General features: G+C 61.2%; 890 protein-coding genes, 16 tRNA genes, 17 pseudogenes and 4 riboswitches (2 of these 927 only partly in view). Of the genes and pseudogenes, 504 read left to right on the top strand and 419 right to left on the bottom strand.

The window, feature by feature from the left end:
* The 3 genes in view from proS to NL154_RS07245 are tightly spaced (at most 15 nt apart) and all read left to right on the top strand, a layout consistent with a single transcriptional unit that may run on beyond the window.
* Window positions 1–1222: the 3' portion of a proline--tRNA ligase gene (gene proS / locus NL154_RS07235; protein ID WP_210628278.1), read on the top strand. 101 nt of this gene lie to the left of the window's left edge; only the last 1222 of its 1323 coding nucleotides appear in the window; the start codon falls outside the window, past its left edge; the stop codon is at window positions 1220–1222.
* Between the two features lie 15 nt (window positions 1223–1237).
* Window positions 1238–2542: a lipoprotein-releasing ABC transporter permease subunit gene (locus NL154_RS07240; protein ID WP_210628277.1), complete on the top strand. Its 1305-nt coding sequence runs from the start codon at window positions 1238–1240 to the stop codon at window positions 2540–2542.
* Between the two features lie 14 nt (window positions 2543–2556).
* Window positions 2557–3240 (top strand): ABC transporter ATP-binding protein, encoded by a 684-nt coding sequence (locus NL154_RS07245; protein ID WP_210628276.1) that lies wholly within the window; start codon window positions 2557–2559, stop codon window positions 3238–3240.
* A 5-nt stretch (window positions 3241–3245) separates the two neighbouring features.
* On the opposite strand, the gene NL154_RS07250 is transcribed toward NL154_RS07245, so the two are convergent.
* On the bottom strand, window positions 3246–3710 hold the full coding sequence (locus tag NL154_RS07250; RefSeq protein WP_210628275.1) for a DUF5680 domain-containing protein: 465 nt from the start codon (window positions 3708–3710) through the stop codon (window positions 3246–3248).
* A 516-nt stretch (window positions 3711–4226) separates the two neighbouring features.
* On the opposite strand from NL154_RS07250, the gene dnaE reads away from it, so the two are divergent.
* Window positions 4227–7724: a DNA polymerase III subunit alpha gene (dnaE, locus tag NL154_RS07255; protein WP_430961838.1), complete on the top strand. Its 3498-nt coding sequence runs from the start codon at window positions 4227–4229 to the stop codon at window positions 7722–7724.
* A 56-nt stretch (window positions 7725–7780) separates the two neighbouring features.
* Here the strand turns inward: dnaE and NL154_RS07260 are convergent, their stop codons facing one another.
* Complete coding sequence (locus tag NL154_RS07260) at window positions 7781–9037, bottom strand: L,D-transpeptidase family protein (protein ID WP_434733849.1); 1257 nt, start codon at window positions 9035–9037, stop codon at window positions 7781–7783.
* Between the two features lie 224 nt (window positions 9038–9261).
* Complete coding sequence (locus NL154_RS07265) at window positions 9262–10554, bottom strand: DNA polymerase IV (RefSeq protein ID WP_434734156.1); 1293 nt, start codon at window positions 10552–10554, stop codon at window positions 9262–9264.
* Between the two features lie 76 nt (window positions 10555–10630).
* Between NL154_RS07265 and NL154_RS07270 the strand changes: the two genes are divergently transcribed.
* Window positions 10631–11218: a GNAT family N-acetyltransferase gene (locus NL154_RS07270; protein WP_434733850.1), complete on the top strand. Its 588-nt coding sequence runs from the start codon at window positions 10631–10633 to the stop codon at window positions 11216–11218.
* Here NL154_RS07270 and NL154_RS07275 read toward each other — a convergent pair.
* Together NL154_RS07275 and NL154_RS07280 are read right to left on the bottom strand one after the other, a co-directional pair.
* The gene (locus tag NL154_RS07275; protein WP_434734157.1) at window positions 11193–11867 is read right to left on the bottom strand and encodes a hypothetical protein; all 675 of its coding nucleotides are present in this window, start codon (window positions 11865–11867) and stop codon (window positions 11193–11195) included. The genes NL154_RS07270 and NL154_RS07275 overlap by 26 nt on opposite strands.
* Window positions 11864–12172 carry a DUF3572 domain-containing protein gene (locus NL154_RS07280; protein ID WP_210628271.1) on the bottom strand — a complete coding sequence of 103 codons (309 nt, stop codon included), beginning with the start codon at window positions 12170–12172 and terminating at the stop codon, window positions 11864–11866. The genes NL154_RS07275 and NL154_RS07280 overlap by 4 nt, the downstream gene beginning before the upstream one ends.
* Before the next feature lie 133 nt (window positions 12173–12305).
* Here NL154_RS07280 and NL154_RS07285 point away from each other — a divergent pair, with 133 nt between their 5' ends.
* Both NL154_RS07285 and NL154_RS07290 read left to right on the top strand, forming a co-directional pair.
* Entirely contained in the window at window positions 12306–12677 is a 372-nt protein-coding gene (locus NL154_RS07285) for a response regulator (protein WP_003547430.1), read from the top strand.
* Between the two features lie 18 nt (window positions 12678–12695).
* Window positions 12696–14069, top strand: a complete 1374-nt coding sequence (locus NL154_RS07290) for a PleD family two-component system response regulator (RefSeq protein WP_210628270.1) — start codon at window positions 12696–12698, stop codon at window positions 14067–14069.
* 746 nt (window positions 14070–14815) lie between these two features.
* Here the strand turns inward: NL154_RS07290 and rpmG are convergent.
* The 9 genes from rpmG to NL154_RS07335 form a co-directional block, all read right to left on the bottom strand.
* The gene (gene rpmG, locus NL154_RS07295) at window positions 14816–14983 is read right to left on the bottom strand and encodes a 50S ribosomal protein L33 (RefSeq protein WP_003587245.1); all 168 of its coding nucleotides are present in this window, start codon (window positions 14981–14983) and stop codon (window positions 14816–14818) included.
* Window positions 14984–15075: 92 nt separating this feature from the next.
* Complete coding sequence (locus NL154_RS07300; RefSeq protein WP_210628269.1) at window positions 15076–16260, bottom strand: MFS transporter; 1185 nt, start codon at window positions 16258–16260, stop codon at window positions 15076–15078.
* 250 nt (window positions 16261–16510) lie between these two features.
* Window positions 16511–16963 carry a DUF983 domain-containing protein gene (locus NL154_RS07305; RefSeq protein ID WP_210628268.1) on the bottom strand — a complete coding sequence of 151 codons (453 nt, stop codon included), beginning with the start codon at window positions 16961–16963 and terminating at the stop codon, window positions 16511–16513.
* A 71-nt stretch (window positions 16964–17034) separates the two neighbouring features.
* The gene (gene rnr / locus NL154_RS07310; RefSeq protein WP_434733851.1) at window positions 17035–19407 is read right to left on the bottom strand and encodes a ribonuclease R; all 2373 of its coding nucleotides are present in this window, start codon (window positions 19405–19407) and stop codon (window positions 17035–17037) included.
* Window position 19408: 1 nt separating this feature from the next.
* Window positions 19409–22063, bottom strand: coding sequence for a type I DNA topoisomerase (gene topA / locus NL154_RS07315; RefSeq protein ID WP_221147465.1), 2655 nt, complete (start codon window positions 22061–22063; stop codon window positions 19409–19411).
* Window positions 22064–22291: 228 nt separating this feature from the next.
* Window positions 22292–23434, bottom strand: coding sequence for a DNA-processing protein DprA (dprA, locus tag NL154_RS07320; RefSeq protein ID WP_210628265.1), 1143 nt, complete (start codon window positions 23432–23434; stop codon window positions 22292–22294).
* Window positions 23434–24054, bottom strand: a complete 621-nt coding sequence (gene plsY, locus NL154_RS07325; RefSeq protein WP_434733852.1) for a glycerol-3-phosphate 1-O-acyltransferase PlsY — start codon at window positions 24052–24054, stop codon at window positions 23434–23436. Before plsY ends, dprA begins: the two co-directional genes overlap by 1 nt.
* Window positions 24055–24096: 42 nt before the next feature.
* Complete coding sequence (locus tag NL154_RS07330; RefSeq protein ID WP_210628263.1) at window positions 24097–25386, bottom strand: dihydroorotase; 1290 nt, start codon at window positions 25384–25386, stop codon at window positions 24097–24099.
* Entirely contained in the window at window positions 25383–26339 is a 957-nt protein-coding gene (locus NL154_RS07335) for an aspartate carbamoyltransferase catalytic subunit (RefSeq protein WP_434733853.1), read from the bottom strand. The genes NL154_RS07330 and NL154_RS07335 overlap by 4 nt, the downstream gene beginning before the upstream one ends.
* 178 nt (window positions 26340–26517) lie before the next feature.
* Between NL154_RS07335 and NL154_RS07340 the strand changes: the two genes are divergently transcribed.
* Window positions 26518–28176 (top strand): acyl-CoA dehydrogenase family protein, encoded by a 1659-nt coding sequence (locus NL154_RS07340; protein WP_210628262.1) that lies wholly within the window; start codon window positions 26518–26520, stop codon window positions 28174–28176.
* A 12-nt stretch (window positions 28177–28188) separates the two neighbouring features.
* Here the strand turns inward: NL154_RS07340 and vapC are convergent, their stop codons facing one another.
* The 3 genes from vapC to NL154_RS07355 all read right to left on the bottom strand — a co-directional run bounded on the left by vapC (window position 28189) and on the right by NL154_RS07355 (window position 31795).
* Window positions 28189–28578 carry a type II toxin-antitoxin system VapC family toxin gene (gene vapC / locus NL154_RS07345; protein ID WP_221147459.1) on the bottom strand — a complete coding sequence of 130 codons (390 nt, stop codon included), beginning with the start codon at window positions 28576–28578 and terminating at the stop codon, window positions 28189–28191.
* Window positions 28562–28783, bottom strand: coding sequence for a type II toxin-antitoxin system VapB family antitoxin (locus NL154_RS07350; RefSeq protein ID WP_221147458.1), 222 nt, complete (start codon window positions 28781–28783; stop codon window positions 28562–28564). Before NL154_RS07350 ends, vapC begins: the two co-directional genes overlap by 17 nt.
* A gap of 144 nt (window positions 28784–28927) precedes the next feature.
* A complete protein-coding gene (locus NL154_RS07355; protein ID WP_434733854.1) occupies window positions 28928–31795 on the bottom strand; it encodes an Rne/Rng family ribonuclease in 2868 nt (955 codons plus the stop codon).
* A 622-nt stretch (window positions 31796–32417) separates the two neighbouring features.
* Between NL154_RS07355 and NL154_RS07360 the strand changes: the two genes are divergently transcribed.
* The 3 genes from NL154_RS07360 (at window position 32418) to prfB (ending at window position 37732) form a co-directional block, all read left to right on the top strand.
* Window positions 32418–33677: an N-acetylmuramoyl-L-alanine amidase gene (locus NL154_RS07360; protein WP_434733855.1), complete on the top strand. Its 1260-nt coding sequence runs from the start codon at window positions 32418–32420 to the stop codon at window positions 33675–33677.
* A 361-nt stretch (window positions 33678–34038) separates the two neighbouring features.
* Window positions 34039–36498, top strand: coding sequence for a penicillin-binding protein 1A (locus NL154_RS07365; RefSeq protein WP_210628258.1), 2460 nt, complete (start codon window positions 34039–34041; stop codon window positions 36496–36498).
* A 102-nt stretch (window positions 36499–36600) separates the two neighbouring features.
* Window positions 36601–37732 (top strand): peptide chain release factor 2 gene (prfB, locus tag NL154_RS07370; protein WP_210628257.1). Its coding sequence is split into 2 segments (ribosomal slippage): window positions 36601–36669 and window positions 36671–37732, totalling 1131 coding nucleotides; the frame shifts between segments, so codons are not numbered across the junction.
* Between the two features lie 51 nt (window positions 37733–37783).
* Here prfB and NL154_RS07375 read toward each other — a convergent pair.
* Genes NL154_RS07375 through NL154_RS07385 form a run of 3 tightly spaced genes read right to left on the bottom strand, consistent with a single transcriptional unit; the run spans window position 37784 to window position 40116 of the window.
* Window positions 37784–38803, bottom strand: coding sequence for an alpha/beta hydrolase family protein (locus NL154_RS07375; RefSeq protein ID WP_221147455.1), 1020 nt, complete (start codon window positions 38801–38803; stop codon window positions 37784–37786).
* Between the two features lie 31 nt (window positions 38804–38834).
* The gene (locus tag NL154_RS07380; RefSeq protein ID WP_221147454.1) at window positions 38835–39338 is read right to left on the bottom strand and encodes a hypothetical protein; all 504 of its coding nucleotides are present in this window, start codon (window positions 39336–39338) and stop codon (window positions 38835–38837) included.
* 4 nt (window positions 39339–39342) lie between these two features.
* Window positions 39343–40116, bottom strand: a complete 774-nt coding sequence (locus tag NL154_RS07385) for an NAD kinase (RefSeq protein WP_221147453.1) — start codon at window positions 40114–40116, stop codon at window positions 39343–39345.
* A 156-nt stretch (window positions 40117–40272) separates the two neighbouring features.
* Here NL154_RS07385 and NL154_RS07390 point away from each other — a divergent pair.
* Window positions 40273–40348: transfer RNA gene (locus NL154_RS07390), tRNA-Thr, on the top strand.
* Between the two features lie 204 nt (window positions 40349–40552).
* A pseudogene (locus tag NL154_RS07395) lies at window positions 40553–40859 on the top strand (hypothetical protein).
* A gap of 35 nt (window positions 40860–40894) precedes the next feature.
* Here the strand turns inward: NL154_RS07395 and NL154_RS07400 are convergent.
* The 4 genes from NL154_RS07400 to rlmB form a co-directional block, all read right to left on the bottom strand.
* On the bottom strand, window positions 40895–41032 hold the full coding sequence (locus tag NL154_RS07400; RefSeq protein WP_210628254.1) for a hypothetical protein: 138 nt from the start codon (window positions 41030–41032) through the stop codon (window positions 40895–40897).
* Window positions 41033–41091: 59 nt separating this feature from the next.
* Complete coding sequence (locus NL154_RS07405) at window positions 41092–41250, bottom strand: hypothetical protein (protein WP_164517777.1); 159 nt, start codon at window positions 41248–41250, stop codon at window positions 41092–41094.
* Window positions 41251–41375: 125 nt separating this feature from the next.
* Entirely contained in the window at window positions 41376–42068 is a 693-nt protein-coding gene (locus NL154_RS07410; RefSeq protein ID WP_210628253.1) for an AprI/Inh family metalloprotease inhibitor, read from the bottom strand.
* Between the two features lie 64 nt (window positions 42069–42132).
* Entirely contained in the window at window positions 42133–43023 is an 891-nt protein-coding gene (gene rlmB, locus NL154_RS07415; protein ID WP_210628252.1) for a 23S rRNA (guanosine(2251)-2'-O)-methyltransferase RlmB, read from the bottom strand.
* A gap of 203 nt (window positions 43024–43226) precedes the next feature.
* On the opposite strand from rlmB, the gene NL154_RS07420 reads away from it, so the two are divergent.
* The 14 genes from NL154_RS07420 (at window position 43227) to rpoC (ending at window position 58909) form a co-directional block, all read left to right on the top strand.
* Window positions 43227–43311: transfer RNA gene (locus tag NL154_RS07420), tRNA-Tyr, on the top strand.
* 24 nt (window positions 43312–43335) lie between these two features.
* A tRNA-Gly gene (locus NL154_RS07425) sits at window positions 43336–43409 on the top strand.
* A gap of 321 nt (window positions 43410–43730) precedes the next feature.
* On the top strand, window positions 43731–44906 hold the full coding sequence (tuf, locus tag NL154_RS07430; protein WP_011424970.1) for an elongation factor Tu: 1176 nt from the start codon (window positions 43731–43733) through the stop codon (window positions 44904–44906).
* A 201-nt stretch (window positions 44907–45107) separates the two neighbouring features.
* The gene (locus NL154_RS07435; RefSeq protein ID WP_257784632.1) at window positions 45108–45242 is read left to right on the top strand and encodes a hypothetical protein; all 135 of its coding nucleotides are present in this window, start codon (window positions 45108–45110) and stop codon (window positions 45240–45242) included.
* 174 nt (window positions 45243–45416) lie between these two features.
* Window positions 45417–46310, top strand: a complete 894-nt coding sequence (locus NL154_RS07440) for an NAD-dependent epimerase/dehydratase family protein (protein WP_210628251.1) — start codon at window positions 45417–45419, stop codon at window positions 46308–46310.
* 185 nt (window positions 46311–46495) lie between these two features.
* A tRNA-Trp gene (locus NL154_RS07445) sits at window positions 46496–46571 on the top strand.
* Between the two features lie 193 nt (window positions 46572–46764).
* The gene (secE, locus tag NL154_RS07450) at window positions 46765–46965 is read left to right on the top strand and encodes a preprotein translocase subunit SecE (RefSeq protein WP_003573826.1); all 201 of its coding nucleotides are present in this window, start codon (window positions 46765–46767) and stop codon (window positions 46963–46965) included.
* Between the two features lie 17 nt (window positions 46966–46982).
* Entirely contained in the window at window positions 46983–47513 is a 531-nt protein-coding gene (gene nusG, locus NL154_RS07455; RefSeq protein WP_007791989.1) for a transcription termination/antitermination protein NusG, read from the top strand.
* A gap of 175 nt (window positions 47514–47688) precedes the next feature.
* On the top strand, window positions 47689–48120 hold the full coding sequence (gene rplK / locus NL154_RS07460) for a 50S ribosomal protein L11 (protein WP_009985507.1): 432 nt from the start codon (window positions 47689–47691) through the stop codon (window positions 48118–48120).
* A 4-nt stretch (window positions 48121–48124) separates the two neighbouring features.
* Window positions 48125–48826: a 50S ribosomal protein L1 gene (rplA, locus tag NL154_RS07465; RefSeq protein WP_064801895.1), complete on the top strand. Its 702-nt coding sequence runs from the start codon at window positions 48125–48127 to the stop codon at window positions 48824–48826.
* Window positions 48827–49155: 329 nt separating this feature from the next.
* Window positions 49156–49674 carry a 50S ribosomal protein L10 gene (gene rplJ, locus NL154_RS07470; protein WP_064801896.1) on the top strand — a complete coding sequence of 173 codons (519 nt, stop codon included), beginning with the start codon at window positions 49156–49158 and terminating at the stop codon, window positions 49672–49674.
* A 58-nt stretch (window positions 49675–49732) separates the two neighbouring features.
* Window positions 49733–50113, top strand: a complete 381-nt coding sequence (rplL, locus tag NL154_RS07475) for a 50S ribosomal protein L7/L12 (protein WP_210628250.1) — start codon at window positions 49733–49735, stop codon at window positions 50111–50113.
* A gap of 259 nt (window positions 50114–50372) precedes the next feature.
* Window positions 50373–54512: a DNA-directed RNA polymerase subunit beta gene (rpoB, locus tag NL154_RS07480; protein ID WP_434733856.1), complete on the top strand. Its 4140-nt coding sequence runs from the start codon at window positions 50373–50375 to the stop codon at window positions 54510–54512.
* A gap of 188 nt (window positions 54513–54700) precedes the next feature.
* Complete coding sequence (gene rpoC / locus NL154_RS07485; RefSeq protein WP_064801902.1) at window positions 54701–58909, top strand: DNA-directed RNA polymerase subunit beta'; 4209 nt, start codon at window positions 54701–54703, stop codon at window positions 58907–58909.
* A 101-nt stretch (window positions 58910–59010) separates the two neighbouring features.
* Here the strand turns inward: rpoC and NL154_RS07490 are convergent, their stop codons facing one another.
* Window positions 59011–59304, bottom strand: a complete 294-nt coding sequence (locus NL154_RS07490) for a transcriptional regulator (protein WP_085777819.1) — start codon at window positions 59302–59304, stop codon at window positions 59011–59013.
* Between the two features lie 496 nt (window positions 59305–59800).
* Here NL154_RS07490 and rpsL point away from each other — a divergent pair, with 496 nt between their 5' ends.
* The 31 genes from rpsL to rplQ all read left to right on the top strand — a co-directional run bounded on the left by rpsL (window position 59801) and on the right by rplQ (window position 79094).
* Window positions 59801–60172 carry a 30S ribosomal protein S12 gene (gene rpsL / locus NL154_RS07495; RefSeq protein WP_003547537.1) on the top strand — a complete coding sequence of 124 codons (372 nt, stop codon included), beginning with the start codon at window positions 59801–59803 and terminating at the stop codon, window positions 60170–60172.
* Window positions 60173–60249: 77 nt separating this feature from the next.
* On the top strand, window positions 60250–60720 hold the full coding sequence (gene rpsG / locus NL154_RS07500) for a 30S ribosomal protein S7 (protein ID WP_004669085.1): 471 nt from the start codon (window positions 60250–60252) through the stop codon (window positions 60718–60720).
* A 29-nt stretch (window positions 60721–60749) separates the two neighbouring features.
* On the top strand, window positions 60750–62849 hold the full coding sequence (fusA, locus tag NL154_RS07505; protein ID WP_210628248.1) for an elongation factor G: 2100 nt from the start codon (window positions 60750–60752) through the stop codon (window positions 62847–62849).
* 68 nt (window positions 62850–62917) lie between these two features.
* Window positions 62918–64093, top strand: a complete 1176-nt coding sequence (gene tuf, locus NL154_RS07510; protein ID WP_011424970.1) for an elongation factor Tu — start codon at window positions 62918–62920, stop codon at window positions 64091–64093.
* A gap of 306 nt (window positions 64094–64399) precedes the next feature.
* On the top strand, window positions 64400–64708 hold the full coding sequence (gene rpsJ, locus NL154_RS07515; RefSeq protein ID WP_003547547.1) for a 30S ribosomal protein S10: 309 nt from the start codon (window positions 64400–64402) through the stop codon (window positions 64706–64708).
* A gap of 33 nt (window positions 64709–64741) precedes the next feature.
* On the top strand, window positions 64742–65383 hold the full coding sequence (gene rplC / locus NL154_RS07520) for a 50S ribosomal protein L3 (RefSeq protein ID WP_004674916.1): 642 nt from the start codon (window positions 64742–64744) through the stop codon (window positions 65381–65383).
* Between the two features lie 13 nt (window positions 65384–65396).
* Window positions 65397–66017, top strand: a complete 621-nt coding sequence (rplD, locus tag NL154_RS07525; protein ID WP_004674918.1) for a 50S ribosomal protein L4 — start codon at window positions 65397–65399, stop codon at window positions 66015–66017.
* Window positions 66014–66307, top strand: coding sequence for a 50S ribosomal protein L23 (locus NL154_RS07530; protein ID WP_003547550.1), 294 nt, complete (start codon window positions 66014–66016; stop codon window positions 66305–66307). Before rplD ends, NL154_RS07530 begins: the two co-directional genes overlap by 4 nt.
* An 11-nt stretch (window positions 66308–66318) precedes the next feature.
* Window positions 66319–67155, top strand: a complete 837-nt coding sequence (gene rplB / locus NL154_RS07535) for a 50S ribosomal protein L2 (RefSeq protein WP_184452872.1) — start codon at window positions 66319–66321, stop codon at window positions 67153–67155.
* Between the two features lie 15 nt (window positions 67156–67170).
* Window positions 67171–67449, top strand: a complete 279-nt coding sequence (gene rpsS / locus NL154_RS07540; RefSeq protein ID WP_007531666.1) for a 30S ribosomal protein S19 — start codon at window positions 67171–67173, stop codon at window positions 67447–67449.
* Window positions 67450–67451: 2 nt separating this feature from the next.
* A complete protein-coding gene (gene rplV / locus NL154_RS07545; RefSeq protein WP_004674922.1) occupies window positions 67452–67841 on the top strand; it encodes a 50S ribosomal protein L22 in 390 nt (129 codons plus the stop codon).
* Window positions 67841–68575 (top strand): 30S ribosomal protein S3, encoded by a 735-nt coding sequence (gene rpsC, locus NL154_RS07550; RefSeq protein WP_003573793.1) that lies wholly within the window; start codon window positions 67841–67843, stop codon window positions 68573–68575. Before rplV ends, rpsC begins: the two co-directional genes overlap by 1 nt.
* A 38-nt stretch (window positions 68576–68613) precedes the next feature.
* Window positions 68614–69027, top strand: a complete 414-nt coding sequence (gene rplP / locus NL154_RS07555; protein ID WP_003573792.1) for a 50S ribosomal protein L16 — start codon at window positions 68614–68616, stop codon at window positions 69025–69027.
* 11 nt (window positions 69028–69038) lie between these two features.
* Entirely contained in the window at window positions 69039–69239 is a 201-nt protein-coding gene (gene rpmC, locus NL154_RS07560; protein ID WP_004674925.1) for a 50S ribosomal protein L29, read from the top strand.
* Window positions 69240–69251: 12 nt separating this feature from the next.
* The gene (gene rpsQ / locus NL154_RS07565; protein WP_004674926.1) at window positions 69252–69491 is read left to right on the top strand and encodes a 30S ribosomal protein S17; all 240 of its coding nucleotides are present in this window, start codon (window positions 69252–69254) and stop codon (window positions 69489–69491) included.
* 261 nt (window positions 69492–69752) lie between these two features.
* Window positions 69753–70121 (top strand): 50S ribosomal protein L14, encoded by a 369-nt coding sequence (gene rplN, locus NL154_RS07570; RefSeq protein WP_003573790.1) that lies wholly within the window; start codon window positions 69753–69755, stop codon window positions 70119–70121.
* A 10-nt stretch (window positions 70122–70131) separates the two neighbouring features.
* Window positions 70132–70440, top strand: a complete 309-nt coding sequence (gene rplX, locus NL154_RS07575) for a 50S ribosomal protein L24 (RefSeq protein ID WP_008521328.1) — start codon at window positions 70132–70134, stop codon at window positions 70438–70440.
* A complete protein-coding gene (rplE, locus tag NL154_RS07580) occupies window positions 70433–70990 on the top strand; it encodes a 50S ribosomal protein L5 (protein WP_004674930.1) in 558 nt (185 codons plus the stop codon). The genes rplX and rplE overlap by 8 nt, the downstream gene beginning before the upstream one ends.
* 32 nt (window positions 70991–71022) lie before the next feature.
* The gene (gene rpsN / locus NL154_RS07585; protein WP_003573787.1) at window positions 71023–71328 is read left to right on the top strand and encodes a 30S ribosomal protein S14; all 306 of its coding nucleotides are present in this window, start codon (window positions 71023–71025) and stop codon (window positions 71326–71328) included.
* A 12-nt stretch (window positions 71329–71340) separates the two neighbouring features.
* Complete coding sequence (gene rpsH, locus NL154_RS07590; RefSeq protein WP_003547562.1) at window positions 71341–71739, top strand: 30S ribosomal protein S8; 399 nt, start codon at window positions 71341–71343, stop codon at window positions 71737–71739.
* 42 nt (window positions 71740–71781) lie between these two features.
* On the top strand, window positions 71782–72315 hold the full coding sequence (gene rplF, locus NL154_RS07595) for a 50S ribosomal protein L6 (protein ID WP_008521309.1): 534 nt from the start codon (window positions 71782–71784) through the stop codon (window positions 72313–72315).
* A gap of 12 nt (window positions 72316–72327) precedes the next feature.
* Window positions 72328–72690 carry a 50S ribosomal protein L18 gene (rplR, locus tag NL154_RS07600; RefSeq protein WP_210628246.1) on the top strand — a complete coding sequence of 121 codons (363 nt, stop codon included), beginning with the start codon at window positions 72328–72330 and terminating at the stop codon, window positions 72688–72690.
* A gap of 130 nt (window positions 72691–72820) precedes the next feature.
* Window positions 72821–73390, top strand: coding sequence for a 30S ribosomal protein S5 (gene rpsE, locus NL154_RS07605; protein WP_434733857.1), 570 nt, complete (start codon window positions 72821–72823; stop codon window positions 73388–73390).
* Window positions 73391–73403: 13 nt separating this feature from the next.
* On the top strand, window positions 73404–73613 hold the full coding sequence (gene rpmD, locus NL154_RS07610; protein WP_221155986.1) for a 50S ribosomal protein L30: 210 nt from the start codon (window positions 73404–73406) through the stop codon (window positions 73611–73613).
* A gap of 16 nt (window positions 73614–73629) precedes the next feature.
* Window positions 73630–74106, top strand: a complete 477-nt coding sequence (gene rplO, locus NL154_RS07615; RefSeq protein ID WP_210628245.1) for a 50S ribosomal protein L15 — start codon at window positions 73630–73632, stop codon at window positions 74104–74106.
* 232 nt (window positions 74107–74338) lie between these two features.
* Window positions 74339–75679, top strand: a complete 1341-nt coding sequence (secY, locus tag NL154_RS07620) for a preprotein translocase subunit SecY (protein WP_085777822.1) — start codon at window positions 74339–74341, stop codon at window positions 75677–75679.
* Window positions 75676–76326 (top strand): adenylate kinase, encoded by a 651-nt coding sequence (locus NL154_RS07625; protein WP_210628244.1) that lies wholly within the window; start codon window positions 75676–75678, stop codon window positions 76324–76326. The genes secY and NL154_RS07625 overlap by 4 nt, the downstream gene beginning before the upstream one ends.
* 222 nt (window positions 76327–76548) lie before the next feature.
* On the top strand, window positions 76549–76917 hold the full coding sequence (rpsM, locus tag NL154_RS07630; RefSeq protein ID WP_011424992.1) for a 30S ribosomal protein S13: 369 nt from the start codon (window positions 76549–76551) through the stop codon (window positions 76915–76917).
* Window positions 76918–77050: 133 nt separating this feature from the next.
* A complete protein-coding gene (gene rpsK, locus NL154_RS07635) occupies window positions 77051–77440 on the top strand; it encodes a 30S ribosomal protein S11 (RefSeq protein ID WP_003547577.1) in 390 nt (129 codons plus the stop codon).
* A gap of 97 nt (window positions 77441–77537) precedes the next feature.
* A complete protein-coding gene (locus tag NL154_RS07640; protein WP_003547579.1) occupies window positions 77538–78548 on the top strand; it encodes a DNA-directed RNA polymerase subunit alpha in 1011 nt (336 codons plus the stop codon).
* A 123-nt stretch (window positions 78549–78671) separates the two neighbouring features.
* Window positions 78672–79094 carry a 50S ribosomal protein L17 gene (gene rplQ, locus NL154_RS07645; protein ID WP_088685497.1) on the top strand — a complete coding sequence of 141 codons (423 nt, stop codon included), beginning with the start codon at window positions 78672–78674 and terminating at the stop codon, window positions 79092–79094.
* A 149-nt stretch (window positions 79095–79243) separates the two neighbouring features.
* Here the strand turns inward: rplQ and NL154_RS07650 are convergent, their stop codons facing one another.
* On the bottom strand, window positions 79244–79978 hold the full coding sequence (locus NL154_RS07650) for a phosphotransferase enzyme family protein (RefSeq protein ID WP_434733858.1): 735 nt from the start codon (window positions 79976–79978) through the stop codon (window positions 79244–79246).
* A gap of 173 nt (window positions 79979–80151) precedes the next feature.
* On the opposite strand from NL154_RS07650, the gene NL154_RS07655 reads away from it, so the two are divergent.
* Complete coding sequence (locus NL154_RS07655) at window positions 80152–80556, top strand: DUF2809 domain-containing protein (protein ID WP_405047679.1); 405 nt, start codon at window positions 80152–80154, stop codon at window positions 80554–80556.
* Between the two features lie 17 nt (window positions 80557–80573).
* On the opposite strand, the gene msrQ is transcribed toward NL154_RS07655, so the two are convergent.
* Both msrQ and msrP read right to left on the bottom strand, forming a co-directional pair.
* Window positions 80574–81230 carry a protein-methionine-sulfoxide reductase heme-binding subunit MsrQ gene (msrQ, locus tag NL154_RS07660; protein ID WP_434733859.1) on the bottom strand — a complete coding sequence of 219 codons (657 nt, stop codon included), beginning with the start codon at window positions 81228–81230 and terminating at the stop codon, window positions 80574–80576.
* Window positions 81230–82177: a protein-methionine-sulfoxide reductase catalytic subunit MsrP gene (gene msrP / locus NL154_RS07665; protein WP_434733860.1), complete on the bottom strand. Its 948-nt coding sequence runs from the start codon at window positions 82175–82177 to the stop codon at window positions 81230–81232. Before msrP ends, msrQ begins: the two co-directional genes overlap by 1 nt.
* A gap of 340 nt (window positions 82178–82517) precedes the next feature.
* On the opposite strand from msrP, the gene ilvD reads away from it, so the two are divergent.
* Window positions 82518–84356 (top strand): dihydroxy-acid dehydratase, encoded by a 1839-nt coding sequence (ilvD, locus tag NL154_RS07670; RefSeq protein WP_434733861.1) that lies wholly within the window; start codon window positions 82518–82520, stop codon window positions 84354–84356.
* Between the two features lie 49 nt (window positions 84357–84405).
* Here the strand turns inward: ilvD and NL154_RS07675 are convergent, their stop codons facing one another.
* Window positions 84406–84756, bottom strand: a complete 351-nt coding sequence (locus NL154_RS07675; protein WP_210628239.1) for a lysozyme inhibitor LprI family protein — start codon at window positions 84754–84756, stop codon at window positions 84406–84408.
* 19 nt (window positions 84757–84775) lie between these two features.
* Complete coding sequence (locus NL154_RS07680) at window positions 84776–85156, bottom strand: YkvA family protein (RefSeq protein WP_210628238.1); 381 nt, start codon at window positions 85154–85156, stop codon at window positions 84776–84778.
* Between the two features lie 133 nt (window positions 85157–85289).
* Between NL154_RS07680 and NL154_RS07685 the strand changes: the two genes are divergently transcribed.
* Complete coding sequence (locus NL154_RS07685; protein WP_434733862.1) at window positions 85290–86693, top strand: DegQ family serine endoprotease; 1404 nt, start codon at window positions 85290–85292, stop codon at window positions 86691–86693.
* Window positions 86690–88006 carry a replication-associated recombination protein A gene (locus NL154_RS07690; protein ID WP_210628236.1) on the top strand — a complete coding sequence of 439 codons (1317 nt, stop codon included), beginning with the start codon at window positions 86690–86692 and terminating at the stop codon, window positions 88004–88006. The genes NL154_RS07685 and NL154_RS07690 overlap by 4 nt, the downstream gene beginning before the upstream one ends.
* Window positions 88007–88019: 13 nt before the next feature.
* Here NL154_RS07690 and NL154_RS07695 read toward each other — a convergent pair whose 3' ends face one another.
* From NL154_RS07695 to NL154_RS07710, 4 genes are all read right to left on the bottom strand, one after another.
* Window positions 88020–88694, bottom strand: a complete 675-nt coding sequence (locus NL154_RS07695) for a VIT1/CCC1 transporter family protein (protein WP_210628235.1) — start codon at window positions 88692–88694, stop codon at window positions 88020–88022.
* A 247-nt stretch (window positions 88695–88941) separates the two neighbouring features.
* Entirely contained in the window at window positions 88942–89253 is a 312-nt protein-coding gene (locus NL154_RS07700; protein WP_210628234.1) for a DUF1883 domain-containing protein, read from the bottom strand.
* Window positions 89254–89469: 216 nt separating this feature from the next.
* Complete coding sequence (locus tag NL154_RS07705) at window positions 89470–90468, bottom strand: ketopantoate reductase family protein (RefSeq protein ID WP_434733863.1); 999 nt, start codon at window positions 90466–90468, stop codon at window positions 89470–89472.
* A gap of 151 nt (window positions 90469–90619) precedes the next feature.
* On the bottom strand, window positions 90620–91471 hold the full coding sequence (locus NL154_RS07710; RefSeq protein ID WP_210628232.1) for an oxidoreductase: 852 nt from the start codon (window positions 91469–91471) through the stop codon (window positions 90620–90622).
* A 113-nt stretch (window positions 91472–91584) separates the two neighbouring features.
* On the opposite strand from NL154_RS07710, the gene NL154_RS07715 reads away from it, so the two are divergent.
* Window positions 91585–92472, top strand: coding sequence for a LysR family transcriptional regulator (locus tag NL154_RS07715; RefSeq protein ID WP_210628231.1), 888 nt, complete (start codon window positions 91585–91587; stop codon window positions 92470–92472).
* A 12-nt stretch (window positions 92473–92484) separates the two neighbouring features.
* Here the strand turns inward: NL154_RS07715 and NL154_RS07720 are convergent, their stop codons facing one another.
* On the bottom strand, window positions 92485–93048 hold the full coding sequence (locus tag NL154_RS07720) for a nucleoside 2-deoxyribosyltransferase (RefSeq protein WP_210628230.1): 564 nt from the start codon (window positions 93046–93048) through the stop codon (window positions 92485–92487).
* On the opposite strand from NL154_RS07720, the gene NL154_RS07725 reads away from it, so the two are divergent.
* Complete coding sequence (locus tag NL154_RS07725) at window positions 93038–93361, top strand: hypothetical protein (protein WP_210628229.1); 324 nt, start codon at window positions 93038–93040, stop codon at window positions 93359–93361. The genes NL154_RS07720 and NL154_RS07725 overlap by 11 nt on opposite strands.
* Window positions 93362–93401: 40 nt before the next feature.
* Window positions 93402–94376 (top strand): alpha/beta hydrolase, encoded by a 975-nt coding sequence (locus NL154_RS07730; protein ID WP_221147487.1) that lies wholly within the window; start codon window positions 93402–93404, stop codon window positions 94374–94376.
* Window positions 94377–94409: 33 nt separating this feature from the next.
* On the opposite strand, the gene NL154_RS07735 is transcribed toward NL154_RS07730, so the two are convergent.
* Both NL154_RS07735 and NL154_RS07740 read right to left on the bottom strand, forming a co-directional pair.
* A complete protein-coding gene (locus NL154_RS07735; RefSeq protein WP_210628228.1) occupies window positions 94410–95033 on the bottom strand; it encodes a carboxymuconolactone decarboxylase family protein in 624 nt (207 codons plus the stop codon).
* Window positions 95034–95151: 118 nt separating this feature from the next.
* Window positions 95152–96684, bottom strand: coding sequence for a PAS-domain containing protein (locus tag NL154_RS07740; RefSeq protein ID WP_434733864.1), 1533 nt, complete (start codon window positions 96682–96684; stop codon window positions 95152–95154).
* Window positions 96685–97085: 401 nt separating this feature from the next.
* Here NL154_RS07740 and NL154_RS07745 point away from each other — a divergent pair, with 401 nt between their 5' ends.
* From NL154_RS07745 to NL154_RS07800, 12 genes are all read left to right on the top strand, one after another.
* Window positions 97086–98141, top strand: coding sequence for a LacI family DNA-binding transcriptional regulator (locus NL154_RS07745; RefSeq protein WP_434733865.1), 1056 nt, complete (start codon window positions 97086–97088; stop codon window positions 98139–98141).
* A gap of 22 nt (window positions 98142–98163) precedes the next feature.
* Window positions 98164–99777, top strand: coding sequence for an acyl CoA:acetate/3-ketoacid CoA transferase (locus NL154_RS07750; protein WP_210628225.1), 1614 nt, complete (start codon window positions 98164–98166; stop codon window positions 99775–99777).
* Window positions 99770–100549, top strand: a complete 780-nt coding sequence (locus NL154_RS07755) for an enoyl-CoA hydratase/isomerase family protein (protein WP_210628224.1) — start codon at window positions 99770–99772, stop codon at window positions 100547–100549. Before NL154_RS07750 ends, NL154_RS07755 begins: the two co-directional genes overlap by 8 nt.
* On the top strand, window positions 100549–102057 hold the full coding sequence (locus tag NL154_RS07760) for an aldehyde dehydrogenase family protein (protein WP_221123479.1): 1509 nt from the start codon (window positions 100549–100551) through the stop codon (window positions 102055–102057). Before NL154_RS07755 ends, NL154_RS07760 begins: the two co-directional genes overlap by 1 nt.
* 99 nt (window positions 102058–102156) lie before the next feature.
* Window positions 102157–103419, top strand: coding sequence for an ABC transporter substrate-binding protein (locus NL154_RS07765; RefSeq protein ID WP_210628222.1), 1263 nt, complete (start codon window positions 102157–102159; stop codon window positions 103417–103419).
* Between the two features lie 137 nt (window positions 103420–103556).
* Window positions 103557–104510 (top strand): carbohydrate ABC transporter permease, encoded by a 954-nt coding sequence (locus NL154_RS07770; RefSeq protein WP_210628221.1) that lies wholly within the window; start codon window positions 103557–103559, stop codon window positions 104508–104510.
* Entirely contained in the window at window positions 104507–105478 is a 972-nt protein-coding gene (locus NL154_RS07775) for a carbohydrate ABC transporter permease (protein ID WP_434733191.1), read from the top strand. The genes NL154_RS07770 and NL154_RS07775 overlap by 4 nt, the downstream gene beginning before the upstream one ends.
* A gap of 3 nt (window positions 105479–105481) precedes the next feature.
* Entirely contained in the window at window positions 105482–106597 is a 1116-nt protein-coding gene (locus NL154_RS07780) for an ABC transporter ATP-binding protein (RefSeq protein ID WP_434733866.1), read from the top strand.
* 16 nt (window positions 106598–106613) lie between these two features.
* Entirely contained in the window at window positions 106614–108152 is a 1539-nt protein-coding gene (locus NL154_RS07785; protein ID WP_210628218.1) for a GMC oxidoreductase, read from the top strand.
* Window positions 108153–108161: 9 nt separating this feature from the next.
* A complete protein-coding gene (locus tag NL154_RS07790; RefSeq protein WP_221154887.1) occupies window positions 108162–109817 on the top strand; it encodes a GMC family oxidoreductase in 1656 nt (551 codons plus the stop codon).
* Window positions 109818–109829: 12 nt separating this feature from the next.
* Complete coding sequence (locus NL154_RS07795) at window positions 109830–110999, top strand: Gfo/Idh/MocA family protein (RefSeq protein ID WP_430961653.1); 1170 nt, start codon at window positions 109830–109832, stop codon at window positions 110997–110999.
* 13 nt (window positions 111000–111012) lie between these two features.
* Window positions 111013–113097, top strand: a complete 2085-nt coding sequence (locus NL154_RS07800; RefSeq protein WP_434733867.1) for an FAD-binding protein — start codon at window positions 111013–111015, stop codon at window positions 113095–113097.
* Between the two features lie 48 nt (window positions 113098–113145).
* Here the strand turns inward: NL154_RS07800 and NL154_RS07805 are convergent, their stop codons facing one another.
* The 4 genes from NL154_RS07805 to NL154_RS07820 form a co-directional block, all read right to left on the bottom strand.
* The gene (locus NL154_RS07805; protein ID WP_434734166.1) at window positions 113146–113397 is read right to left on the bottom strand and encodes a hypothetical protein; all 252 of its coding nucleotides are present in this window, start codon (window positions 113395–113397) and stop codon (window positions 113146–113148) included.
* 77 nt (window positions 113398–113474) lie between these two features.
* On the bottom strand, window positions 113475–114266 hold the full coding sequence (xth, locus tag NL154_RS07810; protein ID WP_221122759.1) for an exodeoxyribonuclease III: 792 nt from the start codon (window positions 114264–114266) through the stop codon (window positions 113475–113477).
* 136 nt (window positions 114267–114402) lie between these two features.
* Entirely contained in the window at window positions 114403–114804 is a 402-nt protein-coding gene (locus tag NL154_RS07815; RefSeq protein WP_434733868.1) for a GFA family protein, read from the bottom strand.
* A 10-nt stretch (window positions 114805–114814) separates the two neighbouring features.
* The gene (locus tag NL154_RS07820; RefSeq protein ID WP_210628210.1) at window positions 114815–115312 is read right to left on the bottom strand and encodes a hypothetical protein; all 498 of its coding nucleotides are present in this window, start codon (window positions 115310–115312) and stop codon (window positions 114815–114817) included.
* 293 nt (window positions 115313–115605) lie between these two features.
* Between NL154_RS07820 and NL154_RS07825 the strand changes: the two genes are divergently transcribed.
* On the top strand, window positions 115606–116106 hold the full coding sequence (locus tag NL154_RS07825) for a hypothetical protein (protein WP_434734158.1): 501 nt from the start codon (window positions 115606–115608) through the stop codon (window positions 116104–116106).
* Between the two features lie 48 nt (window positions 116107–116154).
* Here NL154_RS07825 and NL154_RS07830 read toward each other — a convergent pair whose 3' ends face one another.
* The 3 genes from NL154_RS07830 to NL154_RS07840 all read right to left on the bottom strand — a co-directional run bounded on the left by NL154_RS07830 (window position 116155) and on the right by NL154_RS07840 (window position 118410).
* Window positions 116155–116778 (bottom strand): LuxR C-terminal-related transcriptional regulator, encoded by a 624-nt coding sequence (locus NL154_RS07830; RefSeq protein ID WP_210628209.1) that lies wholly within the window; start codon window positions 116776–116778, stop codon window positions 116155–116157.
* 2 nt (window positions 116779–116780) lie between these two features.
* Window positions 116781–118169: a sensor histidine kinase gene (locus tag NL154_RS07835; RefSeq protein WP_210628208.1), complete on the bottom strand. Its 1389-nt coding sequence runs from the start codon at window positions 118167–118169 to the stop codon at window positions 116781–116783.
* A gap of 64 nt (window positions 118170–118233) precedes the next feature.
* Entirely contained in the window at window positions 118234–118410 is a 177-nt protein-coding gene (locus NL154_RS07840; RefSeq protein ID WP_210628207.1) for a hypothetical protein, read from the bottom strand.
* Window positions 118411–118566: 156 nt separating this feature from the next.
* On the opposite strand from NL154_RS07840, the gene NL154_RS07845 reads away from it, so the two are divergent.
* Complete coding sequence (locus tag NL154_RS07845) at window positions 118567–119421, top strand: methyltransferase domain-containing protein (protein WP_221122761.1); 855 nt, start codon at window positions 118567–118569, stop codon at window positions 119419–119421.
* Between the two features lie 94 nt (window positions 119422–119515).
* Here the strand turns inward: NL154_RS07845 and NL154_RS07850 are convergent, their stop codons facing one another.
* Window positions 119516–119788: a hypothetical protein gene (locus tag NL154_RS07850; RefSeq protein ID WP_210628205.1), complete on the bottom strand. Its 273-nt coding sequence runs from the start codon at window positions 119786–119788 to the stop codon at window positions 119516–119518.
* A gap of 192 nt (window positions 119789–119980) precedes the next feature.
* Between NL154_RS07850 and NL154_RS07855 the strand changes: the two genes are divergently transcribed.
* From NL154_RS07855 to NL154_RS07880, 6 genes are all read left to right on the top strand, one after another.
* The gene (locus NL154_RS07855; protein ID WP_210628204.1) at window positions 119981–120379 is read left to right on the top strand and encodes a DUF1236 domain-containing protein; all 399 of its coding nucleotides are present in this window, start codon (window positions 119981–119983) and stop codon (window positions 120377–120379) included.
* Window positions 120380–120492: 113 nt separating this feature from the next.
* A complete protein-coding gene (locus NL154_RS07860; RefSeq protein ID WP_210628203.1) occupies window positions 120493–120654 on the top strand; it encodes a hypothetical protein in 162 nt (53 codons plus the stop codon).
* Entirely contained in the window at window positions 120654–121235 is a 582-nt protein-coding gene (locus tag NL154_RS07865) for a BA14K family protein (RefSeq protein WP_210628202.1), read from the top strand. The genes NL154_RS07860 and NL154_RS07865 overlap by 1 nt, the downstream gene beginning before the upstream one ends.
* A 115-nt stretch (window positions 121236–121350) precedes the next feature.
* Window positions 121351–121665, top strand: coding sequence for a hypothetical protein (locus NL154_RS07870; RefSeq protein ID WP_210628201.1), 315 nt, complete (start codon window positions 121351–121353; stop codon window positions 121663–121665).
* Between the two features lie 61 nt (window positions 121666–121726).
* Window positions 121727–122611 carry a hypothetical protein gene (locus NL154_RS07875; RefSeq protein WP_221122762.1) on the top strand — a complete coding sequence of 295 codons (885 nt, stop codon included), beginning with the start codon at window positions 121727–121729 and terminating at the stop codon, window positions 122609–122611.
* Between the two features lie 85 nt (window positions 122612–122696).
* Window positions 122697–123689, top strand: a complete 993-nt coding sequence (locus NL154_RS07880) for a L,D-transpeptidase family protein (RefSeq protein ID WP_434733869.1) — start codon at window positions 122697–122699, stop codon at window positions 123687–123689.
* A 45-nt stretch (window positions 123690–123734) separates the two neighbouring features.
* Here the strand turns inward: NL154_RS07880 and NL154_RS07885 are convergent, their stop codons facing one another.
* Window positions 123735–124526, bottom strand: a complete 792-nt coding sequence (locus NL154_RS07885) for a phenylalanine 4-monooxygenase (protein ID WP_210628198.1) — start codon at window positions 124524–124526, stop codon at window positions 123735–123737.
* A 123-nt stretch (window positions 124527–124649) separates the two neighbouring features.
* On the opposite strand from NL154_RS07885, the gene NL154_RS07890 reads away from it, so the two are divergent.
* Complete coding sequence (locus tag NL154_RS07890; RefSeq protein ID WP_064801990.1) at window positions 124650–125111, top strand: Lrp/AsnC family transcriptional regulator; 462 nt, start codon at window positions 124650–124652, stop codon at window positions 125109–125111.
* Window positions 125112–125125: 14 nt separating this feature from the next.
* Here NL154_RS07890 and NL154_RS07895 read toward each other — a convergent pair whose 3' ends face one another.
* Window positions 125126–125626, bottom strand: coding sequence for an Lrp/AsnC family transcriptional regulator (locus NL154_RS07895; protein WP_210628196.1), 501 nt, complete (start codon window positions 125624–125626; stop codon window positions 125126–125128).
* A 131-nt stretch (window positions 125627–125757) separates the two neighbouring features.
* Here NL154_RS07895 and hppD point away from each other — a divergent pair, with 131 nt between their 5' ends.
* From hppD to maiA (NL154_RS07915), 4 genes are read left to right on the top strand one after another with little or no spacing between them, the layout of a single operon-like run.
* Entirely contained in the window at window positions 125758–126867 is a 1110-nt protein-coding gene (hppD, locus tag NL154_RS07900; protein ID WP_210628195.1) for a 4-hydroxyphenylpyruvate dioxygenase, read from the top strand.
* A gap of 39 nt (window positions 126868–126906) precedes the next feature.
* Window positions 126907–128268, top strand: coding sequence for a homogentisate 1,2-dioxygenase (gene hmgA / locus NL154_RS07905; protein ID WP_434733870.1), 1362 nt, complete (start codon window positions 126907–126909; stop codon window positions 128266–128268).
* Between the two features lie 31 nt (window positions 128269–128299).
* Window positions 128300–129325, top strand: coding sequence for a fumarylacetoacetate hydrolase family protein (locus NL154_RS07910; RefSeq protein WP_221154897.1), 1026 nt, complete (start codon window positions 128300–128302; stop codon window positions 129323–129325).
* The gene (gene maiA / locus NL154_RS07915) at window positions 129322–129954 is read left to right on the top strand and encodes a maleylacetoacetate isomerase (RefSeq protein WP_210628192.1); all 633 of its coding nucleotides are present in this window, start codon (window positions 129322–129324) and stop codon (window positions 129952–129954) included. Before NL154_RS07910 ends, maiA (NL154_RS07915) begins: the two co-directional genes overlap by 4 nt.
* Before the next feature lie 3 nt (window positions 129955–129957).
* Here the strand turns inward: maiA (NL154_RS07915) and NL154_RS07920 are convergent, their stop codons facing one another.
* A complete protein-coding gene (locus NL154_RS07920; RefSeq protein WP_434733871.1) occupies window positions 129958–130428 on the bottom strand; it encodes an MEKHLA domain-containing protein in 471 nt (156 codons plus the stop codon).
* Window positions 130429–130765: 337 nt separating this feature from the next.
* Between NL154_RS07920 and NL154_RS07925 the strand changes: the two genes are divergently transcribed.
* Both NL154_RS07925 and NL154_RS07930 read left to right on the top strand, forming a co-directional pair.
* Window positions 130766–132100 (top strand): hypothetical protein, encoded by a 1335-nt coding sequence (locus NL154_RS07925; protein WP_434734159.1) that lies wholly within the window; start codon window positions 130766–130768, stop codon window positions 132098–132100.
* A gap of 83 nt (window positions 132101–132183) precedes the next feature.
* Entirely contained in the window at window positions 132184–133452 is a 1269-nt protein-coding gene (locus NL154_RS07930) for a patatin-like phospholipase family protein (RefSeq protein WP_434733872.1), read from the top strand.
* A 275-nt stretch (window positions 133453–133727) separates the two neighbouring features.
* On the opposite strand, the gene NL154_RS07935 is transcribed toward NL154_RS07930, so the two are convergent.
* The 5 genes from NL154_RS07935 to NL154_RS07955 form a co-directional block, all read right to left on the bottom strand.
* Window positions 133728–134261: a SixA phosphatase family protein gene (locus NL154_RS07935; protein WP_434733873.1), complete on the bottom strand. Its 534-nt coding sequence runs from the start codon at window positions 134259–134261 to the stop codon at window positions 133728–133730.
* A 490-nt stretch (window positions 134262–134751) separates the two neighbouring features.
* Window positions 134752–138567: a vitamin B12-dependent ribonucleotide reductase gene (locus NL154_RS07940; protein WP_210628188.1), complete on the bottom strand. Its 3816-nt coding sequence runs from the start codon at window positions 138565–138567 to the stop codon at window positions 134752–134754.
* 623 nt (window positions 138568–139190) lie between these two features.
* Window positions 139191–139685, bottom strand: coding sequence for a xanthine phosphoribosyltransferase (gene gpt / locus NL154_RS07945; RefSeq protein WP_210628187.1), 495 nt, complete (start codon window positions 139683–139685; stop codon window positions 139191–139193).
* Between the two features lie 215 nt (window positions 139686–139900).
* Window positions 139901–140743 (bottom strand): universal stress protein, encoded by an 843-nt coding sequence (locus NL154_RS07950; RefSeq protein WP_210628186.1) that lies wholly within the window; start codon window positions 140741–140743, stop codon window positions 139901–139903.
* Window positions 140744–140834: 91 nt separating this feature from the next.
* Window positions 140835–141611 (bottom strand): competence/damage-inducible protein A, encoded by a 777-nt coding sequence (locus tag NL154_RS07955; RefSeq protein WP_210628185.1) that lies wholly within the window; start codon window positions 141609–141611, stop codon window positions 140835–140837.
* Window positions 141612–141862: 251 nt separating this feature from the next.
* Here NL154_RS07955 and NL154_RS07960 point away from each other — a divergent pair.
* A tRNA-Leu gene (locus tag NL154_RS07960) sits at window positions 141863–141948 on the top strand.
* 393 nt (window positions 141949–142341) lie between these two features.
* Here NL154_RS07960 and NL154_RS07965 read toward each other — a convergent pair.
* Window positions 142342–142716 carry a VanZ family protein gene (locus tag NL154_RS07965; RefSeq protein ID WP_210628184.1) on the bottom strand — a complete coding sequence of 125 codons (375 nt, stop codon included), beginning with the start codon at window positions 142714–142716 and terminating at the stop codon, window positions 142342–142344.
* A 179-nt stretch (window positions 142717–142895) separates the two neighbouring features.
* Here NL154_RS07965 and ilvA point away from each other — a divergent pair, with 179 nt between their 5' ends.
* The 3 genes from ilvA to NL154_RS07980 all read left to right on the top strand — a co-directional run bounded on the left by ilvA (window position 142896) and on the right by NL154_RS07980 (window position 146011).
* On the top strand, window positions 142896–144146 hold the full coding sequence (ilvA, locus tag NL154_RS07970) for a threonine ammonia-lyase (protein WP_210628183.1): 1251 nt from the start codon (window positions 142896–142898) through the stop codon (window positions 144144–144146).
* 37 nt (window positions 144147–144183) lie between these two features.
* Entirely contained in the window at window positions 144184–144510 is a 327-nt protein-coding gene (locus NL154_RS07975) for an HlyU family transcriptional regulator (RefSeq protein ID WP_210628182.1), read from the top strand.
* A 229-nt stretch (window positions 144511–144739) separates the two neighbouring features.
* On the top strand, window positions 144740–146011 hold the full coding sequence (locus NL154_RS07980; protein WP_434733874.1) for a diguanylate cyclase: 1272 nt from the start codon (window positions 144740–144742) through the stop codon (window positions 146009–146011).
* 188 nt (window positions 146012–146199) lie between these two features.
* Here the strand turns inward: NL154_RS07980 and NL154_RS07985 are convergent, their stop codons facing one another.
* Window positions 146200–146976 (bottom strand): SDR family oxidoreductase, encoded by a 777-nt coding sequence (locus tag NL154_RS07985; protein WP_210628180.1) that lies wholly within the window; start codon window positions 146974–146976, stop codon window positions 146200–146202.
* A gap of 106 nt (window positions 146977–147082) precedes the next feature.
* On the opposite strand from NL154_RS07985, the gene NL154_RS07990 reads away from it, so the two are divergent.
* The gene (locus NL154_RS07990; protein WP_210628179.1) at window positions 147083–147658 is read left to right on the top strand and encodes a TetR/AcrR family transcriptional regulator; all 576 of its coding nucleotides are present in this window, start codon (window positions 147083–147085) and stop codon (window positions 147656–147658) included.
* A gap of 48 nt (window positions 147659–147706) precedes the next feature.
* On the opposite strand, the gene NL154_RS07995 is transcribed toward NL154_RS07990, so the two are convergent.
* A complete protein-coding gene (locus NL154_RS07995) occupies window positions 147707–148321 on the bottom strand; it encodes an FMN-dependent NADH-azoreductase (protein WP_064802027.1) in 615 nt (204 codons plus the stop codon).
* Between the two features lie 139 nt (window positions 148322–148460).
* Here NL154_RS07995 and NL154_RS08000 point away from each other — a divergent pair, with 139 nt between their 5' ends.
* Window positions 148461–149429 carry a LysR family transcriptional regulator gene (locus NL154_RS08000; protein ID WP_210628178.1) on the top strand — a complete coding sequence of 323 codons (969 nt, stop codon included), beginning with the start codon at window positions 148461–148463 and terminating at the stop codon, window positions 149427–149429.
* Window positions 149430–149468: 39 nt separating this feature from the next.
* On the opposite strand, the gene NL154_RS08005 is transcribed toward NL154_RS08000, so the two are convergent.
* The 4 genes from NL154_RS08005 to NL154_RS08020 form a co-directional block, all read right to left on the bottom strand.
* Window positions 149469–151457 carry a bifunctional 2',3'-cyclic-nucleotide 2'-phosphodiesterase/3'-nucleotidase gene (locus NL154_RS08005; RefSeq protein ID WP_221146520.1) on the bottom strand — a complete coding sequence of 663 codons (1989 nt, stop codon included), beginning with the start codon at window positions 151455–151457 and terminating at the stop codon, window positions 149469–149471.
* Window positions 151458–151744: 287 nt separating this feature from the next.
* Window positions 151745–152146, bottom strand: a complete 402-nt coding sequence (locus tag NL154_RS08010) for a PilZ domain-containing protein (protein WP_221122766.1) — start codon at window positions 152144–152146, stop codon at window positions 151745–151747.
* 151 nt (window positions 152147–152297) lie between these two features.
* Window positions 152298–153209: a DMT family transporter gene (locus NL154_RS08015; RefSeq protein WP_221146521.1), complete on the bottom strand. Its 912-nt coding sequence runs from the start codon at window positions 153207–153209 to the stop codon at window positions 152298–152300.
* Window positions 153210–153281: 72 nt separating this feature from the next.
* Window positions 153282–153743 (bottom strand): Lrp/AsnC family transcriptional regulator, encoded by a 462-nt coding sequence (locus tag NL154_RS08020; RefSeq protein WP_210628174.1) that lies wholly within the window; start codon window positions 153741–153743, stop codon window positions 153282–153284.
* A gap of 156 nt (window positions 153744–153899) precedes the next feature.
* On the opposite strand from NL154_RS08020, the gene ald reads away from it, so the two are divergent.
* Window positions 153900–155018 carry an alanine dehydrogenase gene (ald, locus tag NL154_RS08025; protein WP_210628173.1) on the top strand — a complete coding sequence of 373 codons (1119 nt, stop codon included), beginning with the start codon at window positions 153900–153902 and terminating at the stop codon, window positions 155016–155018.
* 16 nt (window positions 155019–155034) lie between these two features.
* On the opposite strand, the gene NL154_RS08030 is transcribed toward ald, so the two are convergent.
* From NL154_RS08030 to NL154_RS08050, 5 genes are all read right to left on the bottom strand, one after another.
* Window positions 155035–155544, bottom strand: coding sequence for a DUF1203 domain-containing protein (locus tag NL154_RS08030; RefSeq protein WP_210628172.1), 510 nt, complete (start codon window positions 155542–155544; stop codon window positions 155035–155037).
* A 101-nt stretch (window positions 155545–155645) separates the two neighbouring features.
* A complete protein-coding gene (locus NL154_RS08035) occupies window positions 155646–156206 on the bottom strand; it encodes a GNAT family N-acetyltransferase (RefSeq protein WP_210628171.1) in 561 nt (186 codons plus the stop codon).
* 6 nt (window positions 156207–156212) lie between these two features.
* Window positions 156213–157082, bottom strand: coding sequence for a 3-mercaptopyruvate sulfurtransferase (gene sseA, locus NL154_RS08040; RefSeq protein WP_221122768.1), 870 nt, complete (start codon window positions 157080–157082; stop codon window positions 156213–156215).
* Between the two features lie 15 nt (window positions 157083–157097).
* Entirely contained in the window at window positions 157098–157835 is a 738-nt protein-coding gene (locus NL154_RS08045) for an alanyl-tRNA editing protein (protein ID WP_138396748.1), read from the bottom strand.
* A 5-nt stretch (window positions 157836–157840) separates the two neighbouring features.
* A complete protein-coding gene (locus NL154_RS08050) occupies window positions 157841–158878 on the bottom strand; it encodes a cysteine synthase A (protein ID WP_210628169.1) in 1038 nt (345 codons plus the stop codon).
* A gap of 238 nt (window positions 158879–159116) precedes the next feature.
* Here NL154_RS08050 and NL154_RS08055 point away from each other — a divergent pair, with 238 nt between their 5' ends.
* Entirely contained in the window at window positions 159117–159761 is a 645-nt protein-coding gene (locus NL154_RS08055; RefSeq protein ID WP_221122769.1) for a ChrR family anti-sigma-E factor, read from the top strand.
* 99 nt (window positions 159762–159860) lie between these two features.
* A complete protein-coding gene (locus NL154_RS08060; RefSeq protein WP_221122770.1) occupies window positions 159861–160697 on the top strand; it encodes an SDR family NAD(P)-dependent oxidoreductase in 837 nt (278 codons plus the stop codon).
* A 159-nt stretch (window positions 160698–160856) separates the two neighbouring features.
* Here NL154_RS08060 and NL154_RS08065 read toward each other — a convergent pair whose 3' ends face one another.
* On the bottom strand, window positions 160857–161183 hold the full coding sequence (locus tag NL154_RS08065) for a hypothetical protein (RefSeq protein WP_210628166.1): 327 nt from the start codon (window positions 161181–161183) through the stop codon (window positions 160857–160859).
* A gap of 260 nt (window positions 161184–161443) precedes the next feature.
* Here NL154_RS08065 and NL154_RS08070 point away from each other — a divergent pair, with 260 nt between their 5' ends.
* Window positions 161444–162109 (top strand): HAD-IA family hydrolase, encoded by a 666-nt coding sequence (locus tag NL154_RS08070; protein ID WP_405047658.1) that lies wholly within the window; start codon window positions 161444–161446, stop codon window positions 162107–162109.
* Between the two features lie 30 nt (window positions 162110–162139).
* Here NL154_RS08070 and NL154_RS08075 read toward each other — a convergent pair whose 3' ends face one another.
* The 7 genes from NL154_RS08075 to NL154_RS08105 form a co-directional block, all read right to left on the bottom strand.
* Complete coding sequence (locus NL154_RS08075; RefSeq protein ID WP_221154911.1) at window positions 162140–164797, bottom strand: nitrate reductase; 2658 nt, start codon at window positions 164795–164797, stop codon at window positions 162140–162142.
* The gene (gene nirD, locus NL154_RS08080) at window positions 164798–165142 is read right to left on the bottom strand and encodes a nitrite reductase small subunit NirD (protein ID WP_210628163.1); all 345 of its coding nucleotides are present in this window, start codon (window positions 165140–165142) and stop codon (window positions 164798–164800) included. It abuts the gene before it with no gap.
* Between the two features lie 10 nt (window positions 165143–165152).
* Entirely contained in the window at window positions 165153–167603 is a 2451-nt protein-coding gene (nirB, locus tag NL154_RS08085; protein WP_434733875.1) for a nitrite reductase large subunit NirB, read from the bottom strand.
* Between the two features lie 16 nt (window positions 167604–167619).
* Window positions 167620–168861 carry an MFS transporter gene (locus tag NL154_RS08090; protein WP_210628161.1) on the bottom strand — a complete coding sequence of 414 codons (1242 nt, stop codon included), beginning with the start codon at window positions 168859–168861 and terminating at the stop codon, window positions 167620–167622.
* A gap of 482 nt (window positions 168862–169343) precedes the next feature.
* Window positions 169344–170624, bottom strand: coding sequence for a CmpA/NrtA family ABC transporter substrate-binding protein (locus NL154_RS08095; RefSeq protein ID WP_210628160.1), 1281 nt, complete (start codon window positions 170622–170624; stop codon window positions 169344–169346).
* Window positions 170625–170658: 34 nt separating this feature from the next.
* Window positions 170659–171246: an ANTAR domain-containing response regulator gene (locus tag NL154_RS08100; protein WP_011425077.1), complete on the bottom strand. Its 588-nt coding sequence runs from the start codon at window positions 171244–171246 to the stop codon at window positions 170659–170661.
* An 85-nt stretch (window positions 171247–171331) separates the two neighbouring features.
* Window positions 171332–172336 carry a LacI family DNA-binding transcriptional regulator gene (locus NL154_RS08105; protein WP_210628159.1) on the bottom strand — a complete coding sequence of 335 codons (1005 nt, stop codon included), beginning with the start codon at window positions 172334–172336 and terminating at the stop codon, window positions 171332–171334.
* Window positions 172337–172560: 224 nt separating this feature from the next.
* Between NL154_RS08105 and NL154_RS08110 the strand changes: the two genes are divergently transcribed.
* The 7 genes from NL154_RS08110 to NL154_RS08140 all read left to right on the top strand — a co-directional run bounded on the left by NL154_RS08110 (window position 172561) and on the right by NL154_RS08140 (window position 180416).
* The gene (locus NL154_RS08110; protein ID WP_210628158.1) at window positions 172561–173700 is read left to right on the top strand and encodes a sugar ABC transporter substrate-binding protein; all 1140 of its coding nucleotides are present in this window, start codon (window positions 172561–172563) and stop codon (window positions 173698–173700) included.
* Window positions 173701–173775: 75 nt separating this feature from the next.
* Window positions 173776–175314 (top strand): sugar ABC transporter ATP-binding protein, encoded by a 1539-nt coding sequence (locus NL154_RS08115; protein ID WP_434733876.1) that lies wholly within the window; start codon window positions 173776–173778, stop codon window positions 175312–175314.
* Entirely contained in the window at window positions 175311–176306 is a 996-nt protein-coding gene (locus tag NL154_RS08120; RefSeq protein ID WP_210628156.1) for an ABC transporter permease, read from the top strand. The genes NL154_RS08115 and NL154_RS08120 overlap by 4 nt, the downstream gene beginning before the upstream one ends.
* The gene (locus NL154_RS08125) at window positions 176303–177283 is read left to right on the top strand and encodes an ABC transporter permease (protein ID WP_210628155.1); all 981 of its coding nucleotides are present in this window, start codon (window positions 176303–176305) and stop codon (window positions 177281–177283) included. Before NL154_RS08120 ends, NL154_RS08125 begins: the two co-directional genes overlap by 4 nt.
* Window positions 177284–177606: 323 nt before the next feature.
* Window positions 177607–178266, top strand: coding sequence for a peroxiredoxin (locus NL154_RS08130; protein ID WP_434733877.1), 660 nt, complete (start codon window positions 177607–177609; stop codon window positions 178264–178266).
* A 146-nt stretch (window positions 178267–178412) separates the two neighbouring features.
* Window positions 178413–179369 carry a lytic transglycosylase domain-containing protein gene (locus NL154_RS08135; protein ID WP_221154919.1) on the top strand — a complete coding sequence of 319 codons (957 nt, stop codon included), beginning with the start codon at window positions 178413–178415 and terminating at the stop codon, window positions 179367–179369.
* 93 nt (window positions 179370–179462) lie between these two features.
* Window positions 179463–180416, top strand: coding sequence for an NAD-dependent epimerase/dehydratase family protein (locus NL154_RS08140; protein WP_434733878.1), 954 nt, complete (start codon window positions 179463–179465; stop codon window positions 180414–180416).
* Between the two features lie 24 nt (window positions 180417–180440).
* On the opposite strand, the gene NL154_RS08145 is transcribed toward NL154_RS08140, so the two are convergent.
* A complete protein-coding gene (locus NL154_RS08145) occupies window positions 180441–181706 on the bottom strand; it encodes a glycerate kinase type-2 family protein (protein WP_221164824.1) in 1266 nt (421 codons plus the stop codon).
* A 192-nt stretch (window positions 181707–181898) separates the two neighbouring features.
* Between NL154_RS08145 and NL154_RS08150 the strand changes: the two genes are divergently transcribed.
* Window positions 181899–182198, top strand: coding sequence for a DUF6074 family protein (locus NL154_RS08150; RefSeq protein WP_210628150.1), 300 nt, complete (start codon window positions 181899–181901; stop codon window positions 182196–182198).
* A gap of 217 nt (window positions 182199–182415) precedes the next feature.
* A complete protein-coding gene (locus NL154_RS08155) occupies window positions 182416–182823 on the top strand; it encodes a low affinity iron permease family protein (RefSeq protein WP_210628149.1) in 408 nt (135 codons plus the stop codon).
* Between the two features lie 12 nt (window positions 182824–182835).
* Here NL154_RS08155 and NL154_RS08160 read toward each other — a convergent pair whose 3' ends face one another.
* Window positions 182836–183195 carry a low affinity iron permease family protein gene (locus NL154_RS08160; protein ID WP_210628148.1) on the bottom strand — a complete coding sequence of 120 codons (360 nt, stop codon included), beginning with the start codon at window positions 183193–183195 and terminating at the stop codon, window positions 182836–182838.
* Between the two features lie 204 nt (window positions 183196–183399).
* Window positions 183400–184320 carry a hypothetical protein gene (locus tag NL154_RS08165; protein WP_434733879.1) on the bottom strand — a complete coding sequence of 307 codons (921 nt, stop codon included), beginning with the start codon at window positions 184318–184320 and terminating at the stop codon, window positions 183400–183402.
* Window positions 184321–184497: 177 nt separating this feature from the next.
* On the opposite strand from NL154_RS08165, the gene NL154_RS08170 reads away from it, so the two are divergent.
* Complete coding sequence (locus NL154_RS08170; RefSeq protein WP_210628146.1) at window positions 184498–184710, top strand: hypothetical protein; 213 nt, start codon at window positions 184498–184500, stop codon at window positions 184708–184710.
* A gap of 74 nt (window positions 184711–184784) precedes the next feature.
* Here the strand turns inward: NL154_RS08170 and NL154_RS08175 are convergent, their stop codons facing one another.
* Complete coding sequence (locus NL154_RS08175) at window positions 184785–185033, bottom strand: hypothetical protein (RefSeq protein ID WP_434733880.1); 249 nt, start codon at window positions 185031–185033, stop codon at window positions 184785–184787.
* 193 nt (window positions 185034–185226) lie between these two features.
* Between NL154_RS08175 and NL154_RS08180 the strand changes: the two genes are divergently transcribed.
* From NL154_RS08180 to NL154_RS08195, 4 genes are all read left to right on the top strand, one after another.
* Window positions 185227–185568 carry an oxidoreductase gene (locus NL154_RS08180; protein ID WP_434733881.1) on the top strand — a complete coding sequence of 114 codons (342 nt, stop codon included), beginning with the start codon at window positions 185227–185229 and terminating at the stop codon, window positions 185566–185568.
* A gap of 293 nt (window positions 185569–185861) precedes the next feature.
* Window positions 185862–186041, top strand: coding sequence for a hypothetical protein (locus NL154_RS08185; protein ID WP_434733882.1), 180 nt, complete (start codon window positions 185862–185864; stop codon window positions 186039–186041).
* A gap of 195 nt (window positions 186042–186236) precedes the next feature.
* Entirely contained in the window at window positions 186237–186440 is a 204-nt protein-coding gene (locus NL154_RS08190; RefSeq protein ID WP_221146532.1) for a CsbD family protein, read from the top strand.
* Window positions 186441–186751: 311 nt separating this feature from the next.
* Window positions 186752–187066 (top strand): hypothetical protein, encoded by a 315-nt coding sequence (locus NL154_RS08195; protein WP_221146533.1) that lies wholly within the window; start codon window positions 186752–186754, stop codon window positions 187064–187066.
* Between the two features lie 298 nt (window positions 187067–187364).
* Here NL154_RS08195 and NL154_RS08200 read toward each other — a convergent pair.
* Window positions 187365–187439: transfer RNA gene (locus tag NL154_RS08200), tRNA-Asn, on the bottom strand.
* 117 nt (window positions 187440–187556) lie between these two features.
* Here NL154_RS08200 and NL154_RS08205 point away from each other — a divergent pair.
* Window positions 187557–187874: a hypothetical protein gene (locus NL154_RS08205; protein WP_210628143.1), complete on the top strand. Its 318-nt coding sequence runs from the start codon at window positions 187557–187559 to the stop codon at window positions 187872–187874.
* Window positions 187875–187968: 94 nt separating this feature from the next.
* Window positions 187969–188256 (top strand): hypothetical protein, encoded by a 288-nt coding sequence (locus NL154_RS08210; RefSeq protein WP_210628142.1) that lies wholly within the window; start codon window positions 187969–187971, stop codon window positions 188254–188256.
* A 53-nt stretch (window positions 188257–188309) separates the two neighbouring features.
* Here the strand turns inward: NL154_RS08210 and NL154_RS08215 are convergent, their stop codons facing one another.
* Window positions 188310–188648, bottom strand: a complete 339-nt coding sequence (locus NL154_RS08215) for a KTSC domain-containing protein (RefSeq protein WP_210628141.1) — start codon at window positions 188646–188648, stop codon at window positions 188310–188312.
* Window positions 188649–188756: 108 nt separating this feature from the next.
* Window positions 188757–189020, bottom strand: a complete 264-nt coding sequence (locus NL154_RS08220; RefSeq protein ID WP_210628140.1) for a hypothetical protein — start codon at window positions 189018–189020, stop codon at window positions 188757–188759.
* A gap of 268 nt (window positions 189021–189288) precedes the next feature.
* Here NL154_RS08220 and NL154_RS08225 point away from each other — a divergent pair.
* The 7 genes from NL154_RS08225 (at window position 189289) to exoR (ending at window position 197738) form a co-directional block, all read left to right on the top strand.
* Window positions 189289–189362 (top strand) — tRNA-Cys (locus NL154_RS08225).
* 457 nt (window positions 189363–189819) lie between these two features.
* Window positions 189820–190485 carry a protein-L-isoaspartate O-methyltransferase family protein gene (locus NL154_RS08230; RefSeq protein ID WP_210628139.1) on the top strand — a complete coding sequence of 222 codons (666 nt, stop codon included), beginning with the start codon at window positions 189820–189822 and terminating at the stop codon, window positions 190483–190485.
* A 265-nt stretch (window positions 190486–190750) separates the two neighbouring features.
* Window positions 190751–191623, top strand: a complete 873-nt coding sequence (locus NL154_RS08235) for a PopZ family protein (RefSeq protein ID WP_221146535.1) — start codon at window positions 190751–190753, stop codon at window positions 191621–191623.
* A 117-nt stretch (window positions 191624–191740) separates the two neighbouring features.
* Window positions 191741–194584 (top strand): valine--tRNA ligase, encoded by a 2844-nt coding sequence (locus tag NL154_RS08240; RefSeq protein ID WP_210628137.1) that lies wholly within the window; start codon window positions 191741–191743, stop codon window positions 194582–194584.
* A gap of 398 nt (window positions 194585–194982) precedes the next feature.
* Entirely contained in the window at window positions 194983–196230 is a 1248-nt protein-coding gene (locus tag NL154_RS08245) for an OmpP1/FadL family transporter (RefSeq protein WP_434733883.1), read from the top strand.
* Between the two features lie 211 nt (window positions 196231–196441).
* Entirely contained in the window at window positions 196442–196924 is a 483-nt protein-coding gene (locus NL154_RS08250) for a hypothetical protein (RefSeq protein WP_434733884.1), read from the top strand.
* A 19-nt stretch (window positions 196925–196943) separates the two neighbouring features.
* Entirely contained in the window at window positions 196944–197738 is a 795-nt protein-coding gene (gene exoR / locus NL154_RS08255) for an exopolysaccharide production regulator ExoR (protein WP_210628135.1), read from the top strand.
* Between the two features lie 85 nt (window positions 197739–197823).
* Here exoR and xth (NL154_RS08260) read toward each other — a convergent pair whose 3' ends face one another.
* Both xth (NL154_RS08260) and erpA read right to left on the bottom strand, forming a co-directional pair.
* The gene (gene xth / locus NL154_RS08260; protein WP_210628134.1) at window positions 197824–198615 is read right to left on the bottom strand and encodes an exodeoxyribonuclease III; all 792 of its coding nucleotides are present in this window, start codon (window positions 198613–198615) and stop codon (window positions 197824–197826) included.
* 228 nt (window positions 198616–198843) lie between these two features.
* Window positions 198844–199176, bottom strand: coding sequence for an iron-sulfur cluster insertion protein ErpA (erpA, locus tag NL154_RS08265; protein WP_064709130.1), 333 nt, complete (start codon window positions 199174–199176; stop codon window positions 198844–198846).
* 222 nt (window positions 199177–199398) lie between these two features.
* Between erpA and NL154_RS08270 the strand changes: the two genes are divergently transcribed.
* From NL154_RS08270 to NL154_RS08330, 13 genes are all read left to right on the top strand, one after another.
* Entirely contained in the window at window positions 199399–200616 is a 1218-nt protein-coding gene (locus tag NL154_RS08270) for a deoxyguanosinetriphosphate triphosphohydrolase (RefSeq protein WP_221122830.1), read from the top strand.
* Between the two features lie 63 nt (window positions 200617–200679).
* Window positions 200680–202437: an arginine--tRNA ligase gene (argS, locus tag NL154_RS08275; protein WP_434733885.1), complete on the top strand. Its 1758-nt coding sequence runs from the start codon at window positions 200680–200682 to the stop codon at window positions 202435–202437.
* Between the two features lie 61 nt (window positions 202438–202498).
* A complete protein-coding gene (locus NL154_RS08280) occupies window positions 202499–205666 on the top strand; it encodes an SPOR domain-containing protein (RefSeq protein WP_434733886.1) in 3168 nt (1055 codons plus the stop codon).
* 109 nt (window positions 205667–205775) lie between these two features.
* Window positions 205776–206789, top strand: coding sequence for a beta-N-acetylhexosaminidase (nagZ, locus tag NL154_RS08285; protein ID WP_221154931.1), 1014 nt, complete (start codon window positions 205776–205778; stop codon window positions 206787–206789).
* 63 nt (window positions 206790–206852) lie between these two features.
* On the top strand, window positions 206853–207665 hold the full coding sequence (locus NL154_RS08290; RefSeq protein WP_210631639.1) for a segregation and condensation protein A: 813 nt from the start codon (window positions 206853–206855) through the stop codon (window positions 207663–207665).
* Window positions 207662–208357 carry an SMC-Scp complex subunit ScpB gene (scpB, locus tag NL154_RS08295; RefSeq protein WP_210628128.1) on the top strand — a complete coding sequence of 232 codons (696 nt, stop codon included), beginning with the start codon at window positions 207662–207664 and terminating at the stop codon, window positions 208355–208357. Before NL154_RS08290 ends, scpB begins: the two co-directional genes overlap by 4 nt.
* Before the next feature lie 182 nt (window positions 208358–208539).
* Entirely contained in the window at window positions 208540–208731 is a 192-nt protein-coding gene (locus NL154_RS08300) for a twin-arginine translocase TatA/TatE family subunit (protein ID WP_011425113.1), read from the top strand.
* Window positions 208732–208782: 51 nt separating this feature from the next.
* A complete protein-coding gene (gene tatB / locus NL154_RS08305) occupies window positions 208783–209397 on the top strand; it encodes a Sec-independent protein translocase protein TatB (RefSeq protein ID WP_210628127.1) in 615 nt (204 codons plus the stop codon).
* Window positions 209394–210221 carry a twin-arginine translocase subunit TatC gene (tatC, locus tag NL154_RS08310; RefSeq protein WP_210628126.1) on the top strand — a complete coding sequence of 276 codons (828 nt, stop codon included), beginning with the start codon at window positions 209394–209396 and terminating at the stop codon, window positions 210219–210221. Before tatB ends, tatC begins: the two co-directional genes overlap by 4 nt.
* A gap of 95 nt (window positions 210222–210316) precedes the next feature.
* On the top strand, window positions 210317–211600 hold the full coding sequence (gene serS / locus NL154_RS08315) for a serine--tRNA ligase (RefSeq protein ID WP_210628125.1): 1284 nt from the start codon (window positions 210317–210319) through the stop codon (window positions 211598–211600).
* Window positions 211601–211604: 4 nt separating this feature from the next.
* Window positions 211605–212378 carry a 5'/3'-nucleotidase SurE gene (gene surE / locus NL154_RS08320; RefSeq protein ID WP_210628124.1) on the top strand — a complete coding sequence of 258 codons (774 nt, stop codon included), beginning with the start codon at window positions 211605–211607 and terminating at the stop codon, window positions 212376–212378.
* On the top strand, window positions 212375–213028 hold the full coding sequence (locus NL154_RS08325) for a protein-L-isoaspartate(D-aspartate) O-methyltransferase (protein WP_210628123.1): 654 nt from the start codon (window positions 212375–212377) through the stop codon (window positions 213026–213028). The genes surE and NL154_RS08325 overlap by 4 nt, the downstream gene beginning before the upstream one ends.
* Before the next feature lie 184 nt (window positions 213029–213212).
* Window positions 213213–214799, top strand: coding sequence for a peptidoglycan DD-metalloendopeptidase family protein (locus NL154_RS08330; RefSeq protein ID WP_210628122.1), 1587 nt, complete (start codon window positions 213213–213215; stop codon window positions 214797–214799).
* A 91-nt stretch (window positions 214800–214890) separates the two neighbouring features.
* On the opposite strand, the gene NL154_RS08335 is transcribed toward NL154_RS08330, so the two are convergent.
* Window positions 214891–215763 (bottom strand): ATP-binding protein, encoded by an 873-nt coding sequence (locus NL154_RS08335; RefSeq protein ID WP_210628121.1) that lies wholly within the window; start codon window positions 215761–215763, stop codon window positions 214891–214893.
* Window positions 215764–215968: 205 nt separating this feature from the next.
* On the opposite strand from NL154_RS08335, the gene yajC reads away from it, so the two are divergent.
* From yajC to NL154_RS08360, 5 genes are all read left to right on the top strand, one after another.
* Window positions 215969–216316, top strand: a complete 348-nt coding sequence (gene yajC, locus NL154_RS08340) for a preprotein translocase subunit YajC (protein ID WP_064696006.1) — start codon at window positions 215969–215971, stop codon at window positions 216314–216316.
* 45 nt (window positions 216317–216361) lie between these two features.
* A complete protein-coding gene (secDF, locus tag NL154_RS08345; protein ID WP_221146541.1) occupies window positions 216362–218902 on the top strand; it encodes a protein translocase subunit SecDF in 2541 nt (846 codons plus the stop codon).
* Between the two features lie 4 nt (window positions 218903–218906).
* Window positions 218907–219293, top strand: coding sequence for an Mth938-like domain-containing protein (locus NL154_RS08350; RefSeq protein WP_184452546.1), 387 nt, complete (start codon window positions 218907–218909; stop codon window positions 219291–219293).
* Between the two features lie 2 nt (window positions 219294–219295).
* The gene (locus tag NL154_RS08355) at window positions 219296–220153 is read left to right on the top strand and encodes a phytoene/squalene synthase family protein (protein ID WP_210628118.1); all 858 of its coding nucleotides are present in this window, start codon (window positions 219296–219298) and stop codon (window positions 220151–220153) included.
* 71 nt (window positions 220154–220224) lie between these two features.
* Window positions 220225–220692, top strand: coding sequence for a hypothetical protein (locus NL154_RS08360; protein ID WP_210628117.1), 468 nt, complete (start codon window positions 220225–220227; stop codon window positions 220690–220692).
* 9 nt (window positions 220693–220701) lie between these two features.
* On the opposite strand, the gene trmFO is transcribed toward NL154_RS08360, so the two are convergent.
* From trmFO to NL154_RS08375, 3 genes are all read right to left on the bottom strand, one after another.
* Complete coding sequence (gene trmFO, locus NL154_RS08365; protein ID WP_210628116.1) at window positions 220702–222135, bottom strand: methylenetetrahydrofolate--tRNA-(uracil(54)-C(5))-methyltransferase (FADH(2)-oxidizing) TrmFO; 1434 nt, start codon at window positions 222133–222135, stop codon at window positions 220702–220704.
* Window positions 222136–222241: 106 nt separating this feature from the next.
* Window positions 222242–222385: a DUF1127 domain-containing protein gene (locus NL154_RS08370; RefSeq protein ID WP_004678841.1), complete on the bottom strand. Its 144-nt coding sequence runs from the start codon at window positions 222383–222385 to the stop codon at window positions 222242–222244.
* A 300-nt stretch (window positions 222386–222685) separates the two neighbouring features.
* On the bottom strand, window positions 222686–222832 hold the full coding sequence (locus NL154_RS08375; RefSeq protein WP_004678838.1) for a DUF1127 domain-containing protein: 147 nt from the start codon (window positions 222830–222832) through the stop codon (window positions 222686–222688).
* An 886-nt stretch (window positions 222833–223718) separates the two neighbouring features.
* On the opposite strand from NL154_RS08375, the gene NL154_RS08380 reads away from it, so the two are divergent.
* The 5 genes from NL154_RS08380 (at window position 223719) to NL154_RS08400 (ending at window position 227935) form a co-directional block, all read left to right on the top strand.
* Window positions 223719–224813 carry a DUF2157 domain-containing protein gene (locus tag NL154_RS08380; protein ID WP_221146544.1) on the top strand — a complete coding sequence of 365 codons (1095 nt, stop codon included), beginning with the start codon at window positions 223719–223721 and terminating at the stop codon, window positions 224811–224813.
* Entirely contained in the window at window positions 224810–225400 is a 591-nt protein-coding gene (locus NL154_RS08385) for a GDYXXLXY domain-containing protein (RefSeq protein ID WP_210628114.1), read from the top strand. The genes NL154_RS08380 and NL154_RS08385 overlap by 4 nt, the downstream gene beginning before the upstream one ends.
* A 153-nt stretch (window positions 225401–225553) precedes the next feature.
* Window positions 225554–225638: transfer RNA gene (locus NL154_RS08390), tRNA-Leu, on the top strand.
* Between the two features lie 182 nt (window positions 225639–225820).
* Entirely contained in the window at window positions 225821–227305 is a 1485-nt protein-coding gene (gene tig / locus NL154_RS08395) for a trigger factor (protein ID WP_221146545.1), read from the top strand.
* 207 nt (window positions 227306–227512) lie between these two features.
* On the top strand, window positions 227513–227935 hold the full coding sequence (locus NL154_RS08400; protein ID WP_210628112.1) for a nuclear transport factor 2 family protein: 423 nt from the start codon (window positions 227513–227515) through the stop codon (window positions 227933–227935).
* A 129-nt stretch (window positions 227936–228064) separates the two neighbouring features.
* Here the strand turns inward: NL154_RS08400 and NL154_RS08405 are convergent, their stop codons facing one another.
* The 8 genes and pseudogenes from NL154_RS08405 to map all read right to left on the bottom strand — a co-directional run bounded on the left by NL154_RS08405 (window position 228065) and on the right by map (window position 237045).
* On the bottom strand, window positions 228065–229834 hold the full coding sequence (locus NL154_RS08405) for a B12-binding domain-containing radical SAM protein (protein WP_210628111.1): 1770 nt from the start codon (window positions 229832–229834) through the stop codon (window positions 228065–228067).
* Window positions 229835–229992: 158 nt separating this feature from the next.
* Window positions 229993–230796, bottom strand: a complete 804-nt coding sequence (locus NL154_RS08410) for an endonuclease/exonuclease/phosphatase family protein (RefSeq protein WP_430961661.1) — start codon at window positions 230794–230796, stop codon at window positions 229993–229995.
* A 47-nt stretch (window positions 230797–230843) separates the two neighbouring features.
* Entirely contained in the window at window positions 230844–232250 is a 1407-nt protein-coding gene (gene sthA, locus NL154_RS08415) for a Si-specific NAD(P)(+) transhydrogenase (protein WP_434733887.1), read from the bottom strand.
* A gap of 117 nt (window positions 232251–232367) precedes the next feature.
* Window positions 232368–232499: pseudogene (locus tag NL154_RS08420) on the bottom strand (JAB domain-containing protein); the annotation flags it as partial.
* A gap of 4 nt (window positions 232500–232503) precedes the next feature.
* Window positions 232504–233691, bottom strand: coding sequence for an alpha-hydroxy acid oxidase (locus NL154_RS08425; protein WP_434733888.1), 1188 nt, complete (start codon window positions 233689–233691; stop codon window positions 232504–232506).
* 259 nt (window positions 233692–233950) lie between these two features.
* Window positions 233951–235312 (bottom strand): prenyltransferase, encoded by a 1362-nt coding sequence (locus NL154_RS08430; RefSeq protein WP_210628107.1) that lies wholly within the window; start codon window positions 235310–235312, stop codon window positions 233951–233953.
* Between the two features lie 64 nt (window positions 235313–235376).
* Window positions 235377–236201 (bottom strand): RadC family protein, encoded by an 825-nt coding sequence (gene radC / locus NL154_RS08435; protein WP_210628106.1) that lies wholly within the window; start codon window positions 236199–236201, stop codon window positions 235377–235379.
* 7 nt (window positions 236202–236208) lie between these two features.
* Window positions 236209–237045: a type I methionyl aminopeptidase gene (gene map / locus NL154_RS08440; protein ID WP_210628105.1), complete on the bottom strand. Its 837-nt coding sequence runs from the start codon at window positions 237043–237045 to the stop codon at window positions 236209–236211.
* A 237-nt stretch (window positions 237046–237282) separates the two neighbouring features.
* On the opposite strand from map, the gene NL154_RS08445 reads away from it, so the two are divergent.
* The 3 genes from NL154_RS08445 to NL154_RS08455 all read left to right on the top strand — a co-directional run bounded on the left by NL154_RS08445 (window position 237283) and on the right by NL154_RS08455 (window position 238593).
* Window positions 237283–237942 carry a TetR/AcrR family transcriptional regulator gene (locus NL154_RS08445; RefSeq protein WP_210628104.1) on the top strand — a complete coding sequence of 220 codons (660 nt, stop codon included), beginning with the start codon at window positions 237283–237285 and terminating at the stop codon, window positions 237940–237942.
* Between the two features lie 148 nt (window positions 237943–238090).
* The gene (locus tag NL154_RS08450) at window positions 238091–238264 is read left to right on the top strand and encodes a hypothetical protein (protein WP_210628103.1); all 174 of its coding nucleotides are present in this window, start codon (window positions 238091–238093) and stop codon (window positions 238262–238264) included.
* On the top strand, window positions 238261–238593 hold the full coding sequence (locus NL154_RS08455; protein WP_210628102.1) for a DUF6105 family protein: 333 nt from the start codon (window positions 238261–238263) through the stop codon (window positions 238591–238593). Before NL154_RS08450 ends, NL154_RS08455 begins: the two co-directional genes overlap by 4 nt.
* Here NL154_RS08455 and ruvX read toward each other — a convergent pair.
* Window positions 238530–239024, bottom strand: a complete 495-nt coding sequence (gene ruvX, locus NL154_RS08460; RefSeq protein WP_434733889.1) for a Holliday junction resolvase RuvX — start codon at window positions 239022–239024, stop codon at window positions 238530–238532. The genes NL154_RS08455 and ruvX overlap by 64 nt on opposite strands.
* A gap of 114 nt (window positions 239025–239138) precedes the next feature.
* On the opposite strand from ruvX, the gene NL154_RS08465 reads away from it, so the two are divergent.
* The 10 genes from NL154_RS08465 (at window position 239139) to NL154_RS08510 (ending at window position 250734) form a co-directional block, all read left to right on the top strand.
* The gene (locus NL154_RS08465; RefSeq protein ID WP_210628100.1) at window positions 239139–239843 is read left to right on the top strand and encodes a metal-dependent hydrolase; all 705 of its coding nucleotides are present in this window, start codon (window positions 239139–239141) and stop codon (window positions 239841–239843) included.
* Between the two features lie 69 nt (window positions 239844–239912).
* A complete protein-coding gene (gene gatC / locus NL154_RS08470; protein WP_009992749.1) occupies window positions 239913–240200 on the top strand; it encodes an Asp-tRNA(Asn)/Glu-tRNA(Gln) amidotransferase subunit GatC in 288 nt (95 codons plus the stop codon).
* Window positions 240201–240258: 58 nt separating this feature from the next.
* Window positions 240259–241740: an Asp-tRNA(Asn)/Glu-tRNA(Gln) amidotransferase subunit GatA gene (gatA, locus tag NL154_RS08475; protein WP_210628099.1), complete on the top strand. Its 1482-nt coding sequence runs from the start codon at window positions 240259–240261 to the stop codon at window positions 241738–241740.
* Window positions 241731–242225, top strand: a complete 495-nt coding sequence (locus NL154_RS08480) for a GNAT family N-acetyltransferase (protein ID WP_221124185.1) — start codon at window positions 241731–241733, stop codon at window positions 242223–242225. Before gatA ends, NL154_RS08480 begins: the two co-directional genes overlap by 10 nt.
* Window positions 242226–242250: 25 nt before the next feature.
* Window positions 242251–242526: a hypothetical protein gene (locus NL154_RS08485; protein WP_434733890.1), complete on the top strand. Its 276-nt coding sequence runs from the start codon at window positions 242251–242253 to the stop codon at window positions 242524–242526.
* A 114-nt stretch (window positions 242527–242640) separates the two neighbouring features.
* Window positions 242641–242730, top strand: coding sequence for a hypothetical protein (locus tag NL154_RS08490; protein ID WP_405048802.1), 90 nt, complete (start codon window positions 242641–242643; stop codon window positions 242728–242730).
* A 124-nt stretch (window positions 242731–242854) separates the two neighbouring features.
* A complete protein-coding gene (locus NL154_RS08495) occupies window positions 242855–243484 on the top strand; it encodes a DUF433 domain-containing protein (protein WP_221124183.1) in 630 nt (209 codons plus the stop codon).
* Complete coding sequence (locus tag NL154_RS08500; RefSeq protein ID WP_434733891.1) at window positions 243481–243786, top strand: DUF5615 family PIN-like protein; 306 nt, start codon at window positions 243481–243483, stop codon at window positions 243784–243786. The genes NL154_RS08495 and NL154_RS08500 overlap by 4 nt, the downstream gene beginning before the upstream one ends.
* A 2816-nt stretch (window positions 243787–246602) precedes the next feature.
* On the top strand, window positions 246603–250391 hold the full coding sequence (locus tag NL154_RS08505) for an RHS repeat domain-containing protein (protein ID WP_434733892.1): 3789 nt from the start codon (window positions 246603–246605) through the stop codon (window positions 250389–250391).
* Entirely contained in the window at window positions 250378–250734 is a 357-nt protein-coding gene (locus NL154_RS08510) for an immunity protein Imm33 domain-containing protein (RefSeq protein ID WP_210631556.1), read from the top strand. Before NL154_RS08505 ends, NL154_RS08510 begins: the two co-directional genes overlap by 14 nt.
* On the opposite strand, the pseudogene NL154_RS08515 reads toward NL154_RS08510, so the two are convergent.
* Window positions 250721–250978: pseudogene (locus NL154_RS08515) on the bottom strand (transposase domain-containing protein); the annotation flags it as partial. The gene NL154_RS08510 and the pseudogene NL154_RS08515 sit on opposite strands and share 14 nt — an antisense overlap.
* A 140-nt stretch (window positions 250979–251118) precedes the next feature.
* A complete protein-coding gene (locus tag NL154_RS08520) occupies window positions 251119–251376 on the bottom strand; it encodes a YjhX family toxin (RefSeq protein WP_221164389.1) in 258 nt (85 codons plus the stop codon).
* A gap of 310 nt (window positions 251377–251686) precedes the next feature.
* Between NL154_RS08520 and NL154_RS08525 the strand changes: the two genes are divergently transcribed.
* Window positions 251687–252196, top strand: a complete 510-nt coding sequence (locus NL154_RS08525) for a GNAT family N-acetyltransferase (RefSeq protein WP_434733893.1) — start codon at window positions 251687–251689, stop codon at window positions 252194–252196.
* Window positions 252197–252200: 4 nt separating this feature from the next.
* On the opposite strand, the gene NL154_RS08530 is transcribed toward NL154_RS08525, so the two are convergent.
* Entirely contained in the window at window positions 252201–252512 is a 312-nt protein-coding gene (locus NL154_RS08530; RefSeq protein ID WP_434733894.1) for a DUF1294 domain-containing protein, read from the bottom strand.
* 140 nt (window positions 252513–252652) lie between these two features.
* Between NL154_RS08530 and gatB the strand changes: the two genes are divergently transcribed.
* The 5 genes from gatB to NL154_RS08555 all read left to right on the top strand — a co-directional run bounded on the left by gatB (window position 252653) and on the right by NL154_RS08555 (window position 256190).
* Window positions 252653–254155: an Asp-tRNA(Asn)/Glu-tRNA(Gln) amidotransferase subunit GatB gene (gatB, locus tag NL154_RS08535; protein WP_434733895.1), complete on the top strand. Its 1503-nt coding sequence runs from the start codon at window positions 252653–252655 to the stop codon at window positions 254153–254155.
* Between the two features lie 3 nt (window positions 254156–254158).
* Window positions 254159–254662, top strand: a complete 504-nt coding sequence (locus NL154_RS08540; protein WP_210631551.1) for a GNAT family N-acetyltransferase — start codon at window positions 254159–254161, stop codon at window positions 254660–254662.
* 4 nt (window positions 254663–254666) lie between these two features.
* Window positions 254667–255140 (top strand): GNAT family N-acetyltransferase, encoded by a 474-nt coding sequence (locus tag NL154_RS08545; protein WP_434733896.1) that lies wholly within the window; start codon window positions 254667–254669, stop codon window positions 255138–255140.
* A 102-nt stretch (window positions 255141–255242) separates the two neighbouring features.
* Window positions 255243–255641 carry an NADH:ubiquinone oxidoreductase subunit NDUFA12 gene (locus tag NL154_RS08550; protein ID WP_064712858.1) on the top strand — a complete coding sequence of 133 codons (399 nt, stop codon included), beginning with the start codon at window positions 255243–255245 and terminating at the stop codon, window positions 255639–255641.
* Between the two features lie 114 nt (window positions 255642–255755).
* The gene (locus NL154_RS08555; RefSeq protein ID WP_434733897.1) at window positions 255756–256190 is read left to right on the top strand and encodes a DUF2155 domain-containing protein; all 435 of its coding nucleotides are present in this window, start codon (window positions 255756–255758) and stop codon (window positions 256188–256190) included.
* 71 nt (window positions 256191–256261) lie between these two features.
* On the opposite strand, the gene NL154_RS08560 is transcribed toward NL154_RS08555, so the two are convergent.
* The 6 genes from NL154_RS08560 to NL154_RS08585 all read right to left on the bottom strand — a co-directional run bounded on the left by NL154_RS08560 (window position 256262) and on the right by NL154_RS08585 (window position 261099).
* A complete protein-coding gene (locus NL154_RS08560) occupies window positions 256262–257188 on the bottom strand; it encodes a DUF2167 domain-containing protein (protein WP_221146551.1) in 927 nt (308 codons plus the stop codon).
* A 75-nt stretch (window positions 257189–257263) separates the two neighbouring features.
* The gene (aat, locus tag NL154_RS08565) at window positions 257264–257878 is read right to left on the bottom strand and encodes a leucyl/phenylalanyl-tRNA--protein transferase (RefSeq protein ID WP_434733898.1); all 615 of its coding nucleotides are present in this window, start codon (window positions 257876–257878) and stop codon (window positions 257264–257266) included.
* 7 nt (window positions 257879–257885) lie between these two features.
* A complete protein-coding gene (accC, locus tag NL154_RS08570) occupies window positions 257886–259235 on the bottom strand; it encodes an acetyl-CoA carboxylase biotin carboxylase subunit (RefSeq protein WP_210631546.1) in 1350 nt (449 codons plus the stop codon).
* 10 nt (window positions 259236–259245) lie between these two features.
* Complete coding sequence (accB, locus tag NL154_RS08575) at window positions 259246–259722, bottom strand: acetyl-CoA carboxylase biotin carboxyl carrier protein (RefSeq protein ID WP_434733899.1); 477 nt, start codon at window positions 259720–259722, stop codon at window positions 259246–259248.
* Between the two features lie 20 nt (window positions 259723–259742).
* Window positions 259743–260180, bottom strand: coding sequence for a type II 3-dehydroquinate dehydratase (aroQ, locus tag NL154_RS08580; protein WP_210631544.1), 438 nt, complete (start codon window positions 260178–260180; stop codon window positions 259743–259745).
* A 160-nt stretch (window positions 260181–260340) separates the two neighbouring features.
* Entirely contained in the window at window positions 260341–261099 is a 759-nt protein-coding gene (locus NL154_RS08585; RefSeq protein WP_210631543.1) for a DsbA family protein, read from the bottom strand.
* A 204-nt stretch (window positions 261100–261303) separates the two neighbouring features.
* Between NL154_RS08585 and NL154_RS08590 the strand changes: the two genes are divergently transcribed.
* Window positions 261304–262461: a pyridoxal phosphate-dependent aminotransferase gene (locus tag NL154_RS08590; RefSeq protein ID WP_434733900.1), complete on the top strand. Its 1158-nt coding sequence runs from the start codon at window positions 261304–261306 to the stop codon at window positions 262459–262461.
* 311 nt (window positions 262462–262772) lie between these two features.
* Here NL154_RS08590 and NL154_RS08595 read toward each other — a convergent pair whose 3' ends face one another.
* Together NL154_RS08595 and NL154_RS08600 are read right to left on the bottom strand one after the other, a co-directional pair.
* Entirely contained in the window at window positions 262773–264110 is a 1338-nt protein-coding gene (locus NL154_RS08595) for a tlde1 domain-containing protein (RefSeq protein WP_434733901.1), read from the bottom strand.
* A 208-nt stretch (window positions 264111–264318) separates the two neighbouring features.
* Window positions 264319–266229, bottom strand: coding sequence for a PHA/PHB synthase family protein (locus NL154_RS08600; protein ID WP_434734160.1), 1911 nt, complete (start codon window positions 266227–266229; stop codon window positions 264319–264321).
* A gap of 104 nt (window positions 266230–266333) precedes the next feature.
* Here NL154_RS08600 and NL154_RS08605 point away from each other — a divergent pair, with 104 nt between their 5' ends.
* The 5 genes from NL154_RS08605 to recJ all read left to right on the top strand — a co-directional run bounded on the left by NL154_RS08605 (window position 266334) and on the right by recJ (window position 271853).
* Window positions 266334–266747 carry a hypothetical protein gene (locus tag NL154_RS08605; RefSeq protein WP_434733902.1) on the top strand — a complete coding sequence of 138 codons (414 nt, stop codon included), beginning with the start codon at window positions 266334–266336 and terminating at the stop codon, window positions 266745–266747.
* Window positions 266748–266969: 222 nt separating this feature from the next.
* Window positions 266970–268187: an LL-diaminopimelate aminotransferase gene (locus NL154_RS08610; RefSeq protein WP_210631539.1), complete on the top strand. Its 1218-nt coding sequence runs from the start codon at window positions 266970–266972 to the stop codon at window positions 268185–268187.
* A 61-nt stretch (window positions 268188–268248) separates the two neighbouring features.
* The gene (locus NL154_RS08615) at window positions 268249–269574 is read left to right on the top strand and encodes a homoserine dehydrogenase (RefSeq protein WP_221154969.1); all 1326 of its coding nucleotides are present in this window, start codon (window positions 268249–268251) and stop codon (window positions 269572–269574) included.
* Between the two features lie 150 nt (window positions 269575–269724).
* Window positions 269725–269970, top strand: coding sequence for a hypothetical protein (locus NL154_RS08620; RefSeq protein WP_210631537.1), 246 nt, complete (start codon window positions 269725–269727; stop codon window positions 269968–269970).
* Window positions 269971–270050: 80 nt separating this feature from the next.
* Window positions 270051–271853, top strand: a complete 1803-nt coding sequence (recJ, locus tag NL154_RS08625) for a single-stranded-DNA-specific exonuclease RecJ (RefSeq protein WP_221146555.1) — start codon at window positions 270051–270053, stop codon at window positions 271851–271853.
* Between the two features lie 49 nt (window positions 271854–271902).
* Here recJ and NL154_RS08630 read toward each other — a convergent pair.
* From NL154_RS08630 to gloA, 5 genes are all read right to left on the bottom strand, one after another.
* A tRNA-Glu gene (locus NL154_RS08630) sits at window positions 271903–271977 on the bottom strand.
* Window positions 271978–272149: 172 nt separating this feature from the next.
* Window positions 272150–272224 (bottom strand) — tRNA-Glu (locus tag NL154_RS08635).
* A gap of 75 nt (window positions 272225–272299) precedes the next feature.
* A tRNA-Glu gene (locus NL154_RS08640) sits at window positions 272300–272374 on the bottom strand.
* A 195-nt stretch (window positions 272375–272569) separates the two neighbouring features.
* Window positions 272570–273625 (bottom strand): YcbK family protein, encoded by a 1056-nt coding sequence (locus tag NL154_RS08645; RefSeq protein WP_434733903.1) that lies wholly within the window; start codon window positions 273623–273625, stop codon window positions 272570–272572.
* A gap of 187 nt (window positions 273626–273812) precedes the next feature.
* Window positions 273813–274253, bottom strand: coding sequence for a lactoylglutathione lyase (gene gloA, locus NL154_RS08650; protein ID WP_085778026.1), 441 nt, complete (start codon window positions 274251–274253; stop codon window positions 273813–273815).
* A gap of 194 nt (window positions 274254–274447) precedes the next feature.
* On the opposite strand from gloA, the gene NL154_RS08655 reads away from it, so the two are divergent.
* Window positions 274448–275026: a cold-shock protein gene (locus NL154_RS08655; RefSeq protein ID WP_210631534.1), complete on the top strand. Its 579-nt coding sequence runs from the start codon at window positions 274448–274450 to the stop codon at window positions 275024–275026.
* Window position 275027: 1 nt separating this feature from the next.
* Window positions 275028–275513: a DUF192 domain-containing protein gene (locus NL154_RS08660; protein WP_210631533.1), complete on the top strand. Its 486-nt coding sequence runs from the start codon at window positions 275028–275030 to the stop codon at window positions 275511–275513.
* A gap of 65 nt (window positions 275514–275578) precedes the next feature.
* Here NL154_RS08660 and NL154_RS08665 read toward each other — a convergent pair.
* Window positions 275579–275655 (bottom strand) — tRNA-Pro (locus NL154_RS08665).
* Window positions 275656–276305: 650 nt separating this feature from the next.
* Between NL154_RS08665 and NL154_RS08670 the strand changes: the two genes are divergently transcribed.
* Window positions 276306–276611, top strand: a complete 306-nt coding sequence (locus NL154_RS08670) for an ETC complex I subunit (RefSeq protein WP_008526983.1) — start codon at window positions 276306–276308, stop codon at window positions 276609–276611.
* 57 nt (window positions 276612–276668) lie between these two features.
* Window positions 276669–276745, top strand: a tRNA-Arg gene (locus NL154_RS08675).
* A 180-nt stretch (window positions 276746–276925) separates the two neighbouring features.
* Here the strand turns inward: NL154_RS08675 and NL154_RS08680 are convergent.
* From NL154_RS08680 to NL154_RS08700, 5 genes are all read right to left on the bottom strand, one after another.
* Entirely contained in the window at window positions 276926–277366 is a 441-nt protein-coding gene (locus NL154_RS08680; protein ID WP_434733904.1) for a hypothetical protein, read from the bottom strand.
* Window positions 277367–277392: 26 nt separating this feature from the next.
* Window positions 277393–277683, bottom strand: a complete 291-nt coding sequence (locus tag NL154_RS08685; RefSeq protein ID WP_221146557.1) for a hypothetical protein — start codon at window positions 277681–277683, stop codon at window positions 277393–277395.
* Window positions 277684–277809: 126 nt separating this feature from the next.
* Window positions 277810–278139, bottom strand: a complete 330-nt coding sequence (locus NL154_RS08690; RefSeq protein ID WP_247241745.1) for a hypothetical protein — start codon at window positions 278137–278139, stop codon at window positions 277810–277812.
* Window positions 278140–278302: 163 nt separating this feature from the next.
* The gene (locus NL154_RS08695) at window positions 278303–278557 is read right to left on the bottom strand and encodes a hypothetical protein (RefSeq protein WP_434733905.1); all 255 of its coding nucleotides are present in this window, start codon (window positions 278555–278557) and stop codon (window positions 278303–278305) included.
* 822 nt (window positions 278558–279379) lie between these two features.
* A complete protein-coding gene (locus tag NL154_RS08700; RefSeq protein WP_210631529.1) occupies window positions 279380–281494 on the bottom strand; it encodes a choice-of-anchor Q domain-containing protein in 2115 nt (704 codons plus the stop codon).
* Window positions 281495–282821: 1327 nt separating this feature from the next.
* On the opposite strand from NL154_RS08700, the gene NL154_RS08705 reads away from it, so the two are divergent.
* Entirely contained in the window at window positions 282822–283127 is a 306-nt protein-coding gene (locus tag NL154_RS08705; protein WP_434733906.1) for a hypothetical protein, read from the top strand.
* 143 nt (window positions 283128–283270) lie between these two features.
* Here the strand turns inward: NL154_RS08705 and NL154_RS08710 are convergent, their stop codons facing one another.
* From NL154_RS08710 to NL154_RS08730, 5 genes are all read right to left on the bottom strand, one after another.
* The gene (locus tag NL154_RS08710) at window positions 283271–283582 is read right to left on the bottom strand and encodes a hypothetical protein (RefSeq protein ID WP_221146559.1); all 312 of its coding nucleotides are present in this window, start codon (window positions 283580–283582) and stop codon (window positions 283271–283273) included.
* 401 nt (window positions 283583–283983) lie between these two features.
* Complete coding sequence (locus tag NL154_RS08715; protein ID WP_038688615.1) at window positions 283984–284757, bottom strand: amino acid ABC transporter ATP-binding protein; 774 nt, start codon at window positions 284755–284757, stop codon at window positions 283984–283986.
* A gap of 18 nt (window positions 284758–284775) precedes the next feature.
* On the bottom strand, window positions 284776–285921 hold the full coding sequence (locus tag NL154_RS08720; RefSeq protein ID WP_210631527.1) for an amino acid ABC transporter permease: 1146 nt from the start codon (window positions 285919–285921) through the stop codon (window positions 284776–284778).
* Window position 285922: 1 nt separating this feature from the next.
* On the bottom strand, window positions 285923–287125 hold the full coding sequence (locus tag NL154_RS08725; protein ID WP_210631526.1) for an amino acid ABC transporter permease: 1203 nt from the start codon (window positions 287123–287125) through the stop codon (window positions 285923–285925).
* A gap of 94 nt (window positions 287126–287219) precedes the next feature.
* Window positions 287220–288245 (bottom strand): amino acid ABC transporter substrate-binding protein, encoded by a 1026-nt coding sequence (locus tag NL154_RS08730; RefSeq protein WP_064802245.1) that lies wholly within the window; start codon window positions 288243–288245, stop codon window positions 287220–287222.
* 348 nt (window positions 288246–288593) lie between these two features.
* Here NL154_RS08730 and NL154_RS08735 point away from each other — a divergent pair, with 348 nt between their 5' ends.
* On the top strand, window positions 288594–289784 hold the full coding sequence (locus NL154_RS08735) for a cystathionine beta-lyase (protein WP_434733907.1): 1191 nt from the start codon (window positions 288594–288596) through the stop codon (window positions 289782–289784).
* Between the two features lie 66 nt (window positions 289785–289850).
* On the opposite strand, the gene NL154_RS08740 is transcribed toward NL154_RS08735, so the two are convergent.
* Entirely contained in the window at window positions 289851–291032 is a 1182-nt protein-coding gene (locus tag NL154_RS08740) for an FAD-dependent monooxygenase (protein ID WP_210631524.1), read from the bottom strand.
* 27 nt (window positions 291033–291059) lie between these two features.
* Complete coding sequence (locus NL154_RS08745; protein WP_092748325.1) at window positions 291060–291305, bottom strand: zinc-finger domain-containing protein; 246 nt, start codon at window positions 291303–291305, stop codon at window positions 291060–291062.
* 155 nt (window positions 291306–291460) lie between these two features.
* Here NL154_RS08745 and NL154_RS08750 point away from each other — a divergent pair, with 155 nt between their 5' ends.
* The 6 genes from NL154_RS08750 (at window position 291461) to clpA (ending at window position 297324) form a co-directional block, all read left to right on the top strand.
* On the top strand, window positions 291461–292246 hold the full coding sequence (locus NL154_RS08750; RefSeq protein ID WP_221146562.1) for an alpha/beta fold hydrolase: 786 nt from the start codon (window positions 291461–291463) through the stop codon (window positions 292244–292246).
* Window positions 292247–292374: 128 nt separating this feature from the next.
* Window positions 292375–293208, top strand: coding sequence for a serine O-acetyltransferase (cysE, locus tag NL154_RS08755; protein ID WP_064709189.1), 834 nt, complete (start codon window positions 292375–292377; stop codon window positions 293206–293208).
* A gap of 137 nt (window positions 293209–293345) precedes the next feature.
* Window positions 293346–293549: a DUF3126 family protein gene (locus NL154_RS08760; RefSeq protein WP_008526943.1), complete on the top strand. Its 204-nt coding sequence runs from the start codon at window positions 293346–293348 to the stop codon at window positions 293547–293549.
* Between the two features lie 274 nt (window positions 293550–293823).
* Window positions 293824–294195, top strand: coding sequence for a phasin family protein (locus NL154_RS08765; protein WP_210631522.1), 372 nt, complete (start codon window positions 293824–293826; stop codon window positions 294193–294195).
* A 275-nt stretch (window positions 294196–294470) separates the two neighbouring features.
* Window positions 294471–294824 carry an ATP-dependent Clp protease adapter ClpS gene (clpS, locus tag NL154_RS08770; protein ID WP_008526939.1) on the top strand — a complete coding sequence of 118 codons (354 nt, stop codon included), beginning with the start codon at window positions 294471–294473 and terminating at the stop codon, window positions 294822–294824.
* A gap of 10 nt (window positions 294825–294834) precedes the next feature.
* Complete coding sequence (gene clpA / locus NL154_RS08775; RefSeq protein WP_210631521.1) at window positions 294835–297324, top strand: ATP-dependent Clp protease ATP-binding subunit ClpA; 2490 nt, start codon at window positions 294835–294837, stop codon at window positions 297322–297324.
* A 74-nt stretch (window positions 297325–297398) separates the two neighbouring features.
* On the opposite strand, the gene NL154_RS08780 is transcribed toward clpA, so the two are convergent.
* From NL154_RS08780 to NL154_RS08795, 4 genes are all read right to left on the bottom strand, one after another.
* Window positions 297399–297824 carry an HIT family protein gene (locus NL154_RS08780; protein WP_210631520.1) on the bottom strand — a complete coding sequence of 142 codons (426 nt, stop codon included), beginning with the start codon at window positions 297822–297824 and terminating at the stop codon, window positions 297399–297401.
* Window positions 297825–297877: 53 nt separating this feature from the next.
* The gene (locus NL154_RS08785) at window positions 297878–299068 is read right to left on the bottom strand and encodes a GNAT family N-acetyltransferase (RefSeq protein ID WP_210631519.1); all 1191 of its coding nucleotides are present in this window, start codon (window positions 299066–299068) and stop codon (window positions 297878–297880) included.
* A gap of 80 nt (window positions 299069–299148) precedes the next feature.
* Window positions 299149–299868 carry a glycerophosphodiester phosphodiesterase gene (locus NL154_RS08790; RefSeq protein ID WP_210631518.1) on the bottom strand — a complete coding sequence of 240 codons (720 nt, stop codon included), beginning with the start codon at window positions 299866–299868 and terminating at the stop codon, window positions 299149–299151.
* The gene (locus tag NL154_RS08795) at window positions 299865–300335 is read right to left on the bottom strand and encodes a RidA family protein (protein ID WP_210631517.1); all 471 of its coding nucleotides are present in this window, start codon (window positions 300333–300335) and stop codon (window positions 299865–299867) included. Before NL154_RS08795 ends, NL154_RS08790 begins: the two co-directional genes overlap by 4 nt.
* Window positions 300336–300471: 136 nt before the next feature.
* On the opposite strand from NL154_RS08795, the gene NL154_RS08800 reads away from it, so the two are divergent.
* The 14 genes from NL154_RS08800 to lpxB all read left to right on the top strand — a co-directional run bounded on the left by NL154_RS08800 (window position 300472) and on the right by lpxB (window position 314824).
* Window positions 300472–301308: a cell envelope integrity EipB family protein gene (locus tag NL154_RS08800; protein ID WP_210631516.1), complete on the top strand. Its 837-nt coding sequence runs from the start codon at window positions 300472–300474 to the stop codon at window positions 301306–301308.
* A gap of 294 nt (window positions 301309–301602) precedes the next feature.
* Entirely contained in the window at window positions 301603–302370 is a 768-nt protein-coding gene (rpsB, locus tag NL154_RS08805; protein ID WP_003573382.1) for a 30S ribosomal protein S2, read from the top strand.
* Between the two features lie 235 nt (window positions 302371–302605).
* Window positions 302606–303532 (top strand): translation elongation factor Ts, encoded by a 927-nt coding sequence (gene tsf / locus NL154_RS08810; RefSeq protein ID WP_210631515.1) that lies wholly within the window; start codon window positions 302606–302608, stop codon window positions 303530–303532.
* Window positions 303533–303627: 95 nt separating this feature from the next.
* On the top strand, window positions 303628–304350 hold the full coding sequence (gene pyrH / locus NL154_RS08815; RefSeq protein WP_064691480.1) for a UMP kinase: 723 nt from the start codon (window positions 303628–303630) through the stop codon (window positions 304348–304350).
* 163 nt (window positions 304351–304513) lie between these two features.
* Entirely contained in the window at window positions 304514–305074 is a 561-nt protein-coding gene (gene frr, locus NL154_RS08820) for a ribosome recycling factor (protein ID WP_039619546.1), read from the top strand.
* Window positions 305075–305111: 37 nt separating this feature from the next.
* Complete coding sequence (locus tag NL154_RS08825) at window positions 305112–305855, top strand: isoprenyl transferase (protein WP_210631514.1); 744 nt, start codon at window positions 305112–305114, stop codon at window positions 305853–305855.
* A complete protein-coding gene (locus tag NL154_RS08830; RefSeq protein ID WP_210631513.1) occupies window positions 305855–306685 on the top strand; it encodes a phosphatidate cytidylyltransferase in 831 nt (276 codons plus the stop codon). Before NL154_RS08825 ends, NL154_RS08830 begins: the two co-directional genes overlap by 1 nt.
* A gap of 28 nt (window positions 306686–306713) precedes the next feature.
* Entirely contained in the window at window positions 306714–307841 is a 1128-nt protein-coding gene (rseP, locus tag NL154_RS08835) for an RIP metalloprotease RseP (protein WP_221124080.1), read from the top strand.
* Window positions 307842–308043: 202 nt separating this feature from the next.
* A complete protein-coding gene (gene bamA / locus NL154_RS08840; RefSeq protein WP_210631511.1) occupies window positions 308044–310383 on the top strand; it encodes an outer membrane protein assembly factor BamA in 2340 nt (779 codons plus the stop codon).
* A gap of 50 nt (window positions 310384–310433) precedes the next feature.
* Window positions 310434–311498: a UDP-3-O-(3-hydroxymyristoyl)glucosamine N-acyltransferase gene (lpxD, locus tag NL154_RS08845; protein WP_210631510.1), complete on the top strand. Its 1065-nt coding sequence runs from the start codon at window positions 310434–310436 to the stop codon at window positions 311496–311498.
* On the top strand, window positions 311491–311958 hold the full coding sequence (gene fabZ / locus NL154_RS08850) for a 3-hydroxyacyl-ACP dehydratase FabZ (RefSeq protein ID WP_210631509.1): 468 nt from the start codon (window positions 311491–311493) through the stop codon (window positions 311956–311958). The genes lpxD and fabZ overlap by 8 nt, the downstream gene beginning before the upstream one ends.
* Window positions 311955–312773, top strand: a complete 819-nt coding sequence (gene lpxA / locus NL154_RS08855; protein ID WP_210631508.1) for an acyl-ACP--UDP-N-acetylglucosamine O-acyltransferase — start codon at window positions 311955–311957, stop codon at window positions 312771–312773. Before fabZ ends, lpxA begins: the two co-directional genes overlap by 4 nt.
* Window positions 312774–312776: 3 nt before the next feature.
* Window positions 312777–313658: an LpxI family protein gene (locus tag NL154_RS08860; protein WP_210631507.1), complete on the top strand. Its 882-nt coding sequence runs from the start codon at window positions 312777–312779 to the stop codon at window positions 313656–313658.
* Window positions 313655–314824, top strand: coding sequence for a lipid-A-disaccharide synthase (lpxB, locus tag NL154_RS08865; protein ID WP_221154985.1), 1170 nt, complete (start codon window positions 313655–313657; stop codon window positions 314822–314824). Before NL154_RS08860 ends, lpxB begins: the two co-directional genes overlap by 4 nt.
* Window positions 314825–314851: 27 nt before the next feature.
* Here lpxB and gltA read toward each other — a convergent pair whose 3' ends face one another.
* Entirely contained in the window at window positions 314852–316141 is a 1290-nt protein-coding gene (gltA, locus tag NL154_RS08870; protein ID WP_126921050.1) for a citrate synthase, read from the bottom strand.
* A 290-nt stretch (window positions 316142–316431) separates the two neighbouring features.
* Here gltA and NL154_RS08875 point away from each other — a divergent pair, with 290 nt between their 5' ends.
* Window positions 316432–318864: a ComEC/Rec2 family competence protein gene (locus NL154_RS08875; protein WP_434733908.1), complete on the top strand. Its 2433-nt coding sequence runs from the start codon at window positions 316432–316434 to the stop codon at window positions 318862–318864.
* Here NL154_RS08875 and lexA read toward each other — a convergent pair.
* Window positions 318845–319564 carry a transcriptional repressor LexA gene (lexA, locus tag NL154_RS08880; RefSeq protein WP_210631504.1) on the bottom strand — a complete coding sequence of 240 codons (720 nt, stop codon included), beginning with the start codon at window positions 319562–319564 and terminating at the stop codon, window positions 318845–318847. The genes NL154_RS08875 and lexA overlap by 20 nt on opposite strands.
* Before the next feature lie 195 nt (window positions 319565–319759).
* Between lexA and NL154_RS08885 the strand changes: the two genes are divergently transcribed.
* The 15 genes from NL154_RS08885 to NL154_RS08955 all read left to right on the top strand — a co-directional run bounded on the left by NL154_RS08885 (window position 319760) and on the right by NL154_RS08955 (window position 332878).
* A complete protein-coding gene (locus tag NL154_RS08885) occupies window positions 319760–320656 on the top strand; it encodes a VOC family protein (protein WP_210631503.1) in 897 nt (298 codons plus the stop codon).
* Entirely contained in the window at window positions 320653–321498 is an 846-nt protein-coding gene (gene kdsA, locus NL154_RS08890) for a 3-deoxy-8-phosphooctulonate synthase (protein WP_221154988.1), read from the top strand. Before NL154_RS08885 ends, kdsA begins: the two co-directional genes overlap by 4 nt.
* Before the next feature lie 141 nt (window positions 321499–321639).
* The gene (eno, locus tag NL154_RS08895) at window positions 321640–322914 is read left to right on the top strand and encodes a phosphopyruvate hydratase (protein WP_210631501.1); all 1275 of its coding nucleotides are present in this window, start codon (window positions 321640–321642) and stop codon (window positions 322912–322914) included.
* A gap of 135 nt (window positions 322915–323049) precedes the next feature.
* Complete coding sequence (locus tag NL154_RS08900; RefSeq protein ID WP_064802306.1) at window positions 323050–323370, top strand: FtsB family cell division protein; 321 nt, start codon at window positions 323050–323052, stop codon at window positions 323368–323370.
* Between the two features lie 145 nt (window positions 323371–323515).
* On the top strand, window positions 323516–324562 hold the full coding sequence (gene pdhA / locus NL154_RS08905) for a pyruvate dehydrogenase (acetyl-transferring) E1 component subunit alpha (RefSeq protein ID WP_011425209.1): 1047 nt from the start codon (window positions 323516–323518) through the stop codon (window positions 324560–324562).
* A gap of 15 nt (window positions 324563–324577) precedes the next feature.
* A complete protein-coding gene (locus tag NL154_RS08910; protein WP_210631500.1) occupies window positions 324578–325957 on the top strand; it encodes a pyruvate dehydrogenase complex E1 component subunit beta in 1380 nt (459 codons plus the stop codon).
* A gap of 15 nt (window positions 325958–325972) precedes the next feature.
* Window positions 325973–327319, top strand: coding sequence for a pyruvate dehydrogenase complex dihydrolipoamide acetyltransferase (locus NL154_RS08915; RefSeq protein ID WP_210631499.1), 1347 nt, complete (start codon window positions 325973–325975; stop codon window positions 327317–327319).
* 19 nt (window positions 327320–327338) lie between these two features.
* Window positions 327339–327980: an SGNH/GDSL hydrolase family protein gene (locus NL154_RS08920; RefSeq protein ID WP_012483686.1), complete on the top strand. Its 642-nt coding sequence runs from the start codon at window positions 327339–327341 to the stop codon at window positions 327978–327980.
* Between the two features lie 4 nt (window positions 327981–327984).
* Window positions 327985–328566, top strand: a complete 582-nt coding sequence (locus NL154_RS08925; protein ID WP_210631498.1) for a GNAT family N-acetyltransferase — start codon at window positions 327985–327987, stop codon at window positions 328564–328566.
* A gap of 18 nt (window positions 328567–328584) precedes the next feature.
* Complete coding sequence (lpdA, locus tag NL154_RS08930; protein WP_210631497.1) at window positions 328585–330030, top strand: dihydrolipoyl dehydrogenase; 1446 nt, start codon at window positions 328585–328587, stop codon at window positions 330028–330030.
* A 75-nt stretch (window positions 330031–330105) separates the two neighbouring features.
* Window positions 330106–330360, top strand: a complete 255-nt coding sequence (locus NL154_RS08935) for a GlsB/YeaQ/YmgE family stress response membrane protein (RefSeq protein ID WP_011425215.1) — start codon at window positions 330106–330108, stop codon at window positions 330358–330360.
* Window positions 330361–330383: 23 nt separating this feature from the next.
* Entirely contained in the window at window positions 330384–330632 is a 249-nt protein-coding gene (locus tag NL154_RS08940; protein WP_088683956.1) for a GlsB/YeaQ/YmgE family stress response membrane protein, read from the top strand.
* 56 nt (window positions 330633–330688) lie between these two features.
* Window positions 330689–331660 carry a lipoyl synthase gene (lipA, locus tag NL154_RS08945; protein ID WP_221146565.1) on the top strand — a complete coding sequence of 324 codons (972 nt, stop codon included), beginning with the start codon at window positions 330689–330691 and terminating at the stop codon, window positions 331658–331660.
* Window positions 331661–331837: 177 nt separating this feature from the next.
* A complete protein-coding gene (locus NL154_RS08950; RefSeq protein WP_210631495.1) occupies window positions 331838–332416 on the top strand; it encodes an AAA family ATPase in 579 nt (192 codons plus the stop codon).
* A gap of 9 nt (window positions 332417–332425) precedes the next feature.
* Window positions 332426–332878 carry a type II toxin-antitoxin system RatA family toxin gene (locus NL154_RS08955; RefSeq protein WP_221164374.1) on the top strand — a complete coding sequence of 151 codons (453 nt, stop codon included), beginning with the start codon at window positions 332426–332428 and terminating at the stop codon, window positions 332876–332878.
* A gap of 19 nt (window positions 332879–332897) precedes the next feature.
* Here the strand turns inward: NL154_RS08955 and NL154_RS08960 are convergent, their stop codons facing one another.
* Together NL154_RS08960 and NL154_RS08965 are read right to left on the bottom strand one after the other, a co-directional pair.
* Entirely contained in the window at window positions 332898–333398 is a 501-nt protein-coding gene (locus NL154_RS08960) for a CinA family protein (RefSeq protein WP_434733909.1), read from the bottom strand.
* A complete protein-coding gene (locus NL154_RS08965; RefSeq protein ID WP_434733910.1) occupies window positions 333398–334615 on the bottom strand; it encodes a bifunctional 2-C-methyl-D-erythritol 4-phosphate cytidylyltransferase/2-C-methyl-D-erythritol 2,4-cyclodiphosphate synthase in 1218 nt (405 codons plus the stop codon). Before NL154_RS08965 ends, NL154_RS08960 begins: the two co-directional genes overlap by 1 nt.
* A gap of 143 nt (window positions 334616–334758) precedes the next feature.
* Between NL154_RS08965 and dusB the strand changes: the two genes are divergently transcribed.
* The 9 genes from dusB to hflX all read left to right on the top strand — a co-directional run bounded on the left by dusB (window position 334759) and on the right by hflX (window position 346470).
* Window positions 334759–335778 (top strand): tRNA dihydrouridine synthase DusB, encoded by a 1020-nt coding sequence (gene dusB / locus NL154_RS08970; protein WP_434733911.1) that lies wholly within the window; start codon window positions 334759–334761, stop codon window positions 335776–335778.
* Window positions 335775–336929: a two-component system sensor histidine kinase NtrB gene (locus tag NL154_RS08975; protein WP_210631490.1), complete on the top strand. Its 1155-nt coding sequence runs from the start codon at window positions 335775–335777 to the stop codon at window positions 336927–336929. The genes dusB and NL154_RS08975 overlap by 4 nt, the downstream gene beginning before the upstream one ends.
* Entirely contained in the window at window positions 336926–338377 is a 1452-nt protein-coding gene (gene ntrC / locus NL154_RS08980; RefSeq protein WP_210631489.1) for a nitrogen regulation protein NR(I), read from the top strand. The genes NL154_RS08975 and ntrC overlap by 4 nt, the downstream gene beginning before the upstream one ends.
* A gap of 584 nt (window positions 338378–338961) precedes the next feature.
* Window positions 338962–339951, top strand: a complete 990-nt coding sequence (locus tag NL154_RS08985; protein WP_434733912.1) for a potassium channel beta subunit family protein — start codon at window positions 338962–338964, stop codon at window positions 339949–339951.
* Between the two features lie 213 nt (window positions 339952–340164).
* Window positions 340165–342435, top strand: a complete 2271-nt coding sequence (locus NL154_RS08990; protein WP_434733913.1) for an ATP-binding protein — start codon at window positions 340165–340167, stop codon at window positions 342433–342435.
* Entirely contained in the window at window positions 342425–343789 is a 1365-nt protein-coding gene (locus NL154_RS08995; RefSeq protein ID WP_210631486.1) for a sigma-54-dependent transcriptional regulator, read from the top strand. Before NL154_RS08990 ends, NL154_RS08995 begins: the two co-directional genes overlap by 11 nt.
* Before the next feature lie 60 nt (window positions 343790–343849).
* Entirely contained in the window at window positions 343850–344713 is an 864-nt protein-coding gene (locus NL154_RS09000) for a D-amino-acid transaminase (protein ID WP_221122848.1), read from the top strand.
* A 111-nt stretch (window positions 344714–344824) separates the two neighbouring features.
* On the top strand, window positions 344825–345067 hold the full coding sequence (gene hfq / locus NL154_RS09005) for an RNA chaperone Hfq (RefSeq protein WP_003539403.1): 243 nt from the start codon (window positions 344825–344827) through the stop codon (window positions 345065–345067).
* Between the two features lie 77 nt (window positions 345068–345144).
* Window positions 345145–346470 (top strand): GTPase HflX, encoded by a 1326-nt coding sequence (gene hflX, locus NL154_RS09010; RefSeq protein WP_221122849.1) that lies wholly within the window; start codon window positions 345145–345147, stop codon window positions 346468–346470.
* 362 nt (window positions 346471–346832) lie between these two features.
* Here the strand turns inward: hflX and mazG are convergent.
* Together mazG and NL154_RS09020 are read right to left on the bottom strand one after the other, a co-directional pair.
* Window positions 346833–347666 (bottom strand): annotated as a pseudogene (gene mazG, locus NL154_RS09015) (nucleoside triphosphate pyrophosphohydrolase); the annotation flags it as partial.
* 6 nt (window positions 347667–347672) lie between these two features.
* Window positions 347673–348260 carry a deaminase gene (locus NL154_RS09020; protein ID WP_210631483.1) on the bottom strand — a complete coding sequence of 196 codons (588 nt, stop codon included), beginning with the start codon at window positions 348258–348260 and terminating at the stop codon, window positions 347673–347675.
* Between the two features lie 268 nt (window positions 348261–348528).
* Here NL154_RS09020 and cysG point away from each other — a divergent pair, with 268 nt between their 5' ends.
* From cysG to NL154_RS09045, 5 genes are read left to right on the top strand one after another with little or no spacing between them, the layout of a single operon-like run.
* Window positions 348529–349965, top strand: coding sequence for a siroheme synthase CysG (gene cysG, locus NL154_RS09025; RefSeq protein WP_210631482.1), 1437 nt, complete (start codon window positions 348529–348531; stop codon window positions 349963–349965).
* A 2-nt stretch (window positions 349966–349967) separates the two neighbouring features.
* Window positions 349968–350282: a DUF2849 domain-containing protein gene (locus NL154_RS09030; RefSeq protein WP_010014500.1), complete on the top strand. Its 315-nt coding sequence runs from the start codon at window positions 349968–349970 to the stop codon at window positions 350280–350282.
* 8 nt (window positions 350283–350290) lie between these two features.
* Window positions 350291–351961 (top strand): nitrite/sulfite reductase, encoded by a 1671-nt coding sequence (locus NL154_RS09035; RefSeq protein WP_434733914.1) that lies wholly within the window; start codon window positions 350291–350293, stop codon window positions 351959–351961.
* 10 nt (window positions 351962–351971) lie between these two features.
* Complete coding sequence (locus NL154_RS09040) at window positions 351972–352484, top strand: DUF934 domain-containing protein (RefSeq protein WP_434733915.1); 513 nt, start codon at window positions 351972–351974, stop codon at window positions 352482–352484.
* Window positions 352485–352520: 36 nt separating this feature from the next.
* Window positions 352521–353732, top strand: a complete 1212-nt coding sequence (locus NL154_RS09045) for a UbiH/UbiF family hydroxylase (RefSeq protein WP_434733916.1) — start codon at window positions 352521–352523, stop codon at window positions 353730–353732.
* On the opposite strand, the gene NL154_RS09050 is transcribed toward NL154_RS09045, so the two are convergent.
* Entirely contained in the window at window positions 353700–354662 is a 963-nt protein-coding gene (locus NL154_RS09050; protein ID WP_434733917.1) for an AEC family transporter, read from the bottom strand. The genes NL154_RS09045 and NL154_RS09050 overlap by 33 nt on opposite strands.
* Before the next feature lie 45 nt (window positions 354663–354707).
* Window positions 354708–355457 carry a cytochrome c biogenesis CcdA family protein gene (locus NL154_RS09055; RefSeq protein WP_434733918.1) on the bottom strand — a complete coding sequence of 250 codons (750 nt, stop codon included), beginning with the start codon at window positions 355455–355457 and terminating at the stop codon, window positions 354708–354710.
* 211 nt (window positions 355458–355668) lie between these two features.
* Here NL154_RS09055 and NL154_RS09060 point away from each other — a divergent pair.
* From NL154_RS09060 to NL154_RS09070, 3 genes are all read left to right on the top strand, one after another.
* Window positions 355669–355744: transfer RNA gene (locus NL154_RS09060), tRNA-Lys, on the top strand.
* 200 nt (window positions 355745–355944) lie between these two features.
* Window positions 355945–356583: an AlbA family DNA-binding domain-containing protein gene (locus tag NL154_RS09065; protein ID WP_434733919.1), complete on the top strand. Its 639-nt coding sequence runs from the start codon at window positions 355945–355947 to the stop codon at window positions 356581–356583.
* Window positions 356558–357331, top strand: coding sequence for an ATP-binding protein (locus NL154_RS09070; RefSeq protein ID WP_434733920.1), 774 nt, complete (start codon window positions 356558–356560; stop codon window positions 357329–357331). The genes NL154_RS09065 and NL154_RS09070 overlap by 26 nt, the downstream gene beginning before the upstream one ends.
* Window positions 357332–357662: 331 nt before the next feature.
* Here NL154_RS09070 and NL154_RS09075 read toward each other — a convergent pair whose 3' ends face one another.
* Window positions 357663–358271 carry a L,D-transpeptidase gene (locus NL154_RS09075; RefSeq protein WP_434733921.1) on the bottom strand — a complete coding sequence of 203 codons (609 nt, stop codon included), beginning with the start codon at window positions 358269–358271 and terminating at the stop codon, window positions 357663–357665.
* Between the two features lie 165 nt (window positions 358272–358436).
* Here NL154_RS09075 and NL154_RS09080 point away from each other — a divergent pair.
* Window positions 358437–358547, top strand: a pseudogene (locus NL154_RS09080) (IS5/IS1182 family transposase); the annotation flags it as partial.
* 16 nt (window positions 358548–358563) lie between these two features.
* Here the strand turns inward: NL154_RS09080 and NL154_RS09085 are convergent.
* Window positions 358564–359037 carry a nucleoside deaminase gene (locus NL154_RS09085; protein WP_434733922.1) on the bottom strand — a complete coding sequence of 158 codons (474 nt, stop codon included), beginning with the start codon at window positions 359035–359037 and terminating at the stop codon, window positions 358564–358566.
* Window positions 359038–359228: 191 nt separating this feature from the next.
* Between NL154_RS09085 and NL154_RS09090 the strand changes: the two genes are divergently transcribed.
* Window positions 359229–359399: a hypothetical protein gene (locus NL154_RS09090; RefSeq protein ID WP_221122857.1), complete on the top strand. Its 171-nt coding sequence runs from the start codon at window positions 359229–359231 to the stop codon at window positions 359397–359399.
* A gap of 346 nt (window positions 359400–359745) precedes the next feature.
* Complete coding sequence (locus NL154_RS09095; protein WP_434733923.1) at window positions 359746–361239, top strand: FAD-dependent monooxygenase; 1494 nt, start codon at window positions 359746–359748, stop codon at window positions 361237–361239.
* Between the two features lie 20 nt (window positions 361240–361259).
* On the opposite strand, the gene NL154_RS09100 is transcribed toward NL154_RS09095, so the two are convergent.
* On the bottom strand, window positions 361260–361991 hold the full coding sequence (locus NL154_RS09100; protein ID WP_434733924.1) for a hypothetical protein: 732 nt from the start codon (window positions 361989–361991) through the stop codon (window positions 361260–361262).
* Window positions 361992–362270: 279 nt separating this feature from the next.
* Between NL154_RS09100 and NL154_RS09105 the strand changes: the two genes are divergently transcribed.
* On the top strand, window positions 362271–363677 hold the full coding sequence (locus NL154_RS09105; RefSeq protein ID WP_434733925.1) for an adenylate/guanylate cyclase domain-containing protein: 1407 nt from the start codon (window positions 362271–362273) through the stop codon (window positions 363675–363677).
* Window positions 363678–363845: 168 nt separating this feature from the next.
* On the opposite strand, the gene NL154_RS09110 is transcribed toward NL154_RS09105, so the two are convergent.
* The 3 genes from NL154_RS09110 to NL154_RS09120 all read right to left on the bottom strand — a co-directional run bounded on the left by NL154_RS09110 (window position 363846) and on the right by NL154_RS09120 (window position 366525).
* The gene (locus NL154_RS09110; protein WP_434733926.1) at window positions 363846–365636 is read right to left on the bottom strand and encodes an ABC transporter ATP-binding protein; all 1791 of its coding nucleotides are present in this window, start codon (window positions 365634–365636) and stop codon (window positions 363846–363848) included.
* A 322-nt stretch (window positions 365637–365958) separates the two neighbouring features.
* Entirely contained in the window at window positions 365959–366126 is a 168-nt protein-coding gene (locus NL154_RS09115) for a hypothetical protein (protein ID WP_434733927.1), read from the bottom strand.
* A gap of 216 nt (window positions 366127–366342) precedes the next feature.
* Window positions 366343–366525 (bottom strand): hypothetical protein, encoded by a 183-nt coding sequence (locus NL154_RS09120; protein ID WP_221160218.1) that lies wholly within the window; start codon window positions 366523–366525, stop codon window positions 366343–366345.
* A gap of 284 nt (window positions 366526–366809) precedes the next feature.
* Here NL154_RS09120 and NL154_RS09125 point away from each other — a divergent pair, with 284 nt between their 5' ends.
* Window positions 366810–367091 carry a DUF982 domain-containing protein gene (locus tag NL154_RS09125; RefSeq protein ID WP_210631434.1) on the top strand — a complete coding sequence of 94 codons (282 nt, stop codon included), beginning with the start codon at window positions 366810–366812 and terminating at the stop codon, window positions 367089–367091.
* 78 nt (window positions 367092–367169) lie between these two features.
* On the opposite strand, the gene NL154_RS09130 is transcribed toward NL154_RS09125, so the two are convergent.
* Window positions 367170–367997 carry a nickel-binding protein gene (locus tag NL154_RS09130; RefSeq protein ID WP_221155105.1) on the bottom strand — a complete coding sequence of 276 codons (828 nt, stop codon included), beginning with the start codon at window positions 367995–367997 and terminating at the stop codon, window positions 367170–367172.
* A 414-nt stretch (window positions 367998–368411) separates the two neighbouring features.
* Between NL154_RS09130 and NL154_RS09135 the strand changes: the two genes are divergently transcribed.
* The 3 genes from NL154_RS09135 (at window position 368412) to NL154_RS09145 (ending at window position 369189) form a co-directional block, all read left to right on the top strand.
* Entirely contained in the window at window positions 368412–368669 is a 258-nt protein-coding gene (locus NL154_RS09135) for a DUF982 domain-containing protein (RefSeq protein ID WP_011425300.1), read from the top strand.
* 119 nt (window positions 368670–368788) lie between these two features.
* Window positions 368789–368959 (top strand): hypothetical protein, encoded by a 171-nt coding sequence (locus tag NL154_RS09140; RefSeq protein ID WP_164517744.1) that lies wholly within the window; start codon window positions 368789–368791, stop codon window positions 368957–368959.
* Window positions 368959–369189, top strand: coding sequence for a hypothetical protein (locus NL154_RS09145; protein WP_221146575.1), 231 nt, complete (start codon window positions 368959–368961; stop codon window positions 369187–369189). The genes NL154_RS09140 and NL154_RS09145 overlap by 1 nt, the downstream gene beginning before the upstream one ends.
* A gap of 58 nt (window positions 369190–369247) precedes the next feature.
* Here NL154_RS09145 and NL154_RS09150 read toward each other — a convergent pair whose 3' ends face one another.
* From NL154_RS09150 to NL154_RS09180, 7 genes are all read right to left on the bottom strand, one after another.
* Window positions 369248–369640, bottom strand: a complete 393-nt coding sequence (locus NL154_RS09150) for a RidA family protein (RefSeq protein WP_210631431.1) — start codon at window positions 369638–369640, stop codon at window positions 369248–369250.
* 51 nt (window positions 369641–369691) lie between these two features.
* On the bottom strand, window positions 369692–370273 hold the full coding sequence (locus NL154_RS09155) for an NAD(P)H-dependent oxidoreductase (RefSeq protein ID WP_210631430.1): 582 nt from the start codon (window positions 370271–370273) through the stop codon (window positions 369692–369694).
* Entirely contained in the window at window positions 370270–371679 is a 1410-nt protein-coding gene (locus tag NL154_RS09160; RefSeq protein ID WP_221102540.1) for an FAD-binding oxidoreductase, read from the bottom strand. Before NL154_RS09160 ends, NL154_RS09155 begins: the two co-directional genes overlap by 4 nt.
* Before the next feature lies 1 nt (window position 371680).
* Window positions 371681–372994 carry a cytosine deaminase gene (locus NL154_RS09165; protein ID WP_434733928.1) on the bottom strand — a complete coding sequence of 438 codons (1314 nt, stop codon included), beginning with the start codon at window positions 372992–372994 and terminating at the stop codon, window positions 371681–371683.
* Window positions 372994–373836, bottom strand: a complete 843-nt coding sequence (locus NL154_RS09170; RefSeq protein WP_434733929.1) for an ABC transporter permease — start codon at window positions 373834–373836, stop codon at window positions 372994–372996. The genes NL154_RS09165 and NL154_RS09170 overlap by 1 nt, the downstream gene beginning before the upstream one ends.
* Window positions 373833–374660 carry an ABC transporter ATP-binding protein gene (locus NL154_RS09175; RefSeq protein WP_434733930.1) on the bottom strand — a complete coding sequence of 276 codons (828 nt, stop codon included), beginning with the start codon at window positions 374658–374660 and terminating at the stop codon, window positions 373833–373835. The genes NL154_RS09170 and NL154_RS09175 overlap by 4 nt, the downstream gene beginning before the upstream one ends.
* Window positions 374661–374726: 66 nt before the next feature.
* Window positions 374727–375743 (bottom strand): ABC transporter substrate-binding protein, encoded by a 1017-nt coding sequence (locus NL154_RS09180; RefSeq protein WP_011425314.1) that lies wholly within the window; start codon window positions 375741–375743, stop codon window positions 374727–374729.
* Between the two features lie 182 nt (window positions 375744–375925).
* On the opposite strand from NL154_RS09180, the gene NL154_RS09185 reads away from it, so the two are divergent.
* Window positions 375926–376876, top strand: coding sequence for a LysR family transcriptional regulator (locus tag NL154_RS09185; RefSeq protein WP_210631424.1), 951 nt, complete (start codon window positions 375926–375928; stop codon window positions 376874–376876).
* A 9-nt stretch (window positions 376877–376885) separates the two neighbouring features.
* Here NL154_RS09185 and NL154_RS09190 read toward each other — a convergent pair whose 3' ends face one another.
* On the bottom strand, window positions 376886–377683 hold the full coding sequence (locus NL154_RS09190; RefSeq protein WP_210631423.1) for a creatininase family protein: 798 nt from the start codon (window positions 377681–377683) through the stop codon (window positions 376886–376888).
* 234 nt (window positions 377684–377917) lie between these two features.
* On the opposite strand from NL154_RS09190, the gene NL154_RS09195 reads away from it, so the two are divergent.
* Entirely contained in the window at window positions 377918–378397 is a 480-nt protein-coding gene (locus NL154_RS09195; RefSeq protein ID WP_221122869.1) for a DUF2938 domain-containing protein, read from the top strand.
* Between the two features lie 106 nt (window positions 378398–378503).
* Here the strand turns inward: NL154_RS09195 and NL154_RS09200 are convergent, their stop codons facing one another.
* The 3 genes from NL154_RS09200 to NL154_RS09210 are packed head-to-tail and all read right to left on the bottom strand — an operon-like array spanning window position 378504 to window position 381497.
* Window positions 378504–379145 carry a ThuA domain-containing protein gene (locus tag NL154_RS09200; RefSeq protein WP_011425318.1) on the bottom strand — a complete coding sequence of 214 codons (642 nt, stop codon included), beginning with the start codon at window positions 379143–379145 and terminating at the stop codon, window positions 378504–378506.
* Window positions 379146–379162: 17 nt separating this feature from the next.
* A complete protein-coding gene (locus tag NL154_RS09205; protein ID WP_221146580.1) occupies window positions 379163–380263 on the bottom strand; it encodes a Gfo/Idh/MocA family protein in 1101 nt (366 codons plus the stop codon).
* A gap of 34 nt (window positions 380264–380297) precedes the next feature.
* Window positions 380298–381497 (bottom strand): ROK family transcriptional regulator, encoded by a 1200-nt coding sequence (locus tag NL154_RS09210; RefSeq protein WP_210631420.1) that lies wholly within the window; start codon window positions 381495–381497, stop codon window positions 380298–380300.
* Window positions 381498–381696: 199 nt separating this feature from the next.
* Between NL154_RS09210 and NL154_RS09215 the strand changes: the two genes are divergently transcribed.
* The 4 genes from NL154_RS09215 (at window position 381697) to NL154_RS09230 (ending at window position 385958) form a co-directional block, all read left to right on the top strand.
* Window positions 381697–383001, top strand: a complete 1305-nt coding sequence (locus NL154_RS09215) for an ABC transporter substrate-binding protein (protein WP_434733931.1) — start codon at window positions 381697–381699, stop codon at window positions 382999–383001.
* A gap of 81 nt (window positions 383002–383082) precedes the next feature.
* Window positions 383083–384021 carry a carbohydrate ABC transporter permease gene (locus NL154_RS09220; RefSeq protein ID WP_221146582.1) on the top strand — a complete coding sequence of 313 codons (939 nt, stop codon included), beginning with the start codon at window positions 383083–383085 and terminating at the stop codon, window positions 384019–384021.
* A complete protein-coding gene (locus NL154_RS09225) occupies window positions 384014–384862 on the top strand; it encodes a carbohydrate ABC transporter permease (protein WP_210631417.1) in 849 nt (282 codons plus the stop codon). Before NL154_RS09220 ends, NL154_RS09225 begins: the two co-directional genes overlap by 8 nt.
* A 22-nt stretch (window positions 384863–384884) precedes the next feature.
* Window positions 384885–385958: an ABC transporter ATP-binding protein gene (locus NL154_RS09230; RefSeq protein WP_434733932.1), complete on the top strand. Its 1074-nt coding sequence runs from the start codon at window positions 384885–384887 to the stop codon at window positions 385956–385958.
* Window positions 385959–386072: 114 nt separating this feature from the next.
* Here the strand turns inward: NL154_RS09230 and kdgD are convergent, their stop codons facing one another.
* From kdgD to NL154_RS09245, 3 genes are all read right to left on the bottom strand, one after another.
* The gene (gene kdgD / locus NL154_RS09235) at window positions 386073–386999 is read right to left on the bottom strand and encodes a 5-dehydro-4-deoxyglucarate dehydratase (protein ID WP_434733933.1); all 927 of its coding nucleotides are present in this window, start codon (window positions 386997–386999) and stop codon (window positions 386073–386075) included.
* Between the two features lie 32 nt (window positions 387000–387031).
* Window positions 387032–388006 carry a mannonate dehydratase gene (locus NL154_RS09240; RefSeq protein ID WP_210631414.1) on the bottom strand — a complete coding sequence of 325 codons (975 nt, stop codon included), beginning with the start codon at window positions 388004–388006 and terminating at the stop codon, window positions 387032–387034.
* A 64-nt stretch (window positions 388007–388070) separates the two neighbouring features.
* Entirely contained in the window at window positions 388071–388781 is a 711-nt protein-coding gene (locus NL154_RS09245; RefSeq protein ID WP_210631413.1) for a FadR/GntR family transcriptional regulator, read from the bottom strand.
* Between the two features lie 132 nt (window positions 388782–388913).
* On the opposite strand from NL154_RS09245, the gene NL154_RS09250 reads away from it, so the two are divergent.
* The 5 genes from NL154_RS09250 to NL154_RS09270 are packed head-to-tail and all read left to right on the top strand — an operon-like array spanning window position 388914 to window position 394029.
* Complete coding sequence (locus NL154_RS09250) at window positions 388914–390509, top strand: ABC transporter substrate-binding protein (RefSeq protein WP_210631412.1); 1596 nt, start codon at window positions 388914–388916, stop codon at window positions 390507–390509.
* A gap of 20 nt (window positions 390510–390529) precedes the next feature.
* Window positions 390530–391558, top strand: a complete 1029-nt coding sequence (locus NL154_RS09255; protein ID WP_210631411.1) for an ABC transporter permease — start codon at window positions 390530–390532, stop codon at window positions 391556–391558.
* Window positions 391555–392457, top strand: coding sequence for an ABC transporter permease (locus tag NL154_RS09260; protein ID WP_434733934.1), 903 nt, complete (start codon window positions 391555–391557; stop codon window positions 392455–392457). Before NL154_RS09255 ends, NL154_RS09260 begins: the two co-directional genes overlap by 4 nt.
* Window positions 392444–393289, top strand: coding sequence for an ABC transporter ATP-binding protein (locus NL154_RS09265; protein ID WP_210631409.1), 846 nt, complete (start codon window positions 392444–392446; stop codon window positions 393287–393289). The genes NL154_RS09260 and NL154_RS09265 overlap by 14 nt, the downstream gene beginning before the upstream one ends.
* Window positions 393286–394029, top strand: a complete 744-nt coding sequence (locus tag NL154_RS09270; RefSeq protein WP_221164359.1) for an ABC transporter ATP-binding protein — start codon at window positions 393286–393288, stop codon at window positions 394027–394029. Before NL154_RS09265 ends, NL154_RS09270 begins: the two co-directional genes overlap by 4 nt.
* Window positions 394030–394051: 22 nt before the next feature.
* Here the strand turns inward: NL154_RS09270 and NL154_RS09275 are convergent, their stop codons facing one another.
* Together NL154_RS09275 and NL154_RS09280 are read right to left on the bottom strand one after the other, a co-directional pair.
* On the bottom strand, window positions 394052–394582 hold the full coding sequence (locus NL154_RS09275; protein WP_210631407.1) for an NADPH-dependent FMN reductase: 531 nt from the start codon (window positions 394580–394582) through the stop codon (window positions 394052–394054).
* Between the two features lie 13 nt (window positions 394583–394595).
* Entirely contained in the window at window positions 394596–395660 is a 1065-nt protein-coding gene (locus NL154_RS09280; RefSeq protein WP_434733935.1) for a LacI family DNA-binding transcriptional regulator, read from the bottom strand.
* A gap of 180 nt (window positions 395661–395840) precedes the next feature.
* Between NL154_RS09280 and NL154_RS09285 the strand changes: the two genes are divergently transcribed.
* From NL154_RS09285 to NL154_RS09305, 5 genes are all read left to right on the top strand, one after another.
* Entirely contained in the window at window positions 395841–398360 is a 2520-nt protein-coding gene (locus NL154_RS09285) for a hypothetical protein (RefSeq protein WP_434733936.1), read from the top strand.
* Window positions 398361–398426: 66 nt separating this feature from the next.
* Window positions 398427–399686 (top strand): ABC transporter substrate-binding protein, encoded by a 1260-nt coding sequence (locus NL154_RS09290; protein WP_434733937.1) that lies wholly within the window; start codon window positions 398427–398429, stop codon window positions 399684–399686.
* Window positions 399687–399697: 11 nt separating this feature from the next.
* Entirely contained in the window at window positions 399698–400735 is a 1038-nt protein-coding gene (locus tag NL154_RS09295; RefSeq protein WP_210631403.1) for a carbohydrate ABC transporter permease, read from the top strand.
* Window positions 400732–401781 carry a carbohydrate ABC transporter permease gene (locus NL154_RS09300; protein WP_434733938.1) on the top strand — a complete coding sequence of 350 codons (1050 nt, stop codon included), beginning with the start codon at window positions 400732–400734 and terminating at the stop codon, window positions 401779–401781. Before NL154_RS09295 ends, NL154_RS09300 begins: the two co-directional genes overlap by 4 nt.
* A gap of 18 nt (window positions 401782–401799) precedes the next feature.
* Window positions 401800–402879, top strand: a complete 1080-nt coding sequence (locus NL154_RS09305; RefSeq protein WP_210631401.1) for an ABC transporter ATP-binding protein — start codon at window positions 401800–401802, stop codon at window positions 402877–402879.
* A 169-nt stretch (window positions 402880–403048) separates the two neighbouring features.
* Here the strand turns inward: NL154_RS09305 and NL154_RS09310 are convergent, their stop codons facing one another.
* Window positions 403049–403231, bottom strand: a complete 183-nt coding sequence (locus tag NL154_RS09310; protein WP_221146595.1) for a hypothetical protein — start codon at window positions 403229–403231, stop codon at window positions 403049–403051.
* A 375-nt stretch (window positions 403232–403606) separates the two neighbouring features.
* Between NL154_RS09310 and NL154_RS09315 the strand changes: the two genes are divergently transcribed.
* From NL154_RS09315 to NL154_RS09345, 7 genes are all read left to right on the top strand, one after another.
* Window positions 403607–403816, top strand: coding sequence for a hypothetical protein (locus NL154_RS09315; RefSeq protein WP_064708964.1), 210 nt, complete (start codon window positions 403607–403609; stop codon window positions 403814–403816).
* 9 nt (window positions 403817–403825) lie between these two features.
* Complete coding sequence (locus tag NL154_RS09320; RefSeq protein ID WP_221124387.1) at window positions 403826–404200, top strand: GFA family protein; 375 nt, start codon at window positions 403826–403828, stop codon at window positions 404198–404200.
* Entirely contained in the window at window positions 404190–404402 is a 213-nt protein-coding gene (locus NL154_RS09325; protein WP_221124388.1) for a hypothetical protein, read from the top strand. Before NL154_RS09320 ends, NL154_RS09325 begins: the two co-directional genes overlap by 11 nt.
* A gap of 11 nt (window positions 404403–404413) precedes the next feature.
* Window positions 404414–405706, top strand: coding sequence for an efflux RND transporter periplasmic adaptor subunit (locus NL154_RS09330; RefSeq protein ID WP_210631396.1), 1293 nt, complete (start codon window positions 404414–404416; stop codon window positions 405704–405706).
* Window positions 405707–405718: 12 nt separating this feature from the next.
* Entirely contained in the window at window positions 405719–406435 is a 717-nt protein-coding gene (locus tag NL154_RS09335; protein WP_210631395.1) for an ABC transporter ATP-binding protein, read from the top strand.
* Window positions 406425–407627: an ABC transporter permease gene (locus NL154_RS09340; protein WP_434733939.1), complete on the top strand. Its 1203-nt coding sequence runs from the start codon at window positions 406425–406427 to the stop codon at window positions 407625–407627. The genes NL154_RS09335 and NL154_RS09340 overlap by 11 nt, the downstream gene beginning before the upstream one ends.
* Before the next feature lie 133 nt (window positions 407628–407760).
* On the top strand, window positions 407761–408375 hold the full coding sequence (locus NL154_RS09345) for a GntR family transcriptional regulator (protein WP_434733940.1): 615 nt from the start codon (window positions 407761–407763) through the stop codon (window positions 408373–408375).
* 48 nt (window positions 408376–408423) lie between these two features.
* On the opposite strand, the gene NL154_RS09350 is transcribed toward NL154_RS09345, so the two are convergent.
* Window positions 408424–409236, bottom strand: a complete 813-nt coding sequence (locus NL154_RS09350) for a ferredoxin--NADP reductase (protein WP_064806129.1) — start codon at window positions 409234–409236, stop codon at window positions 408424–408426.
* Between the two features lie 353 nt (window positions 409237–409589).
* Here NL154_RS09350 and pcsA point away from each other — a divergent pair, with 353 nt between their 5' ends.
* The 14 genes from pcsA (at window position 409590) to NL154_RS09420 (ending at window position 425779) form a co-directional block, all read left to right on the top strand.
* Window positions 409590–410318, top strand: a complete 729-nt coding sequence (pcsA, locus tag NL154_RS09355; protein ID WP_210631631.1) for a phosphatidylcholine synthase — start codon at window positions 409590–409592, stop codon at window positions 410316–410318.
* Between the two features lie 10 nt (window positions 410319–410328).
* Complete coding sequence (locus NL154_RS09360; RefSeq protein WP_221124390.1) at window positions 410329–411309, top strand: quinone oxidoreductase family protein; 981 nt, start codon at window positions 410329–410331, stop codon at window positions 411307–411309.
* A 39-nt stretch (window positions 411310–411348) separates the two neighbouring features.
* Window positions 411349–412917, top strand: a complete 1569-nt coding sequence (locus tag NL154_RS09365) for an ABC transporter ATP-binding protein (protein ID WP_434733941.1) — start codon at window positions 411349–411351, stop codon at window positions 412915–412917.
* Window positions 412907–413992 carry an ABC transporter permease gene (locus tag NL154_RS09370; protein WP_434733942.1) on the top strand — a complete coding sequence of 362 codons (1086 nt, stop codon included), beginning with the start codon at window positions 412907–412909 and terminating at the stop codon, window positions 413990–413992. The genes NL154_RS09365 and NL154_RS09370 overlap by 11 nt, the downstream gene beginning before the upstream one ends.
* Window positions 413989–414909, top strand: a complete 921-nt coding sequence (locus tag NL154_RS09375; protein WP_221155055.1) for an ABC transporter permease — start codon at window positions 413989–413991, stop codon at window positions 414907–414909. The genes NL154_RS09370 and NL154_RS09375 overlap by 4 nt, the downstream gene beginning before the upstream one ends.
* A gap of 55 nt (window positions 414910–414964) precedes the next feature.
* Window positions 414965–416041, top strand: coding sequence for a BMP family ABC transporter substrate-binding protein (locus NL154_RS09380; protein WP_221102539.1), 1077 nt, complete (start codon window positions 414965–414967; stop codon window positions 416039–416041).
* A 144-nt stretch (window positions 416042–416185) separates the two neighbouring features.
* Window positions 416186–417148: a galactofuranose ABC transporter, galactofuranose-binding protein YtfQ gene (ytfQ, locus tag NL154_RS09385; RefSeq protein WP_168296910.1), complete on the top strand. Its 963-nt coding sequence runs from the start codon at window positions 416186–416188 to the stop codon at window positions 417146–417148.
* A 120-nt stretch (window positions 417149–417268) separates the two neighbouring features.
* Window positions 417269–418792 (top strand): galactofuranose ABC transporter, ATP-binding protein YtfR, encoded by a 1524-nt coding sequence (gene ytfR, locus NL154_RS09390; RefSeq protein ID WP_221146597.1) that lies wholly within the window; start codon window positions 417269–417271, stop codon window positions 418790–418792.
* Window positions 418789–419793, top strand: a complete 1005-nt coding sequence (locus tag NL154_RS09395) for an ABC transporter permease (RefSeq protein WP_210631386.1) — start codon at window positions 418789–418791, stop codon at window positions 419791–419793. The genes ytfR and NL154_RS09395 overlap by 4 nt, the downstream gene beginning before the upstream one ends.
* A gap of 5 nt (window positions 419794–419798) precedes the next feature.
* Window positions 419799–420767: a galactofuranose ABC transporter, permease protein YjfF gene (yjfF, locus tag NL154_RS09400; RefSeq protein ID WP_011425356.1), complete on the top strand. Its 969-nt coding sequence runs from the start codon at window positions 419799–419801 to the stop codon at window positions 420765–420767.
* Between the two features lie 14 nt (window positions 420768–420781).
* Window positions 420782–421558, top strand: a complete 777-nt coding sequence (locus NL154_RS09405) for a FadR/GntR family transcriptional regulator (protein ID WP_184456708.1) — start codon at window positions 420782–420784, stop codon at window positions 421556–421558.
* Between the two features lie 83 nt (window positions 421559–421641).
* Window positions 421642–423003 carry a bifunctional UDP-N-acetylglucosamine diphosphorylase/glucosamine-1-phosphate N-acetyltransferase GlmU gene (gene glmU, locus NL154_RS09410; RefSeq protein WP_434733943.1) on the top strand — a complete coding sequence of 454 codons (1362 nt, stop codon included), beginning with the start codon at window positions 421642–421644 and terminating at the stop codon, window positions 423001–423003.
* 108 nt (window positions 423004–423111) lie between these two features.
* Complete coding sequence (gene glmS / locus NL154_RS09415; RefSeq protein ID WP_221146600.1) at window positions 423112–424938, top strand: glutamine--fructose-6-phosphate transaminase (isomerizing); 1827 nt, start codon at window positions 423112–423114, stop codon at window positions 424936–424938.
* Between the two features lie 133 nt (window positions 424939–425071).
* Entirely contained in the window at window positions 425072–425779 is a 708-nt protein-coding gene (locus NL154_RS09420) for a DUF502 domain-containing protein (protein ID WP_210631383.1), read from the top strand.
* Here the strand turns inward: NL154_RS09420 and recG are convergent.
* Window positions 425776–427881 (bottom strand): ATP-dependent DNA helicase RecG, encoded by a 2106-nt coding sequence (gene recG / locus NL154_RS09425; protein WP_210631382.1) that lies wholly within the window; start codon window positions 427879–427881, stop codon window positions 425776–425778. The two genes, NL154_RS09420 and recG, sit on opposite strands and share 4 nt — an antisense overlap.
* 92 nt (window positions 427882–427973) lie before the next feature.
* Between recG and NL154_RS09430 the strand changes: the two genes are divergently transcribed.
* The 3 genes from NL154_RS09430 to NL154_RS09440 are packed head-to-tail and all read left to right on the top strand — an operon-like array spanning window position 427974 to window position 432263.
* Window positions 427974–428279, top strand: a complete 306-nt coding sequence (locus NL154_RS09430; protein ID WP_210631381.1) for a succinate dehydrogenase assembly factor 2 — start codon at window positions 427974–427976, stop codon at window positions 428277–428279.
* Complete coding sequence (mfd, locus tag NL154_RS09435) at window positions 428276–431779, top strand: transcription-repair coupling factor (RefSeq protein WP_434733944.1); 3504 nt, start codon at window positions 428276–428278, stop codon at window positions 431777–431779. Before NL154_RS09430 ends, mfd begins: the two co-directional genes overlap by 4 nt.
* A gap of 16 nt (window positions 431780–431795) precedes the next feature.
* Window positions 431796–432263 (top strand): OsmC family protein, encoded by a 468-nt coding sequence (locus NL154_RS09440; protein WP_434733945.1) that lies wholly within the window; start codon window positions 431796–431798, stop codon window positions 432261–432263.
* 71 nt (window positions 432264–432334) lie between these two features.
* Here the strand turns inward: NL154_RS09440 and NL154_RS09445 are convergent, their stop codons facing one another.
* Window positions 432335–433006, bottom strand: a complete 672-nt coding sequence (locus NL154_RS09445) for a DsbA family oxidoreductase (RefSeq protein WP_434733946.1) — start codon at window positions 433004–433006, stop codon at window positions 432335–432337.
* A gap of 60 nt (window positions 433007–433066) precedes the next feature.
* Window positions 433067–434869 carry an extracellular solute-binding protein gene (locus tag NL154_RS09450; RefSeq protein WP_434733947.1) on the bottom strand — a complete coding sequence of 601 codons (1803 nt, stop codon included), beginning with the start codon at window positions 434867–434869 and terminating at the stop codon, window positions 433067–433069.
* Between the two features lie 275 nt (window positions 434870–435144).
* On the opposite strand from NL154_RS09450, the gene NL154_RS09455 reads away from it, so the two are divergent.
* Entirely contained in the window at window positions 435145–435798 is a 654-nt protein-coding gene (locus NL154_RS09455) for an invasion associated locus B family protein (RefSeq protein WP_210631376.1), read from the top strand.
* Window positions 435799–436171: 373 nt separating this feature from the next.
* On the opposite strand, the gene hspQ is transcribed toward NL154_RS09455, so the two are convergent.
* From hspQ to NL154_RS09475, 4 genes are all read right to left on the bottom strand, one after another.
* Entirely contained in the window at window positions 436172–436501 is a 330-nt protein-coding gene (hspQ, locus tag NL154_RS09460) for a heat shock protein HspQ (RefSeq protein ID WP_210631375.1), read from the bottom strand.
* A gap of 157 nt (window positions 436502–436658) precedes the next feature.
* Window positions 436659–438068 (bottom strand): type I glutamate--ammonia ligase, encoded by a 1410-nt coding sequence (gene glnA / locus NL154_RS09465; RefSeq protein WP_210631374.1) that lies wholly within the window; start codon window positions 438066–438068, stop codon window positions 436659–436661.
* Between the two features lie 78 nt (window positions 438069–438146).
* Window positions 438147–438485, bottom strand: coding sequence for a P-II family nitrogen regulator (locus tag NL154_RS09470; RefSeq protein ID WP_003539626.1), 339 nt, complete (start codon window positions 438483–438485; stop codon window positions 438147–438149).
* Window positions 438460–438837 carry a hypothetical protein gene (locus NL154_RS09475; protein WP_434733948.1) on the bottom strand — a complete coding sequence of 126 codons (378 nt, stop codon included), beginning with the start codon at window positions 438835–438837 and terminating at the stop codon, window positions 438460–438462. The genes NL154_RS09470 and NL154_RS09475 overlap by 26 nt, the downstream gene beginning before the upstream one ends.
* Between NL154_RS09475 and NL154_RS09480 the strand changes: the two genes are divergently transcribed.
* On the top strand, window positions 438830–440302 hold the full coding sequence (locus tag NL154_RS09480; RefSeq protein WP_434733949.1) for an NAD(P)H-hydrate dehydratase: 1473 nt from the start codon (window positions 438830–438832) through the stop codon (window positions 440300–440302). The genes NL154_RS09475 and NL154_RS09480 overlap by 8 nt on opposite strands.
* A 21-nt stretch (window positions 440303–440323) precedes the next feature.
* Here NL154_RS09480 and NL154_RS09485 read toward each other — a convergent pair whose 3' ends face one another.
* From NL154_RS09485 to NL154_RS09500, 4 genes and pseudogenes are all read right to left on the bottom strand, one after another.
* Entirely contained in the window at window positions 440324–441130 is an 807-nt protein-coding gene (locus tag NL154_RS09485; protein WP_434733950.1) for a DUF72 domain-containing protein, read from the bottom strand.
* A 23-nt stretch (window positions 441131–441153) separates the two neighbouring features.
* Window positions 441154–441270 (bottom strand): annotated as a pseudogene (locus NL154_RS09490) (GNAT family N-acetyltransferase); the annotation flags it as partial.
* Between the two features lie 30 nt (window positions 441271–441300).
* Window positions 441301–444222 (bottom strand): excinuclease ABC subunit UvrA, encoded by a 2922-nt coding sequence (uvrA, locus tag NL154_RS09495; protein ID WP_434733951.1) that lies wholly within the window; start codon window positions 444220–444222, stop codon window positions 441301–441303.
* Window positions 444223–444254: 32 nt separating this feature from the next.
* The gene (locus NL154_RS09500) at window positions 444255–444506 is read right to left on the bottom strand and encodes a hypothetical protein (RefSeq protein WP_434733952.1); all 252 of its coding nucleotides are present in this window, start codon (window positions 444504–444506) and stop codon (window positions 444255–444257) included.
* Here NL154_RS09500 and NL154_RS09505 point away from each other — a divergent pair.
* On the top strand, window positions 444505–445026 hold the full coding sequence (locus NL154_RS09505; RefSeq protein ID WP_434733953.1) for a single-stranded DNA-binding protein: 522 nt from the start codon (window positions 444505–444507) through the stop codon (window positions 445024–445026). The two genes, NL154_RS09500 and NL154_RS09505, sit on opposite strands and share 2 nt — an antisense overlap.
* 103 nt (window positions 445027–445129) lie before the next feature.
* On the opposite strand, the gene NL154_RS09510 is transcribed toward NL154_RS09505, so the two are convergent.
* On the bottom strand, window positions 445130–445777 hold the full coding sequence (locus NL154_RS09510; RefSeq protein WP_434733954.1) for a MarC family protein: 648 nt from the start codon (window positions 445775–445777) through the stop codon (window positions 445130–445132).
* A gap of 237 nt (window positions 445778–446014) precedes the next feature.
* Between NL154_RS09510 and gyrA the strand changes: the two genes are divergently transcribed.
* Window positions 446015–448804, top strand: coding sequence for a DNA gyrase subunit A (gene gyrA / locus NL154_RS09515; RefSeq protein WP_221146608.1), 2790 nt, complete (start codon window positions 446015–446017; stop codon window positions 448802–448804).
* A gap of 175 nt (window positions 448805–448979) precedes the next feature.
* Here the strand turns inward: gyrA and NL154_RS09520 are convergent, their stop codons facing one another.
* From NL154_RS09520 to NL154_RS09530, 3 genes are all read right to left on the bottom strand, one after another.
* Entirely contained in the window at window positions 448980–449114 is a 135-nt protein-coding gene (locus tag NL154_RS09520) for a hypothetical protein (RefSeq protein WP_010056528.1), read from the bottom strand.
* A 36-nt stretch (window positions 449115–449150) separates the two neighbouring features.
* Window positions 449151–449306 carry a hypothetical protein gene (locus NL154_RS09525; protein ID WP_210631367.1) on the bottom strand — a complete coding sequence of 52 codons (156 nt, stop codon included), beginning with the start codon at window positions 449304–449306 and terminating at the stop codon, window positions 449151–449153.
* A gap of 143 nt (window positions 449307–449449) precedes the next feature.
* Window positions 449450–449749 carry a hypothetical protein gene (locus tag NL154_RS09530; RefSeq protein ID WP_210631366.1) on the bottom strand — a complete coding sequence of 100 codons (300 nt, stop codon included), beginning with the start codon at window positions 449747–449749 and terminating at the stop codon, window positions 449450–449452.
* Window positions 449750–449839: 90 nt separating this feature from the next.
* On the opposite strand from NL154_RS09530, the gene coaD reads away from it, so the two are divergent.
* The 5 genes from coaD (at window position 449840) to tgt (ending at window position 453773) form a co-directional block, all read left to right on the top strand.
* Window positions 449840–450334, top strand: coding sequence for a pantetheine-phosphate adenylyltransferase (coaD, locus tag NL154_RS09535; RefSeq protein WP_210631365.1), 495 nt, complete (start codon window positions 449840–449842; stop codon window positions 450332–450334).
* A 42-nt stretch (window positions 450335–450376) separates the two neighbouring features.
* Window positions 450377–450949, top strand: a complete 573-nt coding sequence (locus tag NL154_RS09540) for a peptidylprolyl isomerase (protein ID WP_210631364.1) — start codon at window positions 450377–450379, stop codon at window positions 450947–450949.
* A 28-nt stretch (window positions 450950–450977) separates the two neighbouring features.
* Window positions 450978–451487 (top strand): peptidylprolyl isomerase, encoded by a 510-nt coding sequence (locus tag NL154_RS09545; protein ID WP_010029525.1) that lies wholly within the window; start codon window positions 450978–450980, stop codon window positions 451485–451487.
* A gap of 72 nt (window positions 451488–451559) precedes the next feature.
* The gene (queA, locus tag NL154_RS09550) at window positions 451560–452642 is read left to right on the top strand and encodes a tRNA preQ1(34) S-adenosylmethionine ribosyltransferase-isomerase QueA (protein ID WP_210631363.1); all 1083 of its coding nucleotides are present in this window, start codon (window positions 451560–451562) and stop codon (window positions 452640–452642) included.
* Window positions 452643–453773, top strand: a complete 1131-nt coding sequence (gene tgt, locus NL154_RS09555) for a tRNA guanosine(34) transglycosylase Tgt (protein WP_221146610.1) — start codon at window positions 452643–452645, stop codon at window positions 453771–453773.
* 2 nt (window positions 453774–453775) lie between these two features.
* On the opposite strand, the gene NL154_RS09560 is transcribed toward tgt, so the two are convergent.
* The 6 genes from NL154_RS09560 to NL154_RS09585 form a co-directional block, all read right to left on the bottom strand.
* Window positions 453776–454846: an acyltransferase family protein gene (locus NL154_RS09560; protein WP_434733955.1), complete on the bottom strand. Its 1071-nt coding sequence runs from the start codon at window positions 454844–454846 to the stop codon at window positions 453776–453778.
* Between the two features lie 106 nt (window positions 454847–454952).
* The gene (locus NL154_RS09565) at window positions 454953–455381 is read right to left on the bottom strand and encodes a DUF4864 domain-containing protein (protein WP_210631360.1); all 429 of its coding nucleotides are present in this window, start codon (window positions 455379–455381) and stop codon (window positions 454953–454955) included.
* Window positions 455382–455473: 92 nt separating this feature from the next.
* Window positions 455474–456739: a beta-ketoacyl-ACP synthase II gene (fabF, locus tag NL154_RS09570; protein WP_210631359.1), complete on the bottom strand. Its 1266-nt coding sequence runs from the start codon at window positions 456737–456739 to the stop codon at window positions 455474–455476.
* 13 nt (window positions 456740–456752) lie between these two features.
* Complete coding sequence (locus NL154_RS09575) at window positions 456753–457259, bottom strand: winged helix-turn-helix transcriptional regulator (RefSeq protein ID WP_210631358.1); 507 nt, start codon at window positions 457257–457259, stop codon at window positions 456753–456755.
* Window positions 457260–457318: 59 nt separating this feature from the next.
* Window positions 457319–457612 carry a hypothetical protein gene (locus tag NL154_RS09580; protein WP_210631357.1) on the bottom strand — a complete coding sequence of 98 codons (294 nt, stop codon included), beginning with the start codon at window positions 457610–457612 and terminating at the stop codon, window positions 457319–457321.
* A 93-nt stretch (window positions 457613–457705) separates the two neighbouring features.
* Entirely contained in the window at window positions 457706–457894 is a 189-nt protein-coding gene (locus NL154_RS09585) for a hypothetical protein (RefSeq protein ID WP_221146612.1), read from the bottom strand.
* Window positions 457895–458101: 207 nt separating this feature from the next.
* On the opposite strand from NL154_RS09585, the gene NL154_RS09590 reads away from it, so the two are divergent.
* From NL154_RS09590 to NL154_RS09615, 6 genes are all read left to right on the top strand, one after another.
* Window positions 458102–458497 (top strand): hypothetical protein, encoded by a 396-nt coding sequence (locus NL154_RS09590; RefSeq protein WP_210631355.1) that lies wholly within the window; start codon window positions 458102–458104, stop codon window positions 458495–458497.
* A gap of 192 nt (window positions 458498–458689) precedes the next feature.
* The gene (locus NL154_RS09595; protein ID WP_221146613.1) at window positions 458690–459520 is read left to right on the top strand and encodes a metallophosphoesterase family protein; all 831 of its coding nucleotides are present in this window, start codon (window positions 458690–458692) and stop codon (window positions 459518–459520) included.
* Complete coding sequence (locus NL154_RS09600; RefSeq protein WP_210631353.1) at window positions 459517–460698, top strand: ABC transporter ATP-binding protein; 1182 nt, start codon at window positions 459517–459519, stop codon at window positions 460696–460698. Before NL154_RS09595 ends, NL154_RS09600 begins: the two co-directional genes overlap by 4 nt.
* Window positions 460691–461614: a carbohydrate ABC transporter permease gene (locus NL154_RS09605; RefSeq protein ID WP_210631352.1), complete on the top strand. Its 924-nt coding sequence runs from the start codon at window positions 460691–460693 to the stop codon at window positions 461612–461614. Before NL154_RS09600 ends, NL154_RS09605 begins: the two co-directional genes overlap by 8 nt.
* The gene (locus NL154_RS09610; RefSeq protein WP_221146614.1) at window positions 461611–462444 is read left to right on the top strand and encodes a carbohydrate ABC transporter permease; all 834 of its coding nucleotides are present in this window, start codon (window positions 461611–461613) and stop codon (window positions 462442–462444) included. The genes NL154_RS09605 and NL154_RS09610 overlap by 4 nt, the downstream gene beginning before the upstream one ends.
* Window positions 462445–462469: 25 nt before the next feature.
* Window positions 462470–463735 (top strand): ABC transporter substrate-binding protein, encoded by a 1266-nt coding sequence (locus tag NL154_RS09615; RefSeq protein WP_434733956.1) that lies wholly within the window; start codon window positions 462470–462472, stop codon window positions 463733–463735.
* 72 nt (window positions 463736–463807) lie between these two features.
* On the opposite strand, the gene NL154_RS09620 is transcribed toward NL154_RS09615, so the two are convergent.
* Window positions 463808–464776 (bottom strand): substrate-binding domain-containing protein, encoded by a 969-nt coding sequence (locus NL154_RS09620; RefSeq protein WP_221146616.1) that lies wholly within the window; start codon window positions 464774–464776, stop codon window positions 463808–463810.
* 72 nt (window positions 464777–464848) lie between these two features.
* Window positions 464849–466051 carry an MFS transporter gene (locus tag NL154_RS09625; protein WP_434733957.1) on the bottom strand — a complete coding sequence of 401 codons (1203 nt, stop codon included), beginning with the start codon at window positions 466049–466051 and terminating at the stop codon, window positions 464849–464851.
* 139 nt (window positions 466052–466190) lie between these two features.
* On the opposite strand from NL154_RS09625, the gene NL154_RS09630 reads away from it, so the two are divergent.
* The 9 genes from NL154_RS09630 to NL154_RS09670 all read left to right on the top strand — a co-directional run bounded on the left by NL154_RS09630 (window position 466191) and on the right by NL154_RS09670 (window position 474398).
* The gene (locus NL154_RS09630; RefSeq protein ID WP_210631348.1) at window positions 466191–467696 is read left to right on the top strand and encodes a winged helix-turn-helix domain-containing tetratricopeptide repeat protein; all 1506 of its coding nucleotides are present in this window, start codon (window positions 466191–466193) and stop codon (window positions 467694–467696) included.
* 156 nt (window positions 467697–467852) lie between these two features.
* Window positions 467853–468158 carry a hypothetical protein gene (locus tag NL154_RS09635; RefSeq protein ID WP_434733958.1) on the top strand — a complete coding sequence of 102 codons (306 nt, stop codon included), beginning with the start codon at window positions 467853–467855 and terminating at the stop codon, window positions 468156–468158.
* Between the two features lie 20 nt (window positions 468159–468178).
* Window positions 468179–468562, top strand: a complete 384-nt coding sequence (locus NL154_RS09640; RefSeq protein WP_210631346.1) for a hypothetical protein — start codon at window positions 468179–468181, stop codon at window positions 468560–468562.
* A gap of 105 nt (window positions 468563–468667) precedes the next feature.
* Window positions 468668–470149 carry a multicopper oxidase family protein gene (locus NL154_RS09645; RefSeq protein WP_434733959.1) on the top strand — a complete coding sequence of 494 codons (1482 nt, stop codon included), beginning with the start codon at window positions 468668–468670 and terminating at the stop codon, window positions 470147–470149.
* A 55-nt stretch (window positions 470150–470204) separates the two neighbouring features.
* On the top strand, window positions 470205–470474 hold the full coding sequence (locus NL154_RS09650; RefSeq protein WP_210631344.1) for a DUF2933 domain-containing protein: 270 nt from the start codon (window positions 470205–470207) through the stop codon (window positions 470472–470474).
* The gene (locus tag NL154_RS09655; protein ID WP_210631343.1) at window positions 470467–471144 is read left to right on the top strand and encodes a methyltransferase family protein; all 678 of its coding nucleotides are present in this window, start codon (window positions 470467–470469) and stop codon (window positions 471142–471144) included. Before NL154_RS09650 ends, NL154_RS09655 begins: the two co-directional genes overlap by 8 nt.
* Window positions 471137–473365 carry a copper-transporting P-type ATPase gene (locus tag NL154_RS09660; protein WP_434733960.1) on the top strand — a complete coding sequence of 743 codons (2229 nt, stop codon included), beginning with the start codon at window positions 471137–471139 and terminating at the stop codon, window positions 473363–473365. Before NL154_RS09655 ends, NL154_RS09660 begins: the two co-directional genes overlap by 8 nt.
* A gap of 92 nt (window positions 473366–473457) precedes the next feature.
* Window positions 473458–473949: an EF-hand domain-containing protein gene (locus NL154_RS09665; RefSeq protein WP_405047655.1), complete on the top strand. Its 492-nt coding sequence runs from the start codon at window positions 473458–473460 to the stop codon at window positions 473947–473949.
* Between the two features lie 80 nt (window positions 473950–474029).
* On the top strand, window positions 474030–474398 hold the full coding sequence (locus NL154_RS09670; RefSeq protein ID WP_210631341.1) for a hypothetical protein: 369 nt from the start codon (window positions 474030–474032) through the stop codon (window positions 474396–474398).
* Between the two features lie 34 nt (window positions 474399–474432).
* Here NL154_RS09670 and NL154_RS09675 read toward each other — a convergent pair whose 3' ends face one another.
* The 8 genes from NL154_RS09675 to NL154_RS09710 all read right to left on the bottom strand — a co-directional run bounded on the left by NL154_RS09675 (window position 474433) and on the right by NL154_RS09710 (window position 479918).
* Window positions 474433–474894 (bottom strand): DUF411 domain-containing protein, encoded by a 462-nt coding sequence (locus NL154_RS09675; RefSeq protein WP_210631340.1) that lies wholly within the window; start codon window positions 474892–474894, stop codon window positions 474433–474435.
* Between the two features lie 56 nt (window positions 474895–474950).
* Complete coding sequence (locus tag NL154_RS09680; protein ID WP_210631339.1) at window positions 474951–475238, bottom strand: copper-binding protein; 288 nt, start codon at window positions 475236–475238, stop codon at window positions 474951–474953.
* Window positions 475239–475258: 20 nt separating this feature from the next.
* Window positions 475259–475738: a cupredoxin domain-containing protein gene (locus NL154_RS09685; RefSeq protein ID WP_221155098.1), complete on the bottom strand. Its 480-nt coding sequence runs from the start codon at window positions 475736–475738 to the stop codon at window positions 475259–475261.
* 33 nt (window positions 475739–475771) lie between these two features.
* Entirely contained in the window at window positions 475772–477118 is a 1347-nt protein-coding gene (locus NL154_RS09690) for a multicopper oxidase family protein (RefSeq protein ID WP_210631337.1), read from the bottom strand.
* Window positions 477119–477132: 14 nt separating this feature from the next.
* Window positions 477133–478596 carry a TolC family protein gene (locus NL154_RS09695; protein WP_434733961.1) on the bottom strand — a complete coding sequence of 488 codons (1464 nt, stop codon included), beginning with the start codon at window positions 478594–478596 and terminating at the stop codon, window positions 477133–477135.
* Entirely contained in the window at window positions 478593–478820 is a 228-nt protein-coding gene (locus tag NL154_RS09700; protein WP_210631335.1) for a hypothetical protein, read from the bottom strand. Before NL154_RS09700 ends, NL154_RS09695 begins: the two co-directional genes overlap by 4 nt.
* A 91-nt stretch (window positions 478821–478911) precedes the next feature.
* Window positions 478912–479310, bottom strand: a complete 399-nt coding sequence (locus tag NL154_RS09705) for a hypothetical protein (RefSeq protein ID WP_247241736.1) — start codon at window positions 479308–479310, stop codon at window positions 478912–478914.
* 113 nt (window positions 479311–479423) lie between these two features.
* Window positions 479424–479918 carry a cytochrome b gene (locus NL154_RS09710; RefSeq protein ID WP_210631333.1) on the bottom strand — a complete coding sequence of 165 codons (495 nt, stop codon included), beginning with the start codon at window positions 479916–479918 and terminating at the stop codon, window positions 479424–479426.
* Between the two features lie 160 nt (window positions 479919–480078).
* On the opposite strand from NL154_RS09710, the gene NL154_RS09715 reads away from it, so the two are divergent.
* A complete protein-coding gene (locus NL154_RS09715; RefSeq protein WP_210631332.1) occupies window positions 480079–480633 on the top strand; it encodes a cytochrome c in 555 nt (184 codons plus the stop codon).
* Between the two features lie 12 nt (window positions 480634–480645).
* Here NL154_RS09715 and NL154_RS09720 read toward each other — a convergent pair whose 3' ends face one another.
* The 4 genes from NL154_RS09720 to NL154_RS09735 all read right to left on the bottom strand — a co-directional run bounded on the left by NL154_RS09720 (window position 480646) and on the right by NL154_RS09735 (window position 488870).
* Complete coding sequence (locus NL154_RS09720) at window positions 480646–481326, bottom strand: peroxiredoxin-like family protein (RefSeq protein WP_210631331.1); 681 nt, start codon at window positions 481324–481326, stop codon at window positions 480646–480648.
* A gap of 67 nt (window positions 481327–481393) precedes the next feature.
* On the bottom strand, window positions 481394–484639 hold the full coding sequence (locus NL154_RS09725; protein ID WP_434734161.1) for an adenylate/guanylate cyclase domain-containing protein: 3246 nt from the start codon (window positions 484637–484639) through the stop codon (window positions 481394–481396).
* Window positions 484640–484764: 125 nt separating this feature from the next.
* The gene (locus tag NL154_RS09730) at window positions 484765–487020 is read right to left on the bottom strand and encodes a bifunctional diguanylate cyclase/phosphodiesterase (RefSeq protein WP_434733962.1); all 2256 of its coding nucleotides are present in this window, start codon (window positions 487018–487020) and stop codon (window positions 484765–484767) included.
* 422 nt (window positions 487021–487442) lie between these two features.
* Entirely contained in the window at window positions 487443–488870 is a 1428-nt protein-coding gene (locus tag NL154_RS09735; protein WP_434733963.1) for an ISNCY family transposase, read from the bottom strand.
* 290 nt (window positions 488871–489160) lie between these two features.
* Here NL154_RS09735 and NL154_RS09740 point away from each other — a divergent pair, with 290 nt between their 5' ends.
* The 4 genes from NL154_RS09740 to NL154_RS09755 are packed head-to-tail and all read left to right on the top strand — an operon-like array spanning window position 489161 to window position 491592.
* Complete coding sequence (locus NL154_RS09740; protein ID WP_210631328.1) at window positions 489161–489703, top strand: hypothetical protein; 543 nt, start codon at window positions 489161–489163, stop codon at window positions 489701–489703.
* Window positions 489700–490917, top strand: coding sequence for an Nramp family divalent metal transporter (locus tag NL154_RS09745; RefSeq protein WP_434733964.1), 1218 nt, complete (start codon window positions 489700–489702; stop codon window positions 490915–490917). The genes NL154_RS09740 and NL154_RS09745 overlap by 4 nt, the downstream gene beginning before the upstream one ends.
* Before the next feature lies 1 nt (window position 490918).
* Window positions 490919–491284 (top strand): hypothetical protein, encoded by a 366-nt coding sequence (locus tag NL154_RS09750; RefSeq protein WP_434733965.1) that lies wholly within the window; start codon window positions 490919–490921, stop codon window positions 491282–491284.
* Window positions 491281–491592 carry a PRC-barrel domain-containing protein gene (locus NL154_RS09755; RefSeq protein WP_434733966.1) on the top strand — a complete coding sequence of 104 codons (312 nt, stop codon included), beginning with the start codon at window positions 491281–491283 and terminating at the stop codon, window positions 491590–491592. Before NL154_RS09750 ends, NL154_RS09755 begins: the two co-directional genes overlap by 4 nt.
* A 253-nt stretch (window positions 491593–491845) precedes the next feature.
* Here the strand turns inward: NL154_RS09755 and NL154_RS09760 are convergent.
* The 4 genes and pseudogenes from NL154_RS09760 to NL154_RS09775 all read right to left on the bottom strand — a co-directional run.
* Window positions 491846–492023 (bottom strand): annotated as a pseudogene (locus tag NL154_RS09760) (RHE_PE00001 family protein); the annotation flags it as partial.
* Between the two features lie 397 nt (window positions 492024–492420).
* Window positions 492421–494574: a mechanosensitive ion channel family protein gene (locus tag NL154_RS09765; protein WP_434733967.1), complete on the bottom strand. Its 2154-nt coding sequence runs from the start codon at window positions 494572–494574 to the stop codon at window positions 492421–492423.
* Between the two features lie 334 nt (window positions 494575–494908).
* Window positions 494909–495289, bottom strand: coding sequence for a hypothetical protein (locus NL154_RS09770; protein WP_210631323.1), 381 nt, complete (start codon window positions 495287–495289; stop codon window positions 494909–494911).
* Between the two features lie 63 nt (window positions 495290–495352).
* The gene (locus tag NL154_RS09775; RefSeq protein ID WP_210631322.1) at window positions 495353–496012 is read right to left on the bottom strand and encodes a hypothetical protein; all 660 of its coding nucleotides are present in this window, start codon (window positions 496010–496012) and stop codon (window positions 495353–495355) included.
* A gap of 257 nt (window positions 496013–496269) precedes the next feature.
* On the opposite strand from NL154_RS09775, the gene NL154_RS09780 reads away from it, so the two are divergent.
* Window positions 496270–496878 carry a TerC family protein gene (locus NL154_RS09780; RefSeq protein ID WP_064802665.1) on the top strand — a complete coding sequence of 203 codons (609 nt, stop codon included), beginning with the start codon at window positions 496270–496272 and terminating at the stop codon, window positions 496876–496878.
* Between the two features lie 67 nt (window positions 496879–496945).
* Here the strand turns inward: NL154_RS09780 and NL154_RS09785 are convergent, their stop codons facing one another.
* The 3 genes from NL154_RS09785 to metG are packed head-to-tail and all read right to left on the bottom strand — an operon-like array spanning window position 496946 to window position 500105.
* Window positions 496946–497764: an MBL fold metallo-hydrolase gene (locus tag NL154_RS09785; protein WP_210631321.1), complete on the bottom strand. Its 819-nt coding sequence runs from the start codon at window positions 497762–497764 to the stop codon at window positions 496946–496948.
* A gap of 3 nt (window positions 497765–497767) precedes the next feature.
* Window positions 497768–498550: a TatD family hydrolase gene (locus NL154_RS09790; RefSeq protein ID WP_210631320.1), complete on the bottom strand. Its 783-nt coding sequence runs from the start codon at window positions 498548–498550 to the stop codon at window positions 497768–497770.
* 4 nt (window positions 498551–498554) lie between these two features.
* A complete protein-coding gene (gene metG / locus NL154_RS09795) occupies window positions 498555–500105 on the bottom strand; it encodes a methionine--tRNA ligase (RefSeq protein ID WP_210631319.1) in 1551 nt (516 codons plus the stop codon).
* A gap of 232 nt (window positions 500106–500337) precedes the next feature.
* Here metG and NL154_RS09800 point away from each other — a divergent pair, with 232 nt between their 5' ends.
* The gene (locus NL154_RS09800; RefSeq protein WP_434733968.1) at window positions 500338–501126 is read left to right on the top strand and encodes a sulfite exporter TauE/SafE family protein; all 789 of its coding nucleotides are present in this window, start codon (window positions 500338–500340) and stop codon (window positions 501124–501126) included.
* A gap of 4 nt (window positions 501127–501130) precedes the next feature.
* Here the strand turns inward: NL154_RS09800 and NL154_RS09805 are convergent, their stop codons facing one another.
* The 4 genes from NL154_RS09805 to NL154_RS09820 all read right to left on the bottom strand — a co-directional run bounded on the left by NL154_RS09805 (window position 501131) and on the right by NL154_RS09820 (window position 505425).
* Complete coding sequence (locus NL154_RS09805; RefSeq protein WP_434733969.1) at window positions 501131–502153, bottom strand: DNA polymerase III subunit delta'; 1023 nt, start codon at window positions 502151–502153, stop codon at window positions 501131–501133.
* Window positions 502146–502826: a dTMP kinase gene (gene tmk / locus NL154_RS09810; RefSeq protein ID WP_210631316.1), complete on the bottom strand. Its 681-nt coding sequence runs from the start codon at window positions 502824–502826 to the stop codon at window positions 502146–502148. Before tmk ends, NL154_RS09805 begins: the two co-directional genes overlap by 8 nt.
* 234 nt (window positions 502827–503060) lie before the next feature.
* Window positions 503061–504254, bottom strand: a complete 1194-nt coding sequence (locus tag NL154_RS09815; RefSeq protein WP_434733970.1) for a D-alanyl-D-alanine carboxypeptidase family protein — start codon at window positions 504252–504254, stop codon at window positions 503061–503063.
* A gap of 70 nt (window positions 504255–504324) precedes the next feature.
* Complete coding sequence (locus NL154_RS09820) at window positions 504325–505425, bottom strand: septal ring lytic transglycosylase RlpA family protein (RefSeq protein WP_210631314.1); 1101 nt, start codon at window positions 505423–505425, stop codon at window positions 504325–504327.
* Window positions 505426–505957: 532 nt separating this feature from the next.
* Here NL154_RS09820 and NL154_RS09825 point away from each other — a divergent pair.
* A complete protein-coding gene (locus NL154_RS09825; RefSeq protein ID WP_210631313.1) occupies window positions 505958–506779 on the top strand; it encodes an Ig-like domain-containing protein in 822 nt (273 codons plus the stop codon).
* Window positions 506780–506946: 167 nt separating this feature from the next.
* Window positions 506947–507036: transfer RNA gene (locus tag NL154_RS09830), tRNA-Ser, on the top strand.
* 47 nt (window positions 507037–507083) lie between these two features.
* Here the strand turns inward: NL154_RS09830 and NL154_RS09835 are convergent.
* The gene (locus NL154_RS09835) at window positions 507084–507572 is read right to left on the bottom strand and encodes a RidA family protein (RefSeq protein ID WP_434733971.1); all 489 of its coding nucleotides are present in this window, start codon (window positions 507570–507572) and stop codon (window positions 507084–507086) included.
* Between the two features lie 198 nt (window positions 507573–507770).
* On the opposite strand from NL154_RS09835, the gene NL154_RS09840 reads away from it, so the two are divergent.
* Window positions 507771–508457: a TetR/AcrR family transcriptional regulator gene (locus NL154_RS09840; RefSeq protein ID WP_210631269.1), complete on the top strand. Its 687-nt coding sequence runs from the start codon at window positions 507771–507773 to the stop codon at window positions 508455–508457.
* A 260-nt stretch (window positions 508458–508717) separates the two neighbouring features.
* On the opposite strand, the gene NL154_RS09845 is transcribed toward NL154_RS09840, so the two are convergent.
* The gene (locus NL154_RS09845; RefSeq protein WP_434733972.1) at window positions 508718–510130 is read right to left on the bottom strand and encodes an MFS transporter; all 1413 of its coding nucleotides are present in this window, start codon (window positions 510128–510130) and stop codon (window positions 508718–508720) included.
* A gap of 139 nt (window positions 510131–510269) precedes the next feature.
* Here NL154_RS09845 and NL154_RS09850 point away from each other — a divergent pair, with 139 nt between their 5' ends.
* Together NL154_RS09850 and NL154_RS09855 are read left to right on the top strand one after the other, a co-directional pair.
* Complete coding sequence (locus NL154_RS09850; protein ID WP_210631267.1) at window positions 510270–511199, top strand: LysR family transcriptional regulator; 930 nt, start codon at window positions 510270–510272, stop codon at window positions 511197–511199.
* 55 nt (window positions 511200–511254) lie between these two features.
* Window positions 511255–511479, top strand: a complete 225-nt coding sequence (locus NL154_RS09855; RefSeq protein ID WP_184459645.1) for an alkylphosphonate utilization protein — start codon at window positions 511255–511257, stop codon at window positions 511477–511479.
* 38 nt (window positions 511480–511517) lie between these two features.
* Here NL154_RS09855 and NL154_RS09860 read toward each other — a convergent pair whose 3' ends face one another.
* From NL154_RS09860 to NL154_RS09870, 3 genes are all read right to left on the bottom strand, one after another.
* Entirely contained in the window at window positions 511518–512324 is an 807-nt protein-coding gene (locus NL154_RS09860) for a transglutaminase-like domain-containing protein (RefSeq protein WP_210631266.1), read from the bottom strand.
* A gap of 100 nt (window positions 512325–512424) precedes the next feature.
* Entirely contained in the window at window positions 512425–513318 is an 894-nt protein-coding gene (locus NL154_RS09865; RefSeq protein WP_210631265.1) for a transglutaminase family protein, read from the bottom strand.
* Window positions 513319–513810: 492 nt separating this feature from the next.
* Complete coding sequence (locus NL154_RS09870; RefSeq protein ID WP_221147703.1) at window positions 513811–513969, bottom strand: entericidin; 159 nt, start codon at window positions 513967–513969, stop codon at window positions 513811–513813.
* Between the two features lie 551 nt (window positions 513970–514520).
* Between NL154_RS09870 and NL154_RS09875 the strand changes: the two genes are divergently transcribed.
* Window positions 514521–514775: a GlsB/YeaQ/YmgE family stress response membrane protein gene (locus tag NL154_RS09875; RefSeq protein ID WP_064802691.1), complete on the top strand. Its 255-nt coding sequence runs from the start codon at window positions 514521–514523 to the stop codon at window positions 514773–514775.
* A gap of 78 nt (window positions 514776–514853) precedes the next feature.
* Here NL154_RS09875 and NL154_RS09880 read toward each other — a convergent pair whose 3' ends face one another.
* A complete protein-coding gene (locus NL154_RS09880; RefSeq protein WP_184459666.1) occupies window positions 514854–515135 on the bottom strand; it encodes a hypothetical protein in 282 nt (93 codons plus the stop codon).
* Between the two features lie 220 nt (window positions 515136–515355).
* Between NL154_RS09880 and NL154_RS09885 the strand changes: the two genes are divergently transcribed.
* The 5 genes from NL154_RS09885 to NL154_RS09905 are packed head-to-tail and all read left to right on the top strand — an operon-like array spanning window position 515356 to window position 520814.
* Window positions 515356–517248, top strand: coding sequence for a peptidylprolyl isomerase (locus NL154_RS09885; protein ID WP_210631264.1), 1893 nt, complete (start codon window positions 515356–515358; stop codon window positions 517246–517248).
* Window positions 517249–517256: 8 nt separating this feature from the next.
* On the top strand, window positions 517257–518273 hold the full coding sequence (gene trpD, locus NL154_RS09890) for an anthranilate phosphoribosyltransferase (RefSeq protein ID WP_434733973.1): 1017 nt from the start codon (window positions 517257–517259) through the stop codon (window positions 518271–518273).
* 9 nt (window positions 518274–518282) lie between these two features.
* Window positions 518283–519095, top strand: a complete 813-nt coding sequence (trpC, locus tag NL154_RS09895; RefSeq protein WP_434733974.1) for an indole-3-glycerol phosphate synthase TrpC — start codon at window positions 518283–518285, stop codon at window positions 519093–519095.
* Window position 519096: 1 nt separating this feature from the next.
* Window positions 519097–519594, top strand: coding sequence for a cyclic pyranopterin monophosphate synthase MoaC (gene moaC / locus NL154_RS09900; protein ID WP_221147707.1), 498 nt, complete (start codon window positions 519097–519099; stop codon window positions 519592–519594).
* The gene (locus NL154_RS09905; protein ID WP_430961862.1) at window positions 519591–520814 is read left to right on the top strand and encodes a molybdopterin molybdotransferase MoeA; all 1224 of its coding nucleotides are present in this window, start codon (window positions 519591–519593) and stop codon (window positions 520812–520814) included. Before moaC ends, NL154_RS09905 begins: the two co-directional genes overlap by 4 nt.
* Before the next feature lie 16 nt (window positions 520815–520830).
* Here the strand turns inward: NL154_RS09905 and NL154_RS09910 are convergent, their stop codons facing one another.
* From NL154_RS09910 to NL154_RS09930, 5 genes are all read right to left on the bottom strand, one after another.
* On the bottom strand, window positions 520831–521490 hold the full coding sequence (locus NL154_RS09910) for a class I SAM-dependent methyltransferase (protein WP_221156405.1): 660 nt from the start codon (window positions 521488–521490) through the stop codon (window positions 520831–520833).
* 44 nt (window positions 521491–521534) lie between these two features.
* Window positions 521535–523490, bottom strand: coding sequence for a DEAD/DEAH box helicase (locus NL154_RS09915; protein ID WP_221156407.1), 1956 nt, complete (start codon window positions 523488–523490; stop codon window positions 521535–521537).
* A 97-nt stretch (window positions 523491–523587) separates the two neighbouring features.
* The gene (locus tag NL154_RS09920; protein WP_434733975.1) at window positions 523588–525444 is read right to left on the bottom strand and encodes a CHASE2 domain-containing protein; all 1857 of its coding nucleotides are present in this window, start codon (window positions 525442–525444) and stop codon (window positions 523588–523590) included.
* A 5-nt stretch (window positions 525445–525449) separates the two neighbouring features.
* Entirely contained in the window at window positions 525450–525968 is a 519-nt protein-coding gene (locus tag NL154_RS09925; protein ID WP_210631256.1) for a FecR domain-containing protein, read from the bottom strand.
* Between the two features lie 125 nt (window positions 525969–526093).
* Window positions 526094–527239: a citrate synthase gene (locus tag NL154_RS09930; RefSeq protein ID WP_434733976.1), complete on the bottom strand. Its 1146-nt coding sequence runs from the start codon at window positions 527237–527239 to the stop codon at window positions 526094–526096.
* Between the two features lie 84 nt (window positions 527240–527323).
* Here NL154_RS09930 and NL154_RS09935 point away from each other — a divergent pair, with 84 nt between their 5' ends.
* Window positions 527324–528412 carry a citrate synthase/methylcitrate synthase gene (locus NL154_RS09935; RefSeq protein ID WP_221164966.1) on the top strand — a complete coding sequence of 363 codons (1089 nt, stop codon included), beginning with the start codon at window positions 527324–527326 and terminating at the stop codon, window positions 528410–528412.
* Window positions 528413–528470: 58 nt separating this feature from the next.
* Here NL154_RS09935 and NL154_RS09940 read toward each other — a convergent pair whose 3' ends face one another.
* From NL154_RS09940 to NL154_RS09955, 4 genes are all read right to left on the bottom strand, one after another.
* The gene (locus NL154_RS09940) at window positions 528471–530099 is read right to left on the bottom strand and encodes a CTP synthase (protein WP_064806148.1); all 1629 of its coding nucleotides are present in this window, start codon (window positions 530097–530099) and stop codon (window positions 528471–528473) included.
* A gap of 144 nt (window positions 530100–530243) precedes the next feature.
* Window positions 530244–530762 carry a preprotein translocase subunit SecG gene (gene secG / locus NL154_RS09945; RefSeq protein ID WP_434733977.1) on the bottom strand — a complete coding sequence of 173 codons (519 nt, stop codon included), beginning with the start codon at window positions 530760–530762 and terminating at the stop codon, window positions 530244–530246.
* Window positions 530763–530880: 118 nt separating this feature from the next.
* Window positions 530881–531651 (bottom strand): triose-phosphate isomerase, encoded by a 771-nt coding sequence (tpiA, locus tag NL154_RS09950; RefSeq protein WP_434733978.1) that lies wholly within the window; start codon window positions 531649–531651, stop codon window positions 530881–530883.
* Between the two features lie 125 nt (window positions 531652–531776).
* Complete coding sequence (locus NL154_RS09955; protein WP_434733979.1) at window positions 531777–532676, bottom strand: alpha/beta hydrolase; 900 nt, start codon at window positions 532674–532676, stop codon at window positions 531777–531779.
* 209 nt (window positions 532677–532885) lie between these two features.
* Between NL154_RS09955 and parE the strand changes: the two genes are divergently transcribed.
* From parE to NL154_RS09970, 3 genes are all read left to right on the top strand, one after another.
* Window positions 532886–534973: a DNA topoisomerase IV subunit B gene (gene parE / locus NL154_RS09960; RefSeq protein ID WP_434734162.1), complete on the top strand. Its 2088-nt coding sequence runs from the start codon at window positions 532886–532888 to the stop codon at window positions 534971–534973.
* Between the two features lie 199 nt (window positions 534974–535172).
* Complete coding sequence (locus NL154_RS09965; protein ID WP_434733980.1) at window positions 535173–536312, top strand: esterase-like activity of phytase family protein; 1140 nt, start codon at window positions 535173–535175, stop codon at window positions 536310–536312.
* Between the two features lie 115 nt (window positions 536313–536427).
* Window positions 536428–537630 carry an AI-2E family transporter gene (locus NL154_RS09970; RefSeq protein WP_210631248.1) on the top strand — a complete coding sequence of 401 codons (1203 nt, stop codon included), beginning with the start codon at window positions 536428–536430 and terminating at the stop codon, window positions 537628–537630.
* Between the two features lie 17 nt (window positions 537631–537647).
* On the opposite strand, the gene NL154_RS09975 is transcribed toward NL154_RS09970, so the two are convergent.
* On the bottom strand, window positions 537648–538106 hold the full coding sequence (locus NL154_RS09975; protein WP_221147715.1) for a GNAT family N-acetyltransferase: 459 nt from the start codon (window positions 538104–538106) through the stop codon (window positions 537648–537650).
* Window positions 538107–538237: 131 nt separating this feature from the next.
* Here NL154_RS09975 and NL154_RS09980 point away from each other — a divergent pair, with 131 nt between their 5' ends.
* Window positions 538238–538657 carry a hypothetical protein gene (locus NL154_RS09980; RefSeq protein WP_221164970.1) on the top strand — a complete coding sequence of 140 codons (420 nt, stop codon included), beginning with the start codon at window positions 538238–538240 and terminating at the stop codon, window positions 538655–538657.
* On the opposite strand, the gene NL154_RS09985 is transcribed toward NL154_RS09980, so the two are convergent.
* The 3 genes from NL154_RS09985 to NL154_RS09995 all read right to left on the bottom strand — a co-directional run bounded on the left by NL154_RS09985 (window position 538654) and on the right by NL154_RS09995 (window position 541097).
* On the bottom strand, window positions 538654–539799 hold the full coding sequence (locus tag NL154_RS09985) for a DUF2336 domain-containing protein (RefSeq protein ID WP_434733981.1): 1146 nt from the start codon (window positions 539797–539799) through the stop codon (window positions 538654–538656). The genes NL154_RS09980 and NL154_RS09985 overlap by 4 nt on opposite strands.
* Before the next feature lie 102 nt (window positions 539800–539901).
* On the bottom strand, window positions 539902–540513 hold the full coding sequence (locus NL154_RS09990) for a flavin reductase family protein (protein WP_434733982.1): 612 nt from the start codon (window positions 540511–540513) through the stop codon (window positions 539902–539904).
* Window positions 540513–541097 (bottom strand): nitroreductase family protein, encoded by a 585-nt coding sequence (locus NL154_RS09995; protein WP_210631243.1) that lies wholly within the window; start codon window positions 541095–541097, stop codon window positions 540513–540515. The genes NL154_RS09990 and NL154_RS09995 overlap by 1 nt, the downstream gene beginning before the upstream one ends.
* Window positions 541098–541210: 113 nt before the next feature.
* Here NL154_RS09995 and NL154_RS10000 point away from each other — a divergent pair, with 113 nt between their 5' ends.
* Window positions 541211–542314, top strand: a complete 1104-nt coding sequence (locus NL154_RS10000) for a hypothetical protein (protein ID WP_434733983.1) — start codon at window positions 541211–541213, stop codon at window positions 542312–542314.
* Between the two features lie 258 nt (window positions 542315–542572).
* Here NL154_RS10000 and thrS read toward each other — a convergent pair whose 3' ends face one another.
* The 4 genes from thrS to NL154_RS10020 form a co-directional block, all read right to left on the bottom strand.
* Complete coding sequence (gene thrS, locus NL154_RS10005) at window positions 542573–544579, bottom strand: threonine--tRNA ligase (RefSeq protein WP_221147718.1); 2007 nt, start codon at window positions 544577–544579, stop codon at window positions 542573–542575.
* A 122-nt stretch (window positions 544580–544701) separates the two neighbouring features.
* Window positions 544702–545229 (bottom strand): DUF1697 domain-containing protein, encoded by a 528-nt coding sequence (locus NL154_RS10010; protein WP_434733984.1) that lies wholly within the window; start codon window positions 545227–545229, stop codon window positions 544702–544704.
* A gap of 115 nt (window positions 545230–545344) precedes the next feature.
* Window positions 545345–545749: a membrane protein insertion efficiency factor YidD gene (gene yidD / locus NL154_RS10015; protein ID WP_221156428.1), complete on the bottom strand. Its 405-nt coding sequence runs from the start codon at window positions 545747–545749 to the stop codon at window positions 545345–545347.
* 5 nt (window positions 545750–545754) lie between these two features.
* The gene (locus tag NL154_RS10020; RefSeq protein ID WP_221156430.1) at window positions 545755–546201 is read right to left on the bottom strand and encodes an iron-sulfur cluster assembly scaffold protein; all 447 of its coding nucleotides are present in this window, start codon (window positions 546199–546201) and stop codon (window positions 545755–545757) included.
* A gap of 310 nt (window positions 546202–546511) precedes the next feature.
* Between NL154_RS10020 and folE the strand changes: the two genes are divergently transcribed.
* The 3 genes from folE (at window position 546512) to NL154_RS10035 (ending at window position 548682) form a co-directional block, all read left to right on the top strand.
* A complete protein-coding gene (folE, locus tag NL154_RS10025) occupies window positions 546512–547126 on the top strand; it encodes a GTP cyclohydrolase I FolE (RefSeq protein ID WP_064802729.1) in 615 nt (204 codons plus the stop codon).
* Window positions 547127–547151: 25 nt separating this feature from the next.
* On the top strand, window positions 547152–547604 hold the full coding sequence (hisI, locus tag NL154_RS10030) for a phosphoribosyl-AMP cyclohydrolase (RefSeq protein WP_221156432.1): 453 nt from the start codon (window positions 547152–547154) through the stop codon (window positions 547602–547604).
* 115 nt (window positions 547605–547719) lie between these two features.
* A complete protein-coding gene (locus NL154_RS10035; protein ID WP_210631236.1) occupies window positions 547720–548682 on the top strand; it encodes a patatin-like phospholipase family protein in 963 nt (320 codons plus the stop codon).
* Window positions 548683–548737: 55 nt separating this feature from the next.
* On the opposite strand, the gene NL154_RS10040 is transcribed toward NL154_RS10035, so the two are convergent.
* Window positions 548738–549172: a CBS domain-containing protein gene (locus NL154_RS10040; protein WP_210631235.1), complete on the bottom strand. Its 435-nt coding sequence runs from the start codon at window positions 549170–549172 to the stop codon at window positions 548738–548740.
* A gap of 95 nt (window positions 549173–549267) precedes the next feature.
* Window positions 549268–550056, bottom strand: coding sequence for a rhomboid family intramembrane serine protease (locus tag NL154_RS10045; protein ID WP_210631623.1), 789 nt, complete (start codon window positions 550054–550056; stop codon window positions 549268–549270).
* 261 nt (window positions 550057–550317) lie between these two features.
* Here NL154_RS10045 and NL154_RS10050 point away from each other — a divergent pair, with 261 nt between their 5' ends.
* From NL154_RS10050 to NL154_RS10075, 6 genes are all read left to right on the top strand, one after another.
* A complete protein-coding gene (locus tag NL154_RS10050) occupies window positions 550318–550962 on the top strand; it encodes a PAS domain-containing protein (protein ID WP_210631234.1) in 645 nt (214 codons plus the stop codon).
* 124 nt (window positions 550963–551086) lie between these two features.
* Window positions 551087–551698 carry a PilZ domain-containing protein gene (locus tag NL154_RS10055; protein WP_210631233.1) on the top strand — a complete coding sequence of 204 codons (612 nt, stop codon included), beginning with the start codon at window positions 551087–551089 and terminating at the stop codon, window positions 551696–551698.
* Between the two features lie 952 nt (window positions 551699–552650).
* Window positions 552651–553256: a transglutaminase-like cysteine peptidase gene (locus tag NL154_RS10060; protein WP_434733985.1), complete on the top strand. Its 606-nt coding sequence runs from the start codon at window positions 552651–552653 to the stop codon at window positions 553254–553256.
* Between the two features lie 213 nt (window positions 553257–553469).
* On the top strand, window positions 553470–554255 hold the full coding sequence (locus NL154_RS10065; protein WP_210631231.1) for a hypothetical protein: 786 nt from the start codon (window positions 553470–553472) through the stop codon (window positions 554253–554255).
* Between the two features lie 139 nt (window positions 554256–554394).
* Window positions 554395–555921, top strand: coding sequence for a serine hydrolase (locus NL154_RS10070; RefSeq protein ID WP_434733986.1), 1527 nt, complete (start codon window positions 554395–554397; stop codon window positions 555919–555921).
* A gap of 112 nt (window positions 555922–556033) precedes the next feature.
* Window positions 556034–556309 carry a hypothetical protein gene (locus NL154_RS10075; protein ID WP_434733987.1) on the top strand — a complete coding sequence of 92 codons (276 nt, stop codon included), beginning with the start codon at window positions 556034–556036 and terminating at the stop codon, window positions 556307–556309.
* A 44-nt stretch (window positions 556310–556353) separates the two neighbouring features.
* On the opposite strand, the gene NL154_RS10080 is transcribed toward NL154_RS10075, so the two are convergent.
* Both NL154_RS10080 and NL154_RS10085 read right to left on the bottom strand, forming a co-directional pair.
* A complete protein-coding gene (locus NL154_RS10080; protein ID WP_210631228.1) occupies window positions 556354–556791 on the bottom strand; it encodes a DUF1489 family protein in 438 nt (145 codons plus the stop codon).
* Between the two features lie 60 nt (window positions 556792–556851).
* Window positions 556852–558255: an L-serine ammonia-lyase gene (locus tag NL154_RS10085; RefSeq protein ID WP_210631227.1), complete on the bottom strand. Its 1404-nt coding sequence runs from the start codon at window positions 558253–558255 to the stop codon at window positions 556852–556854.
* A gap of 402 nt (window positions 558256–558657) precedes the next feature.
* Between NL154_RS10085 and NL154_RS10090 the strand changes: the two genes are divergently transcribed.
* Window positions 558658–559422, top strand: a complete 765-nt coding sequence (locus NL154_RS10090; RefSeq protein ID WP_210631226.1) for a DUF599 domain-containing protein — start codon at window positions 558658–558660, stop codon at window positions 559420–559422.
* Entirely contained in the window at window positions 559422–560411 is a 990-nt protein-coding gene (locus tag NL154_RS10095; protein ID WP_434733988.1) for a heparan-alpha-glucosaminide N-acetyltransferase, read from the top strand. The genes NL154_RS10090 and NL154_RS10095 overlap by 1 nt, the downstream gene beginning before the upstream one ends.
* Before the next feature lie 28 nt (window positions 560412–560439).
* On the opposite strand, the gene NL154_RS10100 is transcribed toward NL154_RS10095, so the two are convergent.
* Complete coding sequence (locus NL154_RS10100) at window positions 560440–560832, bottom strand: MerR family transcriptional regulator (protein ID WP_011425479.1); 393 nt, start codon at window positions 560830–560832, stop codon at window positions 560440–560442.
* Between the two features lie 64 nt (window positions 560833–560896).
* Window positions 560897–562309 carry a magnesium transporter gene (gene mgtE / locus NL154_RS10105; protein ID WP_064802760.1) on the bottom strand — a complete coding sequence of 471 codons (1413 nt, stop codon included), beginning with the start codon at window positions 562307–562309 and terminating at the stop codon, window positions 560897–560899.
* Between the two features lie 241 nt (window positions 562310–562550).
* On the opposite strand from mgtE, the gene NL154_RS10110 reads away from it, so the two are divergent.
* The 3 genes from NL154_RS10110 to NL154_RS10120 all read left to right on the top strand — a co-directional run bounded on the left by NL154_RS10110 (window position 562551) and on the right by NL154_RS10120 (window position 564301).
* A complete protein-coding gene (locus tag NL154_RS10110; protein WP_221123572.1) occupies window positions 562551–563045 on the top strand; it encodes a peptide deformylase in 495 nt (164 codons plus the stop codon).
* 71 nt (window positions 563046–563116) lie between these two features.
* On the top strand, window positions 563117–563629 hold the full coding sequence (locus tag NL154_RS10115; protein WP_221147724.1) for a BON domain-containing protein: 513 nt from the start codon (window positions 563117–563119) through the stop codon (window positions 563627–563629).
* A gap of 303 nt (window positions 563630–563932) precedes the next feature.
* Window positions 563933–564301, top strand: coding sequence for a hypothetical protein (locus tag NL154_RS10120; protein ID WP_210631222.1), 369 nt, complete (start codon window positions 563933–563935; stop codon window positions 564299–564301).
* Between the two features lie 184 nt (window positions 564302–564485).
* Here NL154_RS10120 and NL154_RS10125 read toward each other — a convergent pair.
* A tRNA-Leu gene (locus NL154_RS10125) sits at window positions 564486–564570 on the bottom strand.
* Entirely contained in the window at window positions 564535–564699 is a 165-nt protein-coding gene (locus tag NL154_RS10130) for a hypothetical protein (protein WP_221147725.1), read from the bottom strand. Before NL154_RS10130 ends, NL154_RS10125 begins: the two co-directional genes overlap by 36 nt.
* 53 nt (window positions 564700–564752) lie before the next feature.
* Here NL154_RS10130 and lipB point away from each other — a divergent pair, with 53 nt between their 5' ends.
* The 8 genes from lipB to sugE all read left to right on the top strand — a co-directional run bounded on the left by lipB (window position 564753) and on the right by sugE (window position 572058).
* Window positions 564753–565472 carry a lipoyl(octanoyl) transferase LipB gene (gene lipB, locus NL154_RS10135; protein WP_221123574.1) on the top strand — a complete coding sequence of 240 codons (720 nt, stop codon included), beginning with the start codon at window positions 564753–564755 and terminating at the stop codon, window positions 565470–565472.
* Window positions 565473–565552: 80 nt separating this feature from the next.
* A complete protein-coding gene (locus tag NL154_RS10140) occupies window positions 565553–566473 on the top strand; it encodes a DMT family transporter (protein ID WP_210631219.1) in 921 nt (306 codons plus the stop codon).
* A gap of 97 nt (window positions 566474–566570) precedes the next feature.
* Complete coding sequence (locus NL154_RS10145; RefSeq protein ID WP_434733989.1) at window positions 566571–567275, top strand: hypothetical protein; 705 nt, start codon at window positions 566571–566573, stop codon at window positions 567273–567275.
* Between the two features lie 107 nt (window positions 567276–567382).
* Window positions 567383–569392 carry an acetyl-CoA carboxylase biotin carboxylase subunit gene (locus NL154_RS10150; protein WP_434733990.1) on the top strand — a complete coding sequence of 670 codons (2010 nt, stop codon included), beginning with the start codon at window positions 567383–567385 and terminating at the stop codon, window positions 569390–569392.
* Window positions 569393–569499: 107 nt separating this feature from the next.
* Window positions 569500–570627 carry an S-(hydroxymethyl)glutathione dehydrogenase/class III alcohol dehydrogenase gene (locus tag NL154_RS10155; protein ID WP_210631732.1) on the top strand — a complete coding sequence of 376 codons (1128 nt, stop codon included), beginning with the start codon at window positions 569500–569502 and terminating at the stop codon, window positions 570625–570627.
* On the top strand, window positions 570627–571100 hold the full coding sequence (locus tag NL154_RS10160; protein WP_434733991.1) for a GNAT family N-acetyltransferase: 474 nt from the start codon (window positions 570627–570629) through the stop codon (window positions 571098–571100). Before NL154_RS10155 ends, NL154_RS10160 begins: the two co-directional genes overlap by 1 nt.
* A gap of 10 nt (window positions 571101–571110) precedes the next feature.
* Window positions 571111–571578 carry a YaiI/YqxD family protein gene (locus NL154_RS10165; RefSeq protein ID WP_210631214.1) on the top strand — a complete coding sequence of 156 codons (468 nt, stop codon included), beginning with the start codon at window positions 571111–571113 and terminating at the stop codon, window positions 571576–571578.
* 165 nt (window positions 571579–571743) lie between these two features.
* Window positions 571744–572058 (top strand): quaternary ammonium compound efflux SMR transporter SugE, encoded by a 315-nt coding sequence (sugE, locus tag NL154_RS10170; RefSeq protein WP_434733992.1) that lies wholly within the window; start codon window positions 571744–571746, stop codon window positions 572056–572058.
* 48 nt (window positions 572059–572106) lie between these two features.
* Here the strand turns inward: sugE and NL154_RS10175 are convergent, their stop codons facing one another.
* The 7 genes from NL154_RS10175 to crcB form a co-directional block, all read right to left on the bottom strand.
* A complete protein-coding gene (locus NL154_RS10175) occupies window positions 572107–572499 on the bottom strand; it encodes a DoxX family protein (protein WP_210631212.1) in 393 nt (130 codons plus the stop codon).
* Between the two features lie 118 nt (window positions 572500–572617).
* Window positions 572618–574150, bottom strand: coding sequence for an acyl-CoA carboxylase subunit beta (locus NL154_RS10180; protein WP_210631211.1), 1533 nt, complete (start codon window positions 574148–574150; stop codon window positions 572618–572620).
* A 36-nt stretch (window positions 574151–574186) separates the two neighbouring features.
* Window positions 574187–574645: a hypothetical protein gene (locus NL154_RS10185; RefSeq protein WP_210631210.1), complete on the bottom strand. Its 459-nt coding sequence runs from the start codon at window positions 574643–574645 to the stop codon at window positions 574187–574189.
* A gap of 66 nt (window positions 574646–574711) precedes the next feature.
* A complete protein-coding gene (locus NL154_RS10190) occupies window positions 574712–575497 on the bottom strand; it encodes an ATP12 family chaperone protein (RefSeq protein ID WP_210631209.1) in 786 nt (261 codons plus the stop codon).
* 9 nt (window positions 575498–575506) lie between these two features.
* Window positions 575507–576160, bottom strand: a complete 654-nt coding sequence (locus tag NL154_RS10195) for an HAD-IA family hydrolase (protein WP_434733993.1) — start codon at window positions 576158–576160, stop codon at window positions 575507–575509.
* The gene (locus NL154_RS10200; RefSeq protein WP_210631207.1) at window positions 576157–577155 is read right to left on the bottom strand and encodes an RluA family pseudouridine synthase; all 999 of its coding nucleotides are present in this window, start codon (window positions 577153–577155) and stop codon (window positions 576157–576159) included. Before NL154_RS10200 ends, NL154_RS10195 begins: the two co-directional genes overlap by 4 nt.
* Window positions 577156–577242: 87 nt before the next feature.
* On the bottom strand, window positions 577243–577620 hold the full coding sequence (gene crcB, locus NL154_RS10205) for a fluoride efflux transporter CrcB (RefSeq protein ID WP_434733994.1): 378 nt from the start codon (window positions 577618–577620) through the stop codon (window positions 577243–577245).
* Between the two features lie 119 nt (window positions 577621–577739).
* On the opposite strand from crcB, the gene NL154_RS10210 reads away from it, so the two are divergent.
* On the top strand, window positions 577740–578006 hold the full coding sequence (locus NL154_RS10210; protein ID WP_210631205.1) for a hypothetical protein: 267 nt from the start codon (window positions 577740–577742) through the stop codon (window positions 578004–578006).
* Window positions 578007–578073: 67 nt separating this feature from the next.
* Here NL154_RS10210 and NL154_RS10215 read toward each other — a convergent pair whose 3' ends face one another.
* Window positions 578074–579141, bottom strand: a complete 1068-nt coding sequence (locus NL154_RS10215; protein ID WP_434733995.1) for a copper chaperone PCu(A)C — start codon at window positions 579139–579141, stop codon at window positions 578074–578076.
* Between the two features lie 72 nt (window positions 579142–579213).
* The gene (locus NL154_RS10220; protein WP_221123368.1) at window positions 579214–579594 is read right to left on the bottom strand and encodes a hypothetical protein; all 381 of its coding nucleotides are present in this window, start codon (window positions 579592–579594) and stop codon (window positions 579214–579216) included.
* A 158-nt stretch (window positions 579595–579752) separates the two neighbouring features.
* Window positions 579753–579845, top strand: a riboswitch (glycine riboswitch).
* Window positions 579846–579926: riboswitch (glycine riboswitch) on the top strand. It begins immediately after the preceding riboswitch.
* Between the two features lie 75 nt (window positions 579927–580001).
* On the opposite strand from NL154_RS10220, the gene gcvT reads away from it, so the two are divergent.
* The 5 genes and pseudogenes from gcvT to NL154_RS10245 all read left to right on the top strand — a co-directional run.
* Complete coding sequence (gcvT, locus tag NL154_RS10225) at window positions 580002–581138, top strand: glycine cleavage system aminomethyltransferase GcvT (protein WP_434733996.1); 1137 nt, start codon at window positions 580002–580004, stop codon at window positions 581136–581138.
* A gap of 27 nt (window positions 581139–581165) precedes the next feature.
* Window positions 581166–581528, top strand: a complete 363-nt coding sequence (gcvH, locus tag NL154_RS10230) for a glycine cleavage system protein GcvH (RefSeq protein WP_434733997.1) — start codon at window positions 581166–581168, stop codon at window positions 581526–581528.
* A complete protein-coding gene (gene gcvP, locus NL154_RS10235; RefSeq protein WP_221123370.1) occupies window positions 581528–584392 on the top strand; it encodes an aminomethyl-transferring glycine dehydrogenase in 2865 nt (954 codons plus the stop codon). Before gcvH ends, gcvP begins: the two co-directional genes overlap by 1 nt.
* Before the next feature lie 209 nt (window positions 584393–584601).
* On the top strand, window positions 584602–585642 hold the full coding sequence (locus NL154_RS10240) for a GH25 family lysozyme (protein ID WP_434733998.1): 1041 nt from the start codon (window positions 584602–584604) through the stop codon (window positions 585640–585642).
* A pseudogene (locus tag NL154_RS10245) lies at window positions 585641–585865 on the top strand (hypothetical protein); the annotation flags it as partial. The gene NL154_RS10240 and the pseudogene NL154_RS10245, both read left to right, overlap by 2 nt.
* Here NL154_RS10245 and NL154_RS10250 read toward each other — a convergent pair.
* A pseudogene (locus NL154_RS10250) lies at window positions 585801–586112 on the bottom strand (arginase family protein); the annotation flags it as partial. The pseudogenes NL154_RS10245 and NL154_RS10250 sit on opposite strands and share 65 nt — an antisense overlap.
* A gap of 96 nt (window positions 586113–586208) precedes the next feature.
* Between NL154_RS10250 and NL154_RS10255 the strand changes: the two are divergent.
* The gene (locus tag NL154_RS10255) at window positions 586209–587372 is read left to right on the top strand and encodes an aminotransferase (protein ID WP_434733999.1); all 1164 of its coding nucleotides are present in this window, start codon (window positions 586209–586211) and stop codon (window positions 587370–587372) included.
* Here the strand turns inward: NL154_RS10255 and NL154_RS10260 are convergent.
* From NL154_RS10260 to hutC, 4 genes are all read right to left on the bottom strand, one after another.
* Window positions 587349–587888, bottom strand: coding sequence for a flavin reductase family protein (locus NL154_RS10260; protein ID WP_210631197.1), 540 nt, complete (start codon window positions 587886–587888; stop codon window positions 587349–587351). The genes NL154_RS10255 and NL154_RS10260 overlap by 24 nt on opposite strands.
* Window positions 587885–589240, bottom strand: a complete 1356-nt coding sequence (locus NL154_RS10265; protein ID WP_210631196.1) for an LLM class flavin-dependent oxidoreductase — start codon at window positions 589238–589240, stop codon at window positions 587885–587887. The genes NL154_RS10260 and NL154_RS10265 overlap by 4 nt, the downstream gene beginning before the upstream one ends.
* Window positions 589241–589355: 115 nt before the next feature.
* Window positions 589356–590285, bottom strand: coding sequence for a LysR substrate-binding domain-containing protein (locus tag NL154_RS10270; protein ID WP_221147770.1), 930 nt, complete (start codon window positions 590283–590285; stop codon window positions 589356–589358).
* A gap of 29 nt (window positions 590286–590314) precedes the next feature.
* Entirely contained in the window at window positions 590315–591022 is a 708-nt protein-coding gene (hutC, locus tag NL154_RS10275; RefSeq protein WP_434734080.1) for a histidine utilization repressor, read from the bottom strand.
* A 223-nt stretch (window positions 591023–591245) separates the two neighbouring features.
* Here hutC and NL154_RS10280 point away from each other — a divergent pair, with 223 nt between their 5' ends.
* The 6 genes from NL154_RS10280 to NL154_RS10305 all read left to right on the top strand — a co-directional run bounded on the left by NL154_RS10280 (window position 591246) and on the right by NL154_RS10305 (window position 595543).
* Window positions 591246–592079, top strand: a complete 834-nt coding sequence (locus NL154_RS10280; protein ID WP_405047675.1) for a transporter substrate-binding domain-containing protein — start codon at window positions 591246–591248, stop codon at window positions 592077–592079.
* 97 nt (window positions 592080–592176) lie between these two features.
* Window positions 592177–592818, top strand: coding sequence for an amino acid ABC transporter permease (locus NL154_RS10285; RefSeq protein WP_434734000.1), 642 nt, complete (start codon window positions 592177–592179; stop codon window positions 592816–592818).
* Window positions 592815–593483: an amino acid ABC transporter permease gene (locus NL154_RS10290; protein WP_434734001.1), complete on the top strand. Its 669-nt coding sequence runs from the start codon at window positions 592815–592817 to the stop codon at window positions 593481–593483. Before NL154_RS10285 ends, NL154_RS10290 begins: the two co-directional genes overlap by 4 nt.
* Window positions 593480–594271, top strand: a complete 792-nt coding sequence (locus NL154_RS10295; protein ID WP_221155769.1) for an amino acid ABC transporter ATP-binding protein — start codon at window positions 593480–593482, stop codon at window positions 594269–594271. Before NL154_RS10290 ends, NL154_RS10295 begins: the two co-directional genes overlap by 4 nt.
* A gap of 206 nt (window positions 594272–594477) precedes the next feature.
* Window positions 594478–594768 carry a flagellar basal body rod C-terminal domain-containing protein gene (locus NL154_RS10300; RefSeq protein ID WP_434734002.1) on the top strand — a complete coding sequence of 97 codons (291 nt, stop codon included), beginning with the start codon at window positions 594478–594480 and terminating at the stop codon, window positions 594766–594768.
* Between the two features lie 151 nt (window positions 594769–594919).
* Window positions 594920–595543 (top strand): hypothetical protein, encoded by a 624-nt coding sequence (locus tag NL154_RS10305; RefSeq protein WP_434734003.1) that lies wholly within the window; start codon window positions 594920–594922, stop codon window positions 595541–595543.
* A 37-nt stretch (window positions 595544–595580) separates the two neighbouring features.
* Here NL154_RS10305 and sufA read toward each other — a convergent pair whose 3' ends face one another.
* From sufA to NL154_RS10345, 8 genes are all read right to left on the bottom strand, one after another.
* Window positions 595581–595973, bottom strand: a complete 393-nt coding sequence (gene sufA, locus NL154_RS10310; RefSeq protein ID WP_221155772.1) for a Fe-S cluster assembly scaffold SufA — start codon at window positions 595971–595973, stop codon at window positions 595581–595583.
* Window positions 595974–596085: 112 nt separating this feature from the next.
* Window positions 596086–596466 (bottom strand): SUF system Fe-S cluster assembly protein, encoded by a 381-nt coding sequence (locus NL154_RS10315; RefSeq protein ID WP_210631188.1) that lies wholly within the window; start codon window positions 596464–596466, stop codon window positions 596086–596088.
* Between the two features lie 12 nt (window positions 596467–596478).
* A complete protein-coding gene (locus tag NL154_RS10320) occupies window positions 596479–597720 on the bottom strand; it encodes a cysteine desulfurase (protein ID WP_434734004.1) in 1242 nt (413 codons plus the stop codon).
* Window positions 597721–597733: 13 nt separating this feature from the next.
* Window positions 597734–599008: a Fe-S cluster assembly protein SufD gene (gene sufD / locus NL154_RS10325; RefSeq protein WP_221155774.1), complete on the bottom strand. Its 1275-nt coding sequence runs from the start codon at window positions 599006–599008 to the stop codon at window positions 597734–597736.
* Between the two features lie 24 nt (window positions 599009–599032).
* Window positions 599033–599788 (bottom strand): Fe-S cluster assembly ATPase SufC, encoded by a 756-nt coding sequence (gene sufC, locus NL154_RS10330; protein ID WP_221155775.1) that lies wholly within the window; start codon window positions 599786–599788, stop codon window positions 599033–599035.
* Window positions 599789–599867: 79 nt separating this feature from the next.
* Window positions 599868–600068: a hypothetical protein gene (locus NL154_RS10335; RefSeq protein ID WP_434734005.1), complete on the bottom strand. Its 201-nt coding sequence runs from the start codon at window positions 600066–600068 to the stop codon at window positions 599868–599870.
* Between the two features lie 46 nt (window positions 600069–600114).
* On the bottom strand, window positions 600115–601584 hold the full coding sequence (gene sufB / locus NL154_RS10340; protein ID WP_064705073.1) for a Fe-S cluster assembly protein SufB: 1470 nt from the start codon (window positions 601582–601584) through the stop codon (window positions 600115–600117).
* A 162-nt stretch (window positions 601585–601746) separates the two neighbouring features.
* Complete coding sequence (locus tag NL154_RS10345; protein ID WP_434734006.1) at window positions 601747–602913, bottom strand: cysteine desulfurase family protein; 1167 nt, start codon at window positions 602911–602913, stop codon at window positions 601747–601749.
* A gap of 217 nt (window positions 602914–603130) precedes the next feature.
* Between NL154_RS10345 and NL154_RS10350 the strand changes: the two genes are divergently transcribed.
* A complete protein-coding gene (locus tag NL154_RS10350) occupies window positions 603131–603808 on the top strand; it encodes an alpha/beta hydrolase (protein WP_064705075.1) in 678 nt (225 codons plus the stop codon).
* Between the two features lie 61 nt (window positions 603809–603869).
* Here NL154_RS10350 and NL154_RS10355 read toward each other — a convergent pair whose 3' ends face one another.
* Entirely contained in the window at window positions 603870–604982 is a 1113-nt protein-coding gene (locus tag NL154_RS10355; protein WP_434734007.1) for an anhydro-N-acetylmuramic acid kinase, read from the bottom strand.
* A gap of 131 nt (window positions 604983–605113) precedes the next feature.
* On the opposite strand from NL154_RS10355, the gene tyrS reads away from it, so the two are divergent.
* Entirely contained in the window at window positions 605114–606370 is a 1257-nt protein-coding gene (gene tyrS / locus NL154_RS10360) for a tyrosine--tRNA ligase (RefSeq protein WP_434734008.1), read from the top strand.
* 65 nt (window positions 606371–606435) lie between these two features.
* Here the strand turns inward: tyrS and NL154_RS10365 are convergent, their stop codons facing one another.
* Complete coding sequence (locus NL154_RS10365) at window positions 606436–606900, bottom strand: hypothetical protein (protein ID WP_311043531.1); 465 nt, start codon at window positions 606898–606900, stop codon at window positions 606436–606438.
* Between the two features lie 13 nt (window positions 606901–606913).
* On the opposite strand from NL154_RS10365, the gene NL154_RS10370 reads away from it, so the two are divergent.
* Window positions 606914–608575 carry an alpha-amylase family protein gene (locus tag NL154_RS10370; RefSeq protein ID WP_210631180.1) on the top strand — a complete coding sequence of 554 codons (1662 nt, stop codon included), beginning with the start codon at window positions 606914–606916 and terminating at the stop codon, window positions 608573–608575.
* Window positions 608576–608587: 12 nt separating this feature from the next.
* Here the strand turns inward: NL154_RS10370 and NL154_RS10375 are convergent, their stop codons facing one another.
* On the bottom strand, window positions 608588–611986 hold the full coding sequence (locus tag NL154_RS10375) for a hypothetical protein (protein ID WP_434734009.1): 3399 nt from the start codon (window positions 611984–611986) through the stop codon (window positions 608588–608590).
* A 125-nt stretch (window positions 611987–612111) separates the two neighbouring features.
* On the opposite strand from NL154_RS10375, the gene NL154_RS10380 reads away from it, so the two are divergent.
* From NL154_RS10380 to NL154_RS10400, 5 genes are all read left to right on the top strand, one after another.
* Window positions 612112–612585, top strand: coding sequence for a peroxiredoxin (locus NL154_RS10380; protein WP_210631178.1), 474 nt, complete (start codon window positions 612112–612114; stop codon window positions 612583–612585).
* Window positions 612582–613409, top strand: a complete 828-nt coding sequence (locus NL154_RS10385; protein WP_210631177.1) for a ferritin-like domain-containing protein — start codon at window positions 612582–612584, stop codon at window positions 613407–613409. The genes NL154_RS10380 and NL154_RS10385 overlap by 4 nt, the downstream gene beginning before the upstream one ends.
* A 139-nt stretch (window positions 613410–613548) precedes the next feature.
* The gene (locus tag NL154_RS10390) at window positions 613549–614862 is read left to right on the top strand and encodes a M23 family metallopeptidase (protein WP_210631176.1); all 1314 of its coding nucleotides are present in this window, start codon (window positions 613549–613551) and stop codon (window positions 614860–614862) included.
* Window positions 614863–615019: 157 nt separating this feature from the next.
* A complete protein-coding gene (locus NL154_RS10395) occupies window positions 615020–616519 on the top strand; it encodes a DEAD/DEAH box helicase (RefSeq protein WP_210631175.1) in 1500 nt (499 codons plus the stop codon).
* A gap of 7 nt (window positions 616520–616526) precedes the next feature.
* On the top strand, window positions 616527–616955 hold the full coding sequence (locus NL154_RS10400; RefSeq protein WP_434734010.1) for an NUDIX domain-containing protein: 429 nt from the start codon (window positions 616527–616529) through the stop codon (window positions 616953–616955).
* A gap of 41 nt (window positions 616956–616996) precedes the next feature.
* Here the strand turns inward: NL154_RS10400 and NL154_RS10405 are convergent, their stop codons facing one another.
* The gene (locus NL154_RS10405) at window positions 616997–617317 is read right to left on the bottom strand and encodes a TfoX/Sxy family protein (protein ID WP_038689192.1); all 321 of its coding nucleotides are present in this window, start codon (window positions 617315–617317) and stop codon (window positions 616997–616999) included.
* A 31-nt stretch (window positions 617318–617348) separates the two neighbouring features.
* Entirely contained in the window at window positions 617349–617843 is a 495-nt protein-coding gene (locus NL154_RS10410; protein ID WP_210631173.1) for a flavin reductase, read from the bottom strand.
* Window positions 617844–618129: 286 nt separating this feature from the next.
* Between NL154_RS10410 and NL154_RS10415 the strand changes: the two genes are divergently transcribed.
* From NL154_RS10415 to purB, 5 genes are all read left to right on the top strand, one after another.
* Entirely contained in the window at window positions 618130–619212 is a 1083-nt protein-coding gene (locus NL154_RS10415) for an ABC transporter substrate-binding protein (protein ID WP_210631172.1), read from the top strand.
* A 63-nt stretch (window positions 619213–619275) separates the two neighbouring features.
* On the top strand, window positions 619276–619953 hold the full coding sequence (rpe, locus tag NL154_RS10420) for a ribulose-phosphate 3-epimerase (RefSeq protein WP_210631171.1): 678 nt from the start codon (window positions 619276–619278) through the stop codon (window positions 619951–619953).
* On the top strand, window positions 619950–620672 hold the full coding sequence (locus NL154_RS10425; protein WP_210631170.1) for a DUF2259 domain-containing protein: 723 nt from the start codon (window positions 619950–619952) through the stop codon (window positions 620670–620672). Before rpe ends, NL154_RS10425 begins: the two co-directional genes overlap by 4 nt.
* 17 nt (window positions 620673–620689) lie before the next feature.
* Complete coding sequence (locus tag NL154_RS10430) at window positions 620690–621175, top strand: hypothetical protein (RefSeq protein WP_434734011.1); 486 nt, start codon at window positions 620690–620692, stop codon at window positions 621173–621175.
* A 150-nt stretch (window positions 621176–621325) separates the two neighbouring features.
* Entirely contained in the window at window positions 621326–622633 is a 1308-nt protein-coding gene (gene purB / locus NL154_RS10435; protein WP_434734012.1) for an adenylosuccinate lyase, read from the top strand.
* Window positions 622634–622902: 269 nt separating this feature from the next.
* Here the strand turns inward: purB and NL154_RS10440 are convergent, their stop codons facing one another.
* Both NL154_RS10440 and NL154_RS10445 read right to left on the bottom strand, forming a co-directional pair.
* Entirely contained in the window at window positions 622903–623385 is a 483-nt protein-coding gene (locus NL154_RS10440) for a low affinity iron permease family protein (RefSeq protein ID WP_210631167.1), read from the bottom strand.
* Between the two features lie 100 nt (window positions 623386–623485).
* On the bottom strand, window positions 623486–624289 hold the full coding sequence (locus NL154_RS10445) for a DUF2189 domain-containing protein (protein WP_210631166.1): 804 nt from the start codon (window positions 624287–624289) through the stop codon (window positions 623486–623488).
* A gap of 172 nt (window positions 624290–624461) precedes the next feature.
* Between NL154_RS10445 and NL154_RS10450 the strand changes: the two genes are divergently transcribed.
* The 7 genes from NL154_RS10450 (at window position 624462) to NL154_RS10480 (ending at window position 630478) form a co-directional block, all read left to right on the top strand.
* On the top strand, window positions 624462–625016 hold the full coding sequence (locus tag NL154_RS10450) for an RBBP9/YdeN family alpha/beta hydrolase (protein ID WP_210631165.1): 555 nt from the start codon (window positions 624462–624464) through the stop codon (window positions 625014–625016).
* Between the two features lie 94 nt (window positions 625017–625110).
* Window positions 625111–627405 carry a putative bifunctional diguanylate cyclase/phosphodiesterase gene (locus tag NL154_RS10455; RefSeq protein WP_221124336.1) on the top strand — a complete coding sequence of 765 codons (2295 nt, stop codon included), beginning with the start codon at window positions 625111–625113 and terminating at the stop codon, window positions 627403–627405.
* 271 nt (window positions 627406–627676) lie between these two features.
* Window positions 627677–628441, top strand: a complete 765-nt coding sequence (purC, locus tag NL154_RS10460; protein ID WP_085780082.1) for a phosphoribosylaminoimidazolesuccinocarboxamide synthase — start codon at window positions 627677–627679, stop codon at window positions 628439–628441.
* A 35-nt stretch (window positions 628442–628476) separates the two neighbouring features.
* Window positions 628477–628719, top strand: a complete 243-nt coding sequence (gene purS, locus NL154_RS10465; RefSeq protein ID WP_011425539.1) for a phosphoribosylformylglycinamidine synthase subunit PurS — start codon at window positions 628477–628479, stop codon at window positions 628717–628719.
* A gap of 48 nt (window positions 628720–628767) precedes the next feature.
* The gene (locus tag NL154_RS10470) at window positions 628768–629322 is read left to right on the top strand and encodes an RNA 2'-phosphotransferase (RefSeq protein WP_210631163.1); all 555 of its coding nucleotides are present in this window, start codon (window positions 628768–628770) and stop codon (window positions 629320–629322) included.
* Window positions 629319–629990, top strand: a complete 672-nt coding sequence (purQ, locus tag NL154_RS10475) for a phosphoribosylformylglycinamidine synthase subunit PurQ (protein WP_434734013.1) — start codon at window positions 629319–629321, stop codon at window positions 629988–629990. The genes NL154_RS10470 and purQ overlap by 4 nt, the downstream gene beginning before the upstream one ends.
* Window positions 629991–630079: 89 nt before the next feature.
* Window positions 630080–630478, top strand: coding sequence for a hypothetical protein (locus NL154_RS10480; protein WP_210631161.1), 399 nt, complete (start codon window positions 630080–630082; stop codon window positions 630476–630478).
* Window positions 630479–630499: 21 nt separating this feature from the next.
* Here NL154_RS10480 and NL154_RS10485 read toward each other — a convergent pair whose 3' ends face one another.
* Window positions 630500–630754 carry a DUF1127 domain-containing protein gene (locus NL154_RS10485; protein WP_210631160.1) on the bottom strand — a complete coding sequence of 85 codons (255 nt, stop codon included), beginning with the start codon at window positions 630752–630754 and terminating at the stop codon, window positions 630500–630502.
* Between the two features lie 80 nt (window positions 630755–630834).
* Between NL154_RS10485 and NL154_RS10490 the strand changes: the two genes are divergently transcribed.
* From NL154_RS10490 to NL154_RS10505, 4 genes are all read left to right on the top strand, one after another.
* On the top strand, window positions 630835–632253 hold the full coding sequence (locus tag NL154_RS10490) for a PLP-dependent aminotransferase family protein (RefSeq protein WP_210631159.1): 1419 nt from the start codon (window positions 630835–630837) through the stop codon (window positions 632251–632253).
* A 122-nt stretch (window positions 632254–632375) separates the two neighbouring features.
* Complete coding sequence (locus NL154_RS10495) at window positions 632376–632954, top strand: acyloxyacyl hydrolase (RefSeq protein WP_221124332.1); 579 nt, start codon at window positions 632376–632378, stop codon at window positions 632952–632954.
* A 121-nt stretch (window positions 632955–633075) separates the two neighbouring features.
* Window positions 633076–635307 carry a phosphoribosylformylglycinamidine synthase subunit PurL gene (gene purL / locus NL154_RS10500; protein WP_434734014.1) on the top strand — a complete coding sequence of 744 codons (2232 nt, stop codon included), beginning with the start codon at window positions 633076–633078 and terminating at the stop codon, window positions 635305–635307.
* Window positions 635308–635325: 18 nt separating this feature from the next.
* Entirely contained in the window at window positions 635326–635559 is a 234-nt protein-coding gene (locus NL154_RS10505; protein ID WP_210631156.1) for a BolA/IbaG family iron-sulfur metabolism protein, read from the top strand.
* A 237-nt stretch (window positions 635560–635796) separates the two neighbouring features.
* On the opposite strand, the gene NL154_RS10510 is transcribed toward NL154_RS10505, so the two are convergent.
* The 10 genes from NL154_RS10510 to NL154_RS10555 are packed head-to-tail and all read right to left on the bottom strand — an operon-like array spanning window position 635797 to window position 643163.
* Complete coding sequence (locus NL154_RS10510) at window positions 635797–636834, bottom strand: Gfo/Idh/MocA family protein (RefSeq protein WP_210631155.1); 1038 nt, start codon at window positions 636832–636834, stop codon at window positions 635797–635799.
* A 3-nt stretch (window positions 636835–636837) separates the two neighbouring features.
* Window positions 636838–637287 carry a type II 3-dehydroquinate dehydratase gene (gene aroQ, locus NL154_RS10515; RefSeq protein ID WP_210631154.1) on the bottom strand — a complete coding sequence of 150 codons (450 nt, stop codon included), beginning with the start codon at window positions 637285–637287 and terminating at the stop codon, window positions 636838–636840.
* 32 nt (window positions 637288–637319) lie between these two features.
* Window positions 637320–637688, bottom strand: a complete 369-nt coding sequence (locus tag NL154_RS10520) for a 5-carboxymethyl-2-hydroxymuconate Delta-isomerase (protein WP_210631153.1) — start codon at window positions 637686–637688, stop codon at window positions 637320–637322.
* Between the two features lie 15 nt (window positions 637689–637703).
* Window positions 637704–638564: a shikimate dehydrogenase gene (locus NL154_RS10525; RefSeq protein ID WP_210631152.1), complete on the bottom strand. Its 861-nt coding sequence runs from the start codon at window positions 638562–638564 to the stop codon at window positions 637704–637706.
* Window positions 638565–638582: 18 nt separating this feature from the next.
* The gene (locus NL154_RS10530; protein WP_282615049.1) at window positions 638583–639356 is read right to left on the bottom strand and encodes an amino acid ABC transporter ATP-binding protein; all 774 of its coding nucleotides are present in this window, start codon (window positions 639354–639356) and stop codon (window positions 638583–638585) included.
* Between the two features lie 7 nt (window positions 639357–639363).
* Window positions 639364–640188, bottom strand: coding sequence for a transporter substrate-binding domain-containing protein (locus NL154_RS10535; protein ID WP_210631151.1), 825 nt, complete (start codon window positions 640186–640188; stop codon window positions 639364–639366).
* A gap of 42 nt (window positions 640189–640230) precedes the next feature.
* On the bottom strand, window positions 640231–640881 hold the full coding sequence (locus NL154_RS10540) for an amino acid ABC transporter permease (RefSeq protein WP_210631150.1): 651 nt from the start codon (window positions 640879–640881) through the stop codon (window positions 640231–640233).
* A 9-nt stretch (window positions 640882–640890) separates the two neighbouring features.
* A complete protein-coding gene (locus NL154_RS10545; RefSeq protein WP_210631149.1) occupies window positions 640891–641559 on the bottom strand; it encodes an amino acid ABC transporter permease in 669 nt (222 codons plus the stop codon).
* Window positions 641560–641607: 48 nt separating this feature from the next.
* Window positions 641608–642429: a sugar phosphate isomerase/epimerase family protein gene (locus NL154_RS10550; protein ID WP_434734015.1), complete on the bottom strand. Its 822-nt coding sequence runs from the start codon at window positions 642427–642429 to the stop codon at window positions 641608–641610.
* On the bottom strand, window positions 642429–643163 hold the full coding sequence (locus tag NL154_RS10555; RefSeq protein WP_434734016.1) for a GntR family transcriptional regulator: 735 nt from the start codon (window positions 643161–643163) through the stop codon (window positions 642429–642431). Before NL154_RS10555 ends, NL154_RS10550 begins: the two co-directional genes overlap by 1 nt.
* Before the next feature lie 252 nt (window positions 643164–643415).
* Between NL154_RS10555 and NL154_RS10560 the strand changes: the two genes are divergently transcribed.
* Genes NL154_RS10560 through NL154_RS10575 form a run of 4 tightly spaced genes read left to right on the top strand, consistent with a single transcriptional unit; the run spans window position 643416 to window position 646614 of the window.
* A complete protein-coding gene (locus NL154_RS10560; protein WP_210631146.1) occupies window positions 643416–644309 on the top strand; it encodes a dioxygenase in 894 nt (297 codons plus the stop codon).
* Between the two features lie 20 nt (window positions 644310–644329).
* Window positions 644330–645112, top strand: a complete 783-nt coding sequence (hpaH, locus tag NL154_RS10565) for a 2-oxo-hept-4-ene-1,7-dioate hydratase (RefSeq protein WP_210631145.1) — start codon at window positions 644330–644332, stop codon at window positions 645110–645112.
* A gap of 7 nt (window positions 645113–645119) precedes the next feature.
* Window positions 645120–645884, top strand: coding sequence for a 4-hydroxy-2-oxoheptanedioate aldolase (gene hpaI, locus NL154_RS10570; RefSeq protein WP_210631144.1), 765 nt, complete (start codon window positions 645120–645122; stop codon window positions 645882–645884).
* A 13-nt stretch (window positions 645885–645897) separates the two neighbouring features.
* Window positions 645898–646614 (top strand): transporter substrate-binding domain-containing protein, encoded by a 717-nt coding sequence (locus tag NL154_RS10575; RefSeq protein WP_221147629.1) that lies wholly within the window; start codon window positions 645898–645900, stop codon window positions 646612–646614.
* A gap of 92 nt (window positions 646615–646706) precedes the next feature.
* On the opposite strand, the gene NL154_RS10580 is transcribed toward NL154_RS10575, so the two are convergent.
* Window positions 646707–647897, bottom strand: coding sequence for a hypothetical protein (locus NL154_RS10580; RefSeq protein WP_434734017.1), 1191 nt, complete (start codon window positions 647895–647897; stop codon window positions 646707–646709).
* 164 nt (window positions 647898–648061) lie between these two features.
* Here NL154_RS10580 and NL154_RS10585 point away from each other — a divergent pair, with 164 nt between their 5' ends.
* The 5 genes from NL154_RS10585 to NL154_RS10605 all read left to right on the top strand — a co-directional run bounded on the left by NL154_RS10585 (window position 648062) and on the right by NL154_RS10605 (window position 651969).
* Window positions 648062–648292 (top strand): hypothetical protein, encoded by a 231-nt coding sequence (locus NL154_RS10585; RefSeq protein WP_210631141.1) that lies wholly within the window; start codon window positions 648062–648064, stop codon window positions 648290–648292.
* Window positions 648293–648461: 169 nt separating this feature from the next.
* Window positions 648462–648797, top strand: coding sequence for a Grx4 family monothiol glutaredoxin (grxD, locus tag NL154_RS10590; RefSeq protein ID WP_210631140.1), 336 nt, complete (start codon window positions 648462–648464; stop codon window positions 648795–648797).
* Between the two features lie 142 nt (window positions 648798–648939).
* Window positions 648940–650145 carry a multidrug effflux MFS transporter gene (locus NL154_RS10595; RefSeq protein WP_434734081.1) on the top strand — a complete coding sequence of 402 codons (1206 nt, stop codon included), beginning with the start codon at window positions 648940–648942 and terminating at the stop codon, window positions 650143–650145.
* A 35-nt stretch (window positions 650146–650180) separates the two neighbouring features.
* Complete coding sequence (locus NL154_RS10600; RefSeq protein WP_210631139.1) at window positions 650181–651461, top strand: multidrug effflux MFS transporter; 1281 nt, start codon at window positions 650181–650183, stop codon at window positions 651459–651461.
* Window positions 651462–651495: 34 nt separating this feature from the next.
* A complete protein-coding gene (locus NL154_RS10605; protein ID WP_434734018.1) occupies window positions 651496–651969 on the top strand; it encodes a GNAT family N-acetyltransferase in 474 nt (157 codons plus the stop codon).
* A gap of 43 nt (window positions 651970–652012) precedes the next feature.
* Here the strand turns inward: NL154_RS10605 and NL154_RS10610 are convergent, their stop codons facing one another.
* The 10 genes from NL154_RS10610 to NL154_RS10655 all read right to left on the bottom strand — a co-directional run bounded on the left by NL154_RS10610 (window position 652013) and on the right by NL154_RS10655 (window position 662449).
* Window positions 652013–652837: an inositol monophosphatase family protein gene (locus tag NL154_RS10610; protein WP_434734019.1), complete on the bottom strand. Its 825-nt coding sequence runs from the start codon at window positions 652835–652837 to the stop codon at window positions 652013–652015.
* 33 nt (window positions 652838–652870) lie between these two features.
* On the bottom strand, window positions 652871–653698 hold the full coding sequence (locus tag NL154_RS10615) for an inositol monophosphatase family protein (protein WP_434734020.1): 828 nt from the start codon (window positions 653696–653698) through the stop codon (window positions 652871–652873).
* Window positions 653699–653734: 36 nt separating this feature from the next.
* The gene (gene ttcA, locus NL154_RS10620) at window positions 653735–654619 is read right to left on the bottom strand and encodes a tRNA 2-thiocytidine(32) synthetase TtcA (protein WP_434734021.1); all 885 of its coding nucleotides are present in this window, start codon (window positions 654617–654619) and stop codon (window positions 653735–653737) included.
* 58 nt (window positions 654620–654677) lie between these two features.
* The gene (locus NL154_RS10625; RefSeq protein ID WP_210631134.1) at window positions 654678–655607 is read right to left on the bottom strand and encodes a glutaminase; all 930 of its coding nucleotides are present in this window, start codon (window positions 655605–655607) and stop codon (window positions 654678–654680) included.
* 72 nt (window positions 655608–655679) lie between these two features.
* Complete coding sequence (gene rpsD, locus NL154_RS10630) at window positions 655680–656297, bottom strand: 30S ribosomal protein S4 (RefSeq protein WP_064685423.1); 618 nt, start codon at window positions 656295–656297, stop codon at window positions 655680–655682.
* 225 nt (window positions 656298–656522) lie between these two features.
* Entirely contained in the window at window positions 656523–658034 is a 1512-nt protein-coding gene (locus NL154_RS10635) for an ATP-binding protein (protein WP_221123378.1), read from the bottom strand.
* A gap of 128 nt (window positions 658035–658162) precedes the next feature.
* Window positions 658163–658963 carry a glutamate racemase gene (gene murI / locus NL154_RS10640; protein ID WP_434734022.1) on the bottom strand — a complete coding sequence of 267 codons (801 nt, stop codon included), beginning with the start codon at window positions 658961–658963 and terminating at the stop codon, window positions 658163–658165.
* Window positions 658944–659774 (bottom strand): RNA methyltransferase, encoded by an 831-nt coding sequence (locus NL154_RS10645; protein ID WP_210631131.1) that lies wholly within the window; start codon window positions 659772–659774, stop codon window positions 658944–658946. Before NL154_RS10645 ends, murI begins: the two co-directional genes overlap by 20 nt.
* 4 nt (window positions 659775–659778) lie before the next feature.
* Window positions 659779–661818, bottom strand: coding sequence for an FUSC family protein (locus tag NL154_RS10650; protein ID WP_434734023.1), 2040 nt, complete (start codon window positions 661816–661818; stop codon window positions 659779–659781).
* Between the two features lie 88 nt (window positions 661819–661906).
* A complete protein-coding gene (locus NL154_RS10655; protein ID WP_221123380.1) occupies window positions 661907–662449 on the bottom strand; it encodes a hypothetical protein in 543 nt (180 codons plus the stop codon).
* A gap of 193 nt (window positions 662450–662642) precedes the next feature.
* On the opposite strand from NL154_RS10655, the gene NL154_RS10660 reads away from it, so the two are divergent.
* From NL154_RS10660 to NL154_RS10670, 3 genes are all read left to right on the top strand, one after another.
* On the top strand, window positions 662643–663854 hold the full coding sequence (locus tag NL154_RS10660) for an NADP-dependent isocitrate dehydrogenase (protein WP_088674229.1): 1212 nt from the start codon (window positions 662643–662645) through the stop codon (window positions 663852–663854).
* A gap of 69 nt (window positions 663855–663923) precedes the next feature.
* Complete coding sequence (locus tag NL154_RS10665; protein ID WP_210631127.1) at window positions 663924–664370, top strand: GNAT family N-acetyltransferase; 447 nt, start codon at window positions 663924–663926, stop codon at window positions 664368–664370.
* An 88-nt stretch (window positions 664371–664458) separates the two neighbouring features.
* Window positions 664459–665085: a glutathione S-transferase family protein gene (locus NL154_RS10670; RefSeq protein ID WP_210631126.1), complete on the top strand. Its 627-nt coding sequence runs from the start codon at window positions 664459–664461 to the stop codon at window positions 665083–665085.
* Window positions 665086–665134: 49 nt separating this feature from the next.
* Here the strand turns inward: NL154_RS10670 and NL154_RS10675 are convergent.
* Window positions 665135–665533, bottom strand: a pseudogene (locus NL154_RS10675) (AraC family transcriptional regulator); the annotation flags it as partial.
* Between the two features lies 1 nt (window position 665534).
* On the opposite strand from NL154_RS10675, the pseudogene NL154_RS10680 reads away from it, so the two are divergent.
* Window positions 665535–665645: pseudogene (locus NL154_RS10680) on the top strand (LysE family translocator); the annotation flags it as partial.
* A 91-nt stretch (window positions 665646–665736) separates the two neighbouring features.
* On the opposite strand, the gene alaS reads toward NL154_RS10680, so the two are convergent.
* Both alaS and recA read right to left on the bottom strand, forming a co-directional pair.
* A complete protein-coding gene (gene alaS / locus NL154_RS10685; protein ID WP_221123381.1) occupies window positions 665737–668391 on the bottom strand; it encodes an alanine--tRNA ligase in 2655 nt (884 codons plus the stop codon).
* A 155-nt stretch (window positions 668392–668546) separates the two neighbouring features.
* On the bottom strand, window positions 668547–669635 hold the full coding sequence (recA, locus tag NL154_RS10690; RefSeq protein ID WP_011425583.1) for a recombinase RecA: 1089 nt from the start codon (window positions 669633–669635) through the stop codon (window positions 668547–668549).
* A 230-nt stretch (window positions 669636–669865) separates the two neighbouring features.
* Here recA and NL154_RS10695 point away from each other — a divergent pair, with 230 nt between their 5' ends.
* Complete coding sequence (locus NL154_RS10695; protein ID WP_221147624.1) at window positions 669866–670810, top strand: carbohydrate kinase family protein; 945 nt, start codon at window positions 669866–669868, stop codon at window positions 670808–670810.
* 89 nt (window positions 670811–670899) lie between these two features.
* A complete protein-coding gene (locus NL154_RS10700; RefSeq protein ID WP_434734024.1) occupies window positions 670900–671826 on the top strand; it encodes a pseudouridine-5'-phosphate glycosidase in 927 nt (308 codons plus the stop codon).
* 262 nt (window positions 671827–672088) lie between these two features.
* Here the strand turns inward: NL154_RS10700 and cckA are convergent, their stop codons facing one another.
* Window positions 672089–674689 carry a cell cycle histidine kinase CckA gene (gene cckA, locus NL154_RS10705; protein WP_210631123.1) on the bottom strand — a complete coding sequence of 867 codons (2601 nt, stop codon included), beginning with the start codon at window positions 674687–674689 and terminating at the stop codon, window positions 672089–672091.
* A 305-nt stretch (window positions 674690–674994) separates the two neighbouring features.
* Between cckA and NL154_RS10710 the strand changes: the two genes are divergently transcribed.
* Window positions 674995–676023, top strand: a complete 1029-nt coding sequence (locus tag NL154_RS10710) for a flagellar biosynthetic protein FliO (RefSeq protein WP_434734025.1) — start codon at window positions 674995–674997, stop codon at window positions 676021–676023.
* Window positions 676024–676424: 401 nt separating this feature from the next.
* On the top strand, window positions 676425–677060 hold the full coding sequence (locus tag NL154_RS10715) for a DUF1062 domain-containing protein (RefSeq protein ID WP_221147622.1): 636 nt from the start codon (window positions 676425–676427) through the stop codon (window positions 677058–677060).
* A gap of 91 nt (window positions 677061–677151) precedes the next feature.
* Here NL154_RS10715 and dksA read toward each other — a convergent pair whose 3' ends face one another.
* Entirely contained in the window at window positions 677152–677571 is a 420-nt protein-coding gene (gene dksA, locus NL154_RS10720) for an RNA polymerase-binding protein DksA (RefSeq protein WP_008525884.1), read from the bottom strand.
* 275 nt (window positions 677572–677846) lie between these two features.
* On the opposite strand from dksA, the gene NL154_RS10725 reads away from it, so the two are divergent.
* The 4 genes from NL154_RS10725 to NL154_RS10740 all read left to right on the top strand — a co-directional run bounded on the left by NL154_RS10725 (window position 677847) and on the right by NL154_RS10740 (window position 681729).
* On the top strand, window positions 677847–678341 hold the full coding sequence (locus tag NL154_RS10725; RefSeq protein WP_210631120.1) for a SixA phosphatase family protein: 495 nt from the start codon (window positions 677847–677849) through the stop codon (window positions 678339–678341).
* Between the two features lie 75 nt (window positions 678342–678416).
* Window positions 678417–679892 (top strand): YcjX family protein, encoded by a 1476-nt coding sequence (locus tag NL154_RS10730; protein WP_210631119.1) that lies wholly within the window; start codon window positions 678417–678419, stop codon window positions 679890–679892.
* Entirely contained in the window at window positions 679889–680968 is a 1080-nt protein-coding gene (locus NL154_RS10735) for a YcjF family protein (RefSeq protein WP_210631118.1), read from the top strand. Before NL154_RS10730 ends, NL154_RS10735 begins: the two co-directional genes overlap by 4 nt.
* Window positions 680969–681177: 209 nt before the next feature.
* The gene (locus tag NL154_RS10740) at window positions 681178–681729 is read left to right on the top strand and encodes a hypothetical protein (RefSeq protein ID WP_011425593.1); all 552 of its coding nucleotides are present in this window, start codon (window positions 681178–681180) and stop codon (window positions 681727–681729) included.
* A 61-nt stretch (window positions 681730–681790) separates the two neighbouring features.
* Here the strand turns inward: NL154_RS10740 and folK are convergent, their stop codons facing one another.
* From folK to folP, 3 genes are read right to left on the bottom strand one after another with little or no spacing between them, the layout of a single operon-like run.
* Window positions 681791–682309 (bottom strand): 2-amino-4-hydroxy-6-hydroxymethyldihydropteridine diphosphokinase, encoded by a 519-nt coding sequence (gene folK, locus NL154_RS10745; RefSeq protein WP_210631618.1) that lies wholly within the window; start codon window positions 682307–682309, stop codon window positions 681791–681793.
* Window positions 682302–682667, bottom strand: coding sequence for a dihydroneopterin aldolase (folB, locus tag NL154_RS10750; protein WP_008525873.1), 366 nt, complete (start codon window positions 682665–682667; stop codon window positions 682302–682304). Before folB ends, folK begins: the two co-directional genes overlap by 8 nt.
* Window positions 682664–683533: a dihydropteroate synthase gene (gene folP / locus NL154_RS10755; RefSeq protein ID WP_210631117.1), complete on the bottom strand. Its 870-nt coding sequence runs from the start codon at window positions 683531–683533 to the stop codon at window positions 682664–682666. Before folP ends, folB begins: the two co-directional genes overlap by 4 nt.
* A gap of 102 nt (window positions 683534–683635) precedes the next feature.
* Between folP and NL154_RS10760 the strand changes: the two genes are divergently transcribed.
* Window positions 683636–684262 (top strand): DUF922 domain-containing Zn-dependent protease, encoded by a 627-nt coding sequence (locus tag NL154_RS10760; protein ID WP_210631116.1) that lies wholly within the window; start codon window positions 683636–683638, stop codon window positions 684260–684262.
* Between the two features lie 357 nt (window positions 684263–684619).
* On the opposite strand, the gene NL154_RS10765 is transcribed toward NL154_RS10760, so the two are convergent.
* Together NL154_RS10765 and NL154_RS10770 are read right to left on the bottom strand one after the other, a co-directional pair.
* Window positions 684620–684940, bottom strand: coding sequence for a 2Fe-2S iron-sulfur cluster-binding protein (locus NL154_RS10765; protein ID WP_011425597.1), 321 nt, complete (start codon window positions 684938–684940; stop codon window positions 684620–684622).
* A 206-nt stretch (window positions 684941–685146) separates the two neighbouring features.
* Window positions 685147–685530 carry an Hpt domain-containing protein gene (locus tag NL154_RS10770; protein WP_210631115.1) on the bottom strand — a complete coding sequence of 128 codons (384 nt, stop codon included), beginning with the start codon at window positions 685528–685530 and terminating at the stop codon, window positions 685147–685149.
* A gap of 463 nt (window positions 685531–685993) precedes the next feature.
* Between NL154_RS10770 and NL154_RS10775 the strand changes: the two genes are divergently transcribed.
* The 3 genes from NL154_RS10775 to NL154_RS10785 all read left to right on the top strand — a co-directional run bounded on the left by NL154_RS10775 (window position 685994) and on the right by NL154_RS10785 (window position 694997).
* Entirely contained in the window at window positions 685994–693100 is a 7107-nt protein-coding gene (locus NL154_RS10775) for a hypothetical protein (protein WP_434734026.1), read from the top strand.
* Between the two features lie 104 nt (window positions 693101–693204).
* Entirely contained in the window at window positions 693205–693765 is a 561-nt protein-coding gene (locus NL154_RS10780; protein ID WP_210631113.1) for a cysteine hydrolase family protein, read from the top strand.
* Between the two features lie 356 nt (window positions 693766–694121).
* Window positions 694122–694997 carry a D-alanyl-D-alanine carboxypeptidase family protein gene (locus tag NL154_RS10785; RefSeq protein ID WP_210631112.1) on the top strand — a complete coding sequence of 292 codons (876 nt, stop codon included), beginning with the start codon at window positions 694122–694124 and terminating at the stop codon, window positions 694995–694997.
* A 37-nt stretch (window positions 694998–695034) separates the two neighbouring features.
* Here the strand turns inward: NL154_RS10785 and NL154_RS10790 are convergent, their stop codons facing one another.
* The 5 genes from NL154_RS10790 to NL154_RS10810 all read right to left on the bottom strand — a co-directional run bounded on the left by NL154_RS10790 (window position 695035) and on the right by NL154_RS10810 (window position 700467).
* Window positions 695035–696288, bottom strand: coding sequence for a sensor domain-containing diguanylate cyclase (locus NL154_RS10790; RefSeq protein ID WP_434734027.1), 1254 nt, complete (start codon window positions 696286–696288; stop codon window positions 695035–695037).
* Between the two features lie 146 nt (window positions 696289–696434).
* On the bottom strand, window positions 696435–697046 hold the full coding sequence (locus NL154_RS10795) for an ABC-type transport auxiliary lipoprotein family protein (protein ID WP_434734028.1): 612 nt from the start codon (window positions 697044–697046) through the stop codon (window positions 696435–696437).
* Between the two features lie 25 nt (window positions 697047–697071).
* Window positions 697072–698442 (bottom strand): MlaD family protein, encoded by a 1371-nt coding sequence (locus NL154_RS10800; protein ID WP_210631109.1) that lies wholly within the window; start codon window positions 698440–698442, stop codon window positions 697072–697074.
* Window positions 698443–698450: 8 nt separating this feature from the next.
* Window positions 698451–699296: an ABC transporter ATP-binding protein gene (locus NL154_RS10805; protein WP_434734029.1), complete on the bottom strand. Its 846-nt coding sequence runs from the start codon at window positions 699294–699296 to the stop codon at window positions 698451–698453.
* A gap of 1 nt (window position 699297) precedes the next feature.
* Window positions 699298–700467, bottom strand: coding sequence for an MlaE family lipid ABC transporter permease subunit (locus NL154_RS10810; RefSeq protein ID WP_210631107.1), 1170 nt, complete (start codon window positions 700465–700467; stop codon window positions 699298–699300).
* 97 nt (window positions 700468–700564) lie between these two features.
* On the opposite strand from NL154_RS10810, the gene dgcA reads away from it, so the two are divergent.
* Window positions 700565–701548, top strand: coding sequence for an N-acetyl-D-Glu racemase DgcA (gene dgcA / locus NL154_RS10815; protein ID WP_210631106.1), 984 nt, complete (start codon window positions 700565–700567; stop codon window positions 701546–701548).
* Here the strand turns inward: dgcA and NL154_RS10820 are convergent.
* Both NL154_RS10820 and NL154_RS10825 read right to left on the bottom strand, forming a co-directional pair.
* Window positions 701500–702717, bottom strand: a complete 1218-nt coding sequence (locus NL154_RS10820) for an MFS transporter (RefSeq protein WP_434734030.1) — start codon at window positions 702715–702717, stop codon at window positions 701500–701502. The two genes, dgcA and NL154_RS10820, sit on opposite strands and share 49 nt — an antisense overlap.
* A gap of 164 nt (window positions 702718–702881) precedes the next feature.
* The gene (locus tag NL154_RS10825) at window positions 702882–703694 is read right to left on the bottom strand and encodes a UDP-2,3-diacylglucosamine diphosphatase (RefSeq protein WP_221147642.1); all 813 of its coding nucleotides are present in this window, start codon (window positions 703692–703694) and stop codon (window positions 702882–702884) included.
* A 273-nt stretch (window positions 703695–703967) separates the two neighbouring features.
* On the opposite strand from NL154_RS10825, the gene NL154_RS10830 reads away from it, so the two are divergent.
* The 3 genes from NL154_RS10830 (at window position 703968) to NL154_RS10840 (ending at window position 706330) form a co-directional block, all read left to right on the top strand.
* Entirely contained in the window at window positions 703968–704300 is a 333-nt protein-coding gene (locus NL154_RS10830) for a hypothetical protein (protein ID WP_434734082.1), read from the top strand.
* A gap of 184 nt (window positions 704301–704484) precedes the next feature.
* Window positions 704485–705234, top strand: coding sequence for a histidine phosphatase family protein (locus tag NL154_RS10835; RefSeq protein WP_434734083.1), 750 nt, complete (start codon window positions 704485–704487; stop codon window positions 705232–705234).
* A gap of 271 nt (window positions 705235–705505) precedes the next feature.
* On the top strand, window positions 705506–706330 hold the full coding sequence (locus tag NL154_RS10840) for a protein-L-isoaspartate O-methyltransferase family protein (RefSeq protein ID WP_259672827.1): 825 nt from the start codon (window positions 705506–705508) through the stop codon (window positions 706328–706330).
* A gap of 202 nt (window positions 706331–706532) precedes the next feature.
* Here NL154_RS10840 and NL154_RS10845 read toward each other — a convergent pair whose 3' ends face one another.
* Window positions 706533–707972: an FAD-binding oxidoreductase gene (locus NL154_RS10845; protein WP_210631103.1), complete on the bottom strand. Its 1440-nt coding sequence runs from the start codon at window positions 707970–707972 to the stop codon at window positions 706533–706535.
* Between the two features lie 240 nt (window positions 707973–708212).
* Here NL154_RS10845 and NL154_RS10850 point away from each other — a divergent pair, with 240 nt between their 5' ends.
* Window positions 708213–710525 (top strand): NADP-dependent malic enzyme, encoded by a 2313-nt coding sequence (locus tag NL154_RS10850; protein ID WP_210631102.1) that lies wholly within the window; start codon window positions 708213–708215, stop codon window positions 710523–710525.
* Window positions 710526–710604: 79 nt separating this feature from the next.
* Here the strand turns inward: NL154_RS10850 and NL154_RS10855 are convergent, their stop codons facing one another.
* The 6 genes from NL154_RS10855 to NL154_RS10880 are packed head-to-tail and all read right to left on the bottom strand — an operon-like array spanning window position 710605 to window position 715445.
* On the bottom strand, window positions 710605–711462 hold the full coding sequence (locus NL154_RS10855) for a transporter substrate-binding domain-containing protein (RefSeq protein ID WP_210631101.1): 858 nt from the start codon (window positions 711460–711462) through the stop codon (window positions 710605–710607).
* Window positions 711463–711496: 34 nt separating this feature from the next.
* Entirely contained in the window at window positions 711497–712264 is a 768-nt protein-coding gene (locus NL154_RS10860; protein ID WP_434734031.1) for an ABC transporter ATP-binding protein, read from the bottom strand.
* On the bottom strand, window positions 712261–713001 hold the full coding sequence (locus tag NL154_RS10865) for an ABC transporter permease (RefSeq protein WP_210631099.1): 741 nt from the start codon (window positions 712999–713001) through the stop codon (window positions 712261–712263). The genes NL154_RS10860 and NL154_RS10865 overlap by 4 nt, the downstream gene beginning before the upstream one ends.
* Window positions 713001–713720 (bottom strand): ABC transporter permease, encoded by a 720-nt coding sequence (locus tag NL154_RS10870; protein ID WP_210631098.1) that lies wholly within the window; start codon window positions 713718–713720, stop codon window positions 713001–713003. Before NL154_RS10870 ends, NL154_RS10865 begins: the two co-directional genes overlap by 1 nt.
* The gene (locus tag NL154_RS10875) at window positions 713717–714028 is read right to left on the bottom strand and encodes a hypothetical protein (protein WP_210631097.1); all 312 of its coding nucleotides are present in this window, start codon (window positions 714026–714028) and stop codon (window positions 713717–713719) included. Before NL154_RS10875 ends, NL154_RS10870 begins: the two co-directional genes overlap by 4 nt.
* The gene (locus NL154_RS10880; protein ID WP_434734032.1) at window positions 714021–715445 is read right to left on the bottom strand and encodes a M20 family metallopeptidase; all 1425 of its coding nucleotides are present in this window, start codon (window positions 715443–715445) and stop codon (window positions 714021–714023) included. The genes NL154_RS10875 and NL154_RS10880 overlap by 8 nt, the downstream gene beginning before the upstream one ends.
* A gap of 175 nt (window positions 715446–715620) precedes the next feature.
* Between NL154_RS10880 and NL154_RS10885 the strand changes: the two genes are divergently transcribed.
* A complete protein-coding gene (locus tag NL154_RS10885) occupies window positions 715621–716262 on the top strand; it encodes a GntR family transcriptional regulator (protein WP_210631095.1) in 642 nt (213 codons plus the stop codon).
* A gap of 171 nt (window positions 716263–716433) precedes the next feature.
* Here the strand turns inward: NL154_RS10885 and NL154_RS10890 are convergent, their stop codons facing one another.
* On the bottom strand, window positions 716434–716964 hold the full coding sequence (locus NL154_RS10890) for a ribonuclease H family protein (RefSeq protein WP_434734033.1): 531 nt from the start codon (window positions 716962–716964) through the stop codon (window positions 716434–716436).
* 151 nt (window positions 716965–717115) lie between these two features.
* Between NL154_RS10890 and NL154_RS10895 the strand changes: the two genes are divergently transcribed.
* The gene (locus NL154_RS10895) at window positions 717116–717712 is read left to right on the top strand and encodes a demethoxyubiquinone hydroxylase family protein (protein WP_434734034.1); all 597 of its coding nucleotides are present in this window, start codon (window positions 717116–717118) and stop codon (window positions 717710–717712) included.
* A 102-nt stretch (window positions 717713–717814) separates the two neighbouring features.
* Here NL154_RS10895 and NL154_RS10900 read toward each other — a convergent pair whose 3' ends face one another.
* The 3 genes from NL154_RS10900 to NL154_RS10910 all read right to left on the bottom strand — a co-directional run bounded on the left by NL154_RS10900 (window position 717815) and on the right by NL154_RS10910 (window position 719860).
* A complete protein-coding gene (locus tag NL154_RS10900; RefSeq protein ID WP_210631092.1) occupies window positions 717815–718186 on the bottom strand; it encodes a VOC family protein in 372 nt (123 codons plus the stop codon).
* A gap of 79 nt (window positions 718187–718265) precedes the next feature.
* Window positions 718266–719501: an RNA polymerase sigma factor gene (locus NL154_RS10905; protein ID WP_434734035.1), complete on the bottom strand. Its 1236-nt coding sequence runs from the start codon at window positions 719499–719501 to the stop codon at window positions 718266–718268.
* The gene (locus NL154_RS10910) at window positions 719498–719860 is read right to left on the bottom strand and encodes a YciI family protein (protein ID WP_210631090.1); all 363 of its coding nucleotides are present in this window, start codon (window positions 719858–719860) and stop codon (window positions 719498–719500) included. Before NL154_RS10910 ends, NL154_RS10905 begins: the two co-directional genes overlap by 4 nt.
* Window positions 719861–720119: 259 nt before the next feature.
* On the opposite strand from NL154_RS10910, the gene NL154_RS10915 reads away from it, so the two are divergent.
* Entirely contained in the window at window positions 720120–721217 is a 1098-nt protein-coding gene (locus NL154_RS10915) for a DUF2865 domain-containing protein (RefSeq protein WP_221147605.1), read from the top strand.
* A 3-nt stretch (window positions 721218–721220) separates the two neighbouring features.
* Here the strand turns inward: NL154_RS10915 and bluB are convergent, their stop codons facing one another.
* Window positions 721221–721910, bottom strand: coding sequence for a 5,6-dimethylbenzimidazole synthase (gene bluB / locus NL154_RS10920; RefSeq protein ID WP_221155811.1), 690 nt, complete (start codon window positions 721908–721910; stop codon window positions 721221–721223).
* Window positions 721911–721952: 42 nt separating this feature from the next.
* Window positions 721953–722139, bottom strand: a riboswitch (cobalamin riboswitch).
* Between the two features lie 321 nt (window positions 722140–722460).
* Between bluB and NL154_RS10925 the strand changes: the two genes are divergently transcribed.
* The 3 genes from NL154_RS10925 (at window position 722461) to NL154_RS10935 (ending at window position 726378) form a co-directional block, all read left to right on the top strand.
* Window positions 722461–724338, top strand: a complete 1878-nt coding sequence (locus NL154_RS10925) for a methyl-accepting chemotaxis protein (protein ID WP_434734084.1) — start codon at window positions 722461–722463, stop codon at window positions 724336–724338.
* Window positions 724339–724396: 58 nt separating this feature from the next.
* Window positions 724397–724978 (top strand): hypothetical protein, encoded by a 582-nt coding sequence (locus NL154_RS10930; protein WP_210631087.1) that lies wholly within the window; start codon window positions 724397–724399, stop codon window positions 724976–724978.
* A 332-nt stretch (window positions 724979–725310) separates the two neighbouring features.
* Window positions 725311–726378 (top strand): 3-deoxy-7-phosphoheptulonate synthase, encoded by a 1068-nt coding sequence (locus NL154_RS10935; protein WP_434734036.1) that lies wholly within the window; start codon window positions 725311–725313, stop codon window positions 726376–726378.
* Window positions 726379–726604: 226 nt separating this feature from the next.
* Here the strand turns inward: NL154_RS10935 and NL154_RS10940 are convergent, their stop codons facing one another.
* The 3 genes from NL154_RS10940 to NL154_RS10950 all read right to left on the bottom strand — a co-directional run bounded on the left by NL154_RS10940 (window position 726605) and on the right by NL154_RS10950 (window position 729797).
* A complete protein-coding gene (locus NL154_RS10940; RefSeq protein WP_221147638.1) occupies window positions 726605–727171 on the bottom strand; it encodes a hypothetical protein in 567 nt (188 codons plus the stop codon).
* Window positions 727172–727260: 89 nt separating this feature from the next.
* Window positions 727261–728091, bottom strand: a complete 831-nt coding sequence (locus tag NL154_RS10945) for a TolB family protein (protein WP_434734037.1) — start codon at window positions 728089–728091, stop codon at window positions 727261–727263.
* Window positions 728092–728117: 26 nt separating this feature from the next.
* On the bottom strand, window positions 728118–729797 hold the full coding sequence (locus NL154_RS10950; protein WP_434734038.1) for an NAD+ synthase: 1680 nt from the start codon (window positions 729795–729797) through the stop codon (window positions 728118–728120).
* Window positions 729798–729986: 189 nt separating this feature from the next.
* Here NL154_RS10950 and NL154_RS10955 point away from each other — a divergent pair, with 189 nt between their 5' ends.
* Window positions 729987–730517 carry a DUF1003 domain-containing protein gene (locus tag NL154_RS10955; protein WP_221164513.1) on the top strand — a complete coding sequence of 177 codons (531 nt, stop codon included), beginning with the start codon at window positions 729987–729989 and terminating at the stop codon, window positions 730515–730517.
* Window positions 730518–730534: 17 nt separating this feature from the next.
* Here the strand turns inward: NL154_RS10955 and NL154_RS10960 are convergent, their stop codons facing one another.
* The gene (locus NL154_RS10960; protein WP_210631080.1) at window positions 730535–730936 is read right to left on the bottom strand and encodes a GFA family protein; all 402 of its coding nucleotides are present in this window, start codon (window positions 730934–730936) and stop codon (window positions 730535–730537) included.
* Window positions 730937–731242: 306 nt separating this feature from the next.
* On the opposite strand from NL154_RS10960, the gene NL154_RS10965 reads away from it, so the two are divergent.
* Window positions 731243–733081, top strand: coding sequence for an ABC transporter ATP-binding protein (locus tag NL154_RS10965; RefSeq protein WP_434734039.1), 1839 nt, complete (start codon window positions 731243–731245; stop codon window positions 733079–733081).
* A gap of 54 nt (window positions 733082–733135) precedes the next feature.
* Here the strand turns inward: NL154_RS10965 and NL154_RS10970 are convergent, their stop codons facing one another.
* Entirely contained in the window at window positions 733136–734509 is a 1374-nt protein-coding gene (locus tag NL154_RS10970) for a class II 3-deoxy-7-phosphoheptulonate synthase (RefSeq protein ID WP_434734040.1), read from the bottom strand.
* A gap of 188 nt (window positions 734510–734697) precedes the next feature.
* Between NL154_RS10970 and NL154_RS10975 the strand changes: the two genes are divergently transcribed.
* Entirely contained in the window at window positions 734698–735987 is a 1290-nt protein-coding gene (locus NL154_RS10975) for a pilus assembly protein TadG-related protein (protein ID WP_434734041.1), read from the top strand.
* Between the two features lie 9 nt (window positions 735988–735996).
* Here the strand turns inward: NL154_RS10975 and gor are convergent, their stop codons facing one another.
* Complete coding sequence (gene gor, locus NL154_RS10980) at window positions 735997–737382, bottom strand: glutathione-disulfide reductase (protein WP_221147597.1); 1386 nt, start codon at window positions 737380–737382, stop codon at window positions 735997–735999.
* 202 nt (window positions 737383–737584) lie between these two features.
* On the opposite strand from gor, the gene NL154_RS10985 reads away from it, so the two are divergent.
* Window positions 737585–737803, top strand: coding sequence for a hypothetical protein (locus tag NL154_RS10985; protein ID WP_247241728.1), 219 nt, complete (start codon window positions 737585–737587; stop codon window positions 737801–737803).
* 39 nt (window positions 737804–737842) lie between these two features.
* Here NL154_RS10985 and NL154_RS10990 read toward each other — a convergent pair whose 3' ends face one another.
* From NL154_RS10990 to rpiA, 3 genes are all read right to left on the bottom strand, one after another.
* Entirely contained in the window at window positions 737843–738127 is a 285-nt protein-coding gene (locus tag NL154_RS10990; protein WP_434734042.1) for an acylphosphatase, read from the bottom strand.
* Between the two features lie 94 nt (window positions 738128–738221).
* On the bottom strand, window positions 738222–738779 hold the full coding sequence (locus NL154_RS10995; protein ID WP_210631073.1) for a DUF2059 domain-containing protein: 558 nt from the start codon (window positions 738777–738779) through the stop codon (window positions 738222–738224).
* Between the two features lie 15 nt (window positions 738780–738794).
* Window positions 738795–739493 (bottom strand): ribose-5-phosphate isomerase RpiA, encoded by a 699-nt coding sequence (gene rpiA / locus NL154_RS11000; protein WP_221147595.1) that lies wholly within the window; start codon window positions 739491–739493, stop codon window positions 738795–738797.
* Between the two features lie 267 nt (window positions 739494–739760).
* Here rpiA and NL154_RS11005 point away from each other — a divergent pair, with 267 nt between their 5' ends.
* The gene (locus tag NL154_RS11005) at window positions 739761–740465 is read left to right on the top strand and encodes an HAD family hydrolase (RefSeq protein ID WP_434734043.1); all 705 of its coding nucleotides are present in this window, start codon (window positions 739761–739763) and stop codon (window positions 740463–740465) included.
* A gap of 318 nt (window positions 740466–740783) precedes the next feature.
* Here the strand turns inward: NL154_RS11005 and NL154_RS11010 are convergent, their stop codons facing one another.
* Together NL154_RS11010 and NL154_RS11015 are read right to left on the bottom strand one after the other, a co-directional pair.
* Entirely contained in the window at window positions 740784–742685 is a 1902-nt protein-coding gene (locus NL154_RS11010; protein ID WP_221155815.1) for a L,D-transpeptidase family protein, read from the bottom strand.
* A 75-nt stretch (window positions 742686–742760) separates the two neighbouring features.
* Complete coding sequence (locus NL154_RS11015; RefSeq protein WP_210631721.1) at window positions 742761–743090, bottom strand: hypothetical protein; 330 nt, start codon at window positions 743088–743090, stop codon at window positions 742761–742763.
* On the opposite strand from NL154_RS11015, the gene fumC reads away from it, so the two are divergent.
* Window positions 743089–744480 (top strand): class II fumarate hydratase, encoded by a 1392-nt coding sequence (gene fumC, locus NL154_RS11020; protein ID WP_210631069.1) that lies wholly within the window; start codon window positions 743089–743091, stop codon window positions 744478–744480. The two genes, NL154_RS11015 and fumC, sit on opposite strands and share 2 nt — an antisense overlap.
* 207 nt (window positions 744481–744687) lie before the next feature.
* Here fumC and NL154_RS11025 read toward each other — a convergent pair whose 3' ends face one another.
* Window positions 744688–745515: a VCBS domain-containing protein gene (locus NL154_RS11025; RefSeq protein WP_210631613.1), complete on the bottom strand. Its 828-nt coding sequence runs from the start codon at window positions 745513–745515 to the stop codon at window positions 744688–744690.
* A gap of 253 nt (window positions 745516–745768) precedes the next feature.
* Here NL154_RS11025 and NL154_RS11030 point away from each other — a divergent pair, with 253 nt between their 5' ends.
* Window positions 745769–747376 carry a fumarate hydratase gene (locus NL154_RS11030; RefSeq protein WP_434734044.1) on the top strand — a complete coding sequence of 536 codons (1608 nt, stop codon included), beginning with the start codon at window positions 745769–745771 and terminating at the stop codon, window positions 747374–747376.
* Window positions 747377–747990: 614 nt separating this feature from the next.
* Window positions 747991–749058 (top strand): GGDEF domain-containing protein, encoded by a 1068-nt coding sequence (locus NL154_RS11035; protein ID WP_210631067.1) that lies wholly within the window; start codon window positions 747991–747993, stop codon window positions 749056–749058.
* Window positions 749059–749238: 180 nt separating this feature from the next.
* Here the strand turns inward: NL154_RS11035 and NL154_RS11040 are convergent, their stop codons facing one another.
* Together NL154_RS11040 and NL154_RS11045 are read right to left on the bottom strand one after the other, a co-directional pair.
* Window positions 749239–749850 (bottom strand): pyridoxamine 5'-phosphate oxidase family protein, encoded by a 612-nt coding sequence (locus NL154_RS11040; protein WP_210631066.1) that lies wholly within the window; start codon window positions 749848–749850, stop codon window positions 749239–749241.
* A gap of 36 nt (window positions 749851–749886) precedes the next feature.
* Entirely contained in the window at window positions 749887–750861 is a 975-nt protein-coding gene (locus tag NL154_RS11045) for an alpha/beta hydrolase (RefSeq protein ID WP_434734045.1), read from the bottom strand.
* 47 nt (window positions 750862–750908) lie between these two features.
* Between NL154_RS11045 and NL154_RS11050 the strand changes: the two genes are divergently transcribed.
* A complete protein-coding gene (locus tag NL154_RS11050; RefSeq protein WP_210631064.1) occupies window positions 750909–751376 on the top strand; it encodes a MarR family winged helix-turn-helix transcriptional regulator in 468 nt (155 codons plus the stop codon).
* Window positions 751377–751379: 3 nt separating this feature from the next.
* On the opposite strand, the gene NL154_RS11055 is transcribed toward NL154_RS11050, so the two are convergent.
* Window positions 751380–752570, bottom strand: coding sequence for a low temperature requirement protein A (locus NL154_RS11055; protein ID WP_434734046.1), 1191 nt, complete (start codon window positions 752568–752570; stop codon window positions 751380–751382).
* Window positions 752571–752598: 28 nt separating this feature from the next.
* Window positions 752599–752973: a gamma-butyrobetaine hydroxylase-like domain-containing protein gene (locus tag NL154_RS11060; RefSeq protein WP_210631062.1), complete on the bottom strand. Its 375-nt coding sequence runs from the start codon at window positions 752971–752973 to the stop codon at window positions 752599–752601.
* A gap of 181 nt (window positions 752974–753154) precedes the next feature.
* On the opposite strand from NL154_RS11060, the gene moaA reads away from it, so the two are divergent.
* Window positions 753155–754201, top strand: a complete 1047-nt coding sequence (gene moaA, locus NL154_RS11065; protein ID WP_221123387.1) for a GTP 3',8-cyclase MoaA — start codon at window positions 753155–753157, stop codon at window positions 754199–754201.
* 137 nt (window positions 754202–754338) lie between these two features.
* Here moaA and NL154_RS11070 read toward each other — a convergent pair whose 3' ends face one another.
* Complete coding sequence (locus NL154_RS11070; RefSeq protein WP_210631060.1) at window positions 754339–755124, bottom strand: class I SAM-dependent methyltransferase; 786 nt, start codon at window positions 755122–755124, stop codon at window positions 754339–754341.
* A 114-nt stretch (window positions 755125–755238) separates the two neighbouring features.
* Here NL154_RS11070 and NL154_RS11075 point away from each other — a divergent pair, with 114 nt between their 5' ends.
* Genes NL154_RS11075 through NL154_RS11085 form a run of 3 tightly spaced genes read left to right on the top strand, consistent with a single transcriptional unit; the run spans window position 755239 to window position 758198 of the window.
* On the top strand, window positions 755239–756375 hold the full coding sequence (locus NL154_RS11075) for an ABC transporter substrate-binding protein (RefSeq protein WP_434734047.1): 1137 nt from the start codon (window positions 755239–755241) through the stop codon (window positions 756373–756375).
* A 6-nt stretch (window positions 756376–756381) separates the two neighbouring features.
* Complete coding sequence (locus NL154_RS11080) at window positions 756382–757452, top strand: FecCD family ABC transporter permease (protein ID WP_210631058.1); 1071 nt, start codon at window positions 756382–756384, stop codon at window positions 757450–757452.
* Window positions 757446–758198, top strand: a complete 753-nt coding sequence (locus NL154_RS11085) for an ABC transporter ATP-binding protein (protein ID WP_434734048.1) — start codon at window positions 757446–757448, stop codon at window positions 758196–758198. Before NL154_RS11080 ends, NL154_RS11085 begins: the two co-directional genes overlap by 7 nt.
* 51 nt (window positions 758199–758249) lie before the next feature.
* Here the strand turns inward: NL154_RS11085 and NL154_RS11090 are convergent, their stop codons facing one another.
* The 4 genes from NL154_RS11090 to NL154_RS11105 form a co-directional block, all read right to left on the bottom strand.
* Window positions 758250–759200, bottom strand: a complete 951-nt coding sequence (locus NL154_RS11090; protein ID WP_210631056.1) for a sugar-binding transcriptional regulator — start codon at window positions 759198–759200, stop codon at window positions 758250–758252.
* A 21-nt stretch (window positions 759201–759221) separates the two neighbouring features.
* On the bottom strand, window positions 759222–760688 hold the full coding sequence (locus NL154_RS11095) for an FGGY family carbohydrate kinase (RefSeq protein ID WP_221164508.1): 1467 nt from the start codon (window positions 760686–760688) through the stop codon (window positions 759222–759224).
* A gap of 66 nt (window positions 760689–760754) precedes the next feature.
* The gene (locus NL154_RS11100; RefSeq protein ID WP_221164507.1) at window positions 760755–761711 is read right to left on the bottom strand and encodes a transketolase family protein; all 957 of its coding nucleotides are present in this window, start codon (window positions 761709–761711) and stop codon (window positions 760755–760757) included.
* A complete protein-coding gene (locus NL154_RS11105; RefSeq protein ID WP_221123389.1) occupies window positions 761711–762520 on the bottom strand; it encodes a transketolase in 810 nt (269 codons plus the stop codon). Before NL154_RS11105 ends, NL154_RS11100 begins: the two co-directional genes overlap by 1 nt.
* 211 nt (window positions 762521–762731) lie before the next feature.
* On the opposite strand from NL154_RS11105, the gene NL154_RS11110 reads away from it, so the two are divergent.
* The 5 genes from NL154_RS11110 to NL154_RS11130 all read left to right on the top strand — a co-directional run bounded on the left by NL154_RS11110 (window position 762732) and on the right by NL154_RS11130 (window position 768136).
* Window positions 762732–763712 carry an ABC transporter permease gene (locus NL154_RS11110; protein WP_097612907.1) on the top strand — a complete coding sequence of 327 codons (981 nt, stop codon included), beginning with the start codon at window positions 762732–762734 and terminating at the stop codon, window positions 763710–763712.
* A gap of 116 nt (window positions 763713–763828) precedes the next feature.
* Window positions 763829–764758, top strand: a complete 930-nt coding sequence (locus tag NL154_RS11115; RefSeq protein WP_003540275.1) for a sugar ABC transporter substrate-binding protein — start codon at window positions 763829–763831, stop codon at window positions 764756–764758.
* Between the two features lie 26 nt (window positions 764759–764784).
* Window positions 764785–766263, top strand: coding sequence for a sugar ABC transporter ATP-binding protein (locus tag NL154_RS11120; RefSeq protein ID WP_210631052.1), 1479 nt, complete (start codon window positions 764785–764787; stop codon window positions 766261–766263).
* Between the two features lie 124 nt (window positions 766264–766387).
* A complete protein-coding gene (locus NL154_RS11125; RefSeq protein ID WP_221123390.1) occupies window positions 766388–767176 on the top strand; it encodes an SDR family oxidoreductase in 789 nt (262 codons plus the stop codon).
* Between the two features lie 177 nt (window positions 767177–767353).
* The gene (locus NL154_RS11130; protein WP_210631050.1) at window positions 767354–768136 is read left to right on the top strand and encodes a glucose 1-dehydrogenase; all 783 of its coding nucleotides are present in this window, start codon (window positions 767354–767356) and stop codon (window positions 768134–768136) included.
* Between the two features lie 288 nt (window positions 768137–768424).
* Here the strand turns inward: NL154_RS11130 and NL154_RS11135 are convergent, their stop codons facing one another.
* Complete coding sequence (locus NL154_RS11135; RefSeq protein ID WP_210631049.1) at window positions 768425–769192, bottom strand: SDR family oxidoreductase; 768 nt, start codon at window positions 769190–769192, stop codon at window positions 768425–768427.
* A gap of 316 nt (window positions 769193–769508) precedes the next feature.
* Between NL154_RS11135 and NL154_RS11140 the strand changes: the two genes are divergently transcribed.
* From NL154_RS11140 to mobB, 3 genes are read left to right on the top strand one after another with little or no spacing between them, the layout of a single operon-like run.
* Entirely contained in the window at window positions 769509–770417 is a 909-nt protein-coding gene (locus NL154_RS11140) for a DMT family transporter (RefSeq protein ID WP_210631048.1), read from the top strand.
* A gap of 9 nt (window positions 770418–770426) precedes the next feature.
* On the top strand, window positions 770427–771056 hold the full coding sequence (mobA, locus tag NL154_RS11145) for a molybdenum cofactor guanylyltransferase MobA (protein ID WP_210631047.1): 630 nt from the start codon (window positions 770427–770429) through the stop codon (window positions 771054–771056).
* Entirely contained in the window at window positions 771053–771574 is a 522-nt protein-coding gene (gene mobB, locus NL154_RS11150; RefSeq protein WP_434734049.1) for a molybdopterin-guanine dinucleotide biosynthesis protein B, read from the top strand. Before mobA ends, mobB begins: the two co-directional genes overlap by 4 nt.
* On the opposite strand, the gene NL154_RS11155 is transcribed toward mobB, so the two are convergent.
* The 3 genes from NL154_RS11155 to NL154_RS11165 form a co-directional block, all read right to left on the bottom strand.
* Window positions 771506–773671 carry a hybrid sensor histidine kinase/response regulator gene (locus NL154_RS11155; protein ID WP_210631612.1) on the bottom strand — a complete coding sequence of 722 codons (2166 nt, stop codon included), beginning with the start codon at window positions 773669–773671 and terminating at the stop codon, window positions 771506–771508. The two genes, mobB and NL154_RS11155, sit on opposite strands and share 69 nt — an antisense overlap.
* Entirely contained in the window at window positions 773646–775157 is a 1512-nt protein-coding gene (locus tag NL154_RS11160) for an ATPase domain-containing protein (protein ID WP_434734050.1), read from the bottom strand. Before NL154_RS11160 ends, NL154_RS11155 begins: the two co-directional genes overlap by 26 nt.
* Window positions 775158–775307: 150 nt before the next feature.
* Entirely contained in the window at window positions 775308–776201 is an 894-nt protein-coding gene (locus tag NL154_RS11165; protein WP_210631044.1) for a LysR family transcriptional regulator, read from the bottom strand.
* A 147-nt stretch (window positions 776202–776348) separates the two neighbouring features.
* On the opposite strand from NL154_RS11165, the gene NL154_RS11170 reads away from it, so the two are divergent.
* Together NL154_RS11170 and NL154_RS11175 are read left to right on the top strand one after the other, a co-directional pair.
* Window positions 776349–776771 carry a (R)-mandelonitrile lyase gene (locus tag NL154_RS11170; protein WP_434734051.1) on the top strand — a complete coding sequence of 141 codons (423 nt, stop codon included), beginning with the start codon at window positions 776349–776351 and terminating at the stop codon, window positions 776769–776771.
* Window positions 776758–777111 (top strand): annotated as a pseudogene (locus tag NL154_RS11175) (aldo/keto reductase); the annotation flags it as partial. The gene NL154_RS11170 and the pseudogene NL154_RS11175, both read left to right, overlap by 14 nt.
* A gap of 144 nt (window positions 777112–777255) precedes the next feature.
* Here NL154_RS11175 and maiA (NL154_RS11180) read toward each other — a convergent pair.
* The 5 genes from maiA (NL154_RS11180) to NL154_RS11200 all read right to left on the bottom strand — a co-directional run bounded on the left by maiA (NL154_RS11180) (window position 777256) and on the right by NL154_RS11200 (window position 781941).
* The gene (maiA, locus tag NL154_RS11180; protein ID WP_210631042.1) at window positions 777256–777891 is read right to left on the bottom strand and encodes a maleylacetoacetate isomerase; all 636 of its coding nucleotides are present in this window, start codon (window positions 777889–777891) and stop codon (window positions 777256–777258) included.
* A gap of 231 nt (window positions 777892–778122) precedes the next feature.
* Window positions 778123–778539 (bottom strand): organic hydroperoxide resistance protein, encoded by a 417-nt coding sequence (locus NL154_RS11185; protein WP_434734052.1) that lies wholly within the window; start codon window positions 778537–778539, stop codon window positions 778123–778125.
* A 178-nt stretch (window positions 778540–778717) separates the two neighbouring features.
* Entirely contained in the window at window positions 778718–780040 is a 1323-nt protein-coding gene (locus tag NL154_RS11190) for an ATP-binding protein (RefSeq protein ID WP_434734053.1), read from the bottom strand.
* Window positions 780037–780777 carry a response regulator gene (locus NL154_RS11195; protein WP_097601465.1) on the bottom strand — a complete coding sequence of 247 codons (741 nt, stop codon included), beginning with the start codon at window positions 780775–780777 and terminating at the stop codon, window positions 780037–780039. The genes NL154_RS11190 and NL154_RS11195 overlap by 4 nt, the downstream gene beginning before the upstream one ends.
* A 111-nt stretch (window positions 780778–780888) precedes the next feature.
* Complete coding sequence (locus NL154_RS11200) at window positions 780889–781941, bottom strand: alpha/beta fold hydrolase (protein WP_434734054.1); 1053 nt, start codon at window positions 781939–781941, stop codon at window positions 780889–780891.
* 356 nt (window positions 781942–782297) lie between these two features.
* On the opposite strand from NL154_RS11200, the gene NL154_RS11205 reads away from it, so the two are divergent.
* Both NL154_RS11205 and NL154_RS11210 read left to right on the top strand, forming a co-directional pair.
* The gene (locus NL154_RS11205; protein ID WP_434734055.1) at window positions 782298–784073 is read left to right on the top strand and encodes a cytochrome c biogenesis protein DipZ; all 1776 of its coding nucleotides are present in this window, start codon (window positions 782298–782300) and stop codon (window positions 784071–784073) included.
* A gap of 46 nt (window positions 784074–784119) precedes the next feature.
* Window positions 784120–784878 (top strand): alpha/beta fold hydrolase, encoded by a 759-nt coding sequence (locus tag NL154_RS11210; protein ID WP_210631036.1) that lies wholly within the window; start codon window positions 784120–784122, stop codon window positions 784876–784878.
* 90 nt (window positions 784879–784968) lie between these two features.
* On the opposite strand, the gene NL154_RS11215 is transcribed toward NL154_RS11210, so the two are convergent.
* Entirely contained in the window at window positions 784969–787176 is a 2208-nt protein-coding gene (locus NL154_RS11215; protein WP_434734056.1) for an OmpA family protein, read from the bottom strand.
* 332 nt (window positions 787177–787508) lie between these two features.
* Between NL154_RS11215 and NL154_RS11220 the strand changes: the two genes are divergently transcribed.
* From NL154_RS11220 to NL154_RS11235, 4 genes are all read left to right on the top strand, one after another.
* Window positions 787509–788282, top strand: coding sequence for a transporter substrate-binding domain-containing protein (locus NL154_RS11220; RefSeq protein WP_210631034.1), 774 nt, complete (start codon window positions 787509–787511; stop codon window positions 788280–788282).
* 113 nt (window positions 788283–788395) lie between these two features.
* Complete coding sequence (locus tag NL154_RS11225) at window positions 788396–789202, top strand: ABC transporter permease (protein ID WP_221147580.1); 807 nt, start codon at window positions 788396–788398, stop codon at window positions 789200–789202.
* Window positions 789199–790029: an ABC transporter permease gene (locus NL154_RS11230; RefSeq protein WP_210631032.1), complete on the top strand. Its 831-nt coding sequence runs from the start codon at window positions 789199–789201 to the stop codon at window positions 790027–790029. Before NL154_RS11225 ends, NL154_RS11230 begins: the two co-directional genes overlap by 4 nt.
* A gap of 204 nt (window positions 790030–790233) precedes the next feature.
* Window positions 790234–790500: an usg protein gene (locus NL154_RS11235; RefSeq protein WP_011425678.1), complete on the top strand. Its 267-nt coding sequence runs from the start codon at window positions 790234–790236 to the stop codon at window positions 790498–790500.
* Here the strand turns inward: NL154_RS11235 and NL154_RS11240 are convergent, their stop codons facing one another.
* Window positions 790501–791226: a DUF2270 domain-containing protein gene (locus NL154_RS11240; RefSeq protein WP_434734057.1), complete on the bottom strand. Its 726-nt coding sequence runs from the start codon at window positions 791224–791226 to the stop codon at window positions 790501–790503.
* A gap of 113 nt (window positions 791227–791339) precedes the next feature.
* Between NL154_RS11240 and NL154_RS11245 the strand changes: the two genes are divergently transcribed.
* From NL154_RS11245 to NL154_RS11260, 4 genes are all read left to right on the top strand, one after another.
* Window positions 791340–792158: a methyltransferase gene (locus NL154_RS11245; RefSeq protein WP_210631030.1), complete on the top strand. Its 819-nt coding sequence runs from the start codon at window positions 791340–791342 to the stop codon at window positions 792156–792158.
* A 103-nt stretch (window positions 792159–792261) separates the two neighbouring features.
* Window positions 792262–792948 (top strand): glutathione S-transferase family protein, encoded by a 687-nt coding sequence (locus tag NL154_RS11250; protein ID WP_221155833.1) that lies wholly within the window; start codon window positions 792262–792264, stop codon window positions 792946–792948.
* Complete coding sequence (locus tag NL154_RS11255; protein WP_210631028.1) at window positions 792945–793286, top strand: ArsR/SmtB family transcription factor; 342 nt, start codon at window positions 792945–792947, stop codon at window positions 793284–793286. The genes NL154_RS11250 and NL154_RS11255 overlap by 4 nt, the downstream gene beginning before the upstream one ends.
* Window positions 793283–793759, top strand: coding sequence for an SRPBCC family protein (locus NL154_RS11260; protein WP_221147577.1), 477 nt, complete (start codon window positions 793283–793285; stop codon window positions 793757–793759). Before NL154_RS11255 ends, NL154_RS11260 begins: the two co-directional genes overlap by 4 nt.
* A gap of 17 nt (window positions 793760–793776) precedes the next feature.
* On the opposite strand, the gene NL154_RS11265 is transcribed toward NL154_RS11260, so the two are convergent.
* From NL154_RS11265 to NL154_RS11290, 6 genes are all read right to left on the bottom strand, one after another.
* The gene (locus NL154_RS11265; RefSeq protein ID WP_434734085.1) at window positions 793777–794232 is read right to left on the bottom strand and encodes a DUF1801 domain-containing protein; all 456 of its coding nucleotides are present in this window, start codon (window positions 794230–794232) and stop codon (window positions 793777–793779) included.
* Between the two features lie 34 nt (window positions 794233–794266).
* Complete coding sequence (locus NL154_RS11270; RefSeq protein ID WP_434734058.1) at window positions 794267–794734, bottom strand: DUF1801 domain-containing protein; 468 nt, start codon at window positions 794732–794734, stop codon at window positions 794267–794269.
* A gap of 3 nt (window positions 794735–794737) precedes the next feature.
* Window positions 794738–794938, bottom strand: a complete 201-nt coding sequence (locus NL154_RS11275; protein WP_434734059.1) for a hypothetical protein — start codon at window positions 794936–794938, stop codon at window positions 794738–794740.
* Between the two features lie 42 nt (window positions 794939–794980).
* Window positions 794981–795391 carry an SRPBCC family protein gene (locus NL154_RS11280; RefSeq protein WP_434734060.1) on the bottom strand — a complete coding sequence of 137 codons (411 nt, stop codon included), beginning with the start codon at window positions 795389–795391 and terminating at the stop codon, window positions 794981–794983.
* Window positions 795388–795711 (bottom strand): ArsR/SmtB family transcription factor, encoded by a 324-nt coding sequence (locus tag NL154_RS11285; protein WP_011425688.1) that lies wholly within the window; start codon window positions 795709–795711, stop codon window positions 795388–795390. The genes NL154_RS11280 and NL154_RS11285 overlap by 4 nt, the downstream gene beginning before the upstream one ends.
* A gap of 481 nt (window positions 795712–796192) precedes the next feature.
* Window positions 796193–796564, bottom strand: coding sequence for a hypothetical protein (locus NL154_RS11290; RefSeq protein WP_434734061.1), 372 nt, complete (start codon window positions 796562–796564; stop codon window positions 796193–796195).
* A gap of 161 nt (window positions 796565–796725) precedes the next feature.
* Between NL154_RS11290 and NL154_RS11295 the strand changes: the two genes are divergently transcribed.
* Window positions 796726–797595: an NAD(P)-dependent oxidoreductase gene (locus NL154_RS11295; RefSeq protein ID WP_210631022.1), complete on the top strand. Its 870-nt coding sequence runs from the start codon at window positions 796726–796728 to the stop codon at window positions 797593–797595.
* Window positions 797592–798275 (top strand): DNA alkylation repair protein, encoded by a 684-nt coding sequence (locus NL154_RS11300; protein ID WP_434734062.1) that lies wholly within the window; start codon window positions 797592–797594, stop codon window positions 798273–798275. Before NL154_RS11295 ends, NL154_RS11300 begins: the two co-directional genes overlap by 4 nt.
* A gap of 36 nt (window positions 798276–798311) precedes the next feature.
* Here NL154_RS11300 and NL154_RS11305 read toward each other — a convergent pair.
* From NL154_RS11305 to NL154_RS11325, 5 genes and pseudogenes are all read right to left on the bottom strand, one after another.
* A pseudogene (locus NL154_RS11305) lies at window positions 798312–799204 on the bottom strand (LysR substrate-binding domain-containing protein).
* 400 nt (window positions 799205–799604) lie between these two features.
* Window positions 799605–800627, bottom strand: a complete 1023-nt coding sequence (locus NL154_RS11310) for a porin (RefSeq protein WP_210631020.1) — start codon at window positions 800625–800627, stop codon at window positions 799605–799607.
* 693 nt (window positions 800628–801320) lie between these two features.
* A complete protein-coding gene (locus NL154_RS11315; RefSeq protein WP_004678404.1) occupies window positions 801321–801809 on the bottom strand; it encodes an Lrp/AsnC family transcriptional regulator in 489 nt (162 codons plus the stop codon).
* A 69-nt stretch (window positions 801810–801878) separates the two neighbouring features.
* Entirely contained in the window at window positions 801879–802511 is a 633-nt protein-coding gene (locus NL154_RS11320; RefSeq protein WP_221164231.1) for a uracil-DNA glycosylase family protein, read from the bottom strand.
* 4 nt (window positions 802512–802515) lie between these two features.
* On the bottom strand, window positions 802516–803073 hold the full coding sequence (locus NL154_RS11325; RefSeq protein ID WP_221153549.1) for a thermonuclease family protein: 558 nt from the start codon (window positions 803071–803073) through the stop codon (window positions 802516–802518).
* A 106-nt stretch (window positions 803074–803179) separates the two neighbouring features.
* On the opposite strand from NL154_RS11325, the gene NL154_RS11330 reads away from it, so the two are divergent.
* Entirely contained in the window at window positions 803180–804715 is a 1536-nt protein-coding gene (locus tag NL154_RS11330) for a sensor histidine kinase (RefSeq protein WP_221164240.1), read from the top strand.
* Between the two features lie 104 nt (window positions 804716–804819).
* Here NL154_RS11330 and NL154_RS11335 read toward each other — a convergent pair whose 3' ends face one another.
* Complete coding sequence (locus tag NL154_RS11335) at window positions 804820–805203, bottom strand: diacylglycerol kinase (protein WP_221164229.1); 384 nt, start codon at window positions 805201–805203, stop codon at window positions 804820–804822.
* A 114-nt stretch (window positions 805204–805317) separates the two neighbouring features.
* Window positions 805318–806334: a nicotinate-nucleotide--dimethylbenzimidazole phosphoribosyltransferase gene (gene cobT, locus NL154_RS11340; protein WP_221164228.1), complete on the bottom strand. Its 1017-nt coding sequence runs from the start codon at window positions 806332–806334 to the stop codon at window positions 805318–805320.
* A gap of 138 nt (window positions 806335–806472) precedes the next feature.
* Between cobT and NL154_RS11345 the strand changes: the two genes are divergently transcribed.
* From NL154_RS11345 to NL154_RS11355, 3 genes are read left to right on the top strand one after another with little or no spacing between them, the layout of a single operon-like run.
* Window positions 806473–807255, top strand: coding sequence for an adenosylcobinamide-GDP ribazoletransferase (locus tag NL154_RS11345; RefSeq protein WP_434734063.1), 783 nt, complete (start codon window positions 806473–806475; stop codon window positions 807253–807255).
* Window positions 807256–807273: 18 nt separating this feature from the next.
* Entirely contained in the window at window positions 807274–807492 is a 219-nt protein-coding gene (locus NL154_RS11350) for a DUF1289 domain-containing protein (protein WP_221145240.1), read from the top strand.
* The gene (locus NL154_RS11355) at window positions 807489–808190 is read left to right on the top strand and encodes a TIGR02281 family clan AA aspartic protease (RefSeq protein ID WP_210631012.1); all 702 of its coding nucleotides are present in this window, start codon (window positions 807489–807491) and stop codon (window positions 808188–808190) included. The genes NL154_RS11350 and NL154_RS11355 overlap by 4 nt, the downstream gene beginning before the upstream one ends.
* Before the next feature lie 14 nt (window positions 808191–808204).
* On the opposite strand, the pseudogene NL154_RS11360 reads toward NL154_RS11355, so the two are convergent.
* A pseudogene (locus NL154_RS11360) lies at window positions 808205–808791 on the bottom strand (Bcr/CflA family drug resistance efflux transporter); the annotation flags it as partial.
* Window positions 808792–809071: 280 nt separating this feature from the next.
* Between NL154_RS11360 and NL154_RS11365 the strand changes: the two are divergent.
* Window positions 809072–809251, top strand: a pseudogene (locus NL154_RS11365) (hypothetical protein); the annotation flags it as partial.
* 63 nt (window positions 809252–809314) lie between these two features.
* On the top strand, window positions 809315–810238 hold the full coding sequence (locus NL154_RS11370; protein WP_434734064.1) for a LysR family transcriptional regulator: 924 nt from the start codon (window positions 809315–809317) through the stop codon (window positions 810236–810238).
* Here the strand turns inward: NL154_RS11370 and NL154_RS11375 are convergent.
* From NL154_RS11375 to NL154_RS11430, 12 genes are all read right to left on the bottom strand, one after another.
* A complete protein-coding gene (locus NL154_RS11375; RefSeq protein WP_210631009.1) occupies window positions 810201–810929 on the bottom strand; it encodes an SDR family oxidoreductase in 729 nt (242 codons plus the stop codon). The two genes, NL154_RS11370 and NL154_RS11375, sit on opposite strands and share 38 nt — an antisense overlap.
* A gap of 117 nt (window positions 810930–811046) precedes the next feature.
* The gene (locus NL154_RS11380) at window positions 811047–811808 is read right to left on the bottom strand and encodes an ABC transporter permease (protein ID WP_210631008.1); all 762 of its coding nucleotides are present in this window, start codon (window positions 811806–811808) and stop codon (window positions 811047–811049) included.
* On the bottom strand, window positions 811805–812731 hold the full coding sequence (locus NL154_RS11385; RefSeq protein ID WP_221145247.1) for an ABC transporter ATP-binding protein: 927 nt from the start codon (window positions 812729–812731) through the stop codon (window positions 811805–811807). The genes NL154_RS11380 and NL154_RS11385 overlap by 4 nt, the downstream gene beginning before the upstream one ends.
* Before the next feature lie 705 nt (window positions 812732–813436).
* On the bottom strand, window positions 813437–815050 hold the full coding sequence (locus tag NL154_RS11390; protein WP_434734065.1) for a glycoside hydrolase family 43 protein: 1614 nt from the start codon (window positions 815048–815050) through the stop codon (window positions 813437–813439).
* Between the two features lie 228 nt (window positions 815051–815278).
* On the bottom strand, window positions 815279–816310 hold the full coding sequence (gene mgrA, locus NL154_RS11395) for an L-glyceraldehyde 3-phosphate reductase (RefSeq protein ID WP_434734066.1): 1032 nt from the start codon (window positions 816308–816310) through the stop codon (window positions 815279–815281).
* A gap of 295 nt (window positions 816311–816605) precedes the next feature.
* Complete coding sequence (locus tag NL154_RS11400; protein ID WP_221164224.1) at window positions 816606–817739, bottom strand: Gfo/Idh/MocA family protein; 1134 nt, start codon at window positions 817737–817739, stop codon at window positions 816606–816608.
* A gap of 8 nt (window positions 817740–817747) precedes the next feature.
* Window positions 817748–818509: a sugar phosphate isomerase/epimerase family protein gene (locus NL154_RS11405; protein WP_210631003.1), complete on the bottom strand. Its 762-nt coding sequence runs from the start codon at window positions 818507–818509 to the stop codon at window positions 817748–817750.
* Window positions 818510–818548: 39 nt separating this feature from the next.
* Entirely contained in the window at window positions 818549–821008 is a 2460-nt protein-coding gene (locus tag NL154_RS11410; RefSeq protein WP_434734067.1) for a beta-mannosidase, read from the bottom strand.
* A 326-nt stretch (window positions 821009–821334) separates the two neighbouring features.
* Entirely contained in the window at window positions 821335–822441 is a 1107-nt protein-coding gene (locus NL154_RS11415; RefSeq protein WP_434734068.1) for an ABC transporter ATP-binding protein, read from the bottom strand.
* Window positions 822442–822445: 4 nt separating this feature from the next.
* Entirely contained in the window at window positions 822446–823390 is a 945-nt protein-coding gene (locus NL154_RS11420; RefSeq protein WP_221145257.1) for a carbohydrate ABC transporter permease, read from the bottom strand.
* Entirely contained in the window at window positions 823383–824288 is a 906-nt protein-coding gene (locus NL154_RS11425) for a carbohydrate ABC transporter permease (protein WP_097599962.1), read from the bottom strand. The genes NL154_RS11420 and NL154_RS11425 overlap by 8 nt, the downstream gene beginning before the upstream one ends.
* Before the next feature lie 149 nt (window positions 824289–824437).
* Window positions 824438–825670, bottom strand: a complete 1233-nt coding sequence (locus NL154_RS11430) for an ABC transporter substrate-binding protein (protein WP_210630999.1) — start codon at window positions 825668–825670, stop codon at window positions 824438–824440.
* A gap of 453 nt (window positions 825671–826123) precedes the next feature.
* Here NL154_RS11430 and NL154_RS11435 point away from each other — a divergent pair, with 453 nt between their 5' ends.
* The 3 genes from NL154_RS11435 (at window position 826124) to NL154_RS11445 (ending at window position 829427) form a co-directional block, all read left to right on the top strand.
* Window positions 826124–827167 carry a LacI family transcriptional regulator gene (locus NL154_RS11435; protein WP_210630998.1) on the top strand — a complete coding sequence of 348 codons (1044 nt, stop codon included), beginning with the start codon at window positions 826124–826126 and terminating at the stop codon, window positions 827165–827167.
* Between the two features lie 536 nt (window positions 827168–827703).
* Window positions 827704–828318, top strand: coding sequence for a C39 family peptidase (locus NL154_RS11440; protein ID WP_434734069.1), 615 nt, complete (start codon window positions 827704–827706; stop codon window positions 828316–828318).
* A 65-nt stretch (window positions 828319–828383) separates the two neighbouring features.
* A complete protein-coding gene (locus tag NL154_RS11445) occupies window positions 828384–829427 on the top strand; it encodes a D-alanine--D-alanine ligase family protein (RefSeq protein WP_434734070.1) in 1044 nt (347 codons plus the stop codon).
* 11 nt (window positions 829428–829438) lie between these two features.
* On the opposite strand, the gene NL154_RS11450 is transcribed toward NL154_RS11445, so the two are convergent.
* Window positions 829439–830056: a class I SAM-dependent methyltransferase gene (locus tag NL154_RS11450; protein WP_221153536.1), complete on the bottom strand. Its 618-nt coding sequence runs from the start codon at window positions 830054–830056 to the stop codon at window positions 829439–829441.
* Window positions 830057–830154: 98 nt separating this feature from the next.
* Window positions 830155–830583, bottom strand: a pseudogene (locus NL154_RS11455) (GNAT family N-acetyltransferase); the annotation flags it as partial.
* A gap of 63 nt (window positions 830584–830646) precedes the next feature.
* Here NL154_RS11455 and NL154_RS11460 point away from each other — a divergent pair.
* The gene (locus NL154_RS11460) at window positions 830647–831642 is read left to right on the top strand and encodes an IS30 family transposase (RefSeq protein ID WP_210633345.1); all 996 of its coding nucleotides are present in this window, start codon (window positions 830647–830649) and stop codon (window positions 831640–831642) included.
* 99 nt (window positions 831643–831741) lie between these two features.
* Here the strand turns inward: NL154_RS11460 and NL154_RS11465 are convergent, their stop codons facing one another.
* The 3 genes from NL154_RS11465 to gndA all read right to left on the bottom strand — a co-directional run bounded on the left by NL154_RS11465 (window position 831742) and on the right by gndA (window position 834922).
* A complete protein-coding gene (locus NL154_RS11465; RefSeq protein WP_434734071.1) occupies window positions 831742–832479 on the bottom strand; it encodes a hypothetical protein in 738 nt (245 codons plus the stop codon).
* Between the two features lie 315 nt (window positions 832480–832794).
* Window positions 832795–833289 carry a GNAT family N-acetyltransferase gene (locus NL154_RS11470; RefSeq protein ID WP_210630994.1) on the bottom strand — a complete coding sequence of 165 codons (495 nt, stop codon included), beginning with the start codon at window positions 833287–833289 and terminating at the stop codon, window positions 832795–832797.
* Window positions 833290–833470: 181 nt separating this feature from the next.
* Complete coding sequence (gene gndA, locus NL154_RS11475; RefSeq protein ID WP_221164219.1) at window positions 833471–834922, bottom strand: NADP-dependent phosphogluconate dehydrogenase; 1452 nt, start codon at window positions 834920–834922, stop codon at window positions 833471–833473.
* 204 nt (window positions 834923–835126) lie between these two features.
* Between gndA and NL154_RS11480 the strand changes: the two genes are divergently transcribed.
* From NL154_RS11480 to NL154_RS11490, 3 genes are all read left to right on the top strand, one after another.
* Window positions 835127–835918: a DUF6597 domain-containing transcriptional factor gene (locus NL154_RS11480; RefSeq protein WP_434734072.1), complete on the top strand. Its 792-nt coding sequence runs from the start codon at window positions 835127–835129 to the stop codon at window positions 835916–835918.
* Window positions 835919–835987: 69 nt separating this feature from the next.
* Complete coding sequence (locus NL154_RS11485; protein WP_434734073.1) at window positions 835988–836386, top strand: SRPBCC family protein; 399 nt, start codon at window positions 835988–835990, stop codon at window positions 836384–836386.
* Window positions 836387–836746, top strand: a complete 360-nt coding sequence (locus tag NL154_RS11490) for a VOC family protein (protein ID WP_210630990.1) — start codon at window positions 836387–836389, stop codon at window positions 836744–836746.
* A gap of 108 nt (window positions 836747–836854) precedes the next feature.
* Here the strand turns inward: NL154_RS11490 and NL154_RS11495 are convergent, their stop codons facing one another.
* The 7 genes from NL154_RS11495 to NL154_RS11525 form a co-directional block, all read right to left on the bottom strand.
* On the bottom strand, window positions 836855–837547 hold the full coding sequence (locus NL154_RS11495; protein WP_210630989.1) for a PAS domain-containing protein: 693 nt from the start codon (window positions 837545–837547) through the stop codon (window positions 836855–836857).
* 180 nt (window positions 837548–837727) lie between these two features.
* On the bottom strand, window positions 837728–838663 hold the full coding sequence (locus NL154_RS11500; protein ID WP_210630988.1) for a lipid A biosynthesis lauroyl acyltransferase: 936 nt from the start codon (window positions 838661–838663) through the stop codon (window positions 837728–837730).
* 6 nt (window positions 838664–838669) lie between these two features.
* Complete coding sequence (locus tag NL154_RS11505) at window positions 838670–839698, bottom strand: zinc-binding dehydrogenase (protein WP_434734074.1); 1029 nt, start codon at window positions 839696–839698, stop codon at window positions 838670–838672.
* A gap of 56 nt (window positions 839699–839754) precedes the next feature.
* A complete protein-coding gene (locus NL154_RS11510) occupies window positions 839755–841041 on the bottom strand; it encodes a beta-ketoacyl-ACP synthase (RefSeq protein WP_221145269.1) in 1287 nt (428 codons plus the stop codon).
* Window positions 841042–841051: 10 nt separating this feature from the next.
* Window positions 841052–842257: a beta-ketoacyl-ACP synthase gene (locus NL154_RS11515; RefSeq protein ID WP_210630985.1), complete on the bottom strand. Its 1206-nt coding sequence runs from the start codon at window positions 842255–842257 to the stop codon at window positions 841052–841054.
* Window positions 842254–842736 carry a 3-hydroxyacyl-ACP dehydratase FabZ family protein gene (locus NL154_RS11520; RefSeq protein ID WP_210630984.1) on the bottom strand — a complete coding sequence of 161 codons (483 nt, stop codon included), beginning with the start codon at window positions 842734–842736 and terminating at the stop codon, window positions 842254–842256. The genes NL154_RS11515 and NL154_RS11520 overlap by 4 nt, the downstream gene beginning before the upstream one ends.
* 117 nt (window positions 842737–842853) lie before the next feature.
* Complete coding sequence (locus tag NL154_RS11525; RefSeq protein WP_003540486.1) at window positions 842854–843132, bottom strand: acyl carrier protein; 279 nt, start codon at window positions 843130–843132, stop codon at window positions 842854–842856.
* 287 nt (window positions 843133–843419) lie between these two features.
* Here NL154_RS11525 and NL154_RS11530 point away from each other — a divergent pair, with 287 nt between their 5' ends.
* Window positions 843420–844139 (top strand): Crp/Fnr family transcriptional regulator, encoded by a 720-nt coding sequence (locus NL154_RS11530; protein WP_210630983.1) that lies wholly within the window; start codon window positions 843420–843422, stop codon window positions 844137–844139.
* A gap of 42 nt (window positions 844140–844181) precedes the next feature.
* On the opposite strand, the gene NL154_RS11535 is transcribed toward NL154_RS11530, so the two are convergent.
* From NL154_RS11535 to cobA, 6 genes are all read right to left on the bottom strand, one after another.
* Window positions 844182–844610 (bottom strand): L,D-transpeptidase, encoded by a 429-nt coding sequence (locus NL154_RS11535; RefSeq protein ID WP_210630982.1) that lies wholly within the window; start codon window positions 844608–844610, stop codon window positions 844182–844184.
* Window positions 844611–844759: 149 nt separating this feature from the next.
* Entirely contained in the window at window positions 844760–844960 is a 201-nt protein-coding gene (locus NL154_RS11540; RefSeq protein WP_210630981.1) for an ECs_2282 family putative zinc-binding protein, read from the bottom strand.
* 92 nt (window positions 844961–845052) lie between these two features.
* The gene (gene cbiB, locus NL154_RS11545; protein WP_221153528.1) at window positions 845053–846033 is read right to left on the bottom strand and encodes an adenosylcobinamide-phosphate synthase CbiB; all 981 of its coding nucleotides are present in this window, start codon (window positions 846031–846033) and stop codon (window positions 845053–845055) included.
* Window positions 846030–847037 carry a threonine-phosphate decarboxylase CobD gene (gene cobD / locus NL154_RS11550; RefSeq protein ID WP_210630979.1) on the bottom strand — a complete coding sequence of 336 codons (1008 nt, stop codon included), beginning with the start codon at window positions 847035–847037 and terminating at the stop codon, window positions 846030–846032. The genes cbiB and cobD overlap by 4 nt, the downstream gene beginning before the upstream one ends.
* Window positions 847034–848341, bottom strand: a complete 1308-nt coding sequence (locus NL154_RS11555; RefSeq protein ID WP_221145274.1) for a cobyrinate a,c-diamide synthase — start codon at window positions 848339–848341, stop codon at window positions 847034–847036. Before NL154_RS11555 ends, cobD begins: the two co-directional genes overlap by 4 nt.
* On the bottom strand, window positions 848338–849177 hold the full coding sequence (gene cobA / locus NL154_RS11560) for a uroporphyrinogen-III C-methyltransferase (protein ID WP_434734075.1): 840 nt from the start codon (window positions 849175–849177) through the stop codon (window positions 848338–848340). The genes NL154_RS11555 and cobA overlap by 4 nt, the downstream gene beginning before the upstream one ends.
* 286 nt (window positions 849178–849463) lie before the next feature.
* Between cobA and NL154_RS11565 the strand changes: the two genes are divergently transcribed.
* Window positions 849464–849907, top strand: coding sequence for a DUF805 domain-containing protein (locus tag NL154_RS11565; RefSeq protein WP_210630976.1), 444 nt, complete (start codon window positions 849464–849466; stop codon window positions 849905–849907).
* Window positions 849908–850021: 114 nt separating this feature from the next.
* Here NL154_RS11565 and NL154_RS11570 read toward each other — a convergent pair whose 3' ends face one another.
* Window positions 850022–850972 carry a nucleoside hydrolase gene (locus NL154_RS11570; RefSeq protein ID WP_221153523.1) on the bottom strand — a complete coding sequence of 317 codons (951 nt, stop codon included), beginning with the start codon at window positions 850970–850972 and terminating at the stop codon, window positions 850022–850024.
* 70 nt (window positions 850973–851042) lie between these two features.
* Window positions 851043–851462, bottom strand: a complete 420-nt coding sequence (locus NL154_RS11575) for a cobalamin biosynthesis protein (protein ID WP_210630974.1) — start codon at window positions 851460–851462, stop codon at window positions 851043–851045.
* A gap of 99 nt (window positions 851463–851561) precedes the next feature.
* Between NL154_RS11575 and NL154_RS11580 the strand changes: the two genes are divergently transcribed.
* The 3 genes from NL154_RS11580 (at window position 851562) to NL154_RS11590 (ending at window position 853606) form a co-directional block, all read left to right on the top strand.
* Window positions 851562–852347 carry a TSUP family transporter gene (locus NL154_RS11580; protein WP_221153522.1) on the top strand — a complete coding sequence of 262 codons (786 nt, stop codon included), beginning with the start codon at window positions 851562–851564 and terminating at the stop codon, window positions 852345–852347.
* Between the two features lie 99 nt (window positions 852348–852446).
* Complete coding sequence (locus NL154_RS11585; protein ID WP_247241727.1) at window positions 852447–852812, top strand: nuclear transport factor 2 family protein; 366 nt, start codon at window positions 852447–852449, stop codon at window positions 852810–852812.
* On the top strand, window positions 852812–853606 hold the full coding sequence (locus NL154_RS11590) for a helix-turn-helix domain-containing protein (RefSeq protein WP_434734076.1): 795 nt from the start codon (window positions 852812–852814) through the stop codon (window positions 853604–853606). The genes NL154_RS11585 and NL154_RS11590 overlap by 1 nt, the downstream gene beginning before the upstream one ends.
* 5 nt (window positions 853607–853611) lie before the next feature.
* Here NL154_RS11590 and cobO read toward each other — a convergent pair whose 3' ends face one another.
* Genes cobO through cobU form a run of 4 tightly spaced genes read right to left on the bottom strand, consistent with a single transcriptional unit; the run spans window position 853612 to window position 859994 of the window.
* On the bottom strand, window positions 853612–854247 hold the full coding sequence (gene cobO, locus NL154_RS11595) for a cob(I)yrinic acid a,c-diamide adenosyltransferase (protein ID WP_210630970.1): 636 nt from the start codon (window positions 854245–854247) through the stop codon (window positions 853612–853614).
* On the bottom strand, window positions 854247–858407 hold the full coding sequence (gene cobN / locus NL154_RS11600; protein ID WP_434734077.1) for a cobaltochelatase subunit CobN: 4161 nt from the start codon (window positions 858405–858407) through the stop codon (window positions 854247–854249). Before cobN ends, cobO begins: the two co-directional genes overlap by 1 nt.
* Window positions 858408–858410: 3 nt before the next feature.
* Window positions 858411–859466 (bottom strand): cobalamin biosynthesis protein CobW, encoded by a 1056-nt coding sequence (gene cobW / locus NL154_RS11605; protein ID WP_221153519.1) that lies wholly within the window; start codon window positions 859464–859466, stop codon window positions 858411–858413.
* Window positions 859467–859472: 6 nt separating this feature from the next.
* The gene (cobU, locus tag NL154_RS11610; RefSeq protein ID WP_221145282.1) at window positions 859473–859994 is read right to left on the bottom strand and encodes a bifunctional adenosylcobinamide kinase/adenosylcobinamide-phosphate guanylyltransferase; all 522 of its coding nucleotides are present in this window, start codon (window positions 859992–859994) and stop codon (window positions 859473–859475) included.
* Between the two features lie 580 nt (window positions 859995–860574).
* Window positions 860575–860723: riboswitch (cobalamin riboswitch) on the bottom strand.
* A 226-nt stretch (window positions 860724–860949) separates the two neighbouring features.
* Between cobU and NL154_RS11615 the strand changes: the two genes are divergently transcribed.
* Window positions 860950–862740 carry a chloride channel protein gene (locus NL154_RS11615; protein WP_221145284.1) on the top strand — a complete coding sequence of 597 codons (1791 nt, stop codon included), beginning with the start codon at window positions 860950–860952 and terminating at the stop codon, window positions 862738–862740.
* A gap of 6 nt (window positions 862741–862746) precedes the next feature.
* Here the strand turns inward: NL154_RS11615 and NL154_RS11620 are convergent, their stop codons facing one another.
* Both NL154_RS11620 and NL154_RS11625 read right to left on the bottom strand, forming a co-directional pair.
* Window positions 862747–863925, bottom strand: a complete 1179-nt coding sequence (locus tag NL154_RS11620) for an adenylate/guanylate cyclase domain-containing protein (RefSeq protein ID WP_434734078.1) — start codon at window positions 863923–863925, stop codon at window positions 862747–862749.
* A gap of 266 nt (window positions 863926–864191) precedes the next feature.
* The gene (locus NL154_RS11625; protein WP_434734079.1) at window positions 864192–865646 is read right to left on the bottom strand and encodes a cobyric acid synthase; all 1455 of its coding nucleotides are present in this window, start codon (window positions 865644–865646) and stop codon (window positions 864192–864194) included.
* A gap of 645 nt (window positions 865647–866291) precedes the next feature.
* Here NL154_RS11625 and NL154_RS11630 point away from each other — a divergent pair.
* On the top strand, window positions 866292–867290 hold the full coding sequence (locus tag NL154_RS11630) for a glycine betaine ABC transporter substrate-binding protein (protein ID WP_210630964.1): 999 nt from the start codon (window positions 866292–866294) through the stop codon (window positions 867288–867290).
* A gap of 32 nt (window positions 867291–867322) precedes the next feature.
* Window positions 867323–867670 carry a hypothetical protein gene (locus NL154_RS11635; protein WP_210630963.1) on the top strand — a complete coding sequence of 116 codons (348 nt, stop codon included), beginning with the start codon at window positions 867323–867325 and terminating at the stop codon, window positions 867668–867670.
* Between the two features lie 45 nt (window positions 867671–867715).
* On the opposite strand, the gene NL154_RS11640 is transcribed toward NL154_RS11635, so the two are convergent.
* Window positions 867716–867871, bottom strand: a complete 156-nt coding sequence (locus NL154_RS11640; RefSeq protein ID WP_011425752.1) for an entericidin A/B family lipoprotein — start codon at window positions 867869–867871, stop codon at window positions 867716–867718.
* Between the two features lie 99 nt (window positions 867872–867970).
* Complete coding sequence (locus tag NL154_RS11645) at window positions 867971–868870, bottom strand: LysR family transcriptional regulator (RefSeq protein WP_210630962.1); 900 nt, start codon at window positions 868868–868870, stop codon at window positions 867971–867973.
* Window positions 868871–868984: 114 nt separating this feature from the next.
* Here NL154_RS11645 and NL154_RS11650 point away from each other — a divergent pair, with 114 nt between their 5' ends.
* A complete protein-coding gene (locus tag NL154_RS11650; protein ID WP_210630961.1) occupies window positions 868985–869197 on the top strand; it encodes a hypothetical protein in 213 nt (70 codons plus the stop codon).
* Window positions 869198–869297: 100 nt separating this feature from the next.
* Here the strand turns inward: NL154_RS11650 and NL154_RS11655 are convergent, their stop codons facing one another.
* Window positions 869298–869906, bottom strand: coding sequence for a LysE/ArgO family amino acid transporter (locus NL154_RS11655; RefSeq protein ID WP_221153516.1), 609 nt, complete (start codon window positions 869904–869906; stop codon window positions 869298–869300).
* Window positions 869907–870006: 100 nt separating this feature from the next.
* Here NL154_RS11655 and NL154_RS11660 point away from each other — a divergent pair, with 100 nt between their 5' ends.
* A complete protein-coding gene (locus NL154_RS11660; protein WP_221145292.1) occupies window positions 870007–870900 on the top strand; it encodes a LysR family transcriptional regulator ArgP in 894 nt (297 codons plus the stop codon).
* Between the two features lie 137 nt (window positions 870901–871037).
* Here the strand turns inward: NL154_RS11660 and greA are convergent, their stop codons facing one another.
* Window positions 871038–871520, bottom strand: a complete 483-nt coding sequence (gene greA / locus NL154_RS11665; protein WP_434732686.1) for a transcription elongation factor GreA — start codon at window positions 871518–871520, stop codon at window positions 871038–871040.
* Window positions 871521–871762: 242 nt separating this feature from the next.
* Here greA and NL154_RS11670 point away from each other — a divergent pair, with 242 nt between their 5' ends.
* Window positions 871763–872482, top strand: a complete 720-nt coding sequence (locus NL154_RS11670; protein WP_434732687.1) for an MgtC/SapB family protein — start codon at window positions 871763–871765, stop codon at window positions 872480–872482.
* A 23-nt stretch (window positions 872483–872505) separates the two neighbouring features.
* On the opposite strand, the gene NL154_RS11675 is transcribed toward NL154_RS11670, so the two are convergent.
* From NL154_RS11675 to NL154_RS11705, 7 genes are all read right to left on the bottom strand, one after another.
* Window positions 872506–872691: a DUF3008 family protein gene (locus tag NL154_RS11675; RefSeq protein WP_210630956.1), complete on the bottom strand. Its 186-nt coding sequence runs from the start codon at window positions 872689–872691 to the stop codon at window positions 872506–872508.
* An 85-nt stretch (window positions 872692–872776) separates the two neighbouring features.
* Complete coding sequence (locus tag NL154_RS11680) at window positions 872777–872938, bottom strand: DUF2945 domain-containing protein (protein ID WP_405048788.1); 162 nt, start codon at window positions 872936–872938, stop codon at window positions 872777–872779.
* A gap of 50 nt (window positions 872939–872988) precedes the next feature.
* On the bottom strand, window positions 872989–873222 hold the full coding sequence (locus tag NL154_RS11685) for a DUF2171 domain-containing protein (protein WP_434732688.1): 234 nt from the start codon (window positions 873220–873222) through the stop codon (window positions 872989–872991).
* Window positions 873223–873681: 459 nt separating this feature from the next.
* Window positions 873682–874308, bottom strand: coding sequence for a hypothetical protein (locus NL154_RS11690; RefSeq protein ID WP_434732689.1), 627 nt, complete (start codon window positions 874306–874308; stop codon window positions 873682–873684).
* Between the two features lie 36 nt (window positions 874309–874344).
* Window positions 874345–875739 carry a selenium-binding family protein gene (locus NL154_RS11695; RefSeq protein WP_210630952.1) on the bottom strand — a complete coding sequence of 465 codons (1395 nt, stop codon included), beginning with the start codon at window positions 875737–875739 and terminating at the stop codon, window positions 874345–874347.
* A gap of 308 nt (window positions 875740–876047) precedes the next feature.
* Complete coding sequence (locus NL154_RS11700; protein ID WP_434732690.1) at window positions 876048–876494, bottom strand: DUF1184 domain-containing protein; 447 nt, start codon at window positions 876492–876494, stop codon at window positions 876048–876050.
* Between the two features lie 115 nt (window positions 876495–876609).
* Complete coding sequence (locus NL154_RS11705) at window positions 876610–877296, bottom strand: TetR/AcrR family transcriptional regulator (RefSeq protein WP_221153514.1); 687 nt, start codon at window positions 877294–877296, stop codon at window positions 876610–876612.
* Between the two features lie 139 nt (window positions 877297–877435).
* On the opposite strand from NL154_RS11705, the gene NL154_RS11710 reads away from it, so the two are divergent.
* From NL154_RS11710 to NL154_RS11760, 11 genes are all read left to right on the top strand, one after another.
* Window positions 877436–878164, top strand: a complete 729-nt coding sequence (locus NL154_RS11710) for a hypothetical protein (protein WP_434732691.1) — start codon at window positions 877436–877438, stop codon at window positions 878162–878164.
* Between the two features lie 84 nt (window positions 878165–878248).
* Window positions 878249–879667 carry a Dyp-type peroxidase gene (locus NL154_RS11715; RefSeq protein WP_434732692.1) on the top strand — a complete coding sequence of 473 codons (1419 nt, stop codon included), beginning with the start codon at window positions 878249–878251 and terminating at the stop codon, window positions 879665–879667.
* 24 nt (window positions 879668–879691) lie between these two features.
* Window positions 879692–880810, top strand: a complete 1119-nt coding sequence (locus tag NL154_RS11720; protein ID WP_434732693.1) for a DUF4331 family protein — start codon at window positions 879692–879694, stop codon at window positions 880808–880810.
* A gap of 2 nt (window positions 880811–880812) precedes the next feature.
* Complete coding sequence (locus NL154_RS11725; RefSeq protein ID WP_434732694.1) at window positions 880813–881592, top strand: acetoacetate decarboxylase; 780 nt, start codon at window positions 880813–880815, stop codon at window positions 881590–881592.
* A gap of 63 nt (window positions 881593–881655) precedes the next feature.
* The gene (locus NL154_RS11730) at window positions 881656–882444 is read left to right on the top strand and encodes an SDR family NAD(P)-dependent oxidoreductase (protein WP_434732695.1); all 789 of its coding nucleotides are present in this window, start codon (window positions 881656–881658) and stop codon (window positions 882442–882444) included.
* Window positions 882441–883478 carry a tetratricopeptide repeat protein gene (locus tag NL154_RS11735; protein ID WP_434732696.1) on the top strand — a complete coding sequence of 346 codons (1038 nt, stop codon included), beginning with the start codon at window positions 882441–882443 and terminating at the stop codon, window positions 883476–883478. The genes NL154_RS11730 and NL154_RS11735 overlap by 4 nt, the downstream gene beginning before the upstream one ends.
* Window positions 883479–883552: 74 nt before the next feature.
* Entirely contained in the window at window positions 883553–884842 is a 1290-nt protein-coding gene (locus NL154_RS11740; RefSeq protein ID WP_434732697.1) for an NAD(P)/FAD-dependent oxidoreductase, read from the top strand.
* A gap of 127 nt (window positions 884843–884969) precedes the next feature.
* Complete coding sequence (locus NL154_RS11745) at window positions 884970–886211, top strand: NAD(P)/FAD-dependent oxidoreductase (protein ID WP_434732698.1); 1242 nt, start codon at window positions 884970–884972, stop codon at window positions 886209–886211.
* A 110-nt stretch (window positions 886212–886321) separates the two neighbouring features.
* Window positions 886322–886948: an urease accessory protein UreH domain-containing protein gene (locus NL154_RS11750; protein ID WP_434734086.1), complete on the top strand. Its 627-nt coding sequence runs from the start codon at window positions 886322–886324 to the stop codon at window positions 886946–886948.
* 114 nt (window positions 886949–887062) lie between these two features.
* Entirely contained in the window at window positions 887063–887956 is an 894-nt protein-coding gene (locus NL154_RS11755) for a DUF2092 domain-containing protein (protein ID WP_434732699.1), read from the top strand.
* Window positions 887956–889047: a hypothetical protein gene (locus NL154_RS11760; protein ID WP_434732700.1), complete on the top strand. Its 1092-nt coding sequence runs from the start codon at window positions 887956–887958 to the stop codon at window positions 889045–889047. Before NL154_RS11755 ends, NL154_RS11760 begins: the two co-directional genes overlap by 1 nt.
* Before the next feature lie 108 nt (window positions 889048–889155).
* Here the strand turns inward: NL154_RS11760 and NL154_RS11765 are convergent, their stop codons facing one another.
* A complete protein-coding gene (locus NL154_RS11765) occupies window positions 889156–889839 on the bottom strand; it encodes a TetR/AcrR family transcriptional regulator (RefSeq protein ID WP_434732701.1) in 684 nt (227 codons plus the stop codon).
* A gap of 163 nt (window positions 889840–890002) precedes the next feature.
* Between NL154_RS11765 and NL154_RS11770 the strand changes: the two genes are divergently transcribed.
* From NL154_RS11770 to NL154_RS11800, 7 genes are all read left to right on the top strand, one after another.
* Complete coding sequence (locus NL154_RS11770) at window positions 890003–891067, top strand: efflux RND transporter periplasmic adaptor subunit (protein ID WP_434732702.1); 1065 nt, start codon at window positions 890003–890005, stop codon at window positions 891065–891067.
* 1 nt (window position 891068) lies between these two features.
* The gene (locus NL154_RS11775) at window positions 891069–892166 is read left to right on the top strand and encodes an efflux RND transporter periplasmic adaptor subunit (protein ID WP_434732703.1); all 1098 of its coding nucleotides are present in this window, start codon (window positions 891069–891071) and stop codon (window positions 892164–892166) included.
* The gene (locus NL154_RS11780) at window positions 892163–895213 is read left to right on the top strand and encodes an efflux RND transporter permease subunit (RefSeq protein WP_434732704.1); all 3051 of its coding nucleotides are present in this window, start codon (window positions 892163–892165) and stop codon (window positions 895211–895213) included. The genes NL154_RS11775 and NL154_RS11780 overlap by 4 nt, the downstream gene beginning before the upstream one ends.
* A 94-nt stretch (window positions 895214–895307) precedes the next feature.
* Window positions 895308–896510: an alpha/beta hydrolase gene (locus NL154_RS11785; RefSeq protein ID WP_434734087.1), complete on the top strand. Its 1203-nt coding sequence runs from the start codon at window positions 895308–895310 to the stop codon at window positions 896508–896510.
* Window positions 896476–896994, top strand: a complete 519-nt coding sequence (locus NL154_RS11790) for a TetR/AcrR family transcriptional regulator (RefSeq protein WP_434734088.1) — start codon at window positions 896476–896478, stop codon at window positions 896992–896994. Before NL154_RS11785 ends, NL154_RS11790 begins: the two co-directional genes overlap by 35 nt.
* 447 nt (window positions 896995–897441) lie before the next feature.
* Window positions 897442–897642, top strand: coding sequence for a hypothetical protein (locus NL154_RS11795; RefSeq protein WP_064803254.1), 201 nt, complete (start codon window positions 897442–897444; stop codon window positions 897640–897642).
* Between the two features lie 282 nt (window positions 897643–897924).
* The gene (locus NL154_RS11800; RefSeq protein WP_434732705.1) at window positions 897925–898944 is read left to right on the top strand and encodes a GlxA family transcriptional regulator; all 1020 of its coding nucleotides are present in this window, start codon (window positions 897925–897927) and stop codon (window positions 898942–898944) included.
* A 227-nt stretch (window positions 898945–899171) separates the two neighbouring features.
* Here NL154_RS11800 and NL154_RS11805 read toward each other — a convergent pair whose 3' ends face one another.
* The 4 genes and pseudogenes from NL154_RS11805 to NL154_RS11820 all read right to left on the bottom strand — a co-directional run.
* Window positions 899172–900503 (bottom strand): diguanylate cyclase, encoded by a 1332-nt coding sequence (locus NL154_RS11805; protein ID WP_210630949.1) that lies wholly within the window; start codon window positions 900501–900503, stop codon window positions 899172–899174.
* A gap of 186 nt (window positions 900504–900689) precedes the next feature.
* On the bottom strand, window positions 900690–901520 hold the full coding sequence (locus NL154_RS11810) for a response regulator (RefSeq protein WP_210630948.1): 831 nt from the start codon (window positions 901518–901520) through the stop codon (window positions 900690–900692).
* Window positions 901508–901789, bottom strand: a complete 282-nt coding sequence (locus NL154_RS11815) for a hypothetical protein (RefSeq protein WP_221164209.1) — start codon at window positions 901787–901789, stop codon at window positions 901508–901510. Before NL154_RS11815 ends, NL154_RS11810 begins: the two co-directional genes overlap by 13 nt.
* Before the next feature lie 97 nt (window positions 901790–901886).
* Window positions 901887–902053 (bottom strand): annotated as a pseudogene (locus NL154_RS11820) (DUF6428 family protein); the annotation flags it as partial.
* 42 nt (window positions 902054–902095) lie between these two features.
* Here NL154_RS11820 and NL154_RS11825 point away from each other — a divergent pair.
* Genes NL154_RS11825 through arsC form a run of 4 tightly spaced genes read left to right on the top strand, consistent with a single transcriptional unit; the run spans window position 902096 to window position 904093 of the window.
* Window positions 902096–902452 (top strand): ArsR/SmtB family transcription factor, encoded by a 357-nt coding sequence (locus NL154_RS11825; protein ID WP_434732706.1) that lies wholly within the window; start codon window positions 902096–902098, stop codon window positions 902450–902452.
* Window positions 902449–902979 carry an arsenate reductase ArsC gene (locus NL154_RS11830; RefSeq protein ID WP_434732707.1) on the top strand — a complete coding sequence of 177 codons (531 nt, stop codon included), beginning with the start codon at window positions 902449–902451 and terminating at the stop codon, window positions 902977–902979. Before NL154_RS11825 ends, NL154_RS11830 begins: the two co-directional genes overlap by 4 nt.
* Window positions 902979–903674, top strand: a complete 696-nt coding sequence (locus tag NL154_RS11835; protein ID WP_434732708.1) for an MIP/aquaporin family protein — start codon at window positions 902979–902981, stop codon at window positions 903672–903674. The genes NL154_RS11830 and NL154_RS11835 overlap by 1 nt, the downstream gene beginning before the upstream one ends.
* Window positions 903671–904093: an arsenate reductase (glutaredoxin) gene (gene arsC / locus NL154_RS11840; protein WP_210630943.1), complete on the top strand. Its 423-nt coding sequence runs from the start codon at window positions 903671–903673 to the stop codon at window positions 904091–904093. Before NL154_RS11835 ends, arsC begins: the two co-directional genes overlap by 4 nt.
* 27 nt (window positions 904094–904120) lie before the next feature.
* On the opposite strand, the gene NL154_RS11845 is transcribed toward arsC, so the two are convergent.
* On the bottom strand, window positions 904121–904244 hold the final stretch of the coding sequence (locus tag NL154_RS11845; RefSeq protein WP_210630942.1) for a hypothetical protein. Its footprint extends 143 nt past the window's final position; the window shows 124 of its 267 coding nt (coding positions 144–267); its start codon lies off the right edge, out of view; it ends in the stop codon at window positions 904121–904123.

The following is a 904244-nucleotide window of genomic DNA, read 5'->3' on the forward strand; positions in this document are numbered from 1 at the left end:
GCAGTCTCAGGGCATCTATTCCTGGTTGCCGCTCGGCAAGCGTGTGCTAGACAAGGTCAACGCCATTATCCGGGAGGAGCAGAACCGCGCCGGAGCTATCGAGCTTTCGATGCCGACCCTGCAATCGGCCGAGCTCTGGCAGGAAAGCGGCCGTTATGATGCCTATGGCAAGGAGATGCTGCGTATCAAGGACCGCCAGGACCGGCCGATGCTCTACGGCCCCACCAACGAGGAGATGGTGACGGATATTTTCCGCTCCTCCGTCAAATCCTACAAGGACCTGCCGCTCAATCTCTATCACATCCAGCTGAAGTTCCGTGACGAGATCCGGCCTCGCTTCGGCACCATGCGCTCGCGCGAATTCATGATGAAGGACGCTTATTCCTTCGATTTGACGCGCGAAGGGGCGGAGCATTCCTATAATAAGATGTTCGCCGCCTATCTCAGAACATTCGATCGGCTTGGCCTTCGCGCCATCCCGATGCGCGCGGATACCGGCCCGATCGGCGGCAATCTCAGCCATGAATTCATCATCCTCGCCGATACCGGGGAATCCGAGGTCTTCTGCCATAAGGACTTCGTCGGTTTCGATATTCCCGGCGAAAACACCGATTTCGACAGCGTCGAAGGCCTGAAGGCGATCTTCGACAAGTGGACCTCGCTCTATGCGGCCACCTCGGAAATGCACGACGAGGCTGCCTTCAACGCCGTTCCCGAAGCCGAGCGCCTTTCCGCTCGCGGCATCGAGGTTGGCCATATCTTTTACTTTGGCACGAAATATTCCGAGCCCATGGGCGCGAAAGTGCAAGGACCGGATGGCAAGGAACATTTCGTCCACATGGGTTCCTACGGTATCGGTCCGACACGCCTTGTTCCCGCCATCATCGAAGCATCGCATGATGAGAACGGAATCATCTGGCCGGCATCGGTCGCACCCTTCGATGTCGTCGTCATCAACATGAAGGTGGGCGATGAGGCCTGCGACGATACTTGCGAGCTGATCTACGCCGCGCTGAAAAAGGCCGGCAAGGATGTGCTCTATGACGATACCGACGACCGGGCCGGCACGAAATTCGCGACGGCCGACCTGATCGGCGTACCTGTCCAGATCATCGCCGGGCCGCGTGCGGTCGCGAACGGCGAGGTCGAAGTGAAGGACCGCAAGACCGGCGCCCGTGAAACGATGACCATCGAAGCGGCGATCAACAGGTTCGTGGCTTAAGGAAACGGAGGCGAAATGGCAGAGGCAGCAGTGGACCGGAGTTCAAAATCCGGCTTGGGTCCGGCTGGCAAGCCATTTTCCACCTTTGAGCGCCTCGTGGCGTGGCGTTATCTGCGCGCCCGCCGCAAGGAGGCCTTCATCTCGGTCATCGCCGGCTTTTCCTTCGTCGGCATCATGCTCGGCGTTGCGACGCTGATCATCGTCATGGCCGTCATGAACGGCTTTCGCACCGAACTCGTCTCGCGCATCCTCGGCATCAACGGTCATATGATCGTGCAGCCGGTCGACGGACCTTTCACTGATTATGCGGATCTCGCCAGCAGGCTCGCCGCCGTGCCCGGCGTCAAGATGGCGCTGCCGCTGGTCGAAGGCCAGGTGCTCGCCTCCGCCCAGGCTGGCGGCAGCACCGGTGCGCTGGTGCGCGGTGTCCGCGCGGAAGATCTGACCAAACTCAAAGCGGTTTCTGAGCATATTAACCCGGGCGACATGGTGGGTTTTGCTTCCGGCCAAGGCGTGTTGATCGGCACCCGCATGGCCGACCAGCTCGGCCTGCGCGTCGGCGACCTGATTACGCTGACGTCACCGGATGGTGACATTACGCCGATGGGCGTCAGCCCGCGCGTCAAGTCCTACAAGATCTCCGGGCTGTTCGAGATCGGCATGTCCGAATATGATTCCTCGATCATCTTCATGCCGCTCGAGGAGGCGCAGCTTTATTTCAATGCCGAGGGGCTGGTGCAGTCGATCGAGCTTTTCGTCGATCACCCCGACGATATCGATGCTCTGAAGCCCAAAGTGGAGGAAGCGGCAGGCCGTCAGATCAACCTCACTGACTGGCGCCAGCGCAACCAGACCTTCTTTTCGGCGCTGCAAGTCGAGCGCAACGTCATGTTCATGATCCTGACGCTGATCGTGCTGGTGGCGGCGCTGAACATCATCTCCGGCCTCATCATGCTGGTGAAGGACAAAGGCAGCGATATCGCCATCCTGCGCACCATGGGCGCCAGCGCCGGCGCCATCATGCGCATCTTCTTCATGACCGGGGCGGCGATCGGCATCGTCGGTACTCTTGCCGGTGTGCTGCTCGGCGTTCTCGTCTGCGTCAATATCGAATCCATCCGCCAGTTCTTCTCCTGGATATCCGGCACCGTGATTTTCAATCCCCAGGTCTATTTCCTCAGCCAGCTGCCGGCCGAGATGGATATCAGCGAAACGATCTCGGTGGTCGTCATGGCGCTCAGCCTCTCCTTCATCGCCACCATCTTCCCGGCATGGCGCGCCTCCAGGCTCGATCCGGTGCAGGCCCTGCGCTACGAATAAGGAATGCCGCATTCATGAACCGCAACGTCGTCCTCAAGCTTACCGGCGTCGAGCGCCATTACGGGCAGGGTGATACGCTGCTCACGATCTTGAAGGGAGCAGATTTCTCGCTGTCGAAAGGGGAGATCGTCGCCCTCGTCGCCCCCTCCGGCACGGGCAAGTCGACGCTGCTGCATGTGGCAGGCCTGCTCGAGCATCCGGATGGCGGCGAAGTCACCATCAACGGCCATGCCTGTGACGGTCTTTCCGACGAGAAGCGCACGGCGATCCGCCGCCGCGAGATCGGCTTCGTCTACCAGTTCCACCATCTCCTGCCGGAATTTTCGGCGCTTGAGAACATCATGATGCCGCAGCTGATCGCCGGTCTGTCCTGGAAGGAAGCCCAGGAGCGAGCCGGTCAGCTCCTCGACTATATGCGCATCGGCCATCGCGGTTCGCATCGCCCGGCCGAGCTTTCAGGAGGCGAACAGCAGCGTGTCGCGATCGCCCGCGCCGTCGCCAATGCGCCGACGCTGCTTCTTGCCGACGAGCCGACCGGCAATCTGGATCCGGAAACGGCAAGCTACGTCTTCGATGCGCTGGAGGCGCTGGTGCGCCAATCTGGCCTTGCTGCCCTCATCGCCACTCACAATCACGAACTCGCCGGCCGCATGGATCGGCGCGTCACGATCTCCGATGGCAAGGTCGTCGACTTCTAGCTCGACTACGGGACGACCAGCCCGCCGCGGTAATCGAGCACATAAGCCTTCCGCCCGGCGACCATGATGCATTCATGGCCACTGAATCGCTCGCAGCCGCCTTCGCTGCGGTCGACATAGCGGCCGAACGGATGATCGAATTCCATTCCGCCGAGAAAGCGGCCCTCCCGATACATTGCCGACAGCGCCGCCTTGATCACGGTCCCGGCGGCTCTGCCGTCGATGAGATCGGACGCGACGACGCAGCCGAAATAATTCATCGCCCAGACGGGTTCGCCGGTAAACCAAACCACTTCCTGTCCGGCGAAATCGGTGCCGCCGAAATAGCTGTCCAGATAACGCCAGTCGCCGCTGAAGTAGCCGATATCATGGGCACCCGGCCGGCAGGGCGGGCGAGGCACACCGCCGCCGACATAGGTCGCGGCTTTCGCCTCTACGATGAAGTCGTTCAGCACCGCGGTGTCGAGCATGATCATCTTCCTCCCTGTCTCATCTGATACGGAAATAGCAGAAGACAGAGAACATAAGAAGTACAAAAGGCGCCGAGCATTGCTCGATCGCCTTGGGGCAGGTGCATCAGACATCGGATGCGCTGTATGGATCCGTTCGGCAGGCGATGTCGGGCCGGTCGCGCGGAGCATGTTCAAAGCCAGCGCTGAAGCTGTTCGATTCGCAGCACGGAACCCGCATCTTTCAAACGCAAGCGCGAAGGAAAAGATTCCTGTTGACACCGGAACATAGATGGAACAAAGTGAAAACATAACGAGTAAAGGAGAGCCAGATGACTGACATGATCCGTGATATCGCAGCATTCACCTCCATCGCAATGTTCGTTGCCAGCTTCTCGCTTATCGTCATCGCGATCTAAAGTTTTCAGGGGATCGCATGGCAGTCATGCGGTGCACACGCGGGTCTTCTTCTGGACATCATCGCCCTCAATGCCGACAATGCATCCGATTCATTTCGGCTGATTGGGAAGGCATATCATGGCGGAGACGGAAAAGGGTTCAATGGGTGAGGCGACCGGCGGCACGCCGGGCTTCATCCACCTGAGGGTCCACTCCGCCTATTCGCTTCTTGAGGGCGCGCTGCCTCTGAAGAAGATCCTCTACAAGGCGACCGGCGACAGTCAGCCGGCGATCGCCATTACCGACACCAATAATCTCTTCGTCGCCCTTGAATTCTCCCAGAAGGCAATGGACGAGGGCCTGCAGCCGATCATCGGCTGCCAGGTTTCGATCGACATGGAAGACGGATTGGAAAGCGAAAAGCGCGGCGGTCAGCCGGCCCTGATCAAGCTTCCGTCGATCGTTCTTCTTGCCGCGACGGAGGCTGGTTACGAAAGGCTGGTCGATCTCGTCAGCCGCGCCTATCTCGGCGGCGATAGCAACCAGGCCATTCATATCAGAGCTTCCTGGCTGGAAGAGGCAGGCACGGAAGGGCTGATCGCCTTGACCGGCGCGGTGACCGGGCCGGTCGACGCGGCTGTCAGGGAAGGTCACCACGCCCAGGCGGAAGCCCGGCTGCTCACGCTGAAGCGTCTCTTCGGCGACAGACTCTATGTCGAGCTGCAGCGGCACGGCACCTACGACAGGCGGCACGAACAGAAGATCGTCAGGCTTGCTTACACGCATGACCTGCCGCTCGTCGCCACCAACGAAGCCTTCTTTCCGACCCGCGACGATTACGACGCCCATGATGCGCTGATGGCGGTTGCGCATAACGCCATCGTCTCCGACGATAGCCGTTTTCGCCTGACTCCGGATCACTACCTGAAGAGCCGGGCCGAGATGGCCAAGCTCTTTTCCGACCTGCCGGAAGCGCTTGAGAACACAATCGAGATCGCCAGGCGCTGCTCCTTCGTGCTGAAAACGCGAAAGCCGATTCTGCCGCGTTTCACGGGCGCCACCGACGATGCCGAGGAGGCGGAACGCGCCGAGGCAGGCGAATTGCGCCGCCAGGCAGTGGAAGGGCTGGACATGCGGCTTTCGACCCTCGGCATGTCGCCCGGTTACGAGGAAAAGGATTATCGCGAGCGGCTGGAATTCGAGCTCGGCGTCATCGAGCGCATGCGCTTCCCAGGTTACTTCCTGATCGTTTCCGACTTCATCAAATGGGCCAAGCAACATGATATTCCCGTCGGTCCCGGTCGTGGCTCGGGCGCGGGTTCGCTGGTCGCCTATGCCTTGACGATCACCGACGTCGATCCGCTCAGGTTTTCGCTGCTGTTCGAGCGCTTCCTCAATCCGGAACGCGTCTCGATGCCTGACTTCGACATCGACTTCTGCCAGGACCGCCGCGAAGAGGTGATCCGCTACGTCCAGGCGAAATATGGCCGCGAGCAGGTGGCGCAGATCATCACCTTCGGTTCACTGCAGGCGCGCGCCGCCCTTCGCGACGTCGGACGCGTGCTGGAAATGCCTTACGGCCAGGTCGACAAAATCTGCAAACTCGTGCCGAACAATCCCGCCAATCCGACGCCACTCTCAAAGGCGATCGAAGAGGAGCCGAAGCTGCAGGAGGAGGCGGCGAAAGAACCGGTGGTGGCGCGTTTGCTCGACATCGCCCAGAAGATCGAAGGGCTTTATCGCCACGCCTCGACGCATGCCGCCGGCATCGTCATCGGCGACCGGCCGCTGTCCAAGCTGGTGCCGATGTATCGCGATCCGCGCTCCGACATGCCGGTTACCCAGTTCAACATGAAGTGGGTGGAGCAGGCCGGCCTCGTCAAATTCGACTTCCTCGGTCTGAAGACACTGACTGTGCTGAAGGTCGCCGTCGATTTCGTCGCCAAGCGCGGCATCAAAGTCGATCTTGCGGCCATTCCTCTTGACGACAAGCCGACCTACGAGATGCTGTCGCGCGGCGAGACGGTTGGCGTGTTCCAGGTGGAAAGTGCCGGCATGCGCAAGGCGCTGATCGGCATGAAGCCGGACTGCATCGAGGATATCATCGCGCTGGTGGCGCTTTACCGCCCGGGCCCGATGGAGAACATCCCGACCTACAATGCCCGCAAGCACGGCGACGAAGAGCTGGAATCGATCCATCCGATGATCGACCACCTGCTCAAGGAAACGCAGGGCGTCATTGTCTACCAGGAACAGGTGATGCAGATCGCCCAGGTCCTGTCGGGCTATTCGCTTGGCGAAGCCGACCTTCTGCGCCGCGCCATGGGTAAAAAGATCAAGGCGGAGATGGACCAGCAGCGGGAACGCTTCGTCGTCGGCGCCGTCAAGAACGGCGTATCCAAGCCGCAAGCCGACAACATCTTCGAACTCCTGGCGAAGTTCGCAAACTACGGCTTCAACAAGTCGCACGCCGCCGCCTACGCCATCGTCTCCTACCAGACGGCCTACATGAAGGCGCACTATCCGGTCGAATTCCTCGCCGCCTCGATGACGCTCGACATGTCCAACACGGAAAAGGTCAATGATTTCCGACAGGACGCCAAGCGGCTCGGCATCGAGGTGATCGCGCCTTCGGTGCAGACCTCCTTCCGCCATTTCGAGACCGGCGACAATCGTATCTACTATGCGCTGGCTGCCCTCAAAGGGGTCGGCGAATCCGCCGTCGACCACATCGTCGAGGTGCGTGGCGACAAGCCTTTTGCCAGCATCGAGGATTTCTGCCTGCGCATCGATCCGCGCCAGGTGAACCGCCGCGTGCTCGAAAGCCTGATCTATGCCGGCGCCTTCGATTGTTTTGGCACGGACCGCGCCCAGCTGGCCGCCGGCCTCGACCGCATCCTCGGTTATGCCCAGCGCGCCCAGGAAAACAAGCTGAGCGGTCAATCGGACATTTTTGGCAGCGCACTAAACTCAGGTCCGGAGAAGATCTCCTTGCCGCCCTATTCACCCTGGCTGGCATCGGAGCGTCTGCTCAAGGAATTCCAGGTGCTGGGCTTCTATCTGACGGCCCACCCGCTCGATTCCTACAACAACATCCTGCAGAAGATGCGTGTGCAGACCTTTGCCGAGTTTTCTCAGGCGATCAAGCAGGGGGCTGCCAATGCGCGCCTTGCCGGAACCGTCATCTCCAAGCAGGAGCGCAAGACCCGCACCGGCAACAAGATGGGCATCATCGTCTTTTCCGATTCCTCGGGCCAGTTCGAGGCGGTGCTGTTTTCGGAGATGCTGAACCAGTATCGCGACGTGCTCGAGTCCGGGAAATCCTTCCTGCTGACCGCGACCGGTGAGGAGCGGCCGGAGGGCATCGGTCTGCGTATCCAGACGATCCAGTCGCTGGAGGAAAAGTCGCTCCAGATGCAGAAGGCGCTGCGCGTCTATATCAGAGATTCCGGGCCGCTGAAGATGGTCGCCGGCCATCTGAACGCCAAGGGCGACGGTCTCGTTTCCTTCATCGTCATCAAGGAGGACGGCAAACGCGAGGTGGAAGTGGCGCTGTCGGAGAAATACCGCATCACTCCGGAGATTGCTGCCGCTCTTCGCGCCGCGCCCGGCGTCGTCGACGTCGAGCTTGTCTGATCAACCCAGTTGATCGTAATCAACCCGGTCGATCGTGATCAGCCCGGTTGATCTCATCACCCGCGGGTGATCGTGATGAAATCCGTGCCCTCACCGGTTTCGCGACCAAGGCCGGTATCGGAGATCGTCAACGTCGAGCCGGGCGCGATCAGCGCGTCGATCCTGCGGCGTGTTTCGTCGGGGATCGTGATGCGGCTCAGCGAACGGGCGATCGGCCTGCCTGTGACGATCGAACTTTCCTGATTGGTGATCCCGAGCCGCTTCATCGTCTCGCGGGAGAGATTGTTCTCGAGCGTGATGCCCAGCCAATCCGCCGTGCCGGCATGTTCATCGACGGCATGCAGCGTGAAGAAATGCGTGCCGAGTGCTAAGCCCGGATCGGCGATCGTCATCGGGGCCTCGAAGATCGGCCTGAAGGCCTGGCGCACCATGATGACGCCGTTCGGCGGTTCACCCTTGCCGGCGGCGGAATAGACCGATGTGAGAAGTCTGTCGGAGACCAGGCTCCTGTCGCCGGCAAATTCCGCCGGCCGCAGCATCTTGAAGGCGTTGATCGCCTGCACGGTCGACGGACCGAGTAGGCCGTCCGGACCGCCGGCGGAAAAGCCGAGCTGATTGAGTAGCGTCTGGATGTCGATCACCGTCTCGCGCAGCGTGCGCCGCGTGACGAGCATGCTGATCGGTTCGGACGGCGGCTCGGCTTCGGGCGCCGTAATCGACGGATTTGCCGGCATTGGCATCGCCGCGGTATCGTTCATCGCCACCTGCACCGGTGTCCCGGCGCTGTCGGGCATCGAGGGCCGCAGTTCGACATCCGAAAGCAGCGGCCTCGCTGCCGGCGCATCGGGGCGGAAAAGGTTCGGATGGTCGATCGGCTGCGGCACCAATTCGTCGTCGCTGATGATGACGGGAATGCCGGGCTCGGTCATTCGGTAGAGCATTTTTGCGAAGGCGCCGGGCATGCGCACGCAGCCGTGCGAGGCCGGATAACGCGGAACGGAATTGGATTCGTGCAGCGCGATGCCGGACCATGTCAGCCGTTGCATGAACGGCATCGGGGCAGCCGAATAGAGGTTGGATTCGTGGTATTTCTGCTTTTCGAGCACCGAAAAAATGCCGCTCGGCGTCGTATGGCCGTCCTTGCCGGTCGAGACCTTCGAGGTTGCGACGACCTCGGTGCCGTCATAAACCACAAGCGACTGCTTGTTCTTCGAGACGAAGATCTGCAGCGTGCGTGCATCCGCGGCCAGAGCAGGGTGCACGAGTGCGGTGGCCGACAGCAAGCCGAGGCCGAAGACGAGACGCGAGAACATGATACCCAACCATACGCAATACTGGTACGCACATTACGGGACGAAGTTTAAGGAAGATTTTAACCCCCGGACTCGGCGGCTCGCCCGGACCGGTGCAGCGGTTCCGCTCTAACGACGCGCATAGGATAAAAGGCAAAGCATGTCGCATCATCAAAGTTTCAGCTGTCTGATTTAACGCATTCGTACGAATTTCGAATAGCCGCGCGCACTTTGCGCGGGATGTTCTAGTGATCGCGCTTGCCGTTGCCGAAGGTGTAGCCGGTCTCGACTGTGTTCTTGCCGAACTTGTCGCGCAGCTTGTCCATCGCCGCTTCGGCCGCCGCCCGCCGGCCTGACTGCCGGTCGATGAGATCGGGCGGATCGGCGCGAGTGGCGTCGCCGAGATCGGTGACGCCGATGCCGATCAGGCGGAATTTCGTACCGTCCGTTTCCTTTTTAAGAAGCTCGAGCCCGATGCGGAAGATCCTGTCGGCAAGCTGAGTCGGGTCCTCGAGCTTGCGGTTGCGGGTGCGCGTCTTGAAGTCGGCGCTCTTCATCTTCAGCACCACGGTCTGGCCGGCGATATCGTTTTTCTTCAGCCGCCAGGAAACCTTTTCGGAAAGGTTGCGCAGGATCGGCACCAGATCGTCGTGCCGCGAGATGTCGTCGAAGAAGGTCGTTTCGGCCGAAACGCTCTTGGCGGCGTCGTTGAGATGCACCTCGCGGTCGTCGATGCCGCGCGACAGCCGGGCGAGCCGCTGGCCGATGCTGCCGTAGCGGCGCATCAGGTCGTTCTCCTCCATCTGCTGCAACTGGCCGATGGTGCGGATGCCATCCGCCTCCAGCGTCGCGGCAAAGGCCTTGCCGACGCCCCAGATGGTGGTGACGGGACGCGGGGCCAGGAATTCCACCGCTTCTTCGCGGCCGATAACGGAAAATCCGCGCGGCTTCTGCAGGTCGGAAGCGACCTTGGCGAGGAATTTGCAATAGGAAAGCCCGACCGAAACGGTAATGCCGATCTCCTTTTCGATGCGGCGAGCGAATTTGGCGAGCGTGCGCGCCGGTGGATCGTGATGCAGCCTCTCGGTGCCGCCAAGTTCCAGGAAGGCTTCGTCGATCGACAGCGGCTGCACCAGCGGCGTCAGATCCTGCATCAGCGCACGCACCTGGCGCCCAACACGGACATATTTCTCCATGTCCGGGCGTATGACGATGGCCTGAGGACATGCCTCCAGCGCCTTGAACATCGGCATCGCCGAACGCACCCCGTGGATGCGGGCGATATAGCAGGCAGTGGAGACGACACCGCGTTTGCCGCCGCCGACGATGACGGGCTTGTCGGCAAGTTCGGGATTGTCGCGCTTCTCGACCGCCGCGTAGAAGGCGTCGCAATCGATATGCGCAAGCGTCAATGCGTAGAGTTCGCGATGGCGCACCAGGCGCGGGCTGCCGCAGGAAATGCAACGACGCGCCTCGCCCTTCTGCTCGGCAAGGCAGTCGCGACAGAAGCCGGGTGTCTTGTCAGGCGCGGGCGTCATGGTGAGAACAAAGGTTGAACGGCGCGACACTACGCCTTAAGCTTATGAGTCACAAGAGAGGACGGGAGCTTTGCCTTTGGATAAAGATCTTCGTTTCGAGCCGGTGACGGCAGACCGGTGGGGAGACTTCGAAACTCTGTTCGGCCCGCAGGGGGCTTTTTATAATTGCTGGTGTGTCGCGCTGCGCTTGCCGCATGCGGTGAGGACGACGATGGCGGCCGACGAGCGCAAGACGCATATGCGCGAACGGATCGGGGCGGGGCCGCCGCCGGGGATCCTCTGTTATGCAGATGGCGGACCGGTCGCCTGGGTGCAGGTCGGGCCGCGCCACGACGTGCCGCAGTTCAATTCACCGCGCACCGTCTCGCGGCCGTTGGAGGAGGAGGATGCGCGTGATCCCTCTATCTGGGCTGTCAGCTGCTTCTTCCTGCTGCCGAAACTGCGCGGCAAGGGATTAAGTCATCGCCTGCTCGCCGGCGCGATCGACCATGCCCGGCGCCGGGGCGCGCGGCTGCTCGAAGCCTGCCCGATCGATCATGTGAAGCAGTCGAAATCGGTGGCGCTCTGCATCGGCTCGACGGCAATCTTCGAGGCAGCCGGATTCGAGACGGTGGCAATGCGCAAGGACGGCCGTCCGCTCATGCGGCTGGAGCTGCGCGATTGACCGGGCCGGAAAGGAAATGGGCCTCGATCAGCCCGGCCGCATGCGTCCAATCGGTGGCGCGGGTGATGTCGTCGGCTGCCGCCGGCGCGAAACGATGGACGGGCGAGTCCGGCATCAGGTGAATGAGCAGGCAATCGGCCACGTGTTCCCTGACCGAATTCAGATTGTGCACCATATCGTCTATGAAGGCGACAGGAAAGGAGCGGCTGGCATGCAGTGCATGGACGATTGGCCCCTTGGGTTGCTCGCTGGCAAGCAGCGGAAAGAGCAGGCCGGCGCTGTCCAGCAGGCGGCGACGCGGATCCTGGTACCGTGGCGGCATCGCCGTCAGAAAAAGGATATCGGCGTCTTGCGAAAGCCGGCCGAGCGTTTCGACGACGCGGTCGACCGGCGTCTGCCACAATTCCTGCGCTTCGAAAAAATCTTCGATCAGCCGGGTGACTTGTCGGCCCTCGATCTCCGTGCCGTCCGCTTTCGAGACGATGTTGCCGTGAAGCCGGAACGATCGCGGCAGGAATATGTGTCCCAGGCTTTGGAGAAAAAGCTGGAAGGGGTCGATGAACCGCAGCACGACATCGTCGACGTCGCAGACGATCAGCGGCCGCTCGCCGAGGCGGATGTGCGAAATATCGAGCTCTGTCACGCTCAGTATTCTCCCGAATCGAGCCCGGGCGAAGAGAAATGCCGCCAGGCGGCGGTTACCGTATCGGGGCTGAGGCCGCTCGCCGTGCAGAAGGCCATCGCCGTCGGTTCGTGGTTCATCAGGAAGTCCATCATGCCTGAGAGGAAACCCGGATCGTTGACCGCGTTGCGCACCTGCTCGGGCGCCACGCCGGTGAGTGCGAGGAAGCGGCCGAACATGTCGGGATCGGCGGCAAGCCAGCCAAGCACGGCGATCGCCGTCTCGTGCGGGTCGGCCGCCTGCTGTTTCGAAGTCTTGAAGTTGCTTTGCATTTCGAGGGGTAAGTTACCTTTTCTTCAACCAAATACCGGTAGCGTGCGCTATCGGTTTCACGGAGCTATTCATCCGCATGTGCCTTTCTCATGGGACGAACCGCTGCGCGAACGGACGTAGGGACAGCTTGTCATGCCCAAACAGGTGATGATTGTAGAAGATAACGAGCTCAACATGAAGCTCTTTCGCGACCTCATCGAGGCGTCCGGCTATACCACGATCCAGACTAGAAATGGCATGGAGGCGCTCGATCTGGCGCGCAAGCATCGTCCCGACCTCATCCTCATGGATATCCAGCTTCCCGAGGTCTCCGGCCTCGAAGTCACGAAATGGCTGAAGGAAGATGACGAGCTGCACGTTATTCCGGTCATCGCCGTCACGGCTTTCGCGATGAAGGGCGATGAGGAGCGGATCCGCCAGGGCGGCTGCGAAGCCTATGTTTCCAAACCGATCTCGGTTCCGAAATTCATCGAGACGATCAAGACCTATCTGGGCGATGCCTGACGCATCGGAAAGACGCTTATGACCGCGCGAATACTGGTGGTTGACGATATTCCGGCCAACGTGAAACTGCTTGAAGCGCGGCTGCTCGCGGAGTATTTCGACGTGATGACCGCTGCCGACGGTCACGAAGCGCTAGCAATCTGCGAGCGCAACCAGGTCGACTTGATCCTGCTCGACATCATGATGCCCGGTATCGATGGTTTCGAGGTCTGCGAGCGGCTGAAGGCCAGTCAGAAGACCGCCCATATTCCCGTCGTCATGGTCACCGCACTCGACCAGCCTGCCGATCGCTTACGCGGTCTGAAGGCCGGCGCCGACGATTTTCTCACCAAGCCTGTCAACGATCTGCAGCTGATCTCGCGGGTGAAGAGTCTGCTGCGGCTGAAGACCTTGAGCGACGAGCTGCGCATCCGCGCCGACACCGCTCATACGATGGGCATGGGCGATCTCATGCGGGCAGGCGAAGGCCGTGGCGATGAGGCCGGCCAGGTGTTATTGGTCGATGGCCGCGCCAATTCGCAAGAGCGCATCGTCAGGGCGTTGAAGCCCGTCGCCGATGTGCTTGCCCTCTCCGATCCGCAGGCGGCCCTCTTCGAGGCGGCCGAGAACACGTTCGATCTCGTCATTGTCAATGCCAATTTCGACGATTACGATCCGCTTCGCCTCTGCTCGCAACTGCGCTCGCTGGAGCGCACACGCTTCCTGCCGATCCTGATCATCACCGAGCAGGGCTCCGACGACATGGTCGTCCGCGCCCTTGATCTCGGCGTCAACGACTACATCATCCGCCCCGTCGATCCCAACGAGCTCGTCGCCCGCTGCCTGACGCAGATCCGTCGCAAGCGTTATAACGACCGTTTGCGAGCCAGCGTCAAGCAGACGATCGAGCTTGCCGTGACCGATCCGCTGACTGGCCTTTACAACAGACGTTATCTCGACAATCACCTGAACGCACTCTTCAATCGGTCGATGGCGCGGGGCCGGCCGCTTTCGGTGCTGATCACCGATATCGACCGTTTCAAGCAGGTGAACGACACTTACGGCCATGACGGCGGCGATGAAGTGCTGCGCGAATTCGCAAACCGCGTCCGTTCGACCATCCGCGGTGCCGATCTCGCTTGCCGTTATGGCGGGGAGGAGTTCGTCGTGGTGATGCCGGACACCTCGCCGGAAGTTGCCGCAGCCGTCGCCGAGCGCCTGCGCGCGGCAGTCGAGAGCGCTCCCTTCATGCTGAAGCGCTCAAGTGAACTCCTGAGGGTCACCGCTTCCTTCGGCATCGCCTCGCGCAGTGGCGCGGTGTTGACCCCGGATCAGCTGATGAAGCAGGCCGATCTTGCCCTTTACGAGGCCAAGAATTCCGGCCGCAATCGCGTGGTCGCAGCGGCTGCCTGACGAATCACTTTGGGCGCCATATGCGCCATTTGCGAGTTTTCCACTGCGGTAAGCGATTTGTTACCGAATTTTAACCTTCGCCTGTGCGACGCAGGCCCAAGTTTTGCAGCCCGGTAGCCCAAAAATGGACTCCCGGCGTTGCTGTGGATATGGCGCGGCGCGACAGTCTCCGGAATGCCGGAGCCTAGCCCGAAATGAAATGAAGACTATAAAAAACGCCTGCCGCCAACAGGGTCAAATAAATTGTGGCGGCATCATCTCACGTAAGGGGAGGGGCAGCTTAAGTTATTAAGTTATATTGTCGAACTTCTTCGGTTCCACCGTCATAAGGCTTTGCCGTCAAGCAGAGCCGTCAAATCTTTGCATGTTCCAAAACTGGACTTTTAACCATAGAATCAAGCTCAGAAAATTCATCATTAAGAATTTGTTGATTTTCTTTCATTTCTGCGCAAATTATCGGCTCATAAAAGAAGCGCTCCCGCAGAGGAGCTGTCGATACCCCATGATGCTCAGGTCCGCCGCATCTCCTGGGTCGTGGGGTCGGTCGGCTAGTAGGCAAGTCACAACGGTTCCTCGTGCCGTTTTGCATGCTGGCCGACCCCCTTTCAGGAAAACGCCGCCACTTCCCGAAGATGGAAGGGCGGCGTTTGTCTGTTTGCGCTATCATTTTCCAAGGCCATCCTCCGGGGCAATAAAAAACGCGCAACCCGAAGGCGCGCGTTTTTAAAATCCGTCAGGCCAAGTGATTACTTGATCTTGGTTTCCTTGAACTCGACATGCTTCTTCGCAATCGGGTCATACTTCGTCTTCGTCATCTTGTCCGTCATCGTACGGCTGTTCTTCGTCGTGACGTAGAAGAAACCGGTGTCGGCTGTCGACAGCAGCTTGATCTTGATTGTTGTAGCCTTGGCCATGGTCGTCCTGCCTTTAAGAAAATGAAAGCCGTGGAAGCCGGATGGGCTCCACGGCAAATTCTGGCGCGAAACTACGAATCCCGTCCGAAAAGTCAAGTCCGTTTTCGAACGAACATCAATCTGATGCCGGAAAGTAAGGCATAAAGACCGAAGAAAGCGGCAATCGCCCAGGCAAAACCATTGTTTCCGGCGACGTCGATTGCTGCGCCGATCACCTGTGGCCCAGCAACGGTTCCCATCGCATAACAGAAGACGAAGGCGGCATTGGCGGCAGCCAGATCGGAGCCCGTCAGCCGCGAACCGAGATGGCTGAGGCCGACCGTGTAGAGTCCGGAGACGCAGCCACCCCAGAAAAGCAGCATCCCGGCCATTAGCAGCCAGTTGTTGACGAGGATCGGCAGCGTCAGCGAGCCGATAAAGCCCATCAGCGCCATCCCTGCCAGAAGCGGTCGCTTGTCGCGGATGCGATCGGAGAGCAGGCCGAGGGGAATCTGGAAGATGACGTTGCCGACGCCCATCATGGTGAGCAGCAGCGCCGCCTGCGATTCGGTGAAATGGGCGCGCACGGCAAAAATCGGGAAAAGTGACAGCCCGCCAGCTTCGACCGCGCCGAAGATGAAGACGGCCGCCGTCGCTGTCGGCACCAGCAGGACGTAGCGCATGAAATGCAATTCCGGTTTTTCCTCGAGCACCGGGCTTTCGTCACGGGCGATGAAAATCGGAATGGCGGCAAGCAGGATGGCGCCCGCGCCGACCAGGAAGGGAAAGATGCCGTCGCTGCCGAGTATCGAAAAGAGCAGGGGCCCGGCAGCGAACCCGATGGAGAGCACGGTCGCATAAATGCCGAGCACAAAGCCGCGCTTGGATGGCGGCGAGGCGGCGTTGATCCAGAATTCGGAGAGAATGAACAGCGTCGTCGTTGCGCCATGGAAGGCGAAACGTAGCGGAAACCACATCCAGAAATCCTGGGCATAATAGAAGCCGAGCGCGCTCAGCGCCGAAATCAGCACCGCCCAGAGCATCGTCGGCGCAACGCCGTATTTGTGGGCGAGCTTGGTGGTAACGGGCGCCGCGGCCATCGCCGAGATCCCAGCCATCGCCGTATTCAGCCCGATCAACGTGGATGAGATGCCGCGTTTTTCGAGGATGATGCTGAGAAGCGGGAGTCCGAGACCGATTGCTATGCCGACGGCTGAAATGGACGAGATGGCTGCCACCAGAGAAGGCCAATGGATTTCTTCGACATCGCCCGGTGTGCCGGTTCTCGGCTGAGACATTTATCCATCCTTAGAAAGCTGCGCGAGCGAATCGACCTCTCGTCTCACATAGAAGGGACACAGATGTGCCAAATCCAGGTGACGGGCGGCGTTTCGCAGTATTTCCGATGTGATCTGCGGAATGTAAAGCCTGTTCAGACAAGAAAAGCTTACCATGTCAAGTCGTTGAAGATCGTTGACTCCCGCGTGTCGGTGGTGGTCGGTGGAGCGCTGGCACTACACGCTAAATATGTCTGGAAGGTGAAGGCGCTCAATCCGGCCGGCGGGGAAGCTCGTAATCATCGGGACTGTCGCTCTCGCCGCCGAAACCATGCATGCGCAACGCCCATTGCAGGCCGATGACGCCGCCCTTGATCGGTTGGATCGAGGCGAGCGCGGCGATGACCGTGATCGGCGCCCATATGGCAAGATGGACCCATACCGGCAATACCAAGGTCAGATCGGTCAGCATGTAGCCGCCGACGAGGACGTGGCCGAGGACCAGGATGACGATATAGGGCGGCAGATCGTCGGAGCGATGGTGATGCATCGCCTCGCCGCAGGCGGCGCAATGATCGACCGGTTTCAGGAACGCGCGGAAGAGCTTGCCGTCGCCGCAGGCCGGGCAGCGGTTCAACAGCCCGCGCATGATGGAACGTCCGAGCGGACGCTCGGCTTCGGGTCCATCCCCGTAGCGGACGACCGGATCGGTCGGTGTGTTCATTGCATCTTCCTCGTTCAGGCAAAAAGCATGAAGCGCCGCAATAGGACCATTGCTGCTTTCGGCACCGTGGCTTAGCGGCGTCCGCGCGGGGGACGCGTTCCCGGTTTCTTGCGGACCTGGCCCCTGTCGCGGCGGCCGGCCTTATGGAAGGAACGCGCCGCCGTCGGCATCTCGCGTCCTTCGCTCAGCATCTCGAACCGCAGCGCGCCGGCCAGCGGGATTGCTTCCGCAAGCTTCACGGTGACGCTGTCGCCAAGACGATAGCCGAGGCCCGACTTTTCCCCCGACAGTGCCTGATGCGCCTCGTCATAGATGAAATAATCGGTGCCCAGCGTAGATATAGGGACGAAACCATCGGCGCCATAGTCCGGCAAGGTGATAAAGAGCCCGGATTTCGTAACTCCGGAGACGCGGCCGGCAAACTCCTCGCCGACGCGGGTGCTCAAATGATGGGCGATCAGCCGGTCGATGGTCTCGCGCTCGGCTGCCATCGCCCGGCGCTCGAAGGTCGAGATTTCGGCGGCGATATCGTCGAGCGAGGCTTCTTCGTCGGGGGTGATGCCGCCTTCGCCGAAGCCGAGCGAACCGACCAGCGCCCGATGCACGATGAGATCGGCGTAGCGGCGGATCGGCGAGGTGAAGTGGGCGTACTTCATCAGGTTGAGACCGAAATGGCCGATATTCTCGGGGCTGTAGATCGCCTGACTCTGCGAGCGCAATACCATCTCATTGACCATGGTCTGGTGTGCCGTGCCGTCCGCCTTGGCCAGGATGCCGTTGAAGCTGTTGGCCCGCATATTGCCGCCCTTGGCGAGCGAGATGCCGAGTGTCGCCAGGAACTCGCGCAAAACTTCCTGCTTGGCAAGCGTCGGGCCGTCATGAATGCGGTAGACCAGCGGCTGACGCTTCTTCTCGAGCGTCTCGGCGGCGCAGACGTTCGCCTGGATCATCATCTCTTCGATCAGCTTGTGCGCATCGAGCCGCGGCGGCACGAAGACCCGGTCGACCGTGCCGTCCGGTTTCAGCAGGATCTTGCGCTCCGGCATGTCGAGTTCCAGCGGCTGGCGCCGGTCGCGTCCGCGCTTCATTACTCCATAAGCGTGCCAGAGCGGTTTCAGGATCGGCTCGAGCATCGGTCCGGTCTGATCATCCGGTCTTCCGTCGATCGCCGCCTGCGCCTGCTGATAGGAGAGCTTGGCGGCACTCTTCATCATGATGCGATGAAAGGTATGGCCGATCTTGCGGCCTTCGCCCGAGAAGCTCATGCGCACGGCGAGCGCCGGGCGGTCGACGCCTTCCTTCAGCGAGCAGAGATCATTGGAGATGCGCTCCGGCAGCATCGGCACGACGCGATCGGGGAAATAAACGGAGTTGCCGCGCTTCAGCGCTTCGCGGTCGAGCGGCGAATTAGGGCGGACATACCAGGAGACATCGGCGATCGCGACGGTGACGATGACGCCGCCGGGATTGTCGGGGGAGGGGTCGATCTCGGCGTAAACAGCGTCGTCATGGTCCTTGGCGTCTGCCGGATCGATGGTGATCAGCGGCACGTCGCGCCAGTCCTCCCGATGCGACATGGTCACCGGCTTGGCGGCTTCGGCCTCGGCGATCACGGCCGGCGGAAAGACGTGCGGGATGCCGTGCGCATGGATCGCGATCATCGAGATCGCCTTTTCCGAGCCGACCGAGCCGACGACGGAAAGGACCTTGGCGCGCGGCAGGCCGAAGCGTCCGAGGCGCGCGACTTCGATCTCGACCAGGTCGCCATCCTTGGCGCCGCCGGTATAGTCGGGGTCGATCACCATCTCTTCGCCGCGCCGTTCGATTGGCAACAGGCGGCCGCCGCCGCCCGGCGCGCTGCGGAAAACGCCCATCGCCGCACCGCGGCGCCTGTCGATCACCTTGATGATACGCGCTGTATAAGCCGGCCCGCCGCGATCGACGGCCGGGAAGATCTTCGCCAGGATTCGGTCGCCGAGCCCGGCGACGGGCGCCTTGCCCTTACCCTGGCGGCCTGCCGGCGACTGCTGACGGATGGCGACGGCAGGCGCCACACCCTGCTCCTCGGGCCATTCCGCCGGCCGGCCGATCAGGTCGCCGTCCTTATCGCGCGTCGTGATATCGAGAACGGTGACGGGCGGAAGAGCGCCGGGACGAATGAGCGACTTGCGGCTCTTTTGCAGCATGCCTTCCTGCTCGAGCTCCTGCAGCATGTGCTTGAGCTCGACGCGGCTGTCACCTTTCAGCCCGAACGCCTTGGCAAGTTCACGCTTGGAAGCCTTCTGCGGATGATCGGCGATGAAACGCAGGATCACTTCCCGCGAGGGCAGCGTGCCGTGGACGATGTTCAGCGGTTCGACGGCGGAAGTATCCCTGCCGGCGCGGCCGATCTTGCCCGGGCGCTTGCCCGCGGGGTTCGTTCTGTCGCGCGGTGTCTTGCTCACGTCAGCTCTTTTTCGATTTCGCGGGCGCCTTCGCCTTCGTTGCCTTCGGCTTGGCGGCCGTCTTGGTTGCCTTGGCTTCGGCGGCGGCCGCCTTCGGCTTGGCTTTCGCCCTGGCCGTCTTGCCGGCCGGGGCCTTGCCGGCCTTTTCGGTGATCAGCGCAAGCGCCTCCTCGATGGTAATCGCCTGCGGATCCTTGCCCTTCGGCAGGGTGGCGTTTACCTTGCCCCAGTTGACATAGGGGCCGTATTTGCCGTCGCGAACGGTGATGGCGCCGCCATCGGGATGATCGCCGAGGGTCTTCAGTGCCGCCGGCGTACCGCGCGCACCCCGGCCCGGCGCCTTGTTGGCTTTTTCGGCAATCAGCGTCACGGCGCGATTGAGGCCGACGGAGAAGACGTCCTCGACGGTTTCCAGATTGGCATAGGAACCGTCATGCAGGAGAAACGGCCCGTAGCGGCCAATGCCCGACGAGATCATCTTGCCCGTTTCAGGATGTTTGCCGATATCGCGCGGCAGCGAGATCAGCGCCATCGCCTTTTCATAGTCGATATCCTCAGGCTTCCATCCTTTCGGCAGCGAAGCGCGTTTGGCCTCCTTGCCGTCGCCGCGCTGGATGTAAGGGCCGAAGCGGCCGGAACGCAGCGTCAGTTCCTCGCCGGTGGTCGGATCGGTGCCGAGATTCTTCGGTTCGTTGAGCGCGACCCCTTCCGCTTCTCCACCGTTTTCGGAGGAAAGCTGGCGGGTGTAGTTGCATTCCGGATAGTTCGAGCAGCCGACGAAGGCACCATATCTGCCGAGCTTGAGCGACAGGTTGCCGGTGCCGCAGACCTGGCAAATCCTGGGGTCGCCGCCATCCTCGCGTTTCGGAAAGACGAGCGGCGCCAGCGCCTCGTTCAGCGAATCAAGCACGTTGGTGACGCGCAATTCCTTCGTGTCTTCGATCTGCGCGAAGAAATCCTTCCAGAAATCGCGCAGCACCTGCTTCCAGTTCAATTCGCCGGCGGAAATCCGGTCGAGCTTTTCCTCGAGGTCGGCGGTGAAATCATATTCCACATATTTGGTGAAGAAGCTTTCGAGGAAAGCCGTCACCAGCCGGCCCTTGGCCTGCGGGATCAGTTTACGCTTGTCGATCGTCACATAGTCGCGGTCGCGCAGGGTCGCCAGCGTGGCGGCATAGGTCGAGGGACGGCCGATGCCGAGCTCTTCCATCTTCTTGATTAGCGATGCTTCCGAATAGCGCGGCGGCGGCTCGGTGAAATGCTGGGTCGAATTGATCTTCTGCTTGGCCAGCGCCTCGCGTGCATTGATCTCCGGCAGGCGACCATCCTCGTCGCCGTCATCGCTCTGCTCGCCGTCCTCCTTCTGGTCGGTATAGGCGGCGATGAAGCCGTCGAAGCGGATGACCGAACCGACGGCGCGCAGGCCGGCCTTCTCGCCCTTGTTCTCGGCGGTGATTTCGGCCGTCGTGCGCTCGATCTCGGCCGACGCCATCTGGCTGGCGATGCCACGCTTCCAGATCAGCTCGTAGAGCCGGATCTGATCGGCGTCGAGGAATTTGCGCACGCGGTCGGGCGAGCGGTAGAAATCGGTCGGGCGGATCGCCTCGTGCGCCTCCTGGGCGTTCTTCGCCTTGGTCGAGTAGAAGCGCGCCTTCTCAGGCAGGTAGCGTTCACCGAACTGGTCGAGGATGGCACGTCGCGCTGCGTCGATCGCTTCGGGCGCCATCTGCACGCCGTCGGTTCGCATATAGGTGATAAGACCGACTGTCTCGCCGCCGATATCGACGCCCTCATAGAGCTTCTGGGCGATCTGCATCGTGCGCGAGGCGGAGAAGCCGAGATTGGAGGAGGCGGCCTGCTGCAGCGTCGAGGTGGTGAACGGCGGTCCCGGGTTGCGCCTGACCGGTTTTGCCTCGACCGTGTCGACGATATAGCTGGCGCCTTCGAGCAATGCTTTCAGGCGGCCCGCATCCTCGCCGTTGCCGATCGCCCGCGGCTGCAGCCGCTTGCCGTGCGCCGAAACCAGCCTTGCCTCGAACTCGTCGCCGCGCGGCGTCTTCAGCAGCGCCGAGATGTTCCAGTATTCTTCCGAAATGAAGCGCTCGATCTCGGACTCGCGGTCGCAGACCAGACGAAGCGCGACCGATTGGACCCGGCCGGCCGAACGCGCGCCGGGCAACTTGCGCCACAGCACCGGCGAAAGATTGAAACCGACGAGATAGTCGAGCGCGCGGCGCGCGAGATAGGCGTCGACCAGCGGCACGTCGATATCGCGCGGATCGGCCATCGCATCGAGGACGGCCTTCTTGGTAATCGCGTTGAAGACGACGCGCTTGACGGACTTGCCGTTCAGCACCCGCTTCTTGTTCAGCATGTCGAGGACGTGCCAGGAAATCGCTTCGCCTTCGCGATCAGGGTCGGTCGCGAGAAACAGCCCATCGGAGGATTTCACCGCGTCGGCGATGTCCTTCATCCGCTTGGCCGAAGCGCCGTCGACCTCCCAGAGCATTTCGAAATCCTGATCGGGAAGAACGGAGCCATCCTTGGCAGGCAGATCGCGCACATGGCCGAAGGAGGCGAGCACTTTGTATCCCGAACCCAGATACTTATTGATCGTCTTGGCCTTGGCAGGCGATTCCACCACTACAACATTCATGATGATTCTCTAAAAAAGAAACCACGCCAGCTTGTGGGCCAGCGCAACACGCACCGTAACTTGGATACCGGCCCTCCGACATGGACAGGGAAATCGCTGCGGTCAAGGGGTTTGCTACAATTTTACTTCTTGCGTACGGTGCAAGCGAAACAAGATTTGCAGCAGAAAACAATTTTAAATTGCGTCAGTGCGGTTTTCAACACGCAGTTTCCCTGTTCCCCGCAAGCATCAATCGGAAAGCGAGACGAGACCGCCCTGATGCCGATGCAGCCTGCCTGATATATCGAGTTCCAGAAGGATGAGATAGACCGCGGATGCCGGAAGGCCGGTGTGGCGGATGACGTCGTCGATCTCGACCGGCGTCGGCCCGAGCGCGCCGATGATGCGCATCCGGTCCGAATCGCCGGGTGGCATCGTCATTGCCCGGCTCTCGCGTGCCGGCTCTTCCGCCATCGACAAAGGGAAGAGGTCAAGTTGCGCAAGCGGCGCCAGGGCTTCGATGATATCGGCAGGTTCGGTAACGATCGAAGCGCCGTCCTTGAGCAGGCCGTTGGTGCCGTGACAGCGCGGATCGAGCGGCGAGCCGGGCACGGCAAACACCAGGCGGCCGAACTCGCCGGCGAGGCGCGCCGTGATCAGCGAGCCCGAGCGCATCGCCGCCTCGATGATCACCACGCCAAGTGCGATGCCGGCAATCAGCCGGTTCCGGCGCGGGAAATCGCGGGCGCGCGGCTCCCAGCCGAAGGGCATCTCGCTCACCGCCAGGCCGTTGCCGCCGGTTATCTCTTCGATGAGGCCGAGATTCTCCGGCGGGTAGGGCTTGTCGAGACCGCCGGCAAGGGCGGCGATCGTGCCCGTGCCGAGGCTTGCCCGATGCGCTGCCGTGTCGATGCCGCGCGCCAGGCCGGAGATCACCGTATAACCCGCCCGACCGCAGTCGCGCGCCACCATCGCCGCGAATTTGGTGCCTGCGGCCGACGCGTTACGGGAGCCGACGATGCCGACGGCCGGTCGTTTGGCGGCAGCGAGTGCGCCCTTGACCGCAAGAAGCGGCGGCGCGCCGTCGATCTGTTTCAGCGCCTGCGGATAGTCCGGCTCGCCAATGCCGATAAAGCGGGCGCCGAAACGATGCGCCGCCTCCAGTTCCCGGTGCGCCTCGGCTTCGCTGGCAATGCGGATGGCCCGTGTCGCGCCGCCGCGCGCCGAAAGCTCCGGCAGCGCCGCGAGTGCGGCCTCAGCCGAACCGAAATGATCGATAAGATCGCGGAAGGTTGCAGGGCCGACATTGTCGGAACGGATCAGGCGCAGCCAGGCAATCCTCTGCCTTTCGCTTAGCACCGTACCTGTTGATTCCGCGCTCGGCGCGTCCATTATCCTTTCGCCCCGATCTTGCTTTCCGTTCCGCCCATCAGGCGTGAAATATTTGCCTTGTGCTTCCAGTAGGAGATGAGCGTCATGATCGCCATGACGGCCGCGACCTTTTCATTGCCGAGGATCCACAGTGCGATTGGGATGACGAGCATGGCGACGAGGGCCGACAGCGAGGAATAGCGGGTGGTGACGGCGACCGCGAGCCAGACGGCGGCGAAGAGCACCACCATGATCGGCGCGACGCCGAGAAGCGTGCCGATATAGGTGGCGACACCCTTGCCGCCCTTGAAGCCGATCCAGACGGGGAAGAGATGGCCGATGAAGGCGAAGAAGCCGGCGATGATCGCGGCCTCCTCACCGAGGAAATATCCGACAACCCAGGCTGCCGTCGACGCCTTCATTGCATCGAGCAGCAGCGTCGCGGCGGCGAGCTTGCGGTTTCCGGTTCTCAGCACATTGGTCGCGCCGATATTGCCGGAGCCGATGCTGCGCACATCGCCCAGGCCGGCGGCCCGGGTGAGGATCAGGCCGAAAGGGATTGAGCCGAAGAGATAGCCGATAACGGCCGCCGCAAGTGCGATCGGCAGCGTGATCTGCCATGACATGAGATTGGATAACATGTGCCCCCTCAGCCCTCCGTAGCTTACCGTTCCAGCCGTCTCTCAAAGTGCGTGAACAGGCTTTCCCGAGACGTATGTCGCGACTGCCCGCCCGCTGAAGCGCGCGTCCTCGAACGGTGTATTCTTCGAGCGGGAGAGAAGCATGTCTTTGGTGACAAGCCAAGGCTCATCGAGATCGATGAGCGTGATATCGGCTGGCGCACCCGGCTTCAGCGTGCCGGCATTGAGACCGAAAATCTGAGCTGGGCGGGTGGACATGGCGTCGATCAGCCGCATCAGGCTGACCTGGCCGCCATGATGAAGCCTGAGAGCCGCCGCCAGCATCGTTTCCAGTCCGACCGCGCCATCGGCTGCCTCTGCGAACGGCAGGCGCTTCGTGTCGACGTCCTGCGGGTCGTGCGAGGAGACGATGATGTCGATCGCACCGTTGGCAAGCGCCTCGGCCATGGCGACTCGGTCGTCCTCCGGGCGCAGTGGCGGATAGAGCTTGAAGAAGGTGCGGTATTCGCCGATGTCGTTCTCGTTGAGCGCCAGATTGTTGATCGAGATGCCCGAGGTCACCTTGGCGCCACGGCTGCGGGCGCGTTCGATGGCCTCGACCGATTCGGGGACGGAGATCATCGCAGCGTGATAACGGCCGCGCGTCAGCTCTGCCACCCTGAGATCGCGTTCGAGGGGGATCAGCTCGGCTTCCTTCGGAATGCCGGAGAGCCCCAGCCAGCTGGCGAAAAGTCCCTCGTGCATGACGCCATTGGCGCCGAGATATTTGTCGCGGGTCTCGCAGGAGATGACGGCGCCGAATTCGCGAGCATAGGTCATGATCCGGCGCAGCACCTGTGTGTTATGGACGCTGGAATGGGCATCGGTGAAGGCGACCGCGCCCGCCTGCATCAACAGGCCGATTTCCGTCATCTCCTCGCCGGCAAGACCCTTGGTGAGGGCGGCTGCCGGATAGACGTTGACGGCCGCCGTGTCCCGCGCCGTCTTCTTGACGAATTCGACGAGTGCGATGTCGTCGATGACGGGATCGGTGTCCGGCATCATGATGATCGAGGTGATGCCGCCGGCTGCCGCCGCCCGGCTCGCCGAGGCGATCGTCTCGCGGTGCTCGCCGCCGGGCTCGCCGATATGGACGCGCGCATCGACGAGGCCTGGCGTTGCCACGAGGCCGGTGCAGTCGCGCACGGCGGCGCCTTCCGGCGCACCCTGGTTCTGCGCCTCGCTGCCGGCGGCAATAATCACGCCGTTTTTAGCGATGATCGTTCCGATCTCGTCGAGACTGCGCGAGGGATCGACGATGCGGACATTCTTGAGGACGATCGAGCTGCTCATGCCATCATTCCGTCGGTTCGGGGACCTTGGTTCTGCGAGACGAGCAGCGTCTCCATGACGGCCATGCGCACGGCGACCCCCATTTCCACTTGTTCGGCGATCATGCTCTGCGGACCATCGGCCACCTCGGAGGCGATCTCGACGCCGCGGTTCATCGGCCCGGGGTGCATGACCAGCGCATCATCCTTCGCTGCTTTCAGCGTTTCGGCGTCGAGTCCGTAGAAGTGATAATACTCGCGCACCGACGGCACAAAGGCGCCGGACATGCGTTCGCGCTGCAGCCGCAGCATCATCACGACGTCGGCGTCCTTCAATCCTTCCTTCATCGAGTGGAACACCTCGACGCCCATCTCGGCGATGCCGGCGGGCAGGAGGGTGGCGGGCGCGACGACGCGCACGCGTGCGCCCATCGCGTTAAGCAGCAGGATATTGGAGCGCGCCACGCGCGAGTGCAGCACGTCGCCGCAGATCGCCACGATGATGCGCGAAAGCTTGCCTTTGGCGCGGCGGATCGTCAGCGCGTCGAGCAGCGCCTGGGTCGGGTGTTCGTGCTGCCCGTCGCCGGCATTGACGACCGAGCAGGAGACTTTCTGGGCAAGAAGTGCAGCCGCCCCGGCGCTTGAATGGCGGATCACCAGCACGTCGGGGCGCATCGCATTCAGCGTCATCGCCGTATCGATCAGCGTCTCGCCTTTCTTCACCGAGGAATTGCCGACCGACATGTTCATCACGTCGGCGCCGAGCCGCTTGCCGGCAAGCTCGAAGGAGGCCTGTGTGCGGGTCGATGCCTCGAAGAAGAGGTTGATCTGCGTCAGTCCGCGCAGCGTCGACGTCTTCTTTTCTCTCTGGCGGCTGATCTTGACGGCTTCGTCGGCCTTGTCGAGAAGATAGGTGATATCCTGCTCGGTGAGGCCCTTGATGCCGATGAGGTGGCGGTGGGGGAAAAAGACCATGACCCTGCCTCTTGCTGTCTCTTGCGGGTCTATAATGAGTGCCGCCCGCTGGGGCAAGCACGCGCTGTGGGCAAAGGCTTATGTCCCCATGCATTTTCGCTTGAATTCCGATAGAGCAGAATAAAGCGAATCATAACTTCCGGTTTTCCTTGCCGGGTTCTTGCACTAGAAGCGAACAATGACCTCCGCAAACCGGACTGACGACAAACTCGCAGAACTCAACCAGCCGAGCCTGTGGTCCGGCATCAATGCCTATCGATCCGATCCGCTGATCGTCGATCTGACGGCGGCCTTGCCGCGCGGCATCCGTGAAGACCTGGAAAATATCGGTCGCTACGTCACCTCGCCGGAGGCGCAGGAGCTCGCGCGCATGGCAAACCAGGGCGCGCCACAGCTGCGCACCCATGGTCCGCGCGGCGAGCGTCTCGACGTCGTCGAGTTTCATCCCGCCTGGCACGCGCTGATGCGCCGCTCCATGTCGGTCGGCCTGCATTCCTCCGTCTGGGATCCGCAGGCCGATATCGAGGCGAAGGACGCGGGCCACAAGGTCCGCGCCGCGCGATTTTACCTGACGGCACAGCTGGAATCCGGCCATCTCTGCCCGCTGACGATGACGAGCGCTTCGGTGGCTGCGCTGTCGGCGTCCCCTGCGGTGCAGAAGGACTGGGCGCCGAAGATCCTGTCGCGCAAATATGATTCGTCCAACCGGCCCGCCATGCAGAAATCCGCGGTGACCATCGGCATGGGCATGACCGAAAAGCAGGGCGGCACCGATGTCAGGGCCAACCGGAGTGCGGCTGAAAAGGTCAGCGAAGGCATCTATCGGCTCTCCGGCCACAAATGGTTCATGTCGGCTCCAATGAGCGATGCCTTCATCATGCTGGCGCAGACGAAGGAGGGCATGGGCTGCTTCCTGGTGCCGCGCCTGCTGGAGGACGGGTCCGCCAACGGACTGCAGTTCCAGCGACTGAAGGACAAGGTCGGCAACCGCTCGAACGCCTCTTCCGAGGTTGAGTTCACCGATACCTTCGGTTTCCTGCTCGGCGGCCCGGATGCCGGCATCCGCACCATCCTCGACATGGTGACGCTGACGCGGCTTGATTGCGCGCTGGCTTCATCAGGCATCATGCGCGCCTCGCTTGCCGAGGCCGTGCATCATACGCGCGGCCGCAGCGTCTTCGGCAGGATGCTCGTCAACCAGCCGATCATGACGCGCGTGCTCGCCGACATGGCGCTCGACGTCGCTGCCGCTACCGCGCTGTCCTTCCGCTTGGCCGATGCTTTCGACAAGGCGCGCGGCAATGCCGAAGAAGCGGCCTATGCCCGCGTCATGACGCCTGTCGCCAAATACTGGTGCTGCAAGATCGCGCCCTCGCTGATCTATGAGGCGATGGAATGCATCGGCGGCAACGGTTACATCGAGGAGCGCCCGATCGCCCGCCATTACCGCGAGGCCCCCGTCAACGCCATCTGGGAAGGCTCCGGCAACGTGATGGCGCTGGATGTGCTGCGCGTGCTCAACCGTGGCAAGGATCTGTTCGAGACGGTTTTTGCGGGCCTCGCGCGCGATCTCGGCCCCGCCGGCAAGAAAACGATCGACGTGCTACGCGCCGCAATCGCGCTTTGCGAACAGGACGAGGGCGCGGCGCGCCTGCTCGTCGAGCAACTGGCACTTGCCGCCGGCGCGGCGGAACTCTATCGGCTTGGAGCAGGGCGCATCGCCGATGCCTTCATCGAGACACGCCTTGCCGGCGGCTGGCGCTCCACTTACGGCATGCTCGATTCCCGTTTCGACGCCAGCTACATCGTCGATCTGCTCTACCCGCCGGCAGCCTGATCGCAAGGGCGATCAGGCGATCCTGAGACCGAGATGCTCGGCCATGGGATCGAAATCCCTATCATCGTGCAAGAGCGAGTGGCCTTCTTGAATGCAGAATGTGCCAATGATTACGTCGATGATCTTGCGCACTGTGATACCGCGTTCCCGCAGCAGGCGATAATTACGGGCTGCCCTGACGGCGAGGCTGTCGTCAAGCATCGGACGGATCGTGAATTGGCGCAAATTCGCTTCGATGGTGGTTGCATGGCGGTCATTGCGCGCGCCTTGGAGGACCTCCATAAGAATAAGATCGCCAACAAGAATCTCCAGCGGATCTTCGATATTCTGCAGACGCCGTCTGGCGGCGTTTTCCATCCCGCGTAGATGCGCAATCCAGACCGAACTATCGACGACGATCACTGGTTTCGTCCGGTCGATCGCGGCGCATCCCTTCCAGATCACCCTCCCAGCCGATTCCCGAGAGATTTGCGATCGCATTTTTTCTGCGGTGCCTGTCGACGAGGCTTCTGAGGGCCTGTTCGATAGTAGCTTTTTTCGTCGCCAACCCCGTGGCGGTCATCGCTGCGTCGAGCAAGGCATCATCGATATCTATATTCGTCCGCATTTTTTCCTCATGTGTATAACTTTCTTAAAAGATACACATCAGTCTCACGGGGTTCAAGATCAATGCTGATGCTGTCGCCATAAACAAAAATCCGGCCGCGTCGCCACGGCCGGATTATCGTCATTTACGTCCGAAAATCAGCGTTCAAAAGAAGCCACGGCGTTGCCACCAGCCGGCTTTCTTCGGCTTGCTGTCATCGCTTTCGGTTGTTTCGCTGCGGGTGGATTTCACCGTCGGCTCTGAGGAAGAAATATTGGATTCGCGGTTGGCGCGAACCGGCTTTGCTTCCTCCTGCGCGGGCGTTGCGAGATCGGCCGAGGCTTCGACCACCTCCGGCTCTGCTTCTACGGCTGGTGCCGATTCCGCTACCGGTTCTTCGACCGGCGCTGCGGCGGGCTTCCGGCGGCCGCGGCCACGGGCAGGCTTTACCTCTTCGGCGACGACACCCACGTCCTCGACGGCAGCCGTTACAGCTTGGCTCTCCCTGGCCTGTTCGGCAACCGTCTCGACAATTGCGGCTTCACCGGGAGCGACGTCATCCGAAGTGCCGTCGTCTTCATCCTCGCTGCCACTGTCTTCGCCGGCTTCATTCGCCGTCAGCTCGGACCCGTCCTCCCGGTTGCGGCGACCGCCGCGCTTGCCGCGGCGCCGGCGCTTGCGGCGCTGCGATTCCTCGTTTTCGGCGCGGCTCTCGGGTGCAGCGGCGGCGGTTTCGTCGCCCTCAGCGCCCTCGTCGTCGGCATCTTCCTCTTCGTCGCCGGCTTCGCCTGCAGCGGCTACCGGCTGCTCGGCATTGCCGTTGCGGCCACGACGGCGGCGGCGACGCTTGCGCTTACGGTTGCCTTCAGCTTCGCCTTCCGAACGCGCCGCAGCGGGACGTTCGGTCGCGGCAGCCTTTTCCTCGAGATCTTCGTCTTCTTCCTCATCAGCCTCGATAACGATGTCGTCGTCCTCATCCTCGGGGATGGCTGCGAAGTTGAAGAGGCTTTCGATCTTGACCGGGTTTTCGACGGGCTCGCCGCGGTCGATCGCAAAGTGCTGCGCGCCGACCGAACCATCGGCATCGATGATGATCGCTACGCCAAAACGCGCTTCGTAATCGACGATCGTCTGGCGCTTGTGGTTGAGCAGGTAGAGCGCGATGTCAGGCGTCGTGCGCACGGTGATGTTGTGCGTCGTGTTCTTGAGCAGATATTCCTCGATGCCACGCAACACATGCAGGGCGACGGAGGACTGTGAACGGACGTGGCCGGTGCCGCCGCAATGCGAGCAGACCTGGGTCGTCGATTCGAGAACCGAAGCGCGGATGCGCTGGCGCGACATTTCGAGCAGGCCGAAATGCGAGATCCGGCCGACCTGGATGCGGGCGCGGTCATTCTTCAGGCATTCCTTCAGCTTCTTCTCGACGGCGCGGTTGTTGCGCTTTTCTTCCATGTCGATGAAGTCGATGACGATCAGGCCGGCGAGGTCGCGCAGGCGAAGCTGGCGGGCGATTTCTTCCGCGGCTTCGAGGTTCGTCTGCAGCGCAGTGTCCTCGATCGAGTGTTCGCGCGTCGAGCGGCCGGAGTTGACGTCGATCGAAACCAGCGCTTCCGTCTGGTTCATGATCAGGTAGCCGCCGGAACGCAGCGTTACCTGCGGCTGCAGCATGCGGTCGAGCTGGGCCTCGATGCCGGAGCGCGAGAAGATCGGGTGGATGTCGCGGTAGGGCTGAACCACCTTGGCATGGCTCGGCATCAGCATCTTCATGAAGTCTTTCGCTTCACGATAGCCTTCCTCGCCGGCAACGATGATCTCGCCGATATCCTTGTTGTAGAGGTCGCGGATCGAGCGCTTGATCAGCGAGCCTTCTTCATAGACGAGGCAGGGAGCGGTCGACGCCAGCGTCAGCGTGCGGACGTTTTCCCACAGGCGCATCAGATATTCGAAATCACGCTTGACCTCGACCTTGGTGCGGTTGGCGCCGGCGGTGCGCAGGATAACGCCCATGCCTTGCGGCACTTCGAGCATGCGGGCGATTTCCTTCAGGCGCTTGCGGTCCTGCGGATTGGTGATCTTGCGGGAAATGCCGCCGCCGCGCGCCGTGTTCGGCATCAGAACCGAATAGCGGCCTGCAAGCGAGAGATAGGTGGTGAGAGCGGCACCCTTGTTGCCGCGCTCTTCCTTGGCGACCTGAACCAGCAGGATCTGGCGGCGCTTGATGACTTCCTGGATGCGGTACTGCTTGCGCGGCTTGCGCTGCACGCGGTCCGGCACCTCTTCCATTGCGTCTTCGGCGCCAACGGATTCGATGACTTCCTCTTCGCCGTGATCATCGTCGTCGTCGTCGTCATCGTGGCGACGCTTGCTGGTGTCGATGTCCTCGGAAATCGTGTCGGTTTCCACCATCGCGGCCATCGTGCCGCCGGCAGGGGCGTCATCGTCGTTGTCGACACCCGAAGCGCCTTCCGCTTCGACGTCTGTCGGAACGGCGTCTTCCGTCGCCGTCGTTTCGGCAACCTTCTTGCGGCTCCGGCGCGGCCTTGCCTTCTTGGCCGGCGCTTCCTCGGCGGCTTCAGGTGATCCTGCCACCTCTGCCGTTACGGCAATCTCTTCCGCCGCGGCCTCTTCCGTTACGGCAGCCGGTGCCTCTGTCGGCACGATGCCGACATCCGGCTGATCCTGGGTCGAAAGATCGACCATCGGCGCGGTTTCGACGTGCTCGACGTCTTCGTCGCGACGGTGCTCCTCGGCCTCGGCCCGAAGCAGCGCCTGACGGTCGGCGAGGGGGATCTGGTAGTAATCGGGATGGATTTCGGCGAAGGCCAGGAAGCCGTGCCGGTTACCGCCGTAATCGACGAAAGCGGCCTGCAGCGAGGGCTCGACCCTCGTTACCTTTGCAAGATAGATATTGCCGCGGATCTGCTTCTTGTGCTGCGACTCGAAGTCAAATTCTTCTATGCGGTTCCCGCGAACGACAACGACGCGCGTCTCTTCCTCGTGAGACGCATCGATAAGCATTTTGTCTGCCATGTAAGCTGTGCTCCTCGGCGTGGCCGCGAGAGCGCATTCCCGACTGCTGTTGAAACAGAAAGAATGCGGTCCACCGTGGCCGCGCCGGATAATGAAAGTCGCGCTTGACGCGAAGGGGAGAGCAGCAGCCAGACCGCAGCCGGAACCGTTTCGGTCCGGGGCCTGTGCACTTCAGATAAAACCTGCTGCGAAACCATCAACAACCAAGCGTGATCGACAAATACGAAGACCCGGTTCGGGTCCGATGAGGTTGCTCCCTGAGAGCGTGGTGGCTGATCCACCAATGAAGTTCCGACAGATGCCGGAAAATCAGGATCCAGTTCTCGGGTTGAAGCGCATGAGACGGCGGACGATGACCGATGTGGCGCCAGGTCCAGATCTGGCTGGCAGCCCTTGCGGCGACTCTATCCCGTCAACACTTCTACCCTAAAATGCGTTGTATGTTTTCTCTGTCACAATAGCAAGGGAAAAGCCAAATGTGCCATAATATTGATGGATTTCGAATCGCATAGAAACCGGGGGCAGGTGACCGCGATTCGGCAGGCGGCAAGGCGTTTCGCTCTCGGGCGTCCGTTCCGGCCATATCAGGTCCATCGCGGTATAAATAGGGTGTGGCGGTTTATTGTTTAAGAGGGCTCGGATCGTGGCGCAGTTCGCAACGCGGCGATCGACATTGGCTAGGCGGATTCAGACGGCGGTGCTCATTGCAGGTTGCCTCCTGCCCGGCCTCGCGGGTTCGGCCGAGACGAAGGATCCGCTGCTCGCTTATGGGGCGCGCATCATCGGCGATGATGCCAGGACGCGTATCGTCATCGATTTCGACCGCGAACCGCGTTTCTCCGTCCATTATCTCGCCAATCCGGAGCGGATCGTCGTCGATCTGTCAGCCACCGCCTTTGGATTTCCGGCGAAGGATTTGGCCGCCCGCGGCCTCTTCAAGGATATCCGCTACGGCAAGATGGATGATGAGAGCGCCCGCATCGTGCTGACAACGGCAAGGCCGGTGAAGCTCTCGCTCGCCAAGGTGCAAGCCGACGAGGCGGGCAGGGGCCATCGCCTGGTGCTCGATGCCGAGATGATCGACAAACAGGCCTTTGCCGAATTGGTCAAGACACAATCCTGGGACGATCGGACCGACGCGGCCCAGACGACGAGCGCCATTCCGGCGCCAGAAAAAACCGCCCCCGGCGATTTTGTCATTGCCGTCGACGCCGGCCACGGCGGCATCGATACCGGCGCGATCGGCGTCGACACGAAGACCGAAGAGAAGCAAGTGACGCTTGCCTTCGCCAAGGCCCTGGCCGACCGGCTGAACAAGGAGCCGGGCATCAAGGCGTTCCTGACGCGCAGTGACGACGAGTTCCTGTCGCTTTCCCAGCGCGTGCTGATCGCCCGCCAGAACCATGCCGGCCTGTTCATTTCATTGCATGCCGATACGCTGAAACAGAAGGATATCCGCGGCGCGACGGTCTATACGATCTCGGACAAGGCCTCTGACAAGCTCGCAGCCGACCTTGCCGAGCGCGAAAACCTTTCCGACCAGATCGCCGGCAAGGAGACGGTCGCCGAGCCGCCCGAGGTCGCCGACATCCTGCTCGATCTGACGCGGCGCGAGACGCAGGCCTTCTCGATTTCGCTGGCCGAGAGCGTGCTGAATTCCTTCAAGGACCAGATCGGCACCATCAACAATCCGCATCGCCACGCCGGCTTCCGCGTGCTGCAGGCGCCCGACGTGCCGTCGATCCTGCTCGAGCTCGGGTTCCTGTCGAATGCCGAAGACGAAAAACTGCTGCTCGACGAAACCTGGCGCACCAGGATCGCCGATCTTCTGACCGAGGCGGTGAAGCGATACCGCACCGGCGTCGTGGCGAATGGCGGCTGAAGAACGCCGCCCGGATATTTTAATGGGTTCGCTCAGGCGAGCTCCATGAAAACAGTGACTTGGACGCATCCGATCAATCACGTTCTGAGCGGCGCGGTTCGGTTTGTCGCCCGGGAAGGGCGTTGCTTCGATGTGACAGTCCCGATGAAACGCTGCCGAGGCAGCGATTGCGGCGGGCAGAGCCCTATTTTGCTCACATTCGCGCCGTTACTCCGGCTTATGTTTCCTAGCTTGAGGCGCGGAATCGTCTTGTGGCGGTAGCGCTCATGGAGTAAGCCGCGCGCAACGTGCAAATTGTCTCGATCTGTGCAATCGTTGCGTCCGCGCCGATTGTAGATCGAAGAGACCGGTAGCTGAAAATATGCTTAGACTTCTTGGATATTTCTTCGGAATGGCCTGCGTCCTGTTTCTGGTCGCGGCGGCGGGCATTGCCATCTATCTCGCCAATGTCGCGAGGGATCTTCCGGACTATGCCGTTCTGAACAGTTACGCGCCGCCGGTGACGACCCGCGTCCATGCCGGCAACGGCGCTCTCATGGCCGAATATGCCAAGGAAAAACGTCTCTTCCTGCCGATCCAGGCCATTCCCGACCGCGTCAAGGCCGCTTTCCTGTCGGCCGAGGACAAGAATTTCTACAACCATCCGGGCGTCGACCTCACTGGTCTCGGCCGCGCAATCCTCGTCAACCTGCAGAATTTCGGTTCGGGTCGCCGTCCTGTCGGCGCTTCCACGATCACCCAGCAGGTGGCCAAGAACTTCCTATTGAGCTCGGACCAGACGATCGACCGCAAGATCAAGGAAGCAATCCTCTCCTTCCGTATCGAGCAGGCCTACAGCAAGGACAAGATTCTCGAACTCTACCTGAACGAGATTTTCTTCGGGATGAATTCCTATGGCATCGCCGGCGCGGCGCTGACCTATTTCAACAAGTCGGTTACGGAGCTGACTGTCGCCGAGGCCGCCTATCTGGCATCGCTGCCGAAAGGTCCGGCCAATTATCATCCTTTCCGCCATCCTGAGGCGGCGCTCGAGCGTCGCAACTGGGTTATCGATCGCATGGTCGAGAACGGCTATGTCAGCCAGAGCGACGGCGCGGAAGCCAAGAAGCAGCCGCTCGGCGTCACCGCCCGCAGCAACGGACCATCGCTCTTCGCGTCCGATTACTTCGCCGAGGCCGTGCGCCGCCAGTTGATCGACCAATATGGCGAGAAAGTTCTCTACGAGGGCGGCCTTTCCGTGCGCACATCGCTCGATCCGCAGATGCAGCTCGCCGCGCGCAAGGCGCTGCAGGATGGCCTCGTGACCTATGACGAGCGCCGCGGTTTCCATGGGGCCGTCAAGCAGATCGACGCAAGCGGCGACTGGGGCAAGGCGCTTGCCGATATTCCCGCGCTGTCCGACGTTCCGGAATGGCGCCTGGCCGTCGTGCTCTCCGTCTCCGACGACAACGTCGACATCGGCCTGCAACCGGCCAAGGAGGGGAGCGGCAAGGTTGCGGCGGACCGTCTGCGCGGCACCATCGACGCCAAGAACATGCAATGGGCCTACCGATCGGCGGATGGCTCCCGCAAGACGGCGAAATCGCCGGCCGGTGTCTTGAGCCCGGGCGATGTCGTGTATGTCGAGAAGCTCGGTGACGACGCGTCGACCTCCTACCGTCTGCGCCAGCCCCCCAAGGTACAGGGCGGCCTTGTCGCCATGGATCCGAAGACCGGCCGCGTGCTCGCCATGGTCGGCGGTTTCTCCTATGCTCAGTCCGAATTCAACCGCGCCACCCAGGCGATGCGCCAGCCGGGCTCCTCCTTCAAGCCCTTCGTCTACGCAGCTGCGATGGACAATGGCTATACCCCGGCCTCCGTCATCATGGACGCGCCGATCGAGATCGTCTCGGGTGGCCAGGTCTGGAAGCCGGAAAACTACGGCGGCGAAGTCGGCGGCCCATCGACGCTGCGCTCGGGCATCGAGCATTCGCGCAACCTGATGACGGTCCGCCTCGCCAACGATCTCGGCATGAATATCGTTGCCGAATATGCCGAACGCTTCGGTATCTACGATCACATGCTGCCGGTTCTCTCGATGTCGCTCGGCGCCGGCGACACGACAGTGCTGCGCATGGTCTCGGCCTATTCGGTCATTGCAAATGGTGGCAAGCAGATCAAGCCGACGCTGATCGACCGTATCCAGGACCGCTACGGCAAGACGATCTTCAAGCATGAGGAGCGCCTCTGCGAGGGCTGCAATGCCGGCGACTGGCAGAACCAGGAAGAGCCCAACGTCGTCGACAACCGCGAAACCGTTCTCGACCCCATGACCGCCTACCAGATCACCTCGATGATGCAGGGCGTCATCCAGCGCGGCACTGCCGCTGGCAAGATCGATCTCAGCGGTCGCGACGTCGCCGGCAAGACCGGCACCACCAACGACGAGAAGGATGCCTGGTTCGTCGGCTTCACCCCGGATCTGGTCGCCGGCCTCTATATGGGCTTCGATACGCCGGCCCCGCTCGGCCGCGGCGGCACCGGTGGCGGTCTCTCCGCCCCGATTTTCAACGAATTCATGCAGGCCGCCGTCAAGGACATGCCGGAATCGAAGTTCGTCATTCCGCAGGGCATGAACCTGATCCCGATCGACCGCAAGACCGGCATGGCCGCCGCCGACGGCGATCCGAACACGATCGTCGAGGCCTTCAAGCCCGGCACCGGACCTGCCGACAGCTTCTCCGTCATCGGCATGGACAGCACCATGGCGCCGGAGGAGATCCTGAAAACCTCGCCGCAGGCCAACCAGGCCGTTCAGACCGGCACGCCAGGACTCTTCTGAGTCCCCACCCGATTTTAGAAGCCCGCCCCGGCTCTTTACATCCGCGGCGGGCGTCTCTATGTCACCAGCACTTGAAGAAGACCGTTACAGAGAAGCAGGAAAATGCGAGCGGAAATCGAAAACGTGGTCGATGAAACCAAGCAGGCTATCACCCTGCTGAGGAGGCATCTTTGACTGGGACCAGGCGATAAGACGACTGGACTGGTTGAACAACAAGGCAGAGGATCCGAACCTCTGGAACGATGCGCAGGAAGCGCAGAAGCTGATGCGCGAGCGCCAGCAGCTCGATGACGGCGTTAACGGCGTCCGGCAGCTGGAACAGCAGCTGAAAGACAATGTCGAGCTGGTCGAACTGGGCGAGGAAGAAGGCGACGAAGGCGTCGTCAAAGAGGCCGAGGATGCCTTGAAGGCGCTGAAGGCCGAGGCTGCGCGCCGCCAGGTGGAGGCGATGCTGTCCGGCGAGGCCGACAGCAATGACACCTATCTGGAAGTCCATTCCGGCGCCGGCGGCACCGAAAGCCAAGACTGGGCGAACATGCTTTTGCGCATGTACACCCGTTGGGCGGAACGCCAGCGCTTCAAGGTCGAGCTTCTCGAAGTCCATGATGGCGAAGAGGCCGGCATCAAGTCCGCCACCTTGCTCGTCAAGGGCCACAACGCCTATGGCTGGCTGAAGACGGAATCGGGCGTGCATCGTCTGGTGCGCATTTCCCCCTACGACAGCAATGCGCGGCGCCACACGTCCTTCTCGTCGATCTGGGTCTATCCAGTCGTCGACGACTCGATCAACATCGACATCAACGAAAGCGATTGCCGCATCGACACCTATCGTTCGTCGGGCGCCGGCGGCCAGCACGTCAACACGACGGATTCGGCCGTGCGCATCACCCATATCCCGACCGGGATCGTGGTGGCCTGCCAGCAGGAGCGTTCGCAGCACAAGAACCGCGCCAAGGCTTGGGAAATGCTGCGTGCCCGGATGTACGAAGCAGAGTTGAAGAAGCGCGAGGAGGCCGCCAACGCCGAAGCCGCTTCCAAGACGGATATCGGCTGGGGTCACCAGATCCGCTCCTACGTGCTGCAACCCTACCAGCTGGTCAAGGACCTGCGCACCGGCGTCGCCAGCACCGCTCCGGACGACGTGCTCGACGGCGATCTGAACGAATTCATGGAAGCGGCCCTTGCCCATCGCATCAGCGGCGCCGCCGACGCGGTCGTCGAGGATGTCGACTGATAATTCAGCACTATAGAAATCGGAAAGCCCTGGAAACAGGGCTTTTTTTGTTCAGCCTATCGCTCCGGTGTCGCCGTCGTGAAACAGCGCTGCCGATAGAGCGGCAATCTCGTCATGAACGGCCCCCCGTTCGATGCCCGGCGGATCGGTGAAGAGCTCGGCGGCAAAGGCAAGGCCGAGCCCGGTGCCCTCCGGCACAAAGACATAATGCCCGAGGCCGCCGCCGAAGATCTTCAGCGCGCTTCCGGTCAGCCGCTCATGCAGCCATGAAGAACATTCCTCGGCCGGTGCCGCCTTGTCGGCATCGCCGACAAGGATAAGAGTAGGCGCCACCACAGTTTTCAGGCTTTCCGCGCCGAAGCTGAGAACGGAGCGACCCGGTGCGCAGAGGACCGCCGCTGCGATCCTGTCGTCGCGATAGGATCGCGACATGCGGGACCATGATTTGCGAAAAACATCGCTGGTGCGGAGCAGTGAGGGGATATGATCGGCGAGGTCGGGATATTCCCTCGGGCCGTGCGGACCACCTGGCTTCAGCCGTGACGGTTCGAACTGCGAGAATTGGGTGACGGCGCCGAGAAGCAGCATGACGCTATAGGCCCCGGCCGAGAATCCGGCCGCGAATACACGGTCCGCATCGATCCGACCGGCAAGATCGCCAAGCCAGTCGCGACAGCGGTCGAGCATCAAGCTCAGATCCGGAGCCCGCTCCCAGAGACAGGCAAACCCTTCCGCGCGATAAGGCTCACTGCCCGTATTGCCGTGATGATCGACGCCGAGCGCTGCAAATCCGCGATCGACCAGGCGTCGCGCCAGCCATTCCAGTCCGGCCGCAGAACCGCCGGTGCCGTGTGACAGCAGGACGAGGGGATAGGGCCGGTCTGAAGGCCGAATTGGTGCGTCGCGAGCGACCGCTGCCTTCCGAAACCAGCTTCTCTCCTGAGTCTCGCATTCCCGCGCGTCATCGGCAGCCGGATACCATAGCGACCAGCGGACGGGCCTTGGGCCGGCTGCGTCCCAGTCCGGTCTCCGGTCGTCGTAGAGGACGCCCTCGCGAAAGCCGAGCTTCATCCTTGTCGCCTGGAAAACAGCGTCTCGCTGCTCAATTGGTTGCTTTCTCGATGGTGATGTCGCCGAGTTCGTCGATCAGCACGGTCCAGCCGTCCGGCTCGGCCGCGGGATCGGTCTTCAGATAGATCGTGGCAAAGAGGCCGGGTTGCTTGATGATGCCGCTCGAGTTTTCGGGGCGGATATCGGTCACGTAAGGCTTCAGGTCGCTGATCTCCTGCAGCTCAATGGTTGAGGCAATCGCAGGACCGGTCTCGGTCTGGGCAATCTGTTGAAGATAGACTTTCGAGGTCCTGTCCGGCTGACGCACGGCAAAGAGCTTATAGTAACCATGGCTCTTTTCCTGGGAGTCGGAAACGCTTTCGGCAGTGGTGGGCGCCCGCTCGACATCAGGCGCGTTGCCGTCGTTCTCCCAGTAGCCGGTGCTGGTCGCGAAAATCACCGAAGCCGGCAGGATGACGTCCTGCGTGGGAGCGGCGATCGCGGCCGAGCATCCGACGAGGAAAATCGTGGTCATCAATGTCAGGCGCATTGCCATCATCTCAATCCTTGAACTGCTCGGCGAGAATGCGGTCGGACCAGGAGCGGTCGGGATCGGAGAGGATACGCGCCGTCATATGCTCCGACTGGGCGATGCGGACATGCAGCACCGATTTGACTTCCGTATTGTCCGCCACCGCATTCACCGGCCGCTTCACCGGCTCGAGCACGTCGATATCGACAGTCACCCTGTTCGGAAGCAGGGCGCCCCTCCAGCGCCGCGGCCTGAAAGCGCTGACCGGCGTCATGGCGAGCAGGGGCGCCTCGAGCGGCAGGATGGGGCCATGGGCGGAAAGATTATAGGCCGTTGATCCGGCTGGGGTGGCCACCATCAGCCCGTCGCAGATCAGCTCCTCCAGACGCACGCGTCCGTCGACCACGACTCTCAGATTGGCTGCCTGATAGGACTGGCGAAAAAGATAGACCTCGTTGATGGCGAGCGCTGTCGAATTGGTACCGTCGGCATTGGCCGTGGTCATCTTCAAGGGGCGGAAAGCGTTTTCGACGGCGACGCAGATACGCTCCTGAAGTCGTTCTGTGCTGTAGTCATTCATCAGAAAGCCGACCGAGCCGCGGTTCATGCCGTAGACCAGCTTGCCCGAGTTCATGGTGCTGTGCAGCGTCTGCAGCATGAAGCCATCGCCACCCAGTGCGACGATGACATCAGCCTTGTCCTGCGGAACGTCGCCATAGATGCGAATCAGCTCTTCGCGCGCTGCGAGCGCCTCCATCGTCGGCGAGGCGATAAAGGAAAGCGTCTGGAATGAACGGCCCATACAATGCCCTTTGTGAAGCTGCTCTAGCTAAAGGATAAATGGCAGTTGCGACAAGGCCGTTTTGCACGACAAGGCGTTTTGGATCCACGCCGACTGTCTGCGCCGGCACGGATTTTCCTTTACAGGATCGCAGAATCTGTTAGTTGGGCAGCTATTGCCCTTGTAGCTCAGTTGGTAGAGCACCTGATTTGTAATCAGGGGGTCGCGGGTTCGAACCCTGCCGGGGGCACCAGCCTGCTCTGTGAGCTTCGGCTCGGCGAGCCGAAGAGAGCGGCCAAGCGAAGGCTGTCGCGTCGTAGTTCCGTTGGGAACGAAGGCGGACTGGTTCCGATAACGCTCCGGCGCTTTTCCTTGATGAACTCTATCTAAGGACTGCTTCAGCAGCAATTCAGTCGTGTTGGCGCAGTATCTCCTCATCGTCAATGAGGAAGCAGCCATGAAGTTCGCGCCTATTTTCCTGACCGCAGCCATGTCCCTCGGCGCGGCCTTTGCTGCCGTTGCGCCCGCCGCCGCCATGCCTGTCGACCGATCGGCGCTATCCGTGCAAAGCGACATCGTCCAGATTCATGACAGCTGGCCACACGACCGCTGGCGTGACGATCTTGATTGGCGTGACGACCGTGACTGATTGGCGCCGGTCTGAATGGCGTTATGAACGCCGCCCTTGGCGGCCGTGGCGCTGGGAAGAGCGTCGCGAGTGGCACCAATTTGATCGCGACATGCCGCGATTCTATCGCAGCTGAGGATAGTCGGTCCCAGCCACTCGCCATTCCCGGTTTCAATGCGTGATGGATTCGTTGACTCTTGCCTCGATTCTGTCGCCGTTACCGGTCTGTCCGGCACCGGAAGGTGACATCATCGCGATGCTGAGCACGGAGGCGACCATGACAGCGACGATGGCGATCATTATGCGCATAAGCGTTCAATCCCCGTTCGGTGGGATTAACGCGCAATCGCCGTCCGCGTTCCTCTCGCCTATTGCACCGGTCCCGGCGTCGCGGGGCCGGGCGCCGTCGGCGACAGCGGATCGGGCTGGTGGACGGGATGCGACGTGTCCACCCAGATGATGCTGAGGATGATTCCCACAAAGGCCGCGATGAAGAGGATACCGAAAATCAGCGGTCGAATGGCCATGATGGGAATCGCTCCTTCTTGCTTGTGACCGGTCGTTACGGATCGATCGCCGCCAGATCATAATGCTCCAGAAGGTCATTCCAAGGCAAAAAGTGGATTTCTCCGGATCGAGCCCTCAGCCGGGATCAGTGGCGCACGAGCGAAAGCGGCTTGCCGCCTTCTTCGCCGGACTTGTCGAAATTACCGTCGGCGCGCATGTCGAAGCTGAGCGATGAACCATCATGGCTCATCAGCGTCAGCCCGAAACCGTCGATATTCCAGACGGCGAGCTTGAGCCTGGCGACATTGGCGGCGCAGTCTTTGGAAAGCGACAAGGGGGCGTGGCCGTCCGTATCGACGGTGGCGTCGAGTGTCACGCTGCAGAGCTTGTCGCCGCCCGGTCTTTGCATCGCCCATGTCCCGGCAAGGCTCCTGAAGGTCGGCAGGCGATCGACACCATCGGGTGCTGAAACCAGCAGGAGCGGTGTTTCGTCTTCCGTTTTCATCGGCGAACCTTCGTTCTCGACGAAACGGGCGATGACCTTGCGCGTCGCGTCGATCAGAATGAGACCGCCATTGCCGTCGAAATTCCAGGCATAGGACTCGGCAAGCGCCGGCAGCGGCTTAGTGCAGGCCTCCTGGCCGGACAGCGAATGGCCGCCGATCGCCGTACCGGTTTCAAGCGTCATCCGGCATCCCGCGCGGCCGTCTTGCGGGGCAAAGAGATAGGTCCCTGCCTGCGCTTTGAGAATATCGGCATCGATCTCCTGCCCCTGGGCCAGGCCACAGGCAAGGAGGGCAGCTGCCGCAGCCGGAAGCCGGACGACGAAACGGATCATGACACTTCCCCCTTGGCGTGACGACTGCGGTCGTTGGAATTGATCTGGTCGCCTGTTGCCCCGCTTATGGCTTCAGATAGAGCCGCGCCGCATAAAGCGCAATCGCCGCTGCATTCGAGACGTTCAGCGACTTGATTGCGCCCGGCATGTCGAGGCGGGCAAGCGCGTTGACGGTTTCGCGCGTCTTCTGCCTGAGCCCCTTGCCCTCCGAGCCGAGCACCAGCGCCACCTTGTCGCCGGAGAAGGTGCCTTCGAGCGGCGCCGGTCCTTCCGAATCGAGGCCGATGGTGGAGAAGCCGAGCTTGTGCAATTCGCCAAGCGCCTCGGCGAGGTTGGTGATCTGTATATAAGGTATCAGTTCCAGGGCGCCGGAGGCGGACTTGGCGAGCACACCTGACTCGGTCGGGCTATGTCTCTGGGTGGTGATAACCGCCCCGGCATTGAAGGCGACGGCCGAGCGCATGATCGCGCCGACATTGTGCGGATCGGTGACCTGGTCGAGCACGAGCAGGAGAGGGCTGTCCTTCAGCGCTTCGAGCCGGCGCACCGGTAGCGGCCGCGTTTCCAGCATGACGCCCTGATGGATCGCCTCGGGACCGAGCACCTTGTCGATCTCGTGCGGCGAGACGATTTCGAAGGGAATGCCTAGCGTCTCGACGTCGATTTCCAGACGCGCGAGCGCATTCTGCGTCGTAAACAGCTTGATCTTCTTGCGCTCCGGATTGTCGAGAGCAGCGCGCACCGTATGCAGGCCATAGAGATAGACCTGGTCGGGCGCGAGTACCGGCGGCTTCCAGTCCTCAGCTCCCCGCCGGCGCTTCTGTGGCTGGGGTGTCGGGATCTCGCCGCGTTCGCGCTTGGCGTCGCGGTGGGCGCGCCTCAGATTGGCGTAGTGCGTATCCTTGGCGGATGGGTCTGTCGCGGCCTTGCCGCCGGATTTGTTGTCTTTGCTCATGCGGCTTTATAGCCATGGCGTTCGCTGCCGCATAGGCTTTCTTTCATGTGCCGGCTTTCGGCGTCGAATGAAATTTTTCGTGTTTTTTCCATTGTCATCGTGTTGACAGACGGAAATGCTCCGGTCATATACGCGGCGCAGACGACGGGCGGCAACGCTTCGAAGTCTGACGAACTTGGTCTTCAAGATCCGGACGAAAAACTGGAGAGATGCCCGAGTGGTTAAAGGGGACGGACTGTAAATCCGTTGGCTCAGCCTACGTTGGTTCAAATCCAACTCTCTCCACCATTCGTCATTGGATCGGACCATCCCGCGGGTATAGCTCAATGGTAGAGCAGCAGCCTTCCAAGCTGAATACGCGGGTTCGATTCCCGCTACCCGCTCCAGTCTCCCCTAAAGCCAGTTGATGCGATCGCAGTCACGGTCGTCGCGCGCGCTGTTTCCAGCCGTGGGTGTACGCCGACTGCTGTTGCCGTAGGCGAGGGACGCCAATGGCGGCGGCTTCCGCGCGATTTTCTTTGAGATTCCAGCGATTTTTGGAAGGGTCCCGGCGAATCGCCTTGCAGGCGGCGAATTGTCTCCCATATGCGCTGTCACGCCAAGATTGGTCTCTGCAATTAAGTCTTGCGCAATTTCGCCGAAAGCCTTAAACGGCGGCACTAAACCGGTTCGCCGGGGCCACCATTTCGTTCACAGGAAGCATTCAAATGGCAAAGAGTAAGTTTGAGCGCAACAAGCCGCACGTCAACATTGGCACGATCGGCCACGTTGACCACGGCAAGACGTCTCTGACGGCAGCGATCACGAAGTACTTCGGTGAGTTCAAGGCGTACGACCAGATCGACGCGGCTCCGGAAGAGAAGGCGCGCGGCATCACGATCTCGACGGCGCACGTTGAGTATGAGACGCCGGCCCGCCACTATGCGCACGTCGACTGCCCCGGCCATGCCGACTACGTGAAGAACATGATCACCGGTGCGGCGCAGATGGACGGCGCGATCCTGGTTTGCTCGGCTGCTGACGGCCCGATGCCGCAGACGCGCGAACACATCCTGCTCGCCCGCCAGGTCGGCGTTCCGGCGATCGTTGTGTTCCTGAACAAGGTCGACCAGGTTGACGACGCCGAGCTTCTCGAGCTGGTCGAGCTCGAGGTTCGCGAGCTTCTGTCGTCCTACGACTTCCCGGGCGACGACATTCCGGTCGTCAAGGGCTCGGCGCTTGCTGCTCTTGAAGATTCCGACAAGAAGATCGGCGAAGACGCGATCCGCGAACTGATGGCAGCGGTCGACTCGTACATCCCGACGCCTGAGCGTCCGGTTGACCAGCCGTTCCTGATGCCGATCGAAGACGTGTTCTCGATCTCGGGCCGTGGTACGGTCGTGACCGGCCGCGTCGAGCGTGGCATCATCAAGGTTGGTGAAGAAGTCGAGATCGTCGGCATCCGTCCGACGTCGAAGACGACGGTGACCGGCGTTGAAATGTTCCGCAAGCTGCTCGACCAGGGCCAGGCCGGCGACAACATCGGCGCGCTGATCCGCGGTGTGAACCGTGACGGCGTCGAGCGTGGTCAGATCCTGTGCAAGCCGGGCTCGGTCAAGCCGCACAAGAAGTTCAAGGCAGAAGCCTACATCCTGACGAAGGAAGAGGGCGGCCGTCATACGCCGTTCTTCACCAACTACCGTCCGCAGTTCTACTTCCGCACGACGGACGTTACCGGCATCGTGACGCTTCCGGAAGGCACGGAAATGGTCATGCCGGGCGACAACGTCACGGTTGACGTCGAGCTGATCGTTCCGATTGCGATGGAAGAAAAGCTGCGTTTCGCTATCCGCGAAGGCGGCCGCACCGTCGGCGCCGGTATCGTCGCTTCAATCGTCGAGTAACCTTTCAGGTTATCCACAATCAGGAAACCCCGCTGGAAACAGCGGGGTTTTTCGTTTTTGATGCATCTGAGCCGTTTAACAGGTGTTGTAAAAATATCGTTAAAAACGCCCGTCACAGTATTTTGTTCATCTCACGTTCAGAAAGCAGTTGTGATTGGCTCATTTTAGTCCAGACTCCTCCTTGTAAAGAGGAGAGTCGGGATGATTCCAAAGGCCACATTCGTTGCGACGATATTCGCGATGTATGTTTTCACGATGTTTTTCATCGCTGCGATTCCGCAAGAGGTTGTTCAATCGGCCGGAGTGCAGATCAATGAGGTAAGCGTCGTCAAGTGACGACCTTTCCAGTTCATCGCACGGGGCTGCGGTGATAGGGCGATAATTGGCCAGGTGCTCCCGGATAGGGTGCTCCTGGCGCGGCGGGGTGAAGCCCCTCGCAGGACGCTCGCTTGCTCTTCGCGCGGAAGCGTCTAACTATGCCTCCGGTTTCATCATGCGGAGGACATTTCCATGAAAAAGCGGATTCTGTTCACAGGCGGTTCCGGCAAGGCAGGTCGCCATGCCGTGCCATGGCTCGTCAATGCAGGGTACGAGGTTCACAACCTCGATCTCGTGCCTCTGGACAGCCCCGGCGTCACCAATCTCATCGCCGACATCACCGATAGCGGCCAGGTCTTCAACGCGCTGTCGATGCATCGCGATTTTCCCGATCTCGACGCGGGCAGGGGCGTTCAGCCATTTGATGCCGTCGTGCATTTCGCCGCCATTCCGCGCATCCTGATCAAACCCGACAACGAGACCTTCCGCATCAACGTGATGGGCACTTACAATGTCATCGAAGCGGCGGTGAAGCTTGGCATCCGGAAAATCATCGTCGCGTCGAGCGAAACGACCTACGGCGTCTGCTTCGCCGAAGGCCACCGCGACTTCCACCAGTTTCCGCTGGAGGAAGATTACGACGTCAATCCGATGGATTCTTACGGCCTTTCCAAGGTCGTCAACGAAAAGACGGCCCGCGCCTTTGCCGAACGATCGGGCTTCGACATCTATGCGCTGCGCATCGGCAACGTTATCGAGCCGCATGAATATGAGAGGTTTCCGACCTATTTTGCCCATCCCGAGATGCGCAAGCGCATCACCTGGAGCTATATCGACGCTCGCGACCTCGGGCAGATCTGCCATCTCTGCATCGAGAAGGACGGGCTTGGTTATCAGGTCTTCAATGCCGCTAACGATACGGTTTCGGCCAATACGCCGTCGAAAGAGCTGGCGAAGCGATTCTTCCCGAGCGTGCCCTTCACCCGCGAGATCGGTGAATTTGAGGGGCTGCTTTCCAACCGCAAGATTCGCGAGGTGTTGGGTTTCAAGGAAGAACACGACTGGCGGAAATATGTGAAGGTCTGAATGCTCTCCGGTTGCGCGATCGAAAAGCGGACGCCCGCAGAAAAGCGGACGCTCGCAAATGAGCAGAAGGCTTTGAAAATCGAAAATCGTGCTTGCCAATCCGCTGCCGCCGTCTTAAAGGGAGCGCCATGCATTTCGGCAGCGATTTGCGGGTCTTGGCCCGGGGCGCTGAAGGACAGGCATGAAGGGGTATAGCTCAGTTGGTAGAGCGGCGGTCTCCAAAACCGCAGGTCGGGGGTTCGAGCCCCTCTGCCCCTGCCATCTTCCCTGATACGGACAGCGCGGCGATTCTCGCGGCATTCCGGCTCGGGATCGATCGGTGGCAACTAATTTCGTTAAACTTCGGTTTCCCTCTTGTGCATTCGGAAATCGGTGTTTATTTAGGGTTCAACAGACACGCGGTGCGTGGGGCTGATAGTTTCAGCTTTACGCGCCGTAATTGCGTGGGCAGTCGATGGCATCCAAATCCAATCCGTTTGCGTTTCTGCAGCAGGTTCGCTCCGAGACGTCCAAGGTCACATGGCCGTCGCGCCGCGAGACGATGATCTCGACGGTCATGGTGCTGGTGATGGTGGTTTTTGCCGCGCTGTTTTTCTTTGCCGCTGACCAGCTGATCGGCTGGGTCCTGAGCTTCGTGCTCAATACCGGCAACTGATACGGGTGGAGATGAAAATGGCGGCACGTTGGTACATCGTCCACGCGTACTCGAATTTTGAAAAGAAGGTGGCTGAGGACATCGAGAACAAGGCTCGCCAGAAGGGGCTCGAGCACCTGTTCGAGAAGATTCTCGTGCCGACCGAAAAGGTTGTGGAAGTGCGTCGCGGCCGCAAGGTCGATAGCGAACGCAAGTTCTTCCCGGGCTATGTTCTGGTCCGCGCCAATCTGACGGACGAGGCTTACCACCTGATCAAGAATACGCCGAAGGTCACAGGTTTCCTCGGCTCCGACAATAAGCCCGTTCCGATTCCGGATTATGAAGCCGAGCGCATTCTCGGTCAGGTTCAGGAAGGCGTCGAGCGGCCGAAGGCATCCGTTACCTTTGAGATCGGCGAGCAGGTCCGCGTTTCCGACGGTCCTTTCGCTTCGTTCAACGGCACGGTTCAGGATGTGGACGAAGAGCGTTCGCGCCTGAAGGTGGAAGTGTCGATCTTCGGCCGCGCAACGCCGGTCGAGCTGGAATATGCGCAGGTCGAGAAGGTCTGATTGCAAAATTGGAGGCTGGCCTTTGGGGCCTGTTTCCGGCGGACCTAGTCCGCATCCGCGTGGAAGGTGAGGGGTCTTAGCCGGACCCTAATGATCCGCACCACGCAACCGCAGCCGCCGGAGAAATCCGGCATCACGGGCCGGGCGACCGGCCGTTCATGAAAGGCAGAGAGATATGGCTAAGAAAGTTGCAGGCCAGCTCAAGCTTCAGGTCAAGGCAGGATCGGCAAACCCGTCCCCGCCGATTGGTCCGGCGCTTGGTCAGCGTGGCATTAACATCATGGAATTCTGCAAGGCGTTCAATGCCGCCACGCAGGAAATGGAAAAGGGCATGCCGATTCCGGTCGTCATCACCTATTACCAGGACAAGTCATTCACCTTCGCGATGAAGCAGCCTCCGGTCAGCTACTGGCTGAAGAAGGAAGCGAAGATCACCTCCGGTTCCAAGACCCCGGGCAAGGGCGCAAAGGCTGGTACCCTCACCAAGGCTCAGATCAAGACGATCGCCGAAGCCAAGATGAAGGACCTGAACGCAGCAGATATCGAAGGTGCAATGGCGATGATCGAGGGCTCTGCCCGCGCCATGGGCCTGGAAGTGGTGGGTTAAGATCATGGCTGGCAAGCGCACACGCAAGATCAACGAAGGTGTTGATCCCACCAAGCTCTACGCTCTGACTCAGGCCATCGGCATGGTCAAGGAGCGGGCTGTCGCCAAGTTCGACGAAACCATCGAAGTCTCGATGAACCTCGGCGTCGACCCGCGCCATGCGGACCAGATGGTTCGCGGCGTTGTCAACCTGCCGAACGGCACGGGCCGCACGGTTCGCGTCGCCGTCTTCGCGCGCGGCGCCAAGGCTGACGAAGCCAAGGCAGCCGGTGCCGATGTCGTTGGCGCCGAAGACCTCGTCGAAATCGTCCAGGGCGGCAAGATCGATTTCGATCGCTGCATCGCCACCCCCGATATGATGCCGCTCGTCGGCCGTCTCGGTAAGGTTCTCGGCCCGCGCGGCATGATGCCGAACCCGAAGGTCGGCACCGTCACCATGGACGTCGCCGGAGCCGTCAAGGCTTCCAAGGGCGGCGCCGTCGAGTTCCGCGTCGAAAAGGCTGGCATCGTTCACGCCGGTATCGGCAAGGCTTCTTTCGATGCCAAGGCTCTGGAAGAGAACATCCGCGCCTTTGCCGACGCCGTCATCAAGGCGAAGCCGGCTGGCGCCAAAGGCAACTACGTCAAGCGCGTGGCGATTTCCTCGACCATGGGCCCGGGCGTCAAGATCGAAGTCGGCTCGGTCACCGCAGCTCCGACTGCATAAGTTTATGACCGGGCTTCGGCCCGGTCACTGAATTTCCGGCCTCGCAAGGGGCCGGAATATTCCGGAGAAATCCGGAATCCTGTCCGAGATTGCAGGTGGTTTTCCCTTAATCACTTCGCCTGCATGAGACGGGTAAGACCCGAATTGCATGAAGTTCACTTCTCGTAACTCGGTTCGAGCCTTGGATGCCTTGTGCCTCTTTAGCCCTGATGGGCGCGGGAGCGCGGGGGGACAGGATCCTCAAGCGTCGCTTGGGATCTCTTTGGATCCCGGGAGGCAAAAGGCAACCCGGCGGGCCCGTTTTCGGTCCCGCCAACTGGAGATAGGCAGTGGAAAGAGCGGAAAAACGCGAATTCGTCACGGAACTGAACGAAGTCTTCAAGGCTTCGGGCTCAGTCGTCGTGGCCCACTATGCTGGTGCTACAGTCGCGCAGATGAACGATTTTCGTTCGAAGATGCGTGCAGCTGGCGGTACCGTCAAAGTCGCGAAGAACCGCCTGGCCAAAATTGCCCTTCAGGGTACGGAAGCGGAAGGGATTACCAATCTCTTCAAGGGTCAGACGCTGATTGCATACAGCACCGATCCGATCACCGCTCCGAAGGTCGTCATGGATTTCGCCAAGACCAACGACAAGATCGTTGTTCTGGGCGGCGCCATGGGAACAACCACGCTCAACGCCGATGCAGTCAAGTCGCTTGCGACCCTGCCTTCGCTCGATGAGCTGCGTGCGAAGCTGCTGGGCATGATCCAGACACCGGCTACCCGCATCGCTGGGGTTGTTGCCGCACCGGCAAGCCAGCTTGCCCGCGTGTTTGCGGCCTACGCCAAGAAGGACGAAGCCGCTTAAGGCGGTTTTTCGCTGTTTATAATCAACCGGTTCGAACCGAACAAAAGGAACTAGTAAAATGGCTGATCTCGCAAAGATCGTTGACGACCTCTCCTCGCTGACCGTTCTGGAAGCTGCAGAACTGTCGAAGCTTCTCGAAGAAAAGTGGGGCGTTTCCGCTGCTGCTCCGGTAGCTGTTGCTGCTGCTGCTGGTGGTGCAGGCGCTGCTGCTCCGGCTGAAGAAGAAAAGACCGAGTTCGACGTCATCCTCACGGATGCCGGCGCCAACAAGATCAACGTCATCAAGGAAGTCCGCGCCATCACCGGCCTCGGCCTTAAGGAAGCCAAGGACCTCGTCGAAGGCGCTCCGAAGGCTGTCAAGGAAGGCGTTTCCAAGGCTGAAGCCGCCGACATCAAGAAGAAGCTTGAAGACGCAGGCGCTAAGGCCGACGTCAAGTAATCTTGAACTGCACGTGGGAGGTGGCACTTACTGCCTCCCATTTGCCGTTTTCCTGAACGAATTACCCAAAAGCCGCGTGAAAACGGCTTTTGGGTAATGGGTTCTTCAAGAGCATGGTCTCGAACCGAAGCGCCAAGGCAATCCGGCCTGGCTGTTTCGGGAGGTGGGACGAGGTTGAACTACTCATTGATCGGCGGGGTCGACTGGCCATCGGTTCCCGTCCGTTGCAGGCCCGGATGCAATTTTTGAAGGAGCGACGATGGCTCAGACCCTTTCGTTCAATGGTCGCAGGCGCGTACGCAAGTTTTTTGGTAAGATCCCCGAAGTCGCAGAAATGCCGAACCTCATCGAGGTTCAGAAGGCGTCCTACGACCAGTTTCTGATGGTTGAAGAGCCGAAGGGCGGTCGCCCTGACGAAGGCCTTCAGGCCGTCTTCAAGTCCGTTTTCCCGATCACCGACTTCTCCGGCGCCTCGATGCTGGAGTTCGTGTCTTACGAATTCGAACCGCCGAAGTTCGACGTTGACGAGTGCCGCCAGCGCGACCTGACCTATGCCGCGCCGCTGAAGGTCACTCTCCGTCTCATCGTGTTCGATATCGACGAGGATACCGGCGCAAAGTCGATCAAGGACATCAAGGAACAGTCCGTCTACATGGGCGACATGCCGCTCATGACCAACAACGGCACGTTCATCGTCAACGGCACCGAGCGCGTCATCGTCTCGCAGATGCACCGTTCGCCGGGCGTCTTCTTCGACCATGACAAGGGCAAGAGCCATTCTTCCGGCAAGCTGCTCTTCGCCGCCCGCGTCATTCCCTATCGCGGCTCCTGGCTCGATATCGAATTCGACGCCAAGGACATCGTCTACGCCCGCATCGACCGCCGCCGCAAAATCCCCGTCACCTCGCTGCTGATGGCGCTCGGCATGGACGGCGAGGAAATTCTCGACACCTTCTACACGAAGTCGCTCTACAAGCGCGACGGCGAAGGCTGGCGCATTCCCTTCAAGCCGGAAACCCTGAAGGGCGCCAAGGCAATCACCGAGATGGTCGACGCCGATACCGGCGAAGTCGTCGTGGAAGCCGGCAAGAAGCTGACGCCGCGCCTGCTGCGCCAGCTTTCCGATAAGGGCCTGAAGGCGCTGAAGGCCGGCGACGACGACCTTTACGGCAACTACCTCGCCGAGGATATCGTCAACTATTCGACGGGTGAGATCTATCTCGAGGCCGGCGACGAGATCGACGAGAAGACGCTTGCCGTCATTCTCGCGAACGGTTTCGACGAGATCCCGGTTCTCGGCATCGACCACATCAATGTCGGCGCCTATATCCGCAACACGCTTTCGGCTGACAAGAACGAGAACCGTCAGGACGCTCTGTTCGACATCTATCGCGTCATGCGCCCGGGTGAACCGCCGACGATGGAATCGGCCGAAGCCATGTTCAACTCGCTGTTCTTCGATGCGGAGCGTTACGACCTCTCCGCCGTAGGCCGCGTCAAGATGAACATGCGCCTCGACCTCTCCGTCGAGGACACCGTTCGCATCCTGCGCAAGGACGACATCCTGGCCGTGGTCAAGATGCTGGTCGAACTGCGCGACGGTAAGGGCGAGATCGACGACATCGACAACCTCGGCAACCGCCGCGTCCGCTCGGTCGGCGAGCTGATGGAGAACCAGTACCGTCTCGGCCTGCTCCGCATGGAGCGCGCGATCAAGGAACGCATGTCCTCGATCGAAATCGATACGGTTATGCCGCAGGACCTGATCAACGCCAAGCCGGCTGCCGCAGCCGTCCGCGAATTCTTCGGTTCCTCGCAGCTCTCGCAGTTCATGGACCAGGTCAACCCGCTCTCGGAAATCACCCACAAGCGCCGTCTTTCGGCCCTTGGTCCGGGCGGTCTGACCCGCGAGCGCGCCGGCTTCGAAGTCCGCGACGTGCATCCGACCCACTACGGCCGTATCTGCCCGATCGAAACGCCGGAAGGCCCGAACATCGGTCTGATCAACTCGCTGGCGACCTTCGCGCGTGTCAACAAATACGGCTTCATCGAAAGCCCGTACCGGCGCATCGTTGAAGGCAAGGTAACCAACGACGTGCTCTACCTCTCCGCCATGGAAGAGGCCAAGTACTACGTCGCCCAGGCCAACGCCGAGCTGAACGCTGACGGCTCCTTCGTCGACGAATTCGTCGTCTGCCGTCACGCAGGTGAAGTTATGCTCGCGCCTCGCGACAGCATGAACTTGATGGACGTTTCGCCGAAGCAGGTCGTTTCGGTTGCTGCGGCACTCATCCCGTTCCTGGAAAACGACGACGCCAACCGCGCCCTCATGGGCTCGAACATGCAGCGTCAGGCCGTGCCGCTGCTGCGTGCCGAAGCTCCGTTCGTCGGCACCGGCATGGAGCCGGTCGTCGCCCGTGACTCCGGTGCCGCCATCGGTGCCCGCCGCGGCGGCGTAGTCGACCAGGTCGACGCGACGCGTATCGTTATCCGCGCCACGGAAGACCTCGAAGCCGGCAAGTCCGGCGTCGATATCTACCGCCTGCAGAAGTTCCAGCGTTCGAACCAGAACACCTGCGTCAACCAGCGTCCGCTGGTCACCGTCGGTGACGTCGTCAACCGCGGCGATATTCTCGCCGACGGTCCGTCGACCGATCTCGGCGACCTGGCGCTCGGCCGCAACGCGCTCGTCGCGTTCATGCCGTGGAATGGCTACAACTACGAAGACTCGATCCTGCTCTCCGAGCGGATCGTTGCCGATGACGTGTTCACCTCCATCCACATCGAGGAATTCGAGGTGATGGCGCGCGACACCAAGCTTGGCCCTGAGGAAATCACCCGGGATATTCCGAACGTTTCGGAAGAGGCGCTGAAGAACCTCGACGAAGCCGGCATCGTTTATATCGGCGCCGAAGTTCAGCCGGGCGATATCCTCGTCGGCAAGATCACGCCGAAGGGCGAAAGCCCGATGACGCCGGAAGAAAAGCTTCTGCGCGCCATCTTCGGCGAAAAAGCCTCAGACGTGCGCGACACCTCCATGCGCATGCCGCCCGGCACCTACGGCACGATCGTCGAAGTTCGCGTCTTCAACCGCCATGGCGTCGAGAAGGACGAGCGCGCGATGGCGATCGAACGCGAAGAGATCGAGCGTCTCGCCAAGGACCGTGACGACGAGCAGGCGATCCTCGACCGTAACGTCTACGGCCGTCTGATCGACATGCTGCGCGGCCAGGTGTCCATCGCAGGCCCTAAGGGCTTCAAGAAGGGCACCGAACTTTCGAACGCCGTCGTCTCCGAATATCCCCGCTCCCAGTGGTGGATGTTCGCCGTCGAGGACGAGAAGGTGCAGGGCGAACTCGAAGCCCTCCGCGGCCAGTATGACGAATCCAAGTCGCGCCTTGAACAGCGCTTCATGGACAAGGTCGAGAAGGTCCAGCGCGGCGATGAAATGCCTCCGGGCGTCATGAAGATGGTCAAGGTCTTTGTCGCCGTGAAGCGCAAGATCCAGCCGGGCGATAAGATGGCCGGCCGTCACGGGAACAAGGGCGTGGTCTCGCGCATTGTGCCTGTCGAGGACATGCCGTTCCTGGAAGACGGCACGCATGTCGACGTCGTTCTGAACCCGCTCGGCGTGCCTTCGCGCATGAACGTCGGCCAGATCCTGGAAACGCACCTGGGCTGGGCTTGCGCCGGCATGGGTCGTCAGATCGGCGAACTGATCGAAGCGTATAAGGCCAATGGCAACATCGAGCCGCTGCGCAAGACCATCGGCGATGTCGTCGGGGACGGTCCCAAGGCCGAACAGGTCCAGGAATTCGACGATGAGTCCGTTTTGCGTCTCGCCGACCAGTGGAAGCGCGGCGTTTCGATCGCAACGCCGGTCTTCGACGGCGCCAACGAAGGTGACGTCAACGACATGCTGCGTTTGGCGGGTCTCAAGGACACCGGCCAGTCGACGCTCTATGACGGCCGTACCGGCGAGCAGTTCGACCGCCAGGTTACCGTGGGCTACATCTACATGCTGAAGCTCAACCACCTGGTAGACGACAAGATCCATGCCCGTTCGATCGGCCCTTACTCGCTCGTGACCCAGCAGCCACTGGGCGGCAAGGCGCAGTTCGGCGGTCAGCGCTTCGGCGAAATGGAGGTCTGGGCGCTCGAAGCCTATGGCGCCGCCTATACGCTGCAGGAAATGCTGACGGTGAAGTCGGACGACGTCGCCGGCCGCACCAAGGTCTACGAAGCCATTGTCCGCGGAGACGACACGTTCGAAGCCGGTATTCCGGAAAGCTTCAACGTTCTCGTCAAGGAAATGCGCTCGCTGGGCCTCAGCGTCGAGCTCGAGAACACCAAGCTCGACGAAGCGCAGGCAACCCAGCTGCCGGACGCGGCCGAGTAAACATTGATAGGGCGTGCGCTGCCAATGCGGCGCACGCCGGTCCCGCCGGGAGCCGCATCCGTGTCGGCCCGGAAGGGAAGTTTCGCCGCATCTTGCGGTTATTCTCGTTTAAGCGAGGGAGGCGGCTCCCGGGAATTGCCGCCGGCCATCGCATTTTGAGGGCGCTTTAGCCCATGAAGGAGACAGGCATGAACCAAGAGGTCATGAATCTTTTCAATCCGCAGGTGCCTGCACAGAATTTCGATTCCATTCGGATTTCGATCGCGTCTCCGGAGAAGATCCTCTCCTGGTCCTACGGTGAGATCAAGAAGCCGGAAACCATCAACTACCGTACGTTCAAGCCGGAACGCGACGGCCTGTTCTGCGCACGCATCTTTGGCCCGATCAAGGACTACGAATGCTTGTGCGGCAAGTACAAGCGCATGAAGTACAAGGGCATCATCTGCGAAAAGTGCGGCGTCGAAGTTACGCTGTCGCGCGTTCGCCGTGAGCGCATGGGCCACATCGAGCTCGCTGCTCCCGTTGCCCACATCTGGTTCCTGAAGTCGCTGCCGTCGCGCATTTCGACACTGCTCGACATGACGCTGAAGGATGTCGAGCGCGTCCTCTATTTCGAAAACTACATCGTCACCGAGCCGGGCCTGACTGCTCTCAAGGAGCACCAGCTCCTCTCGGAAGAAGAGTACATGCTCGCCGTCGACGAATACGGCGAAGACCAGTTCACCGCGATGATCGGCGCTGAGGCGATCTACGAGATGCTGGCCTCGATGAACCTCGAAAAGATCGCCGGCGATCTGCGCTCCGAGCTTGCCGACACCACGTCGGATCTCAAGCAGAAGAAGCTGATGAAGCGCCTGAAGATCGTCGAGAACTTCATGGAGTCAGGCAACCGTCCGGAATGGATGATCATGAAGGTCGTCCCGGTCATCCCGCCGGATCTGCGCCCGCTCGTTCCGCTCGACGGTGGCCGTTTCGCGACGTCAGATCTGAACGATCTCTACCGCCGCGTCATCAACCGTAACAATCGCCTGAAGCGCCTGATTGAACTGCGCGCTCCCGGCATCATCATCCGCAACGAAAAGCGCATGTTGCAGGAATCTGTCGACGCGCTCTTCGATAACGGCCGCCGCGGCCGCGTCATCACCGGCGCCAACAAGCGTCCGCTGAAATCGCTGTCCGACATGCTTAAGGGCAAGCAGGGCCGCTTCCGCCAGAACCTGCTCGGCAAGCGCGTCGACTATTCCGGCCGCTCGGTCATCGTCACCGGTCCGGAGCTGAAGCTGCATCAGTGCGGCCTGCCGAAGAAGATGGCGCTCGAACTCTTCAAGCCATTCATCTACGCCCGCCTCGACGCCAAGGGTTATTCCTCGACTGTCAAGCAGGCCAAGAAGCTGGTCGAAAAGGAAAAGCCGGAAGTTTGGGATATTCTCGACGAGGTCATCCGCGAGCATCCGGTTCTCCTGAACCGCGCACCGACGCTGCACCGCCTGGGCATCCAGGCCTTCGAACCCACCCTGGTCGAAGGCAAAGCCATCCAGCTGCACCCGCTCGTCTGCACGGCCTTCAATGCCGACTTCGACGGTGACCAGATGGCCGTGCACGTGCCGCTGTCGCTCGAAGCCCAGCTCGAAGCCCGCGTGCTGATGATGTCGACCAACAACATCCTGCACCCGGCCAACGGCGCGCCGATCATCGTTCCCTCGCAGGACATGGTTCTCGGCCTGTACTATCTGTCGATCCTGAACCAGAACGAGCCGGGCGAAGGCATGGCCTTCTCCGATCTCGGCGAGCTGCATCACGCGCTGGAAAACAAGGTCGTGACGCTGCACACCAAGATCCGCGGCCGCTTCAAGTCGATCGGCGAGGATGGCAAGCCCTACTCGAAGATCTATGAGACGACGCCCGGCCGTCTGCTCATCGGCGAACTGCTGCCGAAGAACGGCAAGGTGCCCTTCGACATCTGCAACCAGGAAATGACCAAGAAGAACATCTCCAAGATGATCGACACGGTCTACCGCCATTGCGGCCAGAAGGACACGGTCATCTTCTGCGACCGCATCATGCAGCTCGGTTTCGCCCATGCCTGCCGCGCCGGCATTTCGTTCGGCAAGGACGACATGGTCATTCCGGACACGAAGGCCAAAATCGTCAACGACACCGAAAATCTGGTGAAGGAATACGAACAGCAGTACAATGACGGCCTCATCACCCAGGGCGAAAAGTACAACAAGGTTGTCGACGCCTGGGGCAAGGCGACCGAAAAGGTCGCCGAAGAGATGATGGCTCGCATCAAGGCGGTCGAATTCGATGAGAACACCGGCCGTCAAAAGCCGATGAACTCAATCTACATGATGAGCCACTCCGGCGCCCGCGGTTCTCCGAACCAGATGCGTCAGCTGGGCGGCATGCGCGGCCTGATGGCCAAGCCGTCGGGCGAAATCATCGAGACGCCGATCATCTCGAACTTCAAGGAAGGCCTGACCGTCAACGAGTACTTCAACTCGACGCACGGCGCCCGTAAGGGTCTGGCGGACACCGCCTTGAAGACTGCAAACTCCGGTTACCTGACCCGCCGACTCGTCGACGTCGCGCAGGATTGCATCGTTACGCACGTCGATTGCGGCACCGAAACCGGCCTGACCATGACCGCTATCGTCGATGCCGGCCAGGTCGTAGCCTCGCTCGGCGCCCGTATTCTCGGCCGCACGGCGCTCGACGACATCGATCATCCGGTGACGGGTGAGCGCATCGTCGATGCCGGCAAGATGATCCTCGAGCCTGATGTCATCGAAATCGAGAAGGCCGGTATCCAGTCGATCCGCATCCGCTCGGCGCTGACCTGCGAAATCCAGACGGGCGTCTGCTCGGTCTGCTACGGCCGCGACCTTGCGCGCGGTACGCCGGTCAACATGGGCGAAGCCGTCGGCGTCATCGCCGCCCAGTCGATTGGCGAGCCGGGAACCCAGCTCACCATGCGTACCTTCCACCTAGGCGGTACGGCAACCGTGGTTGACCAGTCGTTCCTGGAAGCCTCGTACGAAGGTACGGTGCAGATCAAGAACCGCAACGTGCTGCGCAACTCTGAAGGCAGCCTCGTTGCCATGGGCCGCAACATGACTGTCCAGATCCTGGACGAGCGTGGCGTCGAGCGCTCTTCGCAGCGTGTCGCCTACGGTTCGAAGCTGCATGTCGACGAAGGTGACAAGGTCAAGCGTGGCCAGCGTCTGGCGGAGTGGGATCCTTACACCCGGCCGATGATGACGGAAGTCGCCGGTACCGTTCAGTTCGAAGACCTCGTCGATGGTCTCTCGGTTCTGGAAGCAACGGACGAATCCACCGGCATCACCAAGCGTCAGGTCATCGACTGGCGTTCGACCCCGCGCGGCTCGGACCTCAAGCCGGCGATCGTCATCAAGGACGCCAGCGGCAATGTCGCGAAGCTGTCGCGTGGTGGTGACGCCCGCTTCCTGCTCTCGGTCGACGCCATTCTGTCGGTCGAGCCGGGCACGAAGGTCTCCCAGGGTGACGTTCTCGCCCGTTCGCCGCTCGAAAGCGCCAAGACCAAGGACATCACCGGTGGTCTGCCGCGTGTTGCCGAACTGTTCGAAGCGCGCCGTCCGAAGGACCACGCCATCATCGCAGAGATCGATGGTACGATCCGCCTCGGCCGCGATTACAAGAACAAGCGTCGCGTCATCATCGAGCCGGCGGAAGACGGTGTCGAGCCTGTCGAATACCTGATCCCGAAGGGCAAGCCCTTCCACCTTCAGGACGGCGACTATATCGAAAAGGGTGATTACATCCTCGACGGTAACCCGGCTCCGCACGACATCCTGGCGATCAAGGGAGTGGAGGCTCTGGCTTCCTACCTCGTCAACGAAATCCAGGAAGTCTACCGCCTGCAGGGCGTCGTCATCAACGACAAGCACATCGAGGTGATCGTCCGTCAGATGCTGCAGAAGGTGGAGATCACCGATGCCGGCGACTCGACCTACATCGTCGGCGACAACGTCGACCGGATCGAGCTGGAGGACGTCAACGACCACCTGATCGAGCAGGGCAAGAAGCCCGCCAGCGGCGAGCCGGTTCTTCTCGGCATCACCAAGGCGTCGCTGCAGACACCGTCCTTCATCTCGGCCGCGTCCTTCCAGGAAACGACCAAGGTGCTGACCGAAGCTGCAATCGCCGGCAAGACCGACGGCCTGCAGGGCCTGAAGGAAAACGTCATCGTCGGCCGCCTCATTCCGGCCGGCACCGGCGGCACCATGACTCAGATTCGCCGCATCGCCACGTCGCGCGACGAGCTGATTCTCGAAGAGCGCCGCAAGGGCACTGGGGCGGCGGTCGCCACCCCGATGCTGCAGGACATGGCCGAAAACGCCCCGGCTGCGGAATAATCCGCAGCCGAGGTCTACGAATTGAAAAACCGCCCGGAGCGATCCGGGCGGTTTTCGTTTGTGCTAGCCTCTGATTGATCGGGGGAGGGAAGGCGTTCCCGTCAGTTGAACCGGATGATCGCGACCTCGCCGTCAACCGCACCCTGATAAGCCGAGGCGTGCGGCTCTTCCGCCGGAATTTCGGTCAGCATGCCGATCTGGTCGAGATCGGCCTCGATGAAGCCCTCCTCGGCAAGAGCGTTCAAGGCTTCGCGCACGGCGGTGTCGTCATCGGGCGCCTTCAGCAGGATGTGCAGGTCGATGCCTTCGCTTGCCTCGGACTCATAGCCTTTGCCGATGATGATGAAGATCATCGGCCCGTCGAAATTATTGTCGTTATCAGGTGTCGTGATCATCGCCTGTCCTCGGTTCATGGAGATTCGCTTTGTCGAATCCGCTGAGAGGACCTAACGCCGCAATTGCTGATTCCTTAACCGCTTTTGCTGCAAGGCCCAAGTTTTTATCTTGGCGCACGTCCCTGAATGCGTCTAGAAGGATGAAAACAGGGCGTTCGGCCCGCATATCAAGGTGATGCGGCCAAGTTTATTTCTTAACCGGCCTTGACGGAACGGGTGGAAACCAGTAGTACCCCGCCCATCAGATCCCATGTGAGGCTTGGCTGTTCGGGGCGACGCGCCCTGAAGTTCACCTCAAACAAGGTTCTAAACGCACGTTGAAGTCATGATGCTGCACGCATGACGCAGGATTTTATGCGTCCTCTGCTCCTTGTGGTCCATCTGCGGAAGCGGATCGGGCCATATTTTGCGCATTGACGGAAAGCATGCGTCATTGCCGGAGACGGCGTGAGTTCAAGCCCGCAAGGGTACTGAGAAAAACGTAAGGGATGGTTGAATGCCTACCGTAAACCAGCTGATCCGCAAGCCTCGCCAGGCGAACGTAAAGCGTAATAAGGTTCCCGCTCTCCAGGAGAACCCGCAGAAGCGCGGCGTTTGCACGCGCGTCTACACGACCACGCCGAAGAAGCCGAACTCGGCTCTGCGTAAGGTCGCAAAGATCCGCCTGACCAACGGCTTCGAAGTCATTGGTTACATCCCCGGCGAAGGTCACAACCTTCAGGAACACTCCGTCGTCATGATCCGCGGCGGCCGCGTCAAGGACCTTCCGGGTGTCCGTTATCATATCATCCGCGGCGTTCTCGATACCCAGGGTGTCAAGAACCGCAAGCAGCGTCGCTCCAAGTACGGCGCGAAGCGTCCGAAGTAATTCGGTTTTGAATAATCCGGCGCTGCGCGAGGTCCTCCGCGTGATGAAGCGCCTTAACGGTTGAAGAGACGAAAAGTATGTCCAGACGTCATAAAGCAGAAAAGCGCGAGATCAACCCGGATCCGAAGTTCGGTGACCTCGTCGTAACCAAGTTCATGAATGCCATCATGCTCGATGGTAAGAAGTCCGTTGCTGAAAACATCGTCTACGGTGCGTTCGACGCCGTCCAGGGCAAGTCCAAGCAGGAGCCGCTTTCGGTTTTCCATTCTGCGCTCGACAACATTGCCCCGCACGTTGAAGTCCGCTCGCGCCGCGTCGGTGGTGCGACCTATCAGGTTCCGGTCGACGTCCGTCCGGAGCGCCGCCAGGCTCTCGCCATTCGCTGGCTGATTGCCGCCGCCCGCAAGCGCAACGAAACCACCATGATCGACCGTCTGTCCGGCGAACTGCTCGATGCGTCCAACAACCGCGGCTCCGCCGTCAAGAAGCGCGAAGACACGCACAAGATGGCTGACGCCAACCGCGCGTTCTCGCACTATCGCTGGTAATTCCGAACGGTATCGAAAGGCAGTCCACAATGGCTCGCGAATATAAGATCGAAGACTACCGCAATTTCGGTATCATGGCGCATATCGACGCCGGCAAGACCACGACCACCGAGCGTATCCTTTACTACACCGGCAAGTCGCACAAGATCGGCGAAGTCCACGACGGCGCAGCCACCATGGACTGGATGGAGCAGGAGCAGGAGCGTGGCATCACGATCACGTCCGCTGCCACCACGACCTTCTGGAAGGGCCGTGACGGCAAGATGCGCCGCTTCAACATCATCGACACTCCCGGCCACGTCGACTTCACCATCGAAGTCGAGCGTTCGCTGCGCGTTCTGGACGGCGCCATCGCGCTGCTCGACGCCAACGCCGGCGTGGAGCCGCAGACGGAAACCGTCTGGCGCCAGGCTGAGAAGTACAATGTTCCGCGGATGATCTTCTGCAACAAGATGGACAAGACCGGCGCGGACTTCTACCGCTCGGTCGAGATGATCAAGACGCGTCTCGGTGCGACCGCCGTCGTCATGCAGCTGCCGATCGGCGCTGAAAGCGACTTCAAGGGCGTTGTCGACCTCGTCGAGATGAATGCCCTGATCTGGCGCGACGAATCGCTCGGCGCCCAGTGGGACGTCGTCGAAATCCCGGATGACCTGAAGGCCAAGGCTGAAGAATATCGTGAAAAGCTGATCGAGACGGTCGTCGAGATCGACGAAGCTGCGATGGAAGCCTACCTCGAAGGCAACATGCCCGACAACGATAAGATCCGCGAACTCGTTCGCCGCGGCACGATCGACGTCAAGTTCCATCCGATGTTCTGCGGCACCGCCTTCAAGAACAAGGGTGTGCAGCCGCTGCTCGACGCCGTCGTCGACTACCTGCCGTCGCCGCTCGACATTCCGGCGATCAAGGGCATCGACTTCAAGACCGAAGCTGATATCGAGCGTCATGCAGACGACGCCGAGCCGCTTTCGATGCTGGCGTTCAAGATCATGAACGACCCCTTCGTCGGTTCGCTCACCTTCGCACGCATCTACTCCGGCAAGCTCGAAAAGGGCTCCTCGGTTCTGAACACGGTCAAGGACAAGCGCGAGCGCGTCGGCCGTATGCTGCAGATGCACTCCAACTCGCGTGAAGACATCGAAGAAGCCTTCGCGGGCGACATCGTTGCTCTCGCCGGCCTCAAGGAAACCACCACTGGCGATACGCTCTGCGATCCGCTGAAGCCGGTTATCCTCGAGCGCATGGAATTCCCCGAGCCGGTCATCCAGATCGCCATCGAGCCGAAGTCCAAGGGCGACCAGGAAAAGATGGGCCTCGCGCTCAACCGCCTGGCAGCTGAAGACCCGTCCTTCCGCGTGAAGACGGACCAGGAATCCGGCCAGACGATCATCGCCGGCATGGGCGAACTGCATCTCGACATCATCGTCGACCGCATGCGTCGCGAGTTCAAGGTCGAAGCAAACGTCGGTGCGCCGCAGGTTGCTTACCGCGAAACCATCACGCGCCAGACCGAAGAAGACTATACGCACAAGAAGCAGACCGGTGGTACCGGCCAGTTCGCACGTGTCAAGATCATCTTCGAACCGAACCCGGAAGGCGAAGACTTCAAGTTCGAATCCAAGATCGTCGGCGGCTCTGTTCCGAAGGAATACATCCCGGGCGTTCAGAAGGGCATCGAGAGCGTTCTGTCTTCCGGTCCGCTGGCTGGCTTCCCGATGCTCGGCGTCAAGGCGACGCTCATCGACGGCGCCTTCCACGATGTAGACTCGTCGGTCCTGGCGTTCGAAATCGCTTCCCGCGCTTGCTTCCGTGAAGCAGCGAAGAAGGCCGGCGCTCAGCTCCTCGAGCCGATGATGAAGGTCGAAGTCGTCACCCCGGAAGATTACGTCGGTGACGTTATCGGCGACCTCAACTCCCGCCGTGGCCAGATCCAGGGTCAGGAAAGCCGTGGCATCGCGGTTGTCATCAGCGCCAACGTTCCGCTGGCCAACATGTTCAAGTACGTCGACAACCTGCGCTCCATGTCGCAGGGCCGCGCGCAGTACACGATGACCTTCGATCATTACGCGCCGGTCCCGTCGAACGTCGCAACCGAAATCCAGGCAAAGTATTCCGGTCAGAAGTGACCGGAATACCAATTGACCGATAACAAGAATTAGCTCCTCTCGGGGACTAGCAAAACGGAGAGCCGAAAATGGCAAAGAGTAAGTTTGAGCGCAACAAGCCGCACGTCAACATTGGCACGATCGGCCACGTTGACCACGGCAAGACGTCTCTGACGGCAGCGATCACGAAGTACTTCGGTGAGTTCAAGGCGTACGACCAGATCGACGCGGCTCCGGAAGAGAAGGCGCGCGGTATCACGATCTCGACGGCGCACGTTGAGTATGAGACGCCGGCCCGCCACTATGCGCACGTCGACTGCCCCGGCCATGCCGACTACGTGAAGAACATGATCACCGGTGCGGCGCAGATGGACGGCGCGATTCTGGTTTGCTCGGCTGCTGACGGCCCGATGCCGCAGACGCGCGAACACATCCTGCTCGCCCGCCAGGTCGGCGTTCCGGCGATCGTTGTGTTCCTGAACAAGGTCGACCAGGTTGACGACGCCGAGCTTCTCGAGCTGGTCGAGCTCGAGGTTCGCGAGCTTCTGTCGTCCTACGACTTCCCGGGCGACGACATTCCGGTCGTCAAGGGCTCGGCGCTTGCTGCTCTTGAAGATTCCGACAAGAAGATCGGCGAAGACGCGATCCGCGAACTGATGGCAGCGGTCGACTCGTACATCCCGACGCCTGAGCGTCCGGTTGACCAGCCGTTCCTGATGCCGATCGAAGACGTGTTCTCGATCTCGGGCCGTGGTACGGTCGTGACCGGCCGCGTCGAGCGTGGCATCATCAAGGTTGGTGAAGAAGTCGAGATCGTCGGCATCCGTCCGACGTCGAAGACGACGGTGACCGGCGTTGAAATGTTCCGCAAGCTGCTCGACCAGGGCCAGGCCGGCGACAACATCGGCGCGCTGATCCGCGGTGTGAACCGTGACGGCGTCGAGCGTGGTCAGATCCTGTGCAAGCCGGGCTCGGTCAAGCCGCACAAGAAGTTCAAGGCAGAAGCCTACATCCTGACGAAGGAAGAGGGCGGCCGTCATACGCCGTTCTTCACCAACTACCGTCCGCAGTTCTACTTCCGCACGACGGACGTTACCGGCATCGTGACGCTTCCGGAAGGCACGGAAATGGTCATGCCGGGCGACAACGTCACGGTTGACGTCGAGCTGATCGTTCCGATCGCGATGGAAGAAAAGCTGCGCTTCGCTATCCGCGAAGGCGGCCGCACCGTCGGCGCCGGTATCGTCGCTTCGATCGTCGAGTAATTCCTTCGGCCACTCCGGTGGGGTGGCCGATTCGATGACAATATTATGATGCAGGCGGCGCAAGCCGCTTGCTTATTACACAGAAATGTAGCAAATGGCGCGCGAGCGCGATTTGCGCGCCGCTTTGGACGACGAAGCGGTGACTGAACAAGCAAATAAGGTGGGCTAGAAGGCCCTGAAGACTGGATAGGGATGTCGGTATCGGCGCCCTCTCGATCTTTGAAACCGGTGGTCCGCCTTAGGAAGAAAGAACAACCCGTGTCTTGTCCAGAGACATGCGGAAAACAAACACAAGGATAACGTCGAATGAACGGCCAAAATATCCGCATTCGCCTGAAGGCGTTCGATCACCGGATTCTCGATGCTTCTACGCGCGAGATCGTGTCGACGGCGAAGCGCACCGGTGCAAGCGTCCGGGGCCCCGTTCCGCTTCCGACCCGCATCGAGAAGTTTACGGTCAACCGGTCCCCGCACATCGACAAGAAGAGCCGCGAACAGTTCGAGATGCGCACGCATAAGCGCCTGCTCGACATCGTAGACCCGACCCCGCAGACGGTAGACGCGCTGATGAAGCTCGATCTCGCCGCCGGTGTCGATGTTGAGATCAAGCTCTGAGCTTGCTCGAGCTGAGTTGGAAGGATTGAACCGATGCGTTCAGGTGTGATTGCACAAAAGGTGGGAATGACCCGCGTCTACAACGACGCCGGCGAGCATGTCCCGGTAACGGTACTGCGTATGGACGGCTGCCAGGTCGTTGCCACGCGCACTGTCGAGAAGAATGGCTATACCGCAGTTCAGCTCGGTGCCGGCCAGGCGAAGGTGAAGAATACGTCGAAGGCGATGCGCGGCAACTTTGCCGTAGCCAACGTCGAGCCGAAGGCCAAGCTCGCAGAATTCCGCGTGTCGGAAGACAATCTGCTGGAGATCGGCACGGAGCTCAAGGCGGGTCACTTTGCCGCCGGTCAGCTCGTCGATGTGACGGGTACGACGATCGGTAAGGGTTTTGCCGGCGCCATGAAGCGCCATGGTTTCGGCGGTCTGCGCGCCACGCACGGTGTGTCGGTTTCGCACCGTTCGCACGGTTCGACCGGCTCGCGCCAGGATCCGGGCAAGGTTTTCAAGAACAAGAAGATGGCTGGTCACATGGGCCAGACGCGCGTCACGACACAGAACCTGGAAGTGGTTTCGACCGACGAAGATCGCGGTCTGATCCTGATCAAGGGTGCTGTTCCCGGTTCCAAGGGTGCCTGGATCATCGTGCGCGACGCCGTCAAGTCGGCCGCGAAGTAAGGGAGCCAGATCAATGGAATTGAACGTCAAGACCCTCGAGGGAAAAGACGCCGGGAAGGTCTCCCTTTCGGACGAGATTTTCGGCCTCGAGCCCCGCGAAGACATTCTCGCCCGCGTTATCCGCTGGCAGCTTGCCAAGAAGCAGCAGGGCACGCACAAGGCAAAGGGCCGCGCTGAAGTCTCGCGCACCGGTGCCAAGATGTACAAGCAGAAGGGTACGGGCCGCGCTCGTCACCATTCGGCTCGCGCTCCGCAGTTCCGCGGCGGCGGCAAGGCCCATGGCCCGGTCGTTCGCAGCCACGAGCACGACCTTCCGAAGAAGGTTCGGGCACTCGGCCTTCGCCATGCCCTTTCGGCCAAGATCAAGGCTGATGACGTTATCGTCATCGACAACCTGGTCGCAGCTGAAGCCAAGACCAAGGCTCTCGCGTCCGCTTTCGAGACGCTCGGCCTGACCAACGCCCTCTTCATCGGCGGCGCAGAGCTTGACGGCAACTTCAAGCTTGCGGCACAGAACATCCCGAACATCGATGTTCTGCCGATCCAGGGCATCAATGTTTACGACATCGTGCGCCGTGGCAAGCTCGTGCTTTCCAAGGCTGCGGTTGAAGCGCTAGAGGAGCGATTCAAGTGACCGATCTTCGCCACTACGATGTGATCGTCTCTCCGGCGATCACCGAAAAGTCCACGCTGGTATCCGAAAACAACCAGGTTGTTTTCAATGTCGCCAAGCAGGCGACAAAGCCGGAAATCAAGGCTGCTGTCGAGGCGCTGTTCGGCGTCAAGGTTACGGCCGTCAACACTCTGCTGCGCAAGGGCAAGACCAAGCGGTTCCGCGGTTTCGTCGGCAAGCAGAAGGACGTGAAGAAGGCTGTCGTGACGCTGGCTGAAGGCCAGACGATCGACGTCTCCACCGGTCTCTGAGGAATAAGAAAATGGCATTGAAAACATTCAATCCGACGACCCCGAGCCAGCGTCAGCTGGTCATCGTGGACCGCTCCTCGCTCTACAAGGGCAAGCCGGTCAAGGCGCTGACGGAAGGTCTGACCAAGAGCGGTGGTCGTAACAACCTCGGCCGCATCACGGCTCGCTTCATCGGTGGCGGTCATAAGCGCAGCTACCGTCTGGTCGACTTCAAGCGTCGCAAGTTCGATGTCGAAGGCACGGTCGAGCGTATCGAATACGATCCGAACCGCACGGCTTTCATCGCCCTGGTGAGCTATTCGGATGGCGAGCAGGCCTACATCATCGCTCCGCAGCGTCTCGCCGCCGGCGACAAGGTCATCGCTTCGGAGAAGGCTGTCGACGTCAAGCCCGGCAACACCATGCCGCTGCAGTATATCCCGGTCGGCTCCATCATCCACAATGTGGAAATGAAGCCGGGCAAGGGCGGTCAGATCGCCCGTTCCGCCGGTTCCTACGCACAGCTGGTGGGTCGTGACCAGGGCATGGCGATCCTTCGCCTGAACTCCGGTGAGCAGCGCCTCGTAAGCGGCATCTGCCTTGCTTCGATCGGCGCCGTCTCCAACCCGGACCACGCCAACATCAACGACGGCAAGGCCGGTCGTACCGTCTGGCGCGGCAAGCGTCCCCATAACCGCGGTGTCGTCATGAACCCGGTCGACCATCCGCACGGCGGTGGTGAAGGCCGCACCTCCGGTGGTCGCCATCCAGTGACACCGTGGGGCAAGCCGACCAAGGGCAAGCGCACCCGGTCGAACAAGTCGACCGACAAGATGATCATGCGCTCGCGTCATCAGCGTAAGAAGTAAGAGAGGAAGTCTCCAATGGCTCGTTCAGTATGGAAAGGTCCGTTCGTTGACGGCTATCTTCTCAAGAAGGCTGAGAAGGTTCGTGAAGGCGGACGTGCAGAAGTGATCAAGATCTGGAGCCGTCGCTCCACGATCCTGCCGCAGTTCGTCGGTCTCACCTTCGGCGTCTACAACGGCAGCAAACATGTCCCGGTCAGTGTCAATGAAGACATGGTCGGTCACAAATTCGGTGAATTCTCTCCGACCCGCACCTACTACGGTCACGGCGCGGACAAGAAGGCGAAGAGGAAGTAACAATGGGCAAGGCAAAAGCCGAACGCCGGCTGAAGGACAACGAGGCGCAAGCAGTCGCCCGCACGCTCCGCGTCAGCCCCCAGAAGCTCAACCTGGTTGCTGCGGCCATCCGCGGCAAGAAGGTCGAGCGTGCACTCGCTGAGCTGGAGTTTTCCCGCAAGCGCATCGCGGGCGCCGTAAAGAAGACGCTCGAATCAGCGATCGCCAACGCCGAGAACAACCACGATCTCGACGTCGACGCACTCGTCGTCGCCGAAGCCTACGTCGGCAAGTCGATCGTCATGAAGCGTTTCCACGCTCGTGGCCGCGGTCGCGCGTCGCGCATCGAAAAGCCCTTCGCGCACCTGACGATCGTCGTTCGTGAAGTGCAGGCAGCAGAGGAGGCCGCATAATGGGTCAGAAAATCAATCCGATCGGTTTCCGTCTCGGCATCAATCGTACCTGGGATAGCCGCTGGTTCGCGGACAATGCCGAGTATGGCCAGCTGCTGCACGAAGACCTGAAAATGCGCAAGTTCGTGATGAGCGAACTGAAGCAGGCCGGGATCTCCAAGGTGGTTATCGAGCGTCCGCACAAGAAGTGCCGCGTCACGATCCACTCGGCTCGTCCGGGCCTGATCATCGGCCGCAAGGGCGCCGACATCGACAAGCTCCGCAAGAAGCTGTCCGATATGACCAACTCGGAAACGCACCTCAACATCGTCGAAGTGCGCAAGCCCGAAGTCGACGCAACTCTGGTCGCTCAGTCGATCGCCCAGCAGCTCGAGCGCCGCGTGGCTTTCCGCCGCGCCATGAAGCGCGCCGTTCAGTCCGCGATGCGTCTTGGCGCCGAGGGCATCAAGATCACCTGCGCCGGCCGTCTCGGCGGTGCGGAAATCGCCCGTACGGAATGGTACCGTGAAGGTCGCGTGCCGCTGCACACGCTGCGCGCCGACATCGACTACGGCACGGCAGAAGCAGAAACCGCATTCGGTATCTGCGGCATCAAGGTCTGGATCTTCAAGGGCGAAATCCTTGAGCACGATCCGATGGCTTCCGAACGTCGCGCGCTGGAAGGCGACGCACAGGGTCCGGCAAGCCGCGAACGCGACCGTGGCGATCGTCGCCGCGAACGCGACAACGCGTAATTAGCGCTGGCGAAAGATAAGCTCGGAGAAGTAAGAAAATGTTGCAGCCAAAGCGTACTAAGTACCGCAAGCAGTTCAAGGGCCGCATCAAGGGCGTCGCCAAGGGCGGTTCTGACCTGGCATTCGGCGAATTCGGCCTGAAGGCTCAGGAGCCCAACCGCGTCAACGCACGCGAGATCGAAGCGGCTCGCCGCGCGATCACGCGTTACATGAAGCGCGCCGGCCGTGTATGGATCCGCGTGTTCCCGGACGTTCCGGTAACCGCAAAGCCGACCGAAGTCCGCATGGGTAAGGGTAAGGGCTCCGTTGAGTACTGGGCATGCAAGGTCAAGCCCGGTCGTATGATGTTCGAGATCGACGGCGTCAGCGAAGAGATCGCCCGTGAGGCGCTTCGTCTCGGCTCTGCCAAGCTCTCGGTCAAGACGCGCTTCGTACAGCGCATTGCAGAGTAAGGATTGAGCTCATGAAAGCCTCAGATGTTCGCGCGTTGACCGCCGACCAACTCAAGGACGAGCTTGCCAAGCTGAAGAAGGAGCAGTTCAACCTGCGCTTCCAGAAGGCGACCGGCCAGCTCGAAAAGTCCTCGCGCATCAACGAAGTCCGCAAGGACATCGCCCGCGTGAAAACCATTGCCCGCCAGAAGGCGGCAGAAGTTAAGGCCTAAAGGAAGAAAAATATGCCGAAGCGCATCCTGCAGGGCGTCGTCGTTGGCGACAAGAACGAGAAGACGGTAGTGGTTCGTGTCGAGCGTCGTTTCGCTCACCCGCTGCTCCAGAAGACCGTTCGTCGATCCAAGAAGTACAAGGCCCACGACGAAAACAACCAGTACAAGATCGGCGATACCGTATCCATCGAGGAATGCGCGCCGATCTCCAAGGACAAGCGCTGGACGGTGATTGCCGCCCAGGGCAAGTAACAGAATTTTGGCCGAGGCCTTGCGTCTCGCCGAAATATCTGTATGAAGCAGCGTCAGAACGCTCGAATGCCGGGCGTTCTTTTGCTTTGAGCGCACGGAAGGTCCCGTTCGGGAAACCACCCTGGCACGATCGACCCCGCGCTATTCAGCTATGCCGTGTTGTTGCCTGCCGTTACGGCAGGTCGGCCGGCGAACATTTTCATAAGCCGGGGTAGGGGGCTTAGGCCCAACCATTCCGGTAAACCAAGAAGGCGACCTGATATGATTCAGATGCAAACAAACCTCGACGTCGCGGATAATTCCGGCGCACGTCGTGTCATGTGCATCAAGGTGCTGGGCGGCTCGAAGCGCAAGTATGCCTCGATCGGCGACGTCATCGTCGTTTCGATCAAGGAAGCGATCCCGCGCGGCCGTGTGAAGAAGGGTGACGTGATGAAGGCGGTTGTCGTTCGTACCGCCAAGGACATCCGTCGTCCGGATGGCTCGGTCATCCGCTTCGACACCAACGCAGCAGTCCTCATCGACAATAAGAAAGAGCCGATCGGCACCCGTATCTTCGGACCGGTTCCGCGCGAACTTCGCGCCAAGAACCACATGAAGATCATCTCGCTGGCTCCCGAAGTACTGTAAGGAGCGAACGATGCAGAAGATTCGTAAGGGCGACAAGGTCGTCATGCTCGCTGGCAAGGACAAGGGCCGCACCGGCGAAGTCGTACAGGTTATGCCGAAGGAAGATCGTGCGGTCGTCCGTGGCGTCAACGTCGTCAAGCGCCACCAGCGCCAGACGCAGACACAGGAAGCCGGCATCATCGCCAAGGAAGCTCCGGTTCACCTGTCCAACATTGCAATCGTCGACAAGGACGGCAAGCCGACCCGCGTCGGTTTCAAGGTCGTTGACGGCAAGAAGGTCCGTGTTGCCAAGCGTTCTGGAGAAGTGATCGATGGCTGAGGCAAAGTACGAGCCGCGGCTCAAGAAAGAATATGTCGAGCGCATCCGCAAGGCGATGCAGGAGAAGTTCTCCTACGCCAACGAGATGATGATCCCGAAGCTTGACAAGATCGTTATCAACATGGGTGTGGGCGAAGCCACGGCTGACTCCAAGAAGCCGACCGTTGCTGCTGCCGACCTGGCTGCTATCGCTGGTCAGAAGCCGGTCATCACCCGTGCACGCAACTCTATCGCTGGCTTCAAGGTCCGCGAAAACATGCCGATTGGCGCGAAGGTCACCCTGCGCGGCGCCCGCATGTACGAGTTCCTGGATCGCCTGGTCAACATCGCGCTCCCGCGCGTTCGCGACTTCCGCGGCCTGAACCCGAAGAGCTTTGACGGCCGTGGCAACTTCGCCATGGGCATCAAGGAGCACATTGTGTTCCCAGAAATCAACTACGACAAGGTTGATCAGATGTGGGGCATGGACATCATCGTTTGCACGACGGCGACGACCGACGACGAAGCACGGGCTCTCCTGAAAGAGTTCAGCTTCCCGTTCCGTCAATAACCGTAACGACGAGCGTAGAAAAGGAACCTGACATGGCGAAGACAAGCGCAGTTGAAAAGAACAAGCGCCGCCGTACTACGGTCGCCAACCAGGCCGCTAAGCGGGCTGCGTTGAAGGCGATCATCATGAACCAGGCTCTTCCGATCGAAGAGCGGTTCAAGGCCTCGATCAAGCTGGCATCCCTGCCGCGCGATGGATCGAAGACCCGTATTCGCAACCGTTGCGAAGTTTCGGGGCGTCCGCGCGCATATTACCGCAAACTGCGCATGTCGCGTATTGCGCTGCGTGAACTGGGCAATCTCGGCAAGGTGCCGGGCATCGTCAAGTCGAGCTGGTAAGGAGCAGGTTAGATGACAATGACTGATCCGTTGGGCGATATGCTCACCCGTATCCGTAACGGCGCTTCCCGCCGCAAGTCGTCGGTTTCGACGCCTGCGTCCAAGCTCCGCGCACGTGTTCTCGATGTCCTGCAGTCCGAAGGCTACATCCGTGGCTATTCCGTTGTCGATTTCGGCAATGGCAAGTCGGAGCTCAGCATCGAGCTGAAATATTATGAAGGCGCATCGGTGATCCGTGAGATCGGCCGTGTGTCCAAACCGGGCCGCCGGGTTTATGTCTCGGTCAAGTCCATTCCGCAGGTCGCGAACGGCCTCGGCATCACCATCCTTTCGACTCCGAAGGGTGTGATGGCCGATCACCAGGCTCGCGAACAGAACGTTGGTGGCGAGGTTCTTTGCTCGGTCTTCTAAGATTGGGCAGGGATCTCCATAGCGAACAGACAGGATTGAAACATGTCTCGTATCGGTAAGAAGCCCGTTCAGGTGCCTGCTGGGATCACGGCTACGGTCGATGGCCAGAAGGTTACCGCAAAGGGCCCGAAGGGCGAGCTGTTTTTCGTTGCTAACGACGAAATCAGCCTCAAGCTCGAAAACAACGCGGTCGTTGTGACGCCCGTGAACCAGACCAAGGATGCGCGTTCGAAGTGGGGCATGTCCCGCACGATGATCGAAGGCATCTTCAAGGGCGTCAAGGACGGCTTTGAGCGCAAGCTCGAAATCAACGGCGTCGGTTACCGCGCCGCCCTGCAGGGCAAGAACCTGCAGCTGGCCCTCGGCTTCAGCCACGATGTGATCTATGAGCCGCCGGTCGGCATCACGATCGCCGTTCCGAAGCCGACTGAAATCGTTGTCTCCGGCATCAATAAGCAGCAAGTCGGTCAGGTCGCCGCTGAAATCCGCGAATATCGCGGTCCTGAGCCCTATAAGGGCAAGGGCGTCAAGTACGCTGACGAGCGGATCGTCCGCAAAGAAGGCAAGAAGAAGTAAGGATCACGCGAAATGGCTAGCAGGAAAGAAGCACTTGCACGTCGTGCCAACCGCGTGCGCCGTCATCTCAAGTCGGTGGCCAATGGCCGTCCGCGCCTGTCGGTTCATCGCTCCTCGAAGAACATCTATGCCCAGATCATCGACGATGTGGCTGGCAAGACGCTTGCGTCTGCCTCCACTCTCGAGAAGGATCTGCGCGGTTCTCTGAAGACCGGTGCCGATACCGCCGCCGCTGCTGCAGTGGGCAAGCTCGTCGCCGAGCGCGCCTCCAAGGCCGGCGTGTCGGAGGTCGTGTTCGACCGTGGCGCCTTCATCTATCATGGTCGCATCAAGGCTCTTGCCGAAGCGGCCCGCGAAGGCGGTCTCACCTTCTGATCAGTTTCCGGCCGGACGCGTCAAGCGCCGGCCGGATTTTCGCCGGACCGCGGCACTCTCCAAAAGGGGAGGCTGATGCGGTCCACATTTGTTTGCCGATTGCACCCGGAAAAGAAAAAGGAAGAGGACAATGGGACAGGAAAGAAGGCCGCAGCGGGAAGACCGCCAGAGCCGTGAAGAGCGCGATAGCGAATTCGTCGACAAGCTTGTCGCGATCAACCGCGTCGCCAAGGTCGTCAAGGGCGGCCGTCGTTTTGGTTTCGCAGCACTCGTCGTCGTCGGCGACCAGAAGGGCCGCGTCGGCTTCGGCCATGGCAAGGCACGCGAAGTGCCGGAAGCCATCCGCAAGGCAACCGAAGCCGCCAAGCGCGAGCTGATCTTCGTACCGCTGCGTGACGGCCGTACGCTGCATCACGACGTTCATGGCCGCCATGGCGCCGGCAAGGTTCTGCTGCGCTCGGCCAAGGTTGGTACCGGTATCATCGCCGGTGGTCCGATGCGCGCCGTATTCGAAACGCTCGGCATGCACGACGTCGTCGCCAAGTCGACCGGTTCGTCGAACCCCTACAACATGGTTCGCGCCACCTTCGACGCTCTGAAGCACCAGGTTCACCCGAAGGACATCGCAGCTCAGCGCGGCATCAAGTATGCAACGCTGCAGGCTCGTCGTAGCGCCTCCGGCAACGCCTCTGAAGAATAAGAGGAGCTGACCAATGGCCAAGGCTACCAAGAAGGCTGAAACGAAGACTGTCACGATCGAACAGATCGGCAGCCCGATTCGCCGTCCGGACGTCCAGCAGCGCACGCTGATCGGTCTCGGACTGAACAAGATGCACCGTCGCCGCACGCTGGAGGATACTCCTTCCGTTCGCGGCATGATCCGTGCTGTCCAGCATCTCGTTCGCATCGTCGACGAGAAGTGAGACGGAGGAAACGCTCATGAAACTCAATGAAATCAAGGACAACGAAGGCTCCACCCACAGCCGCAAGCGCCTCGGCCGCGGTATCGGTTCGGGCTCCGGCAAGACGGCTGGTCGCGGTGTCAAGGGTCAGAAGTCCCGTTCCGGCGTCGCCATCAACGGCTTCGAAGGCGGCCAGATGCCGATCTATCGTCGCCTGCCGAAGCGCGGCTTCAACAACATTTTCGCTTCCGACTTTGTCGTCGTGTCGCTTGCTCGCATTCAGGCGGCAATCGACGCCGGCAAGCTCGATGCCAAGGCGACTGTTGACGCAGCTGCCCTAAAGGCCGCCGGCGTTATCCGCCGCGCCAAGGACGGCGTTCGCGTTCTCGCTGACGGCGAGCTCAAGGCCAAGATCACCATCGTCGTCGCAGGCGCTTCCAAGCCCGCCGTCGAGAAGATCGAAAAGGCCGGCGGCACAGTGACGCTGCTTTCGGCTCCGGCTGCAGCAGAATAATATCTGATGATATATCGCCCGGGGTGCTTCACACCGGGCGATTTTGCTCCCATATGTGGGCCTCACAAAAACTTGGCTGGCGCCCCGCGTCATGCCGGTAAGACTGGAAAACAAGGGTGAGGCATGGGGTTGCGCTGCAATCCGTCCAAAACCCAGTTTTGAATTATTTTCATACTGATTCCGGGGCCGGTATTTCCCCAGAGACGCCGGAATTGGTAGGGCGGAGAATCGCATGGCTTCTGCAGCGGAACAATTGGCATCCAACCTCAATTTTTCGACCTTTGCCAAAGCCGAGGATTTGAAGAAGCGCCTGTGGTTCACACTGGCAGCTCTCCTCGTCTACAGGCTCGGCACCCATATCCCGCTTCCGGGTCTCAATCCCGAAGCCTATGCCCAGGCGTTCCGCGGCCAGGCAGGCGGTATTCTCGGCCTTTTCAACATGTTCTCGGGCGGCGCCGTTCAGCGCATGGCGATCTTTGCGCTCGGCATCATGCCCTATATCTCCGCTTCGATCATCGTGCAGCTGATGACTTCGGTCGTGCCGACGCTTGAAAACCTGAAGAAGGAAGGCGAGCAGGGTCGCAAGATCATCAACCAGTACACCCGCTACGGCACCGTCATTCTGGGTGCGCTCCAGGCATACGGCATTGCCGCCGGCCTCGAGAGCGGCCAGGGTCTTGTCGTCGATCCGGGCTGGTTCTTCCGTATTTCCACCGTTCTGACGCTGCTCGGCGGCACGATGTTCCTGATGTGGCTCGGCGAGCAGATCACCTCGCGCGGTATTGGCAACGGCATTTCGCTGATTATCTTCGCCGGTATCGCAGCCGGCCTTCCGAGCGCTCTTGCCGGCACGCTCGAACTCGGCCGCACCGGCGCGCTGTCGACCGGCCTCATCCTGCTCGTCATCATTGTCGCGATCGCCGTCATCGGTGTCATCGTCTTCGTGGAGCGCGCCCAGCGCCGGCTGCTGATCCAGTATCCGAAGCGCCAGGTCGGCAACCGTATGTTCCAGGGCGATACGTCGCACCTGCCGCTGAAGCTCAACACATCGGGCGTGATCCCGGCGATCTTTGCCTCTTCGCTCCTGCTTCTGCCGGCGACGGTCGCGGGTTTTGCCAACACCACGGCGATGCCTGCCTGGGCGACGTCGATCGTTGCCGCCCTCGGTCATGGCCAGCCGCTCTACATGGTGCTCTATGCGGCGCTGATCGCCTTCTTCGCTTTCTTCTATACGGCCATCGTCTTCAATCCGAAGGACACGGCCGACAATCTGAAGAAGCATGGCGGCTTCATTCCCGGCATCCGTCCGGGTGAGCGCACTGCCGAATATATTGACTACGTGCTGACCCGCATCACGGTGATTGGCGCCATCTATCTCGTCTTCGTCTGCATCCTCCCGGAGATTCTGGTGTCGCAAACCGGCATTCCATTATCCCTTGGTGGGACTTCGCTTTTGATCGTGGTTAGCGTAACTCTTGATACGGTTGCACAGATCCAGGGTCACCTGATCGCGCAGCAATACGAAGGCCTGATCAAGAAATCGAAGTTGCGAGGAGGAAAGAGGGGGCGATGAGACTTATCCTTTTGGGGCCGCCGGGCGCGGGCAAGGGAACCCAGGCCCAGCGGATCGTCGAAAAGCACGGCATTCCGCAGCTTTCTACGGGAGACATGCTGCGTGCGGCGGTCAACGCCGGTACGGAGGTCGGCAAGCGCGCCAAAGCGGTGATGGATGCCGGCAAGCTGGTCTCGGACGAGATCGTCATCGCCATTGTCTCCGAGCGAATCGATCAGCCCGATTGCGCCAACGGTTTCATTCTCGACGGTTTCCCCAGGACGCTCGTCCAGGCGGACGCCACCGAGGCGATGCTGAGGGCGAAGGGTCTAGGTCTCTCTGTCGTCATCGAATTCCGTGTCGACGATGCCGAACTGGTCCGTCGTGTTGCCGGCCGCTATTCCTGCGCACAGTGCGGCAGCGTCTATCATGACACTGACAAGGTTCCGGCCAATGAAGGCGTGTGCGACAAGTGCGGTTCCACCCACTTCAAGCGCCGCCCGGACGACACTCCGGAAACCATGACGGCCCGGCTGCAGGTCTATTACAAGGAGACCTCACCGCTGATCGGCTACTACCATGCCAAGGGCAAACTCAAGTCCGTGGACGGCATGGCGGAGATAGATCAGGTGACCGCCGAAGTCGAAGCCATTCTTTCCAAGCTTTAAGGCTTTGAAAATAAAACTTGGCGGAACGGTTGCTTTTCAGCAGTGATTCCGCTAAACACCGCGCCAACTCGCGACATTCCATGCGATCGGCGCGGATTTCCCAGGGAAGTCCGGGTTCGGTCGTATTGACATGTTGCGGACCTAATTTGAACGGGCGGTTCTCAAGGACCGCATAACGAAGCCCACTTGCCGGATGGCAACTGGAATGCAAGGAGAACAGGCGTGGCACGTATCGCTGGCGTCAACATCCCGACTGCAAAGCGCGTGGTCATCGCGCTGACCTACATTCACGGGATCGGTCCGAAATTCGCACAGGAAATCGTCGAGAAGGTCGGTATTCCGGCTGAACGTCGTGTGCATCAGCTGACGGACGCTGAAGTCCTTCAGATCCGCGAAACCATCGACCGTGATTATCAGGTCGAGGGTGATCTTCGTCGCGAAACCGCGATGAACATCAAGCGTCTGATGGATCTCGGCTGCTACCGCGGCCTGCGTCATCGTCGCGGCCTTCCGGTCCGCGGCCAGCGCACGCACACCAATGCCCGCACCCGCAAGGGTCCGGCAAAGGCAATCGCTGGCAAGAAGAAGTAATTTCCGGGAAACCGGGGTGGGGAGGCTGGCGGTCCGCGCTGGCCTCTTTTGAGTTTGGAGCGGGACCATATAGGCGCCGTTCCGGTGTAGCCGCTGGTATTACGGCGGTGAAGAGATCAACGAAAGGAATAGCATGGCTAAGGAAGCCGTCCGCGTTCGCCGTCGCGAGCGCAAGAATATCTCGTCGGGTGTCGCTCACGTCAACTCGACCTTCAACAACACGATGATCACCATCACTGATGCGCAGGGCAATGCGATCGCCTGGTCGTCGGCTGGCGCCAAGGGCTTCAAGGGCTCGCGCAAGTCGACCCCCTTCGCTGCCCAGATCGCTGCCGAAGACTGCGCCAAGAAGGCCCAGGAACACGGCATGAAGTCGCTGGAAGTCGAAGTCTGCGGTCCGGGTTCGGGTCGTGAATCGGCTCTGCGCGCGCTCCAGGCTGCAGGTTTCATGATCACGTCCATCCGCGACGTGACGCCGATCCCGCACAATGGCTGCCGTCCGCGCAAGAAGCGCCGCGTCTGATCATCGCTCTCGTCACCGGTGAGCGCCCTGGCGCTCCTGGTGGTTTTCAAGCTCGGTTGTCACGATTGGATGGTGGCAACGAACGGAAGGCAAACTCATGATTCAGAAGAACTGGCAGGAACTGATCAAGCCGAACAAGGTGGAGTTCTCCTCGAGCTCGCGCACCAGGGCGACGCTCGTTGCCGAACCGCTGGAGCGCGGCTTCGGCCTCACCCTCGGCAACGCACTGCGCCGCGTTCTGCTCTCCTCGCTGCGCGGTGCCGCCGTCACGGCGGTGCAGATCGACGGCGTGCTGCATGAATTCTCCTCGATTCCGGGCGTCCGCGAAGACGTCACGGATATCGTGCTCAACATCAAGGAAATCGCCATCAAGATGGATGGCGACGACGCGAAGCGCATGGTCGTGCGCAAGCAGGGCCCGGGCGTTGTCACGGCTGGCGATATCCAGACGGTCGGCGATATCGAAATCCTCAATCCCGAGCATGTGATCTGCACGCTCGACGAGGGCGCCGAGATCCGCATGGAATTCACCGTCAACAACGGCAAGGGCTACGTTCCGGCCGAGCGCAATCGTGCGGAAGATGCTCCGATCGGTCTCATACCGGTCGACAGCCTCTATTCGCCGGTCAAGAAGGTGTCCTACAAGGTTGAAAATACCCGCGAAGGACAGGTTCTCGACTACGACAAGCTGAACATGACCATCGAAACCGATGGCTCGATCACCGGCGAAGACGCCGTCGCTTTCGCGGCGCGCATCCTCCAGGATCAGCTTGGCGTCTTCGTCAACTTCGACGAGCCGCAGAAGGAAACCGAAGAGGAAGCAGTCACCGAACTCGCTTTCAACCCGGCTCTGCTCAAGAAGGTGGACGAACTCGAACTGTCGGTCCGTTCGGCAAACTGCCTGAAGAACGACAACATCGTCTACATCGGCGACCTCATTCAGAAGACCGAAGCAGAAATGCTCCGCACACCGAATTTTGGTCGCAAGTCGCTGAACGAAATCAAGGAAGTTCTCGCTTCCATGGGCCTGCACCTCGGCATGGAAGTGCCGGCATGGCCGCCCGAGAACATCGAAGATCTCGCCAAGCGTTACGAAGACCAGTATTAAAAACCAAAAAGGCAGGCTCTTTCGGCTGCCTTTCCCCGTCAAACAGCAGGCCGATCGCCTGCATGTGCCAGGAAACGGCAGGCCCGGTTAACGTAAGGGCACCTGCATTAAAGGAGAGTAGCAATGCGCCATGGTAAAGCCGGCCGCAAGCTGAATAGAACCGCAAGCCACCGCAAGGCGATGTTCGCCAACATGGCGGCTTCGCTCATCACCCACGAGCAGATCGTCACGACCCTGCCGAAGGCCAAGGAAATCCGTCCGATCGTCGAGAAGCTCGTCACGCTCGGCAAGCGCGGTGACCTGCATGCTCGCCGCCAGGCGATCTCGCAGATCCGCGATGCCGCCGTCGTTTCGAAGCTGTTCGACACGATCGCAACGCGCTACGCCACCCGCAACGGCGGCTACCTGCGCATCATGAAGGCCGGCTTCCGCCAGGGCGACAACGCCGCTTTGGCCGTGATCGAATTCGTTGATCGCGACACCTATGCCAAGGGCGCAGCCGACAAGGCCCGCGTTGCTGCCGAAGAGCAGGCCGTCGCTGCTTAAATTTTCCGCTTCGCCGGAAACGGAACAGCCGGGCTGCAAAGCCCGGCTGTTTTTCTTTGTCCATGCGCGTGCGTAAAGGCTCCTTTTGGCGCAATGCTGTCGCCGGAAGCTCCCGACATGGATGCGGCCCATCGATCCGCCGAAACTGCTCAGACCGCTCGAACTTCAGCGAGCCGCTTGGCGGCGTAGTCGTCCTGCCAGCAGACGGCGGCTTCCCATGCGGCTGACGCTTGCGCGGCGATGTCGTGCGCGCCGTCGTCGAGACCGGCAGCGTTGCCGGGCAGCACCAGGTCGAGGTCGGGAGCGTCGACATGTGACTCGTCCCAGTCGATCAACCCGACCCGGTCGGGGGTTATGCGGACGTTGCCAGGGCTGTTGGGATTGCCGTGGACAACGCATCTCTGACGTCCGGCGAGCCGCGCCCACGCTGCGCGACATCGAATAACGCCCTCGGGCGGCATCGCGGCAAGGTTGATCCTCGTTCCGGTTTCCGCGTGAAGGAGGTCGGTCGACGATCGCCAGCCCGGACGCTGCGGCCAGCCCTGTGTCAACCGATGCAGCTCGCGGAGCGTGTCGGCCACGCGACGCCAGTCGGACCCTGTCTCGGGCGCTCCGCCCTCCATGTATTTCATCACCACCAGCCCGTCCACGAACAGCCGGCCGTCCGTCGTCGGGGTCGGCACTGGAACGTGCATGCCTTCACTGTCGAGGTATTGGATCAGCTCGGTTTCCCATGCGAGATCGGCGTTGGTCCGGCTGCCGAGACCACCGACCGCGATCTGCCCGTGGACGCGAACGCTCCACACGCCGTTGGCAACTCCACCCGTCAGTCGTTCGATGCGAACCGCATCTTCACCCCATTGCCCGAGTACTTCCCATCCCATTGGCGATATCCCAGGCGGCTATGATTCAATTGACGGAAGAAATAGAGAAAGTTTAGGACGCCAAGATGTCCGTGTCCGGCGCAAAGCAGCCATGGCGGCAATCATCGAAACTGCCTAAAGCATCTTGGTCAAGGTGCGGCAGCGACACCGCTTACCAAACCCTGGAGATTAAGGTGGAAGGTTCTCTGCGCGAAGCACATTCCCGATCGCAGTTCCTCCGTCTCGCGGCTGTGTTTGTGGTGATTGCGGTCGGCCTGGCCCTCAGGCGCTTGGGCTACGCGGTCGATCTGCCTTTCGTCGTTGTCAAATATGGCGGGTCGGCGCTCTGGGGAGCGATGGTCTATCTGCTGGTGGCGCTCGTCTTCGGAAGGTCACCGCGGGCGGTCATTGCGGTCATGGCGCTTTTCATAGCAATCTCGGTCGAATTGTTCCGGCTTTATCATACGCCCGGGTTGGACGCGTTTCGGCTGACGACTGCAGGCGCCTTGTTGCTCGGCCGGATATTTTCCCTCTGGAACATACTCGCCTACGCGGTCGGCATCGCCGCAGCCTGTGCCTTTGATCCCGCGCGTCGTTGAGACTCGGCTGACTACCGTCAGGAAACCGACGCCGCCGCACGATTGCGTTGCCGCCCCTGGCTTTTTTTCCGACTGCGTGCGATCGGCCGCCAAGAGCGGTAGAGGATGAGCGCGATAATCAAACCCACATAAATAAACTGCTGGAGATCGAGGATCTTGGTCGAAAGCGCAAAATGCAGAGCCCCGCAGGCGGCAATGATGTAGACGAGGCGGTGCAGCCAGATCCAGGTGTTGCCGAGGCGACGGATCGAGAGGTTATTGGAAGTCACCGCCAGGGGAATAAGCATCGCAAGGCCGGCCATGCCGAACATGATGAACGGGCGCTTCAACACGTCATTGATGACGGCCTGAATTTCGATCGCCTGGTCGAGCACCATGTAGACGGTAAAATGCATCAGCGCGTAGTAAAAGGTCAGCAAGCCGAGCGCGCGGCGATAGCGCAGATAGTTCCAGCCGAAAAGCTCGCGGGCAGGGGAGACGGCAAGCGTCAGAATCAAAAAGCGGATTGTCCAGATGCCAAGGAAGAGCTCGAAGGTCTTGACCGGATCGGCGCCGAGCTGATCGGTCGCGCCGAGATAAAAGGCCCAGGCGGCGGGCACGAGCCCGCCGACATAAAGCAGCCAGACGGAGGCAGGCTGCCAGCGCTTCGGGATGGCAAGCGACAGTTCGGCCATCAGAAATTCGCCTTCAGGTCCATGCCGGCATAAAGGCTCGCCACCTCGTCGGCATAGCCGTTGAAGGGCAGGGTGGGGCGGCGGCTTGCGCCGAAGAAGCCGCTTTCGCCGATGCGCCTCTCGCTTGCCTGACTCCAGCGCGGATGGTCGACGGCCGGGTTGACGTTGGCGTAGAAGCCGTATTCCTGCGGATTGGTCACCTGCCAGGTGTTCTTCGGCTGCTGGTCGGTGAGCGTGATCCTGACGATCGACTTGATGCCCTTGAAGCCGTATTTCCACGGCACAACAAGCCGGATCGGCGCACCATTCTGGTTCGGTAGCGTTTCACCATAAAGCCCGACGGCAAGCAGCGTCAGCGGGTGGCGCGCCTCGTCCAGCCGCAGCCCCTCGACATAGGGCCAGTCGAGCGACTGAAAGAAGCCCTTCTGCCCCGGCATCTCCTCCGGTCGCACGACGGTTTCGAAGGCGACATATTTGGCGCTGCCGAGCGGCTCCACCTTGTCGAGCAGCGCCGCCAGCGGAAACCCGTTCCATGGAATGACCATCGACCAGGCCTCGACGCAGCGCATCCGATAGGTGCGCTCCTCGATCGGGAATTCCTTCATCAGCGCCTCGACGTCGAAGGTGCCTGGCTTGTTGACCATGCCGTCGACCTTGACCGTCCAGGGCAGCGGCTTGAAATCGCCGGAGAGAGCGGCGGGGTCGCCCTTGTCGAGACCGAACTCATAGAAATTATTGTAGGTCGTGACGTCCTTGATCGGCGTCGTCTTCCCATCGACCTTGTACTTGCTCTCGACGGCGGAAAGGGCGGCCGCGCTCGCCTTGCCGGCGCCATAGAGCGCCATGGCGCCAAGCGTCGCTGCGCCCAGGAACTCACGGCGACGCAGATAGAGCTGGCGCGGCGTGATCTCCGACGACGCGATCCTTGGGGGGCGATAGCTTGGCATGTCGAAAACCTCCAGGGCGGATATTCCGAATATAGTCCTTAAACGAACCGCCCGCATGTTCGGATCAATTTCTATGCCTTGAATATTGCTGACAGGAAGCCAATTTTTTGTGTTCGGCTGTGATGGAATAGGGTGTAACCAAAGGTCCCGCCGAACCGTATATATTCGAATTGCGCTCAACGCGCTTCTCCCGGCAGCGTACCGGATTTGGCCTTGCCGGTAGTGACAGCCCCCATCGATTGGATTAGGACAATTCCAAAAAGCGGCGTTCGCCCGGCCCGCAGGCTTCATTGCCGGCCCGGCTTCGCCTGATGTTTCCGACATGTCGAGGAAGACACCGATGCCAGCTTACCGTTCCAGAACCACGACCCATGGCCGCAACATGGCGGGCGCGCGCGGCCTATGGCGCGCCACGGGCATGAAGGATTCGGATTTCGGCAAGCCGATCATCGCGGTGGTGAATTCCTTCACCCAGTTCGTTCCCGGCCATGTGCATCTGAAGGATCTCGGCCAGCTCGTCGCTCGCGAAATCGAGGCGGCCGGCGGCGTCGCCAAGGAGTTCAATACGATCGCCGTCGATGACGGCATCGCCATGGGCCATGACGGCATGCTCTACTCGCTGCCCTCGCGCGAGTTGATCGCCGACAGCGTCGAATACATGGTCAATGCCCATTGCGCCGACGCCATGGTCTGCATCTCCAACTGCGACAAGATCACTCCCGGCATGCTGATGGCGTCGCTGCGCCTCAACATCCCGACCGTCTTCGTCTCCGGCGGTCCTATGGAAGCGGGCAAGGTCGTGCTGCATGGGAAGACACATGCGCTTGACCTCGTCGACGCCATGGTCGCGGCTGCCGATGACAAGATCTCCGATGACGACGTCAAGGTCATCGAGCGTTCAGCCTGTCCGACCTGCGGTTCGTGCTCCGGCATGTTCACCGCAAACTCGATGAATTGCCTGACGGAGGCGCTCGGCCTGTCGCTGCCCGGCAACGGCTCGACGCTTGCCACCCATGCCGATCGTAAGCGCCTCTTCGTCGAGGCCGGCCACCTGATCGTCGATCTCGCCCGCCGCTATTACGAGCAGGACGACGTCAAGGCGCTGCCACGCACCATCGCCTCCAAGCAGGCTTTCGAGAATGCCATGGCGCTCGATATCGCCATGGGCGGTTCGACCAACACGGTCCTGCACATCCTTGCAGCGGCCCACGAAGGCGAGGTCGATTTCACCATGGCCGATATCGACGCACTGTCGCGCCGCGTGCCATGCCTATCGAAGGTCGCGCCCGCCAAGAGCGATGTGCATATGGAAGATGTCCACCGCGCTGGCGGCATCATGTCGATCCTCGGAGAACTCGATAAGGGTGGGCTCCTGAACCGCGATTGTCCGACCGTCCATGCCGAGACGCTCGGCGATGCGATTGATCGCTGGGACATCACCCGCACCAACAGCGAAACCGTCCGCAACTTCTATCGCGCCGCTCCCGGCGGCATCCCGACCCAGGTCGCCTTCAGCCAGGAAGCTCGTTGGGACGAGCTCGACACCGATCGCCAGAACGGCGTCATCCGCTCTGTCGAACACCCCTTCTCCAAGGATGGCGGTCTTGCTGTGCTGAAGGGTAATCTCGCAGTGGACGGCTGCATCGTCAAGACGGCCGGCGTCGATGAATCGATCCTGAAATTCTCCGGCCCGGCCCGCGTCTTCGAAAGCCAGGATGCGTCGGTCAAGGCGATCCTCGCCAACGAGATCAAGGCCGGCGACGTCGTCGTCATCCGTTACGAAGGCCCGAAGGGCGGCCCCGGCATGCAGGAAATGCTCTATCCGACGAGCTATCTGAAGTCGAAGGGCCTCGGCAAGGCCTGCGCGCTGATTACCGACGGCCGCTTCTCCGGCGGTACCTCCGGCCTCTCGATCGGCCATGTCTCGCCGGAAGCGGCGAATGGCGGCACGATCGGCCTGGTGCGCGAAGGCGACATGATCGATATCGATATCCCGAACCGCACGATCAGCCTGCGTGTCAGCGAGGCCGAACTCGCCGCCCGCCACGCCGAGCAGGAAGGCAAGGGCTGGCAGCCGACCGAGATTCGCAAGCGCAACGTCACCACCGCGCTGAAGGCCTATGCGGCTTTCGCAACCAGCGCCGACCGCGGCGCCGTGCGGGATCTCAACGCCCGCTGAGTAGTCGAAACTACGACCCCTGATTAAGAGTCCAGCGGCGCGGCCGCTGTCAAAGCGGTCGGTTGATGTTTTTGTAGGTCTCGCCGAGCTGCTTCATCCGCTCGTCATAGGCAGCCTTGATACAGGCGGCGTCGCCCCCGCATTCCTGCCGCTTCTTCAGCCAGGCGGTCTGCTCGTCCTGCAATGTTCCGCGCGAGCCCATGGCCAGCAGACCGGAGAGCAGCTCGAAGGTCGTCACCATCTTGACGTCGGCGTCGTTGAGGACGCGATTGTCGCAGATCGCCTTTTCGTCCGGCTTCAATTCCTTCGCATCACAATCGAAACTCGCCGACCATGCCAGATCCGATGAGAAAATCAGGATCGCCAAACCGAGCGCGGCCGACATTCGCCATGTCATCATCTTCTTCCTTTACTGCCGATCAAATCAGCTTGCGCACCGCCAGAGCCAGAAAGATGATGCAGGCGAGCCAGACGACAAGGATGAAGATCAATCCGGCCCGGCCGGAAGGGCGTTCGATCCGCCTAGCCGCTTCCACGCGAAGCGCAGCCATCACCTCTGCCGGCACGAGCCGCGTCGCCAGCAAGATGCCGAGCGGAACGATGACGAGATCGTCGAGATAGCCGAGCACGGGAATGAAATCGGGGATCAGATCGATCGGCGAAAGCGCATAGGCTGCGACGGCGCCGGCGACCGCTTTCGCATACCAGGGCACGCGAGGATCGCGGGCGGCAAGCCACAGCGCAACGATGTCACGCTTCAGTGACTTTGCCCAGATTTTAGCTTTTGATATCAGTTGCATGGTTGACCTTCCTGAATCAAATTCGCAGCGCCATCAAGGCACTCCCTTGCCTTATTCTTCCATGCTTCCGCCCTCTTTCCTTTCTAGCGTCGGACGCTACAACGTTGCTCAAGAGGATTCAAAAGGGATACCCATGCAAGGCCTGTTCAAGCGCGCCTCCGTTTCGCTCTTCGCTCTGATGCTCGTTCTGCCGGCTGCGGCCCAGGCGCAGACGGCAAAGACGGTGCCTGAGAGCCAGATGCAGATGCAGCTCTCCTTCGCGCCGCTCGTCAAGCAGACGTCGGGCGCAGTCGTCAACGTCTATGCGGAAAAGATCATCCAGCGCCAGTCGCCCTTTGCGGGCGATCCCTTCTTCGAGCAGTTTTTCGGCCAGCAGATGCCGAATCGATCCGAAAAGCAGTCCTCGCTCGGTTCCGGCGTCATTGTCGAGGCGAACGGCACTGTCGTCACCAACAACCACGTCGTCGAAGGCGCCGACGATATCAAGGTGGCGCTGTCAGATGGCCGCGAATTCCCCTGCAAGGTGGTGCTGCGCGACGACCGCGTCGACCTCGCCGTGCTGAAGATCGACACCAAGGAAAACTTCCCGACACTACCGATCGGCAATTCCGATACCGTCGAGGTCGGCGATCTCGTGCTGGCGATCGGCAATCCCTTCGGTGTCGGCCAGACGGTGACGAGCGGTATCGTCTCCGCACTTGCCCGCAACCAGGTGGTCAAGAACGAGTTCGGCTTCTTCATCCAGACTGACGCCTCGATCAATCCGGGCAATTCCGGCGGTGCGCTGATGAACATGAAGGGCGAGCTGATCGGCATCAACACCGCGATCTTCTCGCGCGGCGGCGGCTCGAACGGCATCGGCTTTGCCATTCCCGCCAATCTCGTCAAAGTCTTCCTCGCTTCCGCCGATGCCGGCGTCAAATCCTTCGAGCGGCCCTATGTCGGCGCGAGCTTCGATGCAGTGACGTCGGAAGTCGCCGAAGCCCTTGGGCTCAACAAAGTGCGCGGCGCACTCGTCGTCAAGGTTTCGGAAGGCGGCCCGGCGGCGAAGGCCGGGCTGAAGGCCGGCCAGATCGTCACGTCAGTCAACGGCATCGCCGTCGAGCATCCGGACGCGTTGCTCTATCGCCTGACCACAGCCGGCCTCGGCAAAACGGTCAATCTTACCGTCATCGAAAACGGCCACGAGCAGCAGTTGTCGCTGGCGCTCGACCGCGCGCCGGAGACCTCGCCTCGTGACCAGCGCGTCATTGGCGGGCGGACGCCCTTTACCGGCGCCGTCGTCGAAAACCTGTCGCCGCGCGTCGCAGATGAATTGCGCATGCCCTCGGAATCGGCGGGTGTCGTCGTTGCCGATGTCAAGCAGGATTCCCCGGCTGCTCGTCTGGGTTTTGAGCCCAAGGATATCATCGTTTCGATCAACGGAACGGAAGTAAAATCGACCAAAGAACTGGCCGAGATAGCCAGCAGCGATCCCGGTCTCTGGCGGGTCGAGATCGAGCGCGATGGCCAGCGTATCAGGCAGTTCTTCCGATGAGCAATGATCTCTTCGCGCCGCGTGTTCCGGAAGAGGTTGCCGCCAGGCGGCCGCTTGCCGACCGGTTGCGGCCGAAGACGCTTGCCGATGTCACCGGTCAGGAACATCTGACCGGTGAGGACGGCGTGCTGAAGAGGATGATCGAAAGTGGTTCGCTCGGATCGATGATCTTCTGGGGTCCGCCAGGCACCGGCAAAACGACGGTGGCGCGGCTGCTTTCCGGTGAGGCGGGGCTGGCCTTCGAGCAGATATCGGCGATCTTTTCCGGCGTCGCCGATCTGAAGAAGGTTTTCGAGGCGGCTCGCATGCGCCGCATGGACGGTCGCCAGACGCTGCTGTTCGTCGATGAGATTCATCGTTTCAACCGCGCCCAGCAGGACAGTTTCCTGCCTGTTATGGAGGACGGCACCGTCATTCTCGTCGGCGCCACCACCGAAAATCCCTCCTTCGAGCTCAACGCCGCTCTGTTGTCGCGCGCCCGCGTCCTCACTTTCAAGTCACATGACGAGGAGAGCCTGGAGGAATTGCTGACGCGCGCCGAGGCGATTGAGCAGAAGCCGCTGCCGCTGACCGAGGAGGCGCGCGCCAGCCTGATCCGCATGGCCGATGGCGACGGCCGCGCCGTGCTGACGCTCGCCGAAGAGGTCTGGCGTGCTGCCCGCGAGGGCGAGAGCTTCGATACCGAAGCGTTGACGCGTATCGTCCAGCGCCGCGCCCCAGTCTACGACAAGGCGCAGGACGGCCACTACAATCTGATTTCGGCGCTGCATAAGTCGGTGCGCGGCTCGGATCCGGATGCTGCGCTCTATTATCTTGCCCGCATGTTCGATGCCGGCGAGGATCCGCTCTATCTCGGCCGGCGTTTGGTGCGCATGGCGGTGGAGGATATCGGGCTTGCCGATCCGCAGGCGCTGGTGATCTGCAACGCCGCCAAGGATGCCTATGACTATCTCGGATCGCCGGAAGGGGAGCTGGCGCTGGCGCAAGCCTGCGTCTATCTCGCCACCGCGCCGAAATCGAATGCCGTCTACACCGCTTTCAAGGCCGCAAGCCAGGCCGCAAAGCAGAACGGCTCGCTGCTGCCGCCGAAGCATATCCTCAACGCGCCGACGAAATTGATGAAGGGCGAGGGTTACGGCGAGGGCTATCGCTACGATCACGACGAGCCGGACGCCTTTTCAGGCCAGGATTATTTTCCGGAGAAGATGGGCCGCCAGACTTTCTACGATCCGCCGGAGCGCGGCTTCGAGCGGGATATCCGTAAGCGGCTGGAATGGTGGGCGAAGCTGCGCAAAGAACGCAATCCGCGCTGACGCGTGGGCGGGGTTAACCGCCAAGAGCGACCGCTATGGCGACCAGAAGCAATCCGAGGCAAGTCATCGTCATCCCCGCATAAAAAGGCCTGCCTCCCGAAAATTTCGCCCACGCATAACCCGTCACGAACAGCAGCATGATGAGAAACAGGTTGCTGACTCTCAGAGCGAGGTGGGCGCTGTCGATGAGAAAGAAAGGGGTCACGGCCGGAATGGACGTGACCGAGACGAGAAAAACGACCGCGAGGGCGGCAAGGAGATCATTTTTCGATAGAGACGCCCTCACAGGATCGGCCCTGCGTGCGAGCGTCAGCAGTGATCTATAAAGCGCGTCTGCATCGGCAGCCTTTGCAGAAAACGGTGCTTCTTCGATCGGGAATTCTTTCGCGAGCATGTTGAGCGCCGCAGTCTCGCTTCCGGCGGCTTTGATTTGCCGAAAAAGGCGCAGCCGCCTGCTCTTGTAAAACGTCGTCCCCAGAACGAACAAAACGGCGTCAATGATCCCCCAGGCAACGTTGCATCCGACTGTTGCGACGATCAACTCCTGAGCATCCAACCCCTCTTCTTCAAAAACAAGTCTCGAGCCGACCGTCAAAGTCAGCGCCATGATCAGTCCGAAAAGGACTTCACCGAGTGCATCGCCGGGATCGATGATATCAGTGACACGATCGATCGGGTTCGAAGTCATGGGCTGCCCCAGGTGATGAGATCTTCGTCTGCTGTTCCTCTCTCGGCGATCCGAGTATGAATGGGAGCGGACTGCAGCTGGCGGCGTGGTGGAAGCCCCGCGACTGAGAATTGTGAACGACGACTCGGGATGATTCATTGATCGTGATCAAGATCAGTACGATTGGGCGTCTCGTGATCACGGTTTGTCGACAAAGCACGTCCGTGCCTGTCCTGGCGCGTCAGAAAAGATGCCGGTGCTGCAAAGCTCAGGAAGGGCGTGGTGTCTTCTGATTGACAGGCGCGGCGATCACCTTGACGGCGGATTCCGCGAGCCCGTGATGGCCTTCCATGTCGACGACGACATGCCAGTGGCCGCTTTCCGGAACGGCGAGCTTGACCGGCGACTTGCGCGCCACGCCGCCGATATATTTGAAATCGAGAACCTCGGTGAAACGCTGGAAGTTCGGCGCCGTCATCAGACGAACATTGTTCACCGCATTCAGCGACACCTCGACGATCGTTCCGGCTCGCTGTTCCTTGAGATCGTAATGGGTGAAGCGGAAATTCGGTTTCGGCATCGGTCTCGCGGCGTCTGATAACTTGGCGACGAGATTTTACCAGCATGCCAGTTAACGAAAAGTTGGAAATCGGCCCCTTTAGCCCATGCCTGCGATAGGAAATCCATGCGTGGCGAGGGGCAAAAATATAGTTATGGCATAAAGGCGGGCGGCGGAAATCTCCCACGCCATGTCGGGAAGGAATGGTCGCTCTGATGGCCGCCGTTCTCCTGGTTGTCAGTTGCCGCGCCGGTTTTCCCGATCCAGCTGCGTCACCAGCGCCAGGATCGTCTCCGATACCGGCGTCGGCACGGCAGTCAGGCGTCCGAGCGCCACCAGCATGCCGACAAGCGGGGTAATTTCGAGCGCCTTGCCGCCGATCAGGTCCTGCAGCATCGAGGTCCGAACGCCGCCGATGTGGCGCGACTGCTCCAGCCGCTGCTCGACAGACATGGCGAAATCCGCACCGACCGCATCGCCGACAGCGCGCACTTCCTTCATGACCTTGCTCACCATGTCCATGAGCGCCGGATCCGCCATGATGTCGGTAATCAGCGCCCGTGTCAGAGCGCTGATCGGGTTGAAGGCGGCGTTGCCCATCAACTTGCTCCAGATTTCACTGCGGATGTCGGCCGTGGTCGTAATATTGAGATCGGCGCCGCTCAGCACCGCTGCTATGGCCGAAAGCTCGGCAGACATTTCACCGGAGGGCTCGCCAAGTACGAAGCGGCCTTTGTGGGAAAGTTGGATCTCGCCTGGCTTGACCACTTCCGCGCCTTGATAGGCGACGCAGCCGATCACGCGTTCCGGGCTGATCAGCCGCCAGAGCCTGCCGCCGGGATCGAGCTCGTCGAATTGCAGTTCCTGATGTCCGCTCCTGGGATCGCGATGGAAATACCACCATGGAATGCCGTTGAGGATCATGACGACGCGGGTGCCTTGCTTGAGCAGACCGGCGATCCCTTCGGCGGCAGGCGACAGCTGATGTCCCTTGAGGCCGGTGATGACGAGATCCTGCCGCGGCAATGTCTTCGGATCGTCGGTTGCCGTTACGCGTACCTTGAGCGGGGTTTGCGCATCGGCCTCGCGCAGACTGAGGCCGTGGCTGCGGATCGCATCGAGATGCGCCCCACGCGCGACGACGGCGACGTCGCTATCTTCCCTGCCTGCGAGCTTGGCGGCGATGGCGCCGCCAAGGGCGCCGGCGCCATAAATACAGATGGTCTTGATGGGCATGTGTTGCCTCTTCAGGGGTCACGGTCTGACTTACATCTAGGCCATCCCCGGCGAGAGGCGAATGCCAATTTGCCGCAAGGCGTTCTTTGTATCACCTCCATGGCGCTGCCGCACGTCCAAATCCGAATACGGCGGCATTGGTCTTGGCTGCTCAGGCCCGAGCGGTTGCGTCGCTTGCAAAATCCGTGGAGACGGCAAGCTCGCGCCAGACGGCCAGTTCCTTTTCGACACTCGCATGCTGCGCCTCGATCATGGCGACCGTATCGCTGCCGAACGGCATGCGCAGCGGCGGGTTGGCCGAGTTGACCATTGTCATGATGCCGGCCGCGAGCTTGGCGGGGTTGCCGGGCTGGGCGTGATTGGCGTCGACGGCGAAATTACGCATGTTTCCAGCCGGCGTGCCCTCGTAATCGGCGATGGAAGCAGGACTTATTGCCAGCGAGGTGTCGGCGAGGAAGTCCGTGCGGAAGAAGCCAGGCTCGACAATCGTCACCTTGATGCCGAAAGGTTCGACTTCGGCGGCCATGGATTCCGACAGCCCTTCGACTGCGAATTTGGTCGAGCCGTAGACGCCCCAGCCGGGATAGCCGAAATAGCCGCCGATCGAGGAGAAGTTCAGGATATGGCCGGAACGCTGGCGACGCATATAGGGCAGTACGGCGCGTGTCACCTTCAGGAGACCGAAGACATTGGTGGCATAGATCTTTTCGATCTCTTCGGCTGTGGCTTCCTCGACGGCGCCGAGCAGGCCGTAACCGGCATTGTTGGCGAGAACGTCGATGCGGCCGAAGCGGGCGATGCCGGCGGCCGCAGCCTCCTTTGCCGGCGCCTCGTTGGTGACGTCGAGCGCGACGGCCAGCAGGTTCGGATGGTCCCCGAATTGTTCGATGATGGTCTTCGGGTTGCGGGCCGTGGCGATGACGGCATCGCCTGATGCAAGTGCTTCCTTGGTCATCAGCGCGCCGAAACCGCGGGATGCACCAGTGATAAACCAGACTTTCATGACGAATTCCTTTGTTGGCGTCGCATCTCTGTGCTGACGGACTGAATTTGACTGAAAACCAGATGCTGTATAAGATTCGTTATTATTGAAACTATGATGAGCAAAACTCAGCAATGAGGGCCACTGAACTTTCCGAACTGGCGGCCTTCGTGGCCGTGGCGCGGCACAAGAGCTTCCGCAAGGCGGGCGAGGAGCGGGGCGTCACAGCCTCTGCCGTCAGCCATGCGGTGCTCAATCTGGAAGACCGAATTGGCATCCGCCTGCTCAACCGCACGACACGCAGCGTTTCGCTGACGGAAGCCGGCGAACTCCTGGTCTCACATCTCGTTCCGGCTTTCGGGGAGATGGCGGCCGCGCTCGATGCGCTGAACCGATACCGCGATACGCCGTTCGGCAGGGTGAGAATCAACGTGCCGAATTCCATCGGTCCTTTCGTCATTGGCCGTGTCATCGCCCCATTGCTTCAACGCAATCCCAATTTGCAGCTGGAAATCAACGCGACCGACAGGCTGGTCGACATCGTCGAGGAAGGGTTTGATGCCGGCATCCGTTTCGGCGAACGTGTCACCGAAGGCATGATCGCCTTGCGTATCAAGCCGCGTATCCGCCTGGTCGTGGTCGGTTCACCCGCCTATTTCGAGAGACGCCCGAAGCCGGAAACGCCTTACGAGCTCAAGCGCCACCTCTGCATCCAGAACATGTTTCCCTCCGGTGCACGTTATGCCTGGGAATTCGAGAAGGACGGCCAGACGGTGAGCTTTCAGCCGACCGGACCACTGTCGCTCGACGATCACGAGCTGATGATGCAGGCAGCGCTCGGCGGCGTCGGCCTTGCCTATATCTGGGAGCCCCGCGTCGAAAAGGCCATTGCCGACGGCGAACTCATCCAGGTGCTCGACGACTGGTGTCAGCCGGAGGAACCGCTCTATATCTACTATCCGAGCCGCCGCCATATATCTGCGGGCTTCAGGGCGGTGATCGACGCGATCAGGGCGGTGTGAAAGAGCCCAATCCTACCCGCGCAAGCCAGCGATCGTTTGAAGCGCCTCAAAATAAATCGCCAGGTCTCGGGCAGGATCCGCCGGCAGGGTGGTTGCACGGAATACCTTGCCTCCTGCCGCCTCGACGCCTCCGTCGATCATCAGGTTGTCGGCCATGCCGTGATTTTCGATTGCGATGCCGTCAGGCCCGCGCGGGCGTCCGCTCGTCTCGTCGATCTCCATTCCCGCATACCAGATCGAGCGGACGCGCAAGCCGTAGTCGTCGGGGTGGTTGGTATAGGCGAAGACCGATTTTCCGAGAGCAATCATGAAGCCGATCTCGTAGACCGTGCCCGGATCGGCGCTGACGCCGCGAAAGGGTGTGATGTTGGCGAGGCAGATTTCCGCCTTACGCATGGCGACGTCATTGCGGGCGTAAATCTCCGCAGCTGTCCGCTTTATCGGCGTTTGATTTTCGTCGCTGCCGGGGCCGGTCGGTTCGAAGCCGCACTGACGCGCCAATCGGCGTTTTTCTGCCATGATGGGCATTGCATCGGGAAGAAAGACTTCCGGGCCGGCAAGGTAAATGGTGGTCATCGGTATCCTTCATTTCTACGCGAGCCGAAGCACGGGAGTTGAGGGCAGGGCGGGATCCATTTCCGATGGAAGCCTGGCAGATGGCAAGCCGCGCCGGCAACAATTTCGATTTCTTCCATTGACAGTCCGATCAGCCCGCAGCAGGCCGGCAGCTGCCGCGCGGGCCGGCATCAGCCTGCTCGTTGGAGACGTGAAAAAGCGAAAGGTTGCGCTTGTCACCCTTTTGACTTCGCTGGGCGAAGCAGCCAATGATACGGTCATGGCAGCATCATCGGGAGAGATTGATGAAGGGGCGGATTTTGTCAAATGCTGATCGAAGTGCGCCGAAGCGGCTCGGATATCTGTTTCCCGCCATCGCCGCGCTGATCCTATCGGCACCGCTGGCGCTGGGAGAAGAAATCGGGCCGCAAAGCCAGTCCTCGCGTGCGCAGGTCGAAAAACTGCTCGGCCTGTGGAAGGAGCACTTTGCCGGCGCCGACAGCCTGCAAGAGCGCAGGGCTGCTTTCGCCAGGCTGATGGAAACGATGCCGGGGCCGACGCGCATCCAGGTCCGGCAGGTCGATGCCGACGGCGTGGATGGCGAGCTGATGTGGCCCGCCCGGCTCCATCACCCGATCGGCAAAAGGGTGATTCTCTACATCCATGGCGGCGGCTTTTCCGGTGGTTCCATCCGTACGCACGGCTTGTTCGCCGGTTCGCTCGCCAAGGCCGCATCCAGCGACGTGCTTCTGATCAATTATCGGCTGATGCCGGAATATACCTATCCCGCCCAGATCAACGACGCGCTGACGGCCTATCGCTGGCTTCTTGATAACGGTTATAGCAACGAGAACGTCGTCGTGGCAGGAGACGGCGCTGGCGGCAACATTGCGCTCGAGGCGGTGCTGCGGCAGAAGCAGGCGGCCAAACCCTTGCCGGCGGCCGTGATTGCGCTGAGCCCGATCACCGATCTTGCCGCGACGGGCGGATCGATGACGGCGAATGCCGGCAGCGACCCGCTGGTCGATAAGGCGTTGATCGAGACTTTGCGCAAGACCTATCTCGGCAGCCGGCCTGCCACCGATCCTCAGGCATCACCGCTTTATGCCGACATGACCGGATTCCCGCCGCTATTGTTGCAGGTCGGTTCCGGCGAAGCCCTGCGTGATGACACGCTGCGCCTCGCCGACAAAGCGCGCGGGCAGGGCGTGGATGTCACCACCGAGGTCTGGCCGGGCATGCCGCATCAGTGGCAGCTGTTTCCCGCGATACTCGACGATGCCGATCGCTCGAGCCAGACTATTGCCGAGTTTGCGATTCGGCATTTTGCCGAAAAACCGGAAGAGTAGGGGCCACAGCCGCTGGCGTCAGCCGACACTGCATCATTGCGATGTGCCGCCCGAGGGTGAAGGCGCCAGGGGCCGCTCGACTTCCCGGCCGACACTGAGCGCCTTTCGCACATTCGGCTCCAGCCGCTCGATATAGGCGTGGTCGGGCGCAGCGCCGAGCGCATCCAGCATTTTCGAGAAAAAACAGCGGGCCGCTGTGGCGGCCGTGACGTCGAAAATTTCGGCGTCACTCAGCCCGTGTTTCTTCAACCCGTCTATATCGTGCTGCGTGATCGATGTCGCATCGCGCGCCACCTTGGCCGCAAAGGCCATGATCGCACGCTCGCCGGCATCGATTGGTGCCCTTTCGGTCTCGTTGACAACTGCCGTCAGTCCCTCGCTGGTAAATCCCTCGCGCAGCAGCACCGAGCCGTGCGCCAGCATGCAATAAGAGGATTTAAGCTCCTTGGCCGCCGCCAGCGTCACCAATTCGTAGCGCCTGAGGCTCATATGGCCGCGAATGCTCGAAAGCAGCCCCGCCCAGCTCTCCATCACCTCCGGCCGGTGGCCGAAGGCACGATACATGTTCGGCAGATAACCATAATTCGCCTCGGCCGACGCGTACATCGACGTCGTCCTCTCGCTGGCGGATGCATCCGGGGTGTGAATGAAAGCCATGACATGGTCCTCCTCTATTGCGAGAAGGATAGGGTAGATATGCCGGACAGCAATCCTGCGCAGTCAGTTCGGGAACGAGCCCTCGGCCGTACAGGACGCCGTTTGAGGGCCTGAATGATCAGGCAACGTCGTTGCTCGCCAGAATGTCAGCGGCTCTCTTGATGGGAAGAGTGACGGTGAAGGTGGATCCGCACCCTCTTGCACTTCGCACCTCTATCGAGCCTCGATGCAGTTCGATGATCTGCTTGACAAGATTGAGGCCGATACCGGTTCCGGCAATCCCGGTCGAGGTCCGCGCGCGGAAATAGCGTTGAAACAGCCGGGGCACGTCTTCAGCATCGATCCCCACGCCATCGTCGCTGATCGAAACCTTGATATTGCCCGTCTCCTCCCATGCCGTAACACGAATTTCGGAGGTTCCTGGCGCATATTTCACCGCATTCGAGAGCAGATTGGTAAAGACCTGGCTTAAGCTGCGGGGATCGGCATCGATGAATTCCGGCAGCCCGTCTATGTCGAGCACGAAGCCGTGCGTCTTCGAGATCGCCGACTGCCGCTCGCAGCAGGTTCTGATCAACGTTCCCACGGCGCAGGCGTCATAACTGATATCGATCTTGCCGGTATCGAGGCGTCCGGCCGTCAGGATGCTCTCCATGAGATCGACGATCCGGTTCACCGATGCACGGATCTGTTCGACCTTGTCGTTGAGAAATTCGGGCTCGACCGCGCCCCCTTTCCGGAGCAGCCGCTGAGCGGCAGCATCGATGATTGCAAGCGGGGTGCGGAACTCATGTGATGCCATCGCCACGAACTGCCGCTGCAATTCGTTGATGCTCCGCTCCTGGGCGAGCATCCGCTCAAGCTCGCGCGCCTGCCGTTCGACCTCCGCCGTTCGGTTTTGCACAGTAACTTCGAGCTGATCGTGATGGCGGCGCAGCGCTTCCGCAAGCCGCACGGTCTTCGTGACGTCCTCGTGGGTCGCCACGTATCCGCCGTTCTGCATCGGATTGTGGGTGATTTTGATGATGCGCCCGTCGGTGAGCGCGATGTTTTGGCTCGCCGGTGCGCCGAGTGCCGTCGCTTCGAAGACGACGTCAAAATAGGTGGCGGTATCGGCCGGACCATTTCCCTGTTGGCTTCGATAGGCGAGGATGTCCACCAGCGACGTTCCGGGCCGAGTCAAAAAATCCGGCAGATCGTACATCCGTGCATAGGATGCGTTGCACAATATCAGCTTCTTCGTCGCGTCGAACATGCACAGCCCATGCGGCATATTGCTGAGAGCTGCGTCGAACCGGCGATGCTGTTCCCTCAGATTGTCTTCTACGCGGATATGGGTCGAGATGTCTTCATAGCTGAGGATCCAGCTTCCCGCTCTCGACGGGGCGCAGGTCAATGAGATCATCCGTCCGTTGGCCAGTGCAAACTGCGAGGTGTGCGGCCTGCCGGTAGTCAACCGTGAACAAGCCGCTGCACGGCAGTCGGCGGTGCCGGGCAGGCCGTCGATATTCATTCCTCTGCGCAGAGTGCCGTCGGAAAGGCCGAGAATATCAAGCGCACGGGAATTGAAAGCCGTCACCGTATCGGCAGAATCAAGGAGAATGATCCCCTGCGGCAGGTTCTCCAGAATGGCTTCAAACGAATGCGGCATTTCCGGCCCCGCTTTAGATCTGGCGCGTCCCCTATCCCTAGCATTGGCCACAAACGATAAAGTTTCGCTAATACCTCCGGGAGGGAATTCCTCGAGAGCAATTCCAGCAAAAATGCGTCGCGATTCTGCATCAACCTAATCGATCCACGACATCTGCCGCGATTCATCCTCAGACTTGAAGAGCCAGAGATTTCGCAGGCTGGCCCGAACTCGCAACGTTGGGAAAAGCCTGTCGGGTTGTTTCCATGATTTAAATCGTTCCAAAAACAAAGTCCCCGCTCGTGACGTGATGGGGAGAGAGAAAGGCCAATAAAGAGCAACCCTAATTAAAATGGCTCTTGACATATTTGGAACGTTCCAAATAAATAAGCACCAGTCGACGATGACGTCGGGAGGGTGAAGTGACAAAGGCGCGGGTGACCGTCATCGACATTGCGAAGGCCGCCGGCGTCTCCAAGTCGACGGTGTCGCTCGTGCTTCAGGGCTCCTCCCTGGTCAATGAGGGGACGCGTGCCAAGGTCAATGCCGTGATGCGCGAGCTCGGATACGTCTATAATCGCGGCGCAGCCAATCTTCGGCAGGCCGGTTCCAAATCGAGGATCATCGGAGTTGTCGTGAACGATCTGACGAACAGCTTCTTTGCGGAGTTGGCGGTCGGCGTCGATATGGTCGTTCAGTCGGCCGGTTTCGTGCAGTTCCTGTCGAACACCGGCGAGAGCATCGACAGGCAGCGCGAGGTTGTCGCATCGATGCGCGAACATGGCATTTCGGGCCTGATCGTCTCGCCGGCGCGCGCCACCGATGCCGCCGACTTCAAGCCGCTGGTCTCGGCAGGCATTCCCGTCGTGGTTGTCGTCCGAAACCTGCCTGGCGCCAAGGTCTCGTCGATAGTCTCCGACAACCGGGCCGGCATGATGGCCGCCGTTCAGCATCTGGTGGGTCTCGGTCATAAGCGCATCGCATTTCTCGGCGGCTTTCCCGACACCGCTGTCTTCGACGATCGCCTTTCCGGTTACCGCAGCGGAATAGAGGCGGCCGGGCTCGGATACGACGAGGCACTCGTGATCTCGTCCGCGCCGTCGCGAGCGGGCGGCGTGGAGGCGATCGGAAGAGCGATCGCTCTTGGCGACCGGCCCACTGCGGCCGTCTGCTTCAACGATGCCGTCGCCTTCGGAGTCTGCGACGGATTGCGTTCGCGCCGTCTGGAGCCTGGCGCCGACTTCGCCGTCGTGGGTTTCGACGACGTCATCGAGGCTCAGGCGGCGGTTCCCGCGCTAACGACGGTCTCGGTCGATCCGCAGGGCATCGGGCGTCGCGGCGCACAGATGCTCCTCAAGCAGATCAATGCGGGCAAGGCCGAAGCGGAGACGGTGACGACAGCCGTTCGGCTCGTCGTCCGCGAAAGTTGCGGAGCCGGCACAGCCGCGCCGATAAGGGCCGGCAGAGCGGGAAATTGAAACGGGGTTCGAAGTGACGCACATGAAGAAGCATCTCACACCAGCCGAAGCGGCCGCGCTGATCCCGGATGGCGCCGTCGTTACGGTGTCGTCGTCGAGCGGTCTAGGTTGCCCCGACCTGATGCTGAAGGCGATCGGCGAGCGTTTCGAAGCGACCGGTCATCCCAGTCACATTACCACCCTTCACCCAATTGCCGCCGGCGATATGAGCGGCATCAAGGGCGTCGACCATATCGCGAGGAAAGGTCTGCTCAAGCGCATCATCGGCGGTTCCTATCCCTCGGGACCGTCCTCGGCCGAGCCGCCGTTGATCTGGCAGATGATCACCAATAATGAGATCCCGGCCTATAATATTCCCTCCGGCATCCTGTTCGACATCCATCGCGAGGCCGCCGCCAAGCGACCTGGTGTCTTGACCAAGGTCGGCATCGACACCTTCGTCGATCCCGAGCGGCAGGGCTGCGCAATGAACGCCCTCGCTTCGGGCGATCCGGTGGTCAGGCGCGTCAGCTTCGAGGGCGACGACTGGCTGTTCTTCCCCGCGATCGTCCCGCAGGTCGCGATCATTCGCGCGACGACAGCCGATGAGCGCGGCAATCTCACCTATGAACATGAAGGCGCCTATCTCGGCGGCCTCGATCAGGCGCTTGCCGCCCGCAATAATGGCGGCATCGTCATCGCGCAGGTCAAGCGTATCACCAATGAAGGCTCTCTGAAGCCCCATGACGTCCGCGTGCCGGGAATGCTGGTCGACTATGTGATCGTTGATCCCGATCAGAAGCAGACGACGCAGACTGGGTACGACCCGGCAATATCAGGCGAGATCTTCCGCCCGCTCGATAGCTTCCGCGTTCCGGAGTTCAATGTCCAGAAGGTCATCGCGCGCCGTGTCGCGCAGGAATTAGAGGCGGGAAGCTGCGTTAATCTCGGCTTCGGAATATCGGCCAACGTGCCACGGATTCTGCTGGAGGAGGGGCTGCACGGCGCTGTCACCTGGGTGATCGAGCAGGGCGCGGTCGGCGGTGTGCCGCTGCTCGACTTCGCCTTCGGTTGTGCCTCCAATGCCGACGCCTATATGCCGTCTCCCTATCAGTTCACCTATTTCCAGGGCGCTGGTTTCGATGCGTCGCTGTTGTCCTTCCTCGAAATCGGAAAGGACGGATCGGTCAACGTCTCGAAGCTGTCGTTCCGGCCGCATGTCACCGCCGGCGCTGGGGGCTTCGTCGACATCACGGCGCGGGCGAAGAAGATAGTCTTCTCCGGCATGTTCAACGCCGGTGCGAAGCTTTCGATCGCCGACGGAGCTCTCCTCATCGAAAAGGAAGGCAAGCTGAAGAAGCTGGTGAACGTGGTCGAACACGTCACCTTCAGCGGCAGGCGCGCAATCGAGCAGGGTCAGGATATCACCTATGTCACCGAGCGGTGCGTCATGAAGCTGACGCCTGAGGGCATCGTGTTGACCGAGATCGCGCCCGGCGTCGATCTGCAAACCCAGATCCTCGAGCAGTCCGAATTCCGACTGATCGTCGCGCCCGACCTGAAGGTGATGGACGCCGCACTGTTCCGGGAGGCTGAGATCGGACTCTCGCTTCCGGCAAGGAGGGCGCGGGCGCTGGAGGGCTCCTTCAATGGCTAGTGGATCGGTCAGGATCGATATCGATGGCCATGTCGCGACGCTGACGATCTCCCGGCCGGAGAAGCTGAACGCGCTCGATCTCGATATGCTGAAAGCCTTGGCGGAGGCGGCCGACGCGGTGGAGGCGAACCCGAATGTGCGCGCTGCCGTTCTCACCGGCGAAGGAAAGGGCTTTTCCGCCGGAGGCGACATCAAGGCCTGGGGCGGAATGCTGCCTCAGGAGTTCGGCCACGCCTGGGTGCGGCACGGCCACCGCATATTCGATAGACTGGCGACGCTCAGGGTGCCGCTGGTCGCGGCCCTCAATGGCCACGCCCTCGGAGGCGGGCTCGAACTGGCCGGCGTTGCCGATATTCGCATCGCAGAGGAACACATCAAGATCGGCCTGCCGGAGACCGGCCTCGGAATGGTGCCGGGCTGGTCCGGCACCCAGCGTCTCGTGCGCCGGTTTGGCGCGCAGGCCGTCCGGCGCATGGCGCTCGGCGGCGAGATTTTTACCGCCGAGGAGGCGCGTCTGCTCGGGATCGTCGACGCGGTGGTTCCGACGGGAAACGCGCTGGCGGCTGCCAGGGACTATGCCGAGCGGATTGCCGCACGGGGACCGGCCGCTATCGAGATCGTCAAGCTGATGATCGCATCGGCGAACGGTGAAGACAATGGAACCGCGGTCGAAGCCCTAGGCTCGATCCTCGCCGCCAAGACCGGCGATCTGAAGGAGGGCGTTGCGTCGTTCAGCGAAAAGCGCCCGGCAAAATTCAAGGGAGAATGGTAATGACGGTTCTCGTCAATCCGACCGCGCTTAGCAATGACAAAGCTCGCGATTTCAAGATGCTGATTGACGGCAAATGGGAAGCCGGCGCCGCCGATCCGATCGCGCGCGTCGCGCCGAGCCATGGTGTGGTGGTCAGCCGTTTCCCGGCCGGCAGCAGGAGCGATGCCGAACGCGCCATCGCCGCCGCCCGCAAGGCCTTCGATCTCGGGCCATGGCCGCGAATGACCGCTTCCGAGCGGTCGGCCATTCTGCTCAGGGCTGCCGATCTGATCGCGGCGCGTGCGGAAGAACTGGCATTTCTCGATGCCATCGAGGCGGGGAAACCCATCACCCAGGTTCAGGGCGAGATCGCGGGCTCCGTCGACATATGGCGCTATGCGGCGGCTCTTGCTCGCGACCTTCACGGCGAAAGCTACAACACGCTTGGGGACGGCACGCTCGGCGTCGTCCTGCGCGAGGCGATCGGCGTGGTGTCGATCATCACGCCCTGGAATTTCCCGTTCCTGATCGTCGGACAGAAGCTGCCCTTCGCCCTTGCCGCAGGCTGCACCACCGTCGTCAAGCCCTCTGAACTGACATCGGGATCGACGCTCGTGCTCGGAGAAATCCTGCAGGAAGCAGGCATTCCCGAGGGTGTCGTCAATATTGTCACCGGTACGGGACCTGAGGTCGGCGCGGTCATGACGTCTCATCCCGACGTCGATATGGTCTCCTTCACCGGCTCGACGGGCGTGGGAAAATTGACCATGGCGAATGCTGCGCAGACGCTGAAGAAGGTCTCACTGGAACTGGGCGGCAAGAACCCGCAGATCGTCTTCCCGGATGCCGATCTCGACGCCTTCATCGATGCCGCGGTCTTCGGTGCCTATTTCAATGCCGGCGAGTGCTGCAATGCTGGCTCGCGGCTGATCCTTCACAAGTCGATCGCTGCCGATGCCGTCAGGCGGATTGCCGAGTTGTCGAAGGCGGTCAAGGTCGGCGATCCCCTCGATCCCTCGACGCAGGTCGGCGCGATCATAACGCCGCAGCATCTGGAGAAGATCTCGGGCTATGTCGCCGGCGCCAGGAGCAGCGGCGCTCGGATCGCGCATGGCGGCGAGAGGCTCGACCTTGGCATGGGGCAGTTCATGTCGCCGACGATCCTCGAAGCGGTCACGCCTGACATGGCGGTGGCGCGCGAAGAGGTCTTTGGCCCGGTCCTCTCGGTTCTCACGTTCGAAACGACTGCCGAAGCAATCAGGATCGCGAATTCCATCGATTACGGCCTCTCGGCCGGTGTCTGGAGCCGCGATTTCGATACCTGCCTGACCATCGGTCGGTCAGTGCGGGCGGGCACGGTCTGGATGAACACCTTCATGGACGGCGCCTCGGAACTGCCCTTCGGCGGCTACAAGCAGAGCGGCCTTGGCCGTGAGCTCGGCCGCCACGCGGTCGAGGACTATACGGAGACCAAGACGCTGAACATGCATATCGGCAAGCGCACCAACTGGTGGATGCCGCGAACCTGAGGCTGGCTTCGCCAGCGACGAAACTACGCCTGAGGAGGGCGGGTGATCGGGTGCGGGAATGGGTCCCGCATCTCCAAACGGGAACTGGGAGGTTCTTCGATGCGTAAGTTTCTGACAATGACTGCCGTGATCGCACTGGCCGTGGCCGGCGCCGGCGTCTCCGCACGCGCTGCCGACGTGAAGGAAGTGCAGATGCTGCACTGGTGGACGTCGGGGGGCGAGGCAGCGGCTTTGAACGTCCTGAAGCAGGATCTATCGAAGGAAGGTTTTGCCTGGAAGGACGTCCCGGTTGCCGGCGGCGGTGGTGATGCGGCGATGACGGCGCTGAAGGCGATGGTGGCGGCGGGCACCTATCCGACGGCCTCTCAGATGCTGGGGTACACCGTGCTCGATTATGCCCAGGCCGGCGTGATGGGTGACCTGACGGAGACGGCCAAGAAGGAAGGCTGGGACAAGTCGGTGCCGGCGGCATTGCAGAAGTTCTCCGTCTATGACGGCAAGTGGGTCGCAGCCCCGGTCAACGTCCATTCGGTCAACTGGCTGTGGATCAACAAGGCTGTCATGGACAAGATCGGCGGCACCCAGCCGAAGAGCTTCGACGACCTGATCGCGCTGCTCGACAAGGCCAAGGCTGCCGGTGTCATCCCGTTGGCGCTCGGCGGCCAGAACTGGCAGGAGGCGACGATGTTCGATTCCATCGTGCTGTCGACCGGTGGGCCGGAGTTCTACAAGAAGGCCTTCAACGACCTCGACGAGGCGTCGCTGAAGTCGGACACGATGAAGAAGTCCTTCGACAACCTCGCCAAGATCGTCAAATATGTCGATCCGAACTTCTCCGGCCGCGACTGGAACCTGGCGACCGCGATGGTCATCAAGGGTGACGCGCTGGTGCAGGTGATGGGCGACTGGGCCAAGGGCGAATTCGTCGCCGCCAAGAAGACGCCGGATAAAGACTTCCTCTGCTACCGCTTCCCCGGCACCGAAGGCAGCGTGATCTACAACTCCGACATGTTCGGCATGTTCAACGTTCCCGACGACCGCAAGGCGGCGCAGGTGGCATTGGCGACGGCGACGCTGTCGAAGAGCTTCCAGTCGGCCTTCAATGTCGTCAAGGGTTCGGTTCCGGCCCGCACCGACGTTCCCGACACCGACTTCGACGCCTGCGGCAAGAAGGGCATCGCCGATCTGAAGGCCGCCAACGAGGGCGGCACGCTGTTCGGTTCGCTCGCCCAGGGCTATGGCGCGCCTCCGGCAATCGCCAATGCCTATAAGGACGTCGTCTCGAAGTTCGTCCACGGCCAGATCAAGAGCTCGGACGAAGCCGTGACCCAGCTCGTCCAGGCGATCGACGACGCCCGCTGAGGCCGCCGCCGATGAACACGCTTCCCCGCGTCGTCGCGGGGAAGCTGCAGCCCCTGACGGATATGCGGGGCGATCATGCGGGGAGGGGCATGCGGGCCAGCCCCCCATGACGACATACAGGGAGGAGATGACATTCCATGAGCACAGTTGCGACCACCGATCCGGTTCTGACGCCGCGGCAAGCGACGCGGGTCTCACTCAGGGGCCGGCTGCAGGATGCGCTGCCGAAGATCGTGCTGGCGCCGAGCTTTGTCATCACGCTGATCTTCGTCTACGGCTTCATCGTCTGGACGGCCTATCTCTCCTTCACCAATTCCAAGACCTTCCCCTCCTATGCGTTGACCGGCGCGCGCGCTTATCAGCGGCTGTGGCGCTGGACCTTCGAGAGCGACCCGCCATCCTCCTGGTACACTTCGATCACCAACATGGCGATCTTCGGCTTCCTCTATGTCGGCATCTGTCTGGCACTTGGCCTGCTGCTGGCGATCCTGCTCGACCAGAAGATCCGCGGCGAGGGGCTGCTCAGGCCGATCTTCCTCTATCCGATGGCGCTTTCCTTCATCGTCACCGGGGTGGCCTGGAAGTGGTTCCTCGATCCCGGCCTCGGGCTGGAGCAGACGCTGCACCACTTCGGCTGGACGAGCTTCCACTTCGACTGGATCAAGAACAAGGACTTCGTCATCTACACCGTCGTCATCGCCGGTGTCTGGCAGGCGTCGGGCTTCGTCATGGCGATGTTCCTCGCGGGTCTTCGCGGCATCGACGGCGAGATCATGAAGGCGGCGCAGATCGACGGGGCGTCGCCCTTCCAGCTTTATCGGCGCATCGTCATTCCGCTGTTGCGGCCGATCTTCCTGTCGGCCTTCATCGTGCTCGCCCATATGGCGATCAAGTCCTACGACCTGGTGGTGGCGCTGACCTCGGGCGGGCCGGGCGGCTCGGCCTGGCTGCCGTCGAACTTCATGTATGAATATACCTTCAAGCGCAACGAGATGGCCGTCGGCTCGGCCAGCGCCATCATCATGCTGATGACAATCTCGGCGATCATCGTTCCCTATCTCTATTCCGAACTGAAGGAGAAGGCCCGATGAGCAGCCTCACCTCTTCGATCGGCACGTCGTCATCGGCTGCGGCGGGCGCAGGAGCGGAGCGCGGCAACAGCGCCCGCTGGATCGGCCGCCTCGTCATCTACGGCCTGCTGGTGATCTTCGCCGTCCTCTACCTGATGCCGCTCTTCGTCATGCTGACGACCTCGTTCAAGACGATGGACGAGATCCAGAACGGCAACATGCTGGCGCTGCCGCAGGCGCCGACCTTCGATCCCTGGGTGAAGGCCTGGGGCGAGGCCTGCGTCGGGCTGACCTGCGCCGGCATCAAGGGCTACTTCTGGAACTCGATCAAGATGGTGGTGCCGGCGGTGGCGATCTCCACCTTCATGGGCGCGCTGAACGGTTATGTCCTGACCAAGTGGCGCTTCCCCGGCCATACGCTGGTGTTCGGGCTGATGCTGTTTGCCTGCTTCATTCCGTTCCAGTCGGTGCTCTTGCCGATGGCGACCATCCTCGGCTCGCTCGGTCGCTTCGGGGTGACGCTGCAGAACGCCACCGGCTTTAACTTCGGCTTCGGCAATTCGACGGTCAATCTGGTCTTCGTCCATGTCGTCTACGGCCTCGGCTTCACGACGCTGTTCTTTCGCAATTTCTACGAGGCCTTCCCGACCGAGCTGGTGCGGGCCGCCCAGGTCGATGGCGCCAGTTTCTTCCAGATCTTCCGCCGCATCATGCTGCCGAACTCGCTGCCGATCATCGTCGTCACCGTCATCTACCAGTTCACCAATATCTGGAACGACTTCCTGTTTGCCTCGGCCTATGCCGGCACCGGTGACTCCATGCCGATGACGGTGGCGCTCAACAATGTCGTCAACACCTCGACCGGGGTGGTCGAATACAATGTCAACATGGCGGCGGCGATGATCGCCGCCGTGCCGACGCTCATCGTCTATATCCTCGCCGGCCGCTACTTCGTGCGTGGCCTGATGGCGGGCGCAGTCAAAGGGTAACCCATGGCTTTCCTGGAAATCTCCGGCCTCAGAAAGCGCTTCGGCGCTGTCGACATCCTCAAGGGCATCGATCTCGAACTCGAAAAGGGCGGCTTCCTGGTGCTGGTCGGCCCGTCCGGCTGCGGCAAGTCGACCCTGCTCAACACCATCGCCGGGCTGGAGACGATCACCGCGGGCGAGATCCGGATCGACGGGCGCGCCGTCAACGGCCTGCATCCTTCCAAGCGCGACATCGCCATGGTGTTCCAGTCCTATGCGCTTTATCCGAACATGACGGTGGCGGGCAACATCGCCTTCGGCATGGAGATGCGCGGCGTGCCGCCGGAAGAGCGCAAGCAGGCGATCGACAAGGTCGCCAAGGTGCTGCAGATCGGCCATCTGCTCGACCGCAAGCCGAGCCAGCTGTCGGGCGGCCAGCGCCAGCGCGTCGCCATGGGCCGGGCGCTGGTGCGCGATCCCAAGCTCTTCCTGTTCGACGAACCGCTCTCCAACCTCGACGCCAAGCTGCGCGTCGACATGCGCATCGAGATCAAGCGACTGCATCAGGCGACCGGCAAGACCATCGTCTACGTCACCCACGACCAGATCGAGGCAATGACGCTCGCCACCCGCATCGCCGTGATGAAGGACGGCATCGTCCAGCAGTTCGGCACGCCGGCCGAGATCTACAACAATCCCGCCAACATGTTCGTCGCCGACTTCATGGGTTCACCGGCGATGAACCTGGTCAAGGCCTCGGTCGAAAACGGCGCCGGTGGGCTCGCCGTCTCGCTCGAGCGGCCGAACGCCGCTCCGCTCAGGCTGCCGGTCACGACAACTGCAAACGGTCTTTCCTCCTATGCCGGCCGGCAGGTGATCTTCGGCATCCGCCCCGAGGCGCTGACCGACCCCGACGGCGCCGACCGCAATGCCCGCTCGCTCACCGAAGGCGACTGCCTGATCGAGGTCGTCGAACCCGCCGGCTCCGACACCTTCGCCGTCACCAAGCTCGGCGGCAAGGAAGTGGTCGCCCGACTGCGCGCCGATGCCGGCATCGCACCCGGCCAGCACACACGCCTCGCCTTCAATCTCGACAAGGCTGTGTTCTTCGACCCGGACAGCCAGGCCCGCATCGCGTGATTGGCAAGGTGTTGACATGAGCGGTTCACCAGACATCGTCATCATCGGCTCGGGCGTCGGCGGCGCCACCGTTGCTGCCGGCCTGGCTGTATCTGGTGCGCAGATATTGGTCCTCGAAGCCGGCGAGCATATCGCCGATCTTCCAGTCAATCGCGACCAGCGCGCCATCTTCCAGCGTGGGCATTTCCGGCCGAAGGAAACCTGGTACGAGGCGGACGGCAGGGGCTTCAACCCCGGCAACTATTACAATGTCGGCGGCAATTCGAAATTCTACGGCGCCGTCTTGTCGCGCTATCGCAAGGAAGATTTCGGGGTCATCGAACATCGGGAAGGCGTTTCGCCCGCCTGGCCCTTTCCCTATGAAGAGCTGGAGCCATGGTATTCGCAGGCGGAGCTGATGTATCAGGTCCGCGGCACTCTTGGCGAAGATCCGACCGAACCGCATCACTCGGTTGCCTACGGATTCCCGCCCGTGCCCGACGAGGCGCCGATCGCCGAAGTCAGGGCACGCCTCAAGGCGAAAGGCCTGCATCCGTTTTCGCTGCCGCTCGGTCTGGATCTCCAGGCCTGGCTCTCCAAGGCACGTACGCCCTGGGATGCACATCCGCATTCACGAGACGGCAAGATGGATGCCGAGACCGCAGCCCTCGCGGTGGCGCTGAAACACGAGAACGTGCGGCTTGAGACCAATGCGCGGGTGATACGGCTCGACACAGGGGCGGGGAACCGGATCGACCGGGTCACCTATGTCAAGGACGGACAGACGCTGACCGTCTCGCCCAGGATCGTCATCCTTTCCGCCGGTGCGGTGCAGTCATCCGTGCTTTTGCTGCGTTCGAAAAACGACCGCTTCCCGAGGGGGCTCGCCAATTCTTCCGATCAGGTGGGCCGCAACTTCATGAACCACAACGCCTCGGCTGTGATAGCAGTCTCGCCGCGCTTCAGGAACACCGCCGTCTACCAGAAGACCTTCGCCTTCAACGACTTCTATCTCTCGGACGGGGAGGGCGGACCGCCGCTCGGCAATGTGCAGTTGCTGGGGCGTATTTCCGAAAAGGTCCTTAAGGGCTCTTTGCCGCAGGCGCCGGAATGGCTTCTGCGTTTCATGACGGACCATGCCATCGACTTCTATGCGATGAGCGAGGACGTTCCGAATCCCGAAAGCCGCGTGATGGTCGATGGCGATCGGATCGTCCTCAAATGGCAGAGGACCAACTGGGACGCGCATCTTGCGCTGGTCGCCAAGCTGAAGGCGATCCTGCGGTCGATCGGTTTTCCGATCGTGTTGTCCAGACCCTTCGACAAACGCACGCCGTCCCATCAGTGCGGAACGATCCGCATCGGAAACGACCCGGCAACGGCGCCACTGGATCCATACTGCCGGTCCTACGATCACGGCAATCTTTTCGTCGTCGACGCCGGTTTTCTGCCCACATCGGCTGCGGTCAATCCGGCGCTCACCGTCGCCAGCCAAGCGCTCAGAGTTGCCCATCACATCGCGTCGACAGACTTGCAGACACAGGCAGATCCGTTGGCGCGCGCCGGCTTCAAATAGGACAGTAAAATGGGATTCGACTATATCATCACCGGTGCCGGCCCTGCGGGCTGTGTTCTTGCGAGCCGCCTCAGCGAAGATCCCGATGTCAAGGTACTGCTTCTGGAGGCGGGCGGAGGTGACTGGAATCCTCTTTTCCACATGCCCGCCGGCTTTGCCAAGATGACCAAGGGCGTCGCCAGCTGGGGATGGGAAACCGTTCCCCAGAGGCACATGAAGGGCAGGGTGCTCCGCTATACCCAGGCAAAGATCATCGGCGGCGGCTCGTCGATCAATGCGCAGCTCTACACCCGCGGCAACGCGGCCGATTATGATCTCTGGGCCAGTGAAGATGGCTGCGCGGGCTGGGACTACCGTTCGATCCTGCCCTATTTCAAACGTGCGGAGGACAATCAGCGTTTCGCCGACGATTACCACGCCTATGGCGGTCCGCTGGGTGTCTCGATGCCGGCTGCACCCTTGCCGATCTGCGACGCCTATATCCGCGCGGGACAGGAGCTTGGAATACCCTACAATCACGACTTCAACGGCCGCCAGCAGGCCGGCGTCGGATTTTACCAGCTCACCCAGCGCAATCGCCGCCGGTCGTCGGCGTCGTTTGCCTATCTCTCGCCGATCAGGAACCGGAAGAATCTGACGATCCGCACGGGCGCGCGTGTCGTCCGTATCCTGCTGGAGGCAGGCCGCGCGGTCGGCGTTGAGATCGCCACCGGACACGGCCTGGAGGTCGTGCGCGCTGAACGCGAGGTCCTGGTCTCGTCAGGCGCGATCGGATCGCCGAAGCTCCTGTTGCAGTCCGGCATAGGGCCGGCCGATCATTTGACTGCGGTGGGCGTCAAGCCCCTCCATGATCTGCCTGGCGTTGGCGGCAATCTTCAGGACCATCTCGATCTGTTCGTTATCGCCGAATGCACCGGCGATCACACCTATGACGGCGTCGCGAAGCTGCACCGTACGCTTTGGGCGGGGATACAATATGTCCTGTTCCGCACCGGTCCGGTCGCCTCGTCGCTCTTCGAGACCGGCGGCTTCTGGTATGCCGATCCTAACGCACGGTCTCCCGATATTCAGTTCCACCTCGGCCTGGGTTCCGGCATCGAAGCAGGCGTGGAGCGGCTTAAAAATGCCGGGGTCACGCTCAACTCGGCCTATCTGCATCCGCGCTCGCGAGGGACGGTGCGTCTCTCATCCGCCGATCCCGCTGTGGCTCCTTTGATCGATCCCAATTACTGGTCTGATCCCCATGACAGGAAGATGTCACTGGAGGGGCTCAAGATCGCCCGCGAAATCATGCAGCAGGCGGCGCTGAAACCCTATGTCATGGCCGAAAGGCTGCCGGGACCGAAGGTCATGACCGACGAGCAGCTTTTCGACTATGGCTGCGCCAGTGCCAAGACCGACCATCATCCGGTGGGCACCTGCAAGATGGGAACAGGGCCTGACGCTGTTGTCGGGCTCGATCTCAAGGTGCACGGCCTCGAAGGCCTGAGGGTCTGCGATTCTTCCGTCATGCCGCGCGTGCCGTCCTGCAACACCAACGCGCCGACGATCATGGTCGGCGAAAAGGGATCGGACCTCATCCGGGGCCTGCCTGCGCTGCCGTCGGCGATCTTTGCCTATGAACGCAATGATACCAGGCCGCGGGCCCGCGCCGAAATACGCTAAGGAGTAACGACAATGTCTGTAGTGAAAGTTGCAGTGCTTGGCGCCTCTGGCTGGATGGGGAAGGTCCACACGATGGCCTATCAGACCTTTCCGCATTTCTTCGGCGTGTCGGATGGAACGGCGCGGATCGTTGCGCTTGTCGACAGCAACCCTGACGTAGCGCAGGATATTGGCAACAGGGCGCCGGGGGCCAGGATCTACCAGGATTGGAAGCTGGCGGTTGCCGATCCCGAAGTCGATCTCGTCGATATCTGCCTGCCCGACCATCTGCACTATCCGGTGGCCAAGGCGGCCCTGCTGGCCGGCAAACATGTCTATTGCGAGAAGCCGCTGGCAAATACCGCTAACGAAGCGCTGGAGCTGGCCGAGATCGCCAGAGAAAAGGCTGTCATTACCCGTGTCGGACACGCCTTTCCCCGAAACCCCGTTCATGATCTGGCGAAAGAGATCATCGAATCCGGTGAAATCGGCGAGGTCAAGCTGTTTCGCGGCTGCCAGCACGTCGACATGTATGGGGATCCCACAGCACCGTTCATGTGGCGCGCCGATGGCAAGCTCGCGCCGACCGGGATCGTCGGCGATACCGGTTCGCACATCTTCAGCTTTATGGATTTCCTTGTCGGCCGCGTCAGCTCTCTGATCGCCGACAATCTCATCGTCACCCCGCGCCGGCCGATCGTCGAGGGGCTTGCCTATGGGGAGCAGGTGAAACTGTCGGGCAACGAGGCCTGGGCCGATATCACCAATCCCGACGCGACGAACCTGCTGTGCCGGTTCGAAAACGGCGCCGCCGGCATCGTCGACTTCAGCCGCGTCGCCACCGGCCGCAAATTCATGCAGACCTACGAAGTCTACGGAACGAAAGGCAGCATCGCCTATACCTATGACGAGATAAACCGGTTGCGTTTTTACTCCAACGACGACAGCACGGGACGCCGGGGCTTTCGCGAGATCGACGTCGGGCCTGAGAACCCCACCTTCAGGGCCTTCCTTCCGCTGCCGAATTTCGGCATAGGCTACAATGAAAGCAAGATCATCGAGGTGGCCGAAGTCATAAGATCGATCGTCGCAAACAAGCCGATGTGGCCGACATTCGATACCGGCCACCACATCTGCCAGATTGTCGACGCCTGCATGGAGTCCTCCCGGCAGAGACGCTGGGTGGATATCCCGCTCAATTGATTGTGACGCGCCGATGACCATAGATGTTCCGCAGGAAATTCTTGACGCACTGACCGATGTCGATATGCCGCGGCTTCCGCCGGAGCCGCCTGCTTCCGGTCGAGCCCGCCTGGCTGGCATCGACGTACCGATCTACCGAGCCGGCTGCGTCGTCGTCGGATCTGGCGCTGCGGGTTTGCGTGCGGCGGTGGAAATGAAGCGGCGCGGCGTCGATGTCGTCATTATCAGCCAAAGCGCTTGGGGCGGAACCTCGGCCTGCTCTGGCTCCGACAAGCAAACCCTCCACACCGCGAACACGGCCGACCAGGGCGACAATTACCGGGCGATGGCCCGCGCCATCGGCAGCGGCGGCGCGATGGACGAGGACACGGCCTATGTCGAAGCGGTCGGCTCGTCACGGATGATGGCATCGCTGCAGTTCTTGGGGCTGCCGCTGCCCCAGGATCCGCTCGGCGGAACGCTGAGATATCAGACCGACCATGACGAGGTCGGCCGCGCCACCAGCTGCGGCCCGCGCACCTCGCGCTTGATGGTCAAGGTGCTGGCGGAGGAGGCGATCCGACTGGGCGTGCCGGTCTACAACCAGACCACCGCGGTCAAAATCCTCATCGAAGGCGAGGGGGCTGAGCGTAACGTCGTCGGCACGCTCGTCATGCGCGCCGGCGACCGTAGGCAGGAAAACCCGCTCGGCATCGCTTTGTTCGTGAGTGACGTGATCGTGCTCGCAGCCGGCGGCCCAGGCGAACTTTATCGTGACAGCGTTTATCCCAACGGCTGCTTCGGCTCCCTCGGACTGGCGCTGGAAGCGGGCGTGGAACTCGTCAACCTGACCGAAAGCCAGTTCGGCATTGGAACGCGCAGGGAGGGATTCCCGTGGAATCTGTCCGGAACATATGTCCAGGCGATTCCGCACATTTATTCGGTCGACGGCGAAGGCGCCGAACACCATTTCCTGGCGGGATATTATCGAAGTACCCAGGAGCTGGCGTCAAACATCTTCCGTAAGGGCTATCAATGGCCGTTCCACGCGACGCGCCTGCTTGATTTCGGCTCGAGCCTGGTCGATCTCGCCATTTACCGTGAGACCGCAGCGGGTCGACGCGTCTTTATGGACTTCAATCGTAATCCTCTGCCCGTTCCCGGCGACCTGCCATTCAGCCTGGAACGGCTGGACGAGGACGTCCGTCTCTATCTCGGCAAGGCTGGCGCCGATCAGGAAATGCCGATCGATCGGTTGAAGCACATGAACCCGCTCGCGATCGAACTCTATCGCCGCTACAAGATCGATATTGCCGCAGAGCCGCTGGAGTTCGCGGTCAACAACCAGCACATGAACGGCGGGATCATGGTCGATAGCTGGGGCCGCACCAATCTTAGGGGCTGCTACGCGGTCGGGGAAGCGGCAGGGACACATGGGGTAACACGGCCCGGTGGAGCGGCGCTGAATGCCGGACAGGTCTTCGGCACCAGGGTGGCCGAACACATCGGCGCCGGCGGCGGGGCGAAGCGGGCTGCCGCAGGACCGGTACCGGAGGCGGCAGAGGCGGGCATCGCCGATCTCCTCTCCGCGCTGCGGACTGAAAGCCCGCTCACCGTCAAAGCGGTCCGCTCGGCGGTGCAGGCGCGCATGAGCGAGAAGGCGGGCATCATCTGCGATCAAATGAGCGTCCGCCAGGCCTTGGTCGAAGCGCGGGCGCTGAACGCCAAAGTCCGCGCCAATGGCCTCGCCTACGACCGCGCGGCCGAAGCGGTCCGAGGTGTGCAATGGCGGCACATGGCGCTCGCCTCGGAAGCGGTGCTGAGCGCGCTCGACTTCTTCATTGGCAGGGGCGGCGGCAGTCGGGGTGCACGCGCGATCTGCGATGCGGAGGGCGAATTCCTTCCGCAGGCGAGCGCCGGTCCACTGGAGGACTATCGTTTCCGCAAGGAAAGCGAAGCGCATCGCCAGGAGCAGATCGTCGTTAGGCTCGACGGCGATGAGATCAGGCTTTCAACCCGTCCGAACCGCAATTTGGACGAAGGCGCCAGATCCTTTTTCGAACGCGACTGGCCCGCCTGGTTGACGGGCCGCATCTATGATCTGGACGGCGGCGAATGAGGCGATGTTGTAATCGGTTTCGGCGACAATTGATCGCCGGCCCGGATTTCATCGGTATTGAGATAGTTCTTGCTCTCGCCCATGACGATCACTTCCGGTTGGAGAATTGCGGGGCAGGAATGCCGACCCTTCAGGGTCGGAGCCGGGGACGCCGTCGCCCGCCTCGCGGCAGATGCCCATGCTGACGGGAGGCTTGCGCTGGTCGTCGATATTGGCTTCGGGCAACTCGCCGTCCCGAGTATCCTCGTTCAACGATTTCGGTGGAAGCTTGACGGAATCGGGAATGGGCTTCGTGCGCATCGGACAATCTCCTTTGCAGGCAAACTCCGGCAGGCATCGCAGGTTCCCCGATATTCTGCGATCGATGGCATTGCCGCTCACCCGGCTTCAGCTGCGGGAATATCGAGCTCGATCATGACGGGTGCGTGGTCGCTCGTATGCTCCCACCCCCGCGGCTTGCGCCGGACGGTCGCAGATCGAAGCCACGGCGCCACCGTCGGGCTGAGCAGAAAGTGGTCGATCCGAAGCCCCGCGTCGCGCTCAAAACTGTTCCGCCAATATTTCCAGAAGGTGTAGATGCGCTCGTCCGGATGCAGATGCCTGATGGCATCCGTCCAACCCTGGGAGACGAGCCGGGCATAGGCTTTGCGGACTTCGGGCCTGAAAAGCGCATCGTCTCGCCAGCGCTCCGGCTTGTAGACGTCGATCTCCGTCGGCATGACGTTGAAATCGCCGGCAAGGATGGAAGGCACCTCGATTTCGAGCAGTTCGGCGGCATAGGCGTGCAGGCGACGGAACCAGCGAAGCTTGTATTCGAACTTGGCGCTCGGAAAGGGGTTGCCGTTCGGCAGATACAGGCATCCGATCAGCATGCCCTCGATGACGGCTTCGATATACCGGCTGTGGGTGTCATCAGGATCGCCCGGAAGACCGCGCCGTGTCAGGATCGGTGTCGTGTCCTTTGCCAGGATCGCGACACCGTTCCAGGATCGCTGCCCGTGCCAGACCGCGCCGTAGCCGGCCCGTTCGAGCTCTTTTCGCGGAAACCTGGCGTCGTCGGTTTTCAGTTCCTGAAGGCAGGCGACATCGGGACCATCCTCCTTCAGCCAGCGCAGCAGGTTGGTCAGTCGCCCGTTGATCCCGTTGACATTGTAGGTTGCGATTTTCATGAGAGCTCATGCGAAGCGGTGCTGGCAAGATCGGGAAGCTGGCGCAATCTAACAGGTTCACTTGTCGCGCGTCACCGGTCTACTTTAAACGCATGTCAGCGCTGCAAAGCCGCAGCATGATTTTGCGCGGCATGCTTCAGAAGCGCTCCTGAGTTTCCTCCTCCGGTAGTCCGCGCCCGCAGTCGGCCCAGTCAAGCCGGCTCTCCACGCCGTAATGACCCGCCGGGCGAATCCTCTCGGGGCGATCGAGCGAGCCGACCGTCACGCGGATCAGTTCGTCGCCGTCATACTGAAGGAAGAGCGGCGTTCCGCATTTGCCGCAAAAGCCGCGTGTCGCAATGGGTGAGGATCGGTATACGGCAGGGGAAGCTTTTATCCAGACGAGATCTTCAACCTTGGCCTGGACAAGAACCGCGAAAGGACCTCCGGTCGCTTTCTTGCACAGGTCGCAATGGCAGTATCCCGAATGCGGCGGATCGCCGGCGAATTCGTAACGGCAGGATCCGCACAGGCAGCCGCCGGTCCATTGGCTCGCCATCGTGGTCCTCTCAGCGCGTCGCGCCGAAGACGAAGGCGATGCCGGCGACGATCGCTGCAGCCGTCAGGGGCTGCCGGCGGATCCGATCCTCGATGTCCTGGACGAAACTCCTAGCTTCCGCCTTTGCCAGACGGGCTGTTCCGGACGCCAGCTCCGAGGCGGACTCCGCCATCCGACCGGCTTCTTTCTGAAGCGCGCGCAGTTCCTCGCGGTCGGCATCGAATCTGTCCGAGGCGCGGGCAATTTGGCCGGTGGAGCGTAGGGCTTGATCGACCAGCGGATAGTCTTGGTCAAGCGCGGTCGGATCAGGCTCCCGCTTCACCCGCTCAGCCGCCTCGACATCGCTGCGACCGGCGGGGATGGAGGTATGAGTGGCGGAAACAGGATCAGACGCGGGAAACGTGTCTTCGATCGCTTTGTCCAGTTCGCCCTTTCGGGACTGTTTTCGCTGCTCTGCCTGCTCTTTTCGCAGGGACTGGACGGCGGGTGAATCATTCGGGTTCGGCATCGCGGTGTCCTCTGTTGCACTTTGATAATCAAAGCGATGACGAGGAAAGAAGTTCCAGAAAAATGCGTCTGCGCCTCATCCAGCAATACCACGGCGACAATGTCGACAATATACGCGCCGAGGCAGTATTTGTGATGACATCGCTTGGGGGCGCATCCACTGCATGCCGGACCAAAGTCCTGCCTTTTCTTAGTACCTAGGTCCGGTTGCATTTAGGCTTCGGAAAAGCGAAAATCCTCAAGGCCTTCCATAAGCGTAGGAACGGCGAAAAACGGATGAACAAGGGAATGGCGTTGACTATCTCGAAACGGGATTTTCTGAGATTGGGCGGCAGCGCGGCTGTCGCCTTGGTGGTTGCCGCATCGCCTGTGACAATCAATCTCGATGGCTCGCTTCGCGTTCTGGCGGTGAAACACGCAGAGGCAAAAGACGGCAATAACGGGAACGGCAACGGTGGCGGAAGCGGCAACGGCGGAGGGAATGGCAACGGCGGAGGCAGTGGCAACGGGGGAGGCAGTGGCAATGGGGGCGGAAACGGCGGTTCCGGCAGCAGCGCAGGTGGAAGCTCCAACAGCAACGCCCGATCCTCTTCCTCATCAGCCTCGTCGCCGACAGGATCGAAGGCCAGAGCGACCGAAGGCACCGATGGGTCGATCAACGTTCGCCACGCGAACGGCATCACCGAAAGCCTTCGCAGTGGCCGCTATATCATGAAGGACTCGAAGGGCAGGACGATCATAAGCAGGCAGGCGACGGCTGGCGACGCAAACCGGCTGAGCAATTTCCTTCGCTGAGGCAGAATGCGGAAAACGGCGCCGTAGGGATCGCAGATCGACCAGGCGCTATCGCCGTTCGCGCCATTGCAGGGCCGCTTCGGTCCTGTTCGAAGCGCCGAGCTTGCTCAGGATCTGTGTCATATGGTGCTTCACGGTCTTTTCCTGCAGGTTGAGGCGCAGGCCGATATGCTTGTTTGACAGACCCTGGGCGACGAGATCCATCACCTCGCGCTCCCTTGGCGTCAGACTGTTCTTGTCGGAGTTTCCGTTTTGCAGCGAATTTTCCATCGCCTTCGCCGACATCGTCGGCGAGACATATCGCGATCCGCTGAGGACGGTTTTAATCGCTTCGGCGAGACCGCGGGAGCCGACACCTTTGAGAACGTAGCCCATCGCGCCCTGCTGCAGGGCTCCGAGCAGCGTGTCCACCTCCTCCGACACCGTCAACATCAGCACTTTCGTCGACGGGCTCAGCGCCAGGACATCGCCGATCGCAGCCAATCCGCCGCCGGGCATCGAAACATCGAGAAGCATCACATCGGGGCGGTTGTTCGAGGCGATCATGGCGGCGTCTTCGCTGCTGGCGCCTTCGCCAATGACCACGAAGTCGCTCATCTCCGACAAGCTGCGCGTTACGCCCTCGCGAAAAAGCGGGTGGTCGTCCACGACCCCGACGGTGATTGGTGTCATCTCTAGTCTCCTGCTTCCATAGGCTCGAAGGTCATGGTCACGGTCGTTCCCCCTTCGCCCGTCTCGATATCGAAAGATCCCCCCAGGCTGTCGATGCGTTCGCGCAGCCCCACCAGGCCGAGGCTTGTCGGCCTCACCTCCGTCGGGTCGAAACCATCGCCACGATCACTGACCGCCACACAAACATGACCATTGTGCGACACGGCTTTCACGGTCTGCTGAACGCCACCGCCATGGCGATAGGCGTTGTTCAAGGCTTCCTGAACGAAGCGATAGATACAGATCTTTACGGCAGCGGCGAGTTCGGGTCCATCCTCGTCGATGATCGTTTCGACAACGGTTTCCGTCTTGTGCCGATGCGCTTCGACGACCCGCAGCACGATCTCGGTGATCGACGACTTTTCGATCTGCGGGAGCACCAGGCCACTGCAGATATTGCGGATTTCCGTCATGGCTTCGGCGAGGCTCGAGCGTATCCAGGCAAGTTCTTTTTCCCGTGCTTCGGGTTCGGTGGATGCGTTGATCAATAAGTCGCTGTCCAGCCGCAGCGAAGCATAGGCAATGTGCTGTGCCGGACCGTCGTGAAGATCGGCGCCGATGCTGCGCAGATATGTTTCGTTCAGCGCCGCCACGCGCTGCGAGGCGCGCTGCAGCCGCCGCTGCAGCCCGCGATTTTCCGCCAGCAGCGCAGACAATTCCTTGACCCGTTCCTTGAGATCCCTGCGCTGTGCTTCTATCGTGCGGCTTCCCCGAAACACCAGGGCGGAGAGAACGAGGAAAAAGATGCCTGTGAGAGCGGCGACGGCCCCCCAACTCTGCAGCCTCGCGTGCGCCAGACTGTCGCCGAGGCCTTCTGCCGTCTCGTAGAATTCGAGCACAGCGACCGCCTGGCCGGACCACGGCTGGAGAACCGGATTGTAGATTTCCATCAGCGGCTTGCCGATCGCGCGCTCGGTACCGCTTTCCGGGTCATCGGCAATCTCGTAGCGCGCAACGAGCGAGCCGGCGAATGCCTTCTGCAGCTTGGCGTTCAGGGGAAACTTCTGGCCCACCAGTTCCTTGTTGTTCGAGTAGAGGATGGTGCCGTCGTTTCGCCACAGCCTGAAAGAGACAAGGCGCCTGCCAAGCGCCCCCTGGCCGAGCGTTTCGTCGAGAGCCTGAGCGCTGCCTTCGTCCAGCAGAGATTCCGTTTGCATGTCGGGAAGCAGCGGCGCCACCACACTGTCGACGTAAAGCGCCGTCGCCGCGCCGGAATTATGAATGACGGCTTCCTCGATCAGATGGGTAACAAGAATGCCCACCAGAAACATGGCGGCGACCGAGACCAAACCACCCGCGATGAAAAATTGCGAGGCGAGTGAGCGGGCATTCCAGCGGCGAAGCCAATTCATTTTGATACCGGCATGAGACTTTGCCGACTAACCTACCGCGTCTTTAGAGTTTTTCCAGACGGGATCAGGGCAGATTCCTGGTATCGAAGACCTCTGCGCCTCTGATGCTCTCGGTCAATTGGAGGCTATCGCCTGACATGGCTGCGCCGAAGACATAGAGAAGGCCGGCCAGAACGATGACGAGGGCGATGACGGAGATGTTCCAAGCGTCATTGGCATGGGATCTGTTCCTCTGGGGCATGTGCGGATCTCCTTACGTATCGTTCAAACGACGCGGTCAGGCGGTCGTTCCTCTACGGGGACTTCGGTCGAAGGGGCCTGGGACCAAGGTCCGTCCCCGTGGACAACAGCGGGTTCAGCCATATTTCAGTTCTGATGGAGTTGGGTTTGGAGGCTTATGGTGACAACTTCTGCGAACATCGAAGGCGGCGCAGACGCCGCATTTGTCGCGTCACCCACACCGTTCGGGGCAGGCGTCGCCGACCTTTACCAGGCCCTTCTCGTACCGATTCTTTTCGAGCCCTACGCGTCGGAGATGGCAATCGTCGCCGAACGGTCGAAGCCGGTCAGCGTGCTCGAAGTCGCGGCGGGGACTGGCGCTTTGACCCGCGCTCTGCGGGCGAAGCTCGATCCGACGGCCGAGATCGTTGCCACCGATTTCAGCCAGGCGATGATCGATGTCGGCGCACCATCTCTGACGATGTCGCGAACGCATTGGATGCACGCGGATGCGCAGGATCTGCCGTTCGCCCATTTGATGTTCGATCTCGTCGCGTGCCAGTTCGGTGTGATGTTCTTTCCTGACAAGCCGAAGGCTTATCGCGAGGCGAAGAGAGTGTTGCGGAGCGGAGGCAATTTCCTGTTTTCGACGTGGGATTCGCTTGCTGCCAACGATTTCGCACGATGTGTGGACGAATGTCTGGCAGGCATCTTCCCGCCGGATCCTCCAGATTTCCTGAGGCGCCTGCCATATTCGTATTTCGACCCTGGCTCGATCAAGGCTGAAGTGTCATCGGCGGGCTTCGAGGCCGTTTCCTGCGAACGGCTCGAACTGACCTCTGCCGCGGCCACAGCACATGATGTCGCGACCGCTTTCTGCCGGGGCACGCCGCTCAGCGGAGAAATTGAATCGCGGGCACCGGAGCGCATGTCGGAGATTGTTGATGAGGTGGCCGAGCGGGTGGCGTCCCGCCATGGCGCCCGCCCTTGCGGCAGCATGAGCGCCCTGGTCGTCTCCGGCCGGACCCCTTAACCCCTTCCGGCATCCTCTTGCGCGCGGATAGCCGGTGCCGGGGCTCGTACGGACAACATTGCCCTGCCGCCTGGATTGAACTGACGGTCGCCGATTAGGGGATGAGGCTGTCGTTGGGGTGGGGAGGGGCATGGATCGCGCCGATGACGTGCTGTTCGATCTCGACACAGGTTTCGTCATATTCCCGCACCAGCTTCAAATTGAACCGTCGTCTTCTAAGCCGATCACGCGCTTCGACTGCCATCTGATAGGCCTCGAAAAGCTCGAGCTGCCACGGGTCCCGTGCCTGCATGATCAGCGTCCGCATTTGCGGCAGACGCATGGCCAGGCGCCTGCGTCCAGCTTCCCGGCGGTTGGATCGTGTCATCTCCTTCGGCCTCCTGCCCAAGCCGGCGATGCGATGGCGTTCGGCTCGAGAATAGCGCCGCCAACGAATATTGAAATCCAGACCAAGGGCCGGGATGCCTCAGACCGAGGTCCGGGGCGTGGAACGACCTCGTTGCCAGCAAGTTGGTTTGGCAGCGGCAAGCAGGCCGCATTGAAAGGCAAGGAGGAAAAGATGCTCTTCAAGCTTATTGCAGGCGCGGCAACTGCCATGACCCTGATGTCAGGTGTCGCATTCGCCCAGTCCTCGACCGTGAATGGTGCGGCTGGTGGCGCAATCACCGGAGCCATCGTCGGTGGTCCCGCCGGTGCTGCCATCGGCGGCGTTGCCGGCGCAGTCGTCGGCACGGCGATCGATCCGCCGCCTGAGAAGGTCGTCACCTATGTCCGCGAGGCTCCGGCACCGTCGGCACGCGTCGTTGTGAAGGAAAAGGTGGTCGTCGGCCAGCCACTGCCGGAAACGGTCGTGGTGACCCCCGTTCCGGACGATCCGACATATGCCTACGCGGTGGTCAATGACGAGCGTGTCATTGTCGAACCCTCGTCCCGCAAGGTGATTCAGGTGATCAAGTGACGTGATTGTTCACGTGGCCCTGCCGCGTCTTCCTTTCGCACATCAGCTTTGAGGTTGGCCGCACGAGGGACGGCAGCGTCGTCGTGCGGCCGCACGGATCGAGGAGAGGGAACATGATCTATTCCGAAGAGAAATCCGCTGGTCTCGCCGTGCCGCTGATCGCCATCCTCTTGGCGATCGCCGGCATTATCGCCGTGCTGGTCGCCACCGGCGGTCACAGCAGCGCCGGGCCGCGTGTCTGGGTCCCCCAGGCACAACAGCAGGGAGCGAGCTGATGAATGCCATTGCGACCGTCGCCTTCGGCATCGTCAGCTCGGTTGGCGCCTGCATGGCAGCGGCCTCCGTTGCCTCGCATGTGGTGGCGGATTCCGGACCGCCCGCGCTCACGGACCTTGCCGCCCCCGATCTATGGACGACGAGTCCGGTGAAGGTCGATCCACGTCGGCAGCATTATGAGCGAATTCCGCCGGTCTATTCCAGCTATGTCACCGAGGCTCCGGCGACCGTCGCGCCAAGTATGGCTTCGCAACCCGCTCGTCCGTCGACAGAACTGCAGGCACCGCAGCCAAAATTCGCCGCCGAGCACCTTGCCTGGTGCGCCAAGCGCTACCGTTCCTTCGATCCTGTGACCAACAGCTACCGATCCTATAAGGGCGAGATCCGCGAATGCTCCTCACCGTTCCAGCAGAATATCGCCGCAAGCCCTGAAGACGGCCGCACGAAAGTCAATGCGCAGGCGGCAGCCCGATGTGCCGCCCGATACAGATCGTATCGGCCGGAAGACAACACCTATCAGCCATGGGATGGTCCACGCCGCAATTGCGACATGTCGGATCTGGTCGCGACGAGCAATTAACCATGGAGGGGCAGCGCGTACAAAATGGAACCGTGCCGCCTAGCCAGACTAAAGTCCGTGTTGTAATCGCACCGGTTGTGATATCCGGTTGCATTTGAGGGGGCGGAGAGCGGGGATGGCGACGACGCTGATAGCAGAAATCCACCAAGCGCAGACAAGGCTTCCGTTCTTGAGCAGGGCGGAGCGCGGAGCCCTTATCGTTCGCATTCTTCGCGAGTTGAAGATACTTCGTCGCGATATTCTCGGAAATGTGCCGGCCGATCGCTGCGTTTGGATCGATAAACTGATCGCGTCGGTTTCTTCGACGGTATCGGAAATCGTCACGATGCCGGACGCCGAGTTCAACCGTGTCTTGAACGAGTTCGAAAAGCTCATGGCGACGCTGCATAACATTTCGCACCCGCAGAAGCCGTCGAAGACGGTTCACTAGCGTCGTTAAGGCGACGCACGGCCCGAGGAAACCGATCCTGGCGCGGGAGCGTTCTCCCCCTATGATCGAAACAAAATCGCCCGCTGACCGGGACGAGAAGTCGCTCGGTGACCATGAGCCGAAGCCAGGTGCAGAGGTTTCCTTTCCTTACGACAGGATAACGGTCGACCAGTTCCGGAACCGTTTCCCTCGTGCCCGCTGGAACGACGTGCGAAAAGCCTGGTTCGTTCCCGGCCGAACCGCGTCCCGTCGCATCGGTCGATGGCTTGCCGAGCTGGAGGCCGAAGCCGACGCGCATGCGGATGCGAAGGGGCGCGATGCCTTCGCCTTCGATCCCATCGACAGTCCATATCTGGAACTCGGCAAGGCCGGCTTTCGAATCCGCACGCCTTATTCAAAAACTGTCGTCGATGAGCTGCGCGAGGTGCCGTTCTCGTTATGGGACGGCGATCTTCGAATATGGCACGTGCCCTTTCGATCCTATGAGGAACTGCGACGCAGATGGCCCGACATCGAAGCGGCGGCTCGCAGAAACGAACCGGAGGAGAGGCGACGGCGTGCCGAGGAGCGGAAGGGAACCGAAGGGGAGGTGCGCAGCAGGCTTCGCGCAGCGGAACGCAAGCGACGCCGTTACCCCCTTGCGGCCGACGACCTGCCGCCGACAGGACGTCCGGTGGCGACCGCGTATGGGATCGTTGTTTTTACTTATATCACCGGCGAACTGGTCGATCCGGCTCTGGTCGCGGACTTCTATCCCGGTGTCACCGAGGATCATCTCTGGGGAGTTTGGCGGGTGCCGACATTCGACGAACTTGTCCGTACCTGGCCTGCGAAAACGTCTCCCCGTCGAAATGCCGAATGGTGGCGGCCGACGATCGAAGAACTGAGGCCCGCCCGGCACGCCGCAAGATCACGCGAAGCCAGGAAGCAAGCGAAGGCGCAGTGACCGGAGTCTCGCGGACTTGTAGATGCTGCGTCGACAACGCCGGCCCGACGTGGGAACAAATTCCCACGTCGGCCATTTGTTGTCCATGAAAACAGCCCTGCCGATGTCGCTGCTCGCTCTGGCCCTCTCCGTTGGCGGCGCCGTCGCGCGGGAGCTTCGTCCCGAAGCGATCAATGCCGCTTCCCTTGCCGACATCGGGAAAGGAAAGCTGTCGCCGTCAGATCCGGATCCGGCGATCGTCCGCCTCCAGGTCCTGCTCGACCGTGCCGGCTCCTCTCCCGGCGTGATCGATGGTCTCTCCGGCGAGAACGTCGACAAGGCTGTGGCCGGGTTCGAGGCGATGAACAAGCTTCCTGTCGACGGCAGGCCGGATCCGGATGTCGCCTCCCGCTTGGACGACAATTCGGCCATCATCGAAAGCTATGTCGTCTCGCCGGAGGACGCCACGGGGCTCGTTGACAGAATTCCTGAGGATTACGGCGAGAAGGCAAAGATGCAGAGCCTCGGCTATACCAGCGTTGCGGAGAAGCTGTCCGAGCGCTTCCACATGGATCTCGATCTCTTGAACGCGCTCAACCCGGGTTCGCAGTTCGCGCCCGGCGACAAGGTGTGGGTCGTTAATCCGGGCCCTCCCAGGCAAGGCAAGGTCAAAAGCATCGAGGCTGACAAGAAGGCAGGGCAGGTGCTGGCCTATGGCGAGGATGGATCGCTGCTTGCCGTCTATCCCGCGACCATCGGCAGCGAGGACAATCCGGCGCCCTCAGGAAAGCACAAGGTCAAGGGTGTCGCGCGAATGCCAGTGTACCGATATGATCCGAAGCGCAACTTCAAGCAGGGGAAGAACGACAAGGTTCTAACAATCCCGAAGGGACCGAACGGTCCGGTCGGCAGCGTTTGGATCGATTTGACGGAGCCGACCTATGGCATACACGGGACGCCGGAGCCGAAGCTCATCGACAAGATCGGCTCGCATGGCTGCGTACGGCTGACGAATTGGGACGCCGAAGAGCTGGCCGGCATGGTCAAGCCGGGCGTCCGCGTCGAATTCGTCAATCGCAGCTCCGCCGATCCGAAGTGAAACGCAGGATCTGACGACTACTCACACGCTACCGCCGCGTCAGGATTACGAAGCCTTGGCTTCGAAAGCCGGGGCGAAATCTCCCAGCGATTTCGCCTTGAGGATCGCGCCGCCGATATCCTGCTCCACGATCGACTCGAGATCGGCAAAGCTGTCGATGACATAGTAGATCGGCTGGAGGATATCGATGCGGTAGGGCGTCCGGAGCACGCTCATCAAATCGAACGGCCGGAATTCGCACGCCGTGCCTTCCGTTGCCGCCTTCGCTTCGCTCGGCGAGGAGACGATACCGGCGCCGAAGCATCGGCGTCCTTGCGGTGTGTTGATCAGGCCGAATTCGACGGTGAACCAGAAAATCCGGAACAGATGCCATGAATAGCCCTTGCCGAGGTGCATGGCAGTTTCGCCAAAATGCCGGACGAAATTGGCATAGCTCTGGTTGGTCAGCAGCGGGCAATGGCCGAACACTTCGTGGAACAGATCCGGTTCCTCAATATAATCGATATGCTCGCGGCGGCGCAGGAAGGTCGCCAGCGGGAACTTGCCCTGCGACAGAAGTTCATAGAAGCGCGAAGGCGGAATGAGCGCCGGCACGCCTTCGACGCCGAAACCGGTGGTCTCATTCAGGCGTCTGTTCACATCGAGGAGCTGAGGCACTTTCTCCGGTCTGAGCCCCAGCAATTTGACGCCGTCCAGATATTCCTGGCAAGCCTTGTCGGCCAAGAGCTTCATCTGACGCCGGTAGAGTTCGCCCCAGATTGCATCTTCTTCGGGGGTGTAGTCATACAGGCCGTCCGGGCCGGGCAGTTTGGCGGTGTAGCTGCTTTCCTTGGTCATTGGCTGATCCTCCCGGGAATGGCGATATTTCTGCCATTATGCTCCGTGTTTGCCGGATTTTCTTTTCTTTCATGCCGGTTATCGCCATAGTGGTGGGCGATATTTTCGAATGCGACGGCTAAAATGAAAGAAACTGGGAATTTCCGCCGCAAGCTTCTGCAGCTGATCCAGGCCGACGGCACCCTGTCGCTGGCGGACCTGGCTGAAAAGGCCGGCATGTCGCAGAGTTCGGCCTGGCGGAAGATCCAGGAACTCGAAGCCGACGGCGTCATCCGTAAGCGCGTGACGTTGCTCGATCCCGGCAAACTCGATCTCAAGCTCTGCGTGATTGCCCACGTCACGCTGGAGGATCACCATGAGGAGGCGGTGGCTTCTTTCGCTTCAGTGGTGCTGGAGCGGCCGGAGATCATGGAGTGCTACGCCTTGTCGGGCGCCTTCGATTACATGCTGAAGATAAGGGCGAGGGACGTCGAAAGCTACGAAGCCTTCATGACCCGCTATCTCATGCGCAATCCGCATGTGCGAACCGTCGTATCGAGCTTCGTGTTGCGCGAGCTGAAATTCTCCACCGAACTGCCGCTCTGAGCACGGCGACGAAATCATCGCGCGCTGTCGCCATGCCGGCTGCCCGGCGTCATCACCGGATAGCCTTCGAACGTTTTCAGCGTGTCGAGCACGATTGAGGTTTTCACGTGCTGCACGGATTCGTGCGGCAGCAGAACGTCGTTGACGAACTTCGACAGATCGGCGAGCCCACGGGTCGCCACCTTGAGGTGATAGTCCATTTCGCCGGTCAGCGCATAGGCTTCGAGAACCTCGGGCAGGCCGTTGATCAGTTGCGAAAATCGGCGGGCATTGTCTCGGTTGTGGGTCGCAAGCGTGACGGAAATGACCACCAGCATATCGAGCCCCAGCTTCTCCCGATCGAGGTGGGCACGGTAGCTGCGAATATATCCCTCGGCTTCCAGTCTGGTGCGCCGGCGTGAGCATTGCGACGGTGAAAGCGCGATCCGCTCACCTAGCTCGTTATTCGTGAGCCTGCCATCCTTTTGAAGTTCCAAGAGGAGGCGCATATCCAATTTGTCGAGGGGCTCATCCATTGCGCAAAATCTCCATAATGCTCACAGGTCGTGCATAATTTGTTCCTCCTGCATCAAGAACGCAAGAACTTTGCGCGTGTTTTGAGCCATAGTTTGCATAGAAAATGCAGTCTCCTCTGGAGGAAAAGAAAATGGGTCCGTTCCCGCATGATGCACCTCCGTCGGAAATCACCGCCGACAATCCGGCCGGCACCGACGGCTTCGAATTCGTCGAATTCGCCCACCCCGAGCCTGAGAAGCTCAGCGAGCTCTTCACGCGCATGGGTTATGTAGCGGTTGCCAGGCATAAGACGAAAAACATTACCGTCTGGCGCCAGGGCGACATCAATTATGTCCTCAATGCCGAGCCCGGCAGCCATGCGGCCCGTTTCGTCGCAAAGCATGGTCCCTGCGCTCCATCGATGGCCTGGCGCGTGGTCGATGCCAGGCACGCCTTCGATCACGCCGTGTCGAATGGCGCCGTTCCCTATGAAGGAAATGACAAAGTGCTCGACGTTCCCGCGATTGTCGGCATTGGCGGCTCGCTGCTCTATTTCGTCGAGACCTATGGGGCAAAGGGATCGGCTTACGAGGCTGAGTTCGATTGGCTTGGCGAGCCCAATCCGAATCCCACCGGGATTGGCTTTTATTATCTCGACCATCTCACCCACAACGTCTTCCGCGGCAACATGGACAAGTGGTGGGATTTCTACCGCAATCTGTTCAACTTCAAGCAGATCCACTTCTTCGATATTGATGGGCGCATCACCGGCCTCGTCAGCCGCGCCATCACCTCGCCCTGCGGCAAGATCCGCATACCGTTGAATGAATCGAAGGACGACACCAGCCAGATCGAGGAATATCTGAAGAAGTACCGGGGCGAGGGCATTCAGCACATCGCCGTCGGAACGGAGGATATATACGAAGCGACCGACCGGCTTGCTGATAACGGCCTGCGCTTCATGCCGGGGCCTCCCGAGACCTATTACGATATGTCCTATGAGCGTGTGAACGGCCATAGGGAGCCGATCGACCGCATGAAGAAGCACGGCATTCTGATCGACGGCGAAGGTGTGGTGAACGGCGGCATGACGAAAATCCTGCTGCAGATCTTTTCCAAGACGGTGATCGGCCCGATCTTCTTCGAATTCATCCAGCGCAAGGGTGATGAGGGCTTCGGCGAAGGCAACTTCCGTGCGCTTTTCGAGTCGATCGAAGCCGATCAGATCAAGCGTGGTGTCATCGGCACGGCAGCGGAGTAAACTCTACGGCGCAGTAGAGTTTTCGGAGAGGAGTTGAGCATGGACCAGACATCGATCCAGGCCGCCGATGCGGAAGCGGCGACGGCAAACAGGCTGAAATATATGCCGGGTTTCGGCAACGACTTCGAGACGGAGTCGCTGCCCGGCGCTTTGCCGCAGGGCCAGAACAGCCCGCAGAAATGCAATTACGGCCTTTATGCCGAACAGCTTTCCGGCTCGCCCTTCACCGCGCCGCGCGGGACGAATGAACGGTCCTGGCTGTACCGCATTCGCCCGAGCGTGCGTCACAGCCGCCGCTTCTCGAACGCCTCCTATCCGCTCTGGAAAACCGCGCCTTGCCTGGACGAACATTCGCTGCCGCTCGGCCAGCTTCGCTGGGATCCCATCCCCGCGCCTGAGGAGAAGCTGACCTTTCTCAAGGGAGTGCGGACGATGACTACGGCAGGCGATGCCGTGACTCAGGTCGGCATGTCGGCGCATGCCTATGTTTTCAACGAAGACATGGTCGACGATTATTTCTTCAACGCTGACGGCGAACTGATGATCGTGCCGCAGCTCGGCGCCATCAGAGTGTTCACCGAAATGGGCATCATGGACGTCGAGCCGCTGGAGATATGCCTCGTCCCCCGCGGCATGATGTTCAAGGTCACGACAGTCGGCGAGCAGACGGTCTGGCGTGGCTATATCTGCGAGAACTACGGCGCGAAATTCACATTGCCGGACCGCGGGCCGATCGGCGCCAATTGTCTGGCAAACCCGCGCGACTTCAAGACGCCGGTCGCCGCCTTTGAGGACAAGGAAACACCCTGCCGCGTCCATGTGAAATGGTGCGGCAAATTCTATGTCACCGAGATCGGCCACTCGCCGCTTGATGTGGTCGCCTGGCACGGCAATTACGCACCTTACAAATATGACTTGCGAACGTTTTCGCCGGTGGGCGCGATCAGCTTCGATCATCCCGATCCGTCGATCTTTTCGGTGCTGACTGCGCCGACCGAAGATGCGGGTACGGCGAATGTCGATTTCGTGATATTTCCGCCGCGTTGGCTGGTCGCCGAGCACACCTTCCGGCCGCCCTGGTACCACCGCAACATCATGAGCGAGTTCATGGGCCTGATCCATGGTCAGTATGACGCCAAGGAGGAGGGCTTCGTGCCGGGCGGCATCAGCCTGCACAACATGATGCTGCCCCATGGGCCGGATGCGCTCGCCTTCGACAAGGCGTCCAACAGCGAACTCAAACCGGTGAAGCTCGATCACACAATGGCCTTCATGTTCGAGACCCGCTACCCGCAGCAGCTGACGAAATACGCAGCCGAGCTCGAAACGCTGCAGGAGGATTACCTCGAATGCTGGGATGGCCTGGAACGCAAGTTCGATGGGACCCCGGGCATCAAATGAAGATCCGCCCCTCCGGCACTGGAACTGCGACATGAAACTTGCGACCTTGAAGGACTCCACCAGGGACGGCCGCCTCGTCGTCGTTTCCCGCGATCTGACCCGCTGTTCAGAGGTCGGCCACATCGCCCGCACCCTGCAGGCGGCGCTCGACGACTGGGAGCATGTCGCTCCGAGACTTCGGCTGGTTGCCGAAGGCATCGAGACGGGGGCTCAGCCGACCATCCGCTTTCACGAACACGACGCCGCATCGCCTTTGCCGCGCGCCTATCAATGGGCCGACGGCTCGGCCTACGTCAACCACGTCGAACTGGTGCGCAAGGCGCGCGGCGCCGAAATGCCGGCAAGCTTCTGGACCGATCCGCTGATGTATCAAGGCGGCTCGGATGGTTTCCTCGCGCCGCGCGATCCGATCCTCGTGGCGGATGAGGCCTACGGGATCGACATGGAGGGCGAGGTTGCCGTTATCACCGGCGATGTTGCCATGGGAGCCAGCCCCGAGGCTGCGCGCGGCGCCATCCAGCTGCTGATGCTCGTCAACGACGTGTCGCTGCGCGGCCTGATCCCGGAGGAGCTTGCCAAGGGCTTCGGTTTCTTCCAGTCCAAGCCCGCTTCGGCATTTTCTCCGGTTGCGGTGACGCCGGACGAGCTTGGGGACGTCTGGGATGGCGGCAAGCTGCATCTGCCGCTGCTCGTAAGCTTGAATGGCAAGCCGTTCGGCAAGGCGAATGCCGGCGTCGACATGACATTCGACTTCGGCCAGCTGATTGCCCATGCCGCCAAAACCCGCCACCTCGTGGCCGGTACGATCATCGGCTCCGGCACGATCTCCAACAAGCTCGACGGCGGCCCCGGCAAGCCGGTGGGCGTGGGAGGAGATGGATACTCCTGCATTGCCGAATTGAGAATGATCGAGGCCATCGAGAGCGGATCGCCGAAGACCCCCTTCATGAGGTTCGGCGACCAGGTCCGCATCGAGATGAAGGATCATGCCGGCCATTCGATCTTCGGGGCAATCGAGCAGATGGTGGGAAGATACGAGGGAGCTGCCGGGGGATGAACGAGATCATTCTCTACGACTACTGGCGATCATCGGCGAGTTATCGCGTGCGGATCGCGCTCAATCTTCTGGGCCTCGACTATCAGACGGTGCCGATCAACTTGCTCGACGGTGCGCACAAGATGCCGGACTACCTCGCGCTCAACCCGCAGGGGCTCGTGCCGACACTGGTGATGGATGGGAAAACGCTGACACAGTCGCTGGCCATCATCGAATATCTGGCCGAGTCTCGGCCGGAATACGGATTGCTGCCATCGGATAGCTTCGATCGCCACAGAGTGCGCGCCCTCGCATATGCGATGGCCATGGACATCCATCCGATCTGCAACCTCCATGTCGTCTCGCATCTTCTGACGCTGACCGACAAGGCCGAGGCTCGCGAGGAATGGATGAAGCATTTCATCGGCGATGGACTTCGCAAGCTGGAGATCATGCTCGGCGAATCCGATGGCGCGTTCAGCTTTGGCGGCAGGCCGTCGATCGCCGATCTCTGCCTTGTTCCCCAAGTCTACAATGCCCGCCGCTGGGGCGTTGATATGACTGCTTTCAGACGCATCAGCGATATCGACGCCAGATGCGCTGAACTCCCCGCCTTTCAGGCAGCGCATCCGGACCGCGTGAAACCGTAGGAACTACGCGTCCCGCCACGATGAAAATATCGCAGCCTGGCCCAACCGCTTGCTCGTCTCATCGATAAGCTGCCAGACAGTGAAATTTTCGACCCAGAAACGGCGGCCCGATTTCGCGACCCTGAGGCCGCGGCCGTTATTGACGAAACCATCGCGCGTGACGGCATCGAGCAGCCGCTGGCGCTCGGCGCGATCAGGCTGCTCGGCCGATAGTCGCGACGGCAGCATGATGAATTCGTCCCAGTTATATTCGAAGCAGTTCTGCGCAGTCCTGTTTGCATAGATGAAGCGCGGGTCGGGCAGCGTATTATGCGCGAGGACCACGAAAGGCGCTTGGCTGTAAAGCCAGTCCGGCCCTTGCCCATCCTCCACAAGACGGCGGCCGACAATGCGCTGGTAGCTGCCGGCAAGAAGGGCGAAGAAATCGGGATCATTCCTCAGGTCAAGGGCGTGGTTGTCATAGGAAGAAGTCACGAACTGCCTCACTGGTCAAATGCCTCGGTCCAGGCGACATAGCCGATATCAATTGCACGCGTCTATGATGTCTGGTGAACTGCGATCCTTTTCGGCGAGGGGCGGCATTTACCTTGTCTCATCACTCCTGATTGTGACGCTTGCCAGAAGATCGCCCTTGTGCATTGATCTGAGCTGCTGGGGCAGCTGTCAACATTCTCTGCGAAGCTATTGTTCTTCGGACCGTTATCGGTTTTGGCCGGTCGCGGATGGGGCTGGGGTGGAGCAGGTAATTTTCATCGTCCGGCTATACAGACATGCGCAAGCAATGCTGCGAATGACGACAGGAGAAGTACGGGTGCTCGAGGGCTGGGGAAGAATGCGGAAATTCGTCTCGTTGATATCGATGCTGCTGGCGTTCGTCGCCATAGCCGGGGAGGGGCATGCGGCCATTTCCTACCAACGTCTGGAGACCGCGCCGGGAGAGCGCGCCCTGACGATAAAAGGCGTGTTCGAGGGTTCCGACGATGCGATGACGCTTGTCGACGAATATACGCAGTACCAGCCGAGCTATGTCACCTTTGACTCGCCCGGCGGAAACGTGGTCGCAGCGATCAGGTTCGGCCGGGCCCTCCGCCTCCTGAATGCAAAAACGATACAGATCAGAGCCGCCGAGTGCGCGTCGGCTTGCGCCTTCGCCTTCGTCGGTGGCGTTGAAAGATTTGCCGAGCCGGGCTCTATCGGCGTGCATCGGGTTTCCCTGTCCGACGATGTTGCCATCGACAACAAGTTGGCCGTCTCGACTGTTCAAGCACTGACCGGCGAGATCATCGGCTATCTCACCGAGATGGGGGTAAGCCCCAATCTGCTGCAGCTCAGCCTGTCGATCGACAGCACCGATATACGGTATCTCACCGCTGCGGAAATGCGGGACTGGAACATCAACACGCCCGAGGATATGCCCTCGGCACAGGAAAGCGCGCCGCCCCCGCCGGGCGCCGCACCGCAGGAGAGCGCAACACCCGGCGACATGCCGTCAGACCCGAGCGATCCCGAGGAAATGGCCGCCTCCGAACCCGGCGACCTGACCACGGAGGCGGTTGATTTCGTCAACCGATACAATGACGAATGGTCGAAAGACAGTGCTTCGGCGTTGGCCTTTATGAAGGGCGTCTATGCCGACGAGGTCTCCTTCTTCGGAAACTCGGTCGACAAAGATGCCGTCCTGGAGGAAAAGGCAGCCTTCGCCCAACGCTGGCCGGAGCGCATCTACAGCGTCAAGCCGGGCTCCGTGACGGCCAGCTGTGCCGGAAAATGCGAAATGTCGGGAATTGTCGAGTGGTTTGCCGGAAACAGAGACACGGGTAAGACGTCCTCCGGGATGGCCGAATTCTCTTTCGTGTGGAACATGGCCTCTCTGCAGATCGAGGCCGAGACCGGAAAGGTGCTCGCCACGGACAAGGGGGCAAAGGCGCCGGATCGGTTGATCCATCAGTGGACAGGACTGGACGACATCTGCCGCACGAGTGTCGATCGCAAGGGACCCGATACGCTGCGGGCATGCAAACGGCGCGACGAACTCGGTTCGCTGCTCAATCGCGCCGACTGGTGCTATGGCTATAAGGATGAAGCCGAAATAAACTGGGAGTGGCACAAATGCGATGCCAACTCCCGGAGCTATACGAGTAAGTAGCGCGCAGGCCCAAAGACGAGCGACCGCTGGTTCGCCCGGAGGAGGAAATGTTGGGAAACTCAGATTCCTGAGTGAGGCTGAGCATGTCGGAAGACGCGCATGCCCCATCGAATGCCGTCTTGTCGGGATCCGTTGACCCCGAGAAGCCCGCTGAGCGTTATAAACTCGGCCTCTGCCTTTCGGGCGGCGGCTATCGGGCCGTGCTTTTCCATGCGGGTTCGCTTGCGAGGCTCAACGAGGCCGGTCTTCTGGCGAAGCTCGGTATGATCTCGTCGGTATCGGGCGGATCCATCGCTTCCGGCCTGCTCGCCTACATCTGGCCCCGGCTGATCTTCGAGAACGACATCGCCGTCAACTTCAGGACCGCATATCTGGATCACGTTCTGGCCTTCAGTCAGCTATTCGCTGATGGGCCGAGCTTCCTGAAGGGCGTGTTCAATCCCTTTTCGAGCGCGGCGGACGAAGCCGCGAAACTCTACGAGCGACATCTGTTCCATGGAAAATCGCCAAGCCTGCGCGAGCTTCCAAGCTCGCCCTGGTTCGTATTTTGCGCCAGCAATCTCAGCACCGGTTCGCTTTTCCGGATGTCGAACCGCTATATCGCGGATTACAGGATCGGCTTGTCGTTCCACCCGACACTTTCGCTCGCAACCGCGGTTGCCGCTTCAGCTGCATTTCCGCCCGTGTTGTCACCGCTGCGATTGGACCTGTCGCAATTTTCGTGGGAGAGGGAAAAACTCGACGACACCGTCGGCGAACCGGTTGCTCCGGGCCGGGCAATATTGAGCGACGGCGGCGTCTACGACAATCACGGCATCGAACCGGCGCTGAAACGCTGCGACTGCCTGCTTGTCAGCGACGCCGGTGCGCCTTGGCGTTCCTCGAGCCGCGGTTACTGGAACTATCTCTCCCAGCTGAAACGCGTTCTCGATACGACGGACAATCAGGTGAGGTCGTTGCGGCGACGAGACTTGATCGGCGGCTTCAAGGCTGCAACACAGGCCGATAAGCTTGGCCTCGATGATCTTGCGAAATCGGCGCTGCGTGCAAGAACCCATGGCGTTTATTGGTCGATCGACAGCAAGGACGCCGAACTCAAGCCATACGCCTCTTACACACTGCCGCCGTCCTCGGTCGTTCCCTCCGAGGTTGGCACCTACCTCCATTTCCTCGGCGCCAGAGAGACGGAGCATCTGACGAATTGGGGGCACTACGTGTGTGACGCGATGCTCAACCGGTTCTACCAATCGCCACCGACTCCATCGTCCGGCCCTCCATTGGCAGCCGGGACCGTGACGCCGACTTGGGCGGCGAGGGCGAGCAAGCGCCTGTTCAACATTCTGCCCTTTTGACAATGGCCTGAGGTACCGGCCAAGGAGAGCCCGAAGGCGGAACTCTGACCGGGTGAGGGAAGCGGCTGCCCGGCGTGTAGCATCCGCCATATAGGGAAGAGATACCCGCAATGGATTACCTTGTGGAATCGATCCCAACTGGTTGACGAGAACGGCTTCTCCGGCCAGGTCGGCGCTGTCGAACCATTCTGCCGTGGACGGCCCGTTCGGACCGGCGCGGGCAGAATCGGAACCGTGCACCATGTCCACTAAATTCAAATCGGAAAGTGGCCTTGTTATCCCAAGGATCTCGGCGTTACGAACCGCTCGAGATAACCGGTGCCCGCCGCAATCTCGTCCCATCCGTCGAGATCGAGGTCAATGACGGCGAGTCCTGCCGTCGGGAACTTCTCCCGCATGCATCTCACGGCATCGGCATCGCCGTCCGGCGCGATCAGCGAGGCCGCATTCTCCATGCCGGGATTGTGGCCGACGATGAGCAGCGTGCGGATGCCAGGTTCGACGCCCCGGATCACATCGAGCATGCGCTCGGCCGGCACCTCGTAGATATCCGCCGCCTCGTGTTCGACCTTTTTCAAAATGGCCCCGCGGACGAGCTTCCAGGTTTCCTGCGCCCGGCGGGCCGGCGAGACGAGGGCGAGATCGGGGATCAGTTTTTCGCGCACCATATAGGCGCCGATGACGGATGCCGCCTTGCGCCCGCGATCCGCCAATGGCCGTTCACGGTCGGCCACACCGTCGGGCCAGGCGGATTTGGCATGGCGCAGAAGGATGAGGCGGTGTTTCGGCAGCATGGGGTTCAGCTTCATTTTATCGCGAGGCCGATGTCGTCGGTTAGAGCTTCGTTGCGTGTTGACTCCTGGAGCATGAAGGGCCTCCGATACAGCTCGCAAACTAGGCGGATGTCACAGGGAGGTCAGTCGTTTCGTCCCACCTTTGCGAAACTTGAGCATCCCGCGGGTTTCGGCGTGACGGTGTGCGATCGAGCCTGGAACGCGTCTTGTCCGAAATCGAATTAAGCTCGACCTCGCTGACGAAACTCTGGACGTCGCCCTGAGTTCCGATGCCAGGAGAACCGCAGCAGGGCTTCGAGCAGGCGTCAACCCTTTTCGAAACCCCAGATTGCAGGCTTATGCAGGCAGGCTATTCGCTGCGAATTCGCAAAACGGGCCACCGTCCGGGCACTTTAAGTGCCCAGACGGGCTGGCCATTGCTTCTGTCGGAAATGGCCAATTTCAGAGGCTTTTGGCCAGAACTAGCTTCGATTTCTCAACAGACACTGAAGAACTGCAAGCCTGCTCAGCTGCACCCGCTCGTCGCGCCGCACGTGTCGCACTTCTCGCACGTCCCATTCCGCACCATCGTGAAGTTCTGGCACTCCGAGCACATGTTGCCGGTATAGCCCTGCATAATTGAGCGCTGGCGGCGTTCGGCTTCCACCTTCTTGGCTTCGGTCTTCGCCGTCGCTGCGTCAGCTGCCGCCTTGTCGGAGAAGAGGGCGGTGGCGTCGCTGGTGATTTCCTCGCTTATCTCTTCGGCGATCTCCTCGGCCAATTCCTTGGCGCGTTCCTCGTAGTCGCGCTTGAAGGCGACGATTTCGGAGGTGGAGACGGCAACTGTCGGCTCCAGCTTGCGGGCCGCGGCACCTGCAAAGGCGGTCACGGTGCCGGTGGAGGCGGCGCGGGCAGGGGCTGCGGTGGCAGCACCCTTGGGTTCGCCCGCCTGGCGTTCGCCGCCGGTGCCGGAGACCAGCGTCGGCTTGTAGCCGCGGGTCCAGCCGGTGGAGAGCAGGTTGGTCTTGCCTTCCTGGATGCCCTTGCCAAGCGCCGTGTTCGAGAAGTCGGACGTGTCGACATGGGCGAGATCATGGCGGCCGAGATAGGAGACGGCGAGTTCGCGGAACACATAGTCGAGGATCGAGGTGGCGTTCTTGATCGCATCGTTACCGATGACCATCCCGGCCGGCTCGAACTTGGTGAAGGTGAAGGCCTCGACATATTCCTCGAGCGGCACGCCATATTGCAGACCGAGCGAGATGGCGATGGCGAAGTTGTTCATCATCGCACGGAAAGCAGCCCCTTCCTTGTGCATGTCGATGAAGATCTCGCCGAGGCGGCCGTCGCCGAATTCGCCGGTTCTGAGATAGACCTTGTGTCCGCCGACGGCGGCCTTCTGGGTATAGCCCTGGCGGCGGTTCGGCAGCTTCTCGCGTTCGCGCGAAACCCGTTCGATCACTCGCTCGATGATCTTCTCGGTGACCGTCACAGCCTGGGCGGCGACGGGCGCCTGCAGCAGTTCCTCCAGCGCATCCTCGTCGTCCTCGTCTTCGATCAGCGAGGCATTGAGCGGCTGCGACAGCTTGGAGCCGTCGCGATAGAGGGCGTTTGCCTTGAGGCCTAGCTTCCAGGACAGCATATAGGCGTTCTTGCAATCCTCGACGGTCGCCTCGTTCGGCATGTTGATCGTCTTGGAAATCGCGCCGGAGATGAAGGGCTGGGCAGCCGCCATCATGCGGATATGGCTTTCGACGGAGAGATAGCGTTTGCCGATCTTGCCGCAGGGATTGGCGCAATCGAAGACCGGCAAATGCTCGGCCTTGAGGAAGGGCGCGCCTTCCAGCGTCATCGCGCCGCAGACATGGATGTTGGCGGCTTCGATGTCCTTCTTGGAGAAGCCCATATGGTCGAGCAGGTTGAAGCTCATGTCGGCGAGCTGCTCGTCGGAAACCTTCAGCGTCTCCTTGAGGAAGTCGGCGCCGAGCGTCCACTGGTTGAAGACGAACTTGATGTCAAAGGCGCTCTTCAGCGCGGCATTGACGGCTTCCACCTTCTCGTCGGTCAGGCCCTTGGCCTTCAGCGTCGACGGGTTGATCGCCGGCGCCTGGTTCAGGTTGCCGTGGCCGACGGCATAGGCTTCGATCTCGGCGATCTGGCTTTCGGAATAACCGAGCGTGCGAAGCGCTTCCGGCACGGCGCGGTTGATGATCTTGAAGTAGCCGCCGCCGGCGAGCTTCTTGAACTTGACGAGGGCGAAGTCAGGCTCGATGCCGGTGGTGTCGCAATCCATGACGAGGCCGATCGTGCCTGTCGGCGCAATGACCGAGACCTGTGCATTGCGGTAGCCATGCTTTTCGCCGAGTTCGAGCGCCTTGTCCCAGGCCGATTTGGCATGGACTACAAGATCCTGGTCGGGGTTTTCCGAATGGATCAGCGCGACCGGATCGATCGATAGCGCCTCATAGCCGGAGGTTTCGCCATAAGCGGCGCGGCGATGATTGCGAATGACCCTGAGCATGCTCTCGCGGTTCGGCGCGAAATTCGGAAAGGGGCCGAGCTCGCCGGCGATTTCGGCCGAGGTCGCATAGCAGATGCCGGTCATGATTGCGGTCAGCGAACCGGCGATGGCACGGGCTTCAGCGGAGTCGTAGGGAATGCCCGACGACATCAGCAGGCCGCCGATATTGGCGTAGCCGAGGCCGAGCGTGCGGTATTCGTAGGAGAGTTCGGCAATGCGCTTCGACGGGAACTGCGCCATCATCACCGAGATTTCGAGCACGACGGTCCACAGGCGAACTGCATGTTCATAGTCGCCGATATTGATGCGCTTGGTGGCCTTGTCCTTGAACTGCAAGAGGTTCAGCGAGGCGAGGTTGCAGGCCGTGTCGTCGAGGAACATGTATTCCGAGCACGGGTTCGAGCCGCGGATCGGGCCGCCGGCCGGCGAGGTGTGCCAGTCGTTCATGGTCGTGTTAAAGTGGATGCCCGGATCGGCCGAAGCCCAGGCGGCATAGGAAATCGTTTCCCAGAGGTCGCGCGCCTTCAGCGTCTTCATCACCCGGCCGTCCTTACGGGCGGTCAGCTTCCATTCGCCGTCATCCTCGACCGCACGCAGGAAGTCGTCCTTGATCGAAACGGAGTTGTTGGAGTTCTGGCCGGATACCGTGAGGTAGGCTTCCGAATCCCAATCCGTGTCGTAGGTCTTGAATTCGAGATCCTTGTAGCCCTGGCGGGCGAACTGGATGACGCGCTGGACGTAGTTTTCCGGAACCTGGTCCTTCTTGGCGGCGCGGATTTCGCGCTTGAGGGCAGGGTTCTTGGCCGGATCGAAGCAATCGCCATTATCGCCGCCTTCGCAGTTGAAGCAGGCCTTCATGATCGCCTTCAGGTGCCTGGCGACGATCTTCGAGCCAGTGACGAGAGCGGCGACCTTCTGCTCTTCCTTGACCTTCCAGTTGATGTATTCCTCGATATCGGGATGGTCGATGTCGACGACCACCATCTTGGCGGCGCGGCGCGTCGTGCCGCCCGATTTGATGGCGCCGGCGGCGCGGTCGCCGATCTTCAGGAAGCTCATCAGGCCGGAGGAGCGGCCGCCGCCGGAAAGCTTTTCGCCTTCGCCGCGCAGCATCGAGAAGTTGGAGCCGGTGCCGGAGCCGTATTTGAAGAGGCGGGCTTCACGCACCCAAAGGTCCATGATGCCGCCTTCGTTGACGAGGTCGTCTTCGACCGACTGGATGAAGCAGGCATGCGGCTGCGGATGTTCGTAGGCCGACTTGGACTTGGTCAGCTTGCCGGTGAAGGGGTCGACGTAGAAGTGACCCTGGCCAGGGCCGTCGATGCCATAGGCCCAGTGCAGGCCGGTGTTGAACCACTGCGGCGAGTTCGGGGCGACGCGCTGGGTGGCGAGCATATAGGCGAGCTCGTCCTTGAAGGCGGCAGCATCTTCTTCCGAAGAGAAATAGCCGCCCTTCCAGCCCCAATAGGTCCAGGTGCCGGCGAGACGGTCGAAGACCTGGCGCGCATCGATTTCGGAACCGGTTTGCTCCTCCTTCGGCAGGGTCTTCAGCGCGGCATCATCGGGAACGGAGCGCCACAGGAAGGAAGGAACGTCGTTTTCCTCGACCTTCTTCAGACGAGTGGGAACGCCGGCCTTGCGGAAATATTTCTGCGCCAGAACATCGGTCGCGACCTGGGAGAACTGCGCGGGAACGTCGATATTCTCGAGGCGGAAGACGATCGACCCATCCGGGTTCTTGATCTCGCTCGTCGCCTTGCGGAATTCGATATCCGCATAGGCGCCTTGGCCGGCCTTCGTGAAACGACGTTCGATGCGCATAGTCTTGACCTCGCGTTGGCGCCCGTCCCCTGGGCGCAAATTTCCTATCCGGCGGCACATTGTCGTCGTGCAGCCAGTCTCGTTTCCGTATTGTCACAGGGGTGTCATCCGGAGATGGCTTTCCTGTATCTTGTGGTGATGGTGGCTGCAAACACTAAATATAGTATTAACAACTTATTATCGCCAGTCCCGATGTCACTTTTTTTGGAGGCTGAAAACTGCGCAGAGATTCCCTCGGGCCTGAACCGGTTCCGGCGCATGCCCTCAATCTGCGTCTTGTTTTTCAAAGGGAACCGGGCTCGTAACCTCCGGTCCTGTCGCCGCCGCAACATCACGAACAATAAAGTTTGAAACAGCTGATTCCGTCAAGGGCTGGTTTTTAATTGAATGGTAACCACAACATCTTGTGGATGCGCCTGTGGAGATTGGGGAAAGTCGGGGAGTGCTGAAAATACAAGGACTTGCGGGTGTCGCCGGCTAAGGAAAATCTCGTAGCGGCAAAAAAGCGTCCTGCGGCAAATCTTGTGATGGCATTTCCGGCACAAATGCGCATGCCGATTCGCTGAGCCGGCGAGCGCTGTCGAAGTGCGCCGAGAATGCCGGCGCACTCCGGATAGCGGGGGTCAGCGCGCGCCCTTGGCGATCGGTTCCTGATAAGTGAAGCCCATGTCCCAGGGGAAATAGATCCAGGTGTCCTGGCTGACCTCGGTGATGAAGGTGTCGACGGTCGGCACGCCCTTCGGCTTGGCATAGACGCAGGCGAAATGCGCCTTCGGCAGCATGGTGCGCACCTGTGCGGCTGTTTTGCCGGTATCCGTCAGATCGTCGACCACGAGCACGCCTTCGCCGCCGTTTTCGGTAAGCTCCGGCGCAATTCCCTTGAGGAGCACCATGTCGCCCTGGTTCACATAGTCGTGGTAGGAGGCGATGCAGACGGTCTCGATCAGCCGGATGTTCAGTTCGCGCGAGATGATTGCGGCCGGAACGAGGCCGCCGCGGGTGATGCAGACGATCGCCTTGAAGGCCTGATCGAGGCCGGCAAGCCGCCAGGCAAGTGCGCGCGCATCGCGGTGGAACTGATCCCAGGAAACGGGAAAGGCTTTATCGGGAAGGGACATAGGGCTGCTCCGCGGCATGATTGAGAGGACACGCCGTTTGTCGGCGACCGGACGGCTTCAGCGGCAAAACGCAAATCGCGCAGCCGGAACTGCGCGAGATCGCGAGCTGCCGCGCGAGATCGCACGTGCTACTGCGCGAGGCGTGGCCGGGGCTGGAAGCCTTCATCGGTGGCAGCAATTAGCGGGATTTGGCGGTAAAACGCAAGAGCAGCCGCTCATCGCGACAACAGCGTCAGCGCCGTCATCGATTGCAGCAGGCTCTTCGTCGTGCCGCCGAAGATCGCCTGCCAGAGCCGGGAATGGGTATAGGCGCCCATGACGAGAAGGTCGATGCTGCTGTCCGACAGCCGGTTTTCGATGACATTCGAGGCATTCCTGTCGACGCTGTGGCCCGTCGCAAGCGTCGTCTTCACGCCATGGCGGGCAAGTGCAGCGGCGATCTCGGCGCCTGATGTGAGCGGCGACTGCAGGGCGGTATCGGCCGGGTCGACCGAAAAAATCTCCACCTCCTCCGCCGCTTTCAGGAAGGGCAGCGCATCGAAGGTCGCGCGCGCCGCCTCCTTCGAGCCATTCCAGGCGATCAGCACGCGCTTGATCGGCCTCGGCTGGCGGATAACGTAAGGGATCATCAGCACCGGTCGCCCGGTTTCGAAGAGGAAGCTGTCGACGTCGACATGGCTGTCGGAGGGATTGTCCGGGTCGGCCTGCGATGCGATCAGAAGATCGGCGCTGCGGGCGCTTTCGATCAGCGGTGCGGAACCGTAACCGGTGGAGGTGGCAAAGCTGCGCCATTCCGAGGAGGCGCCGGCGGCCTGCGCTTTCGCCTGAAAGATGCGCTCGACGGCGACCGTTTCACCATGCGCCATATCCTGCAGCGCCTGCACCGCGACGGGATCGGGAATTTCCATCGGCGCCACCAGCGGCACGGCCGAGATGGTTTCGGCATGCAGGCCGATCACGTGAGCACCGCTTTCTGCGGCAATCGCAAAGGCGAAATCGGCAACGACGGCGCTATTGTCTGCCGTATCGAGAATGGCGAGGATGGTTTTGTAGGACATATCAATTCTCCTTGCGCTGAAATGACGTGCGCGAGGGACGGAATGCACCGGACCGTTCTCCCGTTCCATGACGGGAATCAAGTCCAGTCCCTCAAGCCTCGGCAGAATGGTTTTTTGCGATCGCCTTGTTCCGGCCGATGGCGTCGATCATCGCATGCACCTCGGCGCCGGCTGCATCGATTGCCGGTTGCGAGCGGCCGCGCACGACGATCTCGGTCGAGAATTTCTGGCCGAGATAACGTGGGTAGGAACCGATGCTGGTGTCCGGATGCGCTTTCTGGATCGCGGCAAGCGGGGTGCCGATATCACCCTCGCCGTAAGGGCAGGCGATGGCGAGCGAGAGCAGCGGCGTGCCGGTGCGAAGCGTCGGCAGCACATTGTCGACCATGGCCTGAAAGACCTGCGGCACGCCGGCCATGACATAGACATTGCCGATGATGAAGCCCGGCGCCGTCGACACCGGATTGGGGATATGAACGGCACCCCGCGGCATGCGCGCCATGCGCTGGCGCGCCTCGGTGAAGTCCATCTCGCGGCGACGGTACATATCGGCCAGCAGGGTCATTGCCGCTTCGTCATATTCGCAGGGCAGGCCGAAAGCCTTGGCGATTGCATCGGCGGTGATGTCGTCATGCGTCGGCCCGATCCCGCCCGAGGTGAAGACGTAATCATATCGAGGGCGAAGCGCATTCAGCGCCTCGACGATCGCCTCCTCGTCGTCGGCGACGATGCGCACTTCCTTGAGATCGATGCCTGACAGGGTGAGCAGATCGGCGAGGTGGCCGATATTCTTGTCCTTGGTGCGGCCGGAAAGGAGTTCGTCGCCGATGGCGAGCATGGCGGCGGTGACGACGGTGTCATGGCTCATGGGATGTTCCGTGATGTGAGGCTGGTCAATAGGTAGCGCCCTCGGGCCGCTTTGCAAACACTCGCGCGTGATGCGGAAAAGTGTGAGCGGTTTTCCGACGATATCATGCTCATTGGCACCAACCGATGCGTCTCTTTCGCGCTGAAATGCCTGCTCATTCATTCCGGGGCGCTGCCGGCAGAGCTGATCTTATTTTTACGCCCCACGGCTCTTCCCATAGTCGGTGACGCGAGATATTGAAAACGCCGCAAGCGGGCGTGGCGAAACTGGTAGACGCAAGGGACTTAAAATCCCTCGGCCTTAGGCTATACGGGTTCGATCCCCGTCGCCCGCACCAGCCTACGCTCTGTGAGCTTCGGCTCGGCGAGCCGAAGAGAGCAGCCAAGCGAAGGCTGTCGCGCCGTAGTTCCGTCGGGAACGAAGGCGGACTGGTTCGATAATGTCCCGGTTCGCTGCAACAATCTTTATAATCCTGTTTGAATATGCCTGTATATTGCGCGCAAAAAAGCGCGTTGTTGCTTGACAATGACATTTTCGGTGCAAGGATTGCGCCGCGGCGAGTAAGTGTTGTCTTGTGGGAGTAAGACGATGGTTTACGATTGGAGCGGGACCAGGGTTCGGCGCGTCCGGATCTTCAAGACGAGCGTCGCATTTGTTCTTGCAACTGCTGTGGCTGCGATACCGCTGTTTTTCTGGGCAATGGATTTGCCGGGTTTCTGATTCGCAATAATCAGCGTTCTGTGAAAGGCAGGCCGCTTGGAGCTCTGCTCTCGCGCCATCTGTTGATCACCCAGCCGGCAACGAGGCCGAGGGCGGCGCCCATGGCCTTGATGCCCGCGTCATGCAGGCGCGGATGGCGGGTCGGCGCGAAATACTGCAGATATTCGATGGCGACCGCCCCAACGATCAGCAGCACGGCCACCAGTTTCCACTGCTTCGGATAGGCGAGAGCAAAGGAGAGGCCGAGCAGAACATAGGCGGTGCCGCGGTCCGCATCGACCGTCGTCACCGTATTCGGTCTCAGCCCGATCGGCGAAACCGTGACAAACAGGATGAGGGCGAGCAGCAGCCAGGCGAGCGGTCTTGCGAATTTGAAGATCATCATCGCTCCATATAAGTGGCAGGCCTTTTCATTGACAGTTAAAATCAGTTCATCTGCCGCCGATTTTGCGATTGGCTTAAGAAAGGCTCTATGGGCTGGGCCGGCCGATCAGTGAACCCTTTCCTTTGGCCGCCGGCCTGTGCCATAGCGGCGGTGACCAATCATGAGAACGGACCACGCCCGTGACGAGACTTGAAGTCGAAAGCGCCGAAGAGGCAATGCGCAGCCTCTTTCCGGCAACGCCGCTGCAGCTCAATGACCATCTCTCGGCCCGCTACGGCGCCGACATATGGCTGAAGCGCGAGGATCTGTCGCCGGTGCGCTCCTACAAGATCCGCGGCGCCTTCAACTTCTTCCGCAAGGCGATCGGGCAGGGGGCGGCCGGCAAGACCTTCGTCTGCGCCTCGGCCGGCAACCACGCCCAGGGCTTTGCCTATGTCTGCCGTCATTTCGGCGTGCCGGGCGTCGTCTTCATGCCGGTGACGACGCCGCAGCAGAAAATCGACAAGACTCGCATGTTCGGCGCTGAATTCATCACCATCCGGCTGTTCGGCGACTTTTTCGACCAGTGCTATCAGGCGGCGCGCGAGCATGTCGAGGCGGTCGGCGGCGTCATGGTGCCGCCCTTCGACCATGCCGATATCATCGAGGGGCAGGCGACGGTCGCTGCCGAGATCATGCAGCAGCTGCCCGAGGGAACGGTGCCTGACATGGTGATTCTGCCGGTCGGCGGCGGCGGACTGGCCGCCGGCATCACCGGTTATCTCGACGGCATCGTGCAGAAATCGGCCTTCGTCTTCGCCGAACCGGCCGGCGCGCCGAGCCTCAGGCGCAGCATTGAGGCAGGCAAGGTGACGACGCTTGCCAAGGTCGACAACTTTGTCGACGGCGCAGCGGTCGCCCGCATCGGCGACCTGAATTTCGCCGCCCTTCGTGATTTCCCGGCAAGCCAAGTGCAACTGATGTCGGAAAACGCCATCTGCGTCACCATCCAGGAGATGCTGAACGTGGAGGGCGTCGTACTGGAGCCGGCCGGCGCCCTGTCGCTGACGGCGGTCGCTGCGATGGACGCCCAGGCAATCCGCGGCAAGAGCATCGTCGCCGTTGTCTCCGGCGGCAATTTCGATTTCGAGCGCCTGCCTGACGTAAAGGAAAGAGCCATGCGTTACGCAGGGCTGAAGAAATACTTCATCCTGCGGCTCGCCCAGCGCCCCGGGGCGCTCAGGGATTTTCTCAATCTGCTCGGCCCCGACGACGATATCGCCCGCTTCGAATATCTGAAAAAATCGGCGCGCAACTTCGGCTCGATCCTGATCGGCATCGAAACCAAGGCGCCTGAGAACTTCGCCCGGCTGATTGCGAATTTCGAAGCTTCCGGCATGGGTTACGAGGATATCACCGAGAACGAGATCCTCGCTAACTTGATCATTTGACTTGGCGATCGCAAGGCCGCCGTGCTAGAGACGCGTCATGGCTTCATTCTTTTCAAATCTCTTTTCGATGTTCTCCGGCGGGGCTAAACCAGCCTCGCAGGCGGCAGGGCCGTCCGGCGAGCCGCAGCTTTACGGCGATTGCACGATTTATGCGGAGCCGCGCAAGGAAGGCAGCCAGTATCGTCTGGCCGGCCGCATCGAAAAGAAGGTCGGCGACGAGGTGCTGGTGCGCAATTTCATCCGTGCCGATATGTTTTCCTCCTCCGACGATGCGATCGAATGCACGGTGCGCAAGGCGCAGCAGATTATCGATCAGCATGGTTCGTCACTCTTCAGCGATGGCGAGAAGATCCGTCAGGTCTGAAACCCGAATCCCGGCCGGGGGAGTTTTCTTGCTTTTCAAGTTCTGGTTCTGATCCCGGTCATGTGATCTTGCACACGCAATCTTAAAGGATTGCGGCGAAAGCTATCGCTTGCAGGATTTGCAGGGCCGCTCTTGTGCTTCAATTTTTCAGACGATCGATCAAGGGATCCGCTGCCGTTATCGCAGCGCCCGCCCGGCCGCGAAGGCGCCTCCCGGACGCCGCGGTGCCGTGATGGAGACTATCAACCTCGCGCTCTTCGTCGTCGAAGCCATTGCCTATTTCGTGCTGATGGTGACGCTTCTGCATTTCCGCCATCGGCTCGGTCTCGGGGTTTTTTTGACGGCGCTCGGCGTGATGCATTTCATGGAGACCTACCTAGCGGCGGTCTTTTACGTCTCGCTGCCGTTCGGCGACGTGTCCCCGGGGTCTTCGGTCTTCTTCTCCGGCAAGCTGATGATGATCCTGATGCTGTATCTGTGGGAGGATGCCGCGACGGTGCGCCAGCCGATCTACGGCTTGTTTCTCGGCAATCTGCTGACCGTCGGCATCGCCTGGGTGCTGCAGTTGCACCAGCCGCTGCAGCTGTCGTCGAACCACACGCCCGATGTCGATTTCCTGAAGGAGATGGGTTGGCTGATGATCTGGGGCACGGCACTGCTCTACGTCGATTCGCTCGGCATCATTCTGCTCTATGAAAAACTCGGCGATTTCTTCCGCAGGCGTGTCGTTCTGCGTTTCATGATCTCCGGCTTTGTGCTGCTGACTTTCGACCAGGTTGGCTTCTTTGCCGCGCTTCACTATTTCCTCGACGTTCCGGTCGCCGTATTCTGGGGTGGCTGGAAGGCGAAAATGCTCTCCGTCTGCCTCTATGGGGCGATGTTTGCCGTCTATGAATATCGAATCCGCCGCCTTGGCGCCGACGCCGCCGCGCGCTCCATCAGCGACGTCTTTGGTGATCTCACCTTTCGCGAGCGCTATAACGATCTTCTGGAGCGCACCGGCCGCGATATGCTCACCGGCGTTTATGACCGCACGCGCATGGAACTCGAAGCGCCGCTGATGCTGCGGGAGGCCCTGAGGCAGGGGCTGTTTGCCACCGTCCTCATTATCGACGCCGATCACTTCAAGGATGTCAACGACGGTCATGGCCATCTTCAGGGCGACGAGGTGCTGAAGGCGATCGCCGCCCGGCTCGGCACGACACTGCGATCAAGCGACCGCATCTTCCGCTTCGGCGGCGAGGAATTCGTCGCCGTCTGCCCCGGCACAAGCCACGAAGAAGGGCTGCTCCTTGCCGACCGCCTGCGCTGGACGATCGAGACCAGCGTCAAAACACCGGATAACAAGCCGGTGACGGTCAGCATCGGCGTTGCCACAGCTGACGAGGACGGCATCAGCTTTACGACGGTGCTCGCCGCCGCCGACGGCAGGCTCTACGCGGCAAAGAAAAGCGGCCGCAACTGCGTCGTCGGCCGCTCCGGTATGATGCAACCGAGTTAGAGCCTTTCCTGATTAGATTGAATCATTCTGTTGATCCAAACGGAGTGGGATGGTCGACCGGCCGGCGCGCGTCGTAGCCAGGCTCTACGGCCAGGCCGGCCGGTCGATCAGTTGGTCCGTTTCGGCCAACAATCCCGCAGATGCGCAGGGAGCGGGGGCTGGGCAGGTGTTGCCAACCCCCACTTCAGTCAGGCGGCGCGGAAGATCTTGGCCCCGGAGGGTGCGCTCGTCATGCCGCCGTCGACGGTGATCTCGATGCCGGTGACATTGGCGGAATCGTCCGATGCCAGATAGAGCGCCGCCTTGGCGATTTCGTCGGCTTCGCTCATGCGGCCGAGCGGGCTCAGGCCGCCCATGCGAGCCTCGAGCGCCGACATCGCATCTTCTGTAGGTGCCATCGGCGACCAGATCGGTGTCTTCGTGCCGCCAGGAGTCACCTGGTTGACACGGATGCCGCGCGGCGCGAGTTCCGACGCCATATTGCGCGTCATCGCGCGCACCGCAGCCTTGGTGGCCGCATAGGCCGACCAGCCGGGAGCGCCGAGCACGGCATGCACCGAGCCGTTGAGAATGACCGAGCCGCTGTCGTTGAGATGCGGCAGGGCCGATTGCACGGTGAAGAACACTGCCGTCAGATTGGTGCTGATGATCCGATTGAACTGCTCCGGCGAGGTGTCACCGAGCGGTGTCGCGCCGCCGATGCCGGCATTGGCGAAGACGATGTCGAACTTGCCGACCTTTGCGGCAGCCTCCGCAAAAGCCTTCTCGGTGGCGGCGGCATCGGTGACATCGACCTTCAGCGCCAGCACGCCGGCCCCAAGCGCCTTTTCGGCGGCGGCAAGCGTTTCCGGGTTGCGGCCGGTGATCACCACCTTGGCACCCTCATCGATGAACACCTTGGCGGTTGCAAGACCGATACCGCTGTTGCCCCCGGTGATGAGGGCGACCTTGTTTCTTAGACGCATGATGCATGCTCCTCTTGGAAATGACAACGATCTGGATTATGATCGTTAGCTACAAGGATTATGATTGTAATCCATGTAAGTCAAGACGTAATACGGGGAGAAACCGATGGGACGTTCGCAACTGGAAAAACAGAAGACGCACGAGAAGATCGTCGAGACCGCTTCGAAGCGGCTGCGCGAGGAGGGGCTTGACGGTATCGGCGTCGCCGACCTGATGAAGGAAGCCGGGCTGACTGTCGGCGGCTTCTACAAGCACTTCGCCTCCCGCGACGATCTCGTCGCCGAGGCAGTCCAGTTCGCCTTCGATTCATGGGGACGCGGGCTTGAGGCCGAAGGAGTGAACCCGGCAGAGATGACCGCGGCGGATATCGCCGATCGTTATGTCAGCGCCTATCATCGCGACAACCCCGGCGATGGCTGCCCTTTTGCCGCACTGACCTCGGATCTGTCCCGCAGCGGCGAGAAGGCGCGGCGCATTGCGACGGAGCGGCTCGAACGCAATTTCGAGGCTTTGGCGAGCAAGGCCACGGGAGCAAATGAAGCGGAAAGACGGCGAAAGGCAATCATGGCTTTCGCGATGATGGCAGGCGGCGTCGGCCTTGCCAGGGTTTCCTCGGATGAGGCTCTTTCGGGCGAAATCCTGGAGACGATCCGGGATTTCGTCGCCGATATCGACAAATGACGAACGGCCGGCAGGTGCCGGCCGTTCGATGGAGGCTTCGAAAGCCGATCATGCGGCGAGTGCGATTTCCTCGACGCGCGACTTGGCGGCGCCGATGGCCTTTTCAGCGGCTTCCGGGCCAAAAGCCAGGCCTTCGACATAGATGGTTTCGATATCGGTGATACCGAGGAAGCCGAGAACCGATTTCAGGTAAGGCACGGCATGGTTCAGGGGAGCGGCCGGTCCCTGCGAATAGACGCCGCCGGAAGCAAGTACCACATAGACCTTCTTACCGGTTACGAGGCCGACCGGGCCGCTTTCCGTATACTTGAAGGTCACGCCGGCGCGGGCGACATTGTCGATCCAGGTCTTCAGCGACGAATAGATGTTGAAGTTGATCAGGCCGGTGCTGATGACGATCGTGTCGGCGGCAAACAGTTCGGCGACCAGTTCGTCGGAGGTCTTGATGGCTGCGATCTCTTCGGCGGTGCGGGCTTCCGCCGGCTTGCGGATCGCGCCGGTGAAGAGGTCGTCGATATGCGGCAGCGGGGTGGCGGCAAGGTCGCGGCGGACGACGACGCTGCCCGGTTTCTGGTTTTTCAGCTTCTCGGCGAGATCGGCGGCGATCGGCGTCGAGAGCGATTCGGCACGCGGGCTGGACGTCAGAAGAAGAATGGACGACATGGATCATTTCCTTTCGAATTGAACGGAACGGCTCGTTGCTGGGAGGCGAGCCGCGGTGTCGAACAGGAAAATAAGTCTGGCCTGCTATCGAAAAAACGGAGATAATGTCGATCGAAACTATCGATGGAATGGATGGAAGATGCTTCCGAACCCGACTCTGGACCAATTGCAGGTGTTCCTGACCGTTGCCGAGACCGGCAGCTTTTCGGCCGCTTCGCGCGCGCTGAATCGCGCACAGTCGGTCGTCAGCTATACGATCGCCAATCTCGAGGCACAGCTCGAGATGCCGCTTTTCGAGCGCTCCGGGGCGCGCCAGCCGAAGCTGACGGAAGCGGGCAAGGCGATGCTGGAGGATGCGCGACGAATTCTCGGCGACCTGCAGGTCATGCGGGCGCGCGTCAAGAGCCTGAAGGAAGGACTCGAAGCGGAGGTATCCGTGGCCATCAGCGTCATGGTGCCGTCGAAGGCTGTGGTGGATGTCCTCCACGAATTCCGTGAGATGTTCCCGTCCGTTTCCATGAACCTCAACGTCGGTGAACTCGGAATGGTCATGGATCTCGTTCTGAGCGGCAAGGCGACGATCGGAATTGGCGGAGCAGTCCTGAAGCAGGACGATTCGGTCGTCACGGAGCGGATCGGTCACTCCTTCATGATGCCCGTCGCCGCGCGCAACCACCCGCTGGCCGAACTCGATCGGCCGCTGACCCTCGGTGATGTCCGCGAGGAGGTGCAACTCGTCGTCACCGATGCGTCGGGTCGGACGAAGGGGCGCGATTTCAACGTCCTGTCCTACAAGACATGGCGCGTCAGCGATATCGCCACGAAGCATCAGCTCATCAAGAGCGGCCTCGGCTGGGGCGGCCTTCCAGCGTCCCTGATCCATGACGATCTCCTGAGCGGCACGCTCGTCCATCTCGATCTGGATGCTTATGAGCAGGGGGAGTACGCCATCTATTCGATGCGCCGGCTCGCCAATCCGCCGGGGCCGGCGGCCACCTGGATGATCGATGCCTTCCGCTCGCGGCTTACGCGTTGCCCGAGCCAGGCGGACTTGCACGCCCGGATTGCCGAATTGCGGGAACCTGTCGTGCCGCTCGCGGCCGAATGAGGAAGGCGCGGTTCCCGCGCCTTCCTCCAGATTCTGCCCTTAGAGTACCAGCCGGAACTTCGAGAAGCCGTCGGCACCGTCGCCGGCATCCTCGATCTTGACGCTCTTGACCGCGGCGAGGAACTGTTTTGCCTTGGGACCGCTTTCGAAGGTGACGGTCGTTCCCGGTAGCGGCTTGAAGGTCCAGTTCGCATCGGCCGACGGATTGATCGTACCCTGGTCGTGGACATAGCGGACGATGACGTCGCGATTGGTATCAGGTGCCTGGAAGATCACCTTGTCCGCTGCAATCTCGGGGAAACTGCCGCCGCCGCCGGCGCGGTAATTGTTGGTGACGACGACGAACTTCTGAGCCGGATCGATCGGCTTGCCATCGAAGGCGAGATTCTGGATGCGATTGGAGTCCGGATTGATCGTCTTGCCGGATGAATCATACTTCGGCGGCTGCGACAGGTCGATCTGGTAGGTCACCCCGTCGATGACGTCGAAATTATAGGACGGGAAGTCGTTGTTGAGCAGAGCCGCATCCTTCGAGCCGGCTTCGATGTGATTGAACATGCCGGCAGACATTTCGAGCCAGTTCTTCACCTGCGCGCCGGTGATGGCGACAGCCTGCACCGTGTTCGGATAGAGGTAGAGGTCGGCGACGTTCTTGATGGCGATATCGCCGGCCGGAACGTCGGTATAATAATCCGCGCCGCCTCGACCGCCGGCCTTGAAGGGAGCCGCGGCCGAAAGCACCGGCAGATCCTTGAATTCAGTGTCGGCGAGCATCTGCTTGATGTACCAGGTCTGGGCCTGGCTGACGACCTGCACGGAAGGATCGTCGGCGACGAGCGCGAAATAGGAATAGAGCGGCGCGGAGGTCTTGCCGACGGGCGTGCGGACGTAGGCGAGCGTCGCCGCATGCTCTGATTTGGCCGCCTCGACCACCTCTTTCTTGTCGGCGTAATCGGCGACGACTTTCTTCTTGTCGTCGCGATGATAGATCGGCCGTGCTTCCGAGGTGAAATCGACGATCTTCCAGCTGTTGCCGTCCTTTTCGAGCAGCAGGTCGATAAGGCCGAGATGCGAGCCCCAGAAGCCTGCCATCACGGCGGGCTTGCCATGCAGTGTGCCCTTGACCGGGTCGGCATTGGCGACGCCGTCCCAGCTCTTCGGGCCGGGGAAGACGAGATGCTGGTGACCGGTGAAGATCGCGTCGATCCCGTCGACGGCGGCCAGATGCAGTGAGGCGTTTTCCATCTTTTCGGACGGCGCGCTGCCGTCGATGCCGGAATGGGAAAGCGCGATGACGATATCGGCGCCGGCTTCCTTCATCGCGGGGACCCAGGCCTTGGCGGCCTCGACGATGTCGCGCGTCTGCGCCTTGCCTTCAAGGTTCTTGATGTCCCAGAGCATGATCTGCGGCGGTACGAAACCGATGAAGCCGATCTTGACCGGGCTTTCCTTGCCGGCACCGTCCTTGATCTGCTTTTCCACGATGACGTAAGGCTTGAAGAAGAGGTCGTCCCGCTTGGGGTCCGAGGCGAGCTGGCCTTTGGTCAGGTTGGCGCAGACGAAGGGGAAGTTGGCGCCCGACAGCACCTTGAACATGAAGTCGAGGCCGTAGTTGAACTCGTGATTCCCGAGCGTGCCGACGGTATAGCCGAGCGTGTTCATCGCCTTGATCACGGGATGGACGTCGCCGTCCTTCATGCCGTGCTGATAGGCCATGTAGTCGCCCATCGGATTGCCCTGCAGCACATCGCCATTGTCGATCAGCAGCGAGTTGACGGCTTCCGCACGGATATTGTCGATGATCGTCCCGGTGCGCGCCAGACCCATCGTGTCGTTCGGCTTGTCGGCATAATAGTCATAGGGGAAGACGTTGACGTGAATGTCCGTCGTTTCCATCAGCCGGAGATGCGCCTGGTTGGCGCTGGCACGCGCACTGAATGGGTGCAGCAGCACCAGGGCGGAGGTGGCGGCAAGGCCGCCAAGCAGGGAACGGCGGCTCATCAGGCCGACATCGAAAATGGAAGACATGGAAGCTCTCCTTTAAAGATCATGCATCGTCCGGCCCCTCAGCATTAGGACGATTTGGCGAGGAGTACATTGCGAAAATGACAGGACGGAAACAATCCGTGGCAAAGGCGAAATGGTTTTAAAACGCAACCTATAGCGAGATCTTCCGACTGAATCCCTCGGGCGCGGCGCGAGCAGCGTCGTCACTGCAAAGGGTCAAAGATTTCGGGCGCACCGCGGCCGGTGTGGTCGACAAAACGCAGGCGACTTGCGGCGGCGATGTGCCTCGGCGCAAAGACGGTGCGGCCTTACGATTTCAGCGTCGACGTCGCCAAATGAGGTGGGCGGTCGCCGCTGGTCGCGGCTCTAAGCTGACGAACCGCCAGCACCGGCCGTATTTCCTTATGGAAAAAGCGGAAATAGGAAGAGACCTGTGCCCGCGAATTCGAATTCACATCGAACTGCACGCCGATGCGGCCATTGTGCTTCCAGCGGATGATGCCTTCGAGCAGTCCGATATTTTCGGCTTCGATGCGCACCTTGCTGCCGGAAGCGGCATGGAGTGGCGTCTTCGTCTCCAGGGCGGCGCCGGTCACCGACAGGTTGAGAATGCGGACATCCACTTCGCTGTTCAGATATTTGACGCTGCCGAAGACACGGCAGTTTTGCCGGTCCGCCTTTCGCGCGGTGATTTTCAAGTTTCGGGTCATGCTGTCTCCCTCGGATACAGTCGGAGAGCATAGCGCCCGAAAATTGAAATGGTTTTAGTGGCTTGGCTAAAATTGCAATGAAACGGTTGGCGTTACTGCAGGTCGCCAAGATGCGTGCAGCGATTCTGGAAAGCCAATGGTGTAAGACCCGCTAGCGCAGGTCGCCTGACTCCAATGCGACGCCGCGGGCGTTGGCCGTTCTGCGCGCCACCACATGTTCGCGCCAGACCGTGAAGATGCCGGCTCCAACCACGATTGCCGAGCCGACGATCGTGTTGAGACTGAGCGTCTCGCCATAGATCGTCACGCCGATGATCGAAGCGTAGACGAGGGACAGATAGGTCAGCGGCTGAACGGCGGCGGCATCGAGACTATCGTAGGCGCGGATCAGGAAATAATGGCTTGAAATGCTGGTCATACAGACCAGCGCCATCCAGCCCCAGTCGCCCGATGACATCCAGCTCCAGTAGAACGGCCCGATCAGCGTCATCGCGACGGCGCCGACGACACCGGTATAGAAAAAGCTGGTCGTCGAAGAATCGTCGCGGCTGACGAGGCGTGTGGCGATGACGTAGAAGGCGAAATTGAAACAGGAGGCGACGGCGAGAAGCAGCTTCACGTCGAAAAAATCGCCTTCCGGTTTCAGGATCAGCAGCACTCCAAAAAGCCCGGCGCCGATTGCCGCCCATCGCCGCCATCCGACTCGCTCGCCGAGGATCGGCATTGCCAGCAGTGCGATGAGGATCGGCGTCGCCGAAAAGATCGCCTGTGAACGGGCAAGGCCGATCACGGCAAAACAGGTGATGGCCAGAACCACTTGGACCGCGAGCAGCACACCGCGCGCCACCTGCAGGACGGGGCGTTTGGTACGGGCCGTCGCCTTGAGACCGCCGCGCATCTTTGAAGCGAGAATGACTGTGAAAAGCCCGAAGGCCCAGTAGCGGATCATCGTCACGAAGATCGGGGGATAGGTGGAAGCCAGGTGTTTGGAGATGGCGTCCTGCAGCGAAAAGATGGTCAGCGCCAGCAGGGCGAAAATGTAACCGTGTGTCTTCGATTTCATGGCAGGCCAATAAGCGGGAGACGCCCGCGCGTGGCGAAAGTCTGGTCAGGCATTCGGGAAATAAGCAAGGCCTCAAAACCCTACATTCGGCCTGTCGATGATTTCTCTGAGCGCGAAACTCGAATTGATCTTGACCACATGGGGGAGGGCCGACAGCCAGTCGCGATGGATACGCTCATAGTCTTCGAGGTCGCGGGCAGCGACCCTGAGGATGTAGTCATATTCGCCCGACATCAGGTAGCAGACGAGCACGTTGGGACAGAGCTTCACCGCCGACTCGAACTCCGCCAACGTCTTGGCGAACTGGCCTGAGAGTGAAATATGCACGATGGCGATCATCTTGTAGTCGAGCGCCTTGTGCGAAAGCCGCGCATGGTAGCCGTCAATGACGCCGCTTCTTTCAAGAATGTCGAGCCGGCGCGAACAGGCCGAGGGGGAAAGTCCGATCCGCTCGGCGAGCTCGGCATTGGTGATGCGGGCATTGGCCTGCAAAACCTTCAGAATCGCAAGATCGATGGTGTCAAGGTTGACCATTCGAAGAACCTTCGAAAACAAGAGTTAGTGACGCAATAATCACCGAAAAATCGCATCTGCGCAAACCGTCTTTGCAAGGACATTTCGCAGCCTTGATGGTTGGATCGGTCGCAGAGGAGATCCGCGACCGCGGAGACAGAAGGAGAGGAACGCGAAATGCGTGTCGGTTGCCCGAAGGAAATCAAGAATCATGAATATCGCGTCGGCCTGACGCCTGCTTCGGTGCGCGAATATGTGGCTCATGGCCACGAGGTCTGGGTGGAAACCAAGGCGGGTGCCGGCATCGGTGCAGATGATGCCGCCTATGCCGCGGCCGGCGCGAAGATTGCCGCCTCCGCCAAGGATATTTTCGAAAAGTGCGACATGATCGTCAAAGTCAAGGAGCCGCAGCCCTCCGAATGGGAGCAGCTTCGCGATGGTCAGCTGCTCTACACCTATCTGCATCTGGCGCCCGATCCCGATCAGACCAAAGGTCTTCTCGCCTCCGGCGTCACCGCCATCGCCTATGAGACGGTGACCGACGAGCGCGGCGGCCTGCCGCTGCTGGCGCCGATGTCCGAAGTCGCCGGGCGCCTGTCTATCCAGGCGGGAGCGACAGCCTTGCAGAAGGCCAATGGCGGTCTCGGTGTCCTGCTCGGCGGCGTGCCCGGCGTGCTGCCGGCCAAGGTCGCAGTCATCGGCGGCGGCGTAGTCGGCCTGCATGCCGCCAGAATGGCCGCCGGACTCGGCGCCGATGTCAGCATCCTCGATAAATCCCTGCCGCGCCTGCGTCAGCTCGATGACATTTTCGCCGGCCGTGTCCACACCCGTTATTCCAGCATTCAGGCGCTCGAGGAGGAGGTCTTCTCGGCCGATCTCATCATCGGCGCTGTGCTGATCCCGGGTGCTGCCGCTCCGAAGCTCGTTACCCGTGAGATGCTGTCCGGCATGAAGAAGGGCGCCGTCATTGTCGACGTCGCCATCGACCAGGGCGGCTGCTTCGAAACCTCGCATGCGACGACGCATTCCGATCCGACTTATGAGGTCGAGGGCGTGGTGCATTATTGCGTCGCCAACATGCCCGGCGCAGTACCGGTCACGTCGGCGCATGCGCTGAACAACGCCACGCTGGTCCACGGGCTTGCGCTTGCCGACCGCGGCCTGCGCGCCATCACCGAAGATAAGCACCTGAGGAACGGCCTCAACGTGCACAAGGGCCGCATCACCAACAAGCCGGTCGCGGAGGCGCTCGGTTACGAAGCCTTCGCGCCGGAAAGCGTGCTCAACGTCGCGTAAGCTGTCTGGCCCAAGGTCACGTAAAGGCGCCGGTCTCTATCAGGGCCGGCGCCTTTACCTTGTCGATCCGACACTGGAAGCAATTGTTTCGTGCCGAACGCACATGGACATAGGCTATGTCGGCTCGTGCCAGCAGTGTCTCGGCATAGGCCGGAATTTGGTCGAAATCGGTCACCGCGCCGGTGCCGTAGACGATGCGATCATTCGTACTGTAGCCGCGGACGATGAAATTGGGGCTCATCGTCAGCATCGGCGGTTGGACCTCCTCGGCGGCGTAGCGTCGGCAGACTTGTTTATGCAGGAAGACCGGCCCGGTTTCGGCATAGGGCTGCAGCGCCGGAAAGGGCCGGTAGGCGAAAACCAGCAGTTCCTCGCCTTCTTCGATATTCTGCAGGCAATGGCGGCAGGGGTTGCCGTCACCGTCTGATATCATCGTCTCGGGCAGGTTGTCATAGGCATCACGGCCACCGTTCCAGAGGGCATCGGCATCGGCGGTCGGCATAGCGGCAAAACGAATGACGGTCATGACAAATCTCCTTTGTGATTGCCATGAAATTGCACCTGGACGAGCGTGCAAACCACCCGTTTCTTGCACGCAGACAGCCCTTGGACGAGCAAATCAAACCTTCAGCTTTTCCGCGCAAGCTCCAGCAGTTCCTTGTCACTCAGCGGCCGCACAATGCCGGTGCCTGTGGACACAGGGGAGAAGCCGTACATCTGATAGAGCTGCAGTGCGCGCGGATGGTCGAGATTATTGGTGGTCGTGGTGACGCGCTTCGGATCGAGCGCCCAGATCGCATAGAGCGCCTGCAGCAGAAACCATTTGCCGATGCCAAGCCCGAGCGCATGTTCGATCAGGCCGAAATGGCTAAGTTCGATCGTCTCCTCGTCCTCGCAGAAATACTCGTAGAATCCAGCCGGCGCGCCATTCACGTAGAGGACGCTGATATTGTTGCGCTTGTCGTTCAGCGTTTCGGTGAGTTGCTCGTCGCTCATGCGCAGCCGGTCCACCCATTGCCAGCGCGCCCCCACCTGTCGGTAGAGATAGCGGTAGAAGGGCAGTGGTATGCCTGGCGCACGCATGATCGCCGTCTGGATATTGACGGGCACCGGCATGCTGGCCTTCGGCGCCGCTGTCATTTCAAGACGGGTGATATGAGCTTTGAGCGAAGCGGGCGTCTTTCCCATGGCGGTTCAGGCTTTGACCGGCGTCGGTGGACCGGTGACAACAGGGGTATCGTCACGGCTGCCCCATTCGCTCCATGAACCATCATAAAGCTTGTTGTCGTGATGGCCGAGGGATTCCAGCGCCAGCGTGATGATCGCGGCCGTTATTCCCGAGCCGCAGGAGGTGACGACCGGCTTAGAGAGATCAATCCCGGCCTTTTCGATCGTCTGCCTGAGTTCGGGTAGCGACTTGAACCGACCCTGGTTGGCGAAGACACCGGAGGGCAGGCTTCGGGCGCCGGGCATATGGCCGGAGCGCATGCCGGCACGCGGCTCGGGTTCGGTAGCGGCGAAGCGGCCGGCGCTACGGGCGTCGGCGATCTGCATCGCACCGCTCGAGACGATGTCACGCATGGTATCCAGCGTCACGACGCGGCTCTCGTCGAAGTCAGGCGTAAACGTCGTCGGGGCATAGCTGGGGGCCGCTGTTTCGAGCGGACGGCCCTCGGCCTTCCAGCCGTCGAGACCGCCGTCGAGGACGAAGACGTTCTTGGTGCCCATCACCCGGAACAGCCACCAGACGCGGGGCGAGGCAAACACGCCGATACCGTCATAGACGACGATGCGATGATTCTCGCTGATGCCGAGCTTGCCGACTTCGGCGGCGAAGTAATCGGGCGAGGGGATGGTGTGGGGCAAAGACGTCGAGTGGTCGGCGATCTTGTCCTGATCGAAGCGGATGGCCCCGGGAATATGGCCGGCCGCATATTCGGCATCGGCGTCGCGCTTCTGCGCCGGCAGGTAGAAGGAGGCGTCCAGCACGCGCAGATCCGGCTTGCCGAGCTCGGCCTGCAGCCAGTCGGCCGAGACGACGAAACGGCTCTTGCTCTCAGTCATTATGGTCTCCCCTTGTCAGGCTTCTTCGCCGGGCGTGCCGAATCGGATTCGGAAGCGGCGGTTCTCCTTGCCCTTCTTTTCGATCTTGGCGATATGGATCTGACCGACTTCCTGCGTCTCCGAGACATGTGTGCCGCCGCAGGGCTGGCTGTCAATCGAGGAGTTCTCGCCGATACAGACCAGACTGACCCGGCCGAGCCCCATCGGCGGGCGCACGTTCTTTGATTTGACGATGTCTGGGTTGGCCGCAAGCTCGTCGTCGGTAATCCATTGCAAGTAGACCGGATGGTTCTGGCCGACGAGTTCCATCAGCTTGGCCGTGACCTCGTCCTTGTCGATCGTCTCGCTCATGTCGAAGTCGACGCGGCTTTCTTCCTCGCCGACCGCGGCCCCGGTGATCGGATAGGAGCAGATGACCGACAGCAGGTGGCAGGCCGTGTGCATGCGCATCAGCCGGTAGCGGCGCGGCCAGTCGACATGCAGCACCAGCGTCTCGCCAACCTCCGGCCGCGGCTCGTTCTCGAGCGGCACGTGGATGATGACGTCCTTGCCGGCGCCGTGTTTCGTCTGGCCGAGTGCGATCTTGGTGCCGTCGGCGCGTTCAAGCTGGCCAGTGTCACCGGGCTGGCCACCCGAAGTGGCATAAAAGCAGGTCTGGTTGAGCTCGATGCCCCCGTCGTCGTGAACGGCGGTGACGACCGCCTCGCATGTCGAGAGATAGAAGTCGTCACGATAGAGGGCATTGACGGGCATCGGTCTCACACGGGTTCGTAGGGAACGTGTATGTCGGAAGACCGAGCCATCCAGCCCGGAACGGGCAGTCCTTTCGACCTCAGGAAATCCGGATTGAAAAGCTTCGACTGGTAGCGGTTGCCGTAGTCGCAGAGGATTGTCACCACCGTGTGACCGGGGCCGAGGTCCCGGGCGAGATTGACGGCGCCGGCAACATTGATCGCCGTCGAGCCGCCGAGGCACAGGCCCTCGTTTTCGACGAGATCGAAAAGATAGGGAAGTGCTTCGGCATCGGAGACCCGATAGGAAAAGTCCGGCATGAAGCCCTCGAGATTGGCGGTGATGCGGCCCTGGCCGATGCCCTCGGTGATCGATGAACCTTCGGATTTCAGCGTGCCGTTCTTGTAGAATTCGTAGAGAGCGGCGCCATCGGGATCGGCGATGCCGATCTTGACGTCGGCCTTGAAGGCCTTGAGGCCGGCAGCGACACCTGCCAGCGTGCCGCCGGAACCGACGGAGCAGATAAAGCCGTCGATTTTGCCGTCGGTATCCTTCCAGATTTCCGGCGCGGTCGTTTCGACATGCGCCTGCCGGTTGGCGACGTTGTCGAACTGGTTCGCCCAGATCGCGCCGTTCGGTTCGCTCTTTGCCATTTGCTCGGCAAGGCGCCCGGACACTCTCACGTAGTTGTTCGGGTTCTTGTAGGGAACGGCCGGCACTTCGACGAGTTCGGCGCCGAGCAGCTTCAGCGCGTCCTTCTTTTCCTGGCTCTGCGTTTCCGGGATGACGATGACGGTGCGGTAGCCGAGCGCCTTGGCGACCAGCGTCAGCCCGATGCCGGTATTGCCGGCCGTGCCTTCGACGATGACGCCGCCGGGCCGAAGCAGCCCCTTCCGCTCCGCATCGCGGATAATGTAGAGCGCGGCACGGTCCTTCACCGACTGGCCGGGGTTCAGGAACTCCGCCTTGCCGAGAATGGTGCAGCCGGTTGCCGCGGAGGCACCCTTGAGTTTGATCAGCGGCGTGCTGCCGATGGCTTCGAGGACGGAGGGATGGAAGGTCATGGAATCTGCCTCTTTCGAACTCTTACTTTAGGAACGGTCTTTTCCCTTCACAAGGCTGTGTTGGCAAGAAATGCTATTCCATGCCCCTGACGGCCACGATAAAATTTAGCTTTCTTGCCCGAAATGGCCCGCGAGCGCGATCCCACCGTGTCGCGGTGATCCGAAGATTGACTTTCCCCGTACGGATGAGGACAAAGCGACAACGGAACACGGGCAGCGGGGCGTGGCCGAAAACCGAATGGATTACAAGCAGATCGACACGATCGACGCATTGATGGCGCATTATGTCGCCGGCTCCTTGCCCGAGCCGGCACGCGTGCTCGTACACTCCCACCTGGAAATGAAACCTGACAATCGCAACTTGGTGAAGGCACTCGAGCTGCTGGCCGGAGAGGCGCTGGAAAACACGACGGAAGCCGCCATTGCCGACCGCAAGCAGCACCTTGCGGCAATCTTCTCCACCGCTTCTTCCGATTCTGAGCCAGAGGCAGCCAGGAGACCGGCAACTGCGCTGTTTCCCCGTGGGCTGCGCGACCTTGTCGGCTTCGAAGTCGAGGAGGTCGCCTGGCGCAGGCGGCTGCCCGGATTTAAAGAATACTCGCTCAACATGGACGGCTGCGAGGTCCGTCTGATGTGGATTCGCCCTGGACGCGCCTTTCCGGCGCACACGCATAAAGGCGTGGAACTGATCCTCGTTCTCGACGGGGCTTTCAACGATGAGCGCGGCCATTTCGGCCCCGGCGACATCTCGATTGCCGATGAAACTGTCGATCACCGGCCGGTTGCCGAAAGGGACAGGCCTTGCATTGCCTTGGCTGTTTCGGATGGACCGATCCGGCTGACCGGGTCCTTTCGTCAGATGATCGGCGACCTGATCGGCTGAAAGCAGCCACAATGGTGTGATAAAGCCGTAAATCCGGGAGGCGCAAAGAACTTCCGGGCCTGTTTTCGTGCTGGTCAGGCAGAGCCGGAGGAGCATGTCATGCGTGATTTCATCGCCCGTCCCGAACATGGAATCGTCTGGATCTCGGGCGCGAGCTCGGGTATCGGCCGGGCGCTTGCGCTGAAGCTTGCCGGCGAAGGATACAAGGTCGCGGTCACCGCCAGAAGCCACGAAAAGCTGGTCGAGCTGCAGGCCGAAGCCAGCGGCCTTTCCGGCAACATTATCGTCCTCGACGGTGATGTCACCGATGCTGAGGACATGGAACATGTCCTGGCCTCGATCGAATATGAGCATGGCACGCTGGCCATGGCCATCCTCAATGCCGGTATCCATCTGCCTGTTCACGCCGAAGACCTGAACCGCGCCGATTTCGAAATGAGCTTTGCGGTCAATCTTTCCGGCGTCGTCAACTGTCTGTTGCCGACGATCCGCCATATGAAAGCGAAAGGGCAGGGACAGATCGCCATCGTCTCTTCCGCCACAGGCTATGGGGGCCTGCCGACGGGGGCTGCCTATGGCGCCACCAAGGCGGCGTTGATCAACATGGCCGAAAGCCTGAAATTCGATCTCGACAAGATGGGCATCCGCATCCAGCTCATCAGCCCTGGCTTCGTTGACACGCCGTCAGTGGGGAAGAGCGCATTTCCCATGTCAGCGGCGCTGGTGTCGCCCGAGGAGGCTGCCCGCCAGATTGCTGCCGGGCTGAAATCGGAGGCTTTCGAGATCGCTTTCCCCAGGCGCTTCACGACGATGCTGAAGCTGGCGCGTCTGCTGCCTTATGGCGCTTATTTCCCGCTGATGAACCATCTGACTGGCTGGCGGCAGCGGCCACCGCTCGATGATCACCATCCGGTGATGCCGCACCCTGCGGAATGATCAATGGCGCAATAAGACGGGTGGTCGGAACGCGCGGATCAAAAGGTCTGATGCGGAAGAAGTCTTTATTCGCCGCGACATGAAAAGGCCGGCATAAACCGGCCTTTTCCGATGTGGTGCGCTTTTGCGCGACATGTTTCAAAACGGGCGATTGCCTGCTCAGTTGTCGTATTCGCGGCAAGCTTCGCTGATTGATGCGCCGCTCTCACCGCCGCGCGTATCGACACCGGTCCGCTGCTGCGGCATGCCGGCGCATTCCATCGCCTGCGGCGGTTGGATGCTCTGGGTCGTGGTCGGATCGACGGGCGCGACCTGGACAGGGTGCATGCCATTGTCGCTGTTGGTGTAATCGGACGAATAGTTACCCGAACCCGGATCGGTCGAGCCGCCATTTGTCGGTCCGATGGGATCCGGATTCGACTGAGCAAAGGCTGACGATGCCATGCCGATCGCGAGCAGCGAAGCGGCAATAAGGGATTTGGTCATGAGGATATCCTCCTTTGATTTTCATCACGGATGACCTCTGAGTAACCACCTGCAGGAGTCATTGTTCCGATCTTTTTGAAAAACCTGCACGCGGAGTTTGCATCGTGCGCAAACCTTAACGGCCCAAGTTGCTGGAAAGGCTCCAAACCACGCAGCGTCGCTGTCCTGCGCAGGCTTGCAAAACGCAGCGATTTGCCGTTTCATCGGCACCACCACCGTCCGACACTCCTCCTTATCGAGCTACGCCCTTGTACCCGCCGATGCCCCATGGCTTCGAAAAGCCTTATGCCGCCTTCCTCTTCGACATGGACGGCACCATCCTCAATTCGATCCTCGCGGCCGAGCGTGTTTGGAGCGACTGGGCAAGAGGCCATGGGCTCGATGTCGGCGCCTTCTTGCCGAAGATGCATGGATCGCGTGGCATTGACACAATCACCCGGCTTAACCTGCCGGGCGTCGATCCCGAACACGAGGCAAGGCTGGTGACCGAGGCTGAAATTGCCGATGTCGGCGATGTCGTTGCCATTTCCGGTGCCGCGGCGTTCCTCAGTTCGCTGCCGCTGGATCGCTGGGCGATCGTCACCTCTTCGCCCTCGCGTCTTGCCCACCGCCGGATGGAAGCGGCTGGCCTGCCTCTGCCGAAATTCATGGTGACGGCGGAGGATGTGACGGTCGGAAAGCCCGATCCGCAATGTTATATTCTCGGCGCCGAACGCCTCGGCGTCAGCACGCGGGATTGTCTGGTGTTTGAGGATGTTGCAGCTGGCATCAAGGCCGCCGAGGCGGCGGGCGCTGATGTCATGGTCGTTACGGCAACCCATCACCATAAGATGGAGACGCCGCATCCGACCATCTCTTCCTATGACGAGATCGCCGTCCGCATCTCAGCCGACCGTCAAATGCTTGTCGTTCCGAGCGCAACCTGACATCCGACGTCAGCATCCGCGGTTGCGCATTCACTCCGCCGCTGCGGCAAGACAGCGATCGATGATCCTGCCGATTTCGCTGCGGCAGGAGCCGCAATTGGTTCCGGCGCTCGTTTCCTTGCCCACCGCTTCGACGCTATGGCATCCGCCGCGCACCGCGGCAGCGATCTGGTTGACCCCGATACTGAAGCAGGAGCAGACGGTGGCACCGGGATCCGGTCGACCGGCCCCGGGGCGGCCTGCGACCAGCGCAAAGCGTTTCCTGAGGTCGCCATGCACGACGGAGAGTTGCGAGATTGCCCAGTTGCGTGCGACGGCAACCGGTTCGCGAGCGAGAAACAGAGCGGCAAGCAGGATCTCGCCATCGAAGAAGGCGAGCCTCAGGTCGCCGGATTGCCGATCGGCGTAACCCAGGGGTTCGATCTCGGCCGGAATGGCGAAGACCTTCCGGCACCAAGCCGTCCAGTCTTCGACAGCCTCGGTGAAGGCAAGCTCCAGCCGCCAGCCGCCGGCAGCCTTTGCCACCGCCCAATAGGCCGCGGCGGGTGTGTCCGGTTTGATGGCCGAGACCGCGAAACCGTAATGGGTGGCGCGGAAGGGCCGAACGGCAACGGCAACATTCTTCGACGCCGGTTGGCCGGAAAGAGGGTCGGTGATCGGCGCGACCACGGCGTCGATCCGCGCTTTTGCCGCGAACTGGTCGTTCCAGTGCATCGGTGCGAAAACGCCGCCGCGCGCTTGGCGGTCGGCCACCAGCGCCCGCACGATTGCTGTGCCCTGGGGGCTCTCGATTTCGACGAGGCCGGCGCTTGATATGCCGTTCTCGATCGCATCGCGCGGATGGATCTCGGCAAAGGGTTCGGCGATATGGGCGGAAAGCCGCGCGCTCTTTCCGGTTCGTGTCATCGTGTGCCACTGGTCGCGGATGCGGCCGGTGTTCAGGGTGAAGGGAAAATCGGCATTGGTACGATCGGTTGCCGGTGGTTTGACCGCAACGAAGCGCGCCTTGCCATCGGGATGGAAGAAGCCGCCCCCGGCGAAGAAGCGGGTGACGGCGGGAGCCGTCCCTGCCGGCTGCGGCCATTGAAAGGGCGACAGTTCGTCGAAGGCGCCACCGCTGATGTCGGCGTGGACGCCGATATCGAAGTCGCGGCTGCCGTTGTTTTCGAAGGCGGAAAGCGCGGCATGTTCCCCAAAGATTGCCGCCGGCGCGTCAAAGTTGAAGGCGGCGCCGAATCCCATGCGGCGTCCGACCTCCGCAAGCTGCCACCAGTCGGCCCTGGCGTCGCCCGGGACGTCGAGAAACGGCCGCTGCCTGGAAATGCGGCGTTCGGAATTGGTGACGGTACCATTCTTCTCGCCCCAGCCGAGCGAGGGCAAAAGCACATGGGCGTGGCGGGTCGTATCCGTCTCTTTCAGGATGTCCGACACGACGACGAAGGGACAGGCGGCGATCGCGCTTTCGACGCTGTCGGCATCCGGCATCGACACAACAGGATTGGTGGCCATCACCCAGAGCGCCTTGATGCGCCCGTCCGCCACTGCGCGGAACATGTCGACCGCTTTCAAACCGGGCTTTGCGGCAATGACGGGCGAATTCCAGAAGCGTCGCACGCGGTCCCGGTCATCCGCATTCTCGATCGCCATATGGGCCGCAAGCATATTGGCAAGGCCGCCGACCTCACGCCCGCCCATGGCGTTGGGCTGGCCGGTCAGCGAGAACGGCCCCATGCCGGGACGGCCGATGCGGCCGGTCGCGAGGTGGCAGTTGAGGATGGCATTGACCTTGTCGGTGCCGGAGGAGGATTGGTTGACGCCCTGGCTGTAGCAGGTGACAACCTTCTCAGTCGTCTCGAACAGGCGGAAGAACTCCCGGATCTGCATGGCCGGCAGGCCGGTCCGTTCCAGGAGCTCGTTGATATCAAGCGCGGCCGCTGCCGCAAAGGCGTCGCCGAAGCCTTCCGTATGGGCGGCGATATAGTTCTGGTCGATCGCCGGGCTCGTGGCGAGATGCGCAAGCAGTCCCGTGAACAGCGCGACGTCGCCGTCCGGGCGGATTGCGAGATGCAGGTCGGCGATATCGCATGTCATCGTCCGGCGCGGGTCGATGACAACGATGCGCATGTTGGGTCGCACCACCTTTGCGGCAGCGAGCCGCTGGTAGATGACAGGGTGGCACCAGGCGAGGTTGGAGCCGGTCAGGACCACCAGGTCGGCAAGCTCGATATCCTCATAGGTTCCGGGCACCGTATCGGCGCCGAAAGCACGACGATGGCCCGCGACGGACGAGGACATGCAGAGCCTGGAATTGGTGTCGATATTAGCTGAGCCGATGAAGCCCTTCATCAGCTTGTTGGCGATGTAATAATCTTCGGTCAGCAGTTGCCCCGAGACGTAGAAGGCAACCGAATCCGGCCCGTGTTTGGCGACGGTTTCGGAAAAGCGCCGGGCGACGAGATCGAGCGCCTCCTCCCAGCCGCTGCGTTCGCCCGAGATTTCGGGATAGAGAAGCCGGCCGTCGAGATCGATGGTTTCGGCAAGAGCCGAACCCTTTGAGCAGAGCCGGCCGAAATTCGACGGATGCTCGGGATCGCCCTTGACGCTGACCGCGCCAGCCTCGTCGACCGTGGCGACGACGCCGCAGCCGACGCCACAATAGGGACACGTGGTCTTGACCTCTGTCGTCATCTATTCCGCCGCCATCATCAGGCTTTCGAGCGCGATGAAGAGAGCGCCGTCCTCGTTACGGATCGGGATGATCCGCACCGCGCCCTCGTCGGCGCCGAGCGCCTTGCCGGTTTCGAGAGAGATCACCCAGTTGTGCAGAGGGCAGGTGACGGCTTTGGCGTGCACGATCCCTTGCGAGAGCGGACCGCCCTTGTGCGGGCAGTGGTCCTCGATGGCGAAAACCTCATTTTCGGCCGTGCGGAAGACGGCGATCTTGCCCTGCGGCGTCTTCACGCAGCGTGCACCACGCAAGGGGATATCGGAGATGTCACCGATCGGATGCCAGTTTTCATTGGGCCAGGTCATATCAATCTCCTTATTCAGCTGCCTGCGGGTAGCCGATCGTCGCCATCGGCTTGAACTCGTGCTTGTCCTTGCCGGAGACACGCTCCGACCACGGATCGACCTGGGCGAATTTCTGGGAGAAGACGAAGCGGTCGTAATAGGCTTTGCGCTTTTCGGCATCGCCCATGATCTGCCGGCGGATTTCCTCCAGGCCGATACGCTTGGCCCACTTGTAGATGCGCTCGAGGTACCGGGCCTGTTCGCGATACATCTGCGTCAGGGCCACGATATGCTCCAGCGCCTCGTCTTCGGTCTTCACCAGCCCGAGCACCTCGGTGCCCTTGATGTCGAGACCGGCCGCACCGGCGAAGTGGATCTCGAAACCGGAATCCACACAGATCACGCCGATATCCTTGCAGGTTGCTTCCGCGCAGTTGCGCGGGCAGCCGGACACCGCCATTTTCAGCTTGGCCGGCGTCCAGGAGCCCCACATGAACTTCTCGATGCGGATGCCGAGCCCGGTCGAATCCTGGGTGCCGAAACGGCACCAGTCCGATCCCACACAGGTCTTCACGGTACGCAGACCCTTGGCATAGGCCTGGCCCGAGACGAAGCCGGCCTTGCCGAGATCGGCCCAGACGGCGGGTAGATCTTCCTTCTCGATGCCGAGCAGGTCGATGCGCTGGCCGCCCGTCACCTTCACCATCGGGATCTCGAACTTGTCGACGACATCGGCGATAGCGCGCAGCTCGTTCGAATTGGTGACGCCGCCCCACATGCGCGGAACGACGGAATAGGTGCCGTCCTTCTGGATATTGGCGTGGACGCGCTCGTTGATGAAACGCGACTGATAGTCGTCGGCATATTCATCCGGCCAGTCGCAGACGAGGTAATAGTTGAGCGCCGGCCGACATTTGGCGCAGCCGCATGAAGTTTTCCATTCCAGCTCCTGCATGACGGCAGGGATGCTCTTCAGGCCCTTGGCCTTGATCAGCCGGCGAACGTCGTCATGGCCAAGCTCGGTGCAGGTGCACATCGGCTGCACGGCAGCCGGATTGTAGCTGTCGCCGAGCGTCAGCGCCATCAGTTGCTCGACGAGGCCGGTGCAGGAGCCGCACGAGGCGGATGCCTTCGTATGGGCGCGCACATCGTCGAGCGACGTCAGCCCCTTCGACTTGATCGTCGAGGTGATCTTGCCCTTGCATACGCCGTTGCAGCCACAGATTTCCGCGTCATCCGGCAAGGCTGCAACGGCCGCCATAGGGTCCAGCGGCGACCCTCCCTGATAGGCCTGACCGAAGATCAGCGTTTCGCGCATCTCCGAAATGTCGGTCGCCTTCTTCTTCAGGTCGTTGAACCACGCGCCGTCGGCGGTTTCGCCATAGAGCACGGTGCCGATGATCTTGTTGTCCTTCAGGACCAGGCGCTTGTAGACGCCGGCGCTGGCATCGCGCAGCACGATCTCCTCGCGATCGTCGCCGTCGGCGAAATCGCCGAGCGAATAGAGTTCGATGCCGGTGACCTTCAGCTTGGTCGGCGTGTCCGCGTGAACGAAGGCGGGGGACCGATCGCCCGAGAGATGGGCGGCGGCGATACGGGCCATTTCATAGAGCGGCGCGACGAGGCCGTAGACCATGCCGCCCACCTCGGCGCATTCGCCGAGCGCCAGGATATCGCCGTCAGAGGTCTGCATGCCGGCATCGACGACGATGCCGCGGTTGACCGCAAGACCGGCGTCCTTCGCCAGACCGACATTCGGCCGGATGCCGACGGCCATGACGACGAGGGTTGCCGGGATGATGCGGCCGTCATCGAGCTCGATGCCTTCGACCCTGCCGTTGCCGATGATTGCCTTGGTGTTAGCCTTGCAGATCACCTTGATGCCGCGTTCCTCGACCGCCTTCTGCAGGAGATAGCCGGCGGCAGGATCGAGCTGGCGCTCCATCAGCGTCGGCATGACGTGCAGGACGGTGACGTCCATGCCGCGCTGGGCAAGGCCGGCCGCCGCTTCCAGACCGAGCAGGCCGCCGCCGATGACGACGGCCTTTTCGCGCGACTGGGCGGCAAGCAGCATGGCCTGCACGTCGTCGAGATCGCGATAGGTGATGACGCCCGGCAGATCCTTGCCTGGAACCGGGATGATGAAGGGCACCGAACCGGTTGCGATCACCAGCTTGTCGTAGCTTTCGGTGACGCCGTGGTCTGACGTTACGGTCTTGGCTTCGCGATCGATGTTGACGATCTTGTGGCCCTTGTAGAGCACGATGCCGTGCTTGATATACCAGCCGTCACCGTGAATGATGATCTGCTCGTAGTCCTTTTCCCCGGAGAGAACCGGCGACAGCATGATGCGGTCGTAATTGACGCGCGGCTCGGCATTGAAGATCGTCACTTCATAGCGTCCGGGCGCCTGTTCGAAGAGGTGCTCCAGCATGCGCCCGGGCGCCATGCCATTGCCGATGATAACGAGTTTTTCAGTCATATCTACAGTCCTTAGATCAGGTTGCAGCCACGGGCGCGGAGTGCCCCTCGCGCGACAATTGCTTGACGGACAGGTGCATCCAGATGAGCGAGATCGCGACGATCGCGAAAAGCAGCAGGAAACAGCTGGACCAAAGGCCGGTCATATCCTTGAGGAGGCCAAAGGCGATCGGCAGGATGAAGCCGCCGAGCCCGCCCATCATGCCGACGATGCCGCCGACGGCGCCGACGCTGTCGGGGTAGTAGGCCGGAATGTGCTTGTAGACGGCGGCCTTGCCGAGGCTCATGAAGAAGCCGAGCGCGAAGATGACGACGATGAAGATGACCGGAGTGATCGCTGTGGCCGGCAGCGAAAGGATGAGGGTGGCCACAGCCGACACGGCAAACATCGCGTACATGACGCTGCGCGCGCCCTTCTTGTCCGACAGCACGCCGCCGAAGGCGCGGAAGATGCTGCCCGGGATGGAGTAGGCGGCCGCGATCATGCCGGCCGTTTCCAGGTTGAAGCCGTAGACGCCGACGAGATAGCGCGGCAGCCACAAGGAAAGGGCGACGAAGCCGCCGAAGGCGAAGAAATAATAGAGCGAGAAGCGCCAGACCTGAACGTTCTGCAGCGGCGCGAATTCCTCGGCCAGGCTCTTGGAGGCGACGCCGCGGTTGCGGCGCAGCCGGAAGGCCGGGTCATCTGATGTGGTGAACCAGAAGACGATTGCCATCAGCGCCAGGCCGACGGCCCAGATCTCGGCAACCGCCTGCCAGCCCCATGCGAGCAGAACGAAGGGGGCCGCGAATTTGGTGACGGCCGCGCCGACATTGCCGGCGCCGAAGATGCCGAGCGCCGTCCCCTGCTTCTCCGCCGGGAAGAAAGGCGAGACATAGGCGACGCCGACTGCGAAGGAGCCGCCGGCAAGACCGACACCGAGGCCGGCGATCAGCATCTGCGTGTAGGTGTGGGCGTAGGAAAGCAGGAACGTCGCCAATGCGGCGGCAAGCATCGTCAGCGTGTAAACGAGACGGCCGCCGTAACGCCCTGTCCAGATGCCGAGAACGATGCGGACGATCGAACCTGTGAGCACGGGCGTGCCGATCAGCAGGCCGAACTCGGCCTCGTTCAGCCCGAGTTCCTGTTTGATGCGGATGCCGATGATCGCGAAGATCGTCCACACGGCAAAACAGAGGGTGAAGGCCACAGTGGAGATCCACAGTGCTTTGGCTGGTTCGCCGGCTGACATGGGCTGCACTTTCTCAATGGCAGACATAGCTTCTCCGTGGCCCGACAAGGTCGTGCCGATCCATTGCTGGGGGTTAAAACAAAAAAGCCGCTGGTCAGGACGCGCTTGCACGAGGCGCGCGAATATCCTGATCAGCGGCTTTGCTGGCGGCGTCCGCCGTTGGACGCCCAATCATTGGCCTTCCGGCCTATCTACCTCAAAGCAACCCGAAGACCGGGTTGCCGAAAATTTGATCGACTACCGTTTGCTTTGCATGTCGCAACGTAGCCCGTGTCTTGATGAGCGCCTGCGTGTGCCCTTGCCCCGATCGTCGTTGATCTGTGCAATACAAGCAATGCAAACCGCGTGCCAATTTTCTACGTGTTGCTCAAGTCTTTGAAATAAAAGCTCTTCGAGGGAGATTTTGGCCTTGCCTGTTTTTCGAGCAGCGGCAGAAGTGCAAATCTTTTGTGCGTTGCGATAGGGCGAGCGCCGATCCGTGCTGGCGTTTTGTGCAGGCAGGTCTGGCATCAGCTTTCGTCGTTGCCGGTGAAGAAGGGCAGGGTACTCCTGACGGCAAAGCCCGCGACATAATCCGGCAGCTCTGCGGGATCGAAGATCCGACCATCCATGAAGCGATCGTTCTCTTCGCCGCCTTCGATGCGAATATCGGCGTCAACAGGCGCGTTGTTGTCGCCTAGAGCTGCGCGATAGAGGTCCGGGCGGTAGGCGGAGGTGGCGGCCCGTGCCTTGTTGAGGCTGGTCTCGGCCTGCCCCCAGCGAATCATCTGGCTGTAAATCCAGAGGGCATGGCTCGGCCTCGGATAGTTGGCGAAACCGGAATGGAACTGGAAATAATCGGGGATGACGCGGCGGTTGCTCCTGGCATCGAGGTTGAATTCGCCGGCGAGAACGCTGCGGATGATGTTTACCGGGGCGGCGATGTAACGGGGATCGGCAAGGGCGGCCGCCAACGCGTCGTGATTGTCCGAGCGGTCGCACCAACGCGCTGCAGCGTCGAGCGCCACGATCAATCGGGAAACGGTTTCGGGATGGCTTTCGGCCCAATCCGGCCGCATGCCGATCACCTTTTCAGGAGCCGAGGGCCAAATATCCTGCTTGGCGGCGACGATACGGCCGAGCCCGCGCTCAGAGGCAACCATATTCCACGGGGCGCCTACACAGAACCCGTCGATCGCACCGGCCGCCAACGCGTCGGACGTCATCGGCGGCGGCACGACGACGAGCTTGACGTCCTTGTCGGGATCGATGCCGCCCGCCGCCAGCCAGTAACGGAATTCGTAATTATGGGAAGAGAAGGGATAGGTAACGCCGAAGGTCGGCAGCGGCTCTTCGCGTGCCTTCATTGTCGCCAATGTCTTTGCCAGGGCGCAGGCATTGGCGAGCGCGCCTGCCGTTTCCGGCAAGCGGGCGTCCTCGCGCATCCTCTCGAAGAGCCGGGCCGACAGGGTGATGGCATTGCCGCCGCGCCCCAACGAAAAAGGCGTGATCGTCGGCGACGGGTTGGAACCGAGGCCGAGCATCGAAGCGACCGGCATCGGCGAAAGCATATGGGCGATGTCGAACTGGCGAAACGCCAGGCGGTCGCGAACATTCGCCCAGGAAACGTCCTTGACGAGATCGAGGGTCAGGCCTTCTTTCCGTGCAAAACCGAATTCTGTCGCCGCAATCAGCACTGATGCGTCGACAAGCGGAATGAACCCCGCCCGCAGCACCTTCGCGCCTTCGTTGTTCACACGTGCGGGCAAGGGCAGCCCGCCGGAATTGGCGGTCTTCGTCATCATATCCACTCCGGTGTCCTCCGGAAACTCGCAATATCGGCCATTACATCAAAAGCCCCGCGGCGGTGACGACGCTCTGAGCGATCTCCGACATCTTCTTCTTTTCGTTCATTGCCGTCTGGCGCAGCAGGGCGAAGGCCTCTTCCTCGGAGAGGCCGCGCATTTTCATGAGTATGCCCTTGGCGCGCTCGATGAGCTTGCGTTCTTCAAGCGCCGAGCGGGCATCGGCGAGTTCGCGCCGCAGCCGGCTGAAGGCATTGAAGCGGCTGACGGCCATGTCGAGGATCGGCTTGACTCGCTCCTTCTTCAATCCGTCGACGATATAGGCCGAGACGCCGGCGTCGACGGCGGCCTCGATCGACGCCGTATCGGAGCGATCGACAAACATGGCGATCGGGCGGCTGACCGTGCGCGTCAGCTGGAACAGATGTTCCATCATATCGCGGTTGGGATTTTCGATATCGATGATGATCACGTCAGGCATCAGCGTTTCGATCGTTCGCGCGATGCCGTTGACCTCATGTACCACGGTGACGCGCGCATGCCCTGCCTCGCGCAGTCCTTCCTCGATGATGGAGGCGCGTATGGCATTTTCGTCGATCACCAGAATTGTCAGATCGCGATGCGTCATTGGTACAATTTATGACGCGCGGCAGCAATTTTTGCAAGATGTACGCCCGAAAAATGTGCGCAAGAAAACGCTGCACAAATTATAATCATGTTGCGGTGCTTTCGCGCGGAATTAAGGCGTAGCCAAGATCAATCTGCTGCCCTTTGGATGTGACGGAGGAGGTGAGCGCGGTCAGCACCTTTTCAGCGGCCAGTTTTCCGGTTTCGAAGCGGCGGGTCAGGACCGAGGAGAGGGACGGTGCGGCGCAGGCGGCAAATTCGAGATCATGAAATCCCATGATCGCTATGTCGTCCGGCACCCGAATGCCGCGTTTGCGGCACTCCTGCATGGCGCCGAGCGCCAGATTGTCATCCGTGCAGAAGATCGCCTCCGGAACCTCGCCGCCGGCACACGTGATGGCGAAGAGATTGGAGCCGAGCGCGACGGAGCTGTAGCGCGGCTTCTCGGCGATGATCTGCATATTCGGCAAATCGGCCTGCTGCATCGCCGCTCGGTAGCCGTCGAAGCGCGACTGAGCACGGTGATCGAGATTGCCGGTGAGGAACGCGATCCGGCGTAGGCCGCGTTCGATCAGATGTTGCGTGGCGGTCTGCCCGGCTTGTTCCTGCGACATGCCGATATTGAGATCGATCGGATCCGCCGAAAGCTCGAAGGTCTCGACCACGGGAAGATGCGCTTGTGCCAGAAGCTGCCGCGATAGTGGCGTGTGATGAGTACCAGTGATGATGATCGCCTCTACCCCCTGGCCGAGAAGCGCCTTGATGGCGTTTTCCTCCTCGATCTCGGAATAGCGGCTATTGACGACGATTACCTGGAAGCCCGCGGCGACCAGGACGTCGTGAAGCGCAAACAGATATTCCGCGAAGATGACGTTGTAGAGGGTCGGAACAATGACGCCGATCGCATGCGTGCGCGCGGAGGCGAGGCGGCTTGCGGCTATATTGGGGACATAGCCGAGTTCCTTGATGGCGGCGTCGACGCGCAGCCGCAGGGCTGGCGAGACCGCATGAGGCTTGCGTAATACTCTCGAAACAGTAATCGGGCTGACACCCGCGAGATTGGCAACGTCATCAAGGGTTATCCGCCGCATGGAGTTCCGCCGCTCGTTTGAAAAATCAGATTTCATATTCTCTCATGGCAAACAACATTGCCACAACTATAGTTGATAGCGCTAACAAATGCGATTTGACAGCGCTGTCAGCTATGTTAATTTGAAATGTACCGGAAAAATAGGGATGGAATATTTCCGGGCCAAATATGCACATTTAGAAGCATAGAAGAGGCGGCTCAGTTCGCCGGAGGAGGAGAACATTCATGCGTAAGGTGAAGAAAGCAAAACTCGCCCGTATTGCCGCGTTTTCTGCGTCCGCATTTGCCTTGCTCTGTGGCGCGGCCAGCGCGGAGCCAAAGGTCGTATCCGGTCCCGCCGCCGACCCCGGATGCATGGTGCCCTGGGCAGCGGACACACAGTTCCTGCAGTATCCGAAGAAGGACGGCCCCTATCGTATCGCGCTGGCGAACGGCTATATCGCCAATACTTGGCGTATCCAGATGGTGCAGACGGCCAAGGCCTATGCCGCTCAACCGGATGTCGCGGCCAAGCTCAAGGAATTCAAGGTTGTTTCGACCGGCGAGGACGTGCCGGCACAGATCTCCGCGATCAACAACTTCATCGATGCCGGTTATGACGCCATCGTGGTGAACGCTCAAAATCCCACCGCCTTCGGCCCGGTGATCAAGCGCGCCAAACAGGCCGGTGTGATCCTCGTTGCCTTCGACAACATTCTTGACACCAAGGACGCGATCAACGTCAACGTCGATCAGAAGGGGCTCGGCGTCATCTGGGCAGACTGGCTGATCAAGCATCTGCCGAATGGCGGCAAGGTGCTGGAAGTGCGCGGCGTCGCCGGCACTTCGGTGGACACGGATCGTCACAATGGCATCCATGAGACCCTGGACGCCTCCGGCAAGAAATTCACCGTGACCGAAGTGGTCGGAAAATGGGATGACGGCGTTGCTCAGAAGGCGGCGGCCGATGCCATCGCCACCAACGGCCCGTTCGACGGTATCACTGCCCAGGGCGGTGATACCGGCGTCGTGCAGGCGATGATCGATGCCAAACATCCCTTTGTTCCTTTCGGCGGTGAGACGGAAAATGGTTTCCGCAAATTCTGCGCCGCCCATGCCGCCGACGGCTTGAAATGTTCGTCCGCCGGCACGGGACCGGCCCAGGTCGCCGTCGCCATCAAGACCGCGATCGCGGCACTTGAGGGCCAGGTCGTGCCACAGGCGATCAAGCTGCCGACAGCGCTGGTTTCTGACCCGGATTTCAAGGATGGTCAGGATTATTATCCAACTCAATCCGACAACTTCTTCGTCGGCAATTCCTTCCCGACCTGCGGCATCAATTTTACCGCCCAGGAAATCATGGGGCAGACCAAAGAGAACCAATAGCAGCCTTCCTCGGATATGATTGCGGGTGTTCGCACCCGCAATCTGGCCACGACAGAGCGAACGGAGGCTGGACGCATGACTTTGTCCGAACCGATTTTCCGCATGGAAGGCATATCGAAGCGTTATGGCGGAGCCGTCGCGCTTAAGGATGCCCATATCGCCATTCGGCCAGGGGCGATTCATGCCGTCCTTGGCGAGAACGGCGCCGGCAAGTCCACACTGATCAAGATCATGGCGGGCGTCGTGGCGCCGGACGAAGGACACATGCTGCTTGATGGCAAGGAGGTCACCTTTGCCTCGCCGGCGGCCGCCAACGCCGCGGGCATCGTGTGCGTTTTCCAAGAGCTTTCGCTCATTCCCGATCTCTCTGTCGCCGATAACATCGTCATCAGCCATCCGCCACAGAGGTTCGGCATGATAGACCGGCACAAGCAGCGCAAGATAGCCGAGGAAGCGCTGGCTCGCGCCGGCGCGTCCGATATCCATCCTTCAGTATTGGTCAAAGAGCTACCCTTGTCTCGACGGCAAATGGTGGAGATTGCCAAGGCACTTGCCCGCGAGCCGCGACTGATGATCCTCGATGAGGCTACGTCGGCGCTGACGCAGGCGGATGTCGAAAAGGTCTTCGCCGTACTGAAGCGCCTGCGCGCCGAAGGGATGGCGCTTATCTACATCTCTCACCGCATGCACGAAATCGCCCAGCTGGCCGATGACTGCACGGTGTTCCGCAACGGCCGCAGCATCGAATCCTACCCGGCGGGCACCAAGAGCGATCAGCAGGTAGTCGAACTGATGATCGGCCGTGAATACACCAATGTCTTCCCGCCGAAGCCCGCGCATCGACCGGAGAAAAAACCGATCCTTTCCTGCCGCGATCTTTCCTGGGGCGATCGGCTCTCCGGCATCACTTTCGACATCAGGCCCGGCGAGATCGTCGGCCTCGGCGGGCTGGACGGCCAGGGGCAGCGCGATTTGCTGCTGGCCTTCTTCGGCGTGCTGCGTGACCTGAAAGGGGAGATCGCGATCGACGGCATGCCGGTCAGACTGAAGAGTCCCCGTCATGCCAAGTCTAGCGGCATATCCATGGCGTTGATCCCCGAGGACAGGAAGACCGAAGGGTTGATGCTGCCAATGACCGTGCGCGAGAACCTCTCGATTGCAGCCCTCGACCGCGTTTCGCGTAATGGCGTCATTGATCGGACGGCAGAGCGTCGCGAAATCGACGAACTGTTCAAGCTTCTGGCAATCAAGGCTGCGACGATCGACATGCCCGTTGCAGGCCTCTCAGGCGGCAACCAGCAGAAGGTGGTCATCGCCAAATGGCTGATGAACCGGCCGCGCATCATCCTGCTCAACGATCCGACGCGCGGCATAGACGTCGGCACCAAGCAGGAAATCTATCTGCTGCTGCGCAAGCTTGCGGATGCCGGAGCGGCCATCATCTTCTACTCCACCGACTATGACGAACTGATCGGATGCTGCGACCGGGTACTCGTCATGTATGATGGAAGCATTGTCCGCGAGCTTGAAGGCGCCGATATCAACGAACATGAGTTGATCGGCGCCGCGCTCAATATCGGCGGCGACCACGCACAACAAAGGACAGCGCCATGACAAGACTGGCTTTCGGCGAACGACGGTTTTGGTATGCGCAACAGAAGGGGACGTTGTTTGCCGCACTGCTCTTCATCGCCATGTTCGCCCTCTACGTTTCGAACCACCCGGCGGGTTTCACCCCCAATGTCGTGCAGACGGCATCGAATAAGGCGACGCTGCTTGCCTTTGTAGCGATGGCCCAGTGCCTGGTCGTCATCACCGCCGGCATTGACCTTTCGGCCGGCATGGTTTTGGTCCTCTGCAATTGCATTGCCTCCTGGCTGGTCGTCGGAACGCCGCTGGAGACGGCGGCGGGCGTCGTCGTGGTGCTGTTTGCCGGACTCGGCTGCGGCATGCTGAACGGGCTCATTATTATCTTCGGCCGGCTGCAGCCGATTGTCACGACGATTGCGACCAGCGCGATTTTCTACGGCTTGGCGCTATTGCTGCGGCCGACTCCCGGAGGCTCGGTCAACGAGGATCTGGCCGATGCGTTCACCTCGAAGCTTTTCGGGATCGTTCCGGCAAGCCTCACCGTCCTTCTCGCAGTCATCATCGTCATCTGGATACCGTTCAGCCGCTCGACGATAGGCAGGGCAGCCTATGCCGTCGGGTCGGCCGAGAATGCCGCCTTCATGTCGGCGATGCCGGTCAAGCGGGCAAAACTTGCCGCCTATGCCTTGGCCGGGCTCCTTTCGGCGATCGGCGGGCTCTATCTCACCTTCTTCTCCTATACCGGCGAAGCGGCCCTGGCGAGCGGCAACGCCTACACACTCTATTCGATTGCGGCGGTGGTGCTCGGCGGCGTTTCCCTCGCTGGCGGCAAGGGAAGTGCCGTCGGCGCCGTCTTCGGAGCCTTGGCATTCCGCACGATCGGCGACCTGCTGTTCGTCTTCGATTTCGATCCGCTTTGGCAGCCCCTTTTCCAGGGCGTCGTGTTGATGCTGGCGATCAGTATCGGCTGCGTCGGCCTTTCGAGGGTCCGCAATCGGCTGGAGTGGTTTCAATGAGCGAGGAAACTACTTTACGGCAGCTTCGAATGCCTGCACGGCTGCGCGGCGTCGATCCGGCGGTCGCCACCGCTTTCGGATGCATCATCCTGCTGCTGCTCGCTGGCTCAATTTATTCGCGGAATTTCCTGTCGCCCGATTATCTTCTGCAGCAGTTGAAGGTGGCCTCCTTCCTCGGTGTCATCGCCACCGGCATGATGGCGGTTATCCTGCTCGGCCAAATCGACCTTTCTGTCCCGTGGGTCGTGACCACAGGCGCGATGATGGCCTGCGCCGCGACGGCTTACGGAACGACGGGTTCGATCCTGGCAATCCCCTTCGGCATTTTCTGCGGATGCGCGATCGGCCTCGTCAATGGCGTGGCGGTCGCTTACCTCCGAATTCCCTCGATGATCATCACTTTGGCCACCAACGCTGTCGCGCAAGGGCTGATGGTCGTTTACACCGGCGGCTTCTCTCCCCAGGATTCGGCCTCGCCGGCCATGCGATTTCTCGCGGCCGGATATACCGTTCCCGGGCTACCGAATGGCGTTCTCGTCTGGTTCCTGATCGGCCTGCTTGCGGTCTTCCTGCTGACGCGCACGACCTTCGGCCGATCGCTTTATGCCATCGGAAACCGTGAGCGCGCCGCCTATCTGTCCGGCATCGACACACGCCGCATTACGCTTCTTGCCTTCGTCATGTCAGGGGGGCTCAGCGCGCTCGGGGGCGTGTTGCTGGCGGGTTACGCGTCGAAGGCGTCGCAATCCATGGGCGACGCCTATCTGCTGCCCTCGATTGCCGCCGTCGTCCTCGGCGGCACTCACGTGCTCGGCGGCAAAGGGTCCTATCTCGGGACAGTTGCCGGCGTCATCCTGATTACGCTGCTGCAGTCGATCCTTTCTGTAATGCAGATCGAGGAAGCAGGCCGCCAACTCATTTATGGCGCTGTCATCATCAGCATGCTCCTGCTTTACGGCCGCCAGCGGCCGATCTGACGGGCAGGTCCGGACTGCAGACCTCGCCGATCCGGCGCTGCTACGGCTTCGGTTCTCCAGCGACCGATAGAAAGACGATCGGTCTTGTTCTCGCGACAGGGCCGGAAAAATAATACCGGGCGCCGGCCGCAAATCGGAAGAGAATGCCTTCGGTTCTCGTGGTATATGGCTTAAGGAAATGCGACGAAGATCTTGGGATGGGACGGTTTTCTGTCCGCAGCTGCTGCGATCCGTAAATTGCGGTCGACGAAACCTCCGGCAGCCAGCGTCAGTGACCGCCATTTGAGATAACGAAACCCGACAACGGCTTTGGAGGGCCGACCATGAGCTTACGTATCAACGACATCGCTCCCGATTTCACCGCCGACACGACAGAGGGACCGATCAGCTTCCATGATTGGATCGGCAACGGCTGGGCCGTGCTGTTCTCGCACCCGAAGAATTTCACGCCTGTCTGCACGACGGAGCTCGGCGCCATGGCCGGCCTCGCTGACGAGTTTTCCAAGCGCGGCGTCAAGATCATCGGCATCTCCGTCGATCCGGTAGAAAGCCATGCCAAGTGGAAAGGTGATATCAAGACCGCAACCGGCTTCGACGTCGATTATCCCCTGATCGGCGATAAGGACCTGAAGGTCGCCAAACTCTATGACATGCTGCCGGCCGGCGCCGGCGACAGCTCCGAAGGCCGCACGCCTGCCGACAACGCGACGGTGCGTTCGGTCTTCGTCATCGGCCCGGATAAGAAGATCAAGCTGATCCTGACCTATCCGATGACGACGGGCCGCAATTTCAACGAGATCCTGCGCGCCATCGACTCCATCCAGCTGACGGCCAAGCACCAGGTGGCGACGCCGGCGAACTGGAATCAGGGCGAAGATGTCATCATCACCGCCGCCGTTTCCAACGACGACGCGATCGCGCGTTTCGGCTCCTTCGATACGGTTCTGCCCTATCTCAGGAAGACGAAGCAGCCATCGGCCTGAAACGGCTTTCAAATCCGTTCCCGGAGCCGCCGCGGCCATTGCCCGGCGGCTTTTTCATGCCCGCATTGCGAAATGGGGAAGCTTCGCGCCTTGATCGATGTTATCTAACATGAGCGTCGCGATGGAAGTTAACCTGCTGAGATCCGATGATAGGGCGAAAGCGTCAGTCCGGCATTTTGAGGAGATCGGCGAAGGCCTTGCTTTCGCTCTCCTTTCTGTTTTCCGCCGTCGACACGCCGAAAGCTCAGCCGGAAGAGAGTGCTGCCGAGCCGGCCTGTCTCTATTCGGGACCCTCGGCCTCGGGATCGGGCGAGAGGCTCTGCATCCGCAAAGACAGTTTCAATCGTGACCTCTGCAATGCGATCGAGCATTTCGCCGAGGCCAGTCGGTTGCCGCCAGCTTATTTCGCTCGGCTCATCTGGCGCGAAAGCACGTTTCGCCCCGACGCGGTCAGCTTCAAGGGCGCGCAGGGCATTGCGCAGTTCATGCCTGGAACGGCGAAACTTCGCGGCCTCGAGGACAGCTATCAGGCGCTGGAAGCCTTGAGGAAATCGGCGCAATATCTCGACGAGTTGCGTAACCGTTTCGGCAATCTCGGCCTTGCCGCCGCCGCCTATAACGCCGGCGAAAATGGTCTTGCGACTTACCTTACATCAGGCAGGTTACCCTACGAGACGCGTAACTACGTGATGGCGATCACCGCGCATACGGTCGAGGAGTGGAAGGACAATCCGCCTGAAGACGCGGCCGTCCCGCTGGACAGGAACAAGCCCTTCCTCGAAGGCTGCGTGGCGCTCGCCGAAAGCCGGATATTGAAGGACACGCCTTGGCGTCAGGAGGGCATTTGGGCACCCTGGGGCATCCAGCTGGCGGCGAATGCAGATATGGCGGTGGCGCGGCGCATGTTTCGCGATGCCGTGCAGGATCTGCCGGCGCCATTGAATGCGGAGCAGCCGTTGATCTTGCGCCAGCGCGATCGCAGCTTCGGGTTCCGCCCGCGTTACGCCGCCCGTATCGCCCGGCAGACACGTATGGAGGCCAACGACGTCTGCAGCCAGATCCGCAAGCATGGCGGCACCTGCCTCGTTTTCAGGAACCAATAGCAGGCCTGCCCCATTCGCGGCGAAAAGTCTGCTTGCGGGATCGCCGGACGGAGCAGCATAGTCGCAGCGGATCATGCCATCGGGAGGAAGACAATGCGTGTTTTGGTCATTGGGGCAACGGGCCACGTCGGAACCTATCTCATTCCCCGTCTAGTGGAGGCGGGTCACGACGTCGTCACCATCAGCCGCGGCGCGGCAAAGCCTTATACGGCAAACCGCGCCTGGGCCTCCGTCGATCAGCGACAGATGGACCGGGTAGAGATGGAGCGGAAGGGTGATTTCGGTCCGGCCGTGCGGGAAGTGAAAGCCGATATCGTCATCGATATGATCTGCTTCACGCTGGAAAGCGCCGAGCAGCTGGTGACGGCGCTGTCAGGGCATGTCGGCCACTTCCTGCATACCGGCACGATCTGGACACATGGATATCCGGTGGCCGTGCCGACACGGGAGGAAGCGCCGAAGTCTCCGTTCGGTGACTATGGCATCCAGAAGGCGGCGATCGAGACCTATCTGCTGCAGAAGGCAAGACTTCGGGGTTTTCCGGCGACCGTCATTCATCCCGGCCACATTGTCGGCCCCGGATGGGCGCCGCTCAATCCGGCCGGCAATTTTAATCTGCAGGTCTTTTCGACCCTGGCCCGCGGAGAGGATCTGGCGCTGCCCAATTTCGGCCTGGAGACCGTTCATCACGTCCATGCCGATGACGTGGCGGCGATGTTCATGGATGCGATCGCCAATCGGAACGCATCGATCGGCGAAAGTTTCCATGCGGTATCGGAGCAGGCCGTGACGCTTCGCGGTTACGCCGAATCCATCTCGCGATGGTTCGGGCGCGACCCGAAGCTCACCTTCGCGCCCTTCGACGTTTGGGCGAAAGGCCAGACGGCCGAGGACGCGGAGGCGACATGGGAGCACATCGCCCGCAGTCCGAACTGCTCGATTGCCAAAGCCCGGCGCCTGTTGGGCTATACCCCGAGATATACATCTCTGCAGGCGGTGCGGGAATCAGTCGGCTGGCTGGTCGGGCAGGGGCGGATCAAGACCTGATCGCCGGTTAATCGTTCATGGGCTCTAATGGATGAGGATCGCTCGGAAATCGTTGACGTTGGTTCCGGTCGGACCGGTCTCGAAGAGATCGTCGATCGCCTGGAACGCCGTGTAGCTGTCATTGCCGTCGAGCAGCCGGCGCGGATCGAGCCCGGCGGCTCGCAGACGCTTCACCGTGCCGCCATCGGCAAAGGCGCCGGCATTGTCTTCCGAGCCGTCAATCCCATCCGTGTCGGCAGCGAGCACATCAATACCGTCTTGCCCATCGATCGCAAGCGCCATGGCAAGGGTGAATTCGCCATTGCGCCCGCCCTTGCCGCCCTTGGCTCTCAGCGTCACCGTCGTCTCGCCGCCGGACAGGAGGACGACCGGCTTCGAGAATGGCCTGTTCCGCCCGAGAACCTCGCGGGCGATGGCCGCATGCACCAGCGCCACGTCACGCGATTCGCCTTCGATGGCATCCGAAAGGATTGCCGGCGTGATCCCTTGCGATTCCGCCTTGGCGGCCGCCGCCGCCAGCGAAACGCCGGCAGAGGCGATGATGTGATGCTGGTGCCGCAGGAATACCGGATCGTCCGGCCGCGGTGCATCTGCCTTCGGCGAGTTCAGATGGTCGAGCGCGGCCTGCGGCAACTGCAATCCATATTGCCTGATAATCTCCAGCGCTTCGTGCCGTGTTGAACCGTCGGGCACCGTCGGCCCGGAGGCGACATGGGCCGGGTTGTCGCCAGGAATGTCGGAAACAATCAGGCTGACGAGTCTCGCTTTCGTCGCCGCCGCCAGTCTGCCGCCCTTGATGGTGGAGAGATGTTTGCGCACCACATTCATCGCCGAAATCGGCGCGCCCGAAGCAAGCAGCATTTCGTTGAGCGCAATCTCGTCTTCGAGCGTCAACCCCTCCGGCGGGGCGGGCAGCAGCGCCGAGCCGCCGCCGCAGATCAGCGCGATCACCAGATCGTCTTCCGTCAACCGGTTCACCGTTTCCATCAACCGCCTCGCGGCAGCGAATCCCGCAGCGTCGGGCACCGGGTGGGCTGCCTCGATGATCTCGATGAAGCGTGTTTCGCAGCCATAGCCGTATCGCGTGACCACCAACCCCTCGATCGGTCCGTCCCATGCGCTTTCGAGCGCCCGCGCCATCTGCGCCGCGCCCTTGCCGGCGCCAATCACGACGGTTCTTCCTTTCGGTTTCTCCGGCAGGTGCGATTTGATGCTGGTCAGCGGATCGGCGGCGAGAACCGCCGCGTCGAACAGGCTTTTCAGGAAATCACGGGGGGTGGTTATCGTCATCGGTGGTCTCTGCTGCCTCACGGTTCGATCATGATGGGGACTGTCGGCGCATCGGCGTGGCGGCGTCAAGGCCGAAGATGCGATGATCTGACGGCAGGACGCAGAGTCTGGCCATTGAAAGAGGCGAACGAATAGAAAGCATTAACCATCGTCCCGTAGACAACATATAGGATCAAAGGAAACCTGTATTCGATGGCCACTGAAACGACCCGCCGCCCCGCCGCCTCTCACGAAGGCAAGGTTATTGCCTTTCCCTCCGCAACCGGAACCGCCAACGTCGAGCGTTGCGCTCGGGAACTCGGCCGCCGGCATGGTGCGGACGCGATCGAATTTTGGAAGGCCGAGTGCCGCAGGCTTGCCGATCAGCTTCTGGCCGCGGGAATGCCGGAGAGCGAAGTCCGCCAGCGGGTGATGGAGTTTCAGCAAGATGTCCAGATCGAACTGGTCCTCACCCACCAGAAGCAGGCTGTTGCCAAATCGCGGAAACGCTGATGCGTGGCAGCTGGAAGTGGGCAGCAGTTCCAGCTGTAGTTATAACGTTATTGCGCGTCGCACCCATCAGGTTTAACCCTACGCATCTGACCTGCAATCTCTTGCATTGGTGCGCTGCCTGCCGTCTGGACCTCGCTCGACGGCATGAGGAACTTCCGCCCGGATCTGGAGTTGATGTTGTCGATTGACAGCATTGACGCTGCGGGAGCCTTCTTGAATGTCGAACAAATCCAACTTCTTCTCTTCCTTCGCAACCGCCGTCGCCGAGCTGTCGGGAAGGCCGTTCACCTTTGTCGCGGCACTGACGCTCGTCCTCGTCTGGGCAGTGTCCGGGCCGTATTTCGATTATTCCGAAACGTGGCAGCTTGTGATCAACACGACGACCACCATCATCACCTTTCTGATGGTGTTTGTGTTGCAGAACAGCCAGAACCGTGACGGAAAGGCTCTGCAGGCCAAGCTCGACGAGCTCATTTTGACCAGCCAGGCCGCCAACAAGTTCGTCGGCATCGAAAAGCTGGACGAGGGCGAGCTCAGGGAAATGAGCAAGACGCTTTCAGAAAAAGCTGAAAGCATGGAGGAGAAGGCGGAGGAGAAATCTGGCGCAGAGGCAACGTCTGACTAACTGCTTCGCACTTCAGGTTCGCCTCGCCGAAATCTGGTCTCGATGCTGCTGCCGCATGCCTTCAATGGCGTCGACATCTTTCTTCTCCGCCGCAATCCAATGGTTTCCTGCCTCACTCGATCGAATCAGTTCGTCAAGCTTGGTATGCAGCGCCTTCATGTCCCGATTTTGGGAGTGCTGCACCAGCAGCAAAATGAAGAATGTAATGAGTGTCCCCACCATGTTGGTCAGCAAGAACCACTGTCGGGGGAAGGAAAAGCTCAAACCCACCGCGGTCCATGTGGCTGTGAACGCGACCAGCGCGGCAGGAAGCACATGATGCCCTGCCCATGATACGGCGAGGTCGGAAATCTCTCGAAAGCGCCAGCGCATACGGCTCTCCACAGCCCGTATAAAGGAAGATGGAGCAGATCGGAGCCGTGTCCATCAACCAAAGCGCGTTGCATGTCGTTACCGCAAAACCCGGCCTGGTTTTTGCGCGACAATTGCCTGGATGGTCGCGGATAATCCAACCTCCGGAAAGCCGGGCCATCTCAGGGGGCGCAGCATTCAGCTTGCGCCCCATGGGTGCATCCATCAGAGCCGGGAAGTGACGACGAGATCTTCCTCTGCGTCGCGTTGCGATCCTCCCAGAGCCGCAGCCGCAGCGGCTATGAAAGCGCCGACCAGAAGCGACAAGGATCCAAGCAATGCCGTGGTCGAGGCGGCTTTTCGTGCCTCGTCGGCAGCCTTCTGGGTGGCGGCCTTGGCGTCGTCGATACGCTTCAGCACCGCATCCACGCGGGTGCGCGCATCGGCTTCGGAAAGACCGGTTCGCGCAGAGACGATAGTGGCGAGATAGGCCTTGTCCTCATCTGGAACTTGCCCTTCGGCAGCGCCATTGAGGAGGATGCGGGAGACTTCCGATGTTGCCGCAGCATCGTTGGATGTCGCTGCCGCGCGCGCCTGATCAGGGCGTAGCAACGCGTCGGCAAAATAGGCGGTGGAAAGATCCAGCGGCGAGGTTGACGAGGTTGCTGCAGCCGTACCGGCGACCGCAGCAGTCGAGCCAACGGCTTGCGCGGCCGATCCCACCGCCTGTGCTCCGGCACCGGCGAGCGATGTCAGCGACGATGCGAGGAATCCGGCGACAAAGATGGTCGCCAAAGCCCAGCTTAGGAAACCATGCGCGGTGTCGCGGAAGAAAACCTCATCGGTATGGACGGCCGCCCATTTTGTGCGCAGGCGGCCGGTTACATAGCCTCCGAGTGCGGAGGAGAGCCATTGCACGACGACGAGCCAGATCGCAGCTGTGATGCCGAGCGTGCCGAGCGAACTGCTTTGCCCCGACCAGGGCGACACCATCGTCAGCCCAAGCCCGGATCCCAGAAGCAGGAGGATGAGGGTCACTCCGATGGCGGCGGCTGCGCCACCGAAAATGGGTCCCCATGTCATGGCGGATTTGGAGGATTCGACCGGAGTGGCAACCTCTCCGGAACCTGTCACTGAAACCGACATGATCCGTTCCTATCGCATAAACAGAGCCAGAAGAATGATGATAGGCAGTGGAACGCCAAGCAGCCAAAGTAGAATACCGCGACCCATGAGAGACCTCCTGTCCAAGGCGACGTTACGTGGTTGATGCCACACAACTTTTAAGCACGGCGTTTGTTCCCGCCGGTGGAAGCGGTCGGTTTGAAGCGCGCTGGTTTCCTTTCAATCGCGCGGCAGCATTTGAAGGAGCAGCAGATTGCCGGAGCGGTTGCCGCATCCTTGGCATTGAAGGCGTTTGGCCAGACCGGCGAGAGTCAGGTTCTGGCCGCAGCGCCGGGCAACATCCCGCCGGTCGATAAACATCTGGCGGCGACATATGCGGCAATGGCCGTAAATGACAAACCACTCCGGTAACGTCGCCAATGTTGCCTCTTCGATTTCGACGGCGTGGCGATCAGGGGGCGCGAGGCCGATACCGCGACGATGTCTCATCGCCTTTCAAAACTCGTAGTCCGTTCACATGCCATGCCGCGGCTCAGGTCCTTATCTCTCAGGGCAAGCTGAAGTCTGAGGTGATGGCAATCCAGCAGCAGCGTCGTAATGGCGGCACGGACGTCCCCTTGGTGAAAAGCGACAACTGCGTCGACTTCTCCTCTCAACGTTTCTTCTGCCAATTTCTCGGCTGCCTGCGGACGCACGACTTCGATCTCCTTCAGAGCTTCCAATTCGGTTTTCACCTGCCGCCTCGCCGATGTTCCTAGTATGTTCTCATCAACCCCGAGTCAAGAATGAAGGCGTTTCCGCGGCTCGTGGTCCTCAGTCGAGGCGGTGCGCGACGCAGGGACGTTCCTGTACGCTTTCGAACTGAAACAATCTCCAGGGGCTTTTGTTTGCTGCCTATCGGCGATGAAGCAGCGAGGAGGATATCCAATGCTTCTGAGAATGGTGGCAGTAACAGCAATCACGATTGGCCTGGCAACGTCGGCAATGGCGCAATCAAGCGGCGGCTCGGGATCGGGCAGCGGCAGCAGCGGCGGGGCTTCGGATTCCGGCAGCGGCACCATGTCTGGTTCGGACGCCAGCGGTTCCGGCAACACCAACTCCAGCGGTGCCGGCGCAAATACGACGGTCGGCGCCGGTGCGACCGGTGCGACCGGCTCCGGCGGCGATCCGAACGACTGTCAGCGCCAGCAGGCCGGCGGCACCGGCAACCCGGCTCCCACCTTCGGCAATAGCTCGACACAACCCGATGCGGCAAATGCGTGCCGGTGAAAGCTCGCGTCGCTTCATCAACTCGCCCCGGAAATCAGTATCGCTTCCGGGGCATGCGTCGGGTGCTTTCTGGTAATGCCGCCGGATTAGCCAGCGAGACCCCCAATCTGGCATCCCATTTTTACTAAGGAGGGCAGAAATTTCGCGACCGGAGCTGATATCCGTCGAGGAGAGCGCCTATATTTTCAGGCGTAAAGTGATTTCGGGGAGATGAGCTCGGGAAATGCTCCCGTTATTCCCGAGGGAGGGGCTCTCGCTCATCGAGCGCAGCGGAAATGGGAGAAGAAGTATCCATGAACAGATTTCGCGCAACTTTACCAGCTGCGGCAATTATTCTGGCGGCCATTGCCTCGGCGTGCTCGACACCGCCAAATTCATATGGCTCGGCATCGGGGTATCAGCCGGGCGATTCGATGAACCCGGCCTGCGCCGACGGCTTCCGACCTGGCGACGGGCGTTCGTGCAGCTATTAGGGCCTGCGCCGCTTCAAATCTGATGCGGGCATACTGAATCCCCTATCGAGCCCTCCGCCGGCATGAGCGAGGGCCAATTCTGTCACTCGCTGCCCACATGAAGAATTTTGGTTCTGCAATGGTTGGCGGCATGCCGAAGCGGAACCCTTATCGCTCGTCTCCGTTCCTCTTTCCTAACGATAGGAGGAATAAGCCATGGATTGGAACCGCGTCGAAGGTAACTGGAAGCAGATGAAGGGCAAAGTCAAGGAGCAGTGGGGCAAGCTGACGGACGACGATCTTGACGTCATCAACGGTAAGCGCGATCAGCTCGAAGGCAAGATCCAGGAGCGCTACGGCTACGAGAAAGACCGTACCCGGCGAGACATTGACGATTGGTATAGTCGCCAGACCTGGTAAGTCGCTTTGTCGGCGAACGGACCGGTAACTGGGCACGCCCAATTTAATGGGCGTGTCATTTTCGCATCCTTATCCGACGGATGCGGGCGGCAAGGCAGCAGCGCCGCGCCGCGTCGATAGCCGGTCGCCGCCGGCTAGCTGCCCGTGGGCGCTTGCTCTGTCCCTGCGCACAGCATGAAATTAATGGCCGGCTCGAGCACCACCCGCGATCACACCAGCGGCGCGTCGGCTGGTGTTTTCTGTGGGCGGGCAGTCGTTCATCGAAGGTTAATGCTTGTTAACCCAGAATCGCAGCTTGAAAGGATGCGCCGATGAAGATGCTTTTTTCCACACTTGCAGCCATTGTCTTGTCTGCATCTTTCGCCCTGCCGCTAAACGCCACGCCTATCGTCGTGCCGACTGCAGTACATGTGCATTCTCCCGACGTCGAGCAGGTCAAACACCGTCACCATGGTAATGGACATGCGTATGGCCACTGGAAGAAACATCGGTACGTGTACCGCGACTGCCGGTATTATGGCTCGTGCTATCGTCCGCGGTATTACGGCTCCCGCGACTATTACGGCTATCGCGACGATTACCCCTATCGTCGTCGGTCGGGTATGACCGTGTATTTTGATTTTTAGTCGGTAGCACCAGGGACACCAGCCTTGGACCCCACAAGCGCGCCGTCGGTCTCACCAGCCGGCGGCTCTTTTGTTTGAGTGGGGTGACCTGCGCCGTTACCTGTCTGGATCTGATCAACTGCGATACGAGGAGATCAAGGCGTCGGACAGGAGAGGAAGCTACATCAGTAGCCACAGAACTGTCGCAAAAAAGAAGGGTCGGGGCGGTATGGACCGATCGCCAAAGTGGAGAGGGGAGTGGAGAAACAAGTGCCTGTTTTTGGATTTCTCAACAAAAACAGACACTTATTCTCTAAAATGGCTCCCCGGGCCGGATTCGAACCGGCGACCTGTCGATTAACAGTCGAATGCTCTACCGCTGAGCTACCAGGGATCACTGCTTGGCGCGGTGTGAGTGGGCTAATACAAATGCTTGCCCGATTTGCCAAGCGGTTTTTTCAAAAAAATGAAATGAACTTGTATTTGGACAGTCTGCGCCCATCTCTGGGAAATGACAAATAGGAATGATCGCCAAGAGACAACGGGCAACGAGAAGCGCAGAGGGCGGGCAGGGCGCTTCGGTATCGACCACGTAAACCACAGGCTTGTGCTCGGCTCTTTCAGCATCGGTATGCCACGCTCACGCATCGGGCGGATGGCAATCGGCACGGCCCTCGTTTTCTGTGGATTGCTGGGCTTCCTGCCGGTCCTCGGTTTCTGGATGCTGCCGCTCGGCCTCCTGGTGCTCTCGCATGATCTTTCCATCGCCCGTCGGCTTCGGCGCCGGCTGGCAGTTTGGTGGCACAGGCGGCGAAAGCCGGCCGGGTAGCGGCGGTCGCCGGAGACGTCCTGCGGAACTTCGATCGTTTTCTGAATTGGTGCTTTATGGCGCTGAAACGTGCCATGATGGTCCGGGTGAGGATATGAAGCCATTTTTTGTTGTAGTCTTCTGGGTGGCGGCGATCGTCTCAGCCACATCAGCCGAGGCGCAGGCCGTGGACAGCCGCGGTTTTGACGCGAGCGGTATCTGCCGCCGCCCCGAAGGCTGCGTCATCGATCAAGGCCAAGGCGGCTATAATGGGCCGCGCAACTATCGCAATTTTAACGGCCGTAACGAGCGCGACGGCAACAACGATCGCGGTCGGGACGATCGCCGCTTTCGTTCCCAGAACAGGACCTCGCTTGAGAGCGTCGGTATCATCGCTGGCTGATGACGCAAGCCCGGTTGTCGAGTTCGATCTGGATGTATCCGGGTGAATCGATTCTAATTCGATCTCAGTTCGCTTTCCTCGAAAATCCCGCCATGGCCCGGATCAAGCTCGGTTGCCATCAAGAGACTGCAGGCGGCAAGAAGCAGAACGAGCTTCAGCCCGTGGACTGCCATTGAGCCCGATTGTCGACGGGCCGGTGGGACGCGCGATGGCGCGATATAGTATCGGTAATAGAAGTGTGGATCGTTCGTCTCCAGAAGGTTCTGATAGACATGTGGCGGAATGTTCGCATGTCTCACCGGCGCGGAACCAGCGAACTTTACGTGGAGATCCCGGGTCTCGGCATCATATGCCGCACGTCCCTGCCTTTCTTTTAGGGCAGCCCATTCCATCGCAGCTCCTATCCCTCCCACGGCGATAAGATGGCGGGCAGGCGCTCTAAGTCAAGTTGGGAGTTGTTCAAATACCGCCGGTTCTTCGTGTCCCGAGTGGCAGGCAATTCACCAGGATCGGCCGGCGTCGAAATCTTCGCACTCGTCCTCAGTCATCTGGCGGTGAACAAACTGGCCGTCGACGACCTTGCGCATCACGTGGCCGGTGATCGGCATCTTCGTGTTGATGTCGGTGACGGGTTCGGTAACGAGGGCATAGCCCCACTCGTCTTCCTTGCCTCCGTTCACATAGGCCATCGAGCTTCGCCTGAGCGTCGCAAGCAGTGAAAAGAACATGTCTTTGGCGGTCTCGCCGAATGTCGCGTCGTTCATGATTTCTCCCCAGAAAATGGGGATCAACCAAATCGGTTCGCATTACAATCCTAACTATTTGGGGGGATGCCGGAGGGCCGGACTTTTATTGGTATTTAGTTAACCGGCTATCATCATCAGAGGGTGTAGCCGGTCCCGGAGGATTTCCGCAAACGCCTATTCCGAATGAAAAAAGGATCACATTCAGAATGAAAGGTCTTGCGCTCATTCTAGAGCTGGTCTAAATCGCGGCCACCACACGATATTTTTCGATGTCGGTCACAGGTGAGGCCTCGTGGCGGAGTGGTGACGCAGAGGACTGCAAATCCTTGTACCCCGGTTCAATTCCGGGCGAGGCCTCCAATTTCTCCTCATGTCTGCTAAAGAGTTGCGAAACCTCGCTGATTTTCGAGGTGGCGGCTCGGCCGCACGCTATTTTACAGGCAAGCGTACACGTCTTGCGTCGCCCGCCTTAGATTGTCGCAGGCTCAATGCCAGCTACGCGGCAGCGCGCTTCGGCGCTCGGCCTCCTCAGGTCGTTTCACCGTCCAGCAGCCCGCAGCAGAAGATACCGATGAGCGCTGCGAGGATGAAGAAATCGAACAGGGTCAAATATTCGAAAATCGCAGACATGGCCTGCTCCTCCCACTTCTATGAATCATAACATGACGCGGTTGGGCATTCCACGCAGGCGTTGCGCCTGTGGCGTGAAAGAGGCGCCTGGCGGATTCTTTTCGCCGACCGCTGCCAAGCCTTGAAAGCATCCGTGGCGGGGATTAAGAGACGAGGGACAGGAACCGCTTTTCAAGAGCGAGAGGACATGATGGATTTCGAAGCAGCGCGCGCAAAGATGGTCGACACCCAAATCCGCACCACGGATGTTACCTCGCATTCCGTGCTGACGGCATTTCTGACGGTGCCGCGCGAGGCTTTCGTGCCGGAGAAGTCAAAGCTGCTCGCCTATATCGACACTGACGTCGAAATATCAGCCGCCGCACCGGGCAAGCCGGCCCGTTTCCTGATGGAGGCCTCGCCGCTCGCCAAGCTGCTGCAGCTGGCCGCCATCGGCAAAGACGATTTCGTGCTCGAGGTCGGCTGCGGCACGGGATATACATCGGCGCTGTTGTCGATCATCGCCGGCTCGGTCATTGCCCTCGAATGCGACGAGGCACTGGCTACCGAAGCGAAGGCAAAGCTTGCCGGCTACGGCAAGGTCGAGGTTGTGACCGGCCCCCTCGAAAAGGGCTACGCCGCCGGCGCGCCCTATGATCTGATCTTCGTCAACGGCGCGGTCGAGGAGGTTCCGGCCGCTCTTCTCGGTCAGCTTCGCGATGGCGGGCGTCTGGTCACCGTCGAAGGCTATGGCAATGCCGCTCGTGCCAAGGTCTTCGTCGCCGAGCGCGGCGCCATTTCGGAGAACGTCTTCTTCAACGCTTCGGTCAAGCCGCTGCCGGGTTTCGCCAAGGCGCGCGAATTCGTTTTCTGACGCCGTTCTCCCTGTTGAATTCGAGCGACGGGCGCCATTGGCGCCCGTTTTTGTCAGTGCTGCGGAAAAGCCTTCACAAACATCGTTTATTCTGACGCTGCCATCTCCGAATATCGGCGGCAAGCATTCGGTAACAAAACTGTGCATGGCTGCATTCATTTGATTCTCGATGATTTTTTTCGCGTCTGGGGTATTCTAAGGTCGTGGTGATTCGGATGAACGCTCCACACCGTCCGATCGTTGTGTTGGGATAACGGGGATAGATATGGCTCAGCCAAGTGTAGCGCGTGAACCGTCCATGGAAGAAATTCTGGCCTCCATCCGCCAGATCATCGAAAGCAATGAACCCGGCGCCGGCAAGGCGATTTCAGCTTCCGTGCCGCCGGTTTACGGCGCCGACGACGACGAAAACGGCTCCGAAATCCATCTGACGGTGGATGACACCTATGCCGGCGTGGAGTTTCCCGAACCGGCCATGCGCTCGTCCGATCCACGTTTCGTCGCCGCCAATTCGGCCGGCACCGCCCCTGAGACCGAAGCCCCGGCCCGCGCGCTGTCGCTTGCCGATGTCGCAGCCCGCGTGCGCGCCGCCTCCGAGCGCAGCGCCGTGCAGGCCGGTCAAGCCTTGCGCGAAATTCCGAGCGGCTTCCGCCAGCCGGAGCCGCAGCCGGCCGTGATGCCGGAGCCCCCGCGCGCTGCAAGTCCGCAGCCGCAGCCGACACGGCCCGCTTTTGCCGCTGCCGCAGCACCCGTTTCCTCTGTTCCCGTCCAACAGCCGCCAGAACCGACGCTTGCCGAAACACCGCGTGTCGCCGTCGCCGAGCAAGCCGCTGCTGCCGCCGAAACTGCGCCACCGGCTTTGGAGTCCGCTACTTCGTCGACCGAGCGTTTCCTCCCGAGCGTTGTCGACGAGACCCAGCCGTCACTGCTTTCGGAAGACGCCGGTCTGCAGATCAGCCGCTCCTTCGAGGAGCTTGCCGCGGCGATCGACGGCGCCGAGCGCCGCTCGCTGGACGAGATTGCCGAGGACATGCTGCGCCCGATGCTGCGTGAATGGCTTGATGACAATCTGCCAACTTTGGTCGAACGGCTGGTGCGCGAGGAAATCGAGCGCGTGGCGCGCGGCCCGCGCCGCTGATCGGATTGATTTTTCCTGGAAAAGCCGCTCCGGTCTCCGGGGCGGCTTTTTTATTGACTTGGTCGTGGCCATCCTATTTACAAACGCCCATCCTCGAACCTCGAAATTGGTCAGAAAATGCTCGACAAGACCTATGATTCCGCTGCCGTCGAACCGAAAATCGCCGCGAAATGGGATGAGGCGGACGCCTTCCGCGCCGGCGCGAACGCCAAACCGGGGGCCGAGACCTTCACCATCGTGATCCCGCCGCCGAATGTCACCGGCTCGCTTCATATGGGGCATGCGCTCAACAATACGCTGCAGGACATCATGGTGCGCTTCGAGCGCATGCGCGGCAAGGACGTGCTCTGGCAGCCGGGCATGGATCACGCCGGCATCGCCACCCAGATGGTCGTCGAACGCAAGCTGATGGAGCAGCAGCTGCCAGGCCGCCGCGAGATGGGCCGCGAGGCCTTCATCGACAAGATTTGGGAGTGGAAAGCAGAATCGGGCGGCCTGATCTTCAACCAGTTGAAGCGCCTCGGCGCCTCCTGCGACTGGTCACGCGAGCGCTTCACCATGGACGAAGGCCTGTCGCAGGCCGTTCTCGAGGTTTTCGTTACGCTCTATAAGGAAGGCCTGATTTACAAGGACAAGCGCCTTGTCAATTGGGACCCAAAACTCCTGACGGCGATTTCCGACATGGAGGTCGAGCAACACGAGGTGAAGGGCCATCTCTGGCATCTGCGCTATCCGCTCGAGCCGGGTGTCACCTATCAATATCCGATCGCCTTCGACGAGGAAGGCAAGCCGACTGCGTTCGAGACGCGGGACTATATCGTCGTCGCCACGACGCGGCCGGAGACGATGCTCGGCGATACCGGCGTTGCCGTGAACCCCGAAGACGAGCGTTACAAGCCGATTATCGGCAAGCATGTCATCCTGCCGATCGTCGGCCGCAGGATACCGATCGTCGCCGATTCCTATGCTGATCCGACAGCCGGCACAGGCGCGGTGAAGATTACGCCGGCCCATGATTTCAACGACTTCGAAGTCGGCAAGCGCGCGAAGCTGCGTGCGATCAACGTCATGAATATCGATGGCACCATTGCCATCAAGGATAATGAGGATTTCCTTGAAGGTCTCGACAATCCCGCGGCACTGCATGGCGCCTGGGACCGTCTGGAAGGGCAGGACCGGTTCCATGCGCGCAAGGTGATCGTCGAGATCTTCGAAGAGGCCGGCCTTGTCGACAAGATCGAACCGCACAAGCATATGGTCCCGCATGGCGACCGCGGCGGCGTGCCGATCGAGCCGCGGCTGACGGAACAATGGTTTGTCGACAACAAGACATTGGGGCAGCCTGCCCTGGAGTCCGTTCGCGAGGGAAGAACCAGGTTTATTCCCAGGAACTGGGAAAACACTTATTTCAATTGGCTGGAGAACATCGAACCGTGGTGTATCTCTCGCCAGCTCTGGTGGGGTCATCAGATTCCCGCTTGGTACGGTCCTGACGGCCAAGTCTTCGTCGAAAAGACCGAGGAGGAGGCGCTGCAGGCGGCGATCCAGCATTACCTCTCGCATGAAGGGCCGATGAAGGCCTATGTCGAGGACCTGCTCGAAAACTTCAAGCCTGGCGAAATCCTGACGCGGGACGAGGACGTGCTCGACACCTGGTTCTCTTCTGCGCTCTGGCCTTTCTCGACACTCGGCTGGCCCGACGAGACGCCGGAACTTGCGCGTTACTACCCGACGAATGTCCTCGTCACCGGTTTCGATATCATCCCGTTCTGGGTCGTTCGCATGATGCAGATGGGCCTGCATTTCATGAAGGACGAGAATGGCGATCCCGTCGAACCTTTTCATACGATCTATATTCACGCACTGGTGCGCGATAAGAACGGGCAGAAGATGTCGAAGTCGAAGGGCAACGTCATCGACCCCCTGGAACTGATCGACGAATACGGTGCCGACGCACTGCGCTTCACCCTGGCGATCATGGCCGCACAGGGCCGCGATGTGAAGCTCGATCCGGCCCGCATCGCCGGCTACCGCAATTTCGGCACCAAGCTCTGGAACGCCACGCGTTTTGCCGAGATGAACGGCGCCAAGAGCGATCCGCATTTCGTGCCGGAGGCGGCCGAGCTTACCATCAACCGTTGGATCCTTACGGAGCTTGCCCGTACGGAACGTGACGTTACGGAAGCGCTTGAAGCCTTCCGCTTCAACGATGCGGCCGGCGCGCTCTACCGTTTCGTCTGGAACGAAGTCTGCGACTGGTATCTCGAGCTTCTGAAGCCGGTCTTCAATGGCGATGACGAGGGCGCCAAGGCCGAAGCCCAGGCCTGCAGCGCCTATATTCTCGAAGAGATCTACAAGCTTTTGCACCCCTTCATGCCCTTCATGACCGAAGAGCTTTGGGCGCATACCGCAGGCGAAGGCAAGGAACGCGACACGCTGGTCTGCCATGCCGAATGGCCGGCGCCGTCCTATGCGGATGACGCGGCTGCCGACGAGATCAATTGGCTGATCGACCTCGTCTCCGGCATCCGCTCCGTGCGCGCCGAAATGAACGTGCCGCCGTCGGCGACCGCCCCGCTGGTCGTCGTCAAGGCCAACAATCTCACGCGCGAAAGGCTGTTCCGCCACGACGCCGCCATCAAGCGGCTTGCCCGCGTGGAAGCGATATCACTGTCCGACGATGCGCCGAAGGGCGCGGCCCAGATTGTCGTCGCCGAAGCCACCGTCTGCCTGCCGCTCGGCAATCTGATCGACCTTGCTGCCGAAAGGGCCCGCCTGGAAAAGGCGATTGCCAAGATGGATGGAGAAATCGCCCGCATCAATGGCAAGCTTTCCAACGAGAAGTTCGTCGCCAACGCCAATCCCGAGGTGGTCGAGGCCGAGCGCGAGCGTCTCGATGAGTTGAAGGGGCAGATCGCCAGCTTGAATACCGCGCTTTCCAGGGTCAGCGAAGCCGGATAAGTTTCATTGCCGATTTTGGTAAGTTATTTCAAAGACGCGCCTGCTTCGGGGCGCGTCTTTTGTCGTTTGGGGAACGCCTGATTCGGTCTTGAGCGCGGCTGATTTGAGGCGCTGAGCCTGTGGATTTTGGCTTTACGGCTATCCATTTGGTGAAAACTGTCACTGTTGTCGGATTGATACAGCTTCTGCACTGTTTGGAATGAAAACCCAAAAGACCGTCTCAAAATCGATGGCTCTAGAATAGAATTTTATTAACCAGATTTTTTGACGTGTCCGTCAATTTCTTTACGTAAGTTAGCCATTGCAATGCCTGGGAGCGCCGCCGTGGGGCGCGTTGCCATGTCGAGCGAACGCTTACTAAAGTGGCGTACATCAATTGCTGGAGTGGGGGAGACACAATGGCATCGCGTATGTTTTCCAAGGGCGTAACGTCGCTCGTTCTTCTTTCGTCGCTTGCCTTGCCGTCCTTTGCCGGCGGCCTGGAGCGCGGCGGCTATAACATCGATCAGCTGTTCGATACGTCGCCTTTCTCATTTCAGTCGGGCGTGACTTACGTCACGCCGCAGCGCAAGCTGAAGGATGTCCGAGACACGAATACGTCGATACTGACAGGGGGCGGCAATCTGAACAGCCGTCCAGACACGGCTGACGATACCTCAAATTACACCATCCCCTATATTGGTTTTAAGGCTGGTTTTGGCGATGCGGTCGACTGCCTCGTTGACTATTCGGAGCCCTTCGGCGCACACACCGACCCCGGCATGAATTGGGCCGGCGCCAACGATAACATTGAGACAGAGATCAAAACACGGAACTATGGCGGCACCTGCTCCTATCGTTTTGATGTCGGTCCTGGGCAGCTTCGCTTCATTGGCGGCGCTTTTTATCAGGAAGTCGAAGGCTTCAAGGAACGTCTGGTTTCAACGCTTCCGCTTCTGCTCGGGACTGGAACTGGCGTCGGTCGCCTGGATATCGACGATAGCGGTTGGGGCTGGCGCGCCGGTCTTGCTTACGAGATTCCGGAATATGCGATGCGTGCGAGCCTCGTCTATAACAGTCGCGTCAAGTACGATGACCTGTCCGGGACTGTTGATCTCCGTCAAGTTCCGGTTGTGCCGCTATATGGGGGCCTGGTCACACCAGTTTCCGGTTCCGCCGAAGCTCCGGATTCGCTGGAGCTGAAGCTGCAAAGCGGTATCGCTCCGGATTGGCTTGCATTCGGATCGGTTAAATGGACGAATTGGAGCGTCCTGCAGTCGGTAGCATTCTGCCCGACCAACGGCTTGCCTTGCCCCGCGGGTGGTCTAACCTCGCTCGACCTCCTTTATCGTGATGGTTGGACGATCTCCGGCGGTGTCGGCCACAAATTCAATGAACAATGGGCCGGTGCAGTCAGCCTGACATGGGACCGCGGCACCAGCCAGGGGTATGGCGCGCAGACAGACAGCTGGACGCTGGGGCTCGGTGCAGCCTACACACCGACCGAACATATCGAATGGCGCTTTGCCGGTGCCGTGGGCGTGTTGACGAGCGGTTCGTCTGGTGCTGTGACCCGGAATGGCGTCACATACGGAGATGATGTTTCCTACTCCTTCGATGACGATCTGGTCGCTGCACTGTCGACAAGCATAAAGATCAAGTTCTAAATTCCTGATTTGAAGAATTGAGAGCCCGGCACTGCCGGGCTTTTCTTTGTGCGCGGCCCGTTAATCATGTCATTTGCTGGTCTCGTTTTGTGACGATTCAGCAACAGTTTTTTACGATGAATGGCGTATGGTGGCGATGGGGCGAATTTGTCCATTTCCCGCCACAAAGAGAGCGCAGCGGTATTGCGGGCGAGGTGATGGCAGACTTACGGTGCGTGTAATCAGTAGCATGGGTCGATTTTTTTCCGGTAACACCAGATCGTACGGCGCAAGTGGCGACAGCCGCGTGATTGCGGCCGTTTCTCTTTCCGGGCAAGGCTATTGCGACCGTAAATTCGACCTCACGATCATGCCGTCGATCCATTCATTGCCGTCGTTATCTGTCCGTTCGCATAGTCAGGCGGGCTTAGCGGCAGATGTCGATACCGGTTTGGTCACATTTGCTATTTACGAATGCGATATAGGCGGGAAGGCGGATGCCGCGCCCGCCGACGGGGTGCCAGGAAGATTACAGTCGGGCCATGCCGCGAGCCGGGTGGTCCTGAATGAGATGCTGAAAATTCGGCCTCTCGAAAGAGGCCAATGGGCTGGAAGCGACGCGGGCAAAGGGGCCATGGAGCTCGCCGCGGGATCGCTCGCCTCGAAGGAATACATCGGTGGTATGCCCGGCGTCAGCGCCGGCTGCGGGCGATGAGCGAAAGAAATCGGTTGAAATGGTAACGTCCGAGTTCAAATTGTTCAAAATCATGCTGATGGGCATGTGGGTGGCCATGGCGCTGTCCGGTCCGGTTCTCGCTTTCGACATCAAGAGCGACGTCAGCAAGGAATCCGGCCCTTTCGACCTCTTCAAGTTCGGCTTCAAGGCCTACAAAAACGGTCAGAAGGAGGAGGCGGTCGAGGCCTACAAATACGCCGCCGAAAAGGGCCATACCGGTTCGCGCTGGGCGCTCGCCAACATGTATGCCGACGGCGACGGCGTCACCCAGGACGATTTCGAAGCCTTCAAGATCTATAGTGAGATTGCCCAGCAGGGTGTCGAACCCGGCTCGGAAGACACGGGTTTCTTCGTCAACGCGCTTCTCTCGCTCGCCAACTACTACAAGCACGGTATTGCCGGCAGCCCGGTGAAGATCGATCTCACTCAGGCGCGCCAGCTCTATTTCCAGGTGGCCTCCACCTTCGGCGTTCCCGAGGCACAGTTCCAGCTGGCGCAGATGATGCTGGCCGGCGAGGGCGGTAGTGCCAGCCCGCAGCAGGCGAAAAAGTGGTTGAACCAGGCCCGTAAGAGTGGCCATCCCGGCGCCATGGCGGTTTTCGGAAACATCCTTTTCGACGAAGGCCAGACGGCCCGCGGTCTCGCGCTGATGACCGCCGCCCTCGACCGCTGCAAGCCGAAGGATTGCGGCTGGATGGAAGCGCTGCAGGAGCAGGCCTTCTCGGTTGCCAACGAGGCCGACCGTCGCACGGCTGTTTCGCTGTCGCACGCCATTTCGAGCGGTTCTGACTGAAACCTACCACTCAGCGCCACGCGGCATTCAGCCCGCGCATCCTCCACCGCGTCTCTGAAATGACGCTCTGCCAAGTGCTCGGATGTCAGGCCGCGAAATCGAAATAGGCGATCACCGGTACGTGGTCGGACGGCTTTTCCCACGCCCGCACATGTTTTTCGATAGTTGCCGACGTCATCCGGTCGGCTGCTTCGGGTGATAGCAGCAGATGGTCGATGCGGATGCCGTTGTTCTTCGGCCATGCACCCGCCTGATAGTCCCAGAAGGAATAGAGCCGCGTCGCATCCGTCGTCGCGCGCACCGCATCGGTCAAGCCGAGATTTTCAAGTCTGCGGAATGCCTGCCGCGTCTGCGGCAGGAACAGCGCATCGCTTTCCCAGACCCTGGGATCGAAGCAGTCGTGCGGTTCAGGAATGACGTTGTAATCGCCGGCAAGCACCAGCATCTCTTCATAGGCCAGCCGTTCGGCCGCAAAGCTCCTCAGGCGCTCCATCCAGGCGAGCTTGTAGGGGTATTTCTCGGTGTCGACGGGATTGCCGTTCGGGAGATAGATGCAGCAGACGCGCAGGATGCGCGTGTCGGGCAGCGTGAACACCGCTTCTAGGAAACGCGCCTGTTCGTCCAGCGGGTCGCCGGGCAGGCCGCGGTTGACCTCAAAAGGTGAAGTCTTGGAGAGGATCGCGACGCCGTTGAATCCCTTCTGGCCGTGCGTCTCGACATGATAGCCGAGCGCTTCGATCTCCAGCCGGGGAAAGCCTTCGTCGATCGTCTTGATCTCCTGCAGGCAGACGACATCGGGATCGGAATCCTTGAGCCATTGTGTGAGATTGTCGATGCGCGCCTTGACGCCGTTGATGTTCCAGGTCGCGATCTTCATGCTCTGTCCCGTTCGCTAGGGCATGTCGCGCAAAAGTGTGCGGCCGTTTTTGCGATTCACGACATGCGGAAAATCAAAGACCTAAAGCGTGGCAAGCGAGTCTGAAAGATCGCGACGCGCTTTAGTGCGCTCCTTTTATCGCGGTCTTTCGCCGCTGGACAAGCCAATAAACCGGCCGGAAGCAATTCCTCCGACCGTCGTTGGGGACAACGTTCTGCGCTCGGATATTCAGATTGAGAAGCTGGTGCCGCAGCCGCAACTTGCCACCGCGTTCGGGTTCTTGATCTGGAAGGATTGGCCAAGCAGATTGTCGACAAAGTCGATCTCGGAACCTGCCATATAGACGAGCGACAGGCTGTCGATCAGCACCTTCGCGTCGTTTTTTTCGACGACGATGTCGTCATCTCCAGCGCTGTCGGCAAGGTCAAACTTGTAGGAAAAGCCCGAACAGCCGCCGCCTTCAACGGAAACGCGCAGCGCGCTCTTGCCGGCCTCCGCACTGATGATGGCGGCGATACGCTTTGCCGCGGCATCCGAAAGAGTTACACTCGTATCCGTCATATTTCCTCCTGCCGGGGTCAAGATCCGGAGAGAATGGGTTTCGGCACTCAAATGTTCAAATGCCTGATATCAAAGGAACTTAGCATGATCTTCGCAAAAAGACCATGACGCGCCGAAGCGGTCGGGAGAGCGCCTCTTTGCCGTTTCCTCGGGCTATAGGTATGAAGAGGGCAAAGCGGCGTCAATGGGCAGATGCGGCAACAGGCAGAATGACGGTGAAGAATGACGATTGACAGGCGAGCTTTGGGTTTCGGCGGCAGCGAAAGGGCGGTCTATGCGGCAGACCCGTGGACGACGCGTGGGCGTCTCTATCCGGAAGACAGCAGCCCGACTCGCTCCGATTTCCAACGCGACCGCGACCGCATAGTCCATACCACCGCCTTCCGCCGGCTGAAGCACAAGACCCAGGTCTTCATCGCCCAGGACGGCGATCACTACCGCACCCGGCTGACGCATACGATCGAGGTGGCGCAGATTGCCCGTGCGCTTGCCCGCGCCCTGAAACTCGACGAGGATCTGTCCGAGGGCGTGGCGCTGGTGCACGATTTCGGCCACACGCCGTTCGGCCATACCGGCGAGGACGCGCTGCACGAGGTGCTGCTGCCCTATGGTGGCTTTGACCACAATGCCCAATCGCTGCGCATCGTGACCAAGCTCGAGCGGCGGTATGCCGAATTCGACGGCATCAATCTGACATGGGAAAGTCTCGAAGGTCTCGTCAAGCATAATGGTCCAATGCTGACGCCAGATGGTGTGGGCACGCACGGCCCGGTTCCGCAGCCGATCCTCGATTATTGCGAACTGCACGATCTCGAACTGGGCACCTATGCCAGCCTCGAGGCCCAGGTTGCGGCGATCGCCGACGACATCGCCTATAACACCCATGATATCGACGACGGCCTGCGCTCCGGCTATCTGAGTTTCGACATGCTGGAGGAAATTCCCTTTCTCGCCGAGTTGATGGCCGAGGTGAGGGGGCGCTATCCGCATCTGGAACCGAGCCGTTTCACCCACGAGATCATGCGCCGCCAGATCACCCGCATGGTCGAGGACGTTATCGGCGTCGCGCAGGAGCGCCTTTCACTTCTTCGTCCTGAGAGTGCAGCCGACATCCGCGGCGCCGACCGGGTTATCGCCACCTTTTCCGAAGAGATGGCCGAAACCGACAGGCAGATCAAGGCGATGCTCTTCAAGCGCATCTACCGCAATCCCGATATCATGCGGATCCGTGCCGGTGCTGCCCAGATCGTCACGGATCTCTTTGCCGCCTACATGGCCAGTCCCAAGGAGATGCAGAGCCATTACTGGGTCGATCATATCGCCGGGCTCGCCGATGCGCCGAAGGCTCGCCATGTCGGCGACTACCTCGCCGGCATGACCGACACCTATGCGATCAGTGCCCACAGGCGATTGTTTGACCACACTCCGGATTTGCGATAGGCAGCGGTCGCCCGCCGAAGGCCGATTTGCGCCTTTGGCACAGCCTATGCATGGAAGAGTGCGATGAACCTTTTTACCGACTTCGAAGCCAGGATCAAAACCGCCCTTGAACAGATTGATCTGGTCAGGGAAAAGCGATCTGAGCTCGATTTCGGCCGCATCACAGTCGAACCGCCGCGCGATGCGAGTCATGGCGATGTTGCGACCAATGCCGCGATGGTGCTGGCAAAGCCGCTCGGCACCAATCCTCGCGCCCTTGCGGACGTCATAATCGCCAAGCTCAAGGAGGATGCCGACGTCGCCGATGTCTCGGTCGCAGGTCCGGGTTTCATCAACATCCGTCTCGCCGTCCGCTATTGGCAACGGCTGCTCGCCTCGATGATCGGCGCCGGCACCGACTATGGCCGCTCGACCCTAGGCCAAGGTCGCAAGGTCAACGTCGAATATGTCTCGGCCAATCCGACCGGCCCGATGCATGTCGGGCATTGCCGCGGCGCCGTGGTCGGCGATGCGCTCGCCAACCTGCTCGCCTTTGCCGGTTACGGCGTCGAGAAGGAATATTATATCAACGACGCCGGCTCGCAGATCGACGTGCTCGCCCGGTCGGTCTTTCTGCGTTATCGCGAAGCGCTGGGTGAACGGATCGGCGAAATCCCGTCGGGTCTCTATCCGGGTGACTATCTCGTGCCCGTCGGCCAGTCGCTTGCCGCCGATTACGGCGTCCGGTTGCACAATATGCCGGAGGAGCAGTGGATGCCGATCGTCAAGGATCGCACCATAGACGCGATGATGGTCATGATCCGCGAAGATCTGGCGGCGCTGAACGTCCATCACGACATCTTCTTTTCCGAGCGGACCCTGCATGCCAATGGAGCGGCGGCGATCCGCACGGCGATCAACGACCTGACCTTCAAGGGTTACGTCTACAAGGGCACGCTGCCGCCGCCGAAGGGCCAGCTTCCGGAAGACTGGGAAGATCGCGAGCAGACACTGTTCCGCTCGACCGAGGTGGGCGACGACATGGACCGGCCGCTGATCAAGTCGGACGGCTCCTACACCTATTTCGCCGCCGACGTCGCCTACTTCAAGAACAAGTTCGATCGTGGTTTCGACGAGATGATCTATGTGCTTGGCGCCGACCATGGCGGCTACGTCAAGCGCCTGGAAGCGGTTGCACGCGCCGTTTCGGAGGGCAAGGCGAAGCTGACGGTGCTGCTCTGTCAGCTCGTCAAGCTCTATCGCAATGGCGAGCCGGTGAAGATGTCGAAACGTTCGGGCGATTTCGTCACGCTTCGGGACGTCGTCGAGGAAGTCGGCCGTGATTCGGTCCGGTTCATGATGCTTTATCGCAAGAATTCCGAGCCGCTCGACTTCGATTTCGCCAAGGTGACGGAGCAGTCGAAGGATAATCCTGTTTTTTACGTGCAGTATGCGCATGCCCGCTGCATGTCGGTCTTCCGGCAGGCAAGAGAGGCTTTTCCCGGCCTCGATGCTTCGCCCGAGGATCTTGCGAAAGCCGTTGCTGACGTTGGCGATCCGGCCGAATTGCAGCTCGTCGCCAAGCTTGCCGAATTCCCGCGTATCGTCGAGGCGGCCGCCCAGTCGCAGGAGCCGCATCGCATTGCATTTTACCTCTACGATCTCGCCAGTGCGTTCCACGCGCACTGGAATAAAGGTAAAGATCAGCCGGAATTACGATTTGTTAATGATAAAAACCGAGAATCAAGTATTGCCAGACTTGGGCTGGTGTACGCCGTCGCGTCGGTTTTAAAGTCGGGACTTGCTATTACAGGCACTGCCGCACCTGACGAAATGCGATAACGTCACCATTTACCCACAATGCGCTGGCATTTGAGCGTTGGCGTTTGCGAGTGGGATAGGCATGGCTGAGAAACAATTTGCGTATGATACGCGCGGAAAAGACGATCTGTTTGCGGACGACGATCCGTTGGCTGAACTTGCCCGGATTGTCGGTTTCGAGCCGCGTGTTGCAGCGAATACCGTAAGCGACGCCGCCCGGCGCGAACCTGCCTTCGATCTGGAGGATGAGCTCGGGCGAGAATTCGATCGATACGATTCACCACGTCCGCTGGCCGAACTCGATCGGCCGGCCGAGCCGATCTCCGATGGCATCACTTCTGAAGGCTATGTCGAGCCCGTTCTCGATGCTTCTCCCGCTGCCGTAAGCGTGGATGTTCCGGAGCCCGCGTCCGTTGGTCCCGTCGCCGCAGAAGAAGCTGCCCGACCTCCGGCAAGAAACTGGGACGTAGCCGCTGCCGACCCGGCGGCCGGTCAGCCGCAGCTGTCCGCAGATCCTGTTTCCGAGGTGTCGGTCCATACCGCTTTCGGCGGCGCCCGCGACCTGATCGAGGAACTCGAACTGTCGATCGGTGCCGCGCCGATCTCTTCGCTGGCGCAGCCCGCCAAAACCCCGCAATGGTCGGCCGCCAGCATCAGGTTGCCGCTCGCCAATTTCCACGCCCCCAAACGTGAGGAGCCGGTGGCAGCGGTTGAGCCGGCCGCCGAAGCAGTTGCTGCGCCTGCGGCTGAACCAGTCGCTGAACCGGTGGCTGAAGCAGTCGTTGCCGATCTTGTCTCGGCGGAGCCGGAGCCCGTGATCGAGCAGCCGGCGCCCGCCGCCGCTGTCGAGCCTCTGGAGGAGTTCGAATCCGCGGCGCCGTCGTTCGGCTTTCCCGCTGAGCTCGATCGCCACGATGAGGCAATTGCGTCGCAAGAAACTGCTGGAGCCGAGGAATTCGTTGAAGTCGAGGATGATCTGGAAGAGTTCGGCTCCGACGCCGGTTTCGATCTCGCGGCCGCCATCGAGGGCGAGATCCAGGCCGATGCCGCGCTGACTGAGGTCGGACAGGAAGTTCCGCATATCGCCGGCACCTTCGATGTCGACGACCTGCTGGCCGACGTCTCGCGCTATCCCGTGCCCCGCCCGGTATTGCAGCGCGCCAATCTGGCGCCGGCTTCGCCGGAGCCCGCTCCCGTCGAAGTCGACTCGGTCGCTGCCGCACCGGTTCAGCCCGAGGCGATCGCGCCCGTACCGGTCCTCTCAGCTCCGATCGAAATGGCGCCTGCCTATGCTGGCGAAGCCGCAAGACCTGTCGCGTCCCAACCTGTCTCAACGGCCTATTCACCGGCGCCGCAGCCCGCGCCGGAAGCCGATGATCCCTTCGCGGGCCACGATTTCGAACTGGACCTCGCCGGTATCGAGCTGGAACTTGCCGATCTCGATTTTTCCGAAGCAGCCGAGCCTGCGCCGCAGCCAAAGGCACAGCCGGCGCCCGCCGCGCCGGAGCAGGCAACGCCTGAGTACCCGCAGGCCGCTGTCCCGGCGCAGCCCGCGTCGGCCCTGGTTTCCGAGCAGCCGGTCCCAGCTCCGGCTCCGGTTTTCAACTGGGCACCTGCCGGAGAGGCGTCCGCCGCTGAATCGACCGAAGATCTGCCCTTCGATCCGGCGATGATCTCCGATCCGGAGGATCGTCCCGAGACGGTGGACGATATGCATGTGCCGACGCTGCCGCCGGTCGAGCAGCCCGCTCCGGTCGCGAAAACCGCGGATTTCGATTTCGATCTCGATGCAGAGATCGCGAGCTTTTTCGAGCCGGCCAAACCGCGCGAAACGGCGGCGTCCGCCCGTAATATGGCTGCCGCTGCGGCAACGCCGGTCAAGCCGACCATTGCCGACGGTCTCGACGATTTCGAACGGGCGCTGGAGGAAGATTTCCGCCGCAGCGTGCGCGAGCCGGTCGAGCGCCGGGAAACCTCCGAGGTCCACATCGAGTCGGCAAGCCAGGCCGCTGATTTCAGCCGCGCTCGGTCGATGCGCCGGCTGCTGGCCGGCGCCGTCATGCTGGTGGTCTTCGCTGGCGTCGGTTATGGCGTCTATTCCTCCGTCTGGAACGGCGAAGGGCTCGGCATTGTCGCGTCCGGCGAGCCGCGTGTGATCACGGCCGACAAGGAGCCCATCAAGGTCGTTCCGGAAAATCCCGGTGGCAAGACGGTTCCGAACCAGGATAAGGCCGTCTACGACCGCGTTGCGGGTTCTGCCGAGGAGCCGAAGCAGAAGGCGCTCGTCTCCTCGGACGAGGCCCCGGTCGATGTTGTCCAGCGCACCTTGACGCCGGAGGCATTGCCGGAGGATGACGAGAACGCCGGCGCTGACGATCGGGTCACGCCGACCGCGGTTGGTGAGACGGAGGATCCGCGTCTGTTGCCGAACCACGCCAACGCCGACAACGCTTCCGCCAGCGACGCCGACAAGACGCCATCCGTTTCGCCGCGCAAGGTCCGCACGATGATCGTCAAGCCTGACGGCACGCTGGTCGCCCGCGAGGAGTCCGCGCCGGTCGACCAGCCGGCCGCGCCTGCTCAGCCGATGCCGTCTGGCCAGCCGCCAGTGACGGCGCAGTCCGCCCCGTCTGCGCCATCGGCCCCGATCGCACCGCCGGTGGCCGGAACGGCTGCGAGCTTCCCGGCAAGCGCCGAGATTGCTTCCGTCGATGCGCGTTCTGCAGCACCAGTTCAAACCGCGCCGACGCAGCCGTCGCCTGCCGCAACTGCCGATGAGCAGGCGGCAAATCCCGCACCGGTCGATGCGCCGGTACGGCCGGTCAAGACGGCAACGATCGCCGATACGGCCCCGGTTCCGATCGCCCGTCCGGCCGATCAGCCTGTCAACGTCGTCGGCACGGTTACCGATAAGGGCAATGTCCGCACCCCCGCGCAGCAGCCGAAGCCGACGCAGGTCGCCTCGGCAACGCCGGCCGCCGCCCAGCCGCAGCAAGCCGGTTCCGCCGGCGGCTACGGCCTCCAGATCGCTTCGCTGCCGTCGGAAGACGAGGCCAATAAATCTTACGCAAACCTGTCGAAGAAATTCGCCGGCGTGCTTGCTGGCCGCGCCCATGAGATCCGCAGGGCCGATATCGCCGGCAAGGGCACTTTCTACCGTGTCCGCATCCCGGTCGGCTCGAAGGATGAGGCCGCAGCCCTTTGCGAACAGTATCGCGCAGCCGGCGGAAGCTGCCTGATTTCCAAGTAACATCGGGTTATCAAATAGGGAGCGGCGAGCCGGATCGGCCCGCCGCTCTTTTTTGTGCATCGCGCCCGCAGTTACTCGCATTTGGCCCGCCGCCGTCTATGATTCGTCCATGACCGAATCAAAAGCGATGATCCTTGGCTGCAGCGGCCTTGCCCTCACATCCGAAGAAAAAGCCTTTTACCGGGACGAACGGCCCTGGGGCTTCATTCTCTTCGGGCGCAATATCTCCGAAGCAGCGCAGATCACTGATCTCGTCGCCGAACTGCGCGACAGCGTCGGCTGGCATGCGCCGGTGCTGATCGATCAGGAGGGCGGTCGCGTCCAGCGCATCCGTCCGCCGGTTCTGCCGCGTTATCCCGCAGGCCAGGCGCTTGGCGATGTCTATCGCCGCGATCCGGCGCTCGGGCTGCGCGCCGCTTGGCTGATGTCGCGCCTGCATGCCTTCGACCTTTCGAAGCTCGGCATCAATGTCGATTGCCTGCCGGTTCTCGACGTGCCGGTCGAAGGCAGCAGCAACGTCATCGGCGACCGCGCCTATGGCGGCGATCCCGAAACCGTCATCGCCATGGGACGGGTGGCTGGCGAGGGGCTGAAGGCCGGCGGCCTGCTGCCTGTCATGAAACATATGCCCGGCCACGGTCGCGGCTTTGCCGATTCACATCTGGAGCTGCCTGTCGTCACGGTCTCGCGCGATGAGCTGGAGGCCCGTGATTTCCCACCCTTCATCGCGATGAAGGACGAGCTGATGGCAATGACCTGCCATCTCGTCTTCACATCGATCGATCCGGACAATCCGGCGACGACCTCGCGCAAGGTGATCGACGGCGTCATCCGTCAGCATATCGGCTTTGACGGTCTGCTGCTTTCCGACGATAGCTCGATGAATGCGCTTTCCGGCACGATCGGCGAACGGGCGGCGAATATCATTGCAGGCGGATGCGATATCGTGCTGCATTGCAATGGCCATATGGACGAGATGCGGGAGGTCGTGGCAAATGTTCCGCCGCTCGCCGGTCTTTCGCTTGCCCGCGCAAAAGCGGTAGAAGCAGGCTTTGCCGCGCCGGATGGTGCCGATGAGGCGGAATTGAGGGCGGAATTCGAGGCGATGTTTGTGTCGGTGTGATCGTAGGAGAGCAGGGTGGTCAGCACGGTCAAGGGCTCGGAACGTCCGCAGGCGGCAACGCCGATGGACAAGCTGTGGCAGGAGAACGGCGCCGAGCGCGCCAGCCACGAGCCGGCGCTGGTGATCGACGTCGCCGGATTCGAAGGCCCGCTCGACCTGCTGCTCTACCTCGCCCGCAACCAGAAGGTCGACCTGTCGCGAATTTCCGTGTTGGCGCTCGCCGAGCAATATCTGCAGTTCGTCGAAAGCGCCCGGCGCATCCGCATCGAGCTTGCCGCCGACTATCTCGTCATGGCGGCCTGGCTTGCCTATCTCAAATCGCGGCTGCTCATTCCCCAGCAGGTCAAGGATGACGGTCCATCGGGCGAAGAAATGGCGGCAAGCCTTGCTTTCCGCCTGAAGCGTCTCGAGGCCATGCGTCAGGCGGCGGATGGCCTCGTCAACCGCAACCGCCTCGGCCGCGATATCTTCGCCCGCGGTGCACCCGAGCATATTCCCGACCGGCAGCAATCCGCTTATGCGGCAAGCCTCTACGATCTCCTGACCGCCTATGCGGCGCTGCGTCAGCGCCATGCCGTCACCCAGGTGACGATCGAGAGGCGTAATGTCTGGTCGCTGACCGATGCCCGCGAGCTGCTGACCCAGATAATCGGCGAGGTCGGCGACTGGACGGCGATGGAACATTATCTGCTGCGTTATCTCGCAGGGCCTGAGGAACGCGTCACGGCGATCGCCAGCGCCTTTGCCGCCTCGCTAGAGCTGGTGCGCGAGGGCAAGCTCGAAATCCGCCAGGACGGCGCCTTTCAGCCGATTTTCATGCGTCGCGGTCCCAAGCACGCTACGCTGCAGGTGGTGGAACAGGAGCGGCCGGCTTGATCGATCCCAGGAGCGACGAGGGGGAAGGCCGCGACTTGCGGGCCGAGATCGAGGCCGAGCGCACCGCCGAGGCGCTGGTCTTCGCCTCCTCGCAGCCCGTTTCCGAAGTTTTCCTGGCCGAGCGCCTGCCGAGGGGCGCCGACGTGCGCGCGATCATGCTGCGCCTGAAGGAGCAATATGCGCCACGGGGCGTCAATCTGGTCCAGGTCGAAGGCGCCTGGGCCTTCCGCACCGCCGCCGATCTCTCCTTCGTCATCCGCCGTGACGACAACGAGGTGAAGAAGCTTTCGCGCGCCGCGCTGGAAGTGCTGGCGATCATCGCCTATCACCAGCCGGTGACGCGCGCCGAGATCGAGGATATCCGCGGCGTTCAAACCTCGCGCGGCACGCTCGACGTGCTGATGGAAGCCGGCTGGGTGCGGTTTCGCGGCCGCCGGCGCACACCGGGCCGGCCGGTGACATTGGGTACGACGCGCGATTTCCTCGACCATTTCGGCCTCGAGGAACTGCGCGATCTGCCCGGTCTCGAAGAATTGAAGGGGGCGGGCCTGTTGTCGGGCCGTATCCCGGCGAATTTCAATATTCCGTCGCCGTCGATGAACGACGAATTGACCGAGGACGAAGATCCGATCACCCAGATGGATCTCGAAGAACTCGGGTTGCTCGCCCCCCGTTCTACCTCCGAAGATTGAAGGACTTCCTCTTGCTTTTGCCATGCAAGACGAAAACAATGGTGCTCACGATTTTTCGATGGGTCAGTGGCTTGTCATAAAGGGCGATACCGTGACATTAAGCGCAGTTCAAAGGGCTTAATGTTGGAAACGGTGTCAGAAATCCTTACATCGTGGGAACATCGAAACAGGGAGTTAGAGTGATGGGTTCTCTTAGCATGTGGCACTGGCTGATCGTTCTGGTCATCGTGCTGTTGTTGTTCGGTCGCGGCAAGATTCCGGAACTGATGGGCGATGTTGCCAAGGGCATCAAAAGCTTCAAGAAGGGCATGACGGACGAAGACGCGCCGGAAACGGCAAAGACCGTCGATCACAAGGCCGACGAAACGAAGTAATCAAGTCCGGGAAAAAGCGCAGCCCCCGCGCTTCCCGTCCAGGAGCCTTGCATGTTCGATATTGGCTGGACCGAGCTTTTGGTCATCGCGGTCGTGCTGATCGTCGTTGTCGGTCCGAAGGATTTGCCGCCGATGCTGCGCGCTTTCGGCAAGATGACGCAGCGCGCCCGCAAGGTTGCGGGTGAGTTTCGGGCGCAATTCGACGAAGCGTTGCGCGAAGCCGAGCTTGACGATGTCCGCCAGACGATCAGCGACGCCCAGAAGCTCAACCCGGTTAATAGCCTGCGCGAGGCGATGAACCCGCTTCGCCAGATGGGCAACGAGATCAAGGCCGACTTGCAGAAGACGACTGTGGCTCCGGAAAATAAGACCGAAGTGCCGCCGGCTGCCGTCTCGGCCCCGACGCCGACGATGAGCCTGCCGGAAACGCCGCCCCTGGTGCCGGCGCCTGCGCAGCCCGAGCCCGTCGCAGCAGCGACTGCCCAGGCCGATACGGTTGCCGGCAAGCCGAAGGCCGTGCGCAAGCCACGCGTCAAGGCCGCCGACAAGGTCGATGCCGCCGAAGTCGTTGCCGTACCTGTGGAAAAGCCGAAGCGGGCCGCGGCGGTCAGGAAGCCTGCAACGTCGAAGAAGCCGACGCAGACGAAGAAGAAGGACGAGGCATGAGCGGTGATATCGAAGACAAGCCGCAGCCGCTGATCGAGCACCTGATGGAGCTGCGCACACGGCTGATCTGGTCGATCGGCGCGTTTTTCGTGGCTTTCATCGCATGCTTCTTCTTTGCCAAGCATCTCTTCAACTACCTGGTCATTCCCTACAAGACGGCTGTGGAGTGGGCGCATCTCGACGTCGAGAAGGCCCAGCTGATTTATACGGCGCCCCAGGAGTTCTTCTTTACCCAGGTCAAGGTGGCGATGTTCGGCGGCCTGGTGGTCGCTTTCCCCATCATTGCCGCCCAAGTCTATAAGTTCGTGGCACCCGGCCTCTACAAGAACGAGCGCCAGGCCTTCCTGCCGTTCCTTATCGCGTCGCCGGTCCTGTTCCTGATGGGGGCTGCGCTCGTCTATTTCTTCTTTACGCCGATGGTCATGTGGTTCTTCCTGTCGATGCAGCAGGCGCCGGGTCATGACGAGGTGGCGATCTCGCTGATGCCGAAGGTCTCGGAATATCTGAGCCTCATCATGACGCTGGTCTTCTCCTTCGGCCTCGTCTTCCAACTGCCCGTCATCACGACTCTGCTTGCCCGCGTCGGTCTGCTGACGTCGCAATGGCTCGCCGAAAAGCGCAAGTTCGCCATCGTGCTCGCCTTCGTCGTCGCCGCCGTGCTGACGCCGCCGGATCCGATGTCCCAGATCGGTCTTGCGCTACCAACGATCCTTCTCTACGAGATTTCCATCTATGCGGCGCGACTCGTGGAGCGCCAGCGTGCCCGGCAGGCGCTCGAAAAGGAAAGCGGATCCGCGGACGTTGCCAAGACCGACAGCGTCTGAGGCGATCCGGAAATCCTTTTATGACGCCGTCTCATCCGGTCGAGGCCCGGTCAGGCTTTGGCCGGTCATTTCTGTTGCAACGACCTGGAACGACGATGCTCGATATCAAATGGATCCGTGAGAATCCCGAAGCGCTCGATGCCGCTCTTGCCAAGCGCGGCGCGGAGCCTCTGGCCCAAAGTCTCGTGGCCCTCGATGAAAAGCGCCGCTCCGCCGTGCAAAAGACGCAGGATCTGCTGTCCCGCCGCAACGCCGCATCCAAGGAGATCGGCGCAGCGATGGCCCAGAAGAACGGCGAGCTTGCCGAGAAGCTGAAGGCCGAGGTCGCCGAACTGAAGAACTTGCTGCCGGCGATCGAGGAAGAGGACCGTCAGCTGACGGCCGAACTCAACGACGCTCTCTCGCGCATCCCGAACGTGCCCTTCGACGACGTTCCTGTCGGCAAGGACGAGCACGACAATGTCGTCAGCCGCATCGTTGGCGAAAAGCCGCGTTGGAACCACACGCCGAAGGAGCATTTCGAAATCGGCGAGGCGCTCGGCTATATGGATTTCGACCGTGCTGCCAAGCTCTCCGGTTCGCGCTTCACGGTTCTGACCGGGCCGCTCGCGAGACTTGAACGGGCGCTCGGCCAGTTCATGATCGACCTTCACACCAGCGAGCACGGCTATACCGAAGTCAGCTCGCCGCTGATGGTGCGCGCCGAAGCGGTGTTCGGCACCGGCAGCCTGCCGAAGTTCGAAGAGGATCTGTTCAAGACGACGGACGGTCGCTACCTCATTCCGACGGCTGAGGTGACGCTGACCAATCTGGTGCGCGAGGAAATCCTCGACCAGGAAAAGCTGCCGCTGCGCTTCACCGCCTTGACCCCGTCCTTCCGCTCGGAAGCGGGCTCGGCCGGCCGCGACACGCGCGGCATGCTGCGCCAGCACCAGTTCTGGAAATGCGAGCTCGTTTCGATCACCGATGCCGAGAGCTCCATTGCCGAGCATGAAAGGATGACCGCCTGTGCGGAGGAGGTGCTGAAGCGCCTCGGTCTGCATTTCCGCACGGTGACGCTTTGCACCGGCGACATGGGCTTCGGCTCGCGCAAGACCTACGATCTCGAAGTCTGGCTGCCGGGGCAGAACACTTTCCGCGAGATCTCCTCCTGCTCGGTCTGCGGCGATTTCCAGGCCCGGCGCATGAACGCGCGCTACCGCGGCAAGGACGAGAAGAGCAACAAGTTCGTTCACACGCTGAACGGATCCGGCACTGCCGTCGGCCGCTGCCTGATCGCCGTCCTTGAAAATTATCTGAACGAAGACGGCTCCGTCACGATTCCGGGCGTTTTGCTGCCCTATATGGGCGGAATGACCAAGATCGAACGGGCGGCCTGAGGCGATGCGCATCCTGCTCACGAATGACGATGGCATCCATGCCGAAGGCCTTGCTGCGCTGGAGCGGATCGCCCGCACACTGTCCGACGACGTCTGGATCGTGGCGCCCGAGACCGACCAGAGCGGCCTGGCCCATTCGCTGAGCCTTTCCGAGCCGTTGCGGCTGCGCAAGATTTCCGACAAGCATTTCGCCTTGCGCGGCACGCCGACGGATTGCGTCATCATGGGCATCCGGCAGGTGATGGACATCAAGCCTGATCTCGTTCTCTCCGGCGTCAATTCGGGTTCGAACGTAGCAGACGACGTGACCTATTCCGGCACGATCGCGGGCGCCATCGAAGGCACGATGCAGGGCGTGCGCTCCTTTGCGCTGAGCCAAGCTTACCTTTACGAGAACGGCGCGCGCATCGTGCCTTGGGAGGTCTGCGAAGCGCATGCGCCGGCTCTTCTGGAAAAGCTGATGGTGCTCGACCTGCCGGAGGGCACGTTCCTCAATCTCAACTTCCCGAACTGCCGTCCCGACGAGGTCGATGGCGCCGAGGTCACCATGCAGGGCAAGCTTGCCTTCAACCTGCAGGTCGAGGCTCGCTCCGATGGCCGGGGTTTTCCCTATTACTGGCTGAAGTTCGGCGAACGTGCCGGTGCCTTCATCGAAGGTACCGATATTCACGCCTTGAAGCATAATAAGATTTCGGTAACGCCTTTGAAACTGGATCTGACCGATTATTCCGTGACGGACCGCGTGGCGCGGGCCCTGGGATACGGAGCACAAGTTTGACGGCAAGACTGGCGGAGAAGGAGGGCTTCGCGGCGCTTGTCCTCAGACTGCGCGCCGAAGGCATATCCGATCTCGATCTGCTGACGGCGGTCGAGCAGACGCAGCGCTCGCTATTCGTGCCGCCGCAATTTTCCGACGACGCCTATTCGAGCCGGACGATACCGATCGAATGTGGCTCCTTCCTTGAAGGCATCGATTTTGTCGTCCGCATCCTGCATCACCTGAAGCTCAAACCGGGGCAGCGCGTCCTGGAAGTCGGCACCGGCAGCGGCTTCACCGCCGCTGTCATGGGCCGTCTGGCCGAGCGTGTTCTGTCGATCGACCGCTACAAGACGCTGACGACGGCCGCACAGCGGCGCATGGAATCGCTTGGTTTGCGCAACGTCGTCATCCGCCACGCCGACGGCAGCGCCGGCATGCAGGGAGAGGGCACTTTCGACCGTATCCTGGTCACCGCCGCATTCAATGCCATGCCGCGCTTTTATACCGACCAACTCGTTTCCGGTGGTTCGATGATTGCGCCGCTGATGATTTCGGAGAATGAGTGTCGCATGGTGCGGCTGACGAAAACCGGCAGCCGTTTCGAACGCGAGGAACTGTTCGAAGCGCCCTATCTGCCGATCGTTCCGCGTCTTGCCTCGCTGCTGTAGAGGCGGCGTCCGAAAGCCCGCGCAGTTTTCGGCATCACCTTCCAGACACTGCGATTTTTCACCCGTAAGCTATGGTTATCAACTTCTCAAAAATATCGCACTGATTCCAGCGTCTTAACCACGTGGTAATACTAACGCGTTTTAATAGACTCACAAATGGTTGCGTTCTCAGTGGGTCGAGTCAATGCGTTTCAGTCTTTCGCCGAAGTTCGGTAAGTCGGCCGGTAATCTCCTGGTTGTGGGCCTGCTGGCGAGTACCGCAACGGGCTGCAGTTCCGATGTGACACGGTTCGGCGGCCTGTTTTCCTCCTCAGGGCAGGATCAGATCACCACCAGTTCCATTCCGCGCGGCGGCCAGCAAGGTGATCCGGTGCCGCGCGCCGATCTCGGCGGTTCCGCCGTCGCCACCCAGTCGGGTTACGGTGGCAACAATACGCTGAATCAGCCCTATCCGGCGCGCCAGGGTTACGAGCCGGTGCGCACGTCGAGCGCACGCATGGCTTCCTCGCCGGTGTCGATACAGCGTTCCGAACTCGCTGCTCCGACGGCTGTCGCGCCCTCTCGCCAGCGGGAAAGGGAAGTTGCGCTTGCCCAGCCTTTCCCGGCTTCAACGCAGCCTGAAAAACCGCGGCTCGTAGCGCCGGCTGCCCCGAAGCCGACGCCCGATTCTTTGACGACGGGCACGACGCCGAAGGTTTCCGGCTGGTCCGCGACCAACGCGCCTTCTGTCACGCTGCGTCCGGGTGAGAGCATTGCGACGTTATCGCGGCGCTTTGGCGTTCCGGAAAAGGAAATCCTGCGCGTCAACAATCTGAAAATGGCCTCGGCCGCCAAGCCTGGCCAGGCAATTCTGATCCCGACTTTCAACGGCGGCAATGCCGCCAAGGCGGCCTCGCAAGCGACCGATCTTTCCAAGCCCGGCAATATGCCCGACCCGGCCAAGGCGCCGGAACAGAAGGTCGCTGTCGTCCCCGGCGCCAATTCCGCGCGGGACAAGGCCGTGGCGAGCGCCGATCCCACCGGCAAGGTTCCGGTTGGCGCCGGCAAGGACCCGAAGACGCCGGCCGGCAGCTATGTCGTGAAGCAGGGCGATTCTCTGGCGAAGATCGCGAAGGCCACCGGCACCAACATCGACGATCTCAAGGCCGCCAACAATCTTTCGGCGAATTCGCTGCGCGTCGGACAGGCCCTGAAGCTCCCGAACGGCGGTGCCGACACTGTCAAGACCGCCTCGATCCCGGCTGAGAAGGTCGATTCGAAGCCGGCTGATCCGGCGCCCGCTCAACAGACCGCGTCCGTTCAGCCTGCGCCCTACAAGGCGCCGGTCGCCACGCAGACCGTTGACGATGTCGAGAAGAAGTCCGACGTCAGCTCCGACGCGCCGGAATCGACCGGCATCGGCAAGTATCGCTGGCCGGTCCGCGGCCAGGTGATTGCCGCCTATGGCGCCAACGTCAACGGCAACCGCAATGACGGCATCGATATCTCGGTGCCGCAGGGCACGCCGATCAAGGCCGCGGAAAACGGCGTCGTCATTTACGCAGGCAACGGCCTGAAGGAGCTCGGCAACACGGTTCTCGTCCGTCACGACGACGGCACCGTCACCGTCTACGGCAACGCCGACACGCTGAGTGTCACTCGCGGTCAGAAGATTCAGCGCGGTCAGACCGTCGCCGTCTCCGGCATGAGCGGCGATGTCAAGCAGCCGCAGGTCCATTTCGAGGTGCGCAAGGACGCCTCACCGGTCAACCCGATGACTTTCCTGGAATAGGTATAGCGTACCAGGAGCGCAAAAGCCCGGCCACCAGCCGGGCTTTTGTCATTTTAAGATCTCGTCGCGTCGATTCTGTTTCGAGAGGCGCCTACGTCCGGTCGATATGAACGCGTGTGCGTCCGGCCAGATCCTGGATATATTGCCAAGCGACGCGGCCGGAGCGCGCGCCGCGCGTCGTTGCCCATTCCAGCGCCTCGGCATGCATTTTGTCACGGTCGAGTCCGAGCTTGAAGTGATCGGCATAGCCGTCGATCATGCCGAGATAGTCTTCCTGGCTGCATTTGTGAAAGCCGAGCCAAAGACCGAAGCGGTCGGACAGCGAGACCTTTTCCTCGACAGCCTCCGATGGATTGATCGCCGTCGACTGCTCGTTTTCCATCATGTGACGCGGCAGAAGATGGCGCCGATTTGACGTGGCGTAGAAGAGCACATTGTCGGGTCGCCCTTCGACGCCGCCATCGAGTGCCGCCTTCAGCGACTTGTAGGCGGTGTCGTCGTGATCGAAGGAAAGGTCGTCGCAGAAGACGATCACACGGTACGGCGTGTCTTTCAGGAGGTCGAGCAGGTTGGGCAGGCTGGCAATATCCTCCCGATGCACTTCAACCAGCTTCAGCGGCGCGCCGCTTTCCCGCCGGACATCCTCATGCACGGCCTTAACAAGCGAGGATTTGCCCATGCCGCGCGCGCCCCAGAGGAGCACGTTGTTGGCGGCATAACCCTCGGCAAACCGCACCGTATTCTCATGCAGGATATCGCGCACATGGTCGACGCCGCGGATGAGCTTCAGCGCCACCCGGTTCGGCTTCTTCACCGGCTGCAGATACTGACGCAACGGTGCCCAGACGAAACAGTCGGCCGCATTCCAATCGTTGGCGGCAGGTGCCGGCCCGGCCAGACGCTGCACGGCGTCAGCGAGCCTTTTTAGTTCGGCAAGCAGGGCGGTGTTGATTTCCTCGGTCATCATGGGCCTCCTGATTTCTCGCTGCGCCAAGCCGCTTTGATCTTTCGATGCCGCCTACCATGGCGTTTTGCCGGCGGAAAGGTTATGAGGCAGCGAAATCGGTACTGTTCCCGGCTGTTTCTGTTGCATTCATCCAAGCGGCAACTATAGTCCGGCAACCTGAAAAGCAGGCGGAGTTCCGCCACAGAAGCCTGAGGAGTTTAGCATGTTCATCACCCCGGCATTCGCCCAGACTGCGACCGATACCGCAACAGGATTCGGCGGTTCCGGTTTCGAAATGATCATCCTGTTCGTGCCGCTGATGGTCGTCTGGTATTTCCTGCTGATCCGGCCGCAGCGCGCGCAGGCCAAGAAGCGTGAGGAAACTCTCAAGGCGATCCGCCGTGGCGATCAGATCGTGACCGGCGGCGGTCTTGTCGGCAAGGTGACGAAGGTCGTCGATGATAAGGAAGTCGAGGTCGAGATTGCCGAAGGTGTTCGCGTGCGCATCGTCCGCAGCGGCATTTCGGACGTTCGCGTCAAGGGTGAGCCCGTCAAGGCCGACGCGGCGTAACAAGCGATAACGGCGGAACCGCCGGATCGGAAGATCGTCGAGAGAATGTTGCATTTTTCCCGCTTGAAAACACTTCTGATTTGGCTGGTTGCGTTTGCGGCCGTCGTCGTTGCTGCGCCCAATCTCCTGAGCGAGGCGCAGCGCTCGTCTCTGCCGACATGGTGGCAAAACGACCGCGTGACACTCGGTCTCGACCTGCAGGGCGGTTCCCATATCGTTCTGAAGGTCGAGCGTTCCGATATCGTCAAAGACCGCTTGGAAGAGACCGTCGCGAATGTGCGCAAGGCGCTGCGAGGTGCCGGCATCCGCTATACCGGCCTGACCGGCAACGGCCAGACAGTCACTGTCCGGATTACCGATCCGGCTGAGGCGAAAAAGGCAGTCGATCTCCTGAAGCCTCTGACGAACGGTGACGAACATTCAGGGCCTGGCCTTGCGCTTCGACAGGGCGAGGAAGGGCAGCTCTCACTGCAGATATCCGATGCCGGCATCACCGCCGACATCGCCTCGGCCCGCAGCCGGTCGCTCGACATCGTTGGCCGCCGCATCGCCGGCTTCGGCTATGAAGACTTTCAGGTTCGCCCCGATGGCGACGACCGGATCGTCGTGCAGGTGCTGGGATCCGTCGATGCGGAGCGGCTGAAGAATATTCTGAACCAGCCGGCAAAGCTTTCCTTTCATCTGCTCGACGAAAGCATGTCGGGACAGGAGGCGCTGAACGGCCGCTGGCCGGCCAGCTCGGAGGTGCTCTATTCGCTCGACGATCCGCCTGTTCCGTATCTCGTCGACCGCACGGCATTCGTCACCGGCAGCAACATGATCGATATCGAGCCTGTCGTCGATCCGCAGACGCAGGATACCTCGATTGACTATCGCCTCGATGCGGAGGGTACTCAGCGGCTGGCGCAGGCGACAGCGCAAAATATCGGCAGGCACCTTGCCATCGTCTTTGACGATCAGGTGATGTCTGCGCCGGTCATCGATGCGGCGATCATCGGCGGCGAGGGCCGGATTTCGGCGAATTTCTCCGAGGATGGCGTTCGCGACCTTGCGGTGATGCTGCGCGCCGGCGCCATGCCGGCGACGCTGACGAGCGTCGAGGAGCGCAGCGTCAGCCCGAGCTTCGGCGCCGACTCCATCTTCTCCGGCCTGGTTGCCGGTCTCGTCGCCGTCGTGCTGGTCGCAGCGCTGATGATCGCGCTCTACCGTATTCTCGGCGCCATCGCCGTCGTCTCGCTCTTCGTCAATCTGATCTTCATCGTCGCTGCGCTCAGCCTTGCCGGCGCCACGCTGACTTTGCCCGGTATTGCCGGCATCGTGCTTATCGTCGGCATGGCGGTCGATTCCAACGTGCTGATCTATGAGCGCATCCGCGAAGAGGAAAGAGCCAGTTCCTCCTTTGCGCAGGCCGTCGGCCGCGGCTTCTCGCGCGCCTTCGCAACGATCGTCGACGCGAATGTCACGATCTTCATCGCCGCCATCATTCTCCTGTTTCTCGGCAGCGAGTCCATTCGCGGGTTCGCGGTGACGCTGGCGGTCGGCATTCTGACGACTGTCATCACGGCTTTCACGCTGACGCACTCGATCGTCGCCGCCTGGCTGAAAGCGCGCCATCCCAGGCATCTGCCGAAGAGCGTTCTCGCGCATCTTTTCGAGCACGCCAATGTGCGTTTCATGGGAATCCGCCGTTATGTCTTCACGGCGTCGGCAGTGATCTCGCTGACCGCGATGGCGGCCTTTGCCACCGTTGGCCTGCAGCTCGGCATCGATTTCACCGGCGGCTCGCTCATCGAGGTGACGGCGAAACAGGGCAATGCCGACATCGCTGATCTCAAATCACGCCTCGACGATCTCAATCTTGGCGAGGTCAGCGTCGAGCGTACGGGCGGCCTTTCGAATGCGCGGATCCGCATCGCGTCCCAAGGCGGCGGCGAGAATGCCGAGCAATCGGCGGCGACGCTGGTGCGCGGCGAACTCGAGGCCGATTACGATTTCCGCCGCGTCGAGGTCGTCGGGCCCGCCATCTCGGGCGAATTGACGATGATGGCTACGCTCGGTGTCGCAGCCGCACTCGCGGCGATCCTGATCTATATCTGGATCCGTTTCGAATGGCAGTTCGCCGTCGGCGCCATCATTGCCACACTGCACGACGTCATCATCATGCTCGGTCTCTTCGTGCTGACCGGCATCGAGTTCAACCTGACGAGCATCGCCGCCGTGCTGACCATCGTCGGTTATTCCCTGAACGACACGGTCGTCGTCTATGACCGCATGCGCGAGAATCTTGAACGATACAGGAAGATGCCGCTGCCGATCCTGATCGATGCCTCGATCAACCAGACATTGTCGCGCACCGTCCTGACGGCGGCGACGACATTGCTCGCCTTGCTGGCGCTCTATCTGTTCGGCGGTGACGTCATCCGCTCCTTCTCCTTTACGATGCTCTTCGGAGTAGCTCTCGGCACTTTCTCTTCGATCTATATCGCTGCTCCCGTGTTGATCGTCTTCCGGCTGCGGCCGGAGGCTTCCGACGGAGAAGAGAGCAACAAGACAGATGCTGGTCGAAAATCCGGCACGGTGGTTTGAAAACATGGCAAAAGGCATAGAAATCCGCGCGGCGCATTTTCCCGGCCGGGCTCCGATCGACACCTACGGCAATGGCGGTTTCCGTTTTGCCGACATGTCGCATCGCGGCTCGATCCTTTGCCTGCCCTCCGGCATTTACGGCTGGGACATGGACATGTCGAAGCCGCTGTCGCCTGAAAATTTCCGCCGTGTGCTTGATGAGGCTGATGATATCGAGGTTCTGCTCGTCGGCACCGGAACCGAGCTTCGCCGTCTGCCCGACGAATTGAAACAGGCGCTGAAGGCGCGGGGCATTTCTTCCGATCCGATGAGCACGGGTGCCGCGGTACGCACCTTCAACATCATGCTGTCGGAGCAGCGCGCCGTCGCGGCGGCGTTGATTGCGGTCTGACGATGGCTGATGCGAAGATAGCGACCAACCAGGACGTCTGCCTGGCGATGCTGCGCGACAATGATCGCGACCGATATCTCGCCTGTCTTCTGTCGCCGGAGGAGAAACGCGGCGCGCTAGCGGCCCTTTACGCGTTCAATGCGGAGCTTGCCCGCATCCGCGACCTTGTGCACGAGCCGCTGCCTGGCGAAGTGCGCATGCAATACTGGCGTGACCTGCTAGAAGGCAGCGCGCATGGCTCGACGGCCGCCAATCCCGTCGCCGCCGCACTTCTGACCGCGATCGAAACCCATCGCCTGCCGCGCAGGACGCTGCTCAATATGATCGACGCCCGCACCTTCGACCTCTACGACGATCCAATGGAGACGCGGGTCTCGCTCGAAGGTTATGCCGGAGAAACGGCCTCCGCGCTGATCCAGCTGGCAAGCCTCGTGCTTTCGCCGGAGGCCGCCCCGCGCTCGGCGGATGCCGCCGGCTATGCCGGCGTCGCACAGGCGATTGCCGGGCTGTTGCTGCTGATGCCGCTGCATCGCCGCCGCGGCCAGATCTATATTCCGCTGCAGATCCTTGCGGCCACCGGCCTCGATCGCGACGCCTTCCTCGCCGGCGAAGACCGGCCGCGCATCTCGGCCGCCATCGAGGCCTTCGCCGGCCTCGGCCTTGAGCATCTGGCAAAGGCGAGAGGGGCAGGGGCGATTGCACCAGCCGTGTTCCCGGCTTTCCTGCCCGCAACGCTGGCCGAACCGGTGCTGCTCAAGGCGCAGAGGCGGGGTGTTCTCCTGTTCGACCGGCCGCTGCAATCGCCGCAATGGCGCCGCCAGCTCAGAATGGCGCTGGCAGCGGGCCGCCGAAAAATCTGATATCGGTCAAATTCGCGCAAGTCTCGCGCACTACAAGGTCCTTACCACTATGCTTTGAACGGAGATTCGGCGTGGGCATTATCGTCTGGTGCGTCCTTTTCGCCATCGTCATCTTCTTTGCTTTCGTGGCCACACGCATGGCCGCGCAAAACAAGGAGGACAGTCTGCACGACACCGGTCTGGCCATCATCGAGTTCGGCCGCGCCTTTCCCAACGAGGCGATCCGCCAGCTGCAGGCGACGGAAAACGGTCAGGCGATCTTCGTGCGCCTGCACGACAACAAGGCCGGCCTCATGCGCAACATGGCACGCCATTTCTCTTGCCATCTGATCGAGCCCGGCCGCGTGCGTGCCGTAAGCACCGAGACGGGCAGGGGGTTGGCGATCGAATTTCTCGATGCGCCCAGCCACAATGGCAGATTCGAGTTTGCTTCGCCGAAGGAGGCTTCCGAAGTTGCGCTCTGGCTGCTCGGCAATTACATCGCCGAGCCGGATAAGGATCTGCCATCCGACAGTATTTCCGCGGCCAACAAGCAGTAGAACAGCTGCTTAGGCACTTTCGGCAAAGGTCGGTGTCTGACCGAGCCAGGCGGCGCAGTCTGCAAGCGCGCGACGTGCAATCAACTGCCGTTTCATGATCGTTTTGTCCTTGCCGCGAAAGCGCTTGAGGCCCTCGGGCTTGACGATCGAGCCGGGCTCGAGCTCCGGAAACAGCCCGAAATTGATGTTCATCGGCTGGAACGATCGCTTGCCCGGCTCCTCGTCGGTCACAATGTGCCCGCCGGTGATATGACCGAGCAGCGAACCGAGCGCCGTCGTCGCCGGCGGCAGCGAGATCGCCTCGCCCTTGCGTTCGGCAGCGGCGAAACGCCCGGCCATCAGACCCACGCTGGCGCTTTCCACATATCCCTCGCAGCCGGTGATCTGGCCCGCAAAACGCAGGCCCGGCCGTGATTTCAGCGTCAGCGACGGGTCGAGCAGAGTGGGGGAATTGATGTAGGTGTTGCGGTGCAGGCCGCCGAGTCGGGCAAAATCCGCGTTTTGAAGACCGGGAATCATCCGGAAGATTTCCGCCTGCGCGCCATATTTCAATTTCGTCTGGAAACCGACCATGTTGTAGAGGGTGCCGAGCGCGTTGTCCTGACGTAGCTGCACGACCGCATAGGCCTTGACGCTGGGGTTATGCGCATTCGTCAGCCCCATTGGCTTCATCGGCCCGTGGCGCAGCGTCTCGCGGCCGCGTTCGGCCATGACCTCGATCGGCAGGCAGCCGTCGAAATAGGGGGTGCCTTCCCATTCCTTGAAGCCGACCGTGTCGCCTGCGATCAACGCGTCGACGAAGGCGTTGTATTGCGCTTCGTCCATCGGGCAGTTGATGTAATCCTTGCCGGTGCCGCCGGGGCCGACCTTGTCGTAGCGCGACTGATACCAGCAGATATCCATGTCGATGCTCTCTCGGTAGACGATCGGAGCGATGGCGTCGAAAAAGGCGAGCGAATCCTCACCGGTCTCCGCCTGGATGGCGCTGGCGAGCGACGGCGCCGTCAGCGGTCCGGTGGCGACGATGGCAAGATCCCAGTCGCTTGGCGGCAGGCCGGTGACCTCTTCGCGCACGATGGTGATGAGCGGGTGGTCGTGGATGGCGCGGGTCACGGCATCCGAAAAGCCGTCGCGATCGACGGCGAGCGCGCCGCCGGCCGGTACCTGATGGCGGTCGGCAGCGGCCATGATCAGCGAGCCCGCCATGCGCATTTCCGCATGGATGACGCCGACGGCATTGCTTGTCGCATCGTCGGAACGGAAGGAATTGGAGCAGACGAGTTCGGCGAGATCGTCGGTCTTGTGCGCATCCGTGCCGCGCACGCCGCGCATCTCATGCAGGATGACGGGAACGCCCACACTGGCGATCTGCCACGCGGCTTCCGAACCGGCAAGCCCGCCGCCGACGACGTGGATAGGGGAGTAGGAAGAGATCGTGTTCATTCCGGGCTGATATCATGTCGGCAGGTGCGATCCAACACCCCGGAATCAAAAACGGCGCCGATGATGGCGCCGTCTTGAAACATCGTGCCCGTTGCCAGAACCGCGATTAGCGGAAAGACCGGGATGCGATGTTGCGGATGTCGTAGCGGCTGACGCCGATATCGGACAGGGTCTGGTTCGACAGGCTGCCGAGTTCATTGAGTGTACGACGATAGCTGAGCCAGCTTTTTGCGATGCGGATCGGGTTCATTGTCTTCTTCCTCGAACAAATGTCCGCGGGACGGCGGGATCGCCTGTCTCTCTGCGGTTGATGTTTATATAGGCGATATCGGTCGCATTGTGCAGTGCAAATAAAAGGCGTCTGCCATGCAATTGTGCACGATGATGCTCTCAATTTGAGCGGTGAATAATTTTTAAGCGGGCGAAAGAGCTGGGAAGGTCGCAACCGGAGCGGCGGCGGATTGCGTGCAAATGAAAACGCCCGCTGCGGTGCAGCGGGCGTTTCAATCATTGGCGGATCTGCTCGGGAGGAAGCAGCGATCGACTTGAATTAGCGAGAAGAAGCCTCGCGGGCAACGCGGTGAATGTCCGAACGGTCGATGCCGAGGTCATGCAATTCGCGGTTGGTCATGCGGCCGAGTTCCGTGACCGTCTGACGATACTTGCGCCAGTTGTTGAAAGAGCGAGTGATGTTCATGTTGGGCCCCTTTCCGAGGGTTTGATCTGCCAGCAGCCACCGATCGGCGCTGACCTCTATTTGATGGCTGGAATATATGTTGCGACGCGAAGAACGAAAACAGCCAAGTTTTCAAGTCACCCATGCGATCTGTGCAATGCTTTACACAATCTTACCGCAGTCTGGTCAACGAATAGGCAAAATAATCCCTGGAGAATTCTGCCTGTTCTCCCGCTCGCTCGGTCTTGCGATGAAGCAAAGCTGCCCCTCTCGCGATCGGCCCGACCGCGTCTTGCGCTGAGGCGCCAAGCTGTTCATTCATCCCAATGCCGGTGGCAAAGCAATGGGCTCGCGATGCGGTGCCATCAGTTCATGAGGCGGAGCTTCTAGTGCCAAGCTTTGCCGCCAGGGCTGTAATGCGAATGCCGATAAGTGGTTGAATTACAGGCTGTGTTGTCGTCAAAATAAAACGCCCGCCGGGGGAGGATCCGGCGGGCGCATTATATTGACTGGCAACTGGGAGGAGGAGTGTTGCCAGTCTATCGCAACGCGCTTGGGAGGAGGAGTGCGCGGCTGCGAATCTCGTCACGAACAAAACATCCGCGGGCTTCCGGGGAAACCGGGCCGGGGCGCCATCCCCGTGCTTGGTTGAATCGACAAATAGTATGACTAATTGATATTTTGCAGTGCAATAAATACATGAGGGGTATGCGAAAACCGCATACCTTTCCTTCATGCACTCATATTAGCAGTTCCGACGTTACCGGCCGGTTAATATCTGACCCAAATTAGACCAGTGAGGAATTTGCATGTTTGTCGCCGGGCGGGCGTTTGCGAAGCCGCCCGCTGCGGCTATAACGATGGAAGCCGTAGCGCCGGCGTGCGTCACGGAAATGAGGGATGAGGCATGTATCGCGGCAGATTGGAGCGGGATCTCTCGCTCTGGGTGGGCAAGGGTCTGATTGGAGAGGAAGCGGCGGCCAAGCTTCTCGCCGAATATGACAGCCGCCCGGCAAGCTTTAGCCTAGGCCGGGTGTTGATGGCGCTGGCGGCGGTGTTGCTTGCCGCCGCCGTCCTGCTGGTCGTCGCGTCCAACTGGGAGGCCATTCCGCGGCTCGTCCGCGTCGGCGCCATTCTCGCCCTGATTTGGGCTGTGCACATTGCAGCCGCCTCCATGTTTGCCCGGGGTGCGACAGCAGCAGCAAGCGGGCTGCTGGTCATCGGCGCGATGAGCTTCGGTGGCGCGATTTCGCTGGTCGGGCAGATGTATCATCTCTCCGGCGACGAGCAGACGGTGATGTATCTCTGGTTCGCGATTGCGACGATCTCGGCGATCCTGTTCCGTTCGGGCGCGGTCGTCGTCGTCGCAGGCTTTCTCTCCTGGGCGTCCTTTGCCGTCTATCTCGAGAGCAACGACACGCATTGGATCGGATTTGATCCCTGGATGGCGCCGGTCATGGCGGTGATCACAGTCGCTCTGGTGCGTTACACCGGTGCCGAGCGCGCCCGTCATCTCGCTTATCTGCTGCTGATCGGCTGGCTCGCCTGGCTCTACGCTCTTTATGAGGAGATTGCGGTGGCGCTCGCCTTCGCGATCGGCGGAATGGCGGTGTTCGCGCTGACGGCGTTGCCGCACCCCCGCATCGCTTCGCTCGTCAGGAGTGCCGGCGCAGCGCCGGCCTTCTACAGCTTTCTCGTCGCCGTAGTCGGCTTGCTGCTGCTGCATATCGAGATTGAACAAGGCTGGCGGCTGGTGGTGCTCGGGGTGGCGACGCTCGCTGCCGCCGTGCTGGCTATTGCCCTGCACGGCAGGGATAATGGCGCGGTGCGTTATCTCGCCTACACGACCTTTGCCGCGGAGATGCTCTATCTCGCCTCCGTTACCGTCGGCTCGATCCTCGGCACGTCGAGCCTCTTCCTGTTCTCCGGTCTCGTAGTGGCGCTCGTCGCCTGGATCGTCATCCGTCTCGAACGGCGCTTTTCGCGGGAGGCGCGCGCATGAGCTCGTTGATGGCTAGGCTGCAGTCCGGCAAAGGATATCTTATTTCGGCGATCATCGTCGCCGGCTTGCAGACTTTAATCCTCGGCACGATCATTCAGAGCCGTGCGTCGATCCTCAGCAGCGGCGCTGAGGTCCTGCTGAAGACCGCCCCGGTCGATCCTCGCGATTTCCTGCGCGGTGATTATGTCGTCTTGAATTACGACATTTCCACCGTGCCGGTACAGACGATCTCCGGTGGCGTTCCCGCAGAACCCGGCGAACGCACGCTGTGGGTCCGGTTGAGGAAGCAGGCGGACGGTTTCTGGACGGTGAGCGAATCGTCTTTCCAGGCGCTGCCGCCGCAGCCGGAGACGGTGATCCTGCGCAGCAAGCCTTTCTACAGCGGCGGGCTGGCCGCGGGCGACAGCATGCGGGTCGAATACGGCATTGAGCGCTATTATGTTCCGGAAGGTCAGGGCAAACCGATCGAGGAGGCCCGCAACGATGGCAACGTCGCCATAGCGGTGAGGGTCTCGCCGGATGGAAGCGCGCAGATTCGCAGCCTGATCGTCGACGGCAAGGCGGTTTACGACGAACCGCTTTTCTGATCTCCGGCGCCTTCGGGGCAGCCCGGTTTTCGGGCCTTGAACAGCCCGTCATTGGACGTTCATTTTTCCTTTGCCTCGACCAAATCGGGTGATATAGAGACGCCGCGCTCCGGAAGGCCTCATGCGCAGGCATAGGCATGCGGTTCTGTGAACGCGGGTATGGTGAAATTGGTAGACACGCCAGATTTAGGTTCTGGTGCCGCAAGGCGTGGGAGTTCAAGTCTCTCTACCCGCACCAGGCTGTTTGCAGGGGGAGACTAAGAAGTTAGTTATCCCCGATACCCGGAAGCGAGTGCCGTTCCCCCTTGGGTGGAATGATGCAGGAATTGGGAAAAGCCACGCGCGGCACGCTGCCGGCGTCGTGCTCATAGAAACGAACGGCGTCTGGGCACGGCCGCCACGACATGAAGGTAGGAAGACATGCAGGTTATCGAAACGCTCGCTGAAGGGCTGAAGCGCGAAATCAAGGTCGTTATCCCGGCCAAGGACATGGAAGACAAGATGAATGAGCGTCTTGCCGACGTAAAGGACAAGGTCCGCATCAACGGCTTCCGTCCGGGCAAGGTTCCCGCTGCTCACCTGAAGAAGGTTTACGGCAAGTCGATCATGGCCGACCTCGTCAACGAGATCGTCCGCGAACAGCCGGCCGCCATTCTGTCCAGCCGCGGCGAAAAGTCGGCCACCCAGCCGGAAATCGCCATGACTGAGGACAAGGACGAGGCCGACAAAATCCTTTCCGCCCAGCAGGATTTCGAATTCACGCTCTCCTATGAAGTGCTGCCGCCTATCGAGCTGAAGTCCGTCAAGGGCATCAAGGTTACGCGCGAAGTCATCGACATCTCGGATGAGGAAGTCAACGAACAGGTTCTGAAGGTCGCCGAAAGCGCCCGTTCCTACGAGAGCAAGACCGGCAAGGCTGCCAACGGCGACCGCATCACCATGGATTATGTCGGCAAGGTCGACGGTGAGGCCTTCGAAGGCGGCACCGATCAGGGCGCCGAACTGGTGATCGGCTCCGGCCGCTTCATCCCGGGCTTCGAAGACCAGCTCGTCGGCGTCAAGGCTGGCGAAGACAAGACCATCACCGTGACCTTCCCGGCCGACTATCCGGCCAAGAACCTTGCCGGCAAGGAAGCGACCTTCGACATCACGGTCAAGGACGTCGCAGCCCCCGGCGCCGTCGAAATCAACGACGAACTCGCCTCCAAGCTCGGCATCGAATCCGCCGATCGCCTGAAGGAAATCGTCCGTGGCCAGATCGAATCGCAGTACGGCTCGCTGACCCGCCAGAAGCTGAAGCGTCAGATCCTCGACCAGCTCGACGAGATGTACAAGTTCGAGACCCCGGCTTCGCTCGTCGATGCCGAGTACAACGGCATCTGGAGCCAGGTGAACAACGATCTCGCTCAGTCAGGCAAGACCTTCGAGGACGAAGACACGACCGAAGAGAAGGCGCGTGAGGAATACAAGACGCTCGCCGAGCGTCGCGTCCGCCTCGGCCTCGTTCTCTCCGAAATCGGCGAAAAGGCCGGCGTCGAAGTCACCGAAGACGAGATGCAGCGCGCGATCTACGATCAGCTGCGCCAGTATCCCGGCCAGGAAAAGCAGATCCTCGAATTCTTCCGCAGCCAGCCGGGTGCCGCCGCTTCGATCCGCGCGCCGATCTTCGAAGAGAAGGTCATCGATCACCTGCTGACCGAAATCGACGTCACCGACAAGAAGGTGACGAAGGAAGAACTGCTCGCCGAGGAGGAAGGCGAGACGAAGGCCGAGACCAAGAAGGCCGCGCCGAAGAAGAAGGCTGCCGCCAAGGCCGAAGCTGCCGACGGCGGTGAAGGCGAAGAAGCCGCACCGAAGAAGAAGGCTGCACCGAAGAAGAAGGCGGCTGACGAAAGCGCCGAATAATCGCTTTTCAGTTCTGAAACTTGTGAAGGCCCCGCTGTCGTGCGGGGCTTTTTCTTTTCGGGTCATCCGGACGGGGTACTCGACGCCCTCTCCGTCCTGGTGTTATCTTCGCTGGCAACAACAAATAGTTGAGCAAACTGCAAGCATGTCGCCCGGGATGACGACATGCATAAAAAACAAGAGCGTTGGGTAATGGAGGACCTGAAAATGACCGCAAAGAATGACATGAAGACGCTGGTAGAGGAAATCTATTCTGTGCGTGGTCGTGGCGACATCGAGGGTACGCTTGCGCTGTTCGGCGAGGGTTGTACCTTTCGCATGGTCGGCAATGCACGGCTGGCGCCTTTGACGACCGAATCGAGCGGGCATGACTTTCGCCAAACGATAACGCAGCTTATCGCGGCATGGGATCTATCCAAGGTCAGGACGACCGGCATCTATGTGGATGAGGATGAGCAGATGGTCTTTGCCCATCGTGAAGGCGAGGTCAGACACATCCCATCGGGCGTAACCTTCTCTACGGAATTCGTCGACAAGATCCATTTCCAGGATGGCAAACCGGTCAAGATCGTCGAATTCGTCGACACGCTACAAGTGGCCGAGACGAGCCGGATGATCCAAATCGCATAGAGCGTGGCGCGTCTCTGGAAGATCGCGACGCGCTTAGCCGAATCAAAGTCGGAGGCTCCAAGCTTCGCCTTGATGTCGCCTGTGCTCTCCGGCCGGCGGGGAGTCGGCCGCTATTGCAAGAATTTCCGCTTAATGCCCCGTCAGTTGCGCGACTTTCCTGACATGGCTGACGGCTGCGGCGCCGCCGGCGGTCTGGGTGAAGAGGTGGAGCGTTTCTTCTTCGTCGTCGGCGACGGGCGTCAGAGCCTGATCCATATAGGTCTTCGACTTGGCATCCCGTGAAATCAGGAAGGCCGAAATCGTCAGTCCGATAATCGTGCCCGCGAGCGAGGCATGTTTGCGGACGGTGTCCCAGGCAAAACGGGGCCAGAAGACCAGCGGATGTTCGCGCGGCAGTTCCGGGCGCCGCTCCGACGGCGTCTTCAAGCGCAAGAGGCCGCTCTGCAACGGATGCACGTTTTCCAGCGGCACCGTGGTTGCGAAGGAGACGAGTACCTTGACGAGCCTTGCGAGCGGAACCCCGGTCGCCACGGCGCGGCGCAGCAGCGTCTTCATGTGATCAGGTGAATAATAGAGCGACCAGGCCTCATGGTAGATCTCTTCCCATTCCTGCTTGCTCATCTTGGGATGGGCGGTGCAGACATGCTCGACATCGTAGATATTGAGGTCGCCATTCATTTCCACGCCCTTCTTCCAGAGAACCTGATGGTCCTCGGAGCCGGGCAGCGGCGTCAGGATGAAGAATTCGATGACGTCGAGCGGCAGCTCTTCCTGGATGATGGCGATGTCACGGCGGATCGAGTCCGGCGTGTCGGCGGGGAAGCCCAGGATGTAGCCGGCAAGCGTCATGATGCCCTGTGCTTTCCAGGCGAGCAGCATCTTGCGGTACTCGGTGATCTTGTTCTGGTTCTTCTTGGCGGCCGTCAGATTATCCGGATTGACGTTTTCGAGGCCGATGAAGACACGGGTGACGCCGGCGCGCTTGGATTTCTCGATGAAATTGGGGATCTTATGGCAGAGCGTATCCACCTGGATCATCAGGCCGAGCGGAATGCCGTCCCGCTCCTTGAGTTCGATCAGCCGGTCGAAAATCGCCTCCCAATCCCTGTTGCGGGCGAAATTGTCGTCGGTGATGAAGAACTTGTGAATGCCCTGCGCCCAGTTCATCCGCACCAGCTTCTCGACATCGTCGGCCGAGCGGAAACGCGATTTTCGCCCCTGCACGTTGATGATGGTGCAGAAGGAGCACTGGTAGGGACAGCCGCGTCCGGCATCGAAGCTGGTGCTGAGGCCGAGCGTGCGCTGGATATTGTCCTTCGGCAGGAAAGGAACGGGGGTGCCGCCGATGCCGGGAAGGTCGTTCATGAAATTATAAAGCGGCTTCAGCTCGCCGGCGGCAGCATCGCGCAGCACCATGTCCAGCCGCCCCTCGGCCTCGCCGGCGAACATCGAGATGCCCATATCGCGGCAGGCATCGAGCCCGACCGCTTTGCCGTCGAGCATCGACAGGCAACCGGACACATGGAAGCCGCCCATCGAGACCGGCAGGCCGGCATTGCGGAAGGGGCGGGCGATGTCGAGTGCGCGCGGATATTGGTTGGACTGGACGCCGACCAGCGCGACCATGCCGAAATTGCCGTGGCGCCTGAACTGGGCGAGCAGCCCGGGAAAATCGATCCGCGTATTGGTTTCATCGATTACGGTAATGTCGATCGCGGTATCGGGTCCGAGCACCTTGCGCTCGGCGCATTCGGCGGCGATGCCGTAGAGGGCCGCAAGCGAATTGGACGGGATCATCGCCCGCCACCAGCGGATGACGTAGCCATCGTCGTCATAATGCGACGGCTTAATCAGGATCAGCTGAAAACGTCGGCGCGCGGCTTCCGGGACATGGGACAAGAGTATCTATCTTTCTTAGAAGCTTTTGCCAGGAGACAAAATGGCATTGAAGGCAAATATCAGGCACGGCGTAAGGATACGAACCATCGGGCTTCAAACTCGGCCATACAAATCAGCACCGGCGCGATACTCCACGCGGGTTCTCAACCATCAATATACTACATGATGTCAAGCAGCAATGCGCGGTGGTCGGATACCTCCGGCGCCTCGACCACCTCGAATTTGGCGATATTCACCCCCGGTGTCACAAGCATGTAGTCGGCATATCGACCCTCTTTGAGATAGTAGGAGGTTCGCGTGTCTACAAGGCCGTTTCCGGTGACGAGATCGGAAAGCCCAAGTCCGGCGAGAATCGCAAAGGTTGTGCTGTCAGGCAAAACGTTAAAGTCGCCGCAGACGACGAGCCCCTCGTCGCCGGGCCAGACGCGCTCGATGAGCCGGACCAGCGCTGTAGCCTGCTCCTGACGCGCGGCCGTATCGCCCTTGCCGGCGGGATCGCGCAGGCCGTGCATGTGGACGATGGTGACGGTCGAAGCGTGCTCGTGGCTGAACAGACGGATGCAATGGGCGTTGCGCGGTCTGGGATGTTCACCCCAGCCATCGGCGGAAAAACCGCCATGCACGAAGTCCAGCGCCTGGGCGATGACGGAATGTGATTTGCGGACGAAGGTCGCCAGCCCGAATTCAGCGACAATGACGGCGTCGCCGTCGAAGAGCTCGCCTCTCGATGTCGGGCAGAAGAAGCCGTCGTGGCCGGGCAGGGCGGCGCCGATCTCATCGAAGAGGTTGGCGCGCTGCGGCAGTTCCAACCCCGCATCCCGGTATATCGACCATCCGTGGTCGGCATTCGGCGTCCGCAGCACCTCCTGCAGGCACAGCACATCAGGGTTGGCATGCCTGATATAGGCGATCAGGGCCTCGTGCAGTCGGCCGCCCCATGCATTCAGCGAAATGATGCGCAAGCTCTCGGCTCCATCTTAGCTGGCGGAATCAGATGGTGGCGCCGCCTTCAGAGTTCCGACTTGATGTCGCCCATCCGGTTCCAGGCGTCGAGGCCGGCGATCTTGTAGGCTTCGGCGAGCGTCGGATAGTTGAAGGTGTTTTCGACGAAATATTCGACCGTGCCTTTCAGATTGAGCACCGCCTGGCCGATATGCACCAGCTCGGTGGCGCCTTCGCCGACGATATGCACGCCGAGCAGTCGGCGGGTCTTCAGCGAGAAGATCAGCTTCAGAAGCCCGGTATCGAGGCCCATGATGTGGCCGCGCGAGGTTTCGCGGAAGCGGGCAATGCCGCATTCATAGGCGATGCCGCGCTCCTTCATCTCCTCTTCGGTCAAACCGCAGGTCGAGATTTCCGGCACCGCATAGATGCCGTAGGGGAAATATTTCTGCGGCTCCTTGGCGACCGCGCCGATCGCCACGCGCGCGGCGATGCGGCCCTGTTCCATCGAGGTCGAGGCAAGGCTTGGAAAGCCGACCACGTCGCCGGCGGCATAGATGTTTGCAACCGATGTCTGGAAGGTCTCCGGATTGACCTTGAGACGGCCGCGGCTGTCGGCCTCCAGTCCAATGGCCGGAAGGTTCAGCGCGTCGGTGGCTCCCATACGTCCGGCGGCAAAGAGCACCATGTCGGTCACAAGATGGCGGCCGTTGTCGAGCGTCAGCTGGACCTTGCCGCTATCGAGCCGCTCGACCTTCTCGGCCTTCGTGCCGAGCAGCAGCTTCATATTGCGGTCGCGCAGCTGATAGGTGAAATCCTCGACGATTTCCTTATCGATAAAGTCGAGCATGGTCGACTTTGGATCGATCACGGTCACGGCAGTATCAAGCGCCGAGAAGATCGTCGCATATTCGATGCCGATAACGCCGGCGCCGATGACGACCATGGTGCGCGGCAATTCTTCGATATCAAGCAACTCGTCGCTGTCGAGCACGGTCTTGCCATCGAACGGCATATAGTCCGGCCGGAAAGGCTTCGTGCCCACGGCAAGCAGGATACTGGCGCCGCTGACCGTCAGCGCTTCGCCATCATCCTTGATGACCTGCAAGGTGGTGGAATCGATGAAACTCGCTTTGCCGCGCATGTGGTGGACACGGTTTCGGGCGAACTGATGCTCGAGCACCTCCACTTCATGGTTGAGCGTAATCAAGAGGCGACGACGCAGGTCTTCCGCACTGATCTCCTGCTTGACGCGGTAGGATCGCCCATAGAAGCCGCGCTCGCGCCAGCCGGAGAGATTAAGCGCGGTCTCGCGCAGCGTCTTCGAAGGGATGGTGCCGGTATGGACGGACACGCCGCCGACGCGCTTGCCCTGTTCGATGACAAGCACTTTCTTGCCGAGTTTCGCAGCCTGGATCGCGCCGCGGCGCCCTGCGGGACCGCTACCCACCACAACGAGATCGTACTGAAACATCCTCTAGCCTCGGATTGGAAATGGAATCATTTGCGACAAAAATGTCGCTCCTCTATCGGTAGCCGGTCAATGTTACAGATTGTTTTACGGCTGCCGATTCAGCCGGACCTGTGCTTTTCAGATCAGGTCCAGCCCTTTCAAGCTCACATGGCCGTCCTTGCCGATAATGATGTGGTCGTCGACAGTGATATCAAGTGCCTTCGCCGCGTCGGTGATCACCTTCGTCATATCGATGTCAGCGCGCGACGGTTGTTTATGCGCGAGTGATGTAATCCGTGGAAATATCGCTCACGCCACTGACCCCGAGCAACGCCATATTGCTATGCAGTTCCGTTTTCAGGATATCCGCCGCTCTGAGCATGCCCGGTAGCCCCGCGACGGCTGCAGCATAAAGGAACGGCCTGCCCACGAACACGAAACAGGCGCCAAGCGCGAGGGCCTTCATGATATCCGTTCCACGCCGGATGCCGCCGTCAATCATGACGGCAATGCTGTCTCCAACACGTGCCGCAATCTCCGGAAGGACCTGAAGGGGAGATGCGGTGCCGTCGAGCTGGCGGCCGCCATGATTGGAGACGATCACTCCATCCGCGCCGGTATCTGCGGCCCGTGCCGCGTCTTCAGGATGCATGATCCCCTTGACCACGAGTTTGCCGGCCCATCGCTTGCGTATCCGCTCCAGATGGCTCCAATTGAGATGGTCACGCTTGCCGAAATCGCGCGTGACGTTCGAGGAGATGATCGGCGCGCCTCTTGTGGCATAGGAATTCTCAAAATGCGGAATGCCGTGCCGGACAATCGTGCGCAGGAATGTACCGGCTGTCCAGCGTGGATGCGAGATGCCCTGCCATGCCAAGCGGAGCCCGGGACGCAAAGGCGTCGAAAACCCCGCCCTTACATTATTTTCGCGATTGGGCAGCGTGGCGGTATCCACGGTCAGCAGAAGGGTGGCGAGGCCGGCCGCGGCGACACGATCGATGAGAGCGTCGATGCGGTCGGGTTCGCCGGGGAGATAGGCCTGAAACCATGCTTGTGGCGAAACCGCCGCGATCTCTTCCAGGGGGATGAGTGACGAACCGCTTATAATCATCGGGATTCCCGATTGGTCCGCTCCTTGCGCGAGCACAATGTCCCCCCGGTAGGCCATCAGCGCGCTGATCCCCATCGGCGCAATGCCGAACGGTGCGGCATAGGTTTTGCCGAAGAGGCTCGTCTCAGTGCTGCGCCTCGAGACGTCCCGAAGTACACGAGGCCGAAAGGCATAGGCCTTGAAGGCCTCTGCGTTATGCCGCAGCGACGCGTTGGTCTCGGTCGCGCCGGCGATATAACCGAACAGAGGCTTAGGCAGATGCCGCCGTGCCCTCATTTCAAAGTCATCGAGGCAGAGCGCATCGCGGCAGAGCCGGGTCGATCGATCAGTGTTACCGCTGGAGATCGTCATGAAGCTTTATCTTCTTGGTATTTCGGGCGGGTATTGTTCAGCGAGTGGCGGCGCAGGATTGCATAGAATCCCGCGCCGGCGACCTCTGTCAACTGAAGCTTTCCGCAGTGTTCGCTTGCCTCGGATGCTTGCCTGCGACCTCCGGTCGAACGGCAGAATGAGCGTCGGCAGCTGCCGCCGGGAAGAACAGCAGAGCGCCGCTAATCGGACCGCCGGTCCAGCGCGCGCTCGGCCGCGACCTTTCCGTGCAGGAATGTCGCTAATTATCCGTCAATAGAGTAAACCGACGTCTGTCGCTCCGCTCGCGCGCCAACTGCCCCGCCGCTGCGCAGAGATCGGGCGCATAGAGCTGGCAAGTTTTTCGCTTTTCGATTCCCCTATCAATCAGATCCAGAAGTCGTGCAGGTGCGATGTCGGGCGGCGCGGCAATGCGACCGGTGACGACGTGTTTCTCCATTTTCTCATGATCGGCGTGATCGATGTCGGGGTTGCGCCAGCAATTTGCGCACATGATCCTAAAGTTTTCGGTGTGTGAATAGATAATGGCGTCCTCGTCCAATTCCCCGCTTAGATCGATCAGTTGCCCTGCTGTCTCTTGCGTGCCCGCGAAAGCAAAAAACTGGTAGTTCCGGCGCACAAGCGTTGCCAGATGCGGGAAGACCGGGACCTCTTGTTCACCGTAGGTATGATACGTAATCGGAGCGCCGTCCATGAGGACGACATCGCCATAGTCGACGCCGAGACTGCCGAACAGTACGCTGCGAATAATGCCATGACATGGACTTAAACGCTCGATCCATACGGTCTCCTCCTCCCCTGGATCATCCGAGTCCGCCGTCCGCTCAGCAAGAGGCCGCTGGGCAAGTCTCACCTTGCAGGCCGCATACCCGCCTTCCGGTAACCCGAACCGCCCAAGCTCGATCTTCTGACCCATCCGCTTCCACACGTCCAAAGCGGTCTCGGCGTCCCCTGCGCCCGTGGCGCAGATTCCAAGGTTCCACTCGGTGCTGTCGATAACCTCCCGCTGCAAGCTTGCAGCAGCCAGGCCCGCCGCTACGCCTTCTGCGAATCTGCCCCGCGTCTTGTAGAAAAGGCCCAAATTGTATTGATGCGCGCTGTTCCGTGGATCGATTTCCGTCAGTTTCCGGAGACTGTTCTCGGCGATTGCATCCATCTGGCGTGCCATCATTCGCGCCGACGTGGCGAGCCCGCGCAGTATCTGCTCCTGTTCAGGCCGCCCATCATGAAGCTTGGCTAAGCGGTCCAGCGTCGCGACCATCGACTGAAATATCGGGTGTTCCGGCGGTGGCGCGTTCAGATCATCGATGTCGCGGACGGATTCCAGGCATAGTCCGATCGCCGAAAGGAGATCGATATTGTCTTCGTGGGCATCTGCGATCTCGGAAAGAACGTCTGTTGCGTCTTCTCTTGCGAGGCTTTGTTGGTCAACTATCCATAACAATGCCATCGCGGCCTCAGTCTGGCGACGCTGGGCTTTTCGAAATGGTTGGATCTTCTGCCATGCCGCCGACGTGCGGCCCGCCTGTCCTTCTGCGACGACGTCACGCGCTATCGCGTCGATCTCATCGGAAGTGAGAACAGCATTGGGACCATTCGACATGTCGTCTCCGTGGAGGGCTTCGGGGCGGACGATAGTTATGTAGTCGCGTCTCAGCGTAGGGGGATTACATCAACTTCAGCCCCTTCAGGCTGACATGGCCGTCCTTGCCGATGATGATGTGGTCGTGGACGGCGATATCGAGCGCCTTGGCCGCCTCGACGATCACCTTCGTCATGTCGATGTCGGCGCGCGAGGGTGTCGGATCGCCGGAGGGATGATTGTGGACGAGGATGATCGCCGTTGCCGACAGTTCGAGCGCGCGTTTGACCACCTCGCGGGGATAGACCGGCGTATGGTCGACCGTGCCGCGGCCCTGCACCTCGTCGGCGATCAGCACGTTGCGCTTGTCGAGGAACAGGATGCGGAATTGTTCTCGTGTCTCGTGCGCCATGGCGGCGTGGCAATACTGGATGACCGAGGTCCAGGAGGAGAGAACCTGCTTGCTTCTGATCTCGCTCTTCAGGGTCCGGTGAGTGACGGTGGCGATCAGTTTCAAATCGAGGGCGACATTCTCGCCGACGCCCTTCACCTCCGTCAGGAGACCAGCCGGCGCGCCAAAGACGCCGGAAAGCGAGCCGAATCGTTCGATGAGCGCCTTGGCGATCGGCTTGGTGTCACGTCGCGGGATCAGCCGAAAAAGCAGGAGTTCGAGGATTTCGTAATCGGCGAGCGCCGTATCGCCCAGCTCCCGGAAGCGGTCACGCAGCCGCTCGCGATGGCCGTGATAATGTTCCGGCCCGGAAAGCGAGGCGGGTAGGGAGGTCAGTGCGTTCGGCGCGGCTGGTTTTTGCGGCCGGCCGCCGAAGAACGAGCGTTCGTCGGCAACAGGCTCTTCAGTCTCGAAAGGCAGCGTGTCGTCGGAAGATGTCGCAACAGGCCGCTTCGCCATCAGATCGTCACCTGGCAAGCGGCGGCAATCCGGGCCGGTCGAGGCCACCCGGTGACAGCGTGAAGATTTCGCAGCCCTCGGCGGTGACGCCGACCGTGTGTTCATACTGGGCTGAAAGCGAACGGTCGCGGGTCACGGCCGTCCAGCCGTCGGCGAGCACCTTTACATGCGGCCGGCCGAGATTGATCATCGGCTCGATGGTGAAGATCATGCCTTCGCGCAGCTCCGGCCCTTCATTGGCGCGGCCATAATGCAGGATGTTCGGCGAATCGTGGAACAGCCGGCCGACGCCGTGGCCGCAGAAATCGCGCACCACCGAACAGCGCTCGGCTTCCGCATAGGTCTGGATCGCCTCGCCGATCGCGCCGGTGCGGGCGCCTGGCCTGACGGCTGATATGCCGCGCATCAGGGATTCATAGGTGACTTCCAGCAACCGTTCGGCGGCGCGCTTGATCGTGCCGACCGGATACATGCGGCTCGAATCGCCATGCCAGCCGTCGAGCACGAAGGTAACGTCGATATTGACGATGTCGCCCTCGCGCAGCGGCTTGTCGTTCGGAATGCCGTGGCAGACGACGTGATTGATCGAGGTGCAGGTGGATTTGGTGTAGCCGCGATAATTCAGCGTCGCCGGATACGCGCCGTGATCCATGCCGAAATCGAATACGAATCGGTCGATCTCGTCGGTGAGCAGGCCGGGCCTGACGATATCGGCGAGTGCATCGAGGCAGCGCGCGGTCAGCTGGCACGCCTTGCGCATGCCTTCGAACGCCTGCGCATCGTAAAGCCGGATGGCGCCCGTATTCTTCGGCGGCGCGGAGGAGGCTTCGATATAATTCACCATTGCAGGGCCTTAGCGGGGATTGTTAGATTTGTTCATAATGCAGCTATGCCGGGTTCGTCCATCGCGATCAACCGTCGGGACGAGATTTCTGAAGGGTTTCGTGCCGCCTTTCGCGCCCATGCGACGCCGGATTCTGAGTGCTGGAGGAAATATCCACAGTCTTCCCAAGGGGATAGGATTGATCGGATAAGGTCTCCCCGCTACTCACCGATTGGTGACAGTGGGGAACGGTCGGTGATGCTGAATGAAGCTGAAAATCTTGATAATTCGATGGAGGTCGGCGCGGAGCCGGAACGGCGCGTGCGCGATCGCGGCGCCACCGAGCGCGCCATCCTTGCCGCCGCCAAGGGCCTGCTGGCGCAGGAGGGCTTCCAGAATTTCGGCATCAATGCGGTCGCCCGCCGCGCCGGCTGCGACAAGCAGCTGATCTACCGCTACTATGGCGGCCTTGACGGTTTGGTCGAGGCGATCGGCGCGGATCTCGGCACATGGGTGAGGGATCGCATTCCGGAAGATGCCGGCGGCATGTTCATGCTCACCTATGGCGATCTGATGGAGCGACTGGCGCTTCTGCTGCTCGACGCCTTGAGAAATGATCCGCTGATGCGCCGCATCCTCGCCTGGGAAGTATCGGAAAACACCGAGCAGGTGAGGCGGTTGTCCGAGGCCCGTTCGAAGGCTCTCGCCCTTTGGCTGGATCGCATGCGCGGTTCGCTGGCGCCGCCAAAGGGCATGGATGCGGCAGCCGTCAATGCCGTCGTCATCGCGGCAATCCAGCACCTCGTGCTTTCCGGCGCCGCCGGCGGCCAGTGCGCGGGCCTGTCGCTGAAGACGTCGAAGGACTGGGAGAAGGCCGCGACGGCACTGAAGCGTCTCGTGCGCGGCGTCTACGGCTGACCCCCTTTCATCCACGGGCCCCATTCATCCACAGGGAGGAGGCGCGGCGTTAACCTTAACGAATGGTTTACGTTGCGTGGGGCTGGTTAACCCGACAGTGTGGCGGGGAGCAGAGATGATACGAGTGAGAACCTGCGAGTTGACGCCCATGGGAAGCAAGATCGCCAAAGCCGCAATTCTGGTGACGGCAATGATGTTCTTCGCAGTCCTGGCGCTGGATATCGCAATTCCGACGCTGGTGCTTTGCATCATGGCATTGTCGACCTGGCTGGTTTCCCTCGGTCTGCCCGTCGCCCGCAAGCAGGGAGGAGAAGCCGCATGAGGTGGTTTCTGATCTTCTGGGCCGGTCCCATCGTCTTTCTGGGCGCATGGTACTGGCTCTCCTATTACGACATGAATTTCGGCATCTTTATGCTGACGCGGCAGGTCCATGACCTGACCTTCGCGATCTATGGCGAAGCCCTCGGTGTGCCGCCGGAGACCATCCCGCCGCTCGTTGCCCGCGCCATTGCGGTGGATAGCCTCGTCGTCTTCGCCATCATGGGCTTCAGAAAGCGCAAGTTGATCGCCGCCTGGTGGAAGGCGCGTCAGGCGCTGAATTCGTCTCCCGCAGACCTTGCGAGCGAGGACAGCCTGTCGAGGGCGCCCTGAAGGATGAAGCTTGCCGCGGCCGAATCGATCCGTTCGGCCCGCTTGGCGCGCGAAACGTCCATTTCTATGAGCGTCCGTTCGGCCGCGACCGTCGAAAGCCGTTCGTCCCAATAGACGAAGGGCAGCACCGTTTTCTGCTCCATGTTGCGCACGAAGGCGCGCGTCGCCTGCACGCGCGGCCCCGCCGATCCGTCCATATTCATCGGCATGCCGATGATGAAGCCGGCAACCTTTTCCGCCATCGCGAAGTCCAGCAGCGCCTGCGCGTCGATCGTGAACTTGACGCGGCGGATCACCGGACGTGGCGTGGCGAAACGCCGGCCGAGATCCGACATCGAAATCCCGATCGTCTTGGTGCCGAGATCGAGCCCGGCGATCGCCTGCCCGGGAGCAAGGATTTCGGCCATTTCCTCGATCGTCAGCACCGTCATTGCCGTTTCATCCCGTCAAAAAGAAATTGAAGCCGCCGCCGCTTTCCTTTGCCGGCGCATGAGATATGTCCTTACCATCGAAATCCAGTTTTGCATCACGTGAGGATAGATTTCATGAAGATCACCTGGCTTGGCCATTCCGCCTTCCGCATCGAGACATCAAAGGCGAAGATCCTGCTCGATCCCTTCCTCAGCCATAACGCCTCCTTTTCCGGCCAGGACATCAAGGATGTGTCGGCAGGCATCACCCATATCCTGCTGACCCACGGCCATGGCGACCATGTCGGCGACACCGTGGCGCTTGCCAGGGAGACGGGTGCGGTCGTTCTTGCCAATGCCGATCTCGCCGCTTGGCTCGGCTCCAAGGGCGTCGACAGGATCGAGATGGGCAACACCGGCGGTACGGTCACGTTCGGCGGCTTCTCCGCGACGTTCACCAATGCGCTGCATTCCTCGGCCCAGATCACCGAGGACGGCGTCTCGCATGCGCTCGGCAACGCCAATGGTCTGATGCTGCATTTCGACGACGAAGCCTCGATCTTCGCCATGGGCGACACCGACATCTTCTCCGACATGGCGCTGATCAACGAGTTGCACCAGCCCGATATCGGCTTCGTGCCGATCGGCGACCGCTTCACCATGGGCGGCGCGGTGGCGGCACTCGCCTGCCAGCGCTATTTCAGCTTCAAGACCGCGATCCCCTGCCATTACGGCACCTTCCCGATCATCGACCAGACGGCCGACAAATTCGTTGCCGGCATGGAGGGGTCGAAGACTGAGGCGAGGGCGCTGAAGCCTGCCGAGAGCCTGTCGATCTGACGAAACCCCGTTGCACCGGGCGAACATGGCCTTTATAGCGGGTAGGAAAAATCCTATCCGGAGAATGCCATGTCCGTCGATCTTGCCACCGTGAAGCGCGTTGCCAAACTTGCTCGTATTGCCGTCTCCGAGGATGAGGCAAATCGCATGGTCGGCGAGCTGAACGGCATCCTCGGCTTCGTCGAGCAGCTCTCCGAAGTCAACGTCGATGGCGTCGAGGCGATGACGTCGGTGACCCCGATGGCGATGAAGAAGCGGACCGACGAGGTGACCGATGGCAACAAGGCCGCCGATATCGTCGCCAATGCGCCCGTCACCGACCATAATTTCTTCCTGGTGCCGAAAGTCGTCGAATAAGGCTTCGAAGGCCTCTTTCCGCCCCTGTTGCCATTTTCAAGACCGAAGCGAAAACACGATGAGCGAACTCACCAGCCTGACCATTGCCGAAGCCCGCGAGAAGCTCCGCGCCAAGGAAATCACCGCAATCGAACTGACTGAAGCCTATATTTCGGCGATCGATGCGGCCAATGACCGGCTGAATGCCTACGTAAAAACAACGCCGGATCTCGCCCGCGTCATGGCCAGGAAGTCCGACGAGCGGATTGCAGCTGGCTCGGCGGGCGAGCTCGAAGGCATCCCGCTCGGCATCAAGGATCTCTTCGCCACCGTCGGCGTCCACACCCAGGCCTGCAGCCATATTCTCGATGGTTTCGAGCCGCGTTACGAGTCGACCGTGACGCAGAACCTCTGGGATGATGGCGCCGTCATGCTCGGCAAGCTGAACATGGACGAATTCGCCATGGGCTCGTCCAACGAGACGTCCTATTACGGCCCGGTGATCAATCCCTGGCGGGCAGAGGGCTCCAACCAGCAACTCGTCCCGGGCGGCTCCTCCGGCGGCTCGGCCGCTGCTGTTGCCGCCCATCTTTGCGCCGGCGCCACCGCGACCGATACCGGCGGCTCGATCCGCCAGCCGGCCGCCTTCACCGGCACCGTCGGCATCAAGCCGACCTATGGCCGCTGCTCGCGCTGGGGCACCGTCGCCTTTGCTTCCTCGCTCGACCAGGCAGGCCCGATCGCCCGTGATGTGCGCGACGCCGCGATCCTGCTGAAGTCGATGGCAAGCGTCGACGCGAAGGACACGACATCCGTCGATCTGCCGGTGCCCGATTATGAGGCCGTCCTCGGTCAGTCGCTGAAGGGCATGAAGATCGGCATTCCGAACGAATACCGCGTCGACGGCATGCCTGAGGAGATCGAGACCCTGTGGCGCCAGGGCATTGCCTGGCTGAAAGATGCCGGCGCCGAGATCGTCGATATCTCCCTGCCGCACACCAAATACGCGCTTCCGGCCTATTACATCGTCGCGCCCGCCGAGGCGTCCTCGAACCTCGCGCGGTACGACGGCGTGCGCTACGGCCTGCGCGTCGACGGCAAGGATATCGTCGACATGTACGAAAAGACGCGCGCCGCCGGTTTCGGCAAGGAAGTCAAGCGCCGCATCATGATCGGCACCTACGTGCTGTCGGCCGGCTACTACGACGCCTATTACATCCGCGCCCAGAAGGTCCGCACGCTGATCAAGCGCGATTTCGAATTGGCCTTCGATGCCGGCGTCGACGCCATCCTGACGCCGGCGACGCCGTCCTCTGCCTTCGGCGTTGCTGACGAAAACCTCGCCGCCGATCCGGTGAAGATGTATCTGAACGACATCTTCACGGTGACGGTCAACATGGCGGGCCTGCCCGGCATCGCCGTTCCCGCCGGCCTCGACCAGAAGGGCCTGCCGCTCGGCCTGCAGCTGATCGGCAAGGCCTTCGACGAGGAAACCCTCTTCAAGACCGCCTACGTCATCGAGCAGGCTGCCGGCAAGTTTACGCCGGCCAAGTGGTGGTAACGGGTCTCACGATCCGAAAGATAGCCTTTGCCGACCACGAAACGGTCGGCGCCGTCGGCTTTGCCTCATGGGCCGCAGCCGATGCCTTCGACCACAGTTATCGCGACCCCGATGTGATTGCCAGAGTCAGGCAAGAGTTCACAGTGTTTCCGCGAGAGACAAAAGGTGAGATCTTCGTTGCCGAACTCGACGCGGAGATCGTCGGCTGGGGCGCACGTGAAGGCCAACCCAACTATGTGTCCGATCTCTGGGTGCATCCCAATCATCAGGGCAAGGGGTTGGGCGGGGCTCTGCTGTTGCATCTGTGCGAGCTGATGACGGCCGAAGGACTGACGACCGCCCGGATCGACACGCATGCCAGGAACATAGGCGCGATCCGGCTTTACAAACGCTGCGGTTTCACCATCATCTGGCACGGTATCGAATTCTCCAGGAGCATGGGCGTCCCGCTCGAAAAGGTGCACCTGGAGAAGCAGCTAGGCTGAGCAATAACCAAACTGGGAGGGCTTCATGGCAGGCAATGATCTTATCCGCCTGATCGAGGCAATCGACCGCCTTGCCGCCGGCGGCTTCACCATGGGCGCGGATTGGCAGGCGGTTCACGATATCTGTCAGCGCCACGAAGGCGAACAGCCGTTCGACTGGGGCCACGCCCTCTGCCATCGCATCGAGGGCGACGACTGGAATGCCGACTACTGGTATCGCCGCGCCGGCAAGATGCGCGGCACGGGCGCACTGCCCGACGAGTGGGCGGTGATGCGGGCGGAATTGTCTCCAAAGGCTTGAGCTTTGCCCTGACCGCGTCGGTTTAAGGCGCGATCAGGGTTGCCGGACCTATCTGCTGCGACCTGACTGTCCCCAAAAGGCCTGTCGCAAGAGGAGCTCGCACATCAAGCAGGCATCGATCGTACCTATATCAGTTCGCTGGAACGCAGCGTTTATAACGCGAGCATCGACGTCGTGGATCACCTGCAACCGTTTTGGAAATAGAGGCCTCTGTTTGTTGAAACGGCGGCCGAAAAAGTGAAGCTGCCATTGCTCGTGATAGCCGAAATTGCAGTCGGTCTTTACGCCAACCTTCGCTCAATATATATTCTCCTGAAGGAGAATGATTATGGTTGCCACATCACGCGCCTACACGCCCGCCGAAGCAGCAGCTGTCAGTGAGATTGCTGTAAAGTCGGTCCATAATGCAATCGACAAGCGGATCATCAAGGCACATTTTGGCCGCGCTGGCCGAGAACTTTCGGATGACGACCTGCTCCGCCTGAAGCTCTGGTATGGTGTGGGATCGATCCTCTCTGCGGAGCGCCGCAAACGCTTGTTCGAAACGATCGACGAGAATCCTGATGCGGATACGGTGAGGGCAGACGATTATCTAATCGTCGACGTGGCGCGGGCAAGGGAGCAACTGGCTGCGCGGGCAGAGACCCTTCGAGAAGCCGAACGCGCGATCCGAAGCACCAAAGGGGTCGTCGGTGGCGAGCCGGCATTCAAAGGAACCCGAGTTCCGGTGCGCATGATCGCGGCGATGAAGCAGCAGGGCGCCACTACCGAAGAAATCGTCGGGGGTTACCCTTCCGTCACGGCCCGGATGGTGGAACTCGCCGAAATCTGGACGGCAGCTCACCCGGCCCGAGGGCGGCCGAAGAAGCTGTCGGAACAGGGACTGAAGGTGAAGGCTGTGAAGAGTTTGCGTCTCGCCACGACTGGGTCCCGGAAATCCTCGGGCACGACTTCGTGAAGTTCCTGATCGATGAATGCCTGCACACATCGCTCGTGGCCGTGGCTCAAGATCACGGGCACGACTGCTTTCACGTCAACTGGCTTGGCCTAAGCGGCGAGACCGACTGGGATCTGATGCCTCGCATTGTCGCGGGTGATTTCACCTTCGTGACGAACAACGCGCGCGACTTCCGGAAACTCTACGCAAAAGAGGAATTGCATGCGGCCTGGTCATCATCGTTCCTCAGGTGCTGCCGGCACTGCAGCGGGAATTGTTCCTGGCTGTTGTGCAAGAGCTCGCCGACGCCCAGGAGATCGTGAACGAGCCATAGAGATTGCGATCGAAGATGGCCAGGCCGTGCTGACACGCTACGCACTGCCGGGATGAAGTTCAATTTCAACCGATAAGCGACAGATCGATCCGAATCCCATCTCGGTCAACGTCCTCGTTTCCGCCGACTCCCCGTCGTTTGGCTCCGCTGCAGAGTCGGTCCCAAGATTGCCGAAACAGCAAAGCTTTCAGCCCCGACTCCTGCATCGAATCTTATGGGGATTCTCTCTTCTCTGTGCTTGGCGTCCGATGAACTTGCATCGTTCACCGCATCTCCTTGAACTTATCTTCAGATGCGATCAATACCTCAGCTGTTGATGATTGAGAATTATTTCTTGAACCTCACACTTGTCTACTTGCGTTCTTAAATATTTTCGACTTTAGAGAGTGGAAATTTCAGTACGTCTTGATTCATCCGGGGGATTCATGCGTCAGTTTCGTTTGCGTGTTGCGGCTTCGGCTGCAGCGGTTCTCTTTGCGTTGTCTGTCGCGCCGGGCATAAACTCCGCGGTTGTCGGAACCGCGGTTGCGGCCGATACCGCCAAAACCAGTGGCAGTGGCCTTGGCAATGGAAGCACGGCCGGCCTCGGCGCGAAAGCCACCGAGGCTCCAGCAACGTCCAATCTCACCTCCACCGCTGACGCTTCCTCGCAACCAGATAAGACGGTCGACCGAACCACGCTCGGCAAGGGAGGTCTGGCGCCGGCCGAAGGCGCCGCCGACGGTGAGACGCTGACGGTTGACGGGCAGGCCAAGGACGCGGCTTCGTCGGCTGAGTCGAATACGACGCAAGCGGCAGGCGCCACCACGCTAGCGGCGACGGCCACGACAGTCCAGCCGGATTCGGCTGCGGTCAATGCGCCTGAGAAAGCATCGGTTCCGCAAATCTCCAGCAATGGATCATTCACACAGCTCATCAGCCTCGACCTGCCGGATTATTACGATATTGCTCCCAGGCTGACGCTTCGTTACGATTCGGCGCGCAAGTCTCGGCTCGGCGGCCTGTATCAAGGCTGGCTTGGATACGGCTGGGGTCTCGACGGCCTCGATGTCATTGAGCGGGAAAGTCCCGGTGGCGGCGTCCCGACATGGAGTGACGCCAGTGACGTTTATGTGCTGAACGGCGAACCTCTCGTTGCCTGTTCGGCTGCGTCCAGCTGCCAGCCCGGATCGACGCATACAACCGAACATGAGTCGTCTCAGCGGATTATTCTCAGTTCCAACAGATGGACAGTTACAGACAATAAAGGGGTGTTGACGACCTTCCAGTCTGTGGCGGAAATTGCCAACGCACCACATAGTGATCCTAATTGGCGCGGGCGTTATTTGCCCACCTCGGTGGTGGATCCGAACGGCAATCGGGTGACTTATTTCTATACCTGCCCTGATATTCCCACCTGTTATCCGACGCGGATCGAATACGACAGCCGCTCCTATATTACGTTCGGCTACGAGCCGCGGCCTGACTATCAGCCGGTGGCCAATGGTTCGGGCATTACATGGAACCGTTACCGGTTGAAATCCGTCGCTTATAGCGTGGCTGCCGAAGCCGGCCTCAGTGGCGGCTACGCCCTCTTTTACAATCAGGCGCCCTTTTCGAACGCATCCCGCCTTGTGCGTGTCGATCGTTACGGCCGCGATTTGGTCGTCGATTCCAATAACAGCAACATTACCAGTGGAACCCACAAGACCATACGGTCGATGGTTTATGACAACATCAACTACAGCTACACAAGGCTGAACAATCAATTCCCTGCGCCGACGTCCGGGGACCCTGCAAAGCAGCTTTCCTATTTCCTCTCCCGGCAAATCGGCGACCTGAACTTCGATGGCAGAGATGAGTTCTATGGCTCTTTTCTTACCTATCGCTACGATTCGGGTTTGCGTACATATGTGGCTGACCCCCTCAAATTTACGTTGACGAAATTTAGCGGCACCGGCGCTGTCGCCGGCACGTCGACTGTCGCTGTTCCAACGAATTCTTGTTATGAGGGAGCGCTGGTTCCGAACTATTTCGGCGGCCGTTTTGTGTCGGGAAAGCTGACCAAGGATCTCGCATTTACCTATAACGTGCGAAACAGATGCAGCATTATCGACAAGACCCGTGTTAGCGGCATTATCACAACCGATGCCTCGTTGAACGTGTCGACTTCGCTGTGCCCGAACGCCAATACTGCTGTCTGTAACGCCATTCCCACGGATTACGACGGTTCTAATACAGTCAAGAACGCGTCCGTGGATCCGGACGGCGATGGATACGATCAGCTCTTCAATGTCGGCGATTATATTCGCGGTGTTGCAGATTTTTCTGGCGGCGGTCGCCAGGGTTACGTCAGAGGCCAGATTCTCAGCGCGTACAAATACGCCGGCGGCAGCTCGTTTACCGGCCAGGCGATGGGCGTTGACTGCAGTTCCGCGTCCTATTACTGCGCCCTTGCGGATATGAATGGCGATGGCACAACCGACGTTGTCAAGGCGACGCCGTCCGGATCGGGGACCTATGTGGCGACGGTCTGGCTGGGAACCGGCAGCAGTTTCGTTCAGGTCGCCAGCGGCCTTGCCCTAGAGGGCACGCCGATCCTGCGCGACATGGACAATGACGGCAAGGTCGACGTTGTCGCCGCCAAGGATCGAAAGGACACTGATCCCTTCAAGGACCTCAGAGCCTACGGCCTCTGGTTCGGAAGCTCCGGCAACAGTCTCGTCGTCTCGCCTTTCCTGCAGCGCGGTTCCGGTCTGTCGGGTGACTTCAATGGCGATGGCCTTCCCGACTTCGTCGCTTCCCAGACGGACACTGTCATTTCCAATGATCGGTCCGGGCAACCCGAATCTCTTGCGGACCGTCACCTTAGAAACGGGTGGGACGATTTCGGTCAACTACGCCCCTTCGACGAGCTTTACCAACAGCTTCATGCCGGTCGTCATGCATCCGGTGACGAAGGTGACCGTCGCCGATGGACGCGGAAACTCTGCCGCCACCAGCTATTCTTATTCCGGGGGTCTCTACAATCCGGCCGCCCGGAAGTTCCTGGGTTATCGCACCGTCAGCACGACCAAACCAATCCTAGCTGGAGATACCGCCGCTCCGATCGTCGTGACGACCTACCGACAGGATCTGGCGAGTTACGGACTGCCGGACACTACGGTTTTGCGCAACGCAGCGAATACGGCATCCAAGACAATCACCGAAACCTATGACGCCAGCATCGCCTCGAAGCCTTACAAGGCCAGAAACATTGCGACGACGACGAAGCTGACGGAGGGGGGCACGACGGCCTACCTGCGGACGGAGCGCAGTTTCGATGCTTACGGCAATGTGACGGAAATCAAGGATCGCGGCCGCACGGTGGATGCCGCCGGCACGGAGAATGTGAACACCACCGGCGACGAGAAGACGACGACCTTCACCTTCGCCCCGAACACCTCCGCCTACATCGTCTCGCTGCCGACCTCGAAGACGGTCCGCTTCGGCGTCGATGCCGCATCACCGGTCGGCAGCAAAGAGGAATATCTTTACGACGACGCGACGGCGGTTGCGACGCCGCCGGTCAAGGGCAACCTGACGCAGAAGCTCGCCTATATGAGCGTCGGCAGCACGCCGCGGGTGTCGCCGACCAGCTATGCCTATGATGCCTACGGCAACCGGATTGCCGAGACCGATGCGCTTGGCAACCGCAGCGAATGGGACTACGACGCCACCTACCACCTCTACCCGGTGGCGGAACGGGCGCCGCGCTACTTCGCCAATGGCGCCCTGACGGGTGACAGCCGCTTCACCAGCACGACCACCTACGATCTGGTCTGCGGTCTGCCGGCCACAAAGACCGACTGGAACGGCATCGTCGAGACCTTCACCTATGACGCCTATTGCCGGCCCTATGGCTATGTGAATGCCGGATCGGGCAATTACCTCAACACCCGTTACGAGAACGAGGGCAGCCCGACGACGCAGGCGGTGGTGACCTCTTCGCCGCGGACCAACGGGACAGGCGAGGTCTTCAGCCGCACCTATTATGACGGCCTCGGCCGGCCCTGGCAGGTGGAGACGCCCGGGGCGTCTGCCACCGGACCGGTTCGCATCACCGAAACCGCCTATGATGCCCGTGGGAACGTGCAGAAGACGTCACTTGTCCGATTCAAGGCCGCCGCGACCGAGCCTGAGACGGTACAATGGACGACCAACAGCTATGACTGGCAGGACCGGGTGATCAAGCAGGTCAATCCCGACACCAGCCAGAAGCTCTATCAATATGCGGCGCAGTCGGCACTTGTGACCGACGTCACCAGACTGCCGGTGTCGCTGACGGTCCTGACCGACGAGGAAAACCATCCGCATCGCAGCTATGCCGACGCGGACGGCAATGTCATCGCCCTGCAGTCGCAGTTCGGCGCGAACTGGGTCACGGAAAACCGCAGCTACGACCCGCTCGGCCGTCTGCTGGGGGTGCGCGACCCGAAGGGCGCGCAATGGACCTACACCTACGACCTGCTCGGCAACCGGCTGACGGCCAGCGATCCGGATCTCGGCAACTGGTCCTATGCCTATGACGATGCCGGCCGGCTGATCCGCCAGACGGATGCGCGCGGCGCGGTGACGACGATGGCCTACGACCAGATGGGCCGGGTCACCCGCAAGGAGGTGACGGAACCGGGTGCGACGGTGCCGACCCTGCTGGCTGAGAACAGCTATGACGAGCCGGCCGCCACCGGCCAGTCGCACAATGCCGGCATGCTGACCAAGGCCGAGAACGCCAATGCGACGCTGACCTACACCCGTTTCTATAACGGCGCCGGCGACAAGGTCATCACCCGGGCGGTCATCGACGGCGTGGCGAGCACGACCACCGTCGAGCACGGGCCGACCGGCAAGACCACGGCGATCGGTTATCAGCCTGCCAATATCGTCGTCGGCAAAAGGACCTTGCCCTGGCTCTACAACGATGCCGACCTGCTTTCCAGGATCCCGGGACTGATCGACTCGACGAGCTACGAGGCCGACGGCCAGACGCAGACGATCAATTACATCAATGGCGTGACGACCAGCTTCAGCTATTCGCCGACCCGGCGCTGGCTGGACCGGGTGACGACGGCGAAGGGCACGACGGTGCTGATGGACAATCAGTACAGCCGTGACAAACTCGGCCGGATCAAGACCATCACCGGTCTGGCAGCCAACGACAACTGGACCTATGGCTATGACGATCTCTCTCGCCTGACCGGCGCCGACAATGGCGGCGACAACAGCCTCGACGAGACCTACAGCTACGACACCAATCACAATCTTCTCTCCCGCACGCGGATCGGCAGCTATGTCTATCCCGCGGCATCAGCGATCCGCCCGCATGCGGCAACGCAGATCGGTGCCAAGACCATCGACTATGACGCCAACGGCAACATGGTCTCCGATGGCAGCCGCACGCTGAGCTGGGACGGCGCCAACCGGCTGGCGAGCGTCACCGAGAACGGCGCCACGGTGAGCTTCGCCTATGGCCCGGACGGCGCCCGGGTGAAGAAGAGCTGGGGCTTCGGCACGACGCTCTATCCCGACGCCAATGTCGAGATCGACCGCTCGACGCCGGGCACCGACATCTACACGCTCTATCCGCATCCCGACGCCAAGATCGTCGTCACATCAGGCAGCACCACGCAGGACAAGTTCTTCCTGCACCGTGATCACCTCGCCTCGGTGCGGCAGGTGACCAACGAAAGCGGCTACCGGGTCGAGCAGACCGGCTATGCCGCCTATGGCGAAGCCACCAACACCAGCTTCCAGACCAAGAAGAGCTATATCGGCGAACGCTTCGATGCCGAAACCGGGCTGATGTATCTCAATGCCAGGTACTACGATCCGGCGTTCGGGCGGTTCGTCTCGCCGGATGACTGGGACCCGACCAAAGACGGGGTCGGCACAAACCGCTACAGCTACTCCGAAAATGATCCGGTCAATAAGTCCGATCCGAATGGGCATTCGATCAATTACTCAGACAGTTGGGGACAGCGCAGCACCGAGCCGCTTAATGGACGCTTGTCCCGCGCTGATGATGGCTTGAAATCTGAAATCAACGTCAGTCTGAACGCCGGAGCGACAGCTGGCAGCAGGTCGTTTGCAGGCGGCCTATTCGGTGACGAGCCGGATGTAGAAGAAGAAGGTGAAGCCAGCAACTTTGAGTTCCAGCGGCATCAAATGGATGAGCAACTGGAGAAACATATTCTTAGCCCGTCGGCCGGTTTCTTTAACAAAGAAATGCATGGCGTCGATATCAAAGGCATCGGAATTGGCGCACCCATGTCGATGGGAACGTTCAAATCTCCAGCCACAAAAGCATACGCTCGCCCCTCGAATGCCACTACGCCAAAGCAAAGAACCTTTGTTCAAGGTAAATCATGTGTTGAGTGTGGGGCCGCAGGTGGAAAAATGATCGCCGATCATATCAAATCCCTCGTAATAGAATATTATGAAAATGGATCAATCGACAAAACGCGGATGCGAGATATAAAATCGGTTCAGCCACAGTGTGTTATCTGCTCTGCTAAACAAGGCGGATACTTAAGCAATTTTTCTCGTCAGATGAAAAAGGAAAATGGATTTGAATAAGAGCCTTGCAATAGCCCAGAAGGAGATCTGCGATCGCTATGGCTCCCCACTTGTCGCTCCGCTGCCTCATCAAATTGTCGGAATTGCTCGCAATGTTAAATCTGGCTTTCGGCCGATTAATGGCCTCCGGCACCCAGTAGTAGGAAACACAACTGGTTGGTACATCTGGGCAGGTGAATACTCTTTTGCGGATGATTTTTTCAGTCCGCTTCATATCAGTCACTTGGCTGATTGGGCTCCGATCGTTGAACAATATCTTGGCCTTGCCCCGGGATGGCGTTTCTTGATCGACGGGGACTATGAGGACGTATGGTTTGATGAAGCGCTCCTTAGCGAAAGCTAAAGCCGAATTTAACTCTCTTTTCCCTTATCCTGTAAACCAGGGCATCGATTTGGCTGTTGGTGTGGCGATTGACGATCCTGGTAACCACGTCTGCCAGATAGGCCATCGACGCCGATGAGCTTTGCCGTTTTGATGAACGAGGCAATGGTCGCCAATGTTCGGCTCCTGTGCCGGAACCGGTTAAGAGCGCATTCTTACGATTGAGAGCAATTGGCGTTGAGGATCGTTCGACTGTATTGGAATCAAAACGACATGTCTAAGCCCTCGTTCGAGCTCAACATCGTCAATCAGACACTGATCCGGAAGGTGCGATCAAAACTCCGCTTACGCTCAACCCTGAACGCGCGGTCTGAGGCACGGTCAGAGCGCGTCGGTCGCCTGACCCTATCTATTGTCCAGCTGCGACCTGACCAGTCTCAGCCCTCGTTCGGTAATCCGGTAGGGTTGACCGCCTGAAGACCTGATCGCCTTTAGCCGCTTCAGTCTGCGGAAGAGATCGAGGTCGACGCCGGGATAGCGCCAGCCGTCGCGGGTGAAGCAACTGACGTTCTCGATCTTTCTGTTGTCGTCTCGGATAATTTCGATGCGGCCGCCTTGGGCCATGAGATGCAGGATGCGCTGCTCCGTGCGGGAAATGTCCATGTTGTGAGATCCGGTATCGCGCCGTAGGCGCGCACAAAAACGATCTGGCGCGCATTCGAACGTCAGGGCTTCGTTTTTTCGGGCCTATGCGCGCAAGAAAACTTGCGGGCAGGGCCTTTACCGGGTCTCAGGAAGGCTCAACATAAAACACCTCGATCAGTTCTATTATTCAGCGCGGAAAAAGCGGTCAAGAGCATCCCTGTCGATGAAACCTGGTCGAAAACCCTGGTTTCGGTTGATCATGCCTTTGCAGCTACTGGTAAAGTCCGCGACTCAGTGATCTAGTCAGAGGGGTAACGCGGAGGTGTCGTTGATCCACATTCGCAATGCCCGCGACGGGGAAGCGGAGCTATTGAGCGAGATCGGGCTCAGGGCCTGGCAAAAGGCGATGGCGTCGATCGGCGAATCGGATGCGATGATCGACGCGGCGCGCAACGCCTTTCGCAATTTTGTGGAGAATGACTGGCTGACCATCACCGTCATCGAGCAGAACGGCCAGGTCGCAGGCTGGGCTGCACGCGAGGGATTGGATGAAACCATCTCGGATTTCTGGATCGATCCCATCTTCACCCGGCAGGGACTCGGCTCAGCCCTTCTCGAACGCATCGAGAAGGATATCGCCGGCCGAGGCTTCGAGACGGCGGCGGTGCAGACCCATTCCGGCAACAGCGAGGCAATCGGCTTTTTCCAGAAGCACGGATATGGCATCCACTGGCTGTCGGTCGCCTATAATCCGAAGCTTGACCGCGACGTGCCCTCTGTCGGGCTGACGAAGCCGCTGGTTTCGGACAGCCAAGGCGGCTACGGGCAGGAATTCTGAGGTTTCAAAAATTCAGATGAAGGCGAGGGGCCCATAGCGGCGCGAAGGCCAGCACCGTTGCCAAGGCGCCGTGGAGGATCAGGATCGCCGCCAGGATCGACCGGAACGGCTCCTTCCTCGTTTTGTGGCGCAGGATCTGCTGTGCCGCCACCGCACCGAGGCTGCCGCCGATCAGCGCAAGGATCAGAAGCGTACGCTCGCTGATGCGCCACCCGCCCTGGCGCGCCGCCTGCTTGTCGAGGAGATAGACCGAAAAGACGATCAGGTTCAGCGCCAGCAACAGTGCGGCCATTTTGGTGATGTCAGTCATGGTCATGCGGCTACACTGCCATGCCCCGGTTAACCCGCGGCAAATGTCGCCCGTCAAACCGCGGTCCGCGATGGGGAAAGCCTTGCACCGGAATGCCATTTCCTTTACCTCACCAGTGGAAAAGAACAGCCTGCAAAGAGCATCAGATGACCATTGTCGACGTCCGCACGCCCGATCCAAAACGCTTCATTCCCGGCGCCACCGGCGACTGGGAAGTCATCGTCGGCATGGAAGTCCATGCCCAGGTGCTGTCCAATTCGAAGCTCTTCTCCGGCGCTTCGACGGAATTCGGCAAGCCGCAGAATTCGAATGTTTCGCTGGTCGATGCCGCCATGCCCGGCATGCTGCCCGTCATCAACGAGGAATGCGTCAAGCAGGCCGTGCGCACCGGTCTCGGCCTCAAAGCTGAGATCAACAAGCGTTCGGTCTTCGACCGCAAGAACTACTTCTACCCCGACCTGCCGCAGGGCTATCAGATTTCTCAGTACAAGGATCCGATCGTCGGCGAGGGCAAGATCGTCATTTCGCTCGGGCCGGACCGTCAGGGCCAGTTCGAGGACATCGAGATCGGCATCGAACGCCTGCACCTGGAGCAGGATGCCGGCAAGTCGATGCACGACCAGCACGCGACCATGTCCTATGTCGACCTGAACCGTTCCGGCGTGGCGCTGATGGAGATCGTCTCCAAGCCCGACATGCGCTCGTCCGACGAGGCCAAGGCCTATATGACCAAGCTGCGTTCGATCGTGCGTTACCTCGGCACCTGCGACGGCAACATGGACGAAGGCTCGATGCGCGCCGACGTCAACGTCTCCGTCCGTCGTCCCGGCGAGGCTTTCGGCACGCGCTGCGAGATCAAGAACGTCAACTCCATCCGCTTTATCGGTCAGGCGATCGAATACGAAGCCCGCCGCCAGATCGGCATTCTGGAGGATGGCGGCGAGATCGAGCAGGAAACGCGCCTCTTCGACCCCAACAAGGGCGAGACGCGCTCGATGCGCTCCAAGGAAGATGCGCACGACTATCGTTACTTCCCCGATCCGGACCTGCTGCCGCTCGAATTCGACGATGCCTTCATCAAGGCGCTCGAAGCCGATCTGCCGGAATTACCCGACGACAAGAAGGAGCGCTTCGTGCGCGAGCTCGGCCTGTCGGTCTACGATGCTTCCGTGCTCGTATCCGAAAAAGCGATCGCCGATTATTTCGAGGCCGTGGCCACTGGCCGCGACGGCAAGACGGCGGCAAACTGGGTGATCAACGACCTGCTCGGCGCGTTGAACCGCACCGGCAAGGATATCGAACAGACGCCGGTTTCGCCGGCTCAGCTTGGCGCCATCATCGACCTCATCAAGGCTGGGACCATCTCCGGCAAGATCGCCAAGGACCTTTTCGAGATCGTGCTGACCGAGGGCGGTGATCCCACAGAGATCGTCGAAGCGCGCGGCATGAAACAGGTGACGGATACCGGCGCCATCGAAAAGGCCGTGGACGAGATCATCGCCGCCAATCCCGAACAGGTCGAAAAGGTCAAGGCGAAGCCGACCATGGCGGCATGGTTCGTCGGTCAGGTGATGAAGGCGACCGGCGGCAAGGCCAATCCGCAGGCGGTCCAGGCGCTCGTCAAGGCGAAGCTCGGCATCGAGGAATAGCCCGTGTATTTCGTCCGCACCGCCGGAGAGCGCGACCTCGAGAAGGTGCGCGTCCTTCTGGCGGAGAGCTTTCACGCCACCTATGACGAGCTCCACGGCAAAACAAAGGTGGACGATCTGATCGCCCATCTCTTTACGCCGGCAGCGCTGAAGGCGCGGCTGGTGCGCAGGGACGCCGAGTTCCTCGTCGCCGATAACGGCCGCAACATCGGCGGCGTGGGTTATGCGGCGATGTCGCACGCGCTGACGAAGACGGTCATGCTGCATCTCCTCTATGTCAGTCCGTCGCTGCAGCGCCAGGGCATCGGCCGCGATGTCTTCGCCGAGCTCGAAACCTGCTTTCCGGATGCTGAGATCATGCGCCTGGAAGTCGAGCCGCAGAATGCGGCGGCGATCGCCTTCTACCGGGCGCATGGCTTCACCGAAGTCGGCCGCAATGAGAACAGCGGGCCCGGACAATCCGGCATTCCCTCGCTGATTTTCGAAAAACCGCTGGAAGGGCATTGATCCCGTGGCGGTCAAGTTGTCCGATATTCTCATTCGCGAAGCGCACAGGGATGATCTGCCGGCGCTTGTGGCGCTGTTTGCCGCCGATGCTCTCGGCGGTCACGGCGATACGACGGTTGCCGGGGCTTTTGCCGACTATGCCAGGGCCTTCGCCGTCATTGAGGCTTCGCCCGACCAGACGCTTTATGTCGCAGAGTGCGGCCGCGAAGTCGTCGGCACGTTCCAGATGATGCTCACGACCTCGCTGACAGGCCGTGGTTCTTCGACGATGATCATCGAGGCGGTGCAGACGCGGGCTGACATGCGCGGGCAGGGCATCGGCACCGGAATGATCGAATTCGCAATATCAGAGGCAAAAGGCCGCGGCGTGCGGCTGGTACAGCTGACGTCGAATGCCATACGCAGGGATGCCCATCGTTTCTACGAAAGGCTTGGCTTCAAGCCTTCGCATCTCGGCTTCAAGATGGCCTTGAAATGACCCCTGCCTCTCGTGGAATCGCTGGACAATTCGGCTTGGCGACGGCATAAGCGAGGAGCTAAATTCTGGTTTGGCCCGCACTGGCGGGCACAAGGAAAAGACATGCGGAATCTTCTGGTTCAAATCTTCACCTGGTGGAACAGTCAGACGATAGGCACGCGTTTTGCGACCTGGCGTTTTGGCAAGCGCGTCGGCGAGGATGAATTCGGCAACGTCTATTATGAAGGCGGCATGTCTTCCTATGGTCTGCCGAAGCGCTGGGTGATCTACAAGGGCTATGCCGAAGCCTCCGCCATTCCGCCGGGCTGGCATGGTTGGATGCATCATCGCACCGATGTTCCGCCGTCCAAGGAAAACTACGTCGCCAGGGAATGGCAGAAGGCGCATCGTCCGAACCTCACCGGTTCGCCGCAGGCTTACCGTCCGCCGGGCTCGCTCGCGGTTCCCGGCGAGCGGCCGCGCGTCACCGGCGATTACGACGCCTGGACGCCGGGCAACTGAGACGGCTCGGCCGGGTGATCACAAGCCCGGCTTTTGGCCACAATTGACCTTTACCCGCAGGTTGGCCGGGCTTGACCGCGGCCGTGAACTGAAAATGTCTGGAGACGGGTACACATGAAGCTCTTCACGCGGAACATGGTCCTGCGTGGCGCCGGACCGCTGCTGGCGCTCTCGGTTCTGCTTCCACCGGTTGCGGCGCATGCCGCACGCATTGAAAATCCGGTTGCCGTCTTCTCCGGCCTCGACAAGATCACCGGGCGCATCACGACCTTCGACGTCTATGTCAATGAGACGGTGCAGTTCGGCGCGCTGCAGGTGACGCCGAAGGCCTGCTATTCACGCGACCAGGCCGAAGCTCAGAAGATCGACGGCTTCGTCGAGGTCGACGAGATCACCCTCGACCGCAAGATTCGCCGCATCTTCACCGGCTGGATGTTCGCCGACAGCCCCGGTCTCAACGCTGTCGAACACCCGATCTATGATGTGTGGCTGAAGGAGTGCAAGACAAGCTCGGACGTCCCGGCTCCGGACAAGGCGACAGCCCGCTGATTGATATCGGCTGGGACAGGCTCCGAAAAAGCTTCACAATTTCGGCGCCGTCTCCTGGTTAAGCCGCGAGCCTATGCCGTGGGTGTCTTGTTTCGGGTGAAAAGACCTTTGGCAAACCGAAGCGCACCGCCAAGCACGACGACAATAAGGATGCCGGCCTTTTTCAGGAAGGCGGCGGCAAGCGCCAGGAGCCCTACCTTTGCGGCGATCTTGGCGCCAGCACCCGCGGCGATCATCCCGGCCATTCCGTAGGCTGCGATCTTGTCGCCTTCGACGAAGTCGGTATAGGCCATTCCCTTGTCGAACTGCACGAGCGTCGTCACGGTCGGAATGACCTGCTCGATCTCCTTCAACTGGTTCAGGCCGGCAACGAAATCGAACTCGAATACGCCCTGGCGACCAAGAACGCGTACGGAATAGTTAAGCGTATGCGGGGCTTGCGCATCATCGCCGAACAGCAGATCGCGCGCCCAATGCATCGCATGCGCAGATTTGTCGTAATGCGGCGTCGAGGCCCAGCCGACAAGCGTGATCTTTTGAAAACCCTGCTTCTCGCGCTCGACGTTGTTTTCGCGGATGGAATCCTTGATGTTCTGCAGCAGTTCATCGTAATCGGTCGTGGCGGCGTCGGCGTCTGAGACATAACCGTCGGCGCTGTATTCGACGATGGAACCCCAGGCCTCGATATCGGTCGGCGCGTATTTCGCCGGGAAGATCATCCCCATCGTTCCCTCCGCCGCTTGCGGCGGATTTCCCCAGATATCGACCAGCACCTTCTTCGTATCCGCGGAATTGAGATAGTAGAAGCCTTCGGGGATGTTCAGCGTTGCCTGTGCAGCAGGCAGCTTGATCGCGCCCTGCTGAAAGTCGAGCTTTTGCAGCAATGGTTTTTCTGCGTCCGAAAAAGCCCTGGCAGGGAACATCTCCTGGTAAGGGCGTGCCTCGGCTTGACCCGTGAATAAGGCGAAAAGGATTGCGGCCGCAAAATATCGTTTCAAAATTCTATCCCCCGTTGCAAGGCCAAACCTACTCAATTCGGCTCGAAAAGCAACGCAGGGATGAAACGATCACGCTCAAAACTCCAGGTGTGGCGATTCCATCGCGCTGGCAAGCAGCAACGCATATTCAGCCTTCGGCACGTCGATCGCTCCGAACGTCTTCAGGTGCTCGGTGGTGAACTGCGTGTCGAGCAGCGTGAAGCCCTTTTCCCTCAGCCGGTCGACCAGGTGTACAAGGCAGATTTTCGAGGCGTCCGTCCGGCGTGAAAACATGCTTTCGCCGAAGAAGGCCGAGCCAAGCGAGACGCCGTAGAGACCGCCGACCAGTTGATCGCCGTCCCAGGCTTCAACGGTATGGGCATGACCGATTTCGAACAGCGTGGAATATAGCGACCGGATCGTCTGGTTGATCCAGGTGCTCGGGCGCCCCGATGTTTCCTCGGCGCAAGCCGCGATCACCTGGTCGAACGCGTGATCGAATCGGATGTCGAAGGGTTTCCTGCGCACCGTCTTGGCGAGACTTTTCGAGATATGGAAATCATCGAGCGGCAGAACGCCGCGCAATTCCGGTTCGACCCAGAAAATCTCCGGGTCGTCGGCGGACTCGGCCATCGGAAACAGGCCGATGGAATAGGCGCGCAGGAGGATATCAGGGGTTATGCCTGGTGACTTCCTGCGCGATCCTGCCATTCCTGTCCTATGCCGCCGGCGTGTTGGCGAGGTAATGTTCCAGCCAGTGGATGTCATAGTCGCCGTTGGCGATATCCTGGTTGGAGACGAGATCCTGGAACAACGGCAGCGTCGTCTTGATCCCGTCGACGACGAATTCATCGAGGGCGCGGCGCAGGCGCATCATGCATTCGACACGGGTGCGGCCGTGCACGATCAGCTTGCCGATGAGGCTGTCGTAATAAGGCGGGATCTTGTAACCCTGATAGGCGCCGGAATCGATGCGCACGCCAAGGCCGCCCGGCGCATGGAAATGGGTGATCGTTCCGGGCGAGGGCACGAAAGTGCGCGCGTCCTCGGCATTGATCCGGCATTCGATGGCATGGCCGGAGAAGTGCACCTCGTCCTGCGTCACCGAGAGACCGCCGCCGGAGGCGACGCGGATCTGCTCGTGCACCAGGTCGATGCCGGTGATCGCTTCGGTGATCGGATGCTCCACCTGCAAACGGGTGTTCATTTCGATGAAATAGAACTCGCCGTTCTCGTAGAGGAATTCGATCGTGCCGGCGCCGCGATATTTCAGCTTCTTCATGGCATCGGCGCAGATCTGCCCGATCTTCATGCGCTGCTCGACATTGAGCGCAGGCGAATTCGCTTCTTCCCAGACCTTCTGGTGGCGGCGCTGCAGCGAGCAGTCGCGTTCGCCGAGATGAATGGCGTTGCCTTCACCGTCACCGAACACCTGGATTTCGATGTGGCGCGGCTTGCCGAGATATTTTTCCATGTAGACGGCATCGTTGCCGAATGCGGCTGCCGCTTCGGTGCGCGCCGTCGACCAGGCTTCGATCAGATCGGCCTCGCTCTTGGCGACCTTCATGCCGCGCCCGCCGCCGCCGGCCGTTGCCTTGATCAGCACGGGATAGCCGATTTCGGCGGCCGTCCGCAGCGCGTCCTCTTCGGTCTTCACCTCGCCGTCCGAGCCGGGAACGACGGGAATGCCAAGCTCCAGCGCCGTCGTCTTGGCGGTGATCTTGTCGCCCATGATACGAATATGATCCGCCGTCGGCCCGATGAAGGTGATGCCGTGCGCTTCGAGGATATCGGCGAACTTGGCATTCTCGGACAGGAAGCCGTAGCCCGGATGCACGGCGTCGGCGCCGGTGATCTCGCAGGCCGCGACGATCTGGTGGATGTTGAGATAGCTCTCGCGCGAGGAGGGCGGACCGATGCACACGCTTTCGTCGGCAAGACGCACATGCATGGCATCGGCGTCGGCGGTGGAATGCACCGCGACGCAAGCGATGCCGAGCTCCTTGCAGGCCCGAAGCACGCGAAGGGCGATTTCCCCGCGATTGGCGATGAGGATTTTCGAAATCATGGGCTTGGGCCTATTCGATGACGACGAGGGCTTGGCCGTATTCGACGGGATGTCCGTCGTCGACGAGGATCTCGGTCACCTTGCCTGACTTGGGCGAAGGAATCTGGTTCATCGTCTTCATCGCTTCGATGATGATGAGCGTCTGGCCTTCCTTGACGGTGGCGCCGATTTCGATGAAGGGACGTGCGCCCGGAGCCGGTGCCATATAGACGGTGCCGACCATCGGCGCATTGACGACATTCGCCGGGTTGCGGCCGGGTGCTGCGGCGGCTGCTGCAGCGGCCGCTGCCGGAGCGGTGGCTGCTGCCGGAGCGGCAAAGGCCGGTGCAGCGATCGGCGCCTGGACGTATTGCGGCGTGCCGCCGCGCGAAACGCGGATGCGCAAATCGTCCTGCTCGACCTCGATCTCCGTCAGATCCGTCTCGTTGAGAATATTGGCGAGATCGCGGATCAGTGCCTGATCGATACCCGATTTCTTTTCAGCCATGGTGTTGCCCTGTCTTCTTCTTATGCCGTGATGTTCTTCAGCGCATGGAGCGCCAGGATGTAGCTGTGAGGCCCGAAGCCGCAAATCACGCCCTTGCATGCCGGCGCGATCATCGACTCGTGGCGAAATTCTTCCCGTGCATGGACGTTGGATATGTGAAGTTCGATGACGGGAATTGAAATAGCGCGGATCGCGTCGTGCAGCGCGACTGAAGTATGCGTGTAGGCGCCTGCATTGATGGCGACGCCAGCGGCCTTTTCGTCGGCCTCGTGGAACCAGTCCACGAGCGTGCCTTCATGGTTGCTCTGACGGAAGTCGATATCAAAGCCGAGCTCGCGCCCTGCTGCCTTGCAGTCTGCCTCGATGTCCTTGAGCGTCTTGCCGCCATAAATCGCGGGCTCTCGTTTGCCCAGCATGTTCAGGTTTGGCCCGTTCAGGACAAAAATCGTTTGCGTCATCGAATGTTCCGTAAATGCACGACGGCAACCTATAGACTCCGCGAGGGCTGAATGAAAGCCCTTACGGGTTGGCCGGCAGGAATCGCGCCACATTTGTCCACATGGCTGCAACGCTTCGATTCTGGCGGTTTGATGAGCGGCCGGTCGGCTGTCTGATTCCTCAGCAGGCGGTCTTGCCGCAGCTGCGCATGTTCTTGACCTTGGCTTCGAGATCGTCGAGCCCGACGGCGCCCGGGACCAGCTCGTTGCCGATGACATAAGAGGGCGTGCCGCTGATGCCGAGACTGGAGGCAAGCTGATAGGTCGCCTGAACGATCCCATCGTTCGGGCTCTTCGCCATCTCGGCACGAATCTTGTCTTCGCTGATGCCGAGAGAGCCTGCGACGGCGATCGCGCTTTCTTCCGAGGCGCGGCCTTCGCTGCTGAGAAGGGCGATATGGAAATCGGCATATTTCGCAGGCGCCAGCCTGCGGAAAGCGTCGGCCACTTTGTGGGCGGCAACCGAATCCGGCCCGAGGATCGGGAATTCCTTGAGCACGAAGCGGACGTTCGTGTCCTTCTTCAGCATCGCCTGCATATCGGGAAGCGCGTGACGGCAGTAGGTGCAATTATAATCGAAGAATTCGACGACGGTCACATCGCCCTTGGGATTGCCGAGCGTGACGTCATCCTTTGAATTGAAGATGTTCGCGGTGTTCTCCTCGATCGCCATATTGGCCTTCACCAGCCGCGCGGCTTCCTGCTTCTTCTGCAGCGCCTCCTGGACGTCGAGCATGATCTCCGGATTTTCGATCAGATATTGCTTGATGAATTCGCCGAACTCCTTCTTCTGCTGATCGTCGAGCGCTGCGGCCGGAAACGGGATCGCGATCGATGCGGCAAGCGCCAGTGCGGTGAAGTTTTTCGGGAAGAAGGCCATGATATCCTCGTCATCGGCGATGTGGTCTTGGTCGAGAAAACCGTCGCCGGGTTATGGACTTGAACGCGTCGCGTCAAGGTACGGTGCGTCGAGTTCTGTTCAAACAGGAATTTTCATCCCTGCACCGCCCTCGCGGGATTGTGATGAGCCGATTAATGCGGCAATTGTCTGGCCAACAGCGAAGAAGCCAAGCGAGAAGCGATCTTGTTTTCCATATCGAAACGCAGCGAAGTCGAGCCTTTTCATGCGATGGATGTGTTGGCGGAGGCGACGAAGCGGCGGGCAGCGGGTCACGCCGTTATCTCGATGGCGGTCGGCCAGCCCTCGCATCCCGCGCCTCGAGCTGCGCTCGAAGCGGCACGCGCCGCCCTTGTCGAAGGCCGGATCGGTTATACGGATGCGCTGGGGATGGCGCGGCTGAAATCCGCACTTGCCTGGCACTACAGGGACCGTCACGGCCTGGAGATCGATCCCAAGCGCATCGCGATAACCACAGGTTCCTCGGCAGGGTTCAATCTTGCCTTTCTGTCGCTTTTCGATGCCGGCGATGCCGTGGCGATCGCGAGACCGGGCTATCCCGCTTATCGCAACATTCTCGGCGCGCTTGGGCTGAAGGTTCTCGAAGTGCCGGTGACGGCCGAGACCCACTTCACCCTGACACCTGAGAGCCTCGAGGCGGCGCAGCAGCAAAGCGGCGTCAGGCTCAAAGGCGTGCTGCTCGCAAGCCCCGCCAACCCGACCGGCACGGTGACCGGCCGTGACGGGTTGAAGGCGCTTGCGGATTACTGCGCGGCCCAATCCATCGCCTTCATCTCGGATGAAATCTATCATGGGCTGACTTTTGCTGGGGAGGAGGCGAGCGCGCTTGAGCTGACCGACGAGGCGATCGTCATCAACTCCTTCTCCAAATATTACTGCATGACTGGCTGGCGAATCGGCTGGATGGTGCTGCCGGAGCGCCTGGTGCGGCCGATCGAGCGGGTGGCGCAGAGCCTCTATATCTCGCCGCCCGAGCTCTCCCAGATTGCAGCGGTGGCCGCGCTTGGCGCAAGCGAAGAGCTTGATCATGTCAAGGCGAGCTACGCCGCAAACCGCGCGCTGCTGCTCGACCGCCTGCCCAGGATCGGCCTTGCGCCCGCTTCGCCGATGGACGGCGCCTTCTACGCCTATATCGATGTTTCGCGCTTCACCAATGACAGCATGGGTTTTGCCAAACGCATGCTCGCAGAAATCAACGTCGCGGCGACGCCGGGCCTGGATTTCGATCCGCTGGAGGGACATCGAACATTGCGTCTCTCCTATGCGGGTTCGCAAGGCGAGATCGCCGAGGCGGTGGAGCGGATAGCAGTCTGGCTGAAGTAGGGCTGCGGGGGCAAGCGGCTGCTTGCCCACCTGCTCCCAGAGCTTTTCCGGGTTAGATTGAAGCATTCTGCCGGAGCAGGTTTTCGTCAGGGCAAAGGCGATTGGCGGCGGGCATACCCCAGGTACGTCCGAGCCGATCGCCTTTGATCCTGGCGGAAGCATGCCCGGCCCTTCGGGTTGGCTGAAACGGGCCGGCTGATCGACCGGCCGGCTTGGCCGTAGAACTGGGCTACGACGCGCGCCGGCCGGTCGACCATCCGACTCCGTTTGAGCCAACAGAATGATTCAATCTAACCCGGAAAAGCTCTAAACTAGCTGCGCGACGAAAACAGCGAGGCGAGCGTCGAGGCGGGCTTGTTGTTCAGCCGCGGCACCACCACGAGCTGCTTGATCTCGCCGCGTTTGTAAGCGGCCAGAAAGCGCTTGTAATCCTTGAAGGAAACGCAGCCGTTGGAATCGCCGTTCTTGCCGAGCATATAGGTGTGGGCGAGCAGGCCGACGCGGTCGAAGATGGCGTCCGAGCCTTCCACCGGTGTCAAACGCAGCGCTTCGACACCGTGAAAGAGGGCCTCGCGCATCGTGAGGACATAGGTGTGCGGCGGCGTCGGTCCGCGCATCTTCTTATCCACGTAGCGCGGGTTGTCGCGCATCTTTCCGAGACCGGAATGAGCCTCCAGCCGTTCGCCGTTCGGCAGGTAGACGGTGCTGTTTTCGATGTCGTAGATCGCGACGCCTGCCCGCAGTTTCGGCGAGAAGACCGGCTTGTCGTAGCGCGGCACGGCATCGTCCTCATCGTCCACGATCGGCGAGTTCGGCTGGGCATAGGCCAGGGCCGGCCCAGCTGAGCGCTGCGCACCCTTGGCGGCCGGCGCCGGTTTGCCGATGAGTCCGTCCGGACGCGCCATCGGCAACGGCACGGAACCTGCGTCGGGCGACAGGACGAGATCGAAGGGTTGATCCTCTGCCGTTGCGACCACCACCGGTGCTGATTCCGTTGCAGGAACTGAGGCGGTCCTGACAGGAGACGCGATCGGCTCGATCGGGGCCGGCGCGATCTGCCGGGGGTCTGCATCGGCAAGCACCAGCATCGCCTGGAGTTGGGCTGCGGCGACGGCCTCCTTCGACGGGACGATGATCCGGTTGCTGTCGTCTTCTTCAATCTCTGCCGAGGCGAGTTCGACCGGCGGCAGCGCGATCGCATCATCCTTGCGGAACTTGGCACTGTCGGAAATCGCGGCGACGACCGGTTGCTCGGCGGCCGTGACGAGCCGCTTGCTTTTCGCAAGAGCTGCCAATGCCGTTGCGGCGGCGGCAGTCTTTTCGGCGTGAGACTGGATGAGGCTTGCCGTCAGCGGCATCTTCGGCTTTGCGTCGAAGGCTGTCAGCCGGTCACCCTTGCCGACATGGATCAACCGCTCAAGGCGAGCTGACGGCGCCACCTTTGGGGCGGCCCCGATCTGTGCCAGCCGATCGGGTGGAGAAAAGGGCGTGGCCACCGAATGCATCGTTGCCAAGGTCGCGATCAGCCATGTTGAGGTTAAAAGCCCGGCGCCGACGACACCGTAAAGAAAACCGCGAGATCTGCGCGAACGCAAAGCAGATCCGCCAAGAGGGGCGACGTTATCCAACGTCCCTACCGCAAACGCCATACTACACTCGTCTTTCAAACTCGCTACGCAGGCCGGCGGCACTGACTGACTAAAACTTCGCCGGGGCCGGTAAGGGCGCAAAGGGGCCGAATTTAGGCCGCCCGCGACTTCCGACTGTTTCGCGAGGATGACGAATTATGGTTTCTAATTTGTTTACGCGATATCGCTGTTTCTTGGGATGTCCCAAAAAGAGATGCCTGCCGGCGTCTCAGGTGCGTTCCATCACATAACTTCCCGGTGCTTCTTCGATCGCGTTCAGCGCATCGCCGCCGGGTTTGCGCGCCGCAACGCGTCTGCCGTCCTGCGTCTCGATCCACGCCTGCCAATGCGGCCACCACGATCCCGGCGTCTCGGTGGCCCGCTCGAGCCAGGTCTCATAGTCGCCCTTGGCCGGGCCGCCCGTCCAGAACTGGTATTTCTTCTTGTCGGGCGGGTTGACGACACCGGCAATATGTCCCGAGCCGGTGACGACGAATTCCACCTTGCCGCCGAAGAACTGGCTGCCGAGGAAGACCGATTTTGCGGGCGCGATGTGGTCCTCGCGTGTGGCGAGATTATAGATTGGGATCTTCACATCCTTCAGCGATACGCGCTTGCCGTCGAGGATCATCTCGTTCTGCGTCAACGCATTGCGCAGATAGCAGTTTCGCAGGTAGAAGGCGTGGTTTGCCGCCGCCATGCGCGTCGAATCGGCGTTCCAGAACAAGAGGTCGAAGGGCAGGGGCTCCTGGCCCTTGAGATAGCTGTTGACGAAATAAGGCCAGATCAGCTCGGAAGCGCGCAGCATGTTGAAGGCCATCGACATCTTCGTGCCGTCGAGATAGCCGGTCGCCTTCATATGCTCTTCGAGCGCGGCAAGCTGCTCCTCGTCGACGAAGACCTTGAGATCGCCGGCATGGGTGAAATCAACCTGAGTGGTGAAGAGCGTCGCGGTCTTGATGCGCCGGTTTTTCTCCTTGGCGTGCAGCGCCAGTGTCGCGGCCAAAAGCGTGCCGCCGACGCAGTAGCCGACGGCATTGACGTCCTTCTCGCCGGTCGCCTTCTCGATCGTCTCGAGCGCGAAATCGACGCCCTCGCGGGCATAGGCCCCCCAGTCCTTCTCGGCGTGACGCGCATCCGGATTGACCCAGGATATGACGAAAACGGTCTGGCCCTGGTCTACGCACCATTTGATGAAGGATTTCTGCGGGTTGAGGTCGAGAATATAGAACTTGTTGATCCAGGGCGGGCAGATCAGGAGTGGCCGCTTCAGCACGGTTTCGGTCGAGGCTTCGTACTGGATGATCTGGCAGATATCGTTCTGGGCGATGACTTTTCCCGGGGTCAGCGCCATGTCGCGGCCAACGGCGAATTTCGTCATGTCGGTCTGTCGAAGGCGAAGCTCGCCGTTCCCGGCAGCGATGTCCTCGGCGAGCATCTTCATGCCGCGCACCAGGTTTTCGCCGTTGCTTGCGATCGTCTCGCGGTAAAGCTGCGGGTTGGTAGCGATGAAGTTGCTCGGCGAAAGCGCTGCCGTGATCTGCTTCACGTAGAATCCGGCCTTGTGCTTGGTGTGCTCGTCGAGGCCGTCGGTCTCCGACACCAGCTTGTCAACCCAATCGCTCGTGACGAAATAGACCTGGCGGAGGAAATCGAAGAACGGATTTTTCTGCCAATCCTCGTCGGAAAAGCGTTTGTCCTTGCGGGTGTCGGGCTCGGGCGGCAGGGGCTCGCCCTGCATCCCGCGCGTGCCCTGCACGCGCTGCATCGAGCGCATCCAGATGCCGAAGAAGGACGACATCAGCTGAGTCTGCGCCTCGAAGGTGCGGCGGGGATCGGAAATCCAGTATTCGGTGACCTTGGAAAGCGTCTTGACCATGTCGGTCATGGGATCGATGGCGGTTTCGGTGATCTCGCCGCGTTCGCGCGGCGCAAGCCAGGCCGAGGCGGCCTGACCGAGATTTTCGAGCGCCCGGGCGAAATTCATCGCCATGGTCTCGGGATCCTTCAGCAGATAGGGTTCGAGATCGGTCGCGTCGTAACCGGTCTTGTCGCCATTCTTCTGGCCGCCACGCTCCTGCTTGCTGTCGGTCACCATTTCCTCCGGCGGCAGCACTCTTTTTATCCGTTTGTTGTACATCGTGACCGAACGAGAAAACAAGTTCCACCCGCATCGGCTCGTGCTATTGCTTTGTGGCTGCGACAAATTTAACAGTCGAGGCAATCAGAACTGGATTTTGAGGCATGATCAAGAACGGCATTCGGCGCATCGCAACCTTCAACCGCATCGCATTGATCTGCGCCGCGGCGGCGATGACCCTTGCCGGATGCAATCTGACGGCGGAGGAAAAAGCCGCAGCCGCCGCCAAGCGAGCGGCGCCGACCGCCGTCGTCATGCCGGCAACCAAGGGCGAGGCGGTCGAGGGCGGTCTGACGAAATCACCGGACGGCTATCCGAATTTCGGCGCGCCGCTGACGGCGGCCAATGTCCAGATGAGCGACGAGCAGGCGGCCGAACTGCAGCATCAGTTGACCGCGCTTACCGCCCGGCGCAAGGCCGGCGCGATCTCGGAAGCCGAATATCAGGCCAAGGTCGCTGAAATGCGCCGCCTGGCTGCCGAGCACGGCGCGCAGACGCTCTCCGAAATCTCCAAATAAATCTTGCCTTTCAGGCAATTTGGACGCAAAGCCTTCCGGATGGATCGGAAGATGCGATTTTCCCGATAATGCGTGGTTGTGCGGCCTTTCCGTCAAAGATTTGCCGCTTGGCTTGGGTCTGATGAATACGGCGCTGCGATTGTGAAGTTCGTGTCGCAGCCGCCGGAAGACGGAACGAACTTCGACCGCGGCTTAAAATGCCGCCTTTCCATGGGGAATGAAATGGAAGAGTTTCACAAAGTCCGGCGTTTGCCGCCTTATGTTTTCGAACAGGTCAACCGTTTGAAAGCAAGCGCGCGAGCGGGCGGCGCCGATATCATCGATCTCGGCATGGGAAACCCTGACCTTCCGACTCCCCAGGCGATCGTCGACAAGCTGTGCGAGGTCGTACAGGATCCGCGCACGCACCGTTACTCCTCGTCCAAGGGCATACCGGGCCTGCGCCGTGCCCAGGCCGCCTATTATGCCCGCCGTTTCGGGGTCAAGCTCAACCCGGATACCCAGGTGGTCGCCACCCTCGGCTCCAAGGAAGGCTTCGCCAATATGGCGCAGGCGATCACCGCGCCCGGCGATGTCATCCTTTGCCCGAATCCCACCTATCCGATCCACGCCTTCGGCTTCCTGATGGCCGGTGGCGTGATCCGCTCGATGTCGGTTGAGCCGGACGAGACCTTCTTTCCGCCGCTTGAGCGCGCTGTCCGGCATTCGATCCCGAAGCCCCTGGCGCTGATCCTCAACTATCCCTCGAACCCGACGGCCTTTGTCGCGACGCTCGATTTCTACAAGGACGTCGTCGCCTTCGCCAAGAAGCACGACATCATCGTGCTGTCCGACCTTGCCTATTCGGAGATTTATTTCGACGACACGCCGCCGCCGTCGGTTCTCGAAGTGCCGGGCGCAATGGATGTGACGGTCGAATTCACCTCGATGTCGAAGACGTTTTCCATGCCCGGCTGGCGCATGGGCTTTGCCGTCGGCAACGAGCGGCTGATCGCTGCGCTCACCCGCGTCAAATCCTACCTCGATTACGGCGCCTTCACGCCGATTCAGGTGGCGGCGACGCATGCCCTGAACGGCGACGGCTCCGACATTGCCGAAGTTCGCAACGTCTATAAGCGCCGCCGCGACGTCATGGTCGAAAGCTTCGGCAAGGCCGGCTTCGAAGTGCCGCCCCCGGCAGCCACCATGTTCGCCTGGGCGAAGATCCCGGAAAAGTTCCGTCATCTCGGTTCGCTTGAGTTCTCCAAGCTGCTGGTCGAGAAGGCCGACGTCGCCGTTGCTCCGGGCATCGGCTTTGGCGAGATGGGCGACGACTATGTCCGTCTGGCGCTTGTCGAGAATGAACACCGCATCCGTCAGGCTGCGCGCAACATCAAGAAGTTCATGTCGACGGCAGACGAGACGATGCATAACGTCATCTCGCTCAACGCCCACCGTTAATTCCAACTCTTGGGCAGCCGCGTTCGGCGGCTGCCGCCACAGGACATTTCAGGATCGATCCATGGCAGATGCCCTCAAAATCGGCATTGCGGGCTTAGGCACCGTTGGCGCCTCGCTTGTCCGCATCATTCAGCAGAAGAGCAATGAGCTTGCCGTCACCTGCGGGCGTCCGATTACGATCACCGCAGTTTCCGCGCGCGACAAGACGCGGGATCGAGGCGTCGATCTTTCCGGCGTCACCTGGTTCGATCGGCCCGAGGATCTGGCCGAAAAGGGTGATATCGACGTCTTCGTCGAGCTGATGGGCGGCGCCGAAGGGGCTGCCAACGTCTCGGTGCGCGCCGCACTTCAGCGTGGTCTCCATGTGGTGACAGCCAACAAGGCGCTGCTCGCCTATCACGGCGTCGAGCTTGCGACGATCGCGGAAGAGAAGGGCTCGCTGTTGAATTTCGAGGCGGCGGTCGCCGGTGGCATCCCCGTCATCAAGGCGCTGCGCGAATCGCTGACGGGCAACGCCGTCTCGCGCATCTACGGCATCATGAACGGCACCTGCAATTACATCCTGACCAAGATGGAGAAGGAGGGGCTTTCCTTCGCCGAATGCCTCAAGGAGGCGCAGCGGCTGGGTTATGCCGAAGCCGACCCCGCCTTCGACATCGAGGGCAACGATACCGCCCACAAGCTCGCTATTCTGACGACGCTTGCCTTCGGCAATCGCATCGCGGCCGACGACATCTATCTCGAAGGCATCACCAATATCTCGATCGAGGACATCCACGCCGCCGCCGAGCTCGGTTATCGCATCAAGCTGCTCGGCGTCGCCCAGCGCACGGAGACCGGCATCGAGCAGCGTGTGCATCCAACCATGGTGCCGGTCGATTCGGTCATCGCCCAGGTCGACGGCGTCACCAATGCGGTGGCAATTGAATCCGACGTACTCGGCGAACTGCTGATGGTCGGCCCCGGCGCTGGCGGCAAAGCGACGGCTTCGTCCGTGCTCGGCGATATCGCCGATATCGCCAAGAGCCAGCCGGGCGCTCAGCGCGTGCCGGTGCTTGGCCATCCCGCAAAGGCGCTGGAGCCTTACCGCAAGGCGCAGATGCAGAGCCACGAGGGCGGATATTTCATCCGCCTGACTGTGCTCGACCGCACCGGCGTCTTTGCAAGCGTCGCCACCCGCATGGCGGAAAACCACATCTCGCTCGAATCGATCGTCCAGCGCTCCACGCAGCACCTGGCCCCATCGCATCACCAGACGATCATCCTCGTCACCCATGCGACGATGGAGGAATCCGTGCGCAAGGCGGTCGCCTCGATAAAGTCGGAAGGTTATCTCTTCGGCGAGCCGCAGGTGATTCGCATCGAACGGCCGAAAGAAGAAGCTTAAGCATTTCTGCTGGGCACATGAGCCGCTCTGTCTCTGGCAGGGCGGCTTTTTCGATTCGTTCAGTCTCCCTGACGGAAGTTATATTACCAAATGCCGAAATATTGATATAAATAAAACCATAGATGGTGAGTCGTCGGCGTGGAGTATTTCATGAGCAAGGACAGCCACGCCGGAAAAGAGCATGGCAGCCCGAGCAAGGTGCCGCCAGCCCGCCCTGATATGTTTGCAGACATCCTCAAGCCGGTGATCCCTGACATTCGTGACGAGAGCCATGACGAGGCCCTTGACGATGAACACACGGAAGGCCGCAACTGGGCTATCCTGCTGACGCTGTTTTCGGTTCTGCTGGTGCAGATCGGCGGCATCGCCGTGATCGTCTGGCTGATCTTCTGGTAAAAATCCGTGTCTGCAAATCCATCGCTATGTTATCTCCGCTGCTCCTGTAGAAAGAACAGATGAAGTCAGCGGAGTTGGGCATGGCAGATCTCGTCGATCCGGTACAGCGCGCGTTTCTCGGCGTGGAGAAATCCGCGCTCGACAATCGCTGGGTTGCAAGACTCGATCAGGCAGGCCAGAACCGGGCGCTGGCCATGGCGCAGGTTCATGGGCTGCCGGATCTGATCGCCCGTGTTCTCGCAGGACGCGGCGTTCCGGTGGACGAAGCGATCGAATTCCTCGATCCGACGATCCGCAGCCTGATGCCTGATCCTCACACGCTGACCGATTGCGAGAAGGCGGCAACCCGCCTCGTGCGTGCGATCGAGCGCGGCGAGAGCGTGGCGATTTTCGGCGACTACGACGTCGACGGCGCCGCCTCCTCGGCGCTGATGTTCCGCTTTCTCAATCATTTCGGCGTCAAGGCAAACATTTACATTCCCGACCGCATCTTTGAAGGTTACGGCCCCAATCCGGCGGCGATCAACCAGCTGATCGACAACGGCGCCCGGCTGATCGTCACCGTCGATTGCGGCTCCACCAGTCACGAGGCGCTTGCGGCCGCCGCCGCGCGCAACATCGATGTCGTCGTCATCGATCACCACCAGGTGACACATGAACTGCCGCCCTGCCATGCACTCGTCAATCCGAACCGTGAAGACGATCTGTCGGGGCAGGGGCATCTTTGCGCAGCCGGCGTCGTCTTCATGGTGCTGGTCGCGACATTGCGGCTGCTGCGCGCGGCCGGCAACAAACGCATCCTGGCGCTCGACCTGCTGCAATGGCTTGATATCGTGGCGTTGGCGACGGTCTGCGATGTCGTGCCGCTGAAGGGCCTCAACCGCGCCTATGTGGTGAAGGGGCTGGTCGCTGCCCGGCACCAGAGCAATGCCGGGCTTGCCGCGCTCTTCCGCAAGGCGGGGCTCGCGGGCCCCGTGACGCCTTATCATTTCGGCTTTCTGATCGGCCCGCGTATCAACGCCGGCGGACGGATTGGTGACGCCGCACTCGGAAGCCGCCTGCTGACGCTCGATGATGCCGGTGAGGCGGAAATGATCGCGCAGCGCCTCGATGAGCTCAATCGCGAACGCCAGGCGATGGAGGCGATGATGCTGCAGGAGGCGGAAGCCGAGGCGCTTGCCGAATATGGCGACGGCGAGGGCGCCTCCGTCATCGTCACCGCCCATGAGAAGTGGCATCCGGGCATCGTCGGGCTTATCGCCGCGCGGCTGAAGGAGAAATTCAAGCGGCCCGCCTTCGCGATCGCTTTCGATCCTTCCGGCCGCGGCACCGGCTCGGGCCGCTCCATCAATGGTTTCGACATGGGCAGGATGGTGCGGGCTGCGGTCGAGGAGGGCATCCTCGTCAAGGGCGGCGGCCATGCCATGGCGGCTGGCCTGACGGTCGAGCGCGCCGATCTCGGCAGGTTGAGGACCTTCTTCACCGAGAAGGCCGCAAGGACGGTGGCGAGTCTCGTCGCCAACGAGACGCTGAAGATAGACGGTGCGATCGGCGCGAGCGGCGCCACGCTTGAACTCATCGACCGTCTGGAAGCCGCTGGCCCCTATGGCTCCGGCCACGCCCAGCCGCTCTTTGCCGTACCGGCGCATCGGGTGCGAGACGCGCGCCTTGTCGGCGAGAAACATGTGAAGGTGACGCTGGAGGCGATGGACGGTTCGCGGCTCGATGGAATCGCCTTTCGCGCCGCCGACACCGGCCTCGGCGATCTTCTCATCAATTCACGCGGCGCGAACCTCCATGTCGCAGGCTCGCTCGGCGCCGAACATTACCAAGGCGCACGCCGCATTCAGCTGCGCATCTGCGACGCGGCGCCGGCAAGATAGAATGGTTGAGAAAAAACGCTGTCGGATGAGCGAATATAAGGAAGTAGAGTGGCACGCCCTAGGGGAGTCGAACCCCTCTTCCCAGAATGAAAATCTGGTGTCCTAACCGATAGACGAAGGGCGCTTCCTTCGTGGTGGCGCCCTTATAGTCAGCAGCTTCGAAAGCCGCAAGCGCCAAGGCGCGAAAAAATCACAGTTTTCGCCGATTTTTTTGGGCTGTGGAAAACCGTGGCGCTGCGAGGCCTGATAGCTGGAAATATCGATGCGACGGGTGGTGGCGACAATCACAAGCTCAATGGTACGCCCTAGGGGAGTCGAACCCCTCTTTACAGAATGAGAATCTGTCGTCCTAACCGATAGACGAAGGGCGCAGGCCAGCCTCGTTAAAATAGGCGTGTGCGCCGGCTTCTGCAAGCGGATGCGATGGCTTCTATATGGAGAGAAAGTGGCACGCCCTAGGGGAGTCGAACCCCTCTTCCCAGAATGAAAATCTGGTGTCCTAACCGATAGACGAAGGGCGCTTCCTTCGTGGTGGCGCCCTTATAATCAGCACCTTCGTATGCCGCAAGCGGCAAATTCGATTTTCTTCAAAAAAATGACAGATATTTTCGCGGCGGAGTCATTTGAGATTACCTGTGTCGAATCAACGGCTTGCGCAGCTTGCCAGAAGCGCATGAAACTCAGTTGACGTAAGGTCAGGGGGCAGACTTGCGATATCAGATCGCCCTTGCGGTGGTCACCGGTGCCTGTTTGCCACCGCAGCCCCAGTTCCAGTCGCGGGTCTTGCCGGTGTCGAGGTGGACCGAGTCGGTGTGGCAATAGGTGCCGACGCCGCCGCGATCGGGCAAGGAGCGGATATAAGCGGCGATATCCCATTTGGATACGCCGTCGATCTGAATGTCCGCCGCCTCACAGTTCTTGTGCATCGATTCGTCGGCGCCGCCAACGAGGCGGTTATGTTCTTCGTCGCGATAGCCGGATGTGACGATCACAGGCCGGCCGAAATGGTTCTCGACGGTCTTGATCACTTTCAGCAGGTTCGGCTTGAAGCAGCCGACCTCGACATGATCGTTCTGGACGTGCAGCCCGTTCGGCGCAACGCGCGTCATGCCGGGCAGGGCGGCTTTGTGCAGGAGGCCGGAAAGACTGCCGAGCAGGTTCTGCTTCGGTGCGCTGTAAAGCGCGTTTGTCGTCGAGGCCGGGATAGCGCCCGTCGCCAGCGAGGCTGTTTGTCCGAGTGCAGGCTTCGTGTCGGAATTTTCTGACGATTGCTGCGGCAGCACCGGTGCTGCCGGCTGTGAGGGGATGATCGGCTGGCTGTAGACGCTGCTTTTTGCGGGTGCCACTCCGTCCGTCGGCGCATAGGCTTGCGGCTGAATGACGGTGGACGTGCTGTTGTTTTGCGGCGGCGGCTGGTGATCCGAAAAGATGCTCATCGCCTGCGCGTTGATCCGTGTCGACTGCATGACGAGCCCGCCTATATTGGCAGGCGCCGCCATTGCCGGATCGGCCGGCGGGACGGCGGCACTCGCATCCCCTGCCACGACCTGTGGCGCGGCCTGGGCGCCGGAGACATTGACGAGCCGGGGGTCGGAATAGACTGAGCGCGGGGCAGATTTCACGGGCGCCGTTGCGCCAAGCTGTGGCGCTGCGGCCGCCGTCGCCGGAACCGCCGGAACGGCCGCGGCGGAATCGAGCGCCTTCTTGCTCGATACGCAGCCCGAGACCGCCAGCATCGAGGTGGCGATCAGCAATGCGCCGGTAATGGGCATCCGCGTCTCAATATTACGCAAGCAATCAGTCTCCGGTTGATGCGGAAAACGGCGAAATATCGCCATCCTCCGCTTCGAGTCATCGGGAGATTGCCTAAGGGGCCGGGTCGCGGCAAGCGCCAAGGCGCCGGTCGGACCCGAAATCGCAAAAGCCGCAAGCTTCGCAAAAGCCTTGCGGCCAAAACCCTTACCAGGCGCCGGTATTGCCCATCGAAGCCCAGGGTTCGGCGGCCGGAAGCGGGCTTCCCTTCTGCAGAATTTCGATCGAAATGCCGTCGGGCGAGCGCACGAAGGCCATGTTGCCGTCGCGCGGCGGCCGGTTGATGGTAATGCCGTTATCCATCAGCTTTTGGCAGATCGCGTAAATATCATCCACCTCATAGGCGAGGTGGCCGAAATTGCGTCCTCCGCTATAATCCTCCGTATCCCAGTTGTAGGTAAGCTCGAGGCAGGGGGCTTTTTCGCTGCGCGCACGGTCGAGATCGTCGCGAGCGGCCAGGAAAACCAGGGTAAAGCGGCCCTTCTCGTTTTCGTGACGGCGAATCTCCTCCAGTCCGAACAGCGTGGTATAGAAGGCGAGCGAAGCGTCCAGATCTTTGACGCGAACCATCGTATGAAGATAACGCATTCTATCTACTCCTTTATAGGGGCTGGCCTTTTTGGCGAGCCGAGGTCAGCTTCGGGCAAGTCATCTTTATAAAATGTGCAGCTGGGAATAACCGAAAACTAGGACTTGCGCTTATCCGTTACCAAGATGTTAATCTTGATTTCAAGAATCAGTTAACCGTAACAGTGTGACGCGTATTCGAGGGGCTGGCGATAATGGCTGATAGGATTTCATCGAACGCATACACCGATGTCGACGAGCTGTCGTCAGAAGCGGTCGATCTTGTCGAAATCACCGGTGTCGTCAAGTGGTTCGACGTCGCCAAGGGCTTCGGCTTCATCGTGCCTGATAACGGCATGCAGGATGTTCTCCTGCACGTGACCTGCCTGCGCCGCGACGGCTACCAGACGATCCTCGAGGGAACGCGCATCGTCGCCCTTATCCAGCGTCGCGAGCGCGGCTACCAGGCCTTCAAGATCCTTTCGATGGATCAGTCGACCGCCATTCATCCCTCGCAGCTGCCGCCGGTGCGCACCCACGTACAGGTCACCGCGACGAGCGGGCTCGAGCGCGCGCTCGTCAAGTGGTTCAATCGCACCAAGGGCTTCGGCTTCCTCACGCGCGGTGAGGGCACCGAAGACATTTTTGTGCACATGGAAACGCTGCGCCGCTTTGGACTGACGGAGTTGCGCCCTGGCCAGGTCGTCCTCGTCCGCTTCGGCGACGGCGAAAAGGGCCTGATGGCCGCAGAGATCCATCCCGACGTTCCGAGCCCGGCAAGCCGGTCGCACTGAAATGCGCGGCATCGTCCTGTTTCATGCGATCAGAAGCGCCGTCATGGCGCTTTTTTTCTTGGTCGCCCTGCCGGCTTTGGCCGACGAGGAGATGCGGTTCGACAAGGAGCCGCTGCTCATCCAGACAGCCGCGGGCAAGATGCTGCATTTCACCGTCGAGGTCGCCGCCACTGGCGATCAGCGCGCCCGCGGGCTGATGTTTCGCAAGTCAATGGCCGATGACGCCGGCATGATTTTCGACTTCGGTCAAACCCGGCGCGTCGCCATGTGGATGGAGAACACCATCCTGCCGCTCGACATGCTCTTTGCCGACGACACCGGCACGATCCGTCACATCAAGGAAAACGCAAAACCCTATTCACGCGACATCATCGATTCGATGGGCCCGGTGAAATACGTCGTCGAACTCAATGCCGGCATCGTCGGCAAATTCGGAATCAAGCCAGGCGACAGAATCGTGAGCGCCACGACGACGAAGGCGAAGTGACGGGCGCGTAGTCGCGAGCGCACCAGCTACGATGCGCCTATCAAGGAATTCGCTGGGATATTGAATGGTCGGAGTGGAGAGATTCGAACTCCCGACCCTCTGGTCCCAAACCAGATGCGCTACCAGACTGCGCTACACTCCGTGCCGTGATTGGCAGCGGGAATACACGGTTCACTTCACCGTCGCAACCCATAAATCCAGTCGTGGCCTGAGATTTCTCACCAGGCCTGTGGACGCAAGAGAAAATCTCGTTCGGGCGTCAATTTATCTGTTGAGCGAATTGGACTCAGAGCGACCGGCCTCAACCGCGGGCGATCAGGCCGATATATTGGGCATAGCTGATCACGACATAGAAGAAAGCGGTGATGACAGCTCCTATCATAATGGCATTGAACTCTGCCGAACGTCTCATGATGCGTGCAATCCACTGAAACCGATTGAGCCGCAACCTAGTGCCGGTGGCTGGCTGCGGCAATCAGGTTGTGATCACAACATGAGACAATTGGTAATATTGCGCAACTGCCCGGAATTCCTGTAGTTTTGACTGGGATGGCAAAGCGACATGAGGGAAGAATGTGCTGAGCCGCCTTCCCCAACACATTGGCGCATCGTCGGTGTGGCTGTGGCTACGGCGTCGCGATCCGCTTTTTTCTTGAAAAAACGGGGATTCGCGGATAAGCAAAATTCATCTCTTCGCGTTGTCGCTGACGACGAAGCAAAGGCCCGGCAACGGGATTGAGACCATGAAAGGCGGGGCGCGCTATCCCCCGCATATTCGGAGATGCCGCAGTCATGTCTGCCAAGATCTATCGTCCTGCTAAGACCGCCATGCAGTCCGGCAAGGCCAAGACCCACCTCTGGGTGCTTGAATTCGATCAGGAGTCGCCGCGCAAGATCGATCCGATCATGGGCTACACGTCCTCGGGCGATATGCGCCAGCAGGTAAAACTCACCTTCGAAACGCAGGCGCTCGCCGAAGCCTACGCCCAGCGCAACGGCATCGAATACCGAGTCATCGCGCCGAAGGACCCGGCCCGTCAGGTGGTGGCCTATCCGGATAATTTCCGCTATACCCGCACGCAACCCTGGACGCATTGAGAATTCTCGTCCACATATGCTGCATTCGGCCGCGCCTCTTGGGCGCGGCCGGCAGTGGGCCCCTTAGCTCAGCTGGATAGAGCACCTGCCTTCTAAGCAGGTTGTCGCAGGTTCGATTCCTGCAGGGGTCGCCATCAATTTTCTACGGGATTGTTTTTGTTTCGCTTTCCGGCGTGAACCCCTCATCGGGTCTAGATTGAGGGGTTAGGCTGTTCTCATTCAGTTTCGCAGCGCCCGAAATAGCTAACCTCTTTTTATCGGCCTTGCGCGTGTAGTGGTTGGCCATGGCATCGCTTCGCCAGCCAAATCGCGCCTCAGTTCGCTGTTGCTATTGCCGCTTTCGGCCAGCAGCTGGGCAAGCGTTTTCCTAGGCCGTGCGCCCGGCCTTCCACTTCTGCCTCGGCGCACATGTCCCCGAACCAGTTCCCAAATGCGGCCGCGCTCCTGAACGGCCGGCCGTGAACTGGCGTGACCAGGTAAGCGAGGTGATCAGTTTTCGTCACCTCGAGCACCGCCTCCAGATCCGGGTGCATCGGGATATAAACCCACTCGTCGTTCTTGCCGACGCGATACTCGATCACGTCGCCCTTGATGTGTTGCGGGCCGATTCGGAAGATGTCCGACCGACGAGGGCCGGTGAAAAGCAGCATGTCCCTGGCGAGCCGCGCCTGCGAGCCTTCGGGGTGGGTGGCATAGAACTTTTCGACGTCGGCTGCTTCCCAAGGCTTGAAGCCATCGGTTTTCGCCTTCGGCATCTTCACGTCGCGGGCTGGGTTATGCTTCAAAATGCCAGCATCAACGGCAGAGCAAAAAGATAGCCCATGATCTTGAGGTATGAGATCGCCGCAAAAGGGGTATCGGCCCGGCGGTCGCGGCCGGCTGCGATTGTGGCTCTGTCGATCTTTGACAGGATCATCTTGCCGCCTGTCTTGCAAACTGCCTTCAGCACGTTGGCGCGGGCGCGCTGCGTTGACGGCTTTAATCCCTTCAATGCTGCGCTTTCCTGATATTTGTCGACGAGCCACTGCAGGGTGTGCCGGCTAGGCTCCGGCTCGGTGTCTTCCTGGGCCATGCACCGCTTGTAGTCGGCGACGAATTCTTTCGAGCCCCAGTCACCCCTCAGGCGCGTTCTCTTCCCTTGCCGACACGGAAATACCAACGGACATTGCCGATCGGCGCGCTGATGGAATGGCTACGGCTACCGTGAAACGTCGATGGGGAATTTGGAGTAGTTACAATTGTTCAACGAATAGAAGGACACGTCGTCGTCTAATTTGTTGGCCGAAAGTTCCCATTCAAAGGTATCTTGGCCGCCCAGACCAGCTATCAAAGCCATCGTGCCAAGCTCCCGCAATCGATCCGGAGGGGGGTACGGAAAGCCATACAATGTCGCCTTCTTACCGGTGAACGTGCCTTTGATGACCCTCTTAATTTCCAGATCGATACGTATCATCCGGTCCGGAAAATCCGGACCGAGCAGCAGGCCGGACGCTCCGATCCAGAACGATGTCACGCGTGCCTCAACCACGAGCTTGGCCTTCGCAAACGTATCGTCACGACATGGAGGTGTAGCGGCGGCCACGCCTGGAAAAGAGAGCATTAAGGTCAGAATTATCTGTATGCACAGTCGCAGAGATGAGTTTGCAAGCATCTGCGGAATCGGTATCCCTATGGTTTAGCCGATGCCTATTTCAGAAGGATTGTGTGAGGCTTAATAGCACCACCGTAAGCGGTGTTCTCGGGTCACGGTTTGATGGTGGCTTGGGTCTGACCGATACCAGCCGATTCATCGGACCGTAACGCTTTCTGATCTCGATAGCAGCATCAACGAAACTGTCGAACTCTTCTGCATCGAAAGGGTAATATTGATAGTTGCCCGATGCTTTAGAGGCTAACACCACATAGACGCCGCCGCTTCCGCTATCGCGTTTAATACGCAAGGACATAATGCAACTGCCGTTCATAATTTGAACGTCTGATTGTCGGATTATCTTTCCAGTCAGCACTCTCTTCAATGATTTAAACAGTCCCGCCACCTAACCCCTAGAACTCCAACAGCAACATCGTTTCTCATTGATATCATCGTGTACAGCGGAACGAAAGCTTAGCGGTTTGTCGCGAGGGGCTTGGCAAAATTGCATAATGGAATCAAAGGCGCTAATTCGCCCCTCAAAATAAGCAGATTTTATTGAAATCATTAATTTTCGACAATTCGCATTCCTTCAGGGGTCGCCACAAATTCAATGACTTGAATCTGTCCCATCACCAGCCTGAAGGAGCTTGGTCATTGGACCCTTGCATTTGGACGGTCGTCCGGCCAATCCGGCGTACGGCCGCCCCCCGGCCAACTGTCTCTGGAAGCGGAGGACAACACGCTAGACCGGCGCGGAACTCTGATTTCGCAAAACTTCGAAGAGGCGCCACCTGATCACCAGCAATCTTCCGTTCGACGAATGGACAGAGCCCAGAGCGCCGAATGGGCGCTCTGCTGATCCGCATCACCCGCCAAGTCAACGTCCTCGAGATGAACGGCGACCGCTTTCGCCACGTGCAAAGCTGCACCGGAAAGGCGGGCTGACACCTGTAAAAAAAATGCAGCGCGTGGATGGGATCGCCGCTCGGGCTCCGCCCTCCCGGCTTGCTCATCCACGCGCTGAAGTAGCCGAAGCTTGCGCGCCGCGTGGCGGGTTTTTACTCCGCCGTCGACATACTTCCGATTGTCAGCCCGATTGTTGCGGCGATCGAACGACCGCCACAACGAGTATTAGTTACAGGAGAAAATCGCTTGCCCCCACCTGTACGTGGCCCTGCAGCTGAATCTCGAAGTCATGAACGCCGTCGCCGTTCAAGTCGGCCTGAATAACGGTATGGTCGTCCTCGTAGTGCCAGGCGAGCGCGCCAGCCTTCTTGTCAAACAAGGCATTCTCCTGTGCCTGGAAATGGAAGGCTGCATCGCCAAGCGCAGAGCCATTCGCATCTATCGCTGAGAGGTCGATCTTATCGACGCCGTGCTGGAAGTCGGTGATGACGTCGCGGTCCCAGCCCGACCCGGTTTCCGTCGCTGTTTTGAAGACAAACGTATCCGAGCTGGTGCCACCGGTCATCATGTCCTTCCCGGCACCGCCGATGATGACGTCCCCGCCGGCGCCGCCGTTCAGCTTGTCCGCGCCGGCCCCGCCATTGAGAACGTTGCCGCCGTTATTGCCGCCGGTCAGCACGTCGTCATGGCTTGAGCCGATCAGGTTTTCGATGCTGACGAGCTTGTCACCGGTGGCGTGCCCGCCCGATGCGGTCCAAGTCGCCAAGCTGACGTGGACCCCGGCGTCGGAGCCCGCGTAACTGGCCGTGTCATTGCCGCTACCGCCGTCGAGCACGTCCGCGCCGGCGCCGCCCTTCAACAGGTCATTGCCGGCGAGCCCCTTGAAGGTTTCGTTGCCGCCGTTGGACTGACCGGTGTGTGGCATGATGTCGTTGCCGTTGGTACCGGTGTATAGCTTCGTCGTCGTGGTCGGCGTTCCCGTGGTTGGGGTCTCCGTAGTCGGCGTGGTCGGCGTTCCCGTCGTCGGCGTCCCGGTGGTCGGCGTTCCCGTGGTGGGCGTTTCCGTCGTTGGCGTCCCGGTAGTCGGCGTACCGGTGGTAGGCGTTGTTGGTTGCGTCGGTGCGGTCGGCGCGGTTGGCGTTCCCGATACCGGGGCAGAGCCGGATTCGTAGGCACCCATATCGACAGTTCCGACGACGCGCGCGTCGCCGTCGAGATCGACTGAGCTGACCCCGTACTTGCTGGTTCCGCTGTCAACCGCCGCCGAGCCGGAGCCGAGGTGGAAGTCGTCGCTCGAGGCCCCAAGGAACTTCGGGTCGACGCCGAGCTTGTTGCCGTCCGCCGAGCTGGGCATTGCGTTGCCGCCATCGGTTTTGACCGAGGCCTGTCCGGCCGTGCCGTTGTAGGTGATGTTGTTGGCCCAGACGACGTTCTTGTTGGTGTAGGCGTCGGTGGACGTATTATCGATCGCAGTATTGTTCTTGTTCAGCGATGGGTCGGCTACGGCGATGTTGTTGACCCAGGTGTTGTTGCTCGACGCCGAGTTGCTGAGCTCGCCCCGCCAGGTGCCGGTGTTCGCCGGGTCTTGATTGTTGTGGTACGCGGTGTTGTTCTTCACGGTGACGGAGTCGCTCCAGGTAACCTGGATACCTTTGCCGCCGTTCCCGTAGACGAGGTTGTTGTCGACCAGCGTCTTGAATGTGTAGTTCGGATTACCGCTCGCCTGCGTGCTCTGGAAATCGTCAATGATGATGCCGTTGCCATCGGTGTGCTCACCCGACTTCGTGATGTTGTCGTGCGAGATGTTGTTCCGCACGATCGTCCGGTAGCCGTCAGTCGAGGTGTCGCCGGTGATGTTCCGGTTCTGGTAGATCGAGATGCCCGAGAACCAGCCTGTGGAAGCGTTATTGTAAGTCTCGTTGCCTTCAATGCGGATGAAGTCCGACTGGTTGAACTGGATGCCCGACTCCCCGCTGCCGTGGACCTTATTATTGAGAATCTGGACGTGGTGGACATTGTTTGCTTCGATCCCGTCGCCGTTGGCGCCGGCGATGTCAAAACCGTCGATGACCACGTGGTTGGCGTTGACGCTGATCGCGTTCCACGAGCCCGCGGGCGGCCGGATCAGCGCCCCGCCCGGCACTTCCGAGCGCAGCGTGATGTCGCCTGCCGCCGAGCCGTCCTTGTCGATGTTGATGGCCTCATTGTAAGTCCCCGCCTTCACCACGACCTCGTCGCCAGGCTTAAGGTTCGAAGCCATCGCCTCACTGATCGTGCGAAAAGGAGAGGAGGCACTGCCGTTACCGCCGCCGCTGCTGCTCGAAGCTACGTAGTATGTTGTCATGGTTTTGTTCCTCAACTTCAGCGTTGTCTAATATTTCGTAGTTAATCATGTGTTGCGGCGGGGTTTATAGGGCGAGGTTTTGAATGGTGCAACAGCACCGAAACAGTAAGTACTTGAGAATCATAGCCATATTGCTGCCACAATATCCGGATCACTCCCAAGTTACATTTTGAAATATTTGCGGAAATTCGATTCGCCCAAATTGGGACAAAATATATGTCTCGCTTTCCGCGAATTATTCTTTCTGCAACCACAGCGACATCCGCTTATTGAAAAGATTAGGAAAATCTGATGGATGTGACCGGAATCCTGCCGCCGACGCGGGATCCAACATTTTTTCTGAATTTTTCAATTTTTGGCAGTTTCGCCTTCACGATTGGGGCCAATTGAGATGGCCGTGGCGAGGCCGGCCCCCTCACCAGGGTGCTCGATTCGATCATGAGTCGCTTTCAAGACTGATTAGATAATGGGCACACCGCTCCTCCGCCGACACATGCTAGCAGGTGAAATTCGCCTTCGAAGCGCAGGCTCTGGCGGAAGCCCATACTCAGCGCAACGGCATCAAATGCGTGTGATCGCGCCGACAGAACACCCTTCAGGTGGTGGCGTATCCTGATCAATCCTGAACTCGAACCCCGCCAATTTAGAGGGCGTGGGCAGGGCAATTCATCCGCGGCTCGGGTTCCAATCGCCAGATTATAAGGGAAATTTGCTCGGACCCATCATCTGGCATGGAGGCGGCTGATCCCAATTGCGCCGCGGGTCCGTCGGCGTCACATCGAGCGCCACGGCGAATGTTCAGACGCTCTCGGCCTCGCAGTTCTCCCATAGGAGAGAGAAATATTGATCTTCTTCGTGGCTGGTCTTTCCGATACCGGAGCCATGACGATTTCGGTTGGCTGTCATGTCGTCATGCAGGCGGCAAGCAGTTCCATGGAGATCATCTTTGATACATCGCGGACGCGAATAATATTGTCCAAGACTGTCCAGTAATCGTCGCAAGAGGTTTATTTCGTGTGGTGCGACGCAGCCAATACAAAGACAGAAATTCTGAGGATGTCGCCGAAAAGTTGAAATGTCGTAGGATTACATATGTTCAACCTGCGCTATACTGTTTCATAGCTACAATAGGTAGGATTTGGCTGCTGTAGACGGCGTGTACCCTCCCTGGCAATTCTTAGTGGGAGAGTATGAGAGCGATCTTCCCGAGCATAAGCGCTGCTGCATTTCTATATGCAATGAATGCCTACGCCGTTGATCTTCCTGCGGGGGCAAAAAGGCCACAAGGGACGAGTTCAAAGCTTTTGCTGACGGCAAGCAGGTGGAAGTGGAAATTCTCGATCTGAAAAAACCTGTAACCGCCGAACTCGTTTGGAGTTGGAAGAAGGGGACTACGACCGGCAGGGCCGATGTCGCCGGCAAAATGATCGACGTGAAAACGAAACTCACCTTCAAAGGCGATAAGGCCTGTTCAGCCGGCAAAGGCGAAAAGCCAAGCTGCCATTTTATCTATATCGACGGCGACAAGTTCTACGAAGTTCGAGATGACATGAAGTACAGGCGGTGTCGACCGTCGGTTGAGGTCCGCGTTGCCCTGAAAGCAGCGCTGCAGCTTCCGTCATCCCTGTGGTAATTGCCGGACGGCAACGGCCGGCCATCCGACAGCCGCCAAAAGCTGATATGCGGCCGCCGCCGTCGACAAGCCACGCCAATACAGCCGTGCTTATGTTCCTGGCTTTTGAAGTTCTATGGCAGACTACATCCGTTCGGTTCTTCTCAGCGATCCAAAAAATGATCGAAATAAATCTTGGGGATGGGGTAAGCGTAGACGCCTCTATCGACAATGCCGCGCCTGTAGAGGCAATTTCTGAGCGCCGCGTTATAATGCAGGCTCTGCGGATCCGGCGACCCGCGTCGCCATGAGCCCGCCTCCGGCACGCACCACCTAAGAGCTATGTCGTATCGAGAGAGGAGGGCAGGGTCTGTGTCGACCCGAATGCCGCTGTAGGATTGATAGTTTGAAGGAGATTCTGCGGCCGAAATACAGCCCAGGCTAAGTGCAACGCCAACGACTGCCATCAATCTCATTGGGTTTAGTTCTCCTATGGTTGATCATCGAAGTAATCGAGCGGGAGGTTATTTGTTTCAACGCCTGCGGGCAAGAGGGATGGGCTGTCAGAGCAATTCTAGAAAAAGCGGGAAACGGCTTTCCGTCAGGAATTGCGTAAAAACAAGAACTTAAGCAGTTCTGCGCTTCCATGAAAAAGCTGAACCGCTCTAGGCATGGCCGGGACCACCGAGCGTGGCGGCGGGCATCCATTCTCTTAATGACTCAATCCAGGAAATCGGGCGGCACCTTCCGCTGAGCGGCGGCGATTCCGTCCTACCCGCATCTGCAGTCTGTTGCAGGCGACCGCCGCCCGCTGAACATGAAAGACCCGCCGAACCCGAAGGGGTGCGGCGGGTCTTTCATGTTCAGCGTTCGGGGGTCAGTGCAGGATCTGGCTGAGGAACAGCTTGGTGCGCTCGTGCTGCGGATTGTCGAAGAATTCGGCCGGCGAGTTCTGCTCGACGATCTGGCCCTGATCCATGAAGATGACGCGGTTGGCGACCTGGCGGGCAAAACCCATTTCGTGGGTGACGCAGAGCATGGTCATCCCTTCTTCCGCGAGGCCGACCATGGTGTCCAGCACTTCCTTGATCATTTCGGGATCGAGCGCCGAAGTCGGCTCGTCGAACAGCATGATCTTGGGGTTCATGCACAGCGACCGGGCGATCGCCACGCGCTGCTGCTGCCCGCCGGAAAGCTGGCCCGGATATTTATTGGCCTGCTCCGGGATCTTGACCCGCTTCAGGAAATGCATGGCGATTTCTTCCGCCTGCTTCTTCGGCATCTTGCGCACCCAGATCGGAGCCAGTGTGCAATTTTCGAGGATCGTCAGGTGCGGGAAGAGGTTGAAGTGCTGGAACACCATGCCGACCTCGCGCCGCACTTCGTCGATCTTCTTCAAATCGTTGGTGAGCTCGGTGCCATCGACGATGATCTGGCCTTTCTGGTGCTCTTCGAGACGGTTGATGCAGCGGATCATCGTCGACTTGCCCGAGCCGGACGGCCCGGCGATGACGATGCGTTCGCCGCGCATGACCTTCAGGTTGATGTCGCGCAGCACGTGGAAATCGCCGTACCACTTGTTCATGTTGATGATTTCGATCGCCACTTCCGTTGCGGAAACGGTGAGCTTTTTCGCTGGAGCTTCAGCCATGATTATTTTCCCTCATTTTTATCGTTTGTGGCCGGTGTCGAGGTGACGTTCGATGAATGCTGAATAGCGCGACATGCCGAAGCAGAAAAGCCAGAAGGCGAATCCGGCGAATATCAACCCCGTGAGCGGCGTTACTGCGGTTGCCCAATTCGGATCGACGAAGTTGAGGCGAACGATGCCGAGAAGGTCGAACATGCTGATGATCGACACCAGCGATGTGTCCTTGAACATGCCGATGAAGGTGTTGACGATGCCAGGGATCACCAGCTTGATTGCCTGCGGCATGATGACCAACCGCATCTTCTGCCAGTAGCCCAACCCGAGCGAATCCGCCCCCTCGAACTGGCCCTTGGGAATAGCCTGCAGGCCGCCGCGGATGACTTCCGCCATATAGGCGGAGGCGAAGATCGATACCCCGATGATCGCGCGCAACAGCTTGTCCACGGTCCAGCCGGCCGGCAGGAAAAGCGGCAGCATGACGCTCGCCATGAACAGGACCGTTATCAGCGGCACGCCGCGGACGACTTCGATGAAAACGACGCAGAACGTCCGGATGACCGGCATCTGCGAGCGCCTTCCCAGCGCCAGGATGATGCCGAGCGGGAAGGAGACGGCGATGCCGACAAAAGAGAGCACCAGCGTCACCAGCAGCCCGCCCCAGAGTGGGGTCTCGACGATTTCCAGACCAAATCCGCCGTAAAGCAGAAAGAAGGAAACGATCGGAAGAACGCCGAAGAGCAGGAGGGCGTTGACGCCCTTGCGCGGCGCCGAGGGGATGAGCATCGGCACCAACAGGAGTACGAAAAGAATACCGACCAGCGTCGGGCGCCAGCGCTCGTCGAGCGGATAGCGTCCAAAGATGAACTGGTCGAATTTGGCGTTGACGAAGGCCCAGCATGCACCGCTCCAGCCATCCGGCTGGATGCCACCCTGTACGGCAGTGGCGCAGAAGGTGCGGTCCGGACCGCTCCAAACCGCCTGCACGAAGAGCCAGTCGAGCGCGTGCAGGAGGGCCCAAACGACAAAGACCAGCGCCAGGATGGTAAGGACGATGTCCTTGGGCGTCGCAAGCAGGTTGCGGCGAATCCAAGCGACCGGGCCTTTCTCTGCTGAGGGCGGCGGCTCCGGCGCCAGTATGGCGGTTCTGACGAAAGCGTTGCTCATCTTACCTCTCCACCAGCGCCATCTTGGCATTGAACCAGTTCATTAACAGCGAAGTGACGACACTGAGGCTGAGGTAAATGACCATCCAGATGAGGATCACCTCGACAGCCTGACCTGTCTGATTCAGCGTCGTGCTACCGACGGCGACCAGATCGGCAAAACCGATGGCGATCGCCAGCGACGAGTTCTTGGTCAGATTGAGATACTGGCTGCTCAGCGGCGGAATGATGATGCGGAAGGCCTGCGGAATGACGACCAGCCGGGTGATCGACGAGGGGTGAAGCCCGAGTGCGCCTGCAGCTTCCGTCTGTCCCTTCGGCACGCCGCGAATGCCTGCGCGCACGATTTCAGCGATGAAGGCAGCGGTGTAGAAGGAAAGTGCAAGGAAGAGCGACATGAATTCCGGCCCGACGACGGAGCCGCCGGTGAGGTTGAACTTGCCCGCGATCGGATAGTCGAAGGAAAGCGGCGCGCCTGCGACCAGGAAGACGATAAGCGGCAGGCCGACCAGCAGCCCGAGCGAAGCCCAGATCGTATGGAACGGCTGACCTGTCGCCGCCTGCCGGCGATGCGCCCATCGGGCCGTGACGATAACGGCGATGATCGCGACGACGAAGGCGACGCCGACGAGCCAGAAAGTCTCGCCGAAAATCGGTTTGGGAAAGGAAAGGCCACGGTTGTTCAAATACGCTCCGAGCGGCAGATGCAGCGACTCGCGCGCATTCGGCAGAACCGCCAGAACGCCCGAATACCAGAAGAAGATGACAAGCAGCGGCGGGATGTTGCGGAAGACTTCGACATAAACCGTGCACAGCTTGGCAATCAGCCAGTTCCTCGACAGGCGGCCGATGCCAATGATGAAGCCGATGATGGTGGCGGTGATGATGCCGGTAACGGCGATCAGGATTGTATTCAGAAGGCCGACGACCAGCGCGCGGCCGTAGGTCGAATCACTCGAATAGGCGATCAGCGACTGACCGACCTCGAAGCCGGCACGGCCGTTCAGAAAGCCGAAGCCCGACGCGATGTTGGCGCGCGCCAGATTGACGGCAGTGTTGTGCGCAACCCACCAGACGAAGACGACCAGCAGGACGATGGTGAGAACCTGGAAGAAAATGCCCCGAATTGTCGGGTCGTAGAGCGCGGACTGAAAGCTCCAGCCGCCTCTGGATAAACGTGTTGAATCCAAAGCCTGGTGCGTCATGCTTGGCCAATTCCCCATTATGCTCCTTTTCGGAGCTTTTTTATTGGAGGAGGAAAGGCGGTCGCCCGCCTTTCCGTCTTCATACGTGACGCGCTCAGCGAACCGGCGGAGCGTACTGAATGCCGCCCTTGTTCCACAGGGCGTTGAGACCGCGCGCGATCTTGAGCGGGCTGCCCTGGCCGATGTTGCGCTCGAAGACTTCGCCGTAATTGCCGACGTTCTTTACGATGTTGTAAGCCCAGTCGTTGGTCAGGCCGAGATCGGTGCCGATCTTGGTATCCGCCTCGACGCCGAGGAAGCGCTTGATGTCAGGGTTCGGCGAGTTCTTCATGTCGTCGACATTGGCCTGGGTGATGCCGAATTCTTCAGCATTGATCATGGCATAGCCGACCCAGCTGACGATATCGAACCACTGGTCGTCACCTTGACGAACGGCCGGGGCGAGCGGTTCCTTGGAGATGATTTCCGGCAGGATCGCGTGTTCGTCCGGATTCTTCAGCGTCAGGCGCAGCGAATAGAGACCGGACTGGTCGGTGGTGTAGACGTCGCAACGGCCGGCATCATAGGCGGCGTTGACCTCGTCCAGCTTTTCGAAGACGACCGGATTGTACTGAAGGTTGTTCGCCTTGAAATAGTCGGCGAGGTTGAGCTCGGTGGTCGTGCCCGACTGGACGCACACGGACGCGCCGGAGAGTTCCAATGCCGACTTCACGTTGAGGCTCTTGCGGACCATGAAGCCCTGGCCGTCATAATAGTTGACGAAACGGAAGTTCAGGCCGAGTGCCGTATCGCGGTTGATCGACCAGGTCGTATTTCGGGCGAGCACGTCGATTTCGCCCGACTGCAGGGCAGGGAAGCGATTGGCGGCGCTGAGCGGGGTGAACTTCACCTTGGTAGGGTCGCCGAACACGGCCGAAGCGACAGCCTTGCAGAAGTCGACGTCGAAGCCCGCCCAGTTGCCGGAAGCGTCAGGCGCGGCGAAGCCGGCGAGGCCGGTGTTGACGCCGCACTGAATGAAACCCTTTGCCTTTACATCACCGAGAGTCGTGGCCGAAGCAGCCGAGGCGCCAAGAGCGAAAACTGCTGCGCCGATCGCGGCGGACAGAAGCTTGTTCTTCATTTTTTTCCCAACCTTTTCCGTTGTATTATATTTTCTTGTGGGGCGTTCCGGCGGAAAACTCTGCCACCCCCATCGTCTCGACACCCTCCCGGCGCGAGTACCCTATCACAGTCGCAAATGTCACCATGGTCAAGTGTCGCGATCAATAATTGCGGCAAAATTCAGCATTTTGCCGGATTGCGCCACATTCGAAGGCGGTTGGCTAGGAAATGAGCGCCCTATTGCGGAAAAATAACGCGAATTTAGAAAAACCCAGCGACAGCTGTCCCCCTCTTCGAGGGGTTGACCAGGCCGGTCGAGGGGTCCAAAAGTCTGATTTTGCGCCCCCCGCCAAAGGCTTTTTCCGACATGAAAGACAAAGACAGCTTGCTGCAGACCGCCGGCATCAATACCCGCCTGACCCATATTGGCAACGACCCCTTCGACTATCACGGCTTCGTCAATCCGCCGGTCGTGCATGCCTCGACGGTCCTGTTTCCGAATGCGGCGACGATGGACACGCGCTCGCAGAAATATACCTATGGAACGCGCGGTACGCCGACGACGGACGCGCTCTGCGAAGCGATCGACGCGCTCGAAGGTTCGGCCGGCACGATCCTCGTTCCCTCGGGGCTGGCAGCGGTCACCATTCCGTTCCTCGGGTTCAGCGCCGCCGGCGATCACGCGCTGGTCGTCGATTCGGTTTATGGCCCGACCCGCCATTTCTGCGATACGATGCTGAAGCGGCTCGGCGTCGAGGTGGAATATTATGATCCCGCGATCGGCGCCGGCATCGAGGCGCTGTTCCGGCCGAACACCAAGATCGTCCATACCGAGGCTCCCGGCTCCAATACCTTCGAAATGCAGGATATCCCGGCAATCGCGGCCGTCGCGCATCGTCTCGGCGCCGTCGTCATGATGGACAATACCTGGGCAACGCCGCTCTATTTCAGGCCGCTCGATCACGGCGTCGATATCTCCATCCACGCGGCGACGAAATATCCGTCCGGCCATTCCGATATCCTGCTCGGAACGGTATCGGCCAATGGCAAGCACTGGGAGCGTCTCAAGGAGACGAACGGCGCCCTCGGCATCTGCGGCGCGCCCGACGATGCCTATCAGATCCTGCGCGGATTGCGCAGCATGGGCCTGCGCCTCGAGCGCCATTATGAAAGCGCCCTTGATATCGCCGAATGGCTGGAGGGCAGGGAGGATGTCGCCCGCGTGCTGCATCCGGCGCTGCCGAGCTTTCCCTCTCATACTATCTGGAAGCGCGATTTCAAGGGCGCCAGCGGTATCTTTTCCTTCGTGCTTGCCGCTGAGGGCCCCGAGAAATTCAAGGCGAAGGCCCATGCCTTCCTCGACGCGCTGAGGATTTTCGGTCTCGGCTATTCCTGGGGCGGCTTTGAAAGCCTTGCGCTGCACGCCAATCTGAACGACCGCAAGATCGCGAAGGCCCCGAAGGAGGGGCCCGTCATCCGGCTGCAGATCGGCCTTGAAGACGTGGCCGACCTGAAGGCCGATATCGAACGAGGTTTTGCGGCGGCAAGCGCCGTCTGAGCCATTGCGGCGTAAAACAAACACCTAAAGCGCAAGGAGCGGATCTGAAAGATCGCGACGCGCGCTTTAGGCGCTGCGGCCGCTTGCGGCGCCAGACAGCGTGCTATGAGCCCGGTAGCCATAGATCCAGTCGAGACCGGCCGCCAGGCTTTGCGGCGACTTCAGGCCGAGCACCAGGTCGCGGCCGATCCGGATCGGCCCCTTCGCATGATAGGCAAATTTGTTGAAGGCGCCGCGCTGGCGAAGCTTTGCAATGCGCGGCATACGATGCCTCTCAAAGAGGCCCAGTGCCTCCGCCGCCGGGCGGTTCGAAAGAAAAGTGGCAAGTTCGTAGGCGTCTTCGATCGCCATGGCCGCTCCCTGAGCGGCAAAGGGCATCATCGCATGCGCGGCGTCGCCGATCAGAACCGTCCTTCGGCCGTCCTGCCACGCGCCCGATGTGGTTTCGAAGAGCGGCCAGAACGTCAGCTTCGGCTGTTTATCGAGCAGCGACACGATCGCGGTGTTCCAGCCGGAAAGCTGCGCCCGGAGCCGCGCGCACTGCTCTGCCGTCGGCTCGTTTCGCCAGGCCTGCGGCGCGGTATTGCCCGCGGTGATCGCCACCATGTTGATGCTGCCCGTCTCCTTCAGCGGATAGCAGACGAGATGCGCCGATCCGCCAAGGAAAGCCGAAACGCTTGTCCGGTCGAGAAAGCCCGGCGCCTCGCCTTCGGCAAGAGTGAAGCGGTAGGCGATGTTGCCGGAAAAACGCGGCAAGGGGCTGCCGGGTACGGATTGCCGGAGCTTCGACCAGACGCCGTCCGCGCCGATGACGACATCGGCGGCCCGCTCGACGGGCGGCGAATTCGAATCCATTCGCACACCAAGATGAAGCCGGCAGAGCGGATCGGCCTCGACCGCGGTGAGGAGCGCATTCTGCAATGTGGCGCGGTGCAGCACGCCATAGGGTGCCCCCCAGCGCTGCCGCGCGAATTTGCCGGCCGGTACAGCCGCAAGTTGGCGCAGCGAAGCGCCTGACATCAGCCGGATCGTCTCCGGTTCGAGCCAGACTTTTGAAAGTCCCTCGAGGACACCGAGTTCTGCCAGGATGCGGGAGGCGTTCGGCGAAACCTGCAAGCCGGCGCCGACTTCGACAAGCTCATCCGCCTGCTCGAAAATCTCCGAGCTGATGCCCCGCCGCGAAAGCGCAAGCGCAGCGGTCAGCCCGGCAATGCCGGCGCCGATGATGGCGGCATGTTCGACCGGCATTATCAGTCCGATCCGAATTCTGGACGGTTACGCCGCCTTCACGTGGAAAACGCAGCCGGCCGGATTGGTCTGGCTCGGTTTGAGAGAAGAATTATAACGGTAAAGCGTCGAGCAATAGGAACAGACCTTTTCATTGTCGTCGCCCATGTCGATGAAGATATGCGGATGGTCGAAAGGCACCGAAGCGCCGGTGCACATGAATTCCTTGACGCCGACTTCGATGACGCGGTGACCGCCGTCGTTCTGGAAGTGGGGAATGTTGTGGCCGGCCATGTCGCTCTCCGAATGCTTTGAAAGTGCGCGAACCTTATAAGCCTTCGCCGCAAATGTGTAGAGCCAAAGCGCTGCGCCGGGCACAGTTTTTACCCACAATTTTGGCTTCCCGCCGAGAGGCGGCTCGACTATGGTCGCGCCAGAAGGAAGGCCCGATGAACCTGAATATACCTGCATTTTCAAGCTTCACCCATGACGGATTGAACATCGCTTTTTTCGACGAGGGCGATCCTTCCGGCTCGCCTGTCTTGCTGATCCATGGCTTTGCCTCGACGGCCAACGTCAACTGGGTGCATCCGGGCTGGCTGAAGACGTTAGGCGATGCCGGCTACCGGGTCGTCGCCATCGACAATCGCGGCCATGGCGCAAGCGACAAGCCGCACGACGCCGAAGCCTATCGCCCCTGGGTCATGGCCGGCGATGCGATCGCCTTGCTTGACCATCTCGGTATTCCCGAGGCCAATCTCATGGGCTATTCGATGGGCGCGCGCATCTCCGTCTTTGCGGCACTCGCCAATCCCCATCGCATCCGCTCGCTGGTGCTCGGCGGTCTCGGCATCGGCATGACCGATGGGGTCGGCGACTGGGACCCGATCGCCGATGCGTTGCTGGCTCCGTCGCTGGAGGTCGTGACGCATGACCGCGGCCGCATGTTCCGCGCCTTCGCCGAGCAGACGAAGAGCGACCGTACTGCGCTCGCCGCCTGCATACGCGGCTCGCGCGACCTTGTCGCTCGCTCCGATATGGGCAAGCTCGACATGCCAACCCTGATCGGTGTCGGCACCAAGGACGATATTGCCGGCTCTCCGCAGGAGTTGGCTGCCCTGATGCCCGAGGCCGAAGCGCTCGATATTCCCGGCCGTGATCACATGCTCGCCGTCGGCGACAAGGTTTTCAAGCAGGCGGTGCTGGCCTTCTACGCAAGGGTCGCTGAGGGGTGACATCATCGTGATGCCGAAAAACCATGCTAAAAAACCATGGTGACGGCACCCATTTATGTTATGGGCGTTTTCCACTATATATGGGCATTCCGAAAACGGCATTCCGGCTGGCAACGAGGAGAGCGGCGATGGTCGCCAAGACAGATATTCGTGCTTTTGAGACAGGCCATCCGCTGAAGGTGATGGATCCCATCTGGGACAGCCTGCGCGAGGAAGCTCGGATCGCGGCCGAAAAAGACCCGGTTCTTGCCGCCTTTCTCTACTCGACGGTCATCAATTACCATTCGCTTGAGGAATGCGTCATCCACCGCATCTGCGAACGTCTCGACCATCCAGATATGCAGGCGAACCTGCTGCGTCAGACCTTCGAGGAAATGCTGCTCGACTGGCCGGAGTGGAGCTCCATTCTTCGCGTCGACATCCAGGCCATCTACGACCGCGATCCCGCCTGCCTGCGCTTCATGGAGGCGGTGCTTTATTTCAAAGGTTTCCATGCGCTGCAGACCCATCGTCTGGCCCACTGGCTGCTGAACCGCGGTCGGCGTGATTTTGCGCTCTATCTGCAGAGCCGTTCCTCCAGCGTCTTCCAGACCGACATCAATCCGGCCGCGCGTATCGGCAAGGGCATCTTCCTTGACCACGCCACCGGCCTCGTCGTCGGCGAGACGGCCGTCATCGGCGACAATGTTTCGATCCTGCATGGTGTGACGCTCGGCGGCACCGGCAAAGAGGGCGCCGATCGCCACCCAAAGATCGGCAGCGGCGTCATGATCGGCGCCGGCGCGAAGATCCTCGGCAATATCGAGATCGGTTACTGCTCGCGCGTTGCCGCAGGTTCCGTGGTGCTGAAAGCAGTGCCGCCGAAGAAGACGGTCGCAGGCGTTCCGGCCAAGGTCGTCGGCGAGGCCGGTTGTTCCGAGCCGTCGCGCAATATGGATCAGGTGATTGGCGCCGATATCTGAGCGCTAGATAAAGGGATGAGGGAAGGTCGGCGGGCACCGGGCGGGGACAGTCGTCGCCAAGTGGCAACCTTGCCTTTACACCGCTGCTTTTCGTGTGCAAGAAGCGGCCAATCAAGACCGCTTACGGAGATGACAGAGTGAAGCCAGAAGAAATCAAGAAGCTCGACGCCTACTTCAAACGTACGCTCAACCCGCAGATCGTCGTCAAGGCGCGTCCGCGCAAGAATGATTCTGCGGAAGTCTATCTGGGCGAAGAATTTCTGGGCGTCGTCTATGTCGATGACGAAGACGGCGACCGCTCTTACAACTTTTCGATGGCGATCCTCGACGTCGATCTTTAATCGCGCGTGAGAGCTTGAAGTGGACCGGGCGGCGCCATCCGCCCGGTCTTTTTTTGTTTTTTTGCTGTCGAATCAAAATTTCTTTAAAACGCATGGTTGTAGCATTGTGCTATATATTAGCAAAAACCGTTAAAGACGTACGTTCACCGGCGCGCTTGCTTTGTTTTGTCTCCGTAGCGCAACCTGTAGATGTTTTGCGTCGCACAAGACTACTTGACTATTTGTGCGTTGCAGCTACCCTGCCGGCACTAACAGCCCAAACGGAGGATGGCTCATGTTCAACTTTGACGATGCAAACAGGAAGAGCAAGGAAGCCGTCGACACGGCGCTGAGAACTTATTCCGACACGGCCAAGGGCTTTCAGGCGATCGCTGCCGAAGCCGCTGAATATTCGAAGAAATCCTTTCAGGATGCGGTGACGCACTTCGAAACCCTCGCCGGCGCCAAGAGCTTCGAGGCCGTCTTCGAGCTGCAGACCAGCTATGTCAAATCTGCCTATGAGAGCTTCGTCTCCGAAACGACCAAGCTCGGCGAAATGTACGCCGACCTCGCCAAGTCGGCCTACAAGCCCTACGAGGCTCCGATTGCCGCTGCCGTCGTCAAGACCACCAAGTCGGCGCAGCCGGCTGCGCCTGCCGCTGCGTGAACTGATCTTAACGGCGCAACCTGCGCTGCATATTGAAAATCGAGGACCGGCTACACATTTGTGGCCGGTCTTTTTGTTTCCTCTTTCGCTGCAACCTTCACATTCGACAGGCCGGGGACTTTTTTGGTCTTTCCCGTGCATGCCGGCATTTCTTGATTGCAGTGTCTGACAGGGGGCTTAAAATCGGCCTATTATGAACTAAGTTAGTGTTTCAGATATTCGGCGGGAAAAGCGCCCTCCCATGCTCCGCCGGATTGATCGAGGAATGAATGACAATGATCGCAAAGCCGATCCGGATGCAGAACGACAGCGAAAGGAACGGGGATAACGGAAATCGCGGAACCTCGGTCATCACGCGCACCAAGCCGAAGACCAAGAAGCCCAACCTCTATCGCGTGCTGCTTTTGAATGACGATTATACGCCAATGGAATTCGTCATTCATATTCTGGAGCGTTTTTTTCAGAAGGACCGTGAAAGTGCCACCCGCATCATGCTCCATGTCCACAATCACGGCGTCGGCGAGTGCGGAATATTCACATACGAGGTGGCGGAAACGAAGGTCAGCCAGGTGATGGACTTCGCCCGGCAGCACCAGCATCCGCTGCAATGCGTCATGGAAAAGAAGTGAGGATCTCAACGTGCCAACATTTTCGCCTAGCTTAGAGAAGGCGCTCCATCAGGCACTGACCTTTGCCAACGAGCGGCATCATGAATATGCGACGCTCGAGCATCTGCTGCTCGCACTGATCGATGATGCCGATGCGGCCGCGGTCATGGGCGCGTGCAATGTCGATCTCGACGCGCTGCGCAAGACGCTCGTCGAATATGTCGATAACGAACTGTCCAATCTGATCACGGGTTACGACGAGGATTCGAAGCCGACCTCCGGCTTCCAACGTGTCATCCAGCGGGCCGTCATCCATGTGCAATCGTCCGGTCGCGAGGAAGTGACCGGCGCCAACGTGCTCGTTGCGATCTTCGCCGAGCGCGAAAGCCATGCCGCCTATTTCCTGCAGGAACAGGAGATGACCCGCTACGATGCCGTCAACTACATCTCCCACGGCATCGGCAAGCGGCCAGGCGCGTCGGAGACCCGCACTCCGCGCGGCGCCGAGGAGGAGGCCGAGAGCAAGCCGACGGCGCGCGGCGGCGAGGAAGAGGGCGGTCCCAAAAAGCAGCAGGATGCGCTCAAGGCCTACTGCGTCAATCTCAACGAGAAGGCCAAGGGCGGCAAGATCGATCCGCTGATCGGCCGTCATGCCGAGGTCAACCGCACCATCCAGATCCTGTGCCGTCGTTCGAAGAACAACCCGCTCTATGTCGGTGATCCCGGCGTCGGCAAGACGGCGATAGCCGAAGGTCTTGCCAAGCGCATCGTCGAAGGGAAGGTTCCCGAGGCGCTCGCCGATGCGACGATCTTCTCGCTCGATATGGGCACGCTGCTTGCCGGCACACGCTACCGTGGCGACTTCGAGGAACGTCTGAAGCAGGTCGTCAAGGAGCTGGAAGAATATCCGGGCGCCGTCCTCTTCATCGACGAAATCCATACGGTGATCGGCGCCGGCGCCACCTCAGGCGGGGCGATGGATGCATCGAACTTGCTAAAGCCGGCGCTGTCATCCGGCGCCATCCGCTGCATCGGTTCGACCACCTACAAGGAATATCGCCAGTTCTTCGAGAAGGACCGGGCGCTGGTCCGTCGTTTCCAGAAGATCGACGTCAGCGAACCGTCGATCGATGACGCGATCGAGATCATGAAGGGCCTGAAGCCCTATTTCGAAGAGTATCATCATCTGCGTTATTCGAACGACGCCATCAAGTCGGCCGTCGAACTGTCGGCCCGCTACATCTCCGACCGCAAGTTGCCCGATAAGGCGATCGACGTGATCGACGAAACGGGTGCGGCCCAGATGCTGCTGCCGCCGTCAAAGCGCCGCAAGCTGATCACCGAGAAGGAGATCGAGGCGACCGTCGCCACGATGGCGCGCATTCCGCCGAAGACTGTCTCCAAGGACGACGAGGCGGTGCTTGCCAATCTCGAGCAGGAACTGCGTTCGGTGGTCTACGGACAGGACATCGCGATCGAAGCTCTTTCGACCTCGATCAAGCTGGCGCGTGCCGGCCTTCGCGAGCCGAACAAGCCGATCGGCGCCTATGTCTTCTCCGGTCCGACCGGCGTCGGCAAGACCGAGGTGGCAAAGCAGCTGGCAGCGTCGCTCGGCGTCGAGCTCCTGCGCTTCGACATGTCGGAATATATGGAGCGGCACACGGTCTCGCGTCTGCTCGGCGCACCTCCCGGCTATGTCGGCTTCGACCAGGGTGGCCTCTTGACCGATGGCGTCGACCAGCATCCGCATTGCGTGGTCCTGCTCGACGAAATCGAGAAGGCGCATCCGGATATCTACAACATCCTGCTGCAGGTCATGGACCATGGCACGCTGACCGACCATAATGGCAAGAAGATCGACTTCCGCAACGTCATCCTGATCATGACGACGAATGCGGGCGCCTCCGAAATGGCCAAGGCGGCGATCGGCTTCGGTTCGTCCAAGCGCACTGGCGAGGACGAGGAGGCGCTGACCCGTCTCTTCACGCCGGAATTCCGCAACCGTCTCGACGCGATCATTCCCTTCGCGGCGCTGCCGACGGCTGTCATTCACAAGGTCGTTCAGAAGTTCATCATGCAGCTGGAGGCCCAGCTTTCCGAAAGGAACGTCACCTTCGACCTGCATGAGGATGCGATCGCCTGGCTTGCAGAAAAGGGTTACGACGAGAAGATGGGCGCCCGCCCGCTGGCCCGGGTGATCCAGGACACGATCAAGAAGCCGCTCGCCAACGAAATCCTCTTCGGCAAGCTGAAGAAGGGCGGCGTCGTCAACGTCACCGTCGGCCCGAAGGAAGATGGCAAGCCCGGCATTCTGCTGGAAGCCATTCCGGATACGGCGCCGATCAAGCCGAAACCCGAGGCCGAGGTCGTGCATCCCGAAGCTGACGACGAGGATGATGGCGAGCTGAAGACGAAGACGGCCCGCAAGACCCGTGCCAAGACGGTCCCGCAGGCCGAGCCCGAAGTCCGCGACGCACCGAAGAAGGGAAGCACGGTTCCCAAGGTTCCGCGCAAGAAGTGAGGGCTCGTCACCGAATTGGAAAAGGCCGCGTCACCCGCGGCCTTTTTTGTTTCCCTCGTTGGCAGAGATCCGCGTTACGCCAGGGCCGCCCGGATTTTTTCGGCATTGGCGGCGAGTACCGCGCCGTCTTCCATCTTGCCGGAATGCGGCTTGAGCGCCACGCCCTCATGGCGGGGGATGATGTGGAAATGCAGATGGAACACCGTTTGTCCAGCCGCCGGTTCGTTGAACTGGGCGATGAACACGCCATCGGCGTCGAAAACTTCCTGAACCGCCTGGGCGACCTTTTGAACGACGGTAATGGCATGGACGAGGGTGGCGGGATCGGCATCGAGGATATTGCGCGAAGGCGCCTTCGGAACGACGAGCACGTGGCCCGGCGCCTGCGGCATCACATCCATGAAGGCGAGCGTATGCTGGTCCTCGTAGATTCGGTGCGAGGGAATTTCGCCGCGCAAGATCTTGGCGAAGATATTGTTGTCGTCATAAGCGCTGGTCATCGCGAAATCTCCTCACGTTCCATTGATCGGGTAGCGCGCTCGGCGGGGCGGCGTCAATCCTCCTGCTGACGCTCACCCTTGCGGAAGGGGCTGTGTTCGGCCAGCACCTCGCTCATATGTTCGACATCGGCACGCTCGCGCGCGAGATAATCGCCGATCGCGCGGCGCAGTCCGGCATGAGCGACATAATGAGCGGAGTGCGTCGTCACCGGCAGGTAGCCGCGGGCGAGCTTATGTTCGCCCTGCGCCCCGGCCTCGACCCGTTTCAACCCTTTCGCCAGGGCGAAGTCGATCGCCTGGTGATAGCAGACCTCGAAATGCAGGAAGGGGTGGTCCTCAATGCAGCCCCAGTGACGGCCGTAGAGCGTATCGCCGCCGATGAAATTGATCGCGCCGGCAATATAGCGCCCGTCGCGCTTGGCCATGACGAGCAAGATATCGTCGGCCATGCGCTCGCCGATCAGCGAGTAGAATTTGCGGGTGAGATAGGGCCGGCCCCATTTGCGGCCGCCGGTATCCATGTAGAATTTGAAGAACTGGTCCCAGATCCGCTCCGTCAGATCGCGGCCGGTCAGCCAATCGACGCTGATCCCGTTCTCGAGCGCGGCGCGGCGCTCCTTGCGCAATGCTTTGCGTTTGCGCGAAGCGAGCGTTTCGAGAAACTCGTCGTGATTGGCGTAGCCGTCATTGATGAAATGGAACTGCTGGTCGGTGCGGTGCAGATAGCCATCCATCTCGAAGACGCCGATCTCTTCATCAGGGACGAAGGTAATATGGGCCGAGGAAACACCGAGCCGGCGCACGACCTCTTTCAGGCTTTCGGCGATCGCGCTCTGGATCGGCAATCGCTGCAGCCCTTCGGCGACGAGAAGACGCGGCCCCGTCGCCGGCGTGAACGGGATCGAGCACTGCAGCTTGGGATAATAGCGCCCGCCGGCCCGCTCGAAGGCGTCGGCCCAGCCATGGTCGAAGACATATTCCCCTTGGCTGTGGCTTTTGAGATAGCCGGGCAGGGCGCCGATCAGCTCGCCGCGATCGGTTTCGAGCAGCAGGTGATGGCCGAGCCAGCCGGTTTCGGCGGCGGCCGAGCCGGATTCCTCCAGCGACGATAAAAAAGCGTGCGAGACGAAGGGATTGTAGGCAAGCGTGCTGCAAGTCTTCGACGCCCCGGAAAGCCTGGACCAGCTCTCCGGGGAAATCGCGGTGAAGGAGCGTTCTACGCGAATGGATAGTTCATCGGTCATGGGGCAAATGCGAAGCCTGTGGGGAGGGGACGGTTCGGCTCTACCTCAGTCTGCGCATGATCTTGGCCAAAAAGCGAGCATCAAACGGCCTCGCGCGGATCGAAGCCTTCGAAGGTCATCTGGTCGGCGTTTTGGAATGTACGCCGGCATGCCTCTTCGTCACGCACCGTCCAGGTGATTACAGGCAAGCCCTTTTCGCGTTCGCCTGTGATGAAGGCATTCGGCAGATCGCCATAATAATAGGAGATGAAATCCAAACCGATCTCCATCGCCTGCGCATGTGTTCTGAACTGCTCCGGCGTATTGCCGTCGGCCGTCAATCCGAGCGGGTAGGGTGCATCAAGCGCCTTCAGATCGCGCAGCAGCCAATGGTCGAAGCTCATCAGCGCCACCTTGCCTTCATAGCCTTCGAGTACTTCGAGCACGGATTCGGCAAAACCCTCGTCGTCGGCCTCACGGCCCTTCAGCTCCAGCACCAGCGGCACCTTGCCCTTGACGAGGTCCAGGAGCTGGCGGAGCGTCGGCACCTTGTCGCCCGTGCCGCCGACGGCGATCAGCCCGAGTTCCCTGGAGGTGCGCTCGCGGACGTCGCCGTTCAGATTGCACAGACGCTGAAGATCCTCGTCATGAAAGATGATCGGTACGCCGTCGGAGGCGTAATGCAGGTCGCATTCGATCGCAAAGCCGGCTTCGACCGCGCGCGAGAAGGCCGAAAGCGTATTTTCCCAGACAAGCTTATTCAGGTCGTGATAGCCGCGATGGGCGACCGGCACGTCCTTGATCCAGTCCGCATTGGTCATTCTGCGATTTCCATGATAGCGTCGATCTCGACGGCGGCGTTGAGCGGCAGAGCGGCCATGCCGACGGCGGCGCGCGCATGTTTGCCGGCCTCGCCGAGCACACCGGCGATCAGGTTCGAAGCGCCGTTGATGACGAGATGCTGCTCGATGAAGTCGGGCGCCGAGGCGACGAATCCGTTCAGCTTGATGACGCGCCGGATGCGGCCGAGGTCGCCGCCGAGCGCAGCTTTGGCCTGGGCGAGGATGTTGATGGCGCAGAGCTCGGCGCCGCGCTGGCCGCTCGCAACGTCGACCGTTTTGCCGAGATGGCCGGATACCGCGACCTTGCCCCCTTCGAGCGGCAGCTGTCCGGAGATGTAGAGAAGATTGCCGCTGATCACATACGGAACGTAGTTTGCGGCAGGTGCCGCAGCTTCAGGCAGGGTTATCCCCATCTCGCTCAGGCGCGCAGCAATTTCATTGGACATTTTCGTCTCCGCTTTTGTTGTCAATGTTTCAAAAATTATGCATCAAGACTAGAATCTTTAATATGACAGCTTCGAGCCTCGATTTGGCCGAAAGCTTTCTTATAACATCGCGGCCGAGTCCAACAGGAGTGAATGAATGTTCCGATCGAGTCTAGCCGCTCTGCTTCTCGCCGGCCTTTCCGCCCATGCATGGGCGGCTGCGCCTGCGGCAAGTGCTGCGATCGCGACCGGCCTCGTCGCCCATCGCGCGGTCTACGATCTGGAATTGAAGGACGCGTCGGACCGCTCCGGCATCGCCTCCATGTACGGCCGCATGGTCTATGAATTCGACGGCAGCTATTGCCAGGGCTTCACTACAAATTTCCGCTTCGTGACGCAGATCGATACCGGCGACAGCGTGCGCGTCAGCGATCAGCAGACAAAGACCTTCGAGAACCTGAAGGACCGCAAATTTACCTTCGACACCAAATCCTTCACCGACGACCAACTCGACAAGGAGGTCAACGGCGCGGCCGAAAATCAGGCCGATGGCGTCAAGGTCGATCTCAAGCAGCCGGCGAGCCGCGAGCTGCAGCTTGGCGAAAGCCGCTTTCCGACAGAGCATATGCTCGATGTGATCCAGAACGCCAAGGAGGGAAAACGTTTCTTCGAAGCCCGCGTTTTCGACGGTTCCGATGACGGCGACAAGTCGCTGGTGACGACGACGATCGTCGGCAAGCAGGAAACGCCCGCTGCCGAGGAAGCCGACGCCGGCAATGCCGGCGCCTTCTCGAAGACAGCCTTCTGGCCGGTGACCATTGCCTATTTCAACGAGAATGCAAAATCGGATTCGGTGCCGGTCTATCGCATGTCGTTCAAGCTCTACGAGAACGGCATCACCCGCGACCTGACGATGGATTATGGCGATTTCGTCCTGACCGGGAAGCTTGCCAAGCTCGAGCTGCTCGATCACAAGGCTGAGGTCTGCAAGTAGGCCGCAGCTCCAGCGATCGGAAAACGCCGGGCTCGCCGATCAGCAACGGTCAAAGTGCCGTCAGCAAGCTGATCTTCCGCTGCGATGACGTCAATTGTTGTCCTGCATAGGGCGTTGGATCGGTTTTTCCAGCATGGGCCTTGCTTTCGTGCCAATTCGAATGTATGGGCACCGGCATTCCACACGTAAGGCATGGGATCGCCCGGGAGAAATCCGGGCTGTTCCGCCGGTGGCATTCTCGAAGAGGGTGCTGTTCGTCTTGCGGAGGTTCAACCGGAAAAGGAGTAACAAGGCATGGCATTGCCTGATTTTTCTATGCGTCAGCTTCTTGAAGCAGGCGTCCACTTCGGCCACCAGACCCATCGCTGGAACCCGAAGATGAAGCCGTATATCTTCGGCGATCGCAACAACATCCACATCATCGACCTGGCCCAGACCGTTCCGATGCTGTCGCGCGCCCTCCAGGTCGTCAGCGACACCGTCGCCCGCGGCGGCCGCGTTCTCTTCGTCGGCACCAAGCGCCAGGCGTCCGAGATCATCGCCGACAGCGCCAAGCGCTCGGCCCAGTACTACGTCAACTCGCGCTGGCTCGGCGGCATGATGACGAACTGGAAGACGATCTCCAACTCGATCCAGCGCCTGCGCAAGCTCGACGAGATCCTCAATGGCGAAGCGCAGGGCTTCACCAAGAAGGAACGCCTGAACCTCGAGCGCGAGCGTGAAAAGCTCGACAAGGCTCTCGGCGGTATCCGCGATATGGGCGGCACGCCCGACCTGATGTTCATCATCGACACCAACAAGGAAAAGATCGCGATCGACGAAGCCAAGCGCCTCGGCATCCCGGTCGTCGCCATCATCGATTCGAACTGCGATCCGGACCTGATCGACTATCCGATCCCGGGCAACGACGACGCATCGCGCGCCATCGCCCTGTATTGCGAGCTGATCTCCCGCGCTGCCATCGACGGCATTGCGCGCCAGCAGAGCTCTTCCGGCCGTGATCTCGGCGCATCCTCCGAAGTTCCGGTCGAGCCGGCTCTCGAGGAAGCAGCCGAAGGCTGATGAAGGCGGGCGGAGACAAAACTCCGTCAAAGCTTGCAGACTGGGAAGGCCGCTCGCGACTCATCGAAGTTCGGCGGCCTTACCTGTTTCAAGGCGGAGGCGTCAGGCGCTCCGTCAGTAAAGTTTCGTTATGGCGCGTCTTCATCACGCTGTCATACATACAGGTACATTTCGTGCCTCAATCCGGTGCCGCGCCGCTTTGCGGTCCACCGTTTGAACCGACAAGAGGAAGATAATGAGCGAGATTACGGCTGCAATGGTGAAGGAACTGCGCGAAAAGACCGGCGCAGGCATGATGGACTGCAAGAAGGCTCTTGCTGAAACCGGCGGCGACATGGAAGCGGCGATCGACTGGCTGCGCGCCAAGGGCATCGCCAAGGCTGACAAGAAGTCCGGCCGTACCGCCGCCGAAGGCCTCGTCGGCGTTTCGAGCGAAGGCACGAAGGCCGTCGTCGTCGAAGTCAACTCCGAAACCGACTTCGTCGCCCGTAATGATGCCTTCCAGGATCTCGTCCGCGGCATCGCCAAGGTCGCCGTCTCGACGAACGGCACTGTCGAGGCCGTCGGCGCTGCGACCTACCCGGCATCCGGCAAGTCCGTTTCCGACACCATCAAGGATGCGATCGCAACGATCGGCGAGAACATGAACCTGCGCCGTTCGATCGCTCTCTCCGTCGAGGACGGCGTCGTCGCCACCTATATCCACAATGCGGTTTCCGACGGCCTTGGCAAGCTCGGCGTTCTCGTGGCGCTGAAGTCGACCGGTGACAAGGAAGCCCTGAACGCAATCGGCCGCCAGGTCGCCATGCACATTGCTGCGACCGCGCCGCTGGCGATCCGCCCGGAGGAGGTCGATGCCGCCGTCGCCGAACGCGAGCGCAACGTCTTCATCGAGCAGTCGCGCGCTTCGGGCAAACCCGACAACATCATCGAAAAGATGGTCGAAGGCCGCATGCGCAAGTTCTTCGAGGAAGTCGCTCTTCTCTCGCAGTCTTTCGTCATCAATCCCGATCTCACCGTCGCAGCCGCCATCAAGGAAGCTGAAAAGGCCGTCGGCGCCCCGATCGAAGTTGCCGGCATGGCACGTCTCCTGCTCGGCGAAGGCGTCGAGAAGGAAGAGACCGATTTCGCGGCTGAAGTCGCGGCTGCCGTCAAGGGTTGATCTTTCAGCCATAATTGGGAAAACGCCAGGGCATCGCGTGACAACGCGGTGCCCTTCGTGTATCGGGCATTCACGGCAATTTACGAGGAGCCAAGATGTCTTTAGAGCCTGTCTATAAACGCGTTCTGCTCAAGGCTTCCGGCGAAGCGCTCATGGGTGGCCAGGGCTTCGGGATCGATGTCGCGGTGGCGGACCGCATTGCATCCGATATCGCCGAGGCAAGGCATATGGGCGTGGAAGTCGGCGTCGTCGTCGGTGGCGGCAATATCTTCCGCGGTGTCGCAGTCGCATCCAAAGGCGGCGACCGGGTGACCGGCGACCATATGGGCATGCTCGGCACCATCATCAACGCGCTCGCGCTGGCAACCTCGCTGCGCAAGCTGAACATCGATACGGTGGTGCTTTCGGCCATCTCCATGCCGGAGATCTGCGAGAGCTTCTCGCAGCGAGCGACCCTTTATCATCTGTCGATGGGACGCGTGGTGATCTTTGCCGGCGGCACCGGCAATCCCTTCTTCACCACCGATTCCGCCGCAGCACTGCGCGCCGCCGAAATGGGCGCGCAAGCGATCTTCAAGGGCACGCAGGTGGACGGCATCTACACCGCCGACCCGAAGAAATATCCCGATGCGACCCGCTTCGACCGCCTGACCCACCAGGAGGTGCTGGACAGGGGGCTTGCGGTGATGGACGTTGCCGCCGTGGCGCTTGCCAGGGAAAATTCCATTCCGATCATCGTCTTCTCGATCCACGAGAAGGGTGGTTTTGCTGAAATCTTGACGGGCGGTGGCCTCAAGACCATCGTCTCCGACAACTGATACAAGCCGCGCCGCGGTTTCGGCGCAGCCCTCGCTAGAACATGGTTGAGCTTTAGGTCCGGTTGGCCTGAAAACTGAAACATGTTCTACATTAAAGAATTAGAGCATGAGACGTCCCGAAAACCGCTGACTTTTCGGCATCGCTCTAAACGGGAGCATCGACATGAGTGAAGGTATCGATATCAAGGAACTGAAGCGCCGGATGGACGGCGCGGTCTCTGCATTCAAGAGCGACATCGCATCGTTGCGCACCGGCCGTGCTTCGGCCAACATCCTCGATCCGGTGACGATCGAGGCCTATGGTTCGCGCGTGCCCTTGAACCAGGTCGCCAACATCACCGTGCCCGAGCCGCGCATGCTGACGGTTTCCGTGTGGGACAAGTCGATGGTCAGCGCCGTCGAACGTGGCATCCGCGAATCCAATCTGGGCCTCAACCCGATCGTCGACGGCCAGAGCCTGCGCATTCCGTTGCCGGAGCTGAACGAGGAGCGCCGCAAGTCGCTCGTCAAGGTGGCGCACGACTATGCCGAAAAGAGCAAGGTCGCGATTCGCCATGTCCGCCGCGACGGCATGGACGGACTCAAGAAAGCCGAAAAGGACGGTGCAATCGGCCAGGACGAGAGCCGTGCGCAGTCCGAACGCGTACAGAAGATGACGGACGAGACGATTTCCGAAATCGACCGCTTGCTTGGCGAGAAGGAAAAGGAAATCATGCAGGTCTAGTGGACCTGTGCCTTTGCCTGGAAAGACCGGACGGGAAATGTCGGAATCTGTATTTGTGACTGTGCCAGAGCATGTTGCCATCATCATGGACGGCAATGGCCGTTGGGCCAAGCAGCGCGGCTTGCCGCGCACGATGGGCCATCGCAAGGGTGTCGAGGCCGTACGCGAGACAGTCCGCGCCGCCGGTGCGGCCGGCATAAAATATCTCACCCTCTTCGCCTTCTCCTCGGAGAATTGGCGCCGGCCCGAAGCCGAGGTTTCCGATCTGCTCGGTCTGCTCAAGGCTTTCATTCGTCGCGACCTGGCCGAGCTTCATCGTCAGAATGTGCGCATCAAGGTGATCGGCGACCGCCACAGCCTGCGCAGCGACATTCTCGGCCTGCTGCTGGAGGCGGAGGAGACCACCAGGGACAACACGGCGCTGACGCTGGTCATCGCCTTCAATTACGGCTCGCGCGATGAAATCTCGCGCGCCGTGGTGAGCCTGGCGAAGGACGTCGAGTCCGGCCGCCTGCGGGCACAGGACATCACCCCCGCGCTGATCAACGCCCGTCTCGACACGGCGGGCATCCCCGATCCGGATCTCATCATCCGCACCAGCGGCGAGGAACGGCTTTCCAACTTCCTGCTTTGGCAGGCCGCCTATTCGGAATTCATCTTCGTCCCGGAATACTGGCCCGATTTCAGCCCGGAGATTTTCCGCTCGGCGCTGGAAAAATTCGCCTCCCGCGACCGGCGCTTCGGCGGCCTGTCATCGCAGGCAGCTGCGGTCGGCACCTGATGCAGAGGGAATTGAAGCTCCGCATCGTTTCAGGATTGATTCTCGCGGTCATCGTTCTCGTCGCCACCTGGTATGGCGGCCCTGCCTTTCGCACCCTGGCGACGGTGATTGGCCTGCTGATCTATTATGAATGGTCTAAGATAACCGGCATTGCGCGGGATTGGGTCGCCAATGTGGTCGGCTGGATCGGCGAAGCGGCGGTCGCCTTCCTCGTGCTTGTCGGCAATTTCGAATTCGCCGCCGGCATGCTGGCCGGGGTCACCGCCGTCGGCATAGCCCTGATCATTCTGCACGGCACGAGTCGCTGGCTGCCTGTCGGCCTCTTCTATGCCGGCGCCACGGGCCTGGCACTCGCCGCGATCAGAAGCGACGACCAGCCCGGTCTTTACGCCATGCTTTTCGTCTTTGCTGTCGTCTGGGCGACCGATATCCTTGCCTATTTCGTCGGCAGGAGGCTCCGCGGACCGAAGCTTGCCCCATCGATCTCCCCGGGAAAGACATGGTCTGGTGCAATCGGGGGCGCCGTTTCTGCGGTCGCAGCGGGCATCCTTCTCGCCTATTTCCTCTTTCCGGGCGCCGAAGTCGCCGCCGCCGGCGTGGCGCTCATCCTGTCGATCTGCAGCCAGTCGGGCGATCTTTTCGAATCCTTCATCAAGCGAAAATTCGGCGTCAAGGATTCGAGCCGTCTTATTCCGGGCCATGGCGGCGTCATGGACCGCGTCGACGGGCTGATTTTCGCCTGTTTTGCGGCGTTCTTGCTTGCTACACTGTTTTCCCTGATAAAGGGGGCTGGCATGACGTCGCTCGGAGCGGCATTGTTCGGCCTCTGATGACGCGGCAGCCTGACGGAAGGAACCCATGGACGCGATGACCGGCATATACGCATTTGTGATGGGGAACATCGTCACCTTCATCCTGGTGCTCTCGCTGCTCGTCTTCGTGCATGAGATGGGCCATTACCTTGTCGGGCGCTGGAGCGGCATTCGTATCCTTGCCTTTTCGGTCGGGTTCGGTCCCGAGCTGTTCGGCTTCACCGACCGTCATGGAACACGCTGGAAGATCTCCGTGATCCCGCTTGGCGGTTACGTCCGCTTCTTCGGCGACGAGGATGCGTCGAGCAAACCGGACAGCGACAAGCTTGCCGCCATGTCCGAGGAGGAGAGGGCGCGCTCCTTTGCCGGCGCCAAGCTGTGGAAACGTGCCGCGACTGTCGCAGCCGGTCCGATCGCCAATTTTCTGCTGGCGATCGCCATCTTCACTGTTCTCTTCACCGTCTATGGCCGCATGATCGCCGACCCGGTCGTTGCCGAGGTCAAGCCGGAGAGCTCGGCGGCCGCGGCCGGCATCCTTCCCGGCGACCTCCTGGTTGCCCTTGATGGCGGCAAGGTCGAGACGTTTGAAGATGTGCGCCGCTATGTCGGCATGCGCCCCGGCCAGAGGATTGTCGTCACAGTCGAGCGCGGCGGCCAGAAGCTCGATGTGCCGATGGTGCCGCAGCGCGTCGACCAGACCGATCAGTTCGGCAACAAGATGGAAGTCGGTCAGATCGGCATCGCTACCGACAAGAACTCCGGCAATTTCCGGCTGCAGACCTACACGCCGCTCCAGGCGCTGCGTGAGGGCGTGATCGCCAGCGGGCAAATCGTCACGGACACCTTCAAATATATCGGCAACATCTTCAGCGGATCAATGCGGGCTGATCAACTGGGCGGGCCGATCCGTGTGGCGCAGGCTACCGGCCAGATGGCGAAGCTTGGCCTGGGGGCAGTGTTGCAGCTTGCTGCGGTGCTGTCGGTTTCGATAGGATTGCTTAACCTGATGCCGGTTCCGGTACTTGATGGTGGCCACCTGATGTTCTATGCGGTGGAAGCGGTCAGAGGAAAACCGCTGGGTGCCAAGGCCCAGGAAATTGCATTTCGTATAGGCCTGGCAATGATATTGACATTGATGGTTTTCACGACCTGGAACGACATCACCCTGAGCTGAGGGTAAACGCGTAAGGCAAGGGAATTACTATTTATTTACGATGTTTCAAGGCTGTAGTGGCGAATGGGTCACGCTTGGAAATGAAGTAAACAGAAATTAACGCCCTCCCTTGCTTGTATGTCAAAAGCGGGTAAAACGACACACGTGACCGGAATCGGGTTCTCCCGGGGACGGGGACGAGGGAAAAAAGGTAATAGGTGAAATGAAGGCTGGTTCAAAGTTTTTGAACGCAGTATCGGCGGTTGCGCTGTCTGCTAGTGTTGTTGCTTCGGGCGCAGGTGCTTTGACGTTCGTTTCCGCTACGGCCGCTGAGGCCGCGGTCATCCAGCGCATCGATGTGCGTGGCGCAAGCCGCGTCGGCGCGGAAGCTGTCCGGTCGAACCTCACCATCACGCCGGGCAAGAGTTTCTCGAACACTGATATCGATAACTCGGTCAAACAGCTTTACGGCACGGGCTACTTCTCCGATGTGAAGATTTCGGTTTCCGGCGGCACGCTCGTCGTCAACGTCCAGGAGGCCCAGCTCGTCAATCAGGTCGTCTTCAACGGCAACCGCAAGATCAAGGACGACAAGCTCGCGACGATCGTCCAGACGCATGCTGCCGGTCCTTACAGCGACACGCAGATCCAGTCCGACATCCAGGCGATCAAGGATGCCTATGCCGCCACCGGCCGCAGCGAAGTCGAAGTGACGACGCAGGTGGTGCCGCTCGGCGAGGGCCGCGTCAATCTCGCCTTTGTCATCAACGAGGGCGATCGCACCAAGATCGATTCGATCAATTTCGTCGGCAACAATGCCTACAGCGCCGGTCGTCTGGCTGCCGTCATCAATACCAAGCGTTCGAACTTCCTTTCGTTCCTGACCCGCAAGGACGTCTACAACGAAGACAAGCTTCACGCCGACGAGGAAGCGCTGCGCCAGTTCTATTACAATCGCGGCTATGCCGACATGCGCATCGTCTCTTCCGATGCCAGCTTCGACGAGGCGACCAACAAATACACGCTCACCTTCAACATCGAGGAAGGTCAGCGCTACGACTTCGGACCGGTGACCGTCCAGTCGACCGTCGAAGGTGTTGGCTCCGATCAGCTGCTGCCGCTGGTGCGCACGAAGGAAGGTCACGTCTATAGCGCCAAGGAAGTGCAGAAGTCGATCGAAGCGATCTCTGATCAGGTTGCGTCGGCCGGTTATCCCTTTGCGCGCGTCACACCGCGCGGTAACCGCGACCTCAACAACAACACGATCGGCGTCGAATATCTCGTCGACCAGGGCGAGCGCGCCTATGTGGAGCGCATCGAGATCCGCGGCAACAGCCGTACGCGCGACTACGTCATCCGCCGCGAATTTGACATGAGCGAAGGTGACGCCTTCAATCAGCAGATGATCACCAAGGCCAAGCGTCGTCTGGAGGCGCTCGGTTACTTCTCTTCCGTCAATATCTCCACGCAGCCGGGCAGCTCCCCCGATCGTGTCGTGGTGGTGGTCGACGTGCAGGATCAGTCGACCGGTTCGTTCGGTGTCGGCGCGGGTTATGCCGCCGGCGGCGACGGTCTGCTGCTCGAAGCATCGATCGAAGAAAAGAACTTCCTTGGCCGCGGTCAGTACATCCGCATCTCGGCCGGCGGCGGTCAGGAAGGCTCGCGCGCCTACGGCGTCAGCTTCACCGAACCCTATTTCCTCGGCTACCGCCTGGCGGCGGGCTTCGACGTCAACCACAGTGAAACGTCGAGCAACGACAATTACGACTACCAGGAAACCAGCGTCGTTCTGCGCGTCACGGCGCCGATCACCGAAGATCTGGCGACGACTTTCCGCTATAACTACAAGCAGATGAAGTACGACGCTGACAACAGCGATCTTTCCGATCTGTCCGCTCCGTATCAGCACCTCGTTGAGGACAGCCCGTGGACACGTTCCTCCGTCTCGCAGACGCTGACCTACAACACGCTCGATGACACTGTTCTGCCGCGCGAAGGCATCTACGCGACGGCGACGCAGGAAATTGCCGGCCTCGGTGGCGACTCGCAGTTCTATAAGATCTACGGCAAGGCCCGCTACTACCACCTGCTTGCTGATGATGCCGATATCATCGGCTCGGTTTCGGCCTCGGCGGGTTATGTCGTCGGCTTCGGTGAGCACCTGAATGTCTTCGACCAGTTCACGCTGACCAATGGCGACATTCGCGGTTTCGAGAACAAGGGTATCGGCCCACGCGTCAGGGGTGACAACGACGATCCGCTGGGCGGCACAACGTACTTCACCGCATCGGCCGAAGCGACGTTCCCGATGCCGGGCTTCCCGCGCGACTTCAACCTGCGCGGCGCGGTCTTCGCCGATGCCGGCACGTTGTTCGGCAACGACGTTGACCTGAGGGGCGACGGCATTGAGGGCGAAGACGCCTCGCTGCGCGCTTCCGTCGGTGTCGGCGTCGTCTGGCAGTCTCCTTTCGGTGCATTGCGTCTGGATTACGCAATCCCGGTTCTCAAGGAAGACTTCGACAAGACGCAGAACTTCAAGTTTGGCATCAACAACCAATTCTGATATCGGCAGTCCGGAACTGTAAGACTCAATTCCGTTCTGGAGCATTGCCGATGGAGCAAAACGGTTTTTTTCTGCCCCATGAAGGTCTGAGGCTCGCTGAGCTGGCAGAGTTTCTTGGGGCAGAACTCGCCAATTCCGATCATGCCGATGTTATCGTCAAGTCTGTCGCCCCCATCAGCCGGGCGCGGGCTGGCGATGTCTGTTATATCCTGTCGCGCCGTAACCGGGAGGAGTTTGCGACATGCGAGGCCTCGGCGGTGATCTGCGACAAAGCGCTTGCCGATCTCGTTCCTCCGCATCTTCCGGTTATCTTTTCGTCCAATCCGCATGCTGCCTTCGCAATGGCGGGAGGCTTGTTCTACCCCGCAGCATTGCGTCCGGTCGCTCTTTCGGGTGAAAGCGAGATTGCTCCGAGCGCGATCATCGATCAGAGCGCCAAACTTGAAAAGGGCGTGATCGTCGAACCGTTGGCCGTGATTGGTGCGCATGCCGAGATCGGGACGGGAACGCGCATCGGCGCGAACAGCGTCATTGGCCCGAATGTCAAGATCGGCCGGGATTGTTCGATTGCGGCTGGAGCGAGCATTCTTTGCGCGCTGATCGGCAATGGCGTCATCCTCCACAATGGCGTTCGGATCGGCCAGGATGGTTTTGGTTATGCACCGGGGCCGCGCGGCATGATCAAGATCGTTCAGATCGGCCGGGTGATTATCCAGGACAATGTCGAGATCGGCGCCAACACCACCGTCGACCGCGGCGCCATGGACGACACTGTGATCGGCGAGGGGACAAAAATCGACAATCAGGTCCAGATTGGCCACAACGTCCAGATCGGCCGCCATTGCGCCATCGTTTCGCAGGTCGGCATCGCCGGCAGCACGAAGATCGGCAATGGCGTGCAGATCGGCGGCCAGGTGGGAATCAAGGGGCATGTGACGATCGGTGACGGCGTGCAGATCGCTGCCAAAAGCGGTATCATGACCGACCTTGCCGCCGGCGGACAATATGGCGGTGTCCCTGCACGTCCGCTAAAAGACTATCTGAGAGAGGCCGCGCAACAGGTGTCGAAGTCCAAGTTGCGCGGGAGGAACCCTGGAGGCAAGCAAGATGACTGAGGAAGCCACGACGACGCTTTCTTCGGCTGATATTTCCGAAATCATGAAGCTGCTGCCGCATCGCTATCCGTTTCTCATGGTCGACAAGATCATCGAGATCGACGGCGACAACGCGGCGATCGGCATCAAGAACGTCACGGTGAACGAGCCGCATTTCACCGGCCATTTTCCCGAAGCGCCGATCATGCCCGGGGTTTTGCTGATCGAGGGCATGGCGCAGACGGCGGGCGCCATCTGCGCCAAGAAGGAAGGGCAGACCGGCAACCTCGTCTACTTCATGACCATCGAGAATGCGCGCTTCCGCAAGCCGGTCGTGCCCGGCGACCGCGTCGAATTCCACGTGAAGAAGCACAAGCAGCGTGGCAATATCTGGAAATTCCATTGCGACGCCAAGGTCGACGGCGCACTTGTCGCCGAAGCCGATATCGGCGCGATGATCGTTCGTAAGGATCAGGCATGAGCAATATCGCCGAAAGCGCCCGTATTCATCCGATGGCTGTCGTCGAAGACGGAGCTACCATCGGCGAGGGCGTCAAAATCGGTCCTTTCTGCCATGTCGGGCCGCATGTTGTCCTGCATGCGAATGTCGAGCTCCTGGCGCATGCGGTCGTCAACGGCCGCACCGTGATCGGCAAAGGCACGCGCATCTTTCCGATGGCCGTGGTCGGCGGTGATCCGCAGAGCGTGCACCACGGCGGCGAGGAAACGACGCTGACGGTCGGCGCCAATTGCACGATCCGCGAAGGTGTGACGATGAACACCGGCACGGCCGATTTCGGCGGCCAGACGATCGTTGGCGACAACAACCTTTTCCTTGCCAATTCCCACGTCGCGCACGACTGCCGGGTCGGCAACCATGTGATCATGTCGAACAACGTCATGCTCGCCGGCCATGTCGTCATCGAGGATCGCGTTATCCTGGGCGGCGGCTCGGCTGTTCACCAGTTCACCCGCGTCGGCCGCCACGCCTTCGTCGGCGGCCTGTCGGCGGTGAGTTACGATGTCATTCCCTATGGCATGCTGAACGGTAATCCAGGTCTGCTGGGCGGCCTCAACGTCGTCGGCATGACGCGGGCCGGCATCGACCGCGCCGTCATCCACCGGGTGCGCCGCGCCTACAAGGCGATCTTCGAAGGAACGGGCTCCGTGCGCGAAAACGCCGCCGCGATCCGTGAGGAATATGCCGATTGCGAGCAGGTGGTGCAGATCCTCGACTTCATTGCAGCCGACAGCGACCGCGCACTGTCCTCGCCGACCCGGGGGCAGAAGGGCTAGTCCGTGGCTTTAACAGGCGACACCGCTGCGGGCCGGTTGGCGATCATCGCCGGCGGTGGCCTTCTGCCTTGCTATGTCGCCGAAGCCGCGCGCGCGGCTGGCGAAAATCCCGTTATCGTCGCGCTGAAGGACGAAAGTGATCCACGTTGGGAAGGCTATGATCACGCCGTTATCGGCATCGGCGATTTCGCCGCCCTTGAGGGCCTCTTCAACCGATATGGCGTCGGACGTGTGGTGATGTCGGGAAGTGTGCGCCGCCGGCCGGAATGGCGCGAGGTGCGCCCGACGTTGCGCATTCTGATGAAGGTCCCGGCCGCCATTCGCACATTGCTCTCAGGCGGCGACGATACGGTTCTGCAGATGGTGATCCGGTTGATCGAGGGGAACGGGCGGCGGGTCGTCGGCGCCCACGAGATCGCCCCCGACCTGCTCGCTTCCGTTGGCCCGCTTGGTGCCGCCGCCCCCGGCGAGGAAGACCGGCGAGATATCAGCCGAGCCGCCGATGCCGCCGAGACGCTTGGCCGGCTGGATGTCGGGCAGGGTGCAGTCAGCATCGGCGGGCGCGTTGTCGCGCTGGAAGGACTTGAGGGCACAGATGAGATGCTGGACCGTGTTGCCGGCCTCAGGACCGCCGGACGGATTTCGCCGCGCCGCCGCGGCGTGCTCGTCAAGCTCTGCAAGCCGCAACAGGACATTCGCGCTGACCTGCCGGCGATCGGCGTTGCCACAATCCTGAACGCTGCGAAAGCCGGCCTTGCCGGCATCGCAATCGAGGCCGGTCGCTCGCTGGTGCTTGATCGGACCGCGGTCATCAGCGCCGCCGACGAGGCTGGGTTGTTCGTCTGCGGCATCGATCGTGGTCTGCCGGCATGGGGGCTCGAATGAACGGAGCGCCGCTGAAGATCGCCGTCATTGCCGGGGAAGTGTCGGGCGATCTGCTTGGCGCCGATCTCATCGCGGCGCTGAAGCGGATTTACAGCGGGCCGGTGGAACTTGTCGGCGTTGGCGGCGAGGGGCTGCAGGCGGAGGGGTTGAAATCCCTGTTCGATTTTTCCGAGCTGTCGATCATGGGCATCACCCAGGTGCTGAGCCGGCTGCCAAGGCTGTTTGGCCTGATCCGTCAAACCACGGCTGAGATCGTCGCCGCAAAGCCGGATATCCTTGTCATCATCGACAGTCCCGATTTCACCCATCGCGTCGCCAAGCGCGTGCGCACCGCGTTGCCCGATCTGCCGGTCGTCAATTACGTCTGTCCGAGCGTCTGGGCCTGGAAGGAATATCGCGCCACGCGCATGCTCGCCTATGTCGATCACGTGCTTGCCGTCCTGCCCTTTGAACCGGCAGCCATGCAGCGCCTCAATGGGCCGGCGACGACCTACGTCGGGCATCGTCTGGTCGCCGACCCAGCGCTGCTGGAGACACGTCGCCTGCGCCTGGGAAGGCAGCCAGGTAACGCTCCGATCCTGCTTCTTCCCGGCTCGCGCTCCTCCGAGATCCAGAAGCTTCTGCCTTACTTCGAGATCGCCGCGAATGAAATCGTCGCCCGCAATGGGCCGACACGCTTCATTCTGCCGACGGTGACGCACAGGCAAGCGCTTGTCCGCGAAATCACGGCGGCGTGGGCGGTAAAGCCGGAGATCGTCGTCGGCGCGCAAGCAAAATGGAAGGCCTTTGCCGAGGCCGATGCGGCCATGGCGGCGTCCGGAACCGTTATTCTCGAACTCGCCCTTGCCGACGTTCCCGTCGTCTCCGCCTACAAGGTCGACTGGATCATGCGCATGCTGACATCGGGCATCAAGACCTGGACCGGCGCGCTGCCGAACCTGATCGCGGATTACCCGGTCGTGCCGGAATATCTGAACGATGTCGTTCGCGGCGCAAGCCTTGCGCGCTGGATGGAAAGGCTGTCGGCCGACACCTATCAGCTTAAGGCGATGAAGGAAGGCTACGAGCTCATCTGGCAGCGCATGCAGACGGAAAAGCCGCCCGGCGAACAGGCCGCCGAAATCCTTCTCGACGTTTTGAACAAGAAAAAACCCGGCCATTCCTGACCGGGTTTCTTTTGAGCTCTGAAGCGATCAGCGCTTCGAAACCGGGATGTAGTCGCGCTTCGGTTCACCGACATAGAGCTGGCGCGGACGGCCGATGCGCTGTTCCGGATCCTCGATCATCTCGTTCCACTGGGCGATCCAGCCGACGGTGCGGGCAAGCGCGAAGAGCACGGTGAACATGGTGGTGGGGAAGCCCAGCGCCTTCAGCGTGATGCCGGAATAGAAGTCGATATTGGGATAGAGCTTCTTCTCGATGAAATATTCGTCGGTGAGCGCGATGCGCTCCAGCTCCATCGCAACTTCCAGCAACGGATCGTCCTTGATGCCGAGTTCGCCAAGCACTTCATGCGTCGTCTTCTGCATGATCTTGGCGCGCGGATCGTAGTTCTTATAGACGCGGTGGCCGAAGCCCATCAGCCGGAACGGATCGTTCTTGTCCTTGGCGCGGGCGACATATTCCGGAATGCGGTCAACGGTGCCGATTTCTGTCAGCATGTTGAGAGCCGCTTCGTTGGCGCCGCCATGGGCGGGGCCCCAGAGGCAAGCGATGCCGGCAGCGATGCAGGCGAACGGGTTGGCGCCCGACGAACCGGCGAGACGGACGGTCGAGGTCGAAGCGTTCTGCTCGTGATCGGCATGCAGGATGAAGATGCGGTCCATGGCGCGGGCAAGCACCGGATTGACCACATATTCCTCGCAGGGGACGGCAAAGCACATGCGCAGGAAGTTCGACGCATAGTCGAGGTCGTTCTTCGGGTAAACGAAGGGCTGGCCGATATGATACTTGTAGGCCATGGCGGCAAGCGTCGGCATCTTGGCGATCATGCGCAGGCTGGCGACCATGCGCTGGTGCGGATCGGTGATGTCTGTGGAGTCGTGATAGAAGGCCGACAGGGCGCCGACACAGCCGCACATCACAGCCATCGGATGCGCATCACGGCGGAAGCCGGTGAAGAAGCGGCTCATCTGCTCATGCACCATCGTGTGGTGCGTGACGCGATAGTCGAAGTCCTTCTTCTGCGCGGCCGTCGGCAGTTCGCCGTAGAGCAGGAGGTAGCAGACCTCGAGGAAGTCGCCGTGCTCGGCAAGCTGCTCGATTGGATAGCCGCGGTGCAGCAGCACACCTTCGTCACCGTCGATATAGGTGATTTTGGATTCACAGGATGCGGTCGAGGTGAAGCCCGGATCGTAAGTGAAGGAAGCGGTGTTCTTGTAGAGGGCACCGATGTCGATGACGCTCGGGCCGATCGTGCCGCTTTTAACGGCGAGGTCGACTGATTTGTCACCGATTTTTATTGTAGCGCTTTGATCCGTCATGCTGATCCTCCGAAATGTCGGTGGCGCCACAAAAGCGCCATAGGGGTTAAGCGTCCTTTCCGATAGCTATATGATCGTGACGCTAATGCCAAGTTACCGTGATGGCATTTTGTGCATTGCGGCATCACCTTTTAGGCACCGCAGCGATGAGCCGCACGCATAACGGAAGCCGATGATTCGACTTGCCTTTTGCTCCTTTGGTTTTTCCTTCGTATTTCAACCGATTATTCTTGCCGGATTTGCGTGAAGGTTGCATTCTGGCGACTTCGCGGGGTCATTTTGGGCGGCGCATGCAGGAACAGACGACAGCCGAATTGCGGCCGCAAGTGGGCGCCGGCCTTGCCGATCCGCCGAATTTTCCTGCGCCTGCGGTGGTGACTCAATCGGTAAGGACGCAGTCGCAGACCCCGTTGCGTCATCGGCTGCTGGCCGCCGCCCGGCAATCGCTGCCTGCCGGAGCCTGCATGCTGGGCGAAGAGGCCGATTATGGCCGAATGCTGCTGTTCTCGCCGGTCTTCCTCGGAGCCGGCTCGGCCTTCTGGTTTCTTGCGGCATCGGATTTGCCCCTCGTTCCATCGCTGCTCTGCTTGCTGGTGTCGGCGGCGGCGGTTTTCCTCACCGGTCCCAGCCGACCGGCCTTGCGCGCAAGTTTGATGGCGCTGGCACTTTTCGCCGGCGGCATGCTCTCGGCTCAGTTTGAGAGCTGGCGGGCTTCGACGGTGATCCTCGATTCATCCGTGACGACGACGGTGACCGGCCGTGTCGAACGGCGGGAAGGGGACGGCCGCGGGCGCTGGCGCTACATTCTTGCCGTCACAGGCACCGAGGCTCCGGAGCTGAAACGGCCGCCGAGACGCATCACCGCGATCGTCCGGGGCGCCGATGCGCCTTTCGAAATCGGCGACATCATCACCGGCAAGGCACGGCTGACACCGCCGGCGGGCCCCGCACTTCCCGCGCTCAACGATTTCTCCTTCGGTGCCTATTTCGACGGCATCGGTGCCAACGGTTTCTTCTATGGTGCGCCGGAGAAACTCGACTTGGAGGCGGGCCCGCAGGCGGCCAGCTCGACGTCGGACGCTCTGTTCGAATGGCTCTACCGGCTGCGCAGCAGCATCGGCGACCGCATAAGATCGATCCTGCCCGGCGATACCGGCGCTTTTGCCGCTGCTCTGGTGACGGATGAACGGCGCGCCATCTCGAAGACGACGACGGAGGCGCTGCGCCAGTCCGGCCTTGCCCATATCGTCGCGATCTCGGGCCTCAACATGGCGCTGTCGGCCGGCATCTTCTTCGTCGGCTTCCGCATGCTGCTCTGCCTCTTTCCCGGCGTCGCCCAAGCCTATCCGACAAAGAAGATCGCCGCCGCCGGTGCGCTCATGGCCGTCACCGCCTATTACCTGATCTCCGGTTTCGGGGTTTCGGCCGAGCGCGCTTTTATCATGATGACCATCATGCTGATTGCCGTCTTCTTCGATCGGCCGTCGATCAGCCTGCGCAATGTCGTTCTCTCTGCGCTCATCATCATCGCCATTTCACCTTCGGAAGTATTGGGACCGAGCTTTCAGATGTCCTTTGCCGCGACATTGGCTTTGGTATCGGGCTATCAGCTGTGGAAGGACAGGCGTGTCCGTGAAAACGCTTTCCTGAAATTGCCGATCATCAGGCCGGTGGTTGTCGTCGCCGGTTTCTTCGGCGGCGTCTTCCTGACCTCGCTGATCGGCGGTTTTTCCACCGCCCTGTTTTCGATCGAGCATTTTCATCGCCTGACGGCTTACGGCCTGCCGGCAAACCTTGCGACGATGCCGATCATCTCCTTCATCGTCATGCCGGCCGGGCTGCTGGCGATGCTGCTCATGCCCTTCGGGCTGGATGCTCCGCTCTGGACGGTGGTCGGATTCGGCCTCGATCTGGTGATTGCGGTTGCCAAGACGGTGTCCGGCTGGGGCGGCGATATCGGCATCGGCCGCTTGCCCGCCTGGTATTTCGCAGTGGCGGTGGCAGGCTTTCTGCTGCTGACGCTGCTGCGCACCCGGCTGCGCCATGTCGGCACATCCATCATCGCCGTCTCGACACTCACCGTACTGCTGCTGCCGGCTCCCCGCCCGCCGGATCTGGTGATTTCGGAGGATGGTGGTCTGGTTGCGGTCGTTGCGGCTGAGGCAATCGCGTCCAACCGTGAAAACCCGCCGGATTTCATCTTCGACCAGTGGCAGCGAGCGCTGGTCCTGCCGACACATGTTCCACCGAAGATGCTGGATGGTCCGGCTATCCCGCCGGAAGGAGAAGACCGCCGAGTCAGGCTTTCCCGCGATCAGCAGAACGAAGCGAGCGCAGCGATGCGGGCAGCCGCAGCAGGCGGTGAAGCAAACCGGTTTTCCTGCGTCAAGAAGGCGTGGTGCACATCACGACTCGGCAATGGCCATATCGTCACCGTCATCGACAATGCCGCCTATCTCGGCCCGGCCTGCGATACGGCCGATATCGTCGTGACCTCGGTCCGCCTGCGTTTCAACAGCTGCCGTTCAGGCGGGACGCTCTTCACCGGCGAGACGCTCCGCAGGACCGGTTCCGTCGAATTGCGCTTCGCCGATGCCGGCCTGCAGGTCGCAACCGCATTCGAGGCGCTATCGCGGCCATGGATGCGCCATCGCGCCTATGATTGGCGCAAAGACAGTTTTACCGAATCCGGTCCGGCTGCTGTCAGTGATAACGGCGAATGAGGCCGACGAGCTTGCCCTGCACCTTGACGCGGTCCGGCCCGAAAATCCGGGTCTCGTAAGCCGGGTTGGCGGCTTCCAACGCGATCGAGGCGCCCTTCCGGCGGAAGCGTTTCAGCGTTGCTTCCTCGTCGTCGACGAGGGCAACGACGATGTCGCCGGGACTTGCGGTGCTGCCGTTGCGGATGATCACGGTGTCGCCGTCGAAGATGCCGGCGTCGATCATCGAATCGCCCTTGACCTCCAGCGCGTAGTGCTCACCGGAGCCAAGCATGTCCGCGGGAATGACGATGTCATGCGTGTTGTTCTGGATCGCCGAGATCGGAACGCCGGCGGCGATTCTTCCCATGACCGGCACGGAGACAGAGTTGCCGTTGTCGGCGACCGGCTTTGCGGCAGCGGGGGCGGCGACCGGCTGGGGTTTGCCGAGGCTGCCCTCGATGACGCTCGGCGAAAAACCGCGGCGCTGTTGCAGGCTGGGGTTATAGGCCTCCGGAAGCTTGATCACTTCAAGCGCCCGGGCGCGATTCGGTAGGCGGCGAATGAAGCCGCGCTCCTCGAGCGCCGTGATCAGGCGGTGAATGCCGGATTTCGAGGCGAGATCCAGGGCATCCTTCATTTCGTCGAAGGAGGGAGGGACGCCGGATTCCTTCATGCGCTCATGAATGAAAAGGAGAAGCTCCTGTTGTTTGCGCGTGAGCATCGACGTCAGACCCCTGATTGAAACAAATCCAGAACAGACACTATATGTTCCATATGTGTTCCGCAAGTAGCTAAATTTCCGTAAAACTTCGGGCCAACTCGTCGAGATTTTTAATTTCATTCGACGGGATTGGCGCACATCGCTTGCATTCGGGGAGGGGCTGTCGCACATCTTTGCCCCTTTCAGGAGGATATCATGAACGCGCATTCCGCCAAGTCGCATCCGCTGGATCACGTCGTGCTGCCGGTGGTCAATATCGATCTGGCGCGTGAGAGGCTCGGCAAGCTCGGTTTCACCGTCGCCGCCGATGGGCGCCATCCCTTCGGAACGGAGAATGCCTGCGTCTTTTTCGCCGACAAGACCTATCTGGAGCCGCTTGGCGTGGCGAGCGTCGAGGAGAGCGAGGCAGCGGCCCGCCACGGCAATGTCTTCATCGCCCGCAATCGCGCCTTCCGCTTCCGCTGCGGCGAGGAGGGATTGTCTGCGCTGGCCTTCCTCAGCGAGGATGCCGGCCTCGATCATAAGCGCTTCGTCAGCAACGGCGCGAGCGCCGGCGAGATGTTGCAATTCAGCCGGCCGATGCGGATGCCGGATGGTTCGGAGACCGTCGGCAGCTTCAAGCTGGCCTTTGCAGCTGATCTGCGCGCACCCGATTTCTTTCTCTTTACCTGCCAGCGCATCAATTCCTTCCCGACAGATCGCGCCGCGCTGGAGACGCATGCCAATGGCGTGATCGGCATTGCCGAGATCGCGCTTTGTGCGCCGGACCCGGCGGCATTCGCCGCCTTCGTCGGGCTTGCGATAGGGCAGGCGGCGGCGGAGAAAACCGGTTTCGGCGTGAATATCGCGGCATCAAATGCGAAGATCAGCCTGATGACGCCCGAAGGGCTGGAGGCCTATTTCGAGCTTGCCGTCTCATCCGCCGATCGTGGTCTGCGCGGCCGGGTAATCCTCTTCACCGTCGCCGATCTTGCCGTGACAGAAGCGCATTTGGGTGCTAACGGGATCACATTCACGCGCAAGAACAATCGCATTCTGGTGAAGTCTACGCCCGGGCAGGGTGCGCTCTTCGCCTTCGAGGAAACACGATGAGCACCGACACGAATTCCGAAGTCAGGATCGGCGAAGGCGAAGGTCAGGTCACCTTTTCCAATACCGCCCGCCTGTCGCTGATTGCCGGCCCCTGTCAGATGGAGAGCCGGGACCACGCCTTCATGGTCGCCGGCACGCTGAAGGAGCTTTGCGCAAAGCTTGGCATGGGTCTTGTCTACAAAAGCTCCTTCGACAAGGCCAACCGCACCTCGCTCTCGGCCGAGCGCGGCATCGGCCTGGAAAAGGGCATGGAGGTCTTTGCCGACCTCAAGAAGGAATTCGGCTTTCCGGTCATAACCGACGTCCATACGGCCGAGCAATGCGCCGAGGTGGCCAAGGTGGTCGATGTCCTGCAGATCCCGGCCTTCCTCTGCCGTCAGACCGACCTACTGATCGCCGCCGCAAGGACCGGCCGTGCCGTCAATGTCAAGAAGGGCCAGTTCCTCGCCCCCTGGGACATGAAGAACGTCCTGAAGAAGCTCAACGCCAGCGGCAATCCGAATGTGCTCTTGTGCGAGCGTGGCGCTTCCTTCGGCTACAATACGCTGGTCTCCGACATGCGCTCGCTGCCGATTATGGCGGCGATGGGCGCTCCCGTCATCTTCGACGCGACGCATTCCGTCGCTCAGCCGGGCGGGCAGGGCGATTCCTCCGGCGGCCAGCGCGAGTTCGTGGAAACGCTGGCGCGCGCGGCAGTGGCGACGGGAATTGCCGGCGTCTTCCTCGAAACCCATCAGGACCCCGACAACGCGCCGTCCGATGGCCCGAATATGGTTTATCTCAAGGACATGCCGCGACTGCTCGAGAAGCTGCTTGCCTTCGATGCGATCGCCAAGTCCTGACGTTCAACAAGCTGACATGTTCGTGGTTTAGGCCACGACGGAATGCTGGTTCGGAGGCCGGAAATTGCGGCATTGTAATTTGCACGCCTTCGATTATGACAGGCTTCGAACGACTTATCACCCACCGAGCAGGAAGAACCCATGACTGCAATCACCGATATCATCGCCCGCGAGATCCTCGATAGCCGTGGCAACCCCACCGTCGAAGTCGACGTCTATCTCGAAGACGGCAGCATGGGCCGCGCGGCCGTTCCCTCGGGCGCCTCGACGGGCGCGCATGAGGCGGTCGAGCTGCGCGACGGCGGCAAGCGCTATCTCGGCAAGGGCGTCGAAAAGGCGGTCGAGGCCGCCAACACCGAAATCTTCGACGCGATCGGCGGCATCGACGCCGAAAACCAGATTCAGATCGACAACATCATGATCGAGCTCGACGGCACGCCGAACAAGTCGCGCCTCGGCGCCAACGCCATCCTCGGCGTCTCGCTCGCCGTCGCCAAGGCTGCCGCCCAGGCATCCGGCCTGCCGCTTTACCGCTACGTCGGCGGCGCTTCCGCCAGCCTCCTGCCGGTGCCGATGATGAACATCATCAACGGCGGCGCCCATGCCGACAATCCGATCGACTTCCAGGAATTCATGATCCTGCCGGTCGGCGCCGATTCGATCGCCGACGCCGTGCGTATGGGGTCGGAAGTCTTCCATACGCTTCGAAAGGAGCTTGCCGCGCAGGGCCACAACACCAATGTCGGTGACGAAGGCGGCTTCGCCCCCGGCCTGAAGAGCGCGCCCGAAGCCCTGGATTTCATCATGAAGTCGATCGAGAAAGCCGGCTACAAGCCGGGCGACGACATGTGCCTCGGCCTCGACTGCGCCTCGACGGAATTCTTCAAGGACGGCAAGTATGTTCTCGAAGGGGAAGGCCGTACGCTCGAATCGGGCGCCATGGCCGAATATCTCGCCGAGCTCGCCGGCAAATACCCGATCATCTCGATCGAGGACGGCATGGCCGAAGACGACTGGGACGGCTGGAAGGCGCTGACCGATCTGATCGGCAAGAAGACCCAGCTCGTCGGCGACGATCTCTTCGTCACCAACTCCGCCCGCCTTCGCGACGGCATCCGCATGGGCGTCGCCAACTCGATCCTCGTCAAGGTCAACCAGATCGGCTCGCTGACGGAAACCCTCGACGCCGTCAACACGGCGCATAAGGCGGCCTATACCGCGGTCATGTCGCACCGCTCCGGCGAAACCGAAGATTCGACCATCGCCGATCTTGCCGTTGCCACCAACTGCGGCCAGATCAAGACCGGTTCGCTGTCGCGTTCCGACCGTCTCGCCAAGTACAATCAGCTGATCCGCATCGAGGAAGGCCTCGGCCCCCAGGCCCAGTATGCCGGCCGCTCGATCATCAAAGGCTGATCGTTCCGATTTTCAACGGCTCGACCCGCGCCTCCCGGCGCGGGTTTTTTCGTGCGCGCTTTCTACGGTCAATGAACGGTTAATCTCTGCGCGTTATGCTGAGCGAATTGGTAATGCGTTCAAGAGCATGCGTGTATGTGGACAAAGCATCATAAGAAGAGAAAGCTCGGCCGCTTCGTCATTCCGGCCATGACGGTCGCCTTCCTTTCCTATTTCGGTTATCATTGCATCCATGGCGATTATGGCCTGCGGGCGACGGAGACGTTCGAGCGTCAGCGCGTCGCGCGCGAAAGGGAGCTTGCCGTCCTTAAGGCGAAGCGCGAACATCTGGAAAGCCAGGTCGCGCTGCTGAGTGATGGCTCGCTCGACAAGGATATGTTGGACGAAAAGGCGCGATATCAGCTGAATATGTCGCGCGCGGACGAGATCGTCATTTTCAACCATTATTCCAATTAACCGAAATCGGGTTAATTGGAATTCCAGATTTGTTTTCAATGATTTAGCGCCGAATACGAGCCATGCAATTATGGCATTGCTGTGGTCATATTTCTTCCCTATGGTACGCGCCACCGAGAAACGACAAACCCATAGGGAGGGTTGAATGGCGCCGCGAAAGACCGCGACCGTTTCCAGCCGCAAAACTGCAGCAAAACCAGCAGCCAAAGCATCGAATGGAGGCCCGGTAGCCGACTTCGATCGGGATGAGGAACTCAAGGCCTATCGCGAGATGCTACTGATCCGCCGCTTCGAGGAGAAGGCCGGTCAGCTTTACGGCATGGGCTTCATCGGCGGCTTTTGTCATCTCTATATCGGTCAGGAAGCCGTCGTTGTCGGCATGCAGATGGCACAGAAGGAAGGCGATCAGGTCATCACCGCCTATCGCGACCACGGCCATATGCTGGCAACCGGCATGGAGGCGCGCGGCGTCATGGCGGAGCTGACCGGGCGCCGCAGCGGCTATTCCCACGGGAAGGGCGGCTCGATGCACATGTTCTCGAAAGAGAAGCATTTCTACGGCGGTCACGGCATCGTCGGCGCCCAGGTTTCGCTCGGAACGGGGCTTGCTTTTGCAAACCACTACCGCGGCAACGGCAATGTCGCCATCGCCTATTTTGGCGACGGCGCTGCCAACCAGGGCCAGGTCTACGAGAGCTTCAACATGGCGGCGCTCTGGAAGCTGCCGATCGTCTATATCGTCGAAAACAACCGTTACGCCATGGGCACCTCGACCGCCCGTGCCACCGCCCAGTCGAACTATTCGCTGCGCGGCTCCGGTTTCGGCATTCCCGGCATTCAGGTCGACGGCATGGACGTTCGCGCCGTCAAGGCGGCGGCCGACGAGGCGCTAGAACATTGCCGCTCCGGCAAGGGGCCGATCATTCTCGAAATGCTGACCTATCGTTATCGCGGCCACTCCATGTCCGATCCGGCGAAATATCGCACGAAGGAAGAAGTGCAGAAGATGCGCTCCGAGCAGGACCCAATCGAGCAGGTGAAGGCGCGCCTCATTGAAAAGGGCTGGGCTTCCGAAGACGATCTGAAGGCGATCGACAAGGATGTCCGCGACATCGTCGCCGACAGCGCCGACTTCGCCCAGGCCGATCCGGAGCCGGATGCATCCGAGCTCTATACCGACATTCTGCTTTAATCGGGGAGGGAACCCATGCCTATCGATATCCTCATGCCCGCCCTCTCTCCGACCATGGAAGAAGGCACGCTGTCCAAATGGCTGAAGCAGGAAGGTGACAAGGTCACTTCAGGCGACGTCATTGCCGAAATCGAGACCGACAAGGCGACGATGGAAGTCGAAGCCGTTGACGAAGGCATCATCGGCAAGCTGCTGGTCGACGCCGGCACCGAAGGCGTCAAGGTCAACACCAAAATTGCCGTGCTGCTGCAGGACGGCGAATCCGCTTCGGATATTTCCGCCAAGCCGGCCGCCGCCGCTCCGCAGGTGGCCCAGGAAGAAAAGCCGACCAACACCGGTTCGGCCTCAGCGCCGCTTCCGGCCGAGCCGAAGGCTGTCGTTCCGAATGACCCGGAAATTCCAGCTGGCACCGAAATGGTGTCAATGACCGTGCGTGAAGCGCTGCGCGACGCCATGGCCGAAGAAATGCGCGCCAGCGACGACGTCTTCGTCATGGGCGAGGAAGTCGCCGAATATCAGGGCGCCTACAAGGTCACGCAGGGCCTGCTGCAGGAATTCGGCCCCCGCCGCGTCATCGATACGCCGATCACCGAGCACGGCTTTGCCGGAGTCGGCGTCGGTGCCGCCATGGCCGGCCTTCGCCCGATCGTCGAATTCATGACCTTCAACTTCGCCATGCAGGCGATCGACCATATCATCAACTCGGCCGCCAAGACGCTGTATATGTCTGGCGGCCAGATGGGCGCTCCGATCGTCTTCCGCGGCCCGAACGGTGCCGCCGCACGCGTCGGCGCCCAGCACAGCCAGGACTATGCCGCCTGGTACAGCGCCATCCCCGGCCTGAAAGTCGTCATGCCCTACACGGCATCCGACGCCAAGGGCCTGCTGAAGGCGGCAATCCGCGACCCGAACCCGATCATCTTCCTCGAAAACGAAATTCTCTACGGCCAGCACTTCGACGTGCCGAAGCTCGATAATTTCGTGCTGCCGATCGGCAAAGCGCGCATCCATCGCCCGGGCAAGGACGTCACGGTCGTGTCCTTCGGCATCGGCATGACTTATGCGACGAAGGCGGCCGCCGAGCTCGAACAGCTCGGCATCGATGTCGAACTGATCGATCTTCGCACCATCCGCCCGATGGATCTGCCGACCGTTATCGAATCGGTAAAGAAAACCGGCCGCCTCGTCACCGTCGAGGAAGGTTATCCGCAATCATCCGTCGGCACCGAAATAGCCACCCGCGTCATGCAGCAGGCCTTCGACTATCTCGATGCGCCAATCCTGACGATCGCCGGTAAGGACGTGCCGATGCCTTACGCCGCCAATCTCGAAAAGCTGGCCCTTCCGAATGTCGGCGAAGTCGTCGATGCGGTGAAGGCCGTTTGCTACAAATAAGGGGAGGGTATTTCGATGCCGATCAATATCACGATGCCCGCCCTCTCTCCGACCATGGAAGAAGGCAATCTTTCCAAGTGGCTGGTCAAGGAAGGCGACACGGTCAGGTCTGGCGATGTCATCGCCGAGATCGAGACCGACAAGGCGACGATGGAAGTCGAAGCCGTCGATGAAGGCACGGTTGCCAAGCTGGTCGTTCCGGCCGGCACCGAAGGCGTCAAGGTCAACGCGCTGATTGCGGTTCTCGCCGCTGACGGTGAGGATGTCGCCGCCGCCGCAAGCGGTGCCGGCTCCGCCGCGCCGGCCAAGGCTGAAGCCGCACCCGCTCCGAAGGCAGAGGCTGCACCGGCGAAGGCTGAGTCCGCTCCGGCTGCCGCCGCTGCACCGGCATCGGTTTCGGCAGGCGGTAACCGCACCTTCTCTTCGCCGCTCGCCCGCCGTCTCGCCAAGGAAGCCGGTATCGATCTTTCCGCTGTCGCAGGCTCCGGCCCGCATGGGCGCGTCATCAAGAGCGATGTCGAAGCCGCCGTTGCCGGCGGTGGCGCCAAGGCTGCGCCGGCTCCGGCCGCTGCTGCTTCCGCTCCGCAGGCCGCTCCGGCCCCGGCCGCTGCAGCGCCGAAGGGCGCTTCCGAGGAAGCCGTGCTCAAGCTCTTCGAACCGGGTTCTTATGAGCTCGTGCCGCATGACGGCATGCGCAAGACGATCGCCCGGCGCCTGGTCGAATCCAAGCAGACGATCCCGCATTTCTACGTCAGCGTCGATTGCGAGCTCGATGCTCTGATGGCGCTGCGCGCTCAGCTGAACGATGCGGCCCCGCGCAAGGACAATGCCCCGGCCTACAAGCTCTCGGTCAACGACATGGTCATCAAGGCCATGGCGCTGGCGCTGCGCGATGTTCCGGATGCAAACGTCTCCTGGACCGACAGCAACATGGTCAAGCACAAGCACGCCGATGTCGGCGTCGCCGTCTCGATCCCCGGCGGCCTGATCACGCCGATCATCCGCAAGGCCGAGCAGAAGACGCTGTCCGTCATCTCTAACGAGATGCGCGATCTCGGCAAGCGGGCCAAGGACCGCAAGCTGAAGCCCGAGGAATACCAGGGCGGCACCAGCTCGGTCTCGAATATGGGCATGATGGGCGTCAAGAACTTCGCAGCCGTCGTCAACCCGCCGCACGCGACGATCCTCGCGGTCGGCGCCGGCGAGCAGCGGGTCGTCGTCAAGAACGGCGAAATGGCGATCGCCACGGTCATGAGCGTTACGCTGTCGACCGACCATCGCTGCGTCGACGGTGCGCTCGGCGCCGAGCTGCTCCAGGCCTTCAAGGGCTACATCGAAAACCCGATGGGCATGCTTGTCTGATAGCGAAGCGGAGGCGGAAATGACCAAGACCGTTCTTTGCTATGGCGACTCGCTGACCTGGGGTTATGACGCCGAGACGATCGGCCGTCATGAGTACAAGAATCGCTGGCCGAGCGTGCTTCAGGCAGCGCTCGGCAGCGAGGCGCGCGTCATCGCCGAAGGCCTGAACGGTCGCACGACCGCTTTCGACGATCACCTCGCCGATTGCGACCGCAACGGTGCGCGGGTTCTGCCGACGATCCTGCAGACACATGCGCCGCTCGATCTCGTCATCCTGCTGCTCGGCACCAACGACATGAAGCCGGTTGTTGCCGGTTCGGCCTTCGCCGCATGCCAAGGCATCAGCCGCCTCGTGCGGCTGATCCGCAATCATGCCTGGCCCTTCGAATTCGACGGGCCGGAGATCCTGATCGTGGCGCCGCCGGCGATCTGCGCGACGGGCAATGTGCCTTTCGCCGCCTCCTTTCCCGGCGGCATCGAGGAATCTGCCAAGCTCGCGACACTCTACCGTGACCTTGCCGACGAACTCGGCTGCGGCTTTTTCGACGGCAACTCCGTCGCCAAGACCACGCCGATCGACGGCATTCATCTCGATGCGGAGAACACGCGTGCGCTCGGGCGCGGCCTGGAATCGATCGTGCGGATGATGCTGGGGATCTGAGGATATGACCGCCTTCATCGCCCTGCGGCAGGCCTCACGGCGCGATGCCTCGGAACTGGCGATCCTGGCGGATATCGCATCGCATGGGTTTGCCTCCTGGCTCTGGTTTGCCGATGTGGCGAATGGCGTCAGCGACACGCCGTTGGAGCGGGGGCGGCTGAAAATGAGTGAGGAGCAGGCTGTCGGCGGCTGGCGGGATGCTGTGATCGCCGAGGCTTATGGCGAGGTCGCCGGTGTGGCGATCGGCCATGCGCTCGATGAAGGCATAGGCGATATCGAGGCGACGATCCCGGCGACAGAGCCGATGCTCGCCTTGCAGAAGACGGTGGTGGGAAGCTGGTTCATCGGCAGTCTCGGCGTCTATCGCCATCTGCGCGGCATCGGCATCGGGCGCAGGCTGCTGGACGATCAGATCGAAAGGGCGGATTACCGCCCGGTCAGTCTCATCACCGCAAGTGATAACGAGGCGGCTCTGTCGCTTTATGGAAGAAACGGATTTCTGGAGGCTGCGCGTGCCGATGCCGTGCCGCTCTTCGAAAACAGCAAGAGACACGCGTGGGTGCTCATGACCCGCAGCGCAGCGTAACAAAAGGGCAGGAAACACATGGCTGAATCCTACGACGTCATCATCATTGGCTCCGGTCCGGGCGGCTATGTCGCCGCCATCCGCGCCAGCCAGCTCGGCCTCAAGACCGCGATCGTCGAGCGCGAGCATATGGGCGGCATCTGCCTGAACTGGGGCTGCATTCCGACAAAGGCGTTGCTGCGTTCGGCCGAGGTGCTCGATCATGCCAATCACTTCAAGGATTTCGGCCTCGTTCTCGAAGGCACGGTCAAGCCGGACGCCAAGGCCGTCGTCGGCCGCTCGCGCGCCGTTTCCGCCCGTCTGAATGCCGGCGTCGGCTTCCTGATGAAGAAGAACAAGATCGACATCATCTGGGGCGAAGCGAAGTTGACGAAGCCCGGCGAGATCGTCGTCGGCAAGTCGTCGAAGCCTGTTGTCGAGCCGCAGCATCCGCTGCCGAAGAACGTCAAGGGCGAGGGCACCTATACCGCCAAGCACATCATCATCGCGACCGGCGCCCGCCCGCGCGCACTGCCCGGCATCGAGCCGGATGGCAAGCTGATCTGGACCTATTTCGAAGCGCTGAAGCCGGACGCGCTGCCGAAGTCGCTGATCGTCATGGGCTCGGGTGCGATCGGCATCGAATTCGCCAGCTTCTACCGCTCGATGGGCGTCGACGTCACGGTCGTCGAAGTCATGCCGACCATCATGCCGGTCGAGGATGCCGAAATCACCGCTATCGCCCGCAAGCAGCTGGAAAAGCGCGGCCTCAAGATCTTCACCAGTGCCAAGGTGACCAAGGTCGAGAAGGGTGCGGGAAGCATCACGGCGCATGTCGAGACGTCGGACGGCAAGGTGCAGCAGATCACCGCGGACCGGATGATTTCGGCTGTCGGCGTTCAGGGCAACATCGAGAACCTCGGCCTCGAGGCACTCGGCATCAAGACCGACCGCGGCTGCGTCGTCGCGGACGGTTACGGCAAGACCAATGTCGCCGGCATCTATGCGATCGGCGACGTCGCCGGCCCGCCGATGCTGGCGCACAAGGCCGAGCATGAAGGCGTCGTCTGCGTCGAAAAGATCGCCGGGCTGCCGAATGTTCATCCCACAGACAAGGGCAAGGTTCCCGGCTGCACCTATTGCAACCCGCAGGTCGCTTCCGTCGGTTTCACCGAAGCCAAGGCCAAGGAACTGGGCCGCGACATTCGCGTCGGCCGCTTCTCCTTCGCGGCGAACGGCAAGGCGATCGCGCTCGGCGAAGACCAGGGCATGGTGAAGGTGATCTTCGACAAGAAGACCGGCGAGCTGCTCGGCGCCCACATGGTCGGCGCCGAAGTTACCGAGCTCATCCAGGGCTTCGTCGTCGCCATGAACCTCGAAACGACCGAGGAAGAGCTGATGCATACGATCTTCCCGCATCCCACGGTTTCGGAAACCATGAAGGAAGCGGTGCTCGATGCCTATGGCCGTGTGCTGAACGCTTGAGAATTTCGGGGCCGCCCTTTTTTGCCGGAGCGGGAAGTCGCTCCGGTCGGGTGGAAAAAGCGAAAGGAAATCATCATGTCTATGGAGACGCAGGCGTTGCTGGTGTTTTTGCTGATCGGTCTGGTTGCGGGCTTCCTGGCAAGTCTGGTCGTCGGTGGCGGCGGCCTGATCAGATGCCTGCTGAGCGGCATCATCGGCGCCTTCGTCGGCGGTTATCTGTTCAGCGCGCTCGGCATTTCGCTGGGCATTGAAAACGCGCTGGTCGTGCAGATCATCCACGCCACGGTCGGCGCCATCATCGTGGTGCTGGTCGCAAGGGCGGTCGCGTAGCGCAGTTTGAGGTCAGGACAGGCATGGAAGGCGTGGGCTGGATTTCGGCAATCATCATCGGCGGACTTGCAGGCTGGCTCGCCGGCAAGCTGATGGATGCCCGATACGGGATTTTCCTGAACATTGTGCTCGGCATCGTCGGCTCGGTCGTCGCCACCGCCATCCTCGCCCAGTTTCACGTTCAGCTGGCCGGCGGACGGCTCGGCTATTTCGTGACGGGTTTCCTCGGCGCCTGCCTGCTGATATTCCTTGCGCGACTGGTGCGGCGCTAGATCGCGACGCGCTATAGAGACTGTGCCGCATAGGGCGGCGGAAAGCTGATACTGTAATGGTGACCATTCTCGACACGATCAATCCTGACGCCAAGCGCGTACGCCATCCGGAGAAGGCGCATCGGCCGGATACGGAAGTCATGCGCAAGCCGGACTGGATCCGCGTCAAGGCGCCGACCTCCAAGGGATATGCCGAGACCCGCGCTATCGTGAAGGAGCACAAGCTCGTCACCGTTTGCGAGGAGGCCGGCTGCCCGAATATCGGCGAGTGCTGGGACAAGAAGCACGCGACCTTCATGATCATGGGCGAGATCTGTACCCGCGCCTGCGCCTTCTGCAACGTCGCGACCGGCAAGCCGAACGCGCTCGACATGGCCGAGCCCGAGAACGTCGCCAAGGCCGTCAGGGAGATGGGCCTCAGCCACGTCGTCATCACCTCCGTCGACCGCGACGATCTCGAAGACGGCGGTGCCGAACATTTCGAAAAGGTGATCTGGGCGATCCGCGAGGCCTCGCCGGCAACGACGATCGAAATCCTCACGCCTGATTTTCTGAAGAAGCCGGGCGCCTTAGAGCGCGTCGTCGCCGCCAAGCCCGACGTCTTCAACCACAACATGGAAACGGTTGCCGGCAACTATCTGACGGTTCGCCCCGGCGCCCGTTATTTCCATTCCATCCGGCTCTTGCAGCGGGTGAAGGAACTCGATCCCGCCATGTTCACCAAGTCGGGCATCATGGTCGGCCTCGGCGAGGAGCGTAACGAAGTGCTGCAGCTGATGGACGACCTGCGCACCGCCGATGTCGACTTCCTGACGATCGGCCAGTACCTGCAGCCGACCCGCAAACACCACAAGGTCGAGAGCTTCGTCACCCCGGACGAGTTCAAATCCTACGAAACCGTCGCCTACAGCAAGGGCTTCCTGATGGTCGCCTCCAGCCCGCTGACCCGTTCTTCCCACCATGCCGGCGATGATTTTGCCCGGCTGAGAGCGGCGCGTGAGAAGAAGTTGTTGCTGGCGGCTGAGTAAGGTTTGGGTGCTGCCAAGCTCTCTCTCGTCATGCTCGGGCTTGTCCCGAGCATCTGCAACCGATCGATAGGGCAGCAGATCCTCGGCACAAGGCCGATGATGACGTCGAGTAGGATGGGGAGGTTAGGCAACAAACTGACTGCGGTGGATTTTGCCAAGGTTTTCTTTGGGCAGCCAATGAATATCATATCCGGATTGAAATCGACGCTGGCCGATGCCGATCGCATCCTGGTGATCGGTTGCCCTGGCAGCGGAAAGAGCACGCTTGCAAGGGGGCTCTCGCGAAAGCTCGATCTTCGCTACATTTCCATGGACCGCGACTTCTACTGGCTGCCGGGCTGGAGAAAGAGGCCGCGCGACGAGATTGACCGTCTTATCGCCGATGCCGTGACGGAAGAGCGCTGGATCATGGATGGAACCGGCCTCAATTCCTTCCATCTCCGGCTGCCGCGCGCCGAGGCCGTGATTTGGCTTCGTCCGTCAAGATATGCGTGTCTGTTTGGCGCCGTCTCAAGAACGTTTCGTTATTTTCGGCGTAACCGTCCCGAACTGCCGGCCGGCTGTCCTGAGCGCATCTCGCTGGATGCGCTTGCCTATATCTGGAATTTCGAGCGGGACGCCGTGCCACTGATCGAAGCCGCACTTCGGGATTATGTCGCCGGAAGCGCCGAACGCGGCCTTGGCAACCAGGTTCTTCAGCTAAAATCCCGCCGCCAGATGCGCGAACTCCTTGATCTTCTGGGCGCGCCCGCTTAAGTGCCGCCTATGCCGCAGTTCGAAACGCACCGATCCGTACCGCATACGCCCGACCAGATGTTCGATCTCGTTGCCGATGTCGAGCGTTATCCCGAATTCCTGCCGCTCTGCGAAGCGCTTTCCGTCAGGAGCCGCAAGGAGCGCGACGGCAAGATCCTGCTCCTGGCCGACATGACGGTTGGTTATAAGGCGATCCGCGAGACCTTCACGACCCAGGTGTTGTTGAACCGGGCCGAACACGTCATCGAAGTCAAATATATCGACGGCCCGTTCAAATATCTCGACAACCGATGGCATTTTGCCGAGACGCCGGCCGGCGGCTGCACGATCAATTTCTTTATCGATTACGAGTTCAAGAGCCGCATTCTGGGCGCGCTGATGGGCTCGATGTTCGATCGCGCCTTCCGCATGTTCACCGAAGCCTTCGAGACAAGAGCGGACAGGATCTACGCCACGGTGTGACCGACGACCGCAGCCGGCGTCAGCCGGGCAGCAGCGAATGCACCATCTCCAGCGCCGTCTTGACCGTGGCCAGCCGCACCGCGTTGCGGCCGATATCGCCGTAGAGCATTTTTCGGTGAATCAGTGCGCCGGCGCGCGATCTGGCCGCGAGATGCACGAGCCCGACCGGTTTTTCCGCCGACCCGCCGCCGGGGCCGGCAATGCCGGTGACGGCGACGGCGATCGCGGCGCGCGAGCGGAAGAGGGCGCCATGCGCCATCTGCCGGGCGGTCTCTTCGGAAACCGCGCCGAAGCCGAGCAGCGTTTGTTCCTGCACCCCGAGCAGCTCCATCTTCGCCGTATTCGTGTAGGTGACGAAGCCGCGGTCGACGACGGCGGACGAACCCGATATTTCGGTCAGCGCCCCGGCAATCAGCCCGCCGGTGCAGGATTCAGCCGTCGAGATCGTCATCCCGGCAGCCATGAAGTCACTGATGATCGCCTCAGCCGCCGAAATTATATCCGGGGGAAAAAGGCTCATCATTTCCTCCCGCGATAGACGACGGTCGCCGTGGCGATTGCCGCGATGCCTTCGCGCCGGCCGACGAAGCCGATCTTCTCGTTGGTCGTCGCCTTGACCGAGCAGCGTTCGAGATCGATGCCGAGATATTCCGACAGTCTTGCCCGCATGGCCTCGCGATACGGGCCGACCTTCGGCGCCTCGGCGATCAGCGAGACGTCGGCATTCATGATGGTGCCGCCGCGCTCGCGTACGATCCGGGCGGCATGCTCGATGAAGATCTTCGAGGCCGCGCCCTTCCATTGCGGGTCGGACGGCGGGAAGTGATCGCCGATATCGCCGGCGCCGCAGGTGGCGAGCAGGGCGTCGGTCAGCGCATGCAGCGCGACGTCGGCGTCGGAATGGCCTTTGAGCTTCTGATCATGCGGAATGAACACGCCGCAGAGCGTCACGCCATCGCCCGGCTCGAGCTGGTGCACGTCATAGCCGTTGCCGGTGCGCACGTCCGGAAGCAGCGAGGCCGAGAGTTTGTCGTCGGCCATAGCGATATCGCGCTTGACCGTCAGCTTGACGTTGTCGGGCGTGCCCGCGACGATCGTCACCGGAATGCCCGCCCATTCGGCGATCGAGGCGTCGTCGGTGAAATCGCTTCGCCCGCTGGCCGCCGCCTTCTCATGCGCGCCGAGGATGGTTTCGAAGGCGAAGGATTGCGGTGTCTGCGCCGCGTAGAGATGCTCGCGCGAGACCGTCGTCAGCACGGTGCCGGCGCTGTCGGCGCGTTTCAGCGTATCGGTGACTGGCATGGCCGGCAGCACCGCCTGCGCGCCGTCGCCGAGGCGCTCGGCAATGCGGCCGAGAAGCCCATGGTCGAAGAAGGGCCGCACCCCATCGTGGATCAGCACATGGCTGACATTCTTGTCCTTGAGATATCGAAGGCCGGCAAGCACGGATTGCTGTCTGGTCGCGCCGCCATGCACCGTTTCGATCGGTGTCGCCGAGACGACGTGGCAGAGCGCCGTCGCAAACAGCGCCTCGTCATCGGGATGAATGACGACGACGATCTGAGCTGCCGGCTCCCATGTCATGAAGTTTTCAAGCGTATGCGCGATAACCGGCTTGCCGCCGATCATGCGATATTGCTTGGGGCCTTCCGTGGAGGATCCGGCGCGCTCGCCGCGGCCGGCGGCGACGATGACAATCCCAGCCGATATTGGTTGCTTGGACGGCATTTGCAGCATAAATCCCCTAAATTATGCGGAATTGACCGGAGTGCTCTAACCCCTTGCTTTGGCCTTTTCCAGCATCTGCCCGAAAAATATCGATTCCGATCCGAGCCCCCTTGGCAAAGGCACCGATCTGTGGCTAAAAATAATGCAGTTCCATGGTGTGCCTGAAAGATAATCATTTGATTTGCAAGAAACTCGCAGCGCCTTTCCGAATCGGACCCGTTTCCGTGCGGAACCGCGTTGTGCTGGCGCCGATGTCCGGCGTCACGGATATGCCCTTCCGTGAGCTTGCCTGGCGCTTCGGTGCCGGCCTCGTCGTCACCGAGATGGTGGCGAGCCGCGAGCTGGTCAACGACACCGCCGAATCCTGGTCGCGGCTGAAGGCTGCCGGCTTCCGGCCGCATATGGTGCAGCTCGCCGGGCGCGAGGCGTATTGGATGGCGGAAGCGGCGAAAATCGCTGCCGATCATGGCGCCGATATCATCGACATCAATATGGGTTGTCCGGCAAAGAAGGTGATCGGCGGCTATTCCGGCTCGGCGCTGATGCGCGATCCCGATCACGCGCTCAGCCTGATCGAGGCGACGGTCAAGGCCGTCGACATTCCGGTGACGCTGAAGATGCGCCTCGGCTGGGACGAGAATTCCATCAACGCGCCCGACATTGCGCGCCGCGCCGAGGCGGCTGGCATCCAGCTCGTGACCATTCATGGCCGCACCCGCATGCAGTTTTACGAAGGCCGCGCCGATTGGGAAGCGATCGGCGCTGTCCGCCAGGTCATCTCCATTCCGCTGATCGCCAATGGCGACGTCGAGACCGCCGACGACGCGCAGGAAATCCTGCGCCGGTCCGGCGCCGATGCCGTCATGATCGGCAGGGGCTGCCAGGGCAGGCCGTGGCATGCCGGCGTGCTCGCCGGAGTGGCGGAGCCGCGACGCCAAGAGATTGCCGATATCGCCGTCGAACATTACCGGATGATGCTCGACTTCTACGGCGAGGCGGTGGCGATCCGCCATGCCCGCAAGCATCTCGGCTGGTATCTCGAGCGTTTTGCTCCCGCGCTTGCCGGTGGCGAGAAGGCAGACATCATGACCTCGCGTGACCCGCGTGAGGTAGCCGGGCGCCTTTATGACGCGCTGGCTGCAGGTGCGCTCGATAGCCGGGAGGCGGCATGAACAAGGATATGACCTCTCCGCCCGACTACGCCGGCGGAACCGTTGCCATGGCCGTGCTGAACGCCATCCAGAACCCGGTCGTCATGGTCGACGAATCCGGTTTCGTCGCCTTCGCCAATTGGGAGGCGGAGGCCTTTTTCGGTGCCAGCGCCTCGCATCTGGCGCGATACCGGATCTCGACCTTCATTCCCTTCGGCAGTCCGCTGCTCGCCCTGATCGACCAGGTGCGTGAGCGCAAGGCGCCGGTGAACGAATACCGCGTCGATCTGAGTTCGCCGCGCCTCGGCCAGGACAAGCTCGTCGATCTCTATGTCGCCCCGGTGCTGAGCGAGCCCGGCGCCGTCGTCATCGTCTTTCAGGAACGCTCGATGGCCGACAAGATCGACCGGCAGCTGACGCACCGCGCCGCCGCCCGCTCGGTGACCGGTCTCGCCTCGATGCTGGCCCATGAGATCAAGAACCCGCTCTCCGGCATCCGAGGCGCCGCCCAGCTGCTCGAACAATCCGTCATCGACGACGACCGGGCACTGACCCGGCTGATCTGCGACGAGACCGATCGCATCGTCTCGCTGGTCGACCGCATGGAGGTCTTTTCCGACGAACGCCCGGTCGACCGCATGCCGGTCAACATCCATTCCGTGCTCGATCACGTGAAGGCGGTCGCCAAGGCGGGGTTTGCCCGCAATATCCGCATCACCGAGAGTTACGACCCGTCGCTGCCGGCGGTCTATGCCAATCGCGACCAGCTCGTTCAGGTCTTCCTCAACCTGGTGAAGAACGCCGCCGAAGCGGTCGGCGATCGGCCGGATGGCGAGATCATGCTGACGACCGCCTATCGTCCTGGCATCCGTCTTTCGGTCGCCGGCACCCGCGAAAAGATCTCGCTGCCGCTGGAATTCTGCGTCCACGACAATGGCCCCGGCGTTCCTGCCGACCTGCTGCCGCATCTCTTCGATCCCTTCATCACCACCAAGACGAATGGCAGCGGCCTCGGCCTGGCGCTGGTCGCCAAGATCATCGGCGATCACGGCGGCATCATCGAATGCGACAGCCAGAACAGCCGCACGACTTTCCGCGTTCTCATGCCGGCGTCGAAGGACGCCTCGCTCGAGGATGCTTCTTCCGCAAGCTCGACAGGACCTTCTCGATGACAGCCACGATCCTCGTTGCAGATGATGATGCCGCCATCCGCACCGTGCTCAACCAGGCGTTGAGCCGCGCCGGTTATGACGTTCGCATCACCTCCAACGCCGCAACGTTGTGGCGCTGGATCTCGGCGGGTGAGGGCGATCTTGTCGTCACAGACGTGGTGATGCCGGACGAGAACGCCTTCGACCTGTTGCCGCGCATCAAGAAGGCCCGTCCGGATCTGCCTGTCCTCGTCATGAGCGCCCAGAACACCTTCATGACCGCCATCAAGGCCTCCGAGAAAGGCGCTTACGACTATCTGCCGAAGCCCTTCGACCTGACAGAACTCATCGGCATCATCGGCCGGGCGCTCGCCGAGCCGAAGCGCAAGCCCGCCAAGCTCGAAGAGGATATGCAGGACGGCATGCCGCTGGTCGGCCGCTCGGCGGCGATGCAGGAAATCTACCGTGTGCTCGCCCGGCTGATGCAGACCGACCTGACGCTGATGATCACCGGCGAATCCGGCACCGGCAAGGAGCTCGTCGCCCGCGCATTGCACGATTACGGCAAGCGCCGCAACGGCCCCTTCGTGGCGATCAACATGGCGGCGATCCCGCGCGACCTGATCGAATCGGAACTCTTCGGCCACGAGAAGGGCGCCTTCACCGGCGCGCAGACGCGCTCGACCGGCCGCTTCGAACAGGCCGAAGGCGGCACGCTGTTTCTCGACGAAATCGGCGACATGCCGATGGACGCCCAGACCAGGCTTCTGCGCGTGCTGCAGCAGGGCGAATACACCACCGTCGGCGGCCGTACGCCGATCCGCACCGATGTGCGCATCGTCGCCGCCACCAACAAGGATCTGAAGCAGGCGATTAATCAGGGACTGTTCCGCGAGGATCTCTACTATCGCCTCAACGTCGTGCCGCTGCGCCTGCCGCCGTTGCGCGACCGCGCCGAGGACATTCCCGATCTCGTGCGCCATTTCATTCAGCAGGCCGAGAAGGAAGGGCTCGGCTCCAAACGCTTCGATCAGGAAGCGCTGGAGCTGATGAAGGCCTATGCCTGGCCGGGCAATGTGCGTGAGCTGGAAAATCTCATCCGCCGGCTGATGGCGCTTTATCCGCAGGATGTCATCACCCGCGAGATCATCGATGCCGAGCTGCGCTCCGACGTGCCCGACAGCCCGATCGACAAGGGGCCGATCCGCAGTGGCTCGATGACGATCGCCCAGGCGGTCGAGGAGAACATGCGCACCTATTTTGCGAGCTTCGGCGACAACCTGCCGCCGCCAGGCCTCTATGATCGCGTGCTGACCGAATTGGAATATCCGCTGATACTCGCTGCGCTCACGGCAACGCGCGGCAATCAGATCAAGGCGGCCGACCTGCTCGGCCTCAACCGCAACACCTTGCGCAAGAAGATCAGGGAACTCGGCGTCTCTGTTTACAGAAGCTCCCGCACCGCCTGAAAAAAAGGCGGTGGGCTCCTCGTTTGCCCACCGCCACTCCTCCCCAGTATCCGCCGCCACGGTCGGGAACAAAACCTAATCTATCCAAGCTCGGTCGCGGTTTGTATCTGCGCCGGCAAACAAAATTGCAGTGTCATTCAATGGTCACATAGTATTTGTGAGCTATTATTTGCCGTGTACCAAATGTCATTGAAGTTGCTGCGGTCATCGGCGCCGGGCCTGTGGATAAGCTGTGGATAACTGGTGGATGGCATGGCTCGATCAGCGGGCGAGAGCATTCCCAAATCCGCTCGCATGTTGCCTATCTGTTCCGCATCTCGTCATCTGCCGCTGCTGCTGTCGACTTCCGCCGCAATTGTCGTCGCCCGCATGCCATGGGCGCTCCGGCTGATGCCGTGGAGCGCCCTTTTCTTTACGGTCGGGCTGACCAGAGCCGCGGCATCGTGTTTCAGGCGGCCAATTTAGCGGGCTGCGCCTCGTATATCCGCGCGGACGCCATAGATTAGACCGATCGGTCGCCGATCGAATGTGATGTCGAGGCCGGTAAATTGTCGGCCCATGTTCTAACCTGCGGGAGCTGCGTGATGGAATATCGTCGTTTGGGAAAATCGGGCCTGAAGGTGAGCGAGTTCTCCTTCGGCTCATGGGTCACTTTCGGCAAGCAGGTGAATGGCGGCGACGCTGTCGACCTCATGCGGCTTGCCTATGATAACGGGGTGAACTTCTTCGACAATGCCGAAGGCTATGAAAGCGGCAAGTCGGAGATCGTCATGGGCGAAGCGCTCAAGTCACTGGGCTGGAGCCGAGACAGCTTCATCGTCTCGAGCAAGGTCTTCTGGGGAGGTGAGAGGCCGACGCAGCGCGGCCTGTCGCGCAAGCATGTGACCGATGCCTGCCATGCGGCGCTGAAGCGGCTTCAGGTCGATTACCTCGATCTCTATTTCTGCCACCGCCCTGATATCGACACGCCGGTCGAGGAAACGGTCCGGGCCATGCACGATCTCGTCGCCCAGGGCAAGGTGCTCTACTGGGGAACGTCCGAATGGTCTGCCCAACAACTGACCGAAGCCTATGCCGTTGCCCGCGACCTGCGCATCACGCCGCCCACCATGGAGCAACCGCAGTACAACATCTTCGAGCGCCAGAAGGTCGAGGCCGATTATCTCCCGCTCTACGAACTGCTCGGCCTTGGCACCACGATCTGGTCGCCGCTCGCCTCCGGCGTCCTCACCGGCAAATACAATAACGGCGTGCCCGCCGACAGCCGCATGAATCTGCCCGGCTACGAATGGCTGAAGGAGAAATGGTCGAGCGATGCCGGCCGCGCTCAGCTCCGACAAGTCGGCGAACTCGCAAAACTCGCGGACGAGATCGGTTTATCGATTACCCATCTCGCGCTTTTGTGGTGCCTCGCCAATCGCAACGTCTCGACCGTCATTCTCGGCGCCTCGCGCGCCAGCCAGCTGCAGGGTAATCTCGCGGCCCTTTCGCACAGGCACAAGCTGACCGCTGATGTGTTGGAGCGCATTGATGCGATTGCCGGAAACAAACCGGAAGAACCGCGTCGCTTTTAAACAGTCGCCAAAACTGTGAGGCTGCGGGTGCTTCGCCTTGACAACATGACGAGGCGCGTTGCATTTTCGCCACAATGCGTTGCTTAAAGGTCACGCAAGGGTTTTGGACATTTCGCTCCCGATCGAGTCGTTCCGACGCTGGCTCTCCTGAGCCGGCGTTGTTTGGTTTCGATCAGATGGCGGGACGGCGGATGCCGTCTGAAGAGAGGCCGAATGACGCAGGATGGGGTAGCGCCGGCGGCGGCGGCCGAGGCGGTGACGACGGTGACCGATCGCCGCGCGCTTTTCGCCGTGCCCGGCCTCGTGCTCGCAGGCGGCGCGCTGCTCTGCGCCACGATCACACTCTTCATACTGCTTGGCCTGACGCCGATCGCGCCGACCTCGCATGTCGTCATCACCTCGGTGATCGTCAATTCCTTCTTCGTCCTGACACTGCTGGCGCTGATCGCCCGGGAGGTGGCAAGGCTGCTCAAGGCGCGCACCCGGGGCAGGGCGGCTGCGCGCCTGCACATTCGTATCGTCGTGCTCTTCTCGATCGTCGCGATCACGCCGGCGATCCTCGTCGCCATCTTCGCCAGCATTACGCTGAATGCCGGCCTCGATCGCTGGTTTGCGCTGCGCACCCAGTCGATCGTCAGCTCGTCGCGCAATATCGGCCAGGCCTATATGATGGAGAACGCCAGCTACCTGCAGGGGCAGACGGTGTCCATGGCCAACGACCTGGAGCGCAACCGCGCCCTTTACAGCCTCGACAGGACGGGCTTTGCCGAACTGATGACGCGCCAGGCAAGGGGCCGCGGCCTGCTCGGCGCCTTCCTTGTCGAAAGCGACGGTTCGGTGGTCGTACAGGCCGATATCGCCACGGAAAAACCGTTGCCGGCCATTCCGCAGGATGCGCTGGAAAAGGCAGCGGCCGGCCAGCCGACGCTGATCCCGCCCGGAGTCACCAACCTCGTCGGCGCCATCATCAAGCTCGATGCCATCCAGGGCACGTTTCTCTATACGGTGCGGGCCGTCGATCCCAAGGTCATGGGCGCCATGCGCATGATGGAGGAAAACGCCACCGAATACCGCTCGATGGAGGCCAACCGCTTCTCACTGCAGATCGCCTTCGCCGTGCTCTACATCGGCTTCGCGCTGATCGTGCTGCTTGCGGCGATCTGGACGGCAATTGCGGTCGCCGACCGCATCGTGCGGCCGATCCGGCTGCTGATCACCGCGGCTGACAGCGTTGCATCGGGCAATATGGATATTGTCGTGCCGGTGCATGCCGTCGATGGCGACGTCGCCAATCTGTCGCGCACCTTCAACAAGATGATCTCGGAAATCCGCACCCAGCGCGACGAGATCCTCGAAGCCAAGGACGAGGTCGACGATCGTCGTCGCTTCATCGAAGCGGTGCTGTCGGGCGTGACCGCCGCCGTCATCGGCGTCGAACAGGATCGCCGCATCGCCATCGTCAACAGTTCGGCCGAGACGCTGATGTCGCTGTCGGCCGACGAGATGCTCGGCAAGCAGCTCGCCGACATTGCGCCCGAGGTCGATCAGGTGCTGACCGAGGCGGCGGTGCGTCATCGCGGCGATTTCCGCAAGCAGATCGCGCTCGTGCGCGGCGGCACGGTGAGAACACTGAGCGTGCAGGTCACCCGCGAGGAAGTGCGCGACATGAGCGAATCCTACGTGATCACGCTCGACGATATCACCGATCTCGTCATCGCCCAGCGCTCGACTGCCTGGGGTGACGTGGCAAGGCGCATTGCCCATGAGATCAAGAATCCGCTGACGCCGATCCAGCTGTCCGCCGAGCGCATCCAGCGCCGCTACGGCAAGCAGATCAACCAGGACGACCGCACCGTCTTCGATCAGTGCACGGATACGATCATTCGCCAGGTCGGTGATATCGGCCGCATGGTCGACGAATTTTCCGCTTTCGCCCGCATGCCCAAGCCGACCAAGGAGCCGAGCGACCTGCGCGATATCCTGCGCGACGCGATCTTCCTCCGCGAGATGGGCAATCATCACGTCACCTTCCTCTCGGAGTTCGGCGATAAGCCGCTAGAGGGCCTGTTCGACAGTCGCATGCTCGGCCAGGCGTTCGGCAATCTTATCAAGAATGCCGTGGAATCGCTGGAAGCCGTTCCGAGTGACGAACGGGACGAGCGCAAGGTTCTCGTGCGCGCCGCGCTCGATGTGGCCCGCGACCGTTTCACCATCGACGTGATCGACAATGGTCGCGGTCTGCCGGTGGAAAACCGCCACAGCATTCTGGAACCCTATATGACGATGCGCGAGAAGGGCACCGGCCTCGGCCTCGCCATCGTCAAGAAGATCATCGAGGAACATGGCGGGCAGCTCGAGCTGCACGATGCGCCCGCCGATTTTGACCGGGGAAGAGGGGCCATGATCCGCGTGCATCTGCCGCGCCTGGAGCCAGCGCCCGCCGCTCCCGCAGCCAATGACAAGGAAAGCGCTTATGGCCTCTGATATTCTCGTCGTCGATGACGAGCACGATATTCGCGAGATCGTTTCCGGCATTCTCTCCGACGAAGGTCATGAGACACGCACGGCCCATGACAGCGACAGCGCACTGGCGGCGATTTCCGATCGCGTGCCGCGGCTGATCTTCCTCGATATCTGGATGCAGGGCAGCAAGCTCGACGGCCTGTCGCTGCTGGATGAGATCAAGACCCGTCATCCCGATCTCCCCGTCGTGATGATCTCCGGCCACGGCAACATCGAAACCGCGGTCTCGGCGATCAAGCGCGGCGCGTTCGATTTCATCGAAAAGCCCTTCAAGGCCGACCGGCTGATTTTGATCGCCGAGCGCGCGCTGGAAAATTCCAAGCTCAAGCGCGAGGTTTCCGAGCTGAAACGGCGCACCGGCGACGCCTTGGAACTGATCGGCACTTCGGTCGCCGTCTCGCAGCTGCGCCAGACGATCGAGAAGGTGGCGCCGACCAACAGCCGCATCATGATTCTCGGCGCGTCCGGCTCCGGCAAGGAGCTGGTAGCGCGGATGATCCACAAGAAGTCGGCCCGTGCCAACGGCCCCTTCGTGGCGCTCAACGCCGCCAATATCACGCCCGATCGCATGGAAGTGGCGCTCTTCGGCACCGAGGGAACGCCGGGCCAGGCGCGCAAGATCGGCGCACTCGAGGAGGCCCATCGCGGCATCCTCTATCTCGACGAGGTCGGCGAGATGCCGCGCGAGACGCAGAACAAGATCCTGCGTGTGCTGGTCGATCAGCAGTTCGAGCGGGTCGGCGGATCCAAGCGCGTCAAGGTCGATGTCCGCATCATTTCCTCGACGGCCTATAATCTCGAAAGCCGCATTGCCGAAGGCTGGTTCCGCGAGGATCTCTATCATCGCCTGGCCGTCGTGCCGGTGCGCGTGCCGCAGCTTGCCGAGCGCCGCGAGGATATTCCCTTCCTCGTCGACCAGCTGATGCGCCAGATATCGGAACAGGCCGGCATCCGTCCGCGCCGCATCGGTGATGACGCCATGGCGGTGCTGCAGGCGCATGACTGGCCGGGCAATATCCGCCAGCTGCGCAACAACATCGAGCGGCTGATGATCCTTGCCCGCACCGACGGCCCGGATACGCCGATCACCGCGGACATGTTGCCGACCGATCTCGGCGACATGCTGCCCAAGGTTTCGGCCAAGAACGATTATCACATCATGACGCTGCCGCTGCGCGAAGCCCGCGAGATGTTCGAGAAGGATTATCTGATCGCCCAGATCAATCGCTTCGGCGGCAATATCTCGCGCACCGCCGAGTTCGTCGGCATGGAGCGCTCGGCGCTGCACCGCAAGCTGAAGTCGCTCGGCGTCTGATCATACCGGCGCGGCAACGCCGCGCCCGGTCTCTCTCACATCTCGAAGACCAGGTTTCCCATGCCGAGAATCGCCTATGTGAACGGCCGCTACGTCAAGCATTCCGATGCCAGCGTGCATATCGAGGACCGCGGCTATCAGTTCGCCGACGGGGTCTACGAAGTGTGCGAGGTGCGTCACGGCTATATCGTCGATCTCACCCGCCATCTGAACCGTCTCGACCGTTCGCTCGGGGAACTCAGCATCGCCTGGCCGATGAGTCGGGCCGCGCTGACGCAGGTTATTCGCGAGACGCTGCGCCGCAATCATGTGCGCAACGGGCTTTTCTACCTGCAGGTGACGCGCGGCGTCGCTCGCCGCGACCATGTCTTCCCAGCCGAGGGTACGCCGCCCTCGCTTGTGATCACCGCCAAGAGCACCGACCCGAAGATCATCGCGGCCAAGAACGCCAACGGCATCAAGGCGATCACCGTCACCGACAACCGTTGGGACCGCGTCGACATCAAATCCGTCGGCCTGCTGCCCAATGCCATGGCCCGCCAGCAGGCCAAGGAAGCCGGTGCCCAGGAGGCGATCTATGTCGATGGCGACGGCATGGTGAAGGAAGGGGCGGCGACCAATGTCTGGATGGTCGATTCGGGTGGAACGCTGGTGACGCGGCCGGCCGAACACGGCATCCTGCGCGGCATCACCCGCACCACATTGTTCGACGTGGCCGCCAGGCTGGGCTTGAAAATCGCCGAGCGGAATTTCTCCGTTTCCGAAATGCTCGCAGCCCGCGAGGTCTTCCTGACGGCAGCGACAAGTATCTGTTTTCCGGTCGTTTCCGTCGATGGCCTGCCGATCGCCAACGGCCATCCCGGCAGCATCTCGCAGAAAGTCCGCGAAGCCTTTTTCGACGTTGCGGAAAAGATTGCGATTTGATACCAAGATTTGCTGGACCGGTGGAATGAGGGTGCTGCCGGTCTCGCATGGAGAGGTTGATTGATATTCTACCGGCCAACTCGGGTCGGCAATAAAGAAAGAAGCGGCGCGATGGCGGAACGTTCTCAGAATCTGCAGGACTTATTTCTCAATACTGTTCGCAAGCAAAAGATTTCCCTGACAATCTTTTTGATCAACGGCGTGAAACTCACGGGTGTTGTTACCTCTTTCGACAATTTCTGTGTTCTTCTTCGCCGTGACGGCCACTCGCAGCTGGTGTATAAGCATGCGATCTCGACGATCATGCCGGGTCAGCCGATGCAGATGTTCGAGAGTGAAGAAGCCGCGTCCTAACAGGATCAGCCGTCATTTCGACACGCGATACCAAGAACGATTCGATCATCCCTGAGGCCGCCAAGCACAGGGACGACATGCGCGCGACTGTCGTCGTGCCGGTTCTGAAATCGCGCAGCCGCGGCGGCCAGACGGAATCGGCCTCGACCCGAACGCCGGAAAGCCGGCTCGAAGAAGCGACGGGCCTTGCCCAGGCGATCGACCTCGATGTCGTCAACGGTTCGATCGTGCCGGTCAATGATCCGAGACCGGCGACCCTGCTCGGCACCGGCAAGATCGAGGAGATCAAGGCGCTGCTCGACGAGCGCGATTCCGGTCTCGTCATCGTCGATCATCCGCTGACCCCGGTGCAGCAGCGCAATCTCGAAAAAGAATGGAACGCCAAGGTGATCGACCGGACCGGCCTAATTCTTGAAATTTTCGGCCGCCGTGCCTCCACCAAGGAAGGCACGCTGCAGGTCGATCTCGCCCATCTGAACTATCAGAAGGGCCGACTGGTGCGCAGCTGGACCCACCTTGAACGCCAGCGCGGCGGCGGCGGCTTCATGGGCGGCCCCGGCGAAACCCAGATCGAAGCCGACCGGCGGCTCTTGCAGGACCGCATCATCAAGCTCGAACGCGAGCTGGAACAGGTCGTGCGCACCCGCCAGCTCCATCGCGCCAAGCGCCGCAAGGTGCCGCATCCGATCGTCGCGCTCGTCGGCTACACCAATGCCGGCAAATCGACCCTGTTCAACCGCATCACCGGTGCCGGCGTGCTGGCCGAAGACATGCTCTTTGCCACGCTCGACCCCACGCTTCGTCGCATGAAGCTGCCGCATGGCCGCACCGTCATCCTGTCCGACACCGTCGGCTTCATCTCCGACCTGCCGACCCACCTCGTCGCCGCCTTCCGTGCCACCTTGGAAGAGGTGTTGGAAGCCGACCTCATCCTGCATGTCCGCGACATGTCCGATCCAGACAACCAGGCGCAGAGCTCCGATGTGATGCGCATCCTCGGCGACCTCGGCATTGATGAGGCCGAAGCGGAGAAGCGGCTGATCGAGGTCTGGAACAAGATCGACCGGCTGGAGCCTGAGGTCCACGACACTATGGTGCAGAGGGCGGCGGGCGCCAGCAACGTTGTCGCCGTCTCGGCCGTCAGCGGCGAGGGCGTCGATACGCTGATGGACGAGATCAGCCGCAGGCTTTCCGGCGTGATGACCGAAACGACGATCCGCCTTCCCGTCGACAAGCTGGCGCTGCTGCCCTGGCTCTACGACCACGCGATCGTCGACGGCCGCGAGGACAATGAGGACGGCTCGATCACGCTCGATCTGCGCTTGTCGGAAACCGAGGCGGCCGAACTCGAGCGCCGCATCGGCAATGGGCCGAAGGCTTCGAAGGAAGATTGGGAGCGGTAAGGCGGCTTTTTCCTTCTCGCCAGGGGGCCGAAGGACGGGTCGAGACCCGCGGCTCGATCCCGGTCAGTGGCCCGAAGGGTCGGATGAGGGGGACACACGGCAGAACATCCATGTTGCCCTTCGCTTGCGCTCAGTGCCTCGCTCCTATTGTCGCTCGCTCCCTCATCTGCCTGCCGGCATCTTCTCCCCGCTGGGGAGAAGAGTCTCGTGGCAATGCGTTAGCTCCTCAGGCCGGCTAGTTTGGCGAGAAGCCAACCTCAGTCTCCGTCATCCTCGGCCTTGAGCCGAGGATCCATGCCACTGGCGCTGGTGGATGAGGTGTGGATGCTCGGCTCAAGGCCGAGCATGACGGAGGGTGGGGCTGCCGTCACAGCCCTCTCGATCGCCTTCGCCGCCTGCCAGATTTCCTCCATTCGCTCCAGCGTCGCGCCTTCAAGTGTCTCGCCTTCCGCTTCAAGAACATGCTCTATATAGCTGAATCGGCGTCTGAATTTCGTGTTCGTTCCCCGTAGTGCCTGTTCCGGATCAGCCTTCACATGTCGGCCGATATTGACGACCGCGAAGATCAGATCGCCGAGTTCGTCGCTGACCTTGGCGCGGTCGCCTTCGCGAAGTGCCACTCTGAGTTCGCCGATCTCCTCCTCGATCTTGTCGAGGATCGGCTCGGGCGCTGACCAGTCGAAGCCGACCTTGGCGGCGCGTTCCTGCAGCTTCAGCGCCTCGGTCAGCGCTGGAAAACTGCGCTGCACAGAGCCCAGGAAGCCGCCTTTGAAATCCTCGGTGATCCCGCGCCTGGCCCGGCGCTCGGCGCGCTCGCGCTTTTCAGCCTGCTTGATCTCGTCCCATTGGATCTTCACCGCGTCGGGTGTGTCCGCTTCCGAGCGGGCGAAGACATGCGGGTGGCGACGGATCATCTTGGTGGTGATGGCGTTGACCACGTCGCCGAAGGAGAATTCGCCGGCCTCCTCGGCCATGCGGGCGTGAAAGACGACCTGTAGAAGCAGGTCACCGAGTTCATCACAGAGATCGTCCATATCGCCGCGCTCGATCGCGTCGGAGACTTCATAGGCTTCTTCGATTGTGTAGGGCTTGATCGTCTGGAAATTCTGCTCGATGTCCCAGGGGCAGCCGGTTTCGGGATGACGCAGCGCCGCCATGATCTCGATCAGCCGTGAAATGTCTTTGGAAGGTTCCATGGTGCCTCAATTAAGCGGAATGTCGTTGGCGCTCTTCGACGACTGGTAGGTGGAAGACAGCGCGTCGTAGCGCGCCTTGATGCGGGCGGTCTGCGCCTTCAGCGCCGTTTTCCGAGAAACTTCCTCGGTCTCGACCAGATCGGCGATGGCAAAACTGTTCCAGAAGGCGTTCTGCCTGCGATAGCCGCCGGGTTCAAGCCCGAAGACCTCCTTCAGGATCTTCAGATCATGCGGAATGGCGAAGGCGTCGCGGGAATCCTCGTGGCTGAAGAAATAGTAGAAATTGTCGAAGCCGGCCCAGGTGATCGCCGACATGCACATGGTGCAGGGTTCGTGCGTCGACAGGAAGATCAGGTCCTTGGTCGCCGGCTTGTCGCCAAGCTCGTAGAAGCGCTTCAGCGTATGCACCTCGCCATGCCAAAGCGGATTGTCGAGCTCGTTATTGGTCTCGGCGACGACCAGCGACAGATCGGATTTGCGTAGGATCGCTGCGCCGAACACCTTGTTGCCCAAGGAGACGCCGCGTTCCGTCAGCGGCAGGATATCATCCTCGATAACCGAAAGAAGGCGGGCGGCAATGGTCTTGTCGGGCATTGATGGTCTCCGGTTTTGCCACAGTCTATCGCCTTGGCGGCACGAGCGAAATGCGGCAAACGCCGGTGGACGTCGTTTGCCACAGGCTTTACACTGCACCGCAACAAAGAGAGTGAGAACAGGTGGTTGTCGTCAGCACGGTTGACTTTTCTCAAATCGCCGATGAGGCGAGCAAAAGAATACGCGCTTGCCTGGGCTTTCGGATTTCTGTTCCTTCAATCCCTTGTCGATCACGGGCATATTCTGGCAACTTCGAAGTGGATTGATAATGTCTTCCAGGACTGAGCAGCTTTCGGTATTTCCAGCCTTCTTTCGCGTGGAAGGCCAGAAGACGGCTGTCTTCGGCAATGGTGACGAGGCTTTCGCCAAGGTGCGGCTGCTGTTGAACACGCGGGCGCGGATTATCGCCTATGCCGACCAGCCGGAAGCCGATTATCATGCCTTTCTGATCGCCAACCGCATCGAGACGGTGCGTGCCGGCTTTTCCGCCGGCCAGGTCGAGGGTGCGGCCCTTGTCTTTGCCGCCACCGGGAATGAGGCCGAAGACCGCCGCATCGCCGACACCGCCCGCGCCGCGAATATCCCCGCCAATGCCGTCGATCAGCCCGATTACTGCGATTTCTTCACGCCGGCGCTCGTCAACCGCGCCCCCGTCGCCGTTGCGATCGGCACCGAAGGCGCGGGACCGGTTCTGGCGCAGATGATCCGCGCCCAGATCGACCAGCTTCTTTCCCCCTCGCTCGGGCGCCTGGCCGCACTGGCGACGAACTACCGCAGATCAGTTGAACAGCTGGTCCCCCGCGGCGTTTCCCGCCGGGTGTTCTGGCGCCGGTTCTTCTCCGGCCCCGTTGCCGACGCAATCGCCAATGGCAATCTGCCGCAGGCTCGCCACGCCGCCGACCGGTTGCTGCATTCCATGGATCGGGTCGCCGGCCATGTCTGGCTTGTCGGCGCCGGTCCGGGGGCTGAAGATCTGCTGACGCTGCGCGCTCAGCGCGTGATGATGGAAGCCGATGTCATCGTCTACGATGCGCTCGTGCCGCAGGCGATCGTCGATATGGGCCGCCGCGATGCCGAGCGGCTTTCCGTCGGCAAACGCAAGGGCTGCCATTCGAAGTCCCAGGAAGAGATCAACGAACTGCTCGTCGAGCTCGGCCGCCAGGGCAAGCGCGTTGTCCGCCTGAAATCCGGCGATCCGCTGGTCTATGGCCGGGCAGGGGAAGAGATGGCCGCGTTGCGCGCCGCCGGCGTCACCTATGAGGTTGTGCCCGGCATCACCTCGGCCTTCGCTGCCGCTGCCGATTTCGAGCTGCCGCTGACGCTGCGCGGCGTTGCCTCCTCGCTCGTCTTCACGACCGGCCACGATCTCACCGGCGACGTGCTGCCCGATTGGGCAAGCCTTGCCGTCTCCGGCGCGACGATCGCCGTTTACATGGGCCGCACGGTCGCCGCCTCGGTCGCCGAGCGGCTGATGCGGGCCGGCATTCCCTCCGAGACCACGGTCGCCGTCATCGAGAATGCCAGCCGCACCGAGCGCCGTCTGCTGCATGGCACGCTCGCCGATCTGCCCGATCTGCAGCATCGCGACGAGTTGACCGGGCCGGTCATGGTCATTATCGGCGATGCTGTCGCCGGCGCCAATTTCGAACTGTCCGAGCCGCTGACGCGCGAGAACGCCCGGCTCGAGGAACTTGCAAGGAGCTGAATATGGGTGACAAGGTTCTGACAGCCAACCGGCTGACGGACGGCATTGCCGTCTGGCTGGATGCGAACGGCAAATGGTCGACCTCGCTGCAGGAGGCGCTTGTCGCCCGTCACAACGAAGCCGTCGAAGCATTGGAAGCCATTGGCAAAAAGTCTTATGCCGACAACGAGGTCGTTGACGTCGCCGTCGTCGATGTTCAGGAAACCAACGGCATTCTCTGGCCGTTGCGCCTTCGCGAGCGCATCCGCGCGCAAGGGCCGACCATGGAATATGCGCCGGGCTACGCTCCTGCCGATCCCGAATTCATTGCAGTCTGAGGAAGACGATGTACCGTTACGACGAATTTGATCATGCCTTTGTCAGCGAGCGCGTCGAGCAGTTCCGCGACCAGGTTCAGCGCCGCCTTTCGGGCGAGCTTGCCGAGGATGCGTTCAAGCCGCTGCGCCTGATGAACGGCGTCTACCTGCAGCTTCATGCCTATATGCTGCGCATCGCCATTCCCTACGGCACGCTGAGCGCGCGCCAGCTGCGCATGCTCGCCCATATCGCCCGCACCTATGACCGCGGATATGGCCACTTCACCACGCGCCAGAACCTGCAGTTCAACTGGCCGAAGCTGTCTGACATTCCCGATGCGCTGGCCGATCTGGCGAGCGTCGAGATGCACGCGCTGCAGACCTCGGGCAACTGCATCCGGAACGTCACCGCCGATCACTTCGCCGGTGCGGCCGCCGATGAGATCGCCGATCCCAGGCCCTATGCGGAAATCCTGCGCCAGTGGTCGTCGGTCCATCCGGAATTCTCCTTCCTGCCGCGCAAGTTCAAGATCGCCGTGACCGGCGCCGAGCGCGACCGCGCCGCGATCCAGGTCCACGATATCGGCCTGCACCTGAAGAGGAACGACAAGGGCGAGATCGGCTTTGCCGTCTATGTCGGCGGCGGCCAGGGCCGCACGCCGATGATCGCCAAGCTGATCCGCGACTTCCTGCCCGAGGAGGATCTGCTCTCCTACACCACGGCGATCGTGCGCGTGTACAATCTGCACGGCCGCCGCGACAACAAGTACAAGGCCCGCATCAAGATCCTGGTGCACGAAACCGGCGCCGAAGAACTGACGCGGCAGGTGGAGGCCGAATTCGCCGCGCTCAGGGATAGCGAACTCAAGCTGCCGGAACAGGATGTCGAGGCGATCGCTGCCTATTTCGCGCTGCCTGCTCTGCCCGAGCGCGCCGAGGGCTGGGAAAACCTCGCCCGCTGGAAGAAGGCCGATCCGGCTTTCGCCCGCTGGGTCCAGCAGAATGTGCAGCCGCACAAGAATCCCGATTACGGCATGGTGACGATCTCGCTGAAGCCGATCGGCGGCATTCCGGGCGACGCCACCGATGCGCAGATGGGGGCCATCGCCGATCTCGCCGAAGAATATGCCTTCGACGAAATCCGCGTCAGCCATGAGCAGAACCTCATTCTGCCGCATGTGGCGCTGGCCGATCTCGAAGCTGTCTATCGTGGCCTCGTCGCCATCAATCTGGCCGAAGCCAATGCCGGCCTGATCACCGATATCATCGCCTGTCCGGGTCTGGACTATTGTGCGCTTGCCAATGCGCGCTCCATTCCGGTCGCACAGGAAATCTCCCGCCGCTTCGGTAGTCCCGAGCGCCAGGCCGAGATCGGCGAGCTGAAGATCAAGATCTCCGGCTGCATCAACGCCTGCGGCCATCACCATGTCGGCCATATCGGTCTGCTCGGCGTGGAGAAGAAGGGCGCCGAACTCTACCAGATCACGCTTGGCGGTTCGGGCGACGAACATACCTCGATCGGCGAAATCATCGGCCGCGGCTTCGAGCCGGACCGGGTGACGGATGCGATCGAGACGATCGTCGACACCTATCTCGGCCTGCGGCTTGATCCGTCCGAAACCTTCCTCGCCGCCTATCGCCGCGTCGGGCCACAGCCGTTCAAGGATGCGCTCTACGGCTCGGCCGCCGAAGCGGCTTAAGGAGGGGATGATGACGAAGATCTGGAGAGAAACCGGTTTTGTCGACAACGATCCCTGGGTTGTTGAAACCGACGAGGTGAAGGCAACAGGCGCGCAGAAGCCGCTGCTCGGTCTCGACGAACTGATCGCCAGGGCCGGTGAAAGCAATGATGTCGGCCTCGGCGTGCTGATCAAGCCGGCGGACGACGTGCGCCGCCTCGAGCCATACCTCGATCGCCTTGCAATCGTGGCGGTCGCCTTTCCCGCCTTCAACGACGGCCGCGCCTTCAGCCATGCCTCGCTGCTGCGCCAGCGGCTCGGTTACACCAGCGAACTGCGCGCCGTCGGCGACGTGCTGATCGATCAGGTGCCGCTGATGCTGCGCGTCGGCATCGACAGCTTTTCCGTGACCAACGCCACGGCGCTGAAGCGGCTCGCCGAACACCGTCTGCCCGCCATTCCCCATCATTATCAGCCGGCGGTGCGTGACGCCGAAGCCGGCAAGGGCTATAGTTGGCGCCGTCAGGCGAAGCCGGCCGCATAAGCGGCCGGTCCGCCTCTTACGATGGCGGAATATAGCATGAAGACATTTGAAATCGCGGTGATCGGTGGCGGCCTCGCCGGCATGATCGCCGCCATTGCGCTTGGCCGCGGCGGCCGCAGCGTGGCGCTGGTGGCTCCCGTTGCCGCAAAGGAGGACCGGCGCACCACGGCGCTGATGGATCAGTCGATCCGCTTCCTTGACCGCCTGACGCTCTGGGAAAAGCTGCGCTCGGCGGCAGCACCTCTCACCAGCATGCGAATCATCGACGGCACCGACCGGCTGCTGCGGGCGCCGACCACGACTTTCCGCGCCGCCGAGGTCGGCCTCGATGCCTTCGGCTACAACTTCCCCAACAAGGCGCTGACCGAGATCCTCGAAGCGGCCACGGTAGGCGAGGGCAATATCACCCGCTTCACCGAAATGGCCGAATCGATCGAGATATCAGCCGAGAGGGTGTCGATCACGCTTGCCGGCGGCGAGACGCTGGCGGCAGATTTTGCCGTCGGAGCCGACGGCCGGGGCTCGAAGCTGCGCGAGGCGGCAGGTATCGGCGTGCGCAACTGGTCCTATCCGCAATCGGCCATGGTGATGAATTTCGCCCATTCGCTGCCGCACCAGAATATCTCGAGCGAATTCCACACCAAACACGGCCCGTTTACCCAGGTGCCGCTGCCGGGAAGCCGCTCCAGCCTCGTCTGGGTGCAGGATCCCGCCGAGGCGACCGCCCGCATGGAATTGCCGCTCGCCGAACTGGGCTCTCTCGTCGAGGCGCAGATGCAGTCGATGCTCGGCAAGGTGAGCATCGAGGAAGGCGTCCAGGTCTGGCCGCTGTCGGGCATGATGGCCCATCGTTTCGGTAAGGGGCGCATCGCGCTGATCGGCGAGGCCGCCCATGTCTTCCCGCCGATCGGGGCGCAGGGGCTGAACCTCAGCCTGCGCGATATCATGGCGCTCACCGACATTCTCTGCGACAGGGCCGAACTGCCGGTGCCGGCCGATGCCGGCGAAAGCTTCGACCGCCGTCGCCGCGCCGACATCGTGACGCGCACGGCGAGCGTCGATCTGCTCAATCGCTCGCTGCTTTCCGATTTCCTCCCCGTTCAGATGCTGCGCGCGGCCGGACTGCATATTCTCTCGGCCATTCCGCCGCTGCGCAACCTCGTGATGCGCGAGGGCATCGAGCCCGGCCGGGGCTTCCGCGATATTCCGGACTCGCTAAGGGAAAAGCTGAAGCGGAAGAAGGCCTGAGCGGATCGCGATCAGCCAGAGCGAAACGCTTGCCACCGAAAGCACCGTCGTGATCAGGATCGTCGCCGAGGCGCGCTCCTGCCAGACGCCATATTGCTGGCCGATGATGAAGACATTGGTCGCTGTCGGCAGTGAGGCGAGCAGCACGGCCGCCTGGATCCAGACCGGCTCGAAACCGCCCACAGCGGTCAGCGCGATGAAAACCGCGATCGGATGCAGGATCAGCTTCGCCGGCACGATATAGGAGATCTCCGCCGGAATCCGCTTCAGCGGCCTCAGCGCCAGCGTCACCCCCATCGCGAAGAGGGCGCAGGGCGCGGCCGCCTGGGCGAGGTAGTCGACGAGGCGCTGGAACGCCAGCGGCTGATCGATGTGGAAGGCGGCGACGGCAAAGCCCGCCGCCGTCGACAGAATGAAGGGATGCAGCGCCACCTTGCGGGCGATATCGGCGGCGAGCCGGCCCGGCGAGCGCTTGTCGTCGCCGGCTGCCGCCATCAGTGCCGGCGCCACGATGAAATGCAGCGCGTTCTCGAAGCAGATGATCAGCGCCACCGGCACGGCAGCGCCTTCGCCGAGCGCCAGCAGCGCCAGCCCAGGCCCCATATAGCCGATATTGCCATAGGCGCCGGCAAAGGACTGGATGGTGCATTCATCAAGCGGATTGCCGCGCACCAAACGGCCGATGACAAAGAGCAGGATGAAGACCGCATAGGTCGCGGCGATATCTGTGACGATGAAATCGAGCCGCGTCAGCTCTTCGATCGGCGTGCGCGAGACGAGCTTGAAGAACAAAGCGGGCAGGGCGGCGTAGATGATGAAAGAGTTCAGCCAGCCGAGCGCTTCGGCCGGCTGCTTCGTCGCCTTGGCGGCGGAATACCCGATCAGGATCAGGCCGAAGAACGGCAGCAGCAGGCTGATGATGTCGGCCAAGGGAAAGTCCGGATTTCGCGGGTGGTCGGCGGGGAAGAATCTCTTCTAGCCGATTTGCATCAGGATCGGAAAGGTCTGCTGGAACCAGATCGCCACATCGCTGACCCAGCCGAACAGGAAGGCGAGGCCGGTGAGGATGAGGAAGATGCCCATCACCCTTTCGACCGTGCCGAGATGGCGGCGGAAGCGCGACAGGAAGCGCATGAAGGCGCCGGAAAAGCCGGCGGCGATCCAGAAGGGGATGGCAAGACCGAGCGAATAGATCGCAAGCAGCCCGGCGCCGGAGCCGACCGTCTCGCGCGCGGCGGCGACCCCGAGGATGGCGCCGAGCACCGGCCCGATGCAGGGCGTCCAGCCGAAGGCGAAGGCAAGGCCCATGACATAGGCCCCGGTCAGCGTCGCCGGCTTGCCGCCGCCCTGGAAGCGCGCTTCGCGGGCAAGCAGACCGATCCGGAAGAGGCCGAGGAAATTCAGCCCCATGACGATGATGACCAGCCCGCCGATTTTGGAGAGCAGATCGAGGTGCTGGCGAAGCGCCATGCCGATGCTCGATGCACCGGCGCCGAGCGCCACGAAGACGGTGGCAAAGCCGAGCGTGAAGAGCAGCGCCGAAAACAGCACGCCGCGCCTGATCGTCGGCGAAACCGCCACCGCCCCGCCGCCGCGGAACTGCTCGACCGAAATGCCGGCCATATAGCAGAGATAGGGTGGGACGAGGGGAAGCACGCAGGGCGAAAGAAAGGATAGCGCCCCTGCCAATAACGCGCTCCACAGGGAAATATCGGCAATCGACACGCATTCTCTCCGGCTGCAATCTGCGCCCTGTTCCTAGCGTCGCAGGCCCGGGATTGCCAATCACCTTTTTGCGTGGGCGACAAATCTGCCTTTGCGCGCCAGAGAAATGTGCCTTACCTTTGCAAAAGCCGAATTTTTCGGTTGACCGCAATGGGTCACCTGCCTATGTTCCGCCCACTTCCAGCCGGGGTGCTTCACACCCGCGGAGAGGGAGAGCGTAGCTCAGCCGGTAGAGCAACTGACTTTTAATCAGTAGGTCTCGGGTTCGAACCCCGACGCTCTCACCATAATGCACCGGACGAGTGATTTAAGCTTTCGTTGCAAAACTGAAGGTCGCTACACTCAACGAGCATTTCGCACATCTTGTTGGCAGAGCCGGCCGGCATCTCCTTGGTCTTTCTGTTGCTCAGGTGCTCAAGATATCGCTAAGGGTTGCTTTATAAACATGTCTTTGGCAACTTAAAGTCGCTATCGAAAGGGGCGATTCATGGCGTTTGATGTTGTTGATATTGGACCAGACAAGGTCGCGGATTTATTGGATTTGCATGAGGGGCATTTTGCAGATCTGAAGAGCAGTGAGATAGCTCCCGCGAAGCTTGCTAAAACTTTCTCTGCATTCGCCAACACCGGGGGTGGTGATGTCTACATAGGCATCGAAGAAGTGGTGACCACAGATGGAAAGGAGAGGATTTGGAAAGGCTTTGCTGATCAGGAGGCTGCCAATCCGATTTTCCAAGTGATGGAGACACTTGGTCCGCTCGCAAACAATTACTCTGCTGAATTTTTTCGCAGTGCCAAAGACCCGGGCCTAGTGCTGCATATAAATATATTCAAGACGCAGGAGATCATCAGCGCCACGGACGGCAAAACCTACGTGCGAAGAAACGCGCAAAGCTTGCCGCTGGCTGGCGCCGATGCGATCGACCGTTTGAAATATGATAAAGGCGTAAGATCATTCGAGGACGAAGTCCTTAATGTGGACGCCACAGAGATTACCAACTCAGTGACCGTACTGGAATTTTTGATTGATGCGATTCCTACCGGAGAACCTGAAGAGTGGCTAAGTAAGCAGCGGGTGACGATCGGTAATCGACCAACTGTTGCGGGGGACCCTGCTATTCTCTGACAATCCGCAAGCGATTCTTCCGAAGCGTTCAGCGATCAAAATCCTTCGTTACCAGACAAAGAAAGAGGCCGAGCGGGATTTTCTCGCGTTCGATCCTTTAACAATCGAAGGGCCTGTCTACACCCTGATTAATGATGCGGTGGACCAAGTTAAACAGACTGTGGAGGGTATAGAGAAACTGGGCGACGAGAAAATGGAGAAGATTGTATATCCTGAGGAAGCTCTGCACGAGATTGTCACTAACGCAGTACTCCACAGAGATTACAGCGTTGCGTCTGATGTACAAATTAGAATTTTCGATAACCGTGTAGAGATCGAAAGCCCTGGTCGGCTTCCTGGACATGTGACGCCTTCCAATATCACGAGGACACAGTTCGCACGAAACCCCAAACTGGTCAGACTGATCAACAAATTTAAAAATCCGCCGAACAAAGACGTAGGTGAGGGGGTCAAAACGGCATTCGAAGCCATGGGAAAGCTGCGGCTTAAGCCTCCGCAAATCAGCGAAAGCGAGAACTCTGTTATCGTGATCCTGCGCCATGAGAGCTTGGCCTCTCCTGAGCAAATGGTGATGGATTATCTAAAAGATGAGCCCGAGATCACTAATCTGATAGCTCGTGAGCTAACCGGTATCAAATCAGAGAACTCAATGAAGTCGGTCTTCTATCGCCTTCGAGAGCGCGGCCAACTTGAGCAGGTGCCAAAAGTGAAGGGAAAAAAACCGGCTTGGAGAAAGCCGATTGGGTGACGTTCATTCCGTATCTTTTTAGATGCCGTGCTGGTGCAGAGCCCTCGTGCTCAACAATATGCAGAAGGACATCTACTGGGCGATGCCCCGCGGTTCCGAAGAGCATCTTCTGACGGCACTCTTCGCCATCGCTTACGATCGTGCGATGTTAGGGGCGATCAGGAAGAAAATGTCGCTAATCTCGAGCGAAAGCAGAATACTAGCGGCCCGAGCAGAAACGCATCGGGCCTTATTTCACAGATAAATGTCGGCCCTTATTTCACAGATAAATTTAGATTGAGAGCATCTATCTTTTTGTCATGATCATGAATCATCCGCAGGCAAGGCTCCATCACCGCTGGACAATAACGCGGGTCCCCGGCTGGACCATATCGTAAAGCTCCTCGACATCCTCACGGTACATCCGAAAGCATCCGCTTGAGGCATTGGTGCCGATGGAGGAGGGATCGTTGGTGCCGTGGATGCGGAGCAGTCCGTCGGCAAGGTAAATCGCCCGGGTTCCAAGCGGATTTGCGGGTCCGGGTTCTACGACTGCCGGGAGTCTTGGGTTCTTCTGGCGCATGCTGGCGGTTGGCCGCCATTCGGGATGCAGTCGTTTCGACACGACCCGCGTTGTCCCGTACCATTGTTTGCCTTCGCGGCCGACGGCGATGGGGTAGGCAAACTGCTCACCCGCTGACGTCGTGTAGATAAGGGTGTGCTCACGCGTGGCAATGACGATGGTTCCTCTTCCAACGCGCGTCGATGGCTGCCGACGTTCTGGAAAGGGTTCCTGATAACCAGGATCCGGCTCGTAATAGGGAGGGGGGTAGGGGCTGTAAGGGTCATCATAGCCATAGCCGTCATATTCATCGTATCCATCATACGGCGCGTAAACTTGGGCTTGGGCCTGCACCGCTATCAGAAACAGGGCCGCAGTAAGGAGAACCAGCAATCTCATTCGTCGCATCCGCTTGGTGTCCGATCATGATTGGGTTGAATTCTATGGCGGCACTATGGCGGCGCGGGTCTCGATTTGACGGTCGCTCGTTCTCCGCCGAGTTCGCGCATCTCGCCTAGGAACACCCTCAAAGGGAGGCTGCGACGGGTGATATGTTTGCTGAGAGCATTCGTGAAGCTCAAGGACTGGCTTCGCATCGCTAACCGCTGCGATAGATGCGCCCGCACCCTCTCTTCGGCCATCTGCATCGCAGCCGCCGTCATCCTATGGCTCTGATCAACGAGCCCCGAGCCTAAACCTTGCCCAGATGCTTCGGCCAGAATTCCTGGTGGACTTCGGCGGCTTCCCCTTCGAGGTTCGTCGGGCCAACCACGGTGACGCTACGCGCGCCGGTCTGCAACACCGCCCGGCTGGGCACGTTCAACCCGATCCCGGCAATCTCGCCGAGCCGCGTTTCGGAGCACGCAAACACCATACGTCCGATGCCCGACCAGTAAATCGCCCCGGAGCACATCGCACAGGGCTCAGTGCTGGTATAGAGCGTGCAATTGGCGAGAAAAACAGGGTCGTAGTGCTGCGCCGCCAGCTTAACCAGGTTCATCTCGGCGTGGTTTGTCATATCGTGGCCGGTGAAGACGCTGTTTTCGGCGCGCAAGATGACTTCGCCGTCCCTGACCAGGACCGAGCCAAACGGTTCGTTACCGTTTGCCATCGCGGATTTCGAGAGCGCGATCGCCTCGCGCAGAAACGGCTCGTGATTTTCCATGACACCCCCCACAGCTAGAGCGGAATGATCTTCCCTCGGATTGGAAGAATTTCCAAGGGCTGCAAATCAAATCGAGATTGGTGATCTGCATTGCCTTCCGCGCAGACGCTGACGGGCGGTCCCCGGCTCATTCTCGGAACCAAAAGCGCCCGCATCGACTTTCACCCCTGAGTTATCTTGGAGGTCCCCTGATGGACAGAACACCGAAAACGGCCATCCGCGGAATGATGTCCTATGTGCTCGCGCTTCTTGTCCTCGGCATCCTGGCGGGCGCCGTTTATACGCTCTACGGCCATCCCGCCGATCCGTCCGAGCAACCAGCGACTGAGACCATTCCGCAGAAGGCGACAGCTCCGCAGTGAGAGGCCCCACAACAGCTTTTTGATTGATCGCCCTCCGGAACGAATGGTGAAAGAGGGGCGCTCTGCCGGATCCGGCGCCCCACCCGGTCCGGTCGTGTTGCAACGCCTGCGCTCCACCGCGAAACGCCGCGCAAGCGGCAACCAACAGGGCTTCGGAAGGCAAGGCAGAAATTCTGCCGCAAGTCCTTCCCACCATTAGAGAGCTTATATTTATAGGGGGAACAACCTGCGACAGGGGGAAATCGGCACCCGAACAGGCATCCCGAAATCGGGGAGGGTCAACGCGGCGGGTCGGCCCGCTATGGCGGATTTTGCGCTCGGACAATGTGAACAGAGGAGTTCGCGGATGAAAGAACATGCGGTCGTGATATCGGGAGGAGGGCCGACGGGGCTGATGCTGGCGGGTGAACTGGCCCTCGCGGGCGTCGACGTCGCCGTCGTCGAACGGCGCGAGAATCAGGAGATCGTCGGTTCGCGGGCCGGCGGTCTGAGTTCGCGCACGCTCGAGGTCCTCGACCAGCGTGGCATCGTCGACCGGTTCCTCAAGGAAGGGCGGATCGCCCAGGTCACAGGATTTGCGGTTAGCCGGCTCGATATCAGTGATTTCCCGACGCGGCACAATTACGGGCTGGCGCTGCGGCAGAAGCATATCGAGCGCATTCTGGCCGACTGGGTCGGCGAGCTGCCGGTGACGATCTATCGCGGCCGCGAACTGGCCACTTTCCGGGAGGATGAGGCCGGCGTCACCCTCGACCTCTCCGATGGGTCGTCGCTGCGCGCGGGCTATCTCGTCGGCTGCGATGGCGGCCGCAGCCTGGTTCGCAAGCTGGCCGGCATTGCCTTTCCGGGATGGGATGCGACGACCAGCAATATTCTCGCCGAGGCTGAGATGGAGGAGGAGCCGCCGCTCGGTGTCCACCGCACTCCGCTCGGCATGCATGCCTTCGGCCGCGAGGAATATCAAATCCGCGATGGCAAGGTGGTGTTTGCCGGCGAAGGTCCGATCAACATCATGGTGACGGAACAGACGGCCGGCGGCGCAGGCGAGCCGACGCTTGACGATCTCAGGCAAGCGCTCATCGCCGCCTGCGGAACCGATTATGGCATCCACGGCCTGAGGTGGATTTCCAGGTTCACCGACATGTCGCGCCAGGCGGAGGTCTACCGCAGGGGCAGGGTGCTGCTGGCAGGTGATGCCGCCCATGTGCATTCGCCGGTCGGCGGGCAGGGGCTCAATACCGGTGTGCAGGATGCCGTGAACCTCGGCTGGAAGCTCGCCCCGGTGGTGAAGGGCGTATCGCCTGAGGCCTTGCTCGACACCTATCACGCCGAGCGTCATCCGGTTGCCGCCCGCGTGCTGCGCACGACGATGGCGCAGGTCGCATTGCAGCGGACCGATGATCGCACCGAGGCTCTCAGAGAGGTCGTGCTGGAACTGCTTGGCCTGGAGGAGGCGCGCAAGAAGATCGCCGCCGAAATGTCCGGGCTCGGCATCCGCTACGACCTCGGCGAGGGGCATCCGCTGCTCGGCCGCCGCATGCCCGACCTCGACCTGGTCACGCCGGACGGCCCATTGCGTCTCTTTACCCTGTTGAAAAACGCGAGGCCGGTGTTGTTGAACCTCGGACCGCGCGGCAGCCTCGACAGCGGGCCATGGTCAGGCCGCGTGCCTTTGGTCGATGCGCGCTATGACGGGCCATGGGAGTTGCCGGCGGTGGGGGCGGTCGCAGCCCCGACCGCGGTGCTGATCCGGCCGGACGGTTATGTGGCCTGGGTGGGCGAGGGGTCTCAGGATGGCCTCGACGCCGCGATGAACACCTGGTTCGGGCCGCCCCGCTGACAGACTAAAAAGCCGCTGAGCTAGGCAGCCAGCGAAATCGGCGCGACGTCCGGCATTGGCTCCGGCATCGGTTTGCCGCGGCGCTCCCAGGTGCGGCGGCTGATGCCGAAGGCCTCCCAGGGGCGGGCTGCGCTGAGCGAATTGTCGAGATAATCGGCCCTCGACACGGCGCCGGCGGCCCGCCGCCGCTCTTCCTTTCGGTTTCGGTCGCGCTGGCGCCGCTTTTCCTTTTGCAGCCTCGCTCTTTTCGCCTTCGGCACGTCGAAGGCGCCGATGGTGCGAATGTCGAGCGCGCTGCGTTCGGCAAAGCTCAGATGCAGGGCGTGACCGAGCGCGTCGGCGGTCAGGGGAGAAAAGCGCAGTTTCGTGCGCTCATAGATGATCACCTCGATCGCGGCTTTCTCAGCCCAGGGCAGCCATCGCGCCGCCCAGCCGAGAACCACCTCGACAAAGTCTTCCCCGAACTCGACAAAGGCGAGACCGGCGATCACCTCGACATAAATGAAGGCGTCATCCGCCTCGGGTACGATCTCGCCATGACGATGGCGGATCAATTTTTCGATCTCGCGCATCCGGCCGCGGAAATGGTTCCAGCGGCCGCCTCGCATGCGGCGCTGCACGGCCTTGTAACCGAGGAGGCAGTCGCCGATTTTGATCGCGGTAACGTCCCGCGCAAGACCCTCCGCACGCCCGGCCTCGTCAGCCCGATCTGTCGAGCGAGCCCCTTCATCCGCGCCGACGAGACGATCCATCGTTTCTCCTTTGCGACCAGGCCCGAGAGGCCGAAACGCGTGATCGTAGCGGAAGTGGGGGCGGTGAAGCTCGCTTTTTCTGCGCGAGATCCACCGATTTTCGCGGGGGGTCGCGCAACCGCAAAACGGACGATCTCGCCCCCGGTTTTCGGGCGCCGCCGGACCCGGGCGATCGGGGACGAGCGGCATCCGCTCCCGTTGATTTCTATTGGGAACGTCCCGTGTTATCATGCCCGGCCTGACGTCATCAGCCGTATTGTCAGTACAGAGACTTGTCCGATGAGCGAAGTGGACGTGCTTTTTGCCAGCCTGCGACAGGCGGCTGACCCGCAGACGGTCGAGTGCATCGAAAATGTCGTCAAGCACGGCGCCGATCGGGATCTCAACCGCGTCAATGCGCTCGCTTTCGCCGCCAAGCACCATCTTGACGAAGAGAAGACCATCGCCGCCTTTCTGCATGCGGCCCGCATCGGCGCATTCGAGATGACCTGGAATGTGCTATGCCCGGGCTGCGGCGGCGTCCTCGACAGCGGCGCAACCCTCAAAGGGGTCAACCAGGACAGCTATCATTGCGCCCTTTGCGCCGCCGGATACGAGCCGACCCTTGACGAGATGGTCGAGGTCACCTTCACGGTCAGTCCGCGGGTGCGCCGGATTGCCGCGCACGAACCCGACCGGCTGCCGCCGCTCGAATATTACCGCCAGATTTTCTTCAGCTCCGGCGTCGACCTGCCGGAGGATCTGGAAGCCAGGTTCGACCGCATACTGCTGGAACTGATCGAGCTGGCCCCGGGCGAGAAGGCCTTCGTGTCGCTGCAGCTGCCGGCGCAATTCGTGATCATCTTCGATGCGGTGACCCATTCGGCGCAGTTCATCGATGTGCAGGGGGAGCCGACCGACGAGCGCCAGAACCTCTCGATGGTCATCAGTCGCGGGCATGCGCTGAACGAAACCGTGACGCTGCGTCCCGGCTCGCTGCGGCTCACGCTCGAAAATCACACCGATCGCCGGGTGGTCCCGAATGTCTGTATTGCCGGCGATGACCTGCACGACCTCCTGGGCCGCAGGCGGGAGTTTCTGACGGCCAAGCGCCTGCTGACGAACCAGAGTTTTCGTGACATCTACCGGACCGATACGCTCGATGTCGACCAGCGCCTGAAGATCACCAGCCTGACGTTCCTGTTCACCGATCTCAGGGGCTCGACCGCTCTCTATGAGCGCGTCGGCGATCTTGCCGCTTTCGATCTGGTGCGGGCGCACTTCAGGGTTCTTCACGAGATCGTCGCCACCGAGGCCGGAGCGGTTGTCAAGACGATCGGTGATGCCGTGATGGCGACCTTTCCGAGCCCGGACCGGGCGGTGGCGGCGGCGCTGAGGATGCGCGAGGCGATGCGGCGGCTGAATGCCGAACACGGCAGCGAAGACCTCCTGCTGAAGATCGGCATCCATGAGGGGCCATGCCTCGCCGTCAACCTCAACGACAGGCAGGACTATTTCGGTCAGACGGTCAATATCGCCTCCCGCGTCCAGGGCCTTGCCGACCCGAATGTGATCATGACGACCGAGGCGATCGTCGAAGATGCCAATGTCTCGGAGATCCTGCGCGACAGCGGCGTCACATCGGCCTCACGAATGGCGGAGCTTCAGGGCATCGGCAGGGAGGTCAGGATCTTCGCCCTGTCGTGAGCCTCATCCACCGACCAGGCTTCACTGCGGAGCATCGAGCCTTCTGCATCGGCATCTCACGACCTCGACGCCGCGTTTGGCACGTTCCCTCTCCCCGTTGGAACGGGGAGAGGGGCAGCCATCGGCGCCAAGCCGACAACTGAGGCACATGACGAAGGAGAAGGCAGTTTACGCCACCAGCCCCTTGGTCAGTTCCAGCGCCTGCCGCTCGAACAGCCGGCGATAGATGCCACCATTAAGCCGGATCAGCGCCTGGTGATCACCTTCCTCGACGATCTTGCCCTTGTCGAACACCAGCAGCCGGTCCAGCGCCCGCACCGTGGAGAGCCGATGCGCGATCACAAGCGTCGTGCGGCCGTCCATCAGGCGTTCCATGGCTTGCTGGATCTGCACTTCGCTTTCGCTGTCGAGGCTCGACGTCGCCTCATCGAGGATCAGGATCGGGGCATCGGCCAGGAAGGCGCGGGCGATGGCGACACGCTGCCGCTCGCCGCCCGACAGCTTGACCCCGCGTTCGCCGACCATCGTCTCATAGCCCTTCGGCAGGTCCACGATGAAGCCGTGGGCATTGGCCTGTTTCGCCGCCTGCTCAATTTCGCGGCGCGAGGCGTTCGGCCTGGAATAGGCGATATTTTCCGCCAGCGTGCGGTGGAACAGGATCGGCTCCTGCTGCACGATCGCGATCTGGCCGCGCAGGCTCGATTGTGTGACCTCGGCGATATCCTGCCCGTCGATCCGGATGGCGCCCGAGTTCACGTCATAGAGGCGCTGGATGAGCTTGACGAAGGTGGTTTTGCCCGAGCCCGAATGCCCCACCAGCCCCACACGCTCGCCCGGCCGAATGGTGACCGAGAAGTCCTCGTAGAGCGGGTCGGGATGCGCGCCATACTGGAAGGTGACGCAATCGAATACGATCTCGCCCGCGCCGATCGCAATCGGCTTGGCGTGCGGCTTGTCCTCGATGCCGAGCGGCATCCTGTCGAGCAGCACCAGTTCCTCCATGTCGTTGACAGCGCGCTGGAGGTTCCGGATGTCCTGGCCGACATTGCGCAGATAGCCCTGCAGAACGAAGAACATCGCCAGCACGAAGGTGACGTCGCCGGGGCTCGCCAGCCCCTGCCGCCACATGATCAGGCCCGTCCCCAGAATGCCGGCCTGCATGGATACCATCATGAAGCCCTGGATGGTGCCGCTCAAGGTGCCGCGCTTCCATGTCCGCCGCGTGCGGCTGTCCCATTTCGCCAGCACATGGCGCAGGCGGGCTTCTTCGCGGGATTCGGCACCGAAGGCCTTGACCACCGAATTGCAGCTGATCGCATCCGCCAGCGCGCCGCCGAGCCTGGTGTCCCAGGCGTTGGCGAGCCTTGCCGCCGGCGATACGAAGCCCATGGAAAGCGCCACGGTGACGCCGATATAGACCAGCGATCCGAGAGCCACGATCAGACCCATGACCGGCCAGTAGCTGCCGAGCACGATACTGGCGCCCACCAGCATGACGATGGACGGCAGCAGCGCGACAAGCAGCAGATCATTGAGCGAGTCGAGCGCCCACATGCCGCGGGTGATCTTGCGCACCGTCGAACCGGCGAAGCTGTTGGCGTGCCAGTCGGTCGAGAACCGCTGCACCTTGTGGAAACCGTTATTGACCACATCCGCCATGATGCGCAACGTCAGCCGGATGATGCCATTGAAGATGAACCAGCGCAGTGCCACGCTGATAAAGCCGAGAACGACGACGACGGCAAAGGCGCTGAGTGCGCCGTCGGCCGCGTTGCCGCCGGCAATGGCGTCGACGATGCGGCCGGAAAATACCGGCACCATGACCTCGGCCAGCGTGCTGGCGGCAACCAACACGATGATAACGCCCACCAAAACAGCACGGTGGCTCCAATGATGAAGAACAAAGCCGAGCACGTGACGATAGGCATCGGCGCGGAAATCGAGCTTCTTGCGAGTCATTTTTACAAGCCCGGCCCGTATCGGAAACCGGTCCTCAAAATCGAGAGTTGAAAGGCACAGCCCGCGCGGAAGACGAAGTAATGCCGTCAGATCAATCGGGCTGAGGGAAGAGAAAACCGCATGTCGCGCGCGCTTGAGGCGGGGCGCGAATGGATATGACCTATCGTCGGGACATACCACACGGGAAGGCTTCGATGATTGCTGATGTCATTCAACGCCTCCCTTTTGTTCGATCTGAAGCGGTAGCGTTTTGTAGCGAAGCAATTCGCCGTTGCCAAGAGGGAATCTACAACCGTACGGAAAGTGATGCGAAAACGACAATTTATGGGCTGCGAAAACTCGTGGCGCCGCCGAGGCCCGCGAGACCACCGCCGACCTTGCGGACTATCTCGACAATTGCCTTCACACCGAGGTCAAAGGCGGCCGTATTGCGCCATCCCGTGTCATCGACGATAAGGCTCACCCGTTTGCCATGCAGGGATTGCGGCATGGTGCGGCCCGCCCAATGCTTCGCAAGCTGGCCGGCTCGGTCGATATCGCAGCGACAGTGTCCAGCGGCAGTGAGTGGAGTTCAAGGAAATCTCTGTTCAGCGTAGGATCCACGGTGTTTCCAATGTTTCTCTTGGCTATGCAGCCGATCGACCGCTCTGCAACGGTTATCGCGGCTCCTGATGCGCCAAACCTCCCATTGCCATAAGCGGACTTTTCAGTAGCTGCACGAGCGAGCATTGCCGGGTCTGAAACCGCCCGCACAGGCCGGGTTCCTCGAAGTATCCAGCTGATATTGATAATCCTCCCGATCCAGCCTCGCGGGCGAGGTACAGGAAGCCGCGAGCGTGGACGCGCCGATCATCGCGCTGGTCGCGAACAAGGTGAGGAATCGGGTCATCTGAGCTTCTCCTGAGGTTGGTCTCGGCAATCTATCATGCCGGCACAAACAGATGCGAGAACCGGAGAGGGCAATCACGCTCATCTGATAGGAAATGGCTTCGATGATGAAGGGACCGCTCTTCGCTCCATGGGAAATTCAGGGGTAATTTTCTCGGACTATTCTGCGATTATGGAAGTAAGTCCGCAGTGTTGGCAAGCGAATGATTCCCGATTTTGTCTTGAACAAATCGACGATTTTCAGTAGTATTATCGCATAAAAAGTAATATAAATGGGAGGTTACTATGTCGGAAGCTCGGTTCGAGCCGGTTTTTCTTCATCGTCAGCATTTCGTCGCCGAGATCACGTGTCTCGACGAAATCTTCGAACTTCTGGATGAGTGGCCGCAGGACAAGCGAGGTCTGGCATATGACACACTGCTGAAGGCGTGCAGGGATACCGCCAAGGGGCATTTTCCGCTCAGCGCTGCGCGCGAGAATTTTCGCCGTTTTCTGAAGATGTCGGGCATGCTCGACAGCGGTCCCAAATTCGAGGGGATGGGCGATCGAAACGTCGGCAATGCTTGAAGAGCCAAGTCTGTTCGTAACGATCTGAGCCGGCGTGCCGCTACGTCATAAGCGGCGCGTCCGGTCGCGAACCTCCGGTCAGCCAGGGCCGGCAGCCGCCCAATCGCAGCGGAAGACCAGCATGGGCTTCGAAAATCCCTTGATGCGCCGGCGCGTCGCGTGGGCAAAGAGGTCGCCAGCGCCATATTCCCGGAATACATTCTCGGACACGAGAATCTGGTCGCTGGCTGCGGCCGCGCAGAGGCGGGCTGCGAGCTGCACCGTGGAGCCGAAGAGATCGTTGCTGTCCTCGACCGGCTCACCGCAATCGAGCCCGATGCGAACATGGATCGGCTCGGCCTTGCTGCCGTTGTAATGCTGGAATTCCTGCTGGATCGCCATGGCGCATTCGACGGCCGCGGTCGTCGCCGCGAAGGCCGCCATGATGCCGTCGCCGGTGTGCTTCACCTCGCGGCCGGAATTTTTGCCGAGGCACCGGCGCACGATCGCGTCATGAGCCCTGACCAACTCTGTCCCCATGCGGTCGCCGAGGCGCGCCGTCATCTCGGTCGAGCCGACAATATCGGTAAAGAGGATCGCCCGGTGGCCAGGATCCATCTGCGGCGCGGATTGGCCGGGCGCCGGATCGGGGTCATTAATGCGACCGAGAAAGGCCTCGACGGCCGACAGAGCCACCTCGACGACCTCATTGGCGACGAAACCGTGCGCCTCGCGATGTACGCAGTGGACGGTTTCGACATCGGGCGCATCCACCAGACAGAAGGCCGTCCCGCGCCGCTCGTCGAACCAATACGTCAGAAACTTGACGCCGTATTGATCCTGAATGTCGATATCCATGCGATGCGCCTGGGCAACCTCGGCGGCCGAGGTTCCTTTGAGGTAGTGCCGGTCCATGAAGATAGGCATCGCGTGTTCTCCCAGATCCGCCGCGTGCGGGTAGTGGCATTGTACGATCAGGAAGCATTCCCGTCCACCTTCGGGACAAGCAATGGCAGATCGTTGCAAGGCGTTGCTTCCGGAAAGGCAACGTGTTGCTGCACATTCAATAGAATATGCATGGATGTCGGCGGTTTTAATGAGTAGGCGTGGTGGGTTCTGTCTGATATTTACCATAATCGGTCGTTTAATGCTGATAGCCAGATTTCCGGAACCCCCTCGAGAAGCTTCAGACGTTTCCTGTTTCAAGCGTCGCCTGCCGGATCCCGCCGTGAGAGATATGTCTGTCACGGTCATGGTGCCAAGGATCGAAGGCCGCTGCCAACGGCATGCTAATTGCATATTGTCGGTTAGCTCGCCGAAATTAGGAAAAGCTGTAGCAAAGTGAGACAGACGGCAAATTTTCGACCGGTCGGCTTGGCCTCAATGGGGCTTGGGCATTATGCCGTTATCAACTCTGTGTGGGATGCCGCGCGCACGCTGCTCCGTGACTGGCCGGTGGATGACGGCGAAGAATATTTCGAAGCGGTCAAAGCCTGCCTGGATGCGATTACCGGCGATCTCCCGCCGGATCATGTGCGCGCCGTCTTCATCAGGGCGGCGCAGGAGGCGGGCATCGCCGTCATAGAAGCCGCCGACTGACCAGCGGCCGCATCCTAGCTCCCGTTTCTCCTTCCGTTTTCATGACAAGCTCGTCGTCGCGCTTGACTTCTTCGAGCGAAGGTCTAAATTAGAACAGAACATGAACATTGGAGATGGTCATGACACATACCGAACAGGTGATCGCCAACGCCCTTGCCCTCGTCGAAGCCTCCCGGGCGGCCCGCGAGCGGGACCAGCAGCGCCGCGCCGCTTGGCAGAAAAAGGTGGAACTCAGCCGACCGCTGCCGCCCTTGCCGCGTCCGGTCCAATTGCCGCTGGCGCTAAACTGATGCAGCCGAGCTTGAAATCCCGTCAGGCCAGGCTTGATCAGTTGGAATCCGATGATGCTTGGGAAGTGGAAGCTGTGCTCGCCTGGCATGACGATGATGCCAAGGCGGCGATCCGCTCGCTGCTCGATGACTGCAAGCATCTGCGCCGGCAACTGGCGCTGGCCGAACGGGTGATGAGCCGCGGCATGGCGCGCGGCTGGACGCCGCGTTACGAGCGCGACGCGCTTTAGCAATCGGGCGCAGGCAACTGAAGCAGCGACTGACGGGGACGCAGGCGTTCGGCTCGCTTCAGCAAAACACCTTGGCGGCCGTGACTTCGACTTCCACGAGGAATTCCGGGCGGGTGAAGCCGCCGACGATGATCAGTGTTGAGGCCGGCTTCGGATCGAGCGTGTAACGATCCCGCACGGCCATGTAGGCTGGGAAATCCTCTCGCTTCGTCACGAAGGCGGAGATGCGGATAACGTCGGCAAAACTCATCTCGGCCTCGGCGAGAATTGCCTTGATGGCTTCAAAGCAGAGTTCCGCCTGTGCGCCGATATCCTCCGGTACCGCCTCGTCGGGGCCGATGCCGAGCTGGCCCGAGGTCACGAGCAGGGAGGCGCCCGGCGGCACCAGCAGCCCGTGATTGTAATGCCCGAATGGGCGGCGGACGGAGATCGGGTTAAAAACCTTCTTCATCGGAAATCCCTGCCTGAACCAGGTGTTTCGGCGGACAGTCCTTCCGCATGCTCAGAAGCGCTCCATCGCGCTCTTCACCTTCTGCAGAAACCGTGTCCGCGTTTCCTCGGTACAATTATTCATGTCGTAATGGGCAAGAAAGGTGACCGGCCGCAGCGGGTTGATCTGCGCTCGCAGCACGCGCTTGACGATCTTCCTCGGCGGGTTGCCAGCCACGAAGGCGCGGAACGGCGTCGCGCCATAAGTCAGCACGGCGGCAAGCTTCCTGATATGGCGCAGCCGCGATTCCACCTTGCCGTCGACCAGTTCAAAGGAGACACCGGGAAGCCAGACGCGATCGAAATATCCCTTCAATATCGCCGGGAAGCCGAAATTCCAGACCGGCGTGACCAGCACCAGCCCTTCGGCCCGCTTCAGCCGCTCGACATAGGATTTCACCAGCTCGGTATTGGAGGGATAGTCGTGATAGCTGAGCCGGTCATGCCGGGAAAGAACGGGATCGAAATTCTCGGCATAGAGATCGCATCCGTCCACGTCATGGCCGGCTTTGCGCAGGCTTTCCAGCGTCTGCTTGTAGAGCGCCTTGCCGTAGCTTTCCTCCACCGGATGCGAATGCAGCACGAGAACCCTCATGAGGCCTCCATGAGGCCCGCAAGGCCGGGGAAGAGATAGTTCTTGCCGGCATTGAAATCGAAGTCCGGGTTCTCCCAGGCGATCATCTTGCCGGGGTTCAGAAGCCCCTTCGGATCGGTTTCCTGCTTGAAGGCAAGCTGCACCTTGTCGGTGCGCTTCATGCCGCCTTCCTCGAGCGTGTAGCGGTGCGGGTTGAAGATCGGGCAGCCGTGATCCTGATGGATCCGGATGATCTCTTCGAGGCGCTCTTCGGTGGTGTAGCGCACCAGCGGCAGGCCGGAGCACTGGATCTGCCCGTCGAATTTGATGAACTCTAGATGCCCCGGAACTTCGTCGCCGAAGATTTCCACCATCTTGGCGACCTTGGTCACGTGATCCGGCCCCGGATACTGGACCTGCAGATAGGTGAAGCCCGGATCGACCTTCAGCGCCCGCAGCGTCGTGTGGTTCCAGGCAAGTTCATAGGCATGCGGGATGCCCTTCATGCTCTCGACCTTGTCTGAGCGGAAGATCACTTCGCCCTTATGGGCCGAGGTGAAGGCCAGGAAAGCGTCCATCGCATGCGGCGCGATCATCAGCACCACCACCGACTGCCCCTTGCGGATGTAGGGCTTGTGGCGGGTGAAATAGTCGTGCGGGATCGGAGCGGCGATCGGCGCGATTTCCTTGACGAGAATGCCGTTGCATTTGGCGAGCGCATCGGAGAAGCGCACGGCAGCCATGAAGTCGTCATAGCCGACGAGAACGTCCACCCAATCATAGGCAGGCGCCAGCGGCATTTCGATCTCGGTGATGACGCCGTTGGTGCCGTAAGCGTGACTGACCTTCTGCAGGTCCCAGCCGGTGAGATCGAGCACGCGCGGCTCAGCCTCCATGGTGACGACGCGCAGGCGCAGAATATTGCCGAGATCGCGCAGGCCGCCCCAGGTGATCGAGCCGACGCCGCCGGAGCCGCCGGCAATGAAGCCGCCGACGGTCGCCATCTGCGCCGTCGAGGGGTGGAACCGCAGTTCCTGGCCGGAATGCGCCTTGGTCTGCTTGTCGAGCTGGGCAATGATGATGCCCGGCTCGCAGATCACCCTGCCGGGATGAATTTCCTTGATCTTGTCCATGGCGGCAAGGTTCAGCACGATCCCACCGGAAAGCGGCATCGCCTGGCCGTAATTGCCAGTGCCGCCGCCGCGCGGCGTGACCGGCACGCCATGCGCGAAGGCGACCTTCAGCGTCCGGATGACCTCTTCTTCGTTTTTCGGGGTAACGACGAGATCGGCCGTCACATTGTCGAGCTGCGCCTTCAGGATCGGCGAATACCAGTAGAAATCACGACTCTTCTGGCGCACCAGTGCCGGATTATCCTCGATGGCGATGCCTTCGAGTTCCTTTTTGATCGTCTGATAATCCGGCATGTCAGGCTCCAACGACGCTGTCGAGTTCACGATAGTCCGGCAGGCTGCGGTCGATCACCTTGCCGCGGCGAAGGACGACGCGGTCGGACTGCGGACGGGAAAGAAATTCGCTCCAGCGCCTGGCGCTGAAGAGTACGAGATCGGCCGCGGCCCCGACGGCGATACGCCCCATATCCGGCCTGCCGAGAATATCGGCGGGCGAGGTGGTGACGACGCGTGCCGCCGTATCCAGCGGATGGTCGAGGTGCAGGATACGGACCGCCTCGCGGAACACCTCCACCGGATCCAGATCGCCGTAGGCATAGAAGGGATCGCGAGTATTGTCGGAGGCGACTGCGGTGGCAACGCCGGCCGCGGCCAGTTCCTTGAACAGGGTGACGCCGCGCCAGCGTGGTGTGCGGCCGGGATAGCGGTCCTGCAGATACGTGTTGCACATCGGCAGCGAGACGATGGCGACACCGGCCTCCGCGACGAGATCGACCGTGCGTTTTGCCGTCTCCTCGTCCTGGCGGGCGAGCGAGCAGCAATGGCCTGCCGTTACCTTGCCGCCGAATCGGTTGCGCAGCACCGCTTGCGCAATCGCCTTCAGGGTTTCCGCAGCCGGATCGTCGGTCTCGTCGACATGAAGGTCGACATCGAGGCCATTCTCGGCCGCAGCGCTGAACAGCGTGTCGAGCTGGCTGTCGAGATCGCCGCTCATCCGGGTGACGCCGCCGATCAGCCCACCCTTTTCGCGCACCACGGCGACCAGATCGGCGAAATAGGCCGCGTCCGCCATGTTTTCCATCGGAAACAGCGCCACCGCCTGTAAGGCGATCCTGTCCTTCCAGACATCGCGCATTTCGGCAAAGACTTCGAATGAAATGCGGTGCTGCGGCGCAAGGGAATCGAGATGGGTTCGAATGAGGCTGGTGCCGTGTGCGTAGGCGGATCGAAGGGAAAACTCCATGCGCTTCCTGACGTCGGCAGCCGACCAGTGCGCCTCGCGGTCTGCGCGCACGGCCTCCAGTGCTCCCGGGAATGTGCCGTCCGGATTGGCGTTGCGCGGCCAGATGTGGCCCTTGTCGAGATGGGTGTGCATGTCTGCGAAGCAGGGCCAGACCATGCCCTCCTTCAGGTCGGACTTCGCCAGTTCCACGGGCGCTTCCCCGGGCGGCAGTACACCAGCAATGATGCCGTCGGCGATGACGATATCGGCTCGGACGAGCCCCTCGACAACAGGCGCCTCGTAACCGGCGACGGCGGCGGAGGGCAGGGTCGCATTGCTCAGCACGAAGCGGCCGGCGTTGGGCGGGGAGATGAGCGAATAGGTCATCAGTTTTCCCGTTTCAGGCTGCTTTCGTGCCAGCGGTGCAGGGCAAGCCACGAAATGAACGAGGTGACGGCGAAAATCGCCACGCCAAGCAGCGAGAGCATCAGCAGCGCCGCGAAGAGCCGTGGAATGTTGAGCCGGTACTGCGCTTCGAGCAGCCGGAAGGCGAGTCCTGAGCCTGCCCCCGCCGAACCTGCGGCAAATTCCGCGACGACGGCGGCAATCAGCGCAAGGCCGCCGCCTATCCTGAGGCCGGTCATGAAATAGGGCTGGGCGGCCGGCAGCTTGAGAAAGAGCAGCGTCTGCCAGCGCGAGGCGCCGTAGAGCTCGAAGAGGTTGATGAGATTGTGATCGACGCTTTTAAGCCCCTGAACCATATTCGAAAGGATCGGGAAAAAGGCGACGAGGAAGGCGCAGATCAGAAGCGCCACCTGCGTTGACGGCGCATAGATCAGGATCAGCGGCGAAATCGCCACGATCGGCGTGACCTGAAGTATGACGGCGAGCGGATAGAAAGCGAGTTCGATCCAGCGCGACTGCACGAGGAAGACTGCGAAGCCGACGCCGCCGACGAGCGCCAGCATCAGCGACATCAGCGTGATTTTGGTGGTGACCCACAGGGCAGGGGCAAGCGTGCCCCAATCCGTGATGAAAGCGTTGGCGACCGCCGCCGGACCCGGCAGAATATAGGGCGGCACGCCGGACAGTCGGACATAGGCATACCAGATCAGGATCAGCGCCGCGATGACCAGCAGCGGGATCATTATGCGCAGCGCCAGATCGCGGCCTCGGGCGCTTGCAGTGGTTTTGAGAAGCAGCGGCGCCGCGGCCGTTTCATCACTCATCGATGGTCCTCCACCGCGTTGATCGCCCCGATCAGCGAATGCGACACCGTCTCGCAAGCTCTGCGGTATTCTTCCGAGGTGCGGTAATGGGCATCGCGTTCAAGGCTGGTCGTGAGCGGTAGGTCGGCATGAACGCGCCCAGGCCTTGCCTTCATCACGACGATGCGGTTCGAGAGATAGGCGGATTCGAAGACCGAATGAGTGACGAAGATGACTGTGATGCCGGTCATCTTCCAGAGCCGGAGCACGTCGTCGTTCAGCTTCTGGCGGGTGATCTCGTCGAGAGCCGCAAAGGGCTCGTCCATCAGCAGCAGCTTCGGCTTGGTCACCAGCGCCCGGGCGATCGAAACGCGCATCTTCATGCCGCCTGATAGTTCGCGCGGATAGGCCTTGGCGAAATCCTGCAGGCCGACGGTTGTCAGCGCGTCCAAGATCTGGTCGTGCGCCGCCATCTTCGAAATATGCCTCAGCTTCAGCGGCAGATGCACATTGTCGAACACGGTCTTCCAGGGCATCAACGTCGGCTCCTGAAAGACGAAACCGATATCCCCCTCCGGAAGGCCCTTGGAATTGATCCGAGAACTCGGCCAGTCGATCGCGCCTGACGTGACATCGCCGAGGCCGGCGATGATGCGCAGCGCCGTCGACTTGCCGCAGCCGGAAGGACCGAGCAGGCTGATGAACTCGCCGCTCTCCACTGTGAGCGACATCTCCGAAAGGGCGACGGTTCCGGTGGAGAAGGCTTTCGAGACCGATTGCATGACGACCAACGGCCGCTTGCGCATCTCTTTCGGGGATAGGGCCTGAGCTTCTGCTGGGGGCATTGGCTGTCTCGTTCATCAGGGAATGGAATCCGCCGTATGCGGCGGATCGCCGACGGAATCTTCGGCTTACTTCTTCATCGCCATTCCCGTGCCCTTGCAGACGAATTTCGTCGTGAAGGCCTTGGTGTAATCCGTCTCCGGCTTGAACACCTTGATCGCTACCATTTCGTCGAAGAAGGCCTTGTAATGCGCCTCGGTCAGGCAGCCGATGCCCTTGTCGAGGCTGTCGCCGGACTCGATGATGCCGTACTCCTTCATCTTGGCGATGGAATAAGCGATCTGACCATCCGTCATTTCGGGATTGTCCTTCTTGATCAGTTCGTTGGCCTTGGTGTTGTCGCCGTAGAGATAGTGGTACCAACCTTCGATCGAGGCATCGACGAAGCGCTGGACGACATCGGGCTTGCTGTCGATCATCGCCTGCGTGGTGGTGATCATCGTCGAGTAGGGAGAGTAGCCGTTGTCGGCGAGCAGGAAGACTTTCGGCTCGAAGCCGGCCTGCTTCTGAATCTCGTAGGGTTCCGAGGTGAGATAACCTTGCTGCGCGGAATCCTTGTCGGCAAGGAAGGGCGCCGGGCTGAAATTGTAGGGCTTGTACTGTTCGTCCCGGAAGCCTTTGAAGTTCGCCTTCATCCATTCGAAATAGGTGAGATAACCGTCCTTGCCGAGGAACAGCGTCTTCAGCTTGGCGAGATCTTCGAATTTTTCGATGCCGGCATCGGGGTGCGCGATCAGCACCTGCGGATCCTTCTGGAAGATCGCAGCGACATCGACGAGCGGAATGCCCTGCTCGACCGCCGAAATCTCGCCCTGCGGCCCGCCCATGTAGAAATCGATCTTGCCGGAGATCAGCAGCGCGCTGTTGGCGGCGTTCGGGCCGCCCTGTACGATGGTGACGTCGAGGCCGTGTTTGGCATAGGTGCCGTCGGCGACCGCCTGGTAGAAGCCGCCATGCTCGGCCTGCGCAAGCCAGTTGGTGCCATAGGTGACCTTGTCGGCCGCCTGAGCGGACGCGATGGAGGCAATCATGCCGCCGAGCCCGGCCAATGCGGAAAAGACCCTGTTCTTCTTTGTCATGGGCATGATCGACGTTCCCCTTCTGAGTTCGCAGCCGTCGCGGCGACGTCCGATTTTCTTCATAGGAGCCGTTGCTTTGCTCTTTGAAAAGCATCAAATTTCGTGCGCAATGATGCCTTTTCGGCATCTCACCGAAAGCCTGTGCCCATTTTACGCTGCGTGCCTGATATTTGTGCAACGAGGTTCTGATGCTGCATTCCAGAAAGCTTCTCTATATCAACGAGATCGCGCGTTCGGGCTCGATCCGCAAGGCGGCGGCACGGCTGAACGTGGCCTCTTCTGCGATTAACCGGCAGATCCTTGCGCTGGAGGAGGAAATGGGCGCGCCGCTCTTCGAACGCCTGCCGCGCGGATTGCGGCTCACCGCCGCCGGCGAGCTCTGTATCGAACATATTCGCGATGTGCTGAAGAATTACGAGCGGCTGGAGGGGCGTATCCGCAGCCTGAAGATGCAGCAGGCGGGCAAGGTTCGGCTGGTGACGACGGTCGGCCTTGCGGCAGGGCCGCTGCCGGAAATTATCGCCCGGTTCCAATCGGAACATCCGCGCGTCTTCATGCAATTACGCAACGACGCCGGCACGATGACGGTCAACCCGGTGCTTTCAGGTGAGGTGGATATCGGCCTCGGATTCAATATTCCGGCAACGCCCGGCATCCGCACCCTCGGCAATTTCGACATACCGATCGGCGTGGTTCTGCCGCCCGGCCATCATCTGATCGGCCCCGGTCCAATCAATCTCGCGGATATCGTCCAGGAGCGCCTGGTGCTGGCGCAGCAGGGGACCAGCCTGCGCGACGTGATCAATCTGGCCCTGGCGCGCCTCGACGTCCATGTCGAACCGGTGCTCGAAACCAATGCCTCGGAGATGCTGAAGAAGCTGGTCAAATCGGGGGCGGGGCTGACGATCCTGAACCCGCTCGATGTCATCACCGAATGCAGGCAGGGCGAACTGGTTTTCCGCCCGATCGCGGAGCCGCATGCGCGCCATCAGCCGATGAAGCTTTTTGCCCGCGCCCGCGCGCCGCTTGATTCCGCCACCAGCCTGTTCGTCGAGTACCTCCTGGCTGAACTGGCCGGCCTGGTGCAGGAGCTGCAGGCGAAGGGCCACATTGCGGCCTATGCTTCCGCCGCGATGTGAGCCACCGCCTTACTTCGAGTAGAGATTGGAAAGCGGGTAGCGCTTCAGGTCATAGAGCAGCTCTATGAAGCCCCTGACCTGATGGCGGCAGATTGCTTCGCCCTTTTCGGCTGTCCCGAGTGAGGCGTTGCCGACGACGCCGTGGGGATTGAGGTCGTGGGCGATCCAGGCGAGCGAATGCGGCGGCAGCGGCTGAATGTATTTCGATTGCCCGCGCATCCATTCCGCCTTCGAGGCGAAATTCTGCGCCTTCTCCATCCGCACCAGATCAGGTCGGAAATACAGCATCAGCGACGTTTCCACCTCGCCGCCATGGATGCCGTATTTCAGCTCATTATCGCCGATCATGCCCTCGGGATGGCCGAAGCGGCTCCATTGGGTGGAGACGACGGCCATCGCATAGCGCACGCGCAGCTCGCGAGCCACGATGCTCATGATATCGACATTGCCGCCATGCGAATTGACGATCACCATCTTGCGGATGCCGGCTTCGGCAACCTTTCCGCCGATTGCGGTCCAGACTGGAATGAGCAGTTCGGCGCCGAGCGACAAGGTTCCCGGGCCGTAAACGTGTTCATTGGCCTTGCCGATTTCTTGCGTCGGCAGCACCAGACAATTGAGATCGACCGGTTTCTGCTTGCGTAATTCGGCGAGCATGCCGTTGGCGATAGCGACGTCGGTAGCAACGGGTAGATGCGGCCCGTGCTGCTCGGTCGAGGCGATCGGCAGGACAGCGATCGTGGTGTCGGGAGACAGTCCGGCGAAGTCGTCGCTGACCAATTCGTTCCAGTAAAATGGCACCGTCATACCGTTCGCCTCTCATTGCCGTTCGAGACAGTGAGTAGGGAATAACGCTACCTGCGAAAAGCATCAATTTGCGCCCGCACCGATGCCTTTTTGCGGATGATGGAACAACGGCGCCGTCGAGGGCGCCTCTTGGCCGCAATGTCTCCGCGAATGTCTCGCCGAAACCATTGCGCTAGCGCGTCTGCAATGGTTTTCTGGCGCTTCTTCTATGACAACGCTCTCCGGTGATTCCCAATGTTCGATATTCTGTGGCGCGGCCTGGCGATTGGCGCCGGCGCAACCATCCTCATGGACCTCTGGGCAATTGTGCTCACGAAGGTCTTCGGCCAGACGCCGCCGAACTGGGCGCCGGTCGGCCGCTGGTTCTGGCATCTCGGCCGCGGCAAGGTCTTTCACGAGAACATCGCCGATGCCGAGCCGTATGCAAATGAACTCGCTCTCGGCTGGATCAGCCATTACGTTGTCGGCATTCTCTATGGTTTGATCTTCGTGTTCATCATGGGGTCGGCCTGGTTGGCAGCCCCGACATTTCTTCCCGCCTGGATTTTCGGCATCGTCACCGTCGGGGCAGGGTGGTTCCTGCTGCAGCCGGGCCTCGGCCTCGGCTGGGCTGCTTCGAAACATCCGAAGCCGAACAAAGTCCGGTGTTTCAATCTGCTAGCGCATATGGTGTTTGCATTAGGACTTTATGGTACGGCGTTGATTTTGCGGTGAGATTGACGCTTGCCCCTTGCCCTAACTCTCTCCCCGTTTTGACGGGAAGAAGGTGGCGGCAGCCGGATGAGGGGCAAGCCGAACCCGTGAACCGAAAATCGCTAAGCTACCGCGCCGCCCAATTGGCGCCGCGGCGGAAGATGGTCTTCATTTCCGGCACGTCGAACTCCTTGGCCTGGTGCCCGAGTGAGGAATAGAAGACGCGGCCCTTGCCGTATTTGCGCTTCCAGACGACGGGCATGACGACGCCGTCGATCCAGTAAGCGTGTTCGCCGGTGAACCTGGTCGTCGCCAGCACCTCGTTCGAGGGATCGACATGCATGTAATATTGCTCCGACGTATAGGGGAAGTCGGCAATCCCCTCCATCAGCGGATCGTCGGGCCGGGTGATGTTGACGGTATAGTCGATGATGTTGCCGGGATGGGCGACCCACTGGCCGCCGATGATGAACTGGTAGTCGACGGAGTCGCGGAAGGCGTCGCCCGCGCCGCCGTGATAACCGGCGATGCCGACGCCGCTTTCGATCGCGGCGGCGAGGTTCTTGACCTCCTCCTTTTCGATCTTCGACATCGTCATGATCGGCACGACGAGGCTGAGATCGTGGACCGAAGGGTCGGCAAGCGCCTCGGTCCCGTGTTCGAGATAGACCTTGAAACCGTCTTCCTCGAGCATGGTCTTGATGATTTCGGCGCATTCCTGCGGCTCGTGCCCGCTCCAGCCACCCCAGACGATCAGTGCTTCACGCATTCTCTTTCCTCCTGAAATTATTTTGCCAGCCGTCCGTCGACGATGGAATCGGACAGGGGGGCAGGGCGCTCCACCGCCGTGGTAATCGTCACCCTCCGGCCGGTCTCGGACGCTGTATGGAAGGCTTCCATGACTTCGAGCACATGCAGTGCCAGATCACCATTGGCACGGTGCGGCCGGTTCGAGCGGATCGCATGCGCCATATCGGCGACGCCGAGCGAGCGGAAATTGCCCTCGGCATAGGGGGCGGTGACCGGCTGGTCCTCGAAGGCGCCGCCCTTCTTCAGATATTCGACAGGGCCCGCAAACTTATTGGGGTCGGGGACGATAAGCGTGCCCTCGGTTCCGTAGACTTCGAGCGGCACATGCTTGTGGCCGGCGACGTCGAAGCTCATGGCGATCTGCACGACCGCGCCGTTGGCAAAAGCCATCATGCCGGCGACATGGGTCGGCACATGCACGGGAATGCGCTCGCCATTGCGCGGCTCGCTGGTGATGAGCCGTTCGGCCCGCGGCGTCGTCGCAAAGCCGGCGACCTGGGAAACCGGCCCGAGCAGATTGACGAGATCGGTGATGTAATAGGGGCCCATATCGAGCATCGGCCCGCCGCCGACTTCGTAATAGAAGGCCGGATTCGGATGCCAGCGCTCATGGCCCGGGCACATGAAGGTGGCCGAGCCGCCGACCGGCTGGCCGATGACGCCTTGGTCGATCAGGGCGCGGGCCGTCTGGTGGCCTCCGCCGAGGAAGGTGTCGGGCGCCGCGCCGATGCGCAGATTTCGCCCGCGCGCCGCCTCGGCCAGTTTTTTCCCTTCCGCGAAATTAATCCCGAGCGGTTTTTCGGAGTACGTGTGTTTGCCCGCATCGAGCGCCTGGAGCGCGACGGCGACATGGGCTTTCGGGATCGTCAGATTGACGATGATTTCGATCTTGGGATCGGCGAAGAGCTCTTCGACTGATTTGACGGGAACGTTGAATTCGCGCGCCTTGGCCTCTGCGAGCTCCCGGTTGAGATCAGCGACGCCGCGGATATCGAGGATGGGAAAGGAGGCCATCGCTGTAAGATAGGCGCCCGAAATATTGCCGCATCCAATGATGCCGATACCGACTTTGTCCATGAATTCCTCCATTTGATCTTGCTTGTCTCGGCCGTCAAAGGGCCGGCCCGGTCGTGCTCCAGGGCGATTCGTAGAGCTCGTAGAGCGCTACTGCGGCAGCGCCCTGAGCCCAGAAATCATCGCTCGAATCATCGAAGACGAGTTCGCTTACCCCCTTCAGCGACGGCGGAATGGCGAGCGCATAGGCGTCGCGCAGGCTGTTCAAGAAGGGTTCGCCGAGCGCCAGGCTCGAGCCGACGAGGATGACGCGCGGCGGCGCAAACAGCGTAACGATGTTGGCGATGGTCAATCCGACAGCTTCGCCGGCGCGGATGGCAGAGGCGATCAGCCGGTCGTCGTCGGCCTTGATCAGCGCCTGGGCGTGGGTCATGCCGCGCCCGAGGCGGATGGCTTCGGCAAAACGGCCGTCGGTCTGATGTTCACCGAGGATGGCGCTTTCGCCGGCCTGGCTGAAGAGCCGCACCACGCCGTTCGGTCCCATGCCGAGCACAAGGTCGCCAAGATTGTGGCTGAGGCCGCCGGCGCCGCGAAACAGGCGGTTACCGTGCAAGACGCCGAGACCGAGCGTCTGTTCCAGCGAAATCAGCACCATGTCCTCGAGATCGCGGGCTTTCCCGAACCAGTGATGGCCGAGCGTGATGGCGTGGGCGTCGCTTTCGACGATGGTCGGCGTCGATAGCCGCGTCGACATCTCGGCGGCGAAATCGACATTGGTGTCGCGAAAGATCGGGCTGCTTCTGATGTAGCCGGTGCGGTGCTCGATAACGCCCGGAAAGCCGAGGCAGATGCTGTCGACATCTTCGAGCGACAGGCCGGCATCGACGACGCAACGCCGGACGCCGTCCTCGACGAGATCGGCGATGACGCCGATCGGCTGCCGGTCGATGCGGATCGGCAAAGCCAGCTTCGACAGCACGTCGCCGCGAAAATTGGTGACGACGAAGACCATGCGGCTGGCGGCGATCTTGCCGCCGACGACGCGGGCGGCATCGGGATTGAGCTCCAGCGCCACGCGCGGTCTGCCACGCACCGCCTCGTTGCGGATATCGCCTTCATGCCGCGGCAGGATCAGCCCGTCATCGAGCAGCGAGGCGGTGATGGCCGAGACGGTTGTCGTCGACAGCTCCGTCCGCTCGCTGATTTCGATGCGCGAGATCGGACCATGGCGCCTGATGGTGTCGAGCACGTTCAAGCGATTGATCGCGCGCATCAATTCTGGATCTGCAGTCTTCATGAAAACGTGCCGGCAGTCGTTTGGTTGGGCGGAAGCCAATATTTATAACGGGTTACGAAATAAATAGCAGGCAATTACGAGGAGCTGTCAAGCGATTTCGGCAAAAATTAACGCATCGGGTTGACATCCGGCGCAAGGTCCGCTGAATTAATCCGCATAGGGGAAAAATTGTGAGGATAGGTCCCCTGGGAGGAAAATCATGAATTTCATGCTGAAGAACGCCGCTTTCGGCGGCAGGCGCATCGTATCCATGGCCGTGGCAGCCGGCATGTTGCTGGCCGGAGCCGGGGCCGCCTCGGCGACGACGGTGGTCAAGTGGCTGCATCTCGAAACAGATCCGAAGAACGTCGCGGCCTGGGAAGACATCGTCAAGAAATACGAGGCCGAGCATCCCGACGTCGACATCCAGATGCAGTTTCTCGAAAACGAGGCCCTCAAGGCCAAGCTTCCCACGCTGCTGCAGTCCGACGATGTGCCGGATTTCTTTTTCAGCTGGGGCGGTGGCGTCCTGAAGCAGCAGTCCGAGACCGGCGCGCTCCAGGATGTGACGACAGCCCTCGACGCCGATGGCGGCAAGCTGCGCAAGGCCTATACGCCGGCCTCGGTCGACGGCCTGACCTTCGACGGCAAGACCTGGGCAATCCCGTACAAAGTCGGCCTGGTGAGCTTCTTCTATAACAAGGCGCTGTTTGCCAAGGCAGGCGTCAAGGCCGAAGACATCAAGACCTGGACCGATTTTCTTGAGGCGGTGAAGAAGATCAAGGCGGCCGGTATCGTGCCGATCGCCGGCGGCGGCGGCGAGAAATGGCCGATCCACTTCTACTGGAGCTATCTTGTCATGCGCGAGGGCGGCCAGAAGGTCTTTGAAGCGGCCAAGAAGGGCGAGGGCGAAGGCTTCCTCGATCCGGCCGTCATCAAGGCCGGCGAAGATCTCGCCGAGCTCGGCAAGCTCGAACCGTTCCAGCCCGGCTATCTCGGCGCGACCTGGCCGCAGACGCTCGGCGTTTTCGGCGACGGCAAGGCGGCAATGATTCTCGGCTTTGAAGCGACCGAGGCCAACCAGCGCAAGAATGCCGGCGACGGCAAGGGGCTTTCATCCGACAATATCGGCCGTTTCGTCTTCCCGACGGTTGAAGGCGGCGCCGGCAAGCCGACGGATACGCTCGGCGGCCTGAACGGCTGGGCGCTTACGAAGAAGGCCTCGAAGGAAGCGATCGATTTCCTTGCTTTCCTGACGAACGCCGACAACGAGCGCGCCATGGCCAGATCAGGCATGCTGCTGCCCGTCGCCGTCGGCGCCGATGACGGGGTCGTCAATCCGCTGCTGGCCGAATCGGCCAGACAGCTTGCCGGTTCGACCTGGCATCAGAACTTCTTCGATCAGGATCTCGGTGCGGCCGTCGGCCGTGTCGTCAACGACGTCTCGGTGGAAATCGTCTCCGGACAGATGAATTCGAAGGACGGCGCCCAGATGATCCAGGACGCTTTCGAACTGGAACAATAGCCAGCGCCCGCAGAACCTTCCGGCGCTCCTGCCAATCGGGAGCGCCGGCATCGCTGCCGACGAGATGCGAAAGCAGGAACCATGGCCAATATCTCAGTCCTATCGACACCGAGCGCCGCAAGGCCGGCAAGACGAGCCGCAAACCGGAAGAGCTCGGTCGCCCATGACCGCCTGACCGTGCTGCTGCTCTTTCTGCCACCGGCGTTGCTGCTCTTCACGCTCTTCGTCATCATGCCGATGGGCGAGGCGGCCTGGTACAGCCTCTATAAGTGGAACGGTTACGGCGCGCCGACGGAGTTCATCGCGCTCCGCAATTTCCAGGTCCTGTTCCGCAACGCGGCGTTTACCCAGGCGCTGGTCAATAACGGCCTGATCATCGTCATTTCGATCTGCATCCAGGTGCCGCTCGCCATCTGGCTGGCCACCATGCTGGCGCACCGCATTCCCGGTGTCGTCGCTTACCGCCTGATCTTCTTCCTGCCCTATGTGCTGGCGGATGTTGCCGCAGGCCTCATCTGGCGCTTTGTCTATGATGGCGACTACGGTCTGTTTGCCGCCGTTTCCAACTTCTTCGGTTTCGCCAATCCTTACGTGCTCGCCGACAAGGACGTGGCGATCTATGCCATCCTCGGCGTTATCGTCTGGAAGTATTTCGGCTTCCACATGATGCTGTTCATCGCCGGCCTGCAATCGGTCGACAAGAGCGTGCTGGAGGCGGCCGAGATCGACGGCGCCACCGGCTGGCAGAAATTTCGTTACGTCACGCTGCCGCTGCTCGGATCGACCCTGCGCCTGTCCATCTTCTTCGCGGTCGTCGGCTCCCTGCAGCTCTTCGACATGATCATGCCGCTGACCGGCGGCGGCCCGTCGAACTCGACGCAGACGATGGTCACCTTCCTCTATACCTACGGCGTCATGCGCATGCAGGTCGGCTTGGGAAGCGCCGTCGGCGTGGTGCTCTTCATCATCTGCGTGACACTCGCCTTCGGTTACAAAAGGATCTTCATGCGCCATGACTGATACGAGTTCTTCCATCCGCATGAGGACATCCACCCGCATCTATCTCTATGTGTCGCTGAGCCTGATCGCGGCGATCGTGCTGGTGCCGCTGCTGACGACGGCGCTCGGCGGCTTCAAGACCCTGGGGGATCTCCGCACCAATCCCTTCGGCCTGCCGACGGAGTGGCAATGGGCGAACTATACCGACATCCTCTTCGGCGAGCGCTATTGGCTGCAGATCGGCAATTCGCTTGTCATCGCGGCGCTGACCGTGCTCTTGACGCTGATCGTCTCGTCGATGGCGGCCTTCGCCTTTGCCCATGTCCGCTTCTTCGGCTCGTCCTTCCTGCTCAATTATTTCCTGCTCGGGCTGATGTTTCCGGCCGCCACCGCGATCCTGCCGCTGTTCATCCGCATCCGCGATCTCGGCCTGTTGAACACCTATTGGGGCGTGGTTCTGCCGCAGGTCGCCTTCGGCCTCGGCATGAGCATCCTTCTGTTCAGAAACTATTTCCGCAATCTTCCGGAAGAGTTGTTCCAGGCGGCTTTCGTCGACGGCTGCGGTTATATGAGATTCTTCTGGCATATCTCGCTGCCGCTCTCCCGCCCGATCGTCGCCACCGTCAGCATCATCTCCTTCGTCGGCAGCTGGAACAGCTACATCCTGCCGCTGATCATGCTGAACTCGGAATCCAAATATCCCTGGCCGCTCGGCATCATGGTCTATCGCGGCGAATTCGGGACGGAATGGCAGCTGGTGCTCGCCTTCATCACCCTCACCATCCTTCCCACAATCATCGTCTTCTTCGTCGCCCAGAGACACATCATCGCCGGATTGACCGCCGGTGCCGTGAAGTCCTGAGCCGAACCATTGGAGCTGCATCATGGCATCCGTTGAGCTGAACAATATTCGCAAGGCCTATGGCGCCGTCGACGTCATCCACGGCATCTCGCTTCATATCGAGGATGGTGAATTCGTCGCCCTGGTCGGCCCGTCCGGCTGCGGAAAATCGACACTGCTGCGGATGATCGCCGGCCTCGAGGAGATCACCGACGGCGAGATCGCCATCGGCGGCAATGTCGTCAATGCGATGACACCGCGCGAGCGCAACATCGCCATGGTCTTCCAGTCCTATGCGCTTTATCCGCACATGACGGTGGCCGAAAACATGGGTTTCAATCTGAAGCTCGCCGGCGTTGCCAAACCCGAGATCGAGGCTCGTGTCGCTGAAGCCGCCCGCATGCTCGATCTCGCCAAGCTGCTCGACCGCAAGCCCGCCCAGCTTTCCGGCGGACAGCGCCAGCGCGTCGCCATGGGCCGCGCCATCGTCCGCAACCCGGCCGTCTTCCTGTTCGACGAGCCCTTGTCAAACCTCGATGCGAAACTGCGCGTGCAGATGCGTTCGGAGATCAAGACGCTGCACCAGAAGGTCAAGACGACGTCGATCTACGTCACCCACGACCAGATCGAGGCGATGACACTCGCCGACCGCATCGTCGTGCTCAATCACGGCAAGGTGGAGCAGCAGGGAACACCGCTCGAACTCTACCGGAAGCCGGCCAATCTCTTCGTCGCCGCCTTCATCGGATCGCCGGCGATGAACATGCTGGAGGGCACGGCAGACGGCGAAAATGGCGAGCCCGCTGCCCGCCTCGAAGACGGCACGGCGATCCGCATCGCGCCCGACCGCAAGGTCAAGGCCGGCCAGGCCGTGACTATCGGCCTGCGCCCCGAACATCTGGTTCCCGGCCTGTCGGGCGGCACGCCGCTTGCCGGCCGAACCATGCTGGTGGAACCGACAGGCGCCCAGACCCACGTGGTCTTCGACCTTGCCGGACAACAGGTGACCGCGATCGTCGACGGCGAATATCCCGCCCGCTACGGCGCCGTCTTCGAGGCCAGCATCGCCAGCGACCAGGTGCACATTTTCGACCGCAGGACTGGTGTGGCGCTGTAGCGAATCCTCGGCCCAGGAGATCGCCGAGAACAGCCTTTTATCCTAGATCTCTCCCCGTGAACGGCGCGAGGGGACGTGCCATGCGGTCCAGGCACGCCCTCAATCATTAACCTATTATTCCGCCGCGATCCGTTCCACGCCGTTGGCCTGGATGATCTCCTCCAGCAGCGCCAGCTCTTCCTGCGTGAGATCCGTCAAAGGCGGACGCACCGGCCCCGGATTCTGGCCGAGTACCCGAAGGCCGGCCTTGATGATCGAGACGGCATAGCCCTTTTTGCGATTGCGCAGGGCGACGAAGGGGAAGAAGAAGCCCTTCAGGATTTCGTCGACGGTCGCCTGGTCGCCGGTGCGCAAGGCGCCGTAAAAGCGCTGGGCGAGCGCCGGGACGAAGTTGAAGACGGCCGATGAATAGGTCGTCACGCCGGCGGCGAAATAGGCCTGGGCGTAGACTTCATGGGTCGGCATGCCGCCGACATAAACGAGGCGGTCGCCGAGCAGGGTGGTGATCTCGATCACCTTGTCGACGTCGCCGACGCCATCCTTGAAACCGATCAGGTTCGGGCATTCGGCGGCCAGGCGGGCGATGCTGTCGGCGGTCAGCACGGCATTGTCGCGATTATAGATGATGACGCCGATGCCGACCGATTGGCAGACCGCCTTGACATGGGCGATCAGTCCGGCCTGTTCGGCAAACATCAGATATGGCGGCAGAAGAAGCAATCCGTCCGCGCCGGCCCTCTCGGCCGCCTGTGCGATCTCGATGGCGAGCGACGTGCCGTAGCCGGTTCCCGAAATGATCGGCGTCTTGCCAGCCGAGGCCTTGGCGGCTTTGACGACCTCAGGGATCTCGCTCGGATTGAGAGAGAAGAATTCACCGGTGCCGCCGGCGGCAAACAGAGCCGCGGCGTCGTAACCGGCAAGCCATTCGACATGGCGGCGGTACTTCGCCTCGTCGAATTTAAGCTGATCGTCGAAATGCGTGACCGGAAACGAGAGCAGGCCACTGCCGACGGCCTTCTTCAATTCAATCGGGTTCATCATCAAGTCCTGTTCCTTAGGTGTTGAAAATCGTGTCAGGCGCTCTCGAGCACTTGCAGAAGTGCCGCGATGTAGCCGTAACAAAAGGCAAATGCGGTGGCGGACGGGTCCTTGCCGCTGACGGTCGGCACATGGTCGGGCATCAGCATGTACTTGTATCCGACCTCCTTGTAGATCCTGGCCGAGCGGACCATGTCCATGTCGCCCTCGTCCGGGAAGGTCTCCATGAAGGAGAGCTTGCCGCCGCGAATATTGCGGAAGTGGACGTTGAAGATCTTGTTGCGCTCGCCGAACCAGCGAATGATGTCGTCGATCTCTTCGCGCGGATTTTCGAGCATCTCGCCGACCGAGCCCTGGCAGAAATTGAGGCCGTGATAGGGGTTTTCGCGCATCTGCACGAATTTCTTCAGCCCTTCCACCGTGCCGAGCACGCGCGTGACGCCGCGATAGCCGGGCGGCGTATAAGGGTCGTGCGGATGGCAGGCGAGCCTGACGCGATTGCTTTCGGCGACTGGCACGACGCGCTCGAGGAAGTAATCGATCCGTTCCCAGTTTTCATCCTCGGAGAGCACGCCGGCAAGACCGGGGGCTGCCTGCTGATCGGTCTTCTCCCAGCGGAAGCTCGCATTCATCGAGCCGCCGCGTCCCGGTTCGTCGGGCGTGCGGGGAATGCCGATCAGGTTGAGATTATATTTGACGGCCGGAATGCCGGCCGCCGCGACATCCTCGATCATCTGGCAAACCGCATCGATCTGCCGGTCACGCTCAGGCCCGGCAAGCAGGATGTCGGGATAGGAAGCCTTCTCGATCGGCTGCGAGGGCAGGGGCAGCTGGATCATGTCGAGGATCAGGCCGAAGCTTTCGACCTTGTCGCGATGACGCTCGATATCGGCAAGCGTCCAGCTGCTCGGCGCTCCCGGCGGATCGGCGCTGATATGCTTCACTCCCAATTGCGCGAAGATCCGATAATCGTCATCGTCGCGCGCCGCCACCTGTGTTCCAAGATACATCAGAGACCTCTCCAGATTCAACAATGTCATATGACATAATATGAATTCCTGAGGGTGTCGAGCCCTATTGCTGTTCGGCGAGCATCCGATAACGGCGTTGGCTCGCCATCAGATGCGCGCGCATCGCCTGGCGGGCACGGTCGGGATCCTGATCGGCGATCGCCGACAGGATGTCCACATGCTCGGCATAGACCTTCTGCAGATACTCGCGGTCATTGGCGTCCGGCAGCGTCGGAAACTGCCCACGGGGGATGGCGCGCGGGCCGAAATGACGGAGAACATCGACATAGAACCGGTTGTTGGTGGCGGCGGCGATCGCCATGTGAAAGGCATAATCCGCCTCGACGGTCTGCTGTCCGCTTTCGATCAGTTGCGCCATTCGGCGGTTGGCCTCCCGGATCGCCGCTTCCTGCTCGGCCGTGCGGCGATAGGCGGCAATCGCTGCCGCTTCACCCTCGGTGGCCATGCGAAACTCCAGCAATTCCAAGGTTTCCGGGATGCTTTTGATTTCCACCGGCGTCAGCGACATGACCGAATGAACCTTCGGATCCGCAACGAACACGCCTTTGCCTTGGATCGGCCTAACGAAACCTGCAGCCCTCAAATCCGCAATCGCCTCGCGCACCACGGTGCGGCTGACGCCGAAGGTCGATTCGAGCTGCGGCTCGGTCGGCAGCTGGTCGCCAACGCGCAATTTCCCCGTCTCGATTTGTGCTCGCAGTTGATCGATGACCTGCTGCGCCAGTCTTTGCCGACCACGGCCAAGTGTCGTCATTCTCGTTTCCTCAGTTTCTGTGCCTCACGTCTTCCGCACGGGGCTTGCAAATCAAATCGGACTTCGATAAATCATAATACGACATACGGACGACATAATATGTCTCTTATAGTAATCCAGGGAGGAGTTACAATGAAGCATTTTTCGAAAGGCCTGTTCGTCGGCGCCGTCATCGGCGCGCTGACGATCGCTGCGCCGCTCTCGTACGCCGCCACCCCAAAGGACCAGCTTGTGCTCGGGACATCGCTGGCGCAGGTCCTGTCGCTCGATCCGCATCAGGCGACCGAGGGCAAGGCGGTCGAGATCATGTCGAATCTCTACGACCGGCTGGTCAACAGCACGCCGGATGGCAAGATCGTGCCGCAGCTGGCCGAAAGCTGGAAGGTCGATGACAAGGGCATCACCTTCACGCTGCGCCAGGCCAACTTCGCCTCCGGCAATCCGGTGACGGCGAAGGACGTCGTCTATTCGCTGGCACGGCTCCTGAAGCTCGACCAGGCTGCCGCCGCCAACCTCAAGCGCGTCGGCTACGACAAGACCAATGTCGACAAGCTCGTCACGGCAGTCGACGATAAGACGGTGCGCATTGATTTTTCCGGCCAGGTGACCGCCGAAATGCTGCTTTACCGGCTGACGACCTCGACCACCAGCGTCGTTGACAGCGTCGAAGTCGAGAAACATGTCGCTGACAATGATTACGGCAATGCCTGGATGCGCACGCATTCGGCCGGCTCCGGCCCGTTCACCCTGAACCGGTGGTCGCCGAACGAACTCGTGATTCTCGACGCCAACAAGGATTATGTCACCGGCGCTCCGAAGATGAAGCGCGTCATCGTCCGCCATGTGCCTGAAAGCCAGGTCGAGCGGCTGATGCTCGAACGCGGCGACATCGATATCGCCAGCGCCATGACCGCAGCCGATCTCGCCACCTTCAAGGACAAGCAGGGCTTTACCATCCAGCGCATTCCCACGGGCGGCTTCTACGTGCTGTCGATGAATGCCGGCAACCAGTACCTGTCCAACCCGAAGGTTCGCGAGGCCATTGCCTACGGCATCGATTATAAGGGCATTGAAAAGACCATCATGGGGCCCTACGGGCGGGCGAGAAACGTTCCGGTTCCGGAGAATTTTGAGTCTGCGATCCCGAACCCCGACTGGCATCTCGATGTCGAAAAGTCCAAGCAGCTGTTGGCCGAAGCAGGGTTCAAGGACGGCTTCTCGCTGACGCTGAAGACGATCGCGCAGACGCCGCGCATCGATCTTGCCACGGCTATCCAGGCGTCGCTTGCCCAGGTCGGCATCAAGATCGACATCCAGCAGGGCAACGGCTCGGAAATCATTGCCGCCCACCGCGCCAGGGATTTCGATCTGCTGATCCCGCAGACCAGCGCCTACATGCCGAACGTGCTCGGCTCGATGGAGCAGTTCTCCTCCAATCCCGACAATTCGAAGGAAGCCAACAACGCCGGCAACTTCGTCTGGCGCTCGGCCTGGGACATCCCGGAGCTGACGGCTCTGACGGCCAAGGCGTCGATGGAGCCGGACGCCAAGAAGCGCGGCGAGCTCTATGTCGAGATGCAGAAGATGTTCGTCGAACAGAAGCCGGCGGTGCTGCCGATGTTCGAACGCTTCGAGCCGATCGTCCTGTCGAGCAAGGTGCAGGGATATGTAGGCCATCCGACCCAGCTGACGCGGCTTGAGGGCGTCACGAAGTCTGAAACCCAGTAATACTCCCGAGGCAGCCGATCATGAAGGAACTCTCTGTAGCCGAATTTGGCCGACGCCTGGCGCATCTGCTCGTCAGCCTGTTCATCCTCCTATGTGTGACCTTCGTGATCGGCCGCGTCCTGCCCACGGATCCCGTCGGCGCGATCGTCGGCGAACTCGCCGATCCCGCCGCCTATGCGGCGATGCGGACGCGTCTGGGGCTCGATCTGCCGATCTATCAGCAGTTCTTCCTCTATCTGAACGGGTTGGCGCATGGTGATTTCGGCACGGCTGTGCTCACCGGCAATCCCGTCTCTTCGGACCTCGCTCAGGCCTTTCCGGCGACGTTCGAACTGGCGACGCTGGCGGTGATCATCTCGACCTTCGTCGGCGTCCCCCTCGGCCTGGTCGCGGCGCTGTTTCGCGACAGCCTGATCGACAAGGTGGCCCGTGTCGTCGCCCTCGTCGGTCACTCGATCCCGGTTTTCTGGTTCGGCATCGTCGGGCTCGTGATTTTCTACGCCGGCCTGAACTGGGTCGGCGGGCCGGGCAGGGTCGATGTGTTTTACGAAGGCCTCGTCACCCCGCAGACCGGGCTGCTGTTGGTCGACAGCCTCCTGCAGGGCGAGACGGAAATCTTCTGGAATGCGCTCGGCCATATCATCCTTCCGGCCATCATCCTCGCCTATGCCGCGATGGCCTACATCACCCGTATGACCCGCAGCTTCACCTTGGAACAGTTGAGCCAGGATTATGTCATCGCCGCCCGCGCCAAGGGTGTCAGCCCGATCGGCACGATCCTGCGCCATGTCCTGCCGAATATCGCGGTGCAGCTCATCACCATCCTTGCCATTTCCTATGGCGGGCTGCTCGAAGGCGCAGTCGTCACCGAGATCGTTTTCTCCTGGCCGGGGATCGGCCAATATATGACGAACGCGCTGATGATCGGCGACATGAACGCAATCGTCGCAGCCACCATCATCGTGGGATTCATCTTCATGTTCCTGAACTTCCTGGCCGATGTTGCCTACGCCTTGCTCGATCCGCGCATGCGGGAGGCAGCCCGATGAGTGACGCCGTCCACAGCGCGATCCGCATCCGTCCGCCGAGCATGCCAAGCCGCGTTGCCGCCTCGTTCGGGCGCGCCGGCCGCAAGCTGGCCGACGAGCCGCTCGGCCTTGCCGGCTTCGTCATTCTCGGGCTCCTTTGCGTAGTTGCGATTTTCGCGCCGCTTCTGGCCCCCTACGATCCCACTATTCAGTCGCTTGGCGATGCTTTGCAGCCTCCGAGCGTTGCCCATCTCGCCGGCACGGACGAATTTGGCCGGGACATTTTGAGTCGCCTGATCTTCGGCACGCGCATCACCATCCAGACCGTGTTGTCGGTCTCCCTGATCGTCGGCCCGATCGGGCTGCTGATCGGCGTCGTCGCCGGCTTCTTCGGCGGCAATACCGATGCTTTCCTGATGCGCGCCACCGATATCGTGTTGTCCTTTCCATCGCTGATTCTCGCGCTTGCCTTTGCTGCCGCCCTGGGCGCCGGCCTGGGCATGGCCATCATCGCCATCTCGCTCACCGCATGGCCGCCGATTGCAAGGCTTGCCCGCGCCGAGGCGCTTGTCGTCAGAAATGCCGACTACGTGGTCGCCGCCCGCCTTTACGGCGCTTCGCCCCTCCGCATCCTGCTTCTCTATATCGCGCCGATGTGTATTCCGTCGGTCATCGTGCGCCTGACGCTCAACATGGCGGGCATCATCCTGACGGCGGCCTCGCTCGGCTTCCTCGGCCTCGGCGCCCAGCCGCCGGCACCGGAATGGGGCGCGATGATTTCCAACGGCCGCAAATTCATGCTCGATTATTGGTGGGTCGCCGTCATGCCCGGTATCGCCATCCTGCTGACGAGCCTTGCCTTCAACATCGCCGGAGATGCTCTGCGCGACATTCTGGACCCCCGCCATGCAAGATCGTGATCTCCAGCCGGTTCTTTCCGTCAAGTCGCTGAATGTCCGGTTCGGTCGAGGTGCTGTGCCCGCCGTCTCCAATGTCAGTTTCGATGTCGGCCGCGAACGGGTCGGAATCGTCGGAGAATCCGGTTCTGGCAAATCGACAACGGGGCGGGCGATCATGCGTCTTTTGCCGCCGGCGGCGATCGTTTCTGCCGAGTGCCTGGATCTCGCCGGCACTCCGCTTTTGGCAAAGAGCGAGCGCCAGATGGGCGCGCTGCGCGGCAAGGACATCGCGCTGATCATGCAGGATCCGCGCTATTCCTTGAATCCGGTGCTGTCGATCGGCAAGCAGATCGCCGAGGCCGCCCGCCTTCATCTCGGCCTGCGCGGCAAGCCAGCGCAGGATGCGGCTCGCGCCATGCTCGAGCGGGTGCGCATCACCGATCCCGAGCGGGTCATGGCGCTTTATCCCCACCAGATCTCTGGCGGCATGGGCCAGCGCGTGATGATCGCCATGATGCTGCTGGCGCGGCCGAAGCTCGTCATCGCCGACGAGCCGACCTCGGCTCTCGATGTCAGCGTGCGAAAGGACGTGCTGCTGCTGCTCGATGAGCTGGTGCGCGAAAACAATTCTGGCCTGCTCCTTATCAGCCACGACATCCGCATGGTCGCGGCCTTCTGCGAGCGTATCATCGTCATGTATGCCGGACGTATCGTCGAAACGCTGACCAGCCTTGCAGAGGCCCGTCATCCCTATACGCGCGGGCTGATAGCAGCGCTGCCCGATCCGAAAAATCCGGTTCGCCGGCTTGCCGTTCTCGACCGGGCCAAATTCGATCCGGAGGCGGCGCAATGATCAAAGTCCGTGACCTCGATGTTGTCTTCACCTCGGGCAAATCAAGCAACCATGTCGTCAGGGGCATCAGTTTTCAAGTCAATCAGGGCGAGACGCTCGGCATCGTCGGCGAATCCGGCTGCGGCAAATCGACGGTGCTGCGCTGCCTCGCCGGCATGGAGGCCGGTTGGACCGGTCAGATCGAGCTTCGCGGCAAGCCGATCGGCAAGAAGCGCTCCCGCGAGGAACTGACCTCAGCCCAGATGGTGTTTCAGGATCCTTACGGCTCCCTGCATCCGCGCCATCGCATCGGCACTGCGCTTGCCGAACCGCTGCGCGCCATGCGCCATTCCGACATCTGGTCGAAGGTCGAAAGGGCTTTGATCCAGGTGGGCCTGCCGGCAAGCTTCGCCAACCGTTTCCCGCACGAACTTTCCGGCGGCCAGCGGCAGCGCGTGGCGATCGCCCGGGCGCTGGTCCTGTCGCCGCCGATCCTGCTGCTCGATGAGCCGACATCGGCGCTCGACGTCTCGATCCAAGCCGAAATCCTCAACCTGCTTGCCGACCAGCGCGAGGAGAAGGGACTGACCTATCTGCTCGTCAGTCACGACCTCGCGGTCATCGCCCATATGTGCGACCGGGTGCTGATCATGAAAAACGGCGGCTTCGTCGACGAACTCACAAAGGCGGACCTGCAGGCCGGCACGACGCATGATGCCTATGCGCAGGAGCTGTTCGAGGCGAGCTTCTTGGAGGCTTGACGGGTCGTTGCGCAGCCGAGACTCACGCTGGGCTGCAATAGCGGGCGAAAGCCTCGAGGAAACGGCGCATCTCCTGCTGATGCCGAGGCGCGGAAAGATGCTCGGCAATTTCTTCCGGGGAAAGCTTCATCAGATGGAAGCGAAGGAAGAGATGCTCGTTGAAGCGCTCGCTCAGCGTGGCGAGAACGGTGCGAAGCTGCTGCAGCATGTCGTCGCCGCGATGCGACGCGTGCGCAAGCACGATCGGTTTGCCGATCACTTCGTTACGGGAGACGAGCCAGTCGATGGCGTTCTTCAGCCCGCCGGGGATTGACCTGATATATTCGGGGCTCGCCAGGATCAGTCCATCCGCATCCGTGATCGCCTTTGCAAGAGCCGCCACTTCGGAAGGAGGCTCGGGAAGTTCGAGATCGGGCGAGAAGACCGGGAGCTCGCCAACACGATCATAGACCGAGAGCGTATGCGCCGGCCCGGCAGCCGACTGGAGGGCATATAGCACGGCCGTATTGGTCGAGGCTCTGCGGGCGCTTCCGGATATTGCCAGGAATTTCATGACCGGCATAACCTCACGCGATTGGCTTGATGTGATCCGCGGCAGCCGGATGGTGGACGGCTGCGACGCTGCTTCTTTCGACGACATGGCAGGCAAGCTCGACACGGCGGCACGGCAAGGCGAGGCCAAGCATCATGTCGCGCAAGAGGTCGAGCGCGGTGGCGCCGAGTTCGCGCATCGGGATGTGCACCGTCGACAATGGCGGATTGAGAAAGGCCGATTGCGGCAGGTCGTCTATGCCCATGACGGAGACATCCTGCGGCACGGCATAACCCATCGCCTGCAGCCCGCGCACGGCGCCGTTGGCGAGACTGTCGCCCGCCGTCAGAACGGCGGTGAAGCAAAGGCCCTTGTCGCCGACGAGACGGGTGATCGCCTCGGCGCCGAGTTCCGGCAACCAGTCCTCGACCTCGAGCACCAGGTCGGCATCGGCCTTCAGTCCATGATGCTGCAGCGCGTCGCGCCAGCCCTCCAGGCGCCGCTCGATGGTCCGCCGTCCCGGCCGCAGCATGAACAGGATGCGTTGATGGCCGGCCTCGATCAACCGCTCGGCGGCAATGAACGCGGCCGATCGGTTGCAGGGCGTCACGCTCGAAAGCCGCATGTAAGGGTCGTCGCTGTTGACGAGCACGACGGGCTTTCCGAGATTGGCGGCCGCCGTCAGCATGTCCTCCTCGTCGACTGTCAGGATCAGCATGCCGCCGAAACTTGCATCATTGCGCATCTCGGCGATGACGCGGGTTTCATCAGCCTTGTCGGCGACCGGGCGCATTGCCATTTCGATGCCGAGGGCGGACGCGCGAGCGTTCAGTCCTTCGAGCACGTGGAGGGTGAACTGGTTGCGGACATAATCGATCATCGCCGCGCCGGAGGCGACGAGCATGACCTTCTTGCCGGCGACACTTGCCGGCAGCGCGTAGCTGACAGCGCTCGCCGTTTCCAGCACCAGCTTGCGGATCTCGGGCCTGACGCCCTTTTCGCCGGCGAGCGCGCGCGACACCGTGCTGATCGACACGCCGCACCGGGCGGCGATGTCGTCCAGGCGTGTGCGCCTGCCCTTTTTCTGCTCCGCGGCCATCTCATCTCCTCGCTCGCACGAAGTATGCAAAAATCTTTCAGATTGCGCAAACGGAATGGCTATGCACAATTGACGTGTCAGCGACAGGCGCAGAGCAGGGAGGCTTTGAAGATGCGGTTTGACGGCAAGTCCACGCGTCGGCGTTTTGCTCGGCGTGTTAAAGCTCAAGCGGGCTGAAGCATGGCCGCCGAAGAATCCTATCTCCGCCGCAAGATCGGGAAACAGAGCCCGATCGTCTACTGGCAACTCGGCCCCCTCGCGCAGGCACGCTACGATGTCGCCGACCGGCCGATGGAAGGGAGCATGGATCCGTTTTTCTTCGTCACCAAGACGAAGAATTTCATTCCGCATGAATATCCCTGCCGCACCGAATTCAAGGCATCCTTTTCCGGCCGAAGACCGCAGCCGGCGACCGAATTCGAGGCCGTCCGCTGGTGGCTTCCCTTTTCATCGCCGCGCGTCGATCTCTCCGGCTTCTGGTTTCGCCCGACGCGCATCGGCTGCTGGGCGCGCACCTTCCTCGATGCGCAGTCGGCGGGACCAGCCACGCTGCGCCTGTCGACCTGCGGCGGCGCCGTCCTCTTCGTCAATGGGGCCGAGCGGGGCTTCATGGCGCCTTACGTGCGCAATCTGGAAGCCCAGCAGACCTTCGAAGTGGAGTTGACGGCGGGGCTCAACGAGATCCGCATCTATTTCGACGATCTCGCCGAGCGCGACGCCCGCTTCTATTTCCAGCTGGATTATCTCGATGGACCGGAGGTCGAAACATCGGTGCCTGTTCCCATCGCCGCCGGTGACGCGGACGGGCTGGAGGCAATCCTCGAAGGCATGCGCTTCGACCGCGCCGCCTATCTCGGCGAGGACGTGACGATCCTGTTTCCCGCGCCGCTGCCGGTGGCGTTGAGCTGTCATGTCGAGATCGAAGGCGACTTCATGTCGGTCGAGCGCTTCGACTATGATTTCGCGCTGGAAAAAGGCGCGACCCAGCTGGAACTCGGCCCCTCGGCTGATATGCCCGCTGATTTCCGCCATTTCCGGATCACGTTTAAAACGGGCGGCCTATCGCTCGGCCGCACGCTCGGCGTCGAAATCTGTCACGTCCAGCGCCAGGGGCAGGCGCCCGCCGCGCTAGACGATCGCGTCGCCGAGGCGCTTGCCGAGGTCGCCGCCCATTCCGAGCCCGATACGGTCTGCGCCTTCGCGCGGCTGGCCTTGGGGCAGGGCGGCGAAGAGACCGAGGCGATGATATCGGCGATGTTGCCGGTGATCGAGGATTGTCACGATTGCGCGGACTTCGTGCTGGTGCCGCTGCTGTTTGCCTATACCCGCTGGAGCGACCTCTTGTCGGAAGGGCTGCAGCAGCGGATCGAGCACGCCGTTCTCAATTACCGCTATTGGATGGACGAGCCGGGCAACGACGTTCAGTGGTATTTTTCGGAAAACCACGCGCTGCTCTTCCACACCGCCGCCTATCTCGGCGGCAGGCTGTTCCCTGATGCCGTCTTCGTCCGTTCCGGCCGTACCGGCGCCGAGCAGATGAAGGTCGGCGACGAGCGGGTTCGCGCCTGGCTCGATCATTTCGAGCGCTGGGAGATGGCTGAGTGGAATTCCGTTCCCTATTTCCCGATCGACCTCAAGGGGCTGACGGCGCTTGCCGCCTGCGCGCCGGATGAGACGATCCGTGCTCGCGCCAATGCCAGCATCGTCCGGCTGATGGAGATCGTCGCCCGCTCGGCCCATCATGGCATGCTGACCGGCAGCCAGGGCCGCTCTTATGAACATACACTGCGGCCGGGGCGCTCGGTCGAGCTGTCGGCCATTGCTCGGCTGCTCTGGGGGCGCGGCTGGTACGGCCGTCGCGTCCACGCGCTGCCGCAGCTTGCCGTCTGCATCCGCGATCATGGCCTCCGTTTCCCGGAAGCGCTTGCTGAAATCGCCGCGCACCACTCCGACGACGCGCAGGAATGGACCTTTTCTCAGGGCGAGAACCGTTTTGCCGCCCTCTACCATTATAAGACACGCGACACCGCGATCGGCACCATCGCCCACTACCGCCCCGGCGCCTGGGGTTATCAGGAGACGGTTCTGCATTTGCGTTTGGGCGAGCGGCCGGAAGCGCAGATCTGGATCAACCATCCCGGCGAAACCATCCAGTTTGGCTACGGCCGGCCGAGCTTCTGGGGCGGCTGCGGAACGCTGCCGCGCGTGCATCAATATCGTGACCTCGCCATTCTCGATTTCGACATTCACGAAGGCCAGCCGGATTTCACCCATGCCTGGTTCCCGCTCGAAGCCTTCGACGAGACTTTTGTCGACGGCAAGCTGGCGCTCGCGCGCGCCGGCAATGGTCTGGCGATGCTGATCGGCAATGGTGTGCTCGAACCGGTGAAGCATGGTCCGACGACGGATATCGAGCTGCGCCTGGCCGGCCCCAACGGCCGCTGGATCGTCCGCCTCTCCGATCTCGGGCGCGAAGACGGCCTCGACGGCATGCGGGCACGTTTCGCCACGCTTGCCGCCCGCCGCGGCAATGAGGGCGCCTTGATCATCGAGGACCCGGATTATGGTCAGGTCGTCTTCGAAGAGGACGGTACCGTGCGCGCCGAAGGCCGTATTCTCAAGCCGTCGGACTGGTCGGTGCGGGGAGACGCGGTACATCTTGAAATAGCGGGCAGGCAGCAGCGGAGCGCTGCCTCTTAATGACATGTCCGGACAGGTGGAGGACCTGCCTGGATGCAGAAGTTCATCGGTCAAGAGGAGGAGACTATGACCAGAATGAAATCGATCGGCGCGGCCTTTGCTGCGGTTCTCTTGAGTTCCGTCGCCGCCCATGCCGGCGACGTGCGCATCATGTGGTATTCGGATGGCGGCGAAGGCGAGGTGATCAAGGACCTGCTGTCGCGCTTCTCCAAGGCCAATCCCGATGTCAACGTCATCCTCGACGAGGTTTCCTATGACGTCGTCAAGGAACAGCTGCCGGTGCAGCTGGAAGCCGGGAAGGGGCCTGACATCGCCCGGGTCACCAATCTGAAGGCGCAAGCGCAGCACTGGCTCGATCTCCGCCCGCTCCTCGCAGATGCGAAATATTGGGACGAGAATTTCGGCGCTCAGGCCGATTGGATGCGTCCTGACGGCTCGAACGCCATCACCGGCTTCATGACCCAGCTGACGCTCACGGGCGGCTTCGTCAACAAGACGCTGTTCGAGCAGGCCGGCGTCGAAATTCCCGGCCCGAAAGCCACCTGGGACGACTGGGCGGCGGCGGCCAAAAAGGTCGCCGACAGCCAGAAGGTCTTCGCCATGGCGATCGACCGTTCCGGCCACCGCGTCTCAGGCCCGAATATCTCCTATGGCGCCAACTATATCGCCGCCGACGGCAAGCCGGCGCCCATCGATCAGGGCGCCAAGGAATTCCTCAGCCGCTTCGTCAAATGGAACGAGGACGGCACCGTCAACAAGGACGTCTGGGTCAGTGCTGCCGGAAGCACCTATCGCGCTGCGGCCGAGGACTTCATCAATGGCGGTCTCGCCTATTATTATTCCGGCAGCTGGCAGCTTTCGGGCTTCGCGCAGAAGATCGGCGACAGTTTCGACTGGATCATGGCCGGAAGCCCCTGCGGCACGGTGGCCTGCAGCGGCATGCAGGGCGGCGCCGGTCTCGTCGCCGTAAAATACACCAAGAACCCGAAGGACGTCGCCAAGGTGATGGACTACCTGGCAAGCGCCGACGTGCAGAAGGAATTTGCCGAGCGCAGCCTGTTCATTCCGGCGCACAAGGGCGTGGCCGCCGGCCAGGTGGACTTCAAGACCGATAATCCGCATGTGAAGGCGGCGCTGAAAGCTTTCGTTGAATCGGCCGGCCAGACGGCCCCTGCTGCGATGAAATTGCCGGGCTGGAAGTGGTCTGACGCCTATTACAGCGCCATCGTTGCGCGCATCAGCCAGGTGATCGCCGGCGAGATGAAGCTCGACGACGCCTACGCCCGCATCGACGAGGACATCAAGGCCAAGGTCGGCGGCAACTGACGGACGAACGAATGGCGGAGAAGACGGTTTCTTCCGAACCTGCGGCGAAAGCCGGTCTGCAGCAGGCGCTCCTTGCGCCTGTCAGGCTCGCCATGGGGATCGTCGATATCCCGATGCGCGCCTGGCAGAAGCTGACGGGGGTGAACGGCATGGCCGGTGTCTTCCTGGCGCCCAACATGCTGATCTTTTCCATCTTCGTCCTCCTGCCGCTGGTCATCAACTTCATTTATTCGACGACGAGCGGAGGCGCCATCTTCCTGCCAAACAGGACCTATGTCGGCGCCGAGCAGTACCGCATCCTCTTCGATTGCCGCTCCTATCTCGACCCCTCGACCTGTGCGGCCGACACCTTCTGGGCCGCGGTGCGCAACACCGCGGTCTTCGTCGTCTTTCAGGTTTCGGCCATGCTGGTCGCGGCACTCGCAACGGCGTTGATTCTCAACCGCGAGCTTTCCAATCGTGGCTTCTGGCGCGCCGTCTTCTTCTTCCCGGTGCTGCTGTCGCCCGTCGTCGTCGGCCTGATCTGGAAGTGGATCCTGCAGCGCCAGGGCCTGCTGAACTATGCGCTGAGCCCCTTCGGCTTCGAGCCCTTCTCCTGGCTCAGCGATCGTTTCTGGGCGTTCTTCTTCGCCGTTTTCGTCTCGGTGTGGGCGCATATGGGCTTTTATGCGCTGATCCTGCTCGCCGGCCTGCAGGCGATTCCGAGGGATCTCTATGAGGCGGCGGCGATGGACAAGGCGAGCCCCACCCGAATTTTCCGGCGCATCACCCTGCCGCTCTTGATGCCGAACCTCATCGTCGTCCTGGTCCTGGCGCTGATCCGCGCCGTGCAGATCTTCGACGAGGTTTTCGTGCTCACCGGCGGCGGGCCCGGCACCAGCACCATGTACATCACCCAGTTTATTTACGAGACCGGCTTTGCCAGTTCGCTGCGCAATCCGGGGCTCGCATCGGCCGCCTCGATCCTGATGGGCATCGTGCTCGTCATCCTGACGCTGATCCAGCTTGCCGCAAGCAGCCGCAACGAGAAGAAGGGGAAACGCCAATGAGCGCTGTCGGCGCCTTCCTGCTACGTCGCCGTGGCCGCGGCTGGCACTGGACGGATGTCGTCACCTGGATCTGGCTGATCTCAGGCGTCATCCTGATGTTCGGCCCGGCCATCTGGCTGGTCTTCTCCTCCTTCAAGACGCCGGCGGCGCTCGCCGAGTTCCCGCCGTCCGTCCTGCCTTATGTCACCGAGCAGGCCGTGGTGCCGGGATACGACAAGCCGTTGCCGCTCTATAACGTGACGATGCCGGATGGCAGCACCCGTGTGCTCGCCGAAGTGCGCCGCATTGGCATCATGGGCCAGATGGTCGATCCGAAACAGCCTGATGAAATCGTCAAGGTCAACATCAAGGTCCGCACGCCGGTGCGTGAGGTCGAATTCGCGACCAACAACTACACCGAGCCTTTCCAGCGCTTCGACTTCTTCCTGTTCCTGCGCAACTCGGTCTTCGTGACGGTGGTGGCGACGGCCATCACCCTGTTGGTCAATTCGATGGCCGCCTTCGCGCTGTCGAAATACCAGTTCCCCGGCCGCACCGCCGTCATGCTGATGATCCTGGCAACGCTGATGGTGCCGCTCTCGGTGATCGTCGTGCCGCTCTATTCGGTCATCGGCAGCTTGAACCTCTTCGACAGCCTCTGGGGCGTCATCCTGCCGACCGTCGCCACGCCGACGGGCGTCTTCCTGTTGCGCCAGTACATGCTGACGATCCCCGACGAGCTGATCGACGCCGCGCGCATGGACAAGGCCAGCGAATGGCAGATCTACTGGCGCATCATCCTGCCGCTGTCGGCACCGGCGCTGGCGGTACTGGCGATCTTCTCGGTGGTCTGGCGCTGGAACGATTTCCTCTGGCCGCTGATCGTGCTGTCGCGCAAGGAACTCTACACGCTGCAGGTCGGCCTCAACGTCTATGCCGGCGAGCTCAATGTGCAGTGGCACTATATCCTCGCCATGACCGTCGTCTCGATGATCCCCGTCGTGCTGATCTTCGTTTTCCTGCAGCGCTTCATCACGACGGGTATCGCCGGCTCGGGGCTGAAATAATAGGAAACAGGAGAGCGCATGAGCGGACTCGAGCTCAGGAACATCGTCAAGAATTTCGGCGCCGTCGAGGTGATCCGCGATGTCTCGCTTGAGGTCAACGACGGCGAGTTCGTCGCTTTCGTCGGCCCGTCCGGGTGTGGAAAATCGACGTTGCTGCGCCTGATCGCCGGTCTCGACAAGCCGACGGGCGGTAGCATCGCCATCGACGGCAAGGACGTCACCGCGATCGGTGCGGCCGACCGCGGCCTTGCCATGGTCTTCCAGTCCTATGCCCTTTATCCGCATATGAGCGTGCGGGAAAACCTTGCCTTCGGCTTGGAGAACACCAAGGTGGCCAAGGCCGAGATCGAAGCACGCATCGCTGACGCCGCGCGCATGCTGGAGATCGAGCCGTTTCTGCAGCGCCGCCCCGGCCAGCTCTCCGGCGGCCAGCGTCAGCGCGTCGCGATCGGCCGCGCCATCGTGCGCCGGCCGGATGCCTTCCTGCTCGATGAACCGCTCTCCAATCTCGATGCCGAACTTCGGGTGAGCATGCGCGCCGAACTCGCCGCTCTGCACGCCCGCCTCAAGGCGACGATGATCTACGTTACCCATGATCAGGTCGAGGCGATGACGCTCGCAAACCGGATCGTCGTGCTGAGAGGCGGCAGGATCGAACAAGTGGGGACGCCGCTTGAACTCTACAACAAGCCGGCAAACCGCTTCGTCGCCGGCTTCATCGGCGCGCCGCACATGAATTTTCTGGAAGCCTCGATCGTCGGCCACGACGGCGGTTTCGCGCAAGTCGAAACCGTGGGCGGCCATCGCCTTTCCGTCGTCGCCAGGGAGGCGCGCCCGGCGGGCGAGAGGGTCAGCATCGGCATCCGGCCACAGCACATCACACTTGCGGATGCAGCCGCCGCAGGCAGGCTGGACTCGCGGATCACCCTTGTCGAGGAGCTGGGTTCTGAAACCGTCGTCCATACCGAAGCCGCCGGCAAGAAGCTGATCGCCGTCTTTGCCGGCCAGCAGAAGATGAAATCGGGCGACAGCCTGCCGCTCCATCTCGACCCCGAGGTTCTGCACCTTTTCGGCGAGGACGGCCGGCGTCTGTCTTGATGCTTCAGCGTCCGTCCACAAGGGCGCCATTCGTCAAATCGCAGCTTCGCTCTGCCGTCCGAGTCGCGTTATAGTCTATGATGCTATCTAAATGCCGACCAGCTTCAAGGTCACAAAAAAGCCCGCGCCGGAATGGAGGGCGCGGGCCAAGTTTCATGTCATCACAGCCTTAGTGGCTGTTCTTGTGGCTTTGTTGACCAGCCTTTACATGCTGCTCATGGCTGCCGCCGCGGGATCCGCTGGACTGCGCGTCACGGCCGCCTGAAGAGGCGCTGCGGGAATTGGAGTCGTTCTTGTGACTCTGCTGCCCAGCCTTGACGTGCTGTTCATGGGTTCCACCTTGGTTTGCCATTTGGTTTCTCCTTGGTTTTGAACTGAGGCCACGTCGACCTCGAGTTCACAACCTTCGCTCCGGCGCATGCGTTCCGCATTTTAATATTTCGTGATCTCGCCGGAGACTGAGATAAGTTGCGGGCCGGGCGGGAAGGGAGCTCGCTCGCCATTTCAGTGGCCATCGGGAGAAAGCGGGAAAATCCGATGTTCTCCATCGCCGCCGCGACCGCTTTGGCGCGGCCCGCAACCTCGCTCCGAAAGCGATCTGTCAGCGGCAAGATTTCAGGAAATTCAGCCGCATCCGTCGCGTTTTGCGGCCCTGCCGAGGCCGCTCGACTCTTTTCAATTGGATAAGCCGCTCTAACTTAAAGGGAAGCTGAGAAAGGAGAAAACCATGACCGACGCACCGAAAACGGCGACCCCGGCGCGAAGAGTGTTGCGTGGCCGCCCCTACAGCATGAGCGAATTTGCCAGAAAATACCGGTTGGACGACAAGGAGGCCAAGCGCCTCTATGACAAATTTGGCCCCTCCGCCACCGAGCTCGACCTGTTGATGGCTGCCAAGCGCCGTCCGCCGCGGCTCCCCACCAAGCTCGACTCCTGACGGCCGTCCATGAGGATCAGGACGGGAAGCTGCCTTTGCGGAGCGGTCGCCTACCGGGTGGAAGGCGAGCCGCTTCGCGTCGGCCTCTGCCACTGTGCTGATTGCCGCAAATCGAGTGGTTCCGCCTTCGTCTTCTTCGCGCTCTGGTCTCGCTCGGCTTTCTCCCAAAGCGGCGAGATTGCCACTTTCGCTGGCCGCAGCTTCTGTCCCACCTGCGGCAGCAGGCTTTTCTGCCTTCAGGAGGCGGCGGTGGAAATCCGCCTCGGCTCGCTCGATAGCCCGCCGACGGATCTTGAGCCGGACCATGAAGTCTGGATCAAGCGGCGCGAAGCGTGGCTGCATCCGCTGCCGGGTGCCGGGCAATATGCCGAGGATGTTGATTGACGGTCGGCAATTGCTGCCTGTCGGGAGCGCGAAAGCGCTGCAGATTTTTGCGCGAGAGGCGCCGCTGGGCGGAAACTTGAGTTTTCTTACCAATATTTCATTTCACCTGTCCGCAATTCCGTGCCAGTTCGGCGGCAACGCTAATTCCCGGTTCATCTGCGGTGTGATTATTTCATTGCAGGCCGATGCGGCCACTGACTGATCGAGGATGACATGAACAAGATCGTAAGCGGCGACGAAACCGGAGCAAAGGCCGGCGCGACGCCCGATCTCGCCGCGGTGCTTGCCGCTTCGGGACGGCAGAACAGGCGGAGCCGCTGGCGCGCCCGCCTGCTCGTTGTGCTGATCCTCCTCGCTGCCGCCGCGGCGGCCGCTTACTTCTACATCGGCCGCGGGCAAAGTGAGGTGAGCTACACCACGCAGCCGGCAAAACGCGGCGACCTGACGGTGCTTGTCACCGCCACCGGTTCGGTGCAGCCGACCGAGCAGGTGGACATATCGAGCGAGCTTTCGGGCACCGTACGCGACGTCAACGTGGATTATAACAGCATGATCAAGGCGGGCGACGTGCTGGCGCTGCTCGACACCAACAAGCTCGAGGCGGATGTGAAGAGCTCGCGCGCCAAGGTCAATTCGGCCAAGGCAAACGTCGCCAAGGCCAATGCCGATCTCGAATCGGCGAGCACCTCGCTCGAGCGGTTGAAGAGCCTGGTCAGGAGCAACGTCTCCACCCAGCAGAGCCTCGACGATGCCACTTACAAATATGATTCCGCCGTGGCCGCCAAACAGATCAACGAAGCCGAGGTGCTGGCCTCGGAGGCCGACCTGCAGCTTGCCGAGGTCAATCTCGCCAAGGCAAAGATCGTCTCGCCGATCGACGGCGTCATCCTCACCCGGTCCGTCAATCCGGGCGCCACGGTTGCCGCCTCGCTTTCGGCGCCCATTCTCTTCACCATCGCCGGCGATCTGAAGAAGATGGAGCTGCAGGTCGATGTCGACGAGGCCGATGTCGGCAAGATCGCCGTCGGCCAAAAGGCGATATTTACCGTCGATGCCTATCCCGACCGGTCCTTCCCGGCCGAGATCGAGCAGATCCGCTTCGCCTCCGAAGTGGTCAACAACGTGGTGACCTACAAGGCGGTGCTCTCGGTCGACAACGCCGACCTGCTGCTGCGCCCCGGTATGACGGCGACCGCCGATATCACCGTCGAGGCCGTCAAGGATACGCTGATGGCGCCGAACGCGGCGCTGCGTTATGCCCCCCCGCAGGCGGAACGGCGCGGCCGCGGCATTCTCGGGATCTTCGGGCCGCCACGCCGGCGCGGCGGTAATTCCGGTGAGGTGCTGACGGGAGCGCAGCGCCGCGTCTGGGTGCTGCGCAACGGCCGCGCCACGCCCGTCGTCATCCAGGTCGGTTCGTCCGACGGCCAGTTCACTCAGGTGGTCTCCGGCGAACTCAAGGAAAATGACGCATTGGTGACTGACGCCACGGTGCGGACGAATTAGGCGGAGAGACGGATGGCAAGCCCGCCGCTCATCGAATTCAGGAAGGTCTCGAAGATCTACGGCGAGGGCGAGGCGGCGATCCGCGCTCTCGACCATGTCGATCTTGCGATCGATGCCCATGAATTCGTCGCGATCATGGGGCCGTCAGGCTCCGGAAAGTCGACGGCGATGAACATTCTCGGCTGCCTCGATGTGCCGACATCGGGCGACTACATCTTCCAGGGCATCCCGACCAGCGGCTTCGACCGCAGCCAGCTGACGCTATTGCGCCGCCACATGCTCGGCTTCGTTTTCCAGGGCTTCAACCTCTTGTCGCGCACCTCAGCCGCAGAGAATGTTGAGCTGCCGCTGATCTATCGCGGCATGGCAGTGCGTGAACGGCGCGAAAAGGCGCGCGAGGCGCTGGCGCTGGTCGGCCTGTCGGGCCGCGAGCATCACAAGACGCAGGAGCTCTCAGGCGGTCAACAGCAGCGCGTCGCCATCGCCCGCGCCATCGTTACCGAGCCGGCGCTGCTCCTCGCCGACGAGCCGACCGGCAATCTCGACACGAAGACCAGCTTCGAGATCATGGAACTGATGACGCGGCTGAACCGCGAGCACGGCATCACCATCGTCATGGTCACGCACGAGTCCGATATCGCCGCCTATGCCGGGCGGCTGCTGCGCTTCGTCGACGGCCAGCTGGAGAGCGAGGTCGAGCAGGCCAGGAGGACGGATCATGTTCTTTGAGACGTTGAAGCTGGCGTTGCGTGCCATCAACCGCAACATGCTGCGCTCCTTCCTCACCGTGCTCGGCGTCGTCATCGGCGTTGCCGCCGTCATCGCGCTGGTGACGATCGGCAACGGTACGACCGCGCAGGTCTCGACCGAACTGTCGCGGCTCGGCACCAACATGCTGTTCGTTCGTCCCGGGCAGTTCGGCCCCGGCCGGGTGAGTTCCGAGGCCAAACGCTTCAGCCTCAAGGATGTCGCCGCCATCCGCGACCAGATCGGCGGCTTGAGGGCGGTGGCGCCGCTCAACCAGTCAACGGCAACGGTGATTTTTGGCGGCCAGAACCATTCGACCAGCGTCTCCGGCACCACCAACGATTATTTCGTCGCGCAGGACTGGAACCTGGCGCTCGGCCGTAATTTCACCCCCGCCGAGGAGCGCGGTCAGTCCCGCTGCATCATCGGTGAGACAGTGCGCTCGCAACTCTTCGGAGCCGCCGATCCGCTCGGCCAGCAGATCCGCGTCGGCAAGGTTTCCTGCCCGGTCATCGGGGTGCTGGCCAGGCGCGGCCAGTCCGGCATGGGCACCGACCAGGACGACGTGGTCATCATGCCGGTCAAGGTGTTCGAGCGGCGCATCAGCGGCAACAGCAACGTGCCGCAGATCATCATTTCGGCGCGCGATGGTGTCTCGACAGCCAAGGTGCAGGCCGATGTCGAAAATCTGCTGCGTGAGCGCCGCAAGATCATTCCCGGCCGCCAGGACGATTTCAACGTCAACGACATGACGCAGATCGCCGAGGCGATGACCGGCACGACGACACTCTTGACCGGCCTGCTCGGCGCCGTCGCCGCGATCAGCCTGCTCGTCGGTGGCATCGGCATCATGAACATCATGCTCGTCTCCGTCACCGAGCGAACCCGCGAAATCGGTATCCGCCTGGCGATCGGCGCGCTCGAAAACCAGGTGCTCACCCAGTTCCTGGTCGAGGCGGTGGCGCTGTCGCTCTTCGGCGGCATCACCGGCATCGTGCTCGGCCTGAGCCTCGGCCTGGTGGCGGTCACCCTCCTGAAAGTCCCCTTCGTCTTCAGTCCGATGATGGTCGCCGTCGCCTTCCTCTTCTCCGCGGCAATCGGTATGATCTTCGGCTATTTTCCGGCGAGACGGGCAGCGCAGCTCAATCCGATCGAGGCGTTGCGACACGAGTGAAGGGCGGACGCGCGGTTCGGTCGTGCGGACCTGCGAATTTGGGTTTCACTCCTTGGATGTCTGCGTCGCCTTGTCTTCGACTTTTTACCGTGGCAGAATGTGATATATCAGGCCGGCTACGGGATTATCGGCAGTGCAGACGTCACAAAGCCACCTTGCCTATCTAGCACTCGAGCACCTGATCGTTACGCTGGCGCTGAAGCCTGGCGCACTTGTCACCGAAAAGCAGCTGATCGATATGGCGGGCCGCGGGCGCACGCCGGTGCGCGAGGCGATTCAGAAGCTCGCCTGGCAGGGGCTGATCCTGGTGAAGCCGCGGGTTGGGCTGCAGGTTGCCGAGATCACACCGGAGGATCATGGCAATGTCATGCAGGTCCGCCGCGAGCTGGAGCCGATTGCGGCAAGCCTGGTTGCCGAGCATGCCACGGACGAACATCGTGAGCGCCTCAGCGATTGCGCCGACGCGATGGAGAAATGCGTCGTGACCGGCGATCTCACCGGCTTCTTCGCCGCCGACAAGGCCTTTGACGCAATTCTCGAGAACGCGTGCCCGAACGGCTTCATCATGGCCGCACTCGGTCCGGTGCAGGCGCATGCGCGCCGCCTCTGGTATTCCACAGCAAGCCCCGAGCGCATGGACCGCGCCATCGCGCTGCATGTCGCCGTCATCCGCGCCATTCGGCAGGGCAGGCCGGATGAGGCGCGTGGGGCGATGGCGGTGCTGATCGACTATCTCGCCCGCAAATAAAAACGGCCCCGTTTCCGGAGCCGCTTGCATTTGATCGTTGAAAGAGTGTCAGCCGACGAAAGCGCGTTCGATGACGAATTCGGCGGGCTTGCTGTTGGCGCCTTCATTGAGGCCAGCCTTTTCGAGCAGTTCCTTGGTATCCTTCAGCATGGCCGAGGAGCCGCAGATCATGCCGCGGTCGATTGCCGGATCGAGCGGCGGAACGCCGAGATCGGTAAACAGCTTGCCCGACGAGATCAGGTCGGTGATGCGGCCACGATATTCGAAATCCTCGCGCGTGACGGTCGCGTAATGGCGCAGCTTGTCGCCGACCACTTCCTTCAGCAGTTCGTCATTCTGGATCTCGTGCACGAGATCGAAGCCATATTTCAGCTCGGCGACGTCGCGCGTCGTGTGAGTGAGGATGACTTCCTCGAACTTTTCATAGGTCTCGGGGTCGCGGATCAGGCTGGCGAACGGCGCAACACCGGTTCCGGTCGAGAACATGTAGAGACGGCGGCCAGGGGTCAGCGCGTCGAGCACCAGCGTGCCCGTCGGCTTCTTGCGCATCAGCACCTGATCGCCGGGCTTGATCGCCTGCAGATGAGAGGTGAGGGGACCGTCCGGCACCTTGATCGAGAAGAATTCAAGCTCCTCGGCCCATGCTGGGCTGGCGATCGAATAGGCACGGAAGACCGGCTTGCCCTCGACCATCAGCCCGATCATCGCGAATTCGCCGGAACGGAAACGGAAGCCCTGCGGCCGGGTCATCGTGAAGCGGAAGAGCCGGTCGGTGTAATGCGTCACGCTCAGCACCGTCTCGGCATAGACGCCGGCGGGGATGGACGAGGCGAAGTCTTCGGTCTTTGCAGGCGCGTTCATTTCGGTAGCGGATCCCGTATTCGTCGGATGAACTGTCGGATTGGGAGCGAGATATTACAAATCCGGCCGGAATTAAAGGCATTCCATTCCACGCGACGCTTCAGAAGGGAAATATGCATGTCATGGTCAGGATTCAATGGCGAGCGGGGAATGTCATATTTCCCGCTGGCGAAGCCGGGCAAAGGATGCATATTAGAGCGGCGGACCGCAGCCGAATGCTGATTTTCGGCAAAAGCGGTGCGACAACAAAGACCTACGGCGTCGAACCCAGCCCGATTCAGGAGCAGGGTCCGGTGATGATGGCGAAAAAATACACGCTTGCCGGGGCGAGCGCGACAGGCGGTCGGGGGACTATGAAGATTTTCAACTACAAGCGTGTTCCTTACGCCGAGATGCGCGCCTTTTCCGTCCATATCCTGACGGCGTCCGGCTCGTTCCTTGCCTTTCTCGGCGTCGTCGCCGCGGCCGAGCATCGCTTCATCGACATGTTCTGGTGGCTGGGTCTGGCGCTTCTGGTCGACGGCATTGACGGGCCGATTGCCCGCAAGGTGCGGGTCAAAGAAGTGCTGCCGAACTGGTCCGGCGATACGCTCGACAATATCATCGATTACGTCACCTATGTGCTGCTGCCGGCCTTCGCCCTCTATCAGAGCGGCATGATCGGCGAGCCCTGGTCCTTCGTCGCAGCCGGCATGATCGTCGTCTCTAGCGCCATCTATTATGCCGATATGGGCATGAAGACCGAGGAGTATTTCTTCTCCGGCTTTCCCGTCGTCTGGAACATGATCGTCTTCACGCTGTTCGTCATCGATGCGAGCGCCACGACGGCGCTAGTCGTCGTGACGATTTCGGTGGTGCTGACCTTCCTGCCGATCAATTTCCTCCATCCCGTCCGCGTCAAAAGGTTGCGCCCGCTCAATCTCGGCGTCTTTTTCCTGTGGTCGGCGCTCGGCGTCTATTCGCTGCTGATGCATTTCGAGATGCCGGAATGGGCGCTCATTCTCTTTATCGTGACCGGGCTCTATCTTTACGTCATCGGCGCGGTGCTGCAATTCTTCCCCTCCCTTGGACGCGAAGCTTAGGACAGGCGATATGACGAAGACGCATGCGATTTCATTCTCGCAGACGGGCGGACCTGATGTTTTCGACTACGTCGAAATCGATCTTCCGCCACCCGTGACAGGCGAGGTGCAGATCCGGCAGGCGGCGATCGGCCTCAACTTCATCGATGTCTACTTTCGCAACGGTTCCTATAAGGTGCCGCACCTTCCATTTGTCACCGGCAAGGAGGGCGCCGGAATCGTGACGGCGGTCGGACCTGATGTTGCCGATTTCAAGCTTGGCGATCGTGTCGCCTATGCCAGCGCTGACGGCGCCTATAGCGTCGAGCGCAATATCGAGGCGCGCCATCTGGTGCATGTGCCGGACGGCATCGAGCTGGAAATGGCGGCGGCGATGATGCTGAAGGGCATGACCGCCGAATATCTCCTGAACCGCACGTTCAAGGTGGGCCATCAGACGGTTCTGCTGTTCCATGCCGCCGCCGGCGGCGTCGGCCTGATCGCCGGCCAGTGGGCGAAGGCGCTCGGTGCCACGGTTATCGGCACGGCGGGCTCGGAGGACAAGATCAAGCTGGCGCTGGCCCACGGCTACGACCATGTGATCAACTACAAGAGCGAGGATTTCGTCGGGCGCGTCCGCGATATAACGGGCGGCAAGGGCGTCGATGTCGTCTATGATTCGATCGGCCGCGATACTTTTCCACAGTCGCTCGATTGCCTGAAGCCGCGCGGCCTTTTTGCCTCCTTCGGACAGTCTTCCGGGCCGATCGAGAATTTCACCCTCGCCATGCTGGCTCAGAGGGGATCGCTCTTTGCGACTCGCCCGACGCTCTTCACCTATATCGCCACGCGGGGGGAATTGGACGACAGTGCAAAGGCGCTATTTGATGTTGTGCAAAGCAACAAAGTGCGTATCAATGTCAACCAAACCTATCCGCTGCGTGAGGTTGGGCGAGCTCACGCGGATCTGGAAGCAAGAAAAACAACAGGAACGACGCTGCTGATTCCATGAGATCCGAACGGACCGGTCGGCAGAAGAAATGAGGGGAACGTGTCTGCATTGAATGTGCCGGATCCCGGTGCGTTGTTGTCCGTCCAGAAGCTGACGAAGTTTTTCGGTGGCTTTGCCGCCTGCAATGACATCGATCTCGACATTGCGCCGGGCGAGATTCATGCGCTTCTCGGCGAAAATGGCGCAGGCAAATCCACATTGGTCAAGATGCTGTTCGGCGTGCTGGAGCCGACGCACGGGCAGATCCTGTGGGAAGGAAGCCCTGTCCTCATCGCCTCTCCGGGCGAAGCCCGCAAGCACGGCATCGGCATGGTTTTTCAGCATTTCTCGCTGTTCGAGGCCCTGACAGTGGCCGAAAACATCGCGCTGTCGCTCGATGACGCCATTCCGATCGATCGGATCGCCGAGGAGGCGAGGGCGCTGTCGATCGCCTACGGCCTGCCGCTCGATCCGCATGCCCATGTCGCCGATCTCTCCGTCGGCGAGCGCCAGCGCATCGAGATCGTCCGCGCGCTACTGCAGAACCCGAAGCTCATCATTCTCGACGAGCCGACCTCGGTGCTGACGCCGCAAGAGGCCGACAGGCTGTTCGAGACGCTGTTCAAGTTGCGCGCCGAGGGCCGTTCGGTTCTTTATATCAGCCATCGTCTGGAGGAGGTGCAGCGCATCTGCGATCGCGCCACCGTGCTGCGCCATGGCCGGGTGACCGGCGCCTGTGATCCCAGGCAGGAAACGCCGGCCTCGCTCGCCCGCATGATGGTCGGCAGCGAGGTGGCGACCGTCACCCATCCCGAGCGCAGCGACAGGGGCGAGGTGCAGCTTGCCGTTACCAACCTGTCGGTTTCCGCGCGCACGCCTTTTGCCATGCCGCTGCGCGATGTCTCCATGACGGTGCGATCGGGCGAAATCCTCGCGATTGCCGGCGTCGCTGGCAACGGCCAGAGCGAGCTGTTCGACGCGCTGTCCGGTGAATATCCGGTTGCCTCAGCCGAAGCGATCATCATCCGCAAGAAGCCGGTGGGCACTCAGGGCATTACCGCCCGTCGCCTGCTCGGCGCCGGTTTCGTGCCGGAGGAGCGGCACGGGCACGCCGCCGTTTCCGCCATGAAGCTGTCCGACAATCTGGTGCTGGCCCGCAGCCAGTCGGATCGCAAGGCCTTTCTGGGCGTGCTCGGCATCATCAGGCAGGGCGCGGTAAAATCTGCGGCGCGGCGCATTTCCGAAGCAATGGATGTCCGCAAGAGCGGTGACGATCCCGCCGCCGGTTCGCTCTCCGGCGGCAATCTGCAGAAATTCATCGTCGGCCGCGAGCTCGACCGCCAGCCGGCCGTCCTCGTCGTCAACCAGCCGACCTGGGGCGTCGATGCGGGGGCCGCAAGCCGCATTCGCCAAGCGCTGGTCGATCTTGCAAAGGCCGGCTCCGCCGTCGTCGTCATCAGCCAGGACCTCGACGAAATCTTCGAAGTGGCAACCGATATCGCTGTCATCTCCGAGGGGCGCCTTTCCCGGCCCTATCCGGCCGGCGAACTCACCCGCGAAAAGATCGGCCTGCTGATGGGCGGCCTGCATGAAGGCAGCTCGGCCGCGGAGACTGCCCATGCGCATTGAACTGGAAAAACGTCCCGACGTCTCGAAGCTCTTCGCCTTCGTCTCGCCGCTCCTGGCCCTTGCCCTGACGCTCGCCTTCGGCGCCGTCATGTTCGCTATGCTCGGCAAAAACCCCGTCGAGGCGCTCGATGCATTCTTCGTCGAGCCGCTACTCGAGGTCTGGTCGCTGCACGAGCTGGCGATCAAGGCAGCACCGCTGATCCTGATCGCCGTTGGCCTTGCCGTCAGCTACCGCTCGAACAACTGGAATATCGGCGCCGAGGGGCAGTTCACCATTGGCGCCATCACCGGCTCCTACCTGCCGATTGTCTTTTACGACTGGCATTCGCCGCTCGTCCTGCCGCTGATGCTGCTGCTCGGAGCGCTTGGTGGCGCGCTTTTTGCCGCCATTCCGGCGCTGTTGAAGGCCCATTTCAACACCAATGAGATCCTGACATCGCTGATGCTGGTCTATATCGCCCAGCTCTTCCTCGATTGGCTGGTGCGCGGCGCCTGGCGCGATCCGCAGGGCTTCAACTTCCCGGTGTCGCGGGATTTCGTGCCGGAAGCGGTGCTGCCGGCGATCTGGGAGGAATCGGGCCGGGCCCATTGGGCCTTCATCTTCGCCATCATCGCGGCGATCGGCGTGTGGTTCATGCTGCGTTATACGCTGAAAGGTTTCCAGATCGTGGTGCTCGGCCAGTCGGAGCGGGCAGGGCGCTTTGCCGGCTTCTCATCGAAGAAGATGATCTGGTTCAGCTTTCTGTTCTCGGGCGCGCTTGCCGGCCTTGCCGGGATATCAGAGGTCTCCGGCTCAATCGGCCATCTGCAGCCGGCGATCTCTCCGGGCTACGGCTTCACCGCCATCATTGTCGCCTTCCTCGGCCGGCTCAATCCGCTCGGCATCATCGCGTCCGGCCTGGTGCTGGCGCTGACCTATCTCGGCGGCGAGGCGGCGCAGCTGTCGCTCGGCGTCTCCGACAAGGTCACCCGCGTCTTCCAGGGGCTGCTGCTCTTTTTCGTGCTCTCCTGCGATACACTGATCTACTACAAAGTCCGTATCGTCTGGTCGCGGCTGAGGAGCGGTGCGGCATGAGCATTTTTGAAGCCATTCTGCTGACCGTCATCACTGCCTCGACGCCGCTCGTCATCGCCGCGCTCGGCGAACTGGTAGCGGAACGCTCCGGCGTTCTCAATCTCGGCGTTGAAGGCATGATGATCATGGGCGCGGTCGCCGCTTTTGCCGGCGCGCAAGCGTCGGGCTCGCCCTATGTCGGGATCATCTGCGGCATAGTGGCGGGTGCGCTGTTCTCGCTGCTGTTCGCCTTCCTGACGCTGACGCTGGTGGCCAACCAGGTGGCGACGGGACTGGCGCTTACCCTTCTCGGCCTCGGCGCATCCGGCATGCTCGGTGAGCCCTATGTCAGCGTTCCCGGCATTCGCCTCGAAGAGATCGTCATTCCCGTCCTGTCGGATATTCCTGTTATCGGCCATGTTCTGTTCAGGCAGGATCTGATCTTCTACCTGTCGATTGCGCTTGTGATCGGCGTCAGCTGGTTCCTGTTCCGCAGCCGGGCCGGGCTGAAACTGAGAGCGATCGGCGACAGTCATATGTCGGCCCATGCGCTCGGCATCGGTGTCATCCGCACGCGCTATTTTGCGGTGATGTTCGGTGGCGCCTGCGCCGGTCTTGCCGGCGCGCAGCTCTCGCTCGTCTACACGCCGCAATGGGCGGAGAACATGTCGGCCGGCCGCGGCTGGATCACCCTGGCGCTTGTCGTTTTCGCCTCCTGGCGTCCATGGCGGGTTTTTGCCGGCGGTTATCTCTTCGGCGCGGTGACCATATTGCAGCTGCACGCACAGGCCTTCGGTCTCGGGATACCCGCGCAGTTCCTTTCGATGCTGCCCTATGCCGCGACTATTGTGGTTCTCATCATCATTTCCCATAATCGGCGCACGACGTTGATCAACACGCCCGCGTCGCTCGGAAAAGCCTTCGTGCCGGAGCGATAAAGCAACAAGATCAAAGACGGGTTTCCGGAATAACTTCAAACCAACAGGGGTAACCATGAAGAAGTTCGCATTCGCACTCGCCGCCTCGGCTGCTGCCGTGATCGGCATTTCCTCCGCCGCTCAGGCCGCGGACAAGACGAAGGTCTGCTTCGTCTATGTCGGTTCGCACACCGATGGCGGCTATTCGCAGGCCCACGATCTCGGCCGCCAGCAGGTCCAGGCCGAATTCGGCGACAAGATCGAAACGCCTTATCTCGAGAACGTGCCGGAAGGCCCGGACGCCGAGCGCGCCATCGAGCGTCTGGCCCGGTCCGGCTGCAAGCTGATCTTCACGACGTCCTTCGGCTTCATGGATGCGACGGTGAAGGTCGCCGCCAAGTTCCCGAAGGTCAAGTTCGAGCATGGCACCGGCTACAAGACCGGCCCGAATCTCGCGACTTACAACTCGCGATTCTATGAAGGCCGCTATATCCTCGGCCAGATCGCCGCCAAGACCTCGAAGAATCACGGCGCCGCCTACATCGCCTCCTTCCCGATCCCCGAAGTGGTCATGGGCATCAACTCCTTCGAGCAGGGCGCCAAGTCGGTCGACCCCAGCTTCAAGCTGAAGGTCATCTGGGTCAATACCTGGTTCGACCCCGGCAAGGAAGCCGATGCGGCCAAGGCGATGGTCGACCAGGGGGTCGACGTCTTGACGCAGCACACCGATACGACAGCGCCGATGCAGGTTGCCGAAGAACGCGGTATCCATGCCTTCGGTCAGGCGTCCGACATGATCGCAGCCGGCCCGAAGGCGCAGCTGACGGCGATCGTCGACACCTGGGGCGCCTACTACTCCAAACGTGTTCACGCGCTCCTGGACGGCACCTGGAAGTCCGAACAGAGCTGGGACGGCCTGAAAGACGGCATCCTGAAGATGGCGCCCTACACCAACATGCCTGACGACGTGAAGAAGATGGCCGAGGAAACCGAAGCCAAGATCAAGTCGGGCGAGCTGCATCCCTTCACCGGCCCGATCAACAAGCAGGACGGCACGCCCTGGCTGAAGGCCGGCGAGAAGGCAGATGACGCCACGCTGCTCGGCATGAACTTCTATGTCGAAGGCGTCGACGACAAGCTGCCGGCGCAATAATTCCGCAGGCTTTCTGCAACTTTCAAGGGCGTCCTGGCGGGCGCCCTTTTTTTCTTCTGTAACGTTAAAAAAAGCGATTTACAAAAGTAATACTATATGATTTTTTGACCCTGCGCCGCGAAGGAGCGGCATTGGGAGGATATCATGAAATTGAAGACTGCACTTTTGAGTGCCACGATTTTGGCTGCCTGCATGTTCGGTTCGGCTTCGGCCGGCGGCTTGACCGTTGGCTTCTCGCAGATCGGCTCGGAATCGGGCTGGCGTGCGGCTGAAACCACCGTCACCAAGGAACAGGCCAAGAAGCGCGGCATCGATCTGAAGTTTGCCGATGCGCAGCAGAAGCAGGAAAATCAGATCAAGGCTTTGCGCTCCTTCATTGCTCAGGGCGTTGATGCCATTCTGATCGCTCCGGTTGTTGAAACCGGCTGGGACGACGTTCTGAAGGAAGCCAAGGAAGCCAAGATCCCGGTCATCCTTCTCGACCGCACCATCAAGGCTCCGGACGATCTGTACCTGACGGCCGTTACGTCGGATCTCGTTCACGAAGGCAAGGTCGCAGGCGACTTCCTGGTGAAGACCGTCGGCGACAAGAAGTGCAACGTCGTCGAACTGCAGGGCACAACCGGTTCGTCGCCGGCGATCGCCCGCAAAAAGGGCTTCGAAGAGGCTCTCGCCGGCCATGACAACCTCAAGATCGTTCGCAGCCAGACCGGTGACTTCACTCGCACCAAGGGCAAGGAAGTCATGGAAAGCTTCCTGAAGGCTGAGAATGGCGGCAAGGATATCTGCGCTCTCTATGCTCATAACGACGACATGGCTGTCGGCGCCATCCAGGCGATCAAGGAAGCCGGCCTGAAGCCCGGCAAGGATATCCTCGTCGTCTCCATCGACGCCGTTCCGGATATCTTCAAGGCGATGTCCGAAGGCGAGTCCAATGCCACCGTCGAACTGACGCCGAACATGGCCGGCCCCGCCTTCGATGCCCTCGAAGCCTATCTGAAGGACAAGAAGGCCCCGCCGAAGTGGATCCAGACCGAGTCCAAGCTCTACACGCCTGCCGACGAGCCGATGAAGGTCTACGAAGAGAAGAAGGGCCAGGGCTACTGATTTGAACCTGGAACCGCACTGGCTCATAATGGGCCGGTGCGGAACTGCCGGTGCCGGATCGGGCGTCAGCCCGGTCTTGGTGCGGGCGCACGGCGCAAATATCAGGACACAGCAGCCCTCATGGTTCACAATAACGAGAATATTCTCGCAGCCTCGGCCATATCCAAGTTTTTTCCCGGCGCTGTCGCCTTGGACAAGGTTGATTTCACGCTACGCCGCGGTGAGGTCCATGCGCTTCTCGGCGAAAACGGCGCCGGCAAATCGACGCTGATCAAGTGCATCACGGGCGCCTATCATCGCGATGGCGGCAGCCTGATGCTCGATGGCGAGGAAATCAATCCGGCCAATACGCTCGCCGCCCAGAAGCTGGGTATCGGCACCGTCTATCAGGAGGTCAACCTCCTCGCCAATCTGAGTGTCGCCGAAAACCTCTTTCTCGGACGCCAGCCGAGGCGTTTCGGCATGACCGACGTGCGCGCGATGAACCGCAAGGCGCGCGAACTGCTTGCCGGCTACGGCATCGATATTGACGTCACCGCCGAACTCGGACGTTTCTCCGTCGCCGTCCAGCAGGTCGTCGCCATCGCCCGCGCCGTCGATCTCTCCGGCAAGGTGCTGATATTGGACGAGCCGACGGCGAGCCTCGACAACCAGGAAGTGGCGCTGCTCTTCCGCATCATCGGGGACCTGAAGAAACGCGGGCTCGGCATCGTCTTCATCACCCATTTCCTCGAGCAGGTCTATGCGATTAGCGATCGCATCACCGTGCTGCGCAACGGCAAGCTCGTCGGCACCCGCGACGCCGCCGAACTGCCGCGCCAGGGCCTGATCGCCATGATGCTCGGCCGCGAACTCGCCCAGGCTGAAGAGGCGGTCGGGGAGCGCAGCATTGCAGCCGGCGAGGTCCGGTATCGCTTTTCCGGCTACGGCAAACGCGGCAAGGTCAAGCCCTTTGATCTCGATGTCCGCGCCGGCGAGGTGGTCGGCGTAGCCGGGCTGCTCGGCTCCGGGCGCACCGAAACCGCCGAATTGTTGTTCGGCGTCGAACATGCCGACAGCGGCAGCGCGACGATCGACGGCCAGCCCGTCACCCTTTCCAGCCCGCGCGCTGCAATCGAGAAGGGTTTCGGCTTCTGCCCCGAGGATCGCAAGACCGATGGCATCGTCGGCGACCTGTCGATCCGGGAAAATATCGCGCTGGCTCTGCAGGCCCGCCGCGGCTGGACCCGGCCTCTGTCGCGCGCCGAGCAGAATGCGCTCGCCGACCGCTACATCAAGGCGCTCGACATCCGCACCACCGACCGCGAAAAGCCGATCCGTCTGCTTTCCGGCGGCAATCAGCAGAAGGCGATCCTTGCCCGCTGGCTGGCGACCAATCCCAAATTTCTCATCCTCGACGAGCCGACCCGCGGCATCGATGTCGGCGCCCATGCCGAGATCATCCGGCTCATCGAACAGCTCTGCGCCGAAGGCATGTCATTGATCGTAATTTCCTCGGAACTTGAAGAGCTTGTCGCCTATAGTTCACGTGTCATCGTGCTTCGCGACAGGCAGCATATCGCCGAATTGACGGGCGAGCGCATCACCGCAGCCGGCATTGTCGATGCCATCGCCGCCGCCGAGCACAAGAAGGAGGATGCATGAAGTCCTCTCGCAATGCGCTGGCCTATCGCCTGGCGCCGCAACTGATCGCGCTCGTTGTCATTCTTCTGTTGAATTTCATAACGTCGCCGCAGTTTTTTAATGTCGTTGTTCAAAACGGTCGCCTGTATGGCAGCCTGATCGATGTGCTCAATCGCGGCGCGCCGGTGGCTTTGTTGGCGATCGGCATGACACTGGTGATTGCCACCAAGGGCATCGACCTTTCCGTCGGCGCGGTCATCGCCATTTGCGGCGCCGTCGCTGCATCGTCGATCGTGTCCGGAAATTCAGTCGCTTACACAATTCTCCTGACACTGACGATCGGGCTTGCCTGCGGCGTCTGGAATGGTTTCCTGGTGGCGATCCTCAACATCCAGCCGATCATCGCCACACTGGTGCTGATGGTCGCCGGCCGCGGCATCGCCCAGCTCATCACCGAAGGCGCGATCCTGACCTTCAACGATGACGGCCTGATCTTCTTCGGCAGCGGCTCGATGGCGCTCCTGCCGATGCCGGTTGTCATCTGGCTGCTCGTCGGCCTGCTCGTCATCCTGCTCGTTCGCCGCACCGCGCTCGGCATGCTGCTCGAGGCCGTCGGTATCAACCGCCGCGCCAGCACGCTCTCCGGCATTCAAACGCCGGTGCTGCTGATGGCGGTCTATATGCTGAGCGGGCTTTGCGCCTCGATCGCGGGCATTATCGTCGCGGCCGACATCAAGGGCGCCGATGCCAACAACGCCGGTCTCTGGCTGGAGCTTGATGCTATCCTCGCCGTCGTCGTCGGCGGCAATTCGCTGCTCGGCGGAAGATTCAGTATTGTCGGGTCGCTGATCGGCGCGATGATCATCCAGGCTGTGAATACCGGCATCCTGTCTTCCGGATTCCCGCCCGAGTTCAACCTGATCATCAAGGCGGTCATCATCATCGTGATCCTCGTCATTCAGTCGCCGGCGGTGCAATCGTTCGCCATCTTCGCCAGCCGCCGGCAGGGCGGAAGGGAGTAGCCGAAATGAACTCCAAATATCTGCCGCTGCTCGCGACCATCGTCATCTTCGTGCTCGCCTATGCCGGCTGCACGCTGCAATATCCGAACATGCTGTCGACGCGCGTCATCGGCAATCTTCTGACGGATAATGCCTTTCTCGGCATTGCCGCCGTCGGCATGACCTTCGTTATCATCTCCGGTGGCATCGATCTGTCGATCGGTTCGATCATCGCCTTCACCGGCGTCTTCCTCGCGGTGATCCTGCAGAACACCTCGATCCATCCGCTGCTTGCCTTCGCGCTGGTGCTTGTCATCACCACCGCCTTCGGCGCCATCATGGGCGCGATCATCCATTACCTCGAAATGCCGGCTTTCATCGTCACGCTCGCCGGCATGTTCCTGGCGCGCGGTATCGCCTTCGTGCTGTCGATCGACAGCATTCCGATCAACCACGACTATTATTCGACGCTGACGAGCCTCTATTGGCGGCTGCCCGGAGGCGGACGGCTGACGCTGATCGGCGCCGTCATGCTTCTGGTCTTTGCCGCCGGCATCTTCATCGCCCACCGTACCCGCTTCGGCACCAACGTCTACGCGCTCGGCGGCGGGCCGCAGACGGCGCGTCTGATGGGCGTGCCGGTCGGCCGCACCACGATTCAGATCTATGCGCTGTCGGGTTTTCTCGCCGGTCTATCCGGAATCGTTTTTTCGCTGTACACATCTGCCGGATATTCTCTTGCTGCAGTCGGCGTCGAACTTGACGCCATCGCTGCAGTGGTCATTGGGGGGACGCTGCTGACCGGAGGAGCGGGCTTCGTGGCGGGAACCTTGATCGGGATTCTGATCCAGGGGCTCATTCAGACCTACATCACCTTCGACGGCACGCTGTCGAGCTGGTGGACGAAGATTCTGATCGGCCTGCTGCTGTTTGCATTCATTTTGATGCAGAAGGCGATCCTGTTCCTTTCCAGCCTGAACAAGAGGTATGCCTGAGGGGGGCGGCTCGCTTGCGCAACAAATTCATCGAGACACGCAAGACGGGGCGCCGAACCCGGACGAGCCATGCACAGGTGGTCGACGAGCTCGGCAAGGCGATCGTCGCCGGCACCTATCCGGTCGGTTCGATCCTGCCGGGCGATACGGAACTGGCGCAGCGCTTCAAGGTATCGCGCACAGTCTTGCGTGAAACGATGAAGACGCTCGCCGCCAAGGGCATGGTCGTCGCCAAGGCGCGGGTCGGCACGCGGGTGACCGAGAAGAACCTCTGGAACATGTTCGACAGCGAAATCATCGCCTGGCACTTCGACAATGGTGTGACGGAAGAATTCCTGCTGCAGCTTTACGATATCCGCCTTGCCGTCGAACCCTTTGCCGCCGGTCTGGTCGCCGAGCGCGCCAGCGCCGAAGAGATCGAGACGCTTCGCGAACTGGCGCAGGAAATGGCGGCGAGCGGGCACACGGCCGACAGCCTGGCGCTCGCCGACCTGCGCTTTCACCTGGCGATCGCCGAAGCCTCGCACAATCCCTTCATGCGCACCCTCGGCAGCCTCATCGAAGCGGCTCTGGTCGGCATGTTCCGCATCAGCACGCCGCCCTCCGAAAACGGGTTCGCCAATATCGCCGATACCCATATGCGCATCGTCGATGCCATCGTTTCCGGCGACAGCGCCGCGGCGCGGCGTGCGATGGAAGTCGTCATCGTCGACGGCCGTGATCACGTGCACGAAGCTTTCGCGGCCCACGGCTCTCCTGTCGTCCTGGGACCGATTTCGCCCGCAATCTAGTCCTGAAATCGATTTCCGATTTCAGGAATTATGCAGTATGAGGCAGAAAAGCCGCCTCATCGCGCGGATTCGCGGAGCAGATCATGGAACGTACTTGTCTTGCCGTCATCCTTGCCGCCGGTGACAGCACGCGGATGAAATCCTCAAAATCGAAAGTGCTGCATCCGGTCGCCGGCCGTCCGATGATCGCCCATGTCGTCGAGGCGGTCTCCTCCGCCGGCATCTCCTCCGTCGCCCTCGTCGTCGGCCGCAACGCCGAGGAGGTGGCAAAGGCCGCAAGCATCGACGGCGTCGGGATCGAAGCCTATCTGCAGCAGCAGCGCCTCGGCACCGGCCATGCGGTGCTGGCAGCGCGCGAGGCCATCGCCAAGGGCTATGACGATATCCTCGTTACCTATGGTGACGTGCCGCTGCAGACCGAGGGGCCGCTCAAGGCCGCCCGTCAGGGACTCGCGGAAGGCAGCGACGTGGTCGTCATCGGTTTCCATACCGACAGACCGACCGGCTATGGCCGCCTGCTCGTCAAGGAGGGCGAACTCATCGCCATCCGGGAGGAGAAGGACGCCACCGACGCCGAACGCACTGTGACATGGTGCAACAGCGGACTGATGGCGATCAACGGCCGCAAGGCGCTCGACCTGCTCTCGCGCATCGGCAATGCCAATGCCAAGGGCGAATTCTATCTGACCGATCTCGTCGAGATCGCCCGTTCGCTCGGCGGCCGCGTCACCGCCGTCGACGCGCCTGAAATCGAGATGACCGGCTGCAACAACCGTGCCGAACTCGCCGTCATCGAACGCTTCTGGCAGGAACGTCGCCGGCGCGAAATGATGCTGTCAGGCGTTACGATGATTGCGCCGGAAACGGTGTTCCTCTCCTACGACACCGTCATCGGCCAGGATGCGCTGATCGAGCCGAACGTCGTCTTCGGCCCCGGCGCGGTGATCAACAGCGGCGCCATCATTCATGCCTTCTCGCATATCGAAGGCGCGCATGTCAGTGAAGGCGCGACCGTCGGCCCCTTTGCGCGGCTGCGGCCGGGTGCCGATCTCGCCATGGGATCGAAGGTCGGCAATTTCTGCGAGGTCAAGAACGGCCGGATCGGCGAGGGCGCCAAGGTCAACCATCTCACTTATATCGGCGATGCGGTTGTCGGCGCCGGCAGCAACATCGGCGCCGGTACGATCACCTGCAATTATGACGGGGTCAACAAGAGCGAGACGGTGATCGGCGAAAACGCCTTCATCGGCTCCAATTCCTCGCTGGTCGCGCCGGTGACGATCGGCGACGGCGCCTATATCGCCTCCGGTAGCGTCATCACCGTCAACGTCCCAGCCGATGCGCTGGCGCTCGGACGCGCTCGTCAGGAAATCAAGCCCGGCCGCGCGACGCTGTTGCGCGAGCGCGCGCTCGCCATCAAGGCGGCCAAGAAGGCGAAGGCTTGAGCAGCTTTGCGTAACCGGCGGAAATTGAAAGTGACCGTCGAGGCCATTGAGAAATAAGCGGAAACCGTTAGGAGTGGCCTCATTATCAGAGGCTTATGGGGATATTGCATGTGCGGTATTGTGGGGATCGTCGGAACTCAGCCTGTTGCCGGGCGCCTGGTCGATGCGCTGAAGCGTTTGGAATATCGCGGTTATGATTCTGCCGGTGTCGCCACCATCCACGAGGGGGTGATGGATCGCCGCCGCGCCGAGGGCAAGCTCTTCAACCTGGAAAAGCGCCTCGACGTCGAACCGCTGCCCGGCACGGTCGGTATTGCCCATACGCGCTGGGCAACCCACGGCGTGCCGAACGAGACAAATGCCCATCCGCATTTCGTCGAAGGCGTCGCCGTCGTTCATAACGGCATCATCGAGAATTTCTCCGAGCTTCGCGACGAATTGAGCGAAGCGGGCGCGGTCTTTGTAACCCAGACCGATACCGAGGTCGTCGCGCAACTGATGGCGAAATATCTGCGCGAAGGCCTGGAGCCGCGCGCTGCCATGCTGAAGATGCTGAACCGGGTAACCGGTGCCTATGCGCTGGCCGTGATGCTCAAAGCCGATCCCGGCACGATCATGGCCGCCCGTTCCGGCCCGCCGCTTGCCGTCGGCTATGGCCGCGGCGAGATGTTCCTCGGCTCGGACGCGATCGCGCTTTCGCCCTTCACCAACGAGATCACCTATCTGGCCGATGGCGATTGCGCCGTTATCACGCGGGAAGGCGTCGCCGTGCTCGATTTTGCCGGAAAGCCGGTCAAACGCGCCCGCCAGATCTCGCAGGCGACCGCCTATGTCGTCGACAAGGGCAATCACCGCCATTTCATGGAAAAGGAAATCTACGAGCAGCCGGAGGTGATCTCACACGCGCTCAGCCATTACGTGGATTTTGCCGAGAACACGATCGGCGCCAATGCCGCCGTAATCGATTTCAAGGCGGCGAGCGGCTTGGCGATCTCGGCCTGCGGCACCGCCTATCTCGCCGGCCTTGTCGGCAAATACTGGTTCGAGCGTTATGCCCGACTGCCCGTTGAGATCGACGTCGCCTCCGAATTCCGCTACCGCGAAATGCCGCTCTCGCCATCGCAGGCCGCACTCTTCATCTCCCAGTCCGGCGAAACCGCCGATACGCTGGCATCGCTGCGTTATTGCCGCGACAACGGGTTGAAGATCGGCGCCGTCGTCAATGTCCGCGAATCGACGATCGCCCGCGAATCTGACGCCGTCTTCCCGATCATGGCCGGGCCCGAGATCGGCGTCGCCTCGACCAAGGCCTTCACCTGCCAGCTTGCCGTGCTGGCGTCGCTGGCGATCGGCGCCGGCAAGGCGCGCGGCACGGTGAGCGCCGAGGAGGAGAGGGCGCTGGTGCGCCATCTCGCCGAGATGCCGCGCATCATGAGCCGGGTGCTGAACCTGATCCAGCCGCAGATGGAAAGCCTGTCGCGCGAACTGTCGAAATGCAGGGATGTGCTCTATCTCGGCCGCGGCACCAGCTTCCCGCTCGCCATGGAGGGCGCGCTGAAGCTCAAGGAAATTTCCTATATCCACGCCGAAGGCTATGCTGCCGGCGAACTGAAGCACGGGCCGATCGCGCTGATCGATGAGAACATGCCTGTCATCGTCATCGCCCCCTACGACCGCTTCTTCGAAAAGACGGTCTCGAACATGCAGGAGGTCGCAGCCCGCGGCGGCCGCATCATCTTTATCACCGACGAGGCGGGTGCGGCGGCCTCAAAACTGCCGACCATGGCGACGATCATCCTGCCTGTCGTCGACGAAATCATCGCGCCGATGATCTTCTCGCTGCCGATCCAGCTGCTCGCCTATCACACCGCCGTGTTCATGGGCACCGACGTCGATCAGCCCCGCAATCTGGCAAAATCCGTGACTGTGGAATAAGCCGGCAAGGTCGGATCTTGGCGCCGAAACATATTGTGCGGCGCCTGGAATTCTGGCAATTTTACCATATGGACGAGGGGGAAGGGCCGGAGTTCCGGCCCGTCCAGGACTGAGATGGAGTTCATCAGTAGAGATGACCGACAATGCCCCCAGAATGCCTGTCGCGACCCGGTTGCGGAACAATTTTCTAGCAGGGCTGATCATCTGCGCGCCGATCGCCATCACCATCTGGTTGACCTGGACCTTCATCCATTGGTCGGACAGCTGGGTCAGGCCCTATATTCCGGCGCGCTGGAACCCGGAAAGCTATCTCAACTTCGCCATTCCCGGCTTCGGCTTGCTGATTGCCGTCGTGCTGATCACCGTCGTCGGCTTTCTCGGCAAGAACCTGATTGGCCAGAGCATCGTCCGGTTCGGCGAATCGATCGTCCATCGCATGCCGTTGGTGCGCACGATCTACAGAAGCGTGAAGCAGATTTTCGAAACGGTGCTGAAAGAACAGTCGAACTCCTTCAAGAAGGTCGGCCTCATCGAGTATCCGGGTCCCGGCCTTTGGGCGCTGGTCTTCGTCGCCACCGACGCCAAGGGCGAGATTGCCTCGAAGTTTAACGCCATGGGTCAGGATATGGTGGCCGTCTTCCTGCCGCCGACGCCGGTGCCGACGGCCGGTTTCCTCATTTTCGTGCCGCGCGAAAAGATCGTCATGCTCGATATGAGCCCGGAAGACGCCGCCAAGTACCTGATATCAGGCGGCCTCGTGGCTCCCGAGCATAGACCGTCCGAGCCGAAGCAGAAGCATTTGCCGCGGCCGAAGCCGGTGGCGGTTTCGAAAGCCGATTAACCGGCCCTCAGGAATCGGATCGCCTCGTCGCGCCGGAACAGATAGAGCAGGGTGCGGATCGCCTGTCCTCTTTCGCTGGTTAGTTCCGGATCGCGCTCGATCAGATAGGCCGCATCCTTGCGGGCGATCTCGAGCAGGTCGGCATGCGCCTCGAGGCTGGCAATGCGGAAGCCCGGCGTGCCGGATTGGCGGGTGCCGAGCAATTCGCCTTCGCCGCGCAGTTTCAAGTCTTCCTCGGCAATACGGAAACCATCCTCCGTCTCGCGCATGATCGACAGCCTGGCATGGCCGGTTTCGCCGAGCGGTCCCTTATAGAGCAGGATGCAGGTCGAGGCCTCGTCGCCGCGCCCGACACGGCCGCGCAGCTGATGCAGCTGCGCCAGGCCGAAACGCTCTGCATGTTCGATCACCATGATCGTCGCATCCGGCACGTCGACGCCGACCTCGACGACGGTGGTGGCGACGAGAAGACGGGTCTCGCCATTCTTGAAGGCCATCATCGCCGCATCCTTCTCCGCGCCGCTCATACGGCCATGGATGAGGCCGATATCGGGGCCGAGCGAGGAGACGAGCGTCGCATGCCGCTCCTCTGCCGACATCAGGTCGAGCTCTTCGGATTCTTCGACCAGCGGGCAAATCCAATAGGCCTTCTTACCTTCAGCGATCGCGCTCCGCAGCCGTCCGACGATTTCGCCGGTCCGCTCCATCGGCACGGTGATCGTCTGGATCGGCTTGCGGCCGGCGGGCTTCTCGGTGAGTTTGGAAACATCCATGTCGCCGAAGGCGGCGAGAACCAGAGTGCGCGGGATCGGCGTCGCCGTCATCACAAGCATATGCGGCGAGATGCCCTTTGCCGTCAGCCGCAGGCGCTGGTGAACGCCGAAACGGTGCTGCTCGTCGACGACGGCGAGCATCAGGTTTGCGTAACTGACGCTCTCCTGAAACAGCGCATGTGTGCCGATGATGATCTGCGCCGCGCCGGAGGCGATGCGCTCCAGGATTTCCTCCCGTTCGCGTCCCTTGGTGCGCCCGGTCAGCACCTCAATGTCGAGTCCGGCAGAGGCGGCGAATTTCGAGATGGTCGCGTGGTGCTGCCGCGCCAGGATTTCCGTCGGCGCCATCAGCACCGCCTGGCCGCCGCTCTCGATCACCGCCGCCATCGCCATCAGCCCCACCAGCGTCTTGCCGGAGCCGACATCGCCCTGCAACAGCCGCAGCATGCGCTCGTGACCGGCCATGTCGTTCAGAATCTCGGCGATCGCATCGTTCTGGCTTGACGTGAGCGAGAAGGGCAACGCCTTCACGATCTTGCTGCTGACCGCACCGGTCGCATGCACCGGCTGGCCCGCCACTTTGCGCAGCCTCTGGCGCACCAGGCTGAGCGACAGCTGGCCGGCCAGAAATTCATCATAGGCGAGCCGCCTTCGGGCAGGGGCCTGCGGATCGACATCCAATGGATCGCGCGGTTCGTGCAGCATATGGAAACTGTCACGGATCGTCGGCAGGCCCTGCTTCTGCGTCAGCGTCAGGTCGATCCATTCCGGCATCTCCGGAAAGCGCGGCAGGGCGGTGTCGATGATCTTTCGCAGCGTTTTCGGCGAAAGCCCGGCCGTCAGCGGATAGATCGGCTCGACGAGCGGCAGGCTCTCCGTCTCCTCCGCTTTGACGATATAGTCGGGATGCACCATCGAGGCGCGGCCGTTGAACCAGTCAATCTTGCCGCTGACCGTCACCTCCGCATCGATGGGTAGCTGCTTTTCCAGCCATGCCGCCTGGCCGCGGAAGAAGACCAGCGTCAACTCGCCGGTCTCGTCATGCAGGAAGACGCGGTAGGGAACATTGCTTTTGCCCCGCGGTGGCACCTGGTGTCGGTCGACGCGCGCGGTGATCGTGACGATCGCACCCTGTGGCGCGCGGGCGATCCCCGGCTGGTTGCGCCGGTCGATCAGCGAGAACGGCGCATGGAACAGAAGATCGATGACCCGGCAATCCTCCACCGTCTCGCGCCCGAGCAGCTTAACCAGCAGTTCGGCGATCTTCGGGCCGACGCCCGGAAGGCCCGAAACGGGAGAAAACAGAGGATCGAGAATGGCGGGGCGCATGCGGCCAAAATGCGATGAACAATGCGGCCTTGGCAAGGCTGACAAGCCGCTTTCGAGGGTCTATAGAGGCGCATCAACAGGAAGGTAATGCCATGACAGGTGTCACGCTCACGAGTGCCGGTCTCGACCCGCGCCGCCGCCGAATCCTCTTCCGCTGCTGGCACCGCGGCATCCGCGAAATGGATCTGGTCTTCGGCCAGTTCGCCGAAGCCGAGATCGCGACGCTTTCGGAAGCCGAACTCGACGAGCTCGAGACGATCATGGCCGAAGAGGACAATGATCTCGTCCGCTGGATCATGGGAACATGGCCGGTGCCTGAGCGTTTCCAGACACCGATGTTTGCCCGCCTCGCCGCCTATACGCCCGATTTCGACAAGCCCCTCAGGACGCCGGAATGATCCCTGGTTTCGATGCGAAGAAGCTCGCGGCCATTGCCGAGCCGCTGACGATCGGCAATGTGCCTACTGGTCTCGAACCGCTGCTGCTCGCCGAGCTTGCCCGAGCGGGAGAACCCGTCGCCTATGTCATGTCGGACGGCCATCGTATGGCCGATCTGGAACAGATGCTCGGCTTCGTCGCCCCCGACATCCCGGTTCTCACCCTACCGGCCTGGGACTGTCTGCCCTATGACCGCGTCTCGCCGAGCGCCGATACCTCGGCCCGCCGGCTCGCCGCGTTGGGCGGCCTCATCGCGCATCGCAAGAAGCCGCATGCCGCGATCGTGCTCGTCACCGCCAACGCCATGCTGCAGAAGGTGGCGCCGCAGGATGTCATCGAAAGTCTGAGTTTTTCGGCCCGTCCCGGCAATCAGCTGCGCATGGACGATCTTGCCGGGCGCCTGGAGCGCAATGGCTTCGATCGCGTCGCAACGGTTCGTGAAGTGGGCGAATACGCAGTACGCGGCGGCATTCTCGACGTCTTCGTGCCGGGTTCGGAAGAGCCGGTGCGCCTCGATTTCTTCGGCGATACGCTGGAGAGTATCCGCAGCTTCGATCCGGCGAGCCAGCGCACGACGGGCCAAGTGCGTTCCCTCGATCTGAACCCGATGAGCGAGGTGACGCTGACCCCGGATACGATCAGCCGCTTCCGCAAGAACTATCTCTCCGCTTTCGGCGCGACAACGCGTGACGATGCGCTTTATCTCGCCGTCTCCGAAGGCCGCCGCTATCCCGGCATGGAGCATTGGCTGCCGCTCTTCTACGAGAAGCTCGATACCGTCTTCGATTACCTCAGCGGCTTCCGCATCGTTACCGACCATACGGTGCGCGAGGCGGCGGAGGAACGTTCCAAGCTCGTCCTCGATTATTTCGACGCCCGCCTGAATTCCGGCCAACCGGCGAAGGGCCAGATGGCCCAGGGCACGCCTTACAAGCCGGTGACGCCGGGCCAGCTCTATCTCGACAGCAAGCTTTTTGCCAAAACGCTCGACGCGCTCGGCGCGATCCGCATCAGCCCGTTCAACGAGCATGAGGGCGAGGCGAGGCGGGTAATCAATGTCGAAGCTCGCCAAGGTCAGCGCTGGGCTCGCGCCAATGCCGAAGGCGGCGGTGATGCCGAACGCATCAACATCTTCGACGTCGTCGTCAAGCATATAGCCGACCGCCGCGCCGCCGGCGCAAAAGTGCTCGTCACCGCCTGGACCGAGGGCTCGCTGGAACGCCTGCTGCAGGTTCTGAACGAACACGGGCTGGAAAAGGTCAAGCCGGTCGAGGCGCTGAAGGATCTCGGCTCGCTGGCGAAAGGCGAGGCCGCTGCTGCGGTGCTCAATCTCGAATCCGGCTTCGAGGCGGGCGAGCTCGTCGTCATCGGCGAGCAGGATATTCTCGGCGACCGCATGGTTCGCCGCTCCAAGCGCCGCAAGCGCGCCGCCGATTTCATCGCCGAGGTTGCCGGCCTCGACGAAGGTTCGATCGTCGTCCACGCCGAACATGGCATCGGCCGATTCATCGGCCTCCGGACGATCGAAGCGGCGGGCGCCCCGCATGCCTGCCTCGAACTGCAATATGCCGACGAGGCCAAGCTCTTCCTGCCGGTTGAAAACATCGATCTTCTCTCGCGCTACGGCGGCGAGGGCACTGATGCCCAGCTCGACAAGCTCGGCGGCGGCGCCTGGCAGATGCGCAAGGCCAAGCTCAAACGGCGCCTGCTCGACATGGCCGATGCGCTGATCCGCATCGCCGCCGAGCGCCTGACGCGTCATGCGCCTGTTCTGACGGCGCCGGATGGCCTGTATGACGAGTTTGCCGCCCGCTTCCCCTATGACGAGACCGAAGACCAGGACAACGCCATCGACGCCGTGCGCTCTGATCTCGGCGCCGGCCGGCCGATGGACCGCCTCGTCTGCGGCGATGTCGGTTTCGGCAAGACCGAAGTGGCCCTGCGCGCTGCCTTCGTCGCGGCGATGAACGGCGTCCAGGTCGCCGTCGTCGTACCGACGACGTTGCTCGCCCGCCAGCATTTCAAAACCTTTTCCGAGCGTTTTCGCGGCCTGCCGGTACGCGTTCAGCAGGCATCGCGCCTCGTTGGCTCGAAAGAACTGGCGCTGACCAAGAAGGAAGTCGCGGAAGGCAAGACCGATATCGTCGTCGGCACCCATGCGCTGCTTGGCGCCGGCATCAAATTCGCCAATCTCGGCCTGCTCGTCATCGACGAGGAACAGCATTTCGGCGTCAAGCACAAGGAGCGGCTGAAGGAGCTGAAGAGCGACGTGCATGTGCTGACGTTGTCGGCAACGCCGATCCCGCGCACACTGCAGCTTGCCATGACCGGGGTGCGCGAACTGTCGCTCATCACCACGCCGCCTGTCGACCGCATGGCGGTGCGCACCTTTATCTCGCCGTTCGACAGCCTGGTCATTCGCGAGACATTGATGCGCGAGCACTATCGCGGCGGCCAAAGCTTCTATGTCTGCCCGAGGCTTGCCGATCTCGCGGATGTGCACGCCTTCCTGCAGTCCGACGTGCCGGAGCTGAAGGTCGCCGTCGCCCATGGCCAGATGCCGGCCGGCGAACTCGAAGACATCATGAACGCCTTCTATGAAGGCCGCTATGACGTGCTGTTGTCGACCACCATCGTCGAATCCGGCCTCGACGTCCCCACGGCCAATACGCTGATCGTCCACCGCGCCGATATGTTCGGCCTCGCGCAACTCTATCAGCTGCGCGGCCGTGTCGGCCGTTCGAAGGTGCGCGCTTTCGCGCTCTTCACCCTGCCGGTCAACAAGGTGCTGACGGCGACGGCCGAGCGCCGGCTGAAGGTGCTGCAGTCGCTCGATACGCTCGGTGCCGGCTTTCAACTCGCAAGCCACGACCTCGATATTCGCGGCGCAGGCAACCTGCTCGGCGAGGAGCAGTCAGGCCACATCAAGGAGGTCGGCTTCGAACTCTATCAGCAGATGCTGGAAGAGGCGGTCGCCGAGGTCAAGGGTGTCGACGAAATCCACGATACCGGCTGGTCGCCGCAAATTTCGGTCGGCACCACGGTGATGATCCCCGAGAACTACGTGCCGGACCTGCATCTGCGCATGGCGCTCTACCGCCGACTCGGCGAAATCACCGACCTCAAGGAGATCGATGGCTTCGGCGCCGAGATGATCGACCGCTTCGGGCCGATGCCGATCGAAGTCCAGCATCTCCTGAAGATCGTCTACATCAAGTCGCTCTGCCGGACCGCCAATGTCGAAAAACTCGATGCCGGCCCGAAGGGCGTGGTCGTGCAGTTCCGCAACAAGGAATTCCCGAACCCGGCGAATCTCGTCGGCTATATCGGCAGGCAGGGCACGATGGCGAAGATCCGCCCCGATCACAGCCTCTTCCTGACCCGCGATCTGCCGACCCCGGAGAAACGCCTGCAAGGTGCCGCCGTTGTTATGACGCAACTTGCCGAGATGGCGAAGTAATCAGAAGGAAACAGAGATGGCGAAATACAGCGCAACGATCGCTTGGCAACGGAACGGCGAGACCTTCACCGACAACCGCTATAGCCGTGTCCATCGCTGGACCTTCGACGGCGGCATCGAGGTGAGGGCGTCCTCATCTTCGCATGTCGTGCCACTGCCATATTCGGCCGAGAATGCCGTCGATCCGGAGGAGGCTTTCGTCGCCTCGCTTTCGAGCTGTCACATGCTCTGGTTCTTGTCGATTGCCGCCAAACAGGGCTTTTGCGTCGACAGCTACACCGATACCGCCGAGGGTGTGATGGAGAAGAATGCCGAAGGCCGTCTCGCCATGACTGTCGTGACGCTGAGGCCACGTGTCGTCTTCAGCGGCGAAAAGCAGCCTTCGCTCAGCGAGTTGGAAGCCCTGCATCATCGCGCCCATGACGAATGTTTCATCGCCAATTCGGTGAAGACTGAGGTGCGTTGCGTTCCGGTTCTGGGCTGAACGGCGCCAAACCGGAAGCCCCGGAGTTTTACCCTGGCGCGGCTCTTCGATCTCGATCCGCACAGCCGGCCTCAGTTGAGGCCCGATCGCGCCTCCGCCTTCGCCTTGGCAATATCGCGCAGCGCATTTGCCAGCACATCGGGTGTCTGGGCGCCGCTGACGGCATATTGCTGGTCGAAGATGAAGAAGGGCACGCCGTTGACGCCCATCTCCTGCGCGGCCGCGATCTCCGCGACGATCAAATTGCTATCGGCATCGGAGGCGAGCAGCGAGGCGATGACCGAGCGGTCGAGGCCGGCTTTCTCGGCGATATCGAGCAGCACCGCGTGGTCGCCGACATTGCGGCCTTCCTCGAAATTCGCCTTGAACAGCGCCGTAACCACCTTGTCCTGCTTCTCGCGGCCCTCGATCATCGCCCAGTGGATCAGCCGGTGGGCGTCGAGCGTGTTCGGGCCGATGTTGATCGCTGCGAAATCGAAGGCGATGCCGACCTCGCGGCCGTAGTCGGTGAGCATCTTGTGCGCCTGCGCCACGCGTTCCTCGCCGCCGAGCTTCTGAGCGAGCGCCCTCTTCTGGTCGACGCCTTCCTTGGGATAGTCGGGATTGAGCCGGTACGGCCGCCAGTTGATGTCGACGCCGATCTCGTCCTGCACTTCGGCCATGGCGAGCTCCAGCCGCGCCTTGCCGAGATAGCACCAGGGGCAGACGACATCCGAGACGACGTCGATGGTGATGCGCTCCATGATGATGTTCCTTCTGTGTGTCTCCGGAAGAGACATAGGGCCAAAGTGTTGCGGCCGCTTCTATTGGGCGTTTGTATCCCACCAGACCGGCAGCTGGTAACCGTAAAGCGGTACCGTGTCGGGATGGCCGATGCGCTTGCTGCGGGCAACCCATTGCTGGTCCATATGATAGAGCGGCAGCACGTAATGGCTGGATAGTAGCAACCGGTCGTAAGAGCGCACCGCGGCAGTGAAATCCTCGTTCGAGCGTGCTCGCAATACGTGATCGATCAGCGTGTCGAGATCGGGATCATTGGCGCCGGCAAAGCTATCCTTGCCCTCCTGAGTGCGCGCTGCCGAAGACCAGCGGCCGAGTTGTTCGGTTCCGGGCGACAGCGACGAAGTATAGGACTTGATGATCATGTCATAATCGAAGCTGTTCGTCCGGCTCTGATACTGCGAATCATCGACTGTGCGAATCGAAGCAGCAATGCCGATCGTCTGCAGCGAACGCTGATAGGCGACGGCAAGCTTCTCCTGGTCGGCATTCTGCGTCATGATCTCGAAGGCGAGCTGGCGGCCGGAGGCGTCGACCATCTTGCCGCCCTGGATCGTATAGCCGCCCTGTTTCAATAATCCGACCGCCTGCTTCAGCACGTTGCGGTCACGGCCGGAGCCGTCGGTAACCGGCAGCTTATAGGTGCCGTCGAGAATTTCGGGTGCGATTTTGTCCTTGATCGGCCCGAGCAGCGCAAGCTCGGCCGCATTGGCGGGGACGCCGAAGCTCGAGAGTTCCGAGTTCTGCCAGAAGCTCTGCGTGCGCTTATAGGCGCCGGAATAGAGATTCTTGTTCGCCCATTCGAAATCGAACACCAGCGACAAGCCTTCGCGCACCTTCGGATCGGTAAAGATCGGCCGGCGAGTATTGAAGACGAAGCCGAGCATGCCGCTTGGCAGTTTCGGCGTGAACACATCCTTGATGACGGTCCCGGAGGTGGCGGCGGGGAAATTGTAGGCATTGGCCCAATGGCCAGGATTACCGTCAGGATAGAGGTCGATATCGCCCTTCTTGAAGGCTTCGAACAGCGTTGTGTCCTGCAGGAAATACTGAACCGTGATCTGATCGTAATTGTCAGTGCCGACCTTCGGGGGAATGTCCTTACCCCAGTAATTTGGATCGCGCTCATAGGTGATGCTCTCGCCGGGTTTCACCGTCTTCACCTTGTAGGGACCGGAACCGACCGGCGGCGTCAGCGAGGTGCGGTCGAAGGTTTCCGGATCGACCAAATGTTTCGGCAGCACCGGAAAAAGACCAAAAATCAGCGGCGTCTCGCGGTCAGCCTTCTCATTGAAAGTGAAGCGCACGCTGCGTTCGCCAACCTTCTCCATCTTAGCGACGACTTTTAAGCGTTCGGAATAGGGCACGCGTCCCTTGTCACGCATCAGCTCGAAGGTGAATATGACGTCCTCCGGCGTCACCGGCTGACCGTCGGACCATTTCGCCTTCGGATTGAGGTTGAACTGGATGAAGCTCCTGTCGTCGTCCCATTCGACCGTTTCGGCAAGCAGGCCGTAAAGTGTGAATGGCTCGTCCCGGGAGCGCTGCATCAGCGATTCGTAGACGAGGTTTCCATATTCCGGATCCCACATGCCGCGCGCCGTCGTGCGCATGCTCTTCAGGATGAACGGATTGAGGTTGTCGAAGGTACCGACGACGCCATAGGTGATCTTGCCGCCTTTTTTCACGTCGGGATTGACGTAGGGAAAGTGCTTATAGTCAGGCGGCAAGGCCGGCTCGCCATGCATCGCGATGCCGTGCAGCGGCTCTGCGGCGACGGCGCCGCATAGCAAGGAGAGGACGACGGTGACGATGATCCGGAGCATTCGGCAATCCTTGATCCGCGAAAAATAAGTGCATGATTCATCGCGAGATTAGCATGGGGTCGACCGATTCCAACACGCAGGCGCGATTTCTTTAGCCTGTCGATGAAATTGCCAAAGAAAAGCTGGATATCTTGAACGCTGCGATGTAACAGGTGAACCCGAAGTTTCGGGGTCATGCATTTGCCTTATTTTTCCATGAGGTGGAGTGCCGAACGACCCGATGGTTGGGGTGGCACGTCGCTGCTCCGAACGGATATCAGGAGACGGAATTCGTTATGATGTTCAAGTCTGAAAAGAAAATGCGGGCAGCACTGTCCGTTCTGGCAGTGATGTTCGGCGCCGCTTCGGCTCCGGTCTCCTCCTTCGCCCAGGATGCGGCGGCACAGGGCCCAGCCCAGGGCGTCGGCTCGCCCAAGCTCGGCTGGTACAAGACCTGCAGCAAGCAGGAAGATAACGACGTTTGCGTCGTCCAGAACCTGATCCTCGCCAATGGCGGCCAGCTCGTCACGGCCGTCGGCCTTATCTCGGTTACCGGCAAGATCAACCGCAAGCTCCTGCAGGTTTCGGTCCAGAGCGCGCGTCTCATCCCGCCTGGCATCAGCATGCAGATCGACGGCGGCAAGGGGCAGAAGCTCGATTATGTCATCTGCCTGCCGGACAAGTGCACGGCTGAAGTTCCGTTGACCGACGCGATGATCGCCAGCCTCAAGAAGGGCAGCGACGTGGTCTTCACCTCGATCAACTTCCGCCGCGCTCCGAACCCGATCAAGATCTCGCTCGAAGGCTTCACCGGCGCTTATGACGGCGAACCGGTTTCCGAATCCAAGCTCGCCGACACCCAGCGTAGCCTGCAGGAAAGCATGCAGAAGAAGGCCGAGGAAACTCGCAAGAAACTGGAAGACGCCCAGAAGGCAGCCAAGGCGCAGTGATCCTGCCGCCATTTTGAATAGAAACCCGGCTTCAGGCCGGGTTTTTTTATTGGTAAGCCTCTATCTCCTCGGCCTTGAGCCATGGCTGTCTGGTTCGCACCGGCGATTTGCCCCTCACCTAACCTCCCCGTTCTGACGGCGAGAGGGGACGTGCCCTGCGAGGCGTTGAGGGGGACCGAGAGCTTGCGGCATGTCCCGTCTACCCGCGATCGGGAGAAGGTGGCGGCAGCCGGATGGGGGGCCTTGCCAGCCAAAGCAAAAGAGAAATTGGCGGGAATTGTCAGCAGTTTAACCTGGCAACTGGATTTCGCGTCAAAAGAAAAGGCCTCGCTGGGAGAGGCGAGACCTTGATTGACCGATCCGCACGTCTGATCTAGTGAGCGAAGCTCATCTTGGGCTTGAACTGCCCCGACGGCGCCTGATCGAAGATCTGGTAAATCTGCGGGTTGCGAAGCGGCGTGCCGCTTTCGTCGTTCACCAGGTTCTGCTCGGAGACATAAGCGACATATTCGCTTTCCTCGTTTTCGGCGAGCAGGTGGTAGAAGGGCTGGTCCTTGCTCGGCCGCACCTCGGCCGGAATTGAATTCCACCATTCCTCCGTATTCGCGAATTCCGGATCAACGTCGAAGATGACGCCGCGAAACGGAAAAACCTTGTGCCGGACCACTTCGCCGATACTGAACTTTGCTATTCTTTCTTTCATGGTACGACTTCCTTTCATCACCAAATTTGGTGATTGGTGCGGTGCAAATCAAGATTTTTGCACCAGCGCGTCACATGAACGTCATATCCTCCTTCTGCCGTTCATGACCGGGGAGGTGAAAGTCCCGGCGGACCGGGACTTTCCGTGTTACGGCCGATCAGGCCGAATAATACATGTCGTATTCGACCGGATGCGGCGTCATTTCGAAACGCATTACTTCTGCCATTTTCAGCTCGATGAAGGCATCGATCTGGTCATCGTCGAAGACGCCGCCTGCTGTCAGGAACTTGCGGTCCTTGTCGAGGCTTTCGAGCGCTTCGCGCAGGCTGCCGCAGACGGTCGGGATTTTCTTCAGTTCCTTCGGCGGCAGGTCGTAGAGATCCTTGTCCATGGCCTTGCCGGGATGGATCTTGTTCTTGATGCCGTCGAGGCCGGCCATCAGCATGGCGGCGAAGGCGAGATAGGGGTTGGCGGTCGGATCCGGGAAGCGGACTTCGACGCGCTTGGCCTTCGGGTTGGAGCCGAACGGAATGCGGCAGGAGGCCGAACGGTTGCGCGCAGAATAGGCGAGCAGGACAGGCGCTTCATAACCCGGGACGAGACGCTTGTAGGAGTTCGTCGACGGATTGGTGAAGGCATTGATCGCCTTGGCGTGCTTGATGATGCCGCCGATGTAGAACAGGCAGGTCTCGGAGAGGCCGGCATATTCGTCGCCGGCGAAAGTCGGCTTGCCGCCCTTCCAGATCGACTGGTGCACGTGCATGCCCGAGCCGTTGTCGCCGAAGATCGGCTTCGGCATGAAGGTCGCGGTCTTGCCGTAAGCGTTGGCCACCTGATGCACGACATATTTGTAGATCTGCATCTTGTCTGCGTTGCGCACCAGCGTATCGAACTTGATGCCGAGTTCGTGCTGGGCGGCGGCGACTTCATGGTGGTGCTTTTCGACGACAACGCCCATCTCGGAGAGCACCGTCAGCATTTCCGAACGCATGTCCTGGGCGCTGTCAACAGGCGGAACCGGGAAATAGCCGCCCTTGACGCGCGGGCGGTGACCGAGGTTGCCGGTTTCGTAATCGGTGTCGTCGTTCGACGGCAGTTCGGTCGAATCGAGCTTGAAGCCGGTATTATAGGGATCGGCCTTGTACTTGACGTCGTCGAAGACGAAGAACTCGGCTTCCGGGCCGACAAAGATCGTGTCGCCGATGCCTGATGCCTTGAGATAGGCTTCGGCCTTCTTGGCAGTGCCGCGCGGATCGCGGTTATAGGCTTCGCCGGAGACAGGATCGAGAATGTCGCAGACGATGACCATGGTCGACTGAGCGAAGAACGGGTCCATATGCACCGTTTCGGTGTCGGGCATCAGCACCATGTCGGACTCGTTGATGGCCTTCCAGCCACCGATCGAAGAGCCGTCGAACATCACGCCGTCAGCGAACATGTCCTCGTCGACGCTGGCAACGTCCATTGTGACATGCTGCAGCTTGCCCTTCGGGTCGGTGAAGCGCAGATCGACGAACTTGACGTCGTTTTCCTGGATCTGCTTCAGAATTTCGCTTGCGGTCGCCATTAAATACCTTCCTCCAATTTGTGATAACAATAGGTGGGCGCGATGACGCTATCGGACTTTGCGCGCTTGGCAAAGTGGTCAGATGGCATCGATGCCGGTCTCGCCGGTACGGATGCGGATAACCTCTTCGACATTGGATACGAAGATTTTGCCGTCGCCGATGCGACCGGTTTGAGCCGCCTTGCGGATCGCGTCGATGACCGCCTCGGCGTTCTCGTCGGCCAGCACCACCTCAACTTTCACCTTCGGCAGGAAGTCGACGACGTATTCGGCGCCGCGGTAGAGTTCCGTGTGGCCCTTCTGACGACCGAAGCCCTTGGCTTCCGTGACTGTGATACCCTGCAGGCCGACTTCCTGAAGGGCTTCCTTCACTTCGTCCAGCTTGAAGGGCTTAATGATCGCTTCGATCTTTTTCATGAGAAAATGTCTCTCCGCTTCTCCTGTTATGGCAGGGATGTTCCCGCTCGCGGATATGATGCAGATATCGTGCCAGTTTGAAATCCGTCTTATCGAAAAAAGACGTCGATTTTGCCGAAACCGGCGCGTCTGCGGGGAATTTGATGTCGATTTGTTGAACGGAAAGGTGGAAAAACATCAGCCAGCGAAGAAAATTCGTCGCAATATCGAAAAACCCGGCTTTTCCTTCAGTTGCGAAAGCAGGTTGCGAAGCGATTAAATGATAGGCAAATGCATAAATTTCGATCTCCTTAGCGCCAATGCAGACGGTTGTTTTTTGTGCGTTTTTTGAATTGAATAGGCGGATGAGCAACCATCTCCCCCACCTTCTGGTAACGCCTGCCGAAATGAGCGCCATCGATGCGGCCGCGGCTGCTTCGGGAATCGATTCCTTCGGCCTGATGGATAGAGCAGGGGCTGCCGCCGCGGCCGCCGCGCTCAGGCTTCATCCCGGGGCGTTGCGTTTCGTCGTGCTCTGCGGTCCCGGCAACAATGGGGGCGATGCCTATGTCGCGGCAAGGCATCTGCGAGAGAGCGGAGCGACCGTGGCGCTTTTCCATCTCGGCGATCCCGCAAAGCTGAAGGCTGATGCTGCCCGCGCTCGGGCCGGCTGCGCGTTGAAGGGGCAGGAGCTCGGCCTATACCGGCCGGAAGCCGGCGATGTCGTCATCGACGGTCTGTTCGGAGCAGGGCTCGGGCGCGCGGTGCCGGCCGATGTGGTTGACTTGATTAAGCGCGTCGCCGAGGCCGGTATCGCGGTGCTCGCCATCGATCTGCCCTCCGGCGTGGATGGCCGCACCGGCAAGGTGCTGGGTGCTGCCTTCCAGGCTCGCAACACCATCACCTTCATGACCCGCAAGCCCGGCCATCTTCTGATGCCGGGCAGGGAGCTTTGCGGCGAGTTGGAGGTCTTCGACATCGGCATTCCCGCCCGGATCATCCGGGCTGAGGCGGGCGGCGCTATCGCCGAGAACACACCTGACGCCTGGAAGGGCGTGCTGCCGGCCGAGCAGCTGGAAACCCACAAATACAAGCGCGGTCATATGGTCGTTTTTTCGGGCGAGGCCGACAAGACCGGGGCTGCGCGCATGTCGGCGGTCTCCGGCCTGAAGGCCGGCGCCGGCCTGGTAACGATCGCCGCACCCGGTGCAGCGATAGCCGCCAATGCCGCGCATCTCACAGCCGTCATGCTGCATGCAGTCGACGACGAGGCAGATCTGGCAGAGTGGCTGTCCGACAAGCGGCTGCAGACCTTCGTCCTCGGTCCCGGCTTCGGCGTCGGCGCGAAAGCCCGCGGCTTCGTCACCGCGCTTGCCGATCGCCGGCTCGTGCTCGATGCCGACGGCATCTCTTCCTTCAAGGACGATCCGCAACAGCTTTTCGACCTGTTCCGCGGCGAGCCGCGTCTGGTGCTGACGCCGCACGAGGGCGAATTTTCGCGGCTTTTTGCGGATATCTGCGGCGACGAAACACTGGGGAAGGTGGACAAGGCGGTGGCGGCTGCCCGCCGCGCCAATGCCGCGATCGTCTATAAGGGCGCCGATACCGTCATCGCCTCGCCGGACGGGCGCGCGCTCATCAACACCAATGCGCCTGTCTGGCTTGCCACCGCAGGTTCCGGCGATGTGCTTGCCGGCATCATCGGCGGACTGCTTGCCCAGGGCCTGCCGACTTTCGAGGCTGCGGCAGCCGGCGTGTGGCTGCACGGAGAGGCTGGCCAGCGCGCCGGCAAGGGGCTGACGGCGGAAGAGCTCGCGGTCGAGGTCTTGCCGCTTTAGCTCGGGCTAAGTCCCAACCGCCTATTTCGCCAGCAACTGCTGCAGGGCGATCGCCCCGTGCGGCGCATTGACCTTGCCCTCGTGGATCATGAAGGCAAAGACGTCGCGCGGCTCCGCCTTCACCTGGCGCTTCCCGTCGATCAGCGGCAGATCGTCCGGGACCTTGCCCTCGGCCCAGGTCTCGAGCCGCCTTGCCCAGGCCTTCAGATCCTTATCGGGATAGCAGGTCGGGATGTCATCCGATCCCTTCTGTAGCCTGGCATAGACGAAATCGGCCGTCACATCGGCAATCATAGGATATTCGAAATGTTCGGCACAAACCGGCGCCACGCCGTATTTGGCAAGAAGAGCAACGAATTCCGGCACCTTGAAGGAATCATGCCGCACTTCGACCACGTGACGGAGCGCTAGCCCATCCTGTTTCGCCGGCAGCAGCTTCAGGAAAGCCTCGAAATCGTCCGGATCGAATTTCTTCGTCGGCGCGAATTGCCAGAGCAGCGGCCCGAGGTGATCGCCGAGCTCGCTGATTCCGGATGTGAGGAACCGCTCCATCGATTCACCGGCTTCCGCGAGCACCCGCCGATTGGTGACGAAGCGAGTGGCCTTCAGCGAAAAGATGAAACCCTCTGGCACGTCAGCCGCCCATTTGGCGAAGACCGCCGGTTTCTGTGTGCTGTAATAGGTGCCGTTGACCTCGATGACCTTCAGCTGACGGCTGGCATAATGCAGCTCGTCCTTCTGTTTCAGGTCGGCGGGGAAGAAATGCCCGCGCCAGGGCTCGAAGGTCCAGCCGCCGATGCCGGTGCGGATAGTGCCGGATTTCGTCATGTCGTCCTCCCAGTTCGCGGCCGTCAGGCCGCATGAATCTCTTTCGTCATGTCGATGAGCGTCCATCCTGGCCGATAAGGGTTCGGTCGGCGACCCGTTTTCCGGAACCCGAAGACACTATAAAGCGCGATAGTCCGTTTGGAGATCGTCGGGCGACGCCAACCTCATCGTCATTCCGCCGCGACCGCCTTCTTCGCCGGCCGCCGCTCCAGCAATTCCTTCAGGAACTGGCCGGTATAGGAGCGCTTTTCCCTGACGATCGCTTCCGGTGTGCCGGTCGCGACGATCTCGCCGCCGCCATCGCCGCCCTCGGGGCCGAAGTCGAGCACCCAGTCTGCCGTCTTGATGACTTCGAGATTGTGCTCGATCACCACGACGGAATTGCCCTGGTTGACGAGCTCGTGCAGCATTTCCAGGAGCTTGGCGACGTCATGGAAATGCAGGCCGGTCGTTGGCTCGTCCAGAATATAGAGCGTGCGTCCGGTCGAGCGTTTCGACAGCTCCTTGGCGAGCTTGACGCGCTGCGCTTCGCCGCCAGAGAGCGTATTGGCCTGTTGGCCGACCTTGATGTAACCGAGGCCGACATCCTTCAGCGATTGCAGCTTGTCGCGCACGGCAGGTACCGCCGCAAAGAAATCGACGCCTTCCTCTACCGTCATGTCGAGCACGTCGGCGATCGACTTCTGCTTGAAGGTGACGTCGAGCGTCTCTCTGTTATAGCGCTTGCCGTGGCAGACGTCGCAGGTGACATAGACATCGGGCAGGAAGTGCATTTCGATCTTGATGACGCCGTCGCCCTGACAGGCCTCGCAGCGGCCGCCCTTGACGTTGAAGGAGAAGCGGCCCGGCTGGTAGCCGCGCGCCTTGGCTTCCGGCAGGCCGGCGAACCAGTCGCGGATCGGCGTGAAGGCGCCGGTATAGGTCGCCGGATTCGAGCGCGGTGTGCGGCCGATCGGCGACTGGTCGATATCGATCACCTTGTCGATATGCTCGAAACCGTCGATGCGGTCGTGGTCGGCCGGAATTTCGCGCGCGCCCATGACGCGGCGCGCCGCTGATTTATACAGCGTCTCGATCAGGAAGGTGGACTTGCCGCCGCCGGAAACGCCGGTCACCGCCGTAAAGACGCCGAGCGGGATCGAGGCGGTGACGTTCTTCAGATTGTTGCCGCGCGCGCCGACGACCTTGATCTCGCGACCCTTCTTCGGCTTGCGGCGCTCGTCCGGAACCGGAACGCCGAGTTCGCCCGAGAGATATTTGCCGGTCAGCGACTTCGGATTGTCCATGATATCCCGCGGCGTGCCATGGGCGATGACCTGCCCCCCATGGATACCAGCCGCGGGGCCGATGTCGACGACGTCATCGGCCGTCAGGATGGCATCCTCGTCATGCTCGACGACGATCACGGTATTGCCGATATCGCGCAGGTGCTTCAGCGTGTCGAGCAATCGGGCATTGTCGCGCTGATGCAGGCCAATCGACGGCTCGTCGAGCACGTAAAGTACGCCCGTCAAGCCCGAGCCGATCTGCGAGGCGAGGCGGATGCGCTGGCTTTCGCCGCCCGACAGCGTGCCTGAATTGCGCGACAGGCTGAGATATTCCAGGCCGACATCGTTGAGGAATCGCAGCCGGTCGCGGATCTCCTTGAGGATCCGCACGGCAATCTCGTTCTGCTTGGCGTTGAAGGTCGCCGGCAGCGTTTCGAACCAGTCGCGGGCGACGCGGATCGACATCTCGGTCACTTCGCCGATATGGAGCCTGTTGATCTTCACCGCCAGCGCTTCCGGCTTCAGGCGATAGCCGTTGCAGGCCGGGCAGGGGGCGGCCGACATGAAGCGCTCGATATCCTCGCGCGCCCAGGCGGAATCGGTCTCCTTCCAGCGGCGCTCGAGATTGGTGATGATGCCCTCGAAGTTCTTGTGGGTCGTATAGGAACGGGCGCCGTCGGCGTAATGGAATTCGATCTTGTCGTCGGTGCCGTTGAGGATCACATCCTTGGCCTCGTCGGAAAGATCGTTCCAGCGGGTGCCGAGCTTGAAGCCGTAATGTTTGCCGAGCGCCTCCAGCGTCTGGTTGTAATATGGCGAGGTCGACTTGGCCCAGGGGGCGATCGCCCCGTCGCGCAAGGTGCGCTCCGGTTCGGGCACGATCAGGTCCGGGTCGATCTTCTGCTGCGCGCCGAGACCATCGCAGGTCGGGCAGGCGCCGAAGGGGTTGTTGAACGAGAAGAGGCGGGGCTCGATTTCCGGAATGGTAAAGCCCGAGACAGGGCAGGCGAACTTCTCCGAAAACAACACGCGCTCATGCGTTTCGTTCAGCGACTTGTTGGCCGAGCCGCCGGCCGACGTTTCCTCCGGCGGCAGCGGCTTGTCGGCGAATTCGGCGACTGCCAGCCCGTCGGCGAGCTTCAGGCAGGTCTCCAGGCTGTCGGCCAGGCGCGCCGACACATCGGGGCGCACGACGATGCGGTCGACGACCACGTCGATGTCGTGCTTGTATTTCTTGTCGAGAACAGGCGCCTCGGCGATCTCGTAGAACTGGCCGTCGATCTTGACGCGCTGGAAGCCCTTCTTTATCAGCTCCGCCAGTTCCTTCTTGTATTCGCCCTTGCGGCCGCGCACGAGCGGCGCGAGAATATAAAGACGGGTGCCTTCGCCAAACGCGAGGATGCGGTCGACCATCTGGCTGACGGTCTGGCTCTCGATCGGCAGGCCGGTCGCCGGCGAATAGGGAACGCCGACGCGGGCAAAGAGCAGGCGCATATAGTCGTAGATCTCGGTGACGGTGCCGACCGTCGAGCGCGGGTTACGCGACGTGGTCTTCTGCTCGATCGAGATGGCAGGCGACAGCCCGTCGATCTGGTCGACATCGGGCTTCTGCATCATTTCGAGGAACTGCCGGGCATAGGCCGACAGGCTTTCGACATAGCGCCGCTGGCCCTCGGCGTAGATAGTGTCGAAGGCGAGCGAGGATTTGCCCGAGCCCGACAGACCGGTCATGACGATCAGCTTGTTGCGCGGCAGATCGAGATCGATGCTCTTCAGATTATGCTCGCGCGCGCCGCGGATGGAGATCGTCTTCAGTTCGCTCATCGTCTCTGCTTTGGTTTTCTGGATAACAGCCCTTATTTAGTGATGCCGGCGGGCGAGTCGAGGCTGAATATCCGGGAAGCTTCAAGGTTTTCGATTCTGTTGACAGGATCATACGGATAAACTAGAACAAATAAAGAACAAAATTCCTGATGAATGCATGCGGCTTTCTGATGGATAAACATGTGGATGAACGACCGTTTACGCGCATTGGCGGTCCGCGATGGTTTAAGGTGCGCTGATCGATTAACGCCGCCGGGCAGGGCGGCAGGCAGGGTGAGAAGCATGGCTGGTAGCGTGAACAAGGTAATTCTGGTTGGAAACGTGGGTGCAGATCCCGAAATCCGCCGCACTCAGGATGGCCGGCCGATCGCCAATCTCCGTATCGCGACCTCGGAGACCTGGCGCGACCGCAATTCCGGCGAACGCCGCGAAAAGACCGAATGGCACACTGTCGTCGTCTTCAACGAAGGCCTCTGCAAGGTCGTCGAGCAATATGTGAAGAAGGGCGCCAAGCTCTATATCGAAGGCCAGCTGCAGACCCGCAAATGGCAGGACCAGCAGGGCCAGGACCGTTATTCGACGGAAGTGGTGCTGCAGGGCTTCAATTCGACGCTGACCATGCTGGATGGACGCGGCGAGGGCGGCGGTGCGAGCTCCGGCTTTGGCGGCGGCGGCGGCCGCGGCGGCAGCAGCAACAATGATTACGGCGACGATTACGGAGCCCCGGCGTCGTCCTCATCGTCGAACCGCGGCGGTGGCGGAGGCAACTTCTCGCGCGATCTCGACGACGACATCCCGTTCTGATCGATCGCGGTTCCTGACTTTATAAGCAGCTGAGAGCATGGTGTCCTGAGCGGCACCATGCTCTCTCTGCTTTCCGACTGCAATTGCTTCAGTCGGCGCCTTGTCAGTGCGGCGTCGCGCTGATCAGATTGAGCGCCGATTTTGCCCCGTCGACGACGAATTGCGCCGCAAGCGCGGCGAGGATGACGCCGAGCAGCCGTGTCAGGATTGCCCGGCCGGTGACGCCAAGGAAACGGTCGAGCCGTTCGGCGACGAGCAGCATGACGAAGGTCAGCAGCAGATTGGCGGCAAGGACGCCGATCAGTTGCAACTTTCCGATCGAGGTCGCGAGCGTCCCGGCAAGCAGGATCGTCGCCGAGATCGCGCCGGGGCCGGCGATCAGCGGCAAGGCGAGGGGAAAGACGGCGACATTTTCGATATGATCCTTGGTGATCGCCACCTCGGTCGCCTTCTCCTTGCGGTCCTGCCGCTTCTCGAAGACCATTTCGAAGGCAATCAAGAAGAGCAGCAGCCCGCCGGCGATGCGGAAGGCCCCGATCGAGATGCCGAGCACGCCGAGCACGCCGGCGCCGAACAGCGCAAAGACCGCGAGGATGATGAAGGCGATCGTCGAACCGCGCAGCGCCACCTGCGTGCGCTGGGCTCTGCTCATGCCGGTTGTCAACCCCAGGAACAGCGGCGCCAGCCCTGGGGGATCGATGGTGACGAGAAGCGTCGTGAAGGCGTTGATCAATTGGTCGGCGCTTGCCATCGTCTCTCCCAAAGCCCATATGGGTGTGTGATTTACTGCGATTGTGAAGCGGGGATTTGGATTTGGCAAATGTGCCGCGGCGGCCTGCGGCGGATTTGTCCGGTCCGGCCGCACAACTCCGGTGCTTTACCCTTTTTCGGCCGCAAAAGCCTGTTCAAAACGCGCTCAGAAATTGGCGCGGGAACAGGCTTTCCGCTATAAATCTTCAAGTGATTCTAGAAGAGATCGTGATCTGTTTTGACTGAGCAAACACCCCCCGGCGGCGGGAAGCTCCCGCCAGGCATCGAGCCCATCTCCATCATGGAGGAAATGCAGCGGTCGTATCTCGATTACGCCATGAGCGTCATCGTCAGCCGCGCGTTGCCCGACGTGCGCGACGGCCTGAAGCCCGTCCACCGGCGCATCCTCTACGGCATGTCCGAGCTCGGCATCGACTGGAACAAGAAATACGTCAAATGCGCCCGCGTTACCGGCGACGTGATGGGTAAATACCATCCGCACGGCAACGCTGCGATCTATGATGCGCTCGCCCGCATGGCGCAGCCCTGGTCGCTCAGGCTGCCGCTGATCGACGGTCAGGGCAATTTCGGCTCCGTCGACGGCGATCCGCCGGCGGCCGAACGATACACCGAGTGCCGCCTGGAAAAGGCTGCTCATTCGCTGCTCGACGATCTCGACAAGGAAACCGTCGATTTCCGCGACAACTATGACGGCACGCTCTCTGAGCCGGTCGTGGTTCCCGCCAAGTTCCCGAACCTGCTCGTCAACGGCGCCGGCGGCATCGCCGTCGGCATGGCCACCAATATTCCGCCGCACAACCTCTCCGAAGTGATCGACGGCTGCATCGCGCTGATCAACGATCCGGCGATCGAGCTGCCGGAACTGATGCAGATCATTCCCGGCCCTGACTTCCCCACGGGCGCCAAGATCCTCGGCCGTGCCGGTATCCGCTCGGCCTACGAGACCGGCCGTGGCTCCGTCATCATGCGTGGCGTCGCCACCATCGAGCCGATGCGCGGCGACCGCGAGCAGATCATCATCACCGAAATTCCCTACCAGGTGAACAAGGCGACGATGATCGAGAAGATGGCCGAGTTGGTGCGTGAAAAGCGCATCGAGGGCATCTCCGACCTGCGCGACGAATCCGACCGCCAAGGCTATCGCGTCGTCATCGAATTGAAGCGCGACGCCAATGCCGAGGTCATCCTCAATCAGCTTTATCGCTACACGCCGCTGCAGACCTCCTTCGGCTGCAACATGGTGGCGCTGAACGGCGGCAAGCCGGAGCAGCTGACCCTGCTCGACATGCTGCGCGCCTTCGTCTCTTTCCGCGAGGAAGTCGTTAGCCGGAGAACGAAGTTCCTGCTGCGCAAGGCGCGCGAGCGCGCGCACGTCTTGGTTGGCCTCGCGATCGCCGTCGCCAATATCGACGAAGTCATCCGCGTCATTCGCCAGGCGCCCGATCCGCAGTCGGCCCGCGAAGAGCTGATGACGCGCCGCTGGCCGGCCGAAGATGTCGAAAGCCTGATCCGTCTGATCGACGATCCGCGCCACCGCATCAACGACGACCTCACCTACAACCTCTCCGAGGAGCAGGCGCGCGCCATTCTCGAGCTGCGCCTTGCCCGCCTGACTGCACTCGGCCGTGACGAAATCGGTGATGAACTCAATAAGATAGGCGAGGAAATCCGGGATTACCTCGATATTCTTTCCTCGCGTGTGCGCATCCAGACCATCGTCAAGGACGAACTGTCAGCCGTCCGCGACGAGTTCGGCACGCCACGCCGCACCGAGATCGTCGATGGCGGCCTCGAAATGGACGACGAGGATCTGATCGCCCGCGAGGATATGGTCGTCACCGTCTCGCATCTTGGTTACATCAAGCGCGTGCCGCTGACCACCTACCGTGCCCAGCGCCGCGGCGGCAAGGGCCGCTCCGGCATGACCACCCGCGACGAAGATTTCGTTAGCCGGCTATTCGTGGTCAACACCCATACGCCAGTCCTGTTCTTCTCCTCCCGCGGCATCGTCTATAAGGAGAAGGTCTGGCGACTGCCGATCGGCACGCCGACCTCGCGCGGCAAGGCGCTGATCAACATGCTGCCGCTCGAACCCGGCGAGCGCATCACCACCATCCTGCCCTTGCCCGAGGACGAGGCGAGCTGGGATAATCTCGACGTCATGTTCTCGACGACGCGCGGTACGGTTCGCCGCAACAAGCTGTCGGACTTCGTTCAGGTCAACCGCAACGGCAAGATCGCCATGAAGCTGGAAGAGGAGGGCGATGAAATCCTCTCCGTCGAGACTTGCACCGAGCGGGACGACGTTCTTTTGACCACGGCACTCGGCCAGTGCATCCGCTTCTCGGTCGACGATGTCCGCGTCTTTGCCGGCCGCAACTCGATCGGGGTGCGCGGCATCAATCTCGGCGAGGGCGACCGCATCATCTCGATGACGATCGTCGGCCATGTCGATGCCGAGCCATGGGAACGGGCCGCCTACCTCAAGCGCTCTGCCGCCGAACGCCGGGCGATAGGCGTTGATGAAGAGGATATCGCTCTCGTCGGAGAGGAGGTCACCGAGGAGGGACAGCTCTCCGACGAACGCTACGAGGAGCTGAAGGCACGCGAACAGTTCGTGCTCACCGTCTCCGAAAAGGGCTTCGGCAAGCGTTCGTCCTCTTACGATTTCCGTATCTCCGGCCGCGGCGGTAAGGGCATCCGCGCTACCGATACGTCGAAAACCGGCGAGATCGGCGAACTGGTTGCAGCCTTCCCGGTCGATGACGGCGATCAGATCATGCTCGTCTCTGATGGCGGTCAGCTCATCCGTGTGCCGGTCGGCGGCATCCGCATCGCCAGCCGCGCCACCAAGGGCGTCACCATCTTCTCGACGGCCAAGGACGAGAAGGTCGTCTCGGTCGAGCGCATCAGTGAGCCGGAGGAGGATGAGACGGAAGGGGCCGTCGAAGGCGCCGATGAGACGCCGGTCGCCGATGGTGATCCGGGCGGTGCTGCCGAAGAATAATCGAATGAACGGGGCGGCTTCGAGCCGCCCTTTTCTGTTAGAGCCCGGCTTTCAGGCTGAAGCATTCAGTTGGCTCACTCACTGGCCAAGAAAAAAAGCCGGACGCTGGGTGCATCCGGCTTTGAAAGCCCCAGGAGCGGAACGGTGCCGCTCATGGGAGGGAAAGAGAGGAATGTCAGAACGCGCTATGCTTTTCGTTCAGCGCCTTCACCTCTTCGCCTTCACGCCGCAGCGCTGATATCGTCGAGGCCACAGACACGATGAACATGACGCTGATGAGGGCGGTGAGCACTGTCAAGATCGTGAACATAGGCATTCCTTTCCTGGGGAGTTGCGTACTCGCTCCTCAGTACTGGCCCAGTACGGCCGTGCGAGCCGAAGCATAAGGGCCATAAACTTTGGAGGCATCGACCTTCTGGTCATAAAGAGCGACAGTTGCGGTGAGCATGCCCGTGACCATGACCATCCAGAGCACGTTAATCATCGTAATCTTGCCGGGCATTATTAGTCCTTCCTGCCGCGCTTTGACGCATTTCTGTGTCGGTTGAGTGAACGCATCCGTTTAAAAATGGTTCCGCCGGATGTTGAGCGGGTGTTTACCAATGGCGATCTGAAGCATCCTTGAATGTCTCGTTCATCTGGCGTTCAGATTCGAAATCCGATTTTTTCTCGCAGCCGACCCTCATTTCCGCGCAGGCGGCCTTGGGCGCGTACAATCGCCGCATGTTCGGCAAGCTCCGGCCGCACCCAGTTCACCTCGTAGCGATCGGCGAAGTAGCCATACGCCATCTCGGCGGCGAGGGAGAAAACAATGGCAAGCGCAACGAGCACGATCAGCATGGATTTCGATCTTTTGGGAGCGCCGGCTGCCGGAATGGCATCGGCTTTGTTGATGATCCGAGTTAAACAGATCCCGCCTGAAACGGCCTTGAATGGCATGTTCATCCGTTGTTCAGCCGAGCGGCGCGGCCGGGTAAATCACTTGCGACAAGTCCGCATCCGTGACAAAAGGCGTCAAACCAACGGCCGGGCCAGATGACGACAGCTTTTTATCCTGGGTCCTTCGACCCGATCACCAACGGACATGTGGATGTTCTGGTCCAGGCGCTGAACGTCGCCGAAAAAGTCATCGTCGCGATCGGCATCCATCCCGGCAAGGCGCCGCTCTTTTCTTTCGAAGAGCGAGCCGAGCTGATCCGCCTGTCGCTGGCCGAAGCCTTGCCCGGCAAGACCGGCGACATCACCGTCGTCGCCTTCGACAATCTGGTCGTCCATGCCGCCCGCGCCCATGGCGCCACACTTCTGATCCGCGGCCTTCGCGATGGCACGGATCTCGACTACGAAATGCAGATGGCCGGCATGAACAGAACGATGGCGCCAGATATCCAGACCATCTTTTTGCCGGCCGGCACGGCGTCGCGGCCCATTACCGCCACATTGGTCCGCCAGATCGCCGCCATGGGCGGCGATGTCAGCGCTTTCGTCCCGGCCGCGGTCTTGCAAGCCCTCACATCCAAGCGCCCAAACTAGCAAGCGCAAAGCCTAGGCGGATAACGCCGCAACGGAGCTCACATGAAACTCTTTTATCTCGCATTTGCCGGCGTGCTATATCTTGCCTCCTTCGCGGGGGATGCCTTGGCCCAGTCGGCCGATCATTATCTCACCATTCAGCTGAAGAACGGCCCGGTGGTGATCCAGCTGATGCCGGATGTGGCGCCGAAGCATGTCGACCAGATCGAGGCGCTCGCCAAGAAGGGCGAATATGACAACGTCGCCTTCCACCGCGTCATCGACGGCTTCATGGCCCAGACCGGCGACGTCAAATACGGCAACATGGAAAAGGGCTTCGATGCCAGCCTTGCCGGCACCGGCTCCTCCGACATGCCCGACATCCCGGCTGAATTCTCTAAGACCCCGTTCGTGCGCGGCACTGTCGGCATGGCTCGTTCGCAGGATCCGAATTCCGCCAATTCGCAGTTCTTCATCATGTTTGCCGACGGTTCTTTCCTGAACGGCCAGTATACCGTCGTCGGCAAGGTCGTTTCCGGCATGGAAAATGTCGACAAGATCAAGCGTGGCGAAGGCCAGAACGGCGAAGTCAAAAATCCCGACCGGATGATCAAGGTCACCCTGGGCAAGAAGTAAGTTACAAGAGAAACAAGAGGAGAAGACAATGGCCGAGATCAAGGATCCCGAAAACACCATCATTCTGGAAACCACCAAGGGCAAGGTTGTCATTCAGCTGCTGCCGCAGGTCGCTCCGGAGCACGTTGCCCGCATCAAGGAACTCGCCCGCGAGAAGGCCTATGACGGCGTCGTTTTCCACCGCGTCATTCAGGATTTCATGGCCCAGACTGGCGACGTCGAATATGGCAAGAAGGGTTCTGAAACCTTCAATCCCGGCCGAGCCGGCATGGGCGGCTCCTCCAAGCCGGACCTGAAGGCTGAATTCTCCGCGACCTCGCATGTTCGCGGCACCTGCTCGATGGCCCGTTCGCAGAACCCGAACTCGGCCAACTCGCAGTTCTTCATCTGCTTCACCGACGCGCCGTGGCTGAACAAGCAGTATTCCGTCTGGGGCCAAGTGATCGAAGGCATGGACAATGTCGACAAGATCAAGCGCGGCGAACCGGTCTCCGATCCGGACTCGATCGTCTCGATGCGGGTTGCCGCCGACGTCTGATTGTGATGTTTGCTGAAACCCGCCCTTGCGCGAGAGCGCGGGGCGGGTTTCGCTTTGCCTGAAAGTACACTTATGCGCGTTGACCTTTTCGATTTCGATCTGCCCGAGGAGCGCATCGCCCTGCGGCCCGCCGAGCCGCGTGACAGCGCACGGCTGCTCGTCGTGAATGCAAATGCGGCAAGCGCACTATCGGATCATCGTGTTTCCGATCTGCCGTCATTTCTGCGCGCCGGGGACGCGCTTGTCTTCAACGACACGAAGGTCATTCCCGCCCAGCTCGAGGGCATCCGTCATCGCGACGGCGCTGGCGGGCAGCAGGTCTCAGCGACGCTGCACATGCGCGTCGGTCCCAGCCGCTGGAAGGCCTTCGCCAAGCCGGGCAAGCGCATCAGGGAGGGCGATCGCATCGCCTTTGGCCACAGTGGCGAAAGCTGCATGATCGGCTCGCTCGATGCGACGGTGGAGGAAAAGGGCGAAGCCGGCGAAGTGACCCTCGCCTTCGATCTTTCCGGTCCGGCGCTCGACGAGGCGATTGGCGCCGTCGGCCATATTCCGCTGCCGCCCTATATCGCCGCCAAACGCCCCGAGGACGAGCGCGACCGCATCGACTACCAGACGATCTATGCCCGCGAGGAGGGCGCCGTTGCAGCCCCCACCGCCGGCCTGCACTTCACGCCTGGCCTGTTTGAGACCCTCGACAAGGCCGGTATCGAACGCCATTTCGTCACTCTGCATGTCGGCGCCGGAACTTTCCTGCCTGTGAAGGCTGACGATACCGCCGATCACAAGATGCATCTCGAAAGCGGTTACGTCAGCGCAGAAACTGCTGCCCGGCTGAACGCGGTAAAGCAAAGAGGCGGGCGTATCGTCTGTGTCGGCACCACCTCGCTGCGGCTGATCGAGAGCGCCGCCGAGGAAAGTGGAGAGATCAAGCCCTGGGCCGGCGCCACCGGGATCTTCATCACGCCCGGCTACCGTTTCAAGGCGGTCGACATGCTGATGACCAATTTCCACCTGCCGCGCTCGACCCTGTTCATGCTGGTCTCGGCCTTCGCCGGCTTCGAAACCATGCATGCGGCCTATGAACACGCTATTTCCATGGGCTACCGCTTCTACTCCTACGGCGACGCGAGCCTTCTTTTCCGGAAAGACTAGATGACAGAGAACTTCCAATTCACGCTCGAGAAGACCGATGCCGGCGCCCGTCTCGGTGAGATTTCCATGCCGCGCGGCGAAATCCGCACACCGGCCTTCATGCCGGTCGGGACGGTCGGAACCGTCAAGGCCATGTATCTCGACCAGGTGCGCGAGACCGGCGCTGACATCATTCTCGGCAATACCTATCACCTGATGCTGCGCCCGACAGCGGAGCGCGTCGCCCGCCTCGGCGGCCTGCACAAGCTGATCCGCTGGGAACATCCTATCCTGACGGATTCGGGCGGCTTCCAGGTCATGTCGCTGTCCGGCCTGCGCAAGCTCGACGAGCAGGGTGTCACCTTCAAGTCGCATGTCGACGGCAGCCTGCACCACATGTCGCCGGAGCGCTCGATCGAAATCCAGGGCCTGCTCGGCTCCGACATCCAGATGCAGCTCGACGAATGCGTGGCGCTGCCGGCCGAGCCGAAGGAGATCGAGCGCGCCATGGAAATGTCGCTGCGCTGGGCCGAGCGCTGCAAGGTGGCCTTCGGCGAGCAGCCCGGCAAGGCCATGTTCGGCATCGTCCAGGGCGGCGACATCCCGGCGCTGCGCGTCCGTTCGGCCGAGGAGCTGACCAAGCTCGACCTCAAGGGATACGCTGTCGGCGGTCTTGCCGTCGGCGAGCCGCAGGATGTAATGCTGCGGATGCTGGAAACGACGTTGCCCGTGCTTCCGGGTGAGAAGCCCCGTTACCTCATGGGCGTCGGCACGCCTGACGATATCCTCAAATCTGTCGCCCGTGGCATCGACATGTTCGACTGCGTCATGCCGACCCGCTCCGGCCGCCATGGCCTGGCCTTCACCCGCCGCGGCAAGGTCAATATCCGCAACGCCCGTCATGCCGAGGACATGCGTCCGCTCGACGAACAGTCGAACTGCCCGGCCTCGCGCGATTATTCCCGCGCCTATCTGCACCATCTCGTCCGCGCCAATGAGGCGCTCGGCGGCATGCTGCTCTCCTGGCACAATCTCGCCTATTACCAGGAACTGATGCAGGGCATCCGCAAGGCGATCGCCGAAGGCCGCTTCGCCGACTTCATGGCGGAGACCATGGAGGAATGGGCAAGGGGCGATCTCGACCCGGTTTGAGGCTAGCTCGCCCCCGCGGGAAGCTCAGATGCTGGTCTTGGCGCAGTCATTGTCTTGAGCTTTTTGCGCACTGGCTCGTCGAAGTGAATGGCGACGATGCCCGCCATGATGATAATCGCTATCACGACGACCATCCCAGCTGCCGGAGAGGCCGGGAGGTCAAAGCCCTTTTGCCGCAGTAAATGCAGCAACTCGAAGATGGGGGCGTGCAGTATATAAATCGGATAGGAAACGATCCCCAGCCAACGGAATGCCAGCCCGATTAGGCCGGTCTGCCTCGTGCGCATTGCGACCCAGACAATGGCCGGGAAAATCACGAAGCATACGAAAAGATCAAAATAGGGAAAACCGTAGAATGTGCTCGCGGGTATATTCGTGATCACAATCAGCAAACCACAGAGGAAAATGCCGATGGTATTGCCTCTATTGACCGCATTCGGCCTCCGAAGTTCGTGCAACCTGCGAAGGCAGATCCCGAGCGAGAACGAGAACAAAATTCTCGAGAAGCCAAATCCGAAATAGCCCGCCTGATGGCCAATGTCGAAATTGCCCCCAAGGGCACCGTACAAGGTGATACCCGCTGTTGCGAGGGCGATGGCGAGCAAGATTCTGGACGATAGTCGCACCAGAAGAACGGAAAACAGCACTCCGGCCCAGAGTTCGAAGAAGAGCGACCAACTAGGCCCGTTCAGAGGAAAGGCGCCGCCCGTGCCTGCGTTTGGAATGAACAGAACCGCCTTCAGAAGAAGTCCGGCCAGGGTGAGGCAATCGAAGCCGAATTGAATTCCATAGCTGACAAGGCCAACAGGCAGAGAAAGCAGATATACAGGATAAAGCCGAATGATACGCTGCAGCAGAAATCCTGCAGGCGAAATCTGTCCCGTTGCCAGTTGCCATTCGTACGAATTCGCAAGCACGACGCCGCTCAAAAGAAAGAAAAGGTCAACGGCAAGGTAGCTGATGTTGACAGGTATCGGACCAAGCGTGCCGCCAGTGTGTAGGAACATGACCACGATGGCCGCGATTCCTCGCAACGCTTCAAGTGCCGTGAAAAACTGCTTGCCTGTATTCAACCCGCCAATCCCCCGCTGACGGATTTTTACTCCAGCACGATTTCAAAATGGTTAGTGCAACGAATCCAAGTGCCGGGCAGTGTTTCATCCAGCCAAGAACAGCGCTTCAAATGCCTTTGCTGTCGGCATCCGGCATCATCTGCACGCCGTTGATCCGGTAGCTGCCGTCCGGCTGTCGGGTCATCTGATAGATCGCCGTCCAATCCCTGCCGTCGCGGCCCGATATCAGCACCTCGTGGTAGATCAGAGCGCCGTTATCGATCGAGCGGCTGCGGCCAAAGGCGTAATTGCCGGGATGATAGACCGGCTCGTAGCTCTTCTTCACCATGGCGAAGAACAGGTTCTTGTCGGGATACATCGCCTTAATGGCGGGAGCGGCGAAGGAATAGGCGGTCTCGGCATCCTCGTTGAGGAAGGCTTTGATCTGCTCCTCGATCATCGTCCGTGTCGTGTCGATCGGGTCTTCGGCGCGGGTTGAGACGGTGGAGACGAGGGACGCGGCACACAGGATGAGAACTGCGAAGAAGGCGCGCATGGATGATCTCCGGCTCTGTCGGAGAAAGATCCCCGACAGTGCGGAAGTGTAGGCGATTTCCGGCGCAATTCCAGCAAAACTGCGCAGCCGTGTTACGACCAGCGCCGGAACAGGGCGCTGGCATTGACGCCGCCGAAACCGAAGCCGTTGGTGATGGCATAGTCCATCGCCAGCGGCCGCGCCGTCTTGCCGACGATATCGATGCCGTCGGCGGCCGGATCGACTTCATTGAGGTTGCGGGTCGGCGGCGCGAGTTGATCGCGCAGCGCAAGAATGGTGAAGATTGCTTCCAACCCGCCGGCCGCGCCGAGCAGATGGCCGGTCGCCGACTTCGTCGCGCTGACGGCAATGGCGCCGTTGCGGCCGAAGACCGTGCCGATCGCAGCGATTTCGCCTTTGTCTCCGACCGGTGTCGACGTCGCGTGCGCATTGAGGTGCCGGACCTCCGAGGCCGGAATCTTCGCCTGCCTGAGTGCTGCCTCCATCGCCCGGCGCGCGCCATTGCCATCTTCTGGGCCTGCGGTCATGTGGTAGGCATCCGCCGCCGTGCCGTAGCCGACGAGTTCTGCAAGCGGTGTGGCCCCGCGGGCCAGCGCATGGTTCAGCGTTTCGATCACCAGGATGCCGGCGCCTTCGCCCATGACGAAACCGTCGCGCGCTGTGTCGAAGGGCCGCGAGGCCAGTTCCGGCGTCTCGTTGAAGCCGGTGGAAAGCGCACGCGCGGCGGCAAAGCCGCCGAGGCTTACCTTGTCGATGCAGGCCTCGGCACCGCCGCAGATCGCCACATCGGCTTCGCCGGAGCGGATCAACCGCGCCGCATCACCAATAGCCTGGACGCTGGCGGCACAGGCCGTCACCGGCGCGCCGAGCGGACCCTTGAACCCATAGCGGATGCTGACCTGGCCGGCGGCGAGGTTGACGAGGAAGGAGGGCACGGTGAAGGGCGATAGCCGCCGCACGCCTCGCGTCTCGCCGATCCGCACTGCTTCGGCGATCGCAGGAAAGCCGCCGACGCCCGAAGCGATGATCGTTGCGGTGCGTTCACGGCTGCCTTCATCGGTCGGCATCCAGCCTGCCTGCTTCACCGCCTCCTCCGTCGCCGCCATGGCGAACTGGATGAAGCGATCCATTTTTTTCTGGTCCTTCGGCGTGATGGAGCGGTCGGGGTCGAAACCAGCCTCGACATCCTCGATGAGGCCGGGGACGACACCGCCAACCTTGGCCGAAAGCTCGCCGACGACATCGGCCGGCAGCACCCTCAGACCGGAGGCGCCGTCGACGAGACGTTTCCAGGCAGGCTCGACGCCGGTGCCGAGGGGCGAGACAAGTCCCATGCCGGTGACAACGATGCGATCCATGGTATTTTCCTCTCTATGCGTCGATGCCGAGATACCAGGCGCGCATGCGGGCGATCCGCGCACGCACCTCGTCGTCGGCGGCTGGTCCAGCGAGCAGGCTGGTGTTTTGGGGCGTTACTTCTTCGCCGGTTCGTGCGTCCACAAGGACCGTCTCGCGCGCTTTGCCGGAGGCGGCGTCGCTGAGTAGAAAGGCGAGATCCTCTTCCGGAATGTGCCGACTTCCCCAGGAAAACAGCGCCATCAGCACCGGAAAGAAATCGCGCCCCTTTTCTGTCAGCAGATATTCGTAGCGGGCAGGGCGCTGCTGGTAGAGCCGTCGTTCGAACAGCCCTTCATCCGTCAGGTGTTTCAGCCGTCGCGTCAGGATGTTCGGGGCCACGCCGAGGCTTTTTTGGAAGTCGTCGAAGCGCGACAGCCCCTGGAAGGCGTCGCGCAGGATCAGGATGCTCCACCAGTCGCCGACGCTGTCCAGCGCGCGCGCCGCCGGGCATTTGAATTGGCTGAAACTTGTCCGCTGCATGGCAGATGTCAGTACAGGAGTGACTATCATCATGCAAGTAACATATGCGTAGGAAAGCTCTAGATGCCGTCACCTCCGAAGAAGCGGGCGAGCAGGATGCCGGTGACGAGCATGCCAGCCGCGGCGAAGATCGTATCGCCCGGAGTGCCGATATAGAGCGGCCCGATATTGGCAAAGAGCAGGAAGGCGATGAGGAAGTTCGCCCAGCCCCATATGACATTCACCGTCGGCGAACTTGGATTGGCGAACGGGGTGCGGAAGCGCCGGCCGCTGGCGCCGTTGACGAAATGCGGGATGCCGTTGACCAGAAAGGCCGCGGCGATGAAATGGGCGATGTAGGCGATCCAGGGCAAAGGGTTCTCCTGACCTGCGCGAGTGGCGTCACAGGAGAATGTGGCCGGGATCATCCGGCCGGCAAGAGGAGGTTATGGCCTTCCGCAGGCTGCTTAGACGAAGCCGAGCGGCAGTTTTTCCAGTTTTCTGTCGGCGCCGTAATCGCGTTCATGTGGGGAACGACGGCGGCCGTCACCGCGCGACGAAAGGTCGATGCGGTTTTCGGCGAAGATCCCGTCGGAATAGGTGCCGGTATCATGGCAATCGGCGTCGATCTTGGGAGCAAGGATTTTCAGGATCATCGAGGTTCCTCCACGGCGCAGCAACAACATGCGGAAAGGCCGCCTGGTTCCAATATAAACTCCGAATTATTAATAAATTAACCATAAAAGCCAGCCGAGTTTCAGCGGATCTGACCCTCGGCGCAGCATGCACAGCATGGAAATGGCGTCGTTGTGGAACTCCTGCTGCTGATCGCCGTTGGTTTGGCATGAACACAGGAGGCTCCCATGCAGTTGATTGATACGCGCGTGACACAGTCCGGCAACTTCTTCATTGTGGAATTCCTGGGCGAGGGAGGAGAGTCGATTGCCGTCAAAATCAACAATTCCCATGGCGAGCTCGACAGTTCGACGGCGCTCGACCACGCCAAGGTGATGATGGTTCAGCTGACCGCCTTTCCGGGCCGCAACGCGGACGGCAGCATCAACCGGTACGACGCCCTGAGCAACGGCAATTTTGACGAAGGCAGCAAGGGCCTCGTCGGCCAGCCGAGCGCGCGTTCCACCCACGATAGCGAAACGCTGGAAGAGGAGCTTAACGAAGGTCTCGAGGACACCTTTCCGGCAAGCGACCCCGTTTCGGCGACGGTATCGTCCATTCCCGCCAACGCGCCGCGGCATTGATCTCCATCCGATCCCGCAGGTTAGCCGGCTCCCGATGCGGGAGCGGCCTGCGCCTGTGTGACGGATTGACGTCAAAACTGAAAAACAGCTGAAAACCGCAGCTGTCTGATTGACATGGGAGCCCTCTAGAGAGGGGCCGAGAAGGGAGCGTCCAGGAGACGCTTCCGAGGTTCTCGGAGACGCGCGCGCCCCATGAAAATCATTCAGATCACCGACACGCATTTCAGCCCCGGCAAGCCGCATTTCAACGGCAACTGGGCACCACTTTTAAGCTGGATCGAAGAGACCGGCGCCGATCTGATCGTCCATACCGGTGATCTCACCGTCGACGGCGCCGACAAGGACGAGGACATCGTCTTCTCGATGGATCTCATGCGCCAGGTATCGATCCCGATGCTAATCGTTCCCGGCAATCACGATGTCGGCCACCTCAAGGGTTCGGACCAGCCCGTCAATGCCGAGCGGCTGGCCCGCTGGCGCAGCGTCGCCGGCCCCGATCGCTGGCTGGAAGATGGAGCCGGCTGGCGCTTCATCGGCTTGAACGCGCTGCTTCTCGGTCATGAGGACGATGAGGAGCAGGCGCAGTTCGAATGGCTCGAGCGGGCGCTTGCCGACAGGGCCGGGCGGCGCGTGGCCCTGTTCGCGCATAAGCCGCTGTTCGTGGATGCACCCGACGAAGGCGATACCGGCTATTGGAGCGTCCGGCCGGCTCAGCGCCAGCAGCTCTACGAGCTGATCGCCGCCCATGACGTGGCTCTTTTCGCCAGCGGCCACCTCCATTGGGCCTGGCAGGGCGGCTTCGGCAACACCCAGCTGACATGGGGGCCGTCGGCGGCCTTCATCATCGATAAGATGGAGCGGGAAATGCCGGGCGAGCGCCTGATCGGCGCCGTCGTCCACGAGTTCGATACGTCGGTCGCAAGCGCGATCGTCGCCGTGCCCGGCATGACCGCGCATGTGCTCGATGACGTCGTTCACGAGGTCTATCCCCAGGCGGTCAAGCAGCGGGAACCGGTGGAATGAGCGCGCTCTCGCTTCGCGGCATCACCAAGTCCTTCGCCGGTAACCAGATCCTGAATGGCGTCAGCCTCGATGTCGGCGGCGGCGAATTCATCGCGCTGGTGGGTCCTTCCGGCTGCGGCAAGAGCACGCTCCTGCGCGTGCTTGCCGGCCTCGACCACGCCAACGGGGGCGAGATCCTGATCGGCGGGAAAGATATGTCGGGCGTGGCAGCCGCCGACCGCAACATCGCCATGGTCTTTCAGTCCTACGCCCTCTATCCGCATCTGACGGCGTCGCAGAATATCGCCGTGCCGTTGGCGATGCGCCGCCTGTCGAACATGCAGCGGCTGCCCTTCATCGGTTCGTTGATGCCGAGCCAGCGCGCCATCCGCGCGGCGATCGCCCGCGACGTCAGGGAAATGGCGACATCACTCAAGATCGAACACCTGCTCGACCGCAAGCCCGGCCAGATGTCCGGCGGTCAGCGCCAGCGCGTGGCGCTCGCCCGCGCCATGGTGCGCCGGCCGAGCATCTTCCTGATGGACGAGCCGCTGTCCAACCTCGACGCCAACCTGCGCGTCCACGCCCGGGGCGAGATCGTCGACCTGCATCGCCGCGCCGGCGTGCCGACGCTCTACGTCACCCATGATCAGGCGGAAGCGCTGTCGATGGCGGATCGCGTCGCCGTGATGATGGGCGGCCGGTTGCTGCAGATCGCAAGCCCCGAGGTCATCTATGACGATCCCGCCCATGTCGAGGTCGCCCGTTTCATCGGCCAGCCGCGCATCAATCAACTGCCGGCGGAAGCCGAAGACGGTGTGGTTGCCTTTGGCGACCTGCGCCTGACGCTGGAAAACTCGCCCGCCGGCAAGATGCCGGTCACGCTCGCCATTCGCCCCGAGTTCGTCTCTCTCGACCGGAACCGCCAGGACGGGCTTGCCGCCCGGATCGAGCGCGTCGAGTTCCTGGGATCGGAGGTCATCCTCCATTGCCGTCTCGATGCGATCGGCGAGACCGTGATCGCCAAGGTTCAGCCGCCGGAGGCTGCAGGCCTCGCCGCCGGCGATCCGGTCGGGCTGCGGCTTGCCACAGGCCGGACGATGGCTTTCGCCAAGGATGGCAGCCGGCTGGCCGCTCGCGCGGAGGCCGGCAATGAGCTCGCCGCAGGCGATATCGCGCGGGAGAGGGCGCATGGCTAACGTCGTTTCCATGGGCGTAGTTGGCAATCCCGCCGTTGCACATCGGAGCAGCGAGGCCCGCATCGCCTGGATGCTGGTGCTGCCGGCGATCGTGCTGCTGTTCCTCTTCGTGCTTTTGCCGGTCGCGGCTGTCATCTTCCTCGGCTTTACCGATTTCGAACTCGGCTACGGCAAGTTCCGCTTCGTCGGCTTCGAGAATTACGCGCATTTGATCACCGACCGCACGTTCCGCAAGTCGCTCTGGAATACGACGGTCTATACGGCGATCGTCGCGCCCGTCTCGATCCTTCTCGGCCTCGGTATCGCCATGCTGATCGAGAGCGAGACGGCGGCGCGCAGCTTCTTCCGCACCGCTTATTTCCTGCCGGTCGCCTCACTGATCGTCGCTATGGCGACCGTCTGGCAATATATGTTTCATCCGACCATCGGACCCATCAACGCGCTTCTGGCATTGGCGGGATTGCCAGGGCCGAACTGGCTGGGCAGTTCCGGCACGGTGCTCTACAGCCTCTCGATCATCGGCGTCTGGCAGTCGGCCGGCTTCAACATGGTGTTGTTCCTGGCCGGGCTGACGGCGATCCCGCGCGAACTTTACGCGGCAGCCGAAGTGGACGGCGCCAAATCCGCCCTCGATCGCTTCCTGCTCGTCACCTGGCCAATGCTCGGGCCGACGACGCTCTTCGTCATCACGATCAGCATCACCAACGCGGTGAAGGTCTTCGAGACGGTCAAGACGCTGACGGAAGGCGGGCCGAACAAGGCGTCGGAGGTGCTGCTCTTTACCATCTACCAGGAAGGTTTCGTCTACCTGCGCGTCGGCTACGCCTCGGCGATGACCGTTGTCTTTCTCCTGATCCTCGTGGTGCTGATGTTCCTGCAGTTCCGCATCCTCGATCGGCGGGTGCATTACACATGACGCGCGCTTTTTCCCTCGGCCGGATCATCCGCCTGACGCTGCTTTCCCTGGGCGCGATCATCTTCCTTTCGCCCTACGTCTTCATGATTTCGGCGGCAGGCAAGGCGCAGAGCGATATTTTTACTTCGTCGCTGTCGTTGATCCCGGCGCACCTCACCTATGCGGAGAATTTTGCCAGGGCCCTGAGCCGGGTGCCGATGGCGCGGCTCCTGTGGAACGGCGTCGTCGTCTGTGGGCTGATCTTCTTCTTCCAGGTGCTGGTGGCGATCCCTTGCGCCTATGCGATGGCGAAGCTGCGCTTTGGGGCCGCCCGTGCCATGATAGTGCTGGTCATGCTCGGCCTGCTGGTGCCGATCCATGCGACCGCCTTGCCGCTCTATGTCGCCTTCGACCACGCCTCGCTGCTCAACGGCTACGCCGCCCTCGTTGCGCCCTTCACCATTTCGGTCTTCGCGATCTTCATGTTTCTGCAGTTCTTTCGCGCCATGCCGGATGATCTCATCCATGCTGCGCGTCTCGACGGCATGTCCGAGCTCGGCATCGTCGCTCGCGTCATCGTGCCGAATGCCTGGCCTGCAGTCACTGCCTTCGCCATCTTCTCGGTCGTCGCGCACTGGAATGACCTCTACTGGCCGCTGGTCGTCATCAGCAGGCAGGACTACGCCACGCCGCCGCTCGGGCTGATGTATTTTCGCGCCGCCGAAGCCGGCGACGACTACGGCGCGCTAATGGCCGCCACCCTCATGATTACCCTTCCCCTCGTCATCGCCTTCCTGCTTGCGCAGAAGCGTTTCGTCGAGGGCATCACCATGACCGGTCTCAAAGGCTGATCGGTTCAACTCAGGAGAACGAGCGATGAAACATATCACCCAGCTTCTCGCCGCAGCGGCCGTATCCCTGGCAATCGCGCTTCCGGCGCATGCCGAGACGACGCTGACGGTTCATTACCCGATGCCGGGCTTCTTCAAGGACGTGATGGACACGATCTCGAAGAAATTCATGGCTGAGAACCCCGACATCAAGATCCAGTTCGCCAGCCCGTCCGCGACCTATGAGGAAGGCATCCAGACGATCCTTCGTCAGGCCGGCACCAGCGAAATGCCCGACATCACCTTTATCGGCCTGAACCGCCTGCGCATGCTCGACGAGCGCGACGTCGCCATCGATCTCGGCCCGCTCGTCCAGAAGGACGGCAACATGGCCGAGCAGGGCTTCTCTGACACGATCCTCAAGCTCGCCCAGGTCAAGGGCAAGCAGGTCGGTCTCGCTTTCGCCACTTCCAACCCGATCATGTATTACAACGCCGATCTCGTGAAGGCGGCCGGCGGCAATCCCGATAATCCGCCGAAGACCTGGGACGAGGTCATCGCGCTCGGTGGTAAGATCAAAGCGCTCGGCAACGGCGTCGACGGCATCGATTTCCGCTGGCAGGGCGATGACTGGATGTTTTCCGCGCTCCTCTTCGGCGCCGGCGGCAAGATGCTGAGCGACGACGAAAGCAAGGTCGCCTTCAACGGTCCGGAGGGCAAGAAGGCCGTCGAAGTCCTGCATCGCCTCGTCACCGAAGGCGGCATGCCGGTTTTCACCAAGCCCGCCGGCGAACAGGCTTTCGCGGCCGGCAAGGTCGGTTTCGAATTCCAGACGACGGGCGCCTTGCGCAATACGATCAAGAACGTTGGTAACAAGTTCGATCTGCGCACCGCCAAGATCCCGCTGATCGATCCGCTAAGCGGCCGCTTGCCGACGGGCGGTAACGCCGTCGTCATCGTAACGCATGACGCCGCCAAGCAGGACGCCGCCTGGAAGTTCGCCAAATTCGCTGCCGGCCCTTACGGCGCCTCGGTCGTCGTGCCCGGCACCGGTTATGTCCCGAACAACGAGCTCGCCGCCAAGTCGCCCGAATATCTCGGCGATTTCTACAAGCAGAACCCGCTGTTCCAGGCTGGCCTCAGCCAGATGCCGGTGATGATCCCCTGGTATGCCTTCCCCGGCTCGAACGGCGTCAAGGTCACCCAGACGATCGTCGACAACCTCTCGCGCATCGTCGACCAGTCGGCCGAGCCGAAGGAAGCGCTCGACGACGCGGCCGCTGATGTCGAGGGCATGCTGCCGCGCAGCTGATCGCTTTTCCGATAAGGAAAGAGTTGGGCCGCTACGCCGAGCGCAGGGCGGCCCTTCTTGTTTTCAAGCGTCTCAGATGGGCCGCACCGTGCCGCCGCGGCGCAGCGTAAAGGCGACATCGAGATGGCGGGCAGGGGCGGCATTCTCCGCCATGTCGAGAAGCAGCGAGGCCGCCGTCGCCCCCATGCTGGCATCCGGCATTTCAATGGTCGTCAGCGGCGGATCGATCAGCCGGCCGATGGCGATGCCGTCGAAGCCGGCGACCGAAATATCCCCAGGCACCGAAAGCCCCTCACGCTTCAGCGCGCCAATGACGCCGAGCGCCAGAAGATCGTTGGAGGCGATGATCGCCGTCGGCGCAAGCGCGGTCATGATGGTGCTGAGATCGAGCTGGTCGTAACTGCCGACGAAGGGGATCTGCACGGCATCGAGTGGTGCCAGCCCGGCCTCGGCCAGCGCGTCGAGATAACCCTGGTAGCGAAGCCGCGCCCGGTCGGAGGCGGCGAAATTGCCGGAGAGGAAGAGAATGCGGCGATGGCCCCTGCCGATCAGGAAGGTGGCGATCTCCCGGCCGGCGCCGCGATTGTCGGCGGTGACCGCCGCCGGAAACTGTGCCGTCGGCCGGTTGTGGAGCAGCACGGTCGGCGGCAGCCTGGCAAGCAGCGCCTCGCTGGTCGACGGATCGCAAACAGTCAGGATCAGCCCTGTCGGTCGGTCGTTCAGCAGCGCCGCGACGGCATCGGCCTCGCGTGCCGGATCGTAATTCGACTGGGCGATCAACACGCCATGGCCGGCGACCAGCATGCGGTTCTGGATGCTTGACAGCGACGAGGCAAAGACCGGATTGGTGATGCTTGGAATTAAGACGCCGACCACCGGCCTGCGGCCGAGCCGTCCGGCCGCATGATAGCCGAGTTCTGCGGCGGCGCGGCGCACCCTGCGCACCATCAGATCGCTGGCTGGTCCGTTGCGGCTGAGAACTCTGCTTGCGGTCGCCAGCGAACATCCTGCCCGGAACGCGACCTGCTGCAATGTCGCCATCAAAAGCACCTCGCATCAATCCAATTCATTGCGGGGCGCTTTAAAGGGTTTCGATGACATTGATCTGACACTTCACTGCGGCGATCGGGGAGGGCGCCGGTCAGAGGCGGCGCCGCGCCGTTTCTCACCCCAAAGAAGCAATGCCAGGACACCGCTGAGCAGACCGAGAGATAGTGGCAGACCCTGAGGCCCGATCAGCTGCATCGCCAGTCCGGCCGCCGGCGAGCCCGCCATGCCGCCGATGCCCCATGCGAAGGCGAAGGCTGCATTGCCGGCGAGCAGGGTCCAGCCGTTGAAACGCTCGCCGAGCTCGATCAGCGATGTGGTGTAGAGCCCGAAGGAGACACCGCCCCAGACAAAAACCAGCGGCCAGACGAGCCAGGTGTTGAAGATGAACGCCAGCAGCAGGCAGCCGGTGAGGCAAGCCAGCACACAGAACAACATGGTCCGCGGCGCGCCGAACCGCTCGGCCGCCCGCCCGAGCAGGATCTGCAGTATGGCATTGCCGGCGACGAAACAAGTGATGAGCGAAGCGATACGCTCCTCGGCGCTGCCGAGTACCGTTCCATAAACGGTGAACAGGGAAAGCAGGATCTGCTCGAAGGCGGCGGCGGTGAAAACCGCAAACAGCAGCAGCGGCGCCAGCGCGAAGAAGCCGCCGACCGACGTTGCCTTGCCTTCGTCGGGCATGTCAGGCAGGTGTGGGGCAACGGCAAGCACGATCAGGCCGCAGGCAAGGAAGGCCGTGATGCCGATCGTGAAGGGGGGCCAGCCTTCCGTGCCGGCGAGGCCCAGGGATAGTGGGCCGATGCCGAAACCAGCCGAAACGATCGATGAATAGAGGCCGAGGATTCGGCCGCGGCGCGGTGCCGGCGTGATCGTGATCAGCCAGGTTTCGCTGATCACGTAGAGCGGATTGGCAAAGAAGCCGAGCAGGAAACGCAGCGGCATCCAGGCCCAGACCTGCTGGGTCCCGGCAATCGCGACCAGGGTAAGGGCAGCCAGGATCGAACAGAGGATGGCCAGCCGCGCCCCGCCTACGCCTCGCGAAAGCGCCGGAATGAGGGGCGCCGATATGATGAAACCCAGTGGCGTCATCGCTGCCGAGAGGCCGATCAGGCCTGATGTTATTCCCTGTCGCTCCAGGATGAAACTCAGCAGCGGGTAGGTCAGTCCCTGCGCCGCGGCAAACACCGTCACCGTCGCGATAATGCCGGCCATCGCAGTCCATGGAATCCGATCCTCCCTCTGTGATGTCGTGCTTGCGGTGGTCATGCAGATCTCCTCCTTGATCAATGGTGGGTCGAGCCCATGAGTTGAAAGAGGATGGAATTCTGCAGGATAGGGGGAGCGGCGTAATTAAGCCTCGCCAAAACGTTCTCAAAAACTTCCAAACGGACTATAGATCCGCTTTATGCAGGGATCGCGCTTTGCCTTTGGTCCGTTCGTGCTTGATCCGGATGCGGGAACGCTGCTTCGGAACGATGATCCCGTTGCCATCAGCCACCGCGGGCTGAAGCTGCTTGCGGCGCTCGTCGGGCGAACGGGAGAAATCCTCGCGAAGACCGATCTGATGGACGCGGCCTGGCAAGGCATGGCGGTCGAGGAAGGCAACCTCACCGTCCAGATCGCGCGGCTGCGCAAGCTGCTCGGCTCGTCCGCCGGCGGCGGTGAATGGATTGCAACGGTTCCGCGCGTCGGTTACCGCTTCACGGGAGCCGTGCATCGGCTGAGCGGCATGAGGCGAAAAACCTTGCCGCTGCCTGATAAACCGTCGATCGCCGTGCTGCCCTTCCTGAATATCGGCAACGATCCCGAACAGGAATCCTTCGCGGACGGGCTGACGGAAGACCTTATCACCGACCTCTCCAGGATGCCCGGGCTGTTCGTCATCGCCCGCAACTCGGTCTTCGCCTACAAGGGCCGAGCCACGCACGTGCGAGAAATCGCCGAGGAGCTCGGTGTGCGCTACCTGCTCGAGGGCAGCGCAAGGCGTGCCGCCGGGCGCGTGCGCATCAACGCCAAGCTGATCGACGCGGCGAGCGGCGATCATCTCTGGGCGGATCGCATCGATCGCAGCCTGGACGATATCTTCGCGGTTCAGGACGAGGTGACGGCCAGGATCGTCGAAGCGCTGCTCGGTCGGCTGCGCGCGCCGCCGCCGCGAAATCGGCCGAAGAACCTCGATGCCTACGACCTTTGCGTGCGGGCGCGCAAGCTGATGGACGATTCCCCGCAGGCAGCCGAGGAAGCGCATCTGATGCTGACGCGCGCTGTCAGCCTCGACCCGGACTATGCCGAGGCCTATCGCTGGCTTGCCATGAACCACTGGATGGGATGGGTCCATAGCGGCGGGCCGACGGAATCGAACCGCGACGCTGCTCTGGAACTGGCGCGTAAGGCTATTGCGATCGATCCGAACGATGCCGGCTGCCGTTGGGTTCTCGCCTATCTGCTTGCTTATGCACGCGATTTCGTCGAGGCGGATGCTCAATTCGCCAAGGCAATCGAACTCGATCCGAATGAGGCGGACACCTTTGCCGCATTATCCGATATCTCGGTCCTCGCCGGACGGATCGACGAGGGGCTGGAGCATATCGGCAAGGCATTCCGGCTGAACCCCTTTCCGGCAAGCTGGTATTATCTGGCGCTCGGCCAAGCGCAGTATGCGGCGGGGAAATACGAGGCCGCTATCGAGACGCTGCGGCGGGATGAGACCTATCGCACAAGCTCACGCCGGTTCCTGGCGGCCAGCCTGGCCCAGCTCGGCCGGCTCGACGAGGCGCGTGCCGAAGCCGAACTGTTCCTCGTCGCCAACCCCCATTTTTCAACCAGTCACTGGGCGACGATGGAGCCTTTCCGCGAGGCGGCTACGCTTGAGCATTTCGTCGATGGTTACCGCAAAGCTGGGCTCCCCTGACCGCATCTCGCGTACAAGCGGCATTCGAAGGCGCCGGGCGAGCCTTAGCGTCGGGCGGCTTCCGTATTTGATTTGAATCAAGGAAGTTTGCGACGAGCGGGCAGATGATTGCGCTGTCGTCACGGCTGCAACCGCGGCCGGTCGGAGGATCGTTCGATGGCAAACACTGTTCTTCATGCTCAACCTGCAAGTTCCCCGGCGATGCCGGGGCATGTCTCCGTGCCGGTGCTCGGCGCGACGCTCGCCGCTTTCGCCACCATCTCATTCCTGCTGTGCATGCTGCTCGGTTTCATCTCCCCGGAATGGGGTCTGCATAGGCCATGGCTGCAGTTCTACCTGGGGCTGACCGGTTTCGATGTTCGAAGCTTGGCGCTCGGCATCGTTCAAAGCCTTATCTTCGGCGGCTATGCGGGTGCGCTGATTGCCACTATCTTCAATTTCATCAGCCGACGTTTCGGCTGAGGGGGAACGGAGCCGGACAGATGGCCGCCGACCGCTGCTGTTTCGATTGGATGAGCGCATTGCAGGCCGTCCTGATCGCGCTGGCGCTTCTTTTCGTTCCGGCGTCCGGCTTGCAAGCGATGCAATGCCATGACGGTTCGGTTCATGACCCTTCGGTCCAAGAGCAGTTCGAACGCTCCCCCCTCCACAGCGATGCCCATACCTGGCGTCATACCGGCTCTCAAGCACCCGACCATAAAGCCTGCTGCTCCGCGCCATGCGGTTTTTGCATTGCCGCGGTCTTGATCGACCGTCTCGAAGCTCCGGCAGCCCAAAGTTCTTTTCTTCCTTTTGCGTGGCGCAATCAGACCGGCAGCGGCCTGGCGTCTCCTCCCACGCTAGGCCCTCCTCGTTTCCCAGTCTGAGGATGCCGGATTGCGCCTCGGCGCTATCCGGTCGTTCCGCGGGCCTCCTTGCGGACACCCAGACCAATGGTCGGCACCGCCGATCCGGATAAAGGACCAACTGCAATGAATCGCCGTAATTTCTTGAATGGTCTGATGGCCGGCGCTGCAGCGCTCGGCACATCGACCGGCCTTCGACCCCTCTGCGCCTTCGCGCAGCAGGCCGGACCCTCATCCGCACCACAGATGACACCTCATGCACTCTCGATCGGCTATCGAACCATTGAGGTGAAGGGCAAGTCCGCCCGCGTCTTCGGCCTCGTCCGACCGGACGGAACGCCGGGACTCGCGTTGGACGCCGGAACGGAATTCGACGTCATGCTGTCGAGCGCCATCGACCAGCCGACGCTGATCCACTGGCACGGTCTGACCCCGCCCTGGGCTGCAGATGGCGTCCCAGACAATCCGGCCGCACTGCTGAAGCCATCGGAAAGTCGCCACTACACCTTCCCGGTTGGCGCGGGCGGTACGCACTGGATGCACGCCCATACGCTACAGGAGCAGAACCTGCTCGCGGCTCCGCTGATCGTGCAGGCGGCAGATGACAAGCTGCGCGACGAACAGGAGGTGATCGTGCTGCTCCACGATTTCTCGTTTCTGTCGGCGGAGGAATTGCTGGCAAAGCTGAAAGGGAACGGCGCCTCCGGCGGCATGCCGGCTCACCTCGGCTCGATGCAAGGTATGGCCGGCATGCAGCATATGGTGTCCGGCGACAACATGGCGGGCATGGCGACGCCGGCAATGGCCATGGATGTCAACGACATCGACTATGACGCCTATCTCGCCAACGACCAAACGCTCGACGATCCCGAGATCGTAAAGGTCGAGAAAGGCGGCCGAATCCGCCTGCGCATCATCAACGGCGCCACCGCCACCGCATTCACCATCGACACGGGCAGCCTCTCCGGGGAACTGTTTGCCGTCGACGGGCAGGGCGTGCAGCCGGTCGCCGGGACGTCCTTCCCGGTGTCGATGGGACAGCGCCTCGACATTCGCCTCAGCATTCCGAAGGATGGCGGCGCGTTTCCCGTCCTTGCTCTGCGCGAAGGAGCATTGGAACGCACAGGCGTGATCCTTGCCACGGCTGGCGCGGACGTTCGTAGGGTCGCGGACGCGGGTGACGCCAAGGGGCCAGTCCTCGGGCTCGGTCTGGAACAGCGACTACTTTCCCTCAGACCGCTGGCTGCTCGCGCCACAGACCGCCTCTTCAAGCTGTCGCTGGGCGGCGACATGGCCTCCTACGCCTGGGGCATCGACGGCACGGACGGTCTGGTGGTCAAACGCGGCGAGCGGATCGAGATCGCCATCACCAATTCCTCGATGATGGCGCATCCGATGCACCTGCACGGGCATCATTTCCAGGTGGTCGGCATCAACGGAACCCCCGTCGCCGGCGCGGTCAGGGACACGGTTCTGCTGCCGCCGATGGCGAGCGTCGTCCTGGCGTTCGACGCCGACAATCCCGGCCGCTGGCCGCTGCACTGCCATCACCTCTACCACATGGCGTCGGGCATGATGGCCTTCGTCACCTACGACGGCATCGGTTGACGCGGCTCCGAGAACCGCGAAGCCTCCTGCGAATTCATTAGAACGAGGCATCCTCATGAACGACAATCATCCTCCGTCGGCCTGGAGCAGCTACAGCCGAACCGTCTTCATCGCCTTCGCCGCGATCGCGCTGGCCCTCATCGCATACGAACACCGTGTGCATGTCCTCGGCATCCTGCCATGGCTCCTCATCCTGGCCTGCCCGCTGATGCATCTCTTCATGCATCACGGCCACGGCGGTCATGGCGGCCATTCCGGCCAGGACCATGCCAACTATCGGGCTGGCATGAGCAAGCAGGACCGGAAGGAGGCCGACGATGTCTGACACCCCTGCCTACGGGCTCTGGAGCCTGGTGATCATCAATTCCGTGGTGTTCATCGTCTTTGCCGCGAGCTTCACGAAGCTCGGGACGAATCGGGACTGGCGGTCGCTCGGTCCTTTCTCCGCCTTCGTCGTCGCGCTTTTCACGGAGATGTACGGCTTCCCCCTGACGATCTACCTGCTGTCTGGCTGGCTCGGGCGCCAGTTCCCGGGCGTCGACTTCTGGTCGCACGACGCCGGCCACCTTCTCGAGATGATGTTCGGCTGGCGGGTCAATCCGCATTTCGGGCCGTTTCACCTCGCCAGCAATGTGCTGATCATCGCCGGGTTCTGGCTGCTCGCCTCGAGCTGGCACGTGCTCTATGCCGCTCAGCGCGAGAATCGCCTGGCGACCACAGGTCCGTACGCTCGCGTCCGGCATCCGCAATACGACGCTTTCGTTGTGATCATGATTGGATTCCTGCTGCAGTGGCCGACGCTCGTGACGCTCGCGATGTTCCCGGTGCTGGTGTGGGTGTACGTGCGACTTGCGAGGCGGGAGGAGGAGGCCTCCAGAGCGGAGTTTGGAGCTGCGTGGGACGCGTATGCCAGAACCGTTCCGCCATTTATTCCGAGGCTTGGTCATGGCGCGGATGCAGCCGGAAGCAGTCGAGGAGGAGCGGTCCATGACTGATCATCACTCGCATGAAGCCCACGCGCACGCCCATAACGATCATTATCGTCATCAGGAAGACAAGAAGCCTGTCGTGCAGGTGGGCACTGCTCCGAGGCCTCTGGAAGGCGTTATCTATACCTGCCCGATGCATCCGCAGATCCGGCAGGTCGGACCCGGCACCTGCCCGATCTGCGGCATGACGCTGGAGCCCGAGGTCGCGACCGAAGCGGCAGGACCGAGCGCCGAGCTCGTCGACATGACCTGGCGGTTCTGGATCGGTCTCGTGCTGACCTTACCGGTCCTAGCCCTGGAGATGGGAGGTCATCTCACCAACCTGCACATGCTGCTCGGCGCGCAGCTTTCCAACTGGATCCAGCTCGTGCTGGCAACGCCGGTCGTGCTCTGGGCGGGATCGCCGTTCTTCAAGCGGGCCTGGTCCTCGCTCGTCAACCGCAGCCTCAACATGTTCACGCTGATCGCGATGGGAACGGGCGTCGCGTGGGTCTACAGCGTCGTCGCAACGGCGGCACCGGACATCTTTCCTGCCACGTTCCGCGCCGCCGACGGTTCGGTTGCGATCTATTTCGAGGCGGCCGCAGTCATCACCGTGCTGGTGTTGCTGGGCCAGGTGCTTGAGCTCAGGGCGCGGGAGCAGACCGGCGGCGCGATCCGGGCGCTGCTTGATCTTGCCCCGAAGACCGCCCGCCGCATTCGGGACGATGGTACGGACGAGGACGTCGTGCTCGATGTTGTCGCAGTTGGCGACCGCCTGCGCGTCCGTCCGGGCGAGAAGGTCCCGGTCGACGGGGAGCTGCTAGAGGGGCGTAGCTCCGTAGACGAATCCATGATCACCGGCGAATCCATGCCGGTCACGAAGGAGGTAGGCGCCAGGCTGATCGGCGGCACGATGAACCAGAGCGGTGGTTTTGTCATGAAGGCGGGCAAAGTTGGACGCGACACGATGCTCTCGCAGATCGTCCGCATGGTAGCCGAGGCCCAGCGCTCCCGCGCGCCGATCCAGCGGCTCGCCGACCAGGTGTCGGGCTGGTTCGTCCCAGCGGTGATTTTGGTCGCAGTCGCTGCCTTCGTGGCCTGGGGCGTCTGGGGGCCGGAGCCGCGCTTCGCCCACGGCCTCGTCGCCGCCGTCGCCGTGCTGATCATCGCCTGTCCGTGCGCGCTGGGGCTGGCGACGCCGATGTCGATCATGGTCGGGGTCGGACGTGGCGCGAGGATGGGTGTGCTGATCAAGAACGCCGAGGCGCTGGAACGCTTCGAGAAGATCGATACGCTCGTCGTCGACAAGACCGGCACGCTGACGGAAGGCAGGCCTAAGGCGACTGCATTGAAGGCCGTCCAAGGATTCGACGAATCCGAACTCCTGCGGCTGGCCGCAACGCTCGAACGTGCCAGCGAACACCCACTCGCCGCGGCCATCGTCGCCGCGGCGCAGGAGAGGAGCCTTGCCCTGGGCGAGGCCCGCGAGTTCGACAGTCCCGTCGGCAAGGGCGTCACCGGTACGGTCGACGGGCGGAATCTCGTCATCGGCAGCCATCGGATCATGGCCGAGGCCGGCGTCGACTTGTCGTCGCTCGCGGCCGAGGCCGAGACGCTGCGCGGCGAGGGTGCGACGGTGATCTACGTAGCCATTGACGGCAAGGTGGGCGGTCTCATCGCCATTGCCGATCCAGTCAAGACGACCACGCCCGCCGCGCTGCGTTCGCTGAAGGAGGAGAACATCCGCGTCGTCATGCTGACCGGAGACAACAGGACGACGGCGCAGGCCGTGGCGAGAAAGCTCGGCATCGACGAGGTCGAGGCCGAGATCCTGCCGGAGGACAAGGGCAAGGTGGTCGCGCGGCTCCGAAGCGAAGGACGCGTCGTCGCCATGGCAGGAGACGGGGTCAATGACGCCCCTGCACTTGCCGCCGCCGACGTGGGCATCGCCATGGGAACGGGGACCGACGTGGCGATCGAGAGCGCGGGCGTCACGCTGCTGAAGGGCGACTTGCAGGGGATCGCAAAGGCCCGCAAGCTCAGCCATGCGACCATGAGCAACATTCGCCAGAACCTGTTCTTCGCCTTCATCTACAACGCGGCGGGCGTGCCCATCGCTGCAGGCGTACTCTATCCCGCCTTCGGGCTGCTGCTCTCGCCGATCATCGCGGCCGCGGCCATGGCGCTGTCATCGGTCAGCGTCATCGGCAACTCGCTCAGGCTGCGCCGTTCGGCCATCGACTAGGTGACCTGCGGCTCGCCCGCTGGACACGGCATTCGCATCCATCCTGTTCCCGGCAAGCGGGCGCGGATAGAACCAGCCAAAGGAGAAACGACATGGGAATGACAATGCCAAATGTTATCCTGCTGGCCGCGGCGATTGCCGTCGGCAGTGCAGAGCTCGCCCTTGCGCAGACGAGCGGGGCGGATCCCCATCATCCTGCGGACCCGGCGCAGGCGACTCAGCCGTCGGGAATGGAGGACACGACCGTGCAAGGCCAGGGCGCGATGCCGGGCGGATCAGGCATGATGCAGTCCGGCATGATGGGACAAGGCAAAGGCAATACGATGCCAATGCAGTGCATGATGATGCAGCCTGGCGCGGCCGGGGGCATGCCGATGCAGCCCGGCATGATGGGGGCGATGCCAACGATGGCTATGCGCGGACCCATGATGAAGATCATGTTCGCGATCGCCGACACCGACGGGGATGGCGCGCTGTCCTTCGAGGAGGTGACGGCGATCCACAAGCGGATCTTCGGTAGCGTAGACGCCAACAAGGACGGCAAGGTCACACCCGAAGAGATGCAGACGTTCTGGAGGCCATAGCGGAGGCGACCCCGAAGGCCCTGTCGCGAAGCCTCCAAGGATATGATAGGATCGAAATGCATTCACCACGGGAGGGGTAAATGCGCCGTGTCCTTCTGACTTTGCTCCTTTGCGCGCAGTCCGCATCGATGTCGGCGGCGGCCGAGCTTGCCGTATTCCACACCGCTTCGTTCGGCGGCAGCCGGTCGGTCAGCCTCAGTCTAGCGGAGGGAACTGCGTCCCGCGATCACGCCTTCGACTTCGACGTCGTCATCACGCTGTCGGAATTCGACGGTGGCGGGGCTGTGCTCTATCAAGACGGAGGAAGACACAAGGCGAGGGTGCGATGCGTTTCGCCCGCCATGGTCCGGATCAATTCCGCCGACTATGCGGTTGACGTTTCGGCGCGGCCGGGAACCGACTGGAAACACGATCTCTGGTCAGCGCTCTGCAACGCCCCGCTCTCCTGATCGGCATTGCGGCATGCTTTGTTCAATCGACGCGTTAACCCTTCGGCGGGCGGATTTCCATGAACACGTATGAGGCACCGATCCCCGACGGGATCGCATAAACGTCGTAGGACGCCTGCGGGTCGTCGCCCATTCCCAACGAACCGGACGGCATGCCCGGCACGGCCAGTCCCCGGAGCGGCGGCCGCTCCCGCAGCAGTCGCTGGACGGCCTCGAGTGGCACGTGTCCCTCGAGGTAGTATTCCTCGACGACGGCGGTGTGGCATCCCACCAAGTCGGCGGGAACGCCCAGCCGAGCCTTTACCGCGGCGAGGTCGTCGGTGTTGTGGGCATCGACGGAATATCCCGCCGCAGCCATAGCCTTCAACCATTCGTGACAGCAACCGCAGTTCGGATCCTTGTAGACCGTCATTCTCGCCGTTGTGGCGGCGAAGGCCCCTCCGCCACGAAGCGCAAGGGCGGACGCCGCCATTGCGATGAAGCTTCTCCTGTGCATCGTCTCCACTCCTCGATGCCCTGTCGCCCGGATGTATCCGAGCGACAGGGAGTGCGTTATTTTACTTCGGTGACGGTCAGCTTGCCATTCACGCGTTCGGCAACGAACTCGATGCTCGATCCTTCCTTCAGCTTTTCGAGCAGAGCCGGGTCCTCGACGCGGAAGACCATCGTCATCGCCGGCATGTCGAGGTTCTTCAGGTCCTCGTGCTTGATGGTGACCTTCTTCGCCTTGGCGTCGACCTTGTTGACCACGCCCTTGGTGAACTCCGCAGCAAACGCACCGAAGGCTGCACTGAAAGAGAGCAGGGCGGCTAGGCTGATTTTGATCATTGCAGTTTTCATTTCATGGCTCCTTTTGCGCGTTACTTCCCGGCGACGGTGACGTCGCCGTGCATGCCGGCTTCGTAGTGGCCGGGAATCAGGCAGGCGAACTTGAACTCGCCGTCGGTGGTGAACTTCCAGACGATCTCGCCGGATTGACCGGCCGGAAGGCGGATGGAGTTGGCGTCGGCATGTTCCATTTCCGGGAACTTTTCCATCACCTTCTTGTGCTCCAGGATCTTTTCCTCCTGATCGAGCACGAATTCGTGGTCGACGGTGCCGGCGTTCTTGATCGCGATCTTGATGGTCTGTCCCTTGCGAACGTTGAAGACCGCGGGCGTGAACAACATCCTGCCGTCGTCGGTTTCCTTCATCGTGACGCGGATCGTCTGTGTCGCCTTGGCCTTGTCGCCAGGCTCTCCGACAGCCATTTTCTCGCCGTGACCGCCGGCGTGATTGCCGGAGGCGAGGGCAGGGGTTGCAAGCGCGGCGAGTGCCAGTGCCATTACATAATTCTTCATGCGTAGATCCTTTTTGATTTGGGATACTGAATCTCAGCCGTTCGTCGGCTTCGGCGTGATTTGCGTCTTCGCGTCTTTGGCCCTGGCGGCGTCCGGCAGTTCGCCAGTCCACTCCCAGGCCTGCGTTCCGGGCGGGTTCTCGTACCAGCCCGGATCGGAGTAATCGTCCGCCGAGATGCCCTCGCGGACCTTCACGACCGAGAACATGCCGCCCATCTCGATCGGGCCATGCGGCCCCCAGCCGGTCATCATCGGAACAGTGTTCTCGGGAATGGGCATTTCCATTTCGCCCATATCGGCCATGCCCTTGGTGCCCATTGGCATGTAATCCGGTTGCAGCTTCCTGATCTTCTCGGCGAGCTTCGACTTATCCGCGCCGATGAAGGTCGGGATGTCGTGGCCCATCGCGTTCATCGTGTGATGCGACTTGTGGCAGTGGATCGCCCAGTCGCCGAGGTATTTGGCGTCGAACTCATAGGCGCGCATGGCGCCGACGGGGATATCGATGCTCACCTCCGGCCATCGAGCCTCGGGCCGCACCCATCCGCCATCCGTGCATGTCACCTCGAAGTCATAACCATGCATGTGAACCGGGTGGTTCGTCATCGTAAGGTTGCCGACCCGCACTCGCACGCGGTCGTTCCTGGAAACGACCAGCGGGCTGATGTCCGGAAACACGCGGCTGTTCCAGCACCACATGTTGAAGTCGGTCATCTCCATGACCCTCGGCACATACGAGCCGGGATCGATGTCATAGGCGTTGAGCAGGAAGACGAAGTCGCGGTCGACGCGCATGAACGCGGGGTCCTTGGGATGGACAACGAAGAAGCCCATCATGCCCATGGCCATCTGCACCATCTCGTCGGAATGCGGGTGGTACATGAAGGTGCCCGACTTCACGAGATCGAACTCGTAGACATAGGTCTTGCCGACCGGAATGTGCGGCTGCGTCAACCCGCCGACGCCATCCATGCCTGACGGCAGAATCATGCCGTGCCAGTGAATCGTCGTGTGTTCCGGCAGCTTGTTGGTGACGAAGATGCGCACCCGGTCGCCTTCGACCGCCTCGATGGTCGGACCCGGAGACTGGCCGTTATAGCCCCAGAGATATGCGGTCATGCCGTCGGCCATCTCGCGTTCGACCGGCTCTGCGACGAGGTGGAACTCCTTGACGCCGTTGTTCGTCCGGTGGGGCAGGGTCCAGCCGTTGAGGGTGACGACCGGCTGGTAATCCGGGCCGGAAGTCGGATGGAGCGGCGGCTGCATGTCCGCCGACTCCATTGTCGCGGCGTCGGGCAGACCCATCGCCGAGGTTTTCGTCCAGGCGCCGGCCGCCAACAGGGATGCGCTCGCACCGAACAGTTGTCGTCTGTTGAACATGGTGGGTTCCTTTCTCAATGGCCGCCGCCGCTGCTGCCGGAAGCAGCGGCGACTTCGGTCTCTGCCGGCGCGCTGGTCGCGCCGCCGCCGTAAATCGCAGGCGCAAGGTTGGCTTCGGCGAGCCAGAAATCGCGCTTGGCGTTGACGGAGAGCAGGATGGAGTTGATCTTGTCGCGCGTGTCGGTGAGCAGCTCGAAGGTGTTGGAGATCATGCCGTTGTAGGTCAGGAGGGATTCCTCCTCGACCTTGGTGCGCAGCGGCACGACATTGTTGCTGTAGTGCCGCGCGATGTCGTAGTTCGAGCGATAGGCCTCGTATGCCGAGCGTGCTTCCGAGCGGACGTTGACGGCCTTCTCCGCGAGCTGGTTTGCCGCCCGCATATAGGCCAGCTCGGCCTTGCGCATCCGCGCCTTGCCGGTGTCGAAGATCGGGATCGCGAACTCCAGATCGACCTGGCCGGTGGTTCTGGTGATCTTCTCCTCGTCCTCGATTTCCCGTTCCGTTTCGAAGCCAGTCAGGATCTCGAGATCGGTGACATAACGCGTCGCTTTGGTGAGCCCGTACGACCTTGCGGTTGCCTCCAGCTCAAGCTTCGCCACCTGAAGATCGATGCGGTTCCTCAGAGCCTCGGCCTCGATCGTATCGCGTCGGGCGACGGCCTTGGGCAGCGGCGGCAGGCTGTTCGGAATCTGGTAGTCCAGGTCGGCCCCCCAGAGACCCATCAGCCGTGTCAGTTCCTCCTTGGCGAGACGAGCTGCGAGGCGCGCCTTCGCGGTCTCGCCGGCGAGCTCGGCGACGAACACATGTTCGCGCGCCTGGGCGCCCTTGGTCATCGCGCCAGTCTCGCCAAGTTTCTCCGCAAGTTCGGAAGCAGCGTCCGCCGTCGCCTGGGCGCGTTGCAGCTGCCCGACATTCTCCCAGGCGGCCACCGCCCCGATCCAGGCGCCCCGCGTCTCGGCGGCGACCTGTAGCGTTCTTACGGCAGCGGTCAGTTGCGCCTGGCGGAAGCGGGTGTCGGCGATCGCCACGTCACGGTTCCTCGTCGCAAGCGCCAGGATGTTCGTCGTGATCATCCCCTCGATGGTCTTGAAGGCCTCCAATCCAGGTGTGCCGAAGCCTGTCGTGCCGATGGAGACTGTCGGGTTGATGAGCATGGTCGACTGCCAGGCATCGGCCGCACTGTCGCCGAGATCGGCGTAGGCAGCCTGAAGGCCCTTATTGTTGAGCAGGGCGATCTGAACCGCCGTCTCGACGTCGAGGATTCTCCGTCGCGCGAGCAGATTTTTGACCTCTGCGGCGACAGAGCGCGCCTGAACCTGGTTCTGGATCCAAACCGTTTGCTTTGCCGTCGCTATTGCGGTCTTGTCGGCAACGGAAGCGAACCCTGCTTGCTTGCTGGAATATTCGGCGCCCGTGACGCAACCGCTCAGCACCAGCGGGACCGCCAGCACGGACGTTAATTTTCTGAGGCCGATCATGAGGCGTCTCCTTTCGCGGGAGACTGCAGATCGTTCTGTCTACGCCACGGCTTGGGATCGACGGGCTGCCTGCCAACATAGCCCGAAACCGGCGACCGATATGCGATAGGGCGCGGCGAGGGCTGTTCGATCGCGGCGGAAGATGCCACCACGTCGGGAGGAAGCGTGGATGCGCAGCCGCCGATGACAAGCGGCAGCCCCACCACGAAAAACGAGCGTTTCATTATGAAATTTCCGAATAAGAGATAACCTACGGGCGCTCGCCCGAAGCCAGGCGGCGACCGAATGGACCCGATCGAGCGGGCGCGTCTCTATTCAGATATTCGGAGGGCGGTGGAGCGGCGGCTGTTCGCCGAAGGTCGTGCGGTCGTCCAGGAACTGCCGGATCGAGGTTACAACTGGCCCACCGACGTAGGGGCTTTCACAAATGATGCCGAGGCCGCCGCAGAAATCCTTGCAGCATTCCTGCTTGACGAGCTTCGATGGACCTCCATCGTCATCGGGCATATCGATGCGCGAATGGTCGTGGTGGCCCGCTTCCGCCAAGTCGTGGCCTTCATGGGACGGCATCATCTCTGCGGCGGCGACGCGCAGTTCCGGGAATGCTGAGCCATGCATCGCCGCACTGGCGTTCGCCAACGAGTACCCGGCCAGTGATACAACGATCACCAGCCGCATCATAACGAGCAACATGCTCACTGTGATTCGGTACATCTTTGCCATTCCCGAAGAGCTACAGGTAATGCAGCCCGTTTTCAATCGCGGACCTAGCTATTGCCGACATGAGTCCTTAATATGACGCATCCCGCGGGGTTGAGGCTGGCCACTTAGACGTTTTTTGCTGGCCGCGGCAGCAGCATCCGGTCCACTGTCTCGTCACGGGCGACCAGCGTGTGCCAGGCCGCTGCGGCAAGATGCAATGCCACCATCGCCAGGATGATCTTCGAGCCCACGACATGGTAGTGTGCGATTCCGAACCAGAAATAGCTGGCGACGCCCCCCATGCAGGCCTGTCCGATGATTGCGGCGTAGAAGACGTGATGAAGCGCCGTGGCGATCCGTCCGGTCCATGTGCCGGGCGCGGCAGGCTCGGGCGGCTGAAATATGCGGAGAACGAGCCGCACGCCCATCAGCAGGCCAATGCCGATCCCCGCGTAGTTGTGGAGCTGATGCTGGACGACGTCCCACGCAGACGGCGTCATCCCCATGTGGACTGCATGATGAATTCTCTCGATGCTGCCGCCGGTCAGATACTGCACCGGCACCATGAAGGCGACCAGCCAGTGAAGCCCTATCTGAACGAGCGAATAGCCGCCTCTCATTAATCCACTCCGAGCCAGAGCCGCAGATTATTCGGCGGCGGTTAACGCTTCGTCATCGGCCCATTGCCGAGAACATCGGGGAGGGTATCCGCCCTCTTGCTGCCCAGATGAGAAGGGATATGCGTGGAAGCGGGATCACGTCGGCTTGGGAAATAACTCTATGAGACGGACCTTTTTCGTGACGACTTTTGGACTGCTCCTTGCCATGGGAGCCGCTCTCTTGACGACAGTCCCGTCGCCGGCCGCCGAGGATGTCGTGGCGCTTCGGCAGGCGGACATGAAGGCCATGGCCGCCGCGGCAAAGACAATTTCCGGCATGTTTAAGGATCCGGCGAGCTACAAGGCAGCCGAGTTCCGATGGGCAGCAGACACCATCCGCGACAGATCCGGCGTCGTTCTTTCCGAACACTTCGTATCCGAGGCGACCAGCCCGCAATCAAAGGCCAGGCCGAACATTCTTGAGGAGCGCGAGCGGTTCGACCGCATCGCAAACGACCTGCGCGACTACGCCATCGCGCTCGACGCCGCTGCGCAGAATAATCCGGGACCGATGCCTGCCGACATGCGCATGAAGCCTGGAGAGGCCATGGGCAGCGGCCCGCTCGGCACTCACGTCCGAAGCGAGCAGGAGCTGTCGGCAATGCCGGCGGAGCACGCCTTTCACCTCATGCTGCAGACCTGCACGACGTGCCACGCCCGCTTCAGGGCGCAATAAGCACAACTGGTGTCAAGCAGCCATATTCGAAGCCGCCGACATCACATCCCGAGGCGCGGGACCGCCGAACAAGTTGCGGCCACCTTCCTCGACTTCCGTGAAACACCAGCGCACGACGCCATCGCGGTCGAGCAGGAATTCGCCGACAAGCTGGCCATGGCCGGTGGCGATCATCCGCGTATCGTCCTCCGTGAATTCGTAGCCGTCGGCCTTGTCGAGATAGTCGATCGCCGCCATCACATCCATGGGCTCCGGCAGCTCGCCCGGCATGTCGATCCGCATTGAGGACATCGTGCTCATGCTGACCTTGTGCGGCCATTCGTTCTCGGATTCGGTGAACTCGATATTCGGCAAGCCGAAGGCTCTGTGCGATACCCGTTCGGGGTCGGAGGCGGCCAGTAAATTGGGAAGCGGGTGGTAGCGGAAATAGAGGCGCGCTCGCTCGATTGGCGTATTGACGACTGTCAGGCTGTCGATGCCTTTCTCCTGCAACGCACCGGTGAGTTCGGCCATGGCGGCGATCTGCCGGCGGCAGAAGGGGCAGTGTAGGCCACGAAACAAGCCGACGAGCACCGGCTTCTGACCGCGGAAATCATCGATGGCGATCTTGCCATGGCGGGTGATCGCATCCAGCACCACGTTGGGCGCGCGATCTCCAGGCTGTAATGGTTTATCGGCGTGGTTCTCCTGCATTGTTAGTTCCTCCCTGTATGTTTCTGAATTATCTGGTCTAATTGATGCAGAGCTAGATACGAAGCCTTCAGTCGAGAAACGGCAAGACGACGAATGTGCCGGGGTCGAGCTTGTGGCGGATGCACACATCCTGCGCCAGCGCGAAATACCGTTCCGCTTCATCCATGTCGTCGTGTTCAAGGCTCAGTGTCGCCAAGCCATCATAACACGGAAAGAGCAGTTGCGGCTCGTCAATTTCCTTCGCAACCTCAAGGGCTTCCTCGTAATACTTACGAGCTAGCTTCGGCTGCCCATGACATTGGTGTATCTGACCGAGCACGATCAGCGGTACGGAGAGATGGTCGCGCTGATCGAGCGCCCGGTCGATCTCCACCGCCTTTTCCGCCGCCGGCACGCCCTCCGCTCCGCAGCGATCGGTGAAGGTGCAGCAGGAGACCGCGAGATTGGCGAGAAGACGCGCCTGGAAGCCGAGATCGCCGATACGAGTGGCGACCTCCAACCCGCGCCGGCAGATTCTGATGGCGTTGGCCGGATCGACGATTGTGTAGAGAACGCCGAGGTTGGAATAGGCGCGGCAGGCGGCACTTTGCAGATCGGCCTTTTCGGCGACCGAAAGGCTGCGCTCCACTTCCTGCACGGCATCACGGCGGCGTCCGAGCCGCGCCAGCGCTGCACCCTTGGTGTTCAGCGCCTCTGCCATCGCCCGCGCCGCCTCCCGTCCGGCCTCCGTCGTTCCATCGATCGGCAGCGTTTGCAGGCATTGCAGCGCCTGTGTCGCCCATTCGGCGGCAGCAGCCTGGTCGCCGGTGCGGAAGGCGAGGTGGCCGCGTTCCTGCAGGAGATGCGCATGTTCGACCGGCGCATCGATCGGCGCGATCATCGCTTCGGCTTCGGCGCAATGGGCCTCCGCCTGATCGCGACGTCCCGCATCGAGATGCAGGCGGCTGATCTTGCGCAAGATTCTCGCCACGGAGATCCGATCATCTTTCACGCGGTGGGTCGCAAGTGCTCGCTGATAATGGTTCAGGGCGGCCTCACGCCGGCCGGCAGGACCGCAGAGATCGCCAAGGCGCTCCAGCAGCGCCGATTGCTCCGGCGTCGCCTCCGGCTCGTCGGCAAAGGCAGCAAGAGCCTGACGGTAGAGACGCATGGCATCGTCATTGGCGTAAATCTTGCGGGCCATATCGCCCGCCGCCATGAGATAGCTGGCGCCCTTGGCCTTTTCGGTGGTCAGGCTAAAATGATGGCCGAGCTGCGCCAGATGCTCCGCCCGATCCGGCGCCACGCCATATTGGCGTTCCAGCGCCCGGCCGATCCGTCGGTGAAGCTCCATGCGCCGTTGCAGCAGCAGATTGTGGTAGATGACATCGTGCATCAGCGTCTGGCTGAAGCGATAGCCCGGCGCTATCTCGGCGTCCGGCCCGCGCAATTCCTCGATGATATTGGCATCGCAGAGATAATCCAGCGCCGCATCGATGCCGCCCGGGTCGGTCGCGACGGTGCGGAGCAGGGCGGTATCGAACTTCGGGCCGACTACCGCCGCCTCTTGCGCCAGACGCCTGATCTCCTGCGGCAGCCGGTCGACGCGGGCAAGTAACAGGGCCTGCAGATTGACCGGTATATCGACATCCGCGTCTTCGGCCGCGACATGCCAGCGCTGGCCGTCATTGTGCAGCGTGCCCATGTCGATCAGCCCGCGCAGGATTTCTTCGATGAACAGCGGATTGCCGCCGGCGCGATCGAGGATGCGCTTGCGCATCGGCGCCGGCAGCTCGCCGTGACCCTCGCCAAAAAAGGCGGCAAGCAGCGTCTGCCCATCGGCAGCGAGGAGGGGGCCGAGACGCTGGACGGTGACGCTGACGCGATTGGAGTCCAGCGGGTCCGTCTGCGACGTCGGCCGATAGATCGCGAGCAGCATCAGCCGGCTGCGCTCCAGCCGGTCCATCATGAAGCGCAGCACCTCCAGCGAGGCCGCATCCGCCCAGTGGAGATCCTCGATGACAAGAAGGAGAGGGCCTTGCGCCAGCCGCCGCTCGAAAACGGTGCGGACCGCATAGAAGATCTGCCGCCGCAATTGTTCCGGCTCGATGTGCCGGAGCGCGCCATCGGGATCGCCGAAGCCGAGAACATGCAGAAAGAGCGGCAAAAGCGCCTCGATGTCGTCAGGCCTGAGATCGAGGGCGCGGAACCCTGTTGTCAGCAGTTGCCGTGTCTTGTCGGGATCGTCGCGCTCGCCGATTCCGTAGGCGCTCCGCACGACCGCGGCGAGCGTGCCGTAGGATTGTTCGCCGAGGGGAGAACAGCTGGCTCTGCGGATGGCAAGGCCGGGGAAACGATCCGCATCGGCGGCGGCCCCGACGAATTCGCTGGCCAGACGCGATTTGCCGATTCCTGCTTCGCCGATCAGGCGGACAAGCTGCGCGGCGCCGCCACAGGCAAGGTCGAGGCCGGTCAGCAGGCGCGACAATTCCGCGTCCCGTCCTACCATCGGCGCCTGAAGGCCGAAACTTTCGAGCCCGCGCGCCCTATGCGGCGCTTCCAGCAGCCCGGTCAGCCGATGCACGAGCACGTTTCCACTCTTGCCGCGCAAGGCCTGCGCGCCGAGGCTGTCGAAGGCAAAGGCGTGGCGGGTGAGGCGATAGGTCAGCGGACCGACGAGAATATCGTTTTCGCCGGCCATGGATTGCAGCCGTTGCGCGGTGTTCACCGTGTCGCCGGTCACGGAATAGGATTTCGCACTGGCGGCGCCGAAACCGCCGGTGACGACAGGGCCGCTGTTGATGCCGATATGCAGACGCAGCGGCACGCCGGCGCGCGATTGCCAGCGTTTGCCGACTGTAGCGGCACGGTCGATCATATCAAGTGCGGCGCCAAGCGCCCGCACCGGGTCGTCCTCATGGGCGGCTGGCGCACCGAACAGCGCCAGAAGCGCATCGCCGACAAATTTGTCGACGAAGCCGCCATAGGCTTCCACCGCCCGGGTCATCTCTTCGAACAATTCGTTCTGCAGCGCCCGCATGACTTCAGGATCGATCTGCTCGCTTAGTGAAGTGAACCCGCAGAGATCGGCAAAGAGCACCGTCACCGGCCGCCGGTCGGCATCGCTATCGGCTTCACCCGGTGCTGTCTCGATGGCCGGTTTCGCGGCGGGCTGGGTCTTGCTTGAGATCGATGCGCCGCATCTCGGGCAGAAGGCAAAATCCGGCTGACATGGATAGCCGCAGGCCGCGCAAGAGAGAGGTTGCTTTGAGCCGCATCGCGGACAGAAAGCAAAACCGCTCTGAATATCGAAACCGCAGCCGGCGCATTCCATCGCAGGCATCTCACAAAAACCCGATATGCGACAGCGATATCGGCCGCTGCCGGCGGGCTTCTCAACGGCGATAAGAATGAACCTGCTGACGAAGACCCGCAAGCACAAACAGCCGCCGGCCAACCTTATCGGCCTGCTGCGGTTCCCTTATCCGTCCGACGGCAAAATTCGATCAGTTGCTCCGAGGTCATTGGCCTTGCCAGAGCGTAACCTTGCAGCAGATGGCAGCCGAAATCTTTCAGGATCTTCGCGTGCTCCATTGTCTCCACTCCTTCGGCAACGATGTCGATGTTCTGTGACCGGCCGATTTCGATAATCGAGGAGACCAGACGGCGTTGAGAAGGCGAGGCGACGATCGGCTTGACAATCTCTCGATCGATCTTGAGCCTTCGGGGTTCAAATCGAAGCAAGCTGACGATACTGGCATGTTCCGTGCCGAAATCGTCAATTTCAATTTCTATGCCGAGCGCCTTGATTGCTGGAATCACCTCATTGAGAGCGGGCTGAAGCTCGTCGAAGGAGATTGTTTCAAGCAGCTCGAAACACAGGCGCCCCCTCGCTGCGGGAAGCGCCGAAAGCTCGGCAAGGAGATTCGCCTGCGCCAGTCGGCGCGCCGAGATATTCACTGAGACCCGTGGGATTTGGAGTCCCAAACCGTCCCATCTCGTCAGCTCGAAGAGTGCCTTTTGCAGGATCAGCTTATCCATGTCGCCACTACGGCCGAGCCTTTCCGCAGCATCAAGAAACTCGGTCGGGCCGAGCAGACCTCTTCGCGGATGGTCCCAGCGGGCGAGGGCTTCGACGCCTGCGACTGCCAATGTGGATGCGTCGAACTGCGGCTGGAAGAACGCTACAAACTCGTCGCGTTCGAGCGCTTGATTGAATTCATCCGCCAGTTCTTTCGAATGAATTGCGGCGCTGCGAAGCTCTTCCGTGAAAACGGCCGCGCGACCACGACCCGCCTTCTTCGCCTCGTAGAGAGCCAGATCGGCATTCAGAAGCAATTGGCTGAGGTCCCGACGAGAAGGTTCAGCCTCCCAGGCGACACCGACGCTTGCTCCGACCACATATGCTGCTCCATCGATAAAGATGTTGCGCTGAAGCGCGTCGACAATCTGCCTGGCCGATTCGGTTGCTTTAGGCTCCGGATTGGCGCTCCAGCTGGCGAAAATGAACTCGTCTCCACCGATGCGGGCCGCGACGTCGTTCGGGCCGGCCAAATCGGCGAGCCGCAAAGCCGTGGTCTGGAGGACGATGTCACCGCCGGCATGGCCTTTCGTGTCGTTGATCTCCTTAAACCGGTCAAGATCGATATGAATGAGGATCAGGCAATCTTCCGGAGCGGGCCGCGGCGGCTGCGAGATCATCTGGTCGACGAACCGCCGATTGGGAAGTCCCGTCAGTGCGTCGTGCAGTGAGAGGTATTCCAGGCGCTGACGGGCGCGAACGAGCTTCTTCTTGTGCAGGCGAAGTTTTTCGATGGTCCTTTGGCGCGACCTGGTCAGAAAGCCGACCCAGACGATGGGGGCAACGACACAGAAGGCCAATAAACTTGCATAGAACTCGAAGGCGCCGATCCCGTTATTTCTACCCCATCCATGCTTCGGACGCGCGGCGAGGGTCCATCGGCCGTAGGTCATATCCACATTTGCCACGACCGGTTGCCTTTGAAAGGTCTCCAGGCTGCCGAGAAAAACCTGTTTGGGCGATTCCGGCTCCGGTTCGGTGCTGATGGCAACCTCAAGGTCGGTCGAACGAAGACCGCTATCGCCGTAAAGCCTTGGAATATCGATGATTCCGGAAAGAAGGCCCCAAAAGATCTGGCTATTTCCATCGGTGACATAGACAGGGCACCTGACCACGAAGGCCATTCCGCCTTGGACAAGCTCCACCGGGCCGGTCAAGACGATATTGTGGGTGTTGCGCGCCAGCATCGCGGCAGCCCGTTGCTTCTCATTCTTCCGGTAGTCGAGCCCGATGGCTCTTTCATTTTCCATTTCCGGATAAACCCATCTGACGACCATGTCCGGCGCCGCGGCGAAGCTTCGCAATTGTGAATCGGGCTGCAGGATCCGTGCTGCAAGTTTGGAGAACCCGTTCTGACCCATTGCGGGATCGACGGAGATACCCGCCGCCAGCCCTTGCAACAGTTTCACATTGCTGTTCAGGTTCGTCTGCAGCCGAGATGATATCGTGGCAAGCTCGCCGGCAACGACCGAGCGTTCATCGGCCAAAGAGCGCTCCAGCCGCCAATTCGTTGCCACCCAGACGACGATGACTGCAATAATGGCCGCAAATACCGCTGGCGCGAACGCGCTCACGTGGCCGGTTAGGCAGCCCGCGCGGCTGCGCGCTATCTCTGGGTCTTTTCGAAACGTCATCAGCTCGCCGGTGTGGTGGTAAGAGCGTATCCTTGCACAGCTTCTTTAAGGCAACGCTAAACCGACCAATACGGTTCGAATGTCGTCAGTCCGGCATGCACGAATGGCTAGATTTTTGCAGGGCTGGGGACACACCGCGCGGCGCTATCAGTCCCATCCGCCTATCTCCCAGGTCATCAAACCAGGGGAGAGTGACATTCTTACTTTGCAGAAACAGGACACTTTAACTTTGCGGCTACAGGTGATTGTCAAAGCTGATTAGAGATGCGGCGCCGCTGGCCAGTTAGAAATGCGACGCTCTGGCTGTCCCGGCCCTGCCGGTCAGCCCCCGATCCGACCGGCTGGGCCGGATTGCAGGGAGGAGCGGGGGCGGGTAGGACGCACCCCTTCGGCTTTAGCTTTGAGACTATGTCCCTCACCCTTCATTCCGCAGCTTCCATCCGCGCCAGCGCCTTCTGTCGTTTGGCAATCACCTCCGGATCGTTCATGAAGTCCGTCCGCCGGCCGGGCTTGCGGCCACACTTCTGATAACCATTTCCCTGGCTGCCATCCGGTATCCCAAACATATGATCCGTCTGACCGGTGCGGCGAGGGCCGCTTTTACTGCGCTGCAGTTCCCGTCCAGCCTGCAGCTCAGCGACGATCGAAAGCATGTCGTCCAAACGCTTGTTCTCGACGACCTCCGGCCGGTGGATCGACCGCAATGTGTCGAAGGTTCTGTAGGGCAGGGTAAAACTCTCGTGCATGATCTCGAGGCGGCCGTCCGGGTAGTCGCAAACGACGACCTTCTTACCCGCCAGGGGCCTGGAAAGCTCCGTCGGATCGAGAATGAACAAGACCTTGTCGTAGCGGAGCGTCAGGGACTGCGACAGCGTGCGGACCTCCTTCCGGCACATGGCACCATCGAGGTTCTCATGATCGGCCACAGGACGATGCATGTCCTTCGGATTGCGCGGCGGTTTGCCAAAACGGACATTGAAATCCTCGATAAACGCCGGTGCATAGAGGTTTGCGGCCTCGATCGTGTCGATGCCGCGAAGCCGCAGTTCCTTCACCAGCCGATCCTGCAGCGTCTGATTGGCTCGTTCGACGCGTCCCTTGGCCTGCGGGGTGTTGGCGCAGATGATGTCGATGTTGAGCTCATAAAGCGCTCGCCCGAACTGCGTCAGGCCGCTCGTCCGGTCTTTCTCCGACGCATGGATCGAACGAAAGACACCATGCTTGTCGCTGTAGAACGCCAGAGGCTTGCCCCATTGCTGCAGATAGGCCTTCGTCGCATGCAAGTAATCGAACGTGTTCTCCGATCCGGCAAACCGCAGATGTAAGAGCTTGCCGGTAGCATCGTCGATGTAGACGAGCAGGGCGCACTTGGGGCCGCGGTTCTCGAACCACCAGTGATGCGAGCCATCGATCTGGACGAGCTCGCCGAGACAATCCCGCCGGCCGCGCGGCTGGAAAACCCGCTTCTTACGTTCGCGCCGCGAGATCCAGATGCCAGCCTCGGTCATCCATTGGCGCAGCGTCTCCTTGGCGACCGAAATCTGATGCAGTTCGATCAGCTTCTCGCGCGCCAGCGTCGGACCGAAATCCAGATAGCGTTCGCGGATCAGATCCAGCGCCGCATTGCGAAAATCCTCGCTGTGGCGCCGATTGCTCGGTCGGGATCGCTTCTTCGAAACCAGGCCGGCTTCACCGAAACGGTCATAGTCCCGCAGCAGCCGATGAACCTGACTTCGACTGAGATCAAGCAACTCGGCGGCCTGGATAATGCTCAGGCGCCGGTCGCGGATCTTCTGAATGACTTCGAGGCGATGCAACTCTTTCTGCGACATGGTGATCAAACAGGACATCACGACTCCGACCGCTCATGGTCTCGACCAGGCTGAAGGTCGTCATCCTTGCTCCCAACGTTGGCGTTGACCAGAACGTCGAGAGGCGAGACTGTCGCATCTCTAACTGGCCCAACTGTCGCATTACTAAATAGCCGCTACACACCAAAATTGCATAAGGTAGATTATGGAACCGAATGATGTATGCGAACAGAACCGCTCCCTCGCATGAGGCGGAACTAAAATGATCTTAAACGGTTGATTGGTAACTCAAACCGTCATTTCGGCGCATTCTTCGCACGGAGCGCATCTTGGCCCAGATTTTCCCGGCGCGCACCTCCTCTCCTCGCGACAGACGAGCACCGAAATCTCGCGACGTCGCACTGCCCGGCGATACGGCACATGCAGGCCAAGGTCACGTTCGCATCGCTCCAGGAAGAACATTGAAACGAAGTTCGCGGTGGTCGAATAGAGCGTTGTCTACGGTTCTATTGCTGTCACTCGTCTCCTGTTCGAACGAGGATGAGCAGTCTCGCAGGCAAGTGCAGGAAATCCTCATGTGGAGCGCCAGCGCCGAGATGATCCTCGATGCCCGCCTTGGCGGACGTGTTCCAGAAGGCTTCACCGATCTTGCCGTGCAACGATGCCACAGGGAAATATCGCATCTTTCATCGCAACTGCCGCAAACCCCGAGATATGACCAAGCGAGAGCGGCTGTCGTCAGGCTCAATGGATTGATCGCCGCGGCGCACGACGAGATCGGACATGGGCGTTTCGAGCAGGCCCATCAAAATCTTGTTGAGCTTCATCGCTACGAGGTCGACCAGCGTAAACTCCCTGGTGCCGGCGGATGAAAAAGCTACTTCAGATTTCGCTGGGGATAGTCACCAGCGTCGGGGGATTTATCGAAACAGGCCAGATCGCAACATCGAGCCAGGCGGGAGCGGCCTATGGGTTCAGCCTGCTTTGGCCCATTGTCGTCGGCACTGTCTGTCTGATTTTCCTGATTGAAATGTCGGGTCGATTTGCCATTGCAAGCCATCACACCGTTGCCGATGGTATGAGGGAACGTTTTGGAGCGAATTACTTCCTGGTCACTTTGTTGATAATCTCGATCGTCAATCTGCTCGTCCTCGCCTCAGAACTTGGTGGGATTGCGCTGGCACTGCAGTTTGTTAGCGGTGCCGGCTTTCAGTGGTGGGCATTGCCGGTCGCCCTGACCGTATGGCTTCTGCTCTGGAAGGGCACATTCGGCATGATCGAAGATGGTGTGGCCGTCATGGGCTTGGTGGCAGTATGCTTCGTGGTGGGTGTGTTTGTCATGGATCCGCCCTGGCTGGAGGTGGCAAAAGGGCTGGTGCCGACGCTGCCCGAAAAAGAGCCGCTGCACTATGGTTTCATTGCTGTCAGCATTCTCGGAGCCGTGATAGCCCCGTTTCTGTTCTTGTTTTACTCGTCAGGCGCGATCGAGGAAAAGTGGGATAAGAGCTTCCTTGGCGCTAATCGGGTGATCGCGACGGTTGGGATGAGCTTTGGCGCCGTCATTGCAGCGTCAATCCTGATCGTGGCGGCACTCGTCTTTCCGCCGCGCGGCATCACCGACATCCAAGGATATGACCAGATTGCGCCGATATTGACCCCAGCGTTGGGAAAATGGGGTTTTTACCTTTTCGCCGCATCGCTCGGAATCAGCTGCTTTGGCGCCGCGCTCGAAGCAAGCCTTGGCCAGGCGTACCTGGTTGCCCAGGGTTTTGGTTGGAATTGGTCGGAAGATGCCAAGCCCCGCACCGATCCGGCATTCGCGCTTGTCTATACAGGCTTCATCGGCATCGCAGTCCTGCCGATCGCGGTTGGCGTCGATCCCCTGCAACTGACGATTTTTTCAATGGCGATCACTGCGTTGGCATTGCCCTTCGGCGTGATTCCGTTTCTGTTTTTGATGAACGATCGCAATTTTGTTGGAAAGCACCGTAATGGATGGATCAGCAATACCGCCGTGTTGGTCATTATCGGCTTGTCGTTCATCGTCGCCCTGATAACCCTTCCCCTGCAGATCTTAGGAGGATAATATGCTTTTGATCCGCGACGTCCTTGACAAGCAAATGGTCGACAAGGAACAAAATCGTATCGGTAAGGCAGACGGCGTCGTCCTCAGCCTTTCTGACGGCGACGCTCCCAAAGTCGCGTTCATCGAAATGGGCGGTGTGACGCTGTCGCGACGGATGGGCCGCCGGCCGCATCGCTTCCTACTTTGGCTTTACCGAGCGGCTGGCAAAGATGATAACATCACGGCTTTCCGCGTGCCCTGGGCAAAAGTGAGAGACGTTGGGATCGACATCGAAGTGAATGTGGATCGTCGCGAGACGCCATTGGAGCAGTGTCAGGATTGGCTGAAGCGCCACATTGTTATGTGGATCCCGGGAGGGCAATCATGAACGAGGTTCGACTCGAACTGCTGCTGGGAAAACAGGTCTACGACGTTGATGGCAAGGCCGTTGGCCGTGTGGAAGAGGTCAAGGCTGAAGCGCGCGGCGCGGACCTCTATGTCGTCGAATATCACCTCGGCGCCTACAGTTTCTTTGAGCGGCTGTCGGCGCTTGCCATCGGTCGCGCGGTACTGACCGCGATAGGGGCGGAAAAATCCGGCAGCAAAAAAGCGGTTCCATGGGACAAGCTCGATATGGGAGATCTCGGGCACTTGCGAGTGACGTGCAGGGAGACCACCCTGCAGACGCTCAACTGAAGCCACCTATCCAGCTGCCGCACCCCTCACCCCGTTACGGCTCCTCGGACTAACACCACCGTGCCTCCACCGGAATCGCTTCGTCGCTGGGAGATGCCGACGGATTCCCTCGATCAGGTCCGCCGCTGCGACGGCGGCGTCGAACATGATCTTGAGAAGGCGCCTCGGGCCGAGGTCGGGAGCCGACATCTGGCGAAGATGTGGCGATGTAATTTCGCGTTACTCGACACCGTACATCCCCAGGAGATGCCGCCGACAGCGCCCAGCCGGACGGCTGCGCTGCAATGCGTCGGCGGGTTTTCAGAACGTCGCGGGCGATGGTCAGCTCGTGGGTCGGGGTGCGAGTATCTTTGGTGGCGCCGTGCAACCCGCTCGTCGAGACGGGCCAGCGCGATGCCGGCGTCCGAGATTGGTCGCAGAAGGTTCTGGATGGCAGTTCGTCACTACCTATGATGCTCCAGGTTGCTCCTGGCTTTCCGATAAGCAGTACTTATCGGAAGTGACTGATTTCAGCGCGCAAATCAGCGAAAACGAGCGAGTGGACGGCCAAGACAGCCGTTTCGCCAACCCGCTTTCGCCTTCAGGAGGCACTTTTGGACATCCTTGCCCGAAAACGCTGCCTCAGATGCTATCGCCCGCCGCGCCGAAACGCTCGACACCATTGCCGCTTGAGGACGTAGCTGAATGTAGACGTGACTGTCAGCATCCGATTGTCAGCGTCCAAGTTGCTCCGGTGCCAATTGGGATCGCCAGGGGCAGACCTTCTCGACATATTCAATCAGCAATATAGCGCCGTCGGTCAAGGGGATGGAGCCCAATTGCGGGTTGTCACTCCTCAATCGGCAAGACGGGTTTTGGTGGTCTCTGCAGCTCCGACGCGGCAGCGGATGACGCTGCATCGGCCGTTCCGCCGGAGACATGTACCGTCGGTGTTGCAAACTGGATGCCCTTTTCGGCGAAGGTCTTCTTCAGCATGGCAAGCGCCTTTCGGCGGACGCCAAACTGTTCGCCCGGTTTTGCCATGAATTTCAGCCTTATCTGCACGCCATAGTCCGCCATCTGCTCGATGCCCTGCATTTTCAAGGGCTCGATGATGTGGGGCCCGAGCTCAGCATCGTCCAGAAGCTCGACGCCGATGCGCTTGATGGTCTTGCGAACCTCCTCGAGGTCGCTGTCGTAGTTCAGTGTAAGCGTGATGATGTCGATGACCCAGTCGCGGCTCAGATTTTGCACCGCGCCGAGTTCGCCGAATGGAACGATGGTGACAGGACCGCGGTGGTGTCGCAAGCGGATCGATCGCAACGAAAATCCTTCGACAGTACCTTTGTATTTTGCCGCCTGGATATATTCTCCAATCCGAAAGGCATCGTCGAACAGATAAAAGACACCGGAGATAATGTCCTTGACGAGCGTTTGCGCACCGAAGCCGACGGCTATGCCGACGACACCGGCGCCCGCAAGCAGCGGCCCGATCTGGATGCCGACAGCATCCAGGATCATCAGAAAGCCGACAGCGCCGATCGCGAGGAACAGCACGTTGCGAAGAATGGGAAGAAGCGTATTCAACCGCTGACGCCGGCGCGCCTCTGGCCCCTCCTGATGGCCTGCATTCACGCTTCTCGACGCCACTTCCATCTGCGTGTCGATCAGAGTGCTGACGAGCTTCCAGATGACGTCGGTCACCAGCAAGACGATCACGATTCGGATTCCCGCGCGGATCAGACGTGTGGTCATCGTTTCGGCTGCGGCAAGATCACCGAGATTGACATCCCACGAGCGGGCGATGAGCAGCGCGGCAACCACGATAAGGCCGTTGCGCAACGTCTGCATGATAACGACCGACCATCCCAAGATGGCCGGATCCTCCACCGCACGCTCATCCTGCGAATTTATAATGATGCGGCGAGTGATATCGCGCGCTACCGATACCGTCAGCGGCAGAAGCGCAATGACGATTACCGTCCAGAATGCAGCACGCAGTCCCGACACCCATAACAGCCACGAGAGAATGATGCCTGCGCTGAAGCCGACGCTGATCAGCCGGTTCACCGGCGGCCCGTCGGAACGAAACTGCCGCAGCCAAATCATCGCGATCAGCGCGATCGAGACGACCACGAGCCATGCCGCTGTAAAAAGATCGACCAATATGGCTGAAGCCCCGATCGTCTGAATCACTTCGATGGTGGCCCAGCCGGTTGCTAACAGCGCGGCCGTTGCAAGGAGCCAGTAGTACCAGAACCACGCAAGCGACGTCACAAGGGTCACAAGCCGCATATGCGGCAGGCGGGCGCCCGGCGCGATCACGATGCGGCCCGCCAGCACGCCGAGGCGCACCATGAGCGCAGCTGACAGCAGAATGAGCGCAACATCGCGAAACACAGCGGGCCATGGAAAAAGGATAAAGGCGCCGAGGCTTCCGATGAGGTAGCCGATCAATGCGAGAAGCCCCATTGACAGCCGCCCGGCGTGCAGTTTGATCCGCTGCCGGACCGTGTCGGCAGGTGCGGTCAGTATAAAATGAAGAAGCCCTCGCCCCGACCACCAGGCGATGCGCTGCGCGAGAAATCCGCCAGCTACGAAGAGTGTGACCGCCAGCATCAGACCGACAGGGTCTATACGATTGTCTGTCTGGAAGAGCCGGATCGCCGCCTGGATCTGTCCCGGAAGGGTTGGAACTGCGTTGACGAGCGAGAGCAAGCGCTGGCGCAAATCCTGCAGTGAGGTCGCGATCGACGGCGGTGCTGGCGCCGGTGAGACGGCGACTGGCCGCGTGGGCTCCTGATTGCCGGGAACGATCCGATCGACCAGAGCGCGACCGGAATCGTCATTTGGCAATTCGATGATGACGCGGATCGGCGCTGAGGATCCGGATGACTCGGCCGAGGAAGCAGGATTAATACCGATTGGCAGCAGCGTGGAAAACCCGACCGTCAGGATTGTGAATATCTTCCGCAAGCGGTGGCGGTCGTCGTTGCTGCGCATGTGATCGTGTTCCCCGGGACGGTGCCGCTTGTGCTGTAGAGGCTTGGCACTTTGTGAAGTGTCACGCCATCAACGTCAATCGACGAACCAGTCTGGCCGAGGCAGGCTGATCGTTGCCCAGCTACGATCATTGCCGATCCTTGTCTCGGTGACGTATCATCGGGGCGCCCTCCCCGGCCTGCAGACTCCCTGCGGCACAGTGCCGGCGACGGTTGGTAATGTCAGAAATGAATCTGGGGCAACAGCTGCGAAGTGCGGCCCGCAGTCGGATCGCGGGCCGCAAATCGCTCTCTCCGAGTTGTCGGATGACCGAGCGTATCTGATGGTCAGCCATTCACCACCGTCTCGTCTCGGAGAGGTGGCCGGCAAATCCGGCCAGCAAAACGCCGAACGGAAGGCTGCGAACGATTCTGGCGGCAATGAACGCCGCGCCCGTGGCCAAGGCGAGCTTTGCCCAGGGATAGCTGCCGAGCTGGACATGGGCGCTTGCGTCTATCAGGTTTGCCTGGGCTTTCAGCGCCGATTCCGCATCTTCGCGCAAAATGCCGAGCCGGGCGCGCAACAGCCTCACTTCGTGCTGCAGGAGGTCGAGATCGTGCTCGGCCTTCTCACGCGCGGTTGCGCTGGCGGCATCGGCAAAGGGCGGCTCGCCTTCCGCGACCAACTCATCGGGATCCGGCGGAAAGAAACCGTCACGATTGATGGAGGATTGCATGGACGTCTCCTTCGAATATGAGCTAGAGCGAACGTCGCCGGCTCTCATGCCTGGAACTGGACATCAGTGATCGCGTCGGAATCCCTGACTCTGGTTCGATCCGCCTTGCGTCTGCGTTTGCCGATCGGCATCGGTTGATGGCGAGCCGACCCCGGGAGAGGTATAGGCGCGGACCTTGGCGCTTCCATGCGTGGTGTCGCGCATCGCGACCGGTCGCGTTTCATCTTCGAACGCGCTTTCGGACACGGCCAGGTCGTCCGCGGCTCTGCCGCCTCGGGCTGTGCCGGCAAAACCGGTATTGGATCCGCCTTCGCGGCCGCTTTCCGATAACCAGAGATCTGCCCGCTCATCAATGTCGATGCTGCCCTCATCGTCGAGAATATCGTGAACGGTCTCATAGAGCGCGTCATCGATATCGTTGACTTGAACCAGGAAGCCGCCTCGCCGCAGCCCTTCTGCATACATCGCGCGATCTTCATCCGGGAAGAAGAAGTCGGCCAGCGCGTCGAAGAAGCCGCTGCGGTCGTCGCTTATGGCGCCGGCATTCCTTCCATCCGCTTCATAGCCCGGCATCAATCTGATCCTCGCGACCGGCACACCTGCGTCCTCGAGACGGGAGATCGCAGATTCGGCTTCGTTCCGGCTGTCGAAAAATGCGGTAAGACTGCCGCCGCCCATCGGGCCTGAAGAACCCGGGTTCGTATCGTGGTGAATGTTGCTCACGGAACGCTCCTCTCGATGTCTTGTTCCAGCCGTCGGACCCGACGCCTGGTTTCTGACTTGAAGAACCGGCAGCCGAGATGAATGTTCCACGGCAGTGGGACGGATCGGCGGCATTCCATGGCAGTTCCATAACGTTGCCGCCTGTCCTTTTTCAGATACACCAGGCGGTGAATCGCACCGTCTGTTGCAGCCTTCGGCGGTTGACGTCAAACCATCGAGACGCTAGCACGGCTTTCGACGCATTGGGGACATTTCATATGGACATCTTCACGGCAGCCGGTCTGACGGCTTTGCTGCAGGTCATTGCTATCGACCTTGTTCTCGCCGGCGACAACGCTGTGGTCATCGGTCTTGCCGCTGCCGGCCTCGAGGCCACGCAACGGCGCAAGGCGATCATCGTCGGCATTCTTGCCGCAACGGTCCTGCGTATTCTCTTTGCCAGTGTCGCCGTCTATCTGCTGGCGATCGTCGGCCTGCTGCTGGCCGGCGGTCTGCTGCTGCTTTGGGTCTGCTGGAAGATGTGGCGCGAGCTTCGCGACGGCCATAACGAGGATCGCGTAGCGGAAAGCGGCGAAGGCGCGCCGAAAAAGACCTTCTTCCAGGCGGCAACCCAGATCGTCATTGCCGACGTTTCGATGTCGCTCGACAACGTGCTCGCCGTTGCCGGTGCTGCGCGCGAACATCCGAGCGTCCTGGTCATCGGCCTCGCCCTGTCAATCGCACTGATGGGTATTGCCGCAAACCTGATCGCCCGGCTGCTCGGCCGCCATCGCTGGATCGCTTATATTGGTCTGCTGATCATCCTCTACGTCTCGCTCGACATGATCTACCGCGGCGCCGTCGAGGTCCTTCCCTATATGCAGTGACCTGTGCCAGGGTCGGGGCTCAGTCCCCGATCCTGCCGCGCGCGTGTAAGCACGCTGCAGCGCTGGGTTAAGCGAAAAACTCCGTCTCGAAGCTCATCTGATCAAACGCCGGCACCACGTGGTCCGGCGTCTGCGCCATCACCGCGTCATAATCCAGCGGCGTATGCATATGGGTGAGAATCGCCCGTTTCGGCTTCAGCCGGCCGATCCAGTCGAGCGACTGTTCCAGCGACAGATGGCTTGGATGATAGGTGTACTGCAGGGCGTCGATGATCAGCACATCGAGATTTTGCAGTTTCTCGACGGTCTGGGGCGGGAAATCGCTGATATCGCTGCAATAGGCTACATCGCCGATGCGGAAGCCGAGCGAATTGATATCGCCATGCTGCTGGATATGCGGAAAAAAATCGATCTTGCCGCCGGGGCCGCGGATTTCGACGGGTTCGTTGAGATTTTCGATGACGACAGGCAGCACGATCGGCGGATAGTTGCTGCCCGGCGGCGTCTCCAGGCAATAACCGAAGGCTTCACGCAGCCTGTCCATCGTAAATTGGTCGGCGTAGATCGGCACTCGCCGGCGCGTATTGTGAAAATAGCCGCGCAGATCATCTATGCCATGGATATGATCGGCATGCGGATGGCTGTAGAGCACGGCATCGACATGGTCGGCTCCCGCCCTGATCATCTGCTCGCGAAAATCCGGCCCGGTGTCGATGACGACGGTCGTCACACCGCCATCAGGAGCGAATTGCTGCACCATGAACGAGGCGCGTGTGCGCCGATTCCTAGGGTTGTCGGGATTGCAAGCGCCCCAGTCGCCAGTGATACGCGGCACGCCCGGTGACGACGAACAGCCGAGAATGGTGAAGCGCCGCCGATAGAGCACCTGCTAAATCCTTGGCATTTTCGAGAACAGGCGCAAAGCGTTCTCCGTCGTGATCCGTGCGGTGTCCGCATAGGAAAGGCCGATCGTCTCGGCGAGCACTTCGGCCGTGTTGACGACATAGGACGGCTCATTGCGCTTGCCGCGCCAGCGCTTCGGCGCGAGATAGGGCGCGTCCGTTTCCACCAGCAGCCGCTCATGCGGGATCGTCTTGGCGATCTCACGCAGCTCTTCCGACTTCGGGAAGGTCAGAATGCCGGAGAAAGAGATGTAGCCGCCGAGTTCGACACCAGTGCGCGCCAGATCCGGTCCTGCCGAGAAGCAATGCAGGATGAAGGGAAAGCCCCCCTTCCCCGTTTCCTCGGTCAGGATGTCAGCCATGTCGGCATCGGCGCTGCGGCTGTGGATGACCAGCGGAAGCTGGGTTTCCCGAGCGGCGGCAATATGGCGGCGAAAGCCGGTCTGCTGGTCTTCAGGTGTCTGCGTGTCGTAGAAATAATCGAGGCCCGCCTCGCCGATCGCCACCACTTTCTCATGCGCCTTCGCCAGGCGCACCAGGTCTTCGGTCTGGATGTCCAGCTCGTCGCCGGCATTGTTCGGATGCGTGCCGACGGAGCAGAATACCGACGGATATTTCTCGGTGATGGCGAGCAGCCCGTCGAGCTTGCGCACGCGCGTCGAAATAGTCACCATCTGCTTGACGCCGGCTTGGTGGGCGCGCGTGACAATTTCGTCCCGCTCCGCTTCGAAGTCGGCAAAATCGAGATGGCAATGGGTATCGATCAGCACGGCCTCAGGCCTCCGGAGCCACATAGCGCGGGAAGACCGGCGTCGGCGCTTCGAGCGCCGTCCCGGCAACAAGACGGCCAGCCTCGCCAAGCGCGGCGAAATCGCGCTTGTCGCCAGGCGCGGCGACGAGATTGAGCAGCTTGCCCGACGATTCCGGCATGAAGGGCTGCAGCAGGATGGCGATCTGGCGCACCACCTCGGCCGTGACGTACAGCACCGTGCCCATCCGCGCCGGATCCGTCTTCTTCAGCGCCCAGGGCGCCTGGCCGGCAAAATAGCGGTCGGCCTCCGAAACGACTGCAATGATCGAGGCGAGCGCGCGATGGATGAGCTGCTTGCTCATGTCCTCGCGCGTCGATGCATGCAGCGCGTCGGCCTGGGCCAGCATCGCCTTGTCCTCGTCGGTCAGCGCCCCGCATTCCGGGATCTTGCCGTCGCAATTCTTGACGATCATCGACAGCGACCGGCTGGCGAGGTTGCCGATGCCGTTGGCGAGATCGGAATTGATGCGCGTGCCGATCGCCTCTTCGCTATAGCTGCCGTCCTGACCGAAGGAGACTTCGCGCAGGAAGAAGTAGCGCACCTGATCGAGGCCGAAATGGTTCACCAGATTGACCGGATCGACGACGTTGCCGAGCGACTTCGACATCTTCTCGCCCTTGTTGAGCAGAAAGCCGTGGGCGAAAACGCGTTTCGGCAGCGGCAGCTTCGCCGACATCAGGAAGGCCGGCCAATAGACCGCGTGGAAGCGGATGATGTCCTTGCCGATGATGTGCACATCGGCCGGCCAGTACTTCGCCCTCGGACCATTCTTGTCCTCGATATAGCCCGTCGCCGTTATGTAGTTGGTCAGCGCGTCCACCCAGACATACATGACATGCGCAGGGTCGTTCGGCACCTTGATGCCCCAATCGAAGGTCGTGCGCGAGACCGACAGGTCCTTGAGGCCCGACTTGACGAAGGAGATCACCTCGTTGCGGCGTTCGGCCGGACCGATGAAATCGGGATTGGCCTCGTAGTGGGCAAGCAGCCTGTCTTGGTATTCGGAGAGCTTGAAGAAATAGCTTGCCTCTTCCACCCACTCGACGGGCGTGCCTTGCGGGCCGTAACGCACGCCGTCGGCGCGCAGATCCGTCTCGCTTTCCTGGTAATAGGCCTCGTCGCGCACCGAATACCAGCCGGCATAGCTGTCCTTGTAGATGTCGCCATTGTCGGCCATCAGCTTCCAGATATTCCGCGACGTCTCGTGATGACGCTCCTGCGTGGTGCGGATGAAGTCATCGTTGGAGGCGTTGAGCAGCTTCGCCATTGCCTCGAATTCGCCGGAGTTGCGGTCGGCGAGCGCCTGCGCGGAGATCCCCTCGGCGCGCGCCGTCTGCTGCATCTTCTGGCCGTGTTCGTCGGTGCCCGTCAGAAAGAAGACATCCCTGCCGTCCAGGCGCTGGTAGCGCGCCATTGCATCGGTCGCGATCAGTTCATAGGCGTGGCCGATATGCGGCTTGCCGTTCGGATAGGAAATCGCGGTGGTGATGTAGAAGGGTTTTTTGTCTGTCATGGCGGCCAAGGTCCGGCTTATTCTATCAATGGTCAGCCGCTCTTAGCGCATGTCACCGTCAAGCGAAACATCAAGTTTCGCTGCCGTCCATGATTTCCGGGACACGTGGTCGTGAGCTTGACTCCACCCCGCACGCAATTTACCGGTCGTCACAAAGAGAGGCGGGACCGAACGAAGTGCCAGTTTTCACCTACCACAATCCCCGTGGCCAGGCGCCGTCGGAGGCGCTTGCTTGACATTCGAGCCTCTCTATTCAATTTCGGGACTGTTTGTAGGCGCCCTCGTCGGCATTACCGGCGTTGGCGGCGGCTCGTTGATGACACCCCTGCTGGTGCTGCTCTTCGGCGTCCATCCGGCAACTGCCGTCGGCACCGATCTTCTCTATGCGGCGATCACCAAGACGGCGGGCACCGCCGTTCACGGCATGCATGGGCGCGTCAACTGGAAGATCGTCGGCAGTCTCGCCGCCGGTAGCGTCCCGGCCGCCTTGCTGATGCTCTGGCTGCTGGCAGGTGTCGATCGCAAGAGCATCGGCGTGACCAACACCATTACATCAGCCCTCGGTTGGCTTCTCGTCATGACTGCGATCATGCTGATCTTTCGTGGCCCGATCCTTCAATTGGCGCGCCGCGCCATCGGCGGACGCAACCCGCCGCGGCCGACGACCATTCTTGCCCTCACCGTCATTCTCGGATTCTGTCTCGGCGTGCTTGTCACCTTGACTTCGGTTGGCGCCGGTGCGCTCGGTGTGACGATCCTGCTCGTGCTCTATCCGAGGCTTGATGTGCGCGAGATCGTTGGCTCCGATATCGTCCACGCCGTACCCCTGACCCTGATCGGCGGCACCGGCTATTGGCTGATTGGTGAGATCGACTGGGCGATGCTCCTTGCCCTGCTCGTCGGCTCGATACCCGGCATCATTCTGGGAAGTCTTCTGGCGCCGAGGCTGCACGAACGCATCATTCGCATTGTCTTAGCCGTCACCCTTGCGCTCGTCGCGTGGAAGCTGCTGGCCAGCTGATCCGCTAGAATCTTGGCTGCTTGATATCGGCGAGGATACTGATGATCGTCTGCTTGCGGTCGAGATTATAGGCATCGGAGACGGTAAGTCGCTCGGTAACCTCCGAGTAGAGCCGTGCCAGCCGTTCGGCCGTGGCGATATGTCCCTCGCCTGCCGCCGCGCGAGCGCGGCTCATGATGTCGTCGCCGACGTGACTGACGAAGAAATCGAAAATCGTATCGCTTTCCTTGCCCGAGAGCGCCTCGGCCAGCCGGTGCATCGCCTTGCGGGCGGCTGGCCCCTCGGCGGAAAGCACCTCGTCATAACCGGCGATGATTTCGCTGCCGCCATAGTTCAAGAGCTTCAAGGCTTCGCCGACGCTGCCCTTGGCCGCCGAAAGCACACTGCCCTCGCCTGCTATGCCGAGATGGGCAAGGGCGGCAACGAGTCCTTCGTCGGCAAGCGGCGCTAGTTTCAGCGGCAGGCAGCGCGAGCGGATCGTCGGCAACAACCGCCCGGGTGCGTGCGAAAGCACCAGAAACAGCGCCCGCTTCGGCGGCTCCTCGAGGATCTTCAGAATGGCATTGGCCGCATTGCGGTTCATGTCGTCAGCCGGGTCGATGATGACGATTCGCCAGTTGCCGGTGCCTGAGGTCTGCGAAAAGAACTTGCCGGCGCGGCGCACCTCGTCGACGGTGATCGCCGATTTCACCCTGCCCGTCTTTTCGTCCACCGGCCGGGCGAGATGCAGGAGGTTGTGCGAGGCGCCGGAGGCGATCTGCCGGCTGACCGCCGAGGCGGGATCCGGATCGGCGATCTTCTCCGGCGCCGCGTCGGGATCGGGATGCGAGAGCACGTGGTTGGCGAAGCGGAAGGCGAGCGTCGCCTTACCGATGCCCTCCGGCCCTTCGATCAGGATGGCGTGATGGCCCTTGCCGGATCGGTAGGACTGGGCAAGGAAGGATTCCGCCTCCTCATGGCCAAACAGCCTGGTATTTTCGGCGGGCCAGATGGCGCCGTCCAGCAGTCCCGGCCGATCTTCACTCATAATGGGCTGCTTCCGGCATCCGAGCGCGGTCTGGGGGCGACATCAGCCGCTTGACGATCGCCAGGATTTCGGCGGCGATCGCCTCTTCCGTCTGCATGGCGTCGACCACGTGGCAGCGCTCCGGCTCGTGGGCGGCGATATCGAGAAAGGCTTCGCGTCGTTTTTCGTGCGTTTCGAGCCGCTCCTTTTCGAAGCGATCGGGACCTTCCGAAGCGCTGCGTTTCTGCGCCCGCTCCAGGCCGATCTTCGCGGGAATATCCAGTATCAAGGTGCAATCCGGCATGACGCCGTTGATGGCGATCCGCTGCAGCGTCTCGATGAAATCGGGCTCGAGATTGCCGGTGATGCCCTGGTAGACACGCGAGGAATCCATGAAGCGGTCGCAGAGCACGATCTTGCCTGACGTCAGGGCCGGCCGGATCACCTCTTCGACGTGATCGTTGCGGGCTGCCGCAAAGAGGATGGCCTCCATCCGGGTGCCGAAGGCCTCGGCAGCGCCCGACAGAAGCACGTGGCGGACGGCCTCCGCGCCCGGCGATCCGCCCGGTTCCCGTGTCACCAGCACTTCATGCCCTTCGCCTTTCAACGCCTCGGCGAGGCGGCGGATCTGCGTCGATTTCCCCGCGCCTTCCCCGCCCTCAAACGTAACGAACAGTCCCGTACCGGATGACAATGACAACTTCCCGCATTCCGGACGCCGCACGCACGGGCGCCCCGCCTCTTCTATCTATCCGAAGACATCGGGAAGGAAAACCTTTCGCGTCGGCGACACAATCACCTTCCCCGGCAAATTGTATCAGAAGGTCAGGCATTCAAGTCTGGAACATGACTGTGCGGCAACGGTATGCGGGAAAGGAAGCGCTATCCGCCAGAGCCTGATCTTGGGCTCGCGATGGGCATAACACGTTCAGCCGCCAGCGGACTTGTCCCAGAGCCAGGAGAAGAACAGCGATTCGCCGAGTTCCAGCATGGCGTCGACCGCCCGGCTTCTGAGCGAGCCCTCCCCGACCGCCTGCGCGGTATAGAGCGGCACCTCCCTGAGCAGCCGGCTACCGGCGAAAATCCTGAGCGTGCCGGCCTGATAATCCGGCTTTACGGGCGCCGTCAGCGGCCAGCGATAGACGACGCGCGCCGAAAGCCGGTCGGGGTTGCTGATCGGAATATAGACACTGACCGGCACTTTGGCGACGAGATCGACGGTGGGCGCCGAGCCGCCATAGACGCTGGCCGCGCCAATCACTTCATGCTCGGTGAAGATCTGACGGCTCTCGAAGGCCGTCAGCCCCCATTCGAGCACGCGTTTGGCCTCCTCCGTCCGTTCCTTGTCGGAAGCGATGCCGGCAAGCGCCAGAAATAGCCGCCGGCCGTCGCGCTGGACCGATGCGACGATCGAATAACCTTCTCCCTCGGCAAAGCCGGTCGCAAGCCCGTCGGCGCCGAGATCGAGCCCGAGCAGCGGATTGCGGTTGCGCTGGAAGATCTTGTTCCATTCGAAATCCAGCTGCGCAAAGTAAGGATAGAGATTGGGATAGGACTGCTGGAGAGCGGCGGCAAGCGTCACCATCTCACGCGCCGTCACTTTGCTCTTGCCGTCCGGAAGGCCGGTGGAATTGCCGAACACCGCTTTCTCCATGCCGAGCTCGCGGGCGCGGCGGATCATCGACTGCGCGAATTGCTGCTCGCTTCCGGCCATCCCCTCGGCGAGGATGATGCAGCTGTCATTGGCGCCCTGGATCGCGACACCCTTGATCAGATCCTCGACGCGCACGCGTGATTTGAGAGCGGCAAACATCGTTGCTGTCCGCGACGGCGCGCCGCCGGTGCGCCAGGCATATTCGGAAACGGGATATTCGGTATCGAGCGTGATCTGGCCCTTGGTCACGGCATCGAAGACCAGATCCATCGTCATCAGCTTGGCGAGCGAAGCCGGCGAAAAGCTCTGATCCTCATTCTTGGCGAGAAGCACCGTGCCGGTGGAGGCCTCGATCATATAGGCCTGCGCTGCCTTGGTGGCGAAACCGGCAGCGCCCCCGTCGGCGGCGTGTGCGCCGGCGGCGAGCGGCATCAGGCATGCAAGCAGGCGAAGCACGGGCCTCAGCATCGCAACTCCCATCGGTCAATGGCGTTTTGAGAAGGTTAGAGCGCGGCGAAATTCGACGCAATCGCCATGCTCAATGCGCTGCCGATTTTGCCTGCTGGCGCTTGGCCGAGGCAAGGATCGAGGCCTGCGTCAGCCCGTCATTGCGCACCATCACCGCGTCGAAGGCGAGATCGACCGTCACCGTCTTTACCGCCTCGTTCTGGTAGCCGAGCGCTAGGGAGTCTTGCGAACCGCCATAGGGCCGCTCATAGGGCATCGGACCGATCTCCGGCAGCACGACCATCCGATCGACGCCTGGCGTGGCATTGGAGGAAGCAGCTGAAGGCGCCACCAGAACATGGGCTGCCGGCGCAAGGCCGGGCGCCGCATTGTAGCGTGCGCTCGGCGTCGAACCCGCATAGGAGGTCGCCGACAACGGCACCGGCACATTCGCCGGCGTCTCGTAGTCTTCCGCGTTCTGCAGCTGATCGCGGGTGATCTTGCGGCTGTTGGAGGCGACCATCACGCCGGATGCGATCTGCCCTTCCGGATTGACGCCGGGGATGCGGCTGCCCTTCGGCACGTAGGAGGCCATCAGATAGGGCATGTCATGGCCGTCCATGCGGGCGCGGCCGACATATTGCACGCGCACCTTGCCGGTGCCGCTGTGCTGCAGATCCAGCATGTCGGCCGTCTTGTTGGAAAGGTCGATGATGCGGCCCTCGTGATAGGGGCCGCGATCGTTGACGCGGACGACGATGGAGGAGCCGTTCTCGAGATTGGTGACGCGGGCGTAGCTCGGCAGCGGGAACGTCGGATGCGCGGCAGAAAGATGCATCTGGTCGTAGACTTCACCATTCGCCGTCAGGCGTCCGTGAAAGGCTGAGCCGTACCAGGAGGCGACGCCGACCTTGTTATAGGCAAAGTCTTCCTTCGGATAGTACCACTTGCCCTTCACCTCATAGGGGTTGCCGACCATGTAGCGGCCGCCGCCCTTCGGGATATTGTTGCCGGTGGCGACGCGGGGGCTGGCTTTCACGCCATATTCGGATTCAGAGAAATATTCCTTGCCGTGGGCTCTTTTCTTCGGCACGGCCTGTGTCGTGCCGCACGCCGCAACCGTCGCACACATCGCCGATATCGCCAGCCACCGTGCTGTCGTTGCGAAAGACGCCCCGTATTCCAGTTTCATGTGCCCCACGCCGCTCAAAGATCGTTATGGTTAAGGAACTCTGCCCCATCCTGGGTCAACAACGCCTTATCCCCGCCCACCTAACGAGACTTTAATCTTGGTGAGTTCATGGCAAATATACGAACGATTTCGCAGCGATAGCGACAATTCCAATGATTATGGTTAATGAATTGCAAACACAAGGCCTGCTGCCCTGCCCTCTCGCTATTGCAATGAGAGCCGAAATCGGCGTGCCGATGCGGGGCACATGGTAAATGTTGGAGGGATTCTAGAGGTCGGGAAGTACCGGATCGAGACACCGACGACAGCAGCAGCTGTTCTCCGGACGCCGGCTGCAACTGCAGCCTTCATCCCAAGGTAGTAGATTGGCTTTTGCTCTCTTGTTTAGGTGTCCTTCACAGCAACGGCATCGGCCATCACTCCCTTAGGGCGTGTAGTTTGTTGCTTGACTCAAAGGGGAGTAGAAAGTTTATTTGCAGCGTTCGGGTCGCAGCCTGACGTCCTTTCCACGCTCATCTTTAGGAGACGAGCCATGGCAAATCACAAACCAATAGTGCCTGACGTGTCGGTCCACGACTACGCACCAGCGGAGGCCATCGAAGGAAACCTTCTCGACAACGCCTCGGATTCCGACGGCGATCTGCTTCAGGTTCAGTTCGTCAACGGAATGAGAATTCCTAATAAGGCGGGCGAGCCGGGATATCTTACCATCGCGGGTGAGCACGGAACGCTGACGATCTGGAGCAACGGCAGCTATAGTTACACGGTCAATGATCCGAGCGCGCTTGAGCCCGGCGGGATCTTCGGCGAGAATTTTTCATTCAAGATCTCCGATGGAAAAGGCGGCACGGATGTCGGCAGCCTCAACATCGGAGTCCACACTCCTCCGCAAGGACAGTATTCCATCGATTTCGAGAATGCTCCCACGGAATATCCCGGGCTGCCTGACGTCGCCTCCGGTTATGCAGGATTCAAATTTGGCGACAAACTCGATGGCAACCTTTGGACGGTCGCCGAATCCGGCGGCAACGAGTATGTCGTCACCAATCCCTACAATCCGTTTTTCGAACGCGTTGACGGCAAGCTCTTCACGATAGAGGGCGTCGATGTCGCAACCAATTTCGACCCCGCCTATGAAGGTGTCGACGCCCTCGTAACCTTCGAGGGTTATGTCGGTGGCAACAAGGTGAGTGAGATGTCGCTGACGGTCTATGGTGACACCATCGCCGATGGCCAGCATATCTCTCTGGCAGCCTTGGGAGCGGTCGATTTTGTCCGATTCGACATTCAACCCGACGTCGAGCCGACGGGCTTTCCGCAACTCGCATTTGACAACTTCACCGTCCTGGTCTGACGGCGGCAGAGAAGCGGCTGTCAAAGCCGCTTCGCTGCAGAACAAGTTGACGCTGCCATCAAAGCTGCTAAAAAGCCGGCCTGTGAGTGAATGGGCAGCAAATCGGCAGAAACCACCGATCCACCGGAAAGACCGAAACTGGCTTTCTTCAGGCTTCCCAAATACTTGGAAGAGTGTCCGAGTGGTTTAAGGAACCGGTCTTGAAAACCGGCGTGCGGGAAACCGTACCGTGGGTTCGAATCCCACCTCTTCCGCCACCTGCAATTTTCTCCATCAGACCAGCCGGCCGGATCAGTCGCAGCCACTATTCAAGCATGACGACGGCTTCGACTTCGAACAGCATCGGATCGATTGCAAGTTTGGGAACGGGGACAAGGGTCTGGGCCGGGAGTGCGTCGCCAAACATGTCTTTGACGTTCCTCGTCAGCACCTCGAGCTTGGACAGATCGTGATCGACCACGAAGATCGTCAGTTTGGCGACCTGATCCGGCCTTGCCCCGAGCCCATCAAGCGCACTGCGCAAATTTGCGTAGGCCTGCTTCACCTGAACGGCGAAGTCCGGCGACAAGGCTGCCGTGCTGTCCTGGCCACCCTGTCCGGAGATGTAGGCCAACCGGGCGCCGCGGGGGACGATCACCGCCGTGCTATAGCCATTCGGCGTCGGATCGTGGAGGTTTTTTGGATTGACGATGGTCAGCTTGAGGTCACCCTCATTCGCCGTCGTCGCGTTGGGAATTCCTGTGGTCATGATGATCAGCCCTCCGATAAGCAGATGTTTGATTGCATGTGACATGATGTCCTTTCCGGCGTGAGGACTGCGAGGAACGACCCTCGCCGCCTGCTGGATTGCGCCTTTAACTCTTCCGCAACCGAGCGACGCGTACAGCGTACGATTCCATCGCATCGTACATTGTACGAGTCAACTGGAGAGGATCGACATCCGTCGCTGCGCCGGCTTAAATCGATGACCCGATCTTTTTAGGAAAGACACATGGCAGCCAAACGCGACGGCACTCAGGATAAACGGCCTCACCGGAAAGCTGCCCCGGTCCCCTCCGCACAGGAACCGCCTCTTTCGCTCGACCGGATCGTAGCGAGCGCGGTTGAACTGCTGGACGCCGAAGGTGTCGACGGATTGAAAATGCGTCGGCTGGCCGATCGCCTCGGCTCGGGCGCGATGAGCCTTTATTGGCACGTCGCCAACAAAGAGGAGGTTTTTGATCTCGCGCTCGACTCGGTGCTCGAATATCGTGGACCATCGCAAACGATCGAATCGCCGGACTGGCGTCAGGCGGTCTTTCACATGCTTGAAGACTGGCGCGCCAGCATGCTGCGCCATCCCTGGTCGGCGTCGCTGTTGCCGCGCCGGGCGCTCGGCCCGAACATCCTCGGTCGCCTGGAACTGCTGGGCAGGGTCTTATCCGGAGCCGGTGTCGAGGAGGCGGATTTGAACGGTGCGATATGGTCGCTCTGGAATTATGTTATGGGCGCGACCATCACTCGTGCGAACTTCGACCTTTCGGACGAAGACATGCTCGCCGGGCAGCAGCGTCTTGCTCATTTCAGCGAAGAATATCCGACGATCGAGCGTGCTCGTCTGCTGTTGGACAATGACTGGGACGGCGTTTTCAGGAAAGGCCTGGACTTCCTGCTTGACGGGCTTGTTCCGAGCCGATGAACCAGGGCTCAGCTCCCGAATTGATCGGCAAGCTCGGTCAGAAAACATCCGCTCACGACAACATCGAATATATCAGCGCGCCGATGGAACCCCAGAAAATAACCGGCGTCAGTATCAACCCCACAACGAAGATTTTGGTCACCGCTAAACTCCGCAGATTCGTCCCGCCACGAAAACCTATTGCAGCGATCGAGGGTTTGGTATCGGCATGAAGTCCGGGTCGGATCGGACCTTGGTCTCAGTCTCGACGGCGCTCTGCGTCAGCCGCCGCGGCGGTAAGTCACGGTGGCGATGGCGAGTGCTGCGGCGATCGCCATGGCTGCGACGGCAAAGGTGATCTGCATCCCTGAGTGAATGGCCTCGGGGCCTGCCACGGCGACATCCGATGTTCCCGATGCTCGCGCGAATACCGCACCCATGACGGAAGCGCCGGTAATCAGCCCGAGATTGCGCGACAGGCTGAGCGCGCCCGAGATGACGCCGCGCTGGTCAGGGCCGACATCCGCCATGACGGCGGTGTTGTTGGCCGCTTGGAACAGCTGATAGCCGGGCGTCAGGATGGCGATGGCGGCGATGTAGCCGATCATTCCGGGAAGCATGGCGAGTGCGATGGCGCCAGCGGCCATCGCGATGAGGCCTGCCGCGATCACGAACGGCGCGTCCAGACGATCGACCAGGCGACCGGCCGGGACTCCAGCAAGGATGGAGATGACGGGGCCAATCGACATGACGGCGCCAACGGCGGCCTCGCTGAGCCCGAGCGCACGGGAGAGATAAAACGGGCCGACCACCAGCGTCGCCATCATCACCGTCGAGATGAGCGCGTTCATGACCAGGCTTGCGCTCAGCGCTGCATTGCGAAACACCGCCGGCCGGATCAGTGGTGATGAGGCTTTCCTCTCGGCGAAGACGAAGAGACCGGCCCCGAAAAAAGCCGCCGCCAGCAGGGAGAGATTCAGCATTCCAAAGCTGCCCCGCCCGGTCGTCATCGCCAGCGCATAGGCGAAGAGCGCCAGGGCAAGCAGCAAGGTGCCTGCCATGTCGAAACCGGCGCGCTTCATCTTCCCCATGTTGACGTCGGCAGGCAGAAAACAATAGGCGAGGGTGAAGGCAACGATGCCGAGCGGCACGTTGACGAGAAAGATCGCGGGCCAGCCGAACCCGGCAATCAGAGCGCCGCCCAGCGACGGGCCGAGAGCAGTGCCGATCGCCGACATGGTTGCGAGCAGCCCCATGGCGCTGCCGGTCCTCGCCTTCGGCACCGTTTCGCCGACAAAAGCCATGGTGAGGGCCATCATGATCGCTGCGCCGAGACCCTGCAGCGCCCGCCCGGCGATCATCAGCCAGAGCGCCGGCGCAACCCCGCAGATGACGGAGGCCAGCGTAAAGAGCAGGATGCCGATGAGCAGAAGCCGTCTGCGGCCGGTCATGTCGCCAAGCCGCCCGACGCTGACGATGAGGGTGGTGATGGCAAGAAGATAGGCCAGCACGATCCACTGCGCCTCCTGGAAGGAGCCGCCGAAAGCCTGCGCCAGGGCCGGCAGACCAATATTGGCGATGCTGGTGCCGAGCGATGGCAGCAGCATCGAAAGGCAAAGGCTGGCGAGTCCCCAGCGGACGGAATAGGGGCGTTCGGCGACTGCCTCCCCCTGTTCTGCAATGATCGGTTTCAACAGGACCTCCATGTTCAAGCTCCTGGAAAGGGAGCCATCGAACCCTAGTCCCGCAACTGGCATGGCGGAATGCGCAGCATTTGCACTTCATTCATGCGGCTGGCGCCATATCACTCTGAAATCATGTTATACCGCATGCATGTTGACTCCTGACCTCAACCTGCTTGTCACCCTTGATGTCTTGCTCGCCGAAGGCAGCGTCGCCCGTGCGGCCGCGAGGCTGCGGCTCAGCCCATCGGCCATGAGCCGGGCGCTGGCGCGATTGCGCGAGGCCACGGGCGATCCGCTGCTGGTGCGTGCCGGCCGCGGCCTGGTTCCGACACCCCGGGCGCTCGAGCTGCGCGAGCGGGTCGGCCGCATCGTCGAGGATGCTCGGGCGGTTCTGCGTCCTGCCGAAGCGCTTGATCTCGGTCGGCTCGTCCGGACATTCACGCTGCGCGCCAGCGAAGGTTTTGCCGAAAGCTTCGGCCCCGATCTCATCGCTCGCCTCGGCAAGCAAGCCCCTGGCGTGCGGCTGCGCTTCATGCAGAAACCGGACAAGGACAGCGCGCCGTTGCGTGACGGAAGCGTCGATCTGGAAACCGGTGTCGTCGGCGAGACGATGGGACCGGAGGTGCGGGCGCAGGCCTTGTTCCGCGACCGCTTCATCGGCGTCGTGCGCACCGGCCACCCGCTTTGCCGCGATGAGATCACGCCCTCCCGTTACGCGGCCGGCGGCCATATTGCGGTCTCGCGGCGCGGGTTCGACAAAGGAGCGATCGACGACGCTCTGAATGCGCTCGGGCTGGAACGGCAGGTCGCCACCGTCGTCGGCGGCTTTTCCACGGCACTGGCGCTCGCCCGCGCCTCGGACCTGGTCGCCAGCGTTCCTGAACGCCACACGGCGGCCTTGCGGGCGGGAATGCACAGTTTCCCCCTTCCCGTTCCGACGCCGGAGCTCACGGTTTCGTTGCTTTGGCACCCGAGGATGGATGCCGATCCCGCGCATCGCTGGCTGCGCAGCTGTGTTCGTGAGGTCTGTTCAGCCGCGGAGGCAGGAGAACGAGATCGGACGGGACGGGACTGGTGATTGACTCTCCCCTGTCGTCGTGATTTCCCCTCCCGCATCACCAAGCGAGGATATCATGGCCGAAGACATTATTGTAAAGGACAGCAACGGAACCCAGCTTCACGACGGCGATTCCGTGACGTTGATCAAAGACCTCAAGGTTAAGGGCACCTCGGAGACGCTGAAGCGTGGGACCTTGGTCAAAGGCATTCGCCTGACCGACAATCCCGGCGAGATCGAGTGCAACACCAAGCAGGTCAAAGGCCTCGTGCTGAAAACGGAGTTCCTGAAGAAGGCGTAGGATCTACCTGCGGTAGCCTATGGCTCCGTGGCCGCAACTTACGGCACTTCCTCGGTGATCACCTCGAAGCGGGAAAGCGTCGCCGGGCCGAAAGCCGTCGACATCGCGACGTCGGTGGCATCTCGGCCTGTCGCCATCAGAATTCTGCCGATACGCGGGGTGTTGTGGCGGGCATCGACCGTATGCCAGTGCCCGCCGAGAAAGACCTCGAACCAGGCGCTGAAATCCATTGGATTTGGATCGGCGGGAACGCCGATATCACCGAGATAACCGGTGCAATATCTGGCAGGAATATTCATGCATCGACAGAGTGCAATGGCGAGATGGGCGAAGTCGCGGCAGACGCCGCTCTTGTCGGTAAAGCCGCCATGCGCGGTTCTGAGAACGTCGGCCTTCTGATAATCGAAGGTGATGTGGTCATGCACGAAATCGCAGATCGCCTGCACGCGCGCCCAGCCGAGCGGCGTTGATGAGAAGGTCGCCCAGGCGAAATCCGAAAGCCTGTCTGTGTCGCAGTAACGGCTGCCGAGCAGGAAGACGAGCACTTCGTCGGGCAGATCCTTGATCGCGTGCTGCACCGCCTGGACGGGAACGATGTCGGCCTGCCCGGTGTCATAGATCTCGAACTCGGTGGAAATCGTCGTCAGTCCCGGCGGAGCGACGATCCGGCTGCAGGCATTGCCGAAGCCATCGGTATATTCCCACGCTTCGATCGGCCGGTCGAATGTCAGGACCTGCTCGCTCAGAAGATCGGCGCGACGGGAGGGATGAATGTTGAGGACCAGCAGCATCGGCGTCGGCTGTATGCATTCATAGCCCAGATGAAACCCGGCGCGTATCTTCATTGTGGCTTCCTCGTCCCTCCCGGCATGGGCGGAGGTGAGAATGGAACGTCGATCGCACCAACCCGGTTCCCGCGATGCAATTCCCCGGGGCAATGCATCATTACCCCTCGGTAATCCATGACTGCCGCGTGGTCACGTTGACCTGCACCGTCATGCCCTCGAAATCCGTCCCCTCCCCGTCATAGCTGCCGCTCAAAGGAATTGCCTGGCGCGGGTCGCGGGCAACGGCCACACGAATGAGATCGCGGTTGCCGACGATGCCGTTGGTCGGATCGAACTCAGCCCAACCGGCCCCGGGAAGATAGACCTGGCACCAGGCATGCGTGGAGCCGCCGCCGAGCACGGTCGAGCCGTCCCGGTCGGGAACGTAGACGTAACCGGTGACGAACCGCGCCGCCAGGCCGAGCGAGCGTGCCGCCTCCATCATCAGAAGCGCGAAATCCCGGCAGGTGCCGGAGCGAAGCCGCAAGGTCTGCAGCGGCGTTTGCGTTCCATGTTCCTGGCGACGTGCATAGACAAAGCTTTCGCGAATGGCATAACAGAGCGTCATCAGCAGGTGCCCGGTCTCTGTCGGGTGCCCCATGCGCACGAACTGGCGCGCCCAGCGGCCGACCTCATCGCCCGAATCCGGATAATGGCGCTGCATCGCCGGCGCAAGATCGGCGATTTCGTCCTTGTCGTAGGAGAAAGGATAGGTCAGCGCCGCCTCGTCGATCCGAATGTCCGGGCCGAACTGCGGCGTATGATCGAGTGTGATCCAGGTTTCGAAACGAAGCTCCACCGACGGCCGCGAAAAATCGACGAGCGCCACGCAATTGCCGAAAACATCGTGGATCCAGCGCACATGGCTTTGCTCCGGATAGGTGGTCAGCGACGCCTCGATCAGCCGCTGGTCGAAACTGTCGCGCGGCCGGAACATCAGGCGATGCTCGCCGAAATCGACCTCCCGGCGGTAACGATAGGACGTGATGTGGCGAACGGAGAAAATCGTCATGGACTGGCGCCGGCTGATTTGTTCACGTTGCTGCTCCTGCAGCGCCGCGCGTCTTATCAGACGCCGCAAGCGCCCTGCTCCTTTGCCTGCTCATCCCGATTTCTTGTCATATAAGCAGTTTCGAAAGATTGCTATTGTACCTTCACCGATCGACGGCAGAGCCGTCCAACCTGAGAGGATAACATGCATATCATCTGGGACGTTCTGACGCTTCTGCTGACCATCGGTTCGCTCTATGGCGGTCGCGAATACCGGATTATTCGCGCCCGTGCCCGCGCTCAGAATTGGGGCAACTTCTGACCCGATTCTGACGCCGCTGCCGGAACCTTTCGGTCGCGGTTACGTCGAATGACGTACAGCGGCGCCTTTAAGGAAATGCTGTATCAGTCGGGACGGTTTTCGTCCGTCCATTCTCTCTGTTGTGCTAAGCCCGCCTCACCCCAGGCGGGCTTTTTTCATGCAAGATTTGCCGCGTGTCGCCGGCAGCCGCCATTACCTATTGGCGCCGGCCGAAAGCACCCGATGGGTCGCATTATCCATTGCGTGGCTCGCCTCCTGTCCATCCTTCTTCAGCCCGTATGCGGTATTGCCGCAGCCGGAGAGCGTAAGCAGGCAGAGGCAGCAGGCGATGGCGATTGCAGCTTTTGGCATCGAGATTTTCCCTGATTGAACGAACCCCCGGAAAAATGACGCACTCCGAGCCAAAATCAATCCGCCGGCGGCCGGACATAACGCAGCACCTGCGCCGAATTGGTGCATCCGGCCGCTCCCTGTTCCGTCAAGAAACGGATTACTCGAGTTAAAGCTCTCCGAAATGTAGAATTGTTGGAAGGAAAGTGATTTGGATGCCGGTCGTCCGTGTATTTCCTCCTCATACCTCCGGAATTTCGCGACCGTTCCCTGAAATCTATCATTTTACTTAAATATCGCACTTAACCAATTGTTAGTAATAACCTTGCGTAACACGCACTTCGGCTTATGCTTTATTTAAAAAAGGAGAGGAGAGAATGTTTAGCAAAAGCCTGATCATGCCTTTCGGCTTCGCAATTCTTGCGCTAAGCGGGCTAATGTTCCAACTCGTCGCTTACCTGCTGGAAACACCCGTCACCGTGCTGCATCCTTGAGTGCTTAAGTTCCTCCAGGAGTGGAACTTTCTTTCGTTTCGTGCATTCTTGCGAGTCGTTTCACCAGGAGGGATCACTATGGAAAACGCAGGCGTGGGTTGGATTGCGGCCATCATCATCGGCGGCATCGCCGGATGGCTGGCAGAAAAGGTCATGAGCAGCAATATGGGCGTGCTCATGAACATATTGCTCGGCATCGTCGGCGCGATCGTCGCCAACTGGATCCTGGGTCTGCTGCACATCCAGCCGTTGGCGGGATGGCTTGGTTACCTGATCACCGGCTTCATCGGCGCCTGCATTCTGATCTTCATCGGCCGTGCCATCCGCCGCTGATTGTCGAGGCGCAACTGGCAGACATGACTAAAAGCCGGGCGCGCCTTGCGTCCGGCTTTTCTGTCCCGAATTCCATGTTCAGCGGCGGCTCAGCAGGCCGAAAAGATAGGCTACGCCTGCCGTTATCGCGAGCGCCATGATCGGTTCTTCGCGAACCTTGTCGCGCAGCCGTTCCGTCATCAGCGAAGCTTCGTCCGTAACCACCGACTTTGCCCCCTGCCCCAGCGCCCGCACACTGTCCGTCAATCTGGAGAGATCTTCACGGAGTGCCGTGACCTGCGCCGACAGATCGTCTGCTGCGATATCCGCCTTGACGCGCGCAGCGGTGGATTCGGCGGAAGCGGTTTTCATTTCTGCCATGGTCTGCTCCTGTTTCATGGGATGCCGCTTCAACGAAATGGCGGCCCGAAAGGTTCCGCCGGGAGCCGATCTTTTGTTCGCCATCAACGCCTTGCGTCGCCCTCGCGGCCATCCGCAGCTTTTCGCGTGACAACCCTTCATTTCCTGTCGGCTTTGTTTTAAGGAACGTCGAATGTCTGCCCGTGCGCGGGTCAATAAATGCTGCGAGGTTTGCGTTTCCATGTTCCATCTTCTGAGAAGAGCTGCTCAGACCTGGGTTGCCAAGTTGCTCCTGCTTCTCCTGGTGGCCTCTTTCGGCATCTGGGGCATATCGCGCGAGCTGATATCAGGCGGCAGCAGCACCACGGTCGTGACTGTCGGCGATCAGAAGGTGGGGGTCACCGAATTCCAGCTTGCCTATCAGCGTCAGGTGGCAAACATCGGCCAGCAGTTCGGCATGCGCCTTACGCCCGAGCAGGCCCGCGCCTTCGGAATCGAGCAGCAGGTGCTGTCACAGCTCGTTGCCGGCGCCTCACTCGACCAGCTCGCCGAAGATATGAACCTCGGATTGTCCGAGGATCGTCTCGCCCAGCTGATTGGCGACGATCCGGCCTTCAAGGCCGTCAACGGCCAGTTCGATCGCGAGCTGTTCGTTTCGCGCCTGCGCAATGCGAACATCCGGCAGGACGATTACATCAAGGAGCGCAGCAAGGTCGCCGTCCGCAGCCAGATCGTCGATGCCGTTTCCAACGGCTTTGCCGCGCCGAAGACGCTGATCGACGCACTGAAGCTCTATGGCGACGAAAGCCGCAGCGTTGACTATCTGCTGCTGACCAACGCAAATATCGAGCCGATCAAGGCCCCCGCCGATGACGTGCTGGCGAGCTGGTTCGAAGGCGTCAAGCAGCGCTACCGCGCGCCGGAATATCGCAAGATCACCTATCTCAAGCTGCAGCCGGCCGATATCGCCGATGCCGCGACCGTAACCGACGACCAGATCCGCGAAGCTTTCGAGAAGGGCAAGGATAGTTATCGCACGCCGGAAAGCCGGACGATCGAACAGCTGACCTTCACCAGCAAGGATCTCGCCACCGCCGCCGAAACGGCGCTGAAGAGCGGCACCAGCTTCGACCAGCTGGTCACCGACCAGGGCAAGACGGCAAGCGACGTGCTGCTCGGCGAGTTCACCAAGGACAAGGTTCCCGACCAGGCCGTCGCCGATGCCGCCTTTGCGGTGTCGAAGGATGGCGGCACGACGCCGGTCGTCGACGGCTCGTTCGGCCCGGTCATCCTGCGCATCACCAACATCAAGCCGGAAACTGTCAAGAATTTCGACGAGGTGAAGGAAGACATCCGCAAGCAGCTGGCGCTCTCCAACGCTTCTCAGGAAGTGATCAATGTTCATGACCGTATCGAGGATATGCGCGCCGGCGGCTCCACGCTCGAAGATATCGCCGGTCAGCTGAAGCTCAAGGCGGTGACCATCGACGCCGTCGATGCGACCGGCGCCGACAAGGACGGCAAAGAGGTCAAGGATCTTCCCGCCAAGCAGCAGCTGCTCGGCGAAGCCTTCAAGACCGAGGTCGGCGTCGATGCCTCTCCGCTTCCGATCGGCAATGACGGCTATGTCTGGTTCAACGTCCGCGAAATCACACCGGACCGGGACCGCCCGATCGCGGAGGTGCGCGAGAAAGCCGTCGAAGACTGGACGGCGGAGCAGCAGAAGGCCGAACTCGCCAAGAAGGCCGACGAATTGAAGGCCGAGGCGCAAAAGGGCGTAGCCCTTGCCGATATCGCGGCGCCGCTCGGCATTGCCGTCGAAAGCAAGAGCGGCATCACCCGCTCCACCGATGATCCGGTTCTCGGACGAGCCGCAGTCAAGGCCGCCTTCTCCGGCCCGGTCGATACGGTTGCGAGCGCGGTCGGCGCCGATCCCTCGACGCAGATCCTGATGAAGGTCACTGAGGTCAACAGCCAGCCGACCAGCGACGTGCTGAACAACCGCGATGCCCAGCTCACCGCCATGGCTAATGCCGCCGGCGATGATATTCTCGATCAGATGGTCAACCTCCTGCAGACGCAGTATGGGGCTTCGATCAACCAGACGCTCGCCGAACAGGCGACGGTCCGCTAGGAGGTTTTATGACCGATCTGAAGCCGTTCCTGGCCAAGGCCGCGAGCCGCGAGCCGCTGACGCGTGAAGAGGCCCGTGCCGCCTTCGACATCCTGATGTCGGGCCAGGCAACGCCCTCGCAGATCGGTGGCTTCCTGATGGCGCTGCGCGTGCGCGGCGAAACCGTCGACGAGATCGTCGGCGCCGTCACCACGATGCGGTCGAAAATGCTGACCGTCGAGGCGCCGGCCGATGCGATCGACATCGTCGGCACCGGCGGCGACGCCAGCGGCACCTATAATATTTCGACGCTGGCGGCGCTGATCGTGGCCGGCGCCGATGTGCCCGTCGCCAAACACGGCAATCGGGCGCTGAGCTCGAAATCGGGCGCGGCGGACAATCTGGCCGCACTCGGCGTCAATATCGATGTCGGTCCCGAGATCATCACGCGCTGCATTGCGGAAGCCGGCGTCGGCTTCATGTTCGCCCAGCTGCATCATTCCGCCATGCGCCATGTCGGCCCCTCCCGCGTTGAACTCGGCACGCGCACCATCTTCAACCTGCTTGGGCCGCTCTCCAATCCGGCCGGCGTCCGTCGCCAGTTGCTCGGCGTCTTCTCGCCGCAGTGGCTGGTGCCGCTCGCCGAAGTCATGCGCGATCTTGGCTCGGAATGCGTCTGGGTAGTCCATGGCGATGGCCTCGATGAAATCACCACGACCGGCATCACCAAGGTCGCAGCGCTCGAAGACGGCAAGATCCGCAGCTTCGAGCTGTCGCCCGCCGATTTCGGCGTCAGCCCCTGCGTGCTCGCCGATATCAAGGGCGGCGACGGTGTCGCCAATGCCGCAGCGCTCCGGCAGGTTCTGAGCGGCGCCCGGAATGCGTATCGCGATGTCTCGCTTGCCAACGCCGCCGCCTCGCTGGTCATCGCGGGCAAGGCCGAGACGATCCGCGACGGCATGGCGCTTGCTGCGCATTCGCTGGATAGCGGCGCCACGGCGCTCGCCCTCGACAAACTCATCGCCGTTTCCAACGATATCGATTAGGATTGGCCGATGACCGATGTCCTGAAGAAGATCGAACTCTATAAGCGCGAGGAAATCGCCGCCGCCAAGGCGACGGTGTCGCTTGCCGATTTAAAGGCGATGCAGGCCGATCAGTCAGCGCCCCGCGGTTTCCATAAGGCGCTTGTTGCCAAGCGTGAGGCCGGCCAGTTCGGTCTCATCGCGGAGATCAAAAAGGCAAGCCCATCCAAGGGGCTCATCCGCCCGGACTTCGATCCGCCGGCGCTGGCAAAGGCCTATGAAGCCGGCGGCGCGGCCTGCCTGTCCGTGCTCACCGACACGCCGAGCTTTCAGGGTGCACCGGAATTCCTGACGGCGGCCCGTGCTGCCTGCGCCCTGCCGGCGCTGCGCAAGGATTTCATGTTCGAGACCTATCAGGTCCACGAGGCGCGCGCCTGGGGTGCCGACTGCATTCTGCTGATCATGGCGTCGCTGAGCGATGACGATGCGGAGCGTCTGCAGGACGAAGCTTTCTCGCTCGGCATGGATGTGCTGGTCGAGGTTCACGACGCGCCGGAAATGGAACGGGCGCTGAAGCTATCCTCGTCGCTTATCGGCATCAACAACCGCAATCTGCGCACTTTCGACGTCAGCCTGACGGTCAGCGAGACGCTTGCCTCTATGGTGCCGGCCGACCGGCTGCTCGTCGGCGAAAGCGGCATCTTCACCCATGCCGATTGCCAGCGCCTGCAGGCCGTCGACATCAATACCTTCCTTGTCGGCGAAAGCCTGATGCGCAAGGACGACGTGGCGGCCGCCACCCGTGCGCTGCTCTTTGGCGAAGCCGCCATCGCGGCCGAATGATATGAGCGGCGCAAAGCCCGGCCTGACCCATATCGATGCCTCCGGCGAGGCGCATATGGTCGATGTCTCCGATAAGGCCGAGACGGTGCGCATCGCCACCGCCGAGGGCCATGTGAAGATGGCGCCGGAAACCCTCGCGCTCATCCGCCAGGGCAATGCCAAGAAAGGCGATGTGATCGGCACCGCGCGCCTTGCCGGCATCATGGCGGCAAAACGCACCGCCGATCTCATCCCGCTCTGCCATCCGCTGATGCTGACCAAGGTCACGGTCGAAATCGAGGAAGATTCCGCCCTGCCCGGCCTGCGCGTCATCGCCACCGCCAAACTGACTGGCAAGACCGGTGTCGAGATGGAGGCGCTGACCGCCGTTTCGGTCGCTTGCCTGACGATCTACGACATGGCCAAGGCCGCCGACAAGGCGATGGAGATCGGCGGCGTCAGGCTGCTCGAAAAATCCGGCGGCAAATCAGGCGATTTCCGTCATCCGGAGGCAAGATGAACCTTCTGCCGGTCGCCGACGCCTTGGACCGCCTGCTCTCCCGCGCCAAGCCTGTCGCGGCGTCTGAGACGCTGCCGCTTGCCGAGGCTGAGGGCCGTGTGCTGGCCGCCGATTTGACGGCGCGGCTGACCCAGCCGCCCTTCAATGCCTCGGCCATGGATGGCTACGCGCTGCGCCGGGAGGACGCGCCGGAGCCGGGCGCCGTGTTGAGGGTCATCGGCGTGTCATCCGCCGGCCACGGCTTCGGGGGAAGCGTGGGCCAGGGAGAGGCCGTGCGTATCTTCACCGGCGCGCCTGTTCCGCCAGGCGCCGACAGCGTCCTGCTGCAGGAGGATGCGGAGAAGATCGACGGCGGCATCAGAACCACCTTCCCGGTGCGGCAGGGCCAGCATGTGCGCCCCCGCGGTCAGGATTTCGCCGAAGGTGAAGCGGTGCTGCCTGCCGGCACCGTGCTCGATTTCTCCCGGCTGACGGTCGCGGCCGGCATGAACCGGCCCGATGTCGAGGTTCTCAAGCGCCCGCTGATTGCCATCCTCGCAACCGGCGACGAACTGCTGCCGCCCGGAAGCAAGCCCGGACCTTCGCAGATCATCGCCTCCAATACCTTCGGTATCGCAGCCCTTGCCCGCAAAGCCGGCGCCGATGTGCTCGATCTCGGCATCGTGCCGGACGATAAGGCAGAAATTACCGCGGCGGTCGACAGGGCCCGGGATGCCAAGGCCGATGTCATCGTTACGCTCGGCGGCGCGTCGGTCGGCGATCATGATCTGGTGCAGGTCACGCTGATCGACGCCGGCATGCAGCTCGACTTCTGGCGCATCGCCATGCGCCCCGGCAAGCCGCTGATGGTCGGAAGCTTCGGCGAAACCCATGTGCTCGGCCTGCCCGGCAATCCGGTCTCAAGCCTCGTCTGTTCGCTGCTGTTCCTCGAGCCGCTGATCCGCAAGCTCGCCTCCCTGCCGCCGGTGCGACGTGAGACGACGGTGGAAGCAGCCGTCACACTGCGCGCCAATGATCACCGGCAAGACTATATCAGGGCGAGGCTTTCGAAATCCACGGCCGGTAACTGGCTAGCCGAACCGTTCGGCAAGCAGGATTCCTCGATGATGAAGGTGTTTGCGCGAGCCGACTGTCTCATTATTCGCCCGCCGCATGCGCCGGAACTGCCGGCCGGAGCAGCCTGCCCGGTCTTGCTATTGCGGCCGGATCTTCTCGTATAGTCTCGCCTCTTCCCGATCAGGAGAGCGAAAAAACGCCCGCTTGCACCGCGCTACCGCTCGCGGCCGCGCCGAAGTCCGCAACCGCCTGTGTCGAGATTCGCCGGAGTTCTCGATCGGGCAAATAGGCCCGCTCGGGATCGCCGACCAGCACCTCGATGCCGCTTGCCCGGCAAAGCCGCAAGAAAGCCATCACCCGCAGGGCAAGCGAGGGATCATAGAAAAGATCGCCGACCACAATGAGATCAGCCGCTTCCGGCGGCGGCCCATCGAGAATATCGGCGGCGACTGCCGAGATGGTCACGTCATTGATTGCCGCGTTGAGACCGATCGCGGCAATCGCATTGGCATCGACATCGACCGCCGTCACCATTGCTGCTCCAGCCTTCGCTGCAGCGATCGCGACCAGCCCGGAGCCGGCGCCGAGATCGAGGACGCGTCGGCCGGCAACGATTTCCGGCCGGTCGAGCAGATAACGGGCAAGCACGGCGCCGCCGGCCCAGGGATAGGCCCAGTAAGGCGGCGGATTGGCTTCTCCGCGACCGGCAAGCCGCCAGAGGCCGCTCGCAGGCCCAGCAGTGTGGAGCAGGATCTCGGGGATTGAGGGGACCGCTGAGATCGGCAGATTGGCCTTGACGAAGGCGGCCGGATCGACGCGACATATGCCGGAGCGTTTCATCGTCGTCTGATCCTGCCGGTCAAGAAATCACGTGGCGATCACAATCAGCCGGGCTTCTTCTTCGAGAATTTGCCTTTCGGCCCAGCGCCGCCCTTGCCCTCATGCTTGCCGCCGTCGAATTTCGGCTTGTCATATCTTGGCTTGTCGGATTTCGCGCCATCGTAGCCGGGCTTGCCGGCCTTTTTGTTCCAGGGCTTGGCGTCGCGCCGTTCCCCGCCGCCATTTTCGGCTGCGGCATAACCGCCGCTCGAACCCTTGCCGAACTTTTTCTTCGGCCGTTCGTCGCGGAACGCCTCGCCCGGCCGTTCGTCACGGGATGCCTTGCCGGCATAGGGTTTCGGTGATGGCGCGCGGCTGAAATCCGGCGTGCCGGCGAGCCTCGTCACGCGGATGCCGCGTTCGAGCGCCTTGTTCGGTCCGATCGCATTCAGGAAGCTCTCGGCGCTCGCTGCCGCGATCTCCACATAGGTTTCCTCGGGCTGCATCTTGATCGCGCCGATCTCGCGCTTCGTGACGTTGCCGTTGCGGCAGAGCATCGGGATCAGCCAGCGCGGCTCGGCATTCTGCTTGCGCCCGACCGAGACGGAGAACCAGACGCTCGGGCCGAAATCTTCGCGCGGGCCCTTTTGCGCCGGCTCGAAGGGGGCGGCATTGTCGCGGCGCTTACGGCTGCGATCGTCATGAACGGCAACCTCAATCAGATCTTCCGGCGCCGAACGGTTGGTGCGGTAGAGACGCAGGAAAGCGGCGGCGAGCTTGTCGGCGCCGTGGCTCGCGAGAAGCTGCTGCACCAGCTTCTGTTCTTCCTCCTGCGGCGCGTCGTGAAAGACCGGGTCGGCAAGCAGCCGCTCGTCGTCGCGCTCGTTCACCTCTTCGGCCGACGGCGGCCGCGCCCAGGCCGCCGAAATGCCGGCATTCTCCAGCAAACGCTCGGCCTTGCGCCTTGCACTCAGCGGCACGATCATGGCGCTGATGCCCTTGCGCCCGGCCCGGCCGGTACGGCCGCTGCGGTGCAATAGGGTTTCCGGATTGGTCGGCAGGTCGGCATGAATGACGAGATCGAGGCCCGGCAGGTCGATGCCGCGGGCGGCGACGTCGGTTGCGATGCAGACGCGGGCGCGGCCGTCACGCATCGCCTGCAGCGCGTGGCTGCGCTCGTTCTGCGTCAGCTCGCCGGACAGCGCCACGACGGAGAAATTGCGGTTGTTGAAGCGCGCGGTCAGATGATTGACGGCGGCACGCGTCGAACAGAAGACGATGGCGTTGGTCGCTTCGTAATAGCGCAGCACGTTGATGATCGCGTTCTCGCGGTCGCTCGGGGCAACGACAAGGGCGCGATATTCGATATCGACATGCTGCTTTTCCTCGGCCGCGGTGCTGATGCGCACGGCGTTGCGCTGGTAGCTCTTGGCGAGTCTGGCGATTGCCGCCGGCACGGTTGCCGAAAACATCAACGTCCGGCGCTCGTCCGGTGCCGAATCGAGGATGAATTCCAGGTCCTCGCGGAAGCCGAGGTCGAGCATCTCGTCGGCCTCGTCGAGCACGGCGGCCTTCAGCTGCGACATGTCGAGTGCGTGTCGGCGGATGTGGTCGCAGAGTCGGCCGGGCGTGCCGACGACGATATGGGCCCCGCGCTCGAGCGAGCGGCGCTCGCTGCGGATGTCCATGCCGCCGACGCAGCTGGCGATCACCGCGCCGGTCATTTCATAAAGCCATTCAAGTTCGCGCTTCACCTGCAGGGCAAGCTCCCGCGTCGGCGCGATGACCAGCGCAAGCGGGGCGCCGGCAGCACCGAAGCGCTCGCTACCGTCGAGAAGCGTCGGCGCCAGTGCCAATCCGAAGGCGACGGTCTTGCCGGAGCCGGTCTGGGCGGAGACCAGCGCGTCCGAAGCGGCAAGCGCCGGATCGAGCATCGCCTGCTGTACCGGGGTAAGTTCGGCGTAACCGCGCTTCTGCAACGCCTTGGCGATCGCCGGAACGACGCCGTTGAATTCTGTCATGAGTTCGATCTTTCGGAGCTTTCAGGCGCGAAATGCGCCATGGCCGGAGCCAGCCGGCAGGTGTTTGCGCCGTTCCTAGCCGCTCCCGCGGCGATTGTCAAAGCGCGCGGCTGCGCCACAGCCAGGCGTCGATATGGCTCGTCCGGCCGCGCAGTTCCGTTTCCAGCGGCCCTTCGATCCGGCCTGATTTGAGGAGCACGCTGTCCGGGCCTGCGGCGCCGACGATTTCGGCGCTGAGCGCCAACTCCACGCCATGGCGGGCGGCAACCTCCATCAGGCGGCTTCCGACGTTCACCGTATCGCCCGCCGCCGTGATCTGCTGCCTGTCGCCGGAGCCGAGCCGCGAGGCGACGATCGGCCCGCAATGGGCGCCAACCTTGAAACCGATGTTCTTCCCGGCAAAGCCCCCCTGCGTTCGAAGCCAGGCGCGGGTGCGCTCGCAGAGCCTGACCGCGCAGTCGATGGCTCGGGCGGCATCGTCGTCGGCGGCTTCCGGTAGGCCAAACAGGATCATCGCCCCGTCGCCCATGAAGCTGGTGATGGCGCCGCCATGAGCGCGTGCCTCCTCGTCGATGATTTCGAAAAAGCCGCTCAGCACCTCGCTCACCTTGACCGGTCCTACATTTTCGCTGAGGCCGGTGAAGCCCGAGAGATCGATGAAGACGACGGCCGCGTTCTGGCGCACCGGCGCGGCAAGGAAATTCGGATGGCGCGCCAGCCATTCGCCGAGGCCCGGCGCCTCGATGCGCTGCAGTAGCGCGCTCTGTTCGGCGAAATGGCGGGCGCGGCCGCGGTCGAGCCAGAGCTCGGCTGCGCCGAAGATCAGCGCCGGTGGCAGCGCTGCGGCAATCGGCAGGGCGGCACTCAGCCAATAGCCATGCGCAAAGGCCGCCAGATTGAGCATCGCCCAGACGATCAGCGCCAGCACGATGATGGCGTAGCCCGCAGCACTGCGCCGCCAGGCGGTCAGCGAAACCAGCATGACCGACAGCCCGACGGCGGTGCCGGCATCGATCAGCCTGGTCCTGTGGTCCCGCACCATGCCGTCGCCGGTGACGAGATGGGTGATCGCGGTCGACATCACTTCGACGCCCGGCATGACGGGATCGAACGGCGTCGGGAAGACGTCGCCGCCGCCGGTGACGGTCGAGCCGATGACGACGATGCGGCCGGTCACCGCATCCGCCGCCAGCTTGCCTTCGAGCGCATCGGCGGCGCTTGACGTGGCGATGCTGCCGCGCCGGCCATAGAAGGTCACCGGCAGGCGCTGGCCCATATCCGTGGGAATGCGCAATACTCCGAGCATGATCGCATCGCGCTCGATCGTTGGGTCGACACCGAGCGCCACCGAGGCGGCTCGCAGCGGAAAAGCCGGATCCAGCCGGTCTGCGGCGCGCGAGATAAGTGGAATGAAACGCGGCGTGCCGGTCTGGTCGGTGGCGACATTGACGACACCGACTGCGGCCGCGCTGGCAAAGCGGGGAAGCGGCAAGAGAAGCTGATCTGCCTCGGGGATGGCGGCAAGCGGATCGTCCGCCAAGTCGGTGACCTGCTGCCGGCTCTGCGCAAAGGTGGCCGCCGCCGCAATCACGCTCGGTCCCTCTCCAAGGGCAGCGGTCAGTGCTGCATCGCCCCCCTCCGGTCCCGGATCGAAGAGCAGGATGTCGAGCGCCAGAGCTTTCGGCTTCATAGCGTTGATTGCATTGACCAGACGCGCCAGCGTCGCCCGGTCCAGGGGATAGCCGTGGGCCGCCGCCGTACGGTCGTCGATCGCGATGATCGAGACGACGGGAGGCGGCGTCTTCGCTCCGACGACGATGCTGCGAATGTCGGCAAGCGAGGCCTCCATCCGATCGAGAAGGCCTATCCCGCCATTGAGATTGAGATAGCCGAGCGCCGCGCCCCAAAGACCGGCGACCAGCAGCGCGATCACAGTCAGCAGGCGATGACTCATGGCATTTATTGGCCGAGCCGGGCGAGAAGGGCGGCGACACGCGGTGCTGGCCAGCGGCGCACAACCAGCGGCTCGGTTCCGCTGCTGACATCGACGCCCTCGCCCGGTGACAGCACCACCGGCTCGCCGGCAGGCCGGCGGACGGCCACGCTGCCTCTGATGACGAGGACCGAGGTCTTGTCGCCTGCGGCGTCGACAGCCCATTGTGTGCCGCGCACGGCAGCGATCGCCTGCGGTGTCACCACCTGGAAACCACCGGCGTGCTGACTGCCGTCGACATCGACGAGGATGGCCTTGCGTCGCAGCGACGCCGAATCGGGACTGCCGTCACGATTGCGGTCGGAGAGCCGGAAAGACGCACCGGCCTCCGCCGTCACCTTGACGCCGCCGGGGCAACTGAGCGTCTGGCGGGCACCACCATCGCGCGAGATCGCGCAGCCCGCAGATTGCGCGAGTGCCGCGTCATGCGGAGTGACGCCGGCAGCGAGCCCAACGGCAAACAGCTTGAGAAATGTCATATTCATGGAAAGCCCCCGTGACCGTGCGGAACTGCTTCAGCGAAAGCGCCCGCCAACCGTCTTCTTCCATGCGAGGCATGATAGCCGAATTCGGATATTTCCATAGGCGAAAAAAAGCGGACCGCGCATCCTCAAATGCTGCTCTTCATATGGGGCGCCGGTCCGGTATAACGCGCCCGTGGCCGGATCAATTCGCCGCTTTCGATCTGCTCCATCGCATGCGCAAGCCAGCCGGTGCAGCGTGCAAGCGAAAAAATGATGATCGGCGCCTCTCTCGGCAGATCGAAGGCGGCCGCCATCGCGGCAAGTGCGAAATCGATATTGACCTTTTCCCCGACGATCTCCTCGCCCCTATCCCTGACCTCGGCGAACTCAGGCGGCAGTGGAAATCGCGAAAGCAGCGCCAGCGCCCTGATATCGCCGTCCGGATAGAGCGGGTGACCGAAGGCGGATAAGCGATTACCCTGGGCAAGGGTACGGCGGATCGCCTGCGCCGGACCGAGGGTGCAAGCCGCCTCGATCAATGCATCGACGCCCTGCCAGGCGGCGCCATGCAGCGGTCCCGTCAGCGTCGCCAGGCCGGAAAGCACGGCGGCCGACAGTGCCGCACCCGATGAGGCGGTGACTCGTGCCGCAAAGGCCGAGGCGTTGAGTTCATGATCGGCAAGCAGCACCAGGGCGCGACGCAGGCAATCGCTGGCCTCCGGCCGCTGCCAGCTTGCCGCAAGCCTGAGATGCAGCGGTCGGTCCGAAGCGCCTGGCGCCAGCGCATCTGCGATCGTGGCGAGAATCCCGTGCGCCTCGCGCCGGAGTGCCGCCGGCGAGCGGCCAAGCGACGGCAGGTCCAATGTCACCCGCCCTGCAAGCGCCAGGAACGCGGCCTGAAGCGATGGAGGGCCATGCGCGGCCGCGGTAGCGGAGGCGGGCGTTTCCGCTCCGTTCCAAAGCAATGCCGCCGTCTGCTCCAGCGTCGCCGTCTCGGCGAGATCGGCCACATCCTTTCCGCGATAGAAAAGGCGTCCGCCCGAAACGGTGGAGATTGCCGAGGAAAGCACGGGATCGCCCCAGCGGATCGTCTCGGCCGCGACGGTTTCGGCCTTGCGGCGGCCGGAATGGCGATCTGCAAGCCGCCGCACGTCGGCAGCGTGATAGAGGCTGCGGCGCGGATCGGCGGGATCAGGCTTGGCGCGGATGCGCCCTCGGCTGACATTGGCGTAGAGCGTCTGCGGTTTGGTCTTCAGCGCCTGCAGCGCCTCCTCGGCAGTCAGCCACGACATCACGGCCTCACATTGATCAATTGCGTCAAGATTGACGTCAATGAAACTAGGTCGGATCATTCGAGCCGTAAAGGAGAAACCCATATGAAAAACGGCTTGGAAGATGTCATTGCCGCCGAAACGCAGCTGTCGGATGTCGATGGCGAAGCGGGTCGACTGATCATCCGCGGCGTATCGCTGGATCATCTGGTCGCAGACGGCACCTATGAGCGCGTCGCTGCACTGCTGCTCGACGGGTTGATGGAGCGAAGCTTCGATGAGGCGCTCTTGCGCGACTGGCTGGCACAGGCACGAACGAAGGTTTTCGCCAATATCAAAGCCGCCGACGCCGCCTTGATCGCCCTGCCGCCGGTCGATGCGATGCGCGCGCTGATCGCCAGGCTGGCGGATGGTGAGGATTTCGACACCGCCCTCGCCCTTCTGGCAGCACCGGCAGTCTTCCTGCCGGCGATTCTCAGGCTGCAGCGCGGGCAGAAGCCGATCGCGCCCGACGCCTCGCTGCCGCAAGCGGTCGATATCCTGCGCATGCTGACCGGACGATTGCCGACCAGGGAGCAGACGGCGGCACTCGACGCCTATCTCGTGACGATATCAGATCATGGCCTCAACGCCTCGACCTTCGCATCGCGGGTTGTCGCCTCGACGCAGGCCGGCCTCACCTCTTCGGTTCTGGCGGCGTTGAGCGCACTGAAGGGGCCGCTGCATGGCGGTGCGCCTGGTCCCGTCCTCGATATGCTGGATGCCGTCGGAACGCCTGGTAATGCCGGCACATGGCTTGCGGATGCACTCGATCGCGGCGAGAGGCTGATGGGCTTCGGCCACCGCATCTACCGCGTTCGCGACCCGCGCGCCGACGCGCTGAAAGGCGCTCTGAAGCCTTTGATCTCGTCAGGCCAGATCGACAGCGCCCGCGGCGAACTCGCCGAAGCGGTGGAAGCCGCCGCATTGGCAATCCTGAAAGCGCGCAAGCCCAACCGGCCGCTCGACGTCAATGTCGAATTCTATACCGCGCTGCTGCTCGAGGCGCTCGGCTTCCCGCGTCAGGCCTTCACCGGTGTCTTTGCAATCGGCCGTACGGTCGGATGGCTGGCGCATGCCCGCGAACAGGCGCTCGACGGCCGGCTGATCCGGCCGCGTTCGGTCTATATCGGGCCGTTGCCGGCCGCTGCCTGAAATTGGAATGGCGGATTAGCCAGATCGCGCATAACCGCGCGATCTGGCGCCGCATGCGTCAGACGAGACGGCTCTGTTCGGTCGCCGCTTCGATGAAGCTCGCAAACAGTGGATGCGGGTCGAGCGGCCGGCTCTTCAGTTCCGGGTGATACTGCACGCCGATGAACCACGGATGGTCAGGATATTCGATCGTCTCCGGCAGCACGCCATCGGGCGACATGCCGGAGAAGACGAGGCCGCAGCTCTCGAGCCGGTCCTTGTAGTCGATGTTGACCTCGTAACGGTGGCGATGACGCTCGGAAATATCCGTCGAGCCGTAGATATCCGAGATCTTCGTGCCCTTCTTCAGCGCCGCCTTGTAGGCGCCGAGGCGCATGGTGCCACCGAGATCGCCGGCCGCCGTGCGCTTTTGCAATTCATTGCCCTTGACCCATTCCGTCATCAGGCCGACCACAGGCTCCTTCGCCGGGCCGAACTCGGTCGATGACGCATCCGGCACATCGGCAAGATTGCGCGCCGCCTCGATGACGGCCATCTGCATGCCGAAGCAGATGCCGAAATAAGGCACTTTTCGTTCGCGGGCAAAGCGCGCCGCATGGATCTTGCCCTCTGAGCCGCGCTCGCCGAAGCCGCCGGGCACCAGGATGCCATGCACCTTTTCGAGATAGGGTGCGGGATCTTCCTTCTCGAAGACCTCCGACTCGATCCATTCGAGCTTGACCTTGACGCGATTGGCAATGCCGCCGTGATGCAGCGCCTCGATCAGCGACTTATAGGCGTCCTTGAGGCCGGTATATTTGCCGACGATCGCGATCGTCACCTCGCCTTCCGGCGTACGGATGCGATTGCAGACCTCTTCCCACTGGTCGAGACGCGGCTTCGGCGCCGGCTCGATGCCGAAAGCGGCCAGCACTTCGTCGTCGAGTCCTTCCTTGTGGTAGGCCATCGGCACGTCGTAGATGTTGGCCACATCAAGCGCCTGGATGACGGCCGACGGACGCACGTTGCAGAACAGCGAGAGCTTGCGGCGCTCGGCTTCCGGAATTTCGCGGTCGGCGCGCACAAGCAGGATATCGGGGTGAATCCCAAGCGCCTGCAGCTCCTTCACCGAATGCTGGGTCGGCTTGGTCTTGAGCTCGCCGGCCGCCGGAATGTAAGGCATCAGCGTCAGATGGACGTAGACGGCGGTGCCGCGCGGCAGGTCGTTGCCGAGCTGGCGGATCGCTTCCATGAAGGGCATTGCCTCGATGTCGCCGACCGTGCCGCCGATCTCGCAAATGACGAAGTCGTAGTCCTGATTGCCCTCGGTGACGAAATCCTTGATCTCGTTGGTGACGTGCGGGATGACCTGCACCGTCGCGCCGAGATAGTCGCCGCGGCGTTCCTTGTCGATGATGTTCTTGTAGATGCGGCCGGTGGTGATGTTGTCGGTCTTGGTCGCCGAACGCCCCGTGAAGCGTTCGTAATGGCCGAGATCGAGATCGGTTTCCGCGCCATCGTCGGTGACGAAGACCTCGCCGTGCTGGGTCGGGCTCATCGTGCCCGGGTCCACGTTCAGATAAGGGTCGAGCTTGCGAAGCCGGACCCGATATCCACGGGCCTGCAGCAACGCTCCGAGAGCCGCGGCCGCAATTCCTTTTCCGAGGGAGGAAACCACGCCGCCAGTGATGAATACGTATCGCGCCATGGGCTTCACCGGATACCTTTTCAAAAACGATTCCGCCAGCCCCAAAAATTCTTTTCCGGAATTTTCGGAGGGTGGCGCGGGAATCTGAACAAAAGAAAACCGGCAGACCCGAGGGCCTGCCGGCGGTTTATGTCGAAGATCGGTTTACTGTCCCGTCGGGACGCCCGAAGGCTGAGCCGGCGCCGGCGCGGCCGGAGTTGCGGGCGCTGCCGGGGCAGTTGTCGCCGGAGCCGTCGCTGCCGGCGCAGTTGTTGAAGGCGCGGTGGCAGCAGGGGCCTGTGCTGCCGGAGCCTGCTGTGCGGGCGCAGCTGCACCGCTGCTCGGAACGCCATTGCCGGCCGGCGGGTTCGCCGGGGCCTGTGCACCGCCGCCGAGCGAATCGAGAATGCCGTTGCCCTGGCCGCTCGTCGCGGGGATGCGGTTGAGAATGTCGCTCGGACGACCCTCGTAACGCGTCAGTATGCCGAGGCCGAGCGAGGTGAGGAAGAACAAGGTCGCAAGGATCGCGGTCGTGCGAGTCAGCGCATTGGCCGTCCCGCGGGCCGACATGAAGCCCGAACCGCCGCCGATGCCGAGGCCGCCGCCTTCCGAGCGCTGGATGAGCACGACGCCGACGAGGGCAAGCACGATCATGAGATGGATGACAATCAATACTGTCTGCATGGGTCCAGTCCTGCCCGTCTGGAGACGGACATAAATAAGAATTCTGGCGGCTCTTTACATGAGGCTCTCGCCTATTCCAAGCCCTTCTGCCGGAATAAACCGAGCTATGAACAACGCGTCAGGCGAGCAGCGCCTCATAGGCCCGGTAGATGGCGAGGAAGTCGGCAGCTTTCAAGCTCGCTCCACCGATCAGCGCGCCGTCAACATTGGTGATGCCAAGCAGTTCCCCGGCATTGGCGGGCTTGACCGAGCCGCCATAGAGAAGCCGCATCTTACGGCCTTCGTCGCCGAAGCGGGACACGAGCTCCGCACGCATGAAGGCATGCGCCTTCTCAACATCCCCCGATGTCGGCGTGACACCAGTGCCGATCGCCCAGATCGGCTCGTAGGCGATGACTGTATTCTCGGCGGTTGCGGCATCGGGAACCGAGGCGGAAAGCTGGCGCTTGATGACGTCAAGTTCCTGCCCGGCGCGGCGTTCTTCGGCCGTCTCGCCGATGCAGATGATCGCAGTGAGATCGGAGGCGAAAGCCGCCTCCGCCTTGGCGCGGACCAGATGGTCCGTCTCGGCGTGGTCGGTGCGCCGTTCGGAATGGCCGACGATCACATAGGTGCCGAAGCTATCGGCGATCATCTCGGCCGATATGTCGCCGGTATGCGCGCCGGACGGCTTCTGGTGGCAGTCCTGCGCGCCGATCGCAAGCGGGCTGTCGGTGCAGAGCGCGGTTGCCACGTAGAGCAGCGTCGTCGGCGGGCAGATCAGCGCCTCGACCTTTTCGGCGAACGGCGGACGAACACCCTCGGCGATCGCCTTGATCTGATCCAGGGAGGCACGCGTGCCGTTCATTTTCCAATTTCCCGCCACCAGCGGGCGCACGTCAGGTGTCATGCCGGCCTTCCACAAACTTCATATCCCTGGCCGCATTATCAAAAGCTTGCGGCAAAGGAAAGCATCATGCCTCTGACGTAACGGGAATCTCTGCTATCTCGCGTATTTTTTGCCGAAATCCTTCGTCAGCGGCCGAGAACCCAGTTCAGAACCCTCCGCCAGTCGATCATCCGGATCGGCGTTCCGTGGTTTCCGGTCTGAAACAACGTGAAATGCGCCGGATATTTCGCCTTTTGCAGGCTCTCGAACAGCGCCTGCTGGTCGGCGGCGGCGTAGACCGGATCGCGGCTGCCATGCGCGAACCAGAGCGGCAGTTTCGCCTTGTAAAACGCGCTCCTGGTGAAATCGGGATCGGTGACACCGCTCATAACAAGCATGCCCTTCAGCCGCTTGACACTGTCGCCGTCACGCGCAACGCCCCAGCAAATCTGACTGCCCATCGAAGCACAGGAAAGGACGATCGGCCGGCCGGGCGATTGCGCGCTGGCATAACGGATCAGTCCTTCGATCGCGGCAACGCCGTTGCTGTCGAAGCTCCTGACCGTCGGCGAATAATAGACCCCGCCATTGCCGGCGACGAGGTTCTTCAGCCGGTTGAAATTGCCGCCGAAGCTGTAATCATTGGCCCCGAGCCGGCGGTCGCCATCGCGGCCGTGAATGAAAATCACCGTGAAGGCGGCATTCTGAGATGGTCCCACCCTGGTGACATCGAGCCTGATGCCGTCGAGCGAGAGGGTTTCGTCCGCCTGGGTCTTGCGGATGCCGAGCGACACATATTTCTGCTGCGCCCGCTTCTCCGGAATCTGGTCGCGGCCGTTGATATCGCGCATCTCGTCGTAGTCGATCACCTCGGAGGCGCCGCCGTCGCTCGTCTGCAGCACAGTCTGCCTCGAGAACAAATCGTCCTTGAAAGGCGGCAGGACGTCGGCTGCACGTGCCGGTCCGCCGGCGGAAAGGACGGCTGCTGACAAGAAAAACGCCGCAATTGCGGTGAAAACAGTGCAATGACTTGTGGACATTCGCATGCGGATGGTTTCCTGAAGCCTGCCGCCGCTTGCCATTCCGCGCCCGGCAACGCAAATCATGTCTCAAAGGCCGCCAAAAGAGGCGGTGTCGCGTATAGAGGTGCTTTCTGGCAGAATCTGCCTGATTCGCAAACGTGACATGAAATGCGGTGATTTTGGGTCGGCGGCGGATGCAAGACCCAAGACAGGATGAAGATCTGAACGGCTCCATGGACGACAGCAACGACCTTTTTTCCGGACTGCCCCTCTCCGAAAAACGCGAGGAGGCGCAGAAGCCTGCCGCGCCGAGCGAACGTCCGCCGGCGGCCGCTCCCTTAACGACCGTGCCCTCGGCGCCGGCGCGCCCGGCGCCTGTCGCCTCAAACGCGGATGACTATGGCGCCTCCTCGATCCGTGTCCTGGAAGGCCTCGAGCCGGTGCGCATGCGTCCTGGCATGTATATCGGCGGCACCGACGAAAAGGCGCTGCATCACCTCTTCGCCGAAGTCATCGACAACGCGATGGACGAAGCGGTCGCGGGACACGCCAATTTCATCGAGGTGCATCTCGACCTGCAGGGCTATCTCACCGTCACCGATAACGGCCGTGGCATTCCGGTCGAAAACCATCCGCAGGTGCCTGGAAAGTCGACACTTGAAGTCATCATGACCAAGCTGCATGCCGGCGGCAAATTCGACGGCAAGGCCTATGAGACTTCGGGCGGCCTGCATGGCGTCGGCGTGTCGGTGGTCAATGCGCTCTCCGACTTCCTCGAAGTCGAGGTAGCGCGAAACCGCAAGCTTTACCGCCAGCGCTTTTCCCGCGGCCTGCCGCAGGGCGGGCTCGAAGAACTGGGCGACGTCCACAATCGCCGCGGCACCCGCGTGCGCTTCCATCCCGATCCCCAGATCTTCGGGGAGCACATGAAGTTCGAGGCCGCTCGCGTCTTTCGCATGGCGCGCTCCAAGGCCTATCTGTTCGGCGGCGTCGAGATTCGCTGGAGCTGCGAGCCTGGCGTACTGCCTGAGGGGTCGGAGGTGCCCGACAAGGCCACCTTCCACTTCCCCGGCGGCCTGAAAGACTATCTCCAGGCGACGATGGGCAAGGAATTCACCGTCACCCGCGAGATCTTCGCCGGCAAGACCGAGAAGGCCAGCGGCCACGGCTCGATGGAATGGGCGATCACCTGGTATGGCGGCGATCCGCAGGTGCATTCCTATTGCAATACCATCCCGACTCCGGAAGGCGGCACCCATGAGGCCGGCCTGCGTATCGCGCTGACCAAGGGGCTGAAGGCCTATGCCGAGCTGACGCAGAACAAGCGCGCCGCCCAGATCACCACCGACGACGTGATGATCTCCGCCGTCGGCATGCTGTCGGTCTTCATCCGCGAGCCGGAATTCGTCGGCCAGACCAAGGACAAGCTTGCGACCGTCGAGGCCCAGCGCATCGTCGAGAACGCGCTGCGCGATCCCTTCGACCACTATCTCGCCGACAACCCGAACGAGGCGGCCAAGCTGCTCGACTGGGTGATCGAGCGCGCCGAGGAGCGCCTTCGCCGCCGCAAGGAAAAAGAAGTCAATCGCAAGACGGCGGTGCGCAAGCTGCGCCTGCCCGGCAAGCTTGCCGACTGCTCGCAGAACACAGCCGAAGGCGCCGAACTCTTCATCGTCGAGGGCGATTCGGCAGGAGGTTCGGCGAAACAGGCGCGCAACCGCGCCAACCAGGCGATCCTTCCGCTCCGCGGTAAGATCCTCAACGTCGCCAGCGCCGGCCGCGAGAAGTTCGGTGCAAACCAGCAGCTCGCCGATCTCATCCAGGCGCTTGGCTGCGGTACGCGCTCGAAATACCGGCAGGAAGATCTGCGCTACGAGCGTATCATTGTCATGACCGATGCCGATGTCGACGGCGCCCATATCGCCTCGCTGCTCATCACCTTCTTCTACCAGGAAATGCCGGAACTGGTGCGTGGCGGCCATCTCTTCCTCGCCGTGCCGCCGCTCTACAAGATCACCCAAGGGGCGAAGTCCGCCTATGCGCGCGACGACAATCATCGTGCCGAGCTGATGCAGACGGAATTCAAGGGCAAGGCCAAGGTGGAGATCAGCCGCTTCAAAGGTCTCGGCGAGATGATGCCCGCCCAGCTCAAGGAAACCACCATGGACCCGGCCAAGCGCACCTTGCTCCGGGTGCTGATCGACGAGGTGGATTTCGAGGGCACGCGCAGCGCCGTCGACGATCTGATGGGCACCAAACCCGAGGCCCGCTTCCGCTTCATCCAGGAGCGTGCGGCCTTCGCCGAAAACCTTGATATTTAAACACGTCTCAGGCGCGCCGAACGATCTGACAGATACGCCCGGCGCGCCGCATTTTAGCATCTGCGATTTCACGGAACTGACGAAGAACCGTAACAACTCCGTCAAATAACCGGCGCATGAAGCGGACGGCGCGCGGACCTCCCCCGGGAATGGCGCCTGCGCCGGTTCGAGCCGTTTTCAACCTTTGCCGGATTTTTCCATGACCAAGCGTTTTGCTGCGACCGCCGCTTTCGTTCTCCTGTCCAGCACCGTCACCGCCAGCGCCACCGACATCGGCGCCACCTTCGAAAGCGCCTGCCCCTTCGGCGATTGCGCCGCCGGCATTTCGCTCTCCTATCTCGGTGAATTCGTCATATCCACGGGGCACATGGAAAACGGCGTCGAATTCGGCGGCATATCAGGCCTCGATTTCGATGCCGCCACCGGCCACTATATCGCCATCAGTGACGACCGTTCGGACAGGGCACCCGCCCGCTTCTATGAACTCGACATCGATGTCGATGCGTCGGGCCTCAAGGGCGTTTCCGTCGTCAAGCATGTGACGCTGAAAGACAAGACCGGTGAACCCTTCGCTGCCAAGACCGTCGACCCGGAATCGATCCGTCTCGGCAAGGACGGCATCTACTGGGGCAGCGAAGGCGACGCCAAGGTGCTGCTGCCGCCCTTCATCCGCGTCACGACGCCGGACGGTTCATTCGTACGCGAGTTCAAGCTGCCGGAGGGCTTTGCTCCGACCGTCGACAAGTCGGCCGGCATCCGCGATAACCTCGCTTTCGAGGATCTCGCCGTCGCGCCCTCAGGCGACGTTTTCGTTGGCGTCGAAGCCGCCCTCTATCAGGATGGGCCGAAGCCGTCGCTGACGACGGGCAGCCTGTCGCGCATCATCCGCTATGACGGCGCAACCGGCGAGCCGAGGGCTGAGTATGTCTATCCCGTCTCACCGATCCCGCAGGCCGCCACCAAGGCCGACGGCGGCAACGACAACGGCATGTCGGAAATGCTCGCGCTTGACGATCACCGCCTGCTCGCCGTCGAGCGCAGCTACGCGGAAGGCTTCGGCAATAACATCAAGATCATGATGGTCGATCTCGCCGACGCCACCGACATATCCGCCATCGCCTCCCTCGCCAACAGCGCCCAGCGTGTGGTCCCCGCCCGCAAGAGCCAGGTTCTCGATCTCAGGGCAATCGGTCTCGTCCCGGACAATATCGAGGCGATGTCGCTCGGAAAGGCCAAGGACGGTACCGACGTCCTCATCCTCGGCTCCGACAATATTTTCTCGACCCACCAGAAGACGCAATTCTACGCCTTCAAGGTTCTCAGCCGCCCGCGGCAGTAAGACGCCGCGTCTGACGGCCGAACAGTGATGCTTTATATCGGCTTTCGCGGCGCGGACCTTGAAACCGCCGGGTTCATGGCCCATAACCAGAGTACAAGAATAAGAAGAGGCGCGCGTGGGTGTGTTCAACCGTCAGAAAACCAATCATGAGCCGCGATGGCTGGGGTCATCGGCGCCGACACGCACACCGCTGATTCCCTCCATTTCGGCGGCGCGCTGGCTGCTGGTGCTGGTCGCCGCCGCCGGCGTGTATTTCTTCTACGGCTTCCTCGTGCCGGTGCTTGCAGCCCTGGTCATCGGCTTCGCCAGCTGGCCGCTCTATCGCAAGCTGCTTGCCCGGGTCGGCGGCAATACCACGGTCGCGGCGACCATCGCCATCATCATGATCGTCACTTTCCTGGTCATCCCGATCGTGCTTGCGATCACCTATACGACAGGCGAAGTGCGCAATTGGGTTGCCTGGGCGATCCACGCCAACCGCGCCGGCGCCCCGACGCCGGACTGGATCGTCGCACTGCCTTGGGCAGGCGCCTATCTCGATGAGATCTGGACAAAATATATCGGCAGTCCCGGCGCCTTGGGTGAGGTCATCCAGGCGGTTAGCGGCGCCAATATCGGCAACATCTATCGCGCCGTGCTGGCAGCCGGCGGCGGCGCTTTCCATCTTCTCCTGACGCTGCTCTTCATGCTGATCGCGCTGTTCTTCGTCTATCGCGACGGCTTCTCCTTCTCCAAGCAGATCGACATGCTGGGCGAGCGCATCCTGCCGAACCGCTGGGAACGCATTTCCCGCGTCGTTCCGGCAACGATCAGCTCCACCGTCATGGGCATGACGCTGATTGCAATCGGCGAAGGCATCGTGCTCGGTGTGGCTTATTGGATCGCCGGCGTGCCGTCTCCGGTAACGCTCGGCGTGCTCACGGGGGTGATGGCCCTGATACCCGGCGGTGCGCCGCTCTCCTTCACGCTGGTTTCCATCTATCTCCTGGCAAGCGGCTCGCATGTCGCCGGCGTCGGCCTGTTCGTCTGGGGCACTGTCGAGCTTTTCATCGTCGACAAGACGCTGCGGCCGAAGCTCGTGGGCGGCCCGATCAAGCTGCCCTTCCTGCCGACCTTTTTCGGCCTTGTCGGCGGCGTCAAGACGATGGGCTTTCTCGGCCTGTTCATCGGCCCGGTGCTAATGGCGCTGATCGTCGCCATCTGGCGCGAATGGATCCACGAGGCCCGCAACGCCGAGAGCAACGAGACGATACCGCCGATCGTCATCGACGAGCAGGCACCGCCGGCGAAGCCGGTCCCGCGCGTCGCCGAAGGCTGACCTGTCTTCAAAGACCGCTATCCCAGCCGCTTTTCCATGAACAGGCTGAGCGGATCCGGTAGATAGGTGCCGAAAGCCTCGATCTCCCGATATCCGTATTTGCGATAGAGGGCGATCGCCTCCGGCTGATAGATGCCGGTCTCGAGCCGGACTGCCGTCAGCCGCTTTTCCCTCGCGATCGCCTCCAGCGCATTCATCAATCCGCTCGCAATCCTCAATCCCCTCGCCTGCGGGTCAACGAACATGCGCTTGATCTCCGCCGTGCCGTCGCCGGCCTCGACCAGCGCGCAGCACCCGACGATCGCCCCCTCATTGCGGGCGACGAAGAAGCTTACCGAAGGTTTCTCCAGCAAGGAGAGGTCGACCAGGTGGTTGCTCTCCGCGGGATAGAGCGACGCTGCATAGGCGTCGGAGAGATCGAGAAGGCGGATGACGCCGTCCTGGCGCGGCGGCTCCTGGGCGATGGTGACGGACATGCTAGTTTCCAATGTTTGCGGGAGGCGCAAATTTTTGCTGACCTGACGAAGAGTTAATGCCTTCGCCTTCTTTCGGTTGGAATTGGGCCGTCTAAGGCGATCTCAGGGTTCAATAGCCAAGGAGGCAGAATATGCAAGCGGTGCTCATCGCAATGACCATTCTCGGTTGCGACGATTCCGTCAGCCAATGCAGCTATGTCGCGACGGTCGACAAGCGCTGGGAGACCGTTACCGCTTGCGATGCCGAAGCCGAACGCCGGCTCAAGGCCTATGCCAATGTCAGCTATCCCTCGGTGATCGCCGTGTGCGAGGCGCCGAAAGCGCTTGCCGCCGCCGCACCCCCGAAACCGGCGCCCTTGCCTGCCGCCGCGGGCGACGCCGCTCCTGCGGCACCTGAAGAACCAACAGGACTCGCCAGCTTTGCTGAAAACATCGCCGGCCAGGTCCGTTCACATCTGCCATCCGGCCGTGACGTCAAGGAGACGCTGTCCAAACCCGTGCATTTCGTATCCGCCAGCTATTCCTGGGTAGTGACCCGGCTGAACGACTAGGCCGCCGCAAGCGCCGCATAGACACGGGCCGATTGTCGCTGTTCGGCGACGTGAAGCTTTTCCACCATGTCGAGCAGTTCTCCGGCCGCGCCGTGTGCGCCATGGTGATGGCGGAATTTTTCGAGAAGACGGCCGCCGACGGTGCCCAGCACGCTGCCCGGGGCTTTTCGAGCGGCCTCGCGCCACAGAAGCGTCGCCTCGACGAAGATCACGCTGATATCCCTCGGCAGGCCGACGGATTCGTAGAGGGCGCGCACGGCATGCATGCGCCCGGTTGCCAGGATCGAGCGCACCCTTCGCTCGCTGCACGCCGTCAGATCGACGATCGCAGCAGCGAAAAAGTCCAGCTTACCAGCGCAGAGCGCATGCATCAGCAAGGACGGCGTCAGCCGGCCGTTGAGGCGCAGATGCTCGACGAGATCCGGTATCTCCCGCGGCGCAACATCCCCGGCGATCGAAACGATGGCTGCCTCGGTCGCCTCGCGGCTGATGCGCTGGAGCCGCTGCAGGCCGATCGCCGCCTGCGCCAGCGGCAGGCCGACCAGCGCATTGCTGACATGCTGGGTGAGCAGCTGGCGGGCATCGGCCGGAAGATCGCTGCGGTCGAGCAGCAGGTTGCGGATATCACAACAATCGCCAAGCCGCTCGGCGATGCGCTTCAACGACTGGCCGGAGATGGCCGCGTCGTCGTTTTCGAGCAGGCAGAGCAATTCGTCTTCATCGCCGACCTCCGCGAGTGCAGCCGAGACCGGGCGCGTGACATAGGCCCTGGCCGCAATCAGCATGCGGGTGGCGCCGCTGCCGCGTGCGGCGAGGTCGACGAGATCGGCGTCGCTGAGAAGCGGCGAACAGGTGACGGCGTGGCAGGCAACCTCGGGCTGGTCCGCGGCAAGCGAAAGGATCAGGCTGCGCGGCGCGTCGGGCGACCAGGCGATCGCCTCGGCCAGCGCAAGCCGCACACGCGGCGACGGGTCATCGAGAAGAAAGGTCATCGCCATCTCGGCTGCCGCCCGCTCCTCGCCGCTCATCTCGGATTGCAGATAGGCTCGACCGAGCGCATTCGCGGCCCTGGCCCGGTCGCCGGTCTTGGCAGTTTCTATCCAACGAAGGAAAGCTTCTACGATCACGCGATGCCTCAGCACTTGAACGCGATTCCTTACGCGTTCCATTCAATGCTGTGACCGTAGCGACAAAAGGTTTAAGATTGGTTCACCATATTTCTTAAGCCTTTGTATGCTTTGCGCTCAGACCTTTCGCATCTGCGGCCGGAACATCTCGAAAACATCGCTGCCTTCGCTGTAGTCCATGTAGCCCATGCGCGCGACGGGCCGGGCGATCGACATGTCGAGGCGGCCGTCCCTGACGATCGCCTCGTCGATATGGACGCCGACCACCTCGCCGAAGACGAGAATGTTTTCGGACGGCGCACCCGATAATGTCTTCGGCTCGATGATCTCGGTGACCCTGCATTCGAGCACGGCATATGCCTCACCGACATAGGGCGCGTCGATCAGTTCGGACTGTCTCGGCGTCAGCCCGGCGAAATCGAATTCGCTGTTGCCGTAAGGCAGCGCCGCCGAGGAGCGATTCATCTTTTCGGCGAGATCGCGGCTGACGAAATTGCAGGTGAAGGCGCCGGTCTCCGCCGCATTGCGCTGGCTGTCCTTGCGACCGGCGGAGGAAAACATCACCAGTTTCGGCCGGTCGGCAACGGCGTTGAAAAAGGAATAGGGAGCAAGATTGACCGAGCCATCCCTGCCCTTGCTGCCGATCCAGCCGATCGGCCGCGGCGATACGATCGCCTTGAAGGGATCATGTGCGAGCCCGTGTCGATTGCTGTCGGTGGTGTAGAACATCAGTCCGCTCCGCCGACCCAGGTCACGGTATCGGCAAGCTCCGGCCGCGGCCGTTCGATCGCCGGAAATGTCGTTGAGCCGATATGGATGAAGCCAGCCACCTTTTCGCCGGACTCGAGGCCGAGCAGCGGATAGGCGCGCTGGTCATAGGCGAACCATTCCGTCAGCCAGTTGGCGACGTAGCCGCTGGCATTGGCGGCGAGAATGACATTGAGGCAGAGTGCGCCCGCCGACATCAGCTGCTCCCATTCCGGGATCTTGATATGCGGCCCCGCCTTGCTGACGACGGCGACGACGACCGGCGCTCGGGTGAAGCGGGTGCGCTCGACCTGGATCATCTCTTCGGAAAGCTCCGGCTTGGTCTCGAGCGCCAGTTTGAGAAGCTCCTCGCCGAGGCGCGCACGCTCATCTCCGCGATAGACGATGAAGCGCCAAGGGGCGATCTTGCCGTGGTCGGGAACACGCGAAGCAAGCCGCAGGATCTCTTCGATCTCGGCTTTTTCGGGGCCGGGTTCGCACATCTGGAAAGCGGGGATCGAACGACGCACGGCTAGGTAATCGATCAGCTTGATATCGGATTTCATGCGGGAGAAACTTTCATTTTTATGCTGCTGCAAAGCGTGGGTCTTGAATTTGCCATCGCGTTGGTCTTGAAGTGGCCTTTGCGATTTCAGAAGTCAATCGGTTCACGAAACAGATGTTTGGCATTTCGCCTCTTGCACGCATCGGCCTCGCCATCGCGCTGATGGTATTGATGCCCGTCGGCGCCGGTGCGCAGGATGCCTTCAAGGACTTCAAACAGCTCGATTCGACATCGAAGATGCCGAAGCTCAACGCCTTCATTGCGCCCGGCACCGCGCCCGAAGGAGCCAAGCTGCGCGACATCGAAATGGAAGCCAAGCTGACGGCCGACGGTACGCCTGTCGAGGATGGGCTTTCCTGGTATGTCTTCAGCCCGATCGCTGGCACCGACGGCAAGCTGCCGCTGATCGCCAGCGCCAAGGGCGGACCCGCTGCCTTCCAACTCGCTCCGGGCGATTATTTCGTCAATGTCTCCTTCGGCCGCGCCGGCGTCACAAAGAAGTTGACCGTGCCCGCTGACGGCGAGGTCGACAAGCAGGTGATGGTCCTCGATGCCGGCGGCTTGCTGCTCAACGCCGTCTCCGGCACCGATGCCCGCATCCGCCCCGACCAGTTGAGTTTCTCGATCTATTCCTCGGAAGTGCGCGACGACGGTGAGCGCGGCCTCGTGGTGGCCGATGTCTCGCCGAACACTGTCGTGCGCCTCAATGCCGGCACCTATCACATCGTTTCCGAATATGGCAGCGTCAACGCCGTCATCCGCGCGGACATCCAGGTCGAGGCCGGCAAGCTCACCGAGGCAACGATCCAGCACCGCGCCGCCCAGATGACCTTCAAGCTGGTCTCCGAAGCCGGCGGCGAGGCGATCGCCGACACCGCCTGGTCGATCCTGACGGCAGCCGGCGACAGTGTCGGCGAAAGCGTCAGCGCCTTCCCGACCATGGTCCTTGCCGAAGGCGAATACTCGGCCGTCGCCCGCAACAAGGACAAAATCTATCAGCGCGATTTTACAGTGGTTGCCGGCCGGAATACCGATGTCGAAGTTCTGATGAAGGACCAGCAGCCGCAACAGCCCGAGAGCCCGGCGGCCCGCACGGTGCAGCAGGCGCCGGCCGGCACGCCGCCGCCCCTGGGTGTCCAGCCGGCTCCGGAGGAGCCTCTGCCCTCCTACGAACAGCTCGTGCCGCAGGGCGGCGGCGACGGCGCCAGCCTGGATTGATTCTGCCGGGCACGCTTCTGCGGCGTACCAGCGATCAAGCCGATCGGCCGGCGTTCTGCAGCGCCGCGCGTCTGATCAGACGCGCAACGACGCTACCATTTTGGATCTACGCATCGGCCGATACCGCTAGACTAGGCGCGCATTTCATTCATTGGCAGGAAGATTTGGAAGTGGAGACGGGAGGCGCACGAGTGGCTGCCCCTCGCGAAAGACATTTCCGACAGCGCCGAAATCGGCGCTGTCGTATTCCCCCTATTTTCAGGCCGCCTTGACTTTCTTTGCCTCGGCCTTGCGACGGACGTCGGGCGGCGTCGCCTCGAGCATGAGGCTCTCGACGGCGGCGTCAAGCTCCATCGAAACCTGGTCCTGGCTGCCGAGGCGGCGGATGTTGACCGTGCGCTCCTCGGCCTCCTTCCTGCCGCAGACGATGATGACAGGAACCTTGGTGACCGAGTGCTCGCGGATCTTGTAGTTGATCTTCTCGTTGCGGAAGTCGGTCTCGACGTTGAGGCCGGCATCGCGCAGCGCCTCGGCGACTTCAAGCCCATAGGCGTCAGCTTCGGAAGTGATCGTTGCGACCACCACCTGCAGCGGCGATACCCAGAGCGGCATGTGACCGGCGAAGTTCTCGATGAGGATGCCGAGGAACCGCTCCATCGAGCCGCAGATGGCGCGGTGGATCATCACTGGCTGCGTCTTTTCGGAGTTGCTGTCGATGTAGAAGGCGCCGAAGCGTTCCGGCAGGTTGAAGTCGACCTGCGTCGTGCCGCACTGCCATTCGCGGCCGATCGCGTCCTTCAGCGTATATTCGAACTTCGGCCCGTAGAAGGCGCCCTCCCCCGGCAGGATGCCGGTCTTGATGCGGCCCTCGGACTGCGCCTCGATCGTCTTCAGGACATCGGTCATGACGGCTTCGGCGCGATCCCAGAGAGCATCGGAGCCGACGCGCTTTTCCGGCCGGGTGGAAAGCTTGACGACGATTTCCTTGAAGCCGAAGTCTTCGTAGACCGACAGGATGAGATCGTTGATCTTCAGGCATTCGGCCGCCATCTGCTCGTCCGTGCAGAAGATGTGCGCGTCGTCCTGCGTGAAGCCGCGCACCCGCATCAGGCCATGCAGTGCGCCCGAAGGCTCGTAGCGATGCACGAGACCGAATTCCGCCAGACGGATCGGCAGTTCGCGATAGGACTTCAGGCCATGCTTGAAGATCTGCACATGACCGGGGCAGTTCATCGGCTTCAGCGCAAAGACGCGGTTATCAGCCTCCTTGTCTTCCGGATGCGTCATCGCATGCGCCGATTTCACGGCGAACATGTTCTCCTGATACCAGCCCCAGTGACCCGACGTTTCCCAAAGCGAGGTGTCGAGCACCTGCGGCGCGTTGACTTCTTCATAATCAACAGCGAGTCGGCGGCGCATATAGGCGACGAGCGTCTGGAAGATGCGCCAGCCCTTGCCATGCCAGAAGACGACGCCCGGGCCTTCCTCCTGGAAGTGGAAGAGGTCCATCTCGCGGCCGAGCTTGCGATGGTCGCGCTTCTCGGCTTCGGCCAGCATATGCAGGTAGTTGTCGAGATCGGCCTGGTCTGCCCATGCCGTGCCGTAGATGCGAGACAGCATGGCGTTGTTGCTGTCGCCGCGCCAGTAGGCGCCGGCGACCTTCATCAGCTTGAAGGCGGTGCCGACCTGGCCGGTGGAGGCCATATGCGGGCCGCGGCAAAGGTCGAACCATTCGCCCTGGTTGTAGATCTTCAGATCCTGCCCTTCCGGGATCGCATCGACGAGCTCGACCTTGTACTGTTCGCCCTTGGCGGCGAAGACTTCCTTGGCCTTTTCACGCGACCAGATCTGCTTGGTGAACGGCGCGTTGCGGGCGATGATTTCCTTCATCTTCTTTTCGATCTTCGGCAGATCGTCGGGCGTGAAGGGTTCGTTCTTGGCAAAGTCGTAATAGAAGCCGTTCTCGATGACGGGACCGATCGTTACCTGCGTGCCGGGCCAAAGCTCCTGCACGGCTTCGGCCATCACGTGCGCGGCGTCATGGCGGATGAGTTCCAGCGCGCGCGGGTCCTTGCGGGTAATGATCTCGATCTTGCCGTCGGTAACGGCATCGGAAAGGTCGCGCACGCCGCCGTCGATCGCAATGGCGACGGCGCTCTTGGCGAGCGACTTGGAAATGGATTCGGCGACATCCCGGCCGGTGGCGCCAGCCGGGAAGCTGCGCATGGAACCATCAGGGAATGTTAGGGAAATGACTTCAGACATCGAAATTCTCCTTGTCCAGTCCCGCCAACGAATGCGGGTGGTTGCAACGACAGCGCTTCTCTTTGTTCGATGCGCTGCCGCCTGATACTCAGATTTCGCCCGGGAGTAAAGAAGCAGCCGGCTCACATGATCATCTGCGCAAGACCGCAAACGGTGTTCCAGTTGCGCATGGTTCCGACGCCGAGGCGCTTGGTCGTCAGCGCCGAAAGCAGTTTCGATTGGCTCGGTTTGCCGGCGAAATCGATCCAGAGATCGCCGCCGACGACGGCGAGGCGTTGCCCTTCCGCCATCAGCGGTTTCAGCGCCTCCACCTTCTCAGGATCGATCGGCAGGCGCATCACCCGGACGATCACCTGGTCTCCGCTGCCGTCCCGGAAGGGATTGGTGCCGCAGAGCGCCATCCAGGTGCAGTCGCTGCGCACGATGATATCGACATGTTTGCCGAACTTCTCTTCGAAACCCTCTTCCAGCGCGACCTCGAGTTCATGCGGACGTATTTGGTCGGCCTCGAAAACCAGATTGCCCGTTGCTACCAGCGTGCGCGGCTCGCGATAGCCGAGTTCTCTGGCAAGCGCGCGCAAGTCTTCCATGATCACCCGGCGGTCGGGCGAGAGCACGATGCTGTGCAGGAGGGCGACAAACATGCTCATGGCCACTCGCTCTCCTCCTCGCAGTCGTAGTCACCGAACAGTGACCGCGGCTCTCGCATCATCGCTGCCCTGACCTCCGAAACACAATGATGTTCGCCGAGCATCGTCACTGCGTTCACCCATTCTTGCGTCCAAGGGCGAGATAGCGCCATGGGGTCCACCAGCGAAAATCGTTGCCGAGTGTCTCAGGCACCGGGTCGAGGCCGCTGGTGCCGCCCGGACCGCAGCGGCCGACGCGAAACAGCGTCATCCAGCCGCCAGCCCATAATCCGTGACGGGCGATCGACTCGTAACCATATTCCGAACAGGTCGGGATATGGCGGCAGGAGTTGCCGACAAAGCCGGAAAGCGTCAGCTGATAGAGACGGATAAGCCCCATGCCGAGCAGGCGGTCCGGGGTCTTGCGGAACGGCTCGCTATAATTGCGGGAGCAGCGTGCGGATTTTTCGATCGGCCGTCTCGATCCGGCCGCGCCGCCATCGTCCTCATCGTCAGCCTGCCGGACGCAGAACTCGCACATCTCGGTTACGCCTCGACAACTTCCGCCTGTTTCGCCTCGATCTGCCCGATCGCGTCGACGACCGCGTCGAAGGTCAGCATCGTCGAAGCATGGCGGGCCTTGTAGTCCCGCACGGGCAGGAGATAACGCATGTCTTCGAACCGTCCGCCGGGCCCTGCCCCATCCGCCTTCAGCATGGCGAGCATGTCCAGACGCGCCTGCCGCAATTCGCCCGATGTCGCGCCGACAACATGGCGGGCCATGATCGAGGACGAGGCCTGGCCGAGCGCACAGGCCTTCACGTCATGGGAAAAACCGGTCACGACATCGCCATCCATCTTCAGCCAGATCCGCACCTTTGAGCCGCAAAGCCTGGAGTGCGCCTGGGCGGTCGCATCGGCATCATCAAGCGTCCCGATCAACGGAATATTGCCGGCGAATTCGAGGATTTTGCTGTTGTAGATGTCGTCCATGCTGGATTTCCGCTCCAAAATCGCTGCGGATCGGCCTAGATCGGGCTGTCATTGTCGTTGAAACAAAAAACACACCGTGTCATCTGAGGATACTTACATATAATGGCCGTCTTCCTATATGTATGTCGTTCCAAGGCCATGAAAATGCAATGGCCTTGTGTAAGTTTGATTGGGAAACCGTGCCGGATGGGCGCTTGAATTAGCCCTGAAAGCCCCGGAGCCTGCCAAAGGTGCATGAATTCCCGCATGGGACTGACCAGTGGCGATTCCGACAGATGGGTCCGCGACGCGGGCCAGGAGACCATTGATCATGGACGCCATCGTAAAGAACTTTCCGCAGCCGAACCGCGACTCGGACCGCCCTTCCCAGCAGGAGGCCGAGGAAGCCGTTCGCGTTCTGTTGCGCTGGGCCGGTGACGATCCGACGCGCGAAGGCCTCATCGAGACGCCAGCCCGTGTCGCCAAAGCGTACCGCGAGCTTTTTGCCGGTTACGACATGGCGCCGGAGGATGTGCTTGGCCGAACCTTCGAGGAAGTCGCCGGTTACGACGACATGGTCCTTGTCAAGGACATTCCGTTCTACTCGCATTGCGAACACCATATGGTGCCGATCATCGGCAAGGCCCACGTCGCCTACATGCCTGATGGCCGCGTCCTCGGCCTGTCGAAGATTGCTCGTGTCGTCGAGATTTATGGCCGGCGCCTGCAGACCCAGGAAACGATGACGGCCCAGATTGCCCGGGCCATCGACGATACGCTCAATCCGCGGGGTGTTGCCGTACTGATCGAGGCCGAACATATGTGCATGGCGATGCGTGGCGTTCAGAAGCAGGGTTCGACCACCTTGACCACGACGTTTACCGGAACGTTCAAGACCGAACCGGCCGATCAGGCCCGTTTCATGAGCATGGTGCGGAGCCGCTGATACCGGCTCCCTCAGGAGGGCCGAAATGAGTCAACTGATCTTCAATCAACCATCCGAGGACAAGTCGGCGTTGGAAGACGCCGGCGATTTCACGCCGCGTTTCGACGACCGCGGCCTGATCACCGCGATCGTCACCGACGCCGGCGATGGCGAACTGCTGATGGTGGCGCATATGAACGCCCAGGCCCTGGCGCTGACCATCCAGACGGGCACGGCCCATTATTTCAGCCGGTCGCGTGGCAAGATCTGGAAAAAGGGCGAGACCTCGGGCAATCTTCAGACGGTGAAGGAAATTCGCACCGATTGCGACCAGGACGCCATCTGGTTGAAGGTCGAGGTCGCCGGCCATGACGCCACCTGTCACACCGGCCGCCGTTCCTGCTTCTATCGGACGGTGACGCTGCGCGACGGAAAGCCGATGCTCGACATTGTCGACGACGAGCGTCATTTCGATCCGCACGACGTCTACGGAAAATAGACTGACCGTCCCCGCATTTGCCCCTTATTGTGCCAGAAACCGGTTCTATATACCTTTTGGCAACCGATCGGGCACACTATCGTGACATACGTGTTCTGCTGGAGGGGAGAGCGCAATGCTGAATTGGAGTCTGCACCGTCAAAGCGCTGAAGGCGAAGGCTCCGGTTCCGGCATGTCGACGATACTCGAGACGATCCCTGCGCCCGCGCCTGTCAACAAAATCAAGATCGCACTCGCGCTTGGCGGCGGCGCCGCCCGCGGCTGGGCCCATATCGGCGTGTTGCGCGCCCTCGACGAAGCGAAAATCGAAATCGGCATGATCGCCGGGACATCGATCGGCGCGCTGGTCGGCGGCTGTTATCTCGCCGGCAAGCTCGATGAACTCGAAAGCTTCGCGCGCTCGCTGACCATGCGCCGCATCGCCAGTCTGCTCGATCTGACGATCGGCGGCAGCGGCCTGTTCGGCGGCATGCGGCTGACCAAGCGTATGCAGGAGCATCTCGAGGGCCTGAACGTCGAGGATCTGGACCGGCCGTTTGTCGCGGTCGCCGCCGAGGTCAATACCGGCCACGAGGTCTGGATCGCCAATGGTTCGCTGATCACGGCGCTGCGTGCCTCCTATGCGCTGCCCGGTATCTTCGAGCCGGTCCGCAGCAATCACCGCACTCTGGTCGACGGCGCGCTCGTCAATCCGGTTCCCGTCTCTGTCTGCCGCGCCTATGAGCAGCCGCTGGTGGTCGCCGTCAATCTCAACTACGATCTCTACGGCCGCTCGGCGGTCGTCCGGCACAATGCCAGCCTCTCGCAGCAGGAATTGCAGAAACAGGAAGAGGCGCCCTATGCCCGCCTCGGCATGACCGGAGTCATGGTGCAGGCTTTCAACATCATCCAGGACAGGATTGCCCGCGCCCGCCTTGCCGGCGATCCGCCCGATATTTCACTGCAGCCACGCCTGAGCTATATCGGCCTTTCGGAATTCCACCGCGCAGGCGAGGCGATCGAACGCGGCTATGAGGAAGCGAGAGCCAGGCTTCCCGAGATCAAGCGCATGCAGGAAGTCTACGCCAGCCCTCCGTGAGGCGTCGTCCCGCGACGGCGGCTGGGACGACGGCATCATTCAAAAAACCGAAACTTCAGCCGGCGATATAGGCCTTGATGTCCTCGGCCTCGCGCTCAACTTCGGCGATCCGGGATTTCACCACGTCGCCGATCGAGATGATGCCGGCAAGCTTGCCGTTGCTTTCCACCGGCACGTGGCGGAAGCGGCGGCTGGTCATCAGTTCCATCAACTCGTTGACGGTCGTCTCCTCGTGGCAGCGGTAGACCTTTGAAGTCATGAGCTGAGAGAGCGGCTGATCGAGGCCATCCTTGCCGTGCTTGGCGATGGCATGCACCAGATCGCGCTCGGTGAACATGCCCGAAATCCGGTTCTCCATGCCGACGACGACGATAGCGCCGATCTTCTTCTTGCTCAGAATGGCGGCCGCCTCGGCGACAGTGGTGTTCGGCCCGGCGGTGATGACGTCCCTGCCCTTCAGGTCGAGGATTGCTTTGACTGAACTGGTCATTCGAACCTCCTATGTCGAGCCTGTGACGTGTGTCACAGGCATCCGCGGCGGTTGCTCCCCCCAATCGCGGATCGTTCGATGGTGCACTGCCCGGCTTAGGATTGCAACATATCCTTCTCCGTTCCCGCCGGTTCTGCAGGCGGCCGTGGCGCCCGGTCAAACAGCGAAAACAAAAGGAAGCCGAAGACGAAGCCGCCGATATGCGCGTCCCAGGCGATCTCCTGGTCGCTGTCGCCCACGAGCGGAATGCCGGCGGCGATGAGCGCGTTGCCGACCAGCCAGAGAAGCATGAAAATGACGACGGTCCGGCTCTTCAGGGCGTCGATGATGGAAAGCCGGGCGTTGAGATGCGCCACCGGCATCGGTCGCCGATCGGCCGGAAAGGCGAATCGGCAGGCAGCCCCCATCAGCCCGGAAATGACGCCCGATGCGCCGATCAGCAGCGATACGTCTCCCCAATTGAGGATCGCATGCAGGGCGGCGGAAGCGACGGCGGACAAGATCCAGAAGAACAGGAACCGTAACGTGCCGATGCGGCGCACGACCGGCGCGCCGAAGGCCATCAGCCAGAAGGCATTGAAGAGGATATGCTGGGTGCTGCCGTGCAGCAGCGAATAGGTAACGGGCGTCCAGAACAGCTCCAGCCCCTGCTGCGACAACGGAATCACGTAGCGAGCGGGGACGAAACCGAAGGTAAACAGCAGCCAGCCCACTGCATCGTCCGAGAGAACGAGCGCCTGCACCGCATAGATAAGGATGAGCAGACAAAGGCTGAAGAGCAGCGCCGGCGGAAGGTTGAAGACCGGCACGCGGGGGGGCCGCGCCGGCGGCCGCGCCTCGGAAAGTTCGGGCGTCTTGTCTGGCTCGCCCGTCTGCTCGTTCATCTTTATCGCCTCGTTGAGGGCCTCAGCCATACAGGAGCGCCTGTCAAAAAAAAAGCCGCCCGTAGTGCCGGGCGGCGTAACCCGAATTCCTGAAAAGACCCAGGATCGGCAGATCGTGCTGAACTCCGAAAGTCGAAGCGATGGCTGGACATTGTCACGACAGACGTCGCGCCTCAACCGAAACCCTTTCTTAACCTTAACGGCCTGGATCTGGCATGAAATCCGCAAGGTAGAAGCTGTACGGGCAATGACTGCCCGAAAATGCTCCGGAATGGGACAGGTTGGTGTGAAATGCGTGTGCAAACGACCATCGAAATTTTTGACTATTGGAACCGTATCCGCGGCGCTGCCGATGCGCCGCTGAAATCACAGGTCGAACCCTCTGCCGTTCCCCATCTTCTGCAAAGTCTCTTCATCCTTGAGACGCGCGACGGCGGAGACATCGTTTTCCGGCTCGCAGGCACCCGCATCTGCGATTTCTTCGGGCGCGACCTGCGCGGTGAACGTTTTTCGTCGCTTTGGGCGCATGGCCAGCATGCGGACATTGAACGCACGGCGATGGGCGTCATGAACCATGCCATGCCGGCCCTGTTCAACACCACCGGCTACAGCACCGTCGGTCATCAGGCCTCCTTCGAGATCATCATGATGCCGCTGCGCTCGCCGGATGGCGCCTGCGACCGGCTGCTCGGCGCGATCGCACCGACGGCGGCTGCGAGCTGGCTGGAAATCGTGCCGCTGGAATTCCTGGCGCTCGACCGCAGCCGTCTGCTGCCCGAAAAATTCAGCAAGGCCGCGCCAGCCGAACTGCGCTCGATCAACGAGGTCGTCGCGGCAAAAGGCATCGGATTCGGCCAGGCCATGCGCCGCATGGTGTCACAGCTGCTGAGTGCCGAGGCGCGTTGAGCGTCTCGTTTCAGGACAAGGCGCGCACTCGTTTTCGGCCATGTCACAATAAGGCGAAACAACCTTCTGTTAATGGATTGGAGGTAAGGATTAATCTCTCCAGTTTTTATGAAGAAGCCCTTTGATGCACTCGTTCCAGCCAGCTCAGACGCAACGACCTGCGCCGCGCCCTGAACAAGGCGTTTTTCAGCGCGTGCCGATCAATATGCAGGGCCGGCTGATGCTTGCGAATTACGAGGAATTCGAATGCATGGTGATCGATATGTCGCCCGGCGATATGTACGTCACCTGCACCGGCCGGCCGCGCGCCAACGAACGCGTCGTCGCCTACATCGACCATCTCGGGCGCGTCGAAGGTTATGTCCAGACGCTCGACGGCCGCGGCTTTACCATGTCGATCAATGCCACCGAGCGCAAGCGCGAGAAGCTCGCTGCCCAGCTCACCTGGCTTGCCAACAAGCACGAGCTCGGCCTGCCGGAAGATCGTCGCCACGACCGTCTGACGCCGCGTGATACAAAGACCGAACTCACGCTCGAGGATGGCACGCGCTATACCTGCCGCATCATGGACCTGTCGCTGTCGGGCGCCGCCATCGATGTCGAGATGCGTCCCTCGATCGGAACGGCGGTGCGCCTCGGTAACATGCGCGGCCGCGTCGTGCGTCACTTCGTCGAAGGCGTGGCGATCGAATTCTTGTCGATCCAGTCCCGCGAGACACTGCGCGAATTCCTCTGACAGCCTAAAAATCACGATGCCCTGCGGCGGATCAATTCGTGGCCGATTGCTTCGAAAGCGCGTGCCAGGTCCGGGGCGCACCGGGTCGAGTCGTATTGAAAGCAGGAAGCACCACGGCAAGCGATCTGCAAGCGGCGGCAGATCCGGCTTTGGAAGGCTGGCGCGAAATCCTGTCGCAAGTCGTTCCAACCAGTAAATCAGGTAGAATTATGAGTGGAACAAGCTGCGACACCGATCGGGCGGAAGCGGCCGCGCGAAATTAGGCAGGATCTTGCATCGAGGAATTTCCGTCGGCCGTCCATCTTCCCTTCGTCATGAACATGATGGATAAGGTCCGCCTCGACCGCAGGTGCACCGATGCCAGCCCTCTACCCGGAAATCGAACCCTATGATCACGGCCTGCTCGATGCGGGTGACGGCAACCTGATCTATTGGGAAGCCTAAGGCAACCCGATGGGGCGGACGGCGCTCGTCCTGCACGGCGGGCCGGAAAGCGAGCTCGTAATCCTTCCGCACGCTTCCCATTCCACTGCAAACCCCGATATGAGTGCGGCAATCGTCGCCGCCACCGATCGATTTCGCGATTTTCCTCAAAAATAATTTTAATGCCGAACCCCGGAATCCGAGCGATATTCTGCTTTCGGCCCGTTCCAACCGGCCGATTCCACCGGCATCGCCACCGCAAGCATCCCGCCGCGGCGGCGCCGGCTTTTATCCGGCTCAGCGAAAACTCTTAACGACGCAACGGCAACGCAGGCTTTCCCTGGGCGAAGTCCTTGTCGCGTCCACTGCAATTTTAATCGATTTCGACACAAATACGCGCTGAATTTTATTCGCATTCGAGCCAAGTTTTATCGGCATTTGATTCAACTAAGCATTTAATTCTATTGCGTAATTTTGCGTGGGATAAAAACGTCCATGTCATTGTCGTCTCAACTTAGGGGAGACGGCAATGACAACTGCGAACATCCTGAAAGGCGGCCTTCTGGCCAGTGCGATCATGATGGCAATGGCGAGCTCGGGACATGCAACGCCCGCCAGCATGGCACTGGCGGGCAATGCCAGCCCGCCGATCGGACACTATGAATTCTGCAAGGCCAATCCGGCGGAATGCACCTATGCCGGCGGCGATGCCGGGCCGGCCGTCCTCACGGAGGATCGCTGGAAGGAAATTCTCAAAATCAACTACACGGTCAATTCGTCGATCCAGCCGGAGACGGACGAACAGATCTACGGTGTCGAGGAACGCTGGGCATATCCCACAACCGTCGGCGATTGCGAGGACTATGCCCTGCTGAAGCGCAAGATGCTGATCGAGGACGGCTTCTCGCCATCCGACACGCTGATCACCGTCGTGCTGCAGCCGAACGGCGAAGGTCATGCCGTGCTGACGGTCCGCACCGATCACGGCGACTTCATTCTCGACAACATGCGCAACAAGGTGCTGCTGTGGTCGGACACCGAATACACCTATCTGAAGCGCCAATCCGCAAGCGACCCGGCCCGCTGGTCGAAGCTTCAGGACGGCCGCGCTGTCGCGGTCGGCAGCGTCAGGTAAGCCAGCCCGCCGGCAAAGCCGGCACAGGTTTCGGCCCGGTCAGTCCCCGCATCCCGTCCCCGACCGGTGCCCAAGAGCCGTTCCCGCTGTCCCGGGAACGGCTCGCTCCTTTTTGGGACAAGGGTCCATCCCGGTGCGACCCAAATCTTAGCGAAGTATTAACCCTGCCGGTTCGATGATGGCGATCAGATTCATCATCGGCACCGGCGGTTCATGTTCTTCCTGCGGCGGACCGAAACGCGAAGAACCGCCATGAGCCAAGCCGCCCAAAGCGCACCCGACGAGCAGCCGCTTCTTTCCATGAGGTTTCTCCTGCGCACGATGGCGGTGATATCAGTCCTGGCGGTCCTGACCGTCGCCATCAGCATCGCCGGCCGCTGGTTCGGCCGGCACATCTCCCTTGCCGGCAATACCGACAGCACGACAGAAATCACGCTGACCATCGGCCGCGACACCGTGAAATTCCCCGAAAATACCATACGCTTCCCGAGCCAGAGGCATGACGGCGCCGCCGAACGCGTCGATCTCTACCTCGCCTGGCCCTCCATGCAGGGTTACGGCAAGGACAACCATCTGCGATTCGACGACATCGCCCAATCCTCCAGCCTCATCTTCCTGCAAATCACTCAGAGCACCATGTCGCGCGACATGTCCGGCCGGCTGGAGCCGATCTATTCGCATCTGATCGAAGGAGCAGCCGAGCCGTTCCGGGACGGATTGACCCTCCATCGACTTCGCGCCGACGCCGGTTATGGCGGAGAAGTGCTGCTCACGGCACCGGTCAAAGGCGGGCCGGACTACGTCGTGCGCTGCATATTGCCTTCAACTCAGGACAAGGCCGCAAGCGGAGATTGTCAGCGCGACATCAAGGTCGGCAAGGATCTCAGCGTCCTCTACCGCTTCTCCAGCAGCCATCTCGCCGACTGGGAACATATTGATGCCGCGATCCGCCTCTTTGTGGAGCCGCGTCTTGTGAACCGTTCTGTGACAGGTCCCTAAAATGCCGCCGGAGAAGGCATGAAACGATTCATCATAAACGGATTGGTAACGCTGAATCGGTAATTTCAAAAGACGAGCTGTGCGGCGGGGGTGTGCGGTTCCCGCCCAATATCTGAAATGCAAAGCGAAGAGTGGAATAGTGTCAAGGTCAGTCTCCTCCGTATCATCGTCCCGGTCCGGCAGCTTTTTCGCAAAGCTCCTGGCGATCCTTTCGATGGCTCTCACGGTCGTCCTGGTTGATTCGGTCAATGCCGACGCGGAGGCGGCCAATCCGAAATATGCGGGCATCGTCGTCGACGCCAAGACCGGCAACGTTCTCTACAGCGAGAATGCCGATCGGCTGCAATATCCCGCCTCGCTGACCAAGATGATGACCCTTTATATGACCTTCGAGGCCTTGGAGCAGGGTCGCATCCGCCTCGATACGCCGGTTCCCTTCTCCGCTCACGCGGCCGCCCAGGCGCCGACCAAGCTTGGCGTGCGCGCCGGCGGCTCCATCACCGTCGAGCAGGGCATCCTCGGTCTCGTCACCCTGTCGGCCAATGATGCAGCAACCGCGCTTGCCGAGATGCTCGGCGGCAGCGAAGACCGCTTCGCCCAGATGATGACTGCCAAGGCGCATGCACTCGGCATGACGCGCACCACCTATCGCAACGCCAATGGCCTGCCGAACACGGCGCAGATGACGACAGCGCGCGACCAGGCCCGCCTCGGCATCGCCCTTCGCCAGCATTTCCCGCAATATTACGGTTATTTCTCCACCCGCGCCTTCAAGTTCGGCACCCGCACGATCCGCAGCCACAACCGGCTGGTCGGCTCCGTGCGCGGCGTCGACGGTATCAAGACTGGTTATACGCGCGCCGCCGGCTTCAACCTGGTGAGTTCGGTACAGGTCGACGGCAAGTCGATCGTCAGCGTCGTGCTCGGCGGCACGTCCGGCCCGGCTCGCGATGCCCAGATGCGCAATCTGATCGCCACCTACCTGCCGAAGGCGTCGAGCCGCGGCGGAAATTCGGCGCTGGTGGCCCAGGCAGCCCCTGCCCCTGAAATGATCGAAACGCCCGCTCCGGTTCAGCCGCAGAAGGCCCGACAGCAGGTCGCCCCGGAACAGGTCGCAAAAACGATCACTGCGACGCAGCCGCCCATTTCTGCCGCTGCCGCCGATCTCAGCCTGCCGCATAAGGGCCCGCTGCCGGATGCCCGTTATCAGGTGGCCGAGGCCGAAGTCGCCTATACCGAAACATCGGCGCCGAAATCAGAGAACCCGCTGGTTGCCCAGACGATGCCGGCTGCGACCAAGGTCAAGACCACGAGCTTCAAGCAGCAGGCCCCGGTCGTCGCACCGGCTGCACAGGACAACGCCGCCGTCGACCACGTCACGACCGCTTCGACCAACGCCACCCCGGCAAGTGCCGCGCCTGCGGGCTGGGTCGTCCAGGTCGGCGTCTCGCCGAGCCGGCAGATGGCCATGGACCTCCTGGAGAGCGCGAAGAGCAAGGGCGGCAAGGCGTTGGCCTCGGCAAAGCCCTTCGCCGTCGCCTACGGCGCAGGCAACGACCAGGTCTACCGCGCCCGCTTCGGCGGCTTTGACGATCAGCGCGATGCGGTCAACGCCTGCAAGACCTTGAAGAAGGCCGGCATCAAGTGCTGGGCGGCAGCACAATGAGCTATTCGGTGCCGCCTGCGACAAGGCCGGCGGCATCTGGAACGGCCGGAATCGGTATTTGCGTTTCCGGCTATCGGTTTGAACTCGATCAGTAGTGCGTACGGGGAAAACTATGGCGATCAATGAGAATGTTCCGGGAATGCCAGGCGACCGCCGCGGCGGGGCCAAAGGGCGTTCATCCCTGCATCCGCTGCACGAAGCGGCGCTGCGACTTGCCGAAATCGGTCTGCAACGGCCGAGGGCGAAGTCTGCCAAGACCCGGGATCTCATCAATCTGCTGCTTTGCCATGGCGCCCGCGCCTGGCGCTATTCGCAGCCGGAAGCCCGCATTCATCTGCATGTGACGTCGCCGGACGGCAGCGCGCCGGTGCAACTGCGTCTGCACTGAAATCCGCATGCCGTCGTCCGAAACCGGTATCTTGGGCGATAGAATTAGAGCAGGCCGAGATCTGTCAGTTCGCGGCGCAGTTCCGCGGGCATTTCGGCGATCCCGGCGCCCAAGCTCGTCAGATCGGGCGGCACGTCATCCTGCGTGTAGTAGCGCCAGCCCTGAAAAGGCCGCTTCGGCTGCACCGCGGTTTCGATGACCTCCGGCCCGAGCATCAGACGGCAGCGTGAAATCCCTTCATCGTCTGTGAACGTCTCGATGTCGAGCAGCCTCTGCCTCGCCTGCACCTGCCCCTTGATCACCCAATAGAGCGAGCCGCCGTCAAGAAGCTCCTCCATGCGTTTGGGCACCATGCGCGTGGTGTGAACCGAATGCGGTTCGAGCCCGGCGGCAATCGCGCGCAGCGAGCGCTCCGCCACCCATTCGCGCAGGTCCTCGATCGAGTCGGCGCCGACACAGAGTTTGATGAGATGCAATGCCATGCCGCCGTTCAAATCCTTTTGGCGGCGGGCGTCAAGTGTGAAGCGAAGGAGTCCGCACGCTCAGCATTCGACGACGTTGACAGCCAGGCCGCCGGTCGAGGTTTCCTTGTATTTCTCGCTCATGTCGTGGCCAGTCTGGCGCATCGTCTCGATACAGGCATCGAGCGGCACGAAATGCTGACCATCACCTTTGACGGCGAGCGAAGCCGCGGTGACGGCTTTGACGGCGCCGAGCGCATTGCGCTCGATACAGGGAACCTGCACGAGGCCTGCGACAGGATCGCAGGTCATGCCGAGATGATGTTCGAGCGCGATCTCGGCGGCATTCTCGATCTGCTCCGGCGTGCCGCCCATTACGGCTGCAAGGCCTGCAGCCGCCATCGCCGCGGCCGAGCCGACCTCGCCCTGACAGCCGACCTCGGCGCCAGAGATCGACGCATTGTGCTTGATGATGCCGCCGATCGCCGCTGCCGTCAGCAGGTAGTCGCGGATGCCGTTCTGGTCCCAGTCCTCGTGGAAATGCTCATAATAACGGATCGTTGCCGGAATGACGCCCGCCGCGCCATTGGTCGGCGCGGTGACGACGCGCCCGCCGGCGGCATTCTCCTCGTTGACGGCCATCGCATAGACGCTGAGCCAATCATTGGCAAGCAGCGGATTGACGCGATTGCTACGCCACTCCTCCTGCAGCTTGTCGTGAATGCGGCGGGCGCGGCGCTTGACGTTAAGGCCGCCGGGCATGACGCCCTCGACCTTGAGGCCGCGCTCGATGCAGGAGCGCATCGCTTCCCAGATGCGGTCGAGCCCCTGATCGAGCTCCTCTTGGCTGCGCTGGCTCTCCTCGTTCGCCCGCTTCATCTGCGCGATCGAAAGCCCGGAGCGCTCCGCCATCTCCAGCATCTGTTTGGCGGTCGAGAAGGGATAGGGGACGCGCACGCCGCCCGTGGCATTCTTCTTCGCCCGCATCTGTTCCAGCTCGGTGTCGGTAACGACGAAGCCGCCGCCAACCGAATAATAGATGCGCTTGAGGAGCAGCCGGCCGTCCTTGTCAAACGCCGAAAAGATCATGCCGTTGGCATGGCCCGGCAGCGGCTGTTTCTTGTCGAAGATCAGGTCGGTCTTCGGCTGGAACTGGTAGGCCGGATGGTCTGCAGGGGTGATGCGTCCGGTGCGCTCGACGGTATCGATGATGCCGTCCATCCTGTCGGGATCGACACTGTCCGGCGCCTCACCCATCAGTCCGAGAATGACGGCCCTGCCCGTTCCATGGCCGATTCCGGTATGAGCGAGCGAACCATGCAGGCTGACCTTGATCGCGGCGACCTGCGCGCCCGATGAAGGGCGTGGCCATTCATTCGACAGGATCAGATCGAGAAACCGGTTGGCAGCCGACATCGGACCCATGGTGTGCGAGCTCGACGGCCCGACACCGATCTTGAACACGTCGAATACCGAAAGAAACATGGATGCGCCTTTTGAATATGAAGTTGTAAGCTTAAGCAAGGTCGGTTTCGAACCCGCGCGGGCCACCGACATCGCCTGCAGCCGATGCGACATTCCCGGGACCATACACCCGGAGTGCGATGCCGAAAAGCGGCAGTAGTTTCGGACAGTATCATGCGCTAACTATTTAATTTGGAACAGGATTCAAAGCTCGAGCCGAGCCGGCCCGAAATAGTCCTGTTTCAGCGCATCGGCCGGAATATCAGAATCGCTTTTCGGAAAGTACGATGTATCGATACAGAGCGTTGCAGCGTGCTTTCGGACACGCCAGGCGCCGAAATCCGGCGGCCCGGCCTTCCGGTCATTGCAGCATTTCGATGCATATGTAAGGTGGCCGCACTTCATGCGGAGACTGAATCACTGATGACGACGGCGGACTACATTGCTCTGGCCTTCTTTGCCTGTGTCTGGATGGGCTATTCCTGGCTGCTCAAGGGCCGCACCTTCTTCGGCCGCACCAGTCTGACGCATGCGATGACCGAACGGCGCCGCGAGTGGATCTACAATTCGCTACGCCGCGACCTGAAGATGATCGACACACAGATCATGGCCGGCTTGCAGAACGGCACGGCCTTTTTCGCCTCGACCTCGATCTTCGCGATCGGCAGCTGCTTCGCGCTGCTCGGCGCAACCGAGAAGGTCGACGCCGTCTTTGCCGACCTGCCCTTCGTGCTCCATGGCGGCCATGCCGCCTTCGAGATGAAGGTCGGCGGACTGGCGGCGCTTTTCGGCTATGCCTTCTTCAAGTTCGGCTGGTCCTATCGGCTGTTCAATTACTGCACCATCCTTTTCGGCTCCATCCCGATGATGCGCGATGCCGAGAGCGACATCATCGCCGCCGAGCGGGCCGCCGAGCGCGTCATCCGCATGAATGTCATCGCCGGCAGCAATTTCAACGAGGGTCTCAGGGCAATCTTCCTGTCGATCGGCTATCTCGGCTGGTTCATCAATCCTTACGTCTTCATGCTGACGACGGCGACCGTCATCTTCGTGCTGACCCGGCGACAGTTCTTTTCGGAGGCGCGGCTGGCGATCATGGATGCAGGCCCGCCATCAAATCTCCACCTTTCTGCTATTCGCCGCGACACGCCGTCGAACGACGGAAATGATTCGACCAGGGGACTTTGATGACCATGCCGGCAATGCACGCCGATGCGGTGGCAAAACCGCCGCGCATCGGTCTATTGGATACGGCGCGCGGCGTCGCGCTGATCGCCATGGCGAGCTACCATTTCACCTGGGACATGGAGTTCATGGCCTATCTGGCGCCGGGCACGGCCGAGACCGGCTGGCTGAAGATCTATGCCCGGGCGATCGCCACGACCTTTCTCTTCATCGTCGGCGTCAGCTTGGTGCTCTCCAGCACGCCGACGATTCGCTGGCCGTCCTTCTGGAAACGTTTCGGCATGATAGCTGGGGCCGCCGCGGTCATCTCGGTCGCCACCCGCATTGCAATCCCGGACACCTGGATCTATTTCGGCATCCTGCATTGCATCGCGGTACTCACGCTCATCGGCATCGTTTTTGTCAGATTGCCGCTCGCCTTGACGCTCCTCGTCACCGTCGCGCTCCTTGGCGCCTGGATCCTCGACAACTTCGGCACACCGGGCCTGCTCCGCTCATCCTTCTTCGATCCGAGATATCTCGCCTGGATCGGGCTTGCCGAAACGCCGCAACGCTCCAACGATTACGTCCCACTGTTTCCTTGGGCTACGCCGTTTTTCGTTGGCTTGAGCATCGCCTTGATCGCCATCAGAACCAGGCTGCCGCATCGGCTCGCGGCCATCAGCACAGGCTCCTGGTGGCCGGCGAAGCTTGGCCGCCACAGCCTTGCCTTCTACCTCATTCATCAGCCGGTGCTGATCGCGATCGCTTACGGACTTTCCATTGTCGTCCCGCCGCCGCAGCCGGATCCGGTCGAAACTTACCTTAGGCAATGCAACTCCGCTTGCGTCATGCAGCAAGGCGAAGCGCTCTGCCGCAGCTTTTGCCAGTGCACGCTCGACAGATTGCAGGCCCAGGCGCTGCTGATACCGCTTCAGGCCGGCAAGATCGATCTTCAAAACGATGAGCGGGTCCAGACGATCGCCAGCGAATGCAGTGCCGAGGCGCAATAAAGGACCGGCAAACGTTTTGCGGCAAGTCTCAGGTGGTAACGCCGATTTCGGCGAGGCGGCCGAGGCAGGCCTCTTCGATATTGTCGAGCTCCGTCAGCGTGTCGTCTATGTCCTTACGCTTCTGGCGCAGGTCCTCACGCTTCTCGTCGACGCGCTTCATCAGAAGCTTCAGCTGGCCGAGCTCGCCGGGCGGCTCCTTATAGACCTGAATGATCTCGCGGATTTCCGCGATGGTGAAGCCGATCCGCCGTCCGCGCAGGATTTCTCCAATGAGCCGTCGGTCCGCCGGCCGGAAGAGACGCGTGCGCCCTCGCCGCTCCGGATGGATCAGTCCCTCGTCTTCGTAGAAGCGGAGCGTGCGCGTCGAGACACCGAATTCGCGCGTCAGCTCCGTTATGCTATAATATTTGTTCACAGGCATGTGTTCCCCGTCGTCGAACCGGCAATAATATTGACTTTTACGTAATAGTCAATTTCGGCGCCCGTCAGATGCCGAACCACCAAGTGGCGATGCCGAGAAAAGCGAAGAAGCCGGTACAGTCGGTCACCGTCGTCACGAACACCGACGAGGCAATCGCCGGGTCCGCTCCCACCTTGTCGAGCAGCAGCGGCAGCAGGATGCCGGCAAGCGCGGCCGCCATCAGATTGATGATCATCGCCGCCGCGATCACCCCGCCGAGCTGATAGTCGTGAAACCAGATACCGGCGATCGCGCCCATGATCGTCGCAAAGACGGCGCCGTTGAGAATGCCGACGCCGGCCTCCCTGCGGATGATGCGGCCGGCATTGTAGATGTCGAGATCGCGGGTGGCGAGCGCACGCACGGTCACCGTCATCGTCTGCGTGCCGGCATTGCCGCCCATCGAGGCGACGATCGGCATCAGCACCGCCAGCGCGATCATTTTCTCGATCGAGGCGTCGAACAGGCCGATGACGCTCGCCGACAGCATCGCCGTGCCGAGATTGATCAGAAGCCAAAGGAAACGCGATCGCGCCGTCGAGATCACGTTGTCCGACAGTTCTTCATCGCCGACGCCGCCGAGGCGCTTGATGTCCTCGTCCGCCTCTTCGTGGATGACGTCGACGACGTCGTCGATCGTCAGCACGCCGACTAGCCGGCCGTTCTCGTCGACGACGGCAGCCGAGAGCAGGTCATATTGTTCGAAGAGCTGGGCGGCCTCCTCCTGATCCATCTCGGCGGGAACCGGATGGTTGGTCTCCCGCATGATCTGCTCGATTTTCGTCTGCCGCTTGGTGCGCAGGATCTGGTCGAGATCGACGGCGCCGAGCAGCTTGAAGGTCGGATCGATGACGAAGATCTGCGAGAAGGAATAGGGCAGATCCTCCTCGTCGCGCATGTAGTCGATCGTCTGCCCTACCGTCCAGAATGGCGGTACGGCGACGAACTCGGTCTGCATGCGGCGGCCGGCCGAGCTTTCGGGATAGTCGAGCGCCCGGCGCAGCCGCACCCGCTCGGTAAACGGCATCTGGGCGAGGATTTCTTCCCGGTCCTCCTTGTCGAGGTCTTCGAGAATGTAAACGGCGTCATCCGAATCGAGCTCGCCGATCGCCGCTGCGATCTGTTCGTTCGGCATTTGGTCGACGATCTCGCGGCGGATCGCCTCGTCGACCTCGGTCAGCGCCGTCATGTCGAAATCTTCGCCGAGCAGGCGCACAAGCGCCAGGCGCTGATCCGGCTGGATGGATTCGAGCAGGTCGCCTATTTCGGATTCATGCAGGCGGGCGACATTCCCACGCAGGAACAGCGTATCACGATCGGCGATCGCCGCACCAACGAGCGCCAGGAAATCGCCGCGGACATTGCCGTCCTCGTCGTAGATATCCGCTTCCTCGTCATCGCGCCGGCGGATGCGGTCTTCCCCATCGGTCGTGGTCATCTGCCGCCCTCGCACCTGGTTCGAATTTCAACGATTACCGCATCGCATTCGCAAATGTCGGCCGAAAACACATTGTCAACAAGCGGATAAGCGAATCCCGCGCGAAGCGCCCGCAGCCGGAATTCTTGGCCCCTGCTAGCTCAAAGCATCCTTGTCGTAAAGCGCCAACCGTGCTTCGTGATGACAATGTCTGCGGCCGGCGATAGTTTCCCCGCCGCTCAAACAGAGGGGAGCCTGCCTCATGCCCATCCGTCCGATCCTGCGCTATCCGCATCCGGGCCTGAAGACCGTCTGCGAACCGGTGACGGTCTTCGATACGTCGCTGGCAGCGCTCGCCGACGACCTGCTGGCGACGATGCGCGCAGCCCCCGGCGTCGGCATCACCGCCGCCCATGTCGGCGTCTTCCTCCGTGTGACAGTGCTGGAGCTCGACCGGGCCGACAGTGCGCGCCTCTACGTCAATCCGCAGATTACCTGGAGGTCGCAGGAGACGATGAACCATGCCGAGGGTAGCGTCTCCATGCCCGGCGCGACCGAAGAGCTCACGCGCCCACGGGCGATCCGCTTTCGCTATCAGGATCCCGGCGGCGTCGTGCACGAGGAGACCGCCGAAGGTTTCCTCGCCATCTGCGTCCAGCACGAGGTGGACCAGCTCGACGGTATCTTCTGGCTGCAGCGGCTTTCGCGGCTGAAACGCGAACGCCTCGTCAAAAAATGGGAGAAAACCCAAGGCTGACAAATCGCACCGCCACACCGAACCATTCGCCCCTGTCGGCGTTGTCACGAGAGAAACTAGGAGCGACTATAATGGCAAGGATCGGTGACAAGACCCCGATTTCACGCGAGGCCCCCGAGCTTTCCCGTGAAGAAGATTATCGCGACCTCGAGGAACGCAATCTCGATGATGGCTGGCCTTATGCCGATGGCACCGCTGCCAGCGACCCGGCAAACCGTCCCTATGGCGAGACTGCGGCAAATTTCGACAGCGATCCCAACACAGGGTTCCGAGTCGATGGCACAGACCGAGACGGCAACGAGAACCGCCTGAAGGATTCATTGCGCGCCGGTATGATCGATCGCGATGAAAGCGACGAGCTCGAGGCGCGGGTGAACGACGCTCTCGAAAACATTCCCGAGGTCGATATCAACAGTATCGAGGTTCATGCGGACGGTCACGTCATCACTCTCGAAGGCTCGGTCGAGACGATCGGCATTGCGCGCAAGGTCGAGCTCGGCGCGCTTTCGGTCGACGGCGTCCACCATGTTCGCAATAAGCTGCAGCTGACCGGGGTTGACGCGCATATCCCGAACGAGGACTGATCTGTGACGCCCATGGTTATCATTGAACGGAGGCGGCGTCGCCTCCCGTCCGGTCTTACCTCACATTACCAAAAGTTAACAATTTGCGATTGCAGCATGAGCAGGCAGTCTGCCGTCCATTTGGTCCGGTGGCTGCCGTAACGGAAGCGTCACGGTCATTGACAACACCGTGATTTCATTTGAAGAAAAGGCAGTGAATCGGCCAACTTCCGTTCACAATATTGCCGCAATTGGCGCGCGAAATCCTAGCTGCCGGGGATGGTTTATGTTGTTGAATGCAACAACAGATTGAGGAGAAGTACCATGCGCATCAGATTTGCCCTCGCCGCGTCCCTGTTTGCCGTCAGCCTTGCCGGCGCTGCCTTCGCTCAGCCGACTTATTCCGATGATTATACCAACGACAGCGATGGCTTTGCGCCCTCAAAGATGGCGCAGCCTGCCCCCGTGCACTATGGCAACAACCACAAGGCTCCGGCCTATTCCAGCGACTACACCAATGACAGCGACGGCTTCGCCCCGGTTGCCATGACGAACCCGGCGATCGACAAGACCGCGACCGCAAGCATCAAGACCCTGCCCCCGTGCCACAGCATGATCGGCCCGAGCGGCTCCCATACCAAAGGTGCCGACAGCGGCGCCTCGCGCACCGAAGCCTGCCGCGCAACGCATTGATCGGCCACAACAGACGATCGGGACGAAAGGGCCGCAGTCGGCCCTTTTTTCTGTTCAGCTGTCCGGTGCCGTGGCCGGGGACGCGCTGATTTCCTGCGTCGCGGCACTCTCGCGTATATCTGGGAAAATCAAGACATAAAAAAACCTCGTGGAACCAAATGGTCACGAGGGTTTTTTAATAATCTGGTGCGGTCGAGAAGACTCGAACTTCCACGGGTTGCCCCACAGCGACCTCAACGCTGCGCGTCTACCAATTCCGCCACGACCGCATCGTGGTAGATGCCGATTTGCGTCGGCGGGGCAGCATGTAGCAAAAGCATTTGGGGTGCACAAGGGCGATATGACAGTTTTTTTGAAAACCTTTCACGGCATTTGAATTGGCCGGAAAACGGGTCCATATAGGTCTCCTGCCGCCCCTATTTCGTCAGGCATTTGGGACAGGCGGCAAGGAATGGCCATGCTTCGCACCGATCTCGAATTCTCCATGCTCCCGAAACTCGGCACCCGGCCGGTGCGCTGGCGCATCGCCGATGAACTCGTTGCCTATGAGGCGGCGGTGGCGACGATGGAGCGCGAGGTGGCGGCGATCGGAGAAGGCGGCGACGAGCTTGTCTGGCTCGTCGAGCATCCACCGCTCTATACCGCCGGCACCAGCGCCAATGCGGGCGACCTCGTCCAGCCGGACCGCTTTCCGGTCTTTGCGACGGGACGCGGCGGTGAATATACCTATCACGGACCCGGTCAGCGCGTCGCCTACGTCATGCTCGACCTGAAGCGCAGGCGCCAGGACGTGCGCGCCTTCGTCGCCGCTCTCGAGGAGGTCGTCATCCTCACGCTCGACATGATGAACGTGCGCGGCGAGCGGCGCGAGGATCGTGTCGGCGTCTGGGTCCGCCGCCCGGAAAAGCCGTTGCTGCCGGACGGCACGATGGCTGAAGACAAGATTGCCGCCCTCGGCATCCGGCTGCGCAAATGGGTGACCTTCCACGGCCTGTCGCTCAACGTCGATCCCGATCTTGATCATTTCAGCGGCATCGTGCCCTGCGGGATATCGGCCTATGGCGTCACCAGCCTCGTCGATCTCGGCCTTCCCGTCATGATGGCGGATGTCGACATCCGGCTGCGGGCCGCTTTCGAGACGGTTTTTGGTGAAACGGCGAATGATCTCTGACCGCTTGAGCGGTTTCACGGGCTTGATTTGTCCGGCTTTCCCGTGATTGATGGGCGCTGTTCCCACAAGAATCGGCAGCCATGTCAAAGCCCCCTGAAAATTCCCTGCAGGGCATGGCCATCATGTCCGGCGCCATGTTCATCCTGCCGGTCATGGATGCCATCGCCAAATACATGGCGACCTTCGAATCGATGTCGCCGGCTCAGGTCACCTTCTACCGCTTCTTCTTCCAGATCGCCTGCACCCTGCCGATTCTCTTTGCCATTTTTGGACGCGAGGCGCTTTCCGCCAAGCGGCCGTGGATGAATCTGCTGCGCGGCGTACTGCACGGGGCTGCGAGCCTGCTGTTCTTCGTCGCCGTCAAATACATGCCGCTTGCCGACGTCTTCGCCATCTATTTCGTCGAGCCCTTCATGCTGACCGCCATGTCGGCCCTGTTTCTCGGAGAGAAGGTCGGCTGGCGGCGCTGGATGGCAATCGTCGTCGGTTTCGGCGGCGCGATGATCGTCATCCAGCCGAGTTACGAGATTTTCGGCCTGAAGGCGCTGCTGCCGGTAGCCTGCGCCTTTCTCTTCTCGCTCTATCTTTTCCTCAATCGCGCGATCGGCGAGGCTGATTCACCGCTCACCATGCAGACGATGGCCGGCATCGGCGGAACGATCTTCATGGCGGCCGCCCTTCTCGTCGGCAGCAGCGCCGGTAATGGGGACTTCGCCATTTCCCTGCCCTCCTCCGGCCTCGGCCTTGCGCTGCTTGTCGCCCTCGGCTCGATCTCAGGATATGCGCATATGTTGGTGGTGCGGGCTTTCCGGCTTGCACCGCTGTCGCTGCTTGCCCCGTTCCAATATTTCGAGATCATCTCGGCCACTGTGCTCGGCTATGCGCTGTTCAATGATTTCCCGAATTTCTCCAAATGGATCGGCATTTTTATCATCGTGGCATCCGGCCTCTTCATCATCTGGCGAGAGCGGCTGCAGGCGCGATCGCTAAAATCTTCGTGATTGGCGCAGCAGGCGGTTAACTCCCCTTCTTGAGGGATCGTCAATTCCCGACCGCTAAAACTGTTTCCGGCTTCATGACGAAGCCTGGAGTTAAAACATGAGCGAATTCCGTCTCGCTTTTCCGGCCTGTGTCGTGGCCGGTAAGCATCGGCTGACGGCCGAAGATATCGTGCTGCTGCGCAAACATGCTTTCCCCGAGGGGATCCGGACGTCTCAGGATGTCGTTGCAATGTTGGCGCTCAACAATTCCTGTCCCGAAAAATGTGCCGAGTGGAACGCTTTCTTTGTGGAGCAGATCGCCGGTTTTATCGTCCATTACACCTATCCGCAGGGCTCGCTTGATGAAATCAACGTTGCCTGGATCATGCGCATGTTCGCGACCAACGGCGTCGTCAACTCGGCGCTGGAGCTCGAGCTCATTCTCCACGTCATGGAGATTTCGACCGATGTCCCGGGTGAATTGAGAGCGCTTGCCCTCGACCAGCTTCGCCTGGCGATCACCGACGGCATCGGCGGCTATAATCTGTCGCGCGCCGTCGACCGCAAGAACATCACGCGCCAGGACGTCGATTTTGCGATGCGCATCTTCAGAGGCATCGCCGCAGGCGGCGTCATCGCCGTGTCGCCGGCTGAATATGGCGTCCTCAATCAGATCGAGCAGGCAACGCTGCCGGGCGCCAACCATCCGCACTGGGCTGGGATCATGGCCTCCGTCACGCTGCGCGATCGCCCGGAACCGCGGCGCAGCCGCTGGCTGCGCATCGTCGATGAGGAATCCGTTGCGGAAGCCGCCGTCGCCTGACATTCGGCGGCTTAGCCCCACATCTCCCGCGTGCCGGCCCCAAGCCGATTGTGCGTTCCGGTATTTTATGCGTAAAACTCCGGAACGCATTTCTGGGTGGAGTCTCGATGTTCAAGAAAATCCTGATCGCGAATCGCGGCGAGATTGCCTGCCGCGTGATCAAGACCGCGCGCCGCATGGGCATTTCGACCGTTGCGGTCTATTCGGACGCGGATCGGGACGCGCTGCATGTCGAAATGGCCGACGAGGCCATCCATATCGGCCCCGCCGCAGCGTCGGAAAGCTATCTGGTCGCCGAGAAGATCACCGCCGCCTGCAAGGCGACCGGCGCCGAAGCGGTGCATCCGGGTTACGGCTTTCTGTCCGAACGCGCCTCTTTCTGCGCCGAGTTGGAAAAGCAGGGCATCGTCTTCATCGGCCCGAAGCCGAAGGCCATCATGGCGATGGGCGACAAGATCGAATCGAAGAAGTTCGCCAATGCGGCCGGCGTCTCTACCGTGCCCGGCCATCTCGGCATCATCGAGAACGCCGCGCATGCGGAAACGATCGCTGGCGGGATCGGCTATCCGGTCATGATCAAGGCGTCTGCCGGTGGCGGCGGCAAGGGCATGCGCATTGCCTGGAACGAAGCCGAGGTGCGCGACGGCTTCGAGCGCGCCCGCTCGGAGGCGAAGAGTTCCTTCGGCGACGACCGCGTTTTCATCGAGAAGTTCATCGTCGAGCCGCGCCATATCGAGATCCAGGTGCTGGCGGATGCGCATGGCAACGTCGTCTATCTCGGCGAGCGGGAATGCTCGATCCAGCGGCGGAACCAGAAAGTCGCGGAAGAGGCACCCTCACCTTTCCTCGACGAAAAGACCCGCAAGGCCATGGGCGAACAATCGGTGGCGCTGGCGAAGGCCGTCGACTACCAGAGCGCCGGCACGGTCGAATTCATCGTCGACCGCGACCGCAATTTCTATTTCCTCGAAATGAACACCCGCCTGCAGGTCGAACATCCCGTGACCGAACTCGTCACCGGCATTGATCTCGTCGAGCAGATGATCCGCATCGCGGCGGGAGAGCCGCTCGGCTTCGGCCAGGAGGCTGTCAGGCTCGATGGCTGGGCGATCGAAAGCCGGCTCTATGCTGAAGATCCATACCGCAACTTTCTGCCTTCGATCGGCCGACTGACGCGCTACCGCCCGCCGGCGGAAGGCAAGACCGGCAACATTGTCGTTCGCAACGATACCGGCGTTTTCGAGGGCGCCGAGATCTCGATGTATTACGATCCGATGATCGCCAAGCTCTGCACCTGGGCGCCGACGCGCAGTGAAGCGATCGAGGCCATGGGCCAGGCGCTGGACGGCTTTGTCGTCGACGGCATCGAACACAATGTTCCCTTCCTGTCGGCGCTAATGAAACATCCGCGCTGGCGCGAGGGCCGGCTTTCCACCGGCTTTATTGCCGAGGAATATCCTGACGGTTTCGCGCCGATGAAGCCGGACCGGCAGGAGGAAGCCACACTTGCCGCAATCGCGCTGTCTGCCTCGCTTATCGAAGCGAACCGCCGCGACCGTTTCGCCGATCGCCTGCGCACCGCATCGGCCACACTGCCGGAGCATTGGGTGGTCAAAACAGGAGGCAGCTACGTCGCTGTCAGAGTGCTCGATGGCCTCGTCACCATTCCCTTCGATATGGAGATGGAATTCGAGGGTGAAAGCCGGAGCATTGTCACCGATTGGAGACCGGGTGATCCGGTCTGGAGCGGCAAGGTCGGCGACAAGGATATTGCCGCGCAAATCCGTCCCGCCCTCAACGGCGTGCGCATCGACTGGCAGGGACTGTCGGTGACCGCCAAAGTCTTTTCGCCGCGCCACGCGGAACTCGACAGGCTGATGCCGGTGAAGCTGCCGCCCGACACCTCAAGGCTCCTGCTCTGCCCGATGCCCGGCCTCGTCGTGTCTATAGCGGTCGCCGAGGGCCAGGAGGTCAAGGCCGGTGAAACGCTTGCGATCGTCGAGGCGATGAAGATGGAAAACGTCCTGCGCGCCGAACGCGATCTTGTCGTTTCGAAGATCAACGCCGCTCCCGGTGAAAGCCTAGCCGTCGATGCCGTGATCATGGAATTCGCCTGAAGGAACACGGCAGCGGCGGCAGCAGTGCCGATCGGCGTTTTCTCTTGAGCCCGGCTTGCCTGACATGCCAAGGTTCGTCTGATAATGTTACAAGGGAGATTGGGAAGATGGACGTTCGCGCCGCCGTTGCCGTTCAGGCTGGAAAACCGCTCGAAGTGATGACCGTGCAGCTCGACGGCCCGAAGGCCGGCGAAGTGCTGGTGGAAGTCAAGGCGACCGGCATCTGCCACACCGATGATTTCACCCTGTCGGGCGCCGATCCGGAAGGCCTGTTTCCGGCCATCCTCGGCCATGAGGGCGCCGGCATCGTCGTCGATGTCGGCCCGGGTGTGACCTCGGTGAAGAAGGGCGATCACGTCATCCCGCTTTATACACCGGAATGCCGCGAGTGTTATTCCTGCACGTCGCGCAAGACCAATCTCTGCACTTCGATTCGATCAACCCAGGGTCAGGGCGTGATGCCTGACGGCACCTCGCGCTTTTCGATCGGCAAGGACAAGATCCACCACTATATGGGCTGCTCGACCTTCGCCAACTACACGGTGCTGCCCGAGATCGCGCTCGCCAAGATCAATCCCGACGCGCCCTTCGACAAGGTCTGCTACATCGGCTGCGGCGTCACCACAGGCATCGGCGCCGTCATCAACACCGCCAAGGTCGAGATCGGATCGACGGCGATCGTCTTCGGTCTCGGCGGCATCGGCCTCAACGTGCTGCAGGGGCTGCGGCTTGCCGGCGCCGACATGATCATCGGCGTCGATATCAACCCGGATCGCAAGGCCTGGGGCGAGAAGTTCGGCATGACGCATTTCGTCAATCCGAAGGAGGTCGGCGACGACATCGTTCCCCATCTGGTCAACATGACCAAGCGCAACGGCGACCTGATCGGCGGCGCCGACTACACCTTCGACTGCACCGGCAATACCAAGGTGATGCGCCAGGCGCTGGAAGCTTCGCATCGCGGCTGGGGCAAATCGGTCATCATCGGCGTTGCCGGCGCCGGCCAGGAAATCTCGACGCGGCCATTCCAGCTGGTGACCGGCCGCAACTGGATGGGCACCGCCTTCGGCGGCGCGCGCGGCCGCACCGACGTGCCGAAGATCGTCGACTGGTACATGCAGGGCAAGATCCAGATCGATCCGATGATCACCCACACGATGCCGCTCGAAGACATCAACAAGGGCTTCGACTTGATGCACAAGGGCGAAAGCATCCGCGGCGTGGTGGTGTACTGATGGCGGCAGCCAACTACCGGGTCGATCTCAGGCATTTCGATGAGCTCCCCGCGCGGGAGCTCTACGACCTCCTTCGAATGCGGGTCGATGTCTTCGTCGTCGAGCAGAACTGTCCCTATCCGGAACTCGACGGCAAGGACATCGATGCTCTGCATCTGCGACTGCTGGAGGGCGGTGACCTCCTGGCGGCGGCGCGGATCCTGAAACCACATGAGCCACAGGAGCCGTCAAAGATCGGCCGCGTCGTCGTCTCGCCTGCCCATCGCGGCAAACGTCTGGGCGATGCATTGATGCGCGAATCGATCACCGCCTGTGAGCGGCTTTATCCGGCAAATCCGATCGCCTTGTCGGCGCAGGCCCATCTGCGCCGCTTCTATGAATCCTTCGGCTTTGTCGGGACGTCACAGGAATATCTGGAAGACGGCATTCCCCATGTCGATATGGTCAGACAGCCTGCCATTCATCTGGCATGAGGATACCGCCATGATCTATGTCGACGCCGATGCCTGCCCGGTGAAGCCGGAAATCCTGAAGGTTGCCGAACGCCACGGCCTCGAAGTTACCTTCGTCGCCAATTCCGGCCTGCGCCCGTCCCGCGATCCCATGATCCACAACGTCATCGTTTCCAACGCCTTCGATGCCGCCGATAACTGGATCGCCGAGCGCGCAGGCGCGGGCGACGTCGTCGTTACTGCCGACGTGCCGCTGGCCGTACGCTGCGTCGCGACCGGCGCTTTCGTCAGCGGCCCGACCGGACGTGTCTTCGATGAAACCAATATCGGCATGGCGAGCGCCATGCGCGATCTTGGTGCGCATCTGCGCGAAACCGGGGAAAGCAAAGGTTACAACGCCGCCTTCAGCCCGAAAGACCGCTCGCGATTCCTCGAGACCTTCGATCGCCTCTGCCGCCGCGCCAAGAACCTTTCCAGCGAGGCCGGCGGCCGGCCATGATCTCCTCCGCAGGCCGGCAAGAAACGGGTGGCATGGCAGCCATGCCCATTCCTACCTTGAAGACGGCCGTTCCCTCACTGATATAGGCACTATCGCAGACGACTGCGGCGTCCAGAGGATGCAACCGTCGCGGGGACGGCCTCGCTCTTGAACAAGGAGAGGCGTATGGCCTGGTTTCTGCTTTTTCTCGCCGGTCTTTTCGAATGTGGCTGGGCGATCGGCCTTAAATACACCGAGGGTTTCACGCGGCCGCTGCCGACGGCGCTGACCGTCATTTCAATGGTGGTGAGCGTCGTCCTGCTTGGCCTGGCGGTGAGGTATCTGCCGATCGGCACCGCCTATGCGGTCTGGACCGGCATCGGCACGGTCGGCACCGTGCTCCTCGGCATTTGGCTGCTTGGTGATGAGGCAAGTGTCTCCCGTCTCGCCTGCATCGCGCTGATCGTCACCGGCATCGCCGGCCTCAAGCTCACCGCCTGATTCCGAAATGCTGCGGGGCGCCGAAACGCCCCGCAGTCATTGTCCGTTTCAAGCCATCTTGCGGTTATCGACCGCAAAAGCGCCGGGACCGGAGAAAAACAGGTAGAGGAAGACGAAGCAGAACAAGATCGCGGCGTCGCCCTGGTTGAGGGCCGGGAAGAAGCTGTTCGGGGCATGCGCCATGAAATAAGCGACCGCCATTTGGCCGGCCAGCAGGAAGGCGACCGGACGCGTCAGCAGGCCGACCAGAATGAGGAGACCGCCGACAAGCTCCAGAAGAGCCGCGAAAAGCATCAATGGCGGCAGCGGGCCTGGCATCTGCGCAGCCGGAAAGGCGAAAAGCTTCATCGTGCCATGCTCGATGAACAACAGTGCAGTGATGATTCTGAGAGCGGCCAGCCCATAGGGGCGATAGGCGGAAAGACGCTCGAAAGTTGACATTAAACCTCTCCATTAAAGAAATTGCAGCCGAGCGTTAGCCCGTCCCCGGCCGCGATTGAACACACGGATCGCTGACGGCCGTTCACTTTTTCGACAGCAGGCAACACGCGGCCGGATATCAGAGCGGGATATTGTCGTGTTTTTTCCAGGGATTGGCGAGATCCTTGTTGCGCAGCATCTTCAGACCGCGCGCCAGCCGCCGCCGGGTCGAATGCGGCATGATCACCTCGTCGATATAACCGCGCTCGGCAGCGACGAAGGGCGACAGGAACCTGTCCTCGTACATTTTCGTATGGGCGGCGATCTTCTCCGGATCGGCAATATCCTTGCGGAAGATGATCTCGACCGCGCCCTTGGCGCCCATCACGGCGATCTGCGCCGTCGGCCAGGCATAATTCAAATCGCCGCGCAGATGTTTAGACGCCATCACGTCATAGGCACCGCCAAAGGCCTTGCGGGTGATGACGGTGAGCTTCGGCACCGTTGCTTCCGCATAGGCGAAGAGCAGCTTGGCGCCATGCTTGATCAGGCCGCCATATTCCTGCGCCGTGCCCGGCAGAAAGCCCGGCACGTCGACGAACGTGACGATCGGAATATTGAAGCAGTCGCAGAAGCGCACGAAACGCGCCGCCTTGCGCGAGGCATCGCTGTCGAGCACGCCGGCCAGCACCATCGGCTGGTTGGCGACGAAACCGACGGTAGAGCCTTCGACGCGGCCGAAGCCGCAGACGATGTTTTTGGCGAAGCTCTCCTGGATCTCGAAGAAATCCCCCTCGTCCGCCACCTTCCGGATCAGCTCCTTGATATCATAGGGCTTGTTGGCGCTCGCCGGCACCAGCGTGTCGAGCGACGCATCGGTCTCGGTCACTGACTGGTAACATTCGATCTCAGGCACCGGCGACGTGTTCGAAAGCGGCAGGAAATCGATCAGCCGGCGCACCTGCAACAGCGTATCGACATCATTCTCATAGGCGCCGTCGGCAATCGACGAGCGCACCGTATGCACCACGGCGCCGCCGAGTTCTTCAGCCGTAACCGTCTCGTTGGTCACCGTTTTCACCACGTCGGGGCCGGTGACGAACATGTAGGAGGTATCGCGCACCATGAAGATGAAATCGGTCATGGCGGGCGAATAGACGTCGCCGCCGGCGCAGGGGCCCATGATCACGGAAATCTGCGGAATGACGCCCGAGGCAAGCACATTGCGCTGGAAGACTTCGGCATAACCACCAAGCGCGGCCACTCCTTCCTGGATGCGCGCGCCGCCGGCATCGTAGATGCCGACGATTGGCGCGCGGTTCTTCAGCGCCATGTCCTGCACCTTCATGATCTTCTCTGCATGCGCCTCCGAAAGCGAGCCGCCGAAGACGGTGAAGTCCTTGGCGAAGACGAAAACCGTGCGGCCGCTGACCGTGCCCCAGCCGGTAACGACGCCGTCGCCGGCGATACGGCTCTTATCCATGCCGAAATCAGTGGAGCGGTGCTCCACGAACATGTCGAACTCTTCGAAGGAGCCCTCGTCGAGGAAGAGGTCGATGCGCTCGCGCGCCGTCAGCTTGCCGCGCTTGTGCTGAGCATCGATGCGCTCCTTGCCGCCGCCTAGGCGGGCGATGCCGCGGCGGCGTTCCAGTTCTTCGAGAATTTCCTTCATGCGATCTCCCCTCGCCGCTCTCGCGGCCGATATGCGCTAGCGGCTGCGTCCGCTAAGCGAGAAAACCGAGCGAATCCGTGCAGCGACGTCCTCGGCGATGATGTCGTCGGCAAGTTTCGGATCGGCGGCGATACTGGTCACATCGAAGGCGCTGACGGCAATCACCGAGCCATCCTCGACCGAAGCCGCGTCGACGCTGATTTTGGCGACGTTGCGATCCTTTTGGAAACCGAGTCCCTTCTGGATCGAGACCACGCGGATCGTCAGCACCACCCGCGGCAGCACGGTGTCGCGCATCGTTGCATTGATCGCGGCATTGACGCGGTCGTTGATCCCGGCAAGCAGCTCGGCCGGGATGTTCGGGCCGGAAAGAACGACGGCGCTGCGCACATCATAGAGCGGCGCCTTCGGCTTGTTGGCCGAGAGGCTGCCGCAGGCCGTCAGCGCGATACAGACGAGCACGGTCCGGCAAAAACACGACCTCAGCCAATCCATCGCAAAATCCCGCACCACCCGTTGGAGTCGCAGATTTCGCCATAATGTCTGAGAAGGCAATATGTTTCAGGCGCTTAGGGCGAAAAAAACGTCCGCTGCCGCTTTGAACTCGGCAAAGCGCTTGGCCCGCCGCTCTTCGGCTTCCTCGTCGCGCCCCCAATGCTCGATCGTCCAGTCCTCATCGAGATGCGCAAGCGACCATGTCTCCTCCACCGTCACCCGGCCCTCGGCCAAGGCAACCGCCAGGATCGCCGAGCCGGTCAGCGTCGTGATCGTATGGAGGGCGGCGAGCGCCATCGCACTCTGATGCCGCGCCAGCGTCACGGCGAAGGCAGCGGTCGCCTCACGCGGCTGTTCGTGATGCATTAACCCCTCGACGAGAATGAAACGGGCACCGAGATCGCTGGCCGCCCAGTCGATGATCGGGTCCCAACGTTCCCTCTGGCGCTCGACCAGCAGCTCCGGCCCGTCGGCGCGGTAGCAGATGAGGTCGCTCGAGGAAAAGCGGAGAATGTCTTCGAAGATCGCCTGCGTATTGGTTGTCACACCATCCAGCGCGGTGTTGACCAGCCGGGTCACCGGCATAGTGACCGGATCGATTTCCTCGCCCTGCCCACGCCATTCGGCGGCGACAAGTTGTGCGAGCGCCTCTGTGGGAACGGCAAGAACCTGCCGTGCCGGCGTGCGCACCGACTTGCCGTCGAGCATGATTGCGAAACTGCCCTCGTGCTCGGCGACCGCCACGTCGGTGTAGAAACGCTTCGGCAGCGGCTTTTTCGTCTGGATCTGGGCTCGACGGATGGGATCGGGATGGCTCAGTCCCTCGGACAGATCGTTCAGCAGATCGCGCATGGGCTCACCTCAGGAAAAATGGCGCAATATCTCGTTCGGATGGTAGGCGATCGCATCGGCGCCGTTGGCGATCAGCTCATCCACGCTGGCATAACCCCAGGCAACACCGATCGCTTTTGCGCCGGCAGCCTTTGCCATCTGCATATCGTAAACCGCGTCGCCAATGACAATGGTATCGGCGGCATTCATCCCGGTTTCGTCGCAGCATTCCGTCACCATGGCCGGATGCGGCTTGGAGGGGCAGTCGTCGGCGGTGCGCGCAACGACAAAATGCTTGTCGAAGCCGTGCGTCTCCATCACCAGCTTCAGCCCGCGCCGGGATTTGCCGGTCACCGCCCCGATCAGCAGATCCTCGCGGCCGCTGATCGCATCGATCATCTCGCGAATGCCGGCAAACAGCGGCTCTCTGTGGTCGAGATCCCTACGCACGATCGTAAACAGCGATTTATAATGCGCCGTCATGTCGATGTCTTCCTGCTCGACATGCGGCCTGCCCTGCATGCGGGCGATCGCGATATCCAGCGACAGGCCGATAATGGCCTTGGTGTCGTCAAATCGAGGTTCCGCCTTGCCGAACTTCGCGAAGGTGCGGCGCATCGTTTCGTGGATCAGCTCGGCACTGTCGACCAATGTGCCGTCGCAATCAAAAAGCGCAAGTTTCATGCTTCGTCGTCCAGGATGGGAGCCGAATTTTCATCGAAGCCGAGCAAATTCCAGCTCTGCACCATATGCGGCGGCAAAGGCGCGGTGACGCGCAGCCGGCCGCCGGAGGGATGCGGAATGTCGATATGGCGGGCGTGCAGATGCAGCCGCTTCTGGATACCGCCGGGAAAATCCCAGTTCGGATCATCGTCGAAATATTTGGGATCGCCGATGATCGGATGGCCGATGTGCAAAGCGTGAACACGAAGCTGGTGTGTGCGCCCCGTATAGGGCTCCATCTCCAGCCAGGCGAGACGTTGCGCCGCCGTCTCGACGATGCGGTAATAGGACACGGCATGATCGGCGCCCTCTTCGCCATGCTTGGCGATGCGCATGCGGTCGCCATCAGCCGTCGGCTCCTTGACGAGCCAAGTCGAAATCTTGTCCTCACGCTTGCGCGGCACGCCTTTCACCAGAGACCAATAGGTCTTCTTCGTATCGCGCTCGCGGAAGGCGGCCGTCAGCTTCTGTGCCGCGCCCCGGGTGCGGGCGATGACGAGCACGCCTGACGTGTCGCGGTCGAGGCGGTGAACGAGGCGCGGCTTCTCGCCCTTCGGGCTGGTCCAGGCCTCGAGCATCTGGTCGATATGCCTGGCGACACCGGAACCGCCCTGCACGGCAAGGCCGGCCGGTTTGTTGAGGACGATCACCTTGTCGTCCTCATGCAGCACCATGCGTGACAGGAGGTCGAAATCCGTGGAATGTTTGAGATCCTTGCCGGCGATCGGCCCGGTTTTCAGCCTGGCGTCGACATCGAGTGGCGGCACGCGCACCGTCTGACCGGGCTGCACGCGTGCATCCGATTTCACGCGTCCGCCGTCCACGCGTATCTGGCCGGAGCGCAGCAGCTTCTGCAGCGGCCCGAAGCCCAGCCCGGGAAAATGCACCTTGAACCAGCGATCGAGCCGCATGCCCGCCTCGTCAGGTTCAACCTTTATATGTTCTATGCCAGCCATGAATAGTCTTTCGGAAATTGCAGCGCGGGCCAAGCCGGCGTTCTTGCCGCAGCCTTAGAGCATTTTCATGCAAAACGGAAACCGGAATCAGACCAAAGTGCGCATGATGGCGAGGCCCGCGAACACTGCCGCCATCGAAAGGCCGACGCTGGCTGCTATGTAGAGGCCGCCGGCGACAGCCTCGCCGCGCTCGAAGAGCGAGATGGCATCGAGCGAGAAGGCCGAGAAGGTGGTGAAGCCGCCTAGAAAACCGGTGATCAACAGCAGGCGCAGTTCCACCGATGCGTTGAACTTCCGCGCGACCAGTTCGGCAAAGACACCAATGACGAAGCAGCCGACGACATTGACCGCGAGAGTGCCCCAGGGAAAGGCCGGCCCCAGGAGCCTCAGCGCCCATTGACCGACAAAATATCTGAGGACGGAACCGATGGCGCCACCGACGGCGACGAGGAGAGCCTGGATCATGGGCGGAATATCCGAGTTTGAGAACGCAGCCGATCGTGACGGAATAAATTCTTTAAATTCAGTAAAATGCTAACAACTTTCTTATGCCGGCGCCAAGGTCCTGTCGATACTGTGCCGGCATGACCCAGCTCCTGTCCATTTCGGCAAGCACCGCCGCCATTGCCCTGGAAACGCTGAGAATACCGCAGCGCGTCGCCACGAGCACCGCCGCCCGCGACTCGCGCCGGCTCGCTGACCGGCAGTTAAAGGCCGAAGGCACCGAAGGAGTCGACGATCCCGCCAGTATCATCCAGTCGACCGAAGTGGCGCTCGACCTGATGGAGAGGGGCAATCGTCAGCCGCAGGCCGGCCTCAAGCAGGCGCTGCAGTCCTACGAAGACGTCTGAGGCAAGGCAACCGCCTCTCCAGCGAAAAGCCCGCGTCGCGGGCTTTTCTGTCTTAACCAGCCTGTGCTCACTTGCCTTGCGCCGAAAGTACCTGCAGCACCAAGTCAATCTTGCCGGCTTTCTCGAAGCTCAGCGTCACCGGCACCGTATCGCCCTGCTTGAACGGCGTCTTCACCTTCTGGAACATCAGATGCAGGTTGCCGGGCTCAAGCTTCACGGTCTGGCCTGCAGCAACGGCGATGCCATCCTTCAGCTGGCGCATCCGCATGACATTGTCCTTCGTCACCATCTCGTGAATCTGAACCTCACCGGCTGCCGGCGAGCTTACCGACACCAGTCGATCGTCCGTCTGGCCGTTATTCTTCACCGTGAAGAAGCCGCCGCCGACCGGCTGGCCTGGCAGCATCGCCTTGGCGAAGCCGCCGGAGATTTCGAGGTCGCCAGCCTTGACCGTTTCCCCGGCCGGGGCCCCAGCCGCCATAGCGGACATGTCCATGCCGGCTTTGCCGGTCGTGTCCATGCCGGCTTTGCCGGTCGTGTCCATGCCGGCTTTGCCGGTCGCGTCCATGCCGGGCATGCTCATCCCAGCCATGTCGTCATGGTCGTGGCCATGACCTTCGCCGGCAACGATCTTCAGCAGCGGCGCCGGGCTTTTTAGCTCATGCGCATCGCCGCCAGCCATTGCCACCTGATCCCAGACCGTGACCGCATCGCCGCAGAGCTGCGTCACCGGAAAGGCAAGCGAGCTGCCGGCCTCGACGCCCGAAACCTTCCCCTGGATGACGAAAGCATCGTAGAAATCATCAGAAAGATTGCCATTCTTCCAGCGGATCTCGATAGCGCCCGTCTTCACCTTGTCGCCGTGATTGTCGTAGGTCTTCTGGTAGTCGCCCTTGATCACTTCGAGCTCCCAACCGGCCTTTGGCTGCGGCTTGGCGAAGACGAAACCTTCCGGCAGTTTCACCCGCACTTCCGTGGTCGCCTTGCCATCACAGCCATGCGGCACCTGCAGCGTGGCGAGAATCGTGGTGTCCAGCGGCACCTCGCGGTCGAGGAAGCTGACATGCGCCTCGGCGCCGGCGAAGGCGGTAGCGGAAAGAAGCGCGGAAAGCGCGAAAGTCTTGATTGTTTTCATCGGATATCTCCTCGCCGGTCGCTATCTTCTTTGGGCGAACCGGCATTCTGCGTCTTAGGTTGCGGAGGCAGATCAGATGAGGGAAGGAGGCGCACGCGAATTTGCCCGGCTGACGGCGCTGACGCCGGCAACGGCCGCGGCCTCCATCGGGGCATTGACGAGCGAGGCGAGCTTGCGCGCGAGCCACGAACCCGCATCCGGCATCGGCAGGATCACCGACGCAGACAGCCGGCAGGCTTCGCAATTCGGCTTGAAGCCGACAGTCTTGCCTCCCGCCTCCTTCACTGTGACGCAGAGCGACGCAAAGCTGCCATCCGGCAGCATGTAGGCCGCGGCATCATAACCATCTGAAGCGGCAGCCTGCGGGGCCTGATGGGCGAATCCGAGCAAAAGCAGGCCCAAGGCGCAAAACATGCGCAGGAAGAGCATCGCTTTCAGTCCTGTCCGCCGCATGAAATCCCCTTCAACAGCAAGTCGCGATAGCCGTTTTCACGGCCGAATGCAAAAGCAGATTTGCCGCAGATCGCGCCCTGCCGTGAGTATGGCGACAAAAATTTGTCAGGTCACGACATTTGGCCTTGCCAAGTGCTGCGCCCGCCGGATAATTGCGGCCAACCCTGTTGGGAGAATCCGGTGCTTGTGCCACCGGTGCCGAAGGAGCAACCGCCCCGGAAACTCTCAGGCCAAAGGACCAGCAAGGGGGCAGACGGAACTCTGGAGAGAAGCGTTCTCGAAACGCTCGCCGAAGGGATAACAATCTCAGGCAAAGGGACAGAGGGGGCTCAGGAGAGAAGCGCGCAGCCGCGCCTTCAGATTTGAGCCCGCGCCTCAGCAAAAGGCGCAAACCCCGGAGGCGTCGTTTGGACGATACTGCTGCCCTCAACAAAACCCCGCTGCATGCCCTGCATCTTTCGCTCGGCGCCCGCATGGTGCCGTTTGCGGGTTACGACATGCCGGTGCAATATCCCGCCGGCGTCATGAAGGAACATCTTCATACCCGCGCCGAGGCTGGCCTCTTCGACGTCTCCCACATGGGCCAAGTCATCGTGAAGGCGAAGTCGGGCAGCTATGAGGATGCGGCGCTGGCGCTCGAAAGCCTTGTGCCTGTCGATATTCTCGGGCTCCCGGCAGGCCGCCAGCGCTATGGCTTCTTCACCGACGATACCGGCGGCATTCTCGACGATCTGATGATCACCCATCTCGACGACCACCTTTTCGTCGTCGTCAACGCCGCCTGCAAGGAGGCCGATCTCGCCCATCTGCAGGCCCATATCGGCGACCAGTGCGATATCACCCTTTTGGATCGCGCGCTGATCGCGCTGCAGGGACCGCGGGCGGTCGAGGTTCTCGCCGAACTCTGGGCCGACGTCGCGGCGATGAAATTCATGGATGTGCGCCACTGCCGCCTGCACGACGTTTCCTGCCTTGTCTCGCGTTCCGGCTATAGCGGCGAGGACGGCTTCGAAATCTCCGTCCCGGCTGACAAGGCCGAAGATGTCGCCATGCGGTTGCTCGAACATCCGGACGTCCAGGCGATCGGCCTCGGCGCCCGTGACTCCCTGCGTCTGGAAGCCGGCCTCTGCCTTTATGGCAACGACATCGACACCACCACCTCGCCGGTCGAGGCAGCGCTCGAATGGGCGATGCAGAAGGCGCGGCGGGCCGGCGGCGCACGCGCCGGCGGCTTTCCGGGCTCCGGCCGCATCCTCTCCGAACTCGAAAACGGCGCGGCCCGCCGTCGTGTCGGCCTGAAGCCGGAGGGCAAGGCGCCGGTGCGCGGCCATGCCAAGCTTTACGCCGATGCCGAGGGCAAGACCGAAATCGGCGAAGTCACATCGGGCGGCTTCGGCCCCAGCGTCGAAGGTCCCGTCGCCATGGGCTATCTGCCGATCTCCCATGCTGCGGTGGGCACCCAGGTCTATGCCGAGGTGCGCGGCAAGTTCCTGCCCGTCACTGTCTCCGCCCTGCCCTTCGTCACGCCGACCTACAAACGCTGAAACCCTGTTTTCCGAAAGGATTTTTCCATGCTGAAATTTACCGCTGAACATGAATGGCTCGAGCTCGACGGCGATGTCGCAACCGTCGGCATCACCACCTATGCCGTCGAACAGCTCGGCGATCTCGTCTTCGTCGAACTGCCGGAAGTCGGCAAGAGCTTTGCGAAGAACGACGATGCGGCAACCGTCGAATCCGTCAAGGCGGCCTCCGAAGTCTATTGTCCGCTCGACGGTGAGATCACCGCGGTCAACGAGGCAATCGTCGCCGATCCCTCGCTCATCAACTCCGATCCTCAAGGCGCCGGGTGGTTCTTCAAGCTCAAGCTCAAGAACCCAGCCGATGCCGACGGCCTGCTCGACCAGGCCGCCTACAGGGAGCTCACCGCGTAATGACGACGCCGACCGAATTCCAGTTCACCGACTATCAGCCCTACGATTTCGCCAATCGCCGGCATATCGGCCCCTCGCCGACGGAGATGACCGAGATGCTGAAGGTGATCGGCTATAGCAGCCTCGACGGCTTGATCGATGCGACGCTACCACCCGCCATCCGCCAGAAGGCGCCGCTCGTCTGGGGGGCGCCGATGACCGAGCGCGAGGCGCTCGACAAGCTGCGCGAGACCGCCAACAAGAATAAGGTGCTCGTTTCGCTGATCGGCCAGGGTTACTACGGGACGATCACGCCGCCAGTCATCCAGCGCAACATCCTGGAAAATCCTGCCTGGTATACGGCCTATACGCCTTACCAGCCGGAGATCAGCCAGGGCCGCCTCGAAGCGCTGCTGAACTACCAGACAATGATTTGTGACCTGACCGGCCTCGACGTCGCCAACGCCTCGCTGCTCGACGAGGCGACCGCCGCCGCCGAAGGCATGGCGATGGCCGAGCGCGTCTCCAAGTCGAAGGCGAAGGCCTTCTTCGTCGATGCCGACTGCCATCCGCAGACCATCGCCCTCATCCGTACCCGCGCCGAGCCGCTGGGCTGGAGCGTCATCGTCGGCAATCCCTTCACCGATCTCGATCCGGTCGATGTCTTCGGCGCGATCTTCCAGTATCCTGGCACGCATGGTCACGTGCATGACTTCACCGGCCTGATCTCCCGCCTGCACCAGACCGGCGCAATCGCCGTGGTCGCAGCCGACATTCTGGCGCTGACGCTGCTGAAATCACCTGGCGAAATGGGCGCCGATATCGCCATCGGCTCCTCGCAGCGCTTCGGCGTTCCCGTCGGCTACGGCGGTCCGCATGCGGCCTATATGGCGGTCAAGGATGCCATCAAGCGCTCCATGCCCGGCCGCCTCGTCGGCGTGTCCGTCGATTCCCGCGGCAACCGCGCCTATCGCCTGTCGCTGCAGACCCGCGAACAGCATATCCGCCGCGAGAAGGCGACCTCCAACATCTGCACCGCCCAGGTGCTGCTTGCCGTCATGGCGTCGATGTATGCCGTCTTCCACGGCCCGAAGGGCATCAAGGCAATCGCCCAGCAGGTGCACCAGAAGGCCGTGCTGATGGCCAAGGGCCTGGAGAAACTCGGCTACAAGGTCGAGCCCGAAAGCTTCTTCGATACGGTCACCGTCGATGTCGGCCACATGCAAGGCCTGATCCTGCGCGCCGCCGTCGCCGAGGGCGTCAATCTGCGCAAGGTCGGCGAGACCGGAATCGGCATCAGCCTCGACGAGCGCACGCGCCCCGCGACGCTCGAAGCAGTCTGGCGCGCCTTCGGCGGCAATTTTGCCATTGCTGATTTCGAGCCATCCTACCGCCTGCCGAAGGACCTGCTCAGGACCAGTGATTATCTCACCCACCCGATCTTCCACATGAACCGGGCCGAAAGCGAGATGACGCGTTACATCCGCCGGCTCTCCGACCGTGACCTCGCGCTCGACCGCGCCATGATCCCGCTCGGCTCCTGCACGATGAAACTCAATGCCACCGCGGAAATGTTGCCGATCACCTGGCCGGAATTTTCCGACATCCATCCCTTCGTGCCGGCAGACCAGGCGCTCGGCTATCGCGAAATGCTTGATGATCTCACGGAAAAGCTCTGCGCCGTCACGGGCTACGACGCCTTTTCCATGCAGCCGAATTCCGGCGCGCAAGGCGAATATGCCGGCCTGCTGACCATCCGCAACTACCACATCGCCAACGGCGAAGGCCATCGCGACGTCTGCCTGATCCCGACCTCGGCGCACGGCACCAACCCTGCCTCGGCGCAGATGGCCGGCATGAAGGTTGTCGTCATCAAGGTGCGCGAAAACGGCGACATCGACATGGAGGATTTCCGCGCCAAAGCCGAGGAGCATGCGGCAAATCTCTCCTGCTGCATGATCACCTATCCCTCGACGCACGGCGTGTTCGAGGAGACGGTCAAGCAAATCTGCGAACTGGTGCATCAGCACGGCGGCCAGGTCTATCTCGACGGCGCCAACATGAACGCCATGGTCGGCCTGTCCCGCCCCGGTGACATCGGCTCCGACGTCTCCCACCTCAACCTGCACAAGACCTTCTGCATCCCGCATGGCGGCGGAGGCCCCGGCATGGGCCCGATCGGCGTCAAGGCACATCTGGCGCCCCACCTGCCGGGCCACCCTGAAACCGACGGTCGTCCGGGCGCGGTTTCAGCAGCCGCTTTCGGCTCCGCGTCGATCCTGCCGATCTCCTGGAGCTACTGCCTGATGATGGGCGGCGAAGGCCTGACGCAGGCGACCAAGGTGGCGATCCTCAACGCAAACTATATCGCTGCCCGGCTGAAGGGCGCTTATGACGTGCTCTACAAATCGAAGACCGGCCGCGTCGCGCATGAATGCATCATCGACACGCGCCCGCTGGTCGACAGCGCCGGCGTCACCGTCGATGACGTCGCAAAGCGCCTGATCGACTGCGGCTTCCATGCGCCGACGATGAGCTGGCCTGTATCAGGCACGCTAATGATCGAGCCGACAGAAAGCGAGACCAAGGCCGAACTCGACCGCTTCTGCGAGGCGATGCTGGCGATCCGCGAGGAAGCCCGGGCCATCGAGGAAGGCCGCATGGACAAGGCCGACAACCCGCTGAAGAACGCCCCGCACACGGTGGAAGACCTTGTCGGCGAATGGGATCGTCCCTACAGCCGGGAACAGGCCTGCTTTCCGCCCGGCGCCTTCCGCGTCGACAAATACTGGTCGCCGGTCAACCGAGTCGACAATGTCTATGGCGACCGCAACCTGATCTGCACCTGCCCGCCGGTGGAAAGTTACGCAGAGGCGGCGGAATAACAGCAATTGCACAAGCCCTCCCGTGCCGTTCGGGAGGGCTTGCACGCCGGCATTGCACAGGCGGCGAACGGCGGACTGAACCCGGCCCCTTTTCAAGGCATTGGATTCAAATTTAACCTTTCTTAGCAAGTGTCTGTTAGCAATTTCAAATGGGCGGTTTTCCCTACCGGAAACGTCGCCATCGATCTTGGTTTTGCGTGCAGGTTCTTATGCGTCCATCGGCTGTATCAGCAATTCTCCTCGCCGCCGTGATCCTGTCGGGATGCTCTACAAGTTCCGGCGCCGAAGATGTACTCACCCCTGTGCCGTCGAAGGAAACTACCAACGCCATCACGAAGCCGAGCGGCCCGATACCGGCCGCTGCCGTTGGCGACGCCGCCCCGCAGGCAAGCCCGCCGCAGGAAGCATTGAGCTGGACCGGACCGGTTCCGGAACCTCAGGCGCTGGTGCCGACGGAGAGACCGGTCGGCATGCCGATGCCGACGGAACGGCCGGTTGCGATATTAATGCCTGCCAATCCGGGGATTGATCCGGATGCCGGCCCGAAATCACCGACGCGCTCGCGAATTTATAGCCACCGATTCCGCGACGCCAAACCGATCAACTTCGGCTCGACCTCACCCCGAAAGCTCGCCGTGCATGGCGTCGACGTCTCGCGCTGGCAAGGCGAGATCGATTGGGACACTCTGCGGCAGCAAGGCGCGAATTTCGTCTACATCAAGGCGACCGACGGCGGCGATCACCTCGATCCGATGTTCAGAAAGAACTGGCGCCGGGCCAAGGAAGCAGGCCTGAAACACGGCGCCTATCACTTCTTCTACTGGTGCCGGACAGCCGGCGAACAGGCCGACTGGTTCATCCGCAACGTTCCGAAGGAAGCCAACGCGCTTCCGCCCGTCATCGACGTCGAGTGGAACGGTGAGTCGAGCTGCAAGCGCCGCATCTCCCCGGCTCGGGTTCGAGAAAAGATGCAGGTCTTCATGGACAAGCTCGAGCGTCATTACGGCCAGCGCCCGATCATCTACACGGCGCCGGATTTCTATCGCGACAATCTGAAAGGTCAGATGCTCGATTATCCCTTCTGGCTGCGCTCGGTCGCCGCTCACCCGTCCAAGGTCTATCCCGGCCGCAAATGGCTGTTCTGGCAATATTCCGGCTCCGGCCTCTCCGACGGCGTCGACGGCAAGATCGACCTCAACGTCTTCAACGGCAGTGAAAGCGATTGGCACAACTGGGTGGTGTCACGTTAATCTCGACAGCCTGAAAGCCCATGTCCTTGCCTTCGTCACAGCCTATTACTGTGCCAAGCACCTCAAGGCTTTGCGGTGGCGAACGCCCTACCAGGCAATCTGCGATGCCTGGACAAAAGACCCCTCAATCCTCAAAATCAATACGCACCAGTTCATTAGGGGCCGATCCTTTCTATGGCGCGAAGCGCTCTCGGTCCGAAACGGGGGCCCGGGCGGTTGGTGACGCCGAGATCCATGGGTATCCCGGTGATCGCAACCTGGAGATTGCCGAAGTCCGGCTCATCGTCTGCGACCTGCATATAGGGTGCGCTGAGGAATGTCGGTACGCCGGCATATGGCGCCAGTCTCGTGCCGTTCTTGGAGATGATCTTCTCCGCCACTTTCCGAAACCTCTCATCGAATATCTCACCACCATTGGCGTCCGCGAAATCTGCGCGCATCTGTTCGAGTCGGTTTTTGTCCCACACCATGAGCATATGTCTTCGCTTCGGTCCCGTCTCAGGCGACAAAGGGATTGAGAAGGTAATTGGTATCGTTGTAGCAATTGCTATCAATGAGAAATCGACATGATCGCTGCAAAACCCAATTTACGTGTTTCCCGACTCTCTGCCCCGCCCATTCCTTCCGTCATTGCCTGGAGCCGCGAATATAAAGGCAACAAGGGGCCGCTCATCGATCTATCGCAAGCCGTACCCGGCTATCCCGCCCATCCGGAGATGCTTCGCCGGCTTGCCGAGGCGGCCGGACAACAGGCGATGACAGGCTACGGTCCAATCGAAGGCGAGCCCCTGTTACGCAAGGCCTATGCAGCACATCTCGCCGCGCTTTACGGCGCCGACCTTTCCGAAGGCAATATCCACATCACCGCCGGCTGCAATCAGGCGTTCATGTGCGCGGCGATCGCCCTTGCTGGCGCGGGCGATACGGTGGCTCTCACCAATCCCTTCTATTTCAATCACGATACGACGCTGTCGATGCTGGGAATCGGACGTCGATTGGTTGAGTGCGATCCTGCCAGCGGTTTTCTGCCTAACCCGAGTTCGACCGAAGCAGCACTTGCGGCCGGCGCCAAGGTGCTGGCAGTCGTCTCACCCAACAATCCGACCGGAGCGGTATATCCGCCAAGCCTGCTGCACGAGCTTTTTGTTCTTTGCCGGAAGTATGGCACCTGGCTGATCCTTGATGAAACCTATCGCGACTTCCTGGGCGAGGATTGCGGCCGGCCGCACTCACTCCTGTCCGAGCCGGGTTGGGAGGACACGGTCGTGCTTCTTTACAGTTTTTCGAAATCCTTTTGCATCCCCGGCCACAGGCTGGGTGCCATCACGGCAGGACCCAAGCTCGTCGCCGAGATCGCCAAGGTGATGGACAATATGCAGATCTGCGCACCGCGCTCGGCTCAGATCGCCGTTGCATCGGCTATCCCCGCGCTTGCCGATTGGCGGGCCGGCAACCGGCTGGAAATCGCGCGCCGGGCGGATGCGTTAAAGCTGGTCTTTTCCAGCTTGCATGATTGGGAAATAGGAGCGATCGGCGCATATTTCGCCTTCGTCCGTCACCCTTTCGCTGATCGATCATCTTCAGAGATCGCCGAAAGACTCGCCAGGGAATCGGGCATCGTCTGTTTGCCCGGCGCCTATTTCGGCGAGAGACAAGAGCATTACCTCAGACTTGCCTTTGCCAATGCGGATGTTGCCTCGATAGGGCTATTGTCGGAGCGGCTCCGCTAGAACGTGGCAATCGACCTCCGCCGGAAGTTCACGATAGCCGCCGCGCCAATAGATGAGCGGCCCTATGCCTTGTCGGACTTGGATGGCGCAAATATGCCCGATCAGAATCGCATGGGAATGATGGTGGAATTCCGTTTCGAGCTTGCAGTCCAGCACGGTAAGAGCGTTTTCGAGAACGGGCGCGCCAGTCGTGAGGCGATACCATCCCGCATTACCGAAGCGTTCCACGCCCTTGCGTCCGTCGAAACCTGCAAAGGATTGCGCCACCTGCTGCTGGTCGGCCGCGAGCACGTTGACACAGAAACAGCCGTACCGCTGCAATACCGGCCATGAGGAAGATGCGCGGTTGACACTGACGATGACGGAGGGCACCTCCGCCGATAATGAAGAGACCGAGGTTGCGGTGAAGCCGGTGTGGTCTTGTCCGTCGCCGACCGTGATCACACTGACCGCACCCGCCAGATGACGCATCGAAAGCTTGAAATCTGCTTCGCTGATCAAAGCCGCTGCACTCATCGGGCCGGCGTCTGCGTTTTGGCAAAACGGTTTGCCGGCATTGAAAGACCGAGGTTTTCGCGCAGGGTCCTTCCCTCATATTCCTCGCGGAACAGACCGCGGCGGCGAAGCTCGGGCAGGACGAGCCCCACGAAATCCTCGAGGCTGGACGGCAGAGTCGGGAACATCAGGATAAAGCCATCGGCGGCCCGCGTCTCGAACCATTCCTCCATAAAGTCGGCGATCTGGGTGGGCGTACCTGTAATGCCATTTCCGGTATGCTTCTCGGCATAGTGCCGGATGAGCTCGCCGACGGTATGGCCGCTCCTGACGAAACCGACCAGTTCGTCGAACAAGGCGCGTGAACCCTTCGGCGCCGCCGGAAGCCGATCCATGGGGAAGGGCTTATCGAGCGGCACGTCGCGCAAGTCCGCTTCCAGGAATTCGGAAAGCATTAACCGGCCGACATCAGGATGCATCTTGTCGATCAGATAGTCGACCTTCGCCTTCGCCTCGGCTACCGTTTCACCGACGTTGAGAACGATGCCCGGCATGATCTTCAGGTCGTCGGCATCGCGCCCATAGGCCGGCATCCGGCTCTTGACGTTTTCGTAGAAGGCCCTGTTCCGCTCGATATTCGACGCGAGGCTGAAGACGATCTCGGCAGTGCGCGCCGCCATGTCCATTCCGGGTTCTGAACCGCCGGCCTGGGCGATGACGGGACGGCCCTGGGGCGTTCGCGCAATGTTGAGGGGTCCGCGGACTTGGAAATGCTTGCCTTTGTGATTGAGGGTGTGGTGCTTGTCCTTGTCATAATAGACACCGTTTTCGCGGTCGAGAAGCAGAGCACCTTCCTCGAAGCTGTCCCAAAGGCCGAAAACGACATCGACGAATTCGTTGCCGCGCTCATAGCGTAGCGCGTGCGGATCAAGTCCCTCGCGATTGAAGTTGTAGCCGGTTTCGTCATGGTCGGAGGTGACAACATTCCAGCAGACGCGCCCGTTGCTCAGATGGTCGATCGAGGCGAACAGGCGGGCGACATTGTATGGCTCGTAATAACTTGTCGACACCGTCGCAACGAGACCGAGATTGCTGGTCGTGACCGCCAATGCTGATAGCAGTGAGAGGGGTTCGAAGCGATTCATCTTGGTCGGAATACGGGCAAGCGCATTCGGATCACCGACGGCGGCAGCCGGAGAATCCGCCATGAACATGAAATCGAACTTGGCCGCCTCGGATCGTTTGGCGACATCGAGCAGATGGGCGAAGTCATTGGCGCCGCCGACATCGCTGGCCGGATGCAGCCACGAGGCTGGATGAAAGCCGAAAGTGTAGACGAAGGTCCCAAGTTTCATCTTGTCAGTTCGCGCCATCGAGCTCTCCCCCTTATGCATGCTGCCGATTGAAGGTGGCCGCGCAAATTATCACCAGGCGCAAATTTTCATCAACATCGCGGCGCTAAGGTCCGTTTTAGATTTTCTAAAACGTTCACTTGGGGGCTGACACCAAAGCTTGCTGACGGGAAATGGCGACGAGCCAGTCGCGGAATTCGCGGCCGCGCGGCTTTTGCAGTGCCGCGCGGTCCCAGGCGAGAAAGTAGCTTTCGCGCAGCGGAATCCGCATATCGACGGGAGTGACGAGCGTCTGCGCCTCGAGCTCATCTGATATCATCGACATCTGCGCGAGGACGACGCCACGCTTGTTGACGGCTGCATCGATCGCGCTGCTCGACAGGGTAAAGGAGAGGCCGGGCGTCGACGCGTCGAACGGTATACCGGCCATGGCCGCAAACTCCGCCCAGCTTGGGTAAGGCGTGAAGTGCCTTTCCCACTCGACATGCAGAAGCGGCTGCTCGAAGAGATCTCGGGCCGCGTGCGCGCGATCCTGCATTAGCGACGGCGAGCAGACAGGCACGACCCAATCGCGAAACAGTTCAGTATAATGGTCGTGCTGCAGGACGTCCGACCCGTAGCTTACGCGGAAATCGACATCGTCGAAACCAATCCTGGGCTCCTTGTCCCGTCCAATAATTCTCACTTGAACATCGGGGTGTAGGGCCTGCCAGTCGAAGATTCGCCTGCCGATCCATTTGTTGACGACGGAAGAAAGTGCGCTAAGGACCAGCGGCGTCTCGTTGCGTGCCCTTTCCAATAACTGCTGAGCGAACGCAAATTGCTCAAATCCCTTCGAAATCTCCTGATGATAAAGCCGGCCCCAGGCGGTCAGCTCAACGGTTCGCCCGCTCCGCTCCAGCAGCGAAACTCCAAGAAAACTTTCGATCTTGTGAATTTGCTGGCTGATTGCCCCCGGCGAGACCTTGAGCTCCAGTGCCGCAGCCGTCACGCCGCCGCAACGCCCCACCGCCTCGAAGGCTTGCAGACCCTTGAGCGGGATCGTCTTGAAGCGCTCATCGATCACTTGCAGAACCTCCCGTGGTGTGCGCCAACTCAATTTGCCATCGGATGAAACGTCCCTGCGAACTGGAACCGGTCGCCTGGATGGGTAATCTCGACATATGTCACCGTCCGGCCGTTCTGCCAGGTCTGCCGGATTAGGCTAAGGCACGCCTGGCCTCTTTCTATCTCCAGCATTCGCGCCGTCGCCGTATCGGCCGAGACGGCGCGGATGACGTGTTTGGCCTTGGACCAGGGAACTTCTGCAAGCAGCCATTTGCCGGGCGGGATCGAGGCGAAGCTCTCGTCGCGCGCACGTGGGACGGCGTCGAGCATGATGATCCGCCGTTCGATGGCATTGGGTCTGCCGTCCACGATATGCAGGCATTGAAGCCTGAGTATCTCCGCATCGGGAGTTTCCGACAGCTGTTGTGCGTCCGTTTCTCCAAGGCGTTCGACTTTACGGGTGAGAAGCTCGAAGCGGTGTTCGTGCCCGGCCAGTTCCGCTTCGGTGCTGATATCCTGAATATCCATTACCGTGCGGTCGATCTGGGGCGACGCAACAAACGAACCGGCCTTGCGCCTTCTGACGATCATGCCGCGCTCGACCAGAGCCGACAGTGCCTTGCTGACGGTCATGCGCGAGCATTGATATTCCGCGACCAGTTCATGTTCTATGGGAATACGGTCGCCGGGCCGCCAATCGCCGCTAATGATCTTCGCCTCGATATCCGTGTAAATGCGCTGATAAATCGACACCAAATCCACACCTCGTTGGGCGTCACGATCAAAGTGCCGGAGCGGTCGCGTCACACCGGCAAAGATTGCCGCCACCCGGCACAATTTTTGCGTTCCTTGACTTTTACATTGACACTCTAGGCCAGCCTATATCTATTTGTATAGTCAAAAGCGGAGCATAAGAATCCGCGCATTGAAATCAAAATCGGGAACAAAACTCCTCCGTCGGAGGAATAAAACTGGAGAGATGATCATGAAGGCAAAGTCACTGCTGACGGGTCTGGTCGGCGCTGCGTTCCTGTTAGGAGCAGCCTTTTCCGCCCACGCAGCCGATACGCTGGCGGCCGTCAAGGCAGCCGGCACGCTCAAGGTTGGCACCGAAACGGCTTTCGCACCGTTTGACTATATCGACGCCGGTGAACATACGGGCCTGAACGTCGACCTTTTTGCCGAGATCGGCAAGGAACTTGGCGTCAAGATCGAGTGGGTGGCACTTCCCTGGGACGGCGTCTTCCCCGCGCTTGAGGCTGGCAAGTTCGATATCGTCGCAGGTCCTGCAACGATCACCAAGAAGCGCATGGAGCGCTATCGCTTCACGCCGCCGATCGCCGAAGCGACGATTGCCATCCTTAAGAAGGCCGGTGACACGACGATCAGCAAGCCGGAAGACATTGCCGGCAAGACGATTGGTGTCGGCAAGGCAACTGCCCAGCTCGACCAGCTGAAGGAATTCTCCGACACGCTGCCGACCAAAGTCGATGTGCGCGAATATCCTGCCTTCACGGAGACCTACGCCGATCTCGCAGCCGGCCGTATTGCCGGCGTTGCCAATTCGCTCCCGAACATCGCCTTTGTCGCGAGCCAGCGAAAGGGCACTTTCGAAGTCGTCCTGCCGCCTTTCGGAAAGAAGTCCTATTTCGGCTTCATCGGTCTCAAGGACGCCGATCACGCCCCGCTGATGGACGCGGTCGATGCCGCGATGCTCAAGATCAAGGCAGACGGGCGTATGGCAGAGCTGCAAAAGAAGTGGTTCGGTGCGTCTTTCGACACACCGGACGCTGTCAAGGATCCGGCATTCTAATCATTGCCGGTGAAATGCTCGCGCCCCGCCATCGGTCGGGGCGCAATTTGCCGTGCGAACAGACGTGACGGCCGCAGCACGCAGGCAAGTACCGCCCATGTCCACCAAACTTTTCGAACTTCTTCTGCAAGCTTCGATCTACACGGTCACGATCAGCGTGGTTTCGATTCTGATCGGCTTTGCGATCTCGATCATTGTTTCCGCCATGCTCCTTTCGCGGCAACGGCTTTTCGTGCTGCTGGGGCAGGTTTTCATCAGCTTCTTTCGCGGCGTACCGCTGCTGGTGCAGCTGTTGCTGATCTACAACCTTCTGCCGGTGATCGGCATCAACGTGCCGAGTATCGTTGCGGCCATCGTTGGCCTTTCGCTGTGCACGGCTGCCTATCAGGCTGAAAATCTGCGCGGCGGTTTTGCCAGCGTCCCCTCGGGCCTTGTCGAGTCCGCCGAGATGGTCGGTCTCACGCCCATGCAGATTTTCCGCCGGATCAAGGCGCCAATCGCTCTGCGGCTGACCTTTCCGGCGCTCGTCAACGAAGCGATCCTTATTTTGAAGGCTTCTTCGCTGGTCTCCGTTGTCGGGATCGTCGAGCTGACCCGCATGGCCCAGGACCTTGCCGGCAGCACCTTTCTGCCGCTCGAAATCTTCGCTTCCGCCGGTCTGATCTACCTCGCCATCAATTGGATCGTAGCGCTTGCCGGCGGTCTGATCGAGCGCTCCCTGCCGGGAGCACCGCGATGACGTTCGATATCAATGTGATTTTCAGCCATTTGCCGGAGATCGCCAGCGGTGCCTTCGTGACAATCGTTATCTGGATCGTCGCCGCTCTTGCCGCTGCCGTTCTGGGTTTCCTTGTCGCTGTCGCGCGGCTTTTTGGCGGGGTGCTCTTGGACAGGGCGTTCGGGATTGTCATCGCAGTGCTGCGCGGCACGCCCTTCCTCATTCAGATATTCCTCGTCTACTACGGCGGCCCCTTCGTCGGATTGTCGCTCAATCCGATCCCGGCAGGCGTCGTTGGCCTGTCCATCTACGGCGCGGCCTATTTCAGCGAGATATTCCGCTCGGGCTTTGCCGCCGTCCCGAAGGGGCATATCGAAGCGGGTCTATGCGTTGGCCTGACACACACGCAGATCGTCAGGCGCATATTGCTGCCTGAGATGACCATGCTGGTGCTGCCGCCATCGCTCAACATGACGATCATCCTCATGAAGGAGACGGCCGTGTTGTCCATCATCACCGTGCCGGAACTGACGGCAACACTGAGCGCCATCGGATCGCAGCAATATGCATTTGTCGAAGCGCTTTTTGTCCTCGCCCTCTTCTACTGGGCGCTTGTCGAAATCACCGGCTGGCTCGGTCGTCTCGCCGAAACGAAACTCACCAGATTCAGGTTTTTCAACATATGAGTGTTCCCGCGATCGCAGTCAAAAATCTTGTCAAGACGTTTGGCGATTCCACCGTACTGAACGGTATCGATCTTGATATCGCGCAGGGACGGGTTTCCTGCGTGATCGGTCCATCAGGATCCGGCAAGAGCACGCTGCTGCGCTGCATGGCGTTTCTGGAAGAATCGACAAAGGGCACCATTGCCGTCAATGGCGAGGTGCTCGGCTTTGCGGAAAATGCGAAGGGCGTAAGGGAGCGATTGCCGGCCGCCGCAAATCGGCGGATTCGTGCCCAGATCGGCATGGTTTTTCAGCAATTCAATCTCTGGCCGCACATGACGGCGCTCGGCAACGTCAGCGAGGCGCTGAAGACGGTTCACAAGATGAACCGCAAGGACGCGGAGGAGCGGGCAATGGCCCAGCTCGCCAAAGTCGGTCTCGAGGGTCGGGCAAACCACTATCCGTCACAGCTCTCGGGAGGACAGCAGCAGCGTGTTGCTATCGCGCGGGCCCTGGCTCTCAACCCGAAGATCATGCTCTTTGACGAACCAACCTCATCACTCGATCCGGAACTGACTGGCGAAGTGCTGAACGTCATGCGCGATCTCGCCGCCGAAGGCATGACAATGGTCGTCGTTTCTCACGAGATCGGGTTTGCCGCAACGGTCGGCCAGCAGATCATCTTTCTCGATCACGGCAAGGTGCTGTTCACCGGTCCGCCCCAAGAGGTTTTCAAGCGACCGAGAAACCCGCGCCTCGAGCAGTTTCTTGATACCTATATCGATCGCGGAGCCTCGATGTTGCTGTGATGCTCGTCCTTACTTGATCCGTCCAGGCGTCTTGGTTCTGTAGGTTTGTGCCCGTGGAGATCCCGATATGGCTGCGCGCCGTGCCATTGCGAGGCACATCTGACGGCATGGTTGCGTACCCATAGGTCTTTGCTAACGCAACGCCTTCAGCATTCCCTAAATCCCTCCGGGTAAAAGACGACTATCCAGTTCTGGGGAAACGGCTGATGAGCATATCGAGTATTGCAGGCACTGCTCTTTTGGGAATGCGGGCACAGACGACGCGGATCAGCGCGATCGCCAGCAACGTCGCAATCAGCAGCACCCCTGGTTATAACAGTCTGAACACCAGCCTCACCTCCGTTGCCTCAGGCGTCGGTCCCACGGATTCGGATGTCGATCCAGCCACCGAACTCACCGAGCTGATCGAAGCCGAGCAAAGCTACAACGCGAACGCCATGGTCTTCGAGACCGGCGCCGACATGTGGGAAATGCTCATGAGCATCAAGCGCGACTGAGCGCGATTATCAGCCGCTGCACTGGTTGTTATTTTGTTTGCATCATGCCTGTGACGATCCACATAGTGCTTCAGTCGTCGCGAAATCAGCTGACCCGCTTACAGTAATTGCTATATCTAGACCCTATTACGTTTTCAGCGAAGAATTCCGCTTGCGCCGCATTACCTTGTTCGTACTTCTGAATTTATCTCTGATAACCAGCGCCGGTGCTAGCGAAGACCTGTCTGGTGTTTGGCGCGACCTGTTCACACGATGTCGAATTGCCGTGGAGACAGGCAAAGAATTTGATGCAAAAGGATTACGTGACCTTGGGCGCGACATGAGGACGGTAGCCCCGAAGACCGCTCCCGGGGTGCCCTTTCCATTTTTACCTGGATACCAGGTAACCGAGCAGCACTGGGAAGTTCCCGGTGCTCGTTTTGTCATCGTGGAAGCCGAATATGCACCTGTTCGTGGCAAATCGAGACGTTCATGCAAAATTGAACTCGGTCCGAGAGCGGAGTCGATATCGGCAGCCGAGGAAGCGCGCCTGACGGCCGCATTTGTTGCGGAACGAGATAGACTCTTTAGCACTGGATACTACGAGCAGTGGAATCCCGATCCTGTATTTTCCACGAACCTCGGTGTTCGGCTGGCCGGCAACAACCCTCATGGCTGCCGTGTCGTCTCATACCTAGATATCGAGACGCAACACGCACCATCGTTTCTTATGACAGGTTCTGCTGAGCAGGACGGAACCTGCGGTGCGGCGCCTCGCTTTGCTCACCCACAATAAAGAGCGATGCGGCCCCGACCAAGGCCACCGGATCTTATCACGAATGCGCCGGCTCGCTCTGGCGCTGTGCGGCGAGAGCCGCAAGATCGGCAGGTTTCAGCTCGACGGATTCGCCGCAGCCGCAGGCCGACGTCTGGTTCGGATTGGTGAAGGTGAAGCCGGAGCGGAGCGTCGTCTGCTCGAAGCCCATCTCGGTGCCGAGAAGATAAAGCACGGCTGAGGGCTCGATCCAGACCTTGGCGCCGTCGCGCTCGATCAGATCGTCCTTTGCATTCGGCTCGGTCACCAGGTCAATGGTATATTCCATCCCGGCGCAGCCGCCCTTCTTGATGCCGACACGAACGCCCTTGGCTTCCGGCCCGGAATTTTCGACGATCGCCTTGACGCGGGCGGCAGCCCCTTCCGTCATGCTCATCACTGCAAAGCCCATCGGCTTCATCTCCTTCCACAACCGGGGTCAAGATCCGGTGCTTCGTGAATCAAATGTAGTCGCCCGAGGTAAATGGATCAATACCGCGCGCGGTACTGTGTACTAGCGTAGCTCAGTACCAGCCGACGGCGACCTGCGCCTCCTCGGACATGCGGTCCGGCGTCCACGGCGGATCAAAGGTCATTTCGACCTCGACGCCCGACACACCTTCGACGGCGCCAACGGCATTCTCCACCCAGCCCGGCATCTCGCCGGCGACCGGGCAGCCGGGAGCGGTCAGGGTCATCATGATCTTGACCATCCGGTCGTCCTCGATGTCGATCTTGTAGATCAGGCCGAGTTCGAAAATGTCGGCAGGGATTTCCGGGTCGTAGACGGTTTTCAGCGCGGCGATGACGTCATCACTGAGCCGCGCCAGTTCATCGGCCGGGATGCTGGAATGCACGATGCCTTCGCGCACGTCGATCTTCTGTTCGCTTTCGTCCAGGCTCATCACGGACACTCCTCAGGCAAAGAACTTGCGCGCATAATCAAGCGCATCGGCCAGCGCATCGACCTCGGCGCGGGTATTGTACATGCCGAACGATGCTCGGCATGTGGAGGTGACGCCGAAGCGTTTCAAGAGCGGCATGGCGCAATGCGTGCCGGCCCGCACTGCAATGCCCTGCCGGTCGATCACCATCGAGACGTCATGGGCATGGATGCCGGCAAGCTCGAAGGAGAAGATGCTCCCCTTGCCGGGCGCCGTCCCGAACATCCGCAGCGAATTGACCGATCTGAGGCGCTCGGCTGCGTAAGCCGCAAGATCGGCCTCATGGCGGGCGATTGCCTCGCGCCCGACCTTCTCCATATAGTCGAGCGCATAACCGAGCCCGATCGCCTGGACGATCGGCGGCGTGCCGGCTTCGAAGCGATGCGGCGGATCGTTGTAGGTGACCGCGTCCTCGGCGACTTCGAAGATCATCTCGCCGCCGCCCTGGAAGGGGCGCATCTGCGAGAGCCGCTCCTTCTTGCCATAGAGCACGCCGATACCCGACGGGCCGTAGAGCTTGTGGCCGGTCATGACATACCAGTCGCAATCGATGTCCTGCACGTCGACCGACAGGTGCACGGCACCCTGACTGCCGTCGATCAGCACCGGGATGCCGCGTTCATGCGCGATCCGGCAGATTTCCTTGACCGGAACGATCGTGCCGAGCGCATTCGACATATGGGTAATGGCGACGAGCTTGGTGCGCTCCGTCAGGCTTTTCTCGAAATCCTCGATATGGAAGGCGCCTTCGTCATCGACCGGAACCCAGACCAGCTTCGCGCCCTGGCGCTCGCGGATGAAGTGCCAGGGCACGATGTTGGAATGGTGCTCCATGATCGTCAGGACGATCTCGTCGCCTTCGCCGATCTTCGGCATGCCCCAGCCATAGGCGACAGTATTGATCGCTTCGGTCGAATTTTTAGTGAAGACGATGTCGTTGACCGAGGGCGCGTTGAGGAAGCGGCGGACCTTCTCGCGCGCTGCCTCATAGGCATCCGTGGCGGCGTTCGAAAGGTAGTGCAGGCCGCGATGCACATTGGCATATTCATGCGCGTAGGCATGCGAGATGGCGTCGATGACCGCCTGCGGCTTCTGCGCCGAGGCGCCATTATCAAGATAGACCAGCGGCTTGCCGTGCACCTTCTCCGCCAGGATCGGGAAATCCCGGCGGATGGCTTCGACGTCGTACTCAGTGGCCGGCACTATCTTGTCCATGGCATTTATCCGATCAGGCGTGCTTTTCGAGCCAAGCCGAAATCACGCTTTCCAGCGCCTCGACCAGGGCCTCGTCTTCCAGTTCCTCGACGATCTCGGCGACGAAGGCGTTGACGAGCATCGCCCGCGCCTTGTTCTCCGGAATGCCGCGCGCCATCATGTAATAGAGATGATTGGCATCGATATCGGTGACCGTCGCGCCATGGCCGCATTGCACGTCGTCGGCGAAGATCTCGAGCTCCGGCTTGACCGAAAACTCGGCGTCGTCGGACATCAAGAGCGTGTTGCAGGCCATCTTGGCGTCGGTCTTCTGCGCATCGGGCGCAACCCGGATCATGCCCTGGAAGACACCCTTGGCGCGGTCGAAGACGACGTTGCGAATCACTTCGGTCGAACCGGTATGTGGGACGTCGTGGCCGAGCACCATCGTCACATCGGTATGGCTATCGGCCCCGAGCAGGTTGATGCCGCGCAGCGTCAGATCGGCGCCCTCGCCCGTCACCTTGATATTCAGTTCCTGGCGCACCAGCTTGCCGCCCGCATTGATGACAAACAGCCGGAGCTTGGCGTCGGCGCCGAGATCGATGCGGATCTGGCCAAGATGAGTATCGTCGGGACCCTGCTGCTGCAGGATGATCCAGGTCAGCTCCGTGCCCTCGCTGACTGTGATGTCACTGATATGGGACACGAAGGCGGCATCGCCCGTCACCGCACGGTGACGCTCGATGACAGTTCCCTTGACGCCGGCGCCGAAGGAAACCGGAAGACGCGTATGCGTCTGCCCGCCGGCATGGATGAACTGGATTTCCAGCGGATTTTCAAGTTCGGTTTCATCAGGCATGTCGACCACATAGCCGTCGCGCACGAAGCTGCCGTTGATCCGACCGACCGCATCGTCGCTGCCCAACGCATCGAGCCTTTCGACGGCGGAACCGTCGATCAGCCGTTCGGAATAGGCCGACAGGCCAAGACCGTCGACGGCCGCCTTCTGATTGGCATGGCCCTGAATGACCGCCAGCACCGAGGAACCGGCAACGACCGGCTCAAGCGCGTTGGAGCCGGCATCACCCACTTGCGCCGGCAAGGCGCGCAGCAGATTCTTGAGGTCGGTATAGTGCCAGGCTTCGATGCGGCGCGTCGGCAGGCCCGCCTTCTTGAGGTCGTCGAGAAGCCGGTCACGCAGGGCCGTCACTGCACCATTGCCGGGCAGGTCGCCGATCTGCTGATTGAAGGCGTCGATCAGCGCCGTTTCGGCCGCGGTCAGGCGGCTCGTCGTCTGCATGTTCATGGACGTCGTCCTTTCCACCCGAACTCAGGCCGCTGCGCCGATGATGTCGGCGTAACCATTGGCTTCCAGCTCATGCGCCAAGGTCTTGTCGCCCGACTTGATGACCTGACCCTTGTAGAGAACGTGGACGGTGTCAGGCACGATATAGTCGAGCAGGCGCTGGTAATGGGTGATGACGACGACGGCGCGATCAGGCGAACGCAGCGCGTTGACGCCATCGGCAACGATCTTCAGCGCGTCGATATCGAGGCCGGAATCGGTTTCGTCGAGCACGCAGAGCTTCGGCTCCAGCAGCGCCATCTGCAGGATCTCGGCACGCTTCTTCTCGCCGCCGGAGAAGCCGACATTGAGCGGCCGCTTCAGCATCTCGGTATTGATCTGCAGCTTGGCCGCGGCTTCCTTGACGCGGCGCATGAAATCCGGCGTCGTCAGCTCGTCCTCGCCGCGCGCCTTGCGCTGCTCGTTCATCGCCACCTTGAGGAACTGCATGGTGGCGACGCCCGGGATTTCGACCGGATACTGGAAAGCGAGGAAGATGCCCTTGGCGGCGCGCTCGGATGGATCGAGCTCGAGAATGCTCTCGCCGTTATAAAGGATGTCGCCTTCGGTCACTTCATAGTCTTCGCGGCCGGACAGCACATAGGAAAGTGTCGACTTGCCGGAGCCGTTCGGCCCCATGATCGCCGCAACTTCGCCGGCCTTTACCGTAAGGTTCAGACCACGGATGATCTCGGTGCCGTCTTCGGCGATGCGGGCATGAAGGTTTCTGATTTCAAGCATTTTTCGTTCCTGCGTTCCTCTGCGTAGCTCGTCTGAGCCTCGCGTAATTTCTAAGGGCATCGACATGTTGTGCTCGGCGCTATCGCCAAATGAAACGGATGACACGGAAAACCGCGACAGTTATGAGCCAGAGCCATTCGAGGAATTCCGGAATTCCTTCAATGATCTTCCCCGGTTTTTCCATGCGCTGCTGGAGAAACACGTAAGGCTGCTCCGGCGGCTTTTCCGTTTCGTATCTTTGCTCGCGGGGGCGAATTTTCGCCAATATTTCGCCCCGCATATTCTCCAGACGTCCAAAAATACGCTATTTGTCCGTCTCGTTCATATCAACCGACCGAGCCTTCCAGCGAGATGCTGATCAGCTTCTGGGCCTCGACCGCGAATTCCATCGGCAGTTCCTGCAGGACTTCCTTGACGAAACCGTTGACGATCAGCGCGATCGCCGCTTCGGTGGGGATGCCCCGCTGCAGGCAGTAGAAAAGCTGGTCCTCGGAGATCTTCGAGGTCGTCGCTTCGTGCTCGAACTGCGCCGTCGAGTTTTTCGCCTCGATATAGGGCACGGTATGAGCGCCGCACTTGTCGCCGATCAGCAGCGAATCGCACTGGGTGAAATTGCGCGCGTTCGACGCCTTGCGGTGGGCCGAGACCTGGCCGCGATAGGTGTTGTTGGAAACGCCGGCCGCGATACCCTTGGAGACGATACGGCTCGACGTGTTCTTGCCGAGATGGATCATCTTGGTGCCGCTGTCGATCTGCTGATGGCCGTTCGACACGGCGATCGAGTAGAATTCGCCGCGGCTGTCGTCGCCGCGCAGGATGCAGGACGGATATTTCCAGGTGATCGCCGACCCGGTTTCGACCTGCGTCCAGGAAATCTTCGAGCGATTGCCACGGCAATCGCCGCGCTTGGTGACGAAGTTGTAGATGCCGCCCTTGCCTTCCTTGTCGCCCGGATACCAGTTCTGGACGGTGGAATATTTGATCTCGGCATCGTCGAGAGCCACGAGCTCGACCACGGCCGCATGCAGCTGGTTTTCATCGCGCTGCGGCGCAGTGCAGCCTTCGAGGTAGGAGACGTAGGCGCCCTCTTCCGCGATGATCAACGTGCGCTCGAACTGGCCGGTGCCCTTCTCGTTGATGCGGAAATAGGTGGAAAGCTCCATCGGGCAACGAACGCCCTTCGGCACGAAAACGAAGGAACCGTCGGTGAAGACCGCCGAATTCAGCGTCGCATAATAATTATCCGAGGTCGGCACGACGGAACCGAGATATTTGCGCACGAGATCGGGATGCTCGCGGATCGCTTCCGAGATCGACATGAAGATCACGCCGGCCTTCTTCAGCTCCGCCTTGAAGGTGGTGACGACCGAGACGCTGTCGAAAACGGCGTCGACGGCGATCTTCGGCTTCTCGACGCCGGCCAGGATCTCCTGCTCACGCAGCGGGATGCCAAGCTTCTCATAGACTTTCAAGAGCTCCGGATCGACCTCGTCGAGCGACTTCGGACCCGGCGCGCTTTTCGGCGCGGCATAATAATGGATGTCGTTGAAATCGATCTTCGGATAATTGACGCGTGCCCAGGTCGGCTCTTCCAGCGTCAGCCAGCGCCGATAGGCCTCGAGACGCCATTCCAGCATCCACTCCGGCTCCTGCTTTTTGGCCGAAATGAAGCGGATGATATCCTCGGACAGGCCCTTCGGCGCCTTGTCCATTTCGATGACGGTCTCGAAACCGTATTTGTACTGGTCCACATCGATCAGGCGCACCTGGTCGATCGTTTCCTGCACGGCAGCCATTTCGTTCTCCAATCTCGCCGGATACAAGGTCCGGCAGCTTGTAGCGTATGGGCAGTTGACTTGCCCCGGGCAAAATCCTTTGCCCTGATGTAGGAGGCCAAAAGGAACTTTTCAGCCCGATTGGCAAGCGGAAATTTGTGTTTCCGCAAGTTTATGAGGCGGTCAAGCCGCCTCGCCCGCCGACCTGCGCCGGCAGGCTATCTTCGCGAAGGCGGCAATCGCCCTATCGATATCCTCTTCCGTTGTGGAAAAGCCGAGCGAGATGCGCAGCGCCCCCAGCTTGGCGTCGCGCCCCATCGCCGTCAGCACATGGCTTTCGCCGACCTTGCCGGATGAGCAAGCAGAGCCCGCCGAAAGGGCAACGCCTTCAAGATCGAAAGCGATCTGCCCGGTCTCCGCCTTCAGGCAAGGGAGCGTGAAGAAAATCGTGTTGGCGACCCTCGGACCACCGGCGCCATGGATGATGACATCGGGCGCGGTAGCGTGCATGCCGGCTTCCAGCCTGTCGCGCAGCGCAGCAATCGCAGCGTTCCGTTCCTCAAGATCCTGAAGCACGGCTTCCGCCGCAGCTCCGAAGCCAATCAGCGCCAGCGAATTCTGTGTCCCCGACCGGTGACCCTTCTCCTGCCCGCCACCGCGGATCAACGCCTTCGGCATCAGCGCCTCGCCGCGCGCGATCAGTGCACCCGCCCCCTTCGGTCCACCGATCTTGTGAGAGGAGACGATGATGAAATCCACGCCGATGCGCTCGATCTCGATCGGCAGACGACCGGCCGCCTGCACGGCGTCGACCACAAAGAGACCACCGTGCGCCCGCACAATCCTGGCCGCTTCTTCGACCGGCTGGACAATGCCCGTCTCGTTGTTGACGAACATGATCGCGACCATCGGGAGGCCTGTCGATGTGTCATGGGCATCGAGCAATGCGGCCAGCGCTTGCAGATCGACGATACCGGCGTCCGTCACCGGGATCTCGGTCGTGCGGTCCTTCGGGAATCGGCCTCCCTCTCGTACAGCCAGGTGCTCGACGGCGGAAAAATAGAGATGGCCGAGCTGAAGCGGCGTGCGGCCCATGCGAAAATCCGGCGTCAGCACCAAGTTGGCGGCCTCCGTCGCGCCGCTGGTGAAGATCACATTGCCCGGATCGGTGCCGGCAAGAGCGGCCACCTTGCGCCGTGCGCCTTCGATGGCGGCGCGGGCGGCGCGGCCCTCCCCATGCACGCTGTTCGGATTGCCGAATATGTCAATGGCGCGCATGATCGCCTCGCGTGCTGCGGGATGCAGCGGCGCTGTGGCGTTCCAGTCGAGATAAAGGCGTGGCGGCGCCATGATCTTCAGTCCTGCGCTTGACGAGCTTGCTTCAGCGGCCGCGGTGCATTTTTCTTGAAATTTCCGCCGGGCTTGCCTTATGACACGTTCCACGAAGCGTGGATCGCCATGCAAGTTTCGAATTGTTCTAAACTGCGTTTTAGAAAAGCTGACAACGTTAGTCAAGTCATGTTGTCGTCCAACGCAGCGCGAACGCGAAATAAAACCCGGAGTACCAATGCCCGAAGTAATTTTCAACGGCCCAGCCGGCCGTCTTGAAGGCCGCTACCAGCCCTCCAAGGAAAAAAGCGCGCCCATCGCGCTCATCCTGCACCCGCACCCGCAGTTCGGCGGCACGATGAACAATCAGATCGTCTACCAGCTCTTCTACATGTTCCAGAAGCGCGGGTTCACGACGCTGCGTTTCAATTTCCGGGGCATCGGCCGCAGCCAGGGCGAATTCGATCATGGTGCCGGCGAATTGTCCGACGCCGCCTCCGCGCTGGACTGGGTGCAGAGCTTGCACCCCGATTCCAAGACCTGCTGGGTCGCCGGTTATTCCTTCGGCGCCTGGATCGGCATGCAGCTTCTGATGCGCCGGCCGGAAATCGAGGGCTTCATGTCGATCGCCCCGCAGCCGAATACCTACGACTTCTCCTTCCTGGCGCCCTGCCCCTCTTCCGGCCTGATCATCAACGGCGAGGCCGACAAGGTGGCGCCGGAAAAGGATGTCAATGGTCTGGTCGAAAAACTGAAGACCCAGAAGGGCATCCTCATCACCCATCGCACGGTCGCCAACGCCAACCACTTCTTCAACGGTCAGGTGGAGACGCTGATGAGCGAATGCGAGGATTATCTCGACCGTCGCCTCAATGGCGAACTGGTGCCAGAGCCGGCGGCCAAGCGGATCCGCTGACCGGCAGAGCACCGACGTCTGCCACCGCCATCGTCACGACGCACTGGGGTTCTTTCGCCTGTCACGGCGTTGCCAGCACGCCGCCGCTGACGGGAGCCGCAACTCCCGTCGTGCCGGGAAAGGTCAGCGGCAGCCCGTCCAGCGAGCGTACGGCGAGATAAGCCCAGGCTTCGGCCTCCATCGCATCGCCGTCGAAGCCCGCGGCCTCGGCGCTCAACACTCTCGATCCCTCGGCCATCGCCGAGAGCTCGGCCATCAAGGTGCCGTTCAGCCGCCCGCCGCCGCAGACGATATAGGCCGAGGGACGTTCGGGCAGAAATCCGGCGGATTTGACGATCGATGCTGCGGCGACATGCGCAAGCGTCCTGGCGCCGTCTTCGAGGCTCGCCTCATCAGGCCGAAGCGGCGCGAAATCGCCGCGATCGAGCGACCGACGGATATTGCCGCGGAAGAACGGGCTGTTCAGATAGCGCTCGGCCAAGGCGGGGACGACCGTGCCGCGCCCGCCGATCTCCCCGCCGGGATCATAGGGTCTGCCGGTCCGCATCTCTATCCATTGGTCGATCAGCGTATTGCCCGGGCCGCTGTCGAAGGCGGCAATCCGGCCGTCAGCGTCGATATAGGTGAGGTTGGAGATGCCGCCGATATTGACGAAGCACACCGCCTCTCCCGCCTGCTGCAGTTTTCCCGCCAGTGCTGCGTGATAGGCCGGCACCAGCGGCGCACCCTGCCCGCCATGCACCATGTCGTTGGCACGCATGTCGTAGACCACTGATACGCCCGTCCGGCGCGCCAATTCCCGGCCGTCGCCGATCTGGATCGTCAGCCCATCGTCAGGACGATGCAGCACCGTCTGACCGTGAAAGCCGAGGACATCGACGGCACCGGCTGAGAGCCCGTAACGCTCCAGAAATGCCGTAACGGCAAGAGCATGCCGTTCGGTCAGCTCGAGTTCGATTTCGCGGAGTTCCGCGGGCCGCTCGCGCCGGTTGGTCAGCGGCCGCGCCAGTTCCAGCGCCCGTTTGAGACGCCCGCGAAAATCGGCCTCATAGGGCACGCCGAGGAAGGGCCCGCGCTCGATGAAGCCGCGGCCGTCGGTCCTGATGAGCGCGACATCGATTCCATCCATTGACGTGCCGCTCATCAGTCCAATCGCGGTTCTGACCACATCCATGAGGCTTGTCTCCCATGCGATTCCCGGATGCACTTTTGTAAAAACAGTGCTAAACGCGCCGCGACAGATCAACAACAACGAAGTTGCGTGAAGCCCGGTGGGCGCAGCGCAGGCACGAAGAGACGAAAGCCATGTCCGAGTTCAAGTCCGATTTCCTCCGCACGCTGAAAGAGCGCGGCTTCATTCATCAGGTTTCCGATGAAAGCGGCCTCGACGACCTGTTCGCGAAGGAGGTCGTGACGGCCTATGTCGGCTACGACGCAACGGCGACGAGCCTGCATATCGGCAATTTGATCTCCGCCACCATGCTCCACTGGCTGCAGGAGACCGGCCACCGGCCGATTGCGCTGATGGGCGGCGGCACCTCGATGGTCGGCGATCCCTCCTTCCGTGACGAGCAGCGCAAGCTTCTGACGCCGGAGGCGATCTCCGCCAACATCGAGGGCATCAAGAAGATATTCTCGCGCATTCTGCGCTTCGGAGACGGCCCGACCGATGCCCTCATGGTCAATAATGCCGACTGGCTGATGAAGCTCAACTATGTCGAATTCCTGCGCGATGTCGGCCGGCATTTCTCGGTCAACCGCATGCTCTCCTTCGACAGCGTCAAGCTGCGCCTCGACCGCGAGCAGTCGCTCTCCTTCCTCGAGTTCAACTACATGATCATGCAGGGCTACGACTTCGTCGAGCTCAACCGCCGCTACGGCTGCCGCCTGCAGATGGGCGGTTCGGATCAGTGGGGCAACATCATCAACGGCGTCGATCTCGGCCATCGCATGGGGACGCCGCAGCTCTACGCGCTGACGACGCCGCTTCTGACCACGAGCTCCGGCACCAAAATGGGCAAAACCGCCTCCGGCGCCGTCTGGCTGAACGAGGATGTCTTCAGCCCCTATGATTTCTGGCAGTATTGGCGCAACACCGAGGATGCCGATGTCGGCCGCTTCCTGAAGATCTTCACCCGCCTGCCGCTCACCGAGATCGCCAGGCTCGAGGCCCTTGGCGGCGCCGAAATCAACGAGGCGAAGAAGATTCTCGCCACGGAAGCGACCGCGATCGTCCACGGTCGCGAGGCGGCCGAAGCGTCCGCCGAAACGGCCCGCACCACCTTCGAGGAAGGCCGCGTCGCCGAAAACTTGCCTTCGGTCGAGATCCCGGCCACCGAACTCGACGGCGGCATCGGCCTGCTCTCGCTGATGGTCCGCGCCGGCCTTGCCGGTTCCAACGGCGAGGCCCGCCGCCACGTCCAGGGGGGCGCAGTGCGCATCAATGACGAGGCTGTCAGCGACGAACGCCGCCTGATCGGCAGCGGCGAAATCACCTCCGACGGCGTCATCAAGCTCTCCCTCGGCAAGAAGAAGCACATCCTGATCCGCCGCGCGGCCTAGGTTGCTTCAAACCGAACGGATCTTTGAAGCCGGCGCCCCGCGCCGGCCTTTCCTTTTGAACGTGATCAGTCAGCTCGCCAGCCGTATTCCGCGTCCTTTTGTTTCGTCTCGCGAAAGAGCGATCCGGGCGGATTGACGTCCGAAGTGGGCCTTACGCGCGACCACCAGCTGATCGAGAAGATCGGCGGCGTCATCTTTGCGTCGAGGGGAACCAGCAGCACATGCTCAGAGGGGGTGCTCTTCACCGGCTTCAGCCGTCCGCCTTTTTCTGCAGAATTCGAGGCCTCGCCAACTGTCACGGCCATCATGGTGGCCGATAGGAAAGAGACCGTCCGAGCGCACTGCATGGCATCCTCCGACATTGCACCGATCGCTGTTGCAGCTGGCACCCACATTACATCAGAATTATCTAAAATAAGCAAAGCATCAATGACCAGCCTGTCGCTATAGGTCGGAATTATCCAACTGGCCGCGCACAATATCGCCTTGCGGAACATTTTCCGCCCGACGGGATTTGCGACCAGATGCATTTGGAGCGCCGGCATGATCAACGACCTCTGGTATAAGAACGCCGTCATCTACTGCCTGTCCGTCGAGACCTTCATGGATGCGAACGGCGATGGCGTCGGTGATTTTCAGGGCCTGATGCGCCGTCTCGACTATCTCTCCGGCCTCGGCGTGACGGCAATCTGGCTCATGCCGTTCCAGACTTCGCCCGGTCGCGACGATGGCTACGACGTCTCGGATTACTATAATGTCGACCCGCGGTATGGCTCGCTCGGCGATTTCGTCGAATTCACCCATGGTGCCAAACAGCGGGGCATACGGGTGTTGATCGATCTGGTGATCAATCACACCTCCAAGGATCATCCCTGGTTCGAAGACGCCAGGAGCGATCCGCATTCACGCTATCGCGATTGGTACGTCTGGTCAGACAAAAAGCCTGCAAACTCAGATCAGGGCATGGTCTTCCCGGGCGTCCAGAAGACGACCTGGACCTATGACGAAAGAGCCAAGGCCTATTATTTCCACCGCTTTTACGATCATCAGCCCGATCTCAACACGTCCAATCCCGAAGTGCAGGCCGAGATACTCAAGATCATGGGCTTCTGGATCCAGCTCGGCGTCTCGGGCTTCCGGATGGACGCCGCCCCCTTCATCATCGCCACCAAGGGCGCCGAGGTCACCAAGCCGGTCGAGCAGTTCGAAATGCTTAGGAAATTTCGCGAATTCCTGCAATGGCGCATGGGAGATTCCATCGTGCTGGCGGAGGCCAATATCCTGCCGAAGGACAATTTCGAATATTTCGGCGACGATGGCGATCGCATGCAGATGATGTTCAATTTCCAGGTCAATCAGACGCTGTTTTATGCTCTCGCCACGGCCGACACGCGGCCTCTGAAGAAAGCGATGGAGGCCACGAAGCCGCGCCCGGCGACCGCGCAATGGGGGCTGTTCCTTCGCAACCACGATGAACTTGATCTCGGTCGCCTGACGGATAAGCAGCGCGACGCGGTATTCGCCGCGTTTGGACCCGAGAAGGGCATGCAGCTTTATGACAGGGGCATTCGCCGGCGCCTGGCACCCATGCTCGGCGGCGACCGTCGCAGGATCGAGTTGGCCTACAGCCTGCTGTTCTCGCTGCCCGGAACGCCGGTCATCCGCTACGGCGATGAAATCGGCATGGGCGATGATTTGTGCCTGCCGGAGCGCAATTGCGCGCGCACCCCGATGCAATGGTCGAGGGAACCGGAAGGCGGTTTCACCAAAAGCGCGAAGCCCGTTTCGCCCGTTATCAAAGACGGCCCCTACGGCTTCGAACATATCAACGTCGCCGTCCAGCGGCGCGACCCCAATTCGCTCTTGAACTGGACCGAGCGGATGATCCGGATGCGCAAGGAGGCTCCCGAGATCGGTTGGGGCGATTTCTCAGCGGTCGACACAGGTGACGACGGCGTCCTGGCGCTGCGTTATGACTGGCGCGGCAATTCGGTGCTGATCCTGCACAACCTGCATCCGCACCCGATGGAAGTGACCTTCGATCCTAATGTTGGTGAACTCGGGCGATCGCTGATCGATATTGCCGATGGGGCAAGTAGCGAAGCCGACGACAAGGGGCGCCATACGGTCATGCTCGATGCCTATGGCTACCGCTGGTATCGGGTCGGCGGCCTCGACTATCTCCTCAGGCGGAAGGATATTTAATCTTGCTTTCCCTCACTGGAATTCGAAAATCTGCCGGAAGACTCCCGGCGCAATGATCGACAGCGGATTGATCTGCAGGTTCGGCTGGTCGAACTTGCCGGTGAGCTTGAAGGTGATGCCGATCAGACCGCGGTCGCTGCCATTTCCGAGGATGACGCCGATCAGAGGCAGTTCGGCAAAGAGGCGATTGAGGCCGTAGGCCGGCATGAAGGTGCCGGTCATATCCATATTGCCTCGGCGGTCGCGGACCACGCCCTGGAAGGTCGCGCCGATCTGGTCGCCGCGCAGCACGCCGTTCTCGATACCGACCATGCCGTTGCGCGAGACGATGCGGGCAAAGCCGCGCTGGAAGCGTTGCGACGAGGTATCGATGTCGCGTTTGACCGCCTCATTGAGGCTGCGCTGCTCGTTGCCGACAGGTGTTGAGACGATGGAACGCAGGCGCTGTTCGTTGACGATCGAGAAGCGGCGCACATCGAGCGAGCCGTCCCATCCGCCCTGCGGCGAAAGCCGGATCGCCAGGTTGAGCAGGCCGCCCTGCATGTGCTGATAGAGATCGGCAAAACGTGACACCGCACCGGCATCGCCGCTGGTGATATTGATGAGACCGCCGTCCTTCATCTGGCTGACAACGGCCTCGCCGCTGTCCGTGATGCCGGAAAAATTCAGCGTCTGCAGCTTGTCGCCGCGCAGCGACACCTGCGCCTGGAAATTGCCGACCTTCTCATCGTTGAAGCCGACGACATTTTTCAGTCTGGCGCGCACCGACACGCCGGTGTTGTCGTTGTCGCCGTCCTCGCCGCCCTCCGAGCCCGATTTCAATCGCGCGATGACCGGCCGCGCATCGGCGCTGTCGCCCGAAACGGAGACGTCGAAATTACCCTTGCTGCGCTTGACCGACAGAGCGAAATCGTCGAGCGAGGAGAGCCGAACGCTGTCGAAATCCGCGGAGAGAAGGCCGGCCTTACCGACAACAAGCGATCCGCTGGCACCGAAGCCGTCGCCCTTCAGCCGGAAATTCTTGATCTCAGTATTCTCGGGCGGGCCGGACATCTCGAATTCCGCGGAGGCGGCAATGCCGCTGCCTTTCGACCAGCCGATCCACGGCAGGTCGAGCATCGATTTGGTGAGGTCGAGCTGAACGTCTTGCCGGTCGTCGTCGATCCGCGTCATCACCATCTTCAGGTTGCCCCTGACGATATCGGAAAGCCCGGGCATCACCTTGCTGCGCTGCTCATCGGAGAGCGTGGCCGTGATCACGCGCTGCCGCTCAACGCCGGACGACGACTCGACCGGCTCGGTCAGGTCGATGTCGGCGGGAATGCCGTCGATCTCACCCTTGGCGTCGAGCGTAATCTGCTTCGGATCGCCATTCAGCATGCCGCTGACATTGCTGATCGTGCGGCCGGAAAACGGCTTGGCAAGATCGACGTCAGCGAGCTTCATGGCGGCCTTCCACTCAGCCGGCGGCGGGTTTTGTGACGACAGCAGTCCGAAATGCGCCTTCACATTCGCGTCGATGTGCCCCTTGAAATCGTCGGGCGTAAAGCCGGCGCGCTGCAGCACCCGAATCGGCTTGTAGGTCAGGAGCTCGCCTATGGCGTCCGCCGCACCCGATACCGCCAGGTCGATATCGGCCATGAGCGGTTTGTCGTAGGCGGACGGTATGACGAACGTTCCCTGCCCGAGGTCGACGGACCGGCCGGAGGGGAAATAGGACACGCCGCTCTTGATCGAAATCGTTGCAACGGGACCGGTCAGGTCGAAATGCGCCGCCGTATCGCGGACCGGCGGAATGTCGCCGGCAACGTTCATCCGCGCACCGGCAATATCGAAGCCGATGCGGATCTGACTGGCATCGAGCTTCAATCCTTTGCCGCCGGCTGCCTCGTTGAGCCGACCGAAGGGGATGAAGACGGAGATGGCGGCGTCAGTGACGGTGCCGCCAAAGAGATTGCCGTGAACCCATGCGCGCACCTTGGGCGCCATCCAGAACGGCCACAGCTGCTTGATCGCCGTCGTCTGCAGCTCTCTGGATTGGCCGGCAAAGCTGATTTCCGGCGATTTGTCGCCGAGCCTGACGTGCAACGCCCCGTAAAGTGCGCCGAGCGGGCTGGAGACGGTCATGTTGGGAAACAGGAATTCCCGGCCGGCGACCAGATAGCGTCCGGTCGCCTGGATGTCGAAAGCAACAGGCTGTTCGCCGGAGCTGCTCGGGGCGGCGGTGCCGCCGCTGACGAGCAGATCGATACCGAAGCCCTTGCCGGCTTTGGGATCGAGTTTGTCGAGATCGATCAGCGCGCCGTTAAGGGGCAGTATGGTCGCGCCAAACCGGGCGTTCGACCGAGCGATCTCCAGCGTCTGCTTGGCGAAATCGTAGGTGAGGTTGATTTGCCCGCCCGACAGTTCCTGCGGATCGCCGTCCGCATAGATCAGACCGGGATCGACGTCGATCGTCGCCGCGAGCGCCGGCTCGACGCCATCGCGCGCCCTGGTCGCCGACACGGTCAGATCGGCAAAGGCACTGAGCCCCTGCCGTATCGCACCCTGATCATTGCGTTTCAGCGCAAATGGCGTCAGGTCCGCATGCTCGAGCGTCGCCACCACCTTCGACACCTGGCCGTTTTCCTTCTCGGCCAGCACGTCGAGTTCCGCCACCTCGCCGTTGAGCGCAACTTCGCCTCTCAATTGCAGCGAGGATGGCCCGGCATGAGCGAACACCAGATTGTCGACGACGAGCGACAGCGGGCCATTCGCCGTATCGGCAAGCTTGATGTCAATGCCGGAGATGCGCACGGAATTCGTCGAGCCGCGCGTCACGATGCTGTCGAACATGTCGAGTTGCTCGAAGATCGTCTCCATCGCCGCCGGCATGGCGTCGATGCGCAGATCGTCAAGCTTGACCGGGTTGCCGGAGGGCAGAAGCGCGGTGTCGAGCGCGATATCCTCCGCTTCGATATCCGCGACGGCGATACGGCCGCGGAAAAGCTGCAGCGGATCGAGGCCCAGGCGCACCGAACCCGTCGTCGACAGGTGCTGGCCGCTTTTCTGGTCGATCATGTTGACGTTGCGCGCTTCCAGCGCCAGCCGGAAGTCGGAGGTGAAACGGATAACGGTGGAGCCGACTTCGGCGCGGTAACGCGGTCCCGCCACGCCATCAAGCGCCGCCTGCGCCTGCTGAGACAGCGGCTTGTCGAACATGCCGCTTTCGATGGTGAACACGATGGCAGCAATGATGAGGAGAATCAGTGCGAGAAAAACTGACGTCAGCTTCGCCGTCCGGCGCATCGGCGAACGCGGCGGCGGGCAATGAACGATGATCGGATCCTCGGCCTGAGCGGACGGCAAGCGGTCCAGCGCAACGATATCCTTCTTGCGAAACGTGACCTTTTCGCCGCGGATGGCTGACATGCGCCTTCGGGCTCTCCCATAAATCGAAGAATTGAACCCGGCCATGCTGGACGGGTTTCCGTCCACTATATAATTCGGGGACGGAGAGTGTCATCCATAAACCCGGCAAAAGAAAGGTTTTCCCAATGGCGGTTCCCGGCATCGGTGCCCTGGCCCCCGACTTCAATCTCCCCCGCGATGGCGGCGGCCGTGTGTCGCTTTCGGATTTTCACGGCAGGCCGCTCGTTATCTTCTTCTACCCCAAGGACGACACGACGGGCTGCACGGCCGAATCGCTGGCTTTCACAGCGCTGGCGCCGGAGTTTGAAGCAGCAGGTGCTGCCGTTGTCGGCATGTCGCCCGATTCGGCAGCCTGCCATGACAAGTTCATCAAAAAGCATCGTCTTTCGGTCGCGCTCGCCTCGGATGAGGACAAGACGACGCTGCAGGCCTATGGCGTCTGGAAGGAAAAGAGCATGTACGGCCGCAACTTCATGGGCGTCGAACGCACGACTTTCCTTATCCGCCAGGATGGCACGATCGCGACAATCTGGCAGAAGGTGAAAGTACAGGGCCATGCCGAGACCGTCCTGGAGGCCGTCAGGAATCTGGCCGCGTGACCGGTGATCTCGCGATAAGCTCGCTGCGCGGCGGCGCTATCGACGCCATCCGCTCGGCCGACCTCGACCGCAAGACCGCCCTTGCGCAGGAAAGCGCCACCCGCTGGTTCGCCCGCCGGGTGTCGCTGCGATCACCGCTCGACGGAGCCCTGCCGGAGAGGCCTGGCCGGCCCGAGAGACCGGTGCTGACACCGCCGACCCACGTGGAGAAACGCTCGCTGCACACGCTGAAAGGCCGCATTGCCCTCCTCCATGCCATCGCCCATATCGAGCTCAACGCCGTCGATCTCGCGCTCGATATCGTCGCGCGATTCGCGACTGAGCCGGTGCCGAATTCCTTCTTCGACGGCTGGATGCAGGTCGCCTTCGAGGAGGCGAAGCATTTCCGCATGGTGCGCGCCCGCCTCAACGATCTCGGCGCCGATTACGGCGATCTTCCCGCCCATGACGGGCTGTGGCAGGCGGCCCATTCGACACGCAACGACCTGACGGCAAGGCTCGCCGTCGTGCCACTGATTCTCGAAGCCCGCGGTCTCGACGTCACGCCATCGCTGCAGGCGAAGATGCGTGAGACCGGCGATCTCGAAAGCGCTGCGGTGCTTGATGTCATCTACAACGACGAGAAAGGTCACGTCGCCGTCGGCGCCAAATGGTTTCGCTTCCTCTGTGCGCGGGAGAAGCGCGATCCGGCGAAGGCCTTTCAGGAACTGGTGCGCGCCAATTTCCGCGGGCCGCTGAAGCCGCCTTTCAACGATCTCGCCCGCGCCGAGGCCGGGCTGACGCCATCCTTCTACCGCTCCCTGGCATCGATCAGCCATGCGTGAGAACATTCCGGTGAGGACGCTGTAGCACCTGGAATTGATGCACCATTTCGACCCGCATAACGGCAGAGTAAGCGTTCATTAACCATAAACGTGTCTAATTTTCCGAAAGAGGCGTGGAGCATCAATCGGGAGAGCCTGCGTGAACGGCGGACATCAGCACCGGGTATTCGGCAGGCGGGCGCAGGAGCATATTCTCATCCTGGCAAGCGGTGACAAGGTCCGCCACATGACGGTCCGGCCGTGGATGGCCGCCCTCGCATTCTGCTTCGTCGGCGTCTTTTCCATCGGCTATCTCCTGGCGACCTCCTATCTCGTGCTGCGCGACGACCTGATCGGCGCCACCATGGCGCGCCAGGCCCGCATGCAGCACGACTATGAGGACCGCATCGCCGCCCTTCGCGCCCAGGTCGATCGCATCACCTCCCGCCAGCTTCTCGATCAGCAGGTGGTGGAAGACAAGGTCGACAAGCTGATGGAGCAGCAGATGGCGCTCACCTCTCGCCACGGCAAGCTCGACAACCTGCTCGACCGTGCCGAAAGCTCCGGGCTCACGGACAAGGACAGCGCGCCGTCTTCGCCTGCGCAATCCTATGCCCCCGCCATCAAGGACAAGCGCGCTTCGCTCGGCGAAAGCGGCATCGAGGCGATCGAGAAACAGCTGGCAGGCGGCGCACCAGCCGACGCCACTCCCGACAATACGACCCTCGCCTACGTCCCGGCCACCGAGACGGTCGGCGACCGCGCCGACCGCATCTTCTCCAAGGTGACGCTGTCGCTGAAGGATGTCGAACAGGACCAGCGCAACCGCGTCGAGCAGCTGACGAGCGACGCCGGCAACGCTGCCAACGCCATCGAGAGCGTGCTGACCCGGTTCAAGATCGCCATGCCCGAGACCGCAGCCAAGCAGGACTTGGATGACAGCGCCGTCGGCGGCCCCTATGTCGAGCCGGAGAGCAATGACGATTTCAACAATTCGCTGATCGCTCTCGACGGCGCACTGACACGGCTCGAAGCTGTACGCAGCACCGCCGAATCCCTGCCCTTCCGCAACCCCGCCGTCGGCAAGGAAATGACCAGCCCCTTCGGCAACCGCCGGGACCCTTTCCTCGGCCGCCTGGCGCTGCATTCCGGCATAGACTTCCGCTTTTCGCCGGGCGAAAAGATCCGCCCGACGGCGCCGGGCAAGGTGATATCAGCCGGCTGGACAGGCGGTTACGGAAATATGGTCGAGATCGATCACGGCAACGGCATCTCGACGCGTTACGGCCACATGTCCCAGGTCCTGGTCACGGCCGGCGATACTGTCGACCGCAACGACGTCATCGGCCTTGCCGGCAGCACCGGCCGCTCGACTGGCACGCATCTGCATTATGAAGTGCGCCAGAACGGCCATGCGGTCGATCCAGTATATTTCATGAATGCAGGCCTTAAACTCGCCACCTATATCAAGTAATACCCGCCTGGTAACCAAAGCTTCACTCTGCACGGGGTGCGGCCTTTGTATTTCTTGACTTGCCGGCCATTCGGGGCTATGTCGCGCTGCATTGCGGCATGCAATCCCGCCGACTCGTTCAGAGCTCGGCCGAACCGGAACGGAAACTGTTTTCCCTTTGACGACATTCGCTGACCTTGGCTTGAGCCAAAAAGTGCTATCCGCTGTCACAGACGCGGGCTATACGATCCCCACACCTATCCAGGCGGGGGCTATTCCCTTTGCGCTCGAGCGTCGCGACATTTGCGGCATCGCGCAGACGGGCACCGGCAAAACGGCATCTTTTGTCCTGCCGATGCTGTCGCTTCTTGAAAAGGGCCGCGCCCGCGCCCGCATGCCCCGCACGCTGATCCTCGAGCCGACGCGCGAACTCGCCGCCCAGGTTGCCGAGAATTTCGAGAAATACGGCAAGAACCACCGCCTCAACGTCGCCCTCCTGATCGGCGGCGTTTCCTTCGAGGACCAGGATCGCAAGCTCGAGCGCGGCGCCGACGTTCTGATCTGCACGCCCGGCCGCCTGCTCGACCATTTCGAGCGCGGCAAGCTCTTGATGAGCGGCGTCGAAATCCTCGTCATCGACGAAGCCGACCGCATGCTCGACATGGGCTTCATTCCCGATATCGAGCGCATCGCCAAGCTCATCCCCTTCACCCGCCAGACGCTGTTCTTCTCGGCGACCATGCCGCCGGAGATCCAGAAGCTGGCCGACCGGTTCCTGCAGAACCCGGAGCGCATCGAAGTGGCAAAGCCCGCTTCGGCCGCAAAGACCGTGACGCAGCGCTTCGTCGCCTCGCACAGCAAGGATTACGAGAAACGCGCGGTTCTGCGTGAACTCGTCCGTGCACAGACTGAGCTCAAGAACGCCATCATCTTCTGCAACCGCAAGAAGGATGTCGCCGATCTCTTCCGTTCGCTCGAACGCCACGGCTTCAACGTCGGGGCGTTGCATGGCGACATGGACCAGCGTTCCCGCACGACGATGCTGCAGAATTTCCGTGACGGCAACCTCCAGCTGTTGGTGGCCTCCGACGTTGCCGCCCGCGGTCTCGACATTCCCGATGTCAGCCATGTCTTCAATTTCGACGTGCCGATCCACTCCGAGGACTATGTCCACCGGATCGGCCGCACCGGCCGCGCCGGCCGCTCCGGTGCCGCCTTCACTCTCGTCACCAAGCGCGACACGAAATTCGTCGACGCGATCGAGAAGCTGATCGGCGAAAATGTCGAATGGTTGAATGGCGACCTGAACTCGCTGCCACCGGCGGAAGAAGGCAAGGACAGCGACCGTCCGCGCCGCAACGGACGCGAACGTGGCGACAAGGATCGCGGGCGCGGACGCGGCAGGCACAGTGCTGCGAGTCATAAATCTGATAACGACATACAGGATAGTGACGTCCAAGTGATCGCAGCAGCACCAGCAAAGGCCGAAGTCGTGAAGAACGAGCGCAAAGCAGAGCAGAAGCCGCAAAACAATGCGCGCAACAATCGGCCCTATCCGGCAAATGACGACAGCCGCGACCGCCGCCGTCATCGCGATCACGACGACGGGCCGACCCCGGTCGGTTTCGGCGACGATATCCCCGCCTTCATGCTGATCGCCGGCAGCGCCAAGGTCTGAGCATCCCATGGGTAAGCCTGGCGTCGACTTCCCGGGCCTTGGGGTCGGTTTGGTGATTCTGCGCCAGGGCAGGATCCTTCTCTATAGGCGCATACGCCCGCCTGAAGCCGGCTACTGGAACATCGTCGGCGGCAAGGTCGATCACATGGAGCCGGCTGAAGAAGCTGCGCGCCGCGAGGCCGAAGAAGAAACCGGCCTCACGATCGGCGGGATTGAGCGCATCGGCATGACCGAACAAATCATCGATGCCGACCGCCAGCACTGGATCTCCATCCTGTATCTCGCGCGCGACGTCGATGGCGAGCCGCAATTGACCGAGCCGGACAAGCTTTCGGATTTCGGCTGGTTTCCCTTGACTGATTTGCCCGAGCCGCTGTCAGCCTTCACCAAGGCGGCGATCGCTGCCTTGCCGCCAGGCTTGAGCTTTCCGGGTTAGATTGAAGCATTCTGCCGGAGCACGGAAAAGCTCTAGCCCGCTCAACCTTCGGCGCGAAGCGCCGCCTCATAGGCAAGCCGCACCCACTTCGCCATCAGATCGGGATCGTCGTAGGCTTCTTCGGGGATTGACCAGTAGGGCATTTTCACCGGCTTGCCCTTCTTGCCTTCATAGGCCCATTGCGTGGCGCCGGCGGCAGCAAATTCCGGAGCGCTCGTCTCATCGGCTTTCAGCAGCATCTCGTCGCGCACTTCGACGGCAACGATGCGCCCGAGATGATAAATGCCCTTGCCGCCAAACATGCGCTTGATCGTGACGGGGCCGAGCCCCTGAAACATTTCCTCGATCCCGGCATTATCCATTCTCTGTTTCCTCGCATACCTGCCAGCCGGATTACAGCGTGTGATAATCCCGGTTCATATAGATGAGCGCCGGGTGCTTCTCGCTGAAGCGGACGGCGGCAACCTCACCAAAGATGACATTGTGCGTCGGCATTTCCTTGATGTCGGTCACCCGGCAATCGAAGGCGGCAAGCGCATCGGCAAGAACGGGCGCGCCGGTGACGAGCGTGTCGAAACGGGCGCTGGCGAAGCGCTCGTCATTGGCAATCGCGGTGCGCCCGGAGAAAGCGTCGGCGACGGCCTGATGGTGGGCGCCGAGCGTGTTGAGCACGAAGATGCCGCTGCGGAAAAAGATCTCGTTTTTCGGATTGGTGTTGTTGAGGCAGATCAGCACCGAAGCCGGATTGTCCGAGACCGAGCAGGCGGCAGTGATGGTGACGCCGCGGCGCAGACCTTCCATCGCCGTCGTGACGAGCTGCACATGACCGGCATAACGGCTCATGGCATCGCGATAAAGGCCGGGATCGATATGCTGTCTGTTCAACACCTGCTTCTCCCATGCACGTTCATCTGCCTGGATCGTCTTGCTAGAGCATATCGCCGAAAAGCGTGCGGCGGTTTTGCGACAACGACATGCGTAAAAACAAAGACGTAAAGCTCGAGGAGCGAATCTGAAAGATCGCCATGCGCTTTATCGCGCCAATATGGCGAGCATCGGTTACCTTTTCTACAATAGGACCGGTGAAAAGCGCTGGGTTCCGCTTGTTTTTCTTTGACGATTGCGGCCTTGCGGATAAAAGGGCATGGACGATGGCTAGGGATCTTCGCCTTTCATGATCAACCTGCGTGGCATAGCAGCCTTTCTGACGCTGCTCGGAACGGCGGCGCAAGGCCATGCGGCCGGCGTGACGATCGGCGTCGTCGCCCCGCAGGGCGGGCCGCTCGGCCTGCTCGGCGCGCAGATCGCCGCCGGCGCCGGTTTCGAGATCCAGCAATCCGGCAATACGCTCGTCGCCGTCAACGAGACCTGCGAGGACAATAGCGGCGCGGCGGTTGCCGATGCGCTCGTCAGTGCCAGGGTGCAGATTGCCGTCGGTTTTCTCTGCAGTGAGACGCTGGAGGGCGCACTGCCGAAGCTGAAGGACGCCAATATTCCGGCGATCACCGTTTCGGCGCGTTCGCGCATCCTGATGGAGGATGCGCTGAAAAACGGCTGGCCGCTCTTCCGCTTGGCACCTGCCGATGGCACTGAGGCGGCAAAGATCATCGAGGTGATCCTCAAGGACTGGGCCGCCGACCCGATCGCGCTGATCGAGGACGGCACCATTCATGGCCGCGAACTGACGGAAGCCGTGCGCAATGCGCTCGAGCAGAACGGCCTGAAGCCGGTTTTCACCGATACCTACCGGCCGGGACAGGAGCAGCAGATCGCCCTCGTGCGCCGACTGAAACGGGCCGGCGCCACCAGGGTCTTCGTCGGCGGCGATCGCAACGATGTCGCCGTCATCGCCCGCGACGCCAAGGCGGAAAACATTCCGCTGTCGATCCTCGGCGGCGATGCCATGCGCGCCGCCGATCAGCCGCTGCCTCTCACTCCCGGCGTGCGTGCGGTCGCCCTACCCGAATATGCGCTTTCGCCCGAAGGCGCGCCGGCGGCCGACGCGCTGCGCGCCAAGGGCACCGAGCCGGAAGGTTATGTCCTGCCATCCCTGGCGGCCGCGCTGATTGCCGGCCGGGCGGCCGAAGCCGCCGCTGCCGCCGGCAAGCCGCCGCGGGAAACCCTTGTCGGCGCTACTTTCCAGACACCGATCGGCGCCGTCGCCTTCACCGGCGCGCATGAACTTTCGCAAAACCCCTACCGCCTGCTTGAATGGCGGGGCAATGGCTTTTTTCCACCTGCTGCGCCGACGCAATGAGCGGCCGCCAGCACTGAATTCCGGCGCCATGCGCAGATGGCGCCCCTACGGGAGTAAGACTTGATGAAGCTGCCCATTCGCATTGCCCCTTCGATCCTCGCGGCGGATTTCGCCAGGCTCGGCGAGGAGGTGCGCGACGTCACGGCCGCCGGCGCCGACTGGATCCACCTCGACGTGATGGATGGACATTTCGTGCCGAACATCTCCTTCGGTCCCGATGTCATCAAGTCGCTGCGTTCCTACACACCAGCCACTTTCGACTGCCATCTGATGATCTCTCCGGTCGATGACTATCTCGAAGCCTTCGCCAAGGCCGGCTGCGACCGCATCACCGTCCATGCCGAATCCGGGCCACATCTGCACCGCTCGCTGCAGACGATCCGCAATCTCGGTAAGAAGGTCGGCGTGACGATCAATCCGGCGACGCCGCTGAGCGCCATCGAGAACGTGCTCGACGACGTCGACCTCATCCTCATCATGTCGGTCAATCCCGGTTTCGGCGGACAGAAATTCATTCCCGCGATGACGGCCAAGATCGCCGCGGCAAGGTCTCTGATCGGTGACCGGCCGATCGAACTCGAGGTTGACGGCGGCGTCACCGTGGAAACGGCGCCTGATATCGCGCGCGCCGGCGGCAACGTCCTCGTCGCCGGCTCGGCAATTTTCAAGGGTGGTACGGTCGACAACTATCGCAAGACCGTCGCCGAATTGCGTCAGGCAGCCGAAGGGGCACGTACATGACGAAGCGTCTGATCTTTGGCGGCATGCTAGCAGCAGTCGCCGGCCTGCCTGGCTTGTCACTGGCCGGAGACATTGCCAGCATCCAGCCGATCGGTTTTTCCGCCGACGGCAAGGTTTTCGCATTTCAGGAATTCGGCATCAAGGAGAACAGCAAGACTCCCTATTCGGAAACCTATTTCATCGATACCGACAGCGGCCAATATCTCGAAGGCACCCCCTTTCGTACCGAACTGACGGATAAGAACGCCAATCTTTCCAAGGCCCGCCGCCAGAACCTGACGGCGGCGCGCAGCCAGATGGATAAGTACGACCTTCTGACAAATCCGGGTCTGATTGCCGCCTTCAACCCGCCAACCGAGCTCGGCTCGCCCTCGAAGACGCTTCGCTACACCACACTCGCAATCGATGGGCCGCCGAAAACGCCCTATACGCTCTCACTCGGCGAGATGCCGGTGCCGACGCCGAAGGAATGCGCGACAGTCGACAAGCGGGTCCTTGGTTTCAGCCTGCAGATGATCGAGAAGGAAGGTGTCCCGAACCGTCAGGCAGCGCGGCAGGCAACGATTGTTCCAGCCGAGCGGACATGCTCGGTCGAATTCAGGATCGGCGGCGCGGTGGTCTACCAGCCGGAAGGCGGAAATCAAATTCACATTGCGCTGGTCCTCGCCTTCGATGCTGAAAGGAACGGACGCTGGATCGCCGTTCCGGTCCATCCCTGAGCATGGATCGCCCCAGGATGGATCGTCTAAGGGCGGCAAATCCGCCCTCCTCCGATCTCTTTGCCGGCGCATTGCTCTGGGGCGTGCAGATGCTGGCCGCCGCCATGCTCGGCCTTTACCTCCGCAACGGCCTCGAGACGAGCCGGCTCGCCGAGGTGGCGGCACTCTATTTTCTCGGCGGCCTGCTCTCCTGGCCCTTCGCCCTGCCGGTCGCTCGCTTTTGTGCCTTTAACAGGCCACCGGAAGCGCGCTTCGCCGCCTTTTTCGTGACGCTGACGGCAGCCACGATCCTGATGACCGCCTTCCTGTTCGCCATGGAATACCGGATCTTCTATTCGCGCTGGCACGCGCCCTTCGGCAGCATCGCCTGGGCCTTCCAGTTCGTCTTCACCGGCATCAGTGCCGTCTACCAGTTCCTGGTGATCGGCCTTCGCCTTTTCCTGCCGCTCGGCCTCGCCTGCCTTGTCGTCAGCAGCTATCATCTCGCCAAACGCATGCGTTGAGATTACCGCCCGTCTTTGCTAAAGGGGCGCTAGCTCGATGCAGCAATTTCAGCAAAAGTGCCCAGCGGTTTTGCCAGGCAAAGCGCGAAGCGGTTTTGCCGGGAATTGCGTCTTAGACGTTCAAACCTCTCGAAGTGAAGGCAGCCGCCCATGATCCCGCGTTACTCCCTGCCCGAAATGGTCGCCATCTGGTCTCCCGAAACCAAGTTCCGCATCTGGTTCGAGATCGAGGCGCATGCCTGCGACGCGCTAGCCGAACTCGGCGTCATCCCGAAATCGGCGGCAAGGACCATCTGGGAAAAAGGCGGCGCGGCCACCTTCGACGTCGCCCGCATCGACGAGATCGAGGCCGTCACCAAGCATGACGTCATCGCCTTCCTCACCCACCTCGCCGAGATCGTCGGCCCGGATGCGCGCTTCGTCCACCAGGGCATGACCTCGTCCGACGTGCTCGACACCTGCTTCAACGTCCAGCTGGTGCGTGCCACCGACATCCTTATCTCCGATCTCGACCGGCTGCTCGCAGCGCTGAAAACCCGGGCCTTCGAACACAAGGACACGGTCACTATCGGCCGCTCGCACGGCATCCATGCCGAGCCGACCACCTTCGGCGTCAAGCTAGCGCTTGCCTATGCCGAATTCGAGCGCTGCCGCCAGCGCCTCGTCGCCGCCCGCGAGGAAGTCGCGACCTGCGCCATCTCGGGCGCCGTCGGCACCTTCGCCAACATCGATCCGCGCGTCGAGGAACATGTCGCCGAAGCGCTCGGCCTGAAGGCCGAGCCGGTGTCGACCCAGGTCATCCCGCGCGACCGCCACGCCATGTATTTCGCCACCCTCGGCGTCGTCGCCTCCTCGATCGAGCGTCTGGCGACCGAGATCCGCCACCTGCAGCGCACCGAGGTGCTGGAGGCCGAGGAATACTTCTCGCCCGGCCAGAAGGGCTCCTCGGCGATGCCGCACAAGCGTAACCCGGTGCTAACCGAAAACCTCACCGGCCTCGCCCGCATGGTCCGGTCCTACGCCGTGCCGGCCATGGAAAACGTCGCCCTCTGGCACGAGCGCGATATCTCCCATTCCTCGGTCGAACGCATGATCGGTCCCGACGCGACGGTCACCCTCGACTTCGCCCTCTCCCGCCTCGCCGGCGTCATCGAAAAGCTGCTGGTCTACCCGGAGAACATGGAGAAGAACCTCAACAAGTTCCGCGGCCTCGTCCACTCCCAGCGTGTTCTCCTTGCACTGACCCAGGCCGGTGTTTCCCGCGAGGATGCTTACCGCCTCGTCCAGCGCAACGCCATGAAGGTCTGGGAACAGGGCAAGGATTTCCTGGAAGAGCTGCTGGCTGATGCCGAGGTCAGGGCTGCGTTGTCCGAAGAGGATATTCGGGAGAAGTTCGACCTTGGGTATCACACCAAGCATGTCGATACGATCTTCCGCCGCGTCTTCGGCAACGCTTGAGTGGGCTGCAACGATATGACGGCGTCTTTCAGGCGTCGTCAGGCTGTTGACAAACCACTGCGAGACTCGCGACGTCATCCTCGGCCTTGTGCCGAGGAACTGCGCTGACCCAATAAGTGGCTGAAATTCCCGTTAGGAAATTGCAGAGGTAAGATGCTCGGCGCAAGGCCGAGCATGACTGAGGAGATTTTTCCAACAAACTGACGGTCCTTCAGGGCGTCGTTTTCAATTGTGCCTTGTTATTTTTGTGATTGCAGAATGGATGATGGTCAGCTTTTCTCAAGTGGCCGTTGTTTCTGCTTCAATGCTTTGGCATTGGCAGAGCGTTTGCGCGCCTGCGCTTTTTTCGGCGGCGGCATCGCTTGCGCGATCTCGGTCGTTTGGCAGGCCTCCGTCTGCCCCCGTCCCTTGGCCGCCTTGGCGACCAGTTCGTCCAGATGTTTCAGCTCTTCCTCGTCGAGATTTTCGATGCCGATGAAGCGGTTCTCCGCATGGCTTGTCAGAATGATTTCGTTGAGCTTGGCCTGGATCGCCCGGGTGTCGCGCGTCTGGGCGTTCTGCAGCACGAAGACCATCAGGAAGGTGATGATCGTCGTGCCCGTGTTGATGATGAGCTGCCAGGTTTCCGAATAGTTGAAGAAGGGGCCGAGCACGGCCCAGATGATGACGACGCTCAGGGCCAGGATGAAGATGACGGGCTTACCCGCCCATTCCGATATCTTGGTTGCGAAGCGGGCGAACAGATGCTTCATCGTCACCTCTGAAATCGAAGTCCATGCTAAAAACGCCGTGGCAGGTTCGTATGTTCCCCCGGGACCCCGGTCTGGGCTGAGGTCCCGGGAGAAGCCGTGATCATACGGCTTCGCGAGCGACCAGCTTGCGGTAGAGATGCCAGGTCGCATGGCCGAGGATCGGGATGACGAGCGCGAGCCCGGCAAAGACCGGGATCGTGCCGATGACGAGAAGTGCGGCGACGATCAGGCCCCAGAGCAGTACCGGCACCGGATTGGCGATCGTCGCGCGGATCGAGGTCACGACGGCGGCAACCGCTCCGACGTCACGATCGAGCAGAAGCGGAAAAGTGATGACCGATATGGCCAGCACAACAAGCGCGAAGACAAAACCGATGAGATTGCCCCAGATGATCAGTTGCAGGCCCTCGGCCGTGCCGAAGACCTGGCGGCTGAAATCCGCCATGGTGCGCGGAAACACGTCGCCAAGAAGATTGGTGTACAGCGTCTGCGCCGTCACAAGCCACACGACGAACAGGCCAAAGAGCATCAGCCCGACCGCGATGATCGACGGCAGCGCCGGCGAACGGCGCACCTCGAGCGCATGCGTCCATGAGGTGTCGAGGCCTTCCTCCCGGCGGCGGCTGATCTCATATAGGCCGATCGCCGCGATCGGACCGATCAGCACGAAGCCGGACATCAGCGGAAAGACCATCGGCAGAAGGTTGGCGCCGGAGGTCCACAGCGTCAGGAAGATGCCGGCGATCGGATACATCAGGCACAGGAACACGTAGTGCGAAGGCTTTTCACTGAAATCGTCGAGCCCGCGCTTCAGCGCATCGAAAACATCGGCGATGCCGATGCGGTTGACCACGGGCCAAACAAAATTTTCGCTGGCACCCGTCATGACATGAAATGCCGCCATGGCTTTCTCCTCCTCAGCCGAGACTTGGTCGGCCGCGGACATGCATCGGCGGATAAGCCGATACGAAATCCGCAACCGGCACTGGAGCAACATAACAAACTTCAGCGCCCGTGTCGCTCCCTTGCCGCCCCCTCTTGACATCTTGGTCAAGCCTTCTCACATCGGCGGCACTATGAAAGCCTCAGACGCAGATATTCTCATCATCCCCGGCTACACCAATTCCGGCCCCAGCCATTGGCAGAGCCGCTGGCAGGCGAAGCTCAGCACGGCGCGGCGCGTCGAACAGGCCGAATGGACGAAGCCGGTCCGCGAGGACTGGATCGCCCGCATCGCCGAAGAGGTGAACGCCTCGACCCGCCCGGTCGTGCTCGTCGCCCATTCGCTCGGCGTGCCCTCGGCAATCCATGCCATCCCGCATTTCCGAAAGCGGGTGGCAGGCGCTTTCCTTGTCGCTCCGCCTGAAGTCACCAATCCAGACATTCGCCCCAAGCACCTGATGACCTTCGGCCCCTATCCGCGTGACCCGCTGCCCTTCCCTTCGATCACCGTCGCCAGCCGCAACGATCCGTTCGGCAGCTACGACCATGCTGACGATATCGCCAGCAGTTGGGGTTCCTTCCTCGTCGATGCCGGCGAGGCGGGGCATATCAATGCTGATTCCGGGCATGGCCCGTGGCCCGAAGGAACAATGGTCTTCGCCCAGTTCCTCAGTCGCCTTTCTGCCTGATTTGGAAAACCCGGCCTTCGCCTTTTCAGCGACCGCTTTCTAAGCCTTTCTTAATAGAAAGCCCGCAGACTGCGCCGAGATGAAATCAGCGAGAATGCCCGTGAAGAAAGCCCGCCCGGAGGCCGATGAACCGCATGGCGATCTCGCAGCGGCTGAGGCCGGCGTCGGCAACGGGTCAACCGACGATTCCGATCTGGCTGAGCGCGAGAGCCGCTGGAACCATGCGCTTGTTGGTTCCGGCCTCGGCGTATGGGATCACAATTACCGTCTCGACCGGAAATATTATTCGCCGACGTGGAAAACCATCCGCGGAATGGCGCCGGACGAGGACGTCGCCGGCGACTATGAGGCCTGGTTGCAACTCGTCCATCCCGACGACCGCGACTTCGTTGCTCATGCGATCGAGCGGCAGAATGCCGGCGATCCGGCCTATCAGATCTTCCAATATCGTGAACGCCACAGGGACGGCCATTGGGTCTGGATCGATTGCCGTGGCGCCTGCGTCGAATGGGATGAGAACGGGGTCCCGACGCGCATCGTCGGAACGGATACAGATATCACCGCCCGCAAGGAAGCCGAGGAGACGCTGTCGCGTCTGTCGCGCCGGCTCGACCTGGCGCTGGAAGTTTCCCGCATCGGCGTCTTCGAGGCCGATATCGAAAATGACGTCGTCGAATGGGACGATCGCCTGATTGCCATCTACGGCTTGCAGGGTGCGGCGCGCAAGATCGGCGCCGACGCCTGGGCCAAAAGCCTGCATCCGGACGACCGTGAGCGCGTGCTCGGCCTCGCCGATCGCAGCGTCGAAAGCGGCAGCGACTTTCAGCAGGAATACCGCATCATCCGCGGCGACGGCGTCGAACGGATCATCCGTGCCCGCTCGGCCTTCTTCGTCGACGGCAACGGCCAACGCAAGCTGATCGGCGCCAATTGGGACGTCACCGAGGAGGTCGCGCTTCGCAACGAGCTGCAGCGCGCCAAGGAACTGGCGGAAGCCCGCAACCGCGAACTCGAAGCCGTCAAGGAAAACATCGAGCACCTGGCATTGCACGATTATCTCACCGGCCTGCCCAACCGCCGTTATCTCGACAAGATGCTGGACGACCGCGCGGCGGAATGCCGGGCCAGCGGTCTTGCTCTGGCGGTTCTGCATATCGATCTCGATCGCTTCAAGCAGATCAACGATACCCTCGGCCATCGGGCGGGCGACGCCATGCTGCAGCACGCCGCAAATGTGCTCAGACATTCCGTCCGCGCCGCCGATTTTGTCGCGCGTATCGGCGGTGATGAATTTGTCGTCCTCTGCGCCGTCGATGCTGCATCGAAGAAGATCGCCAGCCTGGCCGAACGCCTGATCCGCGAATTGCGCCGGCCCGTCAGATACGAGGGGCATGACTGCCGTTTCGGCGCCAGCATCGGCATCGCGCTCAATGGCGGCACCAAGCTCGACGCCAAGCAGACGCTGCTCGACGCCGACATCGCGCTCTATCGCGCCAAAGGGCTCGGCCGAAATCGCTTCGAATTCTACTCGGCATCGGCCCGCAACGATATCGTCTCGGCCAAGCAACTCGCCGACGAAATCCTGATCGGCCTGGAGCGCAATGAATTCGTGCCGTTCTATCAATTGCAGTTCGACGCCCGCACGCTCGATGTCACGGGTGTCGAGACGCTCGCCCGGTGGCAACACCCCGTACACGGCCTGCTGACCCCAGATCGCTTTCTCGATATCGCAGAGGATCTCGACGTCGTTTCGACGATCGACGCCCTGATCCTGGAGCGCGCGCTGGCAGACCGCCGTGCCTGGATCAAGGATGGGCTGTCGATCCCGAAAATATCGGTCAACGTTTCCGCCCGCCGGCTGACCGATCCCGACCTCGGCAAGAAGCTCCGCGCCCTGAAAATCGAACCCGGCGCCATCGCCTTCGAACTGCTGGAATCGATCTCGCTCGACGATTGCGACGAGGCGGTGGCCGCCAATTTGAAAAAGCTGCGCAAGCTCGGCATCGACATCCATATCGACGACTTCGGTACCGGCCACGCCTCGATCGTCAGCCTTCTGCGCCTGAGCCCGAACACGCTGAAGATTGATCGCGAACTGATCCGCATGCTGCCGCAATCTGCCGAGCAGCGTAAACTCGTTGGCTCCATCATCGATATCGGCCGCTCGCTCAATATTCTCGTCATCGCTGAGGGCGTCGAAACGGCGGATCATGTGCGCATTCTGGAGCAACTCGGCTGCGACACGCTGCAGGGCTATGCGCTCGCCCGGCCGATGCCGGCCATACAGATCCCCTCCTTCATCCGCGCCGGAAGCTGGCGCCATCTGACCGCCGCGCGCGGCTTGCAGACGCATCTTCTCCGCGCGACGCCAAGCAGAACCGCCAAATAAAACCTGTATAAGCGGCCCGCCATTTCGCCTTCATTCCACCGTAGAGAAAAAGCGGCTAGAGTCGTAAAGCGAATTCATTCGATTCTCTTCGCGCTATTCCGTAAAATCCGGAAACAGGGCCATGAAAACCGGCAGCCGGGGCCACGAAATCCGGAAACCGGGGAAGGAGCGACAGGCGGATTGTGAAACACTCTCTTTTCCTTTAAGGGGACGCCACGAGATCGATCCACTCGCGCTATCCCAAGAGCGCCAACAACAGAGAATGACCAAGATGAACCGTCGCCGCCGTATCTACGAGGGCAAGGCAAAGATTCTGTATGAGGGTCCGGAGCCGGGCACTTTGATCCAGTTCTTCAAGGACGATGCCACCGCCTTCAACAAGAAGAAACATGAAGTCATCGACGGCAAGGGTGTCCTGAACAACCGCATTTCCGAATATATCTTCAGCCATCTGAACAAGATCGGCATTCCCACCCATTTCATCCGCCGGCTCAACATGCGCGAGCAGCTGATCAGGGAAGTGGAGATGATCCCGCTGGAGATCGTCGTGCGCAATGTCGCCGCCGGTTCTCTCGCCAAACGCCTCGGCATCGAGGAAGGCGTCGTTTTGCCCCGCTCGATCATCGAATTCTATTACAAGTCCGACGCGCTCGACGATCCGATGGTCTCCGAAGAGCACATCACCGCCTTCGGCTGGGCCAATCCGGCCGAGCTCGACGACATCATGGCGCTCGCCATCCGCGTCAACGATTTCATGACCGGCCTCTTCCTCGGCGTCGGCATCCAGCTCGTCGATTTCAAGATCGAATGCGGCCGCCTCTTCGAAGGCGATCTGATGCGCATCATCCTCGCCGACGAGATCTCGCCGGACAGCTGCCGGCTCTGGGACATCGAAACCCGCGAGAAGATGGACAAAGACCGCTTCCGCCGCGACCTCGGCGGGTTGCTCGAAGCCTACTCCGAAGTCGCTCGCCGTCTCGGCATCATCAATGAAAATGAGCCTGTGCGCGGCACCGGCCCCGTTTTGGTTAAATAAAAATTCGTCTGGTCAAGTAAGGCAGGAAAGACAAAGTGATCAAGGCTCGTGTCACCGTCACGCTGAAAAACGGCGTTCTCGATCCGCAGGGCAAGGCCATCGAAGGCGCGCTCGGCGCCCTCGGCTTTTCGGGCGTCGGCCATGTAAGGCAGGGCAAGGTCTTCGACTTGGAGCTCGAAGGCGCCGACAAGGCCATGGCCGAGGCAGACCTCAAGGCGATGTGCGAAAAACTGCTCGCCAACACGGTCATCGAGAACTACGCGATCGCAATCGACTGACCATTGCTGACCTGCCCGTCAACCGGCGGGTCTTATGGATTGAGCGTCATGCTGAAGGCAAAGCTGGAGACGGAAGTCTCGAAATTCATGAGCTATGTTTTGCGCCATGCGCCGGATGCCGCAGGCTTGACGCTTGATGCCGAGGGTTGGGTATCGTTCGATGATCTCGAAAGGGTGCTGACGTCGAAATACGGCATCTCCCGCGCCGATATCGTCGAGATCATCGACAACAGTCCGAAGAAACGCTTCACGCTTGTCGATAACAGGATTCGCGCCAACCAGGGCCACAGTGTCGAGGTCGATCTGGGATTGACCCCGGTTGAACCGCCGGCAGTTCTCTTTCACGGCACGTCACTCACGAACTGGCCGTCGATCAAGCGCGAAGGCCTGAAGAAGATGGAGCGGCACCACGTCCATCTGTCGGCTGACATCGATACGGCGAAAATAGTCGCCGTGCGCCGCAAGGGCGACTATATCATTCTGCGTGTCGACGCAGCCGCCATGTTTTCAGAAGGCCATTCTTTCTTTGTCGCGGACAATGGAGTATGGCTCGCCGAGAGCGTTCCAGTCCAATATCTTTCGCGAAATGCGGGGACTCTATGAAATCAGCCGTCGTCCAACTTCCGGGCCTCAACCGCGATCGCGACATGATCGCAGCTCTCACCAATATCTCGGGTCACCAACCGGTGACGATCTGGCAGACCGAGACGGAAATCCCCGACGTTGACCTGATCGTCATCCCCGGCGGCTTCTCCTATGGCGATTATCTGCGCTGCGGCGCGATCGCCGCCCGCATGCCGGTCATGCAGGCGATCATCGACAAGGCTGCAAGGGGCGTGAAGGTCCTCGGCGTCTGCAACGGATTCCAGATCCTCGTCGAAGCGGGCCTGCTGCCTGGCGCGCTGATGCGCAATGCCTCGCTGAAATTCGTCTGCCGCGAGATCAAGCTCGAAGTCGTCAATGCCGAGACGGATTTCACCCGCGCCTACGCGCAAGGGCAGGTCATCCGTTGCCCTGTCGCCCACCACGACGGCAATTATTTTGCCGACGAAGCGACGCTGGCGAAGATCGAGGGCAATGGTCAGGTGCTGTTCCGTTATGCCGAGGGCACCAATCCGAACGGTTCGATCAACGACATTGCCGGCGTGATGAACGAAAGGGGCAATGTGCTCGGCATGATGCCGCATCCGGAAAACCTGATCGAGACCGCCCATGGCGGTTCGGATGGCCGAGGCCTCTTCGCCTCGGCGCTCGACGTCGTCGCCGCCTGACCCCACCTCAGCCATGCCGCCCGTAGGCGCGCCGCGGGCAACGGCATGTAACTCAGAAGACTTTCATCCGGATCGCTGGAGCAAGATCAATGCGCCCTCGCCTCACCGTCGCAAACACCGCTTTGTTGACTGCTCTGGCAACCATTGTGGCGGCCTGCCAGTCGCCGGCACCGGCAGCAGGTCCAAACCGGGCGGCGTTGCCGACGATGGAGCGCGTAGCGCTCGGCGCCAATGCCTGCTGGTTCAAATCGGGCGATCCGGCCTTTGCCGCCTATAAGCTCGCTCCGGAACTCAATTCCTTCTCCGGTCGGCCGCGTATCCTGCTCGTCCACAAGGGCAGCCCGGAAAGCCGGCCGCTGCTCGTCGTCCAGGCCGAGGGAAGCCCTGCCCATCTGCAGGCCTTTGGTCCGATGATGCAGGAGCCTGTCGCCGGCCGCATCGCCGCCGACGTCAACCGCTGGTCCGGCGGCAACAGGGCCTGCAATTGATCGCTGTGATCATCCGCAGCGTCAGTCCCAGAAAAATGACTTGCCGATTTCGCGTGCGGCTTCGGACTGCGATACCCCGATGTCCTTGAGTCCCGCCGCCGAAAGCTCCCTGAGCGCGCGGCGGCCCTCCCGCTTCTGATGCCAGAGACGAATGGCAGCCCAGATCCATCCCAGACGCGTCGTCGCCTCGGCAGGCGGACTGGGAAGGATGACGCGCCGGTCCTCATAAGAGACAATCGGCACAATTGGCGTATTGATTTCGGGCAATGCAGACATTCCAGGAATCCTCTCGGTTCGTCCTTGGAATTGACTCTTAATCTTGACAGGGACATGGTGACAATATAGCAATTGTCACCATGACAAATTGGCTTCCAGATCTTTCCCGCGGCTCCGGGCCGGTCTATCTCCGGCTTGCCGACAGCATCGAATCCGCCATTGCGAGCGGCGCCCTGCCCGCCGGCAGCAAACTGCCGCCGCAGCGCAATCTTGCCTATGATATCGGCGTGACGATCGGCACGATCGGCCGCGCCTATGCGCTGGTGCACGAGCGCGGCCTGGTTGCCGGCGAGGTTGGCCGCGGCACCTATGTGCTGAACCGCGCCGAGACGCCGCCCGGTGAACAAGCCGATCCAGTGGCCGTCTCGCTCGGCGGCACTCGCTTTCAGGACGCGCCTGCCGACAAGATCCGTTTCGATACGACAGCCGCCCCCGACCTCGGCCAGGGCAAGATCATCTCAGCCATCCTCGCCGAGATCGGCGAACAGCATCTCACCGAGATTTCCTCCTATTCCCGAAGTTTTCCGCGCAACTGGTTCGAGGCGGGCCGCCGCTGGCTTGCCCGCAGCGGCTGGACGCCGGAAGTCGAAAACATCGTGCCGACGCTCGGCGCCCATGCCGCGGCGGTCGCCGTTATTGCCGCTGTCTCGGCGCCGGGCGACAAGATCGTTTTCGAAAATCTGACCTACACCCAGGTCAGCCGCAGCGCCCGCCTTCTCGGCCGCCGCACGGTAACGGTCGCATCCGACGAATTCGGCGTCATTCCCGATGATTTCGAACGGCTCTGCCAGCAGCAGCATCCGAAGATCGCCTTCCTGATGCCGACTGTCCACAATCCGACAGTGACGATCATGCCCCATGAGCGGCGCGCGGCAATTGCCGCAATCGCCCGAAAGCACAGCGTCTGGCTGATCGAGGACGACCTCTACGGCGGCATGGCCGACGATGAGACGCCGCTCATCGCCTCCCTTGCGCCCGACCGCACCTTTCTGGTCAACGGCCTGTCGAAATCAGTCGCCGCCGGTGTGCGCGGCGGCTGGGTCGCCTGCCCGCCGCATTTTGCCCAGCGCATCAAGGTGACGCACAGGATGGTCACTGGCGGCTTGCCTTTCATCCTGGCAGAGACCTGTGCCCGCCTGGTCGAAAGCGGCCGGGCGCACGACATCCGCAAGGAGGTTATCGGGGAACTCTCCCGGCGCGCCCATCTCGCCCGCGAACATCTGCAGGGTTTCGACTTCGCGTCGCATCCGCATGCGCCTTTCCTCTGGCTGAAATTGCCGGAGCCCTGGATGTCCGGCACCTTCAAGAATGCCGCCTTTCGCGACGGCGTGCTGGTCGATGACGAAGACGAGTTCAAGGCGGCCCGCGGCGAGAAAACCTACTACCGCATTCGCATCGGTTTCTCCTCACCCAAAACAGGCCAGGAATTGACCGCAGGCCTGATGATCCTGCGCCGGCTGCTGGAAAATGGCGGTTCCGCCTATGACGGCGAAATATGATCTGTTGCAAATGCACGCCATAATTTCGAAAAAGCGCACACGCCTGACGAGAGCGCTTTACCGCCTCGCCCCCCGTGCTACCTCTTTGTTATTCCCGCTTGGTGCGAATCAAAGGACGGCAGATGAGGGTCGAGTTCGGAAGGATCGCGTTACGCTTCTTGGGGCTGGCATCCGTGGCAGTCGTAGCCGCCGCCTCGATGGTGGATTCGGCCAATGCCAGCGAGCAGATATTCGATGAATTGCGTTTCGGGGCTTCCGCCTCGGTGCAATCGGGTCGGGCCGGGGAAGATGGCGTCTTTCCGGAGATTACCGCTCTCTTCGATCCTTTCGGATATGAGGGGGCTGTCGGCTGGCAACAACAGCTGCTGCATCCCCGCGTCCATCTTGGGACCTCCATCGGCACCTCGGGTGAAGCAACGCAATTCTTCACGGGCTTCACCTGGACGGTCGATCTCAACGAAAAGCTCTTTGCCGAAACCGGATTCGGCGGCGTCATCCACACCGGCGAGCTGGACGACAATGATGACGGCCCGGAACTCGGCTGTCGCGTTCTGTTCCACGAATATGTCGGCGCCGGTTACCGTTTCACCCGCAATTGGAACGTGATGGCCCAGATCGCCCACTCCTCTCATGCCAATCTCTGCGACGGCCCGAACGACGGCATGACGCGCGCCGGCATCCAGATCGGCTACAAGTTCTGAGCGATTGCCGCCTTTACGAGAAAAGCCTGCCCGCCCTCTGTTGACGGTGGGCTTTTTTCTGTCGCGCGTCGCCGCTACATAAGCTAAAGACAGCGCAAAACGCGCCAGGGACTTTCCGCTCATGACCATTCCAAACACCATCCCGATCACGCCGGACCTCATTGCAAACCACGGCCTGAAGCCGGATGAGTATCAGCGCATTCTGGATCTGATCGGCCGCGAGCCGACCTTCACCGAACTCGGCATCTTCTCGGCCATGTGGAACGAGCACTGCTCCTACAAATCCTCGAAGAAATGGCTGCGGACACTGCCGACCAAGGGGCCGCGCGTCATCCAGGGGCCCGGCGAGAATGCCGGCGTCGTCGATATCGATGACGGCGATTGCGTGGTTTTCAAGATGGAGAGCCACAATCACCCCTCCTACATCGAACCGTATCAGGGTGCTGCGACCGGCGTCGGCGGCATCCTTCGCGACGTCTTCACCATGGGCGCGCGGCCGATCGCCGCGATGAACGCGCTGCGCTTCGGTGAGCCGGATCATCCCAAGACCCGCCATCTCGTCTCCGGTGTCGTCTCCGGCGTCGGCGGCTACGGTAATTCCTTCGGCGTTCCCACCGTCGGCGGCGAAGTCGAGTTCGATGCGCGTTATAACGGCAACATCTTGGTCAACGCCTTTGCCGCCGGCATCGCGAAATCGAATGCCATCTTCCTGTCTGAAGCCAAGGGCGTCGGCCTTCCGGTCGTCTATCTCGGCGCCAAGACCGGCCGCGACGGCGTCGGCGGCGCGACGATGGCCTCGGCTGAATTTGACGAATCGATCGAGGAGAAGCGCCCGACGGTTCAGGTCGGCGATCCCTTCACCGAAAAATGCCTGCTCGAAGCCTGCCTCGAACTGATGAAGACCGGCGCCGTCATCGCTATCCAGGATATGGGTGCGGCCGGCCTCACCTGCTCGGCCGTCGAAATGGGCGCCAAGGGCGATCTGGGTATTCTTCTGGAACTCGACAAGGTGCCGGTCCGTGAAGAGCGGATGACCGCCTACGAGATGATGCTGTCGGAAAGCCAGGAGCGCATGCTCATGGTGCTGCAGCCGGAGAAGGAAGAGCAAGCCAAGGCGATCTTCGTCAAATGGGGCCTCGATTTCGCCATCGTCGGCAGGACCACCGACGACCTGCGCTTCCGCGTCATGCACCAGGGCGAAGAAGTCGCCAACCTGCCGATCAAGGATCTCGGCGACCAGGCGCCGGAATATGATCGCCCCTGGCGCGAATCCGGCAAGCCTGCGCCCCTGCCCGCCAATCTCGTCGCCGCCCCCAAGGATTACGGCCAGGCGCTGCTCCAGCTCGTCGGCTCCGCCAATCAGTCGAGCCGCCGCTGGGTTTACGAACAGTATGACACGCTGATCCAGGGCAATTCGCTGCAGCTCCCCGGCGGCGACGCCGGCGTCGTGCGCGTCGATGGCCACAAGAGCAAGGCGCTCGCCTTCTCCTCCGACGTGACGCCGCGTTATGTCGAGGCCGATCCGTTCGAGGGAGGCAAGCAGGCGGTCGCCGAATGCTGGCGCAACATCACCGCGACGGGCGCCGAGCCGCTTGCCGCCACCGACAATCTCAACTTCGGCAACCCCGAAAAGCCTGAGATCATGGGCCAGTTCGTTCAGGCGGTGAAGGGCATCGGCGAAGCATGCCGGGCGCTCGATTTCCCGATCGTCTCCGGCAACGTCTCGCTCTACAACGAGACCAATGGCGTCGCCATCCTGCCGACCCCGACGATTGCAGGCGTCGGCCTGCTGCCGGACTGGCGCAAGATGGTCCGCATCGGCAGCGCCAATGACGGCGACAAGGTGATCATGATCGGCGTGGACGGCAGCCATCTCGGTCAGTCCGTCTATCTCAGGGACCTGCTCTCCAGCCGTGAAGGGCCGGCGCCGGAAGTCGATCTCTTCGCCGAGCGCCGCAACGGCGATTTCGTCCGCTCCGTCATCCGCAACGGCCAGGCGACCGCCTGCCACGACATTTCCTCGGGCGGCCTGGCCGTCGCGCTCGCCGAAATGGCCATGGCCTCGAACAAGGGCATGAAGATCGGTCTGGGCGAAGGCAAGGGTGCTGCGCATGCGCTGCTCTTCGGCGAAGACCAGGCCCGTTACGTGCTGGCTGTGCCGGCCGATGTTGCCGATTTCGTCTGCGTCAATGCGGAAGGTGCCGGCGTTCCCTTCCGTCGCCTCGGCACGGTCGGTGGAGATGCACTTGATGTCGGCGATCTTATTTCACTGCCGATTCAGCAATTGCGCGATGCCCATGAATCGTGGTTCCCTGATTTCATGGAAGGCCGCGGCGAACTTGCCGCGGAATGATGCGCAAGGAGTAACATCATGGCCATGAAACCCGGCGATATCGAAGACATGATCAAGGCTGGGATTCCCGGTGCCAGGGTGACGATCCGCGATCTCGCGGGCGACGGCGATCACTACGCCGCCGAAGTCGTCGCCGAAGCCTTCCGCGGCAAGAGCCGCGTGCAGCAGCACCAGATGGTCTATGAGGCGCTGAAGGGCAACATGGGCGGCCTATTGCACGCTCTCGCTCTGCAGACATCCGCGCCGGATTGACATACCGGCTTCGGCCGGTTGAAGCTTTGAAATAAAGAGACCCGGATGGAAGGATTCCTTCCTGCCGGGTCTTTAGTTCTCTGCAAAGCGGTTCTGGATGACAAAGGTGTCCGGCCTCGTTGTGCGCCGTACTTCAACCTCCCTCATTCCTGTCCTCGGGCCTGACTCGAGGGATGTCCCAGGGATGCCGCCACCGCGCGTAACGCTCCCGACCGCCGTGAGCTGGCACGCAACCATTTAGGTCAGGCTGATTCGCTTGCCCGCTGCGGCGGATCGCTTCACGGCGTCGATAACCTTTAAGGTTTCTAGTCCCTCACGTCCGCTGACCAGCGGCGCTTCTTCCCCTCTAATGACCCTGCAAAGCTGGCGTATCTGCAGGACCAGCGGATCCTGGTTTTCGATTTTGGCGCGATGACATTCGAACGGTTCCGTCCAGCCCCTGCTGCCGGGATTGCTCCACATGTTTAGTGACGGCACCGACAGCGACCCGTGCGTGCCGCCGATCATGTAGCAGGCCTCCTCAGTTTTAGGATAGGCGGGGTTTTCGCCGGTCGTCATCTCCCAACTCCATGGCGCGACGACGGAATCCGAAACGGAAGCAGTGCCGAGAATTCCGTTTTTGAACTCGATCAGGATCACTGCGGTCTCCTCAACGGCGTTTCCGCGAACTGCGTTGGATTCGAGCGCCTGGACCGCCGTGATATCCCCGAATAAATAGCGGAGGTTGTCGATGTCGTGGATCAGATTGAGAAAGACTGGTCCCGCGCCGCGTTCGCGCCGCCAGGAAGTGTCGAAGTATTCCTCCGGTTTGAATAGCCAGAACATGGCATTCACGATCAGTATTCGCCCGAGCTTTCCGCTTTCGATAACCTGTTTAGCTTTTTGCATCATCGGATTATGTCGGCGATGATGCCCGGTCAGCAGCGGAACCCCTTTGGCCTCGGCCATCTCAACGAGCCTCTCGCCAGCGGCAATATCGTCGACGATTGGCTTCTCGATCAATGCCGGGATGCCGGCTTCTACGGCTTCAAAACCGTTTCTGACGTGGATCTGGTTGGGTGTCGCAATGATGACGCCGTCAGGGCGCGCTGCGGCGACCATCTCAGCGAAGGTCGAAAACCATTTGGCGCCGACCTCGCTGGCGATCGCCTCTCCAACCGGGCTCGGGTCGACGATAGCGACAAGCTCCGCCATCGGTTCGTCCAGCACGTGTTTGATGTGGCGCTTCCCGATAAGCCCCGCGCCGAGGACCGCCAGTTTGACCGGAGGAGTCATTTGTCAGTCCTTCGTCGTTGCCGTGAGCATCGTCGCGACGCGCCGGATTCCGAGCTGATAGCCCTCCGTACCAAGACCGGTGATGATGCCGTCGGCGCGGTGGGAAACGAAGGAATGATGACGGAAGCTTTCGCGCTTATACATGTTGGAGATATGGATCTCGATGACTGGACCTTCGAACGTGTTCAAGGCATCGAGTATCGCAAGCGACGTGTGGGTGAATGCGGCCGGATTGATGACGATACCGGCTCCGTCTTCGCGCGCTTCGTGGATCCAGTCGATGATTTCGTATTCACGGTTGCTCTGGTGGAAACGGATCTCGTGGCCGAGTTCCGAGGCCAGTTTCCGGCAGTCTGCCTCGACACCGGCCAGCGTCTCGTGACCATAGATGTGAGGCTGACGTTTGCCGAGCAAATTGAGGTTTGGGCCATTAAGAACGTAGATCAGGCTCATTGCGATTTTCCTTGTGTAAGGCGTTGCCAAGCTCAGGCGAACGCTATTTCCTGGAATGCGAAATTCGGATCGGATTCGTAAAGATCGGCCCGCAGCCCCAGCCGGCCTGCTTGCAGCGCGGGAGCTGCGACAGCGCGCGCAGCTTCGAGGACCGACTTCAACAATTCCCGCTTGGTTTCTGCCGGCCGGCCAGGCGCCATGCGCACGATTATCTGGATGAAGTGATTTTCCGGATGCTCGTCGCCGACGCAGGAGAAGGTCGCCTCCCTGGCGAAGGTCCGCACGGCAGTGGGCTTCACCAGGCCTCCGTCTCGCACCCGGTGGTGGACCGCTCTGGTCAATTCATCGATCGCCACCCGTTCGGCAGCACCCTGGCTATAGTCGATAATGATGTGCGGCAAGGCGTGTCCTCCCGGTCAGGCTGTAGCTCTACACAATTCTTCGAAGTGGCGCGACATGCGCTCCGCATCCGGTTTTACACCCGTGAACAGTTCAAAGGCCGCCGCCGCCTGGAACACCGTCATGCCGCCTCCCGGCAAGGTCCTGCACCCCTTCTTCTCTGCCAGAGCCAGAAGTTCGGTCACAAGCGGCATGTAGACGATATCGGCGACCCAGTGACGTGGGTGAAGCCATTCCGGTTCGATCGGGAGACCCGGATGACTTCGCATGCCCGTCGGCGTAGCGTGAATCAGCCCGTCGGCCGAAGCGAGCACCGCACCGACGTCTCTGATCGGTTGGGCGCAGGTTCTGGAAAAGCGTCGGTTGAGCTGATCGGCAAGTGTGGCGGCGCGATGTGCGTCCTGGTCGAAGATCGAGAGCATCCCGATGCCGAGCTTGATTGCCGCATGCGCGACGGCGACCCCTGCGCCGCCTGCCCCGAGCAGGATGGCGTGAGTTTTGGCGACACCAGCCATACCGCGCTCGAAATTCTTGTAGAATCCATACCAGTCCGTATTGTGCCCGATCCGCTCTCCGTCCCGAAGCACGACCGTGTTGACTGCTCCGAGCATCTCGGCGTCCTCGGATAGGCTTGTGAGATGAGCGATGACCGTCTGCTTGCACGGGTGCGTGATGTTGCTTCCAGCGAAGCCGCGGTCCTCAAGTTCGGCGAGCAATTCAGGCAGCGCAGAAGCGGTTAGACCGCGTTCGGCGAAATCGAAGAGTTCGTAATGGTAATCCAGCCCCAGGTGCCGCGCCTCGGTTTCGTGCAGTGCGGGAGACTTCGACATTTGGATGTCGGCCCCGATGAGACCGACGAGAAATTTTTTGTTATTCATTTCAATAACCCAATCACCTCAGTGATGTGCGAGGATCTCGCCAAGGAAAGCCTTGGTGCGCTCATGCTTCGGAGACTTGAAGAAGACCTCGGGCTCGGCCTCCTCTACGATCTCGCCGGAAGCCATGAAGATGACCCTGTCTGCAACCTGGCGGGCGAAGCCCATTTCATGGGTGACGCAGATCATGGTCATGCCGTCGCGTGCCAGTCCGATCATCGTGTCCAGCACTTCCTTGACCATTTCCGGATCGAGCGCAGATGTCGGTTCGTCGAACAGCATCGCCTTGGGTTCCATGCAAAGGGCCCTGGCAATAGCGACACGCTGCTGCTGCCCTCCGCTGAGCTGCGCGGGATACTTCTCCGCCTGATCAAGGATTCGAACCCGTTCGAGGTATTTTCTCGCCAGTCGCTCGGCGTCAGCGCGGCTCGTTCCGCGGACCCTCATGGGCGCGAGCGCGCAGTTCTGCAGAACGGTCATGTGCGGGAACAAATTGAAGTTCTGGAACACCATCCCGACTTCGCGCCGAATGGCATCAACCGCCTTGCTGGTGCCGTCGAGCAACTGCCCCTCGACGACGATCCTGCCCTCCTGAATTAGCTCGAGGGCGTTGATGCAGCGGATCAACGTCGACTTGCCGGAACCCGAAGGCCCGCAGAGGACGATCTTCTCGCCTTTGCGAACCGACAGGCTGATGTTTTTCAGCGCATGGAAGGAGCCGTACCACTTCTCCACTTTTTCAAGCGATATCAATGTCGGCTGGTCGTTAGCGGAACTGAGCACGGCGCCCTCCATTTATGCTTTACTTGACGGTGAACGGGATGTTGGGAATGGATTCCGGGAACGTCGGCAGATCGATCTTCATCCACTTCTTGGTGATGGCTGCAAGTTCGCCATTAGCCTTGATCTTGTCGAGGAAGGCATTGACGGCCTCGTTCCAGTCCTTCTCGCCCAGTCGCGTTCCGACGCCATTGTAAGTCGTCAGGAAGTCGATCTTCCGCTCGTAGGTGCCTGGGCTGGCGGCATCCAGCCGCTGTCCGTAGAACATGTTGCCTCCGACGGCCTTGACCTGTCCGGAGACCAGCGCCTGAATGGTTGAAGCGTCGTCGTCGAAGCGGCGGACGGTCGCCGTCGATCCCACAGCGTCGGTAATGGCCTTGTCCTGCGAGCTGGACTTCGGCACGCCGATTTCCCACCCAGCAACATCGGCAGGCGTTTTCGCGGTGTCGGCCTTTGCCGCATAAAGCGAGATCGTGTTCGCCGCGTATGGCTTGCTGTACTGGATCGATTTGGCGCGCTCTTCCGTCATTGCCATCGTGGCGAACAGGATGTCGACCTTGCCGGTGGTCAGGGCCGGAATGCGGTTGGCGACGGCAAGCGGTTGGAACTGGACTTTAACTCCGAGTTCCCTGGCGAAAAGTGTCGCGACATCGGCATCGAACCCGTCCTGCTTGCCGCTCGTGTTGACGAAGCCCCATGGCGCGTTGTCGCCCTGAATGCCGACGACGATCGTGCCCTTGGCCTTTATCTCCTCGACGGTCGCCGCGGAAGCCGCAGCTGCGCCCACCGTGACGAAGGCGGCCGTAGCCAGGGCCATTCCAAGAAATTGTCTGCGATTGCTATGCATTACGTTCTCCTCCTCTGTGGTCTTGCTTCGGGCGAAGCAAGGTTACCGGGCAGCTTTCGCCATCCGTTTTTCGAGGCCGCTCCCGATGTGGGAAAGAGGCCAACAAATAATGAAGTAGACCATTCCGACGATCCCAAAGACGAGCAGTGGACGGTAGGTCTGGTTTGAAATGATCTGTCCGGCACGGGTAAGCTCGATAAAGCCGACGATTGCTGCGAGCGATGTGCCCTTGATCAGCTGAACGAGAAATCCGATGGTTGCAGGCATCGAAATCTTCAGCGCCTGCGGCAGGACAACGTCCTTCATCCGGGAGACGTAATGCAGCCCCAGTGCGTTCGCGGCTTCGGTCTGGCCCTTCGGAACGGCCTCGATCGAGCCGCGCCAGATCTCGCCAAGGAAGGCGCTTGCATGGAGGGTGAACGCGATGGCCACAGCGATCCATGCATTGACGTCGACGCCCAATAGCGCGACGCCGTAGTAGACGACGAAGAGCTGCATCAGGAGCGGCGTGCCCTGGAAGAGCGCTATGTAGCCCGACGATGCGTAGCGTGCGACAGGGTTCTGCGACGTGCGCACCAGAGCGATCAGGATTCCAAATACACCTCCTCCGACAAACCCGATGATGGCCAGCAGCACAGTCCACTTCAGACCCTGCAAGAGAAAGAACAGCTCGTTTTCACCGATGGGACCCATGAACGCCTCCTATCGGGTCGGGTAGTTGAAGTAGGAACGGGAGATAAGGGCGAAGATGCCCATCATCAGGCTCGAGATGAGCAGATAGATTGCGGTCACGCTGAAATAGACCTCGAAACTCCGGAAAGTGTCGGATTCGATTCGCTGCGCCGCCGAGGTCAGCTCGTAGGCGGCGATCGAAGTGCAGACCGAAGTCGTCAAGGTCAGCATCACGAACTGGCTGGTCAGGGACGGATAGATCGCCCGGAGAGCCGGCTTCAGAACGATCAGCCGGAACACATCGGTTTTATGCAGGCCTAACGCAAAGCCCGCCTCGACCTGCCCCTTGCTCACGCTTTCCACGCCGCCTCGTATGATCTCAATCGCATAGGCGCCCCCGTTGATCCCCAGCGCGATGATGGCGGTAGCGGTGGGGTTGAGACGGATACCCATGAGCGGAAGCGCGAAGTAGATGAAGAATATCTGCACCAGAAACGGTGTGTTTCGGACAATCTCGACAAAGGCAATCACCGGAGCCCGAACGAGTTTGTTCTTGGACGTTCTCGCAGCGACGCCGACAATACCGATCGCGAGCGCAAGGATCATTCCGACAACCGCCAGACCGAGCGTTCCAAGCGAACCCCACAGCAATTCCGGGGCGCGGTCGAAGACCGCACCAAAATCGAACGTATAACCCATATGTTGACTTCCTCCCTCCGACGCGGCTCACGCCTCGCCGGCGCCGGATCAGCGATCCGGCCCGAATAATCCTTCGGCGTTGTCGTACAGATGTTTCAAATGCGTCTCAGGCGGGACAGACCCTGCGAGTGGGACTTCCACCGAGATCGCCGCGGAGCTATCGACCGTTGCGACGAGTTCCTTCAACGGCAATTCGCCCTCCCCCGGTGCGAGCCGCCCACCTCTAGCTTCAGCGACCATCTCCTCTGCTGTCACCGGCGCCGGTCCAGCGACATCGCACAACTGAACGTGCTTTACCCAGCCGATCTCGGTTCGGAGCGAGGCGAGTGTGCCGCCATTCCTGAAGAAATGGACTCCGTCGACGAGGACACCGGCATTGCGGGCACCGCTCGCCTTCGCAAGATTGACGCTGTCCTGAAAGGTTTTAATCACCCGCCAACCCATGTTCTCGATGTCGACAGCTAAGCCGTACTGGCCCGCGAGGCCGCAGAAATCCGAGAAGTTCGATACCAATCTGGCTTGGTCAGCATCGTCGCCGCAGACACTGAGACGGCGCGCTCCAATGTTTGCAGCCGCAGCGATGGTGGCCTCAACCGACGAGGCCTTGAATGAGGGGTCGATTACGAAGAATTCGATATCGAAAACCTCGACGCCTTCGCCGGCAAGCACGGATTTCAGATCGCCTGCAGCCGAACCACCGACAGGCAGCTCGTAGTAAGGCGCACCAGGGAACGCCGGATTCAGCCTGAGCCCGATCCTGGAGAACCCTGCGCGGGCGGCAACCTTCGCAAATTGCACGGGAGGCAGCAATATCGATGAGAAATGCGCAACGCCAATCAGGGGCGCCGATTTCGATGTCGCGTCGGCCATCATGCGATCCCTTTCGTCGCGAGATGGTTGCGGAGATTGGTGCCGGTGCGATGGATGTGCTGGCGGAGCTTCTCACAGGCATAGCCGACATCACGCGCGACCGCTCCCTGGGCAATCTCGCTGTGCTCCTGCCCTACATTGCGGTCTCCCGATGTACGGATCAGGAAAACGCGGCGATATCGGTCATTGAGATTCAGCAGAAGACTGCAGAAGTGAAATAGCAGAGGTTTGCCACAGCCAGAGATCAAGGTGAGGTGGAATTCGCGATGAAGCGCTTCCCAGTGCTCTAGCGTTTCGGGACGCGCGGCGTCGCGCTCCGTGCGGTTAAGACGATGAAGCGCACGCATGATGTTGCCCTCCCATTCGACGTCGCCAAGACGCATGGATTCACGCAGCGCGAAAACCTCGAGCTCCTCGCGCAGGCTCGTGACCTCTTCGAGATTAGCCAGCGAGATTGGCGCGACGCGATAGCCTCTGTTGTCCTGAAACTCGACCAGGCCGTCTGAAATGAGCCGGGCTAAGCCCTCCCGCAACGGGCTTAGGCTGACGTTGAAAGTCTTCCGCGCCTTGTCGAGATTGATCTTGCTTCCCGCTTCCAGCTCACCGGAGATAATCGCCTCCCGAAGGCGCGATGCGAGTTGGCTGCCGATGGTGTTCTTGCCATCGTCGAGAAAGCCGATTGACGGCACATCTTCTGTCAACGGCCCAAGAGAGCTGTCGTCGGCCGTGTCCATTCTTCCTCCCAGCAATCCAGCGCAAGTTTCGATTATCGGTACAATAAACGATTATTCGTGTCAACCCGGACGCACCGAAAAGCATTGAGCTTCCGTGGCTGCGCCTTTATAACGCCATTTTAATCATGATATTTCAGAGGTTTATTGCCATATTCAGGCGTATTTACATTAGCCGTCAGGATGGAATGTACAGTTACAGCTTGACAGATAATCGATTATTTTGATAGTCGAACCTCATTGGGAGGTAGCCTTATGACAATCAGAACGGAAAGCGAGTTGACGCCGGCCGTCCTCGCCGTGATGAACCGCACCGAAGATCCACGGTTGCGGGACATACTCGTCGCAATGGTGAAGCATCTCCACGCATTCGTGCGGGAAGTCAGGCTGTCGGAAGTCGAGTTTCGCGAAGCGACCGCCATCCTCAACGAAATCGGCCGGCTGCAGACCGACAGCCACAACGAATTCGTGCTCATGGCCGGATCGCTTGGCGTCTCCTCGCTTGTGTGCCTGCTCAACAACGGCGACAACGGGCAAACCGAGACTTCACAGTCGCTACTCGGGCCGTTCTGGCGGCTCAACTCTCCGCGGGTCGAAAACGGCGGAACCATCATCCGGTCGGAAACGCCGGGAACACCCTTGTTCGTCCACGCGAAGGTGGTTGATCGGGGTGGCAAGCCCATCCCGGGCGCCGAAATCGACGTATGGCACGCCTCTCCTGTCGGCCTTTACGAGAACCAGGATCCTGATCAGGCGGAAATGAACCTGCGCGGCAAGTTCACCACGGACGACGAGGGTCGGTTCTGGTTTAGAACGGTCAAGATGGTGGGCTATCCCATCCCTGTCGACGGGGTCGTAGGTCGGCTTCTCCAAGTGCAAGGCCGCCACCCTTACCGACCTGCGCATCTGCACGCCCTGATCTTCAAAGAGGGATACAAAACTCTCATCTCCCAGGTCTTCGACCCGAGCGATCCGAACATTGATTCCGATGTGCAGTTCGGCGTCACCGCGGCTTTGACAGGCGACTTTGTCCGTCATGACGAGCCGCACCCGTCCAACGCGGACGTCACTGGCCCGTGGTTCTCGCTCGACTACACCTACGTCATGGAGCCGGGCGAGGCCATCCTGCCGCGTCCCCCGATCAAGTAAGCAACCAGCAGAGCTAAATAATGATCACCGAAAAGGAACGCCAGGCCGCAGCCGACGCGCTGCTGAGGGCAGAAACTGACCGCAGACCCATCGTCCAGCCAAGTAAGACATACCCGGATCTCGAACTTGAAGACGCATATAAGATCCAGGCGCTTTGGGCGCAGGCACGGATTGCAAAGGGCGCGCGGATCGCGGGTCATAAAATCGGGCTGACATCTCGGGCGATGCAGATGGCCTCGAAAATGACCGAGCCCGACTACGGCGTCATTCTCGACGACGCCCTCTATAACGACGGCGCGCAGATCAGGGCGGAGCTGTTTATCAAGCCTCGCTTGGAAGTCGAGCTCGCCTTCGTAATGGGAGAGGATCTCGAAGGACCGAGCGCTCGGATCTATGATGTCATGCGCGCGACTGAATTTGTCGTTCCCGCGCTTGAGATCATCGACTACCGAACCGAGGTGCCCAGAGCGATCACCGATACGATCGCCGACAACGCCGCGTTCGGAGCGATCGTCGTGGGCGGCCGCATCATCCGGCCGATGGATATCGACATCCGCTGGGTCGGCGCGACGCTTTCGAAAAACGGCATCATCGAGGAATCTGGTGTTTCCGCAGCTATAATGGGGCATCCGGCCGCGGGTGTCGCCTGGCTCGTGAACAAACTCCATGCCGTCGGAGGCGGCTTGAAGAAGGGCCAGATCGTGCTTGCCGGCTCGTTCACCCGCCCCGTGGACATCGTCAAGGGCGATGTCATCCAGGCCGACTACGGTCCGGTCGGCTCCATCGGCGTCTCGTTCGTGTGAGGCGCCGATGGAACTTCCCGTCAATCACTTCAAGCGGAAACTGAGAGCCGGTGAAAGCCAGATCGGTCTCTGGTGCGGCCTTCCCGGAAGCTACGCGGCAGAAATCGTCGCGCCGTCAGGCTTCGATTGGGTGCTGTTCGATACCGAGCACTCTCCAAGCGACGTCCTCACCGTCCTGCCGCAATTGCAGGCGGTCGCGCCTTACGACGTTTCCCCGGTCGTACGCCCGGCATTCAACGATCCGGTGCTGATCAAGCGCTTTCTGGATATCGGCGTCCAGACGCTCCTCGTTCCCTATGTGCAGAACGAAGAGGAAGCGAAGGCGGCGGTCGCCGCCATACGGTATCCGCCGCACGGGGTTCGCGGGGTCTCCGCCTTGACGCGCGCCACCCGCTTCGGGCGCGTGCCGAACTACGCGCGGATTGCCGAACAGGAGATCTGCCTGCTTCTGCAGATCGAGACCCGAGAGGCACTCGGTCGGCTGGAGGCCATCGCAGCGACCGAAGGCGTCGACGGCATCTTCATCGGCCCCGCCGACCTGGCGGCTAGCTTCGGCCATCCCGGCCAACCGGGGCATCCCGAGGTGATCGCGGCGATCGAGGACGCGATCGGACGTCTGAAAATTCTTGGAAAGCCGGCAGGCATCCTCACGCCGGACGAGTCGTTCGCAGCCCGTTGCATTTCGCTCGGGACGTTGTTCACCGCCGTTGGCGTAGACGTCGCCCTCCTTGCGAGAGGATCGGAAGCGCTCGCATCTCGGTTTGCATCTTAGGGAGTTCGCGCCGATGTCGACGCGGAAGAAGGTTCTGTCCGAGATAGCGCCCGCGGGCGTAATCCGGGCCGCCGTCAACATGTCGAATGCAGCATTGGTCCATTGGGACGATCAGGCCGGCGCCTTGGTCGGTCCAAGCGCTCGGATCGGCCACCAAATTGCCGAACAGCTGGATCGCAGAGTGTCGCTGATCCAGTACGGTTCGGCCGCCGACATCCTCGCGGCTGCGGATCGCGGCGAGTGGGACATTGCTTTCATTGCCTCGGATCCCTCGAGAGCCGACCGGTTTTCCTTTTCACCTCCCTACATCTCGGTCAGAGCGACCTATTTGGTGCCGGAGGACTCAGCGTTTCGAACGGTCGGAGACGTTGATGCTGAAGGAGTGCGGATAGCCTCCGCAAGAAGCGCCGCCTATACGAAGCAGCTCGAACGTATCCTTGAAGAAGCCACTGTCTCGCTTACTGACAGCCCGGCAGCTGCCATCGATCTCCTTGTCGGGTCGCAATGCGACGCGGCTGCGGGATTGACCGAATTCCTCGTTCGGACGTCGGAGCGGATTTCCGGCTTCCGACTGGTGGAGGGAGCGTTCTCCGAAATTCCCCAGACGATCGCCGTGCACCGAAGATCCATTTATGCCTCGGCCTTCTTTGCGGACTTCGTACGGCGTCTGGACGAAACTGCTGCGGGAGACGTTCACATGGCCGGCGACGGTGAAGAGAATCTCCCATGATGGCGGCATGCGGAAATGGGTCGAGCTCCTTCACGGAGCAATTCAACACAACCACGTCCCCCTCAGTCTACGCTGCCGACGGAACCCAGCCCTCAAGTCGGCAGCTTGTTCTGATCCGGAGATGCAAAGACCGACGCCGGCATCGGACCTGACGTCATCAGCGTGAAATCAAAGGGTGCCTTGAGATCTGGCCCCAGCACATATTGCCGGTGGACGCGCAGCTGGTCCTTGCGGATCTTCCGGTAGTGCTCGCCCGTCAGCATCTGCTTGACGCGGATAAGAAGGATCTTCGCCGGAGGCGCGTCCGCATGGCCTGCGACGGCAACGACCGGCACCTTGTAGAAATTGATCGAATCCGTCAGGCATTGAACGTCAAGCCAGGAGATCTCCGGGCAGCGGGCGATCAGGCCGACGCGGGCGCGAAGCAATGTTGCCGATGACAGCAGGGCGCATTGCAGAATGGCGCTGCCGAGCGTGGCAAACACGACGCGCCTGCCCTTGAAAATCTCCGGCTCCCTTTCAAGCAATATGCCGATGACATGGGCGGCGACGCTCGATCCCATGCTGTGCGAGGAGATCACGTACTCGTCCGCCTCCTCGGCGAGAGACTTGCGCACCGCAGTCGCCCGCTCTTCCAGCCAGTCGTTGAAGTCGGCCCGATCCATACGGCCGAGCGCCACTGCCATTTCCCAATCGGCAAAAAGGTGCAGCGTATGGAAGCGCTCGGAAAAAGGCAGGAAGGCGAAGATGAAGAAGCAGAGCGCCAGTGGCCCGCTCCAGAGCACGTGCCAGGCGGAGAAGCCGAGACAAAAGGGCAGGATAACCATCTCGGCGGTCAGCGCGATTGCCAGCGCCGTCAGCAGGAACGGAAAGAGGAAGAACAGGCCGAAACGCCACGCATGCCTGAAATATCCCCGCATGCCACCTTCAAGCATGATCTCGGCGCAGCTCCGAAAGCCTGCAATGATCCGGCTCAGCATGTTGCGCCCACGCAGCCTGCGCACGAGCATGTCGTGATCAACCATGTGGATCCGGCTCATCGTCCACCAGCCGGCGGAACCGGTCTCCGCGGCAGACGCCGTTTCGCGCGTTCCTGCGCTGCCCGTCGTGACCTCGAAGCTGAGAGGATCGCTTCCCTCCTCCGGCGCGCCGGTTTCGACGGAGTAGCCCCAGGCGGCCGCACTCTGTCTGGCGGAGCGTTCGTACCGCGCCCTATGGGCAAGACCGTCGAGCGGCTCGAAGCCCGGGAAATGCAGGACGACCCGCTTCTTTATCAATGTCATTCGGCTGTTCCGGCCGGGCAAATAGCCGGCATATTGCTGCAAACCACCTGCTGGCCGCCGATATAGCGAAAAAGCAGGTATGATTTCAAAGCCGTCTTGCTAACCGAACTCATCCGGAATTCAATAGCGAGCACGTCGTTTTTCAAAGCGAACGGAGGGGTTTTGTGGCCGATCTTGTAAAAGAACTGATATCGGGTGTCGTCGACAGCGTGCTGAAGGAAATCCTGAAGAAGACCACCGGTCGCGTCACGACGAAGCGCAGGAGGCGCAAGGCCCGCCCCGCCGCGACGACGACGGCTGGCCGGAAGACGGCCACGGCCAAGCGCAAGCGCGCCCGCAAACAGGTCAGCAAGCGCCGCACCGCCGCCGGCCGCAGCCGTCAGCGTGGCGTCTGAGGCGCGAAGCAGACTTCCGACCGTAACGCGACGGCAACAATCGCAAAGTGGTCTGACCGGATAGTCTTTTTTTGGCTGCGGCGGCTGGAATTCCTGCTGTCACATGCTATCTAAGGGAAACGATTGAAACGGCGGGCCTTTAACTCGCCTGTTGAAAGGATCAAGTCCCATGAGCGGCATTCACGAATTCATCGACAACGAAATCAAGAGCAACGACGTCGTCCTCTTCATGAAGGGCACGCCGCAGTTTCCGCAGTGCGGGTTCTCCGGCCAGGTCGTGCAGATTCTCGATTACATCGGAGTCGACTACAAGGGCATCAATGTGCTCGCCGATTCGGAAATCCGCCAGGGCATCAAGGATTATTCCAACTGGCCGACGATCCCGCAGCTCTACATAAAGGGCGAGTTCGTCGGTGGCTGCGACATCGTCCGGGAAATGTTCCAGGCTGGCGAGCTGCAGCAGCATCTCCAGGAAAATGGCATCACCGTGCGCGGCGCCGCCTGACCTGACCGGTCACCGGGCGTCCGCCCGGTTTCCAAATCTGTTTCTCGAGTCCGAGGCGCTGCGGTGAGCAGCGCCTTGGCCTGTTTATGGGAATTTCATTGTGACAGATTCATTACAAGCCGTGTCCGCGGGCCGCCTGCCCATGGGCAAGCGTGAGTTCATCGCGCTTGCCGCCTTCCTGATGGCCATCAACTCGCTTGCCATCGACATCATGCTCCCGGCCCTGCAGCAGATCGGCGCGAGCCTCGGCGTCGAAAGCGAGAATCACCGGCAGTTCGTCGTCTCGTCCTATCTGCTCGGTTTCGGCTGCGCCCAGCTGTTCTACGGTCCGCTCTCCGACCGTTTCGGCCGTCGCACACCGCTGCTGATCGGTCTCGTCGTCTATATCGTGTCCGCCATCGGAATCGTTTTCGTTCCCTCCTTCGCCGGGCTGCTGGTGCTGCGCTTCATCCAGGGCGTCGGCTCGGCCGCCACCCGCGTCATCACCATCTCCATCGTCCGCGACATCTATGGCGGCCGGCAGATGGCGGAAGTCATGTCGCTCATCATGATGGTCTTCATGATCGTGCCGGTCATTGCGCCGGGCACCGGCCAGATCGTCATGTTCTTCGGCAACTGGCACCTGATCTTCCTTTTCATCGCAACAATGGCAACGGCGATCGGCGTCTGGGCCTATGTCCGCCTGCCGGAAACCCTGCATCCGCAGAATGTCCGCCCCTTCACCGCCCGCGCGATCTTCGGCGCCTTCAAGCTGGTGCTGACCAACCGCGTGGCGCTCTGCTACACCATCGCCAGCACCTTCATCTTCGGCGCGCTATTCGGCTTCATCAACTCCGCCCAGCAGATCTATGTCGGCATCTACGGCCTCGGCGTCTATTTCCCGTTCGCCTTTGCCGGCGTGGCGATCTTCATGTCGCTGTCGTCCTTCTTCAATTCCCGTTTTGTCGGCAAGCTCGGCATGCGCCGCCTGTCACACGGCTCACTCCTCGGCTTCATCGCCATCAACACCATCTGGCTGATCGTCCAGACGGCAAGCTCCGAGCCGATGCCGTTTGCGCTGTTTATCTCCTTCTTTGGCCTCGCCATGTTCCAGTTCGGCTGGATCGGCTCGAACTTCAATTCGCTTGCCATGGAGCCGCTCGGGCACGTCGCCGGCACCGCCTCCTCCGTTCTCGGCTTCATGAGCACGGTCGGCGGCTCCCTTATCGGCGCCGGCATCGGCCAGGCCTTCGACGGCACGGCGCTGCCGATGGTGGCCGGTTATTTTGCCGTATCGATCGTCGGGCTCGTCTTCGTGCTGATTGCTGAAAAGGGCCGCCTCTTCCATCAGCACAACCCGGCCGTTTGAATGGCCGGTCCCTTCCGCATCCAGGATTTCACCACATGACGCCGCCGCATAAACCGCACCAGGAAAACCAGGGTTCCCGCCGCATCGGCATGGGCTTCGGCGAATTCGTCGTCACCATCGCCATCATGACCGCCAGCATTGCCATGGCAATCGACAGCATGCTGCCGGCATTGCCCAATATCGGCCATTCCCTCGGCGTTACCAACACCAACGATGCCCAGCTCATCATCGGCGTGTTCTTCCTCGGCTTCGGCGTCTCGCAGATATTCTTCGGCAGCCTTTCCGACACATTCGGCCGCCGCAATATCCTGCTCGGTGGCCTCGCCTGCTATGTGGTCGCGATGTTTGCCGCTGCCGCAACAGCGAGCTTCGAAATGCTGCTCCTCATGCGCTTCGTTCAGGGCGTGGGCGGCGCGGCCGTGCGCATCACCACCATGGCCATCGTCCGCGACTGCTTCGGCGGCCGCGAAATGGCCCGCGTCATGTCCTATGTCATGATCGTCTTCATGATCGTGCCGATCGTCGCCCCTTCGGTCGGCCAGCTCATCATTCTCTATGCCAACTGGCACTGGATCTTCATCCTGCTCGGCGCCGTCGCCAGCATCCTGTTCGTCTGGGCTCTTCTGCGGCTGAAGGAATCGCTTCCTCCGGCAGAACGCCTGCCGCTGTCGGTCGGCTCGGTCGCGGACGGCCTCAGGACCGTGCTGACCAACCGCATCACCTGCGGCTACATGATCGGTCTGACCATGTTCACCGGCGTCATCAGCGCCTATGTGATTTCCGTGCAGCAGGTGTTCGGCGAGGTCTATGGCCTCGGTGACTGGCTGCCGATCGCCTTTGCGGCGACCGCCGGCGGCATTGCCGTCGCCAATTTCGCCAACGGCTTCTTCGTCCGCAAATTCGGCATGCGCCGGATCTCGCATGCCGCCCTGCTGATCTTCACGGCACTGTCGGCTCTCGGCTTCGTCATCGCCTTGGCGGGCACGCCGGATTTCACCACCGCCTATAGCATCTTCACTATCGTTCTGATGATGTTTGCGGTGATCGCCACCAATTTCACCGCCATCAGCCTCGAACCGATGGGCAATCTCGCCGGCACGGCGACCGCCATCACCGGCTTCGTCTCGACGACCTTCGGCGCTATTCTCGGCGGCCTGGTCGGCCAGATGTTCAACGGCACGGTGCAGCCGCTCTTCGGCGGATTCGCGCTGTTCGGTCTGGTGACGATCGCAGCCACGCTGTGGGCTGAGAACGGCAAGCTCTTCACCCATCCCGGCGACAGTCCGCAGCTCGATCCGGGCGCCGCCCATTTCTGAGGCAGGTGAACCGGATCAATTCAAGGCGGTCTTGATGGACGAGCGAATTCTGATCAGGCCTTATGCGCCGGGTGACGTGGACGCCACAATCGAGATTTTTCTGCGCTCCATCCGGGAAGTCTCGTCGAAAGACTATTCCGCCGCCGAGATCGAAGCTTGGGCGAAGGTGGAAGATCGCAGCCTATGGGCAAAGCGAAGGATGAGCAGACCGGCCTGGATGGCAGAGATCGCCGGAAACCCTGTGGGTTTTCCAGATCTCACCAGCGATGGGTGCGTCGACATGATGTTCGTGCACCCTGGCTATCAAGGGGTCGGCGCAGCAACCCGCCTATTGGGCCGGGTCGAAGAAGAGGCTCTCAGGCTGGGGTTTCGCCGAATACATACGGAAGCAAGCAGAACTGCTCGCTCGTTCTTTGAACGCAAAGGATTTCGCGTGATAACCCGGCAAATCGTCGAGAAGCGCGGACAGGGCCTGGAAAACTTCCTGATGGAAAAATTCTACGCCTGAATTGTCATTTGCGACCGGCTTTGCGACGGCCGGTCGCATAGATTTAGATGGTAACGACCTCACGCCGTAGCGTATCCCACGATGCCTTGTCGGGCGCAATCAGCAGTCCACCGTCGAGATGCTGCGGCAGGTAGGGCGAGCCGTCGAAGCGGGCGGCATACGCGCCGGCCTCCTGCGAGATCAGCGTGCCGGCAAGATGATCCCAAGGCATCAGCTTGTTGTACATCAGGTAATGGACGTGCCCGCCGGCAAGGGTGCGGTATTCGTGGGCAGCACAGCGGTAGTTGGTGAGGAAACGCACCTTGGCGAGATTGCCAAGGACCTCGGCACGCTTCGCCACCGGCAGGTAGCCGGTCGAAGCCATGCCAACCATCTGGTCGAGCGCGACAGGGTCGGCGACCTGCAGCCGCTGCGTCTCGCCATCCGGCCTGCGCAGCCAGGCACCACCGCCCTTCTCCGCCATCACCCAGTCGTCGCCCATCGGATCGTAGATAATGCCGGCAATGGTCTCGCCGCCTGAAATGACCGAGGCCATGACGCCGAAGGCCGGGATGCCGGCGGCGAAGTTGAACGTTCCGTCGACCGGATCGACTACGATCGCGAGATCGGCATCGGCAAGCCTGCCAAGCAGGGTCGGATCGGCCGCGACCGACTCTTCCCCGAGGAACAGCGCGTCCGGCCAGCGCCGTTGCGCTTCCGCTTTGATCATCCGCTCGGCCTGCTCGTCGGCCTCGGTGACAAGATCGGTTGCCTCGCTCTTGGCGCGCACTTCATCCCGACCGAGCCGGCGGAAGCGCGGCAGGATCTCGGCCTTCGCCGCGCGGCGCAAGAGATCGGCAAGAGCGGTCACGTCAACGCTTGTTGTCATATCAAATCCTCTCACTTCGGCCGAGGCCTTATATCAGATGCCGACGATCTCGCGCCTGATCAGCTGCCAGCTTTCCTTGTCAGGCGCAGAGATGATGCCGCCGACCGTCTCGCCCGGACGATAGGGCGTGCCATCGAATTTCGCCGTGTGGCCGCCCGCCTCCTGATGCGCGAGCACGCCCGCCAGGTGATCCCAGGGCATCAGCTTCGCGTGCCCGATGAAATGCATCTTGCCAGACGCGACCATCCAATATTCATAGGCCGAGCAGTTGAAAGCGAAGGTCATACGCGCCTTTGCCATGTTGGCGCAGATGCGCGAGCGATCGGGCTCTTCCATATGGCCCCACGACATGCCGCCGACCATCTCGTTCAAGGCGGCAGGCTCAGCCACCGTCAACCTGCTCGATTGCCCGTCCTGGCGCGTCAGAAAGGCGCCCGCCCCCTTGATCGCCGTCACCGTGTCGCCGAGAGCGGGATCGTGAATGATGCCGGCGACGGTCTCGCCCCTGACGGTAACCGCAAGCATCGTTCCGAAAACGGGAAGTCCGGCGGCAAAATTGAACGTGCCGTCGACAGGATCGATGACAAAGGCAAGCTCGGCATCGGCAAGCGCCGGCACCACCGATTTATCGGCGTCATAGGCTTCTTCGCCGACGACGAGTGCAGAGGAAAAGCGCTCTTTCAGGGCCGCGGTGATCCGGTGTTCGGCAAGCAGATCCGCCTGCGTCACCAGATCGGTTGCCGAGGTTTTTTCCGAAACATCCGTGTCGCCGAGGTTGCGAAAACGCGGCATGATCTCCGCACGCGCCGCCTCCTTTACGCATTCGCCGAGAAAGAGAATATCCTGATCTGAAATAGTCATGCGAATTGCTGTCCTTCATGCAAAGAGCCAGCCTGCTTAGCCGCCCTTTGATGAAGGATCGGTGACGCCAAGGCTGGAAAAGTCGAAGAGCTTCGGATCGAGCAGATGCGACGGGTTCACATGCGAAAGCGCCCGCAGCATCGTGTCCTTGCGTCCAGGCATGCGCCGTTCGATATCGGCGAGCATGTCCTTCATCGCATTGCGCTGCAACCCGTCCTGGGAGCCGCAGAGATCGCAGGGGATGATCGGGAACTGCATGGCGACGGCGAACCTGGCAAGATCGTCCTCGGCGGCATAGGCGAGCGGCCGAAGCACCATCAGGTCGCCCTCGTCGTTCAGAAGCTTTGCCGGCATGGAGGCAAGTCGCCCGCCATGAAAGAAATTCATGAAGAAGGTTTCCAGAATATCCTCACGGTGATGGCCGAGCACCAGTGCGTCGCAGCCCTCCTCCCGCGCGATCCGGTAGAGATTGCCGCGCCGCAGCCGCGAACAGAGCGAGCAATAGGTGGCGCCTTCGGGCACCTTTTCCTTCACGATCGAATAGGTGTCGCGATATTCGATCCGATGCCGGACGCCGATCTTCGTCAGATAATCCGGCAGCACATGCTTTGGAAAGTTCGGCTGTCCCTGGTCGAGATTGCAGGCGATAAGCTCGACGGGCAGCAGCCCGCGCCATTTGAGATCGAGCAGCAGCGCCATGAGACCGTAGGAATCCTTGCCGCCGGAAAGGCCGACCAGCCAGCGTTTCTGCCCCTTCAGCATGTCAAAGTCATCGAAAGCCTCACGTATTTGCCTGAGCAGGCGCTTGCGCAGCTTGTTGAAGGAGATCGAACGTGGCGCATCGGCAAAGAGTGCCGGGCCGGCGCCATCGTCGATTTCGCCAGTTTCCGGATCATCAGCGATGTTGGCTGCGATATTCATTGCTCCGTCCTATCGAAGGTCTGCCTGCCTTAGCAGAAAGTCATCCGGCAACACAGCCTCAATCGCCGAAAACCGACCAGCCGGTGCGGGCCGCAAGCATCTCAAGCGCCACGGCGCCAAGCTGCGAATTGCCAACCTTGTTCAGCCCCGGCGACCAGACCGCGATCGAGGCAATGCCGGGCGCTACCGCAAAAATGCCGCCGCCGACGCCGCTCTTGCCGGGCAGGCCGACATGATAGGCAAAGTCGCCCGAACCGTCATAATGGCCGCAGGTCAGCATCAATGCATTGATGCGCCGCGCCCGCTTCGGCGAGACCACGGAATGACCGGTCATCGGATTGCTGCCCCGCGCCGCCAGGAACAGCCCGGCGCGGGCCAACTGCTCGCAGCTCATCGCGAGCGCGCACTGATGGAAATAGACTCCGAGCACGTGATCGACGGGATGATCGAGATTGCGATAGGCGCGCATGAAATTGGCAAGCGCAACATTGCGGTAGCCGGTCTGCGTTTCCGACCGCGCCACCCTGTCGTCGATGGTGATCGACTCGTCATCGGCGAGATAACGCACGAAACGCAGCAGCTCGCCGATCGCCTCGCGCGGCGCATGGCCGGCCATGACAACGTCGGTGACGGCGATCGCGCCGGCATTGATGAAGGGATTGCGGGGAATGCCGCTCTCGTGTTCGAGTTGCACAATCGAATTGAAGGCCGATCCCGAAGGTTCGCGTCCGACGCGTTTCCACAGTCCCTCGCCGACCTTGCCGAGGGCCAAGGTCAGCGTAAAGACCTTGGATATGCTCTGGATCGAAAAGGCGATATCCGCATCGCCGACACGAAAGACCTGACCGTCGACGGTGACGATCGCCATGCCGAACTGCCGCGGGTCCACCTTGGCAAGCTCGGGAATATAGTCGGCGACCTTGCCCTCGCCGATACGCGGCAGGATATCGCTGTAAATGCTATCGAGGGTCGCCTGCAAATCCGCCATCGCTTCTCTCCGAATAACAAAAAAGCCGCCCGGAAGAGCGGCTTTTCCATATGCGAAAACGCCTGGTTTTTGTTAACGCGAATAGAATTCGACGACCAGATGCGGTTCCATGACGACCGGGAACGGAACGTCGCTGAGAGTCGGAACGCGGCCGTAGGTGGCGACCATCTTGTTGTGATCGACTTCGATATAGTCGGGAACGTCGCGCTCGGCGAGGCTGACGGCTTCCAGAACAGTCACGAGCTGCTTCGACTTTTCGCGAACTTCGATGACGTCGCCGGCCTTGCAACGGTAGGAACCGATGTTGACGCGGACGCCGTTGACGGTGACGTGGCCATGGTTGACGAACTGACGGGCAGCAAAGACCGTCGGAACGAACTTGGCGCGATAGACGATCGCGTCGAGGCGCGATTCCAGCAGACCGATCAGGTTTTCCGAGGTGTCGCCCTTGCGGCGGGCGGCTTCTGCGAAGATCGCGCGGAACTGCTTCTCGCGCAGGTCACCGTAGTAACCCTTGAGCTTCTGCTTGGCGCGCAGCTGCACACCGAAGTCCGACAGCTTACCCTTGCGGCGCTGGCCGTGCTGGCCCGGGCCGTATTCGCGGCGGTTCACCGGGGACTTCGGACGACCCCAGATGTTTTCGCCCATACGGCGGTCAATTTTGTATTTGGACGATTCGCGCTTGCTCATCGTATTTCCTTTCAAATGTTTATGGCGGCTTGTTGCCAAACCGTGCGAAGGAAACACGCCCTCCTCTGACCTCTGCCGAGGCCTGACAGGATGTTCCGGTTACGCGAACAGGAACGATCCACGGGACATGTCAAATGAAACACCGGACATTGCTGCCCGGTGCTTGGCGCGGTCTTTAGAGGCCTGCTATGAAAATGTCAACTGAGCCAAAGCCCGAAAACGCCACTATTCCGCAGCCAGAGGCTGATCGCCCGTATCCGGCGCGTTGGCGTCGCCTGGAGCCGTCTGACAATTCATGTCGGGAAACGCCACAATGCGCTTGCCGGAGAAATCCGTATGCACGACGACGATACCCTGCTCCTCGAAATAGCCGAGCAGGCGCCGCGCGCGCCGCGCCGAATGTGTGCCATAGGCGCGGGCAATGCGCGCATCCGACGGGCACGCCTCAGCGCGGACGGCGGCCTTGGCCAGCATCAGGAAGACACCCTGCAAATCGTCGGTGACGCCCGCCGACAGCGACAGCGCCGTCGCCCACTCATCGCTTGCCGCTGTTGCCGCATCGACGCCAGAGCGCGAGATCGCCACGCGCCGGCGGAAATCCGGCAGCGCGATCGGCGGCCCCGGCACGCGGCGCATGCGCAGCCGGACAAGAAAGTCCTGATAGAGCACGGAATCGGTGCGGAAGGCGGATGCGGGATCGTCGAGTATTTCGGCAAGCACACCGGCAAGGCGCTCCTCCCGTTCCTCGGCGGAGATCTCCGCCTGGCTCGCCCTCGTCTCCACCGGCGCTGGGGATGTGGCTGGCGCTGAGCGCGAGAGTTCGGCCAGGATATCGGTCGTCGGTCTCGGCGCCGGCGGTGCGCGGCGCACGAGCGGGCGCTGAAACTCTTCCGGGTCGGGCGTGAAGATCAGGTCCTCGACATCCTGCGGCGCATCCGGCAGCGGCATCAGCTTCGGGCTCGATGAGCGCGCCGAGGTCTCCACCGCGCCGATCTGGATCGGCAGCGGCCGGCGCGACAGGGCCGGCCCGAGAGCGACGAAATTGCCGCGCTTCAGATCGCGGAACATTTCCGCCTGGCGCCGATCCATGCCGAGCAGGTCGGCGGCGCGCGCCATGTCGATATCGAGGAAGGTGCGGCCCATCAGGAAGTTCGAGGCTTCGGCCGCGACGTTCTTGGCGAGCTTCGCGAGCCGCTGCGTTGCGATCACCCCGGCAAGCCCGCGCTTGCGGCCGCGGCACATCAGGTTGGTCATCGCGCCGAGCGACATCTTGCGCGCATCCTCCGAAACGTCTCCGCCGACCGACGGCGCAAACATCTGCGCCTCGTCGACGACCACGAGGACAGGATACCAATATTCGCGATCGGCATCGAACATGCCGTTGAGAAAGGCGGCAGCCGCGCGCATCTGCTGCTCGATATCGAGGCCCTCGAGCGTCAGAACGCAGGAAACTCGATGCTGGCGGATGCGGTTGGCGATGCCTGCCAGTTCCGCCTCGGTGCGCTCGCCGTCGACGACCACATGGCCGAACCTGTCGCTAAGGGTGACGAAATCACCTTCGGGATCGATGATGACCTGTTGCACCCATTGGGCGGACTGCTCGAGCAGGCGGCGCAGGAGATGCGATTTGCCGGAGCCGGAATTGCCTTGCACGAGCAGACGGGTCGCCAGCAACTCCTCGATATCAAGTGTCGCCGGAGCGCCGGACGCCAATCCCATATCGATGCCAACCTGCAATGCTGATCCTCGCGGCGAAGAGACTCACATGAATGAAGCGCCATTCTTCCGAAACGGCAACGCTCCGTCTATCAAAGAATGGACAGTTTTTCAGGGCCGGATTTCGCCAACCCACAGGACAATTCCGCTCATGCCCTCAAGCCGAATCCCTGCATCAGCCGCCGCGTCGCAAAATCGGGATTGCCTGACATGAAGACTGCAAAGTCGAAATTATCAGGATGCACTGCATCGGCAACCAGCGGCACCAGCGTGCGGGCGCGCCGCGCGATTGCCTCGGCTGGATCGAGCCAGTCGACCGGCCAGGGCGCAAGGCGGCGGAAAAGATTGGCCATGAAAGGATAGTGTGTGCAGGCAAGCACCACGATATCTGTCTTCTGGCCGCCCTTCTCGACGAAGCACTGGTCGATCTCGGCAAGCACCGCCTCGTCGGAGACGGCGTCACCACGAATATAGGCTTCGGCCATGCGCGCAAGGTTTTCCGAGCCGACAAGCCGCACGTGGCATTGCTGCGCGAAGGACTGGATGAGGTCGCGCGTATAGGCGCGCTTAACCGTCCCCGGCGTCGCCAGCACCGAAACCAAACCTGAGCGCGTCCGCTCCGCCGCCGGCTTGATCGCCGGCACTGTGCCGACGAAGGTCATCTGGGGAAAGGCGGCCCGCAGGTCGGCGCCAACGAGCGTGAAGGCGGTGTTGCAGGCGATGATACAGACTTCTGGATCGTGCTCCTGAAGCAGCTTGCCGAAGAGCCCGATGATGCGCTCTTTCAGCGCCTGCTCTTCCCACCCCCCATAGGGAAAGCCCGCATCATCAGCGACATAGATGAAGCCGCGTTCCGGCATTAGCGCACGCACCTCGCGCAGCACGGTCAGCCCGCCTATGCCTGAATCAAAGATGAGGACGGGTTTCAGCTCATTGGTCGGCGCTGTCATCGGTTGGCGCTTCCTTGCCGGATCTGGTGAAACCGCCTTTGCGCGGACTGTTTCGCGAAAAGCGATCGAGGGAGGAGATGACGCCGCGCAGCACGCTGATTTCCTGTTCCGTGAAGGCCCGGCGGGAGAGAACAGCGCGAAGGTTGTCCACCATTTTCGGCTTTTTCGAGGGCGGATGGAAATAGTTGCGCGAATCGAGCGCTTCTTCCAGCTGGTCGAACAGGCCGAAGAGCTGCTCCTTTGTGGAAGGCCGCTGCCCGAGCGCCTGGAACGGCACGGCTTCCAGATCTTCCATGCCGGACTTCATCCATTCATAGGACATCAGAAGCACGGCCTGAGCAATATTCAGCGACGCGAAGGCGGGATTGACCGGGAAGGTCACGATCTCGTCAGCCAGCGCCACTTCCTCATTGGTCAGACCCCAGCGCTCACGACCGAAGAGAATGCCCGTTGCCTCGCCTGCCCGGAACTTTGTGCGCAGCGTTTGCGCGGCAAAGACCGGGGAGCGCACCGGCTTATAGTTGTCGCGGCTGCGCGCCGTCGTTGCATAGACGAAATTGAGATCGGCGATTGCCTGCTCCAGCGTGGCGTAGACCTTCGTCGCTTCGATCACGTGATCGGCCTTGGAGGCGGTCGCCTGCGCTTTCTCGTTCGGCCAGCCGTCGCGCGGATTGACGAGACGCAGTTCGGCCAGGCCGAAATTCGCCATGGCGCGTGCCACCATGCCGATATTCTCGCCCATCTGGGGCTCGACCAGAATGATGGCCGGCCCTTCGGCCACAAGTTGACGCTCGCTGTTCGTGCCTGCCATAGTCTTATCCCTGTTTCGAGCGCGCAATAGCCTCGCCCGACGCAAACGGCAAGGTGTCTGCCTGCGGATAGAGCCTTTCCAGCGCCGAACCGATCATCTCGAGCCCCACCCGGGCGCCTTCTCGCGACACTGGCAAATGCCGCCCTGTCGTTCGCGACGCCTTGCGCCTGACGAAGAAACAAGCAGAGCCGCGCGGCGCCGCGTCAGCGATCAACGCGAGATCCGCCGCGATCAGCCTCTTCTGATCATTGTCGGCAGGCGGTGCTTCGTAGCTCCTCGCCAGGATGCGCGCCCAATAGGTGCAGGAAAGAAAGATCGCCAATGTCTGGCGGATCTGGCCGGGCCGCGTCACCACCGACCAGGAGGAGCCAAGCGGGCGAGCCGCCACCGTCACGTCGCGATAGCAGGCGTCGATCTTCTGCGACAATTCGATCAACTCGAAACCGCTCTTGCCCGCGCCGATTGCGCCTAGCAGCTCGCGCAGCGCCTGGAACCAACGGGCGAGCGCCGTATCGAGCGCGCCACGCGTGCGCGCCGGGAAAACGACGAAAGCGACTGCCGTTCCGGCCGCCGCGCCGATCATCGTCTCCCCGATGCGCAGTTTGAGCAGATCGAGCGTCAATACGCCGGTCATGCCGTAGACCAGACAGAGCACGATCGAAACGAAGAAGGTCATCGTCGCGTAGGAAACCTGCAGGAAATAGAAGGCGAGAAAGATGCCTATGGCCATGACCGGAATAGCGACACCGGGCACGCCCGAAATCAACGTCGCCAGGAGGAGGCCCATGGCGATGCCGAACACCGTGCCGAGCGAACGCGATAACGCTTTCATGGCTGTATCGCCGCGCGAATTGGTGTTGGTAAAGACAAGGAAAGAGGCAAGCACCGCCCAAAACCAGCGCTCGCGCGACAAGAGCAAACCAAAGCCCATGGCGATCGCCGAGGCGAGCGTGATCTGCAGCGCTGAACGCAACAGCGGATTGGCCAGCGAAAAATCGATCGCCTGAACTTGCGCGATATCCTTGGCCGCATCAATGCCGGAGAAACCGGATGCCCGTCCCTTGTTGATCGCCTCGACCAGTTGCCGCCGCGCTTCGCCCAGCCAGAGCAGCGCCCGTACGGTTTCGCCCTGCGGCTGATCCTTGATGGCCTCGGCCATTCCCTCATATCTTTTGAGTTCCGCCGCCTCAGCCTCGATCACCGCGTGAACGAGTGCAAAGGGCGGTGGACTCTGGAAGCTCAGCACGATAGCGCTTTCGGCGGCAAGATGCGCGTCGAAGAGCCGGATCGCCAGCTCCGCAGCGGGATCGGAAGCGCCGTCGAAGACGCCCGCTGATGGGCGCGGGATGAAGGTCTCGGCCATCAGCACCACTTCCTTCAGCCGGTCTTCCAGCTGGCGCAGTTCCTGCCGATCGGCATCGCCGATGTCGCCACTGGCGGCAAGGGCAGCGAGCTTGAAGAGGATCTGATTGATCCGCCCGCTGACACTTTCGAGCGAGCGCAGCAGATCGCGCCGCCAGTCATCAGGTAGAAGCACCACCCTTACCACATGGCCGACAAGCACGGAGACGACCGGCCCGATCGTCACCTCGGGCAGTTCGGCAAGCGGCGGCTGGAAATAGGCCCCCATGAAATAGGAGGTGAAGGCGAACATGCCGATCGCAAATCCGCGCGGCCCGAACACGCGGCCCGCCGATGCGAGCAGGATGATGACGAGAAAAACGAGGTCGGAGAGAACGCGTTGATCCTCGAGCCCTGCGGCAATGGCGACGACAGCAAGGCTTGCGGCGCAGCCGAACAGCCGCGTCACCAGCTGGCGCGCGTTGCCCTTATCGCGCACCGCCACCCCACCTTCGATCGACAGCACGATGCCGAGGCCAAAGGCCGCCGTCGGCAGCGGCAAGATGAAAGCTTTTATCGCAAGCAGGGTCAGGAACACGAGGACGATGGTCAGCGTCACCCGCGAGGCCATGCGCAGGCGCGAAAGCGCCGGATCATTGGCAAGCAGCCAGTCGCGGAACTGAAAACGGGAAAACAAATGCATGAGCCCCTCATGCCATGAAGCATCGATAGATACCGCCGCCGGAGCGGAAATCAAACCGCTGACACCCAATGCCGATCGAATGTCGCGCTTACTCGCCCTTGGCGATCAGCACCATAGTTTCCTTGAGCGAGGTCGGCCCCTGCCCCTCTTCACCCTGAATCATGATGTCGTCGATGACGGATTTGCCGTTCTCCTCAATGACCTCGAAACGCACAGTCGTGAAGTCATCCTTGTTAGGTGCGCCTTCCATGCAGGTCGCCGCCTTGAATTTCACCGTCACCTCTGTCGTGCCGTTTGCCGGCTGACCGCGTTCGATGGAAAGGTCCTGCAGCGGACAGGCATCTTGGCCGTTGACGATGACGTCATAGTCGAAGGGCGAAATGCCATCCTCGTCGGCCGCCGGGTTCTGGGCGGCTGCCTTGTATTTGTCGCCGAAGTCCTTGCTGTAGAGCCGGCCGAGCACGCTTTCCTCGAAAATATCGATCCAGTCGCTGACATCGCTCGCCCAGTTTGTCTGCGTGTCCTTCATGATTTCCTTGACCGGCTCAGTCGCATCGGCCGCAAGCAAAAGGCCAGGTGCAACAGACACGGCGACAACGAGGCCGGCGAACAGAACGGCGATCTTCTTCATGGCAAAATGTCCGGGACTCGGTCGGGCTTATGCCGCGGAGGTTAGCCATTTTCCGGCCCTTGGCAATGGCGGCAAAAACGTCATGTCCCTGCCCGTTGCAGCTTTGCGTTCCCGGCTCACAATGCTATAGCGCTCCGGATTACATCACCCAGCCGGGGCAACCGCCCCATTCCAAGCTTAACGAGGCAGATACATGAAGAAGATCAAGGTCGCCAATCCCGTCGCCGATCTCGACGGCGATGAAATGACGCGCATCATCTGGCAGCTCATCAAGGATAAGCTGATCCATCCGTATCTCGACCTCGACATCGACTACTACGACCTCTCGGTCGAAAACCGCGACGCCACCAACGACCAGGTCACCGTCGACGCCGCCAACGCCATTAAAAAGTACGGCGTCGGCATCAAGTGCGCGACCATCACGCCCGATGAAGCCCGCGTCAAGGAATTCAACCTCAAGGAAATGTGGAAGAGCCCGAACGGCACGATCCGCAACATCCTCGGCGGCGTCATCTTCCGCGAGCCGATCATCTGCCGCAACGTGCCGCGCCTGGTTCCCGGCTGGACCCAGCCGATCGTCGTCGGTCGTCACGCTTTCGGCGACCAGTATCGCGCCACCGACTTCAAATTCCCTGGCAAGGGCAAGCTGACGATCAAGTTCGTCGGCGAAGACGGCACGGTCATCGAGAAGGAAGTCTTTAACGCTCCGGGCGCCGGCGTTGCCATGGCCATGTACAACCTCGATGAATCGATCCGCGAATTCGCCCGCGCTTCGATGATGTACGGCCTGATGCGCAAGTGGCCGGTCTACCTGTCGACCAAGAACACCATCCTCAAGGCCTATGACGGCCGCTTCAAGGACATTTTCGAAGAAGTCTACGAGACCGAATTCAAGGACCAGTTCAAGGAAGTCGGCATCACCTATGAACACCGCCTGATCGACGACATGGTCGCTTCGGCCCTGAAGTGGTCTGGCGGCTACGTCTGGGCCTGCAAAAACTATGACGGCGACGTCCAGTCCGACACGGTTGCGCAGGGCTTCGGCTCGCTCGGCCTGATGACCTCGGTTCTGCTGACGCCCGACGGCAAGACGGTTGAAGCCGAAGCCGCTCACGGCACGGTGACCCGCCATTACCGCCAGCACCAGAAGGGCCAGGAAACCTCGACGAACTCGATCGCCTCGATCTTCGCCTGGACCCGCGGCCTCGCGCACCGCGCCAAGCTCGACGACAATGCCGAACTCGCCAAGTTCGCCTCGACGCTGGAAAAGGTCTGCGTCGATACCGTCGAATCCGGCTTCATGACCAAGGACCTGGCGCTGCTCATCGGCCCCGACCAGCCGTGGCTCTCGACCACCGCCTTCCTCGACAAGATCGACCAGAACCTGCAGAAGGCCATGGCGTAATCAGGTCTTTTCGGAATAGCATTGACGGCGGGGATTTCCCCGCCGTTTTTCGTTTTGGGAGAATTGAAAATGACGGCGACCGTGCGCCCGCTCCAACCCTCTGACCGCGCCGCCTGGGAGCCCTTATGGGCGGCTTACCAGCGTTTCTACGAAGTAGTCATCCCGCCTGAAACCACGGACCTCACCTGGGGCCGCTTCCACGATCCCGACGAACCGATGCACGCGCTCGGCGCCTTCGACGAAGACGGCCGCCTCGTCGGCATCGCCCACGCGATCTTCCATCGCTCCTGCTGGCTGCCGCAATGGACCTGCTATCTGCAGGACCTTTATGTCGAGGACAGCCAACGCGGGCTCGGCAGCGGAGCCGCGCTGATCGAGGCTGTCGCCGGGCTGGCACGGCAAAACGGTGCCGGCCGGCTCTACTGGATGACCCATGAAGGCAATGTCACCGCCCGGCGCCTCTACGACAGGATCGCCGAACGCTCGGGGTTCATCCAGTACCGCAAGGCGCTTTGAACGCCGGGGGTTGCACAAGGATCTTGCCGCTCTATTGATTCTGCCGAGCGGGAAACGCCTGAAATAATCGCTACACGATGAGGATGTCATGACCGAAGAACTGGTATTCTATACCAACCCGATGTCGCGCGGACGCATCGCGCGCTGGATGCTGGAGGAGATCGGGCAGCCCTATCGCACCGAACTCCTGACCTTCGGTGAAACCATGAAGGCGCCGGAATATCTCAAGGTCAATCCGATGGGCAAGGTGCCGGCGATCCGTCACGGCAACACCATCGTCACCGAATGCGCAGCGATCTGCGCCTATCTTGCCGAAACCTTTCCGGAAAAGGGTCTGGCGCCGAGGCCGGAGGAGCGCGCCGCCTATTACCGCTGGTTGTTCTTTGCCGCCGGCCCTCTTGAATCGGCGGTAACGATGAAAGCGCTCGGCTTCGAAATTCCCGCCGAACGCCTGCGCATGGCCGGCTGCGGCGGTTTCGGCGACGTCATGAACACGCTCGAAATGGCCGTCTCCGGCTCGACCTATGTCACCGGCGAACGCTTCACCGCCGCCGACGTCTATGTCGGCGCCCATATCGGCTGGGGCCTCGGTTTCGGCAGCATTGAAAAGCGCCAGGCCTTCATCGATTATTTCGGCCGCATCAGCGAGCGGGAAGCCTACAAACGCGCCAATGACCTGGACGACGAGGCCGGCAAGACGATGCAGGCCGCCTGACGTTCAATCCGGCGCGACGGCCAAGCCGCCGCGTCGGGGATGTCCGCCGTCAGGCGAGCGGCATGTGAATATCCGTCATCAGTTCGGTCGGCGGCACCTCGCGCGGGTTGTTCAGATACTCCTCGAACATGATGCTGTCCTTCAGCTGCCGTCCTGACTTTGGCAGCCACTCCGCGTAGAGCCACTGATAGGCCTTATACATGTCGGCATAGGGACCTTTGTGGCGTAGCACGGCATAGTCGCCACCGTCGAAACTGCGCCGCTCGAACGGCGCCTCGGCTGGAACGTCCGAACCACTCGTGACGCAGGCGATCGAGCGCAGCTTCTCAGCCGGCACGATGTCCGGGTCATCGACATAGACGCCGATCATCCGCATAGCGGGTCTGCCAAGGCCGCGGGCGTAAAGTGTGCCGAACAACGTCTCGAAGGCTTTGCCGATCTGCATGTAGATCCGTTCACGGCTTGGCTCGATGCGCCGTTTCCCGAAACTGCCGCAATATATGCTCGCAACAGTCTTTACCGGGCTCGCGTGCCGTTTCGCACTGCAGACGAGAAACTGACCGCCGCCGCCGCGCAGCGAAAACAAAACCGGCTGCGAAATCCAAGATCTCGCAGCCGGCTGCTCTTTCAAACAGTTCTCACGCTCGACGATCAGCCTGCAAGTGCCGCTGCAACAGCCTCGAGCGCCTCATCAGCCTTGGCGCCGTTCGGACCGCCGGCCTGCGCCATGTCGGGACGTCCGCCGCCGCCTTTGCCGCCGAGGGCGGCCGAGGCGACACGCACCAGATCGACAGCACTGAAACGCTCAACGAGATCCGGCGTCACCGCAACGACGGCGCTCGCCTTGCCATCTTCGGATACACCGATCAGCGTCACGATGCCGGAACCGATGCTGGCCTTGCCGTCATCGGCAAGACCCTTCAGGTCCTTCGGATCGACGCCGGCCACGGCCTTACCGAGGAATTTCACTCCAGCGACCTCGCGCACCGCATCGGCAGAGCCGCCCTGCCCGCCGCCCATGGCGAGCTTGCGCTTGGCGTCGGCCAGTTCCTTTTCGAGCTTGCGGCGCTCGTCCATCAGCGCTTCGACGCGCGACAGAACTTCCGAAGGCTGCACCTTCAGCGAGGCAGCGAGCGTCTTCACGCGATCATCCTGCTCGGCGAGATATTCGCGCGCCGATTCACCGGTCACCGCTTCGATACGGCGAACACCGGCGCCGACGGCGCTTTCGCCGAGGATGCGCACGAGGCCGATCTGACCGGTCGCCGACACATGCGTGCCACCACAAAGTTCGACCGAGTAAGGCCTGTTGCTTTTTGCACCGTGCAGACCCGTGCCCATCGAAACGACGCGCACCTCATCGCCGTATTTCTCGCCGAAGAGCGCCATCGCGCCTTCGGCGATCGCGTCGTCGACGCTCATCAGGCGGGTCGTGACGGGCGCATTCTGCAGCACGATCTCGTTTGCCATGTCCTCGACCACCTTCAACTCCTCGGCCGACATCGGCTTGGGATGCGAAACGTCGAAACGCAGGCGCTCGGGCGCAACCAGCGAGCCCTTCTGGGCAACGTGGGTTCCGAGCACTTCGCGCAGCGCCTCGTGCAGCAGGTGGGTTGCCGAATGGTTGGCGCGCAGACGCGAACGGCGTGCATGGTCGACAGTCAGAACGACAGCATCGCCTGTCTTGAAGGCACCTTGGACGACGGTGCCGGTATGCACGAAGAGGCCCTCGCCCTTCTTCTGCGTGTCCGATATCTCGATCTTGCCGTGGTCCGAGGAGATGACGCCGGTATCGCCCATCTGACCGCCGGATTCTCCATAGAACGGCGTCTGGTTGACGACGATCTGCACCTTGTCGCCGGCCTTGGCTTCGTCGGCAACGGCGCTGTCTTTGACGATCGCCTGCACCACGCCTTCAGCGCTCTCTGTGTCGTAACCGAGGAACTCGGTTGCGCCATGCTTTTCCTTAAGCTCGAACCAGACGGTTTCGGTTGCCTTCTCGCCGGAGCCGGCCCAATGCGAGCGGGCTTCGGCCTTCTGGCGCTCCATGGCATCGGTGAAGCCCGCGATGTCGACGCCGATCTCGCGAGCGCGCAGGGCGTCTTGCGTCAGGTCGAGCGGGAAGCCGTAGGTGTCGTAAAGCTTGAAGGCGGTCTCGCCATCCAGCATGTCGCCCTTGCCGAGATCTGTGGTCGCATCCGACAGCAGCGACAGGCCACGCTCCAGCGTCTTGCGGAAGCGGCCTTCTTCAAGCTTCAGCGTCTCTGAGATCAGCGCCTCGGCGCGCACGAGTTCCGGATAAGCGCGGCCCATCTCCTGCACCAGCGTCGGCAGCAGCTTGTACATCAGCGGCTCCTTGGCGCCGAGAAGCTGGGCGTGCCGCATGGCGCGACGCATGATACGGCGCAGCACATAGCCTCGGCCCTCATTCGACGGCAGCACGCCGTCGGCGATCAGGAAGGCCGAGGAGCGCAGATGGTCGGCGATGACGCGGTGGCTGGCGCTGCCTTCCGCCTTGACTCCTATCGTGTCCTCGATGGTGCCGGTCAGCATGCGGAAAAGATCGGTATCGAAGACGCTCTGAACGCCCTGGAGGATGCAGGCCATGCGCTCCAGACCCATGCCGGTGTCGATCGACGGACGCGGCAGCGGATTGCGAACCCCCGGCTCGGTCTGCTCGAACTGCATGAAAACCAGGTTCCAGAATTCCAGGAACCGGTCACCGTCTTCCTCGGGCGAACCGGGAGGGCCGCCCCAGACATTCTCGCCCTGGTCAATGAAGATTTCCGAGCACGGGCCGCAGGGGCCGGTATCGCCCATCTGCCAGAAGTTGTCGGAGGTCGGGATGCGGATGATCTTGTCGTCGGAGAAACCGGCGATCTTCTTCCACAAAGCCGCAGCTTCCTCGTCTTCGGAATAGACGGTCACCAGCAGACGATGCTTCGGCAGGCCGAACCCTTCGGTCACCAGCTTCCAGGCAAGCTCGATCGCATTCTCCTTGAAATAGTCGCCGAAGGAGAAATTGCCGAGCATTTCGAAGAAGGTCAGGTGACGCGCGGTATAGCCGACATTGTCGAGGTCATTATGCTTGCCGCCGGCGCGCACGCACTTCTGCGAGGTTGTCGCCGTCGCATAAGGACGTTTTTCCAGGCCGGTAAAGACGTTCTTGAATTGCACCATGCCGGCATTGGTGAACATCAGCGTCGGGTCGTTGCGCGGCACGAGCGGACTGGACGGAACGATCTCGTGGCCGTTCTTCTTGAAATAGTCGAGGAAGGTCGACCGGATATCGTTCACGCCGCTCATTCTATGCCCTTCAATGCTGCCCGAGGCCGGTAAATACAAATCCATCGGCTTTTAACGTTCGCCTCCGCCACTGTCCAGCCGACAAACAAAACCGGCCGCATTCTGATAAGGGAATGCAGCCGGCTGAGATATCAGATCAAGTTCAAGCGCGAAAATTACATTTCCGCGGCGGCATCGCCGTCATCGGCATCCGGACCGCCATTCTGCAGGAAACGATCGGCGATCAGGCCGGCATTCTGGCGCAGCGCCAGCTCGATCTCCCGAGCGAGATCCGGATTGTCGCGCAGGAAGGTTTTGGCGTTTTCGCGGCCCTGGCCGAGACGCTGGCTGTTATAGGAGAACCAGGCGCCCGACTTCTCGACGATACCGGCCTTGACGCCGAGATCGACGAGTTCGCCTGTCTTCGACACGCCTTCGCCATACATGATGTCGAACTCGACCTGCTTGAAGGGAGGCGCCATCTTGTTCTTGACGACCTTGACGCGGGTCTGGTTGCCGACCACCTCTTCGCGCTCCTTGACCGAGCCGATGCGGCGAATGTCGAGGCGCACGGACGCATAGAATTTCAGCGCATTGCCGCCCGTCGTTGTCTCCGGCGAACCGAACATGACGCCGATCTTCATGCGGATCTGGTTGATGAAGATCACCATGCAATTCGACTTGGAGATCGAAGCGGTCAGCTTGCGCAGCGCCTGGCTCATCAGGCGGGCTTGCATGCCCGGCAGGCTGTCGCCCATCTCGCCTTCGATTTCGGCGCGCGGCGTCAGCGCGGCGACCGAGTCGACGACGAGAACGTCGACGGCGCCGGAGCGCACCAGCGTGTCGGTGATTTCGAGCGCCTGCTCGCCGGTGTCTGGCTGCGAGATCAGAAGGTTCTGCAGATCGACGCCAAGCTTGCGGGCATAGACCGGGTCGAGCGCGTGTTCAGCATCGACGAAAGCGCAGATGCCGCCCTTCTTCTGCGATTCCGCAATGGTTTGCAGCGCAAGCGTTGTTTTGCCCGAGCTTTCCGGCCCATAGATTTCAATGATACGGCCCTTCGGCAGACCGCCGATGCCGAGCGCGATATCAAGACCAAGCGAGCCCGTCGAAACCGTCTCGATCTCGACAACGTTCTCGTTGGAACCGAGTTTCATAATCGAGCCCTTGCCGAACGACCGCTCAATCTGTGAGAGTGCCGCTTCAAGCGCCTTGCTTTTGTCCACCGATTTGTCCTCTACCAGCCGCAATGAATTCTGAGACATCCGATCCACCTTTAGGTTATTGAAGCCGCTCAAGCAATGTCGAGTTTGTACCCTATTTGTTCCATTCCCGCAATAGGCGTACAAACATTTGAAAGAAAAAGGTAAAACGGCCCGTGTTCTACATTTGTTTTATCAATGCAAAGCAACGGCTTAGGCCTTATGAGCCGGCTTTGTCGCAGCCAGGCGGACCGCTTCGATTCGCCTTTCCCGGGTTATGAGAAGCGGGTGAGTTGATGAAAAAGATTCTCGTTCTCGGCGGCGCCCATATCGACAGGCGTGGCCGCATCTCCGGCGAAACGGCGCCAGGGGCCAGCAACCCCGGCACCTGGATCGAGGAGCCGGGCGGCGGCGGTTTCAATGCGGCGCGCAACCTTGCAAGACTGGGCTTTCACGTGACGATGATCTCGCCGCGCGGCGGCGATCCCTTCGGCGAAATGGTCGGCGAAGCCGCCGATTTCGCCGGCATCGACGACCGGCCCTTCGTCTTCCTCGACCGCAAGACGCCGAGCTACACAGCGATCATCGAGAAGAACGGCGACCTCGTGATCGCCCTTGCCGACATGGATCTCTACCGCTTCTTCGTGCCGCGGCGCCTGTCCATCCGCTGGGTGCGCGAGGCCTTCGCCGCGCATGATTTCATTCTCGTCGACGCCAATCTGCCGGAAGAGACGATCGCGGCGATCGTCGCCAAGGCGAACTCCCTGGCCAAACCCGTCGCGGCCATCGCAATCTCGCCGGCCAAGGTGGTCCGGCTGAAACCCTGCATCGCGGATATCGACTATCTGTTCCTGAACGAGGCCGAAGCCGCTGCCGTTACCGGCGTGCAGCCGGAGGATTCGGGCGGTTGGCCGCCGCTCCTGAACGAGATCGGCATCAGAAACGCCGTGGTCACCCGCGGCCGGCGCGAGCTTGTTGCGATTTGCAAAGACCGCGCCGTGGCGCTGCAGCCGCCAATCGCCGACACCGTCGCCGATGTCACGGGCGCCGGCGATTCCCTTGCCGCCGGCACGCTCGCCGCCTTGATATTTGGCCTGCCGCTTGAGGAGGCCATTCGCCACGGCGCGGCGGCGGCAGCGCTCACGGTGCAGTCACGGCACGCCGTCAACGAAAATCTGACGCCGGATCTCTTGAACGAGGCACTTGCCCTTGTTCCCGAGGTCAGAATTCTACATTGAAGCGACTGAATTAAAGAGTTGAGCATGATGCCGTTCGAAAACCGCCCACACTTTTCGGTTTCATGCTCCGCCGATCACAGGACAAGATCATGACCAAGCCCATCTCCCCTCTTCTGCCGATCGCCTATTCGAAGGAGGTCGCCAGCGCCAAGCAGCGCGGCGCACCGCTGGTGGCGCTGGAATCGACCATCATCACGCATGGCATGCCCTATCCCGGCAATATCGAAATGGCGCGCAGCGTCGAGACGATCATTCGCGAACAGGGCGCCGTGCCGGCAACGATCGCGGTCATCCACGGCACGCTGCATATCGGCCTTGAAGCTGCGCAACTGGAGCAGCTTGCCAAGGCAACTGAGGTGATGAAGGTGTCGCGGGCCGATCTCGCCTTCGCGATCGCCGAGCGCCGCACCGGCGCCACCACGGTCGCGGCGACGATGATCGCGGCGGCCCGCGCCGGCATTCGTGTCTTCGCCACAGGCGGCATCGGCGGCGTGCACCGCGGCGCCGAGGAAAGCTTCGATATATCAGCCGATCTCGAAGAGCTCGCGCGCACCGGCGTTATCGTCGTCTGCGCCGGCGCCAAGGCAATCCTCGACATTCCAAAGACGCTTGAAGTGCTGGAGACGCGCGGCGTGCCCGTGGTCACCTATGAGAGCGAAGAATTCCCAGCCTTCTGGTCGCGTTCATCAGGTATCGGCAGCCCGCTCTCGCTGAACAGCCCGGCGGCCATCGCCAATTTCCAGACGGTGCGCGAACAGCTCGGCATCGACGGCGGCATGCTCGTCGCCAATCCGGTGCCGGAAGCCGACGAAATCGCGCGTGAAGAGATGGAAATCTATATCGAGCGGGCACTTGATAGCGCCGAGCGCGACGAAGTGACCGGCAAGGCGGTGACGCCTTATCTGCTCTCGACCATCTTCGACCTGACGGATGGTCAGAGCCTGAAGACGAACATCGCTCTGGTGGAGAACAATGCAAGGCTTGCGGCGGAGATTGCCGTGGCTTTGGGTGAGTAATTTTTGACGGCCGGGCCGGTCCCGCCATACAGATAGATAGTGCCGTTGAGCCGCCCCTCTGCTCTGCCGGGCATCTCCCCCACAGGTGGGGAGATTGGCTGGACCCAAGGTTTACCAAAACAATAGGCGTTGTAGCTCGGCAAAGCGGTGGCTGTGTGGGACGGCTAAGCCGCTCATCGATCTCCCCCTTGTGGGGGAGATGTCCGGCAGGACAGAGCGGGTGCCACACAGTGTGCTCTCTCCGGAAACCATCAAGCCGTAATTAGCTATCCAACGTTTCCTTCACCACCACGGCAAGCTGCTTCAGCGAGAACGGCTTGGGCAAAAATCCGAATTTCGCATCCGGGGGCAGATTGCGGGCAAAGGCGTCCTCGGCATAGCCGGAGACGAAGATGAATTTCAGGTCGGGATAATTCTTTCGCAACTCGCGCAGCAGCGTCGGGCCGTCCATTTCGGGCATGACCACGTCGGAAACGACAATGTCGACCTTGCCCTCGAGCTCCTCCATGATGCTCAGCGCCTCGACGCCCGAGCCCGCCTCATGCACGGTGTAGCCGCGCGTTTCCAGCATGCGCTTGCCGCCGCGGCGCACCGCTTCCTCGTCTTCGACGAGAAGGACGACGGCCGAGCCGGTCAGGTCCTCCGGCTGCTGCGCGGTCACCGCGGGCGCGGCTGGGACTTCATTGATGGCACTGTCGATTGAACCCGCCTCCGCGGCAATCGCCGGCTCCGGGATGTGGCGCGGCAGGAAGACCCGGAAGGTCGTGCCTTTGCCGACTTCGGATTCTGGCTGGATGTAGCCGCCGGACTGCTTGACGATGCCGTAGACCATGGCGAGACCAAGCCCGGTGCCCTTGCCGACATCCTTGGTGGTGAAGAAGGGCTCGAAAATCTTGTCCATGATCTCGGGCGCGATGCCTGTACCGGTATCGGCGACTTCGACCAGCACCATGTCCTCGGCCGGCATGTAGGAATAGTTGAAGGCCGCGACGTCGGCTGCAGTCAGATTACGGGTGCGCAGCGTCAGCGTGCCGCCGTCGGGCATTGCGTCGCGCGCATTGACGCAGAGATTGATTAGCACCTGCTCGAATTGCGAAAGGTCCGTTTTGACGGGCCAGAGATCGCGGCCATATTGCACATCGAGCTTGACATTGGTGCCGGAGAGCAGCCGGTCGACCAGCATGCGCAGGTCGCCGACGACATCGGTGAGGTTCAGCACCGAGGGCCGCATCGTCTGCTTACGTGAGAAGGCGAGCAACTGGCGCACCAGCACCGCGGCGCGGTTGGCGTTGCGCTTGATTTCCATCAGATCGGCGAAGCTTGCATCGGAAGGACGCGCCTGCAGCAGCAGGTGATCGGAAGAAAGCAGGATCGCCGTCAGGACGTTGTTGAAGTCATGTGCAATACCACCGGCGAGCGTTCCGACAGCGTTCATCTTTTGCGTCTGCGCCATTTGCGCTTCCAGCGCCTTCTGCTCGGTCACCTCGACGGCATAGACGATCGCCGCTTCTTCCGGCGCCTCGTCGCTCTGGTCGATGACGGCGTTGACATAGAAGCGGAAATAGCGCGCCTCGTCGGTCGGCGTGCGGGTGTCGAGCGGCGGGATGTCACCCTGCCGGTCCTTGGCGGCCGTCAGCGCCGCGGCCAGTTGCGGCCGGTCGCTCTCCTGCACGATGGTTTCGAGATACGGCGCCTTTTCCAGGTCGTCGCGCGAGACGATGCCGGAGAACAGCTTCAGGAACGGAGCGTTGGTGCGCAGGATGCGTCCATCGCCGTCGACCGAGGCGATCGCCATCGGCGTATTGTTGAAGAAGCGGGTGAAGCGCATGGCGGCGGCCGAAGCGGACTGGCCGCTCTCGCTGCTCTTTCCGCGCGCCAGCACGATCGTCCGGCTTTCGCCTGGAGCGCCGTCGCGCATCGAGGTGACGCTGTGGATGATCTGCACCGGCAGGCTCTGGCCGTTGGTCTTGCGCAGATCGAGATCCAGCGTCACGGTTTTTTTCAGGCCGGGCTCGGCCTGCACCGACTGGATCAGCGCCAGCCCCTCGCCCGCCACCAGATCGCCGATCGACATCGAGCCGGGCAGGAACTTGGTCAGGTCGAGGCCCAGCCACTCGGCAAGTGTCGCGTTCAGGTAGAAGATTTCGCCCTTCCTGCCGGCGGAGAAGAAACCGGCCGGAGCGTGATCGAGATAGTCGATCGCATTCTGCAGCTCCTTGAAGAAGCGCTCCTGATCGTCGCGTTCGGCGGTAATGTCGGTGATCTGCCAGATCTGAAGCGGCTTGCCGCCATCATCCTCCGGCTGCAGCAGCCGCACCTTCAGCCGGTACCAATGCGCGCCCGAGCTGTTGCTGCCGGGCCCGACGGCGCGCAGCAGGCGGAATTCCTCCCGGCCCTCCTTGCCCTCGCGCAGACCGTTGACCAGCCGGTAGAGCGCCTCGTTGGATTCGCGATGCCGCGACAGCAGCGTTTCCAGCGTCTGCACTTCTGTTGCCTTGCGCGCGCCGGTGAGCGCGCCATAGGCGGCGTTGGCATAGATGATACGGCCCTTTTCGTCGGTGATCAGCGTGCCATCCGGGTGGCTGTTGAGGAAGGCGCGCGCCAGGCTGTCGGACTGGCGCTGCGGCATCACTTCGATGAAGCCGATGACGGAAGATACCAGGAAGAAGATGCCGACCATGGCGAGAACGCCTAGACCGCCGAGCACCATCTCGTTGTCGAGCGATCGCTTGAAGACGACAAAAGCCCCGGCGGCCGCGATCAGCACGAGCGCCAGGAGAAGAATGCGCAAAACCGTGCCAGAACGCCCCCCACGATCCACAAGCGGTGCGTTATAGTCGTCGACCTGACGCGGTTTCGTCATATATTCCTCGCATATGCCCCCCCACCTCGTAGCACGAATAAGAAGCGGGAATCAGGCGCTCTTTCCTTCTTAGCAATTTGCCAAGCCGGCAAAAACACCGGTCGCCGGCAAGACCGCTTGAATTCACAGGCAAGAGCGCCATCTGCGGCTGATGCCTGCGGCAGCTGCCTGCGCGCGACGCCGGCAGCTGCAATTCGGCATAACACGAAATCGCATTCGTGCATGGCTGGACAGGGCCGGCTGCCCTTGCCTAAGGGACGGAAAAGTCGTCAATATGTGCCGAATGTGAAATGGAGTGAGTGACTATGTTCGATGATCTTGTCGCAGCCTATGGCAGCCGTTTCCTGCTTGCGGCCGGTGGCGTTGGCCTGGCGCTCCTCCTGCTCATTCTGGCACTCTGGCTGATGCGAGGCCGCGCCCCGTCGCCCTTTGTACGCGGCGGTCGCAACCGTCAGCCCCGCCTGCAGGTGCTGGACGCGGCAGCCGTCGACGCCCGCCGCCGGCTGGTGCTGGTGCGCCGAGATGATGTCGAGCATCTTATCATGATCGGTGGCCCGACCGATATCGTCATTGAAAGCCGGATCCTGCCGCAGACGACCGAGCAGCCGGAAAGCCTCTCACGCCCGGAGCCTGCCGCCGAGCGGCCGATTTCAGTCCCGCGGCCGGAAACACCGCCTGTTTCCGCCGCCCGTGCGCCGGTCACACCCCGCGCCGAGCCGGCCGCCGGCCCCCCCTTCGCTGCGCCCACCGCATCGGAGCCGCGGCCGCGCCCCGAACCATCGGCCGCGCCCACCATGCCGCCGCCGGTGGCCACCGGCCCTCTTCCGCCAGAACCGGCGACGGCACCTCTATCGACCGAACACGACCAATCCCTACGCGCTGTCCCGCCCCAAGCGCGCACCCCGGAGCGCCCCTCTGCTGCCGCCGGCGCGCAGCCGGCATCGTTCCGCGATACCGCAAGCGCCGCCGAAATCCTGGATGCCGCCCGCCAGCGCGTGCTGCCTCAGCAGCGCATCGAGCCCGAGGTCTCCGCCCCGGATATGCCGGCGCCGCGCGCCGCTGCCGCTACGGCCGAGGACGATGCGGCTGTGCAATCGGCAGCGGCGATCCGCCGTGATTTCCAACGGGTGCTGGAAGAGGAAATGTCAAACAATTTGACGGCCGAGCGCATCGTGCCGGCCCCGGCAAATCAGGGCCCTCGTCAGGCCGCGCCGCAGCCGGCCAACCAGCCGCGCCGTGATCCCGAACTTGCCCCCATCACCGGTGCCGATACCGAACTGCAGAAAGAAGTTGCCCGCATCTTCGGCGAAATGAGCGTCAATCGCGACAAGTAAGACAAACGCTTACATCCGGTTGCTGTCGCTCAGCCTTCGTCATGAAGTTGCATAAAAGCCGCAATGCTGCGGCTTTCACGTCACCGATGCCTCGGGGACTCCCTATCACGCTGATCATTTGCTATCGATCAGGCTGAAGAGCATTGGCGCATTCGAGGTAGACTTTGCCTAAGTAAATACCGGTCTCACCCCAGTTTTACCCGTATTGTCGCAAGCGACGCGCTGGCGGCATGCGAACATGTTCATCGGGTGGTGGCGAGAGACCGGTTTGGCATTGTTACAATGTGCCATGTGCTCCGCTGTCTCAGCTCTTCAGCCGCCCACGACATCGCCATACCGCGCCCGCAAGGGTTTTCTCATGCACCATCTTGGTGGACTTCCGAACGGAAGACCAAGACGATATGTGCAAGACACTTCGGGTCCGATGGACCATCACTCCCAAGACGGCGCCGCAGCCATGGATTGCCTGCGGCGGATGCGGGGGCCTCAGAGCTTTCCGATCCAGCGGCAAGATCCGGCTTAATGCAAACGGTCGCAAGCTCGACGCCTGGCTGATCTACAAATGCCTGATCTGCGAAAGGACATGGAACCGCCCGATCTTCGAACGCCGAAATATTCGAGACGTCGATCCGATGATTCTCGACGCGCTGCAGTCCAACGACCCGAGCTGGATTCGGGCGGAAACCTTCAATCTTGATGCGCTGCGGCGCAAGTCACAGCGTGTGGACGAGTTCGCCGAATTCGACATCACCAAGGAGATTCGGCACGAGACCACAGGCTGGACGAGCCTGGAAATCGAACTTACGGCCCCGTTTCCAGCAAGCATGCGCCTGGATCGGCTGCTGGCCAGCGAGTTGAAGATATCACGCTCCCGCCTGCAGGCTCTTCACGATCGGGGCCTCTGTCGAACAGAGCCCGAGCGGGCCGACATCATGCGGCGGCGGATCATGAATGGCACCCTCGTCACAATCGATCTCGCCACGGAGGCGGAGCGGGAACCATTCTGGAAAGCTCTGGCGACGGACGCTTTCCCGTAACCGCCTCTTCGACACATCGGGAGATGGCTCAACAAAAAGCGCCGCGATCGGATCGCGGCGCTGAATGTGTCTCATCTCTGCATGGGAATGGTCATTCGTCGCGGTAGACCTTTTCGCGACGTTCGTGGCGCTCCTGCGCCTCGATCGACAGCGTCGCGATCGGACGGGCGTCGAGACGCTTGAGACCGATCGGTTCGCCGGTTTCCTCGCAATAGCCGTAGGTGCCGTCTTCGATGCGCTGCAGCGCCGCGTCGATCTTGGAGATCAGTTTTCTCTGCCGATCGCGGGCGCGAAGTTCGATCGCCCTGTCGGTTTCCGACGACGCCCTGTCGGCGAGATCGGGATGGTTTGCGCTTTCCTCGGCCAGATGGTCGAGTGTTTCGCGCGCTTCTCTAAGGATATCGTTTTTCCAGGCGACCAGCTTTGCCCTGAAGTAGGCACGCTGGTTTACGTTCATGAATTCTTCCTCTTCCGAGGGAACGTAATTGCTAAGATCGATCTTCTCACTCAACGCGATTCTCCTGAAGAACATCTCATCTGGGCGGGTGTATATCCCAAGCGCTAGCCGCGATTCAAGCCAAATACGACAGCTAAACAGATTTTTAAATCTGTTACAATTTTTGGCTAAGGGACTATTTTCTCATGATTATTCGCGTTCGCAATTTTCGTCTCGTCTTCAAAACGCCTTGTGGTCGCCCACGTTTTGCGCCGTTGCGGCATGGCTGGCGGTTGACGGCGGATGATCGCAACCGCTACTGAAAAGACCCGCCGATCCCGGATTTACCCATGACCGTACCCCTGCCTCCGCCCAATCGCATCTATCTCCTGCGTCACGCCGAGGCCGCCTGGGCCGAACCCGGACAGCGCGATTTCGACCGCCCGCTCAACGAAAAAGGCTACGGCGATGCCGAGGTTATCGCCGACAAAGCCGCCGCCAAGGGCTACCGTCCCGATCTTCTGATCAGTTCGACGGCGCTTCGCTGCCGCGACACCGCCGACGCCGTCCATCGGGCAATGGGTTTGACACTCGACGTGAGTTACATCGACGCGCTCTACAACGCCACGGTCGATACCTATGTCGAAATCGTCGATGCGCAGGATAATGCCGCCGTCATGCTGGTCGGCCACAACCCGACGATCGAGCAGGCGCTCGAGGCGCTGATCGGCCGCGAGGCCATGGTAAACGCCCTTCCCGCCGGCTTTCCAACGGCAGGTCTTGCCGTTGTCGATTTCGATGCTTCCGCCAGCGGCTGGCGCCTGATCGATTTTCTCGTCGTCTGAAGTCTTTCGCTCCGCTTCTTTTTCGGGCGGTGCAGTCTTCCTATATTGCCGGCAGTCATCAACCGGAATTGCGCCTTGCCGCCACGCCTGACATCCCTCGCCGACGACGCCCGCATCGCGTTTGATAATCTCGCCGACAGGGCAAGCGGCCTCGTCAATCCGACCGTGCGGCTCGGCGTCACCGGCCTCTCCCGCTCCGGTAAGACGGTCTTCATCTCCTCGCTTGTCCACAATCTCCTGCATGGCGGCCGGCTGCCGCTGTTCGAGCCGGTGCAGTCGGGACGCGTTTCGGCCGTGCGGCTGGAGCCTCAGCCCGATGATGCCGTGCCCCGTTTCCAATATGAGGATCATATCCGGGCGCTGGTGAAGGACCGCGTCTGGCCGGATTCCACGCGCGCCATTTCCGAACTGCGCATTACGGTCGATTATCAGAGCGCCAGCGGGTGGAACCGCCTGTTCTCGCCTGGCAGGCTGTCAATCGATATCGTCGATTATCCAGGCGAATGGTTGCTCGACCTGCCGCTGCTCGGCAAGGATTACCGCACGTTCAGCGAGGAAACGATTGCGCTTGCGCAAAACGGCGTGCGCTCCGAACTGTCGCGGGAATGGTTGGCTCTGACACGTGCCGCCGATATAAATGCCGGCGCCGACGAGATGGCAGCCCGCGCGCTTGCCACCGCCTTTGCCGATTACCTCAAGGCCTGCAAGGCCGACGAACGCTCACTCTCCACTTTGCCGCCCGGGCGTCTGCTTCTGCCCGGCGATCTCGACGGCTCGCCGGCACTGACTTTCGCCCCGCTCGTCCTGCCGCCGGGCGCGCGTCCCCATCGCGGCTCGCTCTGGACGATGATGGAGCGGCGTTACGAGGCCTATAAATCCGTGGTCGTCAAACCGTTCTTCCGCGAGCATTTCGCCCGGCTCGACCGGCAGATCGTGCTGGTCGACGCGCTGCAGGCCATGAACCGCGGCCCCGAAGCCGTCCAGGATCTGGAGCGCGCGCTGACCGACGTGCTCGCCTGCTTCCGCCCCGGCACCAACTCGCTGCTCTCGTCGCTGCTGGGGCGCCGTATCGACCGTGTGCTGGTCGCCGCCACCAAGGCCGACCATCTCCATCATGAGAGCCATGATCGGCTCGATGCGCTGACCCGCCGCCTCGTCGATCGCGCCATCGCCCGCATCGGCATGGCCGGAGCCGGAATCGACGTGATGGCGCTCGCTTCCGTGCGCGCCACGCGCGAGGCATCGGTCAAACGCGACGGCCATGAACTGCCTGTCATCGTCGGCACGCCGATGGAGGGTGAAACCATTGCCGGCGAGCGATTCGACGGCCAGAAAAAGACCGCGATCTTCCCCGGAGACCTGCCGCTGGATCCGGAAAGCCTGTTCGACCGCATCGCTTCCGGCGAGACCGCCGATACCCTGCCCGACGTTAACGTCGTCCGATTCCGCCCGCCGCATCTCGAGGAGACCGGCGGCGGCATCAAGCTGTCGGTGCCGCATATCCGCCTTGACCGCGCCATGCAGTTCCTGTTCGGAGACCGTCTCGCATGAGTAAGCCCCCCTCCGATTTGCCGCAACGGCCACCCGCCGCCTTCGCCTATGAGGATGAGGCTGCCGTGCCGCGCGACAATGGTCGGCAACAGCAAGGCCGACGCAGACCGGAAAGCTTCTCGGAAGACATCGTCTTGACGCCTGACGAGGAGGATCCCTTCATCAATCCCGACAGGGATGCGAGCGCAGTGCCGGTGGCGACGCCACGCAAGCGGCGCACCTCCTTCGGCAAGATCGCACTAGGCGCCTTCGGGATCCTGCTATCGCTCGGCATCGGCCTCTGGACCGACCGGCTGATCCGCAATCTCTTCACCCGCGCCGACTGGCTGGGTTATGCAGCTCTTGGCGTGCTGGCGATCGGCATTCTCGCCGTTCTTGCCCTCGTCATCCGCGAGACCGCGGGCATGATGCGCCTTGCCGCTGTTCAAGCGATCAAGGCGGAAGCAGAGGCGGCGATCCTCGAAACACGGCCGGCGAAAGCGCGCGCCGTCGTTGCGCGCCTCACCACGCTTCTTGCGGCCAGCCCCGAGACATCGAAGGGCCGCGCGACGCTGAAGGCGACCGAGGGCGAGGTCATCGACCCCCCGCATCTGATCGCCTTGGCCGAACGCGAACTCCTGGCCCCACTCGACCGCAAAGCGCGGGCGCTCATCGTCAACGCCTCCAAGCGCGTCTCGATCGTTACCGCCGTCAGCCCGCGCGCGATCGTCGATCTGCTTTATGTGCTCTACGAGTCCGTGCGCCTCATCCGCGCCATGGCCGAGCTTTACGGAGGCCGCCCCGGCACGCTCGGCATGTGCCGCCTCCTGCGTGACGTGCTGGCCCATCTCGCCGTCACCGGCTCGATCGCTGTCGGCGACAGTCTCGTCCAGCAGGTGCTCGGCCATGGGCTGGCCTCGAAGCTATCGGCTCGACTCGGCGAAGGCGTGATCAACGGCCTGATGACCGCTCGCATCGGAATCGCGGCGATGGATCTCTGTCGCCCGCTTGCCTTTCGTGCGGTGAAGCGACCGGGAATCGGCGATTTTATCGGCGACCTCACACCTTCAATGTCGCCGCGCGGCAACAATCCTTAAGCGACGAGGCGATTCCGCAGCTCTCACCTTCCCGTAGGTGAAGTTGGCGAAGTTAAGCAGATTCAACACTGTAGCCGCCGGATCCTAAAATCCGCGCGGCACGACAGAAATCCAATCACTCGCATTTCGGCACAATCGAAAGGAAGGATTAACCATTCTTCGGCAAAACTTGGCACCAGTTCGTGAGTGGTGTTTGCCAAGGAAAATCCATGTATTCGCGCCAGTTTCTCTTCTTATGCGGCCTCGCCGCCGCGGCATTGTCTCCTGTCGCAGACGTCGCTCCGGCAGCCACTGCCGCAACCCGCGACAAGGCCTTCTTCGAATCCGTCACCGGCTCCTGGAAGGGCCCGGGCGAGATCGTCGCCGGCAAGTACAAGGGCACGAAATTCACCTGCAACCTGACCGGTGAACCCACCGGCGACAGCACTGCCGGCATCAAGCTCGATGGAACCTGCCGCGTCGGCGTCTTCAAGCAGCCGATGAGCGCCGTCATCTCGCAGTCGGGCTCCACCTACAAGGGCAAGTTCCTCGACGGCGCCGCCGGCAAGGGTCTTGACGTCGTCTCCGGCGCCGTCACCGAGGATACGGTCGTGGTCGGCATTAACCGCGCCAAGCTGAATGGCGCGATGATCGCCCGCGTGCGTGACGACAAGACGATGAACGTTACCGTGTCGGTCAAGGTCGAAAGCCAGATGATCCCGGTTATCGGCCTGACATTGACTCGTCAGGTCGACGAAATGGCCGTCGGCTCCATCCAGTAGACCGACTGGATTACGGGTTTTCCTGAAGCGGCGGGTTTCCCGCCGTTCGCGTTTCAGAGCCTCAGGCGCTGCGCCACCAGTCGCCGCTATCATCGGCGACCTCGATGCCGGCCACATCGGCCTCCTGCAGCCACTCACTGACTGTCCTGCCCTTGACGAGAAGGCCTGGGGCGATATCGGCAAGCGGCATCAGGACGAAACCGCGGTCGGTCATACGGGGATGCGGCAGCTCCAGCCGCGGCGCCTGCTGGACGACATTGCCATAGGTCAGCACGTCGATATCGAGCGTGCGCGGTCCCCAGCGCTCGATACGCTCGCGTTTCATCTCACGCTCTATCGAAAGACAGACATCGAGCAACGCCTCCGGAGGGAGCCGGGTTTCGACGGCTGCGCAGGCGTTGAAGAAGAACGATTGGTCCGTTTTGCCCCAAGGCGGCGTGCGATAGAGCCGCGATACGGCGGTGACACGACAGTCGTCGCGCCCGTCCAGCCTCTGCAGCGCCGCGGCCATCGCCTTTACCGGATCGCCGATATTGCCGCCGAGGCCGAGTGTGGCCGATTGTGATTCAGCCTCAGGCAAAATGTTCAACACTCACCTGCACGAAATCGAGCACGCCTGGCACTGGCGCATTCGGCTTGCGCACCGTGATCTTCGCCCGGCGCACCTGCGGGAATGTCTGACAGAGGCCCTTGGCGATATCGAGCGCCAGGGCTTCGATGAGGTAGCGTCGCTTGCCAGTGACGATCTCCTCGATCACCGTGAAGGCAATGCCGTAATTGACGGTGTCGTTGATCGAATCGCTTTCCAGCGCTTCGCCGGCAACCACATCGAGCTCGGCGTCGACGAAGAAGCGCTGGCCGAGGAATTCCTCCTCGTCATGCACGCCGTGGCGCGCGAAGAAGGCGCAGTTCTGCAGCGTGATCGTGTAGGTGGTCATGTCGGCCGCTTCCTCTCGAATTCCTGGCGCGCATTGAGCATAGCATCGGCGACAGCAAGCGCATCCCTGTTGATTGCGACATTGTGCACCCGGAAAACCGCAGCCCCCTGAAGCCTGAGCAGCGCGCTTGATGCGGCTGTCGCCACATCCCTCTCCAGCGCCTCGCGCCCCGTCACCGCGCCAAGGAAGCGCTTGCGTGACGTGCCGGCAAGCAGCGGCAGGCCGAAGCGCGACAGTTCGGAAAACCGCGCCATCAGCTCCAGGTTCTCCTCAGCCATCTCCTTGGCGAAGCCGAAACCCGGATCGAGCACGATCTGGTCGATGTTGACTCCGGCCGCGGCGGCGATCGCCAGCGACCGTTCGAGGAAATGCGCCTGGTCCGCGATCACATCGGCAAGTTTAACCCTGTCACGGCCGGTATGCATGATGCAGAGCCCCGCGCCGGTGGCCGCGGCCACATCCGCAATACCTGCATCTTTCTGCAGTCCGAAGACGTCGTTGACGATATGGGCGCCGGCGCCGACGGCAAGCCGCGCCGTCTCGGCACGATAGGTATCGATCGAGATCAGCGCCTCGGTGCGACCGCGCAGCGCCTCGATGACGGGCAACACCCGCGCCTGCTCTTCCGAAGGGCTGACCGACAACGCACCAGGCCGGGTCGATTCGCCACCGATGTCAATGATCGCAGCACCATCGCTGACCGCCTGCAATGCATGTTCGACGGCGGCATCGACGGTTTCAAAACGTCCGCCGTCGGAGAAGGAGTCCGGCGTAACATTGATGATCGCCATGATCGCCGAACGACCGCCGAGTTCGATTTCCCGGCCATGGCCGACACGCCAGAAACTGCCTTCGAGCCCTGTCACCAGACTTGTCCTATTGATGACGAAAAAAGCCGCCATCCGATATTGCGCTTACGGTGGCTATGCCCCAAGCTCCTGCCGATTTCAACATGGGTTGCGTTCAGAATGCCGCTTGCAATGCGTTATATGTGCCTTCCTGTCGCCTTTTCCATTGCTCTTTCCGTCAGCAGTCCAGCGGCAGCCGAAGTGATCGCATCGAAAAGTTATTCCTATTTCGACATCCGCGGCAAAACCGCCGATGAGCTCGACCGGGAGCTCAGCCGGCGCGGCCCGACGGCGAGCGGTTCGTCGGCACGCCATCCCGGCGCCACCAAGATACGCTTCGGCGGCGAGGCCACCTATATCCAGGATAATGGCCGATGCCGCGTCGGCAATGTCAAGGTCACCGTTCACACCCAGGTCATACTGCCGCGCTGGAACAGCCGCAGAGGCGCCAGCAAGGAGCTGTCGATGATATGGGACGCACTGTCGAGCGACATCAAGCGCCATGAGGAGCGTCATGCCGAAATCGCCAGAGACCAGGCCCGCGCCATGGAGCGCGCCATCCGCGCATTGCCGCAGCAGCGCAACTGCGAGGCCATGCAGGAGCTCGTCTCCAACGAATCAACTCGCGGCATAGAGGAGCACGATCGGCTGCAGGCGCGATTCGACCGGGTTGAGGCGGTCAACTTCCAGAAGCGCATGCTGAGATTGCTGAAAAATCGAATCAATGGTCGAGCCGGCGGAAATTAAGGCCTTTTCGAGCTGGTGACGAGCGGAAAAACTTAGCTGCGCAACGAAACTTGTGCGAAACTTACCCCTTCCCCAGCGTTTTAATGGTCATTTTTCATTCTGGCAGACTCAACCGGAACGCGTTAATATGAACACATTCGAAAGTTCAGGTACGGCATCTGGACTTTCCTCGTTGGGTTCTCCTGGCGCGTTCCGAAGCCGCGGATGTTCCTCCCTCATCCGTTGGTAATGCGCCCGCCTCGCCTCGCTCGCACCAGCGCGCGAGGCGTCTTTTTTGTGGTGATGATGTCGGATATTCGCCTCCGAAAATCGATTCCGATTTTCGGGCCGATGCGCTGGCGCGAAACGCAGAGCGCCTCAGGCCTGGCGTTCGGGCACGTGCACGACGAGCCCGTCATAAGCGGCCTTCATCCGGATCTGACAGGAGAGCCGCGAGGTCGGGCGCACGTCGAAGGCGAAGTCGAGCATATCCTCTTCCATCGCTTCCGGCTGGCCGACCTTTTCCGTCCATTCCTCGTCGACATAGACGTGACAGGTGGCGCAGGCGCAGGCGCCGCCGCATTCGGCCTCGATGCCGGGCACCGAATTGCGCACGGCATTCTCCATCACGGTGGAGCCTTGGTCGACGTCGAGGTCGAAGCGCGTGCCGTCGAAGGCGACGATGGTAAGTTTGGGCATCAGGACTATTTCCGGTCTTCAAATGGGTGGGCGGAGTTTCTTCCGACAATTCGACGCGTCAGTCAACATTCGGAAATCCGCCCTAACCTCGCAGATCCGGCCCTCGCCCGCCGTCTTCAAAGCGTCATCTGGGGCGTCGCAAAAAGACCCGTGGTTCCGCAATGAAACAACGGGCCTCGTTCGATCAACGAAAGAAAAGTTGGAGGTCAGCCGCGGCAGAGCTTGAGAATGAAATTCTCGGCATCGAGAACGGCAGCGCCGAGCGCCGCCATCGCGCTGGCATCGCCGCCGGTCTCCTCGACGACTTCAGCCGTCTGCGACACGTGGAATGCGCCGACCGAACTCGCCGCACCTTTCAGCCGATGCGCGGCCGCGCCGACACGCACGGTCTCACCGCTCGCCATATCCTGGAGGCACGCCCGCGCCTGGCGCGCAAACATCTGAAGGACTTCGATTTCCAGAGACTTGTCGCCCATCGTCTGCTTTGCGAGATGGACGAGATCGATCGGCCGGACCTTCGAGGGGCACGGCCCCTTTGCATTATCAGGCGCCTCGAATACGATCTTCAATGCTGCCAGCTGGGCCGCCATTTGCCATTTCTCCCGTCTCAGGTCGTCCGCACTTGCTACAGTTCTGCGTCGGGAGGGTGGCCATCGCGTTAAATTCCGGCACATCGGGCGCGAAAATCTCACCATATGGTTAACATCCGTTAAATATCACTAAATTATTGGTTTTTAAGCAGGGCCTCGGATTCAAAGGTGTTAACAACGGGTTAACGAGCCATGAATCTCAAGCCTTCATTAATTGTGTGCAGAGCCCAGATGTGTCACTACGATACTGGTGGAGCGGGTTTATGGCACGCGCCTTTGCCGAGTGAGTGGATAATGGTAGTGTTTTGATACCTTCCGTTTGAAAAAGCGGCTATCTACTCTGAAATGACATGCTTATCCGTCCGCGGTTGGGATGGAGGGCCGCAACGGCAAAGTTGTTCCCGGGCAGGCGGAAGCCGGGGGTGCGCTGCCGGGCCGGCCGACAGTAACGAGGCGTAACCGAATGGCGAATAACAAATATAATGAGTCGATCGAGGACAAGGCGTTCAAGGCATTGGACGAGGCGCTCCAGATCGACTTTGGCAAGGACAATGTGCCGTCTCGCCACGGCGACGCGCCCCAGGCGCCGGAGGGTAATGTGTCTGATCCATCGAATGCGCGCAATCAGCAGGCCCAGGAAGAAGCGCGGCGCCGCAGCCGCCGCGGCGCCGGGGCCGAGCAGGCTTCCAGGGCTTCGGCCTTCGCGCCCGCCAATGATGCCAGCCGCAATACGCCCGCCTCGATCCTGAAATCCTTCGACGGCGCTTCCAGCCGCTCGGCCATGCGCACCGCTACCCTGTTTTCCGTGCTTTGGGTCATGGCGGGCCTCGGCCTGATGTCGCTGCTTTATGCGCCGCAGATCTGGCAGATCCGCTCGATCGCCGATCTCGTCGCCCTGCCCGGCGTCATTGCCGGCCTGGTCGGCATCATCATTCCGGTGATGTTGTTCTATGCTTTCGCCATCATGATCTCCCGCGCCCAGGACATGCGCAACGCCGCCCGCTCCATGGCAGAGGTGGCATTGCGCCTGGCGGAGCCGGAAACAATCGCCTCCGAACGCATCATGACCGTTGGCCAGGCGGTGCGCCGCGAGGTCTCGGCCATGAACGAAGGCATCGAGCGCACCATCGCGCGCGCTTCCGAGCTGGAAACGCTGGTCCATTCCGAAGTCAACGCGCTGGAACGCTCCTATGCGGACAACGAGCTGCGCGTGCGCGGTCTTGTCCATGAACTCGGCTCGGAGCGGGAGGCGATCGTCAATCATGCCGATCGCATCCGCACCTCGATCGGCAGCGTCCACGACCAGCTGAAGGAAGAACTGTCGCTGGCGACCGAAGAGATCGCCGTGCGGCTCGCCACATCGGGTGAAGCCTTTGCCTCGCTGATCGACACGCGCGCAGCGACGATCCTGGAAAAATCGGACAGCGCCCTGCAGTCGATGGGCAGCCTGCTTGCCGCCAAGACCGACAGCCTCCTCCAGACACTGAACGCCTCCGGTTTTGCGCTCGCCACCGAATTCGATAACCGCCTCGAGGCGCTCTCCGTCAACCTCAACGAACACGGCGAAAGACTGCTCAGCCAGTTCGAGACGCGCGCCTCGACCATGGACAGCAGCACCGAGAAGCTGAACGCGGCGCTGAACGAGCGCACGCATCAGCTGAACGAGATCCTGATCGCCCGCACCCGCGAGATCAACGAGAGCCTGACATCGGGCGAACGCACCATCGGCGGGACGCTGGACGACGTGCTGTCCAAGCTGAACAGCGCGCTCGATGAGAAGGGCGCAAGCTTCCGCCAGAGCCTGCAGAGCACCGCCGACGACGCCGTCATGGATCTCGACCTGCGCTCGGGCTTCTTCGAAGAACGCCTGCAGACGACCGTTGCCCAGCTGTCGACCGCCTTCGACGAGCGTGTCGCCGAATTCACCAGCGCTTTCGACAAGCGCACCGGCTCGCTCGACACCAAGCTGATGGAGAGCCTTGCCCGCATCAACGAAACCCTGACCGGCGGTTCGGATTCGATCGAGGGCATTTTGACTTCCAGCATCGACCGGCTCGGCTCCTCGATGACCGACCAGTCGCTGGCGCTCGCGACTGCGCTCGCAACCGGTCATGAAGTGCTGGAGAGCACGCTCAACAGCCGCACGGAAGAAATCACCACCGCACTCACCAGCCGCACCGGCGAGCTGACCTCGGCGCTGCAGAGCGCCACGTCGGACATCGCGCTGGCGCTTGCATCAGGCACCTCCGATCTGCAGAACAATCTTCAGGCCCGCTCGGCCGAATTCCGCGATACGCTGCGCACAACCACTACCGATTTGACCGCCGCCGTTGCCGCCGGCACCGAGCAGGTCACGACGGCCTTCGGCGGCCGCGCAGAGGAACTCACCAGCGTATTGACAGCGCGCGCAGCAGAAATCCGGGACGCGGTTGGCACAGCCCATGAGCGTATTGACAGCGTCATGTCGGAGCGCGGCGGAGCGCTGATCGACGCGCTAACCACCCATCACGGCCGCTTCGAGGAAGCGCTGACGACCCGCTCCGACGCTATCATCAACGCCGTTTCCGGCACCCATGACCGTCTTGCGGAAACGCTTGACGAAAAGGCGATGGCACTTGCCATTTCCCTGAACGAGAGCCAGGCCCGCATCGAGGATACGCTCGAAACCCGCTCCGAGGCGCTGCTCACCGCCGTTTCCGGCACCCATGACCGCCTCTCCGAAACCCTTGATGAAAAGGCGATGGCGCTCGCCATCTCCTTGAACGAAAGCCAGAGCCGCATCGAAGACACGCTGGAGACCCGTTCCGCGGCTTTCCTCAACGCCGTCTCAGGCACGCATGATCGGCTGTCGGAAACGCTGGATACCAAGGCAGCAGCCCTGACGGCTTCGCTCGACGAGCGCCATGCCCGCATCGAAGACGCGCTTGGAACCCGCGCCGAAGCATTGTTGAACAGTGTGTCCGGCACGAGCGACCGGCTTGCCGAAACCCTTGATGAAAAGGCGATGGCGCTTGCCATTTCCTTGAACGAGAGCCAGACCCGCATCGAGCAAACACTCGCAACCGGTTCGGCGGGCCTGCTGAACGCCGTTTCCGGCACTCATGACCTGTTTGCCGAGACGCTGGAAGGTAAGGCGGCAGCTTTTGCCAACTCGCTGAGCGAGACCCAGTCACGCATCGAAAATACGCTCCAAAGCCGCTCCGCGGCCCTGCTGGATGCTGTATCCGGCACTCATGACCGCCTCGCCGAGACGCTCGACGAAAAGGCGATGGCGCTTGCCATGTCACTGACCGAAGGCCAGGCCCGCATCGAGGACACGCTGCAGACCCGGTCGGCAGCGCTGCTGAATGCAGTCTCCGGCACCCATGATCGCCTGTCGGAAACGCTGGACGAGAAAGCGATGGCGCTCGCAATCTCGCTCAATGAGAATCAGACGCGGATCGAAGACACGCTGGCAGCCCGCTCCGAAGCTTTCCTCAAGGCCGTCTCCGGTACGCATGAGCGCATCGCCGAAACCCTTGACGAGAAGGCATCGGCACTGACCGCCTCCTTGAACGAAGGCCAGAGCCGCCTGCAGGACACGCTGGAGAGCCGCTCGGAATCCTTCCTCAATGCGGTTTCCACCACCCATGACCGCCTGTCCGAGACGCTCGACGATCGGGCGATGGCCCTTGCCATATCGCTGAACGAGAGCCAGAGCCGTCTCGAGGAGACGCTGACATCAGGCGCCGATGCGATCACCAATGCGGTCTCCGGCACACATGAACGCCTGAATGGCGTGCTCGACCAGAAGGCCAGCGCGTTGGCCGCCTCGCTGAACGAAGGGCAGGTCCGCCTCGAGGAAGCCCTGGGACATCGCGCAGCCGCGCTTGTCGGTGCCGTAACGGCAAGCCATGACCGGCTCACAGATAGGCTCGACGAAAAGACCATGGCGCTCGCCATTTCGCTCGATGACAACCAGAGCCGATTCGACAGCGCCCTCGAAGCCCGCAGCAATGCGATCATGGAGGCCGTCACCAGTGCCGAGGCCCGTGTTGCCGGCGCGTTTGCCGACAAGACGGATGCCATCCACAACGCCTATGCCGACAATCAGCGGCGGCTTGAATCGGCGCTCTCCGAGCACAGCGCGGCTCTTTCGGGCATTCTCGATGCGGGCGGCGCCCGATTTGAGGATCTCGTCGGCGGCTTGACCGGCCGCATCGAGGGCCGCCTCAGCGACGCCCATGCGCGGCTTGGGGGTCTGGCCGAGGAGGCCGCGGCACGCATCGAAGGCGGACTTGCTTCCGCCCATGAGCGGATCCGCACGACGCTCGAGGACCGCGGCAATGCCATCGAGCTGTCGCTGAGCCAGGCGCATGCGCAGATCAGCGATACACTCACCGAACAGGCGACCAACATCGGCACTTCGGTGGCGACGAGCGTCAGCATGCTCGAAATGTCGCTGGAAGACCGAGAAGCCTCGATCCGCCAGGCGATCGATGCCGGCGCCCAGACGCTGGAAGATCGCATGCGCGCCGGCGCCGGCCAGATCGCCGGCCGCTTCCAGGAGGCGGCGAACACGATCTCGAGCTCCGCACAGAACCTCTCCGCCCATCTCGACAAGTCGGTCGAGAACCTTGCTGGACGCCTTGAAGAAACCGGTTCTCGCATGGAATCCGGCCTTACAGCGATAGAGACCCGCATCCGCGACGGCGTCGGCGGCGTTGCCGAAAAGATCGAAGCCGCCAGCAGCCAGCTCTCCGGCGTGCTTGCCAACGGCATTTCCCGACTTGGCGCACTCGGTGATGACGCCACTCAACGCATCTCGACGACGCTCGAAGGCAGCGCCGCCAATCTTACGCAGGCAATCGACAGCCGCACGGCCAGTCTGGCCGAGACGCTGGACAGCCGCACGACCACACTTGCAGGCGCCATCGAGGGCCGCACGGCAAGTCTCGGCGAAACCCTTGACCGCGGCAACGAACGCATCGAGGAACGCCTGTCCACCATGGATCGCGCCTTGACCGTCGGCCTCGAAGCCGTCAACCGCACCATCGAGGGCAAGGCCGCCGGCCTCGCCTCGACGTTGCGCAGCGCGGTGGCCGAAGCAGCCCAGGGAATGGAAGGCGAAGCGACGAGAACGACGGAACTGCTTGGCAAGACCGGCCAGCAGTTCGCCGAGGATCTCAATGCGAAAAGCGACGAATTCACCCGCACCATGGATGAGCGCTCGTCGCAGATCGTCACGCGGGTTGCCGAAGCGCAGAACCGCCTGGCAACTCAGGCCGCTGCCGTCGCCCAGACCTTCTCGGAAGCCGGCAATGCAATCGTCAACAAGGTCGCCGAGGCCGAGACGGTTGTCGGCACCCAGGTCAATGCCATTTCCAAGGCCCTGTCGGATGCCGGCCAGTCGCTCGAGGCACGCGGCAATGCCATCCGCACGACCCTGTCCGGGGCCGGCAGCGAGATTTCCGCCACCATGGCGGATGTCGAGCGGGCGCTCGAAGCCCGCAGCAGCGCCATTCGCTCCAATCTCGAGGAGCGCGTCCGCGAGATCGATACTTCCCTCTCCGACGTCGACCGGGCGCTCGAAGCGCGTGGCAACTCGATCCGCTCGACGCTTGAGGAACGCACCCGCGACCTCAACTCGATGCTATCAGGCCGCTCTGTCGAATTGACCCGCATTCTCGACGAAACCGCCCGCCCGATCATCGATCGCTACACCGATGCCGGCGAGCAAGCCGCTGCCCGCATTACCGCCGCAGCCAATCTCAGTGCCGACCGCCTGCGCGCCGAGAACGAAGCGCTCGCCAGCGCCGTTGCCGCCCGCACCGAGAATGTCGCCAACGCCGTCAGCGCCATCGAGAACAGCCTGGTCGGCAACGTCAACGGCCTGGTTCAGCGCATGTCGGAAAGCAGCGCGGCGATGGCGATGATGATGAACCGCGCCGCCGAACAGTTGACGAGCGTCGACGGGCGTCTCGGCGAAACCACGACCCGCTTTGCCGACTCCGCCACCAAGGCTGCCGAAATGGTCAATGCCTCGACCAGGCTTCTCGAAGGCAAGGTCGACCGCCTATCCGACATATCTGGCCAGACGCTGGCCCAGGTCGGCAGCATCATCGGCCGCTTCGACGAACACTCCAAGGTTCTGACTCAGGCCTCACAGCTTCTGGGTGCTGCCCAATCCAACCTCGCCTCGACGCTCGAGGAGCGCGAAGGTGCGCTGCAGGCCCTCTCCGTCAGCCTGGTCCAGCGCTCCGACGAGATCGAAAAGACCATGCGCGGCCTCGGCGGCATGATTGAAACCGTGTTTGAGCGGGCCGAGCAGCGCTCCAACCAGGTCACCGGCAATCTGCGCCAGGGCGTGCAGTCGTCCTTCGCCGATATCGGCCGCGTTCTGACGGAAACCGAGAAGCGCGCACAGGAGGCCGCCGAGACGATGCGCGAGGCGATCACCCGCGCCGGCGACGAGGCCAATACGACGATCGACAGCACCTTCGCCAACGTCGAGCGCCGTTCCGGTGATCTCTCCAACCGTATTCGCGGCGGCCTCACCGCCTCGCTGTCGGAAGTCGAGCGCATGCTCGGCGAAGCCGGCCGCGCCTCCGACGGTGCCGCCCAGCACATGCGGGAATCGCTGCGCGAGGCGATCGAGGATGCCGTCGGCCGCTTCTCCGGCGCCACCGAGGACATCCGCCGCTCCGCTGCCGACATCCGCAACGAGCTCGACGCCACCCGCGCCGAACTGAAGCGCGGCGCCTTCGACCTGCCCGAGGAAGCCAAGGAAAGCGCCTCGGCCATGCGCCGCGCCGTCGCCGAACAGATCAAGGCCCTGCAGGATATCTCGCAGCTTGTCGGCCGCTCCAGCCAGCAGCTGGAAATCTCCGAGCCTGCCGCCCGCTCGCTTGCCCAGGCGCAGCCGGCTCCGCGCCCGACTCCGCCGGTCGCAGCTCAGCCGCCGCAGCCGTCAGCGCCTGCGCCGATCGAAGCGGCGGGTCTGCGCGGTACGATTGCGCCGTCCGCTCCGGCCGCCGCTCCTCAGCGGGCCGCTCAGCAGCCAGCTCCCACTCGCCAGGAATTGGGCCGCCAGGAACCGGCCCGGGAAAGTGGCGGCTGGATCAGCGATCTTCTGCGGGGCGCATCCCGTGAAGAGGCCGCGGACCAAGCGCCGACCCGTGCTCCCGCCCGCCCGGCGGAAACCGCCGCACCGGCCGCACGCAGCAACGACAGCCGCAATCCGCGCCATGTCGTGGAATCGCTGAATTCGCTCTCCGTCGATATCGCCCGGGCCATCGATCACGATGCGTCGGTCGATCTCTGGCGCCGCTACCAGCGCGGTGAGCGCGACGTCTTCACCCGCCGCCTCTACACGCTGAAGGGCCAGCAGACCTTCGACGAGATCAAGCGCAAATACGACCGCGAACCGGAATTCCGCACCGCTGTCGACCGCTATATCGGCGATTTCGAAAAGCTGCTCGCCGACGTCGCCGGAACCGACCCGAACCAGACAGTCACACAGTCCTATCTGACCTCGGATACGGGGAAGGTTTACACCATGCTCGCCCATGCAGCGGGCAGGCTGAGATAGAGTCTGGCCGATATCGTGGAGCTGAAGCCGCCTGAACATGTGTCAGGCGGCTTTCACTGATGACGGGGGTATGCTCTGCTCCCCAGCCCGGAACCGCGAACGAAATGACCAAGGCCCTTTTGATTATCGACGTGCAGAATGCAATTCTCTCGGGAAAGGCCATGCCGGACCGCCAACCACAGGTCGATTCCGCACTTGATGAGACCGTTGCTCGACTGGCATTGCTCAAGGAAAAGGCGCGACAGGCGGGCGTGCCGATCGTGCTGGTGCAACATGATGGCGATAGCGGCCATCGATTGGCCGTAGACACGCCAGGATGGGCGCTGCGCCGCGAAATTGCACCGCAAACAGGTGAGGTCGTCGTGCGCAAGACGAGCGCCGACTCCTTCTTCGGGACCGATCTTGCCGACCGCTTGCAAGAACGTTCGATTACCCACCTCGTTGTCGGCGGCTGCATGTCGCAATTCTGCGTCGACACGACCGTCAGGCGTGCCGTTTCGCTCGGTTATGACGTGACCTTGGTTGCCGACGGCCACACAACCGGCGACACGGCGACCTTCAGTTTCTCCGAGATTGTCGCCCACCACAACGAAACGCTTGATGGTTTCGATGCGGGTGACGCGACGGTGGAGGTCCGCCCCGCCGTCGACATTGCCTTTTCGTAAAGGCTCTGGCAACAACGCCTGACATCAAATCGGAAGCAGGTAATCGGTCCGATCAGCGCCTGGTCGATCTCCTGGCGCCTCCTGCAGCCGTTTCGACCATGATCGCCCCCCACGCCTGCAGCAATTCGAAGTGCAGCGGAAAATTCGTGTGAAAGGCGCGCTTCATGCTCATGACGAATTTAGACGTGCCATGCGCGCGATTGTCAAAACCGCAGGGCGCGGGACAAAAGGTATCATCTGTGGATGGGCCTTTTTTATTTGCCCGCCTTCCTTCATTCCGTCACAAACTTTTTCGATCCGCTTGCGTTTAAAGCCAACGGCTCCTCGGCCGTGCAACGAAAGAGACAGCAATACCGATGACCACGACGACATCCCGGCTCCTTGCCATCGCGCTCTCCTCCACCCTGCTGATGGGCGCTTTCATTCCGGCAGAAGCCGGTCAGGCAAGCTTCGTCATCGATGCGCAGTCTGGCAAGGTTCTTGAAGCTTCCAACCAGGACGATCTCAACTATCCCGCGTCGCTGACCAAGATGATGACGCTCTATCTCGCATTCGAGGCGCTGCATGATGGACGCCTCACCTGGGATCAGAAGCTCACGATGTCGGAAAACGCCGAGAGCAAGGAACCCTTCAAGCTTGCCGTCGGCGCTGGCCGCAAGGTGACGCTGCGTGAAGCGGTCGAAAGCATCGTCGTGCTGTCTGCCAACGATTCCGCCGTGGCAATCGCTGAACAGCTCGGCGACTCCGAACAGGCTTTCGCCAGAGCGATGACCGACAAGGCGCGCCAGCTGGGGATGCAGGACACGGTCTTCAAGAACCCATCGGGCCTTCCCGATCCGGAGCAGGTTACCACGGCGCGTGACATGGCCACGCTCGGCCTTTCGCTGATGCGGGACTTCCCCGAGGAATTCAAGCTCTTCTCGATGCGCGGCTTTCAGTTCCGAGGCATGAAACTGCGCGGCCACAACAATCTGATGTATCGCTATGACGGTGTCGACGGCATCAAGACAGGCTATACCGATGCATCGGGCTACAATGTCGTGACCTCGGCGTTGAAGGATGGCCGCCGCGTCGTCGGCGTCGTCATGGGTGAAAAGACTGCAAGCCTGCGCGACGACAAAATGGCGAGCCTCCTCGACAGCACCCTGCCCTCATCACCAACCGCCACCGCCTCCACCACCCCAGGCAGCCAGCCTGCAGCGACGATGACCGACGCGCAACCGACGAAATAACCGGCAAGCCAAGCTGAAAGGGCGCGGCGCACTTTCGCTACCGGAAAGCCACCTCCAGGTTTTGCCGGTCTTGCGCAATTACCCGGCAATTGGTTTCAAAACCTTCGCCCTTGATGGCAAGAATGAATTCCAAAGGAATGCCCGCTGTACTGGAGACCGAAATGCCGGCGCTCTCCACGCCGATCGATTTCACCGTGCAGTCGATGGTCGAGCGCCGGTCGTTGAACAGGATCGCACCTGCCTTCAGCACGCGCCGCCGCGCGCCGATGGCGTGGTCGGCGTGAATGGAACTCGATGAGACGCAGCGGTTGCGCCCACTCTGCTTTGCCTGATACATCGCCGCATCCGCCTGAGCGAGCAGCGTTTCGATGTCTTTGCTGACGATCGAAAGCGCCGACGTTCCGAGGCTTGCCGTGACGTTCAGAGAGCCGTGATGGCCGAAAATGACCTGCGAGGCGATGGCGGCCCTGAGTTTTTCGGCGACGGCCGCCGCTCCTTCCCGATCGACATGCGGCAGAACGACGGCGAATTCCTCGCCCCCGATACGGCCAAACAAATCACCGGCGCGAAGCGTCGACCTGCAGATCGATGCGACCGCCTTGAGAACCGCGTCTCCTGTGGCATGCCCGTGCCCATCGTTCACCTGCTTGAAGTGATCGATATCGAAAACGATGCATGACAGGTCGTGCTGACGCCGCAGCGCGAGCGAAATCAGCTGATCGGCTTCCTGCTTGAATGCACGCCGCGTCATCGCCTCGGTCAGACTGTCGGTGGCGGCAGACTGCACGAGCTCGATGCGGTCCATCGCCGCTCCCGCCAATTCCTCGAGAAGACCGAGGTCCTTGCTGCCGAATGATCTCGGCCGGCGATCGATGGCGCACACGGTTCCGATCATGTGGCCAGCCTTCGTTCTAAGCGGAACGCCGACATAAAAGCGGATATGGTCCTCGCCCGTGACCGCTGGATGCCTTGCAAAGCGGAGATCCTTGCTGGCATCCGGAACGATAACGGGCTCATCACAGTCGACTACGCAGCGGCAGAACGTGTCTTCCAGCGACACCTCGTCGGCCGACATGCCGGAACAGGCCTTGTACCATTGCCGGTGCGCATCGATCAGCGACACGATGCCGATGTCGACGGAAAAGATCTGCTTTATCAGGCGGACGATCCGCTCGAATCCCTCGTCCCTCGGCGTGTCGAGCAGATCGAGCTGCTGCAACGCGGCCAGCCGGTCCTTTTCTCGCTGAAGCGCTTCCGATGACGACTTTCCGAATACTCGTGCGACCACCATGCAGCATGCCTCCTGACAGCGCTAACACGAGGCATTCCACAAATTCGTGAAGAAATTTAATACGACGAACGCCTCAACCTCGTGGCGCCCAATTTTTTTGGAACCCGCAACCCTTGATGTTGACGCGGCAGTCGCGAAACGCCCTCTCAGATTGAACGCAGGGTCCAGCTTACGATCTCCGAAACTACCGCCGAAAAGGCGCGGTCGAGACCTTTGACAAAGCCCGTATTGTCGCCGCCCGCCGGGGCCGTGGCGCGGAACACCTTCTGAGCGTGCACCGAGCCATTTCGGTCGTTCAGAATCTTGGCGGAAATTTCCACCACCGCCAGGTTGCCGCTCGAAGCGTCGATCTCGAATGAGCGGATGTCGGTGACGACCTGGTAATCGATTGCAAGCCCCTGGCCCGGCATCCCGACGCCGCCGAGTTTGCCCGAATTCTCGAAGGCCTCGACCAGTTTCGATTGCACCATGCGCGGCAGCTTGTCGCCCCACTGCGCTCGCGACAGATTCTGGATTTCCGAGGACGAGACGCGGATGACGATTTGGTCGCTGTCGAGCGCCCTCAGCGCCGTCGGGGTGGCAATCAGGATCTGGCGGGAATTGGCCGCGGGCCCATCGCCATCGACGGCGCCCGACAGGTCATAGGTGTCGTTCTTGGCAGTGGTACCGCACCCGGAAAGGATCAGCGCCGTCAGCGGCAGCGCGATCGCCGTTCCCCTGATCCAAGAACGGCGCGACAGCAGATGCGATGCGACCATATTAGGCTACCCCTGACTTCCCCTGTTAACGCCGCGTCCGGCCGTCGTACTGCTTGACCGTGTCCCCGCCGAAGATCAGGCGTTGCGGATTGCGGTCGAAGTTGCTGATCGTATCGTTGAGATTGCTCACGGTTCCGCGCATGTCATTGATGAGAGTCTGCACGTCGCGCAAGCCGCCGCTCGAGAATTTCTGTAGATTGTCGGCGATCGGACCGATGCGCGAATTCAGATTGTCCGCGACCTTCTTAAACGATTCGAGCGTCGCGCGCGCCTCGGTAAACAGAGATTGCGTATTGTCGGTGCCGAGCAACGCATCGACCTTGATGAGAATGCCGTCGATACGTGTCGAGGCTGAATTCAGCTTGTTGGCAAGCTGCGACACGTCTTGAATTGTCTGGTCGATATCCTTCTGGCGCAACGAAACCGTGTTGGCGACGTCGCGGATCGAGGCGACTGCCGCACGTGCATCCTTTGTGGCCTGCGAGATATCGTCGACGGAACCCTTGATCTTCGCCGGGTCGATCTGGGCGACGAGCGTGTCGACGCGATCGAGCGTCGCCTGCGCCTGCTTGCCGAAATCGTTGAAGGTGGTGGCCGTCTCGTCGAACTTCTGGATCGCGCCCTTGAGATCGCCCGAGGCATCGGCGACATTGGCAGTGATCTTCTCGGCATTGGAGACGATATTGTCGATCTTCTGAGCGTCGACCGCCTTGACCAGCGATTCCACAGCCTGGAGCGTCGAATCGAGACGCCCGGAAACCGCCTTCACCGTATTGGAGAGCTCACCGACGCTCTGCAGGAAGGAGTCGATATTGTCGGAATTCTTGGCCAGCGCATCCGAGAAGGTTTCGGCATTCTTGAACGTCTGGGTCAGCGGAGCACGCGAATCTTCGATGAAACCCTGAAGTTCGCCGACCGCGTCATTGGCGCGATCGAGGATCTTGTCCGCGGTCGCCAGAAGATTGGTGACGCTCGACTGGTCGGCCACGATGACGGCGCGTTTGCCGTTTTCGATCGCATGTTTGAGGATACTCTCCTCACCCTTGCGGCCGCCCGACAGTTCGATATAGGCGGCCCCCGTCAGGCCCTGAATTTCAAGGGCGGCCTTGGTGGAGGGGTAGATCGGTGCGTCCGCGCGCACCTGGGTGAAGGCCAGCGAATATTGCGGATCGTCGGCATCGATCGACAGCGTCTGCACCGAGCCCACCTGGATACCATTGAAGCGCACGGGCGAGCCGACGCTGAGCCCGTTCGCCGAGCCGGGAATACGCACGATCAGCTCCGTCATCGGGCCACCGCGGCCATATTCGGCCATCCAGTAGACGAAGCCGAAGGCGGCCGCGATCACCAGCACCGTGAAAAAACCGACAATCGTATAATTGGCTTTGGTTTCCATCTATCCGATCACTTCCCGCCGCTGCCGTTGCCGTGCCGCGCGCCATTGTCCTGCGGCACGATCGACCGTGCCCGTTTACCTTTGAAATAGGCCTGCACCCACGGATCGTCATAGGCCAGCATGTCGTCGATCGTGCCTTCCACCATTACCCGCTTCTTTCCGAGCACAGCAATACGGTCACAAACCGAAAACAGGCTGTCGAGATCGTGCGTCACCATATAGACGGTCAGTCCGAGACTATTGCGCAGATTGGCGATGAGTTCGTCGAACTCGGCCGCGCCGATCGGATCGAGACCTGAAGTCGGCTCGTCCAGAAAGACGAGCTCGGGATCGAGCGCCAGGGCGCGGGCAAGCGCGGCGCGCTTGATCATGCCGCCCGAAAGCTCGGACGGATATTTGTCGGCGGCGTCGGCCGCAAGCCCCACCATGCGGATCTTCAAGTGCGCCAGCTCATCCATCAGCGAGCGCGGCAGGTCGAGATATTCGCGCATCGGCACCTGGATATTTTCCTTGACGGTCAGCGACGAAAACAAAGCGCCCTGCTGGAAGAGCACGCCGAGCCGCATGTCGAGCGCGTTGCGCTGCGGCTCATTGAGCTCGTCGAAGTCCTGGCCGAGGATCTTGATCGTGCCGGAGCGGCGCGGCAGCAGCCGCAGCACCGTGCGCATCAGCACCGATTTGCCGGTGCCCGACGCGCCGACGAAGCCGAGGATCTCGCCGCGATAGATATCGAGGTTCAGTTTGTCGAGCACCACCTTGGAGCCAAAGGCGACGGTGACGTCGCGCGCCGAAAGCACGACATCCCTGCCCTGTCCTTCGCTTTCTATCGGTTGCTCGTCCACGCTGCCCGCCATGCTAGAAATCGATCGCTGCATAGAACATCGCAAAAAGCCCGTCCATCAGGATGACGACGAAAATCGCCTTCACCACCGAGGCCGTCACATGCTGACCGAGCGACTCCGCACTGCCGCCGACCTTCAGCCCCTCGACGGCGGCGACGATGCCGATGACGAGCGCCATGAACGGCGCCTTGATCATGCCCGACAGCACGGTTGACAGCGTAATAGCCTCGTGCAGCCGCGCCAGGAAATTGGCGAAAGTGATGCCGGAATAGCCCCAGGCGACGACCGCAGCCCCCGCCAGCGACGCGAAGTTCGCCAACACCGTCAGCAGCGGCAATGCAATGGTCAGCGCCACCAGCCGCGGGAAGATCAGCACGCCGATCGGGTTCAGCCCCATCACCTTCAGCGCGTCGATCTCCTCGCGCATCTTCATCGAGCCGATTTCGGCGGTAATCGCGCTGCCGGAACGACCGGCAATCATGATCGAGGTCAGCAGCACGCCGATTTCGCGCAGCTGCAGAATTCCAACCAGATCGACAACGAACACCTCCGCCCCGAAATAACGCAGCTGGAAGGCACCCTGCTGGGCGATGATCGCACCGATCAGAAATGACATCAGCAGAATGATCGGAACGGCACGCACACCCATGTGATCGATCTGGTTGACGATCGAGGCCGGCGAGACGCCGCTGCCGCGGCCGAGCTTCATTTGCGCGCCGCGCACCGCCGAGCCGAGGATATACATCGAGGCTGCGAGATTGTCCCAGATGTCGTAAGTCATCTTGCCGATCGGCGCCAAGATGCGCGCGGCAAGCGAGACCTTCTCCTTCTGTTCCGGCTCGGGTTTGGCTGGCTCCTCCGAAAACATCTCCAGCATTTCGTCGATATGCGGATTGGTGCCGACGAAGCGCACCGTGCGCCCGGCCGCTTCCTCCTCCTTCTTTAGCCGGCAAAGAAGCCAGATACCGGCAGTATCGATGTCCGATACATCAGAAAGGTCCAGCGTCAGATTGCCGATCTTCTCTCGCCGAAGCTTATCGAAGTCGCGCAGCACAAGATGCACATAGGCGCTGCGCCAATTGCCGCTGAGACGAACATGCTGCCCCGAACCATCTGGCCGGTCGTCCACTTGCAGTGAGGCGGCGTTGCGATTCTCGGCGTTCAAGATACTTGTGTCTTTCAAGGCTTACGGCGACATTGCCGACTCGCGAAGCGGATCGCCGCCGGCGCGTCAATATACAGAAGCAACGTCCAATTTCCATGCTCGCAGGATAGCAATAATGCCGCGCACCCTCGATATCCAGATGAATTCCTTTCCGATTGCCGGGACCTTCACTATCTCGCGCGGCGCGAAGACGAAGGCCGAGGTCATTACCTGCACAGTCACGGAAGAAGGCGCGCAAGGGCACGGCGAATGTGTGCCCTACCGCCGCTACGGTGAGACCATGGAGAGCGTCTTCGCCCAGATCGAGGCGGCGCGCCCGCTGATCGAATCCGGCATTTCGCGCGACGATCTCTTGTCGGCGATGCCGCCGGGTGCGGCACGCAACGCGGTTGATTGCGCTCTCTGGGATCTCGAAGCAAAACGGACGGGCCAAACGGTCGCCGCCCGCCTCGGCCTCACATCGCTCAAACCGCTCACGACAGCCTACACCATCTCGCTCGGTGAGCCGGACGTAATGGCCGCGCAGGCGCGCGAACATGCCGGTCGCGCTCTGCTCAAGGTCAAGGTGGGAACCGGCGACGATGAAAGCCGCATCCGCGCCGTCCGCGCGGCGGCACCCGAAGCTGCGATCATTCTCGACGCCAATGAGGGCTGGCCGGAGGCGGTGCTGGAACGTCATCTGCAGATCGCCGCAGAGGCGGGTGTTGCCCTCGTCGAGCAACCGCTGCCAGCGGGCCGCGATGCGCTGCTTGCCGAAATCCGCCGCCCGCTGCTGGTCTGCGCCGACGAGAGTGTGCACCACACCGGCGATCTCGCAAGCCTTGCCGACCGCTATGATGCGATCAATATCAAGCTCGACAAGACAGGCGGCCTCACCGAGGCCTTGGCAATGAAGACCGAAGCCGAGAGACTCGGCATTTCGATCATGATCGGCTGCATGGTCGGCACCTCGCTCGCCATGGCGCCGGCCGTGCTGCTCGCGCAGAATGCCGATTTTGTCGATCTCGACGGCCCGCTGCTGCTTGCCCACGACCGCGAGCCCGGCCTGCGCTACGCCGCTTCCCTGGTCTTTCCGCCGGAAAGCGCCCTCTGGGGCTGAAGATAATAGGCTGAGATGACGATCCCGAGGCCCGTAAGAGCGACGAGCGCCATGACGTAATAACTGACGAGACCGAGCCAAGCGTAGAGATAACCCGAAGCGATGGTCATTAACCCCATCGCCATGCCGACATAAAAGAAATAGGCGCCCTGCGCCGAGGCCTCCTGCGTCTCCTGCACTGTCGCCACGATCCGCCGCTGCACGCCGGTATGCACGAAGGCATAGGTGAAGCCGTGGAAGCATTGCAGCAGAAGGAAGCCGGCAAAGCCGGCATTCATGGGAAACAGGATCCAGCGGCAGACGCTGACGGCGCAGCCGAAGCGGATTAGGGTCCAGGCAGTGAAGCGCCGATTGAGCCGCTTCGACAGAAAGAACACCGTCACCTCCGAGGCAACGCCGGCGCTCCAGAGCAGGCCGACTTGCGTGCCGGAAAAGCCGAGCTGATGCCAATAGATCGAGGAGAAAGCATTGAGCACGGCATGGCTCGACTGCTGGATGGCGACGCCGATCAGAAGCAGCAGCAAATGCGGTTCGCGCAGGCCGCTGCCGGTGGCGGCAGGAAGGTCGATCGGCAGACCGCGCCGCCGGGTCGGCCCGATACGCGGACAGAAGATCGCCATCACTACCGTCATCATGAAGCCGAACACCATGACGATGAGCACCATGCCGCCGCCCCACCGGCTGATCAGCTGACCGCCGACCAGCGTCGAGACGATGAAGGCGATGGAGCCCCACACGCGCATCGACCCATAATCGAGCCCCCAACGCCGCACGCCTGAAATGACGATCGATTCGACCACGGGCACATAGGGCGCAAAGCTGGCGCCCTGCAGCGCGAAGACGATTGTCACCGGCCAGAAGCTGGTCGACCAGTAAAGCGCGATCGCCGTCAGCAGCGACAGGCTCCCCGACCAGAGCAGCACGGTGGCGCGCTCCTTCATGCGGTCGGCGATCATGGCGACGACAGGCGCCACCAAGACTCGAACCACCATCGGTATGGCGAGGATAATGCCGATTTCATGGTCGCTGAAACTATGGGTTTCCAGCCATACCGGGAAGAATGGCAGCACGACGCCATTGACGAGCAGCGGCGCGCAATAAGACAGCGCACTGAGCAGCCGGAAGCGCGGCGGCGCTCCCTCACCCGGGGAATGTTGAGCGGGAATCATCTGTGGACCTGAAGGAAACTGGATGTTTTCCTAACACACGACCCGGGGGGCGACTATTGCGAGAAATAGCCGTCCGGAAACGTTTTAGAAAATAAATATGGCCTGTTACCTCGCGGTAACGGCTAAATTGCCGGCGAGCCGCCGCGACAGCGACGGCCGTAAAATCACGCCGCCTGCGGGGCGAGTTCCGCCTCTTCGGTACTCTCGATGGCGGTAAGCGCCGGTACGGCGGTGGCAAGCGCCCGCCAGGTGATCAGTTCGAAGGTGCCGTCGGCATGTTCGGCAACCGCCGTGCAGCTTTCCACCCAGTCACCCGTGTTGATGTAGCGAATGCCGTCCATATCCTGGATCATGGCGTGGTGGATGTGGCCGCAGATCACGCCGTCGGCGCCGCTCTTGCGGGCCTCTTCGGCGACGACGCGCTCGAACTCGCCGATGAAATTGACCGCGTGCTTGACCTGCAGCTTCGCCCAGGCGGAGAACGACCAATAAGGCATGCCGAGGCGGCGGCGTACGGCCGCGAGCAGGATGTTGATGCGGATCGCCGTATCATAGGCCCAGTCGCCGAGATAGGCGAGCAGGCGGGCGTTGCGGACGACGACATCGAACTCGTCGCCGTGCAGGATCAGGTATCTCTTGCCGTCCGCGCCGTCATGCATCATACGCTCGACGACCTCGATGCCGCCGAAATGCATGCCCGGGAAGTCGCGCAGAAATTCGTCGTGATTGCCTGGGATATAAACGACGCGCGTGCCCTTGCGCGCCTTGCGCAACAGCTTCTGGACGACGTCGTTGCAGACCTGCGGCCAGTACCAGCTGCGTTTCAGACGCCAGCCGTCGACGATGTCGCCGACGAGCACGATGGTGTCTGCCTCGTGGTAGCGCAGGAAATCGAGCAGGAAATCAGCCTTCGCGGCCTTCGAGCCGAGATGAATATCGGAAATGAAGAGCGTGCGGAAATGTCTGGGTTCCATCATGTTTGTCACGAACAGTGCTCGTGCCCCATCTTTCATCTAGCCCTCCAAAACCAGACTCGTGTTTCAGGAAGATGACAAGCTGGGGAAAAGCCCTGCAGACCGACCCATACCGTCTGGATGGTAAACGCCGATCCCGTCGGTCACGAAGGTCGCAAAACCGAAATCGGAAATCCGATCACCATAATTTCGTGCCGCGAGGTTCTAGATCTTTCCCGCATGCCGAGAATCAAATTAACAGCAGGTGCCGATTTGGCGTATCCATGGGGGTTGATGATGCATGTCCGCACCGCGACGATAATGATTTCTATTGCAATACTTGCAGGCTGTGCACCGACGCAGCAGGATTATGATGCGACCGTCACGTTGCTGCAAGGCAGCACCAGAGCGAGAAATGAGTTCGTCAAAGTGTGCGCAAAGGATTTCGATGCAAATGCGCGTCGCACCGCCGGGATCGTGACAAACGTCTCTGACAAGGACGCTCCGAGGGTCGCCTGCCAGCGATATCTGGCGGCCGCGATCTCCGGTCGGGCCACGTATCAGGATCTGCTCGACATCAAGGCTCACCGGTTTACGCCAAAGCTCATCAAGATCTTCCAGGGCCGCTGATAGCGCGGAAGACCCTCCCTCGCTCCTTGATTTTGGAACCGAGTGAACAAGATCGACGGGCCAGGCGGATTGGGGCAAGCGGCGACCAGACGCTCGCCCCCTTTTCCGACCGACGATATTGCCCTGCCAATCGAGCGCGTTCACGATGACGACGATTCCATATCCGATGAAGCGGGGATGGCCGATGCGTCTCTTTCTCGTTCGCCACGGCGAATCCCTCGGCAACATCAACGAACAGGCCTACCGTCAGTTCGGCGATCATAACGTGCCGTTGACCGAGTGGGGCTATCGCCAGGCGGCGGAGGCAGGCGCTGTCATCGCCTCGTACCTGAGAGGGCTGCCGAGCGAGGGATTCCAGAAGCTGCATATCTGGTATTCGCCGTTCCTGCGCACGCGCCAGAGCAAGGATGCGCTGCTCGAAGTGCTGCCGGAAAACTTCGTCGGCGATGTCAGGGAAGATTATCTTCTGCGCGAGCAGGATTTCGGCCTCTTCACCGAAATCTACGATCATGCCGAGCAGAAACAGAAATTCCCCGAGGAATTCGAAAAATGGGCGAGGCTCCGCAACAACAGCGGCAAGTTCTATGCACGGCCGCCGGACGGCGAAAGCCGGGCGGACGTGGCGCAGCGGGTGCGTCTCTTCCTCCAGACCGTCATGCGCGAAGCCGAGACCGGCGACCACAACGTCGCGATCGTCGGCCATGGCGTCACCAACCGCGCGGTCGAAATGAATTTCCTGCACCACTCCGTCGACTGGTTCGAGCGATCCGACAATCCTGGGAATTCCGACGTCACGCTGATCGAGGGAACGCGTTTGCAGGGCTACGACACGATCCTGCTCCACCAGGCCGCCGACCGGCAGCCGGGACAGGAAGACAAACTGCGCGATGCCTATGGCGCTGACGTGAGGATGACGCCGAAGCGCGGTGGGTAAACCGTTCCTGAGTTCGCGCACTCATCCATGTGCACGAGGTTCGGCCAGTCCCAGGCAAATGTGAATTCAAGCAGAGATTGGTGCCATATTCACTTGCGGCACAGAGTTGCAGATGGTTCATTTTCCCGAAATAGCTCGTGAGACATTCTGAAAGCTCTATTTCAACACTGCCATCCGCATGACGGTTCGGAGACGATGAAGGAGAGATGTCGAAATGACGAGGAGATCAAGTCTCGTACTGCAAGAAGTCCGTCGGCTAAACGCAAGGATGATGGCCGCGGCCACAGGCTCGCCGGATGAACGGTATGAACGCATTTTCGACCTTGTACCCCGCGAAGCCTTCCTTGGTCCCGGTCCGTGGCATATCGCCGTCCATCCTTGGAAGAAATCCTACCGGCATCGCTACATTGAAACTCCGAGCGACGATCCGGTGCATGTTAATCAGAACGTGCTGGTCGCACTTGATCGGACGAAGGGCATCAACAACGGCGAGCCCCTGTTGCATGCAGGTTGGCTCGGGAGCGTGAATCCACAGCGCGGCGAAGTGGTGACCCATATCGGAGCAGGCACTGGCTACTACACCGCAATGCTCTCGATGTTGACGCTCCCATACGGCAGCGTGCATGCCTTTGAAATCGATGACAATCTTGCTGAGCGTGCGCGTGAGAACCTCGTTCCCTTCGAAGGGGTTTCGGTTACTCATGGTGACGCTACTGTGCTGACGCTGCCGTCATCCGACGTGATCTACGTGAATGCCGGCGTTGTGGCCCCGCCAGCACATTGGCTCGAATCATTGCGTCCAGGCGGTCGTATGATCTTTCCTTGGCGCCCGAACGAGGATGTTGCCGTCACGATGCTCATCACTCGAGGTCAATCGGAATTCTCGGCGCAGCCATTAATGCCAGCTTGGTTCATTCCCTGCATTGGCGCAAGTGACCCTCGCCAGAGCCTTAGAGTCCCGGATCGCACCGGCGCACGAACCATCCGCTCCGCCTGGCTCACCAGAGATCGCAAACCCGACGAAAGCGCCGCCGCGATCTTCCGCGACGTATGGTTCTCCAACGATTCCGCAGCTCCAACCACAGTTGCCGCGTAATTCGCAATTCCGCGAAAAGCTGCCAGCGCTTGAAGTGCGGCAGCCTAATTTCGCAAACCTGTCGCAAAGGCCTGTCTCCTGCGACAAGAAGCGTTCCAATTGAGGTACAGCGTCGACATTGGTGGCTTGCCAATCACCTGCCTCCATCGGTCCAATACTCGTGCCTGACCAGACCGCTTGAGCCGACGCGCGTCGCGGCCCGTCACGCAGCCCGCACGGCCGCCATCGGCTTCACATTCTGGTTCATCCGGAACAGATTGTTTGGATCGTAGCGCAGCTTGATTTCGGAAAGGCGCGCATAATTGGCCCCGTAAGCCATTTCGACCCGATCGGTCTCGTCCTCCGGCATGAAGTTGATGTAGGCAGTACCCACAGCATGCGGTTTGGTTGCCTCAAAGAGTTCGCGTGCCCAGCCGATGCAGTTTCCGTCCATCTCGGATTCCCGCCAGCGTGCATGGACATTCATGACAAAATGCGAACTGCGCTGTGGAAATGCTGTGGCTTCGGTCGGCACGCGGCCGGCGGCGCCGCCGACATGGCCGATGAATATTTCGCATTCCGGCCCTGGCAACTTCCGCACGGCATTGGTGAGAACCTCGATCGCCGCATCGGAGAGGGAGGCGAAATCCTGGCTCTTCCAGTAGTTACGGGCGCCGGGCGTTAGAAGCGGGTCGAATGCCTGCTGCCAGCCGATGAATGGCATCGGGCCGACGATGTCGGCGATCGGCTTTCCGATCCCACGCAATCTCGCCGCCGCCTTTTCGCCCGCCGCCATGTCCCCGCAATAGCACATGGCGAGCACCACGATTTCCTTGCCGTGCCATTCAGCCGGCAGGAACGGCAGCGGCGGCGCCTGGCGCATCACCACCCAGCAGGTCAGCTCGTCGGGTGCTGTTTCCAGCGCCTCGCGATACTCTCTGAGAACTTTTTCCGCATCGGCGAAGGGATGCACCACCAGTCCGGCGAAAACTTCGGGATGGAGCGGGTTGAGCTGGAATTCGAAGGAGGTCACGACGCCGAAATTGCCGCCGCCGCCGCGCAGGGCCCAGAACAGGTCCGGCCGCTCGGTCTCGCTCGCCTTCACCAGTTCGCCATCGGCCGTCACCACATCCACCGAAATCAGATTGTCGAGGGTCAGCCCGAATTTCCGGGTGAGCCAGCCGAAACCGCCGCCGAGCGTCAGGCCGGCTATGCCGGTCGTGGAATTGATGCCGGTCGGCAGCACCAGCCCGAAAGCCATCGTTTCCTTGTCGACGTCGCCGAGCGTAGCGCCCGGCTCGATCCTGGCGCGGCGCGTCTCGGGATCGACCCGCACGGACTTCATTGGCGACAGGTCGATGACAACACCACCCTCGCAGACGGCATTGCCGGCAATGCCGTGCCCGCCGCCGCGCACCGAAACGAGCAGATTGTTATCGCGCGCAAGACGCACCGCGCGCACGACATCAGCTGCCCCTGCGCAGCGCGCAATCAGCCCCGGCCGGCGATCGATCATCGCATTCCAGATCGCCCGCGCCTCGCCGTAATTCACGTCGTTGCTGGTCAGGAGACTGCCGCGAAAACCGGCGGCAAACGCATCCATGGCCACGTCATTGACCATCGTCTGACCCCGCTGCAGGGTCGTGAGGTTCAAATTGTCCATGATTTCCTCCATGCGACCGGCGCCCCGCACCGTCGCGGCCAGCATCTTGCGCTCGCAGGGGGCGTCAAACAAGTTTTCCAAAAGGATTAGTACTGGCGATGCCGATACTCGGCCGGCCTGCGGCGTCGTGGGACACGCCCGTCTCGCGAAAACTTCTTCCAGCCCTCATTTCCATACTGTCGCCCGTATCCGATTGATGTATGGAGGGAACTCCAGAAAAAGACGTGCACGGAGGCGGCAATGGATCACCAGGATAAATCCAAGACGGACAAGAACCTGCCGGGCGGCGATCTCGACGAGCAGGCGCTCTTCTTCCATCGCTATCCCCGCCCCGGCAAGCTGGAGATCCAGGCGACCAAGCCGCTCGGTAACCAGCGCGATCTCGCGCTCGCCTATTCGCCGGGTGTCGCCGCCCCCTGCCTTGCCATCCGGGACAACCCGGAAATGGCAGCCGAATATACCTCGCGCGCCAATCTCGTCGCCGTGATTTCCAACGGCACCGCCGTGCTCGGACTCGGCAATATCGGGCCGCTGGCTTCGAAGCCGGTCATGGAGGGCAAGGCCGTGCTCTTCAAGAAATTCGCCGGTATCGACGTCTTCGACATCGAGATCGACGCCGCGAGCGTCGAACAGATGGTCTCGACCGTTTCCTCGCTGGAGCCGACCTTCGGCGGCATCAACCTTGAAGACATCAAGGCGCCGGAATGCTTCGAGGTCGAGCGGCGCCTGCGCGAGAAGATGAAAATCCCGGTCTTCCACGACGACCAGCACGGCACCGCGATCATCGTTGCCGCCGCGATCCTGAACGGGCTGGAACTCGCCGGCAAGGCGATCGATAACGTCAAGATCGTCGCCTCGGGCGCGGGTGCGGCCGCCCTTGCTTGCCTCAATCTGCTGGTGACGCTCGGCGCCAAGCGCGAAAATATCTGGGTCCACGATATCGAAGGCCTCGTCTATGAGGGCCGCACCGAACTGATGGACGAATGGAAGTCCGTCTATGCCCAGAAGAGCGACACGCGCACGCTCGCCGAAAATATCGGCGGCGCCGATGTCTTCCTCGGTCTCTCGGCCGCCGGCGTCCTGAAGCCGGAGCTGCTGGCGCAGATGGCCGACAAGCCGCTGATCATGGCGCTCGCCAATCCCACGCCGGAGATCATGCCGGATCTCGCCCGCGCTGCCCGCCCCGACGCAATGATCTGCACCGGCCGCTCGGACTTCGCCAACCAGGTCAACAACGTCCTCTGCTTCCCCTACATCTTCCGCGGCGCGCTCGATTGCGGCGCCGAGACGATCAACGAGGAAATGAAGATGGCCGCCGTGCGCGCCATCGCAGCGCTTGCCCGCGAAGAACCCTCCGATGTCGCTGCTCGCGCCTATTCCGGCGAGACCCCGGTCTTCGGCCCCGACTATCTGATCCCTTCCCCCTTCGATCCGCGCCTCATCCTGCGCATCGCCCCTGCCGTCGCCAAGGCCGCCGAACAGAGCGGCGTCGCGCGCCGCCCGATCCAGGATTTCGACGCCTACCTCGATCAGTTGAACCGCTTCGTCTTCCGCTCCGGCTTCGTCATGAAGCCGATCTTCACTGCGGCAAAGGCCGCCGAGCGCAAGCGCGTCATCTTCTCCGAAGGCGAGGATGAGCGCGTGCTGCGCGCCGCCCAGGTGCTGCTTGAGGAAGGCTTGGCCAAACCGATTCTGATCGGCCGCCCGCAGGTCATCGAGACACGCCTCAAGCGCTACGGTCTGCGCATCCGGCCACTGCAGGATTTCGAGGTCATCAACCCGGAAGACGATCCGCGCTTCCGCGAATATGTCGATCTCTATTTCTCGCTCGTCGGCCGCCGCGGCGTCATTCCGGAAGCCGCCCGCACCATCGTGCGCACCAACACGACCGTCATTGGCGCGCTGGCGCTGAGGCGCGGCGAGGCCGATGCGCTGATCTGCGGCCTGGAAGGCCGCTACGAAAAGCACCTCCGCGACGTCCGCCAGATCATCGGCAAGCGCAAGAATGTCCGCGATTTCTCGGCCCTCAGCTTGATGATCTCGCAGCGCGGCGCCACCTTCTTCACCGACACTTACGTGACCTTCAACCCGAGCGCAGAAGAGGTCGCCGAGGCTACGGTGATGGCGGCCGAGGAAATTCGCCGCTTCGGCATCACGCCGCGCGCCGCCCTCGTCTCGCATTCCAATTTCGGCTCGCGCGAATCCGAAAGTGCGACCAAGATGCGCAACGCCCTGCAACTCATTCGTGAAACCGCGCCCGATCTTGAAGTCGACGGCGAAATGCACGGCGAAAGCGCCATCACCGAAGCGCTGCGCAAGCGGGTCATGCCGGATACGACGCTGCATGACGAGGCGAACTTGCTCGTCTTCCCGAACCTCGACGCCGCCAACATTACCTTCGGCGTGGTGAAGTCGATGACAGACGGACTGCATGTCGGCCCGATCCTGCTCGGCGCCGCCCTGCCCGCTCACATTCTTGCTCCCTCGGTCACTTCCCGCGGCGTCGTCAACATGGCCGCACTCGCCGTCGTCGAGGCATCGCAGCCGGCATAAGCCGGCTTTGCGACCAGGAGATTCACGGATAACCAGCACTCGCCGAGATATTTCGCAAGTGCTGGCATCCTGCCGCGTTTTACCTCGGCGTTACGTCAAAGCCGAACCACTTCTGCGATAGCTTGACGATCGTGCCGTCCGCCTTGGCTGCTGCGATCGCGTCATTGAACATGGCTTTCAGTTTGATATCCTCCTTACGCAAACCAACCGAGCTGCCTCGCCCGAGCATGCCGCCCTGGAAACGAGGGCCTGTGACGATCAAGTCCTCGTTGCCCGGCTTTGCCGCCGCTGTCGAGAGATATGCCATCGACGCCATGACGAGGTCGATGCGACCGGCCTTCAGATCGAGATCGTGCTGTTCCGTCGTCTTGTACTCACGGATATCGACGACGCCCTTCAAATATTTGTCGAGGAAGGTCGCGGCGATCGATGCAGTCTGCACGCCGATTGTCTTGCCCTTGAGCAACGGCTCGAGCTGCTTCAGCGCAGCGACAGCGCCGGCCTCGTCCGTTGCGAGCGAAAACACCTTGCCCTTCAAAGGCAGAGTGGCAAGCGGGGAGTCTTTCAATGTCGCAAAGGTCTGCCCGGTCGTGCCGTAGGAATCACTGAAGGCAATGACCTCCTCACGCTTGGCGGTTGCAGACATCCCCGAAATGATTGCGTCGAACTTTCCGGCATTCAGGGCCGGGATCATACCGTCAAAAGGCTGGATCACGGTCGTGCATTCGACCTTCATATGGGCGCAAAAATACTTGATCAGCTCGATTTCGTAACCATCCAGGCTACCGTCTGCCTTGGTGAAGTTCCACGGCCGAAACGCCCCCTCGGTCGCAATCGTCACATGTGTCCAGTTCTTCTCCTCGGTGCGTGCCGCCGTGGAAACGGCTAAGGTGGCGACCATAGTGATCGCGGCCATGATTGCGGTCAGGTATTTCATACTTGAGTTCCCCTTCTTGATTGAGCCTGATGAACTATTGATTGATGAACTGGCGGAAGCGCTCCGACTTCGAATTCGAGAAGACATCCTGAGGTTTGCCCTCTTCCTCGACCAGACCCTTGTGTAAAAAGACAACGCGGCTGGAGACGTCGCGCGCAAATCCCATCTCATGTGTGACGACCAGCATGGTGCGCCCTTCCTCTGCCAAGGCGCGCATGACGCGCAGAACCTCTCCCACAAGCTCCGGATCGAGCGCCGATGTCGGCTCATCGAAGAGCATCACCTTTGGATGCATGGCGAGCGCGCGGGCAATGGCGGCGCGCTGCTGCTGGCCGCCGGAAAGATGAGCGGGATAGCAATTGCGTTTATCGGCGATGCCGACTTTAGCGAGCAAAGCTTCAGCTTCCTCGATGCATTCGGCGCGTGAACGGCGCTGAACATGGATCGGCGCCTCGATAAGGTTTTCCAGGACCGTCTTGTGAGACCAGAGATTGAAACTCTGGAACACCATGCCGAGCTGAGAGCGGATACGGTCGACCTGCCATCGATCCGTCGCCCGGTGTGCGCCTCCGGCACTGCGCTGCATCGAGATCGTTTCGCCGGCAACGGTCACTTCACCGGAATCCGGCGTTTCCAGCAGATTGATGCAACGCAGGAACGTCGATTTCCCGGAGCCGGACGAACCGACAATGGAGACGACATCGCCTTCCAAAGCATCAAGGGAGATGCCCTTGATGACTTGTACAGGCCCGAAGCTCTTGTGCATGTCGCGCACGCTGAGGGCGATTGGTGTAGCCGTCATCGATGTTCTCCTGCAGGGGTCGCCACAACGGCATTCTCTCGGTTGACGGGAGGAGGCGCGCGCAAATGCGGGCTAAGCCTGTACTCGGCGAATTGAATGAGACGCGTCAGCAAGAAATTGAGGGCGAGATAGATGGCCCCGGAGACAACGAAGACCTCGATTGCCCGGTAGGTCTCGGAGATGATCTTCGCGGCAACTCCGGTTACCTCCATCAGCGTAATGATCGAGGCAAGCGATGTCGCCTTGACCATCGAGATCATCTCGTTGCCGTATCCGGGCAATGCCTGTCGGATTGCCAGCGGCAGGACGATCCGGCGAAACATCAGAAAACGGTTCATGCCGCAGGCGCGGGCAGCCTCGACTTGACCGTGCGGTACCGAGAGCATGCCGCCGCGAATGATCTCGCTGGCGTAGGCCGCGGTATTCAAGGTCAGCGCCAGAACCGCGCACCAGTAAGGATCGCGGAGAAACGGCCAGAAGACGCTGTGCCGTATGGCTGGAAACTGACCGAGACCATAATAGATGAGAAATATCTGCACCAAGAGCGGCGTGCCGCGGAAGACAAAGACATAGAGCCGCGCGAACCAGTCCAGCGCTGCCACACAGGAGAGGCGGGCAAGCGCCAGCAGCATCGCCAGAATGGCCCCAAGGCAGATCGACGTCACGGCAAGCTCGAGCGTCAGCGGAATTGCGAAGACCAGGCTCAGAAATGTTTCCTGGAGAAAGGGCCAGTCCATCACGCCCTCCTCACGCCGCGCGACAGGCGCCGCTCCGCCTGCCGGATGACGAGGCTCGAAACTGTCGAGATCATCAGGTAGATCGCGCCGGCCATCAGGTAGAAATCGAATGGAAGCCCGGTCGACCCCGCGCCGACCTGGGCCTGGCGCAGGAGCTCGGCAACACCGGTGATCGATACCAGTGCCGACTCCTTCAGGACGACCTGCCAGACATTGCCGAGACCGGGAAGCGCGTGACGTAGGGTCAGCGGCGCAACGATCCGCCGCAGACGAAGCCAGCGCGGCATGCCGCAGGCGATAGCCGCCTCGATCTCACCCGGATGGACCGCCTTGAAACCACCTCGCAGCACTTCCGTGAACTGAGCGCCGGAGGTGACGCCCACGGCGAGGGAGCCGGCAAGAAAGCCCGGAAAGCCGAGGAAACCTTCGGCGCCGAAAAGCCGGCCCACCGCCGTAACCACGGCGCTACCGCCGAAATAGAAGAGATAGATGACCAGCAGATCGGGAATGCCCCGCAGCACCGTTGTATAAGCGTCGGCGACTGCGCGAGCAAAGCCGTTACCTGCAATCTTGGCCCATGCCCCAAGCGTCCCAATACAGGCGCCGACGGCATAGCCGGCGATTGCAACAAGGATGGTCATCCACGCTCCGGCTAGAAGAGCATGGCCCCAGCCATCCGGACCGAAGCCGGCAAGCTCGAAAAAACCAGGCTGGCTCATGTTGCTGCCCCGGAAGAGCATGTTTTTGCAGGAACTGACATTGTCATAGCGTGGCTGGTCGACTGAACGACGCCGACCGTCTTGCCTTTGAGGGCTTCGCCGATTCCGGCAATCACCGGATCGGCCTTGGACTTGTCGTTCAAATTCGGCCGTTCGCCGAGCATCGGCAGAGGAGACACCGGCCGGTCCTTCAGATGCAGAAAGCTCTCGAGCTCCTCCCGCGTTCCGGACAATTTCACCCGACGGGCAAACTCGCGGATAAGCGCTGTCAGGCGTTCACGATCGGGCTGCAAGTCCTGGTTAGGCATCAGCCTGCTCCGGCAATGGCGGCTCAACGTCATCCGGGATCGGATTGATGAAAGGCGTACGCTCCAGACGCGCCCTGTGATCGGCCTTGGCAGCTTTGATCAATCCGGGGTTACCGATGAGATCGGCGGCCGTGCTCGCCATCACCTTGGCCGCGTGTTCGGTTCCCTTGTGGGCAGCCGGCAGCTTCCCTTGCGCAACCAGCTGCCAGGAATGTCCTGGCGTTCCGACAGCATAGGTAGCTCCTCGCATCTGCACGGTCGGCACCACCCAGCTGACGGTCCCGACATCGGTGGAACCGACCAATGTGCCGTCACCGGCATTCAACGGAAAAATCTCCTCGCAGAGCGGCTGGTCCTCCTTCGGTTTCAGCGCGAAACGACCATAGGACGCTGCGATATCCTCTGCATTGAAGGTCTGCTGGAACTTGCGGGCCATTTCTCGATCCGCGTCATCGAACACGGGCGGGCCAAGGCGCTGCAGATGCGAGAACATGCATTCTTCGAGTGGTGTATTGCCGACGAGGTTGGCGTCGCCGCTGACGATTTCACTGCGGACGGCCGTCTCGGTCATCAGAGCCGCACCTTCGGCAACCTTCTTGACGCGGGCGACCAGAGACAGGAGTTCCGGCAAGGTCCTCGCGCGGACGAGATAGCGTACCGTCGCGCGCGCCTGCACGACGTTAGGCGCCCCGCCGCCCGCATCAGTGATAGCATAGTGGATGCGCGCGGTCGAAGGCATGTGCTCGCGCATATAGTTGACGCCGACATTCATAAGCTCCACCGCATCGAGAGCGCTACGGCCGAGATGCGGTGTGGCGGAGGCATGCGATGCGCGGCCCGAAAAATGGAAATTGATCTCATTGCAGGCGAGCGAAATGGGGTTATTGACCCCGGCAAAGGCTGCCGGATGCCAGGAGATCGCGATATCGACGTCGTTGAAAACGCCGGCGCGCACCATGAAGCCCTTCGAAGAGCCGCCTTCCTCGGCCGGGCATCCGTAATAGCGCACCCTTCCCTTCAAGCCGCTTTCGGTCAGGAAATCCTTGACCGCGGCGGCAGCGAGCATGGATCCGGCTCCGAGCATGTTATGGCCACAGCCATGACCATTGCCGCCGTCGACCAAGGGGCGCTGCTCGGCAATACCGGCCTCCTGGCTCAGTCCCGGCAGCGCGTCGAACTCGCCAAGAATTGCAATGACCGGGCCACCCTCGCCTGCCTCTCCCATGACTGCTGTCGGCAGACCGGCAATGCCGCGCTCGACACGAAAGCCTTCCCTTTCCAGCATGCGGGCGTGCTCTTCGGCGGACTGATATTCGAGGTAATTGGTCTCGGGAATATCCCAGATGCGATCACTCAACTCGAAGAACGACGCGCGCTTTCTCTCGACTATTTCCCAAACCGCATCGGAGTTCTGCATGGATTTACAACCCGCCTCGTATAATGGTAATCAAATTGGCGCCAATTTTATGCTCCAATTGAGTCGGACACGCAAGCCATGAGCAGGAATATTTTTCGACGCTGTCAATCGGCCTCGTTGTTGGCCGGGGGAGAGCTATGATAGTCATCGCCGAAATCGGGCTGGGGAGAACTGCATGAATTCGCTGGAAAGCGGAGCGATGGCGCAAGCACAAGAGCTGCAAACCTCCGATGTGACCGAACTCATTCTCCAGGATATCCTTGCCGGCCGTCTCCCGCCTGGAACCTGGTTGAAGCAGATCGATCTCGAAAGGCGGTATAACTGTACGCGACCCGAGGTCCGCAGAGCTCTCGACAGATTGGTGCAGAAGCGACTGGTGGAGCATGTCCCCAATCGAGGTTATCATGTCCATGAGCAAGACGGGCGCCGCGCCCAGGAGGTCAGCGACATTCGCGTCATCCTCGAAGTCGCCGTCAGCGACCGCATCATCGCGAATGCGAGCGAGACGGATATTGCGAACTTGCGGGTTCTAGCTTCACGCTTCGACGATCTGGTGCTGAACGGCACCATGCTTGAACTTTACGAAGCCAATCTCGCCTTCCACCGCCATCTGCTTGCTCTCGCAGGCAACCAGGAACTCGTGGAACTGATCACGGAGATTCGGCAGCGGACATCCTCTGCGCCGGTGTCGCAGTGGCGAACGCGCGCCCGCATCGAGCAATCCGGTCGCGAACATCAACAGATGGTCGATGCGATAGAGAGACGCGACACCGATGGTCTGATGGAGCTGACGCGCAGGCACATTCTTCAAGCTTGATCGGCCTCGATGACGCGGCAGCTGTTGCTGGAACTTGGGATAACCGGAAATCGCTGGAGGGTGCATTTTTCGCCACCTCCGGCATGACCTCGTGGCTTTTATGCAATGGAACCGCCTGGAGTTTTGGCGCCGTGCCATCTCAACCATCCGCAGCCAGTTGATATCCCCATATCATGCACCTCGTACCGACAGCCGCCCTCCATCCGCAAGCTCATCCGCGCGTTCGTTGCCGGCTATGCCGGAATGGCCCTTGCACCAGGCAATGGTCACCAGGGCGTTCTGGGAGAATTGAAGATCGACCGCTTTCCAGAGTTCCGCATTAGCGATCGTCCGGCTTCGGGCGTTCCCATTCGGACTGCTTTTCTTCCAGCCGTTATTCTTCCAAATGTGCCGCCTGTCGTTGCAGCCTTTGACGGCATAGATCGAATCCGACCAGATGGTCGCTGCTTCGCCCGTTGCTTCGCTATTGATCCACATGATTGCCTTCAAGACGGCGGTCAATTCCATCGAATTATTGGCGGAATCACGCATACCGCCGAAGCTGGACGCGATTTCCGCAACCTCGCGATAGGCGACGAAGGCCCAGCCTCCGTGCCCGGAACCGGGGTCATAACAACCGTCCACAAAGACGTGGAGACCGTGGCTATTCGGTAGTCCGGCCGTCGTTGTGGGGGAGCCTAGCTCATTGGAAATGCCCGCCATTTTCGCCTTCGCTGCGCCCCGCCCGGACCGGCGCGATTTGCGACGGCCACCCGAAGCCGACATTGGAATTGAACGTTCCCTTGTGTCAACTATTGACGACCGTGGGGCCGACAGCGCCTACTGCCGATGGGAAACTGTGAGGGGCAGCGCCATGGACAATCCGTTGAGCAGGGCCGGCAAGCGGGATCATGCCGTAACCGTTCGCCGTATTCTCAAGGTCAATCACGCCGGCGAATTCGGCGCAATTCGCATCTACGGGGCACAGATCTGGATGGCCCGTCGGCTGTTTCCTGAGATCGGGCCCGCACTTCGCGAAATGCGGGACGACGAGATCGAGCATTGCCGCCTGTTTCGCGACGCGATGCCATCCAGGAATGCCAAGCCATGTCGCGTCACGGCATTCTGGAGCCTCGGCGGTTATCTGCTCGGTTTCCTGACGGCCCTCGGCGGGCGTAACATGGTCTGGGTCTGCACCGAGGCGGTTGAAAGCACAGTTCACCGCCATCTCGAAGATCAATTGATCTTCCTCAAGAGCCGCGATCCACAGCTTCACGGCCTCATCGCTTCGATCCAAGAAGAGGAGTTGGCGCATCTCAGGGAGGCTGAGAGGAACCAGACGAAACGCGGCATCGGCCACGCCCTGCTTCTGCCAGTCATCGCCGCGCTCACGGACCTGATGATCTGGCTCTCGACATGGGGAGACTCAAGCTGGATGCGTGCCGAAATAGCCCGCTCCAAGGGTGTTTGATGGTCTGGCAGCCGCTTCTGGCGCCATTCAGTCATCACCGGTCTTGGCCCAAAGCAGGCATTGCTCTGGGCCAAAGGGCTCAATGGTCTGGAGACGGCGAAGTCAGTTCTTCGCAGGGGGCTTGGGAGGCTCGGCCAGGTTGATCCGGTTGCCCTCACCGTCGAATATCTGAGCCACGAGCCCAAAGTCGCCTTCGATTTTGTTGGCGAGTTGCAAGCCCTGACGCGAAAGCCTTTCGAGCTCAACCTCGAGCTCGCGGACGACGATCGTTATGATCCCGTTGCCGGCGCGTTTGTCATCCTTCCAGACCTGCAGGCCGGCCCCGCCCATGTTACGCCACTGAGCCATGCCCGCTATCGGTTTGCTATCTGCGGGGCGTCCCATGAGCTTTTCATACCAGATGAGCGCCTCGTCAAAGTTGGAAACGGTGGCGGAGGCGAAGATGCTCTGGACAGTTATTGAAGTGGTGGTCATGTTGTACTCCTTGTTGGACAAACGGATGTCGTGCAGGAGTTCTCGATTTCGACAGGCCGCGCAAAAAAGCTTGCGGTCATCACAAAACTTTTGAGCGCTGTTCTTCGAGGTGGCGCCGTTCTGCCTCCGACCAACACAATCCGATAGCGACGGTGAAAGCTTCCGCCGCCTCGACATGCCTGCCTAGCTCGGCGCAAATCTGCGCGCGGGCCGTCCAGTACGGCAGGTACTCGGCCATTCGCGGATCGCCGGCAAGCGCATGTATGTCACCAAGAGCCGCGTCTGCCTGCCCTATCCGCACGAGAGCCACGGACCGATTGAGCGTCACGACGGGCGACGGAGCAATCCTGCCCAGCACGTCATAGAGGGAAACGACGTCCTGCCAGTTTGAGATGCCGCTCAAACGGCGCGCGACATGGGCAGATTGGATGGCCGCCTCTATCTGGTAGCGGCCAGTCGGACCCTTTGCGTTGGCGTCTCGCAGGAGACCCTCGGCGAGGCGCAATTGATCGTGATCCCAAAGTCCGACATCCTGGCTGTCCAGCGGTACGAATGCACCGTCGGGGGCCCTGCGGGATGATCGCCGCGCCTCCGTATAAAGCATCAGCGCAAGAAGACCTTTCGGCTCCGGCTCATGCGGAAGCAGGGATACAACCACGCTTGCAAGCCAGATTGCCTCTTGTCCAAGCGCTTCCGCCCTGTCGATGTCCATCCACCCGCTGGTATAGGCGGCGTAGATGGAGGCGAGTATCGGCGGCAGCCGGTGCGATAGTTCCTCCTTTTCCGGCACGAGGAACGGAATTTTCCCATCCCTGATCCTCGCCTTGGCTCTTACGAGCCTCTGGCCCATGGCCCTCGGAGAGACGAGAAACCGCGCGGCGATGTCTGCAGCGGTCAGGCCCAGCACGGTCTGGAGGATCAGCGGCGTTCGCGCGGAGGCATCGATGCCAGGATGTGCGCAGGCAAACATGAGCGCCAGTCGCCTGTCCGCAATTTCCTCATCCATTTCCGCCGCTGCCGAGAGTTCCTCGGCGATGAGGGTAAGACGATCGGCGCTCTTCGCCTTCACTTTGTCCTTGCGCCAGTCGTCGAGCTTGCGCCTGCGCGCGATCGTCAACAGCCAGGCATCGGGGTTATCGGGCACGCCATCGACAGGCCATTTTTCGAGAGCCGTGAGGAAAGCAGTCGCGAGCGCATCCTCGGCGGACGCGATATCACCCAAGCGCGCGCCAAGATAGGCGACGAGGCGACCATAGCTCTCGCGCGCCACTCGCTCTGCTACACCTCGGGCAACGGTGGAACCCGAAACCGTCATCCTGCATGTTCCGACGCATCCCTGATGCGACGAACCTCAACCGTTCCCCAGGACGCAGCAGGGCAGCGCGCCGCCCATTTGTTGGCTTCGTCCATATCGGCAACGTCTATGATAAAGTACCCACCGAACTGTTCGCGAACATCCGCATAAGGGCCGTCCAGAACACTGACGTCATTCCCTTGAACGCGAACGACACTCGCCTCAGAGGAACCGACCAGGGCATTGCTGGAGACGAATGCTGCCGCTTTCTCCAGCGCTTGCTGATAGGCATACATCTGGCCCATGAAGCGCGCCATGTCCTCGGGCGCTATGGACTTCCCGGCAGCTTCGTCCGCATGCAGCATCAGCATGTAGCGCATTTGCTTTATCCCCAGTGAAAACCAATCCCCAGCAGGAGCGAGCTGGGAGAATAACAATTCGGATGAAGAAGGGAACTGCTGTTAACGGCTGCAGTGTCCGTCGCCGGGGCAACGCTGTTGCCCGCATCTTCTGGATAAAATCCCGAAAATGCGCTAGGAATTGATCCAAGCTTATTAAGAGAAATACCTTAAGAGACAAGGTACGGCGAATGGACGCCACCTTTGACCGATCGACACTTTCTCACTTCCGGACGATGCCGTGAAACGCCGAAACCTGTCTCTTGCTCTTGTGCTTGCGCTGGCATCGCCGGCTGCCGCACAGAGCAGCGCCGTCTGCAACGACCTGCGTGGTCGCCTGGCCGACCTACCACGATCGATCGGCAACAATAACGGGCAGGAAGCGCGCCAATATGCCAGCGCAATCGCCGAGCAGAACCTCGAGCTGCGCAAGGTCCGCAACGATCTGCGCAGCTATGGCTGCACCTCGGGTAGCATGGTGGTGATCGGCGGCGAGAATGCCGATTTTTGCGCCGAGCTTTCTGATGCCGAAGCCCGGATGGTCGACAATATCCGTTATCTCCAGGATCAGCGCGACGAGTTGCGCAGCCAGGCCGGCGATGACGACGCGCGCCGGGAATTGACGGCGGCCCTCGAACGCAATGGCTGCAGCAGCGACAATTTCTATGCCCCGACCGAGCGCAGCGCCAGCGATCCTGCCCCAAGCGTCGAGGAACAGGCGATGCGCACCGACACCTTCATCCCGCTTGGCGGCGGTGAAGAGGCCGATCCATTTTACGGCCTGCCGAGGGCCGAAATGTTTTCGCCGGTCAGCACCATTTGCGTTCGCAGCTGCGACGGCGGCTTCTTCCCGATCAGCTCGAACACCACCTCGGTCGATTTCGGCCGCGATGCGCAGACCTGCGCCAAGATGTGCCCCGGCATCGAGACCGAGCTCTTCTATCGCGACGTGACCAGCACCGAAGCCTCGAACATGATCTCGGTCGCAACAGGCGCGCCCTATAGCGCCATGAAGAACGCCTTTGCCTACAAGAACCGCGCTCCCGGCGAGAAAAATACCTGCGCCTGCAATCTGACCGCCTATTACGAGGAGATGCGCGGCAAGCAGACCCTGAGCGAACCGCCGCAACAGGGCTCGATCACGACGGTCCGCACCAATCCGCCGGCGAAAGATACTGCGGCAGCAGCAGTCCCGCCGCAGCCATCCGTTCCCGAGCGTCCCTACGACCCCACGCAGAACAAGGTCCGTCAGGTCGGCCCGCAATTCCTTGCTGGCGACCAGGGCTCGATCGACCTTGCCAATCCGGCGACGCCGGGCCCGCAACCACAACAGCAGTAATTGCTAAGGGTCGTTGCGTCCCCATCCGTCGTGGAAAACCAGTTCCTCGAGCGGCAGCCGCTGCCGCCAGCCTTTGACCGAGAGTTCCGGTTCATCATAAAGCCGATCGACAAAGCCGGCGCAGAGCCAAGCGACCACCTCGATATGCTCGGGTATGCCGAGAATTGATTTCAGGTCGCCTTCACGAAAGATGCTGACCCAGCCGATGCCGACCCCTTCGGCGCGGGCCGCAAGCCAGAGGTTCTGGATGGCGCAAACGGTCGAATAGGAATCCATCCGCGGATTGTGCGTCCGTCCCAGCACCACGCTGCCGCCGCGAGTGGGATCGCAGGTCACGCATATGCCGAGCGGCGCCTCCACGATGCCTTCGAGCTTGAGGGACCGATAGGCCTGCCGCCGCTCGCCTTCGAACATCGACGCCGCCTCTTCGTTGGCCTTGGCAAAGGCGTCGCGCACGCGCGCACGGACAGCTGGACTATTCACCAGAATGAAATTCCATGGCTGCATGAAGCCGACCGACGGCGCATGATGGGCGGCTGTCAGGAGCCGCGCCACGACGTCGTCGGGCAACGGATCGGGCAGGAACTGGCTGCGCACGTCACGCCGCGTCATGATCGCGTGATACACGGCTTCGCGCTCGGCCAGCGAAAAACCGGACGCCGCCGAAAGGGCATCCGCATCAAAGGGTCGCATCGTCAAATCCCCAACAACGCAACCGCCCGCCGTCCGCGCGGGTTGGGTCTATCTCGCCAGGCCGGTCTTCTGACTTGGCTTCATCCATCTGCCGCAGCCTTCCCGGCAAAAGCCAGTGGCGCGATGAAGCGGCAGACGTCGGCCTTACAGCGTTGGGCACGTTCCGGCCTTGCACCGGATTCCCGATTCTCCCGCCTGGACGGCGGGCACCTGACGGCGCATCTATTTCAGGAAAACGACGCGGCGGCAAGTGCACGCAGACCGAACCTGAAACCAGGCTGCATATGGCTGATCGAGGGGCGGATCACCGGGCAGACAACCCCCTCCTCGGCGATCTTTTGGTCGCAGGAGGAAACAGCCTCTGTGTGCCCGCCCATCCTCCTCTACTTTATGATTTATTCACACATCAAATCCACACTGCCTTTGCGCGTTTTGGGTCGCAAACTCCGACATGGGCATGAGCGCTCGTGATGTGACCGTCAGCGTCGATGCCGTGCTGATATGCCGGTCGCGAAGATGGTCGACCGAGCCGCAATTCCAGGCTCCACGGATGTTCCAATTCTTGAAAACGATGCCCCTGACAGCCAAGCTGGCGGCGATTATCGTTGCCGTCAATCTCTGCGGCATTTCCGCCTTGGCCACCTATACATGGATGTATGAAACCCGGGCGCTGGTTGATGGCGCCCACGCAAATTGGTCCAAGGATGCGAAGCAGTTTGCATCTCTGGCCGCCGGCGGCGTCAAATGGGGCAAGGCGAACGCCGTTCGCGAGGCTTATTCGCTGTATCGTGACGATCCCTCGCTCGATCTTGTGCAATTTGCCGCATTCAACGCAGAGCTCGCTGCCGTCGACAGCTGGACCCGCGACGGCGTTTCCGGTTTGCCAACGCCGGCCGACCTGGCGACCCGCCTCAGCGCAAAACCCGACAAAACGACGATCGATGACAGCGGAATGTCCGCCGGTTTGGTCACGATTATCGCGCCGCTGCCGCTGGACAAGTCGGGCAAGACAACCGGCTACATCGTCACGAACTGGTCTGTCGAAAAAATCACGTCCGAAGTCCGCCAGAAGGTCCTCGTTTCGCTGCTCACGCAGTCCGCCATCACCGTTCTCGCCGTCATCGCTTTCCTCCTCGCCATGCGCAGCCTCGTTGGCAGGCCGCTCAGGATCCTCAGCAAACGAATTGGCGCGCTGCAGAATGGCGACCTCGCCTCCTCCGTCGCCTACAAGGAGAATGGCGACGAAATCGGCTTCCTCGCCCGTGCGCTGGAGGTCTTCCGTCACGAGGCGATCGCAAAGGTCGAAAGAGAGCAAGTCACTGCCGAGCAGACCGCCTCGTTCGACGCCGAACGGGCCCGCAACGCATTGCTGACGGAAGAATCCGGCAACAGGCAACGGCTGGTGATGACCACTCTTGCGAACGCATTGGAAAGACTGGCCGCCGGCGACTTCTCGATCCAGCTTGCCGATCTCGGCCCTGAATTCGATAAATTGCGGCAGGACTTCAACAACATGGTCCAGGCCGTCGCAGCCGCGCTGACAGAGATAAAGATCGCTTCCGTCGCGGTTGAGGGCGGATCGAGCGAGCTGGCTTCCTCCGCAGATCAGCTGGCCAAACGGACCGAACAGCAGGCGGCAGCACTGGAACAGACCGCTGCGGCACTAGATGAAGTGACGACGACGGTCAAAACATCGTCGCAGCGGGCTGAAAATGCCGGACAATTGGTCGAGGAAACCAAGCGAGGTGCTCACGTCTCGGCGACGGTGGTGCGCGACGCGATCGGCGCGATGGACCGGATCCAAACCTCCTCCAGTCAGATCGGCCGCATCATCGGCGTCATCGACGAAATCGCATTCCAGACGAATCTGCTGGCGCTGAATGCCGGCGTCGAGGCCGCACGTGCCGGCGAGGCCGGCAAGGGATTTGCGGTTGTCGCACAGGAGGTTCGTGAACTCGCCCAGCGCTCGGCAAATGCGGCAAAGGAAATCAAGAACCTGATCAACGTTTCCGGCCAAGAGGTTGCTGCCGGCGTCGGGCTGGTGAACGAGACTGGCGACGCTCTCCTGAAGATCGAGGAGCAGATCAACCGCATCAGCGACAGCATCGCTACCCTCGTTCAGTCCTATCGCGAGCAGGCGACCGGTCTGCAGGAAATCAACGGCGCGATCAACCAGATGGATCATGCGACGCAGCAGAACGCGGCCATGGTCGAAGAAACGAACGCGGCCTGCCAAGAGCTGCTGTCGCAGGGACGCCGGCTGCAGGATTCGGCCGGCCGGTTCCTCGTCGGCGCATCCTTGGCGAGTCAGCCGAGGCCGGTCCAGCCGAGCGCCAGTCAATCTCGTCCGGAAACCAGAACCGTCGTGCCGCGGCTTGCAGGAAATGCAGCCGTTGCCGCTTCTCCCGGTGCCTGGGAGGAGTTCTGACGCCGCCCCCCCGACGAGACTTTATTTTTCAGCAACTGATCACAGGAAGGGAACAGTTATGAAGAGAGTTGTGACCGCATTGCTTTTCACCTCTGCCGCTATCGTCGCGCCCATGAGCGTATCGATGGCTGAGGATGCCAAGCTTGCCCCTATCGCCGACTACGTGAAGAGCGACGTGAAGCCCTGGCTGAACGATCCCGCCATCATCGAGGCCATCAAGGCGCAGGACACTGCGAACGCCAAGCTGAGCGAAGCCGACATCGACGCTCTCGACAAGAAATGGCGTGGCGAGGTCGACGGTTCCGACCATTCCATGATCGATGGCGTGCTTGGCAATCAGCTGTCGAAATTCCTTCAGGCGAAGAAAGAAGCGTCTGGCGGCAAGATTACCGAGATCTTTGTCATGGACGCAAAAGGGCTGAATGTCGGTCAAAGCGACGTCACCTCCGACTACTGGCAGGGCGACGAGGCGAAATTCCAGAAGTCCTTCGGCGCCGGCAAGGATGCCGTCTTTGTCGACGAGATCGAAAAGGACGAATCGACCCAGACACTGCAGTCGCAGGCAAGCATCACGATCTCGGACGAAGCGGGAACGCCGATCGGCGCGGTCACCGTCGGCGTGAACGTCGACGCCCTCTGATTGCGGCATGCGCATTTTTCGCGCGAATTATAGACCATATGGCCCGGAAGTGGACGCTTCCGGGCCATAGGCTTTGCCTCCCGAACCAGGAAGCCGCTCCCTTGAACGGTGATTTCAGCTTGCAAATTTTGCGTGACAATGGACGGCGGCGACGCTACATACGCGCCATGTCCACGACTTCAATCTACGCCTCGCGATTTTATTCGTACCGCTGCTCTCAGCGGATGCGGGTCCGTGCGTAACTGAATTCGACGCGACGACCACCCGAACAGCCGCTAGTCTACCTGGCGGCTTTTTTGTTCCGCACGGTATGACCAAACAGGAGCCATGCCGTGTCCGATACCATCGATGATCTGCGTATCCTCGAGATCACCCCACTGACCAAACCCGCCGATATCATCGCGGAAATTCCCCGAACCGCTTCAGTCAGCGAGACGGTGACCAGCAACCGCAGTGCCATCCACCAGATCCTCAAGGCTGAAGACGACCGCCTGATCGTCGTCATCGGCCCCTGCTCCATCCACGATCCGGTTGCCGCGCTCGAATATGCCTCGCGGCTGGCCGAGCAGCGACAGCGCTTCTCCAGTGATCTGGAAATCGTCATGCGCGTCTATTTCGAAAAGCCCCGCACCACCGTGGGCTGGAAAGGCTTGATGAACGACCCGCATCTCGACGGCAGCTACCGTATCGAGGAAGGGCTGAGAATAGCGAGACGCCTGCTGCTCGACACCAACGCGATGGGCCTTCCCGCCGGCGTCGAATTCCTTGAGACGATCACGCCGCAATACATTGCCGACCTCGTCAGCTGGGGCGCGATTGGCGCGCGCACGACCGAGAGCCAGATCCACCGCCAGCTCGCCTCCGGCCTCTCCTGTCCGATCGGCTTCAAGAACGGCACCGACGGCGGCGCACGCGTCGCGCTCGACGCGATCCTGGCCGCTTCACAACCGCATCACTTCCCGGCCGTCACCAAGGACGGACAGGCGGCAATCGCTTCGACAAAGGGCAATGAGGACTGCCACATCATTCTGCGCGGCGGCAAGCGGCCGAATTACGAGGCGGCTGATGTCGAAGCCGTCACAGCGGAATGCCTTAAACTCGGCGTCGTCCCCCGCATCCTCATCGACGCCAGCCATGCCAATAGTGGCAAGGATCCGATGAACCAGCCGCTCGTCGTCCATTCCGTGGCCTCGCAGATCGCCGCCGGAAACCATCATATCAAGGGCATGATGGTAGAAAGCAACCTTGTCGCCGGCCGCCAGGATCTCGTTCCCGGCAAGCCGCTGGTCTACGGCCAGTCGATCACCGATGGCTGCATCGACTGGGATATGTCTGTTGGCGTGCTGGAAGATCTGGCGAAAGCTGCCCGCGAGCGGCGCAAGGCAGCCGTCGCAGCCTGACAGACAACATCAAGCACGGCGAGCAGACCCACCGCCTAACAGGGCGGTGGGGCCAACCCCGTTATCTCACGGCTACGCCTACCGGATACGGCTCATAACTCACGCCCAGTTGATCGATCCAAGTTCCGATTTGAAACTGGCACGAGCAACGTGGGTTACTAACCCACCGCCCGCCATCATGGGTGGGGTCCGGGCCTGATCAGCAGCACGCGGAATAGGAGCAGATTTAATAGAGCAGCCATGGATCCGTTGAATCGGGCTCGTGTTCAGTCGCGACCCTGTAATAGGTACGCATATCGTCGCGCTCTTTTTCGTAAGTCCACTTCAAGCCCCATCTGCATTCGTCCGTCATGCACTCACGGCTCTTCGATTCGAACATATCGAGTTGAAATTCCTCGCCATTGATTTCGCCGGTGATCGAGCCGGTTTTCCCCTTATCCTTCGATATGAGTTCAAACGCCCCTGCTCGACCATCCAGACAGTAGATCTTCCCGCGATAGGTTCGCTCGCCGGTCTCCAGCTTCCAGAAATTTGTCTTCACCTGCGACACGCTGTAGCGACCCTTGCATTGCTGCCTTTCGGCCGAGCCAATCTCAATCGTTCCCCCCGTCTGCTCACTCTCGTTACTTGCGATCACCTTTCCGAGCACCGGAGTACCCGTTGCGAGGTAGCTTCCCTCGACCCCGCGGACAAAAAGATATGAACATCCTGCGAGCGTGAAACCCATTCCCACCACGGAGCCGGCGATCGTGAAACCACGCAGCGTCCACGCCCATCTCAAGACAGCCAGCAAGTCTATACCTCCAGATTCATCCTCAGTAGGCGGTCTCTCGATATCATCAAATTCCCACCGCCCCATCATCAAATGGCGGTGCGCCGCTTTCAAGATCTCACCGGAAAATACCTGACATAGGCAAACTCATCACCATCCGGTGACCAGCAGGGCACGTTGATCGTGCCCTGCCCGCCGAAAAGCTCGAACAGCGTCTTCAGATTGCCGCCGTCCATATCCATCAGCCGCAGCCGCACGTCGAGGTCGCGCGGATGGTCGAAAACCGATGGGTCGTAGGACAGGATCAGCACCTTGTCATTGCTGGGTGACGGATGGGCGAACCAGTTCCCTTGATCATCCGAAGTCACCTGTTGGAGACCCGTGCCATCGGGGTGGATGCGCCAGATCTGCATCAGCCCGGTGCGGCTGGAGTTGAAATAGATCCATTGCCCGTCGGCGGAATAATCCGGCCCGTCGTTACGGCCCTCGCCATGGGTCAGCCGCGTCTCGACGCCGCCATCGACGGAGATGGTATAGATATCGAAGAGGTCGTCGCGAATGCCGCAATAGGCCAGCTGACGCCCGTCCGGCGACCAGCCGTGCCAGTAGGATGGCTGGTTTTGAGTGACGAGCCGCGGCGTGCCGCCTTCGATCGGCAGGATATAGATCGCTGACTTGCCGAATTCGGTCTTGTCGGAGATGACGATCTCGGTGCCATCAGGCGAGATACCATGGTCATTGTTGCAGTTGACGGCAAAGCCGGTATCGACCTTGACTACCTCGCCGCCATTGAGCGGCAGCCGGAAGAGCAGCCCGTCGCCGTTGAGCAGGAGATAGGAACCATCGGGCGAGAAGTTCGGCGCTTCCACCAGCCTGTCCGTCTGCCAGACCTCGCGAGCCCTGCCCGTCCTGACATTGTAGATCTCGACCGAGCTTCGCATATTGCCTCCCCGATATGTCGATTACGTCAGCGATCGCGGAATCGGTTGGTGATCGGATAGCGCCGGTCGCGGCCGAAGTTCTTCTTGGTGATCTTCACGCCCGGCGCCGATTGCCGGCGCTTGTATTCGGCGAGATAGAGCAGGTGCTCTACCCGGTGAACGGTCGCGACGTCATGGCCGCGCGCGACGATCTCCTCAACCGCCATCTCCTTCTCCACCAGGCACTCGAGAATATCGTCGAGAACGGGATAAGGAGGCAGCGAGTCCTGGTCCTTCTGATCGGGACGCAGCTCGGCCGATGGCGCCTTGTCGATGATATTCTGCGGGATTACCTCGCCCGACGGCCCCAGCGCAGTCGGCGGCACATTCTCGTTGCGCCAGCGCGCCAGCGCATAGACCTGCATCTTGTAGAGGTCCTTGATCGGATTGAAGCCACCGTTCATGTCACCATAGAGCGTGGCGTAGCCGACCGACATTTCCGATTTGTTGCCCGTCGTCACCACCATCGCGCCGAACTTGTTGGAGATCGCCATCAGGATGACGCCGCGCGCGCGGCTCTGCAAGTTCTCCTCGGTGATACCACTCTCTGTACCCTCGAAGAGGTTGGACAGCGCGCTGCTGAATCCGGTTACTGGCTGCTCGATCGGTACGATGTCATAACGGCAACCGAGCGCCTTGGCGCAGTCGGCTGCATCCTTCAGTGAATCTTCCGAGGTGTAGCGATAGGGCAGCATGACCGTTCGCACCCGCTCCTCTCCGAGAGCATCGACCGCGATCGCTGTGCAGATCGCCGAGTCGATGCCGCCGGAAAGGCCGAGAACGACGGTTTTGAAGCCGTTCTTGTTGACGTAGTCGCGGAAGCCGAGCAGGCAGGCGCGGTAATCGGCCTCCTCGCCTTCGGGGATACGCGCCATCGGCCCTTCGGCGCAGTGCCAACCTGCTTCCCGACGTTTCCAGGTCGTCACTGCAAGCGCCGTCTCGAACTGGCTCATCTGGAAGGCGAGCGATTTGTCGGCGTTGAAGGCGAAGCTCGCCCCATCGAACACGAGCTCGTCCTGGCCTCCGAGCTGGGCGGCATAGATCAGCGGCAGGCCGGTCTCCAGCACCTGCTTCAGCACCACCTGATGCCGGATATCCACCTTGCCTCGATAATAGGGAGAACCATTGGGCGACAGCAGTATCTCCGCCCCGCTTTCGGCAAGCGTCTCGCAAACGCCGAGTTCGCCCCAAATATCTTCACAGATCGGAATGCCGAGCCGCACGCCGCGGAAATTCACCGGCCCCGGCATGGCCCCCTGCACGAAGACCCGCTTCTCGTCGAACTCGCCGTAATTCGGCAGATCGACCTTGTCGCGCACCGCGACGACCTTGCCGCCGTCGAGCACGGCAACAGAATTATAGCGCCCCGTCTCATCCTGCCTGGGGAATCCGATGATGACGCCCGGCCCGCCATCGGCGGTGTCGGCCGCAAGGCTTTCCACCGCGCTCCAGCAGGCGCGGATGAAGGCCGGCTTCAGCACCAGGTCCTCCGGCGGATAGCCGGAGATGAAAAGCTCGGTCAACGCGAGTAGGTGCGCGCCCTCTCGGGCTGCCTCGGCGCGCGCTTCACGTGCCTTGGCAAGATTGCCGGCGACATCGCCGACCGTTGGATTGAGCTGGCCGATCGCGATGCGGAAGATATCGGAGAGAGCGTTTTCCTGTGTCATGTCATCTGTTTAGCCTGCGGCTCCCGTTACCGCAACACGTTCGCGGCCAAAGCGTTGCATCGGGCTCACGAATTTTTTGTGAACAGGCGCGCTGAAGGCTTACGGCACCGATGCATTGCAATTTACCGGCGGAGCGGAATACTGACGCGCGAAAGCGGCAACATCGATAACGGTCATCGGAAACAGGCCATGAATAATCTCTCGAATTTCGTGCACCATCATTTCGACAAACCGGCCGAAGAACTCGGCGACACCGAAAAGCGCGTGCTGGCGAAAGCGCACGAGCGCAAGATCATCTCGACCGACGTCAACGCCGCCTTTTCTGCCGAGGCCTCGTTTGGAGAACGTGTCGCCGACAGCATCGCCCGTGTCGGCGGCTCATGGTCATTCATCCTCGGCTTCCTGGCCTTCCTCGTCGTCTGGACGGTGATCAACACCATCGTTTTGGCGAGTGGCGCTTTCGACCCCTACCCCTTCGTCTTCCTGAACCTGATCCTGTCAATGCTCGCCGCCATCCAGGCGCCCATCATCATGATGTCGCAGAACCGCCAGGCCGAGCGCGACCGCTTCGAGGCCGCCAAGGATTACGAAGTCAACCTCAAGGCCGAACTCGAAGTGCTCTCGCTGCATCAGAAGATCGACATGAGCGTGCTGACCGAACTGACGGCGCTGCGCGAAGACGTCGCGCGTCTCACTGCCGCGCTCGCGACCAAGACCTGACGCGAGGCATCCTCACATCAACCAGGCGGATACCTGTCATATTGCGGCAGACCGTCTGATATCTCGTAGAAATCGCCCTTGTCGGCGCAGTAGATATGGTGGCTGAAGGTGAGGCCGCTCGGTTCGTCAAAAGTGCCCGCCATCACCGAGACTTCCGATCGTCCGTCACCCTGCCAGAACAATGCCGAGCCGCAATTCGAGCAAAAGCCGCGCTGCGCCTCTTCGCTGGACCGATACCAGCGGATGGCCTCTGCTCCCTCGATCGAAAGAGAGGCGCGCGGCACGTTGACTGCGGCATAGTAAAATCCCGTCTGCCGGCGGCATTGCGAGCAATGGCAGCCAACCACCGGTCCTGGCTTCGCCGCGATTGAATATCGCACGGCGCCGCAAAGGCAGCCGCCTGTGTTTTGTTCGCGCATGATCGTTCTCTCCTCGCTCCTGGAGAAAGTGCGGCCACTCGGCCCTGCCGTCAAATCCATTCCCCTGAACGAGCGATCAGAAATCTTGAAGGTGCACGCCAAAAGCGGCACTCGCCCAAGCATGGCTGGCGACCCCTCGCTGTTGCCCATCGACCACACCGGCCCATCTCCTATCGTCACCGCGTTGAACCGGACGCCGTTCTCGGTGATACTATAGCCTCGATTTATTCAACCGCCGGGAGACTGAAATGAGAGCGACCCTGTCCAAACAGAAAGGAAACATCGCCCACAAGGACATTCTGCTTCATGCATACTCCGTTCTCCCGCGCGAGGAAAAGCTCGCGACGCCATAACCTCTTTCTGAACCTCTTCCGGGGCGATTGGAAAGCCGCCGACCGCGAGCGGCGCCGGTCGCGAATGCGCAAATTCATCTCCTATTACCGTCCGCATCTGCCGTTGCTACTTGCGGATCTGCTTTGCGCCATCCTCGTCGCCGGCACGGCGGTTGCCTTGCCGCTCTGCGCCAACATCGTCACGAGCCGGCTTCTTGCTCTACCGGACACCCCGCAGGCCTTCGCTCAGATCCTTGCGATGGGCGGTGTGATGCTTGCCGTTCTCGCGGTCCAGATAGCGGCGATCTTCTTCGTCGATTATCGCGGCCATGTCATGGGCGCCCGCATCGAAGCGACAGTGCGGCAGGAACTCTTCGAGCATTGCCAGAAACTCTCGTTCAGCTTCTACGACCGCCAGCGCACCGGCCAGCTAATGAGCCGCATCACCAATGACTCCCTCTGGCTGGGCGAGCTCTTTCACCACGGCCCGGAGGATCTCTCCATTGCCGTTCTGAAATATGGCGGGGCCATGCTGGTCTTGTTCTTCATCGATCCGCTGCTGGCGACTCTCATCCTGCTGCTCACTCCGGTGGCAGTGGTCTATGCGCTCTATTTCAACCGGCGCATGAACCGTGCGCTCGAAGCCAGCAAGCGGCAGATCGCCGCCGTCAACGAGCGTGTCGAAGATGCGCTCGCCGGCATCCGTGTCGTCCAGTCCTTCGCCAACGAGGCACTGGAACGGCAGCGCTTCGCCGCGCAAAACCAGCGTTTTCTGCAAAGCCGCGCCGAAGGCTACCGCAGCGAGGCGTGGTTTTCGGTCGGCACCGAAACCTTCGCCCAGCTCGTTACCATATTGGTAATCATCGCAGGAGGCTTGCGCATCCTGGCGGCGGACCTGACCGTCCCGGATATGCTGACCTTCCTGCTCTGCGTCGGCGTGCTGGTTGATCCCGTGCAGCGGCTCGCCAATTTCGTGCGCCTCTGGCAGGAAGGCTATACCGGCTTCATCAGAGCCATGGAAATCCTGGAGATCGATCCCGATATCACCGACCGGCCGAACGCCGGTCCGATGCCGGTGCCGAGGGGCGAGATCAGTTTTTCCGACGTCGCCTTCGGCTACGAAGCCGATGGTCCCAGGGTGCTGGAGCGGCTTTCCCTCACCATCGCCCCCGGAGAATTCGTCGCCCTGGTCGGGCCTTCGGGGGTCGGCAAGAGCACGCTCTGCGCGCTCATACCGCGCTTCTACGATATCGACTCCGGAGCGATCCGCATCGACGGAATCGATATCCGCGACGTGACGCTGGCCTCGCTCCGGCGCCATGTCGGCGTGGTGCAGCAGGACGTCTATCTCTTTGCCGGCACCGTCGCGGAAAACCTCCGCTACGGCAGGCCGGATGCGACCGATGCCGAGCTGGAGGCGGCTGCCCGCGCCGCCAATGCGCACGACTTCATCATGGCCCTGCCCAATGGCTATGATACCGATATCGGCCAGCGCGGCGTCAAACTGTCAGGAGGCCAGCGCCAGCGCATCACGATCGCCCGCGCCTTCCTGAAAGATCCGGAAATCCTGATCTTCGACGAGGCGACCAGCGCCCTCGACAACGAGAGCGAACGGGCGGTGCAGCAGGCGCTGCTCACTCTGGCGAACGGCCGCACCACCCTCGTCATCGCCCACCGGCTGTCGACAGTGCGACATGCCGACCGCATCCTGGTCCTGACCGGCGACGGCATCGTCGAACAGGGCACGCATGATGATCTGATGGCGCAGGGCGGTGTCTATGCCAACCTGCACAGCATTCAGGCGAGCATCTGAAGGCAATAAAAAACCCGGCATCGCGCCGGGTTTTTTATCACGTTTCCGGCTGGCTTAGCCGTTTGCAACCATGCGCTTCTCATCTCGGCCGCCCTTCATGCGCTCGGCAAGCAGGAAGGCGAGTTCGAGCGCCTGGTCGGAGTTGAGGCGCGGATCGCAATGCGTGTGGTAGCGGTCCTGCAGATCGTCGGCGGTGACGGCGCGGGCACCGCCGGTGCATTCCGTCACGTCCTTGCCGGTCATCTCGACATGGATGCCGCCGGGATGCGTGCCTTCGGCGCGGTGGATCTGGAAGAAGCTTTCGACTTCCGACAGGATCCGTTCGAAGGGACGTGTCTTGTAGTTGTTAAGCGTGATCGTGTTGCCGTGCATCGGATCGCACGACCAGACGACCTTGCGGCCCTCGCGCTCGACGGCGCGGATGAGGCGCGGCAGGTTTTCGGCGACCTTTTCGTGTCCGAAGCGGCAGATCAGCGTCAGACGCCCGGCCTCGTTCGAGGGGTTCAGAATGTCGATCAGTTGCAGCAGATCGTCGGCCTGCAGCGACGGGCCGCATTTCAGTCCGATTGGGTTCTTGATCCCGCGGCAATATTCGACATGCGCATGGTCGGCCTGGCGCGTGCGGTCGCCGATCCAGATCATGTGGCCCGATGTGGCATACCAGTCGCCCGAGGTGGAATCGACGCGGGTCAGCGCCTCCTCGTAGCCGAGCAGCAGCGCCTCATGGCTGGTGAAGAAATCGGTCTCGCGCAGGCTCGGGTGATTTTCCGAAGTGATGCCGATCGCCTTCATGAAATCCATGGTTTCGCTGATGCGGTCGGCAAGTTTGCGGTAACGCTCGCCCTGCGGGCTGTCCTTGACGAAGCCGAGCATCCACTGATGCACGTTTTCGAGATTGGCGTAGCCGCCCATCGCGAAGGCGCGCAGAAGATTCAGCGTCGCGGCCGACTGGCGGTAGGCCATGGCCTGGCGTTCGGGGCTCGGAATCCGCGACTCCTCGGTAAACTCGATGCCGTTGATGATGTCGCCGCGATAGGCCGGAAGCGTCACGTCACCCTGCTTCTCGACATTCGAGGAGCGCGGCTTGGCGAACTGACCGGCGATGCGGCCGACCTTGACGACCGGCAGCTGCGCCCCGAAGGTCAGCACGACGGCCATCTGCAGGAAAGCGCGGAAGAAGTCGCGGATGTTGTCGGCGCCGTGTTCGGCGAAGCTCTCGGCGCAGTCGCCACCCTGCAGCAGGAAACCATTGCCCTCAGCGACATTGGCGAGATGCTTCTTCAGGCGGCGCGCTTCGCCTGCGAAGACGAGCGGCGGATAGCTGGCGAGAGTGGCCTCTGTTGCCGCCAAAGCGGCTGCATCGGGATATTCGGGAACCTGCAGGATCGGTTTTTGCCGCCAGCTGCTCGGGGTCCAGTTCTCTGCCATCTTACTAACCTCACTCACATCCAATCCTCGGATGCCCTGTCTTAATATCCGGCGGCTTATAGACCTTTAGATCAAGCTTGCAAAGGCCAATCACCGGCCGCTTTAAACCAGCATATACCATGTCGATTTCCCCATATTTCAGATTTTGCATGTAGAACCCGAAGGAGTTTCAACATTGGGGACATGTCATGGCGATCCTTCCGCCCGGCTTCATTTTGGACCGCTCGGGCAATTTCGGCATCATGACCGCATTGCTTATGGTGCCGCTCGTGGGTGCGGCCGGCATGGCGGTGGATGTGGCCCACGCACTGAGTCTGAGGACGCAGCTCTACGCCGCCGCCGATGCCGCTGCCGTCGGTTCGATCGCCGAAAAATCGGGCGCGGTCGCCGCCGCGATGACGATGAGCGGCAACGGCACGATATCGCTTGGCAGCACCGACGCCCGTAACATATTCATGTCCCAGATGTCAGGCGAGCTGACCGGCATTCAAGTCGATCTCGGCATCGACGTCACCAAGGCCGCAAACAAGCTGAACTCTCAGGTTTCTTTTACGGCGAACGTGCCGACCACCTTCATGCGCGTTCTCGGCAGGGATTCGATTACCATCTCGGGCACGGCGACAGCCGAGTATCAGACGGCTTCTTTCATGGATTTCTACATCCTGCTGGATAACACGCCGTCGATGGGCGTCGGCGCCACCGCCAAAGACGTCTCGACGATGGAAAAGAACACCAGTGACAGCTGCGCCTTCGCCTGCCACGAAACTCAAAACAAAAACAACTACTACAATCTTGCCAAGAAGCTCGGCGTCAGCATGCGTATCGACGTCGTGCGTCAGGCGACCAAGGAATTGACGCAGACCGCAAAAGCGACGCGGGTTTCCTCCAATCAATTCCAAATGGGCGTCTATACTTTCGGCACCAAGGCCGAAGATGCGAAGCTCACGACCATATCCGAGCCGACGGATGACCTCGACAAGGTGCGCACCTACACCGACGCCGTCGACCTGATGACCATTCCATATCAGGGCTACAACAACGACCAGCAGACGAGCTTTGACAGCGCGCTGACACAGATGAAAGACATCATCACTACCCCCGGAGACGGCAGCACCTCCACGACGCCGCAGAAGATCCTGTTCTTTGTCTCGGATGGGGTCGGTGACAGCGAGAAGCCGAAGGGCTGCACCAAGAAACTCACCGGCAAGCGTTGCCAGGAACCGATCGACACCTCCTTCTGCAAGCCGCTGAAGGATAAGGGCATAAGGATCGCGGTACTTTACACGACCTACCTGCCTCTCCCGAAAAACAGCTGGTACAATACCTGGATCAGCCCCTTTCAGAGCCAGATCCCGACCAAGATGCAGGAATGCGCCTCGCCGGGCCTCTATTTCGAGGTGACGCCGACCGAAGGCATCGCCGATGCTATGAAGGCGCTTTTCCTCAAAGTCATCCGCGCGCCGCGCATCACCAGTTGAGAGTCTTGCCTAGAAGCGCTTTCCGTCGCGGATTCGATAGCTCGGCGCATACATGGTGACGAGCTCTTCGGCCGCTGTCGGGTGCAGCGCCATCGTCCGGTCGAAATCGTCCTTGGTGCAGCCGGCCTTCAGCGTGACGCCGAGCAACTGCGCCATCTCGCCGGCATCGTGCCCGAGGATATGAGCCCCCACAACCTTTCGGCTCGCAGAATCGACGATCAGTTTCATGATCATCCGCTCGGGCCGGCCGGAAAGCGTCGCTTTCAGTGGTCGGAACTGCGCGCGGTATACTTCGAGCTCACTGTGCCGCTTGCCCGCCTCTTCTTCCGACAGGCCGACGGTGCCAATCTCGGGCTGTGAGAAGACGGCGGTGGGGATGAGTTCATGGTCCGGCCGGGTCGGATTGTTCTTGTACTCGGTCTCGATGAAGCACATCGCTTCGTGAATCGCCACCGGCGTCAGTTGTACTCGATTGGTGACATCACCGAGAGCATAGATATTTTCGACATTGGTACGGGAATAATCGTCGACGATGATGGCGCCGCGCTCGTCGACGGCTACGCCGGCTGCCTCGAGACCGAGACCTTCCGTATTCGGATCGCGCCCGAGGGCCAGCATGACGACATCGGCCTGCAGCGTGCCGCTGTTCAGCGTCTCCAGCACCAGTCCATCGTCGGCCTTGGAAACCTGCCGCAGCGTATCGTGGCAGAGGATGCGGATGCCCTTGGCGACCATTGCCTCGTGCAGGCCCCGCCTCAGATCCTCGTCGAAGCGAGACAGGATTTCGGCGCCACGATAGATCAGTGTCGTCGCCACGCCGAGACCATGGAAGATATTGGCGAATTCGACGGCGATGTAACCGCCGCCTGCGATCACGATCGATTTTGGCAGTTCCTCGAGATGAAAGGCGTCATTGGAGGAAATGCAAAGCTCGTGTCCGGGAAGCGCGACATGCGGGTTCGGGCGTCCGCCGGTCGCGATCACGATCGTCTTGGCCGTCACCGTCTGCCCTGTTTTCACGAGCCGCAGCGTATGGGCATCGACGAGTTCGGCGCGCGTTTCCAGGATCTCGGCATTGGCGCCGGCGAGCCCCTTCTTGTAGAGGCCTTCCAACCGCGCGATTTCCGCATCCTTGGCGGCGACCAGCTTCTTCCAATCGAAGCTGCTTCGGCCGACCGTCCAGCCGAAACCCGCTGCATCCTCGAAGTGCTCGTGGAACTGCGAAGCATAGACGAAGAGTTTCTTCGGCACGCAGCCGCGGATGACGCAGGTGCCGCCATAGCGGTATTCCTCGGCGATCGCCACCTTCTTGCCGAGCGAGGCGGCAACGCGCGCAGCGCGCACGCCTCCGGAACCACCGCCGATGACGAAAAGGTCGTAATCATAGGAAGACATAAGAAGCTCCGGAAGGGAATCGCAGGAAGGACGTTCCTGATATAGGGGCGATCGTCACGAAAACAAAAGCCCCGCTCCCGCGTCTTCCTGTACTCCATTGCCGAATATTGGCCGGAATCTGACCCGGTCACCGTTTACGGTTGACCCCGTCGACGGAGGCTGGCAGGCAATGCACGAGACTGAAAGGATGCCGGAGCAAAAGATGGATCAAACTCTCTTCGCCAACCTGTGCAAGGCCGGCAAATTCAAGGAAGCGCTGAACCTCGCCATCCAGGGCCACGAGAACGAGAAATTTACGCCGAGCCGCTTTGCCATGGACAAGAAAACCGGACTGCCGATCTTCTACCGCGGCAACAAACGCGTGGAGCCGGATGAGACTGGCATGTGGCGATTGGCCAAGAGTTCCAAGGATTGGGGCTGATCGCCAGCAGCGTGTTTGGCTCTCGGGGATTTGCGGCCGTCAGCCGGTAACGCGGAAACCCGTCAGCATATCCTCAAGTTCAGCCGTTTCCGTCTCTATGCTTGAGACCGATGCCCCTGCAGGACCACGCTTCAAGCACTCCAACATCGTCGAGATCGCGCTACCGGCTCCGGCGATCAGAGCGGAGACGGATCCGTCCGCTTCATTGCGCACCCAACCCGTTACTCCGAGCTGCAAGGCCTGATCGCGTGTCCACATGCGAAAACCGACACCTTGGACTCTGCCCGATATCCGCACTCGCACAGCCTCGTAATGATCGGACATGTAGCCTCACCAAGAGCTCGCCGCTATTGCCGGATCCATCATAACAAAAAAGCCCGGGCGATGCCGGGCTTTTGCAAATTCGATGAGGCAGGCCTTACTGCTGGGCAGCGGGAGCCGGAGCAACCGGGCTGTCGGTCGCCGGTGGCGGTGCCTTGATGACCTTGGACAGCTCGGCGTTGCTCTGCTTTTCCAGGTCGCGCGAAATGCCCTGGGCCCAGATATCCGCGGCCTTGGCTGTCTCGCGCGAGGCGACCGGGCCGTCCTTCAGCAGCTTCTTGCCGACGTCGGACGTGTAGAAGGCGGCGATCGCCTTCAGCTCATCGACCGTGAAGGCCTTGGCGTATGTAAGTGCTGCTTCCTTCTCGAGATCGCCGCGGCGCGGCGCCAGTGCCAGCGCCTGCGCATCAACGGTCGACGAGATGATGTCCTGGTAGTTCGGCGAATCCTGGATCAGGCCGGCCTTCAGGCGTTCGGCAAGACCGGGCAGGATATTGTCGAACTGGGCCGTAGCACCGATCGCGTCGATCGCCGCGCGCGCAGCCTTCAGCTGCTCTTCGGAAACTTCCTGCGCCTTGACGGCGGAGCCGAAGGCAAGACCGGAAAGAACCACGGTCGCAGCGGCAAGACGGCCAAGACCTGCAATGTTCATCATGAGTGTATGCTCCTGTTATCTGTTTGCCTGCAGCGTGCGCGCACCCGCAGGACCGGCAATGATCGCAAGTGCCGCCATATTGATGAAGAGCCCGTGTTCGACGACGCCGGGTATGGAATTCAGCTCGCTCGACAGCGCCTCTGCATCAGGAATGCGGCCAAAAAATGCATCGATGATGTGATGGCCGCCGTCCGTGGTAAACTCTCCGTCACCGGATTGGCGCAGGCTGAGTTCGCCGGAAAGGCCGAGCCGGGCCGCAACTTTTTCGATTGCCATCCGCGTCGAGACGAGGCCGAACGGATTGACCTCGATCGGCAGCGCAAAGGCGCCGAGTGTCTCGACCAGCTTGCTCTCGTCAGCGATGACGATCATCCTCTGCGAAGCCGCAGCGACGATCTTCTCGCGCAGCAGCGCGCCGCCGCCGCCCTTGATCAGCCTGAGCGCCGGATCGATCTCATCGGCGCCGTCGACCGTCATATCGAGAGCCGGCAGCTCGTCAAGCGACTTTAGCGGAACACCGAGCTCGACACAGAGGCGCGCCGTTCGTTCGGACGTCGGAACACCTTCGACCTGGAAGCCGCCTGCGACCTTCTCCGCCAGCAGGCGGACGAATTCTTCCGCCGTACTCCCGGTTCCAATGCCGAGACGCATCCCGCTTTCGACATGGGCGAGCGCGGCCTCGGCGGCCTTGATCTTCATTTCGCGGGCATCCATGCGCCGCCAGCTCCGAATTATTGCGTTGGATGTGCTGTTTACACGGCTCGCCTGGCAAACGAAAGTCAAAATCATCACGGAAAATGAAAAGCCGAAACAAACGCCTGCGGCCTTCCCGCTAATCCTCAGGCCGTTGCTTTCCGTCGCGCGATCGCCTACCTCAGGAGCAATATCATCGTTCTCGGGAATGACGCGTCTTTCCCAGGAATGACACCTCGTCGATCGAACGCCGCTCGCAAGACGCCCATCGCACAAAGAGGCAAACCCTTGACCCCTGCCCCCGCTCCGCTCGTCGTCTTCGATCTCGACGGCACCCTTCTCGACACCCATGCCGATCTGGTCGAAAGCCTGAATCATACGGTCGCAGCCCTCGGCCTCGACCCGGTCAGTTATGACGATCTTACCCATCTCGTCGGCCAGGGCGCGCGGGTTATGATCGAGCGCGCCTGCCGGCTGCGCGGCCATTCGCTCGCTGGAGACGACCTGCCGCTGCTGGCGGAACGCTTCGTCGCCCATTATGCAGGCAACATGCCCGGCCATACGGAACCCTATCCCGGTCTGGTCGCCGCCATGAACCGCCTGAAATCCGCTGGCTACCGCCTCGCCGTCTGCACCAACAAGATGGAGAGCCTCGCGCTCGGCCTACTCGACAAGCTCGACCTCCACAGCTATTTCGAAGCAGTCACCGGCGGCGACACCTTCCAATACCGCAAACCCGACGCCCGCCATCTCACCGGCACCATCGAGCGCGCCGGCGGCGATATTTCCCGAACCGTGATGATCGGCGACAGCATCAACGATATCGCCGTGGCCAGAAACGCCGCCGTGCCGTCGATCGCCGTGCCTTTCGGCTATTCGGATGTACCGGTCTCAAGCCTCGATCCGGATGTCATCATCACCCACTACGATGAACTGACGCCGGAACTGGTGGAGAGATTGCTGCGGGAGTTTGCGGAGAAGATTGCTGTTTGAGTTCTCCGCTCGCCTATCCTCCCTCATTCCTGTGCTTGTCAAAGGAATCCAGCCGGCTTCCGTCCGCAAGCCGATAAGACTTTAGAGTCGGGAACAATACGCGCGACTTGCTGGGGAGATCGCTGGCAGCAGCGGAACCATGTACCGACAGGCTGCGATTCTTCCGCCGCGTGGAAACGCGTCTGCTGGATTCCTGTGACAAGCATAGGAATGAGGGACGAGTTTGTGGCGCCAATCTGCCAAGGCTCACTACTCACAACCTCAAAAACAAAACGGGCGGCCCGAAAACCGCCCGTCAAACCATCACAAAATTAGGCGTCAGATCTGCGCCCCACGCGCCTTGGTCGTCGCATCGAAAGCCTTGTCGACATAGGCGTCACGGCCGTAGACGTCGTCGAAATACTCCACCACGCCATCCTTGTTCGGCCAGGCGGTGAAATAGGAGACGTAGACCGGGATCTTCTGCGGCACCTTCACCGCATGATTCTGGCCGCTCGCGATCTGCTTGGCGACATCGTCCGCCGTCGTGCCGAGCACGGCGGCTGCCATCGCGCGCGGATTGGCAAGGCGCACGCAGCCGTGGCTCAGCGCTCGCATGTCGCGCTTGAAGAAGCTCTTCGAGGGCGTATCGTGCATATAGATCGCGTGGCTGTTCGGGAACAGGATCTTCAGTTCGCCGAGGGCGTTATCGCCGCTTGGCGGCTGGCGCACCGAAACATTCGCGGTCGAGCCGTACCAGTCGACGCTGGACGAGGCGACAGCATGGCCATTCACCTCAACCTCATAACCGAGCTGATCGAGGTAGTTGGGGTCCGAGCGCAGCTTCGGCAGCATTTCGTTGATGATGATCGACTGCGGCACGCCCCAGAACGGGTTGAACTCCACCGTCTCGATCTCGTCGTTGAAGAAATAGGTCTGGTTGTTCTTGCCGCCGACCACCACGCGCATCGACAGCTGCTCCTTGCCGTCATTATGGTAATAGGCCATGTAGGCCGGCTGATTGATCATGACGTAGCGGGAACCAAGATCTTCCGGCAGCCAGCGCACCTGTTCCATGGCAACGACGAGCTTGTCGATCTTCGAGGCATTGGTGTCGCCGCCGGTCATGGCGCGCACCGTCGCCTGGCCGATGACGCCATCTGGCTTCAGACCGTGCTCTTTCTGGAAGTCCTCGACCAGCGAGACGATGTCGGGCGAATAGTCGCTGCCGCCGGCGTAGGCTGCAAACGTCGCCGCGTGATCAGTCTTCAACGTCTCGGACCCGTGCTTCTGCAGCGCCTTGACGATATTGGCGATCTCGGACGAGCTGTCGCCGGGTCTGAGCAGCCCTTGGAGCGAAATGACGACCTGCTCCTCATTGCTATCCGCGGCGCGAAGCTTGGCCAGCTCCGCCTTCAGCGCCTCGAACTGCGCGCTATCTGGCGACCGGCTGGCGATATAGGCGCCGGCATTCGGGCTCATGCGGGCAAGCTTCAGCACCGGCGCCAGATTGACCGCCTTGCGCTGGAAATCGTGATAACCCGAAATCTTGTTCGGATCGATGCGGCCGCGGACCGTGTCCTGCACGAAGGCAAGCACCTTGGCCGAAAGTTCCAGCTCGAATTGCGTCAGCGCCCGGTCACGCGCGGCAGGATCAGGATTGGCCGGATCGACCGCCGGCGCCTGCACGGCGTAATCGGCAGGGTCGAGGCCCACGGAAGCCGCATCGGCCAGCGCCGCCATTGCCGACTGGGCGCGTTCGCTGATCTGGTTGCCGTCGACCCAGACGAGCGGATTACGGCTATCGCTGTAATAGGTTTCGAGTGCCTTGGCGACGTCGGAATTGGCGCGAACCTTGGCCTGCGCCAGGAAACGGCGCTGCACCACCGGTTCGGAATCGCCCGCCGGCGAAACCTCAGCAACCGCACCAGTGACGATCGGATCGGCGAACTTGCTGGTATCGACGAACTGCAGGGCTTCGGTCTTGTAGGTATAATAACGCGGACCGCTCACCTTCGGCAGCGGCGCCTCCGGGTCAAGTCCGCCAAGCGATCCACCTTCGCCGCCACGCGGCGCCACACGCCCGGGCGGCATCTGATCCATGAAAATGGTGCTCTGGGTCCGCTGCCTGTCGCCGCGAAGCATATCCATCAGCGTATAGGCATGCGCGGGAGCGGCCATCATTGCCAGACCGCAGGAAACTGCCAATGCGGATACCGCGCTTTTCAAAACGAACGTCATATATATTCCAGTCCCGATGTCATGCTGTTCTCAGCTCAAATCCCGCGAAACTCAAGCAGCGTAGGGCCTCATTGATCAGAAACCGGCCTTCGCCGCCAGCGCCGGCGGACTCAATTTCATGTGAGAGGAATCCTGCGCGGCGCCGCACAGCAGTTCACACAAAATTATGAAATTATTAGTTAATTTTTTACCGAATTTTCGCCGCCGGACCAGTGTGGCAAAAACGCGCCGATGCATAAAATTTCCAACGTGGCCGAAAAAGCACGCCGCCCGGCAGGCACAAACATGACTGTGATCATCAATATTTCGCACGGCATTCGGTTTTCTTGCTCTGGTTTCCAACCTATAAGACCACATCTTTCGAAGATGCCAGAAAACAGCATGTGACAGGAAGGCAAGGCTCATGACCGCAACCCGCACCGAAACCGATACTTTTGGCCCCATCGAAGTCGCCGCCGACCGATATTGGGGCGCCCAGGCGCAGCGTTCGCTCGGCAATTTCAAGATCGGCTGGGAAAAGCAGCCGCTGTCGATCCTTCGCGCGCTCGGCATCGTCAAACAGGCGGCCGCCCGCGCCAACATGTCGCTCGGCCAGCTCGATCCGGCGCTGGGCAACGCCATCGTCGATGCCGCCCAGGAAGTGATCGACGGCAAGCTCGACGACCATTTTCCGCTGGTCGTCTGGCAGACCGGCTCCGGCACGCAATCCAACATGAACGCCAATGAAGTCATCTCCAATCGTGCCATAGAAATGCTCGGCGGAGTCATGGGTTCCAAAAAGCCCGTGCACCCGAACGATCACGTTAATATGAGCCAGTCGTCGAACGACACCTACCCGACGGCCATGCACATCGCCTGCGCCGAGCGGATCGCTCACCACCTGCTGCCCTCACTGAAGCACCTGCATGCCGCCCTCGACATGAAGGTCACCGAGTTCAGCCATATCATCAAGATCGGCCGCACCCATACTCAGGATGCCACACCACTGACGCTCGGCCAGGAATTTTCCGGCTACGCCGCCCAGCTCGGCTCGGCCATCAAGCGCATCGAGATGACCCTGCCCGGCCTCTGCGAACTCGCCCAGGGCGGCACCGCCGTCGGCACCGGCCTCAACGCGCCGGTCGGCTTTGCCGAGAAAGTCGCCGAGGAGATCGCCGACATCACCGGCATGCCCTTCGTTAGCGCGCCGAACAAATTCGAGGCGCTCGCCTCCCATGACAGCATGGTGTTCAGCCACGGCGCCATCAATGCGGCGGCTGCCGCTCTCTTCAAGATCGCCAACGACATCCGCCTGCTTGGCTCCGGCCCGCGCGCCGGCCTGGGGGAGCTGGCGCTGCCGGAAAACGAGCCCGGCTCCTCGATCATGCCCGGCAAGGTGAACCCCACCCAATGCGAAGCCCTGACGCAGGTCTGCATCCACATCTTCGGCAACCACGCCGCACTGACCTTCGCCGACAGCCAGGGCCATTTCGAGCTCAACGTCTACAATCCGATGATGGCCTATAACTTCCTGCAGTCGGTGCAGCTGCTCGCAGACGCCGCCGTCTCCTTCACCGACAACTGCGTCGTCGGCATCGAGGCGCGCGAGGACAACATCAAGGCCGGCCTCGAACGCTCACTGATGCTGGTCACCGCCCTCGCCCCCAAGATCGGCTACGACGCCGCCGCCAAGATCGCCAAAACGGCGCACAAGAACGGCACGACGCTGAAGGAAGAGGCACTTGCCAGCGGACTGGTGACATCGGAAGAATATGACGCGATCGTGCGTCCGGAGACGATGATCGGGCCGAAGTAATCGGTTAAGGAGGTCTGCTCCTCTTCTCCACTCGTTCCTTCTTCTCCATGGTCGAAGCAAGAGGGAGCGGGCAAGCTTGGCACTTGCTCCCTCATTCCTGTGACGAGCACAGGAATGAGGGGGTGAGTAGGCGCCCTCATATTTCTTGCCATCGCGGTCGCCCCTGCTGGCATCGGACGGGGAACCCCGCACGACATCAGACAAGCCTCAAACCAACAGCGAAAAATTGTCCATCACCACAGAATTGCCCATGAAGTCGAAGCGGATTTCTTCGATGTCTTCGAGATTGACCTCGAGATTGGGCCCGGTAACCTCGAGCTCCTGTTGATAGACGATCTGGCCGTCGTTCAGGGCAGTGAGCGTCAGATGAAAGGGCGATGCCGACAGTTCGGCGATCGAGACGCTCTGAAAGGTGAACTCCCCGCCATCGACCATTTTCAAGCTTACGGGCGCCGAGCCGGGGGATAAAACGGTGTCGCTGAAACCGTCTTCGGTGATGGCGTCGACGCCCGGAATGGTATCGTAGACAATGCCGTTCAGAAGCGTCACATCGTGGCTGCCGTTCACGGAGAGCGCAAAGCCCCGATAATTGGGGAGAGAGAAATTATCCGCCCTCGATAAGACGCCCATATCATCGAAATCCAGGACTTCGTGGTATTTTTCGCCTTCGTTGACGCCGTCGATCGCAAGGGTCAACACGCCGAGGTCCGTGCCCCCCGAGCCGTCGGACATCTTGTAACTCAGTTTTTCGATGAGCTGATCGGACTTCCCTAAATTCTTCACCACATCCAGCGTGGTATCCAGCTCATATGTGAAGTGACCGTCAGGCTTCACCTTGAAGGTTCCGTACTTGCCCTGAATGATCGTTTCGTGGTCAGGCCCATGTTTGGCGTCGATACGGACGCCATTGACGAAGCGAACATACATGTCCGCACCTTCGGGATCGCTGGCGAGGCGCAGCAGATCGCCCCTGATCCAGTCATGTTCGAAAAAAACCAGAAGGTCGTCGACAGCAGTTGGCTTTGCATTTGTCATTGGAAGCCCCGGCAGGTTAACGCTGCCGAGAATATGAACTGGGCTTGAATTGAAGGCAACCTGAAGTCGGTTGTTTCGCGACAAATGTCGAGTTCGCCCTTGTTTCACTCTCTTATTGCGTGCAACGGGCGGGTTGCAAAACGTGGCACGACATGGCTCCAACTCCACACTCCGCCGTTCCCAATTGCATTTGCATCGCAGCAGATTTAGACCGGTTCCAATTTCAGCGACGCCCACCAGAAAGGTCACTTGGATGGCTGACGATCTCTTCCCCCTCGGCGAGGATGCCACCCCCTACCGCAAGATCAGCAGCGACTACGTCTCGGCCGACAGCTTCAAGGGTCAGGAAATTCTGACGGTCGATCCCGAGGGCATCCGGCTGCTTGCCGAAACTGCCTTTGCCGACATCAACCACCTGCTGCGCCCCACGCATCTGAAGCAGCTTGCCGCCATCCTCGACGACCCTGAAGCGACCGACAATGATCGTTTCGTCGCCTACGATCTGCTGAAGAACGCCAATATCGCCGCCGGCGGCGTGCTTCCGATGTGCCAGGACACCGGCACGGCGATCATCATGGGCAAGAAGGGCCGCAGGGTCTGGACGGAGGGCGGTGATGCGGCGGCGCTTTCGAAAGGCGTGCTCGACGCTTATGAAAAGAAGAACCTGCGTTATTCGCAGCTCGCGCCGATCAAGATGTTCGAAGAGAAGAACACCAGGAACAACCTGCCGGCTCAGATCGATATTTATCAGGAAGGCACCGACTCTTACGACTTCCTCTTCGTCGCCAAAGGTGGCGGTTCGGCCAACAAGACATTCCTCTATCAGGGCACGCCCTCGCTCCTGACCCATGACCGGATGATCGACTTCCTTAAGGAGAAGATCCTGACGTTGGGGACGGCAGCCTGTCCCCCCTACCATTTGGCGATCGTCATCGGCGGCACCTCGGCCGAGATGAACCTGAAGACGGTCAAGCTCGCCTCGACCCGTTATCTCGACGCGCTGCCGACCGAAGGCTCCGAGAGCGGGCATGCCTTCCGCGACGTCGAAATGGAAAAGGAAATCCACAAGCTGACGCAGCAGATGGGCGTCGGCGCCCAGTTCGGCGGCAAGTATTTCTGTCATGACGTGCGTGTCATCCGCCTGCCCCGCCACGGCGCCTCGCTGCCGATCGGCCTCGGCGTCTCCTGTTCCGCCGATCGCCAGGCCAAGGGCAAGATCACGCGCGACGGCATTTTCGTGGAGCAGCTCGAAACCGATCCGTCGAAATACATGCCCGAGATCGACGAGGCGAAACTGTCGGAATCGACCGTGCATATCGACCTCAACAAGCCGATGGCCGAAGTGCTCACCGAACTCTCCAGGCATCCGGTCAAGACGCGCCTTTCGCTGACCGGCACCATTATCGTCGCCCGCGACCTCGCTCATGCCAAGATCCGCGATCGCCTGGAAAAGGGCGAAGGCATGCCCGATTACCTGAAAAATCACCCGGTCTACTATGCCGGTCCCGCCAAGACACCGGCCGGCTATGCCTCCGGCTCCTTCGGCCCAACGACGGCCGGCCGCATGGACAGCTACGTCGACCAGTTCCAGTCCTTCGGCGGCTCGCTGGTGATGCTCGCCAAGGGCAACCGATCGCGCGCCGTGCGCGAAGCCTGCAAGAAACATGGCGGCTTCTACCTGGGTTCGATCGGCGGCCCCGCCGCCCGTCTCGCCAAGGACTGCATCCGCAAGGTCGAAGTGCTGGAATATCCCGAGCTCGGCATGGAAGCAGTCTGGAAGATCGAGGTGGAAGAATTCCCCGCCTTCATCGTCATCGACGATAAGGGCAATGATTTCTTCCAGGAATTGAATTTGGGATAATCGTCTGGTGTGGTCTTCGAAGGCAGGTGAAGGGCAACTGACGGCTTGCCGTTAAGCCCCTGTCCGCCCGCCGGAGAAGGTGCCGCACGCCTTTCAGATATTTGCGCGCTCACTGAATATCTCCAGCGCTTGTCACATCTCCATCATCACCCACCCCAGGATCTCCGTCCGAATGCGCAAGGCGAGACCGGTGTGCTCCAGCAGCACGGCGCCCCCTGCGAAGACGGTGAAAACGAGGATGGCGAAGAAATGGCGCGGGACCTTTCCATAATCTCACGTCCTGATTTTCTGGCAGTATTTCGGGTTTGCCGGTGAAAATTGTCATTCCGCAATATGCGTACGAAATAGGAGACAACCAAACTTGCTGTCGACAAGATGAATACGATCTTCAACCAGAAAAGATGCGTAAGTTTTTTAAATACGCCTCCCGCGCAACGGGTATACACTGTCCCGATGAAGATGCATTTTTCCATGAAGAATCAGAGACCTGCCTGAAGTATAGACCCACTGCGAAGTTTTCATATGTAATCTTTGGTATATATCGCTTTAATCTTTTCCCAAGAAATTTAAGCTAACAAATAAATATTGCCTTCGAAAAAAGAGGAGTTTGCCGGATGAATACGGCTGTCGCGCCCAAGGTGCAGGTTCCCGACGTAGCGGGCCAGATCACCTATGCCATGCGCTCGATGGGCGTTGCGCCGATACCCCGCAATTACGAACTCTTCTACGAAGCCTATATCGGCTCCAATCCGGCCCTCACCCGCGAACTCGCAGCTCTCGGCAGCCAGGCGACACAGGCCGAACTCGATGCGCTGGGCGCGCAGTATTTCACCAGCACCCCCGTACGCGTTTTCGACGATGCCCATACGCGCATATCAGGCGAACTCGACGGCCTGCTGCGGATACTGAGGCAGGAGCAAAGTTCGCTCGAAAGCTATACAAGGCTGCTCGGCGAGACTCATAAGCGCATCACCTCCAAAAGCAATGCCAGCGTCGAACTGATCGAAAGCGCTATCGAACTTTTGAGCCAGGCGACCGGCGATACCATGGCGCATGGCGAACGTACCGTCGAGGACGTTGTCCAGCGCTCGCAGGAGATGGACCAGGTCCGCAAGGAACTCGACGAATACAAGCGCATTGCCAACACCGATTCGCTGACGCGCCTTTCCAACCGTCGCGCCTTCGACGACCGGCTGGCAGCGGTCTTCAACAATCCCGGCATGCGGCCGATAACGGCCCTGCTGCTCGCCGACATCGACAATTTCAAGAAGATAAACGACACCTACGGCCATCCTGTCGGCGACAAGATCCTGGCCACCGTCGCTTCCGTCATCCGCAGCAATGTCCGGCGAGATGTCTTTGTCGCCCGTGCCGGCGGCGAGGAATTTGCCCTGATCATCGAGGGCAACACGGCCGAGGAAGTGACGGCGATCGCCGAACGCATCCGCCGCACGTTGGAAACCACGCCGTTCAAGAATTCCCGGACCCGGGTGAATTACGGCCCGATCACTGTTTCGATCGGCATCTGCATGGCCTCGAATGCCGAGGATGCCGGCGAACTCTACAGCAAGACCGACATCGCGCTGTACGGCGCCAAGCACGCCGGCCGCAACTGCATCGTCCTCTATCAGGATGGCATGCAGAAGGACTTCAGCAAGAGCTGGCTGATCTACAAGGCTTGACGCTGAACCCTCATGATAGGGCACGCTGTCGCCACTAGGTGACAACCCTTCTTTCGTCATGCTCGGGCTTGTCTCGAGCATCTGCCGCCAGTGCAGCAGCTCCTCGGCAAAGGCCAAGGATGACGTCGATTAAAGGGCGAGCTTTGTCAAAACTGCACCGTCGCAATGAGATGACAGTGTTTACCACATCGTCTTCGCCGCCCGTCCCGGCCATTCCCGGTCGTAGGTTTCCTGATCGAAATCGCTGACGGCGGCCTTCAGCATCTGGCCCGGCGTCGGCAAGTTCGCCGGATCGGTGAAATGCGCAGCGTTCCACAGTTCGGCCCGCATCACCGCTCGCGCGCACTGGAAATAGACCTCGTCGATCGAGATGACGACGACGGTGCGTGGATGTTTGCCGTCCATTTCGAAACTCGAAAGCAGTATCTCGTCATTTGAAACGACACCGCGGCCATTGATACGCATCGTCGTGTTCGAGCCGGGGATCAGGAACATCAGCGCAAGCCGAGGGTCGCGCACGATGTTGGAGAGCGAATCCACGCGATTGTTGCCGCGCCAATCCGGCAGATGCAGCGTCTCGTCGTCGACAACGCGAACTACGCCACCGAGATCGCCGCGTGGCGAACAATCGAGCCCTTCCGGGCCTACGGTCGCCAGTGCCGCAAACGGCGAGCTTTCGATCATCTGGCGATAGAGCGGCGTCAGCCGCTGGGTCACCTTGTCGACCGAGGCCTGCGACAGCCCGGCGCCATAGATCGTATTGAGCTCTTCGATGCTGCTGATGATTTTCATGAAGCGTCCCGCCGCGGCTGATCTTTGCCACGGACGCTACAATGCCGCGCGCCTCGCCGGAAGCTCAAAAAACGGAATGATCTCTGCATCTTTTTTGATGCTTTCGCCGGCGTCCTCGTCCGCGTCGCCTTTAAGAAAGGCCGCGATCGCACCGAGCACGGGAGCCGCGCCGACGATGCGCCGGTGACCGAAGCCGTTCGCCCAGAACAGCCGCACAGTCTCGCCCGCCGCGTCATAACGCCTGGCGTGGGCCGGCGACACCTCTTTGTCGTCCTCGGCGTGGATGACGAGCACAGGCCAACCAAGCATGCCGGCCGTCTCGCTAGCTTCGAAATCCTCGAGTCTCCGCCCAGTGACACGATGGACTTCATTCTCCAGCGCAGCCTGCGCAGCCGGGTGAAGCCCGATCATCCGGCCGAAATCGGTAAAGAGCCAGGCCATGTCGCTCGGCGCGCCGATCAGCACCAGTCGCTCGCAGATGGCCGGCGCCGCATCGGGAATCAGGCCTGCCGCCGAGACCATCAGTACTGCGCCCCCGAAGGAATGGCCGATTGCAGCGTCGAATGCACCGAACCGCTCTCCTGCCGCTGCGACTGCCTGGACAGCAAGTCCCATATGTAGGAAGCGCCCGCCCGCCCGCCCGTGACCGGGAAAATCGAGCGCCACCACCTCGGCGCCCGTCGCCGCCAGCACCGAAACGAGATCTGTCATATAGACGGCGCTCGAGCCCCAGCCATGTGTGACGAGGTAGCGCTTGCGCTGGCCGATTGGCCCGCCGTTCAGGCGATAAGCATGCGCCTTGGCGCCGCCGGCGAGCCTGAGCACGAAACGTTCCGCGCCGGCAAGCCGCGCCGCACCAGCAGCATACGCTGCCTTCGCCTTTTCGCCCGTCGGCCGTCGCGATGGTGTGCGGCAGAACAGCAGGAATGCCGCCCTGCCCGCCAGCCGCGGCGAAATCGTCTGCAGAAGCCGGAATCCGACGCGGGTGACCTTAAGCGCGAAATTTGCCATAGTGGGAATCCAAAAGACTGTTCAACACTGAACAATAAAGTACAACGATGAACAAAAATCAATCCCTTCCCTGGGATCATCCGCGTTTTCGCAGCTGGATTGCGGTGGCGCGCGCCTGTCAGCTCATGCAACAGTCCCTGGCGCGCTCGCTTGCCGATCTCGACATCAAGCCGCCGCATCTCGATATCCTCGTGAATCTCTACCGTTTCGAGGCCATCTCGCAGCAGGAACTGGCGCGCAAGCTCCTCGTCGGCCGCTCCAATATGAGCATGCTCTTACCGCAGATGGAAAGGCGCGGGCTGATCGAGCGGCGCGGCGACGAGCGTGACAAGCGGGTGCTGCGCCTTTATCTCACCGGAGAAGGCCGCAAAGTAACCGAGGCAGCGATGGCGATCCAGACCGATCTCATCGAGCGCACGCTCTCCGACGAGCCGATCGAGCAATGCACGGCGACCGCCACCTCGATGGAGCGCATCATCGCCGTGCTGCTGAAAGATCTGCGCGACGACGGGTGATGATCAATGCAGCGACGGTGCCGTCGACGCGCCGCTCAGCGATCGGTACTCCCAGGCGGCGACGATGATCAGCACCAGCGTCGCCAGAATGCCCAGCAGATAGATCTCGATGAAGGGGGCCACGAAGGCCAGCAGGACCACAAGCACGAGGCCGGCAAGATGCGACAGCGGTATCTGACCGCTAGTCGCGCCCTTGAACCAGAGATTGCCGACGAGGAACAGGCCGGAGCCGCCGAGCACCGCCGCGGCGACGCCGAAATCGCCCGTCTCGTGCGGATGCGAGAACATGAATTCGACCGCCACCGCATGCACGATGATGCCGGCCAGAATCGGAATATGCCCATAGGTGAAGGCCTGCCGGGCCAAGGCACCCGGCGTTTCCTCATGCTCAATGCGATGAGCTGCGCGCCCGTGGCCGAAGCGGAAATAGAGCCACCACATGGTGACGGTGCCAACGAAGCCGGTGACGAAGACGATGCTCGTCAGTCCTGAGATCGGCAACTCGGAAAAGGTACGGCCGGAAACGAGGATCGCTTCGCCGAGGCAGATAATAACGAAGAGCGCGCAGCGCTCGGCCATGTGCGCGCCGGACACGTCCCAGTCGCTTGGAACCGAACGGCCGAGCCCCGGCACTGCAAAGCCTGCGGCTGGCCCGGCATATTCAATAGCAAGCGCAATCATCCAGACAATCAACCTGGCTTCATGCTCGAGCAAGCCACCGGCGATCCAGAAGCCGCCGGCCGCCGCTAGCCAGCTTGTGATGCGCACGAAATTCAGCGTATTGGCCCGGTCGACGCGGGTCATCGCGTAGGTCGTAAACAATGAGCGTCCGACCTGCATCGCCGCATAGGCCCCGGCAAAGAGCAATCCCTTGTCTCCGAAGGCCTCGGGGATGGAGGCGGAAAGCACCAGCCCGAGCATCATCAGCACCACCAGCATGCCACGCACCGGCATCCTGTCGGGATCGAGCCAATTCGTCACCCAGGCGGTGAAGATCCACACCCACCAGACGGCGAAGGTCATCAGCGCCGCTTCGACGGCGCCGAGCGGCGTATAATGAGCGGCGAGCGCATGCGAAAGCTGCGAGATCGAAAAGACGAAGACCAGGTCGAAGAACAGTTCAAGGAAGGTCACCTTGCTGCCGGCGGCGCTGCCCTTGGCGCGCAGCCAGTTCTTCCTATTCGCTTTCGCCATGTGTCCCCCGGTGGCCATGTATTGAAATTCAGCGCGGCTTTTCCGCCGTGTCGCGGTTCATGCCCTTTTCCCGAAGCTCGTCCTCATAGGCCGAAAACAGCTCTGCCCCCCGTTCGCCCAGTTCGCGCAGGTAGGTCCAGGTGTAGATGCCGGTATCGTGCATGTCGTCGAAACCGATTCGAACCGCATAATTGCCGGTCGGCGTCATCGAGATGATCGCGACATTGCGTTTGCCCGGCACCGTCACCTTCTGTCCCGGCCCGTGGCCCTGCACCTCGGCAGACGGTGACAGAACGCGCAGGAGTTCGGCCGAAAGATCGAATCTCTGGCCGTCGTTGAAGGTCACTACCAGCCGCTGCCGGTCCTTTGAAACGCGAAGTTCGCTCGGCCAGATATCGTTCATCTCTATCACCCTCTTTCCCTTGGAGAAGTAGGCGTTCGGCTTTTTCGAGGCAAGCGCAAATTAGCGTGTGCGAAATCCGTTTCCCTTGACGGGGCAATCACATATGCACAAATAGAAACATGTCGCTTGAAAACGGCCGGGGTTCGGCTTGGCGCGCTACAATCGCGCCGCGGAGGAATTGGTGAATACGAGAGTGGGAACGATAGGCAGCGCATCGCCGCTCAAGGCAGATGCACATCCGATGATCGATCCTTTCGGCCGGACGGTCACCTATCTCCGCGTCTCCGTCACGGACCGCTGCGACTTCCGCTGCACCTATTGCATGGCGGAGAATATGACCTTTCTGCCGAAGAAGGATCTCTTGACGCTCGAAGAGCTCGACCGTCTCTGTTCCGCCTTCATCGCCAAGGGTGTCAGCAAGATCAGGCTGACCGGCGGCGAGCCGCTGGTGCGCAAGAACATCATGTATCTGGTGCGCAAGCTCGGCGAAAAGATCGGTTCCGGCCTCGACGAACTGACGCTGACGACCAACGGCTCGCAGCTTTCCCGCCATGCCGCCGAACTTTATGATTGCGGCGTGCGCCGCATCAACGTCTCGCTCGATACGCTCGATCCCGACAAATTCCGTAAGATCACCCGCTGGGGCGATTTCGACAAAGTCATGGAAGGCATCGACGCGGCGCAGAAAGCCGGTCTGAAGATCAAGCTCAATGCCGTGGCGCTGAAGAATTTTAACGATGCCGAGGTTCCCGATCTCTTGCGCTTCGCCCATGGCCGCGGCATGGACCTCACCGTCATCGAAACCATGCCGATGGGCGAGATCGAAGAGGACCGCACCGATCAATACCTGCCGCTCTCCGAGCTGCGCGCCGATCTCGAACGTCAGTTCACGCTAACTGACATAGATTACCAGACCGGCGGCCCGGCGCGTTACGCCAGGGTTGCCGAGACCGGCGGCCGTCTCGGCTTCATCACACCGATGACCCATAATTTCTGCGAAAGCTGCAACCGCGTCCGGCTCACCTGCACCGGCACGCTCTATATGTGCCTCGGCCAGAACGACGCCGCGGATCTCCGCGCCGCACTCCGCGCCACCGAAGACGACGCCCTCCTCCACGCCGCCATCGACGAAGCCATCACCCGCAAGCCCAAAGGCCACGACTTCATTATCGACCGGACTCATAATCGTCCCGCTGTGGCCCGGCATATGAGTGTCACTGGCGGGTGATGTTTGACGAGAAAGCCCATCCACCCTCATTCCTGTGCCTGTCACAGGAATCCAATGCGCCCAAGTCCTTGGGCGCGAGAGAGTCCCTTCCTGTGATAGGGGTCATTCACGGCTGACGGCGCTCAGCGCCCTCCCCATCACCCAGGCTTACGCGCACAAATCGCAAACCGCTCCTGCATCATCCGCTCCAGCCCGCGCAGGAACGGCATCTTGCGCGCCTGCGCCCAATGAATATCGCCAAGCTTGCGGTCGACCACAATCTCCACGAAGCCGGCCTTGCTGAGAAGATCGACGATCGCTTCGGCCGGCATCTCGTGGGAAAAGTGCACGCGGGAGCGGATACTCTGGTGCCGTGCCATCATCTCCGGTGACATGTGGCTTGCCGCCGGTTTGCCCGTCACCTTTGTCCAAAACTTCTGCAGGCTCTTCACCCAGGTTTCCCGGCCCATATTGCCGTCGACGATCAGCACCTTGCCGCCCGGCTTCAGCACTGAAAACCATTCCTTGAAGGCCGAAGCCGGGTCCACCAGCGTCCAGACGAGATGGCGGTTGGTGATGGCGTCGTAGCTATCCTTCGGCTCCATGGTGTTTTCAGCGTCGCCGGAGACGAAGCGGATATCGGTACCGCGCTTCTTCGCCTTGGCGCGCGCCTGCGCCAGCATCGCATCCGACCAGTCGAGCCCCGTCACCTTGAAGCCGGCATCGTTCATCAGATGCGAAATGACGGCCGTGCCGCAGGCAAGGTCGAGCGCCGCGCGCCCCTGCCCCTCGCCGAGATGCTTTCGGATCAGCCGCCGCCAGCCCTTCCGTTCCGCTTCGGAAAAGATTTCATGGCCGACGCTTTGATCGAAGGTCGCCGCTCTTTCCGACCAGAAATCGCGGATTTCATCGCGGATCGTGTAGTTCGTATTCATGGAATTCATCGCAGGCACCCCCGGTAGTATCAGTTTGGAAATGCTCTAAAACATATAACTTGATTCACAAAGTCATATTTCTTATGCCTGCGGACATTATTCAGACGTCAGGGGAATTTCCAGATGAATTTCGTGAAAATGCTCGCAGTTTCCGCAGCTGCGATTGCCGGCTTGATGCCGCTTTCGGCGCCCGCCCAGTCCTTCACCATCAAGGATGTGGCTGGCCGCGAAGTCAGCTTCGACAAGCCGGTCGAACGTGTGATCCTTGGAGAAGGCCGCATGCTCTACGCCGTCGCGCCGATCGAGAAGGAAGATCCCTTCGTCAAGATCGTCGGCTGGCGCAACGATCTCTGGACCACCGACAAGGACGGCTTCACCGCCTATGTCGAGAAGTTTCCCAAGGGCAAGGACCTGCCCTTCCTCGGGAACCTGACCGACGGCACGCTGCAGACCGAAGCGGTCGTCAAGCTTCACCCGGACGTGCTGCTTCTGCCGATCGGCAACAAGACGGCGGCTGACGAAGTGAAGCTCGAGGAGATGCTCTCCGGCATCGGAGTGAAGATCGTCTACATCGATTTCCGCGAGCATATTCTCGCCAACACCGTGCCGAGCCTGAAGATTCTCGGCAAGCTCTTCGGCCATGAGGACCGTGCCGAGGCTGTCGCCAGCTTCTGGAAGGAACAGATGGCGCGCGTCACCGACAGGCTGAAGGCGGCCAATCCGCCGAAGCCTGGTGTTTTCATGTATCGCGCCGCCGGCCTGGTGGAATGCTGCGGCACATTCGGCCCGGATAATTTCGGCCTGATGGTCGATTTGGCCGGCGGCCACAATCTCGGCTCCGATTTCCTGCCCGGTTATACCGGCTCCATCAATGCCGAACAGGTCGTCGCCTCCAATCCCGAGGTCATCGTCGTCACCGGCTCCAACTGGAGCCAGACCAAGAATGCCAAGGATTATGTCAATGTCGGCCCGAATGCCACAGCCACCATCGGCGACAGCCGCAAGGCGCTGATCACGCTGATGGAAAACCCCGCTTTCACCGGCTCCAGGGCCGTGGCCGGCGGCAATGTTCATGCGATCTGGCACCAGTTCTATACCAGCCCCTACCAGTTCGTCGCCGTCCAGCAACTGGCCAAATGGCTCCACCCGAACCTCTTTGCCGATCTCGATCCCGATGCCACCTTCAAGGAATTTCACGAAAAATTCCTGCCGGTCGCCTATCAGCCGGGTTACTGGCTCGACGCCAGGATCGGACAGTAAATCGCTATGGCCGAGATTGCCGCACATTCGATCGACGTGGAAGCCGGGAGGGAGCGCTACCGCGCTCTCGCCCGGCGCAAGCTGCTGATCCTTTTCGCCATGACGGCAGCGCTCTGCCTGTCCTTCGCCGTCGATCTCGCCTGGGGGCCGGCTCGCTACAGTCTCGGCGACGTCGTCTCCGCCCTCCTCGACCCCGCCTCCGTTTCCGATCAGATCCGCGCCGTCGTCTGGGGCATCCGCATGCCGGTCGCCATCATGGCGATCGTCGTCGGCGCGTCGCTCTCCGTCGCCGGCGCGCAGATGCAGACGATCCTCGCCAATCCGCTCGCCAGCCCGTTCACCTTGGGCATTTCGGCGGCGGCAAGCTTCGGCGCGGCCCTGGCGATCGTCACCAGCGTTCCGCTTCTGCCCGTTGCTGCCGGCCTGCTGGTGCCGGTCAATGCCTTCATCATGGCGCTGATCGCCACGCTGTTCATACATTTCGTCTCGCAGGCCCGCGGGGTCTCGGTACAGACGGTGGTGCTGCTCGGCATCGCCCTGGTCTTCACCTTCAACGCCGCCCTCGCCTTCCTGCAATATCTCGCTTCCGAACAGGCACTGTCGGCGGTCGTCTTCTGGACGATGGGCAGCCTCACTAAGGCGACGTGGCCGAAGATCTGGGTGACGCTCGCCGTACTGCTGGCTGCCCTTCCGCTCTTTGCCCGCAATGCCTGGGCGCTGACCGCCATCCGCCTCGGCGAGGACAAGGCCGCAAGCTTCGGCGTCAATGTCCGCCGCATCCGGCTGGAAACCATGCTCGTCGTCTCGCTGCTTGCCGCCGTGCCGGTCAGCTTCGTCGGCACCATCGGCTTCGTCGGCCTCGTCGGGCCGCACATCGCCCGCATGATCCTCGGCGAGGACCAGCGCTTCTTCCTGCCGGGCTCGATCCTTTCGGGCGCACTGCTGCTGTCGCTGACCTCGATCGTCTCGAAATCGATCATCCCAGGCGTCGTCTTCCCGATCGGCATCATCACCGCACTCGTCGGCGTGCCCTTCTTCTTTTCGCTCATCCTCTCGAACAGGAGCCGATCATGGTAGCGCTTCATTTGCAGTCGGTCGGCGCCTATCACGGCCGCAAGCTTTTTGTCGAAGATGTGACGACGCCGGTGATGACATCGGGCGAGTTGATCGCGGTGATCGGCCCGAACGCCGCCGGCAAGTCGACGCTCTTCAAGCGCATCACCGGCCTGCTCAAGGGCCCGGGCCGTGTCGTCGTCGAAGGCTCAAAGGCGAAAAACGCCATCAGCTACATGCCGCAGGATACCTCCGCCAATGCGGTGCTGACCGTCTACGAATCCATCCTGCTCGCCCGCAAGCAGGGCCAGTCCTGGGCCATCGGCGATGGCGACCTGCGCTTCATCGACGAGATCATGGCAGCGCTCGATATCACTTTGCTCGCCTTCCGCGATCTCGGCGCGCTCTCCGGCGGCCAGCGCCAGCTCGTCTCGATCGCCCAGGCGCTGGTGCGCGAGCCCGAAATCATGCTGATGGACGAACCCACAAGCGCCCTCGACCTGCACCGCCAGATCGAAGTCCTCGATTTCATGCGCCGCCGGGCGCGTGCCAAAGGCATGCTCGTCCTGATCGCCATCCACGACCTCAACCAGGCGCTGCGCTTCGCCGACAAGGTGATGGTCATCGCCAACGGCCGCATGCGCGCCTGCGGCGCGCCGAGAGATGTGGTCACTGCGGAGATGCTGCGGGAGATTTACAGGGTCGAAGCCCGGATCGAGAAATGCTCGCTGGACCACGACCATGTCATCGTCGATGGGACGGCGCATTGACTCAGGGGAGCGAAGCCTTGAAGGACGAGGCGGGCCTTCCGCCCTACCCCATCAATCGGTCAGTCGCTGCGCGGTAAACTTGTCAGTCACAAGCATATCGATCACCCCGACGCGCAGCGCGCCGGCGATCGCCTCGGTCTTCTTGGCGCCACCGGCAAGGGCAATGACCCGGTCCACCCGTTCGAGATCCTCGAGCGGAAGCCCTATCACCCGATCATCAAGCGGTGTCTTGACCGGCTTGCCGTTCCTATCGAAGAAGCGAAGCGAAATATCGCCGACGGCTCCCGCTTCCGCGAGATCGGAGAGTTCGCGGGCCGAAAAAATGTTGCCGGAACGCGCAAGAAGTTCGGATGGTTCGACGGCGCCGATGCCGACGATCGCAAGCGTTATGCTGCCGAAGAGGTCCATCGTCTCGCGGACGTACGGATCGGACTGCATCAGAAGTTTTGCCTCCCTTGACGTCGTCACGCCCTGCACGGGAAGCAGTTTCGGCTCGGCCCCGGTCAGCCGTGCAAGCCGCGTGGTCAGCTGCGTCGCATGCGTCTGCACCGAAGGATCTCCCATGCCTCCAAGGGTCTGGACGACGTATTTCGCCTGGGCGCTTTTCTGAGGATGAATGTTCTCGACCATCTTGAAAATGGTCTGGCTCCAGCTCGAAACGCCGATGATCTCACCCGGCGCAAGCGTCACCTCCAGGAGATGAGCCGCTGCCTCGCCGATACGGGCCATGATGGCGCCGTCCCGATCTTCCGTGCACTCGACGACGATCGCCTCCGGCAGATCGTATTTCTCGCGAAGCGCCGCCTCGAGCTCGCTATAGGTGCCGACGGGAGGGATCACACTGGTTCTGACGATATCTTCAGCCTCGGCGCGCTTCAGCATGCGCGACACCGTCGCCTGCGACAAGCGAAGGTGCTCCGCGATCTCCGCCTGTCGCCGTCCCTCGATATGGTACATCTGGGCGACCCTTGAAATGAGGCGGAGTTCGTTGAGGCGAGTCATCGCTAATCCCAGATTGAATTTTTATTCACCTTTAGCCTTTGTTTCGCGGAACGTCGAGCGGACGAGCGCATCATTCCAGCGATCGAGAAGTCCCGCCCGATCGAGGGATTGCGGCTCGATAATCTCGGTGTTTCGCGGCAGCTCCGCGACAATCTGAAGATCGCCCCACAGACCGAGTGACAGCCCCGCCAGATAGGCCGCGCCCAACGCCGACGCCTCGGGTGCCTCGCATTGGATCACCGGATGTTCGATAAGGTTGGCGACGCACTGCATCAGGAAGCGGTTCCGGCTCGGGCCGCCATCCACATAGAGCGCGCCAAGCGCGCCGCCGCTCTGCGTCCGCATGGCCGCGATCACGTCATGCACCTGCAGGGCGATGGAGTCGGTCACCGACCGGGCCATTTGCGCGCGTGTCGTATTGAAGTTGATCTGGGAGAACAGGGCTCGGGCGTCGGCATTCCAGTAAGGTGCCCCCAGTCCCACGAATGCCGGCACGAAGCCAGGCCCGCCCGGCTCGGCGCTCGCTGCAAGTTCGACGAGCGCCGCCACATCCGCAAGGCCGAGAATATCGGCCATCCAGGGAAGACTGGCGGCGCAAACGAGAATATTGCCTTCGAAGGCGAAAGTCGGCCTCCCCCCGATACGCCACGCGACGGTTGTTGTCACGCCGTTACGCGGGGGAATGAAGTGCGGAAGCGTCGTCATGACCGACGAGCCGGTCCCGAAGGTCACCTTGCCGTCGCCCGGCTTGAATGCCCCATGACCGAACAGGGCGGCGTGGCTGTCTCCGATCGCGGCCATGATGGGGGTGCCGTCCGGCACACCCGGCAACCCTTGCGTTCTGCCGAAATCGGCCGAGCTGTCGAGCACCTCGGGCAGCAGCGCGATATCGACGCCGAAAATCTCGCCGAGTTCCTCGCTCCATCTCTGCTCCTTCAGATCGAACAACTGGCTCCTGGCGGCATTCGACGCGTCGCAGGCATGCCGGCGCCCGCCCGTCAGGCAGTGGACGAGCCAGCTGTCGATCGTTCCCAGCCGCACCGATCGCCCGGCCGGAACCCGGTCGAGCAGCCAGCGGAATTTCGAACCTGGGAACATCGCATCCAAGGGCAGGCCGGTGAGCGCCTGCACCCGGTCAAGCTGGCCTTCGGCAATCAGACGTTCGCAATCCTGCGCCGTTCGGCGGCACTGCCAGCTGACCACCGGCCCAAGAGCCTCTCCGGTATCGGCGTCCCAGGCAGTGACGGACTCGCGCTGGTTGGAAACGGCCACGGCCTCGATCGTCACATCGCGACCGGCCGTCAGGCAGGCGTCGACCGCCTCGCAGACCGAGGCGTAGAGCCGGTGTGGGTCTTGTTCGACCCAGCCCGGCTTCGGATAGGAGATGCCGACCGGCGCCGAACCTCTGCCGACGATTTCTCCGTTCTCGGAAACCAGAACCGCCTTCGAATTGGTCGTGCCCTGGTCGATTGCCAGAATTGTCCGCATTCTATCCTCCCCGGATCAAGTGACGGCCGAAACGGCAAAAACGTTTCGGCCGGTCGCTGGATCCTATTACTTGCGCTTGATCAGCGCCTGCGCGGCATCGGCGATTGCGAAAGGCGCCATCCCGAATTCGTCGAGCAGGAATTCTGCCGATCCGGTCGGGGCATAGACGCCGGGAACGCCGAGACGCTTCATCGGCACCGGCGCATTGTCGACCACCACTTCGGCGACGGCGGAGCCGAGCCCGCCAAAGATCGAATGCTCTTCGGCTGTGACGATCGCTCCGGTCTCCCTGGCAGCAGTGATGATAGCCTCCTCATCGATGGGACGAACCGTTGCAAGGTTGAGCACTCTGGCATTGATGCCGCGCTCAGCGAGGATTTCGGCCGCCTTGAGAATGCGATGGGTCAAAGTGCCGTTGGCGATCAGGGTGACGTTGGAACCCCGGCGAAGGAGATTTGCCTTGCCAAGTTCGAACTTATGGCCTTCCGGAAGCAGGTCGGGCACGCCGACCCGTGACAGACGCAGGAAACAAGGCCCGTCATAGGTCGCGGCCCAGGCAACGGCAGCAGCGGTTTCGATGCGGTCACAAGGCGCAATGACCGGAAGATTGGGCAGGACCCGTGTCCAGGCGAAATCTTCGATCGAGTGATGGGTCGGGCCGAGCTCGCCATAGGCCATGCCGGAGGAGATGCCGACCAGCTTGACGTTGGCGTTCGAGTAGGAAATGTCGGCCTTGATCTGCTCGAGCGACCGCCCGGTGAGAAATGGAGCGGCGGCGCAGACGAACGGAAGCCGTCCGCCATTGGCGAGCCCTGCGCCGACGCCGACCATATTCTGCTCTGCGATGCCGACATTGACGAGGCGTTCGGGAAATTTGGACTTGAAGCCGCCGAGCTTGGACGAACCGACAGAGTCGTTGCAGACGGCAACGATCGTTTCGTTTTCAGCGGCCAGCCGCTCAAGCGTGGCGGCGAATGCGTCGCGGCAATCATAGAGCTTGGGAGGGTTGATTGGCGCGTTCATTACAGTGCCTCCGACAATTCTGCCAATGCGATTTCGTATTGTTCTTTGCTCGGCACCTTGTGGTGCCAGTCAACCCGGTCCTGCATGAACGAGATTCCATGGCCCTTGTTGGTATGGGCGACAATACAATGCGGTCTCGCCCCCCGGTGTTCGAGAGCAGGAACGATTTCGCTCATCGTGTTGCCGTTGATCTCGGTGACTTCCCAATCGAAGGCTTCAAGCTTCGGACGAAGCGGCGCGAGATCGTTGGTTTCGGCCAGCGCCGCGCCCTGCTGGAACCTGTTGTGGTCGATGACCAGCGTCAAGTTGTCGAGCTTGAACTGGGCTGCCGCCATGATCGCTTCCCAGTTGGAGCCTTCCTGCATCTCGCCGTCACCGGTGACAACGTAGGTGTGAAATTTCGCACCCGAGAGCTTGGCCGCTTTCGCCATTCCGACTGCGACCGGGAGACCGTGGCCGAGCGGGCCGGTATTCGTTTCGACGCCCGGAACCTTGTTGCAGTTCGGATGTCCGTTCAGCCTCGAATGCGGCTGCAGGAAGGTGGAAATCTCCTCCTCCGGGATGAAACCGCGTTTTGCGAGTGTCACATAGAGGGCGCATGCCGTATGTCCCTTTGAGAGAACGAACCTGTCGCGGTCGGGATGTCTCGGCTGATCTGGCCAGACTTTCAGCACCCGAAAATAGAGCGCCGTCAAAATGTCGATCACTGACATTTCCCCGCCAATATGGCCGGCGCCCGCTTCAAAGACCGCCTGAAGATCGCGCAATCGGATCTCGCGGGCGATGCGCTCAAGTTCTGTCGTATCCATCGATTCCTCGCGTGCATAAATATTCACTAATCAATATTTTTGCACAAGACTCTGATTAGTCAACCCCCTTGTACCAAGTACCACAGACATCCACCCGACGAAATCCTGTTGACAGCTGGAAAGCAAGTTGTTAATGAATTTTCCAGCAGGAGTGAATAATTATTCTAGCCTGAACAAATATCGGATACAGGCCTACGCAGAGGGAGGAGCAATGGTGGCGCTCGATATCAATGAACACAGGCTTTCGTCCGGTGCGTGGTTGAGCAAGCTCAAGGGAGCGACCGGCCCACTCGTCGGGCTGCTCGTGCTGTGCGTCTTTCTGAGCGTCAGCACAGACACGTTTCTCTCGGTTCGAAACGGCCTCAACATCCTCGACCAGATCACCGTTCTCGGCATCATGGCGGTCGGAATGACCTTCGTCATCCTGATCGGCGGCATCGATCTCTCCGTCGGCTCGGCACTCGCTTTGGCGATGATGGTCATGGGCTGGACTGCCAACGTCGCCGGCCTGCCGCTGCCGGTCGGGATCGCCTTTGCGCTGATCGCCTCGGCGGTATCGGGCCTGATCGTCGGACTGCTGGTGACGCAATTCAGGGTTCCGGCCTTTATCGCCACTCTGGCAATGATGTCGGCCGCCCGCGGCGTTGCAAACATGATCACCGATGGCCAGCAGATCGTCGGCTTCCCCGACTGGTTCATGATGCTGGCGATCGATCGCCATTTCGGCGTCATGACAGCCACGGTCTTTCTGATGCTGGCGGTGGTTCTTGCGGCCTGGCTTTTCCTGCACTTTCGGTCCGAAGGCCGGATGCTCTATGCGGTGGGCGGCAACGCCGAAGTCGCGCGCCTCGCCGGCATCAACGTTCCGCTGGTGACGATCGGCGTCTATGTCATGAGTGCCGTCCTTGCGGGGCTTGCCGGCGTCGTGCTCGCCGCCCGGCTGGATTCCGTCCAGCCGTCCAGTGGTCTGGGCTATGAGCTGGACACCATCGCTGCGGTCGTCATTGGCGGCACTTCGCTCTCCGGCGGCGCCGGCGGCATCGGCGGAACGCTGATCGGCGTTCTGATCATCGGTGTCCTGCGCAACGGTCTCAACCTTCTCAACGTCTCACCGTTTCTTCAGCAAGTGATCATCGGAATCGTCATCGTGCTTGCGGTCGGCGCGGAGACCATTCGGCGGCGTCGCGCCTGACGAGCGGGGTCCGCCGCGTTGGCGGACCCGGAATTCCGCCCCGGGCTTCGGGACGGATCAATACCCCGAGGGGGAGGACATACCCGAGGGTTCCATCAAACAACGGAGGAAATACAATGAAAATAGCGCGCACCATGCTCGCGTCTGCTGCACTGCTCGGCCTCATGCTTGGCCCCGTACACGCGGCGGAACTGAAGAAGCTCGGCCTCGCCGTTGCCAACCTTCAGGCAAACTTCTTCAACCAGATCAAGCAATCGGTCGAGGCCGAAGCCAAGAAGCGCGGCATCGAAGTCATCACGGTCGACGCAAAGGGCGACGGGCCGACACAGGTCAACCAGATCCAGGATCTTCTGACCCAGAAAATCGACGCTCTGATCTACATTCCGGCCGGTGCGGCGGCTGCGACCGTTCCGGTCAAGCTCGCAAAGAGCGCCGGCATCCCGGTCGTAAACGTTGACCGCAACGCCGAGGGAGCACCGGGCGATACATTCCTTGCGACGGACTCCGTCGCCTCTGCCAAGGCCGTCTGCGACTACATTCTGAAGGAAGCCGGCGGCAAGGGTAAGATGGTCATCATCCATGGCCAGAAGGGCACGACGCCGGAAGTTGATCGCTCGAAGGGCTGCGCTGAATCCCTGAAGGCATATCCTGATGTCAAGGTCGTCGCCGAGCAGTTCTCCAACATCTGGAGCCAGGACGAAGGCTTCCAGATCATGCAGAATATGCTGCAGGCAAATCCGGACGTTTCGATCGTGTTCGCACAGGCTGACGGTCTCGCCCTTGGCGCCGCCCAGGCGATCAAGGTCGCCAATCCGTCGCAGAAGATCGTGGTCGGCGGCTTCGATGGCGACACCGCAGCGCTCGAAGCCCTCAGCAAAGGTGTCTTCAACGTGACTGCGACGCAGCAGACGCAGAAGATGGGCCGCGATGCGGTTGAAAATGCCGCCAAGCTTGTCGCCGGAGAAAAGGTGCCGCCGGTCCAGCTCCTGGATGCCACGCTGACAACCAAGGAAAACGTGGCAGGCTTCATCGCCAACCATCCCTGATAAAGTAGGTCTTGAGGAGGTGTGCCGTGACTGATCCCGTTCTTTCCCTGAGGGGCATATCCAAGTGGTATGGGCCGCTCCAAGTTCTGAAGGATGTCAGCTTGGACGTCTATCCGGGCGAAGTGGTTGCACTTCTCGGTGAAAACGGAGCGGGCAAGTCGACGCTGTCGGGCATCATTGCCGGATCCCGCACGCCCTCCGAAGGATCGATGACATGGCTGGGGCAACCTTATGCCCCGGCCACCCCGAGGGAAGCGATCGACAAGGGCGTTGTCCTGATCCACCAGGAGCTGCAGCTTCTGCCGCAGCTGTCGATCGCAGAAAACGTCTTCATCGGACGCTGGCCGATGAAGAACGGCGCCGTCGACCGTGCCCAGATGGTTCGCCGGGCCCAAGACCAGCTCGCCCGCTTGAACCTTCACATACCCGCGACGCGGACGGTCGCCGGCCTCTCCACCGCAAATCAGCAACTTATCGAGATCGCCAAGGCGCTGGCTCTCAACGCAAAGCTGCTGATCCTCGATGAGCCGACAGCCGCCCTTGGCGGCGCAGAGACGGAAGCTCTGTTCGAACAGGTTCGCAAGCTTCGCTCGGAAGGCGTCGGCATCGTCTATATTTCCCACCGCATGGAAGAGATCAAGCAGATCACCGACCGCATCGTCGTTCTTCGTGACGGCGAGCGCGTGCAGGAATTCTCCGACAGCGCGACCCCGGTGCGAACGATCGTTGAGAGCATGGTCGGACGCCCGCTCGACCGCTTGTTCCCCACCCTGCCCGTTCCGACAGATCGTCCGGTGCTTCAAGTCTCCGGGTTGAGCTCGCCGGACGACTCCTTCCGTAACGTCACCTTCGAGGTGCGGGCCGGTGAAATTCTCGGCATCGCCGGCTTGGTCGGCGCCGGCCGCACCGAACTGGTGCGCGCAATTTCGGGCGCCGATCCGATCAGTGCCGGTTCGATCAAGCTGGAAGGCGAGGAACTCAGGCTGCGCGACCCGGCGGACGCGATCGCCAAGGGGATCGTGATGGTTCCGGAAGACCGCAAGGAGCAAGGCCTGATTGTCGGGCACCGGATCAGCGAGAACATTATCTACGCCAATCTCGACAAGCTGGGCGGTGGCTGGATCACACCGCGCCTCAAGCGCTCCTTTGCGGAAAAGGCGGTGGCCAAGTTCGGCGTCAAGGGCCGTGCCGAGCAATACGCCTCGGACCTTTCAGGCGGCAACCAACAGAAGGTCGTGATCGCCAAGTGGCTCATGCGCGATCCCAAGGTCGTCGTGCTTGACGAACCGACCAGAGGCATCGATGTCGGCGCTCGCGCCGGCATTTACGACATCATCGTCAATCTTGCCAAACAGGGCGTGGCGGTCATCGTCGTAAGCTCGGACCTCGAGGAAGTTCTCGGCGTCTCCAATCGCATTCTCGTGCTTGCACAAGGCAAGCAGGCGGGGATCCTCAATCGTGACCAGGCCAATGACGTTTCGGTCATGGAACTGGCTACCATCTAAAGCAATTCCAGCAAAAGTGTGCAGCGGTTTTGCGTTAGGAACTGTGTGAAAAAAAAGAGATAGAGCTTTTTCGAGATTCGAAGAAAAACGGAAATGCTCTGAACAGACAGAGAAAGGAAGAGCGGTGTCCGACATCACTCTGAACGCCCCTAAGCTTTTCGATCTCAGCGGTCAGGTTGCCATCGTTACCGGCGCCGGGAGCGGCATTGGGCAGCGAATTGCTATCGGCCTTGCGCAATGCGGCGCCGACGTGGCTCTGCTGGACCGCCGGACCGATGACGGACTGGCCAGGACGGCTGAACATATCCGCGCTGCCGGCTGCCGCTCGATCCAGATCGCGGCTGACGTTACCAACAAATCCTCCCTTGCAGATTCGGTCGCACGCACCGAAGCCGATCTCGGCGCTCTGACGCTTGCCGTCAATGCTGCCGGCATCGCCAACGCCAACCCGGCGGAAGAGATGGAGGAAGATCAATATCAGACGCTGATGGATATCAACCTCAAGGGCATATTCCTGTCCTGCCAGGCCGAGGCCCGTGCCATGTTGAAGAATGGACGCGGCTCCATCGTCAACATCGCCTCCATGTCCGGTGTGATCGTCAACCGCGGCCTGAGCCAGGCGCATTACAACGCCTCCAAGGCGGGCGTCATCCACATGTCGAAATCCCTGGCGATGGAATGGGTCGACCGCGGCATTCGCGTCAACACAATCTCCCCCGGATACACGGCAACGCCGATGAACACCCGTCCGGAAATGGTCCACCAGACCAAGCTCTTCGAAGAGCAGACGCCAATGCAGCGCATGGCAACGGTCGACGAGATGGTGGGTCCGGCGGTGTTCCTGCTGTCGAATGCAGCAAGTTTTGTAACCGGCGTCGATCTTCTCGTCGACGGCGGTTTCTGCTGCTGGTGATGCGATCAGAAGCCGGCAGTTGGAATATGAACGGTCTCGCTCCCTCCCTGGCTGAGATCGAGGCGCTGAAGGGACTAACGGGCATGATGACGTGCGATATCGTCGTCTGCCCGCCCTTCACGCCGGACAGCCGCTGCCGCGCCCATTTGCCGTCTATTGAAGGATGCGAGGAAAGCCATGAAACGCTTTGAGCAAAAGACTGTCGTCATTACCGGGGGCAGCCGCGGTATCGGCGCCGCGATCGCCAGGCGCTTTGCGCGCGAAGGCGCCAATCTCGTCGTCTCGGCCAATGAAGATCTGGTCCACGGTGTCGCCGAGCACATCAGAACCGAAGGCGGTAAGGCGATCTCTTTCGTGGGCGATGTCACCGACAAGGCGAGCGTCGTAGCGCTCTACGATGCGGCCGAAAAGGAATTCGGCACTGTCGACGTCTCGATCCAGAATGCCGGCGTCATCACCATCGCCCGTGTCGAGGACCTGACCGAAAATGAGTGGGACAAGGTCATGGCCGTCAACACCAAGGGCGTCTTCCTCTGCGCCCAGGAGGCCATTGCAAGAATGCGCAAGCAAAAGCGCGGCGGCCGCATTATCAACACCGCCTCCGGCCAGGCCCGCGACGGCTTCATCTACACCCCGCATTACGCCGCCTCGAAAATGGGCGTCGTCGGCATCACCCAGAGCCTGGCCAAGGAAGTCGCGACCGAAAACATCACCGTCAACGCCTTCTGCCCCGGCATCATTGAAACCGATATGTGGGCCTATAATGACCAGGCTTGGGGCAAACTGCTCGGCAACTATGCCCCCGGCGAACTGATGAAGGAATGGGTCGAAGGCATCCCGATGAAACGCGCCGGCTCCGGCGAGGACGTCGCCGGCCTGGTCACTTTCCTCGCCAGCGACGACGCCGCCTACATCACCGGCCAGACGATCAATGTCGACGGCGGGTTGATTATGTCTTAGGTGGCCTTGGGGCGGCATTGAAGCAGCCACTGCCTTTGGCTTCCCGCTCAAGGCGTCGTCGCTGACGCTCCTCACCCCCCTCATCCGCCCTACGGGCATCTTCTCTCCGCTGGGGCGAAGGGGGAGCAACACACGGTGGCCACACCTATCGCGACGTCTCAAATGGAGCGAGGCGCCGCCGCGATTCCGCTTCTCCCCAGCGGGGAGAAGATGCCGGCAGGCAGATGAGGGGGCGCACGGCACATGGCACATCTTTCATTGCCTGGGCAAAATGCCCCCTCACCGATCCTACGTCCGGCTGATCGAAACCCCACCATCCGCCAGCATCGCCGTCCCCGTCACGAAGCTCGACAGATCCGACGCCAGGAACAACGCCGCATTGGCGATCTCTTCAGGCTGCGCCATGCGCTTCAGCGCATGCAATCCTTCGACGAAGGCGAGCAGATCAGGCGTTGCATCCGGTGCATTGGTGATGCTGGCGGGCGTATCGGTGCCGCCGGGAAGGAGGGCATTGACGCGGATATTCTGCTGCCCGAGTTCGGCGGCGAGCACCTGCACGAGGCCGATCAGCCCCGCCTTGCTCGCCGCATAGGCGGCCATGCCGGGCATGCCGGCAGTGTGGCCGACGAAGGTGGAGGTGAAGATCAACGAACCGCCACCCTCACCCATCGCCGCCGACTGGTGCTTCGCGCCGAGGAAAGCGGCGGTGAGATTGGTCTCGATCGTCTCGCGCCAGCCCTCCAGCGACAATCCGGCAACCGGCCCCATCTCGCCGAGACCGCCGGCATTGTTGAAGGCGATGTCGAGCCCGCCGAAGCGCGAGACCGCCATGTCGGTAAGCCTTGCCTGCAGCACCTCGTCCCTGACATCGCCGGCAACGGCGACGGCTTCTCCACCCTCCGCTTCGATTTCGGCGACAACGGCGTCGAGTGCATCCTGCCGCCGGCCGTTGATCACCAGCTTCGCACCTTCCCGTGCAAAGACCTTGGCAGCCGCGCGGCCGATGCCCGAGCTTGCGCCGGTGACGATTGCGGTTTTTCCGTTCAGAAGTGTCATGTCGGTTCTCCTCGATTGTTGAGGCATCCCAGATCTCAGACATTCGGCGCTGCAGCCACCCGGTTCCTGCGCGCAACAACAAAGGCCCCGATGGCATATCGTCTCGGTCAGATCAGTTTCGTCGGGATCGCCGCATCCGACATGCCGGTTTCACCAGACAAAACCGCCGCTTGCTGTAGTTTCCACATAAGCGCCTGCCGTTACGTCAGCAGCTTTGTGCAGCGCACCATCGATTTATCCCAGGTGTGACATTCATCCGATTCCCTTCATGTATCTTCCCGACTAAGAAAGGGCGCACAGGTAAGGGAATCTCTTCATGCCGCGGTCACGCAATACTGAGGGCGCCATTTATATGAGCATGGCGATGGCCGGCTTTTCCGCGAGCGATGCCCTCTCCAAATCGGTGGTCGCCTATATGAATGCCGGCGAGATCATGTTCCTGCGCGGCCTCTTCACCAGCCTGCTCGTCTATCTGATCGCCAGGAAAATGGGCGCTCTGCGCTCCTGGCGTGTCGTGCTGCAGCCGGTTATCATCCTGCGCATCATCTGTGAGATGTTGTCCGCCGTCACCTATATCACCGCACTCGGCATGATGCCGATCGCCAATGCCTCGGCGATCCTGCAATCGCTGCCGCTGGTCGTCACCTTCGGTGCGGCGCTCTTCTTCCGCGAGCCCGTCGGCTGGCGGCGCTGGTCGGCGATAACAGTCGGTCTTGTCGGCGTCATGATCATCATCCGCCCCGGACCGGAAGGATTCACCGCTGCCGCCCTGCTCTGCGTCGGCGCGGTACTGACGACGGCCGGCCGCGATCTCGCTACCCGCTCCATCGATCCGAAGATTCCCTCGCTGATGATCACCGTCATCACCGCGACCTCCATCTCCTTTTTCGGCGCGCTTCTCATTCCCGTGCTTGGCAGTTGGCAGTCGGTCAGCGCGACCTCCCTTGGACATCTCCTGCTTGCCTCGGTGCTGGTGCTCGTCGGTTACCAGTCGGTGATCCTCGCCATGCGCACCGGGGAAATTTCCTTCGTCGCGCCCTTCCGCTATACCAGCCTGATCTTCTCCTCGCTGCTCGGCTTTTTCTTCTTCGCCGAAGTACCTGACAACTGGACGCTCCTCGGTGCCGCAATCGTCATCGCTTCCGGCCTCTATACGTTCTATCGTGAAGCCAAGCGCCGCGTGCCTCCGATCGCGCAGGAATCGGCGCCGCGCTCACCGGTTTGAGGCAGGATGATGACTGAATTCCCGCTCGACAGATCCGATATAGCAGGCGTCGTGCTGGCCGGCGGCCGCTCGCAACGCATGGGTCGCGACAAGGCGGAGGTGATGCTCGGAACCGAGAGCCTGCTTCGCCATGTACTGCTCCGTCTCTCGCAGCAGGTCATCTCCGTTGCCGTTAACGCCGACGCAGTCGCCGAGGACGTGCCGGTGGTTCCCGACCGCATTCCTGGCAAGGCCGGGCCGATGGCCGGCATCCACGCAGCCATGGTCTACGGCGCCGGCCTTCCCGCGATTACCCATGTCGTCACCGTCTCGGTGGATTGCCCGTTCTTTCCCACCGATCTCGTCGCCCGCCTGGCCGCAGCCCTGGCGCGGCCGTCGCAGATCGCCATTGCCGCCTCCGAGGGCCGCAATCATCCCGTCTTCGGTCTCTGGCCGGTGACACTGGCAGCCGATCTGGAAGCCTGGATCGCTACCGACGAGAAACGCCGCGTGCGCGACTTCCTGTTGCGGCATGACGTTACGGAAGTGGACTTTCCGCTGCATCCGACCCGCGCCAGCCTGCTCGACCCCTTCTTCAACATCAACACGCCTGACGATCTCATCGAGGCGCAACGCTGGCTGGAGGCCCTGCGCACATGACCGCACCGAAAATCTTCGGCATTGCCGGCTGGAAGAACTCGGGCAAGACAGGGCTTGCCGTCCGGCTGGTGACGGAGTTCACCCGCCGCGGCTACCGGATCTCGACGATCAAGCATGCGCATCATGATTTCGACATCGACAAAGTCGGAGCCGACAGCTACCGCCACCGCCAGGCCGGCGCCCACGAGGTCACCATCGTCTCCGGCACGCGTTATGCCATCATGCATGAGCTGCGCGGCGCGCCCGAACCCGCGTTCGAGGAGATTCTCGCGCGTCTCGCCCCCTGCGATCTCGTGCTGATCGAAGGCTACAAGCGCGAGCCGATCCCGAAGATCGAGGCTCGCCGCCTGGAGGCCGCCAATCGTGAAGCGTTGGCGCCGAGCGATCCCAATATCTGCGCCATCGCCGCCGATCATGCCGTCGGGGATACGGCCCTGCCCGTCTTCGATCTAGACGATACGGGCGCCATCGCCGATTTCATCGCAGCGGTCGTCGGCCTTGGCCGGGCGAGGCCCTGAAGCACCGGCGCCGCTGCCACATCTGAGACCCGGCGCCGCTTCGCCTGTCACCGCCTTGCTGATTTCCTTGGCAAGCTGCGCCTGATTATAGGGCTTTCCCAATCTCGGAAGATCGATATCGGTGCCGGCGGGTAGATCGGCATAGCCAGTTGCCAGCACGATTGGCAGCGCTGGCAGGATGTCCCGCGCGGCTTCAGCGAGCTGTGCGCCGGTCATACCGGGCATCGAATAATCGGTGATCATCAGATCGAAAGGCTGGCCGCTCCTGATCAGATCAAGCGCCTGCGAGCCGGAATTTGCCTCGATGACCTCGTGGCCGAGATCTTCGAGCATGTCGACCGAACTCATGGCGATCAAGGCATCATCATCGACCAGAAGGATCTTCAGTCTGGACGCGGCCTGCGGGACGGAGAGCTCCGCCTCGGCCAGCAGCACGGGGCGCCGTTCGGTCGCCGGAAGCCACAACTCGGCGGTCGTTCCCACCCCAAGCTCGCTTTTCAGAAGGAGTGCGCCATTGAGCTGAACGGCAAGTCCGTGGATCATCGATAGACCCAGACCCGTGCCCTTTCCGAGTTCCTTGGTCGAGAAGAACGGATCGACGGCCTTCTTCAGCGTCTCCGCGTCCATGCCGGTGCCGCTGTCGGCCACCGCCAAGACGAGGTAGGCCCCCTCGCCGAGATCGGCGCCATTGCCGACGACCTCTTCCTCGCGCAGCGAGATGGACAGCCTTCCCCCCTCCGGCATCGCATCGCGGGCATTGACCGCAAGGTTGAGCAGCGCCAGTTCGAGTTGGTTCGCGTCAACAAGCGCCGGCGGCAGCCCATTCGGCAGGAGGGTCTCGATGCTGACCGAGGGTCCGACCGAGCGCCGTAGCAAGTCGTTCATCCCGGAGACGAGCTCGGTCAGATCGACGGGCCTGACCTGCAGATCCTGCTGCCTGGCGAAAGCCAGCAGGCGCTGCGTCAGCGCCGCTCCCCGACGTGCACCCTGGAGCGCACCCTCCACCAGACGTGTGGCCTTGGCATCTCCCGCAACGTGCTTGCCGAGCAGCTCCAGATTTCCGAGAACTACCATCAGCAGATTGTTGAAATCATGCGCGACACCACCAGTGAGCTGGCCGATCGCTTCCATTTTCTGGGATTGGCGAAGCTGCTCCTCGGCTCTCTCGCGCTGGGCGACTTCTTCGAGCAGTGTCTGGTGGGCGGCGTTGACCTCTCTGGTCCGCTCCCTGACGCGTTCTTCGAGGTTTTCGTTGAGACGTCTCAGATTCTCCTCGGCCGCCTTGCGGGCGGTGGTATCGGAGCAGACGCCTACGAGTTTCCTGGCGGAGCCATATTTGCCTGCATAGAGCTGCGCGTGAACCTCGGTCCAATGCAGCGATCCATCCGGCCAGATCGTCCGGTGCGCGATCGAATAGTCGCGTCCGGTGTCTATCGTCTGGCGCAGGCGCGCCTGCACGAGATCCCTGTCGCCGGGATGAATGCTTGCAATCAGCTCGTCGTACGTCACCTCCTCATCCGGCTCTCGGCCGAAGATGGCTTTGCACGTCGCCGAGACGGACAAAGCCATCGACGATAGTTCGAGCTCCCACGCCCCGAGACGGCCGGCGGCGAGCGCCGTCTGCAATCGCCGCTCACTTTCGCTCAGAGCCTCGAGCCGTGCGCGCGCCTCATATTGGCGCAGGCGCCCCTTCAACGCGGTACGGGCGATGCTGATGAAGGAAGTCGCATGGAACGGCCGCTCCAGGAAGGTGACGTTGCCGAGAACCTCGGAAAGCCTGGCAGCGGATGGATTTCGCTCAGGCCCCCCGCCGCGGGTGGTGAGCACGATGAACGGCAGGTCCGACCAGCTCGGCTGGGCCGAAACCCAGGCGGCGATCGGCTCGAGGTCGCCCGAGCGAACGGCCTCTTCCGTCAGGACACCAAGCGCGATGTCATCGCTGAGCGACGACGCAAACATGGAAAGGTCGGCGGCGGCGATCGAGGCCAGTCCGGCCTCGTCGACCAGCGAAACCGCCACCCAGGCATCACGGCCGGCGGGCGTGTAGATCAATGCTTTCGGTTTGCCGGAATTAGGAATCGCCGCCATCCCCGCCATCGGTCGACAGGAGCGGCGCCGACGTTCCGATGAATTCGGGAACGCCACGAAGGACGCCTTGGAACCCGACGAGAGGATCTCCGAACGTCAGGCCGGAACTGTCGATGCGATACTCCCGGATGGTATCCTCATGAAAGCCGGTCCTCTTCTTGATCACGGAGACGGCGCGGCGCACCTTTCCGGCAGCCTCGAAATAACGCAGCAGAATGACGGTATCGGCGAGATAGGTAACGTCGACAGGTGACTTCATGTCACCGACCAGCCCGTGCTGGGCAACGGTGAGGAAGGTGTTGGCGCCTTGCCTGTTCAAATACTGCAGCAATTCATGCATGTGAAGGATCAGTGAATTCTCATCCGGCATCGAAGCCTGATAACCGTTAATGCTGTCGATGATGACAGTTTTCGCATTCGACTTGTCGACGCAGTCCCGCACGCGGTGGGCGAATTCGCCCGGCGACAGTTCGGCGGCATCGAGCTGTTCAATATGGACCTGGCCCGCGTCCCTCATCGCTTCGAGATCCATTCCAAATGCCTTCAGCCGGGCAAAGAGCAGACTGAGCTCCTCGTCGAAAATGAAGGCCGCCGCTTTCTCGCCGCGCGCAACCGCTGCTGCCAGGAACTGAAACGAAAAAGTGCTTTTTCCTGTGCCGGCAGGACCGAGGATGAGGGTACTGGAACCTCGCTCCAGGCCGCCTCCTAAAAGAAGGTCCAGTTTCGGGATATTGCAGGAAATCCGATCGCGGAGGTAAGTCGATTTGTGTTCGGCGGCGACCAGGCGCGGAAACACCATGACGCCGCCGGTCTGGATGATGAAATCGTGATAACCGCCTCGGAAGGCCTGTCCACGATATTTGACGACCCTCAGACGGCGGCGTTCGGAGCCGTAGCTCGGCGCAAGTTCCTCAAGATGGATGACACCGTGCACGACGCTGTGCACCGTCTTGTCGAGTACGTCAGACGTTAGGTCGTCGAGCAATAGGACGGTTGCTCCCTGCCGGGCAAAATAATGTTTGAGCGCCAGGATCTGCCGGCGATAGCGGAGCGAGCTTTGCGCAAGCAGCCTGATTTCCGACAGGCTGTCGAGCACGACGCGCTGTGGCTTTACCCGCTCGAAAGCCGCGAAGATTTCCTTCGTCGTCTCGCCCAGTTCGAGATCCGACGAATAAAGCAGGCTCTGCTGCTGGTCGGAGTCCAGCAGGCTTTCTGGAGGCACGACTTCGAAGACCTCGATATTGTCGTCGATCACCATGCCATGCGACGCCGCACCCGCCCGTAATTCGCTCTCGGTTTCGGAAAGGGTGATGTAGAGCCCCTGTTCGCCAAGTCGTGCGCCTTCGATCAGAAACTGCAGCGCAATGGTGGTCTTGCCTGCTCCCGGATTTCCCTCGAGGAGGAACACATGGCCCGCCGAAAGCCCTCCCGCCAGAATTGTATCCAAACCGGACACTCCGGTCCGGGCTTTCGCGGCAGGCAGCGCAGTATTCATTCATTGTTTCCTTCATTTTCAAGTGTGAATTAGTGGGGAGTGATGGAATGTCAAATCGCCGGCACTGCAGGTTTTCACCCCCGGCAAAACGCCTCTCATAGTGTTACAGCAAGCATGGACAACCGCTTGTTGGGGACCCGAATCCGCCAACTATCCTCGATAGCGAAGCGTATCGACGATGAGAGCGAAAGCCGCCGAGGCGTGCCGGCGGCTTGGATAATAGAGATGGTAACCGGGAAACGGCGGACACCAGTCTTCGAGCACGCGCACCAGCCGCCCATTCGTTAGATGCGCCTGCACGGCGTCCTCCGGCAGATATGCCAGCCCTAGCCCGGCGAGCGTCGCATTCAGCCTGAGCGCGATATTGTTGAAGGTCAATTGTCCCTCGACGCGAACCTTCAACTCGTGCCCGGCCCGCTCGAATTCCCATGCATAAACACTGCCATAGGTCGGCAGGCGGAGATTGATGCAATTGTGCTCGGTAAGATTCTGCGGCGTCAGCGGTTTTGGGCGCCCTTCGAAATAGGCGGGGGCACCAACCACGGCCATGCGCATGTCCGGACCGATGCGCACTGCAATCATGTCTTTCGCCACCTGCTCCCCCAACCGCACGCCCGCATCGTAGCGTTCCGCGACAATGTCGGTCAGGCCGTAATCGACGATGATCTCGACATTGATATCGGGATAATCAGGTAGGAGCCTTTCCAGGGCGGGCCAGAGGATGGCATCCGCCGCATGTTCGCCGGCGTTGATGCGGATACTGCCGGCCGGCTTCTCCCGAAATGCGCTCAGGGCGGCAAGCTCGAACTCGATCTCGTCGAGCCGCGGACCAATGGTGAGAAGCAGCCTTTCACCGGCCTCCGTCGGCGAGACGCTGCGCGTCGTACGTGTCAGCAATCGCAAACCAAGCCGCTCCTCAAGCCCCCGGATAGTATGGCTGAGCGCCGACTGCGACACACCCAGCCTCGCCGCCGCCTTCGTGAAACTCTGTGCGCGGGCAACGGCAAGGAAGACGATCAGATCATTGACGGCAGGACGCGGCATTCATGAAACTTTCTCATAGGTCCTTGCCATGACTACCATCTAATCGCCACCAAAGGCACGCGCTAAATATCGGTCATCGCAGGACGAAGACATGCGCCACGGGGTGGACGAACCGTTCCACAAGCTCAGACACAGGAAAGGACGATCATGGAAATCAAGCGAAGCGGCTCGCAGCCTTCAGCCAAGGGACCGGCGGACTGGTTCACCGGCACGGTGCACCTCGATCCTCTCTTTCAGCTGACCCACCCGGCACGCGCGGCTGGCGCCAGTGTCACTTTCGAGCCGGGCGCGCGGACCGCCTGGCACACCCATCCTCTCGGTCAGACGCTGATCGTCACATCCGGCTGCGGCCGCGTGCAGCGCGAAGGAGGGCCAATCGAGGAGATCGGCGTTGGCGACGTCGTCTGGTTCTCCCCCGGTGAACGCCATTGGCATGGCGCATCGCCGACGACGGCAATGACCCATATCGCCATCCAGGAACAGCTCGATGGCAAGGTCGTCGACTGGATGGAGCATGTCACCGACAGTGAGTATCAGGCTTGGAAGGCAAACGGCTATGGAGAAGCGTGAACTTGGAAGGAGCGGTCTCGAAGTCTCGGGGATCGGTCTCTGCTGCATGGGGCTGAAGTATTTATGACCCGGGGAAAGACATTCAGGAAGCGGTCGCGCTGATCCGGAAGGCGTTCGAACGCGGCGTGACCTTCTTCGATACTGCCGAGGCCTAGGGACCCTATAGCCACGAAGAGCTTTAGGAGAGGCGCTTGCTCTCTTCCGCAGCGAGGTGGTGATCGCCACGAAATTCGGCTTCGACTTCGATGCCAATGGCGGCCAGGGTGGGATGAACAGCCGGCCGGAACAGATCCGCGCGGTTACCGATCAGGCGCTGAAGCGCCTGAAGACCGATGTCATCGCCGAGGATCTCGCCGATATCGAAAGCGCGCTCGCCACCATCAAGGTGGAAGGTGACCGGTATCCCGCGCATCTGCAGGCAAGGGTCAACCGCTCAAAAGAAAAACGACCACCTTCTTTGACGGCCGCTTCTTGATTGACCGCATCACCGTCGCGGCGCCGGCGCGTTCTCCTGGAAAGCCGGGATCGCCTCCAGCTTGGCGACAATCGCCGAGATATTGGGCCACCGGGCGAGATCGAATCCCATGCGCCGGGCGCTAACCGCTTGCGGAAAAAGGAAGATATCGGCAATGCTTGGCCGGTCGCCGACGGCGAAGGCGCCTTGCCTGCGGCCGGCAATCATCGTTTCCACAGCCGCCATTCCCTCACCGACCCAGTGACGGCTCCATGCGGCGACCGCATCGGCATCGGCGTTGAAGGTGCTTTTGAGATGCAGGCCGATCCGCGGCGGCAGCAGCGCATGGATCTCGGCTGCGATGGCAAGTGCAATCGAGCGGGCCAGCGCCCTATCCTCCGCCGTGTCAGGCAACAGCGGCGGCTCAGCCTCGATTTCCTCGAGATACTCGATGATCGCCAGCGATTGGGTGATGAGGATGCCGCTATCCGTCAGCAAGGCCGGCACCAGCCCCTGCGGATTGATCTTGCGGTATCCGGCCTGCCGGCTCTCGGCCTCCTCGCCAAGAATGGTGACCGGCAACGCCTCGGCCGTCAGCCCCTTCAGGCCGAGCGCGATCCTGACGCGCGACGTCGCCGAGGAGATTTCGTTCTGATAGAGCTTCATTGTCTTTCTCCCTCATGGCCTCGGATGAATGGCCGCCCTTGCGCCGCGGAGGCTGCCGATGCCGCTTTCACCAGGCCTGCAAGCGGCGAAGGCTCCTGCGAGCTTATGTCGTAGATGCAGGGTGCGGCAAACACTGCCGCCCCCAGCACGCAGATGATCATCAATCTCATTTTATCCTCCGTCGGCGAGGCCCCGACTGGCCTTGCCCTTTGTGCTTTCGGCTCCTGCCCGTCAGGCAATGCTCAATTCGACTTGGATATTGCCGCGTGTCGCCTTCGAATAGGGGCAGGTCCGGTGCGCCTCATCGACGAGCGCCTTTGCGGCATGCGCTTCGATGCCAGGCAGGCTGACCTTAAGGCGGGCCTGCAGGAAATAGTCGCCATCGGTTGTGCCGAGATCGACCTCGGCATTGACGGCGGTCTCTGCCGGCACCTTGACCTTCAACTTGCCGGCGGCAATGCCGATCGCGCCGATGAAGCAGGCCGACCAGCCGGCTGCGAAAAGCTGTTCGGGATTGGTGCCGGGCTGGGCGCTGCCGGGAGGCGAGAGCCTGATGTCCAGCTCTCCGTCATCGCTCTGCGAAGCGCCGTCGCGCCCGCCGGTGGTGCGGGTTCTGCCGGTATAAAGAACCTTGTCGATCTTGGTCATGGAAACACTCCTTGTTGCGTCGCTTCATGCGACTGGCCGCTACTGCGGCCGGGTTGACGGAGTTGGTTTGATGGATCGATATATCCGGCATGTTTCCGGAAACGGCCGAAATGTCACAAAACGTAGCATCCGGCGTCCACGACATTTTCGCGTACAAAACATTCTGATAGTTTTGACATCACCGAATGGTGACTTCCGCCGCCAGTCCGCCACCGGAGCGATTGTAGAGCCTGAGAGAACCGCCGATCTTGGCGGTCAGTTGCTGGGCGATTGCCAGCCCGAGACCTGTGCCGCCCGTCTCCCGGTTGCGAGATTGCTCGAGCCGGAAGAAGGGCTGCATCGCGGCTTCGAGCATACCATCCGGAATGCCGGGTCCGCGATCCATAACGCTGATGACGACGGAATTGTCAGCGCCTCGCTCGACGCTGATCTCGGCAGCGCCGGCAAACTTCAAGGCATTGTCGATGAAATTCGACAGGATACGGCGAAGGGCGTGCGGCCTGGTGAAGGCGGCGCCTTCAACCAGACCGACGACCGTAACGGCCTTTCCAGTGTCCTGATAGTCGTAGGCTATACTGTCGATGAACGAGGCGAGATCGATGCGGGCGTTCTTCTCTCCGCTGCCGTGGGCGCTGCGCGCATAGACGATGCCGTCCTGGACGAGACGCTGGATCTCGGCGAGATCATGCACCAGCTTGTCCTTCTCAGGTGAATCCTCCGCCATGTCGGCGCGCAGCCGCATGCGGGTGATCGGCGTCTGCAGATCATGCGAGATCGCCGCCAGTATCTGCACCCGTTCCTCGAGATAATGGGCGATCCTCTCCCGCATCGCATTGAACGCTCTTGCCGCATGCGCCACCTCGCTCGGACCGGCCTCGCTCAAAGCCTGACCGTCCTTATCAGGATCGAGCGCATCGGCAGCAGCGGCGAGCTCACCGAGCGGCCGGATCGCCTGGCGGACCGCAAACCAGGTGCAGAGAATGAGCAGCGCCATCTGAATCGCGAAAACATAAGGCAGCCATGCGGCGATCGGCATCACGCCTCTCGGTGTGACATCGATCGTCAGAGGAGTTCCGTCGCTCAGCGTCAGATGCGCTTGCAGCCGGTTCACCTCCCCTGGAATCCGTTCGATGCGGATCGGAAAGCGGTGCGCCACGGCCGCCTCTATCTTTCCGGCGATCTCCCTGCCCTTGCTGGAGGTGTCAGGCACACCAGCAAGGCCGGGCCCGAGCTCGAAACGGTAGTTGCCGCGGCTCAGCCAGTCCAGAAGGTCGCCGCGCTCACCTGGTGGAAGCCGGTCGAGAACGGCAATCGATGTCGCAACGTCGTTCTCCAGCGTGCCGAGCATCACCGCCTTGGCCGACATGTAGCGCTCCATATAGAGAACGCTGAAGGAGAGCCCATAGGCGAAGGCCAAACCGATCAAAAGAATGAGAAATATCCGCGATCGCAGAGTTCTCGGCCACGTCAGGTTCGCCAGGATGGGAATATCGGCTCTCATCGGCGCGGCTCAGAAATTTCGACCGGCACCGAGAAGACATAACCTTCGCTGCGCACCGTCTTGATATAGGTCGCCTCGCGCGCATCGTCCCCCAGGCGCTGCCGCAGGCGGCTGACAAGAAGATCGATCGAGCGATCGAAGAGTTCGGCGTCGCGGCCCTGCGTCAGGCTCAGAAGCTGGTCGCGGTTGAGCACGCGCTGCGGATGGTCGATGAAGACACGAAGCAGGCGGTATTCGGCACCGCTCAAGGCAATCGCGGTCCCTTCCTTGTCGAGAAGGTGACGTGCGACCGTGTCGAGCCGCCAGTCGCCGAAGGTCAGCAATTGTCCCGCCTCGCTGATCTGCAGGTTGGGCGGCAGCATGCGGGTACGCCGCAGCACCGCCTTGATGCGGGCAAGAAGCTCGCGCGCGGCAAAGGGCTTGGCGAGATAATCGTCGGCGCCCATCTCCAGCCCGAGGATTCTGTCCATCTCGTCCGTACGGGCCGTCAGCATCAGGATTGGTATCGCCTTGTGCCGGCCGGCGCGCAGTTCCCGGCACAACACCAGCCCATCGTCGCCGGGCATCATAACATCGAGCACGATCAGGTCGACGGCGTTGGCTTCCAGGAAACTGCGCATCTGCCGCCCATCCGCGGCAACGCTGGTCCTGAGGCCATTCTTCTGCAGATAGCCCGAGACCAGTTCGCGGATTTCACGATCGTCGTCGACGATCAGGATGTGATCGACATGATCCATATTGCCTATTCCTCAACGATTGCGGCCGCGCCCGCCGCCTCGCTCTTATCGAAGTGCCAGATGCGACCTACGCATATTCCGCCCGCGTGAGCAACGAAGCTTTGCCGCCAATCAGAAGCGGTCGACGTCGATGACCGCCTGGGCGAAGGCCTGCGGCGCCTCCTGCGGCAGATTGTGGCCGATGCCGCCGCCGATCGTGCGGTGTTCGTACCTGCCGGAGAATTTTCCGGCATAGGCGGAGGGCTCGGGATGCGGCGCACCGTTTGCATCGCCTTCCATGGTGATCGTCGGCACCGAGATCAGCGGCAGGGCGGCAAGCTTCTTCTCATAGGCATCATATTTCGCCTCGCCTTCGACAAGCCCCAGGCGCCAGCGGTAATTGTGGATGACGATATCCACATGGTCGGGATTGTCGAAGGCGGCCGCCGATCTGTCGAAAGTCGCATCGTCGAAATTCCACTTCGGCGATGCCGTCTGCCAGATGAGCCTTGCGAAATCGTGAGTGTTGCTCCGATAGCCCAGGCGGCCGCGTTCGGTGGCGAAGTAGAACTGGTACCACCAGGCAAGTTCCGCCTTCGGTGGAAGCGGTTTCTTGTTGGCCTCCTGGCTGCCGATCAGGTAGCCGCTGACCGAAACCATCGCCTTGCAGCGCTCGGGCCACAGCGCGGCCATGATATTGGCAGTCCGCCCGCCCCAGTCGTAGCCGGCAACGACAGCCTTTCCGATCTTGAGCGCATCGAGCAGGGCGATCATGTCGGCGGCAAGCGCCGAAGGCTGGCCGTTGCGCGGTGTCTTGTCATCGAGGAAGCGGGTCGTGCCGTAGCCACGCAGATAAGGCACGATCACCCTGTAGCCGGCGGAGGCAAGCAGCGGCGCGACGTCGACAAAGCTATGGATGTCATAGGGCCAACCGTGCAGCAGCAGCACGACCGGACCATCGGCCTTTCCGGCCTCGGCATAACCGATATCGAGCACATCGGTCTTGACCTGTTTCAGCGCTTCGAATGACGCATTGGTCCCGGCCTTTACGTCAGGCAGCGCGGCGCTGGAAGACTGCGGCAGTTGGGCTGCGGCCGCTCCGGCCACGCCGAATTCGACGGCTGCAAGCGCGATTGCCGTCATGCCAAAGAAACGGCGGCGATGATGATTAATTTGCTCTGACATCGGTCTCTCCTGTCGAATGGATCACGGCGCTGAGATGACGTTCGGCTTGTATCGGCCATATGTCACAGGCTGCGGTTTTTGAATGCGAGTGTAACCTCCGCCTGCCGAGATACATTCTGATACAAAAGCGCCGCCTCGGCAGGGCATGGGCGGACGGTCGCAGTTTTCGCCGCCGCCTCTGCGGATAGGCAGTTTGTATTCGTTTGTATCGTCCGCGCTCCAGCGCAATAGTTCGGTACATTTTCCCGTCAAACCAGACACATCGGAGATACCTCCGCCCGGCTATCTCGCCGCCGTTGCTGGTTCAGGCCCATCGCCGTCCAGAGCCCGATCAAACGGTTTCAAAGGAAACGATCATGACACTTCTGATCATTGCCTATCTCGGAGGCGTGCTGACCATTCTCAGCCCTTGCATCCTCCCTATCCTTCCCTTCGTCTTCGCCCGCTCCGGCCAGCCTTTCCTCAAGAGCACGCTGCCGATGCTAGCGGGCATGGCCGCCACTTTCGCGCTGGTCGCAACGCTTGCCGCGATCGGCGGCAGCTGGGCCATCCGTGCCAATGAATATGGCCGCCTCGCCGCGATCGTCCTGCTCGCGCTCTTCGGAGTGAGCCTGCTGTCTCAGCGCTTTGCAAGTACGCTTGCCCGCCCGATCGTCGATCTCGGCAACAATCTACTGAACGCCAGCGGTAACGTTTGCACCGCGCCGACGGTCAGGAGCGCGCTCATCCTCGGCGTCGCCACCGGCCTGCTCTGGGCGCCCTGCGCCGGACCAATTCTCGGCCTCGTGCTGACGGGCGCGGCATTGCAGGGCGCCAACCTGCAGACAACCGCCCTCTTGATCGCCTATGCCGCCGGTGCTGCGACCTCGCTTGCCGTCGCCTTGCTGGTCGGCGGTAAAATCTTCGCCGCGATGAAGCGCTCGCTCGGCCTTGGTGATCGAATCCGCCAGGCTGTCGGCGCTGCCGTGTTGGCGGGCGTGGCGGTTATCGCGCTCGGTCTCGACACCAGCCTGCTGGCGCGGCTTTCCTATGCCAGCACTGCCTCGCTGGAACAGGCCGTTCTGGACAGGCTGCATGCCAGGCCGGCGGGGGGCACGCCCTCTGAGGTGGCGAGCAACGACAAGATCATTCCCGCGGCCGATGGAAGCAAGCCTTTCCGCAGTGATCTGCCCGTCGAAGCTTATGCGCCTTCGTTCGACGGCGCGGTCGAATGGCTGAACTCGAAGCCTCTGACCAAGGAGCAGCTGCGGGGTAAGGTGGTTCTCGTCGACTTCTGGACCTATTCCTGCATCAACTGCATTCGCACCATTCCCTATGTCAGTGCCTGGGCGGAAAAATATGCGGATCAGGGCCTGGTCGTCATCGGCGTGCACGCCCCGGAATTTGCCTTTGAGAAGACGATCGACAATGTCAAGAAGGCTGTCGGCGACTTTCGGATCGGCTATCCGGTTGCGATCGACAATGACTACAAAATCTGGCGCGCCTTTGAAAACAGCTACTGGCCTGCCGCCTATCTGATCGATGCCAAAGGCCAGATCCGCTATCACCATTTCGGCGAAGGCAATTACGGCAGGACCGAAAAAGCCATCCAGGATCTGCTGCGCGAAGCGGGCAGCCAGATGGCGGAAACGGCACCGGTTGCGCCCGCTGCCAAGGGCGTGGAGGCAGGTCCCGACCTCGCCAATATCCGGTCCGGAGAGACCTACCTCGGCTACGGGCAGGCCGAAAATTTTGTCTCGCCCGAAGGGCTGCAAGCCGATATGCCGCAGAACTACTCGATCACCGAGCCCGGCATTAACGCATGGGGCCTGTCCGGCACCTGGACCATCGGTAAGGATCAGGCAACGCTCGATGAGGCAGGCGGCGGCATCGCCTATCGTTTCAGCGCCCGCGATCTGCATCTCGTTCTCGGACCCGGCGCCGACGCCAAACCGATCCGTTTCCAGGTGAGGCTCGACGGCAAGGCGCCGGGACCCGATCATGGCTCCGACATCGATGCCGACGGCAACGGCACGGTCACCGGAACGCGGCTTTACCAACTCGTTCGCCAGGCCGGCGCCGTCGCAGCCCGCACCTTCGAAATCCGCTTCCTCGATCCGGGCGTCCAGGGCTACGCCTTCACCTTCGGCTGAACCTCAAGATTCCCGCCCCGCAACGTCAACCACAAGGAGTGACCCCATGAACAAGCATCTGACTTTCATCGCAAGCCTGGCCTTTGCCACCGCCGGAATCGCTTTTGCGGCCGAGGCTGCCGCGGTCAAGAACATCGTGATCGTCCACGGCGCGCTGGCCGATGGCTCTGGATGGCGAAAAGCGACCGATATCCTAGAAAAGCGCGGCTTCAACGTCACCATCGTCCAGGAGCCTCTGACATCGCTCGATGACGATGTGGCGGCAACGAAGCGGATTCTCGACCTCCAGGAAGGACCGACGCTGCTCGTCGGCCACAGCTATGGAGGCATGGTCATCACCGAAGCCGGCAACAATCCAGGCGTTGCGGGCCTCGTCTACGTCGCCGCCTTCCAGCCAGACAAGGGGGAAAGCCTGCTGAGCCTCGCCAGCTCGAAGCCGGCCGGCAGTATGGACATCAAGGAAACTGAGGACGGCAAATATCTTTACCTCGACCCCGGCGCCTTCGCCGCGGCTTTCGCGGCCGACCTGCCGAAAGCCGAAGCCGATTTCCTGGCAAGATCGCAGGTCTTCGCCGCCAAGCAGGCCTTCTCGACCAAGATCGGAGAGCCGGCATGGCGAACGAAGCCGAGCTGGACGATCGTCGCCACCCAGGATCGCTCCATCAATCCCGAGCTGGAGCGTGACATGGCGAAACGAGCTGGCAGCGAAGTGACCGAGATCACGGCCAGCCACGCCGTCTTCGCATCCCAGCCGGAAAAAGTCGCCGACGTCATTGAAAAGGCGGCTGCGAAAGCCGGCCGATAGAGAGGGGTAAGACAAGAGCGCGCCCCCTTCTCCCGGCGGGAGAAGAGGAGGTCAGCGCCCCTCCCTGACACCGGGGAGGGGCGGAAGCAGCTACTGGTTGGCGGCGACCGGACGCACCAACGGAGTGACGCGGCGGATGGTGACGCGGCGGTTTTCCTGTTCGGGGCCCGACGTGTTGACCTTCAAGTAACGTTCGCCGTAGCCCTGCGTCGCCATGTTTTCCGGTGGAATGCCATAGACGTCGGAGAGCACATTGGCGACCGATTCCGCCCGCTGGTCGGAGAGGACCAGGTTGCTCTGGTCGGAACCGACAGCATCCGTATGGCCCTCGATCAGGAAGGTCTCGCTCGGATCTTTCTTCAGCACCTGGCTGATCGCGTCGGCGACCTTACGCAATGTGCGCGCCTGGGTCATCGGGATCTCCGCGCTGCCGGTCGCAAAGGTGATCGTATCAAGATCGATTCGGCGGACCTTGTCGCGAATACGAGCAGAATACTTCACCTCATTCAGCGAATAGACACGCTCCACCGGCTCGACGGGAGGTTCGCTCAGGAACTCGTAATAGTCCCTGTCCGGATCGCTGCGAGTATCGATGATGTATTCGTTGAGTGGCACGCGCAGCCGCATCGGCGGCAAGTCGGCACCCGCATCCTCGAAATAGTCGCGGTCCGGATCCTCATAGAGATCGGGCGAATAGTAGAGAACGTCCTCACGCCCGCGGGCATCGACGCGCGACCGCTGGATGATGTCGCCGTAGCGGTTGCGGATCGTGACGATGCGGTAACCCTCCGGTCGCGCAATCGTCTCGCGGTAACGGTCGCCCGGGAGCTCTTCGTAGATCGGCCGTTCGCCGTCGCGCAGGAACCGCCTGTCGTCGTCGCTGCGCACGATCACCTGATTGTTGTACTGAATGATCACGCGATTGTCGTCAGTCTGGTCGTCGACACGCGCCCCGTCCGGGCGAACGAATTGCGGCCGGGCGTCGAGTCTGGTTCCTTTCTCGCTAGTCACCGCCTCGAGCTTGACCGTCGGTGCCCTATCCGCGGTGGCGGCCTGCGCCTCGGCATCAGAGGTCGGCACCTTGAAGTCCTTGCTCTCGGCGCGCATCTTGTCGCGGTCGCGGCGGACTTCCCTGCCCTTGCTGCGGTCGGCATCCTTATCGCTGTCGAGCACGGCCGCACCGTTTTCAACCGGCAGGACAACGGTCTCGTTGCTCTTGGCCGGATCTTCGGCAATCTTCTTGCGGCGCTGCAGCTCTTCCGGCGAAACCTTTTCAGGCGCGGGAATGGCCTGCTCCGCCTGCTGACCGCCGCTGGCTTCAGGCAGCGGCTGGGCCGCGCCAGTGGCGGGTGCTGTCGGCTGTTCGCCGGCGGGCTGTTCGCCTGCAGGTTTCGCCGCCATGCCTTCCTTCGGTTTTTCGGCCGGAGCGGCTTCCGGGGCAACGGCCTTGTCCTGGGTCGCCTTGTCTTGGGTCGCCTTGTCCTGGCTCGCTTTATCTGCGGGCGCCACAGTCTCGCCGGCTGCGGGCTTCTTTTCGGCCGGCGCTTCGGCTGTGGGTTTTGCCTCCGGCTTGGCTTCGGGCTTGGCCTGTTCTTCGGTCGGCGTCACCGCCTCGGGAGCGGCTGTCTCGGCCTTGCCCTTGCCTTTATCGCGGGGGCGCTGCTTTCCTTCCGGCTTGGCCTCAGGTGCAGCCTGCTCCGTTTGCGGCTGGGCCTCCTTTGCGGCTGGCTGCTGCGCCTCGGGCTCGGCCTGCTGAGCCTCAGGCTTCTTGGGTCTTTTCGGCTTTTCCTGCGTTACCGGCTGCTGTTCTTGCTGCGGCGCGGCCTCCGGCTTTGCCTCGGGCTGAGCCTCCTGTTTGGCTTTCCGCGCGGGCTTCCTTTCGGGCTGTTCCGCCGGCGCCTCTTTCGGCGCCTCGGCTTTCGGTGACGCGGCCTTGGGTTCGGGTGCTGCCTTGGGTTCGGGCGCGGCCTTGGGTTCAGGCGCCGGAGCCTCCTTGGGTGCTTCGGCCTTCGGCTTTTCCGCAGGTGCTTCCTTTGGCTTCTCGGCGGCTGGCGCCTGTTCGGCTGGGGCCTCCTGCTTCTCCTTGTGCTTTTTCTTCTTCAGCAGCTCTTCTTCGGAAGGTGCATCCTCGGGCGCATCCTGCGCCACTTCGAAGCTCCACTGTTCGACTTGCCGCGCGGGGGCTGCCTGCGTCTCAGCGCCGCGCACGGCGGCCATCGCCGACACCGGCTGCAGCGCCAGCGAGAGGGAAAGCAGCGGAAAAGCCGCGCTTGCGAACAATCTTGATTTCTTGCCCATCGGGTTTCCTCGATCCTGTTTGAGCTTCCTGAAGGCCGACAGGCCCTAGTTCCGCCCCTAGCGTCGCATTGAGGCGAAACGGCGAAATGGCAAAGCGCCAACCCGCCGATTTGTTCCGGTTCTAGGAAGCCGGGGATTAACCTCAGGTGAATGTAGCGGTCTGCCGCCGTTCATCTCGCCTGCTGTTTGCGCCGCGAATAGCCCGGGAATTTCTGTTGCATTTCCATGAAAAAAAGTCTGATTATCGCCGCAAGGCGGTGCCCGTCACCGTTGAACAGCAGCCGTCAGCCCAAGAGAAAAAAGCGCGATGGCTACCAACAGAGAGGATCCTCATGCATATCTCCACCCGTATCTTCGCGGCAGCCTCGCTCGCGGCAATGTCGCTCTTTGCCGGCTCCGCCATGGCCGATGGCGAGAAATACGTGATCGGCACCGATTCGACCTATCCGCCCTTCGAATTTGTCGATGCCAGCGGCACCATCCAGGGCTTCGACATCGATATCGCCAAGGCGCTCTGTGCCGAGATGAAGGCCGAATGCTCCTTCGTCAGCACCGATTGGGACGGCATCATTCCGGCGCTGAACGCCAAGAAGTTCGACATGATCGTCTCCTCCATGTCGATCACGCCCGAGCGCCTCAAGCTCGTCGACTTCTCCAACAAGTACTACAACACCCCTCCGGCCATCGCCGTACCGAAGGATTCGAAGATCACTGACGTTGCCGGCCTCAAGGGCAAGGTGATCGGCGCACAGACTTCCACGACGCATGCCAACTACGCCGAGAAGCACCTCGCCGACACCGAGCTGAAGCTCTACCCCACGGCCGACGAATACAAGCTCGACGTTTCCAGCGGCCGTGTCGATGCTGTCATCGACGACGTCGTCGTTCTCTCCGAATGGGTCAAGTCCGACGCCGGTGCCTGCTGCAAGATCCTGACGACCCTGCCGGTCGACAAGGAAATCAACGGCAACGGCGCCGGTATCGCCATCCGCAAGGGCGACCCGCTGAAGGAAAAGCTCAACACCGCGATCGCTGCGATCCGCGCCAGCGGTGAGTACAAGAAGATCCAGGACAAGTACTTCGATTTCGACGTTTACGGCGAATAAGAAATTCGGTATCTGGCCGATCAAGCGAATGGCGGAAGGCTTGCTCTTCCGCCATTTTTGTTTGACAAAGGTGGCAAGATCAAAACGGCAAAAGCCGTGAGGGGAATTCACGCATGGGCGGATTGTTTTCCGCGCTCGGCTCCTTCTGGAGCTCACTTGTGCACATTTTCGATCCGCTATGCGGACCCGTCGGCATCTTCACCTGGTTGGGTCCGTCGACGATCCTAGCCTGTGGCGACACCGGCTGGGGCGACGAGATCGCCCTTGGCCTGCAGGTCACCGTATCGGTGGCGATCGTCACCCTGCCGATCGGCCTCGTCATCGGCTTCCTCGTGGCTCTCGGCCAGCAGTCGGAAGAAAAATCGCTGCGGCTGGCGGCCGGCATTTACACGACTATCTTCCGCGGCCTGCCGGAGCTTTTGACGCTCTTCATCATCTATTACGGCATGCAGATGCTCATCCAGTCTCTTCTGGAGCTTGCCGGCTATGTCGGGCCGCCGGTCGAGATCAACGCCTTCCTGGCCGGCGTGATCGCTCTGTCGGTTGTCTTCTCCGCCTATTGCTCGGAAGTATTGCTTTCGGCTTTCCGCGCCATTCCCAAGGGCCAATATGAGGCAGGAGATGCGCTCGGCCTGCATCGCGGCCGCACGCTACGGCTCGTCATCCTGCCGCAACTCGTTCGCATCGCCCTTCCCGGTCTGACGAACCTCTGGATGGTGCTCCTGAAGGACACCTCCTACGTCTCGATCATCAGCCTTGCCGATATCCTGCGCCAGACGAGCGTCGCAGTGCGGGTGACCAAGGAGCCGTTCTTCTTCTATGGCATTGCCTGCTGTCTCTATCTGGTGCTCGCCATTCTCTCCTCCTTCCTGCTTATCTATGTCGACCGCTGGGCCAAACGTTCGGATGTCCGCCGATGAGCTACGCTGAGACATTGATCCCCCCGCAGCCTGCGCCCCGCGAGGTGGCAAAGCCGGTCACAGTGGCACGCCTGTGCGGCTACGTCTTCGTTGCGGTCTGGGCTCTGCTTGCCGCGCTGCTGATCTTCACCGTCATCAATGGCTGGGATCCGGACAAATTCACTCGCTACGGACCGCGTTATCTGCACGGACTCTGGGTAACCCTCAGTCTGGTTGCCATCTCCGTCGTTTGCGGCGCCATCCTGTCCCTGCCGCTCGCCATGGCCCGGCTGTCGAAGAACCGGGCTCTTAACTGGTTCGCCTATGGCTATATATATTTCTTCCGCGGCACGCCGCTGCTTGCCCAGCTGTTCCTGGTCTATTACGGCCTCGGCGTCTTCCGCCCGCAGCTGGAAGCCGTTGGCATCTGGTGGTTTTTCCGCGAAGCCTGGTATTGCGGCCTCTTTGCCATGACGATCAATACGGCGGCCTATCAGGCGGAAATTCTGCGCGGCGCGATCGAAAGCGTGCCGCACGGCCAGCGCGAAGCAGCAGCAGCCCTCGGCATCCATAAGACCATCGCCTTCCGCAAGATCATCCTTCCGCAGGCCTTCATCGTGGCGCTTCGCCCCTACGGCAACGAGATCATCCTTTTGATCAAAGGCTCGGCGGTCGTCGCCATCATCACCGTCCTCGATCTGATGGGCGAAACCCGTTACGCCTTCTCCCGCACCTTCGACTACCAGACCTATCTCTGGGCAGCGATCTTCTACCTCACCATTGTCGAGGCGCTACGCCATCTCTGGGCCTGGATCGAGCGTCGACTGACGCGGCATCTCAAGCGCTGAGCATGAAGGGCAAAAGTGTATCGCGGTTTTGGGATTGCTAAAGAAGCGTGGCAGCACTCGTATTATCATGCTGCCAAACCGTTGAAAACAAAAAACAATACTTCCTTCGCAACGTATCTGTTAAGCTTGCGTTAACCATTCGCGTGCTTCCATTTCACGTGGCGCTAATAAAGCGCGAGTGGGAACGAGAAGAAGCTGAATACGATGCACAAGGACATGGAAAAGCAACTGCAGGGTTACGGTCTGACGACCGCCCAGATCCTCTACCACCTCCCGGATCACCCGACGATCCTGCAGACCTATGTCTGGCAGGATTATGATCTGGCACCCGATTTTCCCGAGATGCGGGGCTTCCTTAAATTCTGGCAGGAGAAGCTCGACGGGCCGCTGCATTCAGTGCGCTACGTCCACCGCAAGCTGATCTCGGCGACAGAGTGGCGGGCGTTGAAGGGCGAGTTCATCCTGCATTGATCACACGTGCGCCTCGCCATGGCCGAATTCGCCTTCGTCCCGGTCTGGACGCAGGGCGAAATAGAGCATGCCCAGGTAAAAGGTGACGACGATCGAAATGACCGCAAGGCCGGGGAGTGGCCCGAGCACGGCATTGTCGATGACATAGGCCCAGGACTGCGCCTGCAGCGCCGGCGCGCCCTCCGTCTGCAGTTTTGGCGTCGAGATCTTCAGGCACCAGGCAAGCAGCAGGATTAAATACATCCAGCCGTAATTGCGTTTGAGCCGCCGATGCATCGCTTCTCCATAACTGAGCAGAAAGCGCGGATGACGCAGGCTGTTGGCAATCACCGCGGCCCATTCGCTGCCGGCCGCAGCGTTCGGCGCCATGATCTGCGCGAAATAACAGCGCTCGACCTGCCGGATTCGGGCGCGGTAGATATCAAAGAAGCGGTAGCGCCGCGCCTCGATCATCAGAAGCAGCGTAATCAGCATCACGCCGAACAACAACACGCCGTGATGCGAGCTTGGTGTCGACAACGACACCGAAAGCAGCGCCGCGACCACGGTGATCGCCCAGTTGGACGTCCGGTCGATGCGGTCGCGCCAGCTCGTCATCCGCCCGAGTTCGCCGCGGTAATAATGGCTGAGCGTATTGGTGATCTCGCCCGGCGTCGTGGGCAGCAGAAAGGGGCGCTCGCCCCCTTCTTTCCTTGCCGGTGGCACCCCGTCGTGCTCCGCTTTCATGGCGTTTCCTCCCATCGTCTTCTTTTTGGCCATTCTGCGCCTGTTGCCGCGCCATTGCAAAACTTCGAAAGCCGCCGTAGAGCCATGCCTGAAACAGAAGGACATGCACCGCGATGGCAAAGAAGATCGACGAAGAAGCCCTTGCCGAGGCCTACAATCGTGCACTGGCGCTGGAGAAATCAGGTGATGTCGAGGCGGCCGTAGCGGCCTACGAGGACGTTTTGGCGATCGATCCCGAGGACCACGGCGGAGCCGCCGTGCGCATCGCGGCGATGGGCCGCGGCGAAACCCCGGTCAAGGCGCCCGACGCCTATGTCGAGACCCTGTTCGATCAGCATGCCGAGGTCTTCGAGGACGTGCTCGTCGAGCAACTCGGCTATCACGTGCCGATGCTGGTGCGCCAGCGCCTGCAGGCATTGAAGCTCGGGCCGTTCAAGCGTTTGCTCGATCTCGGCTGCGGCACCGGTCTCACAGGCGGCGCGCTGCGCGAGCTGTGCGAGGACATGACCGGCATCGACATATCGGAGAAGATGGTCGAGATCGCCCACGAAAAAGATCTTTACGAGACGCTCTTCGTCGCCGAGGTTGAGGATTTTCTCGACGACAATGACGAGGACGCTTTCGACCTCATCACCGCCACAGACGTGCTGCCCTATCTCGGCGCGCTCGAACCGCTCTTCTTCGGCGCCGCCGAAAATCTGACGCCGGGCGGCCTGTTCATTTTCTCCTCGGAGACCCTGCCTGACGAATTGCTTGCCGGCCGCCCCTACATGGTTGGACCACACCAGCGCTTCGCCCATGCCGACGCCTATGTGAGAGAACGGCTGACGGCCACCGGTTTCGCGCTTGTCGAGATATCCGACATCAACGTGCGCATGGAAGACGGACAGCCGACGCCGGGCCATCTGGTGATCGCCAGATACATCGGCTGAAGATAATAGTTTCACGATCGGTGAACTATCTGTTGCGCGATGCCTGCGGACCTGATAGTTAGTCAGTCGGCAAAGTTTTCAGCCAGACAGGAAAGGTCGCCGCATGTCGCTCGTCTTTTATGGGCATCCGCTCGCCTCCTTCTGCCACAAGGTGCTGATCGCGCTTTATGAAAACGAGACCCCCTTTGAGAACCGTATCGTCGATCTGTCCGACGAGGCCTCACGCGCCGATCTCTTTCGCTTCTGGCCTATCGGCAAGATGCCGCTGCTCCGCGACGAAGCCCGGGACAGCACCATCCCCGAGACTTCGATTATCATCGAATATCTCGATCACTATTATCCCGGCGCCGTGCCCCTGCTGCCGCTGGAGATCGACCGGGCACTGCAGGTCCGTCTCTGGGACCGCTTCTTCGACCATTATGTCCAGATGCCGATGCAGACGCTGGTCAGCAATCGCCGCCGCCCTGAAGGCAAGGCGGACGAAATCGAGATGACCGCTTCCCGGGCGACGCTGGCCACGGCCTATACCATGATCGAAAAACAACTGGGCGAAAGCCCTTGGATAACCGGCGAAGCGTTCACCATGGCCGACTGCGCCGCAGCCCCCTCTCTCTTCTACGCCGAGACGCTGGTTGCGTTTTCATCAGATCAGCCGAAGCTTCGCGCCTATTACGAGCGGCTGCTGGCGCGCCCGTCCTTCGCCAGGGCGCTGGAAGAGGCCCGCCCCTATTTCAAGTTCTATCCCTATCACGACAGACTGCCCGCCCGCTTTCGGGATGAAGCGGAATGATCGAAAGCCAGGCGGATCTCGACCGCATGTTCCACGCGCTTTCCGACCGCAGCCGCCGCGGCATGATCGACCGGCTCGGCCGCGGCCCGGCCTCGGTCACCGAACTGGCCGCTCCGCTCGCCGTCGCCCTGCCGACGGTGATGAAACATCTGCAGGTGCTGGAGGAGAGCGGGCTCGTCCTCTCCGAAAAATCCGGCCGAGTGCGGACCTACCGGCTGCAGCAGGATGCGCTCGCCGCTGTCGAACGCTGGGTGGAACAGCGAAAGACCCGTTGGACCGCCGCCTTTGACGGGCTGGATCAATTTCTCGCCGATGAGCCGGAGACACTCCCCGAATGACGATACGATCTGCCGAACATGCCACCTTCGTCATAGAACGCCGCCTGACGGCACCCGTCGCCCGGGTCTTCCGCGCCTGGTCGACGCCGGAGTCCAAGCGGCAATGGTTTGCCTGCCACGGCGAATGGGTACCCATAGAATACGCGCTCGATTTCAGGCCGGGCGGTACAGAGAGGAACTATACCGCCGACACCGAGGGGCTTCTGCACGCCTATGACGCCCACTACATCGATATCGTCCCGGATACTCGCATCATCTATGCCTATGAGATGAAGCTCGGGCAAAGCCGCATCTCAGCCTCGCTCGTCACCGTCGCCTTCGACACCGAAGCCAGCGGAACCAGAATGGTCTTCACCGAGCAAGTGGTTTTCCTCGACGGCTACGCCGACAACGGCGCCCGCCTTCAGGGCACAGAAATCGGCCTCACCAATCTCGAACTCTTTCTCGAACGCGAGGCAAGCCCAATTCACTAACGCGGCCGGATGAAGCGTCACACGCTGCTTGATTTCTTCCGCGAACCGGCCGCCCGCACCGACGCATTTAGCGCCGCGGCGGCTCGAATGAGCGCCTTCAGCGCCTCCTCGTCGATCTCGTCGCCTTCATGAAGGTCGATGGCCCGCCGGGTGTTGCCGTCGAGACTGGAGTTGAAAAGGCTTTTCGGATCCTCAAGCGAGGCTCCCTTGGCGAAGGTAAGCTTGACCACGCTCTTATAGGTCTCACCGGTGCAGATGATGCCGGCGTGCTCCCACACCGGAACGCCTCGCCATTTCCATTCCTCGACCACTTCGGGCTCGGCCTGCTTGATGAGCGCGCGGACCCGCGCGAGCACGTTGCCGCGCCAATCCTTGAGTTCCTCGATCCTCGCATCAATCAGTTGAGAGGGAGAGGCTTGCCCGGTCCCTTCCTCGGAATCGATTTTCTTCATGGTGGCCGTCGTCTTCTTCATATTTATCGTTCTCCCATCGCCGCGCATCAAAACCTCACACCCGTTCGCCCGGCAAACGGCTCGCCTGCTCTACCCAGGAGGCGATCTGCGCCTCGTCGAAAGGGTCGTCCTCGCATATGTCGAGGTAGCGCACCTCTTTCTGCTTGGACTCGCCTGGCGGTAGGGGATGCAGCGACGCACCCTTGAAGAAAGCCACCTTGACATAGCTGGCGTAGCAATGGACGCCGAGGAACCAACCTTGCCCTTCCATGCCGTAAAAGGGCGAGTTCCACTTGATCGCCTTGCAGACGCCGGGCACGGTTCTGCTGATCAGCGCATCGAGGCGACGCCCGATCTCACTTTTCCAGTCCGGCATGGCGGCGATATAGGCTTGCACGGGCGCATCGCCGTAACCCTTGGGGATTTGCGGGTTGCCGCCCGACAGAAGCTTCGGCGCGGCGACCGCCGGTTTGGCAGTCTCTTTCATGACTTTCTCCGCACCCTGCGACGTTTTGCCCGCCATGGATCACCTCCTATCCGCCGATGCATCCCACGCGCCGTTTCGCGGCAAGGGCAGCACAAACAGGCCGAACGGCAGCAACGCCAAGAGCCCAACCCAGACCGCCGACTTCTCCTGCACCATGGCGATGATATTGACGATGACGACCAGCGTAAAGGCAATCGACAGCCAACGGTGGACCTGCCGACACCAGTTGTTCCGGTTCAATGAAGCCTCCTTGAACGAGCCCGACCGGCCGCCGCCAATGGATTAGTCAACCCGCGTCAACACCTGTTCCAGCTTGTCGAAGAATTGCGGCCACCCGCTCCTGGCGCCGCCATAGGCCTGCCGCTGATCCGCCCGAAAACCCGACTGCTCCATTCGCAGATGCGTACCCGCGCCCGTTGGGGTGAGCGTCCAGGTCACGACGGTTTCGAGGCCATAGGCGCCCCAGCTGTAAGCGAGGGTCTTGTGTGGTTCGACTTCCAGAACTCGGCAGTCGACGGCGCCCCAATCGGCGTTGAAGTTGAAGTGATGGTCGACGACCGGCCTGAAGTCGCTTTCCATCAACCACTCTTGGATCAGGTGCGGCTGGGTCAGCGCCCGCCAGATCTTTTCCGCTGGAAAAGGCATTTCCCGCTCGATGACGACGGAACGCGTTTCGGTCGATATGTCTGTCATTGATCCATCCTCTTCAACAAATCTTCGAGCGCATTGAAGCGGCTTTGCCAGAAGCCGGCCATCTCGCTCGTCCAGTCGACGAGCGGCGCAAGCGCTCCGAGCTGCGCGCTATAATGCGTCTGCCGCCCTTCATGACGGTCGCGCACCAGGCCGGCTTGCTTCAGCAGCCCGAGATGCTTCGAAACGACCGGCTGCGAGACCCCGGCCTGCGCCGTCAACGCCCCGACCGTCTTCTCCCCTTCCCGGCACAGCCGCTCGAAAAGCGCGCGCCGGGTGGGATCCGCAAGCGTCCTGAAGAGCACGTCCTGAACGTTCGACATTGAAGACCCATACCCGTAAAGCTATGAATATACCTGTATCCATGGAGGTATACGTATGTCAATCTACGAACAGAACGCGACAAATCGAACGAATAATGTATTGCCAACCCGTCAATTGATACAACAATCGAAAGGATACGAATACGGCCATCATAGCCGATCCGCTATGAATAATCCCTACTCGCCAGCCACGAGGCTAACCACAGAAACGCCGAAAGCCGCAGACGGCTTCCGGCGATACATGCATCTGCGATCATGAGCCCGAGGCGACTTTCAGGTTGCCGCCATGGCTGCTGCGCCGGCGAAGATCTGTTTGCGGCCGAATTTATTGTTGAAAGCCTGGCAAGCCCGCTCTTGGCGAGCGGACACACGCCTGACATGGCCACCACCCCGCAGATGCCCCAGAAAGATAGCAGCGGCGCCTGGTGAAATGGTGCCCGGAACCGCTATTGGAAGCAGTTCCTCGCCCTCGCCTTGCCCGCTACTTCCCCCGGCGTTCGGCGGCCAGCCGCTCGTGAATGACGGCGGGACCGCCGGCAAGACGTTTCGCAAGCAGGCTCGCCGGATCGACGATGCGCCAATAGGGCGTCACCATCGAAGGTGGTTCGCCCTTCTCCAGTTCACCGACGGACAGGTCGGCAATCGCACGCAAATGCCGCTGCACCGTCACCGGACAGCAGGCGTCCGCTCCGTATTGGGCAGCGAGACGGCGGCGCAGAACGCCAGCCTCGGTAAGGACACCTTCAGGCGCAAACCGAATCTGCTCTGCGACCATCTTCTGAGACGGAATAAGCATCGCCTGCGTGCCGCTGCGGCCTTTGCGGCGCGGCTCGATTCTTGGAATTTCGCTCATGTCACCCCCAGTAACATTGTGCTTCGTTCCATCTAGGGCTCGGCCGATCGGCGACCAGCCTCAAAGAAGCAATCAAAAGGAAGTCCGTCTTCACGGCTTTTCTGCTTGCGCCGTTTCAGTTAATCCTCAGGGCCTCTCACTCTGGATAAGGATAGGAACATATGGCTAAAGTCGCGTTCATCGGTCTCGGCGTCATGGGCTTCCCCATGGCCGGTCATCTGAAGACAAAGGGCGGCCACGATGTCACCGTCTACAATCGCACGGCCGAAAGAGCTGCTGCCTGGGCCGAGAAATTCTCCGGCAAATCCGCCCCCACTCCGGCCGAGGCAGCGGAAGGTGTCGATTTCGTCTTCGTCTGCGTTGGCAATGACGACGATCTCCGCTCGGTCACCTCAGGCGAAAACGGCGCCCTGCACGGCATGAAGCCGGGTTCGGTGCTGATCGATAACACCACCGCCAGCGCCGAGGTCGCCCGCGAGCTTTATGCCGCGGCAAAGGAAAAGGGTGTGGATTTCATCGACGCTCCGGTCTCTGGCGGCCAGGCCGGCGCCGAAAACGGAGTGCTGACCGTCATGTGCGGCGGCGATGAAGCTGTCTTCGAGAGAGCCCGGCCGGTGATCGACGCCTATGCGCGTATGGTCGGCCTGATGGGGCCAGCTGGCTCCGGACAGCTTACCAAGATGGTCAACCAGATCTGCATCGCTGGCCTCGTCCAGGGGCTTTCAGAAGCGCTGCACTTCGGCAAGCGCGCCGGCCTCGATATTGAAAAGGTCGTCGAGGTAATCTCGAAAGGCGCGGCCGGCTCCTGGCAGATGGAAAATCGCCACAAGACCATGAACGCCGGCAAATATGATTTCGGCTTCGCGGTCGACTGGATGCGGAAAGACCTTGGCATCGTGCTCGCCGAAGCCCGCAGCAACGGCGCCAAGCTGCCGGTCACCGCCCTCGTCGACCAGTTCTACGGCGATGTGCAGGCGATGGGCGGCAATCGTTGGGACACTTCTTCGCTGCTCGCCCGGCTTGAGAAATGATCGGTCGCTCTTCCGATCCGGCTGAACTGATCGCGCATCTCGAAACGCTGCGCTCGGAGGAGAATGCCGCTGGAATGGCGCGATTCGGCATCGTCACCGACCGCGCCCTCGGAATTTCCAATGCTGATATCAGGGCGGTCGCCAGATTGGCGAAGAGGAATCACCTCAGGGCAATGCAGCTCTGGCGAAGCAATATTCGCGAGGCTCGGCTGCTCGCTCTCTATACCGCCGAGCCGAAGCGGCTGACGCCGGAAGAAGCCAGAAACTGGGCTCATGATTTCGACTCCTGGGAAATCGTCGACTGCGCCGCCGATCTCTTCGTCGAGGCGGGCCTGGACGAGCTCATTCCTGAATTCGCTGCCGACGAGCGCGAATTTGTTCGTCGCGCCGCCTTCGCCATGATCGCGGGCGCCGCCGTACATCGAAAGGGCGCTACCGATACGGCCATCCTCTCCTGGCTGCCTGTGATCGAGGCGCATTCCGGCGATTCCCGCAACTTCGTACGCAAGGCGGTCAATTGGGCACTGCGCAGCATCGGCAAGCGCAATCGCGCCTGCCATGGACCGGCACTGGGGTTGGCGAAGCTGTTGGCTGAACGTCCAGATAAAACCGCCCGCTGGATCGGCAGGGATGCGGTCAGGGAGCTGAGCGGTGAAAGGCTGTTGGCACGGCTGAAATAGCGCGATGCGTCCCAGACTGAGGCTGTCGCCTCGTCGTCAATGACGCTTGGATTTTTCCACCACAAAATCGATGAGCACTCTGACCGCCGGCGGCATGCACTTGGCGGTTGTGAAGACGATATGGAACTGGCTTTCTTCCGACTGCCATTCCGGCAGCACCCGCACCAGCCCGCCGGCCTGCAGATCCGCCTCACACGCGCTTTCGAGCAGAAGTCCGAAGCCGCGGCCGGCGAGCGCTGCATCGAGAATGGCGGTCACGCTGCGGCAGGTCAACCTCGGCTGATGCCGGATTACCCGTTTGTCGTCATTCGGAGCGATGAGCTCCCAGGTATGGAACGACACCCACGGGGTCATCGCCAGCGTCGGAAGGTCGGCGAGCTCGTCGACGCAATTTTCAACCGCCGATACGTTCGATGAGCGACGGACTTGCGACCAGAACGCGCCGCGCCCGGTCGAGCTTGCGCATCGTCCGGCTCGTCTGTGTCTCCGGCTCGCTGGTCGCCCTCACCTCAAGATCGATTCGTTGATGAGGTCGGCGCGGCGGTCGGAGCCGATAATCTGCAGCTTTATCTTCGGAAAGCGTTCGAGGAATTCAGGCAGGATACCTCCGACCGAAATGTCGACCAGACCTAGCGGGCAGCCCGTCCGCACCACGCCCGGCGGGTCGGATTGAGCCTCGGTGACGATCGATTTGGCGGGGTCGGCCTCCTGCAGAATGGTCTGGCATCTTTCGTAAAAAGCTTGACCGATCTCTGTCACCCGGAAGTGACGGGTCGAACGCTCTATGAGCCGTGCGCCAAGCCCATCCTCAAGTCGGCTGACCCGCCTGCTCAATTTTGAGCGCGGTATTTTGAGATTGCGACTTGCAGAAGCAAAACCACCGCTGGAGACGACGGCTGCAAATAATAATAGTCGTTGAGATCGTCCATACGAACAAGCTGTCCGAGAGTAGGAATGAATGCCGCCCCCCGAAAGGGCTGTATCCTCTCTCCACCAAAGCTGTAATCACATTGTCGGTATTGGATTTTCTTTCCACGACCCGTCGCGGCAACGCCAATCAATGGCCAACGGTCAATCCAAACTCTCTTGAGAATAAGCATGGCCTTAAGCAAGGCCGACAGGATGCCGACGTGCGATACACAACATGCCGGTTCGGCTTACCTGGATGACGCTCCGGAAAGACAGCCACAAGAGCGCGTCTCAAAAACGCTGCAAGGACGGTCCGGCAGGGAAGACCGGACCCGTCCCCGTAGCTGATCGGAGGTCACTCGGATCAGAAACTGATTGAAGCGTCCCCGGTCTGAAGACCGGGGACACTCACCAAGTGGATTAGAACGAACGCTGCAGGCGGAAGTAGCCCGAGGTAGAGTCGTCAGCGTCTTCCGGATCGAGGTACTGAACCGAAGCCTTGGCGTAGAAGTTGTCGACGATCTGGTAATCAACCGTCAGACCAACCTTCCAGGCATCACCACCGCTGAAGTCGTCGCCGGAGACATAGTAGTCGCCGTAGTACTGGACGCCGGGGGTGATCTTGAGCTTGTCGGTTGCCTTGATAGCGTATTCGGCAGCGACAGCCCATTCAGCTGCGGAGTAGTAGGAGTTCGGGCCGGAAGAATATACGGCAGCGAGGCCGAGCGTGCCGGGGCCGATGTCAACCGTACCCATTGCGCGGATAGCGCCGTCTTCGTTGTCGAAGTCCCAACCGCCGGTGAGCTGGTAGCTGAAGGCACCTGCCTTGCCGCCGAGACCGAAGGCAACGCCGACGTTGTTCGGGCCTTCGCCAGACTTGTAGAAGCCATCTTCCAGTTCGTCGACGCTGAGACCAGCGTAGAAGTCGCCGCTTTCGTACTGATAGCGGATGGAGTTGTGCAGCGTTACGATCGAGCCGATGTCGTCGGTTTCACCCGAAAGACCATCGTCCCACCAGCTGTAGAAGAGACCGGCGCGGAAGCCCGCGACGTCGAGGTAAGCGGAGTCGAGAATAGCTTCCTGGTCGGAGGCATTGTCAGCATTAAACTGCATGACGATGACGCCGGTCAGCGGACCATACTCGGTGTCGCTCTTGGCCGTGAACTGAACCTGACCGCGGGTCTTGGCATCCCAATCCGAATCGTTGCTGGCCGAGCCATTGAGCGGCTGATCACCAACGTCGACCTGGAAACGGATGTAGCCTTCGATCTTGAGGCAAGTTTCGGTGCCGGGGATGTAGAAGTAGCCGGTGCCGTAAGCGTCGCAGACGCGAACATATTCAACCGGTTCCGGCTCAGCAGCAACAATAGCGTCAGCTGCAAGAACCGGCGTCGATGCAGCAAATGCTGCTGCTGATGCGAGCAAAACCATTCTGATGTTCATTTACCAATCCATTCCTTTGTCGATCGGGGCTGACGTCTCATCGGGTAGTCAATTCGAAGCCGGCCCAGTTTGAACAGCCATCTCGGCGTGCGGATCGATCGAACCGCCAAACCGTCATCACATAGAAGCCTCAATCAAGCAATTCGAGATACATGCGCGGTGGGTCGGCGCGAGCAACTTTCGCTACGGACGTGATTTTTATACAACAATTTCAAAAAATTACGCGAAAAAAACCGCACAAAGCGGCCCCGCGAGGGAACCTCCCTCGCAAGCCGCAAACGCTATGCGCCAATGTCAAATTCTCCACCGTTCGACCCCCGCCGAACACAATGGTGAAGCACATAAACTCTACCGCCGACTGTTCAACCTATACAAGGTAGCGGTGTAGAACATGGTGTCCTGATTTCGATACCAATGAGTCAAAATGATGACATGGCGCTTATTGATGCCACACATCATAGCCTTGCAATCGTTACCAGGCTATATGTTTCTCCACCACTTTGGTGAAACTGGAGCGTTTTTTCGCGGTTTTTCCGGCTTTTTTTGCAGTGAGGGCCACATTTTTCCGAAAGCCGCTTCCGAGCGCCGCATTCCCGTGTGCGAGCGAATCGCGTCAAAGACCCGGATCCGGGGCGAGTACCACACGGCATATGCGACTGCCGGCCAGCGGCTCGTCGCAACCTATCGGCGATTTCAATCCTCGTTGGATTTGGCGTTCTCAAGAATCATGTAGTCGAGCGGCAGCTGCGTCGAATACTTGATCTGCTCCATCGCAAAGGCAGAGGAGACGTCGCGAATCTCGATCTTGGCGATCATCCGCTTATAGAAGGCGTCGTAGGCGGCGATATCGGGCACGACGACTCGCAGGAGATAGTCGACGTCACCGCTCATTCTGTAGAATTCGACCACCTCGGGAAATTCGGCAACCACCTCGGAAAAGCGGCGCAGCCACTCGATCGAATGGGTGGCGGTGCGAATCGATACGAAAACCGTGACCTTGGTATTGACCTTCTCCGGATCGAGAATGGCGACCCGACGCTTGATGACACCATCTTCCTCCATTTTCTGAATGCGCCGCCAGCATGGCGTCGTCGAAAGCCCCACCTTCTTGGCGAGGTCGGCAACGGCAAGGGTCGAATCTTCTTGCAGCAGACGCAGTATTTTTCGGTCGAGGCGGTCCATGCGCACGTCAGTCCTTTCGAATTATTTTCTTTGTATAACCCGATTCCGCACAACGAAAAGAATTTTTTTTCAGGAAAGCAGCGTTTTCACTCGCTCCCGCAGGACAGGAAGCAATTCTTGCTCGAACCAGGAATTGCGTTTCAGCCAGCCGCTGTTGCGCCAGCTCGGATGCGGCAACGGCAGCACCGCCGGCGACCGGCCAGACAGCAGACTGTCGCGCCACGCTCGCACCGTCTCGCTCATATTGCCTCGCCTGTCGTCAGCCATATGCCAGGACTGCGCATACTGGCCGATGACCAGCACCAGCTCGATCTGCGGCATTGCCGCAATCGCCCTTTGCCGCCAGACCGGAGCGCATTCACGGCGTGGAGGCAGGTCCGCGCCTTTGTCGTCGTAGCCGGGAAAGCAGAAGCCCATCGGCACAATGGCGAACCGGGCGCGGTCGTAAAAGCTTGCTCTGTCAACGCCGAGCCATGATCGCAACCGGTCGCCCGATGCATCGTCGAACGGCAGACCGCTCTCATGCACCCGAAGGCCGGGCGCCTGCCCGGCGATCAGGATGCGCGCGCTCGAAGAGATCACCGCCACCGGTCTGGGTTCGTGCGGCAGCCGGTGCTCAGGACCTTTCGCCGGGGTATCGCGACAGATGCGACAGGCCGCAATTTCCCGCCGCAGAGTTTCCAGCTCGGCTTCGTCGGTCATCGCTTTACTCCCATCCGACGATCCGCCCGATGAAGCGCAGCGCGTCGCCGTAACCGGATTCGTGGCGGGCACGATCACGCACATCGCGCGGCCGCTCGAAAGTCCCGGCCCACAGCCCCGCTTTCGCCCGTTTCGCCTCGATCTCTTCCTTGCCGTAACCACCATAGGAAACAGCCATGCCTCGGCGCACCATGCCGGCATTGATGTCGCCGCCCGTCGCATTCCGACAGACGACAAGCAGCCTGTCGTAGCGGTCGCGCCGGTCGCCCTGGCAAAGCGTTCCCGATGCCAGCACCATCTCCTGCAGCGCGTCCCGCGCCACGCGCCCGCAAGCCCAGGCCTTTCCCGCCCGTTCGCAGCTCTGGCTAAGCTCGGGCGCGTCAATGCCTTCGAGGCGGAAGCGCTCTCCGCCCAATGTCAGACTGTCGCCATCGGCAGCATGAAAGGCGCCTGCACGCTTGATTGTTGCTCTGTCGTTGATCTTGGCAGCAATCAGCGCCAGGAGCACCAGCAAGGCAATAGCGGTCACGCCGTCACGAATCAGGCGCAGGCCACGTGTCACGCTTTCGCCTCCTTAAAAAACAAATCCTTGGCAAAGATGGCAAACATCTTCTTAAGAATTGCCGGTTAAGCTCTTATCCACCCAGGGGTGAAGTTTCAACGTGCACATGAGTACCGGCGTAAGCACATCGACCGACAAGATTATCGTCGACAGGTCGCGCAGCCACCGCAACAAGGCCGTTTCCAAGGCCGTGCGGCAAACGCGCGAACGCCTGCAGTCCGGTCATGCGTCCAATTCCGCCTTCGACCGTGACGTACTCAAGATGTATATAGCGTCGATGCTGCAGGGCGCGACGATCATGCCGCTCTTCGTCGTCATCATCACCGCCCTTGGCGTCTATTTCACTGAAGATACCCAATTGCTCTTCTGGGCGCTGCTGACGCTCAGCTGTCACACCGGCAACATCCTGCTCGCCCGGCGCGCGCGCCGACAGGAGATCACCTCCGAGAGCGCCCGCAAATGGCGCCGCCTGCTGCTCGCCGGCCAATTCCTGGTCGGCTGCTGCTGGGCCGTCTTCGCGCTGCAGGGCTGCGACGCCTGCGAGCCGTCGAGCTTCATTCTCTATAAGGGCGCAACTTTGCTGATTGCGCTTTCCGTCACGGCGATGTCGAACTTCATGCTGACGCCGGCCGTACTGGTCGCTTTCGCGCCAGCGGTCCTGGCGCTTGGCGCCAAGAGCGGCCTGTCGCGCGACCTCCTCGAAATCAGTCTGACCGGGCTTTTCACCACCACCCTCGTCTTCTTCAACTATATCAGTGACCGGCTCTTCAAATCGAACCTTAGGATCCTCTCCTACCAGTCGGAGAAGGACGACCTGATCGCCGAACTGGAAGTGGCGAAATCAATGTCAGATGAGGCGCGCCGCCGCGCCGAAGAGGCAAACCTCGCCAAGTCCCGCTTCCTTGCCTCCATGTCGCACGAGCTCAGGACTCCGCTCAATGCCATCCTCGGCTTCTCCGAGGTGATGTCGGCCGAAGTCATGGGACCACTCGCCAATCCGACCTACAAGGAATATGCCGGTGATATCCATCGCTCCGGCCAGCATCTGCTCGATCTCATCAACGAAATCCTCGACCTGTCGCGCATTGAGGCCGGCAAATACGAACTGAGCGAGGAAGCGATCTCGTTGCTCGATATCACCGAGGATTGCATCGGCATGGTCCAGCTGCGCGCCCGCGCCAAGAACATTGCCATTTCGGATCAATTCGAGCGGCAGTTGCCGGCTATCTGGGCCGACGAGAAGTCGATGCGCCAGGTGGTGCTCAACCTACTCTCCAATGCCGTCAAATTCACGCCGCAGGGCGGCGAAATCCACGTCAAGGTAGGCTGGACGGCCGGCGGCGGACAATACATCTCGATCAAGGACAACGGCCCCGGCATTCCCGAAGAAGAGATTCCCGTCGTCCTCTCGGCCTTCGGCCAGGGCTCGATCGCCATCAAGAGCGCCGAACAAGGCACCGGCCTCGGCCTGCCGATCGTTCAGGCGATCCTTGCCAAGCATGACGGACAGTTCCTGCTGAAATCGAGGCTGCGTGAAGGCACCGAGGTCATCGCCATCCTGCCCGCCAAGCGCGTGCTCCAGAGCCTGCCGGCCGTCGAAGAGGCTCAGGCTGTCACGCGCAAGCGCAAGAGTTTTGCCTAATGCATGTAGTCCGGAAGTTTTCGGCGGTTCCGGGATAACGACATGCATAAAACAAGGAGCTAAAGCGCGTCGCATGAATCAAGTTTCACGCGACGCGCTTTAGTTCAACTGAAAAACAGGTGCTTGCCGAGAACGAATCCGAGATAGAGGCAGCAGGCGGCGATCATGCAGGTCACCGCAAAGGAACCGAGATCCTTGGCATGTTTGCCGACGATCGAAATCTCCGGTGAAATCCGGTCGATCACTTCTTCGACGGCGGTATTCATCGCCTCCATCGAAAACAGCCCGAGGAACAGCAGCACCGCGACGACGATCTCACCGAAAGTGGCGCCCACCAGCACCAGTGCCGCCAGCGAAACGAGGAAGAAACCGAGCTCCTGGCGGAAGGCCGCCTCTTTCAGCACGCGCAGGAAACCTGCCCAGGAATAGCTGGCCGCGGCGATGAAATGTCGAAATCCGGTCTGCTTCGTCACCGCGGGCTTTGTCAAGATTGATCCCCCAGAGCATGTCGCGCAGAAGTGTGCAGCGGTTTTGCGATAACGAGATGCGTAAAACAAGGATTTAAAGCGCGGGCCAAGCGAATCTGAAAGATCGCGACGCGCTTAATGCTTGTTGCTCACGCCTGCCTGGGCAAACGTCGCCATGCCGGAATGGCAGGCAGCGGCGGCCTTGACGATGCCGGCGGCAAGCGCCGCACCAGTGCCTTCGCCAAGCCGCATGCCGAGCGCCAGAAGCGGCGTCTTGCCGAGCATCTCGATTGCGCGCAGGTGGCCGGGCTCGCTGGAGACATGGCCGATCAGGCAATGATCGAGCGCGGAGGGGTTGGCGGCTCTCAGAATCGCCGCCGCGGCAGTCGCGACATAACCGTCGATCAGCACCGGGATGCGCTCCATCCGGGCGGCAAGGATGGCACCGGCCATCGCCGCGATCTCGCGGCCGCCAAGCCGGCGCATGATCTCCAGGGGATCGTCGAGATGTTCGCTATGCAGTTCCACCGCCTTTTCCACCGCCGCGATCTTGCGCTCCAGCATCTCGCCTTCCGAACCGGTGCCGGGTCCGACCCAGTCGCGCGCCGACCCGCCGTAGAGCGCATAGTTGATCGCCGCCGCAATCGTCGTGTTGCCGATTCCCATCTCGCCGATGCAGAGCAGGTCGGTGCCGCCGGCGATCGCCTCCATGCCGAAGGCCATGGTCGCGGCGCAGTCGCGCTCGGAAAGCGCCGCCTCCTCGGTGATGTCGCCCGTGGGGTAATCGAGCGCGAGATCGAAAACTTTCAGCCCGAGATCATAGGCCACGCAGATCTGGTTGATCGCAGCTCCCCCTGCGGCAAAATTCTCGACCATCTGCTGCGTCACCGCGGGCGGAAAGGGTGTGATGCCCTGTCTGGTGACGCCGTGATTGCCGGCGAAGATCGCCACCAGCGGCCGGTTGACGGCAGGTTGACGACCTGTCCAGGCGGCAAGCCAGAAGGCAATCTCCTCGAGCCGTCCGAGCGCGCCCGGCGGCTTGGTCAGCTGCGCGTCGCGTTCGCGTGCGGTCACCAGTGCGCGGGCATCCGGACCAGGCAGGTCCCGGAGCAGGGTACGGAAATCGTCGAAGGGCAGGCCTGAAACGCTCATCGGTGCGTATTCCTATGAATCGGCTATTCTTGTTTTTTTGACGCAAATCAGCTTCTTTGCGGTGGCTCTCTCTTAAAGCCGGCGGACGAAGCGAACAACATCAAAAGCGCCGCAGCCCCTCCGGCAGAACGAAACAGAATGAAGATCAAGGATTATGCGGTCGATACCGCCCGCGCCGTCGCCTTTCTGAGCCGCCTTCCGATGCCGCCAGCCCTGTTCAAAGGCTATGACGGCAGCCTCGGCCGCCTGGTGCGCGCCTTTCCCCTCGCGGGCCTGATCGTTGGCTTCTTCCCGGCGCTCGCCCTCTTGCTTCTTTCAGGCTCGCGCGCCGACCCGCTGATGGCGGCGCTGCTCGCGCTTTCCGTCCAGGCTCTTGCCACCGGCGCGCTGCACGAAGACGGCTTGGCCGATACGGCCGACGGTATCGGCGGCGGCAGGAGCCGCGAACAGAGCCTCATCATCATGAAGGACAGCCGGATCGGCACCTATGGCGCGATAGCGCTGATTCTTTCCTTCGCGCTCCGTGCGGCCGCACTCGCCGCCATTGTCCGCCAGTCCTCGCCACTCGCTGCAGCGCTTGCCGTTGCCGCCGTCGCAGCGCTCAGCCGTGGCGCTATCGCCTGGCATTGGCAACGGCTGCCGCCGGCAAAGGCCGATGGCGTGGCCGCCTCGACCGGCCAGCCGAATGAGGCGGCGATGCATTTTGCGCTCGTCTCGGCCGGTCTGCTTGCGGCACTTCTGATCTGGCCGGCATTCGGCCTGCGACCGCTCGTCGCCAGCTTGCTCGCCACCGGTTTCGCAGGATTCGCCTTCACCGCCATCATCCGCCGCAGGCTTGCCGGCCACACCGGCGATACGCTGGGCGCGACACAGCAGATTTGCGAAATAGCCATCCTTTGCGCCCTTGCCGCAGCTCTTTGAAACTCCGATATATCAGCCATGCAAACACCCTGCATTCACGTCTGCTCCATGGTTTCAGCCACCGGTTTCTGCGCCGGCTGCGGCCGCACTCTTCAGGAAATCGGTGGCTGGATGAACTATACCGATGCCGAACGACGGGGGATCATGGCGCAGCTGGTGGCAAGGCTTTCAGGTACCGTCCCGGCTTTGAACCGGGCGGGATCAAACGTCGCCGGCGGGCCGGAGCGGCCTTTATGATCCGTTTCATCCTCTTGCTCCTCGTCATCGTCATTGGCCTCGCCGTGCTGATCGTCAACAATGACAGCGGCCGCATCCTCGGCCTGCAGAGCGATGAATTCGGCCGCTTCATCTATCTCCTGCCGATCGCGCTGATGCTGTCGGCCGGCATTTGGGGTAGCCGACAAAATGTCGGTGAAACCATGCGCCAGTTGATGATCTGGTTCGTCATCATCCTGGCGCTCGCAACCGTCTACCTCTATCGCCAGGAAGCGCTCGGCGTCGGCAACCGGCTGCTTGCCGGCCTCATTCCCGGCCGTGCCGTCGTCGTCACGACGAGCCAAGGCGGCCAGGAAGTCATCCTGCACAAGCTGCTGAACGGCCATTTCGAAGCCGATGTCGGTGTGAATGGCCAGACCGTCGAAATGCTCGTCGATACCGGCGCCAGCATGGTGGCGCTCTCGCATGAAGATGCCGCAAGAATCGGTATCGACCTCTCCCGCCTCACCTATTCCATGACCGTCATGACCGCCAACGGTCGCAGCCGCGCCGCCCCCGTCACGCTCGACCAAGTGGCGATCGGTCCGATCGTCCGCAACAATGTCGCAGCCAGCGTCGCCGAGGACGGCCGGCTTGACCAGAGCCTGCTCGGCATGAGCTTCCTGGAAACGCTGGGCTCCTTGCAGATGCAGACGGACGAATTGCGCATGCGGGATTGATCCGGCAGAACAAGTCATGCCCCCGATCCGCTCTCGGCCGGCTCTCCATTGGGAATACCGACCGCAAGTCGCCGGTCGACAAAAGCTGTAAAAAACGCTGCCGATAAGGCAAGTGACGCCGATGTCAGCAACAACGCGAACAGTGTCGACACTGCGCCTGCCTCCCGGAGAAACAGCCCGGCGATCGAAGCGATCAGGGCGGCGCCGGCGATCGACATGGCTGCGGCAAGGCCCGCATCGGTGCCGGCGAATGGCCGCGAACCGACATCACGCCAAGATTGGCGGCCGGAAAGGTCAAGCCATTGCCGATGCCGATGAACATACAGGGTCCGAAAAATCCCAGGACATGCGTGATGCCCGAGATCGACAGGACCAGCCCCAGCAGCAGCCCCATGCACGTCGATAAACGCGCAATGACGAGCGTGGTGCTGAGCGATTTCCTCGTCAATCGGCCAGCGAGATAACTGCCCAGAATGAATCCCGCCGGAACCATTCCCATGAGGAAGCCCAGTTTCGCGCTCGATCCGCCGAGCGAGGAACTGACGGCCAGGGATGCGCCTCCAAGAAAGATATAGAGAGTGCCGGTGGAGCAGGCGTGACATGGTCTTGTCCATGGTGTGAGGGAGATTGTGGGAATCTGACGAGGCGCAGCGCAAATTCAGGGCATAAAAAAAGCCCCGTCAGGAGCTTGATTTACCGCGCATGGGGCTGATCGCCGGATGGTTACACCATCCTGCCCATGCGCCCTATCACCACCGGAAGAACCATCGCGATCTTCATGGCCGTTACTGCTAGACAGAAATTTCAACATCGTCAACGTGCGGTTTCAATGTTCGTTGAAAATGCAAGCCGAAGAGCCCGCGCCGGCGCGATGCGGGCTTTTCACGCTCTTTGCTTATGGCGTCCCAGTCTCAAAACTCGCCCCGATCTGGAGCTGCGTGCTGGTGACGCTGGCGATCGGCGCAGTCTTTCTCGGCGAAGCCTCCGAGCTCAACATGGCGCGGTTCGCAGCCGGCACCGTTTTCATCCTGTCGGGCGCCCTGCTCGTCAGCAGTGCCTGACAGCAATTGCGGCTGGATCATCTTTATTGATATCCTGCCTTCGCGCAAATGCCGGAGCCCGACATGACCCCACGACAACTGAAGACTTTCCTTGCCGTGATGCGGCACGGAAACCTCACGCGCGCCGCCGCAGAGGTCAATCTCGCTCAGTCGAGCCTCAGTGATCAGATCCAGGCGCTCGAAGAGGAGATGGGCGTTGAACTCTTCCTCCGCTCCCGGCAGGGCGTCGCTCCCACACCGGCAGGCATGGCACTGAAGGCCTATGCGGAAGAGATCCTGGCACTGAACGACGAGGCGCAGACCGCCGTCCGCGTTGCCGCCGACATTTCCGAATCCTCTGTTACCCTGGGCACGCTCGAAACCATTGCCGCTGAAAGGCTGGCGCCCTGGCTCTCCCTCCTCCGCGGGCAAAATCCCGATCTCGGTCTCAAGCTCAAGGTCGGCGGCAGTGGCGAGTTGCATGCGAAATTACAGCACGGCTCTGTTGATATCGTCTTCACCTTCGATCGCGGCCAGCAGGACGAGCGCTTCGTGACACGCCGCATCGCCAGCGAGCCGCTGGTGCTGATTGCCGCCGGCAGATCGCAAACCCCGCCGCCGGAAAACCTCGCAGCCCTACGCAGCGCCCCGTTCATCGCAACCGCGGCCGGCTGCATCTATCGCCACCTGCTCGATACCGCCTTTGCCGAAGCGGGTTTAGGTGCGCCGGCCATTGTCGCAGAGGCCGACAGCATCGCAACGATCATCCGGCTCGTGGCATCAGGCGCCGGCCACGGCCTGGTCCCGAGCCTTGCGGTGGGGCCGTCCATTGCGCGCGGCGATGTCGTCGAACTGTCATGGCCCGGCCGACCGCTGGCAGCCTCGCTGGTGATGATGTGGCGACGCCGGCGCGTCCAGCCGCCGCAGATCTCTTTCCTTCTGCAATCGGCCAGCGAACATCTTTCGCCGATCAGACCAGCCGATGCCCGCCTTCGACATGCAGGGTAGTTCCCGTGGTGAAGCTATTGCCGATCAGGAAGCGGATCGCATCGGCGATATCTTCGGGCTGCCCAACCCGCCCAGCCGGCAGGCGCTGCGCCATCGCATCCAGCCGCGCCTGCTTGGCGTCACCGGCAACGAAGCTCCAGATCGGCGTGTCCACCCAGCCGGGCGAGACCGCATTGACGCGGATCGGCGCCAGTTCGACGGCAAGCGCCCTGACCAGGCCTTCGAGTGCCGCGTTGACGGCCGCGACCACCGATCCGCGCGCGAGCGGCCGATAGGCGGCAATACCTGAGGTGTAGGTGATCGAACCTGAGGACGGCAGTCGGGAGGCGCCATATTTCGCCAGCAGCAGCGGCCCGTAGAACTTGCTCTGGACCACCTTTTGCGCGGCCGTCAGCTCGAGCGACGACAGCAGCTGATAGGCTCCTTCGATTTCCGCCGCCGTGCTGACGATATGATCGACCGGTCCGCTCTCCCGAAACAGCGCCGCGACCTCCTCCTCCTGGCCCAGGTCGACGATATGCGTTCCGAGTTTCGGGTGGTCGCCGAGATGACGGCAAGCTGCCGCAAGCTTCTCCTGACCGCGCCCGGCAATCGTCACCGACGCCCCCTCATCGAGCAGACGCCGGGCAAGCGCAAGCCCCATGCCGGAACTGCCGCCGACAATTATCACCTTCTGACCTTCGATGTTCATAACAGCTGTCTCGCCTCTCCATTGGGATGAGACAGCAGATGCCTTCGCCGGACGCGAAAGAAAAACGGAAGAAGCCGATAGCACAATCGGCTTCTCCGATCATCGACGTTCAAGCGGTCAGTTGCGCAGTCGGTATCCGGTCTTGAAGATCCAGCCGAGCGTTGCCAGGCAGATTGCCAGGAACACGGTGATCATCGCCAAGCTGATCGCCGGGTTGACATCAGCGATGCCGTAAAAGCTCCAGCGGAAGCCGCTGACGAGGTAAAGCACCGGGTTGAAGTGGCTGACCGCCTGCCAGAAAGGCGGCAGCATGCTGACGGAATAGAAGCTGCCGCCGAGGAAGGTCAGCGGCGGCACCACGAGCATGGGAATGAGGTTCAGCTGCTCGAAATTGCCGGCCCAGATGCCGATCATGAAGCCGAACAGGCTGAAAGTGACCGCGGTCAGCAGGAAGAACAGGATCATCATGAAGGGATGTTGGATCCTGACGTCGACGAAGAGATTGGCGGTCAAGAGAATGATGACGCCGATGATGACGCCCTTGGTCGCCGCCGCCCCGACATAACCGAGCAGGATCTCCGTCATCGCCACGGGCGCCGACAGCACCTCATAGATCGTGCCGGTGAATTTCGGGAAGTAGATGCCGAAGGAGCCGTTGCTGATGCACTGGCCGAGCAGCGTCAGCATGATGAGGCCCGGCGTGATGAAAGCACCGTAGGATACGCCCTCCACTTCCTGGATGCGCGAACCGACTGCCGCCCCGAAGACGATGAAATAAAGCGAGGTCGAGATGACAGGCGAGATGACGCTCTGCAGCAGCGTGCGGCGCGTGCGCGCCATCTCGAAGAAATAGATCGATTTGACCGCTTCGAAGTTCATTTGCTCGCTCCCACCAGCGCCACGAAGATATCTTCGAGCGAACTCTGCCGCGTCGAGAGATCCTTGAAATGGATATTGTTCTCGCCGAGCCGGGTCAGCAGCGTCGCGATGCTTTCCTGCTCGTTATCGGCGTCGAAATCATAAGTCAGGCGACTTCCGTCCGCTTCGAGAGTGAGGCCATTGCCGGCAAAGCAGTCCGGCAGCCGGCTCAGCGGTTCCGCCAGATCGAGAATGAGCTGCTTGCGGCCGAGCTTGGCCATCAACGCCGCCTTTTCCTCGACGAGCAGCAACTCGCCGCCGTTGATGACGCCGACGCGGTCGGCGATTTCCTCGGCCTCTTCGATATAATGGGTCGTCAGGATGATGGTGACGCCCGAAGCCCGGAGTTCTTCGACGACGTGCCACATGTCCTTGCGCAGCGTCACGTCGACGCCGGCAGTCGGCTCGTCGAGGAAAAGAATATCCGGCTCATGCGAAAGCGCCTTGGCGATCAGCACCCGTCGTTTCATGCCGCCGGAGAGCTGACGCAGCATATTGTCCTTCTTGTCCCAAAGCGAAAGCGCCCGCAGCACCTTCTCGATATGCGCTGGATTGGCCTTCTTGCCATGCAACCCGCGAGAAAAGCTCACTGTGTTGAACACTGTCTCGAACTGATCGGTCGTCAGTTCCTGCGGCACCAGTCCGATCATCGAGCGGGTCGCGCGGAAATCCTTTACGACGTCCTGGCCGGCCACCAGCACGCGGCCGCCGCTCGGATTGGCGATGCCGCAGATGATTGAGATCAGGGTCGTCTTGCCGGCGCCGTTCGGCCCGAGCAGAGCCAGGATCTCGCCCTTCTCGACATCGAGGTTGATGCCCTTCAGGGCCTCGAACCCGTTGGCATAAGTCTTGGTCAGGTTCTGAACGGAAATAATGGGGGTCATGCAGGACTCTTGCGGATGCTCGAAAGTATTTCGGCCCGCTATATAGTCCCTCTGTGACGCTTTGACATCCTTCGGGAACATGAACACTGCATTCACGCCTCGCCAACACCGTCACTTTCGTCAAGCCGATCACCCATTGGTGACAAGCCTGGGATAGTCGGCTTCCGATAGCCATCGCACGCCGCCAATTCTCCCTGAAAGAAGGGCAGAGGTCTGCTCCGGATGTCATCATCCGGTGATATTCATGCCCGATAAGAGAGCCGAGGCAAGCACCGGCATCCGCCCCGCCGCTCATTCCTTTGCGGAGCCGTCTTACCGGCGTTCTCGTTGCGCCTTTTCCGCTGCCTCGGCACGTAATGAAAGTTATTGTTCAGTCACCAAGCGTTTGGAACCGGCCAGTATCCCTGTGCAGCCGCGTTCGTCTCAGCCGGCCTCTGCGCCGGCTTTCTTTTTGATGTGTCGTTGCAGCAGGTGGCCGACCTCGTCCTTCGAGGCCCTGCGGGGCACCAGGATTAGGTCGGAGAGAGGTCGCGGCCATGTCGCAAGACATAGCAGCGAGCTGGGCAAACGGATTGGCCCAAGTGAGCATTCCGATCTGGGCCCGCAGCGAGACGGCACAACGATCGGCCCTCATCGTGAGGTGCGTCGGCCAAAGGCCGAGGCCTCTAAGGACGAGGGCGGGTGGGAAGCAGTGGATGCTCCCCCTCACAACTCATCATAATTGAACCAATCAAAATCCGCCGTCTTCCCACGCCCCGACGTATCGAAGGCGAAGACGCCGGCAAAAGCACCGGTAAAGGAGCCGTGCTCACCGCGACCGCCCTCGTCGGAAATCACGCCGGCGTCCAGGAGAGGGCCGATCCGTTGCCATGCGCCCTTGCCTTCCGTCTGCCAGAAGAATTGCAGGTCATTTTCGCGGATTTCCATCGCAAGCTGGACACGGCCCTCGGCCGGGATCGTTACTCCGCTTTCGGCGGGAAAGCTGAGGCGGCCGTTCGGGTAGTCGCCGTCGCAGGAGAGGATGGTCACGCAGCGGCCGAGCGTTTCGTGCAGCGTCACGGCAATCGCGTGGAACTTGTGGCGATTGTAGTAATGCGTCAGCCCCGCCACCTGCTGATAGGTGTCGGGCGAAAATTCGATCACGGTCTCGGCGCGGAAACTATGATGTTCCTGCCGGCGCGCGACCAGCGACTGCTCGAACCAGGAGCCTATGCTTTCGCGACCGATCAGCCTGAGATGGCCGGGACGGTCCGTCAGATTGAAGATGCGCTGGGGTTCGGGCGTGCGCAGCCACTGGAAATCGGCCGGCAGCTTGTCCCCATCGAAACTGTACTCGCTGCGTATCGGCTTCTCCACCGGCACTGCGCCGAAGAGACCCTGCACATCGACATCGGGCACGTAGGTGCCGTTTTCCAGATAGAGCCAATCATCGTCGCGCCAGACGCATTTCTGCAGGGACGTTTCGCGCCCCAGCGTGCAGCGCCGTTTCGGCGGCAGCGGCCGGCCGCAGAGATGGGTGTGATAGGCTTCGCCGTCTGGCGTCTCGACATATTGGCCGTGCCCTGCCCGCTGCAGCACCGCGCCCGGATGATCCTTCGAGGTGATGAGATGCATGTTCGGATGCATCTCATAGGGCCCCTCGATGCGGCGCGAACGCGCCATGGTGACGGCGTGGTCATAGCCGGTGCCGCCTTCGGCGGTCGTCAGATAATACCAGCCGTTCTTCTTGAAGAGATGCGGCCCTTCCACGAGGCCGAGCGGGCTGCCGGCGAAGATGTTTTTGATCGGCCCCTTCAGCGCCTTGGTCGCCGGATCCCATTCCTGCAGCAGGATGCCGTCGAAAGCCGGCGATTTCGGCGAACCGCCGAAGCTCTGGGTCCGGTGGTTCCACTGCATGTTGACGAACCATTTGCGGCCGTCATCGTCGTGGAAAAGCGAGGGATCGAAGCCGGAGGAATTCACATAGACCGGCTCGGACCATTCGCCCTCGATCGAAGACGACGTCACGATGTAATTATGTGCATCCTTGAAATTGCCGTCGAAGCGCTTGACGTCAGTATAAACAAGCCAGAACTGCCCGTCGGCATAGGAAAGACACGGCGCCCAGATGCCGCAACTATCGGGATTGCCGCGCATGTCGAGCTGCGAGGCACGCTCCAGCGGCCGGCGCACCAGCGTCCAGTTCACCAGGTCCCGCGAATGATGGATCTGCACACCCGGATACCATTCGAAGGTGGAGGTGGCGATGTAATAATCGTCGCCGACGCGGCAGATCGACGGATCGGGATTGAACCCGGGCAGGATGGGATTACGGATCATGGACGGCCTCCTCCTAGATTATTGCGGTACGTACGTCAGAACGTGCGGTTCAGCTCGCCTCCCCACCCTCATCTCTGTGCCCTTAGGGCTTTGCCCAAGGGATGTCACAGAAATCCGGCCGGCCTAAGTCCTTGGGCCGGAAAGACCCTTCTCACCGCGCAGACGCGCGGTGTCTGGATTCCTGTGACGAGCACAGGAATGAGGGAGCAACAAATGTGCTCCCTGCCTTCATTCCCGCTCCGCCGACTTCGCCCAGAGGTTGATATCGGCCTCCTTGGCATAGACATCGATCTCCTTCAGCTCCTCGGCCGAGAACTCGATATTATCCAGCGCTTTGACGCAATCGACGATCTGCGACGAGCGGCTGGCGCCGATCAGCGCCGAGGTCACGCGTCCGCCGCGCAGCACCCAGGCTATCGCCATCTGCGCCAGCGTCTGGCCACGCCTTTCGGCAATCTCGTTGAGCCTGCTGATATTGTCGATGATCGAGGGGCGGATGAAATCGCGCTTCAGGAAATGGTTCTGAGCTGCCCGGCTGTCGGCCGGAATGCCGCCGAGATACTTCGTCGTCAGCATGCCCTGGGCGAGCGGCGAGAACACGATCGAACCCATGCCGATGTCATCGAGCGTATCGAGCAGCCTGTCATCCTCGACCCAGCGGTTGAGCATTGAATAACTCGGCTGATGGATCAGGCAGGGCGTGCCGAGGTCCTTGAGGATGGCGGCTGCTTCGCGGGTGCGCTGCGAATTATAGGAGGAGATCCCGACATAGAGCGCCCGGCCGGAGCGGACGATATGGTCGAGCGCGCCGCAGGTCTCTTCCAGCGGCGTTTCCGGGTCGAAGCGATGCGAATAGAAGATGTCGACATAGTCGAGGCCCATGCGCTTCAGGCTCTGGTCGCAGGAGGCGACCAGGTACTTGCGGCTGCCCCATTCGCCATAGGGACCAGGCCACATATCGTAGCCGGCCTTCGAGGAGATGATCAGCTCGTCGCGAAGCCCGGAGAATTCGGTGCGCAGGATCTCGCCGAAGGCAGCCTCTGCGCTGCCGAGAGGCGGGCCGTAATTGTTGGCGAGATCGAAATGGGTGATGCCGAGGTCGAAGGCCGTGCGGCACATGTCGATCTTCCGGTCATGCGGCGTATCACCGCCGAAATTGTGCCAGAGGCCGAGGGAGACGGCCGGAAGCTTCAGGCCGGAGCGGCCCGTGCGGTTATATTTCATTTTTGAATAACGGTCTGCTGCCGGTTGCCAGCTCATGGAAGTCTCCTTAATCGAATATCAGCGTCCTCATCATGCAACGTCTTCGGCTCACGAAAACGCCGACGCCTACCCCCTGTCTGCCTGCCGGCACCTTCTCCCCGCGAGCGGAGTGAAGGGAAATGCCACAGCCTGTCCTTCCCCACCACCTCTCACATGGCGCGTCCCTCACCCGTTTAGGCGGAAAGGGTTAGGGTGAGGGGCAACCATCGGCAAAAACCGGATCGTGAGGCCGACATGATGAAACAAATGGAGCAAGCGCGCCAATACGGCAAGCGCAGGCGCGCTTTCTCCGCTACCTCAACAGCGCCTGCGCCTCTTCGATGCCAAGCGCCGCTGGCTGGGTGCAAGTCGTCGTCAGCTCGATAAAACGATCCTCCTCGCCTGATTTCAGGATCGAGGTCATGACGTCGACGCCGTGCAGAGTGCGGTCAAGCGAGCAGCGCGCGTCGCGGCCTTCGATCAGCGACATTGCCATATCGGCAAGGCCAGCCGTGCGGTAATTGGCCCGCGAGCCGCTCGGACTTTCCTGGTTGATCTTGCCGAAGGGGTGCTCCCAGGGCTCGAGCGGCTTGATGTCCTTGTCGCGACCGCTGGCCTCTACGGTGCCGCCGAAGAAGTTCGGGTCCGGTACGTAGAGAGAGCCGTCGGTGCCGTAGAGTTCCATATTCGCATGGCGATGCGACCACACATCCCAGCTTGCCGACAGCGTCACCGTGGCGCCGCTGACGAATTCGAGCAGCGCCTGGATCGTCGTCGGCGTTTTGACCGGGATGATTTCGCCGTGGCGCGGCTGGCTGGTGATCGTCCGGGTCGCCGATGCCATCGAGGTCATGGCGCCGACGCGCTTCACTGGGCCGATCAGGTTGATCAGATTGGCGATGTAATAAGGACCGAGATCCAGGATCGGGCCGCCGCCCGGCAGGAAGAAGAAATCCGGGTTCGGATGCCACATCTCCATACCGGGGCTCATGACATAGCAGGCTCCCGAGGTCACCCGGCCGATGCCGCCATCGTCGATGAACTTGCGGGCGAGCTGATGGGCGCCGCCGAGGAAAGTGTCCGGCGCGCAGCCGACGGCAAGGTTCTTCGCCTTGGCGATGCGGCGAAGCTCTTCGCCCTGCTCCAGCGAAAGCACCAGCGGCTTTTCCGAATAGACGTGTTTGCCGGCTTCGAGGATCGCCTTCGACACCGGAAAATGCGCATCCGGGATCGTCAAGTTGACGACGACGTCGATCTCGTCATTGGCGAGAAGCTCGTCGATCGTCTGTGACTTGACGCCATATTCCTTGGCGCGGGCCTCGGCGGCCCGCACGTTGATATCGGCGCAGGCCAGCACCTTCAGCCCCTTGAAGAGCGGTGCCAGCGAGAAGTAGGTGGTGGAGATGTTGCCGCATCCGATGATGCCAACGCCAAGTTCCCTGGTCATGATTTGCCTCAATAAGTCTGGAAGGATGCAATCGAACGGCTGATGTTGCGGTCGATGTCTTTCGGATTGTCATGTTCGACGACGAAGTGCTTCGCCTTGGTGCCGCGCAGTGTGGCAATCAGCTTGGCCCATTCGACCTTGCCGTGGCCGACATCGGCCCAGCCGTCTTCATCCGTCGCTTCACCGGCCGGCGCGATGTCCTTGACGTGGACTGCGGTAATGCGCGAGCCGAGCGTGTCGATCCAGGCAAAGGGATCGGCGCCGCCCCGGATAACCCAGGCAATATCGGCTTCCCAGGAAATGTCGGGCGCGCCTTCGAAGATGCGCTCGATCGGCAGCGAGCCGTCAGCCAGCTTGACGAATTCGAAATCATGATTGTGCCAGCCGAACTCGTAGCCGGCATCCTTATAGGGCTTGCTCATTTCCTGTAGACGCTTGCCGAAGGCGAGCCAACCGGCTCCGTCCGAGGGGCGCTGGTCGGCCGCCAGATGCGGGGCATAGATCGAATCCATGCCGAGTATCCTAGCGATGTTGAGCGACTTCTGGACTTCCTTCTCCAGAAAGTCGGGACTGAAGTGTCCGCTCGCCATCACCAGGCCGTTCTTGTCGAGATCGGCGCGAAGGCTCTTCAGTCCCGCATCGTCGAGATCGGCATAGATGCCGCCGAACCCCTCGACCTCCGCATAGCCTGATTTGCCGAGCTTTTCGAAAATCACAGAATAGGGCTGGAAGTTGCGCGCACTGTAGAGCTGGTAGCTGAGTTTCGTCATCTTATTCTCCTTGGGCCTCGTGCCCATTTCTTGGAAGGATCAATCCGCCGATTGGCAGGAATGCAGGTCGTAGAAGCGGAATTCCGGCAGCTTGCCACGTTCTAGCTGATGTGCCGGGGTGAAGGTGATACGGCGGCTCTCGCCTGCTGCAAGGTCGAAGGCGTTGTCGGAATATTTGCCGTCCGTCTCGCTCTCGATCATCACGAAGAGTGCAAGTCCCCTGGCGGTGACGTTGATGTCGATCGCGCCGCTCTTCTCGACATATTCGTGGGCAACGGTCAGGCCCGAGGGTTCCAGCTCCAGCGCCTTATAGGTGCCGTTGACATGGTGCCCCTCGCCGCCCATGCCGTTCGACGCGGTGAAATGCCAGGCAAGCAGCGTTCCCGGGTCAATCTCGGACACCTCGATCGCCGCGGCCGTCACCGCCGCATCCGGCGAACACATGGCCTGCACGTCTTTCAAATGCTTCCGCTCGCCCTTCATCGTCAGAAGCGAGATCGACAGATCGACGCTGACATCTGAAAGCGTGTCGTTAACGAGCGAGAAGCGGATCGTCTTGCCGTCCTGGGCGGGAATGGCGGCGACCGCGACCGGCTGGAAGAAACGTTTGACGAGATAGTGCATCGCCTTCCAGCGCCCCCCATAGTCGAGGCTCGACCATGAGGCGACAGGCCAGGTATCGTTAAGCTGCCAGTAGATCGTGCCCATGCAATGGGGCTTCAGCGACCGCCAATATTCCACCGCGGTCTTGATCGCCAATCCCTGTTGAATCTGGCTGAGATAGACGAAGTTCGGGAAATCCTTGGGGAAGCGGAAATAGCGGAACATCGTGCCGGCGATGCGCTCGTTGCCGCCCGCATTCTTCTGGTGCAGCTCCATGACGGGGGAAGCGACGTTCATGTCCTTCTCCTCGGCATAGGTTCTGATGACGGGCAGCGAGGTATAGGACTGGAAGCCGAATTCCGAGCAGAAGCGCGGCCGCACCGTACGGTAATTGTCGAACGATTTGTTCTCGTGCCAGACCGACCAGTAATGCATGTCGCCGGAGCCGTCGGCATGCCAGGCATCGCCGAAATCGAGATAGCCTGATGCCGGGCTCGACGGCCACCAGAGCGCCCCCGGCAGCGCCTTCTTCACCGCCTGTTCGATCGTCCGGTTGAGGCGGTCGTAGGAGACGAGGTAGCGGTCGCGGTCCTTCCGCGATTCCTCGAACCATGTCAGCGCGCCCACCAGTTCGTTATCGCCGCACCAGAGCGCGATCGAAGGATGCGAAGAGAGCCGGCGCACCTGGTAATCCACCTCGATCGCCACATTGCCAAGGAAGTCTTCGGTCGAGGGATAGAGGTTGCAGGCGAACATGAAGTCCTGCCAGACCATGAGGCCCAGCCGGTCGCAGAGATCGTAGAAATAGTCCTGCTCGTAGAAACCACCGCCCCAGACGCGGATCATGTTCATGTTGGCCGCTTTGGCCGATTGCAGTAGGTCCTCGGTCTTTTCAGGCGAAGACAGCGAGAACAGCGCATCGGCCGGAATCCAGTTGGCGCCCCGGCAGAAGACCTCGCGGCCGTTGACCTTGAAAGCGAAACGGCTGCCCGCCGCATCCGGCGTGGTGATCAGTTCGATGGTGCGAAGGCCGAGCTGCTTCATCACCACCTCGTCGGACAATTCGACGGAGAGCGTATAGAGCGCCTGTTCGCCATTACCGGAGGGCCACCAGAGACGCGGATTGTCGATATGGAAGAGGTGGTGGACATCCGTCTCGCCCTTGACACCGACATCGAGACGGATGCGCTCGCCGTCAAGATCGAAATAGACCTGGGCGATGCCAGCATGCTTGGCAAACAGGCTCGCCGTCACCATGAGGTCGACCGAGCCGTCATTATTGTGGATCTGGCGGGTGACGACATGTTCGATGCGCGCCGTCTCGATCTTTTTCAGCGCGATCGTGCCGTAGAGCCCAAGCGGCGCGATGGCGATGTTCCAGTCCCAACCGAAATGGCATTGCGGCTTGCGCAGCATGTTGCCGTCGGGGATCGGCGAATTGCCGGTGCTGTAGGGAATGTAGAAGGGCTGCTTTTTCTGCCGTTCGGCGCCGACGCCGGGATTAGAGGCAAAGACGATGCGGATCGAGTTGTCGCCCGCTTTCAGCATGCTGGAAACATCAGGCCGGTAGCGGCGGAAGCTGTTGTCGGCTTCGAGCACCAGAAAGCCATTGACATAGACGCTGGCGACCGTGTCGAGATAGTCGATATCGAGATACCAGTCGCCCTCGACCTCCTGCAGCGTGAAGCTGCGCTCTACCGCCCATTCACGCTGGGCAACCCACTGCACCTTCTCCTCGTTCCGGCCGAAATAGGGATCGGGGATCAGCCCTGCCCTATGCAGCGCCGTGTGCACGTCGCCGGGCAAGGTGATTGCGCTCTTGATCTCGCCATCAACAGATGTGAGCTGCCACGAACCGCAAAGGTCGATGCTGGAGAGGGTCGATTGTTGCGTCACGATATTATTTCCGATTTACGATTCTAGAAGAAGCGGCGCGTGCGCCGCTGCCCTGCCGCCTTGTCGTTCGCAAGGGGCGCTTCACCTCTCCTCCCTCATTCCTGTCCTCGGGCTTGACCCGAGGGATGTCACAGGAATCCAGTGCGCCCAAGTCTTTGGGCGCGGGAGACACTTCACTCGAAAGAGAGCCTGTGACATCCCTTGGGCGAAGCCGGAAGGCCACAGCAATGAGGGAGCATGGAGCACTGGTCGAACTCATACAAATAGCCTTGCAGCCAAACAGAAAGCAGACGGCACCATCTCCGACCCCGCCCGCGAAAATCTCCCTAAAGACGCAGCTCACTCTCGGCATCGAACACCGAAGCCAGCGCCATGTCGAAGCTCAGCTTTACCTTGGCCCCGACATCAAAGCGGCGTGCGCCGTTGACGCGGACCGACATCGTATGACCGGCATGTTTCAGCCACAGAAGATTGTCCGCCCCCATCGGTTCCTCGATATCGACGGTAGCGTCATGTTCTTCGCCGCCGGCATTCTCATTGACCTTGATGTGTTCGGGGCGGACGCCGAGCACCACCTTGCGGCCAGGCTGCAGCGTCTCGTTGGCGTCGTAGGCGGCGAGCGAGAAATTGACGCCGTTAGCGGTAAAGCCGATGCCGTCACCTGTTTTGACCAGTTCGCCGCGCAGGAAATTCATCGACGGCGAACCGATGAAGCCGGCGACGAAGAGATTGCGCGGCCGGTTGTAGATCGTCGTCGGATCGTCGAGCTGCTGGATGATGCCGCTCTTCATGATGGCGATGCGATCAGCCAGCGTCAGCGCCTCGATCTGGTCGTGCGTCACATAGATCATCGTATTCTGCAGCGACTGGTGCAGGCGCTTGATTTCGACGCGTAGTTCCGAACGCAGCTTGGCGTCGAGGTTGGACAGCGGCTCGTCGAACAGGAAGACGTCGACATCGCGCACCAGCGCCCGGCCGATTGCCACGCGCTGGCGCTGGCCGCCGGATAGTTCGGCCGGCTTGCGCTTCAAAAGCGGCTGGATCTGCAGGATCTCGGCCGCGCGCGCGACGCGCTTGTCGATCTCGGCCTGCGGCACCTTGGCGACGCGAAGGCCGAAGGAGAGGTTCTTCTCGACCGTCATCTGCGGATAGAGCGCGTAGGACTGGAAGACCATGCCGATGCCGCGGTCCTTCGGCTCTTCCCAGGTGACGTTCTTGCCCTTGATGAAGATCTGCCCTTCCGAAGCGTCGAGCAGGCCGGCGATGCAATTGAGCAAGGTCGACTTGCCGCAGCCGGACGATCCGAGCAGCACCAGGAATTCGCCATCGTTGATGTCGAGGTTGAGATCCTTCAGCACACTGACGGCGCCGAAATTCAGCGACAGATCCCTGATCGAGACGCTCGAATTGGAGACAGTTGAATTCATGTTCATGTGATCACCCCTTCACTGCGCCTGCGGCAATGCCGCGAACGAAAAGCCGTCCGGAGACGAAATAGACGATCAGCGGCACCAGGCCCGTGAGGATCGTCGCTGCCATGTTGACATTGTATTCCTTCACGCCCTGGACGGAATTGACGATGTTGTTGAGCTGCACGGTCATCGGATAGGTATCCGGCCGGGTGAAGACCACGCCGAACAGGAAGTCATTCCAGATGCCTGTGACCTGCAAGATCATGGCGACGACGAAGATCGGCAGCGACATCGGCATCATGATCTTGAGGAAGATCTGCCAGAAGCCCGCCCCGTCGACACGCGCCGCCTTGAACAGTTCCTCCGGCAGCGACACGAAGTAGTTGCGGAAGAGCAGTGTCAGGATCGGCATGCCGAAGATTGAATGCACGATGACGAGACCGGTCAGCGTGCCGTAGATGCCGATTTCACGCAGGATGATGACGATCGGATAGATCATCACCTGATAGGGAATGAAGGCCCCGATGATGAGGATCGAGAAGAATAGCTCGGAACCTTTGAACCGCCAGTTTGCCAGCGCATAGCCGTTCACCGAGGCGATCGCGATCGAGATGATCACCGACGGCACGGTGATGCGCACCGAATTCCAGAAACCGCGCGACAGGCCATCGCAGTTCAAGCCCGTGCAGGCCTCCGCCCAGGCCTTGACCCAGGGTTCGAAGGTGATCTCCATCGGCGGCGAGAAGATGTTGCCGAGACGAATTTCAGGCATACCCTTCAGTGACGTCACGACCATCACATAGAGCGGCAGCAGATAATAGAGCGCTGCAACTGTCAGCGTTCCATAGAGCATGATGTTGCGCGCTGACAGCGTCGGGCGCGGCTTCGGACCGCTCGGACCGTCGCCGAGCCTCTGTGAGACGGCGTCGAGGCCGGCAGCCGTGGTGTTGAGAGTTTCGATATCAGCCACGCTTGCGCCCTCCTCCGAACTCCAGATAGGCCCACGGAACGATGATGATCGCGACCGTGACCAGCATCATCGTCGATGCGGCGAAGCCCTGACCCAGATTCTGCGCCTGGAACATGTAATCGTAGACATATTTGGCTGGCACTTCCGATGAGATGCCGGGACCGCCCGAAGTCTGCGCCACCACGAGGTCGTAGACTTTGACGATGCCGGAGGCGATGATGACGATCGTCGTGATGAATACGGGCCGCATCATCGGAATGACGACGAGCAGGTAGGTCTTCCACATCGGGATGCCGTCGACGCGGGCCGCTTTCCAGATATCCTCGTCTATGCCGCGCAGGCCGGCAAGCATCAGACACATGACGAGGCCCGTTCCCTGCCAAAGCGCCGCAATCAGAATCCCGTAGATGACGATTTCGGGCGTATAGAGCGGATTGAAGGTGAAGCTTGTCCAGCCGAGCGATCGCACCACCGACTGGACGCCGAAGTCCGGGTTCAGAACCCACTGCCAGACGAGACCGGTCACGATGAAGGACAGCGCGAAGGGGTAGAGAAAAATGGTGCGAAAAGTGTTTTCGAAACGGATCTTCTGATCCATGAGCGCGGCGAGCACAAATCCGATGACCAGGCTGAAGATCAGCGAGAGGACGCCGTAGAGCGCCAGATTTTCGATTGCAGTAACCCAGCGGGGTGCCGCCCAGAGACGGTGATACTGGTCAAAGCCGACGAAGCTCAACCGCGGGAGGAGCTTGGAATTGGTGAAGGAATAAAAGACCGTCCAGAACGTGCCGCCGACAAAGATCACCAGCGCTGTCAGGATCATCGGAATGGACGCAATCTTGGCGTTCAGATTGCGCAGTAACTTGTTTGGCCGGCCTGCTTGCGCTTGACCCGTCATGAAACCTCTCCTCAAATCGCAGCTGCGGCCGGTAGCGGCCGCTCTCACCCCCGCCCGCGGGATCCGCCGGAATGGCCGGCAAGACCATCGAAACTTGCGGGAGGATCCGGCTCCGGGGAGCCGGATCGCACGGGCAGCGAACCTGCCGATCAGTCAGCCGAAGCGATGATCTCGGCGAAACGCTTCTGAGCGTCTTCCGGCGTCATCGACGGGTTGGCGAAGAATTCGGAGAAGAGATCTTCCTTCTGCTTCTGGCTGTCGGCCGAAAGCAGCTGGTCGGTGCCCTGAATCACGTTACCCTTCGCCAGGATGTCGAGGCCCTTCTTCATGCAGTCGTTGGCGGCGGCAAGATCGACGTCGCCGCGAACCGGCAGCGAGCCCTTCTTCAGGTTGAAGGCAACCTGGGTCTTGGGGTCGAGCAGGGTTTTGGCGAGCACGGCCTGTGCCTTGGACTTTTCCTCATCCTTCAACAGCGGGAAATAGAAGGCGTCACCACCCGTCGAGATGATTTCGTTGACGCCGAGACCCGGCAGGCAGGTATAGTCGGTGCCGGCCTTCTGACCGGCGAGCGCGAATTCGCCCTGCGCCCAGTCACCCATGATCTGACCGCCGGCCTTGCCCGTGATGACGAGGTTGGTCGCCTGGTTCCAATCCTGGACGTTACTGCCCTTGGACATGCGGCGGGCGTCGTCGGCAGCCTTGAAGACCTTGGCGATCTCGGGTCCGGCGGCGACCTCTGCATCCTTGTCCTTGAAGACCTTGTTGAACACGTCCTTGCCGGCGACCGCGACCATCAGCACGTCGAAGGCGCCTGTCGCCTGCCATGGCTGACCGCCGACAGCGAGCGGAATGATACCGGCCTTTTCGAGAGCCGGAGCGGCAGCGACGAATTCGTCCCAGTTCTTCGGAACCTCGACACCGGCCTTCTTGAATGCGGCGTTCGAAAGCCACAGCCACTGCCAGGAGTGGATGTTGACCGGAGCGCAGTAGATCTTGCCGTCGATCGTGCAGGAATCGAGCAGGCTCGACGGACGAATAATATCCTTCCAGTGCTCTGCGGTCGCGACATCGGTCAGGTCGCGCATCAGGCCAGCCTGAACCAGTTCCTCGGCCTGGCGGCCGTGGTTGAACTGGGTGGCGCCCATCGGGTCGCCGCCGGTGATGCGGCTGATCATGATCGGGCGCGCCGTGCCGCCGGAACCGGCGATAGCGCCGTCGACCCAGTGGTTGCCGGTGGCGTCGAATGCCTTTGCCAACTCGGCGACAGCAGCGGACTCGCCGCCAGACGTCCACCAATGGGTGACTTCGAGATCGGTGGCGCTGGCGCTGATCGGAAGCGCAGCGGAAGCGGCAAGCATCGCCGCCATCATACGAATTTTCATGAGTTCTCCTCCCTCACTGAAACGTTGCCGGAAAAACTTAGATCAATCGATTTCCCCACGCAACTGCCCGCCCGTAAATTTTTCTTTAAAGATCAGGATTACCACTTCTGACTGTTTCGGAAGACCGCCCCACACCCGGTGAATCGGCAGTCGGGCAGACTTTTCCGCAGGCGCTTCCTCAGATTATTACGGTGAAATTTAACGATAATTTTCAAATTGCAGTTTCGAACTCCGCATTACCTTTTTCGCACCTGCAGAAAAATCTCGTCGGAATAACCGATTCAACCTATGCGAATGATATTGCGACGCACACAAGAAAAACTGCTCGACATTTCTACTGTATCGTTACAGATTGAGTTCTTCAGGGAGGCGCGATTTTGGCAGGCGGCGGGCTTACGGCGCCTGAAAAAGCCTCTATAAGCGAGACCAATTCGCGCAAGGCGGCCTACAGGGATGGAAAACAAGGGAAATTTCGGACAGGCGACATCGACGGCGGTGACGCGCGAGCGCCCGACGTTGAAGACGATCGCCTTCATGACGGGCCTCGGCGTGACGACGGTATCGCGTGCGCTGAAGGACGCGCCGGATATCGGTGCCGAAACCAAGGAGCGGGTGCGCATGGTCGCCCGCCAGCTCGGCTACCAGCCGAACCGGGCGGGTGTGCGCCTGCGCACCGGCAAGACAAACGTTATCGCCCTCGTCCTCAGCATCGATGAAGAGATCATGGGCTTCTCCAGCCAGATGGTCTTCGGCATATCCGAAGTGCTGTCCGGCACGCCTTATCATATCGTCGTGACACCGCATTCCCACAGCAAGGATCCGATGCTGCCAGTGCGCTATATCCTCGAGACTGGCTCGGCCGACGGCGTCATCATCTCGCGTATCGAGCCGGACGACCCGCGCGTGCGGCTCTTGTCCGAACGCGGCATGCCCTTTGCCACGCATGGGCGCACCGATGCAGGTCTCATCCACCCCTTCCACGATTTCGACAACGAGGCCTTCGCCCATCAGGCGGTGGAACGCCTCGTCAAACGAGGTCGGCGCCGCATCGCCCTGCTGCAGCCGCCAAGCAAGCTCACCTATTACACCCATATCCGCATCGGCTTCCAGACCGGCCTGCACGATTACGGCGCCGAAGAAGTGCCGCTGCGCGTCAATACCGACGCGCCGCTCGCCGATATCCGCGACATCATCGAAGTGATGATGCGCTCGGCCAACGCGCCTGACGGGATCGTCTGCTCGGCCGGCAGCGCCGCGATCGCCGTCAATGCCGGCATCGAGGCCGCCGGCAAGGCGCTCGGCCGCGATCTCGACATGGTCTCCAAGCAGTCGGTGCCGATCCTCAACTGGATCCGTCCCGAAATCATCACCGTCCAGGAAGACGTGCGCCAGGCCGGGCGCGAAATGGCCAAGGCCGTCATCGCCCGGATCGACGGCGTCGAACCCGAACTGCTCCAGAGCATCAGCCAGCCGATCTGGCCGGAGGGTGACAGATAGGGCAGTGGCGAGCGGGACGACAACTAGCGAAACAATGCCAACATCGAAAACATACATGATGTAACGCCCGCCCTATCCCTAAGCGCGGCATTCCCCAACATCCCTCATCCTGAAGGCGCGCAGGCCGAATGCCGAAGCCTCGAAGGGCACACCGCAGCGCTCCTCCTTCCATCAATGTTCCCGCCATGCCGAGCACCCGCCCCGTCCTTCGAGGCCCCTACGGGGCGCCTCAGAGTCTGTGAATCTTTTGGATTTTCGTCCGTTTTGCGAGAATTAGGTCATTGATTTAACTAGCTAAAAATCGCAAAATCATAGATTCACAGGCTCTCAGGATGAGGCTTTCTTGGGTGCCCGCGCAATAGCCGGACGGAACCGGCTGTTCCACGTCACCATTGAGGATATGCTATCATCCCATCCTTATTTTAGTGGCCCGAAGAAAAACGAGCCCTACCCTCGGATTCGCAAGTGGGCATCGGCTCGAAAAAAGCCAAGATTGGCCGCCATCTCACGAAACGTACCGCGGAGATGTCGACAGGATGCAGCAGAGCAGCGTGCCTTATTTCAGCCAATGGGAAACGCCCGGCATGACGCTGCCGGTGCTTGCCGAGGGTTCGCAGGCGCTGCTCAGGGATCCGCTCTGGCGCCAGTCGGGAGCCGCGACCATCGAAGAATATGCGCGCTGGGCGGTGAATGTCTGCGGCATGGCCTGCCTGAAGATGATCCTGGCCGCGCGCGGCGAGATCCATCCTACTCTCGAGCTTGCCCGCGCCTGCACTAGATATGGCGGTTATGTCGTCAACGAGATCGATGCCTCGATCAAGGGGTTGATCTACGCCCCGTTCGTCCGTTTCGCCGCCGAGCGTTTCGGTCTCAGCGCCGAGGCAATGACCAACGTCGAAACTTCAGCCATCCCGGAACTTCTGTCGAAACGCCGGTTCTTCATAGCCTCGGTGCATTCGGCCATCCGCTGGCCGGAGCGCGAGCCGCCGGCAAAGGGCGGTCATCTCGTGCTGGTGACATCAGCCTCGCAGGAGACGATCCATTTCCACAATCCGTCCAGCCATGACGCGGCAATCCAAGCCGATGTCACGCTGCCACTTGCCGTCTTCGATCGTTTCTTTGCCAATCGCGGCATATCGGTCGAGGCCTGATCTTTCCGACATCCCATCGCTTCGGAGGCTTTCATGACCCCTTCCCCAACAGGCTGCGCATCGCCGTGCTCTTCGGCGGCCGTTCGGCCGAGCACGAGGTTTCCATCCTCTCGGCGACCAACGTGATGGCTGCCCTGGAATCCGAGAAATACGATGCCCTTCCCGTCTTCGTCACCCGCGAGGGACAATGGCTGCTGAGCAGCTTCGAGGACGGCCGGCTGGCGACACCCTCGTCAGGCACGGAAATCTCCCTCGTGCCGGGCGGTCGCGGGCGCATGCTGGCCATGTCAGCCCATGGCGCGCCGCATGAATTGCCAAGGATCGACATCCTGTTTCCCGTGCTGCACGGCCCTCATGGTGAGGACGGATCGGTGCAGGGCGCAGCTGAAGTGGCGCGCGTGCCGCTCGCCGGCTGCGGCATCCTCGGTTCAGCCGCAGCCCTCGACAAGGATATCGCCAAGCGTCTGCTGCGGGCCTCGGGCCTGCCGGTGGCGCGCGCCGTGACGATCCACGAGGGTGCGGCCCCTTCACTCTCCGCACTCGAAGCCGAACTCGGCCTGCCGCTCTTCATCAAACCGGCACGACAGGGATCGTCGGTCGGCGTCGCCAAGGTCCATGCCAGCCAGGAATTCGCCGCAGCGCTCGAGCAGGCCTTCCGTCATGACAGCGTCCTGCTTGCCGAGGAATTCGTCGCCGGCCGCGAGATCGAATTCAGCGTGCTGGAAGATAGCGACGGCAAGCTCTTCGTCTCCCGCCCGGGCGAGATCGTGCCGGCGGAAAGCCACGGCTTCTACAATTACAACGCCAAATATATGGATGAGAACGGCGCTGCCTTGAAAGTCCCGGCCGACCTGCCGGCGGAGATCGAGGCCGCCATGCGCGACACGGCCGCAAGGGCTTTCCGGGCCGTCGGCTGTGACGGCATGGCGCGCGTCGATTTCTTCCTGACATCGGACATGCGCTTCGTTATCAATGAGCTCAACACCATTCCCGGCTTCACCGATATCAGCATGTATTCCAAGGCTATGGCGGCAAGCGGCGTCAGCTATGCCGAGATCATCGACCGTCTCGTGGCGCACGGCATGGCGCGCGCCAGCCGCGCGGCCTGAAGGCAGAGCGTTCAGCGCCGCCTAAAGATACACCACTGGAAAGACTGCCGGCCGCCGCCGGGGGTCGTGTGCTCTTCGCGCCAGTCGCGCTCCAGCGTGAAGGCCGTCGAGAACTCCGCCTCCAGCGCGGCCGCGTCGTAACGCTGGACCGGCAAGCCGCTGCACCGTTCCGGCCCGTCCGGCGCGAAAGTCGCGAAGATCACGACGCTGCCCGGCGCCGTGCCGGCTTCGAGCGCATGGCGATAGGCAAGCCGCTGCTCCGGCGCGGTGAGAAAGTGAAAGACGGCGCGGTCGTGCCATACGTCGTAGTAGCGCCCGGATCTCCATACGGTGACATCGGCCACCAACCAGGTGACCCGCATGGCGTCGTCGCCCAGCCGCACCTTCGCGACGTCGAGTGCCGGTGCGGCGATATCGAGAACGGTAAGGTCTGACCACCCGCGTTCGATGAGACGATCGACGAGGCTCGACGCGCCGCCGCCGACATCGATCAGCGAAGCCGTAGCCGGCAGCTGCAGTGCATCAATCGCCTTGAGGGAAGGTTCCGGCGTCGGCTGATACCAACTGACGCTGTCGGCTGCCTTCGTGCGATAGACTTCGTCCCAGTGCTCACGTGTGCCGTTCGTCATCCTACATCCATTTTGGCAGCGTCCGATCCTGATCCATCAACATATAGGGATTGAGACGTCGTCCCCAACCGCCCCACACGCGCAACCATATGCGCGCTTCAGGAAGGAATGTGGCGGTAAACAAGATCGCTGGGCTCGTTCCGGGGCGCTATGGGATTGAGACGCGCCCCAGCCGCTCGGCAACGGCCACGGATGCCGCATTGCCGGGAGCGATATAGCTCACAAGCGACGGCAGCTTGAGTGTCTCAAAAGCCCAGCCGCGCAACGCAAAGGCTGCCTCGGTCGCATAGCCCCTGCCTTCATCCCCTCCATAAACGAACCATCCAGGTTCCTTTTCCGGAAAGAGTGGCCCGTGGTTGATCCCCACCTGGCCGATACATTCGCCGGTTTCAACGAGATCGATCATCAGCGCTCCGTGCCCAGCCGCCACAGAGCCACGTCGTGCAGAACATCCCCCATGCCGCGCGCGCGTCGAACGGGCCGCCCATTCCGGTGGACCGCGGCGAAGCCATCAGCCGCGCATAGGCGGGCACATTCTATCTCGAACTGCAACAAAGGCGCTAAGCTGCCTGCTTTTCGGGAGCCATGGTTTGATCCGTACCTTTTCGCATTTGAGTTTTGACGAACGCCGATCGATTTCCAGGATGTTGGATCAGAAGTTTAGCCAGTCTGAGATCGCCAGACGCCTCGGCCGGGACCGCGCGACCATCTCCCGGGAGATCAAACGCAACTACTGGCACGATCAGGAATTCCCCGATGCCGAGGGCTACTGGGCGATGACCGCCAACGACATGGCGCGCGACAGGCGCCGGCGGATCGGCAAGCTCTTTCGTCGCGAGGATCTGCGGAACGAAGTGATCGGAAAGTTGGAATCCGGCTGGTCGCCGGAACAGATTGCTGGACGACTGAAGATCGAACCAGCGGCCAAGGCAAGCGTCTGTCACGAGACGATCTACCGATATGTCTATTCACCGGAAGGACAACGGCAGCAACTGGCGCGGCTTCTTCCGGAACGGCGGAGAAAGCGCCGGCCGAGATATGCTCGCAAACCGCAGAACCCGGTCTTTCCAGATGAGCGTTCGATCAAACATCGGCCGGAAGCCATCAACGATCGCAAGGAATTCGGTCACTGGGAAGCCGATCTGATGATCTTCGAAAGGGTTCAGGGCAATGCCAATGTGGCAACGGTTGTCGAGCGGATGAGCCGGTTCACCATGCTGTTCAAGAACAACGACCGGCAGTCCAAGCCGATCATGGAGCGGCTCATCAACGTGCTCAGCCCCCTGCCCAGGCATGCCCGGCAAAGTTTGACGTTTGATCGCGGATTTGAATTCGTCTCCTGGCGGCGACTGAAGCAAGGAATGGGAACCGATGCATGGTTCTGCGATCCGTCTGCGCCCTGGCAAAAAGGCTCCGTTGAGAACATGAATCGGCGGATTCGGCGTTACCTGCCGAGGGATACTGCTGTCCTGTCCGTTCCTGATGAATCGATACGATCACTGATCGATCGGTTGAACAGTACGCCGAGAAAATGCCTTGGGTTCCGCACCCCAGCTGAAGTGTTCAGGCGTGAAGTGAACAAATGACGGCAAGCCGGGGCGGAGGACGGATTTCATGAATGATCCTGCGGTGATTGCGCGGCGAGAGAAAGTGTTATTAGGCAGCCAGCGGCAGAATAGAGATCGTCAATGCACGCCGATATCGCTTTGCGTATCCGATTCCAACTGCAGGCAAGCTGCCCAAAGTGGCGTCTTGTGGAAGGATCCATCCTGCAGAAGAGTGAGCCCCTCTCGTGCCTCGTAGAGCAAGCCGAGCCAGCATAAGCGTTGGAAGACGCCATACTGAAGATCGGATTTCAACTCCCAGGCTTCTATGGTCATTTCGGTGTCCGACAAAGGCGTCAGGTCTGGATAGAGTATTTGCACAACGTCCATTGGCGTGCAACCTTCTCTGGCCTTGATATTGAGAAGATTGAGGAACATGCGCCACCAGCGTAACCGCGCTCGGACCTCCTCTTCCCGCTCGGTGGCGTGGACATAGGAATGGAGATAATCCGTGGCGACCAGATCGAAGAAGGCTTGCGGGTTCACCAAAAACTCCCGGCCGCGTCTGGTTGGCAGCAGCACATCCTTTTTCCGGCGAAGAAGCTTCAGATGACGGGCCATATCGCACACGACCCAAAGCGGCGGCATGTCGCTTTCATTGAGCACCTTGTTCATGCTGTAGAGGTCCTCGGCTGTGAATCCTGGCCAGAGGAAGTGCACAGCGGCCCAATGCACGAACTTGCGGTTCATGGCGCCGGTCGCCGTCAATCCTATGCCACCCTCACCGTCAGCATAGGCAACCGAAAGAAGCATGCCGCGAAGAAGTGGTGACAGCGCGGCGATGTCGACGTCACCTTGCAGGTTGATTTCCGGAAGCATCGTGCGGCTTTGATCCCCAACTGCGCCATGCAAGTCCCAGCGAGTATCGAGCGGTAAAAGAACAATTGCTAGTGAGAAAGCTAAAGCCGAAGGGGTGCGTCATCACCCGCCCCCGCTCCGCCCTTTCAACCCGGCCCAGCCGGTCGGATCGGGGGCTGATCTCCCTGCCCTGTAGTAGCCTTTAAGCCCTTGTTGCATTTACATTAGAAGTCACAGCGGCGAAGTCATCGATCTCAGGCATATGGAGCCTAAGGCGTGCGGTTCGGAGGGTGATCGCGCCCATTCCGGACATGTCATTGCCTTTCTGCTGAAGATCTAGTTTTCGAACGCCGGAGCGAACCGGAGCGTGCCGCTCGGCGCCGGCCCGCGAAGGACAATGCGCTGGACGAGCCGCTTGTCGAGATCATGATAGCTGAGTTTCCCGTCGCTGCTGAAACCAGCGCCGCGATAGACATCGGGATTGCCGATCAGCGCGCATCCGCTGGCGCCCATCTCCTCCAGCAAAGCGAGCCCCTTTGCAATCAGCGCCTTGCCGATGCCTTGCCGCTGTCTCCCCGGCTTGACTGATATCGGACCCAGTCCGAACCAGCCGCGATGCGCACCGTTGATCGCCACCGGCGAAAACGCGACATGCCCCAGGATCTCGCCTTTTTCCTCGAGGACCAGCGAGATCGTGAGATCGCCGCTCGCGCGAAGCCTCCGGATGATCTCCGCCTCAATACCTTCGCTGTAGGGCATGGCCGCAAAGGCGATCGACGTCAAATCGTGGATCGCATCGATATCTGCGGGCGTCTCATATCGGATTAGCATCCCTACAATCCTCAGGAGCAATGTTCCGCAGATGCTATGAAGGGAAAGTCGAAAATCAGCAAGTCATACTACCCCACCGGGAGCTGCGCTACGGCGCCACGTCGGCCGGCGCAGCGCGCCATGCACCTAACGAAAAAGCCCGGCACGATGGTCGGGCTTCCTGATTGCTTCTACGCAAACCTCAGAAGGTCGCCGCACCGCTGCCCCAGGGACCGTGGTGGAAATCCTTGCCGTCCAGGCGGTCGAAGCCGTGGGCGCCGAAGAAGTCGCGCTGGGCTTGGATGAGGTTGGCGGTGCCCCGGCCCTGGCGGTAGGCGTCGAAATAGGTGAGCGCGGAGGTCAGCGCCGGCACCGGAAGGCCGGCGGCGAGAGCGGCGGTCACGACGCGGCGAAGCGCTGGGATCGATTCCTTGACCATGGACGAGAAGGCCGGCGTGACGATGAGGTTCGCCGCATCGGGCGCATCGGTAAAAGCCTTGGTGATCTCGTCGAGGAACTGTGAGCGGATGATGCATCCGGCGCGCCAGATCTTTGCAATCGTCGGCATCGGCAGCGACCAGTTGAACTCCTTGGAAGCTTCCGCCATTACAGCGAATCCCTGCGCATAGGCGCCGATCTTGGCGGCAAACAGCGCCAGTTCCAGATCCTTGTTGAGCTCGGGGCCGTAGGCGATCGGGAAGGAGACGGCCTGCGTGCCGAAGATCCTTTCGGCGGCTTCGCGCTGCGACTTCATTGAGGAGAGGCTACGAGCGGCGACCGCGGCTTCGATCGCCGTTGCCGGAATGCCCATGTTCTGCGCCTCGATCGCCGACCACTTGCCGGTGCCCTTCTGGCCTGCCTTGTCGAGGATCATGTCGACCATCGGCCCGCCGGAAACCGGATCGGTCGCCGCAAGCACCTTCTCGGAGATCTCGATCAGGTAGGAGTTCAGCCGGCCCTTGTTCCATTCGCCGAAGATGCCGGAGATTTCGGAGGCGCTCTTGCCGAGACCGTCGCGCAGGATGCCGTAGATTTCGGCGATCATCTGCATGTCGGCATATTCGATGCCGTTATGGATGGTCTTGACGAAATGGCCGGCGCCGTCATTGCCGAGCCAGGCGACGCAGGGCTCGTCATTGTAACGGGCGGCAATCGACGTCAGCACCTTCTCGACACGCTTCCAGGATTCTTCCGTGCCGCCGACCATGATCGACGGGCCGTGGCGCGCACCTTCTTCGCCGCCGGAAACCCCCATGCCGATGAAGGTCAGCTCCGTATCCTTGAGGCGGTCGAAGCGGGCGACGGTGTCGCGGAAATTGGCGTTGCCGGCATCGATCATGATGTCGCCCTTAGTGAGATGCGGGCGCAGCGCCTCCATCTGCTGATCGACGGCGTCGCCGGCCTTGATCATGATGATGATCGGACGCGGCGGCCGGATCGCATCGACGAACTCTTCGATGGTCTTGCAGGGAACGATCTGCTTCTTCAGATCGCCGGCGCTTTCATAGAATTCATCGGTTTTCTCGGGCGTGCGGTTGAAGACCGCGATTTTATTGCCTTTCTCCGCGATGTTGAGCGCCAGGTTGGAACCCATGACCGCAAGGCCGATCAGTCCGATTTCTGCCTTTTCCACGACAAACCTCCGATGTGTCATTTGGACCGGTGTTGTGGCACTGTCTCGCTCAAACGGCAAGTCTCGCGAGGGTCTAATCGGTTCGCAAAAGCCAACGAAATGCGGCTTTGATCGCCTGACTTGTCCGACAACCTCTCATCTGCGGCCGATCCGGAAGCCGCAAATTTTCGCGATCGCCCGTGCCGCCCTATCTCATGTTATCATGCGGACCTCGGGAGATAGCGTTTGGTTTCGAAAAGACGAAAAGACATGGCGCTGCTTGCGGCCCGCGCCGGCCGCTACCGCGAATATGCGCCGCCGCCCGCCTTGTGGCGCCATTTCAGCCGCCTCTGGTCGCATACGCTGAACGATGGACCGCCGGCGAGGGTGGCGATCGTGCCGGATGGTTATTGTGATCTCCTCTGGATTAACGGAAGGCTTGAGGTCGCCGGGCCCGACAGGACGGCAGCCTTCCCTGTCATAAGGCCAGACGCGACCGTTATCGGCGCGCGCTTTGCTCCGGGCGCCGCAGCATCCTGGCTGAAGACGCCGCTCTCGGCGCTGGTCGGCCTCTCGGTGCCGCTTACCGACATCGGCCGGAAGGACACGAGCGACTTCGAGGCGCGGCTGCAAGATTGCCCGGAACCCGAGGCCGCCGCGACGCTGTTCGGCCGTCTGCTTGAAGAGGCCACGCGCGACGAGGAGGAGCCCGCCCGCGACGCCGCCATGATCTTCGCCGCCGCCGACAGCAACCGCCCGGTCTCCGGCCTGCCGGACCGGCTCGGCATAGGCGAAAGGCAGCTGCGCCGCCGCTGCCACCATCATTTCGGCTATGGCGCCAAGACTCTGGAACGCATCCGCCGGTTCCAACGTTTCCTCGACCTCTGCCGCAGGGCGGGTGCGACGCCACTAGCCGGCCTCGCGCTGGAAGCAGGCTTTGCCGACCAGGCCCATATGACCCGCGAGGTCCAAGAACTCTCGACGCTGACCCCCGCGATCATCCTCGACCAACTCGGCGGGCGGAAAAGGTCGGGCTGACCGTTTTGTTCAAGACACCGCCAGCCGGCCTTATTATTTCAGGGAAACCAAAATACAAGGACCTGCACCATGACGACAATGCCTGCAAAAATCATCCACCAGTCGATCGAGCGCGACTGGCGGGATGTCTACGACTTCGCCGGCAAGCCGGAAAACATGCCGCTCTGGGCCTCCGGGCTTGCCACCGGCTTCGAGCCCGACGGCGCCGACTGGATCGCCCACGGTCCCCTCGGCGTCATCAAGGTGAGCTTGGTTCCCGCCAATGAATTCGGCGTGATCGACCATACGGTGACGATCGAATCCGGACTCAGGGTTTATAATGCCCTGCGCATCGTCCCGAACGGCGATGGCTGCGAGGTCATGTTCACGCTGCTGCGCCTGCCCGGCATGACAGACGCGCAATTTGCCGCCGATGCCGCGCATATCGAGAAGGATCTCGTCATGCTGAAAGCCCTGATGGAGAGATAGATGGCTCAAAACTCCGAACACAACGATCGCCGCATCGATTATGTCGAATTCAACGTCTCCGACATCGCCGCCGCCAAAGCCTTTTACGGCTCGGCCTTCGGCTGGCGCTTCACCGATTACGGCCCGAATTACTGCGAATTTGATGATGGCCGGCTGAAGGGCGGCTTCACCGATTTCGGCCCCGTTCGGCCGGGCGGCCCGCTGGTCGTTGTCTACGCCAGGGATCTGGAAGAGGTGCTGACCTCGGTCGAACGCGCCGGCGGCACGATCTGCCGGCCGATCACCGATTTCCCCGGCGGCCGCCGCTTTCATTTCCTCGACCGCGACGGCTACGAGCTCGCCGTCTGGGCGACGGCGTAAGTTAGAGCAATTCCAGCAACAGTGTGCAGCGGTTTTGCGTCCGGAATTGCGTGAAAACCAAGCGATAGAACAATTCCGTGATTCGAAGAAAAACAGAATTGCTCTAAACTACCGATCCATCACGATCAGAGCGCCGATCACCGTCGCGCCCGCGTCGCGCAGCGGCGACATGCGACAGCGTATCTGCCGCGATGCGCCGCCGCCAGCCTGGCGCTCATAGGTGTAGTCGATCTCCTCGCCGGCAAAACACGCGTCCAGCCTGTGCTTGGCGCATTCGGCGAAGCGCTCCTCGCCGATGAATTCGGAAAGGTGACGCCCGATCAGTTCCATTGGCTTCCTGTCGAGATGGACGCTGTTGGCCGCGTTGGAATAGAGGTAGCGGTAGTCCCTGGTCAGCACCGCGACACGGCCCGGCAGGCTTTCGAGGATCGCCGCGTTGAGGAATTGGCCGTTGTCGGTGTCGGGCACATAGGCTGCCGGCGGCTCGATGCGCACATCCTGCGGCGAAGGCACCCGCCAGTCCGGCGCATGCGTGCCGAAATAGCAGTCGAGCAGATGGGAAAGCACCGCCGCATGTTCTCTGACGCTGGCGCTGTCGTCCGCGTCCCGAGCGACAAGATGGCTGACGAACTGTAGCTGCATATAGACCTCGAGCAGATTGGCCGCCCGGCAGGCCAGGATAGCCTCGACCAGCGGCTCGACGTGACGGTCGAGCAACATGACGCGTTGATCATCGCCCAGACGTATGGCTTCCTCTATTTGCGCGCAGCGCAAGGAAAAGGCTCGAAAAAGCTCCAGCAAGACGCCTCCCACTCCCATTGTCCCAAGTGGCGTGTCCAAATTGTGTGGCAGCACTTTCCCAAATGCGCCCTAAGGTGGCTGTTATTCGCGCCTTGGTGGTGACGGCTAACATGAAGTTTACTCGGTTTCAATCCGAGCGCACCTGCCGCTTTTCACCGCTGATAAATCAGGGTTTGATTTTCAAGGCGCGAGCGTCTTCTTGATCTGCCAGCGGTCGTGATACCAGAGCCATTGTTCCGGATATTCCCGCACCCAGCTCTCCACCTTGTCGTTGAGTAGCTGGGCGGCCGCCGGCAGGTCGAGATAACCTTTAGCGTCGCGCGGCATCTCCAGCCGCGGCTCGATTTCCAGCCGATAGCGATTACCTGGCAGGCGGATGCAGCGTGCCGGATAGACCTCGCAATCGAACTGGCGCACCAGCTTCGGCAGCAGCGGATTGGTCTTCACGTCTAGCCCGAAGAAGGTGCCCTTCAGCCCCTTGCCGAATTTCTGGTCGACGAGCACGCCCACCCCCTGGCCCGCCTCCAACTGGCGTGCGAGCGCGAAGGAGGAGCCGGCATGCGAAGGCACCAGCTTGCCCATGCGGGCGCTGCGGAAGTCGAATACCTTCTTTGCGACATAGGGATTGTTCGGCGGCCGGAAAAGCACGGTGACTGTGAGCCCGAAGGCCGCGCCCGCCACCGGCAGCAGCTCGAAATTGGCAGTATGGCCGGTAAAGACGATGAAGGGGCGCGGATTGTCACGCAGGTCGAGGAAAATGGGGATGCCCGACACCTCCACTCTGCCCGGCTCCGGCCGTTCGGGGTCGTAGTCGAAGAGCTGGTCGAGAAAGACGTATTCGGCCGCGAGCCGACCCATATTTCCCCAGCTGCCGAGCGCGATCTCTTCGATCTCGGCCTCGCTCTTCTCAGGGAAAGCGTTGCGCAGATTGACGAGCATCAGCTTATGGCGGCGGGTCCGCCGGCCGAGGCGGCGCATCATCCGGTCGGCGAAGCGAATCGCGCCATCGGCCGGAAACAGCTTCAGCACGTTCAGGAAGCCGAACATCGCCTGCGCCACCAGCCATTGCTGGAAATTTCTGAGCGCCAGAACGACCCGGGTAATGAACAGCTTCACGTGAGGTCAGTCCATCTTCAGAATGATCTTGCCGAAGATCTGGCGGCTTTCCATCCGCTCCAGCGCCCGGTCGATATCGTCGAAGCCGACTTCGGTGTCGATGACCGGATGGACGAGCCCGCGGCCCATCTTCTGCATTGCATCGGCCATGTTCTCCATGCGGCAGCCGAACGAGCCGAAGAGCTTCAGCTGCTGCTGGAACAGCATCATCAGGTTCATCTCTGTGGAAACGCCGGAGGTCGAGCCGCAGGTGACGAGACGCCCGCCGCGCTTCATGCAGAGCATCGAACCCGCCCAGGTGTCTTTGCCGACGTGTTCGAAGACGACGTCCACACCCTTCTTCTTGGTGAGCTTGCGCACCACGCCTTCGAAGCGGTCGGTGCGGTAGTTGATGACGTGATCGGCGCCGAGAGCTTTGGCCTTGTCGATCTTGTCATCGGAACCGACCGTGGTAATCACGGTACAGCCGATCTTCTTGGCCAGTTGAATTGCCGCCGTGCCGATGCCGGAGCCGCCGGCATGGACGAGGATCGTTTCGCCGGGCTCGAGCTTGGCGTTGTCGAACAGCATGTGCTCGACCGTGCCGAAGGTGACGGGAGCGAGTGCGGCGCCGATCGCATCCACACCGGGAGGTGCGGGAACGAGCAGACGCGCCGGCAGGTTCACCTTCTCCTGCGCGAAACCATCGAGATGGAAACCATGCACGCCGGAAATATGCTCGCAGAGATTGTCTCGGCCTTCGCGGCAGGGCCGGCAGAGGCCGCAGGTGCGCGCGCCATAGATCGAAACCAGCTGGCCCGGCAGCACATTGGCGACCCCGGGACCGATCGCTTCGATGACGCCGGAGGCTTCCGCGCCGATGACGAGCGGCATCTTGCGCTTGGCGAAAGCCATGCCGCGCCAGCCCCAGACGTCGATATGGTTCAGCGCCACCGCCTTGACGCGCAGCGTCACCTCGCCGGCGGCAGGTGCCTCCGGTTCCGGCAGGTCGGTGATCTCAAGCTTGCGGTCGTCGATCAGTTGCAAAGCGCGCATGGCAAAATCCCTCGCCTCGGAGGCGTTCGTCTCGTCTTGAAATTGTCGGGAACCGCTTAAGCCGGTTCGAGCGCCATGACAAGGCTGGCATTCTGCCCGCCGAAGCCGAAGGAGTTTGAAAGCACGGCCGAAACCTGGGCCTCCCGCTTCCTGTTCGGCACGACATCGAGCACGATCGACGGGTCGGGATTGGCGTAGTTGATCGTTGGCGGCAGCGTGCCCGTCAGCATCGTCTGCAGCGAGAACACCGCCTCGACCGCGCCCGCCGCCGTCAGCGTATGGCCGATCATCGATTTGTTCGACGACACCGGAATGGCGACGAGCCGTTCGCCAAAGACGGCCGACATGGCGCCATATTCCATCTTGTCGTTCTCGGGTGTCGAGGTGCCGTGCGCATTGATGTAGCCGATGCCGCTCTCGTCGATGCCTGCGTCGGCAAGGGCCGCGCGGATCGTCGCGATCGCCGGACCGCCGTCGGGCGAAGACCGGGTGCGGTGGAAGCTGTCGGCCTTGTCGCCGGCGCCCTTCATGATGCCGAGCACCTTGGCGCCGCGGGCGACCGCCGCTTCCAGCGATTCCAGCACCAGCGTCGCCGCACCCTCGGCGATGACGAAGCCGTCGCGATCCTTGCTGAACGGCTTGGAGGCCTTGGTCGGCGGATCGTTTTGCGTCGAAAGAGCCGACAGAAGCGAAAAGCGGATCAGCGCCTCGGCGCTGAGCGACCCGTCGGTCGCAACCGTCAGTGCGCGATCGGTACGGCCCTGGCGGATCGCCTCGATGCCGAGCTGAATCGCAGTGACACCGGAGGCGCAGGCCGTCGACAAGGTCACGGGAAGGCCGCGCGTGCCGAACCGGTCGGCAAGGCGCTCGGAAATCGCGCCGAACAAGGCCGCCTCGTGGAAGGCCGGGTCCGGGCGCTGGCGCAGCGCCGTCAGGAAGCGCTCATAGGCATCGCCCGGATGATCGGCGGCCGGCGAGCGGTCTGCAAGTTCGAAACGGGCGCTCCATTCGGGTTCGATCGGCGGCGCGGCAAGGAACAGCGGGCCGTTGAAATCGCCTGATAGACCGGCATCGGCTAGTGCCTCGATGGTCGTCTCGCGCGCAAAGGCATAGGAACGCTCGACGGCATTCGGCACCGGAATGTCTATGAAATCGACAGTGCCGGCAATCCGTGTCGAGAGACCCTCTGTGGGAAAGCGATTGATCGCATGGATGCCCGAGGTGCCGGAGGAAAGAGCTGCCCAATTGTCCTTCAGCCCCTGGCCGAGCGAAGTGATGATGCCCATGCCGGTCACTGCGACGATCGGCCGACCGAGGTGATCCCTGTAAGCGGAAGCTGTCATATCTCTCTCCTCACGCCTCTGCGGAAAGAACGGCGACGCCCTCGCCGCGCTGGTGTCCGACCGTCGTTACGACGGCCGCCTTGGTGCCCGCCTTCATCGGCGCTTCATGGGCAGCGTCGAAGGGTGGAACCTTTGCGTTGGCATCGATGGCCAGGGCTGCGAGCGCCAGCCCCAGCGGGAATTGCGCCTCGATCGTGTGACCGGAAACGCCGCCGAAGCCGCGGATCGCCGCACCCGGAAGCTGATGTTCCAGCACCGCCTTTTCGCGGGCGGCGATCTCGTGCATGCCGGTCGAACCGGAGAAGATCGCCATGCTCTCTGCCGGCAGCTCGGCGGCAGGCTTCAGCAGCCGTTCCATCCGCACTTCGAAATTGCCGGCAGCGCGATTGCCGCGATCGCCCTCAACGGCGCTGATCGTCGCATAAATATGCGCGCCGCGTTCTTGCGCATGCTTGCGCGATTCCAGCACCAGGAAGGCGCCGGCGGAACCGGTGATCATGCCGCCGCCCTCGAGGCCGGAGCGCGACCAGAGTGGCGCCCATTCGCCGCGCGTGTGCGCGCCGATCGCTTCGGTAAGCAGGATCATATCCGGGCGCTCGGCAGCAAAGGCGCCGCCAACCAGCGCATGGGTGGATTCGCCGGAGCGAATGCGCCAGAACGCCGTCTCGACGGCGGAAACGCCCGACGCTTCTTCGCCCATGAAGGTCCGCGAGGAGCCGGTGACCTTGTGAACGATGGAAATATTGCCGGCAAGCAGATTGGAAAGCTGCGCCAGGAATAGCGTCGGCCTGAGTTCCGTCGTCAGCTTCTCATTGAGCAGCAGTTCGCGGTCGTTGCGCTTCAAGCCCTCGTCGACGATCAGCGTGTCGACGTTGATGTCGCGCTCGCCGCCGCCGGCCGCCACGATCATGTCCATCGTGCCGCAGGCCTCAATATTGTCCTTGAAGCCGGCATCGTCGAGCGCAAGACCCGCGGCGAAGACGCCGATGCGCTGCCAGTTCTCCATCTGGCGCTGGTCGCCGCGCTTGGGGATCTGCTGCGACCAGTCGATCTCAGGCAGCGGATGCACCGGATAGGGTTTGAATTTCTCTGTCTCGACGATCGCCTTCGGCGCGCTCTCCGCCGAAAGCAGCGCGATATGCGCCTCCTTGCCGACGCCCTGACAGGTAACGATGCCGACGCCTGAAATGACGACGTCGTTTGCAGCCTTGCTCATCCAACCACTCCCTGCGCTGCGATCGCTTTGAGAAGCCCGACCTCGCCGGCGCGTTTTTTAACGATATCGCCGAGCGGAACTTCGCTGAAGGGCATGGTGCGCAGTTTCAGCTGCGCATCGCAGACCTTCTTGCCGCCGCTGGTGATCTTGGCCTTGGTGACCGCGAAACCCGACCCGTCATGCTCCAGCACCGCCTCGATATCGAGCACGGCTTCCGGCTCGACGAAGGTGCGCATCTTGGCACCGTCGACCGACATCAGGAAGGGCATGGCGGCAAAGTCGGTCACGGCAAGCACCAGCATGCCGGAAGCCTGCGCCATGGTCTCGATCAGGAGCACGCCGGGAACGAGCGGCATACCGGGAAAATGGCCCTCGAAGACGGGGCTCTTGGCCGGTACGACGGAACGCGCCGCAAGCGTCCCCTTCTTCAGGTCCACCGCTTCGACGCGGTCAATCATCTGGAAATATTCCAGCAGCATTCGGATCCTCCGGCCCGGCAGGCCAAATCCGCCCGCCGGTGACGCCTAATTAGGAACGAAACCGCCCGGCCGCCATACTCAGGGCGGCAGGGCGTTCAAAAAAGACTGGTGTGTCGCTCAGGCCTTGGCCGCTTTGAGCTCGTCGATTTTGGCGCAGAGGTTCTTCAGCACGAAATATTCTTCCGTAGAAACCTTGCCTTCATTGACCTCCTGCGTCCACTTTTCGAGCGGAATCTTGATGCCGAATTCCTTGTCGATCGCAAAGACGATGTCGAGGAAATCGAGGCTGTCGATACCGAGGTCGTCGATTGTATGGCTCTCCGGCGTGATCGTGGCGCGATCGATCTCGCTGGTTTCTGCAATAATGTCGGCAACTTTATCGAATGTAGCGGTCACGCGCTGTACCTCATGAAATGACGATTTAAACCCCCTCATAGGCAAATCCTTTTCAAAAGCCAATGCTTTCGTCCGGGCGTTACGGCAAATTGACAATAAGGTGTTGCCTAAACAGCAATGGAACACCGGCGAGTGCAGGCGCCGAAAACAGGATGCGGCTGTCCAACATCCGCACCGGTCTTTGATCTGAATCAAATTATGCGCGCTGGCATTTGATAATCATCAAGCCGCGCTGGAAGGAATTGCGATCGCGTTTCACATGTCCGGCTTTTTGAAGGATCCCGACGATGGACGTTGCCAGCAGCGAGATTTTCGAGACAGGCACGCCCGTCGCATGTCGTTCCTGTCAGGCGCGGCACGGCGTCGTCTGCGGCGCCCTGTCGAACGCTCAGTTGAAGGAGCTCAACCGCCACTCCCTGCGCCGCAAGATCGAGGCCGGCTCGGAGATCATTGCGCAAGGATCGGAAAGTTCATTTTATTCGAACATCATGCGCGGCGTGGTGAAGCTCTGCAAGATGATGCCGGACGGACGCCAGCAAATCGTCGGCCTGCAGTTCGCTCCCGATTTCGTCGGCAGACCCTTCGTGCGCGAAAGCACACTGTCGGCGGAGGCGGCAACCGACGCCGAAATTTGTGTCTTCCCGCGCAACCTGCTCGACCGCATGATCGCGGAGACGCCGGAGCTGCAGCGCAGGCTGCACGATCAGGCGCTCAACGAGCTCGACGCCGCGCGCGAATGGATGCTGACGCTCGGCCGCCGCACGGCGGAAGAGAAGGTTGCAAGCCTGCTCCACCTCATCGCGACCCATGCCGAGCCGCAAACCGCGATCAGCACCGCCTTCGATCTGCCGTTATCGCGCGCCGAGATCGCCGATTTTCTCGGGCTGACGATCGAAACCGTCAGCCGGCAGATGACCAGGCTGCGCAAGCGGGGTGTTATCCTGATCGAGAACTCCAGACATATCGTCGTTCCCGATCTGGATGAACTGGAAAGAATCAGCGCGTAACAGGATCAGACGTCGCATTCGGAGTCAGGCGCTGATCCGGGATCAGCGCGTGATGACGACGCGGGTATTGGCAAGACCCGCCTGCCGCGTCAATGAGAAGAACTCGGCCGCATTGTCAGGATGCAGGCGAACGCAGCCATGCGAGGCCGGTGTGCCGAGACGCTTCAGATCGAAGGTGGCGTGAACGGCGTAACCGCCGTTGAAAAATACGGCGTAAGGCATCGGCGCATTGTCGTACTTGCGCGAGCGATGATCGCGCGACAGCCATTTGGCGTTCCAGGAGCCGGTGGGCGTGACATAACCATTGCGCGCGGTGGAAACCTTCCAGCGATATTTGACGAAGCCGTTCTCGGTGACGGTCATCGTCTGCTTGCCGATGCTGATATTGGCAACCAGCGCTGCTGCCTCAGCCGCAGCCGGAGAAAACTGCAGTAATAAGCTTGCCGCCGCGGCGGCAAAAATCGTCTTCATGATAATCCCTCTTCGCACCCGCGCATTTGATTGCGCCCTCACGACAGAGAGACTACGACGATACTTGATTACATAGCTTTAACCCGAATGGTAATCACAATTCTAACAGGGCAATGACCGGTTTAAGCGCCGCAGGACGGCCGCTCCCCTCACTGAAGCTTGCGCCCCGCCGGCCTCTGCTTGAGTTGCTGATAGGCCTTGTTCATCCTTTCGCGGATGGAGGCCATGGTGCCGAGATTATGGCCGCAGGCCGCGCAGCTTATGATGTCCGTCTCCCGGATCTCGGGACGCTCGAATTTCATTTTGGTGCTTTTGCACTTCGGGCACGGTAGTTCAACCTGAACTGTCATCGCTCTGCTTCCGGTCTGATGGATTTGAGGCGTTTCGCATAAACGTTTGCGGCGTGACTGTCCACCGGGGGGTGAGCTATGGCGCAAGCCCCTCACAGGAAGCACAAAAACAATCCGAACGTGATGCCGGCAAGCACCATGCAACTCGCCTGATAAACGGAGACACCGTCCTCGATGTCGCCGGATGTCGCGACATCGCGCCCGGGATTGTTGATCATCGGTTCGGTAACGAGCACGCCGCCGTAGATGCGCGGTCCGGCAAGCTGGACATTCAGCGCACCCGCCATTGCCGCTTCCGGACGGCCGGAATTCGGCGAACGGTGCAAGCCGCCGTCGCGCATCGCTACCCGGATCGCCTCGCGGCAGGCGCTGGTGCCGCGCCGGATCCAGGCGCCTGCAGCAATCAGCAGGATGGAGAGGCGCGCGGCCGGCCAGTTGGCGACATCGTCGAGCCGAGCGGCCGCCCAGCCGAAATCGATGTATTTTTCCGATCTATGGCCGATCATCGAATCGGCCGTGTTCAGCATCTTGTAGGCGAAAAGCCCTGGCAGGCCGAAAATGGCATACCAAATCGCCGGCGCGACGACGCCATCGGAGAAGTTCTCGGCAAGGCTTTCGATCGCCGCGCGGCAGACGGCCGGCTCATCCAGCGTCTCGGGATCGCGCCCGACAATGCGGGCAACGGCCGCCCGTCCACCGACAAGCCCCTCCTCACGCAGGGCGACGGCAACGGCGGCGACATGGTCGGCAAGGCTCTTCTGCGCCAGGAAGATCGCCACCAATCCGGTCTCCAACAGGATGCCGGCGAGGCCGAACAGCGCGAAAAACCGGTTGAACACGAAGCCTGCCGCCAGGGCCAGCAACAGCAGCGCTACGATGGCGGCGACGCCGTTCATCCGCCGTTGATGGCCCGTGAGGCTTGAAGGATTGAGCTGCTGGTCGGCATAGGAGATCACCGCTCCGAAAATCGCAACGGGATGCGGCACGCGCGACCAGAGCCATTGCGGATCGCCGACGATCCGGTCGAGCAGCAGCGCCAGAAGCAGCACGAGAAGGTTTAGGTCGATCGTCATCGCTCAAATCTCTGAAGGACTTCGCCAAGCCTCCGGTCCGCCGCCGGATCAGGCGTCAGCCCGAAACGCAGCCATCCGGGCGCATAGTCGAACTTGCGGACGAGAATATGATGCCGGCAGAGATGCGTGTAAATGTCGCTCGCTCTGGCATCGTCGACAAGGGAAAACAACGCCGTTCCCCCTGCGATCTGCAGCCCGAGCCCGGTCAGCACCGCATGAAGCCCGACGCCGCGTTCATCGATGAGCTGGCGGATGGGGGAAACGTCCGAACGCAGCAGCGAGCCTGCTATCGAAAGCGCCGGCCCGGACACGGCCCAGGGTCCGAGCCATCCCTCGAAACGCTGGAGAATATCATCACGCGCAATCGCAAAGCCGAGCCGAAGGCCGGCGAGCCCGAAAAACTTGCCGAAGGAGCGGAAGATCACCAGATTTGAGAGCCGCTGCGCGTGGCCGGCGAGACTGAGTGCCGGATCGGCGTCGCCGAAGGCTTCATCGACAACCAGAAGTCCATTGACCGCCTTCATCCTGTCATGCAGGCCAATCAGCGTTTCCACGGGCCATGTCAGCCCATCGGGATTGTTCGGATTGACAACGACCGCAAGCCGATGCTCAACTCCGATCGCAGCGACATGACCGACGGTATCGACGGCAAAACCGGCTGAATTAAAAGCGTGCGCATACTCGCCATAGGTCGGCGCCACGACGGCGACCCTGGCGCCCTCATCCTTTGTCAGCAACCGCGGCAGAAGTTGGATCACCGATTGCGTGCCGGGCACCGGCAGCGGCAGGATCTCGCCGCTCCCATAGTAATCGCGCGCCGCCCACCTTGCCTCTTCGGCCAGATGGCTGTCCGGCAGGCGGTGCCAAGCCCTTGCAGGGATTTCCGGCAGGGCAGCCGGGCACGGATTGATCCCGGTGGAAAGGTCGAGCCAGTCCTCCGGCCTGCCGCCAAAGGCGGCAGCAGCGGCAGTGACTCCGCCACCATGGACGATCGGCGCGCTCACGCGGCAATCCCGGCAAGATCGATCAGATGCATGTAGGAACCCGCCACCTGCCCGCGCCGGAGCCCCGCCGGGCCAAGATCGGTTCCGAGCGCATCTCGGACCTGAAACAGCCGTTCGCCCTCGCCTTCGGAGATGAGGGTGGAATAGTGGAATTCATGCGCCGTCATCGCTCGCTGAAAGATTGCGCCGTCGAGCGGCATGACGTGGCGATAACCGAGATGGCGTTTTCGCGCGGCATAGCTGGTGACAACGGGCAGCAGACCGAGCATCTCGTGACGGATGCCCTCTGCGTCGATCAGCCCATCGCCGAGCACCATGTAGCCGCCGCACTCGCCATAGATCCGGATGCCGCGCGCCGCCGCATCGAGAAGGCCTGCGCGAAAATTCGACGCCTGGGAGAGCGTTCCGGCATGCAGTTCGGGATAACCGCCAGGCAGATAGATCGCATCAGCATCGGCAGCGGGCGCCTCGTCGGCGAGCGGCGAGAAGAAGGAAATCGCAGCCCCCCGCCGCCGCCAGCCAAGCAGCATATGCTCATAGGAAAAGGCGAAAGCGATATCACGGGCCACCGCAATGCGACTGCCGAGTGGCGGCAGGCGATCGATATTGGCAGCCGACGGCCGGTTGAGGCCCTGCCTGGCGATGCGCAGCAGAAACTCGAAATTGCATTCCTCGGAGACGGCATCCGCCGCATGCTCGATGAAATCTTCGAGGCTTGCATGCTCACCGGCCTGAACAAGGCCGAGATGGCGATTCGGCAGGACAAGCGCCTTGTCGGTGCCGATCACGGCGATCACCGGCATCCGAATCGCCTCGAGCGCCTGACGCAGCATCGCCTCGTGCCGTTCGCTGCCGACCTTGTTGAGGATGACGCCGGCAACGCGAACATCCGCGCGGAAACCGGCAAAACCCGCTACTAGCGGCGCGACCGATTGCGACATGCGCGAAGCGTCGATGACCAGCACCACGGAAAGGCCGAGCTGGGCGGCCAGATCCGCTGCCGTCCCCTTCCCGTCGGCCGCTCCGTCGAACAGCCCCATCATCGCCTCAACGACGAGAATGCGGTCGCCGGAGCGGTGCAGCGTCGCATTGGCCGAGATCAGCTCCGGCCGCATCGCCCAGGGGTCGAAGTTCAGGCAGGGCGTGCCGCTTGCCGCCGCATGGAAGGCGGGATCAATATAGTCGGGGCCGGCCTTGCCGGGCGCGATCGCGATGCCGCGCCGACGCAAGGCTCTGAGCAGGCCGAGCGTCACCGTCGTCTTGCCGACGCCGGAAGAAGGAGCTGCGATCAGGAGGCCGCTCATGCCAGCACCTGGCCGGACTGGCGGAACGGATACGGCTGCAGCCGTCGTCCGGCGAGAGCGCCGAGCCAATCGAGCGAGGCTCGGAGCCGCACCACCTCGCCGATGACGACCACCGCCGGCGGCTCGAGCCGGGAGGCGGTAACAGCCTCGGTCGCTTGCCCGAGCGTCGTCTCCAGCACCTGCTGCGCGCCGGTCGCCGCATTGCAGACGAAAGCCACGGGCTCGGATGGCGAGCGGCCCGAAGCAATGAGTTTGGCGCTGATCTGGGCGATGTGCTTCATCGCCATGTACATGACGATCACCGGCGAACCCTTGCCGATCGCTTCCCAGTCGATCCTGTCCGGCACGATGCCGGAGGAATCATGGCCGGTCAGAAACGTCACCGCATGATTGATCTCGCGATGCGTCACCGGAATGCCGGCATAGGCAAGCCCGCCGATACCGGCAGTGATGCCCGGCACGATGCGGAACGGGATATTGTGCTCGACCAGCGTCAGCGCCTCCTCGCCGCCGCGCCCGAAGACGAAGGGATCGCCCCCCTTCAGCCGCAGCACCCGCTTGCCGGCGCGCGCCAGTTCCACCAGGCGCAACGAAATATCCCGCTGCTTGGCCGAGGGTTTGCCGCCGCGTTTGCCGGCATATTCGAGTTCGGCGCCGGGGTGCGCGAGCCTCAGGCAGTCCTCATTGACCAACGCGTCGTGGACGATCACATCAGCCTCGGCGAGCCCCCTGGCGGCCAAGAGCGTCAGCAGGCCCGGATCACCCGGACCGGCCCCGACGAGCCAGACGCTGCCCGGCTCCAACGCCGGCAAATGGGAGAATACGCTATTCGACATTTTGTTGATCTAGGCCCAGCGAGAGCCAAGGTCAACGCCGCCTGCGCCACCTCACTTGAAGTTGCTGAGATGACAATGACTCACTTTGCAAACGAGCGGATTCGATATCGCAGGAAAGCGATGCAGCAATATGAATACACTATGATATTACCCTCGCGACCGGCCGCGCATGGAGTCGGTCAACTCCGCTTTCTTCCTCGCCAAAAAAGAACTACGATAGTCTTTCAATTGCCGTTTGACGCTGCTTCAATGCAACCGTCTAACTATGAGCGCGAGTAAGGGGACAATGCTCAGAATATTCTCGTTACGGGGCAGGCTTGGTCGTCTTCGCTATTTCCTGTTCAACGTGGCAGTCATTGCTGTCGCCGCGGCCGTGGTATTCGCTCTCACTCACTTACTGACGCTGGTCGGAACTCGGGAAGCGATTTCAAGGGTTAAGGAGTTAATCGCCCTAACCTATGCGCTGGCGCTCATCACCTGCCTTTGCCTAATGGTGATGCGACTGCATGATTTCGATCAGAGCGGCTGGTGGACCGCTTCAGTCTTCATGCTTCACCTGCTCTACGGCTATTACGAAGCAGTTGGCTCCCTGACGGCAGTAATTCTCATGAGCATCTTTCTGCTGGCGGTCCATCTTGCAATCATCCTAACTCCTGGCTCGAAGGACCCCAACAGGTTTGGCGAAGTGCCCGGCTCCGCCGGCGCCCGCTTAGGTTTGCTCGGCGGATAATGGCCCGCCGCGAGAGGTTGCGGAGATCCGGGCGTATCGCTGTGGCCTGTGCCGAGGATGACGCCAGGCGACGCCTGCTGTGGTGAAATACATTCCAATCGGCGTTGAAGACACTCAGCCGCGAAGCAGCGTATCGCGGATCAGCGTCAGGACCTTTTCCGACTCGATCCCTGTGGTGACGATCTGGCTCGGCCGATCATCCCAATCGCCGGGCGGGAACCGGCGATTGTCCGGCTTGACGATCGTCTGGCCGTCGGCAATGCCGCCGCAGACGACGCGCACCGCACCTGAGATGGACGAGAACAGCTCCGGCGCCACGACGTAGACTGCGGCGCAGCTGTCATGCACCATCATGCCGTCCTCGACCGCATGCTTGTAGAAGTCGATGTAGGATTGCGAGAGTGCGTCGAGCAGTTTCACGGCACCATCTCCCTCGGCCGCCATCCTGCCGAGATAACTGCGACTCATGGTGGTGATCGAGGTGACGTCAAGGCCGATGACTGCGACCTTCCAGGGCGCGGTCATGACGATGTCGGCGGCCTCGGGATCGCCATGAATATTGGCCTCGGCGACCGGCGAGACATTGCCGGGCACATAGAAATTGCCACCCATGATGACGACGTCCTTGACCAGGGTCGCAATCTCCGGGTCTTCCTTCAACGCCCGCGCCAGATTGGTCATTCGCCCGACCGCGACCAGGCGCACCTCGCCGGGATGGGCACGCACGGTGTCGATGATGAAGCGGTGCGCCGGGCGCGGATCGAGCGGCAGGTCGATCGACGCTGGCACCTCGATATCGCCGAGGCCGTTGTCGCCATGCACCATGGAAGGCCACTCCCGCTCCGCGCGCGAGGCATCGATGGTGACGCTGGCGCCTTTGGCGACGGGTGCAGGAATATTCCATTCACGCTTGAGGAAGAGCGCATTGCGCGTCGTCGTCTCGACCGAGGCATTGCCGAACACGGTGGTGATGCCGATCAGGTCGATTTCGGGATGCCGATGCAGGAAGAGAAGCGCCATGGCGTCGTCAACGCCCGGGTCAGTGTCATAAATGACCTTGTGCATGATTTTTCCTCTAGATGTGAATCGCGAGGCTGCCGGGTGGCGCCGCGAATTGCCGCCACCATAGCGACCATCAGGCTTTCTGCAACCCGCCACGGGCAACTGCCGCCGTTGCATGCGCCGATTTGATTTTGCCAAGCATCAGTTCGGCATTATCACCGGTCGCCGCAAGCGCTGCCGATTCCGCCACCCCATGGCAGCCGACCCGAGCAAAGACGACGGCCGACGGATTTTTGAGCCGCGGCGTTTCCCGCTCCAGCCGCGGCGCGTCGAAGAATACGGCCGGCACGCCAAAATGCCTGGCGACCGCGAGGATAGCCGCCTCCTTACGGCGGCTGTCGATAGAAGCAATAGCGGCGAGTTCCTCCGCACCGATACCGGCCGCCGCCAGGGCCGCAACGGCCAGCGCCTGCACCTCGGCGACCGGCGTCCCGCGCTCGCAGCCGAGCCCGAGCACATGGCGCCTTGTCGCATCGAAAGAAATGTCGCTCATGGAGGCAGCCGAATGTACCCCTGCTGTGTCCTTGCAGCCATTGCAGCTTGGAGGGGGAAATGCAACAAGACCCGTGAAAGATCCTTCTGGAATAGCATCTTGCCTGACATCGCCCTTGATCTGCTTCTGCTGCTCTGCGCGGCCGCCTTCTTCGCCGGTTTCGTCGATGCCATTGCCGGCGGCGGCGGTCTGATTACGGTTCCTGCCATGCTGATCGCCGGCATCCCGCCGCTGCAGACGCTCGGAACCAACAAGGTGCAATCGATCTTCGGCGCCGCTTCCGCGACGCTCGCCTACGCCCGCAAGGGCCATGTGGAGCTTTCCGAACAGCTGCCGATGGCGCTGATGTCCGTCATGGGCGGGGCACTCGGCGCCGCTCTTGCGACGATCGTACCAGGACAGGTGCTTCAAGCGATCATGCCTGTGCTGCTGCTGGCAATCGCGATCTTCTTTGCTGTCAAACCGAATCTCAACGACCTCGACAAACACCGTCTCATCACGCCCTTCGCCTTCGGCCTGACGCTGGTGCCGGCCATCGGCTTCTACGACGGCGTCTTCGGCCCCGGCACCGGCTCCTTCTTCATGCTCGCCTTCGTCACCCTCGCCGGCTTCGGCGTGCTTAAGGCCACCGCGCACACCAAACTTCTGAATTTCGGCTCGAACCTCGGTGCGCTGATCGTCTTCGCAAGCTTCGGCGCAATCCTCTGGAAGATCGGCCTGTTGATGGGCGTCTGCCAGTTCCTCGGCGCACAATTGGGCTCACGGCTCGCCATGCGCATCGGCGCAAAGCTCATCAAGCCGCTGCTCGTCATCGTCTGCGTCGCCCTTGCGGTGAAGCTGCTCGCCGATCCGGCAAATCCGCTGCGTGTCTGGCTTGGCATCTGAGCCAGCGCCCATTACCTCAGGCGTAATTGATAGGGTGCGCCACCTTCCCGCATGATCGCGCTGCCTGGAACTGACGGGCGATCAAAAGGAGATGACCTGATGAACGACGCAAAGACCAAAGCCGAGCGCTACCTCGCCGTCTGGAACGAGACGGATGGCGCTCGCCGCCGCGCTCTCATCGCCGAGAGCTGGGCGGAAGCGGCCACCTATGTCGATCCGCTGATGCGCGGCGAAGGTCACGAGCAGATCAATGCGCTGGTCGAGGCCGTGCAAAGCCGTTTCCCCGGCTTCCGCTTCGAACTGATCGGCGCGGCCGACGGCTATGGCGACAACCTGCGCTTTTCCTGGAGGCTCGGGCCCGAAAACGGCGAAGCGCTGATCAAGGGCACGGATTTCGCCGAACTCGACGGCGGCAAGCTGAAATCCGTGCGCGGCTTCATCGACCAACTGCCGGCAGCCACCTGATGACGCCGGCCGCCCGCTCCCTCGGAGATCACCTGCGCGAGTGGCGCCAGCGCCGCCGCATGAGCCAACTCGACCTGGCGCTGGAGGCGGAGATCTCGCAGCGGCATCTGAGCTTCATCGAGAGCGGGCGCGCGACACCGAGCCGCGAGATGCTGCTGCATCTTGCCGAACGCCTCGGCGTGCCCCTGCGCGACCGCAACCCGCTGCTGCTGGCGGCGGGTTTCGCCCCAATCTTTGCCGAACGCAAGCTTGATGATCCTGCCCTTGAGGCGGCGCGACGCGCCGTCGACATGGTGCTGAAAGGGCACGAGCCCTTCCCGGCACTGGCGGTCGACCGCCACTGGACCCTGGTCGCCGCCAACGCTGCGATCGCTCCCTTGCTGTCAGGCGTTGCCGATCAGTCGCTGCTCGAGCCGCCCGTCAACGTGCTGCGCCTCAGCCTGCATCCGCAGGGGTTGGCGCCGCATATCGTCAATCACGGTGAGTGGCGCGGCCACCTCCTCGACAGGCTGCGTCAGCAGATATCGGCCTCAGGTGATCCTGTTCTGGAAAAGCTGTTGAAGGAGCTCCGGTCCTATCCGGCGTCGGACCGGCCCGGCGAAAACCACGCCGACTATGCCGGTATCGCCGTTCCCCTCCGGCTTGCGAACAAAGCGGGCTTGCTGTCGCTGATCTCGACAACGACGGTCTTCGGCACGCCTGTCGATATCACCCTGTCGGAGCTCGCGGTCGAATCCTTCTTTCCGGCGGATGAGGAAACGGCCGCCATCCTGCGCAGCCTGGCACTCAACTGAGTGGCTCAGAACTCCACGCCGGGCTGGCCCTTGATGCCCGACCGGAACGGATGTTTGACGAGTTCCATCTCGGTGACCAGATCGGCGATCTCGATCAGTTCTTCCTTGGCGTTGCGCCCCGTCAGCACGACATGGGTCATAGGGGGCTTCTCGCTCTTCAGGAAGGCGACGACCTCGTTGATGTCGAGATAGTCGTAGCGCAGCGCGATGTTGATCTCGTCGAGCAGCACCATGGAATTGCGCTCATCGCGGATCAGTTCCTTGGCCTTTTCCCAGGCCGCCGAGGCGGCGGCGATGTCGCGGGCCCGGTCCTGCGTTTCCCAGGTGAAGCCCTCGCCCATCGTGTGGAACTGGCAGAGATCGGAAAAATGCTTCTCGATCAGGTCGCGCTCGCCGGTCCACATCGCTCCCTTGATGAACTGCACGACGGCTGACGGCTTGCTGTGGGCGATGTGGCGGAAGATCATCCCGAAGGCGGCTGACGACTTACCCTTGCCCTTGCCGGTATGGACGATGATCAGGCCCTTGCCGTCCGTCTTGGTCGCCATGATCTTGTCGCGCGCAGCCTTCTTCTTCGCCATCCTCTCGGCGTGGCGGGCATCGTCCTTGGTCGATTCGTTTTCTGGGATCTCGTCACTCATCAGTGCACCTCATTCAGTTTCGTAGCAGCCAGGTCGAACCGGGCCGAATTGCTGCGCGGCGTCCAGAGCCCGCGATCGATTGCCTCGCGCAGCCGCTCCTTCATCTCGTCGAATGCCGCCGGGTTTTTCTCGATCATGAAACCGCGCAGGTCCGGATCGGCGACGAAGGCCTGATAGACCGCCTCGAAATGATGCGCGCCGACCGCGCCCGTCGTCGCAGCGAAGGCGAAGAGATAATCGACGGTGGCGGCGATCTCGGCGGCTCCCTTGTAACCATGGCGCATGACGCCCGATATCCATTTCGGATTGACCACGCGCCCGCGCACGACGCGGCCGATTTCCTCCTCGAGCGAGCGGATCAAAGGTCGTTCGGGCCTGGAATGATCGTTATGATAGATCGCTGGACGTGTACCGGCGAACTGCTCGGCCGCAGCCGCCATGCCGCCCTCGAACTGGTAATAGTCATCACTATCGAGCAGGTCATGCTCGCGATTGTCCTGGTTCTGAATGACGGCCTGCACCGAGCGCAGCCTCTCCTCGAACAGGCCGCGTTCGGCCCTGCCCTCCTCGCCGGCGCCATAGGCATAACTTCCCCAGACGAGATAGGCTTCGGCAAGATCGGCACGCCGCTCCCAGCCCTTTTCATCGATCAGTGCCTGCAGTCCCGCGCCGTAGGCGCCGGGTTTAGAGCCGAAGACGCGGTAACCCGCCCGCTTCACCGCCGCCTTCTCATCGAGCCCGGCAGCGGCCAACCGAGCCGCCTCGCCGCGCATGCGCCCGGCAATCGGGTTGTCGGCAGCATCCTCATCCAGTGCCCCGACGGCGCGGATCGCCTTGTCGAACAGGGCGATCTGCTCGGGAAAGGCGTCGCGGAAGAAGCCGGAAATCCGGAGCGTCACATCAACGCGCGGCCGCCCGAGCACTGCTTGCGATATGATCTCATAGCCGGTGACGCGGCGCGAACTCATGTCCCAGAGCGGCTTGACACCGATCAGCGCCAAAGCTTGGGCGATATCGTCACCACCCGTGCGCATGTTCGACGTGCCCCAGGCCGTCAGCCCGAAGGAGACCGGCCACTCGCCATGATCCTGAACATAGCGGCGCACCAGCAGTTCCGCGGATTTTCTGCCGAGCTCGTAGGCGGCCGGCGTTGGCACGGCGCGGCTGTCGACGGAGTAAAAATTCCGCCCCGTCGGCAGAACATCCGGCCGCCCGCGCGTCGGCGCGCCGGAGGGGCCCGGGGCGACGAACCGGCCGTCGAGGCCGCGCAGAAGGCCGGAGATCTCCGCCGGGCCGCAGGCGAGAATGGAAGGCTTGAGCCGGGATTCGATCTCGTCGAGCACCGTTCTGGTTTGGGACCAGAGGGTTGGGCACCCCATTTCACCGGAAACGAGCTTGGCGGCGAGCAGTTCGATGCGCTCGACGGTGTCGCCGTTGCTGCGCCAGGGGGCGTCGAGGACATCTGCGAGAATAGCCGGACGCGGGCCCGTCCAAAGAGTCGCCATGTCGCAGTCGAGTGGGTCAAAAGGACGCTGAAGCGCGCGACTCACCTTCTCCCCGGCGGTGAGAAGGTGGGCCGAAGGGTCAGATGAGGGGGCCACAGACTCTGCCTCGCTTGCGCTCAGCCGCCCGCTCCTGCCGTCGCTCGCCCCCTCATCTGTCCTGGCGGACATCCTCTCCGCGCTGGGGAGAAGGGGGAAACTCAACCTAGCATCCGCAGCAATCGCCCGCTGCAAACTCGCATCACAGCCCTCTCCCAGCCCGCGCGGGACCCGCGCCAACGCCACGGTCAAGTCCGTCAGCAGCCGCCCCTCCGGCGACACGCCGAACACATGCAGCCCGTCACGGATCTGCATCTCCTTGAGATCGCAGAGATAGGCATCAAGCTTCTTCAGCGCCTCACTTTCGCTCTCGCCTTTCGCAATCCCCGCATCCCGATCCAGCCCGATATCGGTGACGAGATCGAGGATCTGGCGGCTGAGCAGCCGGATGCGGCGGGGATCGCCACCCGAAGCTTCGTAATATTCATCGACCAGCGCCTCCAGATCCTTGAGCGGTCCATAGCTTTCGGCCCGCGTCAACGGCGGCGTCAGGTGGTCGATGATGACGGCGGCGGTGCGGCGCTTCGCCTGCGTGCCCTCGCCGGGATCGTTGACGATAAAGGGATAAAGGTGCGGCAGCGGCCCGAGGATCGCTTCCGGGTAACATGTCTCAGACAGCGCCAGCGCCTTGCCCGGCAGCCATTCGAGATTGCCATGCTTTCCCATGTGGATGACGGCGTCGGCGCCAAATTCGCGCCGCAGGAAAGCATAGAAGGCAATATAGCCATGCGGCGGCACGAGATCCGGCGAATGATAGCTCTCCTTCGGATCGATATTGTAGCCGCGCGCCGGCTGGATGCCGACCAGGACGCCGCCGAAGCGGGCGAAAGGCAGGGCGAAGACGCCGTCGCGAAAATAGGGGTCGTTCTCTGGCTCGCCCCAGCGCGCCCTCACCTCATCCTGAATCTTTTTGGGAAGAGATTCCAGGAAGTTTTTGTAGCGACTGAGCGAAAGAGCCTCGCGGATGACCCGGCCGTCATGCCGGGAATTGGTCGGCCCCTCCATCAGATGCCAGATCAGCGCGTCGCCATCGGCCGGAACATCGGCGACCGGGTAACCCGCACCCGCCATCGCCCGAAGCACCTCGATGCTGCCGGCCGGCGTGTCGAGTCCGACGCCGTTGCCGAGTCGGCCGTCGCGGTTCGGATAATTCGCCATGATGAGGGCGATGCGCCTCCTATTGGCGGGCGTCCGGCGCAGCCGCACCCAACTGGCGGCGAGCTCCGCCGTATAGCGGAGCCGGCCGGCGTCGGGCAGGCTTGCGACGATGTTCGCCTCGACAGCCGCGTCGTAACGCGCCGCCGTCTTGAAGGACACCGCCCGCGCCAACACCCGCCCGTCGACTTCGGGCAGCGCCACATTCATGCCGAGGTCGCGCGCCGACAGACCCTGCGACGAGGTCACCCAAGCCTCCCGCGACGAAGCCGACAGGATTGCCTGCAGTACGACTGCGCCATCCGTCTCCAGCACAGTCGGTTGCCGGTCCGCGCCCGGCGCGGAGACCGCAAAGCCCGTTGTGTTGATGACGACATCCGGTTTCAACGCCGAAAACACGCTCTCGAGAATGCCTGTCGAAACGGGATCCTTTAGGCTGTAGGCAAAGACCGGCAGCGGCCGCAGGCCAAGTGCGGCCAGGGCCTCGACCAGCGCCTCGACCGGCCCGGTCTCGCCGCTCTGGACGAGGGCACGGTAGAAGCTGATGGCGACGATGGGGGACGTGGGTTCGAATTCCAGCTCTTCTGTCGAGCTTGGTGTACCCCCCTCTGTCCTGCCGGACATCTCCCCCACAAGGGGGGAGATCGGGGATGCGAGGCTTCGCTCCATCTCTTCAGCCGAAAGTGCGGCATTCTCACGCAATTTTTTTGTTGGAAGTCCGAGCGACTTGCTGATCTCCCCCCTTGTGGGGGAGATGTCCGGCAAGACAGAGGGGGGTGCCCCACGCTTGACGGACGACGTTGGCGCGACATGCGAACCGACGACCCGCCGCCACTCTTCGACCCCGATCGCCCCTCGCCCCGGCCACCAGATCCCCGCCTTCATCAAAGGCACTGCCAGCGCCGGCTTCTCCGCGCCCGATAGCATCGCCGAGGCATAAGCAAGGAAGCTCCGCGTATTGGCGTCGCCGCCCTCGATCAGATAGACCCAGAGCGCGTTGAGATCGTCGAGGTCAACATTGGAGAAAGGAACCAGCCCCGCATCTGGCTTGGCATCGCCAGGCAATACTGCAATCAGTGCGCCGTTGCGGGCGGCAACGGCGTGCAGCGCCTCCAGCGCATAATGGAAATAGCTGGCGCCGCCGAGCGCACGCACGACGATCAGCTTGGCGTGCCGGGCCGTTCGCTCGACATAGGTATCGACTGACATCGGATGCTTGAGGCTCATCAGATTCGCGAGCCTCAGCGAATGCGGCATTCCCTCGCACCCGCGATAGGCGGTAGCGACCGCGGCAAGTTCGGTGTCGGCAGCCGAAAGGAACAGCATATCGCCCGGCGACTGGCCGAGGTCGATTGCCTCTTCGCCGTCGCTGATCGTTCCCTGCTGGGCCAGAAGCAGATGCATCGATTATCCTTGAACGAGCGCTTCAATCGCCTTGCGCACCGCGCCCTGGTTCATTTCGTGCAAGCCGATGACGACGAGGCGCGTGCGGCGCGCCTCGCCCGCTGCCCAGGCGCGGTCGAAATACTGGTCGATGCGGCTGCCGACGGCCTGCAGCTGCAGGCGCATGGGCTTGCCCGAGACGTCGATGAAGCCCTTGAGGCGCAGCACATCATGCTCGGCGATGATGCCCTTCAGCTTCTCGACAAAGCCTGTCGGATCGGAAACAGCGCCGAGTTCGACAACGAAGCTGTCGAACTCGTCGTGGTCGTGTGGCGCCCCATCCTCGTGCTCCAGCTCGTGATGGGATTTGCGGTTGGCGATATCGTCTTCCGCGCCGATGCCGAGGCCGAGCAACACGCCTGCCGGCACCTCGCCATTCCTGGCCTCGATCATGACCGGCTTGCGGGCGATGCGGGAGGCGACTTCGTTCTTCACGCGGCCCAGGCCATCCCCATCGATCAGGTCGGTCTTGTTGAGGACGATGAGATCGGCGCATGTGAGCTGGTCTTCGAACAGCTCCTCGATCGGGCTCTCATGATCGAGCGAGTCGTCCTCGACGCGCGCCGCCTCGACAGCAGCATGGTCATCGGCGAAACGGCCGGCGGCAACGGCCGCACTGTCGACAACCGTAATGACGCCGTCGACGGTCACCTGGGTGCGGATATCAGGCCAGTTGAAGGCGGAGACCAGCGGCTGCGGCAGGGCGAGGCCGGAGGTTTCGATGACGATATGGTCAGGCCGCTGTTCGCGCTCCAGGAGCTTCGTCATCGTTGGAATGAAATCGTCGGCGACGGTGCAGCAGATGCAGCCATTGGTGAGCTCGATAATGTCGTCCTCGCTGCAATTCTCCGCGCCGCAGCCCTTCAGCACCTCGCCATCGACACCGAGATCGCCGAATTCGTTGATGATAAGCGCAATCTTTTTGCCGCCGGCATTGGTGAGCAGGTTGCGGATCATCGTCGTCTTGCCGGCGCCAAGGAAGCCGGTGATGACGGTTGCGGGGATTTTCTGCTGGATCATGGAACTTCAACCCTTCATTTTCAGCGGCAGACCGGCCGCGATGAAATAGACTTCGTCGGCCTGCGCCGCGATTATTTGGTGCAGCCGTCCGGCATGATCGCGAAAATCGCGCGCCATCCGATTGTCAGGCACGATGCCGAGGCCAACCTCGTTGGAAACGAAGACCAGCCGCGCCTTGGCGCCAGGCAGGAAATCAGCGAGCGCGGCAAATTCCACAGCCATCTCGCGCTCCGCCATCATCAGGTTGGTCACCCAGAGAGTCAGGCAATCGACAAGCACAATGCGCCCCTCGCCGTCGATCGCGGCAAGCACGCCGAGAAGATCGAGCGGCTCCTCATGCGTCGTCCAGGAAGGGCCGCGATCGGCCTTGTGCTGGGCAATACGCGTCTGCATCTCCTCGTCCCAGGCACGGCCGGTGGCGAGGTAGTGGCGCTCGTCGCCGCTTGCCATAACGAGATTTTCGGCAAAACGGGATTTGCCGGAACGGGCGCCGCCGAGGATGAGGGTGTGGGAGGGGGCAGCCGTCATGCCCAGACAGTCCTATGACCGGATGCGGTACCCCGCCCCACCTCATTCCTGTGCTTGTCATAGGAATCCAGCCACGGCGCGTCGGCGCCGTGAATAATTCTATGCTGCCGTGAAGGGATTCTCCTGTGCCCAAGGACTTGGGCCCGCTGGATTCCTGTGACAAGCACAGGAATGAGGGAGGAAAGGAAACTCCTTCCCAGCGGCCCCGTGCCGGACGGCGGCGGCATCTGCAAGTGACCTTCCAAGCGCACCACCAGAGGCGGCGCTGAATTCAATCGTTCAGCCAAAACAACCTCCGTGCTGGCAGCGGGTCTCTTGCCCAGGGTTGGGCTTTTCGCCCGGCACGGAAGGCAGGTCTCCTGGCTCGCGGTTATCGGCGGCGATCGGGGCGAACCGGAAGTCCGGTCGCCCCTGATCGTGCCAGCGGATCTGCCTCGCCTTCCCGGCTGCCTCGGTGAAAAGGTGGACGATTCGTAGAGATAGAGGCGTCCGACCCCGGTTGATCACCATGCATTTCCAGTGGCTTTTCCGGCATGCCGCCCATCCCGCCCGCCTGCACGATTGCAGCCCGCCGGCCGAAAGGGTTCGATGCCGGATGGAAGACCCTGACCGCTCTACAGTCGCGGGGTCGGCTGTGATGAAGGCGCCCGATGTGGGTCCGCCCCGTCACATTCCCTTTTCATCCGGAAGGCGAAATGCCGATCCGGAACCATCCGTTATCCCTGGGATGGTTAGGCAAGCCGGGGGGTGAAGTCAACCGACCTTCGCAACCGCTCCAGCTCCAGACTGCGCAAAAGATCGGCCAACACCACTGACCCTACCGGAAATATCGTCTATTATCAGCGGCTTACGTCATAAATATTTGACCCGACCGTCGGCTTTTCGCCGCAATTGCGTTGCAAGGCGACTGCACCTCCGCCCTTGACCCGGCCTCTCATCGCCTAGTTGTCTAGCCATGCTTATGAAATTGGATCGGCGCCGCCTGCGCACGCTGCGTGTTTTCTTCGATCCGGGCCGGCTGCGCGCCCTGACGCGCCGCAGCGAAGTTGGCTTGTCGCTGGCAGGCGCCATCGTCGGCATCGCCTCGGGTCTTGCCGTGACCGGCATGAGCTATGTCTCCAACGAGTTGCACCAGCTAGTTTTCGGCATCGCCGACAGCGAAAGGTTGAGCGCGTCGGTCATCGAGGACAAGATGCTGCTGCTTACCGCCCCGGTCATCGGCGGTACCCTGCTCGGCCTGCTGCTTCTGGTCCTCGCCAAACGGCGCAAGAAACCGATGGTCGACCCGATCGAGGCGAATGCGCTGCATGGCGGCCGCCTCTCGTTGACCGACAGCATCATCGTTGCCGTACAGAACCTGATCTCCAACGGCTTCGGCGCCTCCGTCGGTCTGGAGGCCGGCTATACCCAGCTCGCCGCCGGCATTGCCTCCAAATTCGGCCTCAAGCTGCAGCTGCGCCGCTCGGACCTGCGCATACTCGTCGGTTGCGGCGCGGCCGGCGCCATCGCCGCCGCTTTCAACGCGCCGCTGACGGGCGCCTTCTACGCCTTCGAGCTGATCATCGGCACCTACACCATCGTGTCGTTGACCCCGGTCGTCGTCTCCGCCCTCGTTTCAACCCTCATCGCAAGGTTGCTTGCCGAGGGCGATTTCACCATCGATATCGGCAGCTTCGGCTCGGTCGTGCCGGCCGATTATATCCCGGCGCTGCTGCTCGGCGTCTTCTGCGCCGGCGTTGGCATTCTCCTCATGCAGGGCGTGGCCTTCGTCGAGGAGGTGGCGCGCAAAAGCTCGATTGCCCCGCCCTTTCGCCCGGCGCTCGGCGGCATTATCGTCGGGCTTCTGGCGATGATTTCGCCGCAGGTGCTCTCGGCTGGCCACGGCGCGCTGCATCTGAACCTCTCCCGCGACGTGGCAATCCCGGCGCTGATCGGTCTCTTCCTCCTGAAATCCCTTGCCTCGGCGATCTCGATCGGCTCCGGTTTCAGAGGCGGGCTGTTCTTCGCCTCGCTGTTCATGGGCGCCCTGCTCGGCAAGCTCTTTGCTTATTGCGGCCCCTATTTCGCCGATGCGACATTGACGCCGGTCATTTATGCCGTGGTCGGGATGAGTTCCCTGGCGGTCGCCGTCATTGGCGGGCCATTGACGATGACCTTTCTGGCGCTCGAAATCACTGGCGATTTCCCGATCACGGCACTGGTTCTTGCCGCCGTCATCACCTCCTCGCTCGTCGTGCGCTCGACCTTCGGCTACTCCTTCGCCACATGGCGCTTCCACCTGCGCGGCGAAAGCATCCGCAGCGCCCACGACGTTGGCTGGATCCGCAATCTGACGGTGAACAAGCTGATGCGCGCCGACGTGAAGACGGCAAAGGCCGATATCTCGCTGGAAGACTTCAAGAAGGCCTTCCCGATCGGCTCAACCCAACGCGTCATTCTCATAGAGGAGAACGAAAAATATGCTGGCCTCGTGCTCGTGCCCGAGATCTACGCCAATCCGACCGACGCCCAGGACGAGAGCCAGAGGCTTGCCGATTTCGTCCGCTACCGCAATGATTTCCTGCAGCCGCAGATGAATGCAAAGCAGGCGGCGGCGATCTTCGACAGGAGCGAAAGCGAAGCGCTCGCCGTCGTCAACAATCTGATCGAGCGCAAGGTGGTGGGACAGCTCAGCGAAAGCCACACGCTGCGCCGCTACAGCGAAGAACTCGACCGGCGCCGCCGCGAGGTGTCGGGCGAGATTTGAGCGAGCCTAAGAAGCGGCGCGGGCAAGCCTGTAAACGTCGGCTCTCTTCGAAACGCCGCGCAGATCGAAAGCGCCGAGATAGTCGCAGGGCACGGCGCAGGTCGCTGCGAAGCTTTCTGACAGCAGCAGGGGCTGCTCAAGCGTTCCGCACAGTTTTTCAAGCCGCGACGCCTCGTTGACGGCCCTGCCGATCACGGTGAAGTCCAGCCGGCCCTGGGCGCCGACATTTCCGTAAAAAACCTCGCCGAGATGCAAGACGACATCAATACCGATATCGGGGCCACCATCCAGCGTCCGTTCGCGATTGAGCTCCTCGTTTGCCCTCAGCAGGTTCTGCGCCGAAGCCAATGCGGCCTTGCAAGCCCTTTGCGGATCCTCGGCGTCCGTCGGAAAGATTGCCAACACGCTATCGCCCATGAACTTGAGGATCTCGCCGGAATTTTCCTCGACGTGCCGGTCGATCAGTTCGAAGTGCTCGTTGAGAAAGCCGACGATCTCCCCCGGCTGATAGGCCTCGGTCAGCGCCGTGAAGTTGCGGAGGTCGGCAAGCAGGATGGCAGCATCGATGGAGCCGCCCATTCCCCTGCGGGTTTCACCGGCAAGGATGCGCGCGCTCGTTCTGGCGCCGGTATAGACGGCGAGGATATCGGTCGCGGTCTTGGAAACCGCGACACGGTAAGCGGCAAGCCCCAGCGCTGGGAACAGTTCATCGATGACAGCCAGCTGATCATCTGAAAATCCGCCCGGAGAATCGCTCGTCAGAGAGAAACCGAGCCCGCGCAGCGCGACTTCCTTCGGGAACTCGAAAAGATTGACCACATGGTCCGTGCCACCGGCAAGCGCAAATTCGTGGAGCTCGCCATAGTGGAGACCCTCGCCTTTCGCCAGGTTCCATCGCCCCGTCTTCTCACCGCGGTTCAGAAGATAGAATATCGGCGTCTTCTCGAAGTTGCGCTCGGTCTCGCTGCCGTGCTCCGCATTCTCGAGAACAGTCTCACCGCCCCGCATGAAATTGGCCGCGACGCCGCGATACATCGGATGCAGGGACGGCATGCGGATGCTTGCCCGCCAGATCGGAAACCCGTCCGCAATCAGCCGTTCACACAGGCCGGCGACGAGATCACCAATATGCTCGCTGGTGATTCCCTGCTCTATAACCCACTGGATATGATCTTTAATTTCCAAGCCTCCGCGTGAGGATCAACAACCTTTTATTAGCCTGCTTCGCATCGCGATTCTACTCTTGAGCGAATTAAGTAATGCAGCACGACCGAAGATGCGCCTATCCTCTGAGACTCCGACCTCCGGCCAACGTGTTTTCGAGCGGGCCTCTCTCGGCCTTTCTGATTGGCAGCGAAATCCGGTACTCTCAAATGGCCCCTTGCGCGACCTTCTTCAACGCGCCGCACCCTGAGACGCGAAACCGCAGGCGCGGCCTTGATGGGTGGCGGCTAATCAATCAGCCCGGCCAGCCAGTGTGGGTCGAGGCAACGTTGCAATTCCCCGGCGATCTCATCGAGCGCCTGCTCCACGCCTTGACGATAATTCGTCCGCCCGCCCGATAACCCAAAGCTTTCCAGCAGTCGGGTGCGGTAGGCGTCACTGCCGAAGAGCCCGTGCAGGTAGGTGCCCATGATCCGGCCGTCGGCCGAAAGCGCCCCGTCGGGCGCACCGTCGATGATCGCCGAAGGCCTGATACAATCCGGGCCGCCGGTGACGCCGAGATGGATCTGGTAGCCGGCAAGCGGCACGTCATATTCGGTCGAGCGGGCCTGGCTGTTGCGCACGGTCTTCTCCGACGCCATCTCGGTCTCGACGTCGAGCAGCGCCAGCCCCGGCGCCTCGGAGGTTCCGCCCTCGATTCCCAGCGGATCGCGGACCGTGCGTCCGAGCATCTGGTAGCCGCCGCAGATGCCGATCACCCGGCCGCCGCGCCGGACATGCGCCGCAAGATCGCTGTCCCAGCCTTTAATTCTGAGATCGGCGAGGTCCGCTATCGTCGATTTCGAGCCCGGAAGAATGACGAGGCTCGCATCGGCAGGCAGCCGCTCGCCTGAGCGCACGAATACCAACTCGACATCCGCCTCCGCCTTCAGCGGATCGAGATCATCGAAATTGGAAATGCGCGGCAGCATCGGCACGGCAATCTTCAGCGCTCCGGCACCGCCCCTCGCCAGTCGTTCGAGGACGACCGAATCCTCGGCCGGCAGGCGCGCGGCAGCCTGCAGCCACGGCACGACGCCGAAGCAGGGCCAACCGGTGAAACATTCGATGGCGCGGATGCCGTCGTCGAAGAGCGAGACGTCGCCGCGGAACTTGTTGATGAGATAGCCCGCGATCATCGCTCTATCGCCCTCGTCGAGGATCGCCTGCGTACCGACCAGCGAGGCGATGACGCCGCCGCGATCAATATCGCCGACGAGCACGACGGGCACGCCCGCTTTCGTCGCAAAGCCCATATTGGCGATGTCGCCGGCTCTGAGATTGATTTCTGCCGGCGAGCCGGCACCCTCGACGACGACGAGATCGGCGCCGGCAGACACCTTTTCGAAGCTTTCGAGCACGGCGCCGAGCAGTTGCGGCTTCAGCCGCTGATAATCCCGCCCCTTCGCCTGCCCGAACACCCTGCCCTGCACGATGATCTGGCTGCCGCTTTCCGATTGCGGTTTGAGCAGCACCGGGTTCATATGCACCGAAGACGGCGTGCGGGCGGCGAGCGACTGCAGCCATTGCGCCCGGCCGATCTCGCCTCCATCATCGGCGACCGCCGCGTTGTTCGACATATTCTGCGGCTTGAATGGCCGCACGGTGAGCCCGGCATTGGCCGCCAGCCGACAGAGACCCGCCACCAACACCGTCTTGCCGACATCCGAGCCGGTTCCCTGCAGCATGATCGCTCTTGCCATGGCGGCCGCCTTTCCCTAGGGCACCGCGCTTCCGAAAATCGATTCAGATTTTCGGGCCGATGCACTAGCCGGAGGCCTACAATGGCCGCCGATCCCGGGTCAAGACTTCGGATATTCTCGCGAAAGCGCGAAAACCGCGCATGGCCTTGGCTCTGCGCGGTTTGCCGAAAACTCAGGCGTCTTCGCCCCTACACGGCGAAGCTCGCTTTCTCCGGTACGCACTACCTGAACCGGAGAAGCAGCGGTCGTTGCCGCTACATCCCAACTGATAACGGCACATTCTTACCGGAGAGTTATTGAAGGCTTACGCAAATGTTAATTTTGACTTTTTTTGATCTGCACGGCGGAATTTCCGCCGCCACTGCGCCGGCGTTCCCAGACGGCGTCAATTTTCGATCTGGGGAAATATTAGCTGCGAACTATATTCTTCGAATTCAATAATTTAGTTCCGCAACCACGAGCAGAAGACGGTTGATTTCTCCGAGCGAACGCGTAGGCTTCGACAAAATAAGCCATTGCTAAACATGGTCTGCGACGAGTTGCCGGAGCCGGTGGGACGGCGCCCGTGAACGGGAAACGCCTGTTGCGGGATCGCCCCAGGTGAATCCCGGCAGCACGTTGTCTAAGAAGAATTCGGGGAAGACGATGAAGACGCTTTTGATTTCGGCCGTCTTTGCCGCGGCTCTTTTGAGCGCGATCGTGCCGGCCGAAGCCGCCGAATGCGGCAAAGTATCGATCGCCGAGATGAAATGGGCCTCGGCCGGCATTGCCGCAAACTTCGACAAGTTTATCCTGGAAAACGGCTACGGCTGTTCCGTCACCATCGTCGACGGCGACACCCTTCCGACCTTCGCCTCGATGAATGAGAAAGGCACCCCCGATATCGCATCGGAATACTGGATCAACTCCGTCAGGGCTCTGCTCGATCAGGCCGTCAATACCGGCCGGCTGGTGCAGGGCGCCGAGATACTCGCCGATGGCGCGGTCGAGGGTTGGTTTATCCCAAAATTCATTGCCGACGCCAATCCCGATATTCGCTCGGTCGAGGACGCGCTGAAGCACCCCGAGCTCTTTCCTGCCGAGGATGATCCGTCGAAAGGCGCGGTTTACAACTGTCCCGCCGACTGGAGCTGCCAGATATCGACCACCAACCTCTTCAAGGCCCTGGCCGCCGACAAAAAGGGCTTCGAACTTGTCGAGACCGGCAGTCCCCAGCGGCTCGATGCCTCGATCGCCCGGGCTTTCGACAATAAGATCGGCTGGCTCGGTTATTACTGGGCGCCGACCGCCATCCTCGGCAAGTACGACATGACGCGGCTGAGCTTCGGCGTCAGTCACAACAAGGCCGAATGGGATCGCTGCACTGCGGTTGCCGGCTGCATCAGGCCTGAGCTCAATTCCTATCCGGTCTCGCGCGCCTTCACGCTGATGACCAGGTCTTTCGCCAGCCGCGCCGGACCTGTCACGACCTATCTCAAGACCCGCAAATGGGACAATGAGACGATCAACCAGGTGCTCGCCTGGCAGGATGAAAATCGCGAAAGCAATGAGGATGCCGCTATCTATTTCCTGCGCAATTACGAGAACTTGTGGGTGAAATGGGTGCCCGCCGATGTAGCCGAAAAAGTCAAAGCGAGCCTATAACGGCAGATGGCACCTACGATCGGACGATTCGAATGACAGGCAACGTTCCCTTTCCCGACCGCGATACCGTTGCGGAAAAGCTCGCCGCGCTGTCGGAAGCCGATAAATCATATCTGGCTTTGCTCATGGAAAATGCCGCCCAGGACGATAACCTGCTCGACGGCCTGCGGCGCCATCTCGACCTTGCGGCGAAGTCGCATTTCCTGAACTCGCTGAAGCTTGAAAACCTTGGATCATGGCTCGGGACCCAGGCGCCGGATCGCCTGCAGATACGACTGATGGAAACCGCTCGCTCGAGCCAGCATCCCGCCTACCAAGCCTTCCGGACCGGTCTCAGCCGATCCGGCGGCCTCGAAAAGGCATATCCTCCGGTGCCTTGATCCGGCCGCGGATGGCCCGTTCAGCCCGGCAAAGCTGCCGGCCGATTACTTCCTCGCAGCCCTGTCGACCGAGCGACCGGCGTCCTGTGTGGCGTTGACGGCGTTCGCCGTATCTTTCCCCATGCCGCGGATCGTGTTGCCGCAGGAGGAAAGAGCAAGAAGAACCATGAAGGCTGCGGCAATTTTGGCCGTTGTCGTCATTTCGAATATCCTTGTTTGAAATCAACCCCGAACGGCACTCGTGCCATCCGCGCCGATAACGCACAAAGGAACAAAAGGTTCAGCGGGAGAAAGACGTCCTCAGGCGGCGACCGCCTTCGCTCTCTCGGCGAAAGCACTGCGGATGCTGTCGGCCACCGTCTCGATCGGTCCAGACATCTGCGAGGCGGTCAGCAGCCGGATATCGAAGGAGCCGAGCTCCGGCAGCCCTTCCTGCAGCCCGAGGATCGACATGTCCTCGCTGACATAGGAGAGCGGCAGCGGCGCGATGGCGAGATCGGAAAGCACGGCGGCGCGTTGCGCCATCGTGTGGCCGCTGAGATAGGCGACGCGATACGGCCGCTTGTTGCGTTCGAGCTGCGATAGCGCCTCCTGGCGCCAGATGCAGCCGTCCTCCCAAATCGAAATCGGCAGGGGATCGCGCCGATGCGCCGAACCGCACCTTGCGCCGGCCCAGACCAGCCGCTCGCGAAACACCACTTCGCCACCGGTCGGAAACGGCCGCGTCGCGCAGTTGATCAGCGCCAGGTCGAGCCGCTGCTCCTCCATGCGCTTCTTCAGCCCGACGCTCATGTCGATCGTCACGTCGACCATGATGCCGGGATAGCTTTCGGCAAAACTCTTGAGGATCCTCGGCAGCAGCCGCTCGCCGATATCTTCAGGAGCGCCGAGCCTGACGACACCGGTGAGCTCCGGCATGATGAAGCGCGACACCGCCTCGTTCGACAGGGCGAGGATGTTGCGGGCGTAGGAAAGCAGCATCTCGCCGTGGCGTGTCAGCGTCACCGAGCGGGCGTCGCGCAAAAACAGGGTCGCGCCGAGCTGTTCCTCGAGCTTCTTGATCTGCATCGACACTGCTGACGGCGTGCGGAACACCGCTTCGGCGGCAGTGGAAAAATTGCCCGTCTCGGCGATGGCGACGAAGGTACGCAGCACATCGTTGTCAAGCAAAGGAATGGGACGGCGAAAGGGAAGGCTCATCGTCGCATCTTTCAATTTTTCTGATCTTTAACCGCATATCATTTTGTTTGATTGAATGTCAATCGCTCCCCATAGTCAGCGTGTCGCCAACTAGCGCAGCAAAGGAGGCTCGACATGGCGCAATCAAGCACCTGGAATATCCTACAAGCCCTTTCAGCATTCAAGTCGCATCGGCGCAGGGATGCGAACCACGAACATGCGCTGCGGGAGTTGAAGCGATTTCCGTCGCACCTGCTGGCTGATTGCCAGCGTGAAATGGAATTGCCGCCCCTCAACTCGGTCGCTCGACCGAAGCGGGTTCTGAGGATCGTGGAATCGCGTGCATAATGCCGATCTCTGGATGGGATCAGGACATTCAGGTCTTCGGACGACATTGCCGTCGAACTCGGCAACACGGGCCCGGGCCGATGGCCTCACGGCGATCGGCTCATATCCCACCTATCAGCTTGAAAGCTATAATCCACATCGTCGCCGCGACGAGCGTCTCGAGCATCCGCCAGGAGGCTGGCCTGGAGAAGATTGGCCGCAGCCACATTGCGCCATATCCGAGCGCAAAGAAAAACAGGAAGGAGCCGGTCACGGCGCCTGCGGCAAACGAAGCCTGCTGCCCCGGATACCGCGTCGATATCGTACCGAGCAGCACCACCGTGTCGAGGTAGACATGCGGATTGAGCCAGGTCAGCGCGAGGCAGGTCGCAAGCGTACGGCAAAAGCCTGTCGTTTCGGCTTCCGCCGCTGTCAGCACAGCGGACGACCGTAAGGCGGAATAGAGGCTCTTGGCTCCGTACCAGGCCAGAAACGCGGCTCCCCCGTACCGCATGACCGGATCGAGCCAGGGCACGAAGCCGACGATCTGCTGGAGGCTGGTGACGCCGAGCATGATCAGTGCCGCGTCGGATAAGGCGCAGGTGAGGCAGACGGCGAAGACATGTTCATGGCGCAGGCCCTGGCGAAGGATGAAGGCGTTCTGCGCGCCGATCGCCACGATCAGGCTGAGCCCCATCATCAGGCCTGTAACATAAATCGAAAAATTCATCGTTTCAGCAACACGTCTCAGCTTCGATGAAGTTGCGGTATCGCCTGAAATTGGCTTAGTCTAATTAATCTGTCTTATCCCAATTAAGAGAAATTAATCCATGCTCGACTATCCCGCTCTTCGCGCCGTTGCAACCGTCGCCCAGACCGGCAGCTTCGAAAGGGCGGCGACCCTGTTGAACGTGACGCCTTCGGCGGTCTCGCAGCGGGTCAAGCAGCTCGAAGAACGCCTCGGCGTCATCCTGATCGCCAGAGGCACCCCCTGTACCGCAACCGAAAAGGGTGAATGGCTCTGTCGCCACATCGAGAATGTCGGCATGCTCGAGGCCGAGCTTTTCGGGCAGCTGCCGGCTCTTGTCGATCCCGACGAGCCACGCCAAAGGGTCACGCTTCAGATCGCGACCAACGCCGACAGCCTCGGCACATGGTTCGTGGAGGCCATGTCGAATTTCTCCAAAACCTCGTCCTATCTGTTGAATGTCGCCGTCGACGACCAGGATCACACCGCCGAATGGCTGCAGCGAGGACGGGTGATCGCAGCCGTCACCAGCCTGGAGAAGCCGATCCGGGGGTGCCGGCGTTTCGCGCTTGGAACTCTTCGTTACAACGCCACCGCGACACCCGATTTTGTCGCCCGCCACTTCCCGGACGGCGTGACGTCGGAGGCGATCCGAAACGCTCCGGCCCTGACCTTCAACCAGAAGGACAGGCTTCAGAGCAACTGGGTAAGGCAGACTTTCGGCCAAGATCTGGACTACCCCACACATTGGCTGCCCTCGCCGCAAAGCTTCGTCGAGGCCACCCTTTCCGGCATGGGATGGGGAATGAATCCGACCCAGCTCACCCGCGAACATTTCGCATCAGGACGGCTGGTCGAGCTTGTTGCCGACACGCCGCTGGACGTCCCACTCTACTGGCAGATAAACCGCCTCGCCGCCGACCGCCTGGCGGAGTTGACGCGCGAAGTCGTCGCCGTGGCGAAGCGCTGTCTTTAATTCCGTCAGGCATGCCTCTTCTTCAGGCTCCACCGCGGCAGAGATACTCTTCGATTGGAGCGATCACACGTAGGCCGTGCGGCTGCCGAGGTTCGACGAAATTCTTCGTACCGATCCGCTCGCTTTGACGAGCTTCTCTAGGAGATGGCGATGATCTCCAGCTCCTGGCCGCTTGTCTCCATCACATCGCCGACAGCCCTCCCCATCAGCAGCTGCGCCACCGGAGAGACGTAGGAAATCGATCCGGCCTTGGGATCTGCTTCGTCTTCGCCGACGAGCCGATAGGTCTGCACGCGTCCGTCGTCGCGGCTGAAAGTGACCGTACTGCCGAAGGCAACCAGGTCGGCTGACGTTGGGTCAGGCATGAGTTGGGCCGTGCGAAGTCTGGCCGATAAGTATCGTAGATCACGCAAAGGATTGGCAGCTTGGCGCCGCCGTTCGTTTACGTCTTCGATGGCGCTCGTCGCATCATAAGCCGCGCGCGCCTGCTGAAACTGCAGTTCGAGAGCCTTCAACCCGGCTTGCGTGACGAGGTTCGGATGCGGCGAAATTGCCCGGTCCGGCAACAGGGTTTCCGAAGCGGTTTCGAAACTCTCTTCCTTGGTGAAGGCAACAGCCAATCAATGACTCCATTTTAGACGCTACGCGCTCTTATGGTTAGTGTGGATGGTCCCAGTCCGGAACCATACACCGATGGCCGACAAACCGCCAATCTTGCCCTGTTGCAAACGTCTACGGCCCAGAGGCGCCCCGGGAACGTCCGGGCCGACACCGCGTTTATCTCAACCGGATGTACTGTAGCGCAGGAGGAACGAATGCCCGGCCAGCAGCGAAAGAGCGGCGACACAGTCAGGATCAGACCATGCCTTCATTCCTGACGGAAGCGATGCCGCTGACGCCAAGCTGGTGGGAGATCGCCTTGCGGATCATACTGACGGTGATCGCGGGCGGACTGATTGGCCTCGATCGCGAGCGCGGCGGTCACCCGGCGGGCTTCAGGACTACTATCCTGGTGGCTCTTGCCGCCTGCCTGGCGATGATCCAGGCAAACCTCCTTCTATCGACCTACGGAAAAACCTTTAGTTATTTCACGCAGATGGACGTCCTGCGCTTTCCCCTCGGCGTGCTGACGGGCGTCGGCTTCATCGGCGGCGGCGCGATTCTGAGACGTGGCGACACGATGACCGGCGTCACCACGGCCGCTACCATGTGGTTCATGACCGTCGTCGGTCTCTGCTTCGGCGGTGGCCAGATCCTGACCGGGACGGTGGCGACCGCCGTCGCCTTCATCGTCTTGTCGCCAATGAAGCAGCTGGATATGTGGCTGCGTTGCGAACAGAAGGCAACACTCGTCATTCACAGCTCCGAAGCCGACTTGCCGGAATTATCGGAGGTGCTTGGACCGCTAGGTTGCGTTGCGCTGTTCGTTTCTTTTGGACAGACCAGCGAGGGCCGCCCTGGCGTCACGCTCGAACTGCGATGGATGTCCAAAAACCGCGACGCCTCCGCCCGCGCGATTTTCGATGCTGTTTCAGAGTCCTATCATGTCGCAGGATTTTCCATGCATTCGACTTCGACGTAACGAACTCGCAGGCTGTCGCACGATCATTTGGAAACATGCTGGGGTTTGCCCTTTGTCTTGGTCGATGCGAATTCCTCGAGCTGTTTTTCGCTCATGCTTTTTTCCATCTGCTTCGAAGCACCCTTGAGTTCTTTCTTGGGCGTCTCTCCGCGTTTGGCTGAAAGTGCGGCGCCCGCCGCCTTTTGCTGGGCCTTGGATTTGGCTGGCATTTCAATCTCCTCTCGTCCAGACGAGGCATGCCGACATCAATGTTTCCTGAGTTCCTCAGACTTGTGAGCGGCGCACTTCCCCGATTTATCGCTCTCGAACGATATATCGCGGGCTTTCCGCCGACGCCTTCACCATATGGCACTTGATCTTCGTCTGGCTGGTCTGTTTACTGGTCACTCTGTCCTCGGTGCTTCCCTGGCTGGTATCCCAGCTCACTTTGTCGCCCTTCTGCAATTGTCGCGTCATGGCGGCTCCTTGGAGAGGAAGCTGCGACCTGAGCCGCAGCCTGCCACTCCTCAATTGATGGTTGCCCACTGGCTGCGGACATCTCTGGCGTTCTTCGACAGGTGGACATGGGCATCGACGTGATCGACCCAGTCAATCGGGATCAGATGGTGTTTGCCGTCCTCCGAGTCGGACTTCCTCAACTTGATGCGGGTCGGACCATCAAGATGATCCACCGTCCCGACGTGAGTGCCGTCAGCCGTCAGAACTTCCATATGTTCACGGATCTGGTCTGCGGAAATCATCATTTCCTCCTTTGCGTCACTGGCAGTTACCTGGTCGCAACGATGGGGAACGGAGTTGGTTCCAAGCCATATCGCCGCATACCGAAGGTGCAGTTGAATGCTTCATCCCCCGTGACAACGAGTGCGGCGACCGGCGAGATAGCAGATCGCGCCGGGAAAATTCCAGTTGGCTGTGGTTCGGCATGTCAGCTCAGTTTGGCTCATTGGAGTGAGGGGCAAGGCTGAGCGCTGCGCTAACCGTTTTCCCGCGGCTACCTGGGGCACTCTTCATTACACGATCGACAATTGCTTCTCGGCCTTACCCCAGGAGGACGACGCCAAGATCCTACGTCCCAAACATGGAATAGACGCTCGGCGATGCCTACACCGAGCCGGCCACTGATGTCCGCGGTTACATCAGCGACGTGAAGGCGCAAGATTGGGCGCGTCCCCGCCCACGACCGCGGTCACAGCACAGGTTCATTGGACGAGAAGCACGATGCCGGTCGCGCTCAGCGCCACGGTCCAGAGGCGATCAAAGTTGATCCATGCCGAGCGGAGTGCCGCAAGGCCGAGCCATTCGAAGACGGCGATCGCCACCACCGCGACGACGGCCAGCATTGCCGCGCCATGTACGGCAACGGCGGCAAGCGCGATCGGCAGCGAACTCGCGGTTGCAAGATCTCCCGCTCGATCCGCCACGCATAGGCTGAGTACCGCGGGAACCAGCATCAAGCCCGCCCCGTGGCTCGTTGCCATCAGGAAGGACCAGAGGCCAAGGCCTGCCATGCCGGCGCGCATGCCGACCCTCACCCGGGGGCGGTGCCCGTAAAGCACGCCGTAGGCAGCGACGCTGAGAATGAGCAGTGCCGCGACGAGCCTGAAATGGTGCGGCTCTAATACCGCGCCGAATGTGACGACCACCACCAGTGTGAGAGCGGCGGAGATGGCATGACCCACGGCAATTGGAGCAAGCGACAACCAGACGGTCCGGCGGCTCTGGCGGTGAAGCCCCAGGGCGACCGCAAAGAGCCAGCCCATCGCCGGATTAATGCCGTGAAAGGCGCCGAGACCGACAATCGAAAGCCATGGCCAGACGGTCGTCATTCGCCCTGAGAAGACCGCACTGTCGCCTCCTCCTCCCTATGGATAACAATAGGAATCGGACGAGCAGTCGCCGCCTTCGAGGCGGACCTGATGCGGGCGGTGGCCCTTCGGCCAGTCGACGAAAAAGTTCTCGTCGAAGGCGATGCCGCCACCGTCGCCGACATCGAGTTTGACCATCCATCCGTCGATGCCGTCAGGGTAGAATTGCGGATCGATGGCGCCATAGAGCGAATTGGTGAAATAGATCCGCTTGCCGTCGCGGCTGATCTCCACCATCTGTGGCCCACCGTTCAGCGCTCCGTTTACAGCCTTCGGATGGGAGGTACGCGAAACGATCCCGCCGATCCGCACTCGGCCCGTTTCTTTCGGCGCGAAGGGATCGGAAACGTCATACTGGATCATATCGCCGGTGCCCCAACACGAGACGTAGAGAAAACGGTCGTCCATCGACAGGTCGATGTCAGTAACGAGCGGCGCCACGGCGCTGAACCCCTTGAGTACGGGAGGTAGCAAATCCGGGTCCGCCGGCTCCGCCGGAATCTCGATCACTTTCCTCACAGCCCACCGGTCTCCATCGCGATACCATGTCCAGATCGAGGCCGAGAGGTCCTTGAGGCTGATGACACAGCCGACAAAACCATAGGCCTTGGTCGGATCATGAGCCGGGCGCAGCTCGAAGACGAGCTGGTGCTCCTCGCCGAAATCGATCTCTTGCAGGTGCTTGCGCTTGTGCAGATCCCAGAAATGCAATCGGCGGCCATATTTCGAGCCGAGCAACACCTCGGGAACCAGCCCGTTCTCGAATGTATCCGGCGTGCCCCATTCGCTGGTGATCATCGTATCGTGACCGAGATGCCACCAGAAATCATAGGCAAGCTTCTGCGGCCCACGATCCATTTCCCACTGCCCGAGCACGTCGAAACTCTGGTGATCCAAGAGGAAGATGCCGCCTGGCGCCTTGCCGTCGCGATCGGCGAGCGCATTGATGTAAATTCCCTCGGGTCCGCAGTGGGTCGTGTGCAACCGGGAATAGTTCGCCTTCTCGGCAATCTCCGAAGGCTCGATCACGCGAATGATCTTGGGATTGCGCGGATCCGGCTTGGTGTCGATGATGTGCAGACGCGAGGACCGCAAGCCCGGCACCACCAGATACCGCCGCTCGACATGCGGATGCGGCGCATTGGGGCAAAGACAGGACGAGCAGGCATTCCAGCCGAAATGGTGAAGCTCGTCGCCAAGGTTTGGCATCTCGACCTGTCCGACAATCTGCGAATAGCTTGAAGACGCCGGGTCGACGTCGACGACGGCGATTGCATCCGGTCGCCTTCGCTCTGGGTCGAACGCTGCAACATAGGCGAGCGTTTCCTTTGGAGCCTTGGCCGCCATGCGCGGTGATGGATAGAAGGAAGGATCGGGTCGCCACGTCGCCATCTCCATTCTCCCTGCTGGTATTCCCCATGCGTGGATCCTGATGCAGGCTCTGTTGATGCGGCAAAAACGCGTCGGAAATACGGCCTATCGGCCTTATTTCTTCGATTGAACGCTTGAAGCGCCTTACCGCCAAAATTGGATATACACGACGATCGTAGCGAGCGCGCTCAGGCCCGAACCGATCGATCGTGCCGCAGTCACGACGTTCCCTCATACGCTGTATGTTGGGGAGAGCGCGCGACAGGGATTCGAACTGTTGCGAGCAATCCGCGCAAGGAAATGCTCGCAAGCTGATCTCATCGGCGAAACTATCCACCAGAGCGGCGATCTGCCGATAGCTCGACCCGGCACGCCTCGCCGAATTCGAGTAGAACGTTCAATGCGCCTGATCTAGCCATACCCTTGATCTCAGAGAGGGAGCGGTTGGGAGCCAGATAAGTCTCGACAATCCTCTCCATCACCAACTCGGCCGCGTCTACAACCGGGCGCGTGGAAAAGAGCCGCATCTGGGCCACTAACGCGTAACAGAAGACGAGATCGGAGACGTCGTCCTTCTGGTGGCTGATTGCGTCACCATAGAGCCGTGTGGCTTCAGCGATGAAATTGGAAAAAAGCTTTTCGCGCTTGGCCATCTCGGCGTCGCGCTGCTTTTCCCTGGCCTGTGATCGCTGAGTCGTCCAAGTGGTAACAAAGGAGGTCAGGCTGCCGATCGCGACGCCTGCGAGCCCCATCAGAGCAGATAGGTATTCGCTCAAGAGTTTGTCCTCTTAAAGGAAGCTAGCACGGCTATAACGACACCATGCCAAGCTATAGCAGCCGATCCTGCAAACCGGGCAGATGTCGGCATGTCGGGAGCGTGGCGAATTCTCTCTAGTCAGCGAGCGGAGGGCCCACCCACACGCCTGGCGGTATCGCCGGAATGTAATTTGCCAATCCGTTCAGCATCGCCTGCAAGACACTGTCGGTCAGTTCGCGTAGCGCTTCGGCTGGCCCCACGAGACGGTCCACCAACAGGAGCGTCAGGCCATGCAACTGCGACCAGAACACCAGGATGGCACCGTCGAGTTTGCTTTCGTTTTCGGCGGTGTGCGGAATCTCGCACCCCAAGGCGCCGCCGCTCATCGCATCCACGATCAGGGCTTTCATCCTGTAGGCAGCGGTCCTCTCTATCGCCGGACGGTCGCTATCCTGGCCCGTCAGGTAGCCGCCGAACATCAATCTGTAAAGCGCAGGATTATGAACGCCGCCACAGACGTAGGCGCCTGCCATGGCAGCCAGTCGCTCCCGCGGACTGCCAAGATCCCTGGTGGCTTTGGCCATCCGCTCTGCCAGAAGTTCGAACCCTACCGCCGAAACGGCGGCCAGCAGTTCACGCTTGTCGGCGAAGTGCTTATAGGGCGCATTATGGCTGACGCCCGCCCGCCGGGCGAGCTCCCGGAGGGAGAACTCCGTGCTCTGGGATTCGCTTAGAACTTCGAGGGCCGCATCAACGATGGCCCTGTGGAGATCCCCGTGATGGTAGGGGCGCTGATCTGCGGTCGAGTTGTTCCTGCTCATACTCATCCATTAGGTTGCAATGTTGTCCATGTCAACATTTTGTGATCGACCCGATGTTGACATTGTCCACTCTACACCATAAGTGGGCATTGTCAACATCGGGCAACGCCCGTGAAACCCATCCAGATTGGAGATTCAGATGAACGATCAAGAGCGCAGCTTGGGAAGGACGTCAGAGACCAGCTCCGGCGGTGCCAAATGGGATCTAAGGCACCCGGGCCTGCTCATGAAGGACGGTGAGCGCGAGGTGCACGAGTTTATGGGCATGTGGCCGCTCAAGCCGGATGCCGATCTCGTCAAGCTGACGAATACGCTTGCGTACAATGAGTTCTGGATGCCGCCCGTGTTGAATTTCGCGGAAGCAACAACGCTGCTCGGCCTGATCAGGGCGGCACGCTGGTTCGTCGGCACCAGCACCGAGTTCGGCCCCACTCTCTATTTCGTCTCGCAGTTCGACAGCAGCCTCGACAAGTATTTCGATGACTTCGTTCTCAATGGCAGGGAGAATCTCGAGTGCATCTGGGGCCAGTGCATCGGCTGCCCCACCGGCCCGCAGGCAACCGCATATGACATTGTGCAGTATATCGCGCGCGGCCAAATCAAGACGCTCGCCTGCTACGACGCTTTCCCCAGCCTCAGCAATAGCCAGATCGAGAAGCAGGCCGATTGGTATGCAAAGACGCAGAAGTTCCAGCGCGCAGTCGCCCAAGGCGACGGCAGTCTCGAAGACAAGGTCAATGCCTTCCTTAGCGAGCTGACTCAACCCTTCGATCATGTTCGCAGCGCTGCCGCGATCGACACTGATGTAGGCAATCAGCCGCAGTTCACGGACGTGCCCGAGCGGCTGGGTCTGAAAAAGGCGGCATAACTGCTGCCCTCAGGATCGACGCAAGAACCCGCCTCTCTGCGTCGATCCCCAGAATTTCGGCGACCCGCCCACAAGGAGTCCAACATGCTCGCCACAACATCTTCGCCGATTTTGACGTCCGCTGATCTCAAAGCCAATCTGTCGGACATCCAAGACAACATCGTTGCGCCCATACTGATGCGGTACGGACGCCACGTCTTTATCAAGTTCACCGATGGCGTGAGAGCGCGCACCTGGCTCCGCGAGATATTCAATCGAGTCAACGCCCGGTCCGAGGAACATGGCACACGCTTCACCGTCAATATCGGCTTCACCTATGAAGGGCTGAAGGTGCTCGGATTGTCCCAGCGCTCGTTGGATACCTTTCCGCAAGCGTTCCAAATGGGTATCCGCGCCCGCGCATCTCTCGTGGGCGATGTGGGACCGAATTCGCCGCAGTTCTGGGAAGGTGGCCTCGGCACCGTCGACATCCATGCGATGGCATATTTTCGCACGGATTCTGAAGAGGGTCGGGAAGAGGCAACGGACATAATGCGGGCGGAGATGGACGCCACTGGTGGCGTGGAGGTTCGCTTCGTCCAGGACACGACCGCGCTCGCCAATGAAAACGGCATTGGTTCGGAGGGCGAACATTTTGGGTTTGCAGATCCCATTTCCCAGCCTCCCATCGAGGGAGCCGACGCCCCACATTATCCGGGTGACGGTGTGCTTGAACCCGATGGGACGTGGCGGCCACTCAAGCCAGGTGAGTTCTTGCTGGGTTATGAAGACGAGTCCGGCCTTAATAACGTACCGCGGCCTGAGCCCTTCGAGCTCCGCGTGAACGGAACGTTCATGGTGTTCCGCAAGCTCTATCAGGACGTGGCGGCCTTTCGCCGATACCTCGCCAGGGCTGCGAAGGGACTATACGATGCTGACGATCCGTATCATCAGGATCTCGTCGCAGCTAAGATGATGGGCCGCTGGCGAAGTGGCTGTCCCCTGGATCTGTCGCCGGAGACCGACGATCCCTCCATCGCATCCGATCCAATGCGTCGCAACAACTTCAGCTACGCCGGCGACGACCACGGCCAGCGGTGCCCGCTTGGCTCGCATTTGCGCCGGGTCAATCCTCGCGAGACGCCTTTGAAGCGCGCCACGACCGTGAGGCGACATCGCCTCATCCGGCGCGGCGTCGAGTATGGCCCCAGATTGCCGGGGGGCGTGCTCGAGGACGACGGCGTTGACCGTGGACTCGTCCAGCTTTTGATCCAGGCGGACATCGAACGCCAATTCGAGTTCATTCAGAAAGAGTGGATGGCCGGCGGCGAATTTATCGGACTTGACCGTGATGAGCGGGATCCGATCGCCGGCGTCGGTGGCGCCGGCTCGCAGATGATGGTGCCCGGCGCCAAACGGCCGTTCCTGTTCGATTTGCCGAACTTCGTGACCGTCAAGGGCGGTGAATACCTGTTCGTGCCCGGCGTCAACGCGCTCAAGGGCATCATCGAACAAAAATTCTGAAATCAACAAAACGAGATCAATTCAATGTCAGATCACTTCAGCGGCCCGTCGGTGATGGGCGATCCAGCGGTGGACATCACGGATTTCTACGCTTTCCCCAGCCCAGACCGTCCTGGGAATCTCGTCCTGATCATGAACGTGTTTCCGATGGCAACGGCGCAGGCCTTCTTCACCGATGTCGTCACCTACCGTTTCAGACTGCGGCCGCTCTTCCGATCGGCCGGCAAATTCCTGCACGGCCCGGCGGAACATACGATCGACGTTCGCTTCCGAGATGTGCCAAGCGTGACTGCGGTTCAGAAAGGGACCGTCATCACCTCGGACGGGCGCGAGGCGGACTTCGTTACTGGCGAATCCTTGGAACTGGACGGCATGCGAGTCTTCGCGGGACTTGTCAGTGACCCCTTCTTCATGGACGTCGAGGCCACCATCCGCACTGACCTTTCGGGCAAGCTCTGCTTCAGCGAGAAAGGTACGAATACCGTACAGTTTCGCGACGTGCTGTCGATCGTAGTCGAGGTCGAGGCAGCCTCGATTGTCGACCGTTTCGAAGGTATCACGCTCATTGCCGCCGTGGCGGAAACCATTGTCGCGCGGCGCGGCAAGCCCATCCGGCTCGAACGGGTCGGCCGGCCGGAAATCAAGAACGTGCTGCTGTCCAACGCGACGCGCGACCCGAAGGGTGTCGAACTTCGCGACCTCTACAACAGGGAGGACGCGTTTTCCCTCTCCCGGGATTATCGGCCGCTCTACGAGGCGCGTCTGGCTGCGACCCTCGCGTTCTTCGATGCACTCGACGGCGCGACTGCGTGGCCGCCGGCTGCCGATGGGCGCCACCCCGCACTCGATTTGCTGATGGAAGACTACCTGGTCTTGGATCTTTCAAGTCGCTTCGCGACCGGCGGGTTCCTGGAGATCGAACGCGCGACGCTCGAGCATAGACCTCACGTGACCGCCGGCGGCCGCTGGCTCGACGACGACATCCTGGATGAGATGCTGACGCTCTTCGTCAACAGCGGCCGCGGCAAGCGGCTGGGCGACGGGGTCGACGGCCCGACCAAGCCTGCGGCTCTGGTCTTTCCCTACGTGCGCGAGCCGAACCGGCGCGAGGATCTTCCCATGCCCGCATTTGTGGAGAATTGAACATGGACAACGTCAAAGGCAATGGCAGCACCGACTGGTTCCTTCAGTATCCAGTGATGTCGACCCTAAGACCCAGCTACCCGCGCGGGCCCTGGCACTACAAGGACATGCATCAGCTCATCGTCACCTACGAGAGCACCGAGGAGGCCGTGCGCGCCGTCGTTCCAAGGCCCCTCGAGCCCGCCGAGGGAAACCGCGTCACCATAGAATGGCGGAACATGACCGAAGTCAGCGGATTCGGACCGTATGTCGAGATCGGCCATTCGGTCGACTGCACCTTCGAGTGCAGGCCGGTGACGTACGTCTTCCAGGCGTTCCTCAACAGCGAGTCGCCGACGCTCGCCGGCCGCGAGATCCTCGGCTTTCCGAAGCGGCACGGTGAGCCCGAGCTGAAGGCGGTCCGGGAGGTGCTGACCGGCACCCTCTCTTATGGCGGCACGCAGGTCGCGCTCGCGACCATGCCGTATCGCTCGGTCGATCTTTCGGACCGCCTTCCCGAAATCGAGCAGGAGCTGCAGGGGCCTCAACTCGTGCTGAAGCTCCTTCCCGACGTGGACAACCACACGCCGAAGGTGGCGCAGCTCGTGAAGGTCAATCTCTACAACGTCCGATTGAAGGGCGCTTGGGGAGGACCCGCGGAACTGTTCATGGTCCCGCATGTCGGCTGCCCGGTTGCGGCGCTTCCTGTCGTGCGCGTCCTCGAAGGCCGCCAGCATCTCTGGGACATGACGCTCAGCGACGGAGAAGTCGTCCACGACTACCTGAAAGCCGAGCGCCGCTAGGTTTCATCAGCAAATCTCATGCGAGTGGAAAACCCTTCCACCGCCATCACAGGAGAATCGAACATGAATGAACTGAAGGGCAAGGGCGCCGTCGTCACCGGTGCCGCATCCGGCATCGGCAGAGCGATCGCGACCGCGTTCATCGAAGCGGGCGCGAGCGTGCTGCTGTGCGATCTCAACGCAAAGGCGCTGGACGATGTCACCCTCGAACTGGGCGATCGCGCCATTGGTCGCATTACCGACGTTTCCGACGAGGGACAGGTCGAGGGAGCGCTGCGGCAAGCCCGCGAAACCTTCGGATCCTTGGACATAGTGGTCAACTGTGCAGGATTCGGTGCGATCACGCCAATCACCGAGCTGACCGCCGACAAGTGGCATTCCGTCCAGTCCGTGACGCTCGGCGGCGTCTTCTTTGGGGTCAAGCACGGCGCCCGCATCATGATTGAGCAGGGACGTCCGGGCGTAATCATCAATATCTCCTCGGTGAACGCGCGCCAAGCCGGCGAAGGCCAGGCGGCCTATTGCGCAGCCAAGGCCGGGGTGGACATGATCACCCGCTGCGGCGCCCTCGAGCTCGGCGGTCGCGGGATCCGGGTGGTCGGCATCGCTCCGGGTCTGGTGGAAACACCCTTGACCCGAAAGGAGCTTGAGAACCCTGCAATGCGCGACCTCTTCCTCGGCGTCATTCCGATGAACCGTGCCGTTGCAGCGGAAGAAATCGGCGCGGCCGCCGTATTTCTCGCGTCCGACAATGCGAGATCGATCAATGGCGATACGATCGCGATCGACGGCGGTTCGCTGACGCGGGGCTATCCGGCGCTGTTGACGGGTATCAAGGAAACCGCCGCATGACCAATGAGCCCCGGCGCTATACGAGCGGGCGGATCGCCGTCGCCAACCTGTCGGCCTCGATCGGCAGCCTCGAGCACGATCGCAGCAACGGTGCAGATCCGGAAAAGCTGCTGGCGCTCTCGAAGCTGCTTTTCCTCCGCGGCGACCTGCTGGGTCGCATCGCAGACCACGACCGCGCCGAGGCAATCGCCAACGAGGCCGTTGCCCTTACGCCCGGCTCCGCAAGAGCGCTCCATGTTCGCGCCCAGATCGCCGGTCGCTTCCACCTGTTCGAGAAAGCAAAAGGGCTTCTCGCCCAGGCGTATCTGGCCGGATACTCAAAACAGGAAATCGACGCAGAACGGGCTGCACTGCTGCAGGCGACGGGGCACTACAACGAAGCGCTGGTCTTGCGTGAAAGACTGGCGAAGCGCGAACCGGCGATCAATACGCTTTGTAGCCTCGCGACGTTGCTGGCGGAAATGGGTGACTGGGCCGCGGCGGAGGTCTGCTACGCGGATGCCGTCGCGGCCGACTACGGCATCTCCCCATTTCCATGCGGCCAACTTCTTTTCGAGTGGGGCGTGAGCGCGATGCGCCGCGGCGACCTGGACCGCGCGGAGGCAGTCTTTGCAGACCTCGAAGTGATCCTGCCTGCACACGTTCCAGGGCGCGGGCATCGAGCGGAAGTAGCGCTCGCGCGCGGAAAGCCGGATGTTGCGAAAGCTCTCGTCGCGTCGCTCGTCGAAACCTCCGATGACCCTGAGTATCGGGCGGTGCATGCGGAGATCCTCGATGCCCTTGGCGACGCCGGGGCGGCCAGGGAAGAAGCGAAGTGTGCGGCGGACGGATATGAACTGCTTCTGGCGCGTCGGCCTGAAGCCTATGCCGACCATGCGGCGGCTTTCTTCATGGGAATTGGAAATCGTCCGAAGCGGGCACTCGAGCTTGCTCTGGCGAATTTCAAGCTCCGCGACACGCCGAGATCGCGAAAGCTGCTTGCTCGTGCAAGCACCGCGGCCGAAGTCGCACCTGTTCGCGAGGTCGCGGTATGAACGCTCAGATATCCGCCAGGACGAACCGGACATCGCGTCGCAGGATTGTTGTCATCGGAGCCGGCTTCGCGGGCATGGCAGCAGTCCACGCGTTGCGCAACAGCGACGCGGACATCACGCTCGTCGACCGCAACAATCACCATCTCTTCCAGCCGTTCCTCTTTCAGGTCGCCACGTCAATCCTCGAGCCTGCGGAAATCGCCACGCCTATCCGCTCTCCACTGCACGAGCTGTCAAACGTCCGGGTGGAAATGCGAGAGGCGACGCGCATCGATCTGCGTCGCCGGGCCGTCCTCATGAACGAAGGCGACCCTCTGGCCTATGACATCCTCGTCGTCGCGACGGGAGCGCAGACAAGCTATTTCGGCCACGAGCTGGAATGGTCGCAGCATGCGCTTGGTTTGAAGTCGCTCGGAGACGCCGTCGCGGCCCGAAACCGTCTTCTAAGGGCATTCGAGCGTGCGGCACTTGAAACGGATCCCGCCAAACAGGCGCGCGACATGACGGTGGTTGTCGTGGGTGGCGGGCCGACGGGCGTCGCGATCACGGGCACGATCAGCGAGCTTACCCAAAGGACACTGGCATCCGACTTTCGAAACATCGACCTGCGCAAGACACGCATCGTGCTGGTCCAGGCTGGACCGAGATTGCTGCCCGCATTCAGCGAGCGACATTCGGCCTACGCCGCCCGCGCCCTGGAAGCTCAGGGTGTGGAGGTAAGGCTGGGCGCTCCCGTCACCGATGTTGACGCGATGGGCGTCACCGTCGGAGACGAACGCATCGAGGCGGCAACCGTCCTGTGGTGTACCGGCGTCGAGGGCGCGCCGGTGGCGCGCACGCTCGGCGCAAATGTCGAACCGAACGGAACGGTGGCTGTGCTGAATGATTTTTCGGTGCCCGGTCATCCCGACTGCTTTGTCATAGGTGATGCAGCCCATGTGGTCGGCCGTGATGGCCGGCCGGTGCCGGGCCTGGCATCGGTTGCGCAGCATCAGGGCCGATATGTCGGCAAAGTTATCGCCGCCCGGCTTGCAGGCACGGCCCCTCCGAAGCCCTACGAACCATTTGCGCCGAGCAAGCTCGCAACCATCTCCCGGCATGTCGGGGTCGCGGAATTTCGCGGCCGTTCGATCACGGGCTACCCCGCCTGGTTGATGTGGGGACTTCTGCATCTTCGAAGCCTGTCAGGCGGAGGCCATGCCAAGTTTTCCATCTTGGCAAGCTGGGCCCGGCTTCTGGTCACCTACCGTCGTAGTGGACGGCTGATCGTCGAACCGTCCGAGCTGGTGGGGCTTCGGACGCGCCCGGAAGTGGCTGAAGACACTTCAACTGAAACCTCGAACGTCGTCGTGCTTCGTCCATGACGAAATTTGGAGCAGATACATGCCAAAATCATCCATCATCTCCCATACGCTCGGTGAAACCGGTCCGCGGGAAGCTGTGATGACGGGGCCTCACCGCGTCCTCGTCATCGGCGGCGGAATAGCCGGTTTGGAAATTGCCTCCAGGCTGCCGAAACGCATCGGCAGCATGTCGGTTGCCGTGACGCTGGTCGACCGGGAGCCCGCCTACGTCTGGAAGCCGATGCTCCACACCATCGCTGCCGGAACGACTGACGTTTGGCAGCAGCAAACCTCCTATGTGGCCCAGGCCCGCAATTGCCGCTTCGTCTTTGAGCCTGGAGAACTAAAAGCAATCGACCGTCAGGAACATTCCGTCCGCCTCGGGGCGCTGGAGATCGATGGGCGCTGCATCTTGCCGGAACGGTCTCTTTCCTACGATACCCTGATCCTGGCAGCTGGCAGCCAGGCAAACGATTTCGGGACGCCAGGCGTGCGCGAGCATTGCCTGACCATCGACAGCCGGTCGCAGGCTATGAACTTCAACCGCCAAGTCATGGCGCTCATGCTCGAAACACTCGCTGCCGACGCCACATTGCGCATCGCGGTGGTGGGCGGCGGCGCCACGGGTGTCGAACTGGCCGCTGAACTGATCCAACTCACCGAGGTCACGGCCCACTATGGCGCCGCGGGGCTACGTGACCAAGTCAAGGTTACGCTCATTGAGGGTTCGCCCAATCTGCTGGGTGCGTTCCCCGATCGCGTCGCGATCTCCGCGCGAGAACGTTTGGAGAAGCTTGGCGTCACCGTTGTCACAGGCGCGCGGGTCGTCGCCGCGGAAGCCGACTGCCTTCGACTTGCGGATGGAGAGAAGATTCCTGCAGAGCTGAAGGTGTGGGCGGCCGGGGTGAAGGGTTCGGACGCCTGTGCAGCGCATGACGGCCTCGAATTGACGCGCAACAACCAGATCGTGGTGAAGCCCACTCTGCAGTCGACCGTCGATCCTGCAATCTTTGCGGTTGGCGACTGTTCGAGTCTTGCGGTTGTCGACGGGGGCAAGCCCCTGCCGCCGGCGGCACAGGTTGCACACCAGCAGGCGTCGCACCTGATCCGGCATCTTCCCGGTTGGCTGCAGGGCCGAGAGCTGCCGGCCTTCTCCTTCCATGACTTCGGTTCGATCGTGTCGCTCGGCGGCTACGGCGCCTATGGCTCGCTTGGACAATTCGGTCTGTTTACGGGCGGTTTTATCCGCGGACGCGCGGCTCAGCTCGGCCACATCCTCCTCTATCGCAGCCACCAGTCGCGCCTGCACGGCTTCTGGCGCGGCAGCCTGATCTGGCTGGCCGACATGATCAATTCCTGCGTCCGGCCACGCCTTCGATTGCCCGACTGATGATCGAGCGCAGTGGCCGCACAACCGCTCCTGGCCACGTTCGATCACGTCGCTGTCCCCCATGTGAATTCCACCGTCCAAAAGGCTACGAGATGACTCCCTTGTTTCTGATGACCCTTCTAGCCTCCGGGCTCTTTGCAGGCTTTGTTCACGTCGTTTCCGGCCCCGATCATCTTGCCGCCATCGCCCCCTATGCCGTCGATGCCAAAGCTCGGGCCTGGCGGACAGGAATTCGATGGGGAGTCGGACACAGTGCTGGCGTCGTTGGTGTGGGTTTGCTCGCGCTATTGCTGCGAGGCGCTCTCTCCATCGACATCGTCTCCGCATGGGGCGAGCGTTTTGTGGGCGTCATGCTATGCTGCATCGGAATCTGGGGACTACGGGCAGTATTTGCCGACCGGGCCGAATCTCATTTCCATGAGCATCGTCGGCGTTCGCATAGTCAACGGCACAAGCATCCAGCCTTTGCCGTTGGCACGGTGCACGGGCTCGCCGGGAGTTCGCACTTGCTCGGCATCGTGCCGGCGCTGGCATTGCCCACGAACACCGAGGCGGCAGCCTATCTCCTCGTATTCGGTCTCGGCACGATCGCAGCAATGGCGAGCTTTTCAACTTTCATCGGCTGGCTCGCAGGCCGGCCGGGCGCCCGCAGTGTCAAAGTGCAAAATACCCTCATGGCCTCGTTTTCAATATTCGCCATTGCCGTCGGAGGCGTGTGGTTCTGCCAGGGTATTTGATCATCCCAATCCTGAACCTCCGCAAACGCTTCAGCACGTAAACCACGTCAATTGGTGACAAACCGCATTGGTCCGTCTGGCATCAATGAATCTCTGAATACAAAGGAAATGAAAATGAAAATGTGCGATGGCTTGAACCAGCTCATATTGAAGGGCATGCGTCGCTTGATGGCCGCGAAGCCCATTATCGACGGTGCAGGCGTGCATGGCGTGTCTGCGATATTTCGGAATGTGGTTCAAACTGCCGCGTTCGGCGTTCTCGTGGGATTTGCCACGCTGCCGACAGCCCGCGCGGATGAGCCGGCGCCTCCGTTCAAGCCGGAGATTAGCGACGAGGCCGCGACTGCTATTTCGCAGATGGGAAAGACGCTGCATGCTAGGGACTTGTCGGTCACGGCAAGAACGGTCAGCGTCTACCTGGACGAATCCGGACAACCGCTTCATATCTTCCATACGATCAAAATCGCCGCCCGCCGGCCCGATCGGATCGCCGTCGAGTTCAGCGGCGATGACGGCAGACACGATCTATTTTACAACGGCAAGGAGGCCTCGGTCTTCTTTCCCGACAGCAAGAAATACATGACGATCCCCGCGTCGGGCGACACACTTTCCGCCCTCAACGAGATCGCAGACAAACTGGACCTCGATTTTCCGCTCGCTGTCCTTTTTGCAGGCTCTCCGGACGAAATTCTGCTGGACGATACCATGGCGGCCCGGCAGGTGGGCACGGCTACCGTCGACGGGATCGAGTGCCGGCATCTGCTGTTCTCGCAGAAGTCCGGGATCGATGTGGAATTGTGGGTCGAGAAGAATGATGCGGCGACGCCGCATCGCCTGATCGTCACCTACCCGTTGCTGCAGGGCCAGCCAAGCTTCGTTGCCGAATTCACCAGTTGGACGACAGACCGCCCCGTTTCCGACTCCGAATTCACGTTTGAGCCTCCTGCGGACGTGAAAAAGATCGACCCGACACCAGCCGTCAGGACAGGAACGGAAGGAAGCAAGTGATGAACTATCTGAAGCGCACCTGCGTCGCTTTTATAGCATTGACGGCCATCACATCGGGCGCTGCCTTCGGTCAGTTTGCGCCGCCGCCCGGCGGTCCGCCGCCCCTGCCGTCTGGAGGGCCACCCCATTTTCCGTCGGCAGGGCCTGGCGGCCCCCCACGTCCCCCGACGGGAATCCACGGCCGGCCGCCTGTGAGCGCGCAGAACCATCCGCCCGTGAACCCACGTACTCGTATGCCGGATATCGGCGGCGCAAGGGGGCGATTGGCGGAAGGCCCAGGCCGCAGAGGGAGCAGCCTGTCCGGAAATATTCGCAACACCCTGAACTCGGGCGGAAATATTTCCGGGAACCGCACCTTCATGAACTCCGGGGGCAATATCGTCGCGAAGGACTCAGGCAATCTCACCGTCAACAACTCAGCCGATCTCAAGGTCTCGGGCGATCGCAACGGATATTTTGGCCGCGGATACTATCATGGTGGAGACCATGGTCTCGGCGACTATAGTCGGGGAGAGTACGGCGGTGGAGACTACGGGCGTGGATACAGTCGCCGCGACGCCTACGTCCTGGGCGGATATGCGGCGGGCGTCGTCACGGGTGCGGCCGCCGCCTCGAACGCTGGCGGAAGGACGTATTATTCCTATGGAGATCAGTCCGGATCCTCTGCGGGTTCTTCCGGCGCAGCGTCATCGAGTTCTTCCCAAGGCAGCGCGACCTCTGCTAACGCGGCATCGTCGGGTTCATCTCACGGGGGGTCTTCGGTTTCATCTCACAACAGGTCTTCAGGCGCATCTGGCGGAGAATATGCAAGCTCTTCCGATCAAATTCGCTCCGGCCGGCCTGCTGGCAGCCGAGAGGGTGGGGCGAACCAGAGCGGCGGCAATGGCAGCTCCCAGTCTGTCAATCCTCTGATTGCCGGTCTTTTCGAGAGCCTGCCGCCGGAAGGAACGGTATGGACATCGGAAGATGCGGTCGGTTGGCTTCAGGCCGCGGCCGCCAATCTGCGGATCGTCTATAAGATCCAGGGAACCATCTTGATCACGGGCGAAGTCCCGCCGTCGGATTACAATCGCGTTCCTAGCGGAAATTAGATTCAGTTCAGCATGTGGAAAAGGTTGAGGCCGGACAACACGACATACCCGGCCTTTGCCAAAATCGAGAACTGCACAACTCCGTCCGGCCTAACGCACCTTGCCAAATCAGACCACTTGATTCGAATGCCGCAGAAGACCGCTCATAATGAGGTCAATGTGCGCATCCAGAAGCGCCTTGCCGTCGATCGGCTTTCGATCGCCAGACATGAGACGCCAGACGGCAACGTGAAAAATCAACCCCGCGAGCACGTCAGGCGTATCGGCCGCCGTATCGCTTCTCAACTCTCCCGACTTCACACCTTCCTCGACCAGAGCGGTCAGAGTTGCAAGCGTCGGTGCGATAAATAGCTCATGTCGGCAATCGACCATTTCGGGAAGACGAACTGCTTCGGCGACGGACAAACGCAGGAGTTCCCTCGCCTTTCGGTCGTTAGCCGTGTTTTCAAAAGCGATATGCAGCAGGGCGCGGATCCTATCGGCGCAGGATCCCCGAAGGTCGCCGACAGCGCTCGACAGGTCTGCGGATGCCGTCGATGCGTGGCGATACATCTTCTGGAAAAGAACGTCCTTGGTCGGAAAATAGAGGTAAACCGTTCCCTTTGTTATCCCCAGTCGGGTTGCGACGTCTTCAACTCGCGTTGCCGCATAACCTTTTGCTGCAAATTCCTCGAACGCTGCCTCCAGTATCTCGTGGGGACGCCGCGCCTTCCGTTCCGCCCGCGATGCTTTTTTAGCAACTCGTTCCATCATCCGATTGGAATTGTTCGAATATCCGGGGGCTAACCGCATCCACTTCACCTTTCCCTGTTCCGCGTATCGACATTTTCCGACAGCTATGTTGACATTGACTACTTTAATCTCTAAGTGGGCACTGTCAACATGAGGCGGCAGCAAAATTGAAGCTGCCGATCAACAAACGCGGCTCTCTTCGCCGACCGTACCGGAGCAAAAAATGCAGTCCTTTCGATTGCTGGGAATTGGTTTCGCCTGCGCAGTTCTCGCTGCCTGCGACGAGAAAGTTGAAGTGACGCCGCCGCAACAGCAGGTCCGCGTCATTGCGGCGTCGCAGGCTCTGTATCAACCGCGTGCGGAAATCACCGGCGAGGTGAAGGCAAGGGTTCAGACCGAACTCTCCTTCCGCGTAAGCGGGCGGGTTCTGGAGAGAAGAGTTGACGTCGGATCGCATGTTCACGCCGGCGACGTTCTGGCGAAGCTCAACGACACCGAGCAGCAGGCAGACGTAAGCGTCGCCCGAGCGGCACTGGATTCGGCAAAGGCCGTCACCACACAGAAGACCCTGGCCCTCGAGCGGGCGAAGAGCCTTGTGCAGTCGCAGGCGATAGCCAGACAGGTCTTCGACGCAGCCCAACAGGAATTGCTGAGCGCCCAGGCGGCGTTGGAGGCAGCCGAGGCCGCGCTGGCGACCGCCCAGGACGCGCTGTCCTACACCGAGGTGAGAGCCGATGCCGACGGGATCATAACGGCGCGTAGCATAGAGGTTGGACAAGTGGTGTCCGCGGCGCAATCGGTGTTCACCCTCGCGCACGACGGCCAACGGGATGCCGTCTTCGACGTCTTCGAGGCCTTCTTCCTCAACGGGCGCCCCTCGGCGGACATAGAGGTCGCGCCGCTCGCGGACCGAGCCAGCGAACTGCACGCCAAAATCCGCGAAGTGTCTCCGGTGATAGATACCAGAACCGGTACGATCCGCATAAAGGCAGCTCTTCCGGACAATGCCGAGTGGCCTCTAGGCACCACAGTCGTCGGCAGCATCCAGGCCTCGCCGCAATCAGGGATCGTTCTGCCTTACAACGCGATCGCCTCCGACCGGGGTGATCCCGCCGTCTGGCTGGTCGACCCCGAAAAGCACAACGTCACCCTCCGCAGGATTTCGGTTGACCGCTACCGCAAGAGCGACTTCGTCGTGGCTGGCGGTATCGCGCCGAACGACCTCATCGTCACGGAGGGAGGAAAATTTCTTAGAGAAGGCCAGGCAGTAGCCTGGGAAGGCAAGTGAGATGACTGTCAACCCCTTCTATGCAACGCTTCCGCTTCTGCTCTCGATCTCGCTCCTCGCCGGCTGTGACGAAAGCTCGGTCGCCCGGGAGCAGGTGAAACCCCGTCCCGTCAAGACCGTGACGGCGACTGCTGAGCCGGAGAAAATCGGAAGCCTGCCCGGGATCGTGCAAGCCCGCGTCGAAGCAGACATGGCCTTTCGCACGCTTGGGCGCATCATAGCGCGCAGGGTCGAGGTCGGAGACCTTGTTTCTAAAGGCGAGGTCGTCGCCGAGATCGATCCGCTTAGCCTTCAACTCGCGGTGAGGAGCGCAGAAGCCGATCTGCGCGACGCACAGGCGCAACTTGACAACGCCGCTGTCACGGAAAGACGCAAGCGGGCGCTTGCGAACACCAACGCCGCCAGCGTTGCCGACTACGATCTAGCGGAGCAGCAGTTCAAGTCGGCCGAGGCGAATGTTGCAAGGACGACGGCAAGCCTTGCCAAGGCGCGTGAGCAGCTTGGCTACTCGGAACTCCGAGCCGAGTTCGATGGCGTCGTCACTGCCACATCTGCGGAAACGGGTCAGACGGTCGCAGCCGGTCAAACGGTTCTGAGGCTCGCGCGCCCCGACCTGCGTGATGTGGTCATCGACGTACCGGAAGCGCTTTTGTCATCCGGCAAGGTGGCCGACGAATTTCGGGTTTCGCTGCAACTGGACGCCCGCCAGGAAACCTCGGGCAAGGTGCGCGAGATTGCGCCCCAGGCCGAACCCAGCACCCGCACCTACAGGGTCAAGCTCGCAATCGACCAGGCGCCTGAGGTTTTCCGTCTCGGCGCGGTGGTCACCGTCAATGCCATGGCCAAGGCAGCGAAAGGATCGATCCGCCTGCCGATTTCCGCGATCAGCGACAAGGACGGCGCCGATCACGTCTGGGTCGTCGACGGGTCGACGGGCACGGTGAAGTCCACGCCTGTTGAGCTCGAACCACCGAAGGCCGATGCCAGTTTCGTCCGAGTTCTCTCCGGGCTGCGGGAAGGAGACGAAATCGTGGTCGCCGGCGTGAACGAACTTGTCGACGGACAGAAGGTCAAACGCGAACAGGAGCCGCGCTCGTGAACAAGTTCAATCTCTCAGAATGGGCGCTCGAGCATCGCTCTCTCGTCTGGTATTTCATGATCATCTTCGCGATTGCCGGCGCCTTCGCCTATCTCGGCCTCGGACGCGAGGAAGATCCTTCCTTCACGATCAAAACGATGGTCATCCAGGCCCAATGGCCCGGCGCGTCCGCCCAGGAAGTGACCGACCAGGTTGCCGACCGCATTGAGAAGAAACTGCAGGAACTCGACAACCTCGAGCATACCCGCAGCATCACTACGGCCGGCCAGACGACGGTGTTCGTTGATCTGCTGCCGGATACGAACGCACGGGACGTGAAGCCAACCTGGATCCGGGTGCGCAACTTGATCGCGGATATCAAGCAGGACTTCCCGCAGGGGGTCGTAGGTCCATTCTTTGATGACGCATTTGGGGACGTCTACGGCAATATCTTTGCGCTCACCGGTAACGGACTGAGCTTCAGGGAACTCCGCGATTTTGCCGAGAATGCACGAACGCAAATCCTCAAGATCCCGGACGTGGGCAAAGTCGACATCATCGGTGCTCAGGACGAGGTCATCTATCTGGAATTCTCGACGCGCAAGATCGCCGCTCTCGGCATCAATCGCGCCGACATCATCGCCACGCTACAGGCACAGAACTCCGTCACCCAGTCGGGCTTCGTCCAGACCGGACCGGAACGCATTGCATTGCGCGTCGGCGGCCGGTTCATCTCCGAAGATACCTTGCGCGGCATCAACCTCAGGGTAAACGATCGCTTCTTCCCCCTGACTGACGTCGCCACGATCACCCGCGGCTATGTAGACCCGCCGACATCGCTGTTCCGCTTCAATGGAAAGCCCGCGATCGGGCTGGCGATCGGCATGAAGACCGGTGGAAATCTGCTTCACTTTGGCGAAGCACTCCAAGAAACGATGGCTCGGGTCATTCAGGACATGCCAGTCGGCGTCTCGATGGAGCAGGTATCCGACCAGCCGAAGGTGGTTGAGGAGGCCGTTGGAGGCTTCACAAAGGCCCTGTTCGAGGCAGTCGCCATCGTGCTGGCGATCAGTTTCGTCAGTCTCGGCGTTCGCGCCGGCCTCGTCGTCTCGATTGCGATCCCGCTGGTCCTCGCCATCACCTTCATGGTGATGCTTTATTCCGGAATTTCGCTTCAGCGAATATCGCTCGGAGCTCTGATCATCGCGCTCGGCCTGCTTGTCGACGACGCAATGATTGCGGTTGAGATGATGGTGGCGCGGCTGGAACTGGGTGACAGTCTCAGGAAGGCCGCCACTTACGTCTACACGTCGACTGCGTTCCCGATGCTGACCGGCACGCTCGTGACCGTCGCCGGTTTCATACCGGTGGCGTTCAACAAGAGCAATGCCGGCGAGTTTACCTTCACTCTCTTCGTCGTCATCGCCGTATCTCTCGTCGTGTCCTGGGTCGTCGCTGTTCTGTTCACACCCCTCATCGGCGTGACGATCCTTCCGAAGACGATGAAGAAGCATGCCGAACACAAGGGCTGGTTTGTGACGGCGTTCTCGAGCCTTCTGCACGCATGCCTGCGCTGGCGCTGGATGACGATCATGGCAACGATCCTGGTGTTCGCAGCATCGGTCGCCGGCCTGTCATTGGTCCAGCAGCAGTTCTTCCCGAGTTCCGACAGGCCGGAGCTGATCGTCGACTGGAACCTGCCGCAGAACAGCTCGATCGCCGAAACGAGCCGCCAGATGGCGCAATTCGAGCGGGAGATGCTGGCAGGCAACCCGGCGGTCGACCACTGGTCGACATACGTCGGGAGAGGCGCGCCCCGTTTCATCCTTTCCTTTGACGTGCAGCCGGCCGACGTCGCCTTCGGCCAGACCGTCATCGTCACCAAAGGACTCGATGTCCGGAACAAGCTCAAGCAGGACGTCGAATCCTATCTACAGAAGACCTTTCCCGGCACCGACGGCTACGTGAAGCTTCTGGAAGTCGGGCCGCCAGTCGGCAAGCCGATCCAATACCGGGTATCCGGCGAGGATCTGCAGACCGTGCGCGGACTGGCGCAGAAACTGGCTTCGATCGTGGGCAGCCATCCCTCGCTCAAGAACCTCGCGTTCGACTGGAACGAGCCCGCCCGCGTCGTGAAGATCGACGTGCTTCAGGACAAGGCGCGACAGCTCGGGGTCTCATCGCAGGACATCGCGATGGCGCTCAACACTGTGGTGCAGGGGAACGCCGTCACCCAGGTACGCGATGACATCTACCTCGTCGATGTGGTCGGCCGCGCGGCTGAAAAGGAACGCGAGTCTGTGGATACGCTCCTCGACCTGCAACTGCAAAGCAGCAACGGCCAGTCGGTTCCGCTCTCGTCGGTCGCGACCTTCCGATACGAGCTGGAACAGCCGACGATCTGGCGTCGCGACCGGATCCCGACGATCACGGTCAAGGCCGGGATCGCTGACGCGACGCAACCGGCGACCATCGTGAAGGATTTGTCCGACAAGATTGCCACGTTCGAAAAGACGTTGCCGGCAGGGTATTCCGTGCAGGTCGCAGGCGCTGTCGAGGAAAGCGCCAAGTCGCAGGGTCCGATCGCGAAGGTAGCGCCGGCCATGTTCCTGATCATGGCGACACTCCTGATGATCCAGCTCCAGAGCTTCCACAGGCTCTTCCTGGTCTTCTCAGTCGCGCCGCTGGCGTTGATCGGCGTCGTCGTCGCTCTGCTCGCCAGCAATGCGCCGCTCGGCTTCGTCGCGCTGCTCGGGGTGCTCGCGCTGGTCGGCATCCTGATCCGCAACTCGGTGATCCTTATCGTGCAGATCGAGGAGCTGCGCGCGGAGGGTATGTCGGCCTGGAAGGCGGTGGTGGAGGCGACCGAGCACCGCATGCGGCCGATCATGCTCACCGCCGCGGCGGCCACCCTGGCGCTGATCCCGATCTCGCATGAGATATTCTGGGGACCGATGGCCTACGCCATGATGGGCGGGATCGTCGTCGGAACGGCGCTGACGCTTCTCTTTCTGCCCGCGCTCTACGTCACCTGGTTCCGTATTCCTCGTGAAGTCGAGCAGCACTGACATGACCGCTCTTGTCTCATTCCATCAGCAAAAGGCCCAGGTTCCACCGCCGCGCGGCCTTACGCAACCAGCCGCTGCCACTGGTCGCGGCCGCGTGAAGCTGTGGGTCCCGGTCCTTCTCACAATAGCTCTAGTCGCATCGGGTTGCGCAGGGCGGCGGCAGGACGTGCTTCGCCCCCTCGCCGTTGCCCCGACCGACACCAGCCGGGTCACCATGCTCGTCGCCACGACGCGCAAGCCCTCGGAGGATCCTGGCAAACTCTTTTCCGGCGACCGCGGGACGGCGATAACGCTTAACAGCGTCTGCGTTTCGATACCCCCTGACCGCAATCGGAAGATCGGAGAGGTGCAGTGGCCCTCGCGCCTGCCCCAAAACCCGGAAAAGGAGTTCGCTGTCACCGGGGTCTCCACTGTCCCATCGGAGCGACAGGCGCGTGACTGGTTCCGAAAGAATCGAAACTCGAAGCGGCAGGTGCTCATTTTCGTCCATGGCTTCAACAACACCTATGCCGACGCGGTCTTCCGCTTGGCGCAGATCGTCCATGATTCCGGAACCGACGCGGCTCCAATCCTCTTCACGTGGCCCTCGAGAGGCCGTGTCTTCGACTACCTTTATGACAGGGAGAGTGCAAATTATTCTCGCCGCGCCCTGGAGGATCTGATCCTTCAGGCTGCAAGAAGTCCCGACGTCGACGACGTGACGATCCTGGCCCACTCCATGGGAGGCTGGCTTGCAGCGGAGGCCCTGCGCGGTGTTGCCATGCGGGAGAAATCGATACCGTCCAAGGTCAGGAATGTCATCCTGGCATCCCCGGACATCGACATCGACGTGTTTCGCCGTCAGTTCACGGAAATGGGGCCGAAGAGGCCGCACTTTGCGATCCTGACATCGACGCGCGACAAGGCGCTGGAGGTGTCCGGCTGGCTGTCGGGTGGCGTCAACCGCGTCGGCGGCACCGATCTCAGACCCTATGCACCCCTTCTCGACCAACTCGGCGTTTCCGTGATCGACACGAGCGGCATCGCAACCAGCGATCCGCTCGGCCACAACGCTTTCGCCGACAGTCCCGAGATCGTGCGCATGCTCGGGCGGCGGCTGGCGGGGCAGAGCCTGGAGGGCGGAAAGGCAGGCGTTGCCGATGAGATCGGGATGACAGCGGCCAACTTCGCCGGCTCGGCAGCGCGCGTAGCCGTTGCGGCTCCGGTGGCCATCATCAGTCCGGAGGCACGCGATGCGCTGAAACGGGAGCTTTCCTCCGATGATGGAAAGATCGTCAACGGGCAGATCTCGTACTGAGCCTTCAGCGGGATTCTGCGATGAGGATCCGTCTGAAATTCCCTGTCCGGCAACTTACCGGCCGGACAGGGCTTCACTTCGAGACGATAGGATTCGAAGCCGTACGCCCAAAGGACTCGCAAATGGAAAGTCGCCTGATCCATCGATCGAGTCACGCGCAGAAGAGAGATCCCACATTGTCGAAGCTGCCACCACAGCGTGCCGGCGATACGGACCATTGAAAACGAACGTCACCGATATTGCCCGACTGATCGGAAAGTCGCCGGCAAGCGTGTACAAGGTCTTCCCTACTAAGGCTGCCGTACTGGACGCCGTGGCGGCGAGCTTCTTCGAGCAGCGTTTCTGCTTTACCCAGTCTGCTGAAAGCGGCCAAGCCAGTGCAGGAGCGTTTGAAAGAAACGATCTGGGACAGCACCGACTGGTGCTGCAGGCGCGGACAATGACGCTGCGGTCGAACGCGCACGAGCCATCATGGTGCAGTTGACGGTGTTCGGTTCCCGAGGCGGTGGTCGAAGCGTGAACACCTATGATGCCGGCAGCAACGGGAATTTCGACGACGAGCTGCCCCATCTCGACACTCGGCACTGATCACTCCGCCCTCGCATACAGAATTCAGCTCGCTGCATTGGCCTTCGCGGCACGATCTTGCTCAACTGCCATTTCCAAAGGGAAAAAAGCTTGCCGTCTGTTGGAGAGACGCCAGCGGCATCCAGAGCCCACTTCCGCTCGCAGGGTTCAAAGTGCTTGGTACCGACAAATAGAGGCCACGAGGTCCATTGTCGGGAGGCGCCGAGATCATTCAATATCGTTGATGCTATCCATAAGCTCTATTCGTTTGAATGATGAGTTCCCGACGCCCATATTAACAGCGTGGACATGGACGAACCTCCCATCGACGACCATGTCCCTGACCCAGGAAAGGAACTGGATAATGACCACGCTCACCTATCGGGGTGGTGGCAAGACCCTCACCTCCGGCGAAGGCCGCTTCGATCTGGGCCATTACGCCCACAAGCTCGTGCTTGCCTGGACGCGCTGGCGGACCGCCCGTGAAATCGAAGCCATGCCGTTTGACGTCCGCAAGGATATCGGCTGGCCGAGCACCGACGACAGCAAACACCGGACCATGTAATGAATGCGACATTCCTCCTGAGATGAGGGCGGCGTCTGCCTCGCGCAACGCCGCCTTTTTCCTGTCCGCTGTGCCGTTCCCAGCCGTTTTCAGCCCCGAATTTCAGTCGCGTATGAGCCTGTCTTCTGCCCCGATCGGCGATTTGACCGGTCAAATTCCGGTCAATGTCGCATATTTGCTCTTCCCGGCCGCATTTTTCCATGCCACTGTCGCTTTTAGGACATCAGCGCGACGCATTCCGCGCAACGAATATGTCATCGCCCCTCGAGCATGGATTTCGCTATGAACAGGATGCAGATCAAGAAGCGCTCACTGGTCTTCTTTATGGTACCGCAATTCACCATGCTGCCCTTTTCGGCAGCGGTGGACACCTTGCGCATCGCCAACCGCATGCTCGGCTATCAGGCCTATACCTGGCGGCTCGCCTCGGTCGACGGAGAGAAGGTCTATTCCTCCTGCGGCATCGGCATCGAGGCAAATTCCTCGCTCGCCGAGGAACGCCGGCATCTGGGCGGCGAAAACCGTCCCGGCATGGTGCTCGTCTGTTCCGGCATCGATATCGAGGAATTCAACAATAAATCCGTCTATGCCTGGCTGCGCGAATGCTACAATCGCGGCGTCGCCGTCGGCAGCCTCTGTACGGGCGCGCATGTGCTGGCTCAGGCCGGCCTCCTGAACGGCAAACGCTGCGCCATCCATTGGGAGAACCTGCCAGGCTTTTCCGAAGCCTTTCCGCAGGCGGAGGTCTATGCCGACCTCTACGAGGTCGACGGCAATCTCTATACCTGCGCCGGCGGCACCGCCTCGCTCGACATGATGCTGAACCTGATTGGCGAGGATTTCGGCGAAAGCCTCGTCAACCGCATCTGCGAGCAGCACCTGACCGACCGCGTGCGCAACCCGCACGACCGCCAGCGCCTGCCGCTGCGCGCCCGTCTTGGCGTGCAGAACGCCAAGGTTCTGTCGATCATCGAGCTGATGGAAGGCAATCTCGCCGAGCCGCTGTCGCTGATCGAGATCGCCGATGGCGCCGGCCTCTCCCGACGCCAGATCGAACGGCTGTTCCGCCAGGAGATGGGCCGTTCGCCGGCCCGCTACTATCTGGAAATTCGCCTTGACCGCGCGCGCCACCTGCTGGTCCAGTCCTCGATGCCCGTCGTCGAGGTCGCCGTCGCCTGCGGCTTCGTCTCGGCCTCGCATTTCTCCAAGTGTTATCGCGAACTCTACCACCGCTCACCGCAGCAGGAACGCGCCGAGCGCAAGATGACCATGGCGACGGCAAGACAGGCTGTTGCGGCTTGAGGCATCGGAAGGTCGCCGAGTGATAGGGCCGTGTCGGCCCCTCATCCGCCTGCCGGCCCCTTCTCCCCGCTTGCGGGGCGAAGGGGATACGCCGCACCGGCTTCCTCAGCCTCAACGCTGCATTTGGCATGCCCCCTCGCCCCGTTTAACCGGGGAGAGGGTTAGGGTGAGGGGCTGCCATTGGCGCAAACCGGACGGTGGCGAGAGGCTAATTACCGCAAGCAGTCCTACTGCGCCACCTCTTCCGTCATCCTGGCGTCGGAATAGACCTGGTTACGGCCGCGATGCTTGGCCATATAGAGGAACTGGTCGGCGGCGTTGAGATAATTCTCGAAGGTTTCATAGCTGCCGATTTCGGCGATGCCGATCGAGATGGTGACGCCGAGTTCCTCGTCGTCGGCCGTTACCTTCAGCCGCGAAATATCCGAGCGGATCTCGTCGCAGAGCTTGGTGGCGGCGGCCGAGTCCATCTGCGGAAAGAGGATGGCGAACTCCTCGCCGCCGAGGCGCGACAACAGGTTGTCGCTGCCGTCGAAGATCGTGAACAGCCTGTTTGCAACTGCTTTCAGCACCTTGTCGCCGATCTCGTGGCCGTATGTGTCGTTCAGCCGCTTGAAGTGGTCAATATCGAGGATGGCGACCGAGCTCGGCACTTTCAACCGCAAGCACTCGTTCACCAGCTTCGGGCCATTGTCATAGAAATAGCGGCGGTTATAGAGGCCGGTCAGATAGTCGCAGGCCGCAGCGGCCCTCAACTGGCGCATCTGCGCCAGTGTTTCCGCATTGTTTGCGATGCGGCATTGCAGCTCCTCGGCCACGAAGGGCCGGTAGACGAAATCGCTGGCGCCGGCTTTGAGGAAACTCGCGGACAGCATGCGATCGTTGGAGGAGGAGACGCCGATGACGCGCAACCGGTCCGAACCGAAGCGATGGCGGATGCGCCGCGTCAGCTCGTAGCCGCTCATATCCGGCATGTGATGATCGGTGACGACGAGTTCGATATCGCTATAGGCTTCGAGCGCCGCCAGCGCCTCGAGCCCCGAGCTTGCCTCGACGACCAGATATTGCTGTGCCTTCAGGAGATCGACGAGAACCTGGCGTACCGAGACGACATCGTCGACGACGAGCACCCGCGTCTTGCGGTTGGAGATCGCACGGCGGACGGTGGCGACCAGATTGTCGAGCGCGAACTCATTGTCCTTCAGCACGTAATCGATGACATTGCGCTCCATGATCCTGTTGCGCGTATTGAGATCGAACGTGGCGGTGAAGACGATTGCTGGAATATCGTGCTCGATCGTGCAGTCGAGCGCCTCGCCATAGGGCGAATCCGGCAGGTTCAGATCGACGACCGCCATGGTGTAGCCGTGACCGTCTTCGGCAAGTTCCCTGCGAAGCGCCTTCAGCGACGAGCAGGATTTGACAGCAAGGCCAAGTTCCGTTTGGAACCGATGGCAAAGCACGGCGGAAAACATTCGAGAATCTTCAACCAGAAGTATCTTTAGCCCGCCGGAACGCAGCCCGATGCCATCTCGCTGAAAATCCGCCTGAAAAGCCACAGCCCCTATTCCCCCTTGCGCCTTATGGGCTCGACTCGGCCCTTCCCCCGGCGCGGCGGACGATAACCGAGAGGCTCATCCGCGTGAAGGGGACAAATATCCTGGTTACCTGTAATTGCAAAAATCCAGCGCCCGGCAGCGCCGATCGCCCCCGGCTTCCTCGCGATCCAGATCCTGGAAGGGCCGTCAGGCAACCGCCCGCTCCTTGCGCATGGACTGAATCTGCAGCAGCGTGTCGAGATTCTGGTTGACGCGGCAGTAGAACTCCTCGTCGATGAAGGGACGCAGCATGAAATCATTGCCGCCGGCCTTCAGAAACCGCGCCGAAAGCAGCCGGTTCGAGGACGAGGAAACACCGATGATGCGCAATTCGTGCGAGCCGATATGAGCCCGGATGCGCCGCGTCAGTTCAAAGCCGTCTATATCGGGCATATTGTAGTCGGTGATCATCAGGCCGATATCGCGACTGGCCTTCAGGATCTCCAGCGCCTTGGCGCCGTTTTCGGCGGTGCTCACTCGGAAATTATAGCGCTTCAGCCGGCTCGACAGCAGGGCGCGCGCCGTCGCGCTGTCGTCGACGATCAGCACGTGATGGCGATGATTGGTCAGAAACCGGCAGATCGACTCCGCCAGAAGGTCGACGGCGAAAATATTGTCTTTGAGGATATAGTCGACAATGTCCTTGGCGATCAGTTTGTCGCGCATGCCTTCATGGAAGGTGCCGGTAAACACGATGGTCGGTATGGAGAGATCGACCAGATATTCCAGCGCCTCGCCGTTTTCGGCGCCGGGCAGGTTGATGTTCGAGATCGCCAGCGTGATCGGGTCGGAAGACTTGTCGTAGGAAAACTGCAGATCCTCGAAGCTGCGGCAGATCTCGACATCGATGTCGAACAGCTCCTTCAGGCGCTTGCTGATCATGGAGGTGAATACGTTGGAATCTTCCGCGACAATAATCCGCGCACCGGCAAACATTTCCCCGGAATATTGCATCCCCGAAATACCTAGAAACGCCATAAGCAAACCTTTGATGTAAATTCTGTCCCCGAGCCAATTCGATACATCAATTGATTTGAATAATTATTAATCAGCATCTGCCGCTGCGAAATGAACACGCGGCGCAATGGTGCGCCTGCGATTTCTTTGCGGATATGATTAAGAGTCTGATCGAGAAAGCGGGATAGCGGACCAGCCTTCGTGTCATGAGCTTGATCATTGCAGCCTGGATGAACGTAGCGCATGCCGCTTCTATCATGTTGACGCCTGGTAGCGGGCGTCCGGATCATTCGATCTCTCCGCGTTTGTCGCCTAGATACGCAGGCATTAATCAGACACAGACGGCAAACCCAGCGAGCGCGCCTCGATCTTGTGCAGCAATTCGCGGGCCGAAAACTGGCCCGCCTTGACCTCGGTGATATGATAGCCCGGCTTCACCGGCCGGCCGTCATGGTAAAAAACAGGGAAGAGTCCCTGGCGCCGGCAAGCACGCTGAGCAGCATACCGAGATCGATATCGGTCTCCTGAATTCTACTGTTGTCGATGGCGTTCATTTGCGCTAATCATCGTTTCAATGATTCAAGGATTATTGAAATATGGATCAACGTCAAGCCCTGGCCGCATTTGGCGCGCTTTCGCAGGAAACGCGCCTCCACATCATTCGCATGCTTGTCGTATCGGGTCCTGATGGAATGGCGGCAGGCGCCATCGCCGATAAGGCGGAGGTTTCCCCGTCCAACATCTCCTTCCATTTGAAGGAGCTGGAACGAGCCGGCCTTATTGGCCAACAGCGCGAATCCCGCTCGATCATCTACACGGCCAATTACGAAGCGCTCGGTGCCCTGATCCGCTTCCTAATGGAGGATTGCTGCGGCGCAAACGCCGAGATCTGCGCGCCCGCTGCCACTGTCGCCGCATGCTGCGCACCTGCAAACAAGGAGGAACTGCAGTGACCACAGACCGCGTTTACAATGTGCTCTTTCTCTGCACCGCCAATTCTTCCCGCTCGATCTTGGCTGAATCCATTCTGAAGACCGAGGGCAAGGGCCGATTCAAGGCCTATTCCGCCGGCAGCCAGCCGAGGGGCGAGGTCAATCCTCTGGCGCTGAAGGAGCTTGCGGCGCTCGGTTATCCCTCGGCCGGCTTTCGCTCGAAGAGCTGGGACGAATTTGCCAAACCTGAAGCACCGGAGATGGATTTCATCTTCACCGTCTGCGACACCGCCCACGGTGAAGCCTGCCCTGTCTGGATCGGCCATCCGATGACCGCTCACTGGGGCGTCGAGGATCCGGCCGCCGTCGAGGGCAGCGAGGTCGAGAAGGGCCGTGCCTTCGCGCAGGCCGCCCGCTTCCTCAAGAACCGGATCATGGCCTTCCTCAGCCTGCCCTTGTCGTCGATCGACAAGCTGGCGCTGGAGCAGCATCTGCGCCAGATCGGCGCGATGGAAGGCACGACCGCTAAACCGGCGGGCGCCGGCTGATGGCGTCGTTCGATTTACCGCGCCGGCTGGTCGCAGAGGCCCTCGGCACCGCCATGCTGGTCGCAACCGTCGTCGGATCCGGCATCATGGCGGCATCGCTGACCGCGGATACGGGACTTGCCCTGCTCGGCAACACGCTGGCGACCGGCGCCATGCTGGTGGTGCTGATCACCGTTTTCGGACCCATCTCCGGCGCCCATTTCAATCCGGCCGTCTCGCTCGTCTTTGCCATGTCGCGCACGCTGGCGAAACGCGATCTCTCTGGATATGTCGCCGCGCAGATCGTCGGCGGCATTGTCGGAACCGTCATCGCTCATCTAATGTTCGCCCTGCCGATCGTCGAGTTGTCGAGCAAGGTGCGCACCGGCGACGCGCAATGGTTTTCTGAAGGTGTCGCGACCTTCGGTCTGGTCGCCATCATCCTTGCCGGCATCAGGTTCGAGCAGAAGGCGGTGCCGTGGCTGGTCGGCCTCTACATCACCGCCGCCTATTGGTTCACCGCCTCGACCTCCTTCGCCAATCCGGCCGTCGCCTTGGCCCGCTCGCTGACAGACACTTTCTCCGGCATCCGCCCAATCGATCTTCCCGGATTCTGGATCGCCGAAATATCCGGTGCTGTCGCAGCCCTTCTCCTGTTCAGCTGGCTGTTACAGCCTGGCGCTTCGTCAACGCTATCGTCAGAGGCAAAACTATGAATGTCACCATCTACCACAATCCCGCGTGCGGCACGTCGCGCAATACGCTGGCGATCATCCGCAACGCCGGTATCGAACCTGATATCATCGACTATGTGAGGAACCCGCCATCGCGTGAGGAACTGGCAAGAATGATCGCCGATGCCGGCCTCACCGTGCGCCAGGCCCTTCGCGACAAAGATACGCTCTATGCCGAACTCGGCCTCGACAATCCTGATCTGACCGACGATCAGCTTCTCGACGCTATGCTGGCGGAGCCGATCCTGATCAACCGGCCCTTCGTCATCACACCGCTTGGCACACGCCTGTCGCGGCCTTCCGAGGTGGTCCTGGAAATCCTGCCGGAGACGCACAAGGGTGCCTTCACCAAGGAAGACGGCGAGAAGGTCCTGGATGCGGAGGGCAAGCGCATTATCTGAGCCGTCCAGCCTGACAGGTCCGCAACCCTATTTGACGACCGCCGAGCCTTTGATAATGTCGATCGTCTCGCCGCCATCGAGCCCGATCCGGTCGCCGTCGGGTGTCGTCATGAAGCAGCCGGAGGAGCAGAGGCTTTCGGAAGCGCCGGCA

The organism is Rhizobium sp. YTUHZ044 (assembly GCF_051123975.1).
Lineage (GTDB): Bacteria > Pseudomonadota > Alphaproteobacteria > Rhizobiales > Rhizobiaceae > Rhizobium.

Excerpts from the sequence above, each read along its gene's own strand:
- nusG (WP_007791989.1), top strand. The coding sequence starts at position 46,983 with ATGGCGGCACGTTGGTACATCGTCCACGCGTACTCGAATTTTGAAAAG.
- NL154_RS09565 (WP_210631360.1), bottom strand. The coding sequence starts at position 455,381 with ATGCGCGCCTTCTTCGCAGTTCTCATCCTGTGTGCCGCGTCCCTCGTC.
- cobO (WP_210630970.1), bottom strand. The coding sequence starts at position 854,247 with ATGAGTGACGAGATCCCAGAAAACGAATCGACCAAGGACGATGCCCGC.
- sugE (WP_434733992.1), top strand. The coding sequence starts at position 571,744 with ATGGCCTGGTTTCTGCTTTTTCTCGCCGGTCTTTTCGAATGTGGCTGG.
- NL154_RS10445 (WP_210631166.1), bottom strand. The coding sequence starts at position 624,289 with ATGGCGGCATTTCATGTCATGACGGGTGCCAGCGAAAATTTTGTTTGG.
- NL154_RS09105 (WP_434733925.1), top strand. The coding sequence starts at position 362,271 with ATGAGCGAAGTGGACGTGCTTTTTGCCAGCCTGCGACAGGCGGCTGAC.
- NL154_RS09170 (WP_434733929.1), bottom strand. The coding sequence starts at position 373,836 with ATGAGTGATGAAACGGCCGCGGCGCCGCTGCTTCTCAAAACCACTGCA.
- NL154_RS07250 (WP_210628275.1), bottom strand. The coding sequence starts at position 3,710 with ATGCTCGACACCGCGGTGCTGAACGACTTCATCGTAGAGGCGAAAGCC.
- gatC (WP_009992749.1), top strand. The coding sequence starts at position 239,913 with ATGTCCGTCGATCTTGCCACCGTGAAGCGCGTTGCCAAACTTGCTCGT.
- NL154_RS10805 (WP_434734029.1), bottom strand. The coding sequence starts at position 699,296 with ATGGCGGGCAGCGTGGACGAGCAACCGATAGAAAGCGAAGGACAGGGC.
- NL154_RS11100 (WP_221164507.1), bottom strand. The coding sequence starts at position 761,711 with ATGAACGCGCCAATCAACCCTCCCAAGCTCTATGATTGCCGCGACGCA.
- NL154_RS11630 (WP_210630964.1), top strand. The coding sequence starts at position 866,292 with ATGAAGACGCTTTTGATTTCGGCCGTCTTTGCCGCGGCTCTTTTGAGC.
- NL154_RS11825 (WP_434732706.1), top strand. The coding sequence starts at position 902,096 with ATGGATCAACGTCAAGCCCTGGCCGCATTTGGCGCGCTTTCGCAGGAA.
- NL154_RS10615 (WP_434734020.1), bottom strand. The coding sequence starts at position 653,698 with ATGACTATTTCAGATCAGGATATTCTCTTTCTCGGCGAATGCGTAAAG.
- NL154_RS09445 (WP_434733946.1), bottom strand. The coding sequence starts at position 433,006 with ATGGAGCGCATCACCATCGACGTCGTCTCGGATGTCGTCTGCCCCTGG.
- NL154_RS08185 (WP_434733882.1), top strand. The coding sequence starts at position 185,862 with ATGAACAGATTTCGCGCAACTTTACCAGCTGCGGCAATTATTCTGGCG.
- NL154_RS11110 (WP_097612907.1), top strand. The coding sequence starts at position 762,732 with ATGGTGGCGCTCGATATCAATGAACACAGGCTTTCGTCCGGTGCGTGG.
- NL154_RS11245 (WP_210631030.1), top strand. The coding sequence starts at position 791,340 with ATGGCAAAGAAGATCGACGAAGAAGCCCTTGCCGAGGCCTACAATCGT.
- NL154_RS10775 (WP_434734026.1), top strand. The coding sequence starts at position 685,994 with ATGGCGAATAACAAATATAATGAGTCGATCGAGGACAAGGCGTTCAAG.
- NL154_RS11260 (WP_221147577.1), top strand. The coding sequence starts at position 793,283 with ATGACGATACGATCTGCCGAACATGCCACCTTCGTCATAGAACGCCGC.
- exoR (WP_210628135.1), top strand. The coding sequence starts at position 196,944 with ATGGTAACGTCCGAGTTCAAATTGTTCAAAATCATGCTGATGGGCATG.
- NL154_RS10600 (WP_210631139.1), top strand. The coding sequence starts at position 650,181 with ATGACGCCGCCGCATAAACCGCACCAGGAAAACCAGGGTTCCCGCCGC.
- NL154_RS11300 (WP_434734062.1), top strand. The coding sequence starts at position 797,592 with ATGATCGGTCGCTCTTCCGATCCGGCTGAACTGATCGCGCATCTCGAA.
- NL154_RS08205 (WP_210628143.1), top strand. The coding sequence starts at position 187,557 with ATGACAAATAGGAATGATCGCCAAGAGACAACGGGCAACGAGAAGCGC.
- NL154_RS09140 (WP_164517744.1), top strand. The coding sequence starts at position 368,789 with ATGACACATACCGAACAGGTGATCGCCAACGCCCTTGCCCTCGTCGAA.
- NL154_RS10300 (WP_434734002.1), top strand. The coding sequence starts at position 594,478 with ATGAGCATATCGAGTATTGCAGGCACTGCTCTTTTGGGAATGCGGGCA.
- NL154_RS08920 (WP_012483686.1), top strand. The coding sequence starts at position 327,339 with ATGACCAAGACCGTTCTTTGCTATGGCGACTCGCTGACCTGGGGTTAT.
- NL154_RS09040 (WP_434733915.1), top strand. The coding sequence starts at position 351,972 with ATGACGAAGATCTGGAGAGAAACCGGTTTTGTCGACAACGATCCCTGG.
- NL154_RS10760 (WP_210631116.1), top strand. The coding sequence starts at position 683,636 with ATGCCGCTTGCAATGCGTTATATGTGCCTTCCTGTCGCCTTTTCCATT.
- NL154_RS08180 (WP_434733881.1), top strand. The coding sequence starts at position 185,227 with ATGCTTCTGAGAATGGTGGCAGTAACAGCAATCACGATTGGCCTGGCA.
- NL154_RS09380 (WP_221102539.1), top strand. The coding sequence starts at position 414,965 with ATGAAGAAGTTCGCATTCGCACTCGCCGCCTCGGCTGCTGCCGTGATC.
- cckA (WP_210631123.1), bottom strand. The coding sequence starts at position 674,689 with ATGACGAAACCGCGTCAGGTCGACGACTATAACGCACCGCTTGTGGAT.
- NL154_RS08380 (WP_221146544.1), top strand. The coding sequence starts at position 223,719 with ATGTATCGCGGCAGATTGGAGCGGGATCTCTCGCTCTGGGTGGGCAAG.
- NL154_RS09180 (WP_011425314.1), bottom strand. The coding sequence starts at position 375,743 with ATGCCCATGACAAAGAAGAACAGGGTCTTTTCCGCATTGGCCGGGCTC.
- NL154_RS09780 (WP_064802665.1), top strand. The coding sequence starts at position 496,270 with ATGGACATCTTCACGGCAGCCGGTCTGACGGCTTTGCTGCAGGTCATT.
- NL154_RS09350 (WP_064806129.1), bottom strand. The coding sequence starts at position 409,236 with ATGAACGCGCCTGCAAAGACCGAAGACTTCGCCTCGTCCATCCCCGCC.
- NL154_RS08965 (WP_434733910.1), bottom strand. The coding sequence starts at position 334,615 with ATGCTGCAAATGCCGTCCAAGCAACCAATATCGGCTGGGATTGTCATC.
- sseA (WP_221122768.1), bottom strand. The coding sequence starts at position 157,082 with ATGACTGAGAGCAAGAGCCGTTTCGTCGTCTCGGCCGACTGGCTGCAG.
- cobA (WP_434734075.1), bottom strand. The coding sequence starts at position 849,177 with ATGTCGAATAGCGTATTCTCCCATTTGCCGGCGTTGGAGCCGGGCAGC.
- sufD (WP_221155774.1), bottom strand. The coding sequence starts at position 599,008 with ATGAACATGCAGACGACGAGCCGCCTGACCGCGGCCGAAACGGCGCTG.
- rplN (WP_003573790.1), top strand. The coding sequence starts at position 69,753 with ATGATTCAGATGCAAACAAACCTCGACGTCGCGGATAATTCCGGCGCA.
- NL154_RS09225 (WP_210631417.1), top strand. The coding sequence starts at position 384,014 with ATGACTGATACGAGTTCTTCCATCCGCATGAGGACATCCACCCGCATC.
- NL154_RS10945 (WP_434734037.1), bottom strand. The coding sequence starts at position 728,091 with ATGCGAAGCTCGGTCGAGATCTACAATGTCAGGACGGGCAGGGCTCGC.
- NL154_RS07800 (WP_434733867.1), top strand. The coding sequence starts at position 111,013 with ATGACCATAGATGTTCCGCAGGAAATTCTTGACGCACTGACCGATGTC.
- NL154_RS10555 (WP_434734016.1), bottom strand. The coding sequence starts at position 643,163 with ATGGACACGGCCGACGACAGCTCTCTTGGGCCGTTGACAGAAGATGTG.
- cysE (WP_064709189.1), top strand. The coding sequence starts at position 292,375 with ATGGTCGCCAAGACAGATATTCGTGCTTTTGAGACAGGCCATCCGCTG.
- ruvX (WP_434733889.1), bottom strand. The coding sequence starts at position 239,024 with ATGACGGTGCTGACGATCGAGGAAATGGCCGAAATCCTTGCTCCCGGG.
- NL154_RS10820 (WP_434734030.1), bottom strand. The coding sequence starts at position 702,717 with ATGATTCCCGCTCAACATTCCCCGGGTGAGGGAGCGCCGCCGCGCTTC.
- NL154_RS09240 (WP_210631414.1), bottom strand. The coding sequence starts at position 388,006 with ATGTATCTTGGAACACAGGTGGCGGCGCGCGACGATGACGATTATCGG.
- NL154_RS09735 (WP_434733963.1), bottom strand. The coding sequence starts at position 488,870 with ATGTCCTGTTTGATCACCATGTCGCAGAAAGAGTTGCATCGCCTCGAA.
- NL154_RS11200 (WP_434734054.1), bottom strand. The coding sequence starts at position 781,941 with ATGTCAGAGCAAATTAATCATCATCGCCGCCGTTTCTTTGGCATGACG.
- NL154_RS09710 (WP_210631333.1), bottom strand. The coding sequence starts at position 479,918 with ATGAGAGGCGGCTATTCGCTCGTTCAGATAGGGCTTCACTGGCTGGTC.
- hflX (WP_221122849.1), top strand. The coding sequence starts at position 345,145 with ATGCGCGCGACTGTCGTCGTGCCGGTTCTGAAATCGCGCAGCCGCGGC.
- NL154_RS09315 (WP_064708964.1), top strand. The coding sequence starts at position 403,607 with ATGACCGACGCACCGAAAACGGCGACCCCGGCGCGAAGAGTGTTGCGT.
- NL154_RS11160 (WP_434734050.1), bottom strand. The coding sequence starts at position 775,157 with ATGAATACTGCGCTGCCTGCCGCGAAAGCCCGGACCGGAGTGTCCGGT.
- NL154_RS08465 (WP_210628100.1), top strand. The coding sequence starts at position 239,139 with ATGAAGATCACCTGGCTTGGCCATTCCGCCTTCCGCATCGAGACATCA.
- maiA (WP_210628192.1), top strand. The coding sequence starts at position 129,322 with ATGAACGAGATCATTCTCTACGACTACTGGCGATCATCGGCGAGTTAT.
- NL154_RS07975 (WP_210628182.1), top strand. The coding sequence starts at position 144,184 with ATGGCTTCATTCTTTTCAAATCTCTTTTCGATGTTCTCCGGCGGGGCT.
- NL154_RS09645 (WP_434733959.1), top strand. The coding sequence starts at position 468,668 with ATGAATCGCCGTAATTTCTTGAATGGTCTGATGGCCGGCGCTGCAGCG.
- NL154_RS08350 (WP_184452546.1), top strand. The coding sequence starts at position 218,907 with ATGGCAAAAGGCATAGAAATCCGCGCGGCGCATTTTCCCGGCCGGGCT.
- NL154_RS08700 (WP_210631529.1), bottom strand. The coding sequence starts at position 281,494 with ATGACAACATACTACGTAGCTTCGAGCAGCAGCGGCGGCGGTAACGGC.
- ilvD (WP_434733861.1), top strand. The coding sequence starts at position 82,518 with ATGCCAGCTTACCGTTCCAGAACCACGACCCATGGCCGCAACATGGCG.
- NL154_RS07820 (WP_210628210.1), bottom strand. The coding sequence starts at position 115,312 with ATGCCGAACCCGAATGATTCACCCGCCGTCCAGTCCCTGCGAAAAGAG.
- NL154_RS07685 (WP_434733862.1), top strand. The coding sequence starts at position 85,290 with ATGCAAGGCCTGTTCAAGCGCGCCTCCGTTTCGCTCTTCGCTCTGATG.
- NL154_RS10115 (WP_221147724.1), top strand. The coding sequence starts at position 563,117 with ATGGCAAGGATCGGTGACAAGACCCCGATTTCACGCGAGGCCCCCGAG.
- NL154_RS09590 (WP_210631355.1), top strand. The coding sequence starts at position 458,102 with ATGCAGTTGATTGATACGCGCGTGACACAGTCCGGCAACTTCTTCATT.
- NL154_RS11680 (WP_405048788.1), bottom strand. The coding sequence starts at position 872,938 with ATGACGCGACAATTGCAGAAGGGCGACAAAGTGAGCTGGGATACCAGC.
- NL154_RS09150 (WP_210631431.1), bottom strand. The coding sequence starts at position 369,640 with ATGAAGAAGGTTTTTAACCCGATCTCCGTCCGCCGCCCATTCGGGCAT.
- argS (WP_434733885.1), top strand. The coding sequence starts at position 200,680 with ATGAACCTTTTTACCGACTTCGAAGCCAGGATCAAAACCGCCCTTGAA.
- NL154_RS10000 (WP_434733983.1), top strand. The coding sequence starts at position 541,211 with ATGTTTGGCATTTCGCCTCTTGCACGCATCGGCCTCGCCATCGCGCTG.
- NL154_RS10130 (WP_221147725.1), bottom strand. The coding sequence starts at position 564,699 with ATGGACCCGTTTTCCGGCCAATTCAAATGCCGTGAAAGGTTTTCAAAA.
- NL154_RS09690 (WP_210631337.1), bottom strand. The coding sequence starts at position 477,118 with ATGTTCAACAGACGACAACTGTTCGGTGCGAGCGCATCCCTGTTGGCG.
- NL154_RS08375 (WP_004678838.1), bottom strand. The coding sequence starts at position 222,832 with ATGAACATCACTCGCTCTTTCAACAACTGGCGCAAGTATCGTCAGACG.
- NL154_RS08595 (WP_434733901.1), bottom strand. The coding sequence starts at position 264,110 with ATGGCGTTTGCGGTAGGGACGTTGGATAACGTCGCCCCTCTTGGCGGA.
- NL154_RS10020 (WP_221156430.1), bottom strand. The coding sequence starts at position 546,201 with ATGGACGACATCTACAACAGCAAAATCCTCGAATTCGCCGGCAATATT.
- NL154_RS10855 (WP_210631101.1), bottom strand. The coding sequence starts at position 711,462 with ATGAAATACCTGACCGCAATCATGGCCGCGATCACTATGGTCGCCACC.
- NL154_RS10660 (WP_088674229.1), top strand. The coding sequence starts at position 662,643 with ATGAAGAAGATCAAGGTCGCCAATCCCGTCGCCGATCTCGACGGCGAT.
- NL154_RS07385 (WP_221147453.1), bottom strand. The coding sequence starts at position 40,116 with ATGGGCCGTTCATTCCAGACGCTTTCCTTTATCGCCTCGCCGACGATG.
- rpsK (WP_003547577.1), top strand. The coding sequence starts at position 77,051 with ATGGCTAAGGAAGCCGTCCGCGTTCGCCGTCGCGAGCGCAAGAATATC.
- NL154_RS11800 (WP_434732705.1), top strand. The coding sequence starts at position 897,925 with ATGAACAGGATGCAGATCAAGAAGCGCTCACTGGTCTTCTTTATGGTA.
- NL154_RS08300 (WP_011425113.1), top strand. The coding sequence starts at position 208,540 with ATGGGTTCTCTTAGCATGTGGCACTGGCTGATCGTTCTGGTCATCGTG.
- NL154_RS09975 (WP_221147715.1), bottom strand. The coding sequence starts at position 538,106 with ATGTCCGTCACCATCGCCCAGGAGCCGCCGCGCCAGGACGGCGTCATC.
- NL154_RS10955 (WP_221164513.1), top strand. The coding sequence starts at position 729,987 with ATGAATAATCTCTCGAATTTCGTGCACCATCATTTCGACAAACCGGCC.
- NL154_RS09420 (WP_210631383.1), top strand. The coding sequence starts at position 425,072 with ATGACCGACAATGCCCCCAGAATGCCTGTCGCGACCCGGTTGCGGAAC.
- NL154_RS11775 (WP_434732703.1), top strand. The coding sequence starts at position 891,069 with ATGACTGTCAACCCCTTCTATGCAACGCTTCCGCTTCTGCTCTCGATC.
- NL154_RS08400 (WP_210628112.1), top strand. The coding sequence starts at position 227,513 with ATGACCGCAAAGAATGACATGAAGACGCTGGTAGAGGAAATCTATTCT.
- rpmG (WP_003587245.1), bottom strand. The coding sequence starts at position 14,983 with ATGGCCAAGGCTACAACAATCAAGATCAAGCTGCTGTCGACAGCCGAC.
- NL154_RS09145 (WP_221146575.1), top strand. The coding sequence starts at position 368,959 with ATGCAGCCGAGCTTGAAATCCCGTCAGGCCAGGCTTGATCAGTTGGAA.
- NL154_RS11675 (WP_210630956.1), bottom strand. The coding sequence starts at position 872,691 with ATGCCAGCCAAATCCAAGGCCCAGCAAAAGGCGGCGGGCGCCGCACTT.
- mfd (WP_434733944.1), top strand. The coding sequence starts at position 428,276 with ATGATCCCTGGTTTCGATGCGAAGAAGCTCGCGGCCATTGCCGAGCCG.
- yajC (WP_064696006.1), top strand. The coding sequence starts at position 215,969 with ATGTTCATCACCCCGGCATTCGCCCAGACTGCGACCGATACCGCAACA.
- NL154_RS09630 (WP_210631348.1), top strand. The coding sequence starts at position 466,191 with ATGCAGGGATCGCGCTTTGCCTTTGGTCCGTTCGTGCTTGATCCGGAT.
- NL154_RS08035 (WP_210628171.1), bottom strand. The coding sequence starts at position 156,206 with ATGGGAAAGACGCCCGCTTCGCTCAAAGCTCATATCACCCGTCTTGAA.
- NL154_RS10540 (WP_210631150.1), bottom strand. The coding sequence starts at position 640,881 with ATGGGTCCCATCGGTGAAAACGAGCTGTTCTTTCTCTTGCAGGGTCTG.
- NL154_RS07405 (WP_164517777.1), bottom strand. The coding sequence starts at position 41,250 with ATGGCCATTCGACCGCTGATTTTCGGTATCCTCTTCATCGCGGCCTTT.
- NL154_RS11070 (WP_210631060.1), bottom strand. The coding sequence starts at position 755,124 with ATGAATTCCATGAATACGAACTACACGATCCGCGATGAAATCCGCGAT.
- NL154_RS10995 (WP_210631073.1), bottom strand. The coding sequence starts at position 738,779 with ATGATGAACATTGCAGGTCTTGGCCGTCTTGCCGCTGCGACCGTGGTT.
- NL154_RS10075 (WP_434733987.1), top strand. The coding sequence starts at position 556,034 with ATGGCGATCAATGAGAATGTTCCGGGAATGCCAGGCGACCGCCGCGGC.
- NL154_RS09930 (WP_434733976.1), bottom strand. The coding sequence starts at position 527,239 with ATGTCGTGGCTGACTGCCGAGGAGGCGCTGCAGGCGCTGAAGACCAAA.
- NL154_RS07300 (WP_210628269.1), bottom strand. The coding sequence starts at position 16,260 with ATGTCTCAGCCGAGAACCGGCACACCGGGCGATGTCGAAGAAATCCAT.
- NL154_RS09920 (WP_434733975.1), bottom strand. The coding sequence starts at position 525,444 with ATGAGTCATCGCCTGCTGACTGTGATCGCGCTGCTGGTCGCCGGTCTT.
- NL154_RS08270 (WP_221122830.1), top strand. The coding sequence starts at position 199,399 with ATGACGATTGACAGGCGAGCTTTGGGTTTCGGCGGCAGCGAAAGGGCG.
- NL154_RS10670 (WP_210631126.1), top strand. The coding sequence starts at position 664,459 with ATGACCGAAGAACTGGTATTCTATACCAACCCGATGTCGCGCGGACGC.
- rplV (WP_004674922.1), top strand. The coding sequence starts at position 67,452 with ATGGGCAAGGCAAAAGCCGAACGCCGGCTGAAGGACAACGAGGCGCAA.
- NL154_RS09275 (WP_210631407.1), bottom strand. The coding sequence starts at position 394,582 with ATGAAATTCCTGGCAATATCCGGAAGCGCCCGCAGAGCCTCGACCAAT.
- NL154_RS10985 (WP_247241728.1), top strand. The coding sequence starts at position 737,585 with ATGGATCAAACTCTCTTCGCCAACCTGTGCAAGGCCGGCAAATTCAAG.
- NL154_RS07885 (WP_210628198.1), bottom strand. The coding sequence starts at position 124,526 with ATGACCAAGGAAAGCAGCTACACCGCCAAACTGCCCGGCCCGGACGGC.
- NL154_RS08245 (WP_434733883.1), top strand. The coding sequence starts at position 194,983 with ATGGCATCGCGTATGTTTTCCAAGGGCGTAACGTCGCTCGTTCTTCTT.
- NL154_RS08695 (WP_434733905.1), bottom strand. The coding sequence starts at position 278,557 with ATGTCCTTGCGTATTAAACGCGATAGCGGAAGCGGCGGCGTCTATGTG.
- murI (WP_434734022.1), bottom strand. The coding sequence starts at position 658,963 with ATGACAGCGCCGACCAATGAGCTGAAACCCGTCCTCATCTTTGATTCA.
- NL154_RS10295 (WP_221155769.1), top strand. The coding sequence starts at position 593,480 with ATGAGTGTTCCCGCGATCGCAGTCAAAAATCTTGTCAAGACGTTTGGC.
- NL154_RS08735 (WP_434733907.1), top strand. The coding sequence starts at position 288,594 with ATGAAAGACAAAGACAGCTTGCTGCAGACCGCCGGCATCAATACCCGC.
- NL154_RS08745 (WP_092748325.1), bottom strand. The coding sequence starts at position 291,305 with ATGGCCGGCCACAACATTCCCCACTTCCAGAACGACGGCGGTCACCGC.
- NL154_RS07440 (WP_210628251.1), top strand. The coding sequence starts at position 45,417 with ATGAAAAAGCGGATTCTGTTCACAGGCGGTTCCGGCAAGGCAGGTCGC.
- NL154_RS10785 (WP_210631112.1), top strand. The coding sequence starts at position 694,122 with ATGACCACGACGACATCCCGGCTCCTTGCCATCGCGCTCTCCTCCACC.
- NL154_RS11320 (WP_221164231.1), bottom strand. The coding sequence starts at position 802,511 with ATGACCGACGAAGCCGAGCTGGAAACTCTGCGGCGGGAAATTGCGGCC.
- NL154_RS10350 (WP_064705075.1), top strand. The coding sequence starts at position 603,131 with ATGCCCGAAGTAATTTTCAACGGCCCAGCCGGCCGTCTTGAAGGCCGC.
- sthA (WP_434733887.1), bottom strand. The coding sequence starts at position 232,250 with ATGTTTCAGTACGATCTCGTTGTGGTGGGTAGCGGTCCCGCAGGGCGC.
- hpaI (WP_210631144.1), top strand. The coding sequence starts at position 645,120 with ATGGAACTTCCCGTCAATCACTTCAAGCGGAAACTGAGAGCCGGTGAA.
- bluB (WP_221155811.1), bottom strand. The coding sequence starts at position 721,910 with ATGCGACCCTTTGATGCGGATGCCCTTTCGGCGGCGTCCGGTTTTTCG.
- NL154_RS10710 (WP_434734025.1), top strand. The coding sequence starts at position 674,995 with ATGTTCGATGATCTTGTCGCAGCCTATGGCAGCCGTTTCCTGCTTGCG.
- NL154_RS08000 (WP_210628178.1), top strand. The coding sequence starts at position 148,461 with ATGCTTCCGAACCCGACTCTGGACCAATTGCAGGTGTTCCTGACCGTT.
- lpdA (WP_210631497.1), top strand. The coding sequence starts at position 328,585 with ATGGCTGAATCCTACGACGTCATCATCATTGGCTCCGGTCCGGGCGGC.
- xth (WP_210628134.1), bottom strand. The coding sequence starts at position 198,615 with ATGAAGATCGCGACCTGGAACATCAACGGCGTCAAGGCGCGCATCGAC.
- NL154_RS09155 (WP_210631430.1), bottom strand. The coding sequence starts at position 370,273 with ATGAGGGTTCTCGTGCTGCATTCGCATCCGGTGGAGGAAAGCTACGGC.
- NL154_RS09685 (WP_221155098.1), bottom strand. The coding sequence starts at position 475,738 with ATGAAGAATTATGTAATGGCACTGGCACTCGCCGCGCTTGCAACCCCT.
- NL154_RS07335 (WP_434733853.1), bottom strand. The coding sequence starts at position 26,339 with ATGGTCTTTTTCCCCCACCGCCACCTCATCGGCATCAAGGGCCTCACC.
- NL154_RS11400 (WP_221164224.1), bottom strand. The coding sequence starts at position 817,739 with ATGACCAGGGAACTTGGCGTTGGCATCATCGGATGCGGCAACATCTCC.
- NL154_RS09395 (WP_210631386.1), top strand. The coding sequence starts at position 418,789 with ATGAAGTCCTCTCGCAATGCGCTGGCCTATCGCCTGGCGCCGCAACTG.
- NL154_RS09000 (WP_221122848.1), top strand. The coding sequence starts at position 343,850 with ATGCCGAGAATCGCCTATGTGAACGGCCGCTACGTCAAGCATTCCGAT.
- NL154_RS09030 (WP_010014500.1), top strand. The coding sequence starts at position 349,968 with ATGGGTGACAAGGTTCTGACAGCCAACCGGCTGACGGACGGCATTGCC.
- NL154_RS09305 (WP_210631401.1), top strand. The coding sequence starts at position 401,800 with ATGAGCGGACTCGAGCTCAGGAACATCGTCAAGAATTTCGGCGCCGTC.
- hmgA (WP_434733870.1), top strand. The coding sequence starts at position 126,907 with ATGGACCAGACATCGATCCAGGCCGCCGATGCGGAAGCGGCGACGGCA.
- NL154_RS09115 (WP_434733927.1), bottom strand. The coding sequence starts at position 366,126 with ATGCCGCAATCCCTGCATGGCAAACGGGTGAGCCTTATCGTCGATGAC.
- NL154_RS11355 (WP_210631012.1), top strand. The coding sequence starts at position 807,489 with ATGATCCGTTTCATCCTCTTGCTCCTCGTCATCGTCATTGGCCTCGCC.
- NL154_RS07880 (WP_434733869.1), top strand. The coding sequence starts at position 122,697 with ATGAAAACAGCCCTGCCGATGTCGCTGCTCGCTCTGGCCCTCTCCGTT.
- NL154_RS10650 (WP_434734023.1), bottom strand. The coding sequence starts at position 661,818 with ATGCATTTGTTTTCCCGTTTTCAGTTCCGCGACTGGCTGCTTGCCAAT.
- NL154_RS09905 (WP_430961862.1), top strand. The coding sequence starts at position 519,591 with ATGAACCTTCTGCCGGTCGCCGACGCCTTGGACCGCCTGCTCTCCCGC.
- NL154_RS09295 (WP_210631403.1), top strand. The coding sequence starts at position 399,698 with ATGGCGGAGAAGACGGTTTCTTCCGAACCTGCGGCGAAAGCCGGTCTG.
- NL154_RS10440 (WP_210631167.1), bottom strand. The coding sequence starts at position 623,385 with ATGAAGCATCTGTTCGCCCGCTTCGCAACCAAGATATCGGAATGGGCG.
- gltA (WP_126921050.1), bottom strand. The coding sequence starts at position 316,141 with ATGACGGATCAAAGCGCTACAATAAAAATCGGTGACAAATCAGTCGAC.
- NL154_RS11025 (WP_210631613.1), bottom strand. The coding sequence starts at position 745,515 with ATGACAAATGCAAAGCCAACTGCTGTCGACGACCTTCTGGTTTTTTTC.
- NL154_RS10145 (WP_434733989.1), top strand. The coding sequence starts at position 566,571 with ATGAGCGAATTCCGTCTCGCTTTTCCGGCCTGTGTCGTGGCCGGTAAG.
- NL154_RS07710 (WP_210628232.1), bottom strand. The coding sequence starts at position 91,471 with ATGAAAGTCTGGTTTATCACTGGTGCATCCCGCGGTTTCGGCGCGCTG.
- NL154_RS11650 (WP_210630961.1), top strand. The coding sequence starts at position 868,985 with ATGGCGCAATCAAGCACCTGGAATATCCTACAAGCCCTTTCAGCATTC.
- NL154_RS08740 (WP_210631524.1), bottom strand. The coding sequence starts at position 291,032 with ATGCCGGTCGAACATGCCGCCATCATCGGCGCCGGCATTGCCGGGCTG.
- NL154_RS09340 (WP_434733939.1), top strand. The coding sequence starts at position 406,425 with ATGTTCTTTGAGACGTTGAAGCTGGCGTTGCGTGCCATCAACCGCAAC.
- NL154_RS10975 (WP_434734041.1), top strand. The coding sequence starts at position 734,698 with ATGGCGATCCTTCCGCCCGGCTTCATTTTGGACCGCTCGGGCAATTTC.
- rpsC (WP_003573793.1), top strand. The coding sequence starts at position 67,841 with ATGGGTCAGAAAATCAATCCGATCGGTTTCCGTCTCGGCATCAATCGT.
- NL154_RS08100 (WP_011425077.1), bottom strand. The coding sequence starts at position 171,246 with ATGACGCATCGCGATCTGACAATTCTGGTGATCGACGAAAATGCCATA.
- NL154_RS11390 (WP_434734065.1), bottom strand. The coding sequence starts at position 815,050 with ATGATCCGTAATCCCATCCTGCCCGGGTTCAATCCCGATCCGTCGATC.
- NL154_RS09190 (WP_210631423.1), bottom strand. The coding sequence starts at position 377,683 with ATGACGGTGCCATTTTACTGGAACGAATTGGTCAGCGACGACTTCGCC.
- NL154_RS10875 (WP_210631097.1), bottom strand. The coding sequence starts at position 714,028 with ATGCCTAACCAGGACTTGCAGCCCGATCGTGAACGCCTGACAGCGCTT.
- NL154_RS07865 (WP_210628202.1), top strand. The coding sequence starts at position 120,654 with ATGAATGCCATTGCGACCGTCGCCTTCGGCATCGTCAGCTCGGTTGGC.
- NL154_RS09035 (WP_434733914.1), top strand. The coding sequence starts at position 350,291 with ATGTACCGTTACGACGAATTTGATCATGCCTTTGTCAGCGAGCGCGTC.
- metG (WP_210631319.1), bottom strand. The coding sequence starts at position 500,105 with ATGACAGACAAAAAACCCTTCTACATCACCACCGCGATTTCCTATCCG.
- purL (WP_434734014.1), top strand. The coding sequence starts at position 633,076 with ATGACCATTCCAAACACCATCCCGATCACGCCGGACCTCATTGCAAAC.
- NL154_RS11790 (WP_434734088.1), top strand. The coding sequence starts at position 896,476 with ATGGAAAGATCGTCAACGGGCAGATCTCGTACTGAGCCTTCAGCGGGA.
- NL154_RS10380 (WP_210631178.1), top strand. The coding sequence starts at position 612,112 with ATGGCGGTTCCCGGCATCGGTGCCCTGGCCCCCGACTTCAATCTCCCC.
- NL154_RS08520 (WP_221164389.1), bottom strand. The coding sequence starts at position 251,376 with ATGGACATTTCCCGCACGGAGCAGCGCATCCTGCATCTCATGGCCCAA.
- NL154_RS09825 (WP_210631313.1), top strand. The coding sequence starts at position 505,958 with ATGGCAAATCACAAACCAATAGTGCCTGACGTGTCGGTCCACGACTAC.
- NL154_RS07995 (WP_064802027.1), bottom strand. The coding sequence starts at position 148,321 with ATGTCGTCCATTCTTCTTCTGACGTCCAGCCCGCGTGCCGAATCGCTC.
- NL154_RS09540 (WP_210631364.1), top strand. The coding sequence starts at position 450,377 with ATGAAACTCTTTTATCTCGCATTTGCCGGCGTGCTATATCTTGCCTCC.
- recJ (WP_221146555.1), top strand. The coding sequence starts at position 270,051 with ATGGCAGATCTCGTCGATCCGGTACAGCGCGCGTTTCTCGGCGTGGAG.
- NL154_RS11190 (WP_434734053.1), bottom strand. The coding sequence starts at position 780,040 with ATGAGAGCCGATATTCCCATCCTGGCGAACCTGACGTGGCCGAGAACT.
- NL154_RS09855 (WP_184459645.1), top strand. The coding sequence starts at position 511,255 with ATGGCCGAAGACATTATTGTAAAGGACAGCAACGGAACCCAGCTTCAC.
- NL154_RS07855 (WP_210628204.1), top strand. The coding sequence starts at position 119,981 with ATGCTCTTCAAGCTTATTGCAGGCGCGGCAACTGCCATGACCCTGATG.
- NL154_RS08995 (WP_210631486.1), top strand. The coding sequence starts at position 342,425 with ATGGCCTCTGATATTCTCGTCGTCGATGACGAGCACGATATTCGCGAG.
- fabZ (WP_210631509.1), top strand. The coding sequence starts at position 311,491 with ATGACTGAGGAAGCCACGACGACGCTTTCTTCGGCTGATATTTCCGAA.
- NL154_RS09455 (WP_210631376.1), top strand. The coding sequence starts at position 435,145 with ATGATGTTCAAGTCTGAAAAGAAAATGCGGGCAGCACTGTCCGTTCTG.
- NL154_RS08160 (WP_210628148.1), bottom strand. The coding sequence starts at position 183,195 with ATGCGCTGGCGCTTTCGAGAGATTTCCGACCTCGCCGTATCATGGGCA.
- NL154_RS10010 (WP_434733984.1), bottom strand. The coding sequence starts at position 545,229 with ATGAGCATGTTTGTCGCCCTCCTGCACAGCATCGTGCTCTCGCCCGAC.
- NL154_RS09205 (WP_221146580.1), bottom strand. The coding sequence starts at position 380,263 with ATGGACAAAGTCGGTATCGGCATCATTGGATGCGGCAATATTTCGGGC.
- rpmD (WP_221155986.1), top strand. The coding sequence starts at position 73,404 with ATGGCCAAGGCTACCAAGAAGGCTGAAACGAAGACTGTCACGATCGAA.
- aat (WP_434733898.1), bottom strand. The coding sequence starts at position 257,878 with ATGGCAGGATCGCGCAGGAAGTCACCAGGCATAACCCCTGATATCCTC.
- NL154_RS09330 (WP_210631396.1), top strand. The coding sequence starts at position 404,414 with ATGAACAAGATCGTAAGCGGCGACGAAACCGGAGCAAAGGCCGGCGCG.
- NL154_RS08915 (WP_210631499.1), top strand. The coding sequence starts at position 325,973 with ATGCCGATCAATATCACGATGCCCGCCCTCTCTCCGACCATGGAAGAA.
- sufB (WP_064705073.1), bottom strand. The coding sequence starts at position 601,584 with ATGGCTGCCGTGCAGGAAACGATCGACCAGGTGCGCCTGATCGATGTG.
- NL154_RS10595 (WP_434734081.1), top strand. The coding sequence starts at position 648,940 with ATGGGCAAGCGTGAGTTCATCGCGCTTGCCGCCTTCCTGATGGCCATC.
- NL154_RS08645 (WP_434733903.1), bottom strand. The coding sequence starts at position 273,625 with ATGCCCATTACCGGCGCATTGCTGATCGCCACCTCGATGCTGGCGGTC.
- NL154_RS07355 (WP_434733854.1), bottom strand. The coding sequence starts at position 31,795 with ATGGCAGACAAAATGCTTATCGATGCGTCTCACGAGGAAGAGACGCGC.
- NL154_RS08710 (WP_221146559.1), bottom strand. The coding sequence starts at position 283,582 with ATGAGATTGATGGCAGTCGTTGGCGTTGCACTTAGCCTGGGCTGTATT.
- NL154_RS08985 (WP_434733912.1), top strand. The coding sequence starts at position 338,962 with ATGGAATATCGTCGTTTGGGAAAATCGGGCCTGAAGGTGAGCGAGTTC.
- NL154_RS09765 (WP_434733967.1), bottom strand. The coding sequence starts at position 494,574 with ATGCGCAGCAACGACGACCGCCACCGCTTGCGGAAGATATTCACAATC.
- NL154_RS11640 (WP_011425752.1), bottom strand. The coding sequence starts at position 867,871 with ATGACGACAACGGCCAAAATTGCCGCAGCCTTCATGGTTCTTCTTGCT.
- NL154_RS11215 (WP_434734056.1), bottom strand. The coding sequence starts at position 787,176 with ATGGGCAAGAAATCAAGATTGTTCGCAAGCGCGGCTTTTCCGCTGCTT.
- NL154_RS09695 (WP_434733961.1), bottom strand. The coding sequence starts at position 478,596 with ATGATCGGCCTCAGAAAATTAACGTCCGTGCTGGCGGTCCCGCTGGTG.
- NL154_RS09450 (WP_434733947.1), bottom strand. The coding sequence starts at position 434,869 with ATGCTCCGGATCATCGTCACCGTCGTCCTCTCCTTGCTATGCGGCGCC.
- queA (WP_210631363.1), top strand. The coding sequence starts at position 451,560 with ATGCGCGTTGACCTTTTCGATTTCGATCTGCCCGAGGAGCGCATCGCC.
- NL154_RS08230 (WP_210628139.1), top strand. The coding sequence starts at position 189,820 with ATGATGGATTTCGAAGCAGCGCGCGCAAAGATGGTCGACACCCAAATC.
- NL154_RS07895 (WP_210628196.1), bottom strand. The coding sequence starts at position 125,626 with ATGGATGAGCCCCTCGACAAATTGGATATGCGCCTCCTCTTGGAACTT.
- NL154_RS11750 (WP_434734086.1), top strand. The coding sequence starts at position 886,322 with ATGACCCTTCTAGCCTCCGGGCTCTTTGCAGGCTTTGTTCACGTCGTT.
- rpsN (WP_003573787.1), top strand. The coding sequence starts at position 71,023 with ATGGCGAAGACAAGCGCAGTTGAAAAGAACAAGCGCCGCCGTACTACG.
- NL154_RS08120 (WP_210628156.1), top strand. The coding sequence starts at position 175,311 with ATGACAAGACTGGCTTTCGGCGAACGACGGTTTTGGTATGCGCAACAG.
- NL154_RS09605 (WP_210631352.1), top strand. The coding sequence starts at position 460,691 with ATGGCTAACGTCGTTTCCATGGGCGTAGTTGGCAATCCCGCCGTTGCA.
- NL154_RS11375 (WP_210631009.1), bottom strand. The coding sequence starts at position 810,929 with ATGAACATCGAAGGTCAGAAGGTGATAATTGTCGGCGGCAGTTCCGGC.
- NL154_RS08910 (WP_210631500.1), top strand. The coding sequence starts at position 324,578 with ATGCCTATCGATATCCTCATGCCCGCCCTCTCTCCGACCATGGAAGAA.
- secE (WP_003573826.1), top strand. The coding sequence starts at position 46,765 with ATGGCATCCAAATCCAATCCGTTTGCGTTTCTGCAGCAGGTTCGCTCC.
- gloA (WP_085778026.1), bottom strand. The coding sequence starts at position 274,253 with ATGCGTTATCTTCATACGATGGTTCGCGTCAAAGATCTGGACGCTTCG.
- NL154_RS09545 (WP_010029525.1), top strand. The coding sequence starts at position 450,978 with ATGGCCGAGATCAAGGATCCCGAAAACACCATCATTCTGGAAACCACC.
- NL154_RS08030 (WP_210628172.1), bottom strand. The coding sequence starts at position 155,544 with ATGACCGTCATTCGTTTTGCCGCTATGCCGACCGCCGATGCCGATGCC.
- rpiA (WP_221147595.1), bottom strand. The coding sequence starts at position 739,493 with ATGGATGCCCGCGAAATGAAGATCAAGGCCGCCGAGGCCGCGCTCGCC.
- NL154_RS10560 (WP_210631146.1), top strand. The coding sequence starts at position 643,416 with ATGACAATCAGAACGGAAAGCGAGTTGACGCCGGCCGTCCTCGCCGTG.
- NL154_RS10185 (WP_210631210.1), bottom strand. The coding sequence starts at position 574,645 with ATGGATTGGCTGAGGTCGTGTTTTTGCCGGACCGTGCTCGTCTGTATC.
- NL154_RS09915 (WP_221156407.1), bottom strand. The coding sequence starts at position 523,490 with ATGACAGAATTCAACGGCGTCGTTCCGGCGATCGCCAAGGCGTTGCAG.
- NL154_RS11080 (WP_210631058.1), top strand. The coding sequence starts at position 756,382 with ATGGCCGAGATTGCCGCACATTCGATCGACGTGGAAGCCGGGAGGGAG.
- NL154_RS10830 (WP_434734082.1), top strand. The coding sequence starts at position 703,968 with ATGCATGTCCGCACCGCGACGATAATGATTTCTATTGCAATACTTGCA.
- NL154_RS07830 (WP_210628209.1), bottom strand. The coding sequence starts at position 116,778 with ATGACACCAATCACCGTCGGGGTCGTGGACGACCACCCGCTTTTTCGC.
- NL154_RS07950 (WP_210628186.1), bottom strand. The coding sequence starts at position 140,743 with ATGTCCTACAAAACCATCCTCGCCATTCTCGATACGGCAGACAATAGC.
- NL154_RS11230 (WP_210631032.1), top strand. The coding sequence starts at position 789,199 with ATGAGCTACGCTGAGACATTGATCCCCCCGCAGCCTGCGCCCCGCGAG.
- hspQ (WP_210631375.1), bottom strand. The coding sequence starts at position 436,501 with ATGAAAGAAAGAATAGCAAAGTTCAGTATCGGCGAAGTGGTCCGGCAC.
- NL154_RS10260 (WP_210631197.1), bottom strand. The coding sequence starts at position 587,888 with ATGAGTGCAGCGGCTTTGATCAGCGAAGCAGATTTCAAGCTTTCGATG.
- NL154_RS09700 (WP_210631335.1), bottom strand. The coding sequence starts at position 478,820 with ATGAAACGCTCGTTTTTCGTGGTGGGGCTGCCGCTTGTCATCGGCGGC.
- NL154_RS07930 (WP_434733872.1), top strand. The coding sequence starts at position 132,184 with ATGTCGGAAGACGCGCATGCCCCATCGAATGCCGTCTTGTCGGGATCC.
- NL154_RS11350 (WP_221145240.1), top strand. The coding sequence starts at position 807,274 with ATGCAAACACCCTGCATTCACGTCTGCTCCATGGTTTCAGCCACCGGT.
- erpA (WP_064709130.1), bottom strand. The coding sequence starts at position 199,176 with ATGACGGATACGAGTGTAACTCTTTCGGATGCCGCGGCAAAGCGTATC.
- NL154_RS11635 (WP_210630963.1), top strand. The coding sequence starts at position 867,323 with ATGACAGGCAACGTTCCCTTTCCCGACCGCGATACCGTTGCGGAAAAG.
- NL154_RS07330 (WP_210628263.1), bottom strand. The coding sequence starts at position 25,386 with ATGAGCAGCTCGATCGTCCTCAAGAATGTCCGCATCGTCGATCCCTCG.
- NL154_RS07240 (WP_210628277.1), top strand. The coding sequence starts at position 1,238 with ATGGCAGAGGCAGCAGTGGACCGGAGTTCAAAATCCGGCTTGGGTCCG.
- NL154_RS11470 (WP_210630994.1), bottom strand. The coding sequence starts at position 833,289 with ATGCTAATCCGATATGAGACGCCCGCAGATATCGATGCGATCCACGAT.
- NL154_RS11425 (WP_097599962.1), bottom strand. The coding sequence starts at position 824,288 with ATGACGGGTCAAGCGCAAGCAGGCCGGCCAAACAAGTTACTGCGCAAT.
- lpxB (WP_221154985.1), top strand. The coding sequence starts at position 313,655 with ATGAACGGAGCGCCGCTGAAGATCGCCGTCATTGCCGGGGAAGTGTCG.
- NL154_RS08020 (WP_210628174.1), bottom strand. The coding sequence starts at position 153,743 with ATGGTCAACCTTGACACCATCGATCTTGCGATTCTGAAGGTTTTGCAG.
- NL154_RS10800 (WP_210631109.1), bottom strand. The coding sequence starts at position 698,442 with ATGGAAACCAAAGCCAATTATACGATTGTCGGTTTTTTCACGGTGCTG.
- NL154_RS11810 (WP_210630948.1), bottom strand. The coding sequence starts at position 901,520 with ATGGCGTTTCTAGGTATTTCGGGGATGCAATATTCCGGGGAAATGTTT.
- NL154_RS09335 (WP_210631395.1), top strand. The coding sequence starts at position 405,719 with ATGGCAAGCCCGCCGCTCATCGAATTCAGGAAGGTCTCGAAGATCTAC.
- cbiB (WP_221153528.1), bottom strand. The coding sequence starts at position 846,033 with ATGACGATCGACCTAAACCTTCTCGTGCTGCTTCTGGCGCTGCTGCTC.
- NL154_RS08165 (WP_434733879.1), bottom strand. The coding sequence starts at position 184,320 with ATGTCGGTTTCAGTGACAGGTTCCGGAGAGGTTGCCACTCCGGTCGAA.
- NL154_RS09470 (WP_003539626.1), bottom strand. The coding sequence starts at position 438,485 with ATGAAAAAGATCGAAGCGATCATTAAGCCCTTCAAGCTGGACGAAGTG.
- NL154_RS07715 (WP_210628231.1), top strand. The coding sequence starts at position 91,585 with ATGAGGGCCACTGAACTTTCCGAACTGGCGGCCTTCGTGGCCGTGGCG.
- NL154_RS10740 (WP_011425593.1), top strand. The coding sequence starts at position 681,178 with ATGTATTCGCGCCAGTTTCTCTTCTTATGCGGCCTCGCCGCCGCGGCA.
- NL154_RS11505 (WP_434734074.1), bottom strand. The coding sequence starts at position 839,698 with ATGCGCGCTTTGCAACTGATCGACGACCGCAAGCTTGAGATCACCGAC.
- NL154_RS08790 (WP_210631518.1), bottom strand. The coding sequence starts at position 299,868 with ATGACCAATGCGGACTGGATCAAGGACGTGCCGGTCGCCCATCGCGGC.
- NL154_RS09360 (WP_221124390.1), top strand. The coding sequence starts at position 410,329 with ATGACGAAGACGCATGCGATTTCATTCTCGCAGACGGGCGGACCTGAT.
- NL154_RS10840 (WP_259672827.1), top strand. The coding sequence starts at position 705,506 with ATGGCCGCGGCCACAGGCTCGCCGGATGAACGGTATGAACGCATTTTC.
- NL154_RS11710 (WP_434732691.1), top strand. The coding sequence starts at position 877,436 with ATGAACGATCAAGAGCGCAGCTTGGGAAGGACGTCAGAGACCAGCTCC.
- NL154_RS07690 (WP_210628236.1), top strand. The coding sequence starts at position 86,690 with ATGAGCAATGATCTCTTCGCGCCGCGTGTTCCGGAAGAGGTTGCCGCC.
- accB (WP_434733899.1), bottom strand. The coding sequence starts at position 259,722 with ATGGCTGAAAAGAAATCGGGTATCGATCAGGCACTGATCCGCGATCTC.
- NL154_RS11095 (WP_221164508.1), bottom strand. The coding sequence starts at position 760,688 with ATGCGGACAATTCTGGCAATCGACCAGGGCACGACCAATTCGAAGGCG.
- NL154_RS10040 (WP_210631235.1), bottom strand. The coding sequence starts at position 549,172 with ATGACCAGTTCAGTCAAAGCAATCCTCGACCTGAAGGGCAGGGACGTC.
- NL154_RS10930 (WP_210631087.1), top strand. The coding sequence starts at position 724,397 with ATGAAGAGAGTTGTGACCGCATTGCTTTTCACCTCTGCCGCTATCGTC.
- NL154_RS08750 (WP_221146562.1), top strand. The coding sequence starts at position 291,461 with ATGAACCTGAATATACCTGCATTTTCAAGCTTCACCCATGACGGATTG.
- NL154_RS08045 (WP_138396748.1), bottom strand. The coding sequence starts at position 157,835 with ATGCCCGTCAATGCCCTCTATCGTGACGACTTCTATCTCTCGACATGC.
- dprA (WP_210628265.1), bottom strand. The coding sequence starts at position 23,434 with ATGGACGCGCCGAGCGCGGAATCAACAGGTACGGTGCTAAGCGAAAGG.
- NL154_RS07400 (WP_210628254.1), bottom strand. The coding sequence starts at position 41,032 with ATGCGCATAATGATCGCCATCGTCGCTGTCATGGTCGCCTCCGTGCTC.
- NL154_RS10895 (WP_434734034.1), top strand. The coding sequence starts at position 717,116 with ATGGACAATCCGTTGAGCAGGGCCGGCAAGCGGGATCATGCCGTAACC.
- NL154_RS10470 (WP_210631163.1), top strand. The coding sequence starts at position 628,768 with ATGCTGAAGGCAAAGCTGGAGACGGAAGTCTCGAAATTCATGAGCTAT.
- NL154_RS09160 (WP_221102540.1), bottom strand. The coding sequence starts at position 371,679 with ATGCCGGATTATCAGACGATCAAAAAGGAACTCGAAGGCATCGCCATC.
- msrP (WP_434733860.1), bottom strand. The coding sequence starts at position 82,177 with ATGCCAAGCTATCGCCCCCCAAGGATCGCGTCGTCGGAGATCACGCCG.
- NL154_RS10715 (WP_221147622.1), top strand. The coding sequence starts at position 676,425 with ATGTGCAAGACACTTCGGGTCCGATGGACCATCACTCCCAAGACGGCG.
- NL154_RS09610 (WP_221146614.1), top strand. The coding sequence starts at position 461,611 with ATGACGCGCGCTTTTTCCCTCGGCCGGATCATCCGCCTGACGCTGCTT.
- dusB (WP_434733911.1), top strand. The coding sequence starts at position 334,759 with ATGGTGTGCCTGAAAGATAATCATTTGATTTGCAAGAAACTCGCAGCG.
- NL154_RS08430 (WP_210628107.1), bottom strand. The coding sequence starts at position 235,312 with ATGTCGAATGGTCCCAATGCTGTTCTCACTTCCGATGAGATCGACGCG.
- tyrS (WP_434734008.1), top strand. The coding sequence starts at position 605,114 with ATGTCCGAGTTCAAGTCCGATTTCCTCCGCACGCTGAAAGAGCGCGGC.
- purQ (WP_434734013.1), top strand. The coding sequence starts at position 629,319 with ATGAAATCAGCCGTCGTCCAACTTCCGGGCCTCAACCGCGATCGCGAC.
- NL154_RS08960 (WP_434733909.1), bottom strand. The coding sequence starts at position 333,398 with ATGAGCCTTTTTCCCCCGGATATAATTTCGGCGGCTGAGGCGATCATC.
- NL154_RS07795 (WP_430961653.1), top strand. The coding sequence starts at position 109,830 with ATGTCTGTAGTGAAAGTTGCAGTGCTTGGCGCCTCTGGCTGGATGGGG.
- fabF (WP_210631359.1), bottom strand. The coding sequence starts at position 456,739 with ATGGATCGCATCGTTGTCACCGGCATGGGACTTGTCTCGCCCCTCGGC.
- NL154_RS11035 (WP_210631067.1), top strand. The coding sequence starts at position 747,991 with ATGAATACGGCTGTCGCGCCCAAGGTGCAGGTTCCCGACGTAGCGGGC.
- NL154_RS11040 (WP_210631066.1), bottom strand. The coding sequence starts at position 749,850 with ATGAAAATCATCAGCAGCATCGAAGAGCTCAATACGATCTATGGCGCC.
- NL154_RS09125 (WP_210631434.1), top strand. The coding sequence starts at position 366,810 with ATGTCGGAAGCTCGGTTCGAGCCGGTTTTTCTTCATCGTCAGCATTTC.
- NL154_RS10375 (WP_434734009.1), bottom strand. The coding sequence starts at position 611,986 with ATGTCAGCCATCCGCGGCGAAAAGGTCACGTTTCGCAAGAAGGATATC.
- NL154_RS08155 (WP_210628149.1), top strand. The coding sequence starts at position 182,416 with ATGTCGAACAAATCCAACTTCTTCTCTTCCTTCGCAACCGCCGTCGCC.
- NL154_RS07955 (WP_210628185.1), bottom strand. The coding sequence starts at position 141,611 with ATGAGCCATGACACCGTCGTCACCGCCGCCATGCTCGCCATCGGCGAC.
- NL154_RS08235 (WP_221146535.1), top strand. The coding sequence starts at position 190,751 with ATGGCTCAGCCAAGTGTAGCGCGTGAACCGTCCATGGAAGAAATTCTG.
- NL154_RS08610 (WP_210631539.1), top strand. The coding sequence starts at position 266,970 with ATGGAAGAGTTTCACAAAGTCCGGCGTTTGCCGCCTTATGTTTTCGAA.
- gatB (WP_434733895.1), top strand. The coding sequence starts at position 252,653 with ATGACCATTGTCGACGTCCGCACGCCCGATCCAAAACGCTTCATTCCC.
- lipA (WP_221146565.1), top strand. The coding sequence starts at position 330,689 with ATGGTGACCATTCTCGACACGATCAATCCTGACGCCAAGCGCGTACGC.
- secY (WP_085777822.1), top strand. The coding sequence starts at position 74,339 with ATGGCTTCTGCAGCGGAACAATTGGCATCCAACCTCAATTTTTCGACC.
- NL154_RS08725 (WP_210631526.1), bottom strand. The coding sequence starts at position 287,125 with ATGACGCACCAGGCTTTGGATTCAACACGTTTATCCAGAGGCGGCTGG.
- NL154_RS07805 (WP_434734166.1), bottom strand. The coding sequence starts at position 113,397 with ATGCGCACGAAGCCCATTCCCGATTCCGTCAAGCTTCCACCGAAATCG.
- NL154_RS10065 (WP_210631231.1), top strand. The coding sequence starts at position 553,470 with ATGTTCTTCCTGCGGCGGACCGAAACGCGAAGAACCGCCATGAGCCAA.
- NL154_RS10095 (WP_434733988.1), top strand. The coding sequence starts at position 559,422 with ATGACCATGCCGGCAATGCACGCCGATGCGGTGGCAAAACCGCCGCGC.
- NL154_RS07890 (WP_064801990.1), top strand. The coding sequence starts at position 124,650 with ATGAAAGAAACTGGGAATTTCCGCCGCAAGCTTCTGCAGCTGATCCAG.
- gcvP (WP_221123370.1), top strand. The coding sequence starts at position 581,528 with ATGACGACGCCGACCGAATTCCAGTTCACCGACTATCAGCCCTACGAT.
- NL154_RS09940 (WP_064806148.1), bottom strand. The coding sequence starts at position 530,099 with ATGGCGCGATACGTATTCATCACTGGCGGCGTGGTTTCCTCCCTCGGA.
- xth (WP_221122759.1), bottom strand. The coding sequence starts at position 114,266 with ATGAAAATCGCAACCTACAATGTCAACGGGATCAACGGGCGACTGACC.
- NL154_RS11565 (WP_210630976.1), top strand. The coding sequence starts at position 849,464 with ATGCTCAGAATATTCTCGTTACGGGGCAGGCTTGGTCGTCTTCGCTAT.
- NL154_RS11760 (WP_434732700.1), top strand. The coding sequence starts at position 887,956 with ATGAACTATCTGAAGCGCACCTGCGTCGCTTTTATAGCATTGACGGCC.
- NL154_RS09860 (WP_210631266.1), bottom strand. The coding sequence starts at position 512,324 with ATGAAGATACGCGCCGGGTTTCATCTGGGCTATGAATGCATACAGCCG.
- tsf (WP_210631515.1), top strand. The coding sequence starts at position 302,606 with ATGAGCGAGATTACGGCTGCAATGGTGAAGGAACTGCGCGAAAAGACC.
- NL154_RS09755 (WP_434733966.1), top strand. The coding sequence starts at position 491,281 with ATGAACGAGGTTCGACTCGAACTGCTGCTGGGAAAACAGGTCTACGAC.
- NL154_RS08115 (WP_434733876.1), top strand. The coding sequence starts at position 173,776 with ATGACTTTGTCCGAACCGATTTTCCGCATGGAAGGCATATCGAAGCGT.
- NL154_RS10315 (WP_210631188.1), bottom strand. The coding sequence starts at position 596,466 with ATGAGCCTGGACGAAAGCGAACAGAAGATCGACGTGCGCGAAGGCATC.
- gor (WP_221147597.1), bottom strand. The coding sequence starts at position 737,382 with ATGTCTTCCTATGATTACGACCTTTTCGTCATCGGCGGTGGTTCCGGA.
- NL154_RS09640 (WP_210631346.1), top strand. The coding sequence starts at position 468,179 with ATGGCCGCCGACCGCTGCTGTTTCGATTGGATGAGCGCATTGCAGGCC.
- NL154_RS11520 (WP_210630984.1), bottom strand. The coding sequence starts at position 842,736 with ATGCTGCTGGAATATTTCCAGATGATTGACCGCGTCGAAGCGGTGGAC.
- NL154_RS09255 (WP_210631411.1), top strand. The coding sequence starts at position 390,530 with ATGAAGGAACTCTCTGTAGCCGAATTTGGCCGACGCCTGGCGCATCTG.
- NL154_RS07775 (WP_434733191.1), top strand. The coding sequence starts at position 104,507 with ATGAGCAGCCTCACCTCTTCGATCGGCACGTCGTCATCGGCTGCGGCG.
- NL154_RS09680 (WP_210631339.1), bottom strand. The coding sequence starts at position 475,238 with ATGAAAACTGCAATGATCAAAATCAGCCTAGCCGCCCTGCTCTCTTTC.
- NL154_RS07790 (WP_221154887.1), top strand. The coding sequence starts at position 108,162 with ATGGGATTCGACTATATCATCACCGGTGCCGGCCCTGCGGGCTGTGTT.
- NL154_RS09065 (WP_434733919.1), top strand. The coding sequence starts at position 355,945 with ATGGCGTTTGATGTTGTTGATATTGGACCAGACAAGGTCGCGGATTTA.
- NL154_RS11385 (WP_221145247.1), bottom strand. The coding sequence starts at position 812,731 with ATGACCCCCATTATTTCCGTTCAGAACCTGACCAAGACTTATGCCAAC.
- NL154_RS10795 (WP_434734028.1), bottom strand. The coding sequence starts at position 697,046 with ATGGTCGCATCGCATCTGCTGTCGCGCCGTTCTTGGATCAGGGGAACG.
- radC (WP_210628106.1), bottom strand. The coding sequence starts at position 236,201 with ATGGCGAAGCGGCCTGTTGCGACATCTTCCGACGACACGCTGCCTTTC.
- NL154_RS08215 (WP_210628141.1), bottom strand. The coding sequence starts at position 188,648 with ATGGAATGGGCTGCCCTAAAAGAAAGGCAGGGACGTGCGGCATATGAT.
- NL154_RS10790 (WP_434734027.1), bottom strand. The coding sequence starts at position 696,288 with ATGGTGGTCGCACGAGTATTCGGAAAGTCGTCATCGGAAGCGCTTCAG.
- NL154_RS10175 (WP_210631212.1), bottom strand. The coding sequence starts at position 572,499 with ATGTCAACTTTCGAGCGTCTTTCCGCCTATCGCCCCTATGGGCTGGCC.
- NL154_RS09510 (WP_434733954.1), bottom strand. The coding sequence starts at position 445,777 with ATGGCAAGCGCCGACCAATTGATCAACGCCTTCACGACGCTTCTCGTC.
- NL154_RS08070 (WP_405047658.1), top strand. The coding sequence starts at position 161,444 with ATGCCCCATGGCTTCGAAAAGCCTTATGCCGCCTTCCTCTTCGACATG.
- NL154_RS08505 (WP_434733892.1), top strand. The coding sequence starts at position 246,603 with ATGATCGGTCCGGGCAACCCGAATCTCTTGCGGACCGTCACCTTAGAA.
- tgt (WP_221146610.1), top strand. The coding sequence starts at position 452,643 with ATGACAGAGAACTTCCAATTCACGCTCGAGAAGACCGATGCCGGCGCC.
- NL154_RS10215 (WP_434733995.1), bottom strand. The coding sequence starts at position 579,141 with ATGAAAACAATCAAGACTTTCGCGCTTTCCGCGCTTCTTTCCGCTACC.
- NL154_RS09215 (WP_434733931.1), top strand. The coding sequence starts at position 381,697 with ATGAATTTCATGCTGAAGAACGCCGCTTTCGGCGGCAGGCGCATCGTA.
- NL154_RS07965 (WP_210628184.1), bottom strand. The coding sequence starts at position 142,716 with ATGATGATCTTCAAATTCGCAAGACCGCTCGCCTGGCTGCTGCTCGCC.
- NL154_RS07785 (WP_210628218.1), top strand. The coding sequence starts at position 106,614 with ATGAGCGGTTCACCAGACATCGTCATCATCGGCTCGGGCGTCGGCGGC.
- NL154_RS08495 (WP_221124183.1), top strand. The coding sequence starts at position 242,855 with ATGGTTGCCACATCACGCGCCTACACGCCCGCCGAAGCAGCAGCTGTC.
- NL154_RS09075 (WP_434733921.1), bottom strand. The coding sequence starts at position 358,271 with ATGAGATTGCTGGTTCTCCTTACTGCGGCCCTGTTTCTGATAGCGGTG.
- NL154_RS10140 (WP_210631219.1), top strand. The coding sequence starts at position 565,553 with ATGTCAAAGCCCCCTGAAAATTCCCTGCAGGGCATGGCCATCATGTCC.
- NL154_RS11290 (WP_434734061.1), bottom strand. The coding sequence starts at position 796,564 with ATGAGCGAAATTCCAAGAATCGAGCCGCGCCGCAAAGGCCGCAGCGGC.
- map (WP_210628105.1), bottom strand. The coding sequence starts at position 237,045 with ATGGTGAATTATATCGAAGCCTCCTCCGCGCCGCCGAAGAATACGGGC.
- plsY (WP_434733852.1), bottom strand. The coding sequence starts at position 24,054 with ATGTTATCCAATCTCATGTCATGGCAGATCACGCTGCCGATCGCACTT.
- NL154_RS07780 (WP_434733866.1), top strand. The coding sequence starts at position 105,482 with ATGGCTTTCCTGGAAATCTCCGGCCTCAGAAAGCGCTTCGGCGCTGTC.
- NL154_RS09440 (WP_434733945.1), top strand. The coding sequence starts at position 431,796 with ATGGCGAAATACAGCGCAACGATCGCTTGGCAACGGAACGGCGAGACC.
- NL154_RS09195 (WP_221122869.1), top strand. The coding sequence starts at position 377,918 with ATGTTCGATATTCTGTGGCGCGGCCTGGCGATTGGCGCCGGCGCAACC.
- NL154_RS10510 (WP_210631155.1), bottom strand. The coding sequence starts at position 636,834 with ATGACTCCTCCGGTCAAACTGGCGGTCCTCGGCGCGGGGCTTATCGGG.
- NL154_RS11115 (WP_003540275.1), top strand. The coding sequence starts at position 763,829 with ATGAAAATAGCGCGCACCATGCTCGCGTCTGCTGCACTGCTCGGCCTC.
- NL154_RS08685 (WP_221146557.1), bottom strand. The coding sequence starts at position 277,683 with ATGGCCCAGGAAGACACCGAGCCGGAGCCTAGCCGGCACACCCTGCAG.
- NL154_RS09310 (WP_221146595.1), bottom strand. The coding sequence starts at position 403,231 with ATGGCAAACCAAGGTGGAACCCATGAACAGCACGTCAAGGCTGGGCAG.
- trpC (WP_434733974.1), top strand. The coding sequence starts at position 518,283 with ATGACCGATGTCCTGAAGAAGATCGAACTCTATAAGCGCGAGGAAATC.
- sufC (WP_221155775.1), bottom strand. The coding sequence starts at position 599,788 with ATGCTTGAAATCAGAAACCTTCATGCCCGCATCGCCGAAGACGGCACC.
- NL154_RS10495 (WP_221124332.1), top strand. The coding sequence starts at position 632,376 with ATGAGGGTCGAGTTCGGAAGGATCGCGTTACGCTTCTTGGGGCTGGCA.
- nagZ (WP_221154931.1), top strand. The coding sequence starts at position 205,776 with ATGACCGAATCAAAAGCGATGATCCTTGGCTGCAGCGGCCTTGCCCTC.
- moaC (WP_221147707.1), top strand. The coding sequence starts at position 519,097 with ATGAGCGGCGCAAAGCCCGGCCTGACCCATATCGATGCCTCCGGCGAG.
- NL154_RS07870 (WP_210628201.1), top strand. The coding sequence starts at position 121,351 with ATGGCGACGACGCTGATAGCAGAAATCCACCAAGCGCAGACAAGGCTT.
- NL154_RS11670 (WP_434732687.1), top strand. The coding sequence starts at position 871,763 with ATGCCTTCATTCCTGACGGAAGCGATGCCGCTGACGCCAAGCTGGTGG.
- NL154_RS11705 (WP_221153514.1), bottom strand. The coding sequence starts at position 877,296 with ATGAGCAGGAACAACTCGACCGCAGATCAGCGCCCCTACCATCACGGG.
- uvrA (WP_434733951.1), bottom strand. The coding sequence starts at position 444,222 with ATGAGCGAACTGAAGACGATCTCCATCCGCGGCGCGCGCGAGCATAAT.
- NL154_RS11415 (WP_434734068.1), bottom strand. The coding sequence starts at position 822,441 with ATGAACATGAATTCAACTGTCTCCAATTCGAGCGTCTCGATCAGGGAT.
- NL154_RS10905 (WP_434734035.1), bottom strand. The coding sequence starts at position 719,501 with ATGACGGTTTCGGGTTCCACCGTTGCCCGAGGTGTAGCAGAGCGAGTG.
- NL154_RS10960 (WP_210631080.1), bottom strand. The coding sequence starts at position 730,936 with ATGCGCGAACAAAACACAGGCGGCTGCCTTTGCGGCGCCGTGCGATAT.
- rplQ (WP_088685497.1), top strand. The coding sequence starts at position 78,672 with ATGCGCCATGGTAAAGCCGGCCGCAAGCTGAATAGAACCGCAAGCCAC.
- NL154_RS10610 (WP_434734019.1), bottom strand. The coding sequence starts at position 652,837 with ATGACAACAAGCGTTGACGTGACCGCTCTTGCCGATCTCTTGCGCCGC.
- rlmB (WP_210628252.1), bottom strand. The coding sequence starts at position 43,023 with ATGAGCAAAGACAACAAATCCGGCGGCAAGGCCGCGACAGACCCATCC.
- NL154_RS07770 (WP_210628221.1), top strand. The coding sequence starts at position 103,557 with ATGAGCACAGTTGCGACCACCGATCCGGTTCTGACGCCGCGGCAAGCG.
- NL154_RS10120 (WP_210631222.1), top strand. The coding sequence starts at position 563,933 with ATGCGCATCAGATTTGCCCTCGCCGCGTCCCTGTTTGCCGTCAGCCTT.
- NL154_RS10110 (WP_221123572.1), top strand. The coding sequence starts at position 562,551 with ATGCCCATCCGTCCGATCCTGCGCTATCCGCATCCGGGCCTGAAGACC.
- NL154_RS08125 (WP_210628155.1), top strand. The coding sequence starts at position 176,303 with ATGAGCGAGGAAACTACTTTACGGCAGCTTCGAATGCCTGCACGGCTG.
- hisI (WP_221156432.1), top strand. The coding sequence starts at position 547,152 with ATGAGTCAACTGATCTTCAATCAACCATCCGAGGACAAGTCGGCGTTG.
- NL154_RS10700 (WP_434734024.1), top strand. The coding sequence starts at position 670,900 with ATGACCAAGCCCATCTCCCCTCTTCTGCCGATCGCCTATTCGAAGGAG.
- crcB (WP_434733994.1), bottom strand. The coding sequence starts at position 577,620 with ATGATCCAGGCTCTCCTCGTCGCCGTCGGTGGCGCCATCGGTTCCGTC.
- NL154_RS11315 (WP_004678404.1), bottom strand. The coding sequence starts at position 801,809 with ATGGACCGCCTCGACCGAAAAATACTGCGTCTGCTGCAAGAAGATTCG.
- NL154_RS07935 (WP_434733873.1), bottom strand. The coding sequence starts at position 134,261 with ATGAAGCTGAACCCCATGCTGCCGAAACACCGCCTCATCCTTCTGCGC.
- NL154_RS08385 (WP_210628114.1), top strand. The coding sequence starts at position 224,810 with ATGAGCTCGTTGATGGCTAGGCTGCAGTCCGGCAAAGGATATCTTATT.
- NL154_RS08720 (WP_210631527.1), bottom strand. The coding sequence starts at position 285,921 with ATGAGCAACGCTTTCGTCAGAACCGCCATACTGGCGCCGGAGCCGCCG.
- NL154_RS11220 (WP_210631034.1), top strand. The coding sequence starts at position 787,509 with ATGCATATCTCCACCCGTATCTTCGCGGCAGCCTCGCTCGCGGCAATG.
- NL154_RS11485 (WP_434734073.1), top strand. The coding sequence starts at position 835,988 with ATGACGACAATGCCTGCAAAAATCATCCACCAGTCGATCGAGCGCGAC.
- NL154_RS09885 (WP_210631264.1), top strand. The coding sequence starts at position 515,356 with ATGTTCCATCTTCTGAGAAGAGCTGCTCAGACCTGGGTTGCCAAGTTG.
- NL154_RS11735 (WP_434732696.1), top strand. The coding sequence starts at position 882,441 with ATGACCAATGAGCCCCGGCGCTATACGAGCGGGCGGATCGCCGTCGCC.
- NL154_RS08530 (WP_434733894.1), bottom strand. The coding sequence starts at position 252,512 with ATGACCATGACTGACATCACCAAAATGGCCGCACTGTTGCTGGCGCTG.
- NL154_RS09730 (WP_434733962.1), bottom strand. The coding sequence starts at position 487,020 with ATGACGTTTCGAAAAGACCCAGAGATAGCGCGCAGCCGCGCGGGCTGC.
- NL154_RS08780 (WP_210631520.1), bottom strand. The coding sequence starts at position 297,824 with ATGACCAGCGCTTATGACGACAACAATATCTTCGCCAAGATCTTGCGC.
- NL154_RS07835 (WP_210628208.1), bottom strand. The coding sequence starts at position 118,169 with ATGAATTGGCTTCGCCGCTGGAATGCCCGCTCACTCGCCTCGCAATTT.
- thrS (WP_221147718.1), bottom strand. The coding sequence starts at position 544,579 with ATGTCTGAAGTCATTTCCCTAACATTCCCTGATGGTTCCATGCGCAGC.
- NL154_RS11240 (WP_434734057.1), bottom strand. The coding sequence starts at position 791,226 with ATGAAAGCGGAGCACGACGGGGTGCCACCGGCAAGGAAAGAAGGGGGC.
- NL154_RS07260 (WP_434733849.1), bottom strand. The coding sequence starts at position 9,037 with ATGTTCTCGCGTCTCGTCTTCGGCCTCGGCTTGCTGTCGGCCACCGCA.
- rplA (WP_064801895.1), top strand. The coding sequence starts at position 48,125 with ATGGCTGGCAAGCGCACACGCAAGATCAACGAAGGTGTTGATCCCACC.
- NL154_RS10880 (WP_434734032.1), bottom strand. The coding sequence starts at position 715,445 with ATGCAGAACTCCGATGCGGTTTGGGAAATAGTCGAGAGAAAGCGCGCG.
- NL154_RS07410 (WP_210628253.1), bottom strand. The coding sequence starts at position 42,068 with ATGATCCGTTTCGTCGTCCGGCTTCCGGCTGCGGCAGCTGCCCTCCTT.
- NL154_RS08065 (WP_210628166.1), bottom strand. The coding sequence starts at position 161,183 with ATGACCAAATCCCTTATTGCCGCTTCGCTGCTCGCGATCGGCATGGCA.
- NL154_RS08730 (WP_064802245.1), bottom strand. The coding sequence starts at position 288,245 with ATGAAGAACAAGCTTCTGTCCGCCGCGATCGGCGCAGCAGTTTTCGCT.
- NL154_RS10770 (WP_210631115.1), bottom strand. The coding sequence starts at position 685,530 with ATGGCGGCCCAGCTGGCAGCATTGAAGATCGTATTCGAGGCGCCTGAT.
- NL154_RS10605 (WP_434734018.1), top strand. The coding sequence starts at position 651,496 with ATGGACGAGCGAATTCTGATCAGGCCTTATGCGCCGGGTGACGTGGAC.
- pdhA (WP_011425209.1), top strand. The coding sequence starts at position 323,516 with ATGGCGCCGCGAAAGACCGCGACCGTTTCCAGCCGCAAAACTGCAGCA.
- purC (WP_085780082.1), top strand. The coding sequence starts at position 627,677 with ATGAACCGTCGCCGCCGTATCTACGAGGGCAAGGCAAAGATTCTGTAT.
- NL154_RS10335 (WP_434734005.1), bottom strand. The coding sequence starts at position 600,068 with ATGCGGGGCGAAATATTGGCGAAAATTCGCCCCCGCGAGCAAAGATAC.
- fumC (WP_210631069.1), top strand. The coding sequence starts at position 743,089 with ATGACCGCAACCCGCACCGAAACCGATACTTTTGGCCCCATCGAAGTC.
- NL154_RS07760 (WP_221123479.1), top strand. The coding sequence starts at position 100,549 with ATGACGGTTCTCGTCAATCCGACCGCGCTTAGCAATGACAAAGCTCGC.
- aroQ (WP_210631544.1), bottom strand. The coding sequence starts at position 260,180 with ATGACGCAAACGATTTTTGTCCTGAACGGGCCAAACCTGAACATGCTG.
- NL154_RS09995 (WP_210631243.1), bottom strand. The coding sequence starts at position 541,097 with ATGAAATCCGATATCAAGCTGATCGATTACCTAGCCGTGCGTCGTTCG.
- NL154_RS11770 (WP_434732702.1), top strand. The coding sequence starts at position 890,003 with ATGCAGTCCTTTCGATTGCTGGGAATTGGTTTCGCCTGCGCAGTTCTC.
- NL154_RS07985 (WP_210628180.1), bottom strand. The coding sequence starts at position 146,976 with ATGCGTCTAAGAAACAAGGTCGCCCTCATCACCGGGGGCAACAGCGGT.
- NL154_RS07625 (WP_210628244.1), top strand. The coding sequence starts at position 75,676 with ATGAGACTTATCCTTTTGGGGCCGCCGGGCGCGGGCAAGGGAACCCAG.
- NL154_RS08955 (WP_221164374.1), top strand. The coding sequence starts at position 332,426 with ATGCCGCAGTTCGAAACGCACCGATCCGTACCGCATACGCCCGACCAG.
- surE (WP_210628124.1), top strand. The coding sequence starts at position 211,605 with ATGCGCATCCTGCTCACGAATGACGATGGCATCCATGCCGAAGGCCTT.
- NL154_RS07490 (WP_085777819.1), bottom strand. The coding sequence starts at position 59,304 with ATGATCACGACACCTGATAACGACAATAATTTCGACGGGCCGATGATC.
- NL154_RS11250 (WP_221155833.1), top strand. The coding sequence starts at position 792,262 with ATGTCGCTCGTCTTTTATGGGCATCCGCTCGCCTCCTTCTGCCACAAG.
- NL154_RS11370 (WP_434734064.1), top strand. The coding sequence starts at position 809,315 with ATGACCCCACGACAACTGAAGACTTTCCTTGCCGTGATGCGGCACGGA.
- NL154_RS09670 (WP_210631341.1), top strand. The coding sequence starts at position 474,030 with ATGCGCCGTGTCCTTCTGACTTTGCTCCTTTGCGCGCAGTCCGCATCG.
- glmU (WP_434733943.1), top strand. The coding sequence starts at position 421,642 with ATGGAACGTACTTGTCTTGCCGTCATCCTTGCCGCCGGTGACAGCACG.
- folB (WP_008525873.1), bottom strand. The coding sequence starts at position 682,667 with ATGACCACCTACACGATCACGCTGCAGAACTGCGCCTTCTTCGCGCGC.
- NL154_RS10210 (WP_210631205.1), top strand. The coding sequence starts at position 577,740 with ATGACCCAGCTCCTGTCCATTTCGGCAAGCACCGCCGCCATTGCCCTG.
- NL154_RS07350 (WP_221147458.1), bottom strand. The coding sequence starts at position 28,783 with ATGCGGACGAATATAGATATCGATGATGCCTTGCTCGACGCAGCGATG.
- NL154_RS09300 (WP_434733938.1), top strand. The coding sequence starts at position 400,732 with ATGAGCGCTGTCGGCGCCTTCCTGCTACGTCGCCGTGGCCGCGGCTGG.
- NL154_RS11170 (WP_434734051.1), top strand. The coding sequence starts at position 776,349 with ATGGAAATCAAGCGAAGCGGCTCGCAGCCTTCAGCCAAGGGACCGGCG.
- NL154_RS09990 (WP_434733982.1), bottom strand. The coding sequence starts at position 540,513 with ATGTTCTACACCACCGACAGCAATCGACACGGGCTCGCACATGATCCC.
- NL154_RS09910 (WP_221156405.1), bottom strand. The coding sequence starts at position 521,490 with ATGAAACGCTCCGGCATATGTCGCGTCGATCCGGCCGCCTTCGTCAAG.
- NL154_RS09265 (WP_210631409.1), top strand. The coding sequence starts at position 392,444 with ATGCAAGATCGTGATCTCCAGCCGGTTCTTTCCGTCAAGTCGCTGAAT.
- frr (WP_039619546.1), top strand. The coding sequence starts at position 304,514 with ATGAGTGAAGGTATCGATATCAAGGAACTGAAGCGCCGGATGGACGGC.
- NL154_RS11030 (WP_434734044.1), top strand. The coding sequence starts at position 745,769 with ATGGCTGACGATCTCTTCCCCCTCGGCGAGGATGCCACCCCCTACCGC.
- NL154_RS09600 (WP_210631353.1), top strand. The coding sequence starts at position 459,517 with ATGAGCGCGCTCTCGCTTCGCGGCATCACCAAGTCCTTCGCCGGTAAC.
- NL154_RS11815 (WP_221164209.1), bottom strand. The coding sequence starts at position 901,789 with ATGATCCGGACGCCCGCTACCAGGCGTCAACATGATAGAAGCGGCATG.
- NL154_RS11345 (WP_434734063.1), top strand. The coding sequence starts at position 806,473 with ATGAAGATCAAGGATTATGCGGTCGATACCGCCCGCGCCGTCGCCTTT.
- NL154_RS08140 (WP_434733878.1), top strand. The coding sequence starts at position 179,463 with ATGCGTGTTTTGGTCATTGGGGCAACGGGCCACGTCGGAACCTATCTC.
- cobU (WP_221145282.1), bottom strand. The coding sequence starts at position 859,994 with ATGACGGCTGCCCCCTCCCACACCCTCATCCTCGGCGGCGCCCGTTCC.
- purB (WP_434734012.1), top strand. The coding sequence starts at position 621,326 with ATGATCCCGCGTTACTCCCTGCCCGAAATGGTCGCCATCTGGTCTCCC.
- NL154_RS11235 (WP_011425678.1), top strand. The coding sequence starts at position 790,234 with ATGCACAAGGACATGGAAAAGCAACTGCAGGGTTACGGTCTGACGACC.
- cobN (WP_434734077.1), bottom strand. The coding sequence starts at position 858,407 with ATGCATCTGCTTCTGGCCCAGCAGGGAACGATCAGCGACGGCGAAGAG.
- NL154_RS07940 (WP_210628188.1), bottom strand. The coding sequence starts at position 138,567 with ATGCGCATCGAACGTCGTTTCACGAAGGCCGGCCAAGGCGCCTATGCG.
- NL154_RS09250 (WP_210631412.1), top strand. The coding sequence starts at position 388,914 with ATGAAGCATTTTTCGAAAGGCCTGTTCGTCGGCGCCGTCATCGGCGCG.
- NL154_RS10735 (WP_210631118.1), top strand. The coding sequence starts at position 679,889 with ATGAGTAAGCCCCCCTCCGATTTGCCGCAACGGCCACCCGCCGCCTTC.
- NL154_RS10200 (WP_210631207.1), bottom strand. The coding sequence starts at position 577,155 with ATGGCTGGCATAGAACATATAAAGGTTGAACCTGACGAGGCGGGCATG.
- NL154_RS10180 (WP_210631211.1), bottom strand. The coding sequence starts at position 574,150 with ATGAAGGAAATTCTCGAAGAACTGGAACGCCGCCGCGGCATCGCCCGC.
- coaD (WP_210631365.1), top strand. The coding sequence starts at position 449,840 with ATGACGACAGCTTTTTATCCTGGGTCCTTCGACCCGATCACCAACGGA.
- NL154_RS10490 (WP_210631159.1), top strand. The coding sequence starts at position 630,835 with ATGACAAATTGGCTTCCAGATCTTTCCCGCGGCTCCGGGCCGGTCTAT.
- NL154_RS10530 (WP_282615049.1), bottom strand. The coding sequence starts at position 639,356 with ATGGAGGGCGCCGTGCTCAGTTCCGCTAACGACCAGCCGACATTGATA.
- grxD (WP_210631140.1), top strand. The coding sequence starts at position 648,462 with ATGAGCGGCATTCACGAATTCATCGACAACGAAATCAAGAGCAACGAC.
- NL154_RS10485 (WP_210631160.1), bottom strand. The coding sequence starts at position 630,754 with ATGTCTGCATTGCCCGAAATCAATACGCCAATTGTGCCGATTGTCTCT.
- NL154_RS09285 (WP_434733936.1), top strand. The coding sequence starts at position 395,841 with ATGGCCGCCGAAGAATCCTATCTCCGCCGCAAGATCGGGAAACAGAGC.
- NL154_RS08715 (WP_038688615.1), bottom strand. The coding sequence starts at position 284,757 with ATGGCTGAAGCTCCAGCGAAAAAGCTCACCGTTTCCGCAACGGAAGTG.
- NL154_RS10160 (WP_434733991.1), top strand. The coding sequence starts at position 570,627 with ATGGCGGCAGCCAACTACCGGGTCGATCTCAGGCATTTCGATGAGCTC.
- ttcA (WP_434734021.1), bottom strand. The coding sequence starts at position 654,619 with ATGAATATCGCAGCCAACATCGCTGATGATCCGGAAACTGGCGAAATC.
- NL154_RS10965 (WP_434734039.1), top strand. The coding sequence starts at position 731,243 with ATGCATACTCCGTTCTCCCGCGCGAGGAAAAGCTCGCGACGCCATAAC.
- NL154_RS09875 (WP_064802691.1), top strand. The coding sequence starts at position 514,521 with ATGGAAAACGCAGGCGTGGGTTGGATTGCGGCCATCATCATCGGCGGC.
- NL154_RS10845 (WP_210631103.1), bottom strand. The coding sequence starts at position 707,972 with ATGGACAATTTGAACCTCACGACCCTGCAGCGGGGTCAGACGATGGTC.
- NL154_RS10645 (WP_210631131.1), bottom strand. The coding sequence starts at position 659,774 with ATGGCAGGCACGAACAGCGAGCGTCAACTTGTGGCCGAAGGGCCGGCC.
- trpD (WP_434733973.1), top strand. The coding sequence starts at position 517,257 with ATGACCGATCTGAAGCCGTTCCTGGCCAAGGCCGCGAGCCGCGAGCCG.
- NL154_RS10665 (WP_210631127.1), top strand. The coding sequence starts at position 663,924 with ATGACGGCGACCGTGCGCCCGCTCCAACCCTCTGACCGCGCCGCCTGG.
- rplE (WP_004674930.1), top strand. The coding sequence starts at position 70,433 with ATGGCTGAGGCAAAGTACGAGCCGCGGCTCAAGAAAGAATATGTCGAG.
- NL154_RS08445 (WP_210628104.1), top strand. The coding sequence starts at position 237,283 with ATGCTGAATGAAGCTGAAAATCTTGATAATTCGATGGAGGTCGGCGCG.
- NL154_RS10455 (WP_221124336.1), top strand. The coding sequence starts at position 625,111 with ATGCCCGTGAAGAAAGCCCGCCCGGAGGCCGATGAACCGCATGGCGAT.
- gpt (WP_210628187.1), bottom strand. The coding sequence starts at position 139,685 with ATGTCCCTTCCCGATAAAGCCTTTCCCGTTTCCTGGGATCAGTTCCAC.
- NL154_RS11690 (WP_434732689.1), bottom strand. The coding sequence starts at position 874,308 with ATGACGACCGTCTGGCCATGGCTTTCGATTGTCGGTCTCGGCGCCTTT.
- NL154_RS10195 (WP_434733993.1), bottom strand. The coding sequence starts at position 576,160 with ATGAAACTTGCGCTTTTTGATTGCGACGGCACATTGGTCGACAGTGCC.
- NL154_RS09595 (WP_221146613.1), top strand. The coding sequence starts at position 458,690 with ATGAAAATCATTCAGATCACCGACACGCATTTCAGCCCCGGCAAGCCG.
- NL154_RS10355 (WP_434734007.1), bottom strand. The coding sequence starts at position 604,982 with ATGGATGTGGTCAGAACCGCGATTGGACTGATGAGCGGCACGTCAATG.
- fusA (WP_210628248.1), top strand. The coding sequence starts at position 60,750 with ATGGCTCGCGAATATAAGATCGAAGACTACCGCAATTTCGGTATCATG.
- NL154_RS10825 (WP_221147642.1), bottom strand. The coding sequence starts at position 703,694 with ATGATGGAACCCAGACATTTCCGCACGCTCTTCATTTCCGATATTCAT.
- NL154_RS09280 (WP_434733935.1), bottom strand. The coding sequence starts at position 395,660 with ATGGCCGCGGAGCAGAAAAAGGGCAGGCGCACACGCCTGGACGACATC.
- NL154_RS08765 (WP_210631522.1), top strand. The coding sequence starts at position 293,824 with ATGTTCAACTTTGACGATGCAAACAGGAAGAGCAAGGAAGCCGTCGAC.
- NL154_RS09500 (WP_434733952.1), bottom strand. The coding sequence starts at position 444,506 with ATGCTTCTCACCCTGCCTGCCGCCCTGCCCGGCGGCGTTAATCGATCA.
- NL154_RS07640 (WP_003547579.1), top strand. The coding sequence starts at position 77,538 with ATGATTCAGAAGAACTGGCAGGAACTGATCAAGCCGAACAAGGTGGAG.
- NL154_RS10280 (WP_405047675.1), top strand. The coding sequence starts at position 591,246 with ATGATCATGAAGGCAAAGTCACTGCTGACGGGTCTGGTCGGCGCTGCG.
- NL154_RS11645 (WP_210630962.1), bottom strand. The coding sequence starts at position 868,870 with ATGAGCCTTCCCTTTCGCCGTCCCATTCCTTTGCTTGACAACGATGTG.
- rpsQ (WP_004674926.1), top strand. The coding sequence starts at position 69,252 with ATGCCGAAGCGCATCCTGCAGGGCGTCGTCGTTGGCGACAAGAACGAG.
- NL154_RS10060 (WP_434733985.1), top strand. The coding sequence starts at position 552,651 with ATGACAACTGCGAACATCCTGAAAGGCGGCCTTCTGGCCAGTGCGATC.
- lpxD (WP_210631510.1), top strand. The coding sequence starts at position 310,434 with ATGGAGCAAAACGGTTTTTTTCTGCCCCATGAAGGTCTGAGGCTCGCT.
- NL154_RS10035 (WP_210631236.1), top strand. The coding sequence starts at position 547,720 with ATGCTGAATTGGAGTCTGCACCGTCAAAGCGCTGAAGGCGAAGGCTCC.
- NL154_RS09505 (WP_434733953.1), top strand. The coding sequence starts at position 444,505 with ATGGCTGGTAGCGTGAACAAGGTAATTCTGGTTGGAAACGTGGGTGCA.
- NL154_RS08240 (WP_210628137.1), top strand. The coding sequence starts at position 191,741 with ATGCTCGACAAGACCTATGATTCCGCTGCCGTCGAACCGAAAATCGCC.
- NL154_RS07765 (WP_210628222.1), top strand. The coding sequence starts at position 102,157 with ATGCGTAAGTTTCTGACAATGACTGCCGTGATCGCACTGGCCGTGGCC.
- NL154_RS09980 (WP_221164970.1), top strand. The coding sequence starts at position 538,238 with ATGCAAGCGGTGCTCATCGCAATGACCATTCTCGGTTGCGACGATTCC.
- NL154_RS10080 (WP_210631228.1), bottom strand. The coding sequence starts at position 556,791 with ATGGCATTGCATCTCATCAAACTCTGTGTCGGCGCCGACTCGATCGAG.
- NL154_RS09220 (WP_221146582.1), top strand. The coding sequence starts at position 383,083 with ATGGCCAATATCTCAGTCCTATCGACACCGAGCGCCGCAAGGCCGGCA.
- NL154_RS07380 (WP_221147454.1), bottom strand. The coding sequence starts at position 39,338 with ATGGCAATGCGCCTGACATTGATGACCACGATTTTCCTCGTCGGATGC.
- NL154_RS11575 (WP_210630974.1), bottom strand. The coding sequence starts at position 851,462 with ATGAGCGACATTTCTTTCGATGCGACAAGGCGCCATGTGCTCGGGCTC.
- mobA (WP_210631047.1), top strand. The coding sequence starts at position 770,427 with ATGACTGAATTCCCGCTCGACAGATCCGATATAGCAGGCGTCGTGCTG.
- NL154_RS09530 (WP_210631366.1), bottom strand. The coding sequence starts at position 449,749 with ATGAACATGCCATTCAAGGCCGTTTCAGGCGGGATCTGTTTAACTCGG.
- rplB (WP_184452872.1), top strand. The coding sequence starts at position 66,319 with ATGGCATTGAAAACATTCAATCCGACGACCCCGAGCCAGCGTCAGCTG.
- NL154_RS07285 (WP_003547430.1), top strand. The coding sequence starts at position 12,306 with ATGCCCAAACAGGTGATGATTGTAGAAGATAACGAGCTCAACATGAAG.
- NL154_RS07910 (WP_221154897.1), top strand. The coding sequence starts at position 128,300 with ATGAAACTTGCGACCTTGAAGGACTCCACCAGGGACGGCCGCCTCGTC.
- NL154_RS10155 (WP_210631732.1), top strand. The coding sequence starts at position 569,500 with ATGGACGTTCGCGCCGCCGTTGCCGTTCAGGCTGGAAAACCGCTCGAA.
- secG (WP_434733977.1), bottom strand. The coding sequence starts at position 530,762 with ATGCAGACAGTATTGATTGTCATCCATCTCATGATCGTGCTTGCCCTC.
- NL154_RS07280 (WP_210628271.1), bottom strand. The coding sequence starts at position 12,172 with ATGCAAAGCAACTTCAAGACTTCGAAACAGCAGGCGGCCGACCCGCAC.
- rpmC (WP_004674925.1), top strand. The coding sequence starts at position 69,039 with ATGAAAGCCTCAGATGTTCGCGCGTTGACCGCCGACCAACTCAAGGAC.
- NL154_RS10190 (WP_210631209.1), bottom strand. The coding sequence starts at position 575,497 with ATGCGCGATCTGCTGAACGATCTGTCCGAGGGACTGAGCCATCCCGAT.
- NL154_RS08335 (WP_210628121.1), bottom strand. The coding sequence starts at position 215,763 with ATGACCGAGGAAATCAACACCGCCCTGCTTGCCGAACTAAAAAGGCTC.
- gcvH (WP_434733997.1), top strand. The coding sequence starts at position 581,166 with ATGCTGAAATTTACCGCTGAACATGAATGGCTCGAGCTCGACGGCGAT.
- NL154_RS11655 (WP_221153516.1), bottom strand. The coding sequence starts at position 869,906 with ATGAATTTTTCGATTTATGTTACAGGCCTGATGATGGGGCTCAGCCTG.
- msrQ (WP_434733859.1), bottom strand. The coding sequence starts at position 81,230 with ATGGCCGAACTGTCGCTTGCCATCCCGAAGCGCTGGCAGCCTGCCTCC.
- NL154_RS11050 (WP_210631064.1), top strand. The coding sequence starts at position 750,909 with ATGAACAAAAATCAATCCCTTCCCTGGGATCATCCGCGTTTTCGCAGC.
- NL154_RS09325 (WP_221124388.1), top strand. The coding sequence starts at position 404,190 with ATGTTGATTGACGGTCGGCAATTGCTGCCTGTCGGGAGCGCGAAAGCG.
- NL154_RS09935 (WP_221164966.1), top strand. The coding sequence starts at position 527,324 with ATGAAAAACGGCTTGGAAGATGTCATTGCCGCCGAAACGCAGCTGTCG.
- trmFO (WP_210628116.1), bottom strand. The coding sequence starts at position 222,135 with ATGAACACGATCTCTTCCTACTCCCCTATCCACGTCGTCGGCGGCGGG.
- NL154_RS11140 (WP_210631048.1), top strand. The coding sequence starts at position 769,509 with ATGCCGCGGTCACGCAATACTGAGGGCGCCATTTATATGAGCATGGCG.
- NL154_RS10885 (WP_210631095.1), top strand. The coding sequence starts at position 715,621 with ATGAATTCGCTGGAAAGCGGAGCGATGGCGCAAGCACAAGAGCTGCAA.
- rpe (WP_210631171.1), top strand. The coding sequence starts at position 619,276 with ATGAAGCTGCCCATTCGCATTGCCCCTTCGATCCTCGCGGCGGATTTC.
- rpsJ (WP_003547547.1), top strand. The coding sequence starts at position 64,400 with ATGAACGGCCAAAATATCCGCATTCGCCTGAAGGCGTTCGATCACCGG.
- NL154_RS11280 (WP_434734060.1), bottom strand. The coding sequence starts at position 795,391 with ATGACAGACATATCGACCGAAACGCGTTCCGTCGTCATCGAGCGGGAA.
- NL154_RS07845 (WP_221122761.1), top strand. The coding sequence starts at position 118,567 with ATGGTGACAACTTCTGCGAACATCGAAGGCGGCGCAGACGCCGCATTT.
- NL154_RS08280 (WP_434733886.1), top strand. The coding sequence starts at position 202,499 with ATGGCTGAGAAACAATTTGCGTATGATACGCGCGGAAAAGACGATCTG.
- pcsA (WP_210631631.1), top strand. The coding sequence starts at position 409,590 with ATGAAGATTTTCAACTACAAGCGTGTTCCTTACGCCGAGATGCGCGCC.
- NL154_RS09520 (WP_010056528.1), bottom strand. The coding sequence starts at position 449,114 with ATGTTCACGATCTTGACAGTGCTCACCGCCCTCATCAGCGTCATGTTC.
- NL154_RS07290 (WP_210628270.1), top strand. The coding sequence starts at position 12,696 with ATGACCGCGCGAATACTGGTGGTTGACGATATTCCGGCCAACGTGAAA.
- rplK (WP_009985507.1), top strand. The coding sequence starts at position 47,689 with ATGGCTAAGAAAGTTGCAGGCCAGCTCAAGCTTCAGGTCAAGGCAGGA.
- rplX (WP_008521328.1), top strand. The coding sequence starts at position 70,132 with ATGCAGAAGATTCGTAAGGGCGACAAGGTCGTCATGCTCGCTGGCAAG.
- NL154_RS11130 (WP_210631050.1), top strand. The coding sequence starts at position 767,354 with ATGAAACGCTTTGAGCAAAAGACTGTCGTCATTACCGGGGGCAGCCGC.
- NL154_RS08550 (WP_064712858.1), top strand. The coding sequence starts at position 255,243 with ATGCGGAATCTTCTGGTTCAAATCTTCACCTGGTGGAACAGTCAGACG.
- NL154_RS10265 (WP_210631196.1), bottom strand. The coding sequence starts at position 589,240 with ATGGCGCGAACTGACAAGATGAAACTTGGGACCTTCGTCTACACTTTC.
- NL154_RS08830 (WP_210631513.1), top strand. The coding sequence starts at position 305,855 with ATGCAGAGGGAATTGAAGCTCCGCATCGTTTCAGGATTGATTCTCGCG.
- NL154_RS08885 (WP_210631503.1), top strand. The coding sequence starts at position 319,760 with ATGAACGCGCATTCCGCCAAGTCGCATCCGCTGGATCACGTCGTGCTG.
- NL154_RS11465 (WP_434734071.1), bottom strand. The coding sequence starts at position 832,479 with ATGCTTCCGGAAATCAACCTGCAAGGTGACGTCGACATCGCCGCGCTG.
- NL154_RS10450 (WP_210631165.1), top strand. The coding sequence starts at position 624,462 with ATGAAAGCCTCAGACGCAGATATTCTCATCATCCCCGGCTACACCAAT.
- NL154_RS07875 (WP_221122762.1), top strand. The coding sequence starts at position 121,727 with ATGATCGAAACAAAATCGCCCGCTGACCGGGACGAGAAGTCGCTCGGT.
- NL154_RS09705 (WP_247241736.1), bottom strand. The coding sequence starts at position 479,310 with ATGTACCGAATCACAGTGAGCATGTTGCTCGTTATGATGCGGCTGGTG.
- mgtE (WP_064802760.1), bottom strand. The coding sequence starts at position 562,309 with ATGACCACGACCGATGGGGAAGACCGCATCCGCCGGCGCGATGACGAG.
- NL154_RS11270 (WP_434734058.1), bottom strand. The coding sequence starts at position 794,734 with ATGGCGGGCAAAACGTCGCAGGGTGCGGAGAAAGTCATGAAAGAGACT.
- secDF (WP_221146541.1), top strand. The coding sequence starts at position 216,362 with ATGTTGCATTTTTCCCGCTTGAAAACACTTCTGATTTGGCTGGTTGCG.
- NL154_RS07740 (WP_434733864.1), bottom strand. The coding sequence starts at position 96,684 with ATGCCGCATTCGTTTGAAGCCATTCTGGAGAACCTGCCGCAGGGGATC.
- NL154_RS09815 (WP_434733970.1), bottom strand. The coding sequence starts at position 504,254 with ATGCTGAGGCCCGTGCTTCGCCTGCTTGCATGCCTGATGCCGCTCGCC.
- NL154_RS08355 (WP_210628118.1), top strand. The coding sequence starts at position 219,296 with ATGGCTGATGCGAAGATAGCGACCAACCAGGACGTCTGCCTGGCGATG.
- NL154_RS09835 (WP_434733971.1), bottom strand. The coding sequence starts at position 507,572 with ATGTCACATGCAATCAAACATCTGCTTATCGGAGGGCTGATCATCATG.
- NL154_RS10850 (WP_210631102.1), top strand. The coding sequence starts at position 708,213 with ATGGATCACCAGGATAAATCCAAGACGGACAAGAACCTGCCGGGCGGC.
- NL154_RS10480 (WP_210631161.1), top strand. The coding sequence starts at position 630,080 with ATGCGCCCTCGCCTCACCGTCGCAAACACCGCTTTGTTGACTGCTCTG.
- NL154_RS07990 (WP_210628179.1), top strand. The coding sequence starts at position 147,083 with ATGGGACGTTCGCAACTGGAAAAACAGAAGACGCACGAGAAGATCGTC.
- NL154_RS08210 (WP_210628142.1), top strand. The coding sequence starts at position 187,969 with ATGAAGCCATTTTTTGTTGTAGTCTTCTGGGTGGCGGCGATCGTCTCA.
- NL154_RS10400 (WP_434734010.1), top strand. The coding sequence starts at position 616,527 with ATGGGTAAGCCTGGCGTCGACTTCCCGGGCCTTGGGGTCGGTTTGGTG.
- NL154_RS07435 (WP_257784632.1), top strand. The coding sequence starts at position 45,108 with ATGATTCCAAAGGCCACATTCGTTGCGACGATATTCGCGATGTATGTT.
- NL154_RS08485 (WP_434733890.1), top strand. The coding sequence starts at position 242,251 with ATGGCAGGCAATGATCTTATCCGCCTGATCGAGGCAATCGACCGCCTT.
- NL154_RS08050 (WP_210628169.1), bottom strand. The coding sequence starts at position 158,878 with ATGACCTTCCATCCCTCCGTCCTCGAAGCCATCGGCAGCACGCCGCTG.
- NL154_RS08055 (WP_221122769.1), top strand. The coding sequence starts at position 159,117 with ATGGATTACAAGCAGATCGACACGATCGACGCATTGATGGCGCATTAT.
- NL154_RS09260 (WP_434733934.1), top strand. The coding sequence starts at position 391,555 with ATGAGTGACGCCGTCCACAGCGCGATCCGCATCCGTCCGCCGAGCATG.
- NL154_RS08875 (WP_434733908.1), top strand. The coding sequence starts at position 316,432 with ATGCAGGAACAGACGACAGCCGAATTGCGGCCGCAAGTGGGCGCCGGC.
- rpsE (WP_434733857.1), top strand. The coding sequence starts at position 72,821 with ATGGGACAGGAAAGAAGGCCGCAGCGGGAAGACCGCCAGAGCCGTGAA.
- NL154_RS10255 (WP_434733999.1), top strand. The coding sequence starts at position 586,209 with ATGATCGCTGCAAAACCCAATTTACGTGTTTCCCGACTCTCTGCCCCG.
- NL154_RS11695 (WP_210630952.1), bottom strand. The coding sequence starts at position 875,739 with ATGGCGACGTGGCGACCCGATCCTTCCTTCTATCCATCACCGCGCATG.
- NL154_RS08220 (WP_210628140.1), bottom strand. The coding sequence starts at position 189,020 with ATGAACGACGCGACATTCGGCGAGACCGCCAAAGACATGTTCTTTTCA.
- rplP (WP_003573792.1), top strand. The coding sequence starts at position 68,614 with ATGTTGCAGCCAAAGCGTACTAAGTACCGCAAGCAGTTCAAGGGCCGC.
- tuf (WP_011424970.1), top strand. The coding sequence starts at position 62,918 with ATGGCAAAGAGTAAGTTTGAGCGCAACAAGCCGCACGTCAACATTGGC.
- bamA (WP_210631511.1), top strand. The coding sequence starts at position 308,044 with ATGAAGGCTGGTTCAAAGTTTTTGAACGCAGTATCGGCGGTTGCGCTG.
- glmS (WP_221146600.1), top strand. The coding sequence starts at position 423,112 with ATGTGCGGTATTGTGGGGATCGTCGGAACTCAGCCTGTTGCCGGGCGC.
- kdsA (WP_221154988.1), top strand. The coding sequence starts at position 320,653 with ATGAGCACCGACACGAATTCCGAAGTCAGGATCGGCGAAGGCGAAGGT.
- lpxA (WP_210631508.1), top strand. The coding sequence starts at position 311,955 with ATGAGCAATATCGCCGAAAGCGCCCGTATTCATCCGATGGCTGTCGTC.
- NL154_RS08290 (WP_210631639.1), top strand. The coding sequence starts at position 206,853 with ATGGACAAGCTGTGGCAGGAGAACGGCGCCGAGCGCGCCAGCCACGAG.
- NL154_RS10320 (WP_434734004.1), bottom strand. The coding sequence starts at position 597,720 with ATGGACAAGATAGTGCCGGCCACTGAGTACGACGTCGAAGCCATCCGC.
- NL154_RS07375 (WP_221147455.1), bottom strand. The coding sequence starts at position 38,803 with ATGAAGCTCGGCTTTCGCGAGGGCGTCCTCTACGACGACCGGAGACCG.
- NL154_RS11380 (WP_210631008.1), bottom strand. The coding sequence starts at position 811,808 with ATGAACTTCGAAGCGGTCAAATCGATCTATTTCTTCGAGATGGCGCGC.
- NL154_RS10150 (WP_434733990.1), top strand. The coding sequence starts at position 567,383 with ATGTTCAAGAAAATCCTGATCGCGAATCGCGGCGAGATTGCCTGCCGC.
- NL154_RS11105 (WP_221123389.1), bottom strand. The coding sequence starts at position 762,520 with ATGGATACGACAGAACTTGAGCGCATCGCCCGCGAGATCCGATTGCGC.
- pyrH (WP_064691480.1), top strand. The coding sequence starts at position 303,628 with ATGTCTTTAGAGCCTGTCTATAAACGCGTTCTGCTCAAGGCTTCCGGC.
- NL154_RS11205 (WP_434734055.1), top strand. The coding sequence starts at position 782,298 with ATGACACTTCTGATCATTGCCTATCTCGGAGGCGTGCTGACCATTCTC.
- NL154_RS11255 (WP_210631028.1), top strand. The coding sequence starts at position 792,945 with ATGATCGAAAGCCAGGCGGATCTCGACCGCATGTTCCACGCGCTTTCC.
- NL154_RS08615 (WP_221154969.1), top strand. The coding sequence starts at position 268,249 with ATGGCAGATGCCCTCAAAATCGGCATTGCGGGCTTAGGCACCGTTGGC.
- NL154_RS11045 (WP_434734045.1), bottom strand. The coding sequence starts at position 750,861 with ATGGCAAATTTCGCGCTTAAGGTCACCCGCGTCGGATTCCGGCTTCTG.
- NL154_RS08940 (WP_088683956.1), top strand. The coding sequence starts at position 330,384 with ATGGAAGGCGTGGGCTGGATTTCGGCAATCATCATCGGCGGACTTGCA.
- recG (WP_210631382.1), bottom strand. The coding sequence starts at position 427,881 with ATGCGCCCCGCCATTCTCGATCCTCTGTTTTCTCCCGTTTCGGGCCTT.
- NL154_RS10900 (WP_210631092.1), bottom strand. The coding sequence starts at position 718,186 with ATGACCACCACTTCAATAACTGTCCAGAGCATCTTCGCCTCCGCCACC.
- NL154_RS10240 (WP_434733998.1), top strand. The coding sequence starts at position 584,602 with ATGCGTCCATCGGCTGTATCAGCAATTCTCCTCGCCGCCGTGATCCTG.
- NL154_RS11310 (WP_210631020.1), bottom strand. The coding sequence starts at position 800,627 with ATGAACATCAGAATGGTTTTGCTCGCATCAGCAGCAGCATTTGCTGCA.
- NL154_RS09720 (WP_210631331.1), bottom strand. The coding sequence starts at position 481,326 with ATGCAGGAGAACCACGCCGATAAACCATTACAGCCTGGAGATCGCGCG.
- NL154_RS10725 (WP_210631120.1), top strand. The coding sequence starts at position 677,847 with ATGACCGTACCCCTGCCTCCGCCCAATCGCATCTATCTCCTGCGTCAC.
- NL154_RS08005 (WP_221146520.1), bottom strand. The coding sequence starts at position 151,457 with ATGTCTTCCATTTTCGATGTCGGCCTGATGAGCCGCCGTTCCCTGCTT.
- ytfQ (WP_168296910.1), top strand. The coding sequence starts at position 416,186 with ATGAAATTGAAGACTGCACTTTTGAGTGCCACGATTTTGGCTGCCTGC.
- tatC (WP_210628126.1), top strand. The coding sequence starts at position 209,394 with ATGAGCGGTGATATCGAAGACAAGCCGCAGCCGCTGATCGAGCACCTG.
- NL154_RS11510 (WP_221145269.1), bottom strand. The coding sequence starts at position 841,041 with ATGACAGCTTCCGCTTACAGGGATCACCTCGGTCGGCCGATCGTCGCA.
- NL154_RS08510 (WP_210631556.1), top strand. The coding sequence starts at position 250,378 with ATGGATTTGAATAAGAGCCTTGCAATAGCCCAGAAGGAGATCTGCGAT.
- nirD (WP_210628163.1), bottom strand. The coding sequence starts at position 165,142 with ATGACCTGGCCCAATGAAAACTGGCATCCGATCGGTGACATCTCCGAT.
- rpoB (WP_434733856.1), top strand. The coding sequence starts at position 50,373 with ATGGCTCAGACCCTTTCGTTCAATGGTCGCAGGCGCGTACGCAAGTTT.
- NL154_RS09655 (WP_210631343.1), top strand. The coding sequence starts at position 470,467 with ATGTCTGACACCCCTGCCTACGGGCTCTGGAGCCTGGTGATCATCAAT.
- NL154_RS08670 (WP_008526983.1), top strand. The coding sequence starts at position 276,306 with ATGTCTGCCAAGATCTATCGTCCTGCTAAGACCGCCATGCAGTCCGGC.
- NL154_RS11010 (WP_221155815.1), bottom strand. The coding sequence starts at position 742,685 with ATGACGTTCGTTTTGAAAAGCGCGGTATCCGCATTGGCAGTTTCCTGC.
- NL154_RS09375 (WP_221155055.1), top strand. The coding sequence starts at position 413,989 with ATGAGCATTTTTGAAGCCATTCTGCTGACCGTCATCACTGCCTCGACG.
- NL154_RS08605 (WP_434733902.1), top strand. The coding sequence starts at position 266,334 with ATGATCAAGAACGGCATTCGGCGCATCGCAACCTTCAACCGCATCGCA.
- NL154_RS11765 (WP_434732701.1), bottom strand. The coding sequence starts at position 889,839 with ATGCGGTTAGCCCCCGGATATTCGAACAATTCCAATCGGATGATGGAA.
- NL154_RS07245 (WP_210628276.1), top strand. The coding sequence starts at position 2,557 with ATGAACCGCAACGTCGTCCTCAAGCTTACCGGCGTCGAGCGCCATTAC.
- NL154_RS11515 (WP_210630985.1), bottom strand. The coding sequence starts at position 842,257 with ATGAGCAAGGCTGCAAACGACGTCGTCATTTCAGGCGTCGGCATCGTT.
- NL154_RS09320 (WP_221124387.1), top strand. The coding sequence starts at position 403,826 with ATGAGGATCAGGACGGGAAGCTGCCTTTGCGGAGCGGTCGCCTACCGG.
- NL154_RS11055 (WP_434734046.1), bottom strand. The coding sequence starts at position 752,570 with ATGGCGAAAGCGAATAGGAAGAACTGGCTGCGCGCCAAGGGCAGCGCC.
- NL154_RS09745 (WP_434733964.1), top strand. The coding sequence starts at position 489,700 with ATGAAAAAGCTACTTCAGATTTCGCTGGGGATAGTCACCAGCGTCGGG.
- NL154_RS08075 (WP_221154911.1), bottom strand. The coding sequence starts at position 164,797 with ATGACGACAGAGGTCAAGACCACGTGTCCCTATTGTGGCGTCGGCTGC.
- NL154_RS08370 (WP_004678841.1), bottom strand. The coding sequence starts at position 222,385 with ATGAACCCGATCCGCATCGCAAAAAGCTGGCTCAGCTATCGTCGTACA.
- ntrC (WP_210631489.1), top strand. The coding sequence starts at position 336,926 with ATGACAGCCACGATCCTCGTTGCAGATGATGATGCCGCCATCCGCACC.
- NL154_RS09130 (WP_221155105.1), bottom strand. The coding sequence starts at position 367,997 with ATGCCTATCTTCATGGACCGGCACTACCTCAAAGGAACCTCGGCCGCC.
- NL154_RS11015 (WP_210631721.1), bottom strand. The coding sequence starts at position 743,090 with ATGAGCCTTGCCTTCCTGTCACATGCTGTTTTCTGGCATCTTCGAAAG.
- NL154_RS09525 (WP_210631367.1), bottom strand. The coding sequence starts at position 449,306 with ATGCCCGGCAAGATTACGATGATTAACGTGCTCTGGATGGTCATGGTC.
- NL154_RS08950 (WP_210631495.1), top strand. The coding sequence starts at position 331,838 with ATGAATATCATATCCGGATTGAAATCGACGCTGGCCGATGCCGATCGC.
- alaS (WP_221123381.1), bottom strand. The coding sequence starts at position 668,391 with ATGAGCGGCGTGAACGATATCCGGTCGACCTTCCTCGACTATTTCAAG.
- NL154_RS07850 (WP_210628205.1), bottom strand. The coding sequence starts at position 119,788 with ATGACACGATCCAACCGCCGGGAAGCTGGACGCAGGCGCCTGGCCATG.
- NL154_RS10085 (WP_210631227.1), bottom strand. The coding sequence starts at position 558,255 with ATGTTTCTTTCGGTATTCGACGTGTTCAAGATCGGTGTCGGGCCGTCG.
- NL154_RS10890 (WP_434734033.1), bottom strand. The coding sequence starts at position 716,964 with ATGGCGGGCATTTCCAATGAGCTAGGCTCCCCCACAACGACGGCCGGA.
- NL154_RS09750 (WP_434733965.1), top strand. The coding sequence starts at position 490,919 with ATGCTTTTGATCCGCGACGTCCTTGACAAGCAAATGGTCGACAAGGAA.
- NL154_RS09865 (WP_210631265.1), bottom strand. The coding sequence starts at position 513,318 with ATGACGATTTTCTCCGTTCGCCACATCACGTCCTATCGTTACCGCCGG.
- NL154_RS10535 (WP_210631151.1), bottom strand. The coding sequence starts at position 640,188 with ATGCATAGCAATCGCAGACAATTTCTTGGAATGGCCCTGGCTACGGCC.
- NL154_RS08600 (WP_434734160.1), bottom strand. The coding sequence starts at position 266,229 with ATGTACAACAAACGGATAAAAAGAGTGCTGCCGCCGGAGGAAATGGTG.
- NL154_RS09955 (WP_434733979.1), bottom strand. The coding sequence starts at position 532,676 with ATGCGAATGTCCACAAGTCATTGCACTGTTTTCACCGCAATTGCGGCG.
- NL154_RS09085 (WP_434733922.1), bottom strand. The coding sequence starts at position 359,037 with ATGGAAAATCACGAGCCGTTTCTGCGCGAGGCGATCGCGCTCTCGAAA.
- NL154_RS11435 (WP_210630998.1), top strand. The coding sequence starts at position 826,124 with ATGGAAAACAAGGGAAATTTCGGACAGGCGACATCGACGGCGGTGACG.
- NL154_RS08330 (WP_210628122.1), top strand. The coding sequence starts at position 213,213 with ATGCGTTTCAGTCTTTCGCCGAAGTTCGGTAAGTCGGCCGGTAATCTC.
- NL154_RS07815 (WP_434733868.1), bottom strand. The coding sequence starts at position 114,804 with ATGGCGAGCCAATGGACCGGCGGCTGCCTGTGCGGATCCTGCCGTTAC.
- NL154_RS09270 (WP_221164359.1), top strand. The coding sequence starts at position 393,286 with ATGATCAAAGTCCGTGACCTCGATGTTGTCTTCACCTCGGGCAAATCA.
- sufA (WP_221155772.1), bottom strand. The coding sequence starts at position 595,973 with ATGGGCTTTGCAGTGATGAGCATGACGGAAGGGGCTGCCGCCCGCGTC.
- NL154_RS09110 (WP_434733926.1), bottom strand. The coding sequence starts at position 365,636 with ATGACTCGCAAGAAGCTCGATTTCCGCGCCGATGCCTATCGTCACGTG.
- NL154_RS11195 (WP_097601465.1), bottom strand. The coding sequence starts at position 780,777 with ATGGATCATGTCGATCACATCCTGATCGTCGACGACGATCGTGAAATC.
- NL154_RS09290 (WP_434733937.1), top strand. The coding sequence starts at position 398,427 with ATGACCAGAATGAAATCGATCGGCGCGGCCTTTGCTGCGGTTCTCTTG.
- glnA (WP_210631374.1), bottom strand. The coding sequence starts at position 438,068 with ATGGCGACCGCAAGCGAAATTCTGAAGCAGATCCAGGAAAACGACGTC.
- NL154_RS11685 (WP_434732688.1), bottom strand. The coding sequence starts at position 873,222 with ATGATTTCCGCAGACCAGATCCGTGAACATATGGAAGTTCTGACGGCT.
- NL154_RS11615 (WP_221145284.1), top strand. The coding sequence starts at position 860,950 with ATGCTTATGAAATTGGATCGGCGCCGCCTGCGCACGCTGCGTGTTTTC.
- yidD (WP_221156428.1), bottom strand. The coding sequence starts at position 545,749 with ATGTGCGAGTTCTGCGTCCGGCAGGCTGACGATGAGGACGATGGCGGC.
- NL154_RS08925 (WP_210631498.1), top strand. The coding sequence starts at position 327,985 with ATGACCGCCTTCATCGCCCTGCGGCAGGCCTCACGGCGCGATGCCTCG.
- ytfR (WP_221146597.1), top strand. The coding sequence starts at position 417,269 with ATGGTTCACAATAACGAGAATATTCTCGCAGCCTCGGCCATATCCAAG.
- NL154_RS08450 (WP_210628103.1), top strand. The coding sequence starts at position 238,091 with ATGGGAAGCAAGATCGCCAAAGCCGCAATTCTGGTGACGGCAATGATG.
- NL154_RS08110 (WP_210628158.1), top strand. The coding sequence starts at position 172,561 with ATGCGTAAGGTGAAGAAAGCAAAACTCGCCCGTATTGCCGCGTTTTCT.
- NL154_RS08800 (WP_210631516.1), top strand. The coding sequence starts at position 300,472 with ATGTTCCGATCGAGTCTAGCCGCTCTGCTTCTCGCCGGCCTTTCCGCC.
- gndA (WP_221164219.1), bottom strand. The coding sequence starts at position 834,922 with ATGACACATCGGAGGTTTGTCGTGGAAAAGGCAGAAATCGGACTGATC.
- NL154_RS09820 (WP_210631314.1), bottom strand. The coding sequence starts at position 505,425 with ATGAAACTGGAATACGGGGCGTCTTTCGCAACGACAGCACGGTGGCTG.
- lipB (WP_221123574.1), top strand. The coding sequence starts at position 564,753 with ATGGCCATGCTTCGCACCGATCTCGAATTCTCCATGCTCCCGAAACTC.
- NL154_RS08105 (WP_210628159.1), bottom strand. The coding sequence starts at position 172,336 with ATGCGGCGGATAACCCTTGATGACGTTGCCAATCTCGCGGGTGTCAGC.
- NL154_RS09100 (WP_434733924.1), bottom strand. The coding sequence starts at position 361,991 with ATGGATCGTCTCGTCGGCGCGGATGAAGGGGCTCGCTCGACAGATCGG.
- hfq (WP_003539403.1), top strand. The coding sequence starts at position 344,825 with ATGGCGGAACGTTCTCAGAATCTGCAGGACTTATTTCTCAATACTGTT.
- folE (WP_064802729.1), top strand. The coding sequence starts at position 546,512 with ATGGACGCCATCGTAAAGAACTTTCCGCAGCCGAACCGCGACTCGGAC.
- NL154_RS11450 (WP_221153536.1), bottom strand. The coding sequence starts at position 830,056 with ATGACGAACGGCACACGTGAGCACTGGGACGAAGTCTATCGCACGAAG.
- NL154_RS10970 (WP_434734040.1), bottom strand. The coding sequence starts at position 734,509 with ATGGCAGAGAACTGGACCCCGAGCAGCTGGCGGCAAAAACCGATCCTG.
- NL154_RS07305 (WP_210628268.1), bottom strand. The coding sequence starts at position 16,963 with ATGAACACACCGACCGATCCGGTCGTCCGCTACGGGGATGGACCCGAA.
- NL154_RS08680 (WP_434733904.1), bottom strand. The coding sequence starts at position 277,366 with ATGCCGAAGGCGAAAACCGATGGCTTCAAGCCTTGGGAAGCAGCCGAC.
- maiA (WP_210631042.1), bottom strand. The coding sequence starts at position 777,891 with ATGAAGCTCTATCAGAACGAAATCTCCTCGGCGACGTCGCGCGTCAGG.
- NL154_RS11430 (WP_210630999.1), bottom strand. The coding sequence starts at position 825,670 with ATGAAAATTCGTATGATGGCGGCGATGCTTGCCGCTTCCGCTGCGCTT.
- NL154_RS09175 (WP_434733930.1), bottom strand. The coding sequence starts at position 374,660 with ATGCCCCCAGCAGAAGCTCAGGCCCTATCCCCGAAAGAGATGCGCAAG.
- rpsG (WP_004669085.1), top strand. The coding sequence starts at position 60,250 with ATGTCCAGACGTCATAAAGCAGAAAAGCGCGAGATCAACCCGGATCCG.
- NL154_RS10545 (WP_210631149.1), bottom strand. The coding sequence starts at position 641,559 with ATGGGTTATACGTTCGATTTTGGTGCGGTCTTCGACCGCGCCCCGGAA.
- NL154_RS10345 (WP_434734006.1), bottom strand. The coding sequence starts at position 602,913 with ATGGCGCCGCCACGCCTTTATCTCGACTGGAACGCCACAGCGCCGCTG.
- NL154_RS09660 (WP_434733960.1), top strand. The coding sequence starts at position 471,137 with ATGACTGATCATCACTCGCATGAAGCCCACGCGCACGCCCATAACGAT.
- dnaE (WP_430961838.1), top strand. The coding sequence starts at position 4,227 with ATGGCGGAGACGGAAAAGGGTTCAATGGGTGAGGCGACCGGCGGCACG.
- cobW (WP_221153519.1), bottom strand. The coding sequence starts at position 859,466 with ATGATCCAGCAGAAAATCCCCGCAACCGTCATCACCGGCTTCCTTGGC.
- nirB (WP_434733875.1), bottom strand. The coding sequence starts at position 167,603 with ATGACTGAAAAACTCGTTATCATCGGCAATGGCATGGCGCCCGGGCGC.
- NL154_RS09840 (WP_210631269.1), top strand. The coding sequence starts at position 507,771 with ATGGCAGCCAAACGCGACGGCACTCAGGATAAACGGCCTCACCGGAAA.
- NL154_RS10765 (WP_011425597.1), bottom strand. The coding sequence starts at position 684,940 with ATGCCCAAACTTACCATCGTCGCCTTCGACGGCACGCGCTTCGACCTC.
- NL154_RS11165 (WP_210631044.1), bottom strand. The coding sequence starts at position 776,201 with ATGCCGCGTCCTGCCGTCAATGATCTGATCGTCTTCCTTGCCGTTGCC.
- NL154_RS11085 (WP_434734048.1), top strand. The coding sequence starts at position 757,446 with ATGGTAGCGCTTCATTTGCAGTCGGTCGGCGCCTATCACGGCCGCAAG.
- NL154_RS07735 (WP_210628228.1), bottom strand. The coding sequence starts at position 95,033 with ATGGCTTTCATTCACACCCCGGATGCATCCGCCAGCGAGAGGACGACG.
- NL154_RS07650 (WP_434733858.1), bottom strand. The coding sequence starts at position 79,978 with ATGGGATGGGAAGTACTCGGGCAATGGGGTGAAGATGCGGTTCGCATC.
- NL154_RS07755 (WP_210628224.1), top strand. The coding sequence starts at position 99,770 with ATGGCTAGTGGATCGGTCAGGATCGATATCGATGGCCATGTCGCGACG.
- rpoC (WP_064801902.1), top strand. The coding sequence starts at position 54,701 with ATGAACCAAGAGGTCATGAATCTTTTCAATCCGCAGGTGCCTGCACAG.
- NL154_RS09480 (WP_434733949.1), top strand. The coding sequence starts at position 438,830 with ATGAGCAACCATCTCCCCCACCTTCTGGTAACGCCTGCCGAAATGAGC.
- NL154_RS10780 (WP_210631113.1), top strand. The coding sequence starts at position 693,205 with ATGACCAAGGCCCTTTTGATTATCGACGTGCAGAATGCAATTCTCTCG.
- rplD (WP_004674918.1), top strand. The coding sequence starts at position 65,397 with ATGGAATTGAACGTCAAGACCCTCGAGGGAAAAGACGCCGGGAAGGTC.
- NL154_RS09850 (WP_210631267.1), top strand. The coding sequence starts at position 510,270 with ATGTTGACTCCTGACCTCAACCTGCTTGTCACCCTTGATGTCTTGCTC.
- NL154_RS10050 (WP_210631234.1), top strand. The coding sequence starts at position 550,318 with ATGCTCCGGAATGGGACAGGTTGGTGTGAAATGCGTGTGCAAACGACC.
- NL154_RS10055 (WP_210631233.1), top strand. The coding sequence starts at position 551,087 with ATGCACTCGTTCCAGCCAGCTCAGACGCAACGACCTGCGCCGCGCCCT.
- NL154_RS11740 (WP_434732697.1), top strand. The coding sequence starts at position 883,553 with ATGGCAGCAGTCCACGCGTTGCGCAACAGCGACGCGGACATCACGCTC.
- arsC (WP_210630943.1), top strand. The coding sequence starts at position 903,671 with ATGAATGTCACCATCTACCACAATCCCGCGTGCGGCACGTCGCGCAAT.
- aroQ (WP_210631154.1), bottom strand. The coding sequence starts at position 637,287 with ATGAGCCTGATCTACGTTCTTAATGGCCCAAACCTCAATTTGCTCGGC.
- NL154_RS08620 (WP_210631537.1), top strand. The coding sequence starts at position 269,725 with ATGAGCAAGGACAGCCACGCCGGAAAAGAGCATGGCAGCCCGAGCAAG.
- NL154_RS09185 (WP_210631424.1), top strand. The coding sequence starts at position 375,926 with ATGCTGCATTCCAGAAAGCTTCTCTATATCAACGAGATCGCGCGTTCG.
- NL154_RS09245 (WP_210631413.1), bottom strand. The coding sequence starts at position 388,781 with ATGACGACACTTGGCCGTGGTCGGCAAAGACTGGCGCAGCAGGTCATC.
- NL154_RS09635 (WP_434733958.1), top strand. The coding sequence starts at position 467,853 with ATGGCAAACACTGTTCTTCATGCTCAACCTGCAAGTTCCCCGGCGATG.
- NL154_RS11795 (WP_064803254.1), top strand. The coding sequence starts at position 897,442 with ATGACCACGCTCACCTATCGGGGTGGTGGCAAGACCCTCACCTCCGGC.
- cysG (WP_210631482.1), top strand. The coding sequence starts at position 348,529 with ATGTCTTCCAGGACTGAGCAGCTTTCGGTATTTCCAGCCTTCTTTCGC.
- NL154_RS08425 (WP_434733888.1), bottom strand. The coding sequence starts at position 233,691 with ATGACGATCTCCAGCGGTAACACTGATCGATCGACCCGGCTCTGCCGC.
- NL154_RS10220 (WP_221123368.1), bottom strand. The coding sequence starts at position 579,594 with ATGCGGCGGACAGGACTGAAAGCGATGCTCTTCCTGCGCATGTTTTGC.
- rpsD (WP_064685423.1), bottom strand. The coding sequence starts at position 656,297 with ATGAGCAAGCGCGAATCGTCCAAATACAAAATTGACCGCCGTATGGGC.
- NL154_RS10370 (WP_210631180.1), top strand. The coding sequence starts at position 606,914 with ATGATCAACGACCTCTGGTATAAGAACGCCGTCATCTACTGCCTGTCC.
- NL154_RS11720 (WP_434732693.1), top strand. The coding sequence starts at position 879,692 with ATGTCAGATCACTTCAGCGGCCCGTCGGTGATGGGCGATCCAGCGGTG.
- NL154_RS10165 (WP_210631214.1), top strand. The coding sequence starts at position 571,111 with ATGATCTATGTCGACGCCGATGCCTGCCCGGTGAAGCCGGAAATCCTG.
- NL154_RS09880 (WP_184459666.1), bottom strand. The coding sequence starts at position 515,135 with ATGGCAGAAATGAAAACCGCTTCCGCCGAATCCACCGCTGCGCGCGTC.
- NL154_RS08785 (WP_210631519.1), bottom strand. The coding sequence starts at position 299,068 with ATGACCGATGAACTATCCATTCGCGTAGAACGCTCCTTCACCGCGATT.
- NL154_RS07695 (WP_210628235.1), bottom strand. The coding sequence starts at position 88,694 with ATGACTTCGAACCCGATCGATCGTGTCACTGATATCATCGATCCCGGC.
- NL154_RS08190 (WP_221146532.1), top strand. The coding sequence starts at position 186,237 with ATGGATTGGAACCGCGTCGAAGGTAACTGGAAGCAGATGAAGGGCAAA.
- NL154_RS10405 (WP_038689192.1), bottom strand. The coding sequence starts at position 617,317 with ATGGATAATGCCGGGATCGAGGAAATGTTTCAGGGGCTCGGCCCCGTC.
- NL154_RS11530 (WP_210630983.1), top strand. The coding sequence starts at position 843,420 with ATGGACGTTGCCAGCAGCGAGATTTTCGAGACAGGCACGCCCGTCGCA.
- NL154_RS10100 (WP_011425479.1), bottom strand. The coding sequence starts at position 560,832 with ATGCCTGTGAACAAATATTATAGCATAACGGAGCTGACGCGCGAATTC.
- NL154_RS08900 (WP_064802306.1), top strand. The coding sequence starts at position 323,050 with ATGTGGACAAAGCATCATAAGAAGAGAAAGCTCGGCCGCTTCGTCATT.
- NL154_RS11090 (WP_210631056.1), bottom strand. The coding sequence starts at position 759,200 with ATGACTCGCCTCAACGAACTCCGCCTCATTTCAAGGGTCGCCCAGATG.
- rpsS (WP_007531666.1), top strand. The coding sequence starts at position 67,171 with ATGGCTCGTTCAGTATGGAAAGGTCCGTTCGTTGACGGCTATCTTCTC.
- NL154_RS08990 (WP_434733913.1), top strand. The coding sequence starts at position 340,165 with ATGACGCAGGATGGGGTAGCGCCGGCGGCGGCGGCCGAGGCGGTGACG.
- NL154_RS11210 (WP_210631036.1), top strand. The coding sequence starts at position 784,120 with ATGAACAAGCATCTGACTTTCATCGCAAGCCTGGCCTTTGCCACCGCC.
- NL154_RS08455 (WP_210628102.1), top strand. The coding sequence starts at position 238,261 with ATGAGGTGGTTTCTGATCTTCTGGGCCGGTCCCATCGTCTTTCTGGGC.
- parE (WP_434734162.1), top strand. The coding sequence starts at position 532,886 with ATGGACGACAGCAACGACCTTTTTTCCGGACTGCCCCTCTCCGAAAAA.
- NL154_RS07725 (WP_210628229.1), top strand. The coding sequence starts at position 93,038 with ATGGTGGTCATCGGTATCCTTCATTTCTACGCGAGCCGAAGCACGGGA.
- accC (WP_210631546.1), bottom strand. The coding sequence starts at position 259,235 with ATGATTTCGAAAATCCTCATCGCCAATCGCGGGGAAATCGCCCTTCGC.
- NL154_RS11135 (WP_210631049.1), bottom strand. The coding sequence starts at position 769,192 with ATGACACTTCTGAACGGAAAAACCGCAATCGTCACCGGCGCAAGCTCG.
- NL154_RS10990 (WP_434734042.1), bottom strand. The coding sequence starts at position 738,127 with ATGTCCGATCATTACGAGGCTGTGCGAGTGCGGATATCGGGCAGAGTC.
- NL154_RS09095 (WP_434733923.1), top strand. The coding sequence starts at position 359,746 with ATGAAAGAACATGCGGTCGTGATATCGGGAGGAGGGCCGACGGGGCTG.
- NL154_RS07340 (WP_210628262.1), top strand. The coding sequence starts at position 26,518 with ATGACCTCCGCAAACCGGACTGACGACAAACTCGCAGAACTCAACCAG.
- NL154_RS07675 (WP_210628239.1), bottom strand. The coding sequence starts at position 84,756 with ATGATGACATGGCGAATGTCGGCCGCGCTCGGTTTGGCGATCCTGATT.
- NL154_RS07705 (WP_434733863.1), bottom strand. The coding sequence starts at position 90,468 with ATGCCCATCAAGACCATCTGTATTTATGGCGCCGGCGCCCTTGGCGGC.
- NL154_RS11490 (WP_210630990.1), top strand. The coding sequence starts at position 836,387 with ATGGCTCAAAACTCCGAACACAACGATCGCCGCATCGATTATGTCGAA.
- NL154_RS10415 (WP_210631172.1), top strand. The coding sequence starts at position 618,130 with ATGATCAACCTGCGTGGCATAGCAGCCTTTCTGACGCTGCTCGGAACG.
- NL154_RS11570 (WP_221153523.1), bottom strand. The coding sequence starts at position 850,972 with ATGCACAAGGTCATTTATGACACTGACCCGGGCGTTGACGACGCCATG.
- NL154_RS09585 (WP_221146612.1), bottom strand. The coding sequence starts at position 457,894 with ATGATCCTGAAAATCCTTGCTCCCAAGATCGACGCCGATTGCCATGAT.
- NL154_RS10860 (WP_434734031.1), bottom strand. The coding sequence starts at position 712,264 with ATGACGGCTACACCAATCGCCCTCAGCGTGCGCGACATGCACAAGAGC.
- tpiA (WP_434733978.1), bottom strand. The coding sequence starts at position 531,651 with ATGACACCTGACGTGCGCCCGCTGGTGGCGGGAAATTGGAAAATGAAC.
- NL154_RS08145 (WP_221164824.1), bottom strand. The coding sequence starts at position 181,706 with ATGACGATAACCACCCCCCGTGATTTCCTGAAAAGCCTGTTCGACGCG.
- NL154_RS11295 (WP_210631022.1), top strand. The coding sequence starts at position 796,726 with ATGGCTAAAGTCGCGTTCATCGGTCTCGGCGTCATGGGCTTCCCCATG.
- cobT (WP_221164228.1), bottom strand. The coding sequence starts at position 806,334 with ATGAGCGTTTCAGGCCTGCCCTTCGACGATTTCCGTACCCTGCTCCGG.
- rplL (WP_210628250.1), top strand. The coding sequence starts at position 49,733 with ATGGCTGATCTCGCAAAGATCGTTGACGACCTCTCCTCGCTGACCGTT.
- NL154_RS07265 (WP_434734156.1), bottom strand. The coding sequence starts at position 10,554 with ATGACGCCCGCGCCTGACAAGACACCCGGCTTCTGTCGCGACTGCCTT.
- NL154_RS09575 (WP_210631358.1), bottom strand. The coding sequence starts at position 457,259 with ATGCAGCGGACAAGTTTCAGCCAATTCAAATGCCCGGCGGCGCGCGCG.
- lexA (WP_210631504.1), bottom strand. The coding sequence starts at position 319,564 with ATGCTCACGCGCAAACAACAGGAGCTTCTCCTTTTCATTCATGAGCGC.
- NL154_RS11285 (WP_011425688.1), bottom strand. The coding sequence starts at position 795,711 with ATGTCGAACGTTCAGGACGTGCTCTTCAGGACGCTTGCGGATCCCACC.
- NL154_RS11075 (WP_434734047.1), top strand. The coding sequence starts at position 755,239 with ATGAATTTCGTGAAAATGCTCGCAGTTTCCGCAGCTGCGATTGCCGGC.
- hpaH (WP_210631145.1), top strand. The coding sequence starts at position 644,330 with ATGATCACCGAAAAGGAACGCCAGGCCGCAGCCGACGCGCTGCTGAGG.
- NL154_RS11330 (WP_221164240.1), top strand. The coding sequence starts at position 803,180 with ATGAGTACCGGCGTAAGCACATCGACCGACAAGATTATCGTCGACAGG.
- NL154_RS09965 (WP_434733980.1), top strand. The coding sequence starts at position 535,173 with ATGACCAAGCGTTTTGCTGCGACCGCCGCTTTCGTTCTCCTGTCCAGC.
- NL154_RS08150 (WP_210628150.1), top strand. The coding sequence starts at position 181,899 with ATGGCCACTGAAACGACCCGCCGCCCCGCCGCCTCTCACGAAGGCAAG.
- NL154_RS09370 (WP_434733942.1), top strand. The coding sequence starts at position 412,907 with ATGCGCATTGAACTGGAAAAACGTCCCGACGTCTCGAAGCTCTTCGCC.
- NL154_RS11540 (WP_210630981.1), bottom strand. The coding sequence starts at position 844,960 with ATGACAGTTCAGGTTGAACTACCGTGCCCGAAGTGCAAAAGCACCAAA.
- NL154_RS07750 (WP_210628225.1), top strand. The coding sequence starts at position 98,164 with ATGAAGAAGCATCTCACACCAGCCGAAGCGGCCGCGCTGATCCCGGAT.
- NL154_RS10525 (WP_210631152.1), bottom strand. The coding sequence starts at position 638,564 with ATGAATAACAAAAAATTTCTCGTCGGTCTCATCGGGGCCGACATCCAA.
- NL154_RS11755 (WP_434732699.1), top strand. The coding sequence starts at position 887,063 with ATGAAAATGTGCGATGGCTTGAACCAGCTCATATTGAAGGGCATGCGT.
- NL154_RS09485 (WP_434733950.1), bottom strand. The coding sequence starts at position 441,130 with ATGACGAAATCCGGCACTATCCGCACCGGCATCGGCGGCTGGACCTTC.
- NL154_RS11225 (WP_221147580.1), top strand. The coding sequence starts at position 788,396 with ATGGGCGGATTGTTTTCCGCGCTCGGCTCCTTCTGGAGCTCACTTGTG.
- rseP (WP_221124080.1), top strand. The coding sequence starts at position 306,714 with ATGGACGCGATGACCGGCATATACGCATTTGTGATGGGGAACATCGTC.
- NL154_RS10285 (WP_434734000.1), top strand. The coding sequence starts at position 592,177 with ATGTCCACCAAACTTTTCGAACTTCTTCTGCAAGCTTCGATCTACACG.
- NL154_RS09230 (WP_434733932.1), top strand. The coding sequence starts at position 384,885 with ATGGCATCCGTTGAGCTGAACAATATTCGCAAGGCCTATGGCGCCGTC.
- NL154_RS11440 (WP_434734069.1), top strand. The coding sequence starts at position 827,704 with ATGCAGCAGAGCAGCGTGCCTTATTTCAGCCAATGGGAAACGCCCGGC.
- NL154_RS10575 (WP_221147629.1), top strand. The coding sequence starts at position 645,898 with ATGTCGACGCGGAAGAAGGTTCTGTCCGAGATAGCGCCCGCGGGCGTA.
- NL154_RS09165 (WP_434733928.1), bottom strand. The coding sequence starts at position 372,994 with ATGACCTATTCGCTCATCTCCCCGCCCAACGCCGGCCGCTTCGTGCTG.
- NL154_RS11265 (WP_434734085.1), bottom strand. The coding sequence starts at position 794,232 with ATGAAGAAGACGACGGCCACCATGAAGAAAATCGATTCCGAGGAAGGG.
- NL154_RS10550 (WP_434734015.1), bottom strand. The coding sequence starts at position 642,429 with ATGGCCGACGCGACATCGAAATCGGCGCCCCTGATTGGCGTTGCGCAT.
- NL154_RS11535 (WP_210630982.1), bottom strand. The coding sequence starts at position 844,610 with ATGAAGACGATTTTTGCCGCCGCGGCGGCAAGCTTATTACTGCAGTTT.
- NL154_RS08660 (WP_210631533.1), top strand. The coding sequence starts at position 275,028 with ATGCGCGGCATCGTCCTGTTTCATGCGATCAGAAGCGCCGTCATGGCG.
- NL154_RS08090 (WP_210628161.1), bottom strand. The coding sequence starts at position 168,861 with ATGTCTGCCATTGAGAAAGTGCAGCCCATGTCAGCCGGCGAACCAGCC.
- NL154_RS09020 (WP_210631483.1), bottom strand. The coding sequence starts at position 348,260 with ATGCCCGACAAGACCATTGCCGCCCGCCTTCTTTCGGTTATCGAGGAT.
- NL154_RS09650 (WP_210631344.1), top strand. The coding sequence starts at position 470,205 with ATGAACGACAATCATCCTCCGTCGGCCTGGAGCAGCTACAGCCGAACC.
- NL154_RS10290 (WP_434734001.1), top strand. The coding sequence starts at position 592,815 with ATGACGTTCGATATCAATGTGATTTTCAGCCATTTGCCGGAGATCGCC.
- NL154_RS11660 (WP_221145292.1), top strand. The coding sequence starts at position 870,007 with ATGCTCGACTATCCCGCTCTTCGCGCCGTTGCAACCGTCGCCCAGACC.
- NL154_RS09665 (WP_405047655.1), top strand. The coding sequence starts at position 473,458 with ATGGGAATGACAATGCCAAATGTTATCCTGCTGGCCGCGGCGATTGCC.
- NL154_RS10625 (WP_210631134.1), bottom strand. The coding sequence starts at position 655,607 with ATGGCGGATTTGCAGGCGACCCTCGATAGCATTTACAGCGATATCCTG.
- clpS (WP_008526939.1), top strand. The coding sequence starts at position 294,471 with ATGATCGCAAAGCCGATCCGGATGCAGAACGACAGCGAAAGGAACGGG.
- topA (WP_221147465.1), bottom strand. The coding sequence starts at position 22,063 with ATGAATGTTGTAGTGGTGGAATCGCCTGCCAAGGCCAAGACGATCAAT.
- NL154_RS10045 (WP_210631623.1), bottom strand. The coding sequence starts at position 550,056 with ATGAACGAGCAGACGGGCGAGCCAGACAAGACGCCCGAACTTTCCGAG.
- NL154_RS10870 (WP_210631098.1), bottom strand. The coding sequence starts at position 713,720 with ATGAGCCAGCCTGGTTTTTTCGAGCTTGCCGGCTTCGGTCCGGATGGC.
- rplR (WP_210628246.1), top strand. The coding sequence starts at position 72,328 with ATGGCTAGCAGGAAAGAAGCACTTGCACGTCGTGCCAACCGCGTGCGC.
- NL154_RS10925 (WP_434734084.1), top strand. The coding sequence starts at position 722,461 with ATGTTCCAATTCTTGAAAACGATGCCCCTGACAGCCAAGCTGGCGGCG.
- NL154_RS09120 (WP_221160218.1), bottom strand. The coding sequence starts at position 366,525 with ATGACCCGATTCCTCACCTTGTTCGCGACCAGCGCGATGATCGGCGCG.
- NL154_RS09715 (WP_210631332.1), top strand. The coding sequence starts at position 480,079 with ATGAGACGGACCTTTTTCGTGACGACTTTTGGACTGCTCCTTGCCATG.
- NL154_RS10365 (WP_311043531.1), bottom strand. The coding sequence starts at position 606,900 with ATGCATCTGGTCGCAAATCCCGTCGGGCGGAAAATGTTCCGCAAGGCG.
- NL154_RS08010 (WP_221122766.1), bottom strand. The coding sequence starts at position 152,146 with ATGACCCGAAACTTGAAAATCACCGCGCGAAAGGCGGACCGGCAAAAC.
- NL154_RS11730 (WP_434732695.1), top strand. The coding sequence starts at position 881,656 with ATGAATGAACTGAAGGGCAAGGGCGCCGTCGTCACCGGTGCCGCATCC.
- NL154_RS08585 (WP_210631543.1), bottom strand. The coding sequence starts at position 261,099 with ATGGCCTTCTTCCCGAAAAACTTCACCGCACTGGCGCTTGCCGCATCG.
- NL154_RS08825 (WP_210631514.1), top strand. The coding sequence starts at position 305,112 with ATGTCGGAATCTGTATTTGTGACTGTGCCAGAGCATGTTGCCATCATC.
- NL154_RS09620 (WP_221146616.1), bottom strand. The coding sequence starts at position 464,776 with ATGGCGACATTGCAGCAGGTCGCGTTCCGGGCAGGATGTTCGCTGGCG.
- NL154_RS09430 (WP_210631381.1), top strand. The coding sequence starts at position 427,974 with ATGACAGGTGTCACGCTCACGAGTGCCGGTCTCGACCCGCGCCGCCGC.
- eno (WP_210631501.1), top strand. The coding sequence starts at position 321,640 with ATGACTGCAATCACCGATATCATCGCCCGCGAGATCCTCGATAGCCGT.
- rpsB (WP_003573382.1), top strand. The coding sequence starts at position 301,603 with ATGGCATTGCCTGATTTTTCTATGCGTCAGCTTCTTGAAGCAGGCGTC.
- NL154_RS08195 (WP_221146533.1), top strand. The coding sequence starts at position 186,752 with ATGAAGATGCTTTTTTCCACACTTGCAGCCATTGTCTTGTCTGCATCT.
- rpsH (WP_003547562.1), top strand. The coding sequence starts at position 71,341 with ATGACAATGACTGATCCGTTGGGCGATATGCTCACCCGTATCCGTAAC.
- NL154_RS09615 (WP_434733956.1), top strand. The coding sequence starts at position 462,470 with ATGAAACATATCACCCAGCTTCTCGCCGCAGCGGCCGTATCCCTGGCA.
- NL154_RS10910 (WP_210631090.1), bottom strand. The coding sequence starts at position 719,860 with ATGCGCTACATGCTGATGCTGCATGCGGACGAAGCTGCCGGGAAGTCC.
- mgrA (WP_434734066.1), bottom strand. The coding sequence starts at position 816,310 with ATGAGCTGGCAACCGGCAGCAGACCGTTATTCAAAAATGAAATATAAC.
- NL154_RS08015 (WP_221146521.1), bottom strand. The coding sequence starts at position 153,209 with ATGAAATCGAAGACACACGGTTACATTTTCGCCCTGCTGGCGCTGACC.
- kdgD (WP_434733933.1), bottom strand. The coding sequence starts at position 386,999 with ATGATGAACCCGATTGAATTGAAGAAGGCCGTCGGCAGTGGCCTGCTC.
- NL154_RS11555 (WP_221145274.1), bottom strand. The coding sequence starts at position 848,341 with ATGAGCGGCCTCCTGATCGCAGCTCCTTCTTCCGGCGTCGGCAAGACG.
- NL154_RS08935 (WP_011425215.1), top strand. The coding sequence starts at position 330,106 with ATGTCTATGGAGACGCAGGCGTTGCTGGTGTTTTTGCTGATCGGTCTG.
- ald (WP_210628173.1), top strand. The coding sequence starts at position 153,900 with ATGCGTGTCGGTTGCCCGAAGGAAATCAAGAATCATGAATATCGCGTC.
- yjfF (WP_011425356.1), top strand. The coding sequence starts at position 419,799 with ATGAACTCCAAATATCTGCCGCTGCTCGCGACCATCGTCATCTTCGTG.
- NL154_RS09045 (WP_434733916.1), top strand. The coding sequence starts at position 352,521 with ATGAAGACATTTGAAATCGCGGTGATCGGTGGCGGCCTCGCCGGCATG.
- NL154_RS07720 (WP_210628230.1), bottom strand. The coding sequence starts at position 93,048 with ATGACCACCATTTACCTTGCCGGCCCGGAAGTCTTTCTTCCCGATGCA.
- rplO (WP_210628245.1), top strand. The coding sequence starts at position 73,630 with ATGAAACTCAATGAAATCAAGGACAACGAAGGCTCCACCCACAGCCGC.
- NL154_RS07700 (WP_210628234.1), bottom strand. The coding sequence starts at position 89,253 with ATGCCGAAACCGAATTTCCGCTTCACCCATTACGATCTCAAGGAACAG.
- recA (WP_011425583.1), bottom strand. The coding sequence starts at position 669,635 with ATGTCTCAGAATTCATTGCGGCTGGTAGAGGACAAATCGGTGGACAAA.
- NL154_RS07365 (WP_210628258.1), top strand. The coding sequence starts at position 34,039 with ATGCTTAGACTTCTTGGATATTTCTTCGGAATGGCCTGCGTCCTGTTT.
- NL154_RS09870 (WP_221147703.1), bottom strand. The coding sequence starts at position 513,969 with ATGCCAAAAGCTGCAATCGCCATCGCCTGCTGCCTCTGCCTGCTTACG.
- rplF (WP_008521309.1), top strand. The coding sequence starts at position 71,782 with ATGTCTCGTATCGGTAAGAAGCCCGTTCAGGTGCCTGCTGGGATCACG.
- rpsL (WP_003547537.1), top strand. The coding sequence starts at position 59,801 with ATGCCTACCGTAAACCAGCTGATCCGCAAGCCTCGCCAGGCGAACGTA.
- NL154_RS10425 (WP_210631170.1), top strand. The coding sequence starts at position 619,950 with ATGACGAAGCGTCTGATCTTTGGCGGCATGCTAGCAGCAGTCGCCGGC.
- NL154_RS07680 (WP_210628238.1), bottom strand. The coding sequence starts at position 85,156 with ATGCAACTGATATCAAAAGCTAAAATCTGGGCAAAGTCACTGAAGCGT.
- NL154_RS09770 (WP_210631323.1), bottom strand. The coding sequence starts at position 495,289 with ATGCAATCCTCCATCAATCGTGACGGTTTCTTTCCGCCGGATCCCGAT.
- NL154_RS10950 (WP_434734038.1), bottom strand. The coding sequence starts at position 729,797 with ATGACACAGGAAAACGCTCTCTCCGATATCTTCCGCATCGCGATCGGC.
- NL154_RS10090 (WP_210631226.1), top strand. The coding sequence starts at position 558,658 with ATGACGACGGCGGACTACATTGCTCTGGCCTTCTTTGCCTGTGTCTGG.
- dgcA (WP_210631106.1), top strand. The coding sequence starts at position 700,565 with ATGCCGCGCACCCTCGATATCCAGATGAATTCCTTTCCGATTGCCGGG.
- NL154_RS11155 (WP_210631612.1), bottom strand. The coding sequence starts at position 773,671 with ATGGCGGGGATGGCGGCGATTCCTAATTCCGGCAAACCGAAAGCATTG.
- NL154_RS11060 (WP_210631062.1), bottom strand. The coding sequence starts at position 752,973 with ATGAACGATATCTGGCCGAGCGAACTTCGCGTTTCAAAGGACCGGCAG.
- NL154_RS08655 (WP_210631534.1), top strand. The coding sequence starts at position 274,448 with ATGGCTGATAGGATTTCATCGAACGCATACACCGATGTCGACGAGCTG.
- NL154_RS09200 (WP_011425318.1), bottom strand. The coding sequence starts at position 379,145 with ATGCGTGAAGCACTGATCGTCTGGGGTGGCTGGAGCGGGCACGAGCCG.
- NL154_RS07840 (WP_210628207.1), bottom strand. The coding sequence starts at position 118,410 with ATGCCCCAGAGGAACAGATCCCATGCCAATGACGCTTGGAACATCTCC.
- NL154_RS11625 (WP_434734079.1), bottom strand. The coding sequence starts at position 865,646 with ATGGCAAGAGCGATCATGCTGCAGGGAACCGGCTCGGATGTCGGCAAG.
- tuf (WP_011424970.1), top strand. The coding sequence starts at position 43,731 with ATGGCAAAGAGTAAGTTTGAGCGCAACAAGCCGCACGTCAACATTGGC.
- NL154_RS09925 (WP_210631256.1), bottom strand. The coding sequence starts at position 525,968 with ATGAATATGACATTTCTCAAGCTGTTTGCCGTTGGGCTCGCTGCCGGC.
- NL154_RS11725 (WP_434732694.1), top strand. The coding sequence starts at position 880,813 with ATGGACAACGTCAAAGGCAATGGCAGCACCGACTGGTTCCTTCAGTAT.
- NL154_RS09725 (WP_434734161.1), bottom strand. The coding sequence starts at position 484,639 with ATGGAATGCGCCGGCTGCGGTTTCGATATTCAGAGCGGTTTTGCTTTC.
- NL154_RS08060 (WP_221122770.1), top strand. The coding sequence starts at position 159,861 with ATGCGTGATTTCATCGCCCGTCCCGAACATGGAATCGTCTGGATCTCG.
- serS (WP_210628125.1), top strand. The coding sequence starts at position 210,317 with ATGCTCGATATCAAATGGATCCGTGAGAATCCCGAAGCGCTCGATGCC.
- NL154_RS11715 (WP_434732692.1), top strand. The coding sequence starts at position 878,249 with ATGCTCGCCACAACATCTTCGCCGATTTTGACGTCCGCTGATCTCAAA.
- NL154_RS08135 (WP_221154919.1), top strand. The coding sequence starts at position 178,413 with ATGATAGGGCGAAAGCGTCAGTCCGGCATTTTGAGGAGATCGGCGAAG.
- tig (WP_221146545.1), top strand. The coding sequence starts at position 225,821 with ATGCAGGTTATCGAAACGCTCGCTGAAGGGCTGAAGCGCGAAATCAAG.
- NL154_RS08130 (WP_434733877.1), top strand. The coding sequence starts at position 177,607 with ATGAGCTTACGTATCAACGACATCGCTCCCGATTTCACCGCCGACACG.
- NL154_RS08975 (WP_210631490.1), top strand. The coding sequence starts at position 335,775 with ATGAACAAGGATATGACCTCTCCGCCCGACTACGCCGGCGGAACCGTT.
- NL154_RS08555 (WP_434733897.1), top strand. The coding sequence starts at position 255,756 with ATGAAGCTCTTCACGCGGAACATGGTCCTGCGTGGCGCCGGACCGCTG.
- NL154_RS07860 (WP_210628203.1), top strand. The coding sequence starts at position 120,493 with ATGATCTATTCCGAAGAGAAATCCGCTGGTCTCGCCGTGCCGCTGATC.
- NL154_RS09675 (WP_210631340.1), bottom strand. The coding sequence starts at position 474,894 with ATGCACAGGAGAAGCTTCATCGCAATGGCGGCGTCCGCCCTTGCGCTT.
- rplC (WP_004674916.1), top strand. The coding sequence starts at position 64,742 with ATGCGTTCAGGTGTGATTGCACAAAAGGTGGGAATGACCCGCGTCTAC.
- NL154_RS09805 (WP_434733969.1), bottom strand. The coding sequence starts at position 502,153 with ATGAGTGAAGATCGGCCGGGACTGCTGGACGGCGCCATCTGGCCCGCC.
- NL154_RS11835 (WP_434732708.1), top strand. The coding sequence starts at position 902,979 with ATGGCGTCGTTCGATTTACCGCGCCGGCTGGTCGCAGAGGCCCTCGGC.
- NL154_RS11185 (WP_434734052.1), bottom strand. The coding sequence starts at position 778,539 with ATGACCAAGATCGACAAGGTTCTTTATACCGGCAGAACCCGCACCACC.
- NL154_RS11585 (WP_247241727.1), top strand. The coding sequence starts at position 852,447 with ATGAACGACGCAAAGACCAAAGCCGAGCGCTACCTCGCCGTCTGGAAC.
- gatA (WP_210628099.1), top strand. The coding sequence starts at position 240,259 with ATGAGCGAACTCACCAGCCTGACCATTGCCGAAGCCCGCGAGAAGCTC.
- NL154_RS10505 (WP_210631156.1), top strand. The coding sequence starts at position 635,326 with ATGGCCATGAAACCCGGCGATATCGAAGACATGATCAAGGCTGGGATT.
- NL154_RS09625 (WP_434733957.1), bottom strand. The coding sequence starts at position 466,051 with ATGACCACCGCAAGCACGACATCACAGAGGGAGGATCGGATTCCATGG.
- NL154_RS10865 (WP_210631099.1), bottom strand. The coding sequence starts at position 713,001 with ATGGACTGGCCCTTTCTCCAGGAAACATTTCTGAGCCTGGTCTTCGCA.
- NL154_RS10655 (WP_221123380.1), bottom strand. The coding sequence starts at position 662,449 with ATGAAGAAGATCGCCGTTCTGTTCGCCGGCCTCGTTGTCGCCGTGTCT.
- tatB (WP_210628127.1), top strand. The coding sequence starts at position 208,783 with ATGTTCGATATTGGCTGGACCGAGCTTTTGGTCATCGCGGTCGTGCTG.
- NL154_RS09090 (WP_221122857.1), top strand. The coding sequence starts at position 359,229 with ATGGACAGAACACCGAAAACGGCCATCCGCGGAATGATGTCCTATGTG.
- NL154_RS11405 (WP_210631003.1), bottom strand. The coding sequence starts at position 818,509 with ATGACGAAACTCAGCTACCAGCTCTACAGTGCGCGCAACTTCCAGCCC.
- NL154_RS11590 (WP_434734076.1), top strand. The coding sequence starts at position 852,812 with ATGACGCCGGCCGCCCGCTCCCTCGGAGATCACCTGCGCGAGTGGCGC.
- NL154_RS10835 (WP_434734083.1), top strand. The coding sequence starts at position 704,485 with ATGCGTCTCTTTCTCGTTCGCCACGGCGAATCCCTCGGCAACATCAAC.
- mobB (WP_434734049.1), top strand. The coding sequence starts at position 771,053 with ATGACCGCACCGAAAATCTTCGGCATTGCCGGCTGGAAGAACTCGGGC.
- hppD (WP_210628195.1), top strand. The coding sequence starts at position 125,758 with ATGGGTCCGTTCCCGCATGATGCACCTCCGTCGGAAATCACCGCCGAC.
- NL154_RS09210 (WP_210631420.1), bottom strand. The coding sequence starts at position 381,497 with ATGAAGACTGCAGATCCAGAATTGATGCGCGCGATCAATCGCTTGAAC.
- NL154_RS08795 (WP_210631517.1), bottom strand. The coding sequence starts at position 300,335 with ATGTCCAATGAAATTGCTGCGCGCCTGAGCGAGATGGGGATAACCCTG.
- NL154_RS10580 (WP_434734017.1), bottom strand. The coding sequence starts at position 647,897 with ATGACATTGATAAAGAAGCGGGTCGTCCTGCATTTCCCGGGCTTCGAG.
- NL154_RS10430 (WP_434734011.1), top strand. The coding sequence starts at position 620,690 with ATGGATCGTCTAAGGGCGGCAAATCCGCCCTCCTCCGATCTCTTTGCC.